The sequence below is a fragment of the Lautropia dentalis genome (genome assembly GCF_003892345.1).
Taxonomy (GTDB): Bacteria; Pseudomonadota; Gammaproteobacteria; order Burkholderiales; family Burkholderiaceae_E; genus Lautropia; species Lautropia dentalis.
Genome location: NZ_RRUE01000002.1, coordinates 381,655 through 1,203,000, shown reverse-complemented (window position 1 = coordinate 1,203,000; position 821,346 = coordinate 381,655). Strand labels below are relative to the sequence as shown.

The window sequence follows — 821,346 nt, the reverse complement described above, 5'->3', positions numbered from 1 at the left end:
GGCTGCCCATGGCGGGGGTGCAGCGGCACGGGAAAGGCTGACCAGTGCAGGTACGGCCTGCACCCGGAACGAAGGGCAGCTCATCCCGTCATGTCTCGCGACACCGGTGGCGCAATCCATCTCTAAGCAGGGCCAGCAACCAGTGAACAGGGTGCCCCCGGATGGCAGCCGGAAAGTGACGTTCAGTCCGCTGCCTGCCCGAGTTCCGGAACGGCAGCGAGCAGCTGCCGGGTGTAGTCATGCTGCGGGGCGTCGAGCACGGTGTCTGCAGCACCCTGCTCCACCAGCCGGCCCTGCTGCATGACACCGATGTCGTCGCACATGAAGTGGATGACGGCAAGATCGTGGCTGATCAGCAGTGAGGTAGCCTGACTTCCGTAGACACCCACATGAGGGAGAATGGCCATGGAGGGTCAACGGATGAAACAGAATCAGAGTTACACGGCCGAGTTCAGGACGGAGGCCGTCAGGATGGTCCTTGAACAGGGACTTTCGCAAGCCGAGGTCGCCGCCAGGCTGGGGGTTCCGAAGGGGTCACTGGCCAACTGGGTGGTCAAGGCCAAGGGACCGAGCAAGCCATTCTCGGGTGTGGCCGAGGCCAGCCGCGAGGAGCTTCAGGCCGAGGTGGTGCGACTGCGCCGGGAGCTGGCCCGTGCCGAGATGGAGCGAGAGATCGTAAAAAAGGCCGCCGCGTACTTTGCGAAGGAGTCCCTGCAAGGTACGCGTTCCTGAAGGACAGGGTTCACGGCAAGGGGTACCCGTTGACCGTGGCCTGTCGGGCACTGGAGGTTTCTCGCAGCGGCTATCTGGCCTGGCTCAAGCGCCAGCCCAGCCAACGGGCCAGGGACGACGAGCGCCTGCGTGTTCACATCAGGGCGGCTCACGAGGCGGGGCGCCAGACCTATGGGGTGCTGCGCGTACATGCGCTGTTGCGGCACCAGGGACAGAAGGTCGGACGGGATCGTGTCGGACGTCTGCGGCGCGAGATGGGCCTGTGCTGCCGGCAGAAACGCTGCTTTCGCACGACCACGGACTCGGCACACACCTTGCCTGTGGCGCCCAATCTGCTGGCCCAGGACTTCAGTGCCGACGCACCGGACAAGGTCTGGCTGACGGACATCACCTATGTGCGTACGGATGAAGGCTGGCTGTATCTGGCTGGCGTGAAGGACGTGTTCACTCAGGAGATCGTCGGCTACGCCATGTCGAGGCGCATGACACACGAGCTGACACTGGAGGCTCTGAATCGGGCTGTCCGGTATACCCGCCCCAAACCCGGGCTACTGCATCATTCCGATCGGGGAAGCCAGTACTGCGCAAGTCGCTACCGTGAAAGACTTGATGCCCTGGGCATGCAGGTGTCGATGTCACGGCGGGGAAACTGCTACGACAACGCACCGATGGAGAGTTTCTGGGGATCACTCAAGAACGAGTTGCTGTACCAGCGGCGTTTCGCCACGCGTGCGCAGGCACGAGCGGCGATCACCGAGTGGATCGAGGTGTTCTACAACCGTCAGCGACTGCACAGTGCACTTGGCTACCAGTCGCCAGTGGCCTTCAGGCAAGGTCTTCTTTGAACGGACTTCACATTAAAGCAACTGTCTACGGTTGACAGTACACCTCATTCGCTGTGGACCCAATGATCGTGGAACCTGCGCCGGGCGTGCGCCATGCAGCCCACCTCGGTGATGCCCTGCCGGAATCCCTTCTTGTAGCCGCCAAAGTCATCGCAGACCAGGGCGCCCTTCCAGTCGTCCAGAAAGCCCCGGGCATTCTCGCCGGCCCGGTTGTCGCTGAAGTGGTAGACCACCGCCCGGATGGCCTCTTTCTCCCCGGGCACGAAGGTCCACAGCCAGCCCTTGCCAGCCTTCTTGCCCTCTTTGGGGGCAGCCAGAATCCTGATGGGGGTTTCGTCGGCGTGCAGAACCCCCTGTTCGAGCAATTCCCTGCGCAGGGCGTCCACGAGCGGCTGCAGTGCCACACCACACTGGCCCACCCAGCTGCCCAGCGTGGAACGGGCAATCGTCAGGCCCGCCCGACCATAGATGGCTTCCTGCCGGTACAGCGGCAGGTGGTCGCCATACGTGCTGACCAGCACGTGCGCCAGCAGCCCCGGGGTGGCGATGCCCTTGTCGATGATGCACGGCGGCATCGGGGCCTGTTCGATGCGTTCGCAGTTCGGGCAGGCCCAGATGCCACGCTTGTGGTGCTCGACGAAGAAGGTACCCGGGATGTAGCCCAGTTTCTCGCTCTCATCATCGCGCACGTGTTTGAGGGCACAGCCACAGGGACAGCTCCTGTTGGCCGGGTCGTGACGGATTTCGGTGTGTGGCAGCCCCGGCGGCAGGGGCTGGCGTTTGGGCTGGCGATGGGGCTGCTTTTCCTCGCGGGGCACCGATCTGGAGAGCTGTGTCTCGACCGCGGCCAGATCCTCGTCGATGGCCTCTTCGAACAGCAATCCCTGGATCCCGGCGAGCTTCTCGCTCTTTTTGCCGAAGCGGATGCGACGCAGGTACGCCAGCTCGACCTTGAGCTTCTCGTTCTCGACCGTGGTGAAGCGGATTTTTTCGTCGCGCCGAGCCAGTTCCCGCTGTTGCTGTTCGAGAATTTGCTGCTTCTGGCACAGATCGCCCGCCTGTTGCTGCAGTTGCTGCATCAGCGAGGCGGTGAACTCGCGCAGCTGCTGCGCATCCATGTGCGCGATGTCAGCGGTGAGTTCTGCAGGGGAAGCGGGCCGGTTCATGGGGCACAGTATGCCGGTGTTGGCCGCTGCCTGCCATCGGGAGATTTCCCGGTTGCCCGCGGGGCAAATCCATGAGTGAGACGGTCACGATCACCGGAATCACCGGTCACGATGCCGGAATGACCGGCCACATTGACCGGAACCGGTGCCGAATCCCTGAATCAGGCTGCGGTGATGATGCCCGCCGACCGGGGCAGCTGCCATGGCAATCCCAGTACCAGGGCCTGCAGCTGCTGCTCGCTGATCTGCAGATGGGGCTCATCGCCGGCAGGCCATCTGAACAGGCCCTCGTTGAGACGACGGGCTGCCAGCCAGATGCCCACGCCATCATGCACCAGAACCTTGAGCCGGTTGGCGCGACGGTTGGCAAAGACGTAGGCGTGATGCGGGTGGGCTGCGCCGAAGACGCGAACGACGCGAACCAGCATCGAATCCATGCCGGCACGCATGTCGGCTGGCTCCACGGCCAGCCAGATGGCATCGATGCGGATCATGCCAGCACCTGCCTGACCCAGGCGGCCGAGTCCTGTGCATGGCTGATCGGCCAGTGGATGGAAAGCTCGGTACCACCCCGTTTGAGTTCGATGCGCAGCCCGGGATCGGCGCTGGCACGCTCCGTGCATGACTGGTGGTTGCCCGGTGCGCGAGGCGTTGCTGCATTCGCGGCGGAAGCCGATGATGACGAAGCCAGCATCAGCGGGACGAAATGATCAGCGGCGGCGGCTGCATCGGCAGCAGAAGGGGCAGTTGTGCCTCGGCCGGCCTCCTGGCGGTAATTGCGCAGCCACTTGCGCAGCAGACTGGGACTGATGTCATGCTGCTGCGCAATGTGCGGCAGCGATTCTCCGGAGTGCAGGCACTGGGCGGCAACCTCGGCCTTGAAGGCCCTGGTGAAGCTGCGACGCGTACGGCCAGCGGGTAACGCGGTGTTGGTGAACATGGCGACCTCCTCTGTGAAAGGGGGGTCACTATCGCCTGTGGGCTATGTGGCGTTCAAGATGTAGAGATCACCGCGCGTTTACGTTTGAACTCCCAGACGGCGGGATCATCGGTCTGTTTCCAGTGGGTGGCAATGGCCCCCTGCAGCGAGTTGTCGGCCAGCCGGATGAGCAGCGGCTCGTACATCTGGTGCAGCAGGTTGAAGTTCAGGCCCACGTTGACGGCATGCGGGTCAAGCGTGGCGGGATCGGCCGAGCGGGCCCAGCGGACGGTGGCTGCCTGGGGAGCCGCCAGCGGCAGCAGCGTGGCGGACAGCAGGGAAGCAGCAAGCAGTTTCTTGATCATGTCGGTCCTTGTCATGAGGGACCGAACACAGTGACGTGTGCGGCAGGACAAGGGGCGAAGATGAACCTGCATGCCCTCCCCGCCCGCGAGGCAATCATCTCCGGCTGTCCCGTGGCAGCCAGCCCATGTCCAGACGCCCTCGAATGAACAGCAACGGAGGCTGTTCTTCAGGAACCGAAAGGATGACGGATTTCCGCCGGCCCCAACAGGGGCAGACCCGGGCAGCGGCGTGCATCGATATGCGGTTTTTGCATATCGAGTGCGCGTCTGGCCGGCCCGCGGAGCGGGCGGAGGCTGAGTACCGGCTGTTCTGCTGCTCGACGGCTGGCTGTCGGCCGTTCACTGGATCCCCTGTTACAGCTCGCTGGCAGACTCCCTGTGCGTCAGCGGCTGGCGCCCGGCAGACGGCAGCCGGCAGACAGCCACCACACGATCACAGGAAGGTGAACACCTCATCCTTCGGCAGGCGGGATTTGGCGGCAGTGGCGTTGAGATCGCCGTCGGCGTGGTAGCCCAGGGTGACGATCGCCAGGCTGCGCAGGTCTTGGGCGGGCAGGTTCAGGTCCTCGTCCAGCGCTGCTTCATTGAAGCCTTCGATAGGGGTGGCATCGACACCGGCACTGGCCGCCGCCAGCAGGAAGAAGCCCAGTGCCAGATAGACCTGGCGTGCCGTCCATTCGGGCCCGTCATGGCGGGTCTCCTGATGCAGGCGCACGTATTCATTCATGACGGCCGTACGCTGGGCTCTCGCTTCGGGGGATGCAAAGCGGCCGGCCGCGGCCTCGTGTGCAAGCACATTGTCCAGATGGGCATCCGGCAGGTGCGTGCGGGCGCAGAAGACCACCACATGGGAGGCGGCCCTGGTCTTGTCGGCGTTGTAGGGGTTCCGGGGCTCCATGCTGCGGGCAATGCGGTCACGCGCTTCGGCACTTTCGGCGACGAAGAAGTGCCATGGCTGCGAGTTGACCGACGATGGCGCCAGACGCAGCACCTCGAGCAGGTCGGCCACCACCTCGGGCGGAACCTTGCGGGCAGGATCGTAGAGCTTGGTGGCATAGCGCTGGCGGGCAGCGTCAAGGATGTGCATGATGGGGAACTCCGTAAAAGACAGGGACACGGGCCAGGGACTGCGGTCACGATCACAGTCACGGCAGCCGGAGCGCTGACCGGCGTCAGGCACAGGCGTCCGCGGCCCGGACAGGGATCGGCGCCAGCAGCCAGTACCGGCACCGGCCACCAGCACCGGCCACCAGCACCGGCCACCAGCACCGGCCACCAGCACCGGCCACCAGCCGCCAGCCACCAGCCGCCAGCCGCCAGCCGCCAGCCGCCAGCCAAAAAGCATACCGGGCAACCGCGGGATGATCATCAAGTCTACCGGAGCAGGCAAAACCCCCGCCCCACAAGAAAAGAATCTCCCACCCGCAAGCAGCCACCTTTCGCCCACGAGAAAGCGGGCGCCACACGCCTGAACGGGCCTCACGTCCCGGAACGCTGGCCTCCTCACCAGCCCCCCCTTTGACCAGAACAGAGCGCCCCTTTGCAATGACCCAGCGAAACCTTCCCGGAGCAGCCCCCTGCACCGGACAGCAAGGGCCATCCGTACGCCATGGACGACACAAATGACTTACAACACAGATACAAAGCAGGCTCAGATATTGACTTTTCCAAAAACAGTTTTGTTTGCACAACACATATGCAGGCACGGCCGATCATGACGCCATCCTGATGCCATCCAGCCGGCATTGGCGGTGAAATTCGTTCATTGGGTGAAATGGCACGCTGCAGCCCCCCTCTTCCGGCCGGGGCGCACAATGCACCACAGTCAGGCAAAAGAGGCGAAAACGGCCGTGCAACCTGTTGGCAGACAGCCTACAAACCTGCCCAAACAGAGATACATCTCGTATTTTTATAGCAACTTTCTTTTGCAACTCGTTAAATTTAACTATTTTTATAGATTTACAGCGCCTGACAGGCCTCCATCACGCCAAAACAGGGGGCGATTGGGTCTACATTCTGGGTCGTGGCTGTTTGCGCAACGATTTTTCACCTCTTCCTCAACCCGCTTCTCCCGCATTGCGACGCTCCGGCCCCGTGCTGCCTCGCTTTTTTTGCCCATGAACGTAACCAAGGGTAATTTGGAACACCATTGCAGGGACACCACGCCCACCGGCCAGGCCGCCAGTCCCAACCGCTGGAAAGGTACCGGAGCCCTGATGCCCGGCCCGGCAGCCCCCATGGAACCGTCCCGGCTGAACACCTGGCTGCATACGCAGATCCGGCGTTGCCAGCCGGTTGCCTTCGCCTGCCTGGTCGCCCTGCTCTGCCAGAGCAGCCCGGCGGAAGCACAGCCTTCCGTTCACTGTCGACATGCCTTGCGATCACTGCACATGAGCCTGCACGCCGGAACATGATTTCCGTTGATCGGACCGGGAGATTTCCCGCCGGTGAAATGACCTGCAGGCCGATGCTGCGTCATACCGCTTCGATTCATCTGCTTCCCTTGTTCTCTTCTGACACCTTCAACGCCATGAAAAAGCCATCCTTCAACCCGTCGCCGCTCGCTCTTGGTTTGTTTGCCGCTCTGGTCATCGCCGCACCGGCGCAGGCCCAGGTCTGCGCCACGCCAGCCCGCATGATTGCCGACCAGGGCCAGGGCGATGCCTATCTGGCCGGCATCAACCCATCGTGGACGTGGTCCCATGCGGGTTATTCCGTCAGCTCGCTGGGAGGCTACGACCACTGGCCGTCGTGGGAGAAGGCCCGTCTGCCGCAGTTCCGCTACGTGAAGGGCGCCTGGGAGCGGCTGATGCCGTGGTTCGTGATCTCGGGGCCGAGCGGCAGCCGGACGCCTGCCCACATCGAGATGGGCCAGATGTCCGTGTACTACTTCTCGCGCAACATGCAGCGCTGGGTGCTGCTGGCCAAGGACATGCGCCCGGACATCGGCACCTGCACGGCCGACACGGCGCTCACCGACTGCCACATGACCAGCTCGCCCTCCGCCACGGCCTACTCACCCAATCCGCTGCACGGCTGGTACAGCTTCGTGAAGGTGCCGCAGGATGCCCAGGCGCTGTCGGTGAGCGTGCAGGCCCGCGTGGTCAGCGGCGGCCGTGCGCTGATGACCGTGGGCGCCGACTACTATCCGCCAGCGGGCGTGAGCACCCGTGGCGTGGCCCTGTCGGCGGCCGGCAACTCGGCACCGCGCTATCTGCAGAATGGCTGGACCACCGTGACGATGACGACACTGGCCGAACAGGTGACCGACCGTGGCACGGGGATCAGCCAGTCACTGCTGCAGCGCAACTCGCCGCAGTGCAGCAGCCCGCAGAGCTGAGCGGAACATGGATACGGGGCCACCTGCGGGTGGCCTGATGCCCCCCCTCCAGCCTGGCCCCCTCTGGCTGGATGCATCCTTTCAGCCTGACACCTCCCGCCGCCCCGGCGCTTCCCGATACAAAAGGGGTGGACACGGCATCACGCCCGTCCGCCCCTTTTCATGAAGCCCCTGCCTGCGCATCAGTGCGAGCGCATGCGTAAACCGGCATCAGCACGCGCGCGTGCATGAGCCCGGAAGCGGAGAATCAGCCCCCATTGGCCAGCCCGCTCTCGACCAGCTCGGCGGCGCGCAGTACGGCACGGGCCTTCATCTCGGTTTCCTGCCATTCCTTCTCGGGCACGGAATCGAAGACGACGCCGGCGGCGGCCTGCACGTTGAGCACGCCATCCTTCAGCACCCCGGTGCGGATGGCAATGGCCACATCCATCTCGCCGGAATAGCTGAGGTAGCCGCAGGCGCCGCCATAGATGCCGCGCTTGACCGGCTCCAGCTCCTCGATCAGCTCCATGGCCCGCACCTTCGGCGCCCCGGTGAGTGTGCCCGCCGGGAAGGTGGCCCGCAGCACGTCGATGGCGTCCATTTCCCGCTCCAGCTCGCCCTGCACGTTGGACACGATGTGGATGACGTGCGAGTACTTCTCGATGGCCATCTGTTCGGTGACCTTGACGGTCCCGACCTTCGCCAGCCGGCCGATGTCATTGCGGGCCAGATCGATGAGCATCAGGTGCTCGGCCCGCTCTTTCGGGTCGGCCAGCAGATCGGCCGCGGCGGCGGCATCCTCGGCCTCGGTGAGACCACGCTTGCGGGTACCGGCAATGGGGCGCAGGGTGACGATGGGCTCGGGCTTGCGCTCCTGGCGCACGAGGATTTCGGGGGACGAGCCGGCCACCTGGAAATCGCCGAAGTCGTAGTAATACATGTACGGCGACGGATTGATCGAACGCAGCGCCCGGTACAGCGACAGGGCCGGGTACTGGAACGGCTTGCGCAGCAGCTGCCCGATCTGCACCTGCATCAGGTCACCGGCCATGATGTGCTCGCGGGCCCGGGCGGCGGTGGCCAGATAGTCTTCCTTCGCAAAGGGACGCTCGATGGGGGTGTGGACATCAGGACGCCCCCCCTGCCCCATCACCAGATCGTCGGCAGGCACGGCGCTGCGCATGCGCAGCCGCAGGGTGTCGAGCCGTTCGCGCGCACGACTCCAGGCTTCGGGCTCGGCCGGGTTGGCGTAGACGATCAGATAGATCATGCCGCTGAGGTTGTCGACGATGGCCAGCTCGTCCACCACCAGCATCAGCAGGTCAGGCACACCGATGGGATCGGGCTTTTCGGTGTTGCCCACCTTCGGCTCGATGAAGTGCACCACGTCGTAGCCGAAATAGCCGGCCAGCCCGCCACAGAAGCGCGGCAGGCCGGGCAGCAGGTGGACCTTCGTGCGCTTCTGGTACTGCTGGATGAAGTCCAGCGGGTCACCCTCGGTGGTTTCGATGACCTGACCGTCACGCAGCACCTCGATATGGGCGCCCTTGGCCCGGATGGCGGTGCGTGCCGGCAGGCCGATGAACGAATAGCGGCCAAAGCGCTCACCACCCACCACGGATTCGAGCAGGAAGGAGTTGCGCCGGCTTTCGGTGCCCGTGAGCTTCAGGTAGAGGCCCAGCGGCGTGTCGAAGTCTGCCAGCGTCTGCAGCATCACGGGAATGCGGTTGTAGCCCTGGGTCGCCAGGGCCTTGAATTCGAGTTCGGTCATGTATGGTCTCCTTGAAGGGCCACCCAGTCCGCCAGCTGGTCGATGGTCTGGATGACGGCATCGGCATCCACCGAATCCAGCGGCCGGCCCTCGTTGTAGCCATAGGGCAGGATGACCACCGGCATGCCGGCGGCGCGGGCCGCCTGGGTGTCGTTGAGGGAATCGCCCACCATCAGCACGTCGGCCGGTGTCAGCGTCAGGCGGCGGCAGGCTTCGAGCAGCTGGCCGGGATCGGGCTTGCGCACCGGCAGCGAATCTCCCCCGATGGAAAAGGCAAAGAACGGCGCCAGCCCGAACTGCACCAGCAGCGGTTCGATATAGGCAAAGGGCTTGTTGGTGACCACCGCCATCGGCAGACCCTGCGCCTGCAGCTTCTGCAGCCCCTCCAGCACACCGGGATAGAGGCGCGCCGCCTGGCCATTGACCCGGTGATAGTTGGCGTGGAAGCGCTCGCGCGCCGCGTCGAAGGCCGGCGTGCCGATGGCAGCGGGCGCCCCGGCCGCCGCCAGCATGCGTTCGATCAGCCGGTCGGCCCCCTTTCCCACATACGTGGCCACCTCCTCCAGAGGGCGGGGGGCATGCCCCAGATCGGTCAGCATGGCGTTGGCCGCCGCCGCCAGATCGGGGATGGTGTCGAGCAGGGTGCCGTCGAGATCGAAGCAGAGCGCCCGGACCAGGACCAGACGGGCCTGCAGGGCAGGCGGGAGAGAAGCATTCATGTTGAACAGACAGAAATACGCCGGGGCAGCCAGTCAACCCCGTCCACGAACAGGCAGGGAGAGCGACATGTCAGCGCTGGCCCGGAAAGAACCGAAGGCGAGGCACGCCCGCCGGGGCACGGTAAGGCACGGGATCCTCAGAAAAGCGTGGGGAGCCTCTGAAACAGTCTGCGCGCGCCTTGTGCCCCTGCACCGGGAAGCCAGAAACATCCGCCGGCATTATCAGACTCCCGCCAGCGCCTCACGGAAGCGCTTCAGGATGCCATGGTACCCCCCATCCGCATCGGGCGCGCCGAACACGGCGGAGCCGGCCACGAAGGTGTCGGCCCCGGCCCGGGCGATGTCGGCGATGTTGTCGACCTTGACGCCGCCATCGACCTCCAGCCAGATCTCGCGGCCGCTGCGTGCCCTCTCGGCATCGATGCGGCGCCGGGCCTCGCGCAGCTTGTCGAGCGTGGACGGGATGAACGACTGACCACCAAAACCCGGGTTGACCGACATCAGCAGCACAATGTCGATCTGGTGCAGGGTGTGATCCAGCCAGGTGAGCGGCGTGGCCGGGTTGAACACCAGCCCCGCCTTGCAGCCCTTCGACCTGATGAGCTGCAGCGTGCGGTCCACATGCTGGCTGGCCTCGGGGTGGAAGGTGATGAGATCGGCCCCTGCATCGGCAAAGGCGGCCGCCAGATCGTCGACCGGCGAGACCATCAGATGCACGTCGATGGGCATGCGGATGTGCGGACGCAGCGCCTTGCACACCATCGGCCCCACGGTGAGGTTGGGCACATAGTGGTTGTCCATCACGTCGAAATGCAGAATGTCCGCGCCGGCGGCCTCGATGGCCTGCACTTCCTCTTTCAGCCGGCCGAAGTCTGCCGACAGCATGCTGGGTGCGATCCGGAAAGTCATGTGTGTGCCCTGCCTCATGGCATCAGTTGAATGGATAGAATCCGATTGTATTGAATGCAGGAGCTGCCCATGAGTACGGAAAACCGTTATGCGATGGACATAACCGTCGAGACCCAGTACGTGGAAGAACACTCCGAGCCCATGGCCGGGGTTTTTTCCTTTTCCTATACGATCACCATCACCAACCGCGGTACCGTGGGCACCCAGCTGATCAGCCGTCACTGGATCATCGAGGACGACACCGGCGAGCGGCGCGAGGTGAAGGGTCTGGGCGTGGTAGGCCAGCAGCCACTGCTGCGTCCGGGCGAGAGCTTCCGCTACACCAGCGGCAGCCAGCTGCCCACCCCGGGCGGTTCGATGCAGGGCAGCTATTTCTTCGTGGCCGAGGACGGCGCACGCTTCGACGCCGAGATCCCGCCGTTTCCGCTGAACATGGCGCGCACGCTGCACTGACAGGCCTTTCCTCCTTCCTTTCCCTGCCGTACCGACATGCCCTTCAAGAAGCTCCTGCTGGCCTCGCTCGTGATCCTGGCCGCCTGCGGCACCGCCCCGAAGAAAACCGGCCCGGGCGCCCCGCCGACCCCGCGCGACATTCCGGCCAGCCAGCTGCCCGGACTGGACACCGATGACCTGCAGGGCCTGTCGGATGCCATCCAGCGCCAGTGCGCGCTGCCCCGTCCGCCGGGCAAGTGGCCGCTGCTGTGTGGTGAATTCCGCCTGCTGGGCAGGGACGATGGCGCTCTGCGCCAGTGGATCGGCGAGCGCTTCATCGCCCGCGAGCTGCAGGACAGCAGCCTGCCCGACGGCCTGCTGACCGGCTATTACGAACCTCTGCTGACCGGCAGCCGCTTTCAGGAACGCCCCGGACAGACCCCGCTGCGTGCGCTGCCCGGCGACCTGCTGACCATCGACCTTTCCGCCGTGGCCCCGCAGCTCAAGGGAATGCGCCTGCGTGGCCGGCTGAACGGGCAGAAGGTAGTGCCCTATGCAGACCGCCGCGAGATCGAGACCCGCGAGGGGCGCGATGGCGTGGGCGCCCTGCAGCCGGTGATCGCCTGGGCGGACGATCCGGTGGACGCCTTCTTTCTGGAAATCCAGGGCTCGGGCCGCGTGCAGCTGCGCGATGGTTCGCTGATCCGCCTCGGCTATGCCGACCAGAACGGCCACCCCTATCAGGCCATCGGCCGCACACTGGTCAGGCGCGGCGCACTGAAGAAGGAAGAAGTGACGGGCCCCGCCATCCAGCAGTGGCTGCGCGAGCACCCGGCCCAGGCCCGCGAGGTGATGCAGACCAATCCGGGGGTGGTGTTCTTCCGTGAACTGCCGGTGGATCCGGCCGATCCGGAAGCCGGCCCCGTGGGTGCACTGGGTGTACCGCTGACCCCGGAACGTTCACTGGCCGTGGACCGCAGCCGGATTCCGCTGGGTTCGGCCGTGTTCATCCAGAGCACGCACCCGGTGAGCCAGCAGCCGATGAGCCGGATGATGCTGGCACAGGACACCGGCGGCGCCATCAAGGGCAGCCGCCGGGCCGATTTCTTCTGGGGCTTCGGTCACGAAGCCGGGGTCAATGCCGGTCTGCTGAAGGCGCCGGTGCGGATGTGGGTGCTGGTGCCGCGGTGACGGGGTAAAAGGATCCCCGCAGACCTGCACCGTGGCGAGAACTTTACGGACAAGGAGCCTCTGCAAAAGTCTGCGAGCGCTTTGGACCCAGGATCGGGATGAGCCAGAAGGCGCCATTTGGCGGCAATAGCAGGGCTATTGGCGGCAAATGGCAACGCACTGGATCGCCCGAGCATGGGAGCCAAAGTGCCGCAGGACTTTTGCAGAGGTTCCCTAACGCCCGATGAAGGCGTCAGGGCAACCAGAAGTCAGCCCCCTCCCCGAGGTCAACGCTCAACCCTTCTTCGGCGCTGCCCCACCCGGCTGCGCCTGGCCATTCTGGGCATCCAGAATCTGCTTCAGCTGTTCGGGCGAGATGGCGCCCGGCACCCGGTTGCCGTCCGGGAAGAACAGCGTGGGCGTGCCGGTGACATTGAGCTTGCGCCCCAGGGCCACCACGTCCTGAATGGGCGTCTTGCAGTCGCCGGCGTTGTCCGGCTCGGTGCCGGCGGTCATCATGTCGTTCCAGGCCGTGGCCGGATCCTTCGCGCACCAGGCCTTCTGCGACTTGGTCAGCGACGATGGCGCCAGAATCGGGTAGGTGAAGGTGTAGATGGTCAGGTTGTCGATGCCGGCCAGCGTCTGGCGCATGCGGCGGCAGTAGGAGCAGTTCGGATCTTCGAAGATGGCCAACACCCGCTCGCCCTTGCCGTGTACCTGCTTGATGGCCTTGTCCAGCGGCAGATCCTTCGTGAAATCGATGCGCGACAGCTCCATCTGGCGCTCGTTGGTGAGATTGCGCCGGTTCTCGACATCCAGCAGCTGGGCGTCGGCCAGCACGTAGCGGCCGCCCGCGTCGGCATAGACCACGTTGGAGCCCACCCGCACCTCGTACAGGCCGTCGATGGGCGTGGTGCGGATTTCTTCCACCTTCATGCCGGCATTGGCCGCCATCAGCTGCTGCATGCCCTTCAGGATGGCGGCCTCGACCGCGGCACTGACACCGGGGCCGGCAATCTTGCCGGCCGGTTTTTCGGCCGATGCTTTCTTCACCGCATCGGTCAACCCCTCTGACGGTGCTGCCCCCTGGGACGGTGCTGCCCCTGGCGTGGTGGCTGCAGCCAGCTCACCGGCCGGCTCCGCAGCGGCCAGGGGGGAAACCATCGACGCAGCCATCAGGCTGGCAGCCAGCAGACGAGCCAGCGAGCGACGCGGGGAGAAGTGGGGGTTGGTCATGTAGAAGGTCTTCCTGAAAGAGTCTGAAGGATCATTCGAACGAAACCGGGGCGCGCCCTCCGGCGGCCAGAACAGAACCCGGCGAACGGGTGAAATCATCGAAGCCGCAAATATCTCCGATGGCGACGATGACCTGAAACCGGATTCAGCGCAAACCAGGCGAAGTCAACGAATGGCTCGCTGGATGAGTTGACGCGACAGCCACCCCGACGCCCCGACGGCCTGCCAGCCCAGATTGCGCAGGGTGGCCAGCGGCGGCGGCAGGGCCGGACCGAACACATGATGCAGACCGGTCATCAGCATCTGCATGCTGCTCACCGGCTCACGCCGTGTCCGTTCGTAGCGGCGCAGCGCCTGCCATGTGGGCAACCCGTGATACCACCCGGCAGGCTCGCCGGACACACCGGTTGCACGGGACGCGGCAGACATGCGGGAACCGGCAGACGTACGGGACGCCCCCGAAGCACGGGATGCGCCGGGCGTGCGGAATGCCGCCGGCGTACCCCGGACCGGCGCCACCGCCGGCTGCGCCAGCACGTCGGCCAGCACCTGCACGTCACCAAAACCCAGATTCATGCCCTGTCCGGCCATGGGGTGCACCACGTGAGCTGCATCGCCGATCATGACAAAGCCTGGCGCGATCACGCGCGGGCAGCTGACGGAACGCAGCGGGAAGCAGGCAGCCGGCGTGATGCATTGCAGCTCGCCCAACGCCCCGCGTGACTGGCGTGCCACCTGGGCAGCCAGTTCGTCGCCGGACATGGCCGCCAGCGACTGCGCCCATTCCACCGGCGCCGACCACACCAGACTCACCCGCCCCTGCCCGGCCGGCCGGCCGATGGCCGGCAACGGCAGCAGCGCCATCACGCCCAGATCGGCATCGAACCACTGCCAGGCGGCATCCCGCGTGGGCAGGCTGCTGTTGAAATTGGCCACCACGGCGATCTGGCCGTAATCGTAGGTGCGGCTTTCCAGCCCCGCCATGTCGCGCAGCGCCGAGCGCGCACCATCGGCCGCCACCACCAGGCCGGCCTCCCAGACCTCGCCGTGGTCGAGCGTCAGGCGGGCAGGCTGCCCCTCGGCCAGCGACAGGGCCGACACCGTGCCCTGTACGCGCTGCAGGCGCAGCGTCCGGCCGGCGTCGGCCGCCACCAGGTCCAGCGCAGCCTGAAGGTGACGCCCTTCCACGATGCAGGCAAGCCGTTCGATCTGGCCCTGCCAGGCATCGAGCCGCAGGCTTTCCTGCACATCGCCACCATCCTGGTCATGATAGAGGCGCATGTCGTACACGGGGGCTACCCGGTCCATGTCCATGGCAGACCAGACACCCAGCCCGTCCAGCAGCCGGATGCTGGCCGGCGACAGGGCAAAGACACGGCTGTCCCAGTCGTCGGGATCCCCCCCCGGCGCCACACCGGACACACCGCCCGGCCGCACCGCCGCCGGCCGGGGATCGACCAGCACCACCTGCCTGCCGGCGCGCGCAAAGGCCAGCGCCGCGGCCACACCCACACTGCCCGCCCCTACGACGGCCACATCACATGTATTCATGCGGGCAGTATACGGGAGGCCGCCCTGGCTGGCTGCGCCGGCGGGTGGATTTCTGTAACGGGAGCGGTACGCGCATGGCAACGGGTTCGTCCTGCGAACCACTGCGGGCAGTCGTGTGCCGCGGCCAGCGCATGAATGGCAGCAGGCGCTTGACGGACGGAAAATTCCGTCTATAATCGCGTTCTCTTGAGTAACCGGTGTGCGCTGGAAGCTCCCTGGCCAAGTAGCTCAGTTGGTAGAGCAGAGGACTGAAAATCCTTGTGTCGGTGGTTCGATTCCGCCCTTGGCCACCAGATTCAAACGCCCGAACGGCTCCGTTCCCTTCGGGCGTTTTTGTGTCCAGCGCATGTGTGTACGCCCAGCGTGTGTGTTTGCGGCCCCATTCCAGACCACGCAGGCGCACAGGCTCCCCAGACCATGCCGCTGCGAACGGCTTCCGGCACGATCCCCGGTACCCGCCGCCCCCCCACCCCCAAGCGGTGCCAGCACCAGCATTGACAATCCCCCGGCCTGCCACCCGCCAACCCCGGGGCTGCCACGCCACACGCCCCCCTTCTTTCTCTGCTTCCATTCCGCTTCTCTCCGCTTCCGCCCCTGTTTCTCCCCTGTTCCTGCCCCGTGTCTGGCCTGCATCGCCCCCTGCATGTGACCCGCTTCTGGCCTGCCCTTCCCCCGTTTTCCCGGCACCTGTTTTTGGCTATTTTTTGCGCCACTCCACCCTTCCGTGGCCCCCCAGTGAACAAGAATTGATATTGATCAAACTCAATTGATCCACATCAATTTTTACAACGCGGCCGCTGATTATCCTTCCGAATGACAGGTGTTTCCCGGACGCAGGCCCGCCCCCGAAAAGAGGAGGCGGCCTCTTTCGGGCATGCCGCATGGTGCGGCGCAAAACATCCGGCAACAGGGCAGACCATAGGAGAAGAACATGAGCCTGAAAGCCCAGGACCCTCACATCGAGAAGGAACCGGCAGGCATTGGCCGGCGGCGTTTTCTGAATGCGGCTGCTGCACTGGGCATCGGCTCGGTGACCCTGGCCGGCTGCAAGGAAGAGAGCAAGCCCGCCCAGGGTGGCGCGGCCGCAGGTGGTGCCGCACCGGCCCATGGCGCCGAGGCCCCGCACCAGGGTGGTGCCGGCCCCGTGCACATCCCGCCCGGACAGCTCGACACCCACTACGGCCTGTGGAGTTCCGGCCACACCGGTGACGCCCGCGTGATCGGCATCCCCTCGGGCCGCGAACTGCTGCGCATGCCCTGCTTCGTGCCCGACCCACTGACCGGCTGGGGCATCACCAACGAATCCAAGGCCGTGATGGGTACCAAACCCGACGGCACGCTGGAATATGTCGTGGGCGACACCCACCACATGCAGGCTTCCTACAAGGACGGCATCTACGACGGCAAGTACTGCTGGATCAACGACAAGATCAACGCCCGCATCGCCCGCTTCCGTCTGGACTACTTCGTCTGCGACAAGATCACCAAGCTGCCGAACGTGCAGGGCTTCCACGGCATCTTCCCGGACAAGCGCGACCCGGTCGACCCGGCCATCAACTACACCACGCGGGTGTTCTGCGGCCAGGAATTCCGCATCCCCATGCCCAACCACGGCAAGGATCTGGAAGACACCGAAAAATACGGCGCCCTCTTCACCTGCGTGGATGCCCTCACGATGGACGTGAAGTGGCAGGCCCGCATCAACGGCAACTGCGACCTGGTCGCCACGTCGTTCGATGGCAAGCTGGCTGCCACCAACCAGTACAACCTCGAAGAAGCCGACTTCTACGCCGAGATGATGTCACGCGAGCGTGACGCCTGCCTGTTCTTCCACGTGGCCCGCATCGAACAGGCCATCAAGGACGGCAAGTTCACCCACATCGGCGACTCCAAGGTGCCCGTGGTCGACTGCCGCGTCGAGAACAACAAGGATCCGAAGAGCGCCATGGTCGTGCGCGTGTCCGTGCCGAAGAACCCGCACGGCGTGAACGCCTCGCCGGACGGCAAGTACTTCGTGTGCTCGGGCAAACTGTCGCCCACCTGCACCGTCATCGACCTGCAGAAGGTGCTGGACTGGTTCGACGGCAAGCTGGACGATCCGGACAAATCCATCGTGGCCGAGCCCGAAGTGGGCCTGGGGCCGCTGCACACCACCTTCGACGGCCGTGGCAACGCCTACACCACGCTGTTCCTCGACAGCCAGGTCTGCAAGTGGAACATCGAGAAGGCCATCAAGAAATACGCCGGTGACAAGACGGTCAACCCGATCGTCCACAAGATCGACGTGATGTACCAGCCGGGCCACATCAACGCCACCTGCGCCGAAACGAAGGCCGCCGATGGCATCTGGATGGCCGTGGGCAACAAGTTCTCGAAAGACCGCTTCCTGCCGGTTGGCCCGCTGCACCCCGAGAACGACCAGCTGCTCGACATCACCGGTGAGCAGATGATCCTCGCGCACGACAACGCCGTGCGTCCGGAGCCGCACGACTTCGTCATCCTGCCGCGTGACTGGCTGCACCCGAAACAGGTCTACAACCTCGACGACTTCCCGCTGGCCACCAAGAGCCAGGCCGACACCGGCGTCACCCGCAATGGCAAGAAGGTCACGGTGCGCATCACCTCGGTGGCGCCGGCCTACGAGCCGACCGAGTTCAACGTGAAGGTGGGCGACGAAGTGACGCTCATCCTCACCAACCTCGACAAGGTGGAAGACCTGACCCACGGCTTCGCGATTCCGGAGTACAACATCCAGTTCATCGTGAACCCGCAGGAAACCAAGTCGGTGACCTTCAAAATCGACAAACCGGGCGTTTTCTGGTATTACTGCACCAACTTCTGCCATGCGCTGCACCTTGAAATGCGCGGCCGCATGATTGTCGAACCCTGATTGAAGTACCAGTGAATGGCCGGGACGTCGTACTGTAACAACAGTCACGGCGCCCGGCCATTTTTTTTGATGATGTCGTTAAACCGGATTACAGCTAAACATGAAATGGACCTCTTTTGGGAGGGGGCTGTTGGCTGCTGCCGTCTGTGGCCTGCTGTCCCTGAATGTCTGGGCCAAACCCCATGCAGCGGGAGCGGGGGGCTCCCAGGCGTACGAAGCACAACTGCCGGCCGGACTGGAGACGGCCACCGACATGTGTGCCCTGCTGCCCTGCAAGGACGTATTTCCCGGGGCTACCTCGTTTTCCGAACGCAAGGGGCAACCCCCGTATGTGGAAGCCCTGGGCGGTCCGAAGGGCAAGGACGTGCTGGGCTATGTCATGCTGTCCACCGACATCACCGACACGCCGGCCTATTCCGGCAAACCTGTCGTCACCCTGATCGGGATGGACAAGGAAGGCAAGTTCGTGGGCGTCAAGGTGCTCAAGCACTCCGAACCCATCCTGCTGCTGGGCATTCCTGAATCCGCCCTGCTCAAGTTCAACGACCAATATCTCGGTCGCTCCGTCAAGGACACCATCGAGGTGGGCCAGTCCCGCCCCGAAGATGGCGTGATCGGCGTGGATGCCATTTCGGGCGCCACCGTCACCGTCGTCGCACAGAACCAGGTCATCATGACCTCCGGGGCCGCCGTGGCCCGGCAGGTGGGCATCATCAAGCCCATCGTGCGCAAGCCGGTCGAATACGTGCAGCCCAAACCCGATGCCCCCCTGCCCGACTGGGACACCCTGGTCAAGCAGGGCGCGGTGCAGAAGCTGGTGGTGCAGCCCCAGCAGGTCGGTCTGGACCGTACCGGGTCGCCCTTCATCGAACTGTGGTTCGGTTCGCTCAACTCCCCCATCATCGGCCCGGCCATTCTGGGCAAATCCACCTGGGAGTACCTGCACAGCGAGCTGAAGGAGGGCGAGAACGCCATCTTCATCATCCGCACCGACGGCAAGGAATCCTTCAAGGGCTCGGGCTTCGTGCGCGGCGGCATCTATGACCGCATCCAGGTGCACCAGGATGGCGACTCCTTCACCTTCCGCGACACCGACGTCCGCAATCTCTACAGCCTGGCCGCGAAGGGCGCGCCCCAGTACAGCGAATCGGGCATCTTCATCATCCGCTCGCGGGCGTTTTCCGCGGCCTACCCGTGGAAGCTGAGCTTCCTCAGCAACAAGATCGACCGCAACACCGGTTCCAAGGTCTTCACCTCCTTCGAGAGCGAGTACTGGACCCCGGCCCAGTACATGGTCGGCGGCCGCCCCGAAGTGCACCGGCCCGACCCCAGCTGGCTCAAGATCTGGAAAGCCAAGTGGTGGCAGCTGATCATCTTCGGCCTGATGCTCACCACCATCGCCGTGGTCTACGCCTACCGCGAGACGCTCACCCGCATGTCGTCGCGCAAGAACAAGTGGCCGGTCAATGGCTTCAAGTACCCGTTCTGGGCCATCTTCGTGGTCTGGGTGGGCTTTGGCCTGCTGGCACAGCCGTCGGTCACGCAGGTACTGACCTGGTTCCACTCCATCCTCTTCAAGTGGGAGTGGACACTGTTCCTCAGCGATCCGTTCCTGTTCCTCTTCTGGATCTTCATCTTCATCACCGTGTTCGTGTTCGGCCGGGGCCTGTTCTGCGGCTGGGCCTGCCCGTTCGGCTCGCTGCAGGAGGGGCTGCACGTCATCGGTGAAAAGATCGGCCTGAAGAAATACCAGTTCCTGCTGCCGCCCAAATGGCACCACAAGCTCAAATGGGTCAAGTACGGCGTCTTCTTCGTGCTGCTGGTGGTGTCGCTGTTCTCGATGGTCGATGCCGAGAAACTGGCCGAGGTCGAACCGTTCAAGACCACCTTCCTGGTGGGCATCACCAACCGGCCGTGGCCGTACGGCGCCTTCGTGCTGGTCATTCTGGGCCTGGCCGTGTTCACCGAGCGGCCGTACTGCAAGTACATCTGCCCGCTGGGCGCCTCGCTGGCCATGCCCAGCACGTTCCGCTGGTTCGGCCTCAAGCGCAAGCCCGACTGCAACAAGTGCAAGGCCTGCGCCAAGGACTGCGGTTCCCTGGCCATCAACGAGGACGGCCAGATCGACCACCGCGAGTGCCTGCACTGCCTGGACTGTCTGATCCTCTACACGGACGCCAATGCCTGCCCGCCGCTGGCGAAGGAACGCAAGGTGCGTGAACGTGCCGGCGTGAAGATGACCCCCATCGGCAAGGACGGCTACTTCATCCCCATCGTGCCGACCGACCTGACCCCGGCCCAGCAACCCGTCAAGGGCGTGGATCCGCGCTGGCCGAGCACGCGCGTGCACCCGCGGGTGGAAACGCTCACCGGCCCACGCCGCCTGTGGGGCGAACTGCTCGATCACCTCTGGCCGTTCACCCGCGAAAGCTGGAAGGCCAACCACCTGCTGGTGGCCGTGGCTGCCGCGCTGGGCGTGGGCACCACGCTGGTGTGGATCCTGGCCGCCCAGGGCAGCGCCTCGCCCATCAACGTCATCGGTGCGTGGTTTGGCTGGAGCGTGCTGGAAGTGCTGGTGCGCCTGCAGGGCAAGCGTTACGTGAAGGATGGCGTCTGGTGGGGCAAAACCTACCGGCAGGCCAACATCATGGACATGCTGGCCTACGTGGGCTTCAAGAACCTGCTGATCGGGGCCGCGTTCTTCTGGATCCTGACGCAGATGGGGATGTTCGCCTTCTGACGCCCTGAAAACCCTGCGGTAAACGCCCGCCCCCAGGCGGGCGTTCATTTACATTGAATTAACTCCCGTATCATTACCCCGGTGCCATCCGGCAAGCCCGCGCCTTCCATCCGCTGCGAAAGGCGGGCTCCCCGCCGGTAACCGACCCTTTTTTGAACGACAGTCTGCCTCCTGCCATGCCCGCATCCGATCGTGCCTCCATGACGCCCCTGCATCGCCTGCAGCATGGCTTGCCCGCCCGCACCGGGCATGCCCGGCAGGGTAGCCGCAATCCGGCCACGGTCCTGCCGCAGGCCCCTGCCGTACCGCATGCACGGCTGGCACGGAAAGGCGCCCTGCTGCTGGCCGCCCTGCTGATGGGCAGTGCTGCTCACGCAGCCGTCATCACCGTGCATCCGGGCGAGAAGGTGCAGGACGCCATCAACCGCGCCAGCAACGGCGACGAGATCCGCATCGAGCGCGGCCGCTATGTGGAAAACCTGAAGGTGGACCGTACCGTCACCCTGAAGGGCATCGACCTGCCCACCATCGACGGCAGCAACAAGGGCGACACCATCCGCGTCACCGCCGAGGATGTGGTCATCGAGGGGCTCAAGGTCATCAACTCCGGCGACAGCCTGCTGAACCAGAACGCCGGCATCTACATCCAGCCCGGTGCGCACCGTGCCATCGTGCGCAACTGCTACCTCAGCTACAACCTGTTCGGCCTCTGGATCGAAAAAGCCAACGACGTGCAGGTGCTCAGCAACAACATCACCGGCAAGCGCGACTACGACAGCCCCAAGCGTGGCAACGGCGTGGAACTCTACAACACCAAGGGTGCCCGCATCATCGACAACGAGATCAGCTTCGTGCGCGATGCCCTCTACATCGACGTGTCGCACCACGCCATCTTCCAGAAAAACCGCCTGCACCACAGCCGGTACGGCACACACTACATGAATTCCTACTACAACCTGTGGGAAGACAACGACACCTGGAACAACCGCGGCGGGCTGGCGCTGATGGAAGTGCGCGACCAGACCATCCGCAACAACCGCGCCTGGCACAATACCGACCACGGCATCATGCTGCGCACACTGCAGGACGCCACCGTCGAGAACAACTGGGTGATCGACAATGGCCGCGGCCTCTTCGTGTACGACGTGGAATACACCAACCTGCTGGGCAACGTGGTGGCCAGCAACCGCACCGGCGTGCACCTGTCGGGCTCGGTCCGCAACAAGGTGGACGGCAACGACTTCGTCGGCAACCAGCTGCAGATCAAGTACGCCGGCACCCGCGACCACGAATGGGGCGGCGAGAAGGGCAACTACTGGTCCAACTACCGGGGCTGGGACCGCAATGGCGATGGCCGCGGCGACATTCCCTACGAGGCCAACGACATGGTGGACCGCCTCACCTGGCGCTACCCCGGCACACGCCTGCTGATGGGCAGCCCGGCCGTGCAGGCCCTGCGCATGGTGGGCCAGCAGTTCCCCATTCTCCGCGTGCCCAGCATCGTCGAGAAGCACCCGCGCATGCAGCCCCAGCCCGTCAACTGGGTGGACTGGTATACCGGCACCCTCAACTCCCTCTACAACGCCCCGGAGAATCTCCGCCGTGAGCACTGAGCACGCCCCCCACAAGCCCGCCGAGGCCATCATTCGCCTGCAGGGCGTCTGCCGTCACTTCGGACCATTCACCGCCGTCGACAACGTCTCGCTCGACATCCGGCGTGGCGAGGTGTTCGGCCTGATCGGTCACAACGGCGCCGGCAAGAGCACCCTCTTCAAGATCATGCTCGGGCTGCTCGCCCCCAGCAGCGGCCACATCCAGATTGCCGGCGAAACCGTCGGCCAGGCCGGCGCCCTGCAGGTCCGTCGCCGCATCGGCTACCTGCCCGAGAACGTCGCCCTCTGGGACAACCTCAGCGGCCTCGAAACCCTCCAGTTCTTCGCCCGCCTCAAGGGACTGGACACCGGCAACTGCCAGGCCCTGCTCGACAAGGTGGGCCTGTCGCACGCCGGCAGCCGGCCGGTGCGGGCCTACTCCAAGGGCATGCGCCAGCGGCTGGGCTTTGCCCAGGCCCTGCAGGGCGAGCCGCAGGTGCTGTTCCTCGACGAGCCCACCACGGGCCTGGACCCACGCGCCATCCACTTCTTCTGGGACACCCTGGCCGAGCTGCGTGACCGCGGCCTGACCATCGTGCTCACCTCGCACATCCTGGCCGAGCTGCAGAACCGGGTCGATCGCGTGGCCGTGATGGCCAACGGCCGCATCCAGGCACTGGGCACCATGGCCGAACTGCGGGCCGACTTCGATCTGCCGCTGCAGTTCGAACTGCAGCTCACCCCGGGCACCGCCCCCGCCACCATCACCCGCTGGCTGCAGGCCCTGCCCGACGGCCTCGATGCCCTGCCCGCCCGCGAACACGCCCGCAGCGGCACCGTCGTCATCGACGTACCACGCCACCACAAGATGCGCCTGCTGCAGCACCTGATGGCCGCCCGCGAGCACGTGGCCGACCTGCAGATCCAGGAGCCCTCGCTGGAAGACATGTTCTTTGCCACCAATGAAACCAGCCAGGCCGGCAACGGCCAGACATCCCACGGAGAAAACGCATGATCCAGCTCAGTCAGGTCGGCACCCTGGCCGCCAAGGAATTCCGCGACCGGCTGCGCAACCGCTGGGTATTGGCGGTAGCGCTGGTCTTTGCCGTGTTCTCGATCGTCATCGCCTACGCCGGCGGCGCCCAGCAGGGTACCGTGGGCCTGCGCTCGCTCGAATTCACCATCACCAGCCTGGTCAGCCTGGTCATCTACCTCGTGCCCCTCATTGCCCTGCTGCTGGGCTTCGACGCCATCGTCGGCGAACGCGAACGGGGCTCGCTCGACCTGCTGCTGGCCTACCCGATCAGCCGTGGCGAACTGCTGCTGGGCAAGTACCTGGGCCTGGCCATGGCGCTGGCACTCGCCATGCTGGCCGGTCTGGCCGCCGTGGGCGTCATGCTGGTCTGGCAGTTTGGCCAGCCGGCCCTGTTCCACTACGCCGGCTTCGTGCTCAGTGCCCTGCTGATGGGGCTGTCGTTCCTCAGCCTGGCCGTCCTGGTCTCGGTCATCGCCCGTGACCGCACCCGGGCATCGGGCGCTGCCATCGTCCTGTGGTTCCTGTTCGTGCTGGTGTTCGACCTGGTGCTGCTGGGCGTGCTGGTGGCCACCGCCGGGCATTATGGTGGCGAAGCCTTCCCCTGGCTGCTTCTCCTCAATCCCACCGATGTCTTCCGCATCCTGAACGTCTTCTCGACCGAAGATGTGCGCAGTGCCTATGGCCTGGTCAACATGATTCCGCCCCTGCTCACCAACGTCGGTGTGCTAACCGGCGTCATGCTGGCCTGGATTGCCATCCCCCTCGCCTTTGCCAACTGGAGATTCCGACCATGAGCAAGACCCCCATGCGCCTTCGCTGCCGCTGCTGCGGCGCCGAATCCCACAGCGACATCCGGCACGACCGCCGCCAGCTGATGGCGGGGCTGATGGCCCTGGCCGCCCTGCCCGTGCTGGCTGCCTGCGACAGGAAGGAAGAACAGAGCAACACCAGCATCAAGCCGGTCGAGATCAGCGAGGGCACCGCCTGCGAACTGGACGGCATGCTGCTGTCGGAATACCCCGGACCCAAGGGGCAGATCCACTTTGCCAACACCCCGGAACCGGCCTTCTATTGCGACACCATGGAAGTGCTCAACACCCTGCTGCACCCCGAGGAAGTCCGCAAGATCGAAGCCGTCTACGTGCAGGACGTGGGCAAGGGCAAGGCCGACTGGGACAAACCCGTGGGCCACTGGATCGACGCCCGCACCGCCTTCTACGTCGTGGGCAGCAAGCGTGAAGGCTCGATGGGCCCCACGCTGGGCTCCTTCAGCACCCGCGAAGACGCCGAAGATTTCGCGAAGGAATACGGCGGCAAGGTCTACGCCATGAAGGAGATCACCCCCGAAATGGTGGACCTGCGCGGCGGCGCCCACATGGACCACAGCATGTAAGCGCCCGGGATTCTCTGCAGAAATCCGCAAGCGCCCCGTCGCTGCAGCCTGAAAAAAAATGCCTCCCCATCCATGAAAAAACCCGTCGTCGCCACCACGCGGCCGCTGTCGGCCGTACCGGCCGGCCCGCTCTGGCAGGCCCAGCCCATCTTCAACTACCGGGGACTGGGCCGCCAGGCCAACCCTGCCATCCAGGCCAGCCTGCTGCCGGCCCAGACCGTCAGCGCGGCCGATGCACGGGCCGCTGCCGAAGCCGCCGCTGCCCTGCACACGGCTGCGGATGCCACCGCCTCACTACTCGCCCGGGTTGCAGAAGACCCGACCATGACCGTCACCACACGCGAGGAAGAGCGCATCATCGCCAGCACCCTGCCAGCCGTGGGTGTGCAGGCCATGGCCGGCTTCGAGTCCGTCACCCTGCTGCTGCAGGGTGATCTGGACGTACAGACCGCCCTGCCCGTGCAGCATGGCATCACCGCCAGCGCCGGCGATGTCGTCTGGAATGGCGCCGGCAGCGGTGTGCTCACCCGCACCCTGCCCGGCCCGGTCCTGCGCGAACAGGGCGGCACCATTGAGGCCGTATCGCTCTGGATCAACCTGCCGGCCAGCGGCAAGCTGAGCGACCCGCACCTGCAGCACCTGAAAGCGGCCGACATGCCCACCATCGTCCTGCCCGACAGCGCCGGCACCCTGCGGGTGATTGCCGGCGAATGGAAGGGCGAGCTGGGCCCGGCCGAAACCGTCCAGCCCCTGCAGCTGTGGGACGTGCACGTCAAGGCCGGCCACACCGTCACCCTGCCGCTGCCACGCAAGTGGTATGCCCAGCTGGTGATGCTGACCGGCAAGATCCACATCGACTTCTGGCCCAGCTACATCCGCTCACCAGAGCTGATCCTGCTGGACGCCCTGGGCGACGGCACCACCTTCACCACCCAGGAAGACACGCACCTGCTGGTGCTGTGCGCCGAAACCCTGAACGAAACCATCGCCGGCACCGATGCGCTGGTCTTTGCCGACCAGGCACACCTGCAGGATGCCCAGGCCCGGCTGGAGGCAGGCGGGTTCGGGACGCTGGACTGAAAAGACGCTCCCTGTCGGGGGAGATTCTCCCTGCCGCTCCCGCAGCCGGGAGCCGCCGCAAAGGCCGGGTATCCCGGCCTTTGGCGTTTTCAGGGACACTGTGGTGAAGATGATCGGCCCAAAGCCTGTGTCCCTCACAGGGCAAGACTTCCCTGCATGCGGCAATCACCCCCTGCCCGCGGCACGCCCGATGATCGTGCTCACCAGTGCTGCGGCCTCCCAGTGCGGCATGTGCCCCACATCCGGCAACAGATGAATGGCCACGCTGCCTGGCACGTTCAGCGCCTGCTGCCAGGGAAGCACCGCATCTTCCCGGCCATGGACCAGCGTAACCGGCACAGGAAGTGCCGCCAGAATTTCCAGAATGGAATGAACCTGGCGGCCCGTCCCATCCACGACATCATCCACCAGCCGGTACAGCTGATCCTTCGCTGAATGAATACGCGCATGCATCGCCTTCATGTAGGCCGATGAGCTGCGGAAATGTCTGACCGTCAGCGCCGCCAGAACCCTGGCCATGGCGTCGGCATCCGGCGCTTCGATGACGCCCAGCAGAAAATCGCGATTTACTTCTTCGCCCAGACCACTGGGAGACAGCAGCACCAGCCCGGACAGCACGGGCGATAAAACCTGCAGGGATTGCATCCGGGCAGCCAGCATCGCGGCCACCAGGCCGCCAAAGGAGTGGCCCACCAGCAACACCGGAACCGGATGCTGCGCCCTGGCCCGGGCATACGCCTGCAGCGCCGCCAGCAGCGCCTGAACGGTCTCGTCTGCGTTTTCGACCTCTGCCAGGCTCCCTCCATGCCCCGGCAAATCGAATGCAAGCACCTCCAGACCAGCCCGCGCCAGATTCAGCGCAGTGGCCGACCAGACATCCACATCGCCAAACATGCCGTGCAACAGCACGACACAGGGGTACCCGCCATCTCCTGCACGACCTTTCTGCACCTGTCTTCCAGCTGCATCACCCCCGCCACCGACCGGCTCTCCGGCCGGCACAGGCTGCCAGTTTCTGGCATGAATTTCACCAAAGGGCGTAGAAAACGCCATGGACTGCATCGATGGGGATACCGTCATCCGGTCAGTCATGCGTCCCACTCCTGAACGAAACGCTGCATGAACACCAGATCCAGCCAGCGACCGAACTTGCGCCCCACCTGCGGCATCCGTCCTGTTTCCACAAAACCCAGACGGGCGTGCAGCCGCAGCGAGCCGGTGTTTTCGGCGTCTATGGCGCCGACCATCACATGCACGTCCCGGGCCTGCGCCTCGGCAAACAGCGCGTGGATCAGCGCCGTACCCAACCCCCGACCGCGCTGGTCTGCGCGCACATGCACACTGTGCTCCACGGTGTGGCGATAACCCGGCCAACTGCCGCGAAAAGGACCGAAACTGGCGTACCCCAGCACAACCGGACATGGGGCAGACAGGGCCTGACCGTCCGCCGGCACCAGAGCACCCCGCAGCGGGCCCGCCGCCCCCGAGGCACCTGCCACGCCGGATGCACCGGATGATCCGGCCTGCAATGGCAGCTCCTCCACAACCAGCACGGGAAACCCTGCAGCCTGTCGTGCCTCGAACCACGCCGTACGCTCTGCCAGATCCACCGGCGTTTCGGTATAGACCGCCGTGGATGTGGCGATCAGGTCATTGAAGATGGCAAGAATGGCTGGCAGATCTTCCTGCCGGGCCGCACGGATGCAAAACGAATCGGACATGGTGCATCACACAGGGCGAAAGCCTGCATCATACACAGACGGCCCCGCATGCCGCAGCCGCGGCGTCCCCTGCCCATCACCTGGCCAGGTCACCCCGCAGCGTCACCCCGACGATGAAGGCGCCCGCATGACATTCATACTCGCTCGTACCCCGGTATTCGTGGTCTTTGTAGTAGCTGATGAGGTTCACCACCTTGGTGGCGCCAGCCTCCCGTGCCGCCTCCTGCAGCTGCCTTACGGCCGACAGAAAGGCCCAGTGGCAGGCATCGGCATCCGACTTGCCAAAACCATTGGTACGCTTGATGGCCTTCACGTCGGCCCGGACTACACTACCGCCTCCCCGGGCAAACACCAGGGCAATGCCGGGATCGAGCAGCTCCCGGGCGGAGCCCTTCTTGCCCTCGTAGTTCAGGGCGTCGCGAATGGGCAGTATCAGTTTGGTGTCGCGCGCCTGTACCGCCGCGGAACCACACAGAACAGCCATGCCCACAACCACTGACGAGATGATTTTCTTCATGGCGCATACGCTCCCTGCCGGACTCTGTTCATTTCATGATACGGTCATCCCGGCCGCCAGATCAACCAGTGGCACAACCCTGCAACTGCGCCCACACCGCCACCCGGCCGCCTCGCCCAGCAGCCCCCCAAGAAAGTTCGCAGCCATGGACGTATTCATGACGTGACCCGTGGGGCTTGTTGCACCAGGTGCACGCCCCCCACCGCCCATGTTTCCTGTCCACCATCCGGGCGCCTGGACGTTATCTGTGGCAGACATACTGCCAGACAGGCCGCATCCCTTCGCAGCCTGCCCACGCGGTCATACCATAGCGCATGTCATGACCTCACTCCCCCCACGATATTCCCTTTGGGGGTGCAGGACAGGGTGACTGGGCCGCAGAATCCTCACTGACTTCACGGCACGGCCAACTCGGTCATGCACGCCCAAAGGGAGCCCTTTCGGGGCGCCCCGTTCTTCCGCGACCATTCCCCATTCCTCCGCGTCCATGAACGTCCCCCAGCAGATGGCGGCCTTCCGCCCCCAGATGCTCAGCTATGCCACCCGGCAGCTGGGCGATGACAGCCTGGCCGAAGATGTCGTCCAGGACGCCTACGTGGCCGCCTTCGACAAGGCGTCGGCCTTCCGCGGCGAGGCCGCCCTCAAGACCTGGGTGTTTGCCATCCTGAAGCACAAGGTGGCCGATGCCCTGCGCGGCCGCTACCGCCGACAGGCCCGCGAGGTCTCCTGTGACTTCGACGACGACCCCGATGGTGACGCCCTGGAGGTCCTGCTCTTCCGGCAGGACGGTCACTGGGAGGCAGACGGCGGCCCCGGCAACCTGGGCAACCCCGAGCAGCTGCTCACCAACCGCGAGTTCTGGCAGGTGCTGCAGCGCTGCCTGGCCGGCCTGCCGGGCATGCAGGCACAGGTATTCATGATGCGCGAGCACCTGGGCATGAGCGCCAGCGAGATCTGCACCCAGACCCAGCTGACCGCCGGCAACATCAACGTCATGCTCTACCGTGCCCGGCTGAAGCTGCAGAAATGCCTGCAGCAGAACTGGCTCGAGTCGGGAGAACGCGCATGAGCACGAAGCGCCCCGCCATGAACGGCTGCCTGCAGGCCACACGCCGGATTTCCGAAGCCCAGGAGCATGACCTTCCCCTGTGGCAGCGCCTGACGCTGCGGCTGCACCTGGCCATCTGCACCGACTGCCGGAATTTCCAGAAAAATTCGGAGGCGCTGCGCAGGATCATGCAGCACTATGCAGAGCACGATGATGCAGGCTTTCTGGCTGACTCCCCAGAGACCCCACAGGACGGCCGGCCCGAATAGCCTGTTGTATCCTGCTTCCACGCCGGGGACTCAGGGCACCATGGACAGCGGCCCCTGCCTCAGCCCCGGCAAGCATCCTCCCAACACCGCCGACCTCAACAACCTGCCTTCATGAAAAACGTACTCATCATTTCCGGCCATCCCGATCTGGCCAGTTCCATCGCCAATGCCACCATTCTGGACGAAGTGGCCAGAGCATTGCCCGAAGCAAAGATCCGCCGGCTGGACACCCTTTACCCCACCTACCAGTTCGACATCGAGGCCGAGCAGGCAGCCCTGCTGGACGCCGACGTGATCGTGCTGCAGTTCCCGTTCTCGTGGTACTCACTGCCCGGCCTGCTGAAACTCTGGCTGGACAAGGTATTCCTGCACGGTTTCTCCCATGGCTCGCACGGCAAACTGGGCGGCAAGAAGGTTCTCTTCTCCTTCACCACGGGGGCGCCCAAAGCCGTTTACGCCACCGATGGCGCCTTCAGGCACCCGGTGGAAGATTATCTCCCCCAGTTCGAAACCACCGCGCGTCTGTGCAACCTCGACTACCTGCCGCCTGTCTGGATCAACGGTGTGAGCTACACGGACCGGGGAGACGAAGCAAAAATCAACGCCCAGAAGGAAGCGGCACGCGCCCACGCTACCCGCGTGGTTGAAGCCATCAGAAAGGCAACGGCCTGAGTCCGACATGGAAAACCGCGAAGCCCTGCAGAAGATTCTGGAGGAAGACTGCTACTACCCCAACTTCGCCACCCACGAAGTTCGCGAATTCTCCCCCAAACTGGTTTCCGAACGAATCGTCGAACTGGCTGGCAGGTAAAACGGGGCCGGATCACGATCTCTCCTGCCATCATTGAAAAGGGGCGCCCATGGGACGCCCTTTTTCCTTCCTTTCGACGGCAAAGGCCCCTCTGCAAAAGCCTGCGATTGCCTTGGACCCATGATCGGGATGAGCAGGGTTACAGCCCTTTCAGCGTCGCCGGCACCACAGCCAGCCGATCAGCGCATCCAGGCTCAGCCGGCCGCCTCCCTGAAAGAGCAGCGCCCACAGCATCACCGCAAACAGCAGCGGCAGCTTGAAATTGCCATGCCCCTCGTCGGTGATCACATAGCCCTGCCAAAGCTCTGCCAGCGAATGCCATTCCGCCGGCCAGTGCACAGCCACCGTGGCCACCCACGTCACCACCAGCAGGGCAAACGCAAAGAAGCGCGTTGCCAGCCCCAGCATCAGCGCCACACCACCCACGATCTCGAACCACATGGCCAGCTGCCAGTTCAGCTCCGCCGGCAGATGGTTGAACGGGAACGGAAAATCACTCTGGATATCGGCAAACCAGTTCTCGCCACCCCATTTTTCCAGGCCAGAATCCAGAAACTCCCAGCCGATCAGCAACCGCAGGAACAGCAGCCCTGCCCAAGGCGCCAGCACCTTCAGCCCGGGACAGATGTAATTGCAGATCACACAGTAACGCAGAATACCCCGGCAGCGGCCGCGCACTGCACAGCGGACATCCGCCAGCGTCTGCTCTGCTCGCGAGGCGCCACCCCTTCCGGCCCCCGCACCCGTGGAAAAATCGCCCGGCCTGCCTGCTTCGGCACCTGCAACGGCGGCACGAACGTCATGCTCGTGCCCTTCAGGTTTGCTCATTCACCTTCTCCTGCCCCGACTTTTTCACCAGCAGTTCCTCGCCCAGCCACTGCTGCTGCAGCGGCTGTACGCTGGACACCATATCCTGCACCGGCATGCCCCACTGGGTCGCCAGTTGCGCACAGGCGGCCTGCCAATCACACATATTGCCCTGCAACGTGGCCAGCAGCTGCGCCGCTGCCGGTGTCAGCACACTGAAACGCACCACATGCTGCCGGTTGCGATACACCGCCACAAAGGTGGTGACAGGCTGAACCTCCGCTGCCCCCGGCCCGATGGTGTGCACCGGCCACTCATAACCCGCCAGCTGCAGGCCAGCCGCCAGCGCCAACCCCTGGGGACCCACCTGAGCCGGCACATCGGGCGCCGTTTCCACGGCCAGCTCCAGCCACTCGTAATGGGCCAGATCGGCAAACCAGGGCGGCCTTGACGCCTCTTCACATGCAGGCGTCCGTTCGGGTGCGGAGCCCCGCGTGGTTGCAACAACCCGCTCGTGCCCGGGTTCAGATGCCTGCATTTCAGATGCCTGCATCTGCGAATGCCCCCGCGCCTCTTGCGCTTGCGACGACACCCGTTCTTGCGACGGCATCTGCTCCTGTCCCTGTCCCTGTCCCTGTCCCTGCTCCTGCTCCTGCGACTGTGGCTGCGACTGCGCCCCGGGATGCGACTGCAGAAAATCCACAAAGGCCCGGGGAATTTCGTGGAAGAACGGGGAATGGTGCCATGTACCCTGCGAGAAGAAACCTTCGATCAGGTCCTCCCAGCACGCGGCACTGACCGATGCACGACACAGCGGAAAGCATTGATCAATGAAGCCGCGGATATTGTTGCGCAGCAGTTCCGCATACACATCGATACGTCGTGCAGCTGTGCCTGCCGGGCGTTCCGTCTGCGTGGGCGCACGCAGATAGCCAGACCACGACTGCTGCATCCGGAGCAACCCCGGCGCATCATGGTCCACCGCCTGCGTACCTCGCGCCATCAGCGCCTTGCGACGATCCCGGCGACTCATGGCAGCACCATGTCCCGTGACTGCGCAGCATCCGGCGAGCGAAGCAGATGCTGTGCCGGGACGGCATCCGGCACCTTCGCAGCCGCAGCTGATTGCACAGCAGCCCGCCGGGCCGATGCCTCACGCTGCAGCCGGTCGATCACCCCCACTTCGTCCACCAGCTCGGCCAGCGGCGGAAAATTGAAATCGCGTTCCAGGCAGCTGGGAACATCCCGGGGCTCGAGCCCCGCATCCGACAGCCTGTCATAGGTAAAGGCCAGCAACTCCCATACGGGATCGATGACCGGCATGCCATGCGTGTCGATGATCAGGCCATCATCTTCCACATGGTGTCCCGCCACATGGATATAGCAGGTCCGCTCCAGCGGCAGCTGAACGGTATATTCATACGGATCGAAACCATGATTCTGGCTGTTCACGTACACGTTGTTCACATCCAGATGCAGCAGGCAGCCCGCTTCCTTCACCACCTCGCGAACAAAAGTGGCATCATCCATTTCGGCCCCTTCGGGGGCTGCATAGTAACTGGCATTTTCAATGCCGATCTGCTCGCCCAGAAAATCCTGCACCTGGGCAATGCGTGTGGCCACATGACGCACGGTTTCATGCGTGGCCGGCAATGGCAGCAGATCGTACAGATGCCCCTCGTGCCCACACCACGACAGATGTTCGGTATAGAGCGCAATCCGGTAGGTGCGCATGAAAGCCTTCACCTCGGCCAGCAGCTGCATGTCCAGCCCGTCACTGCCGCCCAGATTCAACGACAGCCCATGACAGGCCAGCGGCCGGAACTCGCTGATGGCAGACAGATCCCGCGAAAAGCGCCCGCCCAGCCGACTCCAGTTTTCGGGTGCCACCTCGAAAAAGGCCACCTCGCCCAGCTCGCCACGCTGCAGCCCCTGCAGCGTATCGGCCAGCAGGCTGCGACGCAGCCCCAGACCGGCACGATGCAGCCGCCGCACCTCCCTTGAACCCTGCCTGAGCGTACTCATTCCGCTTTCGCCTCCACTCATCACACCCACTTCATCACATCCACTTCATTACACCTACTTCATCTCACGCACTTCATCACATCCACCACCTCATCACACCCGCTCCATCGCCATCGACGGCAGCAAAAAGCACCCCTGCTGCCGCCGTGGCACACCACTTGGGCGTGTCATGAACGCATTCGACCATGACACGCTCTACGGCCCGCTCACTTCTTCTTGCCGCCGCACTTGCCTTCGCCGCACTTGCCCTCTTTGGACTTGCTGCCGCCCGACATGGCCTTGCCGGACGCGTCCGATGCGGACTGCTTCATCTTGCTGGCGCCGCAGGAACCCTCCTGGGCCTTGCTGCCGCCACACGAGCCTTCCATGGACTTGCCGTTGCCTTCCGAAGACATGCTGTTGCCACCGCAGCTGCCCTCCTGGCTCTTGCTGCCGCCACAGGAGCCCTCGGGGGCCTTCATGCTGGCGTCGGCCGCGGCCACCTGATAGCCCTGGGCCAGCCCCTGGGCGGCGAACACCGGCGCCGAGGCCAGCGTGGTCCCGGCAGCCACCGCGCCAGACAGAAGAGCTGCGAATTTCTTGTTCATCAAACGATCTCCAGAAAAGGAACGATCCAGCAAAGGATCTCATTGAAGGAACCTGCACGGCCCGTTGCCGCGCCGGACTGCCCACCCGGGCAGGTCTGCATCAGACGCACCTTTGGTCGCAGAGGAGCCCAAGGCATTACAGATCTGTCGGAAAATTTTTCTATCGATACGTGCCTGTCGATAGCAGAGCACGGCGCCCCCAGCATGACGAAGGTCCTGCGATGGCGCAGGGGGGTCTGCCCCCACGCCTACCCCACACACCTACCCCACACACCTACCCCACACGCCTGTACCTGTTGCCTGCCGCCCGTTGCCAGCACAATCATGCATGCAATTCCTGCTGTACACCCATACCCGCTGCATACCCACCTGTTTCATATCCATACTGACCAAAATTATTCAGACATTAATATTCACATCGTAATGACCCACCTGTTTTCAGCGGGTTTTGCACATTTTTCCCAAATGGATGCGCCTGATCGTGTATTCGACTTCACAGGGCTTGACGTTCTTGATAAAAGTCAACCAAATATCACGGCCAACCTTTTTATAATCCCTGAACGCTGCAGTCGGGTTTGGAACCAGGCATTCAGCCATGTTCCCAGCCGTGCCTTTCCTGCCTCCGGGGCTTTCTGGCTTCAGGAGGGGTATCCGGCACCTGTCCCCCGCAGCCCGCTTTACTGTTACCCTGTATCCCTGTCAGCACCCATTCATCACCGTAAGGTGCACGGGGTCTGCTCACCTTCCCAATACTGGCGAGCCCTGCAGGCGATGCATCGGGTGCAAAAACACGACCGGACCACCTTCCCGTGTGATCCGGTCACCAAATAAAACAACAATAATTATCTTCCCGGCGATTGGCGTCCGCGTTCCTTTCGGTTCGCGGACGTATTTTTTTGTGCTGCGAGAACGCTCCTGCCCTGGCCAGAGCGTTCCAGTCATGCCATGCCATCCACACGTTCCCTGGAGCGGCAAACAAAACCGGGCAAATGCAAAGTGCCCACCTGTCGATGGCAGGGTTTTGCTGGATAGTCCTGGTCAGGGGCGCCGCGCACCTTCCAGTTCGATGGTCACACGACGATCCGGTTGCAGGCATTGCACCGTGTTTTCCAGCCCCTCGCCCTGGCGTCGGCAGCCCGACGAGAAATCTTCGGTGGCGCCACGGGCCTCCACACTCATCGGGACATTCACCCCCAGACGCTGCAGCTCGTTGCGCACCGTCACGGCGCGACGCATGGACAGGCGCTCGTTGTAGGCACGGCTGCCCAGACGATCGGTATGGCCCACCAGTTTCAGACTGTCCACCCGGACGTACTGACCGTTCAGCATATCCACGAACGCCTGCAGCCGCGGCCGGTCTTCCGGCAGAATGTCGGCTGCGCCCGAACGGTCGAAGCGGAAGCGGACATCCACCTCGGCCTTCATCTGCACAGGCGCATCAGGGGCCTCCGCAGGTACCGGTTTCTGCACGGGCGCAGCCGGCTGGGCCACGCACTGTTCGGCCATTTTTCCGGCTTCTTCGGTCAGGTCTTCGGCAATCTGGATATAGGGACTGGCATGACGCCAACCGCCCTGGCGAATCTCGTTGCCCGCATGCACCAGCTCGACTTCCGCACAGGCCAGGCGCGCTGCGGCGCACTGCATGCCCGCCGTGTCGGCACGCAGCCGGTCGTGGCGCTGCCACAGGTCGTCGCGCAGGCGACGGGCATCGTTGACCAGCGGCGTTTCGCTCACATCCGGCATCTCTCCCGCCTCCAGGCGCTCGATGATGCCCTGGGCCTGCGCCAGGGCAGCCCGCGGGAAGCCGCTCCGGTCATTGCGGGTGTATTCGTGGAAGCTCACATCCAGCCAGCACTGGGCCTTGGCCAGCGCATAATTGCCGATGCGGATACCACGCTCGGCATTCAGCCTTGCAATGCGCGCCTGGGTGTCGCGATAGATGCCCTGGTCACGGGCGATTTCTGCATCTTCCCGCTGCTGAAAAGGCGTGTACGATGCGGCCGGGCCGCCATCAACCGGCCTCGCACCAGCACCAGTATCAGTACCCAGAGCAACCTCGCCATCCATCGGCATGCCAGCCTGCATCAGGCCGGTATTCTGTGATGCACTCTCCTGCACCGATGGTGACGTGGCACAGCCGCCCAGCATGAGGGACAGCAACAGGGCGACGGGCGCGCAAGGACGGCGAAGCTTCATGATGAGTCGGACGGCGAGGCTTCAGGGAAAACGGGGCATACCCCCGACCCTGCCGGCCCGTCCAGATTCCTGTGGTTGGGTTGATCTCTGCCGCTACGTTAAGACACCCACCACGCCACGCCGTACGCCCCCCGACAGATGGCGCCCGCCACCCGACACCGCAACACGTCGCGATGTGAAATCAAGACACCAGGCTTACGCCCTTCTGGAACCAGACGAACGCAGGGCGGGCACCAGGGAAGAATCCCGGTACCCGCCCTACTGCCCTGACCTGCCGCTGCAGGACCGGCCCGTCTTCAGGACCGGCCCCACCGGGGCAGCTGCATCACTTCGGTGCAACCACCGACGGGTTGATGCGGATCATGCGCGACTTCGACGGCACGCCGGCCTTGTTGAAGGCAAACACGTGGTAGAAGCCCGGAGGCGTCTGGAATTTGTTGGCCGGCAGCTCGATGTCCAGGCCGTTGCCGTTGACGCGGAACTTCACTTCCGAGTAGCGCTGGTCCATGTCGAACGAGTGCGTGACTGCGCCCGTCTTGATCAGCGTGACGCGGGAAATGTCAGCCGCGTCGGCCGTCGGGATGTGGATGGTGGAAGCCGGTTCGGCCACCATCGCCACATCACCCTCGCCCTGCAGCACCGGACGCTTGGCACGCGTACCGTCGGCATTGAACAGGTACGGCGGGTAGTAGATCTGGGCGTTCAGGTTATCGACCGGCCCCGGCTGGCCACCGCCCGAGGACAGGATGGTGGCGTCGGGCAGCAGCAGCGTGACGCTGTGGTAGAGACGCTTCTCGTTGAAGCGGGCACCCGGCGAGAACTTGCGGGTATCGGGGTTGAAGATCAGCGACTCGTAGTTGATCTCGCCCGCTTCCTGGTTGATTGGCTCTTCCACATCGTTGAGCAGGTTCTCGGTAGAACCGCCCGACACCAGCACGTTGCCATCGGCCATAATGGTGGCATTGCTCCACACGTAGGGCTTGGTCAGCGGCGGCAGGTCGATCAGCTTCGGCTTGTCACCGTTGATGTCGATCAGCGTGACCGGTGCCTGCTGGGCGCTGGGGTTGACCCCGCCGAACTGGAAGATCAGGCCCGGACGGACCATGGCAGCCGTCGAGGTGGCCTGCCAGGCACGCCAGTATTCCCAGTCTTCCGTGCCATCCTCACGGATGCGCGGGAAGTCCCAGTGGGCGCCGTGCATCTTCACCGAGCCCTTGCCGTTGTTGCCATACGGGTCGATCTCGTACATGAAGTGCGGGTCGAAACCGAAGATCTTGCCGTTGGGCGCGACGAAGTTGCGCGGGTAGTTGTTCTCGAACATGTTGCCCGTCTGGCCGTTGGGCAGCTTGTACTGCGCTTCCGTATTGATGTCCAGCGCACGGAAGGTGCCATCGGTCTTGCGCAGCTCGGGGTGACGTTCTCCGTCGGTACCGCCCTGGATATACACCTCACCGGTGGGCAGCGTGGTGGCGGTGCCGTACCAGCGCGGCAGCGTCATCTTGTTGCGGTCCAGGGACAGCGTACCGCTGACCGGGTCGAACAGGTTGACATCCTTGTTGCCCTTGTTTGTGGCGCGGCCATCCTTGAGCAGGTCACCGCCCAGGATCAGCATGCGGCCGTCCTGCAGCAGGATCTGGGCCGAGCAGAACAGGAAGGTGTCGGTCTGGCTGGGCAGCATCATGTGGGCGTCGTCACCCGTACCCAGCGTCGGATCCCACACGTCGTAGCTGAACCTGCTGCCCGGATTCTTCGTGTAGTCGGTGCCGTAGGTCAGCACGCGGCCGTCGGCCGTCAGCGCGGCGTGAATGGCCACCAGCGGCCAGTTCACGGTGGGCGACCACACACCTTTGGTTTTGTATTCGGACTGGGCGGCCGGTGTTTTGGTGGCGTTGCCGGCATCGGCCGCGGCGGGGGGCTGGGTGGTGCCATTGTTGGCGGTCGGCACTTCCGGCGTCACCGGTTTGGCCGGCGGCGTAACCGGAGGGACCACCGGGGTGGCAACCGTGCCACCATTGGCCGGCGCGGTGCCGGCACCATTGCCCGTCGTATCACCCGCGGCCGGGCGGGTATTGCCAGCATTGCCATTGCCGGCGTTGCCGCCATTCGTGTTGCCAGCCCCGTTGCTGGTGGTGTTGCCTGCACCGTTGCCGGCACTGGTCGTCGGCGTACTGGAACCCGTATTGCCGTTTGCGGAGGATCCGCTCGTGCTGCCGTTGGCCGGGGTGTTGCCCGTGCCACTGGCAGCCGTGTTGCCCGTTTTGTCGCCTGTGGCATTGCCCGGTACAGACGGCGTTGTACTTGTACCGGCAGCAGCATTGTTGCCGGCAATGCTCGTGTTGCCATCGGCCGGCTTGACGGTGTTGCCCTGGTTACCCGTGGCCGTGGGGCCAACGGCAGGTGCAGAGGAATCGCCTCCGCCACCACAGGCGGCAAGCACGGTCAGCACGGCAAGCGAGGCGAGCTTGAAGGAAGGCGTTGATACTCTCATGACGGTCAATCCCAGATGAAGGACGTACGCAGGGGCCCTGCCCGCCCGGGCGGCACCCTCTGCCACGAACAATCGCAACCCGCAGCCCGTTCACCTTCGAGGCGATGAATGGCCGTTTGTTGCGAACCAGCGGTAGCCGTCATGTTCCCCGATGTCTTTCTTTCTGACGCGGCACAATCTCACAGACTCGCCACATCGACGCGTGACATTGTTGTCCGACGAAACATTTCGTGCACCGGCCTTCATGTCAAAACATCCCAGGTGCCCGCGCTCCAGGTGATGCAGCGTTTCCGGCTCATGTACCTGCGTCCCAGGGCACTGCACCGTTCACGACTCATGGACCTGCGTCCCGGACACTGCGCCGCTCCCGGCTCATGCGCCAGCGTCCCAAACGCTGCATCACCCCCGGTTTTGCACCAACATCCCAGCGCTGCACCGATCCCGGCTCGCGCACCAGCATCCCAACGCTACACTGTCCCAGGCTCACGCACCTGCGTTCCAGGCGCTACGTCGTCTTGGACACAAGAAGCAGAAGCACGAGCCACACACGCAAAAACGCGGACCGCCCCGAAGGGAAGCCCGCGTTTTTGCGGTTGATGCGCCCGGTGGTTGATGTAGCCGCCGGTTGGTGTGACCGCCGGTTGATGCATCGGCCGGCTGGTATGCCCGACGGCTAATATGTCCGGTCGCCGATGCGTCCGGCTGCATGACGGTACGACGGCATCGCACCGTCTGCCTGCAAACAATCAGGCAGCAGCCTGCTGCTCCGGCTGGGCAGGCGTCTGGGCGCCATCCGTGGTGACAGTGCTGCCGGACTTGATTTCTGCCGTCAGGCGGTCGGACAGGCGCAGGGCCAGTGCCACCAGTGTCATGGTCGGGTTGTTGGACGACGAGGTGGTGAACACCGACGAACCGGCAATGTAGAGGTTCTCCATGTCGTGAACCTTGCAGTTGCGGTCGACCACACCGTGACGCGGGGAGTCATGCATCCGGGTGGTACCCATGTGGTGATAGGTACCCTCCATGTCGGCCGGCCAGCCTGTGTCGTTGATGCGTGGCCCGAGCTTGACCTTGGCGATGTTCTTGTCTTCCAGCTCCTTGGCCAGCAGGGAGAAGGAGGTGTCGACCGTGTCCTTGACCTGCTGCCCCAGACGCCAGTCGACCTTGGCACGGCGCATGCCGAGCGCGTCGATGTCGTCGCTCAGGGTGACGCGGCTGTTCGGATCCGGATCCGGCTCGCAGATCAGTTCCATGGCCACGTGGCGCACCAGCTTGCGGGAGCCGGTGGTGTGCGCCACCGTGTAGCCCACCGAGTCGAGCGGATGCGAGAAGATGTGCCCCAGGTCCGTACCCAGCCCCACGAACGGCGACCATTTGCCACGCACACGCTGGCGCATCCGGTACAGGGCGCGAACGATGTCGGTACCCTCACCCGCATACAGCGAGCGGAACCACATCTGGGCATCCAGAATGCCGTGTTCCTTCTGGCGTTCGAAACCGACGCGCATCTGGCCGGAAATGTCGGCACCGCTGATCTTGACCTTGTCGACGATGCAATGGAACTTGATGTCGAACAGCGGGTTGAGCCTGAACTTGTCGTTGAACTCGACCACACCGTTCAGGAAACGCGGGTGATCCTGGAAGTAGCGGCCGACCAGGTCGTGGCGGTTGCCGATGCCGGTGCTCTGCTGGCGGTTGGAGGCCAGCATCAGGCGGGCGTTTTCGATACCGCCGGAGGCCAGTACGAACACCCTGGCCTGCACGGTGAAATTGCCGCCCTTCAGGGTGCGGACCTTGACGCTCTCGACCGTGCTGCCAAAGGGGTTGCACTGGATTTCGGCAACGTTGGCCTTGAGGTAGAGCTTGAGGAACTTCGCGGCCTTGATTTCGTCGCGATAGGCCTCGCCCATTTTCAGCGGGGGGCTGAACTGGGAGATGATCTCTTCGATGTTGGCCGGGTCGAACGGATAGCTGCTGGCGTTGCGTGACTGGCCGGTGGCCGGACCATGGGTGGGTTCGCCCGCCTGGCCGACCCAGTGATCGGGGCGGTACTCGTTGGACGGTACCTGCAGGATGGCGTGGGAGCGCTCGTAGAACGGGTCGAGGTCCTTGCGGCCGATGGGCCAGCCGCTGTCCTTCACCCACGGACGGTGGTCAAAGGCGATCTGGTCCCACGGACGGCAGAAGCCGCCCCAGCAGTTGCTGCTGCCGCCCAGGAAACGGCTGCGGGTACCGTCGGCGAAATCGTACGGGATACCGACGCTGGGGCCGCGGTAAAGATCGGATGTGGCCTCGTCGCGGTGGGTACCGCCACTTTCGAGCACGACCGTATCGATGCCGGCCTTTTCGAACTCGAGGCCCATGGCGATCCCGGCAATGCCGCCGCCAACGATACAAATCTGGGTTTGGATGACAGAGCCGGAAGCTACCTCATTGGCATCGATCAGCATGGATGGTTCCCCTCTAGGGACGCGGTCACGCCTGGGCGCAGACCTTTATGGCGGAAAAGGAAAGCCCCTGCCGCCCATCTCGTGCAGGCGGGCAGGTCTCTTTCGATCAGTTGGATTTCTTGGGCGCAGTATAAGCCCCACGTTCCTGTAACGCGATGCCCGTTTTGCTTCAAAGTTTGATGTACCGCACTTTTGGGGAACAAGTTCTTACTTGACCACTGATAATGGTTGCAAAATTTTGTCAATACACCACAGATCATGAAGATAATTGTGTACGAGACCTGAGCCGCTTGTTATTTTTGCAACACTTGCGCGCCCCAGTTCGGGGCGAACCAGCCATAGGGCAGACAGACCTGCCTCACAGGCGCCCTGTACGTCCAGTGCCAGGTCATCGCCAATGTGCAGGCAGGCTGCAGGCTCGACGCCCAGGACGCGGGCGGCCTCCCGGAAGATTCGGGGGTCGGGCTTGGCTGCACCAAAGGCCGGCGCACTGATGCTGGCATGGAAGTAGCGCCCCAGCGGGGTGCGGTGGATATCGGCGTTGCCGTTGGTGATGGCGGCAATGCGGTAGCGGCTGGCCCACTGCGCCAGTACCGGTTCGACATCCGGCCAGGGCGTGACCTGCTGGCGTGCGTCGAGAAAGACGGCAAACGCGGGCTCGGCAAGGGCGGGATCTTCCCGCTGGGCCGTGAGCGTCTCGCGCAGCAGCTGGGTACGCAGCCAGCTCATGTCGTGCGCGTGTTCGGGGTAGCGTCCCTTCATGTGCAGGACACTGGGGTTGGCCGCGACGACGGCCGCCGTACCGGGTGCCCTCGGGCGCAACCACTCGACCAGCTGCCCGTTGGCGTAGGCCAGTACGGGCTCGACTGGCCAGAGGGTGTCATCGAGGTCCAGGGTAATGGCCCGGATGCCCCGATACCGGAGGCTGCCCTGTATATCCTGACCCCTGCCCTGTTCGTCCGTTCCGTTCATGCACACCTCCTCCCATGGGGCCTGCAAACCGGCGCCTGCGCAACACCCCTCTGCGGCATTCCGGCCCCTGCTGCGCCGGCATGCTGGCTTTACTTCTGGTACTGCAGCAGCAGACGTTCGTAGGCGGAGAGGATCATCTCCCACTGGAACTCGGCCTCGAAGCGCTCGCGCGATGCCTTGCGCATGCTGTCGAGACGCGTGGGATCGGCCAGGATGGCGTCGAGCTGGGCTGCAAAGCCGTCGGCACCATCGAAGAAGGCCGCGCCCGGCCCGGCCACCCAGCGGTTGAAACGGTTGTCGTGGGCGATGACGGCATTGCCGGCGCCCAGCGCCTCGACCAGCGAAGGGTTGGTCCCCCCCACCTGGTGGCCGTGCACATAGGCAGCCGAATGAAAGCGCAGTGCCTGCACCACCTTCTTGTCGTAGATGGCGCCAAGGAACATGACTTCGTCACCGGCGGCTGCCTTGACGGCCTGGTGATAGGCGTTGCCCGGCTCGTATTTTCCCAGCACGGCCAGCTTCAGGCCACGCGGCTTGCGCGAGAAGCCCTGCACGATTTCGAGCAGGGAGTTTTCGGGCTCGGCCCGGGCGATGACGCTGAGGTACCTGCCCGGCTCCAGACCCAGGGCCTCGACCGGTGCGGTGTCGGCGCTGCGGACATCTTCGGCGCCATAGGGAATGACGGTGATGCGACTGGGACTGGTGCGCTGCGACAGGTGCACCTTGATTTCGGGGTGATCGGCCACCAGGTGATTGCCCAGCCAGGCGCCGGCCCATTCGTTGAGGTAGAACCAGGCCTTCGGCCCCGTACCCCACTTGGCGCGCTGCCATTCGATGCCATCCATGTTGATGACGTTGGGCAGCCCCGACAGGCGCAGCAGCGTGCAGAAGATGGCGGTGTTGTAACCCAGGGTCAGGCAGGGCTCGCCCGCCTTCTGGGCGTGACGGGTGGCGATCCAGTCGAACTGGATGGTGCCGGCCGGGCCACCGCGGTCGATGGGGATGTTGACGCGGTGCACGCCTTCCCAGTCATCTTCGTAGATGGGACCGGTACCGTCGAGCTGGCAGTAGACGGTGACCTTCCAGCCCTTCTTCACCAGATAGAGCGCCAGGTACTCGGCAAAGGTTTCGAAGCCGCCATGGGCAGCCGGAACGCCGCGGATGCCAAGGATGCGCAGGGCAGGCGATTGGGTGGCGGCAGTGCCAGCCACGGGGGATGCGTTGCTCAAAACTTGACTCCCAGCTCTCGGTAGACGGTTTCCATGCCTTCAATATACCGCGTACGGTTGAAGTTGGCGGCAACATGTTCACGTGCCTTGCGGCCCATGTCGGCAATCTGTACATCGCTGCGCGAGAACACGTCGGCCAGCACGCCGGCCAGCGCGTCGACATCGCCGCTGGGAAAGACCCAGCCGATTTCGGGCGTGATCATTTCGGGGATGCCGCCGATGTCGGCCCCCACGACGGGCTTGCCGCTGGCAAAGGCTTCCAGCACACTCATCGGGGCATTCTCGTACCACTCGGACGGCAGGACCAGGGCACGGGCGCCACGGATCTGGTTCCAGAGGTTGTCGCCCGAACAGAAGCCCAGCCATTCGATGCTGTCGGCACCGGGCATGGCCTTGAGTTCCTCTTCCAGCGGGCCGGTTCCGGCCACGCGCAGCCTGACGCCGGCCTTGGCAGCAGCCTTTGCCAGCGTGGCCACCCCCTTTTCGGGCGCCAGCCGGCCGGCAAACAGCACGTAATCGCCCGGCTCGTAGGAGGGGGTGAAGCTGCTGGCATCGACGTAGTTGGGCACGTAGGTGACCTGCCACTCGGGCCAGCCCCATTCGATGAGCTTGTTGCGGTAGAAGTGCGAAGGGGCCACCACCCGTCCGAGGTACTTCTGCCAGGTGTTCATGGTGCGCGCCAGGCCCGATTCGAGCATGACGATGGCACTGGCACCCAGCGAGTTGCGTACGCAGCGATTTTTCAGCACATTGACCACGGAACCGGTGCGGCAGCGCTCACAGACGCCCTTGTCGTTGAGCATCTTGTAGGCCGGACAGGCGATCTTGAGGTCGTGTGCGGTAATGACCGACGGGATGCCGGCTTCGTGAAGCACGGGCAGCACCGACGGCGACAGGTGGTGGTAGATACAGTGCAGGTGCGCGATGTCGGCCGGAAAGACCTTGAGCAGCTTGCGCAGCTTGTCCTGTGCTTCGAAGGAATAGATGGCCTTGGACGCCTTGACGAGCTTGTCCTTCAGGCCATGGGCGTTGCCGAACTCCAGTTCCTCGACGAAGTATTCACTCCAGGGCGACGGCATGTTCTTCGGGTGATGCATGGACATCACGGCGGTTTCCCAGCCGAGTTCCCGGAACAGGGCGTCGTGCTCGAGATAGACGACGTCGGAACCCCCACGACGGTAGTGGTAGGAGTTGAGCGACAAGAGACGAGGAGGCGTTTTCATGAGGCCGACATTCTACGGGTGGCGATGGGGTTTCGCTGTGCAATAGTGCGCCTCCGGGCGAACACGTAACGCATGATGCCCCGGGAAGTGCCTGGATGCGAGAGAAAGCGGGCAGGACGGCGCAGGCGGGCGCCGACGGCAGGCACACTTCTGCAGCAATCGTTGCGGAACTACGACACACATCGCCGAACATTTCGGCCGTTTCCTTACAGCAAATGCCAACAAAATCAACGCGCTTACTGGAAGCCTGCGTGACAATGGCTGCAAGCCGTTCATGAAGGATCGCAAATGACGTTTCAGAACTGTTACGGTTCATGAAGCCCCCCCTCCGCAACAGCTGAACGATCGTTAGCATACTCCCCATTCTGGATCTGTCCGCTGGGACTTCCAGCCATCGTGGGCATGAACAGGAACAGGTCGGCCGCCCCGGGGGCGGCGGATCCGGCAGTCTCACCCTGATGATTCTTTGAGCAGATCCCTGCTACCGCCATGAAAACCAAGATCGCATTTGTTGTGATGTCGGCCATCCACAGCCCGGAATCGGTGGCTCAGCTGGCCCGCGCCCTGGCGCCTCACACTGTCGTGGTGCATCATGATTTCAGCCAGACGCCCGACTTTCACGTGGATGAGCCGAACGTGCGCTTCGTGCCCAGCCCGAAACGAACCGGCTGGGCCATCTGGGGCTTCTCGGAAGGGATTTTCCACGCCATCCGCTACGCATACGAGAACCTCGAGTTCGACTACCTGCAGATCCTGAGCCCGACCTGTCTGCCCATCAAGCCGGTCAGCGCCCTGGAGGCCCACGTTGCCGCCAATACCAGCGACGCCGACTTCGCCTCCATCGACATGCTGGCCGACGAGGACGCGCTGATGTCGGTGTCGTACCGCGGCTTTGCGGGTGAAGAGAGCTTCCGCCACCGCCTGCTGCGCCGCATGATGGTGATGTACTTCAACAATACGCCCGAGCGGCGCGACATCGCCGGGGTGCAGCTGCGTACCGGCGGCAACCTCGACGCAGACGGCAGGCTGCGCCCGGCCGCCCGCATCGCCCGCTTCGTCACCCGGCTGCTGGTCAACCCGGTGCTGGGCGGACACGTGTTCACGAAACGCTTCTCCCCATTCTACGGTTCGACCTGGTTCGGTGCCCGCCGGCCGGTCATCGAGTGGCTGCTCAAGCGCTTCAACGACGAAGACATCCAGTCGCACTTCCCCAAACTGTGCATCGCCGACGAATTCCTCATTCCATCGATGCTGCACCAGGCCGTGGTCGAAAAAGGCTTCCGGCAGGGGCCGTTCAATCACTGCATCGCCACCTTCATCGAGGCCAACCCGGCCTGGCTGACCGATGCCGACTTCAACCTGCTGAAGGAAACACCGGCCTTCTTCGGGCGCAAGTTCCCCGATGACATCCACACGCCGATCCGTCGCCGCGTGCTGACCGAGCTGGTCGGCCTGACTCCGGACCAGGTGGTTCCACCGGAAGAACAGGCACCGGTGCCCATGGTCGAGCGCGAGCTGGTCGCACAGGCTGCCTGATACGCACCAGCCCCGCCCCCGTCCGGATCCGCCTGCCTCATCCCCCCGTTCCTGGCCCGCCTGCTTCATCATCAGGCCAACCCGCCCGTTCTGGCCAGCCCGGGCGACATGTGCCCGGCGTGTGTTGCGGGCGCTTTCGTCCCGGCACCTCATTCGGGCGTGCAGGACGGGACGCCAGGACCGCAACGGACAGCTCAAACCGTCCGTTTCCGGCCCTGTCGGGAGGCTGCACAGGGGGCAAAAATGTACGAAAAATGCGTGACAGGCCGGTGTGCTGTCACGTATCCGAAACGAAACGGCCCAGACACGCATGTTTTGTGATGATTTCATGCGCCGGCCCGCAAAAAAAGGTGACTTTCATCAAACGCTGCGGGCATCGGTAGTATCATTGGGCCGTATCGAGTGAGAGGCATCCAGCAGATTTGTTGCAAAAAGTCAACCCCTGCTGCTTCATGCTGTCCCTTTCCTCTTTCAAAGGAACCTGCGCTCTGCTCTCCATCATCGTCATCTCCCGCAATCAGGCCAACACGATCGGCATGTGCCTGGACAGCATCCAGGTTGCCACCAAACAGAGTGGCATCGAAAACTACGAGATCGTCTTCGTCGACTCCAGGTCGACGGATGGCACGCCTGATATCGTTCGTAACCATCTGGGTCACGACGTCCGGATCGTGCGTCTGACGGGGCACACCAATGCGGCCATTGCCCGCAATGCCGGTGCTGCCGTCGCGACGGGCGACGCCTTCTTCTTCATCGATGGAGACATGGAGGTCGGGCCGGACTTTCTGAGAATTGCACTGGGCCCGGATGGTTTGCCCATTCACAATGTAACCTCCGGCCAGCTGCCCGAGAAGTTCTACAGCCCCGACGGCGAGTTCCTCACCGACGGTCCCGACCGCTACAAGGTCCGGGCCGACGGCTACCGGAGCGAGCTGGGCGGCATTTCGATGATCAGCCGCAAAGCCTTCGAGAAGGTGGGCGGCTTTGCCACCGAAATGCGCGTCAACGAGGACCAGGAACTGGGTCTGCGCCTGTGCGAGGCCGGCTACGGCATCTACGGTCTGGCCACCACCATGTCCACCCATCATACGGTGGACTACTTCCAGTGGCGCCGGCTGGGCAAGATGCTGCTCGACGGCAGCATGTGCTACCCGGGGGTGGTGTTCCGCCGTCACTGGATGCACAAGAGCTACTGGCCGCTGCTGATCTCGCACCAGCGTCCGACGGCCGTGTTCGCCCTGTCCATCCTGCTGGCCATTTTCGTGAGCCCCTGGTGGCTGCTGCTGTTCTTTGGCTACGTACTGGCCAAGAACCTGCGTCGCCCCGGCGTGAGCTTCCTGCAGGATCTGGTGGGAACCGCCACGCGCAGTTCGGGCTTCCTGCTGGGGGTGCCGTTCTTCTACCCCCGGCATGTGCCCAACAGCGAAATCCACTACACGGTGGAAGAGCCGGTGCACCACGACGAGGCGCAGAAGGCCGCGCCGGAGACAGGGGCACAGTCGCAGCAGGCTTCGGAGCAGGCCTCACAGGCCGCCAATCAGTCCGGCCAGCCAGCGGCCGAATCCCGTCCGGCAGCCTGACGCAGGGGCAGCCTGTCGAAGGCCACTGACCCGTCGCTGCGCCTCAGTGGCGCCCCCGGAAGCGATCCATCGTGATGATGGGTCGCTTTTTTGTTGACGGATGCAGAAACGCCCGGAGAACCGGGCGTTTCTGTTTGAGACGTTTGAGACGTTTGAGACGTTTGAGACGTTTGGGACGCTTGGGACGTTGGAGGCGTCGGAAGGCTTGAGGGGAGCGCCGGGGAAGGCTGTCGGCAGATCCCGGGCGGGCTGGACGCCAGCACCTCGTTCAGGCCGTCGCTGTGCGCAACTCAGGCTGATCGTACCTCGATGCTCAATCAGGGCATCGCGACAGAGGCCAGACCGATTCACACCCAGGCATCATGGCGCCGCCCAAGCCAGGGTCGTGCCTCGATCAGGTCATTTGCAGCAGCGCCCAGGCCAGGGCATACCCTGGCCATCGCGGCACGGCCCAAGCCATGCCTGATCAGGCCGTCGGGGCGCCGCCAGCGGGAGCGGCAGGCTCGGGCTCGCCACGACGGCGGCGGAGCACGGCGCTGAAGATGCGAACCTCTTCCGGCCGGGGACGCAGCACGAGGCCGAGCACGACCACATAGGCCAGCGAGGCCAGCACGATACGCCACCACCACTGCGGCATGACGCCATTCAGGTACCAGGCCATTGCCAGCCCCACGGCGCTGGCAAACGCACAGGACGCGATGTGCCCCATGTCCAGCTGATAGGGGAAGCCGGTGCGACGCAGCCAGTAGGCCACCATGACGTTGGCCACCACCAGGCCGGCGCAGTTGGCTGCCGGCAGGGCCGCAATGCCATACTCAGGCGCCAGGGCGATGCCCAGCAGCAGCGACAGGCCCAAGAACGCATTGCTGAAAACCAGGAAGCCGTAACGTTCGACCGTGTGGGAGAGGTTCTCCAGCGAGTGCCGCCAGGATTCGAGCGCCATGACCAGGCACATCAGCAGCACGAGCACGGCAGCATCGGCGCCATACTTGCCCTTGGACAGCCACAGGTAGACATCCCCGCCTCCCGCGGCGAAGAAGGTGGCGGCCAGACCGATCAGCACCAGATTGATGGTGAGTGCCGCATTGGCCACCGTTTCGGCCTCCCGGTAGGAGTTGTTGGCCGAATAGCGCGCAGCCATCACCGGACGGATCATGCCGTTGAAGAGCTGGGCCGGCAGGTAGCGCTGCAGCTGGTCGAAGATGGACTGGGCAAAGCCGAAGAGCGCCACCTGGATGGGGGCAAACTGGTTGCCGGCTACCAAACGGTTCACCATGCCGCCATAGGGCAGGATGATGAGCCCCTGGGCATAGCCCTTGATGCCGAAGTCGATCATGCGACGGGTGTTCTTCTGCAGCCATTCGCGCTGCAGCGGCACATCGGTGACATCACCGGGCCGGTTGCGGCTGGCCTGATAGACCCCCCAGCTCATGACGAAGGCACCCACGGCCTCGTTGACCACTTCGACGAGAATGAGGCTGGTCAGGTCCATGTGATGGAAGAACACCAGGCCCACCACGCCAATGAACTTGCCCACCGTGACCGCCGCGTAGGCGGTCTGCCCCCGCTTCTGTTCCAGCATGGCTTCGAGGATCTGGAACTCGGAGTTGGAGGTGGTACGGAACAGCACGACCAGCAGATAGAGCTGCAGCTGCACCAGCCAGCGGTCGAGGCTGACCCAGTTGGCCAGCCACAGCGGGAAGATGATCAGCACCACCACCGTGAGCAGGATGAGGGCCAGGCGCAGCCCCATGCTGTAGCCGATGAGCCGGCGCAGCGCCCACGAGTAGCGCAGGTTGAAGATTTCCGGCACGAACCGGGTGAGGATCTGCCCGGTACCCACGGAGGTCAGGGCGAGCAGCACCTCGGTCAGGCCCAGCAGCACCGAGTAGGCGGCAAACTCTTCCACCGGCAGGTTGCGGACGATGAGAAAGAGTGCACCGACCCCGGCGACGGAGGTCAGGGCCTTGCCCATCAGGAAGTGTTTCATGCCGGCGGCAATACGCCGGGCACTATAGGGGTTGTGATCGGCGTGTTCCGGCATGGGAGACAGGGCAGAAGCAGAAAGGGAAGGTAATCAACGGAGTGACCCGGACGGCAGGCCCGGGAAAGGATCAGGGAACCGGGACGGCGGATGCGCCGCCCCGGGACAGAACCGGCAGAGGATCAGGGCGCCTCCTTCGCGAAGGTCAGGCCGGACACCGAATTCGGGCCGACGGTATAGCGGGCCACGCCCTTGTCGTCGAAGCTCAGGCTGACGGTCTGGCGTTTGGGGCCATCGATGACCTGGCTGCTGTAGTTGTTGACCTGGGGCGTGCCACCGCTGATGCTGGCCAGGCTGGCCTTGAACTTCCTGCCGGCCAGGGCGGGCATGTTGAGGGTGATCTCGACCGCATCGCCATCACGGTTGACGGCCCAGACGCTGTAGCGGCTGCGGTCCTGGCTGGCCATGACCGTCCCCCGGGCCGAGTAGCCGCCTGCATAGCCTGAAGGATTGCCGCTGTCGACCCGGGTGGCCAGCACGTCGGGAAGCAGGGTTTCACGCAGCAGGGCGTAGGCATGCATGGGCACCGACGGGTAGTAGGCAGACTGGCCCAACGGCAGGTGGAACATCGGCCAGGGGCCGGTGGTACCGTGCAGGGCGTGCAGATCGCCGCCCTTGACCTGCGGCAGCTGGGTGGTGGTGATGATCAGGTCGGACACACCGATGGCAGCGCCCAGATCGGCCGACTGGTGCCAGTTGCCGTTCCAGGCCTCACCCTGCCCTTCGGGCCAGCGGGCATGCTCGGTGACCCAGAAGCCGATGTCCTTTTCGGGCACACCGCCCGTCTTTGCGTCGGCCGCAGACTGGCAGAGATGGTCGATGCGGTTGGTGACCGGCGGGCCGTCAGGCTCGCCATCGTAGTAGAGATGCTGGGCATACTCGCTGACGCCATCGTCCTTCAGGCCCTTTGCCACGGCGACGTTGTACTGCGAGGCGTTGATACCACGGTCGGCCTGGGCGTCGAAGTCGGCCATCATGGCCACGAAACGCGCCTTTGGATCGACCTTGCGCACGGATTCCATCACGGCCCGGGCACGGCCCACGTACAGGTCGGGAATCCACTTCTCCTCGAAGCGGTCCAGCTCGTTGCCCAGCTCCCAGCGCAGCACGGGCACCTTGCGGTCGAAGATGTGCTTCGTGAGTTCGCCAGCCTCGCGGGCCATGACCTCCTGCGACACCAGCTTGTCGATGTCGCCCTTCATGTTGAGCACGTACCAGACCTGGCCGCCGGTCTGGTGGACGAAGTCGAGGTATTCATCGACCCCGAACTCGATGCGGGGCAGCTCCGTCCAGTCGTTGATGCGCACCGGTACCCGCTTGGCCACGGCGCCGACCGACTTGTGCCAGCGGTGATAGTTGGAGGTGGTGCCGCCCGGATAGCGGTAGGCGGCGCCGGGGAAGTGATCCTTCAGGAAGGAGACGACCTCGGGACGGACCTGCTGTTTGGCCGGATCCCACAGCGAGAGCTGGAACTCGGTGTTTTCGAGGTTGAAGCCGAAGTACTCGGGGCCGATCTGTTTGACGGCCTTGTCGGAGACGGTGAGCGAGAGACCGTCGGCGCCCTTGTTGACGGCGACGGGCTTGCAGTCGCCACCGGCGCTGGGCGCTACGGTTGACTTGCAGCCGGCAAGGGCCAGCCCGAGCGCCAGCACGAGCGGCAGCGTACGGAAGGTCTTGACATCGGGGTTGGTCATGGCTTGTGCCCACGTTCGAAGTTGGGAGGCAGTGCCCCGCACAGAGGTGCACGGCCCCGCGAAGAACACCCGCAACCCGCCCGCGCACCAGAATGGCGCCGGCAAGGGCAACGGGCACACGACAGACGCACGGCAACGGCCGACCGGCGGGCGGGCGCTCCCGCAGCCGGAATGGTGCCACGCAGGCCGGCCCCGAAACGTGAAATGGGTCACAGCGCGACAGACAGGCCAGCCGCCGGCGCCTGATTGCGCCGTGCGCGGACCGCAAGGGCGGCCGGTTCCAATTGTAAGGCGAGCGGTGCCGCTGTGCCATTTCAGGACTCGGCGTCTGTCATGGACGCATTTGCTCATGGACGCGAGACCACTCCCCGCGCGCGTCCGTCCTCTGGACGTACAGGACAAGACAGCAAGTCCGCTCGATGGTTTCAGGGCGCTGCCAACGCAGTCATGCGCGCCCCAAGAGGGTTTCGCGGGAACAAATGAGTCCATAAAACCCGCCAAAGGGAGATTTCCCTTCGATCTGACGCCGTCAGGTACCTGCACTGGCTGGCAAGCAACGCAACACGCGCGCCACGCAATACACAACCCCCAGCCGACGAACGGCGACACGAAAATTCACCAAATTGTGAAGATCCTCCCGGGTGCGGGCATGGATCACGGCCGGGGCGCGGCATTTTTCACGAAACACGCCAGAAAAGCCGGAAAAAACCTTGGCTTTTCTTTACATCTTCCGCTCTGTCTTTTGCGGTATACCGTTCATCCCGTGTTGTTTAACAACCAACTTTCCGGTCCGTAGAGTTCGCTTCGCATCACACACACACATGCAAAACACCTTGCAACACGGTCGGTCGACATCTTCCCGATGAGGCCGGTTCAGCAACACACAACAGACTCTACAGCATCATGAAAAACCGGTTGGTACATAACGATGAATCCCGTGCGCCCCGCGGCGCCCTGCTGACGCAGCCCCGTGCGCTGGTGGCCCTGTGCCTGAGCGCTGCCGTGCTGGCCGCCTGTGGTGGCAATGGCAGCGAAGGTGGCTCGACCCCCGCCCCGGGCGCCTCTGCCCAGGGTGAGAACGGCATTGCCCTGAAGGCCGTCGCCCGCGTGGAAATGACGCGTTCGCCGTCCTTCAAGGCTGATGGTGCCCAGGGCGCCTCGCACAACGGTCAGGTAGCCACCGGCTACCGCCTGGATCGCACGATGGGTACGTACCGCAACGGCCACGTGCAGCATGCCATCTGGCGCGTGAACGGGGTGGACAAGGGCTGGGGCCCGCACTACACCACCACCCAGGCCGACCTGGGCAAGACGGTGATCTACGTCGAGAAGGTGCTGGGCAATGACGGCAGCACCCGCGAATTTGCCACGCCGGGCGCCGTGGTGGTTGCCTCGGTGGGCGTGCCGGTAACGGTGCCGCAACAGCAGACGCAGAGCAAGCCGGGTTATCCGGTGGTGAACAAACAGCCACTGACCAACGTGACCACGGGCAAATCGGTGCCGGGCAAGCAGCTGGTCCGCACGATGGGCAGCTATGGCAACGGCCACGTGCTGAACGCCATCTGGAAGGTCAACGGTGAAGCCAAGGGCTGGGGACCGCACTACACGCCGACCGCCGCCGACGTGGGCAAGACCGTGGTCTACACCGAAGAGGTGCTGGGCAAGTCCGGCGACAGGGTGAACTTCACCGCCGCCCCGGTGATCATCGTGGCCTCGCTGAACGAAGCCGCCCCGGCCCCGGCTGCCGCCAAACCGACCCCGGCTCCGGCCGCGCAACCGGCCCCGACGCCGGCACCGAGCCCTGCCCTGTCGGCCAAGCCTGGCTATCCGCTGGCCGACAAAATGCCGGTGACCAATGTGACCGGCCAGTCGGTGCCGGGCAAGCAGCTGGTTCGCACGATGGGTGCCTACACCAGCGGCTACGTGCTGAACGCCATCTGGAAGGTGGACGGTGTGGCCAAGGGCTGGGGCCCGCACTACACGCCGACCACGGCCGACGTCGGCAAGAGCGTGGTGTACACCGAAGAGGTGCTGGGCAAGTCGGGCGACAAGGTGAACTTCACTGCAGCACCGATTGCCATCGTGGCAGCCGCCCAGACCGCCGCCCCGGTGGCCACGCCGGCCCCGGCCGCGAAGCCCGCCCCAACGCCGGCCCCCGCACCCGTGGCTGCCGCACCGGCTGCCAAAGGCACGGTGAACTCGGTACAGGAAATCATCAACGACATGAAACTGTACAACGAGGGTGAGCTGCGCGGTGTGGACAAGGGCATGGGCTGGGCCACCGGTCCGGGCTTCGTGGTGATGGGCAACAACCCGCGCGGTACCAACACGCCGAGCTACTGGAAGCCTGCCAACACCCAGTTCAAGAGCAACGCCACCTGGAACGCCGTGATCCCCTGGCTGGTGGTGTTCGATGGTACGGGCAACGCGGCCAGCAACACCCGCGTGCAGCTGCGCAACATCAAGCTGTACATGAAGCGCAAGTCGACCGGTCGCTGGGAAGTGATCCAGAACATGGCGGTGTCGGGTGAGGACTATCCGAAGTCGCTGCAGGGCAGTAACACGGTCAAGGCCAACATCCGCTACGAAGCCGATGGCACCCGCTCGCTGAAGCCGAACGGCAACGACCGCGTCTTCCACGGCTGGGGCAGCCCGATCAAGTTCGACGCCTGGGATGTGAAGGCCCTGCTGACCACGGTGCAGGCCCGTCTGGTGCTGGACAACCCGAACGGTACGGATGACCGCAGCCGCGCCAAATACCTGATTCACGTGGGTGCCGACTACTATCCGGAAGTGACGACGCGGGTGGGTGCCACCGCTCCGGCCTACTACTTCCCGGGTGTGGGTGTGTCGCGGGCCAAGTATGTCCGCAACGACTGGCGCGCCTTCAACTTCTCGACCATCGACGCCGGCCGGCCGGAACCGGGTGGCTCAATCTCGACGAGTGAGCTGATCAGCAACCCGCCCCCGCTGGAGTAAGCAGGGAACCGGACCTGCCGGGCAGCCTGCCAGCAGCATGGCCCTGCCCGGCGGTGAACACACGCGGAAACCTTATTGCAGTCCTGTTGTTGTGTGCGTGTGGGAGAGGGGGAGACCGGCAACGGTCTCCCCTGATCCTTTCCGGCGCATGCATCTGACCTGCGCCACACGCCCCTGGCACCACCGTGGTGCGGTGGCCATCTGGTGGCGTACCGGCCATCTCCTCCATGACGATGCCGGCACGTCTGCAAGGCAACGGGCACCCGAAGGTGCCCGTTGCGCTTTCCTGGATCTGTACGGATACCGGTGAATCAGCAGCGGCGATTTCGGCCGAATTCGTCGAGATCCAGACCGTTGGCCGGTTCGTCGTCATCGGCGAACATCGGACGGGTACGCGGTCCGGAGATATCGTCGACGAGTGGCTCCGGTCCACGCCTCCGGCCCTGGCGAGCACTCCGGCCCTGCTCGATCTCCTTCTGCAGATCGTAGACGCTCCATTCGGCATCGTCAGCGCCTTCGCTGCCCGGCTGGGCCTGCGGACCGAAGTAGCCGGTACGACGGGCACGCGGACGCGGCAACGGCTGCCCCTCTTCCGGATAGCCCGACCCCTGGCGGGTGACGTTGCCCTGGACCAGCCCTCCCGGTACACCCTGCGGCGGTGTCATCGGGCGCTGCCCCAGGTCAGGCTGCTGCCAGGGCGGTACGGCACCCGCAGAGGTCGGCCCCATTGGAGGCATCGATGACGGGCCCTCACGACCGGCTGGCGCACCGAAGGGTGACTGGCTGGCCGGATGGAGAGCCCCCGGATAGCCGGCCCCCGACACACCCGGCGCGCCAGGACCACGCATGCCCGGTGCGGACATGCCAGGCTGGACTGCCCCCGGATACGGCTGGCCGGGACGCTGTACGCCACCCGACGGCGTGTGGCCCGGTGGCGGGAAGACCGGCTGTTGCGGGTGAGCGCCGGGAACCTGCTGCGAAGGGCCGCCGGAAGGCTGCTGCCCTCCTGAACGCGGGGTGTACGGTGTCTGCGGATAGCTGTTCCGCATCTGAGCCTGAGCCTGGACTTGAGCTTGAGCCTGGGCCTGGGCCTGGGCCTGGGCCTGGGCCTGGGCCTGGGCAGGATGATCGGCCGGGGCCCCCGGCGGCGTGCGGGACCACGGTGGCGGCATGCTGCCCGGATGCGGGGTTCTCTGAGCCCCCATGGGCGGCACCGCAGCACCACCGGCCAAAGCCCCCGGCCCGACCGGACGGCCTGCGGGAGCGCCCTGCAAAGGCGGCACCGGCGAGGGTGCTCCCTGGGCAGGCGTACGGGCAGCCGGACGGCTGACCGGCCCTTTCGGGAAGGCCGACTGGGCCGACGCACCGGCAGCAGCCAGCCCGGCCATGGCCTTCGCAGCCTCGCTGGCGGCATCCGGCGCAGCGGCGGCGGGAGCGTCCGCCCGGGCTGCACCTGCCGGCGAGCCGGCAGGAACACCACCGGGGAAGGCGCTGGTCGCGCCAGCACCTGCTGTTGCACCCGCCGCTGCGGCTGCGGCGACACCGGCCCCCATACCGGAGGCAGCAGCACCCACTGCACCTGCAGCGCCTGTCCCTGCGCTCACACCTGCCGCCGGAGCCGAAGCGCCGCCGGCAGCACCATGACCGGCCGTACCCTGACCGGCAGATCTCTGACCGGCAGAGGCGGCACGCGAAGCGCCGCCCTGCACCGGCATGCCGCTGCGGGCAAAGGCCGAGGTGGCACCGGAACCGGAGGCTGCAAAGTTGGCCGAGGCCCCTGCTGCTGCAGGACCAGCGGCGGCGGGACCAGAAGCGGCGGCAGGGCCGGCAACAGTGGCTGGACCTACAACGGTGGCGGGCCCGGCGACGGTGGCCGAACCGGCCGCCGCAGCACCGGCGTTGGGATCATGCCCCAGCTGCAGGCGCTGCTTCTGCCAGGCCAGCTCCTGCGGCGACAGCACGCCCTCGGTGGGGAAGATGTCCTTCATCACACGGCCATGGCGCGGATGCGAACCGGCCGCAGCCTTGCCCGCCTGAAGCAGGTCGGCCTTCGTGGGCGACAGCGGGCCGTAACGGTAGCGCCAGGCGACCAGACCCAGCGTCAGCGACACGATGAAGGCATGGCTGACCAGCACGATGGCACTGTTGGAGTACATGGCCATCAGCAGTGTGACCGCCAGGCTGGACATGAGCATCCGGCACAGCACGCGGTCCCAGGCGGTCTGGGCCTCGTGGAAGCTGCGGGCCACGCAGCGCATGGCGCCGAAGAAGATCATGAAGTACAGGATGAACCCGACGATGCCGAAGTCCCACAGCACGGTGGAGGTGGTGAGCAGGTCGATGTACATGCCCGGGTGGGCCAGGAACATGTGCCCCGGGTCGGGCACCAGGCCGTCCACACCATAGGACGAACCGATACCGGTTCCGAACAGGGCCTTGACCGGGTTGTTCCAGGACTGCGACTCGAACCAGTACGGCACGGCCGTCAGACGGTTCACGCCGGTGGCGTAGTAGCCGCGGTTGCCGAGGTTGTATTCGAGGGTGTCGCGCAGGTTCTCGTCGAGCGACATGTTGGCGATGTCGCCGGACACCTGCACCATGAAGTAGAAATAGCCCAGGATGGCCCCGAACACAAGGGTGGCCACCACGATGCCGAGAAACGCCAGCGGCCGCTTGGCCACCAGATCGAAGTAGGCGGCAAACAGCACCACCGGCATCATGATCATAACGACCTTGGTTTCGCCCAGCCCCAGCGGGACGAGCAGGCCGATGGAGAGCAGCAGTGTCCAGAAGCCGCTGAGCAGCTTTTCGCGCCAGGCCAGGAAGACACCGAACACCACCATGACGATGATCATCGCCATGATGGAGCTGGCGCCCCCGCCGGTCATCGAGCCCTCGAAGGAGCCCACGATGATGTCGAAGGGCACGAAGCCGGGCTTGTCATAGCCCATGACGCCGGGCACCAGCACCACACGCTGGTAAAGCGTGAAGGGCAGCTGCACCAGGCCCACGCCCAGAATGAACAGCAGCCAGTGACGAACCTGCTTTTCGGTGAAGGGCACCACCGCCATCAGGAACATCACGCCCCAGAAGTGGAAGTAGCGCTTGGCACCGGCAGCGATTTCGGCCAGCGAACCGTCGGAGATGAAGCCCGACACCACCGCCAGCACGATGAACAGCAGGCTGGTGTAGATGAAGGGAGGCATCGGGCGCTGGAAGTGCTTCGTGCCCGCGACCGAATAGAGCATGGCCGCCCCGGCCATGAAGATGCCCAGCAGCGAGAACAGCCAGGAGATCTTGGCCATGCCGGGCGAGAAATAGCCCACCGGCCCGTTGATGAGGAACACCCCGATGAGGATGAGCCAGACGGCGATGGGCAGGGCGTTGAGCAGCAGCACACCGGCGATGCCGCCCAGCACCAGGGCGATGAGGATCAGGTTGCTGGTGGAGACCACCAGCCCGACCAGCGCCCCGATCCCGAGGAACAGCCCGCCGACCAGCAGCGGAGCCCAGGAGTGATTGCCGTTGAGCCGGGGCAGGCGGTTCAGGATCGAGGAGAAGGCCATGTCCGGTGCTTAGTTGCCAAGACGCAGGTTGGGCGGCGTGACCGACGGACCGGTGCCACCGATCAGGCGCTGGGCGCGGGTGGACTGAGACGGCGGCAGCACGGCCAGCACCGGGATGCCGGCAGCCTGCAGCAGGTCGTCGGCGCTGCGCAGCGGACGCTGGGCGGCTTCGAGGGTGAAGGCAGCCATCATGCCCAGAAACAGGCCGAGGAACAGGCCCACGGCCACGTTCAGCACCAGGTTCGGACGGCTGGGCAGCAGCGGCACGGTAGCCGGCGAGATGACGCTGATGTTGGACAGGCCGGCACTCATGGACACGGTGGTTTCGGTCAGGCGGCGCTCGACCAGGTCGTAGGCTTTCTGGGCGCTGGCCAGATCCTGCTGCAGGATGGCAACCTGGTCACGCTTGGAGCGCAGGGCCAGAACCTTGGCCTTCTGGGCATCGACCGCAGCCTGCAGTTCCTTCTCGCGCGACGTGTTGACGGCGTTGGCGGTACGGATACTGGACTTGACGCGGCTCACCTCGGTGTCGCGGCGGGTGCGCAGCTCCTGCACCTCGGCCTTGGCCTGCAGGTAGGCGGGGTGGTTGGAACCATACTGGGCAGAGACCTGGCCCAGCTTGGCCTCGGCACGCCCCAGGTCGGTCGTGAGGGTCTGGATCAGCTCGTTGGCGACCACTTCGGGAATGCCCATGTCACCGCCACGGCCGACCACGTTGCTGCGCGAACGGCTCTCGGACAGGGCCGACTGGACCTGCACCAGCTGCGAGGAGAGTTCCTGCAGGCGCTGGTTTTCGACGTCGATGCGCTCGTCGCTGGAGATGATGCCGCTTTCGCGCTGGAATTTGGTCAGCTTGGTCTGGGCCTCTTCGACCTTGGTCTTGTATTCCTTGACCTGGGAGGCAAAGCGTTCGGCGTATTCCTGCGCCGGCTTGGTCTTCAGGTCGAGGGCAGCAGCCTTGTAGGCCGCGGCAAAGCCGTTGGCGATATCGGCAGCCCCCTCGGCGGTCGACCATTCGACACCGATGGCGATGGTGGTACCGTCGGTGGAGGACGTGACCTTGATGGCCTTGAGCAGCACGGTGGCCAGCCAGTCGGTGATGTCGCCGCGGCCCTTGGTGGCTTTCTGCCAGTCGGCCTGGACCTGGGGATCCTGCGTGAGTTTCAGATCCTTGATGACCCGGTTGACCACCTGGCTGCTCTGGATCAGCTCGGTCTGGCTGGCCAGCATGTTGCGGATGGTCTCACGCGAGAACGCGGCGGTTCCGGAGACCTGGTCGACCGTGTTGGCATCGACGTAGACCGTGGTGGCCGCGCCGTAGCTCTTGCTCATCAGCAGGCTGCCGACGATGGCCGTCAGGGTGGTGACGGCGACGATCGAGGCGACCAGCCAGAAGCGTGACCGGAGAATTCCAAAAAGCAAGTCGAAACGCATAGGACTACCTGGAGTTGGCACGAGAGTGCCGATTGTGAAGGGGGCGACGGCTCAAGGCGGTGAGATACTGCACACGACGGGCTGTCCGGCGCGGCCAGAGACCGGTTCAGTGGGTATTTGTGCAGCAGAGCCTGCACGGCCAATGGCCACCGGGCGGCCTGAAGCGACCACACGACGGCCATTCTTGACGCTGCCTGAATCCCGTATTATCCCAGCATCCCGCCGGGTGTGGGGGCGAATGTCACATGAAGCGACAGAACGGCGGGGCTGTGCCCGCACCGGACGGGCTGGCGGGTGCCGCGATGAAGGCACCGTCGATGCAAACGCCCGACGGTCATCTGCCGATGACAGGCGACAGGTACCCGCAGACGGCACCCGTCCGGCAGCGTCCGGGCCCGACAGCCCGTGGCCGGACCAGACTGGGTATTATGGCAAGGATGGGCCAGATGGATTATGAACTTTGATGGCCCAATGATGCCTCACGTAGCCAGCACGTAATGTACATGTAAAAACCCGCCGAATGTTCGACACACCGTGGCGGGGCGCGCGATCCTGCTGCGAATGTGCACAGGCTGTGCGGTTGTGCCTCGTCGGGCCGGTTCCGGGCGTGCATGATCGCAGAATCCGGAAGCAGATCCGCCCATGCGGGGTTTTTTGCGATGCAATACCCCGCCGTGCCTGTGCCGCCAGCTGCGCGCAAGGCCAGAATCAGGGACAATCCCGGTTTCAGTGTCGGATTTTCTGCACGCACCGTTCGTTTCACCCGTTTTCATCGACCCTCTCCTGCCAACATGAACAACCCGACTGACCACGCTCCGGCTGGCTCTTCCCCGAATTACGCTGGCGGCCGCCAGGCGTCCGGCACGGCCCTCGTTCGGGACAGCGGTGGCGCCAGGCTGCCCGATTTCAATCCGGCCAACCGCAAGACCCTGATGATGGGCGGCATCCTGGTGGCCAATGGCAAGCTGCGCCAGGACCAGATCGATCTGGTGCTCAACGAGCAGCGGGTGACCAACCTGCGCTTCGGCGAGACGGCCATCCGCATGCGTCTGGTGTCACACGCCGACGTGGAAGAGGCGCTGGCCATGCAGTTCGGCTATTCGTCGTCGCGCGCCTCGGCACTGGCACTGCCGGACAAGGTGACCAGCGCGGTCAACCCCTATTCGCCGTTTGCCGAGGCGCTGCGCGGCCTGCGCAGCCAGCTGATGACGCGCTGGTTCGATTCGCCGGACCGCTCCATCCTGGCCATCACCAGCGTGGACCGGGGGGACGGCAAGAGCTTCGTCTGTGCCAACCTGGGGGTGGCCTTCTCGCAGATCGGCCAGCGTACGCTGATCATCGACGGTGACCTGCGTCACCCCACCCAGCACCTGAACTTCGGCCTGCGCAACCAGATGGGCCTGTCGGGCATTCTGAGCGGCCGCGCCGGTCTGGAAGAGGTGATGGAGTTCCCGACGCTGCCGAACCTGGCCGTGCTGCCGTCGGGTCCGCAGCCCCCGAACCCGCAGGAGCTGCTGGGCCGTGACATCTTCATGGACCTGCTGCAGACGCTGTCGGGGCACTATGACGTGATTCTGGTCGACACGCCGTCGGCACAGGAGGCGTCCGATGCCATGGTGATTGGCCAGCGCGCCGGGGCCGCCCTGATCGTGGGCCGCCGCAACAGGACGAAGGCCACCGAGATCGCCCAGCTGGCTTCCGTGATGGCCAGCTCGAACATCGCGCTGCTGGGAGCCTCGCTGAACGAGTATTGAGACCAGGTGCCGGGTCTGTTGCCCGGCCGCCCTGCCCCAGGCCGCTTTGCCCCTACCGGGCCGGGCGGCTTTTTTCATGAACCTGCGCAGGGACAGCGAGGGCCATGACACGCCCTGACATGGCCACAACACGCGCCAGAACAGGCGTCTGTCTGATTTTTGCAGCATGATGGCGCTTTAGCCTGTATATTCTGACGGTTCGCGCCGGAGATCACCGGTGCGCCCGGGATCTTTCGCCCCTGCGGTGTGTGCGTGTCACCGTGCGTGCCACGGCTTGCCCCGGGGGGTCTTTCGGCATCCATGCCCGGCTTACGGGGAATGGATGGCCGGGGCGCCCGGTGGAAGATGCCTCACCTGGACACCGCTGCCCGATGCCGACTTCCCTGCCTGCCCTTCTGCCTGTACTTGGCCTGCTGGCCACGGCGGTGGCCGCCTTTGTCATCATCCTGAAGGGGCTGGTGATTCCGGTGCTGCTGGCACTGCTGGTCTATGCCTGGAGCTGTCTGCTGGCCGACCGGATCGTGCAGGCGCACCGGCCGATGGCGCTGTCGCTGGGGTATTACCCGAACCGCTGGCCAGCGGTGCTGAGCGGGGTGACCGTGTGCATCCTGGTGATCACGGCCTTCGTGTTCCTGACGTACTGGACCATCCATCTGGCCTCGTCGAATGATCTGCGCGTGTTTCTGGTGCGCATCGAGGATTCGCTGGAGGTGCTGCGGCAGGCGCTGCCCGAGGCGGCAGCACGGCTGGTGCCCGAGAACTGGGCCGACCTGAAGGCACAGCTGTTCAACTTCGTGCGCAGCAAGGCGGCGGTACTGAGCAGCGTGGGCGGGGCGGTGGTGCACACCATCGTGCAGTCGCTGTTTGCCATTCTGGTGGGGGCGCTGGCAGCGGTATCGACCTGGCAGCCACACCGGCTGCGCTCGGACGAGCTGTTCATCGCCCGGCTGCTGGTGGTGCTGGAGCGGGTGGTGATTGCGCAGATGCGCATTGCGCTGTTCAACACGACGATGACGGCGCTCTATCTGTTCGTGCTGCTGCCGATGTTCCATGTGCAGCTGCCGTTCCGGGGGCTGCTGTGCATGTTCACGCTGCTGACCGGGGTGCTGCCGGTGCTGGGCAACCTGATGGCGAACACGGTGCTGTCGCTGATCTCGTTTGCGGTGTCGCCGTGGGTGGCAGTGGGGTCGCTGGTATTCCTGATTCTGATCCACAAGCTGGAATACGTGATCAACGCCCGGACGGTGGGTTCGAAGATCCACATGCACTCGTGGGAGATTCTGGCGGCCATGCTGACCGGCGAGTCGCTGTTCGGGGTACCGGGGCTGGTGACGGCGCCGCTGCTCTATCCGTTCTTCAAGCGCGAGATCGGGCGGATCTGGGCACAGATCAGTGCCCGCACGCCGGCGGTGCAGACACCGCATGTGGTGGTGCGGGAGGTGGCGCCGGGGCCGACGGGGGCGGACGGCGTCGCAGAAGAATAACAGCCCGGCCGGGAGCAGCGACCTGCAGCCCATGCCCCCAAACGGGGCAACAATTCCACAGCCGTCGGGTCCATTCCCCGAACTGGGTGACGGCCTGCAGCTGACTGGTGCGGAGCACAGGACAAGGATGCCCCGATGAATGTGAGAGGCTACCGCCCCGGCCCAGCCACAACTGCTGCGAATTACTGCAAACTACCACGAATTGCAGGGAATTGCCGCGATATACTGCGAATTGCCACAAAAAGTCGCCAAGGCCGGCAGAGGCAAACACAGAGCCAGCCTCCCGGGAGTGAGACCCCGCCAGGTCAGCGGCCGCGGCTGGCGTTGACCTGGGCTTCCTTCTCGAGCAGAACCTCCCAGCGCTCCATCATGTCCAGCAGCTTCGCTTCCTTGTCTTCCAGGGCGGTCTGGAACGCCTTGATGGCGTCGGGCGGCTGGCGGAAGAAGTCGGCATCGGTCATGGCCTGCTGGTCGGCGGCAATCTCGGCCTCCAGCGCCTCGATGTCGCCGGGCAGGCTCGCCAGGTCGCGCACTTCGCGGTTGCTGAGCGAGAGCTTGCCGCCCCGGGGGCGCGGGGCGCCGGCAGCTCCCGTTCCAGCACCCGCTGCACCTGCTCCTGACGTATCCGCTGCTGCGGCACCGACACCAGCTGTAACACTGGCCGAAGCGGCCGCCCCAACGGTCGAAACAGCGGCCCCTCGGGGTGAAGCCGAAGCATCACCGGCCGCACCCGATACTCCCGTACTGGCCTGCTCCCCCGTACTGGCCTGCCCTCCGGTACTGCCCTGAACACCCGCCGTGCCCTGGCTGGCCTTGCCCGCACCGTTTCGTGTTCCGCTGCCTGCACCCGGCTGGCTGTCGCGCCAGGCCTGCCAGTCGGAGTAGCCACCGACCAGTTCCAGCCAGCGGCCCTCGCCCTGGGCGACCAGCACGGAAGTGACGACGTTGTCGAGGAAGCGCCGGTCGTGGCTGACCAGCAGCAGCGTGCCCGGGTAGGACTGCAGCATGCTCTCCAGCAGGTCGATGGATTCGAGGTCGAGGTCGTTGGTGGGTTCGTCCAGCACCAGCAGGTTGGCCGGGCGGGCGAACAGCCGGGCCAGCAGCAGGCGGTTGCGCTCGCCACCCGACAGGGTACGCACGGGGGAACTGGCGCGGTTGGACGGGAACAGGAAGTCCTGCAGATAGCTGATGATGTGGCGACGATCGCCGTTGATCTCGACGTAATCGGAACCGGGGCTGACGGTGTCGGCCACGGAGCGTTCGGGATCGAGCTGTTCGCGCAGCTGGTCGAAATAGGCAATCTGCAGGTTGCTGCCCAGGCGAACGCTGCCCGCGTCGGGCGGGTATTCGCCGAGGATCAGCTTGAGCAGCGTGGACTTGCCGATGCCGTTGGGGCCGATCAGGCCGATGCGGTCACCGCGCATGATGGTGAGATCGAGGTCGCGCACCAGACACTTGCCCCCCAGGCTGATGCTGGCCTGGCGGGTTTCGCAGACCAGCTTGCCGGACCGTTCGCCGGCATCCACTTCCAGTCTGATCTGGCCGGTGCGCTCGCGGCGGGCTGCCCGGGCCTCGCGCAGGGCTTCGAGACGGCGGACGCGCCCTTCGTTGCGGGTGCGGCGGGCTTCGATGCCCTTGCGGATCCAGACCTCTTCCTGCGCCCAGAACTTGTCGAACTTGCGGTTGGCGACGGCCTCGGCTTCGAGCTGCTCGCTGCGCACACGTTCGTAGGTGGCGAAGTTGCCGGGAAAGCTGCGCAGCAGGCCCCGGTCCAGTTCGATGATGCGGGTGGCCACCTGATCGAGAAAGCGCCGGTCGTGAGTGATGATGATGGCGGCCGGACCCGTGTTGATGATGGTTTCCAGCGACTCGATGGCCTCGATGTCGAGGTGGTTGGTGGGCTCGTCGAGCAGCAGCAGGTCGGGTTCCAGCGCGAAGGCCAGGGCCAGGGCGGCGCGCTTGTTCTGGCCGCCGGACAGGCCATCGGGGCTGACGTCCGGATCGACACCGAAGCGGTCCATTTCGGCGCGCAGGCGGGTCTGCAGCGCCCAGTAGCGGCGCTCGTCGTGTTCGTCGATTAGGCTGGCGGCAGTGCCCCGGGCGATCAGGCTGTCGAACAGCGTGGGCGCTGGCGGGAGGGCCGGCTCCTGCTCGACCAGGACGATGCGCAGGCCGTCGCGAGTGACGGCACGGCCATCGTCGAGCTGCACGCGGCCGGCGATGACGTTGAGCAGGCTGGACTTGCCGGTGCCGTTGCGGCCGATCAGCCCCAGCCGTTCACCGGCGGTGAGGGTGAAGGCCGCACCATCGAGCAGCGGATGGGCACCGAACGCCAGGCCGGCGTCGATCAGGCTGAACAGGACACTCACAGAAAATTCCGGAAAAACAGGAGAGGAAACAGGGGGGCAGGCATCCGGCCGATGCCTGCACGGAAGAGACCGTCAGTCATGCGAACACACGCAATCACTGCGTGTCCGGGCCATGCCCCCATGGAAGACGCCCGCCCCGGAACACGACAGGGCTGTCGCCGACCACGCGGGCCATCAGGCGAGCCCATGGAAGATGCACGCTTCTTCGGAACACAGTCAGGACAGCAAGCTCAAACGTTCAGCAACTGTGTCAGCAGCTTCAGCCGGGCAGCGGCTGGGTGCGGGCCTCCAGCCACGCCTTTGCGGCACCGCTGACGCGCGGGGCGAGTTTTTCGCGCACCAGGGCGTGGTAGCGGTTGACCCAGGCAATTTCCTCCTGCGTCATCATCGCGGTGTCCATCAGGCGGGTGTCGATGGGGCACAGGGTGAGCGGATCGAAGTAGAGGAAGGTGCCGAAATCGGTTTCTTCGGGTTTGGCCACCGGCAGGTTGACGACCAGGTTCTCGATGCGGATGCCCCATTGGCCCGGCCGGTAGAGGCCCGGCTCGATGGAGGTGATCATGCCTTCCCGCATGGCGGCATGCGGCAGGACAGGCGCATACCAGGAGATGACCTGCGGACCTTCGTGCACGTTCAGGAAGTAGCCGACGCCGTGGCCGGTACCGTGGCCGTAGTCGCACTGGTGCTGCCACATCGGCTTGCGGCAGATGGCATCGAGCAGCGGGCCGCCGATGCCATCGGGAAAGACGGTGGTGGACAGGGCGATGTGCGCCTTCAGGACCAGGGTGTTGTCGCGTTTCTGGGCAGCGGAGGGGGTGCCGACCGGCACGACGCGGGTGATGTCGGTGGTGCCGTTCAGGTACTGGCCGCCGGAGTCGATCAGCAGCATGCCGTCACCGCGGATCTCGCTGAACTGTTCGGGGGTGGCAGAGTAATGCGGCAGCGCAGCATTGGCATTGAAGCCGCAGATGGTGCCGAAGCTGGCGGAAACGAAGTTCGGCTGGCGGGCACGGGCGGCGGTGATCAGTTCGTCGATCTGCAGCTCGTTGAGCACCTCGCCCTTCTGCAGGCGGGCCTCGAAATCGGCAAAGAATTCGCAGAGGGCGGCGCCGTCCTGCGCCATGGCTTCACGCGTGTGGGCGATGTCGGCGGCCGATTTCACGCCCTTGAACAGCGTGCTGGGATTGACGGCTTCGATGAGCTGCACGCGGGCGGTCTGCCCGGTGGCAGCCGGAGCATTCGTCGCACCTGCTGTATCTGACGCATTTGCCGCACCGGACGCACCTGACGCACCTGCCGCATTTGCTGCGGCACGGCCGGCCGTGGTGGAGCCTGCCGGCCCGCTGCCGGCTGCCGCTGCGCCCTCATCCACCGCCAGCACGGCGGCGGGCAGTTTCTGCAGCGTGCTGGCGGCTACGCGCAGCGGGTCGACCAGCAGGCTGCCGGTGAGCGCCGCCACGGCATCGGCCACCTGTTCGTAGGGGGCCAGCGCGATGCCGGCACTGCGCAGGGCGGCACGGGCCTCGTCGTTCAGGCGGGTGTCGTTGACGAAGAGCGTGGCGCTATCCGGGCCGACCAGCAGGTGGGCCAGGAACACAGGGTTGTATTCCACGTCGCTGCCGCGCAGGTTGGTGAGCCAGGCGATGTCATCCAGCGAGGAGATCAGGTGGTGCGTGGCGCCCTTTTCCTGCACGGCGGCGCGCACACGGGCCAGTTTCTGTGCGGTGGTTTCGGACACGAAGGCGGCTGGGTGCACGGCCACCGGGGCGGTGGGCATGGGGGGACGGTCGGACCAGAAGCCGTCGAGCAGGTCGGTTTCGGCCTTCAGCTGCACGCCCTTCGGTGCCAGGGCCTGCTGCAGCTGGCGCTGGGCCGTGCGCGACAGCATGTCGGGGGCCACACCGACCACGGCGCCCTCGTGCAGCGTATCGGCCAGCATGTCCACGTGAGAGCGGACCTTGCCCAGTTTCTGCAGTTCGATGCCGGTGCCGGCCAGCTGGGCCGCGGCCTGCTCCCAGTAGCGGCTGTCCACCCAGACGCCAGCCGTGGTGGCCGTAACCACCAGCGTGCCCACCGAACCGGTGAAGCCCGACACCCATTTGCGGCCATGCCAGTGTTCGGGCATGTATTCGGACATGTGGGGATCGGCCGAGGGGACGATCCAGGCGTCGTAGCCATGCTGCTTCATGGCCTGACGCAGGGCAGCCAGACGCTGGGCGGGAGTGGACAGGGAGGAAGCGGGAGTTGCAGATGCCGTCATGCCGGGTTCCTGAAGGGTGAAAGTCGATTCCGGGATGTTACCCCCTCGCGCCACAGGGGGCACCTCTGCGTGAAAAGGAGGGTGCTCTGGCCCCGGTGCGTGTCATGAACGCATTCGTCCCCGCCCCGGCCGTGTGCTGACAGGAAGCGCCACTCAGACAAGGTTGGGCGGCCGCGCAGGACAAGGCTGAACGGTGCGGTCGCATCATCACCGTGTCGCTGCAGTCTGGACGGCCACGCAGACAAGGCTGGACACCTTGCCTGACAGGACGCACCACCAGCGCACGGAATCGCCCGGACACCGTGGCTGGTGACGCCACCGGCTCCGTCAATCAGTCCACATCACGCAGCATGCGGTTGAGCACCGGCACCACCAGCAGCAGGGCCAGGCCGGTCAGCAGGCTGCCCGTCGAGAGGATCTGGTAGAAGTCGGCCATGCCTTCCTTGCTGTACCAGGCGTTGAACAGTGCACCGCCGGCGGTGAAGCCCAGCGAGATGGACAGGAAGTGCACGGCCACGGCCTGGGTACGGAACGAGGCCGGGGCGATCTTGGTGGCGAAGGACAGCGCAATGGGCGAGATCAGCAGCTCGGAAATGTTGATGATCAGCGTGACCAGCGCATACATCCACAGCGGCATCGGCTCGCCGGCCCGGGTGTAGAGCACGAAGATGTAATAGGCGGCTGCCAGCACCAGCATCGACAGCACGAACTTCATCGGTGTGCCGGGCTGGCGCTTGCCCAGCCGGGTCCAGAGCGAGGCAATGGCGCCGGAGAGGAAGATCATCCAGATGCACTGCATGGACGCACCCCAGGGTACCGGCACCTCGAAGCCGTAGACGACACGCGGCACCACCTCGTCGAAGTACACCACCAGCGCCGTGAACACCTGCCCCCAGAGCATCCAGAACATGCAGCAGACCAGGAAGAGCGGAATCCAGGCCCGCACGTGCCGTTTTTCGGTGGCGCTGAAGCCGGGGCTGCCCAGCATCCAGCCAAAGTAGCCCAGGACGACCACCGCGTTGATGCCCAGCACCACCTTCGAGAAGTTGCCGGTGTTGACGATGCCCGTCCCGACCAGCACGGCCACGATGGCCAGCAGCAGGATCAGCCCGGCCAGCACCTGCTGGCGCACGGCCGGCGACAGCGGATGGGGCACACCTACATCCGGCACGGTATGGCGGGAGCGGGTGTAGCGCCACAGCCCCACCGCCATGCCGATGGCCGCCAGCCCGAAACCGGCATGGAAGTTGATGCGCGTCTGGGCCGTGCCGGTCAGCAGCGGACCGAACAGCGCCCCCACGTTGATGGCCAGGTAGAACAGCGAAAAGCCGGCGTCGCGCAGCGGGCGCAGTTCGTCGGTCTCGTACAGCGAGCCCAGCAGGGAGCTGGCCGATGATTTCACGCCACCACTGCCCAGCGCAATGCACACCAGGCCGACGACCAGCCCCGGCACGCCCGGAATCAGTGCCAGCAGCACGTGCCCCAGCATGACCACCACGCCGGAATAGAAGAGCGTGCGCTCCGGCCCCAGCACCCGGTCGGCCAGCCAGCCGCCCAGGATGGTGGCCAGATAGACGCTGCCCCCATAGACGCCGGCGATGCCCCCGGCCAGCCCCTGGTCGATGCCCAGCCCCCCGCTGGTCAGCGAGTAGTACAGGTAGATGAGCAGGATGCTCTGCATCCCGTAGAACGAGAACCGCTCCCACAGCTCGATGTGGAACAGCGTCCCCAGAGCCCGGGGATGACCGAAAAATGTGTCCGGCGCGTGGCGGGGCATGGGAAGTCTCCTGTGATGGCCCGCCAGGTGAAAACCTGTTCGGCGTGCAGAGGGGCCGTGTCCTGCCGGGGGACGCCGGGGCCGACTGCACGCGGGGCCTGTATCTGAGGTTGATGAAAACCGGTGACAGACCATGATCTGCCCCGGGGCGAGAAAGTCTAGTCCACGTCCTTCAGCATGCGGTTGAGCATGGGAACCAGCACCAGCAGGGCCACGCCGGCCACCAGGCTGCAGACCACCAGCAGCAGGTAGAAATCGGCCTGTGCCTTGGGGTCGTACAGCGTATCGAACATGGCGCCGCTGGCCGTGAAGCCCAGCGACAGCGACAGGAAACTCACCGCCACTGCCTGCGTGCGGAAGGGTTTGGGGGCAATCTTGGTGGCAAAGGAGGTAGCGATGGGCGAGATCAGCAGCTCGGCCACCGTCAGGATCATCAGCGCCAGGGCGAACACCCAGATCGACATCGGCTCACCGGAGCGCGTATAGGGCACGAAGCAGTAGTAGCCCAGCGCCATGACGAACAGCGACAGCGCGAACTTCATGGGCGTGTGCGGCTGGCGGCGGCCCAGCCAGGTCCAGAGCGTGGCCATCGAGCCGGAGAGCAGGAGCACCCAGACGCTCTGCAGCGAGGCGCCCCAGGCCACCGGCACCTCGAAGCCATACAGGACGCGCGGCACTTCCTCGTCGAAGTACACCACCAGCGCCGTGAAGATCTGCCCCCACAGCATCCAGAACACGCAGCAGGCCAGAAAGAGCGGCACCCAGGCCCACACGTGCCGTTTTTCGGTATTGGAAAACGCCGAGCCGAACAGCATCCAGCCAAAGTAGCTGAGCACGGCCACACCGTTGATGCCCAGCATCACGTCGGAAAAATTGCCGTCGTTGACCAGCCCCGTCCCCACCACCAGCGCCAGCACGGCCAGCAGCAGCACGCCCGTCAGGATGGCCCGGTTGCGGTGTGCCGGCGTGAGCGGATTGGGCGGTGGCTGGTGCGGCAGCGCGCTGCGGTCCCGGCCGTAGCGCCACAGGCCCACCGCCATGCCGATGGCCGCCAGCCCGAAACCGGCATGGAAACTGGCATGCACCTGGGCCAGCCCGGTCAGCAGCGGACCGAACAGCGCCCCGATGTTGACGGCCAGATAGAAGAGCGAGAAGCCGGCGTCCCGCAGCGACCGGAGGTTCTCTTCTTCGTACAGCGAACCCAGCATGGTGCTGGCCGAAGACTTCACCCCCCCGCTGCCCAGCGCGATGAACACCAGCCCGACGATCAGCCCTGCCACCGCCGGCACCAGCGCCAGCACCACGTGCCCCAGCATGACCACCACGCCGGAATAGAAGAGCGTGCGCTCCGGCCCCAGCACCCGGTCGGCCAGCCAGCCGCCCAGAATGGTGGCCAGATACACACTGCCACCGTAAACGCCCGTGATGCTGCCGGCCAGCCCCTGATCGATGCCCAGCCCCCCACTGCGAACCGAGTAGTACAGGTAGATGAGCAGAATGCTCTGCATCCCATAGAACGAGAACCGTTCCCACAACTCGATATGAAACAGCGTGCCCAGCGGCCGGGGGTGGCCAAGGAAAGTATCCGGGGCGTGACGGGACATGGAGGTTCCTTGAGATGCGGCTTCCTGGGACACCGCGGGAACAGAACAAGGCGCCATGCCATGCGGCCATTCGCCCCAACGCAGGGGGCACCCGGTCTGTGTTGTTTGCGTGAAATGTACTACGAATCGGCCAGGGGCTTCGGCATGGGGGCAGAATTTTCGGGGGAAGCGGGCGGAGGTGCGAAGGCGGGGCGGTTCGTTGGGTATCGGCCGGCATGGGCACTCCTCCGCATGGGCACTGGCAACCGGCGGAGCAACCCGGACAGGGGCTGTCCTGTGACGCGCCGGGGCCGCTATCATTGCGCCTCCCGGTTCGGCAGGTCTTGTATGGCGGCCTTCCCCATCTTTCCGGCTGTTTGTCTCCCTCCTTTGTTGCCATGTCCGACGTGTCAGCTTCCCGTGCCCCTGCCCTTCACCAGGACCATCCGGCCACGCCGGCCGCACATGCAGTCCCGGCCACCCATGCAGCCCCTGCCGCGCATGCAGTCACGGTCGACCATGCCGACGCTGCGACCGCTGGCGTATCCGGCCCCACCGCCCTGCTGATCCTCGGCACGGGCGGCACCATTGCCGGAGCGGCCGCCTCGGCTGGCAGTGCCACCGGCTATCAGGCCGGTGCGCTGCCCATCGGCGAGATTCTGGCCTCGGTCCCCGGTCTGGCGGCCCTGGTTCCCGACAGACAGCTGGCCTCGGAGCAGGTGTTCTCGATTCCCAGCGAGCAGATGGACAGCGCCCACTGGCTGCAGCTGCTGGCGCGGGTGCGGGCGTGGCAGAGCGCCTCGCGGGCGGCAGATGCCATCGTCATCACCCACGGCACCGACACCCTGGAAGAAACAGCCTTCTTCCTCTCACTGGTGCTGCCACCGGACCGGCCCGTCATACTCACCGGCGCCATGCGTCCTGCCACGGCACTGAGCGCGGACGGCCCGGCCAATCTGTACGACGCCTGCCGTTTTGCACTGGCAGCCCGGGCAGCCGGTATCGGCGGGGCATTCGTGCAGTTTGCCGGCAAAATCCTGCGTCCAGACGCCGTGTTCAAGGCACATGCCAATCAGACCGACGCCTTCGGCCAGCGCTTCGGCGCCCCGGTGGGATGGCTGGAAGGCGATGTGCCACGCTGGGCTGCCCCCGAAGTCCTGGCGGCCGCCACCGGCTGGCAGGGGCTGTTTGCCGGTCTTGACCTTGGCATGTTCACCAGTCCTGGCGTTGCCCCGTTTTCAGGTCCGGACCAGCCCGCGGTTCAGGGCCAGTCTGCCAGCCAGGGACAGCTCCCCAGCCAGGGACAGCTCCCCCGCCAAGAACAGCCCACCGGCCAGGAACGGCACACCGACCAGGGTCAGTTCACCGTCCAGAAGCCGTTCACCGCTCAAGAGCCGTTCGCCAGCCAGGGACAGCCCGCCGACCAGACCGGCACGCTCCCCCGCATAGCCCTCGTGCCGCAGTACGTGGATGCCGACCCGGCCCTCGTGGACTGGCTGGTACAGCGCGGCCATGCCGGCCTGGTGCTGGCCGGAACCGGCATCGGCACCATGCCGGCGCCCGTGCGCGCCGCACTGGCCGCCGCCCGGCAGCAGGGTGTGATGGTGGTGCGGGCTACCCGCGTACCGGCCGGTTATGTGCCCCGCAACACCGAGGCACGCCCCGAGCACAGTGACGATGCCCTGGGCTTCGTCACCGCAGGCTGGCTGGATGCGCCAAAGGCGCGGATTCTGCTGCAGCTCTGCCTGGCCGCCGGGCTGCGCGACGAACAGGCCATTCAGGCCGTGTTCGAGCGATTCCGGCCATAGTGAGCATCACGGGCCTTAGTGCGCATCACAGGTCTGTTGTCCCCCGCCGCACTGGCGGCGAATCCCTGTGCAAACAGGTCAGCATGCGCAGCCAGGACTAGACATCCTGTCCTGCGCCCGGTCCTGCGACTGCGTCTGCTTTTTCACCAGCCCCCTCAGTGTGACGACGGCGTCTGCTTTTCCAGCCGCTCCATCCGCTCGGTCAGGCTCTGCACGTCATCACGCCATGCCTCGAACTCGGGGCGCGACACCAGCACCCCGCTTTCCGACGACAGGTGATCGGTAAGGGCATCGCGCAGCCGGCTGCCAGCCTCGGCCGCATGCCCCCGGGCATCGCGCAGGAACTGGCCGGCCCGGTGCGCGGCCGCATCGCCCACCACGCGACTGAGATCTTCTTCCACGTCCCAGTTCATCGCCCGTGCCACCTCGCCCAGCGCCTGGGCGAGCATGGCGTCACCCTCGATGCGCAGCGTTGCCCCCAGCGCCATCGGCCCTTCGCGCATGGCACGAAAGACCGCATCGACCGTCGGTCTGGCCGTCAGGACTACGGATGGCTCCTCGCCCGAGACGGCCGACAGTGAGCCATCGGCCCCGATCCGGGCATCGGTCTGCAGCGACGGCAACCCCAGCGGTGAGGGTGCACCGTCCTTTCCGGCAGCACCGGCTGAAGCAGCCTGCCCTGCCCCCGGCGTCGCCGCAGCATCAACAGCCAGGTAGGACGCATAGGAGCGGCCCGCCGGTGTTTGCCCGGTCTTCGAGGTTCGGGCACGGTTGCGCCGACGGGTGCTGAACGGCGCATCGTCGGGCTCGGGCGACGGTGGCAGCACATGGATGCGCACCACCCGGCCGGCATGAGGCGCCATCACGTCACGCAGCCAGAACTGCTGGCGGGAGACATGGTTGATGGCCGACAGCACCAGCTGGGCAAGGGGAAGAGGAATCTGGAGCATGGCAGGCGCGCTCGCGCGGTTTGGTTCCTGAATGACAAAGATTATAGATTCTGCCCTTCACGGCACCTGCGCATCCCCGCCGGGCAGCATCCATGCGGACAGAAAATGGCGCCGGCCGGCCAAAAACCCGGCCAGCGGACCACACCGACGTCAGTCAGCCATCAGTTCAGCTGCTGAATGCCGGCCAGCACCCAGCCGGAAGCCCCGGAGGCCGGACGCGAGAAGTTCCAGACCTCGGCAAAGGGCTGCGCCGGCGTGTTGGGCTCTTCACGGATCAGGCCGCTGAAATGCACGCTGACCACCTGCATGGCACCATCCTGGTGCATGCCCAGCAGCTCGGCATTCAGCTCGACCACCTCGGTAGTCTGCGGTGCATCACCGCGCTGCATCATGTCGACGTTCAGTTCGGCAAACATTTCGGGCGAGGTGAACTCGCGCAGATCGTCGCTGTTCTTCGCATCGAACGCAGCCTGCAGGCGCACGAACTGCACCTTGGCCTGGCGCACGAAGCCCTCGGTGTCGAAACCGGCCGGCACCTGCATGGCGGCCGTGTAGCCACCCACGCCCTGCGGACCGTTCTGCGCGGCTGCATCACCAAAAGCGCTGCCCTGGGCCATGCTGCCGGCGCCCCCCTGGGCGGCAGCACCGGGGAAACCGGCCTGGCCATTCTGTGCGCCGTTCTGGCGCAGCATGGCATCCAGACCGCCGCCACCCAGCGCATTGCGCAGGCCGGCCTGACCATTACCAGCCCCGGCCCCTGCACCGGCCGTTCGCTGCTGGGCCATGCGCTGGCTGTACATGCGGAAGGCGATGAACGCCCCGGCAGCCAGCAGCAGCATCAGCAGGAAGACGCCCGAGCCCTCTCCCAGGCCGAAGGCGCTGGCCAGGGCGCTCAGGCCCAGACCGGCGGCCAGCCCCCCCAGCAGCCCCATGCCGAAGCCGGGACGACGGCCATTCTGCTGCTGGGCAGCGGCGCCCTGCTGGCGACCATAGGCGTTCTGCTGGGCAGGCGCGGCGCGCTGCACCGTACTGTTCTGACGACCGACGCTGCGGCCGCCACCCATGCGGGCGGCTTCGGCCGAATCGGTCATGAACATGACCGAGCTGGCGAGCACGACCATCAGCATCATCAAAAATTTCTTCATGGAAGTTCCTCTGTCCAATCTGACAAAAGTGGGTTGGGCAATGGGGAATCTTGGCAATGAACGACCGAAAACGGACGCTCATCTGCCCGGAACAGGCCGGCAACACAGGCGAACGCACGGCGGCCATCCGTCCCGCAGATGGGGACGCAGCCGCAAAATACAACGGCCCGGCAAAAATCACAATGCGGGAAGACCGTTGCCGCTGAAAGGCCGTCCGACAGGCGCCTGCATGCCGGCCGTCACGCACGGGACAAGCAGGCCGGCGCAAGGCACAAAATCAGGGGAACAACCACAATCCGTCAGCCACCTGCCGCCAGGCCACCAACGGCGAGGTACCCCTGCCACCGTAGCACCCTGCTACCGCAGGTACGCTGAAACAATCCGGACACCCTCACACGGCAGGGGCACCGGATTCGACGGCCCTGGTGATCAGTTCAGCCGCACGCCCTGATGCAGGGCCACGACGCCCGCCGTCATGTTGAAGTAACGCACCTGACCAAAGCCGGCGTCACGGAACATCTGCGCCAGCGTTTCCTGATCGGGGTGCATGCGGATGGACTCGGCCAGGTAGCGGTAGCTGTCGGCGTCGTTGGTGACCAGCTTGCCGATGGCCGGGATGACGTTGAAGGAGAAGGCATCGTACGGACGGCGCAGCGGCTCCCACACCTTCGAGAACTCCAGCACCAGCGCCTTGCCACCGGGCTTGAGGACGCGGTGGATTTCCTTCAGGGCCACGTCCTTGTTGGTCATGTTGCGCAGGCCGAAGGCCAGCGTGACGCGGTCGAAGTGTTTGTCGGGGAATGGCAGCCGCTCGGCATCACACTGCACGGTGGGCAGCGACAGGCCGTCGTTGAGCGCCCGGTCGCGGCCCACGTCGAGCATGGCGGCGTTGATGTCGGTCATCCACACCTCCACGCCGGGCTTGCGGGCCATGGCACGGGCCAGGTCCCCGCTGCCGGTGGCCAGATCGAGCACCCGCATGCCGGGACGCAGTGCCGCCTGCCCCACCGTGAAATGCTTCCAGACCCGGTGCAGACCGCCGGACATCAGGTCGTTCATCAGGTCGTAGCGGCTGGCCACGGAGTCGAACACGCCGCGCACCCGGCCGGCCTTTTCGGCGGCATCGACCTGCTGGTAACCAAAGTGGGTTTTCTGCTGGGTGTCGGACACGGGAAACTCCTGAAACGACGGAATGGCCTGGCAATGCGAAGAAACGGCAGACGGTGGCGCGGATGTACAGCCATGAACACAGGCCATGGACACCCGCCCTGAACCGTACCCGGCAGGCAGGCACGGCGCAGCGGCCACAGGCAAAGCCCCTGCAGCCGGCATGCATACAGCCCGGATATTACGCCAACCCGTCCCGCGCTGCTTGACCGGCCGCAAGGCCGGCTGGGGCATGCCCGTGCATACCCCTCAACGCATACGGATGTTCAGCGTCCCGACGGTCCATCGGCAGGAACGGCCATCATGGACATGTCTGCCCGCCCCGCCACGCCGACTGCCGCATGGGTTCAGACAGGCTCACCCGCCGCAGCCGCCCCCGCCATGACCATGGCCACCACCACAACCACCGCCGCCACAGCCGGATTTCTTCGGGGGAGGAGGCGCCTCATTGCCCGTACGGCTCAATCCGCGTGTCTGGATGTCGGTCAGGTATTCGGCCCAGATCCGGTCATGATCACGACCGATACGGTAGAGATAGTCCCAGGAGTAGATACCGGAAGCGTGTCCATCGCTGAACGTGGGCTGGATGGCGTAATGGCCCACCGGTTCGATGTCGGTGATGGTGACGTTCTGCTTGCCATACTGCAGCACCGCCTGATCCGGCGAATGCCCCTGCACCTCGGCCGAGGGCGAATTCACCCGCAGGAACTCGAAACTGTAGTGAAAGGACGCGCCGTCGCTGAAATCGACCACCAGCTCGCGCGAGCGGGCGTGAACGACGATATTGGTGGGAGTAGGTGTATTGGGCGTCAGACCGGCCATGATTCGAGAGGCACGCCCCTGCGCCCCTTTCCGGCATGCATGACCGTGCTGGCAGCGACCTGAAGCCCTTGAGGATTCTGCAGCCCTGCCGCCCTGTCCTGCACGCCCAAAGGGGGCGGAGGGACGAATGAGTCCATAACACACACTAGGATACGACAACTCTTCCCCTGCCCCGCCGCACGACGTGGCTGGACCGCATGGCAGCCGGGAACGAACAGACGAACGGTCGGCAATGCGGCACGCAGACTCTGTTAATCTTGATGCCCCGAGCGTGTCATGGACGTGTGCGTCCCCGCGCAGACCCCTGAAGCGTGTCATGGACTCATTCGTCCCCGCGAGGGTTCCCGCCGTGTGCTGACAGACCGCCGTACTCAGGCACGGCCGGCAAGACAGCATGGGCAGCACACCACATGCCACTCTGGCATTCCCTGCAAGGAGTTTCTCCATGTTCAAACGTCCTTCCCTGTCCACCCGCCTGAGCGCCGGCGCCACCACCGTCGCGGCGGCCCTGCTGCTGGCCGCCTGCAACACCATGTCGTCGCCCTCACCGCAGCCTTCGCATGAGGGCCACGATGCCATGGCCGGGGCCACGCAGCCGGACCAGTCCACCAAAAACGCCGCCCAGATGCCCCCGGCCAGCAACCTGGTCACCACGGCCACGATGACGATGAGCTGCGTGCCGACCAAGGAGGCGCAGGCTCTGGGGCTGGTCCGCACCGAAGACGTGCTGGCCACCTACAAGATGCCGCCCGAAGGCCAGGCAGGTGATGCCGTGGTCGAACTGACCTTCGCCAGCAAGGTCTACACGCTGAACGAAGGTCCGGCCGCCTCGGGCTCGCGCTACACCACCTCCGACGCCCTGTCGGCCAAACACAAGGGCTTCTCGTGGCACAGCAAGCGCAATGAGGCCATCATTGCCGGTCTGGTCAATGAAGCCGGCGTGAACGAAGTGGTCGACGGCCCGCTGCTGTACCGCTGCGTGCAGGTGAACTGATCTCGCTGCCATGCCAGCCGGGGGCCGCTCTGGCTCATGCGACCAGCTGCTGCACCAGCCACTGCCGGAAGGCAGGCAGCCGTTCGGCCACCCGGGCAGCCACGGCCTGCTGTTCCGGCGAACCATCCGGCCGCACCACGGGTGACCAGGCCGATCCGGGAAACTGCGGATCGGACGGCCAGCGGCCGATGAGATGCCAGTGCAGGTGCGGCACCTGGTTGCCAAAGGCGGCCAGGTTGATCTTGGCCGGCTGGAAATGCAGCCGCATGCCCTGCTCCACCTGCGTCAGCACCTGCCACAGATGGCGCCGGTCGCCTTCCTCCAGATCGGTCATTTCGGGCACGTGGCGCTGCCAGATCACCCGAAAGTACGCGGGCAGCCCGGGCTCGTGGGGCACATGGATGATGCGCAGCCGCGCATCCTGCCACAGCACGGTTTCGTGCTGCACCTGGCACAGCGGGCAGTCGGGGGAAACAGGCCCACTGACGGCTTCCGGCATGCAGGAAGCAGGCGCAGCAGGCACGCCAGCACCCGGACGGGGCGGGACGGTGGAATCGGCAGGATGGTTCATGAGGGCACACTCCTTGCCTGCATCCTACCGTTACAGGGGGCCATTCCGCAAAACCCCGGGGCGCCCCCGCGCATCCGCCACCATGCCGCCCCCAGCCCACACGACGGGTCAGGCAGCCTACTTCACGGCATCTTCGGGCAGCACCACCATGTAGTTGTCGATGTCCATGTCACTGCGGCTGCCCCAGTTGGAGTTGAACAGCACGCGTGTGAAGTCCGGATTGACGGTGGCCTGCGGCTCGGTCCAGTAGCCGTTGTAGGCCCCGTGATGGAAGGCCAGCTCCTTCACCTGCGGATTGGGCGTCAGGCTCACGGCCATCAGCTTCTCGTGCAGCCACTGGCGCTTGCCGTCGGCCGCGTAGGTGGACACCAGCACCCAGCCGGGCTTTTTGAAGGCGCGGCCGGAGAAGTGCACGGCCGTGGCACTGTGATCCAGATACGTTTTGAACAGCACGGTGCGCTTGCCGGTTTCGAGGTCGGTCATGAACACGTCGCCCCCATCGCTCTGATAGTCGATGGACACGTACACGTCACGTCCCTGCGCATCGAAGGCCATATCGGAGTGTTCCGACTTGTGATGCACCTGGGTGGATTTTTTGAAGTCGAGCGTCCAGGCCCGGGTGCCCACGCCCTCGGTGTCGCCCGACACCACGCAGCGCTTGCCGCCCGGGCTCATGCTGACGTGATCGGGACGGTCGCCATGCGTGTCCATCTTGCCGAGGATGCGGTCTTCCTTCATATCCCAGGCAAACACGCCCAGTGACTTCCACTCGGCATCGTCCACCATGAAGCACCAGTAGCGCCCATCGGCCGACGGCGCCCCCTCGGCCTTGGTCCAGGCGGCCGCAGCATCCGGCCAGAACTTCTTCAGGCGGTCGCCGAACTCGGCCACGGTGCGGCTGGAGCCCGTCCTGACGTTCAGCTCGTAGAGTTCCATGCCCAGACCGTTGCTGGGCATGTAATAGATGAGATCGGGGTTGGTGGGGTGCCACTGCAGTTCGGCGTCGCCAGCCGGGCCGTCCAGCTCGTCGACGTATTCCATGGTCCGGCCATCGTACAGGTGCCAGGTACCGTCGTTGGACGCGATCAGGATGCGGCTGCCATCGGCATTGAAGGCCTGACGGCGGGAATAGTCGTGCCGGGCAAAGCGCACCGGCGGTTCCTTGGCGTGTTCGGTCACCCGCAGCACGCAGTTGCCATAGACGGGATCGGCTGCCGGCACGGCCTTGGTGGGCCGCGGCAGATCGGGCACGCCGGGCACGGCCGTCCCCGCAGCGGGCGAGCCATTCTTGAGCTGGATGCTCTTGAGCTGCCCATGCTGCTTCTGCATCAGCGCGGTACATCCCTTAACCCCCATGTTGGGCGCCGCACCGGATGGCCCGCCTGCACTGCCGGTTGCCTCTCCATTGCTGGCGGCCGAGCAGCCCACCATCAGGGTCAGCAGCGAAACGGCCAGCCAGCCGGCACGTGGCGCAGCGGCTGGGGAGACGATATGCGGAGAGGCTGCACGACTGGGCCCGCCTGCATCAACGGATGTGGCGGCAGCGGCAGTCCCGGCAGATGCAGCAGAACGCCGGGAGGAACGACGGAGTGACGACAGGGAGAAAGGCATGACAGCGCAATGAATAAAGGGGCAGGCCCCGATGCTGTCATTCTTTCATGGAAATGTTGCGCCGATGCTGCAAATGTCCGCAGCAAAGCGCAAACAGGCGTGACACCTTGGGACAGGTGTATCGAAAACCGGGATCAGCCGATCCAGTCCATGCGGACCAGACGTTTGACCAGGCGAACCCAGATGACCAGCATGCCGACCGACATGGCCAGAATGCCAATGGCGCCACCCACGACGCGGAAGCTGCCTTCGGCCATGAGGCTGTCGGCCAGGGGGCCGGGAACGGCATCAAGGTCGGCAAACCAACGGGTGACGACGACCATCAGTGCAACGGCCAGCGCCGTCATGACGGCCATCAGCTTGATGACGGCCAGATGCTCGGCCGAATACTGGGTGGTTGCGGGGGACTGGACCGAAGCTGCGGTGGCAGGCAGCACGGCCGACGACTGGGGTGGCATGAAAAGACTCCTGTAAACAATAGGTGCGAATGCAATTTTCAGGCGATAGGATGGGGTAAGGCCCACGTGTCAACAACCCCTTTTAAGGGATAACACCTATTCATAAAAAAAATAATATTGCACTCCGTGGCAAAACGTGCATTCCCACCCCGAAACACTTCACAAAACGCCTTGCAGCCTCTGCAAAGTGCCAACTTTGCGGCGCTTTCCGGGTAATCTGCCAAGTGTTGCATCATGTTGCCCGAAGGCCACGTCCTGACGAAATTTTTCCCTGCAAACAGAAGGTTAGCGTCGCAATACCGTTTTTCCCGCGGTCACCTGCAACCGGCAGACTGCACTGGCAGGGCCATGCGCAGATTGCACCATGGACAGAACGGACAGCCAGCCCCGATACACGGCGTGGAAAGGCTGCCGGACGTTGCCCAAACCCCACATCAGGGCCATAACTGACACGCTTTGTTACATAGTCGGGCCATGCCGGTCCCCTTCCCCCGTCCTGCTCAGAACAGGTTCTTCAGCGCCGTCCACCAGCTCTCGGGTACCCACATCAGCGCAGCCGTCATGGCGATGTAACGAATGAGCTTGCCCAGCGCCATCCAGAGCGTGCAGGGCAGCAGCGGCAGGCGCAGCCAGCCGGCCACGGCGCAGAGCGGGTCGCCCACCACCGGCAGAAAGGAAAACGCCAGCACCTTCGGCCCCAGCCGTTCGAACCAGCGCATGTAATGGCTTTCGCGCTCCGGCGCCACCACCTGCTTGGCGCCACGGCCCAGCCAGTAGTTGACGACACCGCCCAGCGTGTTGCCCACGGTGGCCACCAGAATGGCCAGCCAGAACAGATCGGGCCGCATCGACACATAGGCAAACACGGCCGGCTCCGAACCCAGTGGCAGCAGTGTGGCCGAGATGAGTGACACCAGAAACACGGTGGCCAGCCCGTTTTTGGGCAGGGCGAACCAGGCAATCACCTGGGTGACGATGGATTCGAGCATGGAGTCCCCGCGGAGGCTGCAGGAAAGGAAATGGCGTCAAACAGCGCCATGAAAGACCGGGCACGAAAACCGGCCCCGCGCCGGAAAGCGCCGTATTATAGGGGGTTGCCTGCCAGGTGTTATGGGTGTTTGCGCTCACACTGGCAGGCAAAAGTGCCGCAGGACTTTGCTCATGCTGACGGGCCAAAGTGCCGCAGGGCTTTTCACGCCGACAGGCTAAAGAGTCGCAGGGCGTTGCTCACGCCGACAGGCCAAAGTGCCGCAAGGCTTTGCAGAGGCTTCCTGGGCACGCCACGAATCTGTGCGGTTGTGTATCCGGCCTCCCGGCCGGATCATGAGCCACCTCACTGGCCTCTGAAGCGTGTCATGAACCGGTTCGTCCATGACGCGTGCCCTGCACAGCATTCCCCATGATCGGACACCCTTCTTCCTACCTCACCGGCTTTTCTGTCGCACCCATGTCCATCGAATACCTGAAACGGATCCTGAACGCCCGCGTCTACGAGATCACGGACGAAACCCCGCTGGATCCGGCCCCGGCCCTGTCGGCCCGCATCGGCAATCAGGTATGGCTCAAGCGCGAGGACACGCAGCCCGTCTTCTCCTTCAAGCTGCGCGGCGCCTACAACAAGATGGCCCTGCTCAGCCCCGAGGAACGGGCCCGGGGTGTCATCGCCGCCTCGGCCGGCAACCATGCACAGGGCGTGGCCCTGTCGGCCCGGAAACTGGGCTGCCGGGCCGTCATCGTCATGCCCACCACCACGCCCGCACTGAAGGTGGACGCCGTGCGCGCCCGGGGCGGTGAGGTGGTGCTGCATGGCGAGTCCTTCACCGATGCCTACCAGCACGCGCTGAAGCTGCAGGCCGAGCAGGGGCTGACCTTCGTCCATCCGTTCGACGATCCGGACGTGATTGCCGGCCAGGGCACCATTGGCATGGAGATCCTGCGCCAGCACCGCGCACCGCTCGATGCCATCTTCGTGGCCATCGGCGGCGGTGGGCTGCTTGCCGGCGTGGCCGCCTACGTGAAGGCCGTGCGGCCGGGCATCAAGGTCATCGGTGTCGAGACCACCGACGCCGACGCCATGCGCCAGTCCCTGGCCGAGGGCGCGCCGGTCACGCTGAACGACGTGGGCCTGTTTGCCGACGGCACCGCCGTCAAGCGCGTGGGCGACGAGACCTTTGCGCTCTGCCGCGAGTTCGTCGACGACATCATCCTCGTCGACAACGACCAGATCTGCGCCGCCATCAAGGACGCCTTCGAGGACACGCGCGCCATCCTGGAACCTTCCGGCGCCCTGGCCCTGGCCGGCCTGAAGGCGTGGGCCAAGCGCGAAGGCTGCCGGGACCGCTCGCTGGTGGCCGTGGCCAGTGGTGCCAACATGAACTTCGACCGGCTGCGCTTCGTGTCCGAGCGTGCCGAGATCGGTGAAGCACGCGAGGCCGTGTTTGCCGTCACCATCCCCGAACGGCCGGGCGCCTTCCTGACGTTCTGCCGGATGCTCGGCTCACGCAACATCACCGAGTTCAACTACCGCATTGCAGATCGCAACCGTGCCCATATCTATGTAGGGATCCAGGTCAGCGGCCGCAGCGAGGCGGCGGAGTTTGCCCGGCGCTTCCGCGAAGCCGGCTTCGAGACACTGGACCTCACCGACGACGAGCTGGCCAAGCTGCACCTGCGCCATCTGGTCGGCGGCCGGTCGGCGCTGGCCACCGACGAAGTGCTCTACCGTTTCGAATTCCCCGAGCGGCCGGGCGCGCTGGTACGTTTTCTGGAAGCGCTGGCACCGGGGGGCTGGAACATCTCGCTGTTCCATTATCGCAATCACGGGTCGGATTTTGGACGCATCCTTGCGGGGATTCAGGTACCGTTGACGGAACGCAATCGTTACGAGCAGTCCCTGGCCGCACTGGGGTACCCTTACACCAATGAATCGGAGCATCCGGCCTACCGGCTGTTCCTGAAGGCGGCCAGCGGAGAGCGCAACGACTGACGCCCCGGTCACACTTGCCGTATTGCGTGCGACAGGGAAATCCAGTCCGGCCTGTCGGGCAGCGGGCATGACGGGCCCGTGCGGCGTGCCGGCGCGCCATGCGGGACTTCGGGTGTCCGATGCCCTGCCGCTTGCGAACTTCCGGCACCGGAGACCCCGCGCTTTGGCCGGAAACCCTTCGGTTCACAGGGTTTCCGGTGTCGGGGACAGCGGCGTTTTCACCGGACACCGGGCCAGAAACAGTGGTGTCCAGACAACCTTTTACACAAACTTCGTCCCCGGAATGAAACATCGGTGTTATCACCGGGAGGCGTGCCATAGAATTAGCTGATGAGAATTGCAATCATAGAAGACGACAAGGCGGTTGCCTCCCAGCTGGTCCACTCGCTGAGTGTGGAGGGCGACACCTGCCATCTGTTCAGCGAAGCGGCCTCGTTCCTGGCCGCGCTGCCGCGCGAAAGTTTCGATGCCTGCATCGTCGACCTGATGCTGCCCGGCATGGATGGCAAGGCGCTGGTGCGACTGCTGCGCGAACGCAAGAACCCACTGCCGGTGCTGGTGCTGACCTCGCAGGATGCCGAAACCGAAGTGATCAGCGCGCTCGACGCCGGTGCCGACGACTTCCTCGTCAAGCCCGCCCGCGCCGGTGAGCTGCGCGCCCGCCTCAAGGCGCTGGTACGTCGCGCCGGCCTCGGTGACGTGCATGGCACGGTCTTCGAGTACGACCGCTTCCGCTTCGACCTGCAGCGTCAGACGGTACAGGACAGCGGCCGCCTGGTAGAACTCACCCAGAAAGAGTTCCAGCTCGCCCTGCTCTTCCTGAACAACATCGGCAAGCCGCTGTCGCGCGGCCACATCCGCGAAGCCGTCTGGGGACGTGACTCCGAAGTGCCGTCGCGCACCATGGACACCCACGTTTCGCGCGTGCGCAGCAAGCTCACGCTGCGCCCCGAAAGCGGCTACCTGCTGGCCCCCGTGTACAGCTACGGCTATCGTCTGGAGCGCCTGCGCAGCGAAGACGACGAGCAGCCCGCGCCGGCCCCGGCTGCCTGAGCCAGCCGTTCCCGGAGTTTCATTTGCCATGATGGACAGGCCAGGCCGCGGCAGCAGCGGACAGGGAGTGCGACAGGGTGCAGGCGCCCTGCTGCTGGCGGCGCTGGGTTATCTGCCCGCCACGGTGGGCATCGCCAGCCCGCCCGAGGTACCCTTCCACACCGGGCACGACCCGGCGACCCTGGTTGCAGCCGCATCCGGCACACCGGCCCATCCGGCCCCGTCCGCGGCGCCCGGCGCCCCCACATCCGCCCGCAAGGGCACTGCGGCTGGTAGCACACCCCACGCCAGTACCGACACGGCGGCTGGCAGTACATCCCCCGCCGGCCCTTACACCCGCCCGGGCAGCAACGGCGAAATTCTCTATACCGTCCAGCCCGGCGACACGCTGCTGGGCCTGTCGCAGCACCTTCTCGATACGCCCGAACGCTGGCATGACGTGCAGAAGCTCAACGACATCCCGCGTCCCCGCCGCCTGCAGCCCGGCACCACGCTTCGGCTGCTGCCCGGCTGGCTGAAGCCACACGCCGAACGGGCCACGCTCGAAACCGCCTCCAACGAGGTGAAGATCAACGGCAAGCCCGCCCACGATGGCGACCATCTGCCCGAGGGCACCACCGTGAAAACGGGTCCCGACAGTGCCGCCCTGATCACCCTGCCCGACGGCACCCGCCTGCGCATTCCCTCGGCCACCGAGGTGCGGCTGGAGCGCCTGCGCGCCTACCACGGCGAGAAGGACCTCGACGCCGGCTTTCTGCTGCGGCACGGTGGCATCGAACCCGACTCCCCGGGCAAACGCTCGCGGCCGCTCAACATTCGCACCCCATCCGGCAACGCTGCCGTGCGCGGCACGCACTTCCGGGTGCACGCCGAAAACAAACGCAGCACCGTCGAGGTACTGCGCGGCCAGGTGGCGGCCGGCAACAGGCGCAGCACCACCCCGGTCGATGCCGGCCAGGGCGCCTGGTTCACCGCCAAAGGCAAGCCCACCGTCACCCCGCTGCCCCCCGCCCCCGAGCTGACCACCCTGTCGGGCCGCACCTGGCACGAAACCGCGCCGCAACTGCCCCTGCCCGCCCGCGACGCCCAGACCGCAGCCTGGCACGTGGAAGTTTCCACCCGGCAGGACTTCGGCGCCATGGTGCTCGACACCCGCACCCAGGCCCCGGCCTTCACCCTGCCCTCGCGGCAGGACGGGCCGCACTTCGTGCGCGTCAGCCGCATCAGCCCCACCGGCATCGAGGGCTATGCCGGGCTGGCCGAGATCAGCATCCTGGCCCGCCCGCTGCCGCCGAAACTGCAGCCACAGGCCGCCGAAGTACAGGTCAACCGCGACCATCCGCTGATGTTCGCCTGGCAGACCGTGCCGGACGAGGTGGCCCTGCCACAGCGTTACCGCCTGCAGGTGGCGGCCGACGCCGGCTTCCGCACCATCCTGCACGACACGGTGGTCGATGCCCGTTCGGCCCGCATCCAGCCCGATACCCGCAGGCCGCTGGCCCGCTGGTGGCGGGTGGCGGCCATCGAAGGCGAGGGCGCGCACCAGAAACAGGGCCCCTTCAGTGCCGCCCAGCGCTTCGTGCTGAAGGTCGATGCCCCGATCGTGGAAGCCAAACCCCGCCCTTTCGTCCGGGCCAGTGATGGAGAGCCCATCCACACTGGCCATGGTGACATGCTGATCCGGGCCGACTGACACGGCCTGCGTCACGGGCCCCGCAGGAAACCAGAACCCCCGAAACCCGCCTTGCGGCGGACCCTGCAACCCGCGCCGGGCGGCGCAGGGATCCGGCCGCCACCGATTTCACCCCGCTATCGTGCCCCCCCATACCCTACGGCGACTGCTGGGCCGCATGGCCCGCTCTGCCCCGCGCGACCGGCCCCTGCTCGAATGGAGCCTGCTGACGACCGTCCTGCTGCTGCTCACCATCTGGTTCGGCCCCTGGCTGCAGCACCTGACCATCAACCAGCGCATCCCCGATCCCACCAACGGCGAAGGCCATGCCTCGCCGGTGGACTATCTGAACCTGCGTCTCTACGACCTGGCGCTCGGCACCGACGCCCGCCTCCCCAGCGGTCAGGTGGTGCTGGTGGACATCGATGACATCAGCATGCTGCAGATCGGCCGCTGGCCATGGTCGCGGCCGGTCATTGCCGCGCTGATCAACCGCATTGCCGAAGGCCACCCCGAGGCACTGGCCATCGACATCCTGTTTGCCGAGGTCTCGGCCCGCCCGCACGATGACCAGCTGCTGCGCAACGCCCTGCAGAACGCGGCCCGCCAGGGCACCCGTATCATCCTGGCCGTGGGCAAGGAAGAAGGCACCAACAACTATCTGCCCCTCTACCCGCTGGACCTCATCGCGGCCGGCAACACGCTGGGCCACATCACCTTCCACACCGGCCGCGATGGTCTGGTGCGCGGCCTCTACATGGAAGAAGGGCACCTGCCGGCCCTGTCCTGGGCGCTGGTCGACCGCCGCGCCCAGACCAACCGCAACGAAACCCTGAACATGCTGCTCGACCGGCGCTGGGACGTGCAGGATCCCCTGCTGCCCGGCGCGCTGAAGGAGCTGCCCCCGCGCATCTCGGCCGCCGCCCTGCTGCGCGGCGATGTCTCGCCCCTGCAGCTGCAGGGACGCAAGGTGCTGCTGGGCAGCACAGCCATCGGCTCGGGCGACTTCTTCGTCAGCCCCCTCGAAAACGCCGAACCCCGCCGCATCTCCGGGCTGGAACTGCACGCCGCTGCCGCCGAGGCACTGATCACCCGTCACACCAAGCAGCCGCTCTCGGGCGGCCTGCAGGGTACCCTCGACATCGTGCTGGTGCTGGTTACCATGCTGCTGCTCTACCGCACCAGCCCCGCCATGGGCCTCATCGTGGTGTCCGTGGCCAACGGCCTGCTGCTGGGCGTGAGCCTGCTGGCCTTCCACCTGGGCTGGTGGCTGGCCCCGGGCGGGGCACTGACCGCCATCAGCCTGGGCTACCCGCTCTGGAACTGGCGCCGCCTGTCGGCTGCCTCCGCCGGTCTGCTGCGCCAGGCCCGCTCGCTGGAGCTGTTCGGCGGCGTGTTCGGCACCGACTGCCCCGCCGGCGTCTCGCACGAGCCCATCTCGGCCCAGCTCAACCGCGTACAGGTAGCCACCCAGCAGGTCGCCCAGCTCAACCGCTTTCTGTCGGACAGCCTGCAGAGCCTGCCCCACCCCGTGCTGGTGGCCGATCACGAACAGCGCCCTATCCTGCGCAACCAGCGCTACCTGAACGCCTTTGGCGATACCGGCGAATGCTGCCCCACCCTGCCGGAATGCTTCATCAGCATCTTCGGCAAGCTGCCTGCCGACTTCCGCAACGAACCCTCGCAACTGGCCGGCGAGTACCAGGACGGCAAGGGCCGGCACTGGCGCGTGGACGTGAGCGCCACCGGGGCCAACGCCGAAGAGCGCCGCTGGCTGATCCAGTTCGTCGATCTCACCGCCCGCCGCCTGGCCGACCGGGAACGGGAAGAGACCCTCTCCTTCCTGTCGCACGACCTGCGTTCGCCCCAGGCCACCATCCTCGCCATCATCGAAAAGCTGCGCCACACCACCGATGGCGCCGACCGTGATGCCGGCCTCGATGAACTGGCCCGCCAGTCGCGCCGCGCCCTCGAACTGACCGACGGCTTTCTGGCCTACACCCGCGCCGAAATCAAGCCCATCCAGCCCGAAGACCACGACCTCAACGACCTGATCACCGAAGTCGTGGATCTGGCCTGGTTTTCCGCCAACGCCAAGAAAATCCGCCTGGGCTTCACCCCCGGCGAGGCCGCCGTGCTGCGCTGCGACGCCGACCTGCTGCGCCGTGCCTTCTCCAACCTCGTCGAGAACGGCATACGTCACAGTCCCGTCGACAGCAGCATCGAACTGGCCCTCACCGTCGAGGGCGCCCGCTATATCATCACCATCCGCGATCACGGCCCCGGCGTACCGCCCGACAAGCAGGCGCTCATCTTCAAGCCCTTCTGGCAGTCGGCCGGCAGCGAAACCACTGGTCCCCGGTCCGCCAAGGGCAGCGCCGGGCTCGGACTTGCCATGGTTCACAAAGCCATCATGCGACATGGCGGTACCATTCGGGTGTTCAATCATGCCGGCGGGGGGGCAGTCTTCGAGATCAGCCTGCCCCAGACAGGCCACAACGTTTAAAATCCGCCAACATGGCATACCGTCACCCGGCCACACGCGGGGTTCAGCAGGCAATCTGACATGGCGCTGCTCACCCTCGGCCTCAACCACAACACGGCGCCCGTCGCGCTGCGTGAAAAACTCGCCTTCCCCACCCGGGAAGCGATCGGTGATGCCCTGTCCGACCTGCGCGGTCACCTGCAGTCGCTGGCGCCCGAGGCCGCCATTCTCTCCACCTGCAACCGCACCGAAATCTACTGTAAAACCGACGCGCCGGACGAGGCGGGCCCGGCGCTCACCGAATGGATCGGCCGCCACCGGGGCGTCAACGCCGAGGGCAACCTGGCCGAGCATCTCTACCTGCTGCCCAACCAGGGTGCCGTGCGCCACGCCTTCCGGGTAGCCAGCGGGCTGGACTCGATGGTGCTGGGCGAGCCGCAGATCCTCGGCCAGATGAAGGCCGCCGTGCGCGTCGCGCAGGACTCGCAGATGCTGGGCAGCCACCTGCACCAGCTCTTTCAGCGCTCGTTCTCGGTAGCCAAGGAAGTGCGCACCCAAACGGCCATCGGCGCCCAGTCGGTGTCCATGTCGGCCGCCAGCGTGCGCCTGGGCGAACAGCTCTTCGAACGGCTGGCCGACTGCTCGGTGCTGCTCATCGGCGCCGGCGAGATGATCGAACTCTGCGCCGCCCACTGGGCGCCACACCCCAAACGGATGGTCATCGCCAACCGCACACTGGAGCGCGCCCGTCCGCTGGCCGAACGCTTCGGCGCCAGCGTCATGGCCCTGTCCGAGCTGCCCGCCCAGCTGGAAAACTTCGACGTGGTCATCTCGTGCACCGCCAGCACCCTGCCCATCATCGGGCTGGGCATGGTCGAGCGCAGCGTGCGCCAGCGCCGCCACCGCCCGGTGCTGATGATCGACCTGGCCGTCCCGCGTGACATCGAAGACGAAGTCTCGCGGCTGGACGACGTGTTCCTCTACACCGTCGACGACCTGCGCGAAGTGGTCGATGCCGGCCTCGAAGGCCGGCGGCTGGCCGTGGCCGAAGCCGAGAGCATCATCGATGCACAGGTCAGCGCCTTCATGGCCTGGCTGTCGCAGCGCCAGAGCGTGCCCCTCATCCAGGAGCTGCACGCCCGCGGCGACGCCGTCCGCCGCCAGGAAGTGGAGCGCGCCCAGAAGATGCTGGCCAGAGGTGAAGACCCGGCCGTCGTGCTCGAGGCGCTCTCGAAGGCGCTGACGGCCAAGTTCATGCACGGCCCCACCACCCTGCTGTCGCGCCACGGCGGCCAGAACGACGAACTGACCAACCTGCTGACCGGCCTGTTCCCGGCCCCGCGCGGCGAGCGGCACTGAAAGAGCAGATCGGTAGAATCGGGGAGACAATCTTCGGCGCATCCCCATGAAAGACTCCCTGCGGACCCAGCTGGACCGCCTGCAGAACCGGCTGGACGAACTCAACGCCCAGCTGGCCAGCGAAGACATCGGCCGTGACATCGCCCTGCTCCGGAAACTGAACCAGGAACACGCCGAAGTCAGCGAAGTGCTGGACAACTATGCCCGCTGGCAGCAGGCAGACGCCGACCTGCAGGCCGCCCGCCAGATGCGCAACGACCCCGAGCTGCGCGACTTTGCCGACGAAGAAGCCGCTGACGCCGAAACCCGCCTGCAGGAAACCGAAGCCCGCATCGAATACCTGCTGCTGCCGCGCGACCCCGACGACGCCCGCAACGCCATCGTCGAAATCCGCGCCGGCACCGGCGGCGACGAAAGCGCCCTCTTTGCCGGCGACCTGCTGCGCATGTACCTGCGCTACGCCGAACAGCGCGGCTGGCAGACCGAGATTCTGTCCGCCAGCGAATCCGAGCTGGGCGGCTACCGCGAAGTCATCGTGCAGGTCACCGGCACCAGCGTCTACGGCCGGCTGCGCTACGAATCCGGCGCCCACCGCGTGCAGCGCGTCCCCGTCACCGAAAGCCAGGGCCGCATCCACACCTCCGCCTGCACCGTCGCCGTCATGGCCGAAGCCGAACCCACCGGCGACATCGAGATCAGCCCCGACGAGCTGCGCATCGACGTGTACCGTGCCTCCGGCGCCGGCGGCCAGCACGTCAACAAGACCGAATCGGCCGTGCGCATCACCCACCTGCCCACCGGCATCGTGGCCGAATGCCAGGACGACCGCTCGCAGCACCGCAACCGCGACAAGGCCATGACCGTGCTGCTCACCCGCCTGCGCGACGCCCGCGAGCGTACCCGGCACGCCGAAACCGCCGCCCACCGCAAGAGCCTCGTCGGCTCCGGCGACCGCTCCGAGCGCATCCGCACCTACAACTTCCCCCAGGGCCGGCTGACCGACCACCGCATCAACCTCACGCTCTACCGGCTGCAGGGCATCATCGACGGCGACCTGGACGAACTGACCGACGCGCTGATGAAGGCCCGGCTGGAGGAGCTGGCCGCGGAGCGGGCGGAGGGGTGAGGCGCAGCATCCGGGCGCTCACAGGAAAGGGACAGAGGCGTCATGAGCACGGTCAGATATGAACAGGGAGAACGGCCTTCCCTGACAGAAGCAGACAGGGCGGAACTCAAGGCGATGGCAAAGCGCCCCTTTTTCCGGAGCGTCCGTTGAACATGACACCTCGCGATCACACGCCCTCCTTTGATCATTTCATCGCCGCCAGCAACCTGCCGCGTGCCGAAGCACGCCGGCTGCTGGCGCACATCACCGGGCGGCCGCTGACATGGTTCATCGCGCATGGCGACGATGCCGTAGCGCCTGATACTGCTGCCGCCTTCGAAGCCCTCGCAGCCCGCCGCCGTGCCGGCGAACCGCTGGCCTACCTGCTGGGAGAACAGGCGTTCTATGGCCGGCAGTTTGGCGTGTCGCCTGCCGTACTGATTCCGCGGGCCGATACGGAAACGCTGATCGAGGCAGCGCTGGAAAAGCGCCGCATGATGGGTATTGGCCCTGTCATCCTGGAACTGGGCACCGGCAGCGGCATCATTGCCATCACCCTGGCGCTGGAAATACCGGAGGCCGTCGTTCATGCGATCGAGCGCTCGCCCGAGGCAATGGCGGTGGCACAGAAAAATGCCAATGCATTGGGGGCGCGCGATATCCGGTGGCACCTGGGGAGCTGGTGGGATGCGCTGTCAACCCCGCCCGCGCCAGACACCGGGAACGACACGCACGCAGCAGCCCCGGCTTCTGGCGCCCCCGAAGTCACGGCACCTGCGCCGGACGCCATGCGTCCGGCATCACACAGCTTCGATCTGATCGTCTCCAACCCGCCCTACATTGCCAGCGGCGATCATCACCTGCGCGAAGGCGACCTGCGCTTCGAGCCTTCGCAGGCACTGGCGGCCGGCGCGGACGGGCTGGATGACCTGCGTATACTGATCGACGGAGCACCGTGCTGGCTGAAACCCGGCGGCTGGCTGCTGCTGGAGCACGGCTACGATCAGGGCACCGCCGTGCGGCAGCTGCTGGAAGCACGGGGGTTCGCTGCGGTGTTCACCCGGCAGGATCTGGGCGGCAACGACCGGGTGAGTGGGGGGATGCTTCCGACGGTACCGTAACGGTCTTCTCACTTCTGCACGGCCGCCTTGCGGGCCTTTGCCCTGAAACCGATCACCGACTGTTCCGGAGCGCAGGCCGTTTTCCCCAATAAGCCGCCATCACCCTACCCTGCAATGCCGCCCCCCATGACCAGCTTCACAATCCCCTGAAGCTCATCGCGCTTGCCGGCCGTCGCGTCCAGGACCACCACGCCCCGCCTGGATTTTCTCTGGAAAGCACAAATGGCCGAGAAGCCGGCCGTCGCGCCGCCGTGCGAATAGACAGGATCGTCGGCAAAATCCCGGAAATCCATCTGCCAGTTGACGGCGTAGCCAGTCTGCCCCGACGCATCACGTACCAGAGGCTCCAGGCCGGCCGCCGCAGGGTTCGGTGCCCCGATCAAATGTTCCAGATAGCACGCGAGATCGGCTGCATTCGAACGGAGCATGCCGGCCGGGGCATAGCCCGTACATGCCCAGGGTGGCACAGGATTGCCATTGGCATTCGTACCGGTCGAGGGGTGGCCACCGGTTCTGGCATACAGCTCCCTTTCCGTTCCCGGGCTCCAGGTGTGATGAAGCCCCAAAGGCCCCAGTACACGCTCTGCAAGCAGATCACGCCACGAGCGCCCCTGCACGAAAGCAACCAGATGCCCCATCAGGGCGACCCCCAGACTGCAGTAGCTGATTTTTCCCCGCCCAGTTACAGGGGATTGCAGGGCGGTCCGGACGACATCCCCGGGTGAATAGGGACCGAGCGGATTGGCAACCGTTGCCATCCGCGCTGCCATTTCTTCCGGGAAATTGGGCAGACCGCACGTGTGCGTCGCCAGTTCGACCATGCGCACATCCGCAATGGCAGAGCCGGCCGCCCGGCCGCCCAGAATGTCCTGGACGGTCGTATCCAGTGTCAGCACCCCGTTGTTCACGGCGTCCGTCAGCAGGGCACCGGTGAGCGGTTTGGTCACGGAGCCGATCTCGAATTCGGTATTTTCATCTGCACCGAATCCGGCAAACCGGGGAGGCTGACCAGGTTCGATGAGCGCCACGGCCACCCGCCGGCTCCTGGCCAGATGAGGACGAAGGGCATTGGCCAGTGTCTCATCACCCGTGATGTCCGTGGACAGGGTCCCCTGGGGGGCCTCCTCTGCACGGACACGCGTGCCCCATGTTCCCAGAGCCACGGCTCCCCATACGGCCGCACGCAGCATGCCGCGGCGTGTCATGTCGTGTGGGATGCAGGCTTCGTGAATCCGGTTTTTCATGGTCATGGGTGAGTGTCTCGTTCGTGAGGGTTTTTCTTTGACCAGGCAATTCACCGTGAGCAGCCCAGAGTGTTTCATGGACGCATTCGTTCCCGTACCCCTTTGGGGCGTCCAGGGCACGACGGCAGTGGCGCACTGGTCATGATGGCGAACCATTGTCCGGCCTGTGAGCCGTGATGGCCAACCACCAATTGCCGTAGGCACAGCACATGGAGAAACCTGCGGCCCCTCCATCCTTTCGCGCCCAAAGCGCAGGGGCGAATGAGTCCAGGACGCGCGCGGAAGAAGCGCAGATACGGGCACACTTCATGACACGGCCACCCATCATGATTTGCCGCCCCGCCGCCACAATCCCGCCATCCACTGCCCGAAATCATCCACATAGGTGAACACCGCCGGCACCACCAGCATGCTCAGCGCCGTGGAGGTGATCAGCCCACCCAGCACCGTCATCCCCATCGGGGAAACGAAGGAGGTGTCGCTGGACGCCGAACCGATGATGGCGGGCAGCATGCCCGCCCCCATGGCCATCGTCGTCATGATGATCGGACGCGCCCGCTTGTGGCAGGCATCTGCCAGCGCATGCCAGCGGTCCATGCCCTGCTCGCGGCGGGCCACGATGGCATATTCCACCAGCAGGATGGAATTTTTCGTCACGATACCCATCAGCATCACCAGTCCGATCAGCACCGGCAGCGACATGTCGTAGCGGCTCAGCAGCAGCGCCACGAAGGAGCCCCCGATGGCCAGCGGCAATGCCGACAGAATGGTCACCGGGTGCAGGAAGCTGTGGAACAGCAGCACCAGCACCACCCAGATGCACAGCACGCCGGCCAGCATGGCCAGGCCGAAATTGCTGAACATCTCGATCATCATTTCGGCCTCGCCGGTGTTTTGCAGTTGCACGCCCTCAGGCAGCTGCTTCACCGAAGGCAGGTTCGACACCTCCTGGGCCAGCTCGCCCAGCCCCTTTTCCGCCAGTTCGATGGTGAAATTGATGTTGCGCTCGCGGTCATAGCGCGAAATGATGGCCGGGCCACCGCCAAGCGACAACCTGGCCACCTGCCCCAGCATCACCGTCCCGTCGCTGCCCTGCACCGGAATGCGCTTGAGCGCTTCCATGCTCAGGCGTGCATCCCTGTTCAGCCGTACCACGATGTCGAGCTGCCGCTGTTCCAGATTCAGCTTGGGCAGCTGCTGCGTATAGTCGCCCTGCGTGGCAATCCGCAGGGCATCGCTGATCGCCTGCGGTGTCACACCCAGCGTGGCCGCCTGCGCAGCCTTTGGTTGCACAATCACCTCGGTACGCACCAGATTGGCACTGGACGTGATGTTGCCCACCCCGCGCAGCGTGCGCAGATCCTTTTCGATGGCCCGGGCCGCCAGGGTCAGCCGGGCCTGGTCATTGCCGGTGACGGCCACCACATACTGTTCACCGTTGCCACCCAGCCCGAGCTTGACGCGTGCCCCGGGCAGATCGTCCAGCGCCTCGCGCATCGACTGCTCGACCACTTTCTTGAAGGGGCGATGGGCCCGCGCACCCATGTCGATGGTCAGCGTGGCACTGTTGGTGGTCTGCACATTGCCCGAAAAGGCGTCGCCCGAACCGGCGCCGATGGCCGTGTACACGCGCTTGACGTGCGGCAGCTTCACCAGCTTTTCCCGTGCCTGTTCGGCCAGCCGCTCGGTCTGTTCCAGCGTTGCCCCCGGCCCCAGGGTGAGCGTCACCTGGGTCTGGTCATTGTCGTCGGCCGGCATGAATGCCGATGGCAGCATCGACGACAGCGCAAGCGACAGCACAAAGAACAGCACCGCATAGATGACCGTCTGCCGCCGGTGCGCCAGCACCCAGTGCACGCCCCGCATATACAGGCGCAGCCAGCCCGGTTCACGCGCCTCGTGGGTACGTGGTGCCAGCAGGTACGCCGCCATCATCGGCGTGAGCATGCGCGCCACCACCAGCGAGGCAAAGACCGCCAGCGAGGCCGTCCAGCCGAACTGCTTGAAAAACCGACCCACGATGCCGCTCATGAACGCCGTGGGCAGAAACACCGCAATCAGCGTGAACGTGGTGGCGATCACCGCCAGACCGATCTCGTCGGCCGCCTCCATGGCGGCCTCGTACGGCGTCTTGCCCATGCGCAGGTGGCGCTCGATGTTCTCGATTTCCACGATGGCATCATCCACCAGCACCCCGATCACCAGCGTCAGCGCCAGCAGCGACACCTGATTCAGCGTGAAGCCAAAAAGCGCCATGCCGATGAAGGCCGGCAGCACCGACATCGGCAGCGCCACGGCCGACACCAGCGTGGCCCGCCAGTTGCGCAGGAACAGCCACACCACCACCACGGCCAGCACCGCCCCTTCATACAGGGTGTGCATCGTGCCTTCGTAGGTTTCGCTGGCCAGCGACACGGAATCCATGGTTTCGGTCAGCTTGAGGTCGGGGCGTTCCTGCCGCAGCTGCTGCACCAGTTCGCGCACGCGGCGCCCCACATCCACCTCGCTGTCACCCTTGCTGCGGCTGACCTCGAAGCCCACGATGCGCTGGCCATCGAGCCAGGCCGAACTGGTGGGTTCCTGCACCGTGTCGGTAATGCTGCCCAGATCGGCCAGACGCAACCGGCGGCCATCGGCCGTGGTGATCTGCACAGGTTTGAGAGCCTCGGCCGATTTCACCCGAGAAAGGATGCGCAGCGGCTGCTTGCTGCCGGCCAGGTCCGCATGTCCGCCGGCACTCTCGATCTGGTTGCTGCGCAGCTGGGTGGAGACATCGCCCACGGTCAGCCCCAGTGCCCGCAGCTTCAGCAGGTCCAGATCCACATGCACCTGCCGGTCCACGCCACCTACGCGCGTGACCTTGCCCACACCCTTCAGGGCCAGCAGCCGGCGGTTCAGGTCATTGTCCACAAACCACGACAGTTCCTGTTCGTCCAGCCGGTCGGACTGCAGTGCATAGGCCAGCACCGGCTGCGAGACCAGATCCACCTTGTCCACCACCGGATCGGGCACATCCGTGGGCAGATCGGCCCGCACGCCCTGAACGGCCGAACGGACCTCATCCAGGGCATCCTGCACCGGCTTGTCCAGCTCGAATTCCACCATCATCGACACCGCGCCATCTCCCAGCGTGGTGCTGATGTGACGCTTGCCCTGGATGTTGACCAGCGCATTTTCTATCTTGCGCGCCACGTCATTCTCCAGCTGGCCGGGTGTGGCCCCCTGCAGTGACGCCGCAATCGTCACCATTGGAAATTCCATGTCCGGCATGTTCTGGATGCGCATGCTCTGGAAGCTGTAGAGACCCGCCACCGTCAGCATCAGAAACAGCAGCACCACCGGAATGGGATTGCGGATCGACCAGGACGAGAAATTCATTCCGTCGCCTCCGCACCGGCACCTTTTGCCGTGGAGCCTTTTGCCGTAGTGCCAGTTGCCGTGATTTCTTCACGATTCAGGATTCCGGATGCAGGGAGGCTTTCTGCGCCATCCTTCGCTGCCGGATTGCCCGTGACCGGGTCATCCAGCGCATCGCCACGCGCTGCAGGGAGATCCACTACTTTCACGAGGTCGCCATCCGTCAGAAAGGCCGCACCAGACACCACGACCTGATCCTGCGCGGACAGCGAAGCCTGTCGCAGGCCCTGTCCGCTCTGTGCGGCACTTGCGCCAGGCACCCCCGCACTTTCATCCGGCAGGATTTCGATGCGGTCACCATCCTGCCGGCCAGTCTTCACCCGTACCCGTTCGACGAGGGCAAGTGCCGCCGATGCACTGGATCTGTCTGTCGCCGACCCCTGTCCGGCAGCCGGATTGCCGGATTCTGCATGTCCGGACGCGACGCCAACGCCCTCACCCGCCCTGTTTCCCGGTGCCATTTCCCGCTGACCCCCTGCAGGTCCGCGGAGGACATCCGTCTTCAGCCTGTAGACGTACATGAAGCCATCACTGGGCACCAGGGCCTCCATCGGTACCGTCAGCGCCGGGCTTCTGCCCAGGTCGAAGGCCCCCCGGGCAAACATGCCAGCCCACAGGCCCGGGCTGGCCGGTACGTCCACGTAGACCAGCGTCGTGCGTTTTTTCGTGTCTTCCGACGGCGCACGGGCGCGCATCACGCCCGGTACCGGCGTGCCATCGGCGGCGTAGACGGCCACCGGACCGCCGGGTTTCACGCGCAGTACATCCCTGGCACCCAGTTCGGCCTGCCATTCCAGCCGGCCCTGACGAATCAGCCGGAACAGCTCCGTCCCCGCGGCGGGCACCGAGCCCACCGTGGCGGTGCGCGACGAGATCACGCCGTCGTCCGGCGCGCGCAATTCGACGTTCTGCCAGTTCTGCTGCTTCGATACCAGCGCGGCCTGCGCCGAACGCACCCGCGCCCGGGCCGTCCGGCCGGCCGCCAGATACTGTTCGATCTGCTGCGCACTCAGGGTATCGGTGCCACGCAGCCGGCGGGCACGGCGTACATTGGCCTCGGCCTCGGTTGCCGCCGCCTGCGCCTCGGCCAGGGCGGCCCGGGCCTGGGTGACGTCGGCGGCCACGGTCTTCCCGTTGAAACGGGCCAGCACATCGCCGCGCTTCACCGTATCGCCCACGTTCACGAGTACCGCGGACAGTGTCAGGGCATTGGTCTCGGAAGCGACGCTGGCTTCCTGCCACGCCGTCACCTCGCCATCGGCCAGCACCTGCACCGGCAGCTGCGTCTGCACCGGCTGGGCCACCGCCACCACGGCAGCCGGCCGCTGTGGCGGCGCCTGGTCATCACCTGCCTCTCCGGCCTGGAACAGGTCCGGACGGAACAGGAACACGCTGCCTGACAGCAGCAGTACCAGCAAACAGATACCCAGGAAAACACGCAGCGAACTGGACATGGCAACTCACCCCCGGATCGTGAGTCAGAACTGGTAATTGACGCCGACAAAGCCGGATACCCCGGTGCGTTTTTCCACGATGGGACTTTTGGCAGCGCGGTTTGCCATGCGCATGGCCTCTACCCCGCCCGTAATGGACCAGTGCCTGTCCAGCACATGATTCCAGCCAGCTTCCAGTGAGTACGCGTGCAGACCAGATTTCGCCTCGAAGGCCGAAAACCGCGAGGTTTGCGCCTGCTGGGGGGTAACCCCAAAGAAAAGCGCGTTGTAGCGCTGATTGCCGCCATGAGCCTTCAGGCCCACCGTGATCTGGTCACTGTCGGTATCCAGCGCGGCCACGTCAAACCCAGCATGGAAGGTATTGCCGCGCTGCGCACCGTGTACCCGAAACTCGGCGGCGCCAGTCAATGCCAGCCAGTCTGTCACAGGGACGGACAGCGTGAGGTTGGTCGTAGTAGCACTGCGGATCGTACCCATACCCTTGAGCCGTTCGGAGCCGGGCCGCCCTGCCGCGCTACTTTTCTTCTCACTGCGCCCCGGGTCGGCACCAATGGACAAACTGGCCATCAGGCCATCGTCACTTCCATACTGCACACCAATGCCACGGGGATCGAAAAAGAAAATACCCCGGGAAACACTGAAAAATGGCTCTACCCCCCCCTGCGTCTCTTTGGCTCCCATGTAGGTTGGCCTTGTTCCAAGCATCACACCAAGTGACACATCCGTATGATCCCCCCAGATCTGGCTGGACAGGGAGGGGGCACGGGCAGGCATGTCTGCCGGGCCAGATGAGACCGATGCCTCCTCTGCCGAAACCGGTGAATCTCCCTCCCCTTGCGCCGCACCAGCGGTCTGCGCCCCCTGCGCACCCGACACGAAGAACATGCTGCCCAACAGCAGCCAGCCATGCATACTCCGAAGCGACTTGCCTGCCCATGTCATGATCAACCTCCTCCTGCATAAATGAATGAATGACAGGAAGAGTTGAACACGCGCGCTCAAACGCTCCGTGCAGAAATCATCAAGGCTTGATCAATTCACCGGCTTTCTTCGAACTCGAGGCATGCTGCACGGATTCCCGGGAGCATCAGGTTTCGATCAACACGTGCACATCCTGCAGCTTCAGGGACTGGAGCGTGTCATGGACTCATTCGTCCCCACGCCGGCCCCAAACCCGTGTGTTGACAAGACGCTCTGCTCAGGCGAGGCTGGCCGCAACCATCGGGCCCGGGCACTGTTGGCCGGCGTCTTCACGCGAACGCCCGGTAACAGCAGTGTCACACAGGCACCGCCGTCCGGATGATTGGACACCGAAAGCTCGCCCCCATGCGCAGCACAGATGGCCCAGGCCACCGACATGCCCAGTCCTGCCCCGCCCCGGTTGCGGGAACGTGAGCCATCGGCCCGCCAGAAGCGGTCGCACACCTGGCTGAGACAGTTCTCCGGAAATCCACTGCCCGCGTCACGCACCTGAAGCTGGATGTGTCCATCCGCCAGCCTCTGGCCAACTATGCCCAGCCAGCGACCACTGGCTGCATACCGGATGGCATTGTCGACCAGCACGGTCAGCATCTGACCGATACGGTCACGGTCTCCCTGCACGACCAGACTGTCCGGCACGTCCAGGTCCACCTGCATGCCAGCCGATACTGTCCGGGGCGCGGCCCAATTGATGCGTTCCTGTACCAGTGCCCGGACATTGAATTCACCCTGCACCAGCTCCAGCTGGCCGGCCGAGGCCAGCGACAGCAGGTACAGGTCGTGCACCAGCCGGTTGAGCTGGTCGAGCTGCCCCATGATCATCCCGTAATTGCCAGACGTGGCAGGCAGCACCCCATCCATCAGCGCCTGCAGGCGGGCCTTGGCCGCCGTCAGCGGGGTGCGCAGCTCGTGGGCAATGGCCGCACTGGACGCCTGAAACTCACGTTCATGCCGCTCCAGACTGCTGGCCATACGGTTGAAATCCTGCGCCAGCTCCTTCAGCGCCGCCGGCGCATCGCGCCGGATATCCGCCCGCGCAGAGAATTCCCCCTTGGCAATGTTCCCGGCTGCCACCGCCACCGCACCGAGCTGGCGCGACATGCGCAGGGACAGCCAGACGCCCCCCACCCCGATCACCACCAGTGAAAGCCCGAGCAGGGCCCCCCAGGTCAGCAACTCGTGCTGCACATCATCCTGCTGAAGATAGCGCGGGTACAGATATTCACTGTAAAGATGCTGCAACCGGAGCGATATCCCCACACCGGAAGCCTTTTTCTGCTGCGCCTCCAGCATGCTGATTTCAGCCCGTACCGCGGGCGGCAGTGTCGCACGTGTTTCCTGCTCCCAGACCTCGCACCAGTACCAGATTCCCCCTTCGAAAATGACCACGATCACCAGCGCCAGCGCCATCATGCGGGGAGAGATCCAGCGCCACAGCTTGGCGTAGGTAGCACGTTCGCCCATCAGACTACACGCTTGGGCATGGGAGGTACATTTTTCCATCAGGCCACACTCCGGAAACGATAGCCCAGTCCGCGCACCGTCAGCAGCACGCCCGACACGCCCGCATGCTCCAGCTTGCGCCGCAGGTTGTAGATGTGCGCATCCACCACGCGCTCGGCAGCACCGCTCTCCGGCAGGCACCCCTCCATCAGCTCACTGCGCGTGAACAGCCTGGTGGGCGTGCCCATCAGCATGGCCAGCAGGCCAAACTCGGTGCGTGTCAGTTCGAGCGCCTGCACCCGATCACCATCGTGTACGCGTGCCTCGCTGGCCTCCACATCGACGATCAGCGCCTCATGCCGTAGTTCCTGTCGACGGGTCGCTGTCTGACTGCGCCAGCGCCGCAGCACCGCATGCACACGGGCCATCACCTCGCCCGGGTCGTAAGGTTTGACCACGTAATCGTCGGCACCATAGAGCAGCGAATTGATCCGCCGGGCGGTATCGCCCACGGCCGTCACCATGATGACCGGTGTCTGTGCGTGCTGGCGAATGGCGCTCATCACCTTGTAGCCGTCCAGGCCGGGCAGCATCACATCCAGCAGGATCAGGTCGGGATGCCAGCGGGCATGTTCCGCCAGCGCTGCCATGCCATCGGCCACATGCAGCGCCTCAAAACCCTCCCGGTTCAGATAGGCCATCAGGACCTGGGCGCTGTCCTCGTCATCTTCCACCACCAGAATCCGGTCTTTCTTCATCGATGCGTCCCTGGAAGGCGCCGCAGAAATCCCGCAGGGGCCTTCTTGATGAAATCTTCATGAAACCTCAACACAGCCTTGAAAAAAGTCCCTGTTTTCAGGCAGTTTGAGGCATCTCTTCGTCTGGATTCCCATCATAGCAGTGATGGTGCCGGTGTTGGTTCCCACACAGATTCCCGCGGACATGTCGGACCAGGAGGCCCGACTGGCCCGGCTGGCACAGCAGCGTGGCTCAGTGCACGAACAGCCCGATATACCGGTCGAACTCGTATTTGCGCCCGCGCTGCAGACCTATCAACGCCGATTGAAAACTGACCCGGGAACTCTTGCCTGAGCATGGCGGCAATCTTGCAGCAAACACCCAGATCACAAACGGCGTCATTTTGCGCCAACCCATCACCAGAACAGCCCAGCCACCCCCGATTTCCTTTGACCAGCACCACCGCTTAGTTAAAGAAAACCCGTTTCCTTTAACTAACGGCCGGCCTTAGTTAAAGAAAAGCCGTTTTCTTTAACTAAGGACCTCCGACGGGGGACAAATGGCGCGATTTTACGCCAAACCACCACTTGAACGGCGTGGTTTTGCGTCAAATCCTTTGCATGAACGGCGTATTTTTTGGCCAAACATGATAGCCGTCAAAGGCGGCGCAGTTTTATGCCGTTCACCGCGTACCGACAGGACAGTAGGCACGGGCAAAGCCGGCAGGATGGCTGGCCTGTCCGCTCTTCCGGGAGGCCCGCTGGGTCATGGCATGCACAGCCGGCGAGCCGGCGCAGGCCCGCTGGGCGAGGCGCCGGCCAGCGTGGAATCGCTGGACGGTCATCCCTTCAGTTGGTAGGATTGAATCCCATCAACCCTTGATGGGATTGGACCCTGCGGAAGAATACTGGAGCCTGCCATGCGTACCACGACCCAGATGAGCATCACCCTGCCCAACGAGATGGCCAACGCCGTCAAAGCTCGGGTCCGGTCTGGCGAATACACCAGTGAGAGCGAAGTGATCCGGGAAGGATTGCGGGCACTGGCCATGCGCGACCGCGCCATCGAACACTGGCTGCACAACCGGGTGGGCCCGGCCTATGACGCCGTCAAGGCCGATCCATCGAGCACCCGAACCCCGGAGCAGGTTCGCGCCCGGCTTGCCGCGCTGCGGACAAACGTGCAATGAAGTTCATGCTCGCCTTCTCGGCCGATGCCGAGAACAGTCTTGCGGATCTGCACGAATACATCGCCCGCTTCGGCTCTCCGGATATCGCAGACCGGTTCACCGAAGGGGTCATCCTGCAATGCGAAAGCATGTGCACGTTCCCGCTGCGGGGAACGCCGCGTGACGATATCCGTCCGGGCGTGCGGATCACACACTACAGGAAACGGGTGACGATAGCCTATACCGTTGAAGACGGGCTGGTTACGATCCTCGATGTGTTCTACGGTGGCCAGGACTACGAAACCATCCTGCGCGACGACACAGACGACTGAAGCGCAGACTGAAGCGCATCACGGCGCCCGCTCCCGCCGCCCAACCAGCCCCAGCACGATCCCCAGCGCCGCGAACGGCGCCCATTCCAGCGAATATTCCTTCCACGGCAGCCGGTTCACGGCCTCCACACCGGCCACCGACAGGACAGACACCGTCGTCACGAAGCCCACGGCCAGCCGCTGCGACAGCACCGGCGGCTTCCAGACGAAATTCTCCAGCAGCATCAGCACCAGCAGCGTCATCACGATCGGGTACAGCACCAGCAGCACCGGCACCGACTTGCTGATCACGGCCGTCAGCCCCTGGTTGGCCACGACAAAGCTGCCCAGCGTGCAGAGAATGGCATACGTGCGGTAGCTGATGCGCGGCCAGACATCATTGAAATATTCGCTGGTGGCGGTGATCAGGCCCACCGCCGTGGTCAGGCAGGCCAGCGTGACGATCACCCCGAACAGCACCCGGCCGAATTCGCCGAAGGTGCCGTACGCTGCCGTGTTGAGCAGGAAGGAGCCCAGATCCTTGCCGCTGGCCTTCACCCCGGCCACCACCGACGGGTCGATGGGCAGGCGGTTGCTCACCCAGCCCAGCCCCACATAGATGACGGCCAGCGACACGGCCGCCACCACGCCCGCCAGCGATGCCTGCACCACCAGCTCGCGCCGCGACAGGGCCGACTGATGCGCCACCGACATGACCAGCGACGCTTCATCTCCCCCATGACCGGCGGGAAGATCATTCCCGGCCACCCCGCCCCCCACATCCGGCAGGGCAGCGGCTGGCGCCTTCTGGGCCGTGCCCATCTTGCTGCGCACCGCCGTCAGCACGATCACCGCGTAGGCCACCGAGCCCAGCACATCCATGGTCAGATAACCGCCCATGAATCCATTCACGAAGGCGATGGAACCATTGGCGCCCTCCACCTGCGTCAGCGTGGGCGGCCGGCCGTGCAGCCACAGCACCCCTTTGCCGATCAGCAGCAGGATGCACACCAGCAGCACCGGCGTGAGGATGGCGCCTATGCGCTCGACCATCTTGGACGGATTCAGGCTCAGCCACAGGGCCACGCCGAAGTAGGCCAGGCTGAACAGCAGCATCGGCCCCTGTCCGGGCGCCCCCGCATCACCACCAGCCGCCGCCGCACCGGCTGCCGCGGCCTGCGCGGCATCGCCAGCGCCCCCACCCGTCAGAAACGGCAGCACCGCCAGCTCGAAGGACGTGGCCCCCGTGCGCGGAATGGCAAAGAAGGGCCCCACGGTCAGGTAGACGATGGCCAGAAAGGCCAGCGAGAACCACGGGTGGATGCGATCCAGCGCCGTGCGGTAGCCGTCGTCGTAGTAGGCGCTGACGATGATGGCAAGCAGCGGCAGCCCCACCCCCGTCAGCACGAACCCCAGCAGCGCCTCCCACAACCCCGGGCCACTTTCCATGCCCAGTGCCGAAGGGAAGATGAGGTTGCCGGCGCCAAAGAAGATGGCAAACAGCATGAAACCGATGACGAAGGTGTTCCTGTTCACGGGAGCGCGTTCTTGACAAATGCAATCGACAGAAGGCCGACCAGTGTAATACAACACGCTTGCTGCAGCCGCTGCCTGCTGTAGTGAGCCTGCCGCTACCCAATATGGTTACTGCCGGCGGCGGTTGCTGCCCAATGTGCTGGTTGCTACCGGCGGCGGCGGCTCGATGTGGCTGTTGCCTGCTGCGGCGTGCATCATCCCCTGGCAGAGGTCCGAGACGAGGCGGCCCCCGCCGTGGCGCCCGGGCCGCCACAGCGGGGCGCGCACCTGCTATGCTTTCGCACTTTGCCCGTTGCCGGGACTCCCCAACGGGCAGCACCGGAGAACGGCCCTGCCGCTTCAACCGGCTGGGCCGGGCCCGGCAGCCCGCACTTCATTCACCGCTTTCCCTACCCTATACACCATGGACGCCAAAGAATTCGTACACCAGACCGTCAACGAGCACCCGGTGGTGCTCTTCATGAAGGGCACGGCCCAGTTTCCGCAATGTGGTTTCTCGGGCAAGGCCATCCAGATCCTGAAAAACGCCGGCATCCGCCAGCTGGTCACCATCAACATCCTCGAAGATGAAGAGGTGCGCCAGGCCGTGAAGGACTACTCCAACTGGCCCACCATTCCGCAGCTCTACATCAACGGCGAGTTCATCGGCGGTACCGACATCATGGCCGAAATGGCCGAGTCGGGCGAGCTGCAGAAGCTCATTCCGGAAGGCAACAAGGCTGCGTAACGTTCCTGCCTCGACATGTCGGGTGAGATGGCGCGTGGCGTGCGCGCCGGCCGGCATCGCTGTATCCCGGCGCTTCCGATGCCCGATGTATCTGCCTTCATGCACCCGCGGTACCAGGGTGAGTGCGTCCAGGGCTGAAACAGCCTGAGAAGTCAGACAGTCACACCAGCCCCAGCGTCTCGTCCAGGCCCAGGTGGATGTTCATGGCCTGCACGGCCGCACCGCTGGCGCCCTTGCCCAGGTTGTCGATGCGGGCCATCAGCACGCACTGATCGTCGTTGCCCAGCACGAACAGGTCGGCGCGATTGGTGCCGTTGCAGCCCTGCACATCGAAAAAGCCGCCCGGTACGGCTTCGTCCAGTGCCAGCGGCTGCACCGTCACGAACGGCTCGCCCGCATAGCGGGCCGCCAGAGCAGCATGAATGGCGGCGCGGTCGATGGCGGTCTGGTGTCCCCGCGTGGCAGCCCGAATGGCGGCCAGGTCCAGCGGCACCGACACGGCCAGCCCCTTGTACCACGGCCCCACCACCGGCATGAACAGCGGTACCCTGTCCAACGCGCCGTAGCGCTGCATTTCGGGCAGGTGCTTGTGCGCCAGCCCCAGTGCATAGGGACGTGGCGCCAGCACAGCCGCCGCCCCATCACCGGCCAGCGCGCGGCTGGCCGCTACCGTGCCCATGCCCGCTGTATTGTCCGCCGGGCCGGCCAGCGCGGCCCCCGCCGTCAGTCCGGCCAGCGCCTCGCGATACTGGGCGATCATCTGCTTGCCCCCGCCCGAATAACCGGTGTGCGAGGTGGCCGACACGGGCCAGTCGGCCGGCAGCAGGCCGGCGTCCACCAGCGGCCGCACCGCCAAAATGAAGGCCGTGGCATGGCAGCCCGGATTGGCAATGCGCTTGCTGCCGCGGATGCGTGCGCGCTGTTCCGGCGCCAGCTCCGGCAACCCATAGGCCCAGGCCGGATCCACCCGGTGTGCCGTGCTGGTATCGATCACGCAGGTGGCCGGATTGCCGATCAGCGCCACCGACTCGCGCGCCGCGGCATCCGGCAGGCACAGAAAGGCCACGTCGGCCGAGTTCAGCAACCGCGCCCGCTCGGCCGGATCCTTGCGCAGCGCTGGGTCGATCCGCAACACCGATACATCCGTTCGCCGGCGCAGATACTCATGAATCTGCAGCCCCGTCGTCCCTTCCTGCCCATCCACGAAAACCGAATAGAGACTCATCACGTACCCCGGCCCCAGCCGGCCAAATGAGAAAGAATCAAAGTGTGTCACAAATCAGCGGGGTTCCCGCGGATGACCAGCATGGCAGTGCGGGAGGGCAGGCCCCGGCCTTCATGATCCACTGCACATTCCGGTGATCGTGACCGGTGATCCCGGCATCGTGACCAGGAGGATCAGCCGTCGCACGCTGCTGAAGACAGGGCAGGCACAGTGGGATACTGCGGAGAGAAAGGAAACCATCCGTCTGAACAGAAAGCAGAATCATTATTTGATCCATGAATCATGTTGTGCCGTGGCGACAGCGCAACACAGGTCTGTCAAACCCCCGAAATAAATCAGGCCAAACCGTGCGCAAAGTCACAGAATCACCATGTCGTGTCATTATTTGCACGGCTTATTCACGGTTCGTTGATGACGCCGTGCTAGTCTGGACTCGCAGGAGAGCAGCAGATACCGTGCCGGTGCGGGTGGAGGACAAAGGCAGACGCCCTTGCCAGCCATTCACATCAAAAATATCTGATGCAGGCTCGATGCCCCATGCTTCTGTCCACCACCGGCCATCGATGGGCGTTGGAAAGGACAGGAGAGGCTGATTCCGGTACCGGCCCTCACGGGGATACCCCCGCGGACAGTCCCACGGACACACCCGCAGGGATGCTGGTCGGGCAGCAGCCACGGCAGAAGGCAGAGCCGCTCTCCCCCATGGAACCACAACAAACACTCAGGCAAGATCATGAGCAAGAAAACCCAATCCACCCTGCTGGCCATCACGGCCGCTGCTGCCCTGTCCTTCTCGGCTGCTGCTGGCGCAGCCACCGGCGCCTACATCCAGGGCGACATCGGCCTGGGCCACCTGAAAGTGGACGACAACACCAAGCTGCGCGTCAGCAACGTGGGCAGCAAGATCAAGGATTCCTACAAGGAATCGGGCTTCATGCCCCGCCTCTCGGCCGGTTACGAGCTGGGCAACGGTCTGCGCGTGGCGGTGGACTTCACCCACTACAAGGACATGAAGGAAAGCTACACCTCGGCCGCTGGTGTGAACCAGACCGCCGGCGTGAAAGCCAACAGCCTGGGTCTGTCCGCCATCTATGACATCGACCTGGGTGGCGATTTCACCCCGTACGTGGGCGGCCGTCTGGGCGTCAACAAGCTGAAATACTCGGCCGGCTACGCTGCCGCGGGCGAGCGCTTCTCGTCCTCGCAAAGCAAGACGAAAACCGGCGTGGGCCTGCTGCTGGGCGTGAACTACAAGCTCAGCGAAGAAATGGCGCTGGACGCCGGCTATCGCTACAACCACATGGACAAGGACATCAACGCCCACGAGTTCTCGGTGGGTCTGCGGTACTACTTCTGATGTCCTGATGACACGGCGCCGGCCCGGTGGCTGGGGCCGTGGCCATGGAAATACGGGCCGGGCCGCGGGGTTCGGCCTTGCGGCTGTTGCCGTGTTTCGAACGCCTCCGGATGGGGGCGTTTGTGTTTTGGGGTGGATGGTGTCTGGGGGTAGCGCCACAGGGCGGGGGCACGCCTGTGGAGCCCTGGGTGTGCCATGGACTCAGCGGGTCAGCGGTACGCCTTCAGGAGATAACGATCAAGTACACTCAGCGGAAATGGGGACCACAGATGCCGGCACCGACCATAAACCAGCGAGTACAAGAGCAGCACCTCGCCTTGCGAAAGGCTGGACTGCGGCCAGTGCTCATCTGGATACCGGATACCCGACGCCCCGGTTTCGATGAGGAATACCGCCGCCAGAGCCGGCTGATTGCCGACGCCGAAAAAGACGACTCTGGACTGCGGGCTTTCACGGACGCTGCAGCGGACGACTTTCTGGCCGGTCTGGATGAGTGGAAAGCATGAGGTGCGGCGGTCTGATATCCGTCGCCCCACAGGGCAGGGTTGACAAGTCACCACCGACGCTGGTCAAACAGGAAGGCGAAAGCCTGCTTGCTGGATTTTCAAGCCGGGATGCTCCCTCCCATGGCACGTTCCGCAACAGCGTTGAGTGCCATGCCATCGCCCCTCGTCGCCGACAGTGCCACCACACCTCGACGGCTTTTGCGCTGAAAAACACAGAGGGATGAAAATCCACCCGTTTCTCCGGTGTGCATATAGACGGGATCACTCTCGTTTGCCGTCAAATCCATCAGCCAGTTGACAGCAACAGCAGATTGATTTGACGCGTTGCGAACAACGGGAATCAGCCCGGCCGCAGCAGGGCGGAGGAAGGCTGGCAAGACGTTCCTCGATCTGCCGCAACCGGTGCTTGTCGCTCATTATTGTCAGGCGTGCCTTGGCGGGTGTCCGCTCCATCAGCCTTTTCAGAAACGTACGTTCCGCCAGCAGTTGCATGCGTTCTTCCCGACTCATGATTGCACCTCTCCTGCATTGAGCATCAACCACTCTCGCGCATCGGCATCACGTGCCTGATGCAGATCCAGCTGAAGAAACCCTTTCCACGATCCGTCCCTGCGATGGGACCACATGCTGTACCAGTATGCAATCCACGCTGACAGCTGAGAGGGGGGCACCATCGCCCCCCGTCGCCCTCTTCAGGCCGATAAACGTGCCTCCAGCGGCACAGCACTGCCCTCCCTGGGCATCTGTAGGTCCGTCAAACGCTTCAGGCTGCGGCTCACCTGAACCACACTTTCGAAGCCAGTATGCTTGCCCTCATATTCCAGCGTGGCCACGGCCCCGCTCCCCACAAGCACGCTCAAAAATTCCCTGAGCTTTTCAACAACATAGGGGGAAAACCCTGATACGACACCAGCCGATGTATCGCTATCACCAGCCACCGCCTCCAGCAGACGCTGGGTATGTGCCATGGCCATGGCCACCAGACTCTCACCTTCAGGCGGCAACGATCCGGGGATACGCTCCTGCATCACGAAGCCAAAGGGCTCGGTCACAACACCGGTAATCAGGAGCTGACTGGGGTCCCACACCGGGTGGCCCTGGGCCCGGGACGCCAGAGACCAGCCCACGGCAGCAACCAGTTCAACGAAGCAGCCCATGGCCTTCAGACCAGAATCGGCAGCCATGCCGGACTCGTCCACAACCGGTTGACCGCCGAAAGCAAGGATGGCCCTGACAGGCTCTGGCTGATTCTCCGGCATGCTGGCCAGCTGTTCATCGATATCACGTATACGGGATTCGAACCCCAGGCGGCTCATCCATGCATCTGCCGAAAGCCCGGCCAGCATCTCCTGCAAAAGGGCGCGCTCCGACAACAGGTTCAAGCGCTCTTCACAACTCATGACTGCCCTCCCAATGCGTCCAGCGATGCCAGCCTTTCTCTTGCTACGGTATCTTGCCCCGGCCCAAGATCGATCTGCAGGAAACCTTTCCAGAGCAGATCCCGACGGCGATGGGACCACATGCTGTACCAATAAGTGCAGACTGTCACCAGCTCCTCCTGGCTCTGCGTATCCAGCGCCACATAGTAGCTGTCTGTCAGGAAACGTGCCCGGACCGCGTCCGTATCAAACAGATAGCGATGGTGCTCCGCCGGCTTGAATGCCGGAGGCCTGCGAACAAAGGTCACAACGTCCATATCCCTAGGAGGCCGGCGAAGCCGTGACTGCTCAACCCGTTCGGTAAAGCTACCATTGAGCCACTGAAAGCCGTCAACAAAGCCCATATCGTGCAGGGCCGCCCGGAATCCCAGGAACCCCGCGAGAATCTTTCGGCGTGCTGGCGTTGTGCCAAAGTGCTCGATCAGGTCTGACAGCGTGACCCGGTAAGGCGAGCGATCCTGGCTGACAGGACGGGACGGAATGAAAGGTGGCAACACACCCGCGCGATTCCAGTTGGGGATACGAACAGTCGTCATCTGACGTCTCTTGCAGCGTTGTTTATATGCCACCAATTATGCAACAACTACTGGTTTCATAAACAGCAAACTGACACTTCCCCTGCCCCAGACCATCGACTTTCGGAAAACCATAAGGCAACCCGACATCACAACCCGACATCATGGAACTCAAACTCCACCCGCCCATCGTGATGCTGCTCTGCGCCAGCCTGATGAAGCTGCTGGCCAGCTGGCTGCCGCTGGTGGCCCTGCCCTTGCCCCAGGCAGTTTCCACCGGGGCGGCCCTGGCTCTTGCAGCGGCGGGCTTTTTCTCGGGCATGGCTGGCGTGTTCGCCTTTGCCCGCCAGCGCACCACGGTCAACCCGCACCGGCCGGAACGGACTTCGGCGCTGGTCACGGGCGGCATCTACCGCTTCACGCGCAACCCGATGTACCTGGGCATGGCGCTTTTTCTGGCCGCCTGGGCACTGTGGCTGGGGCAGCTGACGCCGTGGCTGGGCATCTGGGCGTATGTGGCGTTCATCAACCGCTTCCAGATTGCACCGGAAGAGCGTGTGCTGGCGGAAAAGTTTGGAGAAGACTGGGAGCAGTTCTGCCAGCGCACACGCCGCTGGATATAAGCAGTTCCTGGGGACTCAGTCTGTCCCGGGATGTTCTTCCCCGGGATGCTCTACCTTGGGATGCGCCGCCCAGAGAGCCCTGCCCTGAGATACACCACGCAGTTTTTTACGCAGCGGGAACCTTTTGGCATCTCCGTGCACCGGGACACCGCTCCTTATTACTGGATAGTGTCAAGGGATTCGACCCTGCAGCAGGTCAATACATGGAGGGCTCACTGTGTCGCGCGCACCACGGTATCATGAGCGCATTCAAACGACATCGTGTGGGAGAACGCATTCATGAGACTGTTGCTCGGCTGGCTGATCAATGCCGCTGCCATCTTCCTGCTGCCCTACCTGCTGGCCGCCGTGAACATCAAGGATTTCGGCACGGCCATGGTGGTGGCGCTCATCATCGGCCTGCTCAACACCTTCATCCGCCCGGTGCTGCTGCTGCTCACGCTGCCGGTCAACGTGGTGACGCTGGGGCTGTTCACGCTGGTCATCAACGGGTTGATGTTCTGGGTCACGTCCCGGCTGGTGGACGATTTCACCATCACCGGCTTCTGGTGGGCGGTGCTGGCAGCCGTGCTCTACAGCGTCATCAGCAGTCTGATTGCCAGTGTGCTGCTGGGTGAGCAACGAACGGAGGACTGACAGCGCACGCAATCCGCTGGCGGCGCGAACACCAGATGGCGTATCGACCGCGTGACGCAAATCGCTGCCGGGAGAGCACCGGGTGAAGAAGTCACCGTGGCTCGCCGGGCCGCTGGGCCTCCAGCGCGAAACAGGCTGCCAGCATTTCGGGCGGCCTGTTCCGTTTTTCAGCGCTTCGTGCCCAGCGCCATGGTCCAGTACGAGCCGTACTGGGTCTGGGCCGTGCCCGGCACCACGGCCAGGCCAACCTCCTGAATGTCGGCGCGCATCAGGGCCTTGCAGTGCGAGGGGCTGTCGATCCAGGCCTGCATGGCTTCAGGCAGGGTCCGGAAGCCGGCAGCGATGTTCTCGTCGGCCTGCGACCAGGCGTAGTGCACCATCTCGAAGCGGTGCCAGACGTACTTGCCATCGTCCCAGCCATGGCTGAACTTGTTGTTGGCCAGCATCCACTCGGATTCGAGAAGCGCCGCGTAGGCCACCTGCGGGTTCCAGCGCAGCGGCGGGGCGGCGGGGTACGAGACATCCCCACAGGTACGCGCCTGGGCACGTGCCTCGTTCACGGCCTTGACCACACGCTGGGCCAGCAGGTGATAGCGGGCGGCATCGATCACCGCCTGGGCGGCCCTGTCGGTCACTTCGGCCTGGGGCGCCCCGGCCGTGCTGGCGGAGGCATCGGCCATGTAAAGCGTCTCGCCGCGATACAGCGGTACGGCAGGCTGCACAAAGGACTGTGATGGAGCGGACGCGGAAGCAGCCGGGGAAGACAACGATGCAACAGCAGCTTCTGCCTTGATGGTCAGGGCGGCGGCGGCCGGAACAGGTGCGGCTTGCATGCCGTCAGAATCACTGGCAGCACGCAATGAAGCGCCTTCCTCGCCGGCAGAAACGTCATGCGCAGCAGCAGCTTCAGGAGCAGCGGCGCCTCCCTGGACAACGGAGCTGCTTCCCTGCCGGGCAGCAACATTCAGGCCAACAGCAGCCGCGCCAAGGGTTCCCTTGTCTTCGGGCAGCAGTGCCAGCCCCAGGGCCTGATATTCGGCACGGATTTCGGCCGCATTGCCCTGTCCCAGCCGGGGGTGCAGGCCCACCGACGGCTCGTCACTGCCACCACCCCCGCAGGCCCCCACCATCAGGCCCAGCACCGCCGATGCCACCACCGGCTGCGCCCCACCGAACCATGACTTTCCGCCCGACACGATTTCGCTCCCCAGCGAGTTTCTCGATGGGGCGCATTGTTGGATAACAACACTTCTGTGTCTTCAGCGACACGCACCAGTGGTTGACTGGTGCCGGCCGAGCGGTGATCTGCCCGGGAAGCTGCCTGCCGAACCTGATGCCAGAATAAGCGGATACGCTTGCCGGCAATTTCAGATATCAATCATCCTCACTATCGAACTTCATGTCCCGATAGCGAACGAAGTGTGAGCCCTTGATCAGCCGGTAGGCCAGCCAGATGCCCAGAAACACGGGCAGGCCGATGTAGGTGGCCACCACGCCGATCCAGTCGATGCGCTCTTCCATAAAGGCCTGGTAGTTCTGGCCCAGCGTGATGATCAGGCACAGCACGAAGGCAAACACCGGGCCGATCGGGAAGAACGAGGCACGATATGGCAGCTCGGCCAGGTTGCGCCCCTGGGCGATGTAGCCCTTGCGGAAGCGGTAGTGTGACACCGCAATGCCCAGCCAGGCGATGAATCCGGTCATGCCCGACAGGTTGAGCAGCCACAGGTAGATGGTTTCGGCGCTGGCCAGATAGGTGGCAAAGCAGAGGGCCGCCACGACGGTGGTGGCCATCAGTGCGTACACGGGCACGCCACGCTTCGACACCCGGGCAAAGATGCGCGGGGCCATGCCCTGGCTGGCCAGCGTGTAGAGCATGCGGGTGGAGGCGTACATGCCGGAGTTGCCGGCCGACAGCACGGAGGTGAGCACCACGGCATTCATCAGCACGGCGGCCGACAGCAGCCCTGCCCGCTCGAATACCAGGGTGAAGGGGCTGACGCTCACGTCGCCCACTTCGTTGCGCAGCAGGCGAGGGTCGGTGTAGGGGATGAGCAGGCTGATGACCAGAATGGCCAGGATGTAGAAAAGCAGGATGCGCCAGAACACCTGCCGCACGGCCCGGGGGATGTTCCGGCCCGGATCGGCCGATTCGGCCGCGGCAATGCCGATCAGCTCGGTGCCCTGGAAGGAAAAGCCAACCACCATGGCCACGCCGATCAGGGCCGCAAAGCCGCCGGCAAACGGGGCCTCGCCCACCGACCAGTTGGCCAGATGTTCGGAGAAGGTGTGGGCGCGGTCGGTGCCGTGCAGGATGCCGGTGATCATGGCCAGCCCCACGGCGATGAAGATGATGACGGTGGTGACCTTGATGGCGGCGAACCAGTATTCGGCTTCGCCAAAGCCCTTCACCGAGATGACGTTGAGCAGGAACATGATGCCCAGCGCAATGGCACTCCACACCACGCCCGGCACGTCGGGGAACCAGTAGGCCATGACGAGCTGTGCGGCCACGAGGTCCACGGCAATGGTGATGGCCCAGTTGTACCAATAGTTCCAGCCGAGGGCGAAGCCGAAGCCTTCGTCCACATAGCGGCTGCCATAGGTGGCAAAGGAGCCGGAGACCGGCATGTAGGCGGCCAGTTCGCCCAGGCTGGTCATGAGGAAGTAGACCATCAGGCCGATGAGGCCGTAGGCCAGCAGGGCGCCACCCGGCCCGGCCTGCGAGATGGTGGCGCCGGAAGCGACGAACAGGCCGGTACCGATGGACCCGCCGATGGCGATCATCGACAGGTGACGTGCACGCAGGGAACGTTTGAGGCGATGTTCGGTGCTGGGCGCGGCCGCTTCTGGCCGGGCGCCGGGAGCGCCTCGGGAAGATGGGGCATCAGGGGTGCCCGGTGACCCGGATGGCTGCTGGCCGGATGCGTGGCCGGACGGGGCGGGAGAAGAAGACGGGGCCTCTGCGGGATGATCCATCGGGTACAGATACAGGTTATGCCCGAGAACCCGCAGGCGCGCAGCAGGGGCGCCCGACCCGGCCCAGAAATGGTCTGCCCCTCGACCCGGCGGAGCCGGCGGCAGAACGGGGGGAACCACTTCCGGGGCGCAGGCTGCGCGCCCGGAACGTGTGGAAAGGGGGTGGTGCCGCTTGTCGGACTCGAACTGACGACCTACCGCTTACAAGGCGGTTGCTCTACCAACTGAGCTAAAGCGGCCACGGAAACCGTGACATGGCAGCGCCATGCGGGGGGCATTCTAGCAGGCAATCCGCTCGTGTGGGCAAGCTCACGCAAAACCTGCGAAATGGGCCTGCCGGGACGATGTCCTGTCTTGTGCCCTGCCCTCGTCCAGGCGCCCTCGTCCTGTCCTGCGATGACCTGCCCCGCTGCCTGCCTCCCCTGCCCGCGTGAGGGCAAACTACTTGATCAGCTTCAGGGACGGACGACCACGCCCCGGCGGGGTGGGCGGCTCCGGAGGCGTGGACGAAGCGGGTGAGTCTGGCGGCTGGCTGTCCGGGTCATCCTTGCCCGGCGCGGCGCCTTTGGTGGAGGCCGCCCCTCTGGTGGAAGTGACACCTTTGGCCGGGGCTGTATCTCTGGTGGAAGAGGCACCTTTGGCCGGGGCTGCATCTTTGGCAGAGGAGGCGGCACCTTTGGCCGGTTTTGCGCCGGTTGCAGGCGCGCCCCCTTCGGCCGGCGCAGTCCGTTTGCCGGATGCGGTTCGCTTGCCCGGTGCCCCCCCCTCTTCCGGTGCCCCCCCCTCTTCCGGTGCCGCACCTTCTCCCCGTGCAGCCCGTCCGCCCGCCGCAGTCCCTGCGCCCGACGTGTTCCCCTTCGCGGTGCGACTGGAGGAACGGGTACGGGGTTTGGTGGTTCCGGGTTTGTCTGCTTCAGGCCTGGTCGCTTCAGGCCCGTATGGTTCGAGCCTGAGCGCTTCAGGCACGGTCGTCGTGGAGGTCGGCTTGCGACGCGGGCGAGCGGGTTTGGCGGGCGATGCATCATCCACCTGTGGGGAAGCAGATGCCTCGCCAGAGGAGTCGGTCACGGGCCTGCCCTTTGCACCATCCGGTGCATCCGCAGCACTGGACGGTGAAGCTGCCGGCGATGGCACGGCGTGCAGGCTGGGCCGGCCACTGCGACCGGGGCGGTTGAAGCTCAGGACTTCGCCACCCTGGCCACCGGGCGCTGCCGGCGTGCCGGATTTGCCCGTAACTGGGTGTTCATCGTCGACCAGATGGTCGTCATCTTCGGCACCATCGCCCTCTTCTTCGATGGTGACGCCGAAGGGCAGCATGAAGCCGGTCTCACGGGCAACGATGGCCATCACGTTGTCCACCGGCACCACGACATATTCGGGCACACCGCCGAAGCGTGCCTGGAAGGAGATGGTGTCGTTGTCCATCTGCATCCCGTGGGTGGCCGTGGCCGAGACGTTGAGCACGATCTCGCCGTTGCGCACATAGGCCATGGGCAGTCGCGCGCGGCCACCCGCCTTCACCACCAGATGGGGCGTGTAGCCGTTGTCGCTGCACCATTCGTAGATGGCACGGATCAGGTAGGGCTTGGGGGAGATTTCGGCCATCGGGCAGGCTCCGGGGAAATCGGGATGATGATATGGACGTGCCGGGCACACTTTCAGCGGCGCATGACCTTCTCGGAAGGCGTCAGCGCCTCGATGTAGGCCGGACGCGAGAAGATGCGCTCGGCATACTTCATCAGCGGGGCCGCGGACTTGGGCATTTCGATGGAATAGTGATCGAGGCGCCACAGCAGCGGGGCCATGGCCACGTCCAGCATCGAGAATTCGTCGCCCAGCATGAAGCGGTTCTTCACGAAAATGGGCGTGAGCTGGGTGAGGCGCTCGCGGATCTGCTGACGGGCACGCTCCATGGTGCGGGCGGTTTCCTTGTCGTGGTCGCGACGCTCCAGCGTCTGCACGTGCACGAACAGCTCACGCTCGAAGTTGAACAGGAAGAGCCGCGTACGCGCCCGCATGACCGGGTCGGCCGGCATGAGCTGCGGGTGCGGGAAGCGCTCGTCGATGTACTCGTTGATGATGTTCGACTCATACAGAATCAGGTCCCGCTCGACCAGTACGGGCACCTGTCCGTAGGGGTTCATGATCGAGATGTCTTCGGGCTTGTTGTACAGATCCACATCGCGGATCTCGAAGTCCATGCCTTTCTCGAACAGCACGAAACGGCAGCGCTGGCTGAAGGGGCAGGTCGTGCCTGAATAGAGCACCATCATGGGACGGGTTCTCCTGATTCAAAATAAGGGGCGGGGCCCGCAAGATAGCACGGCGCCCGCCAAAAGCCCAGAAAATTGCACAATACAAAACGCCTGACGCCACATGAGCCACAGCACCGCATGAGCCAGAGGACTGCAGAATCAATGGCTGCAGACCCGGATGCCGCAAAAGGCAAAGGGGTGGACACATCGCTGCGCCACCCCTCCCTCCAGCATCCATCTGCAGGCCACCACCCCTGGGGCGATGGCTGGCTGCAGGGGCACCGGCTGGAACCGGTGCCCTTCGTGTGTGTCACTGACGTTTACTTCACGTCCTTCCAGAACTCGCGGTTGAGCCACCAGGCACAGCCGATGAACACGCCGATGAACAGCAGCACCCAGATGCCCAGACGGCTGCGGGTGGAGGCGCTCGGGTCGGACATGAACTTCATGAAGGCCACCAGGTTGCCCACCTTGTCGTCGAACTCGGCCTGGGTCATGGTGCCGCCTTCCGGCTTGTCGAGCTGGAAGTGGGTGCCTTCGTGCAGATCGTCGCCTTCGATCTTCTCGACCTTCTCGGTTTTGTTGCCGTGAATGTCGTAGTTGATGACCGTTTTGGTCCAGCCCGTCTGCTTGCCGGTTTCCTCGTCGGTGACGGGGGCGATGCGCTCTTCGGTGGCACCGCGCATGCCCTGCCACTGCCACAGGATGTTGGGCATGCCCACGTTCGGGAAGACGGCGTTGTTCCAGCCCGTCTCGCGCGAACCATCACGGTAGTAGCTGCGCAGGTAGGTGTAGATCCAGTCGGCACCAGTGCCGGATTCGGAGGAACGGGCGCGGGCCTCGACGGACAGATCCGGGGGCGCCGCGCCGAACCAGGCCTTGGCATCGGCCGGACGGAGGGCTACCGTCATGAGGTCACCCACCCGGCCACCCGTGAACATCAGGCTGTCGGTGATCTGCTCATCGGTCAGGCCGATGTCCTTCATCCGGTTGTAGCGCATCATGGATGCGCTGTGACAGTTCAGACAGTAGTTGACGAAGGTCCGGGCACCGTCCTGCAGGGCGGGCATGCTCTGCATCTTTTCGGTGGGGAACTTGTCGAGGTGCACGCTTTCCGACGCCACCACCGGTGCCGACAGGGCACAGGCGATGACGGTGGCCACCAGGCCGAAGCGACGACGGATAAGAGCGGAAGTGTTCATGCGTTTCTCGCTGTCTGCCAGTTCAGTGGTGGGGTTTGAAGTTGACGCGCTCGGGCGGCTGCTTGAAGGTGCCGACCTGAGTCCACCACGGCATGAACAGGAAGAAGCCGAAGTAGATGAGCGTGCACAGCTGCGACAGGCGCTCGGCGACGGGCGACGGCGCCTGCACACCGAAGTAGCCCAGCACCATGAAGGCCACCACGAACACGGCGTAGAAGCCCTTGTGCCACGTGGGCCGGTAGCGGATGGACTTCACCGGGCTCTGGTCGATCCAGGGCAGCGAGAAGAAGATCAGGGTGGAGGCGCCCATGGCGACCACGCCCCAGAACTTGGCATCCAGCAGGTGGAAGCCACCCAGCATGCCCAGAATGACCACGGCACCGATGATCTTGGAAGCCTTGAAGCGGGCCGACTTCAGGATGAAGGCCAGCAGCACCAGCAGGAAGGGGGTGAGCCCGTAGTACAGGAACTCGGTGGTGGTGGCACGCAGGATGGAGTAGAACGGCGTGAAGTACCAGACCGGCGCGATGTGCGGCGGGGTCTTGAGCGGATCGGCCGGAATGAAGTTGTTGTATTCCAGGAAGTAGCCGCCCATCTCGGGAGCGAAGAAGATGACTGCCGAGAAGATGAACAGGAAGATGGCCACACCGTAGATGTCGTGCACGGTGTAGTACGGGTGGAACGGGATGCCGTCGAGCGGATGGCCGTCCGGACCCTTCTTGGCCTTGATCTCGATGCCGTCGGGATTGTTGGAGCCCACTTCGTGCAGCGCGATGATGTGCGCCACGGCCAGGCCCAGCAGCACCAGCGGGATGGCGATGACGTGGAACGAGAAGAAGCGGTTCAGCGTGGCGTCGCCCACGACGTAGTCGCCGCGAATCCAGATGGAAAGGTCTTCACCGATGACCGGGATGGCGGAGAACAGGTTGACGATCACCTGGGCGCCCCAGTACGACATCTGGCCCCAGGGGAGCAGGTAGCCGAAGAAGGCTTCGGCCATCAGGGCCATGAAGATCATGCAGCCGAACAGCCAGACCAGCTCGCGCGGCTTGCGGTACGAGCCGTAGAGCAGCCCGCGGAACATGTGCAGGTACACCACGATGAAGAAGGCCGAGGCGCCGGTGGAGTGCATGTAGCGCACCAGCCAGCCCCAGGGCACGTCACGCATGATGTACTCGACCGAGGCGAACGCCTTTTCGGCGTCCGGCTTGTAGTGCATGACCAGGAAGATGCCGGTGACGATCTGGATGACCAGCACCAGCATGGCCAGCGAGCCGAAGATGTACCAGAAGTTGAAGTTCTTGGGCGCGTAGTACTCGGCGACGTCCCGTTTCCAGAGGACGGACGCCGGAAACCGGTGGTCGATCCACCCGAGAAGGCCCGTCGTGTCGACCTTTTTCTCTGCTGCCATGAAGCTATCCTGCTATTCGCGGTTCGAAATCCTGAACAGGGGCAGTGCCATTGGCCGGCACATCTCCCCCATGCCTTGCGCCCGTCGGTGCGGGCGTCTTGCGACGGTCAGCCCGTGGTGTCGTCGGTACCGATGAGAAGTGTGGTGTCGGACGTGTACTTGTGGGGGGGAACGTCGAGGTTGGCGTTGGCCGGTTTGTTCTTGAATACCCGACCCGCCATGTCGAAGGTGGAGCCATGGCAGGGACACAGGAAGCCACCGGCCCAGTTGTCGGGCAGCGAGGGCTGTGCCCCGGGGGTGAACCGTTCACTGGGCGAACAGCCCAGGTGCGAACAGATGCCCACCACCACCAGGTACTCGGGCTTGATGGAGCGGTGCTGGTTCTTGGCGTATTCGGGCGTGGGGAGCTGGTAGTAGTTCTCGGAGTCCGGGTCCAGCACCTGGGACTGGGTCTCGTTGAGGGACTCCAGCATCTTGGGGGTGCGACGGATGAGCCAGACCGGCTTGCCGCGCCACTCGACCCGGCGCAGTTCGCCCGGCGCCATGCCGGCGATGTCGGCCTCGACCGGCGCACCGGCAGCCTTGGCCCGCTCGGAAGGCTGGAAGGTGCTCACCAGCGGAACAGCCACGCCGGCAGCCCCCGCGCAGCCGATGACGCAGGTGGAAACCAGCGCGGCACGGCGGGAAGGATCCATGGGTGTCTTTGGCAGCGTATCGGCCATTGGAAAGACCTCTTGGGGAAACTACGTTCGAACGTTCGTAACGGCCCTGTGCGGATGCGCTGGGCGCACCGGCAGCCTTGATTCGGCCGAGTATAGGCAGCGCCCCCCCGGGTATCTTTGACGAAAATCAGAAAGGCGGCAGATACCCCCACAATGGGCAGGACGGGTGGCCGAAGGCGGCAGACAGGGGGAATGCGGGCAGAAATGCCACCCGCGCCGGAGCCGGACCCCCTGAGCGCCCTGCACGGCCCCTGCCTCATCCGGAACAGCCGGCACCGGACGGACACCTGGCAGGCGGGCAGCATGCCCCGGGTTTGCCGTCATGCGGCACCAGTGCCACGCAATTTAAAGAAATCTGCAGCAAGCTTTAAAGCTTTCCGGGGCAAACCAGCGTAATTACAGCAGTTTTGCAGGCCGCAGCGCTTGCGTTCACCCCCCGTGAACGGGGATAATTCCTGTTCCTTCTCAACACAAACCATCCGCGCCCCGCCTGTACGAACAGGGAGGCGCAAACAAGCTCGCCAGGAGAGAGTAGTCATGTCCATGTTGACTGAATTCAGAGATTTTGCCCTGAAAGGCAACGTCGTCGATCTGGCCGTCGGTGTGATCATCGGTGGCGCGTTCGGCAAAATCGTCGATTCCATGGTGAAGGACATCATCATGCCGCTCGTCGGTGCCATTTTCGGTGGCCTGGACTTCTCCAGCTACTTCCTCCCCCTCACCACCAAGATTCCCGAAGGTCTGCCCCACACCTACGAGGCCTACAACAAGGCCGGCGTGGCCATCCTGGCCTATGGCAACTTCATCACCATCTTCCTGAATTTCCTGATTCTGACCTTCATCATCTTCCAGATGGTCAACGTGTTCAACAAGGCCAAGAACGCCGTGATCAAGCAGGAAGAAGCCAAGCCGGCCGCCCCCGCCGAAGACGTGGTGCTGCTGCGCGAAATCCGTGACGAGCTGAAGAAAGGCCGCGCCTGATTCATGCCGTTTGTCCCCGGGAAGGGACAGGAGGCGCCGGGCCCCCCGCTTGGGCGCATCCGCCCTTCCAGGCAGGCCGGTGGTCGTCCCGCTGGCCTGTTTTCCAAGCCGGCTCGGCCGTGCAGGCACCCCGCCTGCCGCCCCGCCGGCTTTTTTTGCGCCCTGCTGGCTTCTTCAGACGGGATTCGGGTCGTCCACGAACTCGACGGGCAGGCCGAAGGTGCTGGCCAGATGCTGGCCCAGTGCGATGATGCCGCCGCGCTCGGTGGCATGGTGGCCCGCCGACACATAGACCACGCCGGCCTCGCGGGCCAGGTGGGTAGTGCGCTCGGAAATCTCGCCGCTGATGAAGGCATCGGCACCGAGGTCGATGGCGTCCTGCAGGAAGTCCTGCGCACCGCCGGTGCACCAGGCAATCTTCTTCAGCGGGCGCGACAAATCGCCCACCAGCAGCGGCTCGCGCTGCAGCCGTTCGCCCACCCGGGCAGCCAGCGTGGCACTGTCGATGGGCGTATCCAGCACATGCCAGCCGATGATGCCCTGTCCGCCCACCACTTCACCGCCCCAGCCCTGCACCGGCCAGCCCAGCTGCAGGCCGAGCTGCACGTTGTTGCCCAGATCCGGATGCACGTCGAGCGGCAGGTGATAGCCGATGAGGTTGATGTCGGCCTTCAGCAGCCGCGCCAGCCGCTCGCGCTTCATGCCGGTGATGCGCGGATCCTCGCCTTTCCAGAAATAGCCGTGATGCACGATCAGCGCGTCGGCGCCGCGCGCCACGGCCGCATCGATGACGTTGCGGGTGGCCGTGACGGCGCAGACGATGCGTGAAATCTCACCCTTGCCTTCCACCTGCAGCCCGTTTGGGGAATAATCCTTGATGACGGCTGGGCGCAACAGCCCATCCAGATGATCCAGCAGTGCCCGGGTGGCCACTGCGCCGGAAACATGCACCATTCATTCATCTCCCTGAAGCCCGGCGGGCTCGCTCGTGTTCGTTCGTGCCGGCCCTGTGTTCGCACACACGGGGGCCGCGTCCGTTCCTGCCTGCGTTGCAGCACCATGGCGCGATGTCCGATGCCGGAACGCACCGTGCCGCATGGTCTGCGTCCGCTACCGGGGTGTACCGCGCCGCATGGCCTGCTGCATTCGGTGCCAGAGCATGGCCTGCGTTCGGTACCGGGGCATGGCATGCCGCACAGCCTGCAGTACGGTGCGCTGCAGGTCCGGCCGTTTCCGGTTTCCATTCAGCAAACCATCTGCGGCGGGCAGTCTGCGCCGCAGCATAACAGAACGGGTGGGGCCGCATGCTGAAGCGCCTCTGGCTGTTGTTCGCACAGGGCGTCACGGTTGCCGTGGCGGCCATCTTTGCCATCAGTACGTTCCGGCCCGACTGGATACCGGGGCACGGGGTGGCGCCGCTGGCCACGGCCGTCGAACAGGAACTGCATGACGCAACGGCCGGACTGGCCGACGACGGCACCATTCCGCCATGGCCGGGCACCAGAGCCCCGGCGACGCCCTCCGTACCCATCGGCCCGCTGACCTTCGACGATCCCCCCACCCGCCAGGGTACAGGCCCGGCAGCAGGGGCAGGCACCGCATCAGGCACGGGCAGCGCAGCGGGTACGGGGGCCGCAGCAGGCACGGGCGCTGCAGGTATGGGTGCCGCGGCAGGCACGGAGGAGGCGGCAGGTGCCGCCGGGCCGGACCGCGCGCCCGCTGCGCCAGGCAGAAGCACCCTTCAGGGCAGGAATCCCGCCGGTCGCACGCCGGCAGACGGCGGCGCCTGGCCGGGCACGGATGCCACGCGCGGCCCGGGCGCCGCACCTGGCGCTGCAGCGCCGGATGCTGCCGGCGGGCGGCTTCCCCTGCCCCCGGCGGGCGCGCAGGATGGCAGCCTGCGCGCCCAGCCAGATGCCCGCAACCTGCGCACGCGGGCGGCAGCCGCCTCTTCGTACAGCGAGGCGGCCCGCCGGGCCACACCTGCCGTAGTGAGCATTGCCGCGCACAACGACGGCATGGCAGCCACGGTGGATGAGGGCGCGGGCGACACCCCGGCCAGCCGGCGCAAGCCACCGCGTGCGTTGCGCGAAGAGGATGAGGAAGAGGAGAACCCCGACGACAACATGGGGTCTGGCGTAATTGCCAGCCGTGACGGTTACATCCTCACCAACCATCACGTGCTGGGCGACGGCACGCAGATCGAAGTGATTCTGGCCAGCGGCGAGCGGCTGAAGGCACGCCTGATCGGCAGCGACCCCGACACCGATCTGGCCGTGCTGAAGGTGGATCGCGAGGGGTTGCCGGCCATCGGCTTTGCCAGCCACGACGACATTGCCGTGGGGGATGTGGTGCTGGCCATCGGCAATCCGTTCGGCGTGGGCCAGACGGTGACGATGGGCATCATCTCGGCGCTGGGGCGCACGCAACTGGGCATCAACACCTTCGAGAATTTCATCCAGACCGACGCGGCCATCAACCCGGGCAATTCGGGCGGGGCGCTGGTGGATGTGCACGGGCAGCTGCTGGGCATCAACACGGCCATCTACTCGCGCTCGGGCGGGTCGCTGGGCATCGGTTTTGCCATTCCGGTGTCGATCGTGCAGGAAGTGATGCAGCAGATCATCCAGAAGGGCCGGGTGATTCGTGGCTACATCGGTGTGGAGCCGCAGGATCTGACGCCCGAACTGGTGGATGCGCTGCAGCTGCAGACGCAGCAGAAGGGCGCCATCATCGCCGGGGTGATGCGCCATGGCCCGGCCGAGGAGGCCGGCGTGCGCACGGGCGATGTGCTGATCGGCATCGACCGCACGCCGGTGCAGGACACGACGCAGGTGCTCAACACCATTGCCCGGCTGTCACCGGGATCGACGGTGCGCTTCCGCTTCCTGCGCAACGGAGACGAGATCGAGCTGCCCATCCGCATCGGCACACGGCCGGACCTGACGGCCGCGCAGCGGAACAATGCCGAAGGAAACGCCGCCCAGCGGCGGCGGGACTGAGCGGGGCTGACAAAACCCGTCAAAGGCAGGGCGCCTCCCTGCCGATGGCATCGATGGCAGGGTTTTGTTGGCTGCGCTACGGTGGGGGCCTGCATCCCTGCGAAAAAGGGAAAGCGCGACCGGATACCGCTGCAGCTTACTGTGACAGATCCTGCTTCGAAGCTGCAGCAGGTTCCTGCGACGCCGCCGCCTGCGGGGGCTGCGATTCGGACGGCACCAGCGCTCCCTCTTCCGACGGGTCGTCCGGCAGGTCGTCTGGTGCGCGGGAATGGGCCGACAGGAAGCCGCCCAGGAAGATGCCCAGCTCGTACAGCAGCATCAGCGGGATGGCCAGCATGAACTGCGACAGCACATCCGGCGGGGTGAGCACGGCGGCCACCACGAAGGCGCCGACGATGACGTAGCGGCGGGCCTGGCGCAGATCATCTACCGAGACCATGCCCAGCTTGATCATCAGCATCTCGACCACGGGCACCTGGAAGGCCAGGCCGAAACCGAAGAAGATGGACAGGGTGAAGTCCCAGTAGCGCTGCAGGTCCTGCATGACGCCGGCGCCAGTCTTCTCGGCAAAGGAGAAGAAGAACTTGTAGGCCACCGGCAACACGAACCAGTAGGCAAAGGCAATGCCGATCACGAGAAAGATGACCGACAGGACGATCAGCGGGCCGACGAAGCGGCGCTCGTGCGCATACAGGCCGGGCGCCACGAAGGCCCACGCCTGATACAGCACCCACGGCAGCGAGAACAGCACGGCCGTGAGCAGCGACATCTTGGTGAGGGTGAAGAAGGCGCCCTCGCCGGCAATGAACACGGCCTGCGAGCCGGCCGGCAGCGCCTGCTGCAGCGGCTCGGCCAGGAACTTCATCAGCTCGGGAGCCACGTAGAAGCAGCAGCCGAACAGCACCAGAATGACCAGCAGCGACCGGACGATGCGGTCGCGCAGTTCGGTGAGGTGGGAGATGAAGTTTTCTTCTTCAGGCGCCTGCGCCTGTTTTTTCTTGCCGAACAGGGCCATCAGCGCTCCACGCGGAAACGGGGACGTTTGAAACCACGCTCCAGCTCGCGCTCGATGCGGCGATCCTTCAGCCGCTGGCGCATCCGCCGGTCTTCGTACACCTTGTCCCAGTCGGTGGGTGGCAGGCGTTCGGAATCAGGAGAGGAGGCGTGACCCGTCGGGACATCGGGCACGCTGTCGTAGCCCCAGTCATCGTGCACGCCACTGCCCTCGCCGATCAGGGTGCCGTCGCCGGGGTTTTCGCCACCATAAGCGACGCGGCGGTGTGCCGGATCATGCCCAGCCTGCCCATAGGTCTGTCCATCGGCCAGGGCATCCGGCCCCGCGGACGACCGTGCGGCGGCATCGCCCACGGCTCCATCCGGCGCCGCCAGTGCCCGCGTGCCCTGCCCGTCCAGCGTCTGGCCTTCGGGGATGTAGTTGGTGGAACGCGTGTCGAAGGACGACGACAGGCTGTCGAAGGAAGAGCGGGCGGTATCGAGTGTGTCCTGCAGACCGCTCTGCAGGCTGCGGGCCGAATCCTCGACCTCGCTCTTGATGCTCTTGAGTTCGGCCAGGTCCATCTGCTGGCTGAAGTCGGACTTGATGTCGTCGACGTAGCGCCGCATGCGCGTGACCCACTGCCCCGCCTGGCGTGCCACGCCGGGCAGGCGTTCCGGACCGATGACCACCAGGGCAGCGATGGCCACGATCAGCATCTCCATCAGGCTGATGTCAAACATCGGTCAGGCAGAAGTCACGCTGGATGAAAAGGAGAAGAGGCACCGGCCGGGGACGGTTGCTGCAGAAGCCCATCCGGCCCGGGGGCGTTGAACAGAGGTACACATGCAACGGCGTTCATCAGGGCAGGCGCACCGGGAGAAAACACACCGGAAAAACGCGCGCGCACCACAACTGGCAACGACGGCTCAGCCCTTGGTGCGGGCTTCCACGTCGATGGTATTGGCGTCGTTTGCGGCCGTGCCGGAGGCACCATTGGTGACACTGGGCGGGGTGCCCTGGGCCGTGCTGCTGCCGTTGGCCGGGGTTTCGTCGGTGGCCTCGCGCACACCTTCCTTGAAGCTCTTGACCGCAGCGCCCAGGTCGCCGCCGATGTTCTTGAGCTTCTTGGTGCCAAAAACCAGCATGACGATGACCAGTACGATCAGCCAGTGCCAGATACTCATGGAACCCATGGGGTAACTCCTGAAGAGGGGAATGCGAGCGTTGCCGCACGGCACCGGAAGCCGCCACCGTGCACGCAGCACAGGGTGGGCAGGCTCCGCATCCGTGCGGCAGCGCAGGAATGAAACCGGACGGCGGGACGTGCCCGCCTTGCCGGTGTGGAATCATACATGCATACGGTGGGCCGGGGAGGATCGTTCCGGCCCGTCTGGACGGACGGCAGGGTCGGCACAGCAGGCGCAGGCCCCGACGGCTGGCCGGGCAGTGATGCCTGCGTCTGCCCGGGACATGGAGCGCATCGTCCAGAAGTACCAGCGCATTCTGGTGATGCCCGCGTCTGCCCAGGACATGGATATGCAGATGATACACCCCCTGTCCAGCGGCCGGCCCCTTGCCGGTCTGCACCCCGGTGGCCGTCGCAGCCCCTGCTGGCGTGCTGGCGGGCAAGCAGACCGCAAGACGGCCCCCGGGCGGGGGGCTCAGGCCGGGCGGCTGGCCTTCTCGTCGATGCCCGACAGCCCTTCGCGACGGGCCAGCTCGGCCAGCACGTCTTCCGGCCGCAATTCATGATGCACGAGCATCACCAGGGTATGGAACCACAGGTCGGCCGTTTCCGCGACCAGTTTGGCCCGGTCGCCCTGCATGGCGGCAATGACGGTTTCGGTGGCTTCCTCACCCACTTTCTTGAGAATGCGGTCGTCGCCACCGGCCAGCAGCTTGGCCACGTAGCTGCGCGAAGGGTCGGCCCCCCGGCGGGATTCGAGGGTATCGGCCAGGCGTTCGAGCAGGCGGGTGGAATCGGGCGGGATGGGGGAGGAGGCGCTGTGGGACACGGTGGGGGCAGGTAAAAGGAGTCAGTTCAGAAGGGATTCGTCAGAATCGGACATCGGACATCGGACATCGGGCATCGCGGGCATCGGGCATCGCGGGCACTGGGGCGCTGGGGCACTGGGGCATTGTCTACCGGGCTACCAGGCATTGGACATCGGGCCATCGGCCACCGGATACGGACGGGTGGCAACACCCATGACCGGCCCGCCCGGTTCATTCATGATGATGCGCCCTGTCGCCATACAGGGCGGTGGGGTCGACACGCACCGGGTCGACATTCTCCCAGTGCGGGACTGGCGTGTCGGCCCGTCCTGATGTAACTACCTCCAGCCCCGGCGCACCATCCAGCCGCCGGAAGAAGCATGACTCCCGGCCGGTATGGCAGGCCACGCCGCCCACCTGTTCGATGGCGAGCAGGATCACGTCGCGGTCGCAGTCGGTGCGCAGTTCGTGCACATGCTGGACGTTGCCCGACTCCTCGCCCTTGCGCCAGAGCCGGTTGCGCGAGCGCGACCAGTAGACGGCGCGACCGGTACGGGCCGTTTCGAGCAGTGCCTCGCGGTTCATCCAGGCCATCATCAGCACACGGCCGGTGGTGGCGTCCTGGGCGATGGCCGGCACCAGCCCGCGCTCGTCCCAGTGAAGGGCGTCCAGCCAGGCTGCCGGGTCGGCCTGCACGGCTGCATGATGCTGCGCGGCAGAGTTGTCCTGCGCGGCCGCATCGTTCTGTATCGCATCGCGGTCAGAAGCCGTCGTTCCCGTCATTCCCCTGCCTCCCGTTGGGCCAGCATGCCGGGACGCGACACCAGCACGCAGACACCTGTCACCAATCGTCTGACATGGTGCGTCATTTGCCCGGTATCTGCCGGCTTCATCAAAGCATTACCTTCCCTTCCACCGTCACAAACTACCCTGACCGACGGCACCGCTACGCCAGCCGCACCGGCACGCCCTGGCTGGCCATCAGGGCCTTGGCCTGGGCGATGGTGGCTTCGCCAAAATGGAAGATGCTGGCGGCCAGCACGGCGTCGGCGCCGCCCAGCGTCACGCCATCGACGAGATGCTGCAGGTTGCCCACGCCTCCGGAGGCAATGACCGGGATGGGCACTGCATCCACCACGGCGCGGGTCAGTTCCAGATCGAAACCGGCTTTGGTGCCGTCACGGTCCATGCTGGTCAGCAGGATTTCGCCAGCGCCCAGATCGGCCACGCGGCGCGCCCAGTCCAGCGCATCCAGCCCGGTATCGTTGCGGCCGCCGTGGGTGTATACATGCCAGCTGCCATCGGGCTGGCGCTTGGCATCGATGGCCACCACCAGACACTGCGAGCCATAGTAGCCCGCCACATCGGCCACCAGCTGCGGGTTGTGGATGGCCGCCGTGTTGACCGACACCTTGTCGGCGCCCACGTTGAGCAGCCGGCGAACATCGTCCACCGTGCGCACACCGCCACCCACCGTCAGCGGGATGAACACCTGTTCGGCCACGGCCTCGATGACGTGCAGGATGGTGTCGCGCGCATCGGAGGAGGCGGTGATGTCCAGAAAGGTGAGTTCATCGGCGCCCTCGGCGTCGTAGCGGCGGGCGATTTCCACCGGGTCGCCGGCATCGCGCAGCGACACGAAGTTCACGCCCTTCACCACCCGGCCGCCGGTCACGTCCAGGCACGGGATGACACGGCGGGTCAGGTCGCTGGTGGCCGGGGCACGCCCGGCCGATACGTCACCCGGCGTGCGGGAGGCGGCGGCATCGGAATCCGGCGGCGTACGTTCCGGCGTACTGCGGACGGCCGGGGCAGCACCTTCCGGCAGGTTACCCGGCATGCCGTGAACGGCCGGAGCGCTGCCGGCGACGGCGTGCCGCCCGCGGTCAGTTGCCATTGGCCCGTTCCAGCGCAGCCGCGAAGTCGAGCGTGCCTTCGTAGATGGAGCGCCCCAGGATGACGCCGGCCACACCTTCGTCCTCGATTTCCAGCAGCTTGTCGATGTCCGACAGGTCGGTCACGCCACCGGACGCATAGACGGGCACCGACACCGCCTGCGCCAGCCGCAGCGTGGCCTCGGCGTTCACGCCACTGAGCATGCCGTCACGGCCAATGTCGGTGTAGATGATGCCTTCCACGCCATAGCCGACGAACTTGCGGGCCAGGTCGATGACCTCGTGGCGGCTGATCTTGCTCCAGCCGTCGGTGGCCACCTTGCCGTCGCGGGCATCCAGCCCGACGATGATCTGGCCGGGGAAGGCGGTGCACGCATCGTGCAGGAAGCCGGGGTTCTTCACGGCCGCCGTGCCCACCACCACATAGCTCACCCCGGCGTCCAGATAGCGCTCGATGGTGTCGAGCGAGCGGATGCCGCCGCCCAGCTGCACCGGCACTTCGGCACCCACCGCCTCGATGATGGCGCGCACGACCGACGCGTTCTGCGGCTTGCCGGCCACGGCGCCGTTCAGGTCGACCAGATGGATGCGCTCGGCCCCCAGGTCCAGCCAGCGGCGTGCCACCTCGGCGGGGTCATCGGAAAAAACGGTCTCCTCGTTGAGGTTGCCTTGTTTGAGACGGACGCACTTGCCGTCCTTCAGGTCGATCGCGGGAATCAGCAGCATGGCAGAAACAGCGGAAACGGCTCAGGGCCGCCATTGGGTGAAGTTCTGAAAGAGGCGCAGGCCGTTCGCCGCGCTTTTCTCAGGATGAAACTGGATGGCAAAGATATTATTTTGTGTCACGGCGCAGGTAAAGTCCCCACCATAGTGGGTGATGGCGGCAATGTGTACCGGATCATCGGGCATTGCGTAGTAACTGTGCACAAAATAGAAGTACGCCCCGGGTTCGATACCCGCCCACAACGGATGTGGCTGGGCGGGATACACACGGTTCCAGCCCATGTGCGGCACCTTCAGGTTGCCGGCGGCCTTCATCTGCGCGGCATCGAAGCGGACCACGCGGCCGGGAATCAGACCGAGACCACGGGTTGGCACGGCAAGCCCCGACCGGATCGGACCGGGACCACGAGTTGGCACGGCAAGCCCCGACCGGATCGGACCGGGACCACGAGTTGGCTCGACAGCCCCCGACCGGTCCGCCTGCCCGCAGGCAGCCGGCGAGCCGCCCTTCTCTCCCGCCGCCGAATCCGCCAAGCCCTCCGGCATGCCCGCAACACCGGATGGCGTGGCCTGCTGCACGGGCATGCTTCCCTCGTCACTGGCATCCAGCAGCATCTGCTCGCCCAGACAGATGCCCAGCACGGGTTTGCTGCGGCAGGCTTCGCGTACGGCATCTTCCAGCCCCGGATGTTCGGCCAGCCGGCGCATGGCGTCCGGCATGGCCCCCTGTCCCGGAAACACCACCCGGGCAGCACGGTGGATGACGGCGGGGTCGGAGGTGATCTCCACCCGGCTCTGCGGGCTGGCGTGGGCCAGTGCCCGGGCCACCGAGTGCAGGTTGCCCATGCCGAAATCGACCAGGGCGATGGTGCCGGTGAAGGCAGCTGCAGACGTCCCTGGCATGGCGGCGGCGGAGCGGCCGGCTGGCGTTGTGCTGGCAGTTGACGTTGTGCCAGCGGTTGACGCTGTGCCGGCGGTTGATGCTGTGCCGGCGGAAACAGTGGCTGCTGCGGCGTGGCGGGATGACGTGCTCATGCTGGCCATCACCCTACCAGACTGCCCTTGGTGGACGGTACCTGCCCGGCCGTGCGCGGATCGGGCTCGGCCGCCATGCGCAGTGCGCGGCCAAAAGCCTTGAACACCGTCTCGCACTGGTGGTGGGCGTTGAAGCCGCGGATGTTGTCCACGTGCAGCGTCATGCCGGCGTGGTTGACCATGCCCTGGAAGAACTCGCGGGCCAGGTCCACATCGAAGCGGCCGATCAGCGCGCGGGTGAACGGCACCTCCCAGAACAGCCCCGGCCGTCCGGAAAAATCGATGACCACGCGTGACAGCGCCTCATCCAGCGGCACATAGGCGTGGCCATAGCGGCGGATGCCGCGCTTGTCGCCCAGCGCCTTCGACAGCGCCTGGCCCAGCGCGATGCCCACATCCTCGACCGTGTGGTGATCGTCGATGTGGGTGTCGCCATCGGCCTCGATCTCCAGATCCACCAGTCCGTGGCGGGCAATCTGGTCGAGCATGTGCTCGAAGAAGGGCACGCCGGTCTTGAGGCGCGCCTGGCCGGTGCCGTCCAGATTCACCTTCAGGCGGATGCGGGTTTCCAGCGTGTTGCGGGTGACTTCGGCGATGCGGGCGGTGGGTGCAGCGGCTGAACCGGAGGAGAGCGTCGCGCCGGCAGTGGCGGCCGCACCAGAAGCAGCGGTCGTATCGGAAGCGGCAAAGGCGCCAGAGGGGGTGGTGTTCTGTGTCATGCAGAGACTTCCTGGGGATATCTGGCAGAAGAAGGCGGCAGGGGCCGCGCCATGAATGGTGCGTCTGTCCGCCGTTCCGGTCGTGCAGGCAACCTCATGCCTCCCGCCCCGCCGGGATGGCCTGCAGGGCCTCCGTCAGCGCAGCCAGCATGGCCTCGTTCTCGGCCGGGGCGCCCACGGTCAGGCGCAGGCAGTTGGCCAGCAGCGGATGCATGCGGCTGGCGTCCTTGATCAGCACACCACGCTCACGCATGGCCGTGGCCACGCGGGAGGCGCGGGACGGCTGGGCGGTTGGTGTTGCACCAGCCACCGTATCGGCCACCCGCACCAGCACGAAGTTGGCGGCCGACGGGTACACCGTGTCCAGCCCGTTTGCCCCCAGCGAGCCCTGCGATCCCACCAGCGCCTGCAGCCGTACCGCCAGGGTGGTGCGGGCCTCGCAGAGCGCGGCCGTCTGCTGCGCAAACACCTCAAAATGCTGCAGCGCAAAACGGGTAGCTTCGGCGTCCAGCACACTGATGTTGTAGGGCGGACGGATCCGGTCCAGCGGTTCGGTCCATACCGGCTGCGCGGCCAGATAGCCAAGGCGGGCACCGGCCAGGCCCCATTTCGAGCAGGTGCGCATCACCGCCAGATTGGGCCAGGCGTCGAGCTGCGACATCCAGCTGGCCCCGCCGGCAAAGGGCGCATAGGCTTCGTCCAGCACCACCAGACCGTCGGTGGCGCGCAGGATGGCCTGCACGGCCGCCGTGTCGAACAGGTTGCCGGTGGGATTGTTCGGATAGGCCAGGAACACCAGCGCCGGCCGGTATGTCTCGATGGCCTGCAGCATGGCCGGCATGTCCAGCGAGAAATCGGCCTGCAGCGGCACCGGCACGAAGCTCGCACCGGCCAGCTTCGCACTCATCTCGTACATCACGAAGGACGGCGCCGGCGCCATCACCACTGCCCCCGGCTGCGCCACCAGCTGGCACAGCAGGCTGATCAGTTCATCCGAACCATTGCCCAGCACCAGCCGGCTCACGTCGGGCTGAGCATCTGCCCCCAGCAGCCCATCCTGCACGGCAATGGCCTGCTTCAGCGCCCGGTACGTGGTGCCGGACGGATAGCGGTTGATGGCCAGCGCAGCCAGCATGCGGCCCAGTTCGGCCTGCAGGGCCTCGGGCAGCCGGAAGGGGTTTTCCATCGCGTCCAGCTTGATGGCGTCGGTTGCGTCCGGCACCCCATAGGCATGCATGGCCTGCACGTCCGGGCGGACATGACGGGCCACGCGGACGGCGGCCTGAGTCGCCATGGCCGGCTGCTGCGTGATGAGTCCCACCGTCCCTGCACTACCACGGGGGGTCACACCAGCCCCAGAAGCGGCGCTACCGGTGTTCGCATGGTCCACGGATGCAGCATCAGCCACACCGATGCCTGCAGCAGAAACATCATGGCCGGCACCGGAAACATCACGACCGGCCGCAGCACCGGACTCATCCACCTGCCGCGACGCCAGCCTGAACTCCGCGCTCTGCGCGTGCGCCTCCAGCCCTTCGGTACGCGCCAGCGTGGCCGCCACCTTCGCCAGATGGTCGGCGCCTTCGGCCGAGGGTTCGATCAGGCTGCTGCGCTTCTGGAAGTCGTACACGCCCAGCGGCGACGAGAACCGCGCCGTGCGCATGGTAGGCAGCACGTGGCTCGGGCCGGCGCAGTAGTCACCCAGCGCCTCGCAGCCCCAGCGGCCCATGAAGATGGCACCGGCATGGCGGATGTGCGTCATCAGCCCGTCCACATCGCGCACCGCCAGCTCCAGGTGCTCGGGCGCCACCTGGTTCACCAGACCGGCCGCCTGTTCCAGCGTGTCCACACGGATCAGCGCCCCCCGGTCGGCCAGCGACTTGCCGATCACCGCCTGCCGTGGCTGCGCCGGCAGCAGCCGGGCCACCGATTCGGCCACCGCATCGAGGAAGGCCGCATCGGTGGAGATCAGGATGGACTGCGCCATCTCGTCGTGCTCGGCCTGCGAGAACAGATCCACCGCCACCCAGTCCGGCGGCACGGAACCATCCGACACCACCAGAATTTCCGACGGCCCGGCGATCATGTCGATGCCCACCGTGCCGAACACCCGCCGTTTGGCCTCGGCCACATAGGCGTTGCCCGGACCGACGATCTTGTCCACCGGCCGAATCATCGGCGTGCCATAGGCCAGCGCCGCCACCGCCTGCGCGCCACCGATGGTGTACACCTCTTCGATGCCCGCCAGACAGGCCGCCGCCAGCACGGCCGGATTGCGCACGCCATCGGGCGTGGGCACCACCATCACCAGCTCGGGCACGCCGGCCACCCGGGCCGGAATGGCGTTCATCAGCACCGACGACGGATAGGCCGCCTTGCCACCCGGCACATACAGCCCCACCCGGTCCAGCGGCAGCACCCGCTGCCCCAGGCGCGTGCCGTCGGCCTCGGTGTACATCCACGACGCAGCGCGCTGGTGTTCGTGATAGCGGCGGATGCGCTCGGCGGCGCGCTCCAGCGCCGTGCGTTCGGTAGCCGGCAGGCTGTCCAGCGCGGCCTGCAAGTCGGCCTTCGTCAGCCGCAGGTCTGCGGCCTGCGTGGCCGGCACGCGGTCGAAGCGGCGGGTATAGTCGAGCAGCGCCTCGTCCCCACGTGCGCGGATGTCGGCCAGAATGCCGGAAACGGCCGTTTCGATGCCCTGGTCCTGCTCGGGGCTCCAGTGCAGCAACCGTGCCAGCCTCGCAGCAAAATCCGCATCGGCGATGTCCAGACGGTTGATCATGCTTCTCTCCTTTCCTGCCCTTGCCGGCTTTGTGCGTGTGCGGCCTTTTCCAGTGCAGCGATCAGCGGGGCCAGCTCGGGCTGGCGCATCTTCAGCGCTGCTTGGTTGACGATGAGCCGCGCCGAGATCGGCATGATCGGCTCCACCTCCACCAGCCCGTTGGCCCGCAGCGTGCCGCCCGTGGACACCACGTCGACGATGGCATCGGCCAGCCCCACCAGCGGTGCCAGCTCCATCGAACCATACAGCTTGATGATGTCCACGTGCACGCCCTTCTCGGCAAAGTGGCGGCGTGCGCTGTTGACGAACTTGGTGGCCACCCGCAGGCGCTTGCCGGACACGGCGGCCTTTTCATAATCGAAGCCCTGCCGCGTGGCCACGCTCAGGCGGCAGCAGCCGATGCCCAGATCCACCGGCTGGTACACCCCTTCGCCGCCGTGCTCCAGCATCACGTCGCGCCCGGCAATGCCCAGGTCGGCCGCGCCATGCTGCACATAGGTGGGCACGTCGCTGGCCCGCACGATCAGCAGGCGCAGGTTCGGGTCATCGGTGGGCAGAATGAGCTGGCGGCTTTTGCCCGCCTCCGGGTCCAGCCGGATCCCGCACGCGGCCAGCAGCCCGGCCGTGTCTTCCAGAATCCGCCCCTTCGAAAGTGCCAGCGTCAGCATCGTGTTCCTTCCTGTCGTTGCATCATGTCGGCCACGCATGTACCCGTTATCGTTGCATCCGGCCCTCTTGTCCCCGAAAACCTTCAGCTCGTGAAGCACGCATGTGTCAGTGATCGTTGCATCATGGTGGTGGCGGCACGCAACCCGATAGTGTGTTGCCATTCGCGGCCCGGCACCATCGGGACAAACCCGCTCAGAGCCCCTGCCCCTTCACCCGCTCGATCTGCGCGCCCAGTGCCTGCAGCCGCAGTTCCATCTGCTCGTAGCCACGGTCCAGATGGTAGATGCGCTCGACCGTCGTCTCGCCCCGCGCCGCCAGCCCGGCAATCACCAGACCGGCCGAGGCACGCAGGTCGGTGGCCATCACCGTGGCACCCGACAGCCGCGGCACGCCCTGCACGATGGCCGTATTGCCCTCGATGCGGATGTTCGCCCCCAGCCGCCGCAGCTCCTGCACGTGCATGAAGCGGTTCTCGAAAATCGTTTCCACCACCGTGGCCGTGCCGTCGGCTACCGCGTCCAGCGCCATGAACTGCGCCTGCATGTCGGTGGCAAAGCCCGGATACGGCGCCGTGCGCACACTCACCGCCCTTGGCCGGGCGCTGGCCTGCAGCCGCACCCAGTCCTCGCCGGTGCTCAGTATGGCGCCGGTTTCGCGCAGCCGGTCGATGGTCACATCCATCGACCAGGGTGCGGCGTTGCGTACCATCACGTCGCCGCCACAGGCGGCGGCTGCACACAGGAAGGTGCCGGTTTCGATCCGGTCGGCCATGATGCGATGGCTGCCGCCATGCAGGCGTTCGGCGCCATGAATCACCAGCCGGTCGGTGCCCACGCCCTCGATGCGCGCGCCCATGGCGATCAGCGCCTGCGCCAGATCGACCACCTCGGGCTCGCGCGCCGCATTCTCGATGACGGTCTCGCCGTCGGCCAGACAGGCAGCCATCATCAGGTTCTCGGTGCCGGTCACCGTCACCATGTCGGTCACGATGCGGGCCCCCCTGAGCCGTTTGGCCCGGGCCACCACGAAGCCGGCCTCGATGTCGATCTGCGCGCCCATCGCCTGCAGACCCTTGATATGCTGGTCCACCGGCCGCTGGCCAATGGCGCAGCCGCCGGGCAGCGACACCCGCGCCTCGCCGAAGCGCGCCAGCAGCGGCCCCAGCACCAGAATGGAGGCACGCATGGTCTTGACCAGCTCGTACGGTGCCTCGGTGCCGGACAGGCTGTCGGCCTGCAGGGTGAGCCGGTCGCCGTCGCGCTCGCACTTCACGCCCAGCAGCGTCAGCAGCCGGATGGTGGTGGCGATGTCGCGCAGGTTCGGCACGTTGGACAGCGCCAGTGCATCGCCCGTCAGCAGACTGGCACACAGGATGGGCAGGGCCGCATTCTTGGCGCCGGCGGCCTGCACCTCACCCACCAGGGGGGTGCCGCCCGTGATTTTCAGTTTGTCCATGGTGTCCCTGTCTGGTTGGAGCGTGTGATGAACTCATGCGTCCCTGCGAAAGCATCCCTGGGCGCACATGATTGTGCCGGCAGTGGTCTGAAGCCTTCCGGGATTTTGCGGCCCAGGCGCCCAGTCCTGCGCACCCCAATGGAGCGTCCCTCCGGGCGGGCGAGCAGCAGACTGCCTGTTTCCTTCGCAGCGGCTGTCCGGCGAATCACCTGTTGCCTTTCGGAATCACTACACAGCAGTTCACCGGCAGTCAGAGTTCGTTCAGTGCGTGCCACTCGGATGGCGTCAGCGCCTTGATCGACAGCGCGTGGATCTCTTCCTTCATGCGGTCGCCCAGCACACCATAGACCAGCTGATGGCGCTGCACCAGCCGCTTGCCGTCAAAGGCATGGGAAACGATGATGGCGTCGAAATGGCGGCCATCGCCATCCACCTCCAGGTGGGTGCACTCCAGGCCCTCGGCAATGTAGGCGCGAACGTTCTCGGGGGTTTGCAAGATGTTCTCCGAACAGATGACAGGGCGGCAGCGGACCAGCAGGATGCACACGGCATGTACGGGCAGACGGGATGCACACAGCGCACACAACCGCGACAGGCAGACACCCATACCAGCCGGCATGCATCGCCGCCGTTGCTGCGCGCGGAACGGTACACCGCGAGGCGCCTGCGCCAGCCAGAAAAAGCCGCCGCCAAAGCCGGCTATTGTAGCGGGCCAGACAGGCAGATTCCTGCGCCATCACGGCCGCCCCTCCGGCGTAGACATGCCCCCTGCCGTGACTTCCACGCAGACAGACGTTCCGCCGCGATCCATCGAAAGCGACACACGCCTCACCCCGCCCTTTTTCTCAGTACCGCAGGTGATACCCGCGATCCAGCATCCGCATCGCGCCGGCCGCCAGCGCCGCCCAGGCCACCAGCACGATGGCCAGCGACAGCCACGGGTCGTTGTCGGCCTGCCCGAAAAAGGCATAGCGAAAGCCATCGACCATGTAGAAGAACGGATTGACATGCGAGGCCGCCTGCCAGAACGGCGGCAGCGAATGCACCGAATAGAACACGCCCGACAGGAAGGTCAGCGGCACCACCAGAAAATTCTGGAACGAGGCGATCTGGTCGTACTTCTCGGCCCAGATGGCCGCCACCAGTCCCAGCGTACCCAGAATGCCGCTGGCGCCCAGCGCAAACACGAGCATCCACACCGGATGCTGCAGCGGCACCTCCACGAACAGCACGGCCACCAGCAGCACCCCCAGCCCCACCACGATGCCCCGCGCCATTGCCGCCAGTACGTAGCCGCCGTAGATGGCCAGCGGCCGCAGCGGCGCCAGCAGCATGAACACCAGATTGCCGCTCACCTTGCTCTGGATGAGCGACGACGACGCATTGGCAAAGGCGTTCTGCATCAGCGCCATCATCACCAGCCCCGGCACCAGAAAACTGGTGTAGGCCACACCCGGATAGATGGCCACGCGCCCACTCAGCGCGTGCGAGAAGATCAGCAGATACAGCAGCGCCGACATCATCGGCGCCGCGATGGTCTGCAGCGAGACCTTGTAGAAGCGCATCAGCTCCTTGTGCAGGAGCGTAAGAAAACCGTTCATGCCGGGCCCGCCTTTCCACCCTGTCCTGACCATCCGCCTGCAGGCCGGGCACGTACCGCCACGGAACACGGAGATATCGGCAGCCGGCCGTGACGAACCCCAGCCATCACCCCTCCCTCATCAGCCGCAGGAACACGTCTTCCAGATCGGCATGGGCAATTTCCATGTCCAGAATCGTCGCCCCAGTCGCCTGGATGGCCGCCAGCATGGGGCCGATGTCCGCATAATCATCCAGCGCCAGCCTGATGCGCCCATCCGCAGGCCATGTCGCCAGTCCCGGCTGCCCGGCATCCCCCGCCTGACCCGTTGCCCCGGCATGCGCCCCTTGGCCGGCCTGCGCAACCTGCTCCCGCTGGCCCGAAAGCCCCGGTTGGCCCGCCTCCCCCGGCTGGTGCGAAAGCCCCGGCTGCCCCGCCTCGGCGGACTGCCCCACCGGGTCCGGCAGCCGGCGCGCCTGCAGGGCCTCCGGCAGCGAACCGCCCGACAGCCGCAGCACCAGCGCCCGGGTCGAGAAGCGGGTCAGCAGCGCCTCGGTATCGTCCAGCGCCACGATGTGCCCGGCCTTCATCACCGCCACGCGGTTGCACAGCGTCTGTGCCTCTTCCAGATAATGCGTGGTGAGCACGATGGTGTGCCCGTCGCGGTTGAGCCGGCGCACGAACGCCCACAGCGACTGGCGCAGCTCGATGTCCACCCCGGCCGTGGGCTCGTCCAGCACGATCACCGGCGGCCGGTGGATCAGCGCCTGCGCCACCATCACCCGCCGCTTCATGCCGCCCGACAGCGCCCGCATGTTGGCATTGGCCTTGTCGGTCAGCCCCAGGCCGTCGAGCACCTCGTCGATCCAGTCATCGGCCCGGCGCACACCGTAATAGCCGGCCGAGATCTGCAGGGTCTCGCGCACGGTGAAAAAGGGATCGAACACCAGCTCCTGCGGCACCACGCCCAGCGAGGTGCGCGCCCGCAGATAATCGGTCACCACATCATGGCCCATCACCGACACCCGGCCGCTGTCGGCCCGGGCCAGTCCGGCGATGATGGAGATCAGCGTGGTCTTGCCGGCCCCGTTGGGGCCCAGCAGCGCAAAGAAATCTCCCTGGGCGATGGTCAGATCGACTCCGCCCAGGGCCTGCAGGTCGCCAAAGCGCTTGGTCACGCCCTTGACGACGATGGGGTGCACCGCGCCAGATGCATTGCCAGACTCGTTCACCGGCGCACCGGGCAGCGGTGTGCATGCCGACGCGGCGCCCGGCGTGGAAGCTGCAGCTGATGCAGCAGCCTCCCCCTGGGCCAGCGCCTGCCTCATGCGCGCGCCAGCAGCGCCGCCTTGCGCCGGCGCATGGCCTCTTCCTCGGCTGCAAGGGCCTCGCGCAGCTTGCGCAGTTCGGGGTGATCGTCCAGCAGAAAGTCGGCCACGCCGTAGAGCTGCGCCAGCGACACCAGCTTCTGCGGCGGGTTGTGCACCGCCAGCGGTTTGCCCGCGTGGCGGGCAATTTCCAGCAGCGCCGACAGCACGGTGGAATCGAAGGTCTTCATCCGGCCCAGATCCACCAGCACCCGGCTCTCGCGGTTCAGCCGGCGGGCCTTGGCCTCGGCTTCCAGCTTCTTGAGCAGGGGCAGCACGTTGGCGCTGGTCACGCATTCGGGCAGGACGATGGCGGTGGTGCCATCGCCCACGTCCTCCATCAGCGGGGCACGGGCCTTGCCGTCTTCACCCACGCAGCAGGCTTTGGGTTCAGCCATGTCGATGCTCAGCTCTTGGCGCCCTTGGCTGCAGCAGCGTTCTTGGCCTGCAGGTTCTTGATCAGCCCATCGATGCCGCCGGCAGCGATTTCCTGGCCGAACTGGTTGCGATAGGTCTGCACCAGCCACACGCCCAGCACGTTCACGTCATAGATGCGCCAGTCGTCGCCATGCTTTTCCAGACGGTAGTCGAGCTGGATCGGGTCGCCACCGGGCTGCAGCACCTGGCTGCGCACGATCACATCCTTGCCGTCCGCATCGCCACGGAAGGGCTTCATCTGGATCTTCTGGTCCTTCACCGTGGAGAAGGCGTTGGCATAGGTGCGGATCAGCAGCGTGCGGAACTCCTTCATCAGCGCCTGCTTCTGTTCCGGTGTGGCCGTACGCCACGGGCGACCCACGGTCAGCGCCGTCATCCGCTCGAAGTTCACGTGCGGCATGACCTTGTCGTCCACCAGCTGCGAGATGCGGCCGATGTCACCCGCCTTCATGGCCGCGTCACCCCGCACCTGCGTCAGGACGTCGTTGGACAGGCCCTCGATGAAGTCGTTCGGCACCGTGGCCGCCCAGACCGAGCCCATCATGAACAGACCGGCCACCAGCGAAATTGCTTTCAGTTTCATGGAAATTCCTCATTGTCTGCCCATCTGCGCCACCCCGGAGGGCAGACGCCAGACAGGCGCCTCGTTCATCCAGCGGACAGGCACGCAAACCTCACGCGTCCTGCCCAGAACGTCCCAGCCGGCCAGCCGGTGCACACACCGGCGACCGGCGGTCGGTCATTGCTTCCCTTTGGCTGCCCCGGCGGCCTTGCCGGCGCTGGCCTTCGCCTTGCCGGCCTTGTCATTGGCGGCATCCTTTACCGCACTGGCCTTGTCACGGGCTGCGTCCTTCACAGTATCAGCCTTGCCGCTGGCTGCGTCCTTCGCGGCACCGGCACTGTCACCGGCGGCATCCTTCGCGGCATCAGCGCCAGCATCCTTCGAGGCATCGGAGCCCGAGGTGGTATCGCCCGACGAAGCGCCCTGGGCATCATCCACCGCGCCTTCATCCTGCGTCGGATCATCGGCATAGGGGTCGTCGGCGTACGGGTCATCCGCGTTGTCGGTGTCGTCATCCGGCGGATTGCCGTCGTACACGGCATTCTTGCGGCGCGCCAGCCAGCCATCGCGGATCAGCGTGTAGCGGTCCAGCGCAGCGTCGTCGAGCATCTTCTCGGCGTCGAGCAGTTTGGCCCGGTCGTTGATCTTCTCGACCGTCCAGAGCTGCCACTTCAGCGCCGTGTGGCCATCCTGCCACTGGTAGGCCGAGCCGTACAGCGAATCGACCGGCTTGGCGGCCGCGTCACGGACCGTCGACGGCCCCAGCAGCGGCAGCACGAAATACGGCCCCGACGGCACGCCCCACTTGCCCAGCGTCTGGCCCAGGTCCTCGTTGTGCTTGGGCAGGCCCATCTCGGTGGCCACGTCGCCAAAGCCCAGGAAACCCAGCGTGGAGTTCAGCACGAAGCGCGTCACGTCCTGCAGCGCTTCCTTCGGCTTGCCCTGCAGCAGGTTGTTGGCGCCGGTGTAGAGGTCGTACATGTTGGAGAAAAAATTCCCCAGCATGAACTGCACCGCGTCCGGCGTCACCGTCTTGTACGCCTTGGCCACCGGCTTCAGCGCGTACTTGTCGGCCTTCTCGTTGAAGGCGAACATCACGCGGTTGTAGGCCTGCAGTGGATCCTTCGGGTCATACGTGGTGAGATGTTCCAGCTTCACGCCGCCGGTCACATCGTCCAGCGAGGTGGGCACCCCCGCAGCCGACAGCGCACTGCCGGCCGCTCCGCTTGCGGCATCCGAAGCGGCGCCAGCCGCAGCCGAGGCGGCTCCATCGGTACCCACGGCCGAGGCGGCGCCGGACGCGGCATCACCAGCGCCCGACGCACCGGAAGCCGCCGACGACACATCCTTGGTCGCCACACCGCTTCCCGAACTGCTTTCGGCCGAGGCAGCACCTTCGGACGACGACGAACCACCCAGGGCAGCCCCCAGTCCACCCGCCAGCGCCGCAGCACCGCCCGTCACGGACGAGCCACTGCCAGAGGTGCCGTGACCGTTACCGTCGGTGCCGCCACTCTGTGCTTCACCGGATGCACGATCCGACGCACCGGAACCCGCTGCCGACGCAGCATCACCCGTCTTCTCTGCCGTGCCCGAGGCGCTGGCCGCCTTCGAGCCCGTCTGCGCCGAAGCCCCCTGCCCGGCCTGGCCGCCAGTTGCCGGGGAAGAACTGCCAGCTGCAGCGGCAGAACCGCCGGTGGCTGCAGAGGAACTGCCCGCCCCATCGGCTGCCGGCCCAGACACCGAGGCACAGCCGGCCAGTGCGAGCGCCAGCGTCAGTGAAGCAAACCGAAGCCCCTGGGCCCGCGGCGACGAAACCGCCGGAAGCCCGGGCCGGACACGTTCGGCGTGGTCCGCCGGCACCCTGCCCGCCTGCCTGCCGTGATCGATCCTGTCACCGGGCATCACTCACCCCCCTTGGCGCCATCCTTGCTGTCCTGGCCCTTGCCGGCCTGGCCATACAGGAACTGGCTGATCAGGTTTTCCAGCACGATGGCCGACTGGGTCATTTCCACCTTGCCGCCGTCTTCCAGATCCTCGGTGTCGGCACCCGGCTCCATGCCCAGGTACTGCTCACCCAGCAGGCCCGCTGTCATGATCTTCAGCGACGAATCCTTCGGGAAGTGGAAGCGCGAATCCATCTGCATGGTCACGTGCGCCTGGTAGGTCTGCGGGTCCAGCGTGATGTCGGTCACGCGCCCCACCACCACACCGGCGCTGCGCACGGCCGCGCGGGTCTTCAGCCCCCCGATGTTGTCGAAGTTGGCCGTCAGCTCATAGCCGCCGCGGATGGCGGCCGAGGCCGAGCTGGAAGCGCGAACCGCCAGGAAGGCCAGCGCCAGAATGCCGGCCAGCACGAAGCAGCCCACCAGCGCGTCCATCGATTTACGTTGCATTGCCATCGGAGTATCCGTTCAGTTACCTGTCTGCCTTCTGATTCTGTCGAATCCGTTCCATACCTGCCGGATCCGTCATATCCATCGAATCCGTTCCATACCCGCCGGATCCGTTCCATATCCATCGAATCCGTTCCAGCGCGTCATGGCCTCATACATCCCCGCCAACCCTCAGCGGGCGTGCAGAGTGAGTTCATGACGCGCCATACATGACGCGCTATAGATCGCCGAACATCAGCGCAGTCATCAGCACGTCACTGGCCAGCACGGCCAGCGAGGAGATGACCACCGTGGTGGTGGTGGCGCGGGCCACCCCCTCGGGTGTGGCCTCGGACTCGTGCCCCACCACCAGCGCGATGAAACCGCACAGCAGCGCAAACACGAAGCTCTTGACCACCACGCCGTTGATCACGTCGGTGGTCAGGCTCACGCCCGCCTGCATCTGCGACCAGAACGAGCCCGGATCGACGCCGATCATGATCACGCCGACGATCCACGCACCCACGATGCCCACCGCCGAGAACAGCAGCGCCAGCATCGGCAGGCCGATCAGTACCGCCACGAAGCGCGGCGCCAGCACCCGGTCCATCGGATCGACGCCCATCATTTCCATGGCGATCAGCTGCTCGCCGCTCTTCATCAGGCCGATGCCCGCCGTCAGCGACGTGCAGGCGCGCCCGGCAAACAGCAGCGCCGCCACCACGGGCCCCAGCTCGCGCAGCAGCGACAGCGCCACCAGCAGGCCCAGCGACGACTCGGCGCCATAGCGCTGCAGGTTGTAGTAGCCCTGCAGCCCCAGCACGAAGCCCACGAACAGGCCGGAGATGAGAATGATGGACAGCGAGCGGTTGCCCACGAAATAGACCTGCTCGCTGATCAGCCCCGGCCGGCGCAGCGCCCGGAGCGACGACAGCAGCAGCTGCGTCATGAAGCGGGCCGAAAAGCCCAGATCGTTGACCACCTGGCGTATCCAGGCGCCCAGCCGGGCCAGCAGTCGGATGATCATAGTCCCAGCTCCTTCTCAATGGGGCCGGCCGGATAGTGGAACTTCACCGGACCGTCACGGCGGCCGTTGAGGAACTGCACCACCTGCGGATCGGTGGAGGCACCCAGCTCCTTGGGCGTACCCTCGGCAATCACACGGCCGCCGCTCATCACGTAGGCGTAGTCGACGATCTCGAAGGTTTCGGCCACGTCGTGCGTCACCAGAATGGAGGTGGCGCCCAGCGCCTCGTTCAGCGTGCGGATCAGGTGGGCAATGGTGCCCAGCGAGATCGGGTCCAGCCCTGCAAACGGCTCGTCGTACATCAGCAGGTGCGGATCCAGCGCAATGGAACGAGCCAGTGCCACGCGGCGCGCCATCCCGCCGGAAATCTCCGACGGCATCAGGCGCGCAGCCCCCCGCAGACCCACGGCGTGCAGCTTCATCAGCACCAGGTCGCGGATCATCGTCTCGGGCAGATCGGTCTGCTCGCGCAGCGGGAAGGCCACGTTGTCAAAGATGTTCAGGTCGGTGAACAGCGCCCCGAACTGGAACAGCATGCCCATGTGACGGCGCAGGCCGTAGAGTTCCTGTTTGGACAGGCTGTGGACATCCGTACCGTCGAGCAGGATCCTGCCCTTCTGCGGGCGCACCTGGGCGCCGATCAGGCGCAGCACGGTCGTCTTGCCCGAACCGGAGCCACCCATCAGGGCCACCACCGATCCGCGCTTGAACTTCATGTTGATGTTGTCCAGAATCAGCCGCTCGGGCGTATAGCCAAAGCTCAGCGATTCGATGGACAGGAGCGTATCGTTATCCAAGTCAGTCCAGTCAGGAAAAACGCAGCCGGCAAGCTACCACGAAAACCAGCCCGCACGATGCAAAAACACACAATCTCCGGCCATTCTCACCGATGTGCAGCCCCCTGCAGACAGAAGACCGGCCGGAGGCGTCACGCCGTCCCTGCCACACAACACCGCAGCCCGGGGTTCCGGCGCGCGTGAGGCAGGCAATTCACCCCCGCGTCAGCCCCTGCGGGACACGGCAGCGGCGCACGCATCACCGGGCATGTCCGGGCGTCAGGGCTTTGCGGGAGGACTTCGGGGGACACACCCTGCACACCTGTCACACACGCACTAATGAATGACTGGTCAGTATAACGCAGGAAGGCGCATCCTCGCCCCCATTCCCGGCAGATGACAAGGATACCGACATATCGCAGCCCGGCCTTGACCAGCGGTAAGCCGATCCACCGTCCCTTGCCAGCCACCAACGCCATGCAACACCCGCGAACAATCCGAAACAGGCGCTGACGTATCGAACGGCGACCGGGACACGCCATGCTCCAGGTACCTTTCCGGCGGCGGCGGCTGGCGCCACCCTTTTGCGCGGAGGGATTCCGCGGGGATGAACAAGTCCATGACACGTTCTATACTGGCCAGGTACGGCCATCCGCCAGCTGGTCGCCCCCGTTCCCCCTGTCGTCCCGGCCGCCCGTGCGGCCCCGTCCGTTTCCAGCCCATGACGCCCGAGCCCCGCACCGCCGCCGACACCCATCCCGCCCCAGTCCAGCCCGCCAGCGGCCGGCAGACGCCCCTCCAGAGCGACGCCGCCCTCATCGACCGCGCCCGCCAGGTGCTGACCATCGAGGCCGATGCCGTGCTGCACCTGCGCGAAACGCTGGACGATGGCTTTGCCCGTGCCTGCCGGCTGATGCTGGCCTGCACCGGCCGCGTTATCGTCAGCGGCATGGGCAAGTCCGGCCACATCGCCCGCAAGATCGCCGCCACCCTGGCCTCCACCGGCACCCCGGCTTTCTTCGTGCATCCGGGCGAGGCCAGCCACGGCGATCTGGGCATGGTCACGGCGCAGGACGTGTTCGTGGCGCTGTCCAACTCCGGCAGCACCGAGGAGCTGATGACCATCGTGCCGCTGGTCAAGCGCGTGGGCGCCGCCCTCATCGCCCTCACCGGCAACCCCGAATCGCCGCTGGCGCAGTACGCCGACATCCACCTCTACGCCGGTGCGCAGCAGGAAGCCTGTCCGCTCAACCTCGCCCCCACCGCCAGCACCACCGCCGCGCTGGCCTTGGGCGACGCCCTGGCCGTGGCCCTGCTGGAGGCTCGCGGCTTTGGCAGTGAGGACTTCGCCCGCTCCCACCCGGGCGGCGCGCTGGGCCGCCGGCTGCTCACCCACGTGGGCGACATCATGCGCCAGGGTGACGACCTGCCCACCTGCCATCCCGATACGCTGTTCACCGACGCCCTGCTCGAAATCAGCCACAAGCGCATGGGCATGGTGGCCGTCCTGGACGACGAAGGCCGCGTGGCCGGCATCTTCACCGACGGTGACCTGCGCCGCGTGTTCGCGGGCCAGTCCCCCGACCTGAAGCACCTGACCATCGGCGCAGTCATGACGGCCAATCCCATCACCATCGAGGCCGGTGCCCTGGCCGTCGAGGCCGTGCGCATCATGGAATCACGCCGCATCACGCAGATCCTGGTCACCGACAGCCAGCGCCACCTGGTCGGCGCCCTGCACTTCCACGACCTGCTGGCCGCCAAGATCGTCTGAGAACATGTCATGAGCGCATCCGGCGCCCGCAAGGGAGAGTCCCCCGGCTGACCCGGAATCCGCGCGCTGCCGGCGTGGCCCTGCCTGCCAGGGCGGCCAGCCTTGTCGGCACACGGCCGGCACCAGCGCGGAGATGAATGCGCCCGTAACACGCGCCAAAGGGAGAACACATCATGGATCTGATCGCTGCTGCACGACAAATACGTCTGCTGGCCATGGACATCGACGGCACCCTGACCGACGGCCGCATCTGGATCGGCCCGCAGGGCGAGATCGCCAAATCCTTCTCGGTCCGGGACGGCTTTGGCCTGACGCTGCTGCACAAGGCAGGCATCGAGCTGGCCATCATCACCGGACGCCATTCCGACATCGTCGCCCAGCGCGCGAAGGAGCTGGACATCCGCCACGTCTTCCAGGGCGTGTCGAACAAGCTCGATGTCCTGCGCACGCTGGGCGGGCAGCTGAACATCGGCCTGCACGAAATGGCCTTCATCGGTGACGACTGGCCCGATCTGGCCGCCATGCGCGCCTGTGCCCTGCCGGCCGCGCCGGCCGACGCGGTGCCCGACGTGCTGGCCGCCGCCCGCTGGGTTTCTTCCGCCCCGGCCGGCCAGGGCGCCGTGCGCGAACTGGTCGACTTCCTGCTCACCAGCCGCGGCGAACGGGCCGGACTGCTGGCCCACTACCGCGACAGCGGCACCCACCAGCACCCGGGTGCTGCCCTGCCCCGTACCTGATACGTTCACGATGAGTCCCCGTCTGTTCGACCGCCTGGCCGCCGCGGCCTCGATCCTGATCCTGATCGGCCTCGGCATGGTCAGCTACTACTTCGCCCGGCAGGCCGAGAAGAACCAGGCGGCCCCCGCCGTGGAAGGCCGCGCCGATCCCGATTTCTTCGTCGAGAAGATGAGCCTGATGCGCGCCGACCGCGACGGCAACCCCTCGGTCCGGATGGAAGCCGAGCGGATGCTGCACTACCCGCTGGACGGTCACGTGGAGTTCACCGAACCGCGCATCATCTCGCTGGACGATGCCCAGCCGCTCACCACCATCACCGCGCGACGCGGTTCGGCCCCCGACAACGGCGACTTCGCCGACCTGCATGACGATGTGCAGGTGCGCCGCCAGCCCGCCACCCGCGCCGACGGCAGCGAGGCTGCGCCGCCCATGCAGATGTTCACCGACAACGCCCACGTCGACATGACCAGCCGGGTCATCACCACCGACGATCCCGTCACCATGCGGGCCGGCGAGAACCGCCTGGCCGGCGTGGGCATGGAAATTCGCGAGGACAGCCAGGAGGTGAAGCTGAAGAGCCGCGTCAAGGGGCATTTCCCGCCTGCAATCCGCTAAACTTGCACATATCCGGGGCGTGGACACTGCGCCCGCACCGCCGCCATGGCGGTCCCCGGCATGATCGTCTGCCCCATCTGGATTCCGTCCGAGATTCCCCGCATGTCCGCCCCCCTTTCGCTGCCCGGCCCGTCCCGGCACCTGCCCCTCGCGCTGGTGCTTTCGGCTTTCCTGCTCTCCCCTGCCGTGCACGCCGAAAAGGCCGACCGCGACCAGCCCATCAACATCGAATCCAACCGGGCCGACTACAACGATGCCACGAAGGTCTCCACCTTTACCGGCAACGTCGTGCTCACCAAGGGCACCATCCGCATCACGGGCGACCGCATGGTGCTCACCCAGGTGGGCCGCAACGCCCAGACGGCAAAGGTCAACGGCAAGCTGGCCACCTTCCGCCAGAAGCGTGACGGCATGGAACAGTACATCCACGGCATGGCCGAGCAGATCTTCTACGACACCCGCACCGAGAAGGTCACGCTCACCGGTCGCGCCCGGCTGGAGCGGCAGAACTGCAACCAGCCCGTCGATGAGATCACCGGCGGCGTCATCGTCTACAACGCCACCACCGAAACCTTCTCGGTCGATGGTCAGCAGCGCGGCGAGCGCCCGGGCCGCGTGCGCATCATCATCCAGCCCGGCACCGGCTCGGCCACCGACACCGGCAAGGCCGCCACCCAGCCCTGTGCCCCCGGTTCGCCGCTGCCGCTGGCCCCCGAACAACGCCTGTCCGGTTCGCGCAAATGAGCCGGACGCGCCCCGGAATGTCTGTCCGGTTCGCACAAGCGAGCCCAGTCCCTGCAGTACCCGGTCCCTGAAGCACGTCCGATGAACGATTCCGCACCGCACGCCTCCACCCGTCCCGCCGAAACCAGCCAGCTGCAGGCCCAGCACCTGATGAAGGCCTACAACGGCCGGGTGGTGGTCAAGGATGTGTCGATGGAGGTGTCCAGCGGCCAGGTCGTGGGGCTGCTGGGCCGCAACGGCGCCGGCAAGACCACCTGCTTCTACATGATCGCCGGCCTGGTGCCCACCGACGGCGGCACCATCCTGCTCGACGGCCAGTCCATCAGCCACCTGCCCATCCACCGGCGTGCCCGGCTGGGCCTGTCGTATCTGCCGCAGGAAGCCTCGGTGTTCCGCAAGCTGAGCGTCGAGGAGAACATCCTGGCCGTGCTCGAACTGCAGGAGGACGAGCGTGGCCGCACCATCAGCCGCCGCGAACAGAAAAAACGCCTCGAATCGCTGCTGAAGGAGCTGCAGATCGATCACATCCGCTCGAACACCTCCATCTCGCTGTCGGGCGGCGAGCGCCGGCGGGTGGAAATCGCACGGGCGCTGGCCAGCTCGCCCCGCTTCATCCTGCTCGATGAACCCTTCGCCGGCGTGGACCCCATCGCCGTGATCGAGATCCAGCGCATCGTCCGGCTGCTCAAGAACCGTCGCATCGGCGTACTGATCACCGACCACAACGTACGCGAGACCCTCGGCATCTGCGACCGCGCCTACATCATCAACGACGGCGTGGTGCTCGCCTCCGGCGGACCCGACGACATCATCCAGGACGAGCGCGTGCGCAAGGCCTATCTGGGCGAAGACTTCCGGATGTGAGCCCGCCAACGCCACAGCACGGGTCGCCCCTCGTCCCTGCAGCAGGGGCCACCGGTCGGCCCACCCCCCACCCGCCGCCGGGCCGGTGATAGAAATTCCGGAAACACCACTTCCGGAACATCTGTCCCCCGCCCATGAAGGCCGCCCTTCAGATCCGCCAGAAGCAGCAGCTCGCGCTGACGCCACAGCTGCAGCAGGCCATCCACCTGCTGCAGCTGTCCACGGCCGACCTGGAGCAGGAAATCGACCGGGCCATCAGCCAGAACCCCTTTCTGGAACGCCTCGACGCCCCCCACACCGACACCATCGCCCTGCGCGCCGACGGCAGCCTGCGTGCCCCTGTCCACGACGACTGGGCAGGCATGACAGCCACCGGGCAGCACATGGGAAGCCCGAGCGGCGGAAAGGCCATAAACACCGGCATGACCGCAGGCACGGAACACATCGGCGAAGGCAAGGCGGGCACCATGCACACCGCCAGCCCCGACGCCCCCCCGTCCTTTGACGGGCCAGGCGACATCGCGCGCACGGGCGCCAGCGAGCGGGATATCGCGACCGGCAACGACCCCGACACCATGGGCGAAGGCTGGGACCTGGACTACGACACAGCCGCCTCCCATGGCGACGACGCCTGGGGCAGCGGCATGGGCACCGGTTCCGCGGACGGCAGCGAGGGCGACGACGCCTTCAACCCCGCCCTGGCCACCGAACCGACGCTGCAGGCCCACCTGCTCGCCCAGCTCGGCGAGATCCGCTGCACACCACGCCAGCACGCCCTCATCACCCTGCTGATCTGGGAACTGCGCGACGACGGCTATTTCCCGCCCGGTTTCTCGCTGGAGGCGCTGGCCGCCAGCGCCCTCCTGCCTGGCAAACGGTTCTCCAACCACCAGCACGCTGGCCACCCGCCATACTGCCACCGGCCTTCCGTCCCCCAGTCTCTCTCCACCCCGCCAGCCCCCCACGTCGCGAACGGGACACCCGTGCAGCACGCCTCGATGGATCGTGCACAGCCGGCACACCCGCTCCCCGCCGAGCTGGACGCCGCGCTGGCCACCCTGCAGGGATTCGAGCCCGCCGGCGTCGGCGCCCGCTCGCCCGGCGAATGCCTGCGCCTGCAGCTTCTGCGCCTGCAGGAAGACCTCCCCGTGCCACAGGCCATCCCGTCACAAAACCCCACGCCCGACTGTGGCACCGCCCCGGCCCTGATCGACCTGGCCCTGCAGCTCACCCGCGACGACTGCCTGCCGCTGCTCGCCGATCATCGTGACGAACTGCTGTGCCGGCGCCTGCGCTGCACCCCGGCCATGCTGGGCGCGGCCCGCACGCTGATCCGCTCGCTGGACCCGCATCCCGGCAACCGTTTCGGCCACGAACCGCCCGGCTACATCACCCCCGACGTGACCGCGCGTCACACCGGACACGGCTGGCGTGCCGAACTCAACCATCGGGCCCAGCCCCGGCTGCGGGTTCATGACGAATACGAATCGCTGTTGAAGAAAAACAACCAAAGCAGCGAGACACCGGCCGCACAAAACCGGAAATCTGGGGCAGAATGGGAGCAACAGGTCACGGAAGACAGCCATGACGAGTCGGCTTCCCAACCCGCCACCGGCCCCGCGGCCGGCCATCCCCTGCTGCAGCAGCTGCAGGAAGCGCGCAGTCTGGCGTGCAGCGTGCAGCAGCGCGGCGAAACCATCCTGCAGGTCGCGCAGGCCATCATCGACCGGCAGAAACCCTTTTTCAGCCATGGCCCCGAAGCGCTGCGCCCCCTGGTGCTGCGCGACATCGCCGAGGCCGTCGGCAGGCACGAAACCACCGTATCGCGTGCCTGCACCCAGAAATACCTCCGGACCCCGTTCGGCATCTTCGAGCTGAAGTATTTCTTCGGCAGCCACGTGGCCACCGACACCGGAGGCCACACCGCCAGCGGGGCCATCCGGGCCCAGATCGAAAAACTCATCCAGCAGGAGAATCCGCACCAGCCATTGACCGACACGGACCTTACCGAAATGCTTGGCCAGCGAGGCATTCAGGTCGCGCGCCGAACCGTTGCCAAATACCGGGAATCACTCAATATTCTTCCTGCCGCGCAACGACGAAGCCGATGACCGCCAGCTGGTCGTGTTTGTGGAACGCTTTCAAGGAGTACAAAGGCATGAACCTTTCCATCAGCGGACACCATCTCGAAGTCACCCCTGCCCTGCGCGAATACGTCACCAGCAAGCTGGCGCGCATCCGGCACCACTTCGACCAGGTCATCGATGTCAATGTCATCCTGTCGGTCGACAAGCTCGTGCAGCGCGCCGAAATGAAACTGCGCGTGGCCGGCAAGGAAATCTTTGCCGAAGCACGGCACACGGACCTTTATGCGGCCGTCGATACCCTCATCGACAAACTCGACCGCCAGGTCATCAAGTACAAGCAGAAACGGCAGGACTACGCTGCCAGTCCGCTGAAACGGATGGCCGAACCGGCCTGACGTCCCTGCGCCGGGAAGGCCCCGCACACCGTGTGGCCTTCCCGGCCGTCCTTCCGGTTACGGACCTGTCCACCGCTTCCGGGCGTTCTGGTTCTGGATCGTATCGTAGGCTCACCCGTTCACGTACTGTCCCCAGCCGCGTGCTGACAGGGTGCCGCAGACAAGGCCGGCCTTTTTTCCAGCCACTGGCATGCCGGATGCCTGCAGCCCGGATCCCCTGCCCCCAGGATACGAAGCCGCCTATAATGGTGCTTTGAAAACGGCACGGATGCCTCGTCCAGAAGCATCCGCAGGCCCGGGTTCTCCGGGCCTTTCGCACGCAGGACCTGCGCAAACCCACAGGTAACACCGGATGAACCGCATTTCGAAGCTGATGTCAGTCCGCGACATCCTGCTCGATGTCCCTGCCACCAGCAAAAAGCGGCTGTTCGAACACGCCGCCCTGCTGTTCGAAAACGAGCACCGCCTGGAGCGCCAGAAGGTCTTCGACTCGCTGTTTGCGCGCGAGCGCCTGGGCTCCACCGGTCTGGGCAGCGCCGTGGCCATCCCGCACGGCCGCATCCGCAACCTCAAGACCCCGCTCATCGCCGTGCTGCGAGGCGAACACGGCATCCCGTTCGACGCCCCCGATGGTGAACCGGTCCGGCTGCTGGTCGTGCTGCTGGTGCCCGAGCACGCCACCGAGGAGCACCTCGAAATCCTGTCCGAACTGGCCGAGCTGCTGTCCGACGACGCCCTGCGCGAGACCCTGCTCACCGCCACCGACCCGGCCGTCGTCTACCGCGCCCTGTCCACCTGGGAGCCGGTCCGGCCCGCAGCCTGAACCCGCAGCGGCAGCCCGCCCGGACGGAGACACCCCATGCCGATGACGGTCCAGACGCTCGTTGCCTCCCAGCAGGAACGCATCAACCTGCAGTGGCTGGCCGGCCACGCCGGGGCCGACCGCGCCCTGCGCGGCACCAGCGTGCACGCCGTCGACCAGATCGGCTACCTGAACCTCATGCATGCCGAGCGCATTGCCGTGCTCGGCCCGCGCGAGCTGGCATGGTATGGCCAGCTCGACGAAGCCGGGCGCAGCCAGCTGCACGACACCCTGGCCAGCGCCCACCCCCCGGCCCTCGTTCTCAGCGACAGCCAGCAGGCCCCGCCCGAACTCGTCCAGTTCTGCAACCAGGCCGGCATGGCGCTGCTGGGCTGTCCGCTGCCCGCCGGCCCCCTCATCGAGGCGCTGGAGCAGGCACTCAGCTATCAGGGCCACACCTCGCTGCACGGCGTCCTGATGGATGTCCAGGGCATGGGGGTGCTGATCACCGGCGACTCCGGACTGGGCAAGAGCGAACTGGCCCTCGAACTCATCTCCCGCGGCCATGGTTTGGTGGCCGACGACGTGGTCGACATCGAACGCATCGGCCAGCACACCATCATCGGCCGCTGCCCGCCCATGCTGCAGGGGCTGCTCGAAGTGCGCGGCCTGGGGCTGATCGACATCCGCACCATCTACGGTGAAAGCGCCGTGCGCCGGCGCATGCCCATCAAGCTCATCGTCCATCTGGTGGGCCGGCGCGCCCTCGAGAACGCCTACGAACGCCTGCCCCTGCAGGCCCTGACCGAAACCATCCTCGGCGTGCCCGTGCGCAAGGTGGCCGTCCCGGTGGCGGCAGGCCGCAACATCGCCGTGCTGACCGAAACCGCCGTGCAGAGCACCATCCTGCTGCTGCGCGGCATCGACACCACCCGCGAATTCACCCGCCGCCAGCAGCAGATCATCCTCGGCCAGCAGCCCGATCCCGCCATGCCCGCGGCCCCGCCCTTCCGCCCGGCCCGGCCACAGCCCCGTCCACCCACCGCCCCGGCACCGGGCACCCCCGATGCCGCCCGCATCCCCCGTCCGGACGAGGCCTACTGCATCGACCGCATCACCGGCGGCCCCGGCATTCCCGGCATCCCGTTCGACCCCTGCTACTGCCTCGGCCTGCATCCGCTCGACAGCAGCCTCGACAGCACCCCGGACGACGATCCCGACAACCCGGACAGCTCGGCTGCTACCTGAAAACCCACCATCCGGAAAATCCCGGTGCCGTGCCGCCGCAAGCGCTGCCACTGGGGTAGCATGAGGGGTTCCTTCCCCCGTTCACGCCTTCGTAGGCCCGTTGCCCCCTCATGCAACTGATCATCGTCACTGGCATTTCCGGTTCCGGCAAATCGCTGGCCATCAACGTTCTCGAAGATGCCGGCTATTTCTGCATCGACAACCTGCCCGTGCGCTACGTGCTGGAAGTGGCGCTGTCGCTCGAACAGGAAGGACACCCCAAGGTGGCCATGTCGATCGACGTGCGTGTGGGCACCAGCCTCACCGGCCTGCGCGACGCCGTGCGCCAGCTGCGCAAGCTGGGCCACGACGTGAAGGTGCTGTTTCTCAACGCCCGCACCGATGCACTGGTGCAGCGCTACTCCGAAACCCGGCGCCGCCATCCGCTCACCCTGCCCGGCCGCAACGCCGCGGCGGGCACGACCCGGCCCCCCACCACGGAAGGCACGCCGGCCCACGACCCGGCCGACCCGCAGCTGGCCCCCACGCTGGAAGAATCCATCGAGCGTGAACGTGAGCTGATGGCCGAAATCGAGGACATCGGCACCGCCATCGACACCAGCGACCTGCACCCCAACACCCTGCGCCAGTGGGTGCGCGATCTGGTCCGCACCGACCGGGCGTCGATGACGCTGCTGTTCGAGTCCTTCGCCTTCAAGCAGGGCGTACCGCTGGATGCCGATCTGGTCTTCGACGTGCGCTGCCTGCCCAACCCCTACTACGACGCCCAGCTGCGCGCCCTCACCGGACTGGACGAGCCGGTCAAACAGTTCCTCGCCGACCTCGAACCGGTGAAGAAGATGATCGCCGACATCTCGCGCTTCATCACCGAATGGCTGCCCAGCTATGTGCAGGACAACCGCCACTACCTCACCATCGCCATCGGCTGCACCGGAGGCCAGCATCGCTCCGTCTACGTGGCCCAGACACTGGCCGAACACTTTGCCCGCACCGAGCGCGTGCTGGTGCGCCACCGCGCCCAGGCCAGCCGCCCCGCCGGCAGCCCGGGCCTGACGCAGACGCGGTGACGTTTCAGGCCGGGGATCCGGGGTGTTTGTTTCATGGATCAGGGCATGTCGTCGACTCGCACCTCCGCACTCGCTCTGGCCGTGAGCTGACAGGGCACCATGCAACGGCCTGCCCCGATGACCACTCCATGACCGCTACGCCAGCAGGGTTCTGACGCAACGCAGAATCGGCGCCGGCAGCGGCGCCCCCTCCGCCTCGGCCGCCGACACCCAGCGCTGACGCTCGCGTGCGGGCAGAATGGCCCAACCCGTATCGTCGCCCACCGGCGCCCACAGCGTCGCCTGCATCCGGAAATGCGTGAACACGTGCTCGAAGCGCCCGGCGACCTGCCAGTCGCGGCCAAACCGGACGGGCTGCAATCCAGAGGCCAGCTGCGATCCAGAAGCCACCTGCGCCCCGGCCGGCCGTCGCTGCCCCTGCGGCAGAACCGCAGGAGACTCCGGCCACACTGCCGGCAGCTCGGGCAGGCTCCACAACCCGCCCCACAGGCCCTTCTCCGGCCGGGCCTCCATCAGCACCCGGCCTGCATCGTCCTGCAGCCACAGCAGGTTCACCTGCCGCACCGGCACCGCCTTGCGCGCCCGCGGTGTGGGATAGCGTTCCTGCGCCCCCTCCCGATACGCCTGACAATGACGCGACACCGGGCAATGTGCACAGTCGGGCTTCGTGCGGGTGCACACCATGGCCCCCAGGTCCATCAGCCCCTGCGTATAGGCCACCATGTCGGCTGCCTGCACGGGTGATGGTTTTCCGGGTGACGGCGCCGGCGCGTCCTGATGGTGCACACCGTCCGGCACGGCGCGCAGACGCCTCGTGGGCGATGATGCTCCTGCCGCCGCCGTGCGTGAGCCCCTCGCCGAACCCGTTGGCACAGGCGCATCCGATGCATGCGGTGCCCCCGGCAGCTCCGCCTCTGCCAGTGCCCACAGCCGCTTCTGTACCGCCGTGCTGGCCGGGTCGCCCTCCACGGCAAACATCCGGCACAGCACCCGCTTCACGTTGCCATCCAGAATGGCCGCACGCCGCCCGAAGCCGAACACGGCAATGGCCGCCGCCGTCGAACGCCCCACCCCCGGCAGGGCCTGCAGCGCATCCGTCGAATCCGGAAACACGCCCCCCTGCGCCGCCACCTGCTGCGCGGCTGCCTGCAGGTTGCGTGCCCGGCTGTAATAGCCCAGCCCCGCCCACAGGCCCATCACCCGCTCGGACGGTGCAGCCGCCAGATCGGTGACCTGCGGAAAGGCTTGCAGGAAGGCCTCGAAATACGGAATGACCGTGCTGACCTGCGTCTGCTGCAGCATCACCTCCGACAGCCACACCCGGTAGGGATCGCGCAGCACGGCCGCCAGACCGGCCGCCGGGGCGCGCGGCTGATCGTCCTGCACAGCACCACCCCGTTCCGCCTCGGGCTGCCCCATCATCCCTTCATCCGCTGCCGGGTACGGCAGCACCACGCCTTCCTCCCGCAGCGTCTGCTGCGTCTTCTGCCAGGGCAGATGGTGCCGCCCATGCACGCGCTGCCAGCGCACCAGGTCCGGTGCAAAACCCCGTCGGGCCGGATCATGCCCTTCCCCGAACGGCGAAAGCCCGGATGGCCCGGATGCCCCAGATATCCCGGATGCCCCGGCTGTCCCGGATGCCCGCGATGGCCCGGACGACGAAGGGCCGGTGCCCCGTGACGGAGAACCGGCCCTGCTGGCACCTGATGAAGGCTGCGCCGTGCGGGAAACGGCCGCCTTACGCGGCATCGCCCGCTGCCGCGATGTTGCTCCGGAGCACGCTGTCGTTGGTGTAGGGCGCCCCGCCGACGGCCCTGTCGCCGGTACCGGCCTCATTGCCCGCACCGGTTTCATCGCCCGCACTGGCTTTATCGCCCACGCCCGCTTCATCGCCCACGTCGGCTTTATCACTCGCGCCGGTTTCATTGCCCACACCGGTTTCATCGCTCGCGCCCGCGGCATTACCCGGGCTGGCCGTTTCACCAGCAAAGCCGGACGAGGCTTTTGCAACCTCCCTGGGCGGGGGGGGCTCCGCAACATCCTGTGCCGCAACCTCCGGCGCCCCGTCCGGCACGGCGCCATCCAGCCCATCCCGCGACACCGCCTGCACGGGCCGCATCGGCCGCTGGTCGATCGTGGCCTGCACCCCCTCGACCAGCGTCTTGAGCTGCACGAGCTGTTTCTCGATCCGGCTGCGGGCCGTTTCGATTTCCTGCAGGCGCTCTTCCAGCGAATCGCCCGCATCCATCACCCGCTGCACCGAGTCCATCCGCTTGCGCAGCTGGACCTGATGTTCGCGCACCTGGCTCTCCAGCGGCGTCATCAGCGAACGCAGCCAGCCTTCCAGCTCGCGGATGGCCACCGTGTAGATCTTCTTCAGGTTCACCACCACCGAATCGAAGAAGCGCTGGGTCAGCACCGCCTTGTTCACCGTCAGCAGCCGCATCAGACTGAACTGGCGCTGGTGCGACTGGGCCACCTGCTCGATCTCGGTGAAATAGCGGCGCGTCGAGAAGCGCAGCGGCGCCCCCAGATTCAGTCCATAGTCACGCGAGAAGCGCTGGTACATGGCCGACATCATCTGCGAGATCTCGCCCACCAGCCGGTCGGCCTCCTCGAAGTCCAGCCGCACGGCCGTAAGCAGCGCATCCATGCCGTCCTTGAGCTGCGACGACAGCTGGCTGGCCATCATCATCTGGCGCGTACGCTCCACGTGGCGGCGCAGGCTGTCCCGGCTCAGGTGCGTGAACATCGTCTGCGAATGGCGCGTGAACACCGAGCGCAGGGCCGCCAGATGACGCAGGCTCTCGTCGAAGTCGGCCCGCTCGTTGCGGACCCGCTGCGACATCTGCTTGATCATCGTCTGGTTCTTGCCACGCAGCCCGTTCAGCTCGAAGGCCTGCTCGACCTGGTTGCGCCGGCGCACCGTCAGCAGGTTCAGCGTCACCTGCGACGCCTCCTCGAACTCGCGCCGCACCTGCTCGCTGACGATCACCTGCTGCTGCGGAATCATCTCTTCCGACAGCGCATGCTCCAGCTCCTTCAGCCGGCTGCGACGCAGCAGGGCCTGGTCGCCGTGGATCTTGGCCACCAGCCCCTTCTGGGCCGAGACCGGATACACCCGCGCCGTCGGCAGGTCGAGGAAATTGCTCACCGACACCACCTGCCGGGCAATCTCCAGATCGTTCTCGGCCTGCGGACGCAGCTCGTCCCACAGGCCGTCGATCTTGTTCAGCACCACGAAACGCCCGGACCGGTGGGACTTGGAAATGTTGCTCTGCCAGACCTCGATGTCGCTGCGCGTCACCCCCGCGTCGGCCGCCAGCACGAACAGCACGGCGTGCGCATTGGGAATCAGGTTCAGCGTCAGCTCCGGCTCCGTCCCGATGGCATTCAGCCCCGGGGTGTCGATGATCACCAGCCCCAGCTCCAGCAGCGGGTGCGGAATGTTGACGATGGCGTGCCGCCAGGCCGGAATCTCCACCTGCCCCGGCGTGACCGTGCGCCCTACCGGCTGGGCATCGTCGTACAGCCCCAGCTCGCGCGCCTGCTCGGTGGGCACCAGCAGCGTCTCGCGCACCGCATCGAAGGCCTGGCGCAGCGAGGTCACATCGGTCATGTCCACCGGGATGAAGCGCCAGTGGTCGTCCTGGTTGCGCAGATCGGCCAGCGGCACCGGCAGCAGCCGCGTGTCGATGGGCAGCAGCCGTACCCCCACCGGCAGCCTCGGGTCGTACTGCAGCTCGGTCGGACACATCGTGGTCCGGCCCGCCGACGACGGAACCACCCGCTGGCCGTACTGCGCGAAGAAGATCGCATTGATCAGCTCCGACTTGCCACGGGAGAACTCGGCCACGAATGCCACCTTCAGCAGGGTGTCGTGCAACCGTTCGATGATCTGCGTAAGCTTGAGATTCAGGCTGGCATCAGCCGCGTCAGACTGCGCCAACCAGTCACGGTAACGTTCAATGGCCGATTCCAGATCGGCACGCCACCGGCCATACGCTTCGATTTGCTCACTGATGCCTTTTTTCGCCATGCCGGCAGTGTACACAAGCTGGCCGTCCCTGCGGGGTCCTTTACCCCACCAGCCAGCAACCGGGTAGCCCTGCCCGATCAGTGGTTGGCCCTGCGCTGGCACTTCGGACAGAAAAACGTGCTCCTTCCCTGCTGCTTCAGCACCCGGATGGGTGTGGCGCAGACCGGACACGGCTGCCCAGCGCGCCCATAGACCCGGTGTTGCAACTGAAAGTAACCACCCTCGCCACGACTGTCCACAAAGTCTCTCAAAGAGCTACCGCCTGCAGAAATTGCATCTGCCAGCGTCTGGCGGATCTCCTGCACCAGCCGGCGGCATGCCGGCAGCGTCAGGCTGCCTGCCATCCGGGCCGGATGGATCCGCGCCCGAAAGAGCGCCTCCGAACAGTAGATGTTGCCCACCCCGATCACCGCCTTTCCCGACAGGATGAACTGCTTCACCGCCACCGTCCGCTCGCGGCTGGCCTCGTACAGGTGCCGCGCCGTGAACGCCGCCGAAAACGGTTCCACCCCCAGATGCACCAGCAGTGGATGGGTGGCCATCGTCGTGGTTACGTCGTCACTGCACCACAGCGCCGCCCCGAAGCGGCGCGGATCGTGCAGCCGCAGCAGCCGGTCGCCGAACACCAGGTCCAGATGATCGTGCTTTTGCGGCGGCGCCCCGGCCGGCAGGTGCAGCAGCGAGCCCGACATGCCCAGATGCAGCAGCAGTGTCCCGGCATCGAACCCGAGCAGCAGGTACTTGCCCCGCCGCAACACCTGACGCAGCACCGGCCCGGCCAGGATCTGCGCCTCCAGACCTGCCGGCACCGGCCAGCGCAGGCGCTCGCAACGCCGCACCACCCGTGTCAGCCGCCGCCCGGCAAAAGCCTCGCTCACCCCGCGGCTCACCACTTCCACTTCCGGCAATTCAGGCATCAACCTTCTCCTGTTCCTTTCCCAGAGCGTGCCATGGGCTCATTCGCCCCTGCGCTGGCCCCGGCAACGTGCGGACAGGGCGCCGCACAGGCACCACCCCAGATGCGGCCTACCCCCGCCGTTGCAAGCCGGCCCTGCCACAAATCGGCCCCATGCGCCCGTCCCACCGGCCACCGGGCGGGCCAGCTGACAAGAACGCCCCGGACGTTCTACCATGGTCCGATGAAATCCATCCGCCCATCCACCCGCATCACCCCCGCCACCCAGCCGGCACGACGCCCGCTGGCCCTCCGGCTCGGCCTGGCCCTCGGCCTGCTGGCCCTGGGTGGATGCGGCACCCTGCAGCAGAGCAGCGCTGCCGCCCTGTCCTCATCCCAGACCGAAAGCGCCCCCGAAGCCAGCGCCACCAACGGCAAGGGCACTCCCGGCACCACGGCCGGCGCATCGGGAACCTCCACCACGCCCGGACAGGCCAGCCCCGCCGGCGCCGACCAGGCACAGGGCTCCCGCCCCGGCCAGAACGGCGACCCGGACGGCAGCCAGCAGGCAGCCACACCCCAGGCTTCCGGCGACGGCCAGCCCAATGCGTCCGGCCCCGAAAACAGGGCACCGCAGGACGGCACACCGGCACAGGCCCGGCAGCCCTCCGACGACACCAACACCGTCATGCCCGACGAGGGCATCGATCCCGGCGCGGTCCCGGCCCCCTACCGGCCGGCCAACCTGCCCGAACTGGCCCTGACCCCGCCGCTGATGTATCAGATCCTGGCGGCCGAAATGGCGCTGCAGGCCCGGGATCTGGACGGCGCCTACAACACCTTCCAGTCGCTGGCCGCCCAGACCGGCGACGCCCGGCTGGCCCGGCGGGCCACCGAAGTGGGCATCGTGGCCGGTGCGCTGCCCGAGGCACTGGCCAGTGCCCGCCTGTGGGCGCGGCTGGACCCCACCCTGCCCGAGGCCCGCAGGGCCCTGGACGCCCTGCTGCTCGCCAACGGCCGCGTTGCCGAGGCCGAACCGGCCCTGACCCGCGAACTGAAGGCTGCCCGCCAGCAGCAGACTCTCGACACCGCCTACCCCGCCCTGCAGGAAAAACTGCTCAACCTGCCGGACCGCCAGGCCGCCTGGGCGCTGATCCAGCGCCTGAGCGCCCCCGACCTGAACAATGTGGCCGCCCGCCTGGCGCGTGCACGCATCGCCTTCGAGGCCGGCAAGCGGGAAGCGGCCGCCGACGAGGCCCTGGCCGCCCACCAGCTCGCCCCCAACGACATCGAAGCGGTACTGGCCAGCGTCCAGCTGCTGCAGCCCCTGCCGGGCGGCCGCCAGCGTGCCGCCGCCCTGCTCGACGAATACCTGAAGAACCACCCCAACGACCTGCGCGCCCTCAAGGCCCAGGGCCTGCTGCAGATTGCCAGCGAGCAGAACCACGCGGCCATCACCACGCTGAACAAGGTCCAGTCGCAGGAACCCGACAACCCCGTCACCCTCTACACGCTGGCGCAGCTGCACTTCCAGCAGCGTAACTACGCCGCTGCCACCAGCTCGCTGAAGCGCTACCTGGCCCTGCCGGCCGATCCGCAGCGCGACCCCGGCAACGCCTGGCTCTTCCTGGCCGAAATCGCCCAGGCCCAGGCCGACCTGCCGGCCGCCATCGAGGCACTGGAAAGTGTGCCGCCCACCAGCCGCCAGCACTTCGAGGCCCAGGTCCTGCGCGCCACGCTGCTGGCCAGACAGCAGCACCGCCCCGAAGCCGGCATGGCTGCCCTGCAGGGCCTGAAGCCCGCCAGCGAGGAACAGCGCCAGATGGTGGTGGTGGCCCGTGCCCAGATCCTGCGCCACGCCAAACGCTTCCACGAAGCCTACCGGCTGCTCGACAAGGCCCTCAAAACGCAGAAAGATCCCACCGACCTGCTCTACGACCACGCCGTGGCCGCCGAGGGCATCGGCCGCTTCGACATTGCCGAGAAGGATCTGCGGCGCCTGATGAAGGCCCGTCCCGACGAAGCCAACGCCTACAATGCCCTGGGCTACATGCTGGCCGACCGCAACGTGCGGCTGCCCGAGGCACTCGAACTGATCGAGAAGGCCAACCGGCTGCTGCCCGACAACCCGCACATCCTCGACAGCCTGGGCTGGGTCTACTTCCGTACCGGCCGCATCGATGATGCCATTGCCATCTTCCAGAAAATCTGGCTGCGCCTGCCCGAAGCCGAGCTGGGCACCCACTATGGCGAAGTGCTCTGGGCCAAGGGCAACCGCGAGGCCGCCCGCGCCGTCTGGCGCGAAACCCAGAAGATCGATCCCGACAACAAGCTGCTGCGCGACACCCTCCAGCGGCTCGACGTGAAGCTCTGAGTCGCGGCCGGGAACTCTGAGCCGTGGCCGGGAAACCAGACCGGAACGGCAGAGGCGATGCTGCGGAGCGCATCGTCCCTGCCTCCTTCCCATCACACGGGCGTGTGGCATGGACCCATTCGTCCAGATTCCTGCCGTTTCCGGTTACGATTCAGACCAAGGGGACCTCTGCAAAAGTCTGCGAGCGCTTTAGGCCCAGGATCGGGATGAGCCAGAAGGCGCCCTGGCGGCAAATGGCAACGCCGGATCGCCCGGGCATGGAGACCAAAGTGTCGCAGGACTTTTGCAGAGGCTCCCAAGGGCACCGCCAGACCCGGATGCTCTCCCGCTGACTCACTGCAACCTGTCTGCCTGCCACCGCCCATCGGATGTCCCTGCAAATTCGCCCCCCCCTGCTGCGTGCTGCCCTGGCAGCCGCCGTCACCAGCGCTGCCCTGCTGGCCGGCTGCGCCACCACCCCGCCCAGCCCGCCCCCGGCCCCCATCGACACCAGCCGCCCCCTGCACCTCACCGGGCGCTTCTCGTTCTCGGCCACCGACAACACCCCGGGCACCAGACCCCAGCACAGCAGCGGCCGCTTCATCCTCGACCGCAACGGCAACAACCTCGGCCTCGAACTGATCTCCCCCTTCGGCCAGACCCTCGTGCGCGCCGCCCAGAAACAGGGCGAACAGGCCTGGCTCGAAACCGCCCAGCACCAGCGCTACCTCGGCACCACGCTGGAAGCCGTGCTGCAGCAGGCCGTGGGCATGCCCATTCCGGTCAGCCGCCTGCCCCAGTGGCTCAACAACCAGTTCGAAACCGTCGAGCGCACCAGCGATGACGGTCGCCGCATCGTCGCCTTCGACGGCACCTGGCACATCGAACGCGAGGACAACCGCTGGTACCTGACCTGGCAGCAGAACACCCGCCGCATCGAAATCCGCCTGGTAGCGGACCAGCCCGTGCAGAACGAAGCATCCGCACAGACCGGGCCATCGGCACGGAACGGGTCATCCGCCGCACAGGCCACACCGGATGGGCAGCAACCTGCACAAACGGAATCTTCCACACAAACCCAATCTCCCGCACGGACCGGGCCATCACAGACCGGACCATCCTCGCAGACTGGCCAGCCGGCGCAGACCGGGACGCAGATTCATCCAGCCACCCCATGACCTTCGCCTCACCCACCACGCCAGCGGCACCCGGACCGGATCCGGTACCGGCCACGCTGACCCTGCCCGCGCCCGCCAAGCTCAACCTGTTCCTGCACGTCACCGGCCGCCGTGAAGACGGCCTGCACCTGCTCGAAACCGTCTTCCAGTTCATCGACCTCCAGGACGACATCACGCTGGCCGTCGACCCCACCGGCACCATCAGCCGCACGCACGACCCCGAAGGCGTCAGCGAGGCCGACGACCTCACCCTGCGCGCGGCCCGTGCCCTGAAGGCCGCCACCGGCAGCCCGCTCGGTGCCCGCATCACCCTCACCAAGCACATCCCCATGGGGGCCGGCCTGGGCGGTGGCAGCTCCGACGCCGCCACCGTGCTGCTCGGGCTCAACGAACTCTGGCAGACCGGTCTGAGCCGCAACCAGCTCATCGACATCGCCCGCCCGCTGGGCGCCGACGTACCCATCTTCGTCCACGGCCAGAACGCCTACGCCACCGGCATCGGCGACGTCTTTCAGCCCGTTTCCCTGCCCGAATACTGGTTCGTGCTGCTCATGCCCCACGTTCACGTGGGCACCGCCGGCATTTTTTCGGCCCCGGAGTTGACAAGAAACACAAAGCCCCTCACAATTCAGGGCTTCACAGCATTGGCAGGACAAACCCTTGCAGGCCACAACGACCTGCAGCCGGTTGTGAAAGCAAGGCAGCCTCTGGTGAGGCACGCCATCCAGCTTCTCTCACAGGCGGCGCAAAGGGTTTCGTCAGACAGTGTTGCAAAACGGCATAAATCAGACATCACGGTTCGCATGACCGGCTCGGGTGCCTGTATATTTGCAGCTTCGCAGCACAAGTCCACTGCCCTGGCCCTGCTCCAGGAAGTCTCGCAGGCCAGCCAAAAAAATGTTGTCGCAGGGCAAACACCAAACGCAGAACGTATTACAATGCGTACTGAATTTGGTACCCTCTTCCTGGTTCGAGGGCTTGCCAGTCACCCGTTGGGGAGTCGCCAAGTTGGTTAAGGCACCGGATTTTGATTCCGGCATTCGAGGGTTCGAATCCTTCCTCCCCAGCCCATCTTTCTTCGGCCTGGCATCGCCAGGCTGATCCCCCCGGCAGCACCTCCCCCTACGGTTTCCGGACCAGCGCTTCAGACAGGTCAGACTCTCGTGCACCGCAGCTCCTACCGCTCCAGCCCTGTCACCATGCCCACGCTCTGGTCCGAAGGGCCGGTGCTGTTCACGGGCAATGCCAATCCTGCCCTGGCAGCCGACGTTGCCGCGCATCTGGGCATCCCCCTGGGCAAGGCCATCGTGGGCCGCTTCTCCGACGGCGAAGTCAACGTCGAAATCCTCGAGAACGTCCGCGGCAAGGATGCCTTCGTCATCCAGTCCACCTGTGCGCCCACCAACGACCACCTGATGGAGCTGATGATCCTGGTCGACGCCCTGCGTCGCGCCTCGGCCGGCCGCATCACCGCCGTGGTTCCCTACTTCGGCTATGCCCGGCAGGATCGTCGCGTACGCTCCTCCCGCGTGGCCATCAGCGCCAAGGTCGTGGCCAACATGCTGCAGGTCGCCGGCGTCGACCGCGTCCTCACCATGGACCTGCACGCCGACCAGATCCAGGGCTTCTTCGACATCCCGGTCGACAACATCTACGCCGCCCCCATCCTGCTGTCCGACATCACCAAGCGCAAGCTCGAGAACACCATGGTGGTCTCGCCCGACGTGGGTGGCGTGGTTCGCGCCCGCGCGCTGGCCAAGCGGCTCGACTGCGAACTGGCCATCATCGACAAGCGCCGCCAGAAGGCCAACGTCTCCGAGGTGATGAACATCATCGGTGAGGTCAATGGCCGCAGCTGCCTGCTGATGGACGACATGGTCGACACCGCCGGCACCCTGTGCCGGGCCGCCGAAGCCCTCAAGAAGCACGGTGCCGTTCGCGTCTCCGCCTACTGCACCCACCCCGTGCTGTCGGGCAAGGCCATCGAGCGCATCACCGAGTCCCCACTGGACGAACTGGTCGTCACCGACACCATCCCCCTCACCGAAGAAGGGCGTGCCTGCGGCAAGATCCGCGTGCTCGGCTGCGGCCAGCTCATCGGCGAAACCATCCTGCGCATCAACCGCTCCGACTCCGTGTCCATGCTGTTCATGGAGTGAACCAGCAACGGGGCCACCAGCCGACGGCTCTGGCCGTCACATCGATGGCCCCCTGCCCAGGTGCACAGCCAGGCGGCAACCATTTCCGGAAGGTCAGCATTCCCGTCAAGCCACCTGCACACGGTGGCTTTTTTGTGCCCCGACGCTTTGGCGTCCCGGCTCTTCTGTGTCCTGACCCCCTCTCCCCCTGAGCCCTGCCCGCTGCGCCTTCTTTTTCACGCCGCGCCCTTGCCCAGACGCATCATTTATCGGCTATCATCAAGGGTTTCTGTCGATCCGTCCATCTGACCTCCAAAGGAGGACATCATGCGGGCCGACACCCCTCGCCCGGCCCTGCCGGGTCATCCCAACCCCTGCCGGCTCTGGTCGCGGACCGGCAGACACATCAAGGAACTGCCCAATGCAGATCTCTGCCCAGACACGCAAAGACGTGGGGACGAGTGCGAGCCGCCGCCTCCGTCGCGCCAAACAGGTACCCGGCATCGTCTACGGTGGCGAAGCCGCCCCCGTCCAGATCGCCCTGGATCACAACGCCCTCTATTACGCCCTGCGCGTCGAAGCCTTCCATTCGTCCATTCTGGACATGGACATCGACGGCAAGACCCAGCGCGTGCTGCTGCGCAACGTGCAATGGCACCCGTACAAACAGCAGGTGCTGCACGTCGACTTCCAGCGCGTGGCCGCCAACCAGAAGATCAACGTCAAGGTACCGCTGCACTTCATCAACGCCGAGATCTCCCCGGCCGTGAAGCTCAACAAGGCCGTGGTCAACCAGGTCATGACCGAAATCGAAGTCTCGGTGCTGCCGAAGGATCTGCCCGAGTTCATCGAGGTGGACCTGGCCGAACTGACCATGGACCACTCCATGCACCTGAGCGGCATCAAGCTGCCCAAGGGCGTCACCCCGGTCGTTGCTCCGGGCACCGACCCCGTCCTGGCCTCGGCCACCCTGGTGGGTGCCTCCGATGCCGACGCCGGTGAAGCCGCCGACGGCGCCGCTGCCGAAGGCGAAGCCAAGTAAGCCGGTCTTTTCCAGGCAACAGTCCGCACGACCTGCCCCTCTCTGCGCCCCACGCCCCTGGCGATGGACGCAGTCAGGCCGAAAGGCCCCGGGGCACCGAAAAAGCGCACTGGCCCGGAAACAGCACCTCACCAACGGGCCGCCAGTCGGCCCGTTTGATTTTGGGCCTGCCCCGGAACATTCCTCTCATGAACGCCCCCCGCCTGATCGTCGGCCTGGGCAACCCCACCGACCAGCACGCCAGCGACCGGCACAACGCCGGCTTCTGGTTCATCGACGCCCTGCTGCGCCACTACCCCGGCCAGATGCGCCCCGACACCAAATTCTTTGGGGATGTCGGCGAAGTCCGCATCGGCACCCAGGTCGTGCGGCTCATCAAGCCCATGACTTACATGAACCGCTCCGGACAGGCCGTCGGTGCCCTGGCGCGCTTCTACCGCATCGACCCCGAGGACATCCTCGTCGCCTACGACGAACTGGACCTCATGCCCGGCTCCGCCCGCCTCAAGCTCGGCGGCTCCAGCACCCACAACGGCCTGCGTGACCTCACCGCCCACCTCGGCACCCCGCGCTATTGGCGCCTCAGACTGGGCATCGGCCACCCTCGCACACTCAACCCCGGCCAGTCCGTCATCAACTTCGTGCTCGGCCGCCCCAGCGCCGCCGACCAGCAGCTCATCGAACAGGCCATCGACCGCAGCGTCGACCACCTGCCCGTGCTGTTTCGTGACGGCTGGGAAATCGCCACCCAGCAGCTGCACAGCGCCGACCCGGCCATGCAGGCCAAAAAGGAAGCCAAGAGCAGCAACCCGAAGGAAGAAGCGGGCGAAAAGGCGCGCAGGCGCGCACCGGAAGACGCCTGAAGCGCTCGACCCCAGGTGCCTGGCCGTGGTGCGTGCCTTGCCATTGAAGGATTCTGCGGCCATACCACCTCGTCCCGCACGTCCAAAGGGGGTTTTGCGGGGACGAATGAGTCCATGACACGCTCTAAAATCCACTTCACGCCAGGTCGGGCCACATCACCCGGCCTCCCCCATTTCACCTGGCCTCCCAGCGGCCCACGCCTCACGGCAATCACCCAGCCCCACGGCAACAAGGACACCCCATGGCACTCCAATGCGGCATCGTCGGCCTGCCCAACGTCGGCAAATCCACCCTCTTCAACGCCCTGACCAAGGCCGGCATCGAAGCCGCCAACTACCCCTTCTGCACCATCGAACCCAACGTCGGCATCGTCGAAGTGCCTGACCCGCGCCTTGCGCAGCTCTCCGACATCGTCAAACCGCAGAAGGTCCAGCCCGCCATCGTCGAATTCGTCGACATCGCCGGGCTGGTGGCCGGCGCCAGCAAGGGCGAGGGCCTGGGCAACCAGTTCCTCGCCAACATCCGCGAAACCGACGCCATCGTCAACGTCGTGCGCTGCTTCGATGATCCCAACGTCGTGCACGTCAACGGCCGCGTCGATCCCATCGCCGACATCGAAACCATCGTCACCGAACTGGCGCTGGCCGACCTCGGCACCATCGAACGCGTCCACGCCCGCGAAATCAAGAAGGCCCGCGCCGGTGACAAGGAAGCTCTGCGTCTGACCACCCTGCTGGAAAAACTCCAGCCCCACCTGAACGAAGGCAAACCCGCCCGCTCGCTCGACCTGTCCGATGAGGACAAAGCCCTGCTCAAACCCTACGGGCTGATGACCCTGAAACCGGCCATGTACGTGGCCAACGTGGCCGAAGACGGCTTCGAAAACAACCCCTACCTCGACCGCCTGCGCGAATTTGCCGCAAAGGAAAATGCCCCCGTCGTGGCCCTGTGCGCCCAGATCGAAGCCGAGCTGGCCGACCTCGACGACGAGGACAAACTTGCCTTCCTGGCCGACCTCGGCCTGCAGGAACCGGGTCTGAACCGCCTGATCCGCGCCGGCTACGACCTGCTCGGCCTGCAGACCTACTTCACCGCCGGCGTGAAGGAAGTGCGCGCCTGGACCATCCACAAGGGCGACACCGCCCCGAAGGCCGCCGGCGTCATCCACACCGACTTCGAGCGCGGCTTCATCCGGGCCCAGACCATCGCCTTCGACGATTTCATCCAGTACAGGGGTGAACACGGCGCGAAGGAAGCCGGCAAGATGCGCGCCGAAGGCAAGGACTACGTGGTGCAGGATGGGGATGTGCTGAACTTTTTGTTCAATGTGTGAACAGGCAAGCCAACGCCGAATCTGAGTGCACTGAAGAAGGGCTGCAACGGCGCAGCCCGGCCAGACAATGGCTGGGCTGCTGGACGCCCCTGTGCACCTGCTGACCGCGCTGCCCATATCGGAAGGAGGGTAAGAAAGCGATCGCCTCGCTGACGCCCACAAGATCGCCTCCCCGACGCCCACAGAGCAGAGCCTCTCCGCCACACTCAGAGAATGGCGCAGATGGCGGGAAGAGTCTGTGGTTCATACCTGACGCCATCATCAGCGCCCCATTCGGAAGAGGTGCATACACAAGGCAGCCCGCCTATTATAGGGGCTGTCACCATCACCAGGGAGGCAGGCCTCTGGACATCAGTCGGCCCGAGTCCCCTGCACAAAAGCCCGACATCGAACCACCAGAGACACACCGGCCATGGACGACGTCTTCCAGTTTCGCGACAAACTCATCAAGGAGTATGAACGATTCTCCCGCAGCTTCGTCCAGATCGCAGCCCCCGACATCAGGAACAAGGTAGAGGAAGAGTACGCCAACGGCCGTTACTGGCCCGAACCGCTCGTCCAGATCAACCCACACTACCAGCGCAGCGGCACGATCCGGGAACTGGTGGACGCCGGAACACTCCATCCAGGCTGTCTGGGCATTTTCCAGACAGGCAAGACAGAGGGCAACCCTACCCCCCTCTCGCTGTACACGCACCAGAAAGTCGCCCTACACATTGCCCAGCAACGCAAAAGCTACGTCGTCACCACAGGCACAGGATCGGGCAAGTCGCTTTCGTTCTTCATTCCCATCATCGACCACATCCTCAAGGCGCGGGAATCGGACAGTACGGCGCGCACCCGGGCCATCGTCATCTACCCGATGAATGCCCTGGCCAACAGCCAGCTCGAAGAGCTGGACAAGTTCCTTCACGGTTACGACGATCTGGACCGCCCCATCACCGTGGCCCGCTACACCGGCCAGGAGAGCACGGCAGAACGGGAGCGCATCGCCAAATGTGCCCCGGACATCCTGCTCACCAACTTCATGATGCTGGAGTACATCCTGACGCGCTATACGGAGACTGACCGGCAGGTCATCGAGCATTGCGCTGGGCTGGAGTTTCTGGTGCTGGATGAACTGCATACCTACCGGGGCCGTCAGGGCGCCGATGTCGCCCTGCTGGTGCGCCGTCTGCGCGAACGGCTGAATGCCGACAGACTGGTGTGCATCGGTACTTCGGCCACCATGTCCAGCGCAGCCAGTGAATCGGAGCGCAACCGGGTCGTGGCAGAAGTCGCCAGCAAGCTGTTTGGCACACGCATCACCGAGCACGAGGTCATCGGAGAAACGCTGGAAAGGGTCACAGACGCAAACCGGGATATCGACGCCATACGCCATCACCTGCTCGCGACTGTCCGATGCGAACAGTACGCATGGCCCGATTACCAGGCATTTCAGAACGATCCGCTCGCCATCTGGGTGGAACTGACGCTGGGCGTCACCATTCCGGACGACACCAGCCCCATTCGCCGCGCCCGCCCCATAGCCCTGAAAGAAGCAGGCCAGCGACTTGCCAGCGATGCCGGCTGCAGCCCTGACGAGGCCCAGAGCGCCCTGGCGCGCTTTCTGCTGGCCGCCAACGACGTCCGCACCCCACAGGGGCGCCCACCCTTTGCCTTCAAGCTTCACCAGTTCATCAGCGGCCCCGGCATGGTGCTGGCCACGCTGGAGCCACGCGATGTACGGCACATCACCCTGGATGCTCAACGCTTCGCACCGGGCAGACAGGAAGAAAACATCCAGCTGTACCCTGTTCATTTCTGCCGGGACTGCGGCCATGAATACATGCCGGTCTGGCATCTGCCAGACAAGGGCCGGTTTGTTCCCCGGGAGCTCGATGGCTCCACCATCGACGATGAGACCGCACAGCGTGGTCTCCTGTGCATACGAACACCCGGGCTGAACTACACCAGGCCGGAAGATCTCCCTGAAGACTGGATCGATGTCAGCGGAGACACCCCGAAAATCCGCCCAAACTATAGAAATGCCGTTCCTGATCTTGTTGCCGTGACGCCACAGGGAGAAGGAACATTGCGCGCGGGGAAACTGACGGCGTTCTCCCTGGCACAGCCCGAGCCAGAGGAGCCCCAGGGACAAAAAGGCCAGGCATTCTGGTTCATTCCCGGAAAGCTGCGCTTCTGCCTGAGCTGCGGACGAAACTACCCTGCGGTCGGCAAGGACGCCAACCGTCTGTCCAGCCTGTCTGGCGAAGGCCGCTCCTCCGCCACGACCATGATCACGCTGGCCGCGCTGGAGTACCTGTTCAATCTGCCTGACCCTCAACCGGGACAGCCAGATCCACGCAAGCTGCTGGCCTTTACCGACAACCGCCAGGACGCCGCCCTCCAGGCTGGCCATTTCAACGATTTCATTTTTCTGCTCACACTGCGCGGCGGTCTCATCGGTGCCCTGAAACACAACAATGGCATACTCACTGAAGACACCCTGACGGCCGAGGTTTTCAACGCACTTGGCTTTGACCGTCCGGAAGACTCGGTGCGGGCCGAGTATTTGCGCGACCCCGGACTTCGTGGCCCCAATCTCAGAACCGCACAGGCCGACCTCCGCTTCATACTCGGTTATCGCCTGATCCGGGACTTGCGTCGTGGCTGGCGCTTCAACAACCCGAATCTGGAACAGCTGAAGCTGCTGGACATTCGTTACCGTGACCTGCAGGCGTTCTGTGACGACGAAAGCTGCTTTGCTGACTTCAACGAACTACGGGATCTTCCCCCGGCACAGCGGGTCGAGCTGTATGAGGTACTGTTCAACCGGATGCGTACGGAACTGTGCATCGAAAGCCGCTACCTGGACGATATCGAACAGGACAAGATCATAACCAGAAGTTACGCAAGCCTGAATGATCGCTGGGCCATCGCTCAGGACGAGCGTCTTGAAACCGGACGCTATCTGGTTCTGGAGAATTACCTGGCCAGCAAACGCAAGCGGCGATATGACCTCATATCCGGATCGGAACGGTCCGGTCTTGTCCGCTCCATCAAGCGAAAGCTCTCGAGCGGCCCTGACCACCTCAGAGACCGGAGCAGCAAATGGCGAGGTGAAAAATGGGCTGAGCTGGTGCGAGACATGTTGCGTGCTGCCGAGAACTACGGGTATGTACAACGGCAGCCCATCGACAAGAGCCTGTTCGGCTGGCGCCTCAACGCATCGCTCATAGACTGGTGCCTGGCACCTGCCCTGCCCGAAGAGCAGCCAGGTCAGCCAAATGCCTACTTCCGTTCACTCTACGAGAGCACGGCCAAACTGCTGGAAACCATCTCGCACCCGCTGTTCGAGTTCGAGGCACAGGAGCACACGGCACAAGTCGACGCTCAGACCAGACAGGTTCTCGAGCAGCGCTTTCGATACAGCCAGAAAGACCAGGACGAATGGAAGTCCCACAACAGGGCGCCACTTGAACGGCTGCCCCTGATGTTCTGCTCTCCCACCATGGAGCTGGGTGTGGACATTTCTGCGCTCAACACGGTATACCTGCGCAACGTCCCCCCGACGCCGGCAAACTACGCACAGCGCAGTGGCCGTGCCGGGCGCTCCGGCCAGCAGGCGCTGGTTGTCACCTATTGCGCGGCCCTGAGCCCACACGATCAATGGTTCTTCCACCGGGCACAGGACATGGTGCATGGCGTGGTAAGGGCTCCCACCCTGGATCTGGCCAACCGCGATCTGGTACAGAGCCACCTGCAGGCAGTCTGGCTGGCGTGTACAAGACACTCACTGGACGACAGCATTGCCGAGCTGCTCGACATGAACGCACCAGGAAAACCACCCAAACCTGAGCTCATGGCAGCACTGCGGGCGCCTGACGCACAGGCGCGCGCGCAGCTCGGAGCCGCACGGGTCATTGAACAGCTGGCTGGAGAGCTGGATGACAGCACGTGGTTCACACCTGACTACGTACAGAATGTCATCGCAGATGCCCCCCAGGCGTTTTCCCGGGCACTCGAGCGCTGGCGCACCCTGTTCGAGGCAACACAGGAGCAGCTCAAGATGGCCCAAAGCATCTCGAGCAGCCACGCCGTCACCGAACAGGAACGCAAGAGTGCCGAACGACGCGCATCTGATGCCCAGCAGCAATTCAACCTGCTTCTGAAACCCGGCAACAGCCAGAACAGCGACTTCTACACCTACCGCTATCTGGCCAGCCAGGGCTTTCTTCCCGGCTACAATTTTCCACGTCTGCCACTGATGGCCTGGGTTCCCGGTGGCGGCCGCAAATCGGCCACGAGCGCCAACGACCACGGTGCCATGGTCAGCCGCCCGCGCTTCCTGGGCCTGTCAGAGTTCGGACCACGCAGCCTCATCTACCACCAGGGCAGGATGTTCCGCGTGGTACGTGCCAAGCTCAGCGCAAGCAACCGCAGCCACATTTCCGGCTCCGTCACACTCACCACACTGGCCTCCCTTGTGTGCGGTCGCTGCGGTTACGGCCATGCCAGCGATCCTGCTTCGCAGCAGGCGCCTGTCGATATCTGCGAAAACTGTGGCACACCACTGAGCGAAGACAACTGGGTACGCGAACTCTACCGTATCGAAACAGTGGAAACCAGGGCCACCCAGCGCATTTCCACCGATGATGAAGAGCGACAGCATCAGGGATTCGAGCTTCAAACCACCTACCGCTTTCTGCCTGGCCCGGATGGCCGTATCCAGAAAAGGGAGGCCAGCATCCAGCTCGAGAGCCCGGACGAGCAGACCGAGGAGCTTGGCACATTGACCTACGCCCCCGCCGCACAGATCTGGCGGATCAACCGTGGCTGGCGTCGCCGCCGCTTCAAGCAGCAGCTCGGCTTCCTGATCAACCCCCTCACAGGCAGATGGAGCCCGGAGGAATCCCCCGACGGTGATGACACTGACAATGCTGACGACGAGAAGGATGGCAAGGAAGACAAAATCCCTCCCCAGCGCATCGTTCCCTACGTCGAGGACTTCCGCAACCTGCTGATCTTCACACCAGCGCAGGAACTGGACCCGGAGGCCATGGCGACCGTGCAGGCTGCGCTCAAGCGCGGCATCGAGATGATTTTCCAGATTGAAGAATCCGAACTCGTGGCCGAACCTCTGCCCAAGGCCGATGCGCGTCGTGCCATTCTGTTCTACGAGGCAGCCGAAGGGGGCGCCGGCGTACTGACCCGGTTGGCCAGCAATCCGGCAGATCTGGCCACCGTGGCCCGTGCTGCGCTGAAGGTCATTCACTACCATGAACCCGCCAGCGGCATCTGGACGCTGGAAGGACTGGCCCAACTGGAAAAAACCACAGATGACGGCCAGCGTCCCTGCGAAGCCGGCTGTTACCAGTGCCTGCTCTCGTACTACAACCAGCCCGAGCATCAGCATATCAACCGCCGCAACCAGCAGGCACTGGCCCTGCTCGTAGCCCTGGCCAACGCCCGAGTCGCACCAGCCCCGGCCACAATACCCGAACCAGTCAGCAGCACGCTTACGGGTACGGCTCCAAACGGTACCCCGCCAACGGATAACCTGACGGAAGCCTGGCTGACGGCACTCCAGCATGGCGGATACCGGCAACCCGATGCCTGCAATGTGCCCGTCAGCCATGGCAAGGCCACGGCAGCAGCCCAGTACAAGGCAGCCCGCGCGCTGGTGTTCCTGACAGCCATGAATGAACAGGTACGGAATGACCTGCTCGACCGCGGCTGGCAGATACTGCTGTTTACTGACCCGGCACGATGGCATGAGCAGTTTGCAACCCATCCCGAAGTGTTTGGCACCCCCATCAAGGAATGAGCCCCATGAACGCGCTCGAACACAGTTTTCAGCCCGGCAGCCTCGTCCGTGCCCGCGGTCGCGAATGGGTGGTGCAATCCGAATCTCGCCCGGACTGGCTTCGCCTGCGTCCACTCAGCGGCGCCGATGATGAAAGCATTGCGCTGATTCCGGAACTGGAGCTGCAGCCCGTAAAGCCCGCCACCTTCGCCTGGCCCAGCCCAACCCACGCCGGCAACCATGCAGGTGCACTACTGCTGCGTGATGCCCTGCGCCTGACCCTGCGTGCCGGCGCAGGGCCTTTCCGTTCATTCGGCAACATTGCCGTGGAACCTCGCAGCTACCAGCTGGTCCCGCTGCTGATGGCCCTGCGCCTGTCCACCGTACGTCTTCTGATTGCCGATGACGTGGGGGTGGGCAAAACCATCGAGGCCGGCCTGATCGTCCGTGAACTGCTGGACCGCGGCGAAATTGCCCGGCTGGCCATTCTCTGCCCGCCACATCTGGTCGAACAGTGGCAGTCCGAACTGGAAACCCGCTTCAACCTGCAAGCCATCGCCCTGGCCTCAGCTACAGCCGCACGCATCGAACGCAATCTGCCTCATGGTGTCCGGCTGTTCGACCATCACCCAGTGGTTGTGGTCAGCCTGGACTACATCAAGAGCGAGCGGCACCGTGAACAGTTTCTGGCTGCAGCCCCCGAATGCATCATCGTCGATGAGGCACATACCTGCGCCAGCAATGGCGCTGGCAAGCAGCTGCGTTTCGAGCTGCTCAAACGACTGGTAAAGGATGAGCACCGCCACCTGATCCTGCTCTCCGCCACCCCACATTCAGGCGACGAATCCGCCTTTTACAACCTGCTGTCACTGCTCAACCCCCGTTTTGTGGAGCTGCAGGGACACAACCGGGCCGAAGATCCACTGCGCCAGGAACTGGCACGACACTTCGTACAGCGTCGCCGCAAGGACATCGCCGAATGGCAATCCGAAACCCACGATGGCAAAGGCCTCCCCCGCCGCATGACCACCGAGCTGACCTACCGCCTCAGCGGCGGATGGGGAGCGTTTTTCGATGCCGTGCAGGACTATTGCCGCGACCTGGCCGAGGCCGCGGAACAGCAGGAAAACCAGAACGGCAAACCCGGCGGAACCCGCCTGATCTGGTATGTGACCCTGGCACTGCTGCGTTGCGTGGCATCATCTCCTGCCGCGGCCATTCGGGCACTGAGCCGGCGCCTGGATGGCCATCTGACGACAGAAGAACCGTCACCAGAAGACCTGCTGCAGGATGCCCGCCTCGACGACGGCCAGGCTGATGACCTGTCCGCCGACGACCAGGAGCCACCTGCCCTGCTGCAGGAGGCCAATCCACGGCTACAGGCCCTGATCCGTGACGCCGAGCGCCTGTCCGGCAAAGCAGGCGACCCCAAACTGGCCACGCTCATCCAGCATATCGGGCAGCTGCTGAAGGACGGTTTTCGGCCGGTGGTATTTTGCCGTTACGTAGCCACAGCCCATTATGTGGCCGAGCACCTGAAAAAAGCTTTCCCCAAGGTAGGCATTGAAGCGGTCACAGGTGAGCTCACACCCGAAGAACGCCGCGAGCGCGTCGAAAGCCTGGAAGAGGCCGAGTCCCACATTCTGGTTGCCACCGACTGCCTGTCCGAAGGCATCAACCTGCAGCATCTGTTCACGGCGGTCGTGCACTATGACCTGACCTGGAATCCCACCCGCCACGAACAACGTGAAGGCCGGGTTGACCGTTTCGGGCAGCAGGCAGAAGAAGTACGCTGCACCATGCTGTACGGGGAAGACAATCCGGTGGACGGTTTTGTGCTCAACGTCATTCTGCGAAAGGCCGAGGCCATCCGCAGGGAGCTGGGCGTGCTGGTTCCCATGCCCGAGGATGACACGTCCATCAAACAGGCCATGATCCGCGCAGCCCTGATGAAGCGGCAGGATCACATGCACTCCATCCAGGCCAGCCTGGACTTTGGCGATGCCGAAGAAGAGCTTGCGCCTCTGCGGGTCAAATGGCAAGACGCCCTGGACAGGGCCAGGACCAACCGTACCATCTTTGCCCAGCGCACCATCCGCCCCGAGGAGGTGCTACCCGAATGGCAAAAGCAGCAGCAGGCATTGGGCACCCAGCAAGATGTGCAGCGCTTTCTGGAAAGTGCCTGTGTGCGATTGGGTTCCCCGCTGGAAAAGGGACGCAACAGTGGATCCGCTGTTTTCATCGCCAGCAACCTGCCGGAAGCACTGACACTTCGTCTGAAGGATGAAAGCATCCTGAAAGACAACAGCAAACAGGCACAAACACTGTCCCTCAACCTGAACGAACTGCACCGCAGCCACCCTTTGATAGGGCTGCTGGCGCAGTACCTGCTGGAAAACGCGCTCGACAGCGAGAACCCGGTGGCAGCCCGCTGTGCCGTGACACTCACCGAAAATGTGGAGGTGGTGACCACCCTCTACCTGCTGCGCCTGCGTCATCAGCTCAGCTATGTGCGACGCCGTGAACCCTTCCAGATGATGGCCGAAGAAACCATCACCCTGGCAGTGCGCGGCCGAGTCAACCCGACATGGGAATCCAGCGACAGCACCAACCAGCTGCTGGCATGCAAGCCCAGCGGCAACCTGCCCGTCGAAACCATTCATCGGGAAATTCACGCCGCCCTGCAGTTCCTGACAGACCATCCGGAACAGCTGGAAAAACTGGCCCACGAACGCGCCAACACCCTGCTGGCCGATCACCAGCGCGTCCGCGAGGCTGCCAGGGATGTGGGGCAGTACAAGGTTTCTCCCTGTCTGCCCGTGGATGTCATGGGTGTGTATGTCCTGCTGCCGGATTCACTCTGAAGGCCACCAGACGCACCATGAATGCGAAAACCCGTATCCCTGGCCCAACCAAAGGCAGCTACCGGAAAGCCACAGACACCACTGGCAAGGACAAGCCCTGACATGAAACGCACCCGCAAGACCGAGGCTGCCCTCTCCCTTCCTGCCACACTGACACTGGAAGGGGGGCTTTTCCTGCCCGATCAGGTTCAAAAGGCCATGCAGGGCCTTGCCAGCGCCCAGCAGGATGCAGACTACCAGCTACCCAAGGGCCTCAAGGCCAAGGATGAATACAGTCGCGCCTTCCAGATTGCCTGCGCCCAATGGCAGGACTTTGCCCAGCAGCTGGAACGGCGGGACATCGACGCCACCCAACTCACCACCCGCTTTGTACAGGAGCTGCTGCGCGACGCCTTTGGCTACAACCTGAGCCCACAGGCACAGCCACAGGAAGTGGATGGACGGCATTACCCCGTCAGCTTCCTGGCAGGTAATCTGCCCATTCTGGTAGCACCCCACACGCTGGGGCTGGACGACGCCGACACCAGCATGGCCATCGAAGGCAGCGGCAGCCGCCGCAAGACCCCCTTCCAGGCCATGCAGGAGCTGCTCAATGCCAGCGAACCGTTGCAGTGGGGTATCGTCAGCAACGGCAGGCAGCTGCGACTGCTGCGTGATGCCGCGTCACTTACCCGACCGAGTTTTCTGGAAATCGATCTGGCCGACCTGCTGGGCAGCAAACGCTACGCCGAGTTTGCCAATGTATGGCGGCTGCTGCACGCCAGTCGGGCGCACACAGATGCCCAGAACGTGTCCTGCATCTGGGAACGATGGCGCCACGAGGGCCAGCAGGAAGGCACCCGGGTACGGGATGGCCTGCGCAACGGCGTCGAAAAGGCATTGCTTACGCTGGGTGAGGGTTTTCTGCAGCATCCATCCAACGATAAGCTGCGTGCTGCGCTGGACAGTGGACAACTGAGTCGCGACGCCTACTTCCAGCAACTGCTGCGGCTGGTGTACCGGCTGATTTTCGTGTTCACCGTGGAAGAACGCGGGGTACTGCACCCGCAGGGGGACAGCCCCGAGGCGCAGGCTGCACGCCACGCCTACGCCGAAGGCTACGCACTGGCCCGACTCCGCAACTTCAGCCTCAAACGTCGCCCCCGCAACCGGCACGATGACCAGTGGCAGGCCATTCGCATCGTCTTCCGGGGGCTGGACCAGGGCGAGCCCCGGCTGGCCCTGCCCGCACTGGGCGGCCTGTTCGCTGCCAGCCAGTGCAAGGACCTGGACGCCGCCAGCCTGGACAATGCTCACCTGCTCGAAGCCCTGAAAGATTTACGCTGGGCACGCCCCCCTGGCTCAGACAGCCTGGTGCCCGTAGACTACCGCAACATGGGACCAGAAGAGCTGGGCAGTGTATATGAAAGCCTGCTGGAGCTGGTCCCCACGGTGGATGTCCATGCCCGTTCATTCGACTTCGTGGGCAGAACCGACGCAGCCAGTACGGCAGGCAATGCCCGCAAACTTACCGGCAGCTACTACACCCCCGACAGTCTGGTGCAGGAACTGATCCGCAGTGCACTCGAACCCGTCATCGAGCTGCGGCTTGCTTCCAGCCCTGCAGCACCGGAAGCAGCCCTGCTGGCCATCCGCGTCATCGACCCGGCCTGTGGCAGTGGGCACTTTCTGCTGGCCGCTGCCCGGCGTCTGGCGGAAAGGCTGGCGCTGCTGCGCAGTGTGGCCAGCGGGTACGAGGGTGCCATCCGGCCGAAGGACTACCGTCACGCCCTGCGTGAGGTCGTGGCACACTGCATCTATGGCGTGGACCGCAACCCCATGGCCGTCGAGCTGGCCCGCATGGCACTGTGGCTGGAAGGGTTTGAAGAAGGGCGCCCGCTGGACTTTCTGGACCACCACCTGCAGGTGGGCGACGCCCTGCTGGGCCTGACCAATCTGGATGCCCTGACCCGAGGTATTTCCAAAGACGCTTTCAAGCCCCTGAGCGGTGATGACCGGGAAGTGTGCAAGGCACTGACCAAAACCAATGCTGTCGCCCTCAAACAGCTGACCAGAGACTTGCAGAGCCAGCAGATGCTGCTGGGTATGGACAACACGTCCGGCCTGCAGGCCATGCGCGCCATCGAAGACATGCCCACCAACACGCCGGAGCAGGTCAGCACCAAGGAGGCCCGCTGGCTGGAATTCATGCAGACTGCCGCACGAAGTCCGCTGGCACAAGCCGCAGATGTGCTGGTGGGCGCCTTCCTGCTGCCCAAGACCACGGACCGGAGCGCAACCGTACCGACCAGCGCCACGCTGCATACCCTGCTGACCACCCCCAACGACATCACGGGGCCTGCCGCCGATGCGGTGGCAGCAGCCCGCGCCGCCTGTGCCGAAGCACGCGTGCTCCACTGGCCCCTGGCGTTTCCGCAAGTGTTTGCCCCCCGCGGACCCAACGACCACCGGGGCTTTGACTGTGTGTTGGGCAACCCACCATGGGAGCGCATCAAACTGCAGGAAGAAGAGTTCTTTGCCACCCGCAACGCCGACGTGGCAGCGGCACGCAACAAGGCCGAGCGCAGCCAGCGTATCCAGTGGCTCAGTGAAGGCCGGCTGGCGCAGAACCTGAACTTTGGCCACACATCTGCGCCAAACGGCGCACCACAGCTGAAACATGCGAATGGCCCTGATGAGGCCGAAAGACGCCTGTACCGGGAGTTTGTCACTGCCCGCCGCACAGCAGAGGCCACGAGCCTTTTCGCCCATGTAAGCGAAAGCGAGGGGGGACGCTACCCGCTCACCGGCGTGGGCGATGTAAACACCTATGCCCTGTTTGCCGAAACCATCCTGCAGATTCACGCCCGGGATGGCCGGGCCGGCTTCATCGTACCCACAGGCATTGCCACCGACGACAGTACCAAGACGTACTTTGGCCACATCACCCAGTCGAAGCGGCTGGTCAGCCTGTACGACATAGAAAATCGGGACAAGCTGTTCCCTGCAGTGGACAGTCGCGTGAAGTTCTGCCTGCTCACCCTGGGGGCTTCCGAACAGGCCGAATTTGTCTGCTTTGCCACCCAGGTCAGCCAGCTGGCGGACGAGCGCCGGCGGTTCACGCTGACACCGGAAGACTTCCGGCTGATCAACCCCAACACGCTGACCTGCCCGGTGTTTCGCAGCAAACGCGATGCCGAACTGACCAAAAAGCTCTACCGGGCAGCACCGGTCCTGATACGTGATGCCTACGTCGAAGGTGAGGGCAAGCATGCCAGGGAAGTCCCTGCGCAGAATCCGTGGGGCATCACGTTCATGGCCATGATGCACATGTCCAATGACAGCCATTTGTTCGAATACCAGAACAACCCGGAACCGGGCAGCAGCGCAACAGACACGAAGCGCCTGCCCCTGTACGAGGCAAAACTGATTCATCATTTCGATCACCGCTGGGCCACTTACACAACCGACCCAAATACTGGCACCGTAGCCAGCCGGGATGTGACCCTGCAGGAAAAACAGGATACGTCCTTCAGCATCACGCCCCGGTACTGGGTGCCTGCCCGTGAAGTCTGGCTGCGACTGGCAGATCTGCCGGACGAACTGATGCGCGCCCTCAAGACAGACGATGGGCACGCCACCATACTTGCCGTCACCAAAATGCTGTTTGGGCGACACCTGACCTCTCTGCATGAGGAGGCCCCGGGTACAACAGCACTGGCCGCCTGGGAAAGCTTTGTTGACCTGCACGCTTATGCCAAGGATATCGACCCCGAAGAGCTGGGAGTCAAACCGCTCAAGAAGAACGCAGGCGGCCTGCTGGACGAAGGTCTACCCCTGGCCGAACAGCAACTGCTGCGTCTGGCCGAGGAAGCCAGTAACCTTCCCATGCCACCCGCAGGGCTGAGTAGCGAAGAAAGCGCACAACGACTGGCGGAGCGCTGGCTGAAGGAAAGCTGCCCTCAATGGTTGATGGGGTGGCGGGATATCTGCCGGGCAACGGATGAACGGACGGTGATTGCTTCGGTTTTGCCAGCGGTGGGTGTGGGTCACACCATGCCTCTGCTCACAACGGTTTGGGATGCCCGCCAAACATCCGCGCTTCTTGGCAACCTGTGCTCCCTTGTACTGGATTTCTGCGCGCGAGTGAAGATCGGCGGCACACACCTTACCTACAGCTATCTGAAGCAGTTTCCGGTCATCCCACCCGAACGCTACACTGAACCCGATCTTGATTTCATCACGCCCCGCATTCTTGAGCTGACCTATACCGCCAAGGACATGGCTCCTTGGGCCACGGCCCTTATCAGCGGATGGAAGCTGGACAATGGCAACTGGAAGCCAGGCACCCCGGAGCCCATCCGTCGATCACCCTTGGCTCCCTTCCCTTTTGACCCTGCACGACGCGCCATCTTGCGTGCAGAACTCGATGCATACTACGCCCGCCTCTATGGCCTGGACCGCGACGAGCTGCGCTACATCCTGGACCCGGAAGACGTGATGGGCAACGACTACCCCAGCGAAACCTTCCGCGTGCTGAAAGACAGGGAAATCCGGGAGTATGGGGAATACCGCACCCAAAGGCTGGTGCTGGAGGCCTGGGACAGAATTCATGCATGACGGCTACGCCATGGACAATGTACTGATCATCCATATTGCCGCCAACAATGGATTCGAAAATACCTCAACCACGGGCAATGGAAGCATCACACTCAGCTCTGCCCGGCACGAAACCAGTGTAACGGTAAACCAGTGGTTGACCGGCATGGGGGTGATCGTACAGTCACCCTATCCGGAGCTGCTGCCCACGCTTTCCCGCAATGTTCCCCCATGGCCGTCCAGAAACGACCAGTTCTACCTGACGGATCTTGATCAACTGGCCTCATTTCTTAAGCAAACAGCCCAGCTCTCTCTTGAACTCCGCAAGCAGAGCGCATCCAACAACACCGATCCATTTTCAGGTGAAGATACTCACTCTGTCAGCAAAACCGACACAGACCTCAGCCCCGACGGATTTCCTCCTGCCTCACCACAAGAAACCGAAATCGAACGCCTCCGGCGAGAACGCATCGGCCAGGACATCTATCGCCGTGCTCTGATGGCCTACTGGCACGGCGCATGTGCCGTCACTGGCATCACGCTACCCGAGGTGCTGCGTGCCAGCCATGCCAAACCCTGGGCAGAATGTACCAATGACGCTGAACGGCTGGACGTTTTCAATGGCTTTCTGCTGGTAGCCAACCTCGATGTGCTTTTTGACCGGTTCCTGATCAGCTTTGACGAAGGTGGAAACTTGCTGACCAGCTCTCGGCTGCCAGCCGAAGACATGCAGGCATTGGGACTGCACCCGGAGATGAAACTGCGCTGGGTTGAGAAAGAACATCTTCCGTATCTGCACTGGCATAGACAGCGCTTTCTTGCGGTAAACTGCTGCGCGCCCACGAGCGAATGTCAGACAGACACACATGACATTACGTCACGATGATCCGTGCGGAACTTCATGGCCATGAACGGAAAAGTCAGGATGGGGTCGCACCGGCCCTTTCATGAAATGTGAAGGATGACGAGGATGGAACAGGAAAAACTCATTGCCCTGATCGAAAAACTCCGCAACTTCCCCAGAGAGCAGAGCACCCTGGAATTCAAGTCAAACCTGAAGGAGCCCAAAGAGATTGGCCAGTACATCTCTGCACTGGGCAACTCGGCTGCACTCGAACGTCATGACAGAGCATGGATGGTTTGGGGAATTGATGACAGCACGCACGCCGTAACAGGAACGCAGTTCAACCCGAGCAAAGCAAAGGGTGAAGGAAACCAGTCGCTCATCATGTGGCTGACACAAAAAATACTCCCTCGGCCAGATTTCACGTTTCACGAAGTACCCCACCCTGACGGCAGAGTAATTCTGCTTGAAATACACCCACCTCGATCAGCTCCCCTGGCATTTCAGGGAGAACGTTACATTCGGGTTGACAGCCACAAGACAAAACTTTCCGAACACCAGGACAAGGAGCGTCGGCTATGGACAATGTTGGACCAGAATCATGACTGGTCAGGGGAAATCGTACCAGAGGCAACCTGGGATGATCTTGACCCAGAGGCATTGGAAGTGGCGCGACGAAAATTCATGGAGTTTGCGCTCAAGAACGAGCGCGACCAGGATCAGCTCGACAGGGTCAAGGCCCAACTACAGGAGATGGACAATCCGACCCTTCTCAACAAAGCCCATATCACCAAACAGGGAAGAATCACACGTTCAGCCCTGCTGTTACTGGGCAAGGATGAAGCATCACACCTGCTTTCCCCTGTCGATGCCAAAATAACCTGGCTTTTACGAAACGAGCATAACAAGACCATAGACTCGCAACATTTTGGCCCACCCATGCTGCTGTCGACAGACAAAGTGGCCAACCGCATTCGCAATATCATGTTGGAATACATGCCGGATCAGTCGCTTTTTCCCACCGCAGTCAAAAGCTATGATCCGTGGGTCATCCGCGAAGCACTTCACAATTGTCTCGCTCACCAGGACTATCTTTTGCATGGAAAGATCAATGTGGTCGAGCACCCGGATCGACTGGTTTTCTCCAACCTGGGGCAATTCCTGCCTCCCAGCGTTGAATGGATGCTCGAGACGCAATCTCCCCCAGAGCACTATCGCAACCAGTGGCTGATTGAAGGCATGATCCGGCTGCGGATGATCGATCAAGCCGGCAGTGGCATACGCCGCATGTTCGAAAGACAGCGGCAACGCTTCTTCCCCTTGCCTGACTATGTTCTGAGCCCCATGGCTGAAGGAACACCTCGCGTTCAAGTCACCATCAGCGGCCAGGTACTTGACATAAATTACACGCGCCTGCTGATGAGCAGAGATGACCTCGACCTCAAACAGGTACTGTTGCTGGACAAAGTGCAGAAGAAGGAGCCCATTTCGGCAGAAGAGGCCAAAACACTCAGGAAGGACAAGCTGATCGAAGGGCGTTCGCCAAACTTCTTCGTCTCCGCCGAGGTAGCGGCCTGGACCAAAAGCAAGGCCACCTACATCCGTAACCGGGGAATGGACGACACGTACTACCACCAGCTCATCCTCGGCTACCTAGAGAAGTACGGGCAGGCAAGCAGGCAGGAACTGGATGACCTGCTCCTACCGAAGATGCCCGATGTGCTGGACTCATCACAGAAAGCCAACAAGGTCCGCAACCTGACACAGAGTATGCGCCGCAAGGGGTTGATCCATTCGATAGGGGCACGGTCCACGGCAGTCTGGCGGCGCGGCCCAGGCTGAACCCTTTACTAGCTCGCATGGTACAGGGGTGAGCTAGTAAAGGACAACCTTCGTAACCCCTTGATTTATATGTTTTCTTTCCCTCTCCATCTAGTAAAGAGCCAGTAAAGGACAACCCTTGGCACGGGGCCAGTATCCCCCTGAATCACCTAACCGGCCCAGCATCTGCAGAACAGGATGCCCGATGCTCCTGCCCACCGGCCTCTCCTTTACTACAGCCCCCTACTGAAGATGAGCACAGTAAAGGAAACCAGTTCTAACTCATTGATTTATATGTTTTCTTTGCTTGAAGATCCGCCAGCCTTTCAGTAAAGGAAAGCCTTCGGGCCGTCGGAAGCCATCTCCAAAAAGGCGCCTACTCCAGGCATGCATCCCTTGCCCGCCATCACCAGATACCCTAAGATGACACGTCGCATATGCAACACATCATTACATCGGCCACGGGCCGCTACCATCCCATCGGCGAAGTCATGAACGGTCTGTAAACCTGCCTCACCGACGGCATGAAGGAACCTCATCCATGACGGAAAGCGAAACCGTCGAACTCAAGAAATCCCTGGCGGAACTCAAACAGGGCATCGTGTCACTGGCCGCCATGCTCAACAAGCATGGCGAGGCTGAACTGTGGTTTGGCATCGCCCCCAATGGCAAGGCGGTGGGCCTGGACCAGAACGACAAGACATTGCGCGATGTATCACAGGCCATTGCTGCCAGCATAGACCCGCGCATCTATCCGGAAATCACCCGGGAGGAAGTGAACGGCAAAAGCTGCCTGCGCGTCAGGGCTCGCGGGCAGGACAGGCCGTACTATGCCCATGGGCGTCCCTACATGCGCGTTGCCGATGAAGACCGGCAGATGAGCGCCCGTGAGCTGGAAACCCTGATCCTGCGCCAGAATCGTGCAGCCATGCGCTGGGACAACGAACCCATCGATCAGCCCCTGAGTACGCTGAACGAGGCGCGCATTCGCCAGTTCGTACAGACGGCAGGTCTTGCCTGGGACAATACCACCAACACGCTGGACAAACTGGGCCTGCTGCGCGACGGCCATCCCGTCAACGCCGCCCGGCTGTTCTTTGCCGATGAACCCATCGAACTGCGCTGTGCCGTGTTCGCCACCCAGACCAGCGCAACCATTCTCGACCGCCACGACTTCCACGGCACGCTGCTGGAACTGATCGAGGAAGCCCAGAAGTTCATCCTGAAGAACATCCACATCGGCATGCGGCTGGATGGCATGCGCCGGGTCGACGTTCCCGAAATTGCCGTCCCAGCACTGCGGGAAGCCATCATCAACGCCTTCTGCCACCGCGACTGGCGTGACCCGGACTATGTACAGGTCGCCGTTTATCGTGACCGGGTCGAGATCCGCAACCCCGGCGAACTGTACGAGAACCTGACGCTGGAAGAACTCCGTCGGGGCGGCGTATCACGCCGGCGCAACCCGCTGATTGCCGACCTGCTGCGCCGTATCCATCTGGTGGAAGCCTGGGGCCGTGGCGTGCCGCTGATCCTTGCAAACGCTCCCGATGTCACTTTCCGGGAGGTGGCCGGGCTTTTCATCGCCAGCTTTGCACGGCCGTCGGGCAGGCATACCCTTGCACCAAACGCACCCTCTCCGGATGCAGTGGAGCATTCCTCTGCCGGCATGAAGGATGCCGTGCAAATCACCAGCCAGGCAGTGGAAACTGCACTGGAAACGCCTGAAATTGCACCGAAAACACCTGAAATTTCACCAGAAACACCAGAAATTGCACCGAAACCCTCTGGAATTGCACCGGAAAATATTGAAACTGCACCGAAAACACCCGAGTCTGCACCAGCCCCCTCATCGCCAGCATCCCGCCGAGAGAGAACAGAGCACACCTTGCTGCAACTGCTGCAGGAACAGCCCGGACTCACTGCAGACAAACTGGCAAAGCTCAGTGGCATGAGCCTGCGTGGCGTCAAGTACAACCTTGACCGGCTCAAGCAAACCGGCCGCCTGAAGCGCCATGGCCCAGCCAAGGGTGGCTACTGGGAAGTCACGGACGGCACTGGTCAGCTTATCGCGCCTGACACCTGATATCGCACTGCCGTTCCGGCACATAATGACGCCAGGCGCTGACCAAGTCAGCACCGAGACCATGCATCTGCTGCGCATCATGCAGAAGGAAATGAGCCGCAGCAAAGTACAGGAAAGGCCTGGGCTGACGCACCGGCTGCATCTGCAAAACACTTGATCAGGCACAATACCCCCACCACCAGCCCAGCCTCCAGCCCGGAGCCCATGCCATGAGCATCCCCGTCTTTCTGCAGCGGGTCATCCTGCAAAACTACAAAAGCATCGGCCACTGCGATGTCCGCCTCCATCCCCTGACCTGGCTGGTCGGCGGCAATGGTGCCGGCAAGAGCAACTTTCTGGACGCGCTCCAGCTGGTCAGCGATGCCCTCAACGGCTCACTGGACAATGCACTGAACGAGCGCGGCGGGATCAACGAAGTCCGGCGCCGCTCCCGCGGCCACCCCACCCACTTCGGCATCCGGCTGGAATTCCACCTGCCGGATGGCAGGGAGGGACACTTCGCATTCCGGATCGGCGCCCTGAAAAACGGCGGATACGAAGTACAGAACGAGGAATGCATCATCGGGGGCATCGGCCGGGGGCCGGCCTACCAGGTCGAACGGGGAACCCTGAAGCACAGCAGCGAGCCCACCTTCCCCGCCATCACCTCAGACCGTCTGGCCTTGGTCGCTGTTTCCGGTACGGCCGCATTTCGTCCGGTGTTCGACGCACTGGCCTCCATGCGCTTCTACAACCTCAACCCCCGGTTGATGCGTGACCTGCAAACCCCACAGGACGGAAAGCTCCTCAAGGAAGAGGGCGAGAACATTGCCAGTGTCATAGGCCACCTGCAGCGTGTCGGTGATGGACAACTGGATGCCATCCAGGAGTATCTGCGCATTGTGGTGCCGATGATTCACGGTGTTCAGCGCAAGCAGATCAGCAGCAAGGAGACCCTGGAATTCCGGCAGGACGTAGGAGACAGCACGCCGTGGCGTTTCGAAGCCCAGAACATGTCCGATGGCACACTGCGCGCGCTCGGCGTGCTGACCGCCCTCTTCCAGGGCAACCGGGACTTCGCCCCCTCTCTGGTAGGTATTGAAGAGCCCGAGACCGCACTGCACCCAGCTGCCAGCGCGGCACTGCGTGAGGCGCTGACCCGTGCCTCCAGGCAAACCCAGATCATTGTGACCAGCCACAGCCCCGACCTGCTGGACGACACCAGCATACCGGCCGACACCGTTCTTGCCGTGGTGGCCGACCAGGGCAACACACACATTGCCTCGCTGGATGAAGCCTCCCGGGACAGCATGCAGAAACACCTGTTTTCTGCCGGAGAACTGCTGCGGCTCGACCAGCTGCAGCCCGACCCGAATGAACTGGAACACCAGACAAGGGCCCCTGCTCCCCCCACGGACATGTAACCCTTCTGGCCATCCGCCGCCCAGGTGAGGCAGACTATCGTCAGGGAGTCTGGCATGGACATCTCCCGGAGAGGCTCCCTGACGGGGGCAGCCCGCATGCACGCCCCCAAGGAGACATCATGGCCGCCCACACCATAACCATCCGCTACTGCACCCTCTGCAACTGGATGCTCCGCGCCGGCTGGATGGCGCAGGAACTGCTCTCCACCTTCGGCACCGATCTGGCCGGTGGCGTCACGCTGATCCCCGACACCGGAGGCGTCTTCCAGATCCATTGCAACGGCGTGCCCATCTGGGACCGCAAGACCGACGGCGGCTTTCCCGATGCCAAGGTGCTGAAACAGCGGGTCCGTGACCAGATAGACCCAACCCGGAACCTGGGCCACATCGACCGGCACGCCGCCTCGCATCCGGCAGGCCGGTCACACCCGGCAGGTCCGCTGCCCCCGAACGGCCAGCCCGGTGCACCGGCCTTCGCCGACCGTGCCATCGAAGCCCTGACCAGGGACGGTCACCCGGCAGGTTCCGCCCATGCCGGCAACACCCACATCAACGCCACCCACAACGGCACCTCACACATCAACGCCTCTTGCAACGGCGCTTCACCGGCCGGCAGCTCCCATGCCAGCCAGGCACCTGTCAACTGGAGCGACACCAGCCACGCCCATACCAGCCACACCGATGCCGACCATACCTATGCCGGCAGCTCCCTCAATGGCAGCCGGAACAACCCGCCCTCACCGCCGGTAACTTCTGCCCGGCAGGACGCCGGAGACGTGATGAGAGCCCTGCAGGAGCTGCTCGAGAAGGAGCTTCGACAGAGGCCCTCGCCGGACGCCCCCCGATGAGGGCAAACCCCGAATCCGTGCACGGCCGGCGTTACCCTGCCTGGCACGGAGACCAACCCTGCAGATGGCGTCTTGCCGGCACACGGCCAGGGCCACACACGACCAGGGCCAGCACAGGAATGAACGGCCCCCTGACACGCTCCGGCCCCATGGCACGTTCTAGAATCCCCCCATGATCACCCCCCGCGCCCTGGTCCATGCCCTCCACACCCACTGGGACACCATCGAGGTGCTGGCACGCCTGTCACGTGAGTTTCCCATCTTCACGACCGAACAGGTGCGTGCCTGCATCGCACGGAGCAACCCCGGGCTGAACGCCGAACAGCAGGGTGCCCTTCTGCGCCAGATGGTCAACAGTACGTTGCTGCAGACCGTGCCGCGCAGCGATGATCTGCAGCTCGATCCGCATGTCCTCACCTTCGTGCGTGGCCTGACCCGCGAGCACGAGCTGGGCCTGACCGCCGTCCTGCAGGCCCGTGTCGCCGCCATCCGCGATGCCACGGAAGCACTGGCCGAGGGCATCGTCCGGCACGACATCGACCGCGTGCGCTGGCCCGCCAGCCAGCTGGCCGAGCTGTTCCGGCAGATCGGCCTGCAGCTGGAGCAGGACCGGCATGCCATTCAGGAGCTGGCCGAAAATGCCCGCAGTGCCGACGCCCACATGCCGGCCAGCCAGCGCTACCAGCGTGTCCTGCAGGCGTACGACCAGTATGTCGAACCCATGAACAGCATGATGGACACGGGGCCGGAAGGCAGTTTCTACCAGCATCTGGAGGCCGCCGAGCGCACGCTGGACCAGGCGCTGGAGCAGTTCACCATCCAGGGCAGCCTGTATTCGCACCGGCTGCAGTTGCGGCAGGTGTCCTATCAGGCCAAGGAGCTGCGCCGGTTCGGGCGGATCGTGGCACAGCAGTGCGCAGACATCCTGCTGCCGCTGCGCGAGGAGGCACTGCAGCACAACGCACTCACCAGTGCCATCGCCTCCCTGCTGCAATCGGTACGCAAGAAGGGGCTGCACCGGGTGCTTTCCCGTCCGGCCAGAGACAGCCGCTTGCCGGTCTGGCGCAATGGCCGCGGCCTGAAAATCCAGGCCGGAGACGAAGTGCGCGACATCATGGCGGCAGCCCGGCACTACCGGCCGCAGGCGGTTGCCTTTCCGCAGGACCTGCCTGCTTCCGAAACGGTACCCCTGCCCGACGTGGTGGACGAGGCCGCGCTGCGCAGCCATCTGGCCGCCAGCCTGCCCGTGACGGACCTGCTGGCCTGGCTGAAGGCCAGCTACGGCCACCTGCAGGATGCCACGCTGATGCGGCTGTTTCATGACCTGCAGCATGGTGACGTGCCCTGGCAGACCACGCCAGCCAGCACCACCCGGCAGCTCGACCTGCATGCCATCCGTGTGCTGCATCACCCCCATGAAGCCGTGGCTGCCGTACCGTCGCCCAAAAATGCCTGACATGCACATCAGCCTCAACCATCATGCCTCATTCGCGGGGGTGGGCACATCCCAGAAAAATGCCTGATTTGCTGCGTACCAACATGAATCTGCTGTCAGGGCAGGATGCCATCTGCACCTGGCTCCCCCATTTTTCCTGTTTCCCCTGTTTTCCATGAACGGATCCGCATCTTCTCCCCTGGCCTCCGCGCTGGGGCCACTCGCCTCGCTGGACGCGCTGTTCCGGCTCTTTCTGGCGGGCCGGCACCTGAACCGCGTGGCCGATCCGGCGCTGTGGGCCGAGCTGGAAAGGCACGAGGCCGATTACACGCTGCTGTTCTCGTTGCTGGGCTACACGCTGCGCGTGGATCACCGGGGATTTGCGTGGTTCCACACGCCGTCGGCCAGTGCCCCCATCAACCGGATCAGCCGGCAGCTGGCCCTGCTGTTCATGGTCATTTTCGATACGCAGGCCAATGCAGGGCAGACACTGCAGCGGTTTGCCGACTGGCTGGTCACGCGCGAGCTGCTGGCCGAGACGCACAAGCAGCATCAGGACATGCTGGAGGCCGAGGGGCTGGACACCGAAGGGCTGCGGGAACTCTTCGACCGGGCCGCTGGTCTGGGTTTTGCGCAGCGTGATGGCGCCGGCTGGCGGCTGCTGCCGGCGGTGTATCGCTACCTGGACCATTTTCAGGCGCTGGCCGCCGACGAACGCGACACCACAGACGCCGGGTTCGGTCCGTCCAGCAACGCCCCTGATACCGACACCGGAGAGGCTCCCTGATGCAATACGGTTTCCAGCGTCTGGTGCTGCTCAACAGTGCCGGCTATTCCCGCGCCGAGCTGCCGCTCGATGGTTCCGTGTCGCTGGTGGCACCCAACAACACGGGCAAGACCAGCCTCATCAATGCGCTGCAGTATCTGCTGATCATCGACCGGCGGGTGATGAATTTCGGCGCACACGATGCCGACAAGAGCCGGCGTTTCTATTTCCCGCACAACAGCGCCTACATCCTGCTGGAGGTCACGCTGCCCGAAACCGGCACCGTGGTGCTCGGCTGCGTGGGCAAGGGCGTGAGTTTCGATTACGAGTATTTTGCCTATGCGGGGCCGCTGAATGTGGACGAATACCGGCTGCCCGGTGGCGAACTGGTGGCCCAGCCGCAGCTGGCGGCCCATCTGGCCACGCACGAGCGGCGGGTATTCAGCTATTCGGGCAGCGAATTTGCCGACATGATCTACGGCGGTCGCAACCGCAAGGCCACCAGCCAGCTGGACCTGTGCGTGTTCCGGCTGGAACATGCCAGTGATGCAACCAGCTTCCAGCGGGTGCTGACGCACACACTGAAGCTCGACCGTCTCACCTCGGCCGATGTCAAGAAAAACCTGCTGCAGATATTCCGGCGCGATCTGCCCGATGCGGGCATCGATTTCAAGGCCGAATGGGACCGTGCCTTTGCCGACCTGAATGGCGAATGGAGCCAGTATCGTGCGGCCGTTGCCCAGAAAGCGTTGCTGGAAACACTGGAACAGAAACACGAGGCGCGACTGGAATTGCGCGGCCGGCTGCTGTGCATGAAGCCGCTGATCGACGACGCCCTCGCCCACTGGCAGCAGCATTACGACACACGCCACCAGGCACTGACACGGGAGCTGGGCCAGCACGACACCGAGATGAAACGCCTGCGGGACGAGGACATCCAGCTGGCCCGCCGGCAGAGCCTGGCCGAACAGGAAGAAAAGCAGCTGCGCCAGCAGACCGACCAGCTGCAGGCGCTGCAGCGCCGCTTTGCCCTCATTCCGGAACGGCAGCTGCTGGACCAGCAGCGCGCCGCGCTGCAGCAGGACATCGATGCCATCGTCGTGCGCATCGGTCAGGCGCAAAGCCGCGAGCCGGCCGCCATCGAGCGCGAAATCCAGCGCCTGCAACGGGAACTGGCCCAGCTGGAACAGGAAATCCGCACGCAGGGCAACAACCTCTACCAGCAGCTGGCCAGCCAGCTCGCGCCGGAACAGCTGACCGTCCTCAACAGGACACTGGCCCGCTCCGTGCTCACCCTGGGCGCAGATGATTTCACGCTGGATGCAGCGGCACTGGCTGCAGCACTGGCCTCGCAGCCCTCCGGCCTGCCGGGGCTGACACTCAATCTGGACGCACTGACGGCCCAGCACGAACAGCGCAGCCTGGCCGAACTCACCACCCTGCAGCAGGAATTGCAGGCACAGCTGAAACAGCTGCACGAACAGCTCGACACGGCCCGCACGCTGGAAACGGTCAAAGCCCAGCGTCAGGCCCTGGATGCGCAGCTGAAGCAGCTCGATGAGGACATCCGCGCCTGGGCCGAGATGCAGACCCTGCAGACCGCCGAACCGGCACGCCAGCAGCGGCTGACGGAGCTGCAGCAGACGCTGGCCACGCTCACCGAAACGCTGGCAAAGGCCGCGGAACGACAGCAGGCCCTGGACCGGCAGCGCCAGCAGCTGCAGCAGGACCTGCATACGCTGCAGGAACAGCACCGGCGCATCGAGCAGCGCCGCAACCAGCGGCAGGATCACCAGCCGCCCTTCACCTGGCTGCCCGAACTGCCCCATCACCCCTGGCTGGCCCAGCCGGACCTGGCCATGGACCAGCTGGCCGATCACCTGCAGCGCTATCTGGCCGACTGCCGGCAGCTACCGGAACTGGACGAGCAGATTCGCCGGCTGCTCATCGACCTGAACACCGGTGGTCTGACCAAGTACCACCTGAGCGAAAATCCGGAAACGGAGGTGAGCCGCCTCATCACTTTTGCGCATCACCTGCCGCAGGAATTCGAGGCCCTGGAAAAGAAATCCCGCTCGGCCGTGGTCAATGTGGCAGCCAGCCTGCGCGAACTGCGCGATGGGCTCAATGCCTTCAAAGGCCGGATGCGCGAATTCAACCGCAAGATCGGTGGCCGCCGCCTGTCCGACCTGAGCGTGTTCAAAATCGAGCCCGAAGACAACACCCCGCTGGTCGAGGCCATCGAACTGCTGATCAGCACCGCGGCCACGGTGGACAGCGGCGAAACCTTCGATCTGTTCAACCAGCAGAGCGTGCTGGATGACGACCAGCTCGACCGCGCCAAGACCCTGCTGATCGAAGAAGGCAACGCCCGCCAGGGGCTGCGTGTGGCCGACCTGTTCGAGCTGCGTTTCTGGGTGGGCAAGGAGGGGCAGGCAGCCGAAGCCTTCAATGATCTGGACAGCGCCGCCTCCAACGGCACCGTGCTGATGGCCAAGCTCATCACCGGCCTGGCCATGCTGCATCTGATGCAGGACCAGCGCCGCCCCATTCAGGGCATCTGCTATCTGGACGAGGCACTGGCACTGGATGCCCGCAACCAGCGCAGCCTGATCGACACGGCCGCCGATTTCGGCTTTTCGCTGATCTTTGCCTCACCGGCGCCACTCGTCACCGCCCGCTACATCGTGCCCATCCAGCATCACGACGGGCACAACCAGATCAGCCGCCTGAGCTGGCAGATCATCGAGCCGCTGGAAGAAGCATGAGCAAACACGAAAACGCATTGCGGACCGCCCTGCTCCGACTCAACGGCCAGAATCCACTGCCCGTCAGCGCATTCACCCCGGCCCAGCGCCGGGCACTGGAACGGTTCGGCCAGCAGACGGGCGCCGTGCAGTTTCTGGCCCGGGGCAGCGGCGGCAGTTACCGCATCAGCAACCCCACAGTCTTCGCGCTGCATCTGCGTACCCTGTCACCAGAGGCCTTTGTCAGCCCCTGTCAGGCTTCCCAAGACGCAGAACCCGCCTCCCATGACGCAGGACCCGCTTCCCATGGGGCTGATCTCCCTTCCCGCGCCCACAACATCGGCCACCGCCGTGACAGCAAGGCCGGCCGGCATGCACACGACGCTGGCTATGTACTCCTCAAGGCGACTGGCCCCCTCGACTGGCATGCCCCCACCAGAGACCTGCACCTGCCCCTGGCCGCACACACCCGCGACTTCGGGGCAGCCTGCCTGCGCATCACCCCGGACGATGACTGGCATACCGGCGCCCCCCTCTGGCTCATCGAGAACCAGGCGCTCTTCGACCGGACCGACTGGCTGCCCCCGGGGCCTGCCGTCACGCTGCTCTACTACAACGGCCAGCTCTCCGACCTGCTGGTCCGCTGGCTGGCAGCACGCCCACGGGGCAGCCGGCTGATCCATTTCCCCGACTACGATGGCATCGGGCTGGCCAACTTTGCCCGCCTGCACGCGCAGCTGGGCGATGCCTGCCACTTCTGGCTGATGCCCGGCTGGGCAGACAGCCTGCAGCGCTATGGCAGCCATGCACTGTGGCTCAGAACGCTGGACCCGTTTCTGCGTGTCCGGCCCGACCTGCCCAGCCATCTGGCCCCCCTGCTCACGCAGATGGAGCTGAATGGTCTGGCCCTCGAACAGGAGGCCGTGTGGCTGACGGCATGAGCATGAAAGACACTCCCACCCCAACCTCACTCGCCGGCTATGCCGACTGGCTGGCCAGCCTGAAGCGCCGCATCCACCACGCCCGGCAGCGCGCCGCACTGGCCGTCAACCAGGAACTGATCGGCCTGTACTGGCAGATCGGCCGAGACATCCTGCAGCGCCAGGCCGAGCAGGGGTGGGGCAAAAAAGTGATCGACCGGCTTTCACGGGATCTGCGCACGGCCTTTCCCGAGATGAAGGGATTGTCGCCGCGCAATCTCCAGTACATGCGTACGTTCGCCGAAGCATGGCCTGGCCCAGAAATTGTGCAACAGGCTGTTGCGCAATTGCCCTGGGGACACAACGTCATCCTTCTCGACAAGGTTGGCACCCCGGAGGCTCGCCGCTGGTACGCCTTGAAAGCCATTGAACACGGCTGGTCACGCAACGTGCTGGTGATGCAGATCGAGTCCGGCCTGATGGAGCGCAGCGGGACTGCCGTGACGAACTTTCCGGCAACCCTACCCGCCGCGCAGTCCGATCTGGCCATCGAATCCCTCAAGGACCCCTACCGTTTCGACTTCCTTGGTCTGGGTGAAGAGGCCCAGGAACGTGACATAGAGCAGGCGCTGACGCAGCATGTCACGGATTTCCTGCTGGAACTGGGCGCCGGCTTTGCCTTCGTGGGGCGGCAGGTGCTGCTGGACGTGGGCGGCGAAGAGTTCTTCATCGACCTGCTGTTCTATCATCTGAAGCTGCGCTGCTATGTGGTCATCGAACTGAAAGCCGGCAAGTTCAAACCGGAGCATCTGGGCCAGCTCGGTTTCTATCTCACCGCCATCGACCGGCAGGTCAGGCACCCGGACGACAACCCCAGCATCGGCCTGCTGCTGTGCAAGAGCAGGAACCGGGTGGTGGCGGAGTATGCGCTGGGCGGCAGATCCCAGCCCATGGGCATCGCCGAATACCAGCTGCTCGAGTCCCTGCCCCAGGAGCTGCAGACCAGTCTGCCCTCCATCGAACAGCTCGAACGGGAACTGGGCACGTCCGGGGAGGGCGACACCGGGGCATGACCCCCGCCCACCCCCTCCCGCCAACCGCCCCGCCCCTTCGGCACGACATCTCCGGCCCGGTGACGCACCATGGCGCCGGCCCGTCAACACTTCTGTCTGCACCGCCCCGGAGACTCCGCCATGGGCACCACGCCGCAGCCCGATTCCCCGTCCACCGCGCACCCGCCGGAGACCGTCCGCCTGCCCACGCGCCCGCTGGCCCGCATGGCCGGCCTTGGCCTGATGACGCTGGCACGTGCCCTGACGGGGGTGCGCAGTTTCTGGAGCGGCTGTGCGCCGGAACCGCGTCAGCGCGTCTACTTTGCCAACCACAGCAGCCACACCGACTTCCTGCTGCTCTGGGCCTCGCTGCCACCCGCGCTGCGTGCCGTGACCCGGCCCGTGGCCGGCGCCGATTACTGGAACGGCTCCACGCTGAAGCGCTTCATCATCCATGACGTGTTCCATGGCGTACTGGTCGAACGCAGCAGCAGCACAGCGCCGGCCGATGCCGGCACCCCAACCGACACCGCCCGCGCCGAGGCCGCCGCGCGCGCCATGCAGCCTCTGCACGATGCGCTGGCCAGGGGGCATTCACTGATCATTTTTCCCGAAGGCACCCGCAACCTGGGAGACGGACTGCTGCCCTTCAAATCCGGCATCTACCACCTGGCCCGGGCCTGGCCGCAGGTCGAGTTCGTGCCGGTCTGGCTGGAGAACCTGAACCGGGTCATGCCCAAGGGGCAGGTCATTCCGCTGCCGCTGCTGTGCACCGTGACCTTCGGCGCACCGGTTTCCCTGAACGACGAGACACAACCAGAAGCGCCACTACCGGGGGTAACAGGTCAGGACGAATCCTCGCAGAGGGTGTCCACACAGCACACATCCAGAGAGGCAGAAGGCTCGTGCCCTCATGGCACCACGACACTGGAAGCGCCAGCGCAGGGCGGACCGGGCTCCCCCAAGGACGACTACCTCGCCCGCGCCCGTGCCGCCCTGCTGGCACTCAGGCCCCAGCGGGACTGACCGTGAGCAGGCATGCCGAAACCACCGATCCCGGCACAGCCCCCTGCTGCCATGTCCCCGACCTGCCTCCATCGGCTTCTGCCGGTTCCGTTCTTCTTCCCCACCCTGTCACGGCATACGCCTGTTCCGCCGCAGGCTGCCCCTGAACCATGACGCATCACACCCTGCTCCTCAACGGCCTCATCCTCGGCATGCTGGTGGCGGCCTCGCTCATCGGTGCCCTGCTCAAATGGCGCGTGGGTTTCGACACGCCGCACGCCGTCATCGACAACCTCAACGCACGCATCAAGGCGTGGTGGGTGATGGCCGTGGTGATGAGTGGCACGCTGGCCATCGGTCACTGGGCGGTGATCCTGCTGTTCGCCGGCATTTCCTTCTTTGCCCTGCGCGAGTTTCTCACCATCGCCCCCACCCGGCGGGGAGACCATCTGGCGCTGATCGCCGCGTTCTATCTGGTGCTGCCCCTGCAGTATTACCTGATTGCCATTGGCTGGTATGGGCTCTTCTCGGTGTTCATCCCGGTCTATGGTTTTCTGCTGCTGCCCATTCTGGCCACGCTGGGCAACGACACGCAGCAGTTCCTGACGCGCGCATCCACCGTGCAATGGGGGCTGATGGTTGCGGTCTACTGCATTTCCTGCGTGCCGGCGCTGATGGTGCTGGACATTCCGGATTATCGCGACAGCAACCTGCTGCTGATCAACTGGCTGATTCTGGTGGTGCAGAGTTCGGACGTGCTGCAGTACGTGTGCGGCAAGCTGGCCGGCAGACACCGGATTGCACCGGTACTCTCCCCCTCCAAGACCGTGGAAGGTTTTGTGGGCGGGGTGCTGCTCGCCTCGTGCCTGGGCATGGCCCTCTGCTGGATCACACCCTTTGCCTGGTGGCAGGCCGGCCTGGTCGCCCTGCTGGTGAACCTGATGGGCTTTGCCGGCGGGCTGGTGATGTCGGCCATCAAGCGCGACCGTGGCGTGAAGGACTGGGGCGCCATGATCGAAGGCCACGGCGGCATGCTGGACCGGCTGGATTCGATCTGCTTTGCCGCCCCGGTGTTCTTCCACGTCGTGCGCTATTTCTGGGTGTAGGGTGTGTTATGGATTCATTCGTCCCCGCGCAGACCCAGGCCGTATGCTGACAAGACGCCCTGTTTGACAAAGCTGGCCGCCGTGCCAAACAGGACGCCGTCGGCGGTACACAGATTCGGGACCGGCCCGAAGACCCCCTGGGGCGTACGTGACAAGCCAGGGGAAAGCAGAACAGGCTCCCCTTTACCCCAGTGAGCCGCTGCGCAGCAGGGCCAGCACGGCACCTTCGGTGAGGTGTTCGTACAGGATGACGGAGCCGATGGCGATCAGCACCGCGCCACCCAGCATTTCGGCGCGCCGCCCCAGCAGTGTGCCCAGCATGCGGCCCAGCAGTACGCCCAGCGTGACCATCACCATGGTGCACAGGCCGATCACCAGGGCCACCTGGCCGATCGGCACGTCCACGAAGGCCAGTGTCACGCCCACGGCCATGGCGTCGAGGCTGGTGGCCACGCTGGTCATCACGGTGGACAGCAGGCCACCTGTCGCCACACGTCCTGCCACGGCGGCGCCTCCGCCCGAGACGGACGTGACCACACCCTGCCCGCGGTCATCCATGTCCATGCCGCTGTCGTCACAGTCCAGTTCCACCGGCTGGAACGACTTCCAGACCATGTGCAGCCCAAGGCCCAGCAGCAGGAAGAACGCCACCCAGTGATCGTAGGCGGTGACGTACTGCGAGGCAGCCGCACCCAGCAGCCAGCCAACCAGTGGCGTAATCGCCTCCACCACGCCGAAGGTAATGCCCACGGTGAGCGCCTGGCGGAACCGGGGGCGATGCGACATGCAGGCACCTCGCGCCAGTGCAGCGGCAAAGGCATCGGCCGACATGGCAAACCCCAGGGCGACGACGGAAAGGATACTCATGGGATGGGAGATGGTAGCGGTCGGACCGGAACAATGCCCCGCACACCCGACCGGTATCTGCACGGCGCATCGCTCATCGGTCTCGCCAGACCCGCCTGTGACAGGGCGGGTTGCCTTCGCCACGGGGCCGGTCGGCACGGTACGTTGCCATACCACAGGCTGACAGCCCCGAGTTTGTTGACGAAGGCGCTTCCGTTGCGGAAGCAGGCTACTCCCCAAGGAGGAATAAATCGAAACGCATATTACCCCAGATAGCGCCAGTCAATCACACCAATGGCACCACGGAATGCCCCATTCGGCGGAAACCAGGCCGAAAACCGCATGAATACGGGCTTTTCGGCCATGGGCAAGGTGTCGTTTTTCTTTCGCAAAACACCGGCATCGAAATATGTAGCGCGAATCGGTCGCATTTATTTATTCCATCTGCCTCCGTTTGCCGTCAGAGTTTACATACTCGCACGAAATAAACAAGAATAATCCTCAATCCGATCGTTCCCTGTTCCCTGTTCCCTGTTCCCTGTTCCCTGTTCCCTGTTCCCTGTTCCCTGTTCCCTGTTCCCTGTTCCCTGTTCCCTGTTCCCTGTCCCTGGGCCTCCTGCAGCGCGACGCACACAGGTTCATCTCCGGGCGGCTGGGTTCCCGAACACCTCAGTCGGGCTGGCTGCCAGGAGACACACCCGTCCCTGCCCCTGCCCCTGCCAGCAGCCAGCATCCGGCAACTGGCAGTCAGCGTGGGGATCCAGCGTGTGTCATCGACTCATTCGTCCCCGGAGCTTCGGGTCCAGCAGGTCGCGCAGGCCATCGCCCAGCAGGTTCAGGCCCAGCACGGCCAGCATGATGGCCAGCCCGGGCCACAGGGCCTGCAGGGGCGCCTCGAACAGCACGGGCTGGGCATCGGCCAGCATCCGCCCCCAGGACGGCTGCGGCGGCTGCACGCCAAAGCCCAGAAACGACAGGGCCGCCTCGGCCAGAATGGCCACGGCAAAGCGCACGGTGGCCTGCACCAGCAGCAGCGGCAGAATGTTGGGCAGCACATGGCGCCGCGTGATTTGCCAGCCACTCAACCCGCAGCCGCGTGCCGCCAGCGCATACTCGCGTGACCACACGCCGGCCGCCGCCGCACGCGTGATCCGCACGAAGGACGGGATGTTGTAGATGCCCACCGCCACGATGGCGTTGGTCAGCCCCGCCCCGAACACGGCGGTCAGCATGATGGCCATGAGCAGCGCCGGAAAGGCCAGCATGAAATCGGCCGTGCGCATGATGGCCGCCGACAGGCGCCCCGGCCGGGCAGCAGCCAGCAGGCCCAGCAGCAGCCCGCCCCCCAGACCGATGCCCACGGCGATCACGCCAGCCAGCAGCGAGGCCTGCGCACCCTGCATCAGCAGTGACCCCACGTCACGGCCAAAGGCATCCGTGCCCAGCCAGTGGGCCGCCGAAGGCCCCGCCAGCATTGCTTCCAGGTCCATTTCATCGGGAGCCACCGGCGTCCACCACACCGAGACGAGCGCCACCATCATCAGCAGGCCAGTCAGCAGCAGGCCGGTCACGAAACCGGGGTGACGGCGGGCACGGCGCCAGAAAGCGGGATCGGCCATGCGCTATCGCCCCCTGAGCCGTGGATCGATCAGCACCGCCAGCGCATCCACGATGAAGTTGATCACCACCACCATCGCCACCAGCAGCAGAACGCCGTTGCGCACCACCAGCAGGTCACGGTTGGCGATGCTCTGGGCCATCAGCCGCCCCAGCCCGGGCAGGGAAAACACGTTCTCGATCACCACCGCACCGCTGAGCAGCTCGGCAAACTGCATGCCAGCCACCGTCAGCACCGGAACGGCCGCATTGCGCGCCACATGCCGCCACAGCACCTGCCGGTGGTTCAGTCCCTTGGCCAGCGCCGTGCGCGTGAAGGCCTCACCCTGCACCTCCAGCAGCGAAGCCCGCACGAACCGCGCCAGAATGGCGCCCTGCACACAGGCCAGTGCCAGTGCCGGCAGCAGCAGGAACTGCAGGCCGTGCCACAGGCCAGCCAGCCAGCCCCCGCCGGTGCCAGCGTGCGCAGCGCCAGCGTGCGCAGCGCCCGCGTATGCAGCCCCCCCACCGGCAGCCTCTCCTGCGCCGGCGACACTGCCCCCATCGGCGCCACCTGCGGCAACCGACCAGCCCTCGAAGCCGCCCGACGGCAGCCAGCCCAGCCAGACGGCGAACACCACGATCAGCAGCATGCCCAGCCAGAAACCCGGCGTGGCCATGCCCAGCTGGGTCAGCGTCATCACCCCCACGTCGCCCCAGCGGCGATGATGCAGGGCCGCGAACACCCCGGCCACCAGGGCCATCACGGTGGCCAGTGCCATGGCCAGCACCGTCAGCGGCAGTGTGAGCGCCAGCCGCTCGGCCAGCAACCCCGCCACCGGCACGCCATAGGCCTGGCTGGTGCCCAGATCACCATGCAGCAGACCGCCCAGCCACTGCAGGTAGCGCTGCCAGGCCGGCGCGTCCAGCCCCAGCTGCACCTCCAGCGCGTGCACGGCGGCCGGGTCGGCGTCGGGCCCCAGCATCACCTGCGCCACGTTGCCGGGCAGGATGTCCAGCACGGCAAAGATCACCGCACTGGCCGCCAGCAGCATGCCCAGCAGCCCCAGACAGCGCCCCAGCCAGAATCGCAGCGACAGGGACGGGGACCGTGCCATGGTCCCTGCGTTCATGCCGATGGCCATTCACCCTTCCCGGTGCAGGGCCCGCAGGTCGTTGGCCAGCATAGGCATGTCGTCCCACAGGCCGGTAATGGACGCACGCGATACCGACACCCAGTGCGGCTGGTACAGCCAGGCCAGTACACAGTCGTCGGCCAGCAGGCGCTGCACCTCGGCCAGCCGTTTCATGCGTTCCGCCTCCTGTACGGTGGTCACCAGCTGGCGGTACAGCGCATCGAATTTCGGCGAGCGATAGCCCCAGTAATAGTCGGGTCGTGCAAAGTTGCCCAGATCCAGCGGCTCGACGTGCGAGACGATGCTCAGGTCGTAGTCGTGGTTGCGATAGGTTCCCTGCAGCCACTGCGCCCATTCCACCTGCTGCAGGCGCACCACGATGCCCACCTTCGCCAGCTGGGCCATCACCACCAGGGCGCCCTGCCGGGCGTAGGGGGTGGGCGGTACGGTCATCACCAGGCTCAGCGGCAGCGGCACGCCCGCCTCCTTCAGCAGCGCCTTCGCCCGTTCCGGGTCGTAGGGGTTGACGGCCGTGAGGTCCACATAGCCCGGTGCATCCGGTGTGTAATGGCTGCCGATGGGCGTGCCATGCCCCAGCTGGCCGGCCTTGAGCACCGCCTGCCGGTCGATGGCCGCCGCCATGGCCCGCCGCACCCGCACATCGGCCAGCGCCTTGCGACGATGGTTGATGGCCACCAGGGTCTTGGCCCGCGAAGACGATATCTGCACGCGCCACTGGGCGTTGCCCCGGAAGCGGGCCTCGGCCCGCTCGGTCACCCGCGGGAACACGTCGACCTCCCCTGCCATCAGCGCCGCCATCTGTGCGGCCGGCTCGCCGATGAAGCGGAAGGTCACCGGCGAGAACTGGATGGTCGCCGGCTCGCGAAAGCCCTCCCAGGCCACCAGCTGCAGCGAGGCGCCCCGCCGCCAGCTGCCCAGCCGGTACGGCCCCGTGCCGACCGGCTGCGCGGCGTTGGTGGCCACGGTACCCGGCTCGACGATCACGGCCGTGGCCTGCCCCAGCTGGAACAGGAAGTCGGCATCGGGGCTGGCCAGCCGGATGACCACCGTCCGGGCATCCCGCGCCTCGATGGTGGTCATGGCGGCAAAGAAGGCACGGTCCTTGTTGACGCTGTCCTTCGCGCCGGCCCGCTCGAAGCTGGCCCTGACCGCCTGTGCGTCACAGGGCTTGCCATTCTGGAAGCGCACGTCCGGCCGCAGGATGAAGGTCCAGGTCTTCTGGTCGTCGGAAGCATGCCAGCGTTCGGCCAGCAGCGGCGAGATCTTCCCGTGTGGCCTCACATGCACCAGCGTTTCGAACACGTTGTACAGCACCACCTCGGCAATGGCGGCAGCGGCCCCGGCGGTGGGGTCGAGCGCCGGTGGCTCCAGCACCATGCCCAGGGTCAGCGGGCGACGGGCAGGCGCTCTGCCACCCGCCGGGGTGGCAGCGGCTGGCGCAACGGCGGGCGACGTGCCGGCATCCGCCACGTGCAGGACGCCGGATGCCGTGGCGCCAGGCCCAGTGCCCCCAGCCACACCAGTGCCCCCCACCACACCGGCGCCATCCGCCACACCAGTGCCGGCAGCAGCCCGTGAGCCCGCGGCGGCTGTCGCCCGTCCGGGCAGCACCAGCCCGCTGGCCAGGCCCAGCGCAACCCCTGCGAAAGCACGGCGTTTCATCAGCGTATCCCCCTTCGGCACGACACGGCCGGAAATCAGAACGGAACGGAAACCGCACATCCTACCCTACACACGCCCCGTGAGCAGGGAAGACGGGGAAATCCCTGCCTGCCGTGACAGGCAGGCCGTCAGGGATGAGGCGGGCCGTGTGATGGACCCATTCGTTCTCGCGCTGGTCCTGGGCCTGTGCTGACAGGATGCGCTGCGCAGGCAGGGCGTGCTGCCTTGCCAGACAGGGCAACGCCGGCAGCGCACGGCCGGGACAAATGGGCACCCTCCCGGACGCATCATCTACCAGCCCCAGCCCACACGTCGCTACGCCCGTTCCGGCCCCCTGTTCCAGACGAATGAGCACAACCTGACCGGCACCATGCGGAAAAACAGACCGCGCGAGCCCCCTGACGAAATCAGGACGAATATTCTCAGCGACTACGCCAGACATCCTGTCGCACCTGACTATTGAGATCACCCAGACATCCTGTCGCACTTGCCCCGGGATCACCCGGGAACACGCCGAAATCAGAAAAGCGTTATAGCAGGTTATAAATAACGAATACCGCCACATCACGCCCCACGATTGACATCATTATATTGCCATCCTGTGAAAACTCCTTTTGACAGGCATCAAAAAATACGTATTTTTTGCTCCTCGTCCGACGAACGTCCCTGTTTTGTCTTCGGCCATTTTGATATGTTGTGTGCGGCATCCGGCAATCCCGGACCGGGCAGCAGCACGCCCCTGTCTCTCTTCAAAAAAAGAAAAAGGACACGCATCATGAGTACCGGCACCACACGACGGCAATGGCTCAGGACAGGCGCTTCGGGCGCCGCAGGGGTGGCAGCAGGCAGCCTGCTGCCGGGCATCGTGCAGGAGGTTCTGGCCACCGGTCCGGCAGGCGCAGACGCTCCCCCTGCCGGAGCTGCCCATGACGATCCGCAGCAGCCCGGCGGCATGCAGCTGGCACAGGCAGGCACAGCCCCCGGCAGCAGCGCCGACGGTGATGCGCCAGACATGCGCAACTTCACCGGCACGGTGGCCCACGCCACGCACTACGGCCCATTCGTCGGCTCCGTGGTGCACGGCCGGCTCAGGAAGGTGGAGCCCCAGCCCACCGACAAACGCCCCACCCCCATGCTGACCGAGGGCGTACTGGCCCGCACCTACGACAAGACCCGCGTGGCCGGCCCGATGGTGCGCAAGTCGTATCTGGAAGGCTTTCGCACTGGCAAGACACACGCCGAGCTGCGTGGCCGGGAGCCCTTCGTGCAGGTCAGCTGGGACGTGGCGCTGGGCCTGACGGCCAGGGCCATTCTGGACACCATCGAGAAGTACGGCAACGAAGGCTGCTTCAGCTCATCTTATGGCGGCTGGTCGCACGCGGGGATTTTCCGGCCGAATGTGCTGCAGGGGCGCTTCTTCAACCTGCTGGGCGGATCGTCGATGACGGCCGGCGATTATTCCGCCGGTGCCGGACAGATCATCATGCCGCTGGTGCTGGGTGATCTGGAAGTCTATTCGGCCCAGACCTGCTGGGAAGAGGTGGCCAAACACACCGAAGTGATGGTGTTCGTGGGCTGCGACCCCAACAAGAACAACCGCATCGAATACACGGTGGCCGACCACGACATGTATCCCAACTGGGAGGCCATCAAAAAGGCGGGCGTGAAATGCATTTCCATCAACCCGCAGCGCACCACCACCGACGAGGTGATGGGTTCGGAATGGGTGCCGATCATCCCCAACACCGATACGGCCCTCTTTCTGGCCATGAGTCATCACCTGCTGACCACCAACCGCTGGAACCGGGACTTCATCGAGAAATACACGGTGGGCTTCGACCGTTTCCGCGCCTATCTGGAAGGCCGCGATGCCGACGGCACGCCGGCCAAAACGCCCGAATGGGCCAGCAAAATCACGGGCATTCCCGCCGCCCGCATCCGTCAGCTGGCCGAGCTGTTTGCCAGCAAACGCACGCAGATTGCCGGCTCGTGGGCCATCCAGCGCGCCCACCACGGCGAAATGCCCTACTGGGCCATCGTCAACTTTGCCTGCCTGCTGGGCAACATCGGCCTGCCCGGCCAGGGCGTGGGATTTTCGTGGCACTACGGCGGAGGCGGCACCCCGCAGTCGGGCGCCACGCCGCCGACAGGGCTTTCGCAGGGACGCAATACCGTCAAGAAAATCTGCCCCGCCTCACGCATCAGCGAGATGCTCGACAACCCGGGCAAGGCATTCACCTACAACGGCAGCCGCTACACCTATCCACTGGTCAAGCTGATCTACAACGCCGGCAACAATTTCCTGTCGCACCAGCAGGATCTCAACGAACTGATCCGGGCGCTGCAGAAAGTGGACACCGTGATCGTGCAGGACTGCTGGTGGACGGCCTCCGCCCGCTGGGCCGACATCGTGCTGCCGGCCACCACCACGCTGGAACGCAATGACATTTCCTCGGGTGGTACCTACAACATCAACAAGTTCTACGCGATGAAGCAGGTCATCGCACCGCAGGGCGATGCACTGGACGATTTCGAGATCTTCCGGCGGCTGGCCGACCTGTGCGGCGTGGAGATCGGCTTCACCGAAGGCAAGGAGCCAATGGATTATGTGGAGGCCGCCTACGAGAACAGCTCGGCTGCCAAACTGATGCCGTTCGAGGCGTTCTGGGAAAAAGGCGAGATCACATTACCCACCCCCGCTGCCGCGAACAGCTGGGTACGTCACGGGGATTTTCGGGCCGATCCGGCCAAACACCCGCTGCATACGCCCTCGGGCCGCATCGAAATGTATTCGGCCACCATCGAGAAAATGAACCTGCCCGACTGCCCGCCCATGCCCAAATGGCAGGAACCGGCCGAATATCTGGGCAATGCCAAACCGGGGCAGCTTCACGTGGTCAGCCCGCACCCGTTCATGCGCCTGCATTCGCAGATGGCCAATGCCGAACCGCTGCGCAGGACCTATGCCGTACAGGGGCGCGAGCCACTGCTGATCAACACCGAAGACGCGCGCAAGCGCGGCATCCGTGATGGCGATCTGGTCGAGCTGTACAACGAGCGGGGCGCGCTGGTGGTGGGCGCCCGCGTGTCGGACCGGATCATGCCGGGCGTGGTGAGCATCTACGAAGGCGCCTGGCCGCAGCTGGACAGCAAGGGGCGCTGCAACAACGGGCTGGTGAATTTCATCACCTCCAGCCGGCCCGCCAGCGGTCTGACCCAGGCCACCACGGCCGACACGTGCCTGGCCTCGCTGCGCAAGTGCCGTGATGCCGACCCGGGCGGCAGCAGGGCCTTCGAGCCGCCACGCATCATCAGGAAGACCGGTCTGAAAATCGACGAGGAAGTCTTCGGGCTGGACCGCGCCGAAGCGCTGCGTGAAAAGGCCATCGCCTCGATGTCACCGGGCGAGAAGATTTTCTACCAGCGCTGCACCGTCTGCCACGGTCCACGCGACCCGGCGCAGTTCACCCCACGCCAGTGGCAGGGTATCACGCAGAGCATGTTCCCGCGCGCCGGCCTGACGCCGGATGAACAGAAACTGGTGCGGGAGTTCCTGATGAAGAATGCCAAGGCGGAGTGATATCCGTCAGGCTGGACGGGACTGCGCCGGTACCTGCCCTTGCGACGCAGCCTGTCCAGGCACCAGACGGGTCACGGGCATGTTCTGCATGTAGCGGTTCCAGGTACCCATGTTCATGACGGCGCAGCCTGCCACATGCGGTACTGGCCATGCCCGGCCGCCGGGGCCGCGCAGGGGAAGCTGGCGTCTGAGCGCTTCGGTACGGTTGAGCAGCTCGGCTGCCGTCAGCGTGCTGCAGGCGATCAGCACGGCAAAATGAACTGGTTTTGCAAGCCTTCCCTGCGCATGCTCATAGAGCCACGAATCACGATATTTGGTCTTGAGGTCGTTATCCAGACGGCCGCTGCGAAAGTCATGCAGAAAAACCTCGCGTGACCGTTCACCAGCACGTGAGTGTTCGGGGTCCTTGAACTCGATGAACCAGATCCGGTCGGCCGTTTCAACGATGAAATCGACCGCCTTCATGCAATGCGTCAGCCCATGGGTTGCCGGGTCGTCGAAGCAGCGTCCCCGAGCACCCACAGGCAGGGACAGCTGCAGCTCGCCTTCCGTGAGCGTATTCATCTGCGAGAGGGCTCCCGTACCATGCCATCACTGATCTGCCCCATATCCATCCCCAGGCTGCGTGCCATTTCGCGGTCATACAGACTGGTGTAGGTATCGATGATCAGGTTGGGATCGACACCCGACAGATCATCGCTGGCCAGGGTCTGCACTGCGCCCATTTCATCGCGAAACAGCGACAGATAACGGATCTGGTCCTGCTCGCGGCTACGCAGATCGAACTCCTTGAGCAGCACATAGTTGTGTGTTGCCAGAAAGACCTGCACGCCCATGCGTTGCAGTCGCAGCAGAACATCCACCACCAGTCCGAGCAGGGCCGGGTTCAGATTGGCCTCGGGCTCATCCCAGAAAAGGACGGATCCATTGAACAGGGTTCCGTTCTGCACCAGCAGCGAAACCAGCGCCAGCTTGCGCAGGCCCTCGGCCAGCAGCGTGAATTCCAGTTCCCCCTGCGCATCCTTCAGGAAGAAATGCTCACCCCGCGTCACCACCTGGCCGGCAATGGCAGCCTGCAGCCCATCGAGCAGCTGCTGCCAGGCTGCATCCAGCGGTCCCTTCAGCCGAGGGAGAAAGGCCCGCTTGATCACGTCCAGATAGACCTCCTCGAAGGCAATCTCGCGCCGTGCCGCCGTGGACAGAAAGCCCGGCGCATGCGCCAGCATTTCCTTTACCGGAATATATACGCTGGACAGTTCCTCACGCTCCCAGTCACCCTGCCCCGTGACGTGCACAGTCTCTGCCCGCACGGTTTCGGCCGAAAAGCGGGCAGACAATGAGGCGTTCCCCTGCCGGGTCACGGACACGCGGGCGTCGCCGTCTGCTGCGGCGTCGGTGCAGACGTGCTGTGTACCGGCCACGGGCTGCAGGGTCTCCTGCATCAGGAAACCCTGTGCATCGGGGCCATGGCTACGGCCGGCGGGTTCCGCACCGCCCCCTGCATGCTTGACCTGCCCACGCATGCCGCGACGCACAAGCCGCCCAATGTTGCCCTCATGGGGATTGAACACATTGCGCAGCTTCAGCGCAAACCCCTTGTCCCTGTCTTCCCCCACCGTGACCGCACAGGCGGCATACAGGGTTTTCAGCAGATGGGTCTTGCCCGTGCCGTTGGCGCCGATGAGGATATTGACACCGGACGAGAGCGGCTGGTCGAAAGCGGCAAAGGACGTGAAATTGTCCAGCCGGAGGTGAGTGATCTTGCTCATGAATGGCATCTGGCGACCCCCGCAGGCAGGGGATCAGCCGGGGCGTTTCGGGTATCCGGGCATTGTATAGGCCGACCCCCGGTGCAGCCAGCGTTCTGCATACGGGTGACCTGATACTCCGGTACCTGTCCCCTCTGCCGGCAACCCCGCCCCCTGTCGTGTGGCAGGCCGAATCCGTACAATCCCGCCTTCCTGTCCTGTCCCTATCCTCCCCGCATGAACACCCCTTCGGGCCACGACGGCCAGACGGCGCCCGCCGTGCCGGCATCCACCGCGCCCCCCCTCACTCGCTACGAATGGGCCCTGCTCTGCAGCGCCTACATCAGCCAGTGCGTGGCGTTCAGTTTCTTCTTCGTGGCGCTTTCCAGCATCCTGCGGGGCAACGGCGCAGAGCTGGCAGACCTGAGCTTCATCTACCTGCTCGGCGTGGCACCGGCGCTCAAGTTCCTGTGGGCACCGCTGATGGACCGCTACGGCTTCGGCCGCTGGGGGCACTACAGCCGCTGGCTGGTACTGATGCAGACCGCGCTGATCGTCACGCTCTGGGCCATGGCGCAGCTGAAGATCGGTGGTGTGCCGCCTGAGCTGGCTGCCGGCGCGACCGGTGCAGCGGCTGACATGAATGAGGCTGCCGCAGCACTGGGCGGTGCAGGCGGCACGGGGGCTGCGGCCCATCCCCCCCTGCCCTGGACCGGCCTGATGCTGGGCTGTCTGGCCATGTCGTTCTTCACCGCCTGCCAGGACATGGCGGCCGACGGCCTCTCCACCCGGTTGCTGAGTCCGTCCCAGCGGGGGCTGGGCAATGCTCTGCAGATGGCCTGCGGTTCCATCGGCTTCATTGCCGGCGGGGGCGGTGTGCTGGCCCTGTACGAATACGCCGGCTGGCAGACGGCACTGATGTGCCTGACGGTGCTGAACGTCGTCACGCTGGTGCTGGCGCTCTTTTACCGCGAGCCCGCCCATGCCCGCCCCGACGTGGTGGTGCGGGAACGGATGCTGGATTACTGGCGCGAGATCGGGCGCTTCTGGGTTCGCCCCGACACGGGCTGGCGCTGGGCCTTCATCATCGTGATGCTGCAGGCCGGCGTGTACATGGCCTACAGCGTGATGTCGCCGATGCTGGTGGATGCCGGCTGGAGCTTCACCAAAATCGGCCAGGTAGCCAATGGGTACGGCACGGCGCTGGGCATGGCCTCGATGATCGGCTTTGGCTGGCTGCTGCGCCACTGGTCACTGAACCGGGCACTGCACGTCATTCTGCCGGCGCAGGTGGTGGGCGTGCTGCTGCTGGCCATTCCACTGCTGCTCAAGACTGGAGCCCTGGGTGCGGGTCTGCCGGAAATCGCCCAGGGAGCCGCCGCAGCCGGAGGTACGGCAGCCCCGGATGGCGCCGCAGCGGCTGCCGGGCAGGCAGCGGCATCGGTGGCGCAAACGGGCGGTATCGGCGACATCTGGATCACGCTGGGCGTGGCGGGTTTCATGATGTGCTATATGCCGATGGGTGTACTGGTCAGCACGCTGATGATGGGGCGCAGCAGTGCCCATGCACCGGCCACCGATTTTTCGGTCCAGTATGGCCTGTATCTGGCGGCGGGTTATGGCGCCGGCGCACTGGGTCTGCCTCTGGCGCAGCGCATGGGTTATGCCGGCCTGCTGGCGCTTGCGGGCGCCGTCTGTGTGCTGATGGCCGTGCTGATCCCTGTTCTGCATGCGCGACTGGGGCGTCCTCCGTCTGCAGCCACGGCCCGGGCATGAAAAACCCGGTCTGCCCCACCAATTTCGGCAGTTACATTCATGAGCGATCACGCCGGGTTTGACTGCGGCCTGAATGATCACGGCCGGAATAATAGCCGTCGCAGAATGATGGCCACGGCAGAAACAATGGCCGCATCACGTATGACGGCCCTATCGCGAATAATGGCTGCGTCATGAATGGTTCATGAATGATACCCGTGGCGTAAATGCTGGCCATCGCATGAATAAATCCGGTCTGAACCACGCCGTTCCGTTCATGAACGACACGGCCTGTTCATGAAAATCTGCCCCCTCAATAATCCATTCCGACAACCATTTACATATGCACAATATCGATACCCTGTTGTAACGGGTATATCGTTCGGTGCATGGCAGAATCCGGCGCTCTGATACCTTTTTTAAGGAGGGCTCCCTGCCATGCCCGAGGACGGCAGCGACCATACACCGCCGCCCACTGCTTCCCCTCATGCCGGCAGCCAGTTACTGGACGATTATCTGCACCACGTATTGGCCCACGAAGGCATGAAACCGGTGATCGCCGTGGATGGACAGGGCCGGCGGGCCTGGATCGGCACGCAATCCCCCTGGGCACAGGGGCGCATGGCGGCCCAGCTGTTCGACAGCGGCATCATGACGGTCTGTGCGCAAGGACGGCTGCTGGTACCCTATACCTCGCTGTACGAGGAAAAACACTACTACCCACCGGTGGGTCTGACGCTGAAGATGCAGGGCGCCTTCGACTGGACGGACCTGCGGGGGCGTGAGTTCAAGACGCCGGGCAATAACGAAATGTGGTTCCAGAGCGGCATAATGGACTGGCGGCACAGCACGCTGCACGCCGGCGAATGGTCGCAACTTGAGCTGTCGATGCAGGCGTCGCTGGTCGAACGCTGGCTAGCCGACGGCATGCTGCATGACAAAGCCCGTCGCCTGCTGGAGCAGTGCCTGCAGCCTCGGGGCCAGGGCATCATGCAGGTGCACTCGATGCAGGCAGACATGAGCGCCACCATGCGCCAGGCCCATGCGCTGCTGGCCGGACTGGCCCCCATGCAGGCCATGCCCCTGGCCGAACAGCTGCAGCTGGAAGGCCAGATACTGTCCCTGCTGGGCCAGTGGCTGGCGCTGCCGCCCACCCCCGTCAAGCGCCGGCAGGACCGCTGGCGGCGGACGGTAGATGATGCCATCGACATCATCCAAAGCGAGTACGGCACCGAGCTGTCGATCAGCCGGCTGGCCTGGCGGGTGGGCACCAACGAGTGCTACCTGAAACAGGGCTTTCGCGAACGCACCGGCATGGGCATTGCCACCTACCTGCGCCAGCAGCGGATGAAAGTGGCACTGGCCCTGCTGGAGGAAGGCAGCATGAATGTGGGCGAGGTGGCCCATTATGTGGGCTACCGCAGCCTCGGGCACTTTTCGCAGGCGTTCCGGACGGTGCATGGCTATCTGCCGTCGACCGTGCAGCGGCCATTGTCTTCCCCCCGCCCGCCACGACCATCTGGCACACAGCCGGCTGCGGCACCGGCCAGCAAAAATGCAGACCAGCCGGAGGCAGGTCATGCGCAGGAGCCCGAAATACTCCTGACCGGCGAGGAGCGCTGACGGGCATCACTCACCCAGCTGCGGAAGCGCCGATACACACAAGAACGGCCGGAACAGGCACGGCAGGAATAACGGCCACCGCACGAATGGCGGCCCCTTCACAAATGCGGCCCCCTCACAAATGCGACCCTTTCACAAATGACGGCCACATCACGAATCATGGCCACATCATGAATGATGCCTGCAGCGCAAATAATGGCCGCCACCTGAATCACGCCGGCCTGTTCATGAACGCTCAGGTCCGTTCATGAAATATTGTCGGGTGCATGGCAGAATCCGGCGCTCCGATACCTTTTTCAAGGAGGCTTCCCTGCCATGCCCGAGGACGGCAGCGACCATTTACCTCCGCCCGCCACGCCTCCCGCGGCAGGCACCCAGCTGCTCAACGATTATCTGCAGCACATCCAGGAATTCAAACGCATGAAACCGGCGATTGCAGTGGATGGGCAGGGGCGGCATGCCTGGATCCGCATGAAGACCCCATGGTTGCAGGGGCACATGGACGTCCAGCTGTTCGACAGCGGCATCCTGGCCGCCAGTTCCCGGGGACGGCTGCTGGTGCCCTACACCTCACTGTACGAGGAAAAACACTACACCCCGCCGGTAGCCCTGACGCTGAAGATGCATGGTGCCTTCGACTGGACGGATCTGCGGGGACGTGAGTTCCAGACACCGGGCAACAATGAGTTGTGGTTCCGAAGTGGCGTGATGGACTTGCGGCACAGCACGATGCACGCCGGCGAATGGTCGGCGCTTCACCTGTCGATGCAGGCGCCACTGGTCGAACGCTGGCTGGCCGACGGCATGCTGCATGACAAAGCCCGTCGCCTGCTGGAGCAGTGTCTGCAGCCTCGGGGCCAGGGCATCATGCAGGTGCATCCGATGCAGGCAGACATGAGCGCCACCATGCGTCAGGCCCATGCACTGATGACCGGGCTGGCCCCCATGCAGACCATGCCCCTGGCCGAGCAGCTGCAGCTGGAAGGCCAGGTGCTATCCCTGCTGGGCCAGTGGCTGGCACTGCCGCCCACACCGGCCAGGCGCCGCCAGGACCGCTGGCGACGGATGGTGGACGATGCCATCGACATCATCCACAGTGAATATGGCACCGAGCTGTCGATCAGCCGGCTGGCCCGGCGGGTGGGTACCAACGAGTGCTACCTGAAACAGGGTTTTCACGAGCGCACCGGCATGGGCATTGCCACCTACCTGCGCCAGCAGCGGATGAAGGTGGCGCTGGCCCTGCTGGAAGAAGGGCGCATGAGTGTGCGCGAAGTCGCCCATTATGTGGGCTACCGCAGCCTCGGGCACTTCTCGCAAGCGTTCCGGGCAGTGCACGGATATCTGCCGTCAACCGTGCAGCGGCCATCGGCCTCCCCTCGTCCGTCGCGACCATCTGCCACACAGCCGGCTGATGTACCGGCCGGCAAGGAGGCAGACCAGCCGGAAGCAGGTGCTGCGCTGGCCCCCAGGACACGCCCGACCGGCAGGTAGCATTGACGGGCGTTACCTACCCAGCAACTGCATCCATGGCTGAAGTCTGCCGCCACATTCGACGCGCTCCCCCGGAGACACATACGCCCGGCATCCATGCATATGCATGCCATGGGCAGGGCGACCACGGCAGCCATGACGGCAATCAAGCCCCGAAGCCAGACGGCTCGGGTACACTCTGCGGGTCCGGGGAGCGTCTGTGCGGGTGTCTGCGTGGGGTACGTCAGGCACGCGTGCGAGCTGTGCCCGCATGCGCAGACACGCCCTTACTTTTTTCTGGAGACTGCGCATGGATTTCGATCTTCTCATCAGTGGAGCCGGCCCGGCCGGCCTGTGCCTGGCGCGCGCGCTGGCAGATACGGGACTGACCATCGGCCTGGTCGAGCAGCAGCCGCGCGAGGCGCTGGAAAACGCGGCCTTCGATGGCCGCGAAATTGCCATGACGCAGCGCTCGGCGTCGCTGATGCGCGAGCTGGGCCTGTGGCAGCGCATCCACGACACCGATCCGGCCGCCCTGTCGCCGCTGCGCGATGCCAAGGTGCTCAACGGCGCCTCGCCCTTCTCGATGATGATCGGTCACACACTGACCAACCGCAGCGAACTGGGCTGGCTGGTGTCCAACCACCTGATCCGCCGGGCCGCCTTTGCCGAGGTGGATGCCGCCGCGAAGGCCCATGGCCGCATCACGCTGATGACCGGCCAGCCAATCACCCGCGTACTGTCACAGGGCGCAGCGGCCGCCGGGAGCGCCCCGGCCGCGGGAAGTGCTGGGTCAGCCGCCGGCACCGGTGACATGACCGAGGTGCTGCTGGCCGATGGCACCACCCACCGCGCCCGCCTGCTGGTGGCGGCCGACAGCCGCTTCTCGCCCACCCGGCGTGCCATGGGCGTGGGCGCCAGCATACACGATTTCGGCCGCACCATGCTGGTGTGCCAGATGACGCACGAGGTACCGCACAACCACGTGGCCTGGGAGTGGTTCGACTACGGCCAGACACTGGCCCTGCTGCCGATGAACGACGACCCGGTCACCGGTGAACACCGCGCCTCCACAGTGCTGACACTGCCGCACCAGCGCATCGAGCCGCTGCTGACCATGGACGAAGAAGCCTTCGGCGAGGAGATGTCGCGCCGCTACCATGGCCGGCTGGGCAAAATGAAGCTCACCAGCACGCGCCACAACTATCCGCTGGTGGGCGTGATGCCGCACCGGCTGGTGGCCCGCCGCTTTGCCTGCGTGGGCGATGCCGCCGTGGGCATGCACCCGGTCACGGCACATGGCTTCAATTTTGGCCTGCTGAGTGTGAACACGCTGGCCGACGAGCTGCGCCTCGCACACGCCTCGGGCAAGGATATCGGCAGCCCCGACCTGCTGGCCCGCTACGAGCGCCGCCACATGCTGGCCACGCGGCCGCTGTACGAGGTCACGCGCCTGATCGCCACGCTCTACACCACCGAGGCGGCACCGGCCAAACTGCTGCGCAATGCCGCGCTGCACCTGGGCCAGCGCTTCACGCCGTTCCGCAAGCTGGTGGCGGCATCGCTGACGGGGTCGCTCTGACAGAGGATCAGCGACCGCATGCCCGGGCGCCGTCCTGCACGCTCAGTGACACCCGCCCCCCGAGCCACCGCTGCACTTGTCGCAGGTGCCGCAGTCACCACCGGCGGATTTCTTTTTGAAGATGAATTTGCGCAGGACGTAGGCGAAGGCCGCGATGACGATGACGGCCACGATGAGATTCTCGATCATCAGAATATCCTCGACGTGATCTGGTAGACGATCATGGCCATGACGTAGGCAAGTGCCAGCAGGCCGAAGGTGATCAGGAAGGTGGTTCTTGCCGATTTGGTTTCACGCCGGATCACGGCGAGCGTGGAGGCACACATCGGCGCGTACACGTACCAGGCCAGGAAGGAAAAGGCAGTGGCAATGCCCCAGTTGTTGTGCACGATGGGAATCAGCGCGTTGCTCACGGCATCTTCGGAACCGGCCCCCACCGCATACACGGTCCCCAGCGCGGCCACCACCACCTCACGGGCGGCAATGCCCGGCACCATGGCAATGCACATCTGCCAGGTAAAGCCCAGCGGCGCAAAGATCGGCTGGATCAGGTGGCCCAGCATGCCGGCCAGACTGTAGTCGATGGCAGCCCCCGTGGCGCCCTCGGGGGCAGACGGGAAGCTGGTCAGCGCCCACAGCACCACGCTCACCGAAAAGATCACCGTACCGGCCCGCACCAGGAAGGCCTTCACGCGGTCCCACAGGCTGGTAATGATGTGCCTGAAGTTGGGCATGCGGAAGGTGGGCAGCTCCATCAGCAGCGGGAACTGCTGCACGTTGCCCTTGCTGCGGGCCATCCATTTGAGCACCCATGCGGTGAGCGCCGCCGACAGGATGCCGGCCAGATACAGCGCGAACAGCGTGAGCCCCTGCAGGTTGAACACGCCCCACACCGTCTGGTTGGGAATGACGGCCGCGATGATCAGCGCGTAGATGGGCAAACGGGCCGAGCAGGTGAGCATCGGCGCAATGGCGATGGTGACCAGCCGCTCGCGCGGATCCTGAATGGTGCGGGCGGACATGACGGCCGGCACGGCGCAGGCGAAGCTCGACAGCAGCGGGATGAAGGCCCGGCCCGACAGGCCGGTGCGCGACAGCAGATTGTCGAGCAGGAAGGCCGCGCGCGGCAGGTAGCCCGAGTCTTCGAGCAGCAGGATGAAGGCAAAGAGGATGGTGATCTGCGGCAAAAACACCAGCACGCTGCCGGTGCCGGCAATCACGCCGTTGACCAGCAGGTCGGACAGCAGCCCCTGCGGCAGGGTGGCCCCCACCCATTCGCCCAGTGAATCGAAGAGGCCCTGGATGCTGTCCATCACCGGCTGTGCCCAGGTGTAGACGGCCTGGAAGACCAGCAGCAGGATGGTAAGCAGGATCAGCATGCCCCAGAACGGATGCATGACGATGTTGTCCAGCCGGCGGTGCCAGGCGGGCAGCGTCAGCTCGGTCTGCACCACCTGCGAGAGGATGTCCTCGACCTGTTCGTACAGGGCGTTGCTGTCGAGCGCCTCCAGCTTGCGTTCGGCTTCGGCCGGATCGAGCCGGGCGGTCTGGCCGCGCGGCATGGCAAGTGCGGCCTTTTCCACGGCCATCACGCCGCTCCTGCTGATGGCCACGGTTTCGAGCACAGTGGCACCCAGCAGTTCGCTGAGCTTTTTCGCATCGATCTTCAGGCCGCGGGAACGGGCCACGTCGCTGAGGTTGAGCGAGATGACCATCGGCAGGCCGAGGGTTTTCAGCTCCAGCATCATGCGCAGCGTCATGCGCAGGTTGGTGGCATCGGCCACGGCGATGATGCCGTCCGGACAGACCCCGTACTTGCCCAGCAGCACGTCACGGGCCACCGCCTCGTCGGGGCTGGTGGTGCGCAGGCTGTAGGTGCCCGGCAGGTCGATGAGGCGCACCTCGCGGTCACTGGTAAAACGGCCTTCGCGCCGGTCCACGGTGACGCCGGCATAGTTGGCCACCTTGGCGTGGGCGCCGGTCAGGCCATTGAACAGCACGGTCTTGCCGCAGTTGGGCGCGCCCAGCAGTGCAAAGGTGGCGGCCTTGCTGTGGCTGGGCTGGGCAGCGGTGTCCAGATGAACGGGCTGCACCAGGGTGGCAGAGGATACTTCGGCCATGATCAGCGGGCCTCCCTGGAATGGGTTGAAACAGAAGAAGTCTGACCATGGCCATGCGGCACGACCCGGCAGAGGATCTTGGCGGCCTCGGGCTCGCGCAGGGCAAACTGCGACTGGTTGCCCAGGCGCACGGCAAAGGGGCCGCGCCCCAGCAGGCCGGTGGCAATGACCATCAGCGGGACGCCATCGGAAAATCCGAGGTCGGCCAGGCGGCGGCCCACCATGGGGTCGAGGCCGCCAAAGACCGGGTTGGGCGCAATGCGCTCGATATGCGCATGGGCCCCTTTCTTGAGCTGTGACAGGGGAAGTGTTTGGGTCATTTTCGGTAAGTCCCTTCTTCTCACCCGCAGAATAACAAATGAGAAGAGTTCTTTTTCTTGATTGGTTAACTGCAGAAATACCGACCATTGCGTGACCAGTCCAAATGATGGTGCTGATCATTCCCGCTATTTTGTTCCTTGCAGAAAAAAGTGCAAACAATCCCAAGTACGTCAATCAGGTTTGACCCGAGATGGCAAATGAATTCGCACCTGAACCCTCGGGTTTTGCATGACAGGCATGCACCACGTGTATGGAAAGCTTGATCCTGCACAAGAAAAACAGCCTGTTCATACCTTTTCACCGGGGGTAACCATAAATGGCATGAACGATCAGATATGCATGACTGGCCAGGCGTCAAATATTCAGATATGCATGAATGACCGCCCGAAGTCCTCTGGACATCGACAGTTGCGCACAGGAAAAGCCCGGGCACAGGTTCCGATGCAAAAAACTGCAACATAGGCGACGGCGCAGGCCAGCGCAGCGCCTGTACAAAGCAGGTGGTCAGAGCTTCATGCGCCTGCGCTGATCACGACACAAAAAACCCGCAACACGGACGACGTGCGCGGGCACGGACGACGTGCGCGGGTTCAGAAAAATGCCTCGTGGCGAAGCTGCTCAGGGCAGTTCGCCCGAGCGGCGCTTCATGATGAAGTCCTTCGTCTCGGCCACGATCACGTTGGACATCAGCAGCAGCGCGATCAGGTTGGGCACGGCCATCAGGCCGTTGAAGACATCGGAGGCCGCCCAGACCAGCCCCAGGTTGACCCCGGCGCCCAGCAGCACCGACACCACGTAGATGATGCGGTAGATGGGCACGATCCGCTCGCCACCCAGGTAGGAGGCGCATTTCTCGCCGTAATAGCACCAGCCGAGAATGGTGGAGTAGGCAAAGAAGATCAGGCCGAAGGTGACCAGCCAGCCGCCGGGACCGGGCAGCAGGTCGTTGAAGGTATGGGTGGTGAGCGCCGCCCCCGATTCACTGGAGGTCTGGTACAGCCCGCCGATGACCAGCACGATGCCGGTGATGCTGCAGACCACGATGGTATCGAGGAAGGTGCCGGTCATCGACACCAGCGCCTGCCGCGAGGGGTGGTCGGTCTTCGCGGCAGCGGCCGCGATGGGGGCCGAACCCATGCCCGATTCGTTGGAGAACACGCCGCGGGCCACCCCATAGCGTACGGCCATGCCGATGGTGGCCCCCACCATCGCATCCAGCCCGAAGGCCGAGCGACAGATCAGCGAGATGGCCGGGCCAACCTTGTCGAAGTGCAGGCAGATGATGGCCAGACCGCCCGCCACATAGACGATGGCCATGAAGGGCACGATGTAGGACGACGCCTTCGAAATGCTCTGGATGCCGCCCAGCACCACGATGCCCGTGAGGATGGTCAGCGCCACACCCGTGATCCAGGGGTTGATGTCGAAGCTGGTCTGGATGGCCTGCGCCACCGAGTTGGCCTGCACCGAACTGCCGATGCCGAACGAGGCCAGCACACCGAACACGGCGAACAGCACGGCCATCCACTTCATGTTCAGGCCACGCTCGATGTAGTACATGGGGCCGCCACTCATCTCGCCCTTTTCGTTGGTGACGCGGTATTTGACGGCCAGCACGGCCTCGCCGTACTTGGTGGCCATGCCGAAGAAGGCGGTGATCCACATCCAGAACACGGCCCCCGGACCACCCGAGACGATGGCCGTGGCCACACCGGCAATGTTGCCGGTACCGATGGTGGCCGACAGGGCCGTCATCAGCGCGCTGAAGTGCGAGATGTCACCCTCGTGATCGTGATGGTGGGCCTTCGGCGGCGAAAACGCCTGTTTGAGCGCCATCGGCAGCATGGTGACCTGCAGGAAGGCCAGCCGCAGTGTGAGATAGATGGCCGTGCCGCCCAGCAGTATCAGCAGCGGCAGCCCCCAGACGTAGCCGCCCAGCCATTCGAAGAAATTCTGCAGTGCCTCCACCGGTCGCTCCTCGCCTGATGTTGCGGGAGCCCCGGGATCCTGCCCGGTGGATGGCTCCCCTGTACGGCCAAAAGTGTAGCTTCTTTTGACCCCGGCTCAACGTATGGGAACCATCCATTCTGCTTGGTGATTGCCCTGACAGGGCAATCCCTGATTCGCCATCCAGGCACCGGCGCGACGGATACCTGCCCCCCGGAATCAGTCCTGCGCCTCCCCTGCATGGCGGCGCTCCCGCCGCGGCACCCACAGCATCTTCCAGGCACCGAAGGCCACCAGGGCGGCCAGGCTGTACCAGGTGAAGATGTAGGAGAGGTGGCTGTTGGCAAACGAAACCACGGTCAGGCCGGGCATGGGCAGCTGTTTGCGCTGTGAGGCCATCCAGTGCGACAGCGCCAGCTCGTCGCTACCCTCGGGGGGCGGACGCCAGCGTTCGGTGTCATCCACCGGGGCATCCATGCTGGGCAGCGACCGCACCGGCAGGGCCTGGTCGATGAAGAACGGCGCAACACGGGGCGTCGTACCGGCAGGGGCAATGCTGCTTTCACCAGCACCACCCGCCGCGGAAGGGGCATCACCATGGCCGGCGTTGACATGCTCCGCTGCAGAAGAGGTGTCGCCATCGAGATGACGTGAGGCGGCAATGGCCGCCACGTCCCGCGAGTACCAGCGGTCATCGGCCGGATTGTTGTCGCGCAGGAAGCCGCCCTTCGGTTCGGTCATGCGCATCAGGCCGCTGATCTCGACCAGTCCCTCCGGGTGGTCGAAGTTGCGCTTGCCCACGGCGCGGTACTCGGGTGGCACGAAGCCGCGGTTGATGAAGACGATGTGACCGTCGGCCAGCTGCAGCGGCGTCAGCACCCAGTAGCCAGCGCCCAGCACGGTACTGGCCTGCACGAAGGCCTCGTGCTGGTGCAGGAAGGTGCCGCGCACGCGGACCTGCCGGTATTCATCGTGATCACGATTGACGGCGGGCCAGTCGGCCGGCGGCGGCAGGGGCACCGGGGCCGCATGGATGCGCGCATCGACACGGGCGATCAGGTCTAGCTTCCACGCACGCCGCTCGACCTGCCAGGTGCCCAGCGAAACGAACAGGATGAACAGCCCCAGCAGCAGCACGGCCACCACGGCGCGTGCCACCGGTGAAGACGCCAAAGGCCGCGCAGGGCGGCCTTCGGGGCGTGATGCATTCGATGCGTCTCTTTCGGTATCGGGCATGTTGGACATCCGGAAATCTGCGCCGGGGAGGGAAAGCATCCCCTCCCCTTGACCGATGCCTGGCCATGCACGCAGACCAAACGGCACCGGTCACAGGAACCCGCGCTCAGGGAGCGATACGCAGGTTGTGGTTGGTGGCGGGCATCAGGTTGTAGTTCAGGTGGTACATGACCCACAGCGAACCCACCAGCGTGATGGCCAGCAGAATGGCGGTGAACACGAAGGCCAGGAAGGTCCAGCCCCCCTGGGCCTTGCGGTTCATGTGCAGGAAATACACCATGTGCACGATGATCTGCACGGCACCGAAGCCCATCACGACCATGGCCGCGACATCGGGGTTTTCGATGGCCCCGCTCATCACCAGCCCGAAGGGGATGGCGGTGAGAATCACCGACAGGATGAAGCCGGTGTTGTACTCCTTGCGGGTGACGTGCGGAAATTCTTCGTGATGGCCATGGTCGCCGTGGCCGTGATGGCCTGCCGGAGCATGGCCCGTGTTGTGCGAGTGTGCGCTCATGACAGGGATCCCACCAGGTAGACAAAGGAGAAGACAGCCACCCAGACCACGTCCAGGAAGTGCCAGAACATCGACAGGCACATGACGCGGCGCCGGTTGGCGGTGGTCAGGCCGTGCTTGCCCAGCTGGACCATCAGCGTCACCAGCCAGACCAGGCCGAAGGTGACGTGCAGCCCGTGGGTGCCCACCAGGCCGAAGAACGACGACAGGAAGGCGCTGCGCTGCGGGCTGGCGCCATGCTCGATCATGTGGTGGAACTCGTAGATCTCGATGCACAGGAAGCCCAGACCGAACAGCGCGGTCAGGCCCAGCCAGCGCAGCGTGCCGCCCAGCTTCTCTTCCTGCATGGAAATCACGGCGTAGCCGTAGGTGATGGACGAGAACAGCAGCATGGCGGTGTTGAGCGCAACCAGCTTCAGGTCGAAGATATCGCGCCCGGACACGCCGGCGGCATAGTTCCTGCCCAGCACCCCGTAGGTGGCGAAAAGACAGGCGAAGATGAGCAGGTCGCTCATCAGGTAGATCCAGAAGCCCAGCATCGTCCCGTTCTCGGGATGATGCTCTTCCGTCAGGTAGTACTGGCGGGCACCGGCCTCGGCCGGGCCCTTTTGGGTCAGGGTTGCACTCATGCTTGGTTTTGCCAGGTCCGTGTCATGTGTTGGGGATGATCAGGCATTGGCAGCCAGGATGCGGGTCCGGGCGGCTTCGGTCCGTTCGACCTGGGCAGCCGGAATGTAGAAGTCCCGCTTGTAGTTGAAGGTGTGGATGATGATGGCCGCCAGCATCGCCACGAAGGACACGCCGGCAAACAGCCACATGTGCCAGATCAGGCAGAAGCCCAGTGCACCGGAAAGCGCCGCGATGGTGAAGCCGGCCGCGGTGTTCTTCGGCATGTGGATGGGGATGAAACCACCCGTGGGCCGCTTGTAGCCGTGCTCCTTCATGTCCCACCAGGCGTCGATGTCATGCACCACCGGGGTGAACGCGAAGTTGTAGTCCGGCGGGGGCGACGAGGTGGACCATTCCAGCGTGCGGCCATCCCACGGATCGCCGGTTTCGTCACGCAGCTTGTCGCGGTGGATGAAGCTGAAGACGAGCTGGGCGATGAACGACAGGATGCCGATCAGGATGATGCCCACGCCGATGGCGGCGATGATGAAGTAGATCTGCAGCGACGGATCGTCGAAGTGGCTGACGCGACGGGTCAGACCGGCCAGGCCCACGATGTAGATCGGGGTGAAGGCCAGCCAGAAGCCGAAGAACCAGCACCAGAACGACAGCTTGCCCCAGAACGGGATCAGGCGGTAGCCGAAGGCTTTCGGGAACCAGTAGGCGATGCCGGCCAGCATGGCATAGACCACGCCACCCAGAATCACGTTGTGGAAGTGGGCGATGAGAAAGAGGCTGTTGTGCAGCACGAAGTCGGCTGCCGGCACGGCCAGCAGCACGCCGGTCATGCCACCGACGACGAACACCACCATGAAGCCCACCACCCACATCATCGGCACTTCGAAGCGGATGCGGCCGCGGTACATGGTGAACAGCCAGTTGAAGATCTTGGCTCCCGTCGGGATGGAGATGATCATCGTCGAGATGCCGAAGAAGGTGTTGACGCTGGCGCCCGAGCCCATCGTGAAGAAGTGGTGCAGCCACACCAGGTACGACAGGATCATGATGCAGCTGGTGGCATACACCATGGAGGTGTAGCCGAACAGGCGCTTGCGGCAGAAGGTGGCCGTGACTTCGGAATAGATGCCGAAGGAGGGCAGCACCAGCACATAGACCTCGGGGTGACCCCAGATCCAGATCAGGTTCACGTACATCATGGCGTTGCCGCCCAGATCGTTCGTGAAGAAGTGCGTGCCCAGATAGCGGTCGAGCGACAGCATGAACAGCGAGGCCGTCAGCGCCGGGAAGATGACCGTGATCAGGATGTTGGCGCAGAGGGCCGTCCAGGTGAACACCGGCATTTTCATGAGGTTCATGCCGGGGCAGCGCATCTTGAGGATGGTGACGATCAGGTTCACCGCAGAGAGCGTGGTTCCGACCCCGGCTATCTGCAATGCCCATATGTAATAGTCCATCCCCACGTCGGGACTGTATTCGATGCCCGACAGCGGCGGATAGGCCAGCCAGCCGGCCTTGGCGAACTCGCCGATGAACAGCGACAGCATCACCAGCACGGCGCCGAAGGCGGTCATCCAGAAGCTGAAGTTGTTCAGGAACGGGAAGGCCACGTCGCGCGCACCGATCTGCAGCGGCACGATGTAGTTCATGAAGCCCGTGACCAGCGGCATGGCCACGAAGAAGATCATGATCACGCCGTGGGCGGTGAAGATCTGGTCGTAGTGGTGCGGCGGCAGGTAGCCCAGGTTGTCACCGAAGGCCATGGCCTGCTGCAGACGCATCATCAGCGCATCGGCAAAACCGCGCAGCAGCATGATGATGCCCAGCACGATGTACATGATGCCGATCTTCTTGTGGTCGACCGAGGTGACCCAGTTGCGCCAGAACGGGCCCCACATTTTGAAATAGGTCATCCCGCCCACGACGGCCAGGCCACCGACGGCCACGGCTAGGAACGTGAAGATCAGGATGGGTTCGTGAAGCGGGATGGCCTCCCAGGACAGGCGTCCCAGGAGCAGTTTGGAGGGGTCGGATTGATCGAACATCGGGTTTCTGGCAAGGGTTGCCCAGGCGCCGGCGACGCCGGGTATCAGTTATGAAAACAGGCGCTGCCGGCACGGGGCCGGCAGCCGGATCAGGATGTAGCGGTTACTGGACGCTGGTCGGCACGGACAGCGGGATGGGGCTGCTGGCCTGCAGGTCGGTGGTACGGACGGCCGGGGCGCACAGGGCCTCGGACACGTAGGAGCGGAAGACCTGGATCTCGCCGCGGTGAGCCGGCTCGTTGATGGCCTCGGTGACCACGCCGTCCACGCCCAGACGTCCCAGACCGCCCTGGGCATCGATGGCCATGATCATGTCGGAGCACATCCGGTCGGCCTCGACGCAGCGCAGGCGCACCCGTTCGTACAGGCCAGGATCGACACTGGCGTACTCACGCACCTTCTCGTTGGCGCTGGGTTTGGCCAGCTGCAGGTAGTCGGCGCGGGTGAGCTGGGCGCCGCCACTGCTGCGCACCTTCTCGACCCAGGCGTCGTAATCCTTCTGCTCCAGGCCCTTGAAGTTGAACTTCATGCCCGAAAAGCCCGCACCGGAGTAGTTGCCCGACAGGCCCATGTAGTCACCCGGCTTGTTGATGACCGCATTGAGCTGGCTTTCCATGCCCGGCATCACGTAGATCATGCCGGCCAGGGCAGGAATGTAGAAGGTGTTCATCACCGAGGTGGCCGTCATCTTGAAGCGGATGGGACGGTCGACCGGCGCGGCCATCTCGTTGACCAGGGCGATGCCTTCCTTCGGATAGATGAAGAGCCACTTCCAGTCCATGGCCACCACCTGCACTTCCAGCGGCTCGACACCGGCGGCCACCGGGCGGTTCTCGTCGATTTTCTCGAGCGGACGGAAGGGATCGAGCGAGTGCGAGGTGACGTACGTGATGTAGGCCAGGATAAGGATGATGATGATGGGGATGGACCACAGCACCACTTCCAGCTTGTTGGAGTGGGTGAAGGTGGGATCGTAGGTGGCATTGACGTTCTTCTCGCGGTAGCGCCAGGCAAAGAAGAGCGTCAGGAAGATGACCGGGATGATGACGATCAGCATCAGATAGGTGGCCAGCAGGACCAGGTCCTTCTCCTGCTCGGCAATGTAGCCGGAGGGCCGGAGCACGGTCAGCTGGTTGCAGCCTGCCATCAGCGCGGCAGAGGCCAGCAGGATCAGGGAACGTAGGCGGGAAGCGGTTTTCATGCCGGAAATAGGTCTCAAGCGCCCCTGGGGCGATCTGAACGGTAGATGCAACATGCCGGAAGCCGGCACGGGCAGGATGAAGGAATCTGGCAGATGGCCCCGGAGCCATCCGGTACGGCACGGAGCCGGCGCCCAGCGAAGCACCGGCACGGACAGGTGTCTCCCGCAGGCCGGTCCTGCCTACGGCCACCGTGCTGAACCGGGGCACCACAGCCCCGGCCGCACCCCGGCAACGGGCCGTTGCGGGATAAACCAGACCCTTCCTGTACTCCGGATGGCGCGTGTCAGGGACTCATTCGGGGCCTGCGGGGGGACGAATGGATGGATCCATGACACGCTCTACCCGGAACCATTGAATAATGATATGCGATTCTTGAGGTATCGCTCAAACCGCCTGCCACCGGATGCGGCAAACCCGGCGTCCGGCCGACAGTCGCAAACACTGTTTTGCAATTGGGAATGATAAGCACCCGCCTCGGGGGCGATACCCTCACGTTTCAGGCACGATATTCATAATAATACCTGCTGGCTTTCCACGACGCCCCCTGCCCCATGATCATCCAGTGCACCACCTACCAGGACGGCAAGCGCCTGGCCGACATCGATGTCTCGGCCCTGCCGAACGCCCTGCGTAATCCCGACCTTTTTACCTGGGTAGCCCTGAAGGACCCGGAGCCCGCCGAGGTCCTGATGATGCAGGAGATCTTCGACCTGCCCGAGCTGGCCGTGGAAGACACGCTGCATGGCGGCCAGCGCCCAAAAGCGGAGGAGTATCACGGGCTGCTGTTCATCTCGCTGAAGGTGGTCGAGCAGGACGGGGGCGAGATCCATTACGGGGATCTGTATGTCTTCATGAACCAGCACTTTCTGCTGTCGGTCCGCAATGGCGTCAGGCGCGGCTTTGCCGATGTACGCACCCGGGCCGAGCGCGAACCGGAGCTGATGAAGCAGGGTGCCGCCTTCGTGCTGTACGCTCTGGCCGATGCGGTGGTGGACCGCTTCATGCCGGTGGCCGACGGACTGGAAGACCAGCTGGAGGCCATCGAAACCGAGATTTTCCACAAGCAGCCCACCCGGGAGATGATGCTGCGCCTGCATTCGATGAAGCAGGACGTGACAGAGCTGCGGCATGCACTGCCGACCGTGCCGACGGTGCGGGACGAGGTATTCGTGCGGCAGTATGCGCGCCACCAGTCGCACCGCGGCGACGGGCTGCAGGACTACTTCCGCGATGTGCACGACCACCTGCAGCGGATCGGCCAGTCGCTGGACAACGTGCGCGACGGTATCCTGATGGCCATGCAGGTGAACATGTCGCTGATCGGCCTCGAACAGAGCGAGGTGAGCAAGAAACTGGCGGCCTGGGCCGCCATCTTCGCCATGATGACCACCCTGGCCGGCATCTGGGGCATGAACTTCGAGAACATGCCGGAGCTGAAGTGGCCGCTGGGCTACCCGATGGCCCTGCTGCTGATGGCCGCCATCGGGCTGATCCTGTACCGCCGCTTCCGCAAGGTCGGGTGGCTGTAGTCCTCCTGCGCCCGACAGCTTCCTGCATCCGACAGCCCCTGCGCCCGACAGGGGATCACGGTTCCGTTGCAGGTGGCAGAGCCCCACCGGGCACCCCGCAAAAAAGCGCGGCCTCCATGAAAAAGCGCGGCTCCCATGACAGGATTGCCGCGCTTTTTCCAGGGACCCTCTGCAAAAGTCTGCGAGCGCTTCGAACCCAGGATCGGGATGAGCCAGAAGGCGCCATTTGTCGGCAATAGCAGCGCTATTGGCGACAAATGGCAACGCACTGGATCGCCCGGGCATGGGAATCAAAGTGCCGCAGGACTTTTGCAGAGGGTTCCCAGGCCGGAGACAGATGGCGAATCAGAACGCCGGCACGATGGCGCCCTTGTACTTCTCTTCGATGAATTTCTTCACGTCGTCGGAGCGCAGCGCCTTCATCAGCTTGGCGATGGCCGGCGACTTCGCGTTGTCGGGGCGGGCCGTGACGATGTTGGCATAGGGCGAATCGGCGCCCTCCAGCACCAGCGCATCCTTGTTGGGCTGCAGACCGGCGGCCAGCGCATAGTTGGTGTTGATCAGCGCCAGATCGGCATCATCCAGCGCACGCGGCAGGAAGGCGGCATCCAGTTCACGGAAGCGCAGCTTCTTCGGGTTCTCGGCCAGGTCACGCGAGGTGGACAGGATGTTGTCCGGGTTCTTCAGCTTGATCAGACCGGCCTTCTGCAGCAGCAGCAGGGCACGGCCCCCGTTGGACGGGTCGTTGGGCAGCACCACGGTAGCGCCGTTCTTCACATCGGCCAGGCTCTTGACCTTGCGCGAGTACAGGCCGAAGGGCTCGACGTGCACGGCCGCATCCGGCACCAGCACGATGTCGGTGTGGTGTTCCTTGTTGAAGCTGTCCAGATACGGCTTGTGCAGGAAGAAGTTGGCGTCCACGGCCTTGTCGACGGTGGCCTGGATGGGCTGCACGTAGTCGTTGAACACGCGCACCTTCAGGTCGATGCCTTCGGCCTTCAGTTTGGGCTTGACGAAGTCGAGCAGCTCGGCGTGCGGCACGGGCGTGGCGGCCACGGACAGGGTTTCGGCATGAACCCCGGCAGCGGCCAGGGAGAGAACGGCAACGGCCGTCAGACGACGGGCAAGTTTCTTGATCATGAGAGGTGTTCCGAAAGGAGACCGGAAGAAAACCGGACACAGGGACACCGGCACGGCAGCGATCCTGCCTGGCCGCCCGGCGCAGCAACGGCCGACATACTGGCACCGTTCGTCCCCTTTATGCAAGCCCGTCATAAGGGCAATGTCTTGCCATACGACACAGTTTACCTACGATCATGCAGATATCACATATGATTCAGATCAATCAGCCCGGAATACAACCCTTCTTCCCTGATCGAAATGGACAAGATTCAGGCAATGTCGACCTTCGTGGCCGTGGTCGAGGCCGGCAGCTTCGTCAGGGCCATGTCGGCCCTGGGCATCTCCAAGGCCGCCGTCTCGCGCCACGTGGCCGAGCTGGAACAGCATCTGGAAACCCGGTTGCTGCAACGCACCACGCGGCGGCTGTCGCTCACCACCGAGGGCCAGCGCTATTTCGAACGCTGCAAGGAAGTGCTGGCGGCCATTCACGAGGCCGAATCGGAAATCCGCTCACGCAGCGGCGAGGCCTACGGACGGCTGCGGGTGTGCGTGCCCTACACCTTCGGCAACCTGCATCTGGCGCCGCTCTGGGGGCGCTTTCTGGCCGAGAACCCGCAGGTACAGCTGGACGTGGTGCTGTCGGACCGGATGGTGGACCTGGTCGAGGAAGGCTACGACATGGCCGTACGGGTAGGCATCCTGAACGATTCGGCCCTGATCAGCCGGCGACTGGCCAGCACGCGGCTGGTAATGTGCGCCTCGCCCGAATACCTGCGACTGCACGGCACACCCCGCACACTGCAGGACCTCGCCCACCACGAGACCATCCTGTACAGCTACACCTACCCCACCCGTACCGGCGAATGGAGCTTCGACGGCCCGGATGGCCGCGAGACCGTGCGCATCAATACCCGGCTCTTTGCCAACAACGGCGACACCTGCCAGCAGGCCGCCCTGGATGGCCAGGGCATTGCCCTGCAGCCGGACTTCATGGTGCACCAGGAACTGCGCGATGGCCGGCTGGTGCAGATCCTGTCGCAGTACCAGACCGGCGAGCGCAACATCTATGTGCTCTACCCCACCCGCAAGCTGCTGCCGGTGAAGGTCCGCCGGCTGGTGGACTTCCTCGTCCAGGGCCTGGCAAACCCGGTCTGGTATGGTTGGGAGGAGGAGGTCAATGCCCGCCCAGCCACGCAAAGCGCAGCACGAACAGACCTGCGATGATCCAGGTCAGCGGGTGCACTTCGCGCCACTTGCCGGTCAGCGTCTTGAGCGCCACATACGAAATGAAGCCAAAGGCCAGACCGTTGGCAATCGAGTAGGTGAACGGCATGGCCAGCGTGGTGATCACGGCCGGCACCGCCTCGATAGTGTCCTTCCAGTCGATGTCGACCAGATCGCGCACCATCAGGCAGGCCACGAACATCAGTGCCGGCGCCGTCGCATAGGGCGGCACCACCGAAGCCAGCGGCGAGAAGAAGAGCGCCAGCAGGAACAGCGCGGCCACCGTCAGCGCCGTCAGGCCGGTGCGGCCACCGGCCTGCACACCGGCCGCGCTTTCCACATAGGCCGTGGCGCTGGACGTGCCCAGAATCGAGCCCGCCATGATGGCGGTGCTGTCGGCCATCAGTGCACGGCGCATGCGCTGGTTCTGCTCGGGCGTGCCCGCTCCCACGAACAGGCCGGCCCGGCGGGCCACGCCCATCAGCGTGCCGGTGGCGTCGAACAGCTCGACCAGGAACATCACCAGCACCACGTTGACCAGGCCGCCAGCCAACGCCCCCTTGATGTCCAGCGCAAGGAACGTGGGCGCAATCGACTGCGGCGTGGAGATGACGCCGTTGAGCTTGTTGTCACCCACGAACAGCGACAGCACCGTCACCATCAGGATGCCGATCAGCACCGAGCCGGTCACACGCTTGTAATCCAGCGCCACGATCAGGAAAAAGCCCAGCCACGACAGGATGACCGGCACCGAATGCATGTCGCCCAGCGTCAGCAGTGTCTTGGGATGATCGACGACGATGCCGGCATTGCTGAGCCCGATGATGGCCAGAAAGAGGCCGATACCGGCCGTGACCCCGGCCCGCAGGCCCTGCGGGATGCCCGTGATGAGCAGTGAACGCAACCCCAGCGCCGTGGTCAGCAGGAACAGGCAGGCCGACAGGAAGACCGCCCCCAGCGCCGCCTGCCAGCTGTAGCCCAGCGTACCCACCACCGTGAAGGCAAAGTAGGCGTTCAGGCCCATGCCCGGCGCCACGGCAATCGGGTAATTGGCATAGAGGGCCATGACGGTTGTACCCAACGCGCCCACCAGGCAGGTGGCCACGAACACCGCCTCCTTCGGCATGCCGGTGCTGCCCAGGATCATCGGATTGACGAACAGGATGTAGGCCATGGTCAGGAAGGTGGTCAGACCGGCCAGAACCTCGGTACGCACCGAGGTCCCGTGCTCCTGCAACTGGAAGGTTCTTTCGAGCAGACTGGACATGGAAGAAGACGCCCTCACCGGAGCGGGGCGCAGCAGAGGAGGGAGAGGACGGTCACGAACGGCCGTCGTCGGGCGACAGACGGTCACACGCCGCAACAAGGCGCAAAGATAACGGAAAACGGCACCCATGTGGTGCCGTTTTCAATGCAACAGGGTCCGGTTGCAGGCTCAGTGCTTGGGCAGGGCCACCAGCGGCTCTTCGCGAACCGTGGTTTCACGGCCATTCTGGATGGTTTCGACGCGCTTGAGCGCATCGTCCACCTTCGCCTTGCCGGAGAGCAGCGTGTAGGTAATCATGAATTCACGGCTCTCTTTCGGCCCGATGGTTGGCACCAGCTTTAGGTCACGCTGGTAGCGGCGGTTGTACGAGAAGCTCGTACCCGGCTCCAGACCCGTCACATAGCCCTGCCCTTCGGTATCGGTGTTCTTCCACAGCGAGAAGGCCGGCAGCTGGTTGATGTTGAAGGCCAGGCTCACACCCAGTTCACCCTTGGCGTTGTGCAGCACCGCCAGCGTGTTGCCATCGTCATCCCCATACGGGAAGACGTTGTAGACGGTCTCGTCATAGTCCTTCGTTGGAGCACGATAGGTCTGCCAGGTGGGCAGGTCGGCCTTGGCATAGTCGTTGAACGGCGAGACCTCACGCACCGGGGCGGCAAACTTCGCATCCTTTTCCAGCAGCGGCGTACCGAAGTTGCTGTGATAGAGCGCCTGGTATTCCTTCGCGTAGTCGCCCTGGTTGGTCAGTTTGTCGTGCACCGTGAACTCGGTGGCGCCCGGCACCGTGTTCAGCTCGGTGTCGATCACGAAGTCCACCTTCTTGAAAGCCTGCTGCTTCAGCTCGCCCTTCAGACGGATGGTGTAGGGCGGCTTCTCGTCCACCGACAGCACCACCTTCGTGGCCGGCGTGTTGGCGGCCAGACCGTGCAGCGTCAGCAGCGTGCCATCGGTGTCCTCACCCGGGTGGCCCACCCACTCATAGCCGCAGCGGGTCACCAGCTCGTTGAAGCCTTCCAGCCAGCCCAGCCCGTTGCGGCCGTTCAGCTCGATGAAGGCCGGGTTCACCACCTGCTTCACCGGCGAATCCCAGCCCAGCCGCACATCGCCGGCCACCGCATGCAGCACGTTCATGCCCCGGGTGGGCACCACGGTGATCTTCATCGCGCCGGTATCAATCTCCACCAGCGTCACCCCTTCCTGACGGCCACCATGCAGACGCTTCGTGGTCACCGAGAACGGCTTGGCCGCCTTGATCCCCAGCTTCGCACTGGTGATGTGCTGGGCGGCCATCGGCTTGTCCGTATCCAGCAGCGTGGTTTCCCAGGCCATGGCCGAACCGGCCGACAGCATGGCGATGATCCCGACGGAAATGGCAGAACGTTTCATGAGGCACTCCTCGAAAAGAGAACAGTTAGGGGCCCCCGACCAGCCTGGGCAGCATGGTGCATGGGTGCCCCGGGGTCCATCGCGCATGAACGCGCCGAACACCGACAGAATGTCACTTTATCTTAAATGCCAATATCACCGACTCGATAAGGCCCCTGTTCTGTCTCGGGTATTTCCGCCGCTACCAAATCACCGGGCATCAACGACCGGGCATCAACGACCGGGCATCAACGACCGGGCATCAACGACCGGGCATCAACGACCGGACATCAACGACCGGACATCAGCGGGCCGGACACCAGCAGCCGGGTACGACGGGATGGCGCCTTCCGGGGCGTGCTGTCAGACCTCTTCCGCTTCATCCGGCGCCAGCCACTGCACCCGGCCATGCCCGGCATCATCCAGCCAGTGGCGAAAAGCCTCTGCCTCCGGGTCGGGCAGCTGCAGCCAGGCCGTCACGTCGGCCCCATGGGCCACCTCCTGCAGCACGCCGCCCCGGGCCGCCAGCTCGCGGCGCAGACTGCCCTCCAGCTCATAGCCGATCCGGCAGCCCAGCACCACCTGCCGGATGATCGGCACCCGCTCGGCCTGCTGCAGCGCCGTGGCCACGGTGTCCGTGTAGGCCCGCACCAGCCCGCCCGCCCCCAGCTTGATGCCCCCAAAGTAGCGCACCACCGTGGCCAGCACGCCTTCGAGCTGCTGGTGACGCAGCACATCCAGCATCGGCCGGCCGGCCGTACCACTGGGCTCGCCATCGTCCACCGCCGCCGACTGTCCGCCGGCCAGCAGCGCCCAGCATACGTGCACCGCCCCCGGATGCAGATCCTTCAGTCGTGCCACCTCGGCATAGGCCTCCGTGCGGCCACTCACCGGCATCACCCGCCCCAGAAAGCGGCTTTTCTTTATGACCAGCTCCGACTCCACCGGCCCGGCCAGCGTCGCCCATTCCGTACTCATCGTTCCTGTTCCAGGTTCTGCATCGTGCCCCCGATCAGCCAGCCATCAGACAGCCTTTTCCACCGTCCACCAGTCTTTCTGTCACAAAATCAAACACTTGGCAACCAGCAAAAGGATTTAGCAAAAAAACGGCCATGCTTTGCCGTCCACAACCGGCCGTGTCACGCTACGATTATCCCGTTTCTCAATCCGAACCGGACAAATCCATGCGTCTTCTCCCTGCGACCGCCTCCGCTGCCCTGCTGCTGACGGGCCTTCTCGCCGGCTGCGCCTCCACCGGCGTCGTCGATTCTGCCGATCCGCACGCCCCCATGCACGACGGGCGCCGGCCCGTGGACGGCGAATCCATGGCCCGCTCGCAGATGGATGCCGACCCCGGCAAGGCCGAAACCGTACGGCGCGACGACGGCAAACCCGACTGGGCCGCCGTCTACGAAAGCCCGCAGGGCACCCGGTACCGCGAGCAGCAGCTGATCTATGTGGACCGCAACAGCCTGAAAGAGCACAAACTCGACAACAAATACACCTATTTCACCGCCATCACCCGCGAAGTTCGCCCATCCAGCAGCGGTGCCCGCATCCAGGAACTGGCCGTGCTATGTGAAGGTGCCCCCATCGCCCCGGCCACCTCACTGCGCGGCGAAGGCGTGGAGAACAGCGACGGCAGCTACCGCGTCAAACGCGCCAAGGACAACCTGACCTCGCTGAACCAGTTCTCCACCCAGCGCATCCCCATCGATGCCAAGGTGCCCAGCACCTTCGTCGTGCGCGCCATCTGCATGCTGGGTACCGATCCGCACCGCTGACGGCGGCACACCCTGCGCCACCGGACACACCTGCCCGGAAGAGATGTACATCCAGTCGACGCACACGCGGCCGGCCCGCAACCACCGGTGAAGCCGGCACGCACCAGCCGGTCGTAAACGACTGGCCAAGCCCCCTCAACCGAACAGCCCCTGACCATCGCGGCATCTGGGGCTGTTCCCTTTGGGGGGCATCTCCCTGACAGGCACACCCGGCCCGGGAATTGATATTGCGCGCACGGATCAACCTTTGGTGGGTATCTCCCTGACAGGCCCACCAGGCAGCGCACCACCTCCCTGACAGGGCACATCCCGGCAATACCGCCAGCCCATCAGGGAAAACCCCAGCCCGCCCCCCTGCATCCCCGCCGCTCGACGGCTGATATCGTGAACATGAACACAGTTTGATCTGGGGCGTACTCCCGCATGAAAGGCGCCCTCTATACTTGGGTCAGCAGAATCAGAATTCATAACTGACTCCCGCCCAGCGCAAACGGAGACATCATGCAAAAAACGGCCGAGGAAGCCCCGCTCAACAACCCGTCGCTGTTCCCCCAGGGGACGCACAAGTCCCTGATCACCATGGCCATCGGCGCACTGGTCTCGTGGGCCACCTACCACGCCCTGCCCTACGAGCCCAGCGCCAACATGGGCCTGGCCATTCTGGTGTTCATCGCCATCCTGTGGTTCACCGAGGCGCTGCACATCACCGTCACCGCCATCATCGTGCCCGTCCTGGCCGCCGTCAGCGGTATCAAGGGCATGGACACCAAGGCCGCCCTGGCCGGCTTTGCCGACCCCATTATCTACATCTTCTTCGGCGGCTTTGCGCTGGCCACGGCCCTGCACGTGCAGAAGCTCGATCGCAAGATCGCCCTGTGGCTGATCTCGCTGTCGCGCGGCAGCCTGCTCATCGCAGTCATGGCGCTGTTCTGTGTCACCTCGTTCCTGTCCATGTGGATCAGCAACACCGCCACCACCGCGATGATGCTGCCGCTGGCCATGGGCATGATGGCCCACCTCGACCGCGAGAAAGACCGCAAGACCTTCGTCTTCGTACTGCTGGGCATTGCCTACGCCTCCAGCGTCGGCGGCCTGGGCTCGCTGGTGGGCTCGCCCCCGAACGCCATTGCCGCCAAGGCGCTGGACCTGGACTTTGCCGGCTGGATGAAATATGGCCTGCCCATGATGCTGGCACTCACCCCGCTCGTGCTGTTTTCCATGTACGTGGTGCTGCGTCCGAACCTGAAGATGAAGATCGACGTGAGCGGTGATCCCATCCCCTGGAACCTGCCGCGCGTGCTGACCATGCTGGTGTTCATCATCACCGCCATTGCATGGATCATGGGCACCCAGATCAAGGCCACCTTCGGCATCGCCGCCCCGGACACCGTGGTGGCGCTGGCAGCCGCCGTGACCGTCGTGGCCATGGGCCTCGTCACCTGGAAGGACGTGGCCGCCAACACCGACTGGGGCGTGCTGCTGCTGTTCGGCGGCGGCATCACCCTCAGCAGCCTGCTCGACAAGTCCGGCGCCTCGCTGGCGCTGGGTCAGGCACTGGCCTCCAGCTTCACCACCACCGATCCGTTCTTCGTCATTCTGGCGGTGACCACCTTCATCATCATCCTCACCGAGTTCACCAGCAACACCGCCTCGGCCGCGCTGCTGGTGCCGGTGTTCGCCAGCATCGCCACCCAGCTCAACCTGCCGAAGGAAGCGCTGGTGCTGGTCATCGGCATCGGTGCCTCCTGCGCCTTCATGCTGCCGGTGGCCACCCCGCCGAACGCCATCGTGTTCGGTACCGGCCTGATCAGACAGCGCGAGATGATGGCCGTGGGCATGGTGCTCAACGTGCTGTGCATCATCCTGCTGACGCTGTGGGCGTATTTCTTCCTGAGGTGAAGCAGCCCCCGATGTAAAGCGGCCTCGATGTGAGGCGACCTGTCCGGAGGGCGGACGATACGCCCTCCGGTATCTGAACGAATCGGCTTCTGCCGGCCAGGCACTGTCAAAAATAGTGGGTTATGCGACCCTTTTATTTCGACTATTATTGAAATATGGAAACATCGAATGCCGTTGCCGCACTGGCAGCACTTGCACAGGAATCACGTCTCTCCGTTTTTCGTCTGCTGGTGCGTGCAGGGCCGGCGGGTCTGGCTGCCGGAAGGATCAGCACTGAATTGGGTATCCCGCCATCGTCGCTGTCCTTTCATCTCAAGGAGCTGCTGCATGCCAACATGGTCCTGTCCCGGCAGGAGGGGCGCTTTGTCATCTATGTGGCCAACTATCAGACCGCTTCGAACCTGATCGGCTTTCTCTCGGAAAACTGCTGCGTCGGCAGCCCCTGCGACTGCGGGTCGTTGTCGTCATGCTCACCCAAATCAGGGCGTGAGCGATGAAGCCAAAGTCTGCGGGAGCGGATCCAGACCCAGTCACTTGTATTGCATGCCCTCATGATGGAGATTGGCAATGATTGTTCCTCACATCGAAATTCCTGTTTCTTCATTGAAAGACGGCCTGAGTTTCTATCAGGCACTGCTGGGAATCCGGCCACAGGTCCTGGCGGACGGGCATGCAGTGTTTCGGGCATCAAATCCACCAATGTCCTTGCGACTCGTGGAGCAACATGGAAAGCAGGAAAAACCACCGGGAAACCATGGACACTTCGGTGTCCAGATGAAATCATCCGCCGCGCTGACAGACTACCAGCGCCGGTTCGCCGAAATTGGCGTGCGCCTGAAGGTCACCCAGAACGATGTGGAGTGCTGTGGCTCCGTTCAGAACAAGATCTGGGTAGAGGATCAGGACAGAAATGGCTGGGAGCTTTTTGTTGTGATCGAGCAGGATGTCGGAGGAGGCTGCGGCGACGATGTCGAGAGCTGCGTCAACTGCCCGTGCAACTTCGCCTGACATGCGCGGGAGGAAGTCTCTGGCGCATGTGAAAGCATGAACGAAATGTCCATTATCAGGGAGGAGTCATGAACATGGATAAATCGTCATTTTCCGCAAGCAAGGGATGGAACAAGCGTCCTCACATCAACATCAACGTCAACGACATCGAGGCATCCACTGCCTTCTACTCAAACCTTTTCGGCATGCCACCTTCGAAAAGACGCGTCGATTATGCCAAGTTCGAATCCAGTGATCCGCCCATGAATGTGGCATTGCTTGAGTTCCCGAGCCCGAAGAAACGGGACGGCCACTTCGGCATACAGGTCAAATCCAGCGCTACGGTTGAAGAGGTTGGTGAGCGCCTGAAGAAGGCCGGCGTAAAAATCAAGCAGAAAGAAGAGGAGGTGGCCTGTTGCTACTCGGTGCAGACGAAGGTCTGGACGGTGGATCCGGATGGATATCACTGGGAGATTTTTGTGTCAACGGGAAACGCCCCAAATGCCGCGTGCACGTCGGACTGCGACTGTATCTGCTATGACCCGAAGACGGGTGGGTGTACATGGTCATGATGCACAGTCCGCTTTCTGCGTGACCGGGACAAACACACACCAGCAGGCGTGTACTACGGCGCCCCGTGTATAGAAGGCAATATTACCAAAATGACTTGCCAGCAACTATTGTGATTATAAGGGAGTGTAATATGGAAGGGACTGTCAAAAACGATAAGACGCAGACTGGGGATGCACCCGTCATGGACAGTGTTGTCGATTTTCCGACAGATCAGCGTCTTCACATCAGCATAAATGTGAATGATCTATGGAAATCCGCCAATTTCTATAGGCATATTTTCGATGCAGATCCGGTCAGGATGGAAAAAGGGTATGCCAAGTTTGAGGTGCACGAGCCGGCGATCAACTTCGCCATCAATGAATTTCCAAACAACGTTCTCCCAGAAGGCCACTTTGGAATCCAGCTGGATTCGCATGATGATCTGGAAAAGAACTTCAACCGACTGAGCGAGGCGGGATTCAGCATATTGACGGAAGATGGCGTTGCCTGCTGCTATGCACGACAGGACAAGTTCTGGTGCGCTGACCCTGACGGCTATCGATGGGAGTTCTTTGTTACGACCAGTCAGGAGGATGTTGATGAAGGATGTGGCCCGGACTGCATCTGTCATCAAGATATTCAACGTACCGTGATCTGACACACAGGCGGCAGTATCACGGGCTTTTGGTAACTACGCGGGGGTTGACATTCGCATGCCCCCCGCAAAACGCTGTTGGGCATCCCCTTCAGGGAGCCCCTCTGCGTGATTCCTTCCTGATTGTATGGGAGCAGGAAGCATGAAGCAGGATATTGCGGTGCTGCGGCGTGTCATGAGTTTCTTCTGGACACGAGACGGCACCCTCATGAAGCGTCGCATCATGATGGCGCTGACGGCGATGATCACGGCAAAATTGATCGTCGCGGGACTTCCTGTCACATACAAAACCATCATCGACGACTTCACGCATGGTTCAGAAGGAGGGGGAAACACCGTTGACCTGGTTTTGCTGCTGATCGCAATCTACGCGTTGGGGCGTCTTGTCAGCGTTGTTCTCATTCAGTTTCGTGATGTCGCATTTGTCAGTGTGTTGCACCAGGCGCGCCGGGCAATTGCCACGGACGTGTTTCGCCGGATCCTGGCAGTTGACTACAGCTTCTTTCTGAACAACAAGGTTGGAGAGGTTCAGCAGAAGGTTGATCGTGGTGTACGGTCGGTCAGCTCCCTGACAGACTACCTTCTGTTCAACATGCTGCCGACGATGTTCGAGATACTCGTTTCGTCGGTGGCCATTGCCATTTTTCTTTCGCCCTGGCACGCGCTTGTCATTGTGGGATCCGCAGTACTGTATGTGTTGTTCACGGTGTGGGTGACAGAATGGCGATTGTCACATCGAAAGGCCATGAACACGGCCGAAAATACGGCAAAAGGCGTCGCCGTTGACGCCATCATGAACGCAGAAATCATCAAGCTGCATTCGGCAGAGCACCATGAAGTGCAGCGGTATGCGCATGCACTGAGGCAGTATGAAGATGCCTCGGTGGTGAGCGCACGCGGGTTGGCTTTGGTCAACATGGGACAGGCGGCCATCATTGCCTTGGTTCTTCTGGTCGAGTTGCTGACAGTGGGGATGGGCGTACTTGACGGGTCAAGCACGATAGGCCAGTTCTCGATGGTCAACATCTACCTGCTGCAAGTGTTCACACCGCTGGGCATGCTGGGTTTCGTCTACCGGCAGATACGTTTTTCGCTCACTGACCTGAGCGGCATGTTCGAGATGGTGGATTCCAAGCTACCTGATGAGACAGGCGAGAAGCCACCTTCCAGTGCGCATGGCCGTCCGGCTTCAAATGTCGGCCCAGTTCTTCCCATCGTTTTTGAGAATGTTTCATTCGGTTTTGGCGAAGAAGGCAAGCAGATTCTGTCACATGTCAATCTGAGGATTGAGCCCGGCAAGGTGCTGGGAGTCGTTGGCACGACCGGGGCAGGAAAATCCACGCTCCTGAGACTGCTGTTCGGGCTCTATACACCGCAGGAAGGACAAATCCTCATCAATGGCGTGCCTCTTCCGGATATCGACGTTGCGAGCTATCGCCAGCGTCTTGCCATCGTTCCGCAGGACACGATCCTGTTTCACGACAGTTTGCGTAACAACATTGCCTATGGCCTTGATGATGCCCGGGACGATGACATCATGGCGGCAGCAAGGGCTGCGGAAATCTCTGACGAGTTGCTGTCCGGGCCTCACGATCTTGACAGAACGGTTGGCGAACGGGGAGGAAGCATCTCGGGAGGGCAGAGGCAGCGTGTGGCCCTGGCACGCGCGTTGCTGCGCAAGCCCTCCGTACTCGTACTGGACGAACCCACTTCCGCACTCGATGAGAAGACCGGGCGCCAGGTCATGGAACGCGTATATGCGTTGGCCAGGGAGCAAGGTACGGCAGTGATCATCGTGACGCACGACATGAGCAACGTTGCAGATGCGGATGAACTCGTCAGGGTTGAAGACGGAAGCGTCAGTGCCGTTCATCGTTGACTGATAAAACGCGAGGTGTCGTCATTTCATGGATGGCGGCACCCGTTTCCATAGGCAGGAGCCTTGCAGCAGGCAACCAAGGCTCTGCATTGAAGCAAATCGTTCACAAGAGGAGGAAATCATGCCATCCTTCAATAGCATCCAGTCCAGAGTCGATGACATGACAAACTATTACGGAAAATCGTTGTCTACATCGAATGACCTTAAATCCAACGTATGTACCATCGAGGAGACAACTTCACACAGAGAGGCAGATGTATACGCCAAGCTGCATCCGGAGGTCCTGTCACGTTCGTACGGCTGCGGCATTCTGGTGCCGCCTGCACTGGAGGGTGCACGTGTTCTTGATATTGGCTGCGGTTCCGGACGAGATGTTTTTTCGCTTTCGCAGCTTGTAGGTCAATCAGGGAGCGTCATCGGGATCGACGCAACACAGGAACCCATCACCTTTGCCAAAAGAATGACAGACTGGCACATGCAGGTTTTTGGTTACGACAGACCCAATGTCGAATTTTTGGTCGGAACTATGGAGGACCTGGCGACTGCGGGAATTGAGGACAATAGCGTTGACGTTGTTGTGTCAAACTGTGCCATCAATCTTTCGACGGCGAAGGAACGGGTTCTCAAGGAAATTCTGCGTGTTCTGAGACCCGGTGGTGAGCTGTATTTTTCGGATATCTTTTCAGATCGGCGGCTTGACCCATCCTTGCGAGACGACCCCGTCCTTGTCGCTGAATGTATCGGAGATGTGATGTACTCCGGAGACTTTCATTCCATGATGCGAGATCTCGGTGTCCGCGAAGTACGCGCCGTACGGAGTTACCGCAAGATTGTCCGAAACGAGGAGTTTCGCAGAAGTATTGGGCGCGCACAACTCGAATCCCGTCTTTACCGGGTTTTCAAGCTCCCCCTGGAAGACAAGTGCGAGGATTACGGTCAGGCTGCCGTCTATCTTGGCACCATGGATGGGCATGAACAGGAGTTCATGCTTGATGACGGTCACATGTTCGAAACCGGCAGGGCAAAGCTGGTGTGTGGCAATACTGCCATGATGCTCGCAGACACCCGTTATGCGAAACACTTTCGGGTCTTCGGTGACAGATCTCGCCATCTCGGGCGTTTTGAGGACTGTGCTGACCCGAATCCTGCCTCCGATGACTCTCGGGTTCCCGTGGGCAGGTCTTCCTGCTGTGGGTGACATTTATACAATGGGGGAGAATGACAAATGAACGACTGTCTCTATCGCCGCATGGCGGCAGAAGCACTGGGTAGCTGTATTCTTCTTGCCACGGTCGTTGGGTCTGGCATCATGGCTGATCGGCTGAGTACAGATCCTGCCGTTGCGCTGCTTTGTAACACGCTGCCCACGGGTGCCATTCTGTTCGTACTCATCACTGTGATGGGGCCAATATCCGGTGCGCACTTTAACCCTGCTGTCACTCTGGCATTTGGTCTGCGCCGGGAGATTGCGGTAAAGCCAGCCACACTGTACGTACTCATGCAGCTGGGGGGCGCCATACTCGGAACATGGCTTGCCCATGCCATGTTCGACATGCCGTTGTCGCAGCTTTCAGACAAGGTCCGGGCCAGGCCGTCACAGTGGATTTCAGAGGTCGTCGCAACTTTTGGGCTCGTTTTTACGATTCTTGCCGGGCTGCGTGTCAAGGCCGATGCGGTTCCGATGCTGGTGGGCGGCTATATATCCGCTGCCTACTGGTTTACAGCATCCACTTCTTTCGCCAACCCTGCTGTTGTACTTGCCCGGGCATTTACCGATACCTTCTCTGGAATACGGTTGCGTGATGTGCCCGCCTTCATGGTCGCAGATTTTGGGGGTGCCCTGCTGGCCTTGTGGCTCGCCTGCTGGCTTTTTCATGACATCGACGGGCACCAGCATGAACCGGCCTGACAGATGCTCCTGGTTTGCGTTCATGACCTTTTCTGCAGCGAGGCCGTGAAAGGATGCGCCCGTCGAAGGGGCTGATCACTGGCGCGACACCGTGTGCCAGATGAATGGATACGGTTCTACAGCCCGCAGTCCCCACGTCGGGCACTTCACATGAAGACCACCGCCAAAGTTTACGCTTTGGTGGCCTGAACCGTGAAGGTTCCGCTGAGTCATTACAGGCATTGCATGCCCACGCATGGCACCCTGTCAGTATACGGCTGGAGCCAGCGCAAGGATGAATGAGTCCATGACACACTCACGCCGCCCACAACAACATGCCGCACACAGCCAGCCCCGACACCACCACCAGCCCAACAGCCAGCACACTCACCTGCACCCATCGCAGCTCCGGCACCGCCCCCGGCGGCGCCAGCTGCACCGCCAGCTCCACCTTGCTTGGCGAAGCCATCAGCAAAAAGGCAGCCGCCACATTGTGGATGGACATAAAGGCCAGCACATCCACACCCAGCGCCCGGGCGATCTCCGCCTGGGTGGTGGCCAGCATGGCATTGGCCCCCGAGGTCGAACCCGTGATGAAACCGCTGACGGCCCCCACGAATGGGCCGATGCCGAGATAGATGCGCCCCCCTTCAGCCAGGGCATGCGCCAGCCAGGCAGCCATGCCGGAAACGGCCATCACAATCCCCACCAGAATGAACAGCCCGGTGACCGGCGCCACCCGCTGCCATGAATGCCAGGCACTGAGCCGGGGCTGGGCGTCCAGCCGGCCACCCGTGAACCAGAGGGTTGCCACGAACAGCCACAAGGCCGGCGAGGCCACATAGCGCCACGCGGGCGGCAGGCCGAGCACCCTGATGCACAGGGTGGCAGCCAGCACCCCGCCCAGCAACAGGGCATAGGTGATCAGACAGCGTCGAGCGGACGGAGAAAGCTCGCCCCGGCCACGCCCCCCGATCCCCAGATAGAGCGCGGTGACGAGCGACGCACCCAGCGCCCCCGCCGGCGCCGTGCCAAACAGCCAGTTGGACACGTAGATGACGGCCCACAGCAGAAGCCCGGATGCCGTGCCGAGCAGCCACGCCCGGATGCGTTCATGCGGCGCCGCGGCCAGCCAGGCGGCCACCACACCGGTCACCACGAAGGGCAGCACGCTGTAATGGGCCGACCCCATGCCCAGATCGTAAAAGGAGAGCCCGGCCATGTTGGCCCCGATCAGGGTACCGGGCCCCATGGACCCCCAGGGCACGGTGGAGAGCCCCAGAAGCCCGATCAGGGCAACCTTGCGGGGCGGCAGGCCCGCATGGGCGAGCAGCGGGATGCCGATGGTGATGCCGATCCCGAAGCCCGTCATCGATTCGGCAAACGGCGTGATGCCGTGCACGATCAGCAGTACCGTGCCGATGCCCGGTCCGGCACGATCACGGATCCAGCGCGCCAGATCCGCCTGTGCGCCCGAATGCTGCAGCACCTGTGACATCCACAGGCCGCCGCCGATGATCAGCAGCACCTCCAGCACGATGGGCGTCCAGCGCACCACCGCCGGCCAGATGGAAGACGACGCCACGGGGAACGCCAGCACAACCGCCAGCAGGGTCGCTGCCAGCCCCAGCCAGGCCGCACGCAGGGCACTGATGCCCGCCAGCAGCGAAACCACCACCGCAAGAATGGGCAGACCGCTGAGCAGTGTGTTCATGGTGTCTCCTGGTTATTCTGTTATCTGGCTGCTGGTCCTTCCCACCAAACCCCGCCCTTGACCGGAGCGTATCATGACAGCCGACTGCCAGCAGCCCGGACCCGGTAAAGCCAGGATTTCCTCGCAGACTATCACCCAGATGAGGCCATCCCGGAGGCTCCCTTCACGGGCAACTGGCGTGCTCCCGCAACCACTGCACCCGCTGCATCAACCGCCGGCGCCAGTCAACGGCCAGCCCTGCCGACTCGGCCAGCGCCTGCAACGCATCGACATCCGGCTCACGGCCAAGCACCCGATCCCAGAATTCCGCCACCGTACAGGCATCTGACTGCCGCTCGGCCAGCGCCAGCACATCCCCTTCGGCCACCACCCCCGGTTCCATCACCCGCGCATACCAGCCCGTCATGCGTTCGTCCTGAATGTAGCGCGACAGCGTCGGCACCCCGAAGCGGGCATTGAGCTTCCAGCATGGGCTGCGCGGCTGGCTCAGCTGCAGCACCACCGAGCCGACTGTGTACACATCGCCAATGCAGACCTCGTCATCCGGCAGCCCCTGCAGCGACAGGTTCTCGCCAAAACTGCCACAGCCAAACGCCTCATCCGGTGCCGGAAAGGTCTCGCACAACTGCGCATAATGCTCGACGGCATAGAGGTGCACCGCCTTGTCGGGGCCGCCATGAAAACGCAGATCGGCGATCTGGTCACCAGCCAGCCCCTCGATTCCCACCGCAACCGCTCCCACCTGCCGGCGCTTGCACATGCCCGTCAGGTGTCCAGTCTCGCCGATGACGGTCAGGCCGCCGGCGAAGACGCCGAGGACACTGGCGCGGCAGGATTGCGCAGCCACACCGACAGATTTCTTTGGAATCTCCTGCTTCAAGATCGCCTCCTCCCCAGCCGACCACGCCGGTGTCAGACCGTCCCTTATGGTGAATGCCTGTTATACCCGATGAACGCGCAGGTCATCAACAGGCGGCCGGCACTGCCGATGCCGTCACTTCCCTAATTGGGCCAGTGCTCGGCGCGCGCGTGCCAGACTGGGAGAGCGCTCTGCAGCCCGTTCGGGTGACCACACTGTCCTCACCCACTCCGTCAGGCGCGTGTTGTATCCCAAGCCCTGGCTTGCCTTGGCTCCCTTCTTGATCACGAGGTCAACCCTGATGGCGCGGGGAGCATATTCTGCCAACTTGAGCAGATGGCTCTTGGGATCCGGAAGCGAGTCGGGGTCGGGAGGAAGCTTTCCCTTATTGCCAATGAGACTCCGCATGCCTTCATGATCCGCCATAACCCAGGATTCTATCTCGCGAACCGCAACACGGAGCAGCAGGTTATCAGGAAGGGCACCACGTACACCGCGCCAATCATTCAAAAGAGCCAAAGGACAATGGCGATCATCGAGATCGGTAATAATCAAAACCGGCTGCCGGGCAGCCACCTGTCGCCATTTATCCATACCACTGTACAAGTACCCGGCACCGTCACGCCTCAATTTTCGCAAAGAAGCGCCGGCAAAGTGACTATCCTCGATCAGGCGGCAACCAATGGCCTCACTGAGTTCATCCTCGGTTGCCAGCACAATACCCCTCACTTCCACAATCCCAATTGCTCCACACGCCCTGGCCGCGTCATCGGAAGAATTGTTTCTGCGACAGAAAGCCCATCCACAAGCATCTGAAGCTCGTCATCCGTCAGCCCCCTGGCTCCTGACCCCTCGCTTGCGGGAACCAGAAGAATCACCCCACGTCCATCAATACCCTTGTTGTCCAGCATCGCCTCGCTATGAGTGCTGATCACAACCTGACGTTTTCGCTTTCGACCCCGCTGCAAGCGATCAATGATCACAGGAATCTGCCTGACCACCTCATTATTCAGAGAAATCTCGGGCTCCTCCATCAACAGCATGGAACTTCCTTCAAGCAATGACCACAAAATACCTATCAGGCGCAACGTGCCGTCGGAAAACTGCTCCTCCGTCTGCCACCCGGCCTTCGGCCTGTGATGCTGATACATTGCCTCAAGGTGAGGACGCCCAACCTCGTCCCTCACGAAACGCAAGTCCTTGAAATGTGGAACCGCCAAGGACAGCGCCTCGCCGATTTTCCGAAGGCGTGCATCACGCGTTTTTTCCGGAGTCCTTGCAATACGGTCCAGAAACCCCTGACCAAAAGGATCGTTTTCGAGTCGATTCCCTCCAATCTGTTCCGAAAATTTCAACAATTGGGGGACCAGATGAAGATAAGTGATATTTCCAAAAAACTCCGCCAGCTTCCTGAACCGTGCATTGGCCGCGATCTGCTCGAGCCTGGTTTGAGTCAAAAGGGCACGATCCCTGACATCGTCATCGTCGGGGCGATTGATTATCCTCTGCTCACCCTCCCAGACCTGTTCCCTCGAAACAAGAATCCGCTGAGCCCCCTTCCCCTCTGGCTTGAAACCAAGGACGTATCTCCATGACCCCCCCCCTTCATCGCCATCATCGCCATCATCGGAAAGGTGAACATCAATCAACACCTCAGTATCGTTACGTGCATGCAGGCACCTGACTTTTACGATACCACCCCTGTCATCCACCGCACTCTGCAGCCCGCCCCCCTTTGGTTTGCTGATATCGCGCAGAAACCTGAATACATCCAGCAAATTCGACTTCCCCGATGCATTCGGCCCCAACAGATAACTCACATCCTGAAATCGAGCATCAAAAGCCTTGAAATTGCGCCAATTCTTCAGAATCAAGCGGTTTATCTGCATGAAAGGACTCCTTCAGACATCATTATCTACACCGAACGGCTCGTCATCATCGCCCAACTCATCCTCATCCCCCGCCAGCGCCGCCTCCGCCTCATCCAGCGCCGTGAAGCTCACCCCCTCATCCTCGGGGCGCGACTCGGCCAGCGCCTCCACGCGAGCCACGAATTCCTGCCGGTCGATGTCGCCATCGATGTACATCTCGCGCAGCGAGCGGTATTCCGGATCGGCCAGCAGGTCCACGCCCTGACGGGCCATCTCGGCCTCGGCCTCCAGAAATTCCTCCAGCTCCTTCAGATAGCGCGCATCCATCCCGCCCTGCGGGGTTTTCAGAAACTCGTCGTGCTCCCCGTCCGCACCGTGCCCATGATGGGAAGTGTCCGGTTCAGGCGTGGTGTCGTTGCCGGACACAGCAGCCCCTTTGTCCTCGTCGTTCATTGTCCTGTCTACCTTTGGCATGGGAAAAACGATCCTGCACAGGCCCCTTCACATCAAGGCATTGTGCCAGTCAACAGGAAGGCAAGCCCCTGCTCACCCCTCTTCCACCGCCGGCGATCCCCCCACCAGCACATAGCTCACATCCCGGAACACGCCCACGCGGCCCCATTCCTCGATCTCATCGCGCAGCGACTGGTCGGTCAGCGGGTGCTGCTCGGCCCATTCGGCAGGCAGCGAAATCACCCAGCCGGCCTCCGGCCCACCCGGCAGCGCCCGGATGGTGATGGGCGTCTGCCGGCCATCGCGGCGGCGCTGCAGAATGACCGCCAGTCGCAGACACAGCACCATCTGCCACTGGGCCATGGTCGGCTCCATGGCCAGCACCTTCTTGAGCTTGCCGCTCTGGCCCAGCACCAGCATGGACAGCTCCTGCTGCTCCATGGCCGAGAACCCCGGCAGATCGGCGTTGGCCAGAATATACGCGCCGTGGCGGTGCGCGTTGTCGTGCGCGATGAACGAACCGATCTCGCGGATGCGGGCCGCCCAGATCAGGCTCTCGGCCTCGCAGGGCAGCGGCCGGCCGCCCATGTCGACCAGCCCGCCGCTGGCCGCGGCATCGGCCGCCGCCGCCAGCCCGGTGGCATCGCCAGCCCCGGCCTGCGAGGCGCCGGTGTCATCGGCGGCCGTGCCGGCCCGGATGGCGGCCACGGCGGCCTTCTCGTCCGATTTGCCGGTTTCCGACACCTCGGTGGCCAGCTGCACATTGACCTGCGTGCGCGAGCCCTTCAGCTCGGCCAGCAGTGCACAGGCCACCTCGGCCACCTGCCGGCCGTGTGAATCGTCCATCCGGTAACGTTCGACCAGATGGCTGATGGTGATCTCACGCTGGTCGGAGCCCGACTCGCGCCCCAGCAGGTCGTACAGGATGCCCTCGCGCAGGGCCGAGTCGCAGTAGCCCATGGCCTCGATGCCGAACTCGTCGAACACCGCCTGCATGGCGGCCAGTCCGCCCACGATGACCGGCTGCCGGTCGGCACGCAGCCCGGGCAGGTCGGCCAGCGCGTCCACATGCCCGGCACTCAGACAGAGCTGTTCCAGCTGTTCCAGCCCCTCGCGGGTGATGGCCGTATGGCCGAAGTTGGCATTGACCAGCGCCAGCAGCGCCTTGGCCGTGCCGGAGGTGCCCACCACATACTGCCAGCCCAGCCGCCTGAAGGCATGCACGTGCTCGGCCAGCCGCTCGCCGCAGTGCAGCCGGGCCTTGCGCAGGATGGCGCGGGAGATCTTGCCGCTGCTGAAGAACTGCTGGGTGAGCGACACGCAGCCGATCTGCAGCGATTCACGCCGTTTGGGCTGGTCGTCGATGCCGATGATGCACTCGGTGGAGCCGCCGCCGATGTCGATGACCAGCCGCAGCTGGTGATCGAGCGGCAGACCGTGCGCCGCGCCCAGATAGATGAGGCGGGCCTCCTCACGCCCGGCCACCACCTCGATGGGGTGGCCCAGTACCGCACTGGCCTCCTTCAGAAAGGGGCCGATGTTGTGTGCCACCCGGAAGGTGTTGGTGGCCACGGCCCGGAAGCCCTCCAGCTCCAGCCCCTCCAGCCGCTCGGCAAAGCGGCCCAAGGCCTGCAGCGCCCGCTGGCGGGCCTCGTCGGACAGGTCGAAGTGTTTGTCCAGCCCGGCGCCCAGCCGGACCGACTCCTTGATCTGGTCCAGAATGCGCAACTGGGGGCCCGCAGACGACTGGTCGATCTCGGCCAGCAGCAGGCGGAAGCTGTTGGACCCCAGATCCACGGCTGCCAGGGGCCGCCTCGGCAGTGAAGCGCTCATCGATTCATCTCTGAAATGCGTCGAACTGCATTCTGCTACAAAAAGCCACCATTCGCCCACGTGCCCGCCCAAAGGGCACGACCAGGGGCAACGAGTTCCTCACCCGATACCTGAAGAGCGTGTCATGGACTCGTTCGTCCCCGCGCTGGCCCCGGGCGTGCAGGACAGGACGGGCCGCAGAGTCCTCAATGGCTTCAAGGCACGGCCGCTGGCGCGTGGTACCGGGACCACTTGCCCCGGCGCCCGCAGGCGCTAAACTGGCAGCAACCGAGGATCCCGAGCGTGAACGACACCACCACCCCCGCCCTGCCCCCGCCGCTGGACCGCGAGCAGGGCATCATCGCCTTCAACCGCCGCGTGCTGACCCTGGCCGAATCGGAGAGCGTCCCGCTGCTGGAGCGGCTGCGCTACATCACCATCGTCGCCAGCAATCTGGACGAGCTGTTCGAGATCCGCGTGGCCGAGCTGAAGGAAATCGCCAGCAGCAACAGCCCGCTGGCCGCCGGTGCCCGCCACAGCATCGGCAACCTGGCCGCCAGCGCCCGCGAGCTGGTCGAGCGCCAGTACCGCGTGCTCAAGCACGACCTCCTGCCCGCGCTGCGCGAAGAGGGCGTGCAGATCTTCTTCCCCGCCGACTGGACCGAACCGCTGCGTGCCTGGGCCCACGAGGTGTTCATGCGCGAGATCGAGCCGCTGCTCACGCCCATCGCACTGGACCCGGCCCACCCTTTCCCGCGCATTTCCAGCAAGACGCTCAACTTTGCCGTCGAACTGGACGGGCGCGATGCCTTTGGCCGCCGTCCGGGTCTGGCCATCGTGCAGGCGCCGCGCGTGCTGCCGCAGGCCTTCCGGGTGCCGCCGGAGGTGACCGGTGTGCCACACGGCATCCTGCTGCTGTCGTCGGTCATCAAGGGCTTCATGAACGAGCTGTTCCCGGGGCTGACCGTCAAGAGCCAGTGCTCGTTCCGCCTCACCCGCAACAGCGACCTGTTCGTGGACGAGGAAGAAATGACCAACCTGCGCAGTGCCCTGAGCGACGAACTGGGCCAGCGTCCCTGGGGCCATGGCGTGCGGCTGGAAATGACGGCCGACACCGGGTCCGAGGTGTCCGAGCGGCTGCGCAAGGAATTCGACCTGGACGAGGACGACTGCTACTTCGTCGATGGTTCCGTCAACCTGGGCCGCTACACGAAGGTCATCGAGCTGGTCGAGCGGCCGGACCTGCTGTTTCCGCCGTTCACGCCCAGCCAGCCCGCCAGCCTGCAGAAAAAGGATCTCTTCAGCGTCATTGCCGCCGGTGACGTGCTGCTGCACCACCCCTACGAATCCTTCCATCCGGTGATGGACTTCCTGCGCAGCGCGGCACGCGATCCGCAGGTGGTGTCCATCAAGCAGACCATCTACCGCACCGGCGCCGATTCGGTGCTGATGGAATCGCTGATGGAGGCGGCCCGGGCCGGCAAGGAAGTCACCGTCGTGCTGGAGCTGATGGCCCGCTTCGACGAGGAAACCAACATCAACTGGGCGGCCAAGCTCGAAGAGGTGGGCGTGCACGTGGTGTACGGCGTGGTCGGCCACAAGACCCATGCCAAGCTGGCGCTGGTGCTCCGCCGCGAGCCGGAGGGCCTGCGCCGCTACGCCCATCTGGGCACCGGCAACTATCATCCGCGCACCGCCCGGCTGTATGAAGATTTTGGCCTCTTCACCGCCAACGAGGAAATCTGCAGCGACGTGCACGAAGTATTCCGGCGCCTGACCGGCCTGGGTACGGCCGGTGGCCTGAAGGCGCTGCTGCAGGCGCCGTTCCGGCTGCACGGCACCATCCTGCAGGCCATCCAGCGCGAAACCGAAGCGGCCCAGGCCGGACGCAAGGCCCGCATCATCGCCAAGATGAACGCCCTGCTGGAAGAACGCATCATCGAGGCACTCTACGAAGCCAGCTGCGCCGGCGTGCAGATCGACCTGATCGTGCGCGGCGTCTGTGCGCTGCGCCCCGGCATTCCGGGCCTGTCGGAAAACATCCGCGTCAGCTCCGTGGTCGGACGCTTTCTGGAGCACAGCCGCATCTACTACTTCTGGGGCGATGGCAAGGAGCCGCTCTGGCTGGCCTCGGCCGACTGGATGGAGCGCAACTTCTTTCGCCGCGTGGAAGTGGCCTTCCCGCTGCGCGACAGCACCCTCAAACGCCGCGTGCTGGAAGAAGGACTGCTCAATTACCTGCAGCCCGATACCGCCGCCTGGCACATGGACAGCGCAGGCAACTACCGGCTGGGCGGCGAGCTGCTCTCGCCCGAACACGACGCCCAGCAGCGGCTGCTGCGCAAGCTCACGGGCAGGGACTGAGGGGCGCAGATCGACCACGGACCTGCCGCGCCCCCCACCAGCGGCCCGGCAGACTGCCTCCGTTACCCTATGCCCCGGACAACCGGGGCTCTGGCCAGCCAGCCCCCCTGCAGGCGTGCTCCGCGGCCTGCCCGGGGCGCCGGTACACGTGAACATGATGGATGAAGGAGACCCCCATGAACCTGAAGGATGCCAGCCTGCTGCAGACCCGCTGCCTCATCGGCGGCCAGTGGCAGACGGCCGACAGCGGCCAGACACTGGCCGTCACCAACCCGGCCACCGGTGAAACGGTTGCGCACGTGCCCGACATGGGCGCTGATGAAACCCGCCGGACCATTGCCGCAGCCGAAGCCGCCCGCGCGGACTGGGCCGCCCGCACCGCCCGGCAGCGCGCCGACATCCTGCGCCGCTGGTTCGGGCTGATGACCAAACACACCGACGACCTGGCCATCATCCTCAGCACCGAACAGGGCAAGCCCCTGGCCGAGGCCCGGGGCGAGATCGCCTATGGCGCCAGCTACCTTGCGTGGTATGCCGAGGAAGCCCTGCGCCTCTACGGTGACATCATCCCCGGCAATGCCCCCGGCCAGCGCATCCTGGTGCTGCGCCAGCCCGTCGGCGTCTGCGCCGCCATCACGCCGTGGAATTTCCCCTGCGCCATGATCACCCGCAAGGCCGCACCGGCCCTGGCCGCCGGCTGCACCTTCGTCGTGCGCCCCGCCTCGGCCACCCCGCTGTCGGCGCTGGCCCTGGGCGAACTGGCACAGCGCGCCGGCGTGCCACCGGGCGTGTTCAACGTGATCACCGGCAGTTCCCGCGCCATCGGCGCCGAACTGACCGCCAGCGACACCGTGAAGAAATTTTCCTTCACCGGCTCCACCGAAACCGGCCGCCTGCTGCTGGCGCAATGCGCCCCCACCGTCAAGAAGGTGTCGATGGAACTGGGCGGCAACGCCCCCTTCATCGTGTTCGACGATGCCGATCTCGATGCGGCCGTCAGCGGCGCCCTCGCAGCCAAGTTCCGCAATGCCGGCCAGACCTGCGTCTGCGCCAACCGCATCTACGTGCAGGCCGGCCTGCACGACCGCTTCGTCGAAAAGCTGGCCGACGCCATGCAGCAGCTCCGGGTCGGCAACGGCCTCGACGAGGGCGTCACCATCGGCCCGCTGATCGACGACAGCGCCGTAACCAGGGTGCGCCAACACATCGACGACGCCGTGGCCCGGGGCGGCCGGCTGATCACCGGCGGCAGGCCGCATGCGCTGGGCGGCCTGTTCTTCGAACCCACGCTGGTCAGCCACGTCCCTCAGACCGCGCGTGTGGCCAGGGAAGAGACCTTCGGCCCGCTGGCCCCGGTACTGCGTTTCAGCACCGAGGAAGAAGTCATCCGCTGGGCCAACGACACCGAATTCGGCCTGGCCGCCTACGTCTATACCCGGGACCTGGGCCGCAGCATCCGCATGGCCGAGGCACTGGAATACGGCATGGTGGCCATCAATTCCGGCGCCCTGTCCAACGAAGCCGCCCCGTTCGGCGGCACCAAGCAGTCGGGCCTGGGCCGGGAGGGCTCAAAATACGGCATGGATGATTATGTCGATATGAAGTATGTACTGCTGGGCGGGCTGGCAGGGTAAATCCGTCCGGAAACCACGCGAATCCGCGCGGCAACCGAAAAAACTGTCTGGACACCGCAAAAAATGGGGGCAAATGGCGCATGTCCCGGACCTGTCCGTCCATGACACGCCCCGGGGCGTGTCATAAACTTCTTCATCCTTGCGCCCCTTCCGACAAGCTCCGGATTCGCGTACTGACAAGGCGTACTGACAAGGCACCGTACACCAAAAGTCAGGTACTGTTTCGGGGTTTTCCCCGACAGGGCGCCGGACAGCTGTAGTAGAGTCATTTCACTGTCGGGCACAGCCCGGGAAAAATGCCCCCTGCCTCCGTGGCCGGCGCAGGCTGCGCGCGGCCAGGATCAGCGCGGGGACGAATGCGTCCATGACACGCGCCAGGCGCGCCGGTTTTTCCCGCAGCCCCGGCCCCTGCGGAGAAAAACAACCATGGCCCCACAAAAACACGGCAGTATCAAGCTGGCGCTCTACATCAATTATTTCGTCTTCGCCATCCTGCTCAACAGCGTCGGCATCGTCATCAAGCAGTCGCTGAACAACTATGGCGTGACCGAAACCCAGGCCAGCATTCTCGAAGCCTTCAAGGATCTCCCCATCGCCATCGTCTCCTTCCTGGTGGCGTCCTTCCTGCCCAAATTTGGCTACAAGAACAGCATGCTGCTGGGGCTGGCCATGGTGTTCTGCGCCTGCCTGTACATGTATTTCGGCAACAGCTTCGACTCGGCCAAGGTGCTGTTTGCCACCATCGGCGTGTCGTTTGCGCTCATCAAGGTTTCGGTCTACTCGATGATCGGGCTCTTCACGAAAACCAAGGAAGAGCACAGCAGCTTCATGAGTTCCATCGAGGGCTTCTTCATGGTGGGCATTGCCTCGGCCTACTTCCTGTTCCCGGCCTTTTTCCAGGCCGACGATCCGGATGCCTGGCTGCGCGTCTATCTGCTGCTGGCCACACTGGTGGGACTGGCCTTTCTGCTGCTGCTCTTTTCCCGGGTGGGCGTGCAGGTGCCCGTGCACGAAGAAGCCAGCCTGAAGGAAGACTTCGTCGGCATGCTGCGGCTGATTGCGCTGCCGCTGGTGATCTTTTTCGTGCTCAGCGCCTTCCTGTTCGTGATGGTCGAACAGGGCATCATGACCTGGCTGCCCACCTTCAACGAAAAAGTGCTGTCGCTGTCCAGTGAGCTGAGCGTGCAGATGGCCAGCATTTTGGCCCTGTCACTGGCCCTGGGCCGCTTCGTGGCCGGGCAGGTGGTCAAGCACGTGTCATGGGTGGTGCTGCTCACCGTCTGCCTGCTGGCATCGATGGGCATCGTGGCCTTCGTGCTGCCGCAGGCCCTCAGCTACGATGCCGATCCCATCCACAGCCTGCTGGACGTGCCCGCCATCGGCTTCATCTTCCCGCTGATCGGCCTGTTCATCTCGCCGGTCTATCCGCTGATCTCGTCGGCCACGCTGTCGGCGCTGCCACAGCACATGCACAGTGCCATGACCGGCCTGATCGTGATTTTCTCCGCCCTGGGCGGCACGCTGGGCTCACGAATCATCGGCATGTTGTTCGAGCACGTGGGCGGCGCAAGGGCTTTCTATTTCATGCTCATCCCGATCACCCTGCTGATCATCGCCCTGTGGATGCTCAACCGCAGCATCAACATCTACGAACGCACCCATCCCGTTGCCCCGGTGGCCGAATAAAGAACAAAAACGAACACCATGAAACTGCATCTCGACAGGCAAGCCACCCTGAACGCCCTGCTCGCCCAGGAAGACACCGACGGCAGCAGGACCATCACCATCGAGGACACCGGCCCGAAACACTTCGTCGTGAAGGACCGCCATGGCCAGATGCTGGATGTGAAAGGCACATACCAGCTGGCCAACCTGCTGCAGGAACTCTGGCTGTCGGAAGACGGCACCCTCGACAGCGACCTCATCACCCAGAAGCCCCTGGCCCGCATCGATCACCTGATCCGCCACCACTACTGGAAAACGCTCACCCGCCGCATCGACGAGGCCGGCCTGCTCGCCACCCTGGCCGACGAAAAGCGCACCAGCAAAAAACAGTACCTGTACGTGCCGGAGGACGATCCCGACAGCCTCGCCTTCTACCAGCGCATCACGGCGCCCCATCCAGACATCGACGTGCTCACCGTGCCGCGCACGCTCACCCCCGCCTATCTGGAAAGCATCGAGGACAGGCCCGGCCTGCTGGCCCTGAAAATCGACCCCGACACCCATCAGCCCGTCCCCTACGTCGTCCCCGGTGGCCGCTTCAACGAAATGTACGGCTGGGACAGCTACTTCATCGGCCTGGGCCTCATTGCCCACGACCAGTACGAACTGGCCCGGGGCATGCTGGAAAACATGGCCTACCAGATCAGGCACTACGGCCGCATGCTCAATGCCAACCGCAGCTATTACCTGAGCCGTTCGCAGCCGCCGTTCTACACCCCGTACCTGCGCGCCTTTCTCGACGCATACGGTGACCGTGTTCCGCTGGCGTGGATTCGCGAACATCTGGGCATTGCCATCGACGAATACGAAAACGTCTGGATGAATCCGCAAACCCACCTCACCAGCACCGGCCTGTCACGCTACTACGGTGAAGGCAGGGGCCGGCCGAAGGAAACCGAACCGGGCCACTTCGACTTCGAACTGAAAAAATACGCCGACCGTCACGGCCTGGACGTGCGCGAATTCGAGCGCCGCTACGACAGCGGCGAGATCGTCGAGCCCGAACTCGACAACTGGTTCGTGCACGACCGCAGCATGCGCGAAAGTGGTCTGGACACCACCACCCGTTTCGACGGTGTCTGCGCCAGCCTGGCCTGCGTCGACCTCAACAGCATTTTGTACCGCGTCGAAACCGACCTCGCCGCCCTGACCGACCTGTACATGGCCGGCGAATTCACCTGGCGCGGCGCCAGCTACCCGTCCGGCCACTGGCGCGCCCAGGCCGAGAAGCGCCGCCAGCTCATGAAGACCTTCCTCTGGAACGAGGCCGACGGCACCTGGTACGACTGGAATATCGACACCCAGAGGCAGCAGCCCTTCGTATCGGCCAGCAACCTGATGCCGCTGTGGGCCGGCGCCGCCACCCCCGAAGAGGCCCGCCGGGCCGTGGCCTCGCAGCTGCCCCAGCTGCTGAAAAGCGGCGGCATCGCCTCCACCGGCCCCATCGACAAGCACAACCAGCCCGGTCCCGAGCGCCAGTGGGATGCCCCCTACGGCTGGGCCCCGCACCAGATCATGATCTGGGAGGGGCTGCGCCGCTACGGCTACGACGCCCAGGCGCAGCAGGCCGCCTTTGCCTGGCTGCGCATGCTGGTTCGTGCCGCGGTCGAATACAACGGCCTGATCACCGAAAAATTCAACGTGGAAAAACAGTCGCACAAGGTCGATGCCGAATACGGCAACGTCGGTGCCCGGTTCGAGTACGTGCCGGCCGGCGGCTTTGGCTGGACCAACACCTCCTTCCTGCTGGGGCTGGGCTACCTGAGCGACGCCCAGAAAGCCGAACTGGACGCCCTGGCCGGCTGAGCCCCGGACGGCCCACCCCGGAACAGACCACGACGGTTCCCAGGCAGGCGGCGACCGCTTCCGGGCAGGCACCTGTTTGCGGACAGGCGAGCATTTCCGGACGGGCAGCCATACAAGGACAGGCAGCAGCGCCCAGGCCGGACGTGCCGCCCGCCCCCGGTACTGATAGGATACGGATATACGATACAAATACCCGTGTGTCACGTCGGAGGAGGTTCAGCCATGCCCAGTTCCCAGCGTCTTGCTGCCGATGTCATCGTCCTCGGCGCCGGCATCGTGGGGGTCAGTGCAGCACTGGCGCTGCAGGCCCAGGGCCGCCGCGTCTGCCTCGTCGACCAGGAAGATCCGGGCCGGGGCACCAGCTTCGGCAACGCCGGCCTCATCGAGCGCGCCAGCCTCGTGCCCTACGCCATGCCGCGCGACCCCGGCACGGTGCTGCGCATGGCCACCAACACCCACAGCGCCATACGTTTCCAGTGGCGAGCCCTGCCCTGGTATGCCCGCTGGCTGCAGCGCTACTGGCACGAATCGGCCCCCTCACCCCTGGCCCGCGCCACCGAGGACATGCGCCCGCTCATCGAACGATGTGTGGCCGAACACCAGCCCCTCATCACCGCCGCCGGCCTGCAGTCTCTCGTGCGCAGTGACGGCTGGATCGAACTCTTCCGCGGCCCTCAGACCTTCGCCACCGAAGCCGCACTGGCCCGCACCCAGTCCGAACACTACGGCCTGGCCATGGAAGTGCTCGATGCGCACGCCCTGCAGGCCCGCCTGCCCGCCCTGCGCGCCGAAGGCGGCATCAGCGGCGGTGTGCACTGGCAGGATCCCTGGACCGTGCTGTCGCCCTTCAAACTGGTGCAGGGCTATGCCCACCTCTTCAGTTCCGGCGGTGGCGACATCCTGCGTGCCGACGCCATGGCCCTGCAGCCGGCCGACCCCGGCTGGCTGCTGCCCCTGCCCGACGGCCGCAGCCTGCACGCCAGCGACGTGGTGCTGGCGCTCGGCGCCGATACCGGGGCGCTGGCCGAAAAATTCGGCTACCGCCTGCCACTGCGTCCCAAACGCGGCTATCACCTGCATTTCCGCATCGATGCAGAGCATCCCGCCCTGCCCTTCCCCGTCTGCGACAGCGCCTCGGGGTTCGTCATGGCCACCATGGAAGACGGCATCCGCCTCACCACCGGCGTGCACCTGGCCCTGCCCGACGCTCCGCCCAACTATGCCCAGGCCGAGCAGGACACCCGCATCGCCCGCGCCTTCTGGCCGCTGGGCGAGCCCGTCGAAGCCGTCCCCTGGATGGGCCGCCGCCCCTGCACCCCGGACATGCGCCCCCTCATCGGCCCCGCGCCGCACCATCGCGGCCTGTGGTTCAACGTGGGCCACGCCCACCACGGCCTGACCCTCGGTCCCGTCAGCGGCCGCCTGCTGGCCGAACTGATGACCGGCCAGCAGCCCTTCACCGACCCGTCGCCGTACGCGGTGCAGCGCTTTCTCTGACCCACCTGCCCCTGGCCCGCACTGTCCCGCGTCCTGCACCACCCCGCATCCCTGCACCAGCGCCGGGACCGCAACAGGGTCCGCTGCGTGAATCACCACAGGAACCGCAGCGGACACCACGGGCAGAACCGGTACGCCCCCCTTCCGAATCACATCACCTTCCCAAACGAGTCCCGATGAAACAGTTCGACGCCGACCAGTGCAACCGCGCACTGGCCTTCCGTACCCTCATCCCCGCCCTGCGCGAAGCCTTCGACAAGGGCGCCTCGGTACCGCTGCGCCACACCCACACCATCGAAAGCCAGGGCGTGCAGGGCACCACCCTGATCATGCCGGCCTGGAACGAAGCCGGCTTCTTCGGTGTCAAGACCATCAACATCTTCCCCGCCAACGGCGCCCAGAACCTGCCCGGCCTGCACGCCACCTACGTGCTCTACAGTGCCACCACCGGCGTACCGCTGGCCCTCATCGATGGTGACGCCATCACCGCCCGCCGCACCGCCGGTGCCGCCGCCCTGGGCGCCGATTTTCTGGCGAGAAAGGACGCCAGACGCCTGCTGGTGCTGGGGGCCGGCCGCATCGCCGCCCTCGTGCCCGGCGCCATGCGTGCCGTGCGCGACATCGAACACGTCGACATCTGGAACCCCCGCCCCGTACGCGCTGCCGTACTGGCCGAATCGCTGCGCAAGCAGGGCATTCCGGCCACTCCGCTCGAAGGCGGACTGGATGCCCTCGAAGCCGCCGTCCGCCAGGCCGACATCATCAGCTGCGCCACCCTGGCCGAGGCCCCGCTGATCCAGCGTGACTGGCTGCAGCCCGGCGCCCACCTCGACCTGATCGGCAGCTTCAAGCCCACCATGACCGAAGCCGCCCCCGAATGCTTCCTCGACACCGAGGTCTATGTCGATACCGACGAAGCTGCCCTGAAATCCGGCGACCTGCTCAACGCCTTTGCCACCGGCCGGTTTGCCACCAGCGACATCCGCGCCACCCTCGAACAGCTCTGCCGCGGCCAGCGCCCCGGCCGTACCGACGACCAGGCCATCACCGTCTTCAAGGCCGTCGGCAGCGCACTGGAAGACCTGACTGCGGCCGTACAGGTCTTCCAGAAAGGCTGAAGCGTTACGGACACCGCGATATCCTGTGCGCCCGGTGCAAAGCCATGCCCCAACAGGGCATGCCCCGACAAATGTACGCGCCGGTAAACACGTGCGCCGGTGAATGTACGGATCTGCATCGGACGCCATACTTCGCAACATGATCCGGCCGTCCAGCGCGCCAGAGCGCTCCTGACAGCGCCCATGGCACCCGGGCGTGTGCAATTGTTCCGTTCCGGGGCACCCCCATATCGCGACATGAACATCACATGCATCCGATCAGCGGCTAGAATCCCCGCGTATGTGGGCCACGCCCATTCATCCGGAGCGAACCAATGAACATGGACGCCAATCCCTTTGCCCTGGCGGAATTTGTCGAGAACCCCGAACCGCGCTGCCCCTGCCTGCTCCTGCTCGATGTCTCGGCCTCCATGAGCGGCAGGCGCATCCAGGAACTCAACCAGGGCCTGAAAGGCTTCGAAGCCTCCCTCAAGGCCGACAGCCTCAGCGCCCGGCGGGTGGAAGTGGCCATCGTCACCTTCGGAGACGTGCAGGTCTACCAGGACTTCACCAGCGCAGCCCACTTCATCGCGCCCGAACTCCACGCCGAGGGCCTCACCCCCATGGGCGAGGCCGTCGAAACCGCCATCCACCTGCTGCGCCATCGCAAGAACCTCTACCGCCAGGCCGGCATCAGCTACTACCGCCCGTGGATCTTCATGATCACCGACGGCACGCCCACCGACAACATCGCCAACGCCCGTGCCGCCATCGAACACGGCGAGGCCGGCAAGGAATTCATGTTCTATGCCGTGGGCGTCGAAGATGCCGACATGAGCACCCTGGGCACCCTGGCCAAGCGCCAGCCGCTGCGCCTCAAGGGCCTGGCCTTCCGCGAGCTGTTCGCCTGGCTGTCCAGCTCCCTCAGTTCGCAGTCGCGCTCCAACCCCGGCGACGCCGTGGCGCTGACCAACCCCACCGGCCCGAACGGCTGGGCCACCATCGACTGAGCGCCGCTCGCCCCGCCATCCCGCTGCCACCATGAAGCACTGGTCCTGGGCCTCCGCCTCCTGCATCGGTACCTCACACAGCCAGAGCGGCCAGCCGCTCCAGGACGCCCACACCTGCCGGATGATCTACCCGGCGGGCGTCCCCGGCGCCTCCGCATCCTCCCTGCATCCTGCCCCGACGCAGGCCACCGGCGCAGACGACGGCAACACCGCCCCCTGGCTGCTGGCCATCGCCTGCGACGGTGCCGGCAGCGCCACCCACAGCCGGCTGGGGGCCGTCCTCACCTGTCGCACCCTCAGCCAGGCCGTGCACCGGTACTTCGAACAGGGTAGCTACCTTCCGCCCGGTCACAACCTCCCATCGGGCCACAATCTCCCGCCCGGCGGCGCGGCCAGCCCGGGTGGCATGCCGGGCAACGGCCCCAGCGCTGCCTTCGGCCACGGCAGCCAGCCGTACCCCCCCGGCCTGCCCGACGACGCCACCCTGCACGTCTGGATCGAGCGCGCCCGCCAGCGCATTGCCCTGGCAGCCGCCCGGCGCGGACTCCAGCCGCGTGACTTCGCCTGCACCCTGCTGTTGGCTCTCAGCAACGGCAGACAGACCCTCGTCGCCCACACCGGCGATGGCGGCATCGTCGCCCACCACGCCCAGACGCAGACCTGGCAGACGCTGTCCTGGCCCGAACATGGCGAATTTGCGGCCACCACCCGCTTCATCACCGATACCCCGCCGGAGCAGACACGCATCGGGCGCTTTGACGCCCCCTTCGACGCCCTGGCCGTCTTCACCGACGGCATCGAGCGCCTGGTGCTGGACATGAAAACCCGCACCCCGCATGCCCCCTTCTTCGGCGCCATGACCACCCCGCTGCTCGACGAGGTCCCCACCGCCGCAACACACCCAACCCCCGCGGGCAACACCGGCGCCGGGCAGGCAGCTCCCGTACCCGGGACAGGCGCACCGGCCGCCCCCGTGCAGCACACCGCCCAGCAAGGCCCCTCCTCAGTCCAGCACACCGCACCACAAGGCCCCTCAGTCCAGCATCCCGGCCCGCAAGCCCCCTCGGCCCAGCACCACAACCCACAAGCCCCCCTGGCACAGCGCCCCGGCCCACAGGCCCCCGTACAGCGCCCCGGCGGGCAGCCCCCCACACAACGCCCCGGCATGCAGCGGGCCTATGCGCAAGGCCCCAACCCGCAGGGCGCCTACATGCAGCGCCACAACGGTCAGGGTTCCTATGCACAGGGCCCCTACGCACAGGGCCCCACCACACCACGCAACCCCCGCGCGCAGAACCCGCGCGCACAGCGCCCTCCCGCACAGGGTGCCGGCAGACCGTTCGGCCGCCCCCGCTTCCCCCGTGCACAGGGGCGTCCTCCGGCAGCCACCAGGCCGGCCACCCCACCGCCAGCCTGGGTTGCCACCCCGCTGCTGGAAAGGGACATGCCGGATGCCCCCTTCCTGGCCCCATCCGCCGGTGCCCACATGACACCCGTGGCAGCACAGGCCCTCCCAGCCACAGGCGCCACGCAGCCAGCCCAGGCAGCGCAGGCACGTCCGGCCACGGCAGCCATGCCGCCCACCCAGGCAGCGCATGCCGCAGGCGCCATGCAGCCCCCCGGAGCAGCACCAGCGCAAGGAGCCCCAGCAGCCATGCCCCACCAAGGTGCTGCGCCGGTCTCCAGATCCATGGCGGCCACGGCGGCCGCACCCGCCACACGGGCCACGTCCGTCCCTGCTGCCGCAGCAGCCACACCGGCCGCGCCGGCCCCGTCGTACGCACCTGAAGCCGTCTGGTATGGCCGTCATGCAGCCCTGTCTGCCCAGCTGGCCGCCTACCTGAACAGCGCCGCCGTCAACAGCCGCACCGACGACGACAAGACGCTGATCATTGCCGTGCTGCCATGAGTGGCCAGTCTCCCCCGCGCACCCTGCGCACCGACGACGGTCATACCTTCACCCTGGGCAAGCGCCTGGGGGGCGGTGGCGAGGGCGAGGTTTTTCTGGCCGGCCCCTCCGGCGACCTCGCCGTCAAGCTGTACAAGAATCCGCGCCGCCCCCGGCTGGAGGCCAAGATCCGCGCCATGGTTCAGGCCGGCCTGGCCGCCCAGTCCGAACTGGCCGCCTTCCCCTGGGCCGTCATGCTGGGCAACGACGGCCTCTTTGCCGGTTTTCTGATGCGGGCGGTGCGCGACCGCCTGCCCCTGCACGAAGTCTACGCGCCCGCAGCCCGCAAGCAGCACTTCCCCACGGCCGACTACGGCTTTCTGGCCCACACCGCCACCAACATCGCCCGGGCCGTCGCCTCCGTGCACCTCACCGGCTGCGTCATCGGCGACGTGAACGCCAGCGGCATGCTGGTAGACCACCAGGCCACCGTGGCCCTCGTCGATGCCGACAGCTTCCAGTTCGTCACCGCCACCCAGAAGTTCCCCTGCCTGGTCGGCACCCCCGAATACACCCCACCCGAACTGCAGGGCCGCTCGCTGGAGGGCATCACCCGCACCCCCAACCACGACAACTTCGGCCTGGCCGTCCTGATCTTCCAGACCCTGATGATGGGGCATCACCCCTTCAACGGTGTCTACAGCAGCAGTGTCCAGAACCCGCCGCCCATCAGCAAGCGGATCGAGCAGCTGCACTACCCCCACCCCATCCCGGATCCCAACCATCCCACCGCATGGGACTGGCTGCATGCGCACAACGCCAGCCTGTCACGCGAAGGCAGCAGCACACGCCCCGGCAGCCCCCACCACACCAGCGGTACCGGTACGGCCAGCACAGACACAGGCCAGCATCGCCCCACCACGGCCCGCCGCGTCCCGGTCACGCCCCCACCCGGCCTGCCCAGCCTGGTCGAACTCTCGCCCGTACTGGCCGCCCTGTTCGCCCAGGCCCTGAACACCCGGGGCGACGTGGAACGGCCCACGGCCCAGCAATGGGTGGAAGCCCTCGAAGCCTTCGAAGCCAGCCTCTACGTCTGCCCCGAAGACGAGCATCACCTCTACCCCGGTCACCTGAACAGCTGCCCCTGGTGCCAGATGGAGGTCCAGTCCGGCACCCCGCTCTTCCCGGGCCGGCCCCCCGCCCCCATTCCGCCCGAACTGGCCGAAGCCCTGCAGCAGAAGCCGTACGAGCAGACCACCCGTCCCACCGGCCGGCACACCGGCCCCAGCATGGGCAGCATGCCCCGCACGGGCGGCACACCCCACACAGGCGGCAGCAGCGCCAGCCGGGGAAGCATCAGTGCTGGCCGGGGAAGCGCCGGTGCCGGTGCCGGCAACGCCACCGCCCGGCGCAGCCCCCCACCGCCTGCCGGCACCAAACGGACGGCAGGCGCCCCCCGGCCTTCCGGCCAGCGTGTCCCCATGTACGCCGCCGGCCATGCCAGCCAGGCCCAGACCTACAACCCCCGAAGCGCCCCCCAGTCCTACGGCGGCGGCCCCTTCGGGCGCCTGTGGCGGGGCATCACCCAGACCGGCCGGGGCATCCTGACCCTGATGCGTCTGGTGGCTTTGGCAACCCTGATTGTGATCATCATCCTGCTGGTGATCGGCATGTTCTTCGGCACCCCGGACACCGACACGGACACGAACAAACCTGCCGTCACGCACAGCAACCGCCAGCGCAATTCCGGCAACGGTACCGGAAACGCCAATGGTGGCCGCAACCGCAACACCGGTCCGGCCAGCAGCAACGGGGCCAGCGGCGGTTCTGGCGGCAAACCCGCCGCCACCAACCGCAACGATGGCACGGATACTGGCGCGAGCGGCAGCAGCGGAAGCGGCGCAGGCAACCGCACGGCCGGCAGCGAAACAGGCAGCGACCGGGCCAATGCCACGTCCCGCAGCGGTACCAGCAACACCACCGCCCACGGCAGTCCGGCCAGAGGTGCAGGCTCGAGTACAGGCTCAGGTGCCAGCTCAGGTGCTGGCACGGGGGCAAGGCCGGGTTCAGAAGCCGCAGAGACACGTACCGGCGCCGGCAACGGCAGGGCTGCCGGCGAACGTCCGTCCACCAGCCGTGCCAACAGGGAAGCCCAGGCCCCGGGGCGGGAGAATGCCGACATTTCCGGACGCGTGGCTCCCCACACCCCTGCCACGGGCAGAGGCATAGGTACGGGCGCAGGCACAGATTCGGGTTCGGGTTCGGGTTCGGGTTCGGGTTCGGGTTCGGGTTCGGGTTCGGCCAGAGGATCGTACAGCCCATCGGATTCGCGCAACGCAGCTGGCACGTCTGCCACGCCAGAAGGGTCAGCGACCTCTGGAGCGCCCGGTACATCGGGCAGGTCTGCTGCTTCGGATAGCGCCGGCACACCGGGAAGGCTCGGCAATCAGGGCGCAACCGGCACGCCGGCCAGATCGGGCACACCAGAAGCATCCGGCACGGCAGGCAGATCGGGCTCACCGGACACATCCAGTACGTCAGGCAGACAGGGCTCACCGGCAGCACCGGGAGCATCCAATACCCCGGGCACGCCCGGTGCAGCCGGCAACAAGGGCGGAACGCCCGCGCCCGACGCATCAGGCACACAGAACTCCGCCATCACCAACCGCGTGCTGTACATGCAGCGTACCCTGCGCCAGTACGGTTATGCCGTACCGGAAAGCGGCAACTTCGACCGCACCACCCGCGCTCACGCCGCCGAATTCCTGTACAACGCCACCGGCCTTCCCGTGCGGGAGAACCAGAGCGTGCAGGAGTTCTACCGTGCCTTCCAGCGGGTGCAGGGCGAAAACCCCTGGCAGCAGGACGAAGGTGGAAAGTCCGGAAACGGCGAGACGCCCTGAGACGGCCTCACCCCGGGTGCCGCGAAAACCAGCCTCAGACGAGGCCCGTGCCGGCCCCCGGGAAACGCTTCGGCAGCGCCTGGCGCCGGCTGCGCGGAAGTTCCGTCCGGGCCTCTTCAGCCCACCTTCACCGATGTCATCGACAGCGAGCCGGCAATGATCTCATCATTGAAAATGTCCACCGGCTCGCCGTCCTCGCGCTGCGCCAGCACATACAGCAGCGGCAGAAAATGCTCGGCCGGCACCGGCACGGCCAGACGCGCCCCCTCACCCAGCTCCGTGAAATTCAGCAGCGTGTCAAGATCGTTGGCCAGAATGGCCCGATTGATGCGCGCACGGAAATCCATCGCCCAGTCGTAGGCCACACTGCGGTCCATGTGCCACCGGTCCATCAGCCGCAGATTGTGGATGATGTTGCCGCTGCCCATGATGAGCACACCCTCGTCCCGCAGCGGCCGCAATTTTTGGGCCACCGCCCAGTGCCAGCTGGCCGGTTTGGTGATGTCCAGCGAAAGCTGCACCACCGGCACATCCGCCTGCGGATAGAAATGCCGCAGCACCGCCCAGGCCCCATGGTCCAGCCCGCGGGCAGGGTCTGACTCCACCTGCTCCTGCACCAGCAGCGCACTCACACGCGCCGCCAGCGCCGCCGAACCGGGCGCCGGATAGGTGGCCTCGAACAGCGCCTGCGGAAAGCCATAGAAATCGTAGATGAGCGGATTGTGCTCACCCGACATGACCTGCAGCCGGCGACCATACCAGTGCGCCGACACCATCAGTACCGCCTGCGGCTTTTCGACGCCCTGCGCCACCTGCAGAAACGCCTGATTGAACCGGTTGCCCGGCTCGATGGCATTCATGGGGCTGCCATGGCCCAGAAAGATGGCGGGAAGTTTGGCGGAAGACGACATGAAGACTCCTTGCGGTGGCGGGCGACCCTCCGGGCAGCGCTTGCCCCCTCGAGGGCACACGCAGGCCGGCACGGGATCAAGCCACCAGAATCCGAAACGATGCGGATTATGCAATGAGGATTGTCTTTATTGTCGTGACAATTGGTGTGGGGGGTGGGATGGTGACGGGCGGAGGGTAGATCCGAATGAACCCACGGCACGCATCTAAAGATGCCGCCCGGCATCCTGTCGTTGATGCAGGATGCGAACCACATCCAGAGACCCGGCAGACTCCAGAAAGTAAATGACATGGGAGCCGCACAGGCACTTCTGGAAATCCGGCAGAACCTGCGCAGGCCGCCCCCGCTTCCTGCCCTCTGCCAGCGCACGGCAGGTATCCCTGATGGCATCGGTGTAGGTGTCGGCCTGATCTGCACCCCACATTTCGGCGCTGTAATCCCAGATGCTGTCGATGTCGGCCTCTGCCGCTGGCGTGAACGCAATGCGCTTCATTGCTGCTGAAAACCGGCGCGTTTGCGTGCCTTGAAGTCTTCGAAATCGAATGGACGCGGTTCGCCAGACGCCATACCCTCGCGCAACGCATCTTGCAGCGCCTTTACCCTGGCCTCGTGTTCTTCAAGCAGCCGCAATCCTGCCCTGACTACATCGCTGGTGGTGCCATAGCGCCCACCTTGCACCAGACCATCGATGAAGCTGGCGAAGTGCGGACCGAGAGAAACCGAAGTGTTCCGGCTCATGGTGTTCTCCTGTTTGGAGTGGGGAGTGTACCAAATATTGGTACACTCCTTCAACTGACGGCGACTTTGAAGCCCGACAATGGCCAGCATCATCACTCGACGCACAGATGACCAGCCATACTGGAAAACCGCCTCGCCAGAGGTGGCCGACCCCCCGGCAATCCTCTGACCGATACCATCGTCAGTAGGGCTTGTACGGCAGGAACTTGCCTGACAGCACGACATTGACGCGATCCCCTTTTGGATCCGGCTGACGGTCCAGCTCGATGGAGAAATCAATGGCACTCATGATGCCGTCGCCGAACTTCTCGTGAATCAGCTCCTTGATGGTGGAGCCATAGACATTGACCACCTCATACCACCGATAGATGAGCGGATCGGTCGGCACCTGAGTAGGCAGAGAGCCGCGATAGGGTGGAACCTGCAACCACTGCTGCTCCTCCGCGGTCAGGCCAAAAATTTCCCCCAGCACCTTTGCGTGTTCCGAGTCTGCCGTCATCTGACCCAGGCAGAGCGCCGTTGTCCACGCCTCACTCTGCCCAACCCGCTTTGCAATTTCGGACCATGTGAGCCCCTTGGTCACCTTGGTGGAAATGATCTTTTCGGTTACGTCGGTTCGGTTCATGGAAACTCCTCCTGATTCGTGGACCCTAGAAATACTGAAACGGCAGGCGCTGATGCCTGCACCCCGAAAAGGGTAGCACTGACGACGGAAACGAATGAGGGTTGCCCCCAAAGCGGTCAGGCACTTTGGGCAGTCTGATCCGGGGCAGTGGGATGCACGGCTACGCGAAGGCCCGCTGCCGCCAGATCAGCACAAAACTGACTTGCCATGACCTCCTCATTGGACACATCCCTAGAGTACGCACTCATCCGAACCCCCTTACTCGACGTATGTCGGGGCAATACTGCCGTATGGCAGGTAACCAGTGTACTCCAACCCGACATGGAGAAATATGGGTATGTAACTCCGTCCCCGGGATAATCAAGGGGCAATGGTCTTTCAAAACTTGCATGGATTTGGGTTGGCTACACCTCCCTGTGCTCCAGAACCAGACGGCAGCTCGGAATCTTCGTCATGACGCTCCGGACCGAACACATCTCCCAGTGTTCTAGAATGTTCGCGGCCGGGGGTGTGGCGCGCCGCGTGTTCCGGACCGAACACATCTCCCAGTGTTCTAGAATAACAATCAGCAAATGAAATCGTACCCCGGCGTTCCGGACCGAACACATCGTAACTGATCCATTATGCACATTCTGTTCATCTGACTTGCGTAGCGTCATAGTTGCCTCCTTTGCAACCCGATCAGGATGGAGGCATTCATGACGAACAAGGTGGACTGGGCCGCGCACCTGCAGGCCATCGAGACCGAGGGCATCAGCATCAAGGACTACGCCGCACGGGAGGGGCTGTCCGTGGCATCGCTGTACTACCACCGTCGGCGGGTCTCGGACGAAGGCAGGCGTACGGAAGGGGCTTCGGCCCTGGTTGCCGTCCAGCTGGCCGAGCGGCACGCCATCCAGCCCTGCACTGTGTGGCTTGCGCCGGGTGTGCGCATGGAGCTTGCCTCGCTGCCTTCGCCGCAGTGGCTGGGACAGCTGGTGGCCAGCATGAGCGCACAGGTGCACTGATGCATCCGGGCTGCCATATCGACAACGTCTACCTGTGCCGGGAACCGGTGGACTTCAGAAAGTCCATCGGTGGGCTCTCGGCGCTGGTGGAGCAGCAGCTGCAGATGAGCCCGTTTGACGATGCGCTCTTTGTGTTCGTGAATCGCCAGCGTGACAAGATCAAGGCACTGTACTGGCACCGCAACGGGTTCTGCCTCTGGTACAAGCGGCTGGAGAAGGAGCGCTTTGCATGGCCAGCACTGCAGGCATCGCAAAGAACCTGCACGCTGAGCATGCGGGAGCTGGAGTGGTTGCTCGAAGGGTTCGACCTGTGGCGCAACCGGCCGCACCAGACACTGCATTATCAGAGCACGGTCTGACGGCCCGGCTTCCCTGTTTTTAATCCGGTCACAAAATCCGTCATTGGCGGAGACATTTTCTGCATTTGATACGGGTTTATAGGCTGCCATCGGGCTATAATGGCAAGCATGCCACCTGCTCGCCGCCGTTCACCTTCTGCCGCCCCATCACCGGATATTTCTCCGGCCGACTACGGCCCTCATGGCTCACCCGAAGCCATGCGGCAGTTTGCGCAATACATGCAGCAGGGCATGGCAATGCAGCTCGATGCTGGCACCCGCGACCTGCTGCGCCAGGAATTGCGGCAGGAATTGCGGCAGGATTTGCGCGATGAGATCGTGAAAGAGCTGCAGGTAGAACTCCGCGAACAAACGCGTGCAGAGCTGCGCGAAGAAATCAAGCAGGAAATCATCGAGGCTGAGATCAAGGCCCGTGTCGATGCCGGGCTCAAATCTCGTATCGAGGCCGAGTTCAAGGCCTGCGTCGAAGCCGAAGTCCTCAAGCGCCTGCGCGTCTATATCAAGGAAATGGAAATGGCGCGCCGGCGCCAGTTCGGCCGCAGTACTGAAACCTCGTCAGCCCAGTACCGGCTCTTCGATGAAGCTGATGCACTGGCAGAGAGCAGCAGTGATGCTGACGACCAGGCGGAGCTGCCCGAAGAGAACACCCGCACCACACCCCGCAAGCCGGCAAAACCCCGTGGCAAGCGCCAGCCGCTGCCGGCGGATCTGCCGCGTGTGGAGATCGTGTATGCAATGCCCGAGGACGAGCGCACCTGCCCCTGCGGTTGCACCATGGCGGAAATCGGTGAGAGTGTTCGTGAGGAGATCGACATCATCCCGATGCAGATCCGGGTGCTGCGTCATGTCTGCAAGCGCTATGCCTGCAGCCGGGGCGATTCGGCACCGCGCACCGCACCGACACCACTGCAGGTGCTGCCCAAAACCAATGCCAGCAATAACCTGCTGGCCATGCTGCTGACCACCAAGTACGTCGATTCCATGCCGCTGGCACGTTTCTCGAACGTGCTGGCCCGCTGTGGCGTCAATGCGCCCCGGCAGACGCTGGCCCGCTGGGTGATCGGTGCGGCACAGGCGCTGCAGCCCATCCACAACCTGCTGCGCGACCACCTGCTGGACAGTCCGGTGATCCACATGGATGAAACCACCGTGCAGGTGCTCAAACAGCCCAACAAGAAAACGGGATCACCCGGCTACATGTGGGTGCAAAAAGGCGGTCCGCCGGACAAGTCGGTGGTGATCTATGACTACGACCCGAGTCGTTCCGGCAAGGTACCGTTGCGCCTGCTCGCGGGCTGGCAAGGTTATCTGATGACCGATGGCTACGAGGGCTACAACGCCGTGGGCAGGACCGAGGGTGTCGAGCACCTGGTGTGCTGGGCACACGCACGGCGTGGTTTCGTCAAGGTCGTGCAGGCCAGCAAGGGCAAGCGGGGACGGGCCAATGAAGCCATGGACATGATCGGCCGGCTCTATGGGATCGAGCGCGAGTTCGCCGATGCCACGGACGAGGCACGCCTCGAGGCGCGGCAGAGCCGCAGCAAGGCGGTGCTGGCCGAACTGCGCGACTGGCTGGACAAAATGCTGCCGCTTGTACCGCCCAAAACCCCATTGGGTCAGGCACTGGGCTACCTGTACCGGTACTGGTCGCGCCTGGTGCGATACGTCGAGCGGGGAGATCTGCCGATAGACAACAATCGGGTGGAGAATGCGATTCGCCCGTTCGTTGTGGGCCGCAAGAACTGGCTGTTCAGTGACACACCGGCGGGTGCGCATGCCAGTGCAGTGGTGTACTCGCTGATCGAGACGGCAAAGGCCAACGGGCGGGAGCCGTATGCGTGGCTGCGTCATGTGCTGCAGCGGCTGCCGTATGCGAAGACGGCAGATGACTACGAGGCGCTGCTGCCGTGGAACCTGTCGGCGCTGGAGCTGGTGGAGGAAGCGATCCGGGCCTGATCAATGGTTTTGTGGATCGTTTACGTTCGGTCCGGAACCCCTGACCGTGGACGGCCGCGGCTATGCCGATTCTAGAACACTGGGAGATGTGTTCGGTCCGGAACTTTGCACGGTTTCTGTCGCCACGACGGAAAATTCTAGAACACTGGGAGATGTGTTCGGTCCGGAACGACCCACGGGTCCACCACATACACGCGGGGATTCTAGAACACTGGGAGATGTGTTCGGTCCGGAACGAATGCTCATTTTCGCTGCTGGCAGTGGACATTCTAGAACACTGGGAGATGTGTTCGGTCCGGGACCCATGGCCCGGTAATGGATCTTCCGGACAATTCTAGAACACTGGGAGATGTGTTCGGTCCGGAACCCGCTGCCCGTGCCGCCGCCTGTAATTCCGATTCTAGAACACTGGGAGATGTGTTCGGTCCGGAACCACCAGAAGCAGTCCCACTTCTACCGGAAGATTCTAGAACACTGGGAGATGTGTTCGGTCCGGAACTGCCCAGCGCAAATGCAGTAATCTGCTGATATTCTAGAACACTGGGAGATGTGTTCGGTCCGGAACCAACGGGACACGCTGGCTGAGGCCGTCAACATTCTAGAACACTGGGAGATGTGTTCGGTCCGGAACGCCGCCGCCTCAATTGCTGCATCGTCACTCATTCTAGAACACTGGGAGATGTGTTCGGTCCGGAACAATTAGCACTGTGCGGGCAGGCGTACCACAATTCTAGAACACTGGGAGATGTGTTCGGTCCGGAGCAAACGCTACCTACAGACAGAGGCCATGGCGATTCTAGAACACTGGGAGATGTGTTCGGTCCGGAACATCATGAACAAGCAAGAAACCGCCCTGGTCATTCTAGAACACTGGGAGATGTGTTCGGTCCGGAACGCAGGGCGATACGCTTCATCGATGGTGATTATTCTAGAACACTGGGAGATGTGTTGTAAACGATCCACAAAACCATTGATCAGGCCCGGATCGCTTCCTCCACCAGCTCCAGCGCCGACAGGTTCCACGGCAGCAGCGCCTCGTAGTCATCTGCCGTCTTCGCATACGGCAGCCGCTGCAGCACATGACGCAGCCACGCATACGGCTCCCGCCCGTTGGCCTTTGCCGTCTCGATCAGCGAGTACACCACTGCACTGGCATGCGCACCCGCCGGTGTGTCACTGAACAGCCAGTTCTTGCGGCCCACAACGAACGGGCGAATCGCATTCTCCACCCGATTGTTGTCTATCGGCAGATCTCCCCGCTCGACGTATCGCACCAGGCGCGACCAGTACCGGTACAGGTAGCCCAGTGCCTGACCCAATGGGGTTTTGGGCGGTACAAGCGGCAGCATTTTGTCCAGCCAGTCGCGCAGTTCGGCCAGCACCGCCTTGCTGCGGCTCTGCCGCGCCTCGAGGCGTGCCTCGTCCGTGGCATCGGCGAACTCGCGCTCGATCCCATAGAGCCGGCCGATCATGTCCATGGCTTCATTGGCCCGTCCCCGCTTGCCCTTGCTGGCCTGCACGACCTTGACGAAACCACGCCGTGCGTGTGCCCAGCACACCAGGTGCTCGACACCCTCGGTCCTGCCCACGGCGTTGTAGCCTTCGTAGCCATCGGTCATCAGATAACCTTGCCAGCCCGCGAGCAGGCGCAACGGTACCTTGCCGGAACGGCTCGGGTCGTAGTCATAGATCACCACCGACTTGTCCGGCGGACCGCCTTTTTGCACCCACATGTAGCCGGGTGATCCCGTTTTCTTGTTGGGCTGTTTGAGCACCTGCACGGTAGTCTCGTCCATGTGGATCACCGGACTGGCCAGCAGGTGGTCGCGCAGCAGGTTGTGGACGGGCTGCAGCGCCTGTGCCGCACCGATCACCCAGCGCGCCAGCGTCTGCCGGGGCGCGTTGACGCCATAGCGGGTCAGTGCGTTCGAGAAACGCGCCAGCGGCATCGCATCGACGTATTTGGTGGTCGGCAGCATGGCCAGCAGGTTATTGCTGGCATTGGTTTTGGGCAGCACCTGCAGTGGTGTCGGTGCGGTGCGCGGTGCCGAATCGCCCCGGCTGCAGGCATAGCGCTTGCAGACATGACGCAGCACCCGGATCTGCATCGGGATGATGTCGATCTCCTCACGAACACTCTCACCGATTTCCGCCATGGTGCAACCGCAGGGGCAGGTGCGCTCGTCCTCGGGCATTGCATACACGATCTCCACACGCGGCAGATCCGCCGGCAGCGGCTGGCGCTTGCCACGGGGTTTTGCCGGCTTGCGGGGTGTGGTGCGGGTGTTCTCTTCGGGCAGCTCCGCCTGGTCGTCAGCATCACTGCTGCTCTCTGCCAGTGCATCAGCTTCATCGAAGAGCCGGTACTGGGCTGACGAGGTTTCAGTACTGCGGCCGAACTGGCGCCGGCGCGCCATTTCCATTTCCTTGATATAGACGCGCAGGCGCTTGAGGACTTCGGCTTCGACGCAGGCCTTGAACTCGGCCTCGATACGAGATTTGAGCCCGGCATCGACACGGGCCTTGATCTCAGCCTCGATGATTTCCTGCTTGATTTCTTCGCGCAGCTCTGCACGCGTTTGTTCGCGGAGTTCTACCTGCAGCTCTTTCACGATCTCATCGCGCAAATCCTGCCGCAATTCCTGCCGCAATTCCTGGCGCAGCAGGTCGCGGGTGCCAGCATCGAGCTGCATTGCCATGCCCTGCTGCATGTATTGCGCAAACTGCCGCATGGCTTCGGGTGAGCCATGAGGGCCGTAGTCGGCCGGAGAAATATCCGGTGATGGGGCGGCAGAAGGTGAACGGCGGCGAGCAGGTGGCATGCTTGCCATTATAGCCCGATGGCAGCCTATAAACCCGTATCAAATGCAGAAAATGTCTCCGCCAATGACGGATTTTGTGACCGGATTAAAAACAGGGAAGCCGGGCCGTCAGACCGTGCTCTGATAATGCAGTGTCTGGTGCGGCCGGTTGCGCCACAGGTCGAACCCTTCGAGCAACCACTCCAGCTCCCGCATGCTCAGCGTGCAGGTTCTTTGCGATGCCTGCAGTGCTGGCCATGCAAAGCGCTCCTTCTCCAGCCGCTTGTACCAGAGGCAGAACCCGTTGCGGTGCCAGTACAGTGCCTTGATCTTGTCACGCTGGCGATTCACGAACACAAAGAGCGCATCGTCAAACGGGCTCATCTGCAGCTGCTGCTCCACCAGCGCCGAGAGCCCACCGATGGACTTTCTGAAGTCCACCGGTTCCCGGCACAGGTAGACGTTGTCGATATGGCAGCCCGGATGCATCAGTGCACCTGTGCGCTCATGCTGGCCACCAGCTGTCCCAGCCACTGCGGCGAAGGCAGCGAGGCAAGCTCCATGCGCACACCCGGCGCAAGCCACACAGTGCAGGGCTGGATGGCGTGCCGCTCGGCCAGCTGGACGGCAACCAGGGCCGAAGCCCCTTCCGTACGCCTGCCTTCGTCCGAGACCCGCCGACGGTGGTAGTACAGCGATGCCACGGACAGCCCCTCCCGTGCGGCGTAGTCCTTGATGCTGATGCCCTCGGTCTCGATGGCCTGCAGGTGCGCGGCCCAGTCCACCTTGTTCGTCATGAATGCCTCCATCCTGATCGGGTTGCAAAGGAGGCAACTATGACGCTACGCAAGTCAGATGAACAGAATGTGCATAATGGATCAGTTACGACCGAACACATCTCCCAGTGTTCTAGAATGATTTCCCGGTTTACTGTGATCGAGTACACGTTCCGGACCGAACACATCTCCCAGTGTTCTAGAATCAACCCTGTCTGCCGGATGGACAAGAACAAGTTCCGGACCGAACACATCTCCCAGTGTTCTAGAATGCTGGCGTCTCATACGGGGTGGGCATGTTCGTTCCGGACCGAACACATCTCCCAGTGTTCTAGAATACGCACGACGCGCGCGCGCACGCCGCTGATGTTCCGGACCGAACACATCTCCCAGTGTTCTAGAATATCAGGCGTCGTTGCGTGTCGAACACCACCGTTCCGGACCGAACACATCTCCCAGTGTTCTAGAATGTCTGTGGAGTCCTACAGCGGCCCGCAGTAGTTCCGGACCGAACACATCTCCCAGTGTTCTAGAATTTTCTGCTGGTGCTGGTGCGCCATTGCGCGGTTCCGGACCGAACACATCTCCCAGTGTTCTAGAATAGATGACGCTGTGGACGGCAAGGCCGGCGAGTTCCGGACCGAACACATCTCCCAGTGTTCTAGAATTGGCGCGACATGGCGCGACACCGAAACGCTGTTCCGGACCGAACACATCTCCCAGTGTTCTAGAATCCATGCGTTCGGCCGGCGTCATAGACGCCCGTTCCGGACCGAACACATCTCCCAGTGTTCTAGAATTCGTTTGTCAGTTCCGTCATATCAGTCCTTGTTCCGGACCGAACACATCTCCCAGTGTTCTAGAATCGCGTGGGCATTTTTGTTGTGGATGAGATCGTTCCGGACCGAACACATCTCCCAGTGTTCTAGAATTTCTTCGGTACAGCGAAGCCCGCCAGCCTGTTCCGGACCGAACACATCTCCCAGTGTTCTAGAATCGGTCTCCAGCAACCCATTGATTCTCAAGGTGTTTTACGGAGTTTGGCAGTAAATTTTTCATCAGAATCAATACACAGGAACGGGCCGCAAGGCCCGTTTTTGTTGTCCGCACAAGGCGACCACAACGTAAAACACTGCAAAATATACGATCAAATTGATGGTTGCCCATGCTCCCGAACTCCCACGCAACGACCGATTTGTTGCCGAAAACATACGATTCTAGCCAACAAATTCTTAAAACAATGTGAACTGGTCCGGCGCCTTTCCGGATTCCTGGATAGCCCCGCGATGGAACGTCAGGATGCGCTCATACTGTTTGTCGGTCAGTTGCAGGATGCTGACCTTGCCTCCTGGAGGCAGAACGGCTTCCACCCGCTTGCAGTAGGTTTCCACCTGCGTTGGACTACTACAGAAGCGAAGGTACACGCTGAACTGGCTCATCTCGAAGCCCATGTCCAACAGGCGGTTGCGAAACTCGGTAGCGGCCTTCCGTTCGGCCTTCAGCACCACCGGTAAATCGAACATCACCAACAGCCACATCAGCCGATACCCCGAAAGCATGTCAGACTACCTCTGAGGCCATTGCTCCCATGTCCAGCGAAGAGCCAGGCAAAGGCAGGTCCAGCTCCTGCCGCTCCCCCAAAAACACCTGCGCCAGGGAGACCGCAAGGCGCTGCGTACAGACCATGATGGGCGTGGCGCCGGCACTGGTCTGCATGTCGGCACACATCACCAGTGCCAGCGCCTTCTTCGTCTCGGGTGTTACCTCAAAAAGACCCTGTCGGATCAGACCTCGCACCTTCAGGTCCACCATTGGCCTGAAGGGCTCCATCAGGTCATCCACCAGACGCATGGCATTGGCATCATTGCTATGGTGCAGTCCGATACTCGGATGCAGACCCGCCGCGATCACCGCACGCGCTGTGGTCGCCCGCAGAATGGTGTAACCGTAATTCAGCAGCGCGTTGACCCCATCAGCCTTCTGGTCCCGTTTGAAGCCATCTCCGAACAGAAGGCCCCAGTATCGACGAGCACCCTGCGCCTCGATGTTGTCCGGATCACCGCTACGAACCTTGCGCACCAGCGCATTCAACGGAGCATCCGGTGCGCCGCAAGCCTCAAGCACCGCCGCCTGCTGCTGCAGCTTCGCTCTGACTACGGACGCCCACATACGCTTCTGCACGGGCAAAGAGGCCGCAATCTGCGCCTCCATGCGTTTGGCCTGGACATGGTGCCCATCAATGGGCCAAAGCATGCCAGCGACGTTATGGTTGGCCCCACAAAGAACAAATGGGCAGCCACGTTCGGCCAGATCAACCAGAAGGTTGTTGGTATAGCTTATACCATGTGCATTGGCGATCAGCGCTGTAATGTCATCCAGCGGAACCTTGCCAGCAAGCTGACGGGTTCCGCCGGTTGTGTGCACCATCAGAAAACCGCGAAAAACGGACAAACGGCGCCTGTCGTCCGCGATTTCTACGATGCGACCAACCATAATACAAAATTATCCTGAATACCCAGGGTCCCTAACAATGCCCAAAGTAGATACCGTGACCTTTCTGCCATGTGACTTCTGGAAGGAACTCGCGTACTTTGATGTGTACTTAAACGGATCATCCTTGTCACGATTTCTGGCATCCACATTGGCCTCGTTAATTGGTGCCATAAATATCTGACCGCTTGACGAAGCAATTTTAACAATCCTCATTGTCACTTCTCTCCCTCCTCCTTCGCCATTACTTTGACTCATCCTTACAGCATCATCGATCATCAATCTAGTAACCAGAGACGCACCGTTTTGAGCGAACTTTGGATCTCGCAATTTCCTAACTGCCTCTTCGCGCGAGGCCCCTCTCCGCATCGCCTCCCGGACAATCTGGTAGGCTCTGAACGTGGAAATCACTTCCCCTTCCCATTTACCTTGTCCGTTTCTGAAGATCTCGATGCAATAGTTGCTGCCACCAACATACCCTTTGTAGGGCAGTGGATGGCCTTCTGCGTCGACGCCATGACGAGCTTCCTGCCCAGGCTCCGATATCATGTTTACGCTTGAGATGTTGGCTTTGGAGGACGTCCGGCTCGGAATGATCGTCTTCCCATTCTTCCCAATCCCATGCGCCGTATCCTCCAGCATCGCGCCCTCAAACCCATGATCCGGTTTGTGGCTGACCCAGATGTTGCCAATGGCACGCTCCACCTGGTCCCGGAAGGTTGGCCACGGCGGCTGGAAGTTCTTCACCAGCTGCTCGGTACCGGCTTCATCGGCACGGGCATTGGCCGAGGCAAAGCGCTGCAGCAGCCCCTGGTCGGTCACGCCGATCACGCAGGCATCGACCGCGTGATGGCGATGATCGTTGCGGTTCTTCTCGCCCGTATCACCCAGCAGGAGGTTCAGGCCCAGATGGCGGCGCAACATGGCGGTGAGTGAGCCGGTAATCACGCGCACGTGACTCTTGGTCACCAGTCCCAGATACGATTTGGCCAGACGCGACAGATAACGTGTGTCGTTCAGTGCGCGGGCGATGAAGTCCTTGTCTTCGTGCAGCCAGCGTTTATAGCCGTCCTCGGCAAAGCGGGCGGCCTTGCGCTTGTTGGGCATGGATGCGGCGCGACGCAGGATGTCCTCATACTTCCAGCCCTGCCGCTCGAAGTCGGCACGGGCCTCATAAGGCGTACGGTTACCCTTGACGCGGTTGGCCAGACGGATGCACACCGTCTTGTTGTTCATGCCGTCATCCAGCGTGCGCGAAAACGGCAGGATGTGCTCGACTTCGACCTGGTCCGACAACAGCATTTCTGCAGAGATCTGTTCGCCGCTGTAGGGGCAGCGGCGGTCGGCTGCGTCGCGGCTCAGTTCTTCCCACAGAATCCAGCGCTTGATGTCATCGCGACGAACGCTTTCCGGGCTGATGCCCAGAATGCCGGCAATGTCTTCGGAAATCCGCTTGTTCCGCTTCTCGTTGGCCGTCTGTTCACGCTGGATTTCCTCGCGCTGCTTCTTGCTCTGCTTCAGGTCGCGGGCCAGCTCCACCACCACCTCGGCCGGGTTGCCGTAACGGTCGATCAGCGCGTTCACCACCTTGCGCACCTGGTTCAGGCCAATGTGCACGGTGGGGTTGGCAATCTTGCCGTAGCGTTTCTCTTCGGGGTCTTCGCGTTTGTTGGTGCCAAAACTCACGTGCCGCTGCAGCGCCTTGCCGTAGTACGGCAGATGCCGGAGCACCATGCGGATTTCACCGGTCTCTTCGTTGACTTTCGGTTTGCCGGTGGCAGGATCGATGACAGGCAGCTGCTCTTCGCCCTCCACCGAAAAGCCCAGAGCGCTATGACTGCCCAGACCGGCCGCCTCCACCGCCTTGTCGTAGGTGATCACGTCCCTGCGCAGTTCCGGCACGATGAGGTTAAGCGCCTTGCGGCTCAGGTTGCCGTACCCTTCGGGCAGACGTGCGTTGGAAATGACTTTCGCCCGGGCGTCATCCACGCCAGTGCGCTGCTTCAGCCACTCGATGAGATCAGCCTCGCTGTCTTCGTTGACCAGCTGGCAGACGATGTCGTCCTGCAGATTGTCGTCGAAATCGAACCAGGCCTCGCCGAAGCATTCCGGCCGGGACAGGGCTGCAGAGGCGGCATTGCCCTTCAGCTCCTCCCGCCGGTCATCCTCGAGGTTGAAGCGCGTGGTACCGCTCACTTCCAGCAGTTTGCGGATATATTCGAAAGTCGCGTTGTTGCTGCTTCGGCGTGTTCTGGTCTTGCCCTCACCCCCCTTGCCCGCCTTGTCGACTGTCTTTTTCGCCGTGGCTTTGGCGGGCGGTTTGCCTCGCTCCAGCACGTTTACGATCAGGTCGCGCTGCTCCTTCGTCAGCGGGGTCTGCTGCATGCGGTCGTCCACAATACGCAGGTTATTGACCTCCTGATAGATACGAAAACGCTGGCTGCTGGGCAGGGCCAGCGGCGCACGCTGCTCATCGGGCAGCAGGGTGCACCGGCCCGGGTCCACGGGCTTGAGGGGTCGCTGGAACAGCAGCGTGTCGCGCAGGGCATCCCGTGCAGCATCGTTGAAGAGAACGGGGTTGAAACTGGCCTGTTTGGCCCAGAGGGCATCGAATTCGTCGGTGACGATCTGCCGATCAATCGACAGACTGTAGTTCTTCTCGATGACGTCGTTGCCCTTCTTGTCCTGGGTGAGAACTTCCCGGTTACGCACGGCAGCGCCGGTAAGCATCCGTCTGTACAGCCACTGTCCCGCGGTCAGGCCCTGAGCACGCAGGGTTTTGCGCATTTCGCTGATGGCACCTTTCATTTTGGAGGTCTCATCAGAGGCCTTGGTCACTTCGTTGCCATTTTCATCCAGCTCGACCTTGTCCAGCTTGCGGTTGCTCTTGAAGCCGCGACGCTGGTTGAGGTGGAACAGGGCGCGACCGAACTCCTCGGGTTTGAGTTCGCGTTCCATGCCGGCTGCCCGCAGCTCGTAGGGATTGGGGTACTGCTTTTCCAGCGCCTTGCGTGCCTTCAGGTCCTTCGGGAAGAAGCCAAAGTCCACCAGTTGCCGCATCATCCGGGCCTTGCGGCGCAACATGCGGTCGCGGCGGCGGCGCAGGCCGCGCGCCATCCGTCGCTGCACGGCCAGCGGGGCGCCAACGCCTCCATTCTTGGCCGCTTCGCGACCATCACTGAAAATCCGTACGCCGGCCCGGAAGAGGGCCACCGGTGCGTGCTCATTGTTCAGGCGATAGACCGCCCAGCCCAGTGAGGTAGTCCCAAGGTCGATTGCCAGGCGGTAATCCATGCTGTTCTCCGGTTCGGTCCGGGCCGATGGACAGCTGGGAGATGCCGCCATCCGGTGTGCCGGACACATGTGACTGATTCGCTGCTGCAATTATCTGTGCACACGTGCCTTCCGGCATGCCATTCGGTCCGGAAAAATCGACCGTTCGTCGGCAAAGCGACATCTGATGCGCCGGATGGTGGACTTTTTCCTTGTGCTCGTGGCACAATGGCTTCACTCAGAACACTGGGAGATGTGCTCGGTCCGCTAACAAGCTGAAAGATGCACAAAATGGAAAGCCCCTATATGGGGCTTTCGTCTTTTTTGCGACAGTTTTCTGCAGGCCATCACCTATGCCTGTTCTGCAGGCCATCGATTCTGCCTGACACATTGTCGCCACACCGGCTTCTGCATGTGTCCGCAGAGCAGCTACGCTGCAGCATGCTGCGACCTGCCCTGCTGCAGCCACCGGCACAGGCCGGTCTCCGCATCGGCTGCCACCCATGCTTTCGGGCAGCGTTTCTGCGCACGCCTGCCATCCGTGATATGTTTCCTGTCGCGCCCCGGCCACGTCGGGTGCTGCATGGTTTTCTTCCCCCTTTACCGGCAGACGCGACACCATGACCACCACCCCACCCCTCAAAGTCTCCCTCATCGGCGCCCCCTCCGACGCAGGCGCAAGCCTCCTGGGCTCGGCCATGGGGCCGGATGCCCTGCGGGTTGCCCAGCTGGGGCCGGCGCTGGCCGCCCTGGGGCTGGACGTGCTGGACACGGGCAACCTTTCTGGCCCGGTCAATCCGCGTGGCCCGCGTGATCCGCAGGCGGCGGGTCTGCGCAATCTGCCGGAGGCCATTTTCTGGACGCAGGCCGTGCACGACGCCGTGTGGGCACAGTTTCAGGCAGGCCGCATGCCCATCATGCTGGGGGGCGACCACCATCTGGCAGCCGGTTCGATCAGCGCGGTGGCGCGCCATGCGCGAGCGCAGGGCAAGAAGCTGCGGGTGCTGTGGCTGGACGCCCACTCCGACATCAATACGCCGGACACCTCGCCCAGTGGCAATATCCACGGCATTCCGGTGGCCAACCTGCTGGGCTTCGGGCCGCACGAGCTGATTTCCATGTCGGGCGAGACACCGGCCATCAAACCCGAAAGCATGCGTTACGTGGGCATCCGCTCGGTGGATGAGCATGAAAAGCGGATGATCCGCCAGATGGGCATCCAGGCCTTCGACATGCGGGCCATCGACGAGCTGGGCATGCGCGAGGCCATGCACCGGGTGCTGGACGGTCTGGATGACGACACGCACCTGCACGTGAGTTTCGATGCGGACTTTCTGGACCCGGAAATCGCTCCGGGTACGGGCACACGCGTGCGCGGCGGCGCCACCTACCGCGAGGCACAGCTGTGCATGGAGATGATTGCCGACACGGGCCGGATGACCTCGCTGGATGTGGTGGAGGTGAATCCGGCGCTGGACATCCGCAACCAGACGGCCGAGCTGGTGGTGGACCTGGTCGAAAGCCTGTTCGGCAAGAGCACGCTGATCAACCGCTGATTCAGGCAGCCGAAGGGGTTTTCTCGGCCTGCAGGCGCAGGAATTTTTCCATGAGCTGTTCGCGGGATTCGTTCAGCTCGAAGTTGATGGGAATGCATTCCACGGGGCAGATCTGCGCGCACTGGGGTTCATCGAAGTGCCCCACGCATTCGGTGCAGCGGTTGGGGTCGATGATGTAGTACTCGGGTCCCTGCGAGATGGCCTCGTTGGGGCACTCGGGTTCACAGCAGTCGCAGTTGATGCATTCGTCGGTGATGATCAGGGCCATGGAGTGGCGCTCCTTGGGATGCTGGATGATTCGGTGCTGGATTCTGGCTTGCGTTGGGTGCCGGATGGGGCACGGGGTCCGGTGTCGTACTGGGTACTGCATGCGTCGCGGGGTTCAGCATGGCGCTGGTTTCGGTGCGACGCTGTTTTCCGGATTCGGCCCGGGATTCAAATCGTGTTATGGACTCGGTGTCTCCGGTCGGGTGTCAGGGGGCAGGCGCTGCGGGTGAGCGGCGCTCGCGGTATTTCTGCTGCAGGGCAGCCAGCACGACGGGGCTGACGAAGGGGCTGACATCGCCGCCCAGCAGGGCAATTTCGCGTACCAGCGTGCCGGTGATGGACTGGTAACGGTCGTCCGGGATGACGAAGTGGGTATCGATGGCCGGCAGCAGTGTGCGATTGAGGCTGGCCATGCGCCGTTCGTAGTCGAAGTCGCTGGCGTCGCGCAGGCCGCGCACGATGAGTCCGGCCCCCTGCTGGCGGGCAAATTCGGTGACCAGCCCGGTGAAGTGCATGACGCGCACGTTGGCCAGGCCGGTCAGGATGGCCTTGGCCATGTCGAGCCGTTCGGCCAGGGTGAACAGGGTGCTCTTGCGGCTGTCGGACACGGCAACGATGACGGCCTCGTGATGGGCAGCAACGCGCTGGACCACGTCCTGGTGGCCAAGGGTCAGCGGGTCGAAGGTGCCGGGATAGACGACAAGGGTCATGTGGGGTGCCGATGAGAAAAGAATATGGCTGGCCGCCATTATCAGCCTTCCGGGGCCTTGCGGCCAGAGCGTGTCAAGGAGCAGTCCGTCCTCGCCCGGGAAAGCCCGAGTGTATACCCTCCCCTGCGCCTGCCTCCATATCCTCCCCCGTGCCTGCATCCGCAACCGGGTCATGCGCGGCCCGTACGGACACACCACCGTCGCCCGTATCCTGCAGCAGGTGGTAGTGGACCTGTCCTGCCCTGCCGCTGCGCAGGATGGCCAGACGGCCGCACTGCTGCCGGGCCAGCCATTCGGGCGTGAGCGGAAAGTCGGCCTCGGCATAGATGAAGCCCTGGGGAGCCAGACGGGCCAGTGCGGCGGGCAGGATGCGTTCCATCCAGCCGGCACGAAACGGGGGATCCAGCAGGATGAGATCGGCACCCGCGGCAGGAGAGCTGCCCGGGGATTGCTGCTTGGCCAGCCAGCGGCTGGCATCGGCCCGGTGCAGCCGAATGACGCCCTGCGCGCCCAGCTGCTGGATGCTGCTCTGCAGGCCGCGGGCGATGGCGGGGTTCTGTTCGACCATGTCCACCCAGGCGGCGCCCCGGGAAGCGGCCTCGAAGCCCAGAGCACCGCTGCCGGCAAACAGGTCGATGCAGCGCCAGCCGGTGAGATCCTGCCCCAGCCAGTTGAACAGGGTCTCGCGGACCCGGTCGGGCGTGGGCCGCAGGCCGGGGGCGTCGGGTACGGGCAGCAGGCGGCGCTTCCACTGGCCACCGATGATGCGGATGCGGGAGGTCATGGGTTGATTCTAGAGCGTGTCACGGACCCACTGCTCCCGTGCGTCTAATTCCGGGGTTCGCTTCGCGGGTCCGCTCCCCGGCTCTGCTTCAGGGTCCATTTTGGGGTCCGCTGCCGGGTTCTGCTCCCGGAACCTGCACACGGCACCTGTCAGCACGCGGCGGGACAAGCCGTGCCTGCGCAGTACGCCTTGTCAGCACACGGCCGGAATCGGCGTGGGAACGAATGAATCCATGACACGCTCTAGAATCGGGGAACCGATGCCTTTCCGGAACCCACGACATGTTTGGTTTTTTCCGCCGCAAGAATCAGGATCAGAAAGCCGCCGAAGCCGCAGCGGAGTTTGCTGCCGCAGCCGAGCGCACCGAGGCCGAGCAGCAGGCGCTGGCCGAGGCCCGGCAGGCCGTGGCCAACGGCACGGCCACGCTGGTGCAGCAGGCCCTGGTCATGCAGGCCGACGAGGCAGCACAGCAGGCAGCCGCAGCTACGCCTGCCGCCACACCCGCCACTACACCCGTTACCGAAGCGGCAGCAGTCCCAGGGCCCGGGACACCTGCCCCGACTGGCATGTCCCCAGCCGAAGCCGCGGCGACCGCATCCACAGCGACCGCCGAATCCACAACAGCCGCTGCATCCCCGGCGGCAGCCATCTCCACGACAGCAACGGCATCCCCGGCACCTGCAGCACCTGCTGACGACGAGGCTGCCCGGCGCGCGATGGTCGAGCAGGCTGCCCTGCAGGTCGAGCGCGATCTGGCCGCGCAGGCCGAGGCAAACCGGCAGGCCGAAGCCGCTGCGCACGCCGGACATGCTGCAAGCGCCAATGAGGCGGCAGCGGTGGCCGCCCGGGAAGCGCAGGCACGACAGGCTGCAGCCGAGGCGGCCCAGGCACCAGCCGCCTTGCCCACCACGTACGGTGACAGCGAGATCGTCCCGCCCACCCAGGCACTGCCGGAGGCCGTCCGCCCGGCACGGGCGGGCTGGTTCGAGCGGCTGCGCGGCGGGCTGGCGCGTACCCGTTCACAGCTGGGCAGCATTTTAAGTCGCAGCAAAATCGACGAGTCGCTGTATGAGGATCTGGAGACGGCGCTGCTGGCCAGCGACACGGGCTATGGCACGACGGAATGGCTGCTCGGCCAGCTGCGCGAGCGGGTCAAACGCGACCGCATCCAGGACGCCGCCACGCTGAAGACGGCACTGATCGACATTCTCACCGACCTGCTGACCCCGCTGGAAAAACCCATCGACGTGGACCGGGCCAGTCCGCTGGTCATGATGATTGCCGGCGTCAATGGCGCCGGCAAGACCACCTCCATCGGCAAGCTGGCCCGGCACCTGCACCAGATCGAGCAGTCGGTGCTGCTGGCAGCGGGCGATACGTTCCGGGCGGCCGCGCGCGAGCAGCTGGCCCGCTGGGGCGAACGCAACCAGGTGCACGTGATTGCCAATGAGGGCGGCGATCCGGCAGCGGTGGCCTTCGACGCGATCAAGGCCGGTCAGGCACGTGGCATCGATGTGGTGATGGTGGATACGGCCGGCCGGCTGCCCACGCAGCGCCATCTGATGGACGAGCTGAAGAAGATCCGCCGCGTGATGGGCAAGGCCATGGACGACGCGCCGCACGAAGTGCTGCTGGTGCTGGACGGCAATACCGGCCAGAACATGCTGGCACAGGTGCAGGCGTTCGACGAGGCCGTGCAGCTGACCGGGCTGATCGTGACCAAGCTGGACGGCACGGCGAAGGGCGGCGCGATTGCCGCACTGGCCCATACACGTCGCGACAATCCGCTGCCGGTGTACTTCATTGGCGTGGGCGAAGGGGTGGAAGACCTGCAGGGCTTCAGCGCCCGCGAGTTTGCCACGGCGCTGCTGGTCTGAAGCATCGAAACCGGCCGGCGGCGCCTGCACCGAAACCGGCACTGAAACTGAACAGACGCCGGGACCAGACCGGACACCACGGACGCAGGAACCAGACGAACACCGGGACCAGACGGACACCGCCACCCAGAGAGCGTCTGCACCGAACAGACCTGGGCGCCAGACGGGCTTCACCATCCGTCGAGCGGCGTGCCGGCCCCGAACGATTACCCGCGCCAGGCAGGCATGCGGCAAAAATACAACACCAAAATATCGTGTCGCGTTGTGAGCAAATGCATATTGCTCCGGACCTGACGGCAGGCCGTATCGTCCGTGTGTCATTTTTGGTTGACGGTTTCTGTTCGTCACGCGAATATGCCCGCTGCATTTTGACACTGAGGACCATTCTCACCATGCAAGCGGTCATTCTTGCGGGCGGCTTCGGCACCCGCATCAGCGAAGAAAGCGCGGTGCGTCCCAAGCCGATGGTCGAGATCGGCGGGCAACCCATTCTGTGGCACATCATGAAGATCTATGCCTCGCATGGCATCAACGACTTCGTGATCTGCTGTGGCTACAAGAGCCACGTGATCAAGCAGTACTTCCACGAGTACGCCATCTCGCACGCCGATGTGACCTTCAACCTGGGCACCAACGAGATGCAGATCCACCGCAACGAGTCGGAGCCCTGGAATGTCACGCTGGTCGAGACGGGGCAGGATTCGATGACGGGTGGCCGCATCAAGCGTGCGTCGAAGTACATCAAGGGTGACACCTTCCTGTGCACCTACGGAGATGGCGTGAGCGACGTGGACATCACGGCAGCCATTGCCTTCCACAAACAGCATGGTCGCGAAGCCACGGTGACGGCCGTGCAGCCCCCGGGTCGCTTCGGTGCCTTCAGCCTGCCGGCCGACCAGACGCGCATCGAGTCGTTCATGGAAAAACCGCAGGGCGATGGCGCCTGGATCAACGGCGGCTACTTCGTACTGGACCGCAAGGTACTGGACCGCATCGAGGGTGACGACACGGTGTTCGAGCAGGAGCCGATGCGCTCGCTGTCGGCCGATGGCCAGCTGGAAGCCTGGCGTCACACCGGTTTCTGGCAGCCGATGGACACGCTGCGCGACAAGCACGTGCTGGAAGAGCTGTGGGCGTCGGGCAAGGCCCCCTGGAAGCGCTGGTAAGGTAGCCATGTGTCCGCCCTGACGGGCGGAATATTTCATGCAAAAGGGCCGGTATTCTTCAGGAACCGGCCCTTTTGCATGTGCGCCCAGCATGGGCGCACACCTGCGGGTGCAAGTCCCGCCACAAGCTGGCCACAGTGAGTGAAGTGAAGCGCAACTGCACAAGGGCGACCGAGTGTGGGAAGGAAGCGTGGAGCGTAATCTGCGGGCCGATGTACAAGAACCGGATACAAGGCGTTGCCGAGCAGGGCGAACGGGCATGTAACCGCGAAGCTCTTGTGGCCAAGGCGAGGTGACGTAAATCCGGCGGTCGTGCAGAGAAGGTGTGCGTTCTTACCTGGGGAGATCTCGCCTTATGCTCGAAAGGGCGACGGTGTCGAGCCGGAGCGAGAAGTCAGCAGAGGTCGTAGTAGCAGGACCAGCCCCATGATGGGACACAGGTCAGGCGAAGGACCGAACGAGAGGATGTGTTGACAGGATCATGTCGATGTCAAAGGCCATGCATCAGAAGCCTGCACGAGTGGGGCGACATGCAGTGAGTAGGGGTGAAGCCCCGAGGGGCGCATGTCGTGATGAAGCCTGCGGCCCGCGACATGACACCGAAGACACAGGAGCAGGGCTGCTCGATGCAGTTCTGGAAAGAGCCAACATGCAGCGGGCATGGAGGCGGGTGAAGGCCAATCGGGGAACGGCCGGTGTGGATGGTCTGGACATCGACCAGACATCCCGGCAGCTCAAGACCGAATGGCCGCGAATCCGCGAAGCACTGTTGCAGGGGACGTACCGGCCCAGCCCGGTACGACGGGTCATGATTCCGAAGCCGGGAGGTGGACAGCGAGAGCTGGGCATCCCGACGGTAACGGACAGACTGATCCAGCAGGCACTGCTGCAGGTACTGCAGCCGATGATTGATCCGGGCTTCAGTGAACACAGCTACGGCTTTCGGCCGGGACGGCGTGCGCACGACGCGGTGTTGGCCGCGCAGTCGTACATCCAGTCCGGCAGGAAGATCGTGGTGGATGTCGATCTGGAGAAGTTCTTTGACCGGGTCAATCACGACATCCTGATGGATCGCGTCAGAAAGCGCATTGGAGATGATGGCGTATGCCGTCTGGTCCGGGCGTATCTGAACGCGGGAATCATGGATGGCGGCGTGGTCGTAGAGCGGCACGAGGGGACACCGCAAGGTGGACCGCTGTCGCCGCTGCTGGCCAACCTGCTGCTCGATGAGGTGGACAAGGCGCTGGAGGCGCGCGGGCATTGCTTCGTTCGGTATGCCGACGACTGTAACGTATATGTGCACAGTCGTCGGGCAGGCGAACGGGTGATGCAGCTGTTGCGCCGGCTGTACGGCAGGCTGCATTTGCGGATCAACGAATCCAAGAGTGCGGTGGCCAGCGTCTTCACTGGCCGCAAGTTTCTGGGCTTCAGCTTCTGGATGGCTCCGAAAGGGGTCGTCAAACGGAGGGTGGCCCGGAAAGCTGTGATGGCCTTCAGGCAGCGTGTGCGCTGGCTGACCCGCCGCAGTGGCGGACGCAGCATACAGCAGGTGGTCGATGGGCTTCGCCCATTGCTGCTGGGATGGAGAGCCTATTTCAGACTGGCGCAAACGACAGGCGTCTGGCGAGAGCTGGATGAATGGATACGTCACCGGCTGCGGGCCATCCAGCTCAGGCAGTGGAAGCGGGGCAAGACCATGTTCAGGGAGTTGTGCGCCATGGGCGCAAGCACGGAAGTGGCCCGGAAAGTGGCGGCAAACAGCCGGCGCTGGTGGCATAACAGTGCGATGCTGCTCAACAGCGTGCTGACCCTGTCATGGTTCGACAGTCTTGGCCTGCCCCGTCTGGCATTATCCTGAATGTTTTCTCGAACCGCCCGGTGCGGACCCGCATGCCGGGTGGTGTGGCAGGGGTGCAGCCCAGAGGGCTGCCCCCTATGCCGATGACAAACGGTTGAGCGCCTCCACGGCTGCACCGGATGGCACAGCCACTGTCCCCCACTACACGGCACGTTCAGCCAATAGCTTCATCAGGCGGCAACACCCACCAGACAGTTGCGCCCACCGGGCAGCAATGCAGGCGGGCGTTGCCGATTGAACCGGGGCGCCCTGCCCCGCCGGTGCACAACAGGCACGGCAGGGAGGGACCGCAGCGGGGATCAGTTGTACCGGCGGTAGACCACCTTGGTGGGCGCACCCACCAGCAGACCATCGGTGCTGCCGGCTTCGAGGGCCTTTTTGTAGACCTTCGCCGCGCGGGCCACGGCTTCGATAGTGTGGTCGATGTCGGCATCGCTGTGTGCGTAGCTGACGATGAAGCTGGGGGCCAGCACGCCCCAGCGGATCAGCTCCTGCATGAACAGGGTGCGGAACGGCTGCGAGGGTTTGTGCTCGTGGTCGTGCGTGGAATAGAGCAGGTTGCAGCCACGGCCGGCAATGCCCAGGTATTCGCTCACGCCCAGATCGGCGGTGACCTGCTGGAAGCCGGCGCGCAGGCGGTCGCCCACGCGGTACAGGTGCTCGATGACCGGCTCGTCGCGGTAGATGCGCATGGTCTCGATGCCGGCGGCCAGGCTCGGACCTTCGGCGCCATGCGTGGTGGACAGCAGGAAGACGCGCTCGCGGTTGTGAAACAGACCACCCAGTTCCATCACTTCGCGCTTGCCGGTAAGGGCAGACAGCGAGAACCCGTTGGCCATGGCCTTGCCGAAGCAGGACATGTCGGGAGTGACACCGTACAGCGTCTGGGCGCCGCCCTTGTGGAAGCGAAAGCCGCTGATGGTCTCGTCCAGCGTGACCAGGGCGCCGTGCTGGTGCGACAGGTCGATGACCTGCTGCAGGAAGCCCTCTTTCGGCTCTTCGGTGCGGGCCGGCTCCAGCAGCACCATGGCAATCTGGTCCGGGTACTGGGCAAACAGCTGCTTCAGGCTGTCGATGTCGTTGTAGTTGAACTTGACGGTCAGGTCCACTTCGGCGCGGTTGACGCCGCCATCCATGGCGGTGGTACCGATGAACCAGTCGTTGTACGAGAAGAAGGGACTGTTGCTGCAGATGGCCACCAGCTTGCGGCCAGTGTGGGCGCGGGCCAGCTTGAGCGCAGCGGTCAGGATGGTGGAGCCGTCCTTGGCAAACTTGACCATCTCGGCGCTGGGGATCAGCGACTGCAGCATTTCGGCGGCCTGCAGTTCGATGGTGGCCGGGCGGTTGAAGTTGTTGCCCAGCAGCATCTGTCTGTGGGCCGCCTCGATGATGGACGGATACGCGTGGCCCAGCGTGACGGCGCGCAGGCCCATGCCGTATTCGATGAACTCGTTGCCGTCCACGTCCCAGATGTGGCAGCCCTTGCCGCGCTCGATGAAGCCGGGCGACAGCTCGGGGTACTGGTCATCGCCCTTGGCGTAGGTATGGGCACCGCCCGGAATGACGCTGTGCACCTTCGGACGCAGCGCCTTGGACTTATCGAAGCAGGTGCGCTCGACCATGGCGGGCGCGGCAGGCTTGGCAGAGGAACTCATGAGATGGACTATCCTGAATGGCTGCCCGCGGAACGGCAGGGGCAGGTGACGTGATGCAACAGGGAAAACCTGAAAGCGAAAAAGACGGCGCCAGAAGCAGGAAGACAGGTGTCTACACCGGTGTGCGCCCCTCTCCCAGCAGCCCGCAGTTCAGCAGCGCCTCGGCAGCCTGATGAATCAGCCCGAAGGGCAGGTCTGCCTTTTCGGTGATGTCGAGCAGGCTGTTCGTGCCATCTGACTGGTTGAGCACCCACAGCAGCGCCAGCTGCAGTTTCTGGCCCTCGTTGTGCCCGCCGATGAGCGAGTACAGGCCCCGGCGACCCAGTTGCGGCTCACCGAAGGGGCTGAGGTTCAGGTAGGTACCGTTGCGCTCGACCATGCCGAACGCCGTCAGCAGCAGCTGCAGCGAGCGCTCCAGATGTTCGGGGCGGATGAAATCGAGGTTGTCGGCCGAGGTGTGGTACTGCGGGTAGCTGCCGTAGGTGGAACGCGAGAAGCAGCCCATGGGCAGGTTGAAGCCGGGCGAGCAGAACTGGCGTTCGTCGTAGCCGTAGGGGAAGAACGGGATCTGTTCGTGCGCCTCGCCGCTTTCGGCCAGCATCAGCGCCATGATCCGGTCGATGTCGGCATTGCCCCGGCGGCTGCGCTTGTAGTGGTACTGGCCGCCATCGCCCACACCCGAAATCACCACCCCATGGGCCACACGCTGCGTCACATCCTGCCGCTGCGACAGCCAGCAGATGGCGCCGATGGTGGCCGGGATGAAGATGAAACGGTAGGTGTAGCGACGACGGGGCAGTGCAGCCAGCGTCTTCGCCAGCCAGGTGGCGGTGGCAATGCCCGACAGGTTGTCGTTGGCCAGCGAGGGGTGGCAGACGTGGGTGGAGACGAGCACCTCCTCGGTGCTGTCACCGGGCAGGATGCATTCGCCGAAGGTCATCGACCCCTGCACGAGATCGGTATCGACACAGACCTCGTAGCTGCCCGGTTCGAGCGCCTGCAGCTGCCGGTCGGTCAGGCAGAAACCCCAGTCACGCTTGAAGTATTGCGTGCGATAGGGAATCCAGTCCGGCCGGTCGGGCAGCGAGAAGAGGTGCGGCCGCAGCTCGTCCAGCGTCAGCGTCCCCCGAAAAGGGGCGCTGTAGTTGACCAGATGCAGGTTGTGGTCGGCAATGTCCACCACCTTGCGGCCGTCCGGCCCCTTGATCCACGCGGCCCGCACCACCCATTCCTGCGGCACCTCCCAGTCGAAGATCTTCGTGCCGGTGGGGACTTCGGTGACCGTGAGCGGAATGTGATGTCCAATGGCGGCCAGCGTGTCGCGCACGCCCTGCCCGGTGATGCTGCGCAGCATCGGGTAGAGCTGGGTGCAGAAGGCGTGCATGGCGGTGCCCTGCCCCGCGGCCTGGCTGGCAAGCGAGGCCGCGGTCAGCAGGGCCGCGGAGGGTTCGGAACCTGAACGGGTGGCGGACATGATCATTCGAAGATCTGGACTTCGGGCACCAGGATGACGAAGCGGCCGCCCCATTCGCGGATGGCGCTCATCTGCTTCATCACCTCGTCCTTCAGGTTCCAGGCGAGGATGACGAGGTAGTCGGGCTTCGTTTCCAGAATGTGCTCGGGGCCGTAGATGGGGATCTGCGTACCGGGCAGGAAGTGGTTCTGCTTGTGCGGGTTGCGGTCGACCGTGTACTCGATGTAATCGGAACGCACACCGGCATAGTTGAGCAGCGTGGCGGCCTTGGCCGGCGCGCCGTAGGCGGCAATGCGCTTGCCCTGGGCATGGGCGTCCAGCACGAAGCGCAGCAGGCTGCGCTTGCTGGCGCGGATGCGCTCTTCCAGGGCCAGGTACGGCTCCAGCGTGTCGAGGCCGGCGGCACGTTCACGGGCTTGCATTTCGGCCACGCGCGGGCTGACGGGCTGTTTGCCGGTGGCAGCCGGCTGGCAGTAGACGCGCAGCGAGCCCCCGTGGTTGGGGATCTCTTCCACGTCGAACACCGCGAGGCCGTGGTGGGCCAGGATGCGGCTGAAGGTCAGGAAGCCGTGGTAGCAGAAGTGCTCGTGGTAGATGTTGTCGAACTGGTTCTTCTGCAGCAGGTTCAGGACGTGGTGGAACTCGAAGGTGGCCACGCCGTGCTCCTTCAGCAGGATGGCAAAGCCGGCGATGAAGTCGTTGAGGTCCGGCACGTGCGCCACGACGTTGTTGGCGGCCATCAGGTCGGCGGCATGGCCCATGTCGCGCAGCTTGCGGGCGCTTTCACGGCCGAAGAACATCACCTCCATGGGGATGCCCAGCTTGCGGCCGGCTTCGGCCACGTTGGCGGCAGGTTCGACCCCCAGTACCGGCACCCCCTTGGGCAGGAACCAGCGCAGCAGGTAGCCGTCGTTGGCGGCCACTTCCACCACCTTGCTGTTCGGCCCCAGTTTGAAGCGTTCGGTCATCTCGTCGGCGTAGCGCTTGCCGTGGTCGAGCATGGCCTGGACGTAGGAGGAGAAATAGGCGTAGTCCGAGAAGATGGCTTCACCGCTCTGGAACTCTTCCAGCTGCACGAGGTAGCAGTTGCCGCAGACGTAGGCGTGCAGGGGGAAGAACGGCTCCATTTTGTTGAGGTCTTCCGGCTTGCGGATGGCGTTGGCCATGGGTGACATGCCCAGGTTGGCCACGGTGTGGCGCAGCTGGGTGCCACAGAAGCGGCATTTGGCATGTGTGGCGGCCAGGGCAGCGAGATCCTTGCGGACGGCGGAGGCGGTTTGGGTTCCGGACATGGTGGTGTTGTGCAAAGGGAAGCCTGAAGTCTGATGGCTGCAGACGCAGTGGCTTCTGCAGCGGCAAGCCCGCAGTATGCGGTGAAGGCATGCTGTACGGGTGTAAAACAGATGACGGATTCGGCGACAGCTTGCAGAATGGGCAACTGATTCTGAAACATTGCGCCAGGTGCGTCACCGTACCACAGGGACCTGTCGCGCCGCGACGACAGACTTGGCATTTTGGGTCTGATGGATGCCGCGAGGGGGATGAACGGTTGGGGTATTACCCCTGAACGACAAACGGCGCTCGAAGGCGCCGTTCTGGGGTGCCGGGGGCAGCCCCGGCACAGATCCGTACGGGAAGATCAGAAGATGCTTTCGCGCACGAAGATCAGGTCGTCCGGACGGACCGGATCGTCAAGCTTGGGCTCGAGCACCTGGATGTTGCGGTCGCCCACACGACGGTGCAGACGGATGCCACGGTCGGTACCACGCAGGGTCAGACCACCGCCCTTGGCCACGGCCTGGGCCACGGTCATGCCACGGTCCAGCACGTACTGGCCCGGACGCTGCACCTGGCCATAGACGTAGTAGTTGGGGGCCTTGTTGACGAAAATGGTGTCGCCAGCCTGCAACACCACGTCCTTGCTCAGGTCACCGGTGTTGAACATGTCGACCAGGTCGATTTCCAGACGCTGCGGACGGCCGTTGCGGGTGGTCATCAGGATGACGCTGTTGGAGCCGGCCTCGTTGACCCCGCCGGCCACCGACAGGATTTCCGACAGGCGCATGCCGGTCGTTTCCAGCGGATAGCGGCCCGGGTTGGCCACGTTGCCCAGCACGGAAACCTGCTGGCTGCGGAACTGCAGCACGTTCAGGGTGACCTGCGGGTTCTGCAGGAAGCGGCCTTCACGCAGGCGGGTGGCGATGAGGTTCTCGGCCTGCTGCGGGGACAGACCGGCCAGCTTGACCACACCCAGCAGCGGGAAGGAGATGACACCGCTTTCGGAGATGCGGGCCTCGACGGTGAGGTCCTGCGACTGGAACACCTGGATGCGCAGAACGTCGCCAGGGCCGAGCAGGTAGTCGCTGCGGGACTGGGCAAAGGCCTGGGAGGCCATGCCGATGGCGGCCAGGGCCATCAGCCCCAGCACGAACTTCTTGAAACGAGAAAGGATCATGGATGCTGTCCTATGATGGATGAGCTGCCCGAGGGCTGAACAATGAAACGCCCTGCGCATTCAACGCCCGGGCACGCCAACCGGCTTACAGTGCCGTAGTGTCCGATTCTAGACCGGCCCATGTGGCGCCTGCGTGAATGATATCCGCAGCTTTCGTAAGAATGTTCGCCAAAGGCGAGCGGGCTGCGGGTGCTTGGGCCCGCGCAGATTGGGGGGCACGGCGGGCACCTGCAGCCTGTGCGGGGCTTCTGGCCCCCTGTGCAGGGGGTATCGCCGCGCTGCGCAGGATGGCCCCCATACCCGAAACGCAGGTAGTTGCTCCGGCCGCTGGCCCGCCCCAGACATGAATGCAAAACCCCGGCCGGGGCCGGGGTTTTGGGTCTGCGAGGCAGGAAACCGGCCTCATGCCGGGCCGGGGCCCCAGACTGCCCTTGAGGCAGCAGGGCCGCGGTACTCCCGAAGGCCGGCCTGCCGGGCCAGCGCCCGGGGCAGGCATGGGCCGCAGATCAGAACTGGACCTTCAGGCCGACACCGACGACGTTGGCCTTGTAGTCGAGGTTGTCGCGGTTGGAGTCACGCTTGTCGTGCTGCAGGTTCGCCATCAGGAACATGTTGCGGCGGAACTCGTAGTCGGCCTCGACACCCACGGAGAAGATCTTGTCCTTCCGGGTTGCTTCGCCGGCAGTGAGCTGCTCACCCTTGTAGCGACGGTTGTAGAAGCGGGCAAACGGTTCGAGCGTGATCTTGCCGGTGGCCTGGACGGTCGGGTTCAGGGCCAGCGACCAGGTCTCGGGGGACGTGGTGGAGACGGCATCGTCATCCGGCTCGATGGAACGGCCCAGCGAGGCACGCATCTGCACATTGCCGCTCAGCGCCCATTCCATGTCGAAACCGGTGGTCAGACCCTTGAAGTCGCGGTTGCCCTGGTCGTATTCGCGCCGGGTGTAGCCGATGTAACCGGCCAGACGGCTGTCTTCGCTGGGGCGGTACTGGACACGGGTCAGCAGCGAGTTCTCGTCGTAGTCGTTCTTGGTGCAGTTGTTGACGCCGCACAGCAGGGCACTGCCGTCATCGGCATAGCGGCGTGCGGACTTGTAGTCACCCTTCGTGGCACGGTAGACCAGATCGACCTCCAGACCGGTACCCGGGGCCCAGCGCATGCCGCCCTCGGCCGACTTCGTGTCGTAGTCGGTGTCTTTATAGACTTCCAGCGAGTTGCGGCTGCGCATGAAATCCACACCACCGATGACCGACCATGCCGGGGTGAAGCGGAAGCCGGCATTGAAGAAGACGTTCTGCGAGGTGATGTTGTTGCGGTCACCGTTGACGTTGGTGGCCTGCTGGTAGACACGGTCCTGCACGGTGGGCTGGGTACGGACCAGCTTGACACCGGCGCTGCCGAACAGCGGACGGCCGACCACCCAGTCCAGCGTGGCACCGGCGTTGTAGCCGACGTGGTCGAAGTCGTTGTACTCCTTGTACTTGAAGCCCTCGACCTCGGCATTGGCACGCAGGCGCTGCTGGCTGATGAGGCGGTCGAACTCGATGCCCATGCCGCCGTTCAGGTAGGTGTCCCCTGCCTTTTTGTTGGCATAGATACCGCCCTGCGACTGGTTGTTCAGACGCAACACATTGCTATCGTGCGTAACACCGACACGGCCGGTCAGCTTGATGACGTCGGCCTCGGCATCAGGCGTCCAGTCCTGGGCCGGGACATCCAGCTGGGCCTGGGCCGCGCTGGCAGCCAGACCACAGACGATCGCTGCCACGGCAGCGCTGACGCGGCGCATGCCGGCGGGCTGCGCACCTTTTTTTTGTTTTTGGATGAATTCTTTCATGACTACCCTGTCCTAAAAAGCTCAGAATGGAAGGAATGGTACCGCCTGTTCCCTTTCTTCTGCCGTTCACACTAAAGCATTGCGCCCCTCATGCCAAGCCCCAGACCCCCTCTCTGTGAACCCTGACACATCCAGCCCAAACCAATTACCATCATGCGGCCTTCTCCGGTTGGCCGATGTTGTATAAAGAGAATCCCCAGCAGATCACTCTACCGGGACCGACTGGTCGGTTCCCTGGCACGCGGTATGAACAGCCCATTTCTTGCCTCTTCCATCGTCCCCATCCGGACCGGGAACCGCAGCGTCATTTCGCTGATCTCGTCCGTCATCGATCCCACCCTGTCGGTCATCTGCCTCCTGCTGGTCACGGCGGCGGCCGGCCATCCCCTTCGCGCCCAGGAAATGGTCCTGGCCGTGCTCACCTTCGTGCTCAGCTACCCGGGCAGTGTGCCGTTCCGGGTGTACCAGCCCGGCTACCTGCGGCACCTGCTGGGCAGCTGGGGCCTGGTGGTGGGCCTGCTGCTGGTGTTCGGCCTGATGATCGACTCGCTGCGCCAGTTCGACCAGAACGTGCTGGCCACCTGGGTGATCGCCACCCCGGTGGTGCAGGCGCTGGGCCACTGGCTCTCGCCCCGGCTGCTGCACAAGGTCATTTCCATGCGGCCGGAGCAGACGGCCATCGTGGTGGCCGCCAACAGCCTGGGCCGCACGCTGGCCCGCTCCATCCAGGACGATCCGCTGTCGCAGACACGGATCATGGCCTTCTTCGACGACCGCACGCCCGACCGTCTGGGTGAGGTGAGCGAAGCCCCGGTGGCCGGCGGCTTCAGCGCCGTGGCCCAGTTCGTGCGGGCGAACAAGATCGACCAGATCTTCATCGCCCTGCCGATGGCCTCGCAGCCCCGCATCCTGAAGCTGCTGGAAGACCTGCGCGACACCACGGCCTCCATCTACTTCGTGCCGGACATCTTCATGTTCGACCTGATCCAGGCGCGAGTGGATTCGGTGGGCGGCCTGCCGGTGGTGGCGGTGTGCGAAACGCCGTTCTACGGCACGACCGGCGTACTCAAGCGCCTGTCGGACATCGTCATCGCCTCCATTGCGCTGATTCTCACGCTGCCCATCACGCTCACCATCGCGCTGGCCATCCGGCTGACCTCGCCGGGTCCGATCATCTTCAAGCAGCGCCGCTACGGGCTGGATGGTTCAGAGATCAATGTCTACAAGTTCCGCTCGATGCGGGTGCAGGAAAACGGCCCCGAAGTTCGCCAGGCCACCAAGAACGACGACCGGATCACTCCGATCGGCCGCTTCCTGCGCAAGACCTCGCTGGACGAGCTGCCGCAGTTCTTCAACGTGCTGCAGGGCCGGATGAGCGTGGTGGGCCCGCGTCCGCACGCGGTGGCGCACAACGAGACATACCGCAAGCTGATCAAGGGCTACATGATCCGCCACAAGGTCAAGCCGGGCATCACCGGGCTGGCCCAGGTCAACGGCGCCCGCGGCGAAACCGACACCATCGAGAAGATGGAGCTGCGCATCCGCTACGACCTGGAGTACCTGCGCCACTGGTCGCTGCGGCTGGACCTGAAGATCATCCTCAAGACCATTCTGGTGTCGTTCCGCGATCCGAATGCATACTGAGACGGGGGCTGGCGCGGGATGTACTCCGGAATGAATGCTGGCCACCCCGTAGTCGCTGATGCGCGCTGATGGGAATTGCGGGGACATCAGGCACGAACCGGGTCGGGCGCAGACCGGTACAGCATGAGTTCATGGCACGCGCCCTAAGCCCCGGCAAAGTCTGATACCCCACACTGCAGCCTGTGAGCTGCACGGCCCCGACAGCCACGGTTGCCGGGGTTTTTTTTGAGGCCGCGTGTAATGAACGTCCGGTCAACAACGACGAAACAGGGAACGGGACGCTTTCGGGTCAACCTGTCCAGCCGGGGAGACGTTGATGCCCCACATGACTTGACAGGGAGCACCGTTTTACTGCAGCAAAAAATTCTGGCACTCTCTTGACAGTAGTGCTAGTATCTAACTCGTTGGTCATTTATTGGAGATTCCGCCTCGATGACGACTCACTCCGTTGCACTTGCCCCCCGCCACTCCGGTGCCGTTGCACATGCTGTGCCGTCACTGGGCAATCTGGACGCCTACATCTCTGCCGTCAATCGCCTGCCGATGCTGACGGCCGAGCAGGAGTCCCGTCTGGCGCGCCGGTTCAAGGAGCATCAGGACGTCGATGCTGCCCGCGAGCTGGTGACCTCCCATCTGCGGCTGGTGGTGTCGGTGGCCCGCCAGTATCTGGGCTATGGCCTGCCGCATGCCGACCTGATCCAGGAAGGCAACATCGGCCTGATGAAGGCGGTCAAGCGCTTCGACCCGGACCGTTCGGTACGGCTGGTGTCGTTTGCCCTGCACTGGATCAAGGCCGAGATCCACGAGTACATCCTGAAGAACTGGCGGCTGGTGAAGGTGGCCACCACCAAGGCCCAGCGCAAGCTGTTCTTCAACCTGCGCTCGATGAAGAAGGATCTGGACACGCTCACGCCCGAGGCGGTAACCGACATTGCCGACCAGCTCAACGTGCGCGAGAAGGACGTGCTGGAAATGGAAACCCGCATGACCGGGCAGGAAATGACGCTGGAACCGCAGGGCGAGGACGAGAACGGCACGGGCTTCGGTCCGGCCGCCTGGCTGGCCGCGCCGAACAGCGAGCCAACGGAGATCATCGAGGGCCAGCAGCGCGACTGGCTGCACACCGAGGGTCTGAGCAACGCCTTGGCCAGGCTGGACGACCGCAGCCGCAACATCGTCGAATCGCGCTGGCTGCGTGACGAGGACGAGGGAGGCGCACGTACGCTGCAGGATCTGGCCAACGAGTATGGCGTGTCGGCCGAGCGCATTCGCCAGATCGAGGCACAGGCCATGAAGAAGATGCGCGCCGCACTGGCCGAATACGCCTGATGCAGCGAAGCTGACGGTTCCGGGGGCGCCCGCCCCCGGCGGAAAATCCGCAGGACGCTTGCAGAGGCGGCTACCAGGCCCGCTACCGGGGGATGACGTGTCCCCCGGCAGCGGGCTTTTTTGCGTGATGGGCGCAATCGCGCAGCACAGGGCACAGGGCACAGGGCACAGGGCACAGGGCACAGGGCACAGGGCACAAGGGCACAAGGGCACAAGGGCACAAGGGCACAGGGCAGCAGGACACAGCAGCGCACAGAGCAGCAGGACCGCCAGGGGATAGGATTGGCCGGTGACGGTGACAGGTATACGGCACACTGAGGCTGCGAACCGCCAGAACAGGCAGCACGGGCTCTGTCAGACACGCTGGCCGGCCCACCAGCAGGAAAGTCGGAAAACCGGACGGAGAACACGTGCCAAAAATGACACAAAACGGCACACGGCGCGTTAACATCCGGATCTGTTGCCAGAAAACAGCAGACTGACCAGCGGTCCACACAGGCCGACGGGCGGCACCCGCACGGGCCGGAAAACGGCACCCCCACGTGTCCCGCAACCGGGCAAGCGTGGCTCCGGCGGGCATTCCCGGCTGGGGCCGGGCCATAGTAGCCCCGCAGCCGGCGAGCGTGGCCCCGGCCGCGACGCCGGCTGCCTGGGTGGGTCACGGGGCTGGTGCGTTTCCGTTCAGCCTGTGTACGCGTCTTCATTTTCCGCTTCGACTTCCAACTTCCATGGCTCTCGTTATCGAAACCCGTTCCGCCCAGGGTGATGTCTCGCGTACTGCCGTTCGTGCCGGCACCAAACGGTTGACCGTACGCCCGGGCGATGTGTTCCGGCTCTATGACAACACCACGGGCAAGGCCCCCGAAGGCACCGAAGTCCGGCAGCTGGACAACAGCATCGTGATCGACCACCTGAACGGTGACGGCGCTGGCACCTCGACGGTGGTGCTCTCCGGCTTCTACAGTTCGTGCAGCGTGAGCACGCCCTGCCACCTGCAGCTGCCGGCCAGCGACAACGGCATGATCGACATCACCGCCTCCACACCCGTGGCCGACGCCCGGCCCGATGGTTCGTTCGTGCTCCATGCCCCCGGCATGAGCGCGGCGGCCGTGGCTGCCACCTCGGCCGTCGGCAGCGGCATCGGCGCAGCCGGTGGGGAAGCGGCCGGAGCGGCCGGCACAGGCGCTGCAGGTACGGCCGGCGCTGCCGCGGATTCCGCCGTGCTGTCGGGCAAGGGACTGGCCGATGCCGGCGGGGCGGGGGCCGGCGGGAAGCACGGCGCGACCGATACAGGGTCCAGCAGGGGCTACGGTGCGGGCCCGGACACCGGCGTGGACACAGGCACGGCGGGCCGGGAGGCGGATACGGCCGGCAATGGCCATGAACCGTTCATCAACGAATCGTCACGGCCGATCATCTATGGTGTGGGCGGTGCTGCCGTCCTGGGTCTGGCACTGGCCGGCGGGGGTGGCGGCGGCGGTGGAGATGCACCGGCTCCGGCGCCCGGCGCGGGAGCAGCAGGAACCACACCCACCCTGCCCGCCCCCACGCCCTCTGCTCCGGCGGCCCCCACGGTACCGCCATCGACGGTGGACCCGAAGTTTGTGGTGACGCACTCGTCCGTGGCCAAGGGCAAGCTGCCCACGCTCACGGGGACCGGCACCGCCGGGGCCACGGTGAAGATCGATGTGGATGTGACCGGCGACAAGACGGTGGACGCCACCTACACGACGACGGTCGACGCCGCAGGTGCATGGAAGGCCGATCTGGCCACGCTGAAACCCACGACGGGCACCCTCCCTGCAGGCGGGCTGAGCAGCAACACCAGCCTGACCCTGACCGAAACGGCCGGTGCCACCACGGCCACGCTACCGGCCTTCAACCTGACGGCCGACGATGCCCCCCCCAAGGCCCCCACGATCTCTCCGGTGGCGGCCGACAACCTGATCAGCGCTGCCGAGGCAACCCAGCCGCTGGCCATCGGAGGCACGGGTGATCCGGACAGCCTGATCAAGATGACCTTTGGCGGCCAGACCTACGAAACCACCGTGGGCGCCAACGGGGCCTGGCTGGTCAATGTGCCTTCGGCGGCCATTCCCGCCACGGGCGAGGCCACCGTGTCGGTTACGGCCAGCGATCTGGCCGGCAATGTTTCCACGGCCACCACCCAGGCCGTGACAGTGGACAAGACGCCGCCGGTCGCCCCCATCGTGCAGTACACGGGCGGCACGGACAACTATGTGAATGCCGCGGAAAAGGCGGCCGGCACCACCATCTCCGGCACGGCCGAGGCCAACAGCACCGTGAAGGTCACGGTGGGCGAGATCAGCCACGAGGCCAAGGCAGGGGCCGACGGCAAGTGGAGTGTGGCCTTTGCGGGCGCCGAGCTGCCGGCAGCCGACGGTTCGTATGTGGTGTCGGCCACGGCCACCGACGCAGCGGGCAACGCATCCGTGCCCAGTGCCGGGGTACCGGCCATGGTGGTCGATACCAAGGCGCCGTCCATCACGGATGTACATGCAGGTGGCAACGACCGCGTACGCCAGGGGCTTCCCTTCACGGTAACGGGCAAGGCCGAGGCGGGTTCGAAGATCGATGTGATCTACACGCGCGGCGACGGCGGCAAGGTCCCGCACGCCGGCACGGCACCCGACGGAACGGGCGATGACGTGGCATGGTCGGTGCCGGTGTTCGTGGCCTACAGCACGTCGCTGGGGGCCACGCAGCAGTCGCTGCAGGTCACGGCCACGGACAAGGCGGGCAACGTCACCACCATCGAGCACAAGTTCGTCGTGCTGGGTACGCTGTCGCTGTTCGGGGCGGGCGAAGCACAAACCACCGAGGCGGCAGGCACCACGATCAAGAGCCTCGACGGCACGGATGGGCACACAGCCGGTCTGGACGCTGTGCAGGCCGCCGGCATGGGCAACCCGTCCAGTGCGGACACGCTGCTGGCCAGCACCGCGGACAAAGCGACCAGTGCAACGGGTGCGACGGGCATCACGGCCAGCCAGACGATCACGCTGAAGACCCATGATCTGCTGGATGCCGGGTCGCCGAAAGTGGAAGGCGCCCTGCCGTCGGCCACGCAGGGAGCGCATGGCGCCAGTGCAGAGGCTACCGCCAGCGCATCCAGCACCTGGCACGGCACATCGCCGGCCCAGCAGGTGAGCACCCTGCTGTCGCAGGAGGAGCCGTAGGGGCTGACGCTGCACTGAGCATTCCCCGCGAAGGACAGGGCGCAGGGACGGGCCCTTTGCCCGCCATTTGTAACAGGCGGCCGCCGATGACGCCGTTACACACCGGCAGGCGGCGGCGACACCCCGGCCAACCGTAACAAGCCGTCACGAAATGCACATAAAAACGGTGGCTGGCGCGTGCCACAATTGGCTGTTTCAATACAGGCTTTTTTGACAAACGGTCAATCCTGTCTGCCGGATGCCACCCTTCTGTATGTTCGGGGCATCATCCGGCAGTGCAGGGCTGTGGCAACTGTGGTTTACGGCACACTGGGGTACCCGGTGCACCTGCATCAGCGGTGCGCCCCTGTCGAGGTATCCAGCCTGTCTGGTGCGCCCGGCATCCTGCAGATCTGCAACGCCCCCTGGGCGAATGCCAGCCCGGCCCCGTGAGGATTGGTCCGTTGGGAACGGGTCTGTCCGGTACCGCCCAGGAGGCAGGTGCTGGCCAGACCGTTCTTCAGCCCACGAGGAATAAACAGGACAATGGCAGCCAGACTGAATATCCAGCGTACGGGAGATGGCGGGGTCGAGCATCTGCAGCTCAAGCCCGGCAAGAACAGCTTCAAGGTCGTCCCCGGCCGGCAGTTCAAGATCCAGGATCCGGACGGCAACCAGATCGACCCCAACCAGCTGCGTGTCCTGCAGGTGGACAACGACCTGATCATCGAGAACATTCCGGTGGAAGGTGGCGGCGAGCCGGCCACGCTGACGCTGGAAGGCTACTACCTGATCTGCAGCGCCTCGGACCGCTGCGAGGTCAGCGTGGGCGGAGCCGATGTGGGCGATGGTGGCGAGGAGCAGGCCGATTCCGGGCTGCTGGGCTCGACCGAGCAGCCCACGGTGCTGGCTGATGTCGATACCAAGCCGCTGGGCGCCCTGTCCGACGGCACCTTCGTGCTGCACGACACCTCGTTCCAGGCCCCCGAAGCGCCCGCCACCGAAGACTTTCCGATCCGTCCCGTGCTCTACGGCCTGGGTGGCGCCGCGGTGCTGGGTCTGGCGCTGTCGGGTGGCAGTGGCAGCGGCGACCCCTCCGGTGCCCCCAATCTGGGTGATGTGCCGCTGGCGCTCAAATCCGCCACGTCGTTCAACAACCGTCACCCCACCATTTCCGGCACGGCCAAACCGGGCACGGTGGTCACGCTGCGACTGGACACCGACGGTGACCAGCGCGAGAACGTCACCTATCAGGCCACGGCCGATGCCAACGGCAACTGGAATGTGGACCTGCAGTCGGCCACACCGGCCACCGGGACGCTGCCGGCCACGGGCCTGTCGGACAGCAACACGCTGGAAGTGTCCGGTGCACTGAACGGTGTGCAGGGCGCCGCCCTGCCCGTCGTGACACTGACCTACGACAACACCCCGCCCGCCAAGGCCGAGATTGCCGCCATCAGCGACGACAACATCGTGACGGCCGCCGAGAAGGCTGCCGGTGTGGCCATTTCGGGTACGGCCGAGGCCAACGGTACCGTGGAAGTGAAAGTGGGCAACACCACCAAGCTGGCCGCCGTGGATGCCGAAGGCAAGTGGACGACCACGCTGAGTGCCGCCGAGCTGCCGGCAGCCGATGGCTCCTACACAGTGACCGCCACGGCCATCGATGCCGCTGGCAACCGGGGGCCTGCCGCCACCACACCGCTCACGGTGCACACCAACAGCACGGCGCCGGTGATTTCCCCCATCACCGCCGACAACACCATCAATGCGGCCGAAGCCGCAGCCGGTGTGAAGCTGCAGGGTTCGGCCGAGGCCGGTTCGAAGGTGGAGCTGAACTTCGGCACCAACAAGCTCACCGCCACGGCCGATGCCAATGGCCACTGGGAGGTGACCTCGCCTGCAACCAACATTCCGGACGGCAAACACGTCCTGACCGCCACGGTGACCTCTCCGGCCGGTGCCACGGCCACGGCCACACACGAGTACACGGTGGACAAGACCGCTCCGGGCAAGGCCACCAACATCAAGCTGGACGGCGGCGACAACACCATCACCGCCGCCGAGGCCAAGGACGGTGTGCACTTCACCGGCAATGCCGAAGCAGGCGCCACCGTGTCGGTGACCTGGAACGGGCACACCCACACGGCCACGGTGGGCAGCGGGGGCACCTGGGACGTGCAGTTCCAGCCGGCCGACATGCCCAAGCCGGCGGCAGGCCAGAAGGCCTCCAGCACCTATTCGGTCACCGTGACCGACGTAGCCGGCAACGCCGGTGCGGCAGAAACAGCAGCCGTGACCGTCGAAGGAGCGCCGGCACCGGCCATTCAGCCTTCGCCCAGCGCCCCCACACCGGCGCCAACCCCGACACCCACGCCCACCCCGAGTCCCGCGCCGGCCCCGGGAACGGATGACGGCACGGGGGGGACGACAACCCCCGGCACAGGTGGCACCACCACACCGGGCACCGGCGGCGGCACAACCACGCCAGGCACTGGCGGTGGTACCACGACACCAGGCACCGGTGGTGGCACGACCACACCAGGCACCGGCGACGACACGACGACGCCGACACCTGCACCCACGCCTGCGCCGACCCCAACGCCGACACCCACACCAACGCCCACGCCAACCCCGGCACCATCGCCGGGTACAGGCGACGACACGACGACCCCGAGCCCGGCACCGACCACCCCTGCGCCCACCACCCCGGGCACCGGAACGGGCGGTGATGACACAACCACCACACCGGGGACGGGAACAGGTACTGGTACAGGCACCGGGACAGGTACCGGCACCGGGACGGGCACGGGCACGACCACCACGACGGACACGGATGCTGCGGCCGCAACGGCCACCGACAGTGCCGCCACGCCTGCAACGACCCCCGCTGCAACCCCTGCCGCGACAGCCACCACGGCAGGTACGGCCACCGCATCCACCGTGGCCACCGGCAGCAGCAAGTCGCTGGCCACGAAGTCGCTGGGTGCATCGCATACCGACAACGACACGGCCGACCACAGCCATGACGCAAGCCCGGCTTCAGGCACGAGCAGCCACAGTCATGAGGCAAACCCGGCGTCGTCGGCCAGCAAGGCCCTGACGCTGGAGGATCTGACCAGCCATGGTCAGGACAGCCACGCCATGCCGGCCACCTCGGCCATTGCGCAGACACCCGCGCCAACAGCACCGCCGCCGGCGCCTGCGGCCGCCTCGACCACCGCAACCACATCCAGTCTGGACAACCTGCTCGGCACCCAGCCGCTGGACCAGCATCACCCGACGGTGTAAGGGGCGCCCCCCGGAAACAGGTTCCGTTTTTCGGGGGGCCCCGGCCCGGGCGACGGCCTCCACCCGTGTGGATGCTGTCGCCCGCGGGGGGAGCCTCTGCAAAAATCTGCGAGCGAAAATCTGCGGGCGCTTTGGACCCAGGATCGGGATGAGCCAGAAGGCGCCCTGGCGGCACTAGCAGGGCCATTGCCGCCAAATGGCAACGCACTGGATCGCCCGGGCAGGGAGACCAAAGTGCCGCAGGGCCTTTGCAGAGGCACGCTTCACTCACATCAGGGCGACGCAGTGCTGCAAACATGCTGGACATCTCCAGCCCCCTCGACCCGGCTTCCTGCCGGGTTTTTTTGTGCCCGCCGCCCGGCGGGTCATGAGAGGAAACAGACGGTCCACCAGGCACGCGCAACGTCTCCATAAAACAACGAATGCCGGACAAACTGACACGTCAGGGCGTACGCTTCCCCTGTTGCAGTGTCAGATATGCAGGCGCGTGTAAACTGTTTTGCTACGCTTGCAACACGGAGACACATGCCGTCCGGCTGTCCCAGGGGCGCGGCCGTCGGGTCTCCACGGGGTTCCCTGCGCCATTCCCAATGGCGGGGGCACCCCGTTTTGCACGTTCCCGGACAGCAGCGTTTCGGCCACGGTGTGAACCACCAGACATTCACATTTCCGTCGCGACGGACCACACCGCAACGCCCTCCGGATTTCCCTGACCCCATTCCCCATCCCTTGATCCAGGCACTTTTGGCAGCAGGAAAGGCACCATGGCACGACTTGACATTCAGAGAACACACGACGGCAGTGTCGAACATCTGCAGCTCAGGCCCGGCGAGAACCGTGTGCTGGTGCGACCCGGACAGCAGTTCCGCCTGAACCGGGCCGACGTGGACCCCGAACAGCTGCGCGTGCTGAAGGTCGACAGTGACCTGGTGATCGAGGGCATTCCGGCTAAGGCGGCAGGTACTGCTGCCGCGGCGGCCGAAGGGGCCGGCGAGGGTGCAGCCTCCGAAGCCAGCAGCATCGTCCTGGAAGGCTACTACCGCATCTGCAGCGCCTCCGACCGCTGCACCGTGAGCGTGGACGACGGTACGGCCAGCGCCGAAGCCGTGGCCAGCGGCGAACTGGGTAGCACCGGCCAGGTGCTGGCCGACGTAAGCACCCAGCCGCTGGGCGCCCTGCCGGACGGCAACTTCGTGCTGTACGACCCCAGCTTCGAGGCCCCCATCCTGCCCATGCTGGGCGATGGCTCGGCCAAACCCCTGCTGTATGGCCTGGGTGGCGCGGCCGTGCTGGGTCTGGCCCTGGGCGGTGGTGGTGGCGGCGGCGGTGACAGTGGCCTGCCACCGCAGGGCAACATCTCGCTGACGCTCAAGAGTGGTGCCTACTTCAACACGCGCTTCCCCACCATTTCCGGCACGGCACAGCCAGGCTCGGAAGTGCAGCTGCGCATCGACACCGACGGTGACCAGCGCGCCAACGTCACCTACACCACCACGTCGGACACCTCCGGCAACTGGGCGGTGAATCTGCAGACCGCCAAACCCAGCGCCGGCGAACTGCCGGCCACCGGCCTGGCCGACAGCAACACCATGGAAGTGGTGGGCATGCACAACGGGGTGCAGAGCATCCTGCCGCAGACCACCATGACCTTCGACAACACGCCGCCGGCCGAAGCGGAGATCTCGCCCATTGCGGACGACAACATCATTACCGGCGGCGAACGTGACAAGGGCGTGACCTTCTCCGGCACCTCCGAAGCCAATGGGTCGGTGGAGCTGAAGGTGGGTACGCTGGCGCCCCGGCTGGTGGCGGTGGGCGCCGATGGCAAATGGAGTGCCACGCTGGGCAAGGCCGACCTGCCCGAAGCCGACGGCGACTACACAGTGACGGTGACCTCGCTGGATGCCGCCGGCAACCGCGGCCCGGAAGCCACCACGAAGATCACGATGAACACCTCCGGCAAGCAGGCCATCATCGGCCAGATTGCCGGCACCGACGACACCGTCAACGCCGCCGAGGCCGGCCAGCCGATCAGGATTGCGGGGGTGGCCGAGGCCGGTGCCAAACTGAAGCTCAGCATCATCGACAGCAACAAGCAGGTTACCGAACTGCCGGGAGAGGCCACCGCCGACGCCAATGGCGCGTGGAACGCCGACATCACCCTGCCCGCCACGCTGACCGACGGCCAGTACACACTGTCGGTCACCAGCACCAACGCCCTGGGCAACACCGCCACCGGCACCCGCGCATTCACGGTGGACAAGACGGCGCCCAACCCGGTGGCCAACCTGAAGGTGGAAGGCGGCGACACCATCATCACCAGCCAGGAAGCGAAGAGCGGTGTGGACATCACCGGGACGGCCGAGGCAGGTGCCAAGGTGACGGTAACGGTGGCCGGAGGCAAGACACAGACCGCCACGGCCGGCGCCAATGGGACGTGGAAGGTAACACTGCACGACACGGACCTGCCCACGCTGGGCAAGGGCCAGACTGTACCCGGCAAACTGACCATCACGGCCGAGGACAAGGCGGGCAACATCAGCCAGCCGGTGGAACAGGCGCTGACACTGGAGGGGGCGCCGGTGGATGCGGCCACCCCGAAAATCAACACGCCCGGCGCCCTGGCAGATGGCTGGCTGAATGCAGATGATGCCAAGGTACCGATGCAACTGAGCGGGACGGCTGGTGCGGGAGATACGGTGAAGCTGTCCATCGGCGGCTTTGCGCTGCCTGATGTCAAAGCCCAGGCCAATAGTACCTGGGAAGCCACTGTTCCCGCGTCGGTACTGGGCCGGATTGCCGATGGCGCGGGTAAAGAAATTACCGCCTCGGCGGTGACGGCGCAGGGGGGTACGTCCACGGGGGCCAGCAAGGTGACCTTCAATGTGGACAAGACGCCTCCGACACTGTCCTCCATCACCGCAGACGACGGCACAGATATCACGGCCGAAGAAGCAGCCAACGGTGTCACCTTCAGTGGCACGACGGAAGAGGGTTCAACCCTGTCCGGCACGTGGAATGGCAAGCCCATTCCCGATTTCCAGGCCGGCCCGGGGGGGACGTGGCAGTTTGTCGTCAATGCCAGCGACATGCCGAAACCGGCAGCAGGCACCACGGCCAATGCAACCTTCAGTGTCACGGCAACCGATGCAGCGGGCAACAAGAGTGCCGCCCCGGTCTCACTGGAGGTCACCGTTCACGGGGGCGTGGCCCCGCTGGGAGCCACCACCATCAAGGGGCCGCTGACGGATGACAATATCATCAACTCGAAAGAGGACGACAAGATCAGCGTTTCCGGGACGGCGCAGGCAGGCGCAAACATCGAATTGAGAGCCGACACGGTTGGCGGCAAAGTACTGGGTACGGGCAAAGCCGGCGCCAACGGACAGTGGACAATTGACAATGTAGGACTGTCCGATGAAAAACTGCTGCCCGATGGCCCTCACAAGCTGGTGGCCGTCGCTACCATTACAGGGAATCCTGGCACATCGACGGTGGAGCACACGTTCAACATTGACCGGGTGGTGGATCTGCCCAAAGTGACTTCCTTCAACGGGCATCCCAGCGATGTGATCACGGACACCGAACGGAAAAACGGCATTGTTTTGGCCGGCACCGGCGAACCGAACTCGACGCTTTCCCTCAGGCTTGGCGACGAGCTTCAGGCGGGCATCCCGGTAAATGGCGCAGGCAACTGGACCTCCAAGGAATTCACCAAGATCCCGGAAGCTAGCACGGGCAGATCTCAGCCATACACTTACACCTTCACAACCGCTACCGACGCAGCGGACAACACGCAAACCGGTCTGGGCAGTGGGAAAATTACCGTTCAGGGGCCAACGCAGACAGCCACACCCGCATCCCCTGCCCCAAATACCACCACGACGCCCGCAGGCACGCGCAGCACCACGGCCAGCAGCCTCACCACCGACGATGAAGGCAGTGTTGCAAACGGCCCGGACGATACAGGGACCGCTGCAGCAGGAACCGCAGCATCGGGGGCTGCCAGCGCAGGCACGGCTGGCGCAGGAAGCACCACTTCCGCCGGTGCTGCAGCAACCACCAGTCCGGCCACAGGCAGCAGCGCGGATAACGCGGCAGACGCGACGGTCCCCGGAGCTGCTGGAACCAACAGCGCCACACCGGATACCGCAGCCGACGCCCCGGCCAGCACCGGCCCGACCGTTGCCGGGAAGTCCCTGTCCGGCAGTGGCACTACGGCCCTCGCAGGCAACCACGGCAGCAGCAAACTGTCACTTTCCGATCTGCTGGACCAGGGAAGCCACGATATGCCGGAGCTGCAGGGGGCACCATCCGCAGGCCAGAGCGCGGCTTCGACAGCGGCAGCTTCCTCCTCGGCTGCCGTGACCAGCACCACCGCGGGCGCCGGCGAAACAGGATCGACCATCGTCAGCAATCCGGTGGCCACGGTGAACACCCTGCTGGCCAGCCAGCAGCCGTGGGAGCATCAGCCGACGGTTTGATGCGGCGGAGGTGATGTGCTGAAGCAACACATCGGCATGCTGCTGCCGTTTGTCTTGCTGCAATGGCATGGGGGTTCATGACGCAATGGCCATCTGGCCTAGGCCAGATGGGCACCGCGTAGCAGGCGCACTCCCCTGCCCCGTTGCGTGCTGATGAAATGCCCAGGTCGGAACACCGCCCGGATCCGGGCTTTCATCATGGGCATCCACCACAAACCTGAATCTCATCAGGTACGCCGCAGCCGTCATGGCCCACGCGGCCGGTCAGCGCTGGGCAGGCAGCTGGCCCGAAAGCGAGCTTCCTCACGCCGTCGTGCCCAGGGCCGGCAGCCCATCAGCCACGACCAGAACTTCAAGAACCTGATCCTCGACTTCCCGCGTCAGGCGCTGGCCTTCTTCCTGCCGCAGGAACGGATCCCGCTGGACGACAGCGTTGTGGTCAGACCCATCCGCCAGGAAGCGTCGAAGCTGCGCTTCTGGCACCGCAACCTGATCATGGACACACCCTTGCGGGTGGAGTGGCCCGATGGCGAGCGTGAGCCGCTGATCGTATTGCTGGAAGAGGACACGGTAACGTCACGCTTCGATCCGCTGCGCCTGCACGAGTATCTGGCACGCCTGATGCGTCAGGAGAAGACGCAGCGCGTGGTGGTGGTTGTGATCTTTCTGCGACGTGGCAAAATCGAAAGGGCTCTGGTGGCCGCGGGGGACCACACCCAGACGCTGAAGTTCACCTGGGTTCCCTGCGAGCTGGCCGGCATGCAGGCGGCAGACTTTGCCGGCAGCTCCAACATCGTGGCCCGGCTGGTGTCGGTCTGCATGCAGTATCCGTCCGACAGGGCATCACGGGTGCGGGTGTACGGTCAGGCGGTGCAGGGGCTGCTGACGCTGGTGGCGGCCCCGGATCTGCAGCGCAAGTACCTTGATTTTATTGAGGATTACCTCACACTGGACGCCAGCGAGTGGCATCTGTACGAACAGCTTTACCCAACGGAGAACAGGAAGATGGGTGCATTCATGCAACGGTGGCTGGAGAAGGGGCGGCAGGAAGGGATTCTGCTGGGGACGGAGCGGGGGATCGAGATAGGCGAAGCACGCGGCGAAGAGCGTGGCCGTCTGAGCGGGCTGCGCGATACCGTGGCGAGGCAGCTGACCCTGCGCTTCGGGCCACTGGATGCAGCTACGCAGCAGAAACTCGAGCAGGCCAGTCCTGAACAGCTGGATCACTGGGCGGAGGCCCTGCTGACGGCCGGTACGCTGGAGGAGGTATTCCGGCTGCAGTAATCCGCAGCCGGCAACCCTCCTCACCCCACCCGGATATCCACCCGCCGGGCGCGCTGCTGGGCGGCCTTGCTCTTCGCTGCCCTGGATTTGGTCTGGCCAGCCCCCACCACGGTGATGCGTGCGGAGGAAAAGCCCCCGGCGGCGATGGCGCCGGCCACGGCGCGGGCGCGGCGCTCGGAGAGGCTCTGGTTGGCGGCGGCGGAATCACGCGGGTCGGCATGGCCGGTCACGCGCACCCAGGCGGTCTTGCCCAGGCAGGCGCCGAGGTTGCGCAGGCGGCGGCGCTCGGCAGCGGTCAGCGTGGCGGTGTTGCTGCTGAAGTAAACCGGGGCCGACAGCGCGCTCACCGATTTGCAGTTGCCTGCAGCTGCAGTTTTGCTGCTGCTCCTGCCTGCGGCATCTTCCCGGGCGGCCAGACGTTTGGCCGAGGCGACATCCTTCGAGCTGGAATTCCTGGCGGATGCACTGCCGTCATCAGCCGTCTTGCCGGACGCTGCGGCGCGACGGGCATCGGCCCGTTTTTCTGCCGCAGTTTTCTTCGCTTCGGCACGTTTTTCTGCAACCGTTTTCTTCGCCCCGGCGCGTTTCCCGGCGGCAGCATTCTTTGCCTCGGCACGCAGCTGGGCGCGGGTTTTGCGCGGCTCATCATCGCTGGCAGCCGTGCCGGCGGCTGCCTGGGTCGTTCCGTTCCGGGCATTGCGTGCGTCGGCCTGGCTCACGCCGTTTCGGGCGTTGCGGGCGTCGGCCTGACTCACACCGTTTCGGGTGTTGCGGGCGTCAGCCTGGGCCGCACTGCCTCGGGCATTGCGGGTATCGGCCTGGCCCCGGGCGTCACCAGCCAGGGCCACACGGTAGCCGTCGGGCACCTGGGCGTGGATGAGGTTGACGCTTTCGCGGGCCTGGGCGGGGTTGCCGGTGGTGTCGACCAGTTCGACCACATCACCACGGACACGCAGTTCGGCAAGGTTGCGCTCGCGCATCAGGGCCACGAGGGCGGTGAGCTGGGGCTCCCAGCGGGCGGCGGCGTGCGGGTCGACGCGCTGCAGGCGCAGGTTGCCGTTGACGGATACATCACGGGCGCCCAGCCGGATGGCGTTCATCCACTGGTTGCGGGTGGCGTCATCGGGCACGCCGCCGGTGAGGCGGATGGCGCCGCTGGCATCCTGGGTAATGGCAAAGGACGGGGCACCGGGCAGCTCGATCATGCTGTCGCCGGTGGCGGGCTGCGGGGCTACGTCGTCATCGTGCAGGACGGATTCGCCGCCCGGCGTGCCCGCCCCGGCATCAGCCACACCGGGGCCTGCCATGCCGGAGGATGCCTGGGCACCCGACGCAGCCTTCCCTGCCGGCGCACCTGTGGATGCGGCACCATTTCCGGCACGGCTGCCCTGCTGTGCGCCCCCGGCGCCCAGCCCCTGGATATCGATCATGCCGTTGCCGGACGGGTCTTCGGGCAGGGTCTGTGCGCCCTGGTTGCTGGCAGTCCCCTGTTCGGCAGCACCCTTGCCCTGGGTACCATGACCGGCAACCTGGAAGGTGACGCTCTCGGTATGGGTACCGGAACGTGAGCCCGCCTCGCCGGAGGCAGCCTGGGCAGGCTGGTTGCTGCCCGATGGAGTGCCTGCCTGCGATCCGGCCGGCGGGGCACCTGTCTGCTGACCGGCTGCAGCCTGCTGGTTGCCTGCCTGCGTGGTGGCCGAAGGATCGCTACCGGCATCGGCCTGCTGCGGCTGTGTGTCAGCCTCGTTGCCGGTGAGGCCGAAGAAGGCCAGCAGCAGCAGGAAGAACAGCAGGACGCCAACCTTCACCGAGGTGAAGCGGCGCACGGACTCGGGGGGATGGAGTGGCGTGGGTGCTGGCATGGCAGACCTGCGTCAGGAACGTGTCGAAGTGCTGGAATGCTCGTTGAGCACGTGGGCGTCGGAAACTTCGCCGGCATGCTGCTGCCAGTCCGCGTCTTCGACGGCTTCGGCGGCTACGCGTTCGACGTTGCGCTGGCGCGGGTTGATGAAGACGGAAGACAGGGGCTCGGCATCGGCCTCTCCTTCGTATTCATCGCCGGCGTCGGATTCCCAGAAAACGTTTTCCTGTTCGAGCGAGGCTTCGATGGTGACGGGTGGGGGCTCTGCGGCGCCGTTCCCGGCGCTCGCGTCTGTGGCGACGGTGTCGTGACCCGAATGTGCGGCGGCGGCAACGGCTTGCTGATCGACGGCCAGGACGCTGGCGGCTTCGGCCAGCAGGGCGTCGGCCTGGGCCAGTTCGCCGGCAATATCTGACGCTTCAGCTTCGGTCTGTGTGCGCAGGGACGAGGTCGGGAAGGGGTCATCCAGTCCCGGAGTGCGGGTTCCATGCCCGGCTGCAGCCCTCTCTGCGGCCTCGTCGTGTGCGTGGCCGGAGGCGCCACTATAGGAGGTTCCGCTGTAGGACGTACCAGTGTAGCCACCGGTGGCGTAGCTGCTGGCGTGGGCCGGGTGGCTGTGTTCCTGCGGTACGCCAGACTGGGCATACCCTTCAGCGGCACCGGCGTCTGGCCCACTGGAGGCTTCCGTGGACGATGTGGATCCGGCCGGTGCATCGACAGACGTATCGACTGCTGCATCGACAGACGTCCCGGCGGTTGCATCGGCGGACGTTTCAGCGGCTGCATCCACGGCCGGCTGTGCACCGGTGGCGGCATGACCCGTGGCCAGGCCCGTTGCCACCGCGGCGGCAGCCATGGCGGCAGGTGCCGGGGTTTCGTCACCATCGGCACCCGTCCCTGCAGGAGCGCTGGTTCCGGACTGGCCATCGGTGCTCGCACTGCCCTGACCGTCGGACGAATCATCAGCCTGCCCTTCCGTCTGTACTGCCCCGGCATCATGCTCAGGTTGTGCGGCAACGGTGTCAGTGGCGACAGAGCCGGAGTTCTCGACGGTTGCAGCGTTCTCAGCAGTTGTGGCGTTCTCAGCGGCTGCAGCGTTTTCAGCTGTCGCAGCACTTCCAGCAGCTGCGGCGTTTCCAACGGTTACAGCATCTCCAGCAGCGGCAGCGCTGGCGGCACCAGAGACTGCGGCAGCAGCGTCTGGGGCTGGGGCTGGGGCTGGGGCTGGGGTAGCAGTATCTGGTGCTGCGGCAGCAGTGCCAGCCCCCGCCACGCCCGACGAGCGCTGCATGGCTTCGAGCAGGCTCTGGGTCACGTCGTCGCGGTGCTCACCCTTCAGTTCGGCCTGCAGGCGGTCGAGCGTCACCCAGTCTTCGGCCAGGTACGCGTTGGCCTGTTCGGCCCAGCTGAGCGGGTTGGCCAGGGCCAGGCGCGAACCGGCGCCTTCGAGCAGGCGGGTGAGTTCGCCGATGGAACTTTCGGCCAGGCGTTCGAAGTTGCGGATGCCGGCGTTTTTCAGCAGTTCGGCGGCCTTGTCGTCGATGCCGACCAGAGCCTGCAGGCGGTCACGCCCCTCGTCGGTGCGATAGTGCTGCCGCAGCAGGTGCTTGACGGCCTCGAAGCTGCCGGCGTCACGGGCAATGCGGTTGGCGTGGTAGTTGACCGAGGCTTCGCGGTCGGCCACGTCGTGTTCGCGGCTGAGGATGCGGCCTTCCCAGCTCTGCATGGCCTCTTCGCGGTTGGTGACGACGGCCACGCGGCGCGCCAGTTCGGCTTCGGTGTTCTCGAGGGTGTCGAGACGGCGGTTGTAGTTGACTTCCTTGGTGCGCAGCTGGTCGCCACGGGTAGCGATTTCCTTCTCCCGCTCGTTGAGGGTCAGGCCCATGCGGTCGAGGTCGGCCCGCCGCTTCTCGATGGCCTGTTCGACGCGGGAGAGATCGTCGGAGCGCTCTTCGACACGGCGTGCCTGCTGCAGCAGTTCGGCGTCACGGCTGGCCAGCGAGGCCTGCAGGTCGGACATCTCCTTTTCGCGCAGGCGCAGGGTGGACTGGCGATGGCCCATTTCGGTCTGCTGGGCGTTCAGGGCGGCTTCCTGCTGGGCCAGTGCCTCGGCCTCGGCCTGGGCCTTCCTGCGCCAGTAGAGGTAATCAATGGCGAATTCGATGGCCCAGCCAAGCAGCAAACCCAGGACAAGCCAACCCAGTGCGTTCATGCGAGAAAGCCTCCGGCCCCGTGCTGCGCGCGTGGCACGGGTTCAGTGGAAAGAATGAGTGAATGGGGAAGCACCCACACGGGCCATGACGGGAGACTCCACAGAGGGTTCCGTGGCAGGCCCGGTCGTGGTGTGTGCGGTGCGTCAAAACAACAGTCGTGCGCCAGGCGGCATGCGGCAAAAGCCACAGATCGGCCCCGGATGGCCGCCGAACGGCCAGCAGGCGGCTTTCCGGGCGTTTCTGCCCCCCGAAACCCGGGGGGCTGACCCCTGAAAACACGCAAAGGCGCTGTCCGCAGGCCCGAATGGCACACGCCCATCAGAATACCAGCAAGGGGCGGGGCTTTGCGACCGCGATACACATGCGTTACGCAATGGTGCTCCCTGCGGCACTCCCTGCGCACATTGTTTTGGAACCGAATGAGCAGGATCGGAGTGAGCCCGGATCAGGCGGCGATCAGCTGCTTCAGGTCGCTGACGATGTCGGGCACGGCGTCGGTGTAGCGCACCAGCAGGCGCAGCTTGCCGTCCTTGTCGATGACATAGGATGCGGCCGTATGATCCAGTGTGTAACTGGAGCCGTCCTGGTTCGGAACCTTCTGGTAGAAGACGCGGAACTCGCGTGCGGCCTTTTTGGTGGCGGCCGGGTCGCCGCGCAGGCCGATGAAGGAGGGGTCGAACGAGGGCACGTAGGCCTGCATGACCTCGGCGGTGTCGCGCTCGGGGTCGAGGGTGACGAACACCACGTCGAGTTTGTCTCCATCCTTGCCGAGGGCTTCCTTGATTTCCTTGGCCTTGAGCAGGGTGGTGGGGCAGATGTCCGGACACTGGGTGAAGCCGAAGAACAGCAGCACGACTTTGCCCTTGAAGGTGTCGAGGCTGACCGGCTTGCCGGTGGCGGTGTTGGTGAGATCCAGCGACTTGCCGTAGTCGGCGCCATCGAGATCGGTGGACTTGAAGTTCATCTGCGGCGCCTGCCGGTTGCAGCCGGCCAGCAGCAGGGGGCTGCCGACGGCCAGGGCAACGGCAGCAGCGCCGGTGCGCAGCAGGTGGCGGCGCGAGGCGGGGGCGGTGATCGGGAACGGTGAGGTTTTCATGGCTGGGTTGTCTGGGGGGCAGCAGGGGCGCCTGTGAGCCCCGGTACGCTACTGGAGTGCGTCATGAATGCATCGCCTGCACGGGCATGAAGTTGAGACTGGGCGGCGAGATCGGCATGTCCGTCATGAATCTGGCCCGCGCGGGAATGAATGCGTTCATGACACGCTCTAAACGGCAGGCACCCGGTTTTGGTGTACCACGCATCCGGCACATTCTGGAACACTCTGCTCACGATGTCACGTTCGGGCAGGACGGGCGGCCTGGGCGCCCCCTTTTCCTGCCCGGCCGGATGACCGTCTGCAACGACGGGGCACAACGCTTTCGCCACGGTGCCCGCCCCTGAAACCCCGGAATGGCAACCGCCTCCGTCTGCCCAACGCGCCTCACCTTCCCTGGCCAGTCATGGAAAAGGCGGCCTGAGCAGACCCCACGGGCCGGGATACCAGACTCAGAGATAGTGATCGACCAGCATGGCACCGAACAGCAGGGCCAGGTACAGGATGGAATAGCCGAAGGTCTTGCGGGAGATGGCGTCGGTGTAGTGGCGCCAGACCTGCCAGGCGAGCGCCAGGAAGATGCCGTCGAGCACCACGGCCGAAGCCAGGTAGAAGCGGCCGCTCATGCCGATGGCAAAGGGCAGCAGGGTGACTGCCGTGAGCAGCACGGTGTAGAGCAGGACGTTGAGCCGGGTGAAGGCCGCGCCGTGGGTGACCGGCAGCATGGGCAGGCCGGAGCGGCGGTAGTCGGCGGCACGGTAGAGCGCCAGTGCCCAGAAGTGCGGCGGCGTCCAGACGAAGATGATGAGGAACATCACCACGGCCGGTGCTGTGATTTCGTCGGTGACGGCCACCCAGCCGAGCAGCGGCGGCATGGCCCCCGAGGCCCCGCCGATGACGATGTTCTGCGGCGTGCGCGGCTTGAGCAGCACGGTGTAGACAATGGCATAGCCCACGAAGGTGGCCAGCGTGAGCACCATGGTGAGCGGATTGACGAACAGGTGCAGCAGCAGCGCCCCCGTGACGCCCAGCGCCAGAAAGAAGCAGACCATGCCGGTGTTGCCGACATCACCACTGGCCGAACCACGGTGGGCGGTACGCCACATGACGGCATCGATGCCGCGCTCGACGAAGCAGTTGAAGACGAAGCCGGCCGCCGCCAGCAGGCCGATGCCGGCGGTACCCGCCAGCAGGGTACGCCACGAGACGCTCTCGCCTTCGGTGGTGGCCATGAACATGCCGATCATGGCGCAGAAGACGGCCAGCAGCACGATGCGTGGCTTGGTGAGAACGTAATACTGGCGTGCGACACGGGCCAGCGACTGTTGGCGGGTGGCAGATAGATACACGGCGTCAATCCGGGTCAGGTAAGGTCTGCTGTGCCGCGGCGATCGGCTTCAGGAGACTGGGATGACGGCAAAAGACCGGCGGCATGATGTGCGCGAAAGTCTATCATGAAGATAATACCGACCAGCCCGGCCGCGCCCGCGGTATGCGCCAGCGCCGCGACGAGCGGCCAGTCCAGAAAGACGTTCGCCAGCCCGGTGATGAACTGGGCCAACAGTACGGCCGCCAGCAGGCGCGCCAGCCGTTCCAGCCCATGCAGCCGCCACAGGCGCCAGGCCAGCACGCCCGCCAGGGCGAACACGACGTAGGCCATCAGCCGGTGCATGTAGTGGATGCCGGTGAGGGCCTGATACTCCAGCGGTTCGCCATCGGCCTGGGTACCCAGCGGCCGCCACAGCTCGAAGCCCGAGGCCAGATCCATGTCGGGCCAGAGGCTGCCGTGGCACAGCGGAAAATCCTCGCAGCCGAGCGCCGCATAGTTGCTGCTCACCCAGCCCCCCAGCAGCAGCTGGGCGATCAGCAGCACCAGCAGGAGCCGCGACCAGCCAGCCAGCGGCGCGGCAGACGGCGTGACCACGGGTTGCGGCTGCACGCGGTTCTGCTGTGCCATCAGTGCCATGAAGAGAATCTGCGCGCCCAGCAGGTGGGCGGTGACCACCACCGGCATCAGCCGCAGGGTGACGGTCCACATGCCGAACAGCCCCTGCAGGATGATCCACACCAGCGTGAAGACGGCCAGCACCACAGAGGGAGCAAAGCTGCCGTCGGCATAGCGGATCTCTCCGAAGCGGTGACGGTTCAAACGCCCTGCCGCATGCCTTGTGACGGCCAAGGCGCTTGCCTGACGTTCGGTGGCAGACCCATCTGCCACGGAGGGGGCGCCTGTCCGGGCAAGGTTGCCTTCCGCGGCGCCTCCGGCACCCGGTGCCACGCGGTCACCCGCTTCCACAGGACTTTCCGCTGCCACACGGCCACTCACTGCACATGATTCAGAATTATTTATTCTGTCCAGCCGCCGCCAGCGTACCGTCAGCCACAGCAGGACAATCACCAGCAGCCCGAGGCCACTGGCGATGTAGCGATGCAGCATTTCCACCCACGCCTTGAAGACGGTGACCGGCCCGTCGGGCAGCATGGCCACTTCGGCCGCGATGTGCTCGGCAGCGCCGTGCGGGGTGACGTGACCATAGCAGCCCGGCCAGTCGGGGCAGCCCAGGCCGGCATCGACGAGGCGCACGAAGGCGCCGAAGATGATCAGGTCGAAGGTGAGAAACAGGGTGATGGACAGCAGCCGGCGGTAGCGGCGGCGCAGGCGGGTCAGGCGATCACCGGTGCCCTGCCCGTCCGTTCTGCCGGAAAGCCCGGGCTGGGTCGTGTCGCCGGAAGGCCTGGGCCGGGCCACACAGCCGGAAGGCCCGGGTTGGACCGCATCGCCGGAAGGCCCGGACTGGGCCGCGCCGCCGGAGGAAGACACACCGTTACAGGGCTGCACGCGCCCAGCGGGTTCGGCCTGTTCGCTGGCCCGCATCGCCCCATCGGCCTGGGTGCCTGTCGTGGACGACAGAGGCGTCCTTCCCTTCATGCCGCCCGTCCGGCCAGCCATTCGGCCACCACCCACCAGCCCAGCCCGATGATCATCAGCATCGGCGTGAGCACCCAGAGCACTTCGGCCAGCAGCGCACGACGGTCGCGCCCCCTGTCAGCCTGGGTGGGACGGTCGCGTCCCGTGCTGGCCTGGGTGCGCAGGCGATGGCGCACCGTCACGAAGAAAATGGCGGCGCAGGTGGCTGCGCCCACGGCCACGCCGATCCACAGCAGCAGGCCCTGCAGGCCGCCCGGTGCGGCGGCAGTAACAACGTCAGGCGTCATCGGCTGATCTTCCCCTTGCGGATGATGTTGATGGGCGACAGGCCATCGCTGCGCACCTTCCAGGCCGGCACCCAGGCGTGGCCAAAGACCAGCTCGATGGTCAGTGACGGCGCCATCCGGCCCAGCGATGGCGCCGGAAAACCCAGCGCGGCCATGTCGGCCTTCAGCCCCTCGGCCGACTGGTAGCCGAGCTTCAGGTGCTCGGTGTCCATCACGGGTTCGGCGAAGCCGTTTTCCATCAGGGCGTCGCCCCAGTCGTGCATGTCCTGAAACGACGGCCACTGGCCGGCCACGGCAAAGCGGTTCTCGGCCGAGGAATCCGGCTGGGAGGCCCGAAGCTCGCGGCAGGTATCGACCCCGAAGGCCGACAGCGCCAGCAGCCCGTTGGGACGCAGCACCCGGTAGCACTCCTTCAGTACGGCCAGCGGATCGTCGAACCAGTGAAACACCAGGCTGGACCAGATCACGTCCACGCTGCTGGCGGCCAGCGGCAGGCGGTGCGCGTCGGCGCCGATCCAGCGGGGCGAGGGTATGGCGTCGGCCTGGTGCTCACCCCGGGCGCGAATGCGGTTGAGCAGCCCGCGCAGCCCCCGGCGGGCCCGCACGTCCAGCGTCCGACGCTCGATGAGCGGCTGTTCGGCCATGTCCAGTGCCAGCAGCGTGGCACCGGGGAAGCGGCGCGCCAGCGCAGGCAGCGAGCGGCCCAGCCCACAGCCCAGGTCGAGCACGGTCTGCACCTGATCGAGCCGCATCGGTTCCAGCCGCTCGACCAGCCGGCGCTCGACATCGGCCAGCAGGAAGTCTGCCCGGCTCTCGCCCGAACGCCTGTCGTTGAAGGCCCGGCGTACGGCCAGACGATCTAGTCCTGATGGCTTAAGCATGATGGCGAGTATAGAAGAAGCTTCCTCGCGTCCGGAAGCGGGGAGCGGCAGGATGCGGCCTCGGCGTGTGCAGGACGTGTTGTTCCCTCCCTTCCTTGGGCGCATGCAGGACAAGGCGGGCGACTGCGCGAACCAGCGGCTGCGCAGAACATGTCCGCCCTGCCTGCGCTGAAAGGTCTGTGGCGGCGGTAACCGGGACAGCGTTCGCATCGCGTCACGGCTGCACTCATCCAGACGCAGCAGTCTGTGCACGTGCATCCGGACATGGTCATGCTGGGAACGCCTCCAGATGGGTGCGCCTCTCCGAGGGACATGCACCTTTGGATGGGTGTGCGTCTTTCGATAGGCATCCTTTTGATTGCATTGTAATGTTGCATTTTTCATTCTGGAGCATGTCGTGAACAGGGTTGACCCCGACAAATCCCCTGGAAACCTGCAGGAACGGACAGCCAGGCCCCAGAACGAAGGGGCTCCGACGCTCCAAAACGGCCAGGCAGCCGGACTGCGAAACGACGGCGCAGCGGAGCCACGAAATCCCCGGCGGCCTGCGGGGACCGCCAGTCCACGCTTGAGCATCCAGACTGCCCGACACCACCCCCGCCGATGGCTGGGCATGCTGGCCGGCCGGCTGCTGCCGCGCGCCTGTCTGCTGTGTGGCCAGCCCTGTGATGCGCAGGCGCTCTGCGCCGCCTGTACCGGTACCCTGCCCGGTCAGGGCCAGGTACGCTGCTGGACCTGTGCCTTTCCGCTGCCCGATGACTGGGCGCTGCGTTCGGCCGCCTTCGGAACGCTGGGGCACGCCCTGCGGCCGGGCAGCCGGGGGACATGTCCGGACTGTGCCAAACGCCGCACCCCGCTGCCGCTGGCCATGACCATCGCACTGGCCAACTACGCACCGCCGCTGAATCATGCCCTGACCGCGTTGAAATTCGGCCAGCAGATGCAGCTGGCCCAGCCGCTGGGGATGCTGCTGATGGATGCGTTGCAGCAGGCACTGGCAGCGGCAGAGGATCTTTCCATACCTCGCGCAGGCGAAATGTCCGGCAGTAACGGTGACATGACCCACACGGCCACCACGCCTGGGGCCACCACACTCGACACCACAGTTCCCGACGCTGCCCCTTTCGACACAGCATCCGACGCCGCTGCCGTCTCCGTGGCCAGCGACACGCATGTCTCATCACCACGGCACCGCCACTGGCCAGACGCCCTCGTCCCCATTCCGCTCTCCGGCCCCCGGCTGGCCGAGCGCGGCTACAACCAGGCGCTGCAGATTGCGCTGGCCATGCAGGGCCACGCCCCCCTGGTCTGCCCGCCGGTACGGGCCGAATGGCTGGCCCGGGCACGGCACACGGCACGACAGTCGGAGCAGTCCCAGCCAGACCGGGGAAGAAACCTGCAGGGCGCCTTCGAGGTACCCAACCCGGCCCGCGTGGCCGGCCGTCACATCATGCTGGTCGATGACGTGCTGACCACCGGCAACACGCTGGCCGAGGCCGCCCGCGCCCTGCTGGCGGCCGGTGCGGCACAGGTCAGCGCGGTGGTGGTGGCCCGGACGGTGTGATCCTGCCGGTGACACATCGCCTCTCCAATGGACGTGCCTCAACGAATGCACATCGATGGACGCGTCCATGGATGCCCTGCCTCGATGAATGTGCCCCATGGATGCACCTCTGCAGACGGATTCGCAGCCTCCCGCACAGCTCGCCACATGCAGGCACATGGCAGCAAAGCCCCCCGGCAAGACTTGCACCTGCCCCCGACTGTGCGGATACTACGCACTCATTCGTCCCCGCGAGCCCCCCTTTGAGCGTGCAGGACAGGGCGGCAGGGCCGCGGCATTCTCAATGGTTTCAGGGCACGGCACACAATCATGCGCGGCCCGGAGGGCGATTCCCTCCGGACTGGCCTGTCCCCCATGTTCCACGTCGTTCTCGTCCAGCCCGAAATCCCGCCCAACACCGGCAATGTCATCCGGCTGTGCGCCAATACCGGCTGCACGCTGCACCTGATCGAACCGCTGGGCTTTCCCATCGACCACGCCAAAATGCGCCGGGCGGGGCTGGACTATCACGAGTTCGTTTCGGTGCAGGTGCACCCGGGCTGGGCCGCCTATCTGGAAGCCACACAGCCGCCGCGGCTGTTCGGGCTCAGCACCAGTGGCACGGGCAGCCCCTACACCACGCGCTTCATGCCCGGCGACCATCTGGTGTTCGGCCGCGAAACGGCCGGGCTGACCGATGAGGCACTGGCCAGCATTCCCCCCGAGAATCTGCTGCGCCTGCCCATGCGGCCCGACAACCGCAGCCTGAACCTGTCCAATTCGGTGGCCGTGACGGTGTTCGAAGCGTGGCGACAGCACGGGTTCGCGGGAGCAGCAGCATCCTGAACGTTGCTTCCACCACCAGGCGGCACACAGCCTGATTCTCTACTGCCATCAGACCGACAGTCCCCAAGTCAGAGCACCAGCACAGGCTCCAGACACAGGCTCCAGCCGGGCCACGGCACACAGATCCAGCCACAGACCCAGGAACCCCGCCCGTTACTCACTCATCCCGCGGTTCTCGCGCCAGTAGGGCCGCCACCGCGTCCAGCGGCGACAGATGTCCCTCGATGACCTGCTGCACCGACCAGCTGATCGGCAGGTCCACCTGCAGGGCTTCGGCGCGCGCCACCACGGCCGGGCAGCAGGCCACGCCTTCGGCCACGTGCCCCAGCTCGGCCAGAATATCGGCCAGAGAATGCCCCTTGGCCAGCATCAGCCCCACCCGACGGTTGCGGGAGAGATCGCCCGTGCAGGTCAGCACCAGATCGCCCACGCCGGCAAGGCCCAGGAAGGTCTCGGCCTCGGCACCCTGCGCCAGACCGAAGCGGGTGATTTCGGCCAGACCGCGCGTGAGCAGCGCCGAACGGGCGTTGAGACCCAGCCCCAGACCGTCGCAGACGCCGGTGGCCACGGCCATGATGTTCTTGAGTGCCCCGCCCACCTCCACCCCGACGATGTCGGTGCTGCGGTAGGTACGCAGCGCGCTGTGATGGAAGGCGCCCACCATCTGGTGTCCCAGTGCCGCGTCACCGGACGCAGCGGTGAGCGCCGCCGGCAGGCCGGCCGCCACTTCCTGCGCAAAGCTCGGACCGCTCAGGCAGCCGATGGCGCAGCCCGGCAACGCGTCGGCCAGCACCTGATGGGGCAGCCGGCCCGTAGCGGCCTGCAACCCCTTGGCAAGGCTGACGATGCCGGGCAGGGTCAGGGAACGGAAGGGATCGGAGGCTGAACCGCCCTGCGCCGCCGACGATGCCGCCTGGGCAACGAACGAAGCGGAACCGGCAGGCGCATCCTTCCCGGAGGCATCGGCCCGCCCGCCGGCGACCGACGCCGTGGCAGCGTCAGTGACGACGGCTTCCCGCAAGGGCATCGGCCCCTCTGGCGACGGCGGCGGCGTCCGGCTGCCCAGCACCTGGGCCAGCGCCTCGGCCACCGGCTGCAGACCCGCCACCGACGTGGCCATCACCACCAGCTCGGCGCCCTCGACGGCCTCGGCCAGATCACCCACCATCTGGATGCCCTCGGGCACCGGTACATCCGGCAGATAACGCTGGTTGACGCGCTGCGCGCGCACCGAGGCCAGCACGTCCAGATTGCGTGACCACAGCGACACCTCGTGCCGGCTGGCGGTATGGATGGCCAGTGCGGTACCCCAGGCACCGGCGCCCAGAATGGCGATTTTCATGGTGTCAGATCCCGTCTCCAGTGTGCCGGTTCCTGCGTCCGGCTTCGGATGCCCGGATTTTCGCCCCAGGACGGCGGCTGGCCTGCATCATGCCCCCGTTCGCCCCGGGCGTCACGAAAGCGTCCCCGTGCACGACACGCAAGCGTCCCGGGCACGACACGTAACGTCCCGGTGCACGGCGCGTACCGGACAGCCGGGCGTCAGATGCCCCAGAGCTGCCCGGCCTCGACGTAGCCGCTTTGCCCGTCGGCGTGATGCACACGGACAAAACCCTTGTCATCGACCGGCTTGAGCGCATCGCCCTCCAGCTCGAACACCACACCCCGGGCCGCATCGAACCAGGGCATGGCGGCCTGATCCGGCTCCCTGAGCATCGTCGCCGTGGTGGTGGCAATGACGGTGCGGCGGTCGGACAGGTCATCGCGCTGCACCCAGGCAATGTCGCCCTGCATGTCGCGGACCTTCACCCAGCCCTGCAGCACGGCGATGATCTCCACCGGCATGCCATGCGGCGCCTGATAGAGCTTCTTCGCCTTGTCGGACGGCGCATCGAACATCACCACGTCGTCGTGACCGATCGAGCGGTAACGCGCCATGCCGGGCACCCGGGCCTTGCGCGACGTGTCGGCCGGCTTGCTGGCGGCGGCATTGCCCTTGCTGGCCGGCCCCAGGGTTTCGCTGGGGGTCATCGGGCCGCTGGGGGTGTCGTCGGCAGCCCCACGGGCACCGGCCCCGCGCGCGGCGGCGGGCGCCTGCTGGGCGGCTGAACCGGGACTGCGCGAGGTGGCCTCTTCCACCTTCGCCGCGGCCCCGGCCGTACCGGCAACCATCAACAGGCTGCCGGCCAACAGGGCCAGCGCCACATTCTGTCTGACGTTCATCTGCCTGCTCCCGCGGGAGTGTCATCGAGCCATGCAGGCTCCGGCCTGCTGCTGTGCGGCCATGGGTCTGCTGTCCGGCCAGCGGCCGTCCAGCCATCGATGTGCCGCACCGTGAGGCCGCGGCACCAGCCGGATGGCCACGCGCAGGTCGCGGCCTCCGGCAGGTTCCGGCGCCCCGTGCTCAGTGCGTGGTACCCGACGGGTTCTCGTCGTTGGCGGCAGCCGGCGCCTCGCCGTTCTGCTGCTGGGCGGCCAGACGCTGCTGGTAGAGCACCTCGAAGTTGATCTCGGCCAGGTGGATCGGCGGGAAGCCGGCCCGCTGGATCACGTCGGCGATGTTCGAGCGCAGGTACGGATAGACGGTGTTCGGGCAGACGATGTTCAGCACGATGTCCATCTGGTCTTCGGGAATGTTGCGGATCTCGAAGATGCCAGCCTGCTTGCCTTCCACCAGGAACACCACGCGGTCGTTGTCGATGCGGGTGGTGACGGTGACGGTGACGGTGACTTCATGGATGCCGTCGGCCAGCTGCTCGTGGCTGTTGTCGATGGCCACCTCGACGGTGGGCTGGGCCTGTTCCAGGAAGATGTGCGGTGCGTGCGGGATTTCCAGCGACAGGTCCTTCAGGTACATGCGCTGGATCTGGAAGACCGGGTTGTTGTTCTCTTCTGCCATGCTCGGGCTCTGGTTGGGTAATGGTGGGGTTGAATGACGAGATTCTGAATGTTAACGAAAAGGCGCGCCCTTCGCGTGACGAAAGTGCGCGCCTCGCGTCCAGCAGGTCTTGCCGGCCGTACTCACGCAGCCAGCAGCGGATCCAGCTTGCCGGCGCGTTCGAGCGCCATCAGGTCGTCGCAGCCGCCCACGTGCTGGCCGTCGATGAAGATCTGCGGCACGGTGGTACGGCCGCCGGCACGCTCGATCATCTCGGGACGGCGCGACGGATCGCGGTCGATGAGGATCAGTTCCAGGTTCTGCACGCCCTTCTCGTCCAGCAGGGCTCTGGCCCGGTGGCAGTAGGGGCAGGTAGTCTTGGCATACATCACCACGTTGGCCATGTGTTCTTGCTCCTGTACGAATCGAATGTGGCGGCCCGCACGGGCCGCCTGCCCTGCAGCATGGCGGCTGACGCCCTGCCTTTCAAGGGGCAGGCGACAGGGGCCGACAGACGGCGGCAGACGCCATCTGCAGGCGTGAGCCGGAGACAGCAGGGGCGGTGCTTCCCTGCTCAAACGGCATGCGCCCCTTCCTGGCCGGCGGGACGCCTGCCCGCACCCGGTACCGGCACGGGGGCACCAGGAAGGGGGCGCTACTTGACCAGCGGAATGCCCGCCTGCACCCAGGCGTCGATGCCGCCCTTGAGGCTGTACACATCGGGCCGGCCGGCGGCCTTGAGGGCGGCGGCGGCCTTCTGGGAGGCCAGGCCGTTGTCGCAGACGAGCAGGATGGGCTTGCCCGTTTCCACGCTGGCAACCCAGGTTTGCACCCGGTCGGGCAGCACGTTCTTCGAGGCCGGCAGATGGCCGGCGCGGAAGGCCTTGTCGGCCCGGAGATCGGCTACCTGTGCGCCTTTCTGGTTGATGAGCTGGGTGGCTTCGAGCGTGCCGATGGCGTTGCCGCCCCGGCCGCGGATGGCGTCCCAGAGCAACAGACCGCCCGCTGCTGCCGCAATGAGGATCAGAAAGACATTCTGGCTTATAAAGTTCACGAGATCTGCCCCTGCAAAATAGGCGAGAATTATATCTTTCCCGCCCGAGGAGCAATCCCATGACCTACAAACTCGTGCTCATCCGCCACGGCGAAAGCCAGTGGAACCTGGAAAACCGCTTCACCGGCTGGACCGATGTCGACCTGACCGACAACGGCCACCAGGAAGCCGTCCGCGCCGGCAAGCTGCTGAAGGACGAAGGCTACGACTTCGACGTGTGCTATACGTCGGTTCTGCGTCGCGCCATCCGTACCCTCTGGACCGTGCTGGGCGAGATGGACCGGATGTGGCTGCCGGTCACGCACAGCTGGCGCCTGAACGAACGCCACTACGGCAACCTGCAGGGCTGGAACAAGGCCGAAACCGCCGCCAAGTATGGTGAGGACCAGGTCAAGATTTGGCGTCGTGCCTACGCCATCGCCCCCCCGCCGCTGGCCGAGGACGACGAGCGCCTGCTGGAGCAGCTCAACAACCCGCGCTATGCCACCGTGCCGAAGGCCGAGCAGCCGCGCACCGAATGCCTGAAGGACACCGTGGCCCGCGTACTGCCGTTCTGGAACGAGAGCATCGCGCCCACCATCAAGTCGGGCAAGCGCGTGATCATCGCCGCACACGGCAACTCGCTGCGCGCGCTGATCAAGCATCTGGATGGCATTTCCGACGACGACATCGTCGAGCTGAACATCCCGACGGCCCGCCCGCTCGTGTACGAACTGGACGACAACCTCAAGCCCATCAAGCACTACTATCTGGGCAACCAGGCCGAAATCGAGGCCGCCATGGCCGCCGTGGCCAAACAGGGCAGCGCGAAGAAGTGATGCCCCAGGGTCCCCAAGGCTGACCGCTCCCGCCGGATGGCCTCAACCGCCACGCAGCAGGCACCGCCTTCCTCACGGACGGCACCGCAGGCTGCGCCTCGTGGCTGCCATCCGGCACCCGACCCGGCGCATGTCATGGGTCTGATCTCCCCTGACACGCGCCCTGCCGCCCGGCCCGCCTCTCCGGAGGCACTGGGCTTTTTTGCGCCCCCGGCCGGCGCACCGGCCCACGACCACAGGCATGGTCGCGCGCCCCATGCCCATACATACCATCCACACCGTCCACACCCACGCGCCCTACCTGCGCCCCCATACCTGCCTCCCCATGCCTGTGGTCATGGCCCAGGCCCGGAATCAGGACCACGGTTACGTTTTGCCGCCAGCGTTGCGGCTTCTCCGTCGAAGTTTTACCCGGGGCGAGTTGAAGTTTTACGCAACGCGCCCTATCTTTCTGGCGTGCAGGGGCAGGTATTGACCCGACCCGACGTATGGAATTGCGTCCTGCGCCGTTATACTGGAAGATTGGCGCGTGTCATGGACCAGCGCGGGGACGAGCCGGTCCACGCACGCCCCCGAAGAGCACGTTCGTCTCTTCCCCAATTTCCGAGTTGCCCGTACAAAGGATCGCGTCCTTCATGTCCAATTTCAGATCTGCCCGGCTCGTGGGCATTGGCGCCATTGCCGGCATTGCGCTCAGTCTTGGCCTCACCGCCGTGGCCGAACGCGGCAACACCAACCGCAACGTCCTGCCGCTGGACGAACTGCGCCAGTTCAGTGAGGTCTTCGGCACCATCAAGGCGTACTACGTCGAGCCGGTGAAGGACAGCAAGCTGATCACCGACGCCATCAGCGGCATGCTCACCGGGCTGGACCCGCACTCCGCCTATCTGGACGAAAACGCGTTCAAGGAACTGCAGGTCAACACGCAGGGCGAGTTCGGCGGACTGGGCATCGAGATCGGCACGGAAGACGGCTTCGTGAAGGTAGTCTCGCCCATCGAGGGCACCCCGGCCGCCAAGGCTGGCGTGAAGGCCGGCGACCTGATCATCAAGATCGGCGACACCCCCACCAAGGACATGCGCCTCGAAGAGGCCGTGAAGCTGATGCGCGGCAAGCCCAAGAGCCCCATCACCATCACGCTGCAGCGCAAGGGCGTGCCCGAGCCCATCGTGATGACCATCGTGCGCGACATCATCCAGGTACAGTCGGTGCGCAGCAAGCTGCTGGAGCCGGGCGTGGGCTACGTGCGCATCTCGCAGTTCCAGGAGCACACGATCAACAATCTGGTCAACCACCTCGACCAGCTAGCCAAACAGAACAAGGGCGCCCTGAAGGAAATCGTGCTGGATCTGCGCAATGATCCGGGCGGCCTGCTGCACGGCGCCATCGGCGTGTCGGCTGCGTTCCTGCAGCCCGGCATGGAGGTCACCTCCACCGACGGCCGCACCGAAGATGCCCGCCGCAAGTTCTACGCCACCCCGCAGGACTACATGACCGGCGCCTCGCGCACCGACCGCATCGCCACCCTGCCGGCCTGGACCAAGTCGGCGAAGATGGTGGTGCTGGTCAATGCGGGCTCTGCCTCGGCCTCCGAGATCGTGGCCGGCGCCCTGCAGGACCACAAGCGCGCCGTCGTGCTGGGCACGCAGACCTTCGGCAAGGGTTCGGTGCAGACCATCCTGCCGCTGTCGGGCCAGAAAACGGCCATCAAGCTCACCACGGCCCGCTACTACACGCCCAATGGCCGCTCCATCCAGGCCCGCGGCATCGTGCCCGACTACGTGGTGGAAGAATCGGCCGACGGCGACATCAACGGCTTCCGCATCCGCGAGGCCGACCTGCAGCGTCACCTGAGCAACGACCGCGACACCACCCCCGAGGTAAAGTCCACGGCGCCCTCCTCAGCCGACCAGCAGCGCCTGAAGAACTACAAGCCCATCGAGCTGGGTACGCCCGCCAGCGACTTCCAGCTGCAGCAGGCCCTCAACTACCTGAAGGGCAAGACCATCCAGAAAGCACCGCCCGCCCAGGGCGTGGTCGATGGCAAGGCGGTCGAGCCGAAGGCCGATGCAAAAGGCCAGGGCGAAGCCAATGGGAAGGCCCCGGAAGGCAAGGCCACCGACGGCAAGGCAGGCAGCACGGCACCGGCCACCCAGCCGGCCGGCAAGGCACCTGCCGCGCCCGAGGCTGCACCGGGCAAGAAGTAAGCGCTTTCTGCCCCGAGAAAGTCTTCGGGGTCAGTGGAACCCCGGCGGGCCGGCATCCGGCGGGGTTTCCCTTCGGGCGACCCCGGCCATGCACTACCGGCAGCCCTGCCAGGCAAGGCGAACGACCCTGCCTGCGTACGGCACGCTGTCAGCACATGGCCGGTGCAGGAACGGGCAGGTCCATCCTGCGCTCTCATGAAATGCCGCCTCGTGGCATCATCGTGTCATGAACGACGACCAACTGCTGCGATACAGCCGGCACATCCTGCTGGACGACATCGGCATCGAGGCCCAGGAACGGCTGCTGGCCAGCCGCATGCTGGTGGTGGGCGCAGGCGGACTGGGTTCGCCGGCCGCACTCTATCTGGCGGCGGCCGGCGTGGGCACGCTGATGCTGGCCGACGGCGACACGGTGGATCTCACCAACCTGCAACGCCAGATCCTGCACCGGCAGGACCGCATCGGCATGGCCAAGACGGCCTCGGCCGCGCTGACGCTGCAGGCGCTGAACCCGGACGTGCAGGTCATCCCCCTGCCCCGGCTGGAGCACACAGCCACCACCGGCAACACCCCTGACCAGGGTGCCCCCGTTTCGGATAACCCGGTCTCGGGTACCCTCCCGCACGGTACAGAGACCCGGCGCGATGCTGCCTGTCCGCACGCCGGCGCACCGGCATCGTCCCAGTCCCCTTCCCTCGACGAGGCCGTCCGCCAGGCCGACGTGGTGCTGGACTGCAGCGACAACTTCGTCACCCGCCATGCGGTGAACGCGGCCTGCGTGCGCCATGGCAAACCGCTGGTGTCGGGGGCGGCCATCCGCTTCGATGGCCAGCTGGCCGTGTTCGACACGCGCCGGCCCACATCGCCCTGCTATCACTGCCTGTTTCCGGACGGCGAGAGCGTGGAAGAGGTGCGCTGCTCGCAGATGGGCGTGTTTGCACCGCTCACCGGCATCATCGGCACCCTGCAGGCCAGCGAGGCCCTGAAGCTGGCCGGTGGTTTCGGCTCGCCCAGTGTGGGGCGCCTGCACCTGCTCGACGGCCGCACGCTGCGCTTCACCGACCTGCGCGTCCCGCGCGACCCCGACTGCCCGGTGTGCCGTCACCGGCCTGCCGCTACCAGCGCACCGCCTCCAGCCGCGCCATCGTGTCCATGCACAGCGTCTGCCGCTCGTTCAGCAGACGTTCGGGGGAACTGACCAGCAGCCGCTCGGCCACCGTCTCGCCATAGTGCTTGCGCAGGAAGCGAAAGGCCGCCTTCATGCGGGTGCGCCGGTGACTGGCGTTGTGTGCGTCGGAAGCCACCACCCCCGCCCAGCCCTTCTTCAGAATGGCCTGGGCCGTCCGATAGGCGCGGCTGCCAAATTCGCCAATTACCGATGCGGCCGTGAGCTGCAGCAGGCACCCTTCTTCCACAAAGGGCTCCAGCGACGACACATCGGCCATCACCGTTTTGTTGCGCTCGGGGTGGGCCACCATGGGCAGCACCCCCTGGCCGACCAGGTAGCGGACGGCCGCCAGGGCGTTGGGCGGAATGCCCCCACCGGGCAGCTCCAGCAGCATGACCTTCATGCCATCCCAGCCACCGATGAACGGGATCTGCCCCTCGTTGAGCAGCCGCAGCGATTCGGGCAGCAGATGGACCTCGGCCCCCAGATACAGTTCGACATCGATGTTCTTCGACGCCACCAGATTGCGGAAGGCATCGAAACGCGGCAGCAGAAAGCCGAGGGAGTTGTCCCAGCGGCCCGCATGGACATGCGGTGTCAGCACCAGTTTGCGAACACCGTCGGCCCGGGCCAGCCGGATCAGGCGCAGGGCCGACTGCAAGTCCTGGGCGCCATCATCGACCGCCGGCAGATAATGGCAATGGACGTCAATCACCCGTTCTGCACCCGCGTATCAGCATCGACCCCGACAGGCCATAAGGCACTCTACCCCGGGAAGTCTCTGCAAGGAGACTGCAGCGCTGGCGCCCTGGCTGTCGTATCAATGTGTTTGATTCTCGCAGATTTTATGGGGTGTGTTGTGGACTCATGCGTCCCCGAACCGGCCCCGGCCGTGTACTGCAAGGCGCCACGCAGGCAAGCAGGCCATACACCAGCGCGGGGACGAATGCGTCACCCCGCACCCCAGGTGCCTGCCGGGAGCGGCACCTGCCGGACGGGCGGCGCCATCGGGCGCACCGGCGATTCCCCGCTCCATGACCGTGACCGGAACACCGGCCATGACCGGGTGGAAAACACGCCCGCCCTACCCTTCTCCCATGATCGTGACCGGGCCCGCGGCGCTGCGCCGCTGTTTCCTGTCCGAGCGCCCGTAGGCGTAGTTGTATCCCCCGCTGCCGTAACCGGAGCTTTCGCCATAGAAACGGTCGGCCTGTGCAAAATCGTGTGCGTTCAGCGCCACACCCAGCACCGAAATGCCGGCCTTGTCGATGCGGTGCAGGGCCCGGCGGATGACCTGCAGCGGTGTGCTGTCGGAACGGGCCACGAACACCATGCTCGATGCGGCACGCCCCAGCACCAGCGTGTCCGACACCAGCTGCACCGGCGGGCAGTCGATGATGACCATGTCGAAGTGCTTCTGCATTTCGTCGAGCAGACGTCCGAAGCGCGAACTCATCAGCAAGTCCAGGGCGTTGCCCGCCGCGCGGCCGGCCGGCAGCACCTTCAGCGACGAACCGCCCACGCTCTTGATGCACTGGTCCAGCGACGCCCGCCGTGTCATCAGCTGCACCAGCCCCGGCGAGCCCGGCGGCAGGCCGAGTGCGGCCGACACCGACGGACGGCGCAGGTCGGCATCGATCAGCAGCACACGGCGCGTGGTGGACAGCGCCACCCCCAGGTTGCAGGCCACGGCCGTCTTGCCTTCGCCATCCATGGCGGAGCTGACGGCCACCACCTTCATGTCCCGCTCCTGTCCCGCCAGCGCCACCGTCGTGGCCAGCGTACGCACGGCCTCGGCGTAGAGCGAATCGGGCATCATGGTCTGCATGCGGGCCGTTCTGGCCATGCGGGCACCGGAGAGCTTCGGAATGGCGGTGAGCAATGGCCGGCCCAGTTTGATCTCCACGTCGTCGGTGCGGCGCAGCGTGTTGCGGATCTGGTCGACCAGCACGATGCCGAAAAAGCCCACCAGCAGCCCCAGCAGGGCGCCCACGATGGTCATCAGCGCCAGCTGCGGCTTGACCGGCTGCGCCGGGATCTGGGCCGGATCGACCAGCCGGGCCGGCGGCTTGATGAAATCACCGGCAGCCGTCACCTCGCGCAGGCGCCCCAGGAAGGTCTGGTAGAGCTGGCGATTGGTGTTGACCTCCTGCTCCAGCTGGCGGGCGGTGATCTCCTTGCTGCCCAGGGTCTGCGAGGCCTTGCGTGCCGCGGCCAGACTGCCGGCCAGCTGGCGTTCGTTGGAGCGTGCAGCCTCCAGCTCACCGGTGATCTCGCGACGGGCCGCTTCCACCTGCCGGCGCAGGTCCTGCTGCGCCTGGGCCAGTTCGGCGGCCGCCTTGCGGTACTCCGGGTGGGCCTGGCCCAGCTGGCTGCGCAGCTCGGCCAGACGGCCCTGCGCAACACTGCGCGCATCGCGAGCGCGGGCCACGGAACCGTTGCCGGCAATGGCCGGCGTGGCCATGGCCTTCTCGAAATCGGGGTCGCTGGCCTGTTTCTGGGCATCCTCGGCGGCAGCAAGGCGGCCGCGGGCGTCGATCAGGCGCTGGTTCAGGGCCGAGATCTGGCGGTCGGAAGCCTCGTCACTGTCACGCGCCACGATGCCGTTGGCCTGGCGGTAGTCGTTGAGCGTCTGCTCGGACTTGTCGAGATTGGCCTTGAGCTGCGCGAGCCGCTCGTTCAGCCAGCGGTCGGCCTCGCTCGTGGCCGAGTAGCGGGCATCCATGTCTGCCCGGATGAAGGCAGCCGGCACCTGGTTGACGATGGCCGCCGCCAGCTGTGGATCTTCCGACTGGAACGACACCTTCACCAGTGGCCGCTGGTGCACCTTCACCACCTTCAGGTGGTCCTGAAAGTAGCGCAGGGCACGCTCTTCCATCTCGTTGGTGGAAACCGGCTCCTTCGAGAGAAAGGTGGACTTCACGTCGGAGACGAGGTTGTCGAGCGGCCCCTTCGCCACGAACTCCGGCCGGGAGGTCAGGTTCAGGTCGCGGATCACGCGCAGCGCCACGTCGGTGGTCTCGAGAAACTCGGATGCACCGTCCTCCACCGACACGTTGGTCAGGCCGCCACCCACATCCTGGATGGATACCGGCCCCTTGGTGGACTCGAACGACACCGACGAGGTGGCCTCGTACACCGGCGTGGTGCGCAGCCCGATGACCAGCGCGGCCAGCGCGGCCAGCACCACCGGCACCAGCAGATGCCGGCGCTCGCGCACGATCAGCCGCCAGTAATCGACGATCACCGGCGTCTGGCCAACCATGTCGGCCACGGGCGCGCCGGCCGGCGCCACGTCGAACGGAGACAGGAAGGAAGGTGCCACCGGCACCACCTGGTTGCGATCAGAATTGCTCACGATGAAACGTCAAACGGCTTTTGTCATGTTCCAGACCTGCTGCCACCGGGGCAGCACGGCCTGCATCGAATAGGTGGCCTCGGCCGTGCGCCGTGCGGCCCGGCAGAGTGCCTGGAAGTGGGCGCGGTCGTTGACCAGCACCTCGGTCAGTTCGGCGAAGGACTCGCCGGTGGGACGTGCCTCGATGAGCGGCCCCCCGTACTGCATGGCCGAATCGATCATGTCGCCCACCACCTCGCCGGCACGGGAGATCATGGCCGGCATGCCGGCTTCGAGCGCCTCCATCAGCACATAGGGCTGCCCCTCGGGGTGCTGCGAGGGCAGCCACAACAGGTCGTTGCTGGCCAGCCGGGCACGGGTCTGGTCGGCAGGCACGCGCCCCACCAGCTCCACGCAGTCCTGCAGCCCCAGTTCGGCGATGCGCCCGGGCAGTTCCGCCTCCAGTGGCCCGGCACCGCAGAGCTGCAGACGCACCGGCACGCCACGCTCCTTGAGAAGCTTCATGGCGTCCAGACACTGCATCACGCCCTTCTCGGGCACGAAACGGGCCAGATACAGCACACGGAACGGCGTGTGTCCGCCCTCCGGCCGCTCGGGCGGCGGCTCCATGAACACGGCATTGTTGACCGCCACGGCATTCATGGCCGCGCGGCCACCGATGGCCACCGACTGCGCAGGGCTGAGCACCACCACCCGGTCGGCCCGCGCCAGCACCCAGCGGGTGATGCGCCGCAGCCAGGGCCGCCCGTCGTCCGGGCCATGCAGCATGCAGCCATGCACCTGATAGATGACGGGCACCTTCAGCGCCCGGGCAATGAGCACGAAACCGCCGTCGCGCACCACGCACACCGGCCGTACCGAGCTGTTGACGTGGGCCACCACCTGGCTGCTCTCGCGCCGGGCCTGCCGCAGACGCCGCGCGAACTCGCGATAGTCGGCCACCAGCCGGCGCAGCTGCGCCCAGGCCCCCGTCTCTTCGGGGCGCCGGCCAATCTCGAAATAGTCCAGTCGCACCGGCAGCTGCCGCGCGATGTCCTCGAGCAGCAGCATGTGGCGCGCAACGCCCCCCACCAGACCACGGGCCGGGCCGGTGGAGACGACGATGGACGACGAAGCAGCCATGAAATCCCCTGACTCTTTTGTATGTGCGGCAGCGCAGACGCGTCCGTTCCTCACACCTGCCCCGGGCATGGCTGCCACCGGGTCTGGCCAGCGCCATGCCGGAGCGCGCCCCCAGCGGGCATGAGCGTGAAAGATGTATGAAGGGGTTGTTTTACTGGATTTTTGAAAACGCGGTTGTTGCGTGGAGTAAATGACGTAATTCTTGCACGACCCGCCCGGTGGCGTGATAGGCCCCTTCCTTTTTGAGGCGCAGAAAGTCGCCGGAAATGATGCGGCAGCCTTCCTCCCGCAAACCGTCGGGATCGTGAACGACGGCCCGCGAATACTCACCACTGGGGTGACGCGACAGATAATCCGGCGGAATGTCGGCAGTATTTACGAGTGCCGTATTGATAAAACACTGTTGCAAATGCTGATGGAGCACCCGCACATGGTCGGCATCGGTAAAGCCTTCCGTCTCGCCACGCTGGGTCATGATGTTGCATATATAGACGACCTCGGCGCGGGTGCGGCACACCGCCTCGCCAATCTCGCTGACCAGCAGGTTGGGCAGGATGCTGGTGTACAGACTGCCCGGTCCCAGCACCACCAGGTCGGCCGCCATGATGGCCTCCACCACCTGCGGCGAGGCCGTGCGGGCCGGGGCACCGTCCATGGTGGTGAGCGTGACGCGCGCAATGCGCTTGCCCTGGCGGGCGATCTTCGACTCGCCGGTGGCGCGGGAGCCATCGGCAAACTCGGCATGCAGCACCAGCGGCTCGGCCGCCGCCGGCAGGATCTGCCCCTGCACCTGCATCCAGCCCGACAGCAGGGCCAGCGCCTCCGAGATCGACCCCCGCATCTCCTTCAGCCCGGCAATCAGCAGGTTGCCGATGGCGTGGCCGGAGAGAAAGTCGTCCTCGGTGTCGAAGCGGTACTGGAACAGGTCCAGCAGCACGGCATCGGTACGCGCCAGCGCGCAGATGCAGTTGCGGATGTCGCCGGGCGGCACCACGTCGATGTAGTCGCGGATGATGCCGCTGCTGCCGCCGTCGTCGGCCACGGTCACGATGGCCGTGATGGCCACGTCCAGCCGCTTGAGGCCGCGCAGGATCACCGGCAGGCCAGTTCCCCCGCCGATCACCGCCACCCGGGGACGGTCGCCCAGCGTCTCGTCGGTATCGGGGGTGTTCTCTGCCGGGGTTGTCCAGGGTTTCAGCGCGACCACGTGCCAGCTCGAAGTAGGTTCGAAACCATCAGTATGCACCATCCGGCCGGGCATGCCGGGACTGTGGCCGGCGCAGGCATGAAGCCCGCCTGGAACATGGTCACGGACTCATTCGCCCATGACGCGCGCTACGCTACGCCTCCGGCTCCGGCTGGGGATCGACCACCCGGCCGGCGGCCACGTCCTCGCGGTCGATGCGGCGCCAGGTGAGGTTGGTCCAGACGATGAAGCCCAGCAGGGCCGCCACGAAGCCGCCGAACAGCATGGGCTCGGAGGCACCCAGCGCCCAGCCGGTCACGCCCACCAGGCCACAGACGAAGGCCGCCATATGGATGGCGAACACCGCCTGCCCCGGCGTGCAGCCCAGCCGCTGCACCAGGTGGTGCAGGTGCTTGGTATCGGGCGTCATGGGGGTGACGCCGGAGAGGATGCGGCGGATGATGCAGGAGGCCGAATCGGCCAGCGGCACGGCCACGATCCACAGGCAGACCACCGGCTTGACGCTGGCCGCGCCATAGGCCGAGGTGACATGAATGGAGAACCACGCCAGCGTGAAGCCCAGCAGCATGCTGCCGCTGTCGCCCAGGAACACCGCCGCCTTCTTGCGGAACGGGCTGCGCAGGTTGAACCACAGAAAGCCCGCAATGCCCCCCAGCAGCGCCGCCGCCAGCGGCAGCATGCTGGCCGCGTAGGGCGCCGGCTCGACGTGCAGGGCCACGGCATAGCGCGAGGAGATGATCAGCGCCACCGTGAACCAGAACAGGCTGATGAAGCTCAGACCGCCGCACAGGCCGTCGGCGCCATCGGTGAAGTTGACGGCATTGACCACCGCCACCGTCCCGATGATGCTGATGGGCACCATCAGCCACATCGTCGAGATGGCCCCCAGACCAAGGAAATCGCCCAGGGTGGGCAGCACCTGTCCACCAATGGCCACACCGGCCACGGCCGCCCCCAGCTGCACCAGCGCCCGGTAGCGGGCCCGGATCGGGCTGCGGTCGTCGATCATGGCCACGATGAACAGCAGCAACCCGCCGATCCAGTACCCCAGCGGCGCCCGCTGTTCGGCCGGCCCCCAGATCTGCAGCACGATGGCCGCCGCGAGGATCGACCAGCCCCCGATCAGCGGAATCTCGCCCTTGTGGATCTTGCGGAAATTGGGCTTGTCCACCCAGCCGGTGCGCCGGGCAACCGGTTTGAGGGCCAGCGACAGGAACAGCGACAGCAGCGCCCCCACCACAAAGATCATCCAGGGGAAGGAGGCGACAAAGGCGGCCAGATCGAGGTCAGACATTGAATGGCACCGGAAGGTGGAACCGGAGAGTGAAAGGGGCTGTGCGCGCGACGCGGAGTGGGAGAGCGTGAACCCCGGACCTTAGCCGGAAATTCGTCGTCGATCAATTTTACGCCACAGCGCCAAAAGGGGTATGAAAGAAGGAGGGGAGTACATTGTAGGGAGTGAAGGGATGCGACGCGGCCGGGCCTGTGGCGCAAAACAACGCACCCTTGCAGATTGCATAACTTCTTACATGGTTGCGTCCTTGTTAACCGGCACAGCCCTTTAATATCGCGGAAACATGGGACATTCGATCCCGGTTCACCGCCGGCAACGGACGGGCCGGTGGCGCGGTATTCCGCCCCGGCAGCCTGCGGCCCGGTTTCCGGCCGCAGCCGGCCTGACACACGGGCTGCCACGGAAGTCACAGCCGCCCGGCGGCCACAGGCATACCGTACCGTCCCGGCTGTGTCTCATCCACAGCATCCCCCGTCCCCCGCCCCGCCGTCACGGCATCCATCCACACCGTCCGGCTGCGCGGGCCCGGTCCGAACTCCTTTTTCCTCCGGCATCCCCCGCCCCAAGGGGGCTGTCACAGGCTCCATGGCGCGTATTTCCCGGAAATCGCTCGGCAGTTTCTACCGCACCCACCAGTCGTCGCTCTACACCTTCATCATGCTGGCCGCCGAGCGCGTGCTGCAGATGTGCATCGGCCTCTGGATTGCCAGCCACATCGCCCGCCGCTTCGACCACGCCACTTTCGCCAACTGGCAGATCGCCATGTCGCTGTGGCTGGTGTTCGGCACCATCGGCAGCATCTCCGGCGAACGGGTGCTGCTGCCGCGCATCTGTGCCGAGCCACCCGAGACCATGCCACGGCTCTGGAACACCGCGCTGGCCGCCAAGATCATCAGCGGTCTGCTCACCGCCGTACCGCTGGTGCTGTGGTGCGCCACCATGCCCGATCCCACCATCCTGCAGCTGGCGCTGCTGTGGGCCGTGGTGCTGCTGATCGGCCAGCCGGTCTCGCTGGCCGTGCACGAACTGTACGCCCAGGAGAACTTCCGCTTTCCCCAGATAGCCCGCATCATCGGCATGTTCACCCGGCTGGGCGTGGTGGTCTGGGTCATGGCCGTCGGCGGCCCGGTCACCTGGGTGGTCTGGGGCTGGATCGGCGAGATCGGCATGCTCACCATCCTGCTGTGCTGGCGCTGGATTCCGCAGCGTCGCATCCACCTGGGCCTGGTGGACTGGAAGCTGATGTTCAACCTGTTCGCCCAGGGGGCGGCCCTGGCCGTGGCATCGAGTGCCTCGGTGGCCCTGTCGCGCATCGACCGGGTCACACTGGGCAAGACCATGCCGGCCGACGTGCTGTCGCAATATGCCGCCGCCATGACGCTGCTGGAGGCGGCCTTTGCCTTCGGCGCCATGCTGGCCGTGGTGGTGGGCGCCAAGACGCTGTTCAAGCCCGGTGCCATCAACCGCAACCACCACATCGGCCTCGCCCTCTTTGCCGGCGGCATCGCCTTCTGCCTCACGCTGGTGCTCGATCTCATCGCCAATCCGCTGATGACGGCCATCTACGGCGCCAAATATGCCGACTCGGCCACCTACCTGCGCATCGCCGCCGGCCTGCTGCCGCTGGTGTTCGCCCAGGCCATCCTGCAGGCACCGCTGCTCATCCGCGCCACCAAGACCTACCATGTCACCAAGGCCGTCACCGCCTTCGGCCTGGGGGCCGCCGTCGCAACCCTCGCCGCCCATCACGAGATGTACACCTGGATCAGCGCCGGCGCCTACGTCGGCTATCTGACCCTCATCCTCTTCGATCTGTGCGAACTGCGCCGCCGCTCGGCCGAAATCTACGGCACCGCGGCATCCCCGGCCGCAGAGGGGGCGGTCACTGCAGCATCCTCCCCGGCCGCCACCACCTCCCCGACCCCGGCTGCAGCGCCCGTACCGGCCCCTGCAGCCGCCACGCCGGCCAGCCCCGCTTCACCTGGTACGCCGGCCACACCAGCCACCGAACCGCACAGCAATCCCACCTGAGCCATCCCCCATGAATTCCGCCGTCCAGCCGATGCCCACCGCCGGCCGGCCGCTGAGGCCCGGCGAAACCCGTACCCCCCGCCCCCTGCGACCGGGCGAAGCGCGCACCCCGCCGCCGCTGCGGCCGGGGCAGTCCCGCGCCCACGTCGGCCTGCGCCCCGGCGAATCCCGCACCATCGGCGACGCCGTGCTGCGCCCCGGCCAGATTCGCCGCACCGCGCCCCCCCTGACCCTGCCCATGCCTGCGGTCCGGGGCGCCCTGCCCTGGGCCGTGTGGGTGGTGCTGTTCTTCTTTCTCACCTATTTCGAGACCCAGAGCATCGGTGGTCTCAAGTACGCCGTGCTCTGGCGCTTGGCCGTGTTCGGGCCGGCACTCTTCATCGTCTGGAAGTATCCGCTGCCGCCCGGTGCCAGGGCACTGGCGCCGCTCTTCTGGGCCTACCTGTTCTTCTGCCTGGGGCCGGTCTGGGGCTCGGCGCTGGGCATTCCCGATGCCCCCTACTCGATCAACCTCACCGCCAACCGGATGTTCGTGCCCGTCATGCTGATGGCCCTGCTGGCCCTGCGGTGGTATCCGGTGGCCGACATCAGCGTCCGCGCCTTTCCGCTCTTTCTGTGCATCATCTCGATACCGCTGCTGGCCGGCATCCTGCCACCGGTGGGGCTGCAGTGGTCGCTGGCGGCCGTCTCGGGCATCGACCTCACCGCCTACAACAGCGTCTTCCAGAACCAGCACTCGGCGTCACTGGCCCATGCCATCGCCGGCATCAGCGCCTTCACCATGGCGGCACGCTTTCCGGGGCGGCGTTCCTTCCCCTACATGGCACTGGCACTGGGCTGCTTCGGCCTGTGCGTGCTCACCACGGCCCGCGCCGGCCTGCTGGGCATGATCCTCGGCCTCATCCTGGTGGCCATCTACACCAAACGGACCCGCCTGCTGGCCGCGCCGGTGGTGCTGATCATCGGCGCGCTGCTGGTCACCGCCATGGCCAAGCCGGACATGATCAAGATGATCGAGAACCGGCTCACCGGCCAGACCCTCTACACCAAGGGCGCCAGTGCCGACACCCTCACCAGCGGCCGTCTCACCCTGCAGAGCGACGCCTTCCGCGGCTGGCTGCAGAGCGAACCCATCCAGATCGTGTTCGGCGTGGGCCGCGAGGGCACCAAGCTCAACAACGAGCGCCTCAACGGTTCGCACCTCATTGCGCACAGCGCCTTCATCGACGAGCTGAGCGCCTACGGCCTGGTCGGCTTCGCCTCACTGATGATCACCCTCGCCATGGCCTACCGGCTGGCCTTTCGCAATGCCCGGCTCGGCTATCCCGCCGGGCTGGGCTGCCTGGTGGCGCTGTGCATCTTCGGCAGCCTGCAGGCTATGGACTACTCGTTCCAGAACATGCTGATCGGCATGGTGCTGGTGCTCGAGACCCGTGCCGCCGAAATGAAGAAAAAGATGCTGGAACAAAAAGCGCCGGGGCACTGACCATGCCGGGGTGCCGCTCATGCCGGTGCATTGAACATACCGGGACACTGGCCAGGCTGGGGTATTGACCAATATTGGGATGTTGACCATGCCGGGGCGCTGACCATACCTGCGCATTGACATGCTGGATCACTGACTATTTTCATACACCTGAAAAAAATACCGACACCCAAACGCCCCGATTCGGTAAGTACCTGAAAACAGACCATTTCCGGCCAATTAACGTTTATTTCAATAATTGAAGAATCATGTCTACCCCCATGGGAACACCGTAAATCTCTTACAGGGTCACAGGCAGTTTTTTACATATCAGGATGGCCCCTGCCGACCAAACATGAGACAGTGGACAACGCATGGTGGCACGTTGTGTCACCTTTGCCCGGCCGTTTCAGAACGGTCCCGGATACGAGCGGCCCTCCCTCCTCCTGTCCGTCTGGTGCGTCCGGACGGATGGACGTCGGTGGGCGTGGCCGCATACCACCAGGGACAAACCGACAAAAACAGCCATGCCCAGCAAACTGCGAACCACCCGGCTCTTCCACCAGGATGTCATCATCCGGCCAACCGACCAGGTCGCGGACCACTGCATCCAGCTGGTCGAACACTGTCGACACACCGGCCGGCGGCCGGCCCTTGTCTTTGCGATGAATCCGGAAAAATCCATGCAGTCCGAGCATGATCCGGACATCCGCCAGCTGCTGCAGCAGGCCGACCTGCTCATCCCCGACGGCGTCGGCACCTGTATCGGTGCCCGCGTGCTCAACGGCGTACGGATAAGACGGGTGCCGGGCTCGGAACTGATGCCCGAGCTTTGTACCCGTGCCGAGCGCGAGGGCCTGTCGGTGTACATCTACGGCGCCTCGCCCGAATCAAATGCACTGGCCGTCGAGAACATGCGGGCCATCTGGCCGCGCCTGCGCATTGTCGGCGCCAGCCACGGATTCATGCCGCCCGGCGAACTCGAGGATCTGGCCCGTCTGCACAACCCCGAAACCGCCGGCACCGTCGCGGCCCGCATTGCCGCCGCCCGTCCCGACATCGTCTTCGTCGGCCTGGGCAGTCCGCGCCAGGAGCGCTGGATGGCCGAGATCGGCGTGCACCTGCCCGTGGGCCTGCTGCAGGGCGTGGGCGGCACCATCGATGTCCTGTCCGGCACCGCCACGCGGGCACCGGCCTTCTGGCAGAACATGGGGCTCGAATGGCTCTACCGCCTCATCGAGAACCCCAGGCGCTGGCGCCGCCAGCTGGCCCTGCCGCGCTATCTGGGCATGCTGCTGCGCCACCGGCTGTCGGCACAGCGCCTGGCCAGCAGCCACGGCCCGCGCGCCCTGCGCCCGGCCAGGGCCCACTAGCGCGGGGCCATGAACGCATTTGCCCCCGCGGTAGTCCTGAATCCATGTGCCGGCAAGGCACCGGGATTGTCGCCGGCCACAACACCGCCAGACGACTTCCCGAAGCCGCGTGCCAGCAAGTCACCGCTCGCTGGCATGGCGCCGTGCGCCCCCAGGGCACGGCACGCCGGCAATACACCGTGCACAGGCAAGGCTGGCCGCCCTGCCTGGCAGGGCAACGCCGGCAGCGCACGGAAACTTCCCTTTCACCCCCATCCATGACCCCCACCACCATCACGCTGGTTGCCGGCGCCCGGCCCAACTTCATGAAAATCGCTCCGCTGATCCGGGCCTTCCGGAAGCGGACGGACAGGGTGCGCCACCGGCTGGTCGACACCGGCCAGCACAGTGACCCCACCATGAATCGGGTGTTCTTCGACGAGCTGGGCATTCCCGAGCCCGACGTGCGCCTGGAAGGCGCCGGCCGCAGCCAGGCCGAGGTCACGGCGCGCGTCATGGTGGCCATGGAAGCGGAGCTGCAGCAGCACCCCGCCCAGGGCGTACTGGTAGTGGGGGATGTCAACTCCACGCTGGCGGCCGCCGTCAGCGCCAAGAAGCTGCACCTGCCGCTCATCCACGTCGAGGCCGGCCTGCGCAGCGGCGACCGGAACATGCCCGAAGAGATCAACCGTCTGGCCACCGACGCCATCACCGACCTCTTCTTCGTCACCGAGCCGTCCGGCCAGGAGGCGCTGCTGCGCGAGGGCCACCCCGCCAGCCGCATCCACTTCGTCGGCAACGTGATGATCGACAACCTCTTTCACCAGATCGGGCGCCTGCGCGCCGATCCCGCCGCCGGTGGCCGGGGTGCCGCCCTGCGGGCCGGGCTGGGCGACCGCCCCTATGGTGTCGTCACCCTGCACCGTCCCTCCAACGTCGATCACCCCGAACAGCTCGCCGGCCTCGTGGACACCCTGCGAACACTCGCCAGCGACCTGCCGCTGGTCTTTCCGGTCCATCCGCGCACCCGCAGCAACCTCTCCCGCTTCGGCATCGATCTCGGCCCCAACATCCACACCACGACCCCGCTGTCGTACATGGAGTTCCTGTGTCTCTGGAAGGACGCCGAGATCATCCTCACCGACAGCGGCGGCCTGCAGGAAGAATCCAGTGCCGTGGGCGTGCGCTGCGTCACCCTGCGTGACAGCACCGAACGCCCGGTGACCATCACCGATGGCACCAACATCCTCGCCGGAACCAATCCCGCCCGCATCCTCGACGTGGCCCGCACGGCCCTGGCGCAGCCGGCCTCCGGCAAACGTCCGCTGCTGTGGGACGGACGCGCGGCCGAACGCATCCTGGATGTGATCGTCGACTCACCCCTGTTTCAACCCGTGTAATTGATGAACCCAACGGACAGCCCGCCCACCCACGTACCGACATCCCCCACCGAAGGCCGCAGCCCCCGGGGCGCGCGCCAGCGTCTGCCCTTCATCCAGCCCGTGCGCATCGGCCGTGACGCCGACGCCCTGGCCGGCATCTACCAGCCGGCCAGTGACAGCACCGGAACCGGTACGGCTGTCCTCATCTGCAATCCGTTCGGGCAGGAAGCCATCCGGGCCCAGCGCTCGCTGCGCGTGCTCGCCGAACGGCTGGGCCGGCAGGGCATCGCCTCGCTGCGCTTCGACTACTTCGGGACCGGCGACTCGCCCGGTGAGGACGGCGCCGGCCACCTCACCCGCTGGCGCCAGGACATCCACCTCGCCGATGTCACCCTGCGCCAGCTCTCCGGTGCCAGCCAGACCATCTGGGTGGGCCTGCGGCTGGGTGCCACGCTGGCCCTGCAGGCCGCCCTGCTGCTCACCGACCTGCCGCAGCCCCAGCGCATCCTGCTGTGGGATCCGGTGCTGGACGGCCCCACCTACCTGGCCCACCTGCAGCGCATGAACGAATTCTGGACCCGCCAGAGCAATGTCACCAGCGAGGCCCTGGGCTTTCTGATCACGCACCGCATCCGCCGGCACATCGCGGCCATCCGGCCCAGCGCGCTGCCCGCCGATACGCGCATCCCGCTCCATCTGGTGGGCACCGCCAGCCTGCCCGGCCGCCAGGCCTTTCTGGACCACTGCCAGAAGCACCACATTCCCCTCCACGAAGTGCTGCTCGACAGCGCCATCGAGTGGACATCCAACACGGCGCTCGACAGTCAGTGGGTGCCCGACGAAGCCATCGGGGCCCTGCTCGACATCTGCGCCGGCCGCCATCATCCGTCGCCATCGCAGCAGGAGCCATGAACGTGAACGCCTCCGTCCTCCCCTACCGTGAAGAATCCCTCTGCTTCGGCCCCGAGTCGCGCCTGATCGCCACGCTCACCCTGCCCGGCGACCATCCCGACAGCGCCCTGCCTGCGGCCCTGACCGGCAGCGCCGAGCTGCCGCCACCGCACCCACACCTGCACCAGGCCAGCCGCACCAGCGCCCATCCCGCCGCGGCGGGCCGCGCACCGCAGCGCCGTCCGCCCGGACTCATCCTGCTCAATGCCGGCATGCTGCCGCGCATCGGCCCGCACCGGCTCAACGTCGAACTGGCGCGCACCGCCGCCGCCCAGGGAGTCTCTGCCATCCGCTTCGACCTTCCCGGCCTGGGCGACAGCGGCTTCACCAGCAGCCGCCTCTCGCACGACGAGCAGACCCGCGCCGCCATCGAAGACGCCATGACCCTGCTGTCCCGCACGAAGCACGCCCCCGACCGTTTCCTGATCGCCGGCCTGTGCTCCGGTGCCGACGCCGGCTTCCAGATGGCCCGCGACGATTCGCGCATCGTCGGCCTCTACATGATGGAGCCCTACTACTTCCCCAACCGGTTCAGCAACATGTTCCGCACGCTGCGCCGGCTGCGCGAATACGGCATGCGCCGCAGCGTCATCCGCATCCTGCAGAAAAGCCGCTTCACCCGCCGGCACGACCCGGCTGCCGACAGCGCCCCCGTGCCGCAGGCCGCCCCCGAGGAAGGTGTGCGCGCCGCCCCCACGCCGCAGCACTTTGCCGAAGACCTGCGCAGCCTGCTCGGCCGTGGCGTCCAGATCAAGCTCATCTACGCCAACACCCTGATGGGTCACTGGGACATGCGGCACCACCACCGCCACATCTTCAGCAAGCTGGGCCATGCGCCGCACTTCGACGTGGAGCTGGTGCCCCACACCGACCACGTCTTCACCCGCGTCGAGGCCCGCCGTCACCTGATCCGTGGCATGGCCGCCTGGCTGCGCCGTATCGAGACGCAGCAGCACGCCTCGGCGGCCTGAGCACGGCCCCGGCGGTTCCTACCAGCGTGAGCGCCAGCCTCCGGCGCCCGGCCTGAAGGCAGGCCGCGGTGCATAGGGGTCAGCATTGACATCCGGAGCAGCCCCCGTGTCGCCATCGTCCCCATCGGGCGGGGCCTGAACCGCCGGCTGCCCACTGGCGTCGGCACCCGGGCCGGTGCCTGGCCCCATGCCAGGATTCATGCCTGGCCCCGCTCCCGGGCCGGCGCCCATGCCGTCCCCCGGACCGGCCCCCATACCGGCACCAGCGCCCATACCCACGCCAGCTCCTGCACCCGCGCCGGCTCCCAAACCCGTACGCGTCCCCATGCCAGAGCGCGCCCCCATACCCGCACGAACGCCCATACCGGCGCCCATGCCTGCCCCGGCGCTCCCGTCGTTGCGGGGCGCCCAGCGGCTGCGGCCATGCGCGCGCAGCTCCTCGCGCATTTCCTCGCGGGCCTCCTGACGGATCTGCTCGCGCATCCGGGGAGCCTCTTCCTTCCAGAACGCTTCACGCAGCCGGGCTTCTTCCTGCTGCCAGAGCTGCTCCCGCAACTGCGGCGCATCCCGCTGCCAGAACGCCTCGCGCAGCCGGGCCTCTTCCTGCTGCCAGACCTCTTCCTTCATGCGTGCCTGTTCCTGCTGCCACAGCTCCTGACGGATGCGGCTGCCTTCCTGCTGCCAGATCTGCTCGCGCAGCCGGGTCTGCTCCTGCTGCCAGATCTCCTGCTGGATGCGCTGCCCTTCCTGCTGCCAGATCCGGTCGCGCAGCTCGCGCTGGGCTTCCTGCCAGATCTCATCGCGGATGCGGGCTTCCTCGTGCTCGCGGAACTCGTTGCGCAACCGGACCACGGCCTCGTCCCGGATCTGGTCACGCAGGGCCGGCTCGTCGCGCTGGAGGAACTCCTCGCGCACCCGGGCCTCTTCCTTCGCCGTGATCTCGGCCCGCAGGCGCTCCTCTTCCTGCTCGCGATAGGCCTCGCGCTGCCGCGCCGCCTCGTAGGCCCTGGCCTCTTCCTCACGCTGCAGCTCGAGCTGGCGCTGGCGCGACGCCTCCAGCTCACGTTCCTCCTCGCGCGCCTTCGCCGCCTGCTCGGCACGCTGCTGGGCCTCGCGCTCTGCTTCGGCCTGGCGTTCGGCCTCCTGATCCTTCGCCGCGCGCGCGGCCTGCAGCTTCGCCTCTTCCTCGGCCAGACGCTCGGCCTCCAGCTGGCGTCGCTGCGCTTCTTCCTTCTCCCGTGCCGCTGCGCGTGCTTCCATCTCGGCGCGCAGCCGCTTTTCCTCTTCCTGCGAGATTTCCTCGGTCAGCCGCTGCACCACCCGCTGGCGGATCTCGTCGCGCAGCCGTTCCTCGTTCTCGGCCAGAAAGGCCTCACGCAACCGGTCGGACTCCTGCAGGCGAATGTCCTCGCGCAGGCGATCGGCCTCATGCCCCAGAAATTCCTCGCGTACCCGCTCGGCCGTTTCCTCCCGCACCTCGGCACGCACCCGTGCCTCTTCCTGCTCGCGCACCTCGGCGCGCAGCCTGGCCTCCTCGTCCCGGCGAATCTCGGCCGCACGCTTCTCGGCTGCGGCCCGCTCGGCCTCGGCCCGTTCGCGTTCCTGCTGGCGCTGCGCCTCGAGCCGCAGCCGCTCGGCCTCCTCGCGCTGGCGGGTTTCCTCGCGCTCGCGCACCGCGGCCAGCCGGCGACCATCTTCCTCGCGCAGGCGCGCCTTCTCCTCGCGTTCGCGCTCCGCGCGCGCATCCGCGCGCCGCAGCGCCTCTTCTTCCTGTTCGCGCTGTTCCTGCTCGCGCCTGTCCTGATCACGTCTGTCACTGTCGCGCCGGCCGCCGCCCTTGCGGTCGCCCCGCTGCTGCAGCCAGGCCATGGCCGCCTGTTCATCCTCGGCCGACACGGCGGGCCCCGGCTGTGTCAGCGGATCGTCCACCGAGCCGGGCAGCACGCCAGGACCGGAAGCACCCGCCTGCCCTGCAGAAGCCGCATGACCTGACGCGCCAGCGTGCCCAGCCGCCCCGGCCGAACCGGCACCGGCGCCATCCACCACACCGGCCGCACCAGCACCGGCATCGCCAGCCTCCCCGTACGCCTCGGCGTGCGCAGCCGACGACACCTCGATCACATCACGGCCATCGGGCGGCAGCACCAGCGCATGGCTGCTCTGCATCGCCTCGCTCCACATGCGGCGACCGTTCAGAATGCGGGCCGGGTTCTCTTCCGTCAGCCGGAAGGCCATCCCCATCCCGTAATTCTGCATCAGGTGCTCACGGGCCTCGTGCATCCGCGGCGGACGGTGCGCCAGATTGTGCGCATCGCTGGCCACCACGTGCGCCCAGCCGCGCGTGAGCAGCACATTGGCCGTCTGCGCCGCCGCCCGGCCAAACGCACCGATTACCGACGCGGCCGTCAGCTGCAGCATGCAGCCCATGTCGAGGAAGGGCTTGATGATGGTCGGGTCGCGCATCACCGCCTTGTTGCGCTCGGGGTGGGCAATCAGCCAGCGGATGCCCTGGTCGGCAAACATCCGGCAGGCCACATCCGAGCCGGGCGGAATCGAGCCGTCCGGAAACTCCAGCAGCATCACCTTCAGCCCGTCCATCCCGCCGATCATCGGCAGGTCGTCGGCCTCCAGCAGCTCGAAGGCATCCGGGTGCAGATGCACCTCGCCACCCAGATGCACATCCAGCGCAATACCGGCACGCGCGAGCGCATCACGGTATTCCTCGTACACCGGGCGCAGCGTGGACAGCCGGTTGTCGAACACGCCGGGATAGACGTGCGGTGTCAGCACCGACGCCTTCACCCCGTTCGCGACCGCTGCCTCCGCGAGCGTCAGCGCGTCTTCCATGGTACGTGCGCCGTCATCCACCCCCGGCAGCAAATGGCAATGCAGATCAATCATCACTTGCCCTCTTCAACCGCGAACCCAACCTTGTCGTCAACCAACACAGTCTCTGCCCCGGTGCCTGTCGTGCCCGGCCGGAATGCCGGTGCCTGTCATGCCCTGCCGGAACACCTGCATCAGACCACGGCACCAGGCGGCACCCCAGCCTTCCACATGCCTGCCACGGCACCGGCCGGAGCACCGACCCTTCACACACCTGCCGCGGCACCAGCTCCGGCCGGCTCCCACGGTGCAGGATCAACCCGGGCACAGGAATATACCGCTGCAGCAGCCTCCTGCGCCCATCCTTCCAATATGGTAGCCATGGCCGCAAAATGCAAAAACCGGCCAGGGGCCGGTCGGACGGACATGCACGGGCAGTCTCGATGGCAGCTGCGCCGCACCGGCTGGGCACGGCGGCAGTTTCCACCGGGCACCGGCGGGCGCCCGGCGAAGGTGCCTGCCCGACGCCTGTACGGCTTACTGCACCGCGTCCTGACGGAACTCGTCGATGGCCACCTCGCGGCCCTCCCAGGCCGAGCGGTAGGCTGCCGACAGCAGCGCCAGCGAACGCAGACCCTGCGAACCGTCGGTTTCGGGCGTGGCCCGGCCGCGCAGGGTTTCGATCACGTTGTGATAGTACAACGGATGGCCAAAGCCATACACGGATGTCGTTTCGTAGCTGGCGTTGCGGATGCCTTCGTCCTCGGGCTGCTCGTCCTCGAACTCCCAGTGGTCGATGCGGTTGACCGCCACGCCGCCCACCTTGGCCGTACCCTTCTCGCCCAGCACCACGATGCTGCCCTCCATGTTCTTCGGATAGGTCAGCATGGTGACGTTGATGCTGCCCAGCGCGCCGTTCTTCCAGCGCACGCTCATCACGCCGGTGTCTTCGGCCTCGATGTCGCGCGCCAGCGTAGCGGTGTAGGCATGCACCCGGTCGACCGGGCCGATCATCCAGTCCAGCAGGTCCACATAGTGGCTGGCCTGATTCATGAAGGCGCCACCATCGAGCGCCCAGGTGCCGCGCCAGGCGGCAGCATCATAATATTCCTGCGGCCGGGTCCAGAACACGTTGATCACGGCCATGTAGATCTTGCCGAAGCGGTTCTGGCGAATGGCCTTGCGCAGCGCCTGCAGCGTGGCATTCTTGCGGTTCTGCTTCACCACGAACAGGTACACACCGGCCTTCTGGCAGGCCGCGTGCATGGCCAGGCCGTCCTTCCAGCGGGTGGCCATGGGCTTTTCGCTGATGACGTGCCGGCCGCTGCGGGCCACCTCGATGGCCTGCTCCGCGTGCAGACCCGACGGCGTGGTCAGCACCACGATGTCGGCCGTGGTTTCCTTCAGCATGTCCGTCAGGGAAGCGTGCCCCCGGGCACCGGTACGGTCGACCGCCTTCTGCAGGGCTTCCGGGTCGATGTCGCAGACATCCACCAGCTCGGCCTGGTCGGCGTGCTTTTCCAGTGCGCCAAAATGGTTGGCGGAAATCCGGCCGCAACCCACCAGTGCAAAGCGGATTTTGCGGTTTTCCGGGATTTTTACATTGCTTGAGACCAAGGGAATACTCCTTCACGAACACTCGGCATTCTGCTGCAAAAGAACACGATCAGCAGCGAGAGCCCACAGACCATTGCCAACAATTCCGGACCGAACCAGCCCCCGGAGACGGGAGACTGCTTATCCGGGGCCAGTGGAACTGACACCCGGGCCAGCCCGGCACCTGCATCGATGCCAAGCATAGCCAACCCGCAACGATTCATGAACCAAGAAATGCACACTTCCACGACATTCCGTTGCCATGGCAATACACCATAGTTGCCAGCAGGCCGTGTCTCCCGACGCTCCCTCGTCTGCGCAGGGCCGGGGAGACCATGGCTCTGCGACGCCGGGAATGGCTTCTTCCCCCGCAAAGGGCCGTACGCCGGGAAGGTGTGTGTCGGCAGGTTACATAGAAATGCCGGACCCGCCAACCGGAAGGGCTGCTTCCGTTACACATAGGTTTCAAAGAGTGGCTCGGGCCGAGAAAAAGACAGAAAATCTCGCACTCGTCAAACAGCGTTAAATTACCCGAGAAAATACCACAGGTGTCAAGCTGGCCGTCATTTCGTGAAGCAGCCCGCCCATTCACAATGTCACGGCCGTTTTGGCTGCCGTCGCCGGAACGGCCCTGGCCCTAGTATGGGCGCCAAAGTGTGCCGCAGGATTTTTGCGGCGCATCCCAAGACCCTGCAGCCTCTGCAGGCGTCCAACAGACTTTTGTCATTAACGGCATAATTCTCTGCTGGCAGAAAGCTGGCGCGCGCCCTATGATGACCCACCAGCCCTGGCGGGTCTGGCCGGGCTGCGCGGCCTGCACACACATCGGAACGCACCGTGGCCGTCCATGGCCCCGCCCCGGTCATGCACACGGGCGGTCTGAACAGGCTGCACCCAGCCAGACCGTCCCGACAGCCTGCAGTTACCGCCTGACGGCTGCCTTCCCAACGTTTCAGAAGAACCGCGGCAACCCACTCATATGAACATGTCCAATCCGTTTCCCGACGACATGCCCATGGCCGAACCGCCTGGCATGCCCCCCCGTCCGGGAACAACCCTCACCCGCACACCCGCTCCCACGTTCAGCACATACCTGAGCATCGTCCGCGAGCGCAAGTGGCTGGTGCTCGGCACGGCAGCAGCCGTCACCCTGCTGGCCACCGTGGCCGTCAACCTCATGACGCCCATCTACCAGGCCAGTGCCACCCTGCTCATCGAAAACTCCAAGCGCAGCGTCGTGCCGCTCGAGGAAATCTACGGTGTGCCGGCCGGCAGCCGCGAGTTCTTCCAGACGCAGGCCGAATTCATGCGCTCGCGCGAGGTCGGCATCCGCGTCATCAAGGCGCTGGGGCTCGAGAACAACCCGCTCTTCAACCCCGAACTGGACGCCGAGCAGAAGGACGAGAACGCCGGCGGTGAAGACGGCGCAGACAAGCCGAAGGAACTCTCCCAGGAGGCCCTGGAGGAGCAGGTTCTCATCCGCTACAAGGCCGGTCTGGACATCTCGCCCATCAAGAACAGCCAGCTGGTCGAAATCCGCTTCGAATCGCCCGATCCGGTGCTGGCCGCAAAAATCGCCAACCAGACGGCCGAGTCCTACATCACGGCCGATCTGGACGCCCGTTTCGACATGCAGCAGACGGCCAGCCGCTGGCTGAACGACCGCCTGAACCAGCTGCGTACCGACCTGGAAAACGCCGAGGCCAACCTGCAGGCCTATCGTGAAGAGATCGGCCTGGTCTCCACGCCCACCTCCTCGCTGGGTGGCAACGAGCGCCAGCTCGACTCCTCCTCCGACCGCCTGATCGCCGCCCGTGTCGAGCGCCAGCGTCTGGAGCAGGTGTACCACCAGGTGCAGAAGGGTTCGCGCAACCGCTATGACGTGCCCGAGGTGTTCAACAACCCGGCCGTCGTGGCAGCCCGCGCCGCCGAGGCCAACGCCGAGAAGCGCATGGCCGAAGTGGCCGGCTCGCTGGGCACCTCCCACCCGGCCTACCAGGCCGCCCAGGCCGAGCTGAACCAGGCCCGCGCCAGCCTGCGCCGCCAGTCCGAGTCGGTCATTGCCAGTATCTCGAAGGCCTACGAAGTGGCCCGCCAGTCCGAACTGGCACTCGAGAAGGAAGTGGCTGCCTCCAAGGGCAACATCCAGGAGATCAACCGCAAGGAAGGCAAGCTGAACGTGCTGCAGCGTGAAGTTGCCACCAACCAGCAGATCTACCAGACCTTCCTGGCCAAGGTGAAGGAAACCGACGCCACCGCCGACTTCCAGAACCCCATTGCCCGCGTGGTCGATCCGGCCGTGCCGCCGCTGCTGGCCGCCAAGCCGCCCAAGCCGCAGATCATCCTGCTGGCTGCCCTGATGGGCACGCTGCTGGGCGCCATGCTGGCCATCAGCCGCGAACAGAAGAACGCCGTCATCCGCTCCAGCGACGAAGTCCACGAAAAACTGGGCGCACCGCTGCTGGTGGCCGTGCCCAAGCTGCAGGGCGACGAGGCCAAGAAGCTGCCCATGCTGCAGCACATGGAACCCCAGCACCTGTACTCCGAGTCGGTGCGGTCGGCCCTTACCGGGGTTCGCCTGTCCATGATCGGCGTCGAGCGTCCGGTGATCGCCTTCACCTCCACGCTGCCGGCCGAGGGCAAGTCCACCATGGCGGCCTCCTTCGCCATCGAGCAGGGCCGCACCAAGCGCACGCTGCTGATCGACTGCGACATGCGCAAGCCCGCCATCCGCCGCATGCTGAACGTGCCCGAGAACACCCGTGGCCTGTCCGACCTGCTGCATGGCGCGCCCATCGAGAACTGCGTGCTGCCGCTGCCTGACCTGGGCATCTCGGTGCTGGTGGCCGGTACCAAGGCCCGCAACGCCCATGACCTGGTCATGAGCCCGGGCTTTGCCGACACCATCGAACGCCTGAAAGAGCACTTCGAGCTGATCGTCATCGACACCCCGCCGCTCGAGCTGGTGTCCGACGCGCTGCCGATCGGTGCCCAGGCCACCGGCCTCATCTACGTGGTCAAGGCCGGCTCCACGCTGGTGCCGATGGTTCGCCGCGGTCTGGACCGTCTGGCTGCTGCCAACGTCCGCATCCTGGGCGTCATCCTCAACAGCCACGACTTCGAAAAGGCCGGCCGTTACTACGGCGAATACTCGGCCTACGGCGAGTCGTACGGCCAGGGCTACTACGGCGCCGGCCACAAGGGCTGATCCCGGCAGGAGGCCCGCCCGCGTGGCGGCCTCCCCCGGCTTCGCCACCACCGGCATCCACCTGCCGGTGGCCCGGCAGACAGCCCCCATCCGCCGGCATCCCGCCGGCTCCGCGCTCCCTTCCGGGAGCGTTTTTTTTGCCTGCCCACAGCCCCCCTGCCCATACCTCCTCCTGTACTTCTGCCGGTACTTCTACCCATGCGCCTGCCTGGCCGGCACCTGCCCAGGCGACGGCTCATTCCGGCCCGTCAGCCCGCAATGGCCTTCACAGCCTCCACAGACCGTGCCCTGTCGGGCATTTTCTGTGGATATGTTTCAGGATTGAATCTTGAAGCGCCAACTCGCTACACCCTTGCAAACCTGTACGCGTGTCGCCCTGCTACTATTTAACGCCCCTTGGTCTACCGGAGCGCGCCACCGGCGGCTCCCGCTCTGGATCGTCCCTCCGCGCATCGCTCACGGGTACGCCCGTTGGTTGCCCGTCTTCTCTGCCGCACGCCCATGCCTAGAATTGCCCTGCTGACCCGCTACGACTCCAAGGGAGCTTCCTCACGGGTCCGTACCCTGCAATACCTGCCCACCCTGCACGCTGCCGGCATCGAAACCGAGCACTTCCCGCTGTTCGGCAACGATTATCTGGAAAGCCTGTACCACGGCGAAAACACCACAGGCCTGCGCATCCGGGCGCTGCTGAACCGCATCTTCAGCATGCGCTCCATCACGCGCAAGGGACGCTTCGACCTGCTCTGGATCGAGAAGGAGCTGCTGCCCTACCTGCCCTACGGCCTCGAAAAATGGCTGCTGCGGCGGGGGGTGCCCTACATGCTCGATTTCGACGACGCCATCTTCCACAACTACGACCAGTCCGACAACATCCTGGTCCGCGGCCTGATGGGCGACAAGATCGACCGGCTCATGGCCGGCTCGCGTCTCGTGCTGTGCGGCAACGGCTATCTGGGCGAGCGGGCACGCCGCGCCGGCGCCCCCTGGGTGGAGGTGCAGCCCCCCACCATCGACTTCGAGAAGTACCGTCAGCAGCCCGAGCCCGAGCAGCCCGTCATCACGGACAGCCGGCCGCTGCGTGTCATCTGGATCGGTTCGCCCACCACCTCCAAGTATCTGGAAATCGTGCGCGAAGCCTTCGAACGCGTGGCTGCCCAGTATCCCATCCAGCTCGATGTCATCGGCGGCGATGCCCGGCAGTGGCCCACCGTGAAAAGCACCCACATTCCCTGGTCGAGCAGCACCGAGGCCGGCGAACTGTCCCGCTCGCACGTGGGCATCATGCCACTCGAAGACAATCTCTGGGAAAATGGCAAGTGCGGTTTCAAGCTCATCCAGTACATGGCGGCCGGGCTGCCGGTCATCGGCAGTGCGGTGGGCATGAACAGGGACATCGTCATCCCCGGTGAAAACGGCTTTCTGGCCACCAGCACCGACACCTGGGCCGAAAGCCTCGAAACCCTCATCGCCTCGCCCGAGCTGCGGGTGCGTCTGGGTCACCGGGGCCGCGAAGATGCCGAAAACCGCTACAGCATCGCAGCCGTCGGCCCGCGCCTGGTCCAGCTGCTGCGGGAAGCAGCGCAGCCCTGACTCCCCTGTACCCTGCCGTTCCCTGCCGTCCGTATCGGGTCTGCAGTTTCCCACTGCGCCGGCTGCATCGGGCGGCAGTACAGCCCTGACTGACACCTGAATGTACCGTTCCAATATCCTGTGGTCGCTGGCCGGCCTGTTCTCCACGCCGCTGGCGGCGTTCTTCTTCATCCCGCTGCTGCTCTCGCGCATCGACAACGAACGCTTCGGGATGATCGCCCTGGCCTGGACGCTGCTCAGCTACGCCTCGGCCCTGGACCTCGGCATCGGACGGGCCACCACGCAGTATGTCTCCGCCCTGCGCGGCAAGCAGGATCTGGCGCAGATTCCCCCGGCCATCGACGTGGCCTGGCGGCTGTCCATCACCTACAGTGCCATCGGTGTGGCACTGTTTCTGGTGGCCGTGGCCTTCGATGTCGAAAGCCTCATCAAATACCAGAACATCGGGCCGGCCGAACTCAAGTACGCCACCATCATCCTGATCTTCACGCTGCCCGTGCAGGTGCTCAGCGCACTCTACCGCGGCATCATCGAAGCCTTCGAAGACTTCCGCGTGCCCAGCGTGGTGCGCATGTACCTGGGCGTGGCCAACTTCGTCGCACCGCTGCTGGTGTCGTTCTACAGCAGCTCGCTGGTGCCACTGGTGGCCGCCATCCTGGTCAGCCGTGCCATTGGCCTCATCATGCTGTGGGGCAGCGTGCGTGGCAAGATGCACACCCTGCGCGGCCAGCTGGGCGGCAACCTGCCCACCAGCACGCCACCGGCCCAGCGCCGTGCCATCCGCACGCAGCTCAACCGCTTCGGCAAGTGGATGACCGTCAGCAACATCGCCCACCCGCTGCTGATGCAGTCCGACCGCTTCATCATCGCCTCGGCCATTTCGGCTGCGGCCGTGACGGCCTATTACATCCCCAACGAGATCATCCTGCAGAGCACCATGATCGCTTCGGCCATCACCAACGTGATGTTCCCGATGCTCACGGCCAAACTGCAGCAGAACGCCGCCGAGGGCCGCAAGGTGTTCGTGCTGTGGCGCAACCGGCTGCTGCTCATCTCGGCCGCCATGTACGTGGTGCTCTGCCTGGGTTTCCCGCTCATCCTGGACTTCTGGATGGGCAACAAGGTCGGGCCGGAATCGGCCACCCTGGGCCGCATCATCTGCCTGGGCGCCTTCTTCTACACCGTGTCGGTCATCTACACCTCGTACCTGCACGCCCAGAGCCGCGTGAAGGCGTGCGCCACGCTGCAGCTCATCGAACTGGCCATCTACATTCCGGCGCTGTACTTCTCGGCGCGGTATTTTGGCCTGTACGGCGCCGCCGTCTGCTGGGTGGTCCGCGCCATCTTCGACGCACTGGCCCTGGCCTGGGTGTCGCGCGAGGGGACGGAAACCACCACCCCCACCAGCCACGCCTGATCACACGTCCTTCATCACCGGTTCATCCCGCCGGTCGATGCGGTCGACGAAGTGGCGGCCACCGCGCGGCAGGCGCATCTGGTCGCGACGCGGCACCGGTGTGCAGATGTTGTCACCAAAGACCAGATCGCGCAGCAGGCCCGGATTGCCTTCGCCCAGCTCCAGCAGCAGGCCCTTGCCGGGCCACTGCACCGTGTTGCCCACCACCTCGCACATCAGCAGCGGGTAGGCGCCGCGATCGTCACCCACCTGGGCCAGCGTGAACACCGGCACATCGGACGTGGCCTCGATCTGGTTGCCCACGATACGCACCCCGTACATGCCCCGGTCGGTGAAATGATCGTCCGCCCCTTCCAGCCCGTAGCCACGGTGGCTCTTGCGCTTGACCTTGCTGTTGAAGGCCGACTCCACCGCCACCATGGCGCGGGCCGCCACGCCGGCCAGCCGGTTGCACCAGAAGCTGTTCTCGTTGGCCGCCACCGCGCAGTAGATGAAATACTTCGGATGCGCATCGCCGCTCACTTCCACATCGTTGAGGAAGAAGTCGTTGCGCAGCGCGCCCACATAGGCCTGCAGCAGCCCTTCGCCACGTGCCCGCGTGTTGCGGATCTGGTTGCCGCCCACCACGTTGAACGATGAACCATAGGCCAGGTGAATCGAGGCCGACAGCGAGTTGTTGCACTCGTTCCCGATGATCACATTGGCATGGGAATGGTGCTGGATCGACATCGAGCGGATCTGGCCGTTCAGCACATTGCCCTGCACCAGCGAGCGCCGCACCCCCATGAAGGAAATGCCGTAGTACGCGCCGGTGATCCGGTTGCCCTCGATGACATTGTCATGGGCCGGCACCGGAATGTCGGGCAGCACGAAATCGCGCAGCCAGGTGTCGCGCGGGGCGCTGTCGCCCTTCGGCAGCAGCCGCTCGGCCTCGATCTCGATGCCGAAGCAGTCCTGTCCTGGCAGCGGCTGCACCTCGATCTCGTTGTCTCGAAACACGTTGTAGGCCACCGCCTTCTGGCTGTTCTGGCCGTTGCTCATGCCCCGCACGTAAATGCCGTGCCCCACCTGCACATGACGGATCTGGCAACTGGTCACGTGCACGCCCTGCGTGTCGATCAGGTAGAGGGCGGCCGCCTGGTCACGGAACGTGACCTCGCAGTAGATGGACAGGCCCGATATCAGGAACGGCTGGCGCTGGGGGTCGGCCACGTCCAGCTCACGCACCAGAAAACCGGCACGCCCCTTGTCGCTGCGCAGCAGAATTTTGCCGCCATCCCCGTATACCCCGCGTATCCGGCCCGACAGGCTCACCTGGTCGGTAATGAGGAACTTGCCGGTGGGAAACACCAGCCAGGCCCCCTTCTCGGCGGCCGCACGCGCGGCGCGAATCACCGCCGTCGTATCGTCATGAAGGCCATTGGCCTTGGCTCCGAATTCGTAGGGCGTCACCTTGCGGTCCAGCCGGCCCGGCTCCGGCGGCGTGGCCGCCTTCAGCTTTCCGGCCATGGCCAGCACCGCCGCGCCGCCCCCCAGCATTTTCAGAAATTCCCGTTTCATGCGCACTCCCTGGTGGATGGATGCCCGGCCCTGACAGGGCAGATATCAGCGCCACGTCGGCATGCACGCCGTCATGTGCCCTCCCTGCTGTCCCGCAACAGGCCGCGCGGGCTCCATCATGAAAAAAATGCCTTCCCGTCAGCCACCCCACCCGGAGGCAGTGACAGGAAGGCAGATCGAACCGCCCCGCCGGACCGGCCCCGGACAGGCGCCGTGCCGCTCAGCGACCGTCGCGACGTGTTCCGCCGGCAGGCGGATAGCCACGCTGCTGTGGCTGGCCCGGATGTTGGGGCCGTACTCCCGGCTGCTGCGGATGGCCTGCCTGCTGCGGCCGCATGCCCGGCTGCTGGGGGTATCCCTGCGGCGCACGCCCCTGCTGCGGGCGCGCGCCCTGCTGTTGCGGGTACCCTGGCGGCACACGTCCCTGCTGGGGATGGCCCGCATGCTGGGATCTCATCCCCTGCTGTGGATACCCGGGCGGCACGCGGCCCTGCTGCGGCCGCATGCCCAGCTGTTGCGGATACCCCTGCGGCGGCCGCATGCCCGGCTGCCCGCGCATCATCTGCTGGGCATACGCCATCTGCTGCTGCCCACGCACCTGCTGCTGACCCCGGGCAGGCTGCTGGCCACGCGCCATCTGCGGCCCGCGGCCCGCCTGCTGGGCCTGCTGCCGGGCATAGGCCGCCACGGCCCGGGGATCACCGGCCTGCACACGTGCCTGGCCCGAACGGCGCGGACGTGCATCGAAAATGGACGTGCCCGGATGACGCACCAGGAAGATGGTCAGCGGCAGCACGTACATCCAGTGGAAGGTGTAGCCCTCGATGTACGGGTTGGTGGCCGCCGCGATGAACGCACTGGCGCAGCCCGTAAACAGAAACACATCGAAATTGGTCAGCCGGTGGCGCTTCCAGACCTCGAACACGCCCCAGCCATAGCGGATGAACGGCCAGGCATAGATGAACGCGCCCACGAAGCCCACCCGGTAGATGGTGGCCAGCAGCACGATCTCGTACCGCCACGGGAACAGTTCGCTGCGGATGTAGTTGACGCCCACGCCATGACCGGCTCCGATGCCGAACGTGGTGATGATGCCTTCGAACAGCGCCCCGGCCTGGTTGGTCCGCTCGGAACCACCGCCGCCCGACAGCTCCTCCCAGAAACCGGTGATGATGTAGAGCACATCCACCTCGGTGAAGGCCGTCAGCAGGATAACGAAAATCACCGCCGCCGCCACCGCAATGCCGATCTGCTTGCCCAGGTTCCAGGCCAGCGTGCCAGCCACCTGGCCATAAATGCCCGGCCGCAGGGCCGCCCCCGCCGCCAGGCCGATGGGAATGGAGAGCATCAGCGCCGAGCGGCCCGACGTGACCGCCGCCACCACCAGCATGCCCAGGGTGATGAGCAGTTTGGTGTCCATGCGGCCGGCCGTCAGCATGGCAAACATGGCCGACGACAGGAAGATCAGCGTGCCGTAGACGTGCATCGTCGCGCCGGCATAGCCTTCCTGCAGGTTCACGTTGGCGTTTTCGGGCTCGATGAAGAAGCTCACGCCCTCGGGGCCGAAGTTCAGGAACAGGTAGAAGAACAGCGCCACGCTGGCACAGGCCAGAATGGCATTGTTTTCCATGAGGCCCTGCAGGTCGTCGGCGTCCATGACGGCCAGCACGCCGCCCGCGACCAGTATCCACATGGCCGGCGAGACGATGTAGATGAACAGCGTCTGGATGAGCGCCTCGTTGGAAGCCCCGTTGAGCAACCCCACCAGCAGGAAGACCAGCGTGACCACCGACGAGGCCACGTGCATCCACACCACCCGCATGAAGGCCGGGGTGAAGTCGGTCAGGCGCCAGCCGATCAGGGCCGTCAGGGCCAGGAACGACACCGAGACCGGCTTGATCGAGTTCGGGACCACCATCGTCAGGAACATCAGGACGAAGAAGGACCACTTGAAACAGACAGCCATCCAGGGCGGTCTGGGAGTATTCTCGGCAGCCATCAGGCTGAGTTCCTCACGAGCAAGAGTTTGAGCGAAAACCCGATTCAACCACCAGAACCGCGTCGGACAAAATCAATTCCTGCAATGACGCGAGCCCATCACTCCACTTCGGCAAGAATATCGACGTTTACTTTGCGCACGTCGAATTTTTCCAGCGCCAGCTGGTAACTGGCCTCGCCATGGCGTTCCAGCAGGCCCGGCTCGGTCAGATAGCGTTCCATGGCAGCAGCCAGTGCCTGCGGGTCGCGGGCCGGAATCAGGCAGCCGTTGACATCATCGGTGACGGTTTCGCGGCAGCCCGGCACATCGGTGACGATCACCGGGCGACCCATGGCCAGTGCCTCCAGAATGGTGCGCGGCAGCCCTTCGGAGTACGACGGCAGCACGCACACACTGGCGCGGGCCACGAACGGGCGCACATCCTTCTGGCCACCCTCGTAGCTGACCACGTCATTGTCGGCCCAGCTGGCAATCATCTCCTCCGGAATGGCATCCGGGGATGAATCCTTGTAACCGATGATGACAAAATGTGCATTGGGAAACTTTTTCTTGACGATTCCCGCCGCTTCCACATATTCGCGGATACCCTTGGCCTTCAGCAGGCGGGCCGCCAGCAGGAAGGTCACATCCGGCCCCGGTGGCAGCGGCACGCGGGCAAACTGCTTCAGGTTCACCCCCGAGCCGTTGACGATCTTGGTCTTGTGCGCCGGCACGATGCCCGATTCGATGAACATCGCCCGGTCGTCCGGGTTCTGGAAAATGGCGGTGTGCACCGGCACCATGGCCTTGCGGTACAGGAAGGAAGCCAGCCCCTTCAGGGCATCGCGCTTGCGGCTGCCGCCATGGAAGGCAAAGCCCAGCCCGGTGATCATCGGCACGAAGCGCAGGTGCCTCACCCGCGCCAGCCGCACCGCCAGCCCGCCGTACACCACCGGCTTGATGGTGTAGCAGATCAGCACATTGGGCCGCACCCTGCGCAGCACGCGGCGGATGGCCAGCATGGTCTCCATGTCGTGCAGCGGGTTGATGCCGGTACGCTTGAGCGGCAGCGGGATGAAATCGGCGCCCAGGGCGTGGATCTTGTCCAGGACGTCCGGCGTCAGCGGCGCGGCGGCGGCGCCTGTCACCTTGTACCCCCTGGCCACCAGGTCCCGAATGAGATCGGCGCGGAATTCGATCAGGGATTCCGCCATCGCGCCGATGAGAAGTGCTCGCTTCAAAACAATATCGCCAATGAGTCAGATTCAGAAACTGCCCGCACCGCCCGCCGCCCATCCCGGCCGCAGGACGGCAGATCCGGGATCGGCTCCCTGCCGCGAGCGTCGGCGATTTTATCAGCGTCCCGGCTGAAACCCCGCAAATCCCCCCAATGCTGGCAGGCTGAAATCCGGCACGACCAGGCGCCTGCATGCATATTCCCCGCCAGCCCCAAAGTGTCGTAATTTTTTACAATAGTGATGCGTAACCCACAGTGCCGGCCCCCTCATTCCGGGGCTGCCATCATGGCATGCAAATCCTCGCCATGAATCCTTACGTATGAGGGCGCCATGGCGTTACGGGTGTGGCCAACCTATAAAAAAGAGCAACGAACCCGGCGGTATTGCTCATTCCCCTGCACGCAAGCCTTTCGGCGTTCGGGGGGTGCCGCTATCATGCCCCGTCGAAGGATGACAAAAAGAGAAGACCCCGTCCACTCACCTGCGGGAAAGAACGACCCATGACCAAATCCACCACCCCCTCCTCCGACATCAGCATCCATCCCAGTGCCATCGTCGATGAAGGCGCGCAGATCGGTGCCGGCAGCAAGGTATGGCACTGGACCCACGTCTGCAGTGGCGCCATTCTGGGTGAGCGGTGCTCGCTGGGCCAGAACGTCTACATCGGCAACCGGGTCACGATGGGCAACAACGTCCGCGTGCAGAACAACGTCTCCATCTACGACAACGTCACCCTGGAAGACGACGTGTTCTGCGGCCCCAGCATGGTCTTCACCAACGTGCTCAACCCGCGGGCCCACATCTCGCGCAAACACGAGTACCGCAGCACCCTCATCCGCCGGGGGGCCAGCATCGGTGCCAATGCCACCGTGGTCTGCGGCACCACCATCGGGCGCTACGCCTTCATCGCAGCCGGCGCCGTGGTCTCGCGCGACGTGCCCGACCACGCCCTGATGGTGGGCGTGCCGGCGCGCCGTACCGGCTGGGTCTGCCAGTGCGGCGTCAAGCTGCCTCACCCGCCGCATGCGCGCCACAGTGCAACCGTTCACTGCCCGGACTGCCACACCGGCTATATCATTTCCTCCGATGCCTGCCGGCCGGTCGATCCGGCCAGCGAGGCACCGGCCGGTAGCGGCGCTGCCGCGGGCAGCCAGCCACCGGATCCGGCCTGACACCGCCAGTACCGTCCGGCCCGCACAGGAGCCCAGGCGTTTTTTGCCCGGGCGCCTCCATCAACAAGACGCCCGCACGGCGCCCCCCCCTACAGTGAGTCCCATCATGCCAGCTCCCCTGCAGAACATCGATTTCATCGACCTGAAAAAGCAGTACCTCCGCCTCAAGCCCGAGATCGACGCACGCATGCAGGCCGTTCTCGATCACGGCCAGTACATCATGGGCCCCGAAGTGAAGGAGCTGGAGCAGCAGCTGGCCGCCTACGTGGGCGTAAAGCACGCCATCGGCGTGAGCGACGGCACCACCGCCCTGCAGATCGCCCTGATGGCCCTGGGCATCGGCCCCGGCGACGAGGTCATCACCACCCCGTTCACCTTCATTGCCACGGCCGAGACCATCAGCCTGCTCGGTGCCACGCCGGTGTTCGTCGACATCGACCCCGCCACCTGCAACCTCGATGCCAGCCTGCTCGAAGCGGCCATCACCCCGCACACGAAAGCCATCATCCCGGTCAGCCTGTATGGCCAGGTGGCCGACATCGAGGCCATCAACGCCGTGGCCGCCCGCCACAGCCTGCCCGTCATCGAGGATGCCGCCCAGAGCTTCGGCGCCACCCGCCACGGCAAGCGCTCGTGCGGCCTGACCACCATCGGCAGCACCAGCTTCTTCCCCAGCAAGCCGCTGGGCTGCTACGGTGACGGCGGCGCGCTGTTCACCCATGACGACGATCTGGCACGCAGGATCTCGCAGATCCGCCTGCACGGCCAGTCGCAGCGCTACGTGCACTCGGCCATCGGCGTCAACGGCCGCCTCGACACGCTGCAGGCTGCCGTGCTGCTGGTCAAGCTGGCCCACTTCGACGAGGACGTGAGGCTGCGTGGCGAGGCCGGTGCCCGCTACACCCGCCTGATCGAACAGGCCGCCCACCCGCACATCCGCACGGTGCAGGTGGCCGAGGGCAACACCAGCGTCTATGCGCAGTACACCGTGCTGGTACCCAACCGGGCGAAGGTCATCGAGGTGCTCAAGGCCAACGGCATCCCCACCGCCGTGCACTACCCGATGTGCCTGCACAAACAGCCCGTGTACGCCGGCACGCCGCTGGCCAGCCAGCACTTCCCGCATGCCGAACTGGCGGCCGACTCGGTCATGAGCCTGCCGATGTTCCCGGACATCGACCATGCCCTGCAGGCGCAGATCGTCGAGCACCTGGTTGCCGCCGTCGACAGCACGCTGTAAGCCACCGTGAGCGAGTCAGCACGCCCCGAAGGCACGGGCGCCCCGGCGGGGGCGTCCGGTACCCCCTCCCCCGCCAGCAAGCCCGCCGCATCGTCCCCGCCCCGTCAGGGTTCGTACGTCCGCACGGTCCTGAAGGTACTCACCGGCAGCGCCACGGCCCAGGCCATCCCGCTGCTGGCCATGCTGCTGTTCACACGCATGGTCAGCGTCGAGGCGCTGGGCATCTACGCCATCTGGCAGGCGGTCATCTACATTGCCATCGTCCCGGCCACGGCACGCATGGAGGTCCTGCTGGTGGCACTGCCACTGGCCAGCGACCGGCGGCTGGCCTTCCGCATCGGCATGGCCACCAGCATCGGCGTGGGTGTGCTGCTCTCGCTCATCGCCATGGCGCTGCAGACGCTCATCCAGGCGCAGCTGCCGGGCTGGCCGCTGTCGGCCTCGGTGCTGGTGGGCCTGGGCACCTGGGCACTGGCCATGCAGACGCTGTGGCTGGCCATGGCCGTCACCTCCGGGGCATTCGGTGTGGTCAACCGCATCCGCATCACCTCGGCGGGGCTGACCGCGCTGCTGCAGCTCATCCTCATCTATTTCTGGCCCAGCGGCATGATGCTGATGCTGGGCTTCGTGCTGGGCACCAGCATGGGCAGCTGGGCGGCCTGGATCGGCCTGAAGCAGTTCCTGCTGGCCCACGACCTGCCCGAAACGCAGCATGCCCAGCACAAGCCCTGCCACGACTGGCGCGAGCTGATGCGCACCCATGGCAAGACGCCGATGATCGCGCTGCCCTCGGCCCTCATCAACACCGTGGCACAGCAGATTCCGCTGCTGCTCACCGGCACCCGCTTCGGCGAGCACGCCGCTGGCCTGCTGGGCACCGCCTGGCGAACCATCTCGGCGCCCATGTCGATCATCTCGACCTCGGCCCAGGATGTGTTCAAGAACCGTGCCGCCGAAGAGTTCAACCGCACCGGCCAGTGCCGGGGGGCCTACAAGCAGACGCTGCGCCTGCTGGCCATCCTGGGTGTCTTCCCGTCGCTCGTGCTGTTCTTCTGGGGGCCCGAGCTGTTTGCCCTGGTCTTCGGTGAACCGCTGCGCGAGGCTGGCGAGATCGCCCGCATCTTCGCGCCGCTGCTGTTCATCCGCTTCTTTGCCAGCCCGCTCGGCTACACGTTCCTGATCGTGCGCCAGGCCAAGATCGACCTGTACTGGCAGATTGGCCTGCTGGCCGTGAGCATCGCCGCCTTCACGCTGCCCACCGAAGCCATGTCGGCGTTCCGCTGGTTTTCGGCAGGGTATGCGGCCCTGTATGTGGTGTACGTGCTACTACAATGGCGGGCGGCTGGCGGCCAGCAGGCACGCCCATCAGGCTCAGGCACCTGAAACACTTCCCGGTGCGCCGGTCCTCCGGCGCACCCAAGACCGGTTCAAGGATCCACCATGGCGGCCTCCCACCTTCAACCCCAGCACACCCGGCGCCATCGCCGGCCGAACTTCTTCGATACCTTCGGGTATGGCTCCCGGCCGCAGAAGCCCAGTTCCTTCGTCACACTGCTGGTCAGCCTGTCGGTGATCTTCCACCTCGGGATGCTGCCCATCCTGTGGCAGGAAACCCCGGGCATCCCCAGCATCGTCTGGACCGGCGCCTCCGCCTCGCTGCTGCTGCTCACCACGCTGGCCGCCCGTCACAGCAGCATCTCGGTACGCTGGACCACCACTTTCGCAGTGGCCTTCTTCTTTGCCTATCCCACCTTCGCCTGGATCAGCTACAAGGTCTGGGGCCAGTCCAGCGGCGAGCGCGAAGACCTGCTGATGGCGCTGGTGCCCATCATCTTCCTGGGCATGGTGCTGTATTTCGTGGGGGCCGCAGCCCGCAGCCACCGGGTCTACAGGGCATTCGTCGTCACCTGGCTGATCATCGCAGCCTACGCAGTGTTCAACGCCCGCAACTTCGACATGCAGGGCCTGTCGGACTCCAGCTCCGAAACCGGCGTCAAGCTCAACTACCAGCTGATGGGTGACGCCTTTGCCATCTGCAGCACCATCCTGGCCCCGCGCATCCGCAACGCCTTCTGGCAGTGGATGTTCATTCTGCTGGCCATTGGCGTGGCCTTCGTCATTCCGTCACGCAGTGCCGCCATGTTCTGCGTGGTGTCACTGCTGGCCATCCCGTTCCTGTCCAGCAGCATGACCATGCGCGTGATGGTGCTGATCGTGGCGGCCTGCTTCTTTGTCGGCTACAAGACCGGCACCTTCGCCACCGTGTTCGAAGGCTCGCGCTTCGAATCCGTCTTCACCCCCGACGAGCAGGACTCCTCCTGGCAGATCCGCCAGGAAATCATGAACAAGGGCCTGATGCTGATCACCAACCGCCCCTTCACCGGCGAGTGGGCGTTCCAGCTCAGCGACCTGAAGTATTCCGGCTACTACATGCACAATGCGCTCGACATCTGGGCGCAGACCGGCCTGATTCCGTTCCTGCTGTTCGTGGCCATCTGGTGCACGCTGCTCGGTGCCCTCGTCACCGGCCTGGAGCGGTGGCCGCGCATTGCCCATGAAACCATACCGGTGCTGATGTTTGCCGCCCTCGAATGGGCACTGTCCCGCAACGTGAGCTTCGTGGCGCTGTTCTTCTGCCTGGGCTTTGCCTCGGCTGCCCTGGCACAGGCCCGCTTTGGCCACGCCGTGCGCCGTCACCGCGCCAGCGAGGCGTTCAGCCACAGCCAGTTCAGTCACAGCCAGTTCGCCCATAGTCAGTTCGCCCATAGCCAGTTCGCTCACAGCCAGTTCAGCTATACCCAGTATGGGCAGGGCTGGGCACAGCAGGGACAGGACCCCTTCCAGGCAACCCGCCTGATCGACCAGGGCGTCGGCTACGGCCAGCAGGGCGCCTATGACCCGCAAGGCGGCTATGACCCACAGATGGATGCCTACGGTCCGCAGGATGCGTATGACCCCCAGCAGGCGGTCTACGACCCGCAAGACGGCTACCCGCAGGGTGCATATGACCCACAACCGGGCTATTACGATCCGCAGGGCGGCTACCCGCAGGGCGAGTATGACCCGCAACAGGGCTACTACGACCCGCAGGGCATGTACGCCCCGCAACCGGGTGCCTACGATCCACAGGGTGCCTACCCACAGGGCACGTATGACCCGCAACCGGGGGGCTACGATCCACAGGCCATGTACGACCCGCAACCGGGCGCCTACGAGCCGCGGAGTGCCTTTCCGCAGGGTATGGTCGATCCGCAGCCGGGTATCCACCCACAGGGCGCACATGACCCGCAGCAGGGTGCCTACCCGCAGGCAGCCCCGGTCCATGGCAACTACGACCTGCAGAACGCCCTGGGCCAGCTGGCGCCCGACACCCCGCAGGCCCCCTGGGAGCAGCCTGCCGATCCCGCTTCCCTGGGCGTACCCCTGACCGGCGACATGGCCAGCGGCAGCGGCGCGCTGCTCGGCACGCCGGGGGGTGACCGGGTCCAGCACGGCACCCGGCATTCACAGAACGGACAGCCGGGCAGCAGGAGCAGCCGCTCCTCGTCCGGCCGCTCCGGCCGTTCCGGCTCCCGCAGATTCTGACGCTCTCCTCCTCATCCCTGCGCTGATGGCACCATGAACAAGCACGCATCAGACCCCGCCAACCGGCCGGATGCCCCGCCGGTACGCCGTCCTTCCTGCCGCATCTCGCGTCTGGCCTGGCGACTGTACGAAGAGCTGCTGCAGCCCTCCCGGCTGGACGACTACCGCCGGCTGCTGCAGAACGCCCTCGATGCCGGCTACGAAGTGATCGACAACGAGCAGTGGCTGCACCGCCTGCGCGCCGGCCAGATCGGGCCGCAGCAGAAGGTGCTGGTCATGCGCCACGACATCGACACCGATCCACGGCTGTCGCTGGACTGGCACCGCATCGAGTCCGAACTGGGTTGCCGCGCCAGCTACTACTTCCGCCAGAGCACGCGGGATGCCGAGGTCATGCACATCCTGGCCAAGGCTGGCGTGCACGTCAGCTACCACTTCGAGGAGCTGGCCGAGTACGCCAAACAGAACCGGTTGCGCTCGCCTGCCGCCGTGCAGGAAGCCATGCCCGAGATCCAGGCCCAGTTCGTCGAAAACCTGCACGAGCTGCGCCGGGAATTCGGCCTGCCGATGAACGTGGTGTGCTCGCACGGCGACTGGATGAATCGCTATCTCAAAATGCCCAACCGGGTGCTCACCCACGACGATGGCCTGCGCGCCCGGGCCGGCATCATCAGCGAAACCTACGACGACGAGGTGATGATGCCCTTTGCGGCCTACGTCTCCGACGACGATCCGCCCACCTACTGGGCGCGCGGCAATCCGTTCGAGCTGATCCAGCAGGGCACCAGCCCGCTGGGCATTCTCACCCACCCCAAACTGTGGCGTTCCCACTGGTCCTCCAACGCCCGCGAACTGACGGTTCGCATCCGCGAGGCCCTGCAGTTCAAGTTCGGAAAAGGCTGGAAATGAAAAAGCGCATCTGCCATATCTCCACGGTGCACCGTGGGGTCGAAATCCGCATCATCCGCAAGGAAGTGGCCTCGATGGCCGAGGCCGGCTACGACGCCCATGCCGTCATTGCCGCCACACCCGAGGAAGTGGCCGAGGCTGCCCGGCTGGGCGTCACCATCCACCCGCTGAAAGAGCGCAAGGGCCGCATCGCGCGGATGACCGCCAAGATGTATGAAGCTTGGAACACCGCGCGCAAACTCAAGGCCGAGATCTACCACTTCCACGACCCCGAACTGATCCCGCTGGGGCTGTTCATGAAACTGTGCGGTCACCGCATCGTCATGGACGTACACGAAGACCTGGCCAACCAGGTCCTCAACAAGCACTGGATCCCGCTGCCCATCCGGAAACTGGTCGGCAGGATCGCCCGCGGCTGCGAGCGCATCGGTGCGCGCTTCTTCGATGGTGTGGTCACCGCCTCGCCCACCCAGGCCACCTTCTTCCAGGACGTGGCCCGTCCGGGCCGGCTCTACACGCTGCACAACTACCCGCTGCTCGCCGAGCTGGGGCTCGACCCCGACAAGGACAACACACCCGCGCCGCGGCCGTCCACCCACGTGGTCTATGCCGGAGGTCTGTCGCGCATCCGCGGCATCATCGAGGATATGGAGGCCGTCGAGAAGGCCAACGTCAAGCTGATCATGGCCGGCGAATTCAAGAGCGACGCCGACAAGGCCGAAATCACTGCCATGCCTGGCTGGAAGCAGGTCGAATATCTGGGCTGGGTCGAGCGCGACGGCATCCGCAACGCCCTGGAGCGCAGCTTTGCCGGCCTGTGCACGCTCTACCTCACCCCCAGCCACCTCACCGCCGAGCCGATCAAGCTTTTCGAGTACATGGCGGCCGGCATCCCGACCATCTGCTCGCCCATTCCCAACTGGACGGCCTATCTGGAAAAGCATGACGCCGGCGTGATCGTCGATCCGAAGGATGTCGACGCCGTGGCGAAAGCCATCATCGACCTGCGCGACAACCCGGAACGTGCCCGCCAGATGGGCATCAACGGCCAGAAGGCCGTGATCGAACACTACAACTGGGGCACCCAGGCGGCCCGGATGCGGGAGATGTACCAGAAGATCCTGGACAACGCCTGACCTTCCGGTGCCGGAGGGCTGCCGGACCCTTTTCCACTACCGGACCCTGGCCGCTGCCGGACCTTCGCCACTATCCCGGATCTTTGCACTGCCGGACCTTTCCCCGGCAGCGCAATCCCCACGCAGAGCTGACGTTTGCCAGCCACCAGCCCGCCGGAGCCGCCGTACAGAACATCCGGCGGCAGCAAGGCAACGTTCGCAGCGCGGCCCTCTCTCAACCGACCGCCAGTATCGGTACAGCCAGCAAAACGTTACCAGCGTCGGCACAAAGAACACAGGGCGCCCTTCGGGGCGCTTTTTGTTGCCTGTCGGCCTGATAATTCACAACAATTGGCAACCTGCGGTGCTGCAAGGAACCATCAAAATGAAGCTGGCACTGCGTCCACCTCTCCTCCTCCCCGGGCGGTGAACTGCCTCCAGTCACCTCCCGCACACCGTCAGTACCCGGACCGATGTTTTTTTGCAACACCCTGCCTAGACTGAAAACCGTGACCAATTCCCTTGACTTTCCGTCGGGATGCGGCAGTCCCCCCATCACGGTCCATTCCTCGCAACAGGAATGGCTTCAGTCATGCACCTCCTGCGCAAAACCACATTCCGTCTGTCTGACCGGGCTTTCCCTGGCCGTCTTCCCATGCTGAGCTGCTCCCTACTCATGTCGCTGGCCCTGGCCGGCTGCGGCGCCGGTGACGATCCTCACGCCCTGACCCCGACCCAGGCCCAGAAGCAGTCTTCTGCCCAGGGCGAAATGCTGGCTCAAACCGAAGCACAGGCCCCGACCGAAGCACTGGCCCGGACCAGCGCCACGCTCAGGGCCGAGGAAGAGGCCCGCATCGCCGCTGCCTCCTTCGAGCAGATGGCCGGCGAGCGCCCGCACATCGTCACCTCCGTCCCCAACGAAGAGAACTTCGACTGGAACGGCATCGATGCCTGGATGGCGAACACCCTCTCCTACACGATGACCTCGGGCAGCAGCCTGCTGGGTGACGCCGACCATTCGGTGGACGTGTTCGTGGATGAATTCGGCAACGTCCTGCGCCGCACCACCGGACTCCTCATGGCCGATGCCTCCGCCCAGACCCTGAACAACCCGGGTGCCACCACCACCGATGCCGCGGCCACGACCTCGGTCACGGCACGCCACCCGCGTCCGCGTCCCTACCGGCCTGCCAGTGATGCCGACCTGCCCAGCTGGGCACGGGGCAGCGACTACAACGTCCAGCCCAACGACCCGGGCAGCAAACCGGCCGCAGGCAACAGTGCCTCGAACGGCAGCAGCACGTCGAATGATGGCAGCGCATCGAACGGCAGCGCAGGCAGCAATACCGCCGCAGGCAACACCAGCAAGCCCACCACCCCGACGGCAGCCGCCACCGGCAACGGCAGCCAGTCTGCCGGCACCGGCAATGCCGGCACGGGCAGCAGCACCGCCCAGCCCGCCAGCCGCAACCGTCTGGTCACGGCCACCAACCTGCAGCTGGATTCGCCCGAGTTCAACCGCCTCTACGGTCCGGGCGTGTTCACGCAGAATGCCCTGGCCAACACGGTCATCGGCAGCTACCGCAACCGCAACACGGTGGTGTCGAACCGCTTCCGTGCCACCGTCAACGGCCAGCTCAACAGCGTGCGCCTGTACTGGCAGAGCGGTCTGGGCTATGCGGGCGGCACCGGAGGCGTCATCCGCCTGAGCCTGTACCCGGACGACGGCAGCTCCGCACATCTGCCCAACCTGAAGGCAGCCCCGCTGGCCAGCGGCACCTTCACCCCCGGACTCAAGCCGGGCGACAAGCCCAAATCGATCTTCCCCGAAATCCGGATGGACAAAAAGAGCGGCAACATGGTGGCCGGCCGTCTCTACCACCTGGTGATGGAGAACATCGACCCCAATGCGCACGAAAACTTCATCAGCAGCAACAACAGCATCACACCGCAGAAGAATGGCCGTCCGGCCCGCTGGCTGAACACCATCGACTGGTCCACGCTGATGGGCTATCGCCCGCGCGGCTCCACCCGCGACTTCAGCTGGACCAACCTGACCGAGGTCGGTTCCAGTGGCAACATCTTCTCGCCCATCCTGCAGCTCTCGCTCACCAATGGCCAGAGCCAGGGCGTATCGGACATGGAAGGCGGCACGGTCGACAACAAGCTGATCTACACCGCCACGGCCCAGAAGCCCATTCGCGAGCACTTCACCCCGCGCAGCGACAAGCGCATCTCGGGCATCTCCTTTGCCACCGCCGCCTCGGTGGCGGGCCGGCTGCAGTGGCGCATTCTGGACGGCAACACCGAGCTGGCGTCGGGCTACGTCAACGAAAACCGTCCGAACTACAACCCGATCCAGTCCAACCCCAGCTACAAGGTCGGCAATTTCAAGTGGTACGACATCACGCTGCCGCAGGATGTGGTGATGAAGGGTGGGCGCGCCTATGAGCTGGAGTTCCGTCCCGAAGGCAACAGCCAGTGGAAGTTCGGCGACCACCGCAACGGCTCCTCCTACGGCTACACCTGGCCTGCCGCCTTCACCGAATCGCAGGCGCAGCTGATGCTGGGCGGCCGCTGGATCGGTTCCAACCACTGGAACCACGCCCAGAACGGTTCGGGCGCAAACTGGCCGGTGGTGCTGCATCTGGCCCCCTGAACCAGACAGGCCCCTCTGGCCCCACGGTACCAGACGGACCGTCCCCCTGACCCCCGGGACCAGACAGCCTGAAGGCACCCCGAAGTCCCGTTCACCAGCGGGCTTCGGGGAAAACGCAAACCGGTACACCCGCACATGGGGTACCGGTTTGTTTTTGGTGACGGTGCAAAAGACCCTCCTGCACAACCACGGGCACGGGTGGATCAGCTTTACCTGGCGCGCGTATGGATTCATTCGCCCATCTTCGCGTGCAGGACAGGGCGGCTGCAGAATCCTCGATGGCTTCAGAGGCTCCCAGGGTACTGTCAACCCGGCCATACATGACCAGAGTCCGGGAATACTCCATGGCTGTTGCCCAAAAATCAAATAAAAGAAATTTTCATTGACGATATGTAACCTAATATTGTTTTGGTGCTACGTTGAATGCTCATGATTAACTCAAGGAGCATCCACATCATGCGACACATCCATGGCTCGGCATTCACCTCACTGGCCGGTGCACGGCTGACCCGCACCGCCCCACTTCTCCTGGTCCTGATGCTGTCCGCCTGCGGCAACGACAGCGAAAGCCCGGGCACGGCCAGCAGCAAATCCGTGCACGGCCAGACTGTTTCGGGCATCGTTCAGCCCGGCACACCAGAGGCCGGCGCACAGGCGGTATCCCCTGCACACAACGACCTGCACACCAAGGCACTGGTCCCCGCCAATGGCAGCATCACCCTTACATCCGGCGCATTTGGCAAACTCTATGGCCCGGGCGTCTTCAAGCAGGACGCGCTCGCCAACACGGTGGTTGGCGTTCAGGGCGCCTACGAACAGAAGGTGTCGAATCGCTTCCGCGCCCAGCACAACGGACAGATCAGCAGCGTGCGCATCTACTGGCAGGCAGGCAAGGGTTATGCATCAGGAACGGGCGGTACGGTTCGCCTGTGCATCCTGCCCGACGATGGCAGCAGCCGGCATCTGCCCAATCTCAACGCAACACCGCTTGGTACGGCCTGGTACAGTCCGGGCGCGGCACTTGTCGGCAAGGGAAAACCCATCTTCGCCGATGCATGGTTCAGCGGCACGCAGGCGCTGAAGGCCGGGCAGATCTATCACCTGCTGATGGAAAACCTCGATGGCTCGCCCGCCAGCAATTTCATCAGCAGTAACAATGTCATCACCGTTCGCCCGAACGGCCGCCCCTCCCGCTGGGTAGCCACAACGGACTGGGCCACCCTGCTGGGCACCCGGCGTCATGGCACCAGTGCCGGCTTCAACTGGTATGACCTCACCGTCAACGGCTCGAGCAGCGACAACTATTACACGCCCATCCTGCAGCTGAACTACAGCACCGGCGCCGTACAGGGCAATTCCAACATGGAGGGCAGCGCTTCCGATCCGAAACAGGTCTTCACCGCCAGTGCCAGTCAGCCGGTGCGCGAGCAGTTCCGCCCGTCCGGCACCAGACAGGTCTCTGGCCTGTCGGTGGCCACGTCCGCCTCGGTGGGCGGCCAGCTGCGCTGGCGCATCGTCGAGAACGGAACCGAGCTGGTCAGCGGCGCCATCTCCCAATGGAGCCCCAACTACCGGATAGTGACCAACAAAACCGGTGCCCGCATGACGAACTACCAGTGGTACGACATCAACCTGCCGCGCACCATCACCTTCCACGCCGGCAGCACCTATGACGTGGAGTTCCTGCCCCAGGGCAGCAGCCAGTGGAAGGGCGCCTATCACTGGGACTACAACCAGAACCGCAATGACGCCAACTGGCCCGTGGTCCTGCGCCTGAACTGATCAAACCGGCCAGTCCGACTGGTCGTGATGGTGTGCGAGCAGCGGTACCCGCACACCTCCCGTACACCCGCCGTCCAATGGCTCCCGTCCGGCATCCCAGCATGCCGGACCCCGCAACGCCGCGCGGCAGCCCAGCCTGCCCGCGGCGTTCTCGCAGGCAGGGTCGGCACCTCACGGGCCAGATCATCGTACGTATCCAGAATCTTTCTGACACATCGTTACCAGCCAGAGCACCGGTCACTGGCGGGCACTGAACAGCCAGAAAAATGGCCGCAGTATCTCCAGCTGTTACCTGCAGCTTTGGATCAGGCTTTGCCCATCCATTGAATATTGCAACGCAACATTACGCATACATGCTGCGATCTGCTGTGTAACAAGCGTCTTTTACCATCTATTTATGGCTTTTTATCGTAGTTCACCGCATGACAGGTATTTCAAAAATCTCTGATGCTGCAATGCACATACCGAACGAGCGCCCTCATCCGCCAGGAACAGACAAAACATGAAGATCATAAATAACTACTATTTATATCCATACGCTACCTGTGGGCTTTTGTTTGAGCGTTATACTTCGCTCGCTTTCGTAACTTTTGTAAGTCATTGGAAGAGCTGCAACATAGTGCAGCATTTTTGACAACACCCCCTATGCAACAAAAACAAATCGCGCTAGCAGCACCGGTTCTGGCTGCCCTGATCCTCACCGCCTGCGGTGGCTCTGAAGAAGGTGGCAGCACGGCCTCCAGCACCAAGGCCGTGAGTGGCAGCGTCATCTCCTCCCCGGAAACACTGGCATCGGCCGATGCCGCACAGAGCGGCAGCACGCAGGACTCTCGGGCCGGCAGCCTGCAGACCAAGGCCATCATCAGCGGCACCCACAGCCTGACCTCCGGCACCATCAATCGCCTGTACGGCCCCGGCGTCTACAACCAGGACGCGCTGGCCAACACCATCGTGGGCGGCCCCAACAACCAGAAGGTGTCCAACCGTTTCCGGGCCCAGCACAACGGTCACATCACCAGCGTGCGCCTGTACTGGCAGCCGGGCCGCGGCTATTCGTCGGGTAACGGCGGCACCATTCGCCTGCGCATCATGCCCGATGCCGGTGGCCTGCCCAATCTGAACGCTGCCGCGCTGGCCACCGGCTACTACAGCCCGGGCGGCGCAGCCTACGGCAGCAAGCCCATCTTTGCCGACGCTCACCTCACCAGCAGCGGCAACGTGCAGGCCGGCCAGATCTACCATCTGGTGCTGGAAAACGTCGACGGCTCGCCCACGTACAACTACATCAGCAGCAACAACGCCATCACCATCGGCGCCAATGGTCGCCCTTCGCGCTGGGTCGCCCCGTCCGACTGGGCCACGCTACTCAACACCCGTGGCCGCTGGCTGGATCTGACCACCAACCCTTCCAGCAGCAACAACTACTACGTGCCCATCCTGCAGCTCAACTACAGTACGGGCGCTGTACAGGGCAACTCCAACATGGAAGGCGGCGCCACCGACCCCAAACAGGTCTTCACCGCCAATGCGAACCAGCCGGTGCGCGAGCAGTTCCGTCCGTCCAGCACCAGACAGGTCTCCGGCCTGTCGGTAGCCACATCCGCCTCGGTGGGTGGCCAGCTGCTCTGGCGCATCGTCGAGAACGGCAATGAGCTGGCCAGCGGCACCATTTCGCAGTGGAGCCCCAACTACAGTCAGGTGGCCAACCGTTCGGGCAACCGCGTGACCAACTACCAGTGGTACGACATCAACCTGCCGCGCACCATCACCTTCCGTGCCGGCAGCACCTATGACGTGGAGTTCCTGCCCCAGGGCAGCAGCCAGTGGAAGTTTGCCGACCAGCGCAACGGGGCCGACTTCGGCTTCCGCTGGCCTGCCGCCTTCACTGAATCGCAGGCCCAGCACCGCCGTGGGGGCCGCTGGATCAACGCCTACCACTGGGACTACAACCAGAACCGCGGCGGCTCCAACTGGCCAGTGGTGCTGCACCTGAACTGACCGGGAGCCTGCTGCCACAGGCATGACGGGCGGGGAAACGGGCTGATCATGGAATCCCCGCCGCCCTGCGTGACACTCGTGGACTTCCACAAAGCCCCCGGGAGCAGCCGGCAAGGCTGAATCACGCAGCAAGAAGCGCCGCCTGAAACCTCCTCAGTGCGGCGCTTTTCCTTGAATCCGGTACGAGCCAGGATTCATGGCAGAACCAGATTCATGACAACCGGCAGCCATGTCCAGGGATCGGGCCGTGTTGCAACAAAGATCCGTCAATCCAGAATCAGCCGCGGAACATCGAACACCTCGGCGGCCTTTTTCTGGATTTGCGTGCCTCGCACCAGGGCCAGCGCACGCACATAGGTTTCGTTCACGTAGTCGCGAATGGCATGCTGCGAGTGATACTCGTACAGGGCGTCGATTTTCTTCTGCAGCTGCTGTTCGGTCAGCGTGACGAAGCAGCGGTGCGAGAACTCCAGATTGTTCCAGGCCAGCTCATAGGCCAGAATGGTGGTGCGCTTGAAGGCCCGGAAGCCTTCGTCGGCAATGGTCTTGTGATCCTGGTGCGTATCGGTGGCGCTGGGCACGAACACCAGATCGGGCCGGTACTCGCGGTTCAGGCGAATCATCGTGTCCAGCACACGCTGGCGGTTTTCCGGGAAGGTGCGCACCTTGAAGTCCAGCACCAGCGCGTCTTCCTTCTTCACGCCCAGCTTCTGGGCGGCATTGACGTTCTCGGTGCGCAGCACGTCGCGCGCAAAGCCTGCGGGCACGGAATCTTCGGCGGCCGAGAAGGCCACGGTCACCACGCGGTGGCCTTCCTCGATCAGCCGGGCCACCGTACCACCACAACCCAGTTCGGTGTCGTCGGTGTGCGGTGCCAGCACCAGGACGGTGCCTTTCTTGCCCTCGGGCATCAGTTTTTCTATCTGCATTGTTTTTGTTGCTTCAGTGATCAGTCGGGGCATTCTGCAGCAGGCCCCGCTGAAAGAAAACCAAAAAAGTCCTGAGCGCCGTTCATTGCCCGGAGCACCAGACCTGTTGCCGGGGGAACCCGACCTGTCGACGGAGACACCGGACGGGATACCCGCCCGGTGCGCGATGGCATGATCGCGCAGATGCCTGTGTCAGCCGGCAGGCAGGTGAGGCGACGCGCGGAACAGCCCCGGGACGCGTCCCCTGACACGGCTCAGGACGGCGCCACACCCGGCCCGACGCGGTCGTCTCCGGGCCGGCGCTCGGCCATCACGTCCTGCACCACGTCCATCACCAGGCCGGCCGAACGTTCACGCGAGAAGTCGCGCGAGGCTTCCAGCGCCTTCTGGCCCAGTGCCTTCGTCAGTGCGGGATCATCGGCCAGTTTCTGGATGGCATTGGCCATGTCTTCGGGGTTTTCGGGCAGCACGTTGATGCCAAAGCCGTACTCGTCCACCAGCCCGGTGGCCTCACCGGCCGGCAGGCTCATGATGACGGGCATGCCCATGGCCAGCGCCTCGAAGGTCTTGGACGAGATGGTGGCCCTGAAGAGCGGCCGGTCCTTCATCATCACGATGGCGGCATCGAGCAGGCTCCACACCGCCGGCATGTCGGCCTGGTCGAACGGGGGCAGCAGCTTCACGTTGGCCAGCCCCTGTTCCTGGATGGATTTCTCCACCTCGTCATACTCGGCACCGGCCCCGGCCAGCATGATCACGATGTCGTCACGGCCCCGGTCACGCAGCACACGACCGGCATCCACCGCCGTCTGCACGCCGGCGCCCATGCCGATGGTGCCGTAGTAGCCCACCACGAACTTGCCCTGCAGGCCGAACTTCTCGACGAAGGTGGCATCCTTGGGCCGCGGGGTGAAGCGGTTGGTATCGGCACCGTTGCGCACCACGACGATCTTGTCGGACGGAATGCCCCGGTCCACCAGGTCCTGCTTCAGACCTTTGGTCACGGCGATCACGCGGTCGGCCGCGCGATACATGCTCATCTCCATCCAGTACAGCGTCTTGATGGCGATGCCTTCCTTCATGGCGCCCACGGCCACGATGGAAGCGGGCCACAGGTCACGCAGCTCGAAAATCCACGGCAGCCGGCGCAGGCGCGACACCACCCACCCCGCCACGGCACAGAAGAACTGCGGCGAGGTGGTGATGAGAATGTCGGGCCGCTTCTGGAACATGGCCACGATGCCACCCGTGACCATGAACGACACGTAGTCGAGAATGCGCTTGAGGAAGCCCTCGTTGGCGGCAATGTAGCTCTTGACGCGGATGACGGTCACCCCCCCCATGTCTTCCTTCATGTACCAGCGGTTGGTGTAGCCGGCCAGGGGCTTGCCCTGCGGGAAGTTGGGGGCGGTGGTGATGATGGTGACCCTGTGCCCGTCCTTCACCCAGCGGGAGACATGCTCCCAGGTCCGCATGGCGGGCACATTGCGCTCGGGCGGGAAGTTGTCGGTCAGAAAGAGAATGTTCAGCTTGGGGGATGCCATGATCGAACCCGCCCTCGAAAAAGATCAGCGCTTGAAGGTCATCTGCGGCATCTTGACCAGCGTGGCCGCGATCTTCTCGCCGGCATCGCCGTTGCCGTAGTGTTCGCGGGCATCGCCGCGGGTACCCACGCGCGAGGCGCACAGCTCGGCAAAGGCTTTCGGGTCTTCCAGCGGGGCCAGGGTGTTCCAGCCGGAATCGACCAGCTCGGTCCACTCAGTTTCGTCGCGGAAGGTGACGCACGGCACCTTGTGGAAGAAGGCCTCGCGCTGCACGCCCCCCGAGTCGGTGACGATCACGCCGGCCGCGCGCTCCAGACGCACGATGTCGATGTAGCCGATGGGCTCGACGATCTTGAAGTTGGCCGACTTCGGCTTGAAGCCCAGGGCATCCACGTGCTGGCGGGTACGCGGATGCAGCGGCAGGATGACCGGCAGTTTTTCGGCCAGCAGGTCCAGGCCCTCCATCAGCACGCGCAGGCGTTTGGGGTCGTCGGTGTTGGCGGCGCGGTGCACGGTACACAGCACGAACTTGCCGGGTTCCACCCCGAAGGTTTCCAGCGCCTTCGATTTCTGCTCGGCCACTTTGGCCATCTGCAGGGCGCAGTCGTACATCACGTCGCCGGGCTGCTCGACGCGGTCGCCGGTGATGCCCTCGCGCGCCAGGTTGGCCGTGGACACGTCGGTGACCGAGAAGTGCACGTCGGTGATGTGGTCAGTCAGCACGCGGTTGATTTCTTCCGGCATGCGGTTGAACGAACGCAGGCCGGCCTCGACGTGGGCCAGCGGGATATGGATTTTGGCGGCGGCCAGCGCACCGGCCAGCGTGCTGTTGGTGTCACCGTAGACCACCACCACATCGGGCTTCTCTTCCAGATAGAGCTTTTCCAGCGCTTCGAGCTGGCGGCCCGTCATGGCGCCGTGGCCACCACCGCCGATGTGCAGGTTGAAGGCGGGCGCCGGCATGCCCAGCTCCTGGAAGAACACATCGGACATGTTCTGGTCGTAGTGCTGGCCGGTGTGCACGATGCAGTGTTCGACATCCGGATACTTTTCCAGGGCCTGGCTGACGATGGCCGCCTTGACGAACTGGGGCCGGGCACCGACAACCGAAAAAATGCGCGTCTTGGACATTTGTAACGTCTCTCGCAAACGGGGAAGGATCGCCATGAATATAGCCGCCCTGTCCGTCGCGTCAACCAAATATCCGGTCGCTGTGCCAACTATGACAGCTCTTTTCCCAAAAAAACAGTCACTTGGGTATTGTTGTCCTGATACAACAGGTTTCGTGACATTAAATGTGATTCATTATTATGAATAATGAATGTATCAATCGTGTATCCGGACCCGGACGAACGGCACAACCCGGCCGGGCAAGAGGCCCTGGGCCGGGTCTGACGGTGCAGGGCCACCGAGGCCCCGCAGGTGGCGGGTTCTGCTGCGCTCTACTGGATCTGCCAGCTGTAGAGGTGGTTGTTGGAACCGAAGTAGATCCGGCCGTTGGCAGCGGCGCCCCCCACGGTGATGCGCATCGGCGACTGCACCACCCGTGCCAGCGTATGGGAGGCGGTATCCAGCCGGGCAATGCCGTCGTGGAGCAGCACATAGACGGTCTCGGCACCGCCCGCGCCCGCCGTCTTCACGAAGGCGCGCGTGCCCTGGGCAAACACCGCCGCCGTACCCAGCTGACGGCTGAAGTTCTTCGCCGAGACCACCTGATGCGTTTCCGGGTTGAAGGCAAACAGGTCCACGCTGTCGGCTATGCCGTAGACCAGGCCATCCGGTGCCACCACCAGGTCGGTGATGGTCCGCGCGCCCTTGACCGGTGCGCCGTGCCAGCTCACCTGATGGGTGTTCGGGTCCATCAGGAACAGCTCGCCCGAGTCTCCGCCCTTGGTCACGCCGCCGGTACCGGGCTTGACCGTGGTGCCCCCCAGCAGGGTGCCGTTGGGCAGCTCGATCAGTGCCTGCACCGAATGGTCGGGAATCAGCTGGGTGTGGTCGATGGCGGCCCGGTCGCCGTTGATGCGGTTCCAGAACACCATGCCCCCGCCGGTCATGCCGTACTCGGGCGTCCCCGCCATGACCATCAGCGCACCTGAGCGCTGGGCCAGCAGCGCATGCGGCCGGTTGATCGACGGATTGGCCTGCAGCACGTCGTTGTATTCGTTCTGGCCGTCGTTCTTCTCCTGCAGCAGCTCGCCATCCGGATAGGCGCCCACGTAGAGCCGCTTGCCCACCGGCACCATCACGTTGGGCTGGCGGTTCACCCGCTTGCTGTCGAAGGTGCTGCCTTGCGCTGCAGGCAGCATGAAGGTATGCATCGGAAAGCGGGTGCCACCACAGACGGTACCGTCTTCCATCGTGCAGACGAAGGTCAGCGACGCCCCTTCGGTGGTGTAATCGAAGGCCACCTCCTGGTTCTGGCCATCCGGCGAACGGGTGACCAGCCGGCGCGTGTGCATGTCGATGTCCACCAGCCGGCGGCCCGACGGGAAGTTGCGGTCGGTCAGGTTCTGTGCGCCCGTCTTCAGGCTGGACGCGGCCGTCTTGTCATTGGGGCCGAGGCCGGTAGCCTTGCCATTGGACAGGATGTAGCGGCCATTGCCATTGCTGCCATACACCACATTGGTGTCGGCCTGCGTCACCACGGCCTGCCCCGAAATGCGCTGGGGCGTCGGGATCAGCGGCTGCGCGGTACGGGAGGTCGGGTTGAAGGCATAGATCTGCGAGGCCGCCATGCCGGTACCCACATACACCCAGCCCTGCTGGTCCACGGCAATGGAGCGCGGATACTGCGCCCACGATTCATTGGCCACGGCGCCGTACTCTTCCACGGCGCCACTGTCCGGCGTGTAGGCCACCAGCTGGTTGTTCGGATAGGTGGCCGCCCAGATGCGCCCGCCCCCATCCTCCGTCAGGCTCATGGCCGTCTTGCCCTGGGTCTGGCCGACGAAGCTGAAGCGCTTCGTTGCCACGTCGAATTCGATGAAGTAGTTGTTGAACAGCGTATAGAAGCGGTTCTTCGATGACAGGTAGACGGCCGCCGGTTCATCGCCATTCGGGTCGAACGGGGTCTGGAACTGTTCGGTGGCTCCGGTGGTTGCGTTGACCATCATCAGCGAAAAACCGCCGCGCCAGTCCTGCAGCCAGGTCAGCACCACATCCTCGCCCGCGGGACCGGTGGTCGATACGATGCCGCGCGTCTGTGCCACCTGGGTGGGCACGCCATGATCGGCAAAGCCGGCCGCCTGCAGCTGGGCCGCATCGGGGGCCGCCGGCGTGGGATCGGCGGCAGCGCCGCCCGCAGCCGCGCTGCCCCCCTGCTCGGTGGCCTGGGTGTTCTGCTGGCCCTGGCCTTCGGTACTTCCGGTACTTCCGGTACTTTCGGCGTCGGCACTGTCGGACGATGCATCCCTGGATGCCGCCGCCAGGGCGCCCGAGGCCAGGCCAATGCCCACGGGCAGCATCAGCGCCGCCAGAAAGGCAGCCAGGGGTCGCAGGCCGGCACGCGGCGCAGGCACACGCGTCCGGCGGTCATCCAGATCGAAAGGCATAGGGCAAACCGTCACTTGAGTTCAAAGGGAACGGTCAGTCTATCGGCACATGTAGAAAGCACCGACAGATAATCAAGAAAAACGATCACAAAGACCAACGCGTATTTACAATATCACCTGACAATTAAATAAATTTATCTTGTCATAACGGCATCGAGCGTCAATGCAAACAAGTGGCACGGATCTGCGGAAAATATTCGCAGTCCTGCCCGTCACGTAAGCCGAAGGCATGCACCTTCACAGGACGCCCCACGTTTTCCCACAAAGGGGGATGCCCGGCCCACACACCATGAGCCATTCGTCATGAAGGATGGCCTGCACCCAACGATACAGGAGCCCGTATGTGCCATGGACCGGTCTGCCCCGCGTGCAGGTTCCGGCCGCGTGCCGATGGGGCGTCATGTACCGGCAGACACCGTCATGTACCGGCGGGTACCGGCAGAAGTTCACCGCAGGCCGGTACCGGCGTCAACCCACAAAGAACCCGATCTGGATGGCGGCATTTTCGGTGGGCATGCGCCTGAACCCCCCCTTGGCATAGCGGATCCAGCGACCCAGCACATAGGACAGCAGCAGGTCGGCACGGGCGCCGGCATCGGTATCGGGAGGCAGGTGCTCCTGCACCATGGCGGTGCGGAAGCACTGCTTGAGCGACAGTTCCAGCCGGTCGAGCAGCTGGTTGATGCGCACCTGCAGCCGGTCGTCCTCGTTGATGAGCGCATCGCCCACCAGCACGCGGGTCATGCCCGGGTTGCGCTCGGAGAAGGTCAGCAGCAGGTTGAGGATCTGCTGGATCTGGCTGAGGGCGTCCTCTTCGTCGCGGGTGATCTGGTTGATCAGCCCGAACAGGGTGGACTCGATGAACTCGATCAGCCCCTCGAACATCTGCGCCTTGCTGGCAAAGTGGCGGTACAGCGCCGCCTCCGACACTTGCAGCCGCGCGGCCAGGGCCGCCGTGGTCACCCGTTCGCCCTGGGGCTGCTCCAGCATCCCGGCCAGGGCCTGCAGGATCTGCAGCCGGCGCTCGCCCGGCCTGGGCCGCTTGCGGCGCGGACGCTCAGCCCCGGCCTCCGGCGCCGCGGCTCCCGACGCAGCAGCCTCCGACGCAGCCGTCCCCTGTGCAGCCGGCCCTTGCGCGACTGCACCCTGCGCGGTGGCGTCCTGTGCAACCGGCCCGTGAGTCACTGCGCCCTGCGCGGCTGCACCCTGCGCAGTCGTGCCCTGCGCAGTCGTGCCCTGTGCAACAGCTCCCTGCGCGGCCGCCCCCTGTGCCGGGAAGGAGGCCGGCGCGACCACTGCGCCCGGCACGCCCGCAACCGCACCTGCCACCGCGGGCTGGCCTGCGTGGGAAGAGGCGGAAAGGAAGGGATTGGCGGGATCAGTCATGCGCAGTCAGAGAGTGCAGCGGGCCACGGCCCTGAAGCGTCGCGAGGGTGGTGAACGAGGTTACGGTGATGCCGGCAGGCACTGCGGGCAACAGGTGCGGGACGGGTGCATGGCCGGCAGATGCAATCTGCCCTGCATTGTAGCCGGCCGGCAGCGCGACCGGCAGCCATTCGGAGCACGGCGGGCCGGTATCGGTGTCCCGGCCCGGCAGATCGGGACGCGCCGTTGCAGGACCGATACAAACCCCGGTGCCTGTCAGGGACTCATTCATCCCCGCGCAGGCCCCGGCCGTGTGCTGACGACGGGGTGTGTCATGGAACTCAGTCAGCTGCTGCTGATCATCGTGCCCACCCCCTGATCGGTCAGCAGCTCCAGCAGCAGGCAGTGGTCCACCCGGCCGTCGATGATGTGCACGGCATTCACGCCCGCACGTGCCGCATCCAGCGCCGATGAAATCTTGGGCAGCATGCCGCCCGAAATCGTGCCGTCGGCAAACAGCGCATCCACCTGGCGGGCGCTCAGTCCGGTCAGCAGCCGCCCCTCGCGGTCCAGCACCCCGGCGGTGTTGGTGAGCAGCACCAGCTTCTCGGCCTGCAGCACCTCGGCGATCTTGCCGGCCACCACATCGGCGTTGATGTTGTAGGTCTGGCCATCGGATCCGGAGCCGATCGGTGCCACCACCGGAATGAAACGGTGCCCGGTGAGCGTGCGCAGAATGGCCGGATCGCAGTGCTCGATGTCACCCACCAGCCCGATGTCGATGGTCTGGCCCGGCTTCTCGCGGTCGGGCAGCAGCAGCTTGCGCGCCCGGATCAGGTTGCCGTCCTGTCCGGTCAGCCCCACGGCCTGGCCACCGGCCGTGTTGATCAGCTCGACGATTTCCTTGTTCACCTGGCCGGCCAGCACCATCTCGACCACCGACATGGTGTCGTCGTCCGTCACCCGCATACCCTGGATGAAGGTGCCCTGCTTGCCCAGCCGCGACAGCGCGCTCTCGATCTGCGGGCCACCCCCGTGCACCACCACCGGATTGATGCCCACCAGCTTGAGCATCACCACGTCGTGGGCAAAGCTGCGCTTGAGGCGCTCGTCGGTCATGGCATTGCCGCCGTACTTGATCACCACCGTCTTGCCATGAAAGCGGCGGAGATAGGGTAGTGCCTCGGAAAGGATCTCGGCCTTCAGGCCGGGCGTCAGGCTGTCGGTGTTCATCGCGTCTCCTGCAGTGCCCTGAAGGGCATGCAGCGATGATAACGGTTCCGCGCAACGCCCTTCAGAACACGGCCGCCCGCCGGGCCTCCTCCAGGCTCTGCTGGCTCTGGATGCGTGCCCGCAGCCACTGCTCCATGCGTTCGGCCGGCTGCGGGCGCGACAGCAGAAAGCCCTGCATCTGGTCGCAGCCGTAGCCGCGCAGGAAGTCGGCCTGCGCCTCGGTTTCCACCCCCTCGGCCACCACGTTCAGCCCCATGCCGTGGCCCAGGGCGATGATGGCGCGGGCGATCACCACGTTGTCCGACCCATCCTCCGCCTCCGACAGGAAGGAGCGGTCGATCTTGAGCGTGCGCGGGCTGAAGTTGCTCAGATAGCTCAGCGACGAATGGCCGGTACCGAAATCGTCGATGGCCAGGCTCACGCCCAGGTCCGCCAGCCGGCGCAGCACGCGCACGTTGTCGGACGCATTGTCCACGAAGATCGTCTCGGTCAGCTCCAGCTCCAGCCAGCGTGGCTCCAGCCGGGTCTCCTTCAGCACCCGCTCGACCAGCTCCACGAAGCCGGGACTCTGCAACTGCCGGGCGGACACGTTGACCGCCACACCAATCGGCGGCATGCCATGGCTGCGCCAGACCATCAGCTGCCGGCAGGCCTCCTGCAGCACCCAGGCACCCGCCTGCACGATCAGCCCGGTCTCTTCCAGCACCGGGATGAAACGGTCGGGCATCACCAGCGGCTTGCCCTCGGGCTGCCAGCGCAGCAGGGCCTCCACACCAGTCACCGCCCCCGTCACCATGTGCACCTTCGGCTGGTAGTACAGCACGAATTCGTCATTGAGCAGCGCCTGCCGCAGCGCCTGCCCCATCTCGCTGCGCTGCTCGGCCTCTGCATCCATGTTCTGGTCGTGGATGGCGTAGCTGCCGCAGCCCTGGTTCTTGGCAAAGATCTTGGCCAGCTCGGCCTCGCGCACCAGCTTTTCGGCGCTCAGTGCCCGGCCGGCCCGGTGGCTCACGCCCACACTGGCCGTCAGATACAGCTGGTACGGCCCCACCTCGAAGGTGCTGCCCAGCGCATCCAGCACGCCGCGCGCAAAGGCTTCCGTCACCTGTGCAGACTTCGGCAGCGCCTCCACCAGCAGCAGCAGCACATCACCACCGGGCGCTCCCATCACCACGGGCGGCAGCCCCACCTGTTCGGCCATCTCGTCGATACGCCGGCGCACCACGCGGGCCACCTGCTCCAGCAGCAGGTCGGCATAGGTCTGCCCCACCGCCCCGTTGATCATCTTGAAGTGATCCAGGTCCAGATGGAACAGCGTGCATTCGGTACCGTCGCGGCCGGAGCGTTCGATGGCCTCGCGCACACTGTCCATGAAGGCATCACGCGCCAGCACGCCCTGCCGGGCCAGCACACCCGTGGCACCGTCGCGGTCGCCAAAACCTTCCGGACGGCCGCGCGAGCGCCGGGCGCCCTGCACCGTCACCAGCGCAATCAGCGCCCCCAGCACCAGCACCAGCGAACCCACACCCAGCATGTGCCACAACACCGACCTGCTGCTGCGGGTCATTTCCAGCTCGCCCATGGCCCCCGTGGCATCCCGCCAGGGCACCGTCACCGAAAACACCGGCCCCGGCAGTGGTGCACCGGTCTGTGCCAGTACACGACCGGTGGCATCGCGCAGCACGCGCCGCCCTTCGAATTCAGGGACCGGCAGGCGGTGCATCAGCTGGCGGATGGCCAGTGCGGTATCGGCGCTTGGGGCAGTGGCGCGTGCTGGCACGGTCGCAGTGCCATTATTGGCATCGTCCGCGTGATGACGGACACCCACGGCCAGAAACTGTGCATCGGCCTGCACGCGGTCGAGCATCTCGCCCTCGACCTGCTGCCAGTAAAAATGAAAATAGGCGGTCGGCGCCGCCAGCAGGGCCACGATGCCCAGCACAGCCAGGGCACGCATGAACCCGCTGCCCGACCCCCCCGTACGCTGCGCCGCTGCCTTCATTCGCCCAAATGATCCTTTAGAGCGTGTTATGAAATGGCGCAGGCGCTCTACTGCCAGGTGAGCACAGCCCCTGCACCGGTTAGCCAGCCAGGGGCATGACACCACCCCGACCGAACCTCACGTCACGAGGCATTCTGCGCAAGCAAAAAAGTCACAGCGAGCCGATTTCAGCCAGACGGACAGCGAAACGACCATCAGCGGCAACCATGAGCGCCCGGAAACGGCAGCACCGCAACACGGCACTGCGGCTGCCCGACAACGGCACGATGCTTCAGAGCGTGTCATGAACCCGGCAATGAGATCGTGCGGCGGCACAAAAAAGGAGACTTCGCCGAAACGAAAGCCTCCCTGTGTTGGGGGACATGACGCATCCCCGCTCCTACCCTGCAGCCCGGAGGGGCTACACCGTGCTGCGGCTATATGTCACAACACATACCGCGACAGATCCTCATCGCGGGCGATGTCACCCAGCCGTTCCTCGACGAAGGCGGCATCAACCACCACCGTCTCGCCCGAGCGACGGTCGCCCTGGTACGACAGCTCTTCCAGCAGCCGCTCCATCACCGTCTGCAGACGACGGGCGCCGATGTTCTCGGTACCCTCGTTCACCCGAAAGGCTGTTTCGGCCAGCTTCTGGATGCCATCGTCGCGGAAATCCAGCGTCACGCCCTCGGTGCCCAGCAGTGCCTGATACTGCTTGGTCAGGCTGGCATCGGTTTCCGTCAGGATGCGCCGGAAATCCTCCACCGACAGCGAACTCAGCTCCACGCGGATCGGGAAGCGCCCCTGCAGCTCGGGCACCAGGTCGGACGGCTTGGACAGATGGAATGCCCCGGATGCAATGAACAGGATGTGATCGGTCTTCACCGAGCCGTGGCGCGTGTTCACCGCCGTGCCTTCCACCAGCGGCAGCAGGTCACGCTGCACGCCCTGGCGCGACACGTCTCCACCCTGCACGCCATTGCGTACGGCAATCTTGTCGATCTCGTCGAGGAACACGATACCGTTCTGCTCCACGTTCGACAGCGCCTGAGCCTTCACTTCCTCGTCGTTGACCAGCTTGCCGGCCTCTTCGTCGATCAGCAGCTTCATGGCGTCGGCAATGCGCAGCTTGCGCGGCTTCATCTTGCCGGGCATGTTCTGCATCATCCCCTGAAGCTGGCTGGTGAATTCCTCCATGCCGGCCGGCCCCATGAAACCGATGTTCGGCATCGGCTGCGAGATCTCGATTTCGATTTCCTTGTCGTCCAGATCGCCCTCGCGCAGGCGCTTGCGGAATTTCTGGCGGGCCACCGAATCGTCGGCGGTGGAAATGGGTTTTTCCAGATCGCGGTACGCCGATGTGTCACGCTCGTGCGCCGACGACGGCAGCAGCGCATCCAGCACCCGTTCCTCGGCCAGATCGCGGGCACGTGCATCGACCTTGCGCTTGGCGCGGTCGCGCTCTTCCTTGATGGCGTTTTCCACCAGGTCGCGGATGATGGAATCCACATCCTTGCCCACATAGCCCACCTCGGTGAACTTCGTGGCCTCGATCTTGATGAACGGCGCATTGGCCAGGCGTGCCAGCCGGCGGGCGATTTCCGTCTTGCCCACCCCGGTCGGCCCGATCATCAGAATGTTCTTCGGCACGATCTCGTGGCGCAGCGGCTCGGGCACCTGCTGGCGGCGCCAGCGGTTGCGCAGCGCAATGGCCACGGCGCGCTTGGCCTTGTCCTGGCCGATGATGTGCTTGTCCAGTTCGGAGACGATCTCCTGTGGCGTCATTTGGCTCATAGCGTCTCGATGGTGTGATTCTGGTTGGTGTAGATGCAGAGATCGCCGGCAATGGTCAGCGATTTCCTCACGATTTCTTCCGGCGACAGCTCGGTGTTTTCCAGCAGCGCCAGCGCTGCCGACTGGGCGTAGGCACCGCCCGAACCAATGGCCACCAGGCCATGTTCCGGCTCCAGCACATCGCCATTGCCGGTGATGATGAGGGAGTGGTTCCTGTCGGCCACGGCCAGCATGGCCTCCAGGCGGCGCAGCACGCGGTCGGTGCGCCATTCCTTGGCCAGCTCCACGGCAGCCTTCATCAGGTTGGCCGGATAACGCTCCAGCTGCGCCTCGAAGCGGTCGAACAGCGTGAAGGCATCGGCCGTGCCGCCAGCAAAACCGGCCAGCACCTTGTTGCCACCCAGACGCCGCACCTTGCGGGCCGAGCCCTTGACGACGATGTTGCCCAGGGTGACCTGTCCATCACCCCCGAGGGCGACCTGGTCGCCCCGTCTCACGGATACGATAGTTGTCATGATGGTCCCGAAAAGAAGGAAGACCCGCCGGCGATACGGAGGCCGTCTGCAGGCAGGCCCATGTCGGGCCCTGCCCGGGCAGACGCCCCGGACCTTCTGGGGAAAACCCGCACCAGCACCATGGACGGCCTGTGCAGTAGACCCTGCCGATCTTCCGGGAAACCGGTACCGGCTGGCACCGGCGGTTTCATGACATATGGGGGAAGGCGCAGGGTTTTCAATGGCCGACGGCCATGCCTCCTGCCCCGATGCCCCACACCGCACACCGCACACGGCACGGCACAGCAGCATTACACGGGCCACCAGCACACCGGGCGGCAACGCACAAAACGAAAAACCCCGGACGAAGCCGGGGTCGAGGGGCCGGGAAGGCCAACGGAGATCCGGAACAGGGCCGGCCACAGCCAGCCCCGGCCATCAGGCGTGCCGCAGCTGCAGCTCCGCCAGGTCGCCCAGACCCATCACGATCATCAAATAAGCCACCAGGTAGCTGGGCTGGCGGATGGTCACCGGTTTGCCATGGCCCTGCAGGGCCACCACCTCGTTGAGCAGCTCGCTGGCGCAGGCAAAATCGATGCGCACCAGCTGGCGGCAGTCCAGCGTCACCTCGCGGCGCTCCTCGGCCCAGGCACGCAGCCGGCGGAACATCGATTCGGCACGACCGGCCAGGACGCCCGACAGGACGAAGGTCTCGCCCACATACGGCGCCTGCGTCTCCGGCCCCTCTTCTTCCGGCTGGCTGTCGGGCAGCACCACCTTGAGCGAATCGGGCAGCGGCTCCCACGACGGCGGCGACACCTCGTAGGTCACGCAGTATTCGATGGCCAGATCCTCGAACTCCTGCTGGCGGCCCAGCATGCGCAGCGCCATCAGGCGCAGCTGCCAGCAGTGCTCGTCCGGATCGCGGCGACCACTTTCGGTCATCGGTGCCAGCGCCTTTTCCAGCGCCTCCACGCCACAGATGGTCAGCTCGTAGCGCGCCCTGCGAAAATCGCGGAAGGTGCGCAGCAGCAGGTCGGCACCGATCATGTCGATGCTGGTGACGCGGCTGAAATCCACCCGCAGCTGGCGCTTGCGCTGAATGGCCCGCGTCATCTGCTCGGTCTGCTTCACCACCTGGGCATCGATCAGCGGCGGGAACAGCACAGTGGACGACAGCTGCGCCGGGCTGTCTTCCTGCGGCTCGACCACCAGCTCATCCACCCACGCCGGTGGCGACAGCAGGAAGAGCGAGGCATATTCGACGGCCAGGTTTTCGAATTCGGTGCGCTGCCCGCTGGCCTGATACAGCTCCAGCAGCATTTTCCAGCCCAGCCGGGTGTGATCGCCCAGCTGTTTCTGTTCGATGGCATGCTTGAGGTTCTGTGTCGCCTCGGCCACCTGGCCGTTGGCAAACAGCACCGACACCTCTTCCAGCACCGGCAGCAGGCCGGAACTCTGGATTTCGATGGCTCCCTCGCGCGGCGGCCGCGCCACCACGGTCGGCCGGTCGCCGTTGTCGGTCGCACCGCCACCGGCTGCCACGGCGGCTGCCGGCTCGGGCTGCGCCTGGGCGGGTGCCGCGGCCGGCTTTGCCGTCGCCTGCGCCGCCGGATTGGCTACCGACACACCCTCACGCACCATTTCCGATTCGATTTCATCGATCTTTCTGGCGGTGAGTTCAGCAATTTCACGGGCACTCAGCCCATTGGCAGCCTCCGGTGCCGGAGCGGCTTCGCTCTGGTTCCGGTTTTTTTTCCTGCCGAACAAAGAAGAAAAGAATCCCACGGACGTATGCCCCCTGACTGGCCTTCGATTTTCAGTGTAGCACCGGGCGACTTTTCGGCCACCTGGTCCACGCCCCGCCAGTCGGCCGATAGTATCCAGCCAGCAGAAGCCCTGCCGGACCAGGCACCAAACCACCGCCGGGCGACACATGAGCGCCTTTCGTCGCCTTCCGGTGGAAACAAAAAAGGGGCTTGCGCCCCATTTTCTGTGCGCGATGCCCCACAGCGGACATCACGCTGGTTTTTTTGCGACAGACCAGGCATCCGCATGCCGACGGGTCTGTCCGGTGGGGCATCTGATGGACGACACGTCCGGCTGGTAATGCATCGGTTCTTCAGCCAGCCTGCCGCCCATGTGGGCCAGACCGGCCAGACATGCCCCCCTTCCTGTCCGGCCACGCCCACGCCGATTCTGCTCAGTCCCCGTACAGTTTCTGGCGCAGTTCGCGCCGCTGCTGGGCTTCCAGCGACAGCGTGGCCGTGGGGCGTGCCAGCAGACGCGGAATGCCGATGGGGTCGCCGGTTTCCTCGCAGTAGCCGTAGTCGCCACTGTCGATGGTGGCCAGGGCCTGCTCGATCTTCTTCAGCAGCTTGCGTTCACGGTCGCGCGTGCGCAGCTCCAGCGCATGCTCTTCCTCGATGGTGGCACGGTCGGCCGGGTCCGGCACGATGACCGTTTCGCGCAGATGTTCGGTGGTCTCGCCCGCGTTGTTGCGGATGTCGGCCTCCATCTGCCTGAGCCGGGCCCGGAAGAACGCCAGCTGCGCATCGTTCATGTAGTCCGACTCGGGCATCTGCAGAATCTGCTCTTCGGTCAGGATGGGGGTGGTGACTTCCTGTTCAGTCATCATCGTTGCTCCTTGTCGCCCGGCGTTCAGGCCAGACACTGCTTCAGCCCGGCAATGAAGGTGTCCTTCGGCAGGTTGCGGCCAATGAACACCATCTTGCTGGATGGTTTTTCGCTGGGCTCCCATTTGCGGCCCAGATCGGCGCCCATCATCATGTGCACGCCCTGGAAGACCATGCGCCGCGGCGTCCCCTTGATGTAGAGCACGCCCTTGTAGCGCAGCAGGTCGGGGCCGAACACCTGGATCATGCCGCCCAGGAATTCTTCCAGCTTGGTGCCGTCGAACGGGCGTTTGGACTTGAAGACGAACGACGACACGGCGTCGCTGTGCGTGTGCTCGTCGCTCTCCAGGAAGTCGGGGTCCACCTCCAGCACGGCATTGAGGTTGAAGCCCTTGATGTCGAGCACTTCCTTCACGTCGGCATTGCCGAACTGGATGGGAAGGATCTGCGCGCGCGGGTTCATCTGCACCAGGCGCCTGCGCAGGGCTTCCAGTGTCTCGTCGTTGACCAGATCCGTCTTGGAGATCAGGATGCGGTCGGCAAAGCCCACCTGGGCCTGGGCCTCCTTCGTCTCGTCCAGCTGCTGGCTGCCGTGCAGGGCATCCACCACGGTGATGATGGCGTCGAGCATGTAGCTCTGCGCCACTTCATCGTCCATGAAGAAGGTCTGGGCCACGGGGCCGGGATCGGCCAGACCGGTGGTCTCGATCACCACCCGGTCGAAATGGATATCGCCTGCGTCGCGCCGGGCCTTCAGGTCCAGCAGGATGCGCACCAGATCCCCCCGCACGGTGCAGCAGATGCAGCCGTTGTTCATCTCGACGATCTGCTCGTCGCCCTGCATCAGCAGGTCGTTGTCGATGCCCTCTTCGCCGAATTCGTTCTCGATGACGGCGATTTTCAGGCCATGATCGTCCTTCAGGATCTTGTTCAGCAGCGTGGTCTTGCCGCTGCCCAGAAAGCCGGTCAGGATGGTGGTAGGGATAAGCTCGTTTGCCATGTCACACCTTCTGCGGGCAGGCCGCATGCTGGAAACATCTGAACGATTGCACCCCCCGCATGGGGGCATGAAACCGCAGACCTTTCCGAGGGAGCGCGGATTGTACGCGCTCCCGCGCCGCCAGCAAGTAACTTAATTTTGCACGCCCATCGCCAGGCGGAACATTGGCAACAGCTTGCGCGCAAAAAGGCGCCTCCTGCGCCCCTTGCAACATGCGTTAACACGCGGCGTGCAGCACGCGCCCGTACACTGCGACGGATGCGCCCGGACACCGGCCGGATGTGCACCTGCAACATGCACGGCCCGTGCAGGCGCCGCTTCCATGCCCGTGATGGTCCGGGGAAAACGCCCGCAGCATCGATTCCGTTCTGGAGGCCGCTCCCATGTCCGCGATGATCCTGGGCATCACCGGAGCATCGACATGGGAGCAATGCGGCGTTTTTCAAGATCCATCCCGCCGTTTCGCCCGGGGATGGGCACGGTCGTAGGTAGCCGCCAGATGCTGAAAATCCAGTGCCGTATAGATCTGGGTCGTACCAATGCTGGCGTGGCCCAGTAGCTCCTGCACCGCCCGCAGGTCGCCGGACGACTGCAGCAGGTGACTGGCAAACGAATGCCGCAGCATGTGCGGATGCACGTGTACCGGCAACCCGCGCGCAAGCCCCAGCCGGTCGAGCCGCAGCTGCACCGCCCGGTTGCCCAGCCGCTGCCCGCGCGACGACAGGAACAGCGCCGCCTGATCGGCCGCCGGATGTGCCGCCAACCACGCGGCCCGCACCGCCAGCCAGTGATCCAGCGCCGCCTGCGCAGCCCGTCCCACCGGCACCGTACGCCGCTTGCCGCCCTTGCCCAGCACCTGGACCTCGGCCGCCGGACGGTCGTACCAGGCCGACGAAGGGTCGCCCCCCGATGATGCCTGCAACCAACAGTGATCCAGCGCCGTCAGCTCCGACAGGCGCAGCCCGCTCGAATACAGCAGTTCGGCCATCGCCCGGTCGCGGGCATTGACGAAAGCCTGTTCCGCATCGGCATCGCCCTCGACCAGTTGCACCGCCTGGTCCACCGGCAGCGCCTTCGGCAGCCGTTTGGGCCGTTTGGGTGCCTTCACGCCCCGCACCGGGTTGGCCCGGACCCGCCCCTGCAGGGCCAGCCCGTCGAAAAAACTGCGCCAGGCCGACAGCCGCCGCCCCAGCGAGGCCGCCGACAGCCCGTTGCGCGCCCCCTCGGCCACCAGCCGGCGGATGTCGGCCTCGGTCACCTGCGACCAGTCGGCCGAAGCAGCCCCCACACCACTGGCCCCCATTCCTGCACCAACACCAGCCCCTGCACCAACACCAACACTAGCACCGTGCGCGGCCTCACCCGTTCCCGACACCGGACCGCTGCCCGAAGCCGCGCCGGCCCCCGCTCGCGTGGTACGCGCAGCGGCCAGACCGGTCAGCAGCACCTCCAGATCGTGCTGGTACGCCGCCAGCGTATGCGCCGAATAGCCGCGCTCGGTGCGCAGCCGCTGCAGCCAGGCCACCACGTCGGCGCGCAGCCCAGCCGAAGGCACATCCCGTCCGGACACGGACGCAGACACGGATGGATCGGCAGGCCCCTGGGCCGCCGCCCTGGTCTGCGCTCCGTGGGAAGCCGCTGCACGCGCCCCCATGCGCCCGGCCGGTTTCATGGCCGTTCAGGCCACCTGTCGCGCCGGCAGCGCCCGCGACAGCGAGGCGCCGGCCATGTCGGCCAGCTGCTCCAGCACCACCGTGCCCATGCCGCTCTGGAAGCGGTTGGGGTCGTGACTGCCGATCACCAGCAGCCCGAAACTCTGCGTCTCGTTGCCGGCCCGCAGCGCCATCACGGCCAGCGAGGCCACCTCCTGCCCCCGGTCGGGGAACCAGGCCACGATTTCGTCCTGCTGTTCGGCCGGCCCGCAGAACGGCTGGTCCAGCCGGTCGGCCCACTGCCGCAGCCGCGACGACACCGGCCCCTGCGAGGTTTCGGGCAGGTTCACATCGGCCCACAGCCGCACCAGCACGAAGGGCACATCGAAGCCGCGCCTGAGCCCCGCGCACAGCAGTCCGGGCAGCCGCGACGGCTCGCGCTCACCCAGCAACGCATGGGCCAGCCCCTGCATCTTCATCGACAGCGCGTCGTTGTCTCGGCCGATGCGCAGAAAATCCGCCACCCGCTTCTCCAGCATGCGGTTGCTGTCGCGCAGCACCGTCACCTGGCGTTCGATCAGCGAAATGGCGCGCCCGCCATGCGGATGCCGCAGCCGGATCTGGCTCAGCAGATCACGGTGCGTCTCGAAAAATTCGGGGTTCTGCTGCAGCCAGGCCGCCACCTGCGCGGCGTCCAGATCAGCCATGCGGCGACCACGCCCGTCGCCGCCTGCGTTCCCCTCCACAGAGGTCAAACTCATGAGCAATCCTGCAAATCACCATCCGGTCAGATGTCACCGGACAGCACGGGGGCGTCGGGCACATCGACTTCGGTATGGAACACGGTCACGGCCGGCCCCCTCAGGAACACCGAATGGCCCGGCCCTTCCCAGCGGATGGTAAGCCTTCCCCCCGGCACCTGGACACGTACCCGACTGTCCAGCAGGCCCTGTTGCATTCCAGCCACAACGGCCGCACAGGCCCCCGTCCCGCAGGCCATCGTCTCGCCCGCCCCGCGCTCGAACACCCGCAGCGCAATGCCGGTACGCGACAGCACCTGCATGAAGCCGGCATTGACCCGCTGCGGAAAGCGCGGATGCAGCTCGATCAGCCGCCCCTCGGCCTTCACCGGCGCCTGTTGCACATCATCCACCACCTGCACGGCATGTGGATTGCCCATCGACACCAGTGCCAGCTCACGGGTGGTCACCTCGCCCGACGGTTCTTCGAGCGCCACCGGCCAGAGCTGCATCCGGCCGGCATCGCGCGGCACCAGTCCGCGTGTGGAAAACGGCAGCGTGGCCGGATCGAAGGACGGCTCGCCCATGTCCACTTCCACGTCGCCATCGGGCATCAGCGCCGGCATGATGATCCCACCCTTCGTCAGCACCCGGATGCGCGACTTTTCCGTCAGTCCCTGCTCCGTCACGAAGCGCACGAAGCAGCGCGCCCCGTTGCCGCACTGCTCCACCTCGATGCCATCGGCATTGATGATGCGATAGACGAAATCCAGCCCCTGCGGCCCGGCGGCCTGCTGCTGCGCCGCGGTGGGCCGCTCGACGATCAGGATCTGGTCGGCCCCCACGCCCACATGGCGGTCGGCCAGCCAGCGCCACTGCGAAAGCGTCAGCCCGGGCATTCCCCGGGTGGCATCGATCACGACGAAGTCATTGCCTGCGCCGTGCATCTTGGTCACCTGCAGCTTCATGCCCGCCCCCCTCGCGGCACGGCGCCGCCCGGTCCGGTCTGCTCCCCTGCTCCGTCGGCCGGCATCCCCACTGCCGGACGGACGGCACCTTCTCCGGTGGATGCCTGCACGGCCTGGCCGGACACGGGCTGCGTGTCCATCCGCTCGCCTGCGGATGTCTCTCCAGCCGCCCCTGCCGCCCGCTGCTGGCCAGCCTGTTCCGTATCGGCCGCTGTATCGGCCGCGATCACCGTCTCCGCGCCACCCAGGTCCGTAGTGGTCATCGGGTCCACATCACGCAGCCGGCCGTAATAGTCCCGCTCGCCCGGCGGCCGGGTCTTGAAGCGCTTGTGCGTCCACAGATACTGTGCCGGTGCCTCCAGCACCCGCGCCTCGATGAACGCGTTCATCTGCCGCGTGGCCGCCTCCAGATCGTCGCCCGGATAACCATCCCAGGCCGGATAGAAGCGTGTGCGATAGCCCGTGTCGGTCATCAGCGTCACGCAGGGCACCACCTTCGCGCGGGTCATCTGCGCCAGACGCCCCACCGACGTCACCGTCGCCGCCTTCACGCCGAAAAAGGGCACGAACACCGAATCGCGCGCCCCCAGGTCCATGTCGGGCAGAAAATAGAAGGGCACCCCCTCGCGCAGCTTGCGGATGGCTCCGCGCAACCCGTCCTGCCGTGACAGCACGATGGCGCCGCTGAAGCGGGCCCGCCCCTTGCGCATCTCCTCGTTGAACACCTTGTTCTTCTGGTTGGCGAACATGGTGAACATGGTGTGATCGATGCTCAGGCGCGAGCCGCCGGCATCCATGCCCAGGAAGTGCGGGGCCAGCAGGATCATCGGCTCCTTGCCGGCGTGCGCCTCGAAATAGTGGGCATCCTCGATCTGCACCATCTCGCGGATGCGCTCGATGGGCTGATACCACAGCACGAAACGGTCCAGAAAGCTGCGCGCGAAGAACTTGCAGTGCGCCAGAATGAGCGCATCGCGCTCCCGGTCGCTCATCTGCGGAAAGCACAGCCGCAGATTGATGCGCGCAATGTTGCGCCGCCGGGGCACACAGTAATAGAGAACCACGCCCGCGAGATTGCCCAGCCGGCGCAGCCACGCATAAGGCAGCCCCGACATGCGGCGAAACAGCGCCAGCAGCAAGCGCGACACATTCACGGGTAGCAACCCTCCTGATTCGGGACGAACGGCCCCCTTCCCGGGCAGGGACAGCCCAAAGCCGCTCTTCCCTGCAAAGCAGCCCTCTCCCGCCAGGCGGCCCTTCCCTGGGACGCAGCCCTTCCCTGCGGGCGAACGGATACCGTGCGGGAGTTTGTAACGATTGTAATTCCAGACATATCGAGCCGGACACCGCCGGATGAACTGTTCGATGCGGGCGCCGGGCGAGGCCCGACCGGACAGCCCCCGTCCAGGCCCTTGTACCCCACCCTGTACCCCAAAATCCCGGCCGCGCCTGCCGGGGCAGCGTCGCGCCGCCCGCAAGCATACACGGGCACCCGTCCTTTCCGCCAGTCACAGGCACAAGGACCATGGTAAACGCCAGCCGGCAGGCCGCACGGCACCGGTCACACAGCAGACCGCCTGCCCGGCCAGGGAGGATCTGGCGTGAGGCGAACGGCCATGATACGCGCCAATAACCCTGTTGCCATCAGGCTATTGTGCAGCCTGCGACACAGGCCGGTGCGGCAGACACAGACCACACGACCGCCCCTCATCTCTGCCTCATCTCTGCCTCATCTCTGCCTCATCTCTGCCTCATCTCTGCCTCATCTCTGCCTCATCTCTGCCTCATCTCTGCCTCATCTCTGCCCCACATCTGCCCCTGCAGCCGCCCCATGCCCGCCCCCACGTCCAGTCACCCGTCGTGCATGATGCGTTCGTTCTTGGCCAGCCAGACACACATGCAGTCATGACAGCGGCGCCTTCCGCCGGGGCGCACGCACCAGTCACATGGATGGCACGAAAATGTGACTGGTGTGACCGATTGCCATGGCGGGAAGAATGACCATCGCTATAATTTGCCGCGTGGCCACCGAGTTAATTGGGACAACTTGCGGGGTGGCCCGAACGGCCCGGGTACAGCAGCCCGTTCCGTATCGAAACAAATCAATCACGTCCGCTAAAGCGTCGCGGCTTCCCATGAAGCTGGCAACGCCAGAAAACAACAGGTTGCAACGAATACCCCTGTTTTCTGGACCCAAAGCCCAATCCAATTCACTGCGGAATGCCTCAAAACACCATGAGCGAATACCTCTTTACTTCCGAGTCCGTCTCCGAAGGTCACCCGGACAAGGTCGCCGACCAGATTTCCGACGCCATCCTCGACGCCCTGCTGGCGCAGGATCCCAAATCGCGCGTTGCCGCCGAAACCCTCTGCACCACCGGCCTGGTGCTGCTGGCCGGTGAAATCACCTCCACCGCCAACATCGACTACATCGGCGTGGCCCGCGACACCATCAGGCGCATCGGCTACGACAACACCGAGTACGGCATCGACTACAAGGGCTGCTCGGTGCAGGTTGCGTACGACAAGCAGAGCCCCGACATCGCCCAGGGCGTGGACCGCGCCGAGGACGACAACCTCGACCAGGGCGCCGGCGACCAGGGCCTGATGTTCGGCTACGCCTGCGACGAAACCCCGGTGCTGATGCCGGCCGCCATCCACTACTCGCACCGCATCGTCGAGCGCCAGGCCCAGCTGCGCCGCGACGGCCGCCTGCCCTGGCTGCGTCCGGATGCCAAGTCACAGGTCACCCTGCGCTATGTCGACGGCAAGCCGCACGCCATCGACACCATCGTGCTGTCCACCCAGCACCACCCGGACATCGCCCAGAAGGACCTGAAAGAGGCCGTGATCGAAGAGATCATCAAGCCGGTCCTGCCGAAGGAACTGATCAAGGGCGACATCAAGTACCTGATCAACCCCACCGGCCGCTTCGTCATCGGTGGCCCGCAGGGTGACTGCGGCCTCACCGGCCGCAAGATCATCGTCGACACCTACGGTGGTGCAGCCCCGCACGGTGGCGGTGCCTTCTCCGGCAAGGATCCCTCCAAGGTCGACCGCTCCGCCGCCTACGCCGGCCGCTACGTGGCCAAGAACATCGTGGCCGCCGGCCTGGCCAAAAAATGCCTGGTCCAGATCAGCTACGCCATTGGCGTGGCCCAGCCCACCTCGGTGCTGGTCACCACCGAAGGCACCGGCGTGGTGTCCGACGAGAAACTGGCCGAACTGGTGCGCCGTCACTTCGACCTGCGTCCGAAGGGCATCGTCCAGATGCTCGACCTGCTGCGCCCCATTTACGGCAAGACGGCCGCCTACGGCCACTTCGGCCGCGAGGAGCCCGAGTTTTCGTGGGAAGCAACCGACAAGGCTGCCGCCCTGCGTGCCGACGCGGGCCTGTGAGGCTATAATCCCGCGACATTCGGTCGTATCGAGAAGCGTTGCGACCGGGAACCTGGGCCATGTCCACCGTTCCCGGCCAGGCTCGGCACGATCCTGACAAAACGACGCTTGCATCCACCCCACTGGCTGCAGGCGTCTTTTTTTGCCTGCACCTGTCCCTCTTTCACCGCGGGTGCCCACCGGCATGACCCGGCAGCACCCGCCCGAACCCGGAGCATCCGCCCACATGAACGCACCTGCTGCCAAAGACTACAGCATCGCCGATCTCTCCCTGGCCGACTGGGGCCGCAAGGAAATCCAGATCGCCGAAACCGAAATGCCCGGCCTGATGGCCATCCGCCGCGAGTACGCCGCCGCCCAGCCGCTCAAGGGCGCCCGCATCACCGGCTCGCTGCACATGACCATCCAGACCGCCGTGCTGATGGAAACCCTGGTCGCCCTGGGTGCCGAGCTGCGCTGGGCCTCGTGCAACATCTTCTCCACGCAGGACCACGCTGCCGCCGCCATGGTGGCCGCCGGCATCCCCACCTTCGCCGTCAAGGGCGAATCGCTGGCAGACTACTGGCGCTACACCCACGCCATCTTCGAGTGGGCCGACGGCAAGCCGTCGAACATGATCCTCGACGACGGCGGTGACGCCACCCTGCTGCTGCACCTGGGCGCCCGTGCCGCGAAAGACCCCTCCGTGCTGGACAAGCCCACCAGCGAAGAAGAAACCATCCTCTTCGCCGCCATCCGGGAGCGCCTGAAGACCGACCCCGGGTTCTACCAGCGCAACCTCGATGCCATCATCGGCGTCACCGAAGAAACCACCACCGGCGTGCACCGCCTGCAGCAGATGTCCGACCGTGGCGAGCTGAAGCTGCGCGCCATCAACGTCAACGACTCGGTCACCAAGTCCAAGTTCGACAACCTGTACGGCTGCCGCGAATCGCTGGTCGACGGCATCAAGCGTGCCACCGACGTGATGGTGGCCGGCAAGATCGCCGTGGTGGCCGGCTACGGTGACGTGGGCAAGGGCTCGGCCCAGGCCCTGCGTGCCCTGTCCGCCCAGGTGTGGGTCACCGAGATCGACCCGATCTGCGCCCTGCAGGCCGCCATGGAAGGCTACCGCGTGGTCACGATGGAATATGCCGCCGACAAGGCCGACATCTTCGTCACCACCACCGGCAACAAGGACGTGATCCGTCACGAGCACATGGCCGCCATGAAGGACCAGGCCATCGTCTGCAACATCGGTCACTTCGACAACGAAATCGACGTGGCCTCGCTGTCCCAATACACCTGGGAGAACATCAAGCCCCAGGTCGACCACATCATCTTCCCGGACGGCAAGCGCATCATCCTGCTGGCCCAGGGCCGTCTGGTCAACCTCGGCTGCGCCACCGGTCACCCGTCGTACGTGATGAGTTCCTCCTTCGCCAACCAGACGCTGGCACAGATCGAACTCTTCACCCGCCCCGACCACTACCAGCCGGGCAAGGTGTATGTGCTGCCCAAGCACCTGGATGAAAAAGTGGCCCGCCTGCAGCTGGACCGCCTCAACGCCCAGCTCAGCAAGCTCACCCCCGAGCAGGCCGCCTACATCGGTGTGCCGGTCGAGGGCCCGTACAAGCCCGACACCTACCGCTACTGATGGCCACCCGGGCCGACGTCGAACTGGTCGCGCGCGGGCTGGTCAAATCCCGCACGCTGGCACGGCGCCTCATCGAAGAGGGTGCCGTGTTCACCGAAGGCCCGGGCGGTGAAGTACCCGTCACCCGCGCAGCCCAGCCGGTCTTTCCCGACCAGCCGCTGCGTGTGGCGGCTTCCGGCGCCAGCCGCTTCGTCTCGCGGGGCGGCAACAAGCTCGACGCCGCGCTCGATGCCGCGGGCATCGACTGCACCGGACTGGACGCACTGGACATGGGCATGTCCACCGGCGGCTTCACCCATTGCCTGCTCGAACGCGGTGCCCGCCAGGTGCTGGGCATCGAAGTGGGTCATGGCCAGCTCGATCCGCAGCTTGCCGCCGACCCGCGGGTGAAGTGCCTCGAACACACCCATATCCGCGACGTGCAGCTGGCCAATCTCGTCCTGCCCGACGGATCCCGCCCCCTTTGGCCACCCGCATCCCGCCACGGCATCCCGCAGCAGGACACCGTCCCGGACCCTGCATGGCAACCAGCGGGGGCGCAGCCCGGCAACACACCCTTTCTGCCTGACAGCACATCGGCCCCAACGGTCCCCCGGCCGGGTTTTCCCCTCATCGTCGTCGACCTGTCGTTCATCGCCGCCAGCCAGCAGCTGGCCAGACTGGCCAGCCTGGCCGCCCCGGGCGGACGGCTGGTGTGCCTGATCAAGCCGCAGTTCGAACTGGGGCCCCAGGCCCGCAACAAACAGGGCATCGTCAGACGTACGGCCGACCTCGATGGCCTGCGCCGCGATGTCATCCAGCGTGCCACCGACGCCGGCTGGCAGGTGGACGGCTGGCAGACCTGCGCCATCATGGGCGGCGACGGCAACCAGGAGTATTTTCTGGTGGCCACGCGACAGCCGGTGCCTCCCTCCCTCCTCCCTTCATCATGACCCAGCACACTGCCTCCCGCACCCCGCAGCTCAGCTTCGAGTTCTTCCCCGCCGCCACCGACGCCGGCATGCAGAAACTGCTCGACGCCCACCAGGCGCTGCGTACCCTCGACCCCGCCTACTTCAGCGTCACCTTCGGCGCCGGCGGCAGCACCCAGGCCCGCACCACCGAAATCGTCACCGCCCTCACCCAGGCCGGCTCGCAGGTGGCGCCGCACCTCACCTGCGTGGGCGCCACGCGCGAGAGCATCCGCAGCCTGCTCGACAGCTACCGTGACCAGGGCATCCGCCGGCTGGTGGCCCTGCGCGGCGACCTGCCCTCCGGCATGGTCGGGCTGGGCGACTTCCGCCACGCCATCGACCTGATCCGCTTCATCCGCGACGCCTACGGCGACTGGTTCTCCCTGGAAGTGGCCGCCTATCCCGAAATGCACCCCCAGGCCGAATCACCCGATGCCGACCTGGCCCGCTTTGCCGAAAAGGCCGCCGCCGGCGCCCACAGCGCCATCACCCAGTATTTCTACAACCCCAACGCCTACTTCGACTTCGTCGAACGGGCCGAAAGGGCCGGCGTCACCATTCCCATCGTGCCGGGCATCATGCCCATCCTCAACTACACCCAGCTGGCCCGCTTCTCCGACGCCTGCGGCGCCGAGATCCCCCGCTGGATCCGCCTGCGCCTGGCGTCCTTCCACGATGACGTGGACTCGCTGCGCGCCTTCGGTCACGACGTGGTGGTGGACCTGTGCCAGCAGCTGCTCGACGGCGGCGCTCCCGGCATCCACTTCTACACCATGAACCAGGCCGGCCCCAGCACCGCCATCTGGCAGGCCCTGGGCCGCTGATCCGGCAACGGGCACCATGCCGCCCGTCAGCCCCTGCCGGCCGACACGGGTTTCACTGGCACACCCCACGATCCGGCTCGCTAAGATGACTCTCCCGGGTTCCCGGTGGCACCACGAGGGTGCCGCCCCCGGACCCGCCGTTGCAGGCACCTTTCCCGTTGCGAAAGGTCAGTCAACCTGGAGCATCTTCCCTTGTCCACCGTTGCCGATCAGACGAGCCAGGCCACACCGCCGATGACGGCCAACCGCCGTTACCGGATCGCCGTTCATGATCTCCGACTGAACATGTTCGTCGTGGAGCTGGACCGGCCGTGGCTCGATACGCCGTTCCTGCTGCAGGGCTTCCTGATCGACGACCAGGTCGAGCTGGACACGCTGGTGCGCTACTGCAACTACGTCTACGTCGACCTGGAGCTGTCGTCGCCCAGCGTGGCCATGGCCATCCGCATTGCCGACGCCAACTTCGGCCGGCTCCAGCCTCACGCCGCGGGCGACACCCGCCCTCTCCCGGCCGGCCTGACCGGCGGCACGACCAGCATCGGCACCATCAGTGCCGCCACCCCCGCCAGCGCTACCACCGGGCCGGCCCCGGCTCCGGCACGCCCGCAGCGCCGGCCGGTACTGGCCCCGGAGGCCCCCACCACCATCATTCACGCCCACGGTGCCCCCGCGCCCGCCGCCCCGGACACCGTGACCGCCGCCGAACAGCTGCGCAAGCGCCGTGCCCAGAACGCCCCGGAAAAACGCGCGCTCGCCTACGAAGAGCCCACGACCCGCATTCTGGGTGCAGCCGCCCCGCGTCCACCACGCCGCTACAAGCCGCGTACCGATGCCCGCGTCTCGCGCGAGACCCGCAACCGCTTCCGGCAGATGGTCAAGCAGAATGCCGATGCCCGCAAGGACGACGACCAGGGCGTGCTGGAGCGGATGCTGTTCTGGATCACCGATCACCTGGCCCAGAACCGCGAAATGCAGCGCCACGCCCAGACGCTGCGCAACATTCCGGAGCTGCGCAACGCCGGCTTCAAGCTCACCCACTATGGCGTGCCCAAGCGCCCCATGGAGGACGAGCTGCCGCGGGCGCGCCATGCCTTCAAATCGGGCGAGAACGCACTCAATTCGCTGATCGACGACATCCGCCGCGGCAACACGCTGGACATGGATGCCGTGGCCGGCGCCGTCGACAGCATGGTCGACAGTGTGCTGGACAACCCCGACGCCATGATGTGGATCGCGCGGCTGCGCGAGGAAGACATTCAGGTCTATCACCACGGCGTGCGTGTGGCGCTCTATCTGGTGGCCCTGGGCCGGCATCTGGGCTTTCCGCGCCAGGAACTCAGCTATCTGGGCCAGATCGGCATGCTGGCCGACGTGGGCAAGACCAAGATTCCCCGTGCCCTGCTCGAAAAACCCGGCCTGCTCTCGGCCGCCGAATTCGGGCTGGTCAAGGAGCACGTCAACCTGTCGCTGCACATCCTCAACAGCGGACCGGCCCTGCCTCCACAGGTGCTGCAGGGCATCAGCCAGCACCACGAGCGCATCGACGGATCCGGCTATCCCAACCAGCTCAAGGGCACGCAGATCAGCATCTACGGCAAGATGGCCGCCATTGCGGACTCCTTTGCCGCCCTGATCACCCCGCGCCCCTACGCGAAGGCATCGTCCCCGCAGGACGCCCTGATGAGCCTGTACGAGTGGAGCGGCACCTCGTTCCACGAACCCCTGGTGGAGCAGTTCGTGCAGGCCATCGGCGTCTTCCCGGTGGGCAGCCTCGTGGAACTGTCCAGTGGCGAAGTGGCCGTCGTGCTGGCCCACAACCGCATCCGGCGCCTGGAACCCCGCGTGCTGGTGCTCTCGACGCCCGACAAGACGCCCCTGGAAGTCCCCGCAGCGCGCGATCTCTACCAGGAAGCCAGGAAATCCCGTGGACGACAAACCCGACCCCTGCGCATCGTGCGCGGGCTGTCAGCCGGTACCTACGGTTTCAAACTGCAGGATTACTACCTCGACGAGGTCACGACCCAGCATGGAAACACAGCACAATCAGCGCCTGACGCCCAATGAACTGCTGGCCCACGGCCAGCAGCTGCTCAGTCGCAAGGTGGCCAGCCAGCCCCTGCTGCTGACCATTGGCCTGAACCGGTCGGACCAGCTGCAGGCACTGGCCCGCGACCCGCACGCCAACCTCGTGCTGGGCGAGATCATCAAGCGCATCAGCAAGCGCCTGCGGGCAGAAGACCGCGTGGCCACCGCTGCGTTCGACGAGATCTGGATCCTGATCGCCAACGTCCCCAACGAAGCCGTGGCCACCACCATCGCCACCGCCTTCCGCGAGGCACTGTACGTCCCCATCCACATCCCGCTGCAGAATGCGCAGACCCTCACCGCCCAGCTGCAGCCGGTCATCGGCGGCGCCTGGAGCCGCAGCAGCACCGTCAGCATCGGCGGCCTGCTGCAGGGTGCCTGGGACGCCCGCCAGCTGGCTTCCGAACGTGAGGAGCGGCTGCTCGTGCAGTGCATCGGTGCCGACGACAACGCCGCCCGCATGGCCGAAATCGAAACCGCCCTGCGCCGGCACCTGTTCAGCAACGACCTGGAAGTGCACTTCCAGCCGCAGATCGACCTGGCCACCAACCAGTGTCACGCGGCCGAAGCGCTGATCCGCTGGCCGCAGAACCATCCGCTGCAGGTCAGCCCGGCCATGATCGCCTCCATCTGCGACGACCGCGGCATGATCGGCCAGCTCACCCAGTTCGTCATCAACACCGTGCTGCGCCAGCAGATGATCTGGCAGGCACAAGGCTTCGATCTCAGCATCGGCATCAACCTGTCGGCCAAGACGGCCAACGACCCCGGCTTTGCCGCCCAGGTCGCCCAGGCCTGCGAGACCTGGAGCCTGTCACCCGACCGGTTGCTGTTCGAACTGACCGAAGACTCGATCGTGCGCAACGAGCGTGCCACCATCGAATGCATGCACGCGCTGCGCAACATCGGCTGCGAACTGTCCATCGACGACTTCGGCACCGGCTATTCGTCGTTTGCCTACCTGCGCCAGTTCCCCGTGCACGAACTGAAGCTCGACCGCGTGTTCATCCAGAACCTCGTGGCCGACCGCGGCGACCAGCAGATCGTCAAGGCGCTGATCGACCTGGCCCATGCCTTCGATCTGCGCGCCCTGGCCGAAGGCGTGGACGACCCCGCCGCCGTGCACATGCTGCGCGAATTCGGCTGCGACCGTGTGCAGGGTTTCCTGTACTCGCGCGCCCTGCCCGCCGAACAGCTGATCGACTGGGTTCAGCGCTTCAACCGCGGCGAGGCCATGGCCACGATGCACCGCGACGGCGTCACCAGCCTCGACAGGGGCCTGTCCCAGGCCATCAGCGTGAGCGACACCGTCTCCGCCTGATCGTAGGCCACCCCCACCGTGGGAAACGGATGCGCAGCCAGCGTGCGGTCGTAGAAACCGCCGCCATACCCCAGCCGGTAAGGCATGGAGCCCTGCGCATGCTCACCTGCCGCGCCTGTGCCTCCCGTCGTCGCGCCGGCGGCAAGGTCAGCTACGGAATGTGAACCTGCAAAGGTACTGACAGCCAGTGATTCCGCGCCCTGAGCGTGGACGTTGGCTGCGGCACGTGAACCCGCAAAGGAACTGCCTGCCGCTGGACCGTTCGACACCTGAAACCCCACACACGGGATGATCAGCACATCCGGCACCACCACCTCGGTGGTGTCCGGCACCAGCACGCCGAAGGCCGCCTCGCGCAACGGCGTGGCAGCATCCCACGCATGAAAAGACAACGGATTGTCCCGACCTGTAACCACGGGCAGCGACAGCCGCCGGCCTTCGGCACGCCACTGGGCATACGCGGCCGAAAGATCAGGTTCGTCACGGATCGGAGAAAAAACGCCGATATTGGCCGCACTTTGCAGCAGATCGACCTGCAGCAACTGCTGGCACAGTAGCGTATCGAGGTGCGCACGCTGCCCGGCCGGCAGCGCCGAACGCGCCGCAAGCAACTGCTGGCGCAGCGCCCTGCGTGCTATGCTGGATTCGGAAGGTTTGTCCACATGAACATTGTAAACGCGCCACGCGGCTCCCTCCTGCCCGGGCTTCCTGCCCGCAAGCCCCTGATGCTGTCCCTGCTGGCCGCGTTCTGCGTGCTGCATGGCGGCATGGCCACGGCCGCGCTGGACACCGGCATGCAGCCCCCCGATTTGCCGGCCGGCAACGGCACCGAACAGACCGTCACCGAAGCCGTGGCCGACACCCTGCCCGTCACCGGCAATGCCGAGCCCGGCGCCCCGGTCCCCGCCGTCACCGGCCCCAACGACAACGCCACCACCCTGGCCAACGCCACGCTGCAACCCGGCATCAGCAGCATCCTGGCCCGGCTGCAGCCCGCCATCATCTACGTACCGCCCACCGTCACCGACCCGGTGGATCTGGCCATCCTCGCGGCCCGCAAGGCCATGCAGGCCAACAACCTGGCCGCTTTCGACACCGCCGCCGCCCTGGTCCCCCGCGGCCACGCCCTGTCCGGCTACCTCGACTACTGGCGTCTGCGCATCCGCCTCAACAACGCCGGCTCACCAGCCCGCACAGCGGTCATCACAGCTCCCGCCACCACCGCCGATGGCCCGACTGCCGCCAATGGATCGATCACCGCCAGCGGATCGACCACCGGCACCAGCGCCGACGCCGACTACCAGGCCGTCAGCGCGGATGCCCGCGCCTGGCTCGGGCAGAACCCGCGCACCCTCACGGCCGACCTGCTGCGCCGCGACTGGATGCTCGTGGCCGGCCGCCGGCAGGACTGGGCCACCATCGACGCCCTCTACCCGCACTGGACGCTGAAGGACGAAAGCGCCCCCGAATGTCTGATGGCGCTGTCGGCCATCGCCAGAACCCCCACCGGCCAGCACCCCGGCGTGGCCACCCTCAAGACTGCCACCGCGCAGATCCTGCAGCCCGTTGCACTGAACCCCGCCTGCACCGCCCTCCTGCAGACGCTGGCCGAACACGGCCTGATCACCCCGGCACAGCGCCAGCAGCGCCTGAACCTGGCGCTGGAGATCAACAGCCCCGCCGACATCCGCGAGGCCGTCCAGCTGCTGCCCAACGCCCCCGACGCAAAGGCACTCGATGTGGCCCTGAACAGACCGGGCAGCCTGCTGGGCATCACCGGCGGCACGCCGGGCAGGAGCGCCGGCCTGCGCAACCGCAGCCCGCAGGCCAGGCATGGCAGCGGCAAGACCGCGGCACTCGAACGTCCTGCTCCGGGCATCGTCCTGGTGTCCATCCAGGCCCCGCGCAAACCGGCCCGCGCCGCAAAAGCGCCGAAAGCCAGCAACCAGACGAAAGCCCACCACACCCCCCGGGCCGCCCGCCACACAACCGCCTCGCGTGCCCATGCCGCACGCAGCAGCAGCGCCGCCCACCTGACGGCGAAACAGGGCCATGCCCGGAAACAGGGGCGCACCGTCACCGCCAGACAGGCCACCCCACCGAAACTGGCCGGCGCACCGAAGCAGCCCGCCATCACCCTCACACCACTGCTGGCGAAGATTGCCCTCGTGCGCCTGACCAGACAGGATCCGGCCCGCGCCGCCGAACTGCTCAAATCCGGCCGGACCGCCAACGGCATCCCCCTGAAACTGGGGCCTGCCGGCCGCGCCTTCGTCTGGTCGCAGATTGCCATGGCCGGCATGTTCCGCCTCGACGGCAGCGCCCCCCGCTGGGCCGACGAAGCCCGCCACGCCCGGGTCAGTGACCATACCCGTGTCTGGCTGGCCCGGGCCGCACTGGCCGAGCAGCACTGGACGCAGCTCGACACCATCATCCGCGCCATGGGGCCGGCACTGCGCAACAGCCCCACCTGGACCTACTGGCACGGCCGCGCCCAGCAGGCGCTGGGCCACCCCAGAACCGCCAGCCATGCCTTCCAGACCCTGGCCACCCGCCACGACTACTACGGCAAACTGGCCCGTGAAGAGCTGGGCCGCCCGCACCGCACCGTCGATACCGGCACCCTCGCCCCCGTATCCGAAGCCCTCGTTCGCGCCGTGGAAAACAACGACGGCATCCGCCAGGCCATGGCCTTCTACCAGCTTGGCCTGCGCGGCGAGGGCAATCGCGAATGGAACTTCCAGATGCGCGGCCGCAATCCCGAACAGCTGCGCGCCGCCGCCACCTGGGCCGCCCGCCACGGCCTGCTGGACCGCGCCATCAACACCGACGAGCGCATCGTCACGGGCCAGGCCAGCCCGCACCTGCGCTTTCCCACCCCCTTTGCCGAACAGCTGCTCACCATCACCCAGCAGCAGGCCATCGACCCCGCCTGGGTCTACGGCCTGATCCGGCAGGAATCGCGCTTCGTGATGTCGGCGCGTTCCAGCGTGGGCGCCTCGGGCCTCATGCAGATCATGCCCGCCACCGCCAAATGGGTGGCCCGGCAGATGGGCAACACCAGCTACCAGCCCGACCAGCTCAACAACCTCGACACCAACCTCACCTTCGGCAGCTACTACCTCAAGCGCGCACTGGATGACCTGAACGGCTCGTCGGTGCTGGCCACCGCCGGCTACAACGCCGGCCCCCGCCGCGCCCACGCCTGGCGCGCCAGCCTGCGGCAGCCCATGGAAGGCGCCATTTTCACCGAGCTGATTCCATTTACCGAAACCCGCGGCTACGTGAAGGCAGTGCTGTCGAACACGGTGGATTACGCCACCCTGTTTTCCGGGCAGCCGCAGTCGCTCAAGCACTGGCTGGCCACCATCACGCCGGAGCCGGTGGGGCTGGCGCAGTTGCCGTAGGACGTGTCATGGACTCATTCGTCCCTGCCACCGTGCCGCTCCAACCCGATGGAGCGCTGAAGCTGATACAGGAAAATCATTGCCAGTAAAATGGTCTGTCCGGATATAATCCAGTACAGACCATTCCAAAAGCCGGGGCACGGCCCATGGCAACCAGAACGACAGCCATGGACGAACATCGGATTGCCACACTCATTGAGAGTCTCCTTGAACAGCCATCAGAAACTGCCTGGCTGGAGTTCAAGGAAAACGACTCAAACCCCGAATCCATCGGCAAATACATCTCCGCACTATCAAACGCGGCACGACTGGAAGACAAGCCCTTTGCTTACATGCTCTGGGGCATTCGGGACACCGATCATGGCATCACAGGCACAACCTTCTCGACAACTTCTGCCCGCCACAAAGGGCAGCCTCTCGAGCACTGGCTCACCCAGTTCGTGAGCCCATCCCTGAATTTCACATTCAGGTCTGTTGACTACCATGGCATTCACCTGACCCTCCTTGAAATACCCGCATGCGAGAGCATGCCAACAGAATTTGACAGAATTGCCTACATTCGCATCGGAAGCGCAACCCCCAAACTGTCTGACCATTCAGGCAAGCTGAAAGCACTTTGGGGAAAGATTCAAAGTCACGCCTGGGAGAGCGGCACGGCTCTGGCATTCATCGACACGGAGCGTGTTCTGGATATCCTTGATTACCCGGAATACTTCCGTCAGACAGCCCAGCCAACCCCCGATGGAAAATACCGAATCCTTGAAAAGCTCCATGCCGACGGGCTCGTACAAAGGGACGCCGGAGACAACTGGAACATCACAAATCTGGGAGCCATCCTGTATGCAAGAGAGCTGAAAAATTTCCCACCACCAATTCAGCGCAAATCCATTCGTTTCATCGCTTACGATGGCAATGGCAGAATGAGTCCGGTTCGCTACAGGATGGAGGGTTCCCGAGGCTACGCCACTGACTTCCCGGCATTCATCGACAGGATTCATGACGCCATGCAGCATCATGAGCGTATCGATCGAGTACGACGGGTATCACAATACTCGTTTCCGGAAATCGCCATACGGGAACTCGTTGCCAATGCACTGATTCATCAGGACATGACGATCAGGGGCAGCGGGCCTCTTGTAGAAATGTTCAACGACCGAATTGAAGTTACGAACCCCGGAGTGCCTCTCATCACTCCGGAACGCTTCCTCGATTTTCCACCACGCTCACGTAACGAAGCGCTGGCAGCACTCATGCGACGAATGAGGTACTGCGAGGAGCAGGGAACAGGCATCGACAAGGTCATCCAGGCGGTAGAATCCCACCATCTTCCTGCCCCTGACTTCCGTACCGAGGGTGACGCTGTAAGAATCGTTCTCTATGGCCCCCGCAAATTTGCGGACATGACCCCGGAAGAGCGCATTCGCGCCTGTTATCAGCACGCTGCCTTCCTTCATGTCAATGGCAAGCGCATGAAGAACGCCTCTCTACGCGAACGCCTGGGCATTGACCTCCGGAACGCAGCACAGGCCTCGTCTGTCATCTCGCAGACCCTCAAGGCAGATTTGATACGCTCGGCAGATCCGGCACACCCCCGTGCCGGCTACCTCCCCTACTGGGCCTGACCCTGATCACATCTGACCCACACGACACGGCCACAGATACACTTGGTTACATAGCGACTTCACAAAACTTGATTCAAATGCCCCCGCTTGTCCAAAAAAACCTACTCGCCCGGATATAGTTCAACAAAATCAATAGGTTAAGTGACGCCAAAGTTTTGATCCCGTTTTGATCGTAATCCGTCCAGCCCTGTCTCTTCAGAGATTGGCGGCACACCGCCCACACGCAGGGACAGGCAGAAGCAACGCAGCTGCCGATTCAATAAAGATTCTCATTTCTCATCTTGCCACTCCACCCCCTGATATCACGTACAGTACGGGCCAGACCTTCACCCACTGGCTCAAACGCACCTTCTTCGCATGACATCCACTGCCCGCCCTGCTGCGCCTCCCCCGTCCCATACGGATGCAGAAATCCCCGGAGCCGTGGCAGACACCTCTCCCGACACAACCGCTCCCATGCAAACCTGCCGTGTCGGCGGTTCCGTACGCGACGAACTGCTAGGCCTGCCCGTCGGTGACCGTGACTGGGTGGTGGTGGGCGCCACACCCGAACAGATGCTGGCCCGCGGTTTTCGGGCCGTCGGCAAGGATTTTCCGGTCTTTCTGCACCCCCAGACCCACGAGGAATATGCACTGGCCCGCACCGAGCGCAAGACGGCCCCGGGCTACAAAGGGTTCGACGTGCATTTCTCGCCGGACGTGACCCTGGAAGAAGACCTGCTGCGACGGGACCTCACCATCAACGCCATGGCCATCGACGATGACGGAAACATCATCGACCCCTTCAATGGTCGCGCCGACATCGAGGCCAGAATCTTCCGCCACATCAGCCCGGCCTTTCGCGAAGACCCGGTGCGCATCCTGCGCGTGGCCCGCTTTGCCGCACGTTTTCCGGCATTTTCCGTCGCCCCGGAAACACTGACCCTGATGCAGGCGATGAGCGCTGCCGGCGAAGTCCATGCCCTGGTGGCCGAACGCGTCTGGCAGGAAATTTCCCGTGGATTGATGAACGCCAAACCCTCCCGCATGCTGGAGGTACTGGCCGACGCGCATGCACTGCCCATTCTGATCCCGGCGCTGCCCGCGCCTGCCACACAGCCCGCCTGGCTGGCCGCACTGGATGCCAGCGCAGAAGCAGGTGATCCACTGCCGATACGCTTCAGCATTCTGCTGGCGGGGATGAGCATCACAGCAGAAGATGGAAATACGCCGAATGCCTCCCTCCCCGGCACATCCCCAAAAACAGCGGGCACCAGGGCATCCAAATCTCCCTGTCAGCAGGCCGTCACCGAACAGGCCCGCGCCCTGCGCGCCCCAAACGATTGCATCGACGCCGCCAGCCGGCTGGCCGGAGAAATCCCCGGCCCCATTCCGCAGGCCGCCCAAAAATGGTTTGCGTCACCCGCCCGAAAGGACGCTGTCGAACTGGTTGCCCTGTTCAACCGTCATGACGCCTGGCGGCGACCGGAGCGGTTGCAACAACTTCTGATGGCGGCACGACGGCTCGCGTGTGCAGACGGTCATGCAGACACATCATCTGCATCGCGCATCGACCTGCAGACAACACCCATACCCCAGATGGCCGACACCATCACCGCCACATGCCGCGCCATCGAACACGCGCTGCAGGTCGCCTCTGACGTGGATACGGGTGCCATTGCGCAATTGCACCAGCAGAACCCCAAAGGCATACGGCAGGCCATCGATGATGCCCGTGTCGAAGCCATCCATGATTCTGCGGCCCTGCCGTCTCGTCCTGCACGTCCAGAGGGAATTCGCGGGCACGAATGAATCCATGACACGCACCCAGCCATCCGGCACCCGACACCAGCCACCCAATACCAGCCATCCGGCACCAGACAACAGACAACAGACAACAGACAACACCAGAATGAGCGCTCTGGCCTGATCGTCCTTCCAGGCCATGCTCATCCCGATCAGGAATTTTTCCTCCTGCCTTTTGTCCTAAACATTCATTACCACATTCACCCTGCACCAACAAACAGACACAAACCTTCAGGGTCATCTCCGGATAATGCACGGAAACCCGGCTTTGTCAGGCATCATCGTCCCGCCTGATGCAATACGGCCGCTCCCGCAGAGAAACAATCATCGCGTACAGGTCTGATAGTCTGTCTGCCCGTTTTCTCTTTCTCGAACCTGCCGGCACCCGCGGGTGCCCATCCGACAGGACATCATCCACCATGCGCATCCCCGCATCATCCCGGTCCGTCAACCCGTCTTCCTGCCGCACTGGCACACCCCGTGCAACAGCCCCGGCGACTGGCTCTCGTGCCCGTGCACCCCACCCCCTGCTGCGGGCCACGGCTGGCGCCTTCGCCCTGGCTCTGGCCCTCACCAGCTGTGGCGGGGGTGGGGGTGGCGGCAGTGATGCCTCTGCCAGCAACGGCCCCACCATCAGTGGTTCGAACCAGACCGGCAGCTACACGCTGGGTTCGGCCGAGTACAAGCGCCTCTACGGCCCCGGCGTCTACCGGCAGGACAGCCTCGGCAACACGGCCGTGGGCATCTACAAGGGACAGGAGCAGATCGTCTCCGACCGCTTTCGCGCCACCTCCACGGGCCACCTGGAGAAGGTGCGCATCTACTGGCAGACGGGTGACGGCTACTCGTCCGGCAACAACGGCGTCATGCGCCTGCGCCTCTTCCCGGACGATGGCAGCAGCCAGCACCTGCCCAACACGTCGGGCACGCCCCTGGCCGAAGCCTCCTTCACGCCCGGTGGTGCCACCTACGGCCGCTCGCTGTTTGCCGACATCAATTTCAACGCCACGCAGCCGATGCAGGCCGGCCAGCTCTACCATCTGGTGATCGACAACACCGACGGCAGCCCGGCGCAAAACTACATCAGCAGCAACAACGCCGTCACCAACGACGACAACGCCCGCCCGGCCCGCTGGCTGGCAGTGTCGGAATGGGCCACCCTGCTGGGTACGCGTTCCCCCGGTTCCAATGCCGCCTTCTCCTGGCAGGATCTGGTGCAGACGCCCCTGCGCGGCAACCGCTACGTCCCGGTGCTGCAGATCACCACCCGCGAGGGTACGACCCAGGGCGCCTCACCCATGGAAAGTGGCGCAGTGGACCCGGACCGCATCTTCACACTGGCCTCTGGCCATCCCATCCGCGAGCGCTTCACCCCCTCTGCCAACCACCAGATCAATGCACTGTCGGTAGCCACGGCAGCGAAGGCGGCGGGCAGCCTGCACTGGCGCATCCTGCAGGGCGACAACGAGCTGGCCAGCGGCAACATCGATGCCGCCCAGGCCAACTATCGTACCCTCGATACCGACACCGCCTTCAAGGTGGCCAAGTCCGACTGGTACGACGTGAACCTGCCCAACCCCGTCACGCTGCAGGCCGGCCAGACCTACGACGTGGAGTTCGAGCCGCAGGGCAGCAGCCAGTGGGTGTTCTCGGTCACGCGCAATGGCTCGCGCAACGGCTTCACCTGGCCGGTGGCCTTTACCGAATCGCATGCCGAACACCGGCAGGACGGCCAGTGGATCAACGCCAGCCCCTGGACCCGCGAATCCAGCGGCCGTTCCGATACCAACTGGCCCGTGGTGCTGCACGACGCGCAGTAAGCCGCCCCAGGCAGCGCCGGCCTTGCGCCGGTGCTGCTGATCCCGGTGCAGATCGTTCCATCAGTGTCGCCTGGGCCAACATTGCCCAACTACTTACTATTGGTCGAAAAATCTTATACAAATACAAGGCCAGAATAACTAGATAAATTCATAACACGAAAAAGCATCGCAGGAAACGAAGAGAACGATTTTTGTTCGGCATAATACGCGCCGCTCACCAAAAATATCCGCATTGCCTCCGCTTCGGCCGTTTCAGGAAGCGGTACCCCGCCCGGCCATCCGCCGGTACCTTGCCCCGGGCAACTGGCGCCGTGCCCGACCCACCTCTTGCCTGCCATGAAACCGCACACACCTTCGGCGCCTGCACTGCAACCTACCGCCCTCATTGCCTCCCTCTGCCTGGCACTGGCCGCCTGCACCGGCAGCGGCGGTGGCGTTGCCGACGACACTTCCGGTGGTCGCGCCAGCAGCAGCCTCACCACCAATACATCCGGCAGCAACAATGGCAGCACGGCCGCGAATACCGCGGGCAATGCCTCTGCGTCACAGGGGCCCCTGCAGCCCGGCGAGGAGGGCTACACCCTCACCTCGGCCGAATTCCAGCGCCTCTACGGCCCTGGTGTGTACCGGCAGGACGGGCTGGGCAACACGGTAGTGGGCATCAACAAGGGGCAGGAGCAGGTGGTGTCCAACCGCTTCCGTGCCACCGTCAACGGCAACCTGTCTTCCGTGCGCCTGTACTGGCAGACGGGCAATGGCTATTCGTCCGGCAACCACGGCAGCATCCGCCTGCGCCTGCTGCCCGATGACGGCAGCCCGCAGCACCTGCCCGACCTGAACGCCACACCGCTGGCCGAAAGCGTCTTCACCCCCGGCACCCCGGTGGAATACGGCCGCCCGCTGTTTGCCGATGTGTACTTCGGCGGCGCCCAGCCCATGCAGGCCGGCCAGCTCTATCACCTGGTGATGGAAAACGTCGATCCCGATCCCTGGACCAACTTCATCAGCAGCAACAACGCCATCACCAATGACGACAACGCCCGCCCGGCCCGCTGGCTGGCGGTGTCCGACTGGGCCACGCTGCTGGGCACCCGCACGCCCCAGTCCGGCGATGCGCCGGCATGGTCGGACCTGACGCAGGATGGCCTGCGCGGCAACCATTACAGCCCCATTCTGGAAATCACCACGGCCGACGGCCAGAAACAGGGGGCTTCCACCATGGAAAGCGGTGCCGTTGATCCGGACCGCATCTTCACCCTCACCGCAGACCACCCGATACGCGAGCGCTTCGTCCCCACCGCTACCCGGCAGATCAACGGCCTGTCGTTTGCCACGGCCGCCTCCGTGGCGGGCACGCTGCGCTGGCGCATTCTGCAGGACGGCACCGAGCGGGCCAGCGGTACCATCCAGGCCGACCAGCCCAATTACGAGGCCCTCGTCACCGACACCTCGTTCCGGGTGGCCAAGTCCGTCTGGTACGACGTGGCACTGCCCACCCCCATCACCCTGACGGCCGGGCAGACCTGGGACGTGGAATTCCAGCCCGAGAGCGACAGCCAGTGGGTGTTCTCGGTGTCGCGCAACGGTTCGACCAACGGCTTCAGCTGGCCGGCTGCCTTTACCGAGTCGCATGCCGAGCACCAGCAGGACGGCCAGTGGATCAACGCCAACCACTTCGCCCACTATTCCAGCGGGCGGGGGGACACCAACTGGCCGGTGGTGCTGCATCAGGGGCAGTGATCCGACCCCAAGGGAGCCTCTGCAAAAGTCTGCGAGCGCTTTGGACCCAGGATCGGGATGAGCCAGAAGGCGCCCGTTGACGGCAATAGCAGGGCTATTGGCGGCAAATGGCAACGCACTGGATCGCCCGAGCATGGAGGCCAAAGTGCCGCAGGACTTTTGCAGAGGCTCCCAAGGCCTTCCCGGGCACATCATGAACGTCCCCGCGCCCCCTTTGGATACGCAGGACGAGCCGGCACAGACACCACACCCCATGATGCCCGGGAACACGCGGGCCAGCATCGCCTACAATATCGCCTGACCGTGCCTGTATCGGATCCCTGCCGCAAGTCATGGACCCGTTCATGGCCCCAACCGGACGGGCGATCAGCCCGCACCGGCCCTCTCCCGGGCAACCCCGCTGCCCCGTGGTTCGCAACCATCCCACGTTAAAAAACTAAGGATCCCATGTCGTCTCCCCATCAGGCCCCCACCGGCGGGCCCGCGCCTGCTCCGTCCGGCGCATCTGCCGCACGCGCAGCACAGGCCGTGCACACTGGCTCCAGCGCCAGCCCCCATACCGGCCCCAACACGCACACCGTCAACACCATGCAGGCCGGCAGCAGTGAAAGCGCTGCAGCCCCTGCCCAGGCCTCCCGCCCCGAAAAGGCTGCCGTCATCTTCTCCGGCGGACAGGATTCCACCACCTGCCTCTTTCTGGCGCTGCGCGACTTCGGCCGCGACAACGTCGAGGTCATCACCTTCCAGTACGGCCAGCGCCACGCCATCGAGCTGGAAAAGGCCCGCTGGATCGCCCAGGACCTGGGCGTGAAGCAGACGGTCATCGACACCTCGGTCATCCGGGCCATCACGCACAACGCGCTGCTGGACGGCAGCGTCCCCATCGAGCAGCACGGCAGCGAGCCGCCCAACACCTTCGTGGACGGGCGCAACGCGCTGTTTCTGCTGTATGCCGCCATCTACGCCAAGGGCCAGGGCATCCACACCCTGTACACCGGCGTGTGCGAAAACGACTTCAGCGGCTATCCGGACTGCCGGGACGTGTTCATCAAGTCGATGAATGTCACGCTGAATCTGGCCATGGACTATCCGTTCGACATCCGCACGCCGCTGATGTGGCTGACCAAGAAGCAGACCTGGGCACTGGCCGACGAACTGGGCGCCTTCGACTACATTCGCGAGCATACCCACACCTGCTACCTGGGGGTGCCCGGTGGCTGCCACGAATGTCCGAGCTGCGTGCTGCGCGAACGCGGGCTGCAGGCGTATCTGGCAGAACGCACCCCCGCAAAAGCTGCTGCATCTGCAGCGACACGCACACCTGCAACCCAGCCTGAAAGCCAGAGCAAGGAAACACGCGGCGCTGCCCCCTCACCTGCCACGGCGACTTCGCCCACATCCCATGGCCTCGTGTCCCATGATGCACCGCCTTCGGGGGCCGCATCATGATCCGCATCGCAAAGGAATTCTCCTTCGACATCGCCCACATGCTGGACGGACACGACGGCAAGTGCAAAAACCTGCACGGTCACACCTACCGTCTGCAGGTGGAAGTGACGGGCGAGCTGCACGCCACAGGCCCCAAGGCCGGCATGGTGATGGACTATGGCGACCTGAAAGCCATGGTGAACCGGCACATCATCGAGCCGATGGACCACGCCTTCATCTACGACACCACCAGCGCACGCGAATGCCGCCTGGCCGCCACGCTGCGCGAGCTGGATTCCAAACAGTACGGACTGCCGCTGCGCACCACGGCCGAAAATATTGCGCAGCACATCTACCGCACGCTGCGCGGGCACGGCCTGCCGGTGAGCCTCATCCGCCTGTGGGAAACCCCCACGTCGTACGCCGAGTATGCCGAATAGGCATCATACACGCCACCCTTCCCGTGTCATGCCCCGTCGCGGCAGGCAGGACGAACCCCCTGCATGACAGGATGTCCCCCATGAAAACGAAACATCTCGAACCGCTGCACGCGCGTACCAACCGGGCGTGGGCTGAATCCCCTGCAGGAATACGCACGGCTTCCCATGAAACCATATCCACGGGCAGTGACACCGGCAAACCGACAACCCAAACGCCCTCGGTGAGGCCGCTGCATTTCCGCAACCCGAAGCAGCCGCCCAGCTACCGCATCGTCGAAATCTTCGAGTCGCTGCAGGGCGAAGGCTTCAACACGGGCATGCCCAGCATTTTCATCCGCTTCGGCAAGTGCAATCTGGCCTGCCCGTGGTGCGACACCAACTACAACCAGTACGAATCCAGATCACTGGACGAGGTGCTGAGCGTGGTGCACGGCTACACGGCGCGCAACATCATCATCACCGGGGGCGAGCCCACCATTCAGCCCGATCTGGACCCGTTGCTCGATACCCTGAAGGCCGAGGGCTATTTTCTGGCCATCGAGACCAATGGCCTTAAGCCGGTCCCTCGCCAGATCGACTACATTGCCACCAGCCCCAAGCGTCTGTACGAAAAAGCCTACCGGAAAAAACACATCGATTTTGCGCATGAGGTGCGCATCGTGGTCGATGGCGATGTGCGCGATTTCTGCGAGCAGATGGAAAGCACCATTCGTGCGGAACACTATTACCTGTCACCGTGCGAAACCGATGGCCGGATGAACATGCTCGACACCATCACCCAGCTGGGTCAGCTCAATGCCCGCCCCGGCAGGCCCCACTGGCAGCTCAGCATCCAGACGCACAAGCTGGCCAATATCGAGTAGCACCCTTCATCCGCAGGGCAGACAACCGCTACCGGCGCCTGCCTATCGATCCGACCACACCGCCAGCTCATTGCCTGCCGGGTCGCGGAAGTGAAAGCGCCTACCGCCGGGAAAGCTGAAGATGGGCTGGATAATCTCACCGCCTGAAGCCTCGACCTTCGCCATCGTGCCCTCCAGCCGGTCGGTATAGATGACGGCCAGCGGCAGCGGGCGCGTGCCAGGTTGACTGCTGATCCCCGATCCCAGGCCACTGCCTTGTGTATCGCTGTAGTCGCTACCCCAATCCTGGTATTTCCAGCCAAAAACCTGCTCATAAAAAGCCTTGCTGGCCCCATGTGCAGCGGCATCGGGGGCAGGAAACTCGATGTAGTCGATGTGATTGGGTATATGGGTCATGGCAATAATCCTGTTCCTGCCAGTAGAATACACGACCTGAACACAGGGGAGCCAGGCCTGCTCCGGCGGGCATACCCCCCTGCCATCCCGGCTCGTTACACGCCCAGACATGTGCCAGCAAGCCGAAACAAAAAGCAGTCAATTCAGGGAGCTTCTCTTCCCGGAAAGACAATGTTCCAATCTTCTGGCGCTCACCCTTGCATGCACCATGCGCAATGGCTAAAACCGACCCCCATGTGACGTGGGCCTCGAGGCTTGCCGTGGCATCGACCCTTTATTTTGCGGGCAGGTCGATCTACCTGCTGGCCACCGAAGGCCCCAATCCGCTCGCAACCAGTATCACCCTCATGTGGACAAGCCTGCTGGTGCTTCTCTGGCTGAGACAGCCAGCAACGGAAAAAGATCAGTAACCGTCCTCATCACAGCGCCCCCGCACACGGGACATGAGGCGATCCAGGCAGGTCCGGAACAGAAAAACAACCCGCGGTCAGTCACCAAACCCAAACGCCGACACCGGTGCCTGCATGCCGCGCTCGAAGGCGATCACCTTGAAGAGCGCGCCCATTTCCGCCTCGGAAATGAGCTGCTGCACGGCCTGCGCCTGGGCAAACCAGAACTGTTCGGGCTCGCGCGGCAGCTCGGCCAGTTCATCCAGCACCCCGGCGTTCATCAGAAAGGCCGCCATGCTGGTGTAGCCCAGCAGTGAAAAGCCCGCTGCCGTGGCAGCACGCGCCAGCCCCGAAAAATCCACGTGGGCGGTGATGTCGTTCAGCCCCGGCCACAGGAAGGGTTCGGTATGGCTGTGATGCCGGTAATGGCACATCAGCGTACCCTGCGAACGCTGCGGGTGGTAATACTCGGGCGCGGCAAAGCCGTAATCCAGCAGCAGCACCGTGCCAGCCGTCATGCGTTCGGCCAGCGTCCGGATCCAGCCCTGCTGGGCCGGGCAGATTTCGGAGCGGTAGGGCGTGGGCCACGCGGCCGCCTGCACCTCGCCCAGCTCCGCCCGCACGGTAGCCACCGCCCCGTTGAGCGCAGCATCGGCCGGGCGGGGCACCCAGACAAAGGCGCCATCGTCTGCCAGCCCCACGCCCATCTCGTATACCTGTTCGCCAGACGGGCCGACCCCGACCCCAGCAGCAACCGTACCTGCCGTTCTGGCTGCCGGGGCGTCCTCCACACCAGCACCTGACATATCCCGGGCAGCCTTCTCACTGGCATGACCTTTCACATCACCACGGGTACTGCCCCCCTTGCCCGCACGCCATTCGAAAATCTGCACCGGCATGGCATCCAGCAGCTCGTTGGCCACCACCACACCGGCAAAGCGTTCTGGAAAATCCGTCAGCCACTGCACCCGCGGCAGCAGGCCCGGCGCCAGACTCATCAGCGTCTGCCGCTGCTGTTCGCGCCGCTCGGCCGACAGCTCCAGAATCCGGTAGCGCAGCCCGGAAAACCCGGCGTTGTCCAGCGCATTGAGCAGCTGGGCCGCCAGCATGCCGGTACCCGCCCCCACCTCCAGCACCATCGGGCCGTCGCCCGCCAGCGCCGGATCGCGCAGCCAGGGCGCCACCTGCCGGGCCAGCGTGGCGCCGAACAGCGGCGTCAGCTCCGGCGCCGTGACGAAGTCACCCGCCGACCCGAAAACCATGCCGGGGTTGCTGTAATAGCCCAGCCCCGGCTCGTACAGCGCCATTTCCATGTAGCGCGAAAACGGGATCCAGCCACCCACACGGCCGATCTCCGCCGTGATGTGTGCCGTCAGCTGCTCGCTGGCTTTGAGCGCCTCGGCACTGGGCACGGGCAGGGCATGGGCAATACGGGAATGCGACAGGGTCATGACAGGAAGGCCGCAGAAAGAGAAATACCTTGTGGCGCATGCCATGGACCCGCTCGTCCGTAAAGCGCCCAGCGCGCGTCGCGGGCTCCACGGATGCCGGTCCAGCGCAGGAACGAATGCGTCCGTGACACGCTCTCCACCCATCATGCTACAGTGCCTCACCATGAAAGACACGCCCTCCGCCCCTGCTGGCATCACCGGATCTGCCAGCGCACCATCCCGCCAGTCTGCTCCCGAGCCTGCCGTCACGGCCCGGGGGGTTGCACTGGTCACCGGCGCCGGCCAGCGGCTGGGACGTGCCATTGCACTGGCGCTGGCCGCCGACGGCTGGGACATTGGCGTGCATTACCGCGAATCGGCAGACGGGGCCGCGCAGACCGTTGCCGACATCACCGCACTGGGCCGGCGTGCCGTCGCCCTGCAGGCCGGTCTGGACGACGCGTCCCAGTGCCGGCAGCTGGTGAAACGGCTGGCAGACGCCCTGGGGCCCGTCACCGGACTGGTCAACAGTGCCTCGCGCTTCGACTTCGACAGCATCCACTCCCTGACGCCGCAGAGCTTCGCGGCACACCTCGGCCCCAACCTGCTGGCACCGCTGCTGCTGTCGCAGGCCCTGCTGGCGCAACTGCCCGGCCGGGCCGTTGTCTCATCCACAGCCCCCGCCAGTCTGGCGCCCGCTGTCAAACCCGCCCTTTCTGCCGGACCGGGCAATCCGGACAGTGCCGCCAACCACGCCAGACCAGCCGTTCAAATCGCCCCGGCCGGCAGCGAAGCACCCGATACATCTGCCTCACCCGCTTCCGCACCCGCCGTCATCGTCAACCTGCTGGACCAGAAGCTCTTCAATCTCAACCCCGACTTCCTGTCCTACACACTCTCCAAGGCGGCCCTGCAGGCGGCCACCACCATGCTGGCACAGGCCATGGCACCCCATGTACGGGTGGTGGGCGTGGCCCCGGGCCTGACACTGCCCAGCTACCTGCAGAGCGACACCGATTTTGCACACGCCCACCGGACGCTCTCGCCGCTGGGCGCCTCCAGCACGGCAGAGGACGTGGCTGCCACCGTGGTCTTTGCCATGAAGACCCGCTCCATCACCGGCACCACGCTACTGGTGGACGGCGGCCAGCACCTGCTCGGCCTGCCTCGCGATGCCAGCCTGATGGGCCAGGCCTGACTTCCTGGCACGTGCAGGGACTCGTTCATCCCTGCGAAGCCCCTTTTGGTCGTGCAGGACAAGGCGGCAGGACCACAGAACCCCCAATGGGCTTCAAGGCACTGCCAACAGGGTCATGCAAGCCCCGGCTCATTCCTGCCAAAGCCCATCTCCCGTTCCCCGCTGCGTGTCCAGGCCTGTCCGTGCCCCCATCCCGTGCCTTTTTTGTAAAACACGGGGGCGGGCAGGCGCAAAAATCCCTCACCCGGCCGCCAAAGCCGCTATGATTGCGTCCTTCGGCGCCTCCGCCCGCGTGCGGGGCGATTCCGTTCGATGTCCGGCGCCCCCGGTCCTGCGGCATGGCCGCACAACGGCAGGCGCCCCACGGTTCCGGCAGCATCCCTGCCCGTCGCCATTTCCTTTCTGTCTCCGACGTCATGCAGGCAAGCAACACCCCGCCCGCCGAGAACCCCTCCCTGGCAGACCGGCCGGCCATCCAGACCATCCGCGTGAATGAAATCCGCCGCCCCGGTTCGGCCCGCGCGCCGCTGGGCAGCGAAGCCGCGCCCCTCACCGAAAAGCAGGCTCTGTGGGTAGGCGACGACACGGAGGACAAACCGGCTGCCGGCGCCCGTGTCACCGGGCTGTCCATCGATGTGCCGGTCGCCACACCGGATGCGCTCCCACCGGAAATCCAGCTGCACGCCCTTGCCCCGGAAGGAGAGCATCGCGCGGCAGAGGGCCACACCCCGCATCACCCGGCCATGTCACCGGCCCCTGCCACCCGCCATGCCCAGCCGTCCGCTGCGGGCATGCGTCCGGCCGCAGCGCCCCGCCCCGGCCTGCGCGACACCCGTCGCGAAGATCACGAGAACAACAAGCTCTCCAAGCGCCTGCACCGCCTGGCCGGCCAGGCCATTGCCGATTTCGACATGATCGGCGAGGGTGACCGCGTGATGGTCTGCCTCTCGGGCGGCAAGGACAGCTTCGGCATGCTCGACATCCTGCTGGGTCTGCAGAAGCGCGCACCGGTACGGTTCTCCATCGTGGCCGTCAACCTCGACCAGCGCCAGCCCGGCTTCCCGGCCGACGTGCTGCCCACCTACCTGCAGAAACTCGGGGTCGAATACCACATCGAAACCGAAGACACCTACAGCACGGTGCAGCGCGTCATTCCCGACGGCAAGACCAAGTGTTCGCTGTGCTCGCGGCTGCGGCGCGGCATCCTGTACCGTGTGGCCGACGAACTGGGCGCCACCCGCATCGCGCTGGGCCACCACCGCGACGACATTCTGGCCACCTTCTTCCTGAACATCTTCTACGGCGGACAGCTCAAGACCATGCCGCCCAAGCTGGTGTCGGACGATGGCCGGCACGTGGTCATCCGCCCGCTGGCCTACGTGGAAGAAAAAGACCTGATCCGCTGGGCAGAAGTTCAGCAGTATCCGATCATTCCCTGTAACCTGTGCGGCAGCCAGCCCAACCTGAAGCGGGCCGAAACCCGCGAGATGCTCAAACTGTGGGAAAAACGCTTCCCCGGCCGGCTGGAAACCATCTTTTCTTCCCTGGGCAGAGTGCGCCCCTCCCACCTGATGGATCGCACCCTGTACGACTTCAACACCCTGCGCAGCGGCGACGACGCCGAGGATTGAGGTGAACGGACCCGTCTCCTGGTTTTCCAGTACCCGCCGCCTGATCCGGATCCTCTGGACGGTCCGGCGCTTCGGGCTGGACGAACTGCTGGTCAGTGGCGCCGCCAGCACGTCCGGCTCGCCCTGGCTGCTGCGCGCCACGCGCTGGCTGCGCGTGGGCACCATCCGCGAACCGCGCGGCGTGCGCCTGCGCCTGGCCTTCGAAAGCCTGGGGCCCATCTTCGTCAAGTTCGGCCAGGTGCTGTCCACCCGGCGCGACCTGATGCCACCCGACATCGCCGACGAGCTGGCCCGTCTGCAGGACCGCGTCCCCCCCTTCCCGGCCGACCTGGCCATGGCCGAGATCGAGCGCGGCCTGGACATGGCCATCTCGGATGCCTTTGCGGAGTTCGAGCGTGAACCCGTCGCCTCGGCCTCCATTGCCCAGGTACACCGCGCCCGGCTGCACGACGGCACCGCAGTGGCCGTGAAGGTGCTGCGCCCCGGCATGCTGCCGGTCATCGAGAACGACCTGCGCCTGCTGCGCACCGGCGCCACACTGGCCATGCGCCTGTCGGCCGATGCCCGTCGCCTGCGCCCCATGGAGGTGGTGGACGAATTCGACCACTACCTGCACGACGAGCTGGACCTGGTGCGCGAGGCCGCCAACGCCAACCAGCTGCGCCGCAATTTCGAGGGCTCCACGCTGCTGCGCATCCCGCAGATGTACTGGGACTACTGCCGCCGCAACGTGCTGGTCATGGAATGGGTCAACGGCATTCCCATCGGCCAGACCGAACGCATGCGCGCCGTCGGCATCGACCTGGAAAAGCTCTCCCGCGACGGTGTGGAGATCTTCTTCACCCAGGTTTTCCGTGACGGTTTTTTCCACGCCGACATGCACCCGGGCAACATCCTGGTCGGTACCGGCCCGGACGACTTCAACCGCTACATCGCGCTGGACTTCGGTATCGTCGGCACCCTGTCCGAGCACGACAAGCGCTATCTGGCGCAGAACTTCCTCGCCTTCTTCAGGCGCGATTACCGCCGGGTGGCCGAGCTGCACATCGAGTCCGGCTGGGTGCCGCCCGATACCCGGGCCGAAGAGCTGGAAGGTGCCGTGCGCGCCTGCTGCGAACCGGTGTTCGACCGGCCACTGCGCGAGATCTCGCTGGGCGTGGTGCTGATGCGCCTCTTCCAGGCCTCGCGCCGTTTCAATGTCGAAATCCAGCCGCAGCTGGTGCTGCTGCAGAAAACCCTGCTAAACATCGAAGGACTGGGTCGCGAACTCAACCCCGATCTCGACCTGTGGGTCACCGCACAGCCCATCCTGGAAGTGTTCATCAAGCAGCAGGTGGGCTGGGCCGGCTTCGACAACAAGGTCCGGCAGGAGGCGCCCCGCTGGGCGCAGCTGGTCCCCGAACTGCCGCGGCTGCTGCACGGTGCCCTGAAGGCCCAGGCCTCCCCCGCCATCGACCCCGAGCACAGACGCCTGCTCGAACAGCTGGCCCGTGAACAGCGACGAACGTCGCGCTGGCTGCAGGTGGCCGTGCTGCTGATGACCGCCATACTGGCCCTGCTGGTCTGGTTCCATCTCAGACAATAGCCGCCTCTGCCGCCACACGACCGGTGCACCCTGCCGGGCACACACCACCACCCGTCGTTCCGCTGCCATCCCCCCTGCCGCCAGACCGCACCATCGCACTGCAGGGGCCAACCCCATTGCCGCCGGGCCCGCAGGCCCATCCGTCCCCTTCGCCTTTCGGGAGACCGCCATGCTCGTCACCCTGGTTGCCTGCTACTTCGCCGTCACGATCGCCATCGGTGTCTATGCCGCCCGGCGCGTGAAGAACTCGGCCGACTATCTGGTGGCTGGCCGCAGCCTGCCGCTCTACATGAACACGGCCACCGTGTTCGCCACCTGGTTCGGCGCAGAGCTGATCCTGGCCGTCTCCTCCACCTTCCTGAAGGACGGTCTGCGCGGCGTGGTCGGTGATCCGTTCGGCGCGGCTTTCTGCCTGATCTTCGTGGCGCTGTTCCTGGCCGCCCCCTACTACCGGCTCAAGCTGATGACGGTCAGCGATTTCTACAAAAAGCGCTACAACCGCACCGTCGAGCTGGCCTCGGCCGCTGCCATCTCCATCTCGTATCTGGGCTGGGCCTCGGCCAACCTGGTGGCACTGGGCATCGTCATCCACACCGTCTCGGGCCATGCCATCCCGCTGGAGCAGGGTATCGTGCTGGGCGCCGTCATCGTCGGCGTCTACACCCTGTTCGGCGGCATGTGGTCGGTGGCCTTCACCGACCTGTTCCAGACCGTCATCATCGTGGCCGGCCTGCTCTACATCGCCTGGATGCTGGCCGGCATGGCCGGCGGGGTCGACAAGGTGATCATCACGGCCCAGGCCTCCGACCGGCTGAAGTTCTTCCCTGACGCCAGCCTGCACGACTGGCTGGGCTTCATCGCCGCCTTCGTCACCATGGCGCTGGGCTCGGTGGCCCAGCAGGACGTGTTCCAGCGCGTCACCTCCGCCCGCACCGAGAAGATCGCCCGCACCGGCACCCTGCTGGGCGGCTCCTTCTACCTGATCATGGCTTTCGTGCCGATGTTCATCGCCGTCTCGGCACTCCTCATCGACCCCGCCATGGTCCGGCAGATGCTGGCCAGCCAGAACGATTTCCAGCAGGTGCTGCCAACGCTGATCCTGCAGCGCACGCCGCTCTTTGCCCAGGTACTGTTCTTCGGCGCCCTGCTCTCGGCCATCCTGTCCACCGCCAGCGGCACCCTGCTGGCCCCCACCGCCGTCATTACCGAAAACGTCGTGCAGCCGCTGTGGGGCCACAAGCTGTCGGACCGGAAGATGCTCATCCTGCTGCGCATCATCCTGATCGGCTTCACCTGCTGCGTCACGCTGTTTGCCCTGGAAAGCGACTCGTCCATGTACCAGATGGTGCAGGACGCCTACAAGGTCACCCTGGTCACCGCCTTCACGCCGCTGGTCTTTGGCCTGTTCTGGCGCCGTGCCACTCCGCAGGGCGCGCTCGTGTCGATGGTGGCCGGCGTCGTCTCCTGGCAGGTGGCCGACTACGTCGCCCCCGACGCCCTGATGCCGCCCCAGCTGGTGGGGCTGTGCTGCGCCATTCTGGGCATGATCATCGGCTCGCTGGCCCCCATCGTCATCGGCGGCCAGGGCCACCCCGAGATCGTCGACCTGGCCCGGCAGCCCGAGATTGCCGACAATCCGCCGGCATGACACGGAATGTGGACCGGCCACGAATTGCACTGAAAAGGTAACAGGACCGCCTGCGGCCCCCCTGAAACCCCCAGAGTGCGCCAATACTTCACGGCACACCCCGGCGTTTCGGCATACACTGCTAGGCTGCGTGTCATGGCAACCTGACATCGGCAGGCAACAACCGCACGTCAGACATGCTGCGCGCGCCGCTGCGTGCCGTGGCGGCATGACTCTGCTCTGGCCTCAATCTCTCCCGAATCACACACCGATCCAACCCAGATGAACATCGTGATCCTGGCTGCCGGCATGGGCAAACGGATGAACTCCGACCTGCCGAAAGTTCTGCACCCCCTGGCCGGCAAACCCCTGCTCGGCCATGTCGTCGACACCGCCCGCACCCTCGACCCCCAGCGGCTGGTCATCGTGTTCGGCCATGGTGGCGAACAGGTGCAGGCCGCCTTCGAGGGCCAGGCCGACCTGCACTGGGCCAAACAGTCGCCCCAGCTGGGCACCGGCCATGCCGTCGCCCAGGCCGTGCCGCTGCTGGACGACAGCGTCCCCACCCTCATTCTCTATGGTGACGTGCCGCTGGTCAGCGCCGCCACCCTCAAACGCTTGGCCGAGGCCGCAAAGGACGGCAAGCTGGCGCTGCTCACCCAGCACATGGAAGACCCGACCGGCTATGGCCGCATCGTGCGCGACCTGCTGGGTCACGTCAGCCGCATCGTCGAGCAGAAGGACGCCGATCCCGAAACCCTGCGCATCGACGAGATCAACACCGGCATCCTGGTCTGCCCGACCAGGCCGCTGAAGCAGTGGCTCACCGCCCTGAAGAACGACAATGCCCAGGGCGAGTACTACCTCACCGATGTCATCGCCGCCGCCGTGGCCGATGGCACCGGCGTGGTCACCGCCAACCCCGACCACGAATGGGAAACGCTGGGCGTCAACAGCAAGACGCAGCTGGCCTTCCTGGAGCGCCGTCACCAGCGCAACCTGGCCGACCGCCTCACCGACAGTGGCGTCATGCTGGCCGACCCCGACCGTATCGACATCCGTGGCACGCTGGCATGCGGCCGCGACGTGTCCATCGACGTGGGCTGCGTGTTCGAGGGCACCGTCAAACTGGGCAAGGGCGTGAAAATCGGTCCCAACTGCGTGCTGAAGAACGCCACCATTGCCGATGGCGTCGAAGTCCTGCCCATGTCGGTGCTGGAAAGCGCCGAGGTCGGCACCGGCAGCCGCGTGGGGCCGTTTGCCCGCCTGCGCCCCGGTACCCGTCTGGGGCCCGACAGCCACATCGGCAACTTCGTCGAACTCAAGAACGCCACCACCGGCACCGGCAGCAAGGTCAACCACCTCTCCTACGTGGGCGATGCCGAAATCGGCTCGCGCGTCAACATCGGCGCCGGCACCATCACCTGCAACTACGATGGCGTGAACAAGTTCAAGACCATCATCGAGGACGATGTCTTCGTCGGCAGCGACACCCAGCTGATCGCCCCGGTCACCGTACACCGTGGCGCCACCCTGGGCGCCGGCACCACCCTCACACAGGATGCGCCGGCCGACAAGCTCACCCTGGGTCGCGCACGCCAGACCACCATCGAGAACTGGAAACGGCCGGTCAAGGCCCCCAAATAACAGAGCCTGTAACCCAACCCCGAAGGGAAGCCAGCCCTGCAGAAAACCGGTCCAGCCGTCCTGCCGCGGTCAGTGCGCTCACCCGCACCATCCCGGCCGTTGCGCCGACCGGTTCCACAGACCCGGCCACCATCCCGGAACGGCCTGCTGCCAGCAGGCCACCACCAAACAGCCAAGCAAACACGAGAACTGAATCATGTGTGGAATCGTTGGAGCCGTTGCACAACGCAACATCGTCCCGATCCTGATCGAAGGACTGCGCAAACTCGAATACCGCGGCTATGACTCCGCCGGCATCGCCCTGCTGGGCGACGATGGCCGGATGGAACGCGTACGCGCCGTCGGCCGCGTGGCCGAACTGGAGCATCGTGCCGAGGAGCAGCACGCCGACGCCCCCACCGGCATTGCCCATACCCGCTGGGCCACTCACGGTGGCGTCAACGAGGGCAACGCCCACCCGCACATCTCCACCGGCAGCGAGCTGCAGGTCTGTGTGGTGCACAACGGCATCATCGAGAACCACGAGGAACTGCGCAGCGCCCTGAAAGCCAAAGGCTACGAATTCTCCTCACAGACCGACACCGAAGTGGTGGCCCACCTGGTCCACTCGCTGGTGCTCACCGGCCTGAACCTCACCGACGCCGTGGCCGCCGCCGTCAAACAGCTGCATGGCGCCTATGCACTGGCCGTCATCTCCAGCCGGGAACCCGGCACCGTCGTCGGCACCCGCCGCGGCTCGCCGCTGCTGCTGGGCGTGGGTGGCCAGGGTACCGGCAAGGGCGAGAACTTCCTCGCCTCCGACACCTCGGCCCTCCTGCAGGTCACCCGGCACGTCGTGTATCTGGACGAAGGCGACCTCGTCACCCTCACCCGCGACGGCTACACCATCCGTGACGCCGACGGCCAGCCGGCCACCCGCCAGGTCACCGAAAGCCAGCTCTCGGCCGACGCCGTCGAACTGGGCATCTACGACCACTACATGCAGAAGGAGATCTTCGAGCAGCCCGGCGCCATCGGCAACACGCTGGAGATGATCGAATACGCCAGCTCCCTGCAGCCCGGCCTGTTCGGTGCCGAAGCCGAAGAGATCTTCAAACGCACCCGCCGCATCCTGATCCTGGCCTGCGGCACCAGCTATCACGCCGGTTTCGTAGCCAAATACTGGCTGGAATCCATCGCCCGCATCCCCACCGACGTGGAGATCGCCAGCGAATACCGCTACCGTGATCCTGTCCCGCAGGACGACACCCTGGTCATCACCATCTCGCAGTCCGGCGAAACGGCCGACACCCTGGCCGCCCTGCAGCATGCCAAGAGCAACGGCATGACCGACACGCTGTCCATCTGCAACGTGCCCGAGTCGGCCCTCATCCGCAACAGCAAGCTGCGCTTCCTCACCCGGGCCGGTCCGGAAATCGGCGTGGCCTCCACCAAGGCCTTCACCACCCAGCTGGCTGCGCTCTTCCTGCTGACCCTCGTGCTGGCCAAGATGCGCGGCCACCTGTCGCCCGAGCGCGAGAGCGACCTGCTGGCCCAGATGCGCCACCTGCCGGCCGCCATGAAGCACGTGCTGGCCGTCGAGCCGGCCGTGAAGGAATGGGCCAAGCGCTTTGCCGAGAAGGATCACGCCCTGTTCCTGGGCCGCGACGTGAACTTCCCCATTGCCATGGAAGGCGCGCTGAAGCTGAAGGAAATCACCTACATCCACGCCGAGGCCTATGCCGCCGGCGAGCTGAAGCACGGCCCGCTGGCCCTGGTGGACGCCAACATGCCGGTCGTGGTGGTGGCACCGAAGGATGCCCTGATCGAGAAGCTGAAGTCCAACATCCAGGAAGTGCGTGCCCGCGGCGGCGAACTCTTCGTGTTTGCCGACAAGGACACCCACATCGAGGAAGAGGACTTCCTGCACGTCATCAACCTGGTCGACCACGCAGGCCCCCTGTCGCCGATCCTGCACGTGGTGCCGCTGCAGCTGCTGTCGTACCACGCTGCGCTGGCCCGCGGCACCGACGTGGACAAACCGCGCAACCTGGCCAAGTCCGTGACGGTGGAGTGACCACTGCACCAGCCGGTATGCCCGATATGGTCTGATGGGCATACCGGCCTGAGCTGGACAGGCTCCGCCGGGTCATTATCCTGGTCTTCATGACCAGACACGGGTGTCCAGAAACTGCGCCGGCTACTCCGGGACGGTTCCGTTCGAGCCTCTCCTGCGGGTAGCCGGCGTTTTTCGTGAAGCAGGGCGGCGCGCGAAAACATCCTGAATGCCTGTCCCGGCACCCGGGAGTCTCTGCAAAAGTCTGCGAGCGCTTTGGACCCAGGACCGGACCGGGAAAAGCCAGAAAGCGCCCTGGCGGCAAATGGCAACACACTGGATCGCCCGGGCATGGAGGCCAAAGTGCCGCAGAACTTTTGCACAGGCTCCCTGGACCACCTACATCTCGATCAAACGTCTGAACAGGAGAGCCTGCATGTTCCTGCGCCCGTCGGCAACGACCCGCACGATGACCTGCTTCTCCCGCACCTCATAGATCACCCGGTAAGGCTTGAATGCCACCTGCCGGTACTGCCGCGTCCCCATATCCAGCAGCTCGACCGGGTGGTGCCCCCGGTTCGGGAAGTGCGCCAGCTCTTCCACCACCTTCATCAGCTGGTCCAGCACCCTGTTGGCACACGCCAGTGACTGGGTTTCCACCAGATAGTCGTATATCCCTTCAAGATCGGCTTCGGCACTGTGCGTGATCAGGATCCCGTAGCGCGGCGGATGACTGCCCATGCCCGTCAGCTCCTGCCCGAATCTGCATGCTTGGCACGAAGCCGGCTCACGACATCGGCCAGGGGCCTGACCCGACCCTGCTCGACTTCCTGATCCCCCAACGCAAGGATCCTGAGCAATGCCAGCTGTTCCCGCGTCTCCTCATACGACGCCACATCCATCAGCACGGCCCTGGCCTCGCCGTTCTGGGTGATGAGCATTGGCTCGCGTGCTTCTGCCACCTGCGCGAGCACTTCCGCCGCATTGGCCTTGAGGTAACTGATGGGTTTGACCTGGGTTGAGTAGCGCATGAGACAGCCCCTTCCAGACAGGTTGAGATCAACAGGACCAAATATAGCCTGTTTTCGGTCCTGCCACCAGAACCATGCATACCGGGGCGTGTACCATCCACCCAGGCCGGCGTAGCCGGTACACCCCCATGCACAGACGGCTGGCATCGTGAAAACAGAAGCCCCCTTCCGAAAGCAGGCGATCATCATCGCTGGCCCCAACGGGGCCGGCAAGACGACGTTTGCCCGCAGTTTTCTGCCGGCAGAGGCAGGCGTGCTGCGCTTCATCAACGCAGATCTGATTGCCGCCGGGCTGGCCCCCTTCGCCCCGGAAGAAGCGGCACTGAAAGCCGGCCGGCTGATGCTGGAAGAAATCGCCGAAGCCGCCCGCAAGGGCGAAAGCTTTGCCATCGAAACGACGCTGTCTGGCCTGGGATACATCCGCCATATCCGGGCATGGCGCAAACAGGGCTACCGCACAAGTCTCTACTTCCTGTGTCTGGACAGCGCCGAAACAGCCATTTCCCGGGTTGCCGAGCGCGTCCGGCAGGGCGGTCACAACATCCCGGAAGCCACCATTCGCCGCCGTTTCGTAGCGGGCTGGCGAAACTTCCTGCAGAATTATCGGCAGGAAGTTGATGACTGGGCACTGTACGACAACACCGAGGGCAGCCCAGCCCTTCAGGACTGGGGTACAAACCCATGAAACACCAACACCCAGAGCAGGGCCATGTTCACCAGCGCAGGCTGGCAGCCGAGCTGGAACGCAATCCTCAACTGCGCGGCTCCATGGCCGCCATGCAGCGCGCTGCCCAGATGGCGCGCCAGATCGCCATCCAGACCGACACGGCCGTCATACGGGTGAAGAACGGCCAGATCGTGCGGGTCACCGCCGACGAACTGCGCGCAGAAATTGCTGCCGAACAGGCGGCGTTGGCTGCGCAGCGCTGACCAAGCGCCGCTTCACGCCAAACGCCGTTTCACGCGTCCTCTGGTCCGCCGCCAGGAAATCGCACGGCGTCACTCAAGTCACTCTGACGTCACTCTGGCTTTTTCGGCGCTGCTGCTGCTCCGTCCGGTGAAGCCCGGTCCGTTGCTGCGTGCCCCGCCGCCGAAGCGTGCCCTTGCGCACCACCGTGCGCCTCATGTCCCACCACCCGGCGGGCCATGTCGGCAGCAGCCGAAGCGGCCTCCGAGACGGCGTGCGTGGCACACTCCACCAGCCCCGGCTCACTGGCAGCGGCAGCCGCCTCGGCCGCATCCTCGGCCGTCTGCGCCCGCACCTTTTCCGGGGACACGTACAGGTCCCACGAGGCCATGAACAGCGCGGCAATCAGCGGGCCGATCACGAAGCCATTGAGGCCGAACAGCGACATGCCCCCGATGGTGGAGATCAGCACCAGATAGTCGGGCATGCGGGTATCCTTGCCCACCAGCAGCGGCCGCATGATGTTGTCCACCAGGCCGATCACCCCCACCCCATAGGCCAGCAGCAGCACCCCCTTGCCGACGGAACCGGTAGCCATCAGGTAGATGGCCATCGGTCCCCACACCAGCCCCGAGCCCACGGCCGGCACCAGTGACAGGAAGGCCATCACCACCCCCCACAGGATGGCCCCCTGAAAGCCCAGCACCCACACGATGAAGCCGCCGAGCGCCCCCTGCATGGCCGCAATGGCGATGTTGCCCTTCACGGTGGCCTTGACCACCGCCGCAAACTTGGACAGCAGGTGATTCTTCTGCTCGTCTTCCATCGGAATGGCCTTGCGGAAGATGGCCGTCAGCTCGCCCCCATCCCGCAGCAGGAAGAACAGCACATACAGCAGGATACCGGTACTGGCCAGAATGTGCGCCGTGTTCTGGCCGATGTTCACGGCCTGCGAGGCCACGAATTGGCCGATTTCACTGCCGCTCTCGGCCAGTTTCTGCTGGATCGTGCCCACATCGAGCAGTCCCTGCTGGTCGAGCATGTGCCGCAGCCAGGTGGGCAGACCCTCCACGATCTGCCCGAAGTACGCGCCGAAGTTCACCTTGCCCGAACGGATGAGGCCATAGATCTGCGCCCCCTGGCTCACCAGCGAGCCGGTCAGAATGATCACCGGAATGATGACGATCAGCATCACCGCGCCTATCGTGACGAGCGTGGCCGCGTTGCGGCTGCGCGGCATGCGCGCCAGCAGCTTGCGCTCCATGGGCGAGAACAGCAGCGCCAGAATGGCCGCCCACATCAGCGCACTGTAGAACGGCAGCAGAATGGCCAGAAAGGCCAGCGTCACCAGTGTGAGGAAGGCCAGAAAGAAGAAGCGGCGGTCCTGGGCAAGTTTCATCGGGGCAAATGACGGAACGGGAAAGACACAGGGGGTCTGCACAGGCAGGGAGGCAGCACCGGCCGGCACCGGCGCACACGCCGGGCTGCTGCACGCAGACACAGGGGCAGCTGCGCACGAACAGGGGGCAACGACATCGTACGGGGCTGCGGCGGCGGGCAGACACAGGGCACCGGGAGGATTTGCAGGACATACCGGCCATACCATATGCCAGCCATACGGGCAGCAGTCGCCATGCAGCGGGCCGATGCCGCCCAGCTCTGCATCATACCTTGGGAATCCCTGCCGGCATGCAGATCTCTGTCACATGGCATCAAGCTGCTGAATCACAAGGCAAAAAGACGTTTCAGGCCAGCGTGTTCACCCCCTGCGGCCGGGAAGCCCCGCTATCATGACTGCATGCTGGCCATGGCAGGCACGACTCATGCGCGCAAAACCGCCGCACCCCGGGAACCCCCAGGATCCAGCTTTCAGGTGCAATGCCCCATTCCCCTATGAGGTGTTGCCAGGGAACGGACACGAACCTGCCCCCGCCTGAGCGTCGAAGCCCGGCCATCTCCGGCCAGCACGCCCTTCCACCACTGACAGGAACTTCCCATGCCCAACCAGAGTCTCACCCAGGAACTGTTCAACCAGCTGCAGGGCGCGCCCATGCAGCAGATCGCCCAGCAGCTGGGCACCAGCACGGATCAGGCCAGCTCGGCCGTCAGCCAGGCCCTGCCGCTGCTGATGGGCGCACTGGGCAACCAGGCGCAGAACGGCCAGGGAGGTTCGGCCGCAGATGCCCTGCTCGGCGCCCTCGGCGGGTCGGGCGGAACACAGGCCCATGCACTGGCCGGTCAGGGTGGTGGCCTCGGTGATATCCTCGGCGGTCTGGCCGGCAATCTGCTGGGTGGCGCGGCATCGTCCAGCGGCGCATCCGGCGGCGGTCTGGGCGGCATGCTCGGCGGGCTGGTGGGCAGTGTGCTGGGCGGCACGGGTACCCAGACACAGGCCCAGAACACCCAGGCAAGCGCCAGCCAGGACGCTGGCGGCCCTGGCGGTGCAGCAGCCGGCAACGCCGGAGACCTGCTCTCGTCCGTCTTCGGCAGCCAGGCCACCGCCCGCGCCACCGAAGGACTGGGCCAGTCCACCGGCCTGGGCAGCCAGGGTGCCAGCAAGCTGGTCACCCTGCTACTGCCCGTCGTCCTGTCGTTCCTGGCCGGGCGCTACCTGGGCCGCAACGGCGGCGGCAAGGAACAGATGAATGAAGCGCTGGCCAACGAGCAGCAGCAGATCAACGCCCAGACCGGCGGCGGCCTGAGCGGCCTGCTCGACCAGAACGGCGACGGCAAGCTCGACATGCACGACATCGTCAAACTGGGCAGCTCGCTGTTCGGCGGGCGCTGAGCCTTTCAGCCGGCGCGCAATTCCAGCTGCGCCAATAACGCGCGAGCATCGCGCAACAACGTACGGGCCGATTCACACACGGCCCGTGCCTTTTCCGGCATATAGGCCAGCCCGGTTTCCCCGCGCATCGTCCGGTAATCGAACCAGACCTGCACATCATCGATCAGCCCGCGGTCTGCCACGTGGCGCAGCACGTCGCGAAAACCCCATTGCGACACTTCATCCGGCACCTCGGCCTCCATCTGCACGAAGCGGCGCATCGTCTTCGTGGACAGTTCGTAGACGAACTCGAAGTTCTTGACCACGCCGGCCATCAGCGTCTCCCTCAACGCAGGCACCGCCAGGCCCGCAACCAGGGCATCCGCGTCACCAACGGCGGCCAGGACACCCAGAGCCCCCCTCCAGCGATACCGTCGCTCCCCGCAGTGCGGTCAGATCCAGTTTCTGTTCGTGTCCCTGCCCGTTCATGGAGATGTCCTCCGGGATCCCGTCGATCCGGCACATTGTGCCGCCGTTCTCCGGATCATGCCCCCGGCGCAGTCTCCTGGCATCCACGGGCGAACCTGGCACGTGTCATGCTCATCCGTCCCCGCGCTGGCCCTGTACCGGCGTGTTGCCCGCCCACCCCACCACCGGCCTGTCGCTGTCGCCGCGCGAAACACCGCAGTCGGTCAGCGTCATCACCCACCAGCAGATGACGGACCAGGGTGCCGGCAGCCTCACCGAGGCCCTGCAATACGCCCCTGGCATTTCGAGCAGCACCTACGACAGCCGTGGCAACGCGTTCCGCGCCCGGGGCTTCGATATCGACAACCTGCGCACCGATGGTGTGCCGATGGCGATCAGCGGCCCCTGGAGTGCCGGGGAAAGCCGTGATGACACCATTCTGTACGACCGCATCGAGGTGGTGCGCGGCGCCACTGGCCTGCTCACCGGCGCGGGCGATCCGTCGGCTGCCATCAACCAGATCCGCAAGCACGCCAACAGCCGCCAGCTCACGGGCAAGGTTGGTTTCGGGCTTGGCAGCTGGAAGGAACGCCGGCTCGATGCCGACATCGGCAGCGCGCTGAACGCCGATGGCAGTGTCCGCGGCCGCTTCGTCGCCAATATCGACCGAAGCGACAGCTACATCGACCTGTACGAAAAGCGCAGGAACACCTTCTATGGCGTCATCGATGCCGATCTCACGCCCGACACGCAGCTGAGCGTGGGCGTCAGCCGCCAGCGCGACAAGCCAAGGGCTGGCATGTGGGGCGGCCTGCCCACCTGGTATGACGACGGCACCCGCACCGACTGGCCGCGCAGCAAGACCACGGCCCCCAAATGGTCGCACTGGGGCAGCACCAGCAAAACATGGTTTGCCACCCTCAAGCAGCGCGTGGACGCCTGGGACATCCGGCTGGATTACAACCGCATCCAGAACCAGGCCGACGCACGTCTGCTCTGGGCCACCGGCAACCCCAACCGGACCACCGGCCTGGGCATCACCACATCGGGTGCGTCGTGGTACGACATCGACCGCAAGCAGGACCAGATCGACCTGCAGGCCAGCCGCCCCTTCGAGGTGGACGGCATGCATCACGAACTGGTACTGGGCGCCAGCCATGGCAAACTGGATGTCAATGTCATGAGTCGCAGTCCCACTGCCGGCATTCAGGAAAGCCTTGGCGATTTCAACAACTGGACCGGCGATTACCCCTTCCCCACGGCCTGGGGTGACCCGTTTGTGAGCGCCGCCAGCAAGACCACCCAGAACGCCCTCTACGGTGTGGCCCGCCTGCAGCTGTCTGCGCCCTCGCACCTGATTCTGGGTAGCCGCATCACCAACTACGAGCAGAAGGAAGCCCCCACCCGCTGGCGCAGCACCGGCTACACCATCAAGCATGACCGCCAGGTCATTCCGTATGCCGGCCTCGCCTACGATGTCAGCCCGGAAACCACGGCCTATGCCAGCTACACCAGCATTTTCAAACCGCAGACCAACCAGGACAAAAACGGCAACTACCTCGACCCCATCAAGGGCAAGAGCTACGAAGTGGGCCTGAAGGGCAGCGCACTTGGCGGTCATCTGCAGACCGACCTGGCGCTGTTCCGCATCCAGCAGGACAACCTGGCCGTGGCCGATGGTGCCAACCTGGTACCGAACACCACCAGCCAAGCCTATCGCGCGGCAAAAGGGGCCCGTTCCACCGGATATGAAATCACCGTGACCGGTGCGCTGTCGCCGGTGTGGGACATCAGTGCCGGCTGGACGCAGTACAAAATCAAGGACGCCAGTGGCACCGTCATTGGCACCAACCATCCGCGCAAACAGCTCAAACTGTTCACCACGTACCGGCTGGGCGAGGAACTGCAGGGGCTGGAACTGGGTGGTGGCGTGAACTGGCAGAGCGAAATCCATGCCGATGTCGACAACCCGGTCACCGATGCCGCCGAGCAGATCCGCCAGAAATCCTTCGCACTCGTCGACCTGATGGCCCGCTACGAAATCGACCGCAACTGGTCGGTGCAGGCCAACGTCTACAACGTGTTCGACAAAAAATACTACGACTCCGTGGGCTTCTACAACCGCTACACGTGGGGGCCGTCGCGGCGGTATCTGCTGACGGCGACGTACAGGTTCTGAGCCTGCGCCTGCAAGGGCAGAATCAGTGCGTGTGTCCGTGCCTCGTTGCAGCACGGTGCCACAGCCGGTGCATCCACTGCCCGAAATCATCTACGTAGGTGAACACCGCCGGCACCACCAGCAGGCTGAGTGCGGTGGAGGTGATCAGCCCACCCAGCACCGTCATCCCCATCGGGGAAACGAAGGTGGTGTCGCTGGAGGCCGAACCGATGATGGCGGGCAGCATGCCCGCCCCCATGGCCATCGTCGTCATGATGATCGGACGCGCCCGCTTGTGGCAGGCATCTGCCAGCGCGTGCCAGCGGTCCATGCCCTGCTCGCGGCGGGCCACGATGGCATATTCCACCAGCAGGATGGAATTTTTCGTCACGATACCCATCAGCATCACCAGTCCGATCAGCACGGGCAGTGACATGTCGTAGCGGCCCAGCAGTAGCGCCACGAAGGAGCCCCCGATAGCCAGCGGCAGGGCAGACAGAATGGTCACCGGGTGCAGGAAGCTGTGGAACAGCAGCACCAGCACCACCCAGATGCACAGCACGCCGGCCAGCATGGCCAGGCCGAAATTGCTGAACATCTCGATCATCATTTCGGCCTCGCCGGTGTTTCGCAGTTGCACCCCTTCGGGCAGCTGCTTCACCGAAGGCAGGTTCGATACCTCCTGGGCCACCTCGCCCAGTCCCTTTTCCGCCAGTTCGATGGTGAAATTGATGTTGCGTTCGCGGTCGTAGCGCGAAATGATGGCGGGGCCGCCGCCCAGTTCCAGATCGGCCACCTCGCCCAGCATCACGGTGCCGCCACCGCCCTGCACCGGAATGCGCCGCAGCACGTCCAGACGCTCGCGGGCCGGCTTTTCCAGCCGCACCACGATGTCGAGCTGCCGCTGTTCCAGATTCAGCTTGGGCAGCAGTTGCGTATAGTCACCCTGTGTGGCAATGCGCAATGCATCGCTGATTGCCAGGGGTGACACGCCCAGCGCCGCCGCCTGTGCCGCCTTCGGCCGCACGAGCACCTCGGTCCGCACCAGGTTGGCGCTGGAGGTGATGTTGCCCACCCCGCGCAGCGTGCGCAGATCCTTTTCGATGGCCCGGGCCGCCAGCGTCAGCCGGGCCTGGTCATTGCCGGTGACGGCCACCACATACTGCTCGCCATTGCCGCCCAGACCGAGCTTGACGCGTGCCCCGGGCAGATCGTCCAGTGCCTCGCGCATCGACTGCTCGACCATTTTCTTGAAGGGACGATGGGCCCGCGCGCCCATGTCGATGGTCAGCGTGGCACTGTTGGTGGTCTGCACATTACCCGAAAAGGCGTCACCCGAACCGGCGCCGATGGCCGTGTACACGCGCTTGACGTGCGGCAGCTTCACCAGTTTTTCCCGTGCCTGTTCGGCCAGCCGTTCGGTCTGTTCCAGCGTTGCCCCCGGCCCCAGGGTGAGCGTCACCTGGGTCTGGTCATTGTCGTCGGCCGGCATGAATGCCGATGGCAGCATCGACGACAGTGCAAGCGACAGCACGAAGAACAGCACCGCATAGATGACCGTCTGCCGCCGGTGCGCGAGCACCCAGTGCACGCCCCGCATATACAGGCGCAGCCAGCCCGGTTCGCGTGCCTCGTGGGTACGTGGTGCCAGCAGGTACGCCGCCATCATCGGCGTGAGCATGCGCGCCACCACCAGCGAGGCAAAGACTGCCAGCGAGGCCGTCCAGCCGAACTGCTTGAAAAACCGCCCCACGATGCCGCTCATGAACGCCGTGGGCAGAAACACCGCAATCAGCGTGAACGTGGTGGCGATCACCGCCAGGCCGATCTCGTCGGCCGCCTCCATGGCGGCCTCGTACGGCGTCTTGCCCATGCGCAGGTGGCGCTCGATATTCTCGATTTCCACGATGGCATCGTCCACCAGCACCCCGATCACCAGCGTCAGCGCCAGCAGCGACACCTGATTCAGCGTGAAGCCAAAAAGCGCCATGCCGATGAAGGCCGGCAGCACCGACATCGGCAGCGCCACGGCCGACACCAGCGTGGCCCGCCAGTTGCGCAGAAACAGCCAGACCACCACCACCGCCAGCACCGCCCCTTCGTACAGCGTGTGCATCGTGCCGTCGTAGGTTTCGCTGGCCAGCGACACGAAATCCATGGTTTCGGTCAGCTTCAGGTCGGGGCGTTCCTGCCGCAGCTGCTGCACCAGTTCGCGCACGCGGCGTCCCACATCCACCTCACTGTCGCCCTTGCTGCGGCTGACCTCGAAGCCCACGATGCGCTGACCATCGAGCCAGGCCGAGCTGGTGGGTTCCTGCACCGTGTCGGTGATGGTGCCCAGATCGGCCAGACGCAGCCGGCGACCATCAGCCGTGGTGATCTGCACCGGCTTGAGCGCCTCGGCCGATTTCACCCGCGAAAGGATGCGCAGCGGCTGCTTGCTGCCGGCCATGTCCGCATGCCCGCCGGCACTCTCGATCTGGTTGTTGCGCAGCTGGATGGACACATCGCCCACGGTCAGCCCCAGTGCCCGCAGCTTCAGCAGGTCAAGGTCCACATGCACCTGCCGGTCCACGCCACCTACGCGCGTGACCTTGCCCACACCCTTCAGGGCCAGCAGCCGGCGGTTCAGGTCATTGTCGACGAACCACGACAGTTCCTGTTCGTCCAGCCGGTCGGACTGCAGCGCATAGGCCAGCACCGGCTGCGAGGCCAGATCCACCTTGTCCACCACCGGATCGGGCACATCCGTGGGCAGATCGGCCCGCACGCCCTGAACGGCCGAACGGACCTCATCCAGGGCATCCTGCACCGGCTTGTCCAGCTCGAATTCCACCATCATCGACACCGCGCCATCTCCCAGCGTGGTGCTGATGTGACGCTTGCCCTGGATGTTGACCAGCGCGTTTTCTATCTTGCGCGCCACGTCATTCTCCAGCTGGCCGGGCGTGGCCCCCTGCAGTGACGCCGCAATCGTCACCATCGGAAATTCCATGTCCGGCATGTTCTGGATGCGCATGCTCCGGAAGCTGTAGAGACCCGCCACCGTCAGCATCAGAAACAGCAGCACCACCGGAATGGGATTGCGGATCGACCAGGACGAGAAATTCATTCCGTCGCCTCCACCACCTTCACGAGATCGCCATCCGTCAGGAAGGCCGCACCAGATACCACGACCTGATCCCGTGCGGACAGGGAGGCCGGTCGCTGGCCCTGTCCGTTCTGTGCCGCACTTGCGTCAGGCACCCCCGCGCTTTCATCGGACAGGATTTCGATGCGGTCCCCATCCTGCCGGCCGGTCTTCACCCGTACCCGTTCGACGAGGACAAATGCCGCCGATGCACTGGATCTGTCTGTCGCCGCCCCCTGTCCGGCAGCCGGATGGCCGGATTCTGCATGTCCGGACGCAGCGCCGGTGCCCTCACCCGCCCTGTGTCCCGGTGCCATGTCCCGTCGGTCATCTGCGGATCCGCGGTGGCCATCCGTCTTCAGCCTGTAGACGTACATGAAGCCATCACTGGGCACCAGGGCCTCCATCGGTACCGTCAGCGCCGGGCTTCTGCCCAGGTCGAAGGCCCCCCGGGCAAACATGCCAGCCCACAGGCCCGGGCTGGCCGGTACGTCCACGTAGACCAGCGTCGTGCGTTTTTTCGTGTCTTCCGACGGCGCACGGGCGCGCATCACGCCCGGTACCGGCGTGCCATCGGCGGCGTAGACGGCCACCGGACCGCCGGGTTTCACGCGCTGTACATCCCTGGCACCCAGTTCGGCCTGCCATTCCAGCCGGCCCTGACGAATCAGCCGGAACAGCTCCGTCCCCGCGGCGGGCACCGAGCCCACCGTGGCGGTGCGCGACGAGATCACGCCGTCGTCCGGCGCGCGCAATTCGACGTTCTGCCAGTTCTGCTGCTTCGATGCCAGCGCGGCCTGCGCCGAACGCACCCGCGCCCGGGCCGTCCGGCCGGCCGCCAGATACTGTTCGATCTGCTGCGCACTCAGGGTATCGGTGCCACGCAGCCGGCGGGCACGCCGTACATTGGCGTCGGCCTCGGTTGCGGCCGCCTGTGCCTCGGCCAGGGCAGCCCGGGCCTGGGTCACGTCGGCGGCCACGGTCTTTCCATTGAAGCGGGCCAGCACATCGCCACGCTTCACCGTATCGCCCACGTTCACGAGCACCGCGGACAGTGTCAGGGCATTGGTCTCGGAGGCAACACTGGCCTCCTGCCACGCCGTCACCTCGCCATCGGCCAGCACCTGCACCGGCAGCTGCGTCTGCACTGGCTGCGCCACCGCCACCACGGCAGCCGGCCGCTGCGGCGGCGCCTGGTCATCACCTGCCTCTCCGGCCTGGAACAGGTCCGAACGGAACAGAAACACACTGCCCACCAGCAACAGCACCAGCAGGCAGACCCCCAGAAAGACACGCAGCGAACTCGACATGGCAGGCGACAGGGCAGACAAGACACAAACGTTCAAGTCTACCCCGTACCCGTCGCTGCGCCCTTTTCGATCTCGCCGGAATGCGGTCCTGTTGTCACATCATGGGAAACACCTGCCCCGAAACGGCGTCACCCGACCCGCCGTTGCAGAATGGTCCCTGCCTGCCCGGGACAAAGGCGATCCGTGACACGCACTACGGCACCTGCCTTTAGCGGTGGTGATGTTGCGCACACGCAACCAGTCATGGGTTCTGGTCATTTTCCTTGCGGAGCTTCCTGGCCCTCACAACGCCTTTTGCCAGCCTCCCATCACTGCTCCGATACCTGCTGCTGCTCAGCGTGATGGTGATGCCCCGGCCTGAAACGATGCCACAGCCGGTGCATCCACTGCCCGAAATCATCGATGTAAGTGAACACGGCCGGTACCACCAGCAGGCTCAGTGCCGTGGAGGTGATCAGGCCGCCCAGCACGGTCATGGCCATCGGTGCGGGGAAGCTGAGGTCGATCTTATTCGATCCAAGCAGAATCGGCAGCATGCCGGCCGCCATGGCCATCGTCGTCATGATGATCGGCCGGGCGCGCTTATGGCAAGCATCCATCAGTGCATGCCAGCGGTCCATGCCGTGCTCCCGACGCGCCATGATGGCGTATTCGACTAGCAGGATGGAATTCTTGGTCACGATGCCCATCAGTGTCACCAGCCCGATCAGCACGGGCAGCGACAGATCGTATTTGGCCAGCAGCAGCGACACGAACGACCCACCAATGGCCAGAGGCAATGCCGACAGAATCGTCACCGGGTGCAGGAAGCTCCTGAACAGCAGCACCAGAACCACCCAGATGCACAGCACCCCAGTCAGCATGGCCAAACCGAAATTGCTGAACATCTCGGCCATGAGCTCGGCATCACCGGTTTCCGTCAGGTGGACACCCTGGGGAAGCTGCTTGATGGCCGGCAGGTTCGACACCTGCTGTACCACATCACCCAGCCCCTTGTCCCCCAGTTCGATGGTGAAATCGACATTGCGCTCCCGGTCGTAGCGGGAAATGACGGCAGGCCCGCCACCCAGTTCCAGATCAGCCACCTGACCGAGCATCACGGCGCCGTCGTTGCCCTGCACCACGATGCGCCGGAGCTGCTCCAGGCTCTGCCGTGCTGGCTTGTTCAGTCGCACCACGATGTCGATCTGCCTCTGGTCCAGATTCAGCTTGGGCAGCAGTTGCGTGTAGTCACCCTGGGTGGCAAGACGCAGCGCATCGCTGATGGCCTGCGACGTAACACCCAACGTGGCAGCCTGTCCGGCCTTTGGCCGTACGATCACTTCGGTGCGCACCAGATTGACGCTGGAAGTGACATTGCCCACTCCCTTCAGTCCACGCAACTCCTTCTCGATGGACCTGGTTGCCTGCGTCAGCCTTGCCTGGTCATCACCGGCCACGGCAAAGGCATAAGTCTGGCCATTGTCACCAAAGCCCACCTTGATGCGTGCACCGGGCAGATCCGCCAGGGCTTCACGCAGGGATGCCTCCACCACTTTCTTGCTGGGGCGGGTGGTACGCGTCCCCATGTTGATGGTCAGCGTTGCGCTGTTGGTGGTTTTCACATTGCTGCCCACATCCTGAAGACTGGAACCTGCGCCAATGGCCGTGTAAACCCGCTTCACATGAGGGTTCTTCTCCAGGATCTCCCGTGCACGTTCGGCCATCTGCTCAGTCTGCGCCAGCGTGGCACCGGGCCCCAGTGTCAGCTGTACCTGGGTCTGGTCATTGTCATTGCTCGGCGTGAAAGCCTGCGGCAGCATCGACGACAACGCCAGTGAAAGCACGAAAAACACCACCGCATAGATCACGGTTTGTCGCCGGTGTGCCAGCACCCAGCGTACGGCACGCATGTAATACCGGAGCCAGCCCGGATCCTCCTCTTCCTGCCGTGTCCGTGGCTTGAGCAGATAGGCCGCCATCATCGGCGTCAGCATCCGGGCCACCACCAGCGAGGCGAACACGGCCAGTGCCGCCGTCCAGCCGAACTGCTTGAAAAAGCGCCCGACAATGCCACTCATGAAAGCCGTCGGCAGAAAAACCGCAATCAGCGTGAAGGTCGTGGCGATCACTGCCAGACCGATTTCATCGGCCGCTTCCATCGCCGCCTGATAGGGCGTCTTGCCCACCCGGAGATGCCGCTCGATATTCTCGATCTCCACGATGGCATCGTCCACCAGCACACCGATCACCAGCATCAGTGCCAGCAGCGACACAACATTGAGCGTGAAGCCGAACAGGTACATGCCCAGAAAGGCCGGCAACACCGACATCGGCAGTGCCACCGCAGACACCAGCGTCGCCCGCCAGTTGCGCAGGAACAGCCACACCACCACCACGGCCAGGAACGCCCCTTCATAGAGCATCCCCATGGCGCCGTCATAGACTTCCTGCGCAGGCGATACCAGATCCATCGTTTCGGTGAACCTCAGTTCGGGCCTGTCCTGCTGAAGCTGCCGGATGAATCCACGCACCTTGCGCCCCACATCCACTTCGCCCTGGTCACGGGCGCGGCTGACCTCGAAGCCCACCACCTTCCTGCCATCGAGCCAGGCCGAACTGGAGGGCTCCTCGACCGTGTCCTTCACGGTGCCCAGATCCTTCAGCAGCAGGCGCCGCCCGTCACTGGTCGTGATCTGCACCTTCTCCAGCTGGGCAGCCGCTTTCACCCGCGACAGGATCCGCAGCGGCTGCTTGCTCTCCGAGATATCCGCATGGCCACCCGCACTCTCGATCTGATTGTTGCGCAGCTGGGTGGAAATGTCACCCGTCGTCAGCCCGAGTGCACGCAGCTTCACCGGGTCCAGATCCACGTGCACCTGACGGTCCACCCCTCCCACCCGGGTGACCTTGCCCACACCCTTCAGCGCCAGCAGCTTGCGGTTCAGTTCATTGTCAACGAACCAGGACAATTCCTCCATGTCCAGACGGTCGGACTGCAGCGCAAAGCTCAGCACCGGCTGCGAGGCGACATCCACCTTGCCCACTACCGGATCGGGCAGATCGGATGGCAGGTCGGCCCGCACGCTCTGCACGGCCGAGCGCACCTCGTCCAGCGCTTCCTGCACAGGCTTTTCCAGCTCGAACTGCACCATCATCGACACCACGCCATCGCCCAGCGTCGTGGTGGTATGACGCACCCCCTGAATGCTGGTCAGCGAGTTCTCGATCTTGCGGGCCACATCGTTTTCGAGCTGACCCGGAGTGGCACCCTGCAGCGACGCCGCAATCGTCACCATCGGAAATTCCATGTCCGGCTGCTGCTGGATGTACATGGACCTGAAGCCATGAAACCCCGCCAGCGTCAGCATCATGAACAGCAACACCACCGCAATGGGGTTGCGAATGGACCAGGACGAAAAGTTCATTCTTTCGCCCCCGCCACTTTGACCAGATCATCGTCGGTCAGGAACGCCGCCCCTTCGACCACCACACGATCAGCCTCCGTGAGTTTCGCATTCCCAACCGGCGTAATCTCGATGCGGTTGCCCTCCTGTCGCCCCGCCGTCACGCGGATCCGCTCCACATGATCGTCTTCCTTGAGCCGGTACACATACATGAAGCCGTCACTGGGCACCAGTGCCTCCATCGGTACCGTCAGGGCAGGACTCTCGCCCAGATCGAAGGATCCATGTGCAAACATGCCGGCCCATAGACCCTGGCTGGCGGGTACGTCCACATACACCAGCGTCGTACGTTTCTTCGTGTTCTCCGACGGTGCACGGGCGCGCATCTTCGCCTCCACCGGTTCTCCGTCTGCGGTATAGACCTCCACGCGGTTACCCGGCCGTACACGCATCACTTCCTCGGAGCCCAGCTCGGCCTGCCATTCCAGCCGGCCCTGACGGATCAGCTTGAACAGCTCGGTACCGGCTGCCGGCACGGAACCCTCCGTGGCATCCCGGGAGGAGATCACGCCATCGTCCGGTGCCCGCAACTCGACGTTCTGCCAGTTCTGCCGCTTGGAGGCCAGTGCCGCCGCTGCCGAGCGCACCTTGGCGCGCGCGGTCCGGTCCGCCGACACATACTGTTCGATCTGCTGTTCACTGATCGTGTCGGTACCCCGCAGGCGACGTGCCCGGCGGGCATTGGCCCGTGCCTCCATGGCACCCGCCTTCGCCTCGGCCAGTGCTGCTTTCGCCTGTGTCACGTCCTCGGCCACCGTACGGCCGTTGAAGCGGGCCAGCACCTGACCCTTCTTCACCCGGTCGCCCACATTCACCAGCACCTCGGAAAGCGTCAGCGAATTGGACTCGGAGGCCACACTGGCTTCCTGCCAGGCCACCACTTCGCCATCGGCCGCCAGCCGCACGGGCAGCAGTTCCATTTTCGGCGGTTTTGCCGTGACCACCATGGCGGGACGCTGGGCTGCTTCCTGTTTGGCCACCTGGGCGGGCTGGCCATCTTCCCCTCCGGCCTTCATACGGAAAAGATCGGGACGGAACAGGACCACCCCACACACCAGCAACATCACCAGCAGGCAGATCCCCAGAAAAACGCGCAGCGAACTCGACATGGCAAACGGCAGAAAAAGAAGATAAACCCACCAGAAAGCCCCCGCAAAAGCCGGCAAGCGCTTTGGACCCAGGATCGGAATGAGTCAGAAGACGCCCTGCCGGCAATGGCAGCGCCATAGGCGGAAAATGACAACGCACCGGATCGCCTGAATAGGGAAGCCAAAGTGCCGCAAGACTTTTGCAGAGAATCCTCGGGCACCATGCACAGACAGACGGAATGCGTTCGGGTCAGTCTAAACGCAATCCCACGGCTGCCCCGCCGGCCAACCTATCAAAAATCCCCGTTCCGATGGCTCCGCTTTTGCCCAGTATGGTTCGGCCAGGTCAGTGCTTCGCGCAGCGGATTCTGGCCCCAGGTATACAGCAGATTCTGGCCTCGGGCATATCCAGACAGTTTCCGGTTCCCGGCCTGTCTGTACCCCCACCCAACACCTCTATATAATGAAGGGTTGGGCATGGGGTACCGTGCCCTCTTCATCATGCCGGCGGTCCCTCGCCGGGGTAGCGGGTATCTGCCCTGTATCTGCCCTTTACGGCAGGCCCGTCCGCCCGGTGCACGGGTCCGTCCTTCCTGCGCCGCCCACCCTGCGCAGCTTCGTCCTGTCGTCATCTGCCTCTGCCGTGCCGTCATCCACTTCTCACACCACCGTGTCTGCCCAGCAGCCCCAGACCAGCCAGGGCCAGCCCCCCGCCCGGGGCCGGGGCAGGAAGGGCAAGGAAAAGGACATGCCCCTGCAGCTGCCCAACGGCCACGACCGGCTGCTGCTGCACTCCTGCTGCGCCCCCTGCTCGGGCGAACCGATGCAGAAGATGGTGGACTCGGGCATCGACTTCACCATCTTCTTCTATAACCCCAACATCCATCCGGTGCGCGAGTACGAGATCCGCAAGGAAGAGAACATCCGCTTCGCCCAGAAGCACAACATCACCTTCATCGACGCCGACTACGATTCCGACAACTGGTTCGAGCGCTGCAAGGGACTGGAGTTCGAACCAGAGCGCGGCGAGCGCTGCACGGTCTGCTTCGACATGCGCTTCGAGCGCACGGCACTGTATGCGCACGAGCACGGTTTTCGGGTGTTCACCAGCTCGCTGGGCATCTCGCGCTGGAAGGACATGAACCAGATCAACGGCTGCGGTCACCGGGCCGCCGCCCGCTACCCGGACGTGGAATACTGGGACTACAACTGGCGCAAGGGCGGCGGCTCGGCCCGCATGATCGAGATCGCCAAGGCCGAGCACTTCTACCAGCAGGAATACTGCGGCTGCGTCTACTCGCTGCGCGACTCCAACAAACACCGTGTCTCACAGGGGCGTGAACGCATCCGCATCGGCGAGCTGTACTACGGCTTGCCCCCGGGCGAGAAGCCCGACTTCGTCACGAAGGCTGGCCAGGAGTCCGGGGAGGGCGACGAGGCCGCCATCTCCGGTCTGCTGCAGCGGGAGCGTGTGTAGCGATATCTGGCCGATGCAGACAGTCACCCGAGGTACCCCATGACCAGCAGCCCCCTCGAAACACTTGAATTTGCCACCAGCCCCACCCCGGAAGCAGCCGTCATCGTGCTGCACGGACTGGGGGCCGACGGTAACGACTTCGTCCCCGTGGCCCAGATGCTCGACCCTGGCGTCGGGGTGCGCTACGTCTTCCCCAACGCGCCCGAGATGCCGGTCACCATCAACAACGGCTACGTCATGCGGGCGTGGTACGACATCCGCGAGGGAGACCTCACGCAGCGCGAGGACGAGGCCGGCCTGCGACGGTCGCAGCAGGCCATCGACACCCTCATCGAACGCGAGATCACCCGGGGCATTCCGGCCCACCGCATCGTGCTGATGGGTTTCTCGCAGGGCTGCGCCATGACGCTGCTCTCCGGGCTGCGCCAGTCGCACCGGCTGGCTGGCCTCGTCGGTCTGTCGGGCTATCTGCCGCTGGCTGCCACCACAGAGACCGAGCGCAACCCGGCCAACCAGCATACGCCCATCTTTCTCGCCCATGGCACCGAAGACCCTGTCGTCCCCCTGCAGCGGGCCATCGCCTCGCGCGACCAGCTGCAGGCACTGGGCTACCGGGTGGACTGGCACCAGTACCCGATGCCGCACAGCGTCTGCCCGGACGAAGTGGCCGACATCGACGCTTTCCTGAAGCGGGTGCTGGCAACCGCCTGAACCCGGCAGGCTACGGCGCCGGACCCTGGATCTCCCGACACCGATACAAGACGCGAACAAAATAAATCCCGGCTGCCCCTTGCGCCAGCCGGCAAATGACTCCATATTCAGCAAAGTGGCCGGCATGACGCCGGTCCGGGCAACGCCGGACTCATCTGCAGTACCCCCGGCTGCGCTGCATGGCGTCACGGAGACACACGCCCCGCGGGCCGTTCCGTGTCACCGTGTTCACAGATGGGCCCCCTTCCGGACTGGCCGGATGCCCATCCCTGTCACATCAACTCAACGAGGAACACGAGATGGCAGAAAACATCACCGACAAACTGGCCGCCCGCCTGGAAGAACTGGAAAAGGCCATGCAGGAAACCCGCCGCCGTGCCGGTCGCACGGCCTCGCGTTCGCGCGACCGCCTGGAACACGAGTGGGAGGCCCTCAAGGCCGATCTGACCGACCTGCTCAACAGCGAATCGCTGCGTGACCGCCCCGAGGTGCGCGCCGCGCTGGACCAGATGCGTGACTCGGTTCACCGCATCTCCGACGCCGCCCAGGATGCGGCCCACGAAGTGCATCGCCGCGCCCGTGAAGGCGCCGCCCGGGTGGACGACTATGCCCACACCTCGCCGTGGCAGACGGCCGGCATGGCCGCCGCCGCAGGCCTGGTGATCGGCTTCCTGCTGTCGCGCCGCTGATCCGGCATGCGTCGCCACACGTGGTGACGCCTGTCGATGAGCTGCCCGGGCATCCGGTTGTTTGCCCGGGCATTTGCATGGCAGGCAGACAGGGCGAAGGGCATCACACGGCCCCTCCCCTGTTTCCATGCCCCGGATCGTTCCGGGCTGCCCTGCGGACCGCCTCCGTGCGGTCCCTGTCCTGATTTTCCCCAAAGCGTGTCATGGACTCACCGTCCCCACGCTGGCCCCCTTCAACCGCTCCGGTCCATTGCCCATGTTCGGAAGACTGCTCGAGCCCCACATCCGGCGCATGAAGCACACAGCCGCCGATCTCGTTGCCGGCCTGGACGACCGCAGCCGTCTGCTGGCCCTGGAGCTGGGCAACGAATCCCGCTGGCTGGCCCAGCTGGCCGGCCTTGGTCTGGCGGCCGTCATCGTCATCATCATCTGCCTGGTCTGGCTGATGGCCACCCTCGTGCTGCTGGCCTGGGATACCCCCTGGCGCCTCGCCGCCCTGGGCATCGCCGCCGCCTTCTGGATCAGCCTCTCTGCCGTGCTGGTTTGGCGCATCCGCCGCCTGCTCCGGCAACACCCCAGTCCCTTCCCTCTCAGCCGCCAGGTGCTGGCCGACGACCTGCAGAGCCTCAGAAGCGGTCTGCAGCAGGAACGGTCTCCCGGTCAGTCGTGACGCCCATGCCCCACCGTGCGTGTTTCATCTTTCGATAATCATGCATCATGAATGAAGACCGCCTGACCCCTGCTTCCATGTCGGCCGCACGCGAAACCGCGGAAGACATCTTCGCGCGCATCCAGCGCCGTCGCGGCCTGCCGGAAACCCTGCCCGGGCAGGCTGTCGGGGCACCGGGTGGCGCCCCGTCCCGTGCCACACGGAACGGCCCGGTCCACAGCACCCCGGCCAGCCAGTCTGCACGGCGTGACAACCAGCCAGACGACCGGGAAGGCATCCGTGAAGCGCATACGGGCACAACCAGCGTGACCGGCACCAGCGGGCGCGAACACGCCGAGGAGCAGGCCATGGCCGACCTGCGTGCCGCCATGGCGCAGCTCAGGCGTGCTACCGGCGCTCAATCCTCCGGTGCATCCACGGGGTCATCGCCCTCCTTTTCGGCATCCGGAAGCAGCTTTCGCTCCACCTCATCCGCATCTGCCGGCACATCGGACACATCCTCCAGTGCAGCCTCCCATCCAGAGGCGGCCGCGGCCGATCTTGCCCGGCGCATGGCCGATCTGGAGCGGCAACAGCAAGGTGAATACCGGCAGGACAGGGGATGGCGCCAGGCCCAGGCAGACCGGTTCGATACGGACACCCCGTCCGGCATGCATGATTCTGCATTCAGACGTGCCAGTGCCCTGCAGCCCTCACTGCTGGTCGACGAAGACGGCGTCCCCATCGACGAGGAGCTGCTGAGGGAAGAACAGGCGAGCGCCTTTGGCAGCAAGCCGGAGGCGGGTGCGCCGGCAGATGACACCTTTCCACGCAGCCAGACCATGCGGCTGCTGCTGCGCTACCCCACCGCCGCCACGGCACTGGGGCTGGCCATGGCCATACCGGCGGCCACCCTGCTGCTGCGCAATCACACCACCCGCAAGGCACTGTACAAAACGGGCAAGCTGCTGGCCGAACAGCAGGTGTGGAAGCAGATCAGGCACTTCACCAGGTAACCGGAAAACATCGCGCGGGGCTCCAGGGCACCTCTGCAGAAGAACGACGGTGCCCTTTCCATACAGAGAGCGCATTGCGCATGATTGCGATGCAAACCCGGGGGCTGGCGTGTGTCAGAGCATGTATGGACCAGATCGTTCTGGCGCGCTGGAGGAGCGCCCCCCCTGTGCGCTCAGTCAGCGTCCGCCAGAACAGCAGACCGGTCGCGCTGCGCGTCCAGCGCGCCCACCTCGCGACGCAGCCACCACAGCATCAGCAGTCCCGGCACCGCCGCGGCCACCGTCAGCAGGAAGAAGGTGGGCCAGCCCTGCTGTTCCACCACCACGCCGGCCACCGGCCCCACGTATACCCGGCCGATGGCGGCCAGGGCCGACAGCAGTGCGTACTGTGCCGCCGAGAAACGCCGGTCGGTCAGCGCCATCAGGAAGGCCACGAAGGCCGCCGTGCCCAGCCCCCCGCACAGGTTCTCGATGCCGATGGCACCCGCCATCAGCAGATAGCTCTTGGGCAGCACCGACAGCAGCCAGTAGCCCACGTTGGAAAACGCCTGCAGGATGCCGAACAGCATCAGCGACTGATAGAGCGAGCGTGACGACAGCCAGGCCCCGCCGAGCAGCGCGCCCACGATGGTGGCCAGCAGCCCAAAGCCCTTGTTGATGGCGCCAATCTCGGCCTGGCTGAAGCCCACGCCGCGCAGCAGAAAGCTGGTGGACAGGCTGGCCGCGAAGGCATCGCCCAGCTTGTACAGCACGATCAGCAGCAGAAAGGCCAGCGCATGCGGGCGCGAGAAGAAGGCATCCCATGGCCCCACGAACGACGGGAAGCCCACCTTCCGGGCCACCAGCACCGCCCCCACCCCCGTCAGCAGCATGACCAGCGTTTCGGCCACCAATTGCCCCAGTGCACCGGCCTCCAGTGCCGCCAGCACGGGCCGGCTGAGCAGTGAGGCCAGCCACCAGACCAGCGCGCCCCCGGCCACCATGGCCACGAAGCCCTTCAGCTCGGCCCCGGCCCCGCTGCGTGCACCGGCAGGCCGCTCGATGCGCGGGCTCCACACCGTGGCGCCCATCAGCAGCAGCAGCATGACACCCAGGACACAGTAGGTACCGGGCCAGCCCAGCCGCGTATCGGCCAGAATGAAGCTGCCGCCTCCGGACACCAGCATGGCCAGCCGGTACCCCAGCACCGACACGGCCGCCCCGGCCCCCCGCTCTTCCGGGGTGAGCACATCGGCCCGGTAGGCGTCGAACACCACGTCCTGCGAGGCCGACAGCCACGCCACCAGCACCGACAGCGTGGCAATGAAGCGGATGCTGGTTTTGGGATCGAGCTGCGCCAACGCAAGACAGGCCAGCGCCATGGCCAGCTGGAACACCAGAATCCAGCCCCGTCGCCGCCCCAGCAGCCGCGGCTCGAAGCGGTCGAGCAGCGGTGCCCAGACGAACTTGAAGGTATAGGGCAGCCCCACCAGCGCAAAGTAGCCGATGGTGTGCAGGTCGATTCCTTCCACCGTCAGCCACGCCTGCAGGGCGCCCGCCGTGAGCGCCAGCGGCAGGCCGCTGGAAAAGCCCAGCAGCAGCATGGCCGCAATGCGCCGCGACGCAAACACTTGCCCATAGGTCTGCCACAGGCTGGGTGTGTGGCGGGAAGGAGGGGTACTCATGCGGCAAGTGTAGCAGCGGGCAGGCGCGGAAGGCGGCCAGCATGGGGCTGCACATCCTGTGCCGGCGCGCCGGACGGATGGACGGGCGATGGGGGCCTATGCGGGGGAACGGTATGGTGCCCGGGAACCACACGGCGCAGAAACGAGCCAATGTCACCGCCGATGAGAAACTGACCCACCTGCCGAAGTAAAACTGACCCACCTGAGTGAAGCGGGCAGCACAGCGACGCGACAGGCAGCTACCTCCTGCGCGCGGTGCATTGCCTCATCATTGCCGCACACTGCCTCGTGATCGAAGTGCATTGCCTCATGATCACAGCGCATGTCAAGCCATCAAAACTGCGGGCAAACGTAACGCCCTGCTGGTAACGACAGACCGGAGCAAGTAATTGCAAAAAATTCTGAACAAAACCGGGACCATTGCTTGCCCCTGTACACGCCAGTTTCTCTCACCATGCGGGACGACTCGAACGCCGCATCTGCCGACGTATCGGCCCGCATGCCCAGAGGAGCCTCTGCAAAAGTCTGCGAGCGCTTGGGGCCCAGGATCGGGATGAGCCAGAAGGCGCCATTTGGCGGCAATAGCAGGGCTATTGGCGGCAAATGGCAACGCACTGGATCGACCGAGCATGGAGACCAAAGTGCCGCAGGACTTTTGCAGAGGCTCCCCGGGAGGTGCCGCAGGGACGAATGAGTCCATAACACCCTCCAACACCCTCCAGGGAGAAACCCCATGATCCGGAAATCCGATCCAGCGCGGCGCAGCGCCGCAACATCCATCCGGCAGGCCGCAGCACTGGTCCTGCTCACCAGCCTGGCCGCCTGCGGCGGCGGCAATGACACCCCACAGACCATCGATGCCAGCGGTGGCGAAATCAGCGCCAAGGCGACGACTGGACAGGCAGCCCGGCATGCTGGCAACGGAACACCGAACGCCGGAAGCGCGGCACGAAATTCCGGTGCCACCACAAAGGACACGGGCACGGATGGCACGGCACAGGCGGCAACCGGCGATGCAGCCGCTGCACAGAATGCTTCCGGCGCCACACCTGCCAGGGAGCCAGCCACCGTCTCCGCCAGCGGCGTACGCGGTGATGTGCTGGCCACCGCACTGCGCGGCTCATACAGCGATGTGACGGCGGGAGGCGATCCGTGGCCGGTACCGCTGCTGAACGCCACGGGCCAGCCCCCGGAAGGAAAGATCACTGACGACACCATGGTGGCCGGCATCGACCAGATGACGTATGACAAGGCCGGCACCAATGGCATCGGCCCCTATGCGTGGAAGGCCCAGTCGTTCCCGTGGACGAACAATGGTGCAGCGCCGGCCAACCCGATTGCGAAGGACACCATCGAATTCGGCCTGTCGGCGCACGGCCCCCTGCCGGCCAGCACGGCAAACGATGCCGCCGATGCCGATGTGCTGCAGATCGGCCCGCTGGCGGCCCTGCAGACCGAACTCCCCAGCACCGACAATGCCGGGGCGGCGCGTGCCGCCATGCTGGGCACTTCCTCGACCACGATCATTCGCCGCCTGACCGTATACAAGCTGGATCCGAACCAGTACCTGCACACATGGCGTTTCGGCAGCGAGGGCCCGGACAACAGCACGCCCGAGCTGGGCCTCTTCCTGAAGAAAGGCTATGCCGACAACCAGTTCCAGCTCTGCTGGCGGGTCGAGGACAACCGCACGGACATGCACCGGACCGGCTGCTCCATCTGGGAAGTGGCAGCCGACTGGAAGCCCGGCAAATCGCTGAAGGCGGTGGGCTATTACCTGATGGATTCCATCCGGAATCCCGGTATCGCGGGCCAGTGGATCAACCGGCACTATCACACGAAGCTCAACGCCCAGTGATCACAAAAAACCCGGGCCAGTCCAGACAGGACATCCCGGGTTTTTTGTGACGCGAAAGATTGCCGCCAGGTCCGGCGCATGTACAGGCGCCATGCGCGCCCGCAAAATCCCCGCTGGGCGCGCATGACAGGGCGGCAGGGCCGCAGAATCCCCGGTGGATTCAGGGCACGGCCGGCGTGGTCATGCGCGCCCGGCTGCAACCATTATGCCGCGGCGCACTTGGCCTTGCGTGCCGCCACTTCGGCCACGGCCAGAGCCGTCATGTTGACCAGCCGGCGCACGGTGGCCGACGGGGTCATGACGTGCACCGGGAAGGCACTGCCCAGCAGGATCGGGCCGATGGTCACGCCATGGCCATCGGTGGTTTTCAGCACGTTGAACAGGATGTTGGCCGAATCCAGGTTCGGGCACACCAGCAGGTTGGCCTCGCCTTCCAGCGTGCTGTCCGGCACCAGGCGGTCACGCAGCTCGGGGCGCAGGGCAGCGTCGCCGTGCATTTCGCCGTCGCAGCTGACATTGGGCACCACGCTGCGGAAGATGTCGCGGGCCTCGCGCATCTTGATGGCCGAGGGCCGGTTGGAGCCACCGAACTGCGAGTGCGACACGAAGGCCACCTTCGGCGGAATGCCGAAGTTGTTCACCTCTTCGGCCGCCATCTGGGCGATCTTGGCCAGCGTCTCGGCGTCGGGCGAATCGTTCACGTAGGTGTCGGTGATGAACAGCGTCCGGTTGCCCATGGTGAGCGCGTTGAGCGTGGCCAGCGGCTTGCCGGGGCGCGAGCCGATCACGTCACGGATGTGCCCCAGATGCACGTCGAAGCGGCCCAGCGTGCCACACAGCATGGTATCGGCATCGCCCAGCCGCACCATCAGCGCGGCGATCAGCGTGGTGGCACGGCGCACACCGGCCTTGGCAGCCTCCTGCGATACACCGCGACGGCCCATCAGGCGCCAGTATTCTTCCCAGTACTGGCGGAAGCGGGCATCATCGTCGGGGTTGACGATCTCCATGTCCTGGCCGGCACGCATGCGCAACCCGGCCTTGAGAATCCGGTCCTCGATGACCGCCGGCCGGCCGATCAGGATGGGATAGGCCAGTCCCTCGTCGATGGCGGTCTGGGCGCAGCGCAGCACGCGCTCGTCCTCGCCCTCGGCATAGGCCACGCGCTTGATCGCGGCCGGCGCGGCCTTGGCCGCAGCGACCACCGGACGCATCAGCAGACCGGTCGAGTACACATAGTGGTAGAGCGACTGGCGATAGGCGTCCAGATCCTCGATCGGACGGCTGGCCACACCGGACGCGGCGGCGGCTTCGGCCACTGCCGGGGCGATGCGCAGGATCAGGCGCGGATCGAACGGCGTGGGGATGATGTAGTCCGGGCCGAAGTTCAGGTTCTTGCCGGTATAGGCGTCGGCCACCTCGTCACTGGGCTCGGCCTTGGCCAGGGCGGCAATTTCACGCACGCAGGCCAGCTTCATCTCCTCGGTGATGCACGAGGCACCGCAGTCCAGTGCGCCCCGGAAGATGTACGGGAAGCACAGCACGTTGTTGACCTGGTTCGGATAATCCGAACGGCCGGAGGCGATGATGCAGTCCGGGCGGGCGGCACGCGCGTCCTCGGGGCGGATTTCCGGCTCGGGGTTGGCCAGCGCCAGAATCACCGGCTGCTCGCCCATCGACTTGACCATCTCGCCGGTCAGCACGCCGGAAGTGGAACAGCCAAGGAACACGTCGGCCCCCTTCACGACATCGGCCAGCGTGCGGGCCTCGGTGTCCTGTGCATAGCGGGCCTTCGACTCGTCGTAGCCGCCCGGGCGACCCTTGTAGATCACGCCCTTGGAGTCGGCCACATAGACATTCTTCGGATTGACCCCCAGGGCCACGAAGATGTCCAGGCAGGCCAGGGCTGCAGCGCCGGCGCCCGACACGGCCACCTTCACGTCACCAATGGGTTTGCCCACCAGTTCCAGACCGTTGACCAGCGCGGCGCCCGAGATGATGGCGGTACCGTGCTGGTCGTCGTGGAAGACGGGAATCTTCATCTTCTGGCGCAGCTCGCGCTCGATGTAGAAGCATTCCGGCGCCTTGATGTCCTCGAGGTTGACGCCGCCCAGCGTGGGCTCCAGCGCCATGATGATCTCGACCAGCTTGTCCGGATCACGCTCGGCCAGTTCGATGTCGAACACATCGATGCCGGCAAACTTTTTGAACAGGCATCCCTTGCCTTCCATCACCGGCTTGCCGGCCAGCGGGCCGATGTCGCCCAGCCCCAGCACGGCCGTGCCGTTGGTGATCACGCCGACCAGGTTGCCACGGGAGGTGTACTCGGCCGCCTTGGCCGGATCGGCCTGGATGTCCAGACACGGATAGGCCACCCCCGGCGAGTAGGCCAGCGACAGGTCACGCTGGTTGGACAGGGGCTTGGTGGGACGGACGGAAACCTTGCCCGGGGCGGGCTGGGCGTGATACTCGCGCGCTGCGTCTCGCAGGGCGGCTTCGGCGGCAGAAAGCTGTTTGGTCATGAGGCAGTGTGAATGAAAGGGAACAGACCGGCACCGGCCGGCGGCCACCCCGGCATTCGGATACGGGGCAGGCGTGCGGACCGCAGGGGTCTGACGGAGGAGCGGGTATCGTGCAGGGCCAGGCGGGAGACATGCTCCCGGGGCGCGCGATGAACGGGTCAGAGACCGCCCGTTCCGGGTGCCATGGGTATGCCCTGAACGTATATCCGCAAGATTACACCGAACGGCGTAACTGTGTAGCGGGAAGTGACGATGGTGGGACGGCTATGATGGTTGGCGTGGCCATCCTGCCGTACAGGCTGTCACGACACTGTGTAAACCAGCATCCAGCGTCATCATGTCAACATCACCCTCCAAAGGGCCAGCTTCCGGCCCTCCTCCTGCAGATCACCCGGCCGTCGAGCACGCCCCGGAATCGCCACCGGGTAGCATCGATGCCTTCATTCATGTCCTGGACGGACGATTCACACCAGACAGGGTCATGTCGATCGACGAAATGAACGCACTGATCCAGGCGGGCTGGGCGGGTGAGTATTCGTGACTCGTAGCCTCAGAAGGAAAATACTCTGGCAGTCAGGCCATCTTCAGCGCAGCCTCGGCACGTGCCAGCGCCGTGGCCTCGTCTGCCTCCACGATGTAGTTCACGCCCAGTGAAGCAGCCAGCTTGGCCGACTGCTCCCGTATCTGGGCCAGCTGTGGCGGATCGGGCTCGATCAGCAGCATGGCCACGCAGCGTTCGGCCAGCCGGGGCTGATGGGACCGGATCCACATCAGGTATTCCCTGCGGTCGGCAATGCGCTGCTCGTCGCTCTTTTCCAGCCGCATGGGCGCGCAGACCGTGGCAAAGCGGGTGTTCTCTGCCAGCAGCACGTCGAACGCATCCAGCCAGTCGGCAAAACGGCGCACGGGCGTGAGATCGGTGAAGTAGACCGTACCCTCGGGCAGGACCCGGACGGGGGTGAAATACATGGTGTGTCTCCCTTGGCTCGTGGCCGGTGGTCAATGCCAGATACCGCACAAGCGGAACATGCCTTGCTGCCGACACGTCAGCAGTTCATGCCAACGGCGCCTGCCATCACATCATACGGGCAAACGTATCACGTAATCGGGCGCGATCACCAGTTCGTGCGACAGTCCCGCCCCGGAAGCGTCCGACGATCCGGATGCCTGTCAGCAGGCAAACGGGGCTTGGCGGCCCTTCTGTCATCCCGTATGATGGACAGACACCCGCTGGAGAGGTCATGAACACAGCCACCCCCACCCTCGACCCCCTGATCCACGACGACCCCACAACCGGGGAAGAGCCCGGCTACGTGGAATGGGTTCGTGAACAGATCGCCCAAGCCCTTGCCGAGACTGGTCCCGGCAAGGAACATGACCAGTTCATGACAGAAATGCGCCAGCGAATCCTGTCCCGGGCGGGACAGGCTCAATGACCCGGAACACGTTGCCGCCATCACTGCCAATCATCTGGAGCGAGCTTGCCCAGTCCAGAGTACAGGAGATCGGTGACTACATCACACAGCAAAGTCCACAGAACGCCCTGGCGATGGTTCAGCGTCTGGAATCCGCTGTTCAGCCGCTCCGGCGATTCCCGCAGCTTTTCCGGATCAGCGAACGATTCCCGGGCACCCGGGAAATCCCGGTCCCTCCCTACGTGATCCTCTACAAAGTATCGGATCAGGCCATAACCATATTGACCGTCGTACACGGCCGGCGCAAGTTCCCCGGGCCTGATCACCCACAGGGGGTTTCGCAGGGATGAACGAATTCATGACACGCTCAACACCCTGAAACGCAGCCCCCAGGCATCACCCACGGGGCCAGTCGTAATCGATGATCAGCGGCGCATGGTCCGAGAAGCGCACCTCTTTGTAGATCTCGGTTCGCCGGGCCGCGGCGGCCATGCCCGGGGTGGCCAGCTGGTAGTCGATGCGCCAGCCCACGTTCTTTGCCCAGGCCTGGCCACGGTTGCTCCACCAGGTGTACTGCTCGGCGCGCGGGTCCAGCTGGCGGAACACATCCACGAAACCCAGGTCCAGCAGCTGGGTGAACCATTCACGCTCTTCGGGCAGGAAGCCCGAGTTCTTCTGGTTGGAACGCCAGTTCTTCAGGTCGATTTCCTTGTGGGCCACGTTCCAGTCACCACAGAGGATGATCTCGCGTCCACTGTCCTTCAGCGCCTGCATGTGGGCGGCAAAATCCTTCATGAAGACGAACTTGCGCTGCAGGCGCTCTTCCGACGAGGAGCCCGACGGCACGTAGACGGAGATGATGGCGTGCGTGCCGAAGTCCATCTCGATGTAGCGGCCCTCGGCATCGAACTCGGGCTGACCAAAGCCCTCCACGACGGTCTGCGGCGTGTGCGGCGTGTAGATGCCCACGCCGGCATAACCCTTGCGTTCGGCCAGATGGAAGCGTCCGGGGGCCTTGCCCACCGTCTTCATGTCTTCCGTCATGTCGGCCAGATGGGCGCGGACCTCCTGCACGCAGATGGCGTCGGCGTTCAGGGTGGCAGCCCACTCGAACCAGCCCTTGCGGGCGGCTGAGCGGATGCCGTTGAGATTCTGGGAAACGACGCGGAGCATCGGGTGCCTCCTGGCTTGCGCGAACACAGGGGGAGTTTACCTTTCGGAAGCGTGCCTGCAACGCACAGCAGGCAACCCGGTCTTGCGTACCCCGGCATGAAAATCTGTCAGCGACATTCCGGCCCTCTATGACGATGACATGTCATCCCGGATGTACAGCCATGTGGCCAGACAGTGCAGCACACCGATGGCCAGCGAAATCCACGACGACCACAGGTCGAACGCCGACATGTGCATCCGGAAAAACAGTGCCGGCAGCACGGCAGCCCCCCGCAGCGTATAGATGGCAGCGATCACGATGAGCCCCAGCCGCAGCTTTGGTAACGGCCAAACCCGCCAGCCAGCCGCTGCCGCGTAGACACGACAAAAACCAGTGCAATACCGGCCGTCAGCACGCCGGGCAGCCACGAACCCTGTTCGGCCATCGACGCCAGCGTCTCGCCGGCGCCAAAGAACCGGTAGGCCGGCGCACCGTTGATGATGACGAACACATGCAGAAGCGCAACCAGAAGGCTGCAGCATGCGGACGACATGAGCAGGTAGCGTTTCAGCACGGGAAGTCCCTCCTTGTCACGCTATCCAGCAGGAACGCAATTCGGGTGCCTCCTGGCTTGCGCGAACACAGGGGGAGTTTACCGGGCGTGTCATGGACGTGTTCGGCCTCGCGCGGGACCGACGGCATGTCTTTCACATCACATTCAGCAGCGCCGCCAGCGCCGGCACACTGTGCACGATATGATCCGGCCGGCTGCGCGCCAGTTCTTCATGGCTGTGGGCGCCCCAGGTGACGGCACAGGTGGCAGCACCTGCCGCCTTGCCCATGTCGATATCGTAACTGGAGTCTCCCACGACCAGCACCTGCGACAGTCTGCCAACGACATCCTCACCGTCCCGCAGGGAACCCACGACACCGGCAGGGGCGGATTGCCCTGTCCTCGCCGTCCCTGCCGCGGGTGCACCTTCCCGTTCCTCGTCCATGACGGTTTCATCCACTGGACGACCTCCCCGTCGCAGCCGCGCCAGTTCCGCCAGGCCTGCATGCACGGCATCCGGCGCCGGCTTGCAGTGCGCCACCTTGTCGGAGCCAACCAGCACATCAATCAGCCCGCCCAGCCCAGCGGTTTCCAGATTGCGGGCCGCCACATCGGAACGCTTGCTGGTGACGATGGCGGTGCGCACACCCTGTGCCTTCAGTGCCTGCAGCAGCGGCGCAATGCCGTCGAAGGCTTTCATGCCCCGGTCGGCCACTTCACGATATTTGGCCCGGAAACGCGCCATCAGCTGTTCGTACCCAGCCTCGTCCGGCGGGTGGCTGGCCATCTGGCCAAAGCTCACCTCGATGGGAATGCCCATCTTCGCGATGATGACCCCGGCGTCCGGCACGTTCAGGCCGGCATCGGCAAAGGCCCACTGGGTGGCCTCGACGCCGCAGGCAGCGCTGTCGACCAGCGTGCCGTCGAAGTCGAACAGGACGGTATGGAAAGGCAGGGAGGCAACAGGGGTGGCGTGCATGGGGGTCTCCTCGAGGCACGTGAACCGGGGTGGCACGGCACTGGCCGCCCGTGCAACAGGCGTGCAGTCGGTGCATCCGCTCCGGCGTAAAGACAGGAGCGTCCGCCCCGCCTGCGGTGGCGGTTCAGCCGTCACTGTTGCGGACGGATTGTAGAGCGTGCCCGTGCCATGAACGCATTCATGCCCCCGCTGGCCCGCCCCCGACCGTGGCAGCCAGGGCGCACACGCAGGCAAGGATGGCCACCCCGTCCTGCACGCCCAGCGTCAGGGGTTTGGCAGGGATGAATGCGTCCACGACACGCGCCAGGCACATATACCAGTAAGATTCACGGCATCGAACGAGCTGCCACCCGGGACAGACCCGCGCAGGACAACCAGCACCATCGCCCCCGCTTCAGGAGCCCCCCCATGACCTCCCTCTCCCACGATTTCATCCGCTTTGCCCTCGACACCGGTGCGCTGCGCTTCGGCGAGTTCAGGACCAAGGCCGGGCGGCTGTCGCCCTATTTCTTCAATGCCGGGCTGTTCCATGATGGTGCCGGGCTGGGCAGGCTGGCCGGGTTCTACGCCGACCGGCTGCTGGAAGTAGAGGGGGGACTGGCTGCTGAAGGATCATCACAGACTGGCGCACAGGCCGACAACACGACAGCACGTGCCGGCGACACGGCAGCTCAGGCGGGCAACGCTGCAACCGGCACCGGCGGCACGAAGGCACAGGCAGCCCTCGCACCTGTCCGCGGCTTCGACGTCCTGTTCGGCCCCGCCTACAAGGGCATCACGCTGGCCTCGGCCATGGCGGTGGCCTGCGCACAGAAGGGCCGCAACATCCCGTTCGCCTTCAACCGCAAGGAGGCCAAGGACCATGGCGAGGGCGGCAATCTGGTGGGCGCGCCGCTCAAAGGGCGGGTGGCCATCATCGACGACGTGATCTCGGCCGGTACTTCGGTGCGGGAGTCGGTGGAGATCATCCGGGCAGCCGGGGCCGAACCGGCTGGCGTGTTCATTGCGCTGGACCGGATGGAACGCGGCGGCAACGCCGAGCAGGTGGCGGCGCTTTCGGCCGTCGACGAGGTGCGGCAGCGCTATGAGATGGAGGTGCATGCACTGGCCACGCTGGATGACCTGTTGGCCTATCTGACACAGCACGTTGAGCATTCCAGCACACGAAATGCGTCGGGTGAGGCCACTTCTGCCGGCGGTTACAGTGACGCGATGCTTGCCACTTATCGCTCTGCCATCGCCGACTATCGCCGGCGCTATGGCACCGGGGGGCGTGCCTGAATACAGTGGAGGGCATGAGCCTCCATCGCGTCCATTCCCTGTTTGTATGTCTGGTCCTGACCGCCGTGTCGGGCCATTGGGGCATGGCGCGTGCGGCCACGGCCGTGGAAGATTCGGCCCCCCGTCATGGTCGCTCGATCTATGTGTGCCAGGACGAGAAGGGACACATCATCTCGTCCGACCAGCCGATTTCGGCCTGCGCGAAGCGCAACATGCGCGAGCTGAACCGTGACGGCTCACTGCGGCGGGTAATGCCCCCACCGCTGACCCGCCAGCAGGAACGGGAGGCCGCCCAGCAGGCGCTGGTGAAGCAGGAGCAGGAACGGGCGCTGCGTGCCCAGCAGGCGCATGACCGTCACCTGCTGCTGACCTACAAGTCGCCGGAGGATCTGCGCGACCGCCAGAAACAGCAGCTGGAGATGATCGACGAGGAAATCAGCGCGGCCACCAAGCGGATTCTGGTGCTGGACCAGAACCTGAAGATCGAGCGCCAGCTGGCGGCCGAGTGGCAAAAGAAGCAGGAGCGTCCCAACGCCCGCCTGCCCTATGCCGTGCAACAGCGCATCTCGTCGATTGCCAATGCCATTCTGGCCGAGGATGCGCTGATCAAGGAGCGCCAGGGCGAGCGCGAGCGCGTGAACCGCGATTTCGAGGCCAATGCGGTACGACTGACCGAGCTGCTGGCCAACATTGCCGAAGAGCGGGCCCGGTCACTGCACTGATACCCGGTTTCTCCTGGCCGCAGGCAGATCTGCACAGGTTGCCGCCGCTCCACACAGAAACGGACGCTCACCTCACTGGCAGCGTCCGTTTTTCATGGCCCCGGTCCAGCACCGCCATCCGGCGGTTCCGGAACCGGTGCAGGCGGGTCAGCCCAGCTTTTTCTTCAGCAGCTCGTTGACCTGCTGCGGATTGGCCTTGCCGCGGCTGGCCTTCATGACCTGGCCGACCAGGGCATTGAACGCCTTTTCCTTGCCGGCGCGGTATTCATCCACCGATTTCTGGTTGGCGGCCAGCACCTGATCGATGATCGGGCCGAGCACGTCATCACCGCTGATCTGCTTCAGGCCCTTGCGCTCGATCAGCGCATCGACCAGCTCGGCACCGCCGTCGGCCGGGCCTTCTTCCCACAGCGTGTGGAACACTTCGCGGGCCAGCTTGCCCGACAGCGTACCGTCGGCCACCCGCAGCAGCAGGCCGGCCAGTTGCGGTGCCGATACCTTGCTGTCGGTGATGTCCAGTCCGTCGCGGTTGAGCTGGGCAGCCACCTCGCCCATCACCCAGTTGGCAGCGGCCTTGGCCTGGCTGACAGGATCACCCGGCAGGGCAGCCAGCACGGCCTCGAAATACCGGGCGTGCGCAAAGCTCTGGGTCAGCGTGAGCGCGTCGGCCTGCGACAGGCCCCACTGTGCCTGATAGCGGGCCCGCTTGGCGCTGGGCAGCTCGGGCATGGCGGCCCGCACGGCCTCGATCCGTTCGGGCTCGATGCACAGCGGCGGCAGGTCCGGTTCGGGGAAGTAGCGGTAGTCGTTGGCGTCTTCCTTGGTCCGCATCGAGCGGGTCTCGTCGGTGTCGGGGTCGTACAGGCGGGTTTCCTGCACCACCCTGCCACCGTCCTCGATCAGCTCGATCTGGCGGCGCACCTCGAACTGGATGGCACGCTCCAGAAAACGGAAGGAATTGAGGTTCTTGATTTCGGCGCGGGTGCCGAATGCCTGCTGGCCCACCGGCCGAACCGAGATATTGGCGTCCACGCGGAAGGAACCTTCCTGCATGTTGCCGTCGCAGATGCCCAGCCAGGTCACCAGCCCGTGCAGGGCGCGGGCATAGGCCACGGCTTCGGCGGCGCTGCGCATCTCGGGTTCGGAAACGATTTCGAGCAGCGGCGTGCCGGCCCGGTTGAGGTCGATGCCCGACATGCCAGCGAAGTCCTCGTGCAGCGATTTGCCGGCGTCTTCCTCGAGGTGGGCTCGGGTGAGGTTGATGGTGCGCACCTGCGGCGGCTCACCCTGTTTTGTGGACGGGACGGCGATGTCCAGCGTGCCGCCCTCGACCACCGGCTGCTCGTACTGGCTGATCTGGTAGCCCTTGGGCAGGTCCGGATAGAAATAGTTCTTGCGGGCAAAGATGGAGACCGGTGCCACGCGGGCGCCGATGGCCAGCCCGAAGCGGATGGCATGTTCCACCGCCCGGCGGTTGAGCACCGGCAGCACACCCGGCAGCGCCAGATCGACCGGGCAGGCCTGGGTGTTGGGCTCGGCGCCAAACCGGGTGGAGGCCCCGGAGAAGATCTTCGACTGGGTCAACAACTGGACATGGGTTTCCAGTCCGATCACCACTTCCCATTGCATGAGCGTATTTCCGTTTCAGCAGGTATTCAGCACACCGGGCGGCAGAAAGGCACGGCGACGGCCACGGCAGGGTCCGGCCGGCACGGCATGACGTGCATCACACCCGTCCGGACCGGCCTGGCATGCGCTGTGCCCTCCGGCTCCCTCAGCGGTCCAGACGGGCGCAGCCGCCGGTCTGCGGGTTGAACATCACCGGCCAGGCTTCATCGGCCACGCTGCGCGGCGAGCAGAAGGACTGGCAGTTGGCGTGCGCCAGCGTCACACGGCGGGGCTCCTGATAGACCATCAGTTTGCAGGCGCCACGGCTGCGCGAGGACAGTTCGATGTGCGGCGCGTCCTTGGTCTGGTAGAAGTCGTTCAGGGCGAAGCTGCACTGGCCCTTGCGGCCGGCCCTGGCGCGCCAGGTCATGGTGGTGACCTTGCCCCCCTCGATCCGCAGGTCGGCATCTTCGGCAAAGCCGTCGATGTCCTTCTGGTGGCAGCTGCCGGCGAAGTTCTGCAGGGCGGCGCCCTGCGACGGCAGGCCCCGGGTGGCCGGCTGCGGTGCCGTGACGGGCGGTCTGGCCGTGGCGGAGGGCTTCTTGGCGCGCTTCACCATCGGCATGCCGGTGCAGGCCGCCAGCGCGACCGCAACGAACAGCAGCGAGGCACGCTGCAGCCAGAGATTCTGCGATTTTCGTTGTTGTAATTCAGTATTCATGATTTTGCGATGGTTTGGTGAGGGAGCCAGGCTCCATGCCGTCCGGTCCACACCCCATGCCAGCGGCGGACTGTCCGCACAGGCCAGGAACGGCGCCGGCTCCGTGCGGTCTGGTGCCCGTACCCGTGATGCGGTGCGGGCCCCCTGTCATGACAGAATGACAGGGGTTTCCGGGCTTTCGCCCGGCTGCTGAAGGGGGACGGATCATGGAGCCCTGTCCAGACCCGGACGCCATGTTCCTGCCGGGAACCCCTGCCCCCAACCGGGTCAGGGACTCATGACGGGCACATGCCCCGATTCATGTTGACTGGCCTGGCCGGCGCAGGTGCCAGTCGGTCTCCTGCTGGTACACATGGCCAATGGTGAGCAGGCGTGCCTCCGACAGGGCGGGCCCCACCAGCTGCAGGCCCACCGGCAGGCCGCCATCGAAACCGCAGGGCAGCGACACACCCGGCAGCCCGGCCAGCGAGGCCGGCAGCGTGAAGATGTCGGCCAGATAGTTGCGTACCGGGTCGTCCTTCTGCTGGCCAATGGGCCAGGCGGTTTCGGGGGTGACCGGGCCGGCAATCACATCCACCTCGCCAAAGACGCGGGCGAAGTCGTCGGCGATCATCCGGCGCAGCTGCTGGGCCTTGCGGTAGTAGGCATCGTAATAGCCATGCGACAGCACGAAGGTGCCGATCATGATGCGGCGCTTCACCTCGGCCCCGAAACCTTCGGCGCGGCTGTTCATGTACAGCGACTTCAGGTCGGACGCATCTTCGCTGCGGTGGCCGTAGCGCACGCCATCGTAGCGGGCCAGGTTGCTCGACGCCTCGGCCGGCGCAATCACGTAGTAGGCAGGAATGGCCAGCTCGGTGTGCGGCAGCGACACCGGTACCAGCGTGGCGCCCAGCGCCTCGAAGCGTTTGAGGGCCTCCTGCACGGCATGGCGCACACCCGGCGTCACACTGTCGTTCAGGAATTCGGCCGGCACGCCCACGCGCAGGCCGCCCAGCGGGGCACTGCCCTCGCCGGCCCAGCTCATGGCAGGCACGGCCGCCAGGTCTTCGGGCAGCACGGGCAGGCTGGTGGCGTCACGCTCGTCGAAACCGGCCATGGCAGCCAGCAGCTGCGCGCAGTCGGCGGCCGAGCGGGCAAACACACCTGCCTGGTCCAGGCTGCTGGCAAAGGCGATCATGCCGTAGCGCGACACACGTCCGTAGGTGGGCTTGATGCCAGTGACGCCGCACATGGCCGCCGGCTGGCGTACGGAGCCGCCGGTGTCGGTACCCGTGGTGAGCGGCACCAGCCCTGCAGCCACGGCCGCAGCCGAGCCCCCCGACGAGCCGCCCGGCACGCGGGTTCTGTCCCAGGGGTTCTTCACGGGGCCGAAATACGAGTTCTCGTTGCCCGAGCCCATGGCAAATTCGTCGCAGTTGAGCTTGCCCACGCAGACGGCGCCGGCCTCGCGCACCTTGCGCACCACCGTGGCGTCGAAGGGACTGTAATAGTCGGCCAGCATCTTCGAACCGGCCGTGGAGCGCCAGCCGCGGGTGACGAAGGCATCCTTGTGCGCCATCGGCACACCCAGCAGGGGGCCGACACGCTCACCGCCCTGGCGGGCGGCAGCCAGCCGGGCGTCGGCCTCGTCGGCCTGGGCCAGCGTGAGTTCGGGCTGCACGTCGATGAAGGCGTTGATGTCGCTGACGGCCACGGCTTCCAGGCAGTGCGTGGCCAGTTCGCGGGCCGACACCTCACCGGCACGCAGTGCGGCACTGATGGCGCTCAGGCCACCGGTTTCCAGCAGGTCTTTCAGGGTGCTCATGGACGCCTCACTCCACCACGCGGGGTACCAGATACAGGCCATCGGCCACGGCGGGCGCGGAACGCTGGTTCTCGGTACGGTTGTCGGTTTCGGTGACCACGTCGTCGCGCAGGCGCAGGCTGGCGCGCTCGCAGTGGGTCATCGGCTCGATGCCGGTGGTATCGACGGCACGCAGCTTTTCGATGATGCCGAAAATGTCGTCGAGCTGGGCAAGCAGATGGTCGCGTTCGCCATCATCCAGCCGGATGCGGGCAAGCTCGCCCAGACGGGAAATGTCAGCGGGGGTCAGTGACATCGGGGATCCCTGGCAGACCGGGCCGGCACGGGGGCCTTGCCCGGCAAGACATGAAGAATGAAGAAACGGCGTGCGGCCCGGGGCACCACCCGCAACAGCAACGGTGGTATGGCTGCAACGCCGGGAAGACGTTCACCGCGGGCCAGCGACCGGCAGTCTCCGGTCGGCCGCGCAGACGGACACCGGCAGAAGTATACCGGTATGATCCTTTCGCCATTCTGGATACGCAAAGCGACATCTCGTCATGCTCGGTTTCATCAAGAAATATTTTTCCAATGACCTGGCCATCGATCTGGGGACGGCCAACACCCTGATTTACGCCCGGGGCAAGGGAATCGTCCTGGACGAGCCTTCGGTGGTGGCCATCCGCACCGACACCTCGCCCGGCGGCAAGCGCACCATCACGGCCGTCGGCCGCGAGGCCAAGCTGATGCTGGGCAAGGTGCCCGGCAACATGCAGGCCATCCGCCCGATGAAGGACGGGGTGATTGCCGATTTCACCGTCACCGAGCAGATGCTCAAGCAATTCGTGCGCATGGCCCATCCGGGGTCGGTGTTTGCCCCCAATCCACGCATCGTCATCTGCGTCCCGTGCGGTTCCACCCAGGTGGAAAGGCGCGCCATCCGCGAATCGGCGCTGGGTGCGGGTGCCTCGGAGGTCTACCTGCTGGAGGAACCGGTGGCGGCTGCCATCGGCGCCGGCCTGCCGGTGTCGGAGGCCACCGGCTCGATGGTGATCGACATCGGCGGCGGCACCACCGAAATCGGCGTGATCTCGCTGGGCGGCATCGTGCATGCCAATTCGCTGCGGGTGGCCGGTGACCGCTTCGACGAAGCCATCATCACCTACGTGCGCCGCAACTACGGCATGCTGATCGGCGAAAGCACGGCCGAACAGATCAAGAAGGAAATCGGCTCGGCCTTCCCCGAAGGGCAGGTACGCGAGATCGAGGTGAAAGGCCGCAATCTCTCCGAGGGCATTCCGCGGGCGTTTCGCATCAGTTCCAATGAAATTCGTGAGGCGCTGACGCCACAGTTCAACCACATTGTGTCGGCCGTGAAGATCGCCCTGGAGGATGTTCCCCCCGAAATCGGTGCAGATATTTCCGAACGGGGCATCATGCTGACGGGCGGTGGTGCGATGATTCCGGGGCTGGACCGCCTGCTGGCCGAGGAAACCGGCCTGCCCACCCTGATTTCCGATGAACCCCTCACCTGCGTCGTGCGCGGCTGCGGCCTGGCCCTCGAGCGCATGGACGAGCTGGGTGGTATCTTCACCCACGAATGATTACCCGATACCGTGCGCCGGAGGCTCCCAGACCCGGCATTGCCCTCACCCTGTCGCTGCTGGCACTGGCACTGATGTTTGCCGATGCCCGGCTGGGGCTGCTTGCGCCGGTACGGAAAACCCTGGGCGCCGGGCTGTATCCGGTACAGGCCGCGCTGGCCTGGCCCGGCGAGCAGCTGCGCAGCATCGACGGCTATTTCGATGATATCGCGGCACTGCGCACCGAAAACCAGCTGCTGCGCACGGTACTCACCCAGCAGGCCGGCATTCTGGCCACCACCGAACGGCTGCGCCAGCAGAACCAGTCGCTGCGCGAACTGGCGGCGCTGCGTCCCCGTATTCCTCAGCCCGGCATCGTGGCCGAGGCCGTCATGCAGCCCCGCGCGGCCGGCACCCGTCGCCGGCTGCTCAACCGCGGCAGCCAGCACGGTGTTGCGGCCGGACAACCCGTCATCGACGCCAGTGGCGTGATCGGGCAGATCACCCGGGTCTATCCGTTCAGCAGCGAGATGACGCTGATCACCGATCCCGCCCTCAGCGTGCCGGTGACCGTGCAGCGCAATGGCCTGCATGCCCTGACCTTCGGCACCACCAGTCCGGCCCGGCTGGAGCTGCGCTTCCAGGCGCGTGATGCCGACATCCATACCGGCGACATCGTGCAGACCTCCGGGCTGGACTTCCTGTATCCGCCCGGCATTCCGGTGGGCGTGGTCGAGCAGGTGGAAGCACCGGCCGGCGAGCCCTTTGCGCAGGTGCAGATCCGTCCGCTCGCCAACCTGGGCGATCCACAGCTGATGCTGATCCTGCAGTCCGACACCTCGGCCATTCCGGACGATCCGGCACCGGCCCGTCCGGCGGGCGATGCCGCTGGCCGCGACGCCCCCCGCACCCCCGGCAGCAGGGACCTCCGCACCGGCACGACACCCGCCACACCGCCGGAGCGGGCCACCGGCACGAACACCCCAGCCGGCACCAGGGCCGGAGCGGCCGACGTATCCGACCCGGCCACCGACACCGCCGACGATCCCACGGCAGCCAGCCCGGCCGCCCCGCAGCCATGAACCCAGCCCTCACCCCCGCCTCCGCTACCGCGGGCTGGCTCCGCATCGTGCTCTCGGTGCTGCTGGCCACCCTGCTGGCACTGGCACCGTGGGGCCAGAGCCCGATCATCCCCGACCTGCTGATGCTGGTGCTGGCCTTCTGGGCGCTGCACCGGCCCACCCGCAGCCTGCTGGCCGCCGGCTTCCTGCTGGGGCTGGTCATGGACGGACACACCGGCAGCACGCTGGGTGAACACGCCATGGCCTATACGGTCACGGTCTGGCTGACACTGCAGTTCCAGCGACGCATCGGCTGGTTCCGGCTGCCCGGACAGATGCTGCACATGCTGGGCGTGCTGCTGGTGGCCCAGGGCGCGGTAGCCGGTGCCCGCTTCCTGCTGGGCCTGCCCTTCCTGGGGCCCGAACAGTTTCTGTACACGCTGAGCACCATCCTGCTCTGGCCGCTGGCCGGCCTGCTGCTGCATGCGCCGGTGCGCCGCCTGCGCCCCAGCAGTGCCGCGGCAGGCCACGTTCCCCGCACCGCGCCCTTCGTGGCACCGGACGAAGCCCCCGGCCTGGAAGAGGCGCTGTCGATCTTTGCGCACCACAGCGAGCCGGACACCCTGCCGATGCCAGCGCCGCAGCCGGGCTTTGGCACCCATGCCCTCCCGTCCTGGGGCGCCCCCCCTGCACCGCACACACCGATGCCGGCCCCGCATGCCGACCTGTACGCTGCCCCTCGCATGCCGGCCACGACAGCCTCGACACCCGCCCCGCAGCCAGCACCCCAGCCAGCCGCCCGGCCGGTACAACCACGGGTCCAGACTGCCTGGGACAGCCGGGCCGCCCATGACCGCCAGTTCGGCCACCGTCCTGCAGCCCGCGCCCCGGAGTCGTACGGCGCCGCCCCTGCACCGGCGCGCCATTCAGAACCCGCCCTGGCAGAACACGCCCCGCGTCCGGCCTTCAGCCGGCACGACGGCTGACCGGAGCCGCCAGCGTGCCGCGCCGCCGTGATGCCACTGCCCCCGCGCCCTTCAACCGGCGCCTGCTGATCGCCATGACCATCAGCGTGGTGGGCTTCGGCCTGCTGGGCGCCCAGGCGTGGCACCTGCAGGTGAAGAACTTCGACAAATACCACGCACTGGCCGAGAACAACCGCATCACACTGCTGCCGCTGCCACCGCAGCGGGGGCGCATCCTGGACCGCAACGGCATCGTGCTGGCCGAGGATGTCTACCTGCCGGCGCTCGAAATCGCCACCAGCCAGGTACGCAACATCGACCGGCTGGCCGCCCAGCTCTCGCCCATCGTCCCGATCACGCCGCAGGAAATCCGCCGCTTCAAGAAACTGGCCGCCGCCAGCAAGAACACCGACGGCACCATCCCGCTCAAGACCCGGCTGACCGACGAAGAGGCCGCCCGGCTGGCCGCCGTGCGCTTTCGCTTCGACGGCGTGGAGATCAAGGCGCGTCCGCACCGGCGCTACCCGCTGGGCACCTCGGCCGCCCACGTGATCGGCCACATCGGACGCATCTCCGCCGCCGACAACGACTGGCTGGCCAGAACCGACAATGTGTCCAACTACGCCGGCAGCACCCACATCGGCAAGCTGGGGCTGGAACAGAGCTACGAAAGCGCCCTGCACGGCACGGTGGGCATCGAGGAGGTGGAAGTCACCGCCAGTGGCCGCCCCGTGCGCTCGCTGTCGCGCCGGCCGGCCACCCCCGGACAGGACATCCAGCTGTCGCTGGACATTCCGCTGCAGCAGCTGGCCGAACAGCTGTTCGTGGGCTGGCGCGGCGCACTGGTGGCCATCGAGCCCCGTACCGGTGAAATCCTCGCCTTCGTGTCGATGCCGAGCTTCGACCCCAACCTGTTCGTCGATGGCATCGACCAGCAAAACTGGCAGCGCCTGAACACCGATCCGGCCCGCCCCCTGCTGAACCGCCCGCTGCGCGGCACCTATCCGCCGGGCTCCACCTACAAGCCCTTCATGGCCCTGGCCATCCTGCAGAACGGCGTGCGCAAGCCCGACGATGTCATTCAGGATCCGGGCTACTTCATGCTGGGCAAGCACCGCTTCCGCGATTCCAAACCGCAGGGCCACGGCAAGGTGGACCTGTTCAGGTCGATCGTGGTGTCTTCCGACACCTACTATTACGGTGCGTCCTACGATCTGGGTGTGGACCGCATTCACGACTTCATGAAACCCTGGGGCTTCGGCCAGCTCACCGGCATCGACCTGCCCGACGAGCAGCCGGGGCTGCTGCCCTCGTCCGCCTGGAAGCAGCAGCGCTTCAAACAGCCGTGGTACCCGGGGGAAACCCCGTCGATCGGCATCGGACAGGGGTACAACGCCTTCACCATCCTGCAGCTGGCCCACGCCACGGCCACGCTGGCCAACGACGCCATCGTGCAGCGGCCGCATCTGGTCACGCACATCGGCACCGTCTCGCCCGATACCAGCAGCGACACCCGCAGCGGCCGCCCGTTGCCCGTGGCCCGGCAGTATGTGCAGCTGGTGCAGCGCGCCATGGCCGACGTGAACCGCAAGGGCACCGCCCGCCTCGCCTTCCAGGGCGCCGGCTACGAATCGGCCGGCAAGACCGGTACCGCGCAGGTGATCGGCATCAGGCAGAACGAAAAATACGACGAAAGGAAAGTGGCCCAGCATTTCCGGGATCATTCGCTCTACATGGGCTACGCCCCCGTGGAAAACCCGCGCATCGCCCTGGCCATGGTGGTCGAGAACGGCGGCTTCGGCGCCCGCACGGCCGCCCCCATCGCCCGCAAGCTTTTCGATTTCTACCTGCTGGGCAAACGCCCCACCGAACTGGACACCCCGGTGAACCCGGCCGACATCGAACCCGACGTGCCGGAGGAGACCCAGCCATGAACGCAGCGGCCTTCTGGCGGTTTCTGCGCCACCGCGTCTTCATTTTCGACCCGATGCTGTCGATGGTGCTGCTGGCCATCACGCTGATCAGCCTGGTCACCATGTATTCGGCCGCCGGCGAAGGCAGCACCCGGCTGATGGTGCACGCGCGGAATCTGGGCATGGCCGTGCTGATCACCTGGCTGGTGGCCAGCCTGAGCCCCAGACGGCTGATGACGGTGGCCATCCCGCTCTACCTGGCCGGCCTGGCACTGCTGTTCTGTGTCGAGCTGTTCGGCGTCAGTGCAAAGGGCGCCAAACGGTGGCTGGATCTGGGCTTCACCCGCATCCAGCCGGCCGAACTGATGAAAATCGCCATTCCGCTGATGCTGGCCTGGTTCTTCCACATCAGCCAGAACCGCCTGCGCGCCCGCTATGTACATCTGATGGCCATCATGCTGCTGGTGCTGCCGGTGGCGCTGGTGGGCAGGCAGCCGGACCTGGGAACGGCCATCCTGATCGGCTCGACCGGCGCCTTCGTGATCTATTTTGCCGGGCTGCCGTGGCGGGTGATCCTGGCCAGCCTGGTCATCGGTGTAGCCGCCCTGCCACTGCTGTGGCTGAACATGAAGCCCTACCAGAAGGAGCGGGTACTGACGATGATCGACCCGACCAACGACCCGCTGGGCAAGGGTTTTCACATCATCCAGTCCACCATTGCGGTGGGCTCGGGCGGCATGCAGGGCAAGGGCTGGCTGAAGGGCACGCAGGCCCACCTGGACTTCGTGCCCGAGCGCACCACCGACTTCATCTTCTCGGTCTACGCCGAGGAATTCGGCCTGGTGGGCACCGCCGTGCTGCTCACGCTGTATGCCGTGCTGATCGGCCGCGGGCTGATGATCGCCAGCCAGGCGCAGAGCCCGTTCGGCCGGCTGCTGGCCGCCTCGATGACCATGAGTCTGTTCACCTACGCGTTCGTGAACATCGGCATGGTGATCGGCATCCTGCCCGTGGTGGGCGTGCCGCTGCCCTTCATGTCGTACGGTGGTACCGCCCTGGTCACGCTGGGCATCGGCTGCGGCATGCTGATGTGCGTGGCCCACGACAACGCCATGCAGCGCCTGCGGCCGGGCCGGCACTTCGTCTTCGAATAACCGGCCATCACCCCCCGAAAAGGTGCGTCACCACGGCCGTGTGCCGACAAATCCGGCCCGTCGGGATCACTCGATCCCGGGGTTCACCGCCAGCAGGATCTTGCCGACATGGTCGGAGCTTTCCATGCGGCGATGCGCCTCGGCCGCACTGTCCAGTGGAAACACCCGGTCGATGACGGCCTGCACTCGGCCATCCTCCACCATCGGCCAGACGTTGTCCTGCACTGCACGCGACAGGCGCGCCTTCTCCTCGGCCGAACGGGCCCGCAGCGTCGAACCGGTGAAGGTCAGCCGCCTGAGCATCAGCGGCATCCAGTCCACCTCCACCTTCGCGGTCTGCATGAAGGCAATCTGCACCAGCCGCCCCTCCAGCGCCAGGCTTCTCAGGTTGCGCTCGATGTAGGGGCCACCCACCATGTCGAGAATCACATCCACGCCGCGCCCCTCGGTGAGCTTCGACACCTCCACCATGAAGTCGCGCCGGCGATAGTCGATGGCCGCATCGGCCCCCAGCTTCTGCGCCGCCCCGGCCTTCTCCGGCGTGCCGACCGTACAGAACACCCGGGCGCCCAGCGCCTTCGCGATCTGGATGGCCGCCACGCCGATGCCCGACGTACCCCCATGGACCAGCAGCGTCTCACCCGCCTGCAGGCGGCCACGTTCGACCACATTGGCCCAGACCGTCAGCACGGTTTCGGGCAGCGCCGCCGCCTGCGCCATCGACAGCCCGGCCGGCACCGGCAGCACCTGGCCGGCCGGTGCCGCCACGTATTCGGCATAGCCGCCGCCATTGACCAGCGCACAGACCCGGTCGCCCTTCTGCCATTCGGGCACGCCCTGCCCCACGGCCGCCACCACACCGGCCACCTCCAGCCCCAGATGCGGCGAGGCCCCGCGCGGCGGCGGATAGCTGCCGGCCCGCTGCAGCACGTCCGGACGGTTCACCCCGGCGTACGCCACGCGAATCAGCACCTCGCCCGCCCCCACCTCCGGCAGGTCCCGCTCCGCCAGACGCAGCACATCGGCATCTCCACCCCGACCATGGTCGATATATTTCATCAAGGCTCCCTGTAGTTTCGTCTGATGTCATTTGACGTTGTCTGACGGGGAAATTCTAGAGCGTGTCATGGATGCATTCATCCCTGCACACCCCCCTTTGAACGTGCGGGACAAGGCCACAGATCCCGATGGCGTCAGGGCACTGCCACCGCCATCATGTGCGCCAGAAGGGCTCAGCCCGAATCCATGTGCCATGACCGAATCCGTGTGCCGTTACCATGTGGAGGCCGTCCACCCTCCCGCCCGGCTTCACCCATGACCACCCGCCCCCATTCCCCTGCCCGCTCCCCCGCCCTTCCGCCCGCCGGCACCCCGGCACGCGCCCTGATCGATGCCGCTGCCCAGCTGCGCGACGCGCTGCAGGCCCTGCACTTCGCGCCGCCCGTGGCCCACGTCTACAACCCGCTGACCTATGCCTGGGCACCACACGCCGCCTATCTCGCCCGCTTCGGCAACGCCCCGAAGAAGATCATGTTCCTGGGCATGAACCCCGGCCCCTTCGGCATGATGCAGACCGGCGTCCCCTTCGGCGAAGTGGCGGCCGTTCGCAACTGGATGGGCATCGAAGCCCCGGTCGAGGCTCCCGCCAACCAGCATCCCAAACGCCTGATCGACGGATTTGCCTGCAAAAGATCGGAAGTGAGTGGTCGCCGACTCTGGGGCTGGGCCGAAAAACGCTTCGGCAGCGCCGACGACTTCTTTGCGCAGAACATCGTCATCAACTACTGCCCGCTGGTCTTTCTCGAGGCCGGCGGCAAAAACCGCACCCCCGTACAGCTGCCCGCCACCGAGCAGCGTGCCCTCGAAGCCCCCTGCGACCGGCACCTGGCCCGTGTCATCGAGGTACTGACCCCCGAATGGCTGATCGGCATCGGCGGCTTTGCCGAAAAGCGCCTGCACCACGTGGTCTCCGAGGTGCTGGACGACCGCCCCCTGGCCCGCCGCCTGAAGATCGGCCACATCCTGCACCCCAGCCCGGCCAGCCCGGCCGCCAACCGCGGCTGGGACGAGGCGGTGGACCGCCAGCTGGCAGACTACGGCCTGCTGCCCTGAATGCCGTCCTGAAGCAGGCTGCCCCCGTCGGGCTGGGACATGCGCCCCTTCTGCCAGGCCGTATCCGGGTGCCTCTCCCGAACCGCTCCCGCCTGTAACCCGCTCTCACGGGTGTTCCTCCCTTGCGTGTGCCCCGCACACCCGTGTGGCCAGTCCCCGACAGACGCTTGCAGGATATTGACGTAAGGCATCATGGCCCGACGGCATGGCCCTCTACAATCCACGCCATGATCTCCGAAGCGATCCTCTCCTATCTCCATCTCTCGGCCATCCTCGCCATGGTGGTGTTCATCACCAGCGAAGGGGCCATCTGCCGCCCCGAGTGGTTCAACGCCGCCGTGCTCAAGCGCATGCTGCGCGTCGACCTCATCTACATGATCTGTGGCGCGGCCGTAGCCATCACCGGCGTCACCCGCATCATCCTGGGCGCCAAGGGCGCCGACTGGTACATCGCCCAGCCCATGCTGCACGCCAAGGTGCTGCTGTTTCTCATCGTCGGCATCTATTCCGTACGCGTCTCCATCGCCCTGCAGAAATGGCAGGGGCGCTTCGAGGACGAAAACGGCGCCCTGCCCGACGAGGCCGAAATCCGCCGTGTGCGCCGGATGATCCTCATCGAGGCGCACCTCATCATGATCATCCCGCTGTTCGCCGTGCTGTTTGCCCGGGGCATCTTCGGCGCCGCCTGACACCACGGCGCCTTCCCTGCATCTCCGGTGCCGCCTGACACACCACGGCGCCTTCCCTTCCATGCCACAACGCGCTACAGTGCAGCGTGGCGTCATATGAAAGGGAATGGTTCATGGAGCACAAGCCCACCGTCATCCTGCTGGGAGGCAGCGGTTTCATCGGCAGCCACCTGGCGCATGATTTTCACGGGCGCGGCTGGCGCGTCATCGTCGTCACCCGCTTCCCCGACCAGACGCGTGACCGGCTCGGTCCCGGCATCGAAACCCTCGCCGCCCCGGCCCATCTGGACCCCACCACCCGCGCCGACCTGCTGATCAACCTGGCCGGCGCCTCCGTGGGCGAAGGCCGCTGGAACACCGCCCGCAAGCGTACCCTGCTGGCCAGCCGGCAGGGCCCCACCCAGCAGATCGGCCAGTGGCTGGCCCGCCACCCCCACAAACCCCGGCTGATCATCCAGGCATCGGCCGTGGGCTTCTACGGCAACGGCAGCCACCGGCAGTGGCAGGACACCTGCACCGAGGCCAGCCCGCCACAGGATGTCTTCGTCTCGCGCCTGTGCCAGCTCTGGGAGGCCAGCGCCGAAGAAGTGCACCGCGCCACAGGCGTGCCCATTGCCGTCTGCCGGCTCGGCGTCGTGCTGGGCCGTGACGGCGGCATCCTGCCCCAGCTGCTGCGACCCATCCGCTTCGGCGTGGGGCGCATCGGCAGCGGGCAGCAGCCCATGGCCTGGATCCACATGGACGATGTGGTGGGCGCCATCCGCCACATCAGCGAACAGCCCATCGATGCCCCCTGGCGCATCTGGAACCTCACCGCCCCCGAACGCACCACACAGCTGGACTTTGCCCAGACCGCCGCCCGCGTCCTGCACCGCAAACTCTGGCTTTCCCTGCCGGGCGGCCTGATGCGCAGAATACTGGGCGAACAAGCCGATCTCGTGCTGGATGGCCAGCATGTCCAGCCGGCACACCTGCTGGCCGATGGCTACACCTTCCAGTACCCCACCCTGGCAGCCGCCCTCGACAACCTCACCGCCAGGGCCTGATCCCGGCGCATGCACGGCGGTTCCCCTCTGGCGCATGTCATGGACGCGTTCTCCCCGCGCCGCCCCACGGGCAGGCGGGGGCAGCGGACAGAACCGCTCCACGGCACGGCACCTGTCACTGACGGGTCAAGCCCCATGCCGGACGCCACGCCCGCGCGCCGGCAGACACCCGGTCAGCACATCCATCCAGGACCAGCACGGAGACGAACCCACTCATGACACGCGCCGGAGACGGCGCCACAACCCCACCTGAAACGCTGTTGCGGTTTATTCACATCTTCAGGTGGACGTAAAATCCTCCTGACAATCGACACACTCTCCAGACAGTCAAGCAACGCGGGGCCCCGTACCCGTCATCCATCATGAAAAAAATACTCGCGCTGGCCACCCTGGCCCTGAGTCTCATCGGCATCACCGCCCGGGCGGCGGAAGTCGAAACCCGCTCCCTGGATGAAATCTACGAACAGGCGCTGAAGGAAGGAGGCTCCCTGACCGTCTATGCCGGCGGCGACACGCCCGACCAGCAGGACGGCATCAAGGCCGCCTTCGAAAAACGCTTCCCCGGCATCACGCTCAATGTGGTGGTCGACTACAGCAAGGTGCACAGTGCCCGGCTGGACCAGCAGTTCGAAGATCGCCATGTCATCCCCGACATCATCCAGCTGCAAACGCTGCAGGACTTTCCGCGCTGGCGCCGTGAAGGCAAACTGGTACCCTACAAACCGGCTGGCTGGGACAGCATTTACAGCAGCTTCAAGGACCAGACCGGCGCCTGGACCGGCGTGTTCGTCGATGCCTTCAGCAACGTGGCCAACATCCAGGCCCTGGGCAAGGACGATGCCCCGCTCAACGCGCCCGACTACCTGAAGCCCGAACTGAAGGGCAAGATCGTCTCCACCTACCCCAACGACGATGACGCCGTGCTGTTCTGGTACAAGCAGACCATCGACCGTCACGGCTGGGAATGGATGCAGGGCCTGATGAAGCAGCAGCCGCACTTCGTGCGCGGCACCCAGGCCCCGGCCGATGAAGTGGCCGCCGGCAAGTACGCCGTCACCTTCACCAGCGACGGCAGCCTGCGCCCCGATGAAAAAAGCCCCGTGCGCTTTGCCCTGCCCAGCAATGACGGCTTCGTGGCCTGGGCCCAGCGCGCCGCCATCGTCAAGGGCGCACGCCACCTCGAAACGGCCCGCCTGTACCTGAACTGGCTGCTCGACAAGGACACCCAGCAGAACGTCTGGACCATGTGGTCGGTACGCACCGACGTGCAGCCCCCCGCCGGCTACAAGCCGGTCTGGGAATACAGCAACGCCAACCTCTCCGCCTTCGAGCGCTTCATGGCCGACCGTGATGGAGTCGAACGCTTCCGCTCGCGCATCCAGCTGTACGTGGGAGACGTGCAGGGCCCGTCCTCGGCCGGCGTGCTGGGCATGACCCCCACCCGGGCGCTGGATCCGGCAACACTCAAGGCCCCGGCCACCGGCAAGTGAAAAACGTCGGCACCATGCCGGCCTGAAGGCATGAACGCCGTACCATCCTGCAGGACATTTTCTGCAGGGTGGTACGGCGTTTTCATTGAAAGGAATTGTCCCTCACTTGAACATCGCCTTCAGCTCTTCAAACTTCTGCCTGAGCGACTGGCGAAACTCCTCGAACATCTCGTGGCGCTCCTCGCTGCGCCGGGTACGCAGCTCGGCACGCACCCGTTCGTGCAGATCGGCCTGCACCTGCTCGGCATCCACCACCTCCTGCTGGATGCGCCAGGCATCCCAGCGGGCCACCAGCGTTTTGAACCGGCCAAAGAACTGGTCCAGCGGCGCCTCGCTCCTTTCCTGGGCCAGGGCGATGATGGCCACATCACCATTCTTCAGTCGCGTGGCCACCGTTTCCAGCAGCGTGGCCTGCGCCATGGCCTCTTCCGAACTGCCCATGCTGCCCACCCAGGCACCTACGCCTGCGCCAAACAGCATGCCCAGCGGTCCGCCCAGAATGCCCAGCACGGAACCGACCAGCGTGCCGGTCAGCATGTCCGACCCCACCTGCCGGAGCGGATCGAAGGCATCGGCCACCGAGATCACGCCATTTTCCTTCTTCAGCAGCACGGCCTGGGCAATGCGCGTCTCGTCATTCTGCGGAAAGCCCTTCAGCTCGGTGAAGGCCTGATAAGCCTCGCTGGGCACGTCGAACAGGGCAGCCACGATGTGTTCCATGATGGACCTCCTCGATGGGAACAAAAAACGGAATCGGGTACGAGGCTGCCCCGGTGCAGCCTCAGCGCGTATCAGGGACTCCGGGAAAAATCACTTGAACTTCGCTTTCAGCTCGTCGAATTTCTGCTGGATCGACTGCCTGAATTCTTCGAGCTTTTCCTTGCGCTCCTGGCTGCGTTTGGCCTTCAGCTCGGCACGTGCCCTGGCCTGCAGATCGGCCTGCACCTCCAGGGCATCGACCACTTCCTGCTGGATGCGCCAGGCATCCCAGCGGGCCACGATGGTCCTGAACTTGCCGAAGAACTGGTCCAGCGGCGCTTCGGACTTCTCCTGGGCCAGCGTGATGATGCCCACATCGCCATTCTTCATGCGGGTGGCCACGGCCTCGATCAGCGTGCCCTGGGCCAGCGCCTCATCGGTGCCCCCCCACGCTGCCCACCCAGGCGCCCACACCGGCACCGAACAGCACGCCCAGCGGGCCACCCAGAATACCCAGCACCGAACCGATCAGCGTGCCGGTCAGCATGTCATCGGAGGCCTGGGCCAGCGGATTGAAAGCATCGGCCACGGTGATGACCCCGTTTTCCTTCTTCACCAGCACCGCCTGGGCCAGCCGGGTATCGTCATTCTGCGGGAAGGTCCGCAGCTCGGTGAACGCCTGATAAGCCTCGCTGGGCACTTCGAACAAAGCGGCAACGACATGTTCCATCTGTACATCTCCTCTTGTCTTGAACAAACGGGGCGTGCAGGACAGGGCGGCAGGGTTGCAGAATCCCCGATGTTCGGGGCACTGCAACACGGCCTGCGCGGAAACGCATGCGCCCACGGCACGCACCGGGTGGCCCGGCACGAAACAGCGCCAATCGGGCCACGTCCTGCCCATCGTAGAAGAAGACGGCAGCCTTCACGGCAAAGGGCCCGGAGGATCGAAGGGCTTTGTGGCACATGGCGAGCCTTCTGGAACCACTCATCCCCGCAACCTGATCAGTCCACCCAGTTTTCCAGCCTCAACATCGGCACCCGGGAAAACTCCCTGACATTGTTGGTAACCAATACACAATCCAGTGCCAGCGCGTGAGCAGCAATCAGCATATCAAGAGGACCAATCGGCGTTCCCAGTCTTTCCAGACGCGCTCGCAGACTTCCATAATGGCGCGTTGCTTCGTCATCAAACGGCAACACTTCCAAAGGAGCAAGAAATTTTTGCAATGCCGCCCTGTTTCGTTCGGAACCGCTTTTCGCAGCACCATAATCCAGCTCGGCAACCGTTATGGAAGAAACAGCAACATCCCCAAACGAAAGACCATCAAAACGAAGCACCACTTCCGGCGGCCTGCGGTTGATTATATATATGCAGATATTCGTATCCAGCAAATAGCGAGCGCGGCTCATTTGAATAGTTCCTCTCGCTCCTGCTGACCGACCGGCTGGTTACGCTCCAGCGAGAACCCTGGCTCGAACTCATCGAGCGCCTCCCACATGATTTGCCATGGAGAATCAACGGGCAGCAACAGAACACCATTGCCAAAGCGCCTGGCTATGACCTCCTCTCCGGTAAAACGAAGCTGCTTCGGCAGCCTGACCGCCTGGCTCCGGCCCGACATGAACAACTTTGCAGTGTAGTCCACAGTACTCTCTCCATTATGCAAAAGGTATATATCGATGATAGATATCGTTCTGCGTGACTGTCAAGGTGTCAAGGACAAGCGCCCCCTTTGCCGCCCAGGACCACAGCACACCGTACCTGCAGAGCATTCCGTGATTCATTGGCTACGTCGACACCAGCCCCCGTACCCTCCTGCATCCCGCATCTGACACGCAGCCACCTGCCCCCTCGGAACCAGCCCCCAAGCGTTATATACGACGGAATATAATGCCCCAGCTTCCAGGCTGTTGCCCCTCCCGAGGGCAGCCCGGTGTCCCGGAAGCATCCTCACCACGCATCCCCCAGACCTCCTCCATCCCAGGACCTTCCCATGCGTCTTGCCAAACTGTGCCTGCTGCTTGCCGCGGGCTTCATCTCCACCCACGCGCTGGCCGAGCGCACCATCACCGACCAGCTCAACCGCCGCGTCACCCTGCCCGACCACATCGAGCGGGCCGTCATCCTGCAGCACCAGACCGTCAACATCGCCAACCAGCTCGACGCCATGGGCCAGGTGGTGGGCGTGCTCTCCAACTGGAAGAAACAGCTGGGTGCCGACTACGTGCGTCTGGCCCCCACCCTGCCCAAAATGGGCACACCCGGTGATCTCACCCACGTCAACATCGAGGCCCTGCTGGCACTCAAACCCGACGTGGTGTTCGTCACCAACTACGCGCCGGCCGACATGATCAAGCAGATCACCGACACCGGCGTGCCGCTCGTGGCCATCTCGCTGCGCACCGGCGACGAGAAGGAAGCCTCCAAACTCAACCCCACCCTGAAGGATGAGGACCAGTCCTACAACGACGGCCTGAAACAGGGCATCCGCATCATCGCCGACGTGTTCGGCAAACAGAAACAGGGCGAAGAACTGGTCAGGGCCGCCTTTGCCAACCGTCCAATGCTGGAAAAACGCCTGAAGGACATCAAACCCGACCAGCGCGTACGCACCTACATGGCCAACCCCGATCTGGGCACCTACGGCTCGGGCAAGTACACCGGCCTGATGATGGAACATGCCGGCGCCCTCAACGTGGCAGCCGCCACCATCAAGGGCTTCAGGCAGGTATCGCTGGAGAACGTGCTGGACTGGAACCCGCACGTCATCTTCGTGCAGGACCGCTTTCCGCAGGTGGTGGATGCCATCGACAGTGATGCAGGCTGGGCCGGCATCGATGCCGTCAAGGGCAAGCGCGTCTTCCTGATGCCCGAATACGCCAAGGCCTGGGGCTACCCCATGCCCGAAGCCGTGGCACTGGGTGAGGTGTGGATGGCCAAAAAACTCTACCCGCAGCGCTTCAGGGACGTGAATCTCGACAAAATGGTCAACGACTGGTACCTGAAGTTCTACCGCGTCCCGTACCAGCCGGGCAAGGCCGACATGCCGGGTGCCGCCGCCAATGACGCGTCGATGCACGATCATTCGGCCCACAAAAAAGCCATGTGAAGGTAAAAATGCCCTCCCGTCCCCACGCCCGCATGCTGGTGCTGGCTGCACTGCTCGTCCTCACCATGCTGCTGGCGCTGGGCGCCGGGCAGTACGCGCTGCCCCTGCCCAGGGTGGCCGGCATCCTGCTGGACAAGGCTCGCGGCCTGGCCATCGAGCCGATCCACCAGCAGATCATCTTCCAGATCCGGCTGCCGCGCATCCTGTGTGCCGGCATTGCCGGTGCCGCCCTGGCGCTGAGCGGCGCCTCGCTGCAGGGCATCTTCCGCAACCCGCTGGTCGATCCACACGTCATCGGCGTCACCTCCGGCGCAGCCTTCGGCGGCACGATGGCGATCTTTCTGGGACTGGGCATCTACGGGCTGTTCTTCAGTACCCTGCTCGCCGGTCTCGTCACCCTGGTGCTGATCTTTGTCTTCAGCCACCGCCTCATCCAGCGCAGCCTGCTGATGCTGATTCTCACCGGCATGATCATCAGTGGCTTCTTCTCGGCCCTGGTCAGCCTGCTGCAGTATCTGTCCGACACCGAAGACAAACTGCCCAGCATCGTCTTCTGGCTGATGGGCAGCTTTGCCACCAGCAACCCGCAGAAGCTGCTGATGCTGGTCGTGCCCGTGACGCTGTGCAGCGTGGTGCTGCTGGGCCTGCGCTGGCGCATGAACCTGCTGTCACTGGGCGAACGCGAAGCCCGTGCCCTGGGCGTGAACATCCGTCCGCTGCGCTGGCTGGTGATTTTCTGCAGCGGCATGCTGGTGGCCAGCCAGGTAGCCGTGAGCGGCAGCATCGGCTGGGTGGGGCTGATCATCCCGCACCTGAGCCGCATGCTGGTCGGCGCCAATCACCAGCAGCTGCTGCCCTGCACCCTGCTGATGGGCGCGCTGTACCTGATCATCGTCGACACGCTGGCCCGCACGCTCTCGACCAGCGAAATTCCGGTCAGCATCATCACCTCGCTGCTGGGTGCGCCGCTGTTTGCCGTCCTGGTGTATCAGCTGCGGCGCGGGCAGAAGGAGCAGTTTTCCGAATAGAGCGTGTATGGGCTCATTGGTCCCCCGCCTCGACAATCCATGAGAATCACATCCATGCCAGACACAGGCGAACACCCGGCAAAAGACATCGCCGGCCGTACCGACGAAAAGGACATCTCCGTCCGTGCCGACGGGCATGAAGGTGCGTCCCCCCTGATCGAGGCCCAGGGTCTGGGCTTTCACCATCCCGGTGGCCGCTGGCTGTTTCTTGGCCTGGATCTTTCCCTGCAGGCCGGTGAAGTGCTGGCCATTCTGGGCCCCAACGGCTGCGGCAAGAGCACCCTGCTGGATGTCCTGCTCGACATCCATCGCCCACAGGAAGGCCAGGTACGCAAGCAGGCCACCTGCAGCTTCGTGCCGCAGTTCTTCACGCCGCCCTTTGCCTACAGTGTGCTGGATATCGTGCTGATGGGGCGCTCCACGCACATCCAGACCTTCGGTACCCCCTCGCCGCAGGATGTGGCCATCGCCCGTCAGGCGCTCGCCGATCTGGGCATCGATGATCTGGCCCGACGGGATTTTGCGCAGCTCTCCGGCGGCCAGCGGCAACTGGTGCTGGCGGCCCGGGCGCTTGCCACCGAGGCCCCCATCATGCTGCTGGACGAGCCCACCTCGGCCCTGGATGTGCACAACCAGGACAGGCTGCTGACGCTGCTGCACCGGCTGTCACGCGAGCGCGGGCTGACCATCCTGTTCACCACCCACCAGCCAAACCACGCACTGGCCGTGGCCCACAAAACGCTGCTGATGACCCAGCCCCAGGCCCGCTTCGGCCCCACGGCTACGGTGCTGACCGTGGACAACCTGAAGCAGCTGTTCGACATCGACATGATCCGCCTGCCCGCCCAGTTCAACGACCAGCGCTTCGAGAACATCATGCCGGTGTATGCAACGCAGCTCGGCGCGTGTCATGCACGCATTCGTCCCCCCACTGACCCAAAATCCGTGGACTGACCACGCGCCAGACGCAGGCGAAGCCACCCACTCTGTCCTGCCCCCGTCCTGTACACCCAAAGAGGGTTTCGCGGGAACGAATGCGTCCATGACACGCGCCAGACAGTGGTGCCTGCCGCCTGTCAGTCCGCCTCGGGTACGGCCGTTCCATCGCGCAGCGGCCGGCGCAGCACCTTGCCCACATCACTCTTGGGCAGCCATTTCACGAAGGCAATGGTCCGCGGCCGCTTGTAACCCGTCAGCCGCTCGGCACAGTGTGCCTGCAGCGTCTCCCCGGTCAGCGCCGGATCCCGGCGCACCACATACGCCTTCACCGCCTGGCCCGAACGCTCGTCCTCGACCCCCACCACCGCACATTCCTTCACGCCGGGGTGGCTCGACACGACCTCCTCCACTTCATTGGAGTACACGTTGAAGCCCGACACCAGGATCATGTCCTTCTTCCGGTCCAGCAGCCGCAGAAAGCCCCGCTCATCCATGACTCCCACATCCCCGGTCAGGAAAAAACCATCGGGCATCAGGAATTCCCGCGTCTCTTCCTCGCGCTGCCAGTACCCCGCCATGATCTGCGGCCCGCGTACCGCCACCTCACCCGCCTGGCCAGCCGGCAGCGGCTGCCGCTTTTCGTCCAGAATCCGGATTTCCGTCGAGGGCAGCGGCAACCCGACCGTGCCATCGTGCAGGGTCGTATCCGTTGGCGTGCACGCCACCGTGGGTGCGGCCTCCGTCAGCCCGTAGCCCTCGCACACCGGGCACCCCGTCACCTCCCGCCAGCGCGCCGCCACCGCCGACGGCACCGCCATTCCGCCCGCCAGCGAGATGCGCAGATTCGAAAAATCCAGCTGCCGGAACCCTTCGTGCCCCATCAGCAGGTTGTAGAGCGTACTCAGCCCGGGGAACACCACCGCCTTGTGCGGCTTGAGCGCCTTCACCACGGCATCCACATCCCGCGGATTCGGTATCAGAATCAGCTTGCCCCCCAGATGCAGCCCCAGCAGCAGGCACACCATGAACGCGTAGATGTGATAAAGCGGCAACGCCGCCACGAATACCGGTGGTCCCTCCGGCCGCGGGCGCCCGGGCTGCTCCATGGACGGGTGAAACCACGCCTGGTCCTGCAGCACGTTCGCCACGATATTGCGCTGCGTCAGCATCACCCCCTTCGGCACCCCCGTCGTCCCGCCGGTGTACTGCAGCACAGCCAGATCCGAAGGCTGCACCTCCGGTTTCCGGAACGGCTGCTTTGTCCCCTGTGCCAGCACCTCCGCAAAACGGATGGCCCCGGGCAGCCGGAACGCCGGCACCATCTTCTTCACCCGGCGCACCACGAAATTCGTCACCCGGCCCTTCAGTGGCCCCAGCAGATCCCCCATGGAAACCAGCACCACCTGACGAACCACCGTCTGCGGCAGCGCCTTTTCCACCGTGTGCGCAAAATTCTCCATCACCAGCAGAATCTCGGCCCCCGAATCCTTCAGCTGATGCGCCAGCTCCCGTGGCGTATACAGCGGATTCACATTCACCGCCGCCATGCCCGCGCGCATCACCCCGATCAGCGCCACCACATAGGCATGGCAGTTCGGCATCATCAGCGCCACCCGGCTCCCCCGGGGCAACGACAGCGACTGCAGCCACGCCGCAAACTGCGCCGACAACCGGTCCAGATCCCCATAGCGCAGCACCTTGCCCAGACACACCACTGCATCACGGTCCGCATGCCTGTGCAGCACCTCTTCCAGCATTGCTGCCACCGACGGATAGCTGTCCGGATCGATCTCGGCCGGAACACCCGCCGGATAACTCTTCAGCCATACTTGCTCCACAGACACACCTCCGCATCCATCGACCAGACAGCAGGGCATACCCGTTCACGTCTCCCTGCAGCGTCGGCAAAATTTTCATTAACTGAAATCGAAACATCAGCCGTGCATATGCACACGATGATAAATCGATTATCAGAATTATGAAACACCTGGACACTATTGCGTGTTAACTTTTCCGACAAGTACAGCGAAATACCGCCATGCGATATGGCCGGCCCCGCAGGTCAGCATGACGCCCGGCAGTGGGGACACCGGTTTGTGGTCAGGTACCGCGACGAGCACCGGCATGGCATGGCATGGCATGGCAATCAAAATGATGACTGGTCGCTTTCCGCTGATTGTGCCAGATTACCCGACATGGCGCTCCGGGGAGCACAACAACCGACTGACGTGTGGATTCGGGGCTGCTCAGGACCGATCAATCCTCCTCAGAAGAAACAGCACAAAAAACAGCGCAAACAAAGACAGCGCAAACCCAACCCACAAAGGGAAATTCAAGCCATACCCTTCGTCAACCCCCCAGCCTGAAATCCAGGCCCCGCCGGCCAGACCAACATTGACCACAGACACATACAGCGTGCTGACCAGCGCATTTGGCTGAACGACCCTGCCTATCAGGGACAAGACAGAAGGATTCATGGAAACACCGGTACAGCCAATCAACAGCACGCAAACCACCGCAACAACCGGAGCATCCGCAAAACAAGCAAATATCAGGAAAGAGAACGCCATGATTCCAATCCCCCAAACAAGACCACCATGGCGGGATCCATCAGAAAAACGGCCAAAAAAGGCATTGCCCAACACATTGGCGACACCATAGGCACCCAGAACCCAGGGAACGACGAGACCGGAAAAACCGGAGACTTTCGACAAAATGACAGAGAAAAAACTGAACCCCGCAAACGTTGCCCCGATCAGGAGACAGCCGAGAAAATAACACCCCCACAACAGGCCAGACTTGAGCACGAGAACATCCTGAGCAATCACAGACCGGGAACCACGAACATCCCGCGGCCCCAAAAACGCAATCAGGACGGCGCACAAAAGTGCCCCCGCTGCCACAGAAAGGAAACTGGCCCGCCAGCCAAAGAACTGGTCAATGAACATGGCCAGAGGAACGCCCAGCACCGGAGAAAGCATAAGCCCCGTCAGGACAACCGCAGACGCCTTCCCACTGAGGGTGGAGCCAACAGACTCGATACTCATCGCCAATGATGTACCAAGACAGGCCGATGCCACAATGCCAGCCACAAACCGGGAGGCCGCCATGACGCCATAATCATCACCCAAGGCTGCCACGCATTGCGCAACGGCATAAATCCCCATCGCGCCCAGCAAAATGCGCTTCCCGGAAACCCCCTCCCTGGTCAACACCCCCGCCAGCACTGGCCCACCCACAACCATGCCCAGGGCGTAAAGCGACACCAGACCGCCAGCCATCTCTTCCGAAATCGAAAAGGCCTCCATGAGCGATGGCATCATGCCCGCCACCATGAATTCCGAAGTCCCAAGCACGAACGCACCGAAGCTCAGTATGTACACGAAAAAAGGCATAAATTACCCCACAACAAAATCACTATAACCAGACAGCGCAATGGTTTTCAAGGACATGCACGAAGCAGACTCCGCGCCCCTCGGAGCGGTAAAGAATACGCAGCTCCTTGAACACGGAACTGCACGCTGTGGCCGCTGTAATGCAGCAGTCGCCCCGCCGGGGTTTGGAACGGCGCAGTACCTCGATGAGGGCCTGTTTCAGCTCCCCAAGGGGTTGGGCATGGATGGTGAAAACGACGTTTTCCCTTTACTTCAAATTATTTGGCTCGTCATATTGACTGGCAGGCTCGCTCCAGCCCTCCCTGCGCAGCAATTCCCGTTTGCGCGCCACACCCCAGCGATAGCCCGAAAGGTGGCCATCCTGTCGTACCACGCGATGACAGGGCACTGCCACGGCCAGCCGGTTGGACGCGCAGGCATTGGCCACGGCCCGCACGGCACGAGGCGCACCAATGCGCTCTGCTACTTCCGCATAGCTCATCGTGCTGCCCGGTGGAATCTCCCGCAGCGCCTGCCAGACCCGCTCCTGAAACGCGGTTCCCCGCACGTCCAGTGGCAATTGCAGCCCGCGTTCCGGCATTTCGATCATGCCAACGACCTGTGCCACGACCTGCTCAAAACCCTCTTCGCCGCCCAGCAGCTGCGCCTTCGGAAACTGGTCCTGCAGGTCGCGCACCAGCACCTCCGGGTCATCATCCATCATGATTGCGCAAATGCCCCGCTCTCCCTGCGCCACCAGAATGGCACCCAGGGAGCACTGCGCCACGGCAAACCGGATCACTTCACCTGAACCACCGTTCCGGTAGTTCCGCGCCCGCATGCCCAGCAGCCGGTCCGCGTGTTCATAGAACCGGCTGCTGGCGTTGAATCCTGCGTCGTATATTGCCTCGGTCACCGATACGCCAGGCTCGTTCAGCGCCGCCCGCAGCCGACGTGCGCGATGTGCGGACGCAAAGGCTTTGGGTGTCAGCCCCGTCTGCGCCTTGAACACCCGATGAAAATGCGACGGGCTCATGCCCGCGCTGCGCGCCAGTGTGTCCAGATCCGGCATCTCCCCCTGGGATTCGATCAGCCGGCAGGCCTGCGTCACCACGGCGGCGTGACGCTGGTCTACCGATTGCGATCCGGCAGAAACGACCGCGCCGTCCTGCACCACCTGCTCCGGAAGAGCTGCGTCCGGCGACACCTGTGTCGGAGGTATTACGCCCGGAGGAGCTGTTGCCTCGCCAGACTCGGTGGCCTTGGCGGCCCTGGCGGCCTTGGCCGAATTTCGCATTCTCGTCCCTGTTTTCATGGCTCGATCAGGTTCGGGTGATCCCCACGCCGCCATCCACATACAGCGTCGTACCCGTCACGAAGCTCGACAGATCCGAAGCCAGATACAGGGCCGAACGCGCGATTTCGTCCGGCTGTGCCCGGCGCTTGAGCGCATGCAGGTTCTCGACGAATGCCTGCTGCTCCGGCGTGGGTGTTGCGGCACGGCCCATCGCGGTCTCCGTTCCGCCCGGCATCAAGGCGTTCACCCGCAGCCCCTGTGGTCCATACTCCGCAGCCAGCACATGCATGAGCCCGACCAGACCTGCCTTGGCCGATGCGTAGGCTGCCATGCCGGGCAGGCCAAGTTTGGGTCCGACGAATGTCGATGTAAAAATCAGGGCCCCTCCCTTTCGTTCCAGCAGCGCAGGTATCTGGTGTCGCGCCGACAGGAATGCACCCGTCAGATTCACGTCGAGTGTTTCCTGCCAACCGTCAACCGCAATATCCGTCACGCTGCCCAGCGCACCCATCGTGCCGGCATTGTAAAAGCCGATATCCAGTCCCCCAAACTGCTTCTGTGCCAGCACCACGGCTTCCCGGGCGCAGTTCTCGTCTCGCGCATCACCCGCAAGCGCCGCTGCCCTGCCGCCTTCGCTTTCAATTTCGGCTACCAGTGCGTCCAGACGATCCGCCCTGCGCGCTACCACCACCACGGCGGCGCCCTCCCTGGCAAAGAGTCTGGCGCTTTCATATCCGATTCCTTCGCTGGCTCCCGTGATGATCGCCACCTTGTCTTTCAGCAGTCCCATGTGATTTCTCCCTGAGCAAGATTGGGAGCCGATTCTGGGTCACTGCCGTCCGCCGGACAATCCGTTTCTTATCATGCTCACGGATCCGTCATTCCTCCTCCCGCACGATGGTCTGCGACAGCGGATACCCCCGCATCGAGCCACGCGTGCCATGTGCCGCCACCGAAGTACCGGTCATGCAGTCATCCCCCATCATGCCCTCGGGCGCACAGTCGGCATAGGCCAGCTGGTCGATCTGCGCCTGGGTCAACGGCGTGAGCGGATCCTTCGTATTCACAAAAATCCGCACATAGGCGTTGCCGGAATTTTCTGCAGTACGGCTACCGTGCGCATAGCCCCAGTATTTCCAGCCCCCCTTGCCCGGCGCCCAGCCATCAGTGCCACCATCGCGTGAATCGTTCGAGAGCGTACGGGTGTGGTCGTGACGGAAGCTCGTCACCAGCAGCCCGTCACCCGACGGGGCATTCACGGCAGACAGCTGGTGACGCAGCGGCACCAGCGGCATGCCATCCGGCCACGGCTGGCCGGCCTGGTTGTTGCCGGCCATCACTTCGCTCAGGTCCCCCTGCAGACCGGAAACGGTCATCCGGGTAAAGTTGTAATTGAAATGGCCGTGGAATTCGGTCATGTCGTGCGCGTAGTCCGGCTCCTTGAACTTCGCCACCACGGCATAGCGGCTGATCACTTCGGCTGCTGCCGAAGCCGGACCGGCACCCGATGCATTGGCTGCCGCCAGCGTGAAGGAATATCCGGCACAGCTGCCGGCCGGACAGTTGACGGTCACCGGCAGCGAAGTCCCTTCGGCACTGATGCCGGCCGGCGTGGAAGTCACGCTGTAGCGGGTCACGGCCGTGCCGCCCCCGCGTATCCGTTTGGCCTGCACCTGCACGGTACCGGTTTCGGTACCCAGCCGGGCGCTGACCTGTTCGGGGGCCGAGGGCGCCGTCACGGCCGGGGCCGCCGCAATGGTGAACTGTCCCTTCGTCTGGCCAGAAGCAGCCCCCTCCACTTCGGCCACCACGGTACAGGTGCCGGCCGCCAGCGCCGTCATCAGCCCGCTGCTGGCATCCATGCTGCAGACGGTGGGTGTCTCGCTGCGGTAGCGCACCTTCTGCCCGCGGGGTGTGCTGACCGTCAGCATGGCGGCGTCACCCACCACCAGATCACCGATGTCGTCGAACCTGAGATCGGGCGACACGGCCAGTTGCTGCTGCTGCGTGACCGCCGCCCAGGTGGTGTCACCCGCCTGGCTGGCCGAGAGCGTGCACGTGCCCGATGCCAGCGCACTGACCCTGCCGGTTTCGGCCTCCACCGTGCACACGCCCGGCGTCAGGCTGCTGTAGCGTACCTTCAGGCCGGAGCTGGCCGTGGCGGTGACGGTGCCCGTTTCGTTCGGCGCCAGCGTGGGCAGGGTCGCAAAGGTCAGCGACTGCGGGCGGGTGCCGATGACGGGGCCTTTTTCCCCATTGGGGCCTTCGGCACCGCCGCAGGCAGCCAGTGCCATCAGCAGGGCTGCTGCACCGGCACAGCGTGCAACGCAAATTCCGGACGGTGAAACAGGTTCCAGCCGATCAGCCCGTTCGGTCCGTTTCATCATCATGGCCACCCTCAGAATTTATAGTTGAAGCCCACGTAAACAGAACGGCCATGCCCCGGCACCGCCACACCCCAGGGCACGGTGTTGAGCATCATCGAACTGCCCTGCCCCACATAGGCACCGCCCAGCGGCAGCGCGTAGCCCCGGTCCAGCAGATTGTCGATGCCGAAATCGATGCCCAGCGCTCCCCGCTCGAAACGGGTACGCAGGTTCAGCAGCGCATAACCACCCGTGCGGATTTCATTGCGCACGCTGGAAAGACGCTTCTTGGCCTGCACGCCCTCCCATTCCAGCGTGGTGGTCAGCTGCCCTTCGGCCACGGCCCTCTGGTTTTCCAGACCGAGACGCAGGTTGGCCGGCATGGTGTTGTACAGGCCGCTGCCGGTATCGAGGTTTTTGCCATGCAGCCAGGACAGCTTGCCGTTGAGGGTAAAGCGCCCCCACGCACCCTTTTCCAGCAGCCGGACATGCCCCCACACGTCCGCCCCCAGAATGCGCGCATCCTGGTTGGCGTAGCGCAGCAGCACGAATTCGCTGGTGGCCGTGGTGTTGCCGCTGCGGCACTGGCTGGCCGGGCAGCGCCCGGCATCCACATAATCGTGAATGCGCGTGACGTGCGCACTGGCCGTGATGCCCCAACGCTGCGGGTCGGTGGCATCTTCCCAGCTGGCGCTGCCGCTCAGCGTGTGCGCCACCTCGGGCTTCAGATCCGGATTGCCCAGATAACCATTGCCATCCCCCAGAAAATTGTTCATGCCGGCCGCCATGGTGTTGGTGGACCACGGATAGCGTTCGTACAGGCTGGGCGAACGCGTCTTGCGGGCCACGCCGGCCTCGTAGCGGCGGCCCTTCGCCGGCTCGTAACTGGCCATGGCCGTCACGTCCCAGTGGCTGTCGTTCCTTTTGTGATGGCCGGTATTGAAGGCGGCGGCATCGTCGGCCCAGGTGGGCAGGCTGCTGTAGCCCTGTACCGGCGCGGTACTGGTGCTCACACGTGTATGACGCACGCCCAGCACACTCGTGAGCTGCGCATTCCAGTGCCGCTCCCATTCGGCAAACACGCCCAGCCGGTCGCGATGGCCGTTGTCGATGTTCCAGAAATCGTTCGGCCCCATGGCGCCACTGGCGCTGACGGGCGGCCACCAGTCATACAGCCGGTAAAAAAGCGCCTCCATGCCCAGACGGATGGTTTCGTGTTCGCTCCTCATCAGACTGGCCTGCACAGTGGCGCCGTCGGTGCTGGCACTGGTGCGCATCGGCATGCCGGTGCCGTAGCTGTAGCGATCGTTGCCCACGTCCATGCTGTGACGGATGCGCTGATGCCAGACACGTGCCTTCAGATCGCCCCAGCCGAACTGACCCCGGTATCGCAGCCCCGCCACCGATGCGTGGTTGGCCGTCATGTCCATGCGCTGGTTGGGAAAACCCTGAAACGGCAGATCCTGCCAGTTCACGTCGGCCTCCAGCAGATGCACACCATGGCGCCATGCTGCACCCAGCTTGTGGTTCTGTACCCGAAAACCGCTGGATCCCACTTCATCGGCCGGGATGACACGACCACCCTCGCGCCCCGCTTCCGCAGCCTTGAAGACCCTGCCGGCGCGGTAATTCTTCGCGCGGGACCAGGTGCCCTCGTAATCCAGATGCAGTGATTCGGTGGCGTAGTAGGCGCCCAGACTGGCATCGACCCCGTGGCCATTGCTGCGATAATGGGCACCGACGTTGCCGCCTTTCAGGGCAGGCTCGCCCGGGTCGGCAAATTTCGGCGGGGCCGATTCCACCTGAATGCTGCCGCCAATGCTGTCACCGCCCACACTCACCGGCGAAATACCGGCATACACACGCACGCTCTCCACCTTGGCCGGGTCGATGTACGACAGCGCCGGGTTCATGTGGTTGGCACACGCGGCCAGCAGGTCCATGTCGTCCACCGTCAGGCGCAGGCGCTCGTCGGCCAGCCCATGAATGACGGGCAGGCCTGACACGCCACCGGCCCCGTACACCTCCACGCCGGGAATATCCTTCAGCAGGCTGCTGGTGTCGGGTGAGGACGCGCGTCGCCGGCTCATGCGGCTGGCTTCCGGGGCATCGGCACCGGGGGCCGATGCCTCCTGGCTGGTATCGAACAGACGCAGGCCACGCACGTTCACCGAAGGCAGGCGGGTGGCGGGAGCCGCCCAGTCCGGCATGACAGGTGGGTGATCCTGCGCCGGCTGCTGTGCCCCCGCAGGCGCCAGCACCATGCCAATGGCGGCTGCCAGCACATTGACCCTCATTCTTCTGTTCATCGCTTTGGTCCTGTCATTGTTTTTGCGTGGCAAACGGATCGGAAAACGCCGGATCCTTCAGAAAACGCTCGTCCGTCAGCGTGTGGAGAAAGGCCAGCAGATCGGCCACATCCTGGTCGGACAGGCCACGGTCCTGCACCAGCGGATCCTTGAACGGATTGGCCCGGCCATCCCCCTTGTTGCGGCCACTTTCGACATTGCGGCCACCGCCCGCCATGATACGCACGGCCTCTTCCAGCGTGGCCACCGAGCCATCGTGCATGTAGGGGCCGGTCACCGCCACATTGCGCAGGCTGGGTACACGGAAGGCGCCCATGTCGGCCGGATTGCCGGTGATTTCCTCGGCGCCGCTGTTGTCCTTCGGATAGGCACCACGGCCTTCCAGGTTGTAGAGGCCGATGTTGTGATAGCGCACGACCAGCGACGTGGTCTGCGCCGACATGAACTGGTCATCGAAATTGGGCGCCGCATGACAGGCGCTGCACTGCGCCTGCTCGAACACCTGTTTGCCGTGCAGCTCCTGTGCGCTCAGCGTGTCCCTGCCCTGCAGATAGCGGTCGTAGCGGCTGTCGGCCGTGATGAAGGTACGCTCGAAGGCGCTGATGGCCTTGAGGGCATGTTCCCAGGTAATGGGGTCGCCCTGCGCATCGGGGAAGGCCTGCGCAAAGCGGGTGGCGTAGTCCACATCCTTCGCCCCGGCCAGCCGCTTCATGACCTGGTCGACGTTGCCATCGTTCACGCCCATTTCCACCGGCTCGGTGCCGAATACCGGGTTGGGAATCTGCCGCTCCAGCGTCAGCAGCGATGGATTGGCCCACGTCTGCGTGGCGTGATACGCCACGTTGCCCAGCCCCATGGCATTGCGCGGATGCTTCTGGCCGGTAATGCCGGTGGGGCGGTCCTTGCCATCGGCAAAGGCCCTGGCCTGCTCGTGACAGCCCCCACACGACAGCGTGCCGTCGCCCGACATGCGTTTGTCGTAAAAGAGGTAGCGGCCCAGCGCCACCTTGGCCTCGTTCATGGGGTTGTCGGCCGGCACGCGCGGCGGCGGCATGTGCGGCGGCAGGTTCCACACCCAGGCATCGGGCGCGGTATAGGCCGGGTAATTCCAGTTGAATACGGTGGGCGTGCCGCGCGGCGTGGCATTCTGGCCGCCACTGCCACTGCCACTGCCACTGCCACTGCCATTTTGCGCCGGCGGGCTGCCGCCGGAGGAACCCCCGCAGCCCCCCAGCACGGCCAGGGCAGCCACCACGCCCAGCGCCATGGTCATACGGGGCAACCAGCGCCCCACCACCTGCCAGACACCCGGCGTCTGCTGCCCGTCCACCGTCCGTCCCTCCGTTTACTGGCCGTTGACGGCCTTCAGCACGCTCTGCGTCTTGCCGGCCACGGGCAGGCCCGTACCGCTGCCATCGGCCTTCCAGTCCAGCGCGAGGAATTCGAACGGCTTGGCGCAGCCGGCCGAGGTTGCCCCCGACATGCAGCCACCGGCCCCTTCGGCCTTGCTGGCAATGTCATAGTTGAAGAGCGCGTGGGCATCGAAGGCCACCACCTGTTTGGTGGGATCGAAACCGTTGAGCGTGACCGTCAGGCGGTTCGGTGCCTTGCAGGACGAAATGGGCGTGCCATTGGCCGGGTCGCCCACACAGCCGGTGGAGCCCAGGTGCATGCGGATTTCGCCGTCGTCGGCCTTGCCGTTCTCCACATCGGCCGATTCCCACGGGGTGGGGTCGGCCGCCGTGTTCTGGCCGAATTCGATTTTGGTGAACTTGCGGCCACCCCGCCAGTTCCACGACATGCCCGGGTGCACGGAATTCTGCAGCAGCCGCGGGGTGGAAGCGTCGGCCGTGTTGAGGTGATTCAGCTCGAACGGCACACCCACCGTCATTTCCACGCCGGTGTAGGAGCCTGCCGCCACGGTACCCTCGATGGTGTCGTTGGTCTCGACCGTGCCATCACACTCGCCCACGCCTTTCTGCTCCAGGTCGATGAGACTCAGCGTGGTGTTGCCGTCGGTGCTGGTGTAGTTGTAGTCGTTGGCCTGCTTGAGCTTGAGCGGTACCTTCGTGCCATCGGCCCTGATCAGGTTGACATTGGCGATGTAGAAGCGGAAGTCCTCCATCTTGACGCTGCGCAGCTTGGTGCCCAGGGCCAGCGAGTTGGCGCAGGAGATTTTTTCGCCACCATTGTAGGCAGCAAACTTCAGGGCCACGTCACCATTGGCATTGGTCTGCCAGGCGGTACTGCCCGATCCGCCACTATTGGTACCGGGCGTGCTGCTGCCACCGCTGCTGCCTCCACAGGCAGCCAGGCCAACGGCACAGGCCAGCAGCACACCGGCGCAGACGGGGGTTCTGGAAAAGCGTTTCATCGGAAAACTCCTTGCTCGAAAAGGGAAAGGAAAGGCATCAGAGAAACCAGAAAACACATGGGCCACGCACACCAGTGCGTGTCATGAACGCGTTCGCGCCCGCGCTGGCCGCAGCCGTGTGCCGACGAGGCCCCACGCAGGCAAGGCTGACCGCCCTGCCACGCGGGGCAGCATCGTCAGACAGCCATGCCGTCGCGCGACGACATGAACGGGAAACTGCGCAGGTGCGCACAGGCTTGCCAGGAACACCCGAGCACGCAGGCGGCCCCATGGCAGAAAACGGGAAAAAGACAGAACAGGAAAGAACCGGAAGGTCAGCCGGGCCAGCCAGCGATGACGGTTGCTGCAATGCCGCATGTCGGTACCTGTATTGAAGGCGAAACCGCGTGCCCCCTGGGCAGATGCACGGCCGCCGTGTGTCCCCTTGGGAACCCCTGTCACGGGCACGGCCGATGCAGGTGCAGCGGCCGCGAGATCAGGGATTACCCTTGGAGCATGTTCACGACACGCGCCAGAGCGCGCATGAACATGCCCTGATACCGACCCTGCGCTGGCACATCGAATGCGCACCGGGCGCAGACCGGTACTTTGCTCCTTTTCATTATATACAGCGCACCGATGAAATTCATGACCAAACTGGCAAATGGTCTGTATCAAAAACCGATATTTGCGCAGCTGTCGGTACAGATTTGATGGATATCAATTTAGCGACCTGGTTTCGACGAAACCGAACCAGTTTGCCCGGCAAAATGGGCATTTCCGGGCTGTGGCCAGCATGACGCGTACACGGTCGCCGTCTTTTTCAAACCACGACCGGACCACGATCCAGCGGTTTTCGCCGTTACTGAATTGTGGTTCATTTATTCCCCCGGCTCACGGTCGGAACCATTGTTCCCGTAAACCGAAATACACAGTCACTGGATCCGCTGAATCGCGTTCACCCCTCCTGGAGGGATTCATGAATTCATGCGTCCCCGCGCGGGAGACCTCTGAGGACGGGCAGGCACGGCCGGGCAGGGGCCATTCGCCCCCTCGCCGGATGTCTCAGCAAAAATCCCGCTGCCCCTTCCTGGCTCCCGCCAGCCGGACTGCCTCAGAACCGGTAGGTCAATCCCACCATGTACGTGCGTCCCGGTCCGGGCATGGCCACGCCCCAGGGCACGCTGTCGAGTGTCGTGGTGTTGCCCTGGCCGACCCAGGCTTCACCCCCGGTCAGCGTGTAGCGGCGGTCGAGCAGGTTCTCGATGCCAAAGTCCAGCCCCACCATGCCGATGATGAGACGGTTGCGCCAGTGGATCAGGCCATAGCCCGGCGTACGGACTTCGTTGCGCACAGCGGACAGCCGCTTTCTGGGCTGCACCCCCTCCCATTCCAGGGTGTTGCGCAGGCCCAGACGGTCGTCGGACCAGTTCATTTCCAGCGCCAGACGCAGGCGGCCCGGCATGACCCCGTACAGGTTGTCGTCGGTCACATCGTTGCGGCCGCGCATCCACGACAGCTGGCCGTGCACGACGAAGGCATCGCCCAGCATTTTCCGGTCGCCCAGGCCACGATGGACGCGCAGGTCCATCCCGTGGGTGCTGGCATTCTGGTTGACGGCACGCAGCATCACGAACCGGCCGGTGACGTCGGCATTGCCGCTGCCACACTGGTCTTCCACACAGCGCGCCACATCCACGTGGTTGCGGATGCGTGAGGCCCAGGCGGTGACGCTCATCCCCCAGCGCATCGGCCCGGTCGGGTCTTCCCAGCTGGCGGTGGCGCTGATGGTGTTGGCCACTTCGGGCTTCAGGGCCGGGTTGCCAACGAAACCGTTGCCATCGCCCGGCAGTCCGGCCACGCCCGCAGCCAGTGCACTGGTGGACCAGCCGTAACGTTCGGCCAGGCTGGGCGAACGGGTGGCGCGGGCAAGGCCCAGTTCGTAGCGATGGCCCATGCGTGGCGCGTAACTGGCCAGAGCCGAGAAGTCACCGTGGTTGTCGGTGGTCTCGCGGGTCGCGGCGTTGAAGGCGGCGGCATCCGTGGCCCAGCCATCCAGCGGCCCCGTGGCGCTGACGGCACCGGCGCGGGTGGTCACCCGGGTGTAGCGTACCCCGACCAGCGTGCTCCAGTCGGCATTCCAGTTGCGCTCCCATTCGGCAAAACCGCCCACGCGTTCGCGCCGGCCGTCGTCGAGGGTCCAGACGGTGTTCCGGGCAGCAGCAGTCTGCCAGCCGGTATCCTGTTTTTCGGACAGGCCCTCCACGCCAAGGCGCAGGATGTCACGGCTGCCCTGCATCACGTCGGCCTGCACGCGTACGCCGTCGGTGGTGCCTTCGTTGCGGGCACGCAGACCATCGGTGCGCAGGGCACGATCACGGCCGGTATCCAGGTGATTGCGGATGCGCTGGTGCCAGACACGGGCTTTCAGGTCGCCCCAGCCATACATGCCACGGTAACGCAGACCGGCCATGCCGGCTTCGCTGTCGGTGAGGTCCAGCCGCTGGGTGGGCAGCCCCTGGAAGGGCACACTTTCCCAGCCGATCTCGGCTTCCAGCATGTGCGTGCCGGCCGTCCAGGCAGCCGCCAGCTGGTGATGCTGGGCGCGGAAGCTGCTGGAGCCGATTTCATCGGCACGCAGTACCGGGTTGCCGTCACGGCCGGCCCCGGCGGCCTTGAAGTTGCCGCCCGCACGGACATTCTGCGAGCGGGCCCAGCCGCCCTGGTAGCGCAGGCCGAGCGTGTCGGTGGCATAGTAGGCCCCGTACAGAAAATCGATGCCCTGACCGTTGGTACGGTAGTGGGCCCCCCAGTGGCCACCGGACAGCGGATCACTGGGGCCATCGGCAAAGCGCGGACCGGCGGTTTCGATGACGATGCCGCCGCCGATGCTGTCACCACCCACGCTGACCGGCGCCACCCCGGGCCAGGCGTAGAGCCGGCGCACGCGCTGCGGGTCCAGATGGGACAGGACCGGGTTCAGTGCCCGCACGGGCACGCCGGTCACGTCCTGGTCATCGATCACCAGCCGCAGGCGGTCAGCCCCCAGGCCCCGGATGAACGGCAGCGACGACAGGCCACCCGCCCCCTGCAGGTGCACTTCCGGCAGGTCGGCCAGCAGACGGGCGCCATCGGAAGTATCGAGGTGACGACGCAGGAAACGGTTGACGGCGTGGGCCTCGGGCACACCTCCCATGCCGTCGCCTATCGGGTCCACCGGCGCAATTTCGTACAGGCCCACGCTGCGCAGGTTCTGCATTGGCGGCAGGGCACGCGACGGCCACAGCGGCACGGGCACGGCATCGACCCCCGTCAGCATCCGCTCCCCGGAAAAATTCCCCGTGTGCTGGCCATCATGAAGTTCCCCCCGGTGGGAGAAATTGTCGTGACGGCGGGGGCCCGTCAGGACGGGAATGCCTGCAGCAGCCTCCGGCCCGGCCATGAGTTTCCCAGTGCCGCCGGAATCCGCCCCATCCTGGGTGTGTGCCCAGGCAGGCGTCATCATGGCGCCGATGGCGGCTGCCAGCAGGCTGAGCTTCATGTGTCTGTGCACGGCATATCCCCTTGCAATGCCATCGTGGGCGGAGCCCTGCGGCCCCGGGCACGCATCACGAATCCGTTCGTTACCGCACACCCGTACCACGGGATCCCATGAAAAAACCGCGGCCAAAAATCGCGGCCCCCTCACACGACAATGCCGGGAGGCCGTGTCGATCGCGGCATGACGCTACAGTCGCGCCAGCACCTTCACACGGCGGCATCTGCCGGCGCGGCCGGAGCTGTCGTGCGACGGCTTTCCTGTTCGATGCGGGCCAGCACCTCGTCCAGGCGCTGGTTGGCCCAGTCGTTGCCGATCTGGCAGGTACCGGCGTACTCGTGACCGCCCCCGCCATAGCGGGTGCACAGGCTGCCGATGTCCACACGGGACGCCGTGTTGAAAATCGACCGGCCCAGCGCAAACACGGTGTTGGCCTTCTCGCGCCCCCACATGATGTGCAGCGACATCGTGGCGTTGGGGAACAGCGCGTAGACCAGGAAGCGGTTGGCGGCGTAGATGGTCTTTTCGTTGCGCAGGTCCAGCACCACCACGTCGCCCTGCATGTACGCACAGCGGCGCAGCTGCTCGATGGCACGGGACTCGTGCTCGTGATAGCAGCGCACGCGCTCGGCCACGTCCGGCAGGGCCAGGATGCGGTCGATGTCCATCGAACGGCAGGCATCCACCAGCATCATCATCAGCTGCAGGTTGGAGATGCGGAAATCGTGAAAACGGCCCAGACCGGTACGCGGGTCGCACAGAAAGCCCAGCAGCGTCCAGTCGCGCGGGTGCAGCACATCGGCCAGCGTATAGGCAGCACTGCCGGCCTTGTCGGCCGCTGCCAGCATGGCGGCGGAAAAATGCGGAAAACGCGCCTCGCCCCCGAAGTGGTCGTGAATGACGCGCGACACCGAGCGCTCGCCCACCCCCATGACGAGGTTGCTGTAGCCCACGCGGGGCAGCGTGCGTGCCCCCGGGGCCTGGTAGTCGAACACCTGGCCAGCAGTGGCCACATAGGGCAGGTTGACCAGCATGTCGTGGCGGCCGACCGGCACCTTCCCGTCCTGCACGTCCTTGGGATGCACGAACAGGACGGAATCGACCACGCCGATGTCACGCAGCATGGCCGCGCTGACCAGGCCATCGAAATCGGAACGGGTAATCAGTCGGAAGGGATGTTCGGTTCGCATGGGGTACACCTGCTCCAGGGAGTGCGCCCTGCGGCCCGAAGCGGGAGGCGGCGCAACCAGAGCCGGCAGTATCTGCCTGCGCCCGCAGGCTGCCTGCCCCTGCCCGACTTGCGGCCTTCCCGCGCCTACCAGCGGCAACGGCTGCCGTCATCCCGCGGCGTGCCCGGCCGTTGCCGCATCATCGGTTCGCCTCAGAGCGCGCCATGGCGTCAGGGTTTGCCCGCAGCCCGGGCCTGTCATGACCGGGCGGCGTTTAAGATGGAAGGCATGTACGAAGACGCCCTGCCCCATCCCCCCCTGCCCCCCGCGGCACCGCCCGGCACCCTCGATGCCGACAGCCTGCCGGCCACCCTGGCCCGCACCATGCTGGCCGGCTTCAACCGGCACTATGCGCTCTTTCGCTACAACGCCCAGCAGGCCAAGGCGTGTTTCGAGAATGCAGCCTGGCACACCATGCGCCGGCTGGCCTCCGAGCGGATCACCTTCTACGACCAGCGGGTGCGCGAGGCCGTGGAAAACCTGCGCAGCCAGTTCGACACCGACAACCTGGCCGACGACACCTGGGCGGAGGTCAAGCAGTATTACGTGCTGCTGCTGGCCGGGCACCAGCAGCCCGAACTGGCCGAGTCCTTCTTCAACACGGTCAGCACCCGGCTGCTGCACCGGCAGTATTTCCACAACGACTTCATTTTCGTGCGCCCGGCCGTGTCCACCGAGCACCTGGACGCCACGCCCCCCTCCTTCCGGGTCTACTACCCCGGCACGTCCCCCTGGAAGCAGGTGCTGCGGCAGGTGATCATCGACCTGGGCCTGGCCTGCGGCTACCAGGACATCGAATCGGACCTGCAGCAGGTGGTGAACGCCGCCCCCGGCCTGTTCGGCCCGGATACGTACCGGGGCATGGACTGCCAGGTACACGTGCTGCGTTCGCTCTTTTTCCGCAACAAGGGCGCCTACCTGATCGGCCGGATCATCAATGACGGCGAGGTGCAGCCCTTCGCCCTGCCACTGCTGCGCGACTCCCGCGGGCATGTGTTCATCGACACGGTGCTGCACCAGCACGATCACATCGAGGGACTGTTCAATTTCTCGCGGGCGTATTTCATGGTGGACATGGCCGTGCCCTCGGCCTATGTACGCTTTCTGCGCACGCTGATGCCCACCAAGCCCGAGTCCGAGCTGTACACCATGCTGGGCCTGCACAAGCAGGGCAAGACGCTGTTTTTCCGCGACCTGCTGCAGCACCTGCACGAATCGACCGACGCCTTCATCATCGCGCCCGGCATCAAGGGGCTGGTGATGGGCGTGTTCACGCTGCCCTCGTTCCCGTTCGTGTTCAAGTACATCAAGGATGTGCGCCGCAAGGACATCACCCGCGAATACATCGAGGACCGCTACCAGCTGGTCAAGAACCACGACCGGGCCGGTCGGATGGCCGATTCGTGGGAATATTCGGATGTGCCCTTCCCCCGAAACCGGCTCTCGCCGGAACTGCTGGCCGAGCTGCAGCAGACGGCGCCTTCCCTGCTGACCGACGAGGGCGACCGCATCATCATCCGCCACCTCTACATCGAGCGCCGGATGACACCGCTCAACCTCTATCTGGAAACCGCCTCCGAGGCCGAACGGGAGCACGCCGTGAACCAGTACGGCATGGCCATCCGCAACATGGTGTCGGCCAACATCTTCCCCGGCGACATGCTGTACAAGAACTTCGGCGTGACCCGCCAGAACCGGGTGGTGTTCTACGACTACGACGAAGTGGTCTACCTGACGGAATGCAATTTCCGCAAGGTACCCGAGCCGCGCACCCCCGAAGACGAGATGGCCTCCGAACCCTGGTACCCGGTGGCCCCCAACGACGTGTTTCCGGAAGAGTTCGAAACCTTCCTGCTGGGCAACCCGCGGATACGCAAACCCTTCCTGAAATATCACGCCGAGCTGCTGGACCCGGCCTGGTGGCAGAACCAGCAGAAGCGCATCGAGGCCGGCATTCTGGACGACATCTTTGCCTACCCGCGCCGGCTGCGGTTTGCGCGCGACGACAATGGTGCCATCACGCCTGCCGCCGCCACCGGCAGCCTGGCCGGCTAAAAGTCCCGCACTGGCCCCAGCCCTGTGCTGACGGGGCGCCGTGCACGGTCAGGGCTGGCCCCGTCCTGCCTGGCAGGGCAACCGGCAGCACGCCGCGTCATGGTGCTCGTCATGGCGACGTGTATCAGATCATGCGCAGCAGAATCTCCCCCACCCGGTGGTCGGCCTGCTTGCGCACCACCAGGTTGGCCCGCTCGCGGGTGGGGGCGATGTTCTCGCGCAGGTTGCGCAGGTTGATCTCCCGCCAGATGTCGCTGGCCATCTGCAGGGCCTCTGCCTCGGTCAGGTCCCGGTAGTGATGGAAGTAGGAATCCGGCCGGCGGAACACGGTCTGCTGCAGCGACAGGAAGCGCCGCTGGTACCACCGTTCGATGTCGGATTCTTCGGCATCGACGTAGATGGAGAAATCGAAGAAGTCCGACACGGTGACGCTGGCCCGTGGCGCGCCAGCTCCCCGCTCGGCTCCCCAGGTCTGCAGCACGTTGAGCCCCTCGAAGATCAGCACATCGGGCTGCTCCACCCGCTGCACGACGTTGGGCAGGATGTCGTAGGCCTGGTGCGAGTACACCGGTGCCTCCACCACCGCCTTGCCCGCCTTCAGGGCGGCCAGGAAGGCGATCATCCGCCGGCGGTCGTAGCTCTGCGGAAAGCCCTTGCGCTTCATCAGCCCGCGCGCCTGCAGCACGCTGTTGGGATGCAGAAAGCCGTCGGTGGTGACCAGGGCCACCCGGGGATGGTCGGGCCAGCGGGCCATCAGCGCCTGCAGCACCCGGGCAAAGGTGCTCTTGCCCACCGCCACGCTGCCGGCAATGCCGATGACGTAGGGGCGCACCCCCACCAGCCGGCCGAGAAAATCGTCGCGCACCCCCGACAGCGCCTGGGCCGACCGGAAGTGCAGGTTGAGCAGTCGCGACAAGGGCAGGTAGATATCCACCACCTCCTGCAGCGACACCTCGTCGTTGACGCCGCGCAGGGCGATCAGCTCGGGCTCGGACAATGTGAGCGGCGTGCTGGAGCGCAGCCCGGCCCAGTCGGCCCGGCTGAAGCGCTCGTAGGTTGCAAAGTCATCCACCGCGGCACGACGCACCGGGTGGTCCTGTTTCCCGCTACCGTCTCCGTTCGGCACAGTGCCTACCTTCTCTTCCTGACTCACGCAAAGCTCCTCACCGCCCTCTGGCATGGCGCGATGATACCGGCCCCGGGCCATCCGGGCAGAGCCGCGATGGACATGGCGGGACTGCCCTGCCCACGACGCTGACCGAAGGAGCAATCCCGCCCCCACGGTGCCGAACGAATGGGCGATCCTGCCCGCAGTGCCGCCTGACGACGCCAGAACGCATGGGCAATCCCACCCGTCGTGCCGCCTGACGCCATCCGCACGAACCAGCGGCTGACGCCCCCCCGTTTCACCACACTTCATCCGTAATCAATTTCGACACTGACGCAAAACTGCGACACCTGTAAACAGTACCTGTAAGCAGAGAACAACGGCCACGGATTCAGCCGCTTGACGAAAAAGCCGAAAGCATGCGGTTTACAAGGCGATGGGATTCATTACTTATTAACATAGAGATACATGCTTAAATCAAAAGTTACGGTCATAGGTCACATTGGCCTGATCATTCTGTTGGAATCACGCCCCGTCTGCAGGCTAGAGTATCGGCCCGGCGGCTGTTTTCGACAGACACGCCGGTCCGGTGACTGCCCGGGGCTGTACGGCAGTGCTTCTGGACCGATCTGCAACACAAACGACCCTTTTTGCCATGTCCACGATCCGCTTCCTGTTTGTCCTGGCGCTGGCCAGTTTTCTGGCCGGCTGTGCCGCCATCCGTACTGGCGGTCTGCCGCCTGCCCCCGACAAGGCGCCCAAGCACAACTACATCTACCAGATCGGCCCGGGTGACGAGCTGGACATCAAGGTCTGGCGCAACCCCGACCTGTCGGTGAAGGTGCCCGTGCGCCCCGACGGCAAGATCACCGCGCCGCTGATCAAGGACATCGTGGCCGTGGGCAAGACCCCGCAGGTCCTCGGCAAGGAAATCGAGGAGAAACTGGCCACCTACATCCGTGACCCGAGCGTGTCGGTGGTGGTGACCAAGATCGTCGGCGACCCGCTGTCGGTGGTCCGCGTGATCGGCCAGGCCCAGAGCCCGGGCGCCGTGCCCTACCAGAACGGCATCACCCTGCTGGACGTGATGACCAAGGCCAACGGCCTGACCCGCAAGGCAGCCGGCAACCAGGCCATCCTGATCCGTGCCGTGGAGAACAACAAGCAGTACCGGGTACGCCTGGAAGACCTGCTCAAGCGGGGCGACCCGAGCGCCAACGTCGAGATCGCCCCGGGTGACTCGATCATGATCCCGGAAAGCCTGCTGTAACCGCCCACTGGCCGCTGGCGCCGCCCAGGCTGGCGCCAGCACACCGGCACCGTCCATACTGGCGGTGCCCAAACCCACCTTCTGCGCAGCTGTATGCTTGACTTTCTGAAGTCCTACAAAACCTACCTGTCCGGGCTGTGGAAGTACCGTGTCTCCGGGCTGGTCGCCACGCTGATCTGTGGCGTGCTGGGCATCATCCTCACGGTGGTGCTGCCCGGCAACTACGAGGCGACGGCGCGTGCCTACGTCGACACCAAGTCGATCCTGCAGCCGCTGATGCAGGGCATGACGGTTCAGCCCGACGTGCAGGGCCAGATCCAGATGATGGCGCGCACACTGGTCAGCCGCCCGAACCTGGAGGCCATCGTGCAGGCCACCGGCCTCGACCGTGAGGTCAAGACCCAGAAGGATCGCGAAGCCCTGCTGCAGACGCTGGAGAAGAACATCAAGTTCAAGCCGGCCGGTGGCACCAACTTCTACAGCCTCGAGTACCGCAACCCCGACCAGCAGACGGCCCTGAAGGTGGTGAACCTGCTGCTGGAGACCTTCGTGAAGGCTGCCCGCACCGGCAAGACCAGTGACACGCAGCACGCGGTGGACTTCATCGACCAGGAGATCACCAAGGCCAAGGAGACCCTCCTCAAGACCGAGACGGCGCTGAAGGAATTCAAGATCCAGCACATCGAGGTGATGCCCAACCTGGCGCAGGACTACGTGGCCCGCTCGGCCGACATCCAGCGCGAGCTGCAGACGGCCCGCCTGGAGTACCGGCAGGCCGTCAACTCCCGCAGCGCCATCCGTGCACGGCTGGAAGCCATTCCCGAATACGTGCCGGCCGGCGGCAGCCAGACGGACGGCGGTGGCAGCGAAACCGAGCGCCGGCTGGAAGCCGCCCGCAAGAAGCTCGATGACCTGCTGGTACGCTACACCGACGCCCACCCGGACGTGATCAACACCCGCAGCACCATCCGTGACCTGGAACGCGAGCTGGTGCGCGAATCCAACCGTCCGGCCGACCCGCGTCCGGGCCGGGGCAAGGTGCCCAACCGCCTGTACCAGGAGATGTCCATCGCCATGGCCGAGGCCGATGCCAAGGTGGCCTCGCTGGCTGCCCGCGTCTCCGAGGCCGAGGCCCAGTCCAAGCGTGCCCGCGAAATCGCGCTGGCCATTCCGAAGGTCGAGGCCGAATACATCCAGCTCAACCGCGACTACGACTCCAACAAGCAGAACTACGAGAAGCTGCTGCAGCGCCGCGATGCCGCCCGCCTGGCCGGCAGCATCGAGGAGAACACCGGCTCGCGCGAGTTCCGCGTGGTCGATCCCCCGCGGGTGAGCCCGAAACCCGTGTCGCCGAACCGGCCGCTGCTGCTGGTGGGCACCCTCGTGGTGTCGATCATCCTCGGTCTGGCCGTGGCGCTGGTGCGCGAGCTGGCCAACCCGGCCTACTACGAGCCCAACGCCCTGAAGGCGGCCACCAACGTGCCGCTGTTCGGCGCCATCACCCGCTACCGCGATGACGCCACCCTGCGGGCAGACCGTCGCAAGTCGATGCGCTTCATCTCGGTCTGCGCCCTCTACACCACGGTCATCGTGCTGCTGATCCTGTTCTACGTGATCGACGGTGGCCAGCTGTCCGAGCAGCCTCCCGTGACTTCCGCCACCCAGAGCCAGCAGGTGAACTCATGAACAAGCGCCTCATTCACCGCGCCATGCAGAAGATGGTGGACCAGAACCCGTCACGTCCGCTGCCGGTGACCACCACGATCCTGCCGGGCGGCCCCCATACCGTGTCCGGGCCAACCACCACGATGATCGGCACATCACCCGAGGCCGACGAGGCCATGGCCGCGCGCATCCGTGCCGACATCGCCCGGGCCCAGCTTCTGCGCGAACAGCGTGAGCAGCAGCGCCAGCAGTCGGGTCAGTCCTGGAGCAGCAGCCACGGCCAGACGGCGCAATCCCATGGCACTGCCCATGAACAGGCCACCGAAGTGCCGGTGCTGACCGAATACACCACGGCCAGCCCCCCGCCGGGAGGCATGGCGGGCAGCACGGGCACCCGGGGCGGCCAGGGCATGGCCGGTGGCGCGGGCATGGCCGGGGGTTCAGGCACGCCAGGTTCGGCGCAGCCCCGGCCGTCCGGCTCGCCCATGGAAGCCCTGCCGCTGGCCCCCTACCGTCCCGGCGTTGGCCACCACGAGCTGACGCTGGACTTCGACCGGCTGAAGGAAAAAGGCTTCCTGACCCCCGACGACAAGACCGCCAAGATTCACCAGGAGTTCCGCCTGGTCAAGCGCCGGTTGCTGGACAACGCCTTCGGCCGCCTGCGGCCGGTGGTGGACAACGGCCGGCTGATCATGGTGACCAGTTCGCTGCCCGGCGAGGGCAAGACCTTCTCGTCGATCAACCTGGCCATCAGCATTGCCATCGGCGGCGAGCACCCGGTGCTGCTGGTCGATGCCGACATCGCGCGTCCCAGCGTGTCGAACACGCTGGAGCTGGACATTCCGGACGAGATCGGTCTGGCCGACTATCTGGACGATCCGTCCATCCCGGTCACCGAGCTGCTGCGCCCCACCTCGCTGCCCGGGCTGACGCTGCTGCCGGCCGGCCACCTGAAGCACCGTCCGGTGGATCTGCTGGCCTCCGGCAACATGGCCCGGCTGGTGGAAGAACTCAGGACGCTGCTGCCGCACCACGTGATCGTCTTCGACAGCCCGCCGCTGCTACCCGTCACCGAGACCCGCTCGCTGTCGGCCCTGGTGGGCCAGGTGATGCTGGTGGTGGCCGCCGGCGAGACCCCGCGCACCGCCGTCAACGAATCCCTCCTGCAGCTGGAAAACTGTCCGGCTGTCGGTCTGCTGTTCAACAAGGCCCCCGTTCAGCCCAAGGCACCTGCCTACTACGGATACTGAGATGTACAAATCATTCTTCGGGTTGAAGTCCAAACCGTTTCGCCTCAATCCGCACCTGCGCTTCCTGTTCAACAGCGAGGCCATCCAGCGCGCCGTCAATACGCTCAAGTACGGCCTGTACCAGCGCGAGGGCCTGGTGCTGCTGACCGGTGCCCCGGGCTGCGGCAAGACGATGCTGATCCAGAACATCAGCCGTCGCCTGCCCGACGCCGGCATCCAGGTGTTCACGCTGGCCACCCCCAAGGCCGATGGCCACTCGCTGCTGCAGCAGATCTTCCTGGCCCTGGGCCTGGAGCTGCCTGGCCGGGCCGACACCGCCCAGCTGCTGCACGACCTGCAGAAATACCTGCTGGGTGAAGTGCAGGCCAACCGCCGGCTGCTGCTGGTGATCGACGAGGCCCACAACCTGGACGACGATGCGCTGGAAGTGGTGCGCCTGCTGTCGGACATGCAGCTCAACGGCAACCTGCTGCTGCAGATCTTCCTGGTGGCGCAGCCGGTGCTGCGTGCCCGGCTGGCCGCACCGCGGCTCGATGCCCTGCGCCAGCGCTTCCTGGTCACCGACCACATCGATGGCCTGACCGCCGAGGAAGTGCCCCAATACATCCAGAAACGGATGGAGCAGGCCGGCTGGCAGGGCGAGACCCCGTTCGATGCCGAGGCCCTGCAGCGCATCCAGCTGGCCACCGGCGGCAATCCGCGCCAGATCAACATCCTGTGCGAGCGGCTGCTGACGCAGGCCTACGTCGAGGAAAAGACCCGTGTTTCCGTGCAGGACGTGGACAACACGCTACAGGACATGGAAGACGAATGGCGCACCGCCGGTGACGAGGCCCCCGTGGTGGCATCCACCGCCAGCAGCCAGCTGCGCGAGCAGGACCGGCGCCTCGATGCGCTGGAAGCCGCGCTGAACCAGATCTCCCAGGTGACCAACACGATTCTGGTGCGTCTGGACGCACTGCGGCAGGAATGAACCCCCGCTTCCTTCCGGACCGGCGGCCATGCTGAGCCGGCTGGCCGCCCATTTTTCGCGCTACTCGCTCGCCAGCCTGCTGGTCACGCTGGCAAGCATCGTTTCGTTCCCGTTTCTCACCCGCATCTTCCCGGTGGCCGATTACGGCATGATGAGCCTGATCGGCGTGCTGGTCACGGCCACGGCGGCCGTGGGCAAGCTGGGGCTGCAGCAGGCGGCCCTGCGCTTCTACAGCGAGGTGCGTGCCGGCCAGTCGCCCTGGTCGCTGCCGCAGTACGAGGCCACGGTGTACATGGGCCTGGCCGGTTTCGGCACCGCCACGGCCCTGCTCTGGATGGGTGGCCTCTCCGTACTGCCCGATTCCCTCTTCTCTTCCCCCGAAAACCATCACCTGCTGTATCTGGTGGCACCGCTGGCGCTGCTGCAGTGTCTGTCCAGCTCGGTGGTCAACCAGCTGCGGGCGCGCGAGCTGAGCGGCGTGCTGTCGCTGTATTCGGTGGTGCAGCGCTACATGGGTCTGGCGCTGATGCTGCTGGCGCTGCTCTATGTGTCCACCACGCTGTGGGGCTTCTACGGCGCACAGATCGTGTCGGAAACCCTGTGCCTGGTGGTGCTGGCCGGCTGGTTCTTCCGGCGCGAACCCTGGTCGCCCCGCGATTTTTCCATGCCGCTGCTGCAGGTGCTGCTGCGCTACAGCCTGCCGCTGGTGGCCATGGAGCTGTCGTCGGTGATGCTCAGCCTGGGCGACCGCGTGCTGATCCAGCGCATGCTGGGTTCGGAATGGCTGGGGGTCTATTCGGCACCGTACAACCTGTGCGACTATATCGGCGCCGTGCTGGTGACGGCCTTCACCGGTGCGGTCACGCCCATGGTGCTGCGCCTGTGGGCCGACGAGGGCGAAACCGCCACGCAGAAATTTCTGCAGCGGGTGTTCCACCTGTATCTGCTGTTTGCCATTCCGATGGTGGCCGGTGTGTCGGCCGTGTCAGAACCGCTGCTGGCGCTGGTGGCCTCCGAGAAGTACCGTGCCGGCGCGGCCATCATCCCGTGGGTGATCGGCGGGGTGGCGCTGCAGGGGCTCTTTCCGGTCACGTCGGCCGGCCTGCAGATCCGCAAGCGTTCCGGGCTGGTGCTGCTGTCCATCCTGTCGGCAGCCGGGCTGAACGTGGTGCTCAACCTGCTGCTGATTCCCTTCATGGGCATCGAAGGGGCCGCCATCGCCACCCTGCTGGCCTATGCGCTGATGAATGCGCTGGCCGCCTGGCAGGGACGCGCCACGGTACCGGTGCACCCCGAATGGCGCCGTGTGCTGGCCTTCACGGTGGCCGCCGGCGTGATGTACGTGGCTCTGGGATACATCCATTTCGACCGTGATCTGCCCACCCTGGTCGTGCGCATGGCCGTGGGCGCCGTCATCTACGCCGTGGCCGTGCTGGCACTGGATGCCGAGGCCCGCGTGATGGCCACCCAGGTACTGGCGCGGTTCGGGCTGGGGCGTGGCAGGGGAACGAAACAGGGGTAGCCACACACCACAGCAGATCGCAGCGCAACGCAGGAAAAACCCAAGTCATGAAACCGGTGACCGTACTGATGTACCACGCCATCGTCGATGGCGCGGAAACTGGAGCCGACCCGCACTACAGCGTGTCACCGGCCGTTTTCCGGCACCAGCTGCAGCTCATTCTGCAGCACGGCGGCCGGGTGTCCGGCATCCGGCAGGCCCGTCAGCCTGTCATCGCCAATGCTCATCCCGTCTGCCTGACCTTCGATGACGGGCAGCGGAGCAATCTGGCCGCCGCCGAAGAAATCGCCCGCGTGGGCGGCAGCGCCGAATTCTTCGTCAATCCGTCGATGGTGGGCCAGCCGGGCTTTCTGGACTGGCCGGCCCTGCGCGAGATGGCGGCCATGGGCATGTCGATCCAGTCGCACGGCATGCATCACCGCTATCTGGACCAGCTCTCGCCAGCCGAGGTGCGCGCCGAGCTGGCCGACTCGAAAGCGGCCATCGAGGACGCCATCGGGCAGGCTGTCGTTATTTACGCACCAGCAGGCGGCCGGATGCCTGACGATTTCCTGTCGATGGCGCATAGTATCGGTTACGAGACAGTGTGCTCGTCCCGTGTGGGCATCTGGCGGCCTGCCAGCCGTCCCGTGCCGGCATCGGCACCGGTATCACAGCCGGGCTCTGCGTCCGCATCTGCGATACCGGCGTCGGTGGGTCAGGGTGGTGCAGCCGGACAGACCGGCCGTGACGCGGCATCCGGCCAGTCGGGCCAGGGTGCTGCCGCTCATGGCCATGGCACTGCAGCAAATGGCCCTGGCGCTGCAGCACATGACCATGGCGCTGCTGGCGGACAGGCCGAGGAAGTGCCGCGGCTGGCCATGCTGCACAACACGGCCGAGGCACGCTTTCTGGCCTGGATCACCCAGCATCCGGCAGAAATGCTGAAACAGCAGCTGCGCTACCGCGTGCTGCGGCTGTCGAAGCAGCTGCTGGGCAATGGCGGGCACGAAAGGCTGCGGGCGCTGCTGCTGCGCACGCCCCGGACGGACGACACCTCCAAAGACGACTGACTGAGCGCATGAACACCTTCTGGATACTGGTCTACATCATCGCCGCAGCGTGGATGGTGTACACGTACCTCGGCTATCCATGGCTGCTGCGCTGGCAGCTGAAGAAGCTGCAGGGTACTGCAGAAACCGGCAGGACGCCCGGCCCGGCGGGTGTCACGGGAAGCACGCCGGCTGCCGCAGCGGGCACGGACGGCGCTGTGGCACCCAACGACGATGCCCTGCCCGCCATTGCCGTGGTGATCGTGGCACGCAACGCCGCGCACCTGATCGGTCGCAAGATCCGCAGCTGCCTGGACAGCCATTATCCGGCTGGCCGGATCCGTGTGCTGCTGGCCATCGATGGCGACGACGAGGACACGGCCCGTGCCGCCGAGGCGCTGGATGATCCGCGCGTGACGGTGCTGCGCCATGCCCAGCATCGCGGCAAGGCGGCCACGCTCAACGATGCCATTGCCCGGTGCCATGAGGAATTCCTGATCCTCACCGATGCGCGCCAGCGGCTGGACCCCGACGCCATCCACCATCTGGTGACTTCGCTGCAGGCCAGCCCACGGATGGCAGCCGTCAGTGGCGAACTGCAGTTCGAGCTGAGCGAGGGAGATTTCGTCGGCCAGGGGCTGGATGCCTACTGGCGCTACGAAAAATGGCTGCGCCGCACCGAAGGCCAGGTGGCTTCCACCATCGGCATGACGGGGGCGCTGTACGGCCTGCGGCGCGCCGCCTTCCGGCCCATTCCGGCCGAGACCATTCTGGACGATGTGCTGATTCCGATGCAGGCGGTGCTCGACGGCTACCGGGCCGGTTTCGACAGCCGCGCCATCGCATACGATCTGCCCTCGACCTCGATGGCACAGGAAAAGCGCCGCAAGATCCGCACGCTGGCCGGCAATTTCCAGCTGATCCAGCTCTGCCCGGCCCTCGTGTCCCCCCGCCGCAACCCGGCCTTCGTGGGCTTTTTCTCACACAAGGTCTGCCGCCTGATCACCCCGGTGGCCCTTGTGCTGATGCTGCTGGCCAGCCTGATGCTCGCGCCGGGCTCATGGTTCTTCGGGCTCAACGTCCTGGGCGCGGCACTGATCATCGGCGGCGCCGTGCTGGCACGACTGCGCCCGGCCAGCCGGCGCTGGCTGCCGGTGCGGCTGGCCAATACCTTCGTGGAAATGCACCTGTTCATCGTGTACGGGTTTGTCGAATTCCTGCGCAACCGCAACCTGCACCGCTGGGGGGCCGATAAATGAGCAGCCACGAAGCCTGTCACGGCACGGCAGTCTCTCCGGGCGTGGTAGGACCACAGCCCGAGGCGCATGCACCACAGGCAGGGAGCCGCACACCTGACCGCATCCGGGTGCTGTATCTGGTGTCGCTGTTTCCGTGCTGGTCGGAAACCTTCATCGTGCGCGAAATCCACGCGCTGATGCGGCAGGGGGTGGAGGTGCGCATCATCTCGCTCAAGCCGCACAGTGAGCTGATGGTGCAACCCGATGCCGAAATCCTGCTGGACCGGGTGATCTATCCGCCCGCCAGCCTGGCCGGCAGCCTGAAGGCGGCGCTGCCGAAGGTGCTGGGCCATCCGCTGCAGAGCGCACGCGAGCTGGCGCCGCTGGTGAATAGCCTGTGGCGCAAACCGGCCGAGCTGGCCAAGTCGGTGGTGAGCTGGTGGCGCACGCTGGCGATGATCGATACCGTCCGGTCCTTCGACCCGCAGCACCTGCACGCCCATTGGGCCACCTATCCCAGCTCTGCTGCCCGCATCCTGGCCGGACGGATTGGCCGGCCCTGGAGCTTCACCGGGCACGCGCACGACATTTTCGTGCACGACCAGGACCTGGCCGGCAAGCTGAACCAGGCCGATTTCAGCGTGACCATCTCCGGCTACAACCAGAAGCAGCTGGCCGCCCGCATGAGGCCACAGAACCAGTCACGGCTGGCCGTGATCCACTGTGGCGTGCTGCCGGCCGATCTGCCCTATGCAGCCGCAGGCCGCGAGGCTGCGTACATCGTGGGTGTGGGAAGGCTGGATCCCATCAAGGGCTTCATCCATCTGGTGGAGGCCTGCCGGCTGCTGAAGGAACGGGGCACGGCCTTCACCTGCGACATCATCGGCGACGGGCCACTGCGCGACATGCTGCAGCAGACCATCGACGCCGCCGGCCTGCAGGCGCAGGTACGGCTGACCGGTGCCCTGCCGCAGCAGGAGGTTCGCACCCGCATCAACCGGGCCACGCTGTTCGTGCTGCCTTCGGTGCTGCTGGCCGACGGCAATGCCGACGGCATTCCGGTCGCCCTGATGGAAGCGATGGCCTGCGGGGCCACGGCCATTTCCACACGGGTGTCCGGCATTCCGGAGCTGATCCATCACGAAGAGAACGGCCTGCTGGTGAACCCGGGCAACGCCGCCGAACTGGCCGACGCCATGGCCCGCCTGCTGGGCGATGCCCCGCTGCGCACGCGACTGGCCGAGGCAGCCCGCCGGACCATCGTGCAGGATTTCGACGCCGACATCGAGGCCGGCAAGCTGCTGGCGCTGATCCGGCAGACCCAAAAACCCAACCAGCCCCGCCGCGTCATGCTGATGACCGACGAGATGGAAGTGGGCGGCAGCCAGCGGCAGATCGTGCAGCTGGCGCTGGGCCTGAAGGCACGCGGCGTGAACTGCGCGGTGCTGTACTTCATCAACCCGTCGTTTCTGGTGGAGCAGCTGCAGGCCGCCGGCATCGAGACCATCCGCGTGAACAAGCAGGGGCGCGTCGATCCGGGCTTCGTGCGCAACCTGCGCCAGGCCATTCGCACCTGGGCACCCGATGTGGTGCACTGCTATTCGTTCACGGCCGAACTGTGGGGCGCCATTGCCTGCCGGCTGCTGCCGACCCGCGAACGCCCGGTGCTGATCAGCTCGGTGCGCGGCACCTATGAATGGTATGGCCGCAACCAGTGGCGGATGAAGCGCTGGGTGAGCGGACAGTCGGCCAGCATCATCTCCAATTCACGCGAAGGTGCCGAATACGCTGCACGGCAGATGCACTGGCCCATGCACCATTTCCATGTGGTGCACAACGGCGTGTCGGTAACGGCACCGGATGCCGCACGGGTGGAGGCATTGCGCCAGCATTATCTGCGGTGCCAGGATACGGCGCATCCCCCTGCCGCGGGCTGCATGAAAGCCACCGACAACCTGACAGCCTCCGCCGGCACCCCGCCTGCATTCGACACCCTCGTGCTCTTCGTCGGCCGCCTGGTCGAGCACAAGAACCTGCCCCGCCTGCTGGAGGCCCTTGCGCTGGTGGTGAAGCAGCGGCCGCGTGTGCGGCTGCTGATCGCCGGCAGCGGACCGCTGCGCGATGCGCTGGCCACGCAGATCATGCAGCTGGGGCTGCAGGATCATGCGCTGCTGCTGGGCGAGCAGTCCGAGGTACCGGCGCTGATGGAGGCCGCCGATCTGGTGGTGCTGCCCTCGCTGCGCGAAGGGCTGTCGAACGTCGTGCTCGAAGCCATGGCACTGGGCCGGGCCGTGCTGTCCACACCGGTGGGCGGCATTCCGCAGGCCATCGACAACGGGCGGCACGGGGTGCTGGTGGAGCCCACCGATACCGATGCCCTGGCCCGCGCCCTGCTCACCCTGATCGACGATCCGGCGTTGCGTGAACGGCTGGGCCGTGCCGCACAGCACAAGGTTCTGGAACAATACAGTCCCCCCGCCATGGTCAGTGCCATGCTGAAGGAGTATTCGCGTGTCAGTCAACGGTAATTTCCTGCTGGTCATCCAGCCGCCGTCTTCCGCGGCGCCGAATGATCGTCCCCTGCCCGCCCTGGCGGACATCACCGCCGGCTGGCCCGGTTCCGAAAGCCATCGCCAGGTGCACCACCACCAGAGCCTGCTGCCCGACGGGCACCGCTTCGACCTGCAGTGGCAGGGCGAGGGCTGGCACTACATCGGCGATGCCCAGGTGGGTGCGATGGGCATGTCCAACGGTCCCCGGGGGGATGATCTGGACAGCGTGCTGCACGCGTGGCTGCAGTCGCGCGAGATGCCGGTGGAACGCTGCCGGGGCCGTTTCCTGCTGGTGTGCTGGGACATCCCCAACGGCATGGTCAATGTGGTGACCGATACCTTCAAGACCTGGCCCGTCTGCTTCAGCCACAGCACCAGCCAGGGTTTTGCGGCCGCCAGCGACATGCGCCTGCTGCTGGCCACGCGGCTGTTCAGCCCGGCACTGTCGAACGAGGGCCTCTACCACTACCTGAACTTCTACTACGTGCCGGCGCTCAGTTCGATCTGCCGGTCCGTGCGCAAGCTCTCGGGCGGGCAGCGGCTACGCTGGCGCGATGGCCGCATGGAACAGGACAGCTGGTGGCAGCTGCGCTACCCCGAAGATCTCGACCTGGGCAGGGAGCGCGCCGCCACCCAGCTGCGCGAGCAGATCATCGAAACGGTGCGCAGCTACCAGCCCGGTGACGACCAGCACTGGGGCGCCTTCCTGAGCGGCGGCACCGACAGCTCCAGCATCTGCGGCATCCTGGCCGCCAGCGCCGCGCCGAAGAAGGTGTCGAGCTTTTCCATCGGCTTCACCGAGGAAGGCTATGACGAGCTGGGCTTTGCCGAAATCGCCGCCCGCGCCTTCGACCTCGATGCCCACCAGCGCCGGGTCAGCGAAAGCGAGGCGGCCGAGGTGCTGCCCATCCTCATCAACACCTTCGACGAGCCCTTCGGCAACGCCTCGGCCATCCCCACCTACTACTGCGCGAAGATGGCGGCCGAGGCCGGCAAGGACCTGCTGGTGGCCGGCGACGGTGGCGACGAGATCTTCGGTGGCAACGAGCGCTACCTGAAGGACCGGATCTTCAGCCTCTACTACGGCCTGCCCTCGCCGGTGAAGGGGCTGGGCAGCCTGGTGGCGAAGCAGCTGGAAAGAACCGACCAGCGCTGGGCCAACCGCATCCGCAACTTCATCGAACGCGGCAGCCTGCCCAACCCCGACCGTTTCTACACGGACGATTCCTTCGCCTCCGACCATTACGACGACCTGCTCACGCCGTCGTTCCGGGCCACGGTACCGCGCGACACCTCGCTGAACCTGCAGCGCGACATCTGGCGCACCTTCACGGCCTCCAGCGAGCTGCACCGCCTGATGCACCTCGACCTGACGATGGCCATTGCCGACAACGACATCATCAAGGTGACGGGCGCCTGCCGCAGTGCCGGCGTGTCGGTGCGCTTCCCGTATCTGGACCGGAAACTGGTGGAATACACCGCACATTTACCTGCGCATTACAAATTGCATGGAACGCAAAAACGTGCGCTCTTCAAACAGGCGATGATGTCGATTCTGCCGGAGGAGATCCGGCGCAAGAAGAAACAGGGGTTTGGTCTGCCCGTGAGCCTGTGGATGCGCGGCCAGGGGCCGTTCCGCCAGCTGCTCAACGATACGCTCGAATCGCCCAACGCCCGTCTGCGCGACATCGTTCAGATGGATACGGTGCGGCGCCTGCTGGACCGTCACCAGCGGGGTGCCTGGGATCATGCCAGCGAGCTGTATCAGCTGCTGGTTCTCGAACTCTGGCTGCAGCGCCACGCCCATGACACGCAGAACTGACCTCGCACAACGGGTCTTCATGATCCTCGACAGCGTCTACCCGTCCACGGGCGGGGGCGGCGCCGAATCGCAGGTGGGTACGCTCACCCGGTGGCTGGCCGAACAGGGCATTCCCAGCACCATCGTGGTTCCGATGGTGCCCTGGGGGCCGCAGGTCGCCCACGAACGGCAGGGGCTGGTGGAAATCATCCGGCTGCGCTATCCGCGCGTTCCGCTGCTCGGGGGGCTGGTCCTGCAGTACCGGCTGACCCGCCTGCTGCGCCAGCGCCGTCGCGAGATCAAGGCCATTCACTGCCACATTGCCCAGAACATGGCCGTCGCCAGCGCCCTCGTCAACCGCCAGCTCCGCAAGCCCCTGATCGTCAAGCTCACCGGCATGACCGAGCTGCAGGGTGGCATTCTGGACCCGCACCCCTCGCTGTTCATGCGGATCAAGCGCACCATCCTCAAGCGCACCATGATCCAGGCCATCAGCCAGGCGCTGGCCAACCGGCTGATGGAGGCGGGCTTCTCGGCAGCACAGGTCTACCGCATCCCCAACGCCGTCGATCTGGACCGCTTCGACCCGGCCCAGCCCCGTATCCAGGCCCTGCGTGCCCGGCGCGACGCCGACACCAGCACGGAACTGGTGGTGCTGTACGTGGGCCGCCTGGAACCCGTGAAGGGTCTGGACGTGCTGCTCGAGGCCTGGATGCAGGCTTTCACGCCCGAACAGAAGGTGCGCCTGCTGCTGGTGGGTACCGGCTCGCTCGAAGACAAACTGCGCGCCCAGGTGCGGGCCGGCCAGCGCGAGGAACAGGTCCGCTTTCTGGGGCACAGCGACGATGTATCCGAACAGCTGGCCACGGCCGACGTGGGGGTGCTGACCTCCTACACCGAGGGACTGTCGAACACGCTGCTCGAATCGATGGCGTCCGGCCTGCCGATGATCGGCTCGCGCGTGAGCGGCAACGAGGACTTCATCATGCCGCAGCAGACCGGCTGGCTGTTCCGGGCCGGTGATGCCCCCGCGCTGGCGCGCCACCTGCAGGCCGCCCATCGGCTGGGGCGTCCCGGCCTCGCCCGCATGGGCGATGCTGCCCGGCGCTTCGTGCAGGCCAATGCGTCCATCCCCACGGTGGGCCACCAGCTGCAGACCATCTACGACGGCGACGCCTGGACGCTGACCGCCCTGGATGGCCCCAGCGACCCCGAAGACGTGGCTGACGCCGGTATTCCCAGCCCGTTCTCTTCTCCCGACTCCTCCCACCGGATGCACTGACCATGTGTGGCATTGCCGGACTGATCTCCCTCGATGGCCGCCCCCTGCCCGGGCCGCAAACGCTGCAGGCCATGTGCGCCAGCATCGTGCACCGCGGCCCCGACGATCAGGGCACCTTCCAGAACGACTGGGCCGCCATCGGCATGCGCCGTCTGGCCATCATCGACGTGGCCGGGGGCCACCAGCCGGTCAGCAGTGCCGGGGGCCGCATCCAGGTGGTGTTCAACGGCGAGATCTACAACTTCCGCGAACTGCGCAGGGAACTGGAAACCCGCGGCTACGTGTTCCAGAGCCATTCCGATTCGGAAGTCATCGCCCATGCCTATGCCGAGTACGGCACCGCCTGCTTCGAAAGGCTGCGCGGCATGTTCGCCATCGCCGTGGTCGACCAGGACCGGCGGCGGCTGGTGCTGGCCCGCGACCGCATCGGCAAGAAGCCGCTGTACGTGGGTGAACTCTCGCCCGGCCTGCTGGGCTTTGGCTCCGAGCTGAAAACCCTGCTGGCCGTGCCCGGCTGGACACCGCAACTGTCCATGCCGGCCGTGCAGGACTTCTTCAGCCTGGGCTACATTCCGGCGCCCGACACCATCTTCGAGGGCATTGCCAAGCTGCCCCCGGCCCACTGGATGAGCATCGAGCCGGGCCGCGATGGCGGCGCCCCCACCATCCAGCAGACCCGCTACGCCCACGTGGACTTCCAGCCCAAGTGGACCGACGACGAGGCCACGCTGGAAGAACGCCTCCTGGCAGAGCTGGACGACGCCGTGAAGGTACGCCTGGTCTCGGACGTGCCCTTTGGCGCCTTCCTGAGCGGCGGACTGGACTCCAGCGTGGTCTGCGCGCTGATGACCCGCCACCTGTCGCAGCCGCTCAAGACGTTTTCCATCGGCTTCGAAGAGGCCGCCTTCGACGAGCTGCCCGACGCCCGCCGCGTGGCCGAACACCTGGGCACCGAACACCACGAACTGGTGGTCCGTGCCGATGCCACCGGCCTGCTCGACACACTGGCCCATCACTTCGACGAGCCTTTCGGCGACTCGTCGGCCATCCCCACCTATCTGGTGTCGCAACTGGCCGCCAAACACGTCAAGATGGTGCTGTCGGGCGACGGCGGCGACGAACTCTTTGCCGGCTACTCGCGCTACAGGCGTTATGCGGCGCTGCAGCGTATCCGCCGCAGTACGCTGGGCATGGGCCCCGGGCTGGCAAGGCTGGCCGGTGCGCTGATCCCCGGCGCGAAGGGCCGCCGGCTGGCCGGCATCGGCCAGCGCATGGGCCTGCCGTGGCCCGACGACTATCTGGCCCTGGTAGGGCTGGCCAGCCCGGCCGACCTCGGCCTGCTGTTCGGCGAGCGCGCGAAAACCGATCCATTCGGCAGTATCCGGCAACGGTTCGTCAGATCCGACATCGATTCGGACATGGAGCGGATATTGTCCGGAGACATGGACACGTACCTGGCCGACGACATCCTGACCAAGGTGGACCGCACCACCATGGCCGTGTCGCTGGAAGGACGTGCGCCGCTCCTTGACCAGAACCTCATTGCCTTTGCCGCCCGGCTGCCCTTCGACATGAAGCTGCGGGGCGAACAGGGCAAATATCTGTTCCGCAAGGTTGCCGCCCGGCTGCTGCCTGCCGATGTGCTGAACAAGCGCAAGCAGGGCTTTGCCATTCCGCTGGCCAGCTGGTTCCGCACCGACCTCAAGCCCATGCTGCTGGACACGATCGGCAGCCGCGCCTTCCGTGAACGCGGCCTCTTCAGCATGCAGGGCATCCAGACCCTGGTGGACGAACACCAGCAGGGCCTGCAGGACCGGGGCGAACTGCTCTGGATGGTGATGGTGCTGGAAACCTGGCTGAAGACCCTGCCGGAACAGAGACCCCGACCTCCGGTGACGTAATGCTGAAAGATCGCGGAAAACAAATCATCAAACAGATCGTCTCGCCCCTGGCCGACAAGGTCGGCGTGTACGACGAGAAGGTCCAGCGGCTGATGGGCGAGCCCAACCGGCTGCTCGTGCTGATGTATCACCGCGTCATCGATGACCTGGCGTCCGATCCATTCGCGCTGGGCATGTGCGTCCGCCAGAAGTATTTCGAGGAGCAGCTGGCCTGGCTGGCTGCCCACACCCATGTCCTGCCGCTCACCCAGGCGGTGGAACACCTGCTCAACAACGAGCCGCTGCCGCCCAACGCAGTGGCCATCACCTTCGACGACGGCCTGCTGGACAACCTCAGCAACGCCGCCCCCCTGCTGGAAAGATACCGGCTGCCCGCCACCTTCTACGTCATCACCGGTGGCCTGGAAACCGGCCATCCTATGTGGTGGGACCGGGCCATCGCCATCCTGGCCTGTACCCAGGCGCACAGCGTGGACCCGCGCAGCATCGGCCTGCCGGAACTGCCCCACCCGCTGCCACTGGGCCGCAACGTGCGGGCCGACAGCTGCAAGGTCATTCTCAATGCGCTGTGGGAACGCAATCCCGGCGCCATCGAGCAGTGCCTCGAACAGATGGAAGAGATGCTCGAACCGGGCCCCATTCCACCCGCGCTGCAGGCCCGGCGCATGAACACGCAGCAGGTGCAGGAACTGGCCCGGCGCGGTTTTCAGATCGGCGCCCACACCACCCGGCACATCGACCCCAAGCTGCTCAACCGCGAACAGCTGATGGCCGACCTCGGCGCGTCGCGCCAGCAGCTGCAGGAACTCACCCAGCAGCCCGTCGACAGCTTTGCCTACCCCGGCGGACGCTCATCGGTGTGGATGCCCGACCTGCTCGCGGCACTCGGATTCCACCACGCCGTGGACACCCGCCGGGGCATCAACCAGGCACCGGCCTCGCGCTACGCCATTGCCCGCGTCGGCATGCCCGACACCCCGGTTGGTGACTTCAAACGGGCCATCCGCAACCTGCAAATCATCGACGCCACCCCTTGAACCAGAACAAGCTCCTGAATTACCTGCTGGCAGCCATGATCGTGTGGGTGCCCAACCAGCTGCACCTGCCGGCAGACCTGGGCGTGAAGGGGTTGAACTCCATCAACCTGCTGTTTCTCGCCATCCTGTACTTCGTCCACCAGCGCAACAAACAGCTGCCCCTCTCCGACGCCACACCGCTGAAGGGCGTGTTCATCGCCTACTTCTGCATGCTGGGCTGGGCCTTCCTGGCCGGGCAGCTGTCCGACCCCTCGATGATCATGGAGGATCTGACGGCGCTGAAGAACTCACTGTTCTTCCTGTGCCTGTACTTCGTCTTCTTCCATGCCGTGCGCGACGAGACCACCCTGCGGCACATGTTCTACATGGTGCTGTTCGTGGCGGCGGTAGCGGGGCTGGAAGCCATTCGCGAAGGCATCGACTACGGCTTTGGCGTCTACGGCGAAACCAAGCGGGCCGCCGGCCCCTTCGGCACCAACTACAAGGCGTCCAACCTGGCTGCCGTGTTCTACTCGATGTTCATGCCGGTGTTTGCCGCCGTCGCGCTCTACCAGAAGGGGCGGCCCCTGGTGCGCTGGGGAGGCATCAGCGGGGTAGGCATCCTGCTGCTGGCCATCTTCTGCACGTACTCACGTCAGGCCTACCTGATCGTGGCCGCCATGCTGCTGCTGATGACCATGAAGCGCAACGTGGTGCTGGGTCTCCTGATCCTGCTGGCGGTGGTGAATTATGAATCCTGGGTACCCGAGGGCGTGGTCACCCGTCTGGCCATGACCGAGCAGGTCTCCGAGGAAACCGGCGAGGAGCAGCTGGACGAAAGTACCGAAAGCCGCTTCGTTCTCTGGGAAGGCGCCGGCCGGCTGCTGCTGTCACGGCCGTGGGGCATTGGCCTGAACCACTTCAAGCGTGAGATCGGCAGCGAGGTACCCAGCCTGTCCGGCATGGATGCCCACAACTTCCTGGTGCTGATCACCACCGAGGCCGGCCCGTTCGGCGGCATCATGACGCTGGTGCTGTACGGAGCACTCTCCACGCTGGCCTGGCGCCTCTGGAAGCTGGCAAAGACCGCCGACCAGCGTACCCTGGCGGCTGGCTATGCCGGGGCCACCATCGCCGTCATGCTGGGCAATCTGTACGGCAGCCGCCTGCTCGACGGCGCCGTGACCGGCAATTACTGGATTCTGACGGCCCTGGCAGCACGCTACTGGGTGATGCTGAAGAATGGCGTGCTGGACGAGACGGTGGTGCCGGGCAGCGAAGACGCCGCCGACAGCGATGCAGCCGTCACCGGTGCGGCCGCCGGTGCCGCTGCTGCGATGGGGGCTGGTGCAGGTGCCGCAGTGGGTGCAGGTGCTTCGATGCACGCCGGCACGGGCACTTCAACAGGCGCCGGCGCCGCTGCGTCGATGCATGGCGGCGGCGCTGCCGGGGCAGCCATGGGCGCGGGCACACCGGCAGGCTCCCGCACGTCCAGTCGCTACCCCGGCGGCAAGGCCGGCCCCCGCACCGCCACACGCCCCTCGGCCCGTGATGCCCATGGGCGGCTGCTGAACCCTGCCGGAACCATGGGGAACGCCGAATCCACTGCCGGTGTCACCGGCGCCACAGGCACCACCGGCCAGCGCGGCGCAGCACCGGGCAGCCGGACGGGCACGCACACCGGTACCGCCCATGCCGCCCCGTCCCCCAGACAGCCGGACGGCACCCGTGCAGCCCCCGCCGGCGCGCGGCCCGCTGCGGCCAAACCCGCGGGCAAGCGTACCCCGCCGGCACGTGACAAGGACGGGCGGCTGATCAGGCCGGGGGAATGACTCTCTGGCCCGGCAGGTCGGGAAACACCAGCAGGAAGGGTGTTTCCCTGCGACACGGGCCTTCACTGGCAACCCCGCGGTAACGGGTGGTCGAGACAGACTGCTGGTAGCGGCTTGCCATCGATGAGCAACGCAAGCAGGGCCTTGAGTTTGTTGATGTCCTTGCCGCGTCTCTGTGCCTGCTTCACGTCACACCTGAACTGACCGGAACAGTCGGGCTGGCACATCAGATGTCCAGCTGGTCAAACAGGTCGTCCGCATTCCTGGCGTGATGCACATCCTCACCACGTTCGCTCTTTGCGAGCGTTTCCGCCGTCAACGCGTTGGCCTGACGTTCCCTGTAAAGTTTCTCGGCCTGAAAGATGTTCGACTTTCTGGCATCGATGAGCTGTTTCTCGACATCACCCAAACGGGCCTTGTCCATGTTGCTCAGCCTGGCATAGTGGCTGCGCAATGCCTGACGCGCCTCGTCATTCGGCAAGCCACCTTTCCGGCTCCGGGGCAGACTGTAGACCTCGTCCACAGCCTTGTAACGCACCGGATCATCAACGATACCGATGTGCTTCTCCACGACATCCAGTTCCTGCAGGGCAGTCTTCAGACTGGCATCCATGGCCCTGCTATTGGCGTAGTAGGCACGCTCTGCCTCAACGATCGTCTTTTCCACCGCAACGATCATGGGCAAGTTCCCTGACTTTCCCAGCTCGCGAAGGCTCTTGAGCAGATTCCGCTGAGAGGTTTCCAGGTTTCGCCCCTCCGGGGTCGCCTTCACAGAACTGACCGCATAGCGTTCGACGGACAGCAAACGGTTGAACGTTCCAATCGTCTTGTCCACGCTTTACCCCTGCAAGGATTTTTCCGTGTACTTCTCCTTCTCCATCCAGCCTTTCCCATAGGCTTCATCGGCCAGTTCCGTTTTCAGACCCTTCTTCCTGATGAAGTCGGGGCCCAGATTCCATTTGAGCGCGAGAAGGACTTCTGCCGGCATCTGGCCTTGTGCCAGCCATGCCCAGGCCGTGTCTTCATCACCCTCTTCACCTGCCCTCAACGACTCGGCGATATACAGGGCATCCATCCTTCCTTCCCTGAGAAAGGCCTCCCGCTCTTCCGCGGGAAGATAGCTCTTCGGTTCACTCATCTGCATCTTCTTCTCCCTCTCGACAGGCCCATTGAAGTATCCCACACCAGCCATCCACACAGGACGGCTGAATCACATCCAGCTGACCGGAACAACCGGGATGGCTGCATCGCTGGATGCGTGCAATGATCTCTTTCGTCCCCGCGAACTCCCTTCGCCCCCAGACCCCCTTCGAGCCAGACACCGAAGGAGAGAAATCCCCCACTCATCCGCCGGTCGGCTGTCAGCCCCCTCATCCCTGCCGACCTGCCACTCATCCCGCCCATCAGCCGGACCGCCCCCCTGTCCCTGCCGAGCAGCCACCCATCCTTCCAGCGTTTCACAAACCTTTCAATTACCCACATCTTGTTCGGCAAGCATCACACCGAACACAATGTCCGTCAATCGGACCATCCCTCGCCAGATCACCTTGTTCCCTGGCGGGCGGTCGTTGCGCCGCCCGATATACCCTCCCAGACGCGCAAGCATGATCACATAGCGCTCCACTGAACGGGGCATGTCCCTGATCTTGCCCGTATTCGATATCTTCGCGTCCAGCACCCGCATCTCTGTTTCCGTGAAGACCAGCTCTGGCCTTTCTTCTGGACTGGTGCGATTGAACATCGTCAGCCAGAGAATGCGCCAGCTCAGAATGCAGTAGATCGCAATCAGGTTGCTCAACCGGTCAGCCGTACGCAGCAGAGCCTCCTCCGCCTTGCATCCAGACTTCAGAACCTTGTGAAACGTCTCGATCTTCCAGCGCATCGCATACCAGTCCAGCTTCTCGATGGCCTGCTGCCGTGAGCGAACCGGCATGTTCGTGATCAGTTTCCAGTCCAGCGGTTTCCTGCCCTTCGGTACGTTCCGTTCCCGCGCATGCAGTACCGTGAGTTCCAGATCGGGATAGTGTTTTTGCTTGGCTGTGGGAGGCCTGACCCTGATGTGCCGGTAGCGCAGTTCCAGTACGGCATGGCAGAGCTTGCCCTTCTTGTCGCGAAACTCGACCTGATGCAGCCCCTTGACGGCAACTTCGGCCATCTCGTCGGCAATTGTATGCTTTCCGTCTCCAGCCAGTCGGTCTACGCACGTCCGGAAGAGAAACTTTGCTCCCTGTTGATGAGCAGTGCAGAACAGCTCGTAGATATCGGCCTCGCGGTCCCCAATGTGCACACAGCGTGACGCATCGCCGCACAACGCCGTGGACTGACCCACGTTCTGCAGCCACCGGTAGCTTTCCTTCTCCTCGATCGGAATCCGGGTGGGGTTGATCCTGTTCTTGAGCGCCTGTGTGCCCTTGAACTGCTTGCGACTCCAGAACTTCAGCCCCAATGGCAACCCCTGTAGCGTTATTGCCAGACTTGAATGCATCATGACACCGCACACACGGTAGCGGATCGTCTTGCCTGTCACATCCTTTCGGGCAGAGGGCATTTCTCTGGTGTAGCCGATGGATTCCGGATCCTCCCGGTCGTACGAAAACTCTGTCGTGTCGTGCAGAATCAGTATGGGGCCATCCGCTGCCCGAATCCGTCTTGCCGTCGCCTTCATGTGCCCGGACAGAATGGCATGTTCATCCACCCTGTCATTGGACAGAAACCGGTAGGCGGCCTTGATGCTGGCCCAGTCCTCACATGCGGTGGGAATGGTGCTCCCGACCTGTGCGCCCAGACCTCCCATCAAGCTGTGCAACCTGCTCCCGAGACGTTGGTCCGGAAACTGGCAACCGGACACCTCCTCGGCAACCCACTCCCTGCCCACATCTATCCTGTCGCTATCCGCTGACCGGCCTCGTGCTCCCATCGATGCCACCTCCGCGCCCTGGGGCGATGACCCGCTATTGTCAAGTGCCCCTCATGTGTAAAGCCTACCACCTGTCATTAGCTTTGGGTTGAGATGTGGGTAATCGAAAGTTCACAAACACCACATCCTGCCCAGAATGCGCGTGACTTTTTCACGACATCGCCCTGGGAGCCTCCCGGCCAGACTGCAGTTCGCTGCAGCCTGTTCCGGCCCGAGGATTCCGGACGGTCCATGAACGGCACGGCGTTTCCGATGGCCTGCACCGGCCCGCCGTGCAGCCCACCTCCCTGCCGGAATCCCTTCTGGTAACCGCCGAAGTCATCGCAGACCAGGACGCTCCTCCAATCATCCAGCAAGCCCGGGCCTTCTCGCAGGTCCGGTTGTCGCCAAAGTGGTAGGCCACCGCCCAGTTACCCTCTTTCGCGCCGGGTACGAAAGTCCACAGCCAGCCCTTGTCGGCCTTCCTGGGTGCCTCCGATGCAGCGGCACGCCAGCGCTCCAGCGTCGCCACCGAGATGTGCGGTTCCTGCGACACCAAATCCACCGAAACGCTCCCCGGTGGCAGCAGCCGGGCTACCTCTATCCTTGAATGCCTTTGCATATCTGGTCACGTTCCTTGTCCTGTTTCGCCCTCGGGTTATGGACGTATATCCATCGGACACCAATTCTGACCTATAAGACATGCGTAGAATCAGGACATTCCCTAACATCAACGAAACGCGCAATAACTTTGTTAACATAGAAACACGTTCGGATAACAACCAAACGGAGGGGATACCAAATGAAAACATGGGAAGAGTACCGCACCTCACTGATAAAGCATGGCAAAGAATGTGTTCTTCAAAACAGATTACTTGTCGAAACTCGGCAAAAGGAACTTGAAGCCTGGATGCAAAAAGCATTCGCTCAATTTGCCCACACGATTTCAGACAAAAATTTTCCATGTCCATTTGGACAGAAATCCTGGGCAAAAGGAAGTACACTATTTCTTTTCGTCTAGGAGCCCAATGATTTTTCGAACCTCCTTCGTGGAATGATCGAATACACCAATTTCACAAAGTCAACCCCCATCGACAATCGCATCCTATGCCCGTTGGTTGTATTTTTTTGCGACACAGGACAATTTGCAAGATCCGAAAGATATACCATCGCATGGAACGCTCTGGAATGGATTCACATTCACGACCCCGAAAAATGGCCTGATGAGATTCCTGACGACCCAGATAATCCAGCATGGTGTTTTTGCTTTAATGGTGTTCAGCTTTTTATAAACATGAGCTCCGGAGAGCACAAACGCCTGAGGAATCGCAATCTTTGTGACTTCATGACACTCGTGATCAATCCACGAGAGAATTTTGATGCAGTAGCAAGCCTGAATACCAGGCAAGGTCGGCTATTGAGAGAAAATATACGAAGACGTCTGGAGAAGTACAATAACGGTTTCGTCCCACCAGAACTCGGTTTCTACGGCGAAGAATCCAACAAGGAATGGAAGCAATATCAGCTGGAAGAAGAAGGAATGAGGAGGCCAGACCGCTGCCCATTCAGCCACGTAAGTCACTCAAGGAAACAACGGCATGCAGATTGACTACGGTATTACCGCCATTTATGTAGCCTCGGTCGTGACCATGATTGCCCTTCCCGGTCCCGTCATGCTGCTGGTTACAGGCGCACGGCTGGCAGGAGGCCCCCGGCAGGCACTTCGTACCATCTTCGGCACGAATGCAGCATCGCTGGTTCTCATCGCCTTGTCCGCACTGGTACTCAAAGGCATCTTTTCGGTCAATGAAACGGCATTTGACCTGCTAAAACTTGCTGGGGGGTGCTATGTGGGCTGGCTGGGCTGGGATATGCTCCGCGCAGCACGCGACGTGCATGACGAATCACAAGCTCTGCAGAACCTGCGTACCGGCGGGTTTATCAAGGGCTTTGCCATGGCCATCTCGAACCCGAAGGACATCATTTTCTTCGCCTCGTTCTTTCCCCAGTTCATCAATGTCACGCCCGAGTACAGCCAGAGCCTTGTCGTGCTGACGGCCCTGTGGATCATTCTGGACTTTGCGACGCTGATGCTGGTTTCCCATATGGTCAGCCGCCTGCTAAAACCCAGCATGCATCAGGTAATGCTCAGGATTTCGGGGGTCCTGCTGATGTTGATCGCCCTGGGCAGCATGATGATGACACTGAAGTCTCTCGTCTGACCAGACACTTGTCCCCATTCATCCGCCGGTCGGCTGTCAGCCCCCTGATCCCTGCCAACCGGCCACTCGTCCCGCCCATCGGCCGGACCGCCCCCCTGTCCCTGCCGAGCAGCCACCCATCCTTCCAGCGTTTCACAAACACCACATCCTGCCCAGAATGCGCGTGACTTTTTCACGACATCGCCCTGGGAGCCTCCCGGCCAGACTGCAGTCCGCTGCAGCCTGTTCCGGCCCGAGGATTCCGGACGGTCCATGAACGGCACGGCGTTTCCGATGGCCTGCACCGGCCCGCCGTGCAGCCCACCGACACGCCCACGCTGGATCATGAAGAACCTCCCCCTGGCCTCGCGGACTGCTGCCCGACCGGCACACGTCCCTTCTGGCCACACCGCATCCCTCCTGCCCCTGGCAGACAGCACCAGCATCACCTCCTCTGTCTCCCTGCGCCAGCCGGCCCACGCCGTGCCGCGCAGCCTGACCCTTGGCGCCCTGGTGCTCAGCGCCAGCCTGCTGGCCGCCTGCGGCGGCGGCGGTGCAGACAGCCAGACCGGTTCAGCCCCCAGCCCGGTATCGGGCGGCACCATGATCGCCGCCCATGGCGACCTGGGCGGCCTGCTGGCCGGCGATTCGGGCACACCCAACGAACCCGACACAGCCGACAGCATCCCTGACGGCAGCAACGCTACGGGCACGGCCGCCTACACGGCAGCAGCCCAGCTGGCGGACGGCCACGATGCGGCTGTGGCCGACACCCACCAGGGCAGCCAGGCCCAACAAAGTGGCAGCGCCAGCTCACCCGCCCTTGCTACAGGCAACGGTATGGAGGTGCCTTCAGGCACCACGGGCGAGATCATCCCCGTCATGCCCGAGGACGACATCTGGTTCCCCGAAACCGGCAGCACGGAAAACGTCGCAGCCGCCCGGAACATCCAGACCAAGGCGACCCAGGGCAAGACCACCACGGCACCGATCATCGTCCGCGCCCCCGCCTTCGGTCCCGCCGGCCAGATCGTGCGCGTGGGCACCCCCATCACCCGCGTGGTGGGCCTGTACAAGAATGGCAAACCCGTTGCCGGCTTCCGCACGCGTGACGGCGTGGACATCCCCAACGGCCGCCAGGCCACCTACACCCCTACCGAAGCCGACATCGGCAAGACGCTGGTCTACCGCGAAAAAGTCCGCAACCCCAGCACCGGCGAAGAAACCTGGGCCTACAGCGCCCCGGTGAAGGTGGTGGCTGCCACGGCCACCCCGGGCAGCACACCCGCCGCCAGCACCGGCAGCAGCCAGACCACCACGCAGGCCAGCAGCCAAACCCCTGCGCAGACGGGCAGCCAGGGCGGCCGTACGGAAAGCGCGCAAAGCGCCAGCCAGAAGGCAGCCGCCAGCCAGCCGCCGGTAGCCAGCCGCACCCCGCTGATTGCCGGCGGCAACACCCGCATCCGTGCCGGCGTAGCCGTCAAGGCCACGCCGGGCACCTACCAGCACGGTCAGGTCACGCAGCGCCAATGGCTGCGCAATGGCCAGCCCATCGCCAATGCCACGCTGGACAGCTACATCCCCGGCAAGGATGACGTGGGCCAGAAACTGTCCTACGTCGAAACCATCCGCAACCCGGCCAGCGGCCAGACCATCACGGTACAGTCGCAGCAGGCACAGGTGGTGGGTGCGCGTTACCCCTCCATTCACCAGCAGCCCAGCACCAGCGCGGTCAACAACACGGCCATGCAGGGCCAGAAACTGGTGGGCAAAACCGGCGTTTACCAGTGGGGCCACCTGCACATCAATTACTGGCTGAAAAATGGCCAGGTGCTGACCGGCGGGGCCGAGTACACGCCCACCGATGCCGACGTGGGCGCCACCATCGTCTACACCGAGAAAATCATCGGGGTCGATGGTGACGAGGTCTACCTGTCTGCCCCCGCCGTGAAGATCGTGGCCGCCCAGGTGCAGCCCGTTGCCCAGCCCACACCCCAGCCGGTTGCCCCCGCGACCAGCCATGGCCAGCAGGGCAGCAGCGCATCGGGCAACGGCGCGAACAAGACCGGCAACCTGCTGGTTCCGGGCACGGGATCGCAGGGGTCATCGGCCAGCGGCAACGGCAACGGCAACGGCAACGGCAGCAATTCTGGCAGCAGCCATGATTCAGCCAACAACGGCAGTTCGGGCAGTAGCCATACCGGCAGCCAGCAGGACCGCAGCGGCACGCCATCCTCACAGAACGGCAGTACCGCAAACAACGGCCACAGCGATTTCCGTGCCACGTCGGCCAGCCAGGACATCTGCGCCCCGGTACTGTCGCGCAACCTGCCGCTGAAAAAAGGCCAGGAAACCACCCAGGTTCCCGACCGCAGCATTCCAGCCACCGGCGTGGCTGCGCAGGAACCGGTTTACAACACCTGCCAGGTGCGCGTCACCCACAACGGCCAGAACAGTGCCAGCGAAAAACGCCACCGCAGTGATTACTCGCGCCGTCAGGCCTTCAACGCCGACAGCAGCAAGTTCCTGATGTACGCCTCCGACGGCTACTGGCACCTGTACGACGCCCACACGGCCAAATACGAAAAAGTGCTGAACGGTCCAGCCGGCGATGCCGAACCGCAATGGCACCCCACCAACCCGAACATCCTGTACTTCGTGCCCAACAATGGCCTGGGCATGACCATCAACGAGCTGAACGTGGCCAGCGGCCAGCGTCGCGTGGTGGGTGACCTGGGCGCACGCCTGAAGAGCTTCTGGCCCAATGCCGCCACCGCCTGGACCAAATCGGAAGGCGCCCCGTCGAAGGATGGCCGCTACTGGTGCCTGATGGTGGACAACACCGCCTGGCAGGGCGTGGGTGTGGTCACCTGGGACATGAAGGAAGACCGCATCATCGGCCACATGAACCTGGACTCCCGTCCGGACCATGTCAGCATGAGCCCCTCCGGCAACTACTGCGTGGTTTCGTGGGCCTACAACGGCATGGGCACCCGCGCCTATACCCGCGACTTCACCAGCCCGCACAACCCGGCCGTCTCGTCGCAGCCCTACGTGCAGCTGCACACCGAATCCGAACACTCGGACCTGGCCCTGAACAAACAGGGTGAGGACGTGTATGTGGCGGTGGACTACCAGTCCAGCACCGGCGACGTGTTCATGGTCAACCTGAAGAGCGGCAAGCGTACCAGCCTGTTCCCGACCTACGGGGCCGGCACGGCCACCGCGCTGCACATCTCCGGCAAGGCCTACGACAAGCCGGGCTGGGCACTGGTATCCACCTATGCCGAGCACAATGCCAGCAACCCCAGCGCCAGCATCCGCAACACCTCCCTGCAGCAGTGGTTCCACCGCAAGGTGTTTGCCGTGAGCCTGGAAGAAAACCCGCAGATCCGTCCGCTGGCCCACGCCGACAGCACCGCCCGCTCCGAATGGGCCGAGGACGCCTACTGGGCCGAACCGCAGGCCACCGTCAACCGCGACTTCACCCGCGTGCTGTTCAACACCAACCTCAACAGCCCGCAGCTGAAAGACATCGAAACCTACATGATCGGCCTGAACAAGGGGGCGCTCGACAAGTAAACACCTGAATGACCAGATAATTTTCGGCAACCCAACCGGGCCGGTGGATTCACGGAGAACCACCGGCCCTTTTCTTTCCTTCACCCACCCGAGCCCCGAAGAGCGAGCTGGCATCCTGCTGGAACTGCACCGCGCCCGTGAAGACAACAGCCTCTGCGTGCGCTCCTGCTGCCCCGAGATGCGCCGCCCTCACCCTCGCGCTCGCGCTCGCGAAGGTAATTTCCAGCCCCCACATGAAACATTTCACATTTTCTGATATACAGAAGACCCTCACCCCGGCATGACGGCCATGTGAGGCGTAAGCTGTCATAGTGCACAGAACGGATGCACAGCGAGTGGTAGTCTGATCCGTTCCCCTGACCCACTGGCTTTCTGGCGCCCCCGATGATGTCCAGTTTCCGCATCCTTTCGCTTGGTCACAAGCGTCCCGTCACGCGCACGGCGCTCTTTCTTGCCCTGGGTATCGGCCTTGCGGCCTGTGGTGGAAGCGCCGGTCATGGCACCAGCCCGCTCACCCCCGAACAGAACCAGCCGGGCAGCGGTGGCATCGGCAAAACCGGCAGCGGCAGTACCGGAACGGGAAACGACGCCAGCAATGGCTCCGGCCGTGACGGGCAAGGCACCACCCCCGGCCAGCAGCCCGGCACCGGCAACACACCTCTCCCCGGCAGCACTGCCCAGCCAGGACAGAACCTGCCCGCCCCCGGCACCAGCCCGGGCACCACCCCCCCCCTCGCAGGCCGGCGGCCCGCAGCTCTGCGACGCCATCCTGCCCGGCGTCAACCCGCTCGTTGCCGGCACGGCAATCACGCCCATACCCGATAGCCCGCGTCCAGACTATCTGGTTCCCACGCAGGATCCCGCCTTCCGCAGCTGCGTCGTGCGCGTGACCGACAACCAGGCCCGCCAGCAGACGGAACAGACACCCAACCTGCGCAACGACTATTCCCGCCGCCAGGCCTTCAACACCGACAGCAGCCGCTTCCTGCTCGAAGACACGGCCGGCTTCTGGCACGTGTTCGATGCCCGCACGGGCCAACCGCTGCAGGTGCTCGACAACCTCACCGGCGACGCCACACGGCTGGCCGGCGACGCCGAACCCTTCTGGCACCCCACCGACCCGAACCGCCTGTACTTCCTGCCCACCAACGGCCTGGGCATGCAGATTTTCCAGCTCGACCTGGGCACCCGTACCGTCACCACCGTGGCCGACATGGGTCCCCAGATCCGCCAGGTCTGGCCCGATGCCGACATGGCCTACACCAAGGCCGAAGGCTCGCCCTCGGCCGACGGCCGCTACTGGTGCCTGATGGCCCGCCATTACGACGACGCCGGCAGCCAGCCCATGCGCGGCGTGTTCACGTGGGACCTGCAGGAAAGCCGCCTGGTCGGCACCCTGGCCATGGACAGCGCCCCCGATCACGTCAGCATGAGCCCCAGCGGCCGCTACTGCGTGGTCTCCCACGAGAAGGCCTCCGGCCCCGGTACCCGCGCCTACAACCGCACCTTCAGCGCCCCCTACAACGAGCAGATCACCGCCGGCTACCTCCAGCTGCACGAAAACTCCGAGCACTCCGACATCGCCTTCAACCGGCAGCTGCAGGATGTCTACGTCGCCATCGACTACCAGAGCAACACCGGCGATGTGTTCATGCACAACCTCGACACGGACAGACGCACCACGCTGTTCCCCACCTATCTGGACCGTACCGCGTTCTCCATCCACGTCTCGGGCAAGGCCTACGCCCGGCCCGGCTGGGCGCTGGTCACCACGTACGGCGAATACCATGCCGACGCCATGGACAGCGTCCTGCCACCGGAACAGCGCCAGTGGCCGCATCGCAAGATGTTCGCCGTCAGCCTGGACGAGCAGCCCCAGGTCCGGTCCATTGCTGCCATTCACCCCAACGTCTACCAGTACGAAGACGAACCGCACGGCACCGTCAACCGCGACTTCACCCGCATGCTGTTCAACTCCACCTGGGACGGCGGCAGCGTGAACGACATGGAAGTGTTCATGGTGGCCGTGCCATGCGACGCACTGGACCAGCCGTCCTGACTCAAGCCGTCGCCGGTGCGCTCCCTCCAGGCATCCCGAACCGCCATGGGCACAGGCCCCTGTTTGTAACATACAATTTACATTACCGGGCACACGCCGGCACACCTGCAGGCCCTTTCTCCTGGCGCTTTGCCCATGGTTTTGGGGTGTTTTCTGTTGTTCATACAACACAAAACCGTCAATCATGTGTGCGAAAAGAGACAATATTTCGCGTTCGTGCAATCTTTATCTTGACGGCGCAAAGCTTCGCCATATACACACCGTATACGAAACAATTACATAACAGACAAATACATCTGCTGAATCATGTGTAAACTTTATCGTAGTTACGTAACTCAACCGCGATTCCACGCGCCGCCATGGCGCCACGCAGGGTGCTGCTGATACGGAGTGCCCCCGAACGGTTTCAGGAATATTTACCCAAGGCCCATCGCGCCCCCGCGCCCGGAGCGCTTTGGCGGCCTGTCCAGAGAACCGTCCCCGGAGGCCTCCCGGGATCGCCTGATTTACCCCCTCAGCCTCCTTGACCATGCAATCGCAAAACTTCGAGCAGCGCGCCGCCGGCGCCCTGTGCCGCGACGCGTCGCGCCCGGCCACCCCAGCTTCCACCACCATCACCGCCATGGCGGCCGACACCGCAGAAACCACCACATCCTCCGTCACCGTGGCTCACACCCCGACACGGGCCAGCACACTGCGCGCCCCCAAACCCGCCGTGCGCAGCCGTCGCCGCCCCGGCTGGCTGGCACTTGCCTCCCTGACCGCCGTGCTGTCGCTGGCTGCCTGCGGCGATGGCGGCACCGGCAGTGATGCTGCCGGCCAGAGCAGCACCAGCGGCAAGGCCGTCTCCCCCGCCGAAAGCACCACGGCCGGCGCGGACACATCGCTGGCGCCGTCTACCCTGGCCACGGCAGACACGGAAAGTGCCGCGGCACCAGTGTCGGGCCATCTTCAGACCAAGGCCCTGCCGGCCATTGCCACCGCCGGCAGCCCCTGCGACACCATGCTGGCCGCCACCAGCGCCATGCTTCCGGCCACCTCGGCCGCGCAGGTGCAGGCCACCGCCCGCCCGTCGTACCTGATGCCCACCCTCGACAGCCTGCACCGCAGCTGCGTCGTGCGCATCACCAACAACCGCGCCCAGGGCGATTCGGTCATCCAGCGCAACGACTACTCGCGCCGCCAGGCCTTCAACGCCGACAGCAGCCGCTTCCTGCTGAACAACACGCAGGGTTTCTGGCTCCTGTACGACGCCCGCAGCGGCCGCCAGCTCGAAGTGCTGAGCAACCTGCAGGGCACGGCCGACCGTCTGGCCGGTGATGCCGAACCCTTCTGGCACCCGACCAACCCCAATCTGCTCTACTTCATTCCCACCAACGGCGTGGGCATGCGCATCTACCGCCTCGACCTGCGCACGCACACCGTCACCACGGTGGCCGACATGGGCGCTCAGATCCGCCGCATCTGGCCCGACGCCGACATGGCCTACACCAAGGCCGAAGGCTCTCCGTCGGCCGATGGCCGCTACTGGTGCTTCATGGCGCGCCACTATGCCAACAGCAGCAGCCAGCCCATGCGCGGCGTGTTCACGTGGGATCTGGACCAGCATCGCATCGTCGGCCACCTGGCCATGTCGGATGCGCCCGATCACGTCAGCATGACGCCCACCGGCCGCTACTGCACCGTCTCGCACGATACCGCTGCCGGTACCCGTGCCTACAACCGCACCTTCAAGGCCCCCTACAACGGCAACATCCGTGGTCAGTACCTGCAGCTGCACAGCAAATCGGAGCACTCCGACATTGCCTTCAACAAACTGATGCAGGACGCGTATGTGTCGCTCGACTACCAGAGCGACAAGGGCGAAGTCTTCATGGTCAACCTCGAGGACGGCAAACGCACCCCGCTGTTCAACTCCTACATCGACCGGACCGCCATGGCCTTCCACGTTTCCGGCAAGGCCTATGCCAAACCCGGCTGGGTGCTGATGTCCACCTACGGCGAACACTACGGTCCGGCACCGACCCAGCGCCTGAGCAACCTGAAATGGCCGCACCGCCGCATGTTTGCCGTCAGCCTGAACGCCAACCCGGACATCCGGGCCATTGCCAGCGTGCAGGCCAACGTCTATCGCTACGAGGATGAACCGCACGCCACCACCAACCGCGACTTCACGCGCATGCTGTTCAATTCCACCTGGAACGGCAGCAGTACCCGCGACATGGAAGTGTTCATGGTTGCCATCAAACCAACGGCGCTGGACAAACGCTGATCCACGCCGAACAATGGGATCGACAGATCCCTGATGTCCCCCGATGGTTTTCGGCTCCCGGAAACCCGGGGGAACTTTCCGGGCGCGTCATGGACCAGCAGGCTCCTGATGCGCTCCAGGGGGCCTCTGCAGAATGTTGTGGAAGCTCCTCAGGGCTGCAGGGCACCCGTACCGGCTGCAATACGCACCGGTCACGGAAAAGCCGGCAGCCCTTTCTTTTTGCCGTTCCCGGTCGCATTTCTGGCCGCATTCCCGGTCACGCCGATCCCTTTCGCCGCCCTGACCATTCGTTGCAAAAATACGTGCCTTCCATCGCCCGGCACTTTCTCCCCTCTCCGTTCGTGGCCATAGTCCCGACATTTTCATCCGGACCAAAGCCGCACGGGACACCCGGGGCGCAAAACACACGCAACACGGATCACATACCCTCCCCACCGGCAGCGACTCCCGGAAACTTCTTCCCAGTCATACCCACTGACATGACATCCAGTCTCTCTCCCCGCACGTTCAGGCCGGCCGAACATCATGCCTCGCGCATGCCCGGCGTCCTGTCGGCCACGGCCGTCCTGCTGACCCTGTGCCTGTCGGCCTGCGGTGGTGGTGGCTCCGGCAGCAGCGCTCCCGACAGCCAAGGCGCCGGCAAAGGCACCACGCCGCCGCTGTCCGTCAATCCCGGCCAACCCAATCAGCCTGCGGGCAACGACAGCGGCAACGGTAACGGCACCGGCGGCAACCAGGCCGGCAGCAACGTCACCGGAAATCAGAACGGCACCGGCAATTCGACTCCCAATGGCAATACCGACAATACCGGCAAGGGCGGTAGCGAAGGCTCAGGCAATGCCCCTGTAAAACCGGGCAGCGACAACGCCGACAAGGGCAGCCAGGATGGCGTACAGAACGTGGACACCGGAAATGGCCATGCCACTGGAAATGGCACAGGCTCGGGCGTTGGCGGCCATGCCGGTGGTGGCCATGCAGGAGATGGCGGTAACGCAGGAGGCAACACGGGCGGCACCGATAACGGGAATGCCGCCCCCGCGCCGGGCAACAGCGGCAATGCTGGCCAGGGCGGTAGCGGTTCGGGTAATTTCCCTGTCAAGCCAGGTAACGGCAACGCCGATAACGGCGGCAATGCCGAAGGCAGCAAAAATCCCGACAACGATACGAATACCGGCGCCGGCTCTGGCAGTGACAGCGCCGGCAACGGCAGCGCAGGTGCCGGCAGCAGCAATGCAGGTGGCAGCGATGCAGGTGGCAGCGGCACCCCCATTACTCCGCCAGACGCCCAGACGCCCCCCGCACCCACGCCCCCCACCACACCCCCGGTCGTGAACAAGGCATCGGTGAGCGATCTGTGCAACCCCGCGCTGGCCAACTTTACTGCCCTGACGGCAGGCCAGGACAGGGGTGCCATGCCCGATACCCCGCGTCCGGCCGTGGGCGTTGCCACGGAGGACCCCACCTATCACAGCTGCGTTACCCGCCTGACCAGCAACCACGAAAATCAATCGAAGCAGCCCCTGCGGGTAGGCGACGGCACCCGGCTGGCCCCCAATGCCCAGCAGGCCTTCAATGCCAACGACAGCGCCTTCCTGCTGCGCACGCAGAATGGTGAATGGCACATCTACAGCCCGCAGACCGGCAACGCCATCCGCAAGCTGACGCGCATTGCCGGCGATGCCGAGCCGCAATGGGATCCCAAAGACCCCAACGTGCTTTACTACATGAATGGCGACGGTGAGGGCATGAAGCTCTTCAAACTCACCATCGACCTGTCGTCCAGCGGTACCGATACCGCCGAGGTAGCTGCAGATTTTGGTGCAGAAATCAGAAAAATCTGGCCCACTGCCACCCATGCCCGCATGCGGGGCGGCGCCCCCTCCTTCGACGGCAACACCTGGTGCCTGATGGCCGACCAGAAAAATGGTGACAACTGGAAAACCCTCGGCCTGTTCACCTGGAACCTGAAGGAAGGCAAACTGCTGGGCAAACTGGCAAACGCGCCCGCCTCACCGGAATACGTAACTACCAGCCCCAGCGGCAGCCACTGCGTGGTGCAGTATCCATTTTCGCAGGGCATCACGGCATACCGGAGCAATTTTGCAACCCCCTACAGCGACTCGGTCGCCTCCCAGGGACTGCAGATTGCCCAGAACGTCTACATGAAATACCCCGACGTAGCCCGCAACAGCAAGGGTGAAGACGTTTATGTGGGCTTCGATGTATTCAGTACCCCGCACACGGTCTACACCGTCAACCTGACTTCGGGCAAGTCTGATAAAACCACGCTGCTCGAAACCGGCTTTGGCGACAACACCGATGTCGGCGTGCAGATTTCCGGCCGCGCCAGCAACAAACCGGGCTGGATTCTGCTCACCACCTTTGGCGAACAGGACCAGGGTGTGCACAACCTGAAGGGCGACGACGCCAAACGCCGGTGGTTCCACCGCAAGCTGTTTGCAATGAACATCGACACCAAAGCGGTTCTGTCGGTTGCCAACAACCATCACGACTGGACCGGGGACAGCAGCCAGAACACCACCTGGCCCCGCCCCAACGGCACCGTCAACCGCGACTTCACCCGCATGCTGTTCGACTCCAACTGGAACAGCATGAATGCCAACGACGTGGATGCCTATCTGGTCGAAATTCCGTCTGGTGCCGTCCCTGCTGCGGCAGGTGCCAACCAATGACGCGACCGTGAGCAGCCATGCCATCCGGCCCGTGGCTGGATGGCATGGCCACAAACGCTGACATCAAACGCTCCAACATAAAACACTGACATCGAACGCTGACGTCAAACGCTGGCATATTCGTATACCAGCGCCCCCCATGAAAATCGCCCGCCCCGTTCATCAACGGCAGCGGGCGATTTTCATGCCAGCACACAGACAGGCCGGGATGCCGGCCGACCGCGTCGAACACTGCCCCCCGGCGAAGGTCACGTCGTGAAAGTCACGTCAGCCCAGTCACGCGCTCCCCGCTGTCAGTACAGTCAAGCGCGTCCCCGCAGCCGGTAGTACCACACCCCCATCAGCTCGTGCAGCATGGCACGTGCATTCCACGGTGCCCCGTTGTTCGGGAACCAGGCCGCCCAGGTGGGCGCCTCCAGCTGGCGATAATCGCTGCACAGCGGCACCGGATCGATCCCCACCGAACGGGCCACCGCCATCGAGCGGTGCATGTGCAGCGCACTGGTCACCAGCAGCACACCCTTTTTCGGGTCGAGCCCTTCCTCGTGCAGAATGCGGGCCGCACCGTGGATATCCTCCCAGGTCGTGCGGCTCATCGGCACCACACGAATGGCCTCGTCCGGCACGCCCATGTCCAGCGCCACACGGCGCATGTCGGACGACAGCGCATATTCCGGTGCCGATGCAATGCCGCCCATCAGCAGCAGCAGGCCCCCGGTACGGCGCCAGGCCTCGATACCGGCCCGCAGCCGCATGTAGCCGCCCTGGTCCAGCCGGGCCTGTCGGCCGTTGGGTGCTTCCGCCCCGCTGGATGGCACGATCACCGCCTGAATCCGCAACGGCTCGTTCGCCGGCAGCGCCTGCGTGGCCAGCGCCACATCACCCGCCGGGATGCACATGCCGTTCACGTCGGGCATGTGCGTGAAGGTGGCCACGGCCGAAGCCGGCCCTGCCCCCAGATCACCCAGCGCTTCCTGCGCGCCCATGACCGCACCGCTGAGACTCAGCCCCGGCACCGGCTGCTCTACCCGCGCAGCCAGTGCGCCCCAGGCACCCGCCCGGGCCGGCGCAGCTGCAGCCTGCGACAGGGATACAGCCGCCTGGGCCGCGGCCACTCGCGTACCGGCTGCACCGCTGGCACCAGCCGCACCACGCGTGCCGGCAGCAACCTTCTCACCCATTGCGCCCTTCGTACCAGCCGCGCCCTTCGTACCCGTTGCGCCCTTCGTACCTTTTGCACCTGCCGCAGCCTTCGCCGCACCGCTACCCTTTACGCTGGTGCGGGCATCTGCCACCTGTTTCTGGCCCCGGGTACCGCGGCCGCCCTGTTTCGTGCGCTCACCATGCCGCGCCCCCTTGCCGTCACGGCGAGCCGCGCCATCAGGCGCACCCTTTTTCCCCTTGTGCCCGGCCGCGCCCCGATCCCCCGTGCGCTGACCGGCGCGTCCTGCCGCTGCATCGCCCTGCGTGGCCACGCCAGCAGGTGAAGAAACGGCGTTACCCGCCTGACGGGCCGCACTCCCCCGTGCACTCCCCCGGTCTGCCCCCCCGGAAGCACCGGCCAATGCCCCGGGTGGCGTCCCATGACCCTCCTGGTCCCCGTGCCCGCCATGAACCACATGCGGTGCAGCCAGCGGCACCTGCCCCGGCACATTGCCACCATCACCCACATTGCCGAAATCCGGTTCGTGATAGCCCAGCGCCAGCCGCTCGGAGGCCGACAGCCGCAGCAGCGGTGCCGGCGGCGCCCCCAGCGCATCGAGCTGCGCCGTCACCGGTATCGGACGCCCTTCCAGCCACTGCACCCCCAGGTTGATCACGGCCGGCGTGGACAGCGCCACGAAGGCCACAGCCACCAGCAGCCCCGTGGTCCGGCGCAGCTTCTTCGCGCGCGGAGCCGCCCTTTTCCAGATTGCAAACACCAGCCCCACCACGACGAGACTGACCGGCATCGGCAGGAACCATTCCGACGCATCACCCACCAGAAACATGGACGCTCCACTCCCTGATCATCACTGGCCATCAGACCGATCAGACCGGCCGGCACACCTGCTGGCGTGCCCCCTGTCTGCCCAACGGAAAAAGGCCGATGCTACCGCGTGCACGGCAGCAACCGGCCCCTCCAGAATATCCGGGCAAACATACCATCAATAGCGCTACAACAGGCAAAAAATCCCCTGCGACCCCCTGTCACGGGGCACATACAGAGCGTGCCTTCGGCGCCAGCCACAGCCCCGCGCCCTGCATCACATCCACGGGCCGGCGGGCGTCCGCGTCCGGCAGCGGCTGCGGAACTCACTCCGCAAAGCGTCCGTCAGGCCCTGCCCCGCAGCCGGTAGTACCAGACCCCGATCAGCTCGTGCAGCATGGCGCGCGCCTTCCAGGGGGCACCATTGTTCGGGAACCACGTTTCCAGCGAGGGCGCATCGAGCTGCTCATAATCGCTGCACAGCGGCACTGGCTCGATACCGACCGAATGCGCTACTGCCAGTGAACGCTGCATGTGCAGCGCACTGGTTACCAGCAGCACCTCGCGGGCAGGGTCCATCCCCTCCTCACGCATGATGCGGGCCGCACCGTTGATATCCTCCCAGGTGGTCCGGCTGTGAGAGACGGTACGAATGGCCGAGGCTGGTACCCCCATATCCAGGGCCATCCGGCGCATGTCGGTCGACAGCGCATATTCCGGCGCCGATCCCACGCCCCCCATCAGGAACAGCAGCCCCCCGGTACGCCGCCAAACCTCGATCCCAGCCCGCAGGCGGTGATATCCATCCTGATCCAGCCGTGCCTGCTTGCCATTGGGCGGCGAATCACCACTGGACGGCACGATCACCGCCTTTGGACGCAGCGGCCCGCTGGCTGGCAGGGCATGCGTCACCGTGGCAACATCCCCCGCCGGCATGCACATGCCACCGACATCGATGTTGCCACGCATCACCGGCGCACCCATATCAGCCCGTGCCACTGCGCCCTCCCCCAACCTGCCAGCAGACTGCCCGGCTGCCGCCAGCCGTTCAGAAATCGACTGCCGCTCGACCGGCGCAGGCGGTACCCCCAGGGCATCCAGCTGATGTGCCACCGTACGTGTCGGTCCTTCCAGCCACCGCACACCGAGATTGATCACAGCCGGCGTGGACAGCGCATAGAACAGCATCGCCACCAGCGATCCGGCCGCAAAGCGCAGCTTTCTGGCATTGGGCCAGAGCCTTTTCCAGATGACAAAAACCAGCCACACCAGCACGAGACTGGCCGGCATGGGCAGCAGCAGCTCGGACTCGTCTCCCAGCAGGATCATGAATACACAGAACTCCATCAGAAGGTGGGTGTCGTTTCCCGGACACCATAAGACAAGGGGCCGGCCCCACCACGGTTACGCAGCAGCAGCCGGCCCCTTCCAGAGAAGACCATGACCGGCCTTCTCTCCCAGCGGGCAAAATACCATCAACGGGACGCTCCCGGCCGGAAAGACCCGCCATCGTACTCGCTGTCATGAAGACTTTGTTACCCCCGCGTCATCACGACAGCTGCCCCCGGCTTCATCCTCCCTGTTTCCTTCCGTTCCGGCTTCATCCTCCCTGCTTCGTCACCTTCTGCAACCAGGCCCGCACCCGCGCGATGTAGACGCGCTGGCCATGCAGCGTCGTCATCGTATGGTCGATGTCCGGCAGGAAGTCACACTGCACGCCCTCGCGCAGCGCAGTACGGTCGTCCGCCGCCAGCGGCGCGGCCTTCATCGTGTCCTCGAACTGGCTGGCATGGTTGTAGCGCTGCAGGATGCTGCCGGTGAACACCAGATAGCTGGGGCAGCCCGCGCGCACCCGGGCGGCCAGCCCCTCGCCAAAGTCCGTCACCGTCACCACCGGCAGGCCGTAATCGACCGGCGTTTCGGGCACGGCCCCGTGACCCTCTGCACGCGCCTCGCGCAGCCGCTGCAGCCGGCCCAGCACCGCCTTGCGCAGCACCGGCCAGGTCAGCGTGCGCAGCCGCAGCCCCCAGCGCAGCAGCTGCGTGCGCCGGTTGGCAAAGCTGTAGCCGTCCACCATCACCAGCCCCGCCACGCGGTCATCGTCCGGCGCATACTGGTAGCCGTATTCGGCCCCCGAACAGATACCGGCCAGCACCACGCGCTGCACCCCGGTCTGCGCCTGCAGCAGATCGATGGCCGAGCGGATATCGCGGCTCACCTGCGCCAGCATGCCATCGGTGGCCCGGGTGCGCCCGCTGTCGCCCAGTCCGGTCAGGTCCAGCCGCAGCGACGGCAGCCCGTCTTCGGCCACTGCCCGCGCCAGCTTCACATGCACGCGGTGCGGCCCGATGCGGTGAATGACGCCGGAGTTCAGGAAGATCACGCCACACGATGCTCCAGCAGCCGGCTCCGTCAGCGTCCCGATCAGGTGATCATCCGCCCCGAACTGCACCAGCCGTTCGCAGTACCCCGGTGACACCGTGGCTGCTGGTGATGTGGCACCAGCCCGGGATTCCGGACGCGCCTGCCCTTGCGGTTTCTCCGTTGCTCCGTTCATCTCAGCCATGGAACTCCCCCTCCGACAGCCACGGCAGCAGGCGTTTCAGTGCCGCATCCGGCACCAGCGGTGTGTTCAGCGCCTCTTCCGAGGTCCAGTCGAAATCCACATCCACTGGCACCAGCGTCAGGCCGGCCGGCCGGCGGTCTTCCGGCCACGGCAGCGCGCCGTTGGCCTGCAGGGCCGCCACGTGCTGCACGGGCAGCGTGGACCAGTCCTGGCGGTCCAGCCTGCGGATGTGCCGTACCAGCCGCGGTGACAGCGCAAAGCCCATCGCCTCCGACAGGTCGGCCTCAGCCTGCTGGCGCTTCAGCTGCGCATCCGGCACCGTCGGCAGGCTGAAGGCCAGACGCAGCGCGGCCTGATGGTCCTGCCACAGCGTGTCCAGATAGGCCTGTCCCTGCACCACCGGATCCCAGCCGATCAGCCGGTCGGGTGGCGCCCCCTCGGTCAGCATGTCCAGGCGCGTGTCGCGGCTACGAGGCGAGCGGCCAGCACCGCTCACCGGCCTGTCCGTGGTCTGGCCGCCTGTCGCCTGGCTCTCCGGCACGGTTGCTTCCCCGGTCAGCGCCCCCGTATCCGGTGCGCCATCATGTCCACCAAACCGCAGCGCAGCCTGCCAGCCCACCGCAAAGCCAAGCCGGATGCCCAGCCAGCCAATCGCGTCGGTACCGGCCTTCTGGCGCAGACACTGGTGGGCAGCCAGCGCATCCAGCTGCCAGCCCTTCATCTCGCCGTCCAGGTCATCGCCGGACGAATCGCCGCACCCATGAAAATCGAAGCGCAGCACATGCACGCCCATGCGCGCCAACCGGTCGGCCAGCACGCGCAGCAGCCGGTGCGCCCGCACCGCCTCCTGTCCGAGCGGATTCAGGATCAGCACCCCGCGGCCACGCTCGGCCCCCGAGGGCGGGTGATACAGCGCAGCCAGCCGCCGGCCGCTGCCTGCCGGAATGTCGATGGGCACCATGACGGTCAACCCCCAGAGAACACAGAAAACCACGGTACGCCGCCCGCATTGCTGCGGCCACGGCGCCCCCACACCACAGTCTGCCGCCCGCGCAGCCTGCACAGGCCACGCAGCCCACGCCCCCGGGCGCAGCACAGGCCGGACAGCAAACACAACACAGCCACCAGCTGGCGCGGCAGAAACAAAAAGCGCCGAACCATGCAGGGCACGCGGCCCTCCCGATTCAGCGCTCTCTCCAGATGCCCCACCGCGACGGCCGTCGCGGTGGTCTGGTCACATCACCATGCGGCGATCACAGACGCCAGACGGCCTTGCCGGCCTTTTTGACTTCGGCCGGATCCCAGGCGCTCTTGACATCGATGAACACGCCCTTGTCGACCAGCTTGTCGAGCAGCGCGGGCAGGCCCTGCTGCTGATAGGCCTGGTGCGACACGGCAGCCACGATGGCGTTGGCCTTGGGCAGCTTGTCCCAGTCGACCAGATCGACACCGTACTCTTCGTGAGCCTCTTCCTTGTCGGCAATCGGATCGTGGATCAGCACGTTGATGCCATAGGCTTCCAGCTCGCGCACCACGTCGATGACCTTGGAGTTGCGCAGATCGGGCACATCCTCCTTGAAGGTCAGACCCAGCACAATCACGGTCTGGCCAGCGGTCTGCAGACCCTGACGGGCCAGCATCTTGACGGTCTGCTCGGCAATGAACTGGCCCATGTTGTCGTTGATGCGACGGCCAGCCAGGATCACCTCGGGGTGATAGCCCAGCATCTGGGCCTTGTGCGTCAGGTAGTACGGGTCCACGCCGATGCAGTGGCCACCCACCAGACCCGGGCGGAACGGCAGGAAGTTCCACTTCGAGCCGGCGGCCTTGAGCACTTCCAGCGTGTCGATGCCGATGCGGTCGAACACGATGGCCAGCTCGTTCATCAGGGCGATGTTCAGGTCGCGCTGGGTGTTCTCGATCACCTTGGCGGCCTCGGCCACCTTGATGCTGCTGGCACGGTGCACACCGGCGGTGATGACGCGCTCGTACAGCTTCGCCACCTTCTCGAGCGTCTCGTCGGTGTCGCCGGAGACGACCTTGACGATGGTGGGCAGGCGGTGCTGCTTGTCACCCGGGTTGATCCGCTCGGGCGAGTAGCCGACGTTGAAGTCGGTCTTCCACTTCATGCCGGAGTTCTCTTCCAGCACGGGGATGCAGACATCCTCGGTGGCACCGGGGTACACGGTGGATTCGTAGATGACCGTGGCGCCCTTCTTCATGTTGGCGCCGACGATCTTGCTGGCCGAGACCAGCGGGGTGAAGTCCGGCAGGCGGGCCGAATCGATCGGGGTGGGGACGGCCACCACCACCATGTCGGCCTTGCCGATCTCTTTCGGGTCATCCGTGATCTCCAGCTTCGTGGCCAGGTCGAAATCGCCCCGCTCCACCTCGCCGGTCACGTCGTTGTGCTGTTGCAGACGGGCAACCTTTGCTTTCGAGACGTCGAAGCCGACCGTATCGAAGTACTTACCAAACTCGATGGCCAGAGGCAGGCCAACATATCCCAAACCGACTACTGCAACCGTTGTCATATTCTTTCCACACTGTGAGGTCAACGCGCACCCTTCTTCCGAAGGACAACCTGAATGGTCTCAAATAAAACCATGAAATCCAGAAACAAAGAGTGGTTCTTGACGTAAAAAAGATCGTATTCGAGCTTCTCCATGGCCTCTTCCACGGAAGCGCCATAATCCATACGCACCTGGGCCCAGCCGGTGATCCCGGGCTTCACGTAGTGCCGTATATCGTAATATGGTACCTGCTGATTCAGTTTTTCGACAAAATATGGCCTTTCCGGGCGTGGGCCAACGAAGCTCATCTCGCCGCGCAGCACGTTGATCAGCTGCGGCAGCTCGTCGATCCGGGTCAGTCGGATGAACTGTCCTACCCGGGTGATGCGGGCGTCCCCCACGGTGGCCCAGCGCGGTCCGTCCTTCTCGGCATCCTGCACCATCGAGCGGAACTTGAGGATGTCGAACGACTGGCCCGGCGCACAGACGCGCTCCTGACGGAAGAAGATGGGCCGCCCCGTCTCCAGCAGGATCACCACCGCCGTGATGAGCATCACGGGCGAGGCCAGCAGCAGCAGGCACGACGCCACCGACACGTCGAACAGCCGCTTGACGATGGCACGGGTCGTGCCTTGCGAAAACCCGTCGCCATAGACCAGCCAGCCGGTGCGCAGGTAGCTCAGGCGGATGAGGCCCAGCTCCTGCTCGTAGAAGCTCAGCAGGTCCATCACCTGGATGCCGGCCAGCTTGCATTCGAGCAGCTCGTCCAGCGGGATGCGTCCGCCACGCCGCTCGTGCGCAGCCACCACGATGTGGGAAACCTTGTGCCGGCGCGCCACATCGATCAGTTTCTCGTCCGGCGCGGCGTCGGCCGCCCGGCCACTGGCCGGCACCTGCGCCACCAGATGCGCGCGGGGCTGGTTGGCCAGGATGGCCAGCACCTGGTCGGCCTCCTCGCCCTCGCCCATCACCATCACCCGGCGGCCACGGCGATGCAGGAAGCCCGCCCGATAGGCCACATAGCGCACCACCAGAATGCCCATCAGCCCGAACACCGAGGCAATGGCAAACACGCCACGCCCCACTTCGGAGTCGGGGAACACATAGAACACCACCGACAGCGCCAGCAGCGTGACCAGATACGACGCAAAGACCTTCTGCACCACCTGCCGGAAGGGTTCGTCCTGCTGCCGGCTGTACAGCCCGAAGGCCGTCATGGTCAGCATCATCAGCGTGGCGAACAGCACCCCCTGCAGGGTGGAGAACACCAGGCCGTCCTCGTTGAGCAGGCGGATCTGGTAGCCCAGCACCATCGAGCCCACCAGCACCAGGGCATCGACGACGGGCAGCACGGCAAAGCGGACTCGGAGGTAATGGATGAATGCGCGCATGGACCAGATGACCGGTTGGGGCGTCTGCCGCATCGGGCAGACCGGTCGGGAGGGACAGTCGGGAAGTCGGCAGGAAATCAGACGGCAGGCGGCTGGAACATCGCATTCATCCCGGCGGTCGCCACGCGCAGACCGCCGGGCCTGACGAAGCCGGCAGGAACACCGGCGCCCCCGAACCGGCGCAACGGGGGGCCGGCAGGCATCTGCCGGATTCAGGCATGATCACTGCCATGCTGCGGCAGACCCTGCATCAGCCCGACCGGGTGCCGCCAGGAGATGAGTACCGGCACCACCATGTAGGCCACAGCCACACCGCACAGGGCCAGCGTCAGCAGATAGCCGGAGACCTCCAGCTTGCACAGGCCGATGCCCGCCAGACCCAGCACTGCCTGGATGCCGACCAGCGCCACCGGCGAGTAATGGGCCGTACGCACCGACTGCAGCAGGCGACGCAGCGCAGGCGAGCCATCCAGCCAGCGCAGCGCCGCCACGCGGGCCGCCCCCCGGGCCAGCCACTCGCGCACGAACTCGAACACCGGCACGGCCACCAGCCACAGCAGGGCCGTGGTACCACCGCGCACCTCGGCGGTGATGGAACCCAGCCGCAGGCTGCCCCACGACACCATGAAGCCCAGGGCCAGCAGACCGCCCGCTCCCACCGCAATGCCGGGATGCGCGCGCCACGGCATGCTGGACAGGTAGATGAGGCAGCCCACCAGCGCACCGATGACCGGCAGCGCCACGATGGCAAATTCCTCATACAGCGAGTAGCGCGAGCCGCCATCGGCATTGGCCGCACCGAAGAACATCAGCAGCAGCAGCTGGACCACCACCATGGCGGCCGGCAGCGCCGGCGTGGCCTTCGGCAGGCGGTCGAGCGTGGAGGCGGCGATGGGCAGCAGCACGCTGACGGCGGCGAGCATCATGAAGCCCACCGACCAGGTGACCCGGCCATGATCGAGCCAGGCAAACAGGAAGACCGCCGCCACAGCCGTACCGACGATTTCGAACACGCGGCGCACGGTGGCGCCGAACGGCTTCGCCACCAGGGGTTCCAGCCACAGGCCCGCCAGCACCAGCGAGGCCGCCCCGAAGATGAGGCCCCGGTCGGAGGCCGGCCAGGGATCGGAGTAGAACGCAGCCACGGCCACCCCCATGGCCATGGCCACGGCACCGGCAGAACGCACGGCAGGCTTGCCGCGCAGGAGGTCGCGCAGCAGCGGCACGGCGCCAGCTGCGGCAACGAAGGCAATCAGCAATGAGGCGAAGGCAGAGGTTGGCATGGGTGCAAATGACTGAAACATGGGCTGTGCATCAGCTTACCTTACCCGTGACAGAAGGCGTGAGAAGTATGCCCGCCCCGCTGTTGATCCCTCGCAACAATTTGAAACCTGTACAGAGAATTAGAATGCTGTAGGGACATTTTTCACACGAACTTCCGTCCTCGTTTATCTTAAAGGCCCGCATGTACCGTCCACGCTGCGGTACACACCCTCCGCCAGCCAACCGGCCCCGCCGGCCTGGCAGCGAGCACAGCGACCAGCCAGCCACGCCCGACCGGCAGCCATGCCGGCCGGCGAGCCCGGTGCCCCCTGTCTGCCTCCCTCCGGCTGCCTCGTGCAGGCTCCCGAACACCTTCCAGATCACACCTTCTTTCACATCCCATGGACGTTTCTTCCCTGATGGCCGGGCGCAAGGCGCGCTGGCTCGTGACCGGCGCGGCCGGCTTCATCGGCTCCCACCTGGCAGAATCCCTGGCACTGGCCGGCCAGGACGTGATTGCCATCGACGATTTCTCGACCGGCAAGCAGGCCAACATCGACGCCATCATGGCCAGCACCCGGGCCGCCGGCCAGAACGGCCTGCACTTCGAGGAAGGCACCGTCTGTGACCGCGACTTCTGCACCCGCATCGTCGAGGGTGTCGACTACGTGCTGCACCAGGCCGCGCTGGGCTCGGTGCCCCGCTCGATGGCCACGCCGCTGGCCTCGTTCAAGGCCAACGTCACCGGCTTCATGGAAATCCTCGACGCTGCCCGCCTGGCCGGCGTGAAGTCCTTCGTCTACGCCTCGTCCAGCTCGGTATATGGCGACCATCCCCGCCTGCCCAAGGTGGAAGACACCGTTGGCAACGTGCTCTCGCCCTACGCCGCCACCAAGGCCGCCGACGAACTCTTTGCCGGCGTCTATGCCCGCAGCTACGGCATGCGCACCGCCGGCATGCGCTACTTCAACGTGTTCGGTGCCCGGCAGGATCCGAACGGCGCCTATGCCGCCGTCATTCCGCGCTGGACAGCCGCCCTGTTGCGCGAAGAAGCGGTGAAGATCAACGGAGATGGGCAGACAAGCCGCGACTTCTGCTTCATCGACAATGTGGTGCAGGCCAACATCCGGGCCGCCCTGACCCTGGCCGAAGCCCCGGCCGGCACCACCGATGTCTTCAACGTGGCCGCCTCGTTCCGCACCACGCTGCTCGAACTGGCCGACCTGCTCAAGCGCCTGCTGCACGAAGAAAAGCCCGAACTGAACATGCCCGATCCGGTCTTCCAGGACTTCCGCCCGGGCGATGTGCGCCACTCGCTGGCCGACATCAGCCACAGCCGCGAGCGTCTGGGTTACGTGCCCAGCCACACGCTGGAACAGGGGCTGCGCGAAGCCCTGCCCTGGTACATCGCCAATCCGGCCTGAAACATCGCCAGCCCGGCCTGAGCCGCGTCACTGAAACATCGCCAACCCGGCCTGGGCCGCGTCACCGGCAGACCGGAAACGGCAGGCCGGCCACCTGCGCCGCCCCCTGCTGGCTCCTGTACGCTGCCGCGGAACGCAGCATCTGCCCGGCAGGCCAGGGCGGTCCCCCAAGCCGGACGCCGCGATGCACCAAGTGCACGTCCAGCGGGCTGCCACGCCCGGCAGGGTCCCGGCCCGCGGGCTTGCCTGCCGGCCGGACATTTCCATGGCCAGCGCCCCTCCGCCGGCTGCCTTGCGGCGGCATTGGCCACCCGCAGTGACTGCCAGGCCGACACTTTCCGCCCTCTGACGGAATGTCTTGACGAAGTTACAATTTATAACCACTTGCAACAAAACGGCTGCGCAAAAATGTTGCAGCAAGCACCGCGGGTGTTGTTCGGATGAGACACATGGACCGGCGGGACGGACCGTTGTGCGGCCGGCGGCCACCGTCTGCCACATGCCTGCCGCCGGTCGTCTGCCGGACGGACGGCTCCTCCCCTGCCGGAACGCCCGGGTTCGATAGAGTATCGGTATGCACACCATCTCTGCCCACACGCTCCCGGTCTTTGCCATCGGGGTCAGCCTGCTGTTCGCCCTGACCCTGTTCATCGCCACCTTCATGCTGGTCCGCTTCAGCCTCCAGCAGCCGCGCCAGCCCGGACGGCAGAACCTGTGGTGGCTTACGGCGCTGGTGGGCGTCACCTGTGCAAGCTTTCTGGCAGAGAGCCTCGCGCTGATCACCGATCCGCTGCGCCAGGGCATGGTGTGGCCGCTGCGCAGCTGCGCCCTGCTCACCGCCGCGCTCATCCTGGGCTGGCTGGTCCCGGCCGGCCGGCAGCTGGCGTCCCTGCCCTCGCGCACCCTGCTGGAGAAGAAGAACCAGCAGCTCACCGAAGAACTCGCGCGCATCCGCCAGGCCAACGAAGTCATCGCCCTGTCGGAGGCCCACTACCGGCTGCTGATGGACACGGCGTCCGAAGGCATCTGGATCGTCGACCGCATCGGCCGCATCAGCTTTGCCAACCCGCACCTGGCCGACATGCTGGGCACCACCCCCGAACAGGTGAAGGGCCGCGCCCTGCTAGAGATGGTGCCCGAGGCCGAGCGCCCGGACATCATCACCCTGCTGCAGCGCCAGCAGCGCGGCGAGGCCGTGCGCACCCTGTGCCACCTGCTGCGTCCCGACGGCACACTGGTGGCCGTGCAGATCTCCAGTACCCCCATGACCCAGGGCAGCGCCACGGGCAGCAGCCTGTCGGTGATCACCGACCTGAGCGACCAGATGAAGGTGCAGGACGAGCTGCGCAAGGTGGCCGCCGAACTGCAGCAGCAGGTCCAGGGCCGCACGCTGGCCTACCGCGAGACGGCCAACCAGCTGGCCACCATGCTGGAAGCCACCCGCGCCCAGTCCCGCGCCTACGGCATCCTGCAGGACCTGAGCGACATGCTGCAGTCCTGCCCCACCCCCAACGAGGCTGCGCGGGTGGCGGGCGAATTCGCCACCCGGCTCTTTCATGCCGATTCCGGCTCCATCTACATCATCGAACCGGGCCAGGCGCGCTTTCGCCTGCTGGGCTCCTGGGGCCTGCAGAACGAAACCGCCGAGACCCTGCACCTGAACGACTGCTGGGGCCTGCGCCAGAACCAGGCCTATCCCCACAACGAAAACCAGATCGGCCTGCGCTGCCATCACCTGAGCATCGGCCCCAACCGCCACAGCTGCTGCATGCCGATGTTCGCCAACGGCCAGGCCACCGGTCTGATCTGCCTGCGCAGCGACCAGCCCTTCCTGGGCGACAACGCCGAGCGCACCGCCGCCAACCAGAAGATCCAGCGTCTCTTTGCCAGCAACGTGGCGCAGTTCATGGCCAACCTCACGCTGCGCCAGACGCTGGAACAGGCCTCGCTGCGCGATCCGCTCACCAACCTGTTCAACCGCCGCTACTTCAACGAGCAGCTGGCCATCGAATTCGAGCGCGCCAGCCGTGCCCGCTCGCCGCTGGCCCTGCAGATGGTGGACATCGACCACTTCAAGCGCCTGAACGACCGCTACGGCCACGAGGCCGGCGACCGCGTGCTGCGACAGGTGTCGGAAGTGCTCACCCAGAGCGCCCGGGCGGGCGACATCGTCTGCCGCTGGGGTGGCGAGGAGTTTCTGATCCTCATGCCGGGCCTGAACGGCACCTCCGCCAAGCGCCGCGCCGACGAGATCCGCCGGCGCGTCAACGAGCGCGTGGAAGTGGTGGGCGGCACCCCGGTCAGCGTATCCATCGGCGTGGCCGCCTACCCGGAACACGCCTCCGACCCGGACGGCCTGATCAACGTCAGCGACCGGGCGCTCTACGCCTCGAAGGGCGCCGGCCGCAATCGCGTCACGGTGGCCGTGGCCGTTCTCTGACGCCGCCGTTCACGCCCGGAGGCCCAAAGGGAGCACGCGAGGCGAAGGCCCCCTGAGACAGGAGGGGCTGGCCTGGTTCCACCCAAAAGGCGACATGAGGGGCAGGCCAGATTCCACCCCCAAGGCACGCAGTGCGAACGCCTCCATGGCATGCACAGGACCTGCGCCACAACCGTGGCACACCGGAAAACGGAGACACCTATACAGCTTTTTGAATTCATAATTCAGAATCACTGACAAACCAGTTCGAGAACAAACTGGTTTGCGCGTTTCTCCAAAGCAACACAAACCCCTGAAAACGGCCCCAAAGCCCGTCGGGACAGTTAAAAGCCACCACATTATTCTGACTATCGTTGCATTTTTGCTGCGTTTTGCGTCGTTACGTTACGCATGAACGCGAATTGATGTCGAAATTTGGCAAACTATCGAAGAAGCGAACGTCCGTACTGTCTTTTTGCTGTCAAACGTCGGCAAATCGCAACACACGGCACACCAGAACTCAACCTCTGGACGGAATGGCTTTGTCGAATATCCTGGCCCATCTCCCGCTGAACCTTTCGGAAATCGCCGAACGCACCGCCTATGGCGTGGTGCTGGCGCTTGTCCTGCTGCTGGGCTTTGCACTGGCCTGGCTGATCCAGGCCGCACGGCGCAACCATGCCGTGTCACGCCTGATCGAAGCGCGCAACCGCGAACAGCGGGCCGACATGGAAGAAAGCCGTCTGCTGGCCGAAGACATGGCCCTGGAGCAGGCCAACAAACTGGCCCAGCAGGCCCGCAGCATCGAGGCCCTCAAGGCCCGGCTGGCGCAACACGTTGCGCGCGCCCGGCAGGAAGCCCTGACACACGACGCCCAGCCTGCCGCGCACCACGGGAAACACGGTGCGCAACCCATCACGGACGCGCCGCACAAAACCCGGATACAGGGTGCACAGCCCACTGCGGACATCCCTCACGAAACCCGGACACATGGGACACAGCCCTCCACGGACGCCTCTCACGAAAACCGGAAACACGGGGCACAGCCCACCTCAGATACGCCCAACGAAAACCGGGCGCACGGTACACAGCCCGTCACGAACGCCCCACACGAAAAACCGGCGCACGAAACACAACCCGTCACGGGCGAAAGCCGGACACCTGATGCCCAGCACGTCGTGCACACCCAGCACGAGCCCCAGACGCACAGCCCCCAGCCTGACACAGCAGCAGTACCGGCAACCACCCCCACCCTCACGGCCGCTGCCACAGCACCTGCCACGGCATCCCCGACAATGCATGCAGAATTACCGCATGCAGCATGCCAGCAAGCTTCTTCTGCTGATGCAACCCCGCAGACCCTGCAGACCCCGCTGACAGCCCCACCCGCGCCAGCCTCGCAGATGCCCGACAGCCTGACAGGCACCCACACCACCACCATCACCAGCCCACCGTCGGTCACCAGCTACACCTCCATCATGGCGCTGCAGGATGAAGTGCCCGAAGGGTCATCGACGGGGCACACTCTCACTACGGCCGATCTGGCCCGTCGCGCAGCCATCCGCGCCAACATCCGGCACGCCGAACAGCGCGCCCGCGCCGCCCGCCAGGCCCAAGCCGCACAGACGGCGCAGGCAGCACAGGCAGATCAGGGCAGGCAGGCTTCGCAGCCCTCCCACCGGCCGGACGACACCGCCTTCCATGCCGCCCCGGACGGGCGTGCCGACGGCGCTCCGACGCAGCAGGGTGCCCGCGGCCCGGCCAACGCCTTCCTGCAGGATGAGCATGACTCACGCGGCCCGCTGACGCGCATCTCCGCCTCGGCCGAAGCCTCCTACGCCGAACTGAACGAAAGCATGCGGCACACCACCGCCGCCATCAGCAATCTGGCCCAGACGCTCCGGGTTGCCGGCCAGGCCTCGCAGATGCGCCGGGCCCTGCTGGCCACGCAGGCCGCCCAGGCGGTGCAGGAGCAGGGGCGTGCCACATCCGCCCCACATCCGGCTACCGGTTCGGCACATACCGAATCCACGTATCACGCCGCGGGTGGAGACACGCCGTCCACACCTTCCCCGGCAGAGATGGCCTCCGGCCATGCGCACAGCACCACCTCCATGCACGGCGCCGCCTCCGCGCACCACGTGGCCAGCGCAAACAGCGCGGCCCACCCCCACGCGGCCGCCGCAACACCTGCAGATGCTGGCGCCCCCCGGGGCACCAGCCCAACCCCGGCTTTCGACCGACATGCCTTCGAGGTGCATGCACTCAAGCAGCGTCTGGCCCTGGAGCTGCGCAACAGCCGCGAAAAGGCCCGCCTGCTGCGCAACTACGAAGCCGATCTCAGCCGGTGGCGCGAAGCCCACCTGCAGGGCGAAACCCGCCGGGTGAGCCTGCAGGCCAGCGTGCAGGCCCTCGAGGCCGTACTGCAGGAAACCCGGCGCTCGTGGGCCGAGAGCGAACGCGAGCTGACCCGCCTGCGCGCCCAGCTGCGACAGCAGCAGGCGATCAACCTGATGAACGTACGGCCCGCCGTCGACATGTCGCGCCTGCTGGCCACGCCGGAAGCAGCGCGCCCCGCCGGCACCGGCATGCCCACGTTGCCGATGCTGCTGCGTGACCGGCTGCATCACGCCGCACAGACCTTCCGTCGTCGTACCGGCATGACGGGCGGCGACGCCCCTCGCGCGTCCTGAGTCCGGAGGGAGCACAACGCCCCGCCCCCAGCCGGGCGTGCGCCCAAACATGCACACCCAGCCGTGCTGTACGCAGCTCCAACTGTTCTGCCGACGAGGGGGCGTACATTTTCTGCACACGCGTCCCCACCCACCCACGCCCCTGCTTGCCTGCACACGCTGCCCGGGCCGGCAGCGGCGCTATTCCGTCTGCTGCACCTCTTCCTGCGAGCGGGCGAACAGCCAGCCCACCACCACACCGGCCGTCACATTCGTGCGGCGGCGCACCAGCGGTGAGCTGGCAATCGTGGCACCGTTCAGGTTGCTGGCCCGCACGAAGCCGGCCACCCAGGCCGACGGATAGCGCTTGTTCAGTGACAGCGTCATGTCCATTCCGCTGTAGCCGCCTTTCGGCGCATAGGCCGGCCGCCAGCTGCGCGCATACTGTGGCTCGACCGCATAGTAATAATGGTGCCAGGTGCGCGTGGCAAACACCGGCCCGGCCCAGGCGGCAAAATTCCAGCCCGACAGCCCCACCACATCATTCACCCGCCAGTTCAGGCTGGGGCTGAACACCCAGCCCCGGTTCTGCAGACGGCCCAGCGGCATGGCGTAGCGCAGCGGCAGCTCCAGCCGCAGCTCCTGCTTTGCCTGCGCATCCCGCCACAGGTGCACCTGCAGGCGCGGCCCGATCTCGAACAGCGGCTTCAGCCGTGGCATGCCCGCGCGAATCCCCGTCGTGGTGCGACGCACCGGCGGCGAGGCGGCCACGCTCACATCCAGCTCGTAGCGGTCGCTGTCCCACAGATCGGCACGGATTCCGCCCCGGTCCACCCGCAGATGCGGCGAACGGTAAACAAAGACCGGAAAAGGCAGCAGATACTGGCGCTGCCGGTCCGACCCGCGATAATCGGGCAGCGTGATGGCCGACAGCCCCAGCCCCAGCTCCCACACGGGCAGACGGTAGCGATGGGACAGTGCGCGGGCATCCGTGCGGCCCGGCTGCGAAGCGCCCTGAAGTGACGGCAGTGCATCCTGACCGGAAGGCCGGGCGACAGCGGCACCGGCATCAGCACCAGCACCAGCACCAGCACCGTGAATATCATCGCGCATGACACCAGATACGGAGCCGGTCACGCGTCCGGGCGCGGCCTGCTCCGCCTGTACCGGCAAGGTGGCGCCGGCCAGCGCCAGCAGTACGGTACCCACGGCAGGGCCGCGCAGAAAATCAGCAGAAAATGGCATGAGGGAGAGGGACAGGCCCCGCCACCCTGGAACATGTCATGGACTCACTCGGGACCTGCGCGGGGACTTCGGGGCCACGCATAGCCGAATGAGTTCGTGACACGCGCCATCCGGCACCCACCCGTCCAGAACGCAAAGAGCCCTATGGTCCCCGCAACGGCCCGGCAAATCCAGCGCCACCGCGGCATTCCCCGGCATGGGCCGACCGACGGCCACAAAAATGGGTAGGCCGTGCAACGCTACAGGCCAGGTGTGCATGGATTCATACGTCTCCGTACGCCCCTGTGGGCGCGCCGGACAAGGCCACAGGCGCCGGGTACCCAATGGCTTCAGGCATACAAAAGTCTGCGAGCGCTTTGGACCCAGGATCGGGATGAGCCAGAAGGCGCCCTGTCGGCAATGTCAGGGCTATTGGCGGCAAATGACAACGCGCTGGATCGCACGATCATGGAGGCCAAAGTGCCACAGGACTTTTGTAGAGGCCCCCAAGGCATGCGATCCGTGCTTTGCGCCGATGGCAGCTATCACGATGGAGCCGTCAGACAGCGTTGTCCGCGTCAATGCTTCGCGCCTGCGGCAGCATTCCTGCCCGAAGTATTACGGCGCACGGCGCGTTGCCCTGCAGGGCTTTTCCCTGCCGGGCCTTTTGCGGCCTTGCCCTTGCCCGCAGCTTTCTTCCCTGCTGGCGCCGGGGCAGTGGCCGATACCGATCCCGCAGACGGTATGGCCGCCGGTACCGGCACAGGGCGCCGGCCTGCGGCCGGACGGGAATTGACCAGCACCTCGTCTCCGGCCCCCCGCAGCAGCACGGCCAGCAGTTCGCCGCGGTATTCATCCTGCGACGTGCGCTGATAGACCACCGCCTCGAACTCGTCACCCACCGCCAGCAGCGACGTGTCGTCGAGCAGCGCCCGGGAGAGGCGCCAGTCGAGCGTCAGCGTCAGGCGGCCCGTGCGGTCCAGCGGCACCAGCGCCGTCAGCGTCGGACGCGCCTCCGCATCTTCCAGCGGCCGCATCCATTCACGGTCCTGCGGTGGCTGCGTGCCGTCGCGGGGCACATCCACCGTCAGACGCACATAGGGCAGCGTGTCTTCACGGGAAACCAGACGGCCACGCAGGTACATCGGCCGCGCATAGGCATACTTGGCCGGAAACCCCGGGCGCGCCCATGCCGGCTGCGCAACCCCGGCGCTCACCAGCAGCCCCGCCACCAGGGCCAAACACCGACGCCTGCCACATGCTGGCTGCATGCCACCTCCCGACCACACACGAACACATCAAGACACCCTGCGATTATAGAAGGCGGCCTTTCACGGAGCGCCCTCTTCCCACGACTGCCGGCCGTATGCCGGCACGCAGAACACGCTCTGAAACCCACACGGCTTGCCGCGTCCGGATGCATCAACGACAATGCCCACGAACCGGACGCCGCCGGAGTCCTTGCCCGCATGCCGATCCATGGCTGCCATGCGGGCCAGAACGGCTGCCTGCAGGCAGGCCCCACACAGGCAGCGGCTGCAGGCACGCAAGCCGCCACGGACTGCATGGCCCGGGCGCACACCGACTTCGCCGGCGTATCACGCAACGTCACAACCAGGAACCCTCATGGCCGTCAAGGAACTCAAAACCGCCGACTTCGACAGCACCATCAGCAACAACGACATCGTCATTCTCGACTTCTGGGCCCCGTGGTGCGGCCCCTGCAAGAGTTTCGCGCCTGTCTTCGAGAACGTCTCGGAGGAGCACCCCGACATCGTCTTCGCCAAAGTCAATACCGACGAGGAGAACAGCCTGGCCGGTCACTTCGGCATCCGCTCCATCCCCACGCTGATGGTGTTTCGCGAGCGCGTCATCGTCTTCCAGCAGGCCGGCGCCCTGCCCAAGAGCGCGCTGGACGACCTGATTCGCCAGATCCGCGAACTCGACATGGAAGAAATCAAGCGCGGCGCCCAGCCCTACTCGGCCGACGAGGCCCAGGGCTGAGCCACCCTGCGCTCCGATGAGCACAGCCTCCAGTCCGCTCGCCCGTCACGCCCCCTGGCTGATGGTGCTGCTCACGTTCATCTGGGGTACCAACTGGCCGCTGTTTTCACTGGCGGTGCGCGAGGTGTCGGTCTGGACCTTCCGCGCGCTGACCATGCCGGTGGCCGGCATCACACTACTGCTCATCGCCCGTGCACAGGGACATTCGCTGCACATCCCGCGCCAGCACTGGCCCATGCTGCTGTGCTCGGCCTGGGGCTTTCTGGCACTGTGGAACGTGGCCACCACGCTGGCCACCACCCTCATTCCGTCCGGGCAGGCCGCCCTGCTGGGCTTCACCATGCCATTGTGGGCCGCGCTGCTGTCGTGGCTGCTGTTTGGCGAAAGATTCTCGCTGCGCCAGACACTGGCGCTGCTGCTGGGCATAGCCGGCATCGTGGTGCTGATGGTGCCCGCCTTTGCCGCCTACGCCGACGCCCCGCTGGGCATGTTCTACGGGCTGATTTCCGGGGCGGGCTGGGCGCTGTCCACCGTGCTCATGAAGCACCGCCCCATTCCCGTACCCGTATCGGTGGTCACCGGCTGGCAGCTTTTTCTGGCCTCGCTGCCCATCGTGGCCGGCGCCCTGCTGCTGGGCGATCACGCCTGGTTCATGCCCTCGGCCACCTCGTGGCTGACCTGGGCGTACATCATGCTGATCCCCATGCTGTTCGGCAACCTGCTGTGGTTCCTGCTGATCGGCTGGCTGCCCCCGAAACTGGTGTCGCTCTCGCCCATCATGATTCCGATGGTGGCCATGCTCTCGGGCGCCATCGCCCTGGACGAACCGCTGGGCTGGCAGCAGTGGCTGGCCATGGCGCTGTCGGCCTCCGGGCTCGGACTGATGCTGTTTCGTGGTCGCGGCACGCAGCGGACGGCGCCGGCAAAATAGCTGCCGCGGGGGGCTTCACGCGCCGGACGCCTAACCCTCCGGGCATTCGGGCGGTTGTGCGTTCCTGCGTTCGGGACGTTCCTGCGTTCGGGACGTTCCTGCGTTCGGGCGTTGCTGCGTTCGGGCGTTGCTGCGTTCGGGCGTTGCTGCGTTCAGGCGTTCAGGCGTTCAGGCGTTCAGGCGTTCAGGCCGATCATCACCCCACCGATGACCACCAGCGCCAGACCCGCCAGCACATGGCGCATTTCTTTCGGCGTCTTTTTCTCGCCCAGAATGTAGATGCTGCCCAGCGTGGCCAGCACCACGTTCATCTGCGACAGCGTGAAGCCCGTGGCAATGCCATTGCGGTAGGTAGACACCAGATAGCTCAGCGCTGCAGCCGCAAAAATGAACCCGCCCAGCAGGTTCTGCACCGTCTTGCGACTGAAAGGACGGCTGTCACGCACCAGCAGCGACATCACCAGCGCCGACACCACCATCCCCACCGCCTGCGGCAGAAAGGCATCCTGCCCATTCACGTTGGCCACCCGCGGAAAATACGAATAGCCCACATAGCCCACCGTGGAAACCAGCAGCGTGATCACGCCCGCTTTCATGTCCACACCCTTGTGCCCGGCCCCCTCCTGCCGGGTAGTGAGATAGATGCCCAGCACGATCAGTGCAATGGCGGCAAAACCCACCAGCTTTTCCTGTGCCGAAGGCCACTCGCCAAAGGCCAGCACGCCCACCAGCGAGGTCGACACCAGCTGCATGCCGGTAGAAATGGGCATGGCGTTGGACACGCCGATCTGCCCGAACGAGCGGTACTGGTTCATCTGCCCGAAGGCCCAGCAGGCCCCCGACACGAAGGCATAACCGAACACCGCGGCCGACAGCTGCGGCGGCATGAAAAATGCCACCACGATCGACACCAGCAGCGTACCCACCGTGGTACCAACGATCTGCTGGCTGGGCGTACCGCCGGTACGCGATACCACCAGCGGCAGGATGCCCCAGAACAGGGCGGGAAGCAGTGCGATCAGGATATTCACGGCCGGGGATCCTCATTCTTCTTTTCCGTTTTACCCCGAACACCTGAATCACCCCGGCAAAACCCCATGCCACCGTACGGCAATGGCAAGGTGGGGCCGATACAGCCGCCCCGCTGTCGATAATGCCAGGACACGAGCCGATACCACCATCCTGGTGCTAGAGTCATGGCAAGGCATCGACCTGCTGTCGTGGTCCCGCTGCCGGACCAGCGACAGCGAACCACAAACGGGCTTCCGTCAGGCCGACTGGAACACCAGTCCCGCATGCTCGCGCATGGCGTGGAAGCGGATTTTGGGCCAGCGCTCCTCGGCCACGTTCAGGTCGCTGCGATAGGTGACCATGAACGTCGGTGCCTCCACCGAATCCCACGCAATGCGGGCGGCGTTGGCATCGATGAACTTCTTCAGCTCGTTTGGATCGTCCGACGTGACCCAGCGGGCCATCTGGTAGCGTGCCGGCAGAAAGCGTGTTTCCACGCCATACTCGGTCCTGAGCCGGTGGGCCACCACCTCGAACTGCAGCTGGCCGATGGCCCCCAGCAACAGCGAACCGCCCAGCTGCGAACGGAACACCTGAATGGCCCCCTCCTCGCCCAGCTGCGTGAGACCCGTGCGCAGCTGCTTGCTCTTCATGGGATCGGCCAGCTCCACGATCTGGAACAGCTCCGGCGCAAAGAACGGCAGCCCGGTGAACTGCAGGGTTTCGCCTTCGGTCAGCGTATCGCCCAGCTGCAGTACGCCGTGGTTGGGCAGACCGATGATGTCGCCCGGCCAGGCATCTTCCACCAGCTCGCGCCGCTGCGACAGGAACGACATGACGTTCTGCGTGCGGAATTCCTTGCCGCTGCGCACCACCTTCAGCTTCATGCCGCGCTCGAAACGCCCGGAAGAAATGCGCAGAAAGGCAATGCGGTCGCGATGCGCCGGGTCCATGTTGGCCTGGATCTTGAACACCACACCGGAAAACTTCGGCTCGGTGGGCTCCACCACGCGCTGCAGCGCAGGCCGCGCACCGGGTGGCGGCGCCAGATCGACCAGCGCATCCAGCACCTCGCGCACACCGAAATTGTTGATGGCCGAACCAAAGAACACCGGCGTCTGCTTGCCCGCCAGAAATGCCTCGCGGTCGAACGGCTCGGACGCGCCGCTCACCAGCTCGATCTCGCCCTGCGCCTGCTCGTAATACATGCCGAAGCGTTTGCGTGCCTCGGCATTGTCGAGGCCGGCCAGGATTTCGTCGTCTTCTACGCCAGCACGGTCCTGCCCGGCCCGGAAGACGCGCATCTGCTCCTTGCGCAGATCGATCACCCCGCCGAAATTCTTGCCCATCCCCACCGGCCAGGTGAAGGCCACGGTGGGCATGCCCAGCGTGCTCTCGATTTCGTCCAGGGTTTCGAGCGGCTCGCGCACCTCGCGGTCCATCTTGTTGATGAACGTGATGATGGGCGTATTGCGCGCCCGGCACACCTCCAGCAGGCGCAGCGTCTGCGGCTCGACACCGTTGGCAGCGTCGATCACCATCAGCGCGGCATCCACCGCCGTCAGCACCCGGTAGGTGTCTTCGGAGAAGTCCTTGTGGCCCGGCGTGTCCAGCAGGTTGATGACGCAGTCGCGGTACTCCATCTGCATCACCGAGCTGGCCACCGAGATGCCACGCTGCTTCTCGATCTCCATCCAGTCGGACGTGGCATGACGCGACGCCTTGCGCGCCTTCACGCTGCCCGCGATCTGGATGGCCCCTGCGTACAGCAGCAGCTTCTCGGTGAGGGTTGTCTTGCCCGCGTCGGGGTGGGAGATGATGGCAAAGGTGCGCCGGCGGCGCACCTCGTCTTGTTGTGTGGTCATGGTGGCAGGATTCTACCGGGGTGGGGGGTGGGTGACTACTGGCCCGGGGCAGATGATGGGCTCCCAAGCCATCCGGCGTTATAGTGACGGGCAGGGAGAAACCATGATCACAGCAACCATCACACAGAACGGTCGGATCACCCTTCCCGACGACCTTCTCCAGGCGATGGGCGTGCGCGCTGGTGACCGGCTCATCTTTGTCGAGGACAAGAACGGCCAGTTCCTGCTCAGTGCATCCCGCAGGGATGTCACCGCACTGAAAGGCATGTTCGGCAAACCCGCCAGGGTTGTCTCCATCGAGGAGATGAACGAGGCCATCCGGACATGCGGCGCCGCAGCACGCTAATCGGCAACGTGCACCATTGCAGCAGCCACCGGCCCCGTCGCCTGCCCGTCCTGCCGGATCACCGGCGTCTGGTTGCGCCAGCCGGCACGGAAGGTTCGGCTGGCCGGGCGACGGGAACGCTCACGCGAACGGGCCTCGAAGGGAATGCTCATCGACACATGCGTGCTGCCCTCGTTCACCTTCAGCAGCACCGTCAGGAAGTTCGGGCGGTGGGTATCGAGCAGCGTGACATCGTAGGAACCGGCAGGCAGACCCCCCGCATAGAAACGCCCCAGCGCATCCACCGTGGCCACCACACGCACGTTGTTGAACGGCCCGGTGATGGCCACCTTGCGCCCCGCCAGGCTGGTCACCCCCAGACTGTCCTCACCGATGAAGGCACCGGCCAGCGTGACCGGTGAAGCCAGCGCGTCGCCTGCCTCATCCCGCGCAGACACACCGCTGCCAATGACATCAGCCTGCGGGCCAGCCCCAACATCAGCCCCCGGACTGGAAGTCTCCGTCAGCCCCTCTCCGCCCGTGGACACCCGCCGGATGCCCCCCGCCCACGAGGCCGACACATCCATTCCCCGCTCCACGGCCGGCGGTACAACACTGGGCGGCGTCACAACATCTGCCAACGGGACCATACCGGCTGACGAAGCTGCACCAGCCGACGGGGCTGCACCAGCTGGCGGGACTGCGCCGGCCGAAAGAGCGATACCAGCCAGCAGGCCAGCATCCGCTGACGGCACGGCATCGGCCCATGCCACCACGGCGCCTTCCGCAGCACGCAACGAATCGATCTTGACCGGCAGGATCACCTCCCGACCGGGCAGGCGGATGAGAAACTCCACGTCCACCAGATGACCGGGGTCGTTGAGGGTGTAGAAACGCAGCTCACCATCACGCACCAGCAGCCCGCCAATGAACTCCGCCCCCTTCTGTACCGTGATGCGCTCCCGGTCCAGATTGACCGGCAGCCCGCGCCATTCCAGATCGATGCGCACCACCTCGGCAAACTCGGCCCCCTTGACCGGCTGGCGCAGGGGGCCGGCTGCATGCCCGGCAGGCAGCGAGTCATGCCCGGGGCCGGGGAACGACGCGGGGCCGGACGGCGGAATGCGCCCGAAAAGCGCCCTTCCATCAGCATGAGTGTCCTGACGCAAAAAGGCATCCTCGCCGGCGTGAGCGCCCTGCCGCGGAGAGGCACCCTCATCGACCTGCACATTTCGCCCCGAGGCAACATCGTCGCCGGCATGAACATCCTGTTCATCATCGCCCACCATCACGGACAGGAAGGCCGCCACTGCCCGCCCGACACCATCGTGCAGGGCATCCTGCGCCACGCCCTCGGCTTCGCCCTCACCGCACGCGGCCAGCAGGGCAGCCACCAGCAGCAGGCTGGCACGGCGAAGGGAACGGGAAATGGAACGGACCATGGACGGGCGGGGCAAAACGTCGACAGGGTGGACAGCCCTGACGCCCGATTCGCGTCAGGAAGCCACACTCTGGCAAGAGAAGGCCCCTGCCCACCATGGCGGGCAGATGAACAGGAAGTGACGGGAGCTGGGTGGCGGCTGGTACAACAGCCGGAAAAAGCTGGAACAGGGCGTCGGGTGTGTGGGCCCGTACGTCAGGCTGGGGTTGAATCAGCTGCGCGCCCAGGCAACTGCATCCGCCACATCCTGCACGGTAATGCCCTGCTGCACCAGATGATCCCGAACGGCCTGTGCCCGCCACAAGCGCACCAGCATCACGAGGATGACGGCCCGTTCCTCGGGGCTCAGGGAGGCGCAGGTTCTGAGCTGTTCCATGGCAATACCTCAATCAGATTATTTGTTACAATCGCTTTTGGGATAATCAACACCAGCCATGGACGATTCTATACGACAAAACCAATCAACAAAACCACCACACCAGCCTCTTGACATTATAAAAACTCCTTCAACAGGATCGCTGACATGAACCAGAGAACACCAGACACAAAAAACTTAATCAAACCAAAACTGGCCGATCTAAAAAAAATAAAAGAACTTGAAATAACAAAAACAATTCTGGCATTATCTACCGGAATGGGGTGCATAGCACTTATTTCATTCTTCTGGGATGCAGGAATAACCCCATCTTTCAATCTTGGGGAAAGTGTATTTTTATTAACATCAATTGCCGCTGTTGGGGTAATAATAACCGCATCTCTAACAATATCTTTCACGATGCCCGCAATCCTGTCATGTATTATCGGTATATTCCTCCCCCCAAAAATAGATCACGAGCTTGCAGAAAATATAACACCAACAATGGTTCTTATGCTGACAATGATATTGGTTTTTTTACTGCTTGAAGGAATTGATCTAGAAACGTCCTGGGCTATATTTACGAAGTACGTGATGCTCCTGATATCTGTTCCTTTAGTTATTTTTCATATAATCAATATTATTGCATTCAACTCGTTGGCAAGCTCCTTGGCTATTATCATCTCAGTCCCACTGGCATGGTCAATCAGCCCAACCATAGCGTGGGTTTACTTTTCTAGCACATGGATTGATTCACATTATTTGCTAGACGATGCATCATCGTTTATTTTCTACATGATTGGATGGATTGTCATCTGTAACACCATGAACTATTTCGCCTATATTTTTCTAAAATCCGGAGGGTATCTTGAATTCACGACATTCGGAATTATTATTCTGATAATATCTACAATATTTCAAAGCATCCCCTTGACACCAATAAAAACAATTGTACGAACCCTTGGGCTTGGAGAGGCGCCAGTCAGTCTTGTTGTTACAGAGCAGGGATGCAACATGATAAACAACGCAACCAGGGGACAAAAAATCTGCGAACTCAACAATCAGACAAAACAAGGCTGGGTTTGCCCGGTATTCCTGAAGTCGCGAATCGGAACGCCTTTCGTTATAGAACTGACATCGTTTTCTCTCGATGAAAGATGGCCAGCAATATCCCTAACCTCTCAGAATTCCAAACAAAACAACAGCCATGAACTGATATATTCAAAAATAACCATTCCGGAACGTGACGTACTTTCTTGGCCAGCGATAAAACCTTTCAGGAAGAGAATAGAAAAAGGACTGCTACAGTCCTGCAATTCAGATACCAACAATGAAAGCTGCAGGGCCAGAAGAAGACGCGTCATCACCTATTTGGACCAGAACAGCGAACACCTTCTGCAACCTCAAAAGCGATGGCTCAACGAACAGTGCGGTCCACTTCCCAAAGATCGTCTTTAGGATATATTCCATAGTCGGTCCTGAACAACCCGTCTCACCCCCTGATACCCTTGTGATTCCCCACATCTTTGATCACATGGACATTCCCAGAACGATGTCATCAAGCCGGCGCCTCCCCTTCCAGATAACCTCGTTCCCCGGTGGCCTGTCATTCTTTCTGGCCAGATAGCCGCCAAGGCGCGCCACCAGGATCACGCAGTCATGCAGCGTCTCTGGCTCAGGCACCTTGTTCTTCCAGCGTACCGTCACCAGCGCCTTCAGAGCCCGGATCTCCTGCTCCGTGAACACCACCCTCGGGTCGGCCTCGGGTTCAAGGCGATTGAGCATCGTCATCCACATCAGCCGCCATGACAGAATGCAGTACACCGCCATCAGGTTGCTCAACCGTTCTGCGGTGCGAAGCTGCGCGTCCTCGGCCTTGCAGCCCGATTTCATCACCTTGAAGAACGTCTCGATGTTCCAGCGCATCGCATACCAGTCCAGCTTCTCGATGGCCTGCTCGCGCGACTGAACCGGCAGATCCGTGATCAGCTTCCAGCTCAGGGGCTTGCGATTGAGCGGCGCGCCTCGCTCCGTGGCGTGCAGTACCGTCAGCGTCAGCTCGGGCAACTCCTTGTGCTTCTGCGGCGGCCGTATCCGCAGACGCCGATGACGCAGCGTCACGGTCGCCTCGTGCGCATGGCCCCAACGATCACGAAAGAACACCCGGTGCAGGCCCTTGACCGGCGCGTCGGCCATCTCCTCTTCCACTGTCTGCTGGCCGTTACCTGTCGGGCGATCCGTGCTGGTGCGCACCAGGAAATGTGTGCCCAGCTCCCTGGCCGCGTAAAACAGCGCGTAGATGTCGCTTTCGCGGTCCGCGATGTGCACGCATCGCCCGGACTCCGCCTGCAGCAACGCCGTGGCCTGCTGCAGCCCCTCGACCCAGCGATGACTTTCCCTGTCCTCGACACGCTTGCGCGCGGCCCTGCCTGCTGCCTGATCCTTGCTGAATTCCTGCCGGTTCCAGAACTGCAGCGCACACAGCCCCAGGGGCAGCGCATCCTGCGTGATGGCCAGACTCGCGTGCATCAGCATCCCGCAGATCCGCGTCTCCTCCTCGGCTCCCGCCAGCCTGCCCAAAAAACCCACATCCTCTGGATACAGCCGATCAAACGTGAACGAGGTTGTATCGTGCAGCACCAGAATCTGCCCCTCGCTTTGTTGCACGCGACGCCGTGTGGCCTGCAGGTGCCCCGAAATGATCGCCTGGACGTCCACCCGATCATTGGACAGCATCCGGTACGCTGCTTTCGTCGCAGCCCAATCCTCGAACGAGGACGGAATCGAGTTGGTCACATCCTTGCCGAGATGACGCATGATCTCGCCCAGGCGTGCCTTCAGACGCGCATCCGGCATCTGCGCGCCACTGATCTCTTCGTCAACCCACTGGGTACCCAGATCCTGCACTTCAACCTCTGTCCGATCTGCCTTGCCCATTGCAGCGTCCTCCGGTTCGGCTTTGCCTCGTTCTCTTCCTCTGAATTATGGGCGATTCTCTCTTGTCATGTTGATTTCATTGAGAAAGTTGTGGGGAATCACAAGCCTGATACCCAGTGTCTGACCCCGGGAACCACCCTGCAGAAATTGCAGGATTTGCGATCATAGGGGCTCGTTTTCTTGCAATTTCTCCGGGGTCTTCATGGGTCCAAAGCCATCACAACCACAGACTGGCGAGCTGTTCGGGTATCCGCTGCGCGATCACCTGAACCTGAAGCATCCGCTGATCCTGCTGGGCGACCGGATCCAGTGGGAGCGCATCGATGAACTGGTGGCGGACCAGTTCAAGTCCCGTACGGGGCGGCCCGCCACGTCCCCTCGTCTGATTGCCGGGCTGCTGTATCTGCAGCATGCCTTCGACCTGTCCGATGAGGAAGTGGTGGCAACCTGGGTGGAGAACCCGTACTGGCAGGTCTTCACCGGGGAGACCTACCTGCAGACCAGGCCGCCGATTGATCCGTCCAGCCTGACGCGCTGGCGCAAAAGGCTGGGCGAGGCTGGCGTGGAAGAGATGCTGTCTTTGACGCTGGTTCTGGCGCAGGAACTTGGCATGCTCAGGGAATCCAGCCTGAAGACGGTGATCGTGGACACGACGGTCATGCCGAAGGCGATTGCGCATCCAACGGATTCCCGGCTTCTGGAACGTACCAGACAGCATCTGGTCAAGGCTGCCAGGGCGTGTGGCCTGAAACTGCGGCAGAGCTACAGTCGTGTGGCCCCTCAGCTGGCGAGGCAGGTGGGCCGCCATGCGCATGCGAGACAGTTCAAGCGGATGCGAAATGTGCTCGGCAAGCTGCGCAAACGGGTCGGGCGTATATGGCGGGATATCGACCGGCAACGAGAGCAGGTGACCGGCCCATTGCGTCAATGGCTTGATGACCTGATGGCACGGGCCGAACGGATTCTGACGCAGCAGCCGAAAGACAGGAACAAGCTGTACGCACTGCATGCGCAGGAGGTGGAGTGCATCAGCAAGGGCAAGGCCCGAAATCCCTACGAGTTCGGTGTCAAGGTCTCGATCACCACGACGCACAGGGAAGGTTTCGTTGTGGGCGCAAGATCGATGCCGGGCCGGCCGTACGACGGCCACACCCTGTACGAAGCACTGGAGCAAGCGTCGATTGTGGGAGATTGCCGTATCGACACTGCCGTTGTGGACAAGGGCTATCGCGGTGCTGACGTGCCGGGCGTGAGAATCCTGCGATCAGGACAGAGGCGAGGCGTGACCCGGGGACTGAAGGCGATGATCAGACGCCGCAGCGCCATCGAACCGACGATAGGTCACATGAAGACCGATGGCAAACTTGACCGGAACTGGCTCAAGGGGGCATTGGGAGATGCACTTCACGCAGTGCTGTGCGGTGCCGGACACAACATCCGGCTGCTGCGTTTTTGCGCTTTCATTTTGCTGTCGATTCTGGCCTGTGTACGGCTGATGCTGCCGGATCGGTCAGAAATAACGTTGTAGACGGCAGAGCGGCACCAACCCGGTCCTGTCCAGTCTCTCGGTCGTTCCGTTCAGCAACAGGCTGACGTGCGGATTCTGGGTTGTTCAGGACTGACTCCATAGCAAAAGGGGATCGTTTTTTCCCACATCATGGGTAGCATCCTTTGGCTGCAAGGGGGGGCAATAACCCTCCCTGCACACTCGGTGTCCTGCTCATTGATTCAATCCTCTTCACCATCTCCCCAGAGCCATTTTTCATGCGAACCCCTTCCGAACTCCACGGCATCACCCACCTCGGCAGCCAGGGCACCGAGTACCGCGCCGACTACGCCCCCGACGTGCTCGAAGCCTTCGACAACAAGCACCCGGACAACGACTACTTCGTGAAGTTCGTCTGCCCGGAGTTCACCGGTCTGTGCCCGATCACCGGGCAGCCGGACTTTGCCACCATCATCATCCGCTACATCCCGGCGCAGAAGATGGTGGAGAGCAAGTCGCTCAAGCTGTACCTGTTCAGCTTCCGCAACCACGGCGACTTCCATGAGGACTGCATCAACATCATCATGAAAGACCTGATTGCGCTGATGGACCCGAAGTACATCGAGGTGTTCGGCGAGTTCACGCCGCGCGGGGGCATTGCCATCCATCCGTTTGCCAACTACGGCAAGCCGGGTACGCGCTTCGAGGAGCTGGCGCGGGAGCGGCTGTTCTTCCACGACCAGCAGTAGATCAAGTGTGTTGGATTGTCCGGGCCATGACAGCGTTTCGCCTGTTTTTGTTGGGGTCACTGCAAAAACCCTGCGGCACTTTGATCCGCATGCCCGGGCAATCCAGCACATTGCCATTTGCCACCCCATGGCGCCTTCTGGCTCATCCCGGCCAGGCGTTCAAAGCGCTCGCAAACGTGTGCAAAGGGCTTTGCATTTTCACGGCTGGGCTATTCCACCGGCCCGTCCCCCGGCATACTACCGTCCCGTCTCCCCTGTCCCGGCGCGGTAGCCGCCGTCCTCCCATGGCTCAGTCTCTCCCGTCCTTTCACTTCACCGATGCCCAGCAGCTGCGGGCGTTGCGCTGGCTGGTGGCCTTTCACATCCTGGTCATCGCGTCGAGCAACTATCTGGTGCAGTTTCCGTTTTCGTTCACGCTGCCCAGCGGGTTCGTGGTGCACTCCACCTGGGGGGCGCTGAGCTTTCCGTTCATCTTTCTGGCCACGGACCTGACGGTGCGGATCTTCGGGCAGCGGCTGGCACGACGGATCATCTTCTTCGTGATGTTTCCGGCGCTGCTGCTCTCGTACGTGATTTCGGTGCTGTTCCACGACGGGGCGTGGACGGGGTGGGGGGCGCTGGCCTCGTTCGACCTGTTCGTGTTCCGCATTGCGCTGGCCAGTTTTGCGGCCTATGCGTTCGGGCAGGTGATGGACATCTTCGTGTTCAACCGGCTGCGAGGCCTGCGGGCGTGGTGGCCGGCGCCCACGGCGTCGATGTTCGTGGGCAATGCACTGGATACGGTGCTGTTCTTCTCGATTGCCTTCTACGCCAGTGTGGATCCGTTCATGGCAGAGAACTGGCCACACATTGCGCTGGTGGACTATCTGTTCAAGCTGACCATCTGCATCCTGATGTTCGTGCCGGCCTACGGGGTACTGCTGAATGCGCTGACGCGCCGGCTGACGACTGTACAGGACGCGCAGCGCCCCTGATTCCGCCCAACGGATGCCCGAGGGAGCCAGGACATCGCCCCCGGGGTGCCCGGAATGGCGCCAGGCCGCCCCTCATGGTGTGCAAACCAGCGGCCTGTCTGCCTGACTGCCTGACTGCCTGACTGCCTGACTGCCTGACTGCCTGACTGCCTGACTGCCTGACTGCCTGACTGCAGCCATTGGATCAGCCCTGCGTCAGGCGAATTCGGTTGAAGGCAGCCTGCCACGGCTCCATCACAGAATCTCATCCAGCTTTTCGATGGGGCGCACCAGCCGCACGCCCTTCGGGGTTTCGACCAGCGGGCGTTCGACCAGCACGGGCAGCGTCAGCATGGCCTCGAAAATCTCGGCATCACTGGCGTTGCGGGCCAGCAGGGCTTTGGCCTCTTCCTGTTTGGTGCGCAGCACATCACGGGGGGAGAGACCGGCCTTCTTCAGCAGGGTCTGCAGCTGGTCACGCTGCCAGCCGGTCTTCAGGTAGTCCACCACCACCGGCTCGTGGCCGGACGCGCGAATGGCGTCCAGCACCTTGCGGGAGGTGCTGCAGCGGGGGTTGTGATAGATGGTGATGGTGTCTGCCATGGCGGGGGTTTCCTGAAGTCCTGAAGGTCGGAAAGGGTCGGAAGGAGCCTGAAAGGGCCGAAACGGCTGACGTTATCACACAACCCCCACCAGGCCCTCCAGCCTTCAGAGGCCCTGCCTCCGGCACACTCCCCCAGACACGACGCCAACAGGCAGAGTCAGACCGGAGCATCGGGGGTACGATCAGGCACTCATCGCCTCACCCAGCCGCACGCGCTGGCCGGGCTGCCAGGCGGTGGTGAGTGCGGGGGCGCCCTGCGGGAACAGCATCACCACGGTGGAGCCGAGCAGAAAGCGCCCCATCTCTGCACCTTGTTCGAGACAGACCGGTTCATGTTCGCTGGTGACGGTGCCAGAGTACAGCACGGGGCCGATGGTGGCGAGGTCCACACCTGACCGGGGGGCAATGGCATGATCACCCCCGCCATCGGCACGGCCTGCGGGATACATCCACCGCCGGATCCGGCCCGGCCGCGGCGGGTTGACGGTGCCGTGCCAGACGGTGGCCATGCTGCCGACGATGGTGGCCCCCACCAGCACCAGCGCCCAGGGGCCAAAGGTGCCGTCGAACAGGCAGACGACGCGTTCGTTGCGGGCAAAGAGGCCGGGTATGCCGGCGGCGGTGGCGGGGCTGACGGAATAGAGTTCGCCGGGGACGTGGATCATCTGCCGCAGCTGCCCGGCACAGGGCATGTGGATGCGGTGATAGTCGCGCGGGCTGAGGTAGATGGTGGCAAACCGGCCATCGGTGAAGTGGCTGGCCAGGGCTTCGTCGCCACCCAGCAGGGCGGTGGCGCTGTACTGGTGCCCCTTGGCCTGGAAGATGCGGCCGGCGTGGATGTCCCCCAGCTGGCTGACGGCGCCATCGACGGGGCAGATGAGCGGGGCATCGGCCAGGGGGCGGGCGCCGTCGCGCAGGGCGCGGGTGAAGAAGTCGTTGAAGGTGCGGTAGGCGGCCGGATCGGGGTTGGCTGCCTCCTGCATGGCCACACCGTAGTGGTCGATGAAGCGGCGGATGGCCCACTGGGTGAGTGCACCACCTTCGCGGTGTGCCCCGGCGCCGGCCAGACGGGTCAGGGCCTGTTTGGGCAGCAGTTTCTGGCAGATCAGGTGCAGGGACATGGCAGAGCAGGAGTAGTCGTGCTGCGCGGGATCGCCCCCGGGACGGCAACGCAAACCATCGGGGCGACGGCCGGCCAGGAGGCCGGACCAGCTGCCGCTTCAGCGGAAGACCCGCGATATTACAGCGGTTGCGGCGCTTGCGGGTAACACACTCAGGCCCCGCTTCGCGGCGCAGCCGCCGGAGGCGGCGGTGGCGCGTCGGGCAGGGCTGCCGGGCGGAAGCGCGGGGTGCAGATGGCCAGGAACACCAGATCCACGGGGCCGATGTTGGTGATGCGGCGCGAGTAGCCGGCCGGGATGACCACCACGTCGCCCGGTTCGAGGGCGGACAGGGTGTGGTCGCCTTCGGTAAAGGCGCGGTTGGGGCCGACCAGTTCGATGCGTCCCTGCCCTTCGAGCACGACGTAGCGTTCCTGGATGTTCTCGAAGCGGCGCAGCCGGGTTTCGGCGCTGGGCACGACGCGGATGCAGGCGATAGAGAGGTCCGGATCGGCGGGATCGTTGAGCCAGTCGGTCAGGAAGCAGCCGGGTTCGATGCCGCTTTCGGTACGGTGATCGTCCCGCAGGATCAGCGGTTTTGGAACATTGGCGGCATCGGTCTGGGCCATGCGAACCCCCTCCCCTCGGTACAGGTCAGCGACCGGTCTGCAGGTGTGCAGGTCTTCGCGGGCTGGCTGTATCCGTGAAGCGGTCGGTTAACGGAAATATGAACAGGCACCGGGGTGCTGCCCGGTTCAGAGCGTATCAGGGACTCATTCGCCCCGCTCGGGATGCTACCGCCCCTGTTCCCGATCACCGCGTTTCCCTGGCCTGCAAGCGGCCAAATGATGCAGAAATCATACAGGTTGGCCGGCTGGAGCGCCGTATGCATGTCGACAGGCCACCGCCTGCAGTCTGGTGGCGGTCTGTCTGGCAAACAGCGCCGCGTCGGGCATCGGCCTGCGTCTGCCCATCTACCAGCCTGCCCGTAGACCGGTCGATCGGTCGACCGGTCATCGTCCGCGGCCGCCCAGCGGCACGGGCGGGGCTGGCTGGCCTGACGGGACGGGCGCATGCTGCCTGTCCATTTTCCTTTTTCTGTCACCTTGTGGGGATTCCCACCGTGCAAGTCGCCGGTCTGAACTTCAAACCTCTGGCCCAGTGGTCCCGTCATGCGGTGCTGACGACCTGGAGTTTCTGTACGCTGGCGCTGCTGATTCTGGCGCAGCGCGAGGCCTCGACCGATCTGGCCACGGACGGGCTGATGCAGACGGCGGTGCTGATGCTGCAGTCGCTGTCGCTGATTCCGGTGGTGGGGCTGCTGCACTGGATGTTCGTCAATCCGCACACGGAGGGGCTGCCGGCCCGCGAGGAATACGGGGTGCTGCTGAAGTATGTGCCGCCATTCTGCGTGGCGGTGGTGGCGATTTTTCCGTTCGTGCCGCAAATCTACGCACACTGTTTCGGCGGCGGTGTATCGATTCTGCTGGTGGCCACGCTGCTGGTGGAGGTGGCAGTGACGCTCAAGCGCTTTCCGGGGCTGGAGAGCCGGTTGGGGGTGCTGGGGGCGCTGCTGTGCGGGACGGTGCTGGAATTCGGTTTCATGCAGCGTACGTGGGGGCTGACGATCCTGTCGCCCAGCACGCTGCAGGTGATGACGGGCACGGGCCTGATGGTGTGGATCGCCGGCTTCTTCCGTCAGGCCGCCTCTCGCGAAATCCGCCTGAAGGGTGAGTTTGCGCAGATGGATACGGCGGCCCGCCAGCTGCACCGCATCTACAACACGTCGCCGGTGGCGCTGATGACGGTGAATGCCGACGGCACGCTGCAGCGCTGGAACCAGCGGGCGGCCGATGCGTTCGGGGGCGATCTGGCCAGGCAGCCGGTGCCACCGGTGCAGGCGCTGCTGGGTGAGTCGGTCACGACCCAGCTGGTGGCCGACCTGAAGAAGCACGGCCATCATCACAGCGAGCTGACGCTCTCACGCGGGGGCCAGGAGCGGGTGTGGGTGGTGGAAGCGGGCATGCGCGAGGCCGACGGCTTCGAGGTGGGCATGCACGAGGTGACGGCACATGCCCGGCGGGCGGCCACCTTCCAGGAAATTGCCGAGCGCGACGAGCTGACGGGGCTGCCCAACCTGATGGGCCTGCGCCGGATGCTGAACCGCCATCTGGGCCAGCTGCGCAGCAGCAGTCCGCTGAGCTGCGTGTACGTGGACATCCAGCGGTTTTCCAGCATCAACCGGATGTTCGGCCGTGCGGCGGGCGATGCGGTGCTGAAGACGGTGGCCGAGCATCTGAACCGCCAGGTGTCGGCCCCCGCCGCAGTGGGCCGGGTGCGCAGCGACCAGTTCCTGCTGGTACTGCCGGGCAACGAGCTGACGCTGACACGTTCGCAGGCCACGCTGCTGCTGGATCTGCTGTGCCGCACGCCGGTGGAGTATCAGGGGATGTCGATTCCGCTGACCGTGTCGATCGGGGCGGTGGAAGCGGTGAGCGGGCTGAACGCCGAGCGGCTGATCGAGTCGGCCCGGCTGGCCTGCGAGCTGTCGCGGGCGGAAGGGGCACCGCATCCGTATGCGGTGATGGCCGACAGTCCGGCGCTGGCCGATGCGGATGCGTCGCGCCAGTTCGGGCACCAGCTGCGACAGAAGCTGCCGGAGGCACAGATCCGGCTGCACGCGCAGGCGATCACGTCGCTGCGCACGGATGTGCCGATGCGTTCGGTGACGGTGCTGCCGCGCCTGCTGGGCGAGCATGGGCAGCTGCTGCCGCTGACCCGGCTGCAGCAGGCGGCGTCCGCCCAGGGCGCCTCGGGGGCGCTGGACCGGCTGCTGCTCACGCAGATCCTGCATGCGCTCAACACGCAGACGCATGCGCTGCCGGCCGACGGGGTGGTGATTTTCCGGCTGGGGCCGCTGTCGCTGGCCGAGCCTGGCTTCACGGGCAACCTGATCCGGCTGCTGGGCGCGGGTGATGCCCGCAATGCAGCCATCAACAGCCGGCTGTGCATCGAGCTGTCGTCCCAGGCGCTGCTGTTCGATCCGGAAGGGGCGCAGGCGTTCCTGAAGGATCTGCGGCTGATGTCGGTGCAGTCGGGCGTGGACCTGACGGACCTGGCCTCGAACCAGATTCCGCTGCATGTACTGGCGCAACTGCCGTTGCACCATGTGCGTCTCGATGGCCGGCGCTTTGCGGAACTGGGCACGAATGCGCATGCGCAGCGCGAGGTCACGGCATTGCGGGCGCTGTGCGAGTCGCTGGGCATCGAGTGCCTGATCGACCAGGTGAACAACCCGCTGGACCTGCGCCCGCTCAAGGAACTGGGCATCGATCTGGTACAGGGCAGTGCGGTGTCGGGCATCCGGCCGCTGGAGGATGTGCTGGCCGGACGCGAGGAAGAGGGTCTGCTGCCGGCCGGGGTGATGATTCCGGTTTGAAGGCCGGCAACACCGCATACCCCCGGGTTGCGCTGCCCATCACCGGGAGGCGCCTGCCACGGGCATGACAGGCCACGGACAGGGGACGCGTGCATGGTGCGATGTGTCCGGTCATCCGGCGGCGTGTCGATCACCGCACACGGTCATTGTGCCCGGGATGGGATGCGGCATGTTCAGTCATCCAGCGGCTCGTCGGCCACCAGTTTCAGCACGATGTCGCCATAGGTTTCGAGCTTGCGGGCACCGACGCCGGCCACCTCGCCCAGCTCGCCCAGGGTGACGGGCTGGCGCCGGGCGATGTCGCGCAGCGTCATGTCGTGGAAGATGACGTAGGCGGGCAGACCGCTTTCGCGGGCATGCTGCGCACGCCAGGCGCGCAGGCGTTCGAAGCAGGCGGTGGCGGTGCTGTCCAGGCCGGCTTCGAGCGTGGCACCGATCTTGACCTTGCTGCCGGTCTTCGTGTTGCGGCGGCGGGTGCGCGGCCCCGGTTCGCGCTCGACGGTCTCGCGCAGGCGCACGGTCTGCTCCCCCTTCAGGATGGGACGGGCGGCCCCGGTGAGCGAGATGGTCTGGAAGCGCTCGACATCGATGTGAATGTAGCCGGCAATGGAGAGCTGGCGCACCACCGAGCGCCAGCGGGTCTGACTGACATCGGCACCGATGCCGAAGACGGGCAGCAGCTGGTGGCCGTTGGCACTGACCTTGTCGGTGAGCTGGCCGCGCAGCACGTCGATGATGTGACCGGCCCCGAAGGCATGGCCGCTGGCCTTGCTGCAACGGTACACAGCCGACAGGAATTTCTGCACCATGATGGTGCCGTCGATGGTCTGGGGAGGCGAGAGGCAGTTGTCGCAGTTGCCGCACGCGCCCCGGTACATTTCGCCGAAGTAGCCGAGCAGGCGCACCCGGCGGCAGTCGGTGGCCTCGCAGAGTGCCAGCATGGCGTCGAGCTTGCCATTCTGCACGCGCTTGAATTCTTCGCTGGCATCGGATTTTTCGATGAAGCGGCGCTGCTGCACCACGTCGGCCAGGCCATAGGCCATCCACACCTCGGCAGGCAGGCCATCGCGGCCGGCGCGGCCGGTTTCCTGATAGTAGCCCTCGATGGATTTGGGCAGGTCCACGTGGGCCACGAAGCGCACGTCCGGCTTGTCGATGCCCATGCCGAAGGCCACGGTGGCAACGACGATCATGCCATCCTCGCGCTGGAAGGCATTCTGCACCTCGGTCCGCTCGGCCGACGTGAGTCCGGCATGGTAGGCACGGGCATTGAAGCCCTCTTCCTGCAGGAAGGCCGCCACCTCTTCGGTGCGGTTGCGGGCGGTGCAGTAGACGATGCCCGATTCCCCATCGTGACCGCCGTCGCGGATGAAACGCAGCAGCTGGGCGTTGGGGTCCTGCTTCTCGACGATGTTGTAGCGGATGTTGGGCCGGTCGAAGCTGGTGACGAAGGGCCGGGCGTTTTCCAGCATCAGCCGGGTGACGATTTCCTGCCGGGTGAGGTCGTCGGCGGTGGCGGTGAGCGCAATGCGTGGCACCTGCGGAAACTCGTCGGCCAGACGGCCGAGACCGATGTATTCGGGCCGGAAGTCGTGCCCCCACTGCGAAACGCAGTGGGCCTCGTCGATGGCGATCAGCCCCAGCCGTGCCTGATGCAGCAGGGCCAGACAGCGTTCGGTAAGCAGCCGCTCGGGGGCCACGTAGAGCAGCTTCAGCTCGCCACGGCGCACCTGGCTCTCCACCGTAGCGGCTTCCTGCGCCGTCAGGGTGGAGTTGAGATAGGCGGCCGGCACGCCCAGTTCGCGCAGCGCGGCCACCTGGTCCTGCATCAGGGCGATGAGCGGCGAGACCACCACGGCCACGCCATCGCGCATCAGGGCGGGAATCTGGTAGCAGAGCGACTTGCCCCCCCCGGTGGGCATCAGGACCAGCGCATTGCCACCGCCGGCCACGTGCTCGATGATGTCGTGCTGCATGCCCCGAAAGGCGGGGTAGCCGAACACGCGATGCAGGATTTCTTCAGAACCCATGGGGGAATGCAGGCAAGGGAGGGACAGGACAGGACAGGACAGGACAGGACAGGACAGGCGGCATTCTACTTGGGAGCATCCCGGGATTTCCGTGGCCCTGTCCATATGGCTCAGGTCATGTGGATCGTCCGTTTGTCTGGCGCTTCGGGGCGCCGGACACGATGCCGGTCGTGTGTGTCGCCATGCCTGCACACCACCGGGCCAGCACGCCGCGGACCACCTGCGGCGACCGGGTATCTGCAGCGCCGGACCATGGTGTGCCGACCGTTCATCTGCTCCACTGCGCCGCCTGGGCGGCCGTGTTGCTGGCTATAACTATGCTGGGAATACGGTATTGGCAAATGGCTTAGCATTCAGCCACTACGATTTCGTTGCCGTTTTCCTTTTCATGAACCTGCAAATGTCCCTGGACACGTCATCGGAACTGCGATCGTTCGTCGATGATCACCCCACGATGGTGGTTGCCGATCTCTGGCGGCTGATGAACGAGGCCCCCAGCCAGGGACGTCATGCCGACTTCGACCTCATCGCCGAAGGGCTGCTGCGGGTGATCCTCTGCGAAGAGGTGCCCGTCGATGTGCAGACCGCCGCGCGCGAGCTGTGTCAGGCCTATGCGGCCCAGTCGCTGCGCACCACGTTCGGCTATACCGAAATCCGGCTGCAGAAGCTGCACTGAACCCTGCTGGCCCCGGCTGCAGAAGCTGCGCCGGGCACTGCTTGCCACAGGCACTGCAGGGGCTGGCCCATCAGGGGCCTGCAGGGGCCAACCCATCAGGGGTCTGCAAGGAACGAAGACTCCTTCGGAAGCAGGGGCTGCAGATGGATGGAGACGCACCGCACGGCCCACACCATTCATGGTGGACGACTGGACGCGGCCGCCTGGCCATCAGGCGCTGAATCGCCCGTCAGGCAGGGAAGCAAGGGGCAGTCCAGAGCACTGCCCCTTGTACCGGTCATGATCAATGCCCGGCGCTGCGGGCGATGCTGACGGTGGTTTCGTTGACGATGGAACCCACGCCGGAGGAACGGTAGCCGGCCTGGGTATCTTCCTGCCAGAACCAGCGGCGCGGGGCTGCGCTGGCTTCGAGCGACAGATAGGTCTGCAGGTTCAGCTTGCAGAAGAAGTCCAGCGAGGTCAGCGAAGAGAAGAACGGGGTGAAGCGGCGGTTGATGGCATCGGGATCGTCGGTGCGGCGGGCCTCGGCCAGGGCGATCTGGATGGGCTCGCCTTCGCCACGCACTTCGAGCAGGCGCCCGTCCAGGTGCTCGATGACCTGGGCGATGGCGGGGAATCGGGCCGGATCGTAGATCTCCAGCGGTGTGCCCCGCTGGCCCAATCCCCATACTCGGTACTCGGAATACCCTGCACTTCTATCGACGTGTGGCATCTAATAGCTCCTGATCCCGGTGTCAGGGGGCAGCCTCCGCAGGTTGTGCCGCCAGGCCGGTGGTGCATGTGCATGAACCGCCGGACAGGTTTCTGTCATGCCACTTGGCGGGCAATTCCGGCAGAAACCGCAGAGGAGGAAACCAGACCCTGACTGGTTGCGTTGAGTGCGTCCCCCGCCGCATCCACCCGGGTCATCCGGGCAGCGCGTTCAGGCGCCGCAGGTGCAATTAACGCATTTTCAGGCCGTTCTGCGTACAACGATTACAAACGGTATCTCGCGCAACATTAGCATTCATTTGCATCCGCATTGCGTTACCGCAATGCAGGAAAACCGCAGATTTTCGTCGTGATTTCACAACGTGAAGTCGTTGTGAAACAACGTTTTATGCTGCATTGCAGCAATTCCGGGTTCCGATAGGGGTACTTCACCGGTCCTGCTGGCCTGCCGCACACCCCGAGACTGGGGGGATGGGATAACCCTGATACCGATATTTTGCATTGCGGAATGTTATCTCACGATAAGCAAAATGACGGTTCCGGAATGTCTGCACGAATACGGACACTCAGTCGCCCTTGCGGCGGAAACGGTAGATGGCCTGGGTGGCGCGCTTGACCGGGAAGTGGGTGATGATCCGCCCCTCGGACAGAAACACCTTCTCCATGATGACCAGCCCCAGCCGGGTGGCCAGGTCCTCGAAGTCACGCGGGGTGGTGAGGTGCAGGTTGGGCGTGTTGAACCATTCGTAGGGCATCTCGCGCGTGATCGGCATGCGGCCGCGCAGGATGGACCAGACGTGGAACCAGTGGCCGAAGTTGGGAAACGACACGATGCCCTCGCGGGCCACGTGACCCATGTCTTCGAGCACCTTCTCGGTGCGCTGGGTGGCCTGCAGGGCCATGGACAGCACCACCACGTCGAACGGGTCGCCGGCCATGAACATCTCCAGCCCGTCCTCGATGTTGCGCTGGATGACATCCACGCCGTGACGGGCGCAGGCCTGTACCTCGGCATCGTCGATTTCCACACCGTAGCCGTGGCAATGCTTGACGCGCTCCAGATGCGCCAGCAGGGCACCATCGCCGCAGCCCAGGTCCAGCACGTTGGCATAGGGACGGATCCAGCCGGCAATGATGGCCAGGTCGGCCCGCAGGGGCTTGGCGGCCGCAGCAGCGGCAGACGGCGACAGGGGCGCGCCAGCGGCCTGTGTGGCCGGCACGGAACGGGCAGCGGCCGATGGTGCGGGAGCAGCCTGGCCGGCACCGGGCTGGCCGGAGGCTGCGGCATGGCCCTGCGGGGGAACGCCGGCAGTGGCAGATTTTTTTTCAGCAGACATGGCAGGCGGTTCCATCAGGCGTTGACCACCGCGTGAATGCGGTCGAAGTAGCTGCGCACCAGGCCGTGGTAGCGCTCGTCATCGAGCAGGAAGGCGTCGTGACCGTGGGGGGCGTCGATTTCGGCGTAGGTGACCGGGTTGCGGTTGGCCAGCAGGGCCCGGACGATCTCGTGGCTGCGGGCCGGCGAGAAGCGCCAGTCGGTGGTGAACGAGGCGATCAGGTAGGCACATTTTGCCGGTGCCAGGGCCTTCGACAGGTCACCGCCCGTGGCACGCGCGGGGTCGAAGTAATCGAGCGCCCGGGTGAACAGCAGGTAGGTGTTGGCGTCGAAATAGCGCGAGAATTTCTCGCCCTGGTAGCGCAGGTAGCTTTCGATCTCGAATTCCACGTCGAACGAGAAGCCATAGTCGCCATGCTTGAGCATGCGGCCGAACTTGCTGGCCATGGCGTCGTCCGACAGATAGGTGATGTGGCCGATCATCCGCGCCACCTGCAGGCCGCGGGCCGGCACGGTGTTGAAATCGTAGAAGCGGCCGGCATGGAAATCCGGATCGGTCACGATGGCGCGCCGTGCCACTTCGTTGAAGGCAATGTTCTGGGCCGAGAGCTTCGGCGCCGTGGCAATGGCCACGCAGTGGGCCACCCGTGCCGGATACAGGTAGCTCCAGGCCAGCGCCTGCATGCCGCCCAGCGAGCCCCCCATCACCGCCGCAAAGCGTTCGATGCCCAATGCATCGGCCAGCCGGGCCTGGCTGTGCACCCAGTCTTCCACGGTGATCACCGGAAAATCCGGTCCGTACGGGCGCCCCGTGGCCGGATCGAGCGACATCGGCCCGGTGGAACCGAAACAGCTGCCCAGGTTGTTGACGCCGATGACGAAGAACCGGTCGGTGTCCACCGGCTTGCCCGGCCCGACCATGTTCGACCACCAGCCGTGATCATCGGCCGTGCCAGCAGTAATGCCGGCCACGTGGTGCGAGGCGTTGAGTGCGTGGCAGATCAGCACGGCATTGCTGCGCGCCGCGTTGAGGGTGCCGTAGGTTTCGTAGACCAGCTCGTAGGGACCGAAACGCCCACCGCTGGTGAGCGGCAGGGGATCGTCGAAGCGATGTCTGACGGGATTGGCCTGCAGACTCATGCCTGATGGGCTCCTGTGGGAGTGGACGGATGGGAAGGATCCCGGGCCGGTGTGCCAGCGGGTAAACCGGGCGCTTCACCGATGCCCAGGCAGGCCAGCCCCCGGCGGATGGAGCCGAGATCGTCCTGCACCAGCATGCGGCGCACCAGCGGCGTGAGCTGGCGGGTATCGACCTTGAGCACTTCGTTCTTCACGCGCAGCAGCCGCGAGGGCAGCATCGAGAACGACCGCAGCCCCATGCCCAGCAGCAGTGGCGCCACGCGGTACTCACCGGCCATTTCGCCGCAGACGCAGACGGGCTTGTCTGCCTTGCGGGCCGCACGAATGGTCAGGGCGATGAGGCGCAGCACGGCCGGGTGCAGCTCGTCGTACATGTGGGCGATACGGTGATCGGTACGGTCGATGGCCAGCGTGTACTGCACCAGGTCGTTGGTGCCGATCGCCAGAAAATCCAGCTTGCGGGCAAAGATGCCGGCCGACAGCGCTGCCGCCGGCACCTCGATCATGCCACCCACCGGAATCCGCTCGGCCACCGGCTCACCGCGGGCGATGAGTTCCTGCCGCGCCTGGTTGAGCAGCAGCAGCGCCTCGTCCACCTCCTTCGGCTGCGACAGCATGGGCAGCAGGATCTGCAGCTGGCCATGCACCGACGCACGCAGCAGTGCCCGCAGCTGCACGAGGAACATCTCGGGCTCGGCCAGGCTGTAGCGGATGGCGCGCCGCCCCAGCGCCGAGGTGGCCCCGGGGACCAGCGCCTGCGCGGGCAGGATCTTGTCGGCCCCCACGTCGATGGTGCGGATGGTGACGGGCCGGCCCTGCATGGTGTCGAGCACCTGCCGGTAGGCCTGGTACTGCTCTTCCTCGTCGGGCAGCCGGCTGCGGTTCAGGAACAGGAACTCCGACCGGAACAGGCCGATGCCGGCCGCCCCCATCCGCAGCGCCTCCTGGGCCTCGTCGGGCCGCTCGATGTTGGCCAGCAGGGTCACGGCACAGCCATCCTGGGTGACGCAATCGACATCGGCCAGGCGGGCCAGCAGCCTTTCCTCTTCGGCAGCCAGCCGGCGGCGCTCGCGGTAGTCGTCCAGCAGCACCTGCGCCGGATTGACGAACACCTCGCCCGCATCACCGTCGAGAATCAGCATGTCGCCATCGTGAATGGCGGCCACGGCTTCGGCCACGCCGATCACGGCCGGCACCCGCAGACTGCGCGCCAGAATGGCACTGTGGGAATGGATGCCGCCCTGCTCGAACACGAAGCCGATGGCGCCCCTGATCTGCAGCATGTCGGCCGGCTGCAGGTCCTGCGCCACGAAGATCAGCGGCTCGCCGGTGACACGGCCGGCCAGCGCCGGCGAGCCAGACCCGGACAGTGCGTTGAGCAGGCGCCCCGCCACCTGTTCCACATCGCGCCCCCGCTCCTTCAGGTAGGGGTCGTCGATGGCGCGGAACTGGTCGACCAGCGCCTCGGCCGTCTCGGAAATGGCCCATTCGACATTGATGCGCTCGTTCACCACCCGGTCACGGGCAGCCTCGATCAGCGCGGCATCGTTGAGCAGCATCATCTGCACATCGAGCAGCGCCCGGGCCTCGGCCGGTGCATCGTGCGGCAGCTGGTCGGCCACGCCCTGCAGCTCGCGTTCGACGGCAGCGCGCCCCTCGTCGAGCCGCGCATGTTCGCCGGCCAGCTCCCCTTCGGTGATGTAGTAGCGCGGCACATCGATGAAGCCCGTGTCCAGCACGCAGGCCCGGCCGATGACGATGCCACCGCCCGTGGGGGCTCCAGAAAGCGGGCGGTTCATGCGGCCCCCATTTCTTCGCCGAAGCCGGAGGCGATCAGGGCCGTGAGCGCCTCCAGCGCGGCGTCCTCATCCTCGCCCTCGGTCTCGATCTTCAGCGTGCTGCCGCAGGCGGCAGCCAGCATCATCACGCCCATGATACTCTTGCCATTGACCCGCCGGCCCTTTGCATTGGTGAACCACACGGCCGAGCGGAACCTGCTGGCAGTCTGCGTGAGGGTAGCCGACGGGCGGGCATGCACCCCCAGGCGGTTGACGATCTTGACTTCGGCTTCTTTCATCGGCGAACGACAGGGTAATCGGAAAAGCGCAGGCACATCACAGGGCGGCCGACGAGGACGGCACCAGCAGCCGGCCGGGCGGGTTGTCGGACTCGACCAGACCCACACCCTCGCCGGCATCGCGCAGCACCAGCGCCTCCAGCTCGGACAGCGGCAGGCGGGCGCGATAGTTGAGCACCTTCAGCAGCATGGGCAGGTTGACACCATAGAACACGCTGACCCGCCCCTGCCGCGCCATCTGCACGGCAATGCGCGCGGGTGTGGCCCCGTAGAGATCGGTCAGCACCACCTGGCCACTGCCGTCGTTGATGCGCGCCGCCAGCGACTTCGCCTCCTGCAGGGCCTGGTCGGGGTCTTCATCGGGAATGATGTCCAGCGCCGCCGCCTGCACCGGCAGGCCACGGTAGATGTGCCGGCAACAGCCCAGCAGGGCCGTGGCCAGCGGCTGGTGGGCGATGATCAGCACGGAGATCATCGGGACACCTGCCTCAGCCGGGCTGGCCGTGGCCAGCGGCGGACACGGCATCCGCGGCTGCCCGTCCGGTCAGCGGTTTGCCCGCGGCCTGGGCCGCACGGTCGGCCACCACACGGGCCGCCAGCCGTTCGATGAAGAAGGCCGGCACGTCGAAGCCCGTCTGCGCGGTGATTTCCATGAATCCGGTCGGACTGGTGACGTTGATTTCGGTGAGGCTGTCGCCGATCACGTCCAGCCCCACCAGGAAGAGCCCCTGCGCCGCCAGCTTCGGTGCCAGATATTCGGCAATCTCACGATCGCGCGCCGACAGCGGCTGCGCCACCGGCTTGCCACCGGCCGCCATGTTGCCCCGGGCCTCGCCGGCCTTCGGAATGCGCGCCAGCGCATGCGGCACCACCTGGCCGTCGATGAGCAGAATGCGCTTGTCGCCCTTGACGATGTCGGGCAGGTAGCGCTGCGCCATCACGGTACGGGTGCCGAAGCGGTTCATGGTTTCCAGAATGACCGAGAGGTTGGGGTCGTCCTGACGGGCACGGAAAATGGAGGCCCCCCCCATGCCGTCGAGCAGCTTCAGCACCGCCTCGCCATGGCGGGCCACGAATTCGCGCAGCAGGGCCGGATCACGCGTGACCAGCACGTCGGTGGTCAGCTCCGGATACGCGGTGATGGAGAATTTTTCGTTGTGGTCGCGGATGGCGGCCGGATTGTTGTAGACACGCGCGCCCTGCTCCACCGCCCGTTCGAGCATGTAGGTGGAGTAGACGTATTCCATGTCGAAGGGCGGATCCTTGCGCATGATGACGGCATCGACCGTCGACAGGGGCGCCGTGAAGGGCTCGTCGGCCCGGTACCAGGGTTTGTCCCTGCCCGTGGTCACCAGCGGGGTCATGCGCGCCACGACCTTGCCCCGGTCCAGGCTGATGTCGCCCTGCAGGCAGCCCACCACCCGGTGGCCCGCCGCTTCGGCCGCCCGCATCATGGCAATGCTGGTTTCCTTTTCCGGTTTGAGGGAATCGAAGGGATCGAGGATGAAAAGAATGTCCATGCGCCACCCGCAGAGAAAGGTTGAGGCAGAGCCCGCGCTGCGTCAGCCCGCAGCCGCAGGGGCATCTGCGGTCGTCGGGTCATTCTAGAGCGTGGCGCGGCTTTTGGCATGCCCCGTGCGCCCTGCCGGCACATCTCCCGGTCCAGTCCGTGCCTCTCCGGCCCCTGCCCCGACACCGGGATGTCCCCATGCACAGACGGGGCGCTGGCCGCCGGCCCCTGGCAGCGTTCACCCATGCAGCGCCGGCACCAGCCATCCGGCCTAGGCCAGATAGACAGGTGTGCCGGATTCATGCTGGCGTTGCGCGCAGGATTGCGTACCATGACGTGCAGCAGGCGCGCATGCCGTTCCGGCTTTGGCTTCGGCAGCCGGCTGTCCGGCTGTCCGGCTGTCCGGCTGTCCGGCTGTCCGGCAACGGCCAGCATGCGCCCCTTTTCCTTTCAATCTCCCACACACCCCGGAGCCCCCATGGACAAACAGGCTTTCTTCCAGGACTTCCAGCAAAAGGTCAGCGACCTGCTCAAATCGAGCCCGGCCGCCGACATCGAACGCAACGTCAAGGCTCTGGCTGCCCAGACCTTCAACAAACTGGAGCTGGTCAGCCGCGAGGAATTCGACATCCAGGTGGCCCTGGTGCAGTCGCTGGCCGCCCGGGTCGATGCCCTGGAGGCCCGGCTGGCCGCCCGCGAAGGCACCCAATCCACGCCGGCCGACGGGACCAACGCGTAATGAACGCCCTGGCGGTCGTGCAGAGCCGGGCGCTGCTGGGTCTGACGGCGCCCCCGGTCTCGGTAGAGGTGCATCTGGCCAATGGCCTGCCGGCCTTCAACATCGTCGGGCTGCCGGAAGTATCGGTGCGCGAGAGCCGCGAGCGGGTACGTGCGGCGCTCCTGCAGAGCGGGGTCGAGTTTCCCAACCGGCGCATCACCGTCAATCTGGCGCCGGCCGACCTGCCCAAGGAATCCGGCCGTTTCGACCTGCCCATCGCCATCGGCATCGCGGCCGCTGCCGGGCTGATTCCGCCCGAAGCGCTGCAGGATCTGGAACTGGTGGGCGAGCTGTCGCTGTCGGGTGAGCTGCGCCCGATCCGTGCCGCGCTGGCCGTGGCGGCCGGCATCGGCACGAGCGCCCCGGAGCACACCCTCATCCTGCCCGAGGCCAACCTGGCCGAAGCCCGGCCCAGCGGCCTGCACCGGCTGTACGGCGCGCCCACCCTGGCTGCCGTCATCGCCCACCTGCGGGGTGAGACCCTGCTGGCCCGCGCCCGCGAAGAGGATGACCTCGACCCTGGCACCGCCAGCCCCGCGGCACCGGAGGCCCCGCCCGACCTGGCCGACGTACAGGGCCAGGCGCTGGCCCGGCGTGCGCTGGAAATCGCGGCCGCCGGCCTGCACCCGCTGCTGCTGTGCGGTTCGCCCGGCACCGGCAAGAGCATGCTGGCGCGACGCCTGCCCGGCATTCTGCCGCCGCTCACGGCGGCACAGGCCTTGGACATTGCGGCCATCCGCTCGGCCTGCGGGCAGCCGGCACGCCTGAGCCAGCAGCCGCCCATGCGGTCGGTGCACGCGAGCATCAGCGCAGCCGGTCTGCTGGGCGGTGGCCAGCCACCGCGCCCCGGCGAGATCAGCCTGGCACACGAAGGCGTGCTGCTGCTCGACGAACTGACCGAATTCCGTCGCCCCGTCATCGAATCCCTGCGCGAGCCGCTGGAAACCGGCTGCATCACACTGGCCCGCGGCCCGTACAGCGAGACCTTCCCGGCGCGCTTCCTGCTGGTGGCCACGATGAATCCCTGCCCCTGCGGCAACCTGGGCGATCCGGCCCGTGCCTGCCGCTGCACACCGGCACAGATCCGCCGCTATCAGGGCAAGCTGTCCGGCCCGTTGCTGGAACGCTTCGACATGGGGATCGAGATGATCCGCGAGGCCCCCGCTGCCACGGACGATACATTCGCCGCAACGATGGCACGTGCCATGGCCACCGGGACACGCAGTACGGCAGAGCGCAAAACCGGCATGACCCATGGGGACGCCGGGAAGCACGACGGTTCCGGTCGGACAGACCAGACCACGACCACCCGGCCCCACGCCGGCATGGCCAGGCCCCGGCCGGAAGACAGTGCCACCGTGGCCCGTCGCGTCCTGGCGGCGCGCAACCGGCAGCTGCAGCGCCAGCAGGACTGCAATGGCCGGCTGCCGGTGGGGCGCTTCGAGGCCTGCTTCGGCATCCGTCCCGAAACCCGCCAGCTGCTGGCGCAGGCCGCCGAACGCTTCGGCTGGTCGATGCGCAGCCAGCACCGGGTGCTGCGCGTGGCCCGCACGGTGGCCGATCTGGACGGCACCGACGACCTGCTGCCCGCCCACCTGGCCGAGGCCATGGCCCTGCGCCGCCCGCTCGATCACCTGAGCTTTCCCGAAACCAGCCCCGCTGCCTGAGCGCCCGAAAGCCCGAGAACATGTCGTGGACTCATTCGCCCCGCGCCGATGCGCCCACGGCCAGCCGGCGCCCCGGCTGCAAACCCGGCATAATGGGCGGCATCGAAGCGCCTCTGTCAGAATGGGCCGCAGAAGCCCTCTCTGCCCTGGCGCCCAGGAACGTGTCATGAACTCATGCGTCCCCGCCCCCCTTTGGGTGTGCAGGACAAGGCGGCAGGGCCACAGAATCCTCAACGGCTTCAGGACACTGCCGGAAAAATAAACCCATCAGAAAAACACTCCCGGAGAACCCAACCATGCTGTACGAATTCCGCAGTCGCGCCACCGGCACCGTCACGATGGTCGGCAAGAGCGCCGAACAGGTGCTGCAGATCATCGGCAAACCGGTCGAACCCACCGGCATCATCACGGTGGCACAGATTCCGGCCGCGATTTCCGCCCTGGTGACCGCAGCCGAACGGGAGCAGCCCCCCGCCGAAACCCAGACCGAAGAAAGCGATGAAGAAAGCCGTGAGGCCCTGGGTGCCAACTTCGTCAGCCTGCGCCAGCGGGTCTATCCGCTGATCGAGCTGATGCGCGAGGCCCGTGCAGCCGACGTGGACGTGACCTGGGGCGTCTGAAACCCATGGTCAGAGGCCAGCAGCGGGAAAACGCACAGCCCTGACGCTCGCGGGCAGAGGGGGTGCTGTACCCCCGCCGGCAGGGCCGGCAAAACCGCCCTGTTCCGTTTGTACGCCTGCACGCCCGTACGGTTTAACCTGATGCAGGCGCAAGATGCATGCCACTGGACCGTATCGTGGACTCACTCGTCCCCGCGCTGGCCCGCCGTGCGCCGCATCCCCGTGCGGGCCACCGTGCCGGACCGTCCGGTGCTGCGCACCGGGTCGGCCTGTATCTTCACCCCGTGCTCGCACAGGGCCACATAGATGCGGAAGGCTCCCCAGGCATCGTGGGCGGCATAGCGGCACTGGGCCTGCGTCAGCGGCTGGCGTGACCAGTCGGACTTGCCGATGGCCTTCGATTTCTCGAAATAGCAGCCGAAGGTCACGGCCATGGCCATACGGATGCCCAGCGAGGACCGGTAGCCCAGCGCGCGCCAGGTCTGGTCCAGATCGACCAGCCCCACCGGCTGGCGGCCGAAGCGCGCATGCAGCTGGCTGCGATCGCCGGCCAGCCCGAAACCCACCTTCTGCAGCGAAGGCAGCGCCAGCAGCTCGCCCACGGCCGCCACACAGGCCGGCTCCAGCATGGAAAACAGCCATGCCCGCTCATGACTGGCCAGCTGCACCAGATGCGGGCCATCCTGGCTCTGGCCGCGCACGAACACCGGCCGGGATTCGGTATCGAAGCCCACCACCCGCAGCGGCCGGATCTCGTCCATCACCCCGGCCAGATTGTCGGGCGTGACCCAGATGATGGCCTCGTCGGGCAGCTGCTCGAACGGCGGCAGCCTGCGCAGCGCCTCCGGCGAGGGCAACGGATGCGGCGGCTGGGCCCGGCCCTTGCGCGGACGGGCCACCATGCGGGCCTGCGCCGCTGCCAGCGGCATGGGGACGAGGGGTCCCCGAACATCGTCCGGTGTGCCCTCCACGGCACCACCCGCCCCGGGCACGGCGCCTCCGCCTGCATCCTCCGGCTGCACGGAAGCGGGCGGCGGCTTGAGAAGCCATGCGATCTGGCGGGTCATTGGTCGGCACACGGTCGGTGAAAGCGGCCCATTTTACCGATTTCACCGTCTTCCCCCCTGATGCCCAGTCGGCAACCCCGCACGCCCCAGCGCCAAACAGGTAACATCGCGGAGTAAGATGGTTAACATCCGTGTCATGGTCAGCACGTGCCCGACACCGCATGTGCCGTCCTCCCCCCAACAAGAGGTGATCACCGATGGCGAGAATACTCATTCCGATCGACGGTTCGGAAACCTCCCTGCGCGCGGTTCGCTGGCTGATCGGCCAGATCCGGGCGGGTGCCACCCATGAGCTGCACCTGCTCAACGTGCAGCCCGAAATTCTCACCGGCCACGCGCGCGCGTACTTTGCCCGCACCGACCTCGACGCCTTCATGGCCGACCAGGCCCGCGAACAGCTGGCCGAAGCCGAGCGTCTGCTGACCGCAGCCGGCATCTCCTACCAATCCTCCTACGACCGCGGCAACGCGCCCGAAGTGATCGCCGGCCATGCCCGCAAGGGCGGGTTCGACCAGATCGTGATGGGCACCCGCGGCCTGAACAGCATCAGCGGCCTGCTGCTGGGTTCCGCAGCCACCGGTGTCCTGCATCTGGTGGACATTCCCGTCACGCTGATCAAATGAGGCCGCCGCAACCCCGCCCTCCGTCCTGCCCGCCGGGCGGGATGATGCAGCCTCCGGCTGCAGGCGGGCGGATTGCCGCGGCACCAGTCGGTCTTCACTCGAAGCCATCCTCCCTGCCGGGTCGTACGTGCCGGCAGACCCCTTCTCAGGCTGGATAATTCATGAACACGACATCCCAATCCCCGGAAATCACCCCCGTCGAGGTACAGCTCGGCGCCGCGCCCCAGACCCGTGACGACGCCGTCCGCGCGGCCGGCAGCCTGCTGATCGAGGCCGGTTTTGCCGCAGATGGCTTCACCGACAGCCTGCTCAAGCGGGAACAGACGGCCACCACCTTCCTCGGTCAGGGCGTGGCCATTCCGCACGGCATGATCGACGAGAAGCACCTGGTCAAACGTACCGGTCTGGGCGTGGTGCAGGTGCCCAACGGGGTGGTCTGGGGCAAGGATGCCGAAGGCAGGGACCAGGTCGTCAAGCTGGTGGTCGGCATTGCCGCCGCCTCCGACGAGCACATCAAGGTGCTGCGCCGCCTCACCCGCCTGATGCGTGACGACGCCCGCCTGCAGAAACTCACCACCACCGGCAACGCCGCCGAGATCGTCGAGGCCCTCACCGGCGAGCCGCCGGCCGCCGCCCCCAGCAGCGCCCCGGCACTGGCCGACTTCCCGGTCGGCAAGGAAATCACGCTGGGCTACCCCAACGGCCTGCACGCCCGGCCCGCCGGCCAGTGGGTCGAAAGCATCCGCCGCTTCAAATCACAGGTGCACGTGCGCTGCGGCGACATCGTAGCCGATGCCCGCAGCGTGGCCTCGCTGCTGAGCCTGGGCGCCGGCAACAACGCCCGCCTGCGCGTGTCCGCCGAGGGCGAGGATGCCCAGGACGCCATCAGCGCCCTGCTGGGCACCATCAAGCTGCTGGGCGACGAAGAAACCCGTCAGGCCCGGCTGGCTGCCGACAAGCAGGCACAGGCACAGGGCCTGGGCCGCGAGCTGGGCACATGGCAGCCGGAGGCCGCCAACACCTTCACCGGCATTGCCGCTGCCCCCGGGCTGGTGATCGGCACGCTGGTGCTGGCCGAATCGCACGAGCTGGACGTGGAAGACCACTTCCAGGGCGTGGCCCATGCCGCCCACGAACTGGACCTGGCACTGGCCAATGCCCAGAAGCAGCTGGCCACCCTCATCTCCAGTGCCGAGAAGCAGGGTCAGGCCGAGCAGGCCAACATCTTCAAGGCCCACCTCGAACTGCTGCGAGACCCCAGCCTGCTGCGCGACGTGACCAAGCTGGTGGTGCAGGGCCATGGCCCGGCCTGGGCCTGGCAACAGTGCCTGCACCAGCGCATCGAAAAACAGAAAGGCCTGTCGGATGCCACCCTGTCGGCCCGCTCGGCCGACCTGCAGGACGTGGGCGAGCGCGTGCTGCGCCACCTGCTGGGCAAGGGCAACGAGGGCAGCAATCCGTCGCAGGGCTGGCCCGCCGACGCCATCCTGCTGGCCGATGACCTCGCCCCCTCCGTCACCGCCCAGATCGACACCACCCGCGTCAAGGGCTTCTGCACCGCCAAAGGCGGCCCCACCGCCCACACCGCCATCCTGGCGCGGGCGCTCGGCCTGCCGGCCGTGGTGGCCGCCGGCCCCGGCGTGCTGCAGCCCTCCCTGTCGCAGAACGGCACCAAGGCCATTCTGGACGGCTACCGCGGCCGCCTGTACGTGGCCCCCACCGACAAGGCCCTGGCCGAAACGCAGCAGCGCATCGAACGACTGGCCCAGCTGCAGGCCGAAGAAACCAAAACCCGTCTGCAGCCCGCCACCACCACCGATGGCCACCGCGTGGAGATCGGCGCCAACGCCAACCGGGCCGACCAGGCCCGCCGGGCGCTGGAATCGGGCGCCGAGGGCGTGGGCCTGATGCGGACCGAGTTCCTGTTCCTCGAACGTGACCGCGTGCCGGGCGAAGACGAGCAGTACGATGTCTACCGCTCGATGGTGGACGTGCTGGCCGGCCGTCCGCTGATCGTGCGCACGCTGGACATCGGCGGCGACAAGCAGGTGCCGCACCTGGCCCTGCCGCAGGAAGACAACCCCTTCCTCGGCGTGCGCGGCGCCCGCCTGCAGCTGCGCCGCGAAGAGCTGCTGGTACCCCAGCTGCGCGCCCTGTATCGTGCCGCCAAGCATGGCCCGCTGTCGATCATGTTCCCCATGATCAGCAGCATCGAGGAAGTGCAGCAGCTGCGCGAGCGACTCGAGGCCATCCGCCAGGAACTGGACGCCCCGGCCGTGCCGCTGGGCATCATGATCGAGGTGCCGTCGGCCGCCGTCATGGCCGACCAGTTCGCCAAATACGTGGACTTCTTCTCCATCGGCACCAACGACCTCACCCAGTACACGCTGGCCATCGACCGCCAGCACCCCGAGCTGGCCAGCCTGGCCGATGCGCTGCACCCCGCCGTGCTGCGCCTGATCGCCCAGACCGTGGCCGGTGCCCGCCCCTACAAGCGTCACGTCGGTGTCTGCGGCGGCCTGGCCGGCGACCCGCTGGGCGCAGCCCTGCTGGTGGGCCTGGGCGTGGACGAACTCAGCATGAGTGCCAGCGATCTTGGCACGATCAAGGCGTTGCTGCGCCGGCAGTCCCTCTCGGATCTGCAGGCGCTGGCACGCAAGGCCCTGGAGGCACAGACCGCCCAGGAAGTGCGCGCGCTCGGCGCCGCCCTTAAACCCGCCTCTTCCCAACCCGCAGGAGATGCAGCATGACCCAAGTCCTGACCATTACCCTCAACCCGGCGATCGACCAGACGATTCCCGTTAAGAAGCTGATCCCGGGTGAGGTGCACCGCGCCACCGGCTTCACCAGTACGCCGGGCGGCAAGGGCATCGGCGTCTCCATCATCCTGGCCAAGCTGGGCGTGGCCACCACGGCCACCGGCTGGATCGGGGCCGACAACGACAAGCTGTTCGTACAGGCATTCGATGACAACGGCATCCGCGACGCCATGATCCGCCTGCCCGGCGCCACCCGCACCAACGTCAAGCTGGTCGACCACGAAGCCGGCGAATCCACCGACGTGAACCTGCCCGGCATCCAGCTCGATCCGGAAGAACGCGCCAAGGACGAGCAGCTGCTCAACGAACGCATGGAATCCCTCGTGCGCCGCGGCGACTGGTGCGAATTCGGTGGCAGCCTGCCGCCGGGATGCGATGTCGGCATCTGGCACCATCTGGCCAAGACCCTGGTCGACAAGGGCGTGAACCTCGTCATCGACGTGGCCGGCTCGCAGCTGGGCGCCGTGCTGGAAGGCTGGAAGAAAGCCGTCTCCGACACCGTCGGCCCGGTTATGATCAAGCCCAACCGCTCCGAACTGGAAGAACTGGTCGGCCGTTCGCTGAAGGAGACCGCCGAACTGATCAAGGCCGCCGAGGAACTGCAAAAGGCCCACAACATCCAGCGCGTGGTCGTGTCCATGGGCGGTGAAGGGGCGCTGATCATCGGTCCCGAAGGCCGCTGGCTGGCCAAACCGCCGAAAGTGCACGTCGCCACCACCGTCGGCGCCGGCGACACGCTGGTGGCCGGTACCATCGCCCGCCTGCTGCACGGCCAGCCGTTCCCGCAGGCCGCCGTCTTCGGCATGGCCTGCGCCGCGGCCCGCATCCAGCAGATCGAATTCGGCCTGCCGCCGCTCGATCAGGTCGAGGCCCTGCTCCACCAGATCAACGTCACCCCGTGCTGACAACCCCGCGGAGGAACCGGACGGCACCCCATGATCCGGCGTGCAGGCACCCGGAAAACGCTGCAGGGTCACTGACACACCCTGCAGCCGCCTCCGTCCCGGCCGGGTTCCGGAACAGCACGTTCATCCTCCCCCAACCCATCTAGGAGAGTCCCCGTGGCAAGCATCTTGGCGATTTCCGCCAGCCAATCCGGGCCTGCCCACAGCTTCATCATCGGTGAAGCCCTGCAGGCCGCTGCAGCCCAGGCCGGACACACGCTTGGCCTGAAAGTCATCAGTCATCTGGGCGAACAGGGCTGGTTCTCGGACAGCGACCTGGCCAGCGCCGATGTGGCCCTGGTCGTGGCCGATGGTCCCGTCGACCTTTCCGGTCTGCCGGAGAGCCTGCGCATCGTCGAGTCCACGCCACAGGCCGTCTTCGACGATGCCGCCGCCGTCATCGCCCAGGCCGTCGGCAGTGCCGGCAAGGCCGGCGCAGCGGGTGGCGCAGCCGCAGCCGTCCCGGCCACTGCAGCCGCCAGCGCAGGCGCCGGTGGCCCCCCGCCGGCCGGCATGAAGGTGGTGGCCATCACCTCCTGCCCCACCGGCGTGGCCCACACCTTCATGGCCGCCGAAGCGCTGGAAGAAGGCGCCAAGGAAGCCGGCTACACCATCAAGGTCGAGACCCGCGGCTCGGTCGGCGCCCAGAACACCCTCACCCCCGAGGAAATCGCCGCCGCCGACATCGTCGTGATTGCCGCCGACACCCAGGTGGACAAATCCCGCTTCACCGGCAAGCGCCTCTACAGCACCAGCACCAAGGCCGCCATCCATGACGCCGTCAAGGTACTGAAAACGGCCTGGGCCGAAGCCACCCCCTGGGGCGAAGGCAAGGCCGCAGCCGCCAGCAGTGGCAAGGAAGAAGCCAAAGCCAGCAGTGGCAGCGGCGCCCGCAGCGGTCCGTACAAGCACCTGATGACCGGCGTGTCGTTCATGCTGCCCTTCGTGGTGGCCGGCGGTCTGCTGATTGCCCTGGCCTTCGCCATCGGCGGTCTGGACGTGCCGACCGACCCGAACCTCGAAGGCACCTTCGGCTGGTACCTGTTCCAGGTGGGCGCCAAGTATGCGTTCGCCCTGATGGTGCCGATCCTGGCCGGCTACATCTCCTTCTCCATTGCCGACCGCCCGGGCCTGGCACCCGGCATGGTGGGCGGGATGATCTCGTCGGCCATCGGCGCCGGCTTCCTCGGCGGCATTCTGGCCGGTTTTCTGGCCGGTTACCTCACGCAGTTCCTGGCCAAAACCATCAAGCTGCCGCGCACACTGGAAAGCCTCAAGCCCGTGCTGATCCTGCCGCTGCTGTGCACCGGCATCATCGGCGTGCTGATGCTGAGCGTGCTGGGCAAACCAATGGTTGCCGCCATGGAAGGGCTCACGCACTGGCTGCAGGGCATGCAGGGCACCGACATCGCACTGCTGGGTGCCATTCTGGGCGCCATGATGGCCTTCGACCTCGGTGGCCCGGTCAACAAGGCCGCCTACGTGTTCGGCACCACGCTACTGGCCAGCAACATCAAGATCCCGATGGCTGCCGTCATGGCCGCCGGCATGGTGCCCCCGCTGGGCATTGCCGTGGCCTGCTGGATCTTCCGCAACCGCTTCAGCAACGAAGAGCGTGACGCCTCCAAGGCCGCCGCCGTGCTGGGACTGGCCTTCATCACCGAAGGCGCCATTCCCTTCGTGGCCCGTGACCCGCTGCGCGTCATCCCGTCGTGCATGATCGGCGCCGCCATCACCGGTGCACTGGTCGGCATGTGGCACATCGAACTGGCTGCCCCGCACGGTGGCGTGTTCGTGATGCTGATCCCGGGTGCCATCAGCAACGTGCTGCTCTACAGCGCCGCCATCGCCGTCGGTTCGGTCGTCACCGCGGTCTGCCTGGGCGTGCTCAAGAAGCCCATGAGCGCACAGGCGCAGGCTGCCACGGCCTGATTGCCCTGACCAGCACCCTGTCACGGGGTGCTGCACAAAAAAAGCCAGCCCGTTACGAGGCTGGCTTTTTTGTGCATGACGCCTGCACCTGATGCTGGCGCCATGCTTGCCGGGACTCACTTCGTCAGCACCGCCGGCACCAGCTTCTCGGCGCCGGCCAGCGGGGCCACTGCCTCGGCCGGCAGATGATGCCGGCGGGCCAGGTACTCGGCCGTATTGAGTGACGCATACACGTTGCCCTTGCCGTCATCCCAGATCAGCACCTTCGACGGCAGATCGATGGCCAGCGTGGGCGACTGCACCATCATCGGCGTGCCCATGTTGGGGTTGCCGAACACGATCACACTGGCAGCCGGCATGTCCAGCGACTGCTGCTGGGCCGCCTTCTGGTGATCGATGACGGTGAACACCGTCAGCCCCTTCGCCAGCAGCGCATCCTGCACCCGCTTGACCGAATCCGTGGCCGAGTATTTGCTCTTCACCGTCAGCAGCCCTTCGACCTGCCGGGCCGTGGCCAATGCATCGGCCGGTGCGGCTGCCTGCTGGGCATCACTCGCCGGCGTCTGGGCGGCGCCCACGCCATTCGATGCTGCGGCATCCATGCCCGATGTACCGGCGCCTTCCGCCGTGGTTCCTGTCTCCTGGGCCATGGCCATTCCTCCTGTAATCATCATCGACACGGCCGCACCTGCCAGCCAGAAACGCATCCCCGCCTGCGCGGCACCCATTGTCTTCATTGGCAGACCTCCTCGTCCGTCCGTGCAAAGCTTCTTCAACGCCTGTCGCAGCCATACGGTGTACGCCGCAGCGATCTCACCGTTACAGGGCACGCTTCCGTGCCCTGGCGCGTGTGATCACCTCATCCAGACGCGCCATGGCCTCTTCATGGAAAACACGGGGGCGCGGATCGGCGAGGCTATCAGCATACTTCTGCTTCGCCCCAGTGCATGCCCCGAAGAACCCATTATCCAGTTTCTGACCAATCTGCCAAACAAAGGCCGCTCACCCACGCGCCACCCATCTGCCCCCACTCGCCGGGCATCCCGCAGCCCCCGTGCCCCCGCAGCCGCCCGAAGGGGCCAGCGTAGAATGGATCGTTTCACCGCGTTGCCGAAGCCCCTGCCTGCCCCATGATCGTCCGCTCCCGCCCCCACTGGCTGTACATGCTGTTCGTGCTGCGCGGCTCGATCCTGCCCAAGATTGCCCCGCAACTGACCATCATCAGCCTGTTCAGCATCGTGGTCACCGCCCTGCACGGCCAGATCCTGCACTTCAAGGTCTCGCTGAACTTCGTGCCGTTCTCGCTGATCGGCCTGACGCTGGCCATCTTCCTCAGCTTTCGCAACAGCACCAGCTATGCCCGCTACTGGGAGGCCCGTACGCTGTGGAGCCAGGTGCTCTCGGCCTCCCGCTCGACGGCGCGCAAGGCGCTCACCCTCACCACCCACCCTGCAGCCGCCAAGCAGGTGATCCTGTACCTGTGCGCCTTCACGCACCTGCTCAAGCACCAGCTGGGCAACACCCGTCCCAGCAAGCTGCTGCGACGCTTCCTCGATGAAAAGGACACCCGCCGGGTGCTGAATGCCCAGTACCCGGCTTCCATGGCCCTGCTGCTGGTGGACGAATGGCTGGGCGCACGCCTGCATGCCCAGGAAGTGGCGCCCCCCGTGGCCGCTGCCTTCGAACGCAACCTCGACGAACTCAGCACCGCACTGGCCGGCTGCGAGCGCATCGCCGAAAACCCCATTCCGTTTCCCTACTCCATCATCATCCACCGCTGCGTCTACCTGTACTGCTTCTGGCTGCCGTTCGGCCTGCTCGACGCCATCGGCTTCATGACGCCGGTCATCGTCTGCTTCGTCGCCTATACCTTCCTGGCCCTCGAAGCCCTGGGCGCCGAGCTGGAGAACCCCTTCGGCCAGGACCCGAACGACCTGCCGCTGCGCTTTCTCAGCTGGCAGATCGAGGGCAGCCTGCTGGAAATGATCGGCGAGCCCCCGCGCACCGACAAACCCGGGGTCGAGAAGCACATCCTGCGCTGATCTAAAATTCCCCAGAGCCTTCCACCCGGAGACTCCCACGGAATCCCCCAACCAGGAGCGCCCGATGTCCGCCACCACCCCCAGCCCCAGCACCCCCAGCCCCAGCACCCCCCGTCTCACCTCCCTCTCCCACGGTGGCGGCTGCGGCTGCAAGATCGCCCCGGGCGTCCTCTCGGCCCTGCTGGCCAGGAGCAGCCTGCCGGCCCAGCTCTTCCCCGACCTGCTGGTGGGCACCGAAACGGCCGACGATGCCGCCGTCTACCGCATCAACGACGAGCAGGCCATCGTCGCCACCACCGATTTCTTCATGCCGATCGTCGATGATCCCTACGACTTCGGCCGCATCGCCGCCACCAACGCGCTCTCCGATGTCTATGCCATGGGCGGCAAGCCACTGATGGCACTGGCCATCGTCGGCATGCCCATCAACGTGCTGCCGCACGAAACCATCGCCCGCATCCTCGAAGGCGGCCAGAGCGTCTGCCGCGACGCCGGCATTCCGCTGGCCGGCGGCCACTCCATCGACTCGGTCGAACCCATCTACGGACTGGTGGGCATCGGCCTCGTCAACCCGAAGCACCTGAAGCGCAACAGCGACGCCAGACCCGGTGATGTGCTCATTCTCGGCAAACCGCTGGGCGTGGGCATCCTGTCGGCCGCGCTCAAGAAGGATCTGCTCGACGCCGAAGCCTACGCCACCATGATCGACGCCACCACCCGGCTCAACCGCCCCGGCGCCGAACTGGCCACCCTCGACGGCGTGCACGCCCTCACCGACGTGACCGGCTTCGGCCTGCTGGGCCACACGCTGGAAATGGCCCGCGGTGCCAGCCTGACCGCGCGTCTCGACAGCCGCGCCATTCCCTTCCTGCCCAACGTGATCGATCTGGCCTCATCCGGCATCAAGACCGGTGCATCCGGCCGCAACTGGGCCTCCTATGGTGCCGGTGTCGACATCAGCGCCGGCGCGCCCCCCTTCCTGCAGGACCTGCTCACCGACCCGCAGACGGCCGGCGGCCTGCTGGTGGCCTGCGCCCCCGACGCCCGGGAATCCGTACTGAAAACCTTCCGCAGCCACGGCTTCGACCGTGCCACCGTCATCGGCGAACTGGAAGCAGGCCCTGCCCGCGTGGTGGTGCGCTGACCCCCGGGCAGCCCCTGCGGGCGCCTGAACCTGCGCGGTCTTTCCGAACGGGCGCCGAACCTGCACAGGCAACATCCAGAAAGAACGGGGCGGTTCTTTGCCCCGCTTTCTGCGCCCCCCGCCTTCCCTCTCCATCTCCGGTACACCGCAAAGTCTTCCGGGCGCGGCCCGTCATCCAGTAAACTCCCCCGGCGTCCTTTCCCCTTCAGACTGGCCAGGACCCTGCTCTCGGCAGACAGGCACACTGCATCTGACCGACGCCGCATGTGACCGGTTTTGCCAGCCGCTCCGTTCGCCCCTGTCTCAACACCCCCCTCCCACCCGGCATGAAACCGAACCACCTGCGTCGCCAGCTGTGCTCCGCCACCGTTGCCCTGTTTGCCGCCAGCGCCCTGCTTGCCGGCCATCCGGCCCAGGCCGCCGACGACACCCTGGCGGCCCTGCAGCAGCGCGGTACCCTGCGCGTCGGCATCGAAGGCACCTATCCCCCGTTCAACTATCAGGACGAGAACGGCCAGTTCACCGGCTTCGAAATCGACCTGGCCCGCGCCATCGCCGAAAAAATGGGCCTGCAGGCCGAATTCCAGCCCACCAAATGGGATGGCCTGCTGGGCGCGCTCGACACCGGACGCATCGACGTGATCATCAACCAGGTCACCATCAGCGATGCTCGCCAGCACAAATACGACTTCAGCCAGCCCTACACCGTCTCCGGCATCCAGGCCGTCGTGCGCAAGAAGGACGCCGACACCTTCTCCTCCCCGGAAAAACTGGCCGGCAAGAAGGTAGGCGTCGTGCTGGGCACCAACTATGAGGAATGGCTGCGCAAAAACGTACCTGCCGCCGACATCCTCACCTACGACGACGACCCCACCCGCAACCAGGATCTGGACGTCGGCCGGCTGGATGCCATTCTGGTCGACCGCCTGGCCGCCCTCTACCAGCTCAGGCAAACCGGTGGCCGCTTTGCCCTGAGCGGCCCGGCCTTCTCGCGCGAAACCGCCGGCATCCCCACCCGCAAATCGGCCCCCGAGCTGCACCAGGCCATCGAGAAGGCACTGAACGAGCTGCGCGCCGACGGCACACTCAAACAGATCTCCGAAAAGTGGTTTGGCGCGGACGTCACCCAGTAACCTGCCTCACCACCACAGCCCCACAACGGTTACACCTGCTGCCGCATGGCCAGGCCCCGGGACAGGCCTGGCCCCCTTTATCCCGATCCGGGATTTCACGGGACATATCCCCGTGAGACCCTTGGCGCCCCGCCGCCCCGCTTCGCATGTCCGACATCCTTTCGCTCATCCTCGAATCGCTGCCCGACCTGCTCAAGGGAGCACGCTTCACCCTGCTGCTCAGCCTGGGTGGCATGACGTTTGGCCTGCTGCTGGGCTTTCTGCTGGCACTGGGCCGGCTGTACGCGGCCCGGCCCATCCAGTGGCTGGTGCGCTTCTACGTCTCGTTCTTCCGCGGCACCCCACTGCTGGTGCAGCTGTTCGTCATCTACTACGGCCTGCCCGAAACCGGCCTGCAGCTCTCGCCACTGCCCGCTGCCCTGATCGGCTTCTCGCTGAACATGGCCGCCTACACCTGCGAAATCCTGCGCGCCGCCATTGCCACCATCGATGCCGGCCAGTGGGAAGCCGCCGCCAGCCTTGGCATGAGCCGCATCCAGACGCTGCGCCGCATCATCATCCCGCAGGCCGCCCGCACCGCCCTGCCCCCGCTGGGCAACAGCTTCATCTCGCTGGTCAAGGACACCTCGCTGGCCGCCACCATCCAGGTACCCGAACTGCTGCGTCAGGCCCAGCTGATCACCGCCCGCACCTTCGAAGTCTTTGCCATGTACATCGCGGCCGCCCTCATCTACTGGGCCATCGCCAGCCTGCTGTCCGTGGCACAGAACCGGCTGGAAAAACGCGTCAACCGCGGCAACGACGAGTCAGGCAACCGCTGATACATCATCAAGCGCCTTGCCCCCGCACCGGCACCGGCACCGGCCCCGGCCATGTGCCGACAGCGCACCGTGCGCAAGCAAGGCGGCCTGCTTCTGCAGGGGAGCGGGCCCTGTTTCAACAGGCGGCCTATTCCAGCAGCCGCTCCACCCGCGCCTGCAGCGTGGCCTTCGACACCGCCCCGATGCGGATTTCCTGCAGCTGGCCATCCCGCCCGAAAAACAGCGTGGTCGGCAACGCCCGCACCCCGAAATGCCGGCCGGCCTCGCGCTGTGGGTCCATCAGCACGTTCTGCAGCTGCCCAAGCCCCCGCGACTCCAGAAAGCGCCGCACCCGCAGCACCTCCTCCCCCTGGTCCACGAACACCACCGCCAGCTCCGGATGCTGCCGCTGCGCCTCGGCCAGCACCGGCATCTCCCGCACACAGTGCGGGCACCAGGTAGCCCACAGGTTGACAATCACCGGCCGCCCGGCAAACGCCTGCAGCGACACCGCCTGCCCGTCCAGCGTGCGCATCTGCAGCCCCGGCAATGGCTGCCCGCCGCCAGCCGGCATCTGCAGCGCCATCAGCCCGGCCACACCCACGGCCGTCATCGCCGTCATGGCACCCATCAGCGGCCTGCCGGCCACCTTCCCGCGCAGCACATACCAGAGCGTCAGCACCCAGACCGCCGCCAGCCCCGACCACGGCTCGAAGCCCCCATCGCGCACATCCAGCATCGTCCACGGATCCACCAGATAGGCATCCCGGTACAGCAGCACATACGCCCCCCGCGACACCACCAGCGCCCAGAACACGATCCGCCAGAACAACGGCTCCACCGGCGCCGTCTGCAGCCGCCGGGCCAGCCAGCAGCCCAGCCAGGCACCCACGAACACCGCCACCAGCGTCAGCAGCACGGAAGAGGGAAAGGACAGCGGACCGAGTTCCAGGGAAACAGGCATGGGCAGAGCAGAAAAGGAGGAGTGGGGGAACCCGAAGTATCGCAGCACTTCCGCCATCCGCCCACGCTGCCACCACACGTCACACCTTGCGACACAAATCTCCTGCCCCAGCTCGCCGCACGTCCAACCCGCTCATCAGGGTTAACCCTAGCCATCACCAGCAATCCGCCATCCCCCTGTTTTTCAAGGGAATTTCAGCCACAGGACACAAAGGGAAATGATTGACCCTTTCAGTTGGCTTTTGTACATTGCCGCCACCCTTCGCCGGGAAGGAAGACCCCTGACCATCAGGCTTCCTGCCCATGATCCCACTGGTGGCATGCAGCCCCAAAGCCCATCCGGCCCACGGCTGCATCACACAGCCTCCCCCAACCCCGGAGCCGTCCTGTATGGAAACCTGGATCCAGAACTACTCGGCCGTCGGTGGCAGCCCGCTGCTGACCGCAGCCGTCGCCCTGCTGCCCATCGTCTTCTTCTTCGTGGCCCTCACCATCCTCAAGATGAAGGGTTATCTGGCCGGCCTCTTCACCCTGCTGATCGCGCTGGGCGTGGCCATCTTCGCCTTTGGCATGCCCACCGGCATGGCCATCTCCTCCGCGCTCTATGGCTTCGCCTATGGTCTGTGGCCCATTGCCTGGATCATCATCACGGCGGTATTCCTCTACAAGATCACCGTCAAGACCGGCCAGTTCAACATCATCCGCGCATCGGTCATCTCCATCACGGAAGACCAGCGCCTGCAGATGCTGCTGGTCGGTTTTTCATTTGGTGCCTTCCTGGAAGGCGCCGCAGGCTTTGGCGCGCCGGTGGCCATCACCGCCTCGCTGCTGGTGGGCCTGGGCTTCAACCCGCTCTACGCCGCCGGCCTGTGCCTCATCGCCAATACCGCCCCGGTGGCCTTCGGCGCCATGGGCATCCCCATCCTAGTGGCCGGCAAGGTTTCCGGGCTGGATCCCTACCACATCGGTCAGGTGGCCGGTCGTCAGCTGCCCATCCTCTCCATCATCGTGCCCTTCTGGCTGGTGGCCATGATGGACGGCATGCGCGGCATCCGCCAGACCTGGCCCGCCGTGCTGGTGGCAGGCGTCTCGTTTGCCGTCACCCAGTTCCTCACCGCCAACTTTATCGGCCCCGAACTGCCCGATGTCACCTCCGCGCTGGTCTGCCTGGTCTGCCTGTCGCTGTTCCTGAAGAAATGGCAGCCCGAGGAGATCTTCACCTTCGACGGCATGAAGAAACCCACGAAGCGTCATGAGGCCGAGTACACCACCGGCCAGATCCTGAAGGCCTGGTCGCCGTTTGCCATCCTCACCGTCTGCGTCAGTCTCTGGACGCTGAAGGGCCTGCAGAACGTGCTCGACGCAGCCACCATCAAGATCCAGTGGCCCGGCCTGCACAATCTGGTCATGAAGGCTGCCCCGATCGTGGCCGAGCCCACGGCCTACGCCGCAGAATTCAAGCTGAACCTGCTCGGCGCCGTCGGCACCTCCATCCTGCTGGCAGCCCTCATCTCCGCCGCGCTGCTGCACATGCGCATTCCCAACGTCATCAAGACCTTCTTCGAGACGCTGCTCGAACTGCGCCTGTCCATCCTCTCCATCGGCCTGGTGCTGGGCTTTGCCTTCGTGGCCAACTACTCGGGCCTGTCGTCCACGCTGGCCCTGGTGCTGGCCGGAACCGGTGCGGCCTTCCCGTTCTTCTCGCCCTTCCTGGGCTGGATCGGCGTCTTCCTCACCGGCTCCGACACCTCGGCCAACGCCCTGTTCGGCTCGCTGCAGGCCAGCACGGCACACCAGATCGGCGTCACGCCTGAACTCACCGTGGCGGCCAACACCACGGGTGGCGTCACCGGCAAGATGATCTCGCCGCAGTCCATCGCCATCGCCTGCGCCTCGGTGGGTCTGGAAGGTAAGGAATCCAACCTGTTCCGCTTCACGGTCAAGCACAGCCTCATCTTCTGCGTCTTCGTGGGTCTGCTCACGGTGCTGCAGGCGTATGTGCTGCCCTGGTCCCTGCATTTCTTCCAGAAATGACCCTCCCACGCCTCGGGGAGCCTGACACGCCCCCGAGGCCATGAGGGATGATGCAGTCGCTGTATCCTCTATCAGACTCGTCATCCCTCATCCTCGACCGCCCTATGGATATCCTCACCCGCCTGTATCGCCTGCCCACGGGGCGTTTCCATTACACGCTGCTGGGACTCATCGGCGTCGGCTGGCTGTTCGACGCCATGGACACGGGCCTCGTGTCCTTCGTGCTGCCCACGCTCAGTCAGCAGTGGCAGCTCACGCCGGCGCAGTCGGGGTGGATCGTCAGTGTCGCCTTCGTGGGCATGGCGCTAGGCGCCGTGGCCAGCGGCTGGGCCGCTGACCGCTTCGGCCGCCGCAATGTCTTCGTGGGCACCATGGTGCTCTACAGCATCGCCACCGGCCTGTGCGCCCTCTCGCCCAGTCTGCCCATCCTGCTGTTCTGCCGTTTCTGGGTGGGCTTCGGACTGGGTGGCCAGCTGCCGGTGGCCGTCTCGCTGGTCAGCGAATTTGCGCCCCCCGCAGTGCGTGGCCGGCTGATCGTGCTGCTGGAAAGTTTCTGGGGCCTGGGCTGGCTGGCCGCCGCGCTGGCCTCGTGGGGCTTCATTCCGCACTTCGGCTGGCACAGTGCATTCTGGATCGGTGCGCTGCCCATCTTCTATGCCCTGTGGGTCTGGAAGAAGCTGCCGGAATCCGTCCCCTACCTGCTGGCCCGGGGCCGGGTGGACGAGGCCCACGCCCTGGTCTCGCGCCTTGAAGCCCAGGCCGGCCTGCCCGTCGTGGCAGAAGCTGTCGTGGCCGCCACCGCCACCCATGAGCCCATCCGTTTCGGACAGCTCTGGAAGCCGCCCTTTGCCCGCCGCACCCTCATGCTGTGGCTGATCTGGTTCGGCATCGTGTTCTCGTACTACGGCATCTTCACCTGGCTGCCCAAGCTGCTGGTGGAGCAGGGACACACCGTGGTCAAGACCTTCGAGTACATGCTGGTGATGATCCTGGCCCAGCTGCCCGGCTATTTCTCGGCAGCCGTGCTCGTGGAACGGATCGGCCGCAAGGCCACGCTGGCCTCGTTCCTGTTCGCCTGCGCCGCATGCGCCTGGTTCTTCGGCCAGGCCACCACCCCCACCACCATCCTGCTGTGGGGGTCCCTCATGTCCTTCTTCAACCTGGGGGCCTGGGGCGTGCTGTACACCTACACCCCCGAGCTGTACCCGGTTCGATTCCGGGCCTTCGGCTCCGGCTGGGCAGGCGCCATCGGCCGCATCGGCGGCATCGTGGCACCACTGGCGGTGGCCGCACTGGTGGGTGGCGCCAACGGCTTCGCCCACATCTTCGGCATGTTCACCGCCGTGCTGCTGGCCGTGGTCGTGATCATCCTGGTGCTGGGCGAGGAGACCCGCGGCCGCTCGCTGGAAGACATCAGCGACTGACGCTCATGCATGCCGCGCATGACGGCATGAGGGCAGCGCCTAACTACAAAAACGCACATTGATACCGGTACGGCGCGCCGGTAACGTCCCTGCCATCGCACCCCCAGGGACGACATCATGCAACCCCATACCCTGTCCTCTTCACTGGCCATCGACGCCCCGGGCTCCCGGGGCAGCCAGACACGGTTCGGCCGCGAATCATATACGCCAGTCCAGCGCGACCCGGCACCCGCCGACACGCAGCCGCCGGCAGCGCGTCCGCCCTGGTACCGTCAGGAAGACGGCTGGGCCATCTTCATCGGCCTGGGCATGGTGGCGCTGGCCAGTCTGGCGCTGCTGGCCGGCGAATCCGGTGCGCTCAAGCTCGTCACCGTGAAGTTCGGCAGCTGGCGCACGCCCGGCGAAGGGCTGGCCGCCCTCGGCAAGGCGCTGCCCTCGCTCATCTACCTGTATGCGCTGCTGCTGGTACCGCTGTCCATCGGCGCCGCCCGCATCGGCTACAACGTCACGAAATTCGGCAAGGGCCTGCTGGCGCTGTATGGGCTGGCCGTACTGGTCACGCTGCTGGCCAGCAACACCTGGTTCAAGGCTGCCCAGCTGGAAGGCCCGCTGGTGGCTCTCTTCGTCGGCCTGGCCATCGGCAACACCGTGCGCCTTCCCGCCTGGCTGCACGAGGCATTGCGCACCGAATACTTCGTCAAGACCGGCATCGTGCTGATGGGTGCCACCCTGCCCTTCACGATCATCCTGCAGGCCGGCCCGGCCGCCATCAGCCAGGCGCTCATCGTCTCCTTTGTCACCTTCGGCAGCATCTATTTCGCCGCAACCCGACTCTTCGGGCTGGATCGCCGTTTCGGTGCCACCCTGGCTGCCGGCGGATCGATCTGCGGCGTCTCCGGCGCCATTGCCATCGGCGGCGCCTGCCGTGCCCGTCCCCAGCACGTCTCGGTAGCCATCTCGCTGGTCATCGTCTGGGCCGTGGCCATGATCTTCATCCTGCCCTCGGCAGCCCGTGTGCTGGGCCTTGAACCCGGCATCGCCGGCGCCTGGATCGGTACCTCGGAATTCGCCGATGCGGCCGGTTTTGCCGCCGCCGAAGCCATCGGCCACGAATCGGCCGTACAGGCTTTCACGCTGATGAAGGTGGTGGGCCGCGACATGTTCGTGGGCATCTGGGCCTTCCTGGTGGCCATCCTGTCGGTCACGGTGTGGGAACGTCAGTCACGCGACAGCGCCGAGCGCATCGACCGTCGCGAGATCTGGCGGCGCTTCCCGAAATTCATTCTGGGCTTTTTCGTGGCCTCACTGCTGACCACGGCGGCACTCACGCTGCTGGACGGCGCCCAGGCCACCGCCTACAGCAAGGACGTGCTGGGCACGCTCAAGTCGCTGCGCGGCTGGTTCTTCACCCTCACCTTCCTGGCCATTGGCCTGACCACGCGCTTTCGGGAACTGACGGCCGTCGGCATCAAGCCCTTCCTGGCCTTTGCCGTGGGCGTGGCCATCAACGTGCCGGTGGGCTACTTCCTGTCGGTCCACGTGTTCGCCGACTTCTGGAACGCGCTCTGATCATGAACACCTCGCTCGTCAACCTGCGCACCACCGTCAACAGTGCCACCCATGAGGGCCACCGCGACCTGCTGCTGCAGGCCGCGCTGCTGGCCCAGGGATTTGCCATCGACACCGAGCAGACCGGCCGCAAGGCCAGCCAGAAGCCCCGCTGGCGCGCCACCTCGCACGACATCGACGCCCAGGACATCAAGCACCATCTACAGGAGCTGGGCTTTGCCGACCACGAGTTCCAGATCCGGATGGAATTCCAGCGCGCCTGGGGCTGCCTGTAACGCTGAGATCGGCCTTGACGACGGCTCAGGTATAGGCCGCCCCATTCGTGTCACATGGTTAAACTGGCGCGGCGCATCGCGCTGCCTGACACGCTGATGTCCGAGATTCCATCGCCTTGAACGAGGAGCCGCATCATGACCGCATCTCCCTCCCAACCCATCGTTGGCCGCATCCTGCACCTGGGGCTCAGCAACTTCCACCGCGCCCACCAGGTGGTCTACCTGCAACGCCTGAAGGATCAGGGCGAGGCCGGCTGGCAGCTGGCCGGCACCAACATCCGTCCCGATGCCAACTCGCTGCTGGAGGCCCTGGCCGCCCAGGATGGCAATTTCACGCTGGAAACCATCGACCCGCACGGCAAGGTGGAATACCACTGGATCACGGCCATCGACCAGGTGATTCCCTACGATGCCAGCCTGAAGACCATCACCGAACTGGCCACCGATCCGATCACCCGCATCATCTCCTTCACCGTCACCGAAGCCGGCTACTACCTGCTGGAAAACGGCGATCTGGACACCAGCTTCCCCGACCTGAAGGCCGACCTGGAGCGCGTGAAGAAAGGCGAACCGGGCCAGACGCTGTACGGCGCCCTCATCACCCTGCTGCGCGCCCGCAAGAAGGCCGGTGGCGGCCCCATCACGCTGCAGAACTGCGACAACCTGCGCCACAACGGCGACCGGGTGCGTGGCGGCCTGCGCGACTTCGCCCAGAAGATCGGTGACACCGACATCCTGAGCTGGATCGACGCCAACGTGCGCTTCCCCAACGCCATGGTCGACCGCATCACGCCGCGCCCGCCGGCGGAGCTGAAGGCACGCGTCAAGGCCGCCACCGGACGCGACGACAATGCCGCCCTGGGCTCCGAGAGCTATCTGCAATGGGTCATCGAGGACAATTTCGCGGCTGGCCGCCCCGCCTGGGAAAAGGTCGGTGCCGAACTGGTGGCCTCGGTCGATCCCTACGAAGAAGCGAAGATCCGCCTGCTCAATGCCACCCACAGCTGCATTGCCTGGGGCGGCACACTGCGCGGACACGAGTACATCCATGAAGGCGCGCGTGATGCCGTGGTGCGCAAGCTGGCCTTCGACTACGCCACCGACGACGTGATCCCCTGCCTGTCGGGTCCCAACAATCCCGTGGACCTGACAGCCTACCGCGATATGGTGCTGGAGCGCTTCGGCAACGATGCCATCCGTGACACCAACCAGCGCGTCACCGCCGACAGCTTCTCGAAGATCCCGGGCTTCATCCTGCCCACCATCCGCGACCGGCTGGCCCGCAACGAGAGCATCGATTCGGTGGCCGTGCTGCCCGCCCTCTTCCTGGAATTCCTGAAGCGCTGGCATGCAGAAAAGCTTCCCTTCCAGTACCACGACCAAAGCATGGATCCGAAGGCGGCTCACGCCATCGTGCAGGCTGACGATCCAGTGAAGGCCCTGTGCGCCGATCGCATGCTGTGGCAGGAACTGGCCGGCGACGCCCGCCTGGAAGCTGCCGTGCGCAAGGCATTGGCACGTGTCCAGAAGGACGTGATTCCGGGCTGATACCCAGACAGAACGCACCATGGTGTGCCGCATGGCGCGCAGCCGACAGACTGCCTTCTTTTCGACAGTCTGCTGATTTGCAAGCCTGAAGAAACCGGTCCCCCGTCATTTCCCGGGAGCCGGTTTTTTTATCGGCACGCCGTCATCCAGGCTTCCACAGATGGCTCCAGACGACAGCAACCGGCTGCATGCAGCACTGTGAAGTCTGTGCGTACCACCCAATTTCATGGGGAGCGCCGATGCCCGGATGCAACTCTTTGCAACCATCGTTGCAAGGCATGACCAACAATCTGCCGTTCTCCAGGCAGACATCATGCAGGATCTCGAACATGTGAAATACATTCAGGCCCATTCGTGCAAGCGTGCACACGGAACGTATGCGTGCACACACATGCCTGAATGAAAACGTTGTCCGATAAATACATCCAGCCTTTCCGTGTTCTACGAAGTGCCCAGACGCACCGCTCTACAGTGACCTTCGGCGCTGGCGACCTTCCGCCAGGCTCCATATCGTTAACAGCCGCCAAGGATCACTCATGTCCATACGCACGTTCCTTCCATCTTCGCCCAGCTCTGCTTCTCCCGGTACGCCTCACGAATGCTTCCACACGCCCATCACGTCGCCTGCACGCCGTCACCCCGGTCGCCCTCTGGCGCTGCTGATGATGCTGTCCCTGGCTGCCTGCGGCGGCAGTGGATCGGGTGATGCCGGACAGCCTGCCCAGCTGACACAGAAAGCCGACACGGCGGTTCTTTCCAGCAGCCCGGCAAGCAATACCTCAAGCAACGAGAGTACGCGCCCGAGTGCTGACACTGCCGGCAATGCTGCCACCGCAGCCGATCCCTCGACGAACAGCACGCCCACCACGATCGCCTCCGAAGCAGGGACTGCTGCTGCCGCCACGCCATCGACCAACGCTGCTGCGACCGGAACCCCTGCTGCCGGCACGCCATCCACCCAAACCTCCGCGACAGAGACCACGGGTGCCAACACACCATCGGCCAGCACCACGGCAACCGAGACTGCCGCTGGCGCAACACCCGCTGCCCCAGGAACCACCACAACGCCGGCAGCGGACACGGCAGCAGCCACCCAGGACGCGGCGTCAGCTTCTGCCACACCGGCTGCAACACCTGCCGCTACACCTGCCGCTACACCTGCCGCTACACCTGACGCAACACCTGACGCAACACCCGCGGCAACGCCTGCTGCAACGCCTGCTGCAACGCCTGCCGCAACACCTGCCGCAACACCCACCGCTGCACTGGGTGAACTGCTCGATGACCGGGAAATTCGCTCGGACGTGGTCCTGGCAGCCCTGCTGGACCATTCAACCACCAAGGACCAGGCCCCTGCCACGGATGCGACCCGCGAGCTGATCCCCACGGAAAAGGGTGGCATTGAACTCACGAAACCCAAACTGGCCAGCGAGGACCCGCAGCCCCTGCTGAAGCTGGATGTGGGCATTCAGCCGTCGACCGACAGTGCATTCCAGCAGCCGTACACCTATCGTGCACATGCTGAAGCCCAGCCTGGCCAGACCGGCAAGGCCGCTTTCAACGCCGCCACATGGGAGCTAGGTCTGTCCAGTGACCAGTTCGCAGCCGGACAGGCGGTGACGATCGGCAATATCCTGCGATTCACACAGGCGGGTCTCAACGGGGGGAAACCTATCGTATTGAATTCCGTGATTTCCTGGGGCAGTCCGGACAGTTCCGTCACGCAGTTTTCTGCAGAGAAGCGGATCTACCGAGACGGGAGCTTCAAGCAATGGGAGTCCGAAGACAAGGAATATAGAGCCGAACTTGACATGAGTCTTCTTGATGGGCCGAACACCTTCCTGCTGACGCTGAATGTCTTCAAGGCAGGCGGTTCGGAATCCATGGAAATCCACAGCGCGTGGCGCATTCCGGCCAACTGGAAATCCGGCGATGCGCTCGTCAAGCTGGGTGAACAGGTGGTTCATGAAACACGCGAGCCGGCATACAACGGCGATGGCGTCATTTCCGGTACATCCAGCAGCACCGACACCTGGAGCACCGCCAACTACCGCGCCGAAGGGATTGTCGACGGAACCACGGATGTACCGCTGAACGAACGAGGCATCAGTGGTGCACTGTTGTCTGCCTCCTTCGACTCCCTGCCGGACGAGGACCTCGGCTTCAATGATGACAATGGTCGTCTGAAGGCTGCCAGCAGCCCCACCGGCGCCTTCATCGAGAAGGCCCCTGATCCGGACAGCCTCAAGCTCTGGGAAAACAGCCAGGCCGATAATTTCGGTGCCCGTCCCGCCGCCGACAATTATGTCCCCGCAGAAGGAACCTATTATCACGAACTGAAGGCAGGCATTGATAACTGGTACAACGCGACACCCTCATTCGAGCACCTGGAGATGTCGCTGAAGCTACGCGCCGGCACGCAAAGCGGCAAACAGGTGATCTTCCTGCCCAACGAACTGAAGACATACATCGATGTCCCTCCCGCTGACAAGCCCGACGACCACAGCCCCAGCAATCGCATCGAGGGCGTGCTGGCATCGGTTGACGGGCAGAAGGGCTTCCACCATGACTCGCTGGTTCCCTTCGGGACATTGATGACCTGGCAGGGCCAGAAGGATGGCAAACCGCTGACCGTGAAGATGTCGCTGAAACCCGGTCCCGAGGCCAATCAGGTGACTCGTTGCTGGACGGCAGCCCTGCCCAGCCGGACCCGTGACCTGAACCGCGATATCTGCTCGACTTTCGTGGTGCCTTCCGGATGGCAGCATGGCCAGGCGCTGGAACGCGTGAGTAGCTATGTGACGGATACGCGCCCTGGAGACAACGGCCAGCCGGTGACACGCACCTGGCGCAGCAATCCAGCCGCGCCGAAGTGATTCGGCAGCAAGGCTGATACGCACATCATGGATGCCACGTGGCTGCACGGCATCCATGGTGCACGCTGCACCCATGTGATCCTCCCGTGCGCCGACCCGGGCCGGAGAGAATCCGCGGGCCTCTGAGATAGGTACAGAGTCGTCATCCCGTCGTGCATTGACTATTCTCGACTGGATGACGGATATACCGCGGGAGGCGTGCGACCGTTGAAGCGGCATCAGCCGCCCTCAGCTTCCACTTCGAAACATCCGCCGCCAGACGCTGGGGCTGACGTGGAAACGTTGGCGGAACTGCACACGTAAATTTGTGGCGCTGCCAAAGCCCGCCTTTTCCGCCACATGCTCAATAGGCATGTCACCATTTTCCAGCAGGTTCTGGGCCTGCCACAGGCGTTCTGTCTGCAGCCATTCTCCCAGCGCCATGCCCGTGGCCCTGGAAAAATGCCGAGAGAACGTGCGACGCGACATGTTCAGTCGCTTGGCCAGATCATCCAGCCGATGCGGACTACCCAGATCCTTTCGCAAGAAAACCAACAAGCTGTTGATCCGATCGTCCCGTGTGTGGCGTGTAGTCGGCTGACGGATGAACTGAGCCTGCCCACCTTCTCGATGCGGCGCGGTCACGAAGGTTCTTGCCACTTCGTTGGCCACCGTGACACCATGTATCCGTCGCAACAGGTGTAGACAGCAGTCCAGACCTCCTGCAGCGCCCGCCGACGTCAGAATGTTGCCATCCTCCACATACAGCCGATTTTCATCAAGCATGATTTTCGGAAAACGCTGGCGAAAGTCATTCTCCGCCATCCAGTGTGTGGCTGCGCTCTTTCCATCCAGCAGGCCGGCATAGGCAACCGCATAGGTTCCATAGCACAGCGCAACAATCTGTGCTCCTCGTTTAGCCGCCTTCCTCAGGTGCCGATTGAACTCAGGTGATGGCGCTTCGTCCACGTCACGCCATCCACTGATGACGATGACATCGGCACGATCCATGGACGATAGCCCCCCATGCACCGGAATACGGGCCCCCAGATGGGTGGCGACATCCTGGCCATTGTCGGAAAACACCCGTAGCCTGAACAATGGACTACTTCGATAGGAGGACTGAAACATGCAGAAAGGGATATTGAAGACGAAGTCATTCATCCCGGGCTGAGCATACAGTGCGGCCGTCCTCAGTTTTGCTTCAGTCGTCATGTTGGCCCGATTCTTTCGGAGATTGGCAATGTTGCCCATTCTAGTCGGTCTGAAGCCTTCCTAGAATCCTTCCTCTCCGATCTCTTCAGGAACAGACCCATGAACTGCAAGTCTACGGACCAGTATCAGCACATCCGCAACGCCACGGCCAGGATCACGTATGCCAATCAGACCTTTCTGGTGGACCCCTTTCTGGCACCCAAAGAATCCATGGCAGGTTTTCCGGGCACCCACAACAGCCAGCAGCGCATGCCGCTAGTGGATCTTCCGATGCCTGTCGAGAAGATCATGGAAGGCGTGGATGCCGTCATCGTGACCCACACACACGAAGATCACTGGGACAAAACCGCACAACAGGCAGTTCCCAAGAACCTTCCAATCTTTGTGCAACATGAGAGCGACGCCGGAAAGCTTCGCACGCAGGGCTTCAAGGATGTACGCATCCTGCATGACAGCGCCACCTTCAATGGCGTGATCCTGACCCGCACGGGGGGGGCTCATGGCACCGTGGAAATGTATGCACATCCACAGATGGCACAGATTCTGGGCGATGCCATGGGTGTGGTGATGCAGAAAGAAGGCCACAGGACAATCTACATCGTGGGCGACACGATCTGGACGGCTGACGTGAACAAGGCGCTGAACCGCTTCCAGCCGGACGTGCTGGTGATGAACACAGGCTATGCGCGCATCCAGGGCCTATCCGACAGCATCATCATGGGCCCGGACGACGTACTCAAGGCCACCCAGGTCATGCCGAATGCACAGATCATCACCGTGCATATGGACACAGTCAACCACACCGCTGTCAGTCGTCAGGACATGCGTCGTTTTCTGGTTGGCGAAGGCATCATTCACCGTGTCGCGGTACCAGAAGATGGCGAGATCGTGACGATTAATGGAGCTTCAATCACTGCGACATCTCAGCTCTGATCTCCACGCGTCCAGTGCTCTGCCAGAAAGTCCACAAATGCCCGGATTTTCGGGCTGACCGCGGTGTCACCGTAATAGACGGCGTAAAACGGTTTGGCTTCGTTCAGGGCACAGTCCGGCAGGAGTTCATGCAGGTTGCCGGCAGCGATGTCACTGGCCACGACGAAGTCCGACAGGCAGGAGATGCCGTTGCCGGATAGACAGAGCTGGCGGATGGTTTCTCCGCTGTTGGCAGACAGTTGGGGCGTGGCGGCATAAGGGGCATGACCGCTGTCAGCAAATGGCCAGTTGTTCAGGGTTCTGGGTTCGGAGAAACCAATGAGGGTGTGCCGCGACAGATCGGCAACGCTTTCCGGCGTGCCGTATCGGGCCAGATAGTCGGGTGCAGCAACAAGCTTCAGGCGACTGTCAAACAGGTGCCGGGCACGCAGCGCAGAATCGTGCAGGCTGCCTGCGCGGATGGCGATATCCACGCGCCGTTCGATGAGGTCGATATAGCCTTCGGACGAGGTGAGCTGCAACGACACCTGCGGATAACGCTCGCGAAACGGGCGCACGAGCGGGGCAATGCGATGCAGCAGCGTGGGCGTGGCGGAATCCACCCGAAGAATGCCCTGCGGTGTACCGCCCGAGGAGAGGAGTTCCGCCTCTGCGGCCTCGATGTCATGCAGTATCTGCCTGGCACGCCTGAAGAAACGGCTGCCTTCTTCGGTAAGCCGCAGCTGGCGTGTGGTGCGGTTGAGCAGATTGGTGGAAAGTTTCTCTTCCAGCCGTTTCACGGTGCGGCTGACGACGGAGTTGGCCAGGCCCAGCCTTTCTGCGGCACGGCTGAAACTGCCGCTTTCCACCACCTGCACGAATACGGCCAGCTCATCGGAATGGCTCTTCATTGTTGCTGATACTGGAAAAGTGTTTTGCGATTATTGCCATTTTCCTTCATGAAGGATAGACGGACAATGGCGTGTTTTCAACACGACTTCTGAGGAATCCACATGAACATTCTGTTGATTGACGGCGGACAGGCCTTCCGTTTCACCGAAGGCCGTCTGAACCACACGCTGCACCAGACCGCCCGAGAGACACTGACCGCACTCGGGCACGCCGTGAAGGAAACGGTGATTGAGCAGGGCTATGACACCGTTGCCGAGGTGGAGAAATGGCTGTGGATGGATGCGGTTGTCTGGCAGATGCCCGGCTGGTGGATGGGCGAGCCGTGGACGGTCAAGAAGTATGTTGACGAAGTGTTCAGCGAAGGCGTGGGCGAAGACAAGCTGGTTGCCAACGATGGCCGTCACCGTGTCAACCCGACGGTGGGCTACGGGACGGGTGGATTGCTGCACGGCAAGAAGCACATGATCTCATCCACCTGGAATGCACCGATCGAGGCATTCACCCGGGAAGGCGACTTCTTTGAGGGCGCAGGAGTGGACGGCGTTCACTTCCATTTCCACAAGGCCAACGAGTTCCTCGGCACCACACGGCTGCCCACGTTCAGCTGCAACGATGTAGTGAAGAATCCGCAGGTTGAGCGCTACCTGTCCGACTATCGCGCACACCTGGAGAAGGTGTTCGGCAAGGCGTAGGTTCGGGGCGCAGGAATAGAATAGACATGTCCTTTTCTGACTGACGAGGAGCGCCCATGAAGGCCGTCGTGATCCATGAAGCGGGAGGTCCCGAGAAACTGATCCTGCAGGACGTGCCGACACCACAGCCCAGGCCGGGCTGGTCGTTGGTGAAGGTCAAAGGCTTTGGCATCAACCATTCCGAGATCTTCACCCGGGAAGGCAAGTCGCCCAGCGTGGGTTTTCCGCGAATTCTGGGCATTGAATGCGTCGGGGAGGTTGCCGAGAGCACCACACCTGCCTTGACGGCAGGGCAGAAGGTGGTCTCGATCATGGGAGAGATGGGGCGCGCCTTCGATGGGAGCTACGCCGAGTACGTGCTTCTTCCGAATGAGCAGATCTACCCCATCAAGACCAGCCTTGACTGGAAGACGCTTGCTGCATTGCCGGAAACCTACTATACGGCCTACGGCTCCATGCTGAAGCTGCAGATCCGGTCATCCGACAAGGTTCTGGTACGCGGCGCCACCAGTGGTGTGGGTGTGGCTTTTGCCTGTCTGCTGAAGGCGCGTTTTCCGGATGTCATCCTGCATGGCAGCAGCCGCTCTGCCAACAAGGCGGCACGCCTGCGCGATGCAGGCTTCGATGCGGTGATCATCGACCAGAACGGAACCCTGCAGACTGACGAACAATACGGCAGGATTCTGGAACTGATCGGCCCTGCCACGCTCCGGAACAGCTTTGACCACATTGCAGAACGAGGCATCGTCTGCAACACGGGGCTACTGGGCAACCAATGGTATCTGAACGGATTCGATCCCATCATGGAGCTGAAGAACGACAGTTACCTGACTTCGTTCTACTCGGGGCTGGTCAACGCCGAGCGGCTGAACGCGCTGTTCGCCTACGTCGATCAATACAACGTCAGGGTGCCCATCGAACGGGTCTTCAGTCTTTCCGAGGTGGCGGACGCACACCGATTCCTGCAGAGCGAGCACAGCTTCGGGAAGGTGATCGTTCTCAACGACTGATCGATCATGGCACGCAGAAGACGCCTGCGCCTTCACGCGCCATGATTTTTGAGGCGCCCATCAGGCAACCAGTTCGATCTGGTTGCCCTCCTTGTCCAGAAAGCAGCTTTCATAGTAGCCATCTCCAGTCGTGCGCGGTTCGCTGACGATCTCGAATCCGTCGGAACGCAACCGGTCGGTCAGCGCCCGCACCCTTTCGGGGCTGCCGACCTTGATGGACAGATGGGCCCATCCCAGAGCAAAGGGATGGCGCACCGGATCGGCCATTTCCGGCCGCGTCATGATCTCCAGCCGGGCGCCGCCGCTGTCGGCAAAAGTCAGGAAGTACGTCATCAATCCGGTTCGAGGATTGTGGTATTTCTCGTTCGGAACGGCATCGAAGTACTTCATGAAAAACGCTTTCGAGCCTTCCAGATCCTTCACATAGAGCGCGACATGGTCGAGTTTCATTGCGTATCTGCCGACTTTCGCTCATTGCACTTCAGTACATCATACACCCCCATGGACATTCGGGCAACCCCAGATGCCTGAAGGTGTGCAGGAGAACCCGGCTGCTGTGATTGAGCCAATGAGCCTGCATCAAATCCCGTGCATGACGTATCGGATGATTCTTCAGATAAGCCGGCGATGCGCAGATCAGCGTTTTCCAGACCGCCAGGGTACGCACCACACTGTCCCCCTCTTCGGGAATAGGAACAGCACGTATCGCGATGTCTGCCTCCTCATGCAGGTCGGCCATACGATTACTTTCCAGAAGCACCAGCCGAACCTTTGGGCAACGCTGACGCAGCATGAAGACGACCTGCTTCAATGGCGTCGTTTCACTGTAGCCCGTTGGAAGGCTGATACGTACTTCACCTTCGGGCTCAGCCTTCAGGACGCCCATGTCTCGCTCGACGGCATCATGCCAGTCGAGAAGCTGCTCTGCGTACTTCTGCAGGCACCGCCCTTCCTGGGTGGCAGTCAGACTCCGCGTGGTACGCGCGAGCAACTTGACCCCGTAATGCCGTTCCAGCTTGCGCACCACCTGGCTGACCGCGCTGGGCGTCATTCTAAGCTGCGCAGCAGCGGCGCTCATGCTGCCTTGGCGCAAGATGACGCCAAAAACATAGACAGGTTTGAGTGATTCCATTTTGAAACCACGCTTCAAACTTGATGAAGAATTTAGGGATTATCAATCAAAACAGCTTTTCCTACAATGCACCTGTCTGAAGCAACATCACCTGACCACAGGAGTCTCTCATGCCCCATATCGACATCAAGTGCTACCCGAAAGGCCTGAGCAAGCAGGAACTGCAGTCCTTCGCGGACGATCTCACGACGTTCGCAAGCCAGCGCCTGAACACACCGAAGGAATACATCACCATTGCCTATACCGAAGTCCCTGCCGAAGCCTGGAAAGAAAGCGTCTTCGACACGGAAATTGCACCGAACGTGGACAAGCTGTTGCGCAAGCCTCAGTACAGCATGTAGTGCAGTTCCATGAATTACCCCCAGGGATCCTCTGAAGATGCGATGGCCGCGAAGACTTGTCCAGAGGATACCCAGCCCCTTGAAGCCCGCGTGACGTACCGGCAGGGTAGTCGCCATCGATGCCGGCGAATGGAAGTATGGCTTCATCCAGGGTGGCCGCAAGGCCGATGCAACATTCCAGGACATCGAAAGGCCAGATCCCGAGTACTGGCGTGAACAGATGGTCATTCGCCCCGAACCACAGCGGACAGCGCAGTGGTTCCGTGATGCCAATGCCGTATATAACGAAACACAAGTCAGCAAGGAAACCTTTGGAGCCATTCACGCCCCCACCCTGCTGGTGGTCGGCGAAGACGACGCCAATGCCCCGCTGGATACCGTGCTTGCTGCTTATCGCATGTTGTCCGACGGCAGCCTTTCAGTCATCCGAACACTGAACATCCGGTTTTCATCCAGAACTTTCCTGCCGTCTGGGATGCCGTGGAACCGTTCCTGGATGCTGAGTGAGCCTCTCTTCGGGCATGAAGCGTGTACCTTGACGCCCTCATGCCCGGAAGGGCCATCTGCCGCCAGATACACCAGCTCCTTCCAGTCCTTTTTCCATCCGACATGCGTGGGCCCGCAGTAACGGCTCATTCGGGTGGCTGGAGCCCTTCCAACACCCTCATCAGCGTCTTCAACCCATCCTCCAGCTGCTGCCGCGTGCGCGGTGGCAGCTGATCCAGCACCGTGCCCTCGTTTTCCACGTGTGGCACCACGGCCTGCTCGATCAGCGCCTTTCCCTGCGGCGTGAGCTGCACCAGCTGGCTGCGGGCATCCTCCGGGTTGGGCAGGCGTCGGATCAGGCCCTTCTCTTCCAGGCGCTGCAGGCGATTGGTCATGGTGCCGGAGGTGACCATCAATGACTCGAACAGCGCCGTGGGCGTCAGGCTATAGGGCTTGCCGGCCCGGCGCAGCGTGGCCAGTACGTCGAAAGACGCCGTGTTCAGCCCGTGCTCGGCAAACACCGCTTCCAGCCGGGCCTGCAGCAGTGCCGTGCAGCGCTTCAGCCTGCCAAACAGGATCATGTTTTCGGATGCGAGCGGGGGCATTTCCCGCTGCCACTGGGCGACGATGTGATCCACGGCGTCGGGTGTGGATGTTGGAACCGGCGCTCCAGTCGAGCCGGATACCTTGACGTTGGACATGGTGAAAGCCTGGGCGTTGCGGGACGGTGAACAGTATATCGGCCGCGTGTGCAGGACAGGCGGATGGGCTCAGTATTTATCTTGACATCAAGATAACTGCAGCATAGGATGTCACTCATCCCTTGACAGCACGCCCTTGCGCACGCACGCCATGAATGACACGCATCGGGGAAGCCCGCTCATGGTGATCCTCACCACGGCGCTGGCCCCACTCATCTGGGGCAGCACCTATCTGGTCACGACCGAATTCCTGCCACCCGACCGGCCGTTCACCGCCGCACTGCTGCGCGTGCTTCCGGCCGGATTGCTGCTGCTGGCCTGGACACGGGAATGGCCACGCTGGCGGGACATGGGGTGGCTGCTGGTGCTGTCCATCCTGAACATTGCCTTCTTTCAGGCCATGCTGTTCGTGTCGGCCTATCGATTGCCGGGCGGGCTGGCTGCCATCCTCAATTCCACGCAGACACTGATGGTCCTGGTGCTGACATGGTGGGTGGGCAGGAAGCAGCCACCGATCATGGCGTGGGCCTCGGCCGCACTGGGGGTGCTGGGCATCGTGCTGCTGGTGTATTCACCGCAGGCCCATTTCGACACGCTGGGCATCATCGCGGCGCTGGCCGGATCGGCCTCCATGGCCACGGGCATCTTCTTCTCGGCACGCTTTCAGCACGGGCTGTCGGTCCTGGCCTACACCGGCTGGCAGCTGCTGCTGGGCGGGCTATGCCTGCTGCCGGTGGTGCTGATGCTGGAGCCCTGGCCCGAGCACTTCACGGCAGCCAACGTGGGCGGTTATCTGTACCTGTGCCTGGTGGGCGCGGTGCTGGCCTACGTGCTGTATTTCCGGGGCATCAGCCGGCTGCCGCCCGCCATCGTGTCGTCGCTGGGCCCCCTCAGCCCCGTGTGTGCCTTCGTGCTGGGCTGGGTGTTCCTGAACGAGCAGCTGGGCGGCCGTGCCCTGGTCGGCTTCGTGCTGGTGCTGCTGTCCATCATCGGCGTGCAGCGGGCGATGATGCCCCGGACAGGAACGACCTCGACATCCCTGTCCCGCCACGACAGCTGATTCGACGCCAACGTGCGCTTCCCCAACGCCATGGTCGACCGCATCACGCCGCGCCCGCCGGCGGAGCTGAAGGCACGCGTCAAGGCCGCCACCGGACGCGACGACAATGCCGCCCTGGGCTCCGAGAGCTATCTGCAATGGGTCATCGAGGACAATTTCGCGGCTGGCCGCCCCGCCTGGGAAAAGGTAGGCGCCGAACTGGTGGCCTCGGTCGATCCCTACGAAGAAGCGAAGATCCGCCTGCTCAATGCCACCCACAGCTGCATTGCCTGGGGCGGCACACTGCGCGGACACGAGTACATCCATGAAGGCGCGCGTGATGCCGTGGTGCGCAAGCTGGCCTTCGACTACGCCACCGACGACGTGATCCCCTGCCTGTCGGGTCCCAACAATCCCGTGGACCTGACAGCCTACCGCGATATGGTGCTGGAGCGCTTCGGCAACGATGCCATCCGTGACACCAACCAGCGCGTCACCGCCGACAGCTTCTCGAAGATCCCGGGCTTCATCCTGCCCACCATCCGCGACCGGCTGGCCCGCAACGAGAGCATCGATTCGGTGGCGGTGCTGCCCGCCCTCTTCCTGGAGTTCCTGAAGCGCTGGCATGCAGAGAAACTGCCCTTCCAGTACCACGACCAGAGCATGGACCCGAAGGCGGCGCACGCCATCGTGCAGGCTGAAGACCCGGTGAAGGCCCTGTGTGCCGACCGCGTGCTGTGGCAGGAACTGGCCGGCGACGCCCGCCTGGAAGCTGCCGTGCGCAAGGCATTGGCACGTGTCCAGAAGGACGTGATTCCGGGCTGATACCCAGACAGAACGCACCATGGTGTGCCGCATGGCGCGCAGCCGACAGACTGCCTTCTTTTCGACAGTCTGCTGATTTGCAAGCCTGAAGAAACCGGTCCCCCGTCATTTCCCGGGAGCCGGCTTTTTTATCGGCACGCCGTCATCCAGGCTTCCACAGATGGCTCCAGACAACGGGAACCGGCTGCATGCAGCACTGTGAAGTCTGTGCGTACCACCCAATTTCATGGGGAGCGCCGATGCCCGGATGCAACTCTTTGCAACCATCGTTGCAAGGCATGACCAACAATCTGCCGTTCTCCAGGCAGACATCATGCAGGATCTCGAACATGTGAAATACATTCAGGCCCATTCGTGCAAGCGTGCACACGGAACGTATGCGTGCACACACATGCCTGAATGAAAACGTTGTCCGATAAATACATCCAGCCTTTCCGTGTTCTACGAAGTGCCCGGACGCACCGCTCTACAGTGACCTTCGGCGCTGGCGACCTTCCGCCAGGCTCCATATCGTTAACAGCCGCCAAGGATCACTCATGTCCATACGCACATTCCTTCCATCTTCGCCCAGCTCTGCTTCTCCCGGTACGCCTCACGAATGCTTCCACACACCCATCACGTCGCCTGCACGCCGTCACCCCGGTCGCCCACTGGCGCTGCTGATGATGCTGTCCCTGGCTGCCTGCGGCGGCAGTGGATCGGGTGATGCCGGACAGCCTGCCCAGCTGACACAGAAAGCCGACACAGCTGCTCTTTCCAGCAGCCCGGCAAGCAATACCTCAAGCAACGAGAGCACGCGCCCGAGTGCTGACTCTGCCGGCAATGCTGCCCCCGCAGCCGATCCCTCGACGAACAGCACGCCCACCACGATCGCCTCTGAAACGGGGACCGTGACTGCTGCCACGCCACCGACCAACGCCGCTGCGACCGGAACCCCTGCTGCCGGCACGCCGTCCACCCAAACCTCCGCGACAGAGACCACGGGTGCCAACACACCATCGGCCAGCACCACGGCAACCGAGACTGCCGCTGGCGCTACAACCGCTGCCCCAGGAACCACCCCAACGCCGGCAAACGACACGGCAGCAGCCACCCAGGACGCAGCGCCAGCCGCTGCAACACCGGCTGCAACACCGGCTGCAACACCGGCTGCAACACCCGCCGCAACACCCGCCGCAACACCTGCTGCAACGCCTGCCGCAACACCCGCCGCTGCACTGGGTGAACTGGTCGATGACCGTGAAATTCGCTCGGACGTGGTCCTGGCAGCCCTGCTGGACCATGCAGCCGCCAAGGACCAGGCCCCTGCCACGGATGCGACCCGCGAGCTGATTCCCACGGAAAAGGGTGGCATTGAACTCACGAAGCCCAAACTGGCCAGTGAGGACCCGCAGCCCCTGCTGAAGCTGGATGTGGGCATTCAGCCGTCGACCGACAGTGCATTCCAGCAGCCGTACACCTATCGTGCACATGCTGAAGCCCAGCCCGGCCAGACCGGCAAGGCCGCTTTCAACGCCGCCACATGGGAGCTGGGCCTGTCCAGTGACCAGGCTGCCGCCGGCCAGGCACTGACAATCGGCAATATCCTGCGATTCACGCAGGCGGGTCTCAACGAGGGGAAGCCCCTCATGTTCCGTGCCGTCAGCCCCGGGGGGCGACCGGACAACTCCGCCACGCAGCTGTCGGCAGAGAAGCGGATCTACCGCGGCGGAAGTTTCAAGACATGGGAGACCGAAGACCGGGCGTATGTCGCCGAACTGGACATGAGTCTTCTTGATGGGCCGGACACCTTCCTGCTGACGCTGAGCATCGCCAAGGCAGGCGATTCGGAATCCATGGAGATCCGCAGCGCGTGGCGCATTCCGGCCAACTGGAAATCCGGCGATGCGCTCGTCAAGCTGGGTGAGCAGGTGGTTCATGAAACACGCGAGCCGGCATACAACGGCGATGGCGTCATTTCCGGTACATCCAGCAGCACCGACACCTGGAGCACCGCCAACTACCGCGCCGAAGGGATTGTCGACGGAACCACGGATGTACCGATGAACGAACGAGGCATCAGTGGTGCACTGTTGTCTGCCTCCTTCGACTCCCTGCCGGACGAGGACTACGGCTTCAATGATGACAACGGTCGTCTGAAGGCTGCCAGCAGCCCCACCGGCGCCTTCATCGATAAGGCCCCTGATCCGGACAGCCTCAAGCTCTGGGAAAACAGCCAGGCCGATAATTTCGGTCCCCGTCCCGCCGCCGACAACTATGTCCCCGCAGAAGGAACCTATTATCACGAACTGGAAGCAGGCGTTGGTAACTGGTACAACGCGACACCCTCATTCGAGCACCTGGAGATGTCGCTGAAGCTACGCGCCGGCACGCAAAGCGGCAAGCAGGTGATCTTCCTGCCCAACGAACTGAAGACATACATCGATGTCCCGCCCGCTGACAACCCCAACGACCACAGCCCCAGCCATCGCATCGAGGGCGTGCTGGCATCGGTTGACGGGCAGAAGGGCTTCCACCATGACTCGCTGGTTCCCTTCGGGACATTGATGACCTGGCAGGGCCAGAAGGATGGCAAGCCGCTGACCGTGAAGATGTCCCTGAAACCCGGTCCCGAGGCCAATCAGGTGACTCGTTGCTGGACGGCAGCCCTGCCCAGCCGGACCCGTGACCTGAACCGCGATATCTGCTCGACTTTCGTGGTGCCTTCCGGATGGCAGCATGGCCAGGCCCTGGAACGCGTGAGTAGCTATGTGACGGATACGCGCCCCGGCGATAACGGCCAGCCGGTGACGCGCACCTGGCGCAGCAATCCGGCAGCGAAGTAAGTGATTTACATCCGGCAAAAACGCCGGTCATGGGGGCGGGCCTTTAGCCGCTGGGCCCCCACTGGGTCGCCCCCTTGCTGCACTCCCCCACGTCATCAACTTGGCATGCAGCGCTGCCTTCACCAAACAGGCTGTAACCCATGCGCACGACACGACAGCGGTGCAGACTGGAATTCTCCGATCAGTCATCGTAAGCATTCGGCCGCGCGGAGGCGGCGGCCTGGGCCGACGTGTTCTTTTGCATAGGCACGGCGCCATTCACATCGGTCGACGCAGCCGATGCCTCCCAAGCAAACACGGACGGCAGCACGGCACGGAGCACCGAGCGCGTTGACAATACCGTCACGACCCGTTCATCGTCGACGGAGACTGCCAACAGCAACGTTCAGGCTAACGACGCCCCTCTCTCCGAGGACAGCCTGCGCGGCGACGTTCTGGCCAGGGCATTGCAGACCTCGACCAACCAGGCGGACGCCCACGGCCGGCAACAGGAACATCCGACCTCAGCCGTGCTCTGGAACGCCTCCTGGCCTAATGGAAAGAGGCAGGACAACCGCTGGTCCATTCCGGACATGGTGGTGGATCAGCGCATCATCCCGGAAGAGAGCAGCGCCGGATCGAGCTGGGCCATCTATCGGATCCGCTCCTATCCAGCCCGGCCCGTCAGCTACGGCCTGAAGTATGAAACGGTGGAACTGCAGCTGCACACCTCGGCGCAAGGGCTGCCTGACGATATCCGGAGCACGGCCGCCGACACCGAGCTGTTGCGACTGGATCGACACCTGCAGCTCACCGTCTTTCCGGCCACCGCAAACCAGGAAACGGAAAGCGCCGTCACCCAATCCATGCTCTCGCCGGCCGACTTCAGCATTCGCCGTAATGCCCGCCTGCGCTGGAATGAACCCCTGCATACCTGGACACTTGCGCAGACACCGGACCAAGGCAGGCCTTCGGTGCAGCTCAGCCTTGTCAGAGGAAAGGCTTCCCGTGACTTCGCCATCTGCCTGACGGCCCGGCTCTTCAGACCGGACCTGCGCCGTACCTGCACACTGTGGCAGATACCCAGGACCCCCGCCGCCCCCCTCGTCTACCAGGGCCAGCACGTCGTGAACAGGATACGGATCCACACCCGCACCGAGAACAGCCGCCAGCCTGGCCATGGCTACCTCATCGATCACTGGCAGTCGAAGACCACCGGACAATAGATGCACGCTGCCCGGACACCCCATCAGCACACACACGAGTCACGGCTACCCCACACCTGGGCAGCCGGACCAGAGAAATGGGATACAGTGCCGGATCCCCTTGCTTACGCCTTCTCATGAAAGCCCACGTCATCGACTTCACCGAGCCCGGGAACTGGGCCGCACAGATGCGGGGCGACGTGCTCTTTGCCTGCCTGGGCAGCACGCTGAAGGATGCCGGCAGCCAGGACGCCCAATGGCGAATCGACTACCAGGCCACGCTGGACTCCGCCATCGCCGCCCGGCGCAACGGCACGCACACGCTGGTCCTCATGTCGGCTGCCGGTGCCGACGCCAAATCACGCTTCTTCTATCCGCGCATGAAAGGTGCGCTGGAGCAGGCCGTAACGGAACTGGATTTCCGGCACCTGCTGATCTTCCGCCCACCCCTGCTGCTGCGCCCGAACAGCAACCGGCCGGTGGAAATCTGGAGCGCCCGAATACTGCGCGGCCTGAACGCTCTAGGCCTGCTGCGCAGCCAGCAACCGCTGCCTGTGGGACAGCTGGCGCAGGCGATGCTGACCGCAGCGCTGGATGCTGCTGCCCGTGACAAGCCCGTACATCGCATCTTTGCGCCGAGTGACATCCGCGGGCTGCTGGGGTAGGAGACGGCAGAATGGAGGCGCCAGCTTTGGCGCGTTCGCTGTCACGATACGGTGGATCTCCTCGAAAAGCGTGCTGTCGGCGGGAATGTATTCGTCAATGGGATAGGAATGCATCGCGACGATCCTGCCTTGACGGGAAGACCTGGCCTGTCACGGCCATGATGCTGACATGCACATGGCCGCGCTCAGGCTCAGGATGGATCACTTCAGGTTTATTCTGAAGAACTGCTCGAACTTGTCGAAGGGGATCTTGCCGGACTGCCTGTCGTAGAGATCAACATGGGAGGCATCCTTGACGAGGAACAGCTCCTTGTTCTGGCTTCCCAGCGACTTGAAGGCGTCTTCGCTGAAGTAGCGAGAGTGTGCTTTCTCACCATGCACGATCAGGGCTGGTGCCTTGAGTTCACCCGCACGCTGCAGCAACGGCATGTTGATGAAGGCCAGCGGCGTAGTTCTGGACCAGCCGGTGTTGGAGTTCACCGACCGGGGATGGTAGCCGCGGGGGGTCTTGTAGTAGTCGGCGTATTCACGCACGAACTTCGGCGTCTGGGCGTTGTGACTGGCAGGCGGTGGCAGGTGCTCTTCGGCAGCCGTGTGGGCGGTCGTTCCACTTTCCGCATCCGCCCACCGCTGAAGGTTCATGGCCTGTTTTGCCTTGTAGCGGCCTTCCGCATCCATCATCGGCGCCGTTGTTGCTAACAGAACCCTCCCATCAACAAACAGGCGCGCTGCGTTTGGCCGGTTTTGTTGGCCGCTCCGGATCGTCCCCAGGCAGGGGAGCCTCTGCAAAAGTCCTGGTCCAGACACGCAACTCATGACAGACTGGCTGTCTGTCGCGCCGCATACAGCTGTCCGGCTGCCAGCATCACAGCGCGTCGTGCGTCGATGATGCCCTTTTCTTCATCGTCCAGCCGGGACTTGTCCATGTTACCCAGCCTGGCCTGATGGCTGGCCAGGGCCTGACGCGCTTCATCGAACGGCAACCCCGCACGACGGTTCTTCGGCAGGCTGTAGGCGCGGTTCACCACCTTGTACTGCACCGGATCATCCACCATGCCCAGGTGCTGTTCGATGGCACCAATTTCGTTGAGCGCCGTGGTAAGACTGCTCACCATTGCCCTGCTGTTGGCATGATATTCCAGATCACGCTCGACGATGATGCGTTCGCTGGCAATCATCTGGACAAGATCATCTCCGCAAGCAACGTTCCGAACAAGACGCTCCATGGACAAGCGTTCTTCCTGAAGCGCTCTGGCAAAGGCTGTTTCACCAAGGGCCAGCATCAACCCTCTCTCGCGCACCATCGCGCGATTGATGGCGTCCAGCATTCTGTCTTTCATGAATCACACCCTGTCCAGCCAATCAGACCCATAAACCTGCTCTGCCCGGTGCGTCAAAAATCCCCGCTCCCGAATAAACGAGGCCCCATACTGCTTTTTCAGAAAAGCCAGGGAATCGGCCGGCAAGTCGGCCATGGCCAGCCATGCCCATGATGCCTCTTCATCCCCCGCATGGTCAGCCGCACCAGACTCGCCTAGACACACGGCATTCATCCCGCCTTCCCTGAACAGCGCATCGCGCTTGTCGGCATCCAGATAGCGCTTTGGCTCCGGGCGATTCAAGATAATTTCCGGACTCACCGACACGCGGGAGCCACCCTGTACTGCACTTTCCTGCACCGGAGCTGGCTCACGCATCACCGGCACCACATTCTTCATCACATCCATACTGATCATCGCCGAAATCACATCAGTCTTTTACCAGACTGGACCAAAAATACCCGTCTCCTGCCAGACAAAATATCGACCTGCCTTACATGGCAACCCCGTCTGCAGGCAACGAGAAGCGTACGGGAGGTCATCCTGCCTCATCCCCCTGCAGCGCAGAAGGCAAATCTGCCACACGCATCCATCTGGCCTAGGCCAAATGGATGACCCCATCCCCCCGCAACGACACCCGCTCCCGCCACATGGCCCATGGCTGTCCTCCTGCCCATGGCGTGATGCTGCGCACCGGCACGAATCCATGGCGCCTGTACAGCGCTCCCGTGCGCCGCGAGGACGATTCCAGATAGGCCGGCAAATCGTCCTCGTCGGCCATACGCAACCGATGTGACAGCAGCAGCCCGCCCAGCCCCTGTCCACGCCGGTCCGGGTCCACACCAATCACCTTCAGATACCAATAGGGGGCAGATGGCGCGTACGCATCGATGGCCCGTTGCAGCATCATCGCGTGGCCAAGCCCGCCAGCGCCCATCCCGCGCCAGTAACATGCAAGTGCATGCAGCGTATCGGCCAGCCGCCGCAGCCCGGACACCCCATGCCATGATGCACCTCGCGCATGCCACACGGCAGCCGCAGCAATGCCTCCCGTACTGTCCCGCACCACATCCACCGTACCCGATGCCAGCGGTCCCTCCAGCAACATGCCGCGAAAGACCTCGACATGGCGCTCCGGCGCAACCGGCCCCTCACCCCGGAAGAATGCACGCATCGGGACATCCTCCGCAAAGGCCCGTGCCAGCAGGCTGGCCACGGCATCCAGATCGTGCCGCCCTGCGGGGGCGACACAAAGATCCTGCTCACTCACACATCACCCCCCTCATTCAGATGTACTTCGCCAGCCCCTCCAGAAACGCCTTGCGTTTGGCATCCGTGGTCTTGTTGGCCCGGGCGCAGTTCACCCAGCGCCGCCGCTTTGCACCAACCCCCTTCAGGGTATGGCCCAGCATGGCGCCGCCGATGGTGTTGCCACAGAAATATCGCAGATAGAAGGTGGGGGCCGTTGACGTACTGATCACCAGCGCCTCATCCAGATCGAGCAGCCCCTGCAGAATACCGGTAGGCGGCTTCTCCACATAGGCAAAGGTCTTGAGCAGCACCTTGTCCAGATAGCCCTTGACGATGGCCGGCATGTCCGCCCACCAGACGGGAAAAATGAAAATCAGCCGTCGGGTATTGACCAGTATCTCCTGATACTGCTTTACCAGCGGGTCCAGCGCCTCACCCTTGTTGAACAGCGCCAGCTCCTCCTTCGTGTAGACCGGATTGAAGCCGTCCCTGTAGAGATCGATCAATTTACAGGTCTCGCCCTTTTCCCTGAGCAGCTCCTGCACCCGTTCCAGAATGGCGTGGTTGAAGCTTTTGTCGTAGGGGTGGGCATAGATGATGGTGGTGCTCATTGCTTCCTCCGGTCATTGGAAACTGTCATGAAACATGTCTCCCAGAATAGCAGACCCGCCGCCTGAACCCAACCCATGTTCCCTGATCACTGGCCATGACCGCATAACCATTCGGATCAGCACGCCAGTCACGTATGAAGGGGAGCAGCATAGCGCCGCACCCTGCAACCGCAATCAAACACCCAGAACAGCCGACTGGCGTGCAGCATACAGTCGACCAGCCGCCTGCATCACCGCTCGCCTCGCATCGATGATGCCCTTCTCTTCATCGTCCAGCCGGGATTTGTCCATGTTCCCCAGTCTGGCCTGATGACTGGCCAGTGCCTGCCGCGCCTCGTCCATAGGCAGCCCGGCACGACAGTTTTTCGGCAGGCTATAGGCGCGGTTCACCACCCGGTACTGCACGGGGTCATCCACCATGGTGATGTGCTGTTCGATAGCCCGGATTTCGTTGAGCGCCGTGGTCAGACTGGACACCATTCCCTTGCTGTTGGCATGGAATTCGAGGTCGCGCTCGACGATCAGTTTTTCGCTGGCGATCATCTGGGGCAGGTCATCGGTACATGACACATTCCGGACCAGACTTCCAAGTTGCCGACGCACGCCAAGCAAACGACCAGCAAGCGCTGTTTCCTGCATGGCCAACATAAAAGCCCGCTCACGGGCCATGGCCCGATCAATGGAATCGAGATAGTCTTTGTTCATGGCTGTTCGATCATTCCATATCCAGCCAGCCCGGGCCATAGACAGCATCGGCGTGCCGTGTGGAGAACCCCCATTTGCGAATGAATGCAGCCCCACGCCGCCGCTTCCAGAAAAGCAGCACATCGGCAGGCAACTCGCCCATGGCAAGCCATGCCCATGACGCATCTGCGTCCCCTGCTTCATCAGCGGCGCCCGACTCTGCCGCGTAGACCGCATTCATTCCGCCTTCCCTGAAAAGAATCTCCCGTTCATGCGGATCAAGATACCGTTTCGGTTCCGGGCGGACATACGTTCCATGCGTGACACCAGGCACAACACAGGCATCCAGCATCACCGCCGGTTCATGCTTCGCCGGGTCAAGTCCATTGATCATATCCACACTCCATCAAACGCAACAGTTCACAGAAGATACCTGCCAACCATCCCATCCAGAAATCAGAAGGCGCAGTGCATACAGACAGCAGACGTCCATCCTACCCCAGCCACTTTGCTACCGGAACGCAACCCTGCGCTCCCCAGCCATCTGGCCTAAGTCAAATGACCTATCCACAGAACCAGCCCGACACCATTCCGCCCTCCTGCGCATCACGCACCCCGGGCAGCGCACCCCGACCAGATCAGCTCAGCCCCACCGCGCACCTGCCCATCACGCTCCTGAATGCCGGCCTGCCCATGGTGCCAGCGTTTCCCGCACGCCCCGACACTCTCCATTACGCACATGAATACCCACCATTCAACCCCCGCTGCCCGTATCCCCGGCACCCCGCAACAACCGGGCATTCCGGTTGACGACGCAAAACATCGTTAAACTTGCCAGATACCCGCGACGGCGCGACACCCGGCCCCAGGCATCCTGCGCCCGGCCCCCTGCGCCTGCCGCACCTGCAGTCTCTCCTCCCACCCAACAGACAGAGGACGCCGCACCATGAACGAAGCCGCAGCCCCGACCAACAGCCAGCCCGCCCGGATCCTGCACCTGGGCCTGAGCAACTTCCACCGCGCCCACCAGGTGGTATACCTGCAGCGGCTCAAGGAGCAGGGTGACACGAGCTGGCAGCTCGTCGGTACCAATATCCGGGCCGACGCCAATGCCCTGCTGGATGCCCTGGCCTCCCAGAACGGCAACTTCACGCTGGAAACCATCGATCCCAGCGGCACCGTGGAGTACGAGTGGATCACCGCCATCGACCAGGTCCTGCCCTACGATGCGCAGCTCAGGACCCTCACGAAGCTGGCCGCCGACCCGGCCACCCGCATCATTTCCTTCACCGTCACCGAGGCCGGCTACTATCTGCTGGAAAACGGCGAACTGGACACCGGCTTTGCCGACCTGCAGGCCGACATCGAACGCGTGAAGAAGGGCGAACCCGGCCAGACCATCTACGGAGCGCTGGTGACCCTGCTGCGTGCCCGCAAGGCGGCCGATGCCGGCCCCATCACGCTGCAGAACTGCGACAACCTGCGCCACAACGGCGACCGCGTGCGCGGCGGCCTGCGCGATTTCTGCCGCCGCATCGGTGACAACGACATTCTGGCCTGGATCGACGCCAACGTGAGCTTCCCCAACGCCATGGTGGACCGCATCACCCCGCGTCCGGCACCGGAGCTGAAGGCCCGCGTGAAGGAAAAGACCGGCCGTGACGACAACGCCGCGCTGGGCTCCGAAAGCTACATCCAGTGGGTGATCGAGGACAGCTTCGCCAACGGCCGCCCCGCCTGGGAAAAAGTGGGCGCCGAGCTGGTCGATTCCGTCGACCCCTATGAAGAAGCCAAGATTCGCCTGCTCAATGCGGCGCACAGCTGCATTGCCTGGGGTGGCACACTGCGCGGCCACAGCTACATCCATGAAGGCGCACGCGACGCCGTGGTGCGCAAGCTGGCCTACGACTATGCCACCGAAGATGTCATTCCCTGCCTGTCCGGCGCCGGCAACCCGGTGAACCTGCCCGCCTACCGCGACAAGGTGCTGGAACGCTTCGGCAACGACGCCATTCGCGACACCAACCAGCGCGTGACGGCCGACAGCTTCTCGAAAATCCCCGGCTTCATCCTGCCCACCATCCGTGACCGCCTGAAGCAGGACCAGTCCATCGACGCCGTGGCCATGCTGCCCGCGATGTTCCTGGTGTTCCTGACCCGCTGGCACGAAGGCAAGCTGCCCTTCGAATACCACGACCAGAGCATGGACCCGCGCGCCGCCCACACCATCGTCGAAGCCGACGACCCGGTGAAGGCGCTGGTGGCAGACCGCCTGCTGTGGCAGGAGCTGGCCGGCGACCGGCGTCTGGAAGAAGCCGTGCGCAAGGCACTGGTGCGCGTGCAGAAGGAAGTGCTGCCGCAGGGCTGATACGCACACGTGTGTTCCACCAGGCACGCTGTCCTGTTTGACGTATCACGCGCCATCACGCGGAAGTGCGGTCTCCCATGAGACATATGGCCACAGGCATCCTTCGGGATACTGTGGCCATTTTTTCAGGGGAGGTCACTGGTTTGCCCTGCCCCTGCGACTGCGCTATCCTTCCTTCGCATCATGAATTTTCGGTGAAAGAGACCATTTCCTTGCTCCGCCTCGGCCGCACCATCGTCTTTTGCACACCAGTCGGTGTGTAATATCCGGTAGCTGTACCTGACATGCCTCTCCTGCAACTGGTTCCCGTATCATCCGCGTGGCACTCACAGCTCACGCGCCTTCGCAGTGCCCTTCTTGACGAGGCGGGCACCATTCCGGGAGGTTCGTGGCTGGAAAAGTATCCAGACCCGCAGGCATGGCAAGCCTTTGTGGAACGCAACCGTAACCCCGGCACGGTTGACCCCGGCCTTGTGCCATTCGAACAGTGGCTGGTCTGCCTTCACGATGGCCCGCTGGTTGGCGTATTTGGCCTGCGTCTGGCACTGAACGACTATCTGGCCCAGTATGGTGGTCATATCGGCTACAGCATCATACCCAACGCCCGGGGGCACGGTTACGGCACCGAAGCCCTGCGGCTTGGTATCGAAAGAGCCAGACAGCTTGGCATGGAACGTCTGCTGGTCACATGCGATGCGCAGAATATTGCCTCGGAACGCATCATCCAGAAAAACGGCGGCCTGCTGGAAAATACCGTCCGTCGCCCGGATGGGGTGGAGGTTCGACGCTACTGGATTGCCTGCTGAACACCTGATGATGCCCACCCCTTTCGTCGGCAACGCGCCTGCATCCAGCAACGTACCCGAACATCACGCCTGCATCCCGTAAGCCTTCATGGCCGCCTCGGTATAACGCAGTCCGGAAGCAGCACCCGGCCGAAAGGTTTCATCCAGCCGGGCCAACGCCGAGGCACTCAGGCTGACCGAAACGGCACCCAGGTTGTCATCGAGCCGCTCACGTTTGCGCGTACCGGGAATGGGCACCACATTGGGCGCACGCGACAGCACCCAGGCCAGCGCCGTCTGCGCGGGGCTGATGCCTTCGGCTGCAGCCACGTCGTACAGTACCTGGGCCAGCTGCTGATTTCTGGGCATGTTGTCGGCATCGAAACGCGGCAGCGAACGACGCCAGTCATCCGCCGCAAGGGCTTCTGCCGAAAATCCAGCCGCCCCCAACAGCCCGCGGCTGATGGGACTGTAGGCCACCAGCAGCACACCCAGTTCGATGCAGGTATCGAGCACGCCATTCGTTTCGGGTACGCGAGTCATCAGCGAATACTCGGACTGAACCGCAGCCAGCCCCTGTTCCACCAGACCATCCCGATCACGCGTGAAACGACGCAGCGCTGCGTCGGCACGGCGAATGGTGTCGGCCGACACCTCGCTCAGCCCCACGGCCCCGATGCGACCCGCCGACATTTCATCGGCCAGCGCCGCCATGGTCTCTTCGATATGGGCGCCATCATCCTCCACGCGATGCAGGTAGTAGAGATCGATACCCGTCTGCAGCCGGTCCAGCGAGCGGGCAATGGCACCACGGATGTACTCCGGCCGGGTATTGACGCCCCGCTGTGTGACATCATTTCTATCGCGCAGAATGCCGCCCTTGGTGGCCAGTACGATGTCCTGACGCAGCGGGTGATCACGCAGCACACGGCCCACCAGCACCTCGTTGTGGCCAAAGCCGTAGATATCGGCCGTATCGAAAAACCGCTCGCCCCGCTCGATGGCGTAGTGCAGCAGGTCACGGGACTGCGCCTCATCACTGGGGCCATAGAACTCGGACATGCCCATGCAGCCCAGACCCATGGCACTGACCTCGAGACCATCCGGGCGAGCCTGACGTTTGGGCAATGAAACGCCCTGTTGCGCAGTCGTTTTTTGCATATTCATGAATCACCTGTGTCTGTTGTTCCAAAAACCATGACAGCCCACGGCACGTACGGACTTTTTCCCCCGTGCTCATCCCCGTACACGATCCCGCCGTGCAGCGTGTGCCATGGAATCATTCGCCCCCACGCTGTGCTGTACCTTATACTCCCGCACCGTGCGTGCCCAATACCATTATTCTTGATACCCATTTGGTATCGACTTGCTGGTACCATGCAGGCATCAATCGCCCGTGTCGGCCCTGTCATCACCGCCCATGCCCTACCCCGTCACGCTGCGCCAGCTGCATTACTTCTGCGTGCTGGCCGAAGAACTGAATTTCCGGCGTGCCGCCGAACGGCTCTTCATCAGCCAGCCACCGCTGTCCCGACAGATCCGCATTCTGGAAGACGCACTGGGCACACCCCTGTTCGAACGCTGTCCGGCTGGCCCCGCGTATCCGGTAACACTCACCGAGGCCGGTGCCCGGCTGCTGCCCATGGCCCTTCAGCAGCTGCAGCACATGGATACGATGCTGCAGCATTTTTCCGGTGCCGGGTCCGACGCTCCCTCTGGCCACCCTGCACCCGGCAGTCCCCCTGCAGCCGCTGGCCGCGCATCCAACGCCCACCATGCATCCGCCAGCAACCACCCATCTGGCGGCAAACACGCATTCGCCAACAACCCGGCATCCACCAGCAACCACGCATCTGGCGATAAACGCGCATCTGGCCGTCAACACACATCCGGCAATAACCACGCGGGCGGCCAGCGGGCCATGAACAGGCGCGCGATTTCTGACAACGCACCCAGACCCGTGCTGCTGCGACTGGGGCTGACACCGGTCATCGATGCCGCCCAGTTCGCCTGGATCAAACCGGTACTGGCCACGCGCATGCCGCATGTACGGCTGGATGTGCTGAGACAGGGCTCGACCCAGCTGGTCAGAAACCTGCTTCACGGCCGGCTGGATGCCGCCATCATCGGCACACCGGCCATGACGGGTGATCTGCAGATCACCCCCCTGCATCGCGAGCCCCTGATGGCCTGCCTGGCCAGTTCACACCCGCTGGCCCGCAAGCGGCAGCTGTCGCTGCAGGCCATTGCAGGTGAGCCCGTTTTCTGGTTCGAGCGGCGGCGCAACCCCGTCTATTACGACCACTGCCAGCACATTTTCGGCCGCCACCAGTTCAACCCGCACCGGCTGGTGGAGCCGGCAGATCATCACGTGCTGCTGGGGCTGGTGGCATCCGGCCAGGGCATTGCGCTCGTCCCCTCCTCCCTGCGCACCACACGCCGCCCGGGCCTCGCGTTCCGGCGACTGGCGGAGGGCGACGAACTGGCCATCGATGTCGTGCTGGCCAGCCACGCGCAGGGTTACAACCAGCACACCGGACGGATTCTCGATTCATTGCAGCAACTGTTGCGCCAGCAGGCATCAGGTTTCCAGCGCGTGCCATGAACGCCTGCGTATTCCGATGATCGTGACCGACGATTCCGGCATCGTGACCGCGCAGTCCGGTCATCGTGACCGATGTCGAGTGGTCAGAGACATTGCCTGCCAGGCAAATTGTACGATTGCCTGATCCGGGGGGCCTTCCAGCCCCCCATTACCTCCGGGAGAGCGTCAGCTCTGGTTGGCGGATGAAGGCGTTTTCTTCGTTCGTGCAGCGCGCAGTGACTCCCCCTTGAGCACGATCCGCTGCGCCTGTGGCAGCAGACGATCCAGCATCGCGTCGGCCACCGCCGGCTCATCGATCCAGGCATGCCAGTGATCGACGGGCAACTGGCTGGTGATCAGCGTGGCCCTGTTGCCGGCCCGGTCATCGATGATCTCCATCAGCGCTTCCCGGCAGGGGGCGTCCAGCGCCACCAGTCCCCAATCGTCCAGTATCAGGACCTGCGTCTTTGCCAGCTTGCCAAGCCACCTGGTGTAGGTGCCTGTGGCCCGTACAAGGCCCAGCTCCTCGCCCAGCCTGGGCAGACGCAGATACCGCGTACTGTGTCCCTGGCGACAGGCATACTGTCCGAGAGCGCAGGCAAGCCACGTCTTGCCGCACCCCGTGGCCCCGCTCAGGATGATGGTGGCGCCGGACGTTGCCCAGTCACTCAGGGCAAGCGCCATCCAGCGGGCACGTTCCAGCCCCCGGCTGGCTCGTGCGTCGAAGTCTTCGATGTGGGCCTGGGCATACTTCAGGCTGGCCTGCTTCAACAGGCGGGCGCTGCGCCGGTCGTGGCGGCTGTCGATCTCGTGCTGAACCAGCAGGGCCAGACGCTGCTCGAACCCCAGCTCTGTGCTTGCGGGCTGTTCGAGCTGTCGCTGCAGCGCCTGTGCCATGCCCTGAAGTCGGAGTTCCTGCAGCTGGGCGATGGTTTGATTGTGGGTCATGATTCACCTCCCTGGCGTCAGTGATAGGCCCGTGCACCGCGCAGGTGCTCATGGTCCGGGCTTTGCCATGTCCTGCCCGGTTGTGCCGGCAATGCTTTCTCCTTGCCGCTGAGCAGGATGTCGCGTACCGCGCGATAGGTGTGGATCTGCAGCGACAGGGCGCGCTCGCAGGCCGCTTCCAGACGGGCATGGCCGTGGCGTCTGGCCAGCGACAGCAGACCCAGCGCACTGCGATAGCCATGCTCGGGGTGCCTGTATCGGGCCAGCATGCGCTCGATCAGCAGCGCCGTGCTTTCGCCGACACCACGGCCCCACGCGACCAGACGTTCCGGTGTCCATTGCCGATGTGCACGGTGGCTGGCCGGCATGTGCTCCTCGATGGTGGTAAAGCCGCCTGCCTGATGACTTCTCAGGTGTGCGGCCACCCGTTTGCCCTCGTGCAGCAGCTCGATGCCATGCTGGGTGATGCGGGCATCGAGCCGCTGTCCAACCAGCACATGGGGCACGCTGTAGCGGTGCCGGTCGATCTCGACGTGGTAGTCCACGTGTACCCGCACGGTCTTGTAGCGAGCGTATTCGTAGCGAACCGATGGCAAAGGGCGCAAGGCCGGTGCATCGAGGCTGGCAAAGACACTGGCCCGGCTGCCCGGCAGTTTCTGGAAGGGGCGGTGGTTGAGCTGTTCCAGCAGCGGTTCGATGGCCCGGTTGGCGCTGCCCAGATCATTGGGCAGTACGTGGCGCAGCCTGGCCAGAATCCAGCGCTCAACCACCTGAACGGCCGACTCCACCACGGCCTTGTCCTGCGGACTGTGAGGCCGGGCCGGCAAGACGGCACAATCGTAGTGGCGGGCAAAGTCCTGAATGCTGTCGGTTGCCCTGGGTTCGTAGCGATCGGCACGGGCAATGACCGCCCGGGGATTGTCGGGCACGATCAGGGCGGGGACACCACCCATGTAGTGCAGTGCTCCCACCATGCCATTGATCCAGTCAGCAGTCTTCTGGCCGGGCGTGGCCTGTGCGTAGGTGTAATGGGAGGCGCCCAGCGCCGCGACGAACAGGTGTGCCCTGCTGCCGTCACGCAGCGCCAGCGTCGGTCCGGCAAAGTCCACGAACAGCTTCTCGCCGGCGACATGGATCTGGCGCATCGAGCGCTTGAGCGTCCTGACGTATTGCCGGTAGCGTTCGCAGAACTGACTGTACTGCAGCGTACGCTGGCCCACGTATTCGGCCTGGTACTCCTGCCACAGCAGCATCAGGGTCATGCCCTTGCGGCTGAGTTCCCGGTGCATCAGGGCAAAGTCCGGCAGCACGCAGGGGCAGCGTTCGTCCTGTCCGGCAAGCAGGCGGGAATGCAGCTCTGCGTCGCTCATCGAATCGATGAGCGACCAGTCCTCCAGTCCCTGCGCACGGGCCAGGGTCACGTACTTGGATACGACGCCCTTGGAAACGCCAAGGGCCTGGGCACAACGCGCCAGCGATTCACCTCTGACGAGGCGGTGTTCGAGAATGGCTTTGATCATCTGTGTGTCGAGTGATGGCGCTGGCATTGGCGGCTTCCAAAGCCGCCAACGGTAGCGCAGGTTGAGAACAGCAGGGCTGTCTCGACACACTCGAACACCATCGGTCACGATCGCCGGAATCAGCGGTCACGATCATCGGAATACCCAAACGCCCGTCCTCACGCAGGCCCCAACCCGTGTACTGACAGGGCATTGTGCGCAACCAGGGCTGCCCGCTTTACCAGACAAGACAGATGGGTGTTAGGCGCGTTCGGCGTTCGGCGCGAATGATATCAATTCACATGATGAGATAGCCCGCAAAATTCCGGTGAAATCTGTTGCGCAAATGAATCAGGGTAACTTGTAAGGTTTATTACCGAAGCGGTGCGCCTCTCATGTTTCGTTTCTTCTCCCTTGAGAAAAATCAATCGGCGTAATGTTCATAATGACATGGAAACATCATGTTCCGGCCGTGTACGACCTCGACGCCTACAGTGAAAAGGCTTTTTGTACGGAGTCTTTTCATGAGCACTGATTATTTCATATTATGCACACACAACCGGCACATCCTGAAATGCCACACCACGCCAGCCCGGCATTTCCTGAAACACGCCACCCTGGGCACGGCGCTGCTGCTTTCTCTTGCGGCCTGCGGCGGGGGTGATCCGGACAGCAGCCCTGCAGCCGGAGTTTCCTCCGGCCCGGCAGGCGCGGAACCCGTCACCAAGACAGCAGGAACAGATACCGAAATTCCGACAGCCGCTACTCCAGAAAAAGGGCCGAACACCAGCGGCACCCAACGATCCGCAGAAAATCCGGATCATGCCCTGCAGCCTCTCATCACAAAGGCCATCGCACCAGGCAAGGTTTCCGGGCAATCATCCGGCCGTACCGGAGAACGTCGCCTGCCCAGCTGCGAAGGCGATGCCAGAGGCCCCACCATTGCGGATGACAGCGGAGGCGCCTACCGGATGAAGGTCGATCCATCCTGCCCCACCACGGCCATTTCCAGCGCAGGCGTACGCGGCGATGTGGTGGCCTGGGCGCTGCGCAACATCAACCGCGTACCCGAGGCGTGGGTGCGCATTCAGGTGCGCGACTGGGATGCCGATGCCCAGCCGCCGGCATTCCGCAACCCGGCCGTCCAGCCGGAGGGCAAGGTGGGAGAGTGGGTTTCCCGCGAGCAAGGCCCGGGCAACCAGCCCTACCGGCACATCTCGCACTTCAGAACCCGGGGTAATCCCGTCGAGGTCGAGAACATGCGCCTGCCGGACACCGTGGAAATCCGCCTCGGGCAATCGGATGTCGGCCAGCTGCCGAACGACCTGAAAAATGCCAATGCCGATGCCACGGTGCTGACGCTCGGCTCGCAGGCAGAATTCGATTTCACCTGGCCCGCAACGGACACGAAAGAAGCGAAAAAAGTTTCCGGAACGGAGAACATCACGACATCCGAACACGCCATCATCCACCGCGATGACCTGTTCGTCTACAACCAGGAGGATGAGTCCATCCGCATCGCCACCTGGGGCAAGGTTTCAGATAATGACGACGACGATGATGATGATGACGATGACGACCATGAAGTCGTCAGCATCGGCCTGCTCCGGGGGCCACAGGCCCGGCAGTTCTTCCTCTGTCTGGACAGCGAAGCGTCGGCGCGCAAGACCCTGATCCGGCACCTCAACTGCTCACTGTGGCAGGTACCGGACAACTGGACGCCCGGCATGAAGCTGCAGTATCAGGCCCGTTATGTCTCGGCCGTTCCGCTTGCGCGCGGCTCACGCAAACCCAACGGGCGCGCCGTTCTCTGGCGTTCGGGTTCGCCGGAAGAAAGCATCCGTCAGGGGCTGGGTGACCAGGACAATCACCCGATACCGACCAGCCCTGCAGCATCCGGCGTCAAGGCCGTGACAGAGCGCGCCGACGCGGCCCGTACCGGTGACAGCACCCAGGACACCTACACGCCTGCGCAGGCCGAAGCCGACACGGCACAGGCTGGCGCGCATTGAGCGCCGCCGTATCCGGGCGCACCATCATGGCACTGTGCCAACGGGCCTGAGCAAAGTACGGATCAGGCCTGGATGACCTCTGCCTCGCACGTCACCGGAAAATTCACCGAGTTGGCAATGAAGCACGCCTTGTGTGCATCGTGATGCAGGGCGAGCGCCTTCTCCACATCGGAGCCGGCGCTCACCATGACACGGGGCTTGAGCCGGGCGGACACGAAACGCCCGGCCGTCTCGTCCATGACGGCCTCCGATTCGTCCTCATAGGCCATCACCGTCACCCCATTGACGGCGCACAGATGCAGATACCAGAGCTTGTGGCACGCCGAGAGGCCGGCCAGCAGAAACTCTTCGGGATTCCAGCGGGAGGCATCACCGCGAAAGGCCGGATCGGCCGAACCTTCGATGTCCGGTTTGCCGTAGGCCGACACCGTATAGGCACGGTCATACGCCGTGTAGCCGGTCGTGCCCTCGCCCCGGTTGCCGGTCCATTCGATGCGGGTGCGATAGTGGTGCAGTTTCATGGTTCCTCCCTGTGACGCACGCATTGGTGCTTCATTCAAAGCCACAGTCTACCAAGCCATGTTTCCCGCCATCATCGGATGTCGATAAAGGGCTGGGCCACAGGTATGCAGCAATACCTGTGGCCCAGCCTGCGTTGCCGGCAACAAGCAGCATCGCCGCAAGGATTTTCATCCCTGCCAACCGGGAGGCATGACGAAGCAGGGCATATTTACTCACACTCCGCCTCCCGTTCGATCCTCAGCGTCGAGCCACTCATCGACGAGTTGAACCGGGCATACGCGTCATAGCGTACCCTCGTATTGATCGTCAGCTTCCTGATTTCCTTTCGTTTTTCGTTGGAATCGTTTTCATAGGCGTTCGAAAGGCATGTGATGCCCATCGAAATGGCATTGGCCGCGTTGCGCAGGGAGAGTCTGTCGTTTCTGTCCGCCTGCATGGCCATGTTCAGTGCCTTGTGAAACTGGATCAGGCTTTTGCGCTGCTTTTCCGAGTCCGGCAGTGAGGCCACATAGGTGGCAATGTCGTCCCGCACACCGTCGCCATTGGCATCAACGCCCGAAATGGTGTCCGTTCTGTCAAGCACCGGCGCACCTCCAACGGACTGGAGATAGTCAAGGGCGGCAGCAAAGGAGAGCCCCTTCCCGGTCTTCTGCGACAGAGAATCCGCGCCCTGCGACTGGCTGACGGATCCGGTTGCCTGTTGATGGGTGGAGGTGGTTTCCGGAGTTTTGGGGCCACCACAGGCCGACAAGGTGGTGATGGTCAGTGCAGCGGCCAAGGCCAACCGCCCGTATGCAGGTCTGAACATGATGGAAGATTCCTTATGGAAGAGGGAGCGCTGTCGTTCCCGTGCCGCCATCATGCAATCAAGGTGTCAACGCCGATTGAAAACTGACCCAGGGTGCCGAAGTAAAACTGACCCACCTGGGCACGCGATAGAATGGGTTACCAGCCCTCAGTCAGGCGGCCTTTCCCTCCTTGCTGGCCACCTGTCCGGCACGCACCTTGTCGCGTAGCCGGTAGCTTTGGCCGGAGATCTGCACGATGTGAGCATGATGCAGCATGCGGTCGAGCATTGCGGCCGTCAGGGTCTGATCACCTGCGAAGGTTTCTGGCCATTGCGTAAATGGCAGGTTGCTGGTCAACACGATGGAGGCATGTTCATAACGCTTGGCTACAACGTTGAAGAACAGGTTGGCCTCATCCCTGCCAAACGGCAGGTAACCTATCTCATCGATGACCAGCAGCCTGGGCCCGAGCACTGCCCGGTTGAAGTACTGCTTGAGGCGCCCCTGCTGGCGTGCCGTTGCCAGCTGCAGCATCAAGTCTGCGGCAGTGATGAAGCGTGTCTTGATACCTGCCATGGTCGCCCTGTAGGCCAGCGCGCAGGCCAGGTGCGTCTTGCCTACCCCACTGGGGCCAAGCAGGATGACGTTCTCCGCACGTTCAATGAAGGTCAGTGCTGCAAGATCCTGCAGCTGACTGCGCGGAGCCCCTGTAGCGAAGTTGAAATCGAACTGCTCGAAGGTCTTCACCGAAGGCAGCGTTGCCATCTTCAGCAGCGTTTGCCTCTGGCGTTCCGTGCGTGCGTCGCGTTCTGTACTGAGCACCCTTTTGAGGAACTCGGCATAGCCAGCCTCTTCGGCTGCGGCTCGCTGGGCAATACCAGGCCAGTCTGCAGCCAGACGCTGCAGTTTGAGTCCATGGCACAGCTCGGCAATCTGATCATGCAGAAGGTTCATGCTGCCACCTCCAGCAGGGCCTGATACACCGACAGCGGGTGCTGCAGGCTCTCGAACGGTACGGGCGCCGACGTGCGCGGCGCTGCAACGATGATCTCCTGCCTGGAGGGTAGCTGCAGCAGATGATCGCGCTCGATGACCAGGCGCCGCTCGGGACGCTCTCCAGTCGTGCCATGGATACGGGCATTGGCCACCGTGTCAAGCCAGGGACCGACGTATCCGTTGGCCGCTGCCACATCCAGAACCAGCCCGGCTGTGCGCAAGCTTGCCGCCAGGGGAACGATGAAGCTGCGCTTGAGGTATCCGTTGAAGCGCTCGACTTTACCCTTGGTGCGGGCCCGGTATGGACGGCATACCCTGGGAACAAACCCATAGCGGTCTGCCAGCCCCAGTAGCTGCGGGTTCCAGCGGTGCTGGCCGGGACCGAAGACATCACGCTCGATGATGATGGTTCTGGCGTTGTCGAACAGGACGGTTCGGGGGACTCCACCAAAGTAGGCGAACGCATTCTCCAGACCTGCGCACCACGCCGGCGAATCCTCCCGTGCCGAGAAGCGCACGAAGCTGGCCCGGCTGAAGCCCAGTGTAGCCACAAAGGCCAGCAGCGGGTCGCGACCACGGCGGATGATGGTGAAGTCAGCCTGCATCTGCTGCCCGGGTTCGGTCTCGAAACGCACCACGGGATCATCTGCAGGGCGCGGGCGCTGTTGGGCCACAAAGGCCTTGAGCTGGCTGTAGCCACCGTCATAGCCTCGCTCCTGAATCTCGCGCAGCAGGACGGTGGCTGGAATCCAGTCCGGGCGCGCAGCTGCGATGCGTTCGAGCAGGTACTCCTGGAACGGTTCCAGCTTGGTAGGACGGGCTGCTCTGGGCGGATAGCCCACCGCTTCGGGCTCACGCAGATAGCGTCGGACAGTGTTGCGAGAACACGACATGCGTCGTGCAATCTCTCGGATGGGAAGACCCTGACGGGCCATGACTCTGATCTCCACTGCTTGTTCCTGGGTCAACATGTTCGGCGGTCACAAAGCCGCCATCTTCACCCAGGTGGGTCAGTTTTACTTCGGCAGGTGGGTCAGTTTCTCATCGGCGGTGACAAAGGGTCTTGCGTGCCTATAGGCCAAATGGACAAGTGGGCATTTTGCACGGTCCCAAAAGCCCACTTCTGTGACATGGTTCCGGTTGCATCACGGTCTCCCCACCATGGAAGACGACCCGGCTGCCAGAAACAATCCGGATGAGGCAGGGGTTTCCCTGCAGGCAGAGGCCGGACGCTGCGCCAGCCTCTGCAAAACCCGACGGTTTCAGCGAGCGATTCACCCCCAGACCGGCATGGGTTGGAAAATCGGCCGGCCCGGCGGCGGCGTCATGGGCGCCGGATGGGCAGCCAGTGCCGGATGGGGCGGATTCTCCGCCAGCTGGGGCAGGGAGACAAAGGCCTCCGTCACCCGCTTGCGGGCTTCGTCGCTCAGGACGATGCGGGCGACATCCAGTGTTTCGTCCAGCAGGGCGCGGTGACGGGCGCCGGACACCAGCACGACGTTGGACGCCACGGTCAGCGTCCATGCCTGCAATACCTGAGCGGGGCTCAGGGACTCTTCACGGGCCACGTCGCACAGCACCTGCACCAGCTGCTGGTTGTGCTCGGACTGCTCGCCCCAGTGCTGCAGCAGGCGGCGGATGATTTCCTCTTCGGCCGGCTGCTGGCCCGGTGTGCCGGTGCTGGCACCCTGCAGGCCATGGCAGAGTGGGCTGTAGACCAGCATCAGCATGCCCAGCTCGACGCAGGTGGCACGAATGTCGCGCGTGCGGGCCAGTGAACGTCTGAGCGGATATTCGGTCTGCATGGCGGCCAGACCCTGCCCGTCGGGGCTGAATCGCCGCAGCGCAGCATCGGCCCGGCGGATGATGGAAGGGGACATGTCACCCAGCCCGACGGCACCGATGTTGCCGGCCGTCAGTTCATCGGCCAGGGCCGACATGACCTCTTCGACCGACAGGTCGTCATCGGCCGGCCAGCGCAGGCAATAGAGATCGATATCCGTCTGCAGGCGGTCCTGGGAGCGGGCGATGGCCAGGCGCACCAGTTCGGGTCCCGTGCTCTCCGGACTCACACTGCCCGGGCAGCGGCTGGTGCAGATGCAGCCCTGCGTGGCCAGCACGATCTGGCTGCGCAGCGGGTGATCACGCAGGACATCCCCGACCAGCTGTTCGTTCTGGCCAAAACCATAGACGTTGGTGGTGTCGAAAAAGCGCTCGCCCCGTTCGATGGCATGCAGCATCAGGTCGCGCGCACGGGCTTCCTCACGGGGCGGATAGAACTCCGAAAGCCCCATGCAGCCCAGGCCGATGGCGCTGAGCGCCAGCCCGTCGGTGCGTGCCTGGCGAAACGGCAGCGCGACATCGGGACCGGCGGACCAGGTGGCGCCGGTTTCCGGTGCCATACCGGCATTCAATGACACGTCGAAATTCTGAACAGCACCGTCACGCATGTCGTGCATGTGCTCACGATTTTTGCCGTCATGCGGCACGGCAGCATGGCGGCCATTCCCGTGGCCATCATGAACGGAAGTAGCAGATACGTTGGTACGCGCGGAATCGTCAGGGCGATTCTGGCGCCGAGACTGGCCATGCCCTTGCATGACGGGTGCATCCGTCGCAGGACGGAATGCCTGGGGGCATATCGTTTTCATCGTCTCTTTCCTCTTGCCATTGCCCCGTCTGAAACGGATAGATTCACAGGGTATACGGCGCCACCGTAGCAACATTCCTTGACTATTCCCAATACCTTTTTGCTGATATCTTTTGGGTATCGTGAAATATCGGGGGAACAGGTCATCCAAAGGCGCCGGTGGCCCGTTTCTGAGTCATAATGCGGCTTGGGGGAGCACTTCGGGTTCTCTGATCCTTCGTTTTCATGGCTGATCCAATCACACTTCGGCAGCTCCGATATTTCTGCGTTCTGGCCGAAGAGCTGAACTTTCGGCGGGCGGCAGAGCGGCTGTTCATCAGCCAGCCTCCCCTGTCCCGACAGATCCGGCAGCTGGAAGATGCGCTGGGTGCGCCCCTGCTCATCCGTCACATGCCCGGGTCCACCCAGCCTGTCATCCTGACGGAGGCCGGGCAGCGCTTTCTGCCGCAGGTGCAGCAGCTGCTCGAGCAAATGGACCTGCTGCTGCAGCGGTTTTCGGAAGACAACGACCTGTCGGTGGAAGGCGGCCGGGTTGCCTCGGATGGCCAGTTCCTGACAGCCGCCCTGACCAGCCACGAGCACATCCATACCCACGACAATGGTGTACTGGGGCTGGCCGGCACACCCCGCAGCCGCAGAACCTCCGCCCTGTCCGGAACGGCCGGGCTGGCCGCACAGATGGCCGGTAGTACGGGCCAGAACCATTCACGGGTACGCAGCGCAGGTTCCCTGACCGGAAATGGACAGGCAGCCAGCGCCTGGCATGGCAATGGCGCCGGTGCTGCACCCGATACCGGCAATGGCAGCTCCCCGGCCGGTGCGCTCACCGGACGTGTCCCGGAAAACGGGAACAGCAGGGGCAACGGCGCAGGCAACGGTCATCTCCACGGCAATGGCGCAGAGGCCGGGAACGGTTTTGCCCATGGCAACGGCGCCAGTGCCGGCAACGGTTTTGCCAACGCCCATGGTGCGGAAGCCGCCCATGGCTTTGGCAATGGCCATGGTTCACCCAATGGCCACGACATCGGCGCTGGCCATTGGGCCAGTCCGGACCATGGAGCCACTCCGGATAATGGTGCCAGTCCGGGCCATGGGGGCGTCGCGGGCAATGGCGCCAACCCGGGTCATGGAGCAGATAACGGATTCGCCAATGGCCATGGTGCGGGTGCTGGCAACGGCTTTGCCCACACCCATGGCGCGGGGTCCGTAAACGGTTTCACCCATGCCAACGGCGCAAGCGCCAGCAACGGCTTCGGCAACGGCCACGATGCCGGCAGCGCCGGCAATGGCCTCACCCATGGCAACGGAACGCAAGCCCGTCACAGCTTCACGAACGGCAACGGCGCAGGCACCACCAACGGCTTCGCCCACGTCAAGGGCGCCATGCTCTGGACGGGCAATGCAGGCCCCGGTGCGAATGGCCAGACCGGGCAGGCTGCGCCCAGGGCACCCGTACGCCCCCTCATCCTGCGCGTGGGCATCACGCCCGTCATCGACATCACGCAGTTTGCGTGGCTGAAGGAAGCCATGCAGGAAGAAATGTCGCATGTGCATATCGATACGCAGCTGACCAACTCCGCCCAGCTGATACGCAACCTCATGCGTGGCCGACTGGATGCGGCCATCATCGGCATGCCCGCCTGGACCGACGGGCTGCAGATCACCCCCCTGCACCGCGAGGCCATGATGGTGTGCCTGTCCAGCAGCCATCCGCTGGCACGCAAGCGGCGGCTGTCGCTGGCGCACATCAGCGAAGAGCGGCTTTTCTGGTTCCTGCGGCGGCAGAACCCGGTCTGGTACGACCACGCCCAGCGGGTCTTCATGCGGCATCATTTCTCGCCCCCCAGGCAGAGTGAACCTACCGATCACCACGTGCTGCTGGGGCTGGTGGCCGCCGGTCACGGCATTGCCCTGGTGCCCATGTCGCTGTGTTCGACACGCCGGCCCGGCCTGGCCTTCCGCCCGCTGGCCGAAGGTGACGAGCTGGCCATCGGTGTGGCGCTGGCCCGGCGCGAGCAGGGCTATTCCCGCCCGGTGCTGCACGCCATCAATGTCCTGAAGGCACTGCTGGTGGCCCAGGAAAAAAAATAGAAGCGCGAGAAGTGCACCTCGCCGGTACATGCCCGGAGCCAGGGCGCAGACGAACGAATCCCTGACGCGTGTCATCGCGCCGCGGACGGGCACAGAAACAGGCACAGAAACAGGCACAGGAACCAAGGACCAAGGGACCAAGGAACCGGGACCACCGAAAAAGTCTGCGAGCGTTTTGGGCGGGATTTCATTATCCTAGCGATCCCGCCGCTGTTTCACGGCTGCCGTATCCGCTATCCATGCCCTCCCCTCTGTCCATGGCCCGTCGCCGGCACCTGCTGGCACTGGCATCGTCGGCCACGCTGCTGGCCACCCTGCCCCCGTTCGCCCGGCCAGTCCATGCGGCTGCCCCATCCGGTGCAGGCACATCCCCGGAGGTCGGCGCCCGCCCACCCCGGCACGAAGGGGTGACCCCCGGCAGCCCGCTGTCGGCAGACGCCACGCCGAACAGCCCGCCCCCCCTGGGCAGCACGGCCGCCGACGGGGTGTTTCCGCGCACCATCCGCCACTGGGCAGGCAGCACCACGCTGGAACGGGCCCCTGTCAGGGTGGCGGTACTGTCCACCGGCCAGGCAGACGGGCTGCTGACACTGGGCGTGGTACCGGCCGGTGCCACGCGCGATGACCGCGGCGCGCTGATTTCGGACTACCTGATGCAGGCGTATCCGGCCTTCCGGGACGGAATTGCACAGGTAGCGGACCTGGGTACACGCCAGTCGGCCGACGTGGAAGCCATTGCCGCCCTGCAGCCCGACCTGATTCTGGTCAACCGGGCGGCCACACCCCCTTCCGTGCTGGCCCAGTACCAGCGCATTGCCCCCACGGTGGTGACGCGTGGCACGGGCTTTCACTGGCGGGCCGATTTCGTGCTGCTGGCCGATGCGCTGGGCAAGCGGGAGGCGGCCGAACGTTGGCTGCGCGACTTCGTGCAGCGCGGGCAGACCTTCGGGCGCTGGTTTGCAGCCCGAAAGACACATCAGGACGGTGCCGACAGTGCACGACAGAAGGTTGCTGGCAGCGATGGCCTTTCCACCGGCAGGGCAAGCACAACCCGCAACGCTGCCACCTCCAGCCAGGGTACGGCACCCGAGTCCGCCACCGGCAGCCCTGCCGGTTCCGTTCCGTCCAGTGCCCTCACGGGCATCTCCTTCGTGCAGGCCGGGGCCGGGCGCATCCGGCTGATGGGCCAGCAGTCGTTCATCGGCGACATTGCCAGGGACATGATGCTGCCGCGGCCACCGTCGCAGCAGTTTGCCCGCACGTCCCAGGACATCGGCATCGAGCGCATCGATCTGGCCGATGGTGACTGGGTGTTCTACGCAGCACGCGGCGATGGGGTGAAGGCGTTTCTGGATTCACCCCTCTGGAAGCACCTGGACGCCGTGAAGCACAACCGCGCCGTGCGGGTGGACTACGACGCCTTCTACATGAATGCCGGCCCCACGGCGGCCAGAACCGCCATGGATACGCTGACGAATGTTCTGGCGCCTCATGGATTTTCTGCGCCTGTACCCGACTGAGCACCCGGTACATGTCATGAACCTGTTCACCCTGTGAAACACCTTCGGCATGCAGGGCGAGGCAACAGAACCACGGAATGCTCATCCGTACCAGGGTTCTGCATGGTCTCATCGGTCATCGCACACATCGTTCAGGTTCCTTCCGTTTCGGCCACCACGCCTTTTCCGGTTCAACGCCGCTCCTTCCCGTCTACCGTTCATGAACGCCTCCCTCTCCCCACCTGCACCGGGTGCGCCCCTGCCCGCCCCCGCCCACAATCCGGACAGCGCGCTCTGGCTGACCCGGCGCCTGGGTGGTCTGGGCCTGCTGCTGGTGCTGCTGGCAGTCCTGACGATGGTCAGCCTCAGCCTGGGCTCGCGCCCCGTGCCACTGGGCGACATCTGGCATGCGCTGTGGCATCCGGCCGATTCCGCCATTTCCGAAATCGTCTGGCACTACCGGGTACCGCGCACGGCGCTGGCCATCGTGGTGGGCACGGCACTGGGTGCGGCCGGGGTGCTGATGCAGGCGCTCACCCGCAATCCGCTGGCCGATCCGGGGCTGCTGGGCGTGCATGCGGGAGCGGCGTTTGCGGTGGTGATATCGATGTCCTTCCTGGGCATCACGTCCTTTGGCGGCTATGCGGTGTTCGCGCTGGCCGGGGCGGCCCTTGCGGCGGCAGCCGTGCAGCTGCTGGCCGGCAAGGCACCGCCGTCGGTGCGGCAGGTACGGCTGCTGCTGGCCGGGACGGCCATCAGTGCCTGTCTGGCAGCAGCCACCGGCATCATCACGATGTTCGATGTGCACACCTTCGATGCCTGGCGTTTCTGGATGGTGGGCGGTTTCGACGGACCCGGCCTGGGCGTGCTGCAGTCGGTCTGGCCGCTGATTGCGGTAGGAATGGTGCTGGCGCTGACGCAGGCACGGGCACTGGACCTGCTGGCGCTGGGCGACGAGCTGGGTCAGGCGCTGGGCCAGAACATGCTGCGCGTGCGGGTGGTGGGCTTTGTGGCCATCGTGCTGCTGTGTGGTGCGGCCACGGCTGCCGCGGGGCCGCTGGGCTTCGTGGGGCTGGTGGTGCCTCATGTGGTGAAGCTGATCGTGGGGCCACACTGGCGCTGGATTCTGCCCTACGGGCTGCTGGGCGGGCCGGTGATCGTACTGGCCGCCGACGTGCTGGGCCGGGTGATTGCGCGGCCGGACGAGATCAAGGCCGGCATCGTGATGGCGGCCGTGGGGGCGCCGGTGCTGATGCTGCTGATCGTGCGTGGCGGGCATGGCCCGCACCGGGGCCAGGGGCGGCGGCGGGGTCTGGGACTGAAACGCATGAAGCAGATGCACGACGACCGGCAGGGACCGGTGTCCTGAATGACGCCGTCGTGCCGGCCGGGACCACGTCTCCGGTGTGCCTGCAACGCATTTCCTGCAACGTGTCCGATGTTCCTGCCATGCGTTTCCTGCAACGCATCCGTGATGCCAGCATGGGCATGGCGGATTTCCAGGTCATGAATACATATTCCCACCCATGAACACATCTCCCCTCTCTTCCTCCACCACCGTGCTGCACAGCCCCGCCTGGCAGACACGGCGGATGCACCGGCGCATGACGGCCGGGCTGCTGGTGGGCCTGCTGCTGGTGATGCTGCTGGCGCTGGGCAGCGGCCGTTACCCGCTGGGCTGGTCCGATCTGCCCCGGCTGCTGGGCTCGCCCAGTGAGCTGGACCGGCTGGTGGCCTGGGATCTGCGGCTGCCGCGCATTCTGGCGGCACTGTTCACCGGTGCCTGTCTGGCCAGTGCCGGCTGGATTTTCCAGCGGATGTCGCGCAATGCACTGGCCAGCCCCGACATCATCGGGCTGAGCACCGGGTCGGCCACCGGCGGGCTGGTGGTGATCCTGCTGCTGGGCCATTCGGACATGACGCAGGCGGCCGGCAGTGTGCCGCTGGGCACGCTGGTGGGCGGGCTGCTGACGATTGCGCTGGTGTATGCGCTGTCGGCACGGCGCGGCATTGGCGGGCAGTGGATGATTCTGGCCGGGATTGCCGTGGGTGCCCTGCTGTCGGCCGTGAACGACTATCTGATCACCCGGGCCGATATCGATGATGCGCTGATGGCACGCACCTGGCTGTTCGGCAGCCTGCAGGGGGCCGACTGGACGCTGGTAACGGTGATGGCCGTGCTGGGCATGCCGCTGCTGGCGCTGGCTTCGCTGCAGGCCCCGGCACTGGACCTGCTGGAAATGGGCGACGAGGTGGCCGGCGCGCTCGGGCTGCCGGTCCGCCGGGCACGCAGCATTCTGCTGGTGGTGGCCGTGGCCCTGACGGCGCTGGTGATTGCGCTGGCCGGGCCGATTGGCTTCGTGGCGCTGGTGGCGCCGCAGCTGGCCCGGCGGCTGTGCCGGGGCGGGGCGTATTTTCCGGCGGTGGTGCTGATGGGTGCGCTGCTGTGCGTGGCCGGCGATACGCTGGCGCGCACGATGCTGGCCCCCTTCCAGATTCCGGTGGGACTGGTGACCAGCATGCTGGGCGGGGCCTATCTGGTGTGGCTGCTGGCGCGGGAGTGGAAGGCATGACCTGAAAACATCTGCCGTTTTCGGCCTTCAGACCAGAACATTTGGTCTGGAATATTTCGCCTGGAACTTTTTGCCTGGAATATTTTGACCGGAATGTTTGGCCAGGAACACTGAAACCTCCGACTACCTTGGCGCGTTCTCCGGATACCCTGGCGCGTTTCATGGACGCATTCGCCCCCGACACACCGATTTCCGATCATGTCATCCACCCCCATCTCTCCCGTACAAAGCGCCGCCGGCAAGACTTCCATCACGGCCGCTGCTTCGAGCGCCTTCTGTGCCTCCACCACCGGTGAACCGCGTCTGCGCGGCCGTAGCCTCACGCTGGGTCATGGCGAACGGGTGGTGTCCAGCGGGCTGAACATCGACGTGCCGGACTGCGCGTTCACGGTGATCATCGGCCCCAATGGCTGCGGCAAATCCACACTGCTCAAGGCGCTGGCCCGGCTGTCGCGGCCGCAGGCGGGCGAGGTGCTGCTCGATGGCTCGCTGATCCAGCAGCTGCCCACGCGCGAGGTGGCGCGCCGGCTGGGGGTGCTGCCGCAGTCGGCCCGGCATCCGGAGGGCATCCGGGTGGCCGAGCTGGTGGCACGTGGCCGCCATCCGCACCAGGACTGGCTGGGCCGCTGGAGCGCTGCCGACCAGCAGGCCATCGACCATGCCATGCAGGCCACCCGCGTTGCCGATCTGGCCGGCCGCTTCGTGGACGAGCTGTCGGGCGGACAGCGCCAGCGGGTGTGGATTGCCATGGTGCTGGCGCAGGAAACACCACTGATGCTGCTGGACGAGCCCTGCACCTTCCTGGACCTGTCGCACCAGATCGGGCTGCTGGAGCTGCTGCGCCGTCTCAACCGCCAGGAGCGCCGCACGATGGTGGCGGTGCTGCACGACCTGAACCAGGCCTGCCGCTATGCCGACCATCTGGTGGTGATGCGCGAGGGGCAGATCGTCACGCAGGGGGCACCGAACGACATCGTCGATGCGGCACTGATCGAGCAGGTGTTCGACCTGCCGTGCCGGATCATTCCGGATCCGGTGGCAGGGTCGCCGATGATCGTGCCGCTGGGAGAACCTGAGTCACTGTGAGCTGGCCTGGGCACAACGCCCGGAAGCCTTCCCGGATGCCCGTCCCCTGCGCATGGGTCTTGATGATTGGCGTATATGTCTATAATATACAATCATGTTGAACTTCTCTCTTCTTGCAGGCTTTGACTGGGACGGGGGCAACTCAACCAAGAATGACAGGCACGGCGTCTCCCAGGGGGAGGCCGAGCAAGTATTCTTCAATGCTCCCTTGCTGTTATTACCCGATACCAGACACAGCCAAACTGAACAACGGTTCCATGCTTTGGGAAAGACAGACACGGGTCGCCTGCTTCACATCACTTTTACACTCAGAAAGGCGCAGACCCTGATCCGCGTCATTTCTGCAAGGGATATGCACAGAAAGGAACGCACCGTTTATGAACAGCAAGCGTAAGGATATTCCTGTATTCAGAAACGAGGCCGAAGAGCGGGAATTCTGGGAAACACACGATTCTACCGAGTATCTGGATTGGACACAGGCGCAACGCGCCATTTTTCCAAACCTGAAACCCACCAGTCGCACGATTTCCCTGAGACTTCCACAACACTTGCTCGATGCAATCAAGGTAGCAGCAAATGCCAGGGACGTTCCCTATCAATCACTGATCAAAACCTGGTTGCACGAAAAGGTGCAAGGCAGCTGATCGGCACAGGGGGCAGCCCTCTGCGTCAGGCCCGGAAGGCGGTTTTTCCAAACCTGACCCCTGGCCCGCTCACCCCAGCAGCGGCGCCAGTGCCCGGCGCACCTCGGCTTCGTCGCGGCCGCTGCGCTGGATGAAATCCTGCAGCTGGTCCTCGTCGATGTTGCCGATGCCGAAGTAGTCGGACTTCGGGTGCGAAAAATAGAAGCCCGACACGCTGGCCGCCGGCATCATGGCCAGTGATTCGGTTACGAACATACCGATTTCCGCGCAGTTCATCAGCTCGAACATTTCGCGCTTGATGGTGTGCTCGGGGCAGGACGGATAGCCGGGCGCCGGGCGGATGCCGGTGTAGGCTTCGGCGATCAGCTCGTCATTGCTGAATTTCTCTTCGGCGGCATAGCCCCACAGATCCTTGCGCACGCGCTCGTGCAACGCTTCGGCAAAGGCCTCGGCCAGACGGTCAGCAATGCTCTTGAAGGCAATGGCGTTGTAGTCGTCCAGCTTCGCCATGAATTCGGCTTCTTTTTTCTCGGCCCCGATACCGGCGGTGACGGCAAAGATGCCGATGTAGTCCTCGATGCCGCTGGGTTTGCCGTCGATGAATTTCGGTGCAATGTAGTCGGCCAGCGACTTGTTGGGGATGCCTTCGCGCTTGGCATTCTGCTGGCGCAGGTTACGCCACGTCATGGCCACTTCGCGGCGGGTCTCGTCGGTGTAGATTTCGATGTCGTCACCGATGCTGCTGGCCGGCAGGAACATCACCACACCATTGGCAGTGAGCCAGCGGTTGTCGATGATTTTCTTCAGCATGGCCTTGCCGTCTTCGTACACCTTGGTGGCTTCCACCCCCACGACTTCATCCGTCAGGATGTTGGGAAACTTGCCGGCCAGGTCCCAGGTCTGGAAGAACGGACCCCAGTCGATGTATTCGGCCAGTTTGGCCAGGTCCTGATTTTTGAACGTGCGGCGGCCGATGAATTTCGGCTTCGGCGGCACATAGGTGGACCAGTCGGTCACCTCGTGGTTGGCACGGGCATCGGCCAGCGAAATGAAGGCCGGCCCCTTTTTCTTGCCGTGCAGGTTGCGCACGCGTTCGTATTCGCTGTTCAGGTCGGCCAGGAAGCCTGCGCGCTGCTCTTCCGACACCAGCGCCTGGGCCACGGGCACCGAGCGCGAGGCGTCCGGCACGTACACCACCGGACCGGAATAATGCGGGGCGATCTTGACCGCGGTATGCACGCGCGAGGTGGTGGCGCCCCCGATCAGCAGCGGAATCTTGCGGTCGCGGAAATATTCGTTGCGCTCCATCTCGCCGGCCACGAAGGCCATTTCTTCCAGCGACGGGGTGATCAGGCCGGAGAGGCCGATCAGGTCGGCCCCTTCCTCGCGGGCCTTGTCGAGAATCTGCGCGCAGGGCACCATCACGCCCATGTTCACGACCTCGAAGTTGTTGCACTCCAGCACGACGGACACGATGTTCTTGCCGATGTCGTGCACGTCGCCCTTCACGGTGGCAATGACGATCTTGCCGCGCGAGCGCACATCGCCACCGGCCGCCGCCAGTGCCGCCTTTTCAGCCTCGATGAAGGGCAGCAGGTGCGCCACCGCCTGCTTCATCACGCGGGCCGATTTGACCACCTGCGGCAGGAACATTTTCCCTTCGCCAAACAGGTCACCCACCACGTTCATGCCGGCCATCAGCGGGCCTTCGATGACCTCGATGGGGCGGCCGCCACGGGCATCGATTTCCTGACGGATCTCTTCGGTGTCCTCGACGATGAACTGGGTGATGCCATGCACCATGGCGTGGGTGATGCGCTCCTGCACCGGCAGCTTGCGCCAGGCGATGTCGGCCTCTTTTTTCTCGCCACCGTCCTTCAGCGTCTGGGCGATTTCGATCAGGCGCTCGGTGGGGGTCTGTTCGCGTTCGGGGGCATCGGCCGGCAGGTCGTCAGGGAAGACCGGCTTGCGGTTGAGGATCACATCCTCGATGCGGTCACGCAGTTCCTTTGGTACCTCATCATAGACGCCCATCATGCCGGCGTTGACGATCCCCATCGTCAGCCCGGCCCGGATCGAGTGATACAGGAAAACGGTGTGAATGGCCTCGCGCGCGGGGTTGTTGCCGCGGAACGAGAACGACACGTTGGACACGCCGCCGGAAATGCGGGCGTGAGGCAGGTTTTCCTTGATCCAGCGGCAGGCGCGGATGAAGTCGTTGCCGTATTCGTCGTGCTCTTCGATGCCGGTGGCCACGGCAAAGATGTTGGGGTCGAAGATGATGTCTTCGGGCGGAAAATCCGCCTCGTTGACCAGCAGGTCGTAGGCGCGTTTGCAGATCTCGATCTTGCGTTCGTAGGTGTCGGCCTGGCCCTGCTCGTCGAAGGCCATCACCACGGCGGCCGCACCATAGCGGCGCACCAGCCGCGCCTCGCGCAGGAATTTCTCTTCCCCTTCCTTCAGCGAGATGGAATTGACCACCGCCTTGCCCTGCACGCAGCGCAGGCCGGCCTCGATCACCTCCCATTTGGAGCTGTCGATCATGATCGGCACACGGGCGATGTCCGGCTCGCTGGCGATCAGGTTCAGGAAACGCGGCATGGCCTTCATCGCGTCGAGCATGGCTTCGTCCATGTTGACGTCGATGATCTGCGCGCCGTTTTCCACCTGCTGGCGCGCCACCTGCAGGGCCTCGTCGTACTGCTCGTTGAGGATCATCCGCGCAAAGGCTTTCGATCCGGTCACGTTGGTGCGTTCACCGACGTTGACGAACAGTGACTCGTCGTCGATGTTGAAGGGCTCCAGCCCCGACAGGCGCGTGGCCACCGGAATGACCGGCGGAACGCGCGGCGTCACATCGGACACGGCCTTCGCAATGGCTTCGATGTGCGGCGGCGTGGTGCCGCAGCAGCCCCCGGCCACGTTGACCAGACCGGCCACGGCAAATTCGCGAATCAGCGCCGAGGTGATGTCGGGGGTTTCGTCGAAGCCGGTTTCGGCCATCGGGTTGGGCAGGCCGGCGTTGGGGTAGACACAGACGAAGGTGTCGGCCTTGCGGGCCAGCTCCTCGATGTAGGGGCGCATCAGCGCGGCACCCAGTGCACAGTTCAGGCCGATGGTCAGCGGACGGGCATGGCGCACCGAATTCCAGAACGCCTCGACGGTCTGGCCCGACAGGATGCGGCCGGAGGCGTCGGTGACGGTACCGGAGATCATCACCGGAATGCGCGGCAGGCCCCGGGCGGCACGCTCGGCCTGTACCTCATCGATGGCAAACAGGGCTGCCTTGGCGTTGAGGGTGTCGAAGATGGTCTCGACCAGGAACACGTCGGCCCCGCCCTCCTCCAGCCCGCGCGCCTGCTCCAGATAGGCGGCACGCAGCTCCTCGAAGGTGATGTTGCGCGCACCCGGGTCGTTCACGTCCGGCGAGATGGAGGCCGTCTTCGGCTGCGGGCCGAGGGCGCCAGCCACATAGCGCGGGCGTTCGGGGGTGCTGTATTTGTCGCAGGCGGCACGGGCCAGCCGGGCCGAGACCACGTTCATCTCGTAGGCCAGTTCCGGCAGGTGGTAGTCGGCCTGGGCCACCGTGGTGGCGCCGAAGGTGTTGGTCTCGATCAGGTCCGCGCCGGCGGCCAGGTACTGCTCGTGGATTTCCTGGATGATGTCCGGCCGGGTGAGCGAGAGCAGCTCGTTGTTGCCCTTCACGTCGTGGGCATGGTCGCGGAAGCGCTCGCCGCGGTAGTCGTCCTCACCCAGTCTGTACTGCTGGATCATCGTGCCCATGGCGCCGTCGAGGATCAGGATGCGCTGGGCCATCAGTTCACGCAGGCGGGCTTCGACGGGCCCCATGGACGGAGCCTTCGGGCCGGCAGCGGAGGAAGAAGCGGAAGCAGCGGATTCGGTGTTCATGGATACGGTGACAGGACGAAAAAGGAGGGCAGCACGACACCTGGCGGCCAGGGGAAGATCATGGCCCCGACCGAAGTCGGACCATGACGGCGGGCATGCCATGCAGGCGACCCACCCCCTGCACGGTGACTGGACCACGGCGTGCATGGCACAGGGGCACGATACGCACCGGTATGGCCAGCCGGACAGGCCAGCCTCCCGGCAGGCATGACTGCTGCAGATTTCAGCATTCTAGAGGGCAACGGCCCGGCAGGCCACGCGGGCAGCCGGCGCAGCGGCCGGGGCTGCCGGATATGTGGCACCGGAAGGCGGCCATGCAAGGGGCGCAGCCGCACCAGGAACGCGGCCCGGGCAGTGCCCGGCATGGCAGAGGCGCCGACAGGAAAGACCTGCCATGCCAAAGACTGGCATGTGTCTGCCCCTGCTGATCCCGGCGCCAGCTCCCCATGCCACGAGCGGAGAAAATGCACAGACAAGCCCCGACGGCGCTGACCGGCCCAAACCCCGGGACTCTGGGATAATGCATGCTGTCCCGTGCCGGATCACGCTGGTTTCGCACCGGAAAGCCACAAGCCCGACCGTACGTGTGATGATCCCGCCCGTTCTCGTACCGGTCCCGCTTCCACCGCCCATCCATCCCCTGCATTCAGGAGACGCCCATGCCCCATGTATTCGAACCCATGCCCGTTCCGGCCGTGCCCGTGCACGGCGAGAACGCCACCTTTGCGGTACACCGGGTGTTCTGTGTGGGCCAGAACTATGCAGACCATGCGGCCGAAATGGGGGCCAGCGGCCGCGAAGCGCCGTTCTTCTTCATGAAGCCGTCCAGCTCGCTGGTGCCGGTGGGCAGTGGCAGGGAGGGGCAGGTTCCCTATCCGGACGGTACGCAGTCGCTGCATCACGAGGTGGAACTGGTGGTGGCCATCGGGCTGCAGGGGGCCGACATCGACACCTCCGAAGCGGCCGACTTCATCTACGGCTATGCCGTGGGACTGGACCTGACCCGGCGCGACCTGCAGGCAGCGCTGAAGGAAAAGGGCCGGCCGTGGGAGATCGCCAAGGGCTTCGAGGCCTCCGGTCCGATCGGCCCGATCACCCCCAGGGAAAGGACCGGTGAGCTGGTACGCGGCGGCATCCGGCTGGACGTGAACGGCCAGACCCGGCAGCAGGGCGACCTCGGGCAGATGATCTGGCGGGTGAACGAGATCATCGCCCACCTGTCCCGGCACTGGATGCTGATGCCGGGCGATCTGGTCTTCACCGGCACCCCGGCCGGCGTGAGCGCCATCGAACGGGGTGATGTGCTGTCGGCCCGCATCGACGGGCTGGAGGCACTGCAGGTGAAGATCGTCTGAGCCCCCTGCAGGCAGCCGCATACGGTTTCGGGGCCCATCCGGAGGAGAACGCTCTCTGGACGCACATGACGGCGCTGTCCATGTCCCTGAAACCAGTACCTATCGGGGATTCTGTGGCCCTGCCGCCCTGTCCCTCATGCCCCAAAGGGGGCAGCAGGGACGAATGAATCCATGACCCTCTCCAGGAACACTTCAATCAGGAAACGATCATGTCTTCTTCCCAGACGCCCGGCTATGCCGGGGACATCAGCCCGGCCGACGCCTGGGCCCAGGTGCAGGCCGGTGAGGCCCTGCTGGTGGATGTACGTACGCCCGAGGAACAGAAATGGGTGGGCCGGGTGCCGGGCGCCATTCCGGTACCCTGGCTGATCGACAACGGCCAGCGGCAGAACCCCGACTTTCTGGCCCAGCTGCGCGTGGTGGCCGAACCCGACCGCAAGGTGCTGCTGCTGTGCCGCAGCGGCGTGCGCAGCGTGGCCGCTGGCAGGGCCGCTACCGAGGCCGGCTACACGAATGTCTGGAACATCCTGGGCGGCTTCGAGGGACCGCTGGATGAGAACCGGCAGCGCAACCGCGTGGCGGGCTGGCGCTTCGAAGGCATGCCCTGGGAGCAGGGCTGATGGCCGGTCTGGCCCCGGCACCCGGCCGGGTGGTGCTGGTGGGGGCCGGACCGGGCGATGTCGAGCTGCTGACCCTGAAGGCGGCGCGGCTGATTGCCGAAGCCGACTGGTTGGTGCATGACGCGCTGGTGCAACCCGAGATGCTGGCGCTGGCCCGGCACGCCCGGGTCATTTCGGTGGGCAAGCGGGCCGGCAACCCCAGTGCACGACAGTCGTCCATCAACCGCATCCTGCTCGACTGCGCCCACCAGGGCGGCCTGACCGTTCGGCTCAAGGGCGGTGACCCGCTGATCTTTGCCCGCGCACAGGAAGAACTGGATGTACTGCACGCGGCCGGCATTCCAGTGGAAGTGGTACCGGGCATCAGTTCGGCCCAGGCGGCCCACGCCGCACTGGCGCTGCCGATGACGGAGCGCGGCCGGCGACGGGCACTGGTACTGGCCACACCGCAGGTGCATGCGCCGGATCAGCGCAATACAGCGATGGACATGGAAGCAGGTGCTCACTCACAGGCAGAAGAAATCCTGCAAGCAGGCACTCACTTTCATCATATGGACGCAGAACAGTCAGTGGCCTGCGTACCGCGTCCGGTTGAACCCCCTCCCGTCGGGCACCAGGATGGGAAGAAAGATTTTTTGGGCAATAACACGGAAGCGGGCGCTCACTTTCATGAACATGCTCGTTTGCAAAAACACACGCGCTTGAGAGCGGGCACTCACTTCCAGAAACAGGGTCATGAATCGGCCGTGCTGGCTGCTCTGCAGCAGGTGGCGGCCCCCGTGCCCACCACCCGGCGGCGGGTGATGTCGGCGGCCGAGATCGTGGCCGACCCCGAGCTGCGGCGCTGGGCCGAGGCCATCGTGGCGGCCGGCAGCGGCACGCTGTACATGGCGGCCACCGTGGCCACCCAGGTACGCGACACGCTGCTGATGCTGGGCATGGACCCGGCCACCCCCACCCTGTGGATGCTGGATGTGTCGCTGCCGGGGCAGGAGATCATCCCCGGCACGCTGGGAACGCTGACGCCACCGCCTGCCGCCCTGAAGGGCAAGCCGGCCCTGCTGCTGGTGGGCGTGCCGGCCTGCATGGGTGCCTGAGAACCTCCGAAACATCCTGCGGCACTTCGGCCCCCTTGCTGACGCACTGCCAGAAAACCAGGGGGCCATCACCGGCTGCAATGCGGCGATGGCCCCCTCTCCCTTGCCAGGCAGATACGGCTCAGGCAAATACGTGCGTCCTGTCCCTCATTTGGACTGGGTGCGCAGGGCGTTCATCAGCGTGCGGGTGTTGAAGCGCATCATGCTGATGTAGTCGGAGGCCGGGCCGCCGAGCGGCGAGAGCGAATCGGCATACAGCTCGCCCACGGTGACGTTCTTCAGCTCGGAGGCCATGCGCTTGAGCAGGCGCGGATCGCTGTTGTTCTCGAAGAAGAAAGCCTGCACCTTCTGCTCGCGCGCCTGGCGGATCAGGCTGGCCACCACGGCTGCCGACGGTTCCTCTTCGGTGGACACACCCACCGGCGCCATGAAGGTGATGCCATAGGCCCGCTGGTAGTAACCGAAGGCCGCATGCGACACCATGACGCGGCGACGTTCGGCCGGGATGGCATCGACGGCCATGCGGATTTCCTGATCCAGCTCCTTCAGGTGCTCGGTATAGGCACGGGCACGGTCCTGGAAGCCTTCGCAATCGGCCGGAGCGGCTTTGCACAGGCCCTCGGCAATGTTCTTCACGTACAGGCGCACGTTCGACACATCCTGCCAGGCGTGCGGGTCGAGGCCACCATGATGGTGGTGATGGGCATGCCCGGACTTGCCGGCAGCCCCGGCCGGCACGGCGGCGTCATGGTCATGGTCGGCATGATCGCCATCAGGGGCGGCCCCGTGACCGTCATGCCCATCGTGGCCCGCGCCATGATCGTGATCACCGGCGTCATCGCCATCGTGGTCATGGTCCGCATCATGGCCGTGGTGATCCGCGTCGTGACCGTCGCGGTCATGACCGTCCGCATCATGGCCGCCGTGGCCGTGGTCGTGGTCGTGGTCGTCACCATCATCGTCGTGGACATCCTTGTCGCCATGATGGTGATGATGGTGCGGGTCGGCCTTCAGGGCGTCCACCCCGTGGGCCGCTTCCACCACCGGCCCCTTGTAACCACTGGAACCGATCAGCCGCGGCATCCAGCCCTCGAAGCCCAGGCCATTGACCACCACCAGATGGGCAGCCGAGAGCTGCCGGACCTGCGTCGGCCCCGGCTGGAACACGTGCGTGTCACCGCCCGGCCCGACCAGCGTGTCCACGGCCACGCGGTTGCCCCCCACCTGCTGCACCAGGTCGGCCAGCACGCTGAAGCTGGTCACCACCGACAGCGGCGCGCGCGAGGCGTTCGAGCCCTCGCCCGTGAAGCGTTTGGCCGGCTGCTGGGCCATGGCGGTGGCCGCACTGCCGGCCAGCAGGGCACCCGCCAGCAGCGCCGTCACGGGGCGCAGGACACGGTGCAGGGCATGGCGGCGGGCAGGCACCTTCGATGCCGGCTGCGGCGACTGCAACTGCGCAGCAGGGTTTTGCCGCCCGGCCGGGGTGGCGTGCAGGTAGTCGTTCTTCTGGGGTTTCATGTCTCGTAATGTCTCCGGGGACGGTTCTTTCGGCGCAGCAGGCCGGCAGGTGCCAGCAGCAGCGACACACAGTACAGCAGGCCCAGTGTCAGCACGATGGTGGGACCGGTGGGCCATTCGAAGTAATACGACAGCAGCAGACCTGCCACGCCGGCCACCAGTGCCAGCAGCGCCGACAGCACCAGCATGGCGTTGACCGTACGTGCCCAGAAACGGGCCGCCGCCGCCGGCAGCACCATCAGGCCGATGGACATCAGGGTGCCCAGCGCATGAAAGCCCGCCACCAGATTGATGACCAGCAGCCCCATGAAACCGAAGTGGGCCACACTGCCCCAGGCGCGCCGGCGGGGCAGCAGGTTGGCATCCACGCATTCCAGCACCAGCGGCCGGTAGAGCACGGCCAGCCCCAGCAGGGTGATGCTGGAGATCACACCGATCAGCAGCAGGGTGTCGTCGTCCAGCGCCAGCACCGAGCCGAACAGCACGTGCAGCAGGTCCACCTGATTACCGTAGGTGGAGACGATGACCACCCCCAGCGACAGGGACATCAGATAGAACGCAGCCAGACTGCTGTCTTCGGACTGGCGGCCGCTGCGCGCCACCAGCGTGGACGCCATGGCAACCAGCAGGCCACTGATGATGCCACCCGCCGTCATGGCCGGCAGTGACAGACCGGCAATCATGTAACTGATGGCGGCACCGGGCAGGATGGCGTGGGCCATGGCATCGCCCGTCAGACTCATGCGACGCAGCAGCAGGAACACGCCCACCGGCGCCGCCCCCAGCGACAGCGCCAGACACCCGGCCAGCGCACGGCGCATGAAGCCGAATTCGACGAACGGGCCGACCAGCAGATCCCAAAGCTCAGTCATGGGACGACGCTCCGGCAGCCGCAGCGGGCACGGCCCTTTCCGCAGAAGGATGATCGTGTGTCAAATGCCCGGGCTCGGGTGGCGGGAATCCATGGTCATGTCGTGCAGGCCCCTGCCCGGACGGCAGGGTTCCGTGGTCATGCAGGGTGCCGGGTTCGTGGTCCGCCGGCATGCCCGGCACGATGGCCGCCGGTGTCTCGCACCAGCGGTTGCTGGGCGTGCGCGCTGCCGCCGAACGGGCCACGGCACGGGCCCAGTTGTCGGGCGTGAGCACCTCGGCCGTGGGGCCGCAGGCGATCATCTCGCGGGCCAGCAGCAGCGTGTGCGGGAACCACTGCCGCACGATATCCTGTTCGTGCAGGGCCGCCACGATGGTGATGCCCTGCGCATGCCAGCTGGCCAGCAGACCCAGCAGCACCTGCTGGGTGGTCACGTCGATGCCGACGAAGGGCTCGTCCAGCACCACCATCTGCGCATCCTGCAGGATCAGCTGGGCAAAGCGCACCCGCTGGAATTCTCCGCCCGACAGTGCACTGATGAGCCGCCCGGCGTAGCCCCGCAGCCCCACCTGGTCGAGCGCTTCGGCCACCCGGCGGGCCCCCTCGCGCCCCAAGCCGCCAAAGGCCCCGCAGCGATGCCACAGGCCCGAGGCCACCAGATCCTGCACGGTGATGGGAAACTGCCGGTCGGTCTGGCTGATCTGCGGCAGGTAGGCCACGCGGCTGCGGCGCTCGTCCGGCAGCTGCACCTCACCATCCAGCAGCGAGAGCCGCTCGCCGATGAGCAGTTTCAGGAAGGTGGATTTGCCGGCCCCGTTGGGACCGACCACCGCCAGCATGTCACCGGCATGAATCTGCAGCTGCAGATGGTGCACGGCCGGATGCCGGTCGTAACCGACCGTGACATTGTCGAGCGAAACGAGGCACGGCGCCTGCGATGGCATGGCTGCATGCAGCCCGGGCACGGGCGCGTTCATTGCAGCGCCCAGCCAATGACCAGCCACAGGGCAGCGATGAGCAGCACCGACAGCAGCAGACGCATGCCAACACTCCACCAGAGGGCGGAGAGCTGTGGCAGGGCAGGTGCAGAAGGCGTATCGTGAGCGGCGTGCACGGGTGGATGTCCGGATTGCTGAGACCTGGATTTCTGATACGTGTCATGGACGTGCGCGTCTGCGCGGGGCACAAACGGCGCAGGCAGCACACACATCCCAAACATGTCCGTTACACGCCCACAAAGGTTTTCACGAGAAGGAATGCGTCCATGGCACGCCCTAATGCTAATGACTTATCATTAGCGGATCAATGCCCACAAAAGGAAAGACCATGCAAAATCGTCACCAGAATTCCGGGTTTTCTCTGAGCCGTCAGACACGGCAGACACCGAAACGCCTGTCGGCCCGGCTGCTGGCCACCTGTGTCGCCCTGGCCTTCAGCGGTGCCGCCGCGGCGCACCATGCACCGGGCCATGGTGATCATGAGCACCATCATGGACAGCAGGCCGGTCACGTGCACCAGCATGGTCTGGGTTCGCTGAGTGTGGCACAGCAGGACAATACGCTGACCGTCGTGTTCGAATCGCCGCTGGACAGCCTGATCGGCTTCGAAACCGTTCCCGAGACCGCCGAACAGAAGGAGCTGGGCAACAAGCTGCTGGCCCAGCTGCGTGATGCCGCCGCGGTCGTCACCCTGCCGGCAGAAGCCAAATGCACGCACACGGAACCCGTGATCACCGCCCCCCCGCTGCAGGGTGCACCCGCTGCCGCCATGGGCGACAGCGATGACGACGATGATGACGCCGACGGGCACGATCACGATGGCCATGACCATGACGCGGACGGCCACGACGCCGACGATCATGACCACGACGGTGCACATCATCACCACGGCGTGCATGCCGACCTGAACGCAGTGTACACGTTCACCTGTGAAAATCCGGCCGCATTCAAGAGCCTGATCGTGACCTCGTTCAAAAACTGGCCGCGCCTGAAGAATATCGACGTGGCCGTGCTCAGCAACCAGGGCCAGGCCGCTGCCCGGGTCAACGCCGACAAACCCGAGGTACGCTGGTAGCACCTGTCGCGGACACGCCCGTCTCCGCGCTGGCCCCGAATCTCCCCCTGCCGAACAGCAGCCCATGACCAACCCGCCCACTCCCGTCCTGCAGGCCACCGGCCTGACATTTGCCTGGAAAGGCCAGCCCGAGCCCTGCCTGCAGATCGACACGCTGACCCTGCAGGGCGGTGAGCAGATGCTGCTGCTCGGGCCCAGTGGCGGTGGCAAGAGCACCCTGCTGGGGCTGCTGGGCGGGGTGCTGCAGCCCACGCAGGGCGAGGTGCAACTGCTGGGCCAGACGTTTTCCGGGCTGCGCGCCAGTGCACGCGACCGGCTGCGGGCCAACCATGTCGGCTTCATTTTCCAGCAGTTCAACCTGGTGCCCTATCTGAGCCTGGAAGACAACGTGCTGCTGCCCTGTCATTTCTCGGCCGTGCGGCGCCAGCGGGCCGGCAGCAATCCGCGTGCCACGGCCCGTGAACTGCTGCAGGCACTGGAACTGCCGGCCGATGCCTGGCAGCGCCCGGTCACCGGCCTGTCGGTAGGCCAGCAGCAGCGCGCCGCCGCCGCACGGGCCCTGATCGGGCACCCCGAACTGCTGATTGCCGATGAACCCACCTCCGCGCTCGACAGCATCAACCGCGACCGGCTGATGCAGCTGCTGATGGCCCAGCTGAAGAAAACCGGCGGCACGCTGCTGGTGGTCAGCCATGACGAACAGCTCCGTCCCCACTTTGGCCGGGTACTGCAGCTGGCCGACATCAACCGGGTGGCAGGTGACACACGGCCCGCCGACCCGGGCAGCCTCCTGCCGGCAGGCGCCATGTCGGCGTCTGTGCGGGAATGAATGAATCCCTGACACGCTCCGCGGACCTGTGCGGGGCGACACCGTGCTCAACGCCACCCGTGGCAAGAAGGAGCGTATCGGCCGTCTGCAATGAATGCGTTCACGACACACTTCTGGGACCTGTGCGGAAATGAATACGTTCACGACACGCTCCGGGAACCTGCGCGGGGATGAATGCGTTCAAGACACACGCCAACCGTGAGGCGTCTGCTCCATGTCTTCGATTTCACTTTTTCTGGACCGCCTGCTGACGCTGGTGCGCCTGGCCTTTCGCAGCGCAGGCAACCGGCGCACCAATTTCTGGCTGACACTGCTGTCCATCGCCCTGTCCACCAGCCTGCTGCTGGCCGTGCAGCGCGGACAGCAGGCCATTCACGACAGCTTCACCCGTGCCGTTTCCGGTACGGATCTGATCGTTGGTGCACGAACCAGTCCGCTGCAGCTGATGCTGTATGCGGTATTCCGCCTGGGCGATCCCACCCACGAAATCAGCTGGCAATCCTACGACCGGATCCGCAAACACCCACTGGTGAGCTGGACCATTCCCATTGCGCTGGGCGACTCGCACAAGGGTTTTCCGGTGCTGGGCACCGACCGGAATTATTTCGAGCATTTTCGCTATGGCGCCCGCGAAAAGCTGCAACTGGCCGAAGGCAAGCCCTTTCATGAAGTATTCGAGGTGGTGCTGGGCGCCGAAGTGGCCCGCAAGCTGGGCTACAGACTGGGTGACCGGCTGACGCTCACCCATGGCACGGGCGACGCACCGGGCATCGAACACGCCGACAAGCCCTTTCATGTGAGCGGCATTCTGGCCCCCACGGGCACACCGGTGGACCGCACCCTGCACATCAGCCTGGACGCCATGACGGCCATTCACCTGAACTGGCAGTCGGGCGCGCCCATGCCGGGCGTCAACATTCCGGCCGACAAGGTACGCGCCTTCGACCTGCAGCCCGAATTCATCACCGCCACGCTGGTGGGACTGAAGTCCCGCGCCGGCGTATTCAACCTGCAGCGCGACATCAATGCCAACGAGGACGAGGCACTGCTGGCCGTGCTGCCTGCGGTGGCGCTCAACCAGCTCTGGCGGCTGCTGGACATCGTCACACGTACATTGCAGGCGCTCTCGGCACTCGTGCTGGTGCTGAGCCTGTGCGGGCTGATCACGGCACTGCTGGCCAGTCTGGAGCAGCGCCAGCGCGAACTGGCCATCCTGCGGGCGGTGGGGGCCCGGCCGCTGGACCTGTTGTTCCTGCTGGTGCTGGAAGGGGCACTGCTGACGGCCGGCGGCGCCTGTGCAGGCTACGGCCTGCTGGGTCTGGCCTCGGCACTGGCGGCGCCGGTGCTGCAGAACCAGTGGGGCATCGTCTGGCCCATCGCCCGCCTGACGGCCGACGAATTGCAGCTGATGGCGCTGGTGGCCGTGGCCGGACCACTGACGGCGCTGTGGCCGGCCTGGCGGGCCAGCCAGCGGGCGCTGGCGGACGGGCTGACGCCGCGGTTGTAATAAGTCCCATTGCGTGCATCCCGCAGATGAACCTCGGATGAACCTCCGTTGTGCATCCCGCTGGCCGGGACACATGTCACCATTACATGGCCGACCGTAAAGCCTCCTGCAGCCGTGTGGTCAACGCCGGTTAACATGCGTCATGGTTCAATGTGGTCATGTGCCTCGGCAGCACTGAAGCCTTGGCGCCCCGGCGTCATTATTCGATGCAGCTCACGGTCCACCGGGTCCGTGGCCTGTCCGTTGCTTTCGGTGTTTCGCCGTTTTTCGCCCCGCCTTTCGGCTTCTGCCCGGCAAAGCGCTGCACACCCCCTTTTTCCCTGCCTTTCTGCTTCCGGAAACTCTCCATGCCTGTCCGCCTGCCCTCGCCCTTTCGCCTGTCCCTGCTGGCACTGGCCCTGACGGCCGCCATGCACACGACCGCCGTCTCCGGCAAGGACACCCCAGAAACCGGCACAGGCACCAGTCAAGCTGGCACCGGTGGCCAACCGAACAACGCCCGCACACCCAACGGTTCCAGACAGCCCGACGGCACCAGCCTGCCCGACAACGCCAGCCAGTCCGTCAATGCCGGCCAGCCTGACGCTGCCAGCGATGCGGCAGGTAGCCAGAGCGCAACCAGCAGCAGCACGGCAGACCCCACCGCAGCCGGCAACGGCACGGCCACCAGCGGTGCCAGCTCCGACCTGCAGTCCAGCCAGGGGCAGGGACGCTTCGTGCTGGGAGAGGAACTGCCCAAAAAACGCAGTGCAGGCGACGGCACCACCGGGCAGGCAGGCACAGGCAGCGCCCGGAACGGCCAGGGGCAGAACCCGGACAAAGGCGGCGACCAGACGGCTTCCGGCCACGGTGCCGGCAGCAGCGCACAGGGCAGTGCCTACCCCGAAATGGACTGGGAAAAACTCATTCCCCCCAACTGGGAACCGCTCAAGGGCTTCAAGTCGCTGAACTTCTCGGGCATGTCCGACAACGACCCGCGCGCCATTGCCGCGCTGCGCAAGCTGCAGAAAGCCTGGAAGAACGCCCCGCTCAACCCGGCCATCCAGCAGGAAAAGATCACCATTTCCGGCTTCATCGTGCCACTGGACAGCAGCGATTCCACCACCATCGAGGAATTCCTGCTGGTGCCCTACTTCGGCGCCTGCATCCACGTCCCGCCGCCCCCCTCCAACCAGGTCATCCACGTCGTTCCGGAAAAACCCCTGAAGGGCTTCCAGATCATGGATCCGGTCACCGTGCAGGGCGTGCTGGCCCCGTCCCACATCGACACCCCGCTGGGCAGCGCCGGCTACCAGATGTCCGGCAAATCCGTCACCCCCTACGAGGCCGAGGACATGCAGGAAGCCAAACCGGCGCACCTCTGAGCCGGCCAGGAATCTGGCCAGTTTTACAGGGAAGCCGGTCATTTCTCACAGCCTGTACCACGTTTGATACGGCCGTAACCACTGCAGGTCCCCACGGCGCCACACAACCGTTAACATCTGGTATGAATGTGTGTGGCGTACGCATCATACGTACCCATCTGCTGCCAATTTCATCCGGCCATACCCTGTCGCACCGTGCTCCATCGCCACGGGAAGGTTCCATGGCCAGCCCTGGTGCCTCCCCTGCCGGATGATGGCTCTGACGTGCGGCAGCAGCGTCCGGCTGCTTTCACGGCACTCCGCGGGGTGCCAGCCGTTCTCCCTCCCTACTCTGCAAGCGAGAATGCCGATGTCTGCATCATTCCCCCTGCTTCGCCTGATGCCGGTTGCCTGTGCGCTGGTCCTTGCCGGCTGCAGCAGCCTGTCGGGACCAGCCACGCCTTCAGCCCATGGTGGAGCCGAAGCCGACGCCGGTATCCCTGCAGACCCCTCCGTGCTGGCACGCCAGCGCGAAGGCGCCGAGCGTGAAGCCGTGGAATACCAGACCCACGTGGCGCAGATGCGCATTGCCGGCAACTTCTGTGCCGACCAGCAGCGGCTGATGGAATATGCGTACAAATACCTGAAGCGCGAGGCGCTGCCCATGCCGCCCGCCGCGCTGACGCTGGATCAGGCACGATGTGCCAGCCGCACCTTCCTGAAGGGCGTGATTCCGTCGGCCGGCCGCATCATCGGCTACAAGACGGACCTGATGCCCGCCCCCGACGACGACACCAGCCCCGGCAAACCCCGTTCGGTGGCCGTACGCGGCGCCCTGCTGGAGCGAATGCTGCTGCCCTCGGGCGTGGTGCTGGCCACCGACCGCTATGCCATTCACCCCCGCATGGAGGCCGACATGGTGGTGGTGGTGCGCAGCGCCGCCATTCACGATGCACAAACGCCGCGTGAAGTGCTGGCCAGCCTGTCGGGCATTTACCCGTTCATCGAGCTGCCCGATCTGGCCTACCAGCATCCGGACCAGATGACGGCGGCCGACGCCACCGTGGTCAACGCCAATGCACGTTTTGGCGTGCTGGGTACCGAAATTCCGGTACGGGTCGATCAGGACATGGTGGACCAGCTCGGCACCATGACGGTCAAAATCACCGACCAGAACGGCCAGGTGGTGCAATCCGCCCCCGGTACCGCCCTGCAGGGTAACCCGCTCAATGCCGTGCTGATGCTGGTGCAGGATCTGGAAAAGGACGGCATCCGCCTGCGCCCGGGCGACATGCTGTCGCTGGGTGCCTTTGGTGCCCGCATCAAGCCCGAGGCGGGCAAGAGCTACCGGATGACCTATGAAGGGCTGCCGGGCACGCCGAGTGCCGTGGTGAATTTCCGGTAAGAAAAACACGCCGCAGGGAACGCACCTTCAAAATGAAGACCCGGGTTCTGCCACAAGGCAGCCCGGGTCTTCATTTTGCTGTACCCGGTTTTCAAAGCAATTCAAAAACGCCTGCTGTCCGCGTAACCATGTTCATGCCCCAGACAACCGGAGCTTCGAAATAGGGGCTTCGGCCAGGCAGCAGGTTGCCTGTCTGCCAGCTTACTTGTTGCGTTTGCCCTCGGCCAGCAGCCTTTCGTCCAGTGCCGCCAGTTTGGCCTCGGTTTCCTTCAGGGCAGCCTGGGCCTCGATGATCTGGCGCTCGTAATTATTGCGGCGGTCACGGATTTCCTGCAGCATGGCCTGGTTTTTCTTTTCGGAAAAGTCCGGATCTCCACCGCGCGAGGCAGCCAGACGGCCCAGGGCCATGCGGTTGATTTCCGAATCCAGGCGCGCCTGCAGGTGATAGACCAGCCGCTGACGCTGGTGACGCTCGACGATCAGCGCATCCTTCTCGGGGTTGCCGGTATTGGGCTTCGGGTCGTGAAAAACGACATCCACACCGACCAGGCCCGTGTGTTCATTACCAGTGGCCTCCTGCTTCGTACCAGCCGTCACGCTGGCCACGGTGTTCGTCGCACGGGCTGCGCCGGGGGCAGCCACCACCGTGCCCGCGGCAGGCGTCGCATCGGCCAGCCGCGCCGAAACAGCGGGCGCAGCCACTGCAGCGCCTGCGGCAGGAGCCGTATCGGCCGGCTGGGCCAGCGTTGCGACGGGCAGGGAGAGCATCAGCGAGGAAAGAAGCAGGGCACGTTTGTTCATGGTCTCACCACGGAAGGACGGTGCCCTGACTGGACAGGCTGCCGGTTTGCCACCATGGCCCCGTCAGCCCGGGCCGCCCGGCACCCGGAAGATCAGCAAATCTGCTGCTGCCGAGTGTAGTGACAAGCCCTGCCGGGCGCTGTGCCGGTTTTCTCGAAACAGGCAGATTTCCTGTTCTCCCCAAAAATCTGCCCCCCATGCCCCCTGAACCTCACGATACGCTCACAGCGGAGCGTGTCATGGACGCATTCGTCCCCCGCACTGGTCCCGGCCGTGTACTGTCAGGCACACTGCGCAGGCAAGGGTCCGCCCCTCTTACCGGAAGCTGAACAGCGACAGCAGCACGAAACAGGGCAGCAGGAAGGTGAGTGACCAGAACAGATAGGCGAAGAAGCTGGGCATGCGGATGCCCCGGTCTTCGGCAATGGCCTTGACCATCAGGTTGGGCGCATTGCCGATGTAGGTGACCGCCCCCATGAACACGGCACCGGCCGATATGGCCATCAGAACGTGCGCCATCTCGTTCATCAGCACCTGGGCATTGCCGCCGGCGGTGTTGAAGAACACCAGATAGGTGGGCGCGTTGTCGAGGAAGGAACTGAGCAGGCCGGTGGCCCAGAAGTACATGACGGGAATGGGCTTGCCGTCGGCTCCCGTGACGGCGTGCACGACGGCGGCAAACGGACCATCGGTACCAGCCTTGAGCATGGCGATGACCGGCGTGATGGTGAGAAAGATGCCGGCAAAGAGCTTGGCCACTTCCTGCATCGGCCCCCAGCCGAACTGGTTGTCGGCATGAATGGACGGTGCCGTGATGCGCAGCGACAGGACGATGACCACCAGCAGGCCGATGTCACGCACCAGATCGGGCAGGCCCACCTCGGCGCCGTACACATGGAAATGCACGGGCGATTTCCACAGGCCACTCATCAGCACCAGGCCGACGATGACACCCAGCAGCAGCACATTGGACCAGCCCTGCAGGCCGATGGATTTGGTGTCGGGCGTGGGATCGTCCGGCAACACGCCCTCCTTGCGGTAGAGCCAGCTGTCGAGCAGGAAGAAGAGCGACAGCAGCAGGGCCACGGTCACGGCCATGTCGGCCCAGAGGTGGGTGAGGGTCCAGCTGAATTCCACCCCCTGCAGAAAGCCCAGAAACAGCGGTGGATCACCCAGCGGGGTGAGCACGCCGCCGATGTTGGACACCAGGAAGATGAAGAAGACGATGACGTGGGCCTGGTGCTGGCGGTTGTCGTTGGCACGGATCAGCGGGCGGATGAGCAGCATGGAGGCCCCGGTGGTACCCATGAAGCTGGCCAGGATGGTGCCGAGCAGCAGCATGCCCGTATTCAGGATGGGGCGGCCGTGCAGGTTGCCGCTGATGTGAATGCCCCCGGCACAGGTATAGAGGGCCGTGAGCAGCAAAATGAACGGAATGTATTCGGCCACGGCTGCATGCACGAGCGCATGCAGCGCCGCATCGCTCCCATGGAACCACGCAAACGGGACGAGAAAGCCCAGCGCCCAGGCCAGGGTGATCTTGCCGAAGTGGTGATGCCAGACCCAGGGGATGGCCAGCGGCATCAGCGCGATGGACAGCAGAATGCCCGCAAACGGAATGCCCCAGTAGATGGGCATGCCGGCACCATCCAGCGTGCCCTCGGACGCCCAGGCGGACGTGGCGAGCAGAAACAGCGGCAGCAGCAGGAAGTGTTTGAGGCGCATGGCAGCAGATGCCGGGGGAGCCGGTTGCAGGATGGAATCAGGTTTGTGAATGGTTCATCCTACACCGATATGGCGACGAGATGAACGGCCATGCCAGTCATGTGCCCGCAGATTTTGCAGAGCGTCAGCTTCCCAGGGGCTGTCGCAATGATGAACTGGACCCAACCCTGTGGTGATGAACCTGCGCAAAACCTGCTGCGATGAACGTGACCGGCATGGGCAGGTTCATGCGGAATGGCCGGATGCATGCGAAACGGGCAGATTCATGGCACAGGCTTGGGCCGAAGCCAACATTGCCGGTGTCTCCGGTTTGCCGTTGGGGGCAGCAATGGTATTTTGCATGGATTCATCCCGAAGTCCGCCCCTGCCAAGGGTAAACCCGAATGGGTTCCCGGTTCGCAGATACCTGTGCGCCCTGTTCTGTCATGCCTGCCTGCCATGTTTGAACGTATCTTTGCCCCCGCCTCGATCGATTCCCTGTTTTCGGATGCGGCCCTGCTGGCCGCGATGGCCCGTTTCGAGAACGGGCTGGCCCATGCCCAGGCATCGGTGGGGCTGATTCCCGACGAGGCGGCCCGCGCCATCGGGGTGGCCTGTCACGAGCTGGGCGATCCGGCTGCCAGCGATGCGCCGGTGCACGACATCGGGGGCGGCCGCTTCGATCCATCCCGGCTGTATCCGGCTGCCCGGGTGGCCGGCACGCTGGCCATTCCGTTTCTGAAGGCGCTGTCGGAACTGATCGACAGCCGCACACCCGACGCGACCCGGCACCTGCATCACGGGGCCAGCCATCAGGACCTGATGGATTCGGTGCTGGCCATGCAGTGCAAGGAAGCCGGCCGCCGGCTGCAGGACATGCTGGAGCGGGTAGGCACGGCCCTGGTGCAGCTGATCGAGGACCATCAGGAGACGATGCTGGCCAGCCGTCACCGGCTGCAGCCCGATGCCCCCATCTGGCTGGCCTGGAAACTGGCGGGCTGGCTGGATCCGCTGCAGCGCAGCCGTCGCCACCTGCGGGCCGCGCTGCTGGATGCATCGGTGCTGCAGTTCGGCGGGCCGGACGGCACGCTGTCGTCACTGGGCACCCAGACCGAGCGCAGCCTGTCGGTGGCACAGCGGCTGGCCGACGCACTGGGTCTGATGCTGCCGCCCGCCTCGTGGCATGTGTCGCGCGACCGCTTCGTCCGTCTGGGCACGGAGCTGGCGCTGCTGTGCGGGGTGTTGGGCAAGATCGGCCAGGACATCGCCCTGATGGCGCAGGCCGAGATCGGCGAGGTACGCGAGATGCCTGATGGACGGCCAGGGCCCGATTCGGTGCTCTACCAGCCGCAGACACCAGTGACGGCCCAGCTGATGATGGAGGCCGCCCAGCGCGCGCCCGGGCTGGCAGCCGTACTGCTGGGGGCCATGGACGTGCAGCATGAAGGCGGCCTGAGCCAGTGGCAGTCCGGCTGGCACACGATGCAGCAGCTGTTCGGGGCGGCGGCCAGCAGCCTGGCGGCTGCAGAGGAACTGCTGGGTTCGCTGCAGTTCGACGGTGCCCGGATGCAGGCCAACATGGCCCGGCAGCACGAGCAGAGCCTGCCGGCCACGCTGGTGCAGGCGCTCACGCCCCGTCTGGGTCGCGAGGCTGCCCAGGCGCTGATTGCCGAGCTGCACGAAACCGCCCGCGAGAACGGCTGGTCACTGCGTCAGGCCCTGGGGCGCGACGCCCGGATTTCGTCGGTGATGAATCTGGGGGATCTGGAACGGCTGTTCGATCCGGCCGGCAACCCGGGTGCCAGCGGGCTGATGGTCAGCCACATCGTGGAAGCATGGCGTTCCGGGCGGTGAAGCAACGGCAGATCAGTGGATTTCCAGATCAGCAGCATAGTCGGCACGGCAGTATGAAAATGTGCCTGTGCACCGGTGACCAGATTGCGGCATCTCCATGACGTGCGTGATCCCGGTGGCAGGCCGGAGGGAGGATCAATGGCACTTCCTCCGGCATACTTTGTGTAATCCTGAATCATGAATTCAGGATGCAATGAAACGATTGGTCAATGCAGCAGCAGGGGCTGGTGCATGATGCCCTCGAAGCCCGCCAGGAAGTGATCGACTTCCTCGATGCTCGGTTCGGCAGCAATCAGCACCGACACGTCCTGACGGAACTTGTCGGCCATCAGGCCGCCGATGAAAATTTCCCGCTTGGCCGCCTTGTCCATGATTTCGAAACCATGGCAGATCGGGCCGGACTGGTCGCCGCTGAATTCGACGATGCAGTAATTCGGGCTGTTGTAGATCATGTTCATTGGTGTGACCCCCAAACGACGGGAGCCAGTGTTGAACAGGAATCCGGTTTGCCCCACTGCGTGCCGATGATCGAACAGCGGCCACCGATGAGCGTAGACGCGCGCGTCGGCTGGGCACCGATGCCGCGCGGGTGAGACGTACCTGCTGGTGGCGCGGCCGGCATGTGCCTGCTGCTGTCCAGAGCACGTCATGGACGGAAGTGCCCGGGAAGGGAAAGAACGAACGACGGGGGTCAGGGCCGTCGGGACGGGGGTCAGCACCGTCAGGACCAGAGCGCTTCGAGCGCAGCCAGCGCCACGTGCAATCGGGCCAGGTCCGTACCTTGCGCCAATCCGAGCCGGACGCGGTTGTCCAGACGCCAGACGGTTTCCTGCGACCGAAGAGCGGCGCTCAAGTTTGGTGCTTTCCGCCCGAATCCGGCATTTTCCACAGGCGGCCAAGCGACAGTTTCTGCCGCTGCTTCCCCCGCGGCATACCGCCAGTCATAGGCACTGCGACCGGTCTGCAACACGGCCTGAAGCTGCTGCACGCCCGGCACCGCCAGCACCTGCTGCAGGGCTTCCTGTGCCTCCTGGCGGCTGGGTGCGCCCAGTTCGGGAAGCCAGCGGTGGTGAAGAAAATCTGAAGCCACGCTGGCTGTGACGGGTTCCGCGTCTGTGCCGTCTGCAGCCCGATCCAGGTCGAGCGGGTCGTGAAATCTCCAGTGCCGGCCGGCAAGCACCAGGCTGGCCCAGCCGGCATGCTCTGCGGGAGCGGCATGGAGGCGGCCGCTGCTCACGGCCCGTGCACCTTCGGGCCAGTCTGGTCCCGTTGCGGCCTTTCCGGCCAGGGGTGTCTCATTGGCGTCCCGCCCTGCCTCACCAGCATCCATGCCCCCTAGGCCCCCGGCAGGTGGCACCCCCTCCCCCGGTTCGGCAGGTGAAATCCCCTCCCCCTGGCCAGCAGGTGAAATCCTCTCCTCCGGCAGCGCGCGCACCATTGCCACCAGCTGCAGATGCTGGTTGAAGGGCGGCAGCCGCAGCTGGTCGACGATGCGCTGCAGGTGCTCGCCTTCCTGCGCCACTTCGAGATACAGATGCTGCCAGTCGGTGCGGCGTAGCAGCCGCACCAGCGTGGTACGAAAAACCGGCCCGCCCAGGCAGCAGATGCAGCCTGCCGCCAGATTCTGGTCGGGAACGGAAGCAGGTACGGAGCCAAACCGCGAGGCAACTGGCGGCTTTGTCGCTGTTCCTGCCGTGCTGGCACGCTGCAATCCCGGATCGCCCGTCTGCAGCCACAGGCCGCCCTCGTGTGCGGCACGCAGGGTGGCAATGGCCTGTTGCCGGGCCATGGCACCGGGGCCACTGACCAGCGTCACAGCACGGCGCCGGGGCGTGGCCGCGGATGAAACGGCTGACGAGGTCCGGGAAGAATCCATCATGAACGCATGATCCGTCATGAACACATGTCGTGGGCAGATACGGCAGGGGCAGCGAGGATGAGTCGCTGCCCCTGAAAAATCATGACACGCCCAAAGGCCGTATGGTGCCAGACCCTGTATGGTGCCAGACGGTGGCCGATCAGTAACCCGGATCGCTGCGGCGCTTGATCAGGCCCTTCTTCACCAGGATGTCGAAGGCGTCGGTCAGACCCCGGTAGCGGGGCAGCAGGTCGCGGTATTCGCTGACCTGGCGGCGGCCGTTGACCAGGAACAGCAGCATGCGCAGGCGGTCGGGCAGCTCCACGTTGCTGCGCGACAGGGCCAGTGCCCCGCGCATGGTCTGGATGAAGATTTCGTGGTCGTCGATCTCGCTGACCGGACTCCGGACGATGGCATCGAGCTTGGTGGCCCAGTCGGTAGATCCGCCTTGAATCATGATGTGCTGTTCCTCAACAGGGATTGGCCCGCGGACGATCCGGGGCTGCATCAGTACCATGAAAGCGAGTGTAGAGTGGCCATCGGGCGCCTGCCGTGTCACTGTTCACACAGCGGCGCCCGGCAGGAACCACATCAGCAGGAATGCCAAAAAACCGGCATTTCCGGGCGGAAAAACCGCACATCTTTGCGGTGCCCCGACGCTGGAGGCAGCGGAAGCCACACGGATGGGCGCGCATCAGGCGCTGAACATGAAGACCCCCGCCGAAGCTTACGCTTTAGCGGCCTGAACTGTGCAGGTTCCGCTGGGTCATTACATGACCGCGTACAGGAGGCCGCGGCCGGCACGAGCCTGCCGGAGCCAGAACGGGCTGGCCGGAACCTGCCTCCAGCAGGGACAGCCCCCGGGCCGGGCATTTCCAGCGTGATGCGCCGCATGCCCGGACATGACCGCATGTGTCCGGCCAGGCCATGCGTTCCGGAGGTCCAGCCGGAAGCCATGAACGGAAACCGGCGGCCGTCGGCCAGCGCCACCGTGGCTGCCGGGCCGGCCGGCATCAGACCGGCATCAGGCCGATCAGACCGACTGGGTCACGCCCCGGCGGTAGTTGCCCTTGGAGAGGTCGATGCCCAGCTGCTTGAGCTTGCGGTAGAGGTGGGTGCGCTCGAGGCCGGTACGTTCGGCCACGCGCGTCATGCTGCCGTGCTCGCGGTGCAGATGGTGTTCGAAGTAGGCACGCTCGAAGGCTTCACGCGCTTCGCGCAGCGGCACGTTGAGCGGCAGGTCGCGCACCATGATGGAGGGGTGCAGGTTCATGCTGGGCAGGCCGGTGACCGGCGCGGCAATGAACTGGGCGGTGGGCGAGCTGAGCGGCATGACCTGCTGCACGTTCTGCGAACCGGGAACCTGCAGCATGGACAGCGGGGTGTTGGTGGAGGGGGTGAGGGTGCCCGGATAGGTGCTCTGTCCGGGGGTGGTGACCGGGGTGCGGGCCTGCATCATGCCCTGGCGGCCCTTGGCCAGGCCCTGTTCGACGGCCTTGAGCAGCTTCTGCAGGGCGATGGGCTTTTCGAGGAAGTCCATGGCGCCGATGCGGGTGGCTTCGACGGCCGTCTCGATGGTGGCGTGACCAGACATCATGATGACCGGCATGGTGAGCTGGCCAGAGGCCACCCATTCCTTCAGCAGGCTCACGCCGTCGGTATCCGGCATCCAGATATCGAGCAGAACCAGATCCATCCGCGTGGCAGCCATGGCCTCGCGCGCCCTTTGGGCATTCTCGGCAAGCGTGACCGCGTGACCCTCATCACCCAGAATTTCGGAGAGCAACTCGCGGATGCCCATCTCGTCGTCGACAACCAGAATTTCAGCCATTTGTCTTCCAGCAAATCCAGCATCCGTCAGCAGAGAACCGTGAGGGAACCAGTACACAGTGCACTGGCCGGCTGACGGATGTTATGTTGTTTGTGCATCTCCAAAATTGTCTGCCTTTTTTACTAATTTCGCAAAAGCAATATGTATGTAAGCACCTGAAACAGACTGTTCTGTATCAGAGGCAGGCAAAGCGGCGATGTTGTCATTATGCGACAAGTTCTGGTCCTGGTGGTTGCCCACCTCGATCGTGCCGCCATGTTCCTGGACGATTTTCTTGACGATGGCCAACCCGAGCCCGGTGCCCTTCGCTTTCTGACTGACATAGGGCTCGAACACCCGGGACAGCAGTCCGGGGGGAAAACCGGGTCCATTATCCCTTACTCCCAGCCGCACGCCGCTGATCTGACCGGCTGCACTGTGTAACAAGTCGGTACTGACCTCGATGATCCGCGACGGCTGTTTCTCGGTGGCCTCGCTGGCATTCTTGAGCAGGTTATGGAAAACCTGCCGCAATTGGCCCTGATCTCCCATGATCTGGGGGATATCTGGGCTCAACTTCGACACAACCCGCAGGGTGTGGTCCATATCGGTGTAGAAGCCCAGCACCTCGGTGAGCAGCTCGTTGAGGTCGAGCGGTTCCAGCCGGGCGGCAGGCAGGCGGGCGTAGTCGCGGAACTCGTCGATCATCACCCGCAGGGCATCGACCTGGGTGACGATGTTGCGGGTGTTGCGCACCAGCAGATCTTTCTCCCCCCCGGCCAGCGATCCTTCCAGCTTGAGCTGCAGGCGTTCGGCCGCCAGCCGGATGGGCGTGAGGGGATTCTTGATCTCGTGCGCCAGGCGCCGTGCCACCTCGCCCCACGCAATCGAGCGTTGCGCCGAAACGACATCGGTAATGTCGTCGATAACCAACACGTGATCGCCATCGACCTCGGGCAGCAGGGCACCACGCACCAGCAGGGTCTTGCCGCGACTGCTGCGCTCGACCTGACCGGACTCCGGTTCGGCACCCATGACGATCTGGCGCTGCCAGGTGCGGGAGTCGCTGTCGAGCGCCTCGCCGAAGGCCCGGGCGATGTCGGCCTCGAATTCGCCCAGCCCCCCCATGGCCGAGAGCTGCTGTCCCAGGGCCTGCCCCACCTCGATGCCGAGAATCTTTTCGGCACCATGATTGGCCATGGTGACGCGAAAACCCCGGTCGAACACGATGACACCGGCACTGAGGTTGGCCAGCACGCTGGCCAGCCGGGCATTGGCCTGTTCCAGCCCGAGGCGGGTGCGCACCACCTGGCTGCGGGCCTCTTCGAGCTGGCGGATCATGGCGTTGAAGGACTGGGTGAGCGCGCCCAGCTCGTCCCGGCCGATGTAGTCCTTCACGGGGCGGAAATCGCCCTCGGCCACGGCGCGTGTGCCGGCTTCGAGCATCGACAGCGGCCCCGTCATCCAGCCGGCCAGCAGGAAGGCAGCCGCAATGGCCGAGAACACGGTGAGCAGCAACGTGACGGTCAGCGTCACCCGGAAGATGCGCTTGAGGCCCCGCCGGGACAGCGACAGTTCCTGATAATCACGAAAACCGCCCTGCACGGCTTCGGCATTGCGGGCCAACGCGCTGGGCACGGGCTGGACGAACTGCAGGAAACGGACCTCTTCCCGTACGTCGGTGGCCACGATGGGCACCATCACCCGCATGCGCAGCGAGGGAATGGTCACGGTGCCTGTGCCATCTCCCTCTTCCTCACGCAGGTCGCTGCCCTCGATGGCGGCGTAATGGTGGGCCAGTCGCGCCTGCCGCAGCACGGTGGGCGAGGGCATGTCGGGAATGAGGGTGGCATAGCGCCCCCCGCTGCTCTGGATGATGCGGCCATTGCCCCCGAGAATGACGGCCTCGCTGATGCCAAAGCGTTCGCGCACCCAGTCGAGGTTTTCGGCCTGTTTGAGCGCCGTCAGACCATTGAGATCGGAGGCGGCCAGGCGGCCCTTGGACACCACGTCGAGCAGCATCGAATCGAGTGTGGCCCGGCCCAGGCTGAGACCGGAATCGAGCGCCCGTTCCATGGGCACATCGAACCACGACTCGATGGAACGTTCGAGAAACTGGATGGCGATGAGGTAGATGAGCGTGACCGGAATGACGGTCATCAGCACGAAGGCGGCGGCCAGCCGCGTCATCAGTCGCGTGCCGAACAGCCCCTGCCGGAAGCGCTGCGCCAGGCGCCGCGCCAGTTCGACGGCCAGCACGGCCAGCGCCACGGCCACACCGATGTTGAGCCACAGCAGCAGACCATAGTGCTGCTGGAACATGTTGTTGTTGCTGCTGGCCAGCGCCAGCAACGAGAGCAGCACGGCGGCAAAGGCCACCGACAGCACCAGCGCCAGCCGCAGAACCCGGCTTACGGAGCGGGTGTCGGTTGGGTCGGTACGACGAAGGTCAGGCCTTTCCATTCGGATTGGGGATTCCAGTCGGAATCGGTCAGCGCGGTGATCTGGAAGGGCTTGGGCAGGCGGGCCTGGTCCAGCCGCATCCGGACACGCAGGATGTATTCCGTCTCGGGAACGAACTGTTCGATGGTGGCGACAGGCCAGTCGCGCACGCTCATCATGGGGGCGATGGCTTCATCCAGCGTGGTGTAGCCATCGCTGCTGGTGGCGGAGCCCAGCCGGTACTGCCGCGTCAGGGCATGATAGGACAGCCGCCATTCGCGGTGTCCTTTCGTGGTCTGGTCGTCGAACCAGAACAGGCGTGGCCGGGAGATTTCGTATTCGACGATGAAGTGCAGCGGCAGACCGCGCGATACGGCATCTTTCAGGGCCGCGCTGAGGTCGAGGGCAAACTGCGCCGACAGCAGCACAGCGCCATCATCAGGTGAAAGATCGAGTTGGAGGGTCTTCACCTGCATCGATTCGCCAGCCAGGGCGGGGGTGCCTTGCAACAGCAACGCCGCACCTGCCAGCGTCCCCATTGCCCGACGCCTGTTCACCGATGCCTGCTCAAAAGCGCGTAGAAGAAACCATCATGTTCATGCCGGTCGTCACGGGTGGGCAGCAGCTGGCCATTTCGGGGCCAGCCCGGCCAGCCGGTCAGGCGTACGTCACGCTGCCATTGACAATCCGGGTGTTTCGAAACGAATGCCGAGACAACCGCCTCTCCCTCCTCGGGAAAAATGGAGCAGGTTGCATAAAGCAATGTACCACCCGGACGCAGAAGCGGCCAAAGCTTCTCGATCAGTCGTGCCTGAGTTCCCGAAAATGTCGCAATATCGCGACGCTGGCGGTGCCAGAGCACATCCGGATGGCGCCGGACGATGCCGGAGGCACTGCAGGGGGCATCCAGCAGGATGCGGTCGAAGCGCTGGCCATCCCACCAGCTGTCGGGGTCGGCAGCATCGGCCGCCATGACACGGGCACCCCAGTGCACGGCGGGGGTGACGGCAGGTTGGGCCGGGTCATCGGTATCGGGCACATCGGCGGCCACCGGCCAGTGCCCCTGTCCGGCCGCCCGGTCAGAAGCGGCCATCGTGGCATCGGTACCGAATGCTGCACGCACGGTGGTGGCGGGCTCCGCATCAACCGTACCACCGTTCCCCCGGGGCAGCGTCTGACCACTCTGGGGCAGCAGCGGCAGCCGGCTGCGCTGCAGATTATTCATGATTATCGATGCACGACCTGGGTCGATGTCCAGCGCCCAGACCTCGCAGTCGGCCATTTCGAGCAGGTGGGCCGTCTTTCCGCCGGGTGCCGCGCAGGCGTCGAGAATCCGCTCACCGGGTTGTGGATCGAGCAGCTGGGCGGCGCACTGGGCCCCCAGGTCCTGCACGCTCACCAGCCCTTCGGCAAAGCCCGGGATATGTTCCACCGGCATGGGCTGCTCCAGCACCAGCCCGTCCACCCCCATGCGCCGGAAACCGATGCCGGCTGCCTCCAGCCGGCGGGCGGCTTCATCCTGTCCACCCAGCCGGCGGTTGGCCCGCAGGCTGAGGGGGGCACGGTCGAGCGAAGCGGCCAGAATGGCTTCCCACTGGCCGGGCCAGACCTGGCGCACACGGGTCACCCACCAGCCCGGATGGTTGTAGCGGGCCTCATCAGGCAGATTCGGGGGGATCAGCGCGTCACGTTCGCGCACGAAGCGGCGCAGCGTGGCGTTCATGAAGCCGGCTGCCGCCGGATAGGCCACGCCTTCGGGTAGCTGGTTCACAGCCCGTACGGTCTGGTCGATGATGACCGGAACCGGCCGGCGGGCATCGATGAGCTGGGCCACGCCCAGGGCCTGCAGGGCACCGAGCAGCGGCACCGGCGGCTTGCGGTTGAGCTGACCGCCTATATGGGAAAGCAGGCCGTACTGCCGGGTGGCATCGTAGGCCATGTTGCGCACGGCCCGGGCCGAGGCCACGGGCATCTCGTGCGTGTAGTGATCGATGGCCTCGTCGAGATGGGCGCCTTCGAGCATGTCGCGCAGCGCCAGCGCCGCAGCAACCAGTTCATCGGCCAGCGCCGCCCGCAGGACGGTACTGCCCGGACGAACATCCCGCTGTTTTGACGAGGGCGATTTCTGGAACCGTGCGGCAGGCCGCAGGCCGCCCCGCGGGCGACTGATGGGGGTGGCAGCCGCTGGGGCTGCCTGGTCAGGCGACTTGTCCGTTGACATGCATCGACAGCAGCCGGCGTACCCGTTCTTCGGTACTGGGGTGCGTGGAAAAGAGGTTGGCCAGATTGCCGCCCGACAACGGGTTCATGATCATCATCTGCGCCGTTTCGGGGTGGGCTTCCGTAGTATGCAATGGAATGCCGCTGGCATAGTGCTGGATGCGCTCGAGCGCGCTGGCCAGTGCCTTCGGATCACCGCTGATCTCGGCCCCCAGCCGGTCGGCCTCGAACTCGCGGGCACGCGAGATGGCCATCTGGATGAGCGAGGCGGCCAGCGGCGCCAGAAGGGCCATGGCGATGGAGGCGATGGGGTTGGCCGGACGGCCTTCCTCATCACGCCCGCCGAAGAACATGGCAAAGTTGGCCAGGGCCGAGATGGCACCCGCCATGGTGGCGGAGATGGTGGAGATGAGAATGTCGCGATGCTTGACGTGGGCCAGCTCGTGCGCCATCACGCCACGCACTTCGCGGGCATTGAGCAGGCGCAGCAGGCCGGTGGTGGCCGCCACGGCGGCGTTCTGCGGATTGCGGCCGGTGGCGAAGGCGTTGGGCGCGTCTTCATCGATGAGATAGACGCGCGGCATGGGGAGTTCGGCCTTCTGGGCCAGCTCCTGCACGGCCTGATAGAACTGGGGGGCCGACGATGCATCCACCTCGCGGGCGTTGTACATCTTCAGCACCATTTTGTCGGAAAACCAGTAGGCGAAGAAGTTGGAGACCACGGCAAAGCCCAGCGCCATGATCATGCCGTTCCTGCCCCCGATGGAGGCCCCGATGACACCGAAGAGCGCGGTGATGGCGGCCATCAGGGCAAATGTCTTGATCCAGTTGAACATGCGTTTCCTTGGGATGAAGGGCGTTCTGTCTGTGGAAAGCCTGCCGTCACGTGGCGGCAGGGAGAATGGGGAAACCCGAAGGGCGGACGAATGGAAATCTGCCGATACCGGGGCTGGCTTTCATGGGGATATCCCACAGTGCGATGCCCCGTCAGGACCACCAGAAACCAGCAAGACCCGCAGCAGGCCCTGCTGGCGTTCGGATAGACGGTTCGTCTGCACTGTTCTGCGGCAGATATCCGTCAGATCGGGGTATTTACCGGCATTTCAAGGGCATTCCAGCATCTTTGCCAGCAGAAAACGTCTGGTGGGCGATGATGGTTGACAGCCGACCCAGGGCAGCGTCAGGCGAAGAGGTCACTCCTCCACCAGACCATCCGAAATGAGCCTGCACCACCCCGACCCATGGCCGGCTGAGACAGTGTAGAGAGGATCGCCCTGATGGAGAAAGGAGCAAATGCGCCTGCGCAGATCCATACGGCAGGCGTATACGGCCCGGCGAGCGCTTTCTATCGCTGCAAAAACCGGATCAGTCCCCGGACTCGCTCGTGAAGCGCGCTCCAGCCGGCAGCGGATGGCCGCGCAGAAACACGTCGGCCGGCTGGCGGCGTCCGCCCGGACGCTGCAGGGCCTGCAGGCGAAGCACGCGACCATCGCCGCAGGTCACGTCAACCCCTGCTGCCCCCGCCTGCAGGATGGTGCCGGGTAGCACGGAGGCTGGAAAGGCGTCGCCCACCTGCGAAACCTTCCTGCCGTCAGCCGCAGAATGATCGTGAGGCATCTGACCATGAGCCCTCTGCAGGGCGTTGGAGGTTTCTTCATCCAGCACCACCGGATCGAACACCCGCAGCTGCGCCGCGGGGTCTTCCGCCCCTTCCAGCCGGGTGGTGGCCCCCGGCGGGTCGAAGGCACGGATGTGGCAGGCAACCTCGTGCGCGGGCCGGGTCCAGTCCACCCGCAGCTGCGCCTTCTCGATCTTGGCGGCGTAGGTGACACCTTCCGCGGCCTGCGGGGTGAAGCCGAGCGTACCTGCCGCCAGCGCATCGAGGGCTGCCACGATGGCCTCGGCCCCCATGCCGGCCAGCCGGTCGTGCAGGGTGGCGGCCGTATCGGTGGCGCTGATGAGCGTACGACGTTCCAGCCCCACCGGGCCGGTATCCAGCCCGGCTTCCATCTGCATGATGCCCACGCCGGTTTCGGCATCGCCCGCCTCGATGGCCCGCTGGATGGGGGCTGCCCCCCGCCAGCGTGGCAGCAGCGAGGCATGGATGTTCAGGCAGCCGAACCGGGGCAGGTCCAGCGTGGTCTGAGGCAGCAGCAGGCCATAGGCAGCCACCACCATCACGTCCGGGTTCAGGGCCCGCAGTGCGGCGTGGGTGTCGAGCGCTTCCTGGTTGCGGGCCTCGCGCAGCCGGCACTGTTCGTCCGTCTCTGGGGCAGCATGACCCTGACCGGCTGCGGTGGCCCGGGCAGCACCGGCGTTCCGGACATGCGAACCCGCACCATTCAGGCCTTCACGCTGGTCGGCCACCGTTGTCGGGCCGGCAGTCTGCGGCGCCGGCCGTACCCGAAGCGTGTGCGGCTGGTACACGGGCAACCCGGCCGCCACGGCCACCTGCTTGACCGGCGAAGCCACCAGTTTCTGGCCGCGTCCGGACGGACGGTCGGGCTGGCTGAGCACGGCCACCACCTCATGACGCGAGGCCAGCAGCGCTTCGAGCGCCCTGGCGGCGAAGACCGGCGTGCCGGCAAAGACGACCCGCATCAGCCCGCTTCCCGTTCCTTCGCCATCTTGGCGATCTTCTGCTTGATGCGGTTCTGCTTGAGCCGCGACAGATGCTGGATGAACAGGATGCCATCCAGATGGTCGATCTCGTGCTGGATGCACACGGCCAGCAGACCATCGGTATCGATGGTGAAGGGCTTGCCGTCCAGATCCAGCGCCGTGACGGTGACGGCGTCGGGCCGCTCCACCTTGTCGTAGATGCCGGGGATGGACAGACAGCCTTCCTCGTAGGACTGCAGCGTGTCGCTCTTTCTGATGATTTCGGGGTTGATGAACACCCGCAGCTCGTTCTTCTCTTCGGTCACGTCGATGACGACGACACGTTCGTGCACATTGACCTGCGTGGCCGCCAGCCCGATGCCGGGCGCCTTGTACATCGTCTCGGCCATGTCGGCCACGAGCCTGCGGATTCTGTCGTCCACAACCGGGACCCGCTCGGCGACCCGATGCAACCGGGCGTCAGGATACTTGAGTATGTCTAGAACAGCCATCGGACACTATCCACCACTGAACCTGTCGCCCATTGCCGCGCCAGGATGCCGTCAGAAAGAATTGCTTTTGCACGTCAAGTCGGCACGCATTGCCACTGGAAGTGGGGCGTGCGTAGACGACTCCAAGGACCGACCATGTCGATGAAAAAGTTTAGCACCCGGGCCCTGACCACGCTGAGCCTGAGCATTGCCCTCGCCACCGGCGCCGTGATGCCGATGACCAGCGTTGCCCAACCCCGTCACGATGAAATCCAGCTGGCTGCCGACGCCCCTGACCGCCACGTGGTGGTGAAGGGCGATACGCTGTGGGGCATTGCCGGACTTTTTCTGAAGGAACCCTGGCGGTGGCCCGAGATCTGGCAACTGAACAAGGCCGAAATCAGGAACCCGCATCTGATCTATCCGGGCGACATTGTATATCTGGATCGGTCGGGCGCCACGCCGCGCCTGCGCCTGGGCCGCAGCGTCGGTGGCAGTGCCGACGGCATGAACGGCCGGGGCCTGAACGGCAAGGGTATCAGCCACCTGGAACCGACGGTGCGCGCCACCCAGCTGGACGCGGCCGCCATTCCGAGCATCTCGCTGTCGTCCATCCAGGCCTTCATCAACCGGCCGCTGATCGTCGATGAGCATGGCCTGCAAAGCTCGCCCTACATCGTGGCCCCGCAGCAGGATGGCCGCGTCAACGTGGGCAATGGCGACAAGGTGTATGTGCGCGGCATTGGAAAGGACAATCCGACCCGCGGCTGGCACATCTACCGTCCGGCCAAACCGCTGGTCGATCCGGTGACCCGCAAGGTACTGGCCTACGAGGCCACCTATCTGGGCTCGGGTGATCTGGTGCGCACCGGCGACCCGGGCACGCTGGCCATCACCAAAGTGGCCGAAGAGATCACCGACGGTGACCGTCTGGTGCCGGCCGAAATCGACCAGGACGTGAACTTCGTACCGCGCGCACCGGAAGTGGACAACCTGGATGGCCGTATCGTGTCGATCTACCATGGCGTGACCATGGTGGGCCGCAACAGCGTGGTGGCCATCAACCTGGGTTCGAAGAACGGTCTGGCCAACGGCCATGTGCTGAAGATCGAGCACGCCGGCCGTACGGTGAAGGATCGCGTGAGCAAGCAGATGGTGCGTCTGCCCAATGAGGACGTGGGCCAGCTGCTGGTGTTCCGCACCTTCGGCAACATCGCCTATGGTCTGGTGGTGGATGCCACTGCCCCGATCACGGTGGGCGATATCGTGACCAACCCCTGAAGGGCCGGCAGTCCCTGAAGCAGGCATGACTGGCGGACCAGGCCGCGTTCCATGGCGCCTCCGAAAGCGTCAGCAAGCGCGTTGGACACAGGAAGGCGTCCTGGCCCCGCCGGAGATCATCTGCCCCGGCCTGGCGGATGGCAGAACGGCCAGCCTCATGGCTGCTACATCCATCTGGCCTAGGCCAGATGGACATTGTGCCGGTTTTCACCACGCCAGCAGGTTTCTGCCCCGGCAAGATGCGGCATCGGCTGCGCACCCTGCACATCCCGTGCACGGGTGGCCAGCCGCCTGCATCCTGCCACCATGAAGACTGCGGACATTCCCGAAGAAAAATCCGGCGCCACGCTGGACGATGAAGCCCTTGGCACCTGGCTGAAACTGGTGCTCACCCCCGGTGTGGGCGCCGTGACCGGCCAGCTCCTGCTGCGCCGCTTCGGCTCGCCCGAAGCGATCTTCGACGCCACCTACCGCCAGCTGCAGCGGCAGCTGAACCAGGAAAAGGTTTCCCGCGCCCTGCTGGCCGATGATCCGCAGCGCGATGCCGCCATCATCCGTACACTCGCCTGGCTGCACGCCGACGACGACCATCACATCCTGACGCTGGACGATCCGCGCTATCCCCGCGCCCTGCTCGACCTGCCCGATCCGCCGCTGCTCGTCTACGCCCGTGGTTCGCTGGAGGCTCTGGTGCCGGATGCGGTGGCACTGATCGGCAGCCGCCGCGCCAGCCACGACGGCCTGCACAACGCCCATGCCTTTGCCCAGGCCCTGACCCGCCGCGGACTGGTGGTGACCAGCGGGCTGGCCGAAGGCATCGACGCGGCCTCCCATGTGGGTGCGCTGGATGGCGCCGCCGTGGGCCAGCCCAGCACCATTGCCGTGCTGGGGGCGGGCATCGACCACATCTACCCGGCCCACCACCGGATGCTGGCCACCCGCATCATTGCCCAGCAGGGGCTGATCCTCAGCGAACAGCCACTGGGCAGCGCCCCCACGCGCGGCAATTTTCCGCGCCGCAACCGGATGATCGCCGCACTCTCGCGCGGTACCCTGGTGGTGGAGGCTGCCCTGCGCAGTGGTTCGCTGATCACCGCCCGTCTGGCCGCCGAGCTGGGGCGCGACGTAATGGCCGTGCCCGGTTCGATCCACAATCCCCTCTCGCACGGCTGTCACCACCTGATCCGCGATGGTGCCAGCCTCGTGGAAACCGTGGACGACATCCTGACCACCCTGGGCATGGCCCTGCCCCCCGGCGCCCCGGGCACACTGACGGCCGGCCGGCTGCGCGCCCGCCAGCACACGGCCCGCCGCGCCTCGGGCTGGCGGGACTGGCAGGAGATCATTGGCCGTACGGAAAACGGCCAGGCTGGGCTGGATGAACTGGCCGGGCAGGACGAAGCGAATGAGCGGGAGGCCAGGCACGGGAGCGATGATCCCCGAAACGACGATCCAGGCCAGGGACCAGCCACACGGGACCGTCCCGATGAAACAGGCAGCCCGGATGAACCAGCCAGACAGGATGACCATGCCGGCCCGGATACACCGAATGGAACGGAAAGCCGGAACACCCCGGATGAACCCGCTTCCTCTGCACGCAAACAGAACCCCCCGCTGAACAGGCATGCAAGGAACGCAGCCAACGCACTGAACGCACCTGATGCCATCCCAGCCCCCGCTGACCCCGCCAGCCAGATCCTCGCGGCCCTGACGGGCGCCCCCCTGTCGGCCGAAGAACTGGCCAGCCGGCTGGGTTGGCCGATCGAGCGTATCCTGATTACCATCCAGCTGCTGGAACTTGGCGGCCAGATCGGACGCCATGTCGATGGACGCTGGCAGCGCATCTGACGCTGTCCCACCCCGGCGCGGGAAACCCCGGGCTGCGGTGTGTCTTTCCAGGCCGGATATTCCGGCTGAACATGGGGGGCAGATGGGGACTCCTCCGGACTCGCTCCCCCTTGGGAAAAACCACCGCTTGCCTGAAACGCACTCGCGCTCTTACTATGGCGCGCCATGAGTAAAGCTTTGATCATTGCCGAGAAACCTTCCGTCGCCGCCGACATCGCGCGGGCGCTGGGGGGTTTCGTTCGTCACGGCGACTACTTCGAAAATGACGACTACGTGCTCAGCTCCGCCGTGGGCCACCTGGTGGAGATTGCTGCGCCCGAGCAATACGATGTCAAACGGGGCAAGTGGTCATTCACGCACCTGCCGGTCATCCCGCCGCACTTCGATCTGAAGCCCATCGAAAAGACGAAGGACCGGCTTTCGCTGCTGGGCAAGCTGATCCGCCGCAAGGACGTGACCAGCCTGATCAACGCCTGCGACGCGGGGCGCGAGGGTGAGCTGATTTTCCGGCTGATCGCGCAGTACGCCAAAGCCAAACAGCCCATCCAGCGGCTGTGGCTGCAGTCCATGACGCCCAGCGCCATTCGCGAGGGCTTTGCCCACCTGCGTGCCGGCGACGAGATGAACGGCCTGGCCGATGCGGCGCGCAGCCGCGCCGAGGCCGACTGGCTGGTCGGCATCAACGGCACCCGCGCCATGACGGCCTTCAACTCGCGCGATGGCGGCTTCTACCTCACCACCGTCGGCCGGGTGCAGACCCCCACGCTGGCCGTGGTGGTCGAACGCGAGGAAAAGATCCGCCGCTTCGTGCCGCGCGACTACTTCGAGGTCAAGGCCACCTTCGGCGCAAAGGCCGGCCAGTACGAAGGCAAGTGGTTCGACCGCAACTTCAAGAAGAGTGACGACCCCGAGCACAAGGCCGACCGCTTCTGGACGAAGGCAGATGCCGAGGCCATCGTGGCGGCCTGCGAGGGCCAGCCCGGCACCGTCACCGAAGAATCCAAACCGTCCACACAGATCGCCCCGGCGCTCTTCGACCTGACCACGCTGCAGCGCGAGGCCAACGGCCGCTTCGGCTTTTCGGCCAAGACCACGCTGGCGCTGGCGCAGGCCCTGTACGAGCGGCACAAGGTGCTGACCTACCCGCGTACCGACTCCCGGGCGCTTCCCGAAGACTATCTGGGCACCGTGCGCCAGACACTCGGGCAGCTCTCCGACTCGGGCATCCATGGCGAATTTGCCCGCACCATTCTGGAGAAGGACTGGGTCAAGCCCAACAAGCGGGTGTTCGACAACAGCAAGATTTCCGACCACTTCGCCATCATCCCCACGCTGCAGGCGCCCCGCAACCTGTCGGATGCCGAGCAGCGCATCTACGATCTGGTCGTGCGCCGCTTCATGGCGGTGTTCTACCCGGCGGCCGAGTATCTGGTCACCACCCGCATCACCACGGTGGCCGGCCATCCGTTCAAGACCGAGGGCCGCGTGCTGGTCAACCCCGGCTGGCTGGCCATCTACGGCCGTGACAGCAGTGGCGGTGACGGCAACCTGGTACCGGTGCAGCCCAACGAGACCGTCCAGACCGACGAAATCGACCTGCTGGCCAAACAGACCCGTCCGCCCGCGCGCTACACCGAGGCCACGCTGCTCTCGGCCATGGAAGGCGCCGGCAAGCTGGTCGATGACGACGAGCTGCGCGAAGCCATGGCCGGCAAGGGCCTGGGCACACCAGCCACCCGCGCCGCCATCATCGAGGGGCTAATCACCGAACGCTACCTGCTGCGCGAAGACCGCGAGCTGATCCCCACCGCCAAGGCCTTCCAGCTGCTCACGCTGCTGCGCGGGCTGGGCGTGGCGGCGCTGAGCATGCCGGAACTCACCGGCGAATGGGAATACAAGCTCAGCCAGCTCGAAAAGGGAGCCATGGACCGCAAGGTCTTCATGTCGGACATTGCCGGCATGACGCGCGACATCGTCGACAAGGCCCGCAACTTCGAGGCCGACACCGTACCGGGCGACTATGCCGTGCTCCAGACCCCCTGCCCGGCCTGCGGCGGCGTCATCAAGGAAAACTACAAACGCTTTGCCTGCACGCAGTGCGAGTTTTCCATCACCAAGATTCCGGGCGGCCGCCAGTTCGAGATTCCCGAAGTGGAAACCCTGCTGAAGGACAAGGTGATCGGGCCACTCACGGGCTTTCGCAGCAAGATGGGCCGGCCCTTCTCGGCCATTCTCAAGATCACGCCCGAGAACAAGCTGGAATTCGACTTCGGCCAGAACGACGAGAACGACGAGAATCTGGAGCCGGTGGACTTCAGCGGCCAGGAAGCACTGGGCCCCTGCCCCAAATGCCAGAACCCGGTCTACACCCACGGCATGCACTATGTGTGCAGCCACGCCGTCGGCCCCAACAAGAGCTGCGACTTCCGCTCGGGCCGCGAAATCCTCCAGCAGCCCATCGAGCCGGCGCAGATGCACAAGCTGCTCACCGAGGGTCGTACCGAACTGCTGACCGGCTTCGTCTCGTCACGCACCCGGCGCAAGTTCAAGGCATTCCTGGTGCGCGAGCCCAGCGGCAAGATCGGCTTCGAGTTCGACAATGCCAAGGGCAAGGCGACGAAGGCCGCAGCCAGCGGTGAAGGCGAAGGCGCATCGGGCAGCGACGGTGCCGACACCCCCAAAAAGCGCACCACACGCGCCACGACCCGCAAGACCGGCACTGCGGCCAAAGCAACAGCCCGCAAGACGGCTACCCGCTCGACCGCCACCAGCCGCCGCAAGGCAGCCGGTACCGCCAGCCCGGCAGATACCGCTGAAGAATGAGGGCAGTCCCGTTGCCGGCCGGGCAGCCCCCGGTCGGCAATGGCACGCACCATCCGGCCCGGCGACATCAACGGACCGGACCTTCACACCGACCTTCCGGCCAGACCAGGACACCGGCCCAGCGCCATGCTGGTGCCTCTGCTGCAGTAACCGTCATGACCAGCCCCACCACCCAGCAGCGCGCCTACATGGCGCCCCCCACCCCACCCGAATACCTGGCCATGCAATGGGCCTTCGCCTATGGCTCACTGATCTGGAACCCGGAATTCGAGTTCGACGAACGCCACAAGGTTCGCATCGATGGTTATCACCGGGCATTCTGCATCAACTCGCACACCTACCGGGGTACACCGGATGATCCGGGCGTGGTGCTGGGACTGGATGCCGGCGGCAGCTGCGAGGGCATCGTCTACCGGGTCAGGAGCGGCCAGGAAGCGGCCATCATGGATCGCATCTACCAGCGGGAAATGGTCAGCGAGGTCTACTGCCCGCACGTGGCCGACATCACCCTGCCCGATGGCCGGCAGATTCAGGCCCTGACCTTCGTGGCCTGCCAGGACGATCCGCACGGCTACCTGCCCGGCCCGCGCACCGAGGTGCTGCGCCGCCTGCGTGAATGCACCGGCTGCAAGGGCCCCAACCGTGACTATGCGCTGAACACGCAGAAGGCCCTGCACGAATGGGGCATCCGCGACGAGGCGCTGGATGCCCTGATTGCCGAGATGCAGCAGGACTGCTGCGCACCGGCCTGAGATTACCTTGCTCTAGAATGTCTCCTTCCGTCACATTCGCGTCGTGGAGCGCATTCGCATGGGCAACACCATTCTTCAGAGCCTGCCGATCGGCCAGAAGGTCGGCATCGCATTTTCCGGCGGCCTGGACACCAGCGCCGCCCTGCACTGGATGCGCAAGAAGGGCGCCATCCCCTTCGCCTACACGGCCAACCTGGGCCAGCCGGACGAGCCCGACTACGACGAGATCCCCCGCAAGGCCCTGCGCTATGGCGCCGAGGCAGCCCGCCTGATCGACTGCCGGGCCCAGCTGGTGGCCGAAGGCATTGCGGCGCTGCAGTGCGGTGCCTTCCACATCTCCACCGCGGGTGTGACCTACTTCAACACCACCCCGATCGGCCGCGCCGTCACCGGCACCATGCTGGTGGCCGCGATGAAGGAAGATGACGTCAACATCTGGGGTGATGGCAGCACGTACAAGGGCAATGACATCGAGCGCTTCTACCGCTACGGTCTGCTCACCAATCCCTCGCTGAAGATCTACAAGCCCTGGCTGGACCAGCAGTTCATCGACGAACTGGGCGGCCGCGCCGAAATGTCGGCCTTCATGGCGGCGGCCGGCTTCGACTACAAAATGTCGGCCGAAAAGGCCTATTCCACCGACTCCAACCTGCTGGGCGCCACCCACGAGGCCAAGGATCTGGAATACCTGAACAGCGGCATCCGCATCGTGCAGCCCATCATGGGTGTGCCCTTCTGGCGCGAAGATGTCGCCATCAAGCCCGAAGAAGTCACCATCCGCTTCGAAGAGGGCCAGCCGGTGGCACTCAACGGCCAGACCTTCGACAGCCCCGTCGAGCTGATGCTGGAAGCCAACCGCATCGGCGGCCGTCACGGGCTGGGCATGAGCGACCAGATCGAGAACCGCATCATCGAGGCCAAGAGCCGCGGCATCTACGAGGCCCCGGGCATGGCCCTGCTCTACATCGCCTACGAGCGGCTGGTCACCGGCATCCACAACGAAGACACCATCGAGCAGTACCGCATCAACGGCCTGCGCCTGGGCCGGCTGCTCTATCAGGGCCGCTGGTTCGACCCGCAGGCCATCATGCTGCGCGAAACCGCCCAGCGCTGGGTTGCCCGTGCCATCACCGGCGAAGTCACCCTGGAGCTGCGCCGCGGCAACGACTACTCGCTGCTCAACACCGAATCACCCAACCTCACCTATCACCCCGAGCGGCTGACCATGGAGAAAGGTGAATCGGTCTTCTCGCCGGCCGACCGCATCGGCCAGCTGACCATGCGCAACCTCGACATCACCGACACCCGCGACAAGCTGGCCGGCTACAGCCGCGTCGGCCTGCTCAGCGCCGGCGTCGGTCACGAGCTGCCGCAGCTCAGGAAGGACTGAGCCCGTCCGAAGCCTGCAGCAGCGCATCCAGCCGCTGGTGCCGGATGCCATAGAAGGCCTTCAGTGCATCGATCTCGGCCCATGCCTCGGCGGCGGGCCGGGCGCGGCCGGTACGGCAGCCCAGGATCATCCGGTTCTTGCCCGTGTCGTCCGGGCTGATGAATTCGAACACCTGCGCCTCATAGCCCTGCGTCTCCAGCAGCAGGGCACGCAGCCCGTCGGTCAGCATCTCGGCCTCCAGACCCAGATGGATGCCATGGCGCAACAGCGCCGTCAGCGGTGCCGGCGCCTGCAGCTGCGGCCGCAGCTCGCGGTGGCAGCACGGTGAACACACCAGCATGGCCGCCTGCTGGCGAATGCCCTGCCAGAGCGCATCGTCGGTGGCCGTGTCACAGGCATGCAGGGCAATGATGACATGCACGTCTTCCCGCAATCCCTGTAATCCTTCCTGCCCTTCCTGCAGCCCCTGCGGTGCATCCCCGGCACGCAGGATGTCCCCCTTCTCGAAGCGCAGCCCGGCCATGCCATTTTTCTGTGCCAGCCGGTTGCACAGCGCCACCAGATCGGCCCGCCGCTCGACCCCCACCGTCTCCACCTGCAGCCCCAGCTGGTGCGTCAGATGGTCGTGCAGCGCAAAGGTCAGATAGCCCTTGCCCGCCCCATAATCGCGGATGCGCAGTGGCTGCTGCCCCGCGCCCCCCACCTGCCCGCACAGGGCCGTGCGCTGCCAGGCCTGCGCCACGATCTCGACAAACTTGTTGATCTGCCGCCACTTGCGCGCCATGGCCGGTACCAGCGCACCGCTGCGGCCCACCAGGCCCAGATCCACCAGAAACGGCCGGTCGATGCCCACCGGATACCGGCGCTGCCGGTTCTGGGTGTCGAGCGCCCCCCAGCCATCGTCTTCTGCCGTCAGGGATCGTACATGCCCGGGACGCGTGTCCATCGGAACGTCATCGCCCGATGTGAGATGGCCAGCCCGGGACGCCCGACGCAGCTGCGTGAGCGCCCCCGTGCCCTGCTGCCAGTTCTCCCGGCTGTCGCCAGCACTGCCGTCTCGTCCGATGCTGCCAGCTTCTGCGCTGCTGGTGCTTTCCTCCCTGTCCATCGGAGCCCCGCCACCAGCGCCTCTCGTACTGCCAGCGCCCCCCGTGCTGCGGGCACCACGGCCACTGGCGGCTGCGTCATGAGCCCTGCTCTCCCCGCGGGCACCATCAGCACCAGTACCACCATCAGCACCACCAATACCATCAGCACCACCAATACCATCAGCACCACCAATACCATCAGCGCCGCCAGCGCCGCCAGCACCACCAGCAACCCCGCGCCGCTTCATCCGGAACAGCGGCGTGCCACGCTTGCCAAAGCCCAGCTCGGCCGTCAGCGCCGAGGTTTCCAGCAGTGCACTGCGCATGTCGCCCAGCAACCCGGCAATGCGCACCTGCGCCTCGTCCAGCGGCAGATTGTCGGTCTGGTCGCGCGTGTCGTACTGCCAGCCAAAGGCCAGCTTCACGCCGCCACGCAGCCGTACCGGCCGGATCCGCACCCGCTGCAGTACCGGCCCCTCATCGACGAATCCGGGGGGCAGCATCTTCCGCGCCGGCCGTGACAGCACCAGCCGCTGCAGCGTGCGCGTGTCGATGGCCTCGCGCACCAGAGCCAGAAAGCGTTCCACAGGGCCGGACGCTGCATCTGGCGCGTTGCCTCTTGCCTCATCCACCGCGTTTTTCCTGTTCATCATCTCACCCGCTCCAGACGCCACCCACGCACCACGGACACGACACCCAGAAAACAGAACGGGCAGGCTGCGGACGCACCGTGCCTGCCCTGTTCTGACCACCAGACAGCCTGTCATGGCTCATGAGCGTACATGAACTCACCACAGGGACGAATGAGTTCACGCACGCTCTGAACCACAACATCGGCCCCAAAAGGCCATCACTTCCAGATATCTTCCTCGATCTGGCCCTTCAGCTCCGGATAATCACTCAGTTTGAAGCGTGGATCACCGTGCTTGAGCTGCTCGAAGTAGTCGCGGGTCAGCTTCACCACCAGCCCGGACAGCATCACGATGGCCACCAGGTTGATGATCGCCATGATGCCCATCATCGCATCGGCCGCATCGAACACCGTGGTGATGGCCTCGTACGCCCCCCAGACGATGAACACCAGCACCATGGAGCGCAGCAGCACCAGGTTCACCTTGTTGTCGATCTTCAGGTAGGTCAGCGCCCCTTCGGCGTAGGAATAGTTGCCGATGATCGACGTGAACGCAAAGAAGAACACCGCCAGCGCCACGAAGTCCTTGCCATGGTCACCGATGTGATAGGCCATGGCATGCTGCGTCAGCACCGTGCCGGTCACGCCCGAGCCGGGCTGCAGCGCATCGGACATCAGGATCATCACGCCGGTGGCCGTGCAGATCAGGATGGTGTCGATGAACACCCCCAGCGCCTGCACGAAGCCCTGCGACGACGGATGGTGCGGGCTGGGAATGGCCACGGCCGCGATGTTGGGCGCCGAGCCCATGCCGGCCTCGTTGGAGAACAGGCCACGCTTGACACCATTGAGCATGGCGGCAGCCATGCTGCCCATCACCCCACCGGCCGCCTGCTCGAAACCAAAGGCGCTCTTGATGATCAGGCCGATCACGGCCGGCACCCTGTCGATGTTGGCCACCATCACCCACAGCGCCACGCCCAGATAGGCCACCGCCATGAACGGCACCACCACCTCGGCCACACGGGCAATGTTGCGGATACCGCCGAAAATCACCAGTGCCGACAGGATGGCCACGCCCACCCCGATCTGGATGCGGTCGAGCTGGAAGGACTCGTTCAGCGACTCGGCAATGGCATTGGCCTGCACCGCGTTGAACACCAGCCCGAACACCACCAGCAGAATGATGGAAAACAGCGCCCCAGCCCAGGGGGCATTGAGACCGCGCGTGATGTAGAAGGCCGGACCACCCCGGTACAGACCGTCGTGGTCACTGACCTTGTAGAGCTGGGCCAGCGTACTTTCGGCATAGGCCGTGGCCATGCCAAGGAAAGCCACCACCCACATCCAGAACAGCGCACCCGGACCGCCCGTATACACGGCCACCGCCACCCCGGCGATGTTGCCCGTACCCACCCGCGAGGCCAGACTGGTGGTCAGCGCCTGGATGGGCGTGATGCCATGGCTGTCCTTCTCGGGCGTACGGGTGACCGAACGGATGAACTCGCCAAACTTGAAAAGCTGCAGAAAGCGCAGCCGGATGGAGAAATAGGCCCCCACCGCCAGCAGGCCGTAGATCAGCACATAGCCCCAGACCACGTCGTTGATGGCGTCGATCGCTGCCGTGATGTTCGCTGCAATCACATCCATGCCAAAGCCTCCTCACGCCCAATACACATCACTGTTCTCCCGCAGGGCCCTGAACAGGGCCCCGCCCATTGACCTGATTCCGGCAGCGCGCATGCCGTGGTCCGTCCTGGCCTGATGCACGAGGCGAATCCACAACACATCCCTGCCACCGGTCGGGCAGCAGCGACCATACAGCCGCCGGAAGCTGACTTCCAGACAAAACTGCCATCCATCCCGTGCTGCCCGCAAAACGGCAAATGATAGCCCAAGCCAGGTGTTCTACACGGTGGGGCCACATGCTTTTACAGGAAGAATTTCACGCGGTCCGGTCCAGACACGCGCTGTCTCTACCGGACCAGCAGCCTGCCCCGCACGGCCAGCCACAGCAGGCCCACCCACAGGGCGGCCACCAGCCCGCTGCCCAGCCACCACAGCATCCAGCCCAGTGCCACCAGCTGTCCGGCCGCCACCAGATGCATGCCCACGGACGCCATGGCGGCCAGCCCGAACGAAAAGCCCCACAGGCTCATCGCGTAGCCGGCCTCCAGCACCCAGGGCAGCAGCCGCATCAGAAAGGCCAGCTGCAGCACCCCATAGCCCACCAGCAGCAGCAGGAACACATCCACCTGCCCGCCATTGACCGCCAGCCAGGCATTGCCGCCCACGAAAGCCGGCGCCAGCTGAATGCCGATGATGCCGCGCACCGCCGGTGCCAGTGCCGGCCCCGTACGCAGCCGGGCCAGAATGGCCGACTCCAGACTGAACCACGAGAACATGCCGGCCCCGAAGAACAGCAGCCCCCAGTCGGAATGCCCCAGGGCCCCCAGCGCACCAGCCGACGCGAAGCTCGATGCCACCGTCGGCAGATAGATGACGGGCGTGGTGGCCGCCATCGTATGCAGGCCGCGCCACAGCCCGGCCGCCCGGTACATCGAGAACGCCAGCTGCCCGGCCAGACTGGCCAGCACCAGCGCCCAGGCAAAGCCCGGCGCATAGGGGTTGACCGCAATGCCGATCTCCAGACTGGTCACCGGAATCAGCGAGATGAAGCAGCATGCCACCAGATCCTGCAGTTCCAGACGCAGCGCATCCCGTCGCCGGAGCATCTTGGCCATGAACACCAGCAGCAGCAACACCCACACCGCGCCTGCCAGCGCCAGAATGGCCTCACCGGCCCAGGCCGGCGCATGGCCCACCTTCGCCCCATGGCGCCAGGCCAGCCCCAGCGCCACGGTGCCCAGCGCCACCGAAAAGTAGCTGGTCGGTACGGGAAAAGGCCGCATGGCCGGTGCAGCCGCTGAAGTGGCGGCCGGCGCGTTACCGGATGGCGCAGCAGAAGCCGGATGTCCCTCCGGCACCGTAGCCGGCTGCATGGATGCAGATGCACGGGCGCCTGGTACAGAGGAAGCGGCCGCGTCTTCCGCCGTCACAGGCGCGCTCGGCGCCGCCGCTGCACGGGACGCTTCGGAAAGATGTTGGGAAGTGCTCATGAACCCAGCCTGACTCGGACGCGAAATCCAGCCGGCTCCAGTGCCCAGCCTGACATTTCGCTTGATCGGTCCATCAGCCTACGTCCCCTTCCCGCGTGGGCGCAAGCGCCAGAGACGCCCGGTTAAACATTCGGCACGGGCGGAACAGGATCAGGTGGGGAGGAAACTCCGGTGCGCCTGGAAACACGCAAGAACGTCAGGCAGGCCCCCCGGAGAAGCAGGAAACTCAGTCCGTCCGGCCCGCCATGACGGGAGGCAGCCCCAGACGTTCAGGGAAGGTATAGGCCACCATCCGGCGACCATCGCGCACCAGCCCGGCCAACGCCACACCACACGCTTCGGCCAGTTGCACGGCCATGGTGGTAGGGGCTGACACGGCCATCAGTGCTCCGGCGCGGATCATTGCCGTTTTCTGCACCATTTCGAAACTGGCGCGGCTGGTAATGGCCACAAAGCCTTCGGCCACCGGAACGTCTGCCCGGATCATCGCGCCGATCAGCTTGTCCAGCGCATTGTGGCGCCCCACGTCTTCGCGCAGGAGCTGCACTTCACCGTCCAGATTGCACCACGCAGCCGCATGGGTGGCGCCGGTGAGCTTCTGAAGTACCTGGGCGTTTTTCAGGCCCGTTTCGGCGCGAAACAGCGCCTTGGGTACCAGGCAAACCGGATGAGCCATGGTGTCGGGTACACGGCGTACCTGCGACAGGCTGTCGGTTCCACACAGACCGCACCCGGTGCGACCTGCCAGATTGCGGCGACGCTCGCGCAGCCGCCAGGCACAGGCCGAAGACACCTCCAGGTGCACTTCAACCCCCTGCTGGACTTCCACCACATCGACGCCATACAGCTCGGCGGGAGATGCCAGCAGGCCCTCGGTGATGCCAAAACCCAGGGCGAAATCGGAAAGATCGCCCGGAGACGCCATCATCACGGCATGTGAAATGCCATTGAAAATCAGTGCGATGGGCGTTTCGCGGGCGATCCAGTCTGACGCCTCGACCTGCCTGCCTTCCCGCCAGACATGAACCCGGGCCGGATCAGCCCCCCTGTCGGGGTGCTCCCCCAGCGAAACGGATTCTGCCGGGGGTTCTGCATCGGGTTCCGAAGAGATATCTGCGGGGATGTCGGCAACGGTAAGAGGTGTCGGGTCAGTCATCAACCAAAGACGAACTTGCCCTTCATCACGCTCCAGTGACCGGGGAAGGAGCAGAAGAAGGTGTAGTCGCCGCCTTTCTCGAATTTGTCCAGCGGAATGGTGATGGTATCGGACTCGCCGCCACCGATCAGCTTGGTGTGGGCCAGCACGCGGGCGTCATCCTTCGGCACGTAGTTGTCTTCGGCGCTCACCTTGCCAGCGGCCTTGGCCACTTTCTTGAAGTCGTCGGTCTTGGTGATGACGACGTTGTGGCCCATGGCCGACTTGGGCATCTTGCCGACGTGCTTCAGGGTCAGCTTGGCTTCGGTGCAGTCACCGTCGACCTTCAGTTCCTTCGTGTTGAAGGACATGGCGTCGTTGGCTTCGAGTTCGACGTCGCAGGTCTTGGCCATGACAGCGCTGGAACCGAGCATCAGAGCAGCAACCAGAATACCTTTTGCAAACATGGATTTCTCCTTCTGTTTCGATGGTGTTTCGGAAAAGCAACCAACCCAGTCTACCGAAGCGGTGCAGGCCAAAACTAGACATATATCAACTTATAGACCAGCAAATGCTGGAGATTCGTCAAGTTATGGGTACCGGAAGCTGGACACCGCGAGTGTACACCCTGATATTCCTCAATGTATGGCCAAAAACCGCACCGTTGGCAAGACGCCGACAGCCGGGTATTGATACCCATTCCACTCTGCACAATAACCACATTCGCAGCAATGTCATGTAGCTGGCAACGGAGAAACCACCAGCAAAAACGGCGTTTTTTATCGCCAGACAGGCTATGGGATGATGTTAAACAATCATGGATAGACCAAAGACAATCGATAATGACTATCGGCCTTGAATCGCTATGAATCGCTATGAATCGCTATGAATCGCTATGAATCGCTATGAATCGCTATGAATCGCTATGAATCGCTATGAATCGCAAAGTGAGCCACAAGGCAGGCGGCAGGCGGTAACTGCCTGATATGTCATGACCGCAAACAGGGCGCGCCTTCCCGGCCGGACACTTTCAGCCAGGCGCCTTCAGCACCTCGCACACCGGCTGCACCATCTGCTCGCCCTCGCCCAGCCAGATCTGGCCGTCCTGCACGATGCACTGCAGCGCGGCGCCCCGCCGCGCCAGCCCGGCCAGTGCCTGGCTGCTGTCGGGTGCCAGCGCCATCACCCGCAGATTGGCCAGCTTCTCCAGCGTCGCGCGCGCCTTCTGCCACCACATGCCGGCCGTGCGACCATAGGCCAGCACCAGCACCTCGTCCGAGCGGGCCGCCGCCTTCTTCACCCAGCGTTCGTCGGGCAGCCCCACGTCGATCCACAGGCGAATGCGGCCGTCGGGTGACTCGGCGTACAGGTCGGCCTCGTCCTCGGTGCTCAGCCCGCGGCCGAAGCGCAGGTCATCTGCCGCACAGAGCGCAAAGGCCAGCACGCGCACCATCATCCGCTCGTCGTTCTCGGACGGGTGGCGGGCCACCGTCAGCGCATGCTCGCCGTAGTAGCCCCGGTCCATGTCCGAGACGTTCAGGCCAAACCTGAAAACCGTCGATTTCAGTGCCAAGGTCAGGCTCCCCGCCCGTCAGACATCGATGTTCTGCGCGCCCAGCGCGTTCTCTTCGATGAACACCCGGCGCGGCTCGACGTTGTCACCCATCAGCGTGGTGAAGATCTGGTCGGCCGCAATGGCGTCCTCGATCTGCACCTTCAGCAGGCGGCGGGCCGTCACGTCCATCGTCGTCTCCCACAGCTGCTCGGCGTTCATCTCGCCCAGCCCCTTGTAGCGCTGGCGCGAAACGCCCCGCTCGGCATCGGCCAGCAGCCACTTCATGGCTTCGCGGAAGCTGCCCACCGGCATGATCCGGGCCTTCTCGCCCTCGCCACGGCGCACCTCGGCCCCCTCACCCACCAGGCCGCGCAGCGTCTGCGACACATCCGACAGCACCCGGTAGTCGGCCGACTTCAGGAAGTCCGACGTGATCACCGACACCTTCTGGTTGCCGTGCAGGTGACGGGTGATGCGCAGGTGCCAGTGTTCACCCGCCTCGTCCGACTGGGCCGTCACCGTCACGGGCGGTGCCAGCAGCCGGCTCTCCTGACGCTTCTCGCGGGACAGCAGCGCCTGCAGCCGTTCGGCCGATGCGTGGGCATCGTCGGACGAATCGAGGTTCAGCTCCAGACCGTCGACCAGCGCGTGCAGGGTCTCCTCGTCCATCTGGCGCGACAGCCGGTCCACCACCGCTTCGGCCAGCACGTACTTGCGTGCAATGCCGGACAGGGCATCGCCGCTGATGGGCTCGGCCCCAGCCGAGGGCACCAGCGCTGCCTGCTGCATCGACAGGTTCAGCATGTACTGGTCCAGCTCGAAATCGTCCTTCAGGTAGCGCTCTTCGCGGCCCTGCCTGATCTTGTAGAGCGGCGGCTGGGCAATGTAGATGTAGCCGCGCTCGATCAGCTCGGGCATCTGGCGATAGAAGAACGTCAGCAGCAGCGTGCGGATGTGACTGCCGTCCACGTCCGCATCGGTCATGATGATCACGCGGTGATAGCGCAGCTTTTCGATCTTGAAGTCGTCCGACCCCAGCCCCGAGCCGATGCCGGTACCCAGCACCGTGATCAGCGTGGCCACCTGCTCGGAGGCCAGCAGCTTGTCGAAGCGCGCCTTCTCGACGTTGAGCACCTTGCCGCGCAGCGGCAAGATGGCCTGAAACTTGCGGTCGCGCCCCTGCTTGGCCGAGCCACCGGCGGAGTCGCCCTCCACGATGAACAGCTCGCTCTTCGCGGGGTCACGTTCCTGGCAGTCGGCCAGCTTGCCGGGCAGGCCGATGCCGTCCAGCACACCCTTGCGCCGCGTCATGTCGCGCGCCTTGCGGGCCGCCTCGCGGGCGCGGGCCGCCTCGACGATCTTGCTGCAGATGATCTTCGCGTCGTTGGGCTTTTCCAGCAGATAGGTTTCCAGCCCGTGCGCAATCACCTCTTCCACCGGCGCACGCACCTCGCTGGAGACCAGCTTGTCCTTGGTCTGCGACGAGAACTTCGGCTCGGGCACCTTCACCGACAGCACGCAGGTCAGGCCCTCGCGCATGTCGTCGCCGGATGTGCCGACCTTGGCTTTCTTCGCGATCTCGTTCTCTTCGATGTACTTGTTGATGACCCGCGTCATGGCGGCGCGCAGGCCGGTCAGGTGGGTGCCGCCGTCACGCTGCGGGATGTTGTTGGTGAAGCAGAGCACCTGCTCGTTGTAGCCGTCGTTCCACTGCAGCGCAGCCTCCACCGTCACCCCGTCCTTCTCTCCCTTGATGTGGAAGATGTTGGGGTGCAGCACGTTCTTCGCCTGGTTGATGAACTCGACGAAGCCCGCCACGCCGCCGGCAAAGGCAAAGTCCTCTTCCTTGTTGTTGCGCAGGTCGCGCAGCCTGATGCGCACGCCATTGTTGAGGAACGACAGCTCGCGCAGCCGCTTCGAGAGCGTCTCGTAGTGGTACTCGACCTTCGAGAAGATCGTGTCGTCGGCCAGGAAGTGCACCTCGGTGCCACGTTTGGTGGTCTCGCCGGTCACGCGGATGGGCGAGATCGCCACCCCGTCCTTCTCCTCGATGAGCCGGTTCTGCGTCACCCCGCGCGCAAACTCGATGGCATGCGTCTTGCCGTTGCGGTTGATGGTGAGCTTCAGCCACCGTGACAGCGCGTTCACGCACGACACACCCACGCCGTGCAGGCCGCCCGAGACCTTGTAGCTGTTCTGGTCGAACTTACCACCGGCGTGCAGCTCGGTCATGACGATTTCGGCTGCGCTGCGCTTGGGGTCGTGCTTGTCGTCCCACTTCACGTCGGTAGGAATGCCACGGCCGTTGTCGCGCACCGAGATCGACTCATCCGCATGGATGGTCACCAGAATCTCGTCGCAGAAGCCGGCCAGCGCCTCGTCCACCGAGTTGTCCACCGTCTCGAACACCAGATGGTGCAGGCCCGTGCCGTCGGAGGTGTCACCGATGTACATCCCGGGGCGCTTGCGCACCGCCTCCAGCCCCTCCAGGATCTGGATCGAGGACGAATCGTAGCCGGGGCCATCCCCGGCCGGACGATCACCGGAAGACTGCTCGGGGTTCATCGAATCGGTATCCATCAGTTTTCAGCGACAAGGAAGAATCAGGCCCAGCCCAATCACGGGCATGGACAGCAGGCAACGCCCGGCGAGGCAGATGCCATCGGCCCTGCCCCGTCCAGTCGGGCTGCGCACCTGCAGGACACAGGGCGCCAACCCAAAAGAATAACAGGCCAGGCGCCCAGAAGCACCCGGCCTGCCCGTGAAACGATGGCCAGCACCACAGATCGCCAGGAACACGCAGTGCGTGCGGAACTCATGCGTCCTCACGCGGCCACCCGGCACTGGAAACGGCCATCTCCTGCCGGACGTTGCACGACCCTCAGATCCGCATCGGCATCAGCACATAGCGGAAGCTGTCATCGTCGGGCAGCGACATCAGCGCGCTGGCCATGGCATCGCCAAACGCCATCGACACCTTCTCGCTCTTCAGTGTCGCCAGCACATCCTGCAGATAGGAGACATTGAAACCAATATCGAGAGACGTGCCGTCATAGTCGATATCAATCTCTTCCAGCGCCTCTTCCTGCTCGGTATTGCTGGACTGGATACCCAGACGGCCCGGCGCCAGCGCCAGCCGCACCCCCCGGAACTTTTCGTTGCTCAGGATGGACGCCCGCTGCAGCGCCTGGGCGAAGGCCTCGCGGTCCAGCTCGATCACCTTCTGGTACCCCTTCGGGATCACCCGCTGGTAGTCGGGGAACTTGCCCTCCAGCAGCTTGCTGATGAACTCGATCTCGCCAAAGCGCAGCCGTATCTGGGTACCGATGATCTCCATCCGCACCGGCTCGTCACTGTCGGACAGCAGCCGCATCAGCTCGATCACCGACTTGCGCGGCAGGATCGCCTCTGCCTGGCCGGCCGCATGCACCTCCGTATCCTGGCAGAACGCCAGCCGGTGTCCTTCCGTGGCCACGGCCCGCATGCCCTGCGGATCCATCGCCAGCATCAGCCCGTTCAGATAGAAGCGGATGTCCTGATGGGCCATGGCGAAATGCACCATCTGCAGCAGGTGGCGCAGCTTCTTCTGGGACAGTGTCACATCGGCACGCAGATCATCCGTGCTGCGTTCTCCTGCCGAACCCTGTCCCCCATCTGCGGCCATGCTGGCTTCGGCACTGCTTCCCTTCATGACGGGAAAGTCATCGGCTGCCAGCGTCTGCAGGGCAAAGCGCGACTTCGCCGTTTTCAGGTTCAGCTTGTTGCCCTTCAGCTCCAGCGTGACATCCGTATCCGGCAATGCCCGCAGGATGTCGATCAGCTTCCTGGCCGACACCGTGGTGTTCACCTGCCCTGCCCCCGCGCCGATGCTGGCGTGGGTCTGGACCTGGATCTCCATGTCCGTACCGATGAAGCTCACCTGCTCACCTTGCTGGCGGATCAGGACGTTGGCCAGAATGGGCTGGGTATGACGTTTCTCGATGATGCCAGCCACGGTCTGAAGCGGTTTCAGGATGGCGTCCCGCGACGCATGAATGATCTGCATGACTTTCTGTTCCTGAGCTTTTCGGTTTTCTAGATCTCTATATCTTTAAAGGTTGTTGTTGTTTTTGGGAGATCATCTCCCTGTGGATAACCTCGAAGACCCGCTTGCTGACTGGATCTTGCTGAACAAAAACGGTGTGTGGACTGTGCAATGCCACCGTCACCGGAATGTGGACGGTTTTGGCCTTCCGTCCGAAACCCCGGGTTATCCACATTTTGACGATGTGGACTCTTCAGGCTTGCTGACCGGTTGTGCACAACCCCCTGCCAACCCAGCCCGAAACCTGCTCCGGAAACGCAGTTTTGCACAAAAAACAGGCAAACTGACGAATATCCGGTGAGTACCCGATACGGCAGCGTGTGGATAACTCTACCACTGCCCCTGTTCATGCGCCCTGCCACTGTGCAAAACGTTGTCTGGGGACAAGTCCAGGTTATCCACAGGCCCGGATGTGCGCGATGGTAACGCCCTGGCGCGTCGCATGAATACGGTTCGTTGCATGGAACGGCCCGGGCGCTGCCTCTGGCATGGGTCTGCCAGAGGAGTACCACCTGAACCGGTGATCTGTTACAGATATTCCCTGAGCGTCTGGTCCAGCACGTGGATCTGCTTGTTCAGCTCCTCGTTGTGCGCCCGTGATTCTGTAATTTTGCGTACTGCATACAGAACCGTGGTGTGATCCTTGCCGCCGAAGGCATCGCCGATCTCCGGCAGGCTCTTCTGCGTCAGCTCCTTGGCCAGGTACATGGCAATCTGGCGGGGCAGGGCGATCTTGGCCTGGCGCCGCTTCGAATACATGTCGGCCGGCTTGATCTTGTAGTATTCGGCCACCGTCTTCTGGATGAAATCGATGGAGATCTGTCCACGATTGAAGGAGATCAGATCTTTCAACGACTCCTTCACCAGTTCCAGCGTTAGGGGCGATGACCTGAATGATGCATAATGAATGGCGCGCTGCAGGGCGCCTTCCAGCTCACGCACGTTGCGGCGGATGTTTTTGGCGATGAAATACGCCACGTCATCCGGCAGCCGCACCCGTGCCTGCTCGGCCTTGCGCTGCAGAATGGCCACCCGCATCTCCAGCTCCGGCGGCTCGATGGCCACGATCAACCCCGAGTTCAGCCGCGAGATCATCCGGTCATCGATGCCCTTCAGCTCCTTCGGATAGGTATCGCAGGTGATCACGATCTGCCGCTGGTTGATCGTCATCGTCTCGAACACATGGAAGAACTCTTCCTGCGAGCGCTGCTTGTCCGACAGGAACTGGATGTCGTCGATCAGCAGCACATCCAGCGTCTGGTAGTAGTGCGTGAACTTCTCGATCGAGTTGCCGCGAAAGGCCGACACCAGATCCTGCACGAACTGGTTGGCCGAGATGTAGCGGATGGCCGCCCGTGGCTCGCGCGCCTGGATGGCATTGCCCACGGCCTGCATCAGGTGGGTCTTGCCCAGACCCACACCACCGTGGATGAACAGCGGGTTGTACGCACTGCCTGGCCGGTCGGCCACCTGCAGCGCGGCAGCCCGGGCCAGATCGTTGGCCTTGCCGTTGACGAAGGCCTCGAAGGTCAGCCCCGGATTGAGCCGCGAGCGCTCATTGGGCATCTGGCCACTCAGGCCGCCAAAGCTGCGTGCCGGTGTGTTGCGCCGGGGTGGGGCATCGAGCCCCAGGTCGTCTGGATCATCTTCATCGGCCGGTGCCTCGCCGGCCATCAGGTCTTCCTCGCTGAGATCGGCCAGGCTGGCTGCAGGGCGGGGCGCTTCACCGTGTAGACCAGCTGTCTTGCCAGGGCCGGAACCGACGCCAACATCAACGCCAGAACCAGAACTGACGCCAGCGCCCGCACCCGAACCCGCACCAGTACGGATACCAGCACCGACGCCAATGCCAGAACCGGCACCGGCGCCTGTACTGGAACCAGCGCCAGCACCCGGGGCAGGGGGCCGGTTCATGGCTGCATGTCCGGAACCGGCAGCGTGGCCGGCATTGCCATCCGGGGCATGTCCAGAAGCAGAGTGAGCCGTGTGTGCCGCAGCCGCCTGACCGCCTGCTACGGTGCCTGTACCTGCGCCGGCGCCCGCCCGTGCAGCCGGTACGCCAGCGTGCCCCCCCGTGCCGGCCGTCGCCGATGCCTTGCCGGCGGCGCCCGGTCCGCCCGCTTTCGGCGTCACGCCGATCTCCACCCGGACGGCCGGGTCGATCATCTCCCGCACCACCTGCTGGATCAGCTCCGCATACTGGTTGCGCACGATGTCGGCCTTGAACTGCGTGACCGCCCCCAGACGCAGCACGCATTCATTGGCGTCCAGCTCCAGAAAATCCAGCGGCTTGATCCAGGTATTGAAGGCCAGATCGGGCATGCGTGCGGCAACGGCCGTACGACAGGCTTCCCATTGTTCCTGCATGGTGGGGGTGACTCCGGGCAAAGACAGCAAGGTTTGAAGCGGGTGTGCGCGGGTATGCGCCTCGAGGTGGGCACGGGTGGTACCGGACCGCGCATGCCCGCGTCAGTCACAGTGGGCGGTTACTCACATGATTGTCCACAGGTTCGGGGCAGGGTGCCCAGGTCACGATCTGTGGGCAATGCGACCCGGACTGCTGCAGGCTCCTGCCATGCCGCGGTCTGGACAGATACCGGGCTTCAGAAGCGGGTTGTTGCAGAATACGACCATTCAGAGGTGTAAAGGGCGCATTTTGCAGGCAGTTGAGCACCTGATGCCGCAGTCTGTCAGCCCAGCGAACGGGTCGCGACGGCCCGCAGACGCGTGACCAGACAGCATGGCGCAGCACATCCGATACCCGCCAGAGCGAACAGAATTCTAACTTATCCACAGGTTCGCTGCATCTATCCACAGGCCGTTCCGGTTGAGGTTGCGGGTAGCGGTCCGGATGACGCAGATGTTGTCCGAATGGTGCAGATGCAGGGTGTCGATATCGTTCAACAATGGCTGTTCCACGCTGTCTGGATAAGTTCGCAGATGCAGGGGAGGGCTGCATCCGTCGGGGGTACAGGGGCAGGGGTGGATGTCGGCTTCCGGTTCCGCGGCAATAGGCTGCATCCGTGGGCGTACACGAGGCTTCATCCAAAACCGGGGAACAGAACCCTGGCAATGATGAAAACGCTTGCCAATGGGGCGTGGCTATTGACAGAAGCCCGTCTTTGCCCGTCAAATAGAGGGTTTCCGGAAAATCACGTCCGCGGCAGCCCAGCTTTTGAGGTGAATCGCGGCCTTTTTTGACGTACTCACCATGAAGCGCACCTATCAACCCTCCGTCTGCCGTCGTAAAAGAACCCATGGTTTTCTGGTTCGCCAGAAAACCCGTGGTGGCCGTGCCGTGCTGCGCGCCCGTCGTGCCAAAGGCCGTCACCGTCTGGCCGTCTGAACACCGACAGCCTCCCGAAGCGGCCCCCCGCATACTGCGGCAGGGGCCGTTTTCGTTTGGGGGAAGACTTTTGCGGTCTTCCCCTGGGACTTTGCTTCCAGCGTGTGTCATGGAGGCATTTGCCCCTGCGAAATCTCCGCCGCGCGTGCAGGACGTGCAGGACAGTCTCCGCATGAACAACCCTTGCCGGCAGTCCCCGAAGGACGTGCCTTCTTCGCCGGAAACTTCATCCCTGCAGGACCTGACCTCGCAGAACCAGGGCCATCCCGGTGCCGCAACGGCCAGAGCGTCCCGTCCTCGCCGAACCGGTGGCAGTACCCTGCGCCTGTCGGGACAGTTTCTGGAACTCACAGGTACTGTCCCGCCGGTCAAGCCCCTTTCCCGCACCGATTCCCTGCAGCTCAGCGTTCCCAAGCGTCTCGTCCGGGCTGCCATGCGCCGCAACACGGTCAAGCGTGTGCTGCGTGAAGCATGGCGACTGGCGCCCGATGCTGCACTGCTGCAGTCCGGCAACCGTGTCTGGCGCTTTCGCCTCAAGGCCCATCCCCTGGGCAGTCTGGCCGCCAAAAGCCAGTACGCCCGCGCCCAGATGCGTCTGCAGGCCCGAAAGGCTGTCTGGAAGGCTGCCCGAAATGCCCAGGCACCGGCCATGCCGCAAGCCGCTATCCAGACCACGACCCAGGCCGGAACGCAGAATGGCATGCAGACGGGGACACCAGCCCGCGACGCAGTGCCGTCCGGCAAGGCCGGCATACCGGCCCGTGCCGCTTCCCAGCCGTCTTTTGCCGACATCAAGCGCCAGTTGCGTGCCGAAGCCGACCGTTTGCTGGCAGATGCCGCCAGGCGCCTGAACGATTTCCGCCAGTCACCCGCCGGATCATTCTCCAGCCGGAGCCGGGCATGACACCGACCCACAGCCCGCTCATCCGTGCGCTGACCCTGGCCATTCGCGGCTACCAGCGCAGCTGGAGCGTGGTGTTCCCGCCCAGCTGCCGCTACTGGCCCAGCTGCTCCGAATACGCCATCGAAGCCCTGCAGCTGCACGGTCCCGCCAGGGGAGGGTGGCTGGCCCTCAAACGCATCTGCCGCTGCCATCCCTGGGGCGGCCATGGCATCGATCCCGTTCCCGGTTCAGTCTCCGCCATGCGTCTCGCATCGTCCGGTGCTGCTTCTTCCTCCGGGGAAACGGCTGGTGCGCCTCCCGTTGACCCGGCAACCCGACGTGCTGCAGGACTTTCGCAAGGCTTCCCTGGCCTTTCCAATGACCTCACGATCCATCCGCCCAGCACATCGAACAGCCTGAACGACGACCAGTATGCGGGCCACTCCGCCGTTTCGCACGCGGAAACCGGTAAAACATGATGCATAATTCTGGGTTACGGTGATCTTTGGGCCCATTCATGGCCACTTCCTGACGTCAGACTTGCGTCAGGCCCGCCAAACCCCATTTTTTCTCTTCACGGGCTGAATTACAGTGCCTTCGGGCCCACATCCGGGGTCAAGCTCGGGTATTCTTCAGCATCTCCGCTCACCGACCATATCCCCCCTACGATGCAGCAGTCCCACAAGACCGTTCTCTGGGTCATCCTTTCCATCTGCCTTGTCATGTTGTGGAACAACTGGCAGGAGCAGCATGGCCAGCCCACCCTGTTTGGCCAGAAACCCGCCCAGACAGCCCAGCAGCAGACCCAGGCCCAGCAGGGCAACGGCAACCAGGCTGCCGGCGCCGACGCCAGTATTCCCTCCGCGCCGGCCAATGGCAGCAGTGACGCCAGTGCCGCCGTGCCGGGCAACGAAGCCAGCCAGCCCGCAAAGGCCGGTGAAACCATCACCCTGCAGAACGATGTCATCAAGCTGGGCATCGATTCCGTCGGTGGCCAGATCAGCTACAGCGAGCTGCTCCACCACATCCACAACACGCAGGATCCCAACAGCGGCAACCTCGTCATCCAGTCCGACCGCCAGGGCACCTACTTCGTGGGCCAGACCGGTCTGGTGGGCGTGAAGGACGCCCCCAACCACACCACCCCCATGACGGTGGTGCGCAGGATCGAAACCAATGGCCAGACCACCGGTGTCGTGCTGGCGGCCGAAGGCGGTGGCCTGCGCATCGAGCGCACCTATCAGCTCTCGCCCGGCTCGTACGAGATCAAGGTCGACAACCGCGTCACCAATGTGGGTGAGCAGTCCGTCTCGCCCGCCCTGTACCTGCAGCTGACCCGCGATACCCACGAAGCCCCGGGTCAGTCCGGCTACTACAAAACTTACGCCGGCCCGGTGGTCTATACCGACGCCGACAAGTTCCAGAAGGTCTCCTTCGACGACATCCAGAAGGGCAAGGCCAAACACTCCGGCAAGGCCACCGATGGCTGGGTGGGCATCATTCAGCACTACTTCGTCTCCGCCTGGGTGCCGAAGCAGGGCCAGGCCCGCGAGTACTACACCCGCAGCGTCGGCAACGGCCGCTATGCTGCCGGCGCCTATGAGCCGCTGGGCCAGATCAACGCCGGCCAGACCGTGGATGTGGGCGAGACGCTCTTCATCGGCCCGCAGGATCAGGACGTGCTGGCCAAGGTCGCCCCGGGTCTGGACCTGGTGGTGGACTACGGCTGGGTCACTGCCATCGCCAAGCCGCTCTTCTGGCTGCTGACCTTCCTGCACGGCATCCTCGGCAACTGGGGCTGGGCCATCGTGGCACTGACCATCCTGGTCAAGCTGGCCTTCTTCCCGCTGCAGGCCGCCAGCTATCGTTCCATGGCCAAGATGCGCAAGGTGCAGCCGCGCCTCAACGCCATCCGCGAGCGCTACGGCGACGACCGCATGAAGCTCAATCAGGCCATGATGGAGCTGTACAAGGAAGAGAAGATCAATCCGCTGGGCGGCTGCCTGCCCATCCTGGTGCAGATCCCCGTCTTCATCGCCCTGTACTGGGTGCTGCTTGCCTCGGTCGAAATCCGCAACGCGCCGTGGATCGGCTGGATTCATGACCTCTCCAGCCCCGACCCCTTCTACATCCTGCCGCTGCTGATGGCCGGCACGATGTTCCTGCAGACCCACCTCAACCCCAAACCGGCCGACCCCGTCCAGGCCAAGATGATGATGTTCATGCCGCTGATCTTCTCGGTCATGTTCTTCTTCTTCCCGTCGGGTCTGGTGCTGTACTGGGTGGTCAGCAACATCTTCTCCATCGTCCAGCAGTGGGTCATCACCCGCCACATCGAAGGCAAGCCCGTCTTCGGCAGGGCAGCGTGACAGCCTGACTGCTTCAATCGCCCAGACCGCAAAACGGCCACTCCTCACCGGGTGGCCGTTTTGCCATTCGTTCCAACCGAGGTGCATCCATGGACAACCGGTTTTCTCCCCTCTTCGAGCCGTTCACACTGAACAACGCCGTCACGATCGACAATCGCCTCGTCGTGGCCCCCATGACCCATTACAGCTCCCACGATGATGGTTCATTGAGTGACGAGGAACGGGCCTTCCTGGCTGGCCGGGCCACCGGTTTCGGGATGTTCATCACCGCCGCCACGCTGGTGTCTCCCGAAGGCAAGGCATTCACCGGCCAGCCCTATGCCTTCCGTGATGCCCACCTGCCCAGCCTCACCGAAACGGCCGCGCTCATCAAAGGGCAGGGGGCCAAGGCCATCCTGCAGATCCATCATGGCGGTGACCGGGCCATCGTGGATGGCGCTGTATCCCCGTCAGGCACGGGTACGACGCGCGCACTTGCCGACAATGAGATCCAGTCGCTGGTGACTGCTTTCGGCAAGGCCGCTGCCCTGGCCATCGACGCAGGCTTCGACGGTGTGGAAATTCATGGTGCCAACGGTTACCTGCTGCAGCAGTTTTTCTCGGCCCAGAGCAACCAGCGCACCGACCGTTGGGGTGGCTCCCTGCAAAACCGCATGCGCTTCCCGCTGGCTGTCGTCGATGCCGTGGTCGAGCAGAAACGCCGGGCGGGCCGCGATGATTTCATCATCGGTTACCGCTTCTCGCCGGAAGAAGCGGGTGATCAGGGCCTCACCATGGCCGATACGTTTGCCCTGGTCGATGCGCTGGTCCAGAAACCACTGCAGTACCTGCACGTATCGCTCTGGGATTTCCACCGCAAGGCACGCCGGGGGGCCGATACCAGCCTTACCCGCATCGAACTGCTGCACCGGCGTATTGCGGGCAGGCTGCCGCTGATTGGCGTGGGCTGCCTGCTCTCGGCCGATCAGGTGCTGCAGGCCCATGAAACGGGCTGGGCGGAATTCATTGCCGTTGGCAAGGCCGTGATGATCAACCCGTCCTTTGCCCTGCTGGTTCGCCATGGCGATACCGGCAGCATTGCCACCGCCATCGACCCGGCGCATCCCGAACGCTACCGCTACCCGGCCAACCTGTGGCAGCAGCAGCTGCGCGGATTGGCCTATCTGCCGCCCCTGAAGGACCGGGACTGGCAACCGGTGAACATCTGATTCCATTCATTCGCATTTTTGGGTTTCCGCCGTGCAAGACAAACGTCCCATCTGCGCCATCGCCACTGCGCCCGGCCAGGGTGCCATCGGTGTCGTCCGTGTTTCCGCGCCGGAAGGCGGCATCATCGAGGCCATTGCACGTGAGGTGCTGGGTGCTTCCCTTTCCGGTGCGGCGCCCAATATGCCGCCTGGTTCTGGCAAAACAGTCGGTATATCGCAGACCGTTTCCGGCATGGCTGTGACGAGTGTGGTGGCACATCGCCCCCTGAAACCCCGCCACGCCAGCTACGGACCTTTCCTGGCCGAAGGCGGCCAGCCCATCGACTACGGCCTGGCCCTGTGGTTTCCTGCGCCGCATTCCTACACGGGCGAGCACATCTTCGAACTGCAGGGCCATGGTGGCCCCGTGGTGCAGCAGATTCTGCTGCGGCGCGTGCTGCAGGTGGGGCAGGCACACGGCATTCGCCTGGCCGAGCCCGGAGAATTCACCGAACGGGCCTTTCTGAACGACAAGCTCGATCTCGTGCAGGCCGAAGCTGTGGCCGATCTCATCGAGGCCAGCACCGAGCAGGCGGCCCGTTCCGCCACCCGCTCGTTGCAGGGCGTGTTTTCCAGCCAGATCGATGACCTGGCCGAACAGCTGCTCACGCTGCGCATGCTGGTCGAAGCCACGCTGGATTTCCCCGAAGAAGAAATCGATTTTCTGCAGAAGGCCGATGCGGCTGGGCGGCTGGACAGCATCGACCAGACGCTGCAGCAGCTTTTCCGCACGGCCCGGAGCGGTGCCCGGCTGCGTCAGGGCCTCAATGTCGTGCTGACCGGTGCGCCGAACGTGGGCAAATCCAGCCTGCTCAATGCACTGGCTGGTACCGACGTGGCCATCGTCACGCCCATTGCCGGCACCACCCGTGATCGTGTCATCGAACAGATCAGCATCGAGGGCGTGCCCATCAATCTCATCGACACTGCCGGCCTGCGGGAAACGGATGATCCGGTGGAGCGGATCGGCATCCAGCGTACCTGGACGGAAATCGAAAAGGCGGATGTGGTGGTGCACCTGCGGGCGGCGGATGAGGTGTTTCCGGCACGTGAGACAGGCGCGGACGTACAGGGGGGCAATGCGGATTATCCTTGCGTGACGGCGGAAACCGGACAGGTATCTGAATCAGGCGAGATTGTGTTGCCTGCACCTGCACCTGCGTCTGCAGGAAGCACGACGGACACTGTGGCTGATCTGGAGCAGGTCATCGATGCCCGTGTTCCGGCCAGTGCTGCGCGGCTGACCGTCATCAACAAGATCGATCTGGTGCCGGCTGGTGTGGCTGCAAGTGCTGGCGTGAAGGGGGAATCCGCACACACGGATGGTCAGCAAAACCAGGGAGTCATGCGCCTGGATAACCCCTCAACAGGCAATGAAATCGACGCCCGGGTAACTTCACCCTCTCTGGCAGCCGGCGTTCAGTCTGTTCTGGTTTCAGGTGACACGGCGAAAGGTGATGCAACCGCGCCTGCGCAGCGCGAAACCCTGTGTCTTTCCGCCAAAACCGGCCAAGGCATCGACGCCTTCCGCCAGAAACTGCTCGACATTGCCGGCTTTCAGCCTGGCCAGGAAGGCGTCTTCATCGCCCGCGAGCGCCACCTGCAGGCACTTTCCGAAGCATTGCAGCACCTGCAGAACGCCCGCCACCACGTGGCGCTGGGAGACCAGTCCCTCGATCTCTTTGCCGAGGAACTGCGACTGGCCCATCAGGCGCTGGGGCGGATCACTGGTGCCGTTACGGCCGATGAGCTGCTGGGGGTGATCTTCAGCCGGTTCTGTATCGGGAAGTGACGACATGCTGAACTGCCCGTCCGGACATGGTGTTCAGAAAGTCGTGGGACTTTTGAAGAGGCCCCCATGGGGCAGGGCGAAACATGCTTTCAATCCACCGGTAAACCGGCATCTTTCAGTCGTCGGACCAGTGCCGGGCGTTTGCCATGTACAGCAAGAAAATGGCGCAGTTTTTTCCTGAATACCTCCGGACTGGAAACCAGTGCATTTCCCTCGGAAAGTTCGCTCAATATGCGCAGTGCCTGGTCATAGCCGGATGCGCAGCCTCGTGAAGCTTCCTGGTCGGCATTTTTCCAGTACCGGTTTTCGTTGTTCATCATCCTGCGCAATTCTGCATGGCGTTTTTGACGCTGCCGGGTTTCATGTTGCCTGCGTTCCTGTTCTTCACGGGCGAGCCTGGCCGCGGACGCTGACTTCGCCAGTTCACGCAGTTCTCCGACTGTGCGCCGGCTGGTATATGATGAAATCATGGGCCTCTGTTGTCTGAGCCATGTCAAGTAACGATTTCTTGCCAGGGAAATGGCTTTTTGACTCTGGTCCGTGACAAGCAGCTGCAGGATGTTGTGCATGTCCGGTACGGTCCAGCCATCGAGCCAGACATTCATATCATGCGTATCGGTTCTGGTTTGTGTCGGAATCCTTGCGCTGTTGACAGCGGCAGCCTCGATGAGATCGGGATCGATTTCCAGAAATTTTGCCAGGGCCTTCTGGGCAGGGGACATCTCTTTCATACCTGGCGGCAGCTCTGGTTCCAATACGAATTTTTTCATTGAATGGCCTGCAGCCAGCCAGCCCAGATATAAAGAACGCATATCACCGGCCATCAGCTCATCACGAATTGGTATCAGGCGCTGCAGCCATCCGGTACCGTCATCTTCTGCGTAGCGGTCGTCGTCAAAGGGTTCGTCGCTTGCCAGCCAGTCTATGATCCAGTGTGTGTTGGTCGAAGTGGCAAAAAGCGAAGCTCTGTTTTTGAATGGATCAATATCTTCCTTGCTGAAGGAAGACTTCGGCAGCTTCAGAGAAAACGTGCATTGCCCCCAGTCGGCCAGATAGACATGAGCGTCGAAGTAGCGCTTCATCCAGTCCTGCGGATCGGCCTTGAGGGCTCCCCAGTGATAGTGATTGGTAAAGCTGTATGGCGTAATGATGCCACGTGTGGATACCGCACGCAGTTTTTCCATTTCCCTGCTGGTCAATGGTCGGTCGATGGCTGCAAACTCGTAGAACTGATATTCGCTCATGTTGCTCGTATGGATGTGTTCCACGCCTGATCATGCGTGGTTACCGGATACTTTTCCATGTGGGCTGATTCTGCCTCATCATGTTCCATGGGGCCAGCATGAGGACGAATGAGTAATGGCTATCCATCAATCACGGAAGACTATGGTAATTTGTAATTTGATTGATCAAATCAAACACAACATCTAGTGTTCCTGTGTTCTAATCACCACTAAATAACGTGCCTTGTGGTGAGGGTCATGCAGCAGCTACGGTTCACATCTGAACAGATCGTCTGGCAGGAGGTACCCGGCGAGGTATCGCTGGCCTTTCTGTTCTCCGGCTGCCTGCTGCGTTGCAGGGGCTGCCACAGTGCGGACAGCTGGAAGGCCGGCCTGGGTAGCGTACTGACTGAAGACTATCTGCAGAGCCGTCTGTCCCGTTACCGTGGCCTGATCAGCTGTGTGCTGTTCATGGGGGGTGAATGGCTGCCGGAGCCGCTGGAACGCCTGCTGGTGGCCGTCACCCGCGCCGGCCTGAAAACCTGCCTTTATACCGGCCTGGAACGTGACGAACTGGAAGCGCAGTCCGGTTGCTTCATTCCCCATCTCACCTACCTGAAGACCGGCCGCTGGATGCCGGAGCAGGGCGGACTGGACAGCCCCACCACCAACCAGCGTTTCATTCACGTGCCTTCCGGTGACGTGCTCAATCACCTGTTCATCCGGGAAGCGGCTCCTGCACCTGCCCGGAAGCGGGTCATTCCCCTTGTCCAGCCAGGGGATTCCGCGTTCCGCTCAGGTGTCCTGCAGGCGGCCTGACAGGCGCCTTCAGTCATCCATGCTTTCGAAGCAGGGTTCCGGTGCATTCCGATGCGGCTGGAACCATGGTTCGGCCCATTGTGCCGGGCCTCTTTCCATCATCGTCATTCATCAGGAGATCCCCATGATTCGGCTGCATCCCGAACAGCTGCGCGGAAAACTGCAATTCATCAACGACTACATCGGCGCCCACAACGCGGCCGACGGTTCCCGCATGGACGCCAATGCCAACGTGACGCAGAAGAACATTGCCACGATGGAAACGGAGCTGATGAAGGATTTCTTCGTGCAGATCAACCGTCAGCTGGTCTCCCGCAAGATTGCCGAATGCTTCGACCAGGCCACTGCCGACGAATACATCCGCCAAATCGAGGCGCATGAAATCTACGTCCACGATGAGACCAGCCTCAAGCCCTACTGTGTGTCGGTCACGCTCTATCCGTTTCTCACGCACGGCCTGACGAAGCTGGGGGGCGAATCCAAAGCGCCCGAGCATCTGGCCTCATTCTGCGGCTCGTTCATCAATCTGGTGTTTGCCATCAGCGCCCAGTTTGCCGGTGCCGTGGCCACCGTGGAATTTCTCACCTACTTCGACCATTTTGCCCGCAAGGACTATGGCGATGACTATCTGACCACCCATGCCGACGAGGTGGCCAACCACCTGCAGCAGGTGGTCTACAGCATCAACCAGCCGGCGGCGGCGCGTGGCTACCAGAGTGCGTTCTGGAATATCTCGGTGTACGACCGCTACTACTTCGAGGCCATGTTCGGGGACTTCGTGTTTCCGGACTTCAGCAAGCCCAACTGGGACAGCGTGGCCAGACTGCAGCTTTTCTTCCTGAAATGGTTCAACCAGGAGCGCACCAGAGCGGTGCTGACCTTCCCGGTGGTGACGGCCGCCATGCTGACCGACGGCGGCAAGTGCAAGGATGATGTCTTTGCCAGCCAGATGGCCCATGAGCTGGCCGAAGGCAATTCCTTCTTCGTGTACCTGTCGGACAACCCGGATTCACTGGCCTCCTGCTGCCGCCTGCGCAACGCCATCGAGGACCGTACCTTTTCCTATACGCTGGGGGCAGGGGGAGTGGCCACCGGTTCCATCAATGTCATCACCCTCAACATGAACCGGCTGGAACAGGACGGGCGTGATCTGGCAACAGAGGTGGCGAAGATTCACAAATACCAGTTTGCCTACCGCCGGCTGATGGAAGAATATCAGGCTGCCCACATGCTGCCCGTCTACGATGCCGGGTTCATCACGCTGGACAAGCAGTTTCTCACTATCGGCATCAATGGCATGGCCGAGGCGGCCGAAGCCTGCGGCATCACCGTGGGCTACAACGACGACTATGTCCGCTTCGTGCAGGATCGCCTGAAAGTCATCTTCGAGGCCAACCAGGCGGCCAGCCGCCATTACGGCGTGAAATTCAACACCGAATTCGTGCCGGCCGAAAACCTCGGTGTCAAGAACGCCCGCTGGGACCGGGCCGATGGCTACAAGGTCAGTCGCGACTGCTACAACTCCTATTTCTACGTCGTGGAAGACGAGGAAATCAACGCGCTGGACAAGTTCCTGCTGCATGGCCGCGAGCTGGTGGACTGGCTCGATGGCGGCTCGGCCCTGCACCTGAACCTCGACGAAGCGCTGCCCGAATCCGGCTACCGCTCATTGCTGGACATTGCGGCGCGCACGGGCTGCAACTATTTCTGCATCAATGTCCGCATCACCATATGCAACGAATGCGGCCACATCGACAAGCGTACCCTGCACGCCTGCAGCCATTGCGGCTCGGACGATATCGATTACGGCACGCGCGTCATCGGCTACCTGAAGCGCGTGTCCGCCTTCAGCAGTGGCCGGCGACGGGAGCATGCCTTGCGGCACTATCACCGCAAGGCGGCCTGAATATAAGGGGTATCGCCGTAGGGGATCTTCGGTGAGCACGGAGGCCATTTGCCTTGTGACCATTCGTTCCGTCTGGCCGTCAACCCCCATTCCTCAGTCTGTCCTGAAATCCACGGATGATCTGGTGATGTGACGATGCTGCAGGCGTCAGGCGTCTGCTTTCTGACTGGCCTTTCTGGAGAACCGGGCAGCGTTCTTCGCCACCGCCACCATCATCCCCAGCCCGTATTCGAAGCTGGCCTCATCCAGTCCGAACTTCGGATGATGGTGGGGGTAGCTAAATTCGGCATTGGACGCCCCGATGAACACATAGGTTGACGGTACCCGGCGTGCAAAGGCGCTGAAATCCTCGCCGGCCATCAGGGGCGGCAGCTCCGTCACGGCATTCCCAAAGCGTTCCTTCGCAATCTCGCGGACGATGGCGGTCTTTTCCGGATCGTTGAATGTGGCGTCGTAGCCCACCTCGTATTCGATATCCCAGGTGGCACCATGGGCCTCGCACAGGCCCTTCAGCAGGGCTTCGATGGCGGCCCGGGCGCGCTCGCGATGTTCAGGCGTCATCGTGCGTACGCTGCCGGTGAGCTTTGCCGTGTGCGGGATGATGTTCTGTGCGGTGCCTGCATGGAACATCGTGTTGGAGATCACCACCCGGTCGTGCGGCGAAAACTTCCGCGACACCACACTCTGCAGCGCCGTTACGAACTGGGCGCCGATCACTACCGGATCGATGCTCAGGTCTGGCATCGCCGCATGACCACCCTTGCCGTGAATGGTGATGTTGTAGGCATCCGTGTTGGCCGTGGCCGGCCCGGCCTTGATGTCGATGACGCCGGTCGGCACCGGCGACACCAGATGCTGCCCGTAGATGAAGTCGAAATCATCGAAATAACCGGTGGCCACCATCTCGCGGGCGCCGCCGGGCAGGATTTCCTCGGCGTGCTGGAAAATGGCGTGGATCTGGCCACTGAATTCGTCGATGTGCTCGTCGATGTACAGGCAGGTGGCCATCAGGATGGCGGTATGACCATCGTGCCCGCAGGCGTGCATCTTGCCCGGTACCTTCGAGGCGAAAGGCAGGTCGGGGCGGTCTTCCTGCACCGGCAGGGCGTCGGTATCGGCGCGCAGGCCAATGCGTGCGCCTGGCCGGCCGGTATCGAATACCAGCACCACGCTGGTGGGCGTCAGCCGCTCGATGCGTGCGTGCTTCAGCCCCTTCAGCTCGTCGACGATGTACTGGGCGGTCTGCACCTCCTCGAAGGATTCTTCGGGATGCTGGTGCAGGTGGCGGCGCCAGGCAATGGCGCGTTCGAGGTAGCGTTGCATGGGAAAACAGGCGGTCGGATTGCGTTGCGCCTATTCTCCCATGGCTTGCCGGGGTGGGTACCGTCTGATCAGAACTTCGCCCGGAACGTCAGCTTCATCATCCGCGGCTCGCCATAGTTGGCATAGCTCAGATTGGCCCAGTAGCCCCATATCGGCGCGGTTGGGTCATTGTTCTGCCGCTGATAGCCCAGCGACACGGTGGTGGCCGAGCCCAGATCGGCTTCCACGATGCCCATGAAGGAGAACTTTTCCTTCTTGTTGCGGTTGTAGAAGGTGTGCTCCTTCTGCGGTGCCACAACGAAACGGCTGCGCACGCTGCCATCGGCCGTGAGCGGTGCGTTCAGGTCGGCTTCCAGCCGGTAGAAGTCCCAGCGGCCCACCGTGGCAGCCACCCTGCCCCCCAGGGTCTTGCCCGGACGCTTGCGGATCATGTTCACCGTGGCCGACGGGACCCCCACCCCGGTCCGGATGCCGTTGGCACCGCGTACCGTATCGACCCGTTCGAGGAAGGCCGAGTCGAACTGCTGGTTGGTGTCATCGCTGTAGACGGGCAGCCCGTCCATCTGGAAGTCCTGAACCCGGAAGCCGCGCACGTAATACACCGGCCGCTGCGGATCGTACAGACCCACCATCACGCCCATCGTGTGGCGCAGCACGCCGTCCACACTGGTCAGCGAGCGCTCCTCGATGGTCTGGCGGTCCATGGTGCTCAGGGACTGGGGCGTTTCGCGCGCCGTCAGCGGCAGGCCGGTGCTGGCCGTGCCGGTGGTCATGTCGCGGGTTGCAGAGACACGGACACTGCCCAGCATGGCGCTGCCGTCATGGGGGTTTTCGTTGTGGCTTTCCGGCTGGCTGGCGGAAGAGGTCGTATCGGTGTTTCCTGCGGGTGGGGTGGTGTCGGCCTGGGCCAGTGCAAACACGGGTGTACCGAACAGGCCGGCCACCAGCAGGGCCAGTAGCGGATTGCGGCGGCGCTGTGGCATGGACGCGTCTGGAGAAGCCGGACGCACCGATGCGCCAGTCGATGCCGGAACGGCAGAAGGCATGTGAGCCATGATGAGGATGGGTAACAGAGGTAAGGGGGAGAGGTATGCGTCGCGGAATCAGACTGATTCCGTTTCAAGAACAGAAGTGATTTTACAGATAAAAGGGAAAGAAATGTCAGGTAACGTTTCATCAGGAGCAAGACAGGTCCTGTTTGTGAGTGGGATCGTGTTTTGTGTCAAATATATCGACAGGCCGGCATTGTTTTTCCCGGGGGGCCGCCCACCATGGCGGGGTGTCCGCTGGTCTGGGTGGGGCTGGTGGCCTGGGCTGTTAGGGTACAGGCTGGTGGGTGGTGAGTGTCTGAATAATTTCCGGAAGAGGTTGTGATGGATAGAGATCAACATGAAAATCTGTCTGAGCCTGGACGGGAACCAGGTGATTGTGACGACCTCAAAAATCCTGTTTCCACAGGTTTGAGGCGTAATGAACAAAAACATCTTTCCGGTTTTGTTTGTGTTTTTGTTGTTGTCTTGTTGTTCATGTTTCTGGTTGGTGGTTTTTTTGGGTCTTCGCGGATCAGTGTGGGTGCAATCGGGCGTTTTCGGGTAGCGGGGGCAGGAAACTGGCAATGACCTTGAGCCTCAGATAGTCCTCATCCCGGTATCCGTAAGCACTGCGCTGAATGACCCGGATCTTGTTGTTCAGCCCCTCCACCATCCCCAGGCTGACCTTGTTCTCGGGTCGGCAGTAGGCGGCAATGCCATCCCAGTGCCGCTCGATCATTTCGGCAAACTTTCGGTACGGTTCAAGACGCTGCCATCGCAGACTCTGTTTCCAGCGCTCGAAGAACGCCCTGGCACCGCGCTCGGTTCTGTAGCTCCACAGCTGCCCAAACGACTCCTTCAGCAGGTAGGCCGTGTTCAGCCGCCGATTGGCTGCCAGCAGCTTCTTGAGTGCCTGCCGTCCCTCCAATGTCAGGTTCTCCCGTGCCGACAGCAGCGTATAGCGCTGCCCCTTGATCCACGACCTGTCCTTGCCTTGCAGACGCCTGTACTCGTCGCGCCTGACCTGATCGAGCGCCTTCGAGAGATGCCGCATGATGTGGAACTTGTCGAACACGATCGCTGCGTTGGGAGCCTTGTCGCGCACCGCGTTGCGAAACGGGCGCCACATGTCGATCACCACAAGCTCGATGCCATCGCTTGCCTTGCTCCCCAGCTGGGCGAAGAACTGCTCCACATCGGCTTGCGTGCGTCCGTTGCCGCCCATCCATATCGGTCTGCCCTGGTCCAGATCACTGACCACCACGCGATAGTCATGCCCCTTTCTGACCGCTATCTCATCGATGCCTATCGCTCTGGGCCTGAGCCGACCGGCACGACGAACCTGTTCCTGCATGTACAGCTTCGACAGATCCTTCACCGTGCTGTCGTGAAGCCGCTCCAGCTCTGCCACGGCCTTGTTGCTCATGCTCGTGCACAACCTGCCGACATGCAGCGCAAAGCGCTCGGTATAGCGTGGATTCTGCGCCAGCCAGTCAAGCCGTTCTACATGCACGCCGCCGCACCCCGAACACCGTACCCGCCAACGTTCGAACTCCAGGTACACCATCCAGCCTGCCACCCGAAGATCCCGCACACGGCACCTCCGCTGGTCGTAACGCCCCCGGCAGCGCTGCCCGCAATTTGAGCAAATGGCCGTTTTTTTCGGCGTCTCAGCTGCACGACTCTCGCCTTGGGGTCCCCGAAGATTCCCTTCAACCTCGCCGATGCCACGAAGCCGGGAACGGACAAAAGTTCCCTCAGACTGCGACCTGTTTTCATGCACAGCACCTCGATCCAGTATCGATGCACGATACGACATCATCATCTGTGCTGTAAAGTCCTTGATTTCAGGCGTCAAACGCCAATTTCGCTCCCCATCTCACCCACACTGATCCGCGAAGACCCTGTTTTTTTTGGTGAAATGGGTCCTGGATGGAGGATTGTTTTTTATTGAAATATTGTCGGTAAAGGCAAATGGGTAATCTGTTGATGAATTTTGATGAAAAATCCAGCGAGAATACTTGTCGGTCAGTATCTGCTCTTTCTTGCAAAACAAAGAAAAGGAGCAAGGAACCGTTTTTTTTGACAGCAGCGCTTGTTCTGCTTGTAATGATCGCTGGTGGCTTCTTCGTTTCGTTGCTCAAGATGGTCGTTTTCGTGATCCAGTACTGGTATATCGTTCTGGGAACGGTCTTGCTGTTGATTGTTTTGAAGAAAACCATTTTTGCGGATCGTGACCATACCTTGCCTTGCAGAGAGGATGATGATTCAGCATTACCCGTTCAGGAAGACGGACAGCGACGGGAAAAACGTTCTGTGCTTCCCCTGAGTGATGATTGGTTCTGGTATCTGGTCTACGCCATTGTGTTTTTGTTCGTGTTTGTCGTCGGGCTTGCAAGCCAGATCGATTCGCTGAGCAGTTTCAGGCTGAATTTCGGCTTTTGAGGTCGTCGAGGTGAATGATCCCGGCCGTCGCCCCAAACTTTGTCGGGCGCCTTCCCCGTCTCCCCTTCACAACACCCCCCTTCCTGTCCGACAATAGCCGGTTTCGCCCCTGCGGGCACGGACCTCACCAGGGTTCGTGGCCCGGGGTGGCCGGGAATGGCCCGATCAGGCATCGGGCCCGAGGGGCTCCCTGTCCGGGAGGCAGCCGTCTGCACGTTCCTGCATAGGGACGTGACCAGGGCTGATCAGGGCCCCGCACCCGGCTGCCACAGCGCTTCTTCACGAGACGAGCAGACAGCGGGCCGTTGATCCTTCTTCGGGTGTTTCCCTGCAGGAAGTGCCACCTGTGGCCGCATGCCGGCTGCGCGGGTGGCAGGTCCGTGGCCGGGTACCCCCGTCTGTCCTGTACCCTGTTTCCTCATCATGAACGACGCACATTCTGCTTCCGGGTCTGTGGCTGCTGCTGACCCTTCCGCTCCGCATCCGGAGTCTGCACTTCACCTGCGCAACAATCCTTACAAGGTGGCCATTGCCTCGATGGTGGGCACGGCCATCGAGTTTTACGACTACTACATCTACGCAGCCGCGGCGGTGCTGGTCTTCAACACCCAGTTCTTCGACAAGAGCGATGACCACGTCGCCATCCTGCTGTCGATGTCCACGCTGGCGCTGGCCTTCTTTGCCCGCCCGTTCGGTGCCATGCTGTTCGGTCACTTCGGCGACAAGATCGGCCGCAAGAAGACACTGGTGGCCTCGCTGCTGCTGATGGGCCTGTCCACGGTGGCCATCGGCCTGCTGCCCAACTATCAGAGCATCGGCATCTGGGCGCCCATTCTGCTGTGCGTGTTCCGGATGGGGCAGGGGCTGGGCCTGGGTGGCGAATGGGGCGGTGCCGCCCTGGTGGCCACCGAGAACGCACCGGATGGCAAGCGGGCCTGGTTCGGTACCTTCCCGCAGCTGGGCGCACCGCTGGGGCTGCTGCTGGCCAATGGGGCCTTCTTTGGGGTGAGTGCCTGGTTCGGCTCCGAGGTGCTGGTGGAATGGGCCTGGCGTATCCCGTTCATTGCCTCGCTGCTGATGGTGGCGGTGGGCCTGTACGTGCGGCTGAGCCTGCACGAGAGTCACGTGTACCGGGAGGCCGAGCATCGCAAGCAGACGCTCAACGCGCCGGTGAAGGAAGTGGTGGTGAAGTTCTGGAAGCCCATCGTGCAGGGCACGTTCATCATGGTGGCCACCTATGTGCTGTTCTACGTGATGACGGCCTTCGTGCAGGTGTACTCCAAGACACCGGTCACGCTGTCGCCGGCTGGCCATGCCATGGGGCTGGGCATTCCGGCCAACACGTTCACCGGTATCCTGATGATCGGTGCCGTGGTGTTCGGCATTGCCACCAGCCTGTCGGGGGTGGTGGCCGACCGCATCGGCCGTCGCCGCTGGCTGATCTGGGTGACGGTGGCCATCATTGCCCTGGGTCTGGCCATGCCGCTGTTCCTCGAGCATGCCACCCCTGCTGGTGTGCTGACCTTCATCGTGGTGGGCATGTTCATCATGGGCTTTACCTTCGGGCCGATGGCGGCGCTGCTGCCCGAACTCTTTCCCACCAATGTGCGCTATTCGGGCTCTTCGCTGGCGTACAACCTGGCAGCCATCGTGGGGGCGTCGGTGGCCACCATCGTGGCCATCGAACTGAACGCCCGCTTCGGGCTGATCGGGGTGGGGGTCTATCTGGCCATCAATGGCGTGCTGTCGCTGCTGGCACTGCTGTCCATCCACGAGACCAAGGACGAAAGCCTGCTGGAGAACCCGGTAGCCTGATGCTTTTCCCGGTAATGAGTGCGGCTGCTTCACTGTTGTGCCGTGCTGAATGATCTGATGTCGTCCGCGCAGGTGAATCAGCTGCACCTGTGGATGCAGGCCCAGCACGGTTACTGGTGGCTGGGGGGCCTGCTGCTGTTCGTGGCGGGCTTCTGGCTGCTGGGTCGCCCGAAGCCCGAAAGACCCTGGCGGGTGCGTTCGCGGCCGCTGCTGACCGACAACGAGCTGGAATTCTGCCACCGGCTGGAAGACGCCCTGCCGGAATTCCGGGTGCTCGTGCAGGTGTCGATGGGGGCTATCATGGAGCCGGATCTGGATGACGAAGAAGTGTCCGAGCCGGGACGATATCTGTCGGTGCGCGGTCGCTTTGCGCAGAAGGTGCTGGATTTCGTGATCGTCGACGATGAATACCGCATCGTGGCCCTGGTGGAGCTGGACGATTCGACCCACGATGCCGACCGGGATGCCGAGCGCGACCGCATCACCGGCATGGCCGGTTACCTGACCATCCGCTACGACAGCCGCAACAAACCGGAGCCGGAAGAGATCCGCGACGATTTCTGGCAGGCCGGGCTGCTGGGGGACGAATGAATCCATGACACGCTCCAGAACGCGCCAGCCGGTGAAACCCGATCCGTCATCGTCCACTGCTGCACCTGTTCCGGTGCCGCAGTTACCTGCCGCGCCCGAACCGTCGTCGTGCGTGAAGTCCGTGTGTCAGGCGGGCCTGCCGGATGGAACGCTTCAGCAGCAGCTGCAGGCCCTGCTCGACAGTGAGGCGGCCGCCAGCTGCGTGCATGCCAGTGCCCGCATGGCCCACACCGTGCGCGCCGTTGATGTGCTGCAGCCCGCGCTGAGCATCGTGCTGGAAGGCTGCAAGACGGTGCACTGTGCCGACTGCGACGGCAAGCTCCCGCCCGGGGGCATGCTGGTGATGTGTGCCGGTGCGCGCCTGGATGTGCAGCACCAGCCGGATGTGCAGACCGGACGCTACCGCGCGTTGATGGTGCCGCTGTGCGATGAGGTGCTGACTGCCGCACGACTGCTGCTGGGGACGGGTTTTCCGCCGGTGACCACTGCGTCTGCGCCGGCTGTGACTGGTTCCACCGGGCAAGAGGTGGCCTACGGGATCTTTACCGCAGTGCCTCCCGCAGACCAGATATCCTCTCCAGGACCGTGGATCTATACAGCCGTCGCTGATGACCATGCGCCTGCCCTGCTGCGCTGGGCCCATACGCTGCTGCAGGGAGATTATGCGGGTGCACGGGCAGCGCTGGCCGCACTGGTCATTGCGCTGGTGCAGCGGCGGGGCCTGCGGCGACTGGTACTGCCGCAGGCGCCCACGCTGGCCCATCAGGTTCGGGAGCAGGTGCTGGCCACGCCGGCACGTCACTGGCAGTCGCGCGATTTCGAGGCGTTGCTGGGATTGTCCGGCGCTACGTTGCGCCGTCGGCTGGCGGCCGAGCATACGTCGTTGCGCGAGTTGCTGGCTGAGGTGCGTCTGGGCCTGTCGCTCAACCTGCTCTACGGCACCCATCTGCCGCTCAAAACGGTGGCTGCCCGGGTGGGCTACCGATCCCCGGACGCCTTCGTGCGGGCATTCCGGGCCCGCTTCGGGCTGGAACCCTCGCAGCTCGGGCGCGAAGCAGACTGAGGGCGTTTCATGGGCGCATCCGTCCCTCCATGCCCCTTGGGGGGTGCAGGACGAGGCGGCAGGGTCGCAGAATCTTCGATGGCTTCAGGCGCTGCCCGTACTCATCCATGCGCGTGTGCGGCATGTCATCCCTTTCATGCCTCTGCCTGAGCGTTTCGGGGGGAATTCTGAGCGAAACGGTCATGGAGGATTCGCTATTGTCATCGTCTGACTTTTCAGGAGGTTTGACGATGCTTGTGATACATGCAGATGCCGCTTGGGCGGCTGGTTCCGCCTGTGACCGCACCAGCGGAAAAAGGGTGGGGCATCCTGTTCGTGGCTATACCGGCAGGGAAATGGCAGTCCATCCCGTCCGTGACCATGCCGGTGGGAAAATGGCCGTTCATCCTGTCGGTGACCATGCTGGTGGGGAAATGGCTGTTCATCCCGTCTGTGACCATACCGGCGGAGAGGTGACAATCCATCCTGCCCGTGATCGTGCCGGCAGAAAAACCCCGCCGTTTCCAGCCGTGCTGTGTCATGGTGTGGCCGCAGCCGTGGGGGCTGCCCTGTTCGGACTGACGGGACCACAGGTCATGGCCCGGTCGGTCGATGGGCCGGAAAATCCTGCACAGGCACAGGCACAGGCACAGACCAGTCAATCGCAACAACAGCCCCAACGGTCAAAATCGCCATCGCATCCGCAGCCTCAATCGCAGCAACAGGTGCCCGGCGTCTACCGCCTGCAGCTGGGCCAGCTGCAGGTGACGGCCCTGCTGGATGGTTTCCTGCCCATCCCGGAAAAGACCGTGCAGGGTATTGGGCGGGCCGAGTTGAATGCGGCCCTGAAGCGGGCCCATGTACCGCAGTTCACGGCAGCTCCCCTGGGCACTGGCATGCAGACGGCCGTGAATGCGTTTCTGGTCCGGCGTGGCGAACGGCTGATGCTGGTGGACACCGGGGCAGGAACCTGTTTTGGTACTTCCACCGGGCGGCTGCTGCAGACGATGCAGGCCGCTGGCGTGGATCCGGTTGCGGTGACCGATGTGCTGCTCACGCATGCGCATCCCGACCATATCTGTGGCCTGCTCAAACCGGATGGCACGGAAGCGTTTCCGCAGGCCACGGTATGGCTGCCCGATGATGAGGCGACCTACTGGCTGGACGAACGGGAAATGGCCAGGGCGCCCGAAGACATGAGGGCCGCCTTCGGCATGGCGGCGAAGGCGCTGGCGCCCTATTCGAAGGACGGCCGTGTCCGGCGGGTGGTGCCCGGTGCTGCGTCTGCCAGGCCGTCTTCTTCCCGCGCCGGGGAGCGGGCTTCCGGTCAGGCCGAGGCGTCGGCATCTGAAGAACGGGCAGATGCATCGGCTCCGGAGCGATCGGCTCCGGAGCGGACAGCGGCGCCGGCCTCTGGCGAATCGGCGACCGAAACCGGACACCAGGCCATGCACCGGGCTTCGTTTGGCATTCATCGTGTCACGGAACGGGAGCTGCCCCCCGGCGTCACCCTGGTGACCACGCACGGCCACACGCCGGGTCATGCATCGTGGCTGGTGGACGGCCGGTTGCTGCTGTGGGGCGATATCGTGCACTACCACGCGGTGCAGTTTGCCCGGCCGGTGGTGTATTCGTCGTTCGACAGCATTCCAGCCCAGGCCATTGCGTCGCGCAAACGGCTGTTCGTCGAGGCGGCAAGGCAGGACTGGTGGGTGGGCGGCGCCCATCTGCCGTTCCCGGGGCTGGGCCACGTGATACCGCAGGGCAAGGGCTATCGCTGGATACCGGGAGAATTCAGCCCGCTGCCCTGATGGCTACGGTTTTCCCCCATGCCGTGACCTGGTCTGACCCCTGATGAGCCGGGCTGGCCCCAGCCGTGCGCTGCCGGCGTTGTCCTGCCCGCCAAGGTGCCTGCTACGATGCCTTGCCGGCACGCAACCATGGCACGCTGGCGCTGCTCCAGACTGGCCAGCAGCGCCGTGATCAGTCCGCACAGGCTCAGCACCAGCCCAGCACAGGGGCGAATGAGTCCCTTAAACGCTCCGGGCACGCCAGTCGACCATTGGACGGCACCACCCGCCGGACTGCCTTCAGGCGTTGTATTTCGGCCGATGGTCAGGGGCCGGTCTGGCGTCCCTGTGGGGTATTTGCCACCATAGGGGCATTCTTTTCAGGAGGGCGTCTGATGGGCAAGCTGGGTGCGGTGGCAGGTGGTGTGGTGGTGCTGGGTGCCGTATATGCGGGCAGCGGCTGGTGGCTGGGCCAGAAGGTGGAACGGGTGCTGCCGGCCGAGACGGTGAAGGTCGCGGAGCGCCTGGGCGCGCGGGACATCAAGCCCGGGGCGTACGAGCGGGGCCTCTTCCAGTCACGGGCCACCAGTGTACTGACGCTGGATGTGTCGCTGCCGCCCGAGCCGGGGCAGGAGCCGGAGATCGAGCCGGGTGCCAGTGTGCAGGACCAGATCCTGAAGGGCATGGAAGCCGGCCGGAAGCTGACGCTGCAGGTGCATCTGGTGCAGACGGTGAAGCACGGCCCGCTGGCCGGTGGCCGCCCGGCTGCCGCCGTGATCGAGACGCGGGTGGACCATGTGGACGGCCTGGATGCCGACATGCGCAGGGCCCTGGCAAAGACCCAGGCCCCGTGGGCCGATACCGTGGTGGGGCTGGATGGCAGCGTGCACACGCATGCGGTATTGCCGGCCGGGGAAATCGTGCCTTCCCCTGAAACGAAAGCCGGCGCTGCTGCACCGAACGAGGCCGGTGACGACGATGCGCCGGCCGGCACTCCCTTTGCCGGTCGCCTGAGCTGGCAGGAAGGCGTGATCGATGTGCGCACGGCGGCCAACAGGCGGGACCAGGACATCGTGATGAGCTGGCCCGGCGGCACGATGGAAGTGCCGGTGGGCGACGGGCCGGCGGATGATGATGAGAATGACGACGAGGGCACCGGACCCGGGGCCGCACGGCAACCGCATGATGGGCCGGCGAGCAGCACGGGGCGCATGACCCTGACCCTGAATGGCCTGTCGGCGCAGGTGAAGCAGCAGCTGATCGACCCGGACCTCTGGCTGTTTGCACCGGGCCGGTACACGATGCAGCTCGATGACTGGAGCATGAAACTGACGCCGCCGCAGGCATCCGGCGGCAAGGACAGGGTGATCTTCCGGCTGTCGGAGCTGCAGGGACAGGGTGAAGGCACCCTGGGCGGCCGGCTGTTCTCGCAGGTCGACCATGCCGAAGGCAAGCTGATGGTGATGAACACGCCGCTGGACTCGCTGGTGATGGACAGCAAAATGGCCAGTCTGGATGTGGATGCGATGCGGCCGGTGCAGGATCTGCTCCAGGCACTGGGCAGGACCGACGACCCGCGCAAGGTGCTGCCGGATGAGGCCCATACCCGCACCCTGCTGCAGGGGGTGGCAGCCGCCTCACCGGACGTGAAGTTCGACCTGGCGGCCGCCGCGGGCAGTGAATCGGCCACGCTGGGCATGTCGGCCCGGATGACCCCAATGCGGACGGGGCCACAGCAGCGACCCCTGGTGGCGGACCTGATGCAGTCGCTGACCGCCCGGGCAACGGTGACCCTGCCGAAGGCATGGGTGGACCGGATGCAGGAGCGCTTCAATGCCAACAACCCCGACATGGTCGGGCATGATTGCGACTTTGCCTGCACGCTGGGCCGGACGCCCGTGTTCCAGTACACCGGCAACGCCTGGACACTGGATGCCAGCCTCTCCGGAAGTGGTGTGTACCTGAACGGCCAGCGGTTGTTCTGAGCATGTTAACCTGCTGATTCTGTTGTCAGGGTGCCCCTGCCGTGGCTGTGAGCCGGCTGCTGCAGGTGGGCCCTGGGGAGTGGCCATGGACCGACTGTTCAACATCATCCGCAACCAGTTCATCGATGTCATCGAATGGACGGACGATTCGCGCGACACCCTGTCCTTTCGCTGGCCGGACGAAGACCGGGAGATCAAGAACGGTGCCCAGCTGATCGTGCGCGAGTCGCAGCTGGTGCAGTTCGTGGCGGCCGGCCAGTTCGCCGATCTGTTCGGCCCGGGCAAGTACACGCTCACTACCGAGAACATCCCCATCCTGTCCACCATCCTGGGCTGGAAGTACGGGTTCCAGTCGCCGTTCAAGTGTGATGTCTACTACCTGAACACGCGGCTCTTCACCGGCAACAAGTGGGGTACGGCCAATCCGGTCATGATGCGCGACCCGGATTTCGGCGTGGTGCGACTGCGGGCCTTCGGTACCTACGATTTCCGCATCGTCGATGCACCGCGCTTCCTGAAGGAGGTGGCCGGTACCGACCAGCACTTCCGGCTGGACGAGTTTCAGGACACCATGCGCTCGCGCATCGTCAGCGTGTTCACCGACGCGCTGGCACGTGCCCACGTGCCAGTGCTGGACGTGGCCGGTCGCTACGCCGAAATGGGCGAGGCGCTGCTGCCGGTCATCAACCCGGCGGTCCGCGAGAAGTACGGGCTGGAAATCTCCTCCTTCGTTCTGGAGAACGTCTCGGTGCCGCCCGAGGTCGAGCAGGCCATCGACAAGCAGGGCAGCATGCGTGCCATCGGCAACCTGAACGACTACGTGAAGTACCAGATGGGTCTGGGCATGGGGCAGGGTGGCGATAGCGGGGCCGGCGCCGCCCCTGCGCAGATGGCCATGGGCTTTGCCATGGCGCAGGAGATGATGCGCGGGATGCAGGGGAGTATGGCCCCTGCCCATGGACTTGGCACGCAGGCAGCAGGCGGAGCCGGGCAGGGAATGTTGGGTGGTACGCCATCTGGCCAGGGCACAGCCCGCGTGGAGGAACAGGGGCCGAACGCCGTCCCGGGGCGTGGTGATGCAACGGGTACGTTTTCGGGCGCGGCCGTGGCGGGTGAGGTGGCCGGCCTGGATGGGCTGACCGTTCTGACGCCCGGGCAGGCGGCAGCGCTGCTGAGCGTGCCGGAGGAGGATGTGATGGCCAGCATCCAGGCCGGTGACCTGAAGGCCCGAAAAATAGGTTCTGCCTGGCGGATCGCGCGTTCGGCGCTGGACGAGTTCCTGCGTGGCTGAGGGGCTGGCAGACAAGCGGCCCTGCCCCGAATGTGGCGGGTATCTGGAATGGAGTGCGCGCAAGCAGGCGCTGGCCTGCCCGTACTGCGGCACGGTGGTGGGGGCGCCACGTGGACACCAGCCGGACACGGGTCCGGCTGCACGGGATACGGCCGGACATGTCCATGAGCCGGATGGATCCGTTGCCAGCGGCCCTGCACTGGACGGATCCTTCCAGGGGGAATTCGTTGCCGGTGTGCCCGGCCACGCGGCAGACGACAGGGCGCTGGCCCGCGAGGCCGAGACACTGTTCGGACCGAAGGCGGACATAGACCATCATGCCCTGCAGGAGCAGGATCTGGAAGCCGCCCTGCGGGATCCGGCCAACCTGCGCAACTGGGGTGCAGAACGCTTCGAACTGAAATGCCAGAGCTGCCAGGCCATTTCCGTTTTTGTGAATGCCCAGGTGGCCGACCGCTGCAGCTTCTGCGGATCACCGGCCATTGTGAGCCACGAGGCGATGCGCGACGCCATCACGCCCCAGAGCGTGCTGCCGTTCAAATATGACGACACACAGGTGCGGGATATCCTGCGTGCCTGGTACGGCAAACGCTGGTTTGCACCCAGCCGCCTGAAAAAAGCGGCTGCCACCGATACCCTCAAGGGCATCTATCTGCCGTACTGGACCTTCGATGCCCGGGCATTTTCGCGCTGGAGCGCCGAGGCCGGCCACTATTACTACACCACCGAACAGGTACGCGGTACCGATGGCCGTCTGGAAACCCGGCAGGTGCAGCATGTGCGCTGGATTCCGGCCGCCGGAGAATTCGAACACTTCTTCGATGACGAACTGGTGCCCGGCACCGTGGGTATTCATCCAAGGCTGCTGCGGCGCATCGAGCCCTTTCCCACCACCACCGACCTCAAGCCCTATTCACCGGACTATGTGCGGGGCTGGACAGTGGAGCGCTATCAGGTGGACCTGCGCGAGGCGACCACGCAGGGCCGCCGGCAGATGCAGCACGAAATGGAAGCGATGTGCGCCCGGCAGGTGCCGGGCAACACCTATCGCAACCTGATGGTGGACACGCAGTTCACCGGCTGCACCTTCAAGCACGTGCTGGTGCCGGTGTGGCTGGTGCGCTATACCTATGGCCACCGGGTGTTTCAGGTGGTGGTCAATGGCTACACCGGCCGGGTGGCCGGTGAGCGGCCGTACAGCTGGGTGAAAATTGCGCTGGCGGTGCTGGGTGTGTTGCTGCTGGTGGCATTCATATATGCCATGCTGGCCCGGTAATTTTTACAGCCCAGTCTATCCGACAGTTTTTCATGCAACGAGCTACTTTTTCTGTCTGTTTATCATGAAAAAACAGAGCGTAGATAACGCCAGCAGGAAAACATGTCCCGCATCAAAAACGGAACCCGAAAATAGATATCCATCAGATGATACCTTGATCGCGATGGTTACCCCGGTGACGCCAATCGTGGCTCCAAGATGAGTCATCATGCGAGTAACAGAGCTGGCATGGGATATCTGCCTGTCGGTCAATCCTACATATGCTCCAGCCATGGAAATGATGGTCAGAACCCCTATTCCGGCACCACGGAGGAGCATGCCAAAGCCCAGAACCCATCTATTTCCAAGTTCTCCGTGCCAACCCACTATGCATGATCCCATGATAGTCAAGATGACTGCCAGGAATGCCGTTCGCTCTTCTCCAACTGCTCTGGATATTCTGTCGAGTTTCCAGCGTGACAGAAGAGTTCCAATCCCGTGGACTCCAAGAAGTATACCTGCAAGATAGGAAGGATATCCGTCATGCTGGATGAAATAGAGAGGGTACAGCATTATCCCACCATAATAGACAGCACTGGAGGTGAATAACAGCAAACTCGCTTTCCTGAAATTCGAGTGCTTGAACATTGATATATCTATCAACGAGCTGTCTGGCTTCCGTTTTGAAATCAGGAAGAACGATGCCAAAAACACAATCCCGACTGAAGCGACAGTAATGTCTGTATTCATGTCAGCCGGGCTGGAAGGGTTTATGCTTTCTATTCCGTCGGTCCTGAACAACCCGTCTCACCCCCTGATACCCAGTGTCTGACCCCGGGAACCACCCTGCAGAGATTGCAGGATTTGCGATCATAGGGGCTCGTTTTCTTGCAATTTCTCCGGGGTCTTCATGGGTCCAAAGCCATCACAACCACAGACTGGCGAGCTGTTCGGGTATCCGCTGCGCGATCACCTGAACCTGAAGCATCCGCTGATCCTGCTGGGCGACCGGATCCAGTGGGAGCGCATCGATGCACTGGTGGCGGACCAGTTCAAGTCCCGTACGGGGCGGCCCGCCACGTCCCCTCGTTTGATTGCGGGGCTGCTGTATCTGCAGCACGCCTTCGATCTGTCCGATGAGGAAGTGGTGGCAACCTGGGTGGAGAACCCGTACTGGCAGGTCTTCACCGGGGAGATCTACCTGCAGACCAGACCGCCGATTGATCCGTCCAGCCTGACGCGCTGGCGCAAAAGGCTGGGCGAGGCTGGCGTGGAAGAGATGCTGTCTTTGACGCTGGTTCTGGCGCAGGAGCTTGGCATGCTCAAGGAATCCAGCTTCAAGACGGTGATCGTGGATACGACCGTCATGCCGAAAGCGATTGCGCATCCAACGGATTCCCGGCTTCTGGAGCGTACCAGACAGCATCTGGTCAAGGCCGCCAGGGCGTGTGGCCTGAAGCTGCGGCAGAGCTACAGTCGTGTAGCCCCTCAGCTGGCGAGGCAGGTGGGCCGCCATGCGCATGCGAGACAGTTCAAGCGGATGCGAAATGTGCTCGGCAAGCTGCGCAAACGGGTCGGGCGTATCTGGCGGGATATCGACCGGCAACGAGAGCAGGTGACCGGCCCATTGCGTCAATGGCTTGATGACCTGATGGCACGGGCCGAACGGATTCTGACGCAGCAGCCGAAAGACAGGAACAAGCTGTACGCACTGCATGCGCAGGAGGTGGAGTGCATCAGCAAGGGCAAGGCCCGAAATCCCTACGAGTTCGGTGTCAAGGTCTCGATCACCACGACGCACAGGGAAGGTTTCGTTGTGGGCGCAAGATCGATGCCGGGCCGGCCGTACGACGGCCACACCCTGTACGAAGCACTGGAGCAAGCGTCGATTGTGGGAGATTGCCGTATCGACACTGCCGTTGTGGACAAGGGCTATCGCGGTGCTGACGTGCCGGGCGTGAGAATCCTGCGATCAGGACAGAGGCGAGGCGTGACGCGCGGGATCAGGGCGATGATCAGACGCCGCAGTGCCATCGAACCGACGATAGGCCACATGAAGACCGATGGCAAACTTGACCGAAACTGGCTCAAGGGGGCATTGGGAGATGCACTTCACGCAGTGCTGTGCGGTGCCGGACACAACATCCGGCTGCTGCTGCGTCGGCTGCAGCGCCGGCTGCGGCGTTTTTGTGCCTTTATTTTGCTGTCGATTCTGGCCTGTGTACGGCTGATGCTGCCGGATCGGTCAGAAATGACGTTGTAGGCGGCAGAGCGGCACCAACCCGGTCCTGTCCAGTTTCTCGGTCGTTCCGTTCAGCAACAGGCTGACGTGCGGATTCTGGGTTGTTCAGGACTGACTATTCCATATATCGACAGAATCATCCCGGGGCAAAGAAGCAAAAAGCCGATGATGTCAAATCCGGCGATAACATTTTCTCGACTGTCTTTGGGAATATTTCTCCACCCAAGATATATTGCCACCGCGCAAATCGGCACATGAAGCCAGAAAATCATTCTCCAGTCGGCAAACCTCAGAAGTGCCCCTGCAATTACGGGTCCGAGTATGGGTGCGATTACGGATGGTATGGCCATGGCAGTCAGGGCGGACTTTGCTTTCTTCTTTCCGATCGCTTCGATGACGATGGTTTGCATGGTCGGGAGAAGTACCCCGCATGCGACGCCCTGCAATACCCTGGAAAAAATCAGCGTTTCGACGTTCCATGCCAAGCCAGAGAACAGGGATCCAAACAAAAAAATCCATAGACTTGTTAACCATAATCGTTTACTACCAATTTTTTGCGTCAACCAGCCCGATAGTGGCACGGCACCTGCAGCGGCCAGTGTGTACGAGGTTATTGTCCATTGACTCAGTCCGAGTGAAGCTCCAAACTGAGAGCCAATGTCGTGAAGCGCAACATTGACCACGGACGTATCTAGTAGCGGAAGAATTGCTCCAAAAATCAACGTGTTGATTATGACCTTATCCGCTGCACTCAAGAGAGACGATGGGTTTTCTTTCTGCATGATCGCAATCCTGTTTTATGGGGTGTTTTGTGAAGTTGAATTTTTGTCAGGAGAAATTTACGTTCGGTGTCGTGGATTTGTGCTTTTATTTGGGCAGTCATCACTGTGCTTGGCATAGTCTATTGGGTTAGTTGACGATCAGTTATCGTTTGTGTGTCATGTGTTTATGAATACATGTCAAGAGTTGTTTTTAGAAGCCGTAGTAGTTGTTTGGTTGATAGGCTTGCTTGGTCTTTGTATTGAAGGGGCCGACGTTCGATTGCAACATCTCATCTCCATATGAGATGTTGCCATAGAGCAAGCATGTGCCTATTCCTGCGGCGAAACAGGGGGGCGGGGCGTCATCATGCTGTGGTCCGCATCCATGACTGAAATTCCACTGTACGATGCGGTCAGTCTTGAGTATCTCAGGCAGGGGAAAGTCCCAATTACTTGTCGGCTACGGCATGTGTCAACATCAAAGGGTTGTGATCTGGTTGGTCACAAAGTCATCCGAATATTCGCGATCATGACGGTAGTCCATGTGCTGATTCGGTTCGGGATAGCTCAAGAATATTGATCGTTTAAGACAGCGGACAGGAGGTTGAGTGAATTATCGTACAACTACCTTGATCTGTAATGAGGATAGCGGGGTGTTTCCTCTATCGGGGCCGGAATTTGCTCCCTCGAATGCTCTGCCGGTACGGTGCGTGTTCAGATTGCATGCGGCAAATACCAAGGTTACCTGCCATCGACACGCATGGGATCAGATGATTTTTTCTGATCGAGGAGTGGTCAGGGTCACGACAACACGCGCCACATACACAGTTCCGCCTTGGCGTGCTGTTTGGATACCTGCTGGGGTTTCTCATTCTGCAGCGTTGCTGGAAACCGCTCATCTTTGTTCTTTGCAATTACTTCCGGGGTGCATGGAGCGTGTCCCCGAAAAGTGCGTTGATTTGTCTCCATGGTTGGGTTGTCGTGTTATTGAGGTTCGTCCTCTTTTGAGAGAGCTTGTCAAGGCATTAGCCATGGAGAATATTGAAGATATTCTAGCAAGAAGGTACGAAAGTTATTGTTCTTTGATACTACTGGAGATCATTGGTGCGCCAGCTTGCCCATTGATGGTTCCTCTTCCTTCTGAACGTCGTCTCCGGTCGTTTTGTGATTCCTTCATGAAACAACCTTCGCTTGCTCGTTCGTTGGACGAGATGGCCAGAGAGGCGGGCGCCAGTGTAAGTACCATCAACAGACTTTTCCATACGGAGCTGGGTAGCAGATTTTCTGTCTGGAGAAAACAGGCTTTGCTGGCGCATGCTCTGGCGCTTTCGGCCCATGGTATGACGTTGGGCGAGATATCCTACAGGCTGGGCTACGGGAATCAGAGTGCTTTTTCAGCGATGGTGCGCCAGGTGATGGGGGTTTCTCCGAGTGAGGTTTTTGCAGTCAAGTAGTTTGCCAGTGAGGCATGGCATTGACTCATTCATCCCTCCGAAACTCCTTTGGGCACACAGGACAGGGCGGTAGAGCCGCGGAATCCTCATTGGCTTCACTGTCCACAGTCATGTGCGTCCAGGAGGGGGCTTCGGGCGGGTTTTGAATGAATCCACACGCAATTAAAAATGCCGACAGAGGCAGTTCAGCAAACGTCAGGCGTACGGAAGGTGATGCAGTAGAATCGGTTGTTCCAGATCAGCTGGGTATTTACATCCTGCATGCCGGCGGGTATGGCGGCTATGATCTCCTTAAGGTCGAACTGGGTGTCATCGAAGTAGCTGCGGGTGAAGAGGCTTTTCTTGTACTGCTCGTCCACGAAGTCAGCCGTTTCGTCGGCAATCATGATTTTCGTACCGGGACGGGTGACGCGGGCCATTTCCTGCAGGGCACGTTTCTTGTCGTTGAAGAAATTGATGCCGCCTACATGAAAGACGATATCGAAGCTGTGGTCTGCAAAAGGAAGATCCTCTGCACTGGCGTGCACAAGAGACAGATCAAGCTTTCTGCGCCATACCCGTCTGCAGCGCCTCAGCATGCCCAGTGAGATGTCCAGTCCGACCAGGTCGAGTGTGGCAGCATCGATGGATGCTGGCAGGTAGCGCAGGTCTGCACCGGTGCCGATCGAGACATACAGGGCGGAGCAGCCATTGCGCCATGGCAGTTCCTGCATCAGCTGCCGGCGCATGTTGGGAATGCCATTGCCGTACTTGAGCTTTCCGATCCACCTTTCACCGAAGTCATACCACCGGGCCATCCAGTCGTACATGGACATGTAGCGCTGGTTGTCTCCGGTTACAGCGGTTCGGTCAAGGCAGCGCAGGATACCGTCGCTGTCTGTCCGGGCATCATCTCTGAAGGGCGCCTTGAGTTTGTCATGCAGGGGTGTGGAAGCCATGGGCAATTTCCTTCCGTGCTGGTGCGAATGCCATGATATCTGCCCTGGTGCTCAACGCAACAGGGTGGCAGCGGCCACCATCTGTTCGTGTTCGAAGGCGGCAGCAAAGTCGTCCAGCTCCGTGGACTTCAGACCAACGGCTGGGCTGAGCGCAACCTGTCTCCACCGGGAAACAGCCCGGTGGACTTCGTGCAATACCTGCAGGGCCTGTTCATCGTTCAGGGAAAACCAGGGCGCCCGCGCCATCAGCATGTGTACGTCGGTGATCGGGCCGTCTTCTTCGGAGAGCCAGGTCTTGGACTCGCGCTCCCGGTCGGGAAAGGGGTTGATGTCGAAGGCGGGGGCGAGGCGCCAGTGACCATTGTCGACGTGCAGAAACCCGTGGTTCTGCAGATGGTCATCCACGTTGGTGATCAGCAGGTTGAAAAGAATCCGGCGCCACAGCTGCTGAATGTCGGCAGTAGGGTTCTTTGCATGGGTGTGCAGGGCGTCGACCAGCTCGGTGTAACTGCGGTCTTCCTCGCGTGAAGCCTGCAGCAGCGTGGCGGCAGACTGGTAGGGGATGCGATGGTTGTTCGTGGTGCGGTCGAAGCGACGGATGACGGCGATGGGGGTGTCGCCCAGCTGCACGATGCGCGCCGGAGCTGCAGGAATACCGGCCTTTTCCGCCAGTTTCAGTGCCAGTACCTCACCACGGGTGACGCTGCGGCCATCGCCCACACTGGGGAACTTGCCAATGGCCAGCCAGCCGTCTTCGTCAACCATCGTGCACTTGGGGCGCATGCCACCCAGTGAGGTGCCCTTGCCCTGCAGGTAGCGCAGGTCTTCGGCGCTTTCCTGGCCGCTTTCCAGCGCACGACTGGCGCGGTAGGTCTTTTCCAGTTCGATGAGAGGGGGTGTCCGGCGGCGACCTTCTTCGACGGTACGTTGCCATTGTCCGGACGAATCCTGCAGTCGCAGGGCACCGACACGGCTGAAATCATCGACAGCCAGCAAATAATCCAGCTCGGTGAGTGGGGGCAGGCCGGGATCGGCACGGCGGCGTTTGGCGTGGTCACGGGCGATGACACGCCGGCCCCAGGCATCCGGCGCGGTATCGGCAATCGCGCCGTGAAAGACGGAATCGTGCGCCGATGCGGCTTTGTGGGACTGGTAGCCAGGCGTCAGCTGAAGGTCGGCCGAGACGTTGAAGTGGTTCGGGTTGGCGAGCCAGTTGTCGTAATAGGCAAAGGTGCTGTTTTCCCGGCGCCCCTGCCGGGTGTAGATCAACGACCCAACCGGGGTACCGGTCTCGCCCAGGCACAGCTGGACCTGCTGACGGGTGGTTGGGCTGGACGTTCTGGCGGATGATCTGATCATGGTGCTCGTCGATCATGTCTTTCGGTGGGAGCCCGTCACGGATCCCTCCGTCCCGGCGCCGGCTCCGAATGAACGCATGACACGCTTCAAAGCCCGCCGTCCGGGGTATGGCGCTTTGCCCGGATGCGTTTGGGCAGGTTTTCGTCCATCAGCATGAGGCCGATGTCGTCGTTGGCCGTGTCGAGGATGTTCTCCAGCGCCTTGAGTTCACCGAAGACCAGCAGGGCACGGGCATGGAAGTGAATGGGGATGCGCGGGTCGCCCTGTTCCATGCGACGCACCGTGGATACGGATGCACCTATCCGCTCGGCCAGCGAGGCCTGGGAGAAGCGGCGCCGGCGGCGGGCCAGCGAAATGTCGTGGCCGAGCTTGCGCAGGGCGCGCTCGGCCGACAGGGGCAGGGGGTGTTCCATAAGCATTCTACCAGGAGTGCCAAAACATCAGATTCGTTCCATTTGGAACATTATAACCGGCCTGGAGGCCGTGAATTGACGAAAAGCGTCAAGCTATCATGTTGCTGCTGTTCGAACAGGAAGAATGTGCGCATCGGCCAGCCGATCCGGGTCACCGTGGATGCTCTGGGCGGACAGTCGTATGCCGGTCGTGTGGCCGAGATTTCACCGGCCACGACATCGGAATTCAGCATCATCAAGGCCGACAGTGGGACGGGCAATTTCGTGAAGGTCGCCCAGCGCATGGCGGTGAAGGTCACGCTCGACCCCGACCAGCAGGAACTGAAGCGGTTGGCGCCCGGCATGTCGGTGGAAGTCCGGGTGGATACGAAGCAGAAAGGTCACGACAGGTAGCGTGTGTCGTGGACCCATGCTGCCCCCCACCAGATCGGGCTGGTGCTTTCTGGCAGCTATCGCCCGGACGGACAACGCACGTACCCTGAACGCTCCCATGACCCAGGGGCCCTCTGGAAAAGCCCGGCGAAACGCAGTTCCCATGCCCGGACGATGCAGCGCGTCACCCTGTGATGCGCATCCATGTGACGCTCATGGCAGAGGCCCCGCACAGAAAGGAGCATTCCATGCCAGATCAGAGCACCACGACGCCACTGCACATGCGCGTCATCACCAGTCCCGGCACCCGTGCCATCGTCGCCCTTGCCGCGGGGCTGATCGCTGGCGCGGCCCTTGCGCATGAACAGCCCGGTGGCGGGACCGCAGCCGGCCCCGACAGCAGTGGCAGCGCCGCAGCCGCCAGCACCAGTGCCAATACGGGCAACACCAGCACGGGCACCGGCACGAGCGATGCAGACCCCGCCACGCCCGCCCAGCAGCCGATCAACGAACAGGGCATCAGTGGCGAGCTGTTCCACGCACTGCTGGGCCTGTCGATGCAGAATGCCGACTATAGTGGCTTCCCGGACGAAGTGATCACCGGCTACCCGGCCGACAGCAGCACCTGGAAGAAACAGGACAATCCCGCCCCCGAATTGCCCAACATCGCGGCCTACCAGTACTACACCGATGCCAATGACAATGGCTCTCCGAAAAACGAGCGTACCGCCGACGGCAATTTCTTCCTGGCCCAGAGCAATTTCTTCTACCACCTCAACACGGGCATGAAGGGCAGCAACAGTGGTTCCGCCAGCGAGGTCTTCCTGAACAGCAGCGCTACCATCCCCGTCCAGGTCACGGACGAAGGCATCACGCTGGCCAACACCATGAAGCTGGAACAGGAAACGGCCTCACAGGGTCCAAAAACCTATGAACTGAAGGCAGACGCGCCGAAAGGTGTGTCCAAAATGGATTTCATCACCTTCGACACGTTCGTGCAGAGCTACAAGGGCACGGACAATACGAACAGCGGCAGCTATTCCGTACAGGTGAAAAAGGGTGACAACCCGCAACAGGCCAAACTCTGCTGGTACGACAGCGTGGGCAGCGTCAGCCGGACCGTCTGCCAGGTCTGGAGCGTGCCCGGCGACTGGACCTTCGGCAAGGCCCTGAATTACGACCGCACCGAAGTCGACGACATGCGTGGCTATCTGCCCCCCACCGACTTCAACCCCGGCGCGCGCAGTTTTTACTGGGTAACCGGCCCGCAGACCTGGCCGCGGCTGTGACGATCCCGACCCATTGGCGCGGGAACTGATCTCAGCCCACCAGCACGGCCACCAGCGCCAGCAGGGCCGGCAGGCCCTGCACGAAGAAGATTTTTCGTCCCACGGTCATGCCCCCGTAGGCACCGGCCACCACCACGCAGCCCAGAAAGAAGCAGGCCAGCCGCAGCTGCCACAGCGCATCCCCGGCAATCAGCGCCCACAGGAGCCCTGCCACCAGAAAGGCGTTGTAGAGACCCTGATTGGCTGCCATCGTCTTCGTGGGTGCAAACAGCGTCACCGGCAGCGAGCGGAACACCCGTGGCCCCGTCTTCTCCCAGCTGAACATCTCCACCCACACGATCAGCGCGTGCTCCGCAGCGACCAGTGCGGTCAGCCACATGGCCAGATTACTCATCTTTACAGAACCCTAAAATTATACAAGCAATCCCATGGGGATGCTTACGATCAAATAGTTTGCCCACGACGAACAGAGTGAGTACCGGCTGCAGGACCGGGTGTTCACCACCCCTCGGGAAAATATCTGACTTCAGGGCGACAGCCGCTCGCGAATCCAGCTGCCATCGTCCAGCCGGTACTGGATGCGGTCGTGCAGGCGGCTGGGGCGGCCCTGCCAGAACTCCACCAGCCGTGGCGTGACGACGTACCCGCCCCAGTGCGGTGGGCGTGGCACGTGCAGCGGGTGTTTGGCGCCGACCAGCGCGGCGCGGGCCATCAGGTCGGCCTTGCTGGAGAGCACCTCGCTCTGGTGGCTGGCCCAGGCGCCGATGCGGCTGGTGTAGGGGCGGGTATCGAAGTAGGCATCCGACTCGGCCTCGGCCAGCTTCGTGATGCTGCCTTCCACACGTACCTGCCGCTCCAGTTCCGGCCAGAAGAAGGTGAGTGCCACGTGCGGGTGCAGGGCGATGGCGCGACCCTTGCGGCTCTGGTAATTGGTGAAGAAGACGAAGCCCTGGTCGTTGACTTCCTTGAGCAGCACGATGCGGGCGTTGGGGTGGCCGTGCTCGTCCACGGTGGCCACGTTCATGGCGGTGGGCTCGTGAACTTCCGCGTGCATGGCGGCATCGAGCCACTGGCGAAACTGTTCGAGGGGCTGGTCGGCGCAGTCGGTTTCGGACAGCGCCTGTTTGCTGTAGTCCTGGCGGATGTCGTGCAGGTCCAGTTTGTTCATGGTGTGTGCCCGTGGTGTGACTGGGGGTATTGTGCCCGGATCGGGGGAAGGGCGCGAATGGTTGCTTTGCCGGAGGGTGGGGCTGGTGCGGCCCGGTGGAGGGAGGAGACCGGCATGCAGACATGGTTCGACCCGGAACCGCTTTCCGGGATTAACATGCCGGAAGGGCCTGCACCGGGTTTATCGGGGCGGGCCGGGCGGAGCGGTGCCGGGGTTTTCCGGCCCGCTTCATGAAAAACGAATCAGGTTTCACCACACGAGAACAAAACCCATGGAAACCGGGTACAAGACGCCGCCGGAAAAGTTTGCGGCCTTCCTGAAACGGCAGAAGATGGTCTTCATCGTCGCCTTTCTGGGCTATGTCTGCGCCTATCTGGTGCGCAACAACTTCAAGCTGATGTCCAAGTCCATCATGGTCACCAACGGCTGGGCCAAGGACGACATTGCCATGCTGCTGTCGTGCCTGGCGGTGTCGTATGGTCTGGCCAAGTTCTACATGGGCGCATTGGGCGACAAGGTCAGTCTGCGCAAGCTCTTCGCGCTGTCGCTGGCGGCCAGTGCGGTCATCTGCATCATCATCGGCTTCTACCATACCTCGATTGCGGCGCTGGCCGTGCTGCTGGTGCTGTGCGGGGTGGTGCAGGGGGCGCTGGCGCCGGCCTCGCAGAACATGATCGCCAACTACTATCCCAACCGTACCCGCGGTGCGGCCATTGCTGGGTGGAACGTCTCGCAGAACTTCGGTTCGGCCATGCTGCCGATGATGGTGGCCGGCATGACGACCCTGGGCTGGATCGTGCCGGGGACCGGCCATGTGTTGGCGGCCTTCGTGGTGCCGGCCGTGCTGGTGCTGGTCTGTGCGGCCTTCTGCTGGAAGTACGGCGGCGACAGCCCCGAGAAGGAGGGGCTCGATTCCCTGCGCCAGATGTATGGCGAGGGCGGTGAGTCGAACGTGGCCAGCGAGGAGGAACAGTCGTCGCTCTCCTACTGGCAGCTGATCTGGAAGTACGTGTTCTGCAATCCGGCCCTGCTGCTGGTGGCATCGGTCAACGTGGCGCTCTACTTCATCCGCTTCGGGGTGGAGGACTGGATGCCCATCTATCTGCACGAAGTGGCGAAGATGGAAGATGCCCATGCCCAGATGGCCATCTCGGTGCTGGAGTGGGTGGCCATTCCCGGTTCGCTGGTGTTTGCCTGGCTGGCGGCCAAATACCCCAACAAGATGGCCCGGATCGGCGCCATCGGCCTGTTCGTGATGGCTGGGGTGGTGATGGCGTATGAGGCCATCACGGCATCGGGGGCACCGAACTATGCGCTGATGCTTGTGGTCTGTGGTGTGCTGGGCGCGCTGATCTATGGTCCGCAGCTGATCGTCAACATCCTGACCATCAACTTCGTGCCGCTGAAGGTGGCGGGTACGGCCATCGGATTCGTGGGTGTGACGGCCTATCTGATCGGCAACATGGGCGCCAACTGGGTGATGCCGATCATGGCCGACCACTTCGGCTGGTTCTGGTCCTATGTGGTGGTGGCCGGGCTGTCGGCCTTTGCCGCGGTGGGGTATCTGATCCTCGCGCGGCACGAGGAGGAAGTGATCAAGGCGTGAGGCCGGGGCTGCCCTGCCAGGCAAGGCGGTCAGCTTTGCCTGTGCAGGGTGCTTTGGCTGCTACGGCCGGGGCATGGGTGGGGGATGAACGGGTCCTGCACGCTTCAGGCCGTGACGGCTGTCAACGCCGATTGAAAACTGACCCAGGGTGCCGAAGTAAAACTGACCCACCTGGGCACGCGATAGAACGGGTTACCAGCCCTCAGTCAGCCGGCCTTTCCGCCTTGCCGTTCATGGCTTCATCGCTGCGCTGTGTTCACATGCTGGTGTGGTCTGACGCTGTGCCGTCGGAGGGGCAGATTGCACGTTTATAGTTGATCCTGTACAGTGACAATCATTGATATGACAGGGTGGTAGCCATGGGGATGACACTGACACTGGACCAGCTACGGACCATCCATGGTGCCGGGGGGGTTCGGGGGGTCACACTGCGGGCGGAAGGGGGCTCCTTCTACGTCGAGATCGAGACCATGCAGGGAGAGTCCGGAACGCTGGCCAAGGCGCGAAGCACACAGCCCCGTGAGTTCGGCAATCCTTCGCAGGCATTGAGTCTGCTGCACCGGCTGGGGCTGGCTGCGGGTGCCTTTGATCTTCGGGGCTGGAACCCTGCGCTGAAGGCGGGGAGCAGGTCCAGGCCCGACAGGGCGGAGGCGCTTCGCCGTACCCACGAAGCGGCGTCACATGATGCCTGGTTTCGTGCCCAGGTCGAGGAAGCCTTGTGGGAGGCGGATGATCCCGATACGGCCTGGATGTCTCACGAGGACGTGACGGCAGACATGGCAACGCAGCGTGCCAGGATCATGGAAATGATGGCAGGCAAGCCCGGGAAGGGTCGATGAAGATTCGCTGGCTGCCCGTGGCCGTTCGTGCACAACGGGCATTGATCGATTACATTGCCAGCGACAGTGCATCGGCTGCGCTGGCGCAGTCCATTGCATTGGAAAATCAGGTGAGCCTTCTCGCCAGTTATCCTGAACTGGGAAGGCTGGGGCGGGTTCCGGGTACGCGTGAGCTGGTGGTTGCCGAGACGCCCTATATCGTTGTGTATCGGATCCGGCCCCGCATCAGATGCATTGAAATCATGCGTGTACTGCATGGTGCGCAGAAGTGGCCACCGTGCGGGTGAAGGACATGACTTCAGAATAACCTCAGCGAACCGGATGCCACGGCATCATGCAGGGCCTTGCCGGCAAAGAAGCCGACGGGCAGTCCCGCATAGCAGCCGATCTGGATCAGAATGACCCGGGCGGTGTTTCGTTTGTCTTCGTCCCAGTGGGCCAGTCGGCTGTTTGCAATCCAGTAAGCCATCAGGATGCCGCCACACAGGCCCAGCGTGGCGCCTTTGCCGGCTGCGCCGTGGCCATTGGCAATTTCAAGGACAAGCACACCAATAGCTGCCCCCAGCCAGATGGTCATGATGTATCCGTCTGGGGGACGGACAAGCATGAGGCGGGAAAATACTGCCAGCAGCAGGATGGTTGCGATGAGCCACACCCAGACGAGAGGGGGTTGACGGCCCGCGTCTTCTCCGATGAATTTGATGAGACTCAGGCCTGAGAACTGGATGGTCATGGGCAGGGCGATCTGCAGAGAAAGGGGCAGGTCGTCGACACGTGCCCGCAGCCTGTTGCGCTGCCGGACCCCCGCTGGGGATTTGGGCGAGCTGTTTCGGTCTGCATCCATGGTTTTGTGCTGTCAGTGAAATCGCAGCCCGCTTGATACGATGGCGCCGTACAGGGAGAGGCCGGCAGCACCACCCATGATGAAGCCGGCAAAGCCGTAGACTGCGATGATGATGCCACGCTCCTCGGATGAGCCTTCTCTTCCCAACAACTTTTTGACAAGCCATGATCCAGCCAGAATTCCACTGGCACACATCACTGAAACGGACACGGCGACGAAATTGCTTACGTCACCGTTATTGGCCAGCACAAGAGCCATTGTGCTCATTGCGGCAGGAATCCAGTGCCCAAGAAGAATGCGGTCCCCAACGTGGCTGTGGTAGGCCTTCATGCATTGCAAAATGAGTGTCCATGTCAGGGCAAGCCAGATCCATGCGAGAACAGACCTGCCTTGAGGATCTGGCCACGAAAATTGCACGACCTGTCTTACTGCCTGAAATATGCCCAAAATGAAGAACATCTCACGATAGAATGGCACGGGGCTGTTCTGGCGTGACTGGTCCTGCACCAGGGCATGATCGAGCTGAATCTGTATTGTTTCCACACTCGTCTCCCCCTATGGTGGTGCATCAGTACAGCACCAGACTACCCGACGCAATGGCATCGTACATGGTGGTGCCAGCAAGGATGCCGATGGGCAAGGCTGCAAAGAAGCCGGTTACGATCAGGGCCGAACGGACTGTTTGCCTTTTTCGTTCCGGCCAGTGGGCGGGCAATGCGCTGGCTATCCAGGCGCATGCCAGCATGCCGCCGTTTACGGCGAAAACTGCATTGTTGGCCGCTGCGTCCCCCCGGTCTCCACCCGTGGCCGGTACCAGGACCAGCACGCCAATGGCTATCGGCAGCCAGGCGAGGAAGATGTTCCTGTCTCTGGCCCGGGTGACGATGAGACAGGCACACAGTACGATGAACAGGCAGGCTTCGCCAAGCCATAGCCATGTCAGAGGGTGCTGTGCGCCTGTGCCGTGCCTGAAAAATGCCGGTATTCGAAGCTGGCTCCAGACGGTGAACATCGAGATGAACACCAGCAGGCGATACAGCGGCATGGACTGACACCAGTCAGGAAGGAGGCTGGAGCGGTCTGCTGGCGCTTCGGGCTTCTGTCCGTTGTGCTGTTCGTTCATGTGTCTGTCCTCCCATGGTTATGTGGTCATTGCTGCCCCGGAACGACCGGCACGGCACGTGGCCATGACCGTTCCGGGATGGACATCACCGCTCCAGATGCAGGAACTGCATGTGGCGCTCGTACTGGTTGAGGATGTCGCCGATGATCTGTTCGCGGCTGTAGCCGACCAGATCGTATTCCTGGCTGCCTTCGCGCAGGAACACTTCGGCACGCCAGTAGCGCTCGTGATGCTTGTCGGATTCCAGGTTGCTGGCCTGGTTCATGGCAAACACGGGCATCAGCGCCGAGACGGGCCTGACCTGATAGAGGAAGTCCACCTCTTCGCCGTGCAGCACCTCGAAGGTGAGGCTCTGGTCGTCGGCGTTTTTCAGTACGGTGGTTTCCACGCCCTGCTTGTTGAGTTCGGCACACACGTCCTGCATGGCCGGCTCCAGCGTGTTGGCCATGAAGCGCAGCACGGCCTTCCGGGTGGGGAAGTTCAGGATGCGGTTCAGGCGCTCGCGCCAGCTGTGGCTGTGATGCAGGGCCGGGGCCATGTCGACGGTGCTGGCCTTGCGCTTGTTGCCTTCCTGTCGCAGGCTGTAGGCCATGGCGATCATGTAGACGATCAGCACCAGCGAAAACGGCAGGCCGGCCGCCACCGAGACGGACTGCAGCGCGCTGAATCCGCCCGAGAACAGCAGGCCCAGGGTGATGAGGCCGGTGGCCGCGGCCCAGAAGAGGCGCAGCCAGATCGGGGCGTCATCGCCCGAGGCCAGGCCCTTGCTGGACAGGTTGGCCAGCACCAGTGCGCCGGAGTCGGCCGAGGTGACGAAGAAGATCAGGCCGATGATGACACCCACGGTCGACCAGATGGCCGGGTGGGCATAGTGCTCGAACAGCGCGAAGAGGCCCATGGCCGGGGTGTTGATGGCGGCGTCGGCCAGGGCCGGATCGGCGCCCACCAGTGCAATGCCGCTGTTGCCGAAGATGGAGAACCAGGCAAAGATGAAGCCCAGCGGGATGAACATCACGCCGAAGACGAATTCCCGCAGGGTGCGGCCGCGCGAGATGCGGGCGATGAACAGGCCCACGAACGGGGCCCAGGCCACCCACCAGGCCCAGAAGAAGATGGTCCAGGTGGATTTCCACGTAGCGCCCTTTTCACCGAGGTAGGCGTAGGTGTCGAAGGTCTTGGCGGGCAGGGTCTCGAAGTAGTCACCGATGTTCTGCACCATGGCGTTGAGCAGGAACTGGGTGGGGCCACAGAACAGCAGGGCGATCACCAGCAGGGTGGCGGTGAGCATGTTGAATTCGGACAGCCGCCGCACCCCCTTGTCCACCCCGGACATGGCCGAGGCGGCTGCCGTGATGGTGACGATGACGATGATGATGGCCTGCGTGAATTTGGTGGTCTCGATGCCGAAGACGTGCGAAAGCCCGGCGTTGGCCTGCAGCACGCCGATGCCGAGGCTGGTGGCCAGACCCAGCAGGGTGCAGACGACGCCGAAGATGTCGACGCTGTGGCCCAGCCAGCCGTCGGCGCGTTTCTGGCCGAAGACGGGCACCAGGGCGGAACGCAGGGCCAGCGGCAGGTTGTGGCGGTAGGCGAAGTAGGCCAGCGCCATGCCGATCAGTGCGTAGATGCCCCAGCCGTGCAGGCCCCAGTGCAGGAAGGTCTGCGCCAGTGCAGCGCGGGCGGCGGCGGGGGTGCTGCCATCACCGGTGGGCGGGGAGAGATAGTGGGTCAGCGGTTCCGACACGCCGAAGAACAGCAGGTCGATGCCGATGCCGGCCGAGAACAGCATGGCGGCCCAGGCCAGGTAGGGGAAGTCGGGCTTTTCATGGTCCTGGCCCAGCTTGATGTCGCCGTACTTGGACATGCCCACATAGAGGGAGAAGATGCCGTAGGCGGCGACGATCAGCATGTAGTACCAGCCGAAACGGTCGGACACCCAGGCCAGCGCATGGCCCAGCACCTGTTCGCTGACGGTGGGGAACAGCAGGGTGAAGGCGATCAGCGTGATGGTCATCAGCGCCGAGGCGGTGAAGACGATGCGATGGATGGTGACGGGTTCGGTGGCCGTGCCGGAAATGGTGACCGTAGTGGTGGCTGCAGGTGCAGCGCCCGGCGCGCTGTTCTGGCCGGGCGGGTTGTTCGGGGTTTGCATGGGATGAATCTCCTTCTCTTGTTTGTCGGCAGGGGGAACAGCCCGGGGCATGCCTGATCGGGCTGTGTCTCCGGCACAGCGGCGAGGGGGTCTTCGGCCCTCCCCGGATTTGCCGGACGGACAGGGCGGTCAGGCAGGACAGGGAACGCTGCCGCTGTCGCCTGACACGGTCTGCCCGTGGTCCGCCGTTTGTTGAAAGGATCAGGCGCGGGCGGGTTTGCCGCGCACGGGGGCGCCGTTGGCCTGGTAGTAGGGCGCGTCGGACGGGGGCAGGGGGGCGCGGCCACGGATCCGGTCGGCGATTTTCTCGGCGATCATGATGGTGGTGGCGTTGAGGTTGCCGGTGATGATGTCGGGCATGATCGAGGCATCGACCACGCGCAGTCCTTCCAGACCGTGCACGCGGCCTTGGCCGTCGACGACGGCGTCGTTGCCTTCACCCATCGCGCAGGTGCAGGAGGGGTGGTAGGCGGTTTCGGCGTGCTGGCGGACGTAGGCATCCAGTTCGGCGTCGCTCTGCAGGTCATCGGTGGGGGTGATGACCTTGCCGCGCAGGCCGTCCAGCGCCGGCTGGCGGAAGATGTCGCGGGTGATGCGGATGGCGGCCCGGAACTCTTCCCAGTCCTGCTGGTGGGACATGTAGTTGAACAGGATGCTGGGGTGATCGGCCGGATCGGTGCTCTTCAGTTTGACGCGGCCACGGCTGGGCGAACGCATGGAACCGACGTGGGCCTGGAAGCTGTGGGTGTCGGCGGCGTTGCGGCCGTCGTAGCGCACGGCGATGGGCAGGAAGTGGTACTGGATGTTGGGCCAGAGGAATTTCTCGTCGCTGCGGATGAAGCCGCCGGCCTCGAAGTGGTTGGTGGCCCCCAGGCCCGTGCCCCTGATCATCCATTCCGCACCGATGGCGGGCTGGTTGTACCAGTGGGTGGCGGGGGAGATGGAGACGGGCTGCAGGCACTCGTACTGCATGTAGAGTTCCAGGTGGTCCTGCAGGTTGTTGCCCACGCCGGGCAGGTCGAGGATTTCCTTCACGCCCGCTTCCTGCAGCCAGGCACCGGGGCCGACGCCGGAGCGCTGCAGCAGCTGGGGCGAGGCAATGGCGCCGCCGCAGAGAATGACTTCACGCGCGGCATGGGCGGTCTGCGGGCTGCCGCCATCGATCTGGTAGCGCACGCCGACGGCACGGGTGCCCTCGAAGAGGATGACATCGACCAGCGTCTTCGTTTCGATGGTGAGCGTGTCGCGCTCGCGGGCCATGTCCAGGTAGCCGCGCGAGGTGGACGAGCGCCGGCCCTTGCGGGTGACGAAGCGGTCCATGGGGCCGAAGCCTTCCTGCTGGTAGCCGTTGAGATCGTCGGTGCGTGGGTAGCCGGCCTGCACGCCGGCCTCGATCATGGCTTCGAAGAGGGGGTTGGTACCCGGCTTGGCGGTGGTCACCTCGATGGGGCCATGGCCGCCGTGGTAGTCATTGGCACCGATGTCGCGGCGCTCGGCCTTGCGGAAGTAGGGCAGCACGTCGTGGTAGCGCCAGTCGGCCAGGCCGTCCTTTTTTGCCCAGTGGTCGAAGTCCAGCGCGTTGCCGCGGATGTAGCACATGCCGTTGATCAGCGACGAGCCGCCCAGGCCCTTGCCCCGGCCGCAGTCCATGCGGCGGTTGTCCATGTGGGGTTCGGGATCGGTCTTGTAGCCCCAGTTGTAGGTCAGGCCCTGCAGCGGATAGGCCAGCGCGGCGGGCATCTGGGTGCGGAAATCGAAGCGGTAGTCGGGCAGGCCGGCTTCGAGCAGCAGGATCTTGACGTTGGGGTCTTCGGTGAGGCGGGCGGCCAGCGTGCTGCCGGCGGAACCTGCGCCGATGATGATGTAATCGTAAGTGCGTGCTTGCTTTTGTGTGTCTGCCATGGTGTTTTTCTGCGCCCGTGCCGGGGCGGTCGGGAAGGGGCCCCGGGATGGAGGCGCCTTCTGTTGAAGGGAGGCTGCGATGTGTCTGCAGCGCTGGGTCCGGTGGGTTGGGACCCGGTGGGATGCCGATGGGCCATTGGGGGCATGGGCACCGGCGTGGCAGCAGGGGTATGTGGCCTGTCAGGATGGGTTCGTCCAGGACAGGCATGCGTCCGACCCCTGTGTTGGCCGCCCTGTGTGATGATGGGTGGCCGGTGAAGCCGCCCGATGCAGCCCGTTTCTGGCTGGAAGCTGTGCAGGCTTGCCGCACTGCCGCCAGCGCCTGGCCGGTCACCGGGACATGACCGGCCGTCCGTTGGATTGCCGTCAGCGGAAGACGGAGGCGAAGTCGCCCAGTTCGACCTGGACCGATTTGGTCTGGGTGTAGTGCATGAGGGTCTGGATGCCGTTCTCGCGGCCCACGCCGGACTGCTTGTAGCCGCCCACGGGCATCTGCGCCGGTGATTCGCCCCAGGTGTTGAGCCAGCAGATGCCGGCCTGCAGCTGCCCGATGACGCGGTGGGCGCGCTTCAGGTCCGGTGTGACCACGCCGGCGGCCAGCCCGTAGGTGGTGCGGTTGGCCCGTTCGATGGCCTCTTCCTCGGTGTCGAAACCGAGGATGCTCATGACGGGCCCGAAAATTTCTTCCTGCACGATGCGCATGTCATCGGTGCAGTCGGTGAAGATGGTGGGGGCCACGAAGGCGCCCTGGCCGAAGGCACCTTCTTCCAGCCGGTGGCCACCGCAGAGTACACGGGCACCCTGTTCCTTGCCGCTTTCGATGAAAGTGAGCACTTTCTTCATGTGCGGGAAGCTGACCAGCGGACCGAAGTTGGTGGTCTCGTCCATCGGGTCGCCGGCGCGGATGCACGCCACACGGGCCAGCAGGGTTTCTTCCAGTAGGGTCTTGATGCGGTTGGGTACGAAGACGCGGGTGCCGTTGGTGCAGACCTGGCCGCTGCTGTAGAAGTTGGCCATCATGGCGATATCGGCAGCCAGGTCGATGTCGGCATCGTCACAGATGATGAGCGGCGATTTGCCGCCCAGCTCCATGGTGACATCCTTCAGCGTCGAGCCGGCGGCACTGGCCATCACCTTCCGGCCGGTACTCACGCCGCCCGTGAAAGAGACCTTGGCAATGCCGGGGTGCTGGCTGAGCATCTCGCCCACGGTGCCATCACCCTGCACGACGTTGAATACGCCGGGAGGCACGCCGGCTTCGAGGTAGATCTCGGCCAGCTTCGGGGTGGTCAGCGGTGTGACCTCGCTGGGCTTGAAGACCATGGCGTTGCCGGCGGCCAGTGCGGGGGCCGACTTCCACATGGCGATCTGGATGGGATAGTTCCAGGCGCCGATGCCGGCCACCACGCCCAGCGGCTCCTGCCGGGTATAGACGAAGCTGGAGGGGCGCAGCGGGATCTGCCGGCCCTCGATGGCCACGGCCAGCCCGGCGTAGTACTCGATCACGTCGGCACCGGTGACGATGTCCACCGCCTTCGTCTCGGACAGCGGCTTGCCGGTGTCGCGGGTTTCCAGTTCGGCCAGCTCGTCGTTGCGGGCACGCAGGATGTCGACGGCCCGGTTGAGGATGCGGGCCCGCTCGACCGGGGTGAGGGCGGCCCAGACCTTCTGGCCCTCGTGGGCACTGGCCACGGCGGCATCGATATCGGCCTGGGTGGCGGCCTGTACGTCGGCGAGTACCTCGCCATTGGCCGGGTTGATGGTCTGGAAGCGTTTGGCCGCCGGATTGGCCGGCAGCCAGGCCCCGTTGATATGGGAAGTGAGTAACGTCATGCAGGCAGAAATTTGCGAATTGTCGGAAAAATAGACGAAAGTCTTTCAATTTGCTGTCATTATCGGTGATTTGATGGCATCGTGCAGGAAAGACCCTTTGGCATGCCGGTAATGGAAATGCGAGAAAGTACGAGAGCGAATGAATTGCCGGAGGATCCGGAAGGGCTGGGAGGGCGCCATGGGGAGTGGGACGGCACGGGGCCGATGCGCGTCGTATAATGAAACATTTCCACACGAAGTCGTCATCGGGTGTGTCCCGGGGGCTGGCTGTGCCTTGAAGCCGTCGAGGGTTCTGCGTTCTGCCGCTTTGCCCTTTACGCCCAAAGGGGAGTGTGGGGACGCATGAGTCCATAACGCGCTCTGGATGCACGAAGGTTTGATGCAGGTCCTGCTCCGGACGTTTTTTGAGGGGCTGCCCTGATTGTGGGGAGCGGCACTGGGTGGTCCAATGCCTTTTCTTTGGGGCTTTGACGGGAGTTCGGTGATGAAAGTTGTGCGTGCGGTTCTGGCAGGTGTGTGTGTGGCGCTGGCAGCGACGGGGGTACAGGCGCGCCCCTGGGCCGACATCCAGAAAAGCGGCACGCTGATTGCGGCCACCGGGGGTGATCTCAAGCCCTTCAACTATTTCGAGGGCAAGAAGCTGACCGGTTTCGAGATCGAGCTGGCTGAGGCCATCGCGCAGAAGATGGGACTGAAGGTGGAATGGAAGGTTCTGAGCTTCGACTCGCTGCTGGCCGGTCTGCAGCGTGACCGGTGGGACATGGCCGTCTCTTCGCATGGCATTACCGAAGAACGGGCGAAGGTGGTGGACTTCTCCAACCCGCACTACTGCGGTGGGGCCGTCATCGTGTCGAAGGACGGCAAGGTGCAGAAGGTGGCCGAGCTGGCCGGCAAGACCGTGGCCGTGCAGACCGGTACCACCTACCTGGCCCGCCTGAACGATCTGAAGAAGTCCGGCGAAGTGGATATCGACAGCGTGAAGAACTTCCCGCTGGATCGTGACGCCCGCGCTGCCACCCTGAGCAACCGAGCCGACGTGTGGGTGACGGACAAGTTCGTGGCCATGGAGGCCATCAGGCTGCTGCCGCAGTCGGGCCTGAAGATGGGCGAGATCCTTTTCCCGGAACACATGGGGGCTGCCATCGGCAAGGGTAATCAGGGTCTGCTCGATGCCTTCAACAAGGCGCTGGCCGAGGTGATGGCCGACGGCACCTACGAGAAGCTGTCGAAGAAGTATTTCGACCAGGACATCCGCTGCACGGACTGAGCGCGTGTCATGGACTCATTCGTCCCTGCGAACCCCCCTTTGGGCGTGCAGAGCAAGGCAGCAGGGCTGCAGAAACCTCAATGGCCTCAAGGTACTGACAGCGCAGTCGTGCGCATCGCATCCCCGCTTCTCTCATCATGATGCTGATTTTCTCGAAGTGGCCGGCGGGTTGGTCCCGCCAGAGCCGCTGCACCCTGGCCATCGTGGTCGGGGCGGCGTTGCTGATGCTGCTGATGTGCTGCATCGACGTGCCGCTGGCCTACATGCCCGAGCCCATTGCCGAAAATGCCGCACAGTTTGCCGAAGGTGCCCGCATCACGGTGTACCTGACGCTGGTGTCGGGCCTGGCCGGGCTGGTGCTGGGTGTACTGGGTGCGCTGGGGCGGTTGTCGCGCATTCCGCCGCTGCGGTGGCTGGCCTCGTTCTATATTTGGGTGATTCGCGGCACGCCGCTGCTGGTGCAGGTGCTGTTCGTCTTTCTGGCGCTGCCCGAGCTGATGCCCTGGCTGAAGATGGATGACTTCACCTCGGCCTGTGTGGCGCTGGCCTTCAATGCCGGCGCCTACAACGCCGAATCGATCCGCGCCGGTCTGCTGGCCGTGCCACGCGGCCAGACCGAGGCGGCCCGCTCGCTGGGCCTGTCCAACTGGTACACCTTTCGTGACGTGGTGTTTCCGCAGGCCTTCAAGATTGCCCTGCCGCCGCTGGTGAACAACTTCATTGCGCTGCTGAAGGATTCGTCGCTGGCCTATGCCATTGGCGTGGTGGAACTGACCAACGTGGCCAACCGCATCCAGTCGGCCACCTTTCAGCCCATTCCGCCGCTGGTGACGGCGGCGGTGATCTACCTGCTGCTCACCACCGTGCTGACGCAGATTTCCACCGCGGTGGAACACCGGATGGACGTGGAGGGACGGCAGCAATGAGTATTCGGACACACGAGGGGCAGATGCCCGGCGATGCTGGTGCAGGTGTTGGTGCCGGTGCCGGCGTGGATGTTGCCGGTGTGCGGGAACGTGGGGCGCCGCTGATCGAGGTGAGCCATGTCAGCAAGTCCTTTGGTGACCACCAGGTGATTCGTGATGTCAGCGCAACCTTTTGCGCGGGCGAGGTGGCCGTGATCGTCGGCGCCTCCGGTTCCGGCAAGAGTACCTTTCTGCGGATGCTGAACCGGCTGGAGCGGCATGATGCCGGCCGCATCCTCATCGATGGCATCGAGGTGAGCGATGAGCGCCAGAAGCTGGACGCCCTGCGCCAGGAGGTGGGCATGGTGTTCCAGCAGTTCAACCTGTTCTCGCACCTGTCGGTGCTGGACAATCTCACGCTGGCTCCGCGGCGCATCCGCGGTCTGTCGCGCCAGGAGGCCAACGAGCGCGCCATGGCGCTGCTGACCCGGGTGGGGCTGGAGGCACATGCGCACAAGTTTCCGCACGCGCTCTCGGGTGGCCAGCAGCAGCGTGTGGCCATTGCCCGGGCGCTGGCCATGCAGCCGCGGGTAATGCTGTTCGACGAGCCGACCTCGGCACTGGATCCGGAGATGGTGAAGGAGGTGCTGGACGTGATGCGCCAGCTGGCCGACTCCGGCATGACGATGCTGGTGGTGACCCACGAGATGGGCTTTGCCCGCGAGGTGGCCGACCGGGTGATGTTCTTCGACGAGGGGCGCATTGCCTTCGAGGCGTCGCCCGAGGAATTCTTTGCCTGCCGGCATGACAATGCGCGGGTGAAGGCGTTTCTGAGCCGGGTGATGTCGCATTGAGGGGGAGAGGGGTTTCACCGGCTGGATGCCAGCTGACAGCAATGCCGCACGGTGCTCAGCAGCCGCTTGAGTGTGGCTTGCCAGATGGTAGGGGCCGGGCGAGTTCGGACAAGGTGTCAGCCTGTGCCAGCATCCGGTCGATGATGGCGTCTGCTGCCAGTTGTTGCAGGTGTGTGCCCGGGTCATGTGTCCGTCTGCCTCCAGGCGCCAGGCCACGTTTGTCCGGGCTGCAGTCTGAGCCGCAGGGGCGAGAGTGATAGACCCCGCGCCAGTGCCCGGGATACTGGTTGTTGATGCAGTTGTCTGCTGCTCGGATAGGCTTGCTTCCTGCTGCCTGCCGGGCAGAGAGCGCGTGTGCGGGGGGTCATCCGGCGGCGGTGCCCACATACAGCAGGGCGATGACCGTGATAGCCAGTAGCACGGGGCGGATCATCGCCGCCACCAGCGGCTGCTCGATCTGCTTGCTGACCAGGGTAGCGGCCACCAGGGCGGCGCGGGCTGGCGAGCCCATGGTGGCATAGGAGGCCACAGCATTCTGCATGGCCACCAGCGTGCCGGGCGCTAGACCCACCTGGTGGGCAGCGGCCACCTGCAGCGGTACGAACATGGCGTTGCCGCCGGTGTTGGAGCCGGTGAGCCAGCCGCCGAGGGCGGCCAGCACCGGTGCTACCCAGGCGTAGTGCTGTCCCAGCCGGCTTCCAGCCTGAGCCAGCTGGGCGGCCATGCCGGATTGTGTCATCAGTTGCGCCAGCAGCAGAAAGAAGAGGATGGTGAGCCCGGCCGGCCAGAACTGAGCCCAGCTGGTGCGGATGGTGTGAAGCAGGGTGGCCACGGACATGCGGTTGAAGACCAGCACCGACAGCGCGGCCAGCAGCACCCAGAAGCCCGGGATGTAGGCCAGCGGATAGCGGAAGCCGGCACCAAAGGGTTCGATGACCCAATGCGATTGCAACGCATGCTGCAAGGGCGCGATGCCCCGGGTGAGCAGCAGGCAGGCGATCAGCAGCAGGTAGGGGCCGGTGGCGGCCAGCTGCCGGGGGCGGGGGATGGGACTGGTTGAAGATGTCGGGGGAGCGTGGCGGTGTGCCTGCCACTGGCCGGCCAGCAGGATGACGCCCAGCGTAAGCAGGCTGGCCAGGGCGCCGGCCACTTCCACACCAAAGGCGTGGGTGAGGAGTGGATCGGCAATGCCCTTGATGGCGCCTGCCAGAAGGGCAAGCGGCCAGTGGCGCAGAAAGGCGTGCCGAGTGTCGGCCGGATCGGTTGCAGTTGCTGGCACCGGGGCGGTCGCGAGTGGTAATGTGGATTCGCTGCCATAAAAATGATTCGTCGACGTATCAAGTGATTTGGTGCTGGATATGCCACCCGCGCGATCGGCCACGTACAGCATCAGCAGTGCGCACAGCGCCGGCAGCGGGGCAGAAAGCAGTAGCGAGCCGGTGCCCACGGCGTTCACGTCTTGCCCGCCCAGCTGGGCGCCTACCATGGTGCCCACGCCCAGTGCGCCCAGGGGCACGCTGATCTGGCTGAGCAGGGCCAGTGTGCCGGCCTGCAGCGGTGCGTGGCCCAGCGCCAGTAGCAGGGGCGCTACCACCAGCACGCTGACGCCAAAGCCGCTGATGGCTTCCACAAAGGGCGACACGCCCAGCAGCAGGGCCAGCAGTTGCACGGGCGGCTGCCGGAAATGCTGGCGGATGAGGGCAGTGATCACGTCGAGCCCGCCACTGCGTGCCTGCAGCCGGTACAGCAGCAGCCCGGGCCAGAGCACCGACAGCACGCCAAAACCGATGGCCACGGCTTGGCCGCTGGCGTGTAGGGTCAGCGACAGGGTACTGTCTGCCGGCACAAAGGCGCAGGCACAGGCCAGGGCCACCACGCAGGAGGCTAGGCTGGCGCGCAGACCGTTCTGCCGCAGCAGCAACAGCATTACGAACGGCATCAGCAGGGGGATGGCGGCCAGAACGAGCATGGTGTGTCTCCTTTTCTTGTGTTCCTGTCATTCATGCCTGATACCGCGTTGAGGCGGAGGCAACTAGGGAGTAGGCAATCGTTTCGGGTGAGGTTGAAACGTACGTTAGGCCTACATGAGAAAGTTCCCGAGCGAACCAGCGTACGGATTCCCAGTCGGCGGCAAGCTCGCCTGCGAGCCCCCATTGCATCGTTTTGCCCCTTGATCGAGCATGGAAAGTCGAGCGCTCCAACGCGTTACGGATCGCTTTCCCAACGACGGTCGTCTCAATAGATGAGAAGGGGCTCGTCTTGAGCATTGCAGACTCGACATAGGAAGGGATCATGAATTTTGGTGCGTCATTACGGTTCATGTTGAGACATGCAGTAGTGAAGTCATTCACTCCCACAAGACCACCGATTATTTCGATATCCTGTCCATGTGCGCTCAAGATATCTTCAATAGAAATGAAGGCGCCACCAGTTTCCAGCATGGTCGCCACGCCAGCAACAGGAGATGACTCAATTGATTCCCAAAGATCGAGAAGGCACTCTTCGAGCGTGTGAATGAAGCGGCGCGCCTCTTCCGGAAACGTGAGAGTGGCGAGCAGAAAGGTGATTTTGGTTTGTCCGTTAACTCTCTCGGAGGCCTGGTATGCACGAAGAACGGTCATGAGCCAGAGTTTGAGGAGGTCCGGGCGAATCATGAACATTCTGATCCCCCTGCAACCGTGGTAAATCTCCCTTTCTCTGGTCATCCTGTTGAACACTGCCTTGCTCTTGAGAGGGTCGAGGCCGTGCTTGATGGCGAAACCGTCAATGTCAAAGTCGTCTGGCAGAAACTTGCTGATGGGCATGCAGAGTGTCCTTGCAACACAAGTGCTGCCCACGCCAGTAGCAAAGATCTTGCGGTAACGATTCCCGTGTCGTTGCGTGTACATAGAGCAGAACTTTTGATAATTCTCGATAGAGGTCGTTCCTGGTCCAAGCAGCAAAACGCGGAGGATGTCGATGTCTTCCTGGTCAACCCACATCCGTTCGTCTCGGAGCAGACCGATGCCGTACTTTTCCTTGTTTGATGCAATTTTCAGGCCCTCGTTGTCAAAGGTGATTAGTAACTGATCCATTATGCACATTCTGTTCATCTGACTTGCGTAGCGTCATAGTTGCCTCCTTTGCAACCCGATCAGGATGGAGGCATTCATGACGAACAAGGTGGACTGGGCCGCGCACCTGCAGGCCATCGAGACCGAGGGCATCAGCATCAAGGACTACGCCGCACGGGAGGGGCTGTCCGTGGCATCGCTGTACTACCACCGTCGGCGGGTCTCGGACGAAGGCAGGCGTACGGAAGGGGCTTCGGCCCTGGTTGCCGTCCAGCTGGCCGAGCGGCACGCCATCCAGCCCTGCACTGTGTGGCTTGCGCCGGGTGTGCGCATGGAGCTTGCCTCGCTGCCTTCGCCGCAGTGGCTGGGACAGCTGGTGGCCAGCATGAGCGCACAGGTGCACTGATGCATCCGGGCTGCCATATCGACAACGTCTACCTGTGCCGGGAACCGGTGGACTTCAGAAAGTCCATCGGTGGGCTCTCGGCGCTGGTGGAGCAGCAGCTGCAGATGAGCCCGTTTGACGATGCGCTCTTTGTGTTCGTGAATCGCCAGCGTGACAAGATCAAGGCACTGTACTGGCACCGCAACGGGTTCTGCCTCTGGTACAAGCGGCTGGAGAAGGAGCGCTTTGCATGGCCAGCACTGCAGGCATCGCAAAGAACCTGCACGCTGAGCATGCGGGAGCTGGAGTGGTTGCTCGAAGGGTTCGACCTGTGGCGCAACCGGCCGCACCAGACACTGCATTATCAGAGCACGGTCTGACGGCCCGGCTTCCCTGTTTTTAATCCGGTCACAAAATCCGTCATTGGCGGAGACATTTTCTGCATTTGATACGGGTTTATAGGCTGCCATCGGGCTATAATGGCAAGCATGCCACCTGCTCGCCGCCGTTCACCTTCTGCCGCCCCATCACCGGATATTTCTCCGGCCGACTACGGCCCACATGGCTCACCCGAAGCCATGCGGCAGTTTGCGCAATACATGCAGCAGGGCATGGCGATGCAGCTCGATGCTGGCACCCGCGACCTGCTGCGCCAGGAATTACGGCAGGAGTTGCGTGCAGAAATGCGTGCAGAGCTGCGAGAAGAAATCCGGCAGGAAATCATCGAGGCTGAGATCAAGGCCCGTGTCGATGCCGGGCTCAAATCTCGTATCGAGGCCGAGTTCAAGGCCTGCGTCGAAGCCGAAGTCCTCAAGCGCCTGCGCGTCTATATCAAGGAAATGGAAATGGCGCGCCGGCGCCAGTTCGGCCGCAGTACTGAAACCTCGTCAGCCCAGTACCGGCTCTTCGATGAAGCTGATGCACTGGCAGAGAGCAGCAGTGATGCTGACGACCAGGCGGAGCTGCCCGAAGAGAACACCCGCACCACACCCCGCAAGCCGGCAAAACCCCGTGGCAAGCGCCAGCCGCTGCCGGCGGATCTGCCGCGTGTGGAGATCGTGTATGCAATGCCCGAGGACGAGCGCACCTGCCCCTGCGGTTGCACCATGGCGGAAATCGGTGAGAGTGTTCGTGAGGAGATCGACATCATCCCGATGCAGATCCGGGTGCTGCGTCATGTCTGCAAGCGCTATGCCTGCAGCCGGGGCGATTCGGCACCGCGCACCGCACCGACACCACTGCAGGTGCTGCCCAAAACCAATGCCAGCAATAACCTGCTGGCCATGCTGCTGACCACCAAGTACGTCGATTCCATGCCGCTGGCACGTTTCTCGAACGTGCTGGCCCGCTGTGGCGTCAATGCGCCCCGGCAGACGCTGGCCCGCTGGGTGATCGGTGCGGCACAGGCGCTGCAGCCCATCCACAACCTGCTGCGCGACCACCTGCTGGACAGTCCGGTGATCCACATGGATGAAACCACCGTGCAGGTGCTCAAACAGCCCAACAAGAAAACGGGATCACCCGGCTACATGTGGGTGCAAAAAGGCGGTCCGCCGGACAAGTCGGTGGTGATCTATGACTACGACCCGAGTCGTTCCGGCAAGGTACCGTTGCGCCTGCTCGCGGGCTGGCAAGGTTATCTGATGACCGATGGCTACGAGGGCTACAACGCCGTGGGCAGGACCGAGGGTGTCGAGCACCTGGTGTGCTGGGCACACGCACGGCGTGGTTTCGTCAAGGTCGTGCAGGCCAGCAAGGGCAAGCGGGGACGGGCCAATGAAGCCATGGACATGATCGGCCGGCTCTATGGGATCGAGCGCGAGTTCGCCGATGCCACGGACGAGGCACGCCTCGAGGCGCGGCAGAGCCGCAGCAAGGCGGTGCTGGCCGAACTGCGCGACTGGCTGGACAAAATGCTGCCGCTTGTACCGCCCAAAACCCCATTGGGTCAGGCACTGGGCTACCTGTACCGGTACTGGTCGCGCCTGGTGCGATACGTCGAGCGGGGAGATCTGCCGATAGACAACAATCGGGTGGAGAATGCGATTCGCCCGTTCGTTGTGGGCCGCAAGAACTGGCTGTTCAGTGACACACCGGCGGGTGCGCATGCCAGTGCAGTGGTGTACTCGCTGATCGAGACGGCAAAGGCCAACGGGCGGGAGCCGTATGCGTGGCTGCGTCATGTGCTGCAGCGGCTGCCGTATGCGAAGACGGCAGATGACTACGAGGCGCTGCTGCCGTGGAACCTGTCGGCGCTGGAGCTGGTGGAGGAAGCGATCCGGGCCTGATCAATGGTTTTGTGGATCGTTTACGGTGATTACTGGCGAGACAAGTTTTGCTTTTGCAATGCAGGCAGGCCTGTGCACGTTGCAAAGGATGCTTGGTGCGCTGATGGAGATGGCGTGTTGAAGTACCTTCTGGAATCCGATGAAAGTGGAGGAGTTTATGGCTTGCTGGAGCTTGGTCCGGTTTCTTGAGAAGGCCCTTGTTTCCTGAAGTGAGTTCCATGGGTACGGGTCTTCTTCATCGCGAGCAGCCTCCAGGTAGCATTCGGTGAGCGTATCGTAGATGTAGTCAATAGGAGACTCGTCAATATACAATTGCTTGAGAAAAATTTCTCCGGTTTCGCCAGACGCGGAAATAGGAGTTCCCTCGGTGACGGTTGTAGTCTTTCCGTCTGGCTGTGTATATGAGATCCAGCGATGCTTCGTCTTTGCTTTTTGAGTAATGCCGGTGCTGGTGACGATTTCAATGATCCGATCTTCATCTTCTTCGTGGTAAGTGACGGGGACGTCGATGATGGTGGGCTTTCCCTCCAGGACGGATTGAACTGCACAAAACTCCGTTCTTGCCGGGTTGCTTGTGAAGTAGGCGGAGCAGGTCTGGATCGCAGAGAAGTCGCTTACGTCTCCTCCGGGTGTGCTGTAAACGTACGACGGCGTATCTTGTTTGTTGAGTTTGTTTGTGGCGATGGCATTTGCGACGTCTTTGCCAAGAACAAGAATTCCGTTCACGTCACCAGACTGGATGGGCAACCCTTTGCAAAGTACGTGCTCGGGTGTTCCATGGAATCTTGAGTAGATGATTCGTGACAATTGGTAGGGGTCGATTTTCTGGAGAAACTCTTTGGGACTGGAATTCCCTTCAGCGATGAGCTCAAGCAGGGTTGTGATGCTGTTGTTGGTTGTCATTTTGTGCCATTAGTTGTATTTATGTTGCATTCGTGTGCAGATTTGTTGTTGGGTTTCCTGGGAGCAAGGAACTAGGGGAGCCCTGACCTCCGAATCGCAGATGCTCAGGGTGCTCAGCGCAAACTTGATGCCTTGGGGGTTTGGCTCCTGCTCCAGGCATGCTTGAAGGGGTGCCAGGGTAGCGGATAGTTCCCGGGCTTCGATGTGCTTGCCTTCTGCAAGCAGGTTGTGGATTTTCTGGATTGTTTTCGGGTACAGATTGGTCAGTACCGATACGGTCCCCTTACAGCCGCTCTCAATCATGAAGGGAGTGGCAGCGTCATCGCCACAAAGTGCGATGAAGCTGCTTTGGGTGGCGTCAAGGACCTGTCGGATGCGGTCGGCGTTGTCCGCTGATTCCTTGATCCCCTGAATGACTCCGCATTCGGAGAGCTGGCTTATGACGGCCAGGGATACGTTGGTGCCCGTTCTTTTCGGGATGTTGTACATCAGCAGCGGCAAGGTGCTACGCTGGGCGATGTATTGGTAGTGCTGGATGATGCCTGCGTCGTTTGGGCGCAGATAAGGCGGAACGGTCACCATGAGCCCGTCAATGCCAGTCTGCTCCAGGGCTTGAGCCAGCATGGCGGCCTGGCTGGAGGATGGGTGGCATAAGCCTGCCACGACACAGATGTGTTGAGGGGTTATCGTTCTGACGCGTCTTGCGAGGTGCAGCAGCTCTTCTGGTTGAAGCAGGATGCCTTCGCCGGTGCTGCCGGCAATGACGATGCCGGTGCAGTGTGCGTCGACAAATCGCCCGATCAGGACGTTAAGGGCGCGGTCGTCAATCGTGTTGTTGCGCCACGGCGTGACCAGTGCCGGGATGGCTCCGCGCAAGCCGTGTTGCAGGGTCTCGATTTTTCTGCTGTGCATGGCTAGGACTCCTCCTTCGTCATGTCGCCATTGTGGATTAGGGGGCGAAGGAGGAACAGATACAGATGAGCGCGATTTTTCCGTACAGCGCTGTTTCGGGGGACTGAACAGATACTCGCGGGTGGCGCATCCCCGCGTCGGGATCAAGTTCATACCGCTTTCATGCCGGCCCGTTTCGCCGTGCCGGAGCATCCCGTTTCGGCGGGCGTCAACCTGCTGGGCGGGTTCAGCGGGGTGTCAGGGCGTGGTGGGCGCAGTCGCTGAGGTTGCGCAGGGCGCGGGCCACGTCGGGGGTGAGGGCGCGGCCCAGGCAGAGGCGGATGGCGGTGGTGGGGCGGGCATCAGGGTAGAAGATGCCGGAGGGGCCGATGGGGCAGCCCAGCTGGCGGGCGCTTTCCTGCAGGGTGGGTAGGTGGGTGCCGGCGGGCAGTTGTAGCCAGTGGATGAAGCCGCCGGGCGGGGGCTGGTAGCGGGTGCCGGCGGGGAAGTGGTTTTCTACCAGGTGCTGCAGGAAGCGGGTGTTGTCGGCCAGGCGTTGGCGCAGGGTGCTGATGTGGGGCGGCAGGTAGCCGCGTGCCAGAAACTCGGTCAGCACGGCCTGGGCGAGGCCGGAGACGGAGAGGTTGCGGGAAAACATCTGCGCGAGGATGGCGGTGCGGTGGCGGCCGGGCACGCACCAGCCGACGCGGTAGCCGGGGGTGAGCGTCTTGGAGAACGAGGCGCAGTGGATGGTGTTGTCGGGCAGCCAGTGCTTGATGGCGGGCGTGGTGCGTGTGGGGGGCCTGCGTGTGGGGGATGGGCGGTCGTTCGTGGTTGTGTGGGCGCGGGGCTGTGTGGAGGCGGTGTCTGCGCGATGCGGCTCGGTGGCCCTGCCGGGGGCGCTGTTGGCGTGCCGGGCGGTAGGGGTAGGGCGGGTGCTCGGAGCGCCGGTGAGGTCGTCATCGGCCGGTGCCAGGTCGTGGAACACGTCGTCCTCGATGACGGGGATGCCGGCGGCTTCGGCCAGGGTGGCCAGCTGCTGGCGGGCGGCGGCTGGCATCACGAAGCCCAGCGGGTTGTGCAGCGTGGGGTTGAGGAAGATGGCGTCGACGTGACCCTGGCGGATGGCGGCGTGCAGCTGGGTGAGCGAGATACCGGTGCACGGATCAGTCCGGATGGGCACGGCCTTCATGCTGAGGCGCTCAATGACCTGCAGGATGCCGTAGTAGGTGGGGCATTCGATGGCGATGCGGGCACCGGGCGGGACGGCAGCGGTCAGGGCCAGTTCCATGGCCACGCTGTCGCCGGAGGTGATGAGGATGTCATCGGGGCTGCAGGGCACGCCGCGCGCCAGCATGAGCGCGGCGATGTGACGGCGCAGGCGGGGTAGACCGGGCGGTGGCACGAAGCCATGAAGTTCGTGGCCGTACTGCCGGGCCACCGTGGCCAGGCAGCGCTTGAGCTGCACGTGTGGGGTGAGTTCGTCGGCCAGCACGGCCGAGCTGAAGGCGAGGTGGCCGGGCTGCACGGCTTGCGAGAGCATCTGCACGACGGCCTGGTCGACGCGCACGGTGAGGGCGCTGAAATCTACTGCCTCATCATCCGGGTGGGCACGGGCCGACACGAGGATGCCGGCGCGGGGTACGGTGTGCACACGCGCTTCGGATTCGAGTGCGGCCAGCGCGCGCTGGACAGTGCCCAGGCTGGTGTCGAACAGCCGGGCCAGGGCGCGCACCGAGGGCAGGCGGGTGCCTTCGGACCAGATATCGCCATCGATCTGGCGGATGATCCAGTCGTGCACGTCCTGCCAGCGGTGGCGGCCGGGGGATGCGGATAGGGGTGGGGTGTGCATGGTGCCGTCTGCGTGCGTGGGGCGCCGGGCAGTGGGGTCTCTTTGGGGGCTCTGAACCGGCCATGCGGCTATGTTCAGCGGATTTCCGGCAAGAGTACTACAGCCAGGGCGTCAGCCCCGGGTGTCCGCCTTTTCCACCGCCTCATCCATCAGCATCAGCACCCGCGCAGCATCATCCCGCACCTGAATGGCAATGTTGGTGGACGCATCCAGCCGGCGCAGCAGCCAGGGCGTCACTTCGGTTTCGAAGGGGTCGGGCAGGGTGATCCCGCCGCTCAGGGTGCCCGCCGGGGCGCCGTCGGTGGTGGGCGCCACGGGCAGCGAGCCCAGCTTGCGTTCGATGCGGTCGATGGCGTTTTCCAGGGCGGCGGTGGCTTCTTCGAGGTTCAGGCGGTCACGGCGCAGCACCAGCAGCGTCTTCACGGCACTCAGCTGGGCCAGCAGCTGGTAGCAGTGGATCTGCATGTGCTGCAGCGCTTCCACCGGGGGGCGCACGGCACGGGGTTCGGACAGCGAGCGCTGGGTGGCCTGCACGAGGGCCGACAGGCTGTCGAAGGCTTCGCGGCGGGCCAGACGCCATTCCAGTTCGGGGGCGATTTCGACGGTCTTGAGCTGTTCCGGGTCCAGTGCCAGTTTGGCGTGGCGGATCTGGGCATCGATGGTGCGCCGCACCACGGCAGGGATCTGGCCGCGTTCCCAGGAGGGCAGGATGTAGCAGTAGACCCAGGCGATGGCGGCGCCGATGAGGGTGTCGGCCACGCGCTCGAATAGGGTGAAGCTGGCCTGGTCGTGGCCGTAGGCGAGCATGTGGGCCTGCAGCAGGCCCAGGATGGCCCCGAACACGGAGGTGACCAGATAACGACGTGAGGAAAAGCCGTGGGCGCCGCACTGGGCGATGGTCATGATGGCCACGAGAACACCGGCGCTGGGGTCGCCGGCCAGGATGGCCATGGTGATGATGCAGCCGATGAGGGTGCCGCCTACCCGCTGGTTGCGGCGCTCCAGGGTTTGCGAAAGGCTGCCGCGCAGGACGACGGCGATGGTGAGCAGGATCCAGTACGAATGGGTACCGCCCCAGGGCAGGTAGATGGAGGCGGCGTAGCCGCTGCCCATGGCGAGTGCTGCGCGGATGGCGTGGCGAAGCTGGGGGGTTTTCCAGCTCCAGACGGAGAGGATGGGGCCGAGCGACCAGCTGGTGGGACTGACGAACATCTGCCAGTGGCGGCGCACGACGGCCAGGTTGGGGGGCAGTTCGCCGCGGGCGGTGCGCGACAGGCGCAGGACTTCGTCGTTGATGTGGCCGATGCGGTGGGCCATGCCGCGCACGAGCATGGCGGGGGTGGGGCCGAGCATCAGGCTGTCCTGTTCGGAGTCGTGGGCCGAGCGGATGGTGGCAATGCGGGTGCGGCGGTCGATGGCCGGCCGCGGTTTGAGGCCGAGGAAGAGGCTGTCGGCCATGTCGTCGACTTCGGCGGCCAGTTCGTCCAGCACGGCGCGCATCTGGGCCAGGGCGTGGCGGTGGCGGGGGTGGCTGCGCAGGGTGTCCAGTTCCAGTTCACTGGCCAGCAGCTGGTCGCGGATGTCGAAGGTGATGACGAGCATGCCGGCAATGCGCTGCCGGAACGGGGTGCGGGGCGATTCGAGCACGAGGTCGCGGGTGGCCTGCATCTGCTCGGCCAGGGCGGCCTGGGCCTTGAGGAGCTTGCCGAGCATGGCGTCCTGCTCTTCCTGGCTGTTCTTCTCGCCGATGTGCTGGAACTGGCTGGCTTCGACGCGGATGAGATTGGCCAGCGACAGCAGCACGTCGGCCATGGCCAGTGCCCGGTAGCGGGCATTGAGGATGAGGTTCCAGAGGGTGGCCCATAGGACGAAGATGCAGGCACCGATGCCGAAGTAGAGGGTGTTGATGAGGGGGGGCTCGGTGGTGCCGGACTGGTTGGTGGCCACCGAGAAGATGGCGGTGAACATCATGCCCATGGCCACCGGGACCCCCCGTTTGCCCCAAGCCATGGCCAGGAAGGACATGAAGGAGAACAGGGTGATGACGATGAGCTGTTCGAGGTGGCGTCCGTTGAGGCTCTGGACGGCCCAGAAGACGGGCAGGCCGAAGATGACGGAGGGCAGCATGGCGCGGAACTTGCCGCGCCGGGGGCCGACGACATCCGGCGGGGTTGTGGCGATGACGCCGGTCGTGGCCAGTGCCGAGGCATAGGGTCCCAGCCAGAGGTCGACGACGATCGAGACGAACAGAAAGCCCAGACCGGCGGTGATGCCGTTGGTGACGTAGTGGCTGAGCAGGACGCGCAGGGAGGCACGGCTGCCGGGAGAGAGTTTGAGGCGGCGCATGGTGGGTACCCGTTGTCGCCCGATTTTACTGGGCTTGGTGAGGGGCGGCGTGATGGGGTGTGGTGGGGGCTATGCTTTGTGCGGGTGAGGAACGGGTAGGGCGTGTGGTGTCATGTCTGCCGCCGGGGTGGGGGCTCGCATGAAGGGATGTAGTGGTATGTACGCGGACGGGATGACCGGGGGCTTGAGGTTCGGCCATGCCGGTGGCATATGATGCTTCTTTTGATCCTGCGAATGAGGAATATCGGTCATGGCCATTGCGCATGTATTGAAACCGGCACCGGCACAAGGGGCGGCCCAGCTGTTTCTGCTGTTCAGTGATGCGGGGCAGCCGTGGCAGGGCATGCGGCCGCTGGGCGAGAAGCTGGCGGCGGCATTCGAATCGGCCGCCATCGTGGTGCTGCAGGGGCCGTATGCGGTGGGTGAGGGCGGAGCGTGGCTGTCACCACTGGCTGGGCTGGAGCGGCAGGGGGCGGCCGCCGATGCAGCGGAGTCCGGTGCGTCGCTGGCGCCAGGCGAGCATGCAGCGCCTGCGGATACGGTGACTGCGGCTGGGACAGGGGCCGCGGCTGTGGCTGGTGTCGGGGTTGGCGCTGGTGTCGGGGCTGCGCAGGGCGGTGCCGTGATGCCCGGTTCTTCTGCGGCCGTGGGGGCGATGTCTGCTGTGCCGTCGGGTCAGGATGCATCCTTTTCGGCAACGGCACTGCTGGACAGGATGAGTGAGGAATCACTCACACGTGCCGTGGATCTGGCGTTGCCGGGGTGTCTGGGCAGTATCCGGGCCTGGCAGGCGAAGATGAAGGTGCTGCCGGAGGCAACCGCCCTGATCGGGCAGGGCGAGGGGGCGACGATGGCGCTGGCGGCTGCCCTGGCCACGATGGAGGATGGTCATCCGGTGTGTGGCCGGGTGAGCGTGGTGGGTGGTCGCTATGCGGCGGTGCCCGAGGTGGTGTCGCCGGCGCTGGTGCTGCATTTCCTGCACGGCAAGGCCGATACGACGGTGCATTTCGGCCACACGGTGCGGGCGGCCGAGCAGCTGGTGAAGCAGGATGCCGACGTGGTGGCCGATATCGTGCCGCATGAGGGCAGCGGGCTGAGCGACGAGATGACGGGCTGGCTGCTGGACCGTTTTCGCACGCGGGTGCCGCGTCATCTGTGGCAGGCAGCGATGCGGGTGCAGGGGGCGGATCCGGACAGCTGCAGTTGAGGTCGGCCGGTACGGGTGACGCCTCCTGCAGTGGGCATGTGGGATCTGCCCATGGATAAAGGATAGTGTCGCCGCTGAACGGGGGTGAGCAGTGGCCGTACGGGGCATGTCGTTCTGCCCGAGAAAAAGGCCCCGCCGGAAGCTAACCGGACGGGGCTTTTTCTCGGGAGGCTCAGGGCCTATGGAGCGAGGCTGTCAACCTGTCAGCCCCTCCAGCCTTTCTGCGTCTGCCGGACACCGGACACCGGACACCGGACACCGGACACCGGACACCGGACACCGGACACCGGACAGCCGACAGCCGACAGCCGACAGCCAGATCAACCGGCGTCCCGAACTTCCTCGGCCACTTCGTAGAACGTCTGGCGCACCGCGGCCGAAGGCGGCGGGGTGAGCACGCTGGTGATGACGATGGCGATGGTGGCGAAGATGAAGCCGGGGATGATTTCATAGACGCCTGCGAGGGTGTCGAAGCCCATGCCGGCCCAGTCGGTCTTCTTCCAGATGATGACGGCGGCGGCACCGATGATCATGCCGGCCAGCGCACCCTGGCGGTTCATGCGCGGCCACAGCAGCGACAGCAGCACGACCGGACCGAAGGCGGCACCGAAGCCGGCCCAGGCGTAGCTGACGAGGCCGAGCACTTCGCTGTCGGGATCACGAGCCAGCCAGATGGCCACCACCGAGACCAGCAGCACCATGGCGCGGCCGAGCCAGACCAGTTCCAGGTCGGAGGCGCCGCGACGCACGAAGGTTTTGTACAGATCCTGGGTGAGGGCGCTGGAGCAGACCAGCAGCTGGCAGGACAGGGTACTCATCACTGCGGCCAGAATGGCGGCCAGCAGCAGGCCGGCAATCCAGGGGTTGAACAGCAGGCGGGAGGTTTCGATGAAGACCGTCTCGTTGCTGGCGGTGACCTGGGCGGCCTGTTCGGGGTGGGTGCCGAAGTAGGCAATGCCAAAGAAGCCCACGGCGACCGAGCCGAGCAGGCACAGGATCATCCAGGTCATGGAGATGCGGCGGGCGTTGGGAATGGTCTTGATGGATTCGGCAGCCATGAAGCGCACGAGGATGTGCGGCTGGCCGAAGTAACCCAGCCCCCAGGCGGCCAGCGACAGGATGGCCAGCAGGTCGAGGTTGCCCATCAGGCTGGTGGCGCCGGGCTGCAGGTTCTCGATCACCTCCAGGCTGCTGGAGACGCCACCTTCGGAGTAGATGACCATCAGCGGCGCAATGATGAGCGCGAGGATCATCAACGATGCCTGGATGGTGTCGGTCCAGCTGACGGCCAGGAAGCCGCCGATGAACACGTAGGCGATGGTGCAGAAGGCACCCACCCAGAGGGCCACGCCGTAAGGCATGCCGAACATGCTCTGGAACAGCTTGGCGCCGGCCACGACGCCGGAGGCGCAGTAGAGGGTGAAGAAGATCAGGATGACCACCGCCGTGATGATGCGCAGGATGTTGCTGGTGTCTTCGAAGCGGTTGGTGAAGTAGTCGGGCATGGTGAGGGCGTTGCCGACCTTTTCGGTATAGACGCGCAGGCGACCGGCGACGAAGTACCAGTTTGCCCAGGCACCGATGGTCAGACCGATGGCGATCCACGACTCGGACAGGCCACTGGCGTATACGGCGCCGGGCAGGCCCATCAGCAGCCAGCCACTCATGTCGGAGGCGCCGGCGGACAGTGCGGTCACGAAACTGCCCAGGCTGCGGCCGCCCAGGATGTAGTCGGACAGGTTGCTGGTGGCCCGGTAGCCGAGCCAGCCGATCAGCAGCATGCCGACCAGGTAGATGGCAAACATGATGGTGGTTGCCGTATCTGCGGGGGTCATCAGACCGTCTCCTCTCGTTGCGTGGTGTATGGATATTCAGCGGAACGCGGATTCTAAGAGCGTTTTCTTTTCCCTTGATGGGTATGGGGTTTATGGGATAGGTGCAAAACCCCGATTTTTGGGTGCTTTTGCGGGAAGATAAGGGGGATATGACGCAATAATGGACGGCGCCTTGGGGTTTGCCCGTAGAGCGCCTCATGAACGCATGCGTTTGGTGCCGGTGCCGGCCGGGAACCGGCTGGGGGCGGCAAGCTGCCTGGCCGCCCGGGGATCAGCCCCGGCCGGAGTCAGATCCAGCCCAGCGTGTTGGCAAAGACCAGCAGGATGGCCAGGGGGGCCAGCCAGCGCAGGGTATTGAGCCACAGCAGGATGATGGCCTGTGGCACGTCGCTGCCCTCGCGCATGTGTTCGAGCACGGTGGCCCGCTGCTGGACCCAGCCGACGAAGATGGAGACGGCCAGCGCGCTGAACGGCATGATCAGGGCGGTGATCATGAAGTCCCACAGGTCGAACAGGGTCTTGCCGAAGAAGGTCATGTCCGACAGGACGCCGAACGACAGCGCGGACGGGATGCCGACGATGAAGATGGCGATGCCGATGACCCAGGTACGGCTGGTGCGTTTGCTTTCGTCTTCGCGGATGATGGCGGCAATCACGGTTTCGAGCATCGAGAAGGCCGAGGTGAGGGTGGCAAACACCACCAGCAGCATGAAGACGGCAAAGAGCAGGGTGCCGAAGGGCATGTGCATGAACACCGCCGGCAGCACCACGAAGATCAGGCCCGGGCCTTCGCTGGGCTGGAAGCCGAAGGCGAACACGGCCGGGAAGATCACCAGGCCGGCCAGCAGCGAGACCAGCAGGTTCATCCACATGATGGAATTGCCGGAGCGGAACAGGTCATGCTCGCGGTCCAGGTAGGCCGCGTAGGTGATCATGGTCGAGACGCCGATGCTGAGCGCAAAGAACGCCTGGCCCAGTGCGGTCAGCATGGTCTGCGATGTGACCTCGGACAGATCGGGCTTGAGCAGGAAGGTCACGCCTGCCATGGCGTTGGGCAGGGTGAGCGAACGGATGGCCAGCAGAAGGAACAGGATGAACAGCGCCGGCATCAGGTAGCGGTTGGCCTTCTCGATGCCGTCGGAGATGCCGCTCTTGACCACCCAGATGGTCATCAGCATGAAGAGACCCTGATAGGCAATCGAGCCCCAGGGGCTGGCGATGGTGGCGTTGAAGAGTTCCTTGAAGTCGGCACCGGTGTGGATGGCGCCGGTGAAGGCATGCACCACGTAGTTGAGCACCCAGCCGCCCACCACGCTGTAGAACGACAGCAGGATGAAGCAGGCAAAGACGCCCAGCCGGCCGATCCAGGGCCACAGGGTGCCCGGGGCGAGCGTCTTGAAGGAGTCGATGGCGTTCTTGCCGCTCTTGCGCCCGATGTAGAACTCGGCCAGCTGCACCGGCATGGCGATCAGGATGGTGAACAGCAGAAACAGCAGGAAGAAGACGGCACCTCCGTTGGTGCCGGCGGTGTAGGGGAACTTCCAGATCGCCCCCAGCCCGATGGCCGACCCTGCGGCAGAGAGGATGAACCCGATCTTGGAAGACCATGACGCCGGTGTTTTCATGTGGAGCTACCGCCTGGAGCTGAAGTCTGCTGGCGCCGGAATGCGCCTTGAAAGAATAGAAGCGGATTGTAGCGGGATGTACTACAGGTACGTGTCTGACTCTTCTGGGGTGATCGTCTGATTCTTCTGGGGTGGCTGCCTGCCGGTGAACGTGTTACGAAGTTGCGCCTGTACTGAGCGAACGATGCCGGCGGTGTTGTGTACTGTGTGTGTCGGTGTGACTGGGCACGGGCAGGAAAGTGCGAAATGGGGGGGCGGGCAGTATGCGGGGCGAAGATATGAAGGGTTGGGGAGAAGGTGTGAAGGCTGCAGGGGCGATCGGGGCTGTCATGCTTGCCAGAAGGCGTATGCTGGCAAGCGTGCCGTGCCGTGTCCTGCCGTGTCGCAGCGGTCCGGGATATATTGCTCTGGATGATGACTGTCGATGCCCCAGGGGATGGCGCGAAGAACCGCCTTGAGAAGTCGTTCCGGCGGCTTGATATGAACGGAAGGCCAGCGCGTGTCATGGATTGATTCGTCCTCGCACTGGTTCCGAATCCGTGTGCTGACACGGCGCACTGCGCAGGCAAGGCGGGCTATCCGGCACAGGTGTCGGGTGATGGTGGTGGCTCCCCGCGCCAGTTGATCCTTCTGGCTGGTAGAGGGGGGTCTGGGCGACCGTTTCCCCGAATCTGGCCTCGCAGCTTGTTCGTGCATTTGTAATTATGCAGTAATTACATGTGGTTGTTCGTGAAGTGGGTTTTGTTTTGCGGCGCACAATCCTTTTCAGACTCCAGGTTCGAATGGAGACTGGGTTCGTGTGTCTGCAGGTGATTTTGTGGTGTATCGATTTGTATCGGTCGTGGTGTGCCTGTGGAACAGGCAGGCTGGCCGGATGGAATGAATGATCATGAATGCAGAAGATCGGCGTGAACAGAATGGAACGGCAGCTCCGGCGGCGGGAGCCTCTCCCGTGACAGGAGGTGCTGGTGCGGGTTCTCCTGGGGCCAGTGCAGTGCAGTCCCAGACAGCCAGCGCCGGGCAGGCCGCAGGCCAGACCCTGGTGCTGCCGATCGAGGGCATGAGCTGCGCATCCTGTGTGCGTCGTGTGGAGATGGGGCTGGCGAAGGTGCCGGGGGTGGCCCAGGTGGCGGTCAACCTTGCCACCGAAAAGGCCACTGTCACGCTGGCCGAACCCGTGCCGCCCGAACAGCTGGTGCAGGCCGTGCAGAAGCTGGGCTACGAGGTGCCGCAGAGCACGGTGGTGCTGCAGGTGGACGACATGAGCTGCGCTTCCTGCGTGGGTCGGGTGGAACGGGCGCTGAAGGCGGTGCCGGGTGTGGCCTCGGCCAGTGTGAACCTGGCTACCGAGCGGGCGACGGTCACGGGCGTGGCGCCGGTGGAGACGCTGCTGGCTGCGGCCGACAGGGCGGGTTATCCGGCACAGGTGCTGGATGATGGCAGCGGGGTAGCCGATGCCGGTTTCGATGTCGGCGGGGACGCCGGTGTGGATGCTGCTTCGGCGGGGGCCGGGCAGAACCCGGCAACGCATGCCGCAGGTGCACTGGGTACAGCGGGTGCAACGCCGGGTGCTGGCGGTGGAGCCGGCGCTGCAGGAGGGGCGAAGGCAGCAGGAGGGGCGGGCGCAGCAGGGGGGAGCGCCCGGGCGAGCGGCCAGGTATCCGGCGCAGCGCGCAAGCCGCTCTCCCGCGAGGACCGCAAGGCGGCCGAACAGCGGGCGCTGTGGCGTGACCTGTGGATCGCTGCGGCACTGGCACTGCCGGTGTTCCTGCTGGAAATGGGCGGGCACGTGGTGCCGGCCTTCCATCACTGGGTGGCACACACCATCGGCACACAGAACAGCTGGTACCTGCAGTTCGTGCTGACTACGCTGGTGCTGTTCGTGCCCGGCCTGCGCTTCTATAAGAAGGGCATTCCGGCTCTGCTGCACGGGGCGCCCGACATGAACTCGCTGGTGGCCATGGGCACGCTGGCGGCCTGGGGCTTTTCGGTGGTGGCTACCTTCCTGCCCGGCCTGCTGCCGGCGGGCACCGTGAATGTCTATTACGAAGCGGCGGCGGTGATCGTCGTGCTGATTCTGGTGGGGCGTTTTCTGGAGGCGCGTGCCAAGGGGCGCACGTCCGAGGCCATCCAGCGGCTGGCGCGGCTGCAGGCGCATACCGCCCATCTGCGGCGTGACGGGGCGGTGGTGGATGTGCCACTGGCCCAGGTGCGGCTGCAGGATGTGGTGGAAGTGCGCCCCGGCGAACGGGTGCCGGTGGATGGCGAGGTGATCGAAGGCACCAGCTATGTGGATGAATCGATGATCACCGGCGAACCGGTGCCGGTGGCCAAAACGGCCGGCAGCACGGTGGTGGGCGGCACGGTCAACCAGACCGGTGCCTTCACGGTGCGGGCTACGGCGGTGGGTGGCCAGACGGTGCTGGCGCAGATCATCCGGATGGTGGAGTCGGCACAGGGCGCCAAGCTGCCCATCCAGACCCTGGTGGATCGCGTGACGATGTGGTTCGTGCCGGCAGTCATGACGGCGGCACTGGTCACCTTCATCGTCTGGATGGTGTTCGGCCCGGCGCCGGCGCTGGGACTGGCGCTGGTGAATGCGGTGGCGGTGATGATCATCGCCTGCCCGTGCGCGATGGGGCTGGCCACGCCGACCTCGATCATGGTGGGTATTGGCCGGGGTGCCGAGCTGGGCGTGTTGTTTCGCAAGGGCGAGGCGCTGCAGCTGCTCAAGGATGCGAAGGTGGTGGCCGTGGACAAGACAGGGACGCTCACCGAGGGCAAGCCGGCCCTGACCGACCTGCTGGTACAGCCAGGCTTCGACCGGGCACAGGTGCTGGCACAGGTGGCGGCGCTGGAATCGCGTTCCGAGCACCCCATTGCCCGGGCACTGGTGGCGGCTGCAGAGGCCGAGGGGCTGATGCTGCCGGCCGTGAGCGATTTCGAGTCACTGACGGGGCTGGGGGTGACGGCCCGGGTTGGCGGTGTTCCGGACGGCCATGTGGCGCCTGCGGGTGCTGTTTCGGCCGAAGCCGCTTCGTCTGCCGGAGTTGCATCTGTCGGGGCCGCACCTGCCGGCGTTGCGCCTGCGGCGGATTCTTCCTCTGCGGCCGGCGTGGCGGAACGCGTGGGCAGTGAGGCACCTGTGGCGGGGGCTTCGGTTCTGGTCGCCGTGGGGGCTGACCGCTACATGCAGACGCTGGGGGTGGACGTGAGTCCCTTTGCTGCCGAAGCGCAGAAGCTGGGCGAGGAAGGCAAATCGCCGCTTTATGTAGCGATCGGCGGGCAACTGGCTGCCATCGTGGCGGTATCGGACCCGATCAAGTCAACCACGACCGCCGCCATCCGCACGCTGCACGAACAGGGCCTGAAGGTGGCGATGATCACCGGCGACAACGCCCGTACCGCCCAGGCCATTGCCCGGCAGCTGGGCATCGACGATGTGGTGGCCGAGGTACTGCCGGCCGGCAAGGTGGACGCGGTCAAGCGCCTGCAGCAGCGTTACGGTGCCGTGGCCTATGTGGGCGATGGCATCAACGATGCCCCGGCGCTGGCGCAGGCCGAGGTGGGTGTGGCCATCGGCACCGGCACGGACGTGGCCATCGAGGCTGCCGACGTGGTGCTGATGTCCGGCAGCCTGCAGGGGGTGCCGACCGCCATCGGGCTGTCGCGGGCAACCATCGGCAACATCCGCGAGAACCTGTTCTGGGCCTTCGCGTACAACACGGCGCTGATTCCGATTGCGGCCGGCGCGCTGTATCCGGCCTTCGGCATCCTGCTGTCGCCGATGCTGGGTGCGGCGGCCATGGCGCTGTCCAGCGTGTTCGTGCTGGGCAATGCGCTGCGGTTGCGGCGGTTTGCGGTGGCGGCTGGATGAACGCGGGAATGCCTTGAGGGAATGTGTTGAACATGAGTATGGACAGGCCACGCCTCGTCGTGGGCATCAGCGGCGCCAGTGGTTTTCAGTACGGGTTGAAGGCGCTGCAGCTGCTGCGGGCGGTGGGCGGTGTGGAGGTGCATCTGGTGCTGTCGAAGGGTGCCGAGATGACCCGTGCGATGGAAACCGCCATCACCCGTGACGAGGTGCAGGCCCTGGCGGACGTGGTGCACCCGGTGCAGAACCTGGGGGCCAGCATTTCCAGCGGATCGTTCCGTACGCTGGGCATGCTGGTGGCCCCCTGCTCGATGCGCTCGCTGGCCGCCATGGCCCAGGGCTTGGGCGACAACCTGCTGACCCGCGCTGCCGATGTGGTGCTGAAGGAGCGTCGCCGGCTGGTGCTGATGGTGCGCGAAGCACCGCTCAATCTGGCTCACCTCGACAACATGCGCCGCGTGACGGAGATGGGGGGTGTGATCTTCCCGCCGGTGCCTGCTTTCTATGCACAGCCGCAGACGGTCGATGACATCGTGACGCACAGCGTGGCCCGGGCACTGGACCTGTTCGGCATCGATGTGCCGGCGCTGCCGCGATGGGATGGTGGGCGGATGGCGCATCAGGGTCCGGCGGAATCGCCGGGAAGCGTGGGTCGATGTCAGTGATGGGGCCAGGGATCGACCGTTGTCCGGATGCTTCCGGGTAGACAGGTACAGAGGTCAGGAATCGACATATCGTCCCCAACGTGTCGATTTTTAGTCCGAAATTCGACATGTCAGCCCAGACGTGTCGATTTCGAGCCTGAAAATCGACATATCCGGGGGATCTGTCGATGCAATCGACAGATCAGTGCGCCAGCTCGGCAAACAGCGCATCGTTGATGTAGTAGGTCTCGCGCCCCTGCTTCTCCGGGCGCAGCACGCCCAGGGTGGCCAGTTTCTGCAGGTAGCTCGACGCCGTCTGGCGCTGGGCCAGGCCGGCATCCACCAGAAACTGGATCTTGGTGTAGGGATGGCGGAAGATGACCTCTATCAGATCCTTGCTGTAGATGGAGGGGGCCTCCTGCTGCACACGCTGACGCACCTCCTCCATCAGGGTGCGGATACGGGTCACCTGATCGTGGGTCTGCTGGGCGGTACTGATGATGGCGTCGAGCATGTACAGCACCCAGGGCTCCCATGCCTGCTGTTCGGTCACACCTCGCAGCAGGGCGTAGTACTGCGGCTTGTTTGCCATGATGTAGCGCGACAGGAAAAGCACCGGGATGTCCAGCAACCCGGCCTGCACCAGATACAGCAGGTTGATGATCCGTCCGGTACGGCCATTGCCATCGTCGAAGGGGTGGATGGCCTCGAACTGGTAGTGCATCACGGCCATCTTCACCAGGGGGTCGAAGTCGTCCTCGGCGTGGATGAAGTGCTCCAGATTGCCCAGCTTGTCCCGGATGACGGACTCGCCCACCGGCGGTGTGTAGATGATCTGCCCCGTACCGTCCTTCAGTGCCGTGCCACTGGTGCGTCGCACACCGATGTCCTGCTGTTTGATGATGCGCACGATGTCCACGAACAGGTTGGTGGACAGTGGGCGATCCTTCAGTGCCGCGAAACCGAACTTCAGCGCCTCGCGGTAGCGAAGCACCTCCTTGGTGTGGGGGTCGGTCCTGCCATCGGGGTCGATGTCGGCCTTGTAGAGCGCATCGTTGGTGGTGACGATGTTTTCGATCTCGGAAGACAGTCGCGCCTCCTGCAGTACGATGCTGTTGATCAGCAGGATCTGGTTGGGGATTTGCGCGGCCAGCCCCCGCAGGTTGGCCAGTACCCGGTTGGCTTCGATGGCGCGTTTCAGCACGGCACGGGTTTCCAGCTCTGCGGCAGGGGGCAGGGGCGGAAGGTCGTTGTGGGGAAGAGTGCGGTTGTGAGCCATGGCGGGAACGGATGGTGATGTACTGCCTGGAGGAGGGGCGCGTGCTGTCCGGAGCTGGCCGGGCAGGAATGGTGTCGGCTCGTTATGAACGGGCGCCACGTGTCGAATCCATCGACCTGTGGGCCATGATATGTCGATTCTGAGGCCAGAAATCGACATATCGCCCCCAACGTGTCGATTTTTGGCCCGAAATTCGACATGTCAGCCCCGACGTGTCGATTTTGAGCCCGAAAATCGACATATCCGCTGGATGTGTCGATGCGTTCGACAGGTCAGTTCCGAACCCCGTGCCCGGACAAGGGCTGCGCTATACTGCTCAATTGTTGATTAACGTTACAAATGGAAGGTCCATGGATCATGCTGACAGAGGTCGTGCCGGGCACGACGCTGTGAACAAGTCTGTGGGCAAGCCTATGAATGAATGTGTGGATAACGTTGTGGACAATGTCAGGGGCGTGGGCAGAAGGATGAATGTGGGCAGCAGACCGCATAGGGATTCCGGGCTGAATGTGGGTGGCGGACTGAGTATGGATCGTGGGTTGAATGTGGATGGCGGACTGAACATGGATCGCGGGCCGAATGTGGATGGCGGACTGAACATGGATCCCGGGTTGAATGTGGACGGTGGATTGAATACGGACCGCCGGCAGAACGCAGGCCGGGTACTGATTCTCGATGGCGGCATGGGCCGCGAGCTGCTGCGGCGTGGTGCGCCGTTCCGCCAGCCGGAGTGGGAGTGGTCGGCGCTGGCGCTGACCGAGGCGCCGGATGCCGTACGCGATGCCCATCTGGACTTCATCCGGGCCGGTGCAGAGGTGATCACCGCCAACAGCTATGCGGTCGTACCCTTCCATATTGGTGACCGGTTCGAGCTGGAGGCGCAGACGCTGGCTGCCACGGCTGGCCGCCTGGCCCGGGAAGCGGCCACGCAGAGCGGGCGGGATGTGAAGGTGGCGGGGTCGCTGCCGCCGCTGTTCGGTTCGTATCGTCCGGACCTGTTCGAGGCGGCTCGGGCGCCCATGCTGGCAGCACCGCTGGTGGCGGGGCTGGCGCCGTACGTGGACATCTGGCTGGCCGAGACCATCTCGTCGCTGGCCGAGGCGCGTACCTGGCGGGAGGTGCTGCCCAACGATGGCAAGCCGTTCTGGCTGTCGTTCACGCTGGATGATGCCGTGCCACACGAGGTGCCGGTGCTGCGTTCGGGCGAAACGGTGGCCGAGGCCGCCCGGCTGGCGCTGGACCTGGGGGCCGCCGCGCTGCTCTTCAACTGCAGTGCGCCCGAAATCATGGAAGCGGCCGTGCGCGTGGCCAGGGACATCTGCGGCGACCGGCTGCGGCTGGGCGTATATGCCAACGCGCTGGTCACCGAAGACAACAACAGTGATGATGCCAACGGCGAACTGAGCGGCGTGCGAGAGGATACACAGCCCGAAGCCTATCTGCGTTGGGCACAGACCTGGGTCGCGGCCGGTGCCGACATGGTGGGTGGGTGCTGCGGCATCGGGCCGGAACACATCAGGGAGCTGGCGCAGCACCTTGGCTGAGGCCGTACCCTGCCGGCCTGCAATCCTCCCCTGCAACCTCTGCCCCCTGCAACCAGCCCCCTGCAGCATGCATGGTACCCATGCCCGGAGGGCTGCTGTTTTTTGCGTCCGTATTTTGCGTCCGTACCATCACGGGGTGCGTGCCTGAATGACGCCTCTCCTTCTCTGTCAAACACATCATGAGTGAAAAATCCCGGATCGGCCTGGCCGCACTGACGGCGCTGGTCATCAGCTCGATGATCGGCTCGGGCATCTTCAGCCTGCCGCAGAACATGGCGGCGGTGGCCGGATCGCAGGCTCTGCTGATCGGCTGGCTGATCACCGGCGTGGGCATCATCTTTCTTGGCATCTCCTTTGCCTGTCTGGCCCGGCTGCGTCCCGAACTGGATGGGGGCATCTACACCTATGCCCGCGATGGCTTTGGTGAGCTGATGGGCTTTTTCTCGGCGTGGGGGTACTGGCTGTGCACCACGGTGGGCATCGTCGGCTATCTGGTGGTGGCCTTCGAGGGTATCGGCACCTTTGTCGATGCGCCGGGTGCGGTGGTGTTTGGCAAGGGCAATACGCTGGCCGCCTTCGTGGGCGAATCCGCGGTGGCGTGGCTCGTGTATGCGCTGGTGGCGCGTGGCATCCGGGAAGCGGCCGGGGTGAATCTGGTGGCCACGCTGGTGAAGGTGTTTCCGCTGCTGCTGTTCATCGGCCTGGCGGCGTATTTCTTCAGGCCCGATGTCTTCATGTCCGACTGGACCGGTGCCTCGCTGGCCACGCCCGACAACCCCGACGTGAGTGTGCTGACGCAGGTGAAGAACACCATGCTGATCACGCTGTGGGTGTTCACCGGCATCGAGGGGGCTGCCGTGCTGTCGAAGCACGCCAGAAGCCGTGCCGACGTGGGCCGGGCGACGGTGATCGGCGTGGTGGTGACGCTGGCCATGTATGTGGCCATCACGCTGCTGGCGCAGGGCGTACTGCCGCGGGCCGACATTGCCACGATGGAGAATCCATCGATGGCGGGTGTGCTGGCGTACATGGTGGGTGGCTGGGGCAAGGTGCTGATCACCGTCTGCCTGATGGTGTCGGTGCTGTCCTCCTACCTGAGCTGGACGCTCTATGCCACCGAAATCCCGCATCTGGGGGCGAAGAACGGGGCATTTCCGCCGTCGTTCATCCGGCTCAACAAAAATGAAGTGCCGCACGGCTCGTTGCTGTTCACCACGTTGACGGTGCAGCTGTGCCTGTTCCTGGTCTGGCGTACGGGCAACAGCTACGAAGCGCTGCTGATGATCTCCACGTCGATGATCCTGATTCCCTACCTGCTGGTGGGCGCCTACCTGCTGAAGCTGTCGTTTGCGCAGCGTCTGGCGGTGAAGTACCGGCTCATCGGGGCGGCGGCCACGCTCTATGCGCTGTGGATCGTCTACGCGGCCGGTACCGAGTATCTGCTGTTCTCGGTGCTGCTGTACCTGCCGGGGGTGCTGCTGTTTCTGTATTCGCAGTGGCGGCACCACGGGACGTGGCGGTTCAACGGGTGGGAGAAGGCGGTGCTGGTGGTGCTGGCCGTGCTGGCTGTGCCGGCGGTGAGGCAGGTGGTGGAGAAGTTGTGATGGCCGGTGGGAGTTGGTATCGATTCGAGGGACGAATCTACACCTTGGGAATCGGTATGCCCATGCCTCTATTCCAGTCTTGAACCAATGCAAGCGGAGCCGGCCGCTGCTGTGGCAAGCCGTTCATTGGTTATTACCAGATTGGTGACAGTGTCTTGGTCAACTGATGTTGATGTCCTGGTCCGTTAACAGGGGAGCGGACGTCGTTTGACAGGAGAACAGGGCCTGTTAACAGGGGAGCAGGGACGGTTAGCAAGGGAGCGTGCGTGGTTTAACAGGAGATCCTGAACCGTTAACAGGGGAGCAGATGCCGCTTGGCAACAGCAGTGGGCTGTTAGCAGGGGAGCAGATACGGCTTAACAGGAGAATTGCGGCCTTTGACAGGGGGGCAGGCATGGTCTTGGGAGAACCCTCGTCCTGTCAACAGAACTGTGGCGTACGGGCCTCCTTGTGAGCCATGGCCTGAAAGGGTGGGGGTAACGCGGGGTCGAGTGAGTCCGTGACACGCTCTAGCATGGGTCTGTTGTCATGGCCTTCGTTACCGCCACAGTGCTGTATGCCTGCCGGTCATGGGTTGGCGTTGTAGGAAAGGCGAGCTTCAGCAGGCGTTCTTTGACCAGCGGAGAAAGGTAGCTGTCTCGCAGAAAATCAGGTTTTCGGTTGACCAGCGACGACAGAGCGCCAAGTGTCACATAGTGGTGTGCACAGACCGAAAGCAGGACATCTTTCATGGCCGGTCTTGTCAGCCGCTGCTTCTGGCGTGGTTGCTGGCACAACGATTCCAGGTGCTGTCGCATCAAAGGGGAAAGCGCTGCCAGATCATCGATGACCGGCAGGGGCAATTGATCTGTACACAGTCGGCCATGTTGGTCACGTACCTTTGATGGCTTCGATGGGCGTTGATTCGGGGCGTGTTGTTCCGAGAGGATGAGGGGCTCGTTGGAAACAAGGTTATTGGGGGGCAGCAGGCGCCTTTGCTTTGAGTCCGAACTGCCTGATGCACCAAAAACCGCATCCACCGTCGGTAACCCATGGCCTGGCAGGCAGTAGATTGTCCCACGGCCGGAACCGGTAGCCTGCAGCATGCCTGCCTGGGTGAGCCGTTGCAGCATTCGGGTCAGCTCGACGGGGTGGGCGGACGAGACCGTGGTCAGGCGAGCGTGGCTGATCGTATTCTCGGCAGCAGCAAGGGCCAGCGCCAGCCGTTCGTCGTGACCGAGCTGCTCGAGTTCGTCACCGAACATGACGTGCAGGGCTTCCATCACGTCCTGTGGGAACAGGTCGAGCATGCCCAGTTCCAGGACGGTCTGGTTGAAGGGCGTGTAACTGTCGAACAGTGTCGGGGGCTTCCAGTGCTGCGACTGCCAGCCCTGAAAGATTTTCGGGATACCGGTGCCTGCCTGCTCGCCCAGGCCGACAAGCCGGAACATCTTGTGCAGCGTGCGGTTGCGACAGTCGGCCTCGCCACCCTGAATGGCCGCCTCCACCGGAATGCGCATGGTGCCCGGGTTGCGAAAGCGGAAGGTGCCGGGGCGCTTGACGATCTTCACCGAGGCGCGATCGGTGTAATCGGCATGGACCAGCGTGTTGAGCAGCGCTTCACGCATGGCGGTGTGAACCGGGGTTTCGTTCTGCCGGATGCCATTTTCCAGACGGAAGGGTACCTTCAGGTCTGCGGTAAGCTTCAGGTAGACCTTGCGGAAGAAGTCGTACAGGTTGCCGGACCAGGCGCCATCCAGCGTCAGACGGTCCGACCAGCGCAGTGCGTCGGTAGATTCTGGCTGTTCCTGGTAGTCGAGCATGTAGTAGGGCAAAGCCTCCTGAATGGACGGCATGGTGCCGAACATCAGCAGGCCAGCAACGGTCAGGCCCTGTTCACCCTGCTGGCGATCCTCCCGCCAGCCGCCGATCATCTGCAGGAAGGTTTGATCGTCGAGGTTGGCCCATGGATGATCCGGATTCAGGATGCGGTACACCTGCCGGTAGCCGCGCAGGGTTTCCTGGTCCAGATCCCTCAGGCCGAATTTGTCCAGAATGCGACTGTCCCGGCTGTCTTCCACCCGCTCGGCGATCATGCGTCGCACCTCTTCATCCGGCAGGGGGAAGTCGCCTTCGTTCTGCCGGCGGTAGGTATTGTTGTTGAGCGGGTTCTGCGTCAGGTGAACGGGGCGCTGGCGGCGGGTGGCGCGGGGAATTTCAATGATCAGCAGCGTCTTGCCCGCCACGTCCCATTCCTGAACATTGGCGTTGCCGATGAGGTTGATGCTGACCTTCTGGCGGTTGTTCAGATTGTTGAACAGCTCGGTACGTACCTTGGCCACATTTTCGATGCCCACGGGTTCGAACCGTCCCTGCCGTTCGCGCATGCCCAGAAACACCAGTCCGCCGTCGGTGTTGGCCATGGCACTGTAGGTAGGCCAGAAATCATCTGGTAATGCTCCCTTGCCGTCACGACCGATGGCCAGCTTGCATTCGATCGAAACGGATTCGCGCAGCAGGGGCAAGGTGTCGAGATTGGGGATGTGGAGCATGGTGGTTTCGGTCAGACAGCAGGGTCTGGCGTGATGAGCGGAACGTGGGGGAAATAGTTCCGGTAGCGTCGGGAGTCACGGGTGAGGATGGCCCAGCCATGAACGGCTGCATGCGCCCCGATGAAGAAGTCGGGGAGGACATTGTGTTTCGTGCCCCTGCTGCGCCGGTACTGGACGAATGCCATGGATGCCAGAAACAGTGCTGGGCGCGGGAGTTCCTGGTACTTCAGCCCCATCGTCTGGATGACGCCGTCCAGTGCATCGACGGATTCGAAGGTGGTCGACAGTTCGGCATAGATGATGGGATTGATGACCAGTTCGTGGATGATGGATTGGGTCTGAAGCTGATGCATGGACCAGCTGGCCCAGACCGGATCATCTTCCAGCACATCCAGCAGGACGTTGGTGTCGACGAGGATCATGAGGGGCGCATCCTTTCCCGGATGACGTCGGGAGGCGTCGGTGCTGTGGGGCGGCTGCCTTTCCGGGCGGCCGGCAGGCGTGGAACTTGTGGAGTCAGTCTGGCTGGCGGAGCAGTGCCATCAGTTCATCGGTACGCCACTTGATCTGGGCGGCGCCACGAACCGCTTCGAAACGGTCGGCATTGGCCTGATTCAGCGCCTTCCGGGGCGGTTGCCCCGCCTTGTGGACGATGATCTGGCCCGCCTCGTTGAAGGCAAACTCGACACCGTCACCGGGAAGCAGCTGCAGGGCGTCGCGGACCTTCTTGGGGATGGTGACCTGGCCCTTGATGGTCAGGGTTGTTGCCATGGGTGTGCACCAAAAGTATTACTTATTGGCGATGGTATTGCCGTTGGCCCATTGGGGCAAGGGGTATACCGGACGGAGGGGAACAGGAACAGCCTGAAACCGTATTCTTTCTTGCTATCGTCAGGCTCCTGAATTGTGCACCCCGTCCAGCGTGGCCGAACGGCAGAATTCCGGTGGGACAAAACCGACGGACACAAAAAAGGCGACGCCCCGACATCGGACATCGCCCCATACAGATCCGGAACCCGGCCACACCCCTGTCACACGGTCCGGACCATCGCATGGTCAGGACCATCGCTTTCAGGCGCCAGCGCCCGGTTTCGTGTTCCGGCGGCTCTGTGTCTCCGCGAGGTGACGACCCAACCTGCTGCCGTCACCCCGTACCCTTGCCTCACCGCGGCGAGTAGGCCACTCCCAGCATTACTGTGCGCGGCTGCTGGTTGTAGTAGCGCCAGGTGGCGTTGCGCCGGTTGCCGATGTTGTACACATCCGCATAGGCGGTCAGCTCGGGCGAGACGCGCCAGGCCGAGCGCAGGTTCACCACCAGGGCGCCACCCACCCGACGCTGGTTGGCCTCGTCGGAGAAGCGGCGGTTGCTCAGCATCAGGTCGGCGCCCACGCTGTAGTCGCCAAAGCCGTAGTCCACCTGGCCGTTGAGGGTGCGCTTGGCCACATGGGGCAGCACACGGCCGGTGGCGTTGTTCTTCGGATTGACGAGGTCCAGATTCGCCTGCCAGCGCAGGCCGTTGAAGGCCTGGCCGGGGGCGGTGTCCTGACCCACCGACAGGGCCAGACCGGTGATGGTGGCGCGGCCCAGGTTGAACAGCGAGCAGTTGACGGCGGCGGTGCAGTCGCCGGCCACGGTCAGGCGGTCATGCACGCGGGTGCGATACACCACGGCCTTGGCGTAGGTGGTGCTGTCGGGCTGCCAGTAGGCGCCGGCATCCATGGTCTGGTTGCGCTGCTGTTTCAGGCGGTTGCCCTCGGCGCTGGCATAGTAGTCGGCCAGGTCCGGCATGCGGTAGCCGGTGCTCAGGTTGCCCGCCACGCGCAGGTTGGGGGCCAGCCGGTAGCCGTAGCCGATCTGGTGGCTGAAGGTGCTGTTGTAGCGGTTGCTGTCATCCATGCGCAGGGCCAGGTTCAGCTGGTGCTGCCCCCAGGTGCCGATGGCGTTGCCCAGCAGCGCGTTGGTGGTGCGCGTGGGCGATTTCAGGCCCTGGGTGTCGTAGCCTTCTTCCAGCCGTTCGAAGGCGATCCGGCCATTCACGTTGGGCAGAACCCGCTGGCTCATGCCCAGCCCGTATTCGCGCAGTTTGGTCTTGTCCCAGTCGGCACCGTCGGTGTAGTTCCAGGTGTTGCTGATGCTGCTCTGGCCAAATTTGGCGTCCAGGCGGGTGCCGGGCGACAGTTCATGCTCGGCCTTGACGCCGGCCAGTTCCAGGCGCTTCTTGGCCGCGAGGGCGGTGGCACTGCCGCGCAGGCCGTCGAAGTCGGCGTTGACGGTGTTGCGCATGGCCAGCACGGTCAGGTGCGTGGCGGTGGAGAGCCGGGCGTCCAGCCGGCCGGAGATGTTGTCGCGCTTCCAGTTGTCCTGGTCGTTCTGGTGGCCGGGGTAGTCGCCGGCGGTGGCATCGAAGCCATCGCCGCGTTCGCGGCCCAGGTCGATGCGGCCGGTGATCTGGTCGTTGCCGCCCGAGAGGCGTCCGCGCATCTGCATGTAGCCGCGGCCGCCGATGCCGGCTTCACCACTGGCCCGGGTGCCGGGACCGGCTGCGTCGGACAGGAGCTGCACCACGCCACCGCCCGCGTTCTGGCCATAGATGGCCGAACCGGGGCCACGCAGGATTTCGGTGCGGCTGCCGTAGGACATGGGCAGCAGCGAGAAGTCGGCACCGCTGGCCGGGCTGACGCGGAAGCCGTCGATCATCACCAGGGTGTCCTGCATGGCGTTGCCGCGGATGGACAGGCCACCGAAGGCGCCGGGGGTGCCCTGCGAGAAGGTCTGGATGCTGCCCAGCGGCTCGAAGGGGGTGAGCTGGCTCACATCCTGGTGGGCATGGTAGGTGGGCAGAATGACCACGTCGCTGGTCAGTTCACCCAGCGTGGCGGGCATGTTGGTGGCCGTGATCATTTTCGGGCCGCTGGTATGCCTGTCATTCAGGGCAGGACGGGTGCGGGCCGGCTCCTGCGCGTGGGCCATGGGGGGCTGGGTGCCGGCGGGCTGCTGCTGTGTGCTGGCAGGGGGCTGTGCGTTGCCCGGCGCCTGCGTGTTTTCGGGCATCTGCGTGTTGCCCTGCGGCGCCCGCTGGGTCTGGAAGTGGCGGGGCTGCTGGCCCTGTGGCCGTTGACCCTGTGGTTCCTGATAGGTGGGCAGTTGGGAGGCAGGAGACTCCACGGGGTGAACCGTCTGGCCCTCGACGCGCTGGGCGTGGACCTGCTGGGCCAGGGCGGCGGAGGTGCCCGCCAGGGAAAAGACGGCCATCACGGCCGCGGCACAGGTGCTGCGTTTGAACATGAGCGACTCCGGAAAACGGTGACCTGTCGGGGTGCAGGCCCCGGCTGGGCGCACGTACCGACGGTGATGGGTGTTGTTTTTCAGTGTAGTCCGCCGTTCGTCGGCCGACAAACGGTCGGCCATATTGTGTGGCCTTTGCAGCGGCGTTATGCAAGCAATGTGCGCAGAAGTGTTTCTCTGTCGTTACCTGTCGTGCCCGGGTGGTGTCACAGCCTGTCCTGCCAGCATCTGCGCGACTTGTTGCCAGACGGCCTCTTCACTGGGCCAGGGTCGGGACTGGGCCAGGTGCACATGAGGACCGAGGGCGCGGTAGCGGGCGGTGTTGGTGGGGCCGAGCACGGAGAGCAGCGGGGCGCCGACGGCGGCGGCCACGTGGCCGGGGCCGGTGTCGTTGGCCACGACCAGGGTGGCGTGGGAGAGCAGGGCGGCGTACACGTCGAGCGGCACGTCATCCAGCGACCGTGCCGTGGGATAGTCGGCGTGGGCCCGGGCGGTTTCGGCGCCGGGGCCGGGCACGAGGAGAACCGGCATGCGTTCGGCCAGCTGCCGGCACAGCGCCGGAAAACCCGGCCAGGCCTTGCTGTTGCCTTCGAGGGTGCCGGTGGCGAAGGGAATCAGAATCGCAAAGGGCCGGATGGCCGGGGTGGGATAGTCGACCGGATGGGTATGCCCGGCCAGCGATCCCGGGCCATGGGGATTGTGCCGTGCGCCCGCCTCTTCGAGCAGCCCTGCCTGATACAGCAAAGTGAGCGCCCGCTCCCGTGCCGAATCCGTTAGGGGCAGGTGGGGCCACTGCATCTGTTCCGGTGAGGGGATGGCGTCGTGGGTGCCGGGCTTCAGGTCGGGGTCGTTGTCCTGTGGCGGGGTGAGGGTGGCGGCGGCGCCCCAGAAGCGCTGGCTTTCGTGCAGGGGGTGGGCCGGTTGCGGAACGGGGTGGGTGAGGAACCAGCCGCGGCCGTCCTGGCGGTAGCCGACGGTGTTGAGCCCGGCCAGCCAGGTTTCGAAGGCGCTGGAGAACGAGTTGGTGAGCAGCAGGGTGTTGAGGCGCTTGCCGAAATCCGGGTCGTGGAGCTGGCCTTCCTGCCGCAGGCGCCGCAGCAGGCGCACGCGTTCCTTCAGCGGACCGGGCAGGGTGTGGACCGGCCAGCCGCAGCCGGCCAGCAGGGTGGCGGCCCAGCGTCTGCCCACCAGCTGCAGGGCGTAGCCGCGATGATGCAGGTGCCAGAGGGTGGGCAGGCTCATGATGACGTCGCCAACCCAGTTGGGGAGTCGCACGATGAGGGGTCGCATGACGGGAGCGGGGCAGGTTTTGTGGATAATGCGGAAAGTTCCACCGATTATGGAGTCAAAACCATGCAGGGCGCAGAAAAGCCAACCTCCGGGGCACTGAACGGGGCCGCCGTCATCGCGTTTCACCAGCAGTGTCTGGCGCTGCCGGGCTGGGCAAAGGCCGGGCAGGCACCGGATGGCCATGCACTGGATGTGCCGCCGCCGGCCACGGAGCCCGGGGCGCAGCTCTGGCACTGGGTGGCCAACAACCACCGTTTCAACAGCCTGCTGTGGGACGAGGAAGACCTGGCGCGCCGCACCCGTGTGTCGGCCGAGGAGATCGCCGGCAACAAGCGGGCCATCGATGGCTACAACCAGGCCCGCAACGATGCCACCGAACGGGTGGACGAGCTGCTGCTGCTGGCGCTGGGGCTGGTGGATCCGGCATCGGTGGGTGGTGATTCGCCGGTGAGCCTGGCCGGCCAGCAGGCGCGGATGAACAGCGAGACGGCCGGCAGCATCATCGACCGGATGTCGATCATGGCGCTGAAGGTGCGGGCCATGAAGGCGCAGACGGCGCGGACCGATGTGGACGAGGCGCACCGCGAGGCTTCGCGCGCACGGCTGGCCCGGCTGGAGACGCAGCGCAACGATCTGGGCCGCTGCCTGGACGAGCTGATGGCCGATTGTCGCGCGGGGCGGGCATATTTCAAGGTGTACCGCCAGTTCAAGATGTATAACGACCCGGCGTTCAATCCGGCCCTGGTGGCCGAAAGGGGAGCCTGATGGATATTCCGGGTCATCTGCCGCAAGGCGAAAAACCGTCGTCACGCCGGCCGCTGAAGACGCGGCTGGCCGATCTGGCCGCAGCCGTGCTGGCCTTCCTGCTGCTGGCGCCGCAGGGGTTCGGGTTGCGAAAGAAGTAAGTGGATACTTTCTTTACTTTGCCTTCAGCACGGGTGCCAGCGCTGCCAGCCACTGTTCGGCCTTCTGCGCCAGCGTGAGGCTGGCGTAGGCCGGGCTGGTGGAGGGCAGCACCACGGTGGCGTAGCCCTGCTCGTCGAAGAAGCGGCGCTGGCGGCCGGCATGCTGGCCGTTGAAGGCCACCAGTTTCAGTGAGGGCAGCTGGGCCAGCAGGGGGCCGAATTCGTTGGTGAGGGCGTGGCGGATGGCGCTGTCGAGGCTGCCCTGGCGCTGGCAGTGGCCGACGGTGTCCCACAGGGCCAGCCGGTGTTCGCGCAGCCGGTGCAGGCGCTGTTCGTAGGGCAGGGCGGGCAGGGGCTCGCCCGTGAGCTGGCCCATGATGGGCCAGAACTGGTTGCGCGGGTGGGCGTAGTAGGCCTGCGCGGCCAGTGAGGCCGTGCCCGGAAAGCTGCCCAGCAGCAGGATGAGGGCATCGCGGCGCCAGACCGGTGGCAGGCCCTGGTGCACGGCAGGATCGGTTGTTGCCATGGCGCGGATTGTCTCGCATTGTGACTGGGCGTGCGCGATGGCAACGGTAGAATGACCGGCGGATATCTATTGGATCTGGGGCATGTTTGACAAGGTGGTCTTTGCGGGCGGCGGGCATCGCTGCTGGTGGCAGGCGGGCTTCTGGGAGGTGCTGCGCGCAGAAATCGAGCTGCGGCCGCGGGTGATCGGTGCGGTATCGATGGGGGCCTTCATGGCCTGTCTGGTCCACGCCAACGACACCCGGCGGGCGCTGGCCTGGTACGAGCGCGAGCTGGCCGGGGTGCGCAGCAACATGGCCTGGGTCAACCTGTTTCGCAAGGACGAACCGCTGTTCCGGCAGGGAGGCATCTACCGCAAGGCCATGCGTGCGCTGCTGGGGGGCGAGCACTTCCGCCAGCTGATGTGGCAGGCCCCCGAAATCCGTGTGGCCTGCGCGGTGGCGCCGGCTGCGCTGAGCGACCGTCAGCTCGACAGGCTGGGCTGGCGCGAAGCCCGGCGCGATGCACGGCTGGTGCCGGCGTCACTGCACGCCAAACCGGAGCGTGCCGAAATCTTCGTGCCGCTGGTCAAGCGGCTGCAGGATTGCCGCACCGAGCGCGAGATGTGTGATCTGCTGCAGGCCAGCAGTGCGTATCCGCCGCTGGTGCCGGCGGTGGAGTTCGAGGGCGAGCGGGTGGTGACGGGCGAGCTGGTGGATCCAGTGCCGGTCGATCTGGTGGCCGATGTGCCGGGCCAGACGCTGGTGCTGACCACGCGCACCTACAACCGCAAGACGCCCGTGTTTGCCATGGAAGGGCGCATCTATGTGCAGCCGTCCGCGCCGGTGCCAGTGGCGAGCTGGGATTTCACCTCGGCCAGACGCTTTCAGCAGACGTACGAACTGGGCCGTCAGGACGCCGAGGCGTTCCTGAAGCTGTTCGGTCTGGGGGTCTTCCGCACCGACGTGCAGTTCGGCGGTGCGATGCTGGCCGGCGGCCAGTGGGGGGACGAGGCACGGGTGGATACCGTGATGGATGACGACGGTGGGGCCGGTGCAGGTTCTGCTGGTGCTGGTCCGGCTGGTTCTGGTTCCGCCGGTTCTGGCAGGGGAGGAGGTTCCGGCCGTGCTGCCGGTGCCGGTGGTACCGCTGGCGCTGATGGTGCTTCCGGTACTGCTGGTGCCGCTGGTGTCCCTGGTGTTGATGGTGGTGTTGATGATGCTGCCGCTGGTGCGGGCGATGGCACTGCCCGGGCGCGAGATGGCAAGGCTGCCCGCGACACGAACCGCGCTGGTTTCGACCGCGATGGTGTTGCCGAAGGCGGTGCTGCTGAAGGCGCTGCCGTTGCAGGTGTTGGCGCAGGTGTTGGCGCCGCAGGTGCTGGCATCGCAGGTGCGTCCGGTGAACACACGGGCGCTGCTGCTGGTGCGCGTGACGCGAGATTGGCCAGGGCGGATGCCTCCCAGGCCGATGGGGCAGATACGCGTGGCCCGGGGCGCGTGAATATCGGGTCAGGCCAGGTGGCTGGAGGGGCACGCGGGGATGGTAGGGCACGCAGGGATGGTGCTGGGCGGTCCGCTGAGGCGGACAGGACGGCAGGTGCCGGCCGTGGTTCCATGGCTGCCGTAGATGGGGCGGCCGCAGGGTCGGCTTCCACGGATGACCGGCGACGCGTCGGGATCGGGTCTGCCCCGGACGGGCGTATGTCAGTCGGCGGGGGCAGGGATGCAATCCCTGCCGATGCAGACGGAGATCTCATTGACGATATGCCCCTGACGCTCACCGATGGTCACACGCTGGGTGAACCGTCTGACAAGCTGTTCGAGCGGGCAGGCCGCCTGCCTCCACGCAGCGCGAACGGCGGAGGGCGCAAGGAAGATGGCCTGCGCGCTGGAGATGGCAAGCGCCGTGGGGAGGGTGCCCGCGGTGATAGTGGCGGTGATGATGGCCGTGGGGATGGCGGTCGTGGGGATGATGGCCGTGGTGATACTGGTCGTGGCGTTGGTGCCCGCAAGGCGGAACACGCCCGCAAGCGCGGCCGAAAAACGGAAAAATGACGGCAGTACGCGTCAAGGGGCGCAGAGGCTCCTTGAGCGGGCCGTGATGTCGTCGGATGGCTGCGGGGCAGCCGGGTAGCAGTGTGCATATCCACCGCGGTAACTGGGCGCGGGGTGCTCCTCTCCGGCAGGAGACCGGACAGGGGCGGACAAGACCGGGAGGGGCAGCGACAGTGGGGGGCAGACAGTGCGCCGGGGCTGTGCGATCAGCCCGCGCGGCGCGCGGCCATCAGCATGCCGCCGCCCAGCAGGAGCATCAGCCAGGCCAGCAGCGAGCCGGCAATGGACCCCTTGATGATGGCTGAAGCCGACACCACGGCACCCGCCGCCAGCAGATAGCGGGCTGTGGTGGTGGTGCGCTGGATGGGGGTGGATTCTGGCATGGGGCAGGGGGCGCACCCGGAGCGGGCTGCTGCGCCGCGAACTTCTGCCGAAGGGCGGTTTGGGATGCAGCCGCAGGGCCGCTGTGCGGCAGAAGGAAAAGTGGCGCGCCCGGCACGAATCGAACGTGCGACCCTTGGCTTCGGAGGCCAATACTCTATCCCCTGAGCTACGGGCGCGTTGATCTTGATAAGGATACTGGTTTTGCGCGCGGCCGTCCAGTGTTTTGTGTGAACCATCCGGCGGCCCGCGCGCTACCCGGGCTGATCCTGATCAAAATGGGGATGGGCGCTTTGCTCTATAAAAGAGCATCCACGCGGTACGCCGGCCGCGACGCGCCTGTGCCTTTCTGGCACGGCGGCATGCTGGTGTCCGCTCCTGGAGCGTGTTTCGTCCCCCTGGGGACGAATGAGCCCATGACACGCTCCAGATCATCACATCAAGAACACACGCGCGGAGCATCCATGGCAAACACCAACCCCGGTGCCGGTTCTGGCCGGCCGGCCGGCATTTTCAAGTCCACGACCCAGATGGTGGTGGTGGTCACGGCAGCGCTGGTGCTGCCGGTCGTCATCATCGCCATGGTGGTGGGCGCCTCGGGCAGCAAGCCCCGGCCCGAAGACGAAATGTCCCCCGAGGCCATCGAGGCCCGCATCCGTCCGGTGGCCGGCTTCGAGCTGAAGGAGAAGAAAGGCGGTGGTCCGGCCCGTGCGGGTGAGGTCGTCTTCAAGGAAGTCTGCTCGGCCTGTCACAACACGGGCGTGTCCGGTGCGCCCAAGTTTGGCGACAAGGATGCCTGGGAGGCCCGTATCGACAAGGGCGCCGACGCCCTGCTGGAGTCGGCCCTGAAGGGCAAGGGCGCCATGCCGGCTCAGGGTGGCGGCGAGTACACCGACCAGGAAATCGCCAACGCCATGACCTACATGGCCAAGGCCGGTGGCGCCACCTTCGAGGCACCCAAGGTCGAGGGCGAGAAGAAAGAAGGGGAGGAGTGATCCCGTCGAGAAGGGGGGATTGATCCAGCCGATTCGCAAGAGGGGGAGGATTGATCCTGCCGGCTCAGGCGTTGCCGCGTGCTTCCAGCATGGCCCGCAGGGCAGCCAGCTTCTTGCGAGCCTCGTCGGCCGAAACGAGCGCGTTGCGGGCACCCTCGGGCTCCAGCTGCATTTCGGTGATGAAGCGTGAGGGCTGGCAGTCCACCATCTGGCGGGCGCGCTTGCGCTGACGGCACCACGAGAGCGTCAGGCTCTTGCGGGCACGGGTGATGGCCACATACATCAGCCGGCGTTCCTCTTCCAGGCGCTCGGTATCGATTTTTTCGCGATCCACCGGCATGCCGTTCACGTCGTCGAGGCTGTCGTCCTCGCGGCCGGCGTGCGGCATCAGTCCTTCCTCCACGCCGATCAGGAAGACGTGCGGGTACTCCAGTCCCTTGCTGGCGTGTACGGTGGAGAGCTTCACGGCGTCGCCTTCCTCGTCACGACCCTCCAGACGGGTGACCAGCGAGATGTGCTGGGCCATGTCGATCAGCGTCTTGCCGTCTTCGTCGGCCCGTTTGGCAATCCAGTCGCGGAATTCGCAGACATACTGCCAGCGGTTGGTGGCGCTGCGCTCGTCACCCTGCTCCTGCAGGTAGAGCTGGTAGTCGATGGCGCTGATCAGGCCATCCAGCACCTCCGAGGCTGGCTCACGCTCGGCACGCCACTTGAGCCGGTTGATGAACTCGCCGAACTGGCGCAGCGGAAAGAGCTGTTTTTCGGGCAGACGGGTCTCGACGCCTGCTTCGAACATGGCCTGAAACAGGCTGATGTCGCGCTCACCGGCGTATTCGCCCAGCACCTTCAGCGTCTGCGGGCCGATGCCGCGCCGTGGTGTGGTGGCGGCGCGAATGAAGGCTGGATCGTCGTCCTCGTTGGCCAGCACGCGCAGATAGGCACACAGATCCTTGATCTCGGCCTTGTCGAAGAACGACTGGCCGCCGGAGATCTGGTAGGGGATATGTTCTTTTCTCAGCATCTGTTCGACGACGCGTGCCTGGTGGTTGCCGCGATACAGAATGGCAAAGTCCGACCACGGCAGGCGCTTCTCGAAGCGGGCCGCCTGGATGCGCTTGACCACGGTTTCGGCTTCGTCCTCATCGTCGTCGCAGGGCAGCACCTTCAGCGGATCGCCCTCGCCCAGGGCTGACCACAGCGTCTTGGCATAGAGCTTGGGGTTCTTCTGGATCAGCGTGTTGGCGGCGTGCAGGATGGTGCGGGTGGAACGGTAGTTCTGCTCCAGCTTGATGACGGTAAGGTTCGGAAAATCCTGCCCCAGCCGTTTGAGGTTCTCCAGCGAGGCACCGCGCCAGCCGTAGATGGACTGGTCGTCATCGCCCACGGCGGTCAGGCCGCAGCGGTCGCCCACCAGCTCCTTCAGCAGGGCGTACTGGGCAGCGTTGGTGTCCTGGTACTCGTCCACCAGGAAGTAGCGCAGCTTTTCCTGCCAGTGTTTGCGGGCCTCCTGGTCGTTGCGCAGCAGCTTCAGCGGCAGGCGGATCAGGTCGTCGAAGTCCACGGCCTGATAGCCGTCCAGCGTGGCCTGATATTCCATGAAGGCGCGGGCGATGCGCAGCTCGCTCTCGCCGCGGGCTTCTTTGAGCGCCTGCTCGGGTTCGGTCAGGGCGTTTTTCCAGAGCGAGATCTTCGCCGAGGCCAGCTTGATCAGCTTGCGGTCGGTAGTCTGCAGCAGCTGCGCCAGCAGCCCGGCACAGTCGTCGCTGTCGAAGATCGAAAACGACGGCTTCAGCCCTATACCCCGGCCGCTGGTGCGCAGCATCTTCATGCCCAGCGAGTGGAAGGTGGAAATGGTTGGCCGCTCGGAGGCTGGGAGCTTCCTCTGCTGGGCAAAACGCTCGGCCATTTCGGCCGCCGCCTTGTTGGTGAAGGTGATGGCGGCAATGGCCCGGCCGGTGAAGCCGGCATCGATCAGGTGCGAGAGCTTGGCGGTGATGACGCGGGTCTTGCCCGAGCCGGCACCGGCAATGACGAGACTGGGACCATCCAGATGCCTGACGGCCTGGGACTGGGCGGGGTTGAGATCGGCCACGGAAATAGAGGAAAGAATCGTAATTACGCATTACACCACGTAATTACAAGGAAAATAGTGAAGTGTGCGTTCACGCAAAAGTCTTTGCGGAGATGTACTGAGGAGCAGGGTGGGGGGGCTATTATCGGACGAATCCGCCCCGCCGGGCAGCCGGGATGGTGAGTCCTTGCAACGGAGCGTTTCTGCAGGCGCTGCGTGGGGCGTTTTGCGTCTCCCGGTGTGAGCAGCTGCGCATTCCGGTGGTCGTAGCGACGATTGAAAACTGGCCCCGGGGTACTGAAGTAAAACAGGCTGCGTCTTCCTGCGACCGTGACTGACGATTCCGGCATCGTGACCGCGTTGCCCTGTGAGTTGTTCACAAAAACGGTGGATAACTCTGTGGGTAGCTGTACCTGCAGGCAGGATGGTCCCTTAATTATGGGGATCTGTGCGATGGGCATCGTCCCTGCCACTTTTTTGGTCTGCACAGAAGCCGGGAGTTTGTGCAAGAACAGGGCCGACGAACGGCAGGTGACGGGGGTTGGGACGCGTGCCGGGCCGATGAACGGTGCGTTTTTTCACAGAAACGGTGGATAACTGTGTGACAAGCTCCCAGGCAACCCGTCGAAACGCCCGGCTGGCGCGGCCTGGCACAGGGGTGACTAAATAGTGTGCAGAGTGGAGCGCCGGGGATTTCCGGCGCCCAGCCAGCTTGCGTTGTGCCTCCAAAGTGGGCTTTCCGGGGGCGAATGCGACCGCGACATGGGGCAGGAGCCGTGGGGAGAGCTGCAGGAAGAGGCGGGAAGGCCGGGACGGGGGCATTTTGTCCACCGGCCTGTGGATAACTCTGTGAGATCAAATGGAGATGTGCCTGTCAAACGGGAGGAGCTGTCATCCCTTACAGCGTTGCGTTCTGGGTAAATTTGAAAAATATCCGGTTAAACAATGAGTTATGCAAGCCTCTCCCGAGGAATGCTGACGAGTCCGTCGCAGGCTGGGGCGTGTTTTGGCTGTGAATAACTATTGGGACAGCTTTCCGCCTGTGCTGTGCCCTCAGATCTCTGTGCCCTCAGCGTCGTACCTTCAGTGTTGTGTCTTCAGGTCCGTGTCCTCAGTGTCAACGCCGATTGAAAACTGACCCAGGGTGCCGAAGTGAAACTAGCCCACCTGGGCACGCGATAGAACGGGTTACCAGCCCTCAGCCAGGCGGCCTTTCCCTCCTTGCTGGGCAGGTGTCCATGGGCAGGCTGTGTCCTGGAGCGTGTCATGGACTCATTCGTCCCTGTGGAACCCCTTGGGCGGCGAGCAGGACGAGGTGGCGGGGCTCAGATTTCCTGCGGATCGATGATCAGCTGCCAGCGTACGCCCTTGTGATGATGGCCGGCGCTGCCTGCCACGCCCGTTGCCGTCTGCGGGGCGCCGATGGATGTCTGCCAGTCCGTCAACAGGGCATGCAGGCTGGCACGGTGGCTGCTTTCGATCAGCAGCTGGGCGCGAAACACCTTGTTCACCTGGGCCAGTGGCATGGGAACCGGGTCGCAGACCTCGATCATGGCATCCGGATGGATGGCCGGAAGGGGGGAGGCCGGGGGCAGAGGGGGTACCGTGGTGTGTCCGGCTTCGGCATTGCATCCGGTTTCAGCATTGCACCCCGACCCAGCGCCACGCCCGGATTCAGCACTGTAGCTGGGTTCAACACCGTACCTCGACCCGGTGCCTTGTCCGGGCATATTGGCGGCTTGCCGGGTCTGGTGCTGCCGGGGCTGTGCCGATGCCGCCTGCTGTACATGCTGCAGACGATCGCGCGCGTCCTGCAGGAAGGCCAGGGCACTGTCCATGTCGCGCGCCTGCGCCTGCAGCAGGGCCTGGAAGGCGTAGGGGGGCAGTGCGCCGGCCTCCCGGTCCTGCAGCTGGGCCCTGGCAAAGGCGGGGTAGTCGTGACGGCGCAGCGCGGCAAACAGCGGATGCTCCGGATGCCGTGTCTGGATGAGCGTCCGGGCATTCAAGGCCCGGTGTCGGCCTGCGCGGCCGGCCACCTGCATCAGCGTGGCGAACAGCCGTTCCGGAGCGCGGAAATCGGTGGTGAAAAGGCCCGCATCGGCATCCACCACGATCACCAGCGTCAGCCGGTCGAAATCGTGCCCCTTGGCCAGCATCTGTGTGCCCACCAGCAGGTTGGTACGGCCCGCATGTACATCCTCCAGAAAGGCCTGCGTCGCGCCCTTGTGGCGGGCCACGTCGCGGTCCAGCCGGCCGATGTGGGCATGAGGGAACAGCGTGCACAGCGCGTCTTCCAGCTTCTGGGTGCCCCGGCCCAGGGGGGCCAGATCCTGGTTGCCGCAGGTGGGGCAGGCACGCGGCACGGTCTGGGTGGTGGCGCAGTGATGACACACCAGCCGGTAGCGTCCGGGCGTCTGCTGTGCCGGCGTACGGGTGGGCGCCGAGAGCCGGTGCAGGACGCGGTAGGCGTCGCAGCGGTTGCAGCGTGACAGCCAGCCGCAGGCATCACAGCCCAGTACCGGTGCATAGCCGCGCCGGTTCAGAAAAAGCAGGGCCTGCTCGCCGCGCGCCAGTGTTTCGCCGATGGCCCGCAGGCTTTCCTCCGTCAACCCCTCCTGGGTTTTGGCCCCCCGCAGTGGCACCATCTGGATGGTGGGCAGGGAGGCCTGGGCATGTGCCCGCCGGGTCAGGCTCAGCAGGCGATAGCGGCCGGTCTGGGCGTTGTGCCAGCTTTCCATGGAAGGCGTGGCCGAGCCCAGCAGCACCGGAATGCCCGCCAGCCGGGCACGGGCCACGGCCATGTCGCGGGCCGAGTAACGCAGCCCCTCTTGCTGCTTGTAGGATGGGTCGTGCTCTTCGTCGACGATGATGGCGTCCAGATGGGGGATCGGCGCCAGAACGGCCAGTCGTGTGCCCAGTACGATGCGCGCCTGCCCGCTGGCGGCGGCCAGCCAGTGGCTTGCCCGGGCTGCGTCGGTCATCTCGCTGTGCAGCACGGCAATGGGCTGCCCGGGAAAGCGGCGCCGCAGCTGCTCCTGCAGGGCGGGCGTCAGGCCGATCTCCGGCACCATCATCAGCACCTGGGCCTGTGGATCACGGTCCAGCCGCTGGGCCATCCAGTGCAGATACACCTCGGTCTTGCCGCTGCCCGTGATGCCGTGCAGCAGCCAGGGTGAAGGGGGCGCGGAGGGGTGAGGCGGAGTGGCTGGGGCCGTAGGGATAGGGATAGTCGGACCAGTCGGACCAGTCGGACCAGTCGGACCAGTCGGACCAGTCGGACCAGTCGGACCAGTCGGACCAGTCGGACCAGTCGGACCAGTCGGGGCGCCCCGCATTGTGGAATCAGCAGCAGCCGAAAAAGCGCTGGAACCAGGAGAAGTCAGGACTGCGGGGGAGGATGACGTAACCGAAGACCGGCCGGGAGAGGTACAGAGCGCGTCGAGCACCGCCTGCTGGTCGGGGTTGAGCGTGGGCGGCGTACTGATGGATTCGGCAGCCGACGGTGTGAAGGCCGCCAGGCGGGCATGTCCATCCTTGCGGCTGCGTCCGGTGGGCGGCGTGCGCAGGAGCTTGGGCAGATTGCCCACGGCCAGATCGGCCAGGCTGCCGTGGTAGTAGCGGGCCACGAAGCGCAGGAAGGCCAGCCAGCCGTCGGGGGGCGCCGGCAGGTCGGTGCGGACTGTCTCCAGTACCTTGATGCTGTCGGCCTTCAGCCCGTCCGGCAGGGTATTGGCATCGTGTCGCCGCAGGGCCAGGCCGGTGCGACGCCCCTTGCCCCACGGTACGGTAACCCAATGCCCCTCGGGCTCCGGCCCGTCGGCCGGGCAACGGTAACTGAAGCTGCCGGCCAGCGGCCCGTCGATCAGAACCTGAATATAGGGAAGGGACACGGCGCTTCGGGGGAAAGGTGAAAGAAAAGAGAGGGCCGGATGGAAGGGGGCGGCCGGTCAAAGTCCCGGTTGTCCATGGCACAAATGGCCATGTTCGACCTGAAATGCCTACGGGGGACAGTGGGGGACGGGAGGCTATTGTGCCAGTGGCAGAGAGGCGCACGACTGTCGCGACGGGACGACACGGCGCTGCCGTGAAAAAACGTTTCCTCTCTTCGATGGCAGTGAGGATTGGCATTGTTACTATGTGCTGTTGCAGCGTATTCTTCATGTGATATCAGAATTGTTGACGTAACATATTGATATATAAGGATATGCTGTTTTTATCCACAAAAACGGTGGATAACTCTGTGGGAAAAGTGTCTCCATGACCCTCAAACCCGCATGAACAGTGGCAATGCACTCCCTTGCCCAGAAATGGCACAGATAAAATTTTCAATGAAAACAATGGCTTGTGAGTTTGGTTATTCATTTGCACAAGCCGTGCCCGTTGTGGCATGGCGCCTGCACGAACTGTGCATAACTTGCGCGGAAGCAAGTTGAAAGGTTAGGGAGCACTTGCCTTCACGATGGGGCCGCAGTTTTGCGGGGCTATCGACAATGACGGGTCGATTGGCAACAAGATGGCGTTCAACGGCGCCAGAGTGGCGACGAATGGTAGAGGAGGCAAGCGCTGCTTGAAGGGGGCCTTGCCGGGGAGGTCGCAGATGATGGCAGGGCAAAGGAGTCCTCGGCACGCTGAAGGTGTGGCGATGTCGAAACAGGTTTGCAGATGGATAACCATGCTTGGCCAGGCGTCTGCAATCGTAAAAGCTGCAGATTTGTATTGAGGTAAAGTCTGCAAATCACTCATAACTCATTGTTTTGTATGGGTAGAACTGTTTATCCACAAAAACTGTGGATAACTCTGTGAGAAAACGGGGGGAATCGCCTCCGAAGCCGCATGAATACGTCAAACCGGGTGCGCTGCCACAAATTGGGACAACAAAAAAATCAATATAAAACAACAGGTTAGTTTCCTGGTGTGCCGAGTTGCGCTGGCTGTCCGGTTTGTGGCAGAGGAGACGGGGCGCTGTGCATAACCCCTTGCCGGGTTTCTTTTTCATGTTAGGGAGCGCTCGCATACCCGGGGTTGCTCTTGAATTCGGGGCTGTCGACCCGTGGGGCTCGATGGGGGCCCGGATTCGGGGGCTGCAAACGGGCCGACAAGGGAAGTATGGGTATTCCGATGATCGTGACCGCTGGTTCCGGCGATCGGGCCGGGTGGTTCCGGCGCCGTGGATTTGGTGATTCCGGTATCGTGACCAGCAATTCCGGCATCGTGACCGCTGATTCCGACGATTGTGACCGGACGGTTCTGGGTACCGCGGCAGGTGGCCGGCAGGAGGGAAAGGTCGCCTGATTGAGGGCTGGTCCCGTTCTGTTGCGTGCCCGGGTGGGTCAGTTTTACTTCGGCACCCTGGGTCAGTTTTCAATCGGCGTTGATGGTGCCGCAGGCAAGAGCTTCGTCTGTTGACAACTTTGCGTCTGGACGGCGCCTGCCCACGCCATCCATCCGATATGCCCACCTGCCGTCTGTCGGCCATGGGTTGTGCGGTTCTTCACAGATTCGGTGGATAAGTGTGTGAGAGTGCCCGAAACAACCTGTGAAGGCTGGCTTCTGATGCGCCTTTCCAGCGGGTTGCCCAAATATTGCGCAGTGTTCCGGGCGCTGCCGACGAACGGTCGGTCATTCGCCCGGGTTGCATGAATATTGGGCAAAAATGGCTTTCAGGTTCTGCACAAATTCTGTGGATAACTCTGTCAGAACTTTCTCCGGAACCATCTCTTTGCCCCGTCTGATGCGGGTTTTCCCGGAATGCCGCTTTTTTGGACGCAGGCAACCGGGCTGCCGATGAGTGGTTGCTGGCCGGCACTTGGACGGTCGTTCTGTTTTCGACAGGGAGGGGAACTGTGTGGTTTCCCACAGTTTCAGTGGATAACTGTGTGGGAACACCCCGGGCAACCCCGCCAGGGCCAGTATCCATGCGGGTAGGGCAGATGTTGCTTAAATATTGGGCAGGCAGGATCCTGCCGTGCAAGGCGTGGCAAATGGCGTGCCGGTGACAGCGGGCGGGTCGTTTCCGGGGAATACGGTGGACAAGGCGTGGACAACAGGTGGATGGCGTGGTCCTTTTTTGTGGATAACTTTGTGAGAACAAACTGCCCGCCACTTGTCAAATGGGAATAGCTGCCGATTCGTTCAGTGTCGGCAAAGCGACATCAAACAAATAACTCTTGTAAAACAGTATGTTATAGGAAGTTTGATACTGCCTTTCCTGTCTGGCAGGCTAGAACCAGCAGGTATGCAAGCTGTGGATAACTTAAGGGATAAGTGAGCAGCTACCCCTCCCGGAAAAGCCGGCGGGCCGGCTCCCGAAGGAACCGGCCCGCTGAACATGTGGATGGAGCGGCGGCCGTAACAGGCTTTCAGCCCGTCAGGAAAGAAGCTGCCTGATACCACGTGGATGGACTACGGGTGTGCCTGCAGGAGGAAAAAACCTTCAGGTGGGCATCGGGTAGCCTCTTCGGCGCAGGAGAAAGCCGCAGTTCCTGACTGCGGCCCTCATCGCTCAGTCATCCGCCTTGTGTCCCACCAGACCGAAGTACAGGATGTACACATAGCACACCGCCGGCACCCAGAAGGAGGACAGCAGTGTCGTGTGGTCGGCCACGAAGCCCTGGATCAGCGGCACCGCGGCGCCACCGACGATGGCCGTCGACAGGATGCCCGAGGCTGCGCTGGTGTACTTGCCCAGACCGCGGGTGGCCAGCGAGAAAATGGTCGGGAACATGATCGAGTTGAAGAACCCGATGGCCAGCAGCGAATACATGGCCACGTGGCCGCCCTGCGTCATGGCGGTGGCGATCAGCAGCACGTTCACGGCCGCGTTGAAGCCGAGGTACTTGCCCGGATTGAAGATGTTCAGCAGGAAGCTGCCCAGGAAGCGGCCCACCATGGCGCCACCCCAGTAGTAAGACAGGTACTTCGCGGCGTGGGCATCCTTCATGCCGGCCACGTCGGGCAGGCCCATGACGCTCACCAGCAGGCTGCCAATGGCCACTTCGGCACCCACATAGCAGAAGATGCCCACCGTACCCAGCACGAGGTGCCGGTAGGCCCAGGCGCTGCCCTTGTCCTCGCTCTGGTGGGCGGAAATATCCTGGGCGATCTTGCCGGCGTCCGGCAGCCTGATGAACGCCACGGCCAGTGCCAGCACCACCAGGACGCCCGCAAGGATCAGGTAGGGCACCTGCACCGAGGCGGCCTGTTCGGCCTGGTAGCGGACCAGCTCTTCGGCGCTCAGCGCGTCCTGCTGGGCGCTGGTCAGCACTTCACCACTCAGGATGAAGAACGCACCCAGCAGCGGGGCCACCGTGGTGCCCAGCGAGTTGAAGGCCTGCACCAGGGTCAGCGTCCGTGCTTCCTTGCCCGGCGGGGCCAGCAGGGTTACGTAGGGGTTGCCCGACACCTGCAGCAGCGTGATGCCGCTGGCCAGGATGAACAGCGCTCCCAGGAAGATGCCGTAGGCCTTGGAGCCGGCGGCCGGATAGAACAGCACGCAGCCCAGGGCGGCAATCAGAAAGCCGCCGATCACGCCGTTCTTGTACCCCAGCCGCGAAATGAACTTGCCGAACGGAATGGAGGTGATGGCGTAGGCCGTGAAGAAGCAGAACTGGACCAGCAGCGCCTGCGTGTAGTTCAGGTCGAACACGGCCTTCAGGTGTGGCACCAGAATGTCGTTCAGGCAGGTGATGAAGCCCAGCATGAAGAACAGGCCGGTCAGCACGGTCAGTGCCTGGTTGTTGTTCTGCTGGGCAGCTGGGGGAGGGGATGCGGGCATGATGCTTATCTCCTGGTTGGCGGCGCTGGCGCTGGAAGGCCAGCGGGGCGCCCGGTCGGACCGGGTGCGTTTGCCGGAAGGCCCATCCCTGGGGGTGGGCCAGGCGGTTGAGGGGCAGGTCAGCGCGAGTAGATGTCTGCGGTGTGTTCGGACGATGCCGGCGCCGGACGCCGGGTACCGGACACCGCGCCATGGCGCGGGCGACGGCACCGATGCAGGACAGAAGAGGCTCGCGCTGGCCTGCGCGGCAGCGTACCGGTTTTCAGGGAGGGGGTACGCCGCCAGAAAGGAAAGTGAGTCCCCGCTTCAAAGAAGGGGAGGGACGGGGGCTCAGTTGTCCAGCTGGTTGGACAGGGCCACGGCGGCACCCAGCAGGCCGGGGTTCTTCGTGAGCACGCAGTACACCGGAATGGCGGCCAGATAGCCTTCGAACCGGCCCTTGTTCTCGAATCGGTTGCGGAACGGCGAGGTGACGAAGTAGTCGATGAAGCGACGCAGGATGCCGCCGCACAGGTAGACGCCTCCCCGGGCACCCAGCGTCAGTGCCAGGTTGGAGGAGACCGTACCCAGCATGGCGCAGAAGATGTCCAGGCTCAGCCGGGCCAGCGGCGACTGGCCGCTCAGGGCCAGCTTGCTGATTTCGGCGGCGGGCAGCGGCGGCCGCTCGACGCCCTCCCTGTCGGCCAGGGCTTCGTAGATCAGTGACAGGCCGGCGCCGGACAGGAAGCGTTCGGCCGATACGTGGCCGTGTTTGCGGTTGGCGTACTGCCAGATGTGGATTTCGGTATGGTCGAAGGGGCTGAAGCTGACGTGCCCCCCTTCCCCGGCCAGCGCCGTGTAGCCGTTCTTGCCGTTGGGAATGAGACCGGAAACGCCCAGGCCGGTACCGGGACCGATGACGGCAATCGGCGTGTCATCGACAGGAGAGGCACCACCCACCTGCAGCAGCTCGCGCTTGGGCAGGTGCGGGATGGACAGCGCCTGGGCGGTGAAGTCGTTCAGGACGATCAGCGTGTCCAGTTCCAGCGCCTGACGGGTCGTTTCAATGGAGAACGCCCAGTGGTGATTGGTCATCTGCACCCAGTCGCCCACCACCGGGTTGGCGATGGCAATGGCCGCATGCTTGATGTTGGGTTGCCCGGCCTTTTCCAGATAGGTACGGATGGCGGCGTGGAGGCTGTCGTAATCCGACGTGGGCAGCGTTTCGATGTGTTCGAGTTCCTGCGGGGAAACTTCCAGCGCAAAGCGTGCGTTGGTTCCTCCCACATCGGCAACCAGACGGGGCCAGTTACCTTCTTTTTTTGCGGGTTTGGCAGTGGCCATGGCATATGCTCCTTGAATCGCCAGACGGTTCATCCATTATGCGGGATTTGTCGGGCTGCAAGCGGTTATTCCGCACAGGATGCACTGGCGTTTTTCCGGCAGATTTTTTCTTCTGCTGAACAGGGGTGCTTCTGCAAAGTTTTGCGGCTCTGTTGTCTGGTCCTGCACATGGGGATGAATGCGTCCTTGGCCCGCTGCTTTGCGGGCCTCTGGCCTCCATGCATGGGCGATCCCGTGCGTTGTCATCTGTCGCCAATAGCGTCGTTGTTGCCGGGAATTGGTGTCTTTTGGTTCCTCCCAATCCTGGATTCAACGCGCGGGCAGACCTTTGCAGGTGCTTTCTGGCGCTGGCACGGCAAAAAAGCCGGGATCCGAAGATCGACCGGCTTCAGTGTTCTGCAGGGGGTGCAGCCTGGCGCGTGTCATGGACGCGTTCGTCCCCGCGCCCTGGCCCCGAATCTGCTAGGCAAACGGCGACTGGCGCAGCTTGCGGCTGTGCTCGTGCACGGTTTCCACCAGCACCGACACATGCTCGGGCGGCGTGAACTGCGAAATGCCGTGTCCCAGGTTGAACACATGACCCCGGCCCGTGTTGGCCGCACCATAGCTGTCCAGTGCACGCACGACCTGCTCGCGTACCTGCGCAGGCGAGGTGAGCAGCGCCATCGGGTCGAGGTTGCCCTGCAGCACACAGGTGGGGCCCACGCGCTGGCGGGCCTTGGCCAGATTCATCGTCCAGTCGATGCCCACGGCGTTGGCGCCACTGCGCGACAGGGCGTCCAGCCAGGGAGCGCCGCCCTTGGTGAACAGGATGGTCGGCACACTTTCGGCATGCTCGTTGCCGTGTTCGTCCTTTTCCATCCGGTAGGGGGTGAGGTTGCCCAGAATGCGCCGCATGTAGGCCAGCGAGAACTGCTGGTACATGCCGTCGGCCAGTACGCCACCCCAGGTATCGAAAATCATGATGGCCTGGGCACCGGCTTCGATCTGCGCATTGAGGTAGGCGGTCACCGCACGGGCGTTGACCTCCAGCAGCCGGTGAAGCAGATCCGGGCGCTGGTACATCATGGCCTTGATGGTGTGAAAATCGGTGCCGCCCCGACCTTCCACCATGTAGCAGGCCAGCGTCCAGGGGCTGCCGGCAAAGCCGATCAGTGGCACGCGGCCATCCAGTGCTTGGCGGATGGTGCGCACGGCGTCCATCACATAGCCCAGCTCGTCGGCCGGATCGGGCACGAACAGGGCCTTCACATCGGCTTCGGTACGGACGGTTTTCTCGAAACGCGGACCTTCCCCCTGCTGGAAACTCAGCCCCAGTCTCATGGCATCCGGAATGGTCAGGATGTCGGAAAACAGGATGGCGGCGTCCAGCGGGAAGCGCTCGAGCGGTTGCAGCGTGACCTCGCAGGCCAGCTCGGGCGTCTTGCACAGCGCCATGAAACTGCCCGCGCGGGCACGGGTGGCGTTGTATTCGGGCAGGTAGCGCCCAGCCTGCCGCATCAGCCACACCGGTGTGTAATCGGTGGGCTGACCGCGCAGGGCCCGCAGGAAGGTGTCGTTCTTGAGTGTCAAAATCAGCGTGACCGGTAGCGACGAATGGTATTCATCTGGGCCGTGATGGCCGCAATTTCCGAGTGGGCGCGGGCCAGGTCCATCTTGGTTTTGGCGTTGCTGAGTGCTTCCTCGGCAGCCTTGCGGGCCTCCGCAGCACGTGCCTCGTCCAGATCCTTGCCGCGGATGGCCGTATCGGCCAGTACGGTGACCAGATCGGGCTGGATTTCCAGAATGCCGCCTGCGACGAAGATCAGCTCGTCCTTGTTGTGGCCGGGGATCTTGATGCGCACCGGGCCAGCCTTGATGCGGGTGATCAGCGGGGTATGGTTCGGATAGACACCAAGCTCACCGACCTCTCCGGGCAGCACGACGAACTCGGCATCCCCGGAAAAGATCGATTCCTCGGCGCTGACCACCTCGACTCGAATCGTGTTCATGACGTTTGGGTTCTCACAGGTCAGGTGGGGCGGCGCGGCGGTGTGGAGAGCGTTTCGGGCATGGCTGGCACCGTTGCCAGTCAGCCGTCGACGCCATCCTGCCGGCTGCGCCGCCTTTCATCGAGGCGTGCTTACTTGCTGAGCGTCTTGGCTTTCTCGAAGGCCTCGTCGATGGTGCCCACCATGTAGAACGCACCTTCCGGCAACTCGTCGCATTCGCCGTCGATGATCATCTTGAAGCCGCGGATGGTTTCCTTCAGCGGCACGTACTTGCCCGGAGCGCCGGTGAACACCTCGGCCACGTGGAACGGCTGCGACAGGAAGCGCTGGATCTTCCGGGCGCGGGCCACGGCCAGCTTGTCTTCCGGCGACAGTTCGTCCATGCCCAGCAGGGCGATGATGTCGCGCAGTTCCTTGTAGCGCTGCAGCGTGGCCTGCACGCCGCGGGTGACCGAGTAGTGCTCTTCGCCGATGATGTTCGGATCGATCTGGCGCGACGTGGAATCCAGCGGGTCCACGGCGGGATAGATACCCAGTGAGGCGATGTCACGCGAGAGCACCACGGTGGCGTCCAGGTGGCCGAAGGTGGTGGCCGGCGAGGGGTCGGTCAGGTCATCCGCGGGCACGTACACGGCCTGGATGGAGGTGATCGATCCGGTTTTCGTGGAGGTGATCCGTTCCTGCAGGCGGCCCATCTCCTCGGCCAGCGTCGGCTGGTAACCCACGGCGGATGGCATCCGGCCCAGCAGGGCGGACACTTCGGTACCGGCCAGGGTGTAGCGGTAGATATTGTCGACGAAGAAGAGAATGTCGCGGCCCTCGTCACGGAAACGCTCGGCCATGGTCAGGCCGGTCAGCGCCACGCGCAGACGGTTGCCCGGGGGTTCGTTCATCTGGCCGAACACCATGGCCACCTTCGACTGCGACAGGTCTTCCTGCACGATGACCTTGGCATCCGACATTTCGTGGTAGAAGTCGTTCCCCTCACGGGTACGTTCACCCACCCCGGCGAACACCGACAGACCCGAGTGGGCCTTGGCGATGTTGTTGATCAGCTCCAGCATGTTCACGGTCTTGCCCACACCGGCGCCGCCGAACAGACCGATCTTGCCGCCCTTGGCAAAGGGACAGATCAGGTCGATCACCTTGATGCCGGTTTCGAGCAGTTCCACCGAGGGCGACAGCTCGTCGAATTTCGGAGCGGTCTGGTGAATGCCACGACGCTCTTCGCTCTGGATCGGACCGCGCTCATCGATCGGGCGACCCAGCACGTCCATCACGCGGCCCAGCACGCCCGGGCCGACCGGCACCTGGATGTTGGCGCCGGTGCTGTTGACGGGCATGCCGCGGCGCAGGCCGTCGGAGGAGCCCATGGCGATGGTACGGACGATACCGTCACCGAGCTGTTGCTGAACCTCGAATGTCAGACCCTTTTCGGCCAGCGAATCGCCCGAGTCCTCCAGGACGAGAGCGTCGTAGACCTTGGGCATGGCGTCGCGCGGGAACTGAATGTCGACGACGGCGCCGATGCACTGAACAATGTGACCTTGTGCCATGGGGATTCCTTTGAATACTGTACGTTGATCGGTCGATACGTCGTCGGTCAGACGGCAGCAGCGCCGCCGACGATTTCACTGAGTTCCTGCGTGATGGCTGCCTGACGCGCCTTGTTGTACGACAGCTGCAGCTCGTTGATGATCTTCTTGGCGTTGTCGGAGGCTGCCTTCATGGCCACCACCCGGGCGCTGTGCTCGGAAGCCATGTTCTCTGCCAGCGACTGGTAGATCAGGGCTTCCAGATAACGCGTCATCAGCTCGTCGAGCACCTTGCGCGGGCTGGGTTCGTACAGGTAGTCCCACGAATAGTCGCCCTGTGCGACCGGTTCCTGTGCGGTACCCAAGTGCCCCTCGGGCAGCGGCAGCAGCTGCTCGACGACCGGCGCCTGCGTCATGGTGTTCACGAAGCGGGTATAGGCCAGATAGATGACATCGATCTCGCCCTTCAGGAAGGCGTCGATCTGCACCTTGATCACCGGAACCAGCTTGTCGATATGCGGTACATCACCGGTCTGGATCAGCTGCGAAACGATCTTGACCCCGGCGCGGTACATGAAACCCATGCCTTTCGAGCCGATGGTCGTGGCCTGGATGCCCACGCCCTTGTCGTGCAGTTCCTGCATCTTGTGCGTGACGGCACGGAAGATGTTGGTGTTCAGGCCACCGCACAGCCCCTTGTCGCTGGTCACCATGATGATGCCGGCGTTCTTCACCGCGTCGCGATGCTGCATGAAGGGGTGAACATACTCGGGATTGGCGGTTGCCAGGTGCGCCGTGATGTTGCGGATCTTCTCTGCATAGGGCCGGGCCTGCCGCATCCGGTCCTGTGCCTTGCGCATTTTCGATACCGAGACCATTTCCATGGCCTTTGTGATCTTTTGCGTGTTCTTGACGCTCTTGATCTGGTTCCGGATCTCTTTGCTGCTTGCCATAGTGGAGAAACTCGTTGGCGCACCGCCGGGGCGGTGCGCGGTTCAGCCCGCAGGCTGGGGGACAAAGACGATCAGAACGCGCCGTTCTGTTTGAAGTCCTTGAGGACTTCATGCATCTTGGCTTCGACTTCCTTGTTGAAGGCCTTGTCGCGTTCCAGCTGTTCCACGAACTCCGGATACTTGCCCTGCACGTACTCGTGCATGGCCTTGTCGGCAGCCAGCACCTTCTCGACCGGGATGTCCTCGTAATACTTGTTGTCGGAGGCAAACAGCGTCAGTGCCTGCTGCCAGACCTGCAGCGGGCTGTACTGGGCCTGTTTCATCAGCTCGGTCACCAGACGGCCGTGGTCCAGCTGCTTGCGGGTGCTTTCTTCCAGATCGGAGGCGAACTGCGAGAACGCAGCCAGCTCGCGGTACTGGGCCAGGGCGATACGCGAACCACCGGCCAGTTTCTTGATCAGCCCCGTCTGCGCGGCACCACCCACCCGCGACACCGAAATACCCGGGTTCACGGCCGGACGGATACCGGCGTTGAACAGGTCGGTCTCGAGGAAGATCTGGCCGTCGGTAATGGAGATCACGTTGGTGGGCACGAAGGCCGACACGTCACCGGCCTGCGTCTCGATGATCGGCAGGGCCGTCAGCGAACCGGTCTTGCCTTTCACTTCACCCTTGGTGAAGTGCTCGACGTACTCTTCGTTCACACGGGCTGCACGTTCCAGCAGGCGGGAGTGCAGGTAGAACACGTCACCCGGATAGGCTTCGCGGCCCGGCGGGCGGCGCAGCAGCAGCGACACCTGACGGTAGGCCCAGGCCTGTTTGGTCAGATCGTCGTAGATGATCAGGGCGTCCTGGCCACGGTCGCGGAAGTATTCGCCCATCGTGCAGCCGGCATAGGGGGCCAGATACTGCATGGCGGCCGATTCCGACGCAGTGGCGGCAACGACGATGGTGTATTCCATCGCGCCGTACTCTTCCAGCTTGCGCACCACGTTGGCGATGGTCGAAGCCTTCTGGCCGATGGCCACGTAGATGCAGATCAGGTCCTTGCCCTTCTGGTTGATGATCGCGTCGACGGCCACGGCAGTCTTGCCGGTCTGGCGGTCGCCGATGATCAGCTCCCGCTGGCCGCGGCCGATGGGCACCATGGCATCGATGGACTTCAGACCGGTCTGCACCGGCTGCGACACCGACTGGCGGGCAATCACGCCCGGGGCCACTTTCTCGATCACGTCGCTTTCTTTCGCGTTGATCGGACCCTTGCCATCGATGGGCTGACCCAGCGTGTTGACCACGCGGCCGATCAGCTCGGGGCCGACCGGCACTTCCAGAATGCGGCCCGTGGTCTTGACGATGTCGCCTTCGGAAATGCTTTCGTATTCACCGAGGATCACCGCGCCGACCGAGTCCCGCTCCAGGTTGAGCGCCAGGCCGTACACGTTGCCCGGGAACTCGATCATCTCGCCCTGCATCACGTTCGACAGACCGTGGATGCGGCAGATGCCGTCGGTCACGGAGATGACCGTGCCCTGGTTGCGGGAGTCTGCTGCAACCTCAAGGTTCTGGATCTTGCTTTTGAGCAGTTCGCTGATTTCAGCGGGATTGAGCTGCATGAAGGAAACTCCTTATTTCGTCAGGGTCGTGGCGAGTTGCGACAGCTTGCCACGCACGGATGCGTCGATGACTTCGTCGCCGATCTGGATCGAGACGCCGCCTATCAATTCGGGGTTTACGGTGGTGGTGGCCTTGATACCCTTGCCGAAGCGCTTCCTGAGCGTCTCGACGATGGCGGCCTGCTGCTTGTCGGTCAGCGCGAAAGCCGACTCGATATGCGCGTCCAGCACCTGCTCGTGCCGGTCACGTGCCTGCTCGAACAGTTCGCCGATCTCGGGCAGAAAGGCAAGCCGGCCGTTCTCGGCCAGGACCCGCACGAAATTCTGCTGGGGCTTGGTCAGCTTGCCGGCAGCTTCGGAAACGATGGCGGCAGCCTGGGCACGGTCGATGTTGGGATTATCCAGGAGCTCCTGGGCGGCATCGGCCTGCATGACGGAGGTCAGACGCGTGAGGGCGTCCGACCATTCTGTCAGCTTTCCATTCTCTGCCGCGAGCTTGAATGCCGCCTCCGCATAGGGACGGGCAATGGTCAGTGCTTCCGCCATGGTTCTTGGGCTTAGCGCAGCTCGTTTTTCAGGTTGGACAACAGATCGGCATGCTGCTTGGCGTCGATCTCCCGCTTGAGGATGCGTTCGGCACCGGTCACGGCCAGCTGGGCGACCTGCTCACGCAGCTGGTCGCGGGCACGTTCGGCTGCCAGGGTGGCTTCCTCGGCGGCGGATTTCTGGGCAGCGGCGATGATGCGCGCTGCTTCGGCACGCGCCTGGTCGATCAGCTCAGCAGCCTGCTTGTCGGCGCTGGCGCGCACTTCGACGGCACTGGCACGTGCCTGCTGCATTTCCTTCTCGACCCGTTTCTCGGTGGCCTGCAGTTCCGCCTTGGCCTGGTCGGCTGCCGCCAGACCGGCCGCAATCTTCTTGCTGCGCTCATCCAGGGCGGCCGTGATCGGCGGCCAGATGAATCTGGCGACGAACCACCAGAGGGCAACGAAGATGATGACCTGAACGATGATCGTGGCGTTTATGTACACGCGAGATTCTCCGTATCAATTCGATACATAAAGTGGGCGGGTGGCTGCCAGGCAGCCACCGTCTGCTCACTTCTCTCTATCTACCGTTCTGATGTGATCAGGCGAAGGGGTTTGCGAATGCGAACAGCATGGCGACACCGACACCGATCAGGAAGGCGGCGTCGATCAGACCGGCCAGAACGAACATGGAGGTCTGCAGCTTGCCCATCAGTTCGGGCTGGCGGGCGGAACCTTCCAGGAATTTGCCACCCATCAGGGCGATACCGATCGAAGCGCCCAGAGCGCCCAGGCCTACGATGATGCCGCAGGCGATTGCGACGTATGCTGCATTGGTCATGAAAGACTCCTCAGTCGAAGACAGAAAGGTTGAGAGAGACAGAAAGAACCTGCGCTAGCAGGGAACCGGGTGAAAGACCGGGAGGCTGTCGCCCGGTCTTTCGCCTGGAGCGGGCACCGGCGCTCAGTGTGCGTCGTGTGCCTGACCCAGATAGATCAGCGTGAGCATCATGAAGATGAAGCCCTGCAGCACGATGATCAGAATGTGGAAGATGGCCCAGACCAGACCCAGCGCGAAGTGCAGGCCGGCCCCCCACCAGGTGGCCAGCGCCCCCAGCAGGGCGAGCAGCATGAACACCATCTCGCCGGCAAACATGTTGCCGAACAACCGCATGCCGAGCGACACGGTTTTGGAGAGGTACTCGATGACCTGCAGCGTCAGGTTGCAGACCCACAGGATGGGTTTGAACAGCAGGCCGATGCCGCTGTTGCCGCCGGAGCCGAACGGGGCCGAAATGAGTTCGCCGAAGAAGTGGGTTTTCTTGATCTTGACGCCGTAGTAGAGCGAGGCAAACAGCACCACCAGCGCCATGGCCAGCGTGGCGTTCAGGTCTGCCGTGGGCAGGATGCGCTGGTAATGGGAGATACCCAGGCCCGAGACGATGGCGGGCACCAGGTCGACCGGCACGAGGTCGAGGGTGTTCATGAAGACGACCCAGACGAACACGGTGAGGGCCAGCGGGGCGATGTAGCGGATATCGCCGTGGATGATCGAGCGGGCCTGTTCGTTCACGTACTCGACCAGAAACTCGATGGCGCCGGTGAAGCGGCCGGGGACACCGGACGTGATGCGGCGGGCCACCATCCACATCAGGCCGCAGGCCAGGATACCCATCAGCACCGACCAGAAGATGGTGTCGTAGTTGATGATGGAGAAATCGACGATGGCCTTCTGCGGATGGCCAGACGAGTTGGCGTTCGCGAGGTGGTGAACGATGTATTCAGCCGCATTCGCGGGGCCGTGGGTGCCTTCTGTCGCCATCTTGGTATGGGATTACAGGTTTGTTTGGGAATCTGAACCGGTGCGCCGGGAAGCGCCTGGCCCAGTGTCTGTCTGAATGTGTTGTCGCCGGAAAAACACCTGCAGCCACGGCGCCTGCAATGCCGCGACGATGCCCACCAGCAGGGCCGCCCAACAGGCGGGTTTGACCCAGATGACGATAGCCAGCAGGGTGGCCACTGTCAAGGCGAGCTTGATGAACTCACCCACCAGAAAGGCCGCCACGAAAGTGCCGGGAGGTCGTCGTCCTGCCTGGGCAAGCAGACGGGCAAACAGCAGATTGGGCAGGACGCAGGCAAAGCCGCCGAGCAGAATGTCCCGGGCGCCCAGGGCACCCCAGTACAGACCACCACACGCAGCCGCCACGAGAACCAGCGCCACCTGCAGACCAACGGTTTTCAACATTTTACCCGGTGCTCCCGCTTGCCCGCGAGCGCCTCCTTTCGCGCTGTGCGGGTAGCCGTTCTGCGCGGACCGTAAAGTGTGCCTAACACCCCGTAACCGCTTGCAATGCGCCGGTTATGTAACCGATCACCGCGAAGTTGGCTGGTTTCGCTGCATTCCATTCACCAGCGCCAGTATAGGGGCTACTGGCTTTCTGGTCAAAACGGGAATGGTTGTCATTGGTCGTGCGTATGATTGGCCGACCGTCCATGGCGAGGCTGCATGTATCCGTGGCAGGAGAGCATTTCTGCGGCTCTCGTGATTTCGTGCATGCATAATGCAGCATTACAAAACACTGATGATCGTCCTGGCTGTCATGCGCGTTCCGGCTGCGAGACCGCCTGTTGCCACCATACCCACTGCATTCACTGCAGCAGGTAGCTCCTGACGGTGGGTGGGGAGGGGGGCGTCTTGACTTCTGTTCTCGTAATCGTGAATTACGACAGGTGAGGGCGGTCAAACGCACAGACTGCATGATGCCCAGACAGGCGGAACGGACAGGTATGACCGCCAGGAGCCACCAGGGTGTGTCATTGACTCATTCGTTCCTGCGCCCCTTGGGCGTGCATGACGAGACGGCTGGGGGACGGGGAATCCCCGATGGTTTCAAGGTACTGCCGACATGGTCATGCTCGTCCGCTGCGGGTCCAGGGTACCGCCGACATGGTCATGCTCGTCCGCTGCGGGCCCAGGGTACCGCCGACACGGTCATGCTCGTCCGCCATGGGTCCAGGGTACTGCTGACACGGCCACGCTCGCCCACCGCGGGTCCAGGGTACCGCCAGCACAGTCATGTACACCCGCAGCGGTGTCAGTCCTGAACGGCAGCGCTGAGCTTCAGCCGTTCCAGCAGACCCGAAAACGCATCGTTGCTGGAGAAGTGGATGACCAGCTTGCCGCGGCCGTTGGCCTTGCTGATGATCTCCACCGTGGTGTTCAGGTGATCGGCGATGCGCTCGCGCAGGCGGGCCACGTCGCGGTCGTTGATGGTGTCGGCCGCGCGCTTCTGCGCTACCTTGGCCTGGCCCTTGGCCTCTTCGACCTTCTGGCTGACCAGCCGCTCCGTCTCGCGTACTGACAGACGACGCTGCACCACCAGGTGTGCCATCAGGATCTGCTCGGCCCGGTCCAGTGCCAGCAGCGCACGGGCATGACCCATTTCGATGTCGCCGGCCAGCAGCATGGTCTGTACCGTATCGGCCAGGTTCAGCAGACGCAGCAGGTTGGAGGTTGCGCTGCGCGAACGGCCGATGGCCTGTGCCGCCTGCTCGTGGGTGTAATCGAACTCGTCGATCAGACGCTGGATGGCGCTTGCCTCTTCCAGCGGGTTCAGGTCCTCGCGCTGGATGTTCTCGATCAGCGCCAGGGCCAGTGCGTTTTCGTCGCTGACCTCCTTGATGATCACCGGCACCGTGGCCAGCTGGGCCAGCGCGGCCGCGCGGAACCGGCGCTCACCCGCGATGATCTCGTACCGGCCATTGTCGAGGGGCCGGATCACCAGCGGTTGCAGCAGGCCATGCTCGTGAATCGAGTCGGCCAGTTCCTGCAGCGCCGATTCGTCCATTCGCGTACGCGGCTGGTAGCGGCCGGCCTGCAGCAGGTTCAGTGCAATCTCGCGGATCCCTTCCTCTGCGCCAGCGGCCGGAGGGGCTGCTGGTGTTTCGACGGGCGCCGGCGCCACCGCAGGCGCGGGGGCTTCGTCCAGCATCGGGGTGTCGCCTCCCAGTAGCGAATCGAGTCCGCGACCGAGGCCGCCTTTGGTCTTCTTGCTCATGCCTTACCTTCCTTGAGATGTTCTTCCTGCGCACCGCCGGCCGATTGGGGCCAGCGGGCGTCTGCATGTGGTGCTGCGGCGTGGCGCGTGCCGCAGCAGAAAATGTGCAGCAGGCTCCCTGCCGGCGTCTTTTTGATGGCCGCTGACTTCCATCAGCTCGTGGCGCCTTCCGTACTGGTTTGTGTATCCGAACCTGCATGTTCCTTTTTCGGGGCATGACCCAGCCCCTGGCTGGGAATCGTGCCCTGGGGATCAGCAGATGCGCTGCCACTGCTTGCCGCCCCGGCCTGGGATGCGCTGGCCTCTGAACGTGCCGTCTGGCTGTTGCCCGACGAACGGGCTTTTGCGGCGGCCTTCATTTGCGCCACATAGGCGGGGGTGCGTTCGATCAGTTCCGACGCAAAGTCCAGATAACCCAGTGCGCCACGCGAGCCCGGATCGAAGCGCACGCCCGGCAGCCCATGACTGGGCGCCTCGGCCAGCCGGATGTTGCGCGGAATGACCGCCTTGAACACCTTCTCCTTGAAGTGCTCTTCCAGCTGCGCCGACACCTGCTGGGCCAGCGTGATCCGGCTGTCGTACATCACGCGCAGAATGCCCATGATCTTGATTTCCGGATTGAAGTTGGCGTGTACCTTCCGGATCGTGCCGACCAGATCGCTCAGCCCCTCCAGTGCGTAGTACTCGCACTGCATCGGGATGATCACCCCCTGCGCGGCGCACAACCCATTCAGGGTCAGCAGCGAGAGGGAAGGGGGGGAGTCGATCAGGATGTAATCGTAGTCGGTACTTACTTTGTCGATGGCATCCCGCAAACGGCGCTCCCGCCGGTCCAGCTCGACCAGTTCGACTTCCGCACCCGCAAGCTCCCGGTTGGCCGGCAGCAGGTAGTATCCGCCGGCCTCGGAACGCTGACGCGCCTCGTTGATCGTGGCTTCGCCGATCAGCACGTCATAGACGGATTTGTCGAGACGGCGCTTGTCGATGCCGCTCCCCATGGTGGCATTGCCCTGGGGATCGAGGTCAACGAGAAGTGTGCGCTTACCCAGTTGAGACAGGGCTGCCGCCAGGTTGACCGAGGTCGTCGTTTTTCCGACCCCGCCTTTCTGGTTCGCTATGGTCAGGATGAGGGTCACGAGAATCTCCGTCTGTCAGGTTCCGCGGATGAGATGAGAGGATGCTGGTTGGAAGGTGTGTTTGACGCGCCAGGGCTGGAAGCATAACGGTCGCCGGCCGTGGCATCGTCGGCGCCCGCTTGCGTGATGCGGTTGGCATCGTGCCGCAGTTTCAGTACGGCGAGGTAGCGCTGGATGCGGCCATCCCGGGTGGGCAGGGTTTCCACGGCTGCCATGGTGATCGTTGCCGGGAGACCTTCCTGCTCTTGCGGCAGGCGGGCTGCCTTCATGGCCAGCGCAAGTGAGCGCTCGCTCATGTAGGGCTGGCACAGCTCGGCGAAATGCCCGAGTGCCGTGAAGGCGCGGCAGATGAAATGACGTGGCAGGGAGGCGTCACAGGTGCTGCCGGACTGACGGGCAGGGCTGGCGGTACTTCTCGCGCCTGCCATGTCACACGTATCGTCCCCCGTGTCGTCAGTAACGTTGGCACTGTCAGCAATGCCCACGCCTGTATCGCCCGAGCTGCCCTTGCTGCCTGCAGCGTTCCTGCCGCGGTTCATTCCGGATAGTGGCCCAGGTGACGAATGGCTCAGCAGGGCATCCAGTTCTTCGATCTTGCCAGCCAGCACCGTGGCGTTGGTCAAGCCGAGTGTGAGCACTGACTGACGCAGAAAGGCCACCTTCTTGCCCACGGGTTCGACCAGATAGATGGGCCGTTCCGGCTGGGCAATGGCCAGCAGAATACCCGGGAAACCGGCACCGGTACCAATGTCGAACAGCGGTTCGCGCGTGTTGGGCAGCAGCTTCTGGAGGGCGGGCAGAACCACCAGGCTATCCAACAGATGCTCGTCGATCAGCTCGGCGCTGTTGCTGTTGCCCAGCAGGTTGAAGGTGCGGTTCCACTGCTTGAGCAGTGTCGCCCAGCGCACCACCAGACCGAACGCCCGTTCGTCCAGTGGCACGGACAGTGTGTCCAGACTGTCACGCAGATGCTGCGTGTCTGCGTCTGTCCAGCGGGTATCGGCCCGTTGGGCTGGCGCCTTGTGTTTCATGGGCGCGCCTCCGTGTTACCGGATGATCCAGCGCGACGTTCCATGGAAGTGAGTGGTCGCTTCTTCTTGAGATGAACCAGCAGAAGCGACACCGCTGCCGGCGTCATGCCGGGGATGCGCCCAGCCTGGCCAATGGTTGCCGGGCGTTGTGCCGTCAGCTTCTGGCGCACCTCATTGGACAGACCGGAGATGCGGCTGTAGTCCATGTCCACCGGAATGGACATGGCTTCCTGCTGAGCCATGCGCTCTACTTCCAGCCGCTGTCGTTCGATGTAGCCGGCATACTTCACCTGAATCTCGACCTGCTCGATGACGGCCGGGGAGAGCTCCGGGAGGAAAGACCGGTGATGCGTGGAAATGTCTGCCGTTGCAGCGGTTGCCCCTGCTTTGGGGGAGGAATGGTGGGCTGTGCGCAGCAGGCACGAATTACGGTCGTTTTCCGCAAAGTGAGTGTCCGCTGACGTATAGGTCGTATCATCGGCTGCCGGGACATCCTGATGGACGGATACTGTCCCGCTCAGGGTGTGCGTGGCAGGTGTCGCGGCATACGGCATATCCGGCCTGGCGCAAATATCCGGCGCGTCAGCGGACTGTTCCGTTGGCATCTCGGGTTCGATCGGGAGCGCACGGAGCTGCGCAAGCGTCACATCAGGGCGCTTCAATAGATCGTAAAGTGAGCGCTCACTACCAGATAATTGCAGATTTTCACTCAATGCCTGTAGCTGCGCTACCCGTTTGGGGTTAAGGAAGGTTGCCCGCAGGCGCCCGATCTCCCGCTCGATGGCCTCACGTTTGGCGGTAAACGCTGCCCAGCGCACGTCGTCGATGCAGCCCATGGAACGACCGATTTCGGTCAGGCGCAGGTCTGCATTGTCTTCGCGAAGACTCAACCGGTACTCTGCCCGACTGGTGAACATCCGGTACGGTTCCATGACGCCCTGGGTGAGCAGATCGTCCAGCATGACACCCAGATAGGCCTGGTCGCGGCTGGGCACCCAGGGGGCTTCCCCGCGCGTCTGCCGGGCCGCATTCAGCCCCGCCAGCAGCCCCTGTGCCGCTGCCTCCTCATAACCGGTGGTTCCATTGATCTGCCCGGCAAAGAACAGACCGTGAATCTGCTGGGTTTCCAGCCCAGGCTTCAGGGCACGCGGATCGAAGTAATCATACTCAATCGCATAACCGGGGCGCAGTATATGAGCCTGCTCCAGGCCCGCCATGGACTGAACCAGCGCCAATTGCGTGTCAAAGGGCAGACTGGTCGAAATGCCGTTGGGATAGATTTCGTTGGTGCGCAGCCCTTCCGGCTCCAGATAGATCTGGTGGGAAGTCTTGTCGGCAAAGCGATGAATCTTGTCTTCGATGGATGGGCAGTAGCGCGGCCCAACCCCTTCGATCACACCGGTAAACAGGGGGGATCGGTCCAGCCCCTGACGAATGATGTCGTGTGTCCGTTCGTTCGTATGCGTAATCCAGCAGGGCAGCTGCTGTGGATGCTGAGCAGCGTTGCCGATGAACGAGAATACGGGCACTGGATCCGTATCGCTAGGCTGCACACCCAGGCGGCTGTAGTCGATGGTCTTGCCGTCGATACGGGGCGGCGTACCCGTTTTGAGACGCCCCTGTGGCAGGGCCAGTTCGCGCAGCCGATGGGCCAGCGTTTTTGCGGAAGGATCGCCCGCACGTCCGGCCTCATAATTGTCCAGGCCCACATGCACCTTCCCGTTGAGGAAGGTACCGGCCGTGAGCACCACGGCATGCGCATGGAACGCAATGCCAAGCTGTGTCATTACACCGGAAACGCGGTCTCCCTCCAGCAGCAGATCGTCCACTGCCTGCTGAAACAGAGTGAGATTGGGTTGATTCTCCAGTGTCTGACGAATGGCTTGCCGATACAGCACCCGGTCTGCCTGCGCACGCGTAGCACGCACGGCGGGCCCCTTGCTGGCATTCAGGATGCGAAACTGGATACCGGCCTGGTCGGTTGCCACGGCCATGACGCCACCCAGCGCATCGACCTCCTTCACCAGATGGCCCTTGCCGATCCCTCCAATAGACGGGTTGCACGACATCTGCCCCAATGTGTCAAGGTTGTGGCTTAAAAGCAACGTTTTCGCGCCCGTGCGCGCGGCTACCAATGCGGCCTCGGTGCCTGCGTGGCCTCCGCCCACAACGATGACATCAAAGAATTCCGGGTGAAAGTTCATGCGCCATTATAAAACGCTGGCAGGTCGTTTGTGCTCGTCCATGTGCGATGTTTCACGTGAAACAGCGAAGAAGTGTGTCGGATTTCCTTGCGGAGGCCGGGGCTGAGGGCTTTAGGGGCCAGCTGGAGGGATTGAACTCCATGCGTTTGTCTGTTGAAACTTGCTCGCGAGGCAACCTGCCGGCCGCGAAAGAGACGCGCGAGGCCCAGGGAGAGAATCGAAAAATCGGAAGACGAGCAGAGAACGAGAAGAGATTGGGGTTTGACTGTATGCGCCCAGCCCGGTTGAGGAGCAACCAAAAGGAAAGTACGTGGAAACGGGTGCGCGGATCGCTTTGTCTGGGGCGACGCTATGATGGTTGGGACAAAGCCTTGGGGAGCTATGCAGGTTCCGGAGTAGGGAGCGCATGAATGTGCGCCCTGGTGGAGGGATCGATGATCATCAGATGACAAGAGGATGATTTGAGGGAAAAGGTTCCCAAGGGTGTTGTTTAAGGGGGCTGAAGAAGCAGGGAGGTGCATGACGAAAAACTGGCCAGAAACGTGGATAGGAGCGTCAAGGCAGGTGATGGAACAGCTCTGGGTGACTGCGGGGCAGGCGGCAAACTACCTGGTTGCGCCGTCTGCCGTACGCCTTGACGACCGGTGGGCGAGCCGCGGCAGCGTATGTGAAAGGGACAAGTACGCTAACGCATGCGGAGGAGGTTGGTGAACAAAACGCGATATGGCAGTCGGTTGAATCAGAGCTGTCAGATCCCAAACCTAAAGCTCGGAGCAAGATAGCCAGTATGCTGAGAATGGAGGGTGAGTACAGGTTAGGAAAGCAGGCCGTGGGGGCGGGTTGCGAGGACGAGACTAACTAGGCAGATTGCCTAGGGTGGGTTGACTAGGGTGGGTTGGCTAGGGCAGGTTGGCTAGGGCAGGTTGGCTAGGGCAGGTTGGCTAGGGCAGGTTGGCTAGGGCAGGTTGGCTAGGGCAGGTTGGCTAGGGCAGGTTTCGGAAGCGGGTTGCGGGGTTAAAAATGCTTCAACAGGCTACTGATCTCTTCGGTCGGCCGGGAGAGACTGCATATAACCATTGATTCGTCCTGCAAGGCTATGGAACAAAATAGTGTGAACCTGAGTTGTTGGAACTCAACACGGCTCGAGAGAGGGCGCCCCTTGACTTGCCATATACCCCTCACTGACCGCTTCTGTGGTGAAGATCTTGGGGGGGATGGACGTCTTCTCGACGGTCATCGAGAATGATGGCACACCGTGCCAGAGCAGATTCGTGAATGAGACGGTCGATACTGCTGCAGCCAGCAATGAGTAGGAAGCACGGAAGATGAGAGAAGAGATAAGGTAGACAGGGCATCTATTTGAATATAATAGTGACTACTCACGTACTTGATGTTTCTTCCGCCGCAAAAATCGAGAACATCCAGTTGGCACGTGAAGAGAGATGGAACGCTTGCGCTCCTTTGCTGTAATGTAGCACTCGCGTCGGGGGTGGAATCAGTTGAGATCCCTGGACCCATGTTCAATGTTGCTGTTCATTGACCATAAGTATCGGTATGTCCTGGAAGGGGAATTACCCGGCGTTAACCTGCGCACAGGGTCTTCTCGCTTCCGTTTCTATGAGGTTTCCATGCCTTTACTGTTGCGGAAATGGTTTAGGGCAAAGGGTGCGTGAGAGAAATACTTATCTCCAATATCTGAATGTCTGTTTGTCAGGAAGCGCGACGGAATCGAGTATACAAAAATCTATCTCTACACTCGCCGCTCCGTGTTTTCTTATTATCAACGTTCTGGTGAGGGCTAGACATAATGCAGCAGCGAAGGGTTCACTCTAACTCGTCAGATGATCGAGAAACAGGAGATATCAGGACATCAGGTAGGTCTTTCTTCAAGGGGAGGCCTTTGACTGACCGGGGATTCATGTTTGATTGCGCTCGTCCCTCCATCTCCAAATTTCCTGCTTTCTTGGGTGTTATCTGAATGCTTTCGATGGGCATTCTCTCATCTTTCTGAAAAATTTTGGTTTTGGAGGGGGCCTTCCCCCTTTTACGGAGGATCTAGCTGTCCCTGAACTCTTTGGTTCTGGATACTCTACCCCCAGCTCGCCCTAGTATCTGAATCTAAAGTCGTAGCCAGTCTCCGGCTGTTTCACGTGGAACAAATGCCTTGGTGGCCGGTTTAGCGCATGCAAACGCTGTGCCGTGGTGAACCGGAAATGTCAGGGGTACTAAAGTCTTGTTATCTGACGCAAATACCTTGTGCATATCGATGAGGAGGGGTCTTTCAAACCATCCCTGTAATCCTATGAGATTCTTCCTTGTCTAGTTAAGTATGGGGTTGCTGACCGAAAGAGGACTACTCCGGACTAACGTTCCATCACTGGAGGACGCATGTTTCACGTGGAACAAGGGTAGTCCTGTTCCGAAAGCGCATTGCGGCCAACACGCTGAGGAAGTGCTAGAAACCTGAAAGTACCGGTAAACCTGGACCAAACGACCTTGAACGACTTACCTGAGCTTGAAGCCGCGTGCCGCAATCACGGGCTGTACGATGTGCAGAAGACGAGTATTGGAGCGAGAAGCATCATGCACGGATGAGGGGCAGGCATCAGGAATTGGATCTAGAGGGGTTGAGATAAGGGGCAAACAGTTCAGGAAGGAGCAAATATGGCTGGATAGGTAGCCGCAGAACAGGGACAGAACAGGGGCAGATCAGGGGCAGATCAGGGGCAGAAGATCGGAAGAGCACAGGTCTGACCTCC

At 64.5% G+C, this 821,346-nt stretch carries 628 protein-coding genes, 4 tRNA genes, 8 pseudogenes, 2 CRISPR repeat arrays and 3 riboswitches; of the genes and pseudogenes, 303 read left to right on the top strand and 337 right to left on the bottom strand.

Annotation, left to right across the window (positions count from 1 at the left end):
* Positions 1-182: 182 nt before the first annotated feature.
* Positions 183-407, bottom strand: a complete 225-nt coding sequence (locus EHV23_RS12840) for an ABC transporter ATP-binding protein (protein WP_420813062.1) — start codon at positions 405-407, stop codon at positions 183-185.
* 13 nt (positions 408-420) lie between these two features.
* Here EHV23_RS12840 and EHV23_RS12835 point away from each other — a divergent pair.
* A protein-coding gene (locus EHV23_RS12835) for an IS3 family transposase (RefSeq protein ID WP_125096418.1) occupies positions 421-1,577 on the top strand; the annotation gives its coding sequence in 2 pieces (ribosomal slippage) (positions 421-676 and positions 676-1,577; 1,158 coding nt in all).
* 44 nt (positions 1,578-1,621) lie between these two features.
* Here EHV23_RS12835 and tnpC (EHV23_RS12830) read toward each other — a convergent pair.
* From tnpC (EHV23_RS12830) to nfsB, 5 genes are all read right to left on the bottom strand, one after another.
* Positions 1,622-2,743, bottom strand: a complete 1,122-nt coding sequence (gene tnpC, locus EHV23_RS12830; protein ID WP_125096417.1) for an IS66 family transposase — start codon at positions 2,741-2,743, stop codon at positions 1,622-1,624.
* 161 nt (positions 2,744-2,904) lie between these two features.
* Positions 2,905-3,237 (bottom strand): IS66 family insertion sequence element accessory protein TnpB, encoded by a 333-nt coding sequence (gene tnpB, locus EHV23_RS12825; protein WP_158615970.1) that lies wholly within the window; start codon positions 3,235-3,237, stop codon positions 2,905-2,907.
* Positions 3,234-3,683 (bottom strand): transposase, encoded by a 450-nt coding sequence (locus tag EHV23_RS12820; RefSeq protein ID WP_125096415.1) that lies wholly within the window; start codon positions 3,681-3,683, stop codon positions 3,234-3,236. Before EHV23_RS12820 ends, tnpB (EHV23_RS12825) begins: the two co-directional genes overlap by 4 nt.
* Positions 3,684-3,736: 53 nt before the next feature.
* A complete protein-coding gene (locus EHV23_RS12815) occupies positions 3,737-4,027 on the bottom strand; it encodes a hypothetical protein (protein WP_203228999.1) in 291 nt (96 codons plus the stop codon).
* A gap of 433 nt (positions 4,028-4,460) precedes the next feature.
* The gene (nfsB, locus tag EHV23_RS12810) at positions 4,461-5,114 is read right to left on the bottom strand and encodes an oxygen-insensitive NAD(P)H nitroreductase (RefSeq protein WP_125096414.1); all 654 of its coding nucleotides are present in this window, start codon (positions 5,112-5,114) and stop codon (positions 4,461-4,463) included.
* 1,443 nt (positions 5,115-6,557) lie between these two features.
* Here nfsB and EHV23_RS12805 point away from each other — a divergent pair.
* Positions 6,558-7,367 (top strand): lysine-specific demethylase, encoded by an 810-nt coding sequence (locus EHV23_RS12805; RefSeq protein WP_125096413.1) that lies wholly within the window; start codon positions 6,558-6,560, stop codon positions 7,365-7,367.
* Positions 7,368-7,614: 247 nt separating this feature from the next.
* Here EHV23_RS12805 and trpE read toward each other — a convergent pair whose 3' ends face one another.
* The 3 genes from trpE to rpe all read right to left on the bottom strand — a co-directional run bounded on the left by trpE (position 7,615) and on the right by rpe (position 10,748).
* Positions 7,615-9,120: an anthranilate synthase component I gene (trpE, locus tag EHV23_RS12800; protein ID WP_125096412.1), complete on the bottom strand. Its 1,506-nt coding sequence runs from the start codon at positions 9,118-9,120 to the stop codon at positions 7,615-7,617.
* A complete protein-coding gene (locus EHV23_RS12795; protein ID WP_125096411.1) occupies positions 9,117-9,839 on the bottom strand; it encodes a phosphoglycolate phosphatase in 723 nt (240 codons plus the stop codon). The genes trpE and EHV23_RS12795 overlap by 4 nt, the downstream gene beginning before the upstream one ends.
* A 222-nt stretch (positions 9,840-10,061) precedes the next feature.
* Positions 10,062-10,748: a ribulose-phosphate 3-epimerase gene (gene rpe / locus EHV23_RS12790; RefSeq protein ID WP_238990453.1), complete on the bottom strand. Its 687-nt coding sequence runs from the start codon at positions 10,746-10,748 to the stop codon at positions 10,062-10,064.
* Positions 10,749-10,817: 69 nt separating this feature from the next.
* Between rpe and apaG the strand changes: the two genes are divergently transcribed.
* Entirely contained in the window at positions 10,818-11,201 is a 384-nt protein-coding gene (gene apaG / locus EHV23_RS12785; protein WP_125096409.1) for a Co2+/Mg2+ efflux protein ApaG, read from the top strand.
* Positions 11,202-11,237: 36 nt separating this feature from the next.
* Positions 11,238-12,371, top strand: coding sequence for a murein transglycosylase A (gene mltA / locus EHV23_RS12780; protein ID WP_125096408.1), 1,134 nt, complete (start codon positions 11,238-11,240; stop codon positions 12,369-12,371).
* Between the two features lie 273 nt (positions 12,372-12,644).
* Here mltA and EHV23_RS12775 read toward each other — a convergent pair whose 3' ends face one another.
* Positions 12,645-13,586 (bottom strand): DsbC family protein, encoded by a 942-nt coding sequence (locus EHV23_RS12775; RefSeq protein WP_238990452.1) that lies wholly within the window; start codon positions 13,584-13,586, stop codon positions 12,645-12,647.
* A gap of 165 nt (positions 13,587-13,751) precedes the next feature.
* The gene (locus EHV23_RS12770; RefSeq protein WP_125096407.1) at positions 13,752-15,137 is read right to left on the bottom strand and encodes an FAD-dependent monooxygenase; all 1,386 of its coding nucleotides are present in this window, start codon (positions 15,135-15,137) and stop codon (positions 13,752-13,754) included.
* A gap of 217 nt (positions 15,138-15,354) precedes the next feature.
* On the opposite strand from EHV23_RS12770, the gene EHV23_RS12765 reads away from it, so the two are divergent.
* From EHV23_RS12765 to EHV23_RS12730, 8 genes are all read left to right on the top strand, one after another.
* Positions 15,355-15,430 (top strand) — tRNA-Phe (locus EHV23_RS12765).
* A gap of 638 nt (positions 15,431-16,068) precedes the next feature.
* Positions 16,069-18,027, top strand: a complete 1,959-nt coding sequence (gene nosZ, locus EHV23_RS12760; protein WP_125096406.1) for a TAT-dependent nitrous-oxide reductase — start codon at positions 16,069-16,071, stop codon at positions 18,025-18,027.
* A gap of 100 nt (positions 18,028-18,127) precedes the next feature.
* Positions 18,128-20,767: a 4Fe-4S binding protein gene (locus tag EHV23_RS12755; protein ID WP_125096405.1), complete on the top strand. Its 2,640-nt coding sequence runs from the start codon at positions 18,128-18,130 to the stop codon at positions 20,765-20,767.
* A gap of 356 nt (positions 20,768-21,123) precedes the next feature.
* Positions 21,124-22,380: a nitrous oxide reductase family maturation protein NosD gene (locus EHV23_RS12750; protein ID WP_125096870.1), complete on the top strand. Its 1,257-nt coding sequence runs from the start codon at positions 21,124-21,126 to the stop codon at positions 22,378-22,380.
* Positions 22,370-23,374: an ABC transporter ATP-binding protein gene (locus tag EHV23_RS12745; RefSeq protein WP_125096404.1), complete on the top strand. Its 1,005-nt coding sequence runs from the start codon at positions 22,370-22,372 to the stop codon at positions 23,372-23,374. The genes EHV23_RS12750 and EHV23_RS12745 overlap by 11 nt, the downstream gene beginning before the upstream one ends.
* Positions 23,371-24,189, top strand: a complete 819-nt coding sequence (locus EHV23_RS12740) for an ABC transporter permease (protein ID WP_203228998.1) — start codon at positions 23,371-23,373, stop codon at positions 24,187-24,189. The genes EHV23_RS12745 and EHV23_RS12740 overlap by 4 nt, the downstream gene beginning before the upstream one ends.
* Entirely contained in the window at positions 24,186-24,788 is a 603-nt protein-coding gene (locus EHV23_RS12735; protein WP_125096403.1) for a nitrous oxide reductase accessory protein NosL, read from the top strand. The genes EHV23_RS12740 and EHV23_RS12735 overlap by 4 nt, the downstream gene beginning before the upstream one ends.
* 72 nt (positions 24,789-24,860) lie before the next feature.
* The gene (locus EHV23_RS12730; protein WP_125096402.1) at positions 24,861-25,868 is read left to right on the top strand and encodes a pirin-like C-terminal cupin domain-containing protein; all 1,008 of its coding nucleotides are present in this window, start codon (positions 24,861-24,863) and stop codon (positions 25,866-25,868) included.
* Positions 25,869-26,033: 165 nt separating this feature from the next.
* Here the strand turns inward: EHV23_RS12730 and EHV23_RS12725 are convergent, their stop codons facing one another.
* From EHV23_RS12725 to EHV23_RS12715, 3 genes are all read right to left on the bottom strand, one after another.
* Positions 26,034-26,960, bottom strand: coding sequence for an alpha/beta fold hydrolase (locus EHV23_RS12725; protein WP_125096401.1), 927 nt, complete (start codon positions 26,958-26,960; stop codon positions 26,034-26,036).
* Complete coding sequence (locus tag EHV23_RS12720; RefSeq protein ID WP_125096400.1) at positions 26,957-27,589, bottom strand: GNAT family N-acetyltransferase; 633 nt, start codon at positions 27,587-27,589, stop codon at positions 26,957-26,959. Before EHV23_RS12720 ends, EHV23_RS12725 begins: the two co-directional genes overlap by 4 nt.
* 76 nt (positions 27,590-27,665) lie before the next feature.
* Complete coding sequence (locus EHV23_RS12715; protein WP_125096399.1) at positions 27,666-28,106, bottom strand: excinuclease ABC subunit A; 441 nt, start codon at positions 28,104-28,106, stop codon at positions 27,666-27,668.
* A 487-nt stretch (positions 28,107-28,593) separates the two neighbouring features.
* Here EHV23_RS12715 and EHV23_RS12710 point away from each other — a divergent pair, with 487 nt between their 5' ends.
* The 4 genes from EHV23_RS12710 to EHV23_RS16405 all read left to right on the top strand — a co-directional run bounded on the left by EHV23_RS12710 (position 28,594) and on the right by EHV23_RS16405 (position 30,234).
* The gene (locus EHV23_RS12710) at positions 28,594-29,175 is read left to right on the top strand and encodes a sigma-70 family RNA polymerase sigma factor (protein WP_125096398.1); all 582 of its coding nucleotides are present in this window, start codon (positions 28,594-28,596) and stop codon (positions 29,173-29,175) included.
* Entirely contained in the window at positions 29,172-29,423 is a 252-nt protein-coding gene (locus tag EHV23_RS15615; RefSeq protein WP_203228997.1) for a zf-HC2 domain-containing protein, read from the top strand. The genes EHV23_RS12710 and EHV23_RS15615 overlap by 4 nt, the downstream gene beginning before the upstream one ends.
* Before the next feature lie 111 nt (positions 29,424-29,534).
* Positions 29,535-30,095: an NAD(P)H-dependent oxidoreductase gene (locus EHV23_RS12700; protein ID WP_125096397.1), complete on the top strand. Its 561-nt coding sequence runs from the start codon at positions 29,535-29,537 to the stop codon at positions 30,093-30,095.
* A gap of 7 nt (positions 30,096-30,102) precedes the next feature.
* Entirely contained in the window at positions 30,103-30,234 is a 132-nt protein-coding gene (locus EHV23_RS16405) for a YciI family protein (protein ID WP_275265103.1), read from the top strand.
* A gap of 150 nt (positions 30,235-30,384) precedes the next feature.
* Here EHV23_RS16405 and EHV23_RS12695 read toward each other — a convergent pair whose 3' ends face one another.
* From EHV23_RS12695 to EHV23_RS12645, 10 genes are all read right to left on the bottom strand, one after another.
* Positions 30,385-31,062: an HvfX family Cu-binding RiPP maturation protein gene (locus EHV23_RS12695; protein WP_238990451.1), complete on the bottom strand. Its 678-nt coding sequence runs from the start codon at positions 31,060-31,062 to the stop codon at positions 30,385-30,387.
* Positions 31,049-32,074, bottom strand: coding sequence for an HvfC/BufC N-terminal domain-containing protein (locus EHV23_RS15330; protein ID WP_158615969.1), 1,026 nt, complete (start codon positions 32,072-32,074; stop codon positions 31,049-31,051). Before EHV23_RS15330 ends, EHV23_RS12695 begins: the two co-directional genes overlap by 14 nt.
* Positions 32,071-33,066 carry an MbnB/TglH/ChrH family RiPP precursor modification enzyme gene (locus tag EHV23_RS12680; RefSeq protein ID WP_125096395.1) on the bottom strand — a complete coding sequence of 332 codons (996 nt, stop codon included), beginning with the start codon at positions 33,064-33,066 and terminating at the stop codon, positions 32,071-32,073. Before EHV23_RS12680 ends, EHV23_RS15330 begins: the two co-directional genes overlap by 4 nt.
* A 206-nt stretch (positions 33,067-33,272) precedes the next feature.
* The gene (locus tag EHV23_RS12675; protein WP_125096394.1) at positions 33,273-33,653 is read right to left on the bottom strand and encodes a hypothetical protein; all 381 of its coding nucleotides are present in this window, start codon (positions 33,651-33,653) and stop codon (positions 33,273-33,275) included.
* Between the two features lie 1,038 nt (positions 33,654-34,691).
* Complete coding sequence (locus EHV23_RS12670) at positions 34,692-35,849, bottom strand: OmpA family protein (protein WP_125096393.1); 1,158 nt, start codon at positions 35,847-35,849, stop codon at positions 34,692-34,694.
* A gap of 325 nt (positions 35,850-36,174) precedes the next feature.
* Entirely contained in the window at positions 36,175-38,337 is a 2,163-nt protein-coding gene (locus EHV23_RS12665) for a galactose oxidase-like domain-containing protein (protein WP_125096392.1), read from the bottom strand.
* Positions 38,338-39,083: 746 nt separating this feature from the next.
* Positions 39,084-40,787: a GMC oxidoreductase gene (locus tag EHV23_RS12660; protein ID WP_125096391.1), complete on the bottom strand. Its 1,704-nt coding sequence runs from the start codon at positions 40,785-40,787 to the stop codon at positions 39,084-39,086.
* 207 nt (positions 40,788-40,994) lie between these two features.
* Entirely contained in the window at positions 40,995-41,759 is a 765-nt protein-coding gene (locus tag EHV23_RS12655; protein ID WP_125096390.1) for an HAD family hydrolase, read from the bottom strand.
* Between the two features lie 89 nt (positions 41,760-41,848).
* Entirely contained in the window at positions 41,849-42,988 is a 1,140-nt protein-coding gene (locus EHV23_RS12650) for a DUF1972 domain-containing protein (RefSeq protein WP_203228996.1), read from the bottom strand.
* Positions 42,985-44,211, bottom strand: a complete 1,227-nt coding sequence (locus EHV23_RS12645; RefSeq protein WP_125096389.1) for a glycosyltransferase family 4 protein — start codon at positions 44,209-44,211, stop codon at positions 42,985-42,987. The genes EHV23_RS12650 and EHV23_RS12645 overlap by 4 nt, the downstream gene beginning before the upstream one ends.
* A gap of 489 nt (positions 44,212-44,700) precedes the next feature.
* Between EHV23_RS12645 and EHV23_RS12640 the strand changes: the two genes are divergently transcribed.
* Together EHV23_RS12640 and EHV23_RS12635 are read left to right on the top strand one after the other, a co-directional pair.
* Positions 44,701-45,747 (top strand): hypothetical protein, encoded by a 1,047-nt coding sequence (locus EHV23_RS12640; RefSeq protein WP_125096388.1) that lies wholly within the window; start codon positions 44,701-44,703, stop codon positions 45,745-45,747.
* Between the two features lie 425 nt (positions 45,748-46,172).
* Positions 46,173-47,327, top strand: coding sequence for a glycosyltransferase family 2 protein (locus EHV23_RS12635; RefSeq protein ID WP_125096387.1), 1,155 nt, complete (start codon positions 46,173-46,175; stop codon positions 47,325-47,327).
* 466 nt (positions 47,328-47,793) lie between these two features.
* Here EHV23_RS12635 and EHV23_RS12625 read toward each other — a convergent pair whose 3' ends face one another.
* Together EHV23_RS12625 and EHV23_RS12620 are read right to left on the bottom strand one after the other, a co-directional pair.
* Complete coding sequence (locus EHV23_RS12625; RefSeq protein ID WP_125096385.1) at positions 47,794-49,371, bottom strand: lipopolysaccharide biosynthesis protein; 1,578 nt, start codon at positions 49,369-49,371, stop codon at positions 47,794-47,796.
* Positions 49,372-49,493: 122 nt separating this feature from the next.
* The gene (locus EHV23_RS12620) at positions 49,494-51,065 is read right to left on the bottom strand and encodes a hypothetical protein (protein ID WP_125096384.1); all 1,572 of its coding nucleotides are present in this window, start codon (positions 51,063-51,065) and stop codon (positions 49,494-49,496) included.
* A gap of 915 nt (positions 51,066-51,980) precedes the next feature.
* On the opposite strand from EHV23_RS12620, the gene EHV23_RS12615 reads away from it, so the two are divergent.
* Positions 51,981-54,044, top strand: coding sequence for a hypothetical protein (locus EHV23_RS12615; protein ID WP_125096383.1), 2,064 nt, complete (start codon positions 51,981-51,983; stop codon positions 54,042-54,044).
* A 311-nt stretch (positions 54,045-54,355) separates the two neighbouring features.
* On the opposite strand, the gene EHV23_RS15325 is transcribed toward EHV23_RS12615, so the two are convergent.
* Together EHV23_RS15325 and epsF are read right to left on the bottom strand one after the other, a co-directional pair.
* Positions 54,356-57,610 carry an O-antigen polymerase gene (locus tag EHV23_RS15325; protein WP_158615968.1) on the bottom strand — a complete coding sequence of 1,085 codons (3,255 nt, stop codon included), beginning with the start codon at positions 57,608-57,610 and terminating at the stop codon, positions 54,356-54,358.
* Between the two features lie 9 nt (positions 57,611-57,619).
* Entirely contained in the window at positions 57,620-59,032 is a 1,413-nt protein-coding gene (gene epsF, locus EHV23_RS12605) for a chain length determinant protein EpsF (protein ID WP_158615967.1), read from the bottom strand.
* An 803-nt stretch (positions 59,033-59,835) separates the two neighbouring features.
* On the opposite strand from epsF, the gene EHV23_RS12600 reads away from it, so the two are divergent.
* A complete protein-coding gene (locus tag EHV23_RS12600) occupies positions 59,836-60,798 on the top strand; it encodes a polysaccharide biosynthesis tyrosine autokinase (RefSeq protein ID WP_158615966.1) in 963 nt (320 codons plus the stop codon).
* A gap of 371 nt (positions 60,799-61,169) precedes the next feature.
* The gene (locus EHV23_RS12595; RefSeq protein ID WP_125096380.1) at positions 61,170-62,282 is read left to right on the top strand and encodes an AI-2E family transporter; all 1,113 of its coding nucleotides are present in this window, start codon (positions 61,170-61,172) and stop codon (positions 62,280-62,282) included.
* A 305-nt stretch (positions 62,283-62,587) separates the two neighbouring features.
* Here the strand turns inward: EHV23_RS12595 and EHV23_RS12585 are convergent, their stop codons facing one another.
* From EHV23_RS12585 to EHV23_RS12570, 4 genes are all read right to left on the bottom strand, one after another.
* Positions 62,588-64,651 (bottom strand): ATP-binding cassette domain-containing protein, encoded by a 2,064-nt coding sequence (locus tag EHV23_RS12585; RefSeq protein WP_203228995.1) that lies wholly within the window; start codon positions 64,649-64,651, stop codon positions 62,588-62,590.
* 259 nt (positions 64,652-64,910) lie between these two features.
* Entirely contained in the window at positions 64,911-66,911 is a 2,001-nt protein-coding gene (locus EHV23_RS12580; protein WP_125096378.1) for an aminopeptidase P family protein, read from the bottom strand.
* 331 nt (positions 66,912-67,242) lie between these two features.
* Positions 67,243-68,688, bottom strand: a complete 1,446-nt coding sequence (locus tag EHV23_RS12575) for a peptide MFS transporter (RefSeq protein WP_125096377.1) — start codon at positions 68,686-68,688, stop codon at positions 67,243-67,245.
* 158 nt (positions 68,689-68,846) lie between these two features.
* Positions 68,847-70,292, bottom strand: a complete 1,446-nt coding sequence (locus EHV23_RS12570) for a peptide MFS transporter (protein ID WP_125096376.1) — start codon at positions 70,290-70,292, stop codon at positions 68,847-68,849.
* A gap of 377 nt (positions 70,293-70,669) precedes the next feature.
* Between EHV23_RS12570 and EHV23_RS15320 the strand changes: the two genes are divergently transcribed.
* Positions 70,670-72,079, top strand: a complete 1,410-nt coding sequence (locus EHV23_RS15320) for an asparaginase (protein WP_158615965.1) — start codon at positions 70,670-70,672, stop codon at positions 72,077-72,079.
* A 155-nt stretch (positions 72,080-72,234) separates the two neighbouring features.
* Here EHV23_RS15320 and EHV23_RS12560 read toward each other — a convergent pair whose 3' ends face one another.
* The 4 genes from EHV23_RS12560 to EHV23_RS12545 form a co-directional block, all read right to left on the bottom strand.
* Positions 72,235-73,029 carry a ubiquinone biosynthesis accessory factor UbiJ gene (locus tag EHV23_RS12560; protein WP_125096375.1) on the bottom strand — a complete coding sequence of 265 codons (795 nt, stop codon included), beginning with the start codon at positions 73,027-73,029 and terminating at the stop codon, positions 72,235-72,237.
* 161 nt (positions 73,030-73,190) lie between these two features.
* Entirely contained in the window at positions 73,191-74,174 is a 984-nt protein-coding gene (locus EHV23_RS12555; protein WP_125096374.1) for a Tim44 domain-containing protein, read from the bottom strand.
* A 429-nt stretch (positions 74,175-74,603) separates the two neighbouring features.
* On the bottom strand, positions 74,604-75,344 hold the full coding sequence (ubiE, locus tag EHV23_RS12550; RefSeq protein ID WP_238990450.1) for a bifunctional demethylmenaquinone methyltransferase/2-methoxy-6-polyprenyl-1,4-benzoquinol methylase UbiE: 741 nt from the start codon (positions 75,342-75,344) through the stop codon (positions 74,604-74,606).
* Between the two features lie 354 nt (positions 75,345-75,698).
* On the bottom strand, positions 75,699-76,163 hold the full coding sequence (locus tag EHV23_RS12545; protein WP_125096372.1) for a gamma-butyrobetaine hydroxylase family protein: 465 nt from the start codon (positions 76,161-76,163) through the stop codon (positions 75,699-75,701).
* Between the two features lie 445 nt (positions 76,164-76,608).
* Here EHV23_RS12545 and EHV23_RS12540 point away from each other — a divergent pair, with 445 nt between their 5' ends.
* Positions 76,609-77,157, top strand: coding sequence for an MliC family protein (locus EHV23_RS12540; RefSeq protein ID WP_158615964.1), 549 nt, complete (start codon positions 76,609-76,611; stop codon positions 77,155-77,157).
* A 34-nt stretch (positions 77,158-77,191) separates the two neighbouring features.
* Here EHV23_RS12540 and EHV23_RS12535 read toward each other — a convergent pair whose 3' ends face one another.
* From EHV23_RS12535 to EHV23_RS12520, 4 genes are all read right to left on the bottom strand, one after another.
* Positions 77,192-77,728, bottom strand: coding sequence for an HIT family protein (locus EHV23_RS12535; RefSeq protein WP_238990449.1), 537 nt, complete (start codon positions 77,726-77,728; stop codon positions 77,192-77,194).
* Positions 77,729-77,845: 117 nt separating this feature from the next.
* Positions 77,846-79,339, bottom strand: a complete 1,494-nt coding sequence (locus tag EHV23_RS12530; protein WP_238990448.1) for a WD40 repeat domain-containing protein — start codon at positions 79,337-79,339, stop codon at positions 77,846-77,848.
* Positions 79,340-79,473: 134 nt separating this feature from the next.
* Positions 79,474-79,797 carry a hypothetical protein gene (locus tag EHV23_RS12525; RefSeq protein WP_125096370.1) on the bottom strand — a complete coding sequence of 108 codons (324 nt, stop codon included), beginning with the start codon at positions 79,795-79,797 and terminating at the stop codon, positions 79,474-79,476.
* A 500-nt stretch (positions 79,798-80,297) separates the two neighbouring features.
* Positions 80,298-80,786 carry a YqaA family protein gene (locus EHV23_RS12520; protein WP_125096369.1) on the bottom strand — a complete coding sequence of 163 codons (489 nt, stop codon included), beginning with the start codon at positions 80,784-80,786 and terminating at the stop codon, positions 80,298-80,300.
* Positions 80,787-81,244: 458 nt separating this feature from the next.
* On the opposite strand from EHV23_RS12520, the gene ilvA reads away from it, so the two are divergent.
* The 7 genes from ilvA (at position 81,245) to prmC (ending at position 91,578) form a co-directional block, all read left to right on the top strand.
* Entirely contained in the window at positions 81,245-82,783 is a 1,539-nt protein-coding gene (gene ilvA / locus EHV23_RS12515; protein WP_125096864.1) for a threonine ammonia-lyase, biosynthetic, read from the top strand.
* A gap of 330 nt (positions 82,784-83,113) precedes the next feature.
* Entirely contained in the window at positions 83,114-83,836 is a 723-nt protein-coding gene (locus EHV23_RS12510) for a response regulator transcription factor (RefSeq protein ID WP_125096368.1), read from the top strand.
* Between the two features lie 28 nt (positions 83,837-83,864).
* Positions 83,865-85,529, top strand: coding sequence for a FecR family protein (locus EHV23_RS12505; protein ID WP_125096367.1), 1,665 nt, complete (start codon positions 83,865-83,867; stop codon positions 85,527-85,529).
* A gap of 157 nt (positions 85,530-85,686) precedes the next feature.
* Complete coding sequence (locus EHV23_RS12500) at positions 85,687-88,014, top strand: CHASE2 domain-containing protein (protein ID WP_125096366.1); 2,328 nt, start codon at positions 85,687-85,689, stop codon at positions 88,012-88,014.
* Between the two features lie 60 nt (positions 88,015-88,074).
* Entirely contained in the window at positions 88,075-89,352 is a 1,278-nt protein-coding gene (hemA, locus tag EHV23_RS12495) for a glutamyl-tRNA reductase (protein WP_125096365.1), read from the top strand.
* A 46-nt stretch (positions 89,353-89,398) separates the two neighbouring features.
* Positions 89,399-90,478: a peptide chain release factor 1 gene (gene prfA / locus EHV23_RS12490; protein WP_125096364.1), complete on the top strand. Its 1,080-nt coding sequence runs from the start codon at positions 89,399-89,401 to the stop codon at positions 90,476-90,478.
* A gap of 152 nt (positions 90,479-90,630) precedes the next feature.
* Positions 90,631-91,578: a peptide chain release factor N(5)-glutamine methyltransferase gene (gene prmC / locus EHV23_RS12485; RefSeq protein WP_125096363.1), complete on the top strand. Its 948-nt coding sequence runs from the start codon at positions 90,631-90,633 to the stop codon at positions 91,576-91,578.
* Between the two features lie 104 nt (positions 91,579-91,682).
* On the opposite strand, the gene EHV23_RS12480 is transcribed toward prmC, so the two are convergent.
* The 6 genes from EHV23_RS12480 to EHV23_RS12455 form a co-directional block, all read right to left on the bottom strand.
* Entirely contained in the window at positions 91,683-92,768 is a 1,086-nt protein-coding gene (locus tag EHV23_RS12480) for a serine hydrolase domain-containing protein (protein ID WP_275265138.1), read from the bottom strand.
* Between the two features lie 378 nt (positions 92,769-93,146).
* The gene (locus EHV23_RS12475; RefSeq protein ID WP_125096361.1) at positions 93,147-96,200 is read right to left on the bottom strand and encodes an efflux RND transporter permease subunit; all 3,054 of its coding nucleotides are present in this window, start codon (positions 96,198-96,200) and stop codon (positions 93,147-93,149) included.
* A complete protein-coding gene (locus EHV23_RS12470; RefSeq protein WP_125096360.1) occupies positions 96,197-97,693 on the bottom strand; it encodes an efflux RND transporter periplasmic adaptor subunit in 1,497 nt (498 codons plus the stop codon). Before EHV23_RS12470 ends, EHV23_RS12475 begins: the two co-directional genes overlap by 4 nt.
* Before the next feature lie 24 nt (positions 97,694-97,717).
* Positions 97,718-98,635 (bottom strand): MipA/OmpV family protein, encoded by a 918-nt coding sequence (locus tag EHV23_RS12465; protein WP_125096359.1) that lies wholly within the window; start codon positions 98,633-98,635, stop codon positions 97,718-97,720.
* A gap of 180 nt (positions 98,636-98,815) precedes the next feature.
* Positions 98,816-100,138, bottom strand: a complete 1,323-nt coding sequence (locus EHV23_RS12460; protein ID WP_125096358.1) for a sensor histidine kinase — start codon at positions 100,136-100,138, stop codon at positions 98,816-98,818.
* Between the two features lie 38 nt (positions 100,139-100,176).
* Positions 100,177-100,875, bottom strand: a complete 699-nt coding sequence (locus EHV23_RS12455; RefSeq protein WP_125096357.1) for a response regulator — start codon at positions 100,873-100,875, stop codon at positions 100,177-100,179.
* 899 nt (positions 100,876-101,774) lie between these two features.
* Here EHV23_RS12455 and EHV23_RS12450 point away from each other — a divergent pair.
* Entirely contained in the window at positions 101,775-102,044 is a 270-nt protein-coding gene (locus EHV23_RS12450) for a ribbon-helix-helix domain-containing protein (protein WP_125096356.1), read from the top strand.
* Complete coding sequence (locus tag EHV23_RS12445; protein WP_125096355.1) at positions 102,041-102,355, top strand: type II toxin-antitoxin system RelE/ParE family toxin; 315 nt, start codon at positions 102,041-102,043, stop codon at positions 102,353-102,355. Before EHV23_RS12450 ends, EHV23_RS12445 begins: the two co-directional genes overlap by 4 nt.
* Before the next feature lie 18 nt (positions 102,356-102,373).
* Here the strand turns inward: EHV23_RS12445 and EHV23_RS12440 are convergent, their stop codons facing one another.
* A complete protein-coding gene (locus EHV23_RS12440) occupies positions 102,374-103,870 on the bottom strand; it encodes a branched-chain amino acid transport system II carrier protein (protein WP_238990447.1) in 1,497 nt (498 codons plus the stop codon).
* Positions 103,871-104,273: 403 nt separating this feature from the next.
* Between EHV23_RS12440 and grxD the strand changes: the two genes are divergently transcribed.
* Positions 104,274-104,597: a Grx4 family monothiol glutaredoxin gene (grxD, locus tag EHV23_RS12435; protein ID WP_125096354.1), complete on the top strand. Its 324-nt coding sequence runs from the start codon at positions 104,274-104,276 to the stop codon at positions 104,595-104,597.
* A 160-nt stretch (positions 104,598-104,757) separates the two neighbouring features.
* Here grxD and argC read toward each other — a convergent pair whose 3' ends face one another.
* Complete coding sequence (argC, locus tag EHV23_RS12430) at positions 104,758-105,822, bottom strand: N-acetyl-gamma-glutamyl-phosphate reductase (protein WP_125096353.1); 1,065 nt, start codon at positions 105,820-105,822, stop codon at positions 104,758-104,760.
* Positions 105,823-106,555: 733 nt separating this feature from the next.
* On the opposite strand from argC, the gene EHV23_RS12425 reads away from it, so the two are divergent.
* A complete protein-coding gene (locus EHV23_RS12425; RefSeq protein ID WP_125096352.1) occupies positions 106,556-107,179 on the top strand; it encodes an opacity family porin in 624 nt (207 codons plus the stop codon).
* Positions 107,180-107,448: 269 nt separating this feature from the next.
* Positions 107,449-107,685: an antitoxin MazE family protein gene (locus tag EHV23_RS12420; RefSeq protein WP_125096351.1), complete on the top strand. Its 237-nt coding sequence runs from the start codon at positions 107,449-107,451 to the stop codon at positions 107,683-107,685.
* 261 nt (positions 107,686-107,946) lie between these two features.
* Here EHV23_RS12420 and EHV23_RS12415 read toward each other — a convergent pair whose 3' ends face one another.
* From EHV23_RS12415 to EHV23_RS12405, 3 genes are all read right to left on the bottom strand, one after another.
* A complete protein-coding gene (locus EHV23_RS12415) occupies positions 107,947-108,195 on the bottom strand; it encodes a hypothetical protein (protein ID WP_125096350.1) in 249 nt (82 codons plus the stop codon).
* 182 nt (positions 108,196-108,377) lie between these two features.
* Complete coding sequence (locus EHV23_RS12410) at positions 108,378-109,085, bottom strand: hypothetical protein (RefSeq protein WP_125096349.1); 708 nt, start codon at positions 109,083-109,085, stop codon at positions 108,378-108,380.
* Complete coding sequence (locus EHV23_RS12405; RefSeq protein WP_125096348.1) at positions 109,082-109,660, bottom strand: DUF6932 family protein; 579 nt, start codon at positions 109,658-109,660, stop codon at positions 109,082-109,084. Before EHV23_RS12405 ends, EHV23_RS12410 begins: the two co-directional genes overlap by 4 nt.
* A gap of 143 nt (positions 109,661-109,803) precedes the next feature.
* On the opposite strand from EHV23_RS12405, the gene EHV23_RS12400 reads away from it, so the two are divergent.
* Positions 109,804-110,262 carry a methyltransferase family protein gene (locus EHV23_RS12400; protein WP_125096347.1) on the top strand — a complete coding sequence of 153 codons (459 nt, stop codon included), beginning with the start codon at positions 109,804-109,806 and terminating at the stop codon, positions 110,260-110,262.
* A 279-nt stretch (positions 110,263-110,541) separates the two neighbouring features.
* Entirely contained in the window at positions 110,542-110,898 is a 357-nt protein-coding gene (locus EHV23_RS12395) for a phage holin family protein (protein ID WP_125096346.1), read from the top strand.
* Between the two features lie 167 nt (positions 110,899-111,065).
* Here the strand turns inward: EHV23_RS12395 and EHV23_RS12390 are convergent, their stop codons facing one another.
* From EHV23_RS12390 to petA, 8 genes are all read right to left on the bottom strand, one after another.
* Positions 111,066-112,094, bottom strand: coding sequence for a CAP domain-containing protein (locus tag EHV23_RS12390; protein ID WP_125096345.1), 1,029 nt, complete (start codon positions 112,092-112,094; stop codon positions 111,066-111,068).
* A 178-nt stretch (positions 112,095-112,272) separates the two neighbouring features.
* On the bottom strand, positions 112,273-113,877 hold the full coding sequence (locus EHV23_RS12385) for an amino acid permease (RefSeq protein ID WP_238990446.1): 1,605 nt from the start codon (positions 113,875-113,877) through the stop codon (positions 112,273-112,275).
* 163 nt (positions 113,878-114,040) lie between these two features.
* Positions 114,041-114,116: transfer RNA gene (locus EHV23_RS12380), tRNA-Thr, on the bottom strand.
* A gap of 202 nt (positions 114,117-114,318) precedes the next feature.
* The gene (locus EHV23_RS16655) at positions 114,319-115,482 is read right to left on the bottom strand and encodes a ClpXP protease specificity-enhancing factor (RefSeq protein WP_203228994.1); all 1,164 of its coding nucleotides are present in this window, start codon (positions 115,480-115,482) and stop codon (positions 114,319-114,321) included.
* Between the two features lie 53 nt (positions 115,483-115,535).
* Positions 115,536-116,150: a glutathione S-transferase N-terminal domain-containing protein gene (locus EHV23_RS12370; protein ID WP_125096344.1), complete on the bottom strand. Its 615-nt coding sequence runs from the start codon at positions 116,148-116,150 to the stop codon at positions 115,536-115,538.
* A gap of 302 nt (positions 116,151-116,452) precedes the next feature.
* Positions 116,453-117,334 carry a cytochrome c1 gene (locus EHV23_RS12365; protein WP_125096343.1) on the bottom strand — a complete coding sequence of 294 codons (882 nt, stop codon included), beginning with the start codon at positions 117,332-117,334 and terminating at the stop codon, positions 116,453-116,455.
* A gap of 22 nt (positions 117,335-117,356) precedes the next feature.
* A complete protein-coding gene (locus tag EHV23_RS12360; protein WP_125096342.1) occupies positions 117,357-118,745 on the bottom strand; it encodes a cytochrome b in 1,389 nt (462 codons plus the stop codon).
* Between the two features lie 107 nt (positions 118,746-118,852).
* The gene (petA, locus tag EHV23_RS12355) at positions 118,853-119,455 is read right to left on the bottom strand and encodes a ubiquinol-cytochrome c reductase iron-sulfur subunit (protein WP_125096861.1); all 603 of its coding nucleotides are present in this window, start codon (positions 119,453-119,455) and stop codon (positions 118,853-118,855) included.
* 549 nt (positions 119,456-120,004) lie between these two features.
* Here petA and mscL point away from each other — a divergent pair.
* A complete protein-coding gene (mscL, locus tag EHV23_RS12350) occupies positions 120,005-120,448 on the top strand; it encodes a large conductance mechanosensitive channel protein MscL (RefSeq protein ID WP_125096341.1) in 444 nt (147 codons plus the stop codon).
* 174 nt (positions 120,449-120,622) lie between these two features.
* Here the strand turns inward: mscL and EHV23_RS12345 are convergent, their stop codons facing one another.
* Entirely contained in the window at positions 120,623-121,402 is a 780-nt protein-coding gene (locus EHV23_RS12345; RefSeq protein ID WP_125096340.1) for a Nif3-like dinuclear metal center hexameric protein, read from the bottom strand.
* Positions 121,403-121,752: 350 nt separating this feature from the next.
* Here EHV23_RS12345 and EHV23_RS16650 point away from each other — a divergent pair, with 350 nt between their 5' ends.
* The gene (locus EHV23_RS16650) at positions 121,753-123,450 is read left to right on the top strand and encodes a S1C family serine protease (RefSeq protein WP_420813060.1); all 1,698 of its coding nucleotides are present in this window, start codon (positions 121,753-121,755) and stop codon (positions 123,448-123,450) included.
* 136 nt (positions 123,451-123,586) lie between these two features.
* On the opposite strand, the gene tatC is transcribed toward EHV23_RS16650, so the two are convergent.
* The 23 genes and pseudogenes from tatC to EHV23_RS12230 all read right to left on the bottom strand — a co-directional run bounded on the left by tatC (position 123,587) and on the right by EHV23_RS12230 (position 143,865).
* A complete protein-coding gene (gene tatC, locus EHV23_RS12335) occupies positions 123,587-124,465 on the bottom strand; it encodes a twin-arginine translocase subunit TatC (protein ID WP_125096339.1) in 879 nt (292 codons plus the stop codon).
* Positions 124,465-125,187 carry a Sec-independent protein translocase protein TatB gene (tatB, locus tag EHV23_RS12330; protein WP_125096338.1) on the bottom strand — a complete coding sequence of 241 codons (723 nt, stop codon included), beginning with the start codon at positions 125,185-125,187 and terminating at the stop codon, positions 124,465-124,467. Before tatB ends, tatC begins: the two co-directional genes overlap by 1 nt.
* A 186-nt stretch (positions 125,188-125,373) precedes the next feature.
* A complete protein-coding gene (tatA, locus tag EHV23_RS12325; RefSeq protein WP_125096337.1) occupies positions 125,374-125,640 on the bottom strand; it encodes a Sec-independent protein translocase subunit TatA in 267 nt (88 codons plus the stop codon).
* A gap of 328 nt (positions 125,641-125,968) precedes the next feature.
* Positions 125,969-126,034: pseudogene (locus EHV23_RS16645) on the bottom strand (HIT domain-containing protein); the annotation flags it as partial.
* 74 nt (positions 126,035-126,108) lie between these two features.
* Complete coding sequence (locus EHV23_RS12315) at positions 126,109-126,462, bottom strand: phosphoribosyl-ATP diphosphatase (RefSeq protein ID WP_238990445.1); 354 nt, start codon at positions 126,460-126,462, stop codon at positions 126,109-126,111.
* 211 nt (positions 126,463-126,673) lie between these two features.
* Positions 126,674-127,138 (bottom strand): phosphoribosyl-AMP cyclohydrolase, encoded by a 465-nt coding sequence (gene hisI, locus EHV23_RS16190; protein WP_420813069.1) that lies wholly within the window; start codon positions 127,136-127,138, stop codon positions 126,674-126,676.
* A 250-nt stretch (positions 127,139-127,388) separates the two neighbouring features.
* A complete protein-coding gene (hisF, locus tag EHV23_RS12305) occupies positions 127,389-128,339 on the bottom strand; it encodes an imidazole glycerol phosphate synthase subunit HisF (RefSeq protein ID WP_238990444.1) in 951 nt (316 codons plus the stop codon).
* Positions 128,329-129,063: a 1-(5-phosphoribosyl)-5-[(5-phosphoribosylamino)methylideneamino]imidazole-4-carboxamide isomerase gene (hisA, locus tag EHV23_RS12300; RefSeq protein WP_125096335.1), complete on the bottom strand. Its 735-nt coding sequence runs from the start codon at positions 129,061-129,063 to the stop codon at positions 128,329-128,331. Before hisA ends, hisF begins: the two co-directional genes overlap by 11 nt.
* Positions 129,064-129,084: 21 nt before the next feature.
* Positions 129,085-129,963: an imidazole glycerol phosphate synthase subunit HisH gene (hisH, locus tag EHV23_RS12295; RefSeq protein WP_125096334.1), complete on the bottom strand. Its 879-nt coding sequence runs from the start codon at positions 129,961-129,963 to the stop codon at positions 129,085-129,087.
* A gap of 140 nt (positions 129,964-130,103) precedes the next feature.
* Complete coding sequence (gene hisB / locus EHV23_RS12290; RefSeq protein ID WP_238990443.1) at positions 130,104-130,814, bottom strand: imidazoleglycerol-phosphate dehydratase HisB; 711 nt, start codon at positions 130,812-130,814, stop codon at positions 130,104-130,106.
* 94 nt (positions 130,815-130,908) lie between these two features.
* On the bottom strand, positions 130,909-132,051 hold the full coding sequence (locus EHV23_RS16185; protein ID WP_275265137.1) for a pyridoxal phosphate-dependent aminotransferase: 1,143 nt from the start codon (positions 132,049-132,051) through the stop codon (positions 130,909-130,911).
* A 258-nt stretch (positions 132,052-132,309) separates the two neighbouring features.
* Positions 132,310-133,596, bottom strand: a pseudogene (hisD, locus tag EHV23_RS16180) (histidinol dehydrogenase); the annotation flags it as partial.
* On the bottom strand, positions 133,593-134,303 hold the full coding sequence (gene hisG, locus EHV23_RS12280) for an ATP phosphoribosyltransferase (RefSeq protein ID WP_238990442.1): 711 nt from the start codon (positions 134,301-134,303) through the stop codon (positions 133,593-133,595). The gene hisG and the pseudogene hisD, both read right to left, overlap by 4 nt.
* 154 nt (positions 134,304-134,457) lie before the next feature.
* Positions 134,458-135,720 (bottom strand): UDP-N-acetylglucosamine 1-carboxyvinyltransferase, encoded by a 1,263-nt coding sequence (gene murA, locus EHV23_RS12275; protein WP_125096331.1) that lies wholly within the window; start codon positions 135,718-135,720, stop codon positions 134,458-134,460.
* A 250-nt stretch (positions 135,721-135,970) separates the two neighbouring features.
* Positions 135,971-136,219, bottom strand: coding sequence for a BolA family protein (locus EHV23_RS12270; protein ID WP_125096856.1), 249 nt, complete (start codon positions 136,217-136,219; stop codon positions 135,971-135,973).
* 346 nt (positions 136,220-136,565) lie between these two features.
* A complete protein-coding gene (locus EHV23_RS12265) occupies positions 136,566-137,321 on the bottom strand; it encodes an ABC transporter permease (RefSeq protein WP_125096330.1) in 756 nt (251 codons plus the stop codon).
* A gap of 106 nt (positions 137,322-137,427) precedes the next feature.
* Entirely contained in the window at positions 137,428-138,501 is a 1,074-nt protein-coding gene (locus EHV23_RS12260) for an ATP-binding cassette domain-containing protein (protein WP_338034518.1), read from the bottom strand.
* 122 nt (positions 138,502-138,623) lie between these two features.
* Positions 138,624-139,064 carry an STAS domain-containing protein gene (locus EHV23_RS12255; protein WP_125096329.1) on the bottom strand — a complete coding sequence of 147 codons (441 nt, stop codon included), beginning with the start codon at positions 139,062-139,064 and terminating at the stop codon, positions 138,624-138,626.
* A gap of 8 nt (positions 139,065-139,072) precedes the next feature.
* On the bottom strand, positions 139,073-139,687 hold the full coding sequence (locus tag EHV23_RS12250; protein WP_125096328.1) for an MlaC/ttg2D family ABC transporter substrate-binding protein: 615 nt from the start codon (positions 139,685-139,687) through the stop codon (positions 139,073-139,075).
* A 156-nt stretch (positions 139,688-139,843) separates the two neighbouring features.
* Positions 139,844-141,571, bottom strand: coding sequence for an MlaA family lipoprotein (locus EHV23_RS12245; RefSeq protein WP_125096327.1), 1,728 nt, complete (start codon positions 141,569-141,571; stop codon positions 139,844-139,846).
* Entirely contained in the window at positions 141,571-142,062 is a 492-nt protein-coding gene (gene mlaD, locus EHV23_RS12240) for an outer membrane lipid asymmetry maintenance protein MlaD (RefSeq protein WP_125096855.1), read from the bottom strand. The genes EHV23_RS12245 and mlaD overlap by 1 nt, the downstream gene beginning before the upstream one ends.
* Positions 142,063-142,279: 217 nt before the next feature.
* Positions 142,280-143,068, bottom strand: a complete 789-nt coding sequence (gene mlaE, locus EHV23_RS12235) for a lipid asymmetry maintenance ABC transporter permease subunit MlaE (RefSeq protein WP_125096326.1) — start codon at positions 143,066-143,068, stop codon at positions 142,280-142,282.
* The gene (locus EHV23_RS12230) at positions 143,065-143,865 is read right to left on the bottom strand and encodes an ABC transporter ATP-binding protein (protein ID WP_238990441.1); all 801 of its coding nucleotides are present in this window, start codon (positions 143,863-143,865) and stop codon (positions 143,065-143,067) included. Before EHV23_RS12230 ends, mlaE begins: the two co-directional genes overlap by 4 nt.
* A 700-nt stretch (positions 143,866-144,565) precedes the next feature.
* On the opposite strand from EHV23_RS12230, the gene EHV23_RS12225 reads away from it, so the two are divergent.
* From EHV23_RS12225 to rapZ, 10 genes are all read left to right on the top strand, one after another.
* Positions 144,566-145,618: a KpsF/GutQ family sugar-phosphate isomerase gene (locus EHV23_RS12225; RefSeq protein ID WP_238990440.1), complete on the top strand. Its 1,053-nt coding sequence runs from the start codon at positions 144,566-144,568 to the stop codon at positions 145,616-145,618.
* Between the two features lie 173 nt (positions 145,619-145,791).
* Positions 145,792-146,355: a KdsC family phosphatase gene (locus EHV23_RS12220; protein ID WP_125096325.1), complete on the top strand. Its 564-nt coding sequence runs from the start codon at positions 145,792-145,794 to the stop codon at positions 146,353-146,355.
* A 10-nt stretch (positions 146,356-146,365) separates the two neighbouring features.
* On the top strand, positions 146,366-146,971 hold the full coding sequence (gene lptC / locus EHV23_RS12215) for an LPS export ABC transporter periplasmic protein LptC (protein WP_125096324.1): 606 nt from the start codon (positions 146,366-146,368) through the stop codon (positions 146,969-146,971).
* A 102-nt stretch (positions 146,972-147,073) separates the two neighbouring features.
* Complete coding sequence (gene lptA, locus EHV23_RS12210) at positions 147,074-147,715, top strand: lipopolysaccharide transport periplasmic protein LptA (protein ID WP_125096323.1); 642 nt, start codon at positions 147,074-147,076, stop codon at positions 147,713-147,715.
* Positions 147,716-147,796: 81 nt separating this feature from the next.
* Positions 147,797-148,579, top strand: a complete 783-nt coding sequence (gene lptB / locus EHV23_RS12205; protein WP_125096322.1) for an LPS export ABC transporter ATP-binding protein — start codon at positions 147,797-147,799, stop codon at positions 148,577-148,579.
* A gap of 134 nt (positions 148,580-148,713) precedes the next feature.
* The gene (gene rpoN / locus EHV23_RS12200) at positions 148,714-150,690 is read left to right on the top strand and encodes an RNA polymerase factor sigma-54 (protein WP_125096321.1); all 1,977 of its coding nucleotides are present in this window, start codon (positions 148,714-148,716) and stop codon (positions 150,688-150,690) included.
* Positions 150,691-150,737: 47 nt separating this feature from the next.
* Entirely contained in the window at positions 150,738-151,061 is a 324-nt protein-coding gene (hpf, locus tag EHV23_RS12195) for a ribosome hibernation-promoting factor, HPF/YfiA family (protein ID WP_125096320.1), read from the top strand.
* 352 nt (positions 151,062-151,413) lie between these two features.
* Positions 151,414-151,884, top strand: coding sequence for a PTS sugar transporter subunit IIA (locus EHV23_RS12190; RefSeq protein WP_125096319.1), 471 nt, complete (start codon positions 151,414-151,416; stop codon positions 151,882-151,884).
* 36 nt (positions 151,885-151,920) lie between these two features.
* Complete coding sequence (gene hprK, locus EHV23_RS12185; protein ID WP_125096318.1) at positions 151,921-153,111, top strand: HPr(Ser) kinase/phosphatase; 1,191 nt, start codon at positions 151,921-151,923, stop codon at positions 153,109-153,111.
* 110 nt (positions 153,112-153,221) lie between these two features.
* Entirely contained in the window at positions 153,222-154,178 is a 957-nt protein-coding gene (rapZ, locus tag EHV23_RS12180; protein WP_125096317.1) for an RNase adapter RapZ, read from the top strand.
* Between the two features lie 135 nt (positions 154,179-154,313).
* Here rapZ and EHV23_RS12175 read toward each other — a convergent pair whose 3' ends face one another.
* The 3 genes from EHV23_RS12175 to mutM form a co-directional block, all read right to left on the bottom strand.
* On the bottom strand, positions 154,314-155,708 hold the full coding sequence (locus EHV23_RS12175; RefSeq protein WP_125096316.1) for an A/G-specific adenine glycosylase: 1,395 nt from the start codon (positions 155,706-155,708) through the stop codon (positions 154,314-154,316).
* 208 nt (positions 155,709-155,916) lie between these two features.
* Entirely contained in the window at positions 155,917-158,217 is a 2,301-nt protein-coding gene (locus tag EHV23_RS12170; protein ID WP_125096315.1) for a dynamin family protein, read from the bottom strand.
* Positions 158,218-158,294: 77 nt separating this feature from the next.
* Positions 158,295-159,134: a bifunctional DNA-formamidopyrimidine glycosylase/DNA-(apurinic or apyrimidinic site) lyase gene (gene mutM / locus EHV23_RS12165; protein WP_125096314.1), complete on the bottom strand. Its 840-nt coding sequence runs from the start codon at positions 159,132-159,134 to the stop codon at positions 158,295-158,297.
* Between the two features lie 222 nt (positions 159,135-159,356).
* Here mutM and EHV23_RS12160 point away from each other — a divergent pair, with 222 nt between their 5' ends.
* The 23 genes and pseudogenes from EHV23_RS12160 to EHV23_RS12045 all read left to right on the top strand — a co-directional run bounded on the left by EHV23_RS12160 (position 159,357) and on the right by EHV23_RS12045 (position 197,283).
* Positions 159,357-161,486, top strand: a complete 2,130-nt coding sequence (locus tag EHV23_RS12160; protein WP_125096313.1) for a tetratricopeptide repeat protein — start codon at positions 159,357-159,359, stop codon at positions 161,484-161,486.
* 368 nt (positions 161,487-161,854) lie between these two features.
* Positions 161,855-162,643, top strand: coding sequence for a lipoprotein insertase outer membrane protein LolB (locus EHV23_RS12155; RefSeq protein ID WP_125096312.1), 789 nt, complete (start codon positions 161,855-161,857; stop codon positions 162,641-162,643).
* Positions 162,644-162,699: 56 nt separating this feature from the next.
* Positions 162,700-163,659 carry a 4-(cytidine 5'-diphospho)-2-C-methyl-D-erythritol kinase gene (gene ispE, locus EHV23_RS12150; RefSeq protein WP_420813068.1) on the top strand — a complete coding sequence of 320 codons (960 nt, stop codon included), beginning with the start codon at positions 162,700-162,702 and terminating at the stop codon, positions 163,657-163,659.
* Positions 163,637-163,710, top strand: a tRNA-Gln gene (locus EHV23_RS12145). The genes ispE and EHV23_RS12145 overlap by 23 nt, the downstream gene beginning before the upstream one ends.
* A gap of 132 nt (positions 163,711-163,842) precedes the next feature.
* Positions 163,843-164,802, top strand: a complete 960-nt coding sequence (locus EHV23_RS12140; RefSeq protein ID WP_162499742.1) for a ribose-phosphate pyrophosphokinase — start codon at positions 163,843-163,845, stop codon at positions 164,800-164,802.
* A gap of 400 nt (positions 164,803-165,202) precedes the next feature.
* Entirely contained in the window at positions 165,203-165,823 is a 621-nt protein-coding gene (locus EHV23_RS12135) for a 50S ribosomal protein L25/general stress protein Ctc (RefSeq protein ID WP_125096310.1), read from the top strand.
* A gap of 188 nt (positions 165,824-166,011) precedes the next feature.
* The gene (gene pth / locus EHV23_RS12130) at positions 166,012-166,686 is read left to right on the top strand and encodes an aminoacyl-tRNA hydrolase (RefSeq protein WP_125096309.1); all 675 of its coding nucleotides are present in this window, start codon (positions 166,012-166,014) and stop codon (positions 166,684-166,686) included.
* Positions 166,687-166,928: 242 nt separating this feature from the next.
* Positions 166,929-168,020: a redox-regulated ATPase YchF gene (gene ychF / locus EHV23_RS12125; RefSeq protein ID WP_125096308.1), complete on the top strand. Its 1,092-nt coding sequence runs from the start codon at positions 166,929-166,931 to the stop codon at positions 168,018-168,020.
* Positions 168,021-168,432: 412 nt separating this feature from the next.
* The gene (locus EHV23_RS12120) at positions 168,433-173,829 is read left to right on the top strand and encodes a DEAD/DEAH box helicase (protein WP_125096307.1); all 5,397 of its coding nucleotides are present in this window, start codon (positions 168,433-168,435) and stop codon (positions 173,827-173,829) included.
* A 5-nt stretch (positions 173,830-173,834) separates the two neighbouring features.
* Positions 173,835-176,672 carry a helicase-related protein gene (locus EHV23_RS12115; RefSeq protein ID WP_125096306.1) on the top strand — a complete coding sequence of 946 codons (2,838 nt, stop codon included), beginning with the start codon at positions 173,835-173,837 and terminating at the stop codon, positions 176,670-176,672.
* 102 nt (positions 176,673-176,774) lie between these two features.
* Positions 176,775-181,271, top strand: a complete 4,497-nt coding sequence (locus tag EHV23_RS12110; RefSeq protein ID WP_125096305.1) for an Eco57I restriction-modification methylase domain-containing protein — start codon at positions 176,775-176,777, stop codon at positions 181,269-181,271.
* Positions 181,264-182,136, top strand: a complete 873-nt coding sequence (locus tag EHV23_RS12105; protein ID WP_203228993.1) for an HNH endonuclease — start codon at positions 181,264-181,266, stop codon at positions 182,134-182,136. The genes EHV23_RS12110 and EHV23_RS12105 overlap by 8 nt, the downstream gene beginning before the upstream one ends.
* Before the next feature lie 84 nt (positions 182,137-182,220).
* Positions 182,221-183,936 (top strand): RNA-binding domain-containing protein, encoded by a 1,716-nt coding sequence (locus EHV23_RS12100; protein ID WP_125096304.1) that lies wholly within the window; start codon positions 182,221-182,223, stop codon positions 183,934-183,936.
* Positions 183,937-184,456: 520 nt separating this feature from the next.
* Complete coding sequence (locus tag EHV23_RS12095) at positions 184,457-186,001, top strand: ATP-binding protein (protein ID WP_125096303.1); 1,545 nt, start codon at positions 184,457-184,459, stop codon at positions 185,999-186,001.
* Positions 186,002-186,210: 209 nt separating this feature from the next.
* The gene (locus EHV23_RS12090) at positions 186,211-187,404 is read left to right on the top strand and encodes an AAA family ATPase (RefSeq protein WP_125096302.1); all 1,194 of its coding nucleotides are present in this window, start codon (positions 186,211-186,213) and stop codon (positions 187,402-187,404) included.
* A 119-nt stretch (positions 187,405-187,523) separates the two neighbouring features.
* A pseudogene (locus EHV23_RS16175) lies at positions 187,524-187,796 on the top strand (Rdx family protein); the annotation flags it as partial.
* A gap of 628 nt (positions 187,797-188,424) precedes the next feature.
* Entirely contained in the window at positions 188,425-189,708 is a 1,284-nt protein-coding gene (locus EHV23_RS12080) for a hypothetical protein (protein WP_125096301.1), read from the top strand.
* A gap of 154 nt (positions 189,709-189,862) precedes the next feature.
* A complete protein-coding gene (locus EHV23_RS12075; protein WP_203228991.1) occupies positions 189,863-190,474 on the top strand; it encodes a condensin complex protein MksE in 612 nt (203 codons plus the stop codon).
* On the top strand, positions 190,474-193,221 hold the full coding sequence (locus tag EHV23_RS12070; protein ID WP_125096300.1) for a hypothetical protein: 2,748 nt from the start codon (positions 190,474-190,476) through the stop codon (positions 193,219-193,221). The genes EHV23_RS12075 and EHV23_RS12070 overlap by 1 nt, the downstream gene beginning before the upstream one ends.
* The gene (locus EHV23_RS12065; protein WP_125096299.1) at positions 193,218-194,141 is read left to right on the top strand and encodes a DUF7281 domain-containing protein; all 924 of its coding nucleotides are present in this window, start codon (positions 193,218-193,220) and stop codon (positions 194,139-194,141) included. Before EHV23_RS12070 ends, EHV23_RS12065 begins: the two co-directional genes overlap by 4 nt.
* Complete coding sequence (locus tag EHV23_RS12060; RefSeq protein ID WP_420813059.1) at positions 194,138-195,193, top strand: PDDEXK nuclease domain-containing protein; 1,056 nt, start codon at positions 194,138-194,140, stop codon at positions 195,191-195,193. Before EHV23_RS12065 ends, EHV23_RS12060 begins: the two co-directional genes overlap by 4 nt.
* Positions 195,194-195,313: 120 nt before the next feature.
* On the top strand, positions 195,314-196,198 hold the full coding sequence (locus EHV23_RS12055; RefSeq protein ID WP_238990439.1) for a lysophospholipid acyltransferase family protein: 885 nt from the start codon (positions 195,314-195,316) through the stop codon (positions 196,196-196,198).
* Positions 196,199-196,347: 149 nt separating this feature from the next.
* Positions 196,348-197,283, top strand: coding sequence for a phosphatidate cytidylyltransferase (locus EHV23_RS12045; RefSeq protein WP_125096297.1), 936 nt, complete (start codon positions 196,348-196,350; stop codon positions 197,281-197,283).
* 183 nt (positions 197,284-197,466) lie between these two features.
* Here EHV23_RS12045 and EHV23_RS12040 read toward each other — a convergent pair whose 3' ends face one another.
* The 5 genes from EHV23_RS12040 to EHV23_RS12025 form a co-directional block, all read right to left on the bottom strand.
* Positions 197,467-198,150 carry a manganese efflux pump MntP gene (locus EHV23_RS12040; protein WP_125096296.1) on the bottom strand — a complete coding sequence of 228 codons (684 nt, stop codon included), beginning with the start codon at positions 198,148-198,150 and terminating at the stop codon, positions 197,467-197,469.
* A gap of 13 nt (positions 198,151-198,163) precedes the next feature.
* Positions 198,164-198,379: riboswitch (yybP-ykoY riboswitch) on the bottom strand.
* A gap of 13 nt (positions 198,380-198,392) precedes the next feature.
* The gene (locus EHV23_RS15315) at positions 198,393-198,560 is read right to left on the bottom strand and encodes a hypothetical protein (RefSeq protein WP_158615962.1); all 168 of its coding nucleotides are present in this window, start codon (positions 198,558-198,560) and stop codon (positions 198,393-198,395) included.
* 339 nt (positions 198,561-198,899) lie between these two features.
* A complete protein-coding gene (locus EHV23_RS12035) occupies positions 198,900-199,748 on the bottom strand; it encodes an ABC transporter permease (RefSeq protein WP_125096295.1) in 849 nt (282 codons plus the stop codon).
* 3 nt (positions 199,749-199,751) lie between these two features.
* Entirely contained in the window at positions 199,752-200,843 is a 1,092-nt protein-coding gene (locus EHV23_RS12030) for an ABC transporter permease (protein WP_203228990.1), read from the bottom strand.
* Positions 200,844-200,870: 27 nt separating this feature from the next.
* Positions 200,871-202,544, bottom strand: coding sequence for an ABC transporter substrate-binding protein (locus EHV23_RS12025; RefSeq protein ID WP_238990438.1), 1,674 nt, complete (start codon positions 202,542-202,544; stop codon positions 200,871-200,873).
* A 775-nt stretch (positions 202,545-203,319) separates the two neighbouring features.
* Here EHV23_RS12025 and EHV23_RS12020 point away from each other — a divergent pair.
* The gene (locus EHV23_RS12020; RefSeq protein ID WP_238990437.1) at positions 203,320-206,124 is read left to right on the top strand and encodes a molybdopterin-dependent oxidoreductase; all 2,805 of its coding nucleotides are present in this window, start codon (positions 203,320-203,322) and stop codon (positions 206,122-206,124) included.
* 6 nt (positions 206,125-206,130) lie between these two features.
* Here EHV23_RS12020 and EHV23_RS12015 read toward each other — a convergent pair whose 3' ends face one another.
* Both EHV23_RS12015 and EHV23_RS12010 read right to left on the bottom strand, forming a co-directional pair.
* Entirely contained in the window at positions 206,131-206,688 is a 558-nt protein-coding gene (locus EHV23_RS12015; RefSeq protein ID WP_125096294.1) for a hypothetical protein, read from the bottom strand.
* Positions 206,685-207,893: an AAA family ATPase gene (locus EHV23_RS12010; RefSeq protein ID WP_158615961.1), complete on the bottom strand. Its 1,209-nt coding sequence runs from the start codon at positions 207,891-207,893 to the stop codon at positions 206,685-206,687. The genes EHV23_RS12015 and EHV23_RS12010 overlap by 4 nt, the downstream gene beginning before the upstream one ends.
* Before the next feature lie 216 nt (positions 207,894-208,109).
* Between EHV23_RS12010 and EHV23_RS12005 the strand changes: the two genes are divergently transcribed.
* The 4 genes from EHV23_RS12005 (at position 208,110) to ubiM (ending at position 214,305) form a co-directional block, all read left to right on the top strand.
* A complete protein-coding gene (locus EHV23_RS12005; RefSeq protein WP_125096292.1) occupies positions 208,110-209,648 on the top strand; it encodes an MFS transporter in 1,539 nt (512 codons plus the stop codon).
* Between the two features lie 417 nt (positions 209,649-210,065).
* The gene (locus tag EHV23_RS12000; RefSeq protein WP_125096291.1) at positions 210,066-211,250 is read left to right on the top strand and encodes a helix-turn-helix transcriptional regulator; all 1,185 of its coding nucleotides are present in this window, start codon (positions 210,066-210,068) and stop codon (positions 211,248-211,250) included.
* Positions 211,251-211,565: 315 nt separating this feature from the next.
* Positions 211,566-212,744: a helix-turn-helix transcriptional regulator gene (locus tag EHV23_RS11995; RefSeq protein WP_125096290.1), complete on the top strand. Its 1,179-nt coding sequence runs from the start codon at positions 211,566-211,568 to the stop codon at positions 212,742-212,744.
* A 289-nt stretch (positions 212,745-213,033) separates the two neighbouring features.
* A complete protein-coding gene (gene ubiM, locus EHV23_RS11990; protein WP_125096289.1) occupies positions 213,034-214,305 on the top strand; it encodes a 5-demethoxyubiquinol-8 5-hydroxylase UbiM in 1,272 nt (423 codons plus the stop codon).
* Between the two features lie 42 nt (positions 214,306-214,347).
* On the opposite strand, the gene EHV23_RS11985 is transcribed toward ubiM, so the two are convergent.
* From EHV23_RS11985 to cyoA, 9 genes are all read right to left on the bottom strand, one after another.
* On the bottom strand, positions 214,348-214,494 hold the full coding sequence (locus EHV23_RS11985; RefSeq protein ID WP_125096288.1) for a FeoB-associated Cys-rich membrane protein: 147 nt from the start codon (positions 214,492-214,494) through the stop codon (positions 214,348-214,350).
* Positions 214,494-216,425 (bottom strand): ferrous iron transporter B, encoded by a 1,932-nt coding sequence (gene feoB / locus EHV23_RS11980; protein ID WP_203228989.1) that lies wholly within the window; start codon positions 216,423-216,425, stop codon positions 214,494-214,496. Before feoB ends, EHV23_RS11985 begins: the two co-directional genes overlap by 1 nt.
* Before the next feature lie 2 nt (positions 216,426-216,427).
* Positions 216,428-216,745 carry a FeoA family protein gene (locus tag EHV23_RS11975; protein WP_125096287.1) on the bottom strand — a complete coding sequence of 106 codons (318 nt, stop codon included), beginning with the start codon at positions 216,743-216,745 and terminating at the stop codon, positions 216,428-216,430.
* A gap of 619 nt (positions 216,746-217,364) precedes the next feature.
* Positions 217,365-218,714, bottom strand: coding sequence for an alanine/glycine:cation symporter family protein (locus tag EHV23_RS11970; RefSeq protein ID WP_125096286.1), 1,350 nt, complete (start codon positions 218,712-218,714; stop codon positions 217,365-217,367).
* A gap of 198 nt (positions 218,715-218,912) precedes the next feature.
* A complete protein-coding gene (locus tag EHV23_RS11965) occupies positions 218,913-219,929 on the bottom strand; it encodes an SURF1 family protein (RefSeq protein ID WP_203228988.1) in 1,017 nt (338 codons plus the stop codon).
* 106 nt (positions 219,930-220,035) lie between these two features.
* The gene (gene cyoD, locus EHV23_RS11960) at positions 220,036-220,446 is read right to left on the bottom strand and encodes a cytochrome o ubiquinol oxidase subunit IV (protein ID WP_125096284.1); all 411 of its coding nucleotides are present in this window, start codon (positions 220,444-220,446) and stop codon (positions 220,036-220,038) included.
* Positions 220,443-221,075: a cytochrome o ubiquinol oxidase subunit III gene (cyoC, locus tag EHV23_RS11955; protein ID WP_125096283.1), complete on the bottom strand. Its 633-nt coding sequence runs from the start codon at positions 221,073-221,075 to the stop codon at positions 220,443-220,445. The genes cyoD and cyoC overlap by 4 nt, the downstream gene beginning before the upstream one ends.
* Before the next feature lie 39 nt (positions 221,076-221,114).
* Positions 221,115-223,118, bottom strand: a complete 2,004-nt coding sequence (gene cyoB / locus EHV23_RS11950) for a cytochrome o ubiquinol oxidase subunit I (protein ID WP_125096282.1) — start codon at positions 223,116-223,118, stop codon at positions 221,115-221,117.
* A gap of 103 nt (positions 223,119-223,221) precedes the next feature.
* A complete protein-coding gene (gene cyoA, locus EHV23_RS11945; RefSeq protein ID WP_125096281.1) occupies positions 223,222-224,319 on the bottom strand; it encodes a ubiquinol oxidase subunit II in 1,098 nt (365 codons plus the stop codon).
* 552 nt (positions 224,320-224,871) lie between these two features.
* On the opposite strand from cyoA, the gene EHV23_RS11940 reads away from it, so the two are divergent.
* Positions 224,872-225,849 (top strand): magnesium and cobalt transport protein CorA, encoded by a 978-nt coding sequence (locus tag EHV23_RS11940; protein ID WP_125096280.1) that lies wholly within the window; start codon positions 224,872-224,874, stop codon positions 225,847-225,849.
* A gap of 345 nt (positions 225,850-226,194) precedes the next feature.
* Here the strand turns inward: EHV23_RS11940 and EHV23_RS11935 are convergent, their stop codons facing one another.
* Complete coding sequence (locus EHV23_RS11935; RefSeq protein WP_125096279.1) at positions 226,195-226,989, bottom strand: MetQ/NlpA family ABC transporter substrate-binding protein; 795 nt, start codon at positions 226,987-226,989, stop codon at positions 226,195-226,197.
* 240 nt (positions 226,990-227,229) lie between these two features.
* On the opposite strand from EHV23_RS11935, the gene EHV23_RS11930 reads away from it, so the two are divergent.
* The gene (locus EHV23_RS11930; RefSeq protein ID WP_125096278.1) at positions 227,230-228,195 is read left to right on the top strand and encodes a LysR family transcriptional regulator; all 966 of its coding nucleotides are present in this window, start codon (positions 227,230-227,232) and stop codon (positions 228,193-228,195) included.
* Here EHV23_RS11930 and EHV23_RS11925 read toward each other — a convergent pair.
* From EHV23_RS11925 to EHV23_RS11915, 3 genes are all read right to left on the bottom strand, one after another.
* The gene (locus EHV23_RS11925) at positions 228,146-229,462 is read right to left on the bottom strand and encodes an NCS2 family permease (RefSeq protein WP_125096277.1); all 1,317 of its coding nucleotides are present in this window, start codon (positions 229,460-229,462) and stop codon (positions 228,146-228,148) included. The two genes, EHV23_RS11930 and EHV23_RS11925, sit on opposite strands and share 50 nt — an antisense overlap.
* A gap of 168 nt (positions 229,463-229,630) precedes the next feature.
* Complete coding sequence (locus EHV23_RS11920; RefSeq protein ID WP_125096276.1) at positions 229,631-230,848, bottom strand: aldose 1-epimerase family protein; 1,218 nt, start codon at positions 230,846-230,848, stop codon at positions 229,631-229,633.
* Positions 230,849-231,190: 342 nt separating this feature from the next.
* Positions 231,191-231,805 (bottom strand): IMPACT family protein, encoded by a 615-nt coding sequence (locus tag EHV23_RS11915; RefSeq protein ID WP_125096275.1) that lies wholly within the window; start codon positions 231,803-231,805, stop codon positions 231,191-231,193.
* A gap of 206 nt (positions 231,806-232,011) precedes the next feature.
* Here EHV23_RS11915 and EHV23_RS11910 point away from each other — a divergent pair, with 206 nt between their 5' ends.
* The 9 genes from EHV23_RS11910 to EHV23_RS11870 all read left to right on the top strand — a co-directional run bounded on the left by EHV23_RS11910 (position 232,012) and on the right by EHV23_RS11870 (position 240,492).
* Positions 232,012-232,611, top strand: coding sequence for a hypothetical protein (locus EHV23_RS11910; protein WP_125096274.1), 600 nt, complete (start codon positions 232,012-232,014; stop codon positions 232,609-232,611).
* Positions 232,612-233,112: 501 nt separating this feature from the next.
* Positions 233,113-234,510, top strand: coding sequence for an SLC13 family permease (locus tag EHV23_RS11905; RefSeq protein ID WP_125096273.1), 1,398 nt, complete (start codon positions 233,113-233,115; stop codon positions 234,508-234,510).
* Positions 234,511-234,665: 155 nt separating this feature from the next.
* Positions 234,666-235,007, top strand: a complete 342-nt coding sequence (locus tag EHV23_RS11900; RefSeq protein WP_125096272.1) for an ArsR/SmtB family transcription factor — start codon at positions 234,666-234,668, stop codon at positions 235,005-235,007.
* 70 nt (positions 235,008-235,077) lie between these two features.
* Entirely contained in the window at positions 235,078-235,518 is a 441-nt protein-coding gene (locus tag EHV23_RS11895) for a VOC family protein (RefSeq protein ID WP_125096271.1), read from the top strand.
* A gap of 74 nt (positions 235,519-235,592) precedes the next feature.
* Complete coding sequence (locus EHV23_RS11890) at positions 235,593-236,069, top strand: ArsI/CadI family heavy metal resistance metalloenzyme (protein ID WP_158615960.1); 477 nt, start codon at positions 235,593-235,595, stop codon at positions 236,067-236,069.
* Between the two features lie 182 nt (positions 236,070-236,251).
* Complete coding sequence (locus EHV23_RS11885) at positions 236,252-236,707, top strand: ArsI/CadI family heavy metal resistance metalloenzyme (protein ID WP_158615959.1); 456 nt, start codon at positions 236,252-236,254, stop codon at positions 236,705-236,707.
* A gap of 139 nt (positions 236,708-236,846) precedes the next feature.
* Complete coding sequence (locus EHV23_RS11880; RefSeq protein ID WP_158615958.1) at positions 236,847-238,583, top strand: ATP-binding cassette domain-containing protein; 1,737 nt, start codon at positions 236,847-236,849, stop codon at positions 238,581-238,583.
* A gap of 121 nt (positions 238,584-238,704) precedes the next feature.
* Positions 238,705-239,781, top strand: a complete 1,077-nt coding sequence (locus tag EHV23_RS11875) for a methyltransferase domain-containing protein (protein WP_125096267.1) — start codon at positions 238,705-238,707, stop codon at positions 239,779-239,781.
* Positions 239,782-239,808: 27 nt separating this feature from the next.
* Positions 239,809-240,492 (top strand): aquaporin, encoded by a 684-nt coding sequence (locus tag EHV23_RS11870; RefSeq protein ID WP_125096266.1) that lies wholly within the window; start codon positions 239,809-239,811, stop codon positions 240,490-240,492.
* Positions 240,493-240,787: 295 nt separating this feature from the next.
* Here the strand turns inward: EHV23_RS11870 and EHV23_RS11865 are convergent, their stop codons facing one another.
* The 6 genes from EHV23_RS11865 to EHV23_RS11840 all read right to left on the bottom strand — a co-directional run bounded on the left by EHV23_RS11865 (position 240,788) and on the right by EHV23_RS11840 (position 247,201).
* Positions 240,788-242,185 carry an L-lactate permease gene (locus tag EHV23_RS11865; protein WP_125096265.1) on the bottom strand — a complete coding sequence of 466 codons (1,398 nt, stop codon included), beginning with the start codon at positions 242,183-242,185 and terminating at the stop codon, positions 240,788-240,790.
* 163 nt (positions 242,186-242,348) lie between these two features.
* Complete coding sequence (locus EHV23_RS11860) at positions 242,349-243,065, bottom strand: MOSC domain-containing protein (RefSeq protein ID WP_125096264.1); 717 nt, start codon at positions 243,063-243,065, stop codon at positions 242,349-242,351.
* Positions 243,066-243,179: 114 nt separating this feature from the next.
* Positions 243,180-243,773 carry a hypothetical protein gene (locus tag EHV23_RS11855; RefSeq protein ID WP_125096263.1) on the bottom strand — a complete coding sequence of 198 codons (594 nt, stop codon included), beginning with the start codon at positions 243,771-243,773 and terminating at the stop codon, positions 243,180-243,182.
* Positions 243,770-244,933 carry an AAA family ATPase gene (locus tag EHV23_RS11850; protein WP_125096262.1) on the bottom strand — a complete coding sequence of 388 codons (1,164 nt, stop codon included), beginning with the start codon at positions 244,931-244,933 and terminating at the stop codon, positions 243,770-243,772. The genes EHV23_RS11855 and EHV23_RS11850 overlap by 4 nt, the downstream gene beginning before the upstream one ends.
* A gap of 12 nt (positions 244,934-244,945) precedes the next feature.
* Positions 244,946-245,389 (bottom strand): hypothetical protein, encoded by a 444-nt coding sequence (locus EHV23_RS11845; protein ID WP_125096261.1) that lies wholly within the window; start codon positions 245,387-245,389, stop codon positions 244,946-244,948.
* Between the two features lie 72 nt (positions 245,390-245,461).
* Positions 245,462-247,201: a Ppx/GppA phosphatase family protein gene (locus EHV23_RS11840; protein ID WP_125096260.1), complete on the bottom strand. Its 1,740-nt coding sequence runs from the start codon at positions 247,199-247,201 to the stop codon at positions 245,462-245,464.
* Positions 247,202-247,483: 282 nt separating this feature from the next.
* Between EHV23_RS11840 and ppk1 the strand changes: the two genes are divergently transcribed.
* From ppk1 to EHV23_RS11795, 9 genes are all read left to right on the top strand, one after another.
* Positions 247,484-249,544, top strand: a complete 2,061-nt coding sequence (ppk1, locus tag EHV23_RS11835; protein ID WP_125096259.1) for a polyphosphate kinase 1 — start codon at positions 247,484-247,486, stop codon at positions 249,542-249,544.
* 176 nt (positions 249,545-249,720) lie between these two features.
* Positions 249,721-251,178, top strand: a complete 1,458-nt coding sequence (locus EHV23_RS11830; RefSeq protein ID WP_125096258.1) for an NAD-dependent succinate-semialdehyde dehydrogenase — start codon at positions 249,721-249,723, stop codon at positions 251,176-251,178.
* A 426-nt stretch (positions 251,179-251,604) separates the two neighbouring features.
* Complete coding sequence (locus tag EHV23_RS11825; RefSeq protein ID WP_125096257.1) at positions 251,605-252,864, top strand: MFS transporter; 1,260 nt, start codon at positions 251,605-251,607, stop codon at positions 252,862-252,864.
* A gap of 18 nt (positions 252,865-252,882) precedes the next feature.
* Positions 252,883-254,709, top strand: coding sequence for a trehalase family glycosidase (locus EHV23_RS11820; protein WP_125096256.1), 1,827 nt, complete (start codon positions 252,883-252,885; stop codon positions 254,707-254,709).
* 222 nt (positions 254,710-254,931) lie between these two features.
* Entirely contained in the window at positions 254,932-256,206 is a 1,275-nt protein-coding gene (locus tag EHV23_RS11815) for an NAD(P)/FAD-dependent oxidoreductase (RefSeq protein ID WP_125096255.1), read from the top strand.
* A 176-nt stretch (positions 256,207-256,382) separates the two neighbouring features.
* Positions 256,383-257,324: a bifunctional Delta(1)-pyrroline-2-carboxylate/Delta(1)-piperideine-2-carboxylate reductase gene (gene lhpI / locus EHV23_RS11810; RefSeq protein ID WP_125096254.1), complete on the top strand. Its 942-nt coding sequence runs from the start codon at positions 256,383-256,385 to the stop codon at positions 257,322-257,324.
* Positions 257,325-257,644: 320 nt separating this feature from the next.
* Entirely contained in the window at positions 257,645-258,313 is a 669-nt protein-coding gene (locus EHV23_RS11805; protein WP_338034510.1) for a vWA domain-containing protein, read from the top strand.
* Between the two features lie 31 nt (positions 258,314-258,344).
* The gene (locus EHV23_RS11800; protein WP_125096252.1) at positions 258,345-260,222 is read left to right on the top strand and encodes a PP2C family serine/threonine-protein phosphatase; all 1,878 of its coding nucleotides are present in this window, start codon (positions 258,345-258,347) and stop codon (positions 260,220-260,222) included.
* Positions 260,219-263,104 (top strand): hypothetical protein, encoded by a 2,886-nt coding sequence (locus tag EHV23_RS11795; protein ID WP_125096251.1) that lies wholly within the window; start codon positions 260,219-260,221, stop codon positions 263,102-263,104. Before EHV23_RS11800 ends, EHV23_RS11795 begins: the two co-directional genes overlap by 4 nt.
* 116 nt (positions 263,105-263,220) lie before the next feature.
* On the opposite strand, the gene ygiD is transcribed toward EHV23_RS11795, so the two are convergent.
* The 4 genes from ygiD to cynS form a co-directional block, all read right to left on the bottom strand.
* The gene (ygiD, locus tag EHV23_RS11790; RefSeq protein ID WP_125096250.1) at positions 263,221-264,015 is read right to left on the bottom strand and encodes a 4,5-DOPA-extradiol-dioxygenase; all 795 of its coding nucleotides are present in this window, start codon (positions 264,013-264,015) and stop codon (positions 263,221-263,223) included.
* 204 nt (positions 264,016-264,219) lie between these two features.
* Positions 264,220-264,507, bottom strand: coding sequence for a type II toxin-antitoxin system RelE/ParE family toxin (locus EHV23_RS11785; protein WP_125096249.1), 288 nt, complete (start codon positions 264,505-264,507; stop codon positions 264,220-264,222).
* Positions 264,504-264,752 (bottom strand): type II toxin-antitoxin system ParD family antitoxin, encoded by a 249-nt coding sequence (locus tag EHV23_RS11780; RefSeq protein WP_125096248.1) that lies wholly within the window; start codon positions 264,750-264,752, stop codon positions 264,504-264,506. Before EHV23_RS11780 ends, EHV23_RS11785 begins: the two co-directional genes overlap by 4 nt.
* A gap of 181 nt (positions 264,753-264,933) precedes the next feature.
* Positions 264,934-265,377, bottom strand: a complete 444-nt coding sequence (gene cynS / locus EHV23_RS11775) for a cyanase (protein ID WP_125096247.1) — start codon at positions 265,375-265,377, stop codon at positions 264,934-264,936.
* A 698-nt stretch (positions 265,378-266,075) separates the two neighbouring features.
* Here cynS and tnpA (EHV23_RS11770) point away from each other — a divergent pair.
* From tnpA (EHV23_RS11770) to tnpC (EHV23_RS11760), 3 genes are all read left to right on the top strand, one after another.
* Positions 266,076-266,384 (top strand): IS66 family insertion sequence element accessory protein TnpA, encoded by a 309-nt coding sequence (gene tnpA, locus EHV23_RS11770; protein WP_125095924.1) that lies wholly within the window; start codon positions 266,076-266,078, stop codon positions 266,382-266,384.
* On the top strand, positions 266,384-266,743 hold the full coding sequence (tnpB, locus tag EHV23_RS11765; RefSeq protein ID WP_125095923.1) for an IS66 family insertion sequence element accessory protein TnpB: 360 nt from the start codon (positions 266,384-266,386) through the stop codon (positions 266,741-266,743). Before tnpA (EHV23_RS11770) ends, tnpB (EHV23_RS11765) begins: the two co-directional genes overlap by 1 nt.
* Positions 266,744-266,851: 108 nt before the next feature.
* Positions 266,852-268,699, top strand: coding sequence for an IS66 family transposase (tnpC, locus tag EHV23_RS11760; RefSeq protein WP_158615957.1), 1,848 nt, complete (start codon positions 266,852-266,854; stop codon positions 268,697-268,699).
* A gap of 68 nt (positions 268,700-268,767) precedes the next feature.
* Positions 268,768-269,594: a CRISPR direct-repeat array (repeat unit 36 nt; unit sequence ATTCTAGAACACTGGGAGATGTGTTCGGTCCGGAAC).
* A gap of 79 nt (positions 269,595-269,673) precedes the next feature.
* Here tnpC (EHV23_RS11760) and tnpC (EHV23_RS11755) read toward each other — a convergent pair.
* From tnpC (EHV23_RS11755) to cas9, 6 genes are all read right to left on the bottom strand, one after another.
* Complete coding sequence (gene tnpC, locus EHV23_RS11755; protein ID WP_158615956.1) at positions 269,674-271,521, bottom strand: IS66 family transposase; 1,848 nt, start codon at positions 271,519-271,521, stop codon at positions 269,674-269,676.
* A gap of 108 nt (positions 271,522-271,629) precedes the next feature.
* Positions 271,630-271,989 (bottom strand): IS66 family insertion sequence element accessory protein TnpB, encoded by a 360-nt coding sequence (tnpB, locus tag EHV23_RS11750; protein ID WP_125095923.1) that lies wholly within the window; start codon positions 271,987-271,989, stop codon positions 271,630-271,632.
* Positions 271,989-272,297, bottom strand: a complete 309-nt coding sequence (tnpA, locus tag EHV23_RS11745; protein ID WP_125095924.1) for an IS66 family insertion sequence element accessory protein TnpA — start codon at positions 272,295-272,297, stop codon at positions 271,989-271,991. The genes tnpB (EHV23_RS11750) and tnpA (EHV23_RS11745) overlap by 1 nt, the downstream gene beginning before the upstream one ends.
* Before the next feature lie 83 nt (positions 272,298-272,380).
* Positions 272,381-273,273: direct repeats of the CRISPR family, unit length 36 nt; unit sequence GTTCCGGACCGAACACATCTCCCAGTGTTCTAGAAT.
* A gap of 235 nt (positions 273,274-273,508) precedes the next feature.
* The gene (gene cas2, locus EHV23_RS11740) at positions 273,509-273,835 is read right to left on the bottom strand and encodes a CRISPR-associated endonuclease Cas2 (protein WP_203228987.1); all 327 of its coding nucleotides are present in this window, start codon (positions 273,833-273,835) and stop codon (positions 273,509-273,511) included.
* A gap of 1 nt (position 273,836) precedes the next feature.
* The gene (cas1, locus tag EHV23_RS11735; RefSeq protein WP_125096244.1) at positions 273,837-274,769 is read right to left on the bottom strand and encodes a type II CRISPR-associated endonuclease Cas1; all 933 of its coding nucleotides are present in this window, start codon (positions 274,767-274,769) and stop codon (positions 273,837-273,839) included.
* Between the two features lie 9 nt (positions 274,770-274,778).
* A complete protein-coding gene (gene cas9, locus EHV23_RS11730) occupies positions 274,779-278,060 on the bottom strand; it encodes a type II CRISPR RNA-guided endonuclease Cas9 (protein WP_238990436.1) in 3,282 nt (1,093 codons plus the stop codon).
* Between the two features lie 599 nt (positions 278,061-278,659).
* Between cas9 and rocF the strand changes: the two genes are divergently transcribed.
* Positions 278,660-279,595, top strand: coding sequence for an arginase (rocF, locus tag EHV23_RS11725; RefSeq protein WP_125096242.1), 936 nt, complete (start codon positions 278,660-278,662; stop codon positions 279,593-279,595).
* Position 279,596: 1 nt separating this feature from the next.
* Here the strand turns inward: rocF and EHV23_RS11720 are convergent, their stop codons facing one another.
* The 3 genes from EHV23_RS11720 to rsmD form a co-directional block, all read right to left on the bottom strand.
* Positions 279,597-279,863 (bottom strand): YfhL family 4Fe-4S dicluster ferredoxin, encoded by a 267-nt coding sequence (locus tag EHV23_RS11720; protein WP_125096241.1) that lies wholly within the window; start codon positions 279,861-279,863, stop codon positions 279,597-279,599.
* Between the two features lie 205 nt (positions 279,864-280,068).
* On the bottom strand, positions 280,069-280,572 hold the full coding sequence (gene coaD, locus EHV23_RS11715) for a pantetheine-phosphate adenylyltransferase (protein ID WP_125096240.1): 504 nt from the start codon (positions 280,570-280,572) through the stop codon (positions 280,069-280,071).
* A gap of 73 nt (positions 280,573-280,645) precedes the next feature.
* The gene (gene rsmD / locus EHV23_RS11710) at positions 280,646-281,356 is read right to left on the bottom strand and encodes a 16S rRNA (guanine(966)-N(2))-methyltransferase RsmD (RefSeq protein WP_125096239.1); all 711 of its coding nucleotides are present in this window, start codon (positions 281,354-281,356) and stop codon (positions 280,646-280,648) included.
* 566 nt (positions 281,357-281,922) lie between these two features.
* Here rsmD and ftsY point away from each other — a divergent pair.
* The 3 genes from ftsY (at position 281,923) to ltrA (ending at position 286,257) form a co-directional block, all read left to right on the top strand.
* The gene (ftsY, locus tag EHV23_RS11705; RefSeq protein WP_203229036.1) at positions 281,923-283,233 is read left to right on the top strand and encodes a signal recognition particle-docking protein FtsY; all 1,311 of its coding nucleotides are present in this window, start codon (positions 281,923-281,925) and stop codon (positions 283,231-283,233) included.
* Positions 283,234-283,625: 392 nt separating this feature from the next.
* The gene (gene rfbF / locus EHV23_RS11700; RefSeq protein WP_125096237.1) at positions 283,626-284,399 is read left to right on the top strand and encodes a glucose-1-phosphate cytidylyltransferase; all 774 of its coding nucleotides are present in this window, start codon (positions 283,626-283,628) and stop codon (positions 284,397-284,399) included.
* A gap of 481 nt (positions 284,400-284,880) precedes the next feature.
* Complete coding sequence (gene ltrA, locus EHV23_RS11690; RefSeq protein WP_125094802.1) at positions 284,881-286,257, top strand: group II intron reverse transcriptase/maturase; 1,377 nt, start codon at positions 284,881-284,883, stop codon at positions 286,255-286,257.
* A gap of 299 nt (positions 286,258-286,556) precedes the next feature.
* Here the strand turns inward: ltrA and EHV23_RS11685 are convergent, their stop codons facing one another.
* The 5 genes from EHV23_RS11685 to EHV23_RS11665 all read right to left on the bottom strand — a co-directional run bounded on the left by EHV23_RS11685 (position 286,557) and on the right by EHV23_RS11665 (position 293,679).
* A complete protein-coding gene (locus EHV23_RS11685; protein WP_125096236.1) occupies positions 286,557-287,912 on the bottom strand; it encodes a glutamate-1-semialdehyde 2,1-aminomutase in 1,356 nt (451 codons plus the stop codon).
* A gap of 112 nt (positions 287,913-288,024) precedes the next feature.
* On the bottom strand, positions 288,025-289,386 hold the full coding sequence (locus EHV23_RS11680; protein ID WP_238990435.1) for a DUF4910 domain-containing protein: 1,362 nt from the start codon (positions 289,384-289,386) through the stop codon (positions 288,025-288,027).
* Positions 289,387-289,388: 2 nt separating this feature from the next.
* Positions 289,389-290,678 (bottom strand): class I SAM-dependent methyltransferase, encoded by a 1,290-nt coding sequence (locus EHV23_RS11675; RefSeq protein ID WP_125096234.1) that lies wholly within the window; start codon positions 290,676-290,678, stop codon positions 289,389-289,391.
* 347 nt (positions 290,679-291,025) lie between these two features.
* Entirely contained in the window at positions 291,026-291,841 is an 816-nt protein-coding gene (gene epsE / locus EHV23_RS11670; protein WP_125096233.1) for a polysaccharide export protein EpsE, read from the bottom strand.
* Positions 291,842-292,347: 506 nt separating this feature from the next.
* Complete coding sequence (locus EHV23_RS11665; RefSeq protein ID WP_125096232.1) at positions 292,348-293,679, bottom strand: outer membrane beta-barrel protein; 1,332 nt, start codon at positions 293,677-293,679, stop codon at positions 292,348-292,350.
* 246 nt (positions 293,680-293,925) lie between these two features.
* On the opposite strand from EHV23_RS11665, the gene EHV23_RS11660 reads away from it, so the two are divergent.
* The 6 genes from EHV23_RS11660 (at position 293,926) to EHV23_RS11630 (ending at position 308,890) form a co-directional block, all read left to right on the top strand.
* Positions 293,926-295,323, top strand: coding sequence for an undecaprenyl-phosphate glucose phosphotransferase (locus EHV23_RS11660; RefSeq protein ID WP_125096231.1), 1,398 nt, complete (start codon positions 293,926-293,928; stop codon positions 295,321-295,323).
* Between the two features lie 432 nt (positions 295,324-295,755).
* Positions 295,756-296,652, top strand: a complete 897-nt coding sequence (rpoH, locus tag EHV23_RS11655) for an RNA polymerase sigma factor RpoH (RefSeq protein ID WP_125096230.1) — start codon at positions 295,756-295,758, stop codon at positions 296,650-296,652.
* Between the two features lie 728 nt (positions 296,653-297,380).
* Positions 297,381-299,852: an Ig-like domain-containing protein gene (locus EHV23_RS11645; protein WP_125096228.1), complete on the top strand. Its 2,472-nt coding sequence runs from the start codon at positions 297,381-297,383 to the stop codon at positions 299,850-299,852.
* A 525-nt stretch (positions 299,853-300,377) separates the two neighbouring features.
* Positions 300,378-303,122, top strand: coding sequence for an Ig-like domain-containing protein (locus tag EHV23_RS11640; protein ID WP_125096227.1), 2,745 nt, complete (start codon positions 300,378-300,380; stop codon positions 303,120-303,122).
* 764 nt (positions 303,123-303,886) lie between these two features.
* Positions 303,887-307,606, top strand: coding sequence for an Ig-like domain-containing protein (locus EHV23_RS11635; RefSeq protein ID WP_125096226.1), 3,720 nt, complete (start codon positions 303,887-303,889; stop codon positions 307,604-307,606).
* Between the two features lie 198 nt (positions 307,607-307,804).
* Positions 307,805-308,890, top strand: coding sequence for a DUF4351 domain-containing protein (locus EHV23_RS11630; RefSeq protein ID WP_125096225.1), 1,086 nt, complete (start codon positions 307,805-307,807; stop codon positions 308,888-308,890).
* A gap of 20 nt (positions 308,891-308,910) precedes the next feature.
* On the opposite strand, the gene EHV23_RS11625 is transcribed toward EHV23_RS11630, so the two are convergent.
* From EHV23_RS11625 to EHV23_RS15305, 7 genes are all read right to left on the bottom strand, one after another.
* A complete protein-coding gene (locus EHV23_RS11625) occupies positions 308,911-310,752 on the bottom strand; it encodes an OmpA family protein (RefSeq protein ID WP_125096224.1) in 1,842 nt (613 codons plus the stop codon).
* Between the two features lie 12 nt (positions 310,753-310,764).
* The gene (locus tag EHV23_RS11620; protein ID WP_125096223.1) at positions 310,765-312,963 is read right to left on the bottom strand and encodes a hypothetical protein; all 2,199 of its coding nucleotides are present in this window, start codon (positions 312,961-312,963) and stop codon (positions 310,765-310,767) included.
* Between the two features lie 446 nt (positions 312,964-313,409).
* Positions 313,410-314,060, bottom strand: coding sequence for an SCO family protein (locus EHV23_RS11615; RefSeq protein ID WP_125096222.1), 651 nt, complete (start codon positions 314,058-314,060; stop codon positions 313,410-313,412).
* Between the two features lie 449 nt (positions 314,061-314,509).
* On the bottom strand, positions 314,510-315,406 hold the full coding sequence (gene cyoE, locus EHV23_RS11610) for a heme o synthase (RefSeq protein ID WP_125096221.1): 897 nt from the start codon (positions 315,404-315,406) through the stop codon (positions 314,510-314,512).
* Between the two features lie 14 nt (positions 315,407-315,420).
* Positions 315,421-316,986, bottom strand: coding sequence for a COX15/CtaA family protein (locus EHV23_RS15310; RefSeq protein WP_158615955.1), 1,566 nt, complete (start codon positions 316,984-316,986; stop codon positions 315,421-315,423).
* A complete protein-coding gene (locus tag EHV23_RS11600) occupies positions 316,983-317,273 on the bottom strand; it encodes a cytochrome c oxidase subunit II (protein ID WP_125096220.1) in 291 nt (96 codons plus the stop codon). The genes EHV23_RS15310 and EHV23_RS11600 overlap by 4 nt, the downstream gene beginning before the upstream one ends.
* On the bottom strand, positions 317,270-318,154 hold the full coding sequence (locus EHV23_RS15305) for a methyltransferase domain-containing protein (RefSeq protein WP_158615954.1): 885 nt from the start codon (positions 318,152-318,154) through the stop codon (positions 317,270-317,272). The genes EHV23_RS11600 and EHV23_RS15305 overlap by 4 nt, the downstream gene beginning before the upstream one ends.
* Positions 318,155-318,722: 568 nt before the next feature.
* Between EHV23_RS15305 and EHV23_RS11590 the strand changes: the two genes are divergently transcribed.
* Complete coding sequence (locus tag EHV23_RS11590; protein ID WP_158615953.1) at positions 318,723-319,718, top strand: ComF family protein; 996 nt, start codon at positions 318,723-318,725, stop codon at positions 319,716-319,718.
* A gap of 354 nt (positions 319,719-320,072) precedes the next feature.
* On the top strand, positions 320,073-320,543 hold the full coding sequence (locus tag EHV23_RS11585; RefSeq protein WP_125096217.1) for a tRNA (cytidine(34)-2'-O)-methyltransferase: 471 nt from the start codon (positions 320,073-320,075) through the stop codon (positions 320,541-320,543).
* A 157-nt stretch (positions 320,544-320,700) separates the two neighbouring features.
* Here the strand turns inward: EHV23_RS11585 and EHV23_RS11580 are convergent, their stop codons facing one another.
* The 5 genes from EHV23_RS11580 to EHV23_RS11560 all read right to left on the bottom strand — a co-directional run bounded on the left by EHV23_RS11580 (position 320,701) and on the right by EHV23_RS11560 (position 324,475).
* Complete coding sequence (locus EHV23_RS11580; RefSeq protein ID WP_125096216.1) at positions 320,701-321,885, bottom strand: NAD(P)H-dependent glycerol-3-phosphate dehydrogenase; 1,185 nt, start codon at positions 321,883-321,885, stop codon at positions 320,701-320,703.
* Positions 321,886-322,085: 200 nt separating this feature from the next.
* Positions 322,086-322,766, bottom strand: coding sequence for an SH3 domain-containing protein (locus EHV23_RS11575; protein WP_125096215.1), 681 nt, complete (start codon positions 322,764-322,766; stop codon positions 322,086-322,088).
* Between the two features lie 181 nt (positions 322,767-322,947).
* The gene (gene secB, locus EHV23_RS11570; protein WP_125096214.1) at positions 322,948-323,442 is read right to left on the bottom strand and encodes a protein-export chaperone SecB; all 495 of its coding nucleotides are present in this window, start codon (positions 323,440-323,442) and stop codon (positions 322,948-322,950) included.
* A 122-nt stretch (positions 323,443-323,564) separates the two neighbouring features.
* On the bottom strand, positions 323,565-323,825 hold the full coding sequence (gene grxC, locus EHV23_RS11565) for a glutaredoxin 3 (protein ID WP_125096213.1): 261 nt from the start codon (positions 323,823-323,825) through the stop codon (positions 323,565-323,567).
* Between the two features lie 251 nt (positions 323,826-324,076).
* Positions 324,077-324,475 carry a rhodanese-like domain-containing protein gene (locus tag EHV23_RS11560; RefSeq protein WP_125096212.1) on the bottom strand — a complete coding sequence of 133 codons (399 nt, stop codon included), beginning with the start codon at positions 324,473-324,475 and terminating at the stop codon, positions 324,077-324,079.
* Between the two features lie 59 nt (positions 324,476-324,534).
* Here EHV23_RS11560 and gpmA point away from each other — a divergent pair, with 59 nt between their 5' ends.
* The 3 genes from gpmA (at position 324,535) to EHV23_RS11545 (ending at position 328,698) form a co-directional block, all read left to right on the top strand.
* Positions 324,535-325,293 (top strand): 2,3-diphosphoglycerate-dependent phosphoglycerate mutase, encoded by a 759-nt coding sequence (gpmA, locus tag EHV23_RS11555; RefSeq protein ID WP_125096211.1) that lies wholly within the window; start codon positions 324,535-324,537, stop codon positions 325,291-325,293.
* 635 nt (positions 325,294-325,928) lie between these two features.
* A complete protein-coding gene (locus EHV23_RS11550; RefSeq protein WP_125096210.1) occupies positions 325,929-327,500 on the top strand; it encodes a S41 family peptidase in 1,572 nt (523 codons plus the stop codon).
* Between the two features lie 226 nt (positions 327,501-327,726).
* Positions 327,727-328,698 carry a HesA/MoeB/ThiF family protein gene (locus EHV23_RS11545; protein ID WP_125096209.1) on the top strand — a complete coding sequence of 324 codons (972 nt, stop codon included), beginning with the start codon at positions 327,727-327,729 and terminating at the stop codon, positions 328,696-328,698.
* On the opposite strand, the gene EHV23_RS11540 is transcribed toward EHV23_RS11545, so the two are convergent.
* The 5 genes from EHV23_RS11540 to EHV23_RS11520 all read right to left on the bottom strand — a co-directional run bounded on the left by EHV23_RS11540 (position 328,616) and on the right by EHV23_RS11520 (position 335,649).
* The gene (locus EHV23_RS11540; protein WP_125096208.1) at positions 328,616-329,383 is read right to left on the bottom strand and encodes a tyrosine-protein phosphatase; all 768 of its coding nucleotides are present in this window, start codon (positions 329,381-329,383) and stop codon (positions 328,616-328,618) included. The two genes, EHV23_RS11545 and EHV23_RS11540, sit on opposite strands and share 83 nt — an antisense overlap.
* A gap of 369 nt (positions 329,384-329,752) precedes the next feature.
* On the bottom strand, positions 329,753-332,026 hold the full coding sequence (locus EHV23_RS11535; RefSeq protein WP_125096207.1) for a GumC family protein: 2,274 nt from the start codon (positions 332,024-332,026) through the stop codon (positions 329,753-329,755).
* Positions 332,027-332,035: 9 nt separating this feature from the next.
* On the bottom strand, positions 332,036-333,148 hold the full coding sequence (locus EHV23_RS11530) for a glycosyltransferase family 4 protein (RefSeq protein ID WP_158615952.1): 1,113 nt from the start codon (positions 333,146-333,148) through the stop codon (positions 332,036-332,038).
* A 151-nt stretch (positions 333,149-333,299) separates the two neighbouring features.
* Positions 333,300-334,397 (bottom strand): gluconeogenesis factor YvcK family protein, encoded by a 1,098-nt coding sequence (locus EHV23_RS11525; RefSeq protein ID WP_125096205.1) that lies wholly within the window; start codon positions 334,395-334,397, stop codon positions 333,300-333,302.
* Positions 334,398-334,488: 91 nt separating this feature from the next.
* Complete coding sequence (locus tag EHV23_RS11520; protein ID WP_125096204.1) at positions 334,489-335,649, bottom strand: MraY family glycosyltransferase; 1,161 nt, start codon at positions 335,647-335,649, stop codon at positions 334,489-334,491.
* 585 nt (positions 335,650-336,234) lie between these two features.
* Here EHV23_RS11520 and EHV23_RS11515 point away from each other — a divergent pair.
* The 6 genes from EHV23_RS11515 (at position 336,235) to EHV23_RS11490 (ending at position 343,801) form a co-directional block, all read left to right on the top strand.
* Positions 336,235-337,680 carry an MATE family efflux transporter gene (locus EHV23_RS11515; protein ID WP_125096203.1) on the top strand — a complete coding sequence of 482 codons (1,446 nt, stop codon included), beginning with the start codon at positions 336,235-336,237 and terminating at the stop codon, positions 337,678-337,680.
* Between the two features lie 10 nt (positions 337,681-337,690).
* A complete protein-coding gene (locus EHV23_RS11510; protein WP_125096202.1) occupies positions 337,691-339,166 on the top strand; it encodes an O-antigen ligase family protein in 1,476 nt (491 codons plus the stop codon).
* Between the two features lie 506 nt (positions 339,167-339,672).
* Complete coding sequence (locus EHV23_RS11505) at positions 339,673-340,518, top strand: WecB/TagA/CpsF family glycosyltransferase (RefSeq protein WP_158615951.1); 846 nt, start codon at positions 339,673-339,675, stop codon at positions 340,516-340,518.
* Between the two features lie 257 nt (positions 340,519-340,775).
* Entirely contained in the window at positions 340,776-341,897 is a 1,122-nt protein-coding gene (wecB, locus tag EHV23_RS11500) for a non-hydrolyzing UDP-N-acetylglucosamine 2-epimerase (protein WP_125096200.1), read from the top strand.
* A gap of 3 nt (positions 341,898-341,900) precedes the next feature.
* Entirely contained in the window at positions 341,901-342,791 is an 891-nt protein-coding gene (locus EHV23_RS11495; RefSeq protein WP_125096199.1) for an alpha/beta hydrolase family protein, read from the top strand.
* 2 nt (positions 342,792-342,793) lie between these two features.
* Positions 342,794-343,801: an alpha/beta hydrolase family protein gene (locus EHV23_RS11490; protein WP_125096198.1), complete on the top strand. Its 1,008-nt coding sequence runs from the start codon at positions 342,794-342,796 to the stop codon at positions 343,799-343,801.
* Between the two features lie 18 nt (positions 343,802-343,819).
* Here EHV23_RS11490 and EHV23_RS15300 read toward each other — a convergent pair whose 3' ends face one another.
* Together EHV23_RS15300 and EHV23_RS11485 are read right to left on the bottom strand one after the other, a co-directional pair.
* Positions 343,820-346,702, bottom strand: a complete 2,883-nt coding sequence (locus EHV23_RS15300) for a CpsB/CapC family capsule biosynthesis tyrosine phosphatase (RefSeq protein ID WP_158615950.1) — start codon at positions 346,700-346,702, stop codon at positions 343,820-343,822.
* 462 nt (positions 346,703-347,164) lie between these two features.
* On the bottom strand, positions 347,165-348,244 hold the full coding sequence (locus tag EHV23_RS11485; protein ID WP_203228986.1) for a Gfo/Idh/MocA family protein: 1,080 nt from the start codon (positions 348,242-348,244) through the stop codon (positions 347,165-347,167).
* A gap of 964 nt (positions 348,245-349,208) precedes the next feature.
* Here EHV23_RS11485 and EHV23_RS11480 point away from each other — a divergent pair.
* The 3 genes from EHV23_RS11480 to EHV23_RS11470 all read left to right on the top strand — a co-directional run bounded on the left by EHV23_RS11480 (position 349,209) and on the right by EHV23_RS11470 (position 354,441).
* Complete coding sequence (locus tag EHV23_RS11480) at positions 349,209-351,431, top strand: GumC family protein (protein WP_158615949.1); 2,223 nt, start codon at positions 349,209-349,211, stop codon at positions 351,429-351,431.
* 501 nt (positions 351,432-351,932) lie between these two features.
* Positions 351,933-353,024: a glycosyltransferase family 4 protein gene (locus EHV23_RS11475; protein WP_125096196.1), complete on the top strand. Its 1,092-nt coding sequence runs from the start codon at positions 351,933-351,935 to the stop codon at positions 353,022-353,024.
* A 100-nt stretch (positions 353,025-353,124) separates the two neighbouring features.
* Complete coding sequence (locus EHV23_RS11470) at positions 353,125-354,441, top strand: oligosaccharide flippase family protein (protein WP_125096195.1); 1,317 nt, start codon at positions 353,125-353,127, stop codon at positions 354,439-354,441.
* On the opposite strand, the gene EHV23_RS11465 is transcribed toward EHV23_RS11470, so the two are convergent.
* The 3 genes from EHV23_RS11465 to EHV23_RS11455 all read right to left on the bottom strand — a co-directional run bounded on the left by EHV23_RS11465 (position 354,442) and on the right by EHV23_RS11455 (position 359,220).
* Complete coding sequence (locus EHV23_RS11465) at positions 354,442-356,001, bottom strand: NosD domain-containing protein (protein WP_125096194.1); 1,560 nt, start codon at positions 355,999-356,001, stop codon at positions 354,442-354,444. It abuts the gene before it with no gap.
* 220 nt (positions 356,002-356,221) lie between these two features.
* Positions 356,222-357,967 (bottom strand): proline-rich domain-containing protein, encoded by a 1,746-nt coding sequence (locus tag EHV23_RS15600; protein ID WP_203228985.1) that lies wholly within the window; start codon positions 357,965-357,967, stop codon positions 356,222-356,224.
* A gap of 131 nt (positions 357,968-358,098) precedes the next feature.
* Positions 358,099-359,220: a glycosyltransferase family 4 protein gene (locus tag EHV23_RS11455; RefSeq protein ID WP_125096193.1), complete on the bottom strand. Its 1,122-nt coding sequence runs from the start codon at positions 359,218-359,220 to the stop codon at positions 358,099-358,101.
* Positions 359,221-359,747: 527 nt separating this feature from the next.
* On the opposite strand from EHV23_RS11455, the gene EHV23_RS11450 reads away from it, so the two are divergent.
* The 9 genes from EHV23_RS11450 to EHV23_RS11410 all read left to right on the top strand — a co-directional run bounded on the left by EHV23_RS11450 (position 359,748) and on the right by EHV23_RS11410 (position 373,677).
* Positions 359,748-360,389, top strand: coding sequence for an acyltransferase (locus EHV23_RS11450; protein WP_125096844.1), 642 nt, complete (start codon positions 359,748-359,750; stop codon positions 360,387-360,389).
* A 127-nt stretch (positions 360,390-360,516) separates the two neighbouring features.
* Positions 360,517-361,629, top strand: a complete 1,113-nt coding sequence (locus tag EHV23_RS11445) for a DegT/DnrJ/EryC1/StrS family aminotransferase (RefSeq protein ID WP_203229034.1) — start codon at positions 360,517-360,519, stop codon at positions 361,627-361,629.
* A gap of 6 nt (positions 361,630-361,635) precedes the next feature.
* Complete coding sequence (locus EHV23_RS11440; protein WP_125096191.1) at positions 361,636-363,012, top strand: lipopolysaccharide biosynthesis protein; 1,377 nt, start codon at positions 361,636-361,638, stop codon at positions 363,010-363,012.
* A 57-nt stretch (positions 363,013-363,069) separates the two neighbouring features.
* On the top strand, positions 363,070-365,214 hold the full coding sequence (locus EHV23_RS11435) for a hypothetical protein (protein ID WP_125096190.1): 2,145 nt from the start codon (positions 363,070-363,072) through the stop codon (positions 365,212-365,214).
* Between the two features lie 33 nt (positions 365,215-365,247).
* Positions 365,248-366,123 (top strand): hypothetical protein, encoded by an 876-nt coding sequence (locus EHV23_RS11430; protein WP_125096189.1) that lies wholly within the window; start codon positions 365,248-365,250, stop codon positions 366,121-366,123.
* Positions 366,120-367,259 carry a glycosyltransferase gene (locus EHV23_RS11425; RefSeq protein WP_125096188.1) on the top strand — a complete coding sequence of 380 codons (1,140 nt, stop codon included), beginning with the start codon at positions 366,120-366,122 and terminating at the stop codon, positions 367,257-367,259. The genes EHV23_RS11430 and EHV23_RS11425 overlap by 4 nt, the downstream gene beginning before the upstream one ends.
* 655 nt (positions 367,260-367,914) lie before the next feature.
* Positions 367,915-369,897, top strand: coding sequence for a hypothetical protein (locus EHV23_RS11420; RefSeq protein ID WP_158615948.1), 1,983 nt, complete (start codon positions 367,915-367,917; stop codon positions 369,895-369,897).
* 456 nt (positions 369,898-370,353) lie between these two features.
* Positions 370,354-371,679, top strand: coding sequence for a hypothetical protein (locus tag EHV23_RS11415; RefSeq protein WP_125096186.1), 1,326 nt, complete (start codon positions 370,354-370,356; stop codon positions 371,677-371,679).
* A 645-nt stretch (positions 371,680-372,324) separates the two neighbouring features.
* On the top strand, positions 372,325-373,677 hold the full coding sequence (locus EHV23_RS11410; protein WP_125096185.1) for a hypothetical protein: 1,353 nt from the start codon (positions 372,325-372,327) through the stop codon (positions 373,675-373,677).
* A 266-nt stretch (positions 373,678-373,943) separates the two neighbouring features.
* Here EHV23_RS11410 and EHV23_RS11405 read toward each other — a convergent pair whose 3' ends face one another.
* The 16 genes from EHV23_RS11405 to EHV23_RS11330 form a co-directional block, all read right to left on the bottom strand.
* Complete coding sequence (locus EHV23_RS11405) at positions 373,944-374,606, bottom strand: PIG-L deacetylase family protein (protein WP_203228983.1); 663 nt, start codon at positions 374,604-374,606, stop codon at positions 373,944-373,946.
* A gap of 254 nt (positions 374,607-374,860) precedes the next feature.
* The gene (locus tag EHV23_RS11400; RefSeq protein ID WP_125096184.1) at positions 374,861-376,150 is read right to left on the bottom strand and encodes a glycosyltransferase family 4 protein; all 1,290 of its coding nucleotides are present in this window, start codon (positions 376,148-376,150) and stop codon (positions 374,861-374,863) included.
* Positions 376,151-376,174: 24 nt separating this feature from the next.
* Entirely contained in the window at positions 376,175-377,281 is a 1,107-nt protein-coding gene (gene wecB / locus EHV23_RS11395; RefSeq protein ID WP_125096183.1) for a non-hydrolyzing UDP-N-acetylglucosamine 2-epimerase, read from the bottom strand.
* A gap of 311 nt (positions 377,282-377,592) precedes the next feature.
* Entirely contained in the window at positions 377,593-379,704 is a 2,112-nt protein-coding gene (locus tag EHV23_RS11390; protein ID WP_125096182.1) for an NHL repeat-containing protein, read from the bottom strand.
* Positions 379,705-380,172: 468 nt separating this feature from the next.
* Positions 380,173-380,889: a nucleoid occlusion factor SlmA gene (slmA, locus tag EHV23_RS16170; RefSeq protein ID WP_125096842.1), complete on the bottom strand. Its 717-nt coding sequence runs from the start codon at positions 380,887-380,889 to the stop codon at positions 380,173-380,175.
* 525 nt (positions 380,890-381,414) lie between these two features.
* A complete protein-coding gene (argB, locus tag EHV23_RS11380) occupies positions 381,415-382,302 on the bottom strand; it encodes an acetylglutamate kinase (RefSeq protein ID WP_125096181.1) in 888 nt (295 codons plus the stop codon).
* Positions 382,303-382,363: 61 nt separating this feature from the next.
* The gene (locus EHV23_RS11375) at positions 382,364-384,259 is read right to left on the bottom strand and encodes a putative bifunctional diguanylate cyclase/phosphodiesterase (protein WP_158615947.1); all 1,896 of its coding nucleotides are present in this window, start codon (positions 384,257-384,259) and stop codon (positions 382,364-382,366) included.
* A gap of 468 nt (positions 384,260-384,727) precedes the next feature.
* On the bottom strand, positions 384,728-386,080 hold the full coding sequence (hslU, locus tag EHV23_RS11370; RefSeq protein WP_125096179.1) for an ATP-dependent protease ATPase subunit HslU: 1,353 nt from the start codon (positions 386,078-386,080) through the stop codon (positions 384,728-384,730).
* On the bottom strand, positions 386,077-386,595 hold the full coding sequence (gene hslV / locus EHV23_RS11365) for an ATP-dependent protease subunit HslV (protein ID WP_125096178.1): 519 nt from the start codon (positions 386,593-386,595) through the stop codon (positions 386,077-386,079). The genes hslU and hslV overlap by 4 nt, the downstream gene beginning before the upstream one ends.
* A 417-nt stretch (positions 386,596-387,012) precedes the next feature.
* A complete protein-coding gene (locus EHV23_RS11360) occupies positions 387,013-388,362 on the bottom strand; it encodes an STAS domain-containing protein (RefSeq protein ID WP_125096177.1) in 1,350 nt (449 codons plus the stop codon).
* A 415-nt stretch (positions 388,363-388,777) separates the two neighbouring features.
* Positions 388,778-389,212: an RNA polymerase-binding protein DksA gene (dksA, locus tag EHV23_RS11355; RefSeq protein ID WP_125096176.1), complete on the bottom strand. Its 435-nt coding sequence runs from the start codon at positions 389,210-389,212 to the stop codon at positions 388,778-388,780.
* 23 nt (positions 389,213-389,235) lie between these two features.
* Positions 389,236-390,210, bottom strand: coding sequence for a CobW family GTP-binding protein (locus tag EHV23_RS11350; protein WP_125096175.1), 975 nt, complete (start codon positions 390,208-390,210; stop codon positions 389,236-389,238).
* Between the two features lie 442 nt (positions 390,211-390,652).
* On the bottom strand, positions 390,653-391,882 hold the full coding sequence (locus EHV23_RS11345) for a tyrosine recombinase XerC (protein ID WP_125096174.1): 1,230 nt from the start codon (positions 391,880-391,882) through the stop codon (positions 390,653-390,655).
* 6 nt (positions 391,883-391,888) lie between these two features.
* Complete coding sequence (locus EHV23_RS11340) at positions 391,889-392,623, bottom strand: DUF484 family protein (protein ID WP_125096173.1); 735 nt, start codon at positions 392,621-392,623, stop codon at positions 391,889-391,891.
* Positions 392,624-392,649: 26 nt separating this feature from the next.
* Positions 392,650-393,570 carry a diaminopimelate epimerase gene (gene dapF, locus EHV23_RS11335; RefSeq protein WP_125096172.1) on the bottom strand — a complete coding sequence of 307 codons (921 nt, stop codon included), beginning with the start codon at positions 393,568-393,570 and terminating at the stop codon, positions 392,650-392,652.
* On the bottom strand, positions 393,567-394,724 hold the full coding sequence (locus tag EHV23_RS11330; protein ID WP_238990434.1) for a lysophospholipid acyltransferase family protein: 1,158 nt from the start codon (positions 394,722-394,724) through the stop codon (positions 393,567-393,569). The genes dapF and EHV23_RS11330 overlap by 4 nt, the downstream gene beginning before the upstream one ends.
* A gap of 1,081 nt (positions 394,725-395,805) precedes the next feature.
* Between EHV23_RS11330 and metK the strand changes: the two genes are divergently transcribed.
* The 6 genes from metK (at position 395,806) to EHV23_RS11300 (ending at position 403,788) form a co-directional block, all read left to right on the top strand.
* A complete protein-coding gene (gene metK, locus EHV23_RS11325) occupies positions 395,806-396,969 on the top strand; it encodes a methionine adenosyltransferase (protein WP_125096171.1) in 1,164 nt (387 codons plus the stop codon).
* A gap of 24 nt (positions 396,970-396,993) precedes the next feature.
* A riboswitch (S-adenosyl-L-homocysteine riboswitch) is annotated at positions 396,994-397,086 on the top strand.
* 109 nt (positions 397,087-397,195) lie between these two features.
* Complete coding sequence (gene ahcY / locus EHV23_RS11320; protein WP_125096170.1) at positions 397,196-398,605, top strand: adenosylhomocysteinase; 1,410 nt, start codon at positions 397,196-397,198, stop codon at positions 398,603-398,605.
* Positions 398,605-399,537 carry a TlyA family RNA methyltransferase gene (locus EHV23_RS11315; protein WP_125096169.1) on the top strand — a complete coding sequence of 311 codons (933 nt, stop codon included), beginning with the start codon at positions 398,605-398,607 and terminating at the stop codon, positions 399,535-399,537. Before ahcY ends, EHV23_RS11315 begins: the two co-directional genes overlap by 1 nt.
* Positions 399,534-400,382: a methylenetetrahydrofolate reductase [NAD(P)H] gene (gene metF / locus EHV23_RS11310; RefSeq protein ID WP_125096168.1), complete on the top strand. Its 849-nt coding sequence runs from the start codon at positions 399,534-399,536 to the stop codon at positions 400,380-400,382. Before EHV23_RS11315 ends, metF begins: the two co-directional genes overlap by 4 nt.
* Positions 400,383-400,574: 192 nt before the next feature.
* The gene (locus EHV23_RS11305) at positions 400,575-402,446 is read left to right on the top strand and encodes a cyclic di-GMP phosphodiesterase (protein ID WP_125096167.1); all 1,872 of its coding nucleotides are present in this window, start codon (positions 400,575-400,577) and stop codon (positions 402,444-402,446) included.
* Positions 402,409-403,788 (top strand): EAL domain-containing protein, encoded by a 1,380-nt coding sequence (locus tag EHV23_RS11300; RefSeq protein ID WP_125096166.1) that lies wholly within the window; start codon positions 402,409-402,411, stop codon positions 403,786-403,788. Before EHV23_RS11305 ends, EHV23_RS11300 begins: the two co-directional genes overlap by 38 nt.
* On the opposite strand, the gene EHV23_RS11295 is transcribed toward EHV23_RS11300, so the two are convergent.
* On the bottom strand, positions 403,677-404,450 hold the full coding sequence (locus EHV23_RS11295; RefSeq protein ID WP_158615946.1) for a 5-formyltetrahydrofolate cyclo-ligase: 774 nt from the start codon (positions 404,448-404,450) through the stop codon (positions 403,677-403,679). The genes EHV23_RS11300 and EHV23_RS11295 overlap by 112 nt on opposite strands.
* Between EHV23_RS11295 and EHV23_RS11290 the strand changes: the two genes are divergently transcribed.
* The 8 genes and pseudogenes from EHV23_RS11290 (at position 404,451) to EHV23_RS11255 (ending at position 416,893) form a co-directional block, all read left to right on the top strand.
* Positions 404,451-407,195: a lytic transglycosylase domain-containing protein gene (locus tag EHV23_RS11290; protein ID WP_125096164.1), complete on the top strand. Its 2,745-nt coding sequence runs from the start codon at positions 404,451-404,453 to the stop codon at positions 407,193-407,195.
* Between the two features lie 167 nt (positions 407,196-407,362).
* On the top strand, positions 407,363-408,817 hold the full coding sequence (locus EHV23_RS11285; RefSeq protein ID WP_125096840.1) for an ATP-binding protein: 1,455 nt from the start codon (positions 407,363-407,365) through the stop codon (positions 408,815-408,817).
* A gap of 456 nt (positions 408,818-409,273) precedes the next feature.
* Complete coding sequence (locus EHV23_RS11280) at positions 409,274-410,608, top strand: tRNA nucleotidyltransferase/poly(A) polymerase-related protein (protein WP_125096163.1); 1,335 nt, start codon at positions 409,274-409,276, stop codon at positions 410,606-410,608.
* A gap of 413 nt (positions 410,609-411,021) precedes the next feature.
* The gene (locus EHV23_RS11275) at positions 411,022-412,422 is read left to right on the top strand and encodes a hypothetical protein (RefSeq protein ID WP_125096162.1); all 1,401 of its coding nucleotides are present in this window, start codon (positions 411,022-411,024) and stop codon (positions 412,420-412,422) included.
* A gap of 336 nt (positions 412,423-412,758) precedes the next feature.
* A complete protein-coding gene (locus EHV23_RS11270) occupies positions 412,759-414,162 on the top strand; it encodes a hypothetical protein (RefSeq protein WP_125096161.1) in 1,404 nt (467 codons plus the stop codon).
* Between the two features lie 401 nt (positions 414,163-414,563).
* Positions 414,564-414,608: riboswitch (PreQ1 riboswitch) on the top strand.
* Positions 414,609-414,750: 142 nt separating this feature from the next.
* Positions 414,751-415,443 (top strand): annotated as a pseudogene (gene queC / locus EHV23_RS11265) (7-cyano-7-deazaguanine synthase QueC); the annotation flags it as partial.
* 164 nt (positions 415,444-415,607) lie between these two features.
* Positions 415,608-416,030 (top strand): 6-carboxytetrahydropterin synthase QueD, encoded by a 423-nt coding sequence (queD, locus tag EHV23_RS11260; protein ID WP_125096160.1) that lies wholly within the window; start codon positions 415,608-415,610, stop codon positions 416,028-416,030.
* A gap of 80 nt (positions 416,031-416,110) precedes the next feature.
* Positions 416,111-416,893 (top strand): 7-carboxy-7-deazaguanine synthase QueE, encoded by a 783-nt coding sequence (locus tag EHV23_RS11255; RefSeq protein WP_125096159.1) that lies wholly within the window; start codon positions 416,111-416,113, stop codon positions 416,891-416,893.
* Positions 416,894-416,935: 42 nt separating this feature from the next.
* On the opposite strand, the gene EHV23_RS11250 is transcribed toward EHV23_RS11255, so the two are convergent.
* Positions 416,936-417,289, bottom strand: coding sequence for a VOC family protein (locus tag EHV23_RS11250; protein WP_125096158.1), 354 nt, complete (start codon positions 417,287-417,289; stop codon positions 416,936-416,938).
* A gap of 487 nt (positions 417,290-417,776) precedes the next feature.
* A complete protein-coding gene (locus tag EHV23_RS11245) occupies positions 417,777-419,129 on the bottom strand; it encodes a class I SAM-dependent methyltransferase (protein ID WP_158615945.1) in 1,353 nt (450 codons plus the stop codon).
* A gap of 163 nt (positions 419,130-419,292) precedes the next feature.
* Between EHV23_RS11245 and EHV23_RS11240 the strand changes: the two genes are divergently transcribed.
* From EHV23_RS11240 to glmS, 6 genes and pseudogenes are all read left to right on the top strand, one after another.
* A complete protein-coding gene (locus EHV23_RS11240; RefSeq protein WP_238990433.1) occupies positions 419,293-420,306 on the top strand; it encodes an SDR family NAD(P)-dependent oxidoreductase in 1,014 nt (337 codons plus the stop codon).
* A 791-nt stretch (positions 420,307-421,097) separates the two neighbouring features.
* Positions 421,098-421,931: pseudogene (gene ttcA / locus EHV23_RS11235) on the top strand (tRNA 2-thiocytidine(32) synthetase TtcA); the annotation flags it as partial.
* A 7-nt stretch (positions 421,932-421,938) separates the two neighbouring features.
* On the top strand, positions 421,939-423,522 hold the full coding sequence (gene ubiB / locus EHV23_RS11230; RefSeq protein WP_125096156.1) for a ubiquinone biosynthesis regulatory protein kinase UbiB: 1,584 nt from the start codon (positions 421,939-421,941) through the stop codon (positions 423,520-423,522).
* Positions 423,523-423,691: 169 nt separating this feature from the next.
* Complete coding sequence (locus EHV23_RS11225) at positions 423,692-425,170, top strand: high affinity choline transporter 1 (RefSeq protein ID WP_125096155.1); 1,479 nt, start codon at positions 423,692-423,694, stop codon at positions 425,168-425,170.
* A 261-nt stretch (positions 425,171-425,431) separates the two neighbouring features.
* Complete coding sequence (gene glmU / locus EHV23_RS11220; RefSeq protein WP_125096154.1) at positions 425,432-426,796, top strand: bifunctional UDP-N-acetylglucosamine diphosphorylase/glucosamine-1-phosphate N-acetyltransferase GlmU; 1,365 nt, start codon at positions 425,432-425,434, stop codon at positions 426,794-426,796.
* A 196-nt stretch (positions 426,797-426,992) separates the two neighbouring features.
* The gene (gene glmS, locus EHV23_RS11215) at positions 426,993-428,852 is read left to right on the top strand and encodes a glutamine--fructose-6-phosphate transaminase (isomerizing) (protein WP_125096153.1); all 1,860 of its coding nucleotides are present in this window, start codon (positions 426,993-426,995) and stop codon (positions 428,850-428,852) included.
* Between the two features lie 378 nt (positions 428,853-429,230).
* Here the strand turns inward: glmS and EHV23_RS11210 are convergent, their stop codons facing one another.
* Both EHV23_RS11210 and EHV23_RS11205 read right to left on the bottom strand, forming a co-directional pair.
* Positions 429,231-429,572: a type II toxin-antitoxin system RelE/ParE family toxin gene (locus tag EHV23_RS11210; protein WP_125096152.1), complete on the bottom strand. Its 342-nt coding sequence runs from the start codon at positions 429,570-429,572 to the stop codon at positions 429,231-429,233.
* 5 nt (positions 429,573-429,577) lie between these two features.
* The gene (locus EHV23_RS11205) at positions 429,578-429,862 is read right to left on the bottom strand and encodes a type II toxin-antitoxin system Phd/YefM family antitoxin (protein WP_125096151.1); all 285 of its coding nucleotides are present in this window, start codon (positions 429,860-429,862) and stop codon (positions 429,578-429,580) included.
* Positions 429,863-430,010: 148 nt separating this feature from the next.
* Here EHV23_RS11205 and EHV23_RS11200 point away from each other — a divergent pair, with 148 nt between their 5' ends.
* On the top strand, positions 430,011-430,547 hold the full coding sequence (locus tag EHV23_RS11200; RefSeq protein WP_203228981.1) for an ATPase: 537 nt from the start codon (positions 430,011-430,013) through the stop codon (positions 430,545-430,547).
* On the top strand, positions 430,544-430,792 hold the full coding sequence (locus tag EHV23_RS11195) for a hypothetical protein (protein WP_125096149.1): 249 nt from the start codon (positions 430,544-430,546) through the stop codon (positions 430,790-430,792). The genes EHV23_RS11200 and EHV23_RS11195 overlap by 4 nt, the downstream gene beginning before the upstream one ends.
* 89 nt (positions 430,793-430,881) lie before the next feature.
* Here EHV23_RS11195 and EHV23_RS11190 read toward each other — a convergent pair whose 3' ends face one another.
* On the bottom strand, positions 430,882-432,168 hold the full coding sequence (locus EHV23_RS11190; protein WP_125096148.1) for an AI-2E family transporter: 1,287 nt from the start codon (positions 432,166-432,168) through the stop codon (positions 430,882-430,884).
* 597 nt (positions 432,169-432,765) lie between these two features.
* Here EHV23_RS11190 and EHV23_RS11185 point away from each other — a divergent pair.
* The gene (locus tag EHV23_RS11185) at positions 432,766-433,557 is read left to right on the top strand and encodes a DUF937 domain-containing protein (RefSeq protein ID WP_125096147.1); all 792 of its coding nucleotides are present in this window, start codon (positions 432,766-432,768) and stop codon (positions 433,555-433,557) included.
* 5 nt (positions 433,558-433,562) lie between these two features.
* Here EHV23_RS11185 and EHV23_RS11180 read toward each other — a convergent pair whose 3' ends face one another.
* Positions 433,563-433,895 (bottom strand): HI0074 family nucleotidyltransferase substrate-binding subunit, encoded by a 333-nt coding sequence (locus EHV23_RS11180; protein WP_275265100.1) that lies wholly within the window; start codon positions 433,893-433,895, stop codon positions 433,563-433,565.
* Between the two features lie 272 nt (positions 433,896-434,167).
* On the opposite strand from EHV23_RS11180, the gene EHV23_RS11175 reads away from it, so the two are divergent.
* Positions 434,168-436,183 carry a TonB-dependent siderophore receptor gene (locus EHV23_RS11175; RefSeq protein WP_158615944.1) on the top strand — a complete coding sequence of 672 codons (2,016 nt, stop codon included), beginning with the start codon at positions 434,168-434,170 and terminating at the stop codon, positions 436,181-436,183.
* Between the two features lie 22 nt (positions 436,184-436,205).
* Here the strand turns inward: EHV23_RS11175 and EHV23_RS11170 are convergent, their stop codons facing one another.
* The 4 genes from EHV23_RS11170 to EHV23_RS11155 all read right to left on the bottom strand — a co-directional run bounded on the left by EHV23_RS11170 (position 436,206) and on the right by EHV23_RS11155 (position 445,157).
* On the bottom strand, positions 436,206-439,274 hold the full coding sequence (locus tag EHV23_RS11170; protein ID WP_125096144.1) for an efflux RND transporter permease subunit: 3,069 nt from the start codon (positions 439,272-439,274) through the stop codon (positions 436,206-436,208).
* Positions 439,271-440,602: an efflux RND transporter periplasmic adaptor subunit gene (locus EHV23_RS11165; protein ID WP_125096143.1), complete on the bottom strand. Its 1,332-nt coding sequence runs from the start codon at positions 440,600-440,602 to the stop codon at positions 439,271-439,273. The genes EHV23_RS11170 and EHV23_RS11165 overlap by 4 nt, the downstream gene beginning before the upstream one ends.
* A 308-nt stretch (positions 440,603-440,910) precedes the next feature.
* Positions 440,911-444,009, bottom strand: a complete 3,099-nt coding sequence (locus tag EHV23_RS11160) for an efflux RND transporter permease subunit (RefSeq protein ID WP_125096142.1) — start codon at positions 444,007-444,009, stop codon at positions 440,911-440,913.
* Positions 444,006-445,157 (bottom strand): efflux RND transporter periplasmic adaptor subunit, encoded by a 1,152-nt coding sequence (locus EHV23_RS11155; RefSeq protein ID WP_125096141.1) that lies wholly within the window; start codon positions 445,155-445,157, stop codon positions 444,006-444,008. Before EHV23_RS11155 ends, EHV23_RS11160 begins: the two co-directional genes overlap by 4 nt.
* A 727-nt stretch (positions 445,158-445,884) precedes the next feature.
* Between EHV23_RS11155 and EHV23_RS11150 the strand changes: the two genes are divergently transcribed.
* The 5 genes from EHV23_RS11150 to EHV23_RS11130 all read left to right on the top strand — a co-directional run bounded on the left by EHV23_RS11150 (position 445,885) and on the right by EHV23_RS11130 (position 449,678).
* Complete coding sequence (locus EHV23_RS11150; protein WP_238990432.1) at positions 445,885-446,613, top strand: epoxyqueuosine reductase QueH; 729 nt, start codon at positions 445,885-445,887, stop codon at positions 446,611-446,613.
* A 39-nt stretch (positions 446,614-446,652) separates the two neighbouring features.
* Positions 446,653-447,324, top strand: coding sequence for an alpha/beta hydrolase (locus EHV23_RS11145; protein ID WP_125096140.1), 672 nt, complete (start codon positions 446,653-446,655; stop codon positions 447,322-447,324).
* A 299-nt stretch (positions 447,325-447,623) separates the two neighbouring features.
* Positions 447,624-448,013, top strand: a complete 390-nt coding sequence (locus EHV23_RS11140; RefSeq protein WP_158615943.1) for an ElaB/YgaM/YqjD family protein — start codon at positions 447,624-447,626, stop codon at positions 448,011-448,013.
* A 292-nt stretch (positions 448,014-448,305) separates the two neighbouring features.
* A complete protein-coding gene (locus tag EHV23_RS11135; RefSeq protein ID WP_158615942.1) occupies positions 448,306-448,683 on the top strand; it encodes a phage holin family protein in 378 nt (125 codons plus the stop codon).
* Positions 448,684-448,730: 47 nt separating this feature from the next.
* Positions 448,731-449,678 carry a hypothetical protein gene (locus tag EHV23_RS11130; protein ID WP_125096137.1) on the top strand — a complete coding sequence of 316 codons (948 nt, stop codon included), beginning with the start codon at positions 448,731-448,733 and terminating at the stop codon, positions 449,676-449,678.
* Positions 449,679-449,851: 173 nt separating this feature from the next.
* Here EHV23_RS11130 and EHV23_RS11125 read toward each other — a convergent pair whose 3' ends face one another.
* The gene (locus EHV23_RS11125; RefSeq protein ID WP_125096136.1) at positions 449,852-451,342 is read right to left on the bottom strand and encodes an AmpG family muropeptide MFS transporter; all 1,491 of its coding nucleotides are present in this window, start codon (positions 451,340-451,342) and stop codon (positions 449,852-449,854) included.
* 733 nt (positions 451,343-452,075) lie between these two features.
* On the opposite strand from EHV23_RS11125, the gene EHV23_RS11120 reads away from it, so the two are divergent.
* A complete protein-coding gene (locus tag EHV23_RS11120; protein WP_125096135.1) occupies positions 452,076-453,200 on the top strand; it encodes a hypothetical protein in 1,125 nt (374 codons plus the stop codon).
* Between the two features lie 203 nt (positions 453,201-453,403).
* Here EHV23_RS11120 and EHV23_RS11115 read toward each other — a convergent pair whose 3' ends face one another.
* On the bottom strand, positions 453,404-455,722 hold the full coding sequence (locus tag EHV23_RS11115; protein WP_125096134.1) for an NADP-dependent malic enzyme: 2,319 nt from the start codon (positions 455,720-455,722) through the stop codon (positions 453,404-453,406).
* Between the two features lie 573 nt (positions 455,723-456,295).
* On the bottom strand, positions 456,296-456,691 hold the full coding sequence (locus EHV23_RS11110; protein ID WP_125096133.1) for an extensin: 396 nt from the start codon (positions 456,689-456,691) through the stop codon (positions 456,296-456,298).
* Between the two features lie 272 nt (positions 456,692-456,963).
* Here EHV23_RS11110 and EHV23_RS11105 point away from each other — a divergent pair, with 272 nt between their 5' ends.
* The gene (locus tag EHV23_RS11105) at positions 456,964-457,158 is read left to right on the top strand and encodes an antitoxin (RefSeq protein WP_125096132.1); all 195 of its coding nucleotides are present in this window, start codon (positions 456,964-456,966) and stop codon (positions 457,156-457,158) included.
* Positions 457,155-457,487, top strand: coding sequence for a type II toxin-antitoxin system RelE/ParE family toxin (locus tag EHV23_RS16640; protein ID WP_125096131.1), 333 nt, complete (start codon positions 457,155-457,157; stop codon positions 457,485-457,487). Before EHV23_RS11105 ends, EHV23_RS16640 begins: the two co-directional genes overlap by 4 nt.
* A 46-nt stretch (positions 457,488-457,533) precedes the next feature.
* Here the strand turns inward: EHV23_RS16640 and EHV23_RS11095 are convergent, their stop codons facing one another.
* The 4 genes from EHV23_RS11095 to EHV23_RS11085 all read right to left on the bottom strand — a co-directional run bounded on the left by EHV23_RS11095 (position 457,534) and on the right by EHV23_RS11085 (position 459,822).
* Positions 457,534-458,310: an exodeoxyribonuclease III gene (locus EHV23_RS11095; protein WP_125096130.1), complete on the bottom strand. Its 777-nt coding sequence runs from the start codon at positions 458,308-458,310 to the stop codon at positions 457,534-457,536.
* A 126-nt stretch (positions 458,311-458,436) separates the two neighbouring features.
* Positions 458,437-458,607, bottom strand: a complete 171-nt coding sequence (locus EHV23_RS15295) for a hypothetical protein (protein ID WP_158615941.1) — start codon at positions 458,605-458,607, stop codon at positions 458,437-458,439.
* Positions 458,604-458,864 carry a hypothetical protein gene (locus tag EHV23_RS11090; protein ID WP_125096129.1) on the bottom strand — a complete coding sequence of 87 codons (261 nt, stop codon included), beginning with the start codon at positions 458,862-458,864 and terminating at the stop codon, positions 458,604-458,606. Before EHV23_RS11090 ends, EHV23_RS15295 begins: the two co-directional genes overlap by 4 nt.
* A gap of 133 nt (positions 458,865-458,997) precedes the next feature.
* Complete coding sequence (locus tag EHV23_RS11085; protein ID WP_125096128.1) at positions 458,998-459,822, bottom strand: HAD family hydrolase; 825 nt, start codon at positions 459,820-459,822, stop codon at positions 458,998-459,000.
* 408 nt (positions 459,823-460,230) lie between these two features.
* On the opposite strand from EHV23_RS11085, the gene pyrE reads away from it, so the two are divergent.
* Both pyrE and EHV23_RS11075 read left to right on the top strand, forming a co-directional pair.
* Positions 460,231-461,103 (top strand): orotate phosphoribosyltransferase, encoded by an 873-nt coding sequence (gene pyrE, locus EHV23_RS11080; RefSeq protein WP_125096127.1) that lies wholly within the window; start codon positions 460,231-460,233, stop codon positions 461,101-461,103.
* Positions 461,104-461,117: 14 nt separating this feature from the next.
* A complete protein-coding gene (locus EHV23_RS11075; RefSeq protein ID WP_125096126.1) occupies positions 461,118-461,825 on the top strand; it encodes a hypothetical protein in 708 nt (235 codons plus the stop codon).
* 147 nt (positions 461,826-461,972) lie between these two features.
* Here the strand turns inward: EHV23_RS11075 and gatB are convergent, their stop codons facing one another.
* From gatB to gatC, 4 genes are all read right to left on the bottom strand, one after another.
* Positions 461,973-463,454: an Asp-tRNA(Asn)/Glu-tRNA(Gln) amidotransferase subunit GatB gene (gatB, locus tag EHV23_RS11070; RefSeq protein WP_125096125.1), complete on the bottom strand. Its 1,482-nt coding sequence runs from the start codon at positions 463,452-463,454 to the stop codon at positions 461,973-461,975.
* 145 nt (positions 463,455-463,599) lie between these two features.
* A complete protein-coding gene (locus tag EHV23_RS11065; protein WP_125096124.1) occupies positions 463,600-464,154 on the bottom strand; it encodes a hypothetical protein in 555 nt (184 codons plus the stop codon).
* A 298-nt stretch (positions 464,155-464,452) separates the two neighbouring features.
* The gene (gene gatA / locus EHV23_RS11060; protein WP_125096123.1) at positions 464,453-465,961 is read right to left on the bottom strand and encodes an Asp-tRNA(Asn)/Glu-tRNA(Gln) amidotransferase subunit GatA; all 1,509 of its coding nucleotides are present in this window, start codon (positions 465,959-465,961) and stop codon (positions 464,453-464,455) included.
* Between the two features lie 7 nt (positions 465,962-465,968).
* Positions 465,969-466,256: an Asp-tRNA(Asn)/Glu-tRNA(Gln) amidotransferase subunit GatC gene (gene gatC, locus EHV23_RS11055; RefSeq protein ID WP_125096122.1), complete on the bottom strand. Its 288-nt coding sequence runs from the start codon at positions 466,254-466,256 to the stop codon at positions 465,969-465,971.
* Between the two features lie 244 nt (positions 466,257-466,500).
* On the opposite strand from gatC, the gene EHV23_RS11050 reads away from it, so the two are divergent.
* The 5 genes from EHV23_RS11050 to rodA are packed head-to-tail and all read left to right on the top strand — an operon-like array spanning position 466,501 to position 472,616.
* Complete coding sequence (locus EHV23_RS11050) at positions 466,501-467,544, top strand: rod shape-determining protein (protein ID WP_125096121.1); 1,044 nt, start codon at positions 466,501-466,503, stop codon at positions 467,542-467,544.
* Positions 467,541-468,605: a rod shape-determining protein MreC gene (gene mreC, locus EHV23_RS11045; RefSeq protein WP_125096120.1), complete on the top strand. Its 1,065-nt coding sequence runs from the start codon at positions 467,541-467,543 to the stop codon at positions 468,603-468,605. Before EHV23_RS11050 ends, mreC begins: the two co-directional genes overlap by 4 nt.
* Positions 468,602-469,570 (top strand): rod shape-determining protein MreD, encoded by a 969-nt coding sequence (mreD, locus tag EHV23_RS11040; protein ID WP_125096119.1) that lies wholly within the window; start codon positions 468,602-468,604, stop codon positions 469,568-469,570. Before mreC ends, mreD begins: the two co-directional genes overlap by 4 nt.
* A gap of 14 nt (positions 469,571-469,584) precedes the next feature.
* The gene (mrdA, locus tag EHV23_RS11035) at positions 469,585-471,483 is read left to right on the top strand and encodes a penicillin-binding protein 2 (RefSeq protein WP_238990430.1); all 1,899 of its coding nucleotides are present in this window, start codon (positions 469,585-469,587) and stop codon (positions 471,481-471,483) included.
* Positions 471,480-472,616, top strand: coding sequence for a rod shape-determining protein RodA (gene rodA / locus EHV23_RS11030; RefSeq protein WP_125096118.1), 1,137 nt, complete (start codon positions 471,480-471,482; stop codon positions 472,614-472,616). Before mrdA ends, rodA begins: the two co-directional genes overlap by 4 nt.
* Before the next feature lie 66 nt (positions 472,617-472,682).
* Here rodA and EHV23_RS11025 read toward each other — a convergent pair whose 3' ends face one another.
* Positions 472,683-473,675: an NAD(P)H-quinone oxidoreductase gene (locus tag EHV23_RS11025; protein ID WP_125096117.1), complete on the bottom strand. Its 993-nt coding sequence runs from the start codon at positions 473,673-473,675 to the stop codon at positions 472,683-472,685.
* 255 nt (positions 473,676-473,930) lie between these two features.
* Between EHV23_RS11025 and EHV23_RS11020 the strand changes: the two genes are divergently transcribed.
* The 4 genes from EHV23_RS11020 (at position 473,931) to EHV23_RS11005 (ending at position 477,953) form a co-directional block, all read left to right on the top strand.
* Positions 473,931-474,728, top strand: a complete 798-nt coding sequence (locus tag EHV23_RS11020; protein WP_125096116.1) for a uracil-DNA glycosylase family protein — start codon at positions 473,931-473,933, stop codon at positions 474,726-474,728.
* Positions 474,729-474,955: 227 nt separating this feature from the next.
* Entirely contained in the window at positions 474,956-475,417 is a 462-nt protein-coding gene (locus tag EHV23_RS11015) for a DUF2214 family protein (protein WP_125096115.1), read from the top strand.
* 113 nt (positions 475,418-475,530) lie between these two features.
* Positions 475,531-476,463, top strand: coding sequence for a TIGR01777 family oxidoreductase (locus EHV23_RS11010; RefSeq protein ID WP_125096114.1), 933 nt, complete (start codon positions 475,531-475,533; stop codon positions 476,461-476,463).
* Between the two features lie 362 nt (positions 476,464-476,825).
* The gene (locus tag EHV23_RS11005) at positions 476,826-477,953 is read left to right on the top strand and encodes an ABC transporter substrate-binding protein (RefSeq protein ID WP_125096113.1); all 1,128 of its coding nucleotides are present in this window, start codon (positions 476,826-476,828) and stop codon (positions 477,951-477,953) included.
* 102 nt (positions 477,954-478,055) lie between these two features.
* On the opposite strand, the gene EHV23_RS11000 is transcribed toward EHV23_RS11005, so the two are convergent.
* The 5 genes from EHV23_RS11000 to EHV23_RS10980 all read right to left on the bottom strand — a co-directional run bounded on the left by EHV23_RS11000 (position 478,056) and on the right by EHV23_RS10980 (position 480,301).
* A complete protein-coding gene (locus tag EHV23_RS11000) occupies positions 478,056-478,673 on the bottom strand; it encodes a DUF1269 domain-containing protein (protein ID WP_125096112.1) in 618 nt (205 codons plus the stop codon).
* 90 nt (positions 478,674-478,763) lie between these two features.
* Entirely contained in the window at positions 478,764-479,126 is a 363-nt protein-coding gene (locus EHV23_RS10995) for a hypothetical protein (protein ID WP_125096111.1), read from the bottom strand.
* Positions 479,086-479,382 carry a hypothetical protein gene (locus EHV23_RS10990; RefSeq protein ID WP_125096110.1) on the bottom strand — a complete coding sequence of 99 codons (297 nt, stop codon included), beginning with the start codon at positions 479,380-479,382 and terminating at the stop codon, positions 479,086-479,088. The genes EHV23_RS10995 and EHV23_RS10990 overlap by 41 nt, the downstream gene beginning before the upstream one ends.
* 275 nt (positions 479,383-479,657) lie before the next feature.
* Positions 479,658-480,065, bottom strand: coding sequence for a type II toxin-antitoxin system tRNA(fMet)-specific endonuclease VapC (gene vapC, locus EHV23_RS10985; protein ID WP_125096109.1), 408 nt, complete (start codon positions 480,063-480,065; stop codon positions 479,658-479,660).
* Complete coding sequence (locus EHV23_RS10980) at positions 480,062-480,301, bottom strand: antitoxin (RefSeq protein WP_203228980.1); 240 nt, start codon at positions 480,299-480,301, stop codon at positions 480,062-480,064. The genes vapC and EHV23_RS10980 overlap by 4 nt, the downstream gene beginning before the upstream one ends.
* Positions 480,302-480,649: 348 nt before the next feature.
* Here EHV23_RS10980 and EHV23_RS10975 point away from each other — a divergent pair, with 348 nt between their 5' ends.
* Genes EHV23_RS10975 through EHV23_RS10965 form a run of 3 tightly spaced genes read left to right on the top strand, consistent with a single transcriptional unit; the run spans position 480,650 to position 483,747 of the window.
* Complete coding sequence (locus EHV23_RS10975; RefSeq protein ID WP_125096108.1) at positions 480,650-481,765, top strand: ABC transporter substrate-binding protein; 1,116 nt, start codon at positions 480,650-480,652, stop codon at positions 481,763-481,765.
* A gap of 8 nt (positions 481,766-481,773) precedes the next feature.
* Positions 481,774-482,793, top strand: a complete 1,020-nt coding sequence (locus tag EHV23_RS10970; RefSeq protein ID WP_203228979.1) for a FecCD family ABC transporter permease — start codon at positions 481,774-481,776, stop codon at positions 482,791-482,793.
* 54 nt (positions 482,794-482,847) lie between these two features.
* Positions 482,848-483,747 (top strand): ABC transporter ATP-binding protein, encoded by a 900-nt coding sequence (locus EHV23_RS10965; protein WP_125096107.1) that lies wholly within the window; start codon positions 482,848-482,850, stop codon positions 483,745-483,747.
* A gap of 122 nt (positions 483,748-483,869) precedes the next feature.
* On the opposite strand, the gene EHV23_RS10960 is transcribed toward EHV23_RS10965, so the two are convergent.
* The 8 genes from EHV23_RS10960 to EHV23_RS10925 form a co-directional block, all read right to left on the bottom strand.
* On the bottom strand, positions 483,870-485,570 hold the full coding sequence (locus tag EHV23_RS10960) for an AMP-binding protein (protein WP_125096833.1): 1,701 nt from the start codon (positions 485,568-485,570) through the stop codon (positions 483,870-483,872).
* Between the two features lie 408 nt (positions 485,571-485,978).
* The gene (locus EHV23_RS10955) at positions 485,979-487,127 is read right to left on the bottom strand and encodes an MFS transporter (RefSeq protein WP_125096106.1); all 1,149 of its coding nucleotides are present in this window, start codon (positions 487,125-487,127) and stop codon (positions 485,979-485,981) included.
* A 247-nt stretch (positions 487,128-487,374) separates the two neighbouring features.
* The gene (ada, locus tag EHV23_RS10950) at positions 487,375-488,403 is read right to left on the bottom strand and encodes a bifunctional DNA-binding transcriptional regulator/O6-methylguanine-DNA methyltransferase Ada (RefSeq protein ID WP_238990429.1); all 1,029 of its coding nucleotides are present in this window, start codon (positions 488,401-488,403) and stop codon (positions 487,375-487,377) included.
* Positions 488,404-488,428: 25 nt separating this feature from the next.
* On the bottom strand, positions 488,429-489,193 hold the full coding sequence (locus EHV23_RS10945) for an SDR family oxidoreductase (protein WP_125096104.1): 765 nt from the start codon (positions 489,191-489,193) through the stop codon (positions 488,429-488,431).
* An 88-nt stretch (positions 489,194-489,281) separates the two neighbouring features.
* Positions 489,282-490,697 carry a hypothetical protein gene (locus tag EHV23_RS10940; protein ID WP_125096103.1) on the bottom strand — a complete coding sequence of 472 codons (1,416 nt, stop codon included), beginning with the start codon at positions 490,695-490,697 and terminating at the stop codon, positions 489,282-489,284.
* A gap of 104 nt (positions 490,698-490,801) precedes the next feature.
* Positions 490,802-493,078, bottom strand: coding sequence for a TonB-dependent receptor (locus EHV23_RS10935; protein ID WP_238990428.1), 2,277 nt, complete (start codon positions 493,076-493,078; stop codon positions 490,802-490,804).
* A 13-nt stretch (positions 493,079-493,091) separates the two neighbouring features.
* On the bottom strand, positions 493,092-494,408 hold the full coding sequence (locus EHV23_RS10930; protein ID WP_238990427.1) for a methanobactin export MATE transporter MbnM: 1,317 nt from the start codon (positions 494,406-494,408) through the stop codon (positions 493,092-493,094).
* A 15-nt stretch (positions 494,409-494,423) separates the two neighbouring features.
* Positions 494,424-495,452, bottom strand: a complete 1,029-nt coding sequence (locus EHV23_RS10925; RefSeq protein ID WP_125096102.1) for an MbnP family copper-binding protein — start codon at positions 495,450-495,452, stop codon at positions 494,424-494,426.
* A gap of 488 nt (positions 495,453-495,940) precedes the next feature.
* On the opposite strand from EHV23_RS10925, the gene EHV23_RS10920 reads away from it, so the two are divergent.
* Positions 495,941-496,231, top strand: a complete 291-nt coding sequence (locus EHV23_RS10920; protein ID WP_125096101.1) for a hypothetical protein — start codon at positions 495,941-495,943, stop codon at positions 496,229-496,231.
* Between the two features lie 314 nt (positions 496,232-496,545).
* On the opposite strand, the gene EHV23_RS10915 is transcribed toward EHV23_RS10920, so the two are convergent.
* Together EHV23_RS10915 and EHV23_RS10910 are read right to left on the bottom strand one after the other, a co-directional pair.
* Positions 496,546-498,972: a TonB-dependent receptor gene (locus tag EHV23_RS10915; protein ID WP_125096100.1), complete on the bottom strand. Its 2,427-nt coding sequence runs from the start codon at positions 498,970-498,972 to the stop codon at positions 496,546-496,548.
* Positions 498,973-499,178: 206 nt separating this feature from the next.
* Positions 499,179-500,159 carry an exopolyphosphatase gene (locus EHV23_RS10910; RefSeq protein WP_125096099.1) on the bottom strand — a complete coding sequence of 327 codons (981 nt, stop codon included), beginning with the start codon at positions 500,157-500,159 and terminating at the stop codon, positions 499,179-499,181.
* 267 nt (positions 500,160-500,426) lie between these two features.
* Between EHV23_RS10910 and aceK the strand changes: the two genes are divergently transcribed.
* Positions 500,427-502,253 carry a bifunctional isocitrate dehydrogenase kinase/phosphatase gene (gene aceK, locus EHV23_RS10905; protein ID WP_125096098.1) on the top strand — a complete coding sequence of 609 codons (1,827 nt, stop codon included), beginning with the start codon at positions 500,427-500,429 and terminating at the stop codon, positions 502,251-502,253.
* 124 nt (positions 502,254-502,377) lie between these two features.
* On the opposite strand, the gene coaA is transcribed toward aceK, so the two are convergent.
* Entirely contained in the window at positions 502,378-503,406 is a 1,029-nt protein-coding gene (gene coaA / locus EHV23_RS10900) for a type I pantothenate kinase (protein WP_238990426.1), read from the bottom strand.
* A 610-nt stretch (positions 503,407-504,016) separates the two neighbouring features.
* Between coaA and EHV23_RS10895 the strand changes: the two genes are divergently transcribed.
* From EHV23_RS10895 to EHV23_RS10835, 13 genes are all read left to right on the top strand, one after another.
* Positions 504,017-504,631 carry an XrtA/PEP-CTERM system exopolysaccharide export protein gene (locus tag EHV23_RS10895; protein ID WP_203228978.1) on the top strand — a complete coding sequence of 205 codons (615 nt, stop codon included), beginning with the start codon at positions 504,017-504,019 and terminating at the stop codon, positions 504,629-504,631.
* A 93-nt stretch (positions 504,632-504,724) separates the two neighbouring features.
* Positions 504,725-506,317: an XrtA system polysaccharide chain length determinant gene (locus EHV23_RS10890; RefSeq protein ID WP_125096096.1), complete on the top strand. Its 1,593-nt coding sequence runs from the start codon at positions 504,725-504,727 to the stop codon at positions 506,315-506,317.
* A complete protein-coding gene (locus EHV23_RS10885) occupies positions 506,314-507,546 on the top strand; it encodes a P-loop NTPase family protein (protein ID WP_125096095.1) in 1,233 nt (410 codons plus the stop codon). Before EHV23_RS10890 ends, EHV23_RS10885 begins: the two co-directional genes overlap by 4 nt.
* 1 nt (position 507,547) lies before the next feature.
* Positions 507,548-508,519: an ExeA family protein gene (locus EHV23_RS10880; protein WP_125096094.1), complete on the top strand. Its 972-nt coding sequence runs from the start codon at positions 507,548-507,550 to the stop codon at positions 508,517-508,519.
* Between the two features lie 28 nt (positions 508,520-508,547).
* Entirely contained in the window at positions 508,548-510,041 is a 1,494-nt protein-coding gene (locus EHV23_RS10875; RefSeq protein ID WP_125096093.1) for a lipopolysaccharide biosynthesis protein, read from the top strand.
* Positions 510,042-510,088: 47 nt separating this feature from the next.
* The gene (locus EHV23_RS10870; RefSeq protein ID WP_125096092.1) at positions 510,089-511,093 is read left to right on the top strand and encodes a polysaccharide deacetylase family protein; all 1,005 of its coding nucleotides are present in this window, start codon (positions 510,089-510,091) and stop codon (positions 511,091-511,093) included.
* 8 nt (positions 511,094-511,101) lie between these two features.
* A complete protein-coding gene (locus EHV23_RS10865) occupies positions 511,102-512,331 on the top strand; it encodes a glycosyltransferase (RefSeq protein WP_125096091.1) in 1,230 nt (409 codons plus the stop codon).
* On the top strand, positions 512,328-514,838 hold the full coding sequence (locus EHV23_RS10860; RefSeq protein ID WP_125096090.1) for a glycosyltransferase: 2,511 nt from the start codon (positions 512,328-512,330) through the stop codon (positions 514,836-514,838). The genes EHV23_RS10865 and EHV23_RS10860 overlap by 4 nt, the downstream gene beginning before the upstream one ends.
* Positions 514,822-516,684 (top strand): asparagine synthetase B family protein, encoded by a 1,863-nt coding sequence (locus tag EHV23_RS10855; protein WP_125096089.1) that lies wholly within the window; start codon positions 514,822-514,824, stop codon positions 516,682-516,684. Before EHV23_RS10860 ends, EHV23_RS10855 begins: the two co-directional genes overlap by 17 nt.
* Positions 516,668-517,945 (top strand): glycosyltransferase family 4 protein, encoded by a 1,278-nt coding sequence (locus EHV23_RS10850; RefSeq protein ID WP_158615940.1) that lies wholly within the window; start codon positions 516,668-516,670, stop codon positions 517,943-517,945. Before EHV23_RS10855 ends, EHV23_RS10850 begins: the two co-directional genes overlap by 17 nt.
* A gap of 2 nt (positions 517,946-517,947) precedes the next feature.
* The gene (asnB, locus tag EHV23_RS10845) at positions 517,948-519,846 is read left to right on the top strand and encodes an asparagine synthase (glutamine-hydrolyzing) (protein WP_125096087.1); all 1,899 of its coding nucleotides are present in this window, start codon (positions 517,948-517,950) and stop codon (positions 519,844-519,846) included.
* Positions 519,846-520,883 (top strand): polysaccharide deacetylase family protein, encoded by a 1,038-nt coding sequence (locus tag EHV23_RS10840; protein WP_125096086.1) that lies wholly within the window; start codon positions 519,846-519,848, stop codon positions 520,881-520,883. The genes asnB and EHV23_RS10840 overlap by 1 nt, the downstream gene beginning before the upstream one ends.
* A complete protein-coding gene (locus EHV23_RS10835) occupies positions 520,880-522,694 on the top strand; it encodes an O-antigen ligase family protein (RefSeq protein WP_125096085.1) in 1,815 nt (604 codons plus the stop codon). The genes EHV23_RS10840 and EHV23_RS10835 overlap by 4 nt, the downstream gene beginning before the upstream one ends.
* A 62-nt stretch (positions 522,695-522,756) precedes the next feature.
* Here EHV23_RS10835 and EHV23_RS10830 read toward each other — a convergent pair whose 3' ends face one another.
* The 4 genes from EHV23_RS10830 to EHV23_RS10815 form a co-directional block, all read right to left on the bottom strand.
* Positions 522,757-522,921 (bottom strand): type II toxin-antitoxin system YafQ family toxin, encoded by a 165-nt coding sequence (locus EHV23_RS10830; RefSeq protein WP_125096084.1) that lies wholly within the window; start codon positions 522,919-522,921, stop codon positions 522,757-522,759.
* Entirely contained in the window at positions 522,921-523,529 is a 609-nt protein-coding gene (locus tag EHV23_RS16155) for a hypothetical protein (RefSeq protein ID WP_238990425.1), read from the bottom strand. Before EHV23_RS16155 ends, EHV23_RS10830 begins: the two co-directional genes overlap by 1 nt.
* Before the next feature lie 3 nt (positions 523,530-523,532).
* Positions 523,533-523,832 carry a hypothetical protein gene (locus tag EHV23_RS10820; protein ID WP_125096083.1) on the bottom strand — a complete coding sequence of 100 codons (300 nt, stop codon included), beginning with the start codon at positions 523,830-523,832 and terminating at the stop codon, positions 523,533-523,535.
* A 330-nt stretch (positions 523,833-524,162) separates the two neighbouring features.
* Positions 524,163-525,611 (bottom strand): IS4 family transposase, encoded by a 1,449-nt coding sequence (locus EHV23_RS10815; protein ID WP_125096082.1) that lies wholly within the window; start codon positions 525,609-525,611, stop codon positions 524,163-524,165.
* Positions 525,612-526,629: 1,018 nt separating this feature from the next.
* Between EHV23_RS10815 and EHV23_RS10810 the strand changes: the two are divergent.
* The 6 genes and pseudogenes from EHV23_RS10810 to EHV23_RS10785 all read left to right on the top strand — a co-directional run.
* Positions 526,630-527,199: pseudogene (locus EHV23_RS10810) on the top strand (YqcI/YcgG family protein); the annotation flags it as partial.
* A complete protein-coding gene (locus tag EHV23_RS10805) occupies positions 527,189-527,812 on the top strand; it encodes a LysE family translocator (protein WP_125096080.1) in 624 nt (207 codons plus the stop codon). The pseudogene EHV23_RS10810 and the gene EHV23_RS10805, both read left to right, overlap by 11 nt.
* 324 nt (positions 527,813-528,136) lie before the next feature.
* Complete coding sequence (locus EHV23_RS10800; RefSeq protein ID WP_125096079.1) at positions 528,137-531,373, top strand: hypothetical protein; 3,237 nt, start codon at positions 528,137-528,139, stop codon at positions 531,371-531,373.
* Between the two features lie 595 nt (positions 531,374-531,968).
* Entirely contained in the window at positions 531,969-533,432 is a 1,464-nt protein-coding gene (locus tag EHV23_RS10795; RefSeq protein WP_238990424.1) for a TolB-like translocation protein, read from the top strand.
* A gap of 529 nt (positions 533,433-533,961) precedes the next feature.
* Positions 533,962-535,704, top strand: a complete 1,743-nt coding sequence (locus EHV23_RS10790) for a hypothetical protein (RefSeq protein WP_238990423.1) — start codon at positions 533,962-533,964, stop codon at positions 535,702-535,704.
* Positions 535,705-536,183: 479 nt separating this feature from the next.
* Positions 536,184-538,397: a TolB-like translocation protein gene (locus EHV23_RS10785; protein WP_125096078.1), complete on the top strand. Its 2,214-nt coding sequence runs from the start codon at positions 536,184-536,186 to the stop codon at positions 538,395-538,397.
* Positions 538,398-538,699: 302 nt separating this feature from the next.
* Here EHV23_RS10785 and EHV23_RS10780 read toward each other — a convergent pair whose 3' ends face one another.
* From EHV23_RS10780 to EHV23_RS10750, 7 genes are all read right to left on the bottom strand, one after another.
* Positions 538,700-540,388 (bottom strand): ElyC/SanA/YdcF family protein, encoded by a 1,689-nt coding sequence (locus tag EHV23_RS10780; protein WP_125096077.1) that lies wholly within the window; start codon positions 540,386-540,388, stop codon positions 538,700-538,702.
* Between the two features lie 323 nt (positions 540,389-540,711).
* The gene (locus EHV23_RS10775; RefSeq protein WP_158615939.1) at positions 540,712-541,695 is read right to left on the bottom strand and encodes a YdcF family protein; all 984 of its coding nucleotides are present in this window, start codon (positions 541,693-541,695) and stop codon (positions 540,712-540,714) included.
* 271 nt (positions 541,696-541,966) lie between these two features.
* The gene (locus tag EHV23_RS10770; protein WP_125096075.1) at positions 541,967-542,932 is read right to left on the bottom strand and encodes an alpha/beta fold hydrolase; all 966 of its coding nucleotides are present in this window, start codon (positions 542,930-542,932) and stop codon (positions 541,967-541,969) included.
* Positions 542,925-543,893, bottom strand: coding sequence for an alpha/beta hydrolase family protein (locus EHV23_RS10765; protein ID WP_125096074.1), 969 nt, complete (start codon positions 543,891-543,893; stop codon positions 542,925-542,927). Before EHV23_RS10765 ends, EHV23_RS10770 begins: the two co-directional genes overlap by 8 nt.
* Before the next feature lie 292 nt (positions 543,894-544,185).
* On the bottom strand, positions 544,186-545,466 hold the full coding sequence (locus tag EHV23_RS10760; protein WP_125096073.1) for a nucleotide sugar dehydrogenase: 1,281 nt from the start codon (positions 545,464-545,466) through the stop codon (positions 544,186-544,188).
* 20 nt (positions 545,467-545,486) lie between these two features.
* Positions 545,487-546,836 (bottom strand): TIGR03013 family XrtA/PEP-CTERM system glycosyltransferase, encoded by a 1,350-nt coding sequence (locus EHV23_RS10755; protein WP_203228976.1) that lies wholly within the window; start codon positions 546,834-546,836, stop codon positions 545,487-545,489.
* Between the two features lie 212 nt (positions 546,837-547,048).
* Positions 547,049-548,119, bottom strand: coding sequence for a hypothetical protein (locus tag EHV23_RS10750; RefSeq protein ID WP_125096071.1), 1,071 nt, complete (start codon positions 548,117-548,119; stop codon positions 547,049-547,051).
* Positions 548,120-548,500: 381 nt separating this feature from the next.
* Between EHV23_RS10750 and EHV23_RS10745 the strand changes: the two genes are divergently transcribed.
* From EHV23_RS10745 to EHV23_RS10735, 3 genes are all read left to right on the top strand, one after another.
* Positions 548,501-549,523: an NAD-dependent epimerase/dehydratase family protein gene (locus tag EHV23_RS10745; RefSeq protein ID WP_125096070.1), complete on the top strand. Its 1,023-nt coding sequence runs from the start codon at positions 548,501-548,503 to the stop codon at positions 549,521-549,523.
* 574 nt (positions 549,524-550,097) lie between these two features.
* Complete coding sequence (locus EHV23_RS10740) at positions 550,098-551,963, top strand: sensor domain-containing diguanylate cyclase (RefSeq protein ID WP_125096069.1); 1,866 nt, start codon at positions 550,098-550,100, stop codon at positions 551,961-551,963.
* A 515-nt stretch (positions 551,964-552,478) separates the two neighbouring features.
* The gene (locus EHV23_RS10735; protein ID WP_125096068.1) at positions 552,479-554,635 is read left to right on the top strand and encodes a hypothetical protein; all 2,157 of its coding nucleotides are present in this window, start codon (positions 552,479-552,481) and stop codon (positions 554,633-554,635) included.
* Positions 554,636-554,815: 180 nt separating this feature from the next.
* Here the strand turns inward: EHV23_RS10735 and EHV23_RS10730 are convergent, their stop codons facing one another.
* Both EHV23_RS10730 and EHV23_RS10725 read right to left on the bottom strand, forming a co-directional pair.
* Positions 554,816-555,859 carry a MipA/OmpV family protein gene (locus EHV23_RS10730; protein ID WP_125096067.1) on the bottom strand — a complete coding sequence of 348 codons (1,044 nt, stop codon included), beginning with the start codon at positions 555,857-555,859 and terminating at the stop codon, positions 554,816-554,818.
* A 557-nt stretch (positions 555,860-556,416) separates the two neighbouring features.
* On the bottom strand, positions 556,417-557,079 hold the full coding sequence (locus EHV23_RS10725) for a hypothetical protein (protein ID WP_125096066.1): 663 nt from the start codon (positions 557,077-557,079) through the stop codon (positions 556,417-556,419).
* A 385-nt stretch (positions 557,080-557,464) separates the two neighbouring features.
* Between EHV23_RS10725 and trxA the strand changes: the two genes are divergently transcribed.
* Both trxA and EHV23_RS10715 read left to right on the top strand, forming a co-directional pair.
* Positions 557,465-557,842 (top strand): thioredoxin, encoded by a 378-nt coding sequence (trxA, locus tag EHV23_RS10720; protein WP_125096065.1) that lies wholly within the window; start codon positions 557,465-557,467, stop codon positions 557,840-557,842.
* Positions 557,843-557,858: 16 nt separating this feature from the next.
* Positions 557,859-558,773 carry a DMT family transporter gene (locus EHV23_RS10715; RefSeq protein ID WP_125096064.1) on the top strand — a complete coding sequence of 305 codons (915 nt, stop codon included), beginning with the start codon at positions 557,859-557,861 and terminating at the stop codon, positions 558,771-558,773.
* A 176-nt stretch (positions 558,774-558,949) separates the two neighbouring features.
* On the opposite strand, the gene EHV23_RS10710 is transcribed toward EHV23_RS10715, so the two are convergent.
* Together EHV23_RS10710 and EHV23_RS10705 are read right to left on the bottom strand one after the other, a co-directional pair.
* Positions 558,950-559,804, bottom strand: coding sequence for a GRP family sugar transporter (locus EHV23_RS10710; RefSeq protein WP_125096063.1), 855 nt, complete (start codon positions 559,802-559,804; stop codon positions 558,950-558,952).
* A gap of 237 nt (positions 559,805-560,041) precedes the next feature.
* Positions 560,042-561,649 carry a peptide chain release factor 3 gene (locus tag EHV23_RS10705; RefSeq protein WP_125096062.1) on the bottom strand — a complete coding sequence of 536 codons (1,608 nt, stop codon included), beginning with the start codon at positions 561,647-561,649 and terminating at the stop codon, positions 560,042-560,044.
* A 103-nt stretch (positions 561,650-561,752) separates the two neighbouring features.
* Here EHV23_RS10705 and EHV23_RS10700 point away from each other — a divergent pair, with 103 nt between their 5' ends.
* Entirely contained in the window at positions 561,753-561,995 is a 243-nt protein-coding gene (locus EHV23_RS10700) for an AbrB/MazE/SpoVT family DNA-binding domain-containing protein (RefSeq protein WP_125096061.1), read from the top strand.
* Here EHV23_RS10700 and EHV23_RS10695 read toward each other — a convergent pair.
* Positions 561,992-563,416: a carboxypeptidase-like regulatory domain-containing protein gene (locus EHV23_RS10695; protein WP_125096060.1), complete on the bottom strand. Its 1,425-nt coding sequence runs from the start codon at positions 563,414-563,416 to the stop codon at positions 561,992-561,994. The two genes, EHV23_RS10700 and EHV23_RS10695, sit on opposite strands and share 4 nt — an antisense overlap.
* A gap of 210 nt (positions 563,417-563,626) precedes the next feature.
* Positions 563,627-563,791, bottom strand: coding sequence for a hypothetical protein (locus tag EHV23_RS15290; RefSeq protein ID WP_158615938.1), 165 nt, complete (start codon positions 563,789-563,791; stop codon positions 563,627-563,629).
* Between the two features lie 147 nt (positions 563,792-563,938).
* On the opposite strand from EHV23_RS15290, the gene EHV23_RS10690 reads away from it, so the two are divergent.
* A complete protein-coding gene (locus tag EHV23_RS10690) occupies positions 563,939-565,228 on the top strand; it encodes a hypothetical protein (RefSeq protein WP_125096059.1) in 1,290 nt (429 codons plus the stop codon).
* 72 nt (positions 565,229-565,300) lie between these two features.
* Here the strand turns inward: EHV23_RS10690 and EHV23_RS10685 are convergent, their stop codons facing one another.
* Positions 565,301-566,707 (bottom strand): IS4 family transposase, encoded by a 1,407-nt coding sequence (locus tag EHV23_RS10685; RefSeq protein ID WP_125096058.1) that lies wholly within the window; start codon positions 566,705-566,707, stop codon positions 565,301-565,303.
* Between the two features lie 202 nt (positions 566,708-566,909).
* Between EHV23_RS10685 and EHV23_RS10680 the strand changes: the two genes are divergently transcribed.
* The 3 genes from EHV23_RS10680 (at position 566,910) to EHV23_RS10670 (ending at position 569,916) form a co-directional block, all read left to right on the top strand.
* Complete coding sequence (locus EHV23_RS10680) at positions 566,910-568,235, top strand: IS5 family transposase (RefSeq protein ID WP_125096057.1); 1,326 nt, start codon at positions 566,910-566,912, stop codon at positions 568,233-568,235.
* Positions 568,236-568,471: 236 nt separating this feature from the next.
* Positions 568,472-568,942: a preQ(1) synthase gene (gene queF, locus EHV23_RS10675; RefSeq protein WP_125096056.1), complete on the top strand. Its 471-nt coding sequence runs from the start codon at positions 568,472-568,474 to the stop codon at positions 568,940-568,942.
* A gap of 284 nt (positions 568,943-569,226) precedes the next feature.
* Positions 569,227-569,916, top strand: coding sequence for a 7-cyano-7-deazaguanine/7-aminomethyl-7-deazaguanine transporter (locus tag EHV23_RS10670; RefSeq protein ID WP_125096055.1), 690 nt, complete (start codon positions 569,227-569,229; stop codon positions 569,914-569,916).
* A gap of 234 nt (positions 569,917-570,150) precedes the next feature.
* Here EHV23_RS10670 and EHV23_RS10665 read toward each other — a convergent pair whose 3' ends face one another.
* The 3 genes from EHV23_RS10665 to EHV23_RS10655 all read right to left on the bottom strand — a co-directional run bounded on the left by EHV23_RS10665 (position 570,151) and on the right by EHV23_RS10655 (position 572,228).
* On the bottom strand, positions 570,151-570,498 hold the full coding sequence (locus EHV23_RS10665) for an arsenate reductase family protein (RefSeq protein WP_125096054.1): 348 nt from the start codon (positions 570,496-570,498) through the stop codon (positions 570,151-570,153).
* Positions 570,499-570,681: 183 nt separating this feature from the next.
* The gene (gene asd / locus EHV23_RS10660) at positions 570,682-571,620 is read right to left on the bottom strand and encodes an archaetidylserine decarboxylase (RefSeq protein ID WP_125096053.1); all 939 of its coding nucleotides are present in this window, start codon (positions 571,618-571,620) and stop codon (positions 570,682-570,684) included.
* A 152-nt stretch (positions 571,621-571,772) separates the two neighbouring features.
* Complete coding sequence (locus EHV23_RS10655) at positions 571,773-572,228, bottom strand: cupin domain-containing protein (protein ID WP_125096052.1); 456 nt, start codon at positions 572,226-572,228, stop codon at positions 571,773-571,775.
* Positions 572,229-572,722: 494 nt separating this feature from the next.
* Between EHV23_RS10655 and EHV23_RS10650 the strand changes: the two genes are divergently transcribed.
* Complete coding sequence (locus EHV23_RS10650; RefSeq protein ID WP_158615937.1) at positions 572,723-575,038, top strand: EAL domain-containing protein; 2,316 nt, start codon at positions 572,723-572,725, stop codon at positions 575,036-575,038.
* Between the two features lie 173 nt (positions 575,039-575,211).
* Here EHV23_RS10650 and recQ read toward each other — a convergent pair whose 3' ends face one another.
* Positions 575,212-577,068 carry a DNA helicase RecQ gene (gene recQ / locus EHV23_RS10645; protein ID WP_125096050.1) on the bottom strand — a complete coding sequence of 619 codons (1,857 nt, stop codon included), beginning with the start codon at positions 577,066-577,068 and terminating at the stop codon, positions 575,212-575,214.
* A 400-nt stretch (positions 577,069-577,468) separates the two neighbouring features.
* Between recQ and EHV23_RS10640 the strand changes: the two genes are divergently transcribed.
* The gene (locus tag EHV23_RS10640) at positions 577,469-577,744 is read left to right on the top strand and encodes a hypothetical protein (protein WP_125096049.1); all 276 of its coding nucleotides are present in this window, start codon (positions 577,469-577,471) and stop codon (positions 577,742-577,744) included.
* A gap of 283 nt (positions 577,745-578,027) precedes the next feature.
* Here the strand turns inward: EHV23_RS10640 and EHV23_RS10635 are convergent, their stop codons facing one another.
* From EHV23_RS10635 to gshB, 7 genes are all read right to left on the bottom strand, one after another.
* Positions 578,028-578,456, bottom strand: coding sequence for a hypothetical protein (locus EHV23_RS10635; RefSeq protein WP_125096048.1), 429 nt, complete (start codon positions 578,454-578,456; stop codon positions 578,028-578,030).
* Between the two features lie 565 nt (positions 578,457-579,021).
* The gene (gene metW, locus EHV23_RS10630) at positions 579,022-579,645 is read right to left on the bottom strand and encodes a methionine biosynthesis protein MetW (protein WP_125096826.1); all 624 of its coding nucleotides are present in this window, start codon (positions 579,643-579,645) and stop codon (positions 579,022-579,024) included.
* A 161-nt stretch (positions 579,646-579,806) separates the two neighbouring features.
* Positions 579,807-580,931, bottom strand: coding sequence for a homoserine O-succinyltransferase MetX (metX, locus tag EHV23_RS10625; RefSeq protein WP_125096047.1), 1,125 nt, complete (start codon positions 580,929-580,931; stop codon positions 579,807-579,809).
* Entirely contained in the window at positions 580,928-582,730 is a 1,803-nt protein-coding gene (ptsP, locus tag EHV23_RS10620; RefSeq protein WP_125096046.1) for a phosphoenolpyruvate--protein phosphotransferase, read from the bottom strand. Before ptsP (EHV23_RS10620) ends, metX begins: the two co-directional genes overlap by 4 nt.
* Positions 582,727-583,008 carry an HPr family phosphocarrier protein gene (locus tag EHV23_RS10615; protein WP_125096045.1) on the bottom strand — a complete coding sequence of 94 codons (282 nt, stop codon included), beginning with the start codon at positions 583,006-583,008 and terminating at the stop codon, positions 582,727-582,729. The genes ptsP (EHV23_RS10620) and EHV23_RS10615 overlap by 4 nt, the downstream gene beginning before the upstream one ends.
* Before the next feature lie 37 nt (positions 583,009-583,045).
* On the bottom strand, positions 583,046-583,483 hold the full coding sequence (locus EHV23_RS10610; RefSeq protein WP_158615936.1) for a PTS sugar transporter subunit IIA: 438 nt from the start codon (positions 583,481-583,483) through the stop codon (positions 583,046-583,048).
* A gap of 13 nt (positions 583,484-583,496) precedes the next feature.
* Positions 583,497-584,528 (bottom strand): glutathione synthase, encoded by a 1,032-nt coding sequence (gene gshB, locus EHV23_RS10605; protein WP_125096043.1) that lies wholly within the window; start codon positions 584,526-584,528, stop codon positions 583,497-583,499.
* A gap of 468 nt (positions 584,529-584,996) precedes the next feature.
* Here gshB and EHV23_RS10600 point away from each other — a divergent pair, with 468 nt between their 5' ends.
* The 3 genes from EHV23_RS10600 to EHV23_RS10590 all read left to right on the top strand — a co-directional run bounded on the left by EHV23_RS10600 (position 584,997) and on the right by EHV23_RS10590 (position 587,583).
* The gene (locus EHV23_RS10600) at positions 584,997-585,257 is read left to right on the top strand and encodes an accessory factor UbiK family protein (RefSeq protein WP_125096042.1); all 261 of its coding nucleotides are present in this window, start codon (positions 584,997-584,999) and stop codon (positions 585,255-585,257) included.
* Positions 585,257-586,963, top strand: a complete 1,707-nt coding sequence (locus EHV23_RS10595; protein ID WP_238990422.1) for a YifB family Mg chelatase-like AAA ATPase — start codon at positions 585,257-585,259, stop codon at positions 586,961-586,963. The genes EHV23_RS10600 and EHV23_RS10595 overlap by 1 nt, the downstream gene beginning before the upstream one ends.
* Before the next feature lie 296 nt (positions 586,964-587,259).
* Positions 587,260-587,583, top strand: coding sequence for a DUF1840 domain-containing protein (locus EHV23_RS10590; protein ID WP_125096041.1), 324 nt, complete (start codon positions 587,260-587,262; stop codon positions 587,581-587,583).
* Positions 587,584-587,765: 182 nt separating this feature from the next.
* Here EHV23_RS10590 and EHV23_RS10585 read toward each other — a convergent pair whose 3' ends face one another.
* Complete coding sequence (locus tag EHV23_RS10585) at positions 587,766-588,650, bottom strand: 3'-5' exonuclease (RefSeq protein WP_125096040.1); 885 nt, start codon at positions 588,648-588,650, stop codon at positions 587,766-587,768.
* A 197-nt stretch (positions 588,651-588,847) separates the two neighbouring features.
* On the opposite strand from EHV23_RS10585, the gene EHV23_RS10580 reads away from it, so the two are divergent.
* The 4 genes from EHV23_RS10580 to EHV23_RS10565 all read left to right on the top strand — a co-directional run bounded on the left by EHV23_RS10580 (position 588,848) and on the right by EHV23_RS10565 (position 594,968).
* Entirely contained in the window at positions 588,848-589,273 is a 426-nt protein-coding gene (locus EHV23_RS10580) for a universal stress protein (RefSeq protein ID WP_125096039.1), read from the top strand.
* Positions 589,274-589,434: 161 nt separating this feature from the next.
* Positions 589,435-592,023, top strand: coding sequence for a phosphoenolpyruvate--protein phosphotransferase (gene ptsP / locus EHV23_RS10575; RefSeq protein WP_125096038.1), 2,589 nt, complete (start codon positions 589,435-589,437; stop codon positions 592,021-592,023).
* A complete protein-coding gene (locus EHV23_RS10570) occupies positions 592,020-592,997 on the top strand; it encodes a 1-phosphofructokinase family hexose kinase (RefSeq protein ID WP_125096037.1) in 978 nt (325 codons plus the stop codon). The genes ptsP (EHV23_RS10575) and EHV23_RS10570 overlap by 4 nt, the downstream gene beginning before the upstream one ends.
* 156 nt (positions 592,998-593,153) lie before the next feature.
* Entirely contained in the window at positions 593,154-594,968 is a 1,815-nt protein-coding gene (locus EHV23_RS10565; protein WP_125096036.1) for a fructose-specific PTS transporter subunit EIIC, read from the top strand.
* A 116-nt stretch (positions 594,969-595,084) separates the two neighbouring features.
* Here EHV23_RS10565 and EHV23_RS10560 read toward each other — a convergent pair whose 3' ends face one another.
* Positions 595,085-595,705 (bottom strand): DUF302 domain-containing protein, encoded by a 621-nt coding sequence (locus EHV23_RS10560; protein ID WP_203228975.1) that lies wholly within the window; start codon positions 595,703-595,705, stop codon positions 595,085-595,087.
* A 393-nt stretch (positions 595,706-596,098) separates the two neighbouring features.
* Between EHV23_RS10560 and EHV23_RS10555 the strand changes: the two genes are divergently transcribed.
* From EHV23_RS10555 to tcyL, 4 genes are all read left to right on the top strand, one after another.
* A complete protein-coding gene (locus EHV23_RS10555; RefSeq protein WP_125096035.1) occupies positions 596,099-597,010 on the top strand; it encodes a bestrophin family protein in 912 nt (303 codons plus the stop codon).
* A gap of 64 nt (positions 597,011-597,074) precedes the next feature.
* Positions 597,075-598,154: a selenide, water dikinase SelD gene (selD, locus tag EHV23_RS10550; RefSeq protein ID WP_125096034.1), complete on the top strand. Its 1,080-nt coding sequence runs from the start codon at positions 597,075-597,077 to the stop codon at positions 598,152-598,154.
* Positions 598,155-598,480: 326 nt separating this feature from the next.
* Entirely contained in the window at positions 598,481-599,287 is an 807-nt protein-coding gene (gene tcyJ / locus EHV23_RS10545; RefSeq protein WP_125096033.1) for a cystine ABC transporter substrate-binding protein, read from the top strand.
* Positions 599,288-599,433: 146 nt separating this feature from the next.
* Entirely contained in the window at positions 599,434-600,108 is a 675-nt protein-coding gene (gene tcyL / locus EHV23_RS10540) for a cystine ABC transporter permease (protein WP_125096032.1), read from the top strand.
* Between the two features lie 127 nt (positions 600,109-600,235).
* On the opposite strand, the gene EHV23_RS10535 is transcribed toward tcyL, so the two are convergent.
* The gene (locus tag EHV23_RS10535) at positions 600,236-601,051 is read right to left on the bottom strand and encodes a TlpA disulfide reductase family protein (protein WP_158615935.1); all 816 of its coding nucleotides are present in this window, start codon (positions 601,049-601,051) and stop codon (positions 600,236-600,238) included.
* A gap of 389 nt (positions 601,052-601,440) precedes the next feature.
* On the opposite strand from EHV23_RS10535, the gene EHV23_RS10530 reads away from it, so the two are divergent.
* The 6 genes from EHV23_RS10530 to EHV23_RS15285 all read left to right on the top strand — a co-directional run bounded on the left by EHV23_RS10530 (position 601,441) and on the right by EHV23_RS15285 (position 610,776).
* Entirely contained in the window at positions 601,441-603,084 is a 1,644-nt protein-coding gene (locus tag EHV23_RS10530; RefSeq protein ID WP_125096030.1) for a lactate permease LctP family transporter, read from the top strand.
* Between the two features lie 47 nt (positions 603,085-603,131).
* Positions 603,132-604,508, top strand: a complete 1,377-nt coding sequence (locus EHV23_RS10525; RefSeq protein WP_238990421.1) for an MFS transporter — start codon at positions 603,132-603,134, stop codon at positions 604,506-604,508.
* 117 nt (positions 604,509-604,625) lie between these two features.
* Positions 604,626-606,077: a YeiH family protein gene (locus EHV23_RS10520; RefSeq protein ID WP_203228974.1), complete on the top strand. Its 1,452-nt coding sequence runs from the start codon at positions 604,626-604,628 to the stop codon at positions 606,075-606,077.
* 2 nt (positions 606,078-606,079) lie between these two features.
* A complete protein-coding gene (locus tag EHV23_RS10515; protein WP_125096029.1) occupies positions 606,080-606,352 on the top strand; it encodes a hypothetical protein in 273 nt (90 codons plus the stop codon).
* 135 nt (positions 606,353-606,487) lie between these two features.
* A complete protein-coding gene (gene dalD / locus EHV23_RS10510) occupies positions 606,488-607,900 on the top strand; it encodes a D-arabinitol 4-dehydrogenase (RefSeq protein ID WP_203228973.1) in 1,413 nt (470 codons plus the stop codon).
* Between the two features lie 536 nt (positions 607,901-608,436).
* Complete coding sequence (locus EHV23_RS15285; protein ID WP_158615934.1) at positions 608,437-610,776, top strand: hypothetical protein; 2,340 nt, start codon at positions 608,437-608,439, stop codon at positions 610,774-610,776.
* 228 nt (positions 610,777-611,004) lie between these two features.
* Here the strand turns inward: EHV23_RS15285 and EHV23_RS10495 are convergent, their stop codons facing one another.
* Complete coding sequence (locus EHV23_RS10495; RefSeq protein ID WP_203228972.1) at positions 611,005-612,009, bottom strand: GlxA family transcriptional regulator; 1,005 nt, start codon at positions 612,007-612,009, stop codon at positions 611,005-611,007.
* 60 nt (positions 612,010-612,069) lie between these two features.
* Here EHV23_RS10495 and EHV23_RS10490 point away from each other — a divergent pair, with 60 nt between their 5' ends.
* A complete protein-coding gene (locus EHV23_RS10490) occupies positions 612,070-612,903 on the top strand; it encodes an MBL fold metallo-hydrolase (RefSeq protein WP_125096026.1) in 834 nt (277 codons plus the stop codon).
* Here EHV23_RS10490 and EHV23_RS10485 read toward each other — a convergent pair.
* Positions 612,894-613,793: a LysR family transcriptional regulator gene (locus EHV23_RS10485; protein WP_125096025.1), complete on the bottom strand. Its 900-nt coding sequence runs from the start codon at positions 613,791-613,793 to the stop codon at positions 612,894-612,896. The genes EHV23_RS10490 and EHV23_RS10485 overlap by 10 nt on opposite strands.
* A 102-nt stretch (positions 613,794-613,895) precedes the next feature.
* Between EHV23_RS10485 and EHV23_RS10480 the strand changes: the two genes are divergently transcribed.
* Entirely contained in the window at positions 613,896-614,486 is a 591-nt protein-coding gene (locus EHV23_RS10480) for an NAD(P)H-dependent oxidoreductase (RefSeq protein WP_125096024.1), read from the top strand.
* Positions 614,487-614,542: 56 nt separating this feature from the next.
* Entirely contained in the window at positions 614,543-615,496 is a 954-nt protein-coding gene (locus EHV23_RS10475; RefSeq protein WP_125096023.1) for a zinc-binding alcohol dehydrogenase family protein, read from the top strand.
* 60 nt (positions 615,497-615,556) lie between these two features.
* On the opposite strand, the gene EHV23_RS10470 is transcribed toward EHV23_RS10475, so the two are convergent.
* The gene (locus EHV23_RS10470; RefSeq protein WP_125096022.1) at positions 615,557-615,946 is read right to left on the bottom strand and encodes a VOC family protein; all 390 of its coding nucleotides are present in this window, start codon (positions 615,944-615,946) and stop codon (positions 615,557-615,559) included.
* A gap of 31 nt (positions 615,947-615,977) precedes the next feature.
* Complete coding sequence (locus EHV23_RS10465; protein ID WP_125096021.1) at positions 615,978-616,628, bottom strand: LysR family transcriptional regulator; 651 nt, start codon at positions 616,626-616,628, stop codon at positions 615,978-615,980.
* Between the two features lie 110 nt (positions 616,629-616,738).
* Between EHV23_RS10465 and pptA the strand changes: the two genes are divergently transcribed.
* The gene (pptA, locus tag EHV23_RS10460; RefSeq protein ID WP_125096020.1) at positions 616,739-616,969 is read left to right on the top strand and encodes a tautomerase PptA; all 231 of its coding nucleotides are present in this window, start codon (positions 616,739-616,741) and stop codon (positions 616,967-616,969) included.
* Between the two features lie 220 nt (positions 616,970-617,189).
* Positions 617,190-617,597: an alpha/beta fold hydrolase gene (locus EHV23_RS10455; RefSeq protein ID WP_125096019.1), complete on the top strand. Its 408-nt coding sequence runs from the start codon at positions 617,190-617,192 to the stop codon at positions 617,595-617,597.
* Positions 617,598-617,601: 4 nt separating this feature from the next.
* Here the strand turns inward: EHV23_RS10455 and EHV23_RS10450 are convergent, their stop codons facing one another.
* A complete protein-coding gene (locus EHV23_RS10450) occupies positions 617,602-618,156 on the bottom strand; it encodes a MarR family winged helix-turn-helix transcriptional regulator (protein ID WP_125096018.1) in 555 nt (184 codons plus the stop codon).
* A 151-nt stretch (positions 618,157-618,307) separates the two neighbouring features.
* Between EHV23_RS10450 and EHV23_RS10445 the strand changes: the two genes are divergently transcribed.
* From EHV23_RS10445 to EHV23_RS10425, 5 genes and pseudogenes are all read left to right on the top strand, one after another.
* Complete coding sequence (locus tag EHV23_RS10445; RefSeq protein ID WP_203228971.1) at positions 618,308-619,216, top strand: EamA family transporter; 909 nt, start codon at positions 618,308-618,310, stop codon at positions 619,214-619,216.
* 6 nt (positions 619,217-619,222) lie between these two features.
* A pseudogene (locus EHV23_RS10440) lies at positions 619,223-620,020 on the top strand (mannitol dehydrogenase family protein); the annotation flags it as partial.
* A 536-nt stretch (positions 620,021-620,556) separates the two neighbouring features.
* Positions 620,557-622,845 (top strand): hypothetical protein, encoded by a 2,289-nt coding sequence (locus EHV23_RS10435; protein ID WP_125096017.1) that lies wholly within the window; start codon positions 620,557-620,559, stop codon positions 622,843-622,845.
* A 509-nt stretch (positions 622,846-623,354) separates the two neighbouring features.
* The gene (locus tag EHV23_RS10430; protein ID WP_125096016.1) at positions 623,355-624,050 is read left to right on the top strand and encodes a hypothetical protein; all 696 of its coding nucleotides are present in this window, start codon (positions 623,355-623,357) and stop codon (positions 624,048-624,050) included.
* Positions 624,051-624,166: 116 nt separating this feature from the next.
* Entirely contained in the window at positions 624,167-624,694 is a 528-nt protein-coding gene (locus EHV23_RS10425) for a Rossmann-fold NAD(P)-binding domain-containing protein (protein ID WP_125096015.1), read from the top strand.
* A 201-nt stretch (positions 624,695-624,895) separates the two neighbouring features.
* On the opposite strand, the gene EHV23_RS10420 is transcribed toward EHV23_RS10425, so the two are convergent.
* The 7 genes from EHV23_RS10420 to EHV23_RS10390 all read right to left on the bottom strand — a co-directional run bounded on the left by EHV23_RS10420 (position 624,896) and on the right by EHV23_RS10390 (position 628,953).
* Entirely contained in the window at positions 624,896-625,336 is a 441-nt protein-coding gene (locus EHV23_RS10420; RefSeq protein ID WP_125096014.1) for an alpha/beta hydrolase, read from the bottom strand.
* A 170-nt stretch (positions 625,337-625,506) separates the two neighbouring features.
* Complete coding sequence (locus EHV23_RS10415; protein WP_203228970.1) at positions 625,507-626,034, bottom strand: hypothetical protein; 528 nt, start codon at positions 626,032-626,034, stop codon at positions 625,507-625,509.
* Positions 626,035-626,037: 3 nt separating this feature from the next.
* The gene (locus EHV23_RS10410; RefSeq protein ID WP_203228969.1) at positions 626,038-626,430 is read right to left on the bottom strand and encodes a hypothetical protein; all 393 of its coding nucleotides are present in this window, start codon (positions 626,428-626,430) and stop codon (positions 626,038-626,040) included.
* A gap of 181 nt (positions 626,431-626,611) precedes the next feature.
* Entirely contained in the window at positions 626,612-627,283 is a 672-nt protein-coding gene (locus tag EHV23_RS10405) for a GNAT family N-acetyltransferase (RefSeq protein ID WP_125096013.1), read from the bottom strand.
* A gap of 16 nt (positions 627,284-627,299) precedes the next feature.
* Entirely contained in the window at positions 627,300-627,875 is a 576-nt protein-coding gene (locus EHV23_RS10400) for an NAD(P)H-dependent oxidoreductase (protein WP_125096012.1), read from the bottom strand.
* A 174-nt stretch (positions 627,876-628,049) separates the two neighbouring features.
* On the bottom strand, positions 628,050-628,580 hold the full coding sequence (locus EHV23_RS15585) for a hypothetical protein (protein ID WP_203228968.1): 531 nt from the start codon (positions 628,578-628,580) through the stop codon (positions 628,050-628,052).
* A gap of 10 nt (positions 628,581-628,590) precedes the next feature.
* A complete protein-coding gene (locus EHV23_RS10390; RefSeq protein ID WP_203228967.1) occupies positions 628,591-628,953 on the bottom strand; it encodes a hypothetical protein in 363 nt (120 codons plus the stop codon).
* Positions 628,954-629,505: 552 nt separating this feature from the next.
* On the opposite strand from EHV23_RS10390, the gene dalD (EHV23_RS10385) reads away from it, so the two are divergent.
* The gene (gene dalD / locus EHV23_RS10385) at positions 629,506-630,927 is read left to right on the top strand and encodes a D-arabinitol 4-dehydrogenase (RefSeq protein ID WP_203228966.1); all 1,422 of its coding nucleotides are present in this window, start codon (positions 629,506-629,508) and stop codon (positions 630,925-630,927) included.
* Between the two features lie 284 nt (positions 630,928-631,211).
* Positions 631,212-631,733, top strand: coding sequence for a GNAT family N-acetyltransferase (locus EHV23_RS10380; RefSeq protein WP_125096011.1), 522 nt, complete (start codon positions 631,212-631,214; stop codon positions 631,731-631,733).
* Positions 631,734-631,796: 63 nt separating this feature from the next.
* Here the strand turns inward: EHV23_RS10380 and EHV23_RS10375 are convergent, their stop codons facing one another.
* A complete protein-coding gene (locus EHV23_RS10375; RefSeq protein ID WP_338034507.1) occupies positions 631,797-632,879 on the bottom strand; it encodes an aldo/keto reductase in 1,083 nt (360 codons plus the stop codon).
* Between the two features lie 253 nt (positions 632,880-633,132).
* Here EHV23_RS10375 and EHV23_RS10370 point away from each other — a divergent pair, with 253 nt between their 5' ends.
* On the top strand, positions 633,133-634,317 hold the full coding sequence (locus EHV23_RS10370; protein ID WP_125096010.1) for a LysR family transcriptional regulator: 1,185 nt from the start codon (positions 633,133-633,135) through the stop codon (positions 634,315-634,317).
* 165 nt (positions 634,318-634,482) lie between these two features.
* Here EHV23_RS10370 and istB (EHV23_RS10365) read toward each other — a convergent pair whose 3' ends face one another.
* Both istB (EHV23_RS10365) and istA (EHV23_RS10360) read right to left on the bottom strand, forming a co-directional pair.
* A complete protein-coding gene (istB, locus tag EHV23_RS10365; protein ID WP_125094144.1) occupies positions 634,483-635,244 on the bottom strand; it encodes an IS21-like element helper ATPase IstB in 762 nt (253 codons plus the stop codon).
* A 17-nt stretch (positions 635,245-635,261) separates the two neighbouring features.
* On the bottom strand, positions 635,262-636,791 hold the full coding sequence (gene istA, locus EHV23_RS10360) for an IS21 family transposase (protein WP_125096009.1): 1,530 nt from the start codon (positions 636,789-636,791) through the stop codon (positions 635,262-635,264).
* Between the two features lie 476 nt (positions 636,792-637,267).
* Here istA (EHV23_RS10360) and EHV23_RS10355 point away from each other — a divergent pair, with 476 nt between their 5' ends.
* Entirely contained in the window at positions 637,268-638,755 is a 1,488-nt protein-coding gene (locus EHV23_RS10355; RefSeq protein WP_125096008.1) for a hypothetical protein, read from the top strand.
* A 62-nt stretch (positions 638,756-638,817) separates the two neighbouring features.
* Here the strand turns inward: EHV23_RS10355 and EHV23_RS10350 are convergent, their stop codons facing one another.
* The 5 genes from EHV23_RS10350 to EHV23_RS10330 all read right to left on the bottom strand — a co-directional run bounded on the left by EHV23_RS10350 (position 638,818) and on the right by EHV23_RS10330 (position 643,511).
* Positions 638,818-639,276, bottom strand: coding sequence for an OsmC family protein (locus tag EHV23_RS10350; protein ID WP_125096007.1), 459 nt, complete (start codon positions 639,274-639,276; stop codon positions 638,818-638,820).
* Between the two features lie 209 nt (positions 639,277-639,485).
* Entirely contained in the window at positions 639,486-640,085 is a 600-nt protein-coding gene (locus tag EHV23_RS10345) for a hypothetical protein (protein WP_125096006.1), read from the bottom strand.
* Between the two features lie 151 nt (positions 640,086-640,236).
* The gene (istB, locus tag EHV23_RS10340) at positions 640,237-641,019 is read right to left on the bottom strand and encodes an IS21-like element helper ATPase IstB (RefSeq protein ID WP_125094389.1); all 783 of its coding nucleotides are present in this window, start codon (positions 641,017-641,019) and stop codon (positions 640,237-640,239) included.
* Complete coding sequence (gene istA / locus EHV23_RS10335) at positions 641,016-642,032, bottom strand: IS21 family transposase (RefSeq protein WP_125094390.1); 1,017 nt, start codon at positions 642,030-642,032, stop codon at positions 641,016-641,018. The genes istB (EHV23_RS10340) and istA (EHV23_RS10335) overlap by 4 nt, the downstream gene beginning before the upstream one ends.
* A gap of 303 nt (positions 642,033-642,335) precedes the next feature.
* Positions 642,336-643,511 carry an aldo/keto reductase gene (locus EHV23_RS10330; protein ID WP_158615932.1) on the bottom strand — a complete coding sequence of 392 codons (1,176 nt, stop codon included), beginning with the start codon at positions 643,509-643,511 and terminating at the stop codon, positions 642,336-642,338.
* A 425-nt stretch (positions 643,512-643,936) separates the two neighbouring features.
* Between EHV23_RS10330 and EHV23_RS16400 the strand changes: the two genes are divergently transcribed.
* The 7 genes from EHV23_RS16400 to EHV23_RS10295 all read left to right on the top strand — a co-directional run bounded on the left by EHV23_RS16400 (position 643,937) and on the right by EHV23_RS10295 (position 651,604).
* Positions 643,937-645,802 (top strand): LysR substrate-binding domain-containing protein, encoded by a 1,866-nt coding sequence (locus EHV23_RS16400; protein WP_125096004.1) that lies wholly within the window; start codon positions 643,937-643,939, stop codon positions 645,800-645,802.
* A 239-nt stretch (positions 645,803-646,041) separates the two neighbouring features.
* Entirely contained in the window at positions 646,042-647,322 is a 1,281-nt protein-coding gene (locus tag EHV23_RS10320; RefSeq protein ID WP_125096003.1) for an ABC transporter substrate-binding protein, read from the top strand.
* Between the two features lie 199 nt (positions 647,323-647,521).
* A complete protein-coding gene (locus EHV23_RS10315; protein ID WP_125096002.1) occupies positions 647,522-648,670 on the top strand; it encodes a FecCD family ABC transporter permease in 1,149 nt (382 codons plus the stop codon).
* 157 nt (positions 648,671-648,827) lie between these two features.
* The gene (locus EHV23_RS10310; protein WP_125096001.1) at positions 648,828-649,874 is read left to right on the top strand and encodes a FecCD family ABC transporter permease; all 1,047 of its coding nucleotides are present in this window, start codon (positions 648,828-648,830) and stop codon (positions 649,872-649,874) included.
* 198 nt (positions 649,875-650,072) lie between these two features.
* Positions 650,073-650,960: an ABC transporter ATP-binding protein gene (locus tag EHV23_RS10305; RefSeq protein WP_125096000.1), complete on the top strand. Its 888-nt coding sequence runs from the start codon at positions 650,073-650,075 to the stop codon at positions 650,958-650,960.
* Positions 650,961-651,054: 94 nt separating this feature from the next.
* Positions 651,055-651,354, top strand: coding sequence for a BrnT family toxin (locus EHV23_RS10300; protein ID WP_125095999.1), 300 nt, complete (start codon positions 651,055-651,057; stop codon positions 651,352-651,354).
* Positions 651,338-651,604: a BrnA antitoxin family protein gene (locus EHV23_RS10295; RefSeq protein ID WP_125095998.1), complete on the top strand. Its 267-nt coding sequence runs from the start codon at positions 651,338-651,340 to the stop codon at positions 651,602-651,604. The genes EHV23_RS10300 and EHV23_RS10295 overlap by 17 nt, the downstream gene beginning before the upstream one ends.
* A 69-nt stretch (positions 651,605-651,673) precedes the next feature.
* Here EHV23_RS10295 and metH read toward each other — a convergent pair whose 3' ends face one another.
* Positions 651,674-655,453 carry a methionine synthase gene (gene metH / locus EHV23_RS10290; protein WP_125096813.1) on the bottom strand — a complete coding sequence of 1,260 codons (3,780 nt, stop codon included), beginning with the start codon at positions 655,451-655,453 and terminating at the stop codon, positions 651,674-651,676.
* Positions 655,454-656,172: 719 nt separating this feature from the next.
* On the opposite strand from metH, the gene EHV23_RS10285 reads away from it, so the two are divergent.
* The 3 genes from EHV23_RS10285 to EHV23_RS10275 all read left to right on the top strand — a co-directional run bounded on the left by EHV23_RS10285 (position 656,173) and on the right by EHV23_RS10275 (position 658,585).
* Entirely contained in the window at positions 656,173-656,868 is a 696-nt protein-coding gene (locus EHV23_RS10285) for a fumarylacetoacetate hydrolase family protein (RefSeq protein WP_125095997.1), read from the top strand.
* 209 nt (positions 656,869-657,077) lie between these two features.
* A complete protein-coding gene (locus tag EHV23_RS10280; RefSeq protein WP_125095996.1) occupies positions 657,078-657,488 on the top strand; it encodes a rhodanese-like domain-containing protein in 411 nt (136 codons plus the stop codon).
* Positions 657,488-658,585, top strand: a complete 1,098-nt coding sequence (locus EHV23_RS10275) for a uroporphyrinogen-III C-methyltransferase (protein ID WP_125095995.1) — start codon at positions 657,488-657,490, stop codon at positions 658,583-658,585. Before EHV23_RS10280 ends, EHV23_RS10275 begins: the two co-directional genes overlap by 1 nt.
* Positions 658,586-658,732: 147 nt before the next feature.
* Here the strand turns inward: EHV23_RS10275 and EHV23_RS10270 are convergent, their stop codons facing one another.
* The 4 genes from EHV23_RS10270 to EHV23_RS15280 are packed head-to-tail and all read right to left on the bottom strand — an operon-like array spanning position 658,733 to position 662,088.
* Entirely contained in the window at positions 658,733-660,103 is a 1,371-nt protein-coding gene (locus EHV23_RS10270) for a metal ABC transporter solute-binding protein, Zn/Mn family (protein ID WP_158615931.1), read from the bottom strand.
* Positions 660,100-660,975: a metal ABC transporter permease gene (locus EHV23_RS10265; protein WP_125095993.1), complete on the bottom strand. Its 876-nt coding sequence runs from the start codon at positions 660,973-660,975 to the stop codon at positions 660,100-660,102. Before EHV23_RS10265 ends, EHV23_RS10270 begins: the two co-directional genes overlap by 4 nt.
* Positions 660,968-661,918 (bottom strand): metal ABC transporter ATP-binding protein, encoded by a 951-nt coding sequence (locus tag EHV23_RS10260; protein ID WP_238990420.1) that lies wholly within the window; start codon positions 661,916-661,918, stop codon positions 660,968-660,970. Before EHV23_RS10260 ends, EHV23_RS10265 begins: the two co-directional genes overlap by 8 nt.
* A 29-nt stretch (positions 661,919-661,947) precedes the next feature.
* Positions 661,948-662,088 carry a hypothetical protein gene (locus EHV23_RS15280; RefSeq protein WP_158615930.1) on the bottom strand — a complete coding sequence of 47 codons (141 nt, stop codon included), beginning with the start codon at positions 662,086-662,088 and terminating at the stop codon, positions 661,948-661,950.
* A gap of 212 nt (positions 662,089-662,300) precedes the next feature.
* On the opposite strand from EHV23_RS15280, the gene EHV23_RS10255 reads away from it, so the two are divergent.
* From EHV23_RS10255 to EHV23_RS10235, 5 genes are all read left to right on the top strand, one after another.
* Positions 662,301-663,047 (top strand): ZrgA family zinc uptake protein, encoded by a 747-nt coding sequence (locus EHV23_RS10255; RefSeq protein WP_158615929.1) that lies wholly within the window; start codon positions 662,301-662,303, stop codon positions 663,045-663,047.
* A gap of 64 nt (positions 663,048-663,111) precedes the next feature.
* Positions 663,112-663,876: an ATP-binding cassette domain-containing protein gene (locus tag EHV23_RS10250; RefSeq protein WP_125095991.1), complete on the top strand. Its 765-nt coding sequence runs from the start codon at positions 663,112-663,114 to the stop codon at positions 663,874-663,876.
* Between the two features lie 244 nt (positions 663,877-664,120).
* On the top strand, positions 664,121-665,383 hold the full coding sequence (locus tag EHV23_RS10245; protein WP_125096812.1) for an ABC transporter permease: 1,263 nt from the start codon (positions 664,121-664,123) through the stop codon (positions 665,381-665,383).
* A gap of 347 nt (positions 665,384-665,730) precedes the next feature.
* A complete protein-coding gene (locus tag EHV23_RS10240; protein WP_158615928.1) occupies positions 665,731-666,747 on the top strand; it encodes a DUF3299 domain-containing protein in 1,017 nt (338 codons plus the stop codon).
* A 349-nt stretch (positions 666,748-667,096) separates the two neighbouring features.
* Positions 667,097-668,131, top strand: coding sequence for a 2-keto-4-pentenoate hydratase (locus tag EHV23_RS10235; protein ID WP_125095989.1), 1,035 nt, complete (start codon positions 667,097-667,099; stop codon positions 668,129-668,131).
* A 201-nt stretch (positions 668,132-668,332) separates the two neighbouring features.
* Here EHV23_RS10235 and EHV23_RS10230 read toward each other — a convergent pair whose 3' ends face one another.
* Both EHV23_RS10230 and EHV23_RS10225 read right to left on the bottom strand, forming a co-directional pair.
* Positions 668,333-668,932 (bottom strand): hypothetical protein, encoded by a 600-nt coding sequence (locus EHV23_RS10230; protein ID WP_125095988.1) that lies wholly within the window; start codon positions 668,930-668,932, stop codon positions 668,333-668,335.
* Between the two features lie 315 nt (positions 668,933-669,247).
* Positions 669,248-670,657 carry a sodium:proton antiporter gene (locus EHV23_RS10225; RefSeq protein WP_125095987.1) on the bottom strand — a complete coding sequence of 470 codons (1,410 nt, stop codon included), beginning with the start codon at positions 670,655-670,657 and terminating at the stop codon, positions 669,248-669,250.
* A gap of 438 nt (positions 670,658-671,095) precedes the next feature.
* Here EHV23_RS10225 and EHV23_RS10220 point away from each other — a divergent pair, with 438 nt between their 5' ends.
* A complete protein-coding gene (locus EHV23_RS10220) occupies positions 671,096-672,490 on the top strand; it encodes a lyase family protein (RefSeq protein ID WP_158615927.1) in 1,395 nt (464 codons plus the stop codon).
* Positions 672,491-672,696: 206 nt separating this feature from the next.
* Here the strand turns inward: EHV23_RS10220 and EHV23_RS10215 are convergent, their stop codons facing one another.
* From EHV23_RS10215 to def, 10 genes are all read right to left on the bottom strand, one after another.
* Positions 672,697-672,948, bottom strand: coding sequence for a BTH_I0359 family protein (locus EHV23_RS10215; RefSeq protein ID WP_125095985.1), 252 nt, complete (start codon positions 672,946-672,948; stop codon positions 672,697-672,699).
* Between the two features lie 263 nt (positions 672,949-673,211).
* On the bottom strand, positions 673,212-674,369 hold the full coding sequence (locus tag EHV23_RS15275; protein ID WP_158615926.1) for a hypothetical protein: 1,158 nt from the start codon (positions 674,367-674,369) through the stop codon (positions 673,212-673,214).
* A gap of 139 nt (positions 674,370-674,508) precedes the next feature.
* Entirely contained in the window at positions 674,509-674,805 is a 297-nt protein-coding gene (locus tag EHV23_RS10205) for a hypothetical protein (protein ID WP_125095983.1), read from the bottom strand.
* A gap of 576 nt (positions 674,806-675,381) precedes the next feature.
* Positions 675,382-676,179 (bottom strand): response regulator, encoded by a 798-nt coding sequence (locus tag EHV23_RS10200; protein WP_125095982.1) that lies wholly within the window; start codon positions 676,177-676,179, stop codon positions 675,382-675,384.
* Between the two features lie 81 nt (positions 676,180-676,260).
* Entirely contained in the window at positions 676,261-678,621 is a 2,361-nt protein-coding gene (locus EHV23_RS10195; RefSeq protein WP_125095981.1) for a sensor histidine kinase, read from the bottom strand.
* Positions 678,570-679,139 carry a DUF4390 domain-containing protein gene (locus EHV23_RS10190; RefSeq protein WP_125095980.1) on the bottom strand — a complete coding sequence of 190 codons (570 nt, stop codon included), beginning with the start codon at positions 679,137-679,139 and terminating at the stop codon, positions 678,570-678,572. Before EHV23_RS10190 ends, EHV23_RS10195 begins: the two co-directional genes overlap by 52 nt.
* Before the next feature lie 14 nt (positions 679,140-679,153).
* Entirely contained in the window at positions 679,154-680,821 is a 1,668-nt protein-coding gene (locus EHV23_RS16140; RefSeq protein WP_125095979.1) for a 16S rRNA (cytosine(967)-C(5))-methyltransferase, read from the bottom strand.
* A complete protein-coding gene (htpX, locus tag EHV23_RS10180) occupies positions 680,799-681,656 on the bottom strand; it encodes a zinc metalloprotease HtpX (RefSeq protein WP_125095978.1) in 858 nt (285 codons plus the stop codon). The genes EHV23_RS16140 and htpX overlap by 23 nt, the downstream gene beginning before the upstream one ends.
* Before the next feature lie 529 nt (positions 681,657-682,185).
* The gene (locus EHV23_RS10175) at positions 682,186-683,421 is read right to left on the bottom strand and encodes a methionyl-tRNA formyltransferase (protein WP_125095977.1); all 1,236 of its coding nucleotides are present in this window, start codon (positions 683,419-683,421) and stop codon (positions 682,186-682,188) included.
* Positions 683,421-683,933, bottom strand: a complete 513-nt coding sequence (gene def / locus EHV23_RS10170) for a peptide deformylase (protein WP_125095976.1) — start codon at positions 683,931-683,933, stop codon at positions 683,421-683,423. Before def ends, EHV23_RS10175 begins: the two co-directional genes overlap by 1 nt.
* Before the next feature lie 141 nt (positions 683,934-684,074).
* On the opposite strand from def, the gene EHV23_RS10165 reads away from it, so the two are divergent.
* The 5 genes from EHV23_RS10165 (at position 684,075) to argG (ending at position 692,006) form a co-directional block, all read left to right on the top strand.
* Positions 684,075-685,193: a LysM peptidoglycan-binding domain-containing protein gene (locus EHV23_RS10165; RefSeq protein ID WP_158615925.1), complete on the top strand. Its 1,119-nt coding sequence runs from the start codon at positions 684,075-684,077 to the stop codon at positions 685,191-685,193.
* Between the two features lie 306 nt (positions 685,194-685,499).
* Positions 685,500-687,041: a DNA-processing protein DprA gene (gene dprA / locus EHV23_RS10160; protein WP_125095974.1), complete on the top strand. Its 1,542-nt coding sequence runs from the start codon at positions 685,500-685,502 to the stop codon at positions 687,039-687,041.
* Positions 687,042-687,206: 165 nt separating this feature from the next.
* A complete protein-coding gene (locus EHV23_RS10155) occupies positions 687,207-689,864 on the top strand; it encodes a DNA topoisomerase III (protein WP_125095973.1) in 2,658 nt (885 codons plus the stop codon).
* 155 nt (positions 689,865-690,019) lie between these two features.
* A complete protein-coding gene (locus EHV23_RS10150) occupies positions 690,020-690,616 on the top strand; it encodes a gamma-glutamylcyclotransferase (protein WP_158615924.1) in 597 nt (198 codons plus the stop codon).
* Between the two features lie 58 nt (positions 690,617-690,674).
* Entirely contained in the window at positions 690,675-692,006 is a 1,332-nt protein-coding gene (gene argG / locus EHV23_RS10145) for an argininosuccinate synthase (RefSeq protein ID WP_125095971.1), read from the top strand.
* Here argG and EHV23_RS10140 read toward each other — a convergent pair.
* The 9 genes from EHV23_RS10140 to dnaA all read right to left on the bottom strand — a co-directional run bounded on the left by EHV23_RS10140 (position 691,993) and on the right by dnaA (position 705,985).
* Complete coding sequence (locus EHV23_RS10140) at positions 691,993-693,747, bottom strand: class I SAM-dependent methyltransferase (RefSeq protein ID WP_125095970.1); 1,755 nt, start codon at positions 693,745-693,747, stop codon at positions 691,993-691,995. The genes argG and EHV23_RS10140 overlap by 14 nt on opposite strands.
* A 197-nt stretch (positions 693,748-693,944) precedes the next feature.
* A complete protein-coding gene (locus tag EHV23_RS10135) occupies positions 693,945-695,375 on the bottom strand; it encodes an alanine/glycine:cation symporter family protein (RefSeq protein ID WP_125095969.1) in 1,431 nt (476 codons plus the stop codon).
* Between the two features lie 326 nt (positions 695,376-695,701).
* The gene (tehA, locus tag EHV23_RS10130; RefSeq protein WP_238990419.1) at positions 695,702-696,844 is read right to left on the bottom strand and encodes a dicarboxylate transporter/tellurite-resistance protein TehA; all 1,143 of its coding nucleotides are present in this window, start codon (positions 696,842-696,844) and stop codon (positions 695,702-695,704) included.
* A gap of 226 nt (positions 696,845-697,070) precedes the next feature.
* The gene (gene fdhD / locus EHV23_RS10125; RefSeq protein WP_125095968.1) at positions 697,071-698,000 is read right to left on the bottom strand and encodes a formate dehydrogenase accessory sulfurtransferase FdhD; all 930 of its coding nucleotides are present in this window, start codon (positions 697,998-698,000) and stop codon (positions 697,071-697,073) included.
* A complete protein-coding gene (gene azu / locus EHV23_RS10120) occupies positions 698,000-698,446 on the bottom strand; it encodes an azurin (protein ID WP_125095967.1) in 447 nt (148 codons plus the stop codon). The genes fdhD and azu overlap by 1 nt, the downstream gene beginning before the upstream one ends.
* A 563-nt stretch (positions 698,447-699,009) precedes the next feature.
* Positions 699,010-699,552: a YaeQ family protein gene (locus EHV23_RS10115; protein WP_125095966.1), complete on the bottom strand. Its 543-nt coding sequence runs from the start codon at positions 699,550-699,552 to the stop codon at positions 699,010-699,012.
* Positions 699,553-699,570: 18 nt separating this feature from the next.
* Positions 699,571-702,099, bottom strand: a complete 2,529-nt coding sequence (gene gyrB, locus EHV23_RS10110; protein WP_125096810.1) for a DNA topoisomerase (ATP-hydrolyzing) subunit B — start codon at positions 702,097-702,099, stop codon at positions 699,571-699,573.
* Between the two features lie 316 nt (positions 702,100-702,415).
* Positions 702,416-703,579, bottom strand: a complete 1,164-nt coding sequence (gene dnaN / locus EHV23_RS10105) for a DNA polymerase III subunit beta (RefSeq protein ID WP_125095965.1) — start codon at positions 703,577-703,579, stop codon at positions 702,416-702,418.
* Positions 703,580-704,146: 567 nt separating this feature from the next.
* The gene (gene dnaA / locus EHV23_RS16395; protein WP_125095964.1) at positions 704,147-705,985 is read right to left on the bottom strand and encodes a chromosomal replication initiator protein DnaA; all 1,839 of its coding nucleotides are present in this window, start codon (positions 705,983-705,985) and stop codon (positions 704,147-704,149) included.
* An 844-nt stretch (positions 705,986-706,829) separates the two neighbouring features.
* Here dnaA and rpmH point away from each other — a divergent pair.
* The 6 genes from rpmH to EHV23_RS10070 all read left to right on the top strand — a co-directional run bounded on the left by rpmH (position 706,830) and on the right by EHV23_RS10070 (position 713,255).
* A complete protein-coding gene (rpmH, locus tag EHV23_RS10095; RefSeq protein WP_125095963.1) occupies positions 706,830-706,964 on the top strand; it encodes a 50S ribosomal protein L34 in 135 nt (44 codons plus the stop codon).
* Positions 706,965-707,136: 172 nt separating this feature from the next.
* A complete protein-coding gene (locus tag EHV23_RS10090; RefSeq protein WP_125095962.1) occupies positions 707,137-707,868 on the top strand; it encodes a ribonuclease P protein component in 732 nt (243 codons plus the stop codon).
* Positions 707,865-708,326: a membrane protein insertion efficiency factor YidD gene (gene yidD / locus EHV23_RS16510; protein ID WP_125095961.1), complete on the top strand. Its 462-nt coding sequence runs from the start codon at positions 707,865-707,867 to the stop codon at positions 708,324-708,326. The genes EHV23_RS10090 and yidD overlap by 4 nt, the downstream gene beginning before the upstream one ends.
* Positions 708,327-708,515: 189 nt before the next feature.
* A complete protein-coding gene (gene yidC / locus EHV23_RS10080; protein ID WP_125095960.1) occupies positions 708,516-710,216 on the top strand; it encodes a membrane protein insertase YidC in 1,701 nt (566 codons plus the stop codon).
* Positions 710,217-710,305: 89 nt separating this feature from the next.
* Positions 710,306-711,424 carry an NADH-dependent flavin oxidoreductase gene (locus tag EHV23_RS10075; RefSeq protein ID WP_125095959.1) on the top strand — a complete coding sequence of 373 codons (1,119 nt, stop codon included), beginning with the start codon at positions 710,306-710,308 and terminating at the stop codon, positions 711,422-711,424.
* 31 nt (positions 711,425-711,455) lie between these two features.
* On the top strand, positions 711,456-713,255 hold the full coding sequence (locus EHV23_RS10070) for a tRNA modification GTPase (RefSeq protein ID WP_125095958.1): 1,800 nt from the start codon (positions 711,456-711,458) through the stop codon (positions 713,253-713,255).
* 89 nt (positions 713,256-713,344) lie between these two features.
* Here the strand turns inward: EHV23_RS10070 and EHV23_RS10065 are convergent, their stop codons facing one another.
* Positions 713,345-714,499, bottom strand: coding sequence for a hypothetical protein (locus EHV23_RS10065; RefSeq protein ID WP_125095957.1), 1,155 nt, complete (start codon positions 714,497-714,499; stop codon positions 713,345-713,347).
* 237 nt (positions 714,500-714,736) lie between these two features.
* Here EHV23_RS10065 and nrdG point away from each other — a divergent pair, with 237 nt between their 5' ends.
* The gene (gene nrdG, locus EHV23_RS10060) at positions 714,737-715,297 is read left to right on the top strand and encodes an anaerobic ribonucleoside-triphosphate reductase activating protein (RefSeq protein ID WP_125095956.1); all 561 of its coding nucleotides are present in this window, start codon (positions 714,737-714,739) and stop codon (positions 715,295-715,297) included.
* Positions 715,298-715,421: 124 nt separating this feature from the next.
* Complete coding sequence (nrdD, locus tag EHV23_RS10055) at positions 715,422-717,203, top strand: anaerobic ribonucleoside-triphosphate reductase (protein ID WP_125095955.1); 1,782 nt, start codon at positions 715,422-715,424, stop codon at positions 717,201-717,203.
* A gap of 147 nt (positions 717,204-717,350) precedes the next feature.
* Here nrdD and EHV23_RS10050 read toward each other — a convergent pair whose 3' ends face one another.
* From EHV23_RS10050 to EHV23_RS10040, 3 genes are all read right to left on the bottom strand, one after another.
* Positions 717,351-718,526: a M20 metallopeptidase family protein gene (locus EHV23_RS10050; protein WP_125095954.1), complete on the bottom strand. Its 1,176-nt coding sequence runs from the start codon at positions 718,524-718,526 to the stop codon at positions 717,351-717,353.
* Positions 718,527-718,594: 68 nt separating this feature from the next.
* Positions 718,595-719,509 carry a TonB-dependent siderophore receptor gene (locus EHV23_RS10045; RefSeq protein ID WP_238990418.1) on the bottom strand — a complete coding sequence of 305 codons (915 nt, stop codon included), beginning with the start codon at positions 719,507-719,509 and terminating at the stop codon, positions 718,595-718,597.
* A 580-nt stretch (positions 719,510-720,089) separates the two neighbouring features.
* Positions 720,090-721,376, bottom strand: coding sequence for an ISL3 family transposase (locus EHV23_RS10040; protein WP_238990492.1), 1,287 nt, complete (start codon positions 721,374-721,376; stop codon positions 720,090-720,092).
* Positions 721,377-721,531: 155 nt separating this feature from the next.
* Here EHV23_RS10040 and EHV23_RS10035 point away from each other — a divergent pair, with 155 nt between their 5' ends.
* The 9 genes from EHV23_RS10035 to EHV23_RS10000 all read left to right on the top strand — a co-directional run bounded on the left by EHV23_RS10035 (position 721,532) and on the right by EHV23_RS10000 (position 731,792).
* Complete coding sequence (locus tag EHV23_RS10035; protein WP_125095953.1) at positions 721,532-722,002, top strand: hypothetical protein; 471 nt, start codon at positions 721,532-721,534, stop codon at positions 722,000-722,002.
* 423 nt (positions 722,003-722,425) lie between these two features.
* Complete coding sequence (locus EHV23_RS10030; RefSeq protein WP_125095952.1) at positions 722,426-723,817, top strand: MFS transporter; 1,392 nt, start codon at positions 722,426-722,428, stop codon at positions 723,815-723,817.
* 57 nt (positions 723,818-723,874) lie between these two features.
* On the top strand, positions 723,875-724,408 hold the full coding sequence (locus EHV23_RS10025; RefSeq protein WP_125095951.1) for a DUF2726 domain-containing protein: 534 nt from the start codon (positions 723,875-723,877) through the stop codon (positions 724,406-724,408).
* A 4-nt stretch (positions 724,409-724,412) separates the two neighbouring features.
* On the top strand, positions 724,413-725,471 hold the full coding sequence (locus tag EHV23_RS10020; RefSeq protein WP_125095950.1) for a helix-turn-helix transcriptional regulator: 1,059 nt from the start codon (positions 724,413-724,415) through the stop codon (positions 725,469-725,471).
* A gap of 243 nt (positions 725,472-725,714) precedes the next feature.
* Complete coding sequence (locus EHV23_RS15265) at positions 725,715-725,927, top strand: hypothetical protein (protein WP_158615923.1); 213 nt, start codon at positions 725,715-725,717, stop codon at positions 725,925-725,927.
* Between the two features lie 248 nt (positions 725,928-726,175).
* Positions 726,176-727,261, top strand: coding sequence for an MBL fold metallo-hydrolase (locus EHV23_RS15260; RefSeq protein ID WP_158615922.1), 1,086 nt, complete (start codon positions 726,176-726,178; stop codon positions 727,259-727,261).
* 374 nt (positions 727,262-727,635) lie between these two features.
* Positions 727,636-729,225 (top strand): DUF945 family protein, encoded by a 1,590-nt coding sequence (locus EHV23_RS10010; protein ID WP_125095948.1) that lies wholly within the window; start codon positions 727,636-727,638, stop codon positions 729,223-729,225.
* Positions 729,226-729,310: 85 nt separating this feature from the next.
* Entirely contained in the window at positions 729,311-730,516 is a 1,206-nt protein-coding gene (locus EHV23_RS10005) for an SPFH and helix-turn-helix domain-containing protein (RefSeq protein WP_125095947.1), read from the top strand.
* A complete protein-coding gene (locus EHV23_RS10000) occupies positions 730,509-731,792 on the top strand; it encodes a TFIIB-type zinc ribbon-containing protein (protein WP_238990417.1) in 1,284 nt (427 codons plus the stop codon). The genes EHV23_RS10005 and EHV23_RS10000 overlap by 8 nt, the downstream gene beginning before the upstream one ends.
* 42 nt (positions 731,793-731,834) lie before the next feature.
* On the opposite strand, the gene EHV23_RS09995 is transcribed toward EHV23_RS10000, so the two are convergent.
* A complete protein-coding gene (locus EHV23_RS09995; RefSeq protein ID WP_125095946.1) occupies positions 731,835-732,521 on the bottom strand; it encodes an MFS transporter in 687 nt (228 codons plus the stop codon).
* A gap of 160 nt (positions 732,522-732,681) precedes the next feature.
* Between EHV23_RS09995 and EHV23_RS09990 the strand changes: the two genes are divergently transcribed.
* The gene (locus EHV23_RS09990) at positions 732,682-734,034 is read left to right on the top strand and encodes an IS5 family transposase (protein WP_125095945.1); all 1,353 of its coding nucleotides are present in this window, start codon (positions 732,682-732,684) and stop codon (positions 734,032-734,034) included.
* Positions 734,035-734,084: 50 nt separating this feature from the next.
* On the opposite strand, the gene EHV23_RS09985 is transcribed toward EHV23_RS09990, so the two are convergent.
* Positions 734,085-734,795: an MFS transporter gene (locus EHV23_RS09985; protein WP_125095944.1), complete on the bottom strand. Its 711-nt coding sequence runs from the start codon at positions 734,793-734,795 to the stop codon at positions 734,085-734,087.
* A gap of 587 nt (positions 734,796-735,382) precedes the next feature.
* Between EHV23_RS09985 and EHV23_RS09980 the strand changes: the two genes are divergently transcribed.
* On the top strand, positions 735,383-736,228 hold the full coding sequence (locus EHV23_RS09980; protein WP_125095943.1) for an AraC family transcriptional regulator: 846 nt from the start codon (positions 735,383-735,385) through the stop codon (positions 736,226-736,228).
* 185 nt (positions 736,229-736,413) lie between these two features.
* Here the strand turns inward: EHV23_RS09980 and EHV23_RS09975 are convergent, their stop codons facing one another.
* From EHV23_RS09975 to EHV23_RS09965, 3 genes are all read right to left on the bottom strand, one after another.
* Complete coding sequence (locus tag EHV23_RS09975; protein ID WP_125095942.1) at positions 736,414-737,166, bottom strand: class I SAM-dependent methyltransferase; 753 nt, start codon at positions 737,164-737,166, stop codon at positions 736,414-736,416.
* Between the two features lie 51 nt (positions 737,167-737,217).
* Entirely contained in the window at positions 737,218-738,525 is a 1,308-nt protein-coding gene (locus EHV23_RS09970) for a type II toxin-antitoxin system HipA family toxin (RefSeq protein ID WP_125095941.1), read from the bottom strand.
* An 86-nt stretch (positions 738,526-738,611) separates the two neighbouring features.
* A complete protein-coding gene (locus EHV23_RS09965) occupies positions 738,612-738,938 on the bottom strand; it encodes a helix-turn-helix domain-containing protein (protein WP_125095940.1) in 327 nt (108 codons plus the stop codon).
* 126 nt (positions 738,939-739,064) lie between these two features.
* On the opposite strand from EHV23_RS09965, the gene EHV23_RS09960 reads away from it, so the two are divergent.
* Together EHV23_RS09960 and EHV23_RS09955 are read left to right on the top strand one after the other, a co-directional pair.
* Complete coding sequence (locus tag EHV23_RS09960; RefSeq protein ID WP_125095939.1) at positions 739,065-739,331, top strand: HlyD family secretion protein; 267 nt, start codon at positions 739,065-739,067, stop codon at positions 739,329-739,331.
* 227 nt (positions 739,332-739,558) lie between these two features.
* Positions 739,559-740,599 (top strand): hypothetical protein, encoded by a 1,041-nt coding sequence (locus EHV23_RS09955; protein WP_125095938.1) that lies wholly within the window; start codon positions 739,559-739,561, stop codon positions 740,597-740,599.
* Positions 740,600-740,630: 31 nt separating this feature from the next.
* On the opposite strand, the gene EHV23_RS09950 is transcribed toward EHV23_RS09955, so the two are convergent.
* Together EHV23_RS09950 and pdxH are read right to left on the bottom strand one after the other, a co-directional pair.
* Complete coding sequence (locus EHV23_RS09950) at positions 740,631-740,993, bottom strand: DUF1304 domain-containing protein (RefSeq protein ID WP_125095937.1); 363 nt, start codon at positions 740,991-740,993, stop codon at positions 740,631-740,633.
* Between the two features lie 132 nt (positions 740,994-741,125).
* Entirely contained in the window at positions 741,126-741,767 is a 642-nt protein-coding gene (pdxH, locus tag EHV23_RS09945; protein ID WP_203228963.1) for a pyridoxamine 5'-phosphate oxidase, read from the bottom strand.
* Positions 741,768-742,038: 271 nt separating this feature from the next.
* On the opposite strand from pdxH, the gene EHV23_RS09940 reads away from it, so the two are divergent.
* The 3 genes from EHV23_RS09940 to EHV23_RS09930 all read left to right on the top strand — a co-directional run bounded on the left by EHV23_RS09940 (position 742,039) and on the right by EHV23_RS09930 (position 744,499).
* Positions 742,039-743,373, top strand: a complete 1,335-nt coding sequence (locus EHV23_RS09940; protein ID WP_125095936.1) for an MFS transporter — start codon at positions 742,039-742,041, stop codon at positions 743,371-743,373.
* Between the two features lie 365 nt (positions 743,374-743,738).
* Positions 743,739-744,212, top strand: coding sequence for a hypothetical protein (locus EHV23_RS09935; RefSeq protein WP_125095935.1), 474 nt, complete (start codon positions 743,739-743,741; stop codon positions 744,210-744,212).
* Positions 744,209-744,499, top strand: a complete 291-nt coding sequence (locus EHV23_RS09930) for a type II toxin-antitoxin system RelE/ParE family toxin (RefSeq protein WP_125095934.1) — start codon at positions 744,209-744,211, stop codon at positions 744,497-744,499. The genes EHV23_RS09935 and EHV23_RS09930 overlap by 4 nt, the downstream gene beginning before the upstream one ends.
* An 11-nt stretch (positions 744,500-744,510) precedes the next feature.
* On the opposite strand, the gene EHV23_RS09925 is transcribed toward EHV23_RS09930, so the two are convergent.
* The 6 genes from EHV23_RS09925 to betB all read right to left on the bottom strand — a co-directional run bounded on the left by EHV23_RS09925 (position 744,511) and on the right by betB (position 752,066).
* On the bottom strand, positions 744,511-744,945 hold the full coding sequence (locus EHV23_RS09925) for a hypothetical protein (RefSeq protein WP_125095933.1): 435 nt from the start codon (positions 744,943-744,945) through the stop codon (positions 744,511-744,513).
* Between the two features lie 123 nt (positions 744,946-745,068).
* Positions 745,069-745,599, bottom strand: a complete 531-nt coding sequence (locus tag EHV23_RS09920; protein ID WP_125095932.1) for a hypothetical protein — start codon at positions 745,597-745,599, stop codon at positions 745,069-745,071.
* A gap of 25 nt (positions 745,600-745,624) precedes the next feature.
* Positions 745,625-746,179 carry a hypothetical protein gene (locus tag EHV23_RS09915; protein WP_125095931.1) on the bottom strand — a complete coding sequence of 185 codons (555 nt, stop codon included), beginning with the start codon at positions 746,177-746,179 and terminating at the stop codon, positions 745,625-745,627.
* A gap of 85 nt (positions 746,180-746,264) precedes the next feature.
* Positions 746,265-748,331, bottom strand: a complete 2,067-nt coding sequence (gene betT, locus EHV23_RS09910) for a choline BCCT transporter BetT (RefSeq protein WP_203228962.1) — start codon at positions 748,329-748,331, stop codon at positions 746,265-746,267.
* A gap of 201 nt (positions 748,332-748,532) precedes the next feature.
* The gene (betA, locus tag EHV23_RS09905; protein WP_125095930.1) at positions 748,533-750,233 is read right to left on the bottom strand and encodes a choline dehydrogenase; all 1,701 of its coding nucleotides are present in this window, start codon (positions 750,231-750,233) and stop codon (positions 748,533-748,535) included.
* 366 nt (positions 750,234-750,599) lie between these two features.
* A complete protein-coding gene (gene betB, locus EHV23_RS09900) occupies positions 750,600-752,066 on the bottom strand; it encodes a betaine-aldehyde dehydrogenase (protein WP_125095929.1) in 1,467 nt (488 codons plus the stop codon).
* Between the two features lie 484 nt (positions 752,067-752,550).
* Between betB and EHV23_RS09895 the strand changes: the two genes are divergently transcribed.
* From EHV23_RS09895 to EHV23_RS09885, 3 genes are all read left to right on the top strand, one after another.
* Positions 752,551-753,333, top strand: coding sequence for an ABC transporter substrate-binding protein (locus EHV23_RS09895; RefSeq protein ID WP_125095928.1), 783 nt, complete (start codon positions 752,551-752,553; stop codon positions 753,331-753,333).
* A gap of 137 nt (positions 753,334-753,470) precedes the next feature.
* The gene (locus EHV23_RS09890; protein ID WP_125095927.1) at positions 753,471-754,259 is read left to right on the top strand and encodes an amino acid ABC transporter permease; all 789 of its coding nucleotides are present in this window, start codon (positions 753,471-753,473) and stop codon (positions 754,257-754,259) included.
* Positions 754,256-755,092, top strand: a complete 837-nt coding sequence (locus tag EHV23_RS09885; protein ID WP_275265099.1) for an amino acid ABC transporter ATP-binding protein — start codon at positions 754,256-754,258, stop codon at positions 755,090-755,092. The genes EHV23_RS09890 and EHV23_RS09885 overlap by 4 nt, the downstream gene beginning before the upstream one ends.
* A gap of 364 nt (positions 755,093-755,456) precedes the next feature.
* Here the strand turns inward: EHV23_RS09885 and EHV23_RS09880 are convergent, their stop codons facing one another.
* Positions 755,457-757,061 (bottom strand): L-lactate permease, encoded by a 1,605-nt coding sequence (locus EHV23_RS09880; RefSeq protein ID WP_125095926.1) that lies wholly within the window; start codon positions 757,059-757,061, stop codon positions 755,457-755,459.
* A 31-nt stretch (positions 757,062-757,092) separates the two neighbouring features.
* On the bottom strand, positions 757,093-758,166 hold the full coding sequence (locus EHV23_RS09875) for a putative PEP-binding protein (protein WP_158615921.1): 1,074 nt from the start codon (positions 758,164-758,166) through the stop codon (positions 757,093-757,095).
* Between the two features lie 76 nt (positions 758,167-758,242).
* Between EHV23_RS09875 and tnpA (EHV23_RS09870) the strand changes: the two genes are divergently transcribed.
* The 3 genes from tnpA (EHV23_RS09870) to tnpC (EHV23_RS09860) all read left to right on the top strand — a co-directional run bounded on the left by tnpA (EHV23_RS09870) (position 758,243) and on the right by tnpC (EHV23_RS09860) (position 760,818).
* Positions 758,243-758,551 carry an IS66 family insertion sequence element accessory protein TnpA gene (tnpA, locus tag EHV23_RS09870; RefSeq protein ID WP_125095924.1) on the top strand — a complete coding sequence of 103 codons (309 nt, stop codon included), beginning with the start codon at positions 758,243-758,245 and terminating at the stop codon, positions 758,549-758,551.
* Positions 758,551-758,910 (top strand): IS66 family insertion sequence element accessory protein TnpB, encoded by a 360-nt coding sequence (gene tnpB / locus EHV23_RS09865; protein ID WP_125095923.1) that lies wholly within the window; start codon positions 758,551-758,553, stop codon positions 758,908-758,910. The genes tnpA (EHV23_RS09870) and tnpB (EHV23_RS09865) overlap by 1 nt, the downstream gene beginning before the upstream one ends.
* 108 nt (positions 758,911-759,018) lie before the next feature.
* Positions 759,019-760,818, top strand: a complete 1,800-nt coding sequence (gene tnpC, locus EHV23_RS09860; RefSeq protein WP_158615920.1) for an IS66 family transposase — start codon at positions 759,019-759,021, stop codon at positions 760,816-760,818.
* Here the strand turns inward: tnpC (EHV23_RS09860) and EHV23_RS09855 are convergent, their stop codons facing one another.
* The 4 genes from EHV23_RS09855 to EHV23_RS09840 all read right to left on the bottom strand — a co-directional run bounded on the left by EHV23_RS09855 (position 760,819) and on the right by EHV23_RS09840 (position 766,810).
* Positions 760,819-761,721, bottom strand: coding sequence for a hypothetical protein (locus EHV23_RS09855; RefSeq protein WP_125095921.1), 903 nt, complete (start codon positions 761,719-761,721; stop codon positions 760,819-760,821).
* Between the two features lie 9 nt (positions 761,722-761,730).
* A complete protein-coding gene (gene dapA / locus EHV23_RS09850) occupies positions 761,731-762,633 on the bottom strand; it encodes a 4-hydroxy-tetrahydrodipicolinate synthase (RefSeq protein ID WP_158615919.1) in 903 nt (300 codons plus the stop codon).
* 226 nt (positions 762,634-762,859) lie between these two features.
* A complete protein-coding gene (locus EHV23_RS09845) occupies positions 762,860-764,464 on the bottom strand; it encodes an aminotransferase-like domain-containing protein (protein WP_125095919.1) in 1,605 nt (534 codons plus the stop codon).
* Between the two features lie 111 nt (positions 764,465-764,575).
* Complete coding sequence (locus EHV23_RS09840) at positions 764,576-766,810, bottom strand: FUSC family protein (protein WP_125095918.1); 2,235 nt, start codon at positions 766,808-766,810, stop codon at positions 764,576-764,578.
* Positions 766,811-767,060: 250 nt separating this feature from the next.
* On the opposite strand from EHV23_RS09840, the gene EHV23_RS09835 reads away from it, so the two are divergent.
* On the top strand, positions 767,061-768,017 hold the full coding sequence (locus EHV23_RS09835) for an alpha/beta hydrolase family protein (protein ID WP_125095917.1): 957 nt from the start codon (positions 767,061-767,063) through the stop codon (positions 768,015-768,017).
* A gap of 320 nt (positions 768,018-768,337) precedes the next feature.
* On the opposite strand, the gene putP is transcribed toward EHV23_RS09835, so the two are convergent.
* Positions 768,338-769,852, bottom strand: a complete 1,515-nt coding sequence (putP, locus tag EHV23_RS09830; protein ID WP_125095916.1) for a sodium/proline symporter PutP — start codon at positions 769,850-769,852, stop codon at positions 768,338-768,340.
* 287 nt (positions 769,853-770,139) lie between these two features.
* Positions 770,140-771,477, bottom strand: a complete 1,338-nt coding sequence (locus EHV23_RS09825; protein ID WP_125095915.1) for a sodium-dependent transporter — start codon at positions 771,475-771,477, stop codon at positions 770,140-770,142.
* Between the two features lie 889 nt (positions 771,478-772,366).
* On the opposite strand from EHV23_RS09825, the gene EHV23_RS09820 reads away from it, so the two are divergent.
* Both EHV23_RS09820 and EHV23_RS09815 read left to right on the top strand, forming a co-directional pair.
* On the top strand, positions 772,367-775,354 hold the full coding sequence (locus tag EHV23_RS09820; protein ID WP_238990416.1) for a heavy metal translocating P-type ATPase: 2,988 nt from the start codon (positions 772,367-772,369) through the stop codon (positions 775,352-775,354).
* Positions 775,355-775,386: 32 nt separating this feature from the next.
* A complete protein-coding gene (locus EHV23_RS09815) occupies positions 775,387-776,016 on the top strand; it encodes a UbiX family flavin prenyltransferase (RefSeq protein WP_420813055.1) in 630 nt (209 codons plus the stop codon).
* Positions 776,017-776,197: 181 nt separating this feature from the next.
* Here EHV23_RS09815 and EHV23_RS09810 read toward each other — a convergent pair whose 3' ends face one another.
* Positions 776,198-777,274, bottom strand: coding sequence for a Fic family protein (locus tag EHV23_RS09810; protein ID WP_125095914.1), 1,077 nt, complete (start codon positions 777,272-777,274; stop codon positions 776,198-776,200).
* Between the two features lie 563 nt (positions 777,275-777,837).
* Here EHV23_RS09810 and EHV23_RS09805 point away from each other — a divergent pair.
* Together EHV23_RS09805 and EHV23_RS09800 are read left to right on the top strand one after the other, a co-directional pair.
* Positions 777,838-778,818: a homocysteine S-methyltransferase family protein gene (locus EHV23_RS09805; RefSeq protein ID WP_238990415.1), complete on the top strand. Its 981-nt coding sequence runs from the start codon at positions 777,838-777,840 to the stop codon at positions 778,816-778,818.
* 179 nt (positions 778,819-778,997) lie between these two features.
* Complete coding sequence (locus EHV23_RS09800) at positions 778,998-780,422, top strand: basic amino acid/polyamine antiporter (protein WP_125095913.1); 1,425 nt, start codon at positions 778,998-779,000, stop codon at positions 780,420-780,422.
* 509 nt (positions 780,423-780,931) lie between these two features.
* Here EHV23_RS09800 and EHV23_RS09795 read toward each other — a convergent pair.
* The 5 genes from EHV23_RS09795 to EHV23_RS09775 all read right to left on the bottom strand — a co-directional run bounded on the left by EHV23_RS09795 (position 780,932) and on the right by EHV23_RS09775 (position 787,481).
* Positions 780,932-782,953 carry an RNA-binding domain-containing protein gene (locus EHV23_RS09795; RefSeq protein ID WP_125095912.1) on the bottom strand — a complete coding sequence of 674 codons (2,022 nt, stop codon included), beginning with the start codon at positions 782,951-782,953 and terminating at the stop codon, positions 780,932-780,934.
* A gap of 11 nt (positions 782,954-782,964) precedes the next feature.
* Complete coding sequence (locus EHV23_RS09790; RefSeq protein ID WP_125095911.1) at positions 782,965-783,375, bottom strand: type II toxin-antitoxin system VapC family toxin; 411 nt, start codon at positions 783,373-783,375, stop codon at positions 782,965-782,967.
* Between the two features lie 94 nt (positions 783,376-783,469).
* Positions 783,470-783,724, bottom strand: coding sequence for an AbrB/MazE/SpoVT family DNA-binding domain-containing protein (locus EHV23_RS09785; protein ID WP_125095910.1), 255 nt, complete (start codon positions 783,722-783,724; stop codon positions 783,470-783,472).
* Between the two features lie 391 nt (positions 783,725-784,115).
* Entirely contained in the window at positions 784,116-786,239 is a 2,124-nt protein-coding gene (locus EHV23_RS09780; protein ID WP_158615918.1) for a TonB-dependent receptor, read from the bottom strand.
* A gap of 183 nt (positions 786,240-786,422) precedes the next feature.
* A complete protein-coding gene (locus EHV23_RS09775) occupies positions 786,423-787,481 on the bottom strand; it encodes a glycosyltransferase family 9 protein (RefSeq protein ID WP_158615917.1) in 1,059 nt (352 codons plus the stop codon).
* Positions 787,482-787,592: 111 nt separating this feature from the next.
* On the opposite strand from EHV23_RS09775, the gene EHV23_RS09770 reads away from it, so the two are divergent.
* Positions 787,593-788,294, top strand: a complete 702-nt coding sequence (locus tag EHV23_RS09770) for a DUF4254 domain-containing protein (RefSeq protein ID WP_125095907.1) — start codon at positions 787,593-787,595, stop codon at positions 788,292-788,294.
* Complete coding sequence (locus EHV23_RS15255) at positions 788,294-788,434, top strand: hypothetical protein (protein WP_158615916.1); 141 nt, start codon at positions 788,294-788,296, stop codon at positions 788,432-788,434. The genes EHV23_RS09770 and EHV23_RS15255 overlap by 1 nt, the downstream gene beginning before the upstream one ends.
* A 13-nt stretch (positions 788,435-788,447) precedes the next feature.
* Here the strand turns inward: EHV23_RS15255 and EHV23_RS09765 are convergent, their stop codons facing one another.
* Positions 788,448-788,960, bottom strand: coding sequence for a DNA-deoxyinosine glycosylase (locus tag EHV23_RS09765; protein WP_125095906.1), 513 nt, complete (start codon positions 788,958-788,960; stop codon positions 788,448-788,450).
* An 82-nt stretch (positions 788,961-789,042) separates the two neighbouring features.
* Here EHV23_RS09765 and EHV23_RS09760 point away from each other — a divergent pair, with 82 nt between their 5' ends.
* On the top strand, positions 789,043-790,995 hold the full coding sequence (locus EHV23_RS09760; RefSeq protein WP_125095905.1) for a patatin-like phospholipase family protein: 1,953 nt from the start codon (positions 789,043-789,045) through the stop codon (positions 790,993-790,995).
* 206 nt (positions 790,996-791,201) lie between these two features.
* Here EHV23_RS09760 and EHV23_RS15250 read toward each other — a convergent pair whose 3' ends face one another.
* Both EHV23_RS15250 and EHV23_RS09755 read right to left on the bottom strand, forming a co-directional pair.
* Positions 791,202-791,378, bottom strand: coding sequence for a hypothetical protein (locus tag EHV23_RS15250; RefSeq protein ID WP_158615915.1), 177 nt, complete (start codon positions 791,376-791,378; stop codon positions 791,202-791,204).
* 101 nt (positions 791,379-791,479) lie between these two features.
* A tRNA-Arg gene (locus EHV23_RS09755) sits at positions 791,480-791,555 on the bottom strand.
* Between the two features lie 285 nt (positions 791,556-791,840).
* On the opposite strand from EHV23_RS09755, the gene EHV23_RS09750 reads away from it, so the two are divergent.
* Positions 791,841-792,371: a c-type cytochrome gene (locus EHV23_RS09750; protein WP_158615914.1), complete on the top strand. Its 531-nt coding sequence runs from the start codon at positions 791,841-791,843 to the stop codon at positions 792,369-792,371.
* Between the two features lie 64 nt (positions 792,372-792,435).
* Here EHV23_RS09750 and EHV23_RS09745 read toward each other — a convergent pair whose 3' ends face one another.
* From EHV23_RS09745 to mnmG, 18 genes and pseudogenes are all read right to left on the bottom strand, one after another.
* Complete coding sequence (locus EHV23_RS09745) at positions 792,436-794,463, bottom strand: UvrD-helicase domain-containing protein (RefSeq protein ID WP_125095903.1); 2,028 nt, start codon at positions 794,461-794,463, stop codon at positions 792,436-792,438.
* A 1,304-nt stretch (positions 794,464-795,767) separates the two neighbouring features.
* Complete coding sequence (gene priA, locus EHV23_RS09740; RefSeq protein WP_158615913.1) at positions 795,768-798,332, bottom strand: replication restart helicase PriA; 2,565 nt, start codon at positions 798,330-798,332, stop codon at positions 795,768-795,770.
* Positions 798,333-800,944: 2,612 nt separating this feature from the next.
* Positions 800,945-802,216: a sugar MFS transporter gene (locus tag EHV23_RS09735; protein WP_125095902.1), complete on the bottom strand. Its 1,272-nt coding sequence runs from the start codon at positions 802,214-802,216 to the stop codon at positions 800,945-800,947.
* Between the two features lie 330 nt (positions 802,217-802,546).
* On the bottom strand, positions 802,547-803,539 hold the full coding sequence (locus EHV23_RS09730) for a glucokinase (protein ID WP_125095901.1): 993 nt from the start codon (positions 803,537-803,539) through the stop codon (positions 802,547-802,549).
* A 462-nt stretch (positions 803,540-804,001) separates the two neighbouring features.
* The gene (gene hemE, locus EHV23_RS09725; protein WP_125095900.1) at positions 804,002-805,114 is read right to left on the bottom strand and encodes a uroporphyrinogen decarboxylase; all 1,113 of its coding nucleotides are present in this window, start codon (positions 805,112-805,114) and stop codon (positions 804,002-804,004) included.
* Positions 805,114-805,530, bottom strand: coding sequence for a F0F1 ATP synthase subunit epsilon (locus EHV23_RS09720; RefSeq protein ID WP_125095899.1), 417 nt, complete (start codon positions 805,528-805,530; stop codon positions 805,114-805,116). Before EHV23_RS09720 ends, hemE begins: the two co-directional genes overlap by 1 nt.
* Before the next feature lie 131 nt (positions 805,531-805,661).
* A complete protein-coding gene (gene atpD, locus EHV23_RS09715; RefSeq protein WP_125095898.1) occupies positions 805,662-807,086 on the bottom strand; it encodes a F0F1 ATP synthase subunit beta in 1,425 nt (474 codons plus the stop codon).
* Between the two features lie 47 nt (positions 807,087-807,133).
* Entirely contained in the window at positions 807,134-808,018 is an 885-nt protein-coding gene (gene atpG, locus EHV23_RS09710) for a F0F1 ATP synthase subunit gamma (protein ID WP_125095897.1), read from the bottom strand.
* Between the two features lie 71 nt (positions 808,019-808,089).
* Positions 808,090-809,631 carry a F0F1 ATP synthase subunit alpha gene (gene atpA, locus EHV23_RS09705; protein WP_125095896.1) on the bottom strand — a complete coding sequence of 514 codons (1,542 nt, stop codon included), beginning with the start codon at positions 809,629-809,631 and terminating at the stop codon, positions 808,090-808,092.
* A 12-nt stretch (positions 809,632-809,643) separates the two neighbouring features.
* Positions 809,644-810,177: a F0F1 ATP synthase subunit delta gene (locus EHV23_RS09700; protein WP_125095895.1), complete on the bottom strand. Its 534-nt coding sequence runs from the start codon at positions 810,175-810,177 to the stop codon at positions 809,644-809,646.
* 11 nt (positions 810,178-810,188) lie between these two features.
* Positions 810,189-810,662 carry a F0F1 ATP synthase subunit B gene (locus EHV23_RS09695; RefSeq protein WP_125095894.1) on the bottom strand — a complete coding sequence of 158 codons (474 nt, stop codon included), beginning with the start codon at positions 810,660-810,662 and terminating at the stop codon, positions 810,189-810,191.
* A gap of 97 nt (positions 810,663-810,759) precedes the next feature.
* A complete protein-coding gene (atpE, locus tag EHV23_RS09690) occupies positions 810,760-810,999 on the bottom strand; it encodes a F0F1 ATP synthase subunit C (RefSeq protein ID WP_125095893.1) in 240 nt (79 codons plus the stop codon).
* 123 nt (positions 811,000-811,122) lie between these two features.
* The gene (atpB, locus tag EHV23_RS09685; RefSeq protein WP_125095892.1) at positions 811,123-811,980 is read right to left on the bottom strand and encodes a F0F1 ATP synthase subunit A; all 858 of its coding nucleotides are present in this window, start codon (positions 811,978-811,980) and stop codon (positions 811,123-811,125) included.
* Positions 811,981-811,992: 12 nt separating this feature from the next.
* Positions 811,993-812,403, bottom strand: coding sequence for an ATP synthase subunit I (locus EHV23_RS09680; RefSeq protein WP_125095891.1), 411 nt, complete (start codon positions 812,401-812,403; stop codon positions 811,993-811,995).
* An 850-nt stretch (positions 812,404-813,253) separates the two neighbouring features.
* Positions 813,254-814,216 carry a ParB/RepB/Spo0J family partition protein gene (locus EHV23_RS09675; protein ID WP_125095890.1) on the bottom strand — a complete coding sequence of 321 codons (963 nt, stop codon included), beginning with the start codon at positions 814,214-814,216 and terminating at the stop codon, positions 813,254-813,256.
* Positions 814,217-814,596: 380 nt separating this feature from the next.
* Positions 814,597-815,352, bottom strand: a pseudogene (locus EHV23_RS09670) (ParA family protein); the annotation flags it as partial.
* Complete coding sequence (gene rsmG, locus EHV23_RS09665; protein WP_125095889.1) at positions 815,349-816,383, bottom strand: 16S rRNA (guanine(527)-N(7))-methyltransferase RsmG; 1,035 nt, start codon at positions 816,381-816,383, stop codon at positions 815,349-815,351. The pseudogene EHV23_RS09670 and the gene rsmG, both read right to left, overlap by 4 nt.
* Positions 816,380-818,587: a tRNA uridine-5-carboxymethylaminomethyl(34) synthesis enzyme MnmG gene (mnmG, locus tag EHV23_RS09660; RefSeq protein ID WP_125095888.1), complete on the bottom strand. Its 2,208-nt coding sequence runs from the start codon at positions 818,585-818,587 to the stop codon at positions 816,380-816,382. The genes rsmG and mnmG overlap by 4 nt, the downstream gene beginning before the upstream one ends.
* Positions 818,588-821,346 lie beyond the last annotated feature (2,759 nt).

Bases quoted from the DNA above. Each gene is read 5' to 3' on its own strand.
- EHV23_RS12840 (WP_420813062.1), bottom strand. From the start codon at position 407: ATGGCCATTCTCCCTCATGTGGGTGTCTACGGAAGTCAGGCTACCTCA.
- tnpC (WP_125096417.1), bottom strand. From the start codon at position 2,743: ATGAACCGGCCCGCTTCCCCTGCAGAACTCACCGCTGACATCGCGCAC.
- tnpB (WP_158615970.1), bottom strand. From the start codon at position 3,237: ATGATCCGCATCGATGCCATCTGGCTGGCCGTGGAGCCAGCCGACATG.
- EHV23_RS12820 (WP_125096415.1), bottom strand. From the start codon at position 3,683: ATGTTCACCAACACCGCGTTACCCGCTGGCCGTACGCGTCGCAGCTTC.
- EHV23_RS12815 (WP_203228999.1), bottom strand. From the start codon at position 4,027: ATGATCAAGAAACTGCTTGCTGCTTCCCTGCTGTCCGCCACGCTGCTG.
- nfsB (WP_125096414.1), bottom strand. From the start codon at position 5,114: ATGCACATCCTTGACGCTGCCCGCCAGCGCTATGCCACCAAGCTCTAC.
- EHV23_RS12805 (WP_125096413.1), top strand. From the start codon at position 6,558: ATGAAAAAGCCATCCTTCAACCCGTCGCCGCTCGCTCTTGGTTTGTTT.
- trpE (WP_125096412.1), bottom strand. From the start codon at position 9,120: ATGACCGAACTCGAATTCAAGGCCCTGGCGACCCAGGGCTACAACCGC.
- EHV23_RS12795 (WP_125096411.1), bottom strand. From the start codon at position 9,839: ATGAATGCTTCTCTCCCGCCTGCCCTGCAGGCCCGTCTGGTCCTGGTC.
- rpe (WP_238990453.1), bottom strand. From the start codon at position 10,748: ATGACTTTCCGGATCGCACCCAGCATGCTGTCGGCAGACTTCGGCCGG.
- apaG (WP_125096409.1), top strand. From the start codon at position 10,818: ATGAGTACGGAAAACCGTTATGCGATGGACATAACCGTCGAGACCCAG.
- mltA (WP_125096408.1), top strand. From the start codon at position 11,238: ATGCCCTTCAAGAAGCTCCTGCTGGCCTCGCTCGTGATCCTGGCCGCC.
- EHV23_RS12775 (WP_238990452.1), bottom strand. From the start codon at position 13,586: ATGACCAACCCCCACTTCTCCCCGCGTCGCTCGCTGGCTCGTCTGCTG.
- EHV23_RS12770 (WP_125096407.1), bottom strand. From the start codon at position 15,137: ATGAATACATGTGATGTGGCCGTCGTAGGGGCGGGCAGTGTGGGTGTG.
- nosZ (WP_125096406.1), top strand. From the start codon at position 16,069: ATGAGCCTGAAAGCCCAGGACCCTCACATCGAGAAGGAACCGGCAGGC.
- EHV23_RS12755 (WP_125096405.1), top strand. From the start codon at position 18,128: ATGAAATGGACCTCTTTTGGGAGGGGGCTGTTGGCTGCTGCCGTCTGT.
- EHV23_RS12750 (WP_125096870.1), top strand. From the start codon at position 21,124: ATGGGCAGTGCTGCTCACGCAGCCGTCATCACCGTGCATCCGGGCGAG.
- EHV23_RS12740 (WP_203228998.1), top strand. From the start codon at position 23,371: ATGATCCAGCTCAGTCAGGTCGGCACCCTGGCCGCCAAGGAATTCCGC.
- EHV23_RS12735 (WP_125096403.1), top strand. From the start codon at position 24,186: ATGAGCAAGACCCCCATGCGCCTTCGCTGCCGCTGCTGCGGCGCCGAA.
- EHV23_RS12730 (WP_125096402.1), top strand. From the start codon at position 24,861: ATGAAAAAACCCGTCGTCGCCACCACGCGGCCGCTGTCGGCCGTACCG.
- EHV23_RS12725 (WP_125096401.1), bottom strand. From the start codon at position 26,960: ATGACTGACCGGATGACGGTATCCCCATCGATGCAGTCCATGGCGTTT.
- EHV23_RS12720 (WP_125096400.1), bottom strand. From the start codon at position 27,589: ATGTCCGATTCGTTTTGCATCCGTGCGGCCCGGCAGGAAGATCTGCCA.
- EHV23_RS12715 (WP_125096399.1), bottom strand. From the start codon at position 28,106: ATGAAGAAAATCATCTCGTCAGTGGTTGTGGGCATGGCTGTTCTGTGT.
- EHV23_RS12710 (WP_125096398.1), top strand. From the start codon at position 28,594: ATGAACGTCCCCCAGCAGATGGCGGCCTTCCGCCCCCAGATGCTCAGC.
- EHV23_RS15615 (WP_203228997.1), top strand. From the start codon at position 29,172: ATGAGCACGAAGCGCCCCGCCATGAACGGCTGCCTGCAGGCCACACGC.
- EHV23_RS12700 (WP_125096397.1), top strand. From the start codon at position 29,535: ATGAAAAACGTACTCATCATTTCCGGCCATCCCGATCTGGCCAGTTCC.
- EHV23_RS16405 (WP_275265103.1), top strand. From the start codon at position 30,103: ATGGAAAACCGCGAAGCCCTGCAGAAGATTCTGGAGGAAGACTGCTAC.
- EHV23_RS12695 (WP_238990451.1), bottom strand. From the start codon at position 31,062: ATGAGCAAACCTGAAGGGCACGAGCATGACGTTCGTGCCGCCGTTGCA.
- EHV23_RS15330 (WP_158615969.1), bottom strand. From the start codon at position 32,074: ATGAGTCGCCGGGATCGTCGCAAGGCGCTGATGGCGCGAGGTACGCAG.
- EHV23_RS12680 (WP_125096395.1), bottom strand. From the start codon at position 33,066: ATGAGTACGCTCAGGCAGGGTTCAAGGGAGGTGCGGCGGCTGCATCGT.
- EHV23_RS12675 (WP_125096394.1), bottom strand. From the start codon at position 33,653: ATGAACAAGAAATTCGCAGCTCTTCTGTCTGGCGCGGTGGCTGCCGGG.
- EHV23_RS12670 (WP_125096393.1), bottom strand. From the start codon at position 35,849: ATGAAGCTTCGCCGTCCTTGCGCGCCCGTCGCCCTGTTGCTGTCCCTC.
- EHV23_RS12665 (WP_125096392.1), bottom strand. From the start codon at position 38,337: ATGAGAGTATCAACGCCTTCCTTCAAGCTCGCCTCGCTTGCCGTGCTG.
- EHV23_RS12660 (WP_125096391.1), bottom strand. From the start codon at position 40,787: ATGCTGATCGATGCCAATGAGGTAGCTTCCGGCTCTGTCATCCAAACC.
- EHV23_RS12655 (WP_125096390.1), bottom strand. From the start codon at position 41,759: ATGAACGGAACGGACGAACAGGGCAGGGGTCAGGATATACAGGGCAGC.
- EHV23_RS12645 (WP_125096389.1), bottom strand. From the start codon at position 44,211: ATGAAAACGCCTCCTCGTCTCTTGTCGCTCAACTCCTACCACTACCGT.
- EHV23_RS12640 (WP_125096388.1), top strand. From the start codon at position 44,701: ATGAAAACCAAGATCGCATTTGTTGTGATGTCGGCCATCCACAGCCCG.
- EHV23_RS12625 (WP_125096385.1), bottom strand. From the start codon at position 49,371: ATGCCGGAACACGCCGATCACAACCCCTATAGTGCCCGGCGTATTGCC.
- EHV23_RS12620 (WP_125096384.1), bottom strand. From the start codon at position 51,065: ATGACCAACCCCGATGTCAAGACCTTCCGTACGCTGCCGCTCGTGCTG.
- EHV23_RS15325 (WP_158615968.1), bottom strand. From the start codon at position 57,610: ATGGCCTTCTCCTCGATCCTGAACCGCCTGCCCCGGCTCAACGGCAAT.
- EHV23_RS12600 (WP_158615966.1), top strand. From the start codon at position 59,836: ATGAACAACCCGACTGACCACGCTCCGGCTGGCTCTTCCCCGAATTAC.
- EHV23_RS12595 (WP_125096380.1), top strand. From the start codon at position 61,170: ATGCCGACTTCCCTGCCTGCCCTTCTGCCTGTACTTGGCCTGCTGGCC.
- EHV23_RS12580 (WP_125096378.1), bottom strand. From the start codon at position 66,911: ATGACGGCATCTGCAACTCCCGCTTCCTCCCTGTCCACTCCCGCCCAG.
- EHV23_RS12575 (WP_125096377.1), bottom strand. From the start codon at position 68,688: ATGCCCCGCCACGCGCCGGACACATTTTTCGGTCATCCCCGGGCTCTG.
- EHV23_RS12570 (WP_125096376.1), bottom strand. From the start codon at position 70,292: ATGTCCCGTCACGCCCCGGATACTTTCCTTGGCCACCCCCGGCCGCTG.
- EHV23_RS15320 (WP_158615965.1), top strand. From the start codon at position 70,670: ATGTCCGACGTGTCAGCTTCCCGTGCCCCTGCCCTTCACCAGGACCAT.
- EHV23_RS12560 (WP_125096375.1), bottom strand. From the start codon at position 73,029: ATGCTCCAGATTCCTCTTCCCCTTGCCCAGCTGGTGCTGTCGGCCATC.
- EHV23_RS12555 (WP_125096374.1), bottom strand. From the start codon at position 74,174: ATGAAGAAATTTTTGATGATGCTGATGGTCGTGCTCGCCAGCTCGGTC.
- EHV23_RS12545 (WP_125096372.1), bottom strand. From the start codon at position 76,163: ATGGCCGGTCTGACGCCCAATACACCTACTCCCACCAATATCGTCGTT.
- EHV23_RS12540 (WP_158615964.1), top strand. From the start codon at position 76,609: ATGTTCAAACGTCCTTCCCTGTCCACCCGCCTGAGCGCCGGCGCCACC.
- EHV23_RS12535 (WP_238990449.1), bottom strand. From the start codon at position 77,728: ATGAACCATCCTGCCGATTCCACCGTCCCGCCCCGTCCGGGTGCTGGC.
- EHV23_RS12530 (WP_238990448.1), bottom strand. From the start codon at position 79,339: ATGCCTTTCTCCCTGTCGTCACTCCGTCGTTCCTCCCGGCGTTCTGCT.
- EHV23_RS12525 (WP_125096370.1), bottom strand. From the start codon at position 79,797: ATGCCACCCCAGTCGTCGGCCGTGCTGCCTGCCACCGCAGCTTCGGTC.
- EHV23_RS12520 (WP_125096369.1), bottom strand. From the start codon at position 80,786: ATGCTCGAATCCATCGTCACCCAGGTGATTGCCTGGTTCGCCCTGCCC.
- ilvA (WP_125096864.1), top strand. From the start codon at position 81,245: ATGTCCATCGAATACCTGAAACGGATCCTGAACGCCCGCGTCTACGAG.
- EHV23_RS12510 (WP_125096368.1), top strand. From the start codon at position 83,114: ATGAGAATTGCAATCATAGAAGACGACAAGGCGGTTGCCTCCCAGCTG.
- EHV23_RS12505 (WP_125096367.1), top strand. From the start codon at position 83,865: ATGATGGACAGGCCAGGCCGCGGCAGCAGCGGACAGGGAGTGCGACAG.
- EHV23_RS12500 (WP_125096366.1), top strand. From the start codon at position 85,687: ATGGCCCGCTCTGCCCCGCGCGACCGGCCCCTGCTCGAATGGAGCCTG.
- hemA (WP_125096365.1), top strand. From the start codon at position 88,075: ATGGCGCTGCTCACCCTCGGCCTCAACCACAACACGGCGCCCGTCGCG.
- prfA (WP_125096364.1), top strand. From the start codon at position 89,399: ATGAAAGACTCCCTGCGGACCCAGCTGGACCGCCTGCAGAACCGGCTG.
- prmC (WP_125096363.1), top strand. From the start codon at position 90,631: ATGACACCTCGCGATCACACGCCCTCCTTTGATCATTTCATCGCCGCC.
- EHV23_RS12480 (WP_275265138.1), bottom strand. From the start codon at position 92,768: ATGCTGCGTGCGGCCGTATGGGGAGCCGTGGCTCTGGGAACATGGGGC.
- EHV23_RS12475 (WP_125096361.1), bottom strand. From the start codon at position 96,200: ATGAATTTCTCGTCCTGGTCGATCCGCAATCCCATTCCGGTGGTGCTG.
- EHV23_RS12470 (WP_125096360.1), bottom strand. From the start codon at position 97,693: ATGTCCAGTTCGCTGCGTGTTTTCCTGGGTATCTGTTTGCTGGTACTG.
- EHV23_RS12465 (WP_125096359.1), bottom strand. From the start codon at position 98,635: ATGACATGGGCAGGCAAGTCGCTTCGGAGTATGCATGGCTGGCTGCTG.
- EHV23_RS12460 (WP_125096358.1), bottom strand. From the start codon at position 100,138: ATGGGCGAACGTGCTACCTACGCCAAGCTGTGGCGCTGGATCTCTCCC.
- EHV23_RS12455 (WP_125096357.1), bottom strand. From the start codon at position 100,875: ATGAAGAAAGACCGGATTCTGGTGGTGGAAGATGACGAGGACAGCGCC.
- EHV23_RS12450 (WP_125096356.1), top strand. From the start codon at position 101,775: ATGCGTACCACGACCCAGATGAGCATCACCCTGCCCAACGAGATGGCC.
- EHV23_RS12445 (WP_125096355.1), top strand. From the start codon at position 102,041: ATGAAGTTCATGCTCGCCTTCTCGGCCGATGCCGAGAACAGTCTTGCG.
- grxD (WP_125096354.1), top strand. From the start codon at position 104,274: ATGGACGCCAAAGAATTCGTACACCAGACCGTCAACGAGCACCCGGTG.
- argC (WP_125096353.1), bottom strand. From the start codon at position 105,822: ATGAGTCTCTATTCGGTTTTCGTGGATGGGCAGGAAGGGACGACGGGG.
- EHV23_RS12425 (WP_125096352.1), top strand. From the start codon at position 106,556: ATGAGCAAGAAAACCCAATCCACCCTGCTGGCCATCACGGCCGCTGCT.
- EHV23_RS12420 (WP_125096351.1), top strand. From the start codon at position 107,449: ATGCCGGCACCGACCATAAACCAGCGAGTACAAGAGCAGCACCTCGCC.
- EHV23_RS12415 (WP_125096350.1), bottom strand. From the start codon at position 108,195: ATGAGTCGGGAAGAACGCATGCAACTGCTGGCGGAACGTACGTTTCTG.
- EHV23_RS12410 (WP_125096349.1), bottom strand. From the start codon at position 109,085: ATGAGTTGTGAAGAGCGCTTGAACCTGTTGTCGGAGCGCGCCCTTTTG.
- EHV23_RS12405 (WP_125096348.1), bottom strand. From the start codon at position 109,660: ATGACGACTGTTCGTATCCCCAACTGGAATCGCGCGGGTGTGTTGCCA.
- EHV23_RS12400 (WP_125096347.1), top strand. From the start codon at position 109,804: ATGGAACTCAAACTCCACCCGCCCATCGTGATGCTGCTCTGCGCCAGC.
- EHV23_RS12395 (WP_125096346.1), top strand. From the start codon at position 110,542: ATGAGACTGTTGCTCGGCTGGCTGATCAATGCCGCTGCCATCTTCCTG.
- EHV23_RS12385 (WP_238990446.1), bottom strand. From the start codon at position 113,877: ATGGATCATCCCGCAGAGGCCCCGTCTTCTTCTCCCGCCCCGTCCGGC.
- EHV23_RS16655 (WP_203228994.1), bottom strand. From the start codon at position 115,482: ATGGCCGAAATCTCCCCCAAGCCCTACCTGATCCGTGCCATCTACGAA.
- EHV23_RS12370 (WP_125096344.1), bottom strand. From the start codon at position 116,150: ATGATGGTGCTCTATTCAGGCACGACCTGCCCCTTCAGCCAGCGCTGC.
- EHV23_RS12365 (WP_125096343.1), bottom strand. From the start codon at position 117,334: ATGAACACTTCCGCTCTTATCCGTCGTCGCTTCGGCCTGGTGGCCACC.
- EHV23_RS12360 (WP_125096342.1), bottom strand. From the start codon at position 118,745: ATGGCAGCAGAGAAAAAGGTCGACACGACGGGCCTTCTCGGGTGGATC.
- mscL (WP_125096341.1), top strand. From the start codon at position 120,005: ATGTCCATGTTGACTGAATTCAGAGATTTTGCCCTGAAAGGCAACGTC.
- EHV23_RS12345 (WP_125096340.1), bottom strand. From the start codon at position 121,402: ATGGTGCATGTTTCCGGCGCAGTGGCCACCCGGGCACTGCTGGATCAT.
- EHV23_RS16650 (WP_420813060.1), top strand. From the start codon at position 121,753: ATGCTGAAGCGCCTCTGGCTGTTGTTCGCACAGGGCGTCACGGTTGCC.
- tatC (WP_125096339.1), bottom strand. From the start codon at position 124,465: ATGGCCCTGTTCGGCAAGAAAAAACAGGCGCAGGCGCCTGAAGAAGAA.
- tatB (WP_125096338.1), bottom strand. From the start codon at position 125,187: ATGTTTGACATCAGCCTGATGGAGATGCTGATCGTGGCCATCGCTGCC.
- tatA (WP_125096337.1), bottom strand. From the start codon at position 125,640: ATGGGTTCCATGAGTATCTGGCACTGGCTGATCGTACTGGTCATCGTC.
- hisF (WP_238990444.1), bottom strand. From the start codon at position 128,339: ATGGCAACTGACCGCGGGCGGCACGCCGTCGCCGGCAGCGCTCCGGCC.
- hisA (WP_125096335.1), bottom strand. From the start codon at position 129,063: ATGCTGCTGATTCCCGCGATCGACCTGAAGGACGGCAAGTGCGTCCGT.
- hisH (WP_125096334.1), bottom strand. From the start codon at position 129,963: ATGCCAGGGACGTCTGCAGCTGCCTTCACCGGCACCATCGCCCTGGTC.
- hisB (WP_238990443.1), bottom strand. From the start codon at position 130,814: ATGACACAGAACACCACCCCCTCTGGCGCCTTTGCCGCTTCCGATACG.
- EHV23_RS16185 (WP_275265137.1), bottom strand. From the start codon at position 132,051: ATGCATGCCTATGGGGTGCCGGACGCAACCGACGCCATCAAGCTGGAC.
- hisG (WP_238990442.1), bottom strand. From the start codon at position 134,303: ATGCGTGGCCGACATGATGCAACGACAGGAAGGAACACGATGCTGACG.
- murA (WP_125096331.1), bottom strand. From the start codon at position 135,720: ATGGACAAACTGAAAATCACGGGCGGCACCCCCCTGGTGGGTGAGGTG.
- EHV23_RS12265 (WP_125096330.1), bottom strand. From the start codon at position 137,321: ATGAACGGTTTTCTTACGCTCCTGCACAAGGAGCTGATGCGCTTCTAC.
- EHV23_RS12255 (WP_125096329.1), bottom strand. From the start codon at position 139,064: ATGGCTGAACCCAAAGCCTGCTGCGTGGGTGAAGACGGCAAGGCCCGT.
- EHV23_RS12250 (WP_125096328.1), bottom strand. From the start codon at position 139,687: ATGAAACTGAAAGCAATTTCGCTGGTGGCCGGTCTGTTCATGATGGGC.
- EHV23_RS12245 (WP_125096327.1), bottom strand. From the start codon at position 141,571: ATGCCCGGTGACAGGATCGATCACGGCAGGCAGGCGGGCAGGGTGCCG.
- mlaD (WP_125096855.1), bottom strand. From the start codon at position 142,062: ATGCAACGTAAATCGATGGACGCGCTGGTGGGCTGCTTCGTGCTGGCC.
- mlaE (WP_125096326.1), bottom strand. From the start codon at position 143,068: ATGATCATCCGACTGCTGGCCCGGCTGGGCGCCTGGATACGCCAGGTG.
- EHV23_RS12225 (WP_238990440.1), top strand. From the start codon at position 144,566: ATGACGCCCGAGCCCCGCACCGCCGCCGACACCCATCCCGCCCCAGTC.
- EHV23_RS12220 (WP_125096325.1), top strand. From the start codon at position 145,792: ATGGATCTGATCGCTGCTGCACGACAAATACGTCTGCTGGCCATGGAC.
- lptC (WP_125096324.1), top strand. From the start codon at position 146,366: ATGAGTCCCCGTCTGTTCGACCGCCTGGCCGCCGCGGCCTCGATCCTG.
- lptA (WP_125096323.1), top strand. From the start codon at position 147,074: ATGTCCGCCCCCCTTTCGCTGCCCGGCCCGTCCCGGCACCTGCCCCTC.
- lptB (WP_125096322.1), top strand. From the start codon at position 147,797: ATGAACGATTCCGCACCGCACGCCTCCACCCGTCCCGCCGAAACCAGC.
- rpoN (WP_125096321.1), top strand. From the start codon at position 148,714: ATGAAGGCCGCCCTTCAGATCCGCCAGAAGCAGCAGCTCGCGCTGACG.
- hpf (WP_125096320.1), top strand. From the start codon at position 150,738: ATGAACCTTTCCATCAGCGGACACCATCTCGAAGTCACCCCTGCCCTG.
- EHV23_RS12190 (WP_125096319.1), top strand. From the start codon at position 151,414: ATGAACCGCATTTCGAAGCTGATGTCAGTCCGCGACATCCTGCTCGAT.
- hprK (WP_125096318.1), top strand. From the start codon at position 151,921: ATGCCGATGACGGTCCAGACGCTCGTTGCCTCCCAGCAGGAACGCATC.
- rapZ (WP_125096317.1), top strand. From the start codon at position 153,222: ATGCAACTGATCATCGTCACTGGCATTTCCGGTTCCGGCAAATCGCTG.
- EHV23_RS12170 (WP_125096315.1), bottom strand. From the start codon at position 158,217: ATGGCGAAAAAAGGCATCAGTGAGCAAATCGAAGCGTATGGCCGGTGG.
- mutM (WP_125096314.1), bottom strand. From the start codon at position 159,134: ATGCCTGAATTGCCGGAAGTGGAAGTGGTGAGCCGCGGGGTGAGCGAG.
- EHV23_RS12160 (WP_125096313.1), top strand. From the start codon at position 159,357: ATGAAATCCATCCGCCCATCCACCCGCATCACCCCCGCCACCCAGCCG.
- EHV23_RS12155 (WP_125096312.1), top strand. From the start codon at position 161,855: ATGTCCCTGCAAATTCGCCCCCCCCTGCTGCGTGCTGCCCTGGCAGCC.
- EHV23_RS12140 (WP_162499742.1), top strand. From the start codon at position 163,843: ATGCCCACGCTCTGGTCCGAAGGGCCGGTGCTGTTCACGGGCAATGCC.
- EHV23_RS12135 (WP_125096310.1), top strand. From the start codon at position 165,203: ATGCAGATCTCTGCCCAGACACGCAAAGACGTGGGGACGAGTGCGAGC.
- pth (WP_125096309.1), top strand. From the start codon at position 166,012: ATGAACGCCCCCCGCCTGATCGTCGGCCTGGGCAACCCCACCGACCAG.
- ychF (WP_125096308.1), top strand. From the start codon at position 166,929: ATGGCACTCCAATGCGGCATCGTCGGCCTGCCCAACGTCGGCAAATCC.
- EHV23_RS12120 (WP_125096307.1), top strand. From the start codon at position 168,433: ATGGACGACGTCTTCCAGTTTCGCGACAAACTCATCAAGGAGTATGAA.
- EHV23_RS12115 (WP_125096306.1), top strand. From the start codon at position 173,835: ATGAACGCGCTCGAACACAGTTTTCAGCCCGGCAGCCTCGTCCGTGCC.
- EHV23_RS12110 (WP_125096305.1), top strand. From the start codon at position 176,775: ATGAAACGCACCCGCAAGACCGAGGCTGCCCTCTCCCTTCCTGCCACA.
- EHV23_RS12105 (WP_203228993.1), top strand. From the start codon at position 181,264: ATGCATGACGGCTACGCCATGGACAATGTACTGATCATCCATATTGCC.
- EHV23_RS12100 (WP_125096304.1), top strand. From the start codon at position 182,221: ATGGAACAGGAAAAACTCATTGCCCTGATCGAAAAACTCCGCAACTTC.
- EHV23_RS12095 (WP_125096303.1), top strand. From the start codon at position 184,457: ATGACGGAAAGCGAAACCGTCGAACTCAAGAAATCCCTGGCGGAACTC.
- EHV23_RS12090 (WP_125096302.1), top strand. From the start codon at position 186,211: ATGAGCATCCCCGTCTTTCTGCAGCGGGTCATCCTGCAAAACTACAAA.
- EHV23_RS12080 (WP_125096301.1), top strand. From the start codon at position 188,425: ATGATCACCCCCCGCGCCCTGGTCCATGCCCTCCACACCCACTGGGAC.
- EHV23_RS12075 (WP_203228991.1), top strand. From the start codon at position 189,863: ATGAACGGATCCGCATCTTCTCCCCTGGCCTCCGCGCTGGGGCCACTC.
- EHV23_RS12070 (WP_125096300.1), top strand. From the start codon at position 190,474: ATGCAATACGGTTTCCAGCGTCTGGTGCTGCTCAACAGTGCCGGCTAT.
- EHV23_RS12065 (WP_125096299.1), top strand. From the start codon at position 193,218: ATGAGCAAACACGAAAACGCATTGCGGACCGCCCTGCTCCGACTCAAC.
- EHV23_RS12060 (WP_420813059.1), top strand. From the start codon at position 194,138: ATGAGCATGAAAGACACTCCCACCCCAACCTCACTCGCCGGCTATGCC.
- EHV23_RS12055 (WP_238990439.1), top strand. From the start codon at position 195,314: ATGGGCACCACGCCGCAGCCCGATTCCCCGTCCACCGCGCACCCGCCG.
- EHV23_RS12045 (WP_125096297.1), top strand. From the start codon at position 196,348: ATGACGCATCACACCCTGCTCCTCAACGGCCTCATCCTCGGCATGCTG.
- EHV23_RS12040 (WP_125096296.1), bottom strand. From the start codon at position 198,150: ATGAGTATCCTTTCCGTCGTCGCCCTGGGGTTTGCCATGTCGGCCGAT.
- EHV23_RS15315 (WP_158615962.1), bottom strand. From the start codon at position 198,560: ATGCGACCGATTCGCGCTACATATTTCGATGCCGGTGTTTTGCGAAAG.
- EHV23_RS12035 (WP_125096295.1), bottom strand. From the start codon at position 199,748: ATGGCCGATCCCGCTTTCTGGCGCCGTGCCCGCCGTCACCCCGGTTTC.
- EHV23_RS12030 (WP_203228990.1), bottom strand. From the start codon at position 200,843: ATGGCACGGTCCCCGTCCCTGTCGCTGCGATTCTGGCTGGGGCGCTGT.
- EHV23_RS12025 (WP_238990438.1), bottom strand. From the start codon at position 202,544: ATGAAACGCCGTGCTTTCGCAGGGGTTGCGCTGGGCCTGGCCAGCGGG.
- EHV23_RS12020 (WP_238990437.1), top strand. From the start codon at position 203,320: ATGAGTACCGGCACCACACGACGGCAATGGCTCAGGACAGGCGCTTCG.
- EHV23_RS12015 (WP_125096294.1), bottom strand. From the start codon at position 206,688: ATGAATACGCTCACGGAAGGCGAGCTGCAGCTGTCCCTGCCTGTGGGT.
- EHV23_RS12010 (WP_158615961.1), bottom strand. From the start codon at position 207,893: ATGAGCAAGATCACTCACCTCCGGCTGGACAATTTCACGTCCTTTGCC.
- EHV23_RS12005 (WP_125096292.1), top strand. From the start codon at position 208,110: ATGAACACCCCTTCGGGCCACGACGGCCAGACGGCGCCCGCCGTGCCG.
- EHV23_RS12000 (WP_125096291.1), top strand. From the start codon at position 210,066: ATGCCCGAGGACGGCAGCGACCATACACCGCCGCCCACTGCTTCCCCT.
- EHV23_RS11995 (WP_125096290.1), top strand. From the start codon at position 211,566: ATGCCCGAGGACGGCAGCGACCATTTACCTCCGCCCGCCACGCCTCCC.
- ubiM (WP_125096289.1), top strand. From the start codon at position 213,034: ATGGATTTCGATCTTCTCATCAGTGGAGCCGGCCCGGCCGGCCTGTGC.
- EHV23_RS11985 (WP_125096288.1), bottom strand. From the start codon at position 214,494: ATGATCGAGAATCTCATCGTGGCCGTCATCGTCATCGCGGCCTTCGCC.
- feoB (WP_203228989.1), bottom strand. From the start codon at position 216,425: ATGGCCGAAGTATCCTCTGCCACCCTGGTGCAGCCCGTTCATCTGGAC.
- EHV23_RS11975 (WP_125096287.1), bottom strand. From the start codon at position 216,745: ATGACCCAAACACTTCCCCTGTCACAGCTCAAGAAAGGGGCCCATGCG.
- EHV23_RS11965 (WP_203228988.1), bottom strand. From the start codon at position 219,929: ATGCCCGATACCGAAAGAGACGCATCGAATGCATCACGCCCCGAAGGC.
- cyoD (WP_125096284.1), bottom strand. From the start codon at position 220,446: ATGAGCGCACACTCGCACAACACGGGCCATGCTCCGGCAGGCCATCAC.
- cyoC (WP_125096283.1), bottom strand. From the start codon at position 221,075: ATGAGTGCAACCCTGACCCAAAAGGGCCCGGCCGAGGCCGGTGCCCGC.
- cyoB (WP_125096282.1), bottom strand. From the start codon at position 223,118: ATGTTCGATCAATCCGACCCCTCCAAACTGCTCCTGGGACGCCTGTCC.
- cyoA (WP_125096281.1), bottom strand. From the start codon at position 224,319: ATGAAAACCGCTTCCCGCCTACGTTCCCTGATCCTGCTGGCCTCTGCC.
- EHV23_RS11940 (WP_125096280.1), top strand. From the start codon at position 224,872: ATGATCATCCAGTGCACCACCTACCAGGACGGCAAGCGCCTGGCCGAC.
- EHV23_RS11935 (WP_125096279.1), bottom strand. From the start codon at position 226,989: ATGATCAAGAAACTTGCCCGTCGTCTGACGGCCGTTGCCGTTCTCTCC.
- EHV23_RS11930 (WP_125096278.1), top strand. From the start codon at position 227,230: ATGGACAAGATTCAGGCAATGTCGACCTTCGTGGCCGTGGTCGAGGCC.
- EHV23_RS11925 (WP_125096277.1), bottom strand. From the start codon at position 229,462: ATGTCCAGTCTGCTCGAAAGAACCTTCCAGTTGCAGGAGCACGGGACC.
- EHV23_RS11920 (WP_125096276.1), bottom strand. From the start codon at position 230,848: ATGAAACGTTCTGCCATTTCCGTCGGGATCATCGCCATGCTGTCGGCC.
- EHV23_RS11915 (WP_125096275.1), bottom strand. From the start codon at position 231,805: ATGAGTACGGAATGGGCGACGCTGGCCGGGCCGGTGGAGTCGGAGCTG.
- EHV23_RS11910 (WP_125096274.1), top strand. From the start codon at position 232,012: ATGCGTCTTCTCCCTGCGACCGCCTCCGCTGCCCTGCTGCTGACGGGC.
- EHV23_RS11905 (WP_125096273.1), top strand. From the start codon at position 233,113: ATGCAAAAAACGGCCGAGGAAGCCCCGCTCAACAACCCGTCGCTGTTC.
- EHV23_RS11900 (WP_125096272.1), top strand. From the start codon at position 234,666: ATGGAAACATCGAATGCCGTTGCCGCACTGGCAGCACTTGCACAGGAA.
- EHV23_RS11895 (WP_125096271.1), top strand. From the start codon at position 235,078: ATGATTGTTCCTCACATCGAAATTCCTGTTTCTTCATTGAAAGACGGC.
- EHV23_RS11890 (WP_158615960.1), top strand. From the start codon at position 235,593: ATGGATAAATCGTCATTTTCCGCAAGCAAGGGATGGAACAAGCGTCCT.
- EHV23_RS11885 (WP_158615959.1), top strand. From the start codon at position 236,252: ATGGACAGTGTTGTCGATTTTCCGACAGATCAGCGTCTTCACATCAGC.
- EHV23_RS11880 (WP_158615958.1), top strand. From the start codon at position 236,847: ATGAAGCAGGATATTGCGGTGCTGCGGCGTGTCATGAGTTTCTTCTGG.
- EHV23_RS11875 (WP_125096267.1), top strand. From the start codon at position 238,705: ATGCCATCCTTCAATAGCATCCAGTCCAGAGTCGATGACATGACAAAC.
- EHV23_RS11870 (WP_125096266.1), top strand. From the start codon at position 239,809: ATGAACGACTGTCTCTATCGCCGCATGGCGGCAGAAGCACTGGGTAGC.
- EHV23_RS11865 (WP_125096265.1), bottom strand. From the start codon at position 242,185: ATGAACACACTGCTCAGCGGTCTGCCCATTCTTGCGGTGGTGGTTTCG.
- EHV23_RS11850 (WP_125096262.1), bottom strand. From the start codon at position 244,933: ATGCAGATAAACCGCTTGATTCTGAAGAATTGGCGCAATTTCAAGGCT.
- EHV23_RS11845 (WP_125096261.1), bottom strand. From the start codon at position 245,389: ATGCCAAAGGTAGACAGGACAATGAACGACGAGGACAAAGGGGCTGCT.
- EHV23_RS11840 (WP_125096260.1), bottom strand. From the start codon at position 247,201: ATGAGCGCTTCACTGCCGAGGCGGCCCCTGGCAGCCGTGGATCTGGGG.
- EHV23_RS11830 (WP_125096258.1), top strand. From the start codon at position 249,721: ATGAACCTGAAGGATGCCAGCCTGCTGCAGACCCGCTGCCTCATCGGC.
- EHV23_RS11825 (WP_125096257.1), top strand. From the start codon at position 251,605: ATGGCCCCACAAAAACACGGCAGTATCAAGCTGGCGCTCTACATCAAT.
- EHV23_RS11820 (WP_125096256.1), top strand. From the start codon at position 252,883: ATGAAACTGCATCTCGACAGGCAAGCCACCCTGAACGCCCTGCTCGCC.
- EHV23_RS11815 (WP_125096255.1), top strand. From the start codon at position 254,932: ATGCCCAGTTCCCAGCGTCTTGCTGCCGATGTCATCGTCCTCGGCGCC.
- lhpI (WP_125096254.1), top strand. From the start codon at position 256,383: ATGAAACAGTTCGACGCCGACCAGTGCAACCGCGCACTGGCCTTCCGT.
- EHV23_RS11805 (WP_338034510.1), top strand. From the start codon at position 257,645: ATGGACGCCAATCCCTTTGCCCTGGCGGAATTTGTCGAGAACCCCGAA.
- EHV23_RS11800 (WP_125096252.1), top strand. From the start codon at position 258,345: ATGAAGCACTGGTCCTGGGCCTCCGCCTCCTGCATCGGTACCTCACAC.
- EHV23_RS11795 (WP_125096251.1), top strand. From the start codon at position 260,219: ATGAGTGGCCAGTCTCCCCCGCGCACCCTGCGCACCGACGACGGTCAT.
- ygiD (WP_125096250.1), bottom strand. From the start codon at position 264,015: ATGTCGTCTTCCGCCAAACTTCCCGCCATCTTTCTGGGCCATGGCAGC.
- EHV23_RS11785 (WP_125096249.1), bottom strand. From the start codon at position 264,507: ATGAAGCGCATTGCGTTCACGCCAGCGGCAGAGGCCGACATCGACAGC.
- EHV23_RS11780 (WP_125096248.1), bottom strand. From the start codon at position 264,752: ATGAGCCGGAACACTTCGGTTTCTCTCGGTCCGCACTTCGCCAGCTTC.
- cynS (WP_125096247.1), bottom strand. From the start codon at position 265,377: ATGAACCGAACCGACGTAACCGAAAAGATCATTTCCACCAAGGTGACC.
- tnpA (WP_125095924.1), top strand. From the start codon at position 266,076: ATGACGAACAAGGTGGACTGGGCCGCGCACCTGCAGGCCATCGAGACC.
- tnpB (WP_125095923.1), top strand. From the start codon at position 266,384: ATGCATCCGGGCTGCCATATCGACAACGTCTACCTGTGCCGGGAACCG.
- tnpC (WP_158615957.1), top strand. From the start codon at position 266,852: ATGCCACCTGCTCGCCGCCGTTCACCTTCTGCCGCCCCATCACCGGAT.
- tnpC (WP_158615956.1), bottom strand. From the start codon at position 271,521: ATGCCACCTGCTCGCCGCCGTTCACCTTCTGCCGCCCCATCACCGGAT.
- tnpB (WP_125095923.1), bottom strand. From the start codon at position 271,989: ATGCATCCGGGCTGCCATATCGACAACGTCTACCTGTGCCGGGAACCG.
- tnpA (WP_125095924.1), bottom strand. From the start codon at position 272,297: ATGACGAACAAGGTGGACTGGGCCGCGCACCTGCAGGCCATCGAGACC.
- cas2 (WP_203228987.1), bottom strand. From the start codon at position 273,835: ATGCTTTCGGGGTATCGGCTGATGTGGCTGTTGGTGATGTTCGATTTA.
- cas1 (WP_125096244.1), bottom strand. From the start codon at position 274,769: ATGGTTGGTCGCATCGTAGAAATCGCGGACGACAGGCGCCGTTTGTCC.
- cas9 (WP_238990436.1), bottom strand. From the start codon at position 278,060: ATGGATTACCGCCTGGCAATCGACCTTGGGACTACCTCACTGGGCTGG.
- rocF (WP_125096242.1), top strand. From the start codon at position 278,660: ATGACCACCACCCCACCCCTCAAAGTCTCCCTCATCGGCGCCCCCTCC.
- EHV23_RS11720 (WP_125096241.1), bottom strand. From the start codon at position 279,863: ATGGCCCTGATCATCACCGACGAATGCATCAACTGCGACTGCTGTGAA.
- coaD (WP_125096240.1), bottom strand. From the start codon at position 280,572: ATGACCCTTGTCGTCTATCCCGGCACCTTCGACCCGCTGACCCTTGGC.
- rsmD (WP_125096239.1), bottom strand. From the start codon at position 281,356: ATGACCTCCCGCATCCGCATCATCGGTGGCCAGTGGAAGCGCCGCCTG.
- ftsY (WP_203229036.1), top strand. From the start codon at position 281,923: ATGTCCCCAGCCGAAGCCGCGGCGACCGCATCCACAGCGACCGCCGAA.
- rfbF (WP_125096237.1), top strand. From the start codon at position 283,626: ATGCAAGCGGTCATTCTTGCGGGCGGCTTCGGCACCCGCATCAGCGAA.
- ltrA (WP_125094802.1), top strand. From the start codon at position 284,881: ATGTCGATGTCAAAGGCCATGCATCAGAAGCCTGCACGAGTGGGGCGA.
- EHV23_RS11685 (WP_125096236.1), bottom strand. From the start codon at position 287,912: ATGAGTTCCTCTGCCAAGCCTGCCGCGCCCGCCATGGTCGAGCGCACC.
- EHV23_RS11680 (WP_238990435.1), bottom strand. From the start codon at position 289,386: ATGTCCGCCACCCGTTCAGGTTCCGAACCCTCCGCGGCCCTGCTGACC.
- EHV23_RS11675 (WP_125096234.1), bottom strand. From the start codon at position 290,678: ATGTCCGGAACCCAAACCGCCTCCGCCGTCCGCAAGGATCTCGCTGCC.
- epsE (WP_125096233.1), bottom strand. From the start codon at position 291,841: ATGATCCTTTCTCGTTTCAAGAAGTTCGTGCTGGGGCTGATGGCCCTG.
- EHV23_RS11665 (WP_125096232.1), bottom strand. From the start codon at position 293,679: ATGAAAGAATTCATCCAAAAACAAAAAAAAGGTGCGCAGCCCGCCGGC.
- EHV23_RS11660 (WP_125096231.1), top strand. From the start codon at position 293,926: ATGAACAGCCCATTTCTTGCCTCTTCCATCGTCCCCATCCGGACCGGG.
- rpoH (WP_125096230.1), top strand. From the start codon at position 295,756: ATGACGACTCACTCCGTTGCACTTGCCCCCCGCCACTCCGGTGCCGTT.
- EHV23_RS11645 (WP_125096228.1), top strand. From the start codon at position 297,381: ATGGCTCTCGTTATCGAAACCCGTTCCGCCCAGGGTGATGTCTCGCGT.
- EHV23_RS11640 (WP_125096227.1), top strand. From the start codon at position 300,378: ATGGCAGCCAGACTGAATATCCAGCGTACGGGAGATGGCGGGGTCGAG.
- EHV23_RS11635 (WP_125096226.1), top strand. From the start codon at position 303,887: ATGGCACGACTTGACATTCAGAGAACACACGACGGCAGTGTCGAACAT.
- EHV23_RS11630 (WP_125096225.1), top strand. From the start codon at position 307,805: ATGGGCATCCACCACAAACCTGAATCTCATCAGGTACGCCGCAGCCGT.
- EHV23_RS11625 (WP_125096224.1), bottom strand. From the start codon at position 310,752: ATGCCAGCACCCACGCCACTCCATCCCCCCGAGTCCGTGCGCCGCTTC.
- EHV23_RS11620 (WP_125096223.1), bottom strand. From the start codon at position 312,963: ATGAACGCACTGGGTTGGCTTGTCCTGGGTTTGCTGCTTGGCTGGGCC.
- EHV23_RS11615 (WP_125096222.1), bottom strand. From the start codon at position 314,060: ATGAAAACCTCACCGTTCCCGATCACCGCCCCCGCCTCGCGCCGCCAC.
- EHV23_RS15310 (WP_158615955.1), bottom strand. From the start codon at position 316,986: ATGAAGGGAAGGACGCCTCTGTCGTCCACGACAGGCACCCAGGCCGAT.
- EHV23_RS11600 (WP_125096220.1), bottom strand. From the start codon at position 317,273: ATGACGCCTGACGTTGTTACTGCCGCCGCACCGGGCGGCCTGCAGGGC.
- EHV23_RS15305 (WP_158615954.1), bottom strand. From the start codon at position 318,154: ATGCTTAAGCCATCAGGACTAGATCGTCTGGCCGTACGCCGGGCCTTC.
- EHV23_RS11585 (WP_125096217.1), top strand. From the start codon at position 320,073: ATGTTCCACGTCGTTCTCGTCCAGCCCGAAATCCCGCCCAACACCGGC.
- EHV23_RS11580 (WP_125096216.1), bottom strand. From the start codon at position 321,885: ATGAAAATCGCCATTCTGGGCGCCGGTGCCTGGGGTACCGCACTGGCC.
- EHV23_RS11575 (WP_125096215.1), bottom strand. From the start codon at position 322,766: ATGAACGTCAGACAGAATGTGGCGCTGGCCCTGTTGGCCGGCAGCCTG.
- secB (WP_125096214.1), bottom strand. From the start codon at position 323,442: ATGGCAGAAGAGAACAACAACCCGGTCTTCCAGATCCAGCGCATGTAC.
- grxC (WP_125096213.1), bottom strand. From the start codon at position 323,825: ATGGCCAACGTGGTGATGTATGCCAAGACTACCTGCCCCTACTGCCAC.
- gpmA (WP_125096211.1), top strand. From the start codon at position 324,535: ATGACCTACAAACTCGTGCTCATCCGCCACGGCGAAAGCCAGTGGAAC.
- EHV23_RS11550 (WP_125096210.1), top strand. From the start codon at position 325,929: ATGTCCAATTTCAGATCTGCCCGGCTCGTGGGCATTGGCGCCATTGCC.
- EHV23_RS11545 (WP_125096209.1), top strand. From the start codon at position 327,727: ATGAACGACGACCAACTGCTGCGATACAGCCGGCACATCCTGCTGGAC.
- EHV23_RS11530 (WP_158615952.1), bottom strand. From the start codon at position 333,148: ATGGCTGCTTCGTCGTCCATCGTCGTCTCCACCGGCCCGGCCCGTGGT.
- EHV23_RS11525 (WP_125096205.1), bottom strand. From the start codon at position 334,397: ATGGTGCATACTGATGGTTTCGAACCTACTTCGAGCTGGCACGTGGTC.
- EHV23_RS11520 (WP_125096204.1), bottom strand. From the start codon at position 335,649: ATGTCTGACCTCGATCTGGCCGCCTTTGTCGCCTCCTTCCCCTGGATG.
- EHV23_RS11515 (WP_125096203.1), top strand. From the start codon at position 336,235: ATGGCGCGTATTTCCCGGAAATCGCTCGGCAGTTTCTACCGCACCCAC.
- EHV23_RS11510 (WP_125096202.1), top strand. From the start codon at position 337,691: ATGAATTCCGCCGTCCAGCCGATGCCCACCGCCGGCCGGCCGCTGAGG.
- EHV23_RS11505 (WP_158615951.1), top strand. From the start codon at position 339,673: ATGCCCAGCAAACTGCGAACCACCCGGCTCTTCCACCAGGATGTCATC.
- wecB (WP_125096200.1), top strand. From the start codon at position 340,776: ATGACCCCCACCACCATCACGCTGGTTGCCGGCGCCCGGCCCAACTTC.
- EHV23_RS11495 (WP_125096199.1), top strand. From the start codon at position 341,901: ATGAACCCAACGGACAGCCCGCCCACCCACGTACCGACATCCCCCACC.
- EHV23_RS15300 (WP_158615950.1), bottom strand. From the start codon at position 346,702: ATGATTGATCTGCATTGCCATTTGCTGCCGGGGGTGGATGACGGCGCA.
- EHV23_RS11480 (WP_158615949.1), top strand. From the start codon at position 349,209: ATGTCCAATCCGTTTCCCGACGACATGCCCATGGCCGAACCGCCTGGC.
- EHV23_RS11475 (WP_125096196.1), top strand. From the start codon at position 351,933: ATGCCTAGAATTGCCCTGCTGACCCGCTACGACTCCAAGGGAGCTTCC.
- EHV23_RS11470 (WP_125096195.1), top strand. From the start codon at position 353,125: ATGTACCGTTCCAATATCCTGTGGTCGCTGGCCGGCCTGTTCTCCACG.
- EHV23_RS11465 (WP_125096194.1), bottom strand. From the start codon at position 356,001: ATGAAACGGGAATTTCTGAAAATGCTGGGGGGCGGCGCGGCGGTGCTG.
- EHV23_RS15600 (WP_203228985.1), bottom strand. From the start codon at position 357,967: ATGGCTGTCTGTTTCAAGTGGTCCTTCTTCGTCCTGATGTTCCTGACG.
- EHV23_RS11435 (WP_125096190.1), top strand. From the start codon at position 363,070: ATGGCGGCCTCCCACCTTCAACCCCAGCACACCCGGCGCCATCGCCGG.
- EHV23_RS11430 (WP_125096189.1), top strand. From the start codon at position 365,248: ATGAACAAGCACGCATCAGACCCCGCCAACCGGCCGGATGCCCCGCCG.
- EHV23_RS11425 (WP_125096188.1), top strand. From the start codon at position 366,120: ATGAAAAAGCGCATCTGCCATATCTCCACGGTGCACCGTGGGGTCGAA.
- EHV23_RS11420 (WP_158615948.1), top strand. From the start codon at position 367,915: ATGTCGCTGGCCCTGGCCGGCTGCGGCGCCGGTGACGATCCTCACGCC.
- EHV23_RS11415 (WP_125096186.1), top strand. From the start codon at position 370,354: ATGCGACACATCCATGGCTCGGCATTCACCTCACTGGCCGGTGCACGG.
- EHV23_RS11410 (WP_125096185.1), top strand. From the start codon at position 372,325: ATGCAACAAAAACAAATCGCGCTAGCAGCACCGGTTCTGGCTGCCCTG.
- EHV23_RS11405 (WP_203228983.1), bottom strand. From the start codon at position 374,606: ATGCAGATAGAAAAACTGATGCCCGAGGGCAAGAAAGGCACCGTCCTG.
- EHV23_RS11400 (WP_125096184.1), bottom strand. From the start codon at position 376,150: ATGGCATCCCCCAAGCTGAACATTCTCTTTCTGACCGACAACTTCCCG.
- wecB (WP_125096183.1), bottom strand. From the start codon at position 377,281: ATGTCCAAGACGCGCATTTTTTCGGTTGTCGGTGCCCGGCCCCAGTTC.
- EHV23_RS11390 (WP_125096182.1), bottom strand. From the start codon at position 379,704: ATGCCTTTCGATCTGGATGACCGCCGGACGCGTGTGCCTGCGCCGCGT.
- argB (WP_125096181.1), bottom strand. From the start codon at position 382,302: ATGAACACCGACAGCCTGACGCCCGGCCTGAAGGCCGAGATCCTTTCC.
- EHV23_RS11375 (WP_158615947.1), bottom strand. From the start codon at position 384,259: ATGCGTGCCCTGGCTGTGCTGGGCATCGTGGCCCTGCTGGCGGCGCCG.
- hslU (WP_125096179.1), bottom strand. From the start codon at position 386,080: ATGAGCCAAATGACGCCACAGGAGATCGTCTCCGAACTGGACAAGCAC.
- hslV (WP_125096178.1), bottom strand. From the start codon at position 386,595: ATGACAACTATCGTATCCGTGAGACGGGGCGACCAGGTCGCCCTCGGG.
- dksA (WP_125096176.1), bottom strand. From the start codon at position 389,212: ATGATGACTGAACAGGAAGTCACCACCCCCATCCTGACCGAAGAGCAG.
- EHV23_RS11350 (WP_125096175.1), bottom strand. From the start codon at position 390,210: ATGGCAAACGAGCTTATCCCTACCACCATCCTGACCGGCTTTCTGGGC.
- EHV23_RS11345 (WP_125096174.1), bottom strand. From the start codon at position 391,882: ATGAAACCGGCCGGGCGCATGGGGGCGCGTGCAGCGGCTTCCCACGGA.
- EHV23_RS11340 (WP_125096173.1), bottom strand. From the start codon at position 392,623: ATGAGTTTGACCTCTGTGGAGGGGAACGCAGGCGGCGACGGGCGTGGT.
- dapF (WP_125096172.1), bottom strand. From the start codon at position 393,570: ATGAAGCTGCAGGTGACCAAGATGCACGGCGCAGGCAATGACTTCGTC.
- metK (WP_125096171.1), top strand. From the start codon at position 395,806: ATGAGCGAATACCTCTTTACTTCCGAGTCCGTCTCCGAAGGTCACCCG.
- ahcY (WP_125096170.1), top strand. From the start codon at position 397,196: ATGAACGCACCTGCTGCCAAAGACTACAGCATCGCCGATCTCTCCCTG.
- EHV23_RS11315 (WP_125096169.1), top strand. From the start codon at position 398,605: ATGGCCACCCGGGCCGACGTCGAACTGGTCGCGCGCGGGCTGGTCAAA.
- metF (WP_125096168.1), top strand. From the start codon at position 399,534: ATGACCCAGCACACTGCCTCCCGCACCCCGCAGCTCAGCTTCGAGTTC.
- EHV23_RS11300 (WP_125096166.1), top strand. From the start codon at position 402,409: ATGGAAACACAGCACAATCAGCGCCTGACGCCCAATGAACTGCTGGCC.
- EHV23_RS11290 (WP_125096164.1), top strand. From the start codon at position 404,451: ATGAACATTGTAAACGCGCCACGCGGCTCCCTCCTGCCCGGGCTTCCT.
- EHV23_RS11285 (WP_125096840.1), top strand. From the start codon at position 407,363: ATGGACGAACATCGGATTGCCACACTCATTGAGAGTCTCCTTGAACAG.
- EHV23_RS11280 (WP_125096163.1), top strand. From the start codon at position 409,274: ATGCAAACCTGCCGTGTCGGCGGTTCCGTACGCGACGAACTGCTAGGC.
- EHV23_RS11275 (WP_125096162.1), top strand. From the start codon at position 411,022: ATGCGCATCCCCGCATCATCCCGGTCCGTCAACCCGTCTTCCTGCCGC.
- EHV23_RS11270 (WP_125096161.1), top strand. From the start codon at position 412,759: ATGAAACCGCACACACCTTCGGCGCCTGCACTGCAACCTACCGCCCTC.
- queD (WP_125096160.1), top strand. From the start codon at position 415,608: ATGATCCGCATCGCAAAGGAATTCTCCTTCGACATCGCCCACATGCTG.
- EHV23_RS11255 (WP_125096159.1), top strand. From the start codon at position 416,111: ATGAAAACGAAACATCTCGAACCGCTGCACGCGCGTACCAACCGGGCG.
- EHV23_RS11250 (WP_125096158.1), bottom strand. From the start codon at position 417,289: ATGACCCATATACCCAATCACATCGACTACATCGAGTTTCCTGCCCCC.
- EHV23_RS11245 (WP_158615945.1), bottom strand. From the start codon at position 419,129: ATGACCCTGTCGCATTCCCGTATTGCCCATGCCCTGCCCGTGCCCAGT.
- EHV23_RS11240 (WP_238990433.1), top strand. From the start codon at position 419,293: ATGAAAGACACGCCCTCCGCCCCTGCTGGCATCACCGGATCTGCCAGC.
- EHV23_RS11225 (WP_125096155.1), top strand. From the start codon at position 423,692: ATGCTCGTCACCCTGGTTGCCTGCTACTTCGCCGTCACGATCGCCATC.
- glmU (WP_125096154.1), top strand. From the start codon at position 425,432: ATGAACATCGTGATCCTGGCTGCCGGCATGGGCAAACGGATGAACTCC.
- glmS (WP_125096153.1), top strand. From the start codon at position 426,993: ATGTGTGGAATCGTTGGAGCCGTTGCACAACGCAACATCGTCCCGATC.
- EHV23_RS11210 (WP_125096152.1), bottom strand. From the start codon at position 429,572: ATGGGCAGTCATCCGCCGCGCTACGGGATCCTGATCACGCACAGTGCC.
- EHV23_RS11205 (WP_125096151.1), bottom strand. From the start codon at position 429,862: ATGCGCTACTCAACCCAGGTCAAACCCATCAGTTACCTCAAGGCCAAT.
- EHV23_RS11195 (WP_125096149.1), top strand. From the start codon at position 430,544: ATGAAACACCAACACCCAGAGCAGGGCCATGTTCACCAGCGCAGGCTG.
- EHV23_RS11190 (WP_125096148.1), bottom strand. From the start codon at position 432,168: ATGAAACTTGCCCAGGACCGCCGCTTCTTCTTTCTGGCCTTCCTCACA.
- EHV23_RS11185 (WP_125096147.1), top strand. From the start codon at position 432,766: ATGCCCAACCAGAGTCTCACCCAGGAACTGTTCAACCAGCTGCAGGGC.
- EHV23_RS11170 (WP_125096144.1), bottom strand. From the start codon at position 439,274: ATGAATTTCTCGTCCTGGTCGATCCGCAATCCCATTCCGGTGGTGCTG.
- EHV23_RS11165 (WP_125096143.1), bottom strand. From the start codon at position 440,602: ATGTCGAGTTCGCTGCGTGTCTTTCTGGGGGTCTGCCTGCTGGTGCTG.
- EHV23_RS11160 (WP_125096142.1), bottom strand. From the start codon at position 444,009: ATGAACTTTTCGTCCTGGTCCATTCGCAACCCCATTGCGGTGGTGTTG.
- EHV23_RS11155 (WP_125096141.1), bottom strand. From the start codon at position 445,157: ATGTCGAGTTCGCTGCGCGTTTTTCTGGGGATCTGCCTGCTGGTGATG.
- EHV23_RS11150 (WP_238990432.1), top strand. From the start codon at position 445,885: ATGCCCCTGCAGCTGCCCAACGGCCACGACCGGCTGCTGCTGCACTCC.
- EHV23_RS11145 (WP_125096140.1), top strand. From the start codon at position 446,653: ATGACCAGCAGCCCCCTCGAAACACTTGAATTTGCCACCAGCCCCACC.
- EHV23_RS11140 (WP_158615943.1), top strand. From the start codon at position 447,624: ATGGCAGAAAACATCACCGACAAACTGGCCGCCCGCCTGGAAGAACTG.
- EHV23_RS11135 (WP_158615942.1), top strand. From the start codon at position 448,306: ATGAAGCACACAGCCGCCGATCTCGTTGCCGGCCTGGACGACCGCAGC.
- EHV23_RS11130 (WP_125096137.1), top strand. From the start codon at position 448,731: ATGAATGAAGACCGCCTGACCCCTGCTTCCATGTCGGCCGCACGCGAA.
- EHV23_RS11125 (WP_125096136.1), bottom strand. From the start codon at position 451,342: ATGAGTACCCCTCCTTCCCGCCACACACCCAGCCTGTGGCAGACCTAT.
- EHV23_RS11120 (WP_125096135.1), top strand. From the start codon at position 452,076: ATGATCCGGAAATCCGATCCAGCGCGGCGCAGCGCCGCAACATCCATC.
- EHV23_RS11115 (WP_125096134.1), bottom strand. From the start codon at position 455,722: ATGACCAAACAGCTTTCTGCCGCCGAAGCCGCCCTGCGAGACGCAGCG.
- EHV23_RS11110 (WP_125096133.1), bottom strand. From the start codon at position 456,691: ATGTATTTCACCCCCGTCCGGGTCCTGCCCGAGGGTACGGTCTACTTC.
- EHV23_RS11105 (WP_125096132.1), top strand. From the start codon at position 456,964: ATGAACACAGCCACCCCCACCCTCGACCCCCTGATCCACGACGACCCC.
- EHV23_RS16640 (WP_125096131.1), top strand. From the start codon at position 457,155: ATGACCCGGAACACGTTGCCGCCATCACTGCCAATCATCTGGAGCGAG.
- EHV23_RS11095 (WP_125096130.1), bottom strand. From the start codon at position 458,310: ATGCTCCGCGTCGTTTCCCAGAATCTCAACGGCATCCGCTCAGCCGCC.
- EHV23_RS11085 (WP_125096128.1), bottom strand. From the start codon at position 459,822: ATGCACGCCACCCCTGTTGCCTCCCTGCCTTTCCATACCGTCCTGTTC.
- pyrE (WP_125096127.1), top strand. From the start codon at position 460,231: ATGACCTCCCTCTCCCACGATTTCATCCGCTTTGCCCTCGACACCGGT.
- EHV23_RS11075 (WP_125096126.1), top strand. From the start codon at position 461,118: ATGAGCCTCCATCGCGTCCATTCCCTGTTTGTATGTCTGGTCCTGACC.
- gatB (WP_125096125.1), bottom strand. From the start codon at position 463,454: ATGCAATGGGAAGTGGTGATCGGACTGGAAACCCATGTCCAGTTGTTG.
- EHV23_RS11065 (WP_125096124.1), bottom strand. From the start codon at position 464,154: ATGAATACTGAATTACAACAACGAAAATCGCAGAATCTCTGGCTGCAG.
- gatA (WP_125096123.1), bottom strand. From the start codon at position 465,961: ATGAGCACCCTGAAAGACCTGCTGGAAACCGGTGGCCTGAGCGCCATC.
- gatC (WP_125096122.1), bottom strand. From the start codon at position 466,256: ATGTCACTGACCCCCGCTGACATTTCCCGTCTGGGCGAGCTTGCCCGC.
- EHV23_RS11050 (WP_125096121.1), top strand. From the start codon at position 466,501: ATGCTCGGTTTCATCAAGAAATATTTTTCCAATGACCTGGCCATCGAT.
- mreC (WP_125096120.1), top strand. From the start codon at position 467,541: ATGATTACCCGATACCGTGCGCCGGAGGCTCCCAGACCCGGCATTGCC.
- mreD (WP_125096119.1), top strand. From the start codon at position 468,602: ATGAACCCAGCCCTCACCCCCGCCTCCGCTACCGCGGGCTGGCTCCGC.
- rodA (WP_125096118.1), top strand. From the start codon at position 471,480: ATGAACGCAGCGGCCTTCTGGCGGTTTCTGCGCCACCGCGTCTTCATT.
- EHV23_RS11025 (WP_125096117.1), bottom strand. From the start codon at position 473,675: ATGAAATATATCGACCATGGTCGGGGTGGAGATGCCGATGTGCTGCGT.
- EHV23_RS11020 (WP_125096116.1), top strand. From the start codon at position 473,931: ATGACCACCCGCCCCCATTCCCCTGCCCGCTCCCCCGCCCTTCCGCCC.
- EHV23_RS11015 (WP_125096115.1), top strand. From the start codon at position 474,956: ATGATCTCCGAAGCGATCCTCTCCTATCTCCATCTCTCGGCCATCCTC.
- EHV23_RS11010 (WP_125096114.1), top strand. From the start codon at position 475,531: ATGGAGCACAAGCCCACCGTCATCCTGCTGGGAGGCAGCGGTTTCATC.
- EHV23_RS11005 (WP_125096113.1), top strand. From the start codon at position 476,826: ATGAAAAAAATACTCGCGCTGGCCACCCTGGCCCTGAGTCTCATCGGC.
- EHV23_RS11000 (WP_125096112.1), bottom strand. From the start codon at position 478,673: ATGGAACACATCGTGGCTGCCCTGTTCGACGTGCCCAGCGAGGCTTAT.
- EHV23_RS10990 (WP_125096110.1), bottom strand. From the start codon at position 479,382: ATGGAACATGTCGTTGCCGCTTTGTTCGAAGTGCCCAGCGAGGCTTAT.
- vapC (WP_125096109.1), bottom strand. From the start codon at position 480,065: ATGAGCCGCGCTCGCTATTTGCTGGATACGAATATCTGCATATATATA.
- EHV23_RS10975 (WP_125096108.1), top strand. From the start codon at position 480,650: ATGCGTCTTGCCAAACTGTGCCTGCTGCTTGCCGCGGGCTTCATCTCC.
- EHV23_RS10970 (WP_203228979.1), top strand. From the start codon at position 481,774: ATGCCCTCCCGTCCCCACGCCCGCATGCTGGTGCTGGCTGCACTGCTC.
- EHV23_RS10965 (WP_125096107.1), top strand. From the start codon at position 482,848: ATGCCAGACACAGGCGAACACCCGGCAAAAGACATCGCCGGCCGTACC.
- EHV23_RS10955 (WP_125096106.1), bottom strand. From the start codon at position 487,127: ATGCCTTTTTTCGTGTACATACTGAGCTTCGGTGCGTTCGTGCTTGGG.
- ada (WP_238990429.1), bottom strand. From the start codon at position 488,403: ATGCGAAATTCGGCCAAGGCCGCCAGGGCCGCCAAGGCCACCGAGTCT.
- EHV23_RS10945 (WP_125096104.1), bottom strand. From the start codon at position 489,193: ATGGGACTGCTGAAAGACAAGGTGGCGATCATCACGGGAGCCAGCGAA.
- EHV23_RS10940 (WP_125096103.1), bottom strand. From the start codon at position 490,697: ATGGCACTGGCTGCCTGCGGCGGTGCCGAAGGCCCCAATGGGGAAAAA.
- EHV23_RS10935 (WP_238990428.1), bottom strand. From the start codon at position 493,078: ATGAACAGAAGAATGAGGGTCAATGTGCTGGCAGCCGCCATTGGCATG.
- EHV23_RS10925 (WP_125096102.1), bottom strand. From the start codon at position 495,452: ATGAAACGCTTTTCCAGAACCCCCGTCTGCGCCGGTGTGCTGCTGGCC.
- EHV23_RS10915 (WP_125096100.1), bottom strand. From the start codon at position 498,972: ATGAAGCTCAGCCTGCTGGCAGCCGCCATCGGCGCCATGATGACGCCT.
- EHV23_RS10910 (WP_125096099.1), bottom strand. From the start codon at position 500,159: ATGCGAACCGAACATCCCTTCCGACTGATTACCCGTTCCGATTTCGAT.
- aceK (WP_125096098.1), top strand. From the start codon at position 500,427: ATGTACGAAGACGCCCTGCCCCATCCCCCCCTGCCCCCCGCGGCACCG.
- EHV23_RS10895 (WP_203228978.1), top strand. From the start codon at position 504,017: ATGTCCACGATCCGCTTCCTGTTTGTCCTGGCGCTGGCCAGTTTTCTG.
- EHV23_RS10890 (WP_125096096.1), top strand. From the start codon at position 504,725: ATGCTTGACTTTCTGAAGTCCTACAAAACCTACCTGTCCGGGCTGTGG.
- EHV23_RS10885 (WP_125096095.1), top strand. From the start codon at position 506,314: ATGAACAAGCGCCTCATTCACCGCGCCATGCAGAAGATGGTGGACCAG.
- EHV23_RS10880 (WP_125096094.1), top strand. From the start codon at position 507,548: ATGTACAAATCATTCTTCGGGTTGAAGTCCAAACCGTTTCGCCTCAAT.
- EHV23_RS10875 (WP_125096093.1), top strand. From the start codon at position 508,548: ATGCTGAGCCGGCTGGCCGCCCATTTTTCGCGCTACTCGCTCGCCAGC.
- EHV23_RS10870 (WP_125096092.1), top strand. From the start codon at position 510,089: ATGAAACCGGTGACCGTACTGATGTACCACGCCATCGTCGATGGCGCG.
- EHV23_RS10865 (WP_125096091.1), top strand. From the start codon at position 511,102: ATGAACACCTTCTGGATACTGGTCTACATCATCGCCGCAGCGTGGATG.
- EHV23_RS10860 (WP_125096090.1), top strand. From the start codon at position 512,328: ATGAGCAGCCACGAAGCCTGTCACGGCACGGCAGTCTCTCCGGGCGTG.
- EHV23_RS10850 (WP_158615940.1), top strand. From the start codon at position 516,668: ATGACACGCAGAACTGACCTCGCACAACGGGTCTTCATGATCCTCGAC.
- asnB (WP_125096087.1), top strand. From the start codon at position 517,948: ATGTGTGGCATTGCCGGACTGATCTCCCTCGATGGCCGCCCCCTGCCC.
- EHV23_RS10840 (WP_125096086.1), top strand. From the start codon at position 519,846: ATGCTGAAAGATCGCGGAAAACAAATCATCAAACAGATCGTCTCGCCC.
- EHV23_RS10830 (WP_125096084.1), bottom strand. From the start codon at position 522,921: ATGTGCCAGCCCGACTGTTCCGGTCAGTTCAGGTGTGACGTGAAGCAG.
- EHV23_RS10820 (WP_125096083.1), bottom strand. From the start codon at position 523,832: ATGAGTGAACCGAAGAGCTATCTTCCCGCGGAAGAGCGGGAGGCCTTT.
- EHV23_RS10815 (WP_125096082.1), bottom strand. From the start codon at position 525,611: ATGGGAGCACGAGGCCGGTCAGCGGATAGCGACAGGATAGATGTGGGC.
- EHV23_RS10805 (WP_125096080.1), top strand. From the start codon at position 527,189: ATGCAGATTGACTACGGTATTACCGCCATTTATGTAGCCTCGGTCGTG.
- EHV23_RS10800 (WP_125096079.1), top strand. From the start codon at position 528,137: ATGAAGAACCTCCCCCTGGCCTCGCGGACTGCTGCCCGACCGGCACAC.
- EHV23_RS10795 (WP_238990424.1), top strand. From the start codon at position 531,969: ATGGCTCCGGCCGTGACGGGCAAGGCACCACCCCCGGCCAGCAGCCCG.
- EHV23_RS10790 (WP_238990423.1), top strand. From the start codon at position 533,962: ATGCAATCGCAAAACTTCGAGCAGCGCGCCGCCGGCGCCCTGTGCCGC.
- EHV23_RS10785 (WP_125096078.1), top strand. From the start codon at position 536,184: ATGACATCCAGTCTCTCTCCCCGCACGTTCAGGCCGGCCGAACATCAT.
- EHV23_RS10780 (WP_125096077.1), bottom strand. From the start codon at position 540,388: ATGTTTCTGGTGGGTGATGCGTCGGAATGGTTCCTGCCGATGCCGGTC.
- EHV23_RS10775 (WP_158615939.1), bottom strand. From the start codon at position 541,695: ATGATCCTGCTGGGAGACGAGTCCGAGCTGCTGCTGCCCATGCCGGCC.
- EHV23_RS10770 (WP_125096075.1), bottom strand. From the start codon at position 542,932: ATGGCTGAGATGAACGGAGCAACGGAGAAACCGCAAGGGCAGGCGCGT.
- EHV23_RS10765 (WP_125096074.1), bottom strand. From the start codon at position 543,893: ATGGTGCCCATCGACATTCCGGCAGGCAGCGGCCGGCGGCTGGCTGCG.
- EHV23_RS10760 (WP_125096073.1), bottom strand. From the start codon at position 545,466: ATGACAACGGTTGCAGTAGTCGGTTTGGGATATGTTGGCCTGCCTCTG.
- EHV23_RS10755 (WP_203228976.1), bottom strand. From the start codon at position 546,836: ATGCGCGCATTCATCCATTACCTCCGAGTCCGCTTTGCCGTGCTGCCC.
- EHV23_RS10750 (WP_125096071.1), bottom strand. From the start codon at position 548,119: ATGCCAACCTCTGCCTTCGCCTCATTGCTGATTGCCTTCGTTGCCGCA.
- EHV23_RS10745 (WP_125096070.1), top strand. From the start codon at position 548,501: ATGGACGTTTCTTCCCTGATGGCCGGGCGCAAGGCGCGCTGGCTCGTG.
- EHV23_RS10740 (WP_125096069.1), top strand. From the start codon at position 550,098: ATGCACACCATCTCTGCCCACACGCTCCCGGTCTTTGCCATCGGGGTC.
- EHV23_RS10735 (WP_125096068.1), top strand. From the start codon at position 552,479: ATGGCTTTGTCGAATATCCTGGCCCATCTCCCGCTGAACCTTTCGGAA.
- EHV23_RS10730 (WP_125096067.1), bottom strand. From the start codon at position 555,859: ATGCCATTTTCTGCTGATTTTCTGCGCGGCCCTGCCGTGGGTACCGTA.
- trxA (WP_125096065.1), top strand. From the start codon at position 557,465: ATGGCCGTCAAGGAACTCAAAACCGCCGACTTCGACAGCACCATCAGC.
- EHV23_RS10715 (WP_125096064.1), top strand. From the start codon at position 557,859: ATGAGCACAGCCTCCAGTCCGCTCGCCCGTCACGCCCCCTGGCTGATG.
- EHV23_RS10705 (WP_125096062.1), bottom strand. From the start codon at position 561,649: ATGACCACACAACAAGACGAGGTGCGCCGCCGGCGCACCTTTGCCATC.
- EHV23_RS10700 (WP_125096061.1), top strand. From the start codon at position 561,753: ATGATCACAGCAACCATCACACAGAACGGTCGGATCACCCTTCCCGAC.
- EHV23_RS10695 (WP_125096060.1), bottom strand. From the start codon at position 563,416: ATGGTCCGTTCCATTTCCCGTTCCCTTCGCCGTGCCAGCCTGCTGCTG.
- EHV23_RS15290 (WP_158615938.1), bottom strand. From the start codon at position 563,791: ATGGAACAGCTCAGAACCTGCGCCTCCCTGAGCCCCGAGGAACGGGCC.
- EHV23_RS10690 (WP_125096059.1), top strand. From the start codon at position 563,939: ATGAACCAGAGAACACCAGACACAAAAAACTTAATCAAACCAAAACTG.
- EHV23_RS10685 (WP_125096058.1), bottom strand. From the start codon at position 566,707: ATGGGCAAGGCAGATCGGACAGAGGTTGAAGTGCAGGATCTGGGTACC.
- EHV23_RS10680 (WP_125096057.1), top strand. From the start codon at position 566,910: ATGGGTCCAAAGCCATCACAACCACAGACTGGCGAGCTGTTCGGGTAT.
- queF (WP_125096056.1), top strand. From the start codon at position 568,472: ATGCGAACCCCTTCCGAACTCCACGGCATCACCCACCTCGGCAGCCAG.
- EHV23_RS10670 (WP_125096055.1), top strand. From the start codon at position 569,227: ATGGCTCAGTCTCTCCCGTCCTTTCACTTCACCGATGCCCAGCAGCTG.
- EHV23_RS10665 (WP_125096054.1), bottom strand. From the start codon at position 570,498: ATGGCAGACACCATCACCATCTATCACAACCCCCGCTGCAGCACCTCC.
- asd (WP_125096053.1), bottom strand. From the start codon at position 571,620: ATGTCCCTGCACCTGATCTGCCAGAAACTGCTGCCCAAACAGGCCCTG.
- EHV23_RS10655 (WP_125096052.1), bottom strand. From the start codon at position 572,228: ATGGCCCAGACCGATGCCGCCAATGTTCCAAAACCGCTGATCCTGCGG.
- recQ (WP_125096050.1), bottom strand. From the start codon at position 577,068: ATGGGTTCTGAAGAAATCCTGCATCGCGTGTTCGGCTACCCCGCCTTT.
- EHV23_RS10640 (WP_125096049.1), top strand. From the start codon at position 577,469: ATGTCCCTGGACACGTCATCGGAACTGCGATCGTTCGTCGATGATCAC.
- EHV23_RS10635 (WP_125096048.1), bottom strand. From the start codon at position 578,456: ATGCCACACGTCGATAGAAGTGCAGGGTATTCCGAGTACCGAGTATGG.
- metX (WP_125096047.1), bottom strand. From the start codon at position 580,931: ATGAGTCTGCAGGCCAATCCCGTCAGACATCGCTTCGACGATCCCCTG.
- ptsP (WP_125096046.1), bottom strand. From the start codon at position 582,730: ATGAACCGCCCGCTTTCTGGAGCCCCCACGGGCGGTGGCATCGTCATC.
- EHV23_RS10615 (WP_125096045.1), bottom strand. From the start codon at position 583,008: ATGAAAGAAGCCGAAGTCAAGATCGTCAACCGCCTGGGGGTGCATGCC.
- EHV23_RS10610 (WP_158615936.1), bottom strand. From the start codon at position 583,483: ATGATCTCCGTGCTGATCATCGCCCACCAGCCGCTGGCCACGGCCCTG.
- gshB (WP_125096043.1), bottom strand. From the start codon at position 584,528: ATGGACATTCTTTTCATCCTCGATCCCTTCGATTCCCTCAAACCGGAA.
- EHV23_RS10600 (WP_125096042.1), top strand. From the start codon at position 584,997: ATGGACAAACAGGCTTTCTTCCAGGACTTCCAGCAAAAGGTCAGCGAC.
- EHV23_RS10595 (WP_238990422.1), top strand. From the start codon at position 585,257: ATGAACGCCCTGGCGGTCGTGCAGAGCCGGGCGCTGCTGGGTCTGACG.
- EHV23_RS10590 (WP_125096041.1), top strand. From the start codon at position 587,260: ATGCTGTACGAATTCCGCAGTCGCGCCACCGGCACCGTCACGATGGTC.
- EHV23_RS10585 (WP_125096040.1), bottom strand. From the start codon at position 588,650: ATGACCCGCCAGATCGCATGGCTTCTCAAGCCGCCGCCCGCTTCCGTG.
- EHV23_RS10580 (WP_125096039.1), top strand. From the start codon at position 588,848: ATGGCGAGAATACTCATTCCGATCGACGGTTCGGAAACCTCCCTGCGC.
- ptsP (WP_125096038.1), top strand. From the start codon at position 589,435: ATGAACACGACATCCCAATCCCCGGAAATCACCCCCGTCGAGGTACAG.
- EHV23_RS10570 (WP_125096037.1), top strand. From the start codon at position 592,020: ATGACCCAAGTCCTGACCATTACCCTCAACCCGGCGATCGACCAGACG.
- EHV23_RS10560 (WP_203228975.1), bottom strand. From the start codon at position 595,705: ATGAAGACAATGGGTGCCGCGCAGGCGGGGATGCGTTTCTGGCTGGCA.
- EHV23_RS10555 (WP_125096035.1), top strand. From the start codon at position 596,099: ATGATCGTCCGCTCCCGCCCCCACTGGCTGTACATGCTGTTCGTGCTG.
- selD (WP_125096034.1), top strand. From the start codon at position 597,075: ATGTCCGCCACCACCCCCAGCCCCAGCACCCCCAGCCCCAGCACCCCC.
- tcyJ (WP_125096033.1), top strand. From the start codon at position 598,481: ATGAAACCGAACCACCTGCGTCGCCAGCTGTGCTCCGCCACCGTTGCC.
- tcyL (WP_125096032.1), top strand. From the start codon at position 599,434: ATGTCCGACATCCTTTCGCTCATCCTCGAATCGCTGCCCGACCTGCTC.
- EHV23_RS10535 (WP_158615935.1), bottom strand. From the start codon at position 601,051: ATGCCTGTTTCCCTGGAACTCGGTCCGCTGTCCTTTCCCTCTTCCGTG.
- EHV23_RS10530 (WP_125096030.1), top strand. From the start codon at position 601,441: ATGGAAACCTGGATCCAGAACTACTCGGCCGTCGGTGGCAGCCCGCTG.
- EHV23_RS10525 (WP_238990421.1), top strand. From the start codon at position 603,132: ATGATGCAGTCGCTGTATCCTCTATCAGACTCGTCATCCCTCATCCTC.
- EHV23_RS10520 (WP_203228974.1), top strand. From the start codon at position 604,626: ATGCAACCCCATACCCTGTCCTCTTCACTGGCCATCGACGCCCCGGGC.
- EHV23_RS10515 (WP_125096029.1), top strand. From the start codon at position 606,080: ATGAACACCTCGCTCGTCAACCTGCGCACCACCGTCAACAGTGCCACC.
- dalD (WP_203228973.1), top strand. From the start codon at position 606,488: ATGACCGCATCTCCCTCCCAACCCATCGTTGGCCGCATCCTGCACCTG.
- EHV23_RS15285 (WP_158615934.1), top strand. From the start codon at position 608,437: ATGTCCATACGCACGTTCCTTCCATCTTCGCCCAGCTCTGCTTCTCCC.
- EHV23_RS10495 (WP_203228972.1), bottom strand. From the start codon at position 612,009: ATGGGCAACATTGCCAATCTCCGAAAGAATCGGGCCAACATGACGACT.
- EHV23_RS10490 (WP_125096026.1), top strand. From the start codon at position 612,070: ATGAACTGCAAGTCTACGGACCAGTATCAGCACATCCGCAACGCCACG.
- EHV23_RS10485 (WP_125096025.1), bottom strand. From the start codon at position 613,793: ATGAAGAGCCATTCCGATGAGCTGGCCGTATTCGTGCAGGTGGTGGAA.
- EHV23_RS10480 (WP_125096024.1), top strand. From the start codon at position 613,896: ATGAACATTCTGTTGATTGACGGCGGACAGGCCTTCCGTTTCACCGAA.
- EHV23_RS10475 (WP_125096023.1), top strand. From the start codon at position 614,543: ATGAAGGCCGTCGTGATCCATGAAGCGGGAGGTCCCGAGAAACTGATC.
- EHV23_RS10470 (WP_125096022.1), bottom strand. From the start codon at position 615,946: ATGAAACTCGACCATGTCGCGCTCTATGTGAAGGATCTGGAAGGCTCG.
- EHV23_RS10465 (WP_125096021.1), bottom strand. From the start codon at position 616,628: ATGGAATCACTCAAACCTGTCTATGTTTTTGGCGTCATCTTGCGCCAA.
- pptA (WP_125096020.1), top strand. From the start codon at position 616,739: ATGCCCCATATCGACATCAAGTGCTACCCGAAAGGCCTGAGCAAGCAG.
- EHV23_RS10455 (WP_125096019.1), top strand. From the start codon at position 617,190: ATGGTCATTCGCCCCGAACCACAGCGGACAGCGCAGTGGTTCCGTGAT.
- EHV23_RS10450 (WP_125096018.1), bottom strand. From the start codon at position 618,156: ATGTCCAACGTCAAGGTATCCGGCTCGACTGGAGCGCCGGTTCCAACA.
- EHV23_RS10445 (WP_203228971.1), top strand. From the start codon at position 618,308: ATGAATGACACGCATCGGGGAAGCCCGCTCATGGTGATCCTCACCACG.
- EHV23_RS10435 (WP_125096017.1), top strand. From the start codon at position 620,557: ATGTCCATACGCACATTCCTTCCATCTTCGCCCAGCTCTGCTTCTCCC.
- EHV23_RS10425 (WP_125096015.1), top strand. From the start codon at position 624,167: ATGAAAGCCCACGTCATCGACTTCACCGAGCCCGGGAACTGGGCCGCA.
- EHV23_RS10420 (WP_125096014.1), bottom strand. From the start codon at position 625,336: ATGAACCTTCAGCGGTGGGCGGATGCGGAAAGTGGAACGACCGCCCAC.
- EHV23_RS10415 (WP_203228970.1), bottom strand. From the start codon at position 626,034: ATGAAAGACAGAATGCTGGACGCCATCAATCGCGCGATGGTGCGCGAG.
- EHV23_RS10410 (WP_203228969.1), bottom strand. From the start codon at position 626,430: ATGATCAGTATGGATGTGATGAAGAATGTGGTGCCGGTGATGCGTGAG.
- EHV23_RS10400 (WP_125096012.1), bottom strand. From the start codon at position 627,875: ATGAGCACCACCATCATCTATGCCCACCCCTACGACAAAAGCTTCAAC.
- EHV23_RS15585 (WP_203228968.1), bottom strand. From the start codon at position 628,580: ATGAACAAAGACTATCTCGATTCCATTGATCGGGCCATGGCCCGTGAG.
- EHV23_RS10390 (WP_203228967.1), bottom strand. From the start codon at position 628,953: ATGATCAATGGACTTGACCCGGCGAAGCATGAACCGGCGGTGATGCTG.
- dalD (WP_203228966.1), top strand. From the start codon at position 629,506: ATGAACGAAGCCGCAGCCCCGACCAACAGCCAGCCCGCCCGGATCCTG.
- EHV23_RS10380 (WP_125096011.1), top strand. From the start codon at position 631,212: ATGCCTCTCCTGCAACTGGTTCCCGTATCATCCGCGTGGCACTCACAG.
- EHV23_RS10375 (WP_338034507.1), bottom strand. From the start codon at position 632,879: ATGAATATGCAAAAAACGACTGCGCAACAGGGCGTTTCATTGCCCAAA.
- EHV23_RS10370 (WP_125096010.1), top strand. From the start codon at position 633,133: ATGCCCTACCCCGTCACGCTGCGCCAGCTGCATTACTTCTGCGTGCTG.
- istB (WP_125094144.1), bottom strand. From the start codon at position 635,244: ATGACCCACAATCAAACCATCGCCCAGCTGCAGGAACTCCGACTTCAG.
- istA (WP_125096009.1), bottom strand. From the start codon at position 636,791: ATGCCAGCGCCATCACTCGACACACAGATGATCAAAGCCATTCTCGAA.
- EHV23_RS10355 (WP_125096008.1), top strand. From the start codon at position 637,268: ATGAGCACTGATTATTTCATATTATGCACACACAACCGGCACATCCTG.
- EHV23_RS10350 (WP_125096007.1), bottom strand. From the start codon at position 639,276: ATGAAACTGCACCACTATCGCACCCGCATCGAATGGACCGGCAACCGG.
- EHV23_RS10345 (WP_125096006.1), bottom strand. From the start codon at position 640,085: ATGTTCAGACCTGCATACGGGCGGTTGGCCTTGGCCGCTGCACTGACC.
- istB (WP_125094389.1), bottom strand. From the start codon at position 641,019: ATGAACCTTCTGCATGATCAGATTGCCGAGCTGTGCCATGGACTCAAA.
- istA (WP_125094390.1), bottom strand. From the start codon at position 642,032: ATGTTGACCCAGGAACAAGCAGTGGAGATCAGAGTCATGGCCCGTCAG.
- EHV23_RS10330 (WP_158615932.1), bottom strand. From the start codon at position 643,511: ATGCGTGACGGTGCTGTTCAGAATTTCGACGTGTCATTGAATGCCGGT.
- EHV23_RS16400 (WP_125096004.1), top strand. From the start codon at position 643,937: ATGGCTGATCCAATCACACTTCGGCAGCTCCGATATTTCTGCGTTCTG.
- EHV23_RS10320 (WP_125096003.1), top strand. From the start codon at position 646,042: ATGCCCTCCCCTCTGTCCATGGCCCGTCGCCGGCACCTGCTGGCACTG.
- EHV23_RS10315 (WP_125096002.1), top strand. From the start codon at position 647,522: ATGAACGCCTCCCTCTCCCCACCTGCACCGGGTGCGCCCCTGCCCGCC.
- EHV23_RS10310 (WP_125096001.1), top strand. From the start codon at position 648,828: ATGAACACATCTCCCCTCTCTTCCTCCACCACCGTGCTGCACAGCCCC.
- EHV23_RS10305 (WP_125096000.1), top strand. From the start codon at position 650,073: ATGTCATCCACCCCCATCTCTCCCGTACAAAGCGCCGCCGGCAAGACT.
- EHV23_RS10300 (WP_125095999.1), top strand. From the start codon at position 651,055: ATGTTGAACTTCTCTCTTCTTGCAGGCTTTGACTGGGACGGGGGCAAC.
- EHV23_RS10295 (WP_125095998.1), top strand. From the start codon at position 651,338: ATGAACAGCAAGCGTAAGGATATTCCTGTATTCAGAAACGAGGCCGAA.
- metH (WP_125096813.1), bottom strand. From the start codon at position 655,453: ATGGGGCCCGTCGAAGCCCGCCTGCGTGAACTGATGGCCCAGCGCATC.
- EHV23_RS10285 (WP_125095997.1), top strand. From the start codon at position 656,173: ATGCCCCATGTATTCGAACCCATGCCCGTTCCGGCCGTGCCCGTGCAC.
- EHV23_RS10280 (WP_125095996.1), top strand. From the start codon at position 657,078: ATGTCTTCTTCCCAGACGCCCGGCTATGCCGGGGACATCAGCCCGGCC.
- EHV23_RS10275 (WP_125095995.1), top strand. From the start codon at position 657,488: ATGGCCGGTCTGGCCCCGGCACCCGGCCGGGTGGTGCTGGTGGGGGCC.
- EHV23_RS10270 (WP_158615931.1), bottom strand. From the start codon at position 660,103: ATGAAACCCCAGAAGAACGACTACCTGCACGCCACCCCGGCCGGGCGG.
- EHV23_RS10265 (WP_125095993.1), bottom strand. From the start codon at position 660,975: ATGACTGAGCTTTGGGATCTGCTGGTCGGCCCGTTCGTCGAATTCGGC.
- EHV23_RS10260 (WP_238990420.1), bottom strand. From the start codon at position 661,918: ATGCCATCGCAGGCGCCGTGCCTCGTTTCGCTCGACAATGTCACGGTC.
- EHV23_RS10255 (WP_158615929.1), top strand. From the start codon at position 662,301: ATGCAAAATCGTCACCAGAATTCCGGGTTTTCTCTGAGCCGTCAGACA.
- EHV23_RS10250 (WP_125095991.1), top strand. From the start codon at position 663,112: ATGACCAACCCGCCCACTCCCGTCCTGCAGGCCACCGGCCTGACATTT.
- EHV23_RS10240 (WP_158615928.1), top strand. From the start codon at position 665,731: ATGCCTGTCCGCCTGCCCTCGCCCTTTCGCCTGTCCCTGCTGGCACTG.
- EHV23_RS10235 (WP_125095989.1), top strand. From the start codon at position 667,097: ATGTCTGCATCATTCCCCCTGCTTCGCCTGATGCCGGTTGCCTGTGCG.
- EHV23_RS10230 (WP_125095988.1), bottom strand. From the start codon at position 668,932: ATGAACAAACGTGCCCTGCTTCTTTCCTCGCTGATGCTCTCCCTGCCC.
- EHV23_RS10225 (WP_125095987.1), bottom strand. From the start codon at position 670,657: ATGCGCCTCAAACACTTCCTGCTGCTGCCGCTGTTTCTGCTCGCCACG.
- EHV23_RS10220 (WP_158615927.1), top strand. From the start codon at position 671,096: ATGTTTGAACGTATCTTTGCCCCCGCCTCGATCGATTCCCTGTTTTCG.
- EHV23_RS10215 (WP_125095985.1), bottom strand. From the start codon at position 672,948: ATGAACATGATCTACAACAGCCCGAATTACTGCATCGTCGAATTCAGC.
- EHV23_RS15275 (WP_158615926.1), bottom strand. From the start codon at position 674,369: ATGATGGATTCTTCCCGGACCTCGTCAGCCGTTTCATCCGCGGCCACG.
- EHV23_RS10205 (WP_125095983.1), bottom strand. From the start codon at position 674,805: ATGATTCAAGGCGGATCTACCGACTGGGCCACCAAGCTCGATGCCATC.
- EHV23_RS10200 (WP_125095982.1), bottom strand. From the start codon at position 676,179: ATGGCTGAAATTCTGGTTGTCGACGACGAGATGGGCATCCGCGAGTTG.
- EHV23_RS10195 (WP_125095981.1), bottom strand. From the start codon at position 678,621: ATGGAAAGGCCTGACCTTCGTCGTACCGACCCAACCGACACCCGCTCC.
- EHV23_RS10190 (WP_125095980.1), bottom strand. From the start codon at position 679,139: ATGGGGACGCTGGCAGGTGCGGCGTTGCTGTTGCAAGGCACCCCCGCC.
- EHV23_RS16140 (WP_125095979.1), bottom strand. From the start codon at position 680,821: ATGTCAACGGACAAGTCGCCTGACCAGGCAGCCCCAGCGGCTGCCACC.
- htpX (WP_125095978.1), bottom strand. From the start codon at position 681,656: ATGTTCAACTGGATCAAGACATTTGCCCTGATGGCCGCCATCACCGCG.
- EHV23_RS10175 (WP_125095977.1), bottom strand. From the start codon at position 683,421: ATGCGGGTCGTCTTTGCCGGCACGCCGGTCTTCGCCGCCAGGGCGCTC.
- def (WP_125095976.1), bottom strand. From the start codon at position 683,933: ATGGCTGTTCTAGACATACTCAAGTATCCTGACGCCCGGTTGCATCGG.
- EHV23_RS10165 (WP_158615925.1), top strand. From the start codon at position 684,075: ATGAAAAAGTTTAGCACCCGGGCCCTGACCACGCTGAGCCTGAGCATT.
- dprA (WP_125095974.1), top strand. From the start codon at position 685,500: ATGAAGACTGCGGACATTCCCGAAGAAAAATCCGGCGCCACGCTGGAC.
- EHV23_RS10155 (WP_125095973.1), top strand. From the start codon at position 687,207: ATGAGTAAAGCTTTGATCATTGCCGAGAAACCTTCCGTCGCCGCCGAC.
- EHV23_RS10150 (WP_158615924.1), top strand. From the start codon at position 690,020: ATGACCAGCCCCACCACCCAGCAGCGCGCCTACATGGCGCCCCCCACC.
- argG (WP_125095971.1), top strand. From the start codon at position 690,675: ATGGGCAACACCATTCTTCAGAGCCTGCCGATCGGCCAGAAGGTCGGC.
- EHV23_RS10140 (WP_125095970.1), bottom strand. From the start codon at position 693,747: ATGATGAACAGGAAAAACGCGGTGGATGAGGCAAGAGGCAACGCGCCA.
- EHV23_RS10135 (WP_125095969.1), bottom strand. From the start codon at position 695,375: ATGGATGTGATTGCAGCGAACATCACGGCAGCGATCGACGCCATCAAC.
- tehA (WP_238990419.1), bottom strand. From the start codon at position 696,844: ATGAGCACTTCCCAACATCTTTCCGAAGCGTCCCGTGCAGCGGCGGCG.
- fdhD (WP_125095968.1), bottom strand. From the start codon at position 698,000: ATGACTGACCCGACACCTCTTACCGTTGCCGACATCCCCGCAGATATC.
- azu (WP_125095967.1), bottom strand. From the start codon at position 698,446: ATGTTTGCAAAAGGTATTCTGGTTGCTGCTCTGATGCTCGGTTCCAGC.
- gyrB (WP_125096810.1), bottom strand. From the start codon at position 702,099: ATGAACCCCGAGCAGTCTTCCGGTGATCGTCCGGCCGGGGATGGCCCC.
- dnaN (WP_125095965.1), bottom strand. From the start codon at position 703,579: ATGCAGATCATTCATGCGTCGCGGGACGCCATCCTGAAACCGCTTCAG.
- dnaA (WP_125095964.1), bottom strand. From the start codon at position 705,985: ATGCAGGAACAATGGGAAGCCTGTCGTACGGCCGTTGCCGCACGCATG.
- rpmH (WP_125095963.1), top strand. From the start codon at position 706,830: ATGAAGCGCACCTATCAACCCTCCGTCTGCCGTCGTAAAAGAACCCAT.
- EHV23_RS10090 (WP_125095962.1), top strand. From the start codon at position 707,137: ATGAACAACCCTTGCCGGCAGTCCCCGAAGGACGTGCCTTCTTCGCCG.
- yidD (WP_125095961.1), top strand. From the start codon at position 707,865: ATGACACCGACCCACAGCCCGCTCATCCGTGCGCTGACCCTGGCCATT.
- yidC (WP_125095960.1), top strand. From the start codon at position 708,516: ATGCAGCAGTCCCACAAGACCGTTCTCTGGGTCATCCTTTCCATCTGC.
- EHV23_RS10075 (WP_125095959.1), top strand. From the start codon at position 710,306: ATGGACAACCGGTTTTCTCCCCTCTTCGAGCCGTTCACACTGAACAAC.
- EHV23_RS10065 (WP_125095957.1), bottom strand. From the start codon at position 714,499: ATGAGCGAATATCAGTTCTACGAGTTTGCAGCCATCGACCGACCATTG.
- nrdG (WP_125095956.1), top strand. From the start codon at position 714,737: ATGCAGCAGCTACGGTTCACATCTGAACAGATCGTCTGGCAGGAGGTA.
- nrdD (WP_125095955.1), top strand. From the start codon at position 715,422: ATGATTCGGCTGCATCCCGAACAGCTGCGCGGAAAACTGCAATTCATC.
- EHV23_RS10050 (WP_125095954.1), bottom strand. From the start codon at position 718,526: ATGCAACGCTACCTCGAACGCGCCATTGCCTGGCGCCGCCACCTGCAC.
- EHV23_RS10045 (WP_238990418.1), bottom strand. From the start codon at position 719,509: ATGCCACAGCGCCGCCGCAATCCGCTACTGGCCCTGCTGGTGGCCGGC.
- EHV23_RS10040 (WP_238990492.1), bottom strand. From the start codon at position 721,376: ATGTCGTATCGTGCATCGATACTGGATCGAGGTGCTGTGCATGAAAAC.
- EHV23_RS10035 (WP_125095953.1), top strand. From the start codon at position 721,532: ATGGGTAATCTGTTGATGAATTTTGATGAAAAATCCAGCGAGAATACT.
- EHV23_RS10030 (WP_125095952.1), top strand. From the start codon at position 722,426: ATGAACGACGCACATTCTGCTTCCGGGTCTGTGGCTGCTGCTGACCCT.
- EHV23_RS10025 (WP_125095951.1), top strand. From the start codon at position 723,875: ATGTCGTCCGCGCAGGTGAATCAGCTGCACCTGTGGATGCAGGCCCAG.
- EHV23_RS10020 (WP_125095950.1), top strand. From the start codon at position 724,413: ATGACACGCTCCAGAACGCGCCAGCCGGTGAAACCCGATCCGTCATCG.
- EHV23_RS15265 (WP_158615923.1), top strand. From the start codon at position 725,715: ATGCAGATGCCGCTTGGGCGGCTGGTTCCGCCTGTGACCGCACCAGCG.
- EHV23_RS10010 (WP_125095948.1), top strand. From the start codon at position 727,636: ATGGGCAAGCTGGGTGCGGTGGCAGGTGGTGTGGTGGTGCTGGGTGCC.
- EHV23_RS10005 (WP_125095947.1), top strand. From the start codon at position 729,311: ATGGACCGACTGTTCAACATCATCCGCAACCAGTTCATCGATGTCATC.
- EHV23_RS09995 (WP_125095946.1), bottom strand. From the start codon at position 732,521: ATGAATACAGACATTACTGTCGCTTCAGTCGGGATTGTGTTTTTGGCA.
- EHV23_RS09990 (WP_125095945.1), top strand. From the start codon at position 732,682: ATGGGTCCAAAGCCATCACAACCACAGACTGGCGAGCTGTTCGGGTAT.
- EHV23_RS09985 (WP_125095944.1), bottom strand. From the start codon at position 734,795: ATGCAGAAAGAAAACCCATCGTCTCTCTTGAGTGCAGCGGATAAGGTC.
- EHV23_RS09975 (WP_125095942.1), bottom strand. From the start codon at position 737,166: ATGGCTTCCACACCCCTGCATGACAAACTCAAGGCGCCCTTCAGAGAT.
- EHV23_RS09970 (WP_125095941.1), bottom strand. From the start codon at position 738,525: ATGATCAGATCATCCGCCAGAACGTCCAGCCCAACCACCCGTCAGCAG.
- EHV23_RS09965 (WP_125095940.1), bottom strand. From the start codon at position 738,938: ATGGAACACCCCCTGCCCCTGTCGGCCGAGCGCGCCCTGCGCAAGCTC.
- EHV23_RS09955 (WP_125095938.1), top strand. From the start codon at position 739,559: ATGCCAGATCAGAGCACCACGACGCCACTGCACATGCGCGTCATCACC.
- EHV23_RS09950 (WP_125095937.1), bottom strand. From the start codon at position 740,993: ATGAGTAATCTGGCCATGTGGCTGACCGCACTGGTCGCTGCGGAGCAC.
- pdxH (WP_203228963.1), bottom strand. From the start codon at position 741,767: ATGAACAAACTGGACCTGCACGACATCCGCCAGGACTACAGCAAACAG.
- EHV23_RS09940 (WP_125095936.1), top strand. From the start codon at position 742,039: ATGGAAACCGGGTACAAGACGCCGCCGGAAAAGTTTGCGGCCTTCCTG.
- EHV23_RS09935 (WP_125095935.1), top strand. From the start codon at position 743,739: ATGACACTGACACTGGACCAGCTACGGACCATCCATGGTGCCGGGGGG.
- EHV23_RS09930 (WP_125095934.1), top strand. From the start codon at position 744,209: ATGAAGATTCGCTGGCTGCCCGTGGCCGTTCGTGCACAACGGGCATTG.
- EHV23_RS09925 (WP_125095933.1), bottom strand. From the start codon at position 744,945: ATGACCATCCAGTTCTCAGGCCTGAGTCTCATCAAATTCATCGGAGAA.
- EHV23_RS09915 (WP_125095931.1), bottom strand. From the start codon at position 746,179: ATGAACGAACAGCACAACGGACAGAAGCCCGAAGCGCCAGCAGACCGC.
- betT (WP_203228962.1), bottom strand. From the start codon at position 748,331: ATGCAAACCCCGAACAACCCGCCCGGCCAGAACAGCGCGCCGGGCGCT.
- betA (WP_125095930.1), bottom strand. From the start codon at position 750,233: ATGGCAGACACACAAAAGCAAGCACGCACTTACGATTACATCATCATC.
- betB (WP_125095929.1), bottom strand. From the start codon at position 752,066: ATGACGTTACTCACTTCCCATATCAACGGGGCCTGGCTGCCGGCCAAT.
- EHV23_RS09895 (WP_125095928.1), top strand. From the start codon at position 752,551: ATGAAAGTTGTGCGTGCGGTTCTGGCAGGTGTGTGTGTGGCGCTGGCA.
- EHV23_RS09890 (WP_125095927.1), top strand. From the start codon at position 753,471: ATGATGCTGATTTTCTCGAAGTGGCCGGCGGGTTGGTCCCGCCAGAGC.
- EHV23_RS09885 (WP_275265099.1), top strand. From the start codon at position 754,256: ATGAGTATTCGGACACACGAGGGGCAGATGCCCGGCGATGCTGGTGCA.
- EHV23_RS09880 (WP_125095926.1), bottom strand. From the start codon at position 757,061: ATGCTCGTTCTGGCCGCCATCCCCCTGCTGATGCCGTTCGTAATGCTG.
- EHV23_RS09875 (WP_158615921.1), bottom strand. From the start codon at position 758,166: ATGGATCAGTTACTAATCACCTTTGACAACGAGGGCCTGAAAATTGCA.
- tnpA (WP_125095924.1), top strand. From the start codon at position 758,243: ATGACGAACAAGGTGGACTGGGCCGCGCACCTGCAGGCCATCGAGACC.
- tnpB (WP_125095923.1), top strand. From the start codon at position 758,551: ATGCATCCGGGCTGCCATATCGACAACGTCTACCTGTGCCGGGAACCG.
- tnpC (WP_158615920.1), top strand. From the start codon at position 759,019: ATGCCACCTGCTCGCCGCCGTTCACCTTCTGCCGCCCCATCACCGGAT.
- EHV23_RS09855 (WP_125095921.1), bottom strand. From the start codon at position 761,721: ATGACAACCAACAACAGCATCACAACCCTGCTTGAGCTCATCGCTGAA.
- dapA (WP_158615919.1), bottom strand. From the start codon at position 762,633: ATGCACAGCAGAAAAATCGAGACCCTGCAACACGGCTTGCGCGGAGCC.
- EHV23_RS09845 (WP_125095919.1), bottom strand. From the start codon at position 764,464: ATGCACACCCCACCCCTATCCGCATCCCCCGGCCGCCACCGCTGGCAG.
- EHV23_RS09840 (WP_125095918.1), bottom strand. From the start codon at position 766,810: ATGCGCCGCCTCAAACTCTCTCCCGGCAGCCGTGCCTCCCTGCGCGTC.
- EHV23_RS09835 (WP_125095917.1), top strand. From the start codon at position 767,061: ATGGCCATTGCGCATGTATTGAAACCGGCACCGGCACAAGGGGCGGCC.
- putP (WP_125095916.1), bottom strand. From the start codon at position 769,852: ATGACCCCCGCAGATACGGCAACCACCATCATGTTTGCCATCTACCTG.
- EHV23_RS09825 (WP_125095915.1), bottom strand. From the start codon at position 771,477: ATGAAAACACCGGCGTCATGGTCTTCCAAGATCGGGTTCATCCTCTCT.
- EHV23_RS09820 (WP_238990416.1), top strand. From the start codon at position 772,367: ATGAATGCAGAAGATCGGCGTGAACAGAATGGAACGGCAGCTCCGGCG.
- EHV23_RS09815 (WP_420813055.1), top strand. From the start codon at position 775,387: ATGAGTATGGACAGGCCACGCCTCGTCGTGGGCATCAGCGGCGCCAGT.
- EHV23_RS09810 (WP_125095914.1), bottom strand. From the start codon at position 777,274: ATGGCTCACAACCGCACTCTTCCCCACAACGACCTTCCGCCCCTGCCC.
- EHV23_RS09805 (WP_238990415.1), top strand. From the start codon at position 777,838: ATGGATCGCGGGCCGAATGTGGATGGCGGACTGAACATGGATCCCGGG.
- EHV23_RS09800 (WP_125095913.1), top strand. From the start codon at position 778,998: ATGAGTGAAAAATCCCGGATCGGCCTGGCCGCACTGACGGCGCTGGTC.
- EHV23_RS09795 (WP_125095912.1), bottom strand. From the start codon at position 782,953: ATGCTCCACATCCCCAATCTCGACACCTTGCCCCTGCTGCGCGAATCC.
- EHV23_RS09790 (WP_125095911.1), bottom strand. From the start codon at position 783,375: ATGATCCTCGTCGACACCAACGTCCTGCTGGATGTGCTGGAAGATGAT.
- EHV23_RS09785 (WP_125095910.1), bottom strand. From the start codon at position 783,724: ATGGCAACAACCCTGACCATCAAGGGCCAGGTCACCATCCCCAAGAAG.
- EHV23_RS09780 (WP_158615918.1), bottom strand. From the start codon at position 786,239: ATGTTCAAACGCAGCACCTGTGCCGCGGCCGTGATGGCCGTCTTTTCC.
- EHV23_RS09775 (WP_158615917.1), bottom strand. From the start codon at position 787,481: ATGAGCCTGCCCACCCTCTGGCACCTGCATCATCGCGGCTACGCCCTG.
- EHV23_RS09770 (WP_125095907.1), top strand. From the start codon at position 787,593: ATGCAGGGCGCAGAAAAGCCAACCTCCGGGGCACTGAACGGGGCCGCC.
- EHV23_RS15255 (WP_158615916.1), top strand. From the start codon at position 788,294: ATGGATATTCCGGGTCATCTGCCGCAAGGCGAAAAACCGTCGTCACGC.
- EHV23_RS09765 (WP_125095906.1), bottom strand. From the start codon at position 788,960: ATGGCAACAACCGATCCTGCCGTGCACCAGGGCCTGCCACCGGTCTGG.
- EHV23_RS09760 (WP_125095905.1), top strand. From the start codon at position 789,043: ATGTTTGACAAGGTGGTCTTTGCGGGCGGCGGGCATCGCTGCTGGTGG.
- EHV23_RS15250 (WP_158615915.1), bottom strand. From the start codon at position 791,378: ATGCCAGAATCCACCCCCATCCAGCGCACCACCACCACAGCCCGCTAT.
- EHV23_RS09750 (WP_158615914.1), top strand. From the start codon at position 791,841: ATGGCAAACACCAACCCCGGTGCCGGTTCTGGCCGGCCGGCCGGCATT.
- EHV23_RS09735 (WP_125095902.1), bottom strand. From the start codon at position 802,216: ATGCCCGCATCCCCTCCCCCAGCTGCCCAGCAGAACAACAACCAGGCA.
- EHV23_RS09730 (WP_125095901.1), bottom strand. From the start codon at position 803,539: ATGGCCACTGCCAAACCCGCAAAAAAAGAAGGTAACTGGCCCCGTCTG.
- EHV23_RS09720 (WP_125095899.1), bottom strand. From the start codon at position 805,530: ATGAACACGATTCGAGTCGAGGTGGTCAGCGCCGAGGAATCGATCTTT.
- atpD (WP_125095898.1), bottom strand. From the start codon at position 807,086: ATGGCACAAGGTCACATTGTTCAGTGCATCGGCGCCGTCGTCGACATT.
- atpG (WP_125095897.1), bottom strand. From the start codon at position 808,018: ATGGCAAGCAGCAAAGAGATCCGGAACCAGATCAAGAGCGTCAAGAAC.
- atpA (WP_125095896.1), bottom strand. From the start codon at position 809,631: ATGCAGCTCAATCCCGCTGAAATCAGCGAACTGCTCAAAAGCAAGATC.
- EHV23_RS09700 (WP_125095895.1), bottom strand. From the start codon at position 810,177: ATGGCGGAAGCACTGACCATTGCCCGTCCCTATGCGGAGGCGGCATTC.
- atpE (WP_125095893.1), bottom strand. From the start codon at position 810,999: ATGACCAATGCAGCATACGTCGCAATCGCCTGCGGCATCATCGTAGGC.
- atpB (WP_125095892.1), bottom strand. From the start codon at position 811,980: ATGGCGACAGAAGGCACCCACGGCCCCGCGAATGCGGCTGAATACATC.
- EHV23_RS09680 (WP_125095891.1), bottom strand. From the start codon at position 812,403: ATGTTGAAAACCGTTGGTCTGCAGGTGGCGCTGGTTCTCGTGGCGGCT.
- EHV23_RS09675 (WP_125095890.1), bottom strand. From the start codon at position 814,216: ATGAGCAAGAAGACCAAAGGCGGCCTCGGTCGCGGACTCGATTCGCTA.
- rsmG (WP_125095889.1), bottom strand. From the start codon at position 816,383: ATGAAACACAAGGCGCCAGCCCAACGGGCCGATACCCGCTGGACAGAC.
- mnmG (WP_125095888.1), bottom strand. From the start codon at position 818,587: ATGAACTTTCACCCGGAATTCTTTGATGTCATCGTTGTGGGCGGAGGC.